Annotated in this window: 830 protein-coding genes, 14 tRNA genes, 1 pseudogene and 1 riboswitch (2 of these 846 running past the window's edge); of the genes and pseudogenes, 434 read left to right on the forward strand and 411 right to left on the reverse strand. The window is 64.9% G+C overall.

The window, feature by feature from the left end; genetic code table 11:
• Together msrP and ACT89O_RS05180 are read left to right on the forward strand one after the other, a co-directional pair.
• Positions 1-848: the 3' portion of a protein-methionine-sulfoxide reductase catalytic subunit MsrP gene (gene msrP / locus ACT89O_RS05175; protein ID WP_055399284.1), read on the forward strand. 157 nt of this gene lie to the left of the window's left edge; only the last 848 of its 1,005 coding nucleotides appear in the window; its start codon lies off the left edge, out of view; the stop codon is at positions 846-848.
• 66 nt (positions 849-914) lie between these two features.
• A complete protein-coding gene (locus ACT89O_RS05180; RefSeq protein WP_487262024.1) occupies positions 915-1,568 on the forward strand; it encodes a protein-methionine-sulfoxide reductase heme-binding subunit MsrQ in 654 nt (217 codons plus the stop codon).
• Positions 1,569-1,668: 100 nt separating this feature from the next.
• Here the strand turns inward: ACT89O_RS05180 and ACT89O_RS05185 are convergent, their stop codons facing one another.
• Both ACT89O_RS05185 and lptM read right to left on the reverse strand, forming a co-directional pair.
• Entirely contained in the window at positions 1,669-2,487 is an 819-nt protein-coding gene (locus ACT89O_RS05185; RefSeq protein ID WP_055399379.1) for an oxygen-binding di-iron domain-containing protein, read from the reverse strand.
• Between the two features lie 124 nt (positions 2,488-2,611).
• Positions 2,612-2,821, reverse strand: coding sequence for an LPS translocon maturation chaperone LptM (gene lptM / locus ACT89O_RS05190; RefSeq protein WP_121507458.1), 210 nt, complete (start codon positions 2,819-2,821; stop codon positions 2,612-2,614).
• Positions 2,822-2,833: 12 nt separating this feature from the next.
• On the opposite strand from lptM, the gene cyaY reads away from it, so the two are divergent.
• Entirely contained in the window at positions 2,834-3,163 is a 330-nt protein-coding gene (cyaY, locus tag ACT89O_RS05195; protein WP_055399280.1) for an iron donor protein CyaY, read from the forward strand.
• 58 nt (positions 3,164-3,221) lie between these two features.
• On the opposite strand, the gene ACT89O_RS05200 is transcribed toward cyaY, so the two are convergent.
• Positions 3,222-5,615, reverse strand: a complete 2,394-nt coding sequence (locus ACT89O_RS05200; RefSeq protein ID WP_487262025.1) for a penicillin-binding protein 1A — start codon at positions 5,613-5,615, stop codon at positions 3,222-3,224.
• A gap of 268 nt (positions 5,616-5,883) precedes the next feature.
• Between ACT89O_RS05200 and ACT89O_RS05205 the strand changes: the two genes are divergently transcribed.
• The 25 genes from ACT89O_RS05205 to hisD all read left to right on the forward strand — a co-directional run bounded on the left by ACT89O_RS05205 (position 5,884) and on the right by hisD (position 33,959).
• Positions 5,884-6,963, forward strand: a complete 1,080-nt coding sequence (locus tag ACT89O_RS05205; RefSeq protein ID WP_055399276.1) for a pilus assembly protein PilM — start codon at positions 5,884-5,886, stop codon at positions 6,961-6,963.
• Positions 6,960-7,568 carry a PilN domain-containing protein gene (locus ACT89O_RS05210; protein WP_176888442.1) on the forward strand — a complete coding sequence of 203 codons (609 nt, stop codon included), beginning with the start codon at positions 6,960-6,962 and terminating at the stop codon, positions 7,566-7,568. The genes ACT89O_RS05205 and ACT89O_RS05210 overlap by 4 nt, the downstream gene beginning before the upstream one ends.
• A 2-nt stretch (positions 7,569-7,570) precedes the next feature.
• On the forward strand, positions 7,571-8,251 hold the full coding sequence (locus tag ACT89O_RS05215) for a type IV pilus inner membrane component PilO (RefSeq protein ID WP_487262026.1): 681 nt from the start codon (positions 7,571-7,573) through the stop codon (positions 8,249-8,251).
• Positions 8,248-8,790: a pilus assembly protein PilP gene (locus ACT89O_RS05220; protein WP_487262027.1), complete on the forward strand. Its 543-nt coding sequence runs from the start codon at positions 8,248-8,250 to the stop codon at positions 8,788-8,790. The genes ACT89O_RS05215 and ACT89O_RS05220 overlap by 4 nt, the downstream gene beginning before the upstream one ends.
• Positions 8,787-10,928: a type IV pilus secretin PilQ gene (locus ACT89O_RS05225; protein ID WP_487262028.1), complete on the forward strand. Its 2,142-nt coding sequence runs from the start codon at positions 8,787-8,789 to the stop codon at positions 10,926-10,928. Before ACT89O_RS05220 ends, ACT89O_RS05225 begins: the two co-directional genes overlap by 4 nt.
• 22 nt (positions 10,929-10,950) lie before the next feature.
• On the forward strand, positions 10,951-12,474 hold the full coding sequence (locus ACT89O_RS05230; protein ID WP_487262029.1) for a putative Ig domain-containing protein: 1,524 nt from the start codon (positions 10,951-10,953) through the stop codon (positions 12,472-12,474).
• A gap of 418 nt (positions 12,475-12,892) precedes the next feature.
• A complete protein-coding gene (gene aroB, locus ACT89O_RS05235) occupies positions 12,893-13,990 on the forward strand; it encodes a 3-dehydroquinate synthase (RefSeq protein ID WP_487262030.1) in 1,098 nt (365 codons plus the stop codon).
• Between the two features lie 74 nt (positions 13,991-14,064).
• Positions 14,065-15,234, forward strand: coding sequence for a deoxyguanosinetriphosphate triphosphohydrolase (locus ACT89O_RS05240; RefSeq protein WP_228898903.1), 1,170 nt, complete (start codon positions 14,065-14,067; stop codon positions 15,232-15,234).
• A gap of 71 nt (positions 15,235-15,305) precedes the next feature.
• The gene (locus ACT89O_RS05245; protein WP_487262031.1) at positions 15,306-15,935 is read left to right on the forward strand and encodes a DUF1415 domain-containing protein; all 630 of its coding nucleotides are present in this window, start codon (positions 15,306-15,308) and stop codon (positions 15,933-15,935) included.
• A complete protein-coding gene (locus tag ACT89O_RS05250; RefSeq protein ID WP_487262032.1) occupies positions 15,935-16,891 on the forward strand; it encodes a class I SAM-dependent methyltransferase in 957 nt (318 codons plus the stop codon). The genes ACT89O_RS05245 and ACT89O_RS05250 overlap by 1 nt, the downstream gene beginning before the upstream one ends.
• Before the next feature lie 84 nt (positions 16,892-16,975).
• A complete protein-coding gene (locus ACT89O_RS05255; protein ID WP_487262033.1) occupies positions 16,976-17,674 on the forward strand; it encodes a transposase in 699 nt (232 codons plus the stop codon).
• Between the two features lie 179 nt (positions 17,675-17,853).
• Positions 17,854-22,587 (forward strand): glutamate synthase-related protein, encoded by a 4,734-nt coding sequence (locus ACT89O_RS05260; RefSeq protein ID WP_487262034.1) that lies wholly within the window; start codon positions 17,854-17,856, stop codon positions 22,585-22,587.
• A 48-nt stretch (positions 22,588-22,635) separates the two neighbouring features.
• The gene (locus ACT89O_RS05265) at positions 22,636-24,114 is read left to right on the forward strand and encodes a glutamate synthase subunit beta (RefSeq protein ID WP_176888461.1); all 1,479 of its coding nucleotides are present in this window, start codon (positions 22,636-22,638) and stop codon (positions 24,112-24,114) included.
• A 401-nt stretch (positions 24,115-24,515) separates the two neighbouring features.
• The gene (locus ACT89O_RS05270) at positions 24,516-25,334 is read left to right on the forward strand and encodes an ABC transporter ATP-binding protein (RefSeq protein WP_121422427.1); all 819 of its coding nucleotides are present in this window, start codon (positions 24,516-24,518) and stop codon (positions 25,332-25,334) included.
• Positions 25,331-26,113, forward strand: coding sequence for a lipid asymmetry maintenance ABC transporter permease subunit MlaE (gene mlaE / locus ACT89O_RS05275; protein WP_055399256.1), 783 nt, complete (start codon positions 25,331-25,333; stop codon positions 26,111-26,113). The genes ACT89O_RS05270 and mlaE overlap by 4 nt, the downstream gene beginning before the upstream one ends.
• 35 nt (positions 26,114-26,148) lie before the next feature.
• On the forward strand, positions 26,149-26,637 hold the full coding sequence (gene mlaD / locus ACT89O_RS05280) for an outer membrane lipid asymmetry maintenance protein MlaD (protein WP_121507448.1): 489 nt from the start codon (positions 26,149-26,151) through the stop codon (positions 26,635-26,637).
• Positions 26,634-27,428 (forward strand): MlaA family lipoprotein, encoded by a 795-nt coding sequence (locus ACT89O_RS05285; RefSeq protein WP_055399252.1) that lies wholly within the window; start codon positions 26,634-26,636, stop codon positions 27,426-27,428. The genes mlaD and ACT89O_RS05285 overlap by 4 nt, the downstream gene beginning before the upstream one ends.
• Before the next feature lie 175 nt (positions 27,429-27,603).
• Complete coding sequence (locus ACT89O_RS05290; protein WP_055399250.1) at positions 27,604-28,248, forward strand: MlaC/ttg2D family ABC transporter substrate-binding protein; 645 nt, start codon at positions 27,604-27,606, stop codon at positions 28,246-28,248.
• Positions 28,249-28,257: 9 nt separating this feature from the next.
• Positions 28,258-28,530 (forward strand): STAS domain-containing protein, encoded by a 273-nt coding sequence (locus tag ACT89O_RS05295; protein ID WP_055399248.1) that lies wholly within the window; start codon positions 28,258-28,260, stop codon positions 28,528-28,530.
• Between the two features lie 58 nt (positions 28,531-28,588).
• The gene (locus ACT89O_RS05300; protein ID WP_055399246.1) at positions 28,589-29,527 is read left to right on the forward strand and encodes an ABC transporter ATP-binding protein; all 939 of its coding nucleotides are present in this window, start codon (positions 28,589-28,591) and stop codon (positions 29,525-29,527) included.
• Entirely contained in the window at positions 29,524-30,279 is a 756-nt protein-coding gene (locus tag ACT89O_RS05305) for an ABC transporter permease (RefSeq protein WP_121507446.1), read from the forward strand. Before ACT89O_RS05300 ends, ACT89O_RS05305 begins: the two co-directional genes overlap by 4 nt.
• Positions 30,280-30,292: 13 nt before the next feature.
• A complete protein-coding gene (locus tag ACT89O_RS05310) occupies positions 30,293-30,535 on the forward strand; it encodes a BolA family protein (RefSeq protein ID WP_010462096.1) in 243 nt (80 codons plus the stop codon).
• A 97-nt stretch (positions 30,536-30,632) separates the two neighbouring features.
• Positions 30,633-31,907 carry a UDP-N-acetylglucosamine 1-carboxyvinyltransferase gene (murA, locus tag ACT89O_RS05315; protein ID WP_487262035.1) on the forward strand — a complete coding sequence of 425 codons (1,275 nt, stop codon included), beginning with the start codon at positions 30,633-30,635 and terminating at the stop codon, positions 31,905-31,907.
• 2 nt (positions 31,908-31,909) lie between these two features.
• On the forward strand, positions 31,910-32,557 hold the full coding sequence (hisG, locus tag ACT89O_RS05320) for an ATP phosphoribosyltransferase (protein WP_142150789.1): 648 nt from the start codon (positions 31,910-31,912) through the stop codon (positions 32,555-32,557).
• A 19-nt stretch (positions 32,558-32,576) separates the two neighbouring features.
• Complete coding sequence (gene hisD / locus ACT89O_RS05325) at positions 32,577-33,959, forward strand: histidinol dehydrogenase (RefSeq protein WP_487262036.1); 1,383 nt, start codon at positions 32,577-32,579, stop codon at positions 33,957-33,959.
• Here the strand turns inward: hisD and ACT89O_RS05330 are convergent.
• The gene (locus tag ACT89O_RS05330) at positions 33,946-34,356 is read right to left on the reverse strand and encodes a DUF2917 domain-containing protein (RefSeq protein WP_431151966.1); all 411 of its coding nucleotides are present in this window, start codon (positions 34,354-34,356) and stop codon (positions 33,946-33,948) included. The two genes, hisD and ACT89O_RS05330, sit on opposite strands and share 14 nt — an antisense overlap.
• Before the next feature lie 151 nt (positions 34,357-34,507).
• Here ACT89O_RS05330 and ACT89O_RS05335 point away from each other — a divergent pair, with 151 nt between their 5' ends.
• The 9 genes from ACT89O_RS05335 (at position 34,508) to ACT89O_RS05375 (ending at position 41,497) form a co-directional block, all read left to right on the forward strand.
• A complete protein-coding gene (locus ACT89O_RS05335; protein WP_487262037.1) occupies positions 34,508-35,962 on the forward strand; it encodes an aminotransferase-like domain-containing protein in 1,455 nt (484 codons plus the stop codon).
• A gap of 60 nt (positions 35,963-36,022) precedes the next feature.
• Positions 36,023-36,247, forward strand: a complete 225-nt coding sequence (locus tag ACT89O_RS05340; protein ID WP_015012682.1) for a hypothetical protein — start codon at positions 36,023-36,025, stop codon at positions 36,245-36,247.
• Positions 36,248-36,261: 14 nt separating this feature from the next.
• A complete protein-coding gene (locus tag ACT89O_RS05345; RefSeq protein ID WP_142148205.1) occupies positions 36,262-36,714 on the forward strand; it encodes a PIN domain-containing protein in 453 nt (150 codons plus the stop codon).
• Positions 36,711-37,832, forward strand: a complete 1,122-nt coding sequence (hisC, locus tag ACT89O_RS05350; protein ID WP_121422433.1) for a histidinol-phosphate transaminase — start codon at positions 36,711-36,713, stop codon at positions 37,830-37,832. The genes ACT89O_RS05345 and hisC overlap by 4 nt, the downstream gene beginning before the upstream one ends.
• Positions 37,829-38,467 (forward strand): imidazoleglycerol-phosphate dehydratase HisB, encoded by a 639-nt coding sequence (gene hisB, locus ACT89O_RS05355; RefSeq protein ID WP_015012685.1) that lies wholly within the window; start codon positions 37,829-37,831, stop codon positions 38,465-38,467. Before hisC ends, hisB begins: the two co-directional genes overlap by 4 nt.
• Positions 38,468-38,518: 51 nt before the next feature.
• Positions 38,519-39,196, forward strand: a complete 678-nt coding sequence (gene hisH / locus ACT89O_RS05360) for an imidazole glycerol phosphate synthase subunit HisH (RefSeq protein ID WP_055399227.1) — start codon at positions 38,519-38,521, stop codon at positions 39,194-39,196.
• 65 nt (positions 39,197-39,261) lie between these two features.
• Positions 39,262-40,002 carry a 1-(5-phosphoribosyl)-5-[(5-phosphoribosylamino)methylideneamino]imidazole-4-carboxamide isomerase gene (gene hisA / locus ACT89O_RS05365; RefSeq protein WP_121422435.1) on the forward strand — a complete coding sequence of 247 codons (741 nt, stop codon included), beginning with the start codon at positions 39,262-39,264 and terminating at the stop codon, positions 40,000-40,002.
• 122 nt (positions 40,003-40,124) lie between these two features.
• Positions 40,125-40,925, forward strand: a complete 801-nt coding sequence (gene hisF, locus ACT89O_RS05370; RefSeq protein WP_487262038.1) for an imidazole glycerol phosphate synthase subunit HisF — start codon at positions 40,125-40,127, stop codon at positions 40,923-40,925.
• Entirely contained in the window at positions 40,922-41,497 is a 576-nt protein-coding gene (locus ACT89O_RS05375) for a hypothetical protein (protein ID WP_306553170.1), read from the forward strand. The genes hisF and ACT89O_RS05375 overlap by 4 nt, the downstream gene beginning before the upstream one ends.
• A gap of 8 nt (positions 41,498-41,505) precedes the next feature.
• Here ACT89O_RS05375 and ACT89O_RS05380 read toward each other — a convergent pair whose 3' ends face one another.
• Positions 41,506-41,748 (reverse strand): hypothetical protein, encoded by a 243-nt coding sequence (locus tag ACT89O_RS05380; protein WP_228898915.1) that lies wholly within the window; start codon positions 41,746-41,748, stop codon positions 41,506-41,508.
• Between ACT89O_RS05380 and hisI the strand changes: the two genes are divergently transcribed.
• The 8 genes from hisI to tatC all read left to right on the forward strand — a co-directional run bounded on the left by hisI (position 41,738) and on the right by tatC (position 46,203).
• On the forward strand, positions 41,738-42,136 hold the full coding sequence (gene hisI, locus ACT89O_RS05385; RefSeq protein WP_176889144.1) for a phosphoribosyl-AMP cyclohydrolase: 399 nt from the start codon (positions 41,738-41,740) through the stop codon (positions 42,134-42,136). The genes ACT89O_RS05380 and hisI overlap by 11 nt on opposite strands.
• A 20-nt stretch (positions 42,137-42,156) precedes the next feature.
• Positions 42,157-42,531, forward strand: coding sequence for a phosphoribosyl-ATP diphosphatase (locus ACT89O_RS05390; RefSeq protein ID WP_055399375.1), 375 nt, complete (start codon positions 42,157-42,159; stop codon positions 42,529-42,531).
• Positions 42,528-42,914 carry a DUF4870 family protein gene (locus tag ACT89O_RS05395; protein WP_487262039.1) on the forward strand — a complete coding sequence of 129 codons (387 nt, stop codon included), beginning with the start codon at positions 42,528-42,530 and terminating at the stop codon, positions 42,912-42,914. Before ACT89O_RS05390 ends, ACT89O_RS05395 begins: the two co-directional genes overlap by 4 nt.
• On the forward strand, positions 42,907-43,971 hold the full coding sequence (locus ACT89O_RS05400; RefSeq protein ID WP_487262040.1) for a patatin-like phospholipase family protein: 1,065 nt from the start codon (positions 42,907-42,909) through the stop codon (positions 43,969-43,971). Before ACT89O_RS05395 ends, ACT89O_RS05400 begins: the two co-directional genes overlap by 8 nt.
• 164 nt (positions 43,972-44,135) lie before the next feature.
• Positions 44,136-44,492, forward strand: a complete 357-nt coding sequence (locus ACT89O_RS05405; RefSeq protein ID WP_487262041.1) for a histidine triad nucleotide-binding protein — start codon at positions 44,136-44,138, stop codon at positions 44,490-44,492.
• Between the two features lie 106 nt (positions 44,493-44,598).
• Positions 44,599-44,841: a Sec-independent protein translocase subunit TatA gene (gene tatA, locus ACT89O_RS05410; RefSeq protein WP_055399211.1), complete on the forward strand. Its 243-nt coding sequence runs from the start codon at positions 44,599-44,601 to the stop codon at positions 44,839-44,841.
• A gap of 43 nt (positions 44,842-44,884) precedes the next feature.
• Positions 44,885-45,346 (forward strand): Sec-independent protein translocase protein TatB, encoded by a 462-nt coding sequence (tatB, locus tag ACT89O_RS05415; RefSeq protein ID WP_055399209.1) that lies wholly within the window; start codon positions 44,885-44,887, stop codon positions 45,344-45,346.
• A 62-nt stretch (positions 45,347-45,408) separates the two neighbouring features.
• Positions 45,409-46,203: a twin-arginine translocase subunit TatC gene (gene tatC, locus ACT89O_RS05420; RefSeq protein WP_121422440.1), complete on the forward strand. Its 795-nt coding sequence runs from the start codon at positions 45,409-45,411 to the stop codon at positions 46,201-46,203.
• 223 nt (positions 46,204-46,426) lie between these two features.
• Here tatC and ACT89O_RS05425 read toward each other — a convergent pair whose 3' ends face one another.
• On the reverse strand, positions 46,427-47,578 hold the full coding sequence (locus ACT89O_RS05425; protein WP_055399373.1) for a S1C family serine protease: 1,152 nt from the start codon (positions 47,576-47,578) through the stop codon (positions 46,427-46,429).
• 122 nt (positions 47,579-47,700) lie between these two features.
• On the opposite strand from ACT89O_RS05425, the gene ACT89O_RS05430 reads away from it, so the two are divergent.
• Together ACT89O_RS05430 and pdxA are read left to right on the forward strand one after the other, a co-directional pair.
• Positions 47,701-48,462 carry a Nif3-like dinuclear metal center hexameric protein gene (locus tag ACT89O_RS05430; protein WP_487262042.1) on the forward strand — a complete coding sequence of 254 codons (762 nt, stop codon included), beginning with the start codon at positions 47,701-47,703 and terminating at the stop codon, positions 48,460-48,462.
• A 95-nt stretch (positions 48,463-48,557) separates the two neighbouring features.
• Positions 48,558-49,586, forward strand: a complete 1,029-nt coding sequence (gene pdxA, locus ACT89O_RS05435; RefSeq protein WP_487262043.1) for a 4-hydroxythreonine-4-phosphate dehydrogenase PdxA — start codon at positions 48,558-48,560, stop codon at positions 49,584-49,586.
• A 182-nt stretch (positions 49,587-49,768) separates the two neighbouring features.
• Here pdxA and mscL read toward each other — a convergent pair whose 3' ends face one another.
• The gene (mscL, locus tag ACT89O_RS05440; RefSeq protein WP_055399204.1) at positions 49,769-50,200 is read right to left on the reverse strand and encodes a large conductance mechanosensitive channel protein MscL; all 432 of its coding nucleotides are present in this window, start codon (positions 50,198-50,200) and stop codon (positions 49,769-49,771) included.
• Positions 50,201-50,345: 145 nt separating this feature from the next.
• Between mscL and petA the strand changes: the two genes are divergently transcribed.
• The 6 genes from petA to ACT89O_RS05470 all read left to right on the forward strand — a co-directional run bounded on the left by petA (position 50,346) and on the right by ACT89O_RS05470 (position 54,592).
• The gene (petA, locus tag ACT89O_RS05445; protein ID WP_055399203.1) at positions 50,346-50,942 is read left to right on the forward strand and encodes a ubiquinol-cytochrome c reductase iron-sulfur subunit; all 597 of its coding nucleotides are present in this window, start codon (positions 50,346-50,348) and stop codon (positions 50,940-50,942) included.
• A gap of 11 nt (positions 50,943-50,953) precedes the next feature.
• Positions 50,954-52,366 carry a cytochrome b gene (locus ACT89O_RS05450; protein WP_121422443.1) on the forward strand — a complete coding sequence of 471 codons (1,413 nt, stop codon included), beginning with the start codon at positions 50,954-50,956 and terminating at the stop codon, positions 52,364-52,366.
• A gap of 19 nt (positions 52,367-52,385) precedes the next feature.
• Complete coding sequence (locus ACT89O_RS05455) at positions 52,386-53,144, forward strand: cytochrome c1 (RefSeq protein WP_055399199.1); 759 nt, start codon at positions 52,386-52,388, stop codon at positions 53,142-53,144.
• 109 nt (positions 53,145-53,253) lie between these two features.
• Positions 53,254-53,865: a glutathione S-transferase N-terminal domain-containing protein gene (locus tag ACT89O_RS05460; RefSeq protein WP_007854512.1), complete on the forward strand. Its 612-nt coding sequence runs from the start codon at positions 53,254-53,256 to the stop codon at positions 53,863-53,865.
• A gap of 48 nt (positions 53,866-53,913) precedes the next feature.
• Positions 53,914-54,465: a ClpXP protease specificity-enhancing factor gene (locus ACT89O_RS05465; protein ID WP_487262044.1), complete on the forward strand. Its 552-nt coding sequence runs from the start codon at positions 53,914-53,916 to the stop codon at positions 54,463-54,465.
• Positions 54,466-54,516: 51 nt separating this feature from the next.
• Positions 54,517-54,592: transfer RNA gene (locus tag ACT89O_RS05470), tRNA-Thr, on the forward strand.
• 46 nt (positions 54,593-54,638) lie between these two features.
• Here ACT89O_RS05470 and ACT89O_RS05475 read toward each other — a convergent pair.
• Entirely contained in the window at positions 54,639-54,938 is a 300-nt protein-coding gene (locus tag ACT89O_RS05475; RefSeq protein WP_055399197.1) for a hypothetical protein, read from the reverse strand.
• Between the two features lie 31 nt (positions 54,939-54,969).
• On the opposite strand from ACT89O_RS05475, the gene ACT89O_RS05480 reads away from it, so the two are divergent.
• The 5 genes from ACT89O_RS05480 to ACT89O_RS05500 all read left to right on the forward strand — a co-directional run bounded on the left by ACT89O_RS05480 (position 54,970) and on the right by ACT89O_RS05500 (position 61,560).
• On the forward strand, positions 54,970-55,953 hold the full coding sequence (locus ACT89O_RS05480) for a M23 family metallopeptidase (protein WP_487262045.1): 984 nt from the start codon (positions 54,970-54,972) through the stop codon (positions 55,951-55,953).
• A 137-nt stretch (positions 55,954-56,090) separates the two neighbouring features.
• Positions 56,091-58,844: a preprotein translocase subunit SecA gene (gene secA / locus ACT89O_RS05485; protein ID WP_218298712.1), complete on the forward strand. Its 2,754-nt coding sequence runs from the start codon at positions 56,091-56,093 to the stop codon at positions 58,842-58,844.
• 95 nt (positions 58,845-58,939) lie between these two features.
• The gene (gene argJ, locus ACT89O_RS05490; RefSeq protein WP_487262046.1) at positions 58,940-60,169 is read left to right on the forward strand and encodes a bifunctional glutamate N-acetyltransferase/amino-acid acetyltransferase ArgJ; all 1,230 of its coding nucleotides are present in this window, start codon (positions 58,940-58,942) and stop codon (positions 60,167-60,169) included.
• Between the two features lie 55 nt (positions 60,170-60,224).
• On the forward strand, positions 60,225-61,097 hold the full coding sequence (locus ACT89O_RS05495; protein ID WP_426306582.1) for an ATP-binding protein: 873 nt from the start codon (positions 60,225-60,227) through the stop codon (positions 61,095-61,097).
• Positions 61,090-61,560 (forward strand): NUDIX domain-containing protein, encoded by a 471-nt coding sequence (locus tag ACT89O_RS05500; RefSeq protein WP_487262047.1) that lies wholly within the window; start codon positions 61,090-61,092, stop codon positions 61,558-61,560. The genes ACT89O_RS05495 and ACT89O_RS05500 overlap by 8 nt, the downstream gene beginning before the upstream one ends.
• Positions 61,561-61,655: 95 nt before the next feature.
• On the opposite strand, the gene ACT89O_RS05505 is transcribed toward ACT89O_RS05500, so the two are convergent.
• From ACT89O_RS05505 to ACT89O_RS05540, 8 genes are all read right to left on the reverse strand, one after another.
• Complete coding sequence (locus ACT89O_RS05505; protein WP_218298708.1) at positions 61,656-61,874, reverse strand: DNA gyrase inhibitor YacG; 219 nt, start codon at positions 61,872-61,874, stop codon at positions 61,656-61,658.
• A 51-nt stretch (positions 61,875-61,925) separates the two neighbouring features.
• Positions 61,926-62,681, reverse strand: a complete 756-nt coding sequence (zapD, locus tag ACT89O_RS05510) for a cell division protein ZapD (protein ID WP_055399185.1) — start codon at positions 62,679-62,681, stop codon at positions 61,926-61,928.
• A gap of 85 nt (positions 62,682-62,766) precedes the next feature.
• Positions 62,767-63,387, reverse strand: a complete 621-nt coding sequence (coaE, locus tag ACT89O_RS05515; RefSeq protein ID WP_487262048.1) for a dephospho-CoA kinase — start codon at positions 63,385-63,387, stop codon at positions 62,767-62,769.
• Positions 63,388-63,390: 3 nt separating this feature from the next.
• A complete protein-coding gene (locus tag ACT89O_RS05520) occupies positions 63,391-64,269 on the reverse strand; it encodes a prepilin peptidase (RefSeq protein ID WP_487262049.1) in 879 nt (292 codons plus the stop codon).
• On the reverse strand, positions 64,269-65,486 hold the full coding sequence (locus ACT89O_RS05525; protein ID WP_121507430.1) for a type II secretion system F family protein: 1,218 nt from the start codon (positions 65,484-65,486) through the stop codon (positions 64,269-64,271). Before ACT89O_RS05525 ends, ACT89O_RS05520 begins: the two co-directional genes overlap by 1 nt.
• 17 nt (positions 65,487-65,503) lie before the next feature.
• Positions 65,504-67,243 carry a type IV-A pilus assembly ATPase PilB gene (pilB, locus tag ACT89O_RS05530; RefSeq protein ID WP_218298705.1) on the reverse strand — a complete coding sequence of 580 codons (1,740 nt, stop codon included), beginning with the start codon at positions 67,241-67,243 and terminating at the stop codon, positions 65,504-65,506.
• Positions 67,244-67,376: 133 nt separating this feature from the next.
• A tRNA-Pro gene (locus ACT89O_RS05535) sits at positions 67,377-67,453 on the reverse strand.
• A gap of 40 nt (positions 67,454-67,493) precedes the next feature.
• The gene (locus tag ACT89O_RS05540; RefSeq protein ID WP_487262050.1) at positions 67,494-68,423 is read right to left on the reverse strand and encodes a polyprenyl synthetase family protein; all 930 of its coding nucleotides are present in this window, start codon (positions 68,421-68,423) and stop codon (positions 67,494-67,496) included.
• 227 nt (positions 68,424-68,650) lie between these two features.
• Between ACT89O_RS05540 and rplU the strand changes: the two genes are divergently transcribed.
• Both rplU and rpmA read left to right on the forward strand, forming a co-directional pair.
• The gene (rplU, locus tag ACT89O_RS05545) at positions 68,651-68,962 is read left to right on the forward strand and encodes a 50S ribosomal protein L21 (protein WP_005794184.1); all 312 of its coding nucleotides are present in this window, start codon (positions 68,651-68,653) and stop codon (positions 68,960-68,962) included.
• A gap of 15 nt (positions 68,963-68,977) precedes the next feature.
• On the forward strand, positions 68,978-69,235 hold the full coding sequence (gene rpmA / locus ACT89O_RS05550) for a 50S ribosomal protein L27 (protein ID WP_008905145.1): 258 nt from the start codon (positions 68,978-68,980) through the stop codon (positions 69,233-69,235).
• Positions 69,236-69,238: 3 nt separating this feature from the next.
• Here the strand turns inward: rpmA and ACT89O_RS05555 are convergent, their stop codons facing one another.
• Positions 69,239-69,538: a hypothetical protein gene (locus ACT89O_RS05555; protein WP_233559615.1), complete on the reverse strand. Its 300-nt coding sequence runs from the start codon at positions 69,536-69,538 to the stop codon at positions 69,239-69,241.
• On the opposite strand from ACT89O_RS05555, the gene cgtA reads away from it, so the two are divergent.
• Both cgtA and proB read left to right on the forward strand, forming a co-directional pair.
• On the forward strand, positions 69,467-70,477 hold the full coding sequence (gene cgtA, locus ACT89O_RS05560) for an Obg family GTPase CgtA (protein WP_487255756.1): 1,011 nt from the start codon (positions 69,467-69,469) through the stop codon (positions 70,475-70,477). The genes ACT89O_RS05555 and cgtA overlap by 72 nt on opposite strands.
• Before the next feature lie 92 nt (positions 70,478-70,569).
• A complete protein-coding gene (gene proB / locus ACT89O_RS05565; RefSeq protein WP_121507427.1) occupies positions 70,570-71,709 on the forward strand; it encodes a glutamate 5-kinase in 1,140 nt (379 codons plus the stop codon).
• A gap of 113 nt (positions 71,710-71,822) precedes the next feature.
• Here proB and ACT89O_RS05570 read toward each other — a convergent pair whose 3' ends face one another.
• A complete protein-coding gene (locus tag ACT89O_RS05570; protein WP_055399169.1) occupies positions 71,823-72,491 on the reverse strand; it encodes an RNA pyrophosphohydrolase in 669 nt (222 codons plus the stop codon).
• A 92-nt stretch (positions 72,492-72,583) separates the two neighbouring features.
• On the opposite strand from ACT89O_RS05570, the gene ACT89O_RS05575 reads away from it, so the two are divergent.
• On the forward strand, positions 72,584-74,326 hold the full coding sequence (locus ACT89O_RS05575; protein ID WP_487262051.1) for a proline--tRNA ligase: 1,743 nt from the start codon (positions 72,584-72,586) through the stop codon (positions 74,324-74,326).
• Positions 74,323-75,024, forward strand: a complete 702-nt coding sequence (locus ACT89O_RS05580) for a lytic transglycosylase domain-containing protein (RefSeq protein ID WP_306553531.1) — start codon at positions 74,323-74,325, stop codon at positions 75,022-75,024. The genes ACT89O_RS05575 and ACT89O_RS05580 overlap by 4 nt, the downstream gene beginning before the upstream one ends.
• 135 nt (positions 75,025-75,159) lie before the next feature.
• Here ACT89O_RS05580 and paeA read toward each other — a convergent pair whose 3' ends face one another.
• The 6 genes from paeA to hemA all read right to left on the reverse strand — a co-directional run bounded on the left by paeA (position 75,160) and on the right by hemA (position 81,709).
• Positions 75,160-76,518 (reverse strand): polyamine export protein PaeA, encoded by a 1,359-nt coding sequence (gene paeA / locus ACT89O_RS05585; RefSeq protein WP_487262052.1) that lies wholly within the window; start codon positions 76,516-76,518, stop codon positions 75,160-75,162.
• Between the two features lie 171 nt (positions 76,519-76,689).
• The gene (locus ACT89O_RS05590) at positions 76,690-77,697 is read right to left on the reverse strand and encodes an AAA family ATPase (RefSeq protein ID WP_055399161.1); all 1,008 of its coding nucleotides are present in this window, start codon (positions 77,695-77,697) and stop codon (positions 76,690-76,692) included.
• 155 nt (positions 77,698-77,852) lie between these two features.
• Positions 77,853-78,176, reverse strand: a complete 324-nt coding sequence (grxD, locus tag ACT89O_RS05595) for a Grx4 family monothiol glutaredoxin (RefSeq protein WP_055399159.1) — start codon at positions 78,174-78,176, stop codon at positions 77,853-77,855.
• A 61-nt stretch (positions 78,177-78,237) separates the two neighbouring features.
• On the reverse strand, positions 78,238-79,089 hold the full coding sequence (gene prmC, locus ACT89O_RS05600; protein ID WP_487262053.1) for a peptide chain release factor N(5)-glutamine methyltransferase: 852 nt from the start codon (positions 79,087-79,089) through the stop codon (positions 78,238-78,240).
• A 73-nt stretch (positions 79,090-79,162) separates the two neighbouring features.
• Positions 79,163-80,275 (reverse strand): peptide chain release factor 1, encoded by a 1,113-nt coding sequence (gene prfA, locus ACT89O_RS05605; protein ID WP_487262055.1) that lies wholly within the window; start codon positions 80,273-80,275, stop codon positions 79,163-79,165.
• 114 nt (positions 80,276-80,389) lie between these two features.
• Positions 80,390-81,709, reverse strand: coding sequence for a glutamyl-tRNA reductase (hemA, locus tag ACT89O_RS05610; RefSeq protein ID WP_487262056.1), 1,320 nt, complete (start codon positions 81,707-81,709; stop codon positions 80,390-80,392).
• A 72-nt stretch (positions 81,710-81,781) separates the two neighbouring features.
• On the opposite strand from hemA, the gene ACT89O_RS05615 reads away from it, so the two are divergent.
• Positions 81,782-82,060: a hypothetical protein gene (locus ACT89O_RS05615; protein ID WP_121422462.1), complete on the forward strand. Its 279-nt coding sequence runs from the start codon at positions 81,782-81,784 to the stop codon at positions 82,058-82,060.
• 176 nt (positions 82,061-82,236) lie between these two features.
• On the forward strand, positions 82,237-83,205 hold the full coding sequence (locus ACT89O_RS05620; protein WP_055399149.1) for a Bug family tripartite tricarboxylate transporter substrate binding protein: 969 nt from the start codon (positions 82,237-82,239) through the stop codon (positions 83,203-83,205).
• A 111-nt stretch (positions 83,206-83,316) separates the two neighbouring features.
• Here the strand turns inward: ACT89O_RS05620 and ugpQ are convergent, their stop codons facing one another.
• The 6 genes from ugpQ to ugpB all read right to left on the reverse strand — a co-directional run bounded on the left by ugpQ (position 83,317) and on the right by ugpB (position 88,861).
• On the reverse strand, positions 83,317-84,102 hold the full coding sequence (gene ugpQ / locus ACT89O_RS05625; protein ID WP_487262057.1) for a glycerophosphodiester phosphodiesterase: 786 nt from the start codon (positions 84,100-84,102) through the stop codon (positions 83,317-83,319).
• Positions 84,099-84,467 carry a bleomycin resistance protein gene (locus ACT89O_RS05630; RefSeq protein ID WP_487262058.1) on the reverse strand — a complete coding sequence of 123 codons (369 nt, stop codon included), beginning with the start codon at positions 84,465-84,467 and terminating at the stop codon, positions 84,099-84,101. Before ACT89O_RS05630 ends, ugpQ begins: the two co-directional genes overlap by 4 nt.
• Before the next feature lie 4 nt (positions 84,468-84,471).
• Positions 84,472-85,482, reverse strand: coding sequence for a sn-glycerol-3-phosphate import ATP-binding protein UgpC (locus ACT89O_RS05635; RefSeq protein ID WP_055399144.1), 1,011 nt, complete (start codon positions 85,480-85,482; stop codon positions 84,472-84,474).
• 61 nt (positions 85,483-85,543) lie between these two features.
• The gene (ugpE, locus tag ACT89O_RS05640) at positions 85,544-86,395 is read right to left on the reverse strand and encodes a sn-glycerol-3-phosphate ABC transporter permease UgpE (protein ID WP_121422465.1); all 852 of its coding nucleotides are present in this window, start codon (positions 86,393-86,395) and stop codon (positions 85,544-85,546) included.
• 147 nt (positions 86,396-86,542) lie between these two features.
• Positions 86,543-87,424: a sn-glycerol-3-phosphate ABC transporter permease UgpA gene (gene ugpA / locus ACT89O_RS05645; RefSeq protein ID WP_228898733.1), complete on the reverse strand. Its 882-nt coding sequence runs from the start codon at positions 87,422-87,424 to the stop codon at positions 86,543-86,545.
• Between the two features lie 120 nt (positions 87,425-87,544).
• The gene (gene ugpB / locus ACT89O_RS05650; RefSeq protein ID WP_055399138.1) at positions 87,545-88,861 is read right to left on the reverse strand and encodes a sn-glycerol-3-phosphate ABC transporter substrate-binding protein UgpB; all 1,317 of its coding nucleotides are present in this window, start codon (positions 88,859-88,861) and stop codon (positions 87,545-87,547) included.
• 297 nt (positions 88,862-89,158) lie between these two features.
• On the opposite strand from ugpB, the gene serA reads away from it, so the two are divergent.
• The 14 genes from serA to nudB all read left to right on the forward strand — a co-directional run bounded on the left by serA (position 89,159) and on the right by nudB (position 105,534).
• Positions 89,159-90,388 (forward strand): phosphoglycerate dehydrogenase, encoded by a 1,230-nt coding sequence (serA, locus tag ACT89O_RS05655; protein ID WP_487262059.1) that lies wholly within the window; start codon positions 89,159-89,161, stop codon positions 90,386-90,388.
• A 72-nt stretch (positions 90,389-90,460) separates the two neighbouring features.
• Entirely contained in the window at positions 90,461-94,387 is a 3,927-nt protein-coding gene (locus ACT89O_RS05660) for a DUF3683 domain-containing protein (protein WP_487262060.1), read from the forward strand.
• Positions 94,387-94,818 carry an HIT family protein gene (locus tag ACT89O_RS05665; protein ID WP_487262061.1) on the forward strand — a complete coding sequence of 144 codons (432 nt, stop codon included), beginning with the start codon at positions 94,387-94,389 and terminating at the stop codon, positions 94,816-94,818. Before ACT89O_RS05660 ends, ACT89O_RS05665 begins: the two co-directional genes overlap by 1 nt.
• An 80-nt stretch (positions 94,819-94,898) precedes the next feature.
• A complete protein-coding gene (locus tag ACT89O_RS05670) occupies positions 94,899-95,321 on the forward strand; it encodes a gamma-butyrobetaine hydroxylase family protein (protein WP_121507416.1) in 423 nt (140 codons plus the stop codon).
• Positions 95,322-95,535: 214 nt separating this feature from the next.
• Positions 95,536-96,267: a bifunctional demethylmenaquinone methyltransferase/2-methoxy-6-polyprenyl-1,4-benzoquinol methylase UbiE gene (gene ubiE, locus ACT89O_RS05675; protein ID WP_121507415.1), complete on the forward strand. Its 732-nt coding sequence runs from the start codon at positions 95,536-95,538 to the stop codon at positions 96,265-96,267.
• Between the two features lie 36 nt (positions 96,268-96,303).
• Complete coding sequence (locus ACT89O_RS05680; RefSeq protein WP_055399128.1) at positions 96,304-97,317, forward strand: Tim44 domain-containing protein; 1,014 nt, start codon at positions 96,304-96,306, stop codon at positions 97,315-97,317.
• Between the two features lie 54 nt (positions 97,318-97,371).
• On the forward strand, positions 97,372-97,983 hold the full coding sequence (locus ACT89O_RS05685; RefSeq protein ID WP_121422473.1) for a ubiquinone biosynthesis accessory factor UbiJ: 612 nt from the start codon (positions 97,372-97,374) through the stop codon (positions 97,981-97,983).
• Complete coding sequence (gene ubiB, locus ACT89O_RS05690) at positions 97,980-99,545, forward strand: ubiquinone biosynthesis regulatory protein kinase UbiB (protein ID WP_121422474.1); 1,566 nt, start codon at positions 97,980-97,982, stop codon at positions 99,543-99,545. The genes ACT89O_RS05685 and ubiB overlap by 4 nt, the downstream gene beginning before the upstream one ends.
• Before the next feature lie 171 nt (positions 99,546-99,716).
• Positions 99,717-101,168, forward strand: coding sequence for a high affinity choline transporter 1 (locus ACT89O_RS05695; RefSeq protein WP_121422475.1), 1,452 nt, complete (start codon positions 99,717-99,719; stop codon positions 101,166-101,168).
• Positions 101,169-101,257: 89 nt separating this feature from the next.
• Complete coding sequence (locus ACT89O_RS05700) at positions 101,258-101,602, forward strand: FmdB family zinc ribbon protein (RefSeq protein ID WP_218298691.1); 345 nt, start codon at positions 101,258-101,260, stop codon at positions 101,600-101,602.
• A 9-nt stretch (positions 101,603-101,611) separates the two neighbouring features.
• Positions 101,612-102,235, forward strand: a complete 624-nt coding sequence (locus tag ACT89O_RS05705; RefSeq protein WP_055399363.1) for a DUF502 domain-containing protein — start codon at positions 101,612-101,614, stop codon at positions 102,233-102,235.
• A gap of 40 nt (positions 102,236-102,275) precedes the next feature.
• Positions 102,276-104,078 carry an aspartate--tRNA ligase gene (aspS, locus tag ACT89O_RS05710; RefSeq protein WP_121507410.1) on the forward strand — a complete coding sequence of 601 codons (1,803 nt, stop codon included), beginning with the start codon at positions 102,276-102,278 and terminating at the stop codon, positions 104,076-104,078.
• A gap of 154 nt (positions 104,079-104,232) precedes the next feature.
• Entirely contained in the window at positions 104,233-105,048 is an 816-nt protein-coding gene (locus tag ACT89O_RS05715; RefSeq protein WP_369801375.1) for a CsgG/HfaB family protein, read from the forward strand.
• An 18-nt stretch (positions 105,049-105,066) separates the two neighbouring features.
• Positions 105,067-105,534: a dihydroneopterin triphosphate diphosphatase gene (gene nudB / locus ACT89O_RS05720; protein WP_055399114.1), complete on the forward strand. Its 468-nt coding sequence runs from the start codon at positions 105,067-105,069 to the stop codon at positions 105,532-105,534.
• A gap of 47 nt (positions 105,535-105,581) precedes the next feature.
• On the opposite strand, the gene ACT89O_RS05725 is transcribed toward nudB, so the two are convergent.
• Complete coding sequence (locus ACT89O_RS05725; RefSeq protein ID WP_055399361.1) at positions 105,582-106,487, reverse strand: LysR family transcriptional regulator; 906 nt, start codon at positions 106,485-106,487, stop codon at positions 105,582-105,584.
• Between the two features lie 168 nt (positions 106,488-106,655).
• On the opposite strand from ACT89O_RS05725, the gene ACT89O_RS05730 reads away from it, so the two are divergent.
• The 6 genes from ACT89O_RS05730 (at position 106,656) to ACT89O_RS05755 (ending at position 112,864) form a co-directional block, all read left to right on the forward strand.
• Positions 106,656-108,119, forward strand: coding sequence for an aldehyde dehydrogenase family protein (locus tag ACT89O_RS05730; protein ID WP_487262062.1), 1,464 nt, complete (start codon positions 106,656-106,658; stop codon positions 108,117-108,119).
• A 33-nt stretch (positions 108,120-108,152) separates the two neighbouring features.
• Positions 108,153-109,034: a DODA-type extradiol aromatic ring-opening family dioxygenase gene (locus ACT89O_RS05735; RefSeq protein WP_487262063.1), complete on the forward strand. Its 882-nt coding sequence runs from the start codon at positions 108,153-108,155 to the stop codon at positions 109,032-109,034.
• On the forward strand, positions 109,031-109,990 hold the full coding sequence (locus ACT89O_RS05740) for a fumarylacetoacetate hydrolase family protein (RefSeq protein WP_487262064.1): 960 nt from the start codon (positions 109,031-109,033) through the stop codon (positions 109,988-109,990). Before ACT89O_RS05735 ends, ACT89O_RS05740 begins: the two co-directional genes overlap by 4 nt.
• 59 nt (positions 109,991-110,049) lie before the next feature.
• On the forward strand, positions 110,050-111,045 hold the full coding sequence (locus ACT89O_RS05745) for a Bug family tripartite tricarboxylate transporter substrate binding protein (RefSeq protein ID WP_487262065.1): 996 nt from the start codon (positions 110,050-110,052) through the stop codon (positions 111,043-111,045).
• Between the two features lie 147 nt (positions 111,046-111,192).
• The gene (gene hpaH, locus ACT89O_RS05750; RefSeq protein ID WP_121507406.1) at positions 111,193-112,008 is read left to right on the forward strand and encodes a 2-oxo-hept-4-ene-1,7-dioate hydratase; all 816 of its coding nucleotides are present in this window, start codon (positions 111,193-111,195) and stop codon (positions 112,006-112,008) included.
• A gap of 10 nt (positions 112,009-112,018) precedes the next feature.
• Positions 112,019-112,864, forward strand: coding sequence for an aldolase/citrate lyase family protein (locus tag ACT89O_RS05755; RefSeq protein ID WP_487262066.1), 846 nt, complete (start codon positions 112,019-112,021; stop codon positions 112,862-112,864).
• A 32-nt stretch (positions 112,865-112,896) separates the two neighbouring features.
• Here the strand turns inward: ACT89O_RS05755 and ACT89O_RS05760 are convergent, their stop codons facing one another.
• A complete protein-coding gene (locus ACT89O_RS05760; RefSeq protein WP_121422485.1) occupies positions 112,897-114,657 on the reverse strand; it encodes a tetratricopeptide repeat protein in 1,761 nt (586 codons plus the stop codon).
• A 176-nt stretch (positions 114,658-114,833) separates the two neighbouring features.
• Here ACT89O_RS05760 and ACT89O_RS05765 point away from each other — a divergent pair, with 176 nt between their 5' ends.
• The 8 genes from ACT89O_RS05765 to ACT89O_RS05800 all read left to right on the forward strand — a co-directional run bounded on the left by ACT89O_RS05765 (position 114,834) and on the right by ACT89O_RS05800 (position 121,348).
• Positions 114,834-115,571, forward strand: coding sequence for an endonuclease/exonuclease/phosphatase family protein (locus ACT89O_RS05765; RefSeq protein ID WP_055399101.1), 738 nt, complete (start codon positions 114,834-114,836; stop codon positions 115,569-115,571).
• A gap of 133 nt (positions 115,572-115,704) precedes the next feature.
• Positions 115,705-116,943 (forward strand): cardiolipin synthase ClsB, encoded by a 1,239-nt coding sequence (gene clsB / locus ACT89O_RS05770; protein ID WP_228898715.1) that lies wholly within the window; start codon positions 115,705-115,707, stop codon positions 116,941-116,943.
• 197 nt (positions 116,944-117,140) lie between these two features.
• A complete protein-coding gene (gene folE, locus ACT89O_RS05775) occupies positions 117,141-117,869 on the forward strand; it encodes a GTP cyclohydrolase I (RefSeq protein WP_055399357.1) in 729 nt (242 codons plus the stop codon).
• A gap of 2 nt (positions 117,870-117,871) precedes the next feature.
• On the forward strand, positions 117,872-118,294 hold the full coding sequence (locus tag ACT89O_RS05780) for a BLUF domain-containing protein (RefSeq protein ID WP_055399097.1): 423 nt from the start codon (positions 117,872-117,874) through the stop codon (positions 118,292-118,294).
• Positions 118,295-118,538: 244 nt separating this feature from the next.
• Positions 118,539-119,420, forward strand: a complete 882-nt coding sequence (locus ACT89O_RS05785; RefSeq protein WP_431152005.1) for a DMT family transporter — start codon at positions 118,539-118,541, stop codon at positions 119,418-119,420.
• Positions 119,417-120,265: a DUF429 domain-containing protein gene (locus tag ACT89O_RS05790; RefSeq protein ID WP_487262067.1), complete on the forward strand. Its 849-nt coding sequence runs from the start codon at positions 119,417-119,419 to the stop codon at positions 120,263-120,265. Before ACT89O_RS05785 ends, ACT89O_RS05790 begins: the two co-directional genes overlap by 4 nt.
• A gap of 84 nt (positions 120,266-120,349) precedes the next feature.
• Entirely contained in the window at positions 120,350-120,568 is a 219-nt protein-coding gene (locus ACT89O_RS05795; protein ID WP_487262068.1) for a hypothetical protein, read from the forward strand.
• A gap of 108 nt (positions 120,569-120,676) precedes the next feature.
• Positions 120,677-121,348 carry a histidine phosphatase family protein gene (locus tag ACT89O_RS05800; RefSeq protein ID WP_487262069.1) on the forward strand — a complete coding sequence of 224 codons (672 nt, stop codon included), beginning with the start codon at positions 120,677-120,679 and terminating at the stop codon, positions 121,346-121,348.
• Positions 121,349-121,401: 53 nt separating this feature from the next.
• Here the strand turns inward: ACT89O_RS05800 and ACT89O_RS05805 are convergent, their stop codons facing one another.
• From ACT89O_RS05805 to ACT89O_RS05845, 9 genes are all read right to left on the reverse strand, one after another.
• Positions 121,402-121,788 carry a DUF6979 family protein gene (locus ACT89O_RS05805; protein ID WP_487262070.1) on the reverse strand — a complete coding sequence of 129 codons (387 nt, stop codon included), beginning with the start codon at positions 121,786-121,788 and terminating at the stop codon, positions 121,402-121,404.
• A gap of 142 nt (positions 121,789-121,930) precedes the next feature.
• The gene (locus ACT89O_RS05810; protein WP_487262071.1) at positions 121,931-123,298 is read right to left on the reverse strand and encodes a tetratricopeptide repeat protein; all 1,368 of its coding nucleotides are present in this window, start codon (positions 123,296-123,298) and stop codon (positions 121,931-121,933) included.
• A gap of 23 nt (positions 123,299-123,321) precedes the next feature.
• Positions 123,322-123,930, reverse strand: coding sequence for a hypothetical protein (locus ACT89O_RS05815; protein WP_176888543.1), 609 nt, complete (start codon positions 123,928-123,930; stop codon positions 123,322-123,324).
• Between the two features lie 104 nt (positions 123,931-124,034).
• Positions 124,035-125,438 (reverse strand): amidase, encoded by a 1,404-nt coding sequence (locus tag ACT89O_RS05820; protein ID WP_487262072.1) that lies wholly within the window; start codon positions 125,436-125,438, stop codon positions 124,035-124,037.
• Positions 125,439-125,702: 264 nt separating this feature from the next.
• Complete coding sequence (locus tag ACT89O_RS05825; RefSeq protein ID WP_487262073.1) at positions 125,703-127,193, reverse strand: ABC transporter substrate-binding protein; 1,491 nt, start codon at positions 127,191-127,193, stop codon at positions 125,703-125,705.
• A gap of 102 nt (positions 127,194-127,295) precedes the next feature.
• Complete coding sequence (locus ACT89O_RS05830; protein WP_055399079.1) at positions 127,296-128,171, reverse strand: ATP-binding cassette domain-containing protein; 876 nt, start codon at positions 128,169-128,171, stop codon at positions 127,296-127,298.
• On the reverse strand, positions 128,168-129,208 hold the full coding sequence (locus ACT89O_RS05835; protein ID WP_487262074.1) for an ABC transporter ATP-binding protein: 1,041 nt from the start codon (positions 129,206-129,208) through the stop codon (positions 128,168-128,170). The genes ACT89O_RS05830 and ACT89O_RS05835 overlap by 4 nt, the downstream gene beginning before the upstream one ends.
• Positions 129,209-129,241: 33 nt before the next feature.
• Complete coding sequence (locus tag ACT89O_RS05840) at positions 129,242-130,114, reverse strand: ABC transporter permease (protein ID WP_055399077.1); 873 nt, start codon at positions 130,112-130,114, stop codon at positions 129,242-129,244.
• Between the two features lie 7 nt (positions 130,115-130,121).
• Positions 130,122-131,084 (reverse strand): ABC transporter permease, encoded by a 963-nt coding sequence (locus ACT89O_RS05845; RefSeq protein ID WP_055399075.1) that lies wholly within the window; start codon positions 131,082-131,084, stop codon positions 130,122-130,124.
• A gap of 208 nt (positions 131,085-131,292) precedes the next feature.
• Here ACT89O_RS05845 and ACT89O_RS05850 point away from each other — a divergent pair, with 208 nt between their 5' ends.
• Positions 131,293-131,550 (forward strand): YfhL family 4Fe-4S dicluster ferredoxin, encoded by a 258-nt coding sequence (locus tag ACT89O_RS05850; RefSeq protein ID WP_055399073.1) that lies wholly within the window; start codon positions 131,293-131,295, stop codon positions 131,548-131,550.
• Positions 131,551-131,668: 118 nt separating this feature from the next.
• Here ACT89O_RS05850 and pth read toward each other — a convergent pair whose 3' ends face one another.
• The 7 genes from pth to ACT89O_RS05885 form a co-directional block, all read right to left on the reverse strand.
• Complete coding sequence (pth, locus tag ACT89O_RS05855; RefSeq protein WP_055399071.1) at positions 131,669-132,277, reverse strand: aminoacyl-tRNA hydrolase; 609 nt, start codon at positions 132,275-132,277, stop codon at positions 131,669-131,671.
• Between the two features lie 157 nt (positions 132,278-132,434).
• Positions 132,435-133,070, reverse strand: a complete 636-nt coding sequence (locus ACT89O_RS05860; RefSeq protein ID WP_055399069.1) for a 50S ribosomal protein L25/general stress protein Ctc — start codon at positions 133,068-133,070, stop codon at positions 132,435-132,437.
• 171 nt (positions 133,071-133,241) lie between these two features.
• Positions 133,242-134,216 carry a ribose-phosphate pyrophosphokinase gene (locus ACT89O_RS05865; protein ID WP_055399067.1) on the reverse strand — a complete coding sequence of 325 codons (975 nt, stop codon included), beginning with the start codon at positions 134,214-134,216 and terminating at the stop codon, positions 133,242-133,244.
• A gap of 46 nt (positions 134,217-134,262) precedes the next feature.
• A tRNA-Gln gene (locus ACT89O_RS05870) sits at positions 134,263-134,339 on the reverse strand.
• Between the two features lie 30 nt (positions 134,340-134,369).
• Positions 134,370-135,227 carry a 4-(cytidine 5'-diphospho)-2-C-methyl-D-erythritol kinase gene (gene ispE, locus ACT89O_RS05875; protein ID WP_487262075.1) on the reverse strand — a complete coding sequence of 286 codons (858 nt, stop codon included), beginning with the start codon at positions 135,225-135,227 and terminating at the stop codon, positions 134,370-134,372.
• A gap of 30 nt (positions 135,228-135,257) precedes the next feature.
• A complete protein-coding gene (locus ACT89O_RS05880; protein WP_487262076.1) occupies positions 135,258-135,749 on the reverse strand; it encodes a lipoprotein insertase outer membrane protein LolB in 492 nt (163 codons plus the stop codon).
• Between the two features lie 44 nt (positions 135,750-135,793).
• A complete protein-coding gene (locus ACT89O_RS05885; protein ID WP_487262077.1) occupies positions 135,794-137,572 on the reverse strand; it encodes a tetratricopeptide repeat protein in 1,779 nt (592 codons plus the stop codon).
• A 29-nt stretch (positions 137,573-137,601) separates the two neighbouring features.
• Here ACT89O_RS05885 and mutM point away from each other — a divergent pair, with 29 nt between their 5' ends.
• The 3 genes from mutM (at position 137,602) to mutY (ending at position 141,552) form a co-directional block, all read left to right on the forward strand.
• Positions 137,602-138,417 (forward strand): bifunctional DNA-formamidopyrimidine glycosylase/DNA-(apurinic or apyrimidinic site) lyase, encoded by an 816-nt coding sequence (gene mutM / locus ACT89O_RS05890; protein WP_121422496.1) that lies wholly within the window; start codon positions 137,602-137,604, stop codon positions 138,415-138,417.
• A 106-nt stretch (positions 138,418-138,523) separates the two neighbouring features.
• Positions 138,524-140,485, forward strand: a complete 1,962-nt coding sequence (locus ACT89O_RS05895) for a dynamin family protein (protein ID WP_055399056.1) — start codon at positions 138,524-138,526, stop codon at positions 140,483-140,485.
• The gene (mutY, locus tag ACT89O_RS05900) at positions 140,482-141,552 is read left to right on the forward strand and encodes an A/G-specific adenine glycosylase (RefSeq protein WP_436131660.1); all 1,071 of its coding nucleotides are present in this window, start codon (positions 140,482-140,484) and stop codon (positions 141,550-141,552) included. The genes ACT89O_RS05895 and mutY overlap by 4 nt, the downstream gene beginning before the upstream one ends.
• A gap of 27 nt (positions 141,553-141,579) precedes the next feature.
• Here the strand turns inward: mutY and rapZ are convergent, their stop codons facing one another.
• From rapZ to ACT89O_RS05915, 3 genes are read right to left on the reverse strand one after another with little or no spacing between them, the layout of a single operon-like run.
• Positions 141,580-142,443 carry an RNase adapter RapZ gene (gene rapZ / locus ACT89O_RS05905; protein ID WP_121422498.1) on the reverse strand — a complete coding sequence of 288 codons (864 nt, stop codon included), beginning with the start codon at positions 142,441-142,443 and terminating at the stop codon, positions 141,580-141,582.
• The gene (gene recN, locus ACT89O_RS05910) at positions 142,443-144,113 is read right to left on the reverse strand and encodes a DNA repair protein RecN (RefSeq protein WP_436131662.1); all 1,671 of its coding nucleotides are present in this window, start codon (positions 144,111-144,113) and stop codon (positions 142,443-142,445) included. Before recN ends, rapZ begins: the two co-directional genes overlap by 1 nt.
• A 2-nt stretch (positions 144,114-144,115) precedes the next feature.
• Positions 144,116-145,012 carry an NAD kinase gene (locus ACT89O_RS05915; protein WP_055399049.1) on the reverse strand — a complete coding sequence of 299 codons (897 nt, stop codon included), beginning with the start codon at positions 145,010-145,012 and terminating at the stop codon, positions 144,116-144,118.
• Positions 145,013-145,040: 28 nt separating this feature from the next.
• Between ACT89O_RS05915 and hrcA the strand changes: the two genes are divergently transcribed.
• The 4 genes from hrcA (at position 145,041) to greB (ending at position 147,101) form a co-directional block, all read left to right on the forward strand.
• Positions 145,041-146,045, forward strand: a complete 1,005-nt coding sequence (hrcA, locus tag ACT89O_RS05920) for a heat-inducible transcriptional repressor HrcA (protein WP_055399047.1) — start codon at positions 145,041-145,043, stop codon at positions 146,043-146,045.
• A gap of 51 nt (positions 146,046-146,096) precedes the next feature.
• Positions 146,097-146,173, forward strand: a tRNA-Ile gene (locus tag ACT89O_RS05925).
• A gap of 206 nt (positions 146,174-146,379) precedes the next feature.
• A tRNA-Arg gene (locus ACT89O_RS05930) sits at positions 146,380-146,456 on the forward strand.
• Between the two features lie 78 nt (positions 146,457-146,534).
• Positions 146,535-147,101, forward strand: a complete 567-nt coding sequence (gene greB / locus ACT89O_RS05935) for a transcription elongation factor GreB (RefSeq protein WP_487255639.1) — start codon at positions 146,535-146,537, stop codon at positions 147,099-147,101.
• A gap of 71 nt (positions 147,102-147,172) precedes the next feature.
• Here the strand turns inward: greB and ACT89O_RS05940 are convergent, their stop codons facing one another.
• The 4 genes from ACT89O_RS05940 to ACT89O_RS05955 all read right to left on the reverse strand — a co-directional run bounded on the left by ACT89O_RS05940 (position 147,173) and on the right by ACT89O_RS05955 (position 151,347).
• Positions 147,173-149,455 (reverse strand): RelA/SpoT family protein, encoded by a 2,283-nt coding sequence (locus ACT89O_RS05940; RefSeq protein WP_055399042.1) that lies wholly within the window; start codon positions 149,453-149,455, stop codon positions 147,173-147,175.
• A 96-nt stretch (positions 149,456-149,551) separates the two neighbouring features.
• Positions 149,552-149,755, reverse strand: a complete 204-nt coding sequence (rpoZ, locus tag ACT89O_RS05945; RefSeq protein WP_005794722.1) for a DNA-directed RNA polymerase subunit omega — start codon at positions 149,753-149,755, stop codon at positions 149,552-149,554.
• A 17-nt stretch (positions 149,756-149,772) separates the two neighbouring features.
• Positions 149,773-150,393, reverse strand: coding sequence for a guanylate kinase (gene gmk, locus ACT89O_RS05950; RefSeq protein WP_055399040.1), 621 nt, complete (start codon positions 150,391-150,393; stop codon positions 149,773-149,775).
• Between the two features lie 36 nt (positions 150,394-150,429).
• A complete protein-coding gene (locus ACT89O_RS05955; protein ID WP_121422508.1) occupies positions 150,430-151,347 on the reverse strand; it encodes a YicC/YloC family endoribonuclease in 918 nt (305 codons plus the stop codon).
• 75 nt (positions 151,348-151,422) lie between these two features.
• Here ACT89O_RS05955 and ACT89O_RS05960 point away from each other — a divergent pair, with 75 nt between their 5' ends.
• From ACT89O_RS05960 to hemW, 5 genes are all read left to right on the forward strand, one after another.
• Positions 151,423-152,439 carry a serine/threonine protein kinase gene (locus ACT89O_RS05960; RefSeq protein ID WP_008905072.1) on the forward strand — a complete coding sequence of 339 codons (1,017 nt, stop codon included), beginning with the start codon at positions 151,423-151,425 and terminating at the stop codon, positions 152,437-152,439.
• A gap of 28 nt (positions 152,440-152,467) precedes the next feature.
• On the forward strand, positions 152,468-153,370 hold the full coding sequence (locus tag ACT89O_RS05965; protein ID WP_431152021.1) for a PP2C family protein-serine/threonine phosphatase: 903 nt from the start codon (positions 152,468-152,470) through the stop codon (positions 153,368-153,370).
• A 203-nt stretch (positions 153,371-153,573) separates the two neighbouring features.
• Positions 153,574-154,308: a ribonuclease PH gene (rph, locus tag ACT89O_RS05970; RefSeq protein WP_487262078.1), complete on the forward strand. Its 735-nt coding sequence runs from the start codon at positions 153,574-153,576 to the stop codon at positions 154,306-154,308.
• A gap of 68 nt (positions 154,309-154,376) precedes the next feature.
• On the forward strand, positions 154,377-154,976 hold the full coding sequence (rdgB, locus tag ACT89O_RS05975) for an RdgB/HAM1 family non-canonical purine NTP pyrophosphatase (RefSeq protein WP_182118292.1): 600 nt from the start codon (positions 154,377-154,379) through the stop codon (positions 154,974-154,976).
• 16 nt (positions 154,977-154,992) lie between these two features.
• Entirely contained in the window at positions 154,993-156,252 is a 1,260-nt protein-coding gene (gene hemW / locus ACT89O_RS05980) for a radical SAM family heme chaperone HemW (protein WP_121422510.1), read from the forward strand.
• Between the two features lie 80 nt (positions 156,253-156,332).
• Here hemW and ACT89O_RS05985 read toward each other — a convergent pair whose 3' ends face one another.
• Complete coding sequence (locus ACT89O_RS05985; RefSeq protein WP_121422511.1) at positions 156,333-156,662, reverse strand: I78 family peptidase inhibitor; 330 nt, start codon at positions 156,660-156,662, stop codon at positions 156,333-156,335.
• Positions 156,663-156,979: 317 nt separating this feature from the next.
• Here ACT89O_RS05985 and ACT89O_RS05990 point away from each other — a divergent pair, with 317 nt between their 5' ends.
• Positions 156,980-158,731, forward strand: a complete 1,752-nt coding sequence (locus ACT89O_RS05990; protein WP_487262079.1) for a diguanylate cyclase domain-containing protein — start codon at positions 156,980-156,982, stop codon at positions 158,729-158,731.
• 604 nt (positions 158,732-159,335) lie between these two features.
• On the opposite strand, the gene ACT89O_RS05995 is transcribed toward ACT89O_RS05990, so the two are convergent.
• From ACT89O_RS05995 to ACT89O_RS06035, 9 genes are all read right to left on the reverse strand, one after another.
• Positions 159,336-159,423, reverse strand: a tRNA-Ser gene (locus ACT89O_RS05995).
• Positions 159,424-159,442: 19 nt separating this feature from the next.
• Positions 159,443-160,120 carry an urease accessory protein UreG gene (gene ureG, locus ACT89O_RS06000; protein ID WP_228898687.1) on the reverse strand — a complete coding sequence of 226 codons (678 nt, stop codon included), beginning with the start codon at positions 160,118-160,120 and terminating at the stop codon, positions 159,443-159,445.
• Between the two features lie 50 nt (positions 160,121-160,170).
• Positions 160,171-160,881 carry an urease accessory protein UreF gene (locus ACT89O_RS06005; RefSeq protein WP_487262080.1) on the reverse strand — a complete coding sequence of 237 codons (711 nt, stop codon included), beginning with the start codon at positions 160,879-160,881 and terminating at the stop codon, positions 160,171-160,173.
• A gap of 11 nt (positions 160,882-160,892) precedes the next feature.
• Positions 160,893-161,531: an urease accessory protein UreE gene (gene ureE / locus ACT89O_RS06010; RefSeq protein ID WP_487262081.1), complete on the reverse strand. Its 639-nt coding sequence runs from the start codon at positions 161,529-161,531 to the stop codon at positions 160,893-160,895.
• 70 nt (positions 161,532-161,601) lie between these two features.
• Entirely contained in the window at positions 161,602-162,090 is a 489-nt protein-coding gene (locus ACT89O_RS06015; RefSeq protein ID WP_055399020.1) for a GNAT family N-acetyltransferase, read from the reverse strand.
• Between the two features lie 12 nt (positions 162,091-162,102).
• A complete protein-coding gene (ureC, locus tag ACT89O_RS06020; protein WP_487262082.1) occupies positions 162,103-163,821 on the reverse strand; it encodes an urease subunit alpha in 1,719 nt (572 codons plus the stop codon).
• A gap of 90 nt (positions 163,822-163,911) precedes the next feature.
• Positions 163,912-164,217 carry an urease subunit beta gene (locus ACT89O_RS06025; protein ID WP_121507378.1) on the reverse strand — a complete coding sequence of 102 codons (306 nt, stop codon included), beginning with the start codon at positions 164,215-164,217 and terminating at the stop codon, positions 163,912-163,914.
• A gap of 25 nt (positions 164,218-164,242) precedes the next feature.
• A complete protein-coding gene (locus ACT89O_RS06030) occupies positions 164,243-164,857 on the reverse strand; it encodes a HupE/UreJ family protein (protein ID WP_121507377.1) in 615 nt (204 codons plus the stop codon).
• A gap of 41 nt (positions 164,858-164,898) precedes the next feature.
• Positions 164,899-165,201, reverse strand: coding sequence for an urease subunit gamma (locus ACT89O_RS06035; protein WP_055399013.1), 303 nt, complete (start codon positions 165,199-165,201; stop codon positions 164,899-164,901).
• Positions 165,202-165,425: 224 nt separating this feature from the next.
• Between ACT89O_RS06035 and ACT89O_RS06040 the strand changes: the two genes are divergently transcribed.
• Together ACT89O_RS06040 and ACT89O_RS06045 are read left to right on the forward strand one after the other, a co-directional pair.
• Positions 165,426-169,034: a hybrid sensor histidine kinase/response regulator gene (locus ACT89O_RS06040; protein WP_487262083.1), complete on the forward strand. Its 3,609-nt coding sequence runs from the start codon at positions 165,426-165,428 to the stop codon at positions 169,032-169,034.
• Positions 169,035-169,036: 2 nt separating this feature from the next.
• Positions 169,037-170,107: a response regulator gene (locus ACT89O_RS06045; protein ID WP_487262084.1), complete on the forward strand. Its 1,071-nt coding sequence runs from the start codon at positions 169,037-169,039 to the stop codon at positions 170,105-170,107.
• An 89-nt stretch (positions 170,108-170,196) separates the two neighbouring features.
• Here the strand turns inward: ACT89O_RS06045 and ACT89O_RS06050 are convergent, their stop codons facing one another.
• Positions 170,197-170,523: a plasmid stabilization protein gene (locus ACT89O_RS06050; RefSeq protein WP_487262085.1), complete on the reverse strand. Its 327-nt coding sequence runs from the start codon at positions 170,521-170,523 to the stop codon at positions 170,197-170,199.
• A gap of 465 nt (positions 170,524-170,988) precedes the next feature.
• A complete protein-coding gene (locus tag ACT89O_RS06055) occupies positions 170,989-171,675 on the reverse strand; it encodes a DUF3334 family protein (RefSeq protein WP_121422533.1) in 687 nt (228 codons plus the stop codon).
• A 268-nt stretch (positions 171,676-171,943) separates the two neighbouring features.
• Here ACT89O_RS06055 and ACT89O_RS06060 point away from each other — a divergent pair, with 268 nt between their 5' ends.
• On the forward strand, positions 171,944-173,128 hold the full coding sequence (locus tag ACT89O_RS06060) for an S-methyl thiohydantoin desulfurase domain-containing protein (RefSeq protein ID WP_487262086.1): 1,185 nt from the start codon (positions 171,944-171,946) through the stop codon (positions 173,126-173,128).
• Between the two features lie 22 nt (positions 173,129-173,150).
• Positions 173,151-174,209: a sensor domain-containing diguanylate cyclase gene (locus ACT89O_RS06065; protein ID WP_487262087.1), complete on the forward strand. Its 1,059-nt coding sequence runs from the start codon at positions 173,151-173,153 to the stop codon at positions 174,207-174,209.
• A 14-nt stretch (positions 174,210-174,223) separates the two neighbouring features.
• Here the strand turns inward: ACT89O_RS06065 and ACT89O_RS06070 are convergent, their stop codons facing one another.
• From ACT89O_RS06070 to ACT89O_RS06085, 4 genes are all read right to left on the reverse strand, one after another.
• A complete protein-coding gene (locus ACT89O_RS06070; protein WP_176888591.1) occupies positions 174,224-175,525 on the reverse strand; it encodes a UDP-N-acetylglucosamine 1-carboxyvinyltransferase in 1,302 nt (433 codons plus the stop codon).
• 168 nt (positions 175,526-175,693) lie between these two features.
• Positions 175,694-176,788, reverse strand: a complete 1,095-nt coding sequence (locus tag ACT89O_RS06075) for an IS5 family transposase (RefSeq protein ID WP_487260675.1) — start codon at positions 176,786-176,788, stop codon at positions 175,694-175,696.
• An 850-nt stretch (positions 176,789-177,638) separates the two neighbouring features.
• A complete protein-coding gene (locus tag ACT89O_RS06080) occupies positions 177,639-178,097 on the reverse strand; it encodes a (2Fe-2S)-binding protein (RefSeq protein WP_487262088.1) in 459 nt (152 codons plus the stop codon).
• A 19-nt stretch (positions 178,098-178,116) separates the two neighbouring features.
• Positions 178,117-180,387: a xanthine dehydrogenase family protein molybdopterin-binding subunit gene (locus ACT89O_RS06085; protein WP_487262089.1), complete on the reverse strand. Its 2,271-nt coding sequence runs from the start codon at positions 180,385-180,387 to the stop codon at positions 178,117-178,119.
• 337 nt (positions 180,388-180,724) lie between these two features.
• Between ACT89O_RS06085 and urtA the strand changes: the two genes are divergently transcribed.
• From urtA to urtE, 5 genes are all read left to right on the forward strand, one after another.
• Entirely contained in the window at positions 180,725-181,996 is a 1,272-nt protein-coding gene (gene urtA, locus ACT89O_RS06090; protein WP_176888594.1) for an urea ABC transporter substrate-binding protein, read from the forward strand.
• A gap of 158 nt (positions 181,997-182,154) precedes the next feature.
• On the forward strand, positions 182,155-183,735 hold the full coding sequence (gene urtB / locus ACT89O_RS06095; RefSeq protein ID WP_487262090.1) for an urea ABC transporter permease subunit UrtB: 1,581 nt from the start codon (positions 182,155-182,157) through the stop codon (positions 183,733-183,735).
• A 21-nt stretch (positions 183,736-183,756) separates the two neighbouring features.
• Positions 183,757-184,896 (forward strand): urea ABC transporter permease subunit UrtC, encoded by a 1,140-nt coding sequence (urtC, locus tag ACT89O_RS06100; RefSeq protein ID WP_487262091.1) that lies wholly within the window; start codon positions 183,757-183,759, stop codon positions 184,894-184,896.
• Positions 184,893-185,768, forward strand: a complete 876-nt coding sequence (gene urtD / locus ACT89O_RS06105) for an urea ABC transporter ATP-binding protein UrtD (RefSeq protein ID WP_487262092.1) — start codon at positions 184,893-184,895, stop codon at positions 185,766-185,768. The genes urtC and urtD overlap by 4 nt, the downstream gene beginning before the upstream one ends.
• Positions 185,769-186,718: 950 nt before the next feature.
• Positions 186,719-187,411 carry an urea ABC transporter ATP-binding subunit UrtE gene (urtE, locus tag ACT89O_RS06110; protein ID WP_121422543.1) on the forward strand — a complete coding sequence of 231 codons (693 nt, stop codon included), beginning with the start codon at positions 186,719-186,721 and terminating at the stop codon, positions 187,409-187,411.
• A gap of 17 nt (positions 187,412-187,428) precedes the next feature.
• Here urtE and ACT89O_RS06115 read toward each other — a convergent pair whose 3' ends face one another.
• Positions 187,429-188,283: a phosphatase PAP2 family protein gene (locus ACT89O_RS06115; RefSeq protein ID WP_233559412.1), complete on the reverse strand. Its 855-nt coding sequence runs from the start codon at positions 188,281-188,283 to the stop codon at positions 187,429-187,431.
• Positions 188,284-188,573: 290 nt separating this feature from the next.
• Between ACT89O_RS06115 and ACT89O_RS06120 the strand changes: the two genes are divergently transcribed.
• The 3 genes from ACT89O_RS06120 (at position 188,574) to ACT89O_RS06130 (ending at position 191,903) form a co-directional block, all read left to right on the forward strand.
• Positions 188,574-189,641, forward strand: coding sequence for a diacylglycerol/lipid kinase family protein (locus tag ACT89O_RS06120; RefSeq protein WP_487262093.1), 1,068 nt, complete (start codon positions 188,574-188,576; stop codon positions 189,639-189,641).
• A 19-nt stretch (positions 189,642-189,660) separates the two neighbouring features.
• On the forward strand, positions 189,661-190,455 hold the full coding sequence (locus tag ACT89O_RS06125) for a metallophosphoesterase family protein (protein WP_487262094.1): 795 nt from the start codon (positions 189,661-189,663) through the stop codon (positions 190,453-190,455).
• Between the two features lie 365 nt (positions 190,456-190,820).
• The gene (locus tag ACT89O_RS06130; RefSeq protein ID WP_487262095.1) at positions 190,821-191,903 is read left to right on the forward strand and encodes an adenylate/guanylate cyclase domain-containing protein; all 1,083 of its coding nucleotides are present in this window, start codon (positions 190,821-190,823) and stop codon (positions 191,901-191,903) included.
• 27 nt (positions 191,904-191,930) lie between these two features.
• On the opposite strand, the gene ACT89O_RS06135 is transcribed toward ACT89O_RS06130, so the two are convergent.
• Entirely contained in the window at positions 191,931-192,659 is a 729-nt protein-coding gene (locus tag ACT89O_RS06135; protein ID WP_487262096.1) for a haloacid dehalogenase type II, read from the reverse strand.
• A gap of 241 nt (positions 192,660-192,900) precedes the next feature.
• Between ACT89O_RS06135 and ACT89O_RS06140 the strand changes: the two genes are divergently transcribed.
• From ACT89O_RS06140 to ACT89O_RS06150, 3 genes are all read left to right on the forward strand, one after another.
• Entirely contained in the window at positions 192,901-194,115 is a 1,215-nt protein-coding gene (locus ACT89O_RS06140) for an MFS transporter (RefSeq protein ID WP_487262097.1), read from the forward strand.
• 160 nt (positions 194,116-194,275) lie between these two features.
• Positions 194,276-195,502 (forward strand): alanine transaminase, encoded by a 1,227-nt coding sequence (alaC, locus tag ACT89O_RS06145; protein ID WP_218293592.1) that lies wholly within the window; start codon positions 194,276-194,278, stop codon positions 195,500-195,502.
• A 170-nt stretch (positions 195,503-195,672) separates the two neighbouring features.
• Positions 195,673-196,371, forward strand: coding sequence for an IPTL-CTERM sorting domain-containing protein (locus tag ACT89O_RS06150; RefSeq protein WP_431152064.1), 699 nt, complete (start codon positions 195,673-195,675; stop codon positions 196,369-196,371).
• Positions 196,372-196,476: 105 nt separating this feature from the next.
• On the opposite strand, the gene ACT89O_RS06155 is transcribed toward ACT89O_RS06150, so the two are convergent.
• The 5 genes from ACT89O_RS06155 to ACT89O_RS06175 all read right to left on the reverse strand — a co-directional run bounded on the left by ACT89O_RS06155 (position 196,477) and on the right by ACT89O_RS06175 (position 202,306).
• On the reverse strand, positions 196,477-197,316 hold the full coding sequence (locus tag ACT89O_RS06155; RefSeq protein ID WP_487262098.1) for an urease accessory protein UreD: 840 nt from the start codon (positions 197,314-197,316) through the stop codon (positions 196,477-196,479).
• Between the two features lie 211 nt (positions 197,317-197,527).
• A complete protein-coding gene (gene panC, locus ACT89O_RS06160) occupies positions 197,528-198,373 on the reverse strand; it encodes a pantoate--beta-alanine ligase (protein WP_228898627.1) in 846 nt (281 codons plus the stop codon).
• A 44-nt stretch (positions 198,374-198,417) separates the two neighbouring features.
• The gene (gene panB / locus ACT89O_RS06165; RefSeq protein WP_487262099.1) at positions 198,418-199,299 is read right to left on the reverse strand and encodes a 3-methyl-2-oxobutanoate hydroxymethyltransferase; all 882 of its coding nucleotides are present in this window, start codon (positions 199,297-199,299) and stop codon (positions 198,418-198,420) included.
• Positions 199,300-199,483: 184 nt separating this feature from the next.
• A complete protein-coding gene (locus ACT89O_RS06170; protein WP_487262100.1) occupies positions 199,484-201,094 on the reverse strand; it encodes a hypothetical protein in 1,611 nt (536 codons plus the stop codon).
• A gap of 6 nt (positions 201,095-201,100) precedes the next feature.
• A complete protein-coding gene (locus ACT89O_RS06175; protein ID WP_487262101.1) occupies positions 201,101-202,306 on the reverse strand; it encodes an ATP-binding cassette domain-containing protein in 1,206 nt (401 codons plus the stop codon).
• A 135-nt stretch (positions 202,307-202,441) separates the two neighbouring features.
• On the opposite strand from ACT89O_RS06175, the gene nadC reads away from it, so the two are divergent.
• Both nadC and nadA read left to right on the forward strand, forming a co-directional pair.
• Positions 202,442-203,314, forward strand: coding sequence for a carboxylating nicotinate-nucleotide diphosphorylase (nadC, locus tag ACT89O_RS06180; protein ID WP_306553947.1), 873 nt, complete (start codon positions 202,442-202,444; stop codon positions 203,312-203,314).
• Entirely contained in the window at positions 203,311-204,441 is a 1,131-nt protein-coding gene (nadA, locus tag ACT89O_RS06185; RefSeq protein ID WP_487262102.1) for a quinolinate synthase NadA, read from the forward strand. The genes nadC and nadA overlap by 4 nt, the downstream gene beginning before the upstream one ends.
• Before the next feature lie 45 nt (positions 204,442-204,486).
• Here nadA and ACT89O_RS06190 read toward each other — a convergent pair whose 3' ends face one another.
• The 9 genes from ACT89O_RS06190 to ACT89O_RS06230 are packed head-to-tail and all read right to left on the reverse strand — an operon-like array spanning position 204,487 to position 216,742.
• A complete protein-coding gene (locus tag ACT89O_RS06190; RefSeq protein WP_487262103.1) occupies positions 204,487-205,242 on the reverse strand; it encodes an ABC transporter ATP-binding protein in 756 nt (251 codons plus the stop codon).
• Entirely contained in the window at positions 205,236-206,300 is a 1,065-nt protein-coding gene (locus tag ACT89O_RS06195) for a FecCD family ABC transporter permease (protein WP_487262104.1), read from the reverse strand. Before ACT89O_RS06195 ends, ACT89O_RS06190 begins: the two co-directional genes overlap by 7 nt.
• Positions 206,297-207,532 carry an ABC transporter substrate-binding protein gene (locus ACT89O_RS06200; RefSeq protein WP_487262105.1) on the reverse strand — a complete coding sequence of 412 codons (1,236 nt, stop codon included), beginning with the start codon at positions 207,530-207,532 and terminating at the stop codon, positions 206,297-206,299. Before ACT89O_RS06200 ends, ACT89O_RS06195 begins: the two co-directional genes overlap by 4 nt.
• A gap of 60 nt (positions 207,533-207,592) precedes the next feature.
• The gene (locus ACT89O_RS06205) at positions 207,593-208,858 is read right to left on the reverse strand and encodes an MFS transporter (protein ID WP_487262106.1); all 1,266 of its coding nucleotides are present in this window, start codon (positions 208,856-208,858) and stop codon (positions 207,593-207,595) included.
• Positions 208,858-210,777 carry an IucA/IucC family protein gene (locus tag ACT89O_RS06210; RefSeq protein ID WP_487262107.1) on the reverse strand — a complete coding sequence of 640 codons (1,920 nt, stop codon included), beginning with the start codon at positions 210,775-210,777 and terminating at the stop codon, positions 208,858-208,860. Before ACT89O_RS06210 ends, ACT89O_RS06205 begins: the two co-directional genes overlap by 1 nt.
• Before the next feature lie 25 nt (positions 210,778-210,802).
• Positions 210,803-211,942 (reverse strand): NAD/NADP octopine/nopaline dehydrogenase family protein, encoded by a 1,140-nt coding sequence (locus tag ACT89O_RS06215; RefSeq protein WP_487262820.1) that lies wholly within the window; start codon positions 211,940-211,942, stop codon positions 210,803-210,805.
• A gap of 11 nt (positions 211,943-211,953) precedes the next feature.
• Positions 211,954-212,997: a PLP-dependent cysteine synthase family protein gene (locus ACT89O_RS06220; RefSeq protein ID WP_436131619.1), complete on the reverse strand. Its 1,044-nt coding sequence runs from the start codon at positions 212,995-212,997 to the stop codon at positions 211,954-211,956.
• Between the two features lie 4 nt (positions 212,998-213,001).
• Complete coding sequence (locus ACT89O_RS06225; RefSeq protein WP_487262108.1) at positions 213,002-214,507, reverse strand: Y4yA family PLP-dependent enzyme; 1,506 nt, start codon at positions 214,505-214,507, stop codon at positions 213,002-213,004.
• A 9-nt stretch (positions 214,508-214,516) separates the two neighbouring features.
• A complete protein-coding gene (locus tag ACT89O_RS06230; protein ID WP_487262109.1) occupies positions 214,517-216,742 on the reverse strand; it encodes a TonB-dependent receptor in 2,226 nt (741 codons plus the stop codon).
• A 254-nt stretch (positions 216,743-216,996) separates the two neighbouring features.
• On the opposite strand from ACT89O_RS06230, the gene ACT89O_RS06235 reads away from it, so the two are divergent.
• Positions 216,997-218,817 carry a chorismate-binding protein gene (locus tag ACT89O_RS06235; protein ID WP_487262110.1) on the forward strand — a complete coding sequence of 607 codons (1,821 nt, stop codon included), beginning with the start codon at positions 216,997-216,999 and terminating at the stop codon, positions 218,815-218,817.
• A gap of 117 nt (positions 218,818-218,934) precedes the next feature.
• Here the strand turns inward: ACT89O_RS06235 and ACT89O_RS06240 are convergent, their stop codons facing one another.
• Positions 218,935-219,294, reverse strand: coding sequence for a 5-carboxymethyl-2-hydroxymuconate Delta-isomerase (locus tag ACT89O_RS06240; RefSeq protein ID WP_121507342.1), 360 nt, complete (start codon positions 219,292-219,294; stop codon positions 218,935-218,937).
• 397 nt (positions 219,295-219,691) lie between these two features.
• On the opposite strand from ACT89O_RS06240, the gene ACT89O_RS06245 reads away from it, so the two are divergent.
• Positions 219,692-220,450: a carbonic anhydrase gene (locus ACT89O_RS06245; protein WP_121421052.1), complete on the forward strand. Its 759-nt coding sequence runs from the start codon at positions 219,692-219,694 to the stop codon at positions 220,448-220,450.
• A gap of 65 nt (positions 220,451-220,515) precedes the next feature.
• On the opposite strand, the gene bioF is transcribed toward ACT89O_RS06245, so the two are convergent.
• From bioF to ACT89O_RS06290, 9 genes are all read right to left on the reverse strand, one after another.
• A complete protein-coding gene (bioF, locus tag ACT89O_RS06250; protein ID WP_487262111.1) occupies positions 220,516-221,784 on the reverse strand; it encodes an 8-amino-7-oxononanoate synthase in 1,269 nt (422 codons plus the stop codon).
• On the reverse strand, positions 221,781-222,452 hold the full coding sequence (gene bioD / locus ACT89O_RS06255) for a dethiobiotin synthase (protein WP_121507339.1): 672 nt from the start codon (positions 222,450-222,452) through the stop codon (positions 221,781-221,783). The genes bioF and bioD overlap by 4 nt, the downstream gene beginning before the upstream one ends.
• Positions 222,452-223,777, reverse strand: a complete 1,326-nt coding sequence (gene bioA / locus ACT89O_RS06260; protein WP_487262112.1) for an adenosylmethionine--8-amino-7-oxononanoate transaminase — start codon at positions 223,775-223,777, stop codon at positions 222,452-222,454. Before bioA ends, bioD begins: the two co-directional genes overlap by 1 nt.
• 2 nt (positions 223,778-223,779) lie before the next feature.
• Complete coding sequence (panD, locus tag ACT89O_RS06265) at positions 223,780-224,160, reverse strand: aspartate 1-decarboxylase (RefSeq protein WP_487262113.1); 381 nt, start codon at positions 224,158-224,160, stop codon at positions 223,780-223,782.
• A gap of 62 nt (positions 224,161-224,222) precedes the next feature.
• On the reverse strand, positions 224,223-224,597 hold the full coding sequence (locus ACT89O_RS06270; RefSeq protein ID WP_487262114.1) for a 6-carboxytetrahydropterin synthase: 375 nt from the start codon (positions 224,595-224,597) through the stop codon (positions 224,223-224,225).
• Between the two features lie 23 nt (positions 224,598-224,620).
• Positions 224,621-225,256: a 7-carboxy-7-deazaguanine synthase gene (gene queE, locus ACT89O_RS06275; RefSeq protein WP_436131611.1), complete on the reverse strand. Its 636-nt coding sequence runs from the start codon at positions 225,254-225,256 to the stop codon at positions 224,621-224,623.
• Complete coding sequence (gene nadB, locus ACT89O_RS06280) at positions 225,253-226,842, reverse strand: L-aspartate oxidase (RefSeq protein WP_436131610.1); 1,590 nt, start codon at positions 226,840-226,842, stop codon at positions 225,253-225,255. The genes queE and nadB overlap by 4 nt, the downstream gene beginning before the upstream one ends.
• 66 nt (positions 226,843-226,908) lie before the next feature.
• Positions 226,909-227,772 carry a segregation and condensation protein A gene (locus ACT89O_RS06285; protein WP_082437692.1) on the reverse strand — a complete coding sequence of 288 codons (864 nt, stop codon included), beginning with the start codon at positions 227,770-227,772 and terminating at the stop codon, positions 226,909-226,911.
• Positions 227,773-227,836: 64 nt separating this feature from the next.
• Positions 227,837-228,043 (reverse strand): DUF3460 family protein, encoded by a 207-nt coding sequence (locus ACT89O_RS06290; RefSeq protein WP_055402867.1) that lies wholly within the window; start codon positions 228,041-228,043, stop codon positions 227,837-227,839.
• Between the two features lie 77 nt (positions 228,044-228,120).
• Between ACT89O_RS06290 and ACT89O_RS06295 the strand changes: the two genes are divergently transcribed.
• Complete coding sequence (locus ACT89O_RS06295; RefSeq protein ID WP_487262115.1) at positions 228,121-228,633, forward strand: outer membrane protein assembly factor BamE; 513 nt, start codon at positions 228,121-228,123, stop codon at positions 228,631-228,633.
• 26 nt (positions 228,634-228,659) lie between these two features.
• On the opposite strand, the gene ACT89O_RS06300 is transcribed toward ACT89O_RS06295, so the two are convergent.
• Entirely contained in the window at positions 228,660-230,327 is a 1,668-nt protein-coding gene (locus tag ACT89O_RS06300; protein WP_487262116.1) for a SulP family inorganic anion transporter, read from the reverse strand.
• A 311-nt stretch (positions 230,328-230,638) separates the two neighbouring features.
• On the opposite strand from ACT89O_RS06300, the gene ACT89O_RS06305 reads away from it, so the two are divergent.
• Together ACT89O_RS06305 and ACT89O_RS06310 are read left to right on the forward strand one after the other, a co-directional pair.
• Positions 230,639-231,289: a YitT family protein gene (locus ACT89O_RS06305; RefSeq protein ID WP_055402863.1), complete on the forward strand. Its 651-nt coding sequence runs from the start codon at positions 230,639-230,641 to the stop codon at positions 231,287-231,289.
• Between the two features lie 398 nt (positions 231,290-231,687).
• Positions 231,688-233,868, forward strand: coding sequence for an FG-GAP repeat protein (locus ACT89O_RS06310; protein WP_487262117.1), 2,181 nt, complete (start codon positions 231,688-231,690; stop codon positions 233,866-233,868).
• A gap of 116 nt (positions 233,869-233,984) precedes the next feature.
• Here the strand turns inward: ACT89O_RS06310 and metG are convergent, their stop codons facing one another.
• On the reverse strand, positions 233,985-236,084 hold the full coding sequence (metG, locus tag ACT89O_RS06315) for a methionine--tRNA ligase (protein ID WP_487262118.1): 2,100 nt from the start codon (positions 236,082-236,084) through the stop codon (positions 233,985-233,987).
• Positions 236,085-236,258: 174 nt separating this feature from the next.
• Between metG and ACT89O_RS06320 the strand changes: the two genes are divergently transcribed.
• Positions 236,259-237,374, forward strand: a complete 1,116-nt coding sequence (locus tag ACT89O_RS06320; protein WP_228898578.1) for an SMP-30/gluconolactonase/LRE family protein — start codon at positions 236,259-236,261, stop codon at positions 237,372-237,374.
• A 19-nt stretch (positions 237,375-237,393) separates the two neighbouring features.
• Here ACT89O_RS06320 and ACT89O_RS06325 read toward each other — a convergent pair whose 3' ends face one another.
• On the reverse strand, positions 237,394-238,659 hold the full coding sequence (locus ACT89O_RS06325; protein WP_228898576.1) for a patatin-like phospholipase family protein: 1,266 nt from the start codon (positions 238,657-238,659) through the stop codon (positions 237,394-237,396).
• 167 nt (positions 238,660-238,826) lie between these two features.
• Between ACT89O_RS06325 and pyrF the strand changes: the two genes are divergently transcribed.
• Complete coding sequence (pyrF, locus tag ACT89O_RS06330; RefSeq protein WP_487262119.1) at positions 238,827-239,552, forward strand: orotidine-5'-phosphate decarboxylase; 726 nt, start codon at positions 238,827-238,829, stop codon at positions 239,550-239,552.
• Positions 239,553-239,640: 88 nt separating this feature from the next.
• On the opposite strand, the gene ACT89O_RS06335 is transcribed toward pyrF, so the two are convergent.
• The gene (locus ACT89O_RS06335) at positions 239,641-240,210 is read right to left on the reverse strand and encodes a restriction endonuclease (RefSeq protein WP_055402904.1); all 570 of its coding nucleotides are present in this window, start codon (positions 240,208-240,210) and stop codon (positions 239,641-239,643) included.
• 142 nt (positions 240,211-240,352) lie between these two features.
• Here ACT89O_RS06335 and apbC point away from each other — a divergent pair, with 142 nt between their 5' ends.
• Together apbC and ACT89O_RS06345 are read left to right on the forward strand one after the other, a co-directional pair.
• Positions 240,353-241,444 carry an iron-sulfur cluster carrier protein ApbC gene (apbC, locus tag ACT89O_RS06340; RefSeq protein ID WP_487262120.1) on the forward strand — a complete coding sequence of 364 codons (1,092 nt, stop codon included), beginning with the start codon at positions 240,353-240,355 and terminating at the stop codon, positions 241,442-241,444.
• A gap of 25 nt (positions 241,445-241,469) precedes the next feature.
• Complete coding sequence (locus ACT89O_RS06345; protein WP_487262121.1) at positions 241,470-242,432, forward strand: LysR family transcriptional regulator; 963 nt, start codon at positions 241,470-241,472, stop codon at positions 242,430-242,432.
• An 18-nt stretch (positions 242,433-242,450) separates the two neighbouring features.
• Here ACT89O_RS06345 and ACT89O_RS06350 read toward each other — a convergent pair whose 3' ends face one another.
• Entirely contained in the window at positions 242,451-242,867 is a 417-nt protein-coding gene (locus tag ACT89O_RS06350) for a DUF4345 domain-containing protein (protein ID WP_487262122.1), read from the reverse strand.
• A gap of 68 nt (positions 242,868-242,935) precedes the next feature.
• Between ACT89O_RS06350 and ACT89O_RS06355 the strand changes: the two genes are divergently transcribed.
• From ACT89O_RS06355 to ACT89O_RS06470, 24 genes are all read left to right on the forward strand, one after another.
• On the forward strand, positions 242,936-243,556 hold the full coding sequence (locus ACT89O_RS06355) for a TetR/AcrR family transcriptional regulator (protein ID WP_228898571.1): 621 nt from the start codon (positions 242,936-242,938) through the stop codon (positions 243,554-243,556).
• Between the two features lie 178 nt (positions 243,557-243,734).
• Complete coding sequence (locus tag ACT89O_RS06360; protein WP_487262123.1) at positions 243,735-245,642, forward strand: NADH-ubiquinone oxidoreductase-F iron-sulfur binding region domain-containing protein; 1,908 nt, start codon at positions 243,735-243,737, stop codon at positions 245,640-245,642.
• A complete protein-coding gene (gene fdhF / locus ACT89O_RS06365) occupies positions 245,639-248,539 on the forward strand; it encodes a formate dehydrogenase subunit alpha (protein WP_487262124.1) in 2,901 nt (966 codons plus the stop codon). The genes ACT89O_RS06360 and fdhF overlap by 4 nt, the downstream gene beginning before the upstream one ends.
• Positions 248,540-248,605: 66 nt before the next feature.
• Complete coding sequence (locus ACT89O_RS06370) at positions 248,606-249,157, forward strand: DUF3305 domain-containing protein (protein WP_487262125.1); 552 nt, start codon at positions 248,606-248,608, stop codon at positions 249,155-249,157.
• Positions 249,150-249,911 carry a DUF3306 domain-containing protein gene (locus tag ACT89O_RS06375; RefSeq protein WP_487255691.1) on the forward strand — a complete coding sequence of 254 codons (762 nt, stop codon included), beginning with the start codon at positions 249,150-249,152 and terminating at the stop codon, positions 249,909-249,911. The genes ACT89O_RS06370 and ACT89O_RS06375 overlap by 8 nt, the downstream gene beginning before the upstream one ends.
• Positions 249,871-251,952 carry a 4Fe-4S binding protein gene (locus tag ACT89O_RS06380; RefSeq protein ID WP_487262821.1) on the forward strand — a complete coding sequence of 694 codons (2,082 nt, stop codon included), beginning with the start codon at positions 249,871-249,873 and terminating at the stop codon, positions 251,950-251,952. The genes ACT89O_RS06375 and ACT89O_RS06380 overlap by 41 nt, the downstream gene beginning before the upstream one ends.
• A complete protein-coding gene (locus ACT89O_RS06385; protein ID WP_487262126.1) occupies positions 251,949-252,584 on the forward strand; it encodes a TorD/DmsD family molecular chaperone in 636 nt (211 codons plus the stop codon). The genes ACT89O_RS06380 and ACT89O_RS06385 overlap by 4 nt, the downstream gene beginning before the upstream one ends.
• Positions 252,585-252,731: 147 nt before the next feature.
• Positions 252,732-252,941 (forward strand): formate dehydrogenase, encoded by a 210-nt coding sequence (locus ACT89O_RS06390; RefSeq protein ID WP_055402831.1) that lies wholly within the window; start codon positions 252,732-252,734, stop codon positions 252,939-252,941.
• A 13-nt stretch (positions 252,942-252,954) separates the two neighbouring features.
• A complete protein-coding gene (locus ACT89O_RS06395; protein ID WP_121421028.1) occupies positions 252,955-255,915 on the forward strand; it encodes a formate dehydrogenase subunit alpha in 2,961 nt (986 codons plus the stop codon).
• A 23-nt stretch (positions 255,916-255,938) separates the two neighbouring features.
• The gene (gene fdh3B / locus ACT89O_RS06400; protein WP_108616030.1) at positions 255,939-256,556 is read left to right on the forward strand and encodes a formate dehydrogenase FDH3 subunit beta; all 618 of its coding nucleotides are present in this window, start codon (positions 255,939-255,941) and stop codon (positions 256,554-256,556) included.
• Positions 256,556-256,798 carry a hypothetical protein gene (locus ACT89O_RS06405; protein WP_055402825.1) on the forward strand — a complete coding sequence of 81 codons (243 nt, stop codon included), beginning with the start codon at positions 256,556-256,558 and terminating at the stop codon, positions 256,796-256,798. Before fdh3B ends, ACT89O_RS06405 begins: the two co-directional genes overlap by 1 nt.
• Before the next feature lie 8 nt (positions 256,799-256,806).
• Positions 256,807-258,024: a formate dehydrogenase subunit gamma gene (locus tag ACT89O_RS06410; protein WP_436131597.1), complete on the forward strand. Its 1,218-nt coding sequence runs from the start codon at positions 256,807-256,809 to the stop codon at positions 258,022-258,024.
• Positions 258,025-258,035: 11 nt separating this feature from the next.
• Entirely contained in the window at positions 258,036-258,422 is a 387-nt protein-coding gene (locus ACT89O_RS06415) for a hypothetical protein (protein WP_121422843.1), read from the forward strand.
• Positions 258,423-258,565: 143 nt separating this feature from the next.
• Positions 258,566-259,555, forward strand: coding sequence for a formate dehydrogenase accessory sulfurtransferase FdhD (locus ACT89O_RS06420; protein WP_487262127.1), 990 nt, complete (start codon positions 258,566-258,568; stop codon positions 259,553-259,555).
• 109 nt (positions 259,556-259,664) lie between these two features.
• Positions 259,665-261,296, forward strand: coding sequence for a C13 family peptidase (locus ACT89O_RS06425; RefSeq protein ID WP_487262128.1), 1,632 nt, complete (start codon positions 259,665-259,667; stop codon positions 261,294-261,296).
• 40 nt (positions 261,297-261,336) lie between these two features.
• Entirely contained in the window at positions 261,337-263,856 is a 2,520-nt protein-coding gene (locus ACT89O_RS06430; protein ID WP_487262129.1) for an ABC transporter permease, read from the forward strand.
• A gap of 94 nt (positions 263,857-263,950) precedes the next feature.
• Positions 263,951-264,385 (forward strand): group II truncated hemoglobin, encoded by a 435-nt coding sequence (locus ACT89O_RS06435; RefSeq protein WP_487262130.1) that lies wholly within the window; start codon positions 263,951-263,953, stop codon positions 264,383-264,385.
• Between the two features lie 190 nt (positions 264,386-264,575).
• Complete coding sequence (locus ACT89O_RS06440) at positions 264,576-265,145, forward strand: DUF2199 domain-containing protein (protein ID WP_487262131.1); 570 nt, start codon at positions 264,576-264,578, stop codon at positions 265,143-265,145.
• A 58-nt stretch (positions 265,146-265,203) separates the two neighbouring features.
• Complete coding sequence (locus ACT89O_RS06445) at positions 265,204-265,698, forward strand: RidA family protein (RefSeq protein ID WP_487262132.1); 495 nt, start codon at positions 265,204-265,206, stop codon at positions 265,696-265,698.
• A gap of 52 nt (positions 265,699-265,750) precedes the next feature.
• The gene (locus ACT89O_RS06450) at positions 265,751-266,161 is read left to right on the forward strand and encodes a GFA family protein (protein ID WP_218298602.1); all 411 of its coding nucleotides are present in this window, start codon (positions 265,751-265,753) and stop codon (positions 266,159-266,161) included.
• 5 nt (positions 266,162-266,166) lie between these two features.
• Positions 266,167-266,559, forward strand: coding sequence for a GNAT family N-acetyltransferase (locus ACT89O_RS06455; protein ID WP_228898553.1), 393 nt, complete (start codon positions 266,167-266,169; stop codon positions 266,557-266,559).
• Positions 266,560-266,573: 14 nt separating this feature from the next.
• Positions 266,574-266,792 (forward strand): DUF7661 family protein, encoded by a 219-nt coding sequence (locus tag ACT89O_RS06460; RefSeq protein WP_487262133.1) that lies wholly within the window; start codon positions 266,574-266,576, stop codon positions 266,790-266,792.
• 83 nt (positions 266,793-266,875) lie between these two features.
• Positions 266,876-268,939 carry a bifunctional 2',3'-cyclic-nucleotide 2'-phosphodiesterase/3'-nucleotidase gene (locus ACT89O_RS06465; protein WP_487262134.1) on the forward strand — a complete coding sequence of 688 codons (2,064 nt, stop codon included), beginning with the start codon at positions 266,876-266,878 and terminating at the stop codon, positions 268,937-268,939.
• A gap of 122 nt (positions 268,940-269,061) precedes the next feature.
• Positions 269,062-269,589: a midcut-by-XrtH protein gene (locus ACT89O_RS06470; RefSeq protein ID WP_487255703.1), complete on the forward strand. Its 528-nt coding sequence runs from the start codon at positions 269,062-269,064 to the stop codon at positions 269,587-269,589.
• A gap of 105 nt (positions 269,590-269,694) precedes the next feature.
• Here the strand turns inward: ACT89O_RS06470 and ACT89O_RS06475 are convergent, their stop codons facing one another.
• Positions 269,695-270,444, reverse strand: coding sequence for a Smr/MutS family protein (locus ACT89O_RS06475; protein ID WP_487262822.1), 750 nt, complete (start codon positions 270,442-270,444; stop codon positions 269,695-269,697).
• Between the two features lie 173 nt (positions 270,445-270,617).
• Positions 270,618-271,331 (reverse strand): RadC family protein, encoded by a 714-nt coding sequence (gene radC / locus ACT89O_RS06480; protein ID WP_055402240.1) that lies wholly within the window; start codon positions 271,329-271,331, stop codon positions 270,618-270,620.
• Positions 271,332-271,419: 88 nt separating this feature from the next.
• On the opposite strand from radC, the gene ACT89O_RS06485 reads away from it, so the two are divergent.
• Positions 271,420-271,884: an FKBP-type peptidyl-prolyl cis-trans isomerase gene (locus ACT89O_RS06485; RefSeq protein WP_487262135.1), complete on the forward strand. Its 465-nt coding sequence runs from the start codon at positions 271,420-271,422 to the stop codon at positions 271,882-271,884.
• Complete coding sequence (gene ispH, locus ACT89O_RS06490) at positions 271,884-272,879, forward strand: 4-hydroxy-3-methylbut-2-enyl diphosphate reductase (RefSeq protein WP_055402245.1); 996 nt, start codon at positions 271,884-271,886, stop codon at positions 272,877-272,879. The genes ACT89O_RS06485 and ispH overlap by 1 nt, the downstream gene beginning before the upstream one ends.
• Before the next feature lie 133 nt (positions 272,880-273,012).
• Here ispH and ACT89O_RS06495 read toward each other — a convergent pair whose 3' ends face one another.
• A complete protein-coding gene (locus ACT89O_RS06495; protein ID WP_487262136.1) occupies positions 273,013-273,741 on the reverse strand; it encodes a CBS domain-containing protein in 729 nt (242 codons plus the stop codon).
• A 168-nt stretch (positions 273,742-273,909) separates the two neighbouring features.
• Here ACT89O_RS06495 and ACT89O_RS06500 point away from each other — a divergent pair, with 168 nt between their 5' ends.
• The 4 genes from ACT89O_RS06500 (at position 273,910) to mnmH (ending at position 278,534) form a co-directional block, all read left to right on the forward strand.
• The gene (locus ACT89O_RS06500) at positions 273,910-274,851 is read left to right on the forward strand and encodes a threonine/serine dehydratase (RefSeq protein ID WP_055402251.1); all 942 of its coding nucleotides are present in this window, start codon (positions 273,910-273,912) and stop codon (positions 274,849-274,851) included.
• Positions 274,852-274,883: 32 nt separating this feature from the next.
• A complete protein-coding gene (gene serS / locus ACT89O_RS06505; protein ID WP_228898544.1) occupies positions 274,884-276,206 on the forward strand; it encodes a serine--tRNA ligase in 1,323 nt (440 codons plus the stop codon).
• A gap of 142 nt (positions 276,207-276,348) precedes the next feature.
• A complete protein-coding gene (gene selD / locus ACT89O_RS06510) occupies positions 276,349-277,419 on the forward strand; it encodes a selenide, water dikinase SelD (RefSeq protein ID WP_487262137.1) in 1,071 nt (356 codons plus the stop codon).
• A 2-nt stretch (positions 277,420-277,421) separates the two neighbouring features.
• The gene (mnmH, locus tag ACT89O_RS06515; RefSeq protein WP_228898540.1) at positions 277,422-278,534 is read left to right on the forward strand and encodes a tRNA 2-selenouridine(34) synthase MnmH; all 1,113 of its coding nucleotides are present in this window, start codon (positions 277,422-277,424) and stop codon (positions 278,532-278,534) included.
• A gap of 293 nt (positions 278,535-278,827) precedes the next feature.
• Here the strand turns inward: mnmH and ACT89O_RS06520 are convergent, their stop codons facing one another.
• Positions 278,828-279,754 (reverse strand): LysR family transcriptional regulator, encoded by a 927-nt coding sequence (locus ACT89O_RS06520; RefSeq protein ID WP_176888661.1) that lies wholly within the window; start codon positions 279,752-279,754, stop codon positions 278,828-278,830.
• 111 nt (positions 279,755-279,865) lie between these two features.
• On the opposite strand from ACT89O_RS06520, the gene ACT89O_RS06525 reads away from it, so the two are divergent.
• Entirely contained in the window at positions 279,866-281,071 is a 1,206-nt protein-coding gene (locus tag ACT89O_RS06525) for an alpha-hydroxy acid oxidase (RefSeq protein ID WP_487262138.1), read from the forward strand.
• Positions 281,072-281,175: 104 nt separating this feature from the next.
• Here the strand turns inward: ACT89O_RS06525 and ACT89O_RS06530 are convergent.
• Positions 281,176-281,265: transfer RNA gene (locus ACT89O_RS06530), tRNA-Ser, on the reverse strand.
• Positions 281,266-281,496: 231 nt separating this feature from the next.
• On the opposite strand from ACT89O_RS06530, the gene ACT89O_RS06535 reads away from it, so the two are divergent.
• The 7 genes from ACT89O_RS06535 (at position 281,497) to ACT89O_RS06565 (ending at position 291,120) form a co-directional block, all read left to right on the forward strand.
• Positions 281,497-282,117 (forward strand): hypothetical protein, encoded by a 621-nt coding sequence (locus tag ACT89O_RS06535; RefSeq protein WP_121421008.1) that lies wholly within the window; start codon positions 281,497-281,499, stop codon positions 282,115-282,117.
• Between the two features lie 110 nt (positions 282,118-282,227).
• Positions 282,228-282,845: a hypothetical protein gene (locus ACT89O_RS06540; protein ID WP_291507061.1), complete on the forward strand. Its 618-nt coding sequence runs from the start codon at positions 282,228-282,230 to the stop codon at positions 282,843-282,845.
• A 91-nt stretch (positions 282,846-282,936) separates the two neighbouring features.
• Positions 282,937-285,879 (forward strand): hypothetical protein, encoded by a 2,943-nt coding sequence (locus ACT89O_RS06545; RefSeq protein ID WP_487262823.1) that lies wholly within the window; start codon positions 282,937-282,939, stop codon positions 285,877-285,879.
• Positions 285,876-286,517 (forward strand): tail fiber protein, encoded by a 642-nt coding sequence (locus ACT89O_RS06550; protein ID WP_487262139.1) that lies wholly within the window; start codon positions 285,876-285,878, stop codon positions 286,515-286,517. The genes ACT89O_RS06545 and ACT89O_RS06550 overlap by 4 nt, the downstream gene beginning before the upstream one ends.
• A 42-nt stretch (positions 286,518-286,559) precedes the next feature.
• The gene (locus tag ACT89O_RS06555; RefSeq protein WP_487262140.1) at positions 286,560-287,969 is read left to right on the forward strand and encodes a hypothetical protein; all 1,410 of its coding nucleotides are present in this window, start codon (positions 286,560-286,562) and stop codon (positions 287,967-287,969) included.
• Positions 287,956-288,813 (forward strand): FkbM family methyltransferase, encoded by an 858-nt coding sequence (locus ACT89O_RS06560; RefSeq protein WP_487262141.1) that lies wholly within the window; start codon positions 287,956-287,958, stop codon positions 288,811-288,813. Before ACT89O_RS06555 ends, ACT89O_RS06560 begins: the two co-directional genes overlap by 14 nt.
• Complete coding sequence (locus ACT89O_RS06565; protein ID WP_487262142.1) at positions 288,814-291,120, forward strand: glycosyltransferase; 2,307 nt, start codon at positions 288,814-288,816, stop codon at positions 291,118-291,120.
• Between the two features lie 12 nt (positions 291,121-291,132).
• Here ACT89O_RS06565 and ACT89O_RS06570 read toward each other — a convergent pair whose 3' ends face one another.
• Complete coding sequence (locus ACT89O_RS06570) at positions 291,133-292,644, reverse strand: protein kinase domain-containing protein (protein ID WP_487262143.1); 1,512 nt, start codon at positions 292,642-292,644, stop codon at positions 291,133-291,135.
• A 17-nt stretch (positions 292,645-292,661) separates the two neighbouring features.
• Positions 292,662-293,657, reverse strand: a complete 996-nt coding sequence (locus ACT89O_RS06575) for an FHA domain-containing protein (RefSeq protein WP_176888670.1) — start codon at positions 293,655-293,657, stop codon at positions 292,662-292,664.
• Positions 293,658-294,177: 520 nt separating this feature from the next.
• Between ACT89O_RS06575 and ACT89O_RS06580 the strand changes: the two genes are divergently transcribed.
• The gene (locus ACT89O_RS06580) at positions 294,178-294,846 is read left to right on the forward strand and encodes a hypothetical protein (RefSeq protein ID WP_487262144.1); all 669 of its coding nucleotides are present in this window, start codon (positions 294,178-294,180) and stop codon (positions 294,844-294,846) included.
• 4 nt (positions 294,847-294,850) lie between these two features.
• The gene (locus ACT89O_RS06585) at positions 294,851-295,489 is read left to right on the forward strand and encodes a glycoside hydrolase family 25 protein (protein ID WP_487262145.1); all 639 of its coding nucleotides are present in this window, start codon (positions 294,851-294,853) and stop codon (positions 295,487-295,489) included.
• A 282-nt stretch (positions 295,490-295,771) separates the two neighbouring features.
• Here the strand turns inward: ACT89O_RS06585 and ACT89O_RS06590 are convergent, their stop codons facing one another.
• The 7 genes from ACT89O_RS06590 to ACT89O_RS06620 form a co-directional block, all read right to left on the reverse strand.
• A complete protein-coding gene (locus ACT89O_RS06590; protein ID WP_487262146.1) occupies positions 295,772-298,123 on the reverse strand; it encodes a CHASE2 domain-containing protein in 2,352 nt (783 codons plus the stop codon).
• A gap of 42 nt (positions 298,124-298,165) precedes the next feature.
• Positions 298,166-299,929: a FecR family protein gene (locus ACT89O_RS06595; protein ID WP_487262147.1), complete on the reverse strand. Its 1,764-nt coding sequence runs from the start codon at positions 299,927-299,929 to the stop codon at positions 298,166-298,168.
• A gap of 80 nt (positions 299,930-300,009) precedes the next feature.
• A complete protein-coding gene (locus ACT89O_RS06600; protein ID WP_121507291.1) occupies positions 300,010-300,708 on the reverse strand; it encodes a response regulator transcription factor in 699 nt (232 codons plus the stop codon).
• 97 nt (positions 300,709-300,805) lie between these two features.
• Complete coding sequence (locus tag ACT89O_RS06605) at positions 300,806-301,870, reverse strand: formylglycine-generating enzyme family protein (protein WP_487262148.1); 1,065 nt, start codon at positions 301,868-301,870, stop codon at positions 300,806-300,808.
• Between the two features lie 8 nt (positions 301,871-301,878).
• Complete coding sequence (locus tag ACT89O_RS06610; protein WP_055393485.1) at positions 301,879-302,142, reverse strand: hypothetical protein; 264 nt, start codon at positions 302,140-302,142, stop codon at positions 301,879-301,881.
• Between the two features lie 250 nt (positions 302,143-302,392).
• Complete coding sequence (locus ACT89O_RS06615) at positions 302,393-303,697, reverse strand: tryptophan--tRNA ligase (protein WP_176888676.1); 1,305 nt, start codon at positions 303,695-303,697, stop codon at positions 302,393-302,395.
• Between the two features lie 35 nt (positions 303,698-303,732).
• A complete protein-coding gene (locus ACT89O_RS06620; RefSeq protein ID WP_055393480.1) occupies positions 303,733-304,401 on the reverse strand; it encodes a site-2 protease family protein in 669 nt (222 codons plus the stop codon).
• Positions 304,402-304,680: 279 nt separating this feature from the next.
• Between ACT89O_RS06620 and ACT89O_RS06625 the strand changes: the two genes are divergently transcribed.
• Positions 304,681-305,838 carry a methyl-accepting chemotaxis protein gene (locus tag ACT89O_RS06625; protein ID WP_487262149.1) on the forward strand — a complete coding sequence of 386 codons (1,158 nt, stop codon included), beginning with the start codon at positions 304,681-304,683 and terminating at the stop codon, positions 305,836-305,838.
• Positions 305,839-305,986: 148 nt separating this feature from the next.
• Here ACT89O_RS06625 and ACT89O_RS06630 read toward each other — a convergent pair whose 3' ends face one another.
• Positions 305,987-306,622, reverse strand: a complete 636-nt coding sequence (locus ACT89O_RS06630) for an L-threonylcarbamoyladenylate synthase (RefSeq protein WP_121420991.1) — start codon at positions 306,620-306,622, stop codon at positions 305,987-305,989.
• Positions 306,623-306,640: 18 nt separating this feature from the next.
• Positions 306,641-307,510, reverse strand: coding sequence for a 3',5'-nucleoside bisphosphate phosphatase (locus ACT89O_RS06635; protein ID WP_176888678.1), 870 nt, complete (start codon positions 307,508-307,510; stop codon positions 306,641-306,643).
• Positions 307,511-307,786: 276 nt separating this feature from the next.
• On the opposite strand from ACT89O_RS06635, the gene ACT89O_RS06640 reads away from it, so the two are divergent.
• Together ACT89O_RS06640 and ACT89O_RS06645 are read left to right on the forward strand one after the other, a co-directional pair.
• Positions 307,787-309,616: a methyl-accepting chemotaxis protein gene (locus ACT89O_RS06640; protein WP_487262150.1), complete on the forward strand. Its 1,830-nt coding sequence runs from the start codon at positions 307,787-307,789 to the stop codon at positions 309,614-309,616.
• A 164-nt stretch (positions 309,617-309,780) separates the two neighbouring features.
• Positions 309,781-310,005 (forward strand): tautomerase family protein, encoded by a 225-nt coding sequence (locus ACT89O_RS06645; RefSeq protein WP_057226547.1) that lies wholly within the window; start codon positions 309,781-309,783, stop codon positions 310,003-310,005.
• A gap of 182 nt (positions 310,006-310,187) precedes the next feature.
• On the opposite strand, the gene recJ is transcribed toward ACT89O_RS06645, so the two are convergent.
• Both recJ and ACT89O_RS06655 read right to left on the reverse strand, forming a co-directional pair.
• On the reverse strand, positions 310,188-311,903 hold the full coding sequence (gene recJ / locus ACT89O_RS06650; RefSeq protein ID WP_487262151.1) for a single-stranded-DNA-specific exonuclease RecJ: 1,716 nt from the start codon (positions 311,901-311,903) through the stop codon (positions 310,188-310,190).
• On the reverse strand, positions 311,900-312,856 hold the full coding sequence (locus tag ACT89O_RS06655; RefSeq protein WP_487262152.1) for a phosphoglycerate mutase: 957 nt from the start codon (positions 312,854-312,856) through the stop codon (positions 311,900-311,902). The genes recJ and ACT89O_RS06655 overlap by 4 nt, the downstream gene beginning before the upstream one ends.
• Before the next feature lie 346 nt (positions 312,857-313,202).
• Here ACT89O_RS06655 and ACT89O_RS06660 point away from each other — a divergent pair, with 346 nt between their 5' ends.
• Both ACT89O_RS06660 and lolD read left to right on the forward strand, forming a co-directional pair.
• Positions 313,203-314,456: a lipoprotein-releasing ABC transporter permease subunit gene (locus ACT89O_RS06660; protein WP_057226554.1), complete on the forward strand. Its 1,254-nt coding sequence runs from the start codon at positions 313,203-313,205 to the stop codon at positions 314,454-314,456.
• Positions 314,449-315,138 (forward strand): lipoprotein-releasing ABC transporter ATP-binding protein LolD, encoded by a 690-nt coding sequence (gene lolD, locus ACT89O_RS06665; protein WP_487262153.1) that lies wholly within the window; start codon positions 314,449-314,451, stop codon positions 315,136-315,138. Before ACT89O_RS06660 ends, lolD begins: the two co-directional genes overlap by 8 nt.
• A 915-nt stretch (positions 315,139-316,053) precedes the next feature.
• On the opposite strand, the gene xdhB is transcribed toward lolD, so the two are convergent.
• Together xdhB and xdhA are read right to left on the reverse strand one after the other, a co-directional pair.
• On the reverse strand, positions 316,054-318,486 hold the full coding sequence (xdhB, locus tag ACT89O_RS06670) for a xanthine dehydrogenase molybdopterin binding subunit (protein WP_487262154.1): 2,433 nt from the start codon (positions 318,484-318,486) through the stop codon (positions 316,054-316,056).
• Entirely contained in the window at positions 318,483-319,991 is a 1,509-nt protein-coding gene (gene xdhA / locus ACT89O_RS06675; protein ID WP_487262155.1) for a xanthine dehydrogenase small subunit, read from the reverse strand. Before xdhA ends, xdhB begins: the two co-directional genes overlap by 4 nt.
• A gap of 104 nt (positions 319,992-320,095) precedes the next feature.
• Here xdhA and ACT89O_RS06680 point away from each other — a divergent pair, with 104 nt between their 5' ends.
• The 12 genes from ACT89O_RS06680 to ACT89O_RS06735 all read left to right on the forward strand — a co-directional run bounded on the left by ACT89O_RS06680 (position 320,096) and on the right by ACT89O_RS06735 (position 333,730).
• Positions 320,096-321,028 (forward strand): LysR family transcriptional regulator, encoded by a 933-nt coding sequence (locus tag ACT89O_RS06680; protein WP_082437633.1) that lies wholly within the window; start codon positions 320,096-320,098, stop codon positions 321,026-321,028.
• Positions 321,029-321,107: 79 nt separating this feature from the next.
• Entirely contained in the window at positions 321,108-322,694 is a 1,587-nt protein-coding gene (locus ACT89O_RS06685) for an ABC transporter ATP-binding protein (RefSeq protein WP_487262156.1), read from the forward strand.
• Complete coding sequence (locus ACT89O_RS06690; RefSeq protein WP_487262157.1) at positions 322,687-323,757, forward strand: ABC transporter permease; 1,071 nt, start codon at positions 322,687-322,689, stop codon at positions 323,755-323,757. Before ACT89O_RS06685 ends, ACT89O_RS06690 begins: the two co-directional genes overlap by 8 nt.
• Positions 323,757-324,677 (forward strand): ABC transporter permease, encoded by a 921-nt coding sequence (locus ACT89O_RS06695; RefSeq protein ID WP_121507275.1) that lies wholly within the window; start codon positions 323,757-323,759, stop codon positions 324,675-324,677. Before ACT89O_RS06690 ends, ACT89O_RS06695 begins: the two co-directional genes overlap by 1 nt.
• A 110-nt stretch (positions 324,678-324,787) precedes the next feature.
• Positions 324,788-325,954, forward strand: a complete 1,167-nt coding sequence (locus ACT89O_RS06700) for a BMP family ABC transporter substrate-binding protein (protein WP_055401936.1) — start codon at positions 324,788-324,790, stop codon at positions 325,952-325,954.
• 108 nt (positions 325,955-326,062) lie between these two features.
• On the forward strand, positions 326,063-327,043 hold the full coding sequence (locus ACT89O_RS06705; RefSeq protein ID WP_487262158.1) for an aromatic ring-hydroxylating dioxygenase subunit alpha: 981 nt from the start codon (positions 326,063-326,065) through the stop codon (positions 327,041-327,043).
• Complete coding sequence (locus ACT89O_RS06710) at positions 327,043-328,095, forward strand: adenosine deaminase (RefSeq protein ID WP_487262159.1); 1,053 nt, start codon at positions 327,043-327,045, stop codon at positions 328,093-328,095. The genes ACT89O_RS06705 and ACT89O_RS06710 overlap by 1 nt, the downstream gene beginning before the upstream one ends.
• Positions 328,096-328,320: 225 nt before the next feature.
• Positions 328,321-329,895 (forward strand): methyl-accepting chemotaxis protein, encoded by a 1,575-nt coding sequence (locus tag ACT89O_RS06715; protein ID WP_436130486.1) that lies wholly within the window; start codon positions 328,321-328,323, stop codon positions 329,893-329,895.
• Between the two features lie 158 nt (positions 329,896-330,053).
• A complete protein-coding gene (locus ACT89O_RS06720; RefSeq protein ID WP_487262160.1) occupies positions 330,054-331,154 on the forward strand; it encodes a BMP family ABC transporter substrate-binding protein in 1,101 nt (366 codons plus the stop codon).
• 112 nt (positions 331,155-331,266) lie between these two features.
• On the forward strand, positions 331,267-332,565 hold the full coding sequence (gene guaD, locus ACT89O_RS06725; protein ID WP_487262161.1) for a guanine deaminase: 1,299 nt from the start codon (positions 331,267-331,269) through the stop codon (positions 332,563-332,565).
• Between the two features lie 81 nt (positions 332,566-332,646).
• A complete protein-coding gene (dcd, locus tag ACT89O_RS06730) occupies positions 332,647-333,219 on the forward strand; it encodes a dCTP deaminase (protein ID WP_055401412.1) in 573 nt (190 codons plus the stop codon).
• Between the two features lie 142 nt (positions 333,220-333,361).
• Positions 333,362-333,730 (forward strand): hypothetical protein, encoded by a 369-nt coding sequence (locus tag ACT89O_RS06735; protein ID WP_431152155.1) that lies wholly within the window; start codon positions 333,362-333,364, stop codon positions 333,728-333,730.
• A gap of 71 nt (positions 333,731-333,801) precedes the next feature.
• Here the strand turns inward: ACT89O_RS06735 and ACT89O_RS06740 are convergent, their stop codons facing one another.
• The 3 genes from ACT89O_RS06740 to pcp form a co-directional block, all read right to left on the reverse strand.
• Complete coding sequence (locus ACT89O_RS06740; protein WP_487262162.1) at positions 333,802-335,499, reverse strand: diguanylate cyclase; 1,698 nt, start codon at positions 335,497-335,499, stop codon at positions 333,802-333,804.
• A complete protein-coding gene (locus ACT89O_RS06745) occupies positions 335,496-336,461 on the reverse strand; it encodes a delta(1)-pyrroline-2-carboxylate reductase family protein (RefSeq protein ID WP_487262163.1) in 966 nt (321 codons plus the stop codon). The genes ACT89O_RS06740 and ACT89O_RS06745 overlap by 4 nt, the downstream gene beginning before the upstream one ends.
• A gap of 66 nt (positions 336,462-336,527) precedes the next feature.
• A complete protein-coding gene (pcp, locus tag ACT89O_RS06750; protein WP_228898475.1) occupies positions 336,528-337,205 on the reverse strand; it encodes a pyroglutamyl-peptidase I in 678 nt (225 codons plus the stop codon).
• Positions 337,206-337,349: 144 nt separating this feature from the next.
• Here pcp and ypfJ point away from each other — a divergent pair, with 144 nt between their 5' ends.
• The 3 genes from ypfJ (at position 337,350) to ACT89O_RS06765 (ending at position 342,178) form a co-directional block, all read left to right on the forward strand.
• Positions 337,350-338,222, forward strand: a complete 873-nt coding sequence (gene ypfJ / locus ACT89O_RS06755; protein ID WP_121422587.1) for a KPN_02809 family neutral zinc metallopeptidase — start codon at positions 337,350-337,352, stop codon at positions 338,220-338,222.
• A 167-nt stretch (positions 338,223-338,389) separates the two neighbouring features.
• The gene (locus tag ACT89O_RS06760; RefSeq protein WP_487262164.1) at positions 338,390-340,525 is read left to right on the forward strand and encodes a SulP family inorganic anion transporter; all 2,136 of its coding nucleotides are present in this window, start codon (positions 338,390-338,392) and stop codon (positions 340,523-340,525) included.
• A 162-nt stretch (positions 340,526-340,687) separates the two neighbouring features.
• Positions 340,688-342,178, forward strand: coding sequence for a DEAD/DEAH box helicase (locus ACT89O_RS06765; RefSeq protein WP_487262165.1), 1,491 nt, complete (start codon positions 340,688-340,690; stop codon positions 342,176-342,178).
• A gap of 81 nt (positions 342,179-342,259) precedes the next feature.
• Here the strand turns inward: ACT89O_RS06765 and ACT89O_RS06770 are convergent, their stop codons facing one another.
• The 8 genes from ACT89O_RS06770 to ACT89O_RS06805 all read right to left on the reverse strand — a co-directional run bounded on the left by ACT89O_RS06770 (position 342,260) and on the right by ACT89O_RS06805 (position 351,662).
• Positions 342,260-342,901: a nitrous oxide reductase accessory protein NosL gene (locus ACT89O_RS06770; RefSeq protein WP_487262166.1), complete on the reverse strand. Its 642-nt coding sequence runs from the start codon at positions 342,899-342,901 to the stop codon at positions 342,260-342,262.
• A 19-nt stretch (positions 342,902-342,920) separates the two neighbouring features.
• Entirely contained in the window at positions 342,921-343,496 is a 576-nt protein-coding gene (locus ACT89O_RS06775) for a nitrous oxide reductase accessory protein NosL (RefSeq protein WP_487262167.1), read from the reverse strand.
• Positions 343,493-344,308: an ABC transporter permease gene (locus tag ACT89O_RS06780; protein ID WP_010461614.1), complete on the reverse strand. Its 816-nt coding sequence runs from the start codon at positions 344,306-344,308 to the stop codon at positions 343,493-343,495. The genes ACT89O_RS06775 and ACT89O_RS06780 overlap by 4 nt, the downstream gene beginning before the upstream one ends.
• 2 nt (positions 344,309-344,310) lie before the next feature.
• Positions 344,311-345,255 (reverse strand): ABC transporter ATP-binding protein, encoded by a 945-nt coding sequence (locus ACT89O_RS06785; protein ID WP_487262168.1) that lies wholly within the window; start codon positions 345,253-345,255, stop codon positions 344,311-344,313.
• Complete coding sequence (locus ACT89O_RS06790; RefSeq protein WP_487262169.1) at positions 345,230-346,516, reverse strand: nitrous oxide reductase family maturation protein NosD; 1,287 nt, start codon at positions 346,514-346,516, stop codon at positions 345,230-345,232. The genes ACT89O_RS06785 and ACT89O_RS06790 overlap by 26 nt, the downstream gene beginning before the upstream one ends.
• Entirely contained in the window at positions 346,516-349,137 is a 2,622-nt protein-coding gene (locus tag ACT89O_RS06795) for a 4Fe-4S binding protein (protein WP_487262170.1), read from the reverse strand. The genes ACT89O_RS06790 and ACT89O_RS06795 overlap by 1 nt, the downstream gene beginning before the upstream one ends.
• A 215-nt stretch (positions 349,138-349,352) precedes the next feature.
• Complete coding sequence (gene nosZ, locus ACT89O_RS06800; protein ID WP_487262171.1) at positions 349,353-351,278, reverse strand: TAT-dependent nitrous-oxide reductase; 1,926 nt, start codon at positions 351,276-351,278, stop codon at positions 349,353-349,355.
• A gap of 21 nt (positions 351,279-351,299) precedes the next feature.
• On the reverse strand, positions 351,300-351,662 hold the full coding sequence (locus ACT89O_RS06805) for a DUF2946 family protein (RefSeq protein ID WP_228898459.1): 363 nt from the start codon (positions 351,660-351,662) through the stop codon (positions 351,300-351,302).
• A 237-nt stretch (positions 351,663-351,899) separates the two neighbouring features.
• On the opposite strand from ACT89O_RS06805, the gene ACT89O_RS06810 reads away from it, so the two are divergent.
• Both ACT89O_RS06810 and ACT89O_RS06815 read left to right on the forward strand, forming a co-directional pair.
• Positions 351,900-352,310, forward strand: coding sequence for a c-type cytochrome (locus ACT89O_RS06810; protein ID WP_055393536.1), 411 nt, complete (start codon positions 351,900-351,902; stop codon positions 352,308-352,310).
• An 11-nt stretch (positions 352,311-352,321) separates the two neighbouring features.
• On the forward strand, positions 352,322-353,368 hold the full coding sequence (locus ACT89O_RS06815; RefSeq protein WP_487262172.1) for an FAD:protein FMN transferase: 1,047 nt from the start codon (positions 352,322-352,324) through the stop codon (positions 353,366-353,368).
• A gap of 8 nt (positions 353,369-353,376) precedes the next feature.
• Here the strand turns inward: ACT89O_RS06815 and ACT89O_RS06820 are convergent, their stop codons facing one another.
• Complete coding sequence (locus ACT89O_RS06820; protein ID WP_487262173.1) at positions 353,377-354,219, reverse strand: symmetrical bis(5'-nucleosyl)-tetraphosphatase; 843 nt, start codon at positions 354,217-354,219, stop codon at positions 353,377-353,379.
• 14 nt (positions 354,220-354,233) lie between these two features.
• Here ACT89O_RS06820 and ACT89O_RS06825 point away from each other — a divergent pair, with 14 nt between their 5' ends.
• Genes ACT89O_RS06825 through ACT89O_RS06835 form a run of 3 tightly spaced genes read left to right on the forward strand, consistent with a single transcriptional unit; the run spans position 354,234 to position 355,251 of the window.
• Positions 354,234-354,467 (forward strand): hypothetical protein, encoded by a 234-nt coding sequence (locus ACT89O_RS06825; RefSeq protein WP_487262174.1) that lies wholly within the window; start codon positions 354,234-354,236, stop codon positions 354,465-354,467.
• Positions 354,440-354,952: a transporter associated domain-containing protein gene (locus ACT89O_RS06830; RefSeq protein ID WP_487262175.1), complete on the forward strand. Its 513-nt coding sequence runs from the start codon at positions 354,440-354,442 to the stop codon at positions 354,950-354,952. The genes ACT89O_RS06825 and ACT89O_RS06830 overlap by 28 nt, the downstream gene beginning before the upstream one ends.
• Positions 354,949-355,251: an H-NS histone family protein gene (locus tag ACT89O_RS06835; protein WP_055393525.1), complete on the forward strand. Its 303-nt coding sequence runs from the start codon at positions 354,949-354,951 to the stop codon at positions 355,249-355,251. The genes ACT89O_RS06830 and ACT89O_RS06835 overlap by 4 nt, the downstream gene beginning before the upstream one ends.
• Before the next feature lie 275 nt (positions 355,252-355,526).
• Here the strand turns inward: ACT89O_RS06835 and ACT89O_RS06840 are convergent, their stop codons facing one another.
• Positions 355,527-356,408 (reverse strand): helix-turn-helix domain-containing protein, encoded by an 882-nt coding sequence (locus ACT89O_RS06840; protein ID WP_121423065.1) that lies wholly within the window; start codon positions 356,406-356,408, stop codon positions 355,527-355,529.
• Between the two features lie 114 nt (positions 356,409-356,522).
• Here ACT89O_RS06840 and ACT89O_RS06845 point away from each other — a divergent pair, with 114 nt between their 5' ends.
• The 8 genes from ACT89O_RS06845 (at position 356,523) to ACT89O_RS06880 (ending at position 372,591) form a co-directional block, all read left to right on the forward strand.
• Complete coding sequence (locus ACT89O_RS06845; protein WP_121422602.1) at positions 356,523-356,930, forward strand: hypothetical protein; 408 nt, start codon at positions 356,523-356,525, stop codon at positions 356,928-356,930.
• A 215-nt stretch (positions 356,931-357,145) separates the two neighbouring features.
• Positions 357,146-360,085 (forward strand): aconitate hydratase, encoded by a 2,940-nt coding sequence (locus ACT89O_RS06850; RefSeq protein WP_487262176.1) that lies wholly within the window; start codon positions 357,146-357,148, stop codon positions 360,083-360,085.
• A gap of 160 nt (positions 360,086-360,245) precedes the next feature.
• Positions 360,246-363,566: an EAL domain-containing protein gene (locus ACT89O_RS06855; protein ID WP_436130504.1), complete on the forward strand. Its 3,321-nt coding sequence runs from the start codon at positions 360,246-360,248 to the stop codon at positions 363,564-363,566.
• A complete protein-coding gene (locus ACT89O_RS06860; RefSeq protein WP_487257661.1) occupies positions 363,563-366,076 on the forward strand; it encodes a putative bifunctional diguanylate cyclase/phosphodiesterase in 2,514 nt (837 codons plus the stop codon). The genes ACT89O_RS06855 and ACT89O_RS06860 overlap by 4 nt, the downstream gene beginning before the upstream one ends.
• 96 nt (positions 366,077-366,172) lie before the next feature.
• On the forward strand, positions 366,173-367,384 hold the full coding sequence (locus tag ACT89O_RS06865) for an FAD-dependent monooxygenase (protein WP_055401739.1): 1,212 nt from the start codon (positions 366,173-366,175) through the stop codon (positions 367,382-367,384).
• A gap of 327 nt (positions 367,385-367,711) precedes the next feature.
• A complete protein-coding gene (locus tag ACT89O_RS06870; RefSeq protein ID WP_487262177.1) occupies positions 367,712-369,634 on the forward strand; it encodes a PrkA family serine protein kinase in 1,923 nt (640 codons plus the stop codon).
• 60 nt (positions 369,635-369,694) lie between these two features.
• Positions 369,695-370,963, forward strand: a complete 1,269-nt coding sequence (locus ACT89O_RS06875; protein WP_487262178.1) for a YeaH/YhbH family protein — start codon at positions 369,695-369,697, stop codon at positions 370,961-370,963.
• Positions 370,960-372,591, forward strand: a complete 1,632-nt coding sequence (locus ACT89O_RS06880; protein ID WP_487262179.1) for a SpoVR family protein — start codon at positions 370,960-370,962, stop codon at positions 372,589-372,591. The genes ACT89O_RS06875 and ACT89O_RS06880 overlap by 4 nt, the downstream gene beginning before the upstream one ends.
• Before the next feature lie 191 nt (positions 372,592-372,782).
• Here the strand turns inward: ACT89O_RS06880 and ACT89O_RS06885 are convergent, their stop codons facing one another.
• A complete protein-coding gene (locus ACT89O_RS06885; protein WP_055401731.1) occupies positions 372,783-373,148 on the reverse strand; it encodes a MerR family DNA-binding protein in 366 nt (121 codons plus the stop codon).
• A gap of 109 nt (positions 373,149-373,257) precedes the next feature.
• Between ACT89O_RS06885 and ACT89O_RS06890 the strand changes: the two genes are divergently transcribed.
• Positions 373,258-373,707, forward strand: a complete 450-nt coding sequence (locus tag ACT89O_RS06890; protein ID WP_487262180.1) for a hypothetical protein — start codon at positions 373,258-373,260, stop codon at positions 373,705-373,707.
• On the opposite strand, the gene ACT89O_RS06895 is transcribed toward ACT89O_RS06890, so the two are convergent.
• A complete protein-coding gene (locus ACT89O_RS06895; protein WP_487262824.1) occupies positions 373,679-374,857 on the reverse strand; it encodes an MFS transporter in 1,179 nt (392 codons plus the stop codon). The two genes, ACT89O_RS06890 and ACT89O_RS06895, sit on opposite strands and share 29 nt — an antisense overlap.
• A 761-nt stretch (positions 374,858-375,618) precedes the next feature.
• On the opposite strand from ACT89O_RS06895, the gene ACT89O_RS06900 reads away from it, so the two are divergent.
• Positions 375,619-375,981, forward strand: a complete 363-nt coding sequence (locus tag ACT89O_RS06900) for an MliC family protein (RefSeq protein ID WP_055394413.1) — start codon at positions 375,619-375,621, stop codon at positions 375,979-375,981.
• Between the two features lie 185 nt (positions 375,982-376,166).
• Here ACT89O_RS06900 and ACT89O_RS06905 read toward each other — a convergent pair whose 3' ends face one another.
• The 4 genes from ACT89O_RS06905 to dctP form a co-directional block, all read right to left on the reverse strand.
• Positions 376,167-377,450, reverse strand: coding sequence for a hydroxymethylglutaryl-CoA reductase, degradative (locus tag ACT89O_RS06905; protein ID WP_487262181.1), 1,284 nt, complete (start codon positions 377,448-377,450; stop codon positions 376,167-376,169).
• Positions 377,451-377,484: 34 nt separating this feature from the next.
• Positions 377,485-378,801 carry a TRAP transporter large permease gene (locus ACT89O_RS06910; protein WP_121419250.1) on the reverse strand — a complete coding sequence of 439 codons (1,317 nt, stop codon included), beginning with the start codon at positions 378,799-378,801 and terminating at the stop codon, positions 377,485-377,487.
• Complete coding sequence (locus tag ACT89O_RS06915; protein WP_121507247.1) at positions 378,798-379,328, reverse strand: TRAP transporter small permease subunit; 531 nt, start codon at positions 379,326-379,328, stop codon at positions 378,798-378,800. Before ACT89O_RS06915 ends, ACT89O_RS06910 begins: the two co-directional genes overlap by 4 nt.
• A gap of 84 nt (positions 379,329-379,412) precedes the next feature.
• Positions 379,413-380,459 (reverse strand): TRAP transporter substrate-binding protein DctP, encoded by a 1,047-nt coding sequence (dctP, locus tag ACT89O_RS06920; protein ID WP_176888715.1) that lies wholly within the window; start codon positions 380,457-380,459, stop codon positions 379,413-379,415.
• A 192-nt stretch (positions 380,460-380,651) separates the two neighbouring features.
• Here dctP and ACT89O_RS06925 point away from each other — a divergent pair, with 192 nt between their 5' ends.
• Positions 380,652-382,067, forward strand: a complete 1,416-nt coding sequence (locus ACT89O_RS06925; protein ID WP_436130511.1) for an aminotransferase-like domain-containing protein — start codon at positions 380,652-380,654, stop codon at positions 382,065-382,067.
• An 18-nt stretch (positions 382,068-382,085) separates the two neighbouring features.
• Here ACT89O_RS06925 and kynA read toward each other — a convergent pair whose 3' ends face one another.
• The 6 genes from kynA to ACT89O_RS06955 all read right to left on the reverse strand — a co-directional run bounded on the left by kynA (position 382,086) and on the right by ACT89O_RS06955 (position 387,631).
• On the reverse strand, positions 382,086-382,973 hold the full coding sequence (kynA, locus tag ACT89O_RS06930; protein ID WP_436130512.1) for a tryptophan 2,3-dioxygenase: 888 nt from the start codon (positions 382,971-382,973) through the stop codon (positions 382,086-382,088).
• 18 nt (positions 382,974-382,991) lie between these two features.
• Positions 382,992-384,302, reverse strand: coding sequence for a kynureninase (kynU, locus tag ACT89O_RS06935; protein ID WP_487262182.1), 1,311 nt, complete (start codon positions 384,300-384,302; stop codon positions 382,992-382,994).
• An 88-nt stretch (positions 384,303-384,390) separates the two neighbouring features.
• Entirely contained in the window at positions 384,391-385,044 is a 654-nt protein-coding gene (gene kynB, locus ACT89O_RS06940; protein ID WP_487262183.1) for an arylformamidase, read from the reverse strand.
• 123 nt (positions 385,045-385,167) lie between these two features.
• Positions 385,168-385,518, reverse strand: a complete 351-nt coding sequence (locus ACT89O_RS06945; protein WP_487262184.1) for a YkgJ family cysteine cluster protein — start codon at positions 385,516-385,518, stop codon at positions 385,168-385,170.
• 32 nt (positions 385,519-385,550) lie between these two features.
• Positions 385,551-386,978 (reverse strand): sensor histidine kinase, encoded by a 1,428-nt coding sequence (locus ACT89O_RS06950; RefSeq protein WP_487262185.1) that lies wholly within the window; start codon positions 386,976-386,978, stop codon positions 385,551-385,553.
• Positions 386,975-387,631: a response regulator transcription factor gene (locus ACT89O_RS06955; protein ID WP_487262186.1), complete on the reverse strand. Its 657-nt coding sequence runs from the start codon at positions 387,629-387,631 to the stop codon at positions 386,975-386,977. Before ACT89O_RS06955 ends, ACT89O_RS06950 begins: the two co-directional genes overlap by 4 nt.
• Positions 387,632-387,814: 183 nt before the next feature.
• On the opposite strand from ACT89O_RS06955, the gene ACT89O_RS06960 reads away from it, so the two are divergent.
• The 4 genes from ACT89O_RS06960 to ACT89O_RS06975 all read left to right on the forward strand — a co-directional run bounded on the left by ACT89O_RS06960 (position 387,815) and on the right by ACT89O_RS06975 (position 393,045).
• Positions 387,815-388,804, forward strand: a complete 990-nt coding sequence (locus ACT89O_RS06960) for an N-acetyltransferase family protein (RefSeq protein WP_487262187.1) — start codon at positions 387,815-387,817, stop codon at positions 388,802-388,804.
• A gap of 133 nt (positions 388,805-388,937) precedes the next feature.
• Positions 388,938-391,136, forward strand: coding sequence for a TonB-dependent receptor plug domain-containing protein (locus ACT89O_RS06965; protein ID WP_487262188.1), 2,199 nt, complete (start codon positions 388,938-388,940; stop codon positions 391,134-391,136).
• An 80-nt stretch (positions 391,137-391,216) separates the two neighbouring features.
• A complete protein-coding gene (locus ACT89O_RS06970; RefSeq protein WP_409889146.1) occupies positions 391,217-391,621 on the forward strand; it encodes a hypothetical protein in 405 nt (134 codons plus the stop codon).
• 53 nt (positions 391,622-391,674) lie between these two features.
• Positions 391,675-393,045: an alpha/beta hydrolase family protein gene (locus ACT89O_RS06975; RefSeq protein WP_487262189.1), complete on the forward strand. Its 1,371-nt coding sequence runs from the start codon at positions 391,675-391,677 to the stop codon at positions 393,043-393,045.
• Positions 393,046-393,115: 70 nt separating this feature from the next.
• Here the strand turns inward: ACT89O_RS06975 and ACT89O_RS06980 are convergent, their stop codons facing one another.
• From ACT89O_RS06980 to ACT89O_RS06990, 3 genes are read right to left on the reverse strand one after another with little or no spacing between them, the layout of a single operon-like run.
• Positions 393,116-393,796, reverse strand: a complete 681-nt coding sequence (locus ACT89O_RS06980) for an HD domain-containing protein (RefSeq protein ID WP_487262190.1) — start codon at positions 393,794-393,796, stop codon at positions 393,116-393,118.
• Between the two features lie 14 nt (positions 393,797-393,810).
• On the reverse strand, positions 393,811-394,731 hold the full coding sequence (argF, locus tag ACT89O_RS06985; protein WP_121507236.1) for an ornithine carbamoyltransferase: 921 nt from the start codon (positions 394,729-394,731) through the stop codon (positions 393,811-393,813).
• Between the two features lie 25 nt (positions 394,732-394,756).
• Positions 394,757-395,953 (reverse strand): aspartate aminotransferase family protein, encoded by a 1,197-nt coding sequence (locus tag ACT89O_RS06990; protein ID WP_436130522.1) that lies wholly within the window; start codon positions 395,951-395,953, stop codon positions 394,757-394,759.
• Between the two features lie 269 nt (positions 395,954-396,222).
• Here ACT89O_RS06990 and ACT89O_RS06995 point away from each other — a divergent pair, with 269 nt between their 5' ends.
• Complete coding sequence (locus ACT89O_RS06995) at positions 396,223-396,546, forward strand: DUF3579 domain-containing protein (protein ID WP_121507234.1); 324 nt, start codon at positions 396,223-396,225, stop codon at positions 396,544-396,546.
• A gap of 272 nt (positions 396,547-396,818) precedes the next feature.
• Here the strand turns inward: ACT89O_RS06995 and rpsT are convergent, their stop codons facing one another.
• Positions 396,819-397,121 carry a 30S ribosomal protein S20 gene (rpsT, locus tag ACT89O_RS07000; protein WP_008905691.1) on the reverse strand — a complete coding sequence of 101 codons (303 nt, stop codon included), beginning with the start codon at positions 397,119-397,121 and terminating at the stop codon, positions 396,819-396,821.
• A gap of 199 nt (positions 397,122-397,320) precedes the next feature.
• Between rpsT and murJ the strand changes: the two genes are divergently transcribed.
• Positions 397,321-398,886: a murein biosynthesis integral membrane protein MurJ gene (murJ, locus tag ACT89O_RS07005; RefSeq protein ID WP_487262191.1), complete on the forward strand. Its 1,566-nt coding sequence runs from the start codon at positions 397,321-397,323 to the stop codon at positions 398,884-398,886.
• An 82-nt stretch (positions 398,887-398,968) separates the two neighbouring features.
• The gene (locus ACT89O_RS07010) at positions 398,969-399,820 is read left to right on the forward strand and encodes a SirB1 family protein (protein WP_121422607.1); all 852 of its coding nucleotides are present in this window, start codon (positions 398,969-398,971) and stop codon (positions 399,818-399,820) included.
• A gap of 3 nt (positions 399,821-399,823) precedes the next feature.
• Here ACT89O_RS07010 and ACT89O_RS07015 read toward each other — a convergent pair whose 3' ends face one another.
• Both ACT89O_RS07015 and ACT89O_RS07020 read right to left on the reverse strand, forming a co-directional pair.
• Positions 399,824-400,672: a plasmid replication/partition related protein gene (locus ACT89O_RS07015; RefSeq protein WP_487262192.1), complete on the reverse strand. Its 849-nt coding sequence runs from the start codon at positions 400,670-400,672 to the stop codon at positions 399,824-399,826.
• A gap of 85 nt (positions 400,673-400,757) precedes the next feature.
• Complete coding sequence (locus ACT89O_RS07020; protein ID WP_487262193.1) at positions 400,758-401,825, reverse strand: transporter; 1,068 nt, start codon at positions 401,823-401,825, stop codon at positions 400,758-400,760.
• Positions 401,826-401,944: 119 nt separating this feature from the next.
• Between ACT89O_RS07020 and ppk2 the strand changes: the two genes are divergently transcribed.
• Complete coding sequence (ppk2, locus tag ACT89O_RS07025) at positions 401,945-402,859, forward strand: polyphosphate kinase 2 (RefSeq protein ID WP_218299068.1); 915 nt, start codon at positions 401,945-401,947, stop codon at positions 402,857-402,859.
• A 59-nt stretch (positions 402,860-402,918) separates the two neighbouring features.
• Here ppk2 and ACT89O_RS07030 read toward each other — a convergent pair whose 3' ends face one another.
• Together ACT89O_RS07030 and ACT89O_RS07035 are read right to left on the reverse strand one after the other, a co-directional pair.
• The gene (locus ACT89O_RS07030) at positions 402,919-403,677 is read right to left on the reverse strand and encodes a LytR/AlgR family response regulator transcription factor (protein WP_055394454.1); all 759 of its coding nucleotides are present in this window, start codon (positions 403,675-403,677) and stop codon (positions 402,919-402,921) included.
• Positions 403,658-404,950 carry a sensor histidine kinase gene (locus tag ACT89O_RS07035; RefSeq protein WP_487262194.1) on the reverse strand — a complete coding sequence of 431 codons (1,293 nt, stop codon included), beginning with the start codon at positions 404,948-404,950 and terminating at the stop codon, positions 403,658-403,660. The genes ACT89O_RS07030 and ACT89O_RS07035 overlap by 20 nt, the downstream gene beginning before the upstream one ends.
• Before the next feature lie 52 nt (positions 404,951-405,002).
• On the opposite strand from ACT89O_RS07035, the gene argH reads away from it, so the two are divergent.
• Together argH and ACT89O_RS07045 are read left to right on the forward strand one after the other, a co-directional pair.
• Positions 405,003-406,472, forward strand: coding sequence for an argininosuccinate lyase (gene argH / locus ACT89O_RS07040; protein WP_487262195.1), 1,470 nt, complete (start codon positions 405,003-405,005; stop codon positions 406,470-406,472).
• A gap of 41 nt (positions 406,473-406,513) precedes the next feature.
• A complete protein-coding gene (locus ACT89O_RS07045) occupies positions 406,514-407,503 on the forward strand; it encodes a Bug family tripartite tricarboxylate transporter substrate binding protein (RefSeq protein ID WP_121419270.1) in 990 nt (329 codons plus the stop codon).
• 328 nt (positions 407,504-407,831) lie between these two features.
• Here ACT89O_RS07045 and ACT89O_RS07050 read toward each other — a convergent pair whose 3' ends face one another.
• Genes ACT89O_RS07050 through ACT89O_RS07065 form a run of 4 tightly spaced genes read right to left on the reverse strand, consistent with a single transcriptional unit; the run spans position 407,832 to position 410,878 of the window.
• On the reverse strand, positions 407,832-408,833 hold the full coding sequence (locus ACT89O_RS07050; RefSeq protein WP_487262196.1) for a GlxA family transcriptional regulator: 1,002 nt from the start codon (positions 408,831-408,833) through the stop codon (positions 407,832-407,834).
• Between the two features lie 36 nt (positions 408,834-408,869).
• Entirely contained in the window at positions 408,870-409,505 is a 636-nt protein-coding gene (locus ACT89O_RS07055; RefSeq protein ID WP_487262197.1) for a DJ-1/PfpI family protein, read from the reverse strand.
• Complete coding sequence (locus ACT89O_RS07060; RefSeq protein ID WP_487262198.1) at positions 409,502-410,293, reverse strand: carbon-nitrogen hydrolase family protein; 792 nt, start codon at positions 410,291-410,293, stop codon at positions 409,502-409,504. The genes ACT89O_RS07055 and ACT89O_RS07060 overlap by 4 nt, the downstream gene beginning before the upstream one ends.
• Before the next feature lie 15 nt (positions 410,294-410,308).
• A complete protein-coding gene (locus tag ACT89O_RS07065; protein ID WP_487262199.1) occupies positions 410,309-410,878 on the reverse strand; it encodes a cysteine hydrolase family protein in 570 nt (189 codons plus the stop codon).
• 308 nt (positions 410,879-411,186) lie between these two features.
• Here ACT89O_RS07065 and ACT89O_RS07070 point away from each other — a divergent pair, with 308 nt between their 5' ends.
• Entirely contained in the window at positions 411,187-412,257 is a 1,071-nt protein-coding gene (locus tag ACT89O_RS07070; RefSeq protein WP_487262200.1) for an extracellular catalytic domain type 1 short-chain-length polyhydroxyalkanoate depolymerase, read from the forward strand.
• Between the two features lie 100 nt (positions 412,258-412,357).
• Here the strand turns inward: ACT89O_RS07070 and ACT89O_RS07075 are convergent, their stop codons facing one another.
• Both ACT89O_RS07075 and purM read right to left on the reverse strand, forming a co-directional pair.
• The gene (locus tag ACT89O_RS07075; RefSeq protein WP_121419276.1) at positions 412,358-413,458 is read right to left on the reverse strand and encodes an AI-2E family transporter; all 1,101 of its coding nucleotides are present in this window, start codon (positions 413,456-413,458) and stop codon (positions 412,358-412,360) included.
• A 52-nt stretch (positions 413,459-413,510) separates the two neighbouring features.
• Positions 413,511-414,563 (reverse strand): phosphoribosylformylglycinamidine cyclo-ligase, encoded by a 1,053-nt coding sequence (gene purM / locus ACT89O_RS07080; protein ID WP_436130531.1) that lies wholly within the window; start codon positions 414,561-414,563, stop codon positions 413,511-413,513.
• 184 nt (positions 414,564-414,747) lie between these two features.
• Between purM and hda the strand changes: the two genes are divergently transcribed.
• From hda to folK, 4 genes are all read left to right on the forward strand, one after another.
• Positions 414,748-415,446, forward strand: a complete 699-nt coding sequence (hda, locus tag ACT89O_RS07085; protein WP_055395116.1) for a DnaA regulatory inactivator Hda — start codon at positions 414,748-414,750, stop codon at positions 415,444-415,446.
• A gap of 38 nt (positions 415,447-415,484) precedes the next feature.
• The gene (locus ACT89O_RS07090; RefSeq protein ID WP_487262201.1) at positions 415,485-416,204 is read left to right on the forward strand and encodes a histidinol-phosphatase; all 720 of its coding nucleotides are present in this window, start codon (positions 415,485-415,487) and stop codon (positions 416,202-416,204) included.
• Between the two features lie 63 nt (positions 416,205-416,267).
• On the forward strand, positions 416,268-417,860 hold the full coding sequence (pcnB, locus tag ACT89O_RS07095; RefSeq protein WP_487262202.1) for a polynucleotide adenylyltransferase PcnB: 1,593 nt from the start codon (positions 416,268-416,270) through the stop codon (positions 417,858-417,860).
• The gene (gene folK, locus ACT89O_RS07100; RefSeq protein WP_055395085.1) at positions 417,857-418,384 is read left to right on the forward strand and encodes a 2-amino-4-hydroxy-6-hydroxymethyldihydropteridine diphosphokinase; all 528 of its coding nucleotides are present in this window, start codon (positions 417,857-417,859) and stop codon (positions 418,382-418,384) included. The genes pcnB and folK overlap by 4 nt, the downstream gene beginning before the upstream one ends.
• A 201-nt stretch (positions 418,385-418,585) precedes the next feature.
• Here folK and ACT89O_RS07105 read toward each other — a convergent pair whose 3' ends face one another.
• From ACT89O_RS07105 to ACT89O_RS07120, 4 genes are all read right to left on the reverse strand, one after another.
• Complete coding sequence (locus ACT89O_RS07105; protein ID WP_055395087.1) at positions 418,586-419,575, reverse strand: tripartite tricarboxylate transporter substrate binding protein; 990 nt, start codon at positions 419,573-419,575, stop codon at positions 418,586-418,588.
• An 80-nt stretch (positions 419,576-419,655) separates the two neighbouring features.
• Positions 419,656-420,348 carry a response regulator transcription factor gene (locus tag ACT89O_RS07110; RefSeq protein WP_121507221.1) on the reverse strand — a complete coding sequence of 231 codons (693 nt, stop codon included), beginning with the start codon at positions 420,346-420,348 and terminating at the stop codon, positions 419,656-419,658.
• The gene (locus ACT89O_RS07115; RefSeq protein ID WP_487262203.1) at positions 420,345-422,588 is read right to left on the reverse strand and encodes a PAS domain S-box protein; all 2,244 of its coding nucleotides are present in this window, start codon (positions 422,586-422,588) and stop codon (positions 420,345-420,347) included. The genes ACT89O_RS07110 and ACT89O_RS07115 overlap by 4 nt, the downstream gene beginning before the upstream one ends.
• Before the next feature lie 11 nt (positions 422,589-422,599).
• Entirely contained in the window at positions 422,600-423,664 is a 1,065-nt protein-coding gene (locus ACT89O_RS07120; RefSeq protein ID WP_487262204.1) for a CDP-6-deoxy-delta-3,4-glucoseen reductase, read from the reverse strand.
• 71 nt (positions 423,665-423,735) lie between these two features.
• On the opposite strand from ACT89O_RS07120, the gene ACT89O_RS07125 reads away from it, so the two are divergent.
• Positions 423,736-424,692 carry an SDR family oxidoreductase gene (locus ACT89O_RS07125; RefSeq protein ID WP_487262205.1) on the forward strand — a complete coding sequence of 319 codons (957 nt, stop codon included), beginning with the start codon at positions 423,736-423,738 and terminating at the stop codon, positions 424,690-424,692.
• Between the two features lie 25 nt (positions 424,693-424,717).
• Here the strand turns inward: ACT89O_RS07125 and ACT89O_RS07130 are convergent, their stop codons facing one another.
• The 7 genes from ACT89O_RS07130 to ACT89O_RS07160 all read right to left on the reverse strand — a co-directional run bounded on the left by ACT89O_RS07130 (position 424,718) and on the right by ACT89O_RS07160 (position 430,288).
• Positions 424,718-425,455 carry a DUF4124 domain-containing protein gene (locus tag ACT89O_RS07130; protein ID WP_121419285.1) on the reverse strand — a complete coding sequence of 246 codons (738 nt, stop codon included), beginning with the start codon at positions 425,453-425,455 and terminating at the stop codon, positions 424,718-424,720.
• Between the two features lie 55 nt (positions 425,456-425,510).
• The gene (locus ACT89O_RS07135; protein WP_487262206.1) at positions 425,511-426,029 is read right to left on the reverse strand and encodes a hypothetical protein; all 519 of its coding nucleotides are present in this window, start codon (positions 426,027-426,029) and stop codon (positions 425,511-425,513) included.
• A gap of 329 nt (positions 426,030-426,358) precedes the next feature.
• Entirely contained in the window at positions 426,359-427,321 is a 963-nt protein-coding gene (locus ACT89O_RS07140) for a chemotaxis protein (RefSeq protein WP_121419286.1), read from the reverse strand.
• 160 nt (positions 427,322-427,481) lie between these two features.
• Complete coding sequence (locus tag ACT89O_RS07145) at positions 427,482-427,787, reverse strand: antibiotic biosynthesis monooxygenase family protein (RefSeq protein WP_487262207.1); 306 nt, start codon at positions 427,785-427,787, stop codon at positions 427,482-427,484.
• A gap of 113 nt (positions 427,788-427,900) precedes the next feature.
• Positions 427,901-428,764 (reverse strand): LysR family transcriptional regulator, encoded by an 864-nt coding sequence (locus ACT89O_RS07150; protein ID WP_121507216.1) that lies wholly within the window; start codon positions 428,762-428,764, stop codon positions 427,901-427,903.
• A 25-nt stretch (positions 428,765-428,789) separates the two neighbouring features.
• On the reverse strand, positions 428,790-429,194 hold the full coding sequence (locus tag ACT89O_RS07155; RefSeq protein ID WP_055395103.1) for a hypothetical protein: 405 nt from the start codon (positions 429,192-429,194) through the stop codon (positions 428,790-428,792).
• A gap of 191 nt (positions 429,195-429,385) precedes the next feature.
• Positions 429,386-430,288 carry a LysR family transcriptional regulator gene (locus tag ACT89O_RS07160; protein WP_121419288.1) on the reverse strand — a complete coding sequence of 301 codons (903 nt, stop codon included), beginning with the start codon at positions 430,286-430,288 and terminating at the stop codon, positions 429,386-429,388.
• A gap of 313 nt (positions 430,289-430,601) precedes the next feature.
• Between ACT89O_RS07160 and ACT89O_RS07165 the strand changes: the two genes are divergently transcribed.
• Positions 430,602-431,243: an NAD(P)-dependent oxidoreductase gene (locus ACT89O_RS07165; RefSeq protein WP_487262208.1), complete on the forward strand. Its 642-nt coding sequence runs from the start codon at positions 430,602-430,604 to the stop codon at positions 431,241-431,243.
• Between the two features lie 54 nt (positions 431,244-431,297).
• Here ACT89O_RS07165 and ACT89O_RS07170 read toward each other — a convergent pair whose 3' ends face one another.
• The 6 genes from ACT89O_RS07170 to ACT89O_RS07195 all read right to left on the reverse strand — a co-directional run bounded on the left by ACT89O_RS07170 (position 431,298) and on the right by ACT89O_RS07195 (position 438,257).
• The gene (locus tag ACT89O_RS07170; protein WP_176888748.1) at positions 431,298-431,705 is read right to left on the reverse strand and encodes a CPBP family intramembrane glutamic endopeptidase; all 408 of its coding nucleotides are present in this window, start codon (positions 431,703-431,705) and stop codon (positions 431,298-431,300) included.
• A gap of 470 nt (positions 431,706-432,175) precedes the next feature.
• Positions 432,176-433,456, reverse strand: coding sequence for a TRAP transporter large permease subunit (locus ACT89O_RS07175; protein WP_487262209.1), 1,281 nt, complete (start codon positions 433,454-433,456; stop codon positions 432,176-432,178).
• A 19-nt stretch (positions 433,457-433,475) separates the two neighbouring features.
• Positions 433,476-434,051 carry a TRAP transporter small permease gene (locus tag ACT89O_RS07180; RefSeq protein WP_487262210.1) on the reverse strand — a complete coding sequence of 192 codons (576 nt, stop codon included), beginning with the start codon at positions 434,049-434,051 and terminating at the stop codon, positions 433,476-433,478.
• A 50-nt stretch (positions 434,052-434,101) separates the two neighbouring features.
• Positions 434,102-435,331: a fumarylacetoacetate hydrolase family protein gene (locus ACT89O_RS07185; RefSeq protein WP_487262211.1), complete on the reverse strand. Its 1,230-nt coding sequence runs from the start codon at positions 435,329-435,331 to the stop codon at positions 434,102-434,104.
• A 54-nt stretch (positions 435,332-435,385) separates the two neighbouring features.
• Positions 435,386-437,167: an IlvD/Edd family dehydratase gene (locus ACT89O_RS07190; protein WP_487262212.1), complete on the reverse strand. Its 1,782-nt coding sequence runs from the start codon at positions 437,165-437,167 to the stop codon at positions 435,386-435,388.
• A gap of 70 nt (positions 437,168-437,237) precedes the next feature.
• Positions 437,238-438,257, reverse strand: a complete 1,020-nt coding sequence (locus tag ACT89O_RS07195; protein WP_218298503.1) for a TRAP transporter substrate-binding protein — start codon at positions 438,255-438,257, stop codon at positions 437,238-437,240.
• A gap of 156 nt (positions 438,258-438,413) precedes the next feature.
• On the opposite strand from ACT89O_RS07195, the gene ACT89O_RS07200 reads away from it, so the two are divergent.
• The 4 genes from ACT89O_RS07200 to ACT89O_RS07215 all read left to right on the forward strand — a co-directional run bounded on the left by ACT89O_RS07200 (position 438,414) and on the right by ACT89O_RS07215 (position 442,039).
• Complete coding sequence (locus tag ACT89O_RS07200; protein ID WP_487262213.1) at positions 438,414-439,388, forward strand: LysR family transcriptional regulator; 975 nt, start codon at positions 438,414-438,416, stop codon at positions 439,386-439,388.
• A gap of 115 nt (positions 439,389-439,503) precedes the next feature.
• Positions 439,504-439,989: a hypothetical protein gene (locus tag ACT89O_RS07205; RefSeq protein WP_487262214.1), complete on the forward strand. Its 486-nt coding sequence runs from the start codon at positions 439,504-439,506 to the stop codon at positions 439,987-439,989.
• Between the two features lie 141 nt (positions 439,990-440,130).
• Positions 440,131-440,817, forward strand: coding sequence for an acyloxyacyl hydrolase (locus ACT89O_RS07210; protein ID WP_487262215.1), 687 nt, complete (start codon positions 440,131-440,133; stop codon positions 440,815-440,817).
• A 183-nt stretch (positions 440,818-441,000) separates the two neighbouring features.
• Positions 441,001-441,171, forward strand: a riboswitch (FMN riboswitch).
• Between the two features lie 316 nt (positions 441,172-441,487).
• Positions 441,488-442,039, forward strand: a complete 552-nt coding sequence (locus ACT89O_RS07215) for a 6,7-dimethyl-8-ribityllumazine synthase (protein ID WP_176888756.1) — start codon at positions 441,488-441,490, stop codon at positions 442,037-442,039.
• A 94-nt stretch (positions 442,040-442,133) separates the two neighbouring features.
• Here ACT89O_RS07215 and ACT89O_RS07220 read toward each other — a convergent pair whose 3' ends face one another.
• From ACT89O_RS07220 to ACT89O_RS07230, 3 genes are all read right to left on the reverse strand, one after another.
• Positions 442,134-443,735 carry a methyl-accepting chemotaxis protein gene (locus tag ACT89O_RS07220; protein ID WP_487262216.1) on the reverse strand — a complete coding sequence of 534 codons (1,602 nt, stop codon included), beginning with the start codon at positions 443,733-443,735 and terminating at the stop codon, positions 442,134-442,136.
• Between the two features lie 389 nt (positions 443,736-444,124).
• Positions 444,125-445,399, reverse strand: coding sequence for a CaiB/BaiF CoA transferase family protein (locus tag ACT89O_RS07225; protein ID WP_487262217.1), 1,275 nt, complete (start codon positions 445,397-445,399; stop codon positions 444,125-444,127).
• Between the two features lie 217 nt (positions 445,400-445,616).
• Positions 445,617-446,813 carry an acyl-CoA dehydrogenase gene (locus ACT89O_RS07230; RefSeq protein ID WP_461161761.1) on the reverse strand — a complete coding sequence of 399 codons (1,197 nt, stop codon included), beginning with the start codon at positions 446,811-446,813 and terminating at the stop codon, positions 445,617-445,619.
• A gap of 175 nt (positions 446,814-446,988) precedes the next feature.
• Here ACT89O_RS07230 and ACT89O_RS07235 point away from each other — a divergent pair, with 175 nt between their 5' ends.
• Together ACT89O_RS07235 and ACT89O_RS07240 are read left to right on the forward strand one after the other, a co-directional pair.
• On the forward strand, positions 446,989-447,954 hold the full coding sequence (locus tag ACT89O_RS07235; RefSeq protein WP_487262218.1) for a LysR family transcriptional regulator: 966 nt from the start codon (positions 446,989-446,991) through the stop codon (positions 447,952-447,954).
• 80 nt (positions 447,955-448,034) lie between these two features.
• A complete protein-coding gene (locus tag ACT89O_RS07240) occupies positions 448,035-448,250 on the forward strand; it encodes a hypothetical protein (protein WP_055401611.1) in 216 nt (71 codons plus the stop codon).
• Between the two features lie 25 nt (positions 448,251-448,275).
• Here the strand turns inward: ACT89O_RS07240 and ACT89O_RS07245 are convergent, their stop codons facing one another.
• Positions 448,276-448,539 carry a hypothetical protein gene (locus tag ACT89O_RS07245; RefSeq protein WP_487262219.1) on the reverse strand — a complete coding sequence of 88 codons (264 nt, stop codon included), beginning with the start codon at positions 448,537-448,539 and terminating at the stop codon, positions 448,276-448,278.
• A 48-nt stretch (positions 448,540-448,587) separates the two neighbouring features.
• Here ACT89O_RS07245 and ACT89O_RS07250 point away from each other — a divergent pair, with 48 nt between their 5' ends.
• The 3 genes from ACT89O_RS07250 (at position 448,588) to ACT89O_RS07260 (ending at position 450,387) form a co-directional block, all read left to right on the forward strand.
• A complete protein-coding gene (locus ACT89O_RS07250) occupies positions 448,588-449,466 on the forward strand; it encodes a DUF6279 family lipoprotein (protein WP_218298494.1) in 879 nt (292 codons plus the stop codon).
• Between the two features lie 166 nt (positions 449,467-449,632).
• Entirely contained in the window at positions 449,633-449,974 is a 342-nt protein-coding gene (locus tag ACT89O_RS07255; protein WP_121507201.1) for a DUF1090 family protein, read from the forward strand.
• Positions 449,975-450,165: 191 nt separating this feature from the next.
• On the forward strand, positions 450,166-450,387 hold the full coding sequence (locus ACT89O_RS07260) for a hypothetical protein (RefSeq protein ID WP_487262220.1): 222 nt from the start codon (positions 450,166-450,168) through the stop codon (positions 450,385-450,387).
• 236 nt (positions 450,388-450,623) lie between these two features.
• On the opposite strand, the gene ACT89O_RS07265 is transcribed toward ACT89O_RS07260, so the two are convergent.
• Positions 450,624-450,708, reverse strand: a tRNA-Leu gene (locus ACT89O_RS07265).
• Between the two features lie 40 nt (positions 450,709-450,748).
• Between ACT89O_RS07265 and cysM the strand changes: the two genes are divergently transcribed.
• From cysM to ACT89O_RS07280, 3 genes are all read left to right on the forward strand, one after another.
• Complete coding sequence (gene cysM, locus ACT89O_RS07270) at positions 450,749-451,651, forward strand: cysteine synthase CysM (protein WP_431152263.1); 903 nt, start codon at positions 450,749-450,751, stop codon at positions 451,649-451,651.
• A gap of 98 nt (positions 451,652-451,749) precedes the next feature.
• Complete coding sequence (locus ACT89O_RS07275; RefSeq protein ID WP_306553685.1) at positions 451,750-452,325, forward strand: NUDIX domain-containing protein; 576 nt, start codon at positions 451,750-451,752, stop codon at positions 452,323-452,325.
• A 5-nt stretch (positions 452,326-452,330) separates the two neighbouring features.
• Positions 452,331-452,558: a sulfurtransferase TusA family protein gene (locus ACT89O_RS07280; RefSeq protein ID WP_010459874.1), complete on the forward strand. Its 228-nt coding sequence runs from the start codon at positions 452,331-452,333 to the stop codon at positions 452,556-452,558.
• Positions 452,559-452,657: 99 nt separating this feature from the next.
• Here ACT89O_RS07280 and galU read toward each other — a convergent pair whose 3' ends face one another.
• Together galU and ACT89O_RS07290 are read right to left on the reverse strand one after the other, a co-directional pair.
• Entirely contained in the window at positions 452,658-453,545 is an 888-nt protein-coding gene (gene galU / locus ACT89O_RS07285; protein WP_055401640.1) for a UTP--glucose-1-phosphate uridylyltransferase GalU, read from the reverse strand.
• A 97-nt stretch (positions 453,546-453,642) separates the two neighbouring features.
• A complete protein-coding gene (locus ACT89O_RS07290; RefSeq protein ID WP_487262221.1) occupies positions 453,643-456,540 on the reverse strand; it encodes a valine--tRNA ligase in 2,898 nt (965 codons plus the stop codon).
• A 277-nt stretch (positions 456,541-456,817) separates the two neighbouring features.
• Between ACT89O_RS07290 and ACT89O_RS07295 the strand changes: the two genes are divergently transcribed.
• Positions 456,818-458,683, forward strand: a complete 1,866-nt coding sequence (locus ACT89O_RS07295; RefSeq protein ID WP_487262222.1) for a M48 family metalloprotease — start codon at positions 456,818-456,820, stop codon at positions 458,681-458,683.
• 153 nt (positions 458,684-458,836) lie between these two features.
• On the opposite strand, the gene ACT89O_RS07300 is transcribed toward ACT89O_RS07295, so the two are convergent.
• Positions 458,837-459,457: a VOC family protein gene (locus ACT89O_RS07300; protein ID WP_228899926.1), complete on the reverse strand. Its 621-nt coding sequence runs from the start codon at positions 459,455-459,457 to the stop codon at positions 458,837-458,839.
• A 216-nt stretch (positions 459,458-459,673) separates the two neighbouring features.
• Between ACT89O_RS07300 and ACT89O_RS07305 the strand changes: the two genes are divergently transcribed.
• A complete protein-coding gene (locus ACT89O_RS07305; protein ID WP_487262223.1) occupies positions 459,674-461,425 on the forward strand; it encodes an ABC-F family ATP-binding cassette domain-containing protein in 1,752 nt (583 codons plus the stop codon).
• Between the two features lie 126 nt (positions 461,426-461,551).
• On the opposite strand, the gene ACT89O_RS07310 is transcribed toward ACT89O_RS07305, so the two are convergent.
• The 7 genes from ACT89O_RS07310 to hemC all read right to left on the reverse strand — a co-directional run bounded on the left by ACT89O_RS07310 (position 461,552) and on the right by hemC (position 468,152).
• On the reverse strand, positions 461,552-462,130 hold the full coding sequence (locus ACT89O_RS07310; protein WP_228899928.1) for a YceI family protein: 579 nt from the start codon (positions 462,128-462,130) through the stop codon (positions 461,552-461,554).
• Between the two features lie 87 nt (positions 462,131-462,217).
• Positions 462,218-462,793, reverse strand: coding sequence for a YceI family protein (locus tag ACT89O_RS07315; protein WP_487262224.1), 576 nt, complete (start codon positions 462,791-462,793; stop codon positions 462,218-462,220).
• A 95-nt stretch (positions 462,794-462,888) separates the two neighbouring features.
• Positions 462,889-463,467 carry a cytochrome b gene (locus ACT89O_RS07320; RefSeq protein WP_436130568.1) on the reverse strand — a complete coding sequence of 193 codons (579 nt, stop codon included), beginning with the start codon at positions 463,465-463,467 and terminating at the stop codon, positions 462,889-462,891.
• A 338-nt stretch (positions 463,468-463,805) separates the two neighbouring features.
• The gene (locus ACT89O_RS07325; RefSeq protein WP_487262225.1) at positions 463,806-465,083 is read right to left on the reverse strand and encodes a heme biosynthesis HemY N-terminal domain-containing protein; all 1,278 of its coding nucleotides are present in this window, start codon (positions 465,081-465,083) and stop codon (positions 463,806-463,808) included.
• Between the two features lie 164 nt (positions 465,084-465,247).
• Entirely contained in the window at positions 465,248-466,393 is a 1,146-nt protein-coding gene (locus ACT89O_RS07330) for a uroporphyrinogen-III C-methyltransferase (protein ID WP_487262226.1), read from the reverse strand.
• Positions 466,390-467,202: a uroporphyrinogen-III synthase gene (locus ACT89O_RS07335; RefSeq protein ID WP_487262825.1), complete on the reverse strand. Its 813-nt coding sequence runs from the start codon at positions 467,200-467,202 to the stop codon at positions 466,390-466,392. The genes ACT89O_RS07330 and ACT89O_RS07335 overlap by 4 nt, the downstream gene beginning before the upstream one ends.
• An 11-nt stretch (positions 467,203-467,213) precedes the next feature.
• Positions 467,214-468,152, reverse strand: coding sequence for a hydroxymethylbilane synthase (gene hemC, locus ACT89O_RS07340; RefSeq protein WP_487262227.1), 939 nt, complete (start codon positions 468,150-468,152; stop codon positions 467,214-467,216).
• A gap of 132 nt (positions 468,153-468,284) precedes the next feature.
• Here hemC and ppc point away from each other — a divergent pair, with 132 nt between their 5' ends.
• The gene (gene ppc, locus ACT89O_RS07345) at positions 468,285-471,074 is read left to right on the forward strand and encodes a phosphoenolpyruvate carboxylase (RefSeq protein ID WP_487262228.1); all 2,790 of its coding nucleotides are present in this window, start codon (positions 468,285-468,287) and stop codon (positions 471,072-471,074) included.
• 219 nt (positions 471,075-471,293) lie between these two features.
• Here ppc and ACT89O_RS07350 read toward each other — a convergent pair whose 3' ends face one another.
• From ACT89O_RS07350 to ACT89O_RS07360, 3 genes are all read right to left on the reverse strand, one after another.
• Positions 471,294-471,587 (reverse strand): hypothetical protein, encoded by a 294-nt coding sequence (locus tag ACT89O_RS07350; RefSeq protein WP_055397528.1) that lies wholly within the window; start codon positions 471,585-471,587, stop codon positions 471,294-471,296.
• Positions 471,588-471,914: 327 nt separating this feature from the next.
• Positions 471,915-473,279: an AI-2E family transporter gene (locus tag ACT89O_RS07355; RefSeq protein ID WP_487262826.1), complete on the reverse strand. Its 1,365-nt coding sequence runs from the start codon at positions 473,277-473,279 to the stop codon at positions 471,915-471,917.
• A gap of 165 nt (positions 473,280-473,444) precedes the next feature.
• Positions 473,445-474,680 (reverse strand): spherulation-specific family 4 protein, encoded by a 1,236-nt coding sequence (locus ACT89O_RS07360; protein WP_158603269.1) that lies wholly within the window; start codon positions 474,678-474,680, stop codon positions 473,445-473,447.
• 142 nt (positions 474,681-474,822) lie between these two features.
• Between ACT89O_RS07360 and ACT89O_RS07365 the strand changes: the two genes are divergently transcribed.
• On the forward strand, positions 474,823-475,560 hold the full coding sequence (locus ACT89O_RS07365) for a hypothetical protein (RefSeq protein ID WP_082437553.1): 738 nt from the start codon (positions 474,823-474,825) through the stop codon (positions 475,558-475,560).
• A gap of 11 nt (positions 475,561-475,571) precedes the next feature.
• A complete protein-coding gene (locus ACT89O_RS07370; protein ID WP_487262229.1) occupies positions 475,572-476,153 on the forward strand; it encodes a FlgO family outer membrane protein in 582 nt (193 codons plus the stop codon).
• A 197-nt stretch (positions 476,154-476,350) separates the two neighbouring features.
• Here the strand turns inward: ACT89O_RS07370 and flhC are convergent, their stop codons facing one another.
• The 5 genes from flhC to ACT89O_RS07395 form a co-directional block, all read right to left on the reverse strand.
• The gene (flhC, locus tag ACT89O_RS07375) at positions 476,351-476,911 is read right to left on the reverse strand and encodes a flagellar transcriptional regulator FlhC (RefSeq protein WP_010459839.1); all 561 of its coding nucleotides are present in this window, start codon (positions 476,909-476,911) and stop codon (positions 476,351-476,353) included.
• Between the two features lie 48 nt (positions 476,912-476,959).
• The gene (gene flhD, locus ACT89O_RS07380) at positions 476,960-477,286 is read right to left on the reverse strand and encodes a flagellar transcriptional regulator FlhD (RefSeq protein ID WP_055400499.1); all 327 of its coding nucleotides are present in this window, start codon (positions 477,284-477,286) and stop codon (positions 476,960-476,962) included.
• Positions 477,287-477,602: 316 nt separating this feature from the next.
• Complete coding sequence (locus tag ACT89O_RS07385) at positions 477,603-478,505, reverse strand: sulfurtransferase (RefSeq protein ID WP_487262230.1); 903 nt, start codon at positions 478,503-478,505, stop codon at positions 477,603-477,605.
• A 102-nt stretch (positions 478,506-478,607) separates the two neighbouring features.
• Positions 478,608-479,519, reverse strand: coding sequence for a DMT family transporter (locus tag ACT89O_RS07390; RefSeq protein WP_121419317.1), 912 nt, complete (start codon positions 479,517-479,519; stop codon positions 478,608-478,610).
• A 323-nt stretch (positions 479,520-479,842) separates the two neighbouring features.
• On the reverse strand, positions 479,843-480,973 hold the full coding sequence (locus ACT89O_RS07395) for an aromatic ring-hydroxylating oxygenase subunit alpha (RefSeq protein WP_228899947.1): 1,131 nt from the start codon (positions 480,971-480,973) through the stop codon (positions 479,843-479,845).
• A 277-nt stretch (positions 480,974-481,250) separates the two neighbouring features.
• Between ACT89O_RS07395 and ACT89O_RS07400 the strand changes: the two genes are divergently transcribed.
• The 4 genes from ACT89O_RS07400 to ACT89O_RS07415 all read left to right on the forward strand — a co-directional run bounded on the left by ACT89O_RS07400 (position 481,251) and on the right by ACT89O_RS07415 (position 485,790).
• Positions 481,251-481,493 (forward strand): exodeoxyribonuclease VII small subunit, encoded by a 243-nt coding sequence (locus ACT89O_RS07400; RefSeq protein WP_055400508.1) that lies wholly within the window; start codon positions 481,251-481,253, stop codon positions 481,491-481,493.
• Positions 481,490-482,455, forward strand: a complete 966-nt coding sequence (locus ACT89O_RS07405; protein ID WP_431152282.1) for a polyprenyl synthetase family protein — start codon at positions 481,490-481,492, stop codon at positions 482,453-482,455. Before ACT89O_RS07400 ends, ACT89O_RS07405 begins: the two co-directional genes overlap by 4 nt.
• A gap of 115 nt (positions 482,456-482,570) precedes the next feature.
• Complete coding sequence (gene dxs, locus ACT89O_RS07410; RefSeq protein ID WP_121419320.1) at positions 482,571-484,475, forward strand: 1-deoxy-D-xylulose-5-phosphate synthase; 1,905 nt, start codon at positions 482,571-482,573, stop codon at positions 484,473-484,475.
• 232 nt (positions 484,476-484,707) lie between these two features.
• Complete coding sequence (locus tag ACT89O_RS07415; protein ID WP_121419321.1) at positions 484,708-485,790, forward strand: TRAP transporter substrate-binding protein; 1,083 nt, start codon at positions 484,708-484,710, stop codon at positions 485,788-485,790.
• A gap of 497 nt (positions 485,791-486,287) precedes the next feature.
• Here the strand turns inward: ACT89O_RS07415 and ACT89O_RS07420 are convergent, their stop codons facing one another.
• The 3 genes from ACT89O_RS07420 to ACT89O_RS07430 all read right to left on the reverse strand — a co-directional run bounded on the left by ACT89O_RS07420 (position 486,288) and on the right by ACT89O_RS07430 (position 490,018).
• On the reverse strand, positions 486,288-488,060 hold the full coding sequence (locus tag ACT89O_RS07420; RefSeq protein ID WP_487262231.1) for a TRAP transporter large permease: 1,773 nt from the start codon (positions 488,058-488,060) through the stop codon (positions 486,288-486,290).
• A gap of 28 nt (positions 488,061-488,088) precedes the next feature.
• On the reverse strand, positions 488,089-488,709 hold the full coding sequence (locus ACT89O_RS07425; RefSeq protein WP_121507186.1) for a TRAP transporter small permease subunit: 621 nt from the start codon (positions 488,707-488,709) through the stop codon (positions 488,089-488,091).
• A 181-nt stretch (positions 488,710-488,890) separates the two neighbouring features.
• The gene (locus ACT89O_RS07430) at positions 488,891-490,018 is read right to left on the reverse strand and encodes a substrate-binding domain-containing protein (RefSeq protein ID WP_431152285.1); all 1,128 of its coding nucleotides are present in this window, start codon (positions 490,016-490,018) and stop codon (positions 488,891-488,893) included.
• 64 nt (positions 490,019-490,082) lie between these two features.
• Here ACT89O_RS07430 and ACT89O_RS07435 point away from each other — a divergent pair, with 64 nt between their 5' ends.
• From ACT89O_RS07435 to ACT89O_RS07445, 3 genes are all read left to right on the forward strand, one after another.
• On the forward strand, positions 490,083-490,820 hold the full coding sequence (locus ACT89O_RS07435; RefSeq protein ID WP_121507184.1) for an ABC transporter permease: 738 nt from the start codon (positions 490,083-490,085) through the stop codon (positions 490,818-490,820).
• A complete protein-coding gene (locus tag ACT89O_RS07440) occupies positions 490,817-491,545 on the forward strand; it encodes an ABC transporter ATP-binding protein (RefSeq protein ID WP_487262232.1) in 729 nt (242 codons plus the stop codon). The genes ACT89O_RS07435 and ACT89O_RS07440 overlap by 4 nt, the downstream gene beginning before the upstream one ends.
• A 79-nt stretch (positions 491,546-491,624) precedes the next feature.
• A complete protein-coding gene (locus tag ACT89O_RS07445; RefSeq protein ID WP_487262233.1) occupies positions 491,625-492,461 on the forward strand; it encodes an ABC transporter substrate-binding protein in 837 nt (278 codons plus the stop codon).
• Between the two features lie 177 nt (positions 492,462-492,638).
• Here ACT89O_RS07445 and ACT89O_RS07450 read toward each other — a convergent pair whose 3' ends face one another.
• From ACT89O_RS07450 to ACT89O_RS07505, 12 genes are all read right to left on the reverse strand, one after another.
• A complete protein-coding gene (locus ACT89O_RS07450) occupies positions 492,639-494,336 on the reverse strand; it encodes an ABC1 kinase family protein (protein ID WP_487262234.1) in 1,698 nt (565 codons plus the stop codon).
• Positions 494,337-494,351: 15 nt separating this feature from the next.
• On the reverse strand, positions 494,352-494,837 hold the full coding sequence (locus ACT89O_RS07455) for a DUF2269 family protein (RefSeq protein WP_487262235.1): 486 nt from the start codon (positions 494,835-494,837) through the stop codon (positions 494,352-494,354).
• The gene (locus tag ACT89O_RS07460) at positions 494,834-495,232 is read right to left on the reverse strand and encodes a DoxX-like family protein (RefSeq protein WP_487262236.1); all 399 of its coding nucleotides are present in this window, start codon (positions 495,230-495,232) and stop codon (positions 494,834-494,836) included. Before ACT89O_RS07460 ends, ACT89O_RS07455 begins: the two co-directional genes overlap by 4 nt.
• Positions 495,229-495,753, reverse strand: coding sequence for a hypothetical protein (locus ACT89O_RS07465; RefSeq protein ID WP_487262237.1), 525 nt, complete (start codon positions 495,751-495,753; stop codon positions 495,229-495,231). Before ACT89O_RS07465 ends, ACT89O_RS07460 begins: the two co-directional genes overlap by 4 nt.
• A gap of 4 nt (positions 495,754-495,757) precedes the next feature.
• A complete protein-coding gene (locus ACT89O_RS07470) occupies positions 495,758-496,882 on the reverse strand; it encodes a saccharopine dehydrogenase NADP-binding domain-containing protein (protein ID WP_487262238.1) in 1,125 nt (374 codons plus the stop codon).
• Positions 496,883-496,886: 4 nt separating this feature from the next.
• Positions 496,887-498,569 carry an EAL domain-containing protein gene (locus ACT89O_RS07475; protein WP_487262239.1) on the reverse strand — a complete coding sequence of 561 codons (1,683 nt, stop codon included), beginning with the start codon at positions 498,567-498,569 and terminating at the stop codon, positions 496,887-496,889.
• A 120-nt stretch (positions 498,570-498,689) separates the two neighbouring features.
• The gene (gene modC, locus ACT89O_RS07480) at positions 498,690-499,787 is read right to left on the reverse strand and encodes a molybdenum ABC transporter ATP-binding protein (protein ID WP_487262240.1); all 1,098 of its coding nucleotides are present in this window, start codon (positions 499,785-499,787) and stop codon (positions 498,690-498,692) included.
• The gene (modB, locus tag ACT89O_RS07485) at positions 499,787-500,470 is read right to left on the reverse strand and encodes a molybdate ABC transporter permease subunit (protein ID WP_431152295.1); all 684 of its coding nucleotides are present in this window, start codon (positions 500,468-500,470) and stop codon (positions 499,787-499,789) included. The genes modC and modB overlap by 1 nt, the downstream gene beginning before the upstream one ends.
• A gap of 35 nt (positions 500,471-500,505) precedes the next feature.
• Positions 500,506-501,252 (reverse strand): molybdate ABC transporter substrate-binding protein, encoded by a 747-nt coding sequence (gene modA, locus ACT89O_RS07490; RefSeq protein WP_487262241.1) that lies wholly within the window; start codon positions 501,250-501,252, stop codon positions 500,506-500,508.
• Between the two features lie 103 nt (positions 501,253-501,355).
• Positions 501,356-501,586 (reverse strand): DUF2798 domain-containing protein, encoded by a 231-nt coding sequence (locus tag ACT89O_RS07495; RefSeq protein ID WP_431152297.1) that lies wholly within the window; start codon positions 501,584-501,586, stop codon positions 501,356-501,358.
• The gene (locus tag ACT89O_RS07500) at positions 501,583-502,182 is read right to left on the reverse strand and encodes a flavodoxin family protein (RefSeq protein ID WP_055399907.1); all 600 of its coding nucleotides are present in this window, start codon (positions 502,180-502,182) and stop codon (positions 501,583-501,585) included. The genes ACT89O_RS07495 and ACT89O_RS07500 overlap by 4 nt, the downstream gene beginning before the upstream one ends.
• 49 nt (positions 502,183-502,231) lie before the next feature.
• Positions 502,232-502,696, reverse strand: coding sequence for a DUF2938 domain-containing protein (locus ACT89O_RS07505; protein WP_121419337.1), 465 nt, complete (start codon positions 502,694-502,696; stop codon positions 502,232-502,234).
• Between the two features lie 115 nt (positions 502,697-502,811).
• Here ACT89O_RS07505 and ACT89O_RS07510 point away from each other — a divergent pair, with 115 nt between their 5' ends.
• Both ACT89O_RS07510 and ACT89O_RS07515 read left to right on the forward strand, forming a co-directional pair.
• On the forward strand, positions 502,812-503,255 hold the full coding sequence (locus tag ACT89O_RS07510) for a helix-turn-helix domain-containing protein (protein ID WP_487262242.1): 444 nt from the start codon (positions 502,812-502,814) through the stop codon (positions 503,253-503,255).
• Between the two features lie 26 nt (positions 503,256-503,281).
• Positions 503,282-504,103 (forward strand): TOBE domain-containing protein, encoded by an 822-nt coding sequence (locus ACT89O_RS07515; protein ID WP_487262243.1) that lies wholly within the window; start codon positions 503,282-503,284, stop codon positions 504,101-504,103.
• Between the two features lie 125 nt (positions 504,104-504,228).
• Here the strand turns inward: ACT89O_RS07515 and ACT89O_RS07520 are convergent, their stop codons facing one another.
• Entirely contained in the window at positions 504,229-505,377 is a 1,149-nt protein-coding gene (locus ACT89O_RS07520; RefSeq protein ID WP_487262244.1) for a helix-turn-helix domain-containing protein, read from the reverse strand.
• 178 nt (positions 505,378-505,555) lie between these two features.
• On the opposite strand from ACT89O_RS07520, the gene ACT89O_RS07525 reads away from it, so the two are divergent.
• From ACT89O_RS07525 to ACT89O_RS07555, 7 genes are all read left to right on the forward strand, one after another.
• Positions 505,556-506,026 carry a (2Fe-2S)-binding protein gene (locus ACT89O_RS07525; protein WP_487262245.1) on the forward strand — a complete coding sequence of 157 codons (471 nt, stop codon included), beginning with the start codon at positions 505,556-505,558 and terminating at the stop codon, positions 506,024-506,026.
• Positions 506,027-506,044: 18 nt separating this feature from the next.
• Complete coding sequence (locus ACT89O_RS07530; protein ID WP_121419341.1) at positions 506,045-508,432, forward strand: xanthine dehydrogenase family protein molybdopterin-binding subunit; 2,388 nt, start codon at positions 506,045-506,047, stop codon at positions 508,430-508,432.
• Positions 508,433-508,443: 11 nt separating this feature from the next.
• Positions 508,444-509,235 carry an FAD binding domain-containing protein gene (locus ACT89O_RS07535; protein WP_121419342.1) on the forward strand — a complete coding sequence of 264 codons (792 nt, stop codon included), beginning with the start codon at positions 508,444-508,446 and terminating at the stop codon, positions 509,233-509,235.
• A gap of 133 nt (positions 509,236-509,368) precedes the next feature.
• Positions 509,369-510,283: an AAA family ATPase gene (locus tag ACT89O_RS07540; protein ID WP_487262827.1), complete on the forward strand. Its 915-nt coding sequence runs from the start codon at positions 509,369-509,371 to the stop codon at positions 510,281-510,283.
• Positions 510,276-511,508 carry a vWA domain-containing protein gene (locus tag ACT89O_RS07545; RefSeq protein ID WP_228899989.1) on the forward strand — a complete coding sequence of 411 codons (1,233 nt, stop codon included), beginning with the start codon at positions 510,276-510,278 and terminating at the stop codon, positions 511,506-511,508. Before ACT89O_RS07540 ends, ACT89O_RS07545 begins: the two co-directional genes overlap by 8 nt.
• Before the next feature lie 49 nt (positions 511,509-511,557).
• On the forward strand, positions 511,558-512,184 hold the full coding sequence (locus ACT89O_RS07550) for an SRPBCC family protein (RefSeq protein WP_228899991.1): 627 nt from the start codon (positions 511,558-511,560) through the stop codon (positions 512,182-512,184).
• A 164-nt stretch (positions 512,185-512,348) separates the two neighbouring features.
• Positions 512,349-513,437 carry an XdhC family protein gene (locus ACT89O_RS07555; RefSeq protein WP_487262246.1) on the forward strand — a complete coding sequence of 363 codons (1,089 nt, stop codon included), beginning with the start codon at positions 512,349-512,351 and terminating at the stop codon, positions 513,435-513,437.
• Between the two features lie 2 nt (positions 513,438-513,439).
• Here the strand turns inward: ACT89O_RS07555 and ACT89O_RS07560 are convergent, their stop codons facing one another.
• The 8 genes from ACT89O_RS07560 to ACT89O_RS07595 form a co-directional block, all read right to left on the reverse strand.
• Positions 513,440-513,949, reverse strand: coding sequence for a low molecular weight protein-tyrosine-phosphatase (locus tag ACT89O_RS07560; protein ID WP_487262247.1), 510 nt, complete (start codon positions 513,947-513,949; stop codon positions 513,440-513,442).
• Positions 513,950-513,969: 20 nt separating this feature from the next.
• A complete protein-coding gene (locus ACT89O_RS07565; protein ID WP_487262248.1) occupies positions 513,970-514,659 on the reverse strand; it encodes a glutathione S-transferase family protein in 690 nt (229 codons plus the stop codon).
• A gap of 136 nt (positions 514,660-514,795) precedes the next feature.
• Positions 514,796-514,966, reverse strand: coding sequence for a hypothetical protein (locus ACT89O_RS07570; protein WP_162995995.1), 171 nt, complete (start codon positions 514,964-514,966; stop codon positions 514,796-514,798).
• 94 nt (positions 514,967-515,060) lie between these two features.
• Positions 515,061-515,960: a transglutaminase-like domain-containing protein gene (locus ACT89O_RS07575; RefSeq protein WP_228900084.1), complete on the reverse strand. Its 900-nt coding sequence runs from the start codon at positions 515,958-515,960 to the stop codon at positions 515,061-515,063.
• Positions 515,961-516,234: 274 nt separating this feature from the next.
• On the reverse strand, positions 516,235-516,837 hold the full coding sequence (locus ACT89O_RS07580; protein WP_487262249.1) for a histidine phosphatase family protein: 603 nt from the start codon (positions 516,835-516,837) through the stop codon (positions 516,235-516,237).
• Positions 516,815-517,783, reverse strand: a complete 969-nt coding sequence (locus ACT89O_RS07585; protein ID WP_487262250.1) for an MBL fold metallo-hydrolase — start codon at positions 517,781-517,783, stop codon at positions 516,815-516,817. Before ACT89O_RS07585 ends, ACT89O_RS07580 begins: the two co-directional genes overlap by 23 nt.
• Before the next feature lie 126 nt (positions 517,784-517,909).
• Complete coding sequence (locus ACT89O_RS07590; protein WP_487262251.1) at positions 517,910-518,287, reverse strand: hypothetical protein; 378 nt, start codon at positions 518,285-518,287, stop codon at positions 517,910-517,912.
• A 6-nt stretch (positions 518,288-518,293) separates the two neighbouring features.
• Entirely contained in the window at positions 518,294-519,046 is a 753-nt protein-coding gene (locus tag ACT89O_RS07595; protein WP_487262252.1) for an IclR family transcriptional regulator, read from the reverse strand.
• Between the two features lie 90 nt (positions 519,047-519,136).
• Here ACT89O_RS07595 and ACT89O_RS07600 point away from each other — a divergent pair, with 90 nt between their 5' ends.
• The 7 genes from ACT89O_RS07600 (at position 519,137) to ACT89O_RS07630 (ending at position 525,789) form a co-directional block, all read left to right on the forward strand.
• On the forward strand, positions 519,137-519,985 hold the full coding sequence (locus ACT89O_RS07600; RefSeq protein WP_487262253.1) for an SDR family oxidoreductase: 849 nt from the start codon (positions 519,137-519,139) through the stop codon (positions 519,983-519,985).
• The gene (locus tag ACT89O_RS07605) at positions 519,982-521,316 is read left to right on the forward strand and encodes a flavin-containing monooxygenase (RefSeq protein ID WP_487262254.1); all 1,335 of its coding nucleotides are present in this window, start codon (positions 519,982-519,984) and stop codon (positions 521,314-521,316) included. The genes ACT89O_RS07600 and ACT89O_RS07605 overlap by 4 nt, the downstream gene beginning before the upstream one ends.
• Positions 521,317-521,497: 181 nt before the next feature.
• The gene (locus ACT89O_RS07610) at positions 521,498-522,433 is read left to right on the forward strand and encodes a bile acid:sodium symporter family protein (RefSeq protein WP_487262255.1); all 936 of its coding nucleotides are present in this window, start codon (positions 521,498-521,500) and stop codon (positions 522,431-522,433) included.
• Positions 522,430-523,431: an NAD-dependent epimerase/dehydratase family protein gene (locus ACT89O_RS07615; RefSeq protein WP_487262256.1), complete on the forward strand. Its 1,002-nt coding sequence runs from the start codon at positions 522,430-522,432 to the stop codon at positions 523,429-523,431. Before ACT89O_RS07610 ends, ACT89O_RS07615 begins: the two co-directional genes overlap by 4 nt.
• Positions 523,428-524,363, forward strand: a complete 936-nt coding sequence (locus tag ACT89O_RS07620) for an EamA family transporter (protein ID WP_487262257.1) — start codon at positions 523,428-523,430, stop codon at positions 524,361-524,363. The genes ACT89O_RS07615 and ACT89O_RS07620 overlap by 4 nt, the downstream gene beginning before the upstream one ends.
• Before the next feature lie 60 nt (positions 524,364-524,423).
• The gene (locus ACT89O_RS07625; RefSeq protein WP_487262258.1) at positions 524,424-525,050 is read left to right on the forward strand and encodes an ABC transporter ATP-binding protein; all 627 of its coding nucleotides are present in this window, start codon (positions 524,424-524,426) and stop codon (positions 525,048-525,050) included.
• 97 nt (positions 525,051-525,147) lie between these two features.
• On the forward strand, positions 525,148-525,789 hold the full coding sequence (locus ACT89O_RS07630; RefSeq protein ID WP_487262259.1) for a LysE family translocator: 642 nt from the start codon (positions 525,148-525,150) through the stop codon (positions 525,787-525,789).
• 8 nt (positions 525,790-525,797) lie between these two features.
• Here the strand turns inward: ACT89O_RS07630 and ACT89O_RS07635 are convergent, their stop codons facing one another.
• Genes ACT89O_RS07635 through ACT89O_RS07670 form a run of 8 tightly spaced genes read right to left on the reverse strand, consistent with a single transcriptional unit; the run spans position 525,798 to position 531,637 of the window.
• The gene (locus ACT89O_RS07635) at positions 525,798-526,625 is read right to left on the reverse strand and encodes a LytR/AlgR family response regulator transcription factor (RefSeq protein WP_487262260.1); all 828 of its coding nucleotides are present in this window, start codon (positions 526,623-526,625) and stop codon (positions 525,798-525,800) included.
• A complete protein-coding gene (locus tag ACT89O_RS07640; protein WP_487262261.1) occupies positions 526,622-527,710 on the reverse strand; it encodes a sensor histidine kinase in 1,089 nt (362 codons plus the stop codon). The genes ACT89O_RS07635 and ACT89O_RS07640 overlap by 4 nt, the downstream gene beginning before the upstream one ends.
• Complete coding sequence (locus ACT89O_RS07645; protein ID WP_121419361.1) at positions 527,707-528,024, reverse strand: 2TM domain-containing protein; 318 nt, start codon at positions 528,022-528,024, stop codon at positions 527,707-527,709. Before ACT89O_RS07645 ends, ACT89O_RS07640 begins: the two co-directional genes overlap by 4 nt.
• 55 nt (positions 528,025-528,079) lie before the next feature.
• Positions 528,080-529,123, reverse strand: coding sequence for an alpha/beta hydrolase (locus ACT89O_RS07650; protein WP_487262262.1), 1,044 nt, complete (start codon positions 529,121-529,123; stop codon positions 528,080-528,082).
• Between the two features lie 27 nt (positions 529,124-529,150).
• Positions 529,151-530,215, reverse strand: coding sequence for an alpha/beta hydrolase family protein (locus ACT89O_RS07655; protein WP_487262828.1), 1,065 nt, complete (start codon positions 530,213-530,215; stop codon positions 529,151-529,153).
• Between the two features lie 43 nt (positions 530,216-530,258).
• Positions 530,259-530,549 carry a 2TM domain-containing protein gene (locus tag ACT89O_RS07660; RefSeq protein ID WP_228900022.1) on the reverse strand — a complete coding sequence of 97 codons (291 nt, stop codon included), beginning with the start codon at positions 530,547-530,549 and terminating at the stop codon, positions 530,259-530,261.
• Positions 530,550-530,607: 58 nt separating this feature from the next.
• The gene (locus ACT89O_RS07665) at positions 530,608-531,180 is read right to left on the reverse strand and encodes a DUF6622 family protein (RefSeq protein ID WP_487262263.1); all 573 of its coding nucleotides are present in this window, start codon (positions 531,178-531,180) and stop codon (positions 530,608-530,610) included.
• A gap of 46 nt (positions 531,181-531,226) precedes the next feature.
• Positions 531,227-531,637: a DUF2306 domain-containing protein gene (locus ACT89O_RS07670; protein WP_121419366.1), complete on the reverse strand. Its 411-nt coding sequence runs from the start codon at positions 531,635-531,637 to the stop codon at positions 531,227-531,229.
• Between the two features lie 308 nt (positions 531,638-531,945).
• Here ACT89O_RS07670 and ACT89O_RS07675 point away from each other — a divergent pair, with 308 nt between their 5' ends.
• The 7 genes from ACT89O_RS07675 (at position 531,946) to ACT89O_RS07705 (ending at position 544,673) form a co-directional block, all read left to right on the forward strand.
• Complete coding sequence (locus tag ACT89O_RS07675; protein WP_487262264.1) at positions 531,946-533,247, forward strand: efflux RND transporter periplasmic adaptor subunit; 1,302 nt, start codon at positions 531,946-531,948, stop codon at positions 533,245-533,247.
• 15 nt (positions 533,248-533,262) lie between these two features.
• Positions 533,263-536,466 carry an efflux RND transporter permease subunit gene (locus ACT89O_RS07680; protein WP_121507148.1) on the forward strand — a complete coding sequence of 1,068 codons (3,204 nt, stop codon included), beginning with the start codon at positions 533,263-533,265 and terminating at the stop codon, positions 536,464-536,466.
• Positions 536,463-539,645 (forward strand): efflux RND transporter permease subunit, encoded by a 3,183-nt coding sequence (locus ACT89O_RS07685; RefSeq protein ID WP_487262265.1) that lies wholly within the window; start codon positions 536,463-536,465, stop codon positions 539,643-539,645. The genes ACT89O_RS07680 and ACT89O_RS07685 overlap by 4 nt, the downstream gene beginning before the upstream one ends.
• A 9-nt stretch (positions 539,646-539,654) precedes the next feature.
• Positions 539,655-541,091, forward strand: coding sequence for an efflux transporter outer membrane subunit (locus ACT89O_RS07690; RefSeq protein ID WP_487262266.1), 1,437 nt, complete (start codon positions 539,655-539,657; stop codon positions 541,089-541,091).
• A 106-nt stretch (positions 541,092-541,197) separates the two neighbouring features.
• Complete coding sequence (locus tag ACT89O_RS07695) at positions 541,198-542,022, forward strand: undecaprenyl-diphosphate phosphatase (protein WP_121422620.1); 825 nt, start codon at positions 541,198-541,200, stop codon at positions 542,020-542,022.
• Positions 542,023-542,032: 10 nt separating this feature from the next.
• Positions 542,033-542,878, forward strand: coding sequence for a MipA/OmpV family protein (locus ACT89O_RS07700; protein WP_487262267.1), 846 nt, complete (start codon positions 542,033-542,035; stop codon positions 542,876-542,878).
• 463 nt (positions 542,879-543,341) lie between these two features.
• Complete coding sequence (locus ACT89O_RS07705) at positions 543,342-544,673, forward strand: diguanylate cyclase domain-containing protein (protein WP_121507145.1); 1,332 nt, start codon at positions 543,342-543,344, stop codon at positions 544,671-544,673.
• A gap of 212 nt (positions 544,674-544,885) precedes the next feature.
• Here the strand turns inward: ACT89O_RS07705 and ACT89O_RS07710 are convergent, their stop codons facing one another.
• The 7 genes from ACT89O_RS07710 to ACT89O_RS07740 form a co-directional block, all read right to left on the reverse strand.
• The gene (locus tag ACT89O_RS07710) at positions 544,886-546,370 is read right to left on the reverse strand and encodes an FAD-binding oxidoreductase (RefSeq protein WP_487262268.1); all 1,485 of its coding nucleotides are present in this window, start codon (positions 546,368-546,370) and stop codon (positions 544,886-544,888) included.
• A 118-nt stretch (positions 546,371-546,488) separates the two neighbouring features.
• Positions 546,489-548,156 carry a diguanylate cyclase domain-containing protein gene (locus ACT89O_RS07715; protein WP_487262269.1) on the reverse strand — a complete coding sequence of 556 codons (1,668 nt, stop codon included), beginning with the start codon at positions 548,154-548,156 and terminating at the stop codon, positions 546,489-546,491.
• Between the two features lie 161 nt (positions 548,157-548,317).
• A complete protein-coding gene (locus ACT89O_RS07720; protein ID WP_487262270.1) occupies positions 548,318-550,099 on the reverse strand; it encodes a diguanylate cyclase domain-containing protein in 1,782 nt (593 codons plus the stop codon).
• 17 nt (positions 550,100-550,116) lie between these two features.
• Positions 550,117-551,589 (reverse strand): oxygenase MpaB family protein, encoded by a 1,473-nt coding sequence (locus tag ACT89O_RS07725; RefSeq protein WP_228900054.1) that lies wholly within the window; start codon positions 551,587-551,589, stop codon positions 550,117-550,119.
• On the reverse strand, positions 551,586-552,407 hold the full coding sequence (locus ACT89O_RS07730; RefSeq protein ID WP_487262271.1) for a carotenoid biosynthesis protein: 822 nt from the start codon (positions 552,405-552,407) through the stop codon (positions 551,586-551,588). Before ACT89O_RS07730 ends, ACT89O_RS07725 begins: the two co-directional genes overlap by 4 nt.
• 184 nt (positions 552,408-552,591) lie before the next feature.
• A complete protein-coding gene (locus tag ACT89O_RS07735) occupies positions 552,592-553,413 on the reverse strand; it encodes an alpha/beta fold hydrolase (RefSeq protein WP_055397361.1) in 822 nt (273 codons plus the stop codon).
• A 42-nt stretch (positions 553,414-553,455) separates the two neighbouring features.
• A complete protein-coding gene (locus ACT89O_RS07740) occupies positions 553,456-554,283 on the reverse strand; it encodes a proteasome-type protease (RefSeq protein WP_010459683.1) in 828 nt (275 codons plus the stop codon).
• A gap of 319 nt (positions 554,284-554,602) precedes the next feature.
• On the opposite strand from ACT89O_RS07740, the gene ACT89O_RS07745 reads away from it, so the two are divergent.
• On the forward strand, positions 554,603-555,811 hold the full coding sequence (locus ACT89O_RS07745) for an alpha/beta hydrolase family protein (RefSeq protein WP_487262272.1): 1,209 nt from the start codon (positions 554,603-554,605) through the stop codon (positions 555,809-555,811).
• Between the two features lie 18 nt (positions 555,812-555,829).
• Here the strand turns inward: ACT89O_RS07745 and ACT89O_RS07750 are convergent, their stop codons facing one another.
• From ACT89O_RS07750 to mutS, 4 genes are read right to left on the reverse strand one after another with little or no spacing between them, the layout of a single operon-like run.
• Positions 555,830-556,093: a hypothetical protein gene (locus tag ACT89O_RS07750; protein WP_409860738.1), complete on the reverse strand. Its 264-nt coding sequence runs from the start codon at positions 556,091-556,093 to the stop codon at positions 555,830-555,832.
• A gap of 1 nt (position 556,094) precedes the next feature.
• The gene (locus ACT89O_RS07755) at positions 556,095-557,678 is read right to left on the reverse strand and encodes a DNA methyltransferase (RefSeq protein ID WP_487262273.1); all 1,584 of its coding nucleotides are present in this window, start codon (positions 557,676-557,678) and stop codon (positions 556,095-556,097) included.
• Positions 557,606-559,168 (reverse strand): DNA methyltransferase, encoded by a 1,563-nt coding sequence (locus ACT89O_RS07760; RefSeq protein ID WP_487262274.1) that lies wholly within the window; start codon positions 559,166-559,168, stop codon positions 557,606-557,608. The genes ACT89O_RS07755 and ACT89O_RS07760 overlap by 73 nt, the downstream gene beginning before the upstream one ends.
• A 58-nt stretch (positions 559,169-559,226) precedes the next feature.
• On the reverse strand, positions 559,227-561,848 hold the full coding sequence (gene mutS / locus ACT89O_RS07765) for a DNA mismatch repair protein MutS (protein ID WP_487262275.1): 2,622 nt from the start codon (positions 561,846-561,848) through the stop codon (positions 559,227-559,229).
• A 282-nt stretch (positions 561,849-562,130) separates the two neighbouring features.
• On the opposite strand from mutS, the gene ACT89O_RS07770 reads away from it, so the two are divergent.
• Genes ACT89O_RS07770 through ACT89O_RS07780 form a run of 3 tightly spaced genes read left to right on the forward strand, consistent with a single transcriptional unit; the run spans position 562,131 to position 570,776 of the window.
• On the forward strand, positions 562,131-564,677 hold the full coding sequence (locus tag ACT89O_RS07770; protein WP_487262276.1) for a putative bifunctional diguanylate cyclase/phosphodiesterase: 2,547 nt from the start codon (positions 562,131-562,133) through the stop codon (positions 564,675-564,677).
• Positions 564,678-564,719: 42 nt separating this feature from the next.
• Complete coding sequence (locus ACT89O_RS07775) at positions 564,720-569,621, forward strand: PAS domain S-box protein (protein WP_487262277.1); 4,902 nt, start codon at positions 564,720-564,722, stop codon at positions 569,619-569,621.
• 24 nt (positions 569,622-569,645) lie between these two features.
• Complete coding sequence (locus ACT89O_RS07780; protein ID WP_055400172.1) at positions 569,646-570,776, forward strand: response regulator; 1,131 nt, start codon at positions 569,646-569,648, stop codon at positions 570,774-570,776.
• Between the two features lie 199 nt (positions 570,777-570,975).
• Here the strand turns inward: ACT89O_RS07780 and ACT89O_RS07785 are convergent, their stop codons facing one another.
• Positions 570,976-571,932, reverse strand: coding sequence for an inositol monophosphatase family protein (locus ACT89O_RS07785; RefSeq protein ID WP_487262278.1), 957 nt, complete (start codon positions 571,930-571,932; stop codon positions 570,976-570,978).
• A 175-nt stretch (positions 571,933-572,107) separates the two neighbouring features.
• Here ACT89O_RS07785 and ACT89O_RS07790 point away from each other — a divergent pair, with 175 nt between their 5' ends.
• Together ACT89O_RS07790 and cysE are read left to right on the forward strand one after the other, a co-directional pair.
• A complete protein-coding gene (locus ACT89O_RS07790; protein WP_487256713.1) occupies positions 572,108-572,911 on the forward strand; it encodes an RNA methyltransferase in 804 nt (267 codons plus the stop codon).
• A gap of 35 nt (positions 572,912-572,946) precedes the next feature.
• A complete protein-coding gene (cysE, locus tag ACT89O_RS07795) occupies positions 572,947-573,726 on the forward strand; it encodes a serine O-acetyltransferase (RefSeq protein ID WP_055400178.1) in 780 nt (259 codons plus the stop codon).
• 106 nt (positions 573,727-573,832) lie between these two features.
• Here the strand turns inward: cysE and mog are convergent, their stop codons facing one another.
• Both mog and yjgA read right to left on the reverse strand, forming a co-directional pair.
• Complete coding sequence (gene mog, locus ACT89O_RS07800) at positions 573,833-574,441, reverse strand: molybdopterin adenylyltransferase (protein WP_228900210.1); 609 nt, start codon at positions 574,439-574,441, stop codon at positions 573,833-573,835.
• On the reverse strand, positions 574,434-575,105 hold the full coding sequence (gene yjgA / locus ACT89O_RS07805) for a ribosome biogenesis factor YjgA (RefSeq protein WP_055400276.1): 672 nt from the start codon (positions 575,103-575,105) through the stop codon (positions 574,434-574,436). The genes mog and yjgA overlap by 8 nt, the downstream gene beginning before the upstream one ends.
• Before the next feature lie 64 nt (positions 575,106-575,169).
• Here yjgA and pmbA point away from each other — a divergent pair, with 64 nt between their 5' ends.
• Entirely contained in the window at positions 575,170-576,612 is a 1,443-nt protein-coding gene (gene pmbA / locus ACT89O_RS07810) for a metalloprotease PmbA (protein ID WP_487262279.1), read from the forward strand.
• Positions 576,613-576,713: 101 nt separating this feature from the next.
• Here the strand turns inward: pmbA and ACT89O_RS07815 are convergent, their stop codons facing one another.
• Entirely contained in the window at positions 576,714-577,382 is a 669-nt protein-coding gene (locus tag ACT89O_RS07815) for a TetR/AcrR family transcriptional regulator (protein ID WP_487262280.1), read from the reverse strand.
• Between the two features lie 93 nt (positions 577,383-577,475).
• Here ACT89O_RS07815 and ACT89O_RS07820 point away from each other — a divergent pair, with 93 nt between their 5' ends.
• From ACT89O_RS07820 to ACT89O_RS07830, 3 genes are all read left to right on the forward strand, one after another.
• A complete protein-coding gene (locus tag ACT89O_RS07820; protein WP_487262281.1) occupies positions 577,476-578,498 on the forward strand; it encodes a saccharopine dehydrogenase NADP-binding domain-containing protein in 1,023 nt (340 codons plus the stop codon).
• 88 nt (positions 578,499-578,586) lie between these two features.
• Positions 578,587-579,141, forward strand: coding sequence for a helix-turn-helix domain-containing protein (locus ACT89O_RS07825; protein ID WP_487262282.1), 555 nt, complete (start codon positions 578,587-578,589; stop codon positions 579,139-579,141).
• Positions 579,141-579,566, forward strand: a complete 426-nt coding sequence (locus ACT89O_RS07830; protein WP_121419386.1) for a VOC family protein — start codon at positions 579,141-579,143, stop codon at positions 579,564-579,566. Before ACT89O_RS07825 ends, ACT89O_RS07830 begins: the two co-directional genes overlap by 1 nt.
• 534 nt (positions 579,567-580,100) lie before the next feature.
• Here ACT89O_RS07830 and ACT89O_RS07835 read toward each other — a convergent pair.
• Positions 580,101-580,997 (reverse strand): LysR family transcriptional regulator, encoded by an 897-nt coding sequence (locus ACT89O_RS07835; RefSeq protein ID WP_121419387.1) that lies wholly within the window; start codon positions 580,995-580,997, stop codon positions 580,101-580,103.
• Positions 580,998-581,068: 71 nt separating this feature from the next.
• Here ACT89O_RS07835 and ACT89O_RS07840 point away from each other — a divergent pair, with 71 nt between their 5' ends.
• Positions 581,069-581,287, forward strand: coding sequence for a hypothetical protein (locus ACT89O_RS07840; protein WP_147433212.1), 219 nt, complete (start codon positions 581,069-581,071; stop codon positions 581,285-581,287).
• Positions 581,288-581,429: 142 nt separating this feature from the next.
• Positions 581,430-581,813, forward strand: a complete 384-nt coding sequence (locus ACT89O_RS07845; RefSeq protein ID WP_487262283.1) for a VOC family protein — start codon at positions 581,430-581,432, stop codon at positions 581,811-581,813.
• Between the two features lie 92 nt (positions 581,814-581,905).
• Here ACT89O_RS07845 and ACT89O_RS07850 read toward each other — a convergent pair whose 3' ends face one another.
• Positions 581,906-583,006, reverse strand: coding sequence for a tartrate dehydrogenase (locus ACT89O_RS07850; protein ID WP_121419389.1), 1,101 nt, complete (start codon positions 583,004-583,006; stop codon positions 581,906-581,908).
• Positions 583,007-583,129: 123 nt separating this feature from the next.
• On the opposite strand from ACT89O_RS07850, the gene ACT89O_RS07855 reads away from it, so the two are divergent.
• Positions 583,130-584,068: a LysR substrate-binding domain-containing protein gene (locus ACT89O_RS07855; RefSeq protein WP_199731156.1), complete on the forward strand. Its 939-nt coding sequence runs from the start codon at positions 583,130-583,132 to the stop codon at positions 584,066-584,068.
• An 82-nt stretch (positions 584,069-584,150) separates the two neighbouring features.
• Here the strand turns inward: ACT89O_RS07855 and ACT89O_RS07860 are convergent, their stop codons facing one another.
• Together ACT89O_RS07860 and rpsU are read right to left on the reverse strand one after the other, a co-directional pair.
• Positions 584,151-584,597 carry a GatB/YqeY domain-containing protein gene (locus ACT89O_RS07860; protein WP_055400197.1) on the reverse strand — a complete coding sequence of 149 codons (447 nt, stop codon included), beginning with the start codon at positions 584,595-584,597 and terminating at the stop codon, positions 584,151-584,153.
• Between the two features lie 213 nt (positions 584,598-584,810).
• On the reverse strand, positions 584,811-585,023 hold the full coding sequence (rpsU, locus tag ACT89O_RS07865) for a 30S ribosomal protein S21 (protein WP_005799779.1): 213 nt from the start codon (positions 585,021-585,023) through the stop codon (positions 584,811-584,813).
• 414 nt (positions 585,024-585,437) lie between these two features.
• Between rpsU and ACT89O_RS07870 the strand changes: the two genes are divergently transcribed.
• The gene (locus tag ACT89O_RS07870; protein ID WP_487262284.1) at positions 585,438-588,674 is read left to right on the forward strand and encodes an EAL domain-containing protein; all 3,237 of its coding nucleotides are present in this window, start codon (positions 585,438-585,440) and stop codon (positions 588,672-588,674) included.
• A gap of 27 nt (positions 588,675-588,701) precedes the next feature.
• Here ACT89O_RS07870 and ACT89O_RS07875 read toward each other — a convergent pair whose 3' ends face one another.
• Positions 588,702-589,955 carry a BaiN/RdsA family NAD(P)/FAD-dependent oxidoreductase gene (locus ACT89O_RS07875; protein WP_487262285.1) on the reverse strand — a complete coding sequence of 418 codons (1,254 nt, stop codon included), beginning with the start codon at positions 589,953-589,955 and terminating at the stop codon, positions 588,702-588,704.
• 67 nt (positions 589,956-590,022) lie between these two features.
• Positions 590,023-591,198 (reverse strand): ABC transporter substrate-binding protein, encoded by a 1,176-nt coding sequence (locus ACT89O_RS07880; protein ID WP_487262286.1) that lies wholly within the window; start codon positions 591,196-591,198, stop codon positions 590,023-590,025.
• Between the two features lie 271 nt (positions 591,199-591,469).
• Between ACT89O_RS07880 and ACT89O_RS07885 the strand changes: the two genes are divergently transcribed.
• Positions 591,470-591,955 carry a DUF4124 domain-containing protein gene (locus tag ACT89O_RS07885; RefSeq protein ID WP_176888842.1) on the forward strand — a complete coding sequence of 162 codons (486 nt, stop codon included), beginning with the start codon at positions 591,470-591,472 and terminating at the stop codon, positions 591,953-591,955.
• Between the two features lie 38 nt (positions 591,956-591,993).
• Here ACT89O_RS07885 and ACT89O_RS07890 read toward each other — a convergent pair whose 3' ends face one another.
• Positions 591,994-593,127 (reverse strand): sterol desaturase family protein, encoded by a 1,134-nt coding sequence (locus ACT89O_RS07890; protein ID WP_121507118.1) that lies wholly within the window; start codon positions 593,125-593,127, stop codon positions 591,994-591,996.
• A 124-nt stretch (positions 593,128-593,251) separates the two neighbouring features.
• On the opposite strand from ACT89O_RS07890, the gene ACT89O_RS07895 reads away from it, so the two are divergent.
• Positions 593,252-593,740: an acyl-CoA thioesterase gene (locus ACT89O_RS07895; RefSeq protein ID WP_010459986.1), complete on the forward strand. Its 489-nt coding sequence runs from the start codon at positions 593,252-593,254 to the stop codon at positions 593,738-593,740.
• 69 nt (positions 593,741-593,809) lie between these two features.
• On the opposite strand, the gene ACT89O_RS07900 is transcribed toward ACT89O_RS07895, so the two are convergent.
• The 10 genes from ACT89O_RS07900 to nirB all read right to left on the reverse strand — a co-directional run bounded on the left by ACT89O_RS07900 (position 593,810) and on the right by nirB (position 607,176).
• Positions 593,810-595,249, reverse strand: a complete 1,440-nt coding sequence (locus tag ACT89O_RS07900; protein WP_487262287.1) for a cellulase family glycosylhydrolase — start codon at positions 595,247-595,249, stop codon at positions 593,810-593,812.
• Positions 595,250-595,405: 156 nt separating this feature from the next.
• Positions 595,406-596,161 carry a methyl-accepting chemotaxis domain-containing protein gene (locus tag ACT89O_RS07905; RefSeq protein ID WP_121422626.1) on the reverse strand — a complete coding sequence of 252 codons (756 nt, stop codon included), beginning with the start codon at positions 596,159-596,161 and terminating at the stop codon, positions 595,406-595,408.
• A gap of 195 nt (positions 596,162-596,356) precedes the next feature.
• Complete coding sequence (locus tag ACT89O_RS07910; protein ID WP_233559363.1) at positions 596,357-597,028, reverse strand: potassium channel family protein; 672 nt, start codon at positions 597,026-597,028, stop codon at positions 596,357-596,359.
• Positions 597,021-598,355, reverse strand: coding sequence for a TrkH family potassium uptake protein (locus ACT89O_RS07915; RefSeq protein ID WP_487262288.1), 1,335 nt, complete (start codon positions 598,353-598,355; stop codon positions 597,021-597,023). The genes ACT89O_RS07910 and ACT89O_RS07915 overlap by 8 nt, the downstream gene beginning before the upstream one ends.
• A 173-nt stretch (positions 598,356-598,528) precedes the next feature.
• Positions 598,529-599,380: a uroporphyrinogen-III C-methyltransferase gene (gene cobA / locus ACT89O_RS07920; RefSeq protein WP_487262289.1), complete on the reverse strand. Its 852-nt coding sequence runs from the start codon at positions 599,378-599,380 to the stop codon at positions 598,529-598,531.
• Complete coding sequence (gene ybiB, locus ACT89O_RS07925; protein WP_487262290.1) at positions 599,377-600,300, reverse strand: DNA-binding protein YbiB; 924 nt, start codon at positions 600,298-600,300, stop codon at positions 599,377-599,379. The genes cobA and ybiB overlap by 4 nt, the downstream gene beginning before the upstream one ends.
• A gap of 168 nt (positions 600,301-600,468) precedes the next feature.
• Positions 600,469-603,306, reverse strand: coding sequence for a nitrate reductase (locus tag ACT89O_RS07930; protein ID WP_487262291.1), 2,838 nt, complete (start codon positions 603,304-603,306; stop codon positions 600,469-600,471).
• Positions 603,307-603,406: 100 nt separating this feature from the next.
• A complete protein-coding gene (nirD, locus tag ACT89O_RS07935; RefSeq protein WP_218299179.1) occupies positions 603,407-603,805 on the reverse strand; it encodes a nitrite reductase small subunit NirD in 399 nt (132 codons plus the stop codon).
• 94 nt (positions 603,806-603,899) lie between these two features.
• A complete protein-coding gene (locus ACT89O_RS07940) occupies positions 603,900-604,703 on the reverse strand; it encodes a type IV pili methyl-accepting chemotaxis transducer N-terminal domain-containing protein (protein WP_121419395.1) in 804 nt (267 codons plus the stop codon).
• A 28-nt stretch (positions 604,704-604,731) separates the two neighbouring features.
• Positions 604,732-607,176: a nitrite reductase large subunit NirB gene (nirB, locus tag ACT89O_RS07945; protein ID WP_487262292.1), complete on the reverse strand. Its 2,445-nt coding sequence runs from the start codon at positions 607,174-607,176 to the stop codon at positions 604,732-604,734.
• A gap of 353 nt (positions 607,177-607,529) precedes the next feature.
• Here nirB and ACT89O_RS07950 point away from each other — a divergent pair, with 353 nt between their 5' ends.
• A complete protein-coding gene (locus ACT89O_RS07950; protein WP_487262293.1) occupies positions 607,530-609,293 on the forward strand; it encodes a bifunctional protein-serine/threonine kinase/phosphatase in 1,764 nt (587 codons plus the stop codon).
• A 161-nt stretch (positions 609,294-609,454) separates the two neighbouring features.
• Here the strand turns inward: ACT89O_RS07950 and ACT89O_RS07955 are convergent, their stop codons facing one another.
• Positions 609,455-610,669, reverse strand: a complete 1,215-nt coding sequence (locus ACT89O_RS07955) for an MFS transporter (protein WP_121419398.1) — start codon at positions 610,667-610,669, stop codon at positions 609,455-609,457.
• A gap of 507 nt (positions 610,670-611,176) precedes the next feature.
• Between ACT89O_RS07955 and ACT89O_RS07960 the strand changes: the two genes are divergently transcribed.
• Positions 611,177-612,838 carry a methyl-accepting chemotaxis protein gene (locus ACT89O_RS07960; protein ID WP_121507108.1) on the forward strand — a complete coding sequence of 554 codons (1,662 nt, stop codon included), beginning with the start codon at positions 611,177-611,179 and terminating at the stop codon, positions 612,836-612,838.
• A gap of 125 nt (positions 612,839-612,963) precedes the next feature.
• Here the strand turns inward: ACT89O_RS07960 and gntR are convergent, their stop codons facing one another.
• A complete protein-coding gene (gene gntR / locus ACT89O_RS07965; RefSeq protein ID WP_487262294.1) occupies positions 612,964-613,989 on the reverse strand; it encodes an HTH-type transcriptional regulator GntR in 1,026 nt (341 codons plus the stop codon).
• A gap of 205 nt (positions 613,990-614,194) precedes the next feature.
• Here gntR and ACT89O_RS07970 point away from each other — a divergent pair, with 205 nt between their 5' ends.
• From ACT89O_RS07970 to ACT89O_RS07985, 4 genes are read left to right on the forward strand one after another with little or no spacing between them, the layout of a single operon-like run.
• A complete protein-coding gene (locus ACT89O_RS07970; protein WP_228900224.1) occupies positions 614,195-614,680 on the forward strand; it encodes a gluconokinase in 486 nt (161 codons plus the stop codon).
• Positions 614,677-615,198, forward strand: coding sequence for a TRAP transporter small permease (locus tag ACT89O_RS07975; RefSeq protein WP_487256690.1), 522 nt, complete (start codon positions 614,677-614,679; stop codon positions 615,196-615,198). The genes ACT89O_RS07970 and ACT89O_RS07975 overlap by 4 nt, the downstream gene beginning before the upstream one ends.
• A 12-nt stretch (positions 615,199-615,210) precedes the next feature.
• The gene (locus ACT89O_RS07980) at positions 615,211-616,503 is read left to right on the forward strand and encodes a TRAP transporter large permease (protein ID WP_121422627.1); all 1,293 of its coding nucleotides are present in this window, start codon (positions 615,211-615,213) and stop codon (positions 616,501-616,503) included.
• A gap of 54 nt (positions 616,504-616,557) precedes the next feature.
• Positions 616,558-617,577, forward strand: coding sequence for a TRAP transporter substrate-binding protein (locus ACT89O_RS07985; RefSeq protein ID WP_487262295.1), 1,020 nt, complete (start codon positions 616,558-616,560; stop codon positions 617,575-617,577).
• 118 nt (positions 617,578-617,695) lie between these two features.
• Here ACT89O_RS07985 and ACT89O_RS07990 read toward each other — a convergent pair whose 3' ends face one another.
• Together ACT89O_RS07990 and ACT89O_RS07995 are read right to left on the reverse strand one after the other, a co-directional pair.
• Entirely contained in the window at positions 617,696-617,989 is a 294-nt protein-coding gene (locus ACT89O_RS07990) for a hypothetical protein (RefSeq protein WP_055400235.1), read from the reverse strand.
• An 83-nt stretch (positions 617,990-618,072) separates the two neighbouring features.
• Positions 618,073-618,363: a DUF4148 domain-containing protein gene (locus tag ACT89O_RS07995; protein ID WP_431152349.1), complete on the reverse strand. Its 291-nt coding sequence runs from the start codon at positions 618,361-618,363 to the stop codon at positions 618,073-618,075.
• Between the two features lie 535 nt (positions 618,364-618,898).
• On the opposite strand from ACT89O_RS07995, the gene ACT89O_RS08000 reads away from it, so the two are divergent.
• The gene (locus ACT89O_RS08000; protein WP_121419410.1) at positions 618,899-619,339 is read left to right on the forward strand and encodes a CBS domain-containing protein; all 441 of its coding nucleotides are present in this window, start codon (positions 618,899-618,901) and stop codon (positions 619,337-619,339) included.
• 231 nt (positions 619,340-619,570) lie between these two features.
• Here ACT89O_RS08000 and ACT89O_RS08005 read toward each other — a convergent pair whose 3' ends face one another.
• From ACT89O_RS08005 to ACT89O_RS08020, 4 genes are all read right to left on the reverse strand, one after another.
• Entirely contained in the window at positions 619,571-620,410 is an 840-nt protein-coding gene (locus ACT89O_RS08005) for an ABC transporter ATP-binding protein (RefSeq protein WP_487262296.1), read from the reverse strand.
• The gene (gene ntrB / locus ACT89O_RS08010) at positions 620,407-621,357 is read right to left on the reverse strand and encodes a nitrate ABC transporter permease (RefSeq protein WP_121507102.1); all 951 of its coding nucleotides are present in this window, start codon (positions 621,355-621,357) and stop codon (positions 620,407-620,409) included. Before ntrB ends, ACT89O_RS08005 begins: the two co-directional genes overlap by 4 nt.
• Positions 621,358-621,393: 36 nt before the next feature.
• On the reverse strand, positions 621,394-622,638 hold the full coding sequence (locus tag ACT89O_RS08015; RefSeq protein WP_121419413.1) for a CmpA/NrtA family ABC transporter substrate-binding protein: 1,245 nt from the start codon (positions 622,636-622,638) through the stop codon (positions 621,394-621,396).
• A 519-nt stretch (positions 622,639-623,157) separates the two neighbouring features.
• A complete protein-coding gene (locus ACT89O_RS08020; protein ID WP_121419414.1) occupies positions 623,158-623,784 on the reverse strand; it encodes an ANTAR domain-containing response regulator in 627 nt (208 codons plus the stop codon).
• Positions 623,785-623,989: 205 nt separating this feature from the next.
• On the opposite strand from ACT89O_RS08020, the gene ACT89O_RS08025 reads away from it, so the two are divergent.
• The gene (locus ACT89O_RS08025; RefSeq protein WP_121419415.1) at positions 623,990-625,156 is read left to right on the forward strand and encodes a branched-chain amino acid ABC transporter substrate-binding protein; all 1,167 of its coding nucleotides are present in this window, start codon (positions 623,990-623,992) and stop codon (positions 625,154-625,156) included.
• Positions 625,157-625,266: 110 nt separating this feature from the next.
• A complete protein-coding gene (tsaD, locus tag ACT89O_RS08030) occupies positions 625,267-626,307 on the forward strand; it encodes a tRNA (adenosine(37)-N6)-threonylcarbamoyltransferase complex transferase subunit TsaD (protein ID WP_056058330.1) in 1,041 nt (346 codons plus the stop codon).
• Between the two features lie 65 nt (positions 626,308-626,372).
• Here tsaD and ACT89O_RS08035 read toward each other — a convergent pair whose 3' ends face one another.
• The 6 genes from ACT89O_RS08035 to ACT89O_RS08060 are packed head-to-tail and all read right to left on the reverse strand — an operon-like array spanning position 626,373 to position 632,356.
• Entirely contained in the window at positions 626,373-627,824 is a 1,452-nt protein-coding gene (locus tag ACT89O_RS08035; protein ID WP_487262297.1) for an aldehyde dehydrogenase, read from the reverse strand.
• Between the two features lie 48 nt (positions 627,825-627,872).
• A complete protein-coding gene (locus ACT89O_RS08040; protein WP_487262298.1) occupies positions 627,873-628,583 on the reverse strand; it encodes an ABC transporter ATP-binding protein in 711 nt (236 codons plus the stop codon).
• Positions 628,580-629,341: an ABC transporter ATP-binding protein gene (locus ACT89O_RS08045; RefSeq protein WP_487262299.1), complete on the reverse strand. Its 762-nt coding sequence runs from the start codon at positions 629,339-629,341 to the stop codon at positions 628,580-628,582. Before ACT89O_RS08045 ends, ACT89O_RS08040 begins: the two co-directional genes overlap by 4 nt.
• A complete protein-coding gene (locus ACT89O_RS08050; RefSeq protein WP_487262300.1) occupies positions 629,334-630,266 on the reverse strand; it encodes a branched-chain amino acid ABC transporter permease in 933 nt (310 codons plus the stop codon). Before ACT89O_RS08050 ends, ACT89O_RS08045 begins: the two co-directional genes overlap by 8 nt.
• Positions 630,263-631,141: a branched-chain amino acid ABC transporter permease gene (locus ACT89O_RS08055; RefSeq protein WP_108498983.1), complete on the reverse strand. Its 879-nt coding sequence runs from the start codon at positions 631,139-631,141 to the stop codon at positions 630,263-630,265. Before ACT89O_RS08055 ends, ACT89O_RS08050 begins: the two co-directional genes overlap by 4 nt.
• 6 nt (positions 631,142-631,147) lie before the next feature.
• On the reverse strand, positions 631,148-632,356 hold the full coding sequence (locus ACT89O_RS08060; RefSeq protein WP_306554799.1) for an amino acid ABC transporter substrate-binding protein: 1,209 nt from the start codon (positions 632,354-632,356) through the stop codon (positions 631,148-631,150).
• 219 nt (positions 632,357-632,575) lie between these two features.
• Here ACT89O_RS08060 and ACT89O_RS08065 point away from each other — a divergent pair, with 219 nt between their 5' ends.
• The 5 genes from ACT89O_RS08065 to ACT89O_RS08085 all read left to right on the forward strand — a co-directional run bounded on the left by ACT89O_RS08065 (position 632,576) and on the right by ACT89O_RS08085 (position 638,797).
• The gene (locus ACT89O_RS08065) at positions 632,576-633,556 is read left to right on the forward strand and encodes an AraC-like ligand-binding domain-containing protein (RefSeq protein ID WP_228900112.1); all 981 of its coding nucleotides are present in this window, start codon (positions 632,576-632,578) and stop codon (positions 633,554-633,556) included.
• A gap of 352 nt (positions 633,557-633,908) precedes the next feature.
• On the forward strand, positions 633,909-635,363 hold the full coding sequence (locus ACT89O_RS08070; RefSeq protein ID WP_487262301.1) for an efflux transporter outer membrane subunit: 1,455 nt from the start codon (positions 633,909-633,911) through the stop codon (positions 635,361-635,363).
• Between the two features lie 67 nt (positions 635,364-635,430).
• Positions 635,431-636,819, forward strand: a complete 1,389-nt coding sequence (locus ACT89O_RS08075) for an efflux RND transporter periplasmic adaptor subunit (RefSeq protein ID WP_487262302.1) — start codon at positions 635,431-635,433, stop codon at positions 636,817-636,819.
• Complete coding sequence (locus ACT89O_RS08080) at positions 636,816-637,592, forward strand: ABC transporter ATP-binding protein (RefSeq protein ID WP_431152360.1); 777 nt, start codon at positions 636,816-636,818, stop codon at positions 637,590-637,592. The genes ACT89O_RS08075 and ACT89O_RS08080 overlap by 4 nt, the downstream gene beginning before the upstream one ends.
• Complete coding sequence (locus ACT89O_RS08085) at positions 637,592-638,797, forward strand: ABC transporter permease (RefSeq protein WP_146871519.1); 1,206 nt, start codon at positions 637,592-637,594, stop codon at positions 638,795-638,797. Before ACT89O_RS08080 ends, ACT89O_RS08085 begins: the two co-directional genes overlap by 1 nt.
• 83 nt (positions 638,798-638,880) lie before the next feature.
• Here the strand turns inward: ACT89O_RS08085 and ACT89O_RS08090 are convergent, their stop codons facing one another.
• Positions 638,881-639,273 carry an Hsp20/alpha crystallin family protein gene (locus ACT89O_RS08090; protein WP_121507090.1) on the reverse strand — a complete coding sequence of 131 codons (393 nt, stop codon included), beginning with the start codon at positions 639,271-639,273 and terminating at the stop codon, positions 638,881-638,883.
• A 92-nt stretch (positions 639,274-639,365) separates the two neighbouring features.
• Between ACT89O_RS08090 and ACT89O_RS08095 the strand changes: the two genes are divergently transcribed.
• Positions 639,366-640,712 (forward strand): branched-chain amino acid ABC transporter substrate-binding protein, encoded by a 1,347-nt coding sequence (locus ACT89O_RS08095; RefSeq protein WP_487262303.1) that lies wholly within the window; start codon positions 639,366-639,368, stop codon positions 640,710-640,712.
• A 71-nt stretch (positions 640,713-640,783) separates the two neighbouring features.
• On the opposite strand, the gene ACT89O_RS08100 is transcribed toward ACT89O_RS08095, so the two are convergent.
• From ACT89O_RS08100 to ACT89O_RS08125, 6 genes are all read right to left on the reverse strand, one after another.
• A complete protein-coding gene (locus ACT89O_RS08100) occupies positions 640,784-641,554 on the reverse strand; it encodes an ABC transporter permease (protein ID WP_369801391.1) in 771 nt (256 codons plus the stop codon).
• Complete coding sequence (locus ACT89O_RS08105; protein ID WP_228900101.1) at positions 641,551-642,531, reverse strand: ABC transporter ATP-binding protein; 981 nt, start codon at positions 642,529-642,531, stop codon at positions 641,551-641,553. Before ACT89O_RS08105 ends, ACT89O_RS08100 begins: the two co-directional genes overlap by 4 nt.
• Before the next feature lie 214 nt (positions 642,532-642,745).
• Entirely contained in the window at positions 642,746-643,822 is a 1,077-nt protein-coding gene (gene mltB, locus ACT89O_RS08110) for a lytic murein transglycosylase B (RefSeq protein WP_121419430.1), read from the reverse strand.
• 137 nt (positions 643,823-643,959) lie between these two features.
• On the reverse strand, positions 643,960-645,987 hold the full coding sequence (locus ACT89O_RS08115) for a transglutaminase TgpA family protein (RefSeq protein ID WP_487262304.1): 2,028 nt from the start codon (positions 645,985-645,987) through the stop codon (positions 643,960-643,962).
• Between the two features lie 112 nt (positions 645,988-646,099).
• Positions 646,100-647,155 carry a DUF58 domain-containing protein gene (locus tag ACT89O_RS08120; RefSeq protein ID WP_487262305.1) on the reverse strand — a complete coding sequence of 352 codons (1,056 nt, stop codon included), beginning with the start codon at positions 647,153-647,155 and terminating at the stop codon, positions 646,100-646,102.
• Between the two features lie 3 nt (positions 647,156-647,158).
• Positions 647,159-648,079: an AAA family ATPase gene (locus ACT89O_RS08125; RefSeq protein WP_010460095.1), complete on the reverse strand. Its 921-nt coding sequence runs from the start codon at positions 648,077-648,079 to the stop codon at positions 647,159-647,161.
• A 101-nt stretch (positions 648,080-648,180) separates the two neighbouring features.
• Between ACT89O_RS08125 and ACT89O_RS08130 the strand changes: the two genes are divergently transcribed.
• The 8 genes from ACT89O_RS08130 to ACT89O_RS08165 all read left to right on the forward strand — a co-directional run bounded on the left by ACT89O_RS08130 (position 648,181) and on the right by ACT89O_RS08165 (position 657,622).
• Positions 648,181-649,086 carry a histone deacetylase family protein gene (locus ACT89O_RS08130; protein WP_121507086.1) on the forward strand — a complete coding sequence of 302 codons (906 nt, stop codon included), beginning with the start codon at positions 648,181-648,183 and terminating at the stop codon, positions 649,084-649,086.
• A gap of 161 nt (positions 649,087-649,247) precedes the next feature.
• Positions 649,248-650,039 carry an enoyl-CoA hydratase gene (locus ACT89O_RS08135; protein WP_487262306.1) on the forward strand — a complete coding sequence of 264 codons (792 nt, stop codon included), beginning with the start codon at positions 649,248-649,250 and terminating at the stop codon, positions 650,037-650,039.
• Positions 650,040-650,044: 5 nt separating this feature from the next.
• Positions 650,045-651,379 (forward strand): mechanosensitive ion channel family protein, encoded by a 1,335-nt coding sequence (locus tag ACT89O_RS08140; RefSeq protein ID WP_431152367.1) that lies wholly within the window; start codon positions 650,045-650,047, stop codon positions 651,377-651,379.
• Between the two features lie 217 nt (positions 651,380-651,596).
• Entirely contained in the window at positions 651,597-652,346 is a 750-nt protein-coding gene (locus ACT89O_RS08145; RefSeq protein ID WP_121507084.1) for an electron transfer flavoprotein subunit beta/FixA family protein, read from the forward strand.
• Positions 652,347-653,279: an electron transfer flavoprotein subunit alpha/FixB family protein gene (locus tag ACT89O_RS08150; protein ID WP_121419437.1), complete on the forward strand. Its 933-nt coding sequence runs from the start codon at positions 652,347-652,349 to the stop codon at positions 653,277-653,279.
• A 76-nt stretch (positions 653,280-653,355) separates the two neighbouring features.
• Positions 653,356-655,146, forward strand: a complete 1,791-nt coding sequence (locus ACT89O_RS08155) for an acyl-CoA dehydrogenase (RefSeq protein ID WP_055394252.1) — start codon at positions 653,356-653,358, stop codon at positions 655,144-655,146.
• Between the two features lie 137 nt (positions 655,147-655,283).
• Positions 655,284-656,237, forward strand: a complete 954-nt coding sequence (locus tag ACT89O_RS08160; protein ID WP_487262307.1) for an NAD(P)H-dependent flavin oxidoreductase — start codon at positions 655,284-655,286, stop codon at positions 656,235-656,237.
• A gap of 251 nt (positions 656,238-656,488) precedes the next feature.
• Positions 656,489-657,622, forward strand: a complete 1,134-nt coding sequence (locus tag ACT89O_RS08165) for an ABC transporter substrate-binding protein (RefSeq protein ID WP_121507081.1) — start codon at positions 656,489-656,491, stop codon at positions 657,620-657,622.
• Between the two features lie 9 nt (positions 657,623-657,631).
• On the opposite strand, the gene ACT89O_RS08170 is transcribed toward ACT89O_RS08165, so the two are convergent.
• Genes ACT89O_RS08170 through ACT89O_RS08180 form a run of 3 tightly spaced genes read right to left on the reverse strand, consistent with a single transcriptional unit; the run spans position 657,632 to position 660,615 of the window.
• On the reverse strand, positions 657,632-658,642 hold the full coding sequence (locus ACT89O_RS08170) for a cytochrome d ubiquinol oxidase subunit II (protein ID WP_487262308.1): 1,011 nt from the start codon (positions 658,640-658,642) through the stop codon (positions 657,632-657,634).
• 10 nt (positions 658,643-658,652) lie between these two features.
• Positions 658,653-660,020 carry a cytochrome ubiquinol oxidase subunit I gene (locus tag ACT89O_RS08175; RefSeq protein WP_487262309.1) on the reverse strand — a complete coding sequence of 456 codons (1,368 nt, stop codon included), beginning with the start codon at positions 660,018-660,020 and terminating at the stop codon, positions 658,653-658,655.
• A 4-nt stretch (positions 660,021-660,024) separates the two neighbouring features.
• Complete coding sequence (locus tag ACT89O_RS08180) at positions 660,025-660,615, reverse strand: GbsR/MarR family transcriptional regulator (RefSeq protein WP_121419442.1); 591 nt, start codon at positions 660,613-660,615, stop codon at positions 660,025-660,027.
• A gap of 191 nt (positions 660,616-660,806) precedes the next feature.
• Between ACT89O_RS08180 and ACT89O_RS08185 the strand changes: the two genes are divergently transcribed.
• Positions 660,807-661,925, forward strand: coding sequence for an acyltransferase family protein (locus ACT89O_RS08185; protein ID WP_487262310.1), 1,119 nt, complete (start codon positions 660,807-660,809; stop codon positions 661,923-661,925).
• Between the two features lie 22 nt (positions 661,926-661,947).
• Here ACT89O_RS08185 and ACT89O_RS08190 read toward each other — a convergent pair whose 3' ends face one another.
• From ACT89O_RS08190 to mdlC, 4 genes are all read right to left on the reverse strand, one after another.
• A complete protein-coding gene (locus ACT89O_RS08190; protein ID WP_055394290.1) occupies positions 661,948-662,337 on the reverse strand; it encodes a hypothetical protein in 390 nt (129 codons plus the stop codon).
• Between the two features lie 272 nt (positions 662,338-662,609).
• Positions 662,610-663,023 (reverse strand): nucleoside diphosphate kinase regulator, encoded by a 414-nt coding sequence (gene rnk, locus ACT89O_RS08195; RefSeq protein ID WP_055394263.1) that lies wholly within the window; start codon positions 663,021-663,023, stop codon positions 662,610-662,612.
• A gap of 71 nt (positions 663,024-663,094) precedes the next feature.
• Positions 663,095-664,096, reverse strand: a complete 1,002-nt coding sequence (locus ACT89O_RS08200; RefSeq protein ID WP_487262311.1) for a Bug family tripartite tricarboxylate transporter substrate binding protein — start codon at positions 664,094-664,096, stop codon at positions 663,095-663,097.
• Positions 664,097-664,190: 94 nt separating this feature from the next.
• Complete coding sequence (mdlC, locus tag ACT89O_RS08205) at positions 664,191-665,783, reverse strand: benzoylformate decarboxylase (RefSeq protein ID WP_487262312.1); 1,593 nt, start codon at positions 665,781-665,783, stop codon at positions 664,191-664,193.
• Between the two features lie 66 nt (positions 665,784-665,849).
• On the opposite strand from mdlC, the gene ACT89O_RS08210 reads away from it, so the two are divergent.
• A complete protein-coding gene (locus ACT89O_RS08210; RefSeq protein WP_487262313.1) occupies positions 665,850-666,749 on the forward strand; it encodes a LysR family transcriptional regulator in 900 nt (299 codons plus the stop codon).
• Between the two features lie 80 nt (positions 666,750-666,829).
• Positions 666,830-667,996 (forward strand): PA0069 family radical SAM protein, encoded by a 1,167-nt coding sequence (locus ACT89O_RS08215; protein ID WP_487262314.1) that lies wholly within the window; start codon positions 666,830-666,832, stop codon positions 667,994-667,996.
• Between the two features lie 151 nt (positions 667,997-668,147).
• Here ACT89O_RS08215 and ACT89O_RS08220 read toward each other — a convergent pair whose 3' ends face one another.
• Complete coding sequence (locus ACT89O_RS08220) at positions 668,148-669,176, reverse strand: sodium-dependent bicarbonate transport family permease (RefSeq protein WP_487262315.1); 1,029 nt, start codon at positions 669,174-669,176, stop codon at positions 668,148-668,150.
• An 86-nt stretch (positions 669,177-669,262) separates the two neighbouring features.
• Between ACT89O_RS08220 and ACT89O_RS08225 the strand changes: the two genes are divergently transcribed.
• The gene (locus ACT89O_RS08225; RefSeq protein ID WP_121419447.1) at positions 669,263-670,162 is read left to right on the forward strand and encodes a LysR family transcriptional regulator; all 900 of its coding nucleotides are present in this window, start codon (positions 669,263-669,265) and stop codon (positions 670,160-670,162) included.
• Positions 670,163-670,211: 49 nt separating this feature from the next.
• On the opposite strand, the gene ACT89O_RS08230 is transcribed toward ACT89O_RS08225, so the two are convergent.
• Positions 670,212-671,177, reverse strand: coding sequence for a LysR family transcriptional regulator (locus ACT89O_RS08230; protein WP_487262316.1), 966 nt, complete (start codon positions 671,175-671,177; stop codon positions 670,212-670,214).
• 125 nt (positions 671,178-671,302) lie between these two features.
• Between ACT89O_RS08230 and ACT89O_RS08235 the strand changes: the two genes are divergently transcribed.
• Entirely contained in the window at positions 671,303-671,635 is a 333-nt protein-coding gene (locus tag ACT89O_RS08235; RefSeq protein ID WP_431152381.1) for a nuclear transport factor 2 family protein, read from the forward strand.
• Positions 671,632-672,414 (forward strand): SDR family oxidoreductase, encoded by a 783-nt coding sequence (locus ACT89O_RS08240; protein WP_487262317.1) that lies wholly within the window; start codon positions 671,632-671,634, stop codon positions 672,412-672,414. The genes ACT89O_RS08235 and ACT89O_RS08240 overlap by 4 nt, the downstream gene beginning before the upstream one ends.
• Positions 672,415-672,491: 77 nt before the next feature.
• Here the strand turns inward: ACT89O_RS08240 and ACT89O_RS08245 are convergent, their stop codons facing one another.
• The 3 genes from ACT89O_RS08245 to ACT89O_RS08255 form a co-directional block, all read right to left on the reverse strand.
• The gene (locus ACT89O_RS08245; RefSeq protein ID WP_487262318.1) at positions 672,492-673,004 is read right to left on the reverse strand and encodes a DUF7482 domain-containing protein; all 513 of its coding nucleotides are present in this window, start codon (positions 673,002-673,004) and stop codon (positions 672,492-672,494) included.
• Between the two features lie 208 nt (positions 673,005-673,212).
• A complete protein-coding gene (locus ACT89O_RS08250; protein WP_487262319.1) occupies positions 673,213-673,500 on the reverse strand; it encodes a GNAT family N-acetyltransferase in 288 nt (95 codons plus the stop codon).
• Positions 673,501-673,664: 164 nt separating this feature from the next.
• Entirely contained in the window at positions 673,665-674,534 is an 870-nt protein-coding gene (locus tag ACT89O_RS08255; protein WP_487262829.1) for a LysR family transcriptional regulator, read from the reverse strand.
• A 185-nt stretch (positions 674,535-674,719) separates the two neighbouring features.
• Between ACT89O_RS08255 and ACT89O_RS08260 the strand changes: the two genes are divergently transcribed.
• Positions 674,720-675,709, forward strand: a complete 990-nt coding sequence (locus ACT89O_RS08260) for an NAD(P)H-quinone oxidoreductase (RefSeq protein ID WP_487262830.1) — start codon at positions 674,720-674,722, stop codon at positions 675,707-675,709.
• Positions 675,710-675,769: 60 nt separating this feature from the next.
• Here ACT89O_RS08260 and ACT89O_RS08265 read toward each other — a convergent pair whose 3' ends face one another.
• From ACT89O_RS08265 to ACT89O_RS08315, 11 genes are all read right to left on the reverse strand, one after another.
• Positions 675,770-677,512 (reverse strand): phosphoethanolamine transferase, encoded by a 1,743-nt coding sequence (locus tag ACT89O_RS08265; protein ID WP_487262320.1) that lies wholly within the window; start codon positions 677,510-677,512, stop codon positions 675,770-675,772.
• A gap of 35 nt (positions 677,513-677,547) precedes the next feature.
• The gene (gene fghA / locus ACT89O_RS08270; protein ID WP_487262321.1) at positions 677,548-678,417 is read right to left on the reverse strand and encodes an S-formylglutathione hydrolase; all 870 of its coding nucleotides are present in this window, start codon (positions 678,415-678,417) and stop codon (positions 677,548-677,550) included.
• A 211-nt stretch (positions 678,418-678,628) separates the two neighbouring features.
• Positions 678,629-679,747: an S-(hydroxymethyl)glutathione dehydrogenase/class III alcohol dehydrogenase gene (locus ACT89O_RS08275; protein WP_121419456.1), complete on the reverse strand. Its 1,119-nt coding sequence runs from the start codon at positions 679,745-679,747 to the stop codon at positions 678,629-678,631.
• A gap of 35 nt (positions 679,748-679,782) precedes the next feature.
• Positions 679,783-680,049 (reverse strand): metal/formaldehyde-sensitive transcriptional repressor, encoded by a 267-nt coding sequence (locus ACT89O_RS08280; RefSeq protein WP_055402789.1) that lies wholly within the window; start codon positions 680,047-680,049, stop codon positions 679,783-679,785.
• A gap of 209 nt (positions 680,050-680,258) precedes the next feature.
• Positions 680,259-681,569 (reverse strand): citrate synthase, encoded by a 1,311-nt coding sequence (locus ACT89O_RS08285; RefSeq protein ID WP_121419457.1) that lies wholly within the window; start codon positions 681,567-681,569, stop codon positions 680,259-680,261.
• A 78-nt stretch (positions 681,570-681,647) separates the two neighbouring features.
• Positions 681,648-681,968: an FAD assembly factor SdhE gene (locus ACT89O_RS08290; RefSeq protein ID WP_055393121.1), complete on the reverse strand. Its 321-nt coding sequence runs from the start codon at positions 681,966-681,968 to the stop codon at positions 681,648-681,650.
• An 18-nt stretch (positions 681,969-681,986) separates the two neighbouring features.
• Positions 681,987-682,691: a succinate dehydrogenase iron-sulfur subunit gene (locus ACT89O_RS08295; RefSeq protein ID WP_055393124.1), complete on the reverse strand. Its 705-nt coding sequence runs from the start codon at positions 682,689-682,691 to the stop codon at positions 681,987-681,989.
• A 25-nt stretch (positions 682,692-682,716) separates the two neighbouring features.
• Positions 682,717-684,525 carry a succinate dehydrogenase flavoprotein subunit gene (sdhA, locus tag ACT89O_RS08300; protein WP_055393127.1) on the reverse strand — a complete coding sequence of 603 codons (1,809 nt, stop codon included), beginning with the start codon at positions 684,523-684,525 and terminating at the stop codon, positions 682,717-682,719.
• Positions 684,526-684,554: 29 nt separating this feature from the next.
• Positions 684,555-684,920: a succinate dehydrogenase, hydrophobic membrane anchor protein gene (gene sdhD / locus ACT89O_RS08305; RefSeq protein ID WP_055393129.1), complete on the reverse strand. Its 366-nt coding sequence runs from the start codon at positions 684,918-684,920 to the stop codon at positions 684,555-684,557.
• 67 nt (positions 684,921-684,987) lie between these two features.
• The gene (sdhC, locus tag ACT89O_RS08310) at positions 684,988-685,422 is read right to left on the reverse strand and encodes a succinate dehydrogenase, cytochrome b556 subunit (protein WP_121419458.1); all 435 of its coding nucleotides are present in this window, start codon (positions 685,420-685,422) and stop codon (positions 684,988-684,990) included.
• A gap of 133 nt (positions 685,423-685,555) precedes the next feature.
• A complete protein-coding gene (locus ACT89O_RS08315) occupies positions 685,556-686,344 on the reverse strand; it encodes a GntR family transcriptional regulator (protein ID WP_055393133.1) in 789 nt (262 codons plus the stop codon).
• Between the two features lie 215 nt (positions 686,345-686,559).
• On the opposite strand from ACT89O_RS08315, the gene ACT89O_RS08320 reads away from it, so the two are divergent.
• The 5 genes from ACT89O_RS08320 to ACT89O_RS08340 all read left to right on the forward strand — a co-directional run bounded on the left by ACT89O_RS08320 (position 686,560) and on the right by ACT89O_RS08340 (position 694,825).
• Complete coding sequence (locus ACT89O_RS08320; protein WP_055393136.1) at positions 686,560-687,546, forward strand: malate dehydrogenase; 987 nt, start codon at positions 686,560-686,562, stop codon at positions 687,544-687,546.
• Positions 687,547-687,560: 14 nt separating this feature from the next.
• Positions 687,561-688,628, forward strand: a complete 1,068-nt coding sequence (locus ACT89O_RS08325; protein ID WP_487262322.1) for an HpcH/HpaI aldolase/citrate lyase family protein — start codon at positions 687,561-687,563, stop codon at positions 688,626-688,628.
• A gap of 32 nt (positions 688,629-688,660) precedes the next feature.
• On the forward strand, positions 688,661-689,290 hold the full coding sequence (locus tag ACT89O_RS08330; protein WP_121419460.1) for a hypothetical protein: 630 nt from the start codon (positions 688,661-688,663) through the stop codon (positions 689,288-689,290).
• Positions 689,291-689,417: 127 nt separating this feature from the next.
• A complete protein-coding gene (acnB, locus tag ACT89O_RS08335) occupies positions 689,418-692,003 on the forward strand; it encodes a bifunctional aconitate hydratase 2/2-methylisocitrate dehydratase (RefSeq protein WP_055393150.1) in 2,586 nt (861 codons plus the stop codon).
• A gap of 203 nt (positions 692,004-692,206) precedes the next feature.
• Positions 692,207-694,825: an ankyrin repeat domain-containing protein gene (locus ACT89O_RS08340; RefSeq protein ID WP_487262323.1), complete on the forward strand. Its 2,619-nt coding sequence runs from the start codon at positions 692,207-692,209 to the stop codon at positions 694,823-694,825.
• Between the two features lie 163 nt (positions 694,826-694,988).
• Here ACT89O_RS08340 and ACT89O_RS08345 read toward each other — a convergent pair whose 3' ends face one another.
• The 7 genes from ACT89O_RS08345 to cyoA form a co-directional block, all read right to left on the reverse strand.
• Positions 694,989-695,552 carry a response regulator transcription factor gene (locus ACT89O_RS08345; RefSeq protein WP_436131098.1) on the reverse strand — a complete coding sequence of 188 codons (564 nt, stop codon included), beginning with the start codon at positions 695,550-695,552 and terminating at the stop codon, positions 694,989-694,991.
• Between the two features lie 4 nt (positions 695,553-695,556).
• Positions 695,557-696,885, reverse strand: coding sequence for an ATP-binding protein (locus ACT89O_RS08350; protein WP_487262324.1), 1,329 nt, complete (start codon positions 696,883-696,885; stop codon positions 695,557-695,559).
• Positions 696,866-697,705, reverse strand: a complete 840-nt coding sequence (locus tag ACT89O_RS08355) for an SURF1 family protein (RefSeq protein ID WP_487262325.1) — start codon at positions 697,703-697,705, stop codon at positions 696,866-696,868. Before ACT89O_RS08355 ends, ACT89O_RS08350 begins: the two co-directional genes overlap by 20 nt.
• Entirely contained in the window at positions 697,705-698,133 is a 429-nt protein-coding gene (gene cyoD, locus ACT89O_RS08360) for a cytochrome o ubiquinol oxidase subunit IV (RefSeq protein ID WP_487262326.1), read from the reverse strand. Before cyoD ends, ACT89O_RS08355 begins: the two co-directional genes overlap by 1 nt.
• A gap of 2 nt (positions 698,134-698,135) precedes the next feature.
• Positions 698,136-698,771 carry a cytochrome o ubiquinol oxidase subunit III gene (gene cyoC, locus ACT89O_RS08365; protein WP_055402914.1) on the reverse strand — a complete coding sequence of 212 codons (636 nt, stop codon included), beginning with the start codon at positions 698,769-698,771 and terminating at the stop codon, positions 698,136-698,138.
• Positions 698,764-700,767, reverse strand: a complete 2,004-nt coding sequence (gene cyoB, locus ACT89O_RS08370) for a cytochrome o ubiquinol oxidase subunit I (protein WP_055402916.1) — start codon at positions 700,765-700,767, stop codon at positions 698,764-698,766. Before cyoB ends, cyoC begins: the two co-directional genes overlap by 8 nt.
• A 65-nt stretch (positions 700,768-700,832) precedes the next feature.
• Positions 700,833-701,888: a ubiquinol oxidase subunit II gene (gene cyoA, locus ACT89O_RS08375; protein ID WP_121419466.1), complete on the reverse strand. Its 1,056-nt coding sequence runs from the start codon at positions 701,886-701,888 to the stop codon at positions 700,833-700,835.
• 248 nt (positions 701,889-702,136) lie between these two features.
• Here cyoA and ACT89O_RS08380 point away from each other — a divergent pair, with 248 nt between their 5' ends.
• On the forward strand, positions 702,137-703,477 hold the full coding sequence (locus tag ACT89O_RS08380; RefSeq protein WP_055402920.1) for an MFS transporter: 1,341 nt from the start codon (positions 702,137-702,139) through the stop codon (positions 703,475-703,477).
• 118 nt (positions 703,478-703,595) lie between these two features.
• Here ACT89O_RS08380 and tolA read toward each other — a convergent pair whose 3' ends face one another.
• From tolA to ACT89O_RS08440, 12 genes are all read right to left on the reverse strand, one after another.
• Entirely contained in the window at positions 703,596-704,564 is a 969-nt protein-coding gene (gene tolA / locus ACT89O_RS08385; protein ID WP_121419467.1) for a cell envelope integrity protein TolA, read from the reverse strand.
• Between the two features lie 30 nt (positions 704,565-704,594).
• On the reverse strand, positions 704,595-705,023 hold the full coding sequence (locus ACT89O_RS08390; RefSeq protein ID WP_055398910.1) for an ExbD/TolR family protein: 429 nt from the start codon (positions 705,021-705,023) through the stop codon (positions 704,595-704,597).
• Positions 705,024-705,037: 14 nt separating this feature from the next.
• Positions 705,038-705,751 carry a protein TolQ gene (gene tolQ, locus ACT89O_RS08395; RefSeq protein WP_055398908.1) on the reverse strand — a complete coding sequence of 238 codons (714 nt, stop codon included), beginning with the start codon at positions 705,749-705,751 and terminating at the stop codon, positions 705,038-705,040.
• Positions 705,748-706,167: a tol-pal system-associated acyl-CoA thioesterase gene (ybgC, locus tag ACT89O_RS08400; RefSeq protein ID WP_121419468.1), complete on the reverse strand. Its 420-nt coding sequence runs from the start codon at positions 706,165-706,167 to the stop codon at positions 705,748-705,750. The genes tolQ and ybgC overlap by 4 nt, the downstream gene beginning before the upstream one ends.
• 6 nt (positions 706,168-706,173) lie before the next feature.
• Positions 706,174-707,358, reverse strand: a complete 1,185-nt coding sequence (locus tag ACT89O_RS08405) for a pyridoxal phosphate-dependent aminotransferase (RefSeq protein ID WP_487262327.1) — start codon at positions 707,356-707,358, stop codon at positions 706,174-706,176.
• Between the two features lie 106 nt (positions 707,359-707,464).
• Positions 707,465-708,022: a transcription antitermination factor NusB gene (nusB, locus tag ACT89O_RS08410; protein ID WP_487262328.1), complete on the reverse strand. Its 558-nt coding sequence runs from the start codon at positions 708,020-708,022 to the stop codon at positions 707,465-707,467.
• Entirely contained in the window at positions 708,019-708,483 is a 465-nt protein-coding gene (gene ribH / locus ACT89O_RS08415) for a 6,7-dimethyl-8-ribityllumazine synthase (protein WP_121419471.1), read from the reverse strand. The genes nusB and ribH overlap by 4 nt, the downstream gene beginning before the upstream one ends.
• A gap of 272 nt (positions 708,484-708,755) precedes the next feature.
• The gene (gene ribBA, locus ACT89O_RS08420) at positions 708,756-709,877 is read right to left on the reverse strand and encodes a bifunctional 3,4-dihydroxy-2-butanone-4-phosphate synthase/GTP cyclohydrolase II (protein ID WP_055398900.1); all 1,122 of its coding nucleotides are present in this window, start codon (positions 709,875-709,877) and stop codon (positions 708,756-708,758) included.
• Between the two features lie 175 nt (positions 709,878-710,052).
• On the reverse strand, positions 710,053-711,738 hold the full coding sequence (locus tag ACT89O_RS08425) for a T6SS phospholipase effector Tle1-like catalytic domain-containing protein (RefSeq protein ID WP_487262329.1): 1,686 nt from the start codon (positions 711,736-711,738) through the stop codon (positions 710,053-710,055).
• A 216-nt stretch (positions 711,739-711,954) separates the two neighbouring features.
• Complete coding sequence (locus ACT89O_RS08430; RefSeq protein ID WP_487262330.1) at positions 711,955-712,251, reverse strand: 2Fe-2S iron-sulfur cluster-binding protein; 297 nt, start codon at positions 712,249-712,251, stop codon at positions 711,955-711,957.
• A 13-nt stretch (positions 712,252-712,264) separates the two neighbouring features.
• On the reverse strand, positions 712,265-712,903 hold the full coding sequence (locus ACT89O_RS08435; RefSeq protein ID WP_426307107.1) for a DUF938 domain-containing protein: 639 nt from the start codon (positions 712,901-712,903) through the stop codon (positions 712,265-712,267).
• A gap of 566 nt (positions 712,904-713,469) precedes the next feature.
• Entirely contained in the window at positions 713,470-713,751 is a 282-nt protein-coding gene (locus tag ACT89O_RS08440) for a DUF427 domain-containing protein (protein WP_055398894.1), read from the reverse strand.
• 359 nt (positions 713,752-714,110) lie between these two features.
• Here ACT89O_RS08440 and ACT89O_RS08445 point away from each other — a divergent pair, with 359 nt between their 5' ends.
• Together ACT89O_RS08445 and gshA are read left to right on the forward strand one after the other, a co-directional pair.
• On the forward strand, positions 714,111-715,019 hold the full coding sequence (locus ACT89O_RS08445; protein ID WP_487262331.1) for an SDR family oxidoreductase: 909 nt from the start codon (positions 714,111-714,113) through the stop codon (positions 715,017-715,019).
• A gap of 71 nt (positions 715,020-715,090) precedes the next feature.
• Positions 715,091-716,617: a glutamate--cysteine ligase gene (gene gshA / locus ACT89O_RS08450; RefSeq protein WP_431152398.1), complete on the forward strand. Its 1,527-nt coding sequence runs from the start codon at positions 715,091-715,093 to the stop codon at positions 716,615-716,617.
• Between the two features lie 86 nt (positions 716,618-716,703).
• On the opposite strand, the gene ACT89O_RS08455 is transcribed toward gshA, so the two are convergent.
• Both ACT89O_RS08455 and ACT89O_RS08460 read right to left on the reverse strand, forming a co-directional pair.
• Positions 716,704-716,919, reverse strand: coding sequence for an oxidoreductase-like domain-containing protein (locus ACT89O_RS08455; protein ID WP_487262831.1), 216 nt, complete (start codon positions 716,917-716,919; stop codon positions 716,704-716,706).
• Positions 716,920-716,930: 11 nt separating this feature from the next.
• Complete coding sequence (locus ACT89O_RS08460; protein WP_121507050.1) at positions 716,931-717,182, reverse strand: hypothetical protein; 252 nt, start codon at positions 717,180-717,182, stop codon at positions 716,931-716,933.
• Between the two features lie 94 nt (positions 717,183-717,276).
• On the opposite strand from ACT89O_RS08460, the gene ylqF reads away from it, so the two are divergent.
• Together ylqF and ACT89O_RS08470 are read left to right on the forward strand one after the other, a co-directional pair.
• The gene (gene ylqF, locus ACT89O_RS08465; protein ID WP_055398883.1) at positions 717,277-718,254 is read left to right on the forward strand and encodes a ribosome biogenesis GTPase YlqF; all 978 of its coding nucleotides are present in this window, start codon (positions 717,277-717,279) and stop codon (positions 718,252-718,254) included.
• Between the two features lie 157 nt (positions 718,255-718,411).
• On the forward strand, positions 718,412-720,715 hold the full coding sequence (locus ACT89O_RS08470; protein ID WP_055398881.1) for a putative bifunctional diguanylate cyclase/phosphodiesterase: 2,304 nt from the start codon (positions 718,412-718,414) through the stop codon (positions 720,713-720,715).
• Between the two features lie 122 nt (positions 720,716-720,837).
• On the opposite strand, the gene ACT89O_RS08475 is transcribed toward ACT89O_RS08470, so the two are convergent.
• The 3 genes from ACT89O_RS08475 to ACT89O_RS08485 form a co-directional block, all read right to left on the reverse strand.
• Positions 720,838-720,981 (reverse strand): hypothetical protein, encoded by a 144-nt coding sequence (locus ACT89O_RS08475; RefSeq protein ID WP_199727021.1) that lies wholly within the window; start codon positions 720,979-720,981, stop codon positions 720,838-720,840.
• A gap of 65 nt (positions 720,982-721,046) precedes the next feature.
• Positions 721,047-722,327: an MFS transporter gene (locus tag ACT89O_RS08480; RefSeq protein WP_121419484.1), complete on the reverse strand. Its 1,281-nt coding sequence runs from the start codon at positions 722,325-722,327 to the stop codon at positions 721,047-721,049.
• Positions 722,328-722,368: 41 nt separating this feature from the next.
• Complete coding sequence (locus tag ACT89O_RS08485) at positions 722,369-722,818, reverse strand: RidA family protein (protein WP_487262332.1); 450 nt, start codon at positions 722,816-722,818, stop codon at positions 722,369-722,371.
• A gap of 214 nt (positions 722,819-723,032) precedes the next feature.
• Between ACT89O_RS08485 and soxR the strand changes: the two genes are divergently transcribed.
• The 3 genes from soxR (at position 723,033) to ACT89O_RS08500 (ending at position 725,233) form a co-directional block, all read left to right on the forward strand.
• Positions 723,033-723,497 (forward strand): redox-sensitive transcriptional activator SoxR, encoded by a 465-nt coding sequence (soxR, locus tag ACT89O_RS08490; RefSeq protein ID WP_487262832.1) that lies wholly within the window; start codon positions 723,033-723,035, stop codon positions 723,495-723,497.
• Between the two features lie 377 nt (positions 723,498-723,874).
• The gene (locus ACT89O_RS08495; RefSeq protein WP_487262333.1) at positions 723,875-724,633 is read left to right on the forward strand and encodes a DUF1889 family protein; all 759 of its coding nucleotides are present in this window, start codon (positions 723,875-723,877) and stop codon (positions 724,631-724,633) included.
• Positions 724,634-724,717: 84 nt separating this feature from the next.
• Entirely contained in the window at positions 724,718-725,233 is a 516-nt protein-coding gene (locus ACT89O_RS08500) for a hypothetical protein (RefSeq protein WP_487262334.1), read from the forward strand.
• Between the two features lie 89 nt (positions 725,234-725,322).
• Here ACT89O_RS08500 and ACT89O_RS08505 read toward each other — a convergent pair whose 3' ends face one another.
• On the reverse strand, positions 725,323-728,454 hold the full coding sequence (locus ACT89O_RS08505; RefSeq protein ID WP_487262335.1) for a WD40 repeat domain-containing protein: 3,132 nt from the start codon (positions 728,452-728,454) through the stop codon (positions 725,323-725,325).
• Between the two features lie 104 nt (positions 728,455-728,558).
• On the opposite strand from ACT89O_RS08505, the gene ACT89O_RS08510 reads away from it, so the two are divergent.
• Positions 728,559-729,494: a M14 family metallopeptidase gene (locus ACT89O_RS08510; RefSeq protein ID WP_487262336.1), complete on the forward strand. Its 936-nt coding sequence runs from the start codon at positions 728,559-728,561 to the stop codon at positions 729,492-729,494.
• Positions 729,495-729,513: 19 nt separating this feature from the next.
• Here the strand turns inward: ACT89O_RS08510 and ACT89O_RS08515 are convergent, their stop codons facing one another.
• From ACT89O_RS08515 to ACT89O_RS08530, 4 genes are all read right to left on the reverse strand, one after another.
• Entirely contained in the window at positions 729,514-730,053 is a 540-nt protein-coding gene (locus tag ACT89O_RS08515) for a DUF924 family protein (protein WP_487262337.1), read from the reverse strand.
• 85 nt (positions 730,054-730,138) lie between these two features.
• Positions 730,139-730,354 (reverse strand): hypothetical protein, encoded by a 216-nt coding sequence (locus ACT89O_RS08520; RefSeq protein WP_055398867.1) that lies wholly within the window; start codon positions 730,352-730,354, stop codon positions 730,139-730,141.
• A 227-nt stretch (positions 730,355-730,581) separates the two neighbouring features.
• Positions 730,582-731,544, reverse strand: coding sequence for a DMT family transporter (locus ACT89O_RS08525; protein WP_487262338.1), 963 nt, complete (start codon positions 731,542-731,544; stop codon positions 730,582-730,584).
• Between the two features lie 217 nt (positions 731,545-731,761).
• On the reverse strand, positions 731,762-732,268 hold the full coding sequence (locus ACT89O_RS08530; RefSeq protein WP_373692578.1) for an MgtC/SapB family protein: 507 nt from the start codon (positions 732,266-732,268) through the stop codon (positions 731,762-731,764).
• A gap of 472 nt (positions 732,269-732,740) precedes the next feature.
• On the opposite strand from ACT89O_RS08530, the gene ACT89O_RS08535 reads away from it, so the two are divergent.
• Positions 732,741-733,331: an NAD(P)H-dependent oxidoreductase gene (locus ACT89O_RS08535; RefSeq protein WP_487262339.1), complete on the forward strand. Its 591-nt coding sequence runs from the start codon at positions 732,741-732,743 to the stop codon at positions 733,329-733,331.
• Positions 733,332-733,364: 33 nt separating this feature from the next.
• Here the strand turns inward: ACT89O_RS08535 and ACT89O_RS08540 are convergent, their stop codons facing one another.
• The gene (locus ACT89O_RS08540) at positions 733,365-734,315 is read right to left on the reverse strand and encodes an NAD(P)H-dependent flavin oxidoreductase (protein WP_487262340.1); all 951 of its coding nucleotides are present in this window, start codon (positions 734,313-734,315) and stop codon (positions 733,365-733,367) included.
• A 68-nt stretch (positions 734,316-734,383) separates the two neighbouring features.
• Entirely contained in the window at positions 734,384-735,178 is a 795-nt protein-coding gene (locus tag ACT89O_RS08545; protein WP_487262341.1) for a pseudouridine synthase, read from the reverse strand.
• Positions 735,179-735,391: 213 nt separating this feature from the next.
• Here ACT89O_RS08545 and ACT89O_RS08550 point away from each other — a divergent pair, with 213 nt between their 5' ends.
• Positions 735,392-735,985 (forward strand): DUF6151 family protein, encoded by a 594-nt coding sequence (locus tag ACT89O_RS08550; protein ID WP_487262342.1) that lies wholly within the window; start codon positions 735,392-735,394, stop codon positions 735,983-735,985.
• A 156-nt stretch (positions 735,986-736,141) separates the two neighbouring features.
• The gene (locus ACT89O_RS08555) at positions 736,142-736,477 is read left to right on the forward strand and encodes an ankyrin repeat domain-containing protein (RefSeq protein ID WP_487262343.1); all 336 of its coding nucleotides are present in this window, start codon (positions 736,142-736,144) and stop codon (positions 736,475-736,477) included.
• Positions 736,478-736,520: 43 nt separating this feature from the next.
• Here ACT89O_RS08555 and ACT89O_RS08560 read toward each other — a convergent pair whose 3' ends face one another.
• Entirely contained in the window at positions 736,521-737,330 is an 810-nt protein-coding gene (locus tag ACT89O_RS08560) for an alpha/beta fold hydrolase (protein WP_487262344.1), read from the reverse strand.
• An 86-nt stretch (positions 737,331-737,416) separates the two neighbouring features.
• Entirely contained in the window at positions 737,417-737,881 is a 465-nt protein-coding gene (locus ACT89O_RS08565) for a tellurite resistance TerB family protein (protein WP_487262345.1), read from the reverse strand.
• A 129-nt stretch (positions 737,882-738,010) separates the two neighbouring features.
• On the opposite strand from ACT89O_RS08565, the gene ACT89O_RS08570 reads away from it, so the two are divergent.
• On the forward strand, positions 738,011-738,928 hold the full coding sequence (locus ACT89O_RS08570) for a DHH family phosphoesterase (RefSeq protein ID WP_487262346.1): 918 nt from the start codon (positions 738,011-738,013) through the stop codon (positions 738,926-738,928).
• A gap of 87 nt (positions 738,929-739,015) precedes the next feature.
• Here ACT89O_RS08570 and ACT89O_RS08575 read toward each other — a convergent pair whose 3' ends face one another.
• From ACT89O_RS08575 to ACT89O_RS08585, 3 genes are all read right to left on the reverse strand, one after another.
• The gene (locus ACT89O_RS08575) at positions 739,016-740,233 is read right to left on the reverse strand and encodes a DUF1501 domain-containing protein (protein WP_487262347.1); all 1,218 of its coding nucleotides are present in this window, start codon (positions 740,231-740,233) and stop codon (positions 739,016-739,018) included.
• A 10-nt stretch (positions 740,234-740,243) separates the two neighbouring features.
• Complete coding sequence (locus ACT89O_RS08580; protein WP_487262348.1) at positions 740,244-741,857, reverse strand: DUF1800 domain-containing protein; 1,614 nt, start codon at positions 741,855-741,857, stop codon at positions 740,244-740,246.
• 140 nt (positions 741,858-741,997) lie between these two features.
• Entirely contained in the window at positions 741,998-743,269 is a 1,272-nt protein-coding gene (locus ACT89O_RS08585; RefSeq protein WP_487262349.1) for an MFS transporter, read from the reverse strand.
• 275 nt (positions 743,270-743,544) lie between these two features.
• Here ACT89O_RS08585 and ACT89O_RS08590 point away from each other — a divergent pair, with 275 nt between their 5' ends.
• Positions 743,545-745,248: a flagellinolysin gene (locus tag ACT89O_RS08590; protein WP_487262350.1), complete on the forward strand. Its 1,704-nt coding sequence runs from the start codon at positions 743,545-743,547 to the stop codon at positions 745,246-745,248.
• 18 nt (positions 745,249-745,266) lie between these two features.
• On the opposite strand, the gene ACT89O_RS08595 is transcribed toward ACT89O_RS08590, so the two are convergent.
• Positions 745,267-745,704 carry a thermonuclease family protein gene (locus ACT89O_RS08595; RefSeq protein WP_121419505.1) on the reverse strand — a complete coding sequence of 146 codons (438 nt, stop codon included), beginning with the start codon at positions 745,702-745,704 and terminating at the stop codon, positions 745,267-745,269.
• A gap of 372 nt (positions 745,705-746,076) precedes the next feature.
• Between ACT89O_RS08595 and ACT89O_RS08600 the strand changes: the two genes are divergently transcribed.
• Entirely contained in the window at positions 746,077-746,703 is a 627-nt protein-coding gene (locus ACT89O_RS08600; RefSeq protein ID WP_228894371.1) for a DUF2242 domain-containing protein, read from the forward strand.
• A gap of 79 nt (positions 746,704-746,782) precedes the next feature.
• Here the strand turns inward: ACT89O_RS08600 and ACT89O_RS08605 are convergent, their stop codons facing one another.
• On the reverse strand, positions 746,783-747,331 hold the full coding sequence (locus tag ACT89O_RS08605) for an RBBP9/YdeN family alpha/beta hydrolase (protein ID WP_487262351.1): 549 nt from the start codon (positions 747,329-747,331) through the stop codon (positions 746,783-746,785).
• Between the two features lie 326 nt (positions 747,332-747,657).
• On the opposite strand from ACT89O_RS08605, the gene ACT89O_RS08610 reads away from it, so the two are divergent.
• Positions 747,658-748,095 carry an Lrp/AsnC family transcriptional regulator gene (locus ACT89O_RS08610; protein ID WP_487262352.1) on the forward strand — a complete coding sequence of 146 codons (438 nt, stop codon included), beginning with the start codon at positions 747,658-747,660 and terminating at the stop codon, positions 748,093-748,095.
• Positions 748,096-748,175: 80 nt separating this feature from the next.
• Here the strand turns inward: ACT89O_RS08610 and ACT89O_RS08615 are convergent, their stop codons facing one another.
• Positions 748,176-748,736: a dihydrofolate reductase family protein gene (locus tag ACT89O_RS08615; protein ID WP_487262353.1), complete on the reverse strand. Its 561-nt coding sequence runs from the start codon at positions 748,734-748,736 to the stop codon at positions 748,176-748,178.
• Between the two features lie 77 nt (positions 748,737-748,813).
• Positions 748,814-749,704, reverse strand: coding sequence for a LysR family transcriptional regulator (locus tag ACT89O_RS08620; protein ID WP_487262354.1), 891 nt, complete (start codon positions 749,702-749,704; stop codon positions 748,814-748,816).
• Positions 749,705-749,886: 182 nt separating this feature from the next.
• Between ACT89O_RS08620 and ACT89O_RS08625 the strand changes: the two genes are divergently transcribed.
• Positions 749,887-750,597: a glutathione S-transferase family protein gene (locus tag ACT89O_RS08625; protein ID WP_487262355.1), complete on the forward strand. Its 711-nt coding sequence runs from the start codon at positions 749,887-749,889 to the stop codon at positions 750,595-750,597.
• A 19-nt stretch (positions 750,598-750,616) separates the two neighbouring features.
• On the opposite strand, the gene ACT89O_RS08630 is transcribed toward ACT89O_RS08625, so the two are convergent.
• The gene (locus tag ACT89O_RS08630; RefSeq protein WP_487262356.1) at positions 750,617-751,153 is read right to left on the reverse strand and encodes a pseudouridine synthase; all 537 of its coding nucleotides are present in this window, start codon (positions 751,151-751,153) and stop codon (positions 750,617-750,619) included.
• A gap of 276 nt (positions 751,154-751,429) precedes the next feature.
• On the opposite strand from ACT89O_RS08630, the gene gltS reads away from it, so the two are divergent.
• Positions 751,430-752,671: a sodium/glutamate symporter gene (gene gltS, locus ACT89O_RS08635; protein ID WP_487262357.1), complete on the forward strand. Its 1,242-nt coding sequence runs from the start codon at positions 751,430-751,432 to the stop codon at positions 752,669-752,671.
• Between the two features lie 137 nt (positions 752,672-752,808).
• On the opposite strand, the gene ACT89O_RS08640 is transcribed toward gltS, so the two are convergent.
• Positions 752,809-753,729, reverse strand: coding sequence for a peptidoglycan DD-metalloendopeptidase family protein (locus ACT89O_RS08640; RefSeq protein ID WP_487262358.1), 921 nt, complete (start codon positions 753,727-753,729; stop codon positions 752,809-752,811).
• Between the two features lie 177 nt (positions 753,730-753,906).
• On the opposite strand from ACT89O_RS08640, the gene ACT89O_RS08645 reads away from it, so the two are divergent.
• On the forward strand, positions 753,907-755,178 hold the full coding sequence (locus ACT89O_RS08645; RefSeq protein ID WP_487262833.1) for a phospholipase D-like domain-containing protein: 1,272 nt from the start codon (positions 753,907-753,909) through the stop codon (positions 755,176-755,178).
• A 437-nt stretch (positions 755,179-755,615) separates the two neighbouring features.
• Here ACT89O_RS08645 and ACT89O_RS08650 read toward each other — a convergent pair whose 3' ends face one another.
• Entirely contained in the window at positions 755,616-755,864 is a 249-nt protein-coding gene (locus ACT89O_RS08650) for a hypothetical protein (protein ID WP_121419513.1), read from the reverse strand.
• A 362-nt stretch (positions 755,865-756,226) separates the two neighbouring features.
• Between ACT89O_RS08650 and ACT89O_RS08655 the strand changes: the two genes are divergently transcribed.
• Positions 756,227-757,009 carry a transporter substrate-binding domain-containing protein gene (locus tag ACT89O_RS08655; RefSeq protein WP_487262359.1) on the forward strand — a complete coding sequence of 261 codons (783 nt, stop codon included), beginning with the start codon at positions 756,227-756,229 and terminating at the stop codon, positions 757,007-757,009.
• A 36-nt stretch (positions 757,010-757,045) separates the two neighbouring features.
• On the opposite strand, the gene ACT89O_RS08660 is transcribed toward ACT89O_RS08655, so the two are convergent.
• Both ACT89O_RS08660 and ACT89O_RS08665 read right to left on the reverse strand, forming a co-directional pair.
• The gene (locus tag ACT89O_RS08660; protein ID WP_487262360.1) at positions 757,046-757,507 is read right to left on the reverse strand and encodes an SRPBCC family protein; all 462 of its coding nucleotides are present in this window, start codon (positions 757,505-757,507) and stop codon (positions 757,046-757,048) included.
• Positions 757,508-757,667: 160 nt separating this feature from the next.
• Positions 757,668-757,985, reverse strand: a complete 318-nt coding sequence (locus ACT89O_RS08665; protein WP_431152428.1) for a DUF2322 family protein — start codon at positions 757,983-757,985, stop codon at positions 757,668-757,670.
• 210 nt (positions 757,986-758,195) lie between these two features.
• Between ACT89O_RS08665 and ACT89O_RS08670 the strand changes: the two genes are divergently transcribed.
• The 3 genes from ACT89O_RS08670 to ACT89O_RS08680 all read left to right on the forward strand — a co-directional run bounded on the left by ACT89O_RS08670 (position 758,196) and on the right by ACT89O_RS08680 (position 759,765).
• Entirely contained in the window at positions 758,196-758,519 is a 324-nt protein-coding gene (locus ACT89O_RS08670) for an ArsR/SmtB family transcription factor (RefSeq protein ID WP_431152429.1), read from the forward strand.
• Between the two features lie 96 nt (positions 758,520-758,615).
• Positions 758,616-759,080, forward strand: coding sequence for an SRPBCC family protein (locus tag ACT89O_RS08675; protein WP_487262361.1), 465 nt, complete (start codon positions 758,616-758,618; stop codon positions 759,078-759,080).
• Between the two features lie 58 nt (positions 759,081-759,138).
• Positions 759,139-759,765, forward strand: a complete 627-nt coding sequence (locus tag ACT89O_RS08680) for a flavodoxin family protein (RefSeq protein WP_228894404.1) — start codon at positions 759,139-759,141, stop codon at positions 759,763-759,765.
• A gap of 190 nt (positions 759,766-759,955) precedes the next feature.
• Here the strand turns inward: ACT89O_RS08680 and ACT89O_RS08685 are convergent, their stop codons facing one another.
• The 3 genes from ACT89O_RS08685 to ACT89O_RS08695 form a co-directional block, all read right to left on the reverse strand.
• A complete protein-coding gene (locus ACT89O_RS08685) occupies positions 759,956-760,285 on the reverse strand; it encodes a hypothetical protein (RefSeq protein ID WP_010460358.1) in 330 nt (109 codons plus the stop codon).
• A 62-nt stretch (positions 760,286-760,347) separates the two neighbouring features.
• Positions 760,348-761,340: an FHA domain-containing protein gene (locus tag ACT89O_RS08690; protein WP_487262362.1), complete on the reverse strand. Its 993-nt coding sequence runs from the start codon at positions 761,338-761,340 to the stop codon at positions 760,348-760,350.
• On the reverse strand, positions 761,337-762,761 hold the full coding sequence (locus ACT89O_RS08695; protein WP_487262363.1) for a S1 family peptidase: 1,425 nt from the start codon (positions 762,759-762,761) through the stop codon (positions 761,337-761,339). The genes ACT89O_RS08690 and ACT89O_RS08695 overlap by 4 nt, the downstream gene beginning before the upstream one ends.
• 79 nt (positions 762,762-762,840) lie before the next feature.
• Here ACT89O_RS08695 and ACT89O_RS08700 point away from each other — a divergent pair, with 79 nt between their 5' ends.
• Entirely contained in the window at positions 762,841-763,785 is a 945-nt protein-coding gene (locus ACT89O_RS08700; protein WP_487262364.1) for a M14 family metallopeptidase, read from the forward strand.
• A 151-nt stretch (positions 763,786-763,936) separates the two neighbouring features.
• Complete coding sequence (locus ACT89O_RS08705; protein WP_487262365.1) at positions 763,937-765,058, forward strand: hypothetical protein; 1,122 nt, start codon at positions 763,937-763,939, stop codon at positions 765,056-765,058.
• 92 nt (positions 765,059-765,150) lie between these two features.
• On the opposite strand, the gene ACT89O_RS08710 is transcribed toward ACT89O_RS08705, so the two are convergent.
• From ACT89O_RS08710 to ACT89O_RS08740, 7 genes are all read right to left on the reverse strand, one after another.
• On the reverse strand, positions 765,151-765,450 hold the full coding sequence (locus ACT89O_RS08710; protein ID WP_487262366.1) for a hypothetical protein: 300 nt from the start codon (positions 765,448-765,450) through the stop codon (positions 765,151-765,153).
• Between the two features lie 92 nt (positions 765,451-765,542).
• Positions 765,543-765,896 carry a HepT-like ribonuclease domain-containing protein gene (locus ACT89O_RS08715; RefSeq protein WP_487262367.1) on the reverse strand — a complete coding sequence of 118 codons (354 nt, stop codon included), beginning with the start codon at positions 765,894-765,896 and terminating at the stop codon, positions 765,543-765,545.
• Complete coding sequence (locus ACT89O_RS08720; protein WP_487262368.1) at positions 765,893-766,183, reverse strand: nucleotidyltransferase family protein; 291 nt, start codon at positions 766,181-766,183, stop codon at positions 765,893-765,895. The genes ACT89O_RS08715 and ACT89O_RS08720 overlap by 4 nt, the downstream gene beginning before the upstream one ends.
• 250 nt (positions 766,184-766,433) lie before the next feature.
• A complete protein-coding gene (locus ACT89O_RS08725; RefSeq protein WP_342721647.1) occupies positions 766,434-766,874 on the reverse strand; it encodes a hypothetical protein in 441 nt (146 codons plus the stop codon).
• Between the two features lie 83 nt (positions 766,875-766,957).
• Positions 766,958-768,025: a GmrSD restriction endonuclease domain-containing protein gene (locus tag ACT89O_RS08730; protein WP_342721648.1), complete on the reverse strand. Its 1,068-nt coding sequence runs from the start codon at positions 768,023-768,025 to the stop codon at positions 766,958-766,960.
• Between the two features lie 397 nt (positions 768,026-768,422).
• Positions 768,423-769,031: an ATPase gene (locus tag ACT89O_RS08735; RefSeq protein WP_121419525.1), complete on the reverse strand. Its 609-nt coding sequence runs from the start codon at positions 769,029-769,031 to the stop codon at positions 768,423-768,425.
• Between the two features lie 3 nt (positions 769,032-769,034).
• A complete protein-coding gene (locus tag ACT89O_RS08740) occupies positions 769,035-770,858 on the reverse strand; it encodes a glutamine--tRNA ligase/YqeY domain fusion protein (RefSeq protein WP_487262369.1) in 1,824 nt (607 codons plus the stop codon).
• A 172-nt stretch (positions 770,859-771,030) separates the two neighbouring features.
• Between ACT89O_RS08740 and ACT89O_RS08745 the strand changes: the two genes are divergently transcribed.
• The 6 genes from ACT89O_RS08745 to ACT89O_RS08770 all read left to right on the forward strand — a co-directional run bounded on the left by ACT89O_RS08745 (position 771,031) and on the right by ACT89O_RS08770 (position 775,296).
• Entirely contained in the window at positions 771,031-771,384 is a 354-nt protein-coding gene (locus ACT89O_RS08745; protein ID WP_055393575.1) for a hypothetical protein, read from the forward strand.
• 235 nt (positions 771,385-771,619) lie between these two features.
• A complete protein-coding gene (aroQ, locus tag ACT89O_RS08750) occupies positions 771,620-772,096 on the forward strand; it encodes a type II 3-dehydroquinate dehydratase (RefSeq protein WP_010460374.1) in 477 nt (158 codons plus the stop codon).
• Between the two features lie 38 nt (positions 772,097-772,134).
• A complete protein-coding gene (gene arfB, locus ACT89O_RS08755) occupies positions 772,135-772,551 on the forward strand; it encodes an alternative ribosome rescue aminoacyl-tRNA hydrolase ArfB (protein ID WP_055393573.1) in 417 nt (138 codons plus the stop codon).
• A 145-nt stretch (positions 772,552-772,696) separates the two neighbouring features.
• Positions 772,697-773,539 carry a DODA-type extradiol aromatic ring-opening family dioxygenase gene (locus tag ACT89O_RS08760; RefSeq protein ID WP_218299275.1) on the forward strand — a complete coding sequence of 281 codons (843 nt, stop codon included), beginning with the start codon at positions 772,697-772,699 and terminating at the stop codon, positions 773,537-773,539.
• 38 nt (positions 773,540-773,577) lie between these two features.
• Positions 773,578-774,249, forward strand: a complete 672-nt coding sequence (locus ACT89O_RS08765) for an alpha/beta hydrolase (RefSeq protein WP_055393569.1) — start codon at positions 773,578-773,580, stop codon at positions 774,247-774,249.
• Between the two features lie 150 nt (positions 774,250-774,399).
• Positions 774,400-775,296, forward strand: coding sequence for a DUF3014 domain-containing protein (locus ACT89O_RS08770; RefSeq protein WP_487262370.1), 897 nt, complete (start codon positions 774,400-774,402; stop codon positions 775,294-775,296).
• Between the two features lie 27 nt (positions 775,297-775,323).
• Here ACT89O_RS08770 and ACT89O_RS08775 read toward each other — a convergent pair whose 3' ends face one another.
• Positions 775,324-775,791, reverse strand: a complete 468-nt coding sequence (locus tag ACT89O_RS08775) for an Lrp/AsnC family transcriptional regulator (RefSeq protein WP_008903283.1) — start codon at positions 775,789-775,791, stop codon at positions 775,324-775,326.
• Between the two features lie 127 nt (positions 775,792-775,918).
• Here ACT89O_RS08775 and ACT89O_RS08780 point away from each other — a divergent pair, with 127 nt between their 5' ends.
• Positions 775,919-777,190: a methionine gamma-lyase gene (locus tag ACT89O_RS08780; RefSeq protein ID WP_176885405.1), complete on the forward strand. Its 1,272-nt coding sequence runs from the start codon at positions 775,919-775,921 to the stop codon at positions 777,188-777,190.
• Here the strand turns inward: ACT89O_RS08780 and ACT89O_RS08785 are convergent.
• Positions 777,138-777,611 (reverse strand): Lrp/AsnC family transcriptional regulator, encoded by a 474-nt coding sequence (locus tag ACT89O_RS08785; protein WP_055393562.1) that lies wholly within the window; start codon positions 777,609-777,611, stop codon positions 777,138-777,140. The genes ACT89O_RS08780 and ACT89O_RS08785 overlap by 53 nt on opposite strands.
• Before the next feature lie 103 nt (positions 777,612-777,714).
• On the opposite strand from ACT89O_RS08785, the gene mdeB reads away from it, so the two are divergent.
• On the forward strand, positions 777,715-780,378 hold the full coding sequence (mdeB, locus tag ACT89O_RS08790) for an alpha-ketoglutarate dehydrogenase (protein WP_487262371.1): 2,664 nt from the start codon (positions 777,715-777,717) through the stop codon (positions 780,376-780,378).
• Between the two features lie 136 nt (positions 780,379-780,514).
• The gene (locus ACT89O_RS08795; RefSeq protein ID WP_055393558.1) at positions 780,515-780,748 is read left to right on the forward strand and encodes a hypothetical protein; all 234 of its coding nucleotides are present in this window, start codon (positions 780,515-780,517) and stop codon (positions 780,746-780,748) included.
• Positions 780,749-780,977: 229 nt separating this feature from the next.
• Here ACT89O_RS08795 and ACT89O_RS08800 read toward each other — a convergent pair whose 3' ends face one another.
• From ACT89O_RS08800 to ACT89O_RS08830, 7 genes are all read right to left on the reverse strand, one after another.
• Positions 780,978-782,969 (reverse strand): NHL repeat-containing protein, encoded by a 1,992-nt coding sequence (locus tag ACT89O_RS08800; RefSeq protein WP_487262372.1) that lies wholly within the window; start codon positions 782,967-782,969, stop codon positions 780,978-780,980.
• An 839-nt stretch (positions 782,970-783,808) separates the two neighbouring features.
• Positions 783,809-784,633, reverse strand: coding sequence for a M90 family metallopeptidase (locus ACT89O_RS08805; RefSeq protein ID WP_487262373.1), 825 nt, complete (start codon positions 784,631-784,633; stop codon positions 783,809-783,811).
• 36 nt (positions 784,634-784,669) lie between these two features.
• Positions 784,670-785,461 (reverse strand): UDP-2,3-diacylglucosamine diphosphatase, encoded by a 792-nt coding sequence (locus tag ACT89O_RS08810; RefSeq protein ID WP_487262374.1) that lies wholly within the window; start codon positions 785,459-785,461, stop codon positions 784,670-784,672.
• A 27-nt stretch (positions 785,462-785,488) separates the two neighbouring features.
• Positions 785,489-785,995 (reverse strand): peptidylprolyl isomerase, encoded by a 507-nt coding sequence (locus tag ACT89O_RS08815; RefSeq protein WP_121507002.1) that lies wholly within the window; start codon positions 785,993-785,995, stop codon positions 785,489-785,491.
• Positions 785,996-786,025: 30 nt separating this feature from the next.
• Entirely contained in the window at positions 786,026-786,607 is a 582-nt protein-coding gene (locus ACT89O_RS08820) for a peptidylprolyl isomerase (RefSeq protein ID WP_306553545.1), read from the reverse strand.
• On the reverse strand, positions 786,604-787,890 hold the full coding sequence (locus tag ACT89O_RS08825; protein WP_055393541.1) for a L,D-transpeptidase family protein: 1,287 nt from the start codon (positions 787,888-787,890) through the stop codon (positions 786,604-786,606). The genes ACT89O_RS08820 and ACT89O_RS08825 overlap by 4 nt, the downstream gene beginning before the upstream one ends.
• An 85-nt stretch (positions 787,891-787,975) precedes the next feature.
• Entirely contained in the window at positions 787,976-789,073 is a 1,098-nt protein-coding gene (locus ACT89O_RS08830) for a YybH family protein (protein ID WP_487262375.1), read from the reverse strand.
• 215 nt (positions 789,074-789,288) lie between these two features.
• Between ACT89O_RS08830 and cysS the strand changes: the two genes are divergently transcribed.
• The 7 genes and pseudogenes from cysS (at position 789,289) to ACT89O_RS08865 (ending at position 796,264) form a co-directional block, all read left to right on the forward strand.
• Positions 789,289-790,671, forward strand: coding sequence for a cysteine--tRNA ligase (gene cysS, locus ACT89O_RS08835; RefSeq protein ID WP_487262376.1), 1,383 nt, complete (start codon positions 789,289-789,291; stop codon positions 790,669-790,671).
• 47 nt (positions 790,672-790,718) lie between these two features.
• Complete coding sequence (locus ACT89O_RS08840) at positions 790,719-791,393, forward strand: DNA-3-methyladenine glycosylase family protein (RefSeq protein WP_199727020.1); 675 nt, start codon at positions 790,719-790,721, stop codon at positions 791,391-791,393.
• A 112-nt stretch (positions 791,394-791,505) separates the two neighbouring features.
• Positions 791,506-792,483, forward strand: a complete 978-nt coding sequence (locus ACT89O_RS08845) for an acetyl-CoA carboxylase carboxyltransferase subunit alpha (protein WP_055400675.1) — start codon at positions 791,506-791,508, stop codon at positions 792,481-792,483.
• Positions 792,484-792,651: 168 nt separating this feature from the next.
• A complete protein-coding gene (locus tag ACT89O_RS08850; RefSeq protein WP_487262377.1) occupies positions 792,652-794,505 on the forward strand; it encodes a methyl-accepting chemotaxis protein in 1,854 nt (617 codons plus the stop codon).
• Between the two features lie 127 nt (positions 794,506-794,632).
• Complete coding sequence (gene tilS / locus ACT89O_RS08855; protein ID WP_218299289.1) at positions 794,633-795,598, forward strand: tRNA lysidine(34) synthetase TilS; 966 nt, start codon at positions 794,633-794,635, stop codon at positions 795,596-795,598.
• A gap of 38 nt (positions 795,599-795,636) precedes the next feature.
• Positions 795,637-796,161 (forward strand): annotated as a pseudogene (locus ACT89O_RS08860) (ACT domain-containing protein); the annotation flags it as partial.
• Positions 796,162-796,171: 10 nt separating this feature from the next.
• Positions 796,172-796,264 (forward strand) — tRNA-Ser (locus ACT89O_RS08865).
• A gap of 105 nt (positions 796,265-796,369) precedes the next feature.
• Here the strand turns inward: ACT89O_RS08865 and ACT89O_RS08870 are convergent.
• Genes ACT89O_RS08870 through ACT89O_RS08880 form a run of 3 tightly spaced genes read right to left on the reverse strand, consistent with a single transcriptional unit; the run spans position 796,370 to position 798,944 of the window.
• Entirely contained in the window at positions 796,370-796,801 is a 432-nt protein-coding gene (locus ACT89O_RS08870) for an RNA-binding S4 domain-containing protein (protein ID WP_055400419.1), read from the reverse strand.
• Positions 796,798-798,264: a sensor histidine kinase gene (locus ACT89O_RS08875; RefSeq protein WP_055400421.1), complete on the reverse strand. Its 1,467-nt coding sequence runs from the start codon at positions 798,262-798,264 to the stop codon at positions 796,798-796,800. The genes ACT89O_RS08870 and ACT89O_RS08875 overlap by 4 nt, the downstream gene beginning before the upstream one ends.
• Complete coding sequence (locus ACT89O_RS08880; RefSeq protein ID WP_055400466.1) at positions 798,261-798,944, reverse strand: response regulator transcription factor; 684 nt, start codon at positions 798,942-798,944, stop codon at positions 798,261-798,263. Before ACT89O_RS08880 ends, ACT89O_RS08875 begins: the two co-directional genes overlap by 4 nt.
• A gap of 125 nt (positions 798,945-799,069) precedes the next feature.
• Here ACT89O_RS08880 and ACT89O_RS08885 point away from each other — a divergent pair, with 125 nt between their 5' ends.
• From ACT89O_RS08885 to ACT89O_RS08955, 15 genes are all read left to right on the forward strand, one after another.
• Positions 799,070-800,029, forward strand: coding sequence for a Bug family tripartite tricarboxylate transporter substrate binding protein (locus tag ACT89O_RS08885; protein ID WP_055400423.1), 960 nt, complete (start codon positions 799,070-799,072; stop codon positions 800,027-800,029).
• Between the two features lie 92 nt (positions 800,030-800,121).
• On the forward strand, positions 800,122-800,640 hold the full coding sequence (locus ACT89O_RS08890) for a tripartite tricarboxylate transporter TctB family protein (protein WP_055400468.1): 519 nt from the start codon (positions 800,122-800,124) through the stop codon (positions 800,638-800,640).
• A 12-nt stretch (positions 800,641-800,652) separates the two neighbouring features.
• Complete coding sequence (locus ACT89O_RS08895) at positions 800,653-802,158, forward strand: tripartite tricarboxylate transporter permease (protein ID WP_121419548.1); 1,506 nt, start codon at positions 800,653-800,655, stop codon at positions 802,156-802,158.
• A 219-nt stretch (positions 802,159-802,377) separates the two neighbouring features.
• Positions 802,378-803,052 (forward strand): DUF2325 domain-containing protein, encoded by a 675-nt coding sequence (locus ACT89O_RS08900; protein WP_487262378.1) that lies wholly within the window; start codon positions 802,378-802,380, stop codon positions 803,050-803,052.
• Positions 803,053-803,181: 129 nt separating this feature from the next.
• Positions 803,182-804,690 (forward strand): sigma-54 interaction domain-containing protein, encoded by a 1,509-nt coding sequence (locus tag ACT89O_RS08905; RefSeq protein WP_055400429.1) that lies wholly within the window; start codon positions 803,182-803,184, stop codon positions 804,688-804,690.
• Between the two features lie 151 nt (positions 804,691-804,841).
• Complete coding sequence (locus ACT89O_RS08910) at positions 804,842-806,035, forward strand: substrate-binding domain-containing protein (protein WP_121419552.1); 1,194 nt, start codon at positions 804,842-804,844, stop codon at positions 806,033-806,035.
• 175 nt (positions 806,036-806,210) lie between these two features.
• Positions 806,211-807,686 (forward strand): extracellular catalytic domain type 2 short-chain-length polyhydroxyalkanoate depolymerase, encoded by a 1,476-nt coding sequence (locus tag ACT89O_RS08915; RefSeq protein WP_306555887.1) that lies wholly within the window; start codon positions 806,211-806,213, stop codon positions 807,684-807,686.
• 64 nt (positions 807,687-807,750) lie between these two features.
• Positions 807,751-808,524, forward strand: coding sequence for an ABC transporter ATP-binding protein (locus tag ACT89O_RS08920; protein WP_306555886.1), 774 nt, complete (start codon positions 807,751-807,753; stop codon positions 808,522-808,524).
• Complete coding sequence (locus tag ACT89O_RS08925; RefSeq protein ID WP_142144819.1) at positions 808,521-809,264, forward strand: ABC transporter ATP-binding protein; 744 nt, start codon at positions 808,521-808,523, stop codon at positions 809,262-809,264. The genes ACT89O_RS08920 and ACT89O_RS08925 overlap by 4 nt, the downstream gene beginning before the upstream one ends.
• Before the next feature lie 115 nt (positions 809,265-809,379).
• Positions 809,380-810,369 carry a branched-chain amino acid ABC transporter permease gene (locus ACT89O_RS08930; RefSeq protein ID WP_121419555.1) on the forward strand — a complete coding sequence of 330 codons (990 nt, stop codon included), beginning with the start codon at positions 809,380-809,382 and terminating at the stop codon, positions 810,367-810,369.
• A gap of 12 nt (positions 810,370-810,381) precedes the next feature.
• Positions 810,382-811,455 (forward strand): branched-chain amino acid ABC transporter permease, encoded by a 1,074-nt coding sequence (locus tag ACT89O_RS08935; protein ID WP_121419556.1) that lies wholly within the window; start codon positions 810,382-810,384, stop codon positions 811,453-811,455.
• A 92-nt stretch (positions 811,456-811,547) separates the two neighbouring features.
• Positions 811,548-813,716 (forward strand): D-(-)-3-hydroxybutyrate oligomer hydrolase, encoded by a 2,169-nt coding sequence (locus tag ACT89O_RS08940; RefSeq protein WP_487262379.1) that lies wholly within the window; start codon positions 811,548-811,550, stop codon positions 813,714-813,716.
• A gap of 112 nt (positions 813,717-813,828) precedes the next feature.
• Positions 813,829-814,986: an ABC transporter substrate-binding protein gene (locus ACT89O_RS08945; protein WP_487262380.1), complete on the forward strand. Its 1,158-nt coding sequence runs from the start codon at positions 813,829-813,831 to the stop codon at positions 814,984-814,986.
• Between the two features lie 43 nt (positions 814,987-815,029).
• Entirely contained in the window at positions 815,030-815,896 is an 867-nt protein-coding gene (locus ACT89O_RS08950; protein WP_121419559.1) for an alpha/beta fold hydrolase, read from the forward strand.
• A gap of 80 nt (positions 815,897-815,976) precedes the next feature.
• Positions 815,977-816,444 (forward strand): DM13 domain-containing protein, encoded by a 468-nt coding sequence (locus ACT89O_RS08955; RefSeq protein ID WP_228894484.1) that lies wholly within the window; start codon positions 815,977-815,979, stop codon positions 816,442-816,444.
• 24 nt (positions 816,445-816,468) lie between these two features.
• Here the strand turns inward: ACT89O_RS08955 and ACT89O_RS08960 are convergent, their stop codons facing one another.
• Entirely contained in the window at positions 816,469-816,711 is a 243-nt protein-coding gene (locus tag ACT89O_RS08960) for a glutaredoxin domain-containing protein (protein ID WP_055400446.1), read from the reverse strand.
• 111 nt (positions 816,712-816,822) lie between these two features.
• Between ACT89O_RS08960 and ACT89O_RS08965 the strand changes: the two genes are divergently transcribed.
• The 7 genes from ACT89O_RS08965 (at position 816,823) to ACT89O_RS08995 (ending at position 823,480) form a co-directional block, all read left to right on the forward strand.
• On the forward strand, positions 816,823-817,389 hold the full coding sequence (locus tag ACT89O_RS08965; RefSeq protein WP_487262381.1) for a lipocalin family protein: 567 nt from the start codon (positions 816,823-816,825) through the stop codon (positions 817,387-817,389).
• Positions 817,386-818,399, forward strand: a complete 1,014-nt coding sequence (locus ACT89O_RS08970; protein ID WP_487262382.1) for an NAD(P)/FAD-dependent oxidoreductase — start codon at positions 817,386-817,388, stop codon at positions 818,397-818,399. Before ACT89O_RS08965 ends, ACT89O_RS08970 begins: the two co-directional genes overlap by 4 nt.
• Before the next feature lie 18 nt (positions 818,400-818,417).
• Entirely contained in the window at positions 818,418-818,600 is a 183-nt protein-coding gene (locus ACT89O_RS08975; protein WP_121506984.1) for a DUF2256 domain-containing protein, read from the forward strand.
• Positions 818,597-819,913 carry a DASH family cryptochrome gene (locus tag ACT89O_RS08980; protein ID WP_487262383.1) on the forward strand — a complete coding sequence of 439 codons (1,317 nt, stop codon included), beginning with the start codon at positions 818,597-818,599 and terminating at the stop codon, positions 819,911-819,913. The genes ACT89O_RS08975 and ACT89O_RS08980 overlap by 4 nt, the downstream gene beginning before the upstream one ends.
• Positions 819,910-821,469, forward strand: a complete 1,560-nt coding sequence (locus ACT89O_RS08985) for a cryptochrome/photolyase family protein (protein ID WP_487262384.1) — start codon at positions 819,910-819,912, stop codon at positions 821,467-821,469. The genes ACT89O_RS08980 and ACT89O_RS08985 overlap by 4 nt, the downstream gene beginning before the upstream one ends.
• Positions 821,470-821,515: 46 nt before the next feature.
• Complete coding sequence (locus ACT89O_RS08990) at positions 821,516-822,253, forward strand: SDR family NAD(P)-dependent oxidoreductase (RefSeq protein ID WP_487262385.1); 738 nt, start codon at positions 821,516-821,518, stop codon at positions 822,251-822,253.
• A gap of 198 nt (positions 822,254-822,451) precedes the next feature.
• Positions 822,452-823,480 (forward strand): phosphotransferase enzyme family protein, encoded by a 1,029-nt coding sequence (locus tag ACT89O_RS08995; protein ID WP_487262386.1) that lies wholly within the window; start codon positions 822,452-822,454, stop codon positions 823,478-823,480.
• A gap of 28 nt (positions 823,481-823,508) precedes the next feature.
• On the opposite strand, the gene map is transcribed toward ACT89O_RS08995, so the two are convergent.
• The 4 genes from map to ACT89O_RS09015 form a co-directional block, all read right to left on the reverse strand.
• Positions 823,509-824,309, reverse strand: coding sequence for a type I methionyl aminopeptidase (gene map / locus ACT89O_RS09000; RefSeq protein WP_487262387.1), 801 nt, complete (start codon positions 824,307-824,309; stop codon positions 823,509-823,511).
• Entirely contained in the window at positions 824,309-824,584 is a 276-nt protein-coding gene (locus ACT89O_RS09005; RefSeq protein ID WP_409889191.1) for a ParD-like family protein, read from the reverse strand. The genes map and ACT89O_RS09005 overlap by 1 nt, the downstream gene beginning before the upstream one ends.
• A 374-nt stretch (positions 824,585-824,958) precedes the next feature.
• A complete protein-coding gene (locus ACT89O_RS09010; protein WP_487262388.1) occupies positions 824,959-825,510 on the reverse strand; it encodes a hypothetical protein in 552 nt (183 codons plus the stop codon).
• A gap of 166 nt (positions 825,511-825,676) precedes the next feature.
• Positions 825,677-827,614, reverse strand: a complete 1,938-nt coding sequence (locus ACT89O_RS09015; RefSeq protein WP_487262389.1) for a sigma 54-interacting transcriptional regulator — start codon at positions 827,612-827,614, stop codon at positions 825,677-825,679.
• A 280-nt stretch (positions 827,615-827,894) separates the two neighbouring features.
• Between ACT89O_RS09015 and ACT89O_RS09020 the strand changes: the two genes are divergently transcribed.
• The 9 genes from ACT89O_RS09020 (at position 827,895) to ACT89O_RS09060 (ending at position 837,167) form a co-directional block, all read left to right on the forward strand.
• On the forward strand, positions 827,895-829,370 hold the full coding sequence (locus ACT89O_RS09020; protein ID WP_487262390.1) for a benzaldehyde dehydrogenase: 1,476 nt from the start codon (positions 827,895-827,897) through the stop codon (positions 829,368-829,370).
• Positions 829,371-829,443: 73 nt separating this feature from the next.
• On the forward strand, positions 829,444-830,211 hold the full coding sequence (locus ACT89O_RS09025; protein WP_487262391.1) for a coniferyl-alcohol dehydrogenase: 768 nt from the start codon (positions 829,444-829,446) through the stop codon (positions 830,209-830,211).
• Between the two features lie 15 nt (positions 830,212-830,226).
• Complete coding sequence (locus ACT89O_RS09030; RefSeq protein ID WP_487262392.1) at positions 830,227-831,150, forward strand: alpha/beta hydrolase; 924 nt, start codon at positions 830,227-830,229, stop codon at positions 831,148-831,150.
• A gap of 155 nt (positions 831,151-831,305) precedes the next feature.
• The gene (locus tag ACT89O_RS09035) at positions 831,306-832,226 is read left to right on the forward strand and encodes a SphA family protein (RefSeq protein WP_487262393.1); all 921 of its coding nucleotides are present in this window, start codon (positions 831,306-831,308) and stop codon (positions 832,224-832,226) included.
• 31 nt (positions 832,227-832,257) lie between these two features.
• The gene (locus ACT89O_RS09040) at positions 832,258-833,601 is read left to right on the forward strand and encodes an ABC transporter substrate-binding protein (protein ID WP_487262394.1); all 1,344 of its coding nucleotides are present in this window, start codon (positions 832,258-832,260) and stop codon (positions 833,599-833,601) included.
• A 5-nt stretch (positions 833,602-833,606) separates the two neighbouring features.
• On the forward strand, positions 833,607-834,383 hold the full coding sequence (locus ACT89O_RS09045) for an ABC transporter ATP-binding protein (RefSeq protein ID WP_487262395.1): 777 nt from the start codon (positions 833,607-833,609) through the stop codon (positions 834,381-834,383).
• Complete coding sequence (locus tag ACT89O_RS09050) at positions 834,380-835,183, forward strand: ABC transporter ATP-binding protein (RefSeq protein ID WP_487262396.1); 804 nt, start codon at positions 834,380-834,382, stop codon at positions 835,181-835,183. The genes ACT89O_RS09045 and ACT89O_RS09050 overlap by 4 nt, the downstream gene beginning before the upstream one ends.
• Positions 835,180-836,079 carry a branched-chain amino acid ABC transporter permease gene (locus ACT89O_RS09055; RefSeq protein ID WP_487262397.1) on the forward strand — a complete coding sequence of 300 codons (900 nt, stop codon included), beginning with the start codon at positions 835,180-835,182 and terminating at the stop codon, positions 836,077-836,079. The genes ACT89O_RS09050 and ACT89O_RS09055 overlap by 4 nt, the downstream gene beginning before the upstream one ends.
• Positions 836,076-837,167, forward strand: coding sequence for a branched-chain amino acid ABC transporter permease (locus ACT89O_RS09060; protein ID WP_487262398.1), 1,092 nt, complete (start codon positions 836,076-836,078; stop codon positions 837,165-837,167). The genes ACT89O_RS09055 and ACT89O_RS09060 overlap by 4 nt, the downstream gene beginning before the upstream one ends.
• 28 nt (positions 837,168-837,195) lie before the next feature.
• Here the strand turns inward: ACT89O_RS09060 and ACT89O_RS09065 are convergent, their stop codons facing one another.
• Entirely contained in the window at positions 837,196-838,077 is an 882-nt protein-coding gene (locus ACT89O_RS09065) for a LysR family transcriptional regulator (protein ID WP_436130860.1), read from the reverse strand.
• Positions 838,078-838,203: 126 nt separating this feature from the next.
• On the opposite strand from ACT89O_RS09065, the gene ACT89O_RS09070 reads away from it, so the two are divergent.
• From ACT89O_RS09070 to ACT89O_RS09090, 5 genes are all read left to right on the forward strand, one after another.
• On the forward strand, positions 838,204-838,899 hold the full coding sequence (locus ACT89O_RS09070; RefSeq protein WP_487262399.1) for a class I SAM-dependent methyltransferase: 696 nt from the start codon (positions 838,204-838,206) through the stop codon (positions 838,897-838,899).
• Between the two features lie 117 nt (positions 838,900-839,016).
• The gene (locus ACT89O_RS09075; RefSeq protein ID WP_228894509.1) at positions 839,017-839,466 is read left to right on the forward strand and encodes a hypothetical protein; all 450 of its coding nucleotides are present in this window, start codon (positions 839,017-839,019) and stop codon (positions 839,464-839,466) included.
• Positions 839,467-839,510: 44 nt separating this feature from the next.
• Positions 839,511-839,927 carry a DUF2141 domain-containing protein gene (locus ACT89O_RS09080; RefSeq protein WP_121508758.1) on the forward strand — a complete coding sequence of 139 codons (417 nt, stop codon included), beginning with the start codon at positions 839,511-839,513 and terminating at the stop codon, positions 839,925-839,927.
• A gap of 25 nt (positions 839,928-839,952) precedes the next feature.
• Positions 839,953-841,473: a carotenoid oxygenase family protein gene (locus tag ACT89O_RS09085; protein WP_487262834.1), complete on the forward strand. Its 1,521-nt coding sequence runs from the start codon at positions 839,953-839,955 to the stop codon at positions 841,471-841,473.
• Positions 841,474-841,567: 94 nt separating this feature from the next.
• The gene (locus tag ACT89O_RS09090) at positions 841,568-842,452 is read left to right on the forward strand and encodes an alpha/beta fold hydrolase (RefSeq protein WP_487262400.1); all 885 of its coding nucleotides are present in this window, start codon (positions 841,568-841,570) and stop codon (positions 842,450-842,452) included.
• 131 nt (positions 842,453-842,583) lie between these two features.
• Here the strand turns inward: ACT89O_RS09090 and ACT89O_RS09095 are convergent, their stop codons facing one another.
• Positions 842,584-842,973, reverse strand: a complete 390-nt coding sequence (locus ACT89O_RS09095) for a nuclear transport factor 2 family protein (RefSeq protein ID WP_487262401.1) — start codon at positions 842,971-842,973, stop codon at positions 842,584-842,586.
• A 143-nt stretch (positions 842,974-843,116) separates the two neighbouring features.
• On the opposite strand from ACT89O_RS09095, the gene ACT89O_RS09100 reads away from it, so the two are divergent.
• Positions 843,117-844,097: a helix-turn-helix transcriptional regulator gene (locus tag ACT89O_RS09100; RefSeq protein ID WP_487262402.1), complete on the forward strand. Its 981-nt coding sequence runs from the start codon at positions 843,117-843,119 to the stop codon at positions 844,095-844,097.
• A gap of 78 nt (positions 844,098-844,175) precedes the next feature.
• On the opposite strand, the gene ACT89O_RS09105 is transcribed toward ACT89O_RS09100, so the two are convergent.
• Positions 844,176-844,598 carry a DUF1810 domain-containing protein gene (locus tag ACT89O_RS09105; protein WP_487262403.1) on the reverse strand — a complete coding sequence of 141 codons (423 nt, stop codon included), beginning with the start codon at positions 844,596-844,598 and terminating at the stop codon, positions 844,176-844,178.
• Between the two features lie 139 nt (positions 844,599-844,737).
• On the opposite strand from ACT89O_RS09105, the gene ACT89O_RS09110 reads away from it, so the two are divergent.
• Complete coding sequence (locus tag ACT89O_RS09110; RefSeq protein ID WP_487262404.1) at positions 844,738-845,619, forward strand: lysophospholipase; 882 nt, start codon at positions 844,738-844,740, stop codon at positions 845,617-845,619.
• 47 nt (positions 845,620-845,666) lie between these two features.
• Here the strand turns inward: ACT89O_RS09110 and ACT89O_RS09115 are convergent, their stop codons facing one another.
• The gene (locus ACT89O_RS09115; protein WP_487262405.1) at positions 845,667-847,361 is read right to left on the reverse strand and encodes a hypothetical protein; all 1,695 of its coding nucleotides are present in this window, start codon (positions 847,359-847,361) and stop codon (positions 845,667-845,669) included.
• A gap of 200 nt (positions 847,362-847,561) precedes the next feature.
• Here ACT89O_RS09115 and ACT89O_RS09120 point away from each other — a divergent pair, with 200 nt between their 5' ends.
• The 3 genes from ACT89O_RS09120 to ACT89O_RS09130 all read left to right on the forward strand — a co-directional run bounded on the left by ACT89O_RS09120 (position 847,562) and on the right by ACT89O_RS09130 (position 850,143).
• Positions 847,562-847,900: an alpha/beta fold hydrolase domain-containing protein gene (locus tag ACT89O_RS09120; RefSeq protein ID WP_487262835.1), complete on the forward strand. Its 339-nt coding sequence runs from the start codon at positions 847,562-847,564 to the stop codon at positions 847,898-847,900.
• A 203-nt stretch (positions 847,901-848,103) separates the two neighbouring features.
• Positions 848,104-848,334 carry a hypothetical protein gene (locus ACT89O_RS09125; protein ID WP_487262406.1) on the forward strand — a complete coding sequence of 77 codons (231 nt, stop codon included), beginning with the start codon at positions 848,104-848,106 and terminating at the stop codon, positions 848,332-848,334.
• Positions 848,335-848,532: 198 nt separating this feature from the next.
• On the forward strand, positions 848,533-850,143 hold the full coding sequence (locus tag ACT89O_RS09130) for an AAA family ATPase (RefSeq protein ID WP_487262407.1): 1,611 nt from the start codon (positions 848,533-848,535) through the stop codon (positions 850,141-850,143).
• Positions 850,144-850,303: 160 nt separating this feature from the next.
• Here ACT89O_RS09130 and ACT89O_RS09135 read toward each other — a convergent pair whose 3' ends face one another.
• The 4 genes from ACT89O_RS09135 to hemH all read right to left on the reverse strand — a co-directional run bounded on the left by ACT89O_RS09135 (position 850,304) and on the right by hemH (position 855,522).
• The gene (locus tag ACT89O_RS09135; protein WP_487262408.1) at positions 850,304-850,573 is read right to left on the reverse strand and encodes an immunity protein TriTu family protein; all 270 of its coding nucleotides are present in this window, start codon (positions 850,571-850,573) and stop codon (positions 850,304-850,306) included.
• Positions 850,574-850,660: 87 nt separating this feature from the next.
• Positions 850,661-851,020, reverse strand: coding sequence for a hypothetical protein (locus ACT89O_RS09140; protein WP_487262409.1), 360 nt, complete (start codon positions 851,018-851,020; stop codon positions 850,661-850,663).
• 768 nt (positions 851,021-851,788) lie between these two features.
• Positions 851,789-854,281: a Lon protease family protein gene (locus tag ACT89O_RS09145; protein WP_487262410.1), complete on the reverse strand. Its 2,493-nt coding sequence runs from the start codon at positions 854,279-854,281 to the stop codon at positions 851,789-851,791.
• A gap of 125 nt (positions 854,282-854,406) precedes the next feature.
• Positions 854,407-855,522 carry a ferrochelatase gene (gene hemH, locus ACT89O_RS09150; protein WP_487262411.1) on the reverse strand — a complete coding sequence of 372 codons (1,116 nt, stop codon included), beginning with the start codon at positions 855,520-855,522 and terminating at the stop codon, positions 854,407-854,409.
• Between the two features lie 59 nt (positions 855,523-855,581).
• Between hemH and ACT89O_RS09155 the strand changes: the two genes are divergently transcribed.
• From ACT89O_RS09155 to ACT89O_RS09165, 3 genes are all read left to right on the forward strand, one after another.
• Positions 855,582-856,325, forward strand: a complete 744-nt coding sequence (locus ACT89O_RS09155; RefSeq protein ID WP_487262412.1) for an HAD-IA family hydrolase — start codon at positions 855,582-855,584, stop codon at positions 856,323-856,325.
• A gap of 111 nt (positions 856,326-856,436) precedes the next feature.
• On the forward strand, positions 856,437-857,291 hold the full coding sequence (locus tag ACT89O_RS09160; protein ID WP_121419589.1) for a DUF2189 domain-containing protein: 855 nt from the start codon (positions 856,437-856,439) through the stop codon (positions 857,289-857,291).
• Positions 857,288-857,500, forward strand: coding sequence for a DUF2788 domain-containing protein (locus ACT89O_RS09165; RefSeq protein WP_015014900.1), 213 nt, complete (start codon positions 857,288-857,290; stop codon positions 857,498-857,500). The genes ACT89O_RS09160 and ACT89O_RS09165 overlap by 4 nt, the downstream gene beginning before the upstream one ends.
• Positions 857,501-857,550: 50 nt before the next feature.
• Here ACT89O_RS09165 and ACT89O_RS09170 read toward each other — a convergent pair whose 3' ends face one another.
• From ACT89O_RS09170 to hpnC, 10 genes are all read right to left on the reverse strand, one after another.
• The gene (locus ACT89O_RS09170; RefSeq protein ID WP_228894540.1) at positions 857,551-858,588 is read right to left on the reverse strand and encodes a tripartite tricarboxylate transporter substrate-binding protein; all 1,038 of its coding nucleotides are present in this window, start codon (positions 858,586-858,588) and stop codon (positions 857,551-857,553) included.
• Between the two features lie 47 nt (positions 858,589-858,635).
• Positions 858,636-860,033 (reverse strand): sensor histidine kinase N-terminal domain-containing protein, encoded by a 1,398-nt coding sequence (locus tag ACT89O_RS09175; RefSeq protein WP_487262413.1) that lies wholly within the window; start codon positions 860,031-860,033, stop codon positions 858,636-858,638.
• 132 nt (positions 860,034-860,165) lie between these two features.
• On the reverse strand, positions 860,166-860,849 hold the full coding sequence (locus tag ACT89O_RS09180; RefSeq protein WP_063463203.1) for a response regulator: 684 nt from the start codon (positions 860,847-860,849) through the stop codon (positions 860,166-860,168).
• A 157-nt stretch (positions 860,850-861,006) separates the two neighbouring features.
• Complete coding sequence (locus ACT89O_RS09185; protein ID WP_487262414.1) at positions 861,007-862,020, reverse strand: Bug family tripartite tricarboxylate transporter substrate binding protein; 1,014 nt, start codon at positions 862,018-862,020, stop codon at positions 861,007-861,009.
• A 120-nt stretch (positions 862,021-862,140) separates the two neighbouring features.
• Complete coding sequence (hpnE, locus tag ACT89O_RS09190) at positions 862,141-863,445, reverse strand: hydroxysqualene dehydroxylase HpnE (protein WP_487262415.1); 1,305 nt, start codon at positions 863,443-863,445, stop codon at positions 862,141-862,143.
• A gap of 16 nt (positions 863,446-863,461) precedes the next feature.
• The gene (gene hpnD / locus ACT89O_RS09195; protein ID WP_487262416.1) at positions 863,462-864,304 is read right to left on the reverse strand and encodes a presqualene diphosphate synthase HpnD; all 843 of its coding nucleotides are present in this window, start codon (positions 864,302-864,304) and stop codon (positions 863,462-863,464) included.
• A 120-nt stretch (positions 864,305-864,424) separates the two neighbouring features.
• Entirely contained in the window at positions 864,425-865,321 is an 897-nt protein-coding gene (locus ACT89O_RS09200; RefSeq protein ID WP_487262417.1) for an amino acid ABC transporter substrate-binding protein, read from the reverse strand.
• Positions 865,322-865,438: 117 nt separating this feature from the next.
• The gene (locus ACT89O_RS09205) at positions 865,439-866,848 is read right to left on the reverse strand and encodes an L-serine ammonia-lyase (RefSeq protein WP_487262418.1); all 1,410 of its coding nucleotides are present in this window, start codon (positions 866,846-866,848) and stop codon (positions 865,439-865,441) included.
• 13 nt (positions 866,849-866,861) lie between these two features.
• The gene (locus tag ACT89O_RS09210) at positions 866,862-867,614 is read right to left on the reverse strand and encodes a hypothetical protein (protein ID WP_487262419.1); all 753 of its coding nucleotides are present in this window, start codon (positions 867,612-867,614) and stop codon (positions 866,862-866,864) included.
• A 318-nt stretch (positions 867,615-867,932) separates the two neighbouring features.
• Positions 867,933-868,868 carry a squalene synthase HpnC gene (gene hpnC, locus ACT89O_RS09215; protein ID WP_487262420.1) on the reverse strand — a complete coding sequence of 312 codons (936 nt, stop codon included), beginning with the start codon at positions 868,866-868,868 and terminating at the stop codon, positions 867,933-867,935.
• A gap of 207 nt (positions 868,869-869,075) precedes the next feature.
• On the opposite strand from hpnC, the gene ACT89O_RS09220 reads away from it, so the two are divergent.
• The 13 genes from ACT89O_RS09220 to ACT89O_RS09280 all read left to right on the forward strand — a co-directional run bounded on the left by ACT89O_RS09220 (position 869,076) and on the right by ACT89O_RS09280 (position 882,153).
• Positions 869,076-870,284 (forward strand): efflux RND transporter periplasmic adaptor subunit, encoded by a 1,209-nt coding sequence (locus ACT89O_RS09220; RefSeq protein ID WP_055399499.1) that lies wholly within the window; start codon positions 869,076-869,078, stop codon positions 870,282-870,284.
• Positions 870,285-870,292: 8 nt separating this feature from the next.
• Complete coding sequence (locus tag ACT89O_RS09225) at positions 870,293-873,475, forward strand: efflux RND transporter permease subunit (RefSeq protein WP_487256505.1); 3,183 nt, start codon at positions 870,293-870,295, stop codon at positions 873,473-873,475.
• Between the two features lie 94 nt (positions 873,476-873,569).
• Positions 873,570-873,656 (forward strand) — tRNA-Leu (locus ACT89O_RS09230).
• A gap of 75 nt (positions 873,657-873,731) precedes the next feature.
• Positions 873,732-875,045, forward strand: a complete 1,314-nt coding sequence (gene tig / locus ACT89O_RS09235; protein WP_055399519.1) for a trigger factor — start codon at positions 873,732-873,734, stop codon at positions 875,043-875,045.
• 127 nt (positions 875,046-875,172) lie between these two features.
• A complete protein-coding gene (gene clpP / locus ACT89O_RS09240; protein ID WP_055399521.1) occupies positions 875,173-875,781 on the forward strand; it encodes an ATP-dependent Clp endopeptidase proteolytic subunit ClpP in 609 nt (202 codons plus the stop codon).
• A 102-nt stretch (positions 875,782-875,883) separates the two neighbouring features.
• Positions 875,884-877,149, forward strand: coding sequence for an ATP-dependent Clp protease ATP-binding subunit ClpX (clpX, locus tag ACT89O_RS09245; protein WP_010460566.1), 1,266 nt, complete (start codon positions 875,884-875,886; stop codon positions 877,147-877,149).
• Positions 877,150-877,337: 188 nt separating this feature from the next.
• Positions 877,338-879,770, forward strand: coding sequence for an endopeptidase La (gene lon / locus ACT89O_RS09250; RefSeq protein ID WP_055399523.1), 2,433 nt, complete (start codon positions 877,338-877,340; stop codon positions 879,768-879,770).
• 86 nt (positions 879,771-879,856) lie between these two features.
• Positions 879,857-879,932, forward strand: a tRNA-Gly gene (locus ACT89O_RS09255).
• 58 nt (positions 879,933-879,990) lie between these two features.
• Positions 879,991-880,064, forward strand: a tRNA-Cys gene (locus ACT89O_RS09260).
• Between the two features lie 182 nt (positions 880,065-880,246).
• Positions 880,247-880,322, forward strand: a tRNA-Gly gene (locus tag ACT89O_RS09265).
• A gap of 156 nt (positions 880,323-880,478) precedes the next feature.
• Positions 880,479-880,571, forward strand: a tRNA-Leu gene (locus ACT89O_RS09270).
• A 243-nt stretch (positions 880,572-880,814) separates the two neighbouring features.
• Complete coding sequence (locus ACT89O_RS09275) at positions 880,815-881,453, forward strand: DUF6806 family protein (RefSeq protein WP_426307409.1); 639 nt, start codon at positions 880,815-880,817, stop codon at positions 881,451-881,453.
• Between the two features lie 163 nt (positions 881,454-881,616).
• On the forward strand, positions 881,617-882,153 hold the full coding sequence (locus tag ACT89O_RS09280; RefSeq protein ID WP_487262421.1) for a M48 metallopeptidase family protein: 537 nt from the start codon (positions 881,617-881,619) through the stop codon (positions 882,151-882,153).
• 84 nt (positions 882,154-882,237) lie between these two features.
• Here the strand turns inward: ACT89O_RS09280 and murI are convergent, their stop codons facing one another.
• The 3 genes from murI to ACT89O_RS09295 form a co-directional block, all read right to left on the reverse strand.
• Complete coding sequence (gene murI, locus ACT89O_RS09285) at positions 882,238-883,107, reverse strand: glutamate racemase (protein WP_487262422.1); 870 nt, start codon at positions 883,105-883,107, stop codon at positions 882,238-882,240.
• A 168-nt stretch (positions 883,108-883,275) separates the two neighbouring features.
• Positions 883,276-884,862 carry a fumarate hydratase gene (locus ACT89O_RS09290; protein ID WP_121419600.1) on the reverse strand — a complete coding sequence of 529 codons (1,587 nt, stop codon included), beginning with the start codon at positions 884,860-884,862 and terminating at the stop codon, positions 883,276-883,278.
• 195 nt (positions 884,863-885,057) lie between these two features.
• On the reverse strand, positions 885,058-885,432 hold the full coding sequence (locus ACT89O_RS09295) for a hypothetical protein (RefSeq protein ID WP_487262423.1): 375 nt from the start codon (positions 885,430-885,432) through the stop codon (positions 885,058-885,060).
• A 337-nt stretch (positions 885,433-885,769) separates the two neighbouring features.
• On the opposite strand from ACT89O_RS09295, the gene fumC reads away from it, so the two are divergent.
• Positions 885,770-887,155 (forward strand): class II fumarate hydratase, encoded by a 1,386-nt coding sequence (fumC, locus tag ACT89O_RS09300; protein ID WP_487262424.1) that lies wholly within the window; start codon positions 885,770-885,772, stop codon positions 887,153-887,155.
• A 113-nt stretch (positions 887,156-887,268) separates the two neighbouring features.
• On the opposite strand, the gene ACT89O_RS09305 is transcribed toward fumC, so the two are convergent.
• The 7 genes from ACT89O_RS09305 to ACT89O_RS09335 form a co-directional block, all read right to left on the reverse strand.
• On the reverse strand, positions 887,269-888,042 hold the full coding sequence (locus ACT89O_RS09305) for a Crp/Fnr family transcriptional regulator (RefSeq protein WP_121508750.1): 774 nt from the start codon (positions 888,040-888,042) through the stop codon (positions 887,269-887,271).
• 148 nt (positions 888,043-888,190) lie between these two features.
• The gene (locus ACT89O_RS09310; RefSeq protein ID WP_487262425.1) at positions 888,191-889,363 is read right to left on the reverse strand and encodes a DNA topoisomerase IB; all 1,173 of its coding nucleotides are present in this window, start codon (positions 889,361-889,363) and stop codon (positions 888,191-888,193) included.
• Between the two features lie 212 nt (positions 889,364-889,575).
• Positions 889,576-890,274, reverse strand: coding sequence for a response regulator (locus ACT89O_RS09315; protein ID WP_487262426.1), 699 nt, complete (start codon positions 890,272-890,274; stop codon positions 889,576-889,578).
• Positions 890,271-891,854, reverse strand: a complete 1,584-nt coding sequence (locus ACT89O_RS09320; protein ID WP_487262427.1) for an ATP-binding protein — start codon at positions 891,852-891,854, stop codon at positions 890,271-890,273. Before ACT89O_RS09320 ends, ACT89O_RS09315 begins: the two co-directional genes overlap by 4 nt.
• Before the next feature lie 20 nt (positions 891,855-891,874).
• Complete coding sequence (locus tag ACT89O_RS09325; protein WP_487262428.1) at positions 891,875-892,138, reverse strand: hypothetical protein; 264 nt, start codon at positions 892,136-892,138, stop codon at positions 891,875-891,877.
• 201 nt (positions 892,139-892,339) lie between these two features.
• Positions 892,340-893,194 (reverse strand): dioxygenase family protein, encoded by an 855-nt coding sequence (locus ACT89O_RS09330; RefSeq protein ID WP_487262429.1) that lies wholly within the window; start codon positions 893,192-893,194, stop codon positions 892,340-892,342.
• Positions 893,195-893,395: 201 nt separating this feature from the next.
• Positions 893,396-893,968 (reverse strand): TIGR00645 family protein, encoded by a 573-nt coding sequence (locus ACT89O_RS09335; protein WP_218135473.1) that lies wholly within the window; start codon positions 893,966-893,968, stop codon positions 893,396-893,398.
• 223 nt (positions 893,969-894,191) lie between these two features.
• Between ACT89O_RS09335 and acs the strand changes: the two genes are divergently transcribed.
• A complete protein-coding gene (gene acs, locus ACT89O_RS09340) occupies positions 894,192-896,186 on the forward strand; it encodes an acetate--CoA ligase (protein ID WP_487262430.1) in 1,995 nt (664 codons plus the stop codon).
• A 433-nt stretch (positions 896,187-896,619) separates the two neighbouring features.
• Positions 896,620-897,102 carry a hypothetical protein gene (locus ACT89O_RS09345; RefSeq protein WP_055400488.1) on the forward strand — a complete coding sequence of 161 codons (483 nt, stop codon included), beginning with the start codon at positions 896,620-896,622 and terminating at the stop codon, positions 897,100-897,102.
• Positions 897,103-897,258: 156 nt separating this feature from the next.
• On the opposite strand, the gene ACT89O_RS09350 is transcribed toward ACT89O_RS09345, so the two are convergent.
• The gene (locus tag ACT89O_RS09350) at positions 897,259-897,564 is read right to left on the reverse strand and encodes a c-type cytochrome (RefSeq protein ID WP_055400490.1); all 306 of its coding nucleotides are present in this window, start codon (positions 897,562-897,564) and stop codon (positions 897,259-897,261) included.
• Positions 897,565-897,677: 113 nt separating this feature from the next.
• Between ACT89O_RS09350 and ACT89O_RS09355 the strand changes: the two genes are divergently transcribed.
• The 6 genes from ACT89O_RS09355 (at position 897,678) to ACT89O_RS09380 (ending at position 903,056) form a co-directional block, all read left to right on the forward strand.
• Positions 897,678-897,920 (forward strand): TIGR04438 family Trp-rich protein, encoded by a 243-nt coding sequence (locus tag ACT89O_RS09355; RefSeq protein ID WP_487262431.1) that lies wholly within the window; start codon positions 897,678-897,680, stop codon positions 897,918-897,920.
• A gap of 48 nt (positions 897,921-897,968) precedes the next feature.
• Positions 897,969-899,045, forward strand: a complete 1,077-nt coding sequence (gene gmd, locus ACT89O_RS09360; protein WP_487262432.1) for a GDP-mannose 4,6-dehydratase — start codon at positions 897,969-897,971, stop codon at positions 899,043-899,045.
• A gap of 49 nt (positions 899,046-899,094) precedes the next feature.
• A complete protein-coding gene (locus ACT89O_RS09365; RefSeq protein ID WP_487262433.1) occupies positions 899,095-900,216 on the forward strand; it encodes a glycosyltransferase family 4 protein in 1,122 nt (373 codons plus the stop codon).
• A 67-nt stretch (positions 900,217-900,283) separates the two neighbouring features.
• Positions 900,284-901,057 carry an ABC transporter permease gene (locus ACT89O_RS09370; protein ID WP_487262434.1) on the forward strand — a complete coding sequence of 258 codons (774 nt, stop codon included), beginning with the start codon at positions 900,284-900,286 and terminating at the stop codon, positions 901,055-901,057.
• A 26-nt stretch (positions 901,058-901,083) separates the two neighbouring features.
• Positions 901,084-901,848, forward strand: a complete 765-nt coding sequence (locus ACT89O_RS09375) for an ABC transporter ATP-binding protein (RefSeq protein WP_121506936.1) — start codon at positions 901,084-901,086, stop codon at positions 901,846-901,848.
• Positions 901,845-903,056, forward strand: a complete 1,212-nt coding sequence (locus ACT89O_RS09380) for a YncE family protein (protein ID WP_487262435.1) — start codon at positions 901,845-901,847, stop codon at positions 903,054-903,056. The genes ACT89O_RS09375 and ACT89O_RS09380 overlap by 4 nt, the downstream gene beginning before the upstream one ends.
• 104 nt (positions 903,057-903,160) lie before the next feature.
• Here ACT89O_RS09380 and ilvD read toward each other — a convergent pair whose 3' ends face one another.
• A complete protein-coding gene (gene ilvD, locus ACT89O_RS09385; RefSeq protein WP_121419613.1) occupies positions 903,161-904,867 on the reverse strand; it encodes a dihydroxy-acid dehydratase in 1,707 nt (568 codons plus the stop codon).
• A gap of 121 nt (positions 904,868-904,988) precedes the next feature.
• Between ilvD and ACT89O_RS09390 the strand changes: the two genes are divergently transcribed.
• A complete protein-coding gene (locus ACT89O_RS09390; RefSeq protein WP_487262436.1) occupies positions 904,989-905,915 on the forward strand; it encodes a LysR family transcriptional regulator in 927 nt (308 codons plus the stop codon).
• Between the two features lie 24 nt (positions 905,916-905,939).
• Positions 905,940-906,658, forward strand: the 5' portion of a protein-coding gene (lgt, locus tag ACT89O_RS09395) for a prolipoprotein diacylglyceryl transferase (RefSeq protein ID WP_218299405.1). The gene runs 109 nt beyond the window's last position; only the first 719 of its 828 coding nucleotides appear in the window; it begins with the start codon at positions 905,940-905,942; its stop codon lies off the right edge, out of view.

The following is a 906,658-nucleotide window of genomic DNA, read 5'->3' on the forward strand; positions in this document are numbered from 1 at the left end:
CGCAGCAGGCGCAGGTGGTGCGGCCCAACAAGCTGGCTGCGCTGGCGGGTGCCAAGTCCACCGTGGCGGGCGCGGTCACAATGGAAAAGCTCACTGACTACAAAGACGCAAGCACCTACAACAACTTCTACGAATTCGGCACCGACAAGGCCGACCCCGCGCGCAACGCCCACACACTCAAGACCACGCCCTGGACGGTGGAAGTGGAAGGGCTGGTCAAGAAGCCGGGTAAATACGGCATCGAAGACCTGATCAAGCTCAGCGCACAGGAGGAGCGCATCTACCGCCTGCGCTGTGTGGAGGGCTGGTCCATGGTCATCCCCTGGGTGGGCTATTCGCTGGCCGAACTGATCAAGCGTGTGGAGCCCCAGGGTAGCGCCAAGTATGTGGAATTTGTGACGCTGGCCGACAAGGCCACCATGCCTTTTGTCGGATCGCGCGTGCTCGACTGGCCCTATGTGGAAGGCCTGCGCATGGACGAGGCAATGAACCCTCTCACACTGCTGGCTTTTGGCATGTATGGCGAAGTGCTGCCCAACCAGAACGGGGCGCCTGTTCGCCTGGTGGTGCCGTGGAAGTACGGCTTCAAGAGCGCCAAAAGCATTGTCAAGATCCGCTTTGTCGAGAAAGAACCCGGCACGGCATGGAACAAGGCGGCCAAGCAGGAATACGGCTTTTACTCAAACGTGAACCCTGAGGTGGACCACCCTCGCTGGAGCCAGGCCACCGAGCGACGCATTGGCGAAGATGGCCTGTTTGCCAAAAAGCGCAAGACGCTCATGTTCAACGGCTATGAAGCCCAGGTGGGGCAGCTGTACGCGGGCATGGACCTCAAGAAGTTCTACTGATCTTCATTCGCCTTTTTTCTCCGCTTGACGTGTAGGTAAAGCGGCAGAAGAGGGGCGCGGATCACCATGCGCAAACTCTTCCTCCATTCTGCCGCCAAGCCCGTGATCTTTGCACTGTGCCTGCTTCCGTTGGCGTGGCTGGTCTACGCTGCGGCGGCCAATCAGCTGGGCGCCAATCCGGCCGAGGCCCTGATCCGCGCCACGGGTGACTGGACGCTGCGCGCGCTCTGTCTGGTGCTGGCCGTTACGCCGCTGCGCGTGGTGACTTCCACGCCCCAGCTTGCGCGCTTTCGGCGCATGCTGGGCCTGTTCGTGTTTTTCTACGGCCTGCTGCACCTGCTGAGCTACGCCTGGTTCGACATGGGTTTTGATGGGACCGACATCGTGCGCGACATCATCAAGCGGCCTTTCATCCTGGTCGGGTCTCTGGCGCTGCTGGTGCTCACGCTGCTTGCCGCCACATCGTTCAACCGCGCGATCAAGGCTTTGGGCGCAAAGCGCTGGCAGGCGCTGCACCGCAGCGTATACGCAGTGGCGGGCCTGGCCATCCTGCACTTCTTCTGGATGCGCGCTGGCAAGAATGATTTTGGCGAGGTGGCGGTGTATGCGGCGGTTTTGTCAGCTTTGCTGGGCTGGCGGCTGTGGCACCGGCTGCGCAAGCGTCGGCCAACCCAGGGTACGGCGGGGGCCAAGGCATCCCAAGCCGCCCGCACGTCGTAGCGCTGTGCTTGTGGAATTATTTGCTATATAAATAATAGCTGCTGGAGCTTGATGGTAAAGCGCCAGCAGCAAATTTAGCCTGAAATTCCAAGACCTGCGGCTACCGCGCCGGTGCCGCGCGCATCTGCCGGGTCACAGGATCGATGTAACCGGTGGGAATCTGGTACGCCCGATCGTCAAACAGGTCGATGCCACACATGAGGTTCTCGATCCAGCTGAAGAAATCGCTGATCGCCTGCTTGCCCATGATGGGCGCGCCGTGCTGTGGCACCAGCATGGCGATATCAAGTTGCCGTGCCATGCGGACCCAGAGCCGCAGGATCTTGTTGGACACCATATAGCGGCGGTGAAATCCCTCCATGCGCGGGATGTGAGCCTTGAGGTCGGTCACCGGCACACGAGCCTCGGCGCCCGACATCATCGACACCCCCAGGTCGCCGGTGAACAGGATGCGGCTGACCGGGTCGTAGAAGTGAAAGTTGCCCTCGGAGTGCATGAAGTGCGCAGGCAGCAGCACCAGTTCATGGCGGCCCAGGGGCAGATGCCCCCCACTGTCGGGCACACCGATGACGCGATTTTCCGTCTTGCCTACCTTGGTGAAGTGGGGCGCAAAACGTTCCCAGACGCGTGAGATCACCAGGTCGGCCTTGGTGCTGGTCATCCAGCGATCCAGCGAGGCAATGATGTCTGGGTCTGCATGCGAAGCGATCAGGTACGACAGCTTGTGCGGTGGGAAGTGCTTGGTCATCCCCATGAACAGCTCGTTGAAGGCCAGGTTGCCACCGGGGTCGATGATGGCGCCGGTGTCGTCGTCCACGATCAGAAACTGGTTGGCCTGAACGGCCTGACCGTCTTCTTCGATGAGGTCGGTGAACATCAGACAAGCATGGTTCTTGTCGCGGTAGAGTTCGAGGGCCATGGCCATCCTGCGGTGCAATAAAGCACGAACTGTACGATTGACCCTCTGAGACGTCCTTGATAGAAATCAAGTGCCCTGGTGGTATTGGTGATCAGAACCGTTGTCCCGGTCCTTCTGCCGCTTTTCAGCGCGGCGCTGACGCTGAAGCTGCGGGGGGCTGCGCAGGGCTGGCGGTACCGACGCCGGGGGTCAAGGTCTGGGGCAGGGTCGCACGCTGCGCAGCTGCCGGACTGCTGGGCAAATACAGGGGGCCCCGTTGACCGCAACCTGCAAGGGCTGCCGCACTGGCAGCAAGGACAAGCGTCCTGACTAGAATTTGGGAAGCTTTCAACATGCGTAAATTGTAATGACCGACCTCGAATTCATGGACCACGCCGAAAAACTGCTGCTTGCCGTCGAGCGCAGCTGCGATCGCATCAACGATGCGACCGATGCCGATGTGGACGCCCAGCGCTCCGGGGGCATGGTGACATTGACGTTCCCCAACCGTAGCCAGATCGTCATCAATCTGCAAAAACCTCTGCACGAGGTGTGGATGGCCGCGCGGTCCGGTGGTTACCACTACCGGTTTGACGGCCAAGCCTGGCAGGACACCAAAGGAGCAGGCGAGTTCTTTGACTGCCTGAGCCGCGACGCAGCCGCCCAAGCGGGTTTGCCACTGCAGTTTTCAGCTTGAGCCACCCTCCTGGGTGGCTCACGTCTCTCAGGTAGATGGAAGAGCGTCCGCAACGCCATCAGTTGCGGAACAGGTCCAGGATGCGGTTTCGCTCTTCGGTGGGCGGTGGCGCTTGTGGAGCCACAGCGGGTGATGCGGATCGGTCATCGAGACCCACACTTGGGATACCGCTGTTGCGCGCGTACTCGTCGTAGAACCATTCCCCGCCTACATTGACCACGCCGGCGGGCACTGTGGGCTCCATGACGGGGACACCCTTGAGTGCACGTTCCATGAAATTGATCCATACCGGCAGGCTGAGGCCGCCCCCTGTTTCGCGGCTTCCCAGGTTACGCGGCGTGTCGTAGCCAATCCAGGTCACTGCAGCGATCGTGGGTTGATATCCGGCAAACCATGCGTCCACAGAATCGTTGGTGGTCCCGGTTTTTCCGTAGAGGTCTGGCCGCTTCAGCGTAGCTTGCGCCCGCGCTGCGGTACCGGAGCGCGTGACCTCTTGCAGCAGGCTGTTCATCACGAAGGCGTTGCGGGCGTCAATGGCACGCGGTTGTTCGCCGGTGACCGGCGGAGTCGTTTCAGAGATGACACGGCCCTTGTGGTCGGTGACCTTGGTGATCAGCCAGGGGTTCACGCGGTATCCGCCGTTGGCAAAGACGGAATAGGCCGTAGCCATTTGCAGGGGTGTGACGGAGCCCGCGCCCAACGCCATGGTGAGGTAGGCCGGGTGCTTTTCAGCATCGAAGCCAAAGCGGGATACCCACTCCTGCGCGGTCTTCGGCCCGACGGCCTGCAAGATGCGGATCGAGATCATGTTCTTGGACTTGGCCAGTCCCGTGCGCATGCTCATGGGGCCGTCGTACTTGCCATCGTAGTTCTTGGGCTCCCATGGTTGGCCACCGGTCACCCCTGCATCAAAGAACAGAGGGGCGTCGTTGATGACCGTTGCGGGCGTGAACCCTTTCTCCAGTGCCGCTGAGTAGATGAAGGGTTTGAAGCTCGACCCGGGTTGGCGCCATGCCTGTGCGGCGTGGTTGAACTTGTTCTTGTCGAAATCAAATCCGCCGACCAGCGCCCGGATGGCTCCAGTGCGCGGGTCCAGTGCCACCAGGGCGCCTTCGACTTCGGGAAGCTGTGTAATTTCCCAGGCGTTCTTGGGTGTTTTCACCACCCGGATCACTGCTCCACGGCGGATCTTGATGTTGGGCGCGGCCTTGTCACTCAGGCCGGACTGTGCGGGCTTCAGTCCATCGCCGGTGATTTCCAGTGTGTCGCCGTTCGCGCGGGCCGCAACGATCTTGCGCGGCGAGGCCTCCAGAACCACGGCAGAAAGGACGTCGCCGTTGTCCGGGTGGTTGGCCAGCGCGTCGTCAATGGCGTCTTCCACCTCCTGGGCCGCCGTCGGCAACACCACGAACTTTTCCGGGCCGCGGTACTGCTGGCGTCGTTCGTAGTCCATGATGCCTCGGCGCAGCGCCGCATACGCAGCCTCTTGTTCCGCAGCGTTAAGTGTCGTGTAGACGTTGAGCCCGCGTGTGTAGGCCTCGTTGCCATACTGCGTGAAGATCAGCTGGCGCGCCATCTCGGCCACGTACTCTGCATGAATCCGGGTACTGTCCGGGCCGGTACGGATCTTGAGTTCTTCTTTCTTGGCATCTGTCGCCTGCTCGGCGGTGATGAAGCCGTTTTCCTCCATGCGCTCAATGATGTAAAGCTGCCTGGAGCGAGCCCGCTTGGGGTTGCTGATGGGGTTGTACGCAGAGGGCGCTTTGGGCAGACCTGCAAGCATGGCCGCCTCAGCCACGGACACCGATTTCAGGGGCTTGCCAAAATAGGCTTCTGACGCCGCAGCGAATCCATAGGCGCGATTGCCCAAATAAATCTGATTCATGTAAATCTCAAGAATCTGATCTTTGGTCAGTAAATGCTCGAGTTTGAATGTCAGTAAGATTTCGTAAATTTTGCGTGTAAATGTTTTCTCTGACGAGAGGTAAACATTCCGCGCCACCTGCATTGTGATAGTAGAGGCGCCCTGGCTTTTTACCCGGCCAAGATTAGCCAAGGCTGCGCGAATTACGCCTTTGTAGTCAACGCCGCCATGCTGGAAGAAGCGGGCATCTTCAATGGCCAATACCGCGTCCTTCATGACCTTCGGGATTTCACCAATGGGGGTGAGGTTGCGGCGCTCCTCGCCGAATTCGCCCAGCAAAGCGCCTTCGGCAGAGTAAACGCGCAAAGGCAACTTGGGGCGATAGTCAGCGAGATCAGAGATGTCCGGCAGGTTCGGATAGGCCACCGCCAGCGCCACTGCAATGGTCAGAGCCAATCCCACGGCGGCCGCAGTCGCCAGGCCCACCATCCAAAGAGTGGCGCGCACCAGCCAACGGAGCCAAGTGGGGCGGGAGGGAGCGGAAGGAGAGTCCTGCTTGTCAGAGGACTTCGATGAAGAGGGCGGCATATCGCTCCGGAGGGGTAAGACGGCCCATTATAAAAATGTCCGCTGCACCCCACTGAAAATCACAATGCCCGGCCCGTGCCCGTCTGCCCAAAGGTGCGTCATCGTTGCCAAACGGTGTTGCAAGGGCGGCTAAATTCGTCTGCTTTTGGCAACGCTCCGCAAGTGTTACGCGGGGAAAAATCTTTGCTGGAGAACTATCTTACTGATAGCATTCATGTGAAGTGTTAAGTTTTGTTGCCTCATTTTGGCAAGTTACAGGGGACCAATCTTGAGCTCAATGGGGTCTTTGTTCAGTCGCCAGTCTCCGCCGCTGCTGGGAATCGACATCAGTTCCTCCAGTGTCAAACTGGTGGAGCTTGGGCGCGATAAGGCAGGCGGCTTGGTTCTGGAGCGTTGCGCGATCGAACCGCTGGAGCGTGGCTGGATCACGGATGGCAACATCGAAAAATTCGACGAAGTTGCGGACGCACTGCGCCGCTTGGTCAAAAAAAGTGGAACGCGCACGAAGAACGTCGCCTTGGCACTGCCGCCATCGGCCGTCATCACCAAGAAGATTACGCTGCCAGGGGGCATGACAGAACAAGAGCTTGAGGTTCAAGTCGAGTCGGAGGCCAATCAGTACATTCCTTTCTCGCTCGACGAAGTGAGTTTGGACTTCTGCGTCATCGGCCCCAGCAAAAATGCGCCGGGGGACGTCGATGTTCTCATTGCCGCATCTCGGCGAGAGAAGGTCCAAGACCGCCAAGGTTTGGCAGAGGCTGCAGGCCTCAAGCCGGTAGTGGTGGACATTGAATCCCATGCCTCCCGATTGGCTGCGGGGCGTCTCATTGAGGCCTTGCCCAAGAAAGGCGTCGACGCAATGGTTGCGCTTTTTGAGGTGGGAGCACTTACCACCAGCATGCAGGTTATCCGCAACGAAGAAGTTCTTTATGACCGGGACCAAGCTTTTGGAGGAGCGCAGCTGACCCAATTGATCGTCCGTCAATACGGTTTCTCAGTGGAAGAGGCGGAAAGTAAAAAGCGAAATGGTGACCTCCCAGAAGACTACCAATCGGCTGTGCTGCGGCCGTTTGTAGACAGCATGGCCCAGGAGATAGGTCGAGCTTTGCAGTTTTTCTTCACCAGTACACCCCATAACCGTGTTGATCACATCATGCTTGCAGGTGGCTCCGCGCCACTGCCAGGCCTGACAGAGGCTGTTACCCAGCAGACCGGCTTTGCGTGCAGCGCAGTCAATCCTTTTGACGGTATGGAAATCGGAAGTTCCGTTCGTTTGAAAAAAATGGTGCGTGAGGCGCCGTCCTATCTGACCTCGTGCGGTCTGGCCATGCGGAGGTTCCTGCAGTGATTCTGATCAATTTACTTCCGCACCGGGAAGCTGCGCGCAAACGTCGGAAGGAAGCCTTTCAGGCGACGATGTTTGCATCATTTCTGATTGGTCTGGCAATCGCTGGGGCAGTGTATTGGTGGTTTCAAATGATGATCACCGCCCAGCAAGAGCGAAATGCTTTTCTTCAGAGTGAAATTAAGGTCCTTGAAGAACAAATCAAGGAAATTGCCACCATAGAAGACGAAATTGCGGCTTTGCGGGCTAGGCAGAAGGCTGTGGAAGATCTTCAGTCAGATCGAAATCTCCCTGTTCACTTGCTCAATGAGCTTGTGCGTCAGATACCGGAAGGCGCGTATGTGACAAGCATTAAGCAAACTGAACAAGTAATCGCTATGCAGGGGGTTGCCCAGTCCAACGAGCGTGTTTCTGAAATGCTTCGGAATTTGACCGATAACACCCCTTGGCTGTCAAAGCCGGAGTTGGTGGAAATTGTGGCGAGCAATATTGCTTTGTCGTCCAGAGACCAGCGTCGAGTGTCCACGTTCAATTTGCGTTTCCGGCTGATGCGTACCGGTGAAGTGCAAAAAGCCAAAGACTCGGCTAGCGCCGCGATTGGGAAATAAACATGGCAAAAAAATCAAAAAAAGATATTGATTTCTCTGCCTTGCAGGAGAGTATTTCTCGGCAATTTCGGAATTTGGATCCCAAAGATCCCTCATTGTGGCCCGTAGCTCCAAAGATCCTGTTGTGTCTTTTTATCTCCATTGCGGTGGCTGCTGTTCTTTGGTTTGCCAAGATCAATGAGTATGAAGTCGAACTTGAAACAGAGATCGCTAAAGAGCAAACCCTGCGTCAAGACTATCAAGCAAAATTGACTAAAGCTGTGAGTTTGGAGGCTTTAAAGCGTCAACGAGAACAGGTCCAGCAGTACGTTATTCAACTGGAAAAGCAACTGCCAAGCAAGGCCGAGATGGCAGCGTTGCTCTCTGATATCAATCAAGCGGGGCTTGGAAGAAGTTTGCAGTTTGATTTGTTTCGACCAGGCCAAGTGGTGGTTAAAGAGTATTATGCTGAATTGCCTATCCAAGTTCGTGTGACTGGAAAATATCACGATATGGGATCGTTTGCATCTGATATTGCGCATTTGTCTCGAATTGTTACCTTAAACAATATTTCCATTGCCCCATTGGGGAAGGAGAAGGGTGGGGCTGCGTTAACTATGGAGGCCACAGCCCGTACGTTTAGGTACCTCGATTCTGAGGAAATTCAGGCTCAAAAGCAGGTGGCGAAGGGCGGCAAAAAATGACGTCACATAGACTGATTTCATTAATAGTGGTTGCTCTTGGCTTGTCCGGTTGTGGTTCTTCGGGTGACGACGAATTGCGTCAGTGGATGTCGGAGTTGCGGGCAACAACCAAGCCCAAGGTAACCCCTTTGACTGAGCCCAAGCAATTTTTACCCCAAACTTATGCAATGGATTCAGGGGTTGAGCCGTTCAATTCTATAAAGTTAACACAGGCGTTGAGACGGGAGTCTACCCAGTCTGCCTCTAACGCTGCTTTGATTGCCCCAGAGATGGCCAGGCGAAAGGAGCCTCTGGAGTCTTATCCGCTGGATGTAATGGCGATGGTAGGCAGTCTTGATAAAAAGGGTGCGCCGACTGCACTATTGAAAGTTGATAAGCTACTTTATCAAGTGCGAGTTGGAAACTATATTGGTCAAAACTACGGGCGAATAACGAAAATTACTGAGAATTCGATTCAGTTGCGCGAAATTGTTCAAGATGCAACTGGTGATTGGATTGAACGTGCGGCCTCCCTCGATCTGCAAGAGGACAAGAAATGAAATATCTGAAAATTTATCCATCAAAGATTTGTCAAATTGCAGTGGGATTCACATTTGCTGTATTGACACCCATCAGTGTGTTCGCGCAGGTTGTAGTTCAATCTGTAATGGGGAGCGTGCAGAACGGTGTAGATGTAGTCCGTATTGATTTTTCTGAGCCACTGAAGTCTGTGCCCACAGGATTTTCCATCCAATCGCCTCCTCGCATTGCTTTGGACTTTCCTGATGCGTCCAATGCGACTGGAAAAAATGTTTTTGAAGTGAATCAGGGCAACGTTAAGTCTGTCAATGTGGTGCAGGCCGGTGACCGCTCCCGAATTGTCTTGAATCTTAAGCAATCTACTTCCTATCAGGCTGAAATTCAAGGGAAATCACTCCTGATTTCTTTGGGGACGGTGCAGTCTGCCAATTCAGCAACTCAAGCGGTGTCTGCTCCAGTGTTTGCTGATCCTGCTAATTCTGATATTCAGACACTGAAAGATGTTGACTTCAGACGAGGCGCGGATGGCTCTGGGCGTGTGGTGGTGATGCTTCCTTCAAGCCAAGTGGGTGTTGATATTCGTCAGCAGGGAAAAGGCTTGGTGGTGGATTTCCTAAAATCCTCATTGCCGGAAGGGCTGCGTCGGCGTTTGGATGTGGGTGATTTTGGCACGCCAGTGCAAGCTATTACAACCGTTCAGCAAGGTGAGCGGGTTCGCATGACCATCGATCCTATTGGTGATTGGGAGCATAGCGCGTATCAGAGTGATAGCCAGTTCGTAGTTGAAATCCGGCAAAAGAAGGTCGACCTGAATAAGCTAACACAAGGCCCTGGATATAGTGGTGAGAAGCTCTCGCTGAATTTTCAGAATATTGAGGTTCGATCTCTTCTGCAAGTTATTGCTGATTTTACCAATTTCAATATTGTGACCTCGGATACGGTCACTGGTTCGCTGACATTGCGTCTCAAAGATGTGCCTTGGGATCAAGCGCTTCAAATCATAATGGAGGCCAAAGGCTTGGGGATGCGAAAATCTGGAACGGTGTTGTGGATTGCGCCTAAAGATGAAATTGATGATAGGACGAAGAAGGATTACGAGGCTGCGTTAGCTATTCAAAAACTGGAGCCGCTTCGAACGCAAGCGTTCCAAATGAATTATGCAAAAGCGGTTGATATGGTCGCTCAACTGACGGCCCAAAGCGGTGGTACATCGGGGGGGACTTCAAATAGATTCCTGTCGGAGCGAGGTAGCGCTATTGCGGAACCCAGAACCAATCAGCTTTTTGTGACTGACACGGCAAGTAAACTGGAAGAAGTGCGTCAGCTCCTCTCGACCTTGGATGTTGCTGTTCGGCAAGTGATGATTGAAGCGAGAATTGTTGAGGCATCCGATACGTTCGGGCGCTCCTTGGGCGTTCGACTAGGTGGAACAGATTTGCGTGCTAATCGTGGCGGTACCGGTGGATACAATATCGGTGGCGGCAATAGCATGGCGTTTGGTACTAGTTATAGCAATGCGGTAGCTTCGTCTGGTGCTGGTGGAACTACTAATACTCTGGGTAATTTTGTTAATCTTCCTGCGCAGGCCCAAGGTGGGTTCGATCCGGCTAGCTTCGCTATATCGATTTTTAACTCAGCGGCCAACAGATTTTTGAATCTTGAAATATCTGCGATGGAGGCAGACGGTAAAGGTAAGATTGTGTCTAGCCCCCGTGTTGTGACAGCTGATCAAACCAAAGCATCTATCGAGCAAGGAACCGAGTTCCCATACCCTGTGACAGCTCCAAATGGTGGAACGGTTATAGCGTTCAAGAAGGCAGTTTTGAAGTTGGAGGTCCTGCCTCAAATAACTCCAGAGGGTAATATCATCTTGGATCTTGATGTAAATAAAGATAGCCCGGGTGAGATTCTTCAGAATGTGCGAGCTATTAATACTAAGCACATTAAAACACAAGTATTGGTTGAAAATGGTGGTACGGTCGTAATTGGCGGAATTTTTGAATTGTTCGAGGATGATGCTGAGGCAAAGGTTCCGTTTTTGGGTGATATTCCTGGTGTAGGCAATTTATTCAAAACAAAAACTAAGCAAGCCAATAAGCAAGAAATGTTGATTTTCATTACCCCGAAGGTTCTCACTGAGCGTGCTGCGGCTCGCTAATTTTATATTGAATGGATGAGCAATGTTGAAAAATGTTAAATTTTTAACCCTTGCGTTAGCGGCAATCTTGTCGGCATGTGGTGGTGGCGGTAGCGGTGGCTCGGGCGAGACGCAGGAAAATTACAGCATCACGCTTCGGGCTGAGAAGACGCAATTGCCGTTAAATATTGCAGGCGCTATGCCTGGCATTGGGGCATATCGGCCATATACCACATCTCTATATGTGGAGGCTCGCAAGGGCAGTGTGCTGATACCTGGCGGTGAGAATGTCTTTGGCTGTAATGTAGCGGGTGGGTTGGATTCGGGGTCGCTGTATTATTTGGATGGCGATCCAGATCATCAAACGGAAGTTGATGATGGGAATGGTGGGAAAATAATAATTCCAAATTCCTATCGAAATATTACTCTCGGTGCAAATTCGGGTGGAAGTTCTTTCCATTTTCATGCTGGTGACCAGGCTGGAACTGCGCGCATCACATGCTCTGTGACTGATCCGCGTGACAATCAACAAAAATCTGCCAGCGTGACAATTTCTGTGGGCGGTACTACCGGAAAACCGGCTAGTGTTCGGATGGCAGCGCAGGTGCCTGGATACTTGGGTACTAAAAACAATGCAAATGGCTTGCTGAGGCAGATGGGTATCCAAGTTTTTGTAATGGATGATGCCAACCAGCCTGTCGCAAGTGGCTCGGGTGCCAGCGTTCAGGTTCGTATTCTTGCGGGCACGGAAGCGGCTCAAGGTGCACGTCTTCTGGCGGGTTCGCAGAGCGGCAGCGTTCTGCAGTTACCTTCAGTGGGTGGGATTGCGACTTTCTCGCTGCTTAGTGGCATGGAGACCGGGCCCATTTTCATGGAGATGACAACCGATCGCTTCGACAACAACGTGAGCAACGGTATTACCGACCCGATCACCTCCATTGAGGCGGTGTCTGTGCTTGCTGCAGTGACTGATCTTCCTGCGGTGGAGGATGCCAACTTGGGCGAAGCTACGAAGGGCATCGCGTTCACCGCTTTCATGACAGTTAAGGGCGGGTTGCCGCCGTACACTTGGTCCGCAACCGGGCTGCCACCGGGCCTGTCAATCGACGCGAGTACCGGCATGATCAGTGGCAAGGCCAGTGAAGAAGCAGAGGAGCGTACCTATCGCGCAACAGTTACGGTGGTCGATAGAAACAAGATGGCTGCGTCAGCAACTGTCACCATCAAGGTGGTGGGGGGCCTGCCGGAAGACTTTGCCATCGGTGATTGCAACGTGAACACTGTATGTTCGCTTGGCGAGACGCCTGTTGGCATCAATTTCACCTACTCGTTCATCGCCTCCGTCGATAATGTGACATGGACCTTTACTGGGTTGCCCGCATGGCTGTCCGCCGGGACGACGGGATCGGCGGGGGTGCTCAACGGGGCTCCGACTGTCGCTGACTGCGGCCGGCGCGAGTTCGTGGTGACGGCCACCAAGGGGGCGGCTTCGGTGACTCGTAGGTTTAGCGTTACTGTGGTCGATGGTGCCCTGCCTACGCAGCTATGCGGCGCTGTGGTGCCGTGAGATGCCGAGCGTTCTAGGTGGAGCAAGCGTTGCCACCGTAATGGTTCTAGCTAACATATGATTCTCGAACCCCGGCTTGCCGGGGTTCGTTGTTTTTGGAGCACCGACAACAGCTGCAACGACTACCTCGCCTTGGGTATCAGGGTATGTAGCACCCCCTAGCTCGACAGATAAACCCGATTTCGCCCCAGCGTTCAAACCGATTTACATATAGATCAACGAGTTAAAGGATCTTTGGTGACGGTTTTTCGCGGAAATTTGGGTGGCGAAGGACACTTTGCAGCGGCCGTTTGGGATCTACTGTGGTTGCCGTTGTCTGCAGCTCTTGAGAGTGCAGCCCGACCAGGCAGAATCGGGTGAATCAATGTGGCGCAGGCTTGCGACCCTTTAATTTACGTGTAACAACATTTCATGCCCCATGCTTGATCAAGCAGTCACCATTGAACTGGCTGAGCGCAGCTATCACATCCTCATTGGCGGTGGTCTTTTGGCCAATGTCGCTTCCTACGCAGATTTGCCCCGGGCCAGCACAGCGCTGATCGTGAGTAACACAACGGTAGCCCCTTTATACGCAGAGGCTTTGCGGGCTGCGCTTGCTGGGCGCTATCCACAGATTCATGAGCTGCGACTGCCGGATGGTGAGGAATACAAAAACTGGCAAACATTGCAGCGGATCTTTGATTCGCTGCTGTCCACCGCATGCGACCGCAAGACAACCATCTTTGCGCTGGGCGGCGGGGTCGTTGGTGACATGACGGGTTTTGCCGCAGCCAGCTACATGCGGGGTGTGCCCTTTGTGCAGGTGCCCACCACGCTGCTGGCCCAAGTGGACTCTTCGGTGGGCGGCAAGACGGCCATCAACCACCCTTTGGGCAAGAACATGATTGGCGCGTTCTACCAGCCGCAGTTGGTGGTGTGCGACCTTGCGGTGCTCGATACGTTGCCAGCGCGTGAGTTCAGTGCCGGTCTTGCAGAGGTCATCAAATACGGACCAATCTCGGACATGGCCTTCTTTGATTGGCTGGAACGGAATATGGATGCCCTGATCGCGCACGACCGCGACGCCCTGGCGCACGCTGTACGGCGCAGTTGCGAGATCAAGGCCTGGGTTGTCGGCCAGGATGAAAAAGAGACGGGCCTTCGTGCCATCCTCAATTTTGGCCATACCTTTGGGCACGCCATTGAAGCTGGCATGGGTTATGGCGTGTGGCTGCATGGTGAGGGCGTTGGTGCCGGCATGGTGATGGCGGCAGAGCTTTCTCGCAGGCTTGGCTTGGTGGACGGCGAGTTTGTGGCCCGCCTGAATCTGCTGATCCAGCGCGCGGGGTTGCCCACCAAGGGGCCCATTCTGGACGCCGCAGACAATGCCGGCCGTTATTTGGAACTGATGCGCATCGATAAGAAATCCGAAGCCGGTGAGATCCGATTTGTCGTGATCGATGGCCCGGGCAAGGCGGCAGTGCGCGCTGCACCGGACAGCCTGGTGCGCGAAGTGATTGATGCCTGTTGTGCCTAGAAGGTGCTTGTCACCAATTGCTATAAATAGTATAGCTATTTGCGCTTTATAGATAAGCACTGGCGGCAATTTTGATTCCGATCTCTGACCTGGCCCCGTACGCCTGCCACCCTGCTGCGACCAGGGGGCGGCGCTACCCTGAAACACCGGCACCCACACGGACCGAATACCAGCGTGATCGGGACCGGATCGTGCACTCCACTGCATTTCGGCGATTGGTCTACAAGACGCAGGTCTTTCTCAACCATGAAGGGGACCTGTTTCGCACACGCCTGACGCACTCGCTGGAGGTCGCCCAATTGGGGCGGTCCATCGCTCGCTCCTTGCGCATCAACGAAGACCTGGTGGAAGCGATCTCGTTGGCCCACGATCTTGGGCACACGCCGTTTGGACATGCCGGCCAGGATGCGCTGCATGGGTGCATGGCGGAGCACGGGGGCTTTGAGCACAACCTGCAGAGTTTGCGGGTGGTGGACAAGCTGGAGGAGCGTTATCCACAGTACGATGGACTGAACTTGACCTTCGAGACGCGTGAAGGCGTGCTCAAGCACTGTTCCAGGCAACACGCACAGCAGTTGGAGCGGGAAGAGCCCGGTGGCGTCGGTGCAAGGTTTTTGCGCCGGGAGCAGCCCAGCCTGGAGGCGCAGCTGTGCAACCTAGCCGATGAAATCGCCTACAACGCGCACGACATCGATGACGGCGTGCGCTCTGGGCTGATCACGCTGGCGCAATTGCAGGACGTGCCCCTGTTCGACCAGTACCGCGCTGCGGCCCAGGCCGAGTACCCGGATCTTGTGCAGCCGCTCCTGCAGCGGCGCCTGTTGTTTGAAGCCATACGGCGCATGCTCAGCGCGCAGGTTTATGACGTGATTGATGCCACGCAGGCAGCGCTGGCCAGGCACGCGCCCACTGATGTGCAGGCCGTGCGCCAATCGCCGTCGCTCGTGATGTTTGGCGATGCCATGCGTGCGCGCTCGCTGGAACTCAAGCAGTTCCTCTTTAAAAACCTGTACCGCCATCCACGCGTCATGGAGACCACGGGACGTGCGCAGGAGGTCGTGCGCGACCTGTTTGCAGCGTACACGGCCTCCCCCCAAGAAATGAAGGCGGCGTTTGCCGAGCAGGCCTCTGTGGATTGCGGCCCGCTGCGGGCAAGGGCTGTGGCGGATTTCATTGCGGGCATGACAGACCGGTTTGCAGCGCGGGAGCATGAGCGCCTGACGGGACGGCGGCTTTTCGACTAGCGGCTGTGGGGGCGGGCAGGGCGCCCGGTAAAATCAACCCCGCACTTCTTCGCGCCCCGTGCGCCCGTTTCATGACTTCCTCCCCCCCCTTTACGGCCTCGGCGGTCTCTTCGGAGCCTGCCGATTTGTTCGTTCGCAACACCGTCCGTTGGCTGGAGCGAGCTGTGATCGGGCTCAACCTGTGCCCTTTTGCCAAGGGTGTTCATGTCAAAGGGCAGATTCACTACGTGGTCGCGCTGACCGAAGACTTGACGGACGTGCTGGCTCTTCTGCGCAGTGAGCTGTCCGCCCTGGTGGCGACCCCTGCCGAAACGCGGGACACCACCTTGCTGATACTCCCTCACTGCCTCCAGGATTTTCTTGATTTCAACGATTTTCTGGGAGATGCGGAGGCACTGCTGGAGGCCATGGGGCTCGACGGCACGCTGCAGATCGCGAGTTTTCACCCCCAGTTTCAGTTTGCGGGCACCGATGTGGATGACGTGACCAATTGCACCAACCGTTCGCCATACCCCACACTGCATCTGCTGCGGGAGGAGAGCATCGACCGCGCCGTGGAGGTGTTTCCGGAGGCGGAAACAATTTTTGAGCGAAATATTGAGGTGCTGCAGGCATTGGGCATGCAGGGCTGGTCTGCGCTGGATGTGGGCCCCAGCGCTGGCACGCCATCGCTGCCGGAAGCGAACCAGGACGTTCGATGATGAGAAAGACCAAAGACCTCTCTGCAGCCCGCGTGCAGCAGCCACATGCTTCCCGCCCGAAGGCGGCCGCCTCCAAGGCCGAGTCTGCGGAGCTTTCCGAACTGCGGCCGGGCCAGTCGATAGAACTGCTCAAGGAATTGCACATCCTCACGCGCGATGGACGCCTGAATCAGGACTCGCGGCGCAAGCTCAAGCAGGTCTACCACCTGTTCAACTTCATCGAGCCGCTGCTCACGGAGCTTGCCACCACCGACCAGGGGCCGACGCTCGCAGACCATGGGGCGGGCAAGTCGTATCTGGGTTTTATCCTGTACGACCTGTACTTCAAGGCCCTGGGGCATGGGCACATCTACGGGGTGGAAACGCGCGCCGAGCTGGTGGACAAATCCCGCCTGCTGGCGCAGAAGCTGGGCTTTGAACGCATGTCGTTCCTGAATGTGTCGGTGGCGGAATCCACCGGCGCAGATGAATTGCCAGCCCGGATCGATGTGGTCACCGCCCTGCATGCCTGTGACACCGCCACGGACGATGCCATTGCTTTCGGCCTGCAGAAACAGGCCCGGGCGATGGTGCTGGTGCCGTGCTGCCAGGCTGAGATGGCCGCCTGCCTGCGGCAGGACAAGGCCTTGCAGCTGTCGCGCACGCCCTTGGCCGAGCTGTGGCGCCACCCGCTGCACACGCGCGAACTGGGCAGCCAGGTCACCAATGTGTTGCGCTGTCTGTACCTAGAGGCGAGTGGCTACCAGGTCACCGTGACGGAGCTGGTAGGCTGGGAGCACAGCATGAAGAATGAGCTGATCATTGCCCGCTACACGGGGCAGAAAAAGCGCAGTGCCTCGGAGCGCCTGCGCGCCATTCTGGAAGAGTTTGGCCTCGACAAGGCGCTGGGGGCTCGCTTTGGTCTGAAGTCGGAGGCTCGCGATACCCAGGTTGCCGTGGAATTGGTGCAGGACTGACGTCGCGCCATACGTTGTTGCCGGGGTGAGAATAAATCGGGGACGGATTTATGATCATCCTCCCCCTAGCTCCCATCAACATCCATGGCCCGCCTGCCGCGCCTGACCCTGCCGGGTCATCTGCACCACGTCATCCAGCGCGGAAACAACCGCCAAAGCATCTTCGCGGACCGCGAAGACTTCGAGACCATGCTTTCGCTGCTGGCAGACAATGCGCAGAAATTTGGTGTTGCTGTGCATGCCTATGTGCTGATGGACAACCACTTTCATCTGCTGGCCACGCCCACTACTGCTGACGGCCTTCCGCAGATGATGCAGGCGGTAGGGCGGCGCTACGTGCAGTATTTCAACCGGCGCCACGCCCGTACGGGCACCCTGTGGGAGGGGCGCTATCGTTCCACGGTGCTACAGCCCGAGCGGTATCTCCTGCCTTGCATGATCTACCTCGATCTGAATCCGGTGCGGGCCGGGCAGGTGGTGCAGCCTGGCGACTACCCGTGGTCCAGCCATGCCCATTGGCTGGGACTGCGCCATGACCGTTTGCTCACACCGCACGCTTTGTACTGGGCGCTGGGCAACACGCCGTTTGCGCGCGAGGCGGCTTACGCCGCGCTGGTGCAGGCGGGCATTGGGTCGCAGGAGCAGGCTGTGCTGACGTCATCCGCACTCAGTGGTTGGGCGCTGGGCGACCCAGAATTTGTGCAAGAGTTGCAAAAGCACACACCGCGCCGGGTAACCAAGGGACAAGCCGGTAGGCCGGCGCTTCGTAAAACGTCTGAATAAATATGGCGTTAGCGCTTGATGTTATTGATTTAGTTGCTATGAAATTTGATATGTCCCTAATAAAAAATGAAATTCAATTTTCACTCGTGAATTAAGAATCTGACCCCAATTAATTTTCTTGCCAAAAGATGTTGCAATGCACTAATCTTCCACTCCCTGCGAAAATATAGGAGTGCGCCATGACCACGGCTGCCGAGATCCAGCATCTGCAACAACACGGTTTGTATTCATCGGGTAACGAACACGACGCCTGCGGCCTCGGGTTTGTGGCCCACATCAAGGGCATCAAGCGCCACGACATCGTGACGCAGGCGCTGAAGATTCTGGAAAACATCGACCACCGTGGCGCGGTGGGTGCCGACCCGCTGATGGGCGACGGCGCCGGCATCCTGATCCAGATCCCTGACGCTCTGTACCGCGAAGAGATGGCCAAGCAAGGCGTGACCTTGCCAGCGGCTGGTGAATACGGTGTGGGCATGATCTTTCTGCCCAAGGAGCATGCTTCCCGCTTGGCTTGCGAGCAGGAGATGGAGCGCGCCATCAAGGCCGAAGGCCAGGTCCTGCTGGGCTGGCGCGATGTGCCGGTCAATGTGGACATGCCCATGTCCCCCACTGTGCGCAAGAAGGAGCCCATCCTGCGCCAGGTGTTCATCGGCCGTGGCAATGACGTGATCGTGCAGGACGCGCTGGAGCGCAAGCTGTACGTGATCCGCAAGACGGCCAGCGCCAACATCCAGGCCCTCAAGCTCAAGCACAGCAAGGAATACTACGTTCCCTCCATGTCCAGCCGCACGGTGGTCTACAAGGGCCTGCTGCTGGCCGACCAGGTGGGCGTGTACTACAAGGACCTGTCCGACGAGCGCTGCGTCTCGGCCATCGGTCTGGTGCACCAGCGTTTCTCCACCAACACCTTCCCCGAGTGGCCGCTGGCCCACCCCTACCGCTATGTGGCGCACAACGGTGAAATCAACACCGTCAAGGGCAACTACAACTGGATGAAGGCCCGCGAAGGCGTGATGGCCTCGCCCGTGCTCGCGGCCGACCTGCAAAAGCTCTACCCCATCAGCTTCGCCGACCAGTCCGACACCGCCACGTTCGACAACTGCCTCGAACTGCTGACCATGGCTGGCTACCCCATCAGCCAAGCCGTGATGATGATGATCCCCGAGCCCTGGGAGCAGCACACCACCATGGACGAGCGCCGCCGCGCCTTCTATGAATACCACGCTGCCATGCTGGAGCCGTGGGACGGCCCCGCCTCCATCGTGTTCACCGACGGACGCCAGATCGGCGCTACGCTGGACCGCAACGGCCTGCGCCCCTCGCGCTACTGCATCACCGATGACGATCTGGTCATCATGGGCTCCGAGTCGGGCGTGCTGCCTGTGCCCGAGAACAAGATCGTGCGCAAGTGGCGCCTGCAGCCCGGCAAGATGTTCCTGATCGACCTGGAACAAGGCCGCATGATCGACGACGACGAACTAAAAGCCAACATCGTCAACACCAAGCCCTACAAGCAGTGGATCGAAAACCTGCGGATCAAGCTCGACAGCATTGACGCGGGCGCGCAAGTGGCCGCACCGCAGCCTGCCGATCTGCCGCTGCTCGACCGCCAGCAGGCCTTCGGTTACACGCAGGAAGACATCAAGTTCCTGATGGCGCCCATGGCCAAGAATGGTGAAGAGGGCATTGGCTCGATGGGCAATGACAGTCCGCTGGCTGTGCTGTCGGGCAAGAACAAGCCGCTGTACAACTACTTCAAGCAGCTGTTCGCCCAGGTGACGAACCCGCCGATCGATCCGATCCGCGAAGCCATCGTGATGTCGCTCAACAGCTTCATCGGACCCAAGCCGAACCTGCTGGACATCAACCAGGTCAACCCGCCGATGCGGCTCGAAGTGAGCCAGCCCGTGCTCGACTTTGCCGGCATGGCCAAGCTGCGCGACATCGAAAAGTACACGCAGGGCAAGTTCAAGAGCGTGACCATCGACATCACCTACCCACTGAACTGGGGCCGTGAGGGGGTGGAAGCCAAGCTCGCCTCGTTGTGCGCGCAGGCTGTGGATGCCATCAAGGGCGGCGCCAACATCCTGATCGTGAGCGACCGCGCCGTGAGCGCTACCCAGGTGGCAATCCCTGCGCTGCTGGCGCTGTCCGCCATCCACCAGCACCTGGTGGGAGCGGGCCTGCGCACCACGGCCGGCCTCGTGGTCGAAACGGGCACCGCGCGCGAAGTGCACCACTTTGCCGTGCTGGCGGGCTACGGCGCCGAGGCCGTGCATCCCTACCTGGCCATGGAAACCCTGGCCGAGATGCACAAGGACCTGGGCGGCGACCTGTCGGCCGACAAGGCCATCTACAACTACGTCAAGGCGATCGGCAAGGGTCTGTCCAAGATCATGTCCAAGATGGGCGTGAGCACCTACATGAGCTACTGCGGCGCCCAGCTGTTCGAGGCCATCGGCCTGAACACCGACACCGTGGGCAAGTACTTCACCGGCACCGCCAGCCGCGTGGAAGGCATCGGCGTGTTCGAGATCGCCGAAGAGGCCATCCGCATGCACAAGGCCGCGTTTGGTGACGACCCCGTGCTCGAGACCATGCTGGACGCCGGTGGCGAATACGCCTGGCGCGCCCGGGGCGAAGACCACATGTGGACGCCCGATGCGATTGCCAAGCTGCAGCACAGCACGCGCGCCAACAACTGGAACACGTACAAAGAATACGCCCAGCTGATCAACGACCAGAGCAAGCGCCACATGACGCTGCGCGGTCTGTTCGAGTTCAAGATCGACCCCGCCAAGGCGATCCCGGTCGACGAAGTCGAGCCCGCCAAGGAAATCGTCAAGCGCTTCGCCACGGGCGCCATGTCGCTGGGTTCCATCTCCACCGAGGCCCACGCCACGCTCGCCGTGGCCATGAACCGCATCGGCGGCAAGAGCAACACCGGCGAAGGTGGTGAGGACGCCGCACGCTACCGCAACGAACTCAAGGGCATCCCGATCAAGAAGGGCGATACGCTCAAGAGCGTGATTGGTGCCGAGAACGTTGAGGTCGACCTGCCCCTGCAGGACGGCGACTCGCTGCGCAGCCGCATCAAGCAGGTGGCCTCGGGCCGCTTTGGTGTCACGGCCGAATACCTGTCGTCGGCCGACCAGATCCAGATCAAGATGGCCCAGGGTGCCAAGCCCGGCGAGGGTGGTCAGCTGCCGGGTGGCAAGGTTTCCAACTACATCGGCAAGCTGCGCCACAGCGTGCCCGGCGTGGGCCTGATCTCGCCCCCGCCGCACCACGACATCTACTCCATTGAGGATCTGGCCCAGCTGATCCACGATCTGAAGAACGTGGCACCACACGCTGGCATCAGCGTCAAGCTGGTCTCTGAAGTGGGCGTGGGCACCATCGCCGCAGGCGTGGCCAAGTGCAAGAGCGATCACGTGGTGATCGCGGGGCATGACGGCGGGACGGGCGCTTCGCCCTGGTCGTCCATCAAGCACGCGGGTGGTCCGTGGGAAATCGGCCTGGCCGAAACCCAGCAGACCCTGGTGCTCAACCGCCTGCGCGGCCGCATCCGTGTGCAGGCCGACGGCCAGATGAAGACCGGCCGCGACGTCGCCATCGGCGCACTGCTGGGCGCTGACGAGTTCGGCTTTGCCACGGCACCGCTGGTGGTGGAAGGTTGCATCATGATGCGCAAGTGCCACCTGAACACCTGCCCCGTGGGCGTGGCCACCCAAGACCCCGAACTGCGCAAGAAGTTCTCGGGCAAGCCCGAGCACGTGGTGAACTATTTCTTCTTCATCGCCGAAGAAGTGCGCCAGATCATGGCCCAACTGGGCATTCGCAAGTTCGACGACCTGATCGGCCGCACCGATCTGCTCGACATGCGCCAGGGACTGGAACACTGGAAGGCACGTGGCCTGGACTTCAGCCGCCTGTTCGCCCAGCCCAACGTGCCCGCCGATGTGCCGCGCTTCCACGTGGACGTGCAGGACCACAACATCGAGCACACGCTGGACCGCAAGCTCATCGAGCGCAGCAAGCCCGCCATTGAAAAGGGCGAGCGCGTGCAGTTCATCGAGGTGGCGCGCAACGTGAACCGCTCGGTCGGCGCCATGCTGTCCGGCGCTGTCACCCGCGTGCACCCCGAAGGCCTGCCCGACGATAGCATCCGTATCCAGCTCGAAGGCACGGGCGGCCAGTCGTTCGGTGCGTTCCTCACGCGCGGCATCACGCTGTACCTGATCGGCGACGCCAACGACTACACGGGCAAGGGTCTGTCGGGAGGCCGCGTGGTCGTGCGCCCCAGCATCGATTTCCGCGGTGACGCCGTGCGCAATACCATCGTTGGCAACACCGTGATGTACGGCGCCACCACGGGCGAAGCCTTCTTCAGCGGCGTTGCCGGTGAGCGTTTCGCCGTGCGTCTATCGGGCGCCACCGCAGTGGTAGAGGGCACGGGCGACCACGGTTGCGAATACATGACCGGGGGCACCGTGGTGGTGCTTGGCAAGACCGGCCGCAACTTTGCGGCGGGCATGAGCGGCGGCGTGGCATACGTGTACGACGAAGACGGTCAGTTCGACACCCGCTGCAACATGTCCATGGTGACGCTGGAGCGCATCCTGCCCGCCACCGAGCAGGAAGCCACGGTGCCACGCTCGATCTGGCACAACGGACAGACCGACGAAGCCCAGCTCAAGAAGCTGCTGGAAGACCACAACCGCTGGACGGGCAGCAAGCGCGCACGCGAACTGCTCGACAACTGGGCCGCATCGCGCAGCAAGTTCGTCAAGGTCTTCCCGACCGAGTACAAGCGTGCGTTGGCTGAAATTTATGAACGAAAAGTGCTGGAGGAGTCCGCTACACCAGCGGTAGCTGCTACCAAAAAAGAAGTGGCACCCGCCAAGTAAGGCGACGTCACCCACTTTCGCACAGCATTCATAGACAAGGACATCGTCATGGGAAAAACTACCGGCTTCATGGAATACGAGCGCATCGAAGAGGGCTATAAGCCTGTGCCCGAGCGCTTGAAGCACTACAAGGAATTTGTCATCGGGCTGGATGAAAGCCAGGCCAAGGTGCAAGGCGCGCGCTGCATGGACTGCGGCACTCCGTTCTGCAACAACGGCTGCCCGGTGAACAACATCATTCCGGACTTCAACGATCTGGTGTACCACGCGGACTGGAAGAGCGCGATCGAGGTGCTGCACAGCACCAACAACTTCCCCGAGTTCACCGGCCGCATCTGCCCCGCACCCTGCGAGGCCGCCTGCGTGCTCAATGTGAACGACGACGCCGTGGGCATCAAGTCCATCGAGCACGCGATCATTGACCGTGCGTGGGAGGAGGGCTGGGTACAGCCACGCGTTGCCAAGCACAAAACGGGCAAGAAGGTGGCCGTGGTGGGCTCTGGCCCTGCGGGCATGGCGGCAGCACAGCAACTCGCGCGCGCTGGCCACAGCGTCACGCTGTTTGAAAAGAACGACCGCGTGGGCGGGCTGCTGCGCTACGGCATTCCGGACTTCAAGATGGAGAAGTCGCACATTGACCGCCGCGTCAAGCAGATGGAAGCCGAAGGCGTGGTGTTTCGCACCGGCGTGTTCGTGGGCGCCGCCAAGGACGGACTGGGCAAAGATTCCAAGGTCACCAACTGGGCCAAGGAAACCGTCACGCCCGAGCAGTTGAACAAAGAGTTCGATGCCGTGCTGCTGACCGGTGGCGCCGAGCAATCGCGCGATCTGCCCGTGCCGGGCCGTGACCTCGACGGCATCCACTTCGCCATGGAGTTCTTGCCGCAGCAGAACAAGGTCAACGCGGGCGACAAGCTCAAGGGCCAGCTGCGCGCCGATGGCAAACACGTCATTGTGATTGGTGGCGGCGACACCGGTAGCGACTGCGTGGGTACCAGCAACCGCCATGGCGCCGTGAGCGTCACCCAGTTTGAGTTGATGCCCCAGCCGCCCGAAGAGGAAAACCGCCCGCTGACCTGGCCCTACTGGCCGATCAAGCTGCGCACCAGCTCCAGCCACGAAGAGGGCTGCGAGCGCGAGTTCGCCATCTCCACCAAGGAGTTCATCGGCGAAAAGGGCAAGGTCACCGGCCTCAAGACCGTGCGTGTGGAGTTCAAGGACGGCAAGATGGTCGAGGTGGCTGGGTCTGAGAAGATCCTGAAGGCCGATCTGGTGCTGCTGGCCATGGGCTTCGTGAGCCCGGTGGCTGCCGTGCTGGAAGCTTTTGGCGTGGACAAGGATGCCCGGGGCAATGCCCGCGCCACGACCGACTTCGATGGCGGTTATGCCACCAACGTGCCCAAGGTGTTCGCAGCTGGCGACATTCGGCGTGGTCAGTCGCTGGTCGTCTGGGCCATCCGCGAAGGCCGTCAGGCCGCGCGTGCAGTCGATGAGTTCCTCATGGGCTACTCAGATCTGCCGCGCTGATCGGCTGCGGAACATGCAATCGAAACGGCGCTGCGGCGCCGTTTTTCATGGCGGGTTGGTCAGGGCGTAAGGCGATCGGTGGATATGCCCCTGGAAGTTGGGAGGGGAGGGGCTGCGGACGCATTATTGGGCGAGGCCACCGACTGGACCCGGCGCGCGCCCGCCAGTCCAGGTGGATGGCCCCGCCTTCCACGTCTGCGCATCTTTATTGGCACAATCGAGGGTTCTGTCAATCCGGGGTTGCATGGCGTCTGAGCCACCATCCATCTCATGATGCAGATGCTTCAAGATGCAAACATACATGTATGTATGTTTGCATCTTGAGCTACCATCGCGGCTTCCTGCGGCCCGAGGAATCACTGTGTGGTAACTGATGACCCGGAATCCTGAATCTTTTTTGCATGCCTGACCCCTCCCTCCTTGCCGAACTGCGCAATGTCACGTTCTCCTACGGAGACCGCGACATCCTGCGCGACGTTTCGCTGACCGTGCCGCGTGGCAAGGTCACGGCGCTGATGGGTGCCTCCGGTGGGGGCAAGACCACGGTGCTGCGCCTGATAGGGGGGCAGCAGCGGGCTTCGGGCGGTGAAGTCCTGTTTGATGGGCAGGACGTGGGTCGCCTTGATGCGTCTGGCTTGTACGCCGTCCGCCGCCGGATGGGGATGCTGTTCCAGTTCGGGGCGTTGTTCACTGACCTGAGTGTTTTCGAGAATGTGGCCTTTCCGCTCAGGGAGCACACCGACCTTTCCGAAGCGCTGATCCGCGACGTGGTCCTCATGAAACTGCATGCCGTGGGCCTGCGCGGCGCACGTGATCTCATGCCCAGCGAGATTTCGGGGGGAATGGCCCGGCGGGTGGCTCTGGCCCGTGCCATTGCGCTGGACCCGGAGCTGGTCATGTATGACGAGCCTTTTGCGGGGCTGGACCCCATTTCCCTGGGTACGGCGGCGCAGCTGATCCGCCAGCTCAATGATGCCATGGGCCTCACGAGCATCGTGGTCTCGCACGACCTGGAGGAAACCTTCCGGCTGGCAGACCACGTGATCATCCTCGGGGCTGGCGTGGTGGCTGCTCAGGGCACGCCAGATGAGGTGCGTGCCAGCACGGACCCCCTGGTCCACCAGTTTGTCAATGCCTTGCCCACAGGGCCGGTACCCTTTCATTACCCTGGCCCTGACGAGGTGCAGGACTTCGGACCTGTGGGAGGGCGTGCACGGTGAGCTGGTACAACCCCTCCGATGTCGGTTTTGCCGTGCGCCAAAAGCTGGCCGACATTGGCATGGGCGCGCGTCTTTTTGTACGGCTGGTGCGGATGGTGGGTGCCACCTTCATGCGGCCTTCGCTGGTGCGCGACCAGGTGCATTTTCTGGGCAACTACTCGCTGGCCATCATCGCAGTGTCCGGCCTGTTTGTAGGGCTGGTGCTGGGGCTGCAGGGGTATTACACGCTGCAGCGCTACGGTTCAGCAGAAGCGCTGGGTCTTCTGGTCACGCTGTCGCTGGTGCGGGAGCTGGGGCCCGTGGTCACCGCCTTGCTGTTTGCGGGGCGGGCGGGCACGTCGCTGACGGCCGAGATTGGTTTGATGCGTGCTGGCGAGCAGCTCAGCGCGATGGAAATGATGGCGGTGGACCCCGTCCAGCGCATTCTGGCGCCCCGCTTCTGGGCCGGCGTGATCACCATGCCCCTGCTGGCGGCGGTGTTCAGTGCGGTGGGGGTGATTGGTGGCTGGAGCGTGGGCGTGCTCATGATCGGCATCGACCCCGGCGCTTTCTGGAGCCAGACGCAGGGCGGCGTTGACGTGTGGAAAGACGTGGGCAACGGGGTGCTCAAAAGCGTGGTGTTCGGCGTTGCCGTCACCTTTGTGGCACTGCTGCAGGGCTTTACTGCCAAGCCCACGCCCGAGGGCGTGTCGCGTGCCACCACGCGCACCGTGGTGATGGCGTGCCTGGCCGTGCTGGGGCTCGACTTCGTCCTCACGGCCCTGATGTTCAGTATCTGAGGCTGGCGATGCTGGCAGTGAAGAGGAAATAAACAATGCAACGCTCCAAAAACGATCTCTGGGTTGGGCTGTTCGTGATGCTGGGGGCCGTGGCGCTGGTGTTTCTGGCGCTCCAGTCCGCCAATTTGCTGAGCCTGAATTTCCAGTCCGGCTACCGCATCACGGCGCGTTTTGACAACATCGGCGGGCTCAAGCCCCAGGCTGCGGTGCGCGGTGCGGGCGTGGTGGTCGGGCGTGTGGAGTCCATCACGTTCGACGACAAGACCTACCAGGCGCGGGTGACGCTGGCGATGGAAAACCGCTACGCTTTCCCGAAGGACAGCTCCCTCAAGATTCTTACAAGCGGCCTGTTGGGTGAGCAGTACATCGGTATTGAGGCCGGGGCGGACGAGAAGAACCTTGTTGCGGGCGACATGGTCACCGCGACCCAGTCTGCCGTGGTGCTCGAAAACCTCATTGGACAGTTTCTCTACAGCAAAGCCGAAGACGGCGGTAAGCCCGCAGGGGCAGGTGACAAGAAATGAAGAACTTTGAAACAACCACCCTGCCCACCGGCTCCAAGCAGCAGGGCTTGCCACGTGCGCTGGGCGGTTCGGCGCTGCTGTTGGCCGGTGCGCTGCTTTCGGGCTGTGCCACCGTGGCCAATCCTGACCCGCGTGATCCGCTGGAATCCTATAACCGGAGCATGACCAACTTCAACGAGCAAGTTGATGCCATGGTGCTCAAGCCGGTAGCGATTGCCTACCAGGACATCGCGCCCGCCCCCGTGCGCACGGGGGTGAGCAACTTTTTCGCCAACATCGGCGATGTCTGGTCGTTTGTGAACAACGTGCTGCAGCTGCGCGCGGAGGCCGCCGCCTCGACGTTCATGCGCGTCAATGTCAACACCTTCATGGGTCTCGGCGGGGTGCTGGATATCGCCAGCGAGCTGGGCATAGACCGCTACAAGCAGGACTTTGGCCTGACGCTGGGCCGATGGGGCGTGGGAACCGGCCCATACCTGGTGCTGCCGGTTCTCGGCCCGTCCACGGTGCGCGACACCTTTGCGCTGCCGGTGGACATGAAAGGCAACGTGGTGAGCTATGTGGACCCGGTCTCGGCCCGGAACACGCTGTATGCACTGCGGGTGGTGGACACGCGCGCCAATCTTTTGCGGGCAAGCTCCGTCCTCGACAGTGCCGCGCTGGACAAGTACAGCTTCACGCGGGACGTTTTCCTGCAGGTGCGCAGCCAGGCTGGCGAGCCCCAGAACAGCAAGGGCTCGGATGGCAAAGACGGCAACGACGGCGTGCTGCCGCAAGAGCCTCCCCGTTGAGGTGATTTCCAGGGGGCTGCCCGCCGATGGAGGCCATAGCGCGGGCGATCGTGTTGCACTTGCTTGCACACCGCAACGCCCGCGACGCATGCGTTGTTTCTGCGGCCACCACAATGCAACACGGGCATGCCGGATGGCGGCTCATGACTGAATGAGAAAGTAGAGGATAGAGGACATGATGAACCGACGTTCCCTGGGCCACCTGGCACTGTGTGCTGCCGCCGTGGCATCTCTGGGCTTGCCGCTGGCCGCTCTGGCGGCAGACGAAGCGCCGGACGCGATGATCAAGCGCCTGTCCACCGACGTGCTCAACACTGTGAAGTCCGACAAGGCGATTCAGGGCGGCGACTTGACCAAGGTGATCGCGCTGGTGGACAAGACCGTGATGCCCAACGTCAACTTTCGCCGCATGACCGCCGCTGCCGTGGGGCCAGGCTGGCGCCAGGCCACGCCCGAGCAGCAAAAACGCCTGCAGGACGAGTTCAAGATCTTGCTGGTGCGCACCTACGCGGGTGCGCTGGCGCAGGTCAACGACCAAAGCATCCAGGTCAAGCCCCTGCGCGCTGCGCCCGAAGACAAGGACGTGCTGGTGCGCACCGAAATCGTGGGCCGTGGCGACCCCATTCAGCTGGACTACCGCCTCGAAAAAACCCCTGGCGACGGCGCAGGCTGGAAGATCTACAACCTGAATGTGCTGGGTGTCTGGCTGGTGGAAACCTACCGGGGCCAGTTTGCCCAGGAGATCAACGCCAAGGGCATTGATGGCCTGATCGAGACCCTGGCTGCGCGCAACAAAGCCAATTCCACCGCCAAGGGCTGAGCCTCCTCCATGCTGGTTCTCCCCCCCGAGCTGACCCACCGCCAGGCCACGGCCTGCCTGCAGATGCTTCTGCAGGGGCTGCGCGTGCACCGTGAAAGTGGTGTGGTGGTGGATGCGAGCGCGATGACGGTGTTTGACAGCTCGGCCCTGGCCGTGCTGCTGGAATGCCGGCGTGAGGCGCTGTCCGTGGGCAAGACCTTTGCGGTGCAGGGGTTGCCCACGGCACTGCGCGGCATGGCGGGCTTGTACGGCGTTGGCACCTTGCTCACGCCCGTGTCCTGAGGGTGCATACCCTCCGCCATAACGCAGTTCGGGGCAAGGCCGTAAAATCAGGGGCTTCATGCCCGCAGTCTCCTTCCAAGCCATCTCCAAGACCTTTGCCACGCCCAAAGGCCCTTTTCAGGCACTGAACCAGGTCAACCTGGACATTGAGGAGGGCGAGTTCTTCGGACTCCTCGGCCCCAACGGTGCCGGTAAAACCACCCTGATCAGCATCCTCGCGGGCCTGGCGCGCGCCAGCAGCGGCCGTGTGCTGGTGCAGGGCAGCGACGTGCAGGCCGACTTCGCCGAGGCGCGCCGCAAGCTCGGTGTGGTGCCGCAGGAACTGGTGTTCGACCCCTTCTTCAATGTGCGCGAATCGCTGCGCATCCAGTCCGGCTATTTCGGCGTGAAGAACAACGACGCCTGGATCGACGAGCTGCTGGAGAACCTGGGCCTTACCGACAAGGCCAACGCCAACATGCGGCAACTGTCGGGCGGCATGAAGCGCCGCGTGCTCGTGGCGCAGGCGCTGGTGCACAAGCCGCCCATCATCGTGCTCGATGAACCAACGGCTGGCGTGGACGTGGAGCTGCGCCAGACCCTTTGGCACTTTGTCGCGCGCCTGAACAAGGAAGGCCACACGGTGTTGCTGACCACGCATTACCTGGAAGAAGCCGAAGCCCTGTGTGGCCGCATTGCCATGCTCAAGTCCGGCCAGATCGTAGCGCTGAACCGCACCAGCGAACTGCTGCAGGCGGCTTCAGGCAGCATCCTGCAGTTCAAGACCGATGCGGCTTTGCCACCCGCCCTGGCGATGGCGGCGCGTGTCACCGGTCGTATCGTGCAACTGCCCGCGCACGACGCCGCAGAGATCGAAAGCCACCTGGCAGCGCTACGCGTAGCGGGCGTGGAGGTGCATGACATGGAGATCCGCAGGCCGGACCTGGAGGATGTGTTCTTGCAGGTGATGTCCGGTACGTCTGCGTCCAACATCCCACTCGAAGGTGTCGCGCTATGACCGGCTGGCAGACCCTGTTCTACAAGGAAGTCCTGCGGTTCTGGAAGGTCAGCTTCCAGACCGTTGCCGCGCCGGTGCTCACGGCCGTGTTGTACCTGCTGATCTTCGGTCACGTGCTCGAAGACCACGTCAAGGTCTACGACCGCATCAGCTACACCGCCTTTCTGGTGCCCGGCCTCGTGATGATGAGCGTGCTGCAAAACGCCTTTGCCAACAGCTCGTCGAGCCTGATCCAGAGCAAGATCATGGGCAGCCTGGTGTTTGTGCTGCTCACGCCGCTGTCGCACTGGGCCTGGTTTGTGGCCTATGTGGGCTCGTCCATGGTGCGCGGGCTGGTGGTGGGGCTGGGTGTGTTCATCGTCACGCTGGCTTTTGCGCGGCCAGAGTTTGCGGCGCCGCTGTGGATACTGGTGTTTGCGGTGCTGGGCGCGGGCCTGCTGGCCACGTTGGGGCTCATTGCCGGGCTGTGGGCCGACAAGTTTGATCAGCTCGCCGCGTTCCAAAACTTCGTGGTCGTGCCCATGACGTTCCTCTCGGGCGTGTTCTATTCCATCCAGTCGCTGCCGCCGTTCTGGCAGACCGTGAGCCACCTCAACCCGTTTTTCTACATGATTGACGGGTTCCGCTATGGCTTCTTTGGCCAGAGCGATACCTCGCCCTGGCTCAGCCTCAGCATCGTGGGCATCGCCTGGCTGGCCGTGAGCTTTCTCGCCGTGCACCTGCTGCGCACCGGCTACAAAATTCGCAACTGATTCCGAGCCCAACATGACCGCTGACCAACTCAAAGACATCATCGCCGCCGGCCTGGCCTGCGAACACATCACGCTGGAGGGCGATGGGCGCCACTGGTACGCCACCATCGTCTCGGCCGAGTTCGAGGGCAAGCGCGCCATCCAACGCCACCAGCGCGTGTACGCCACGCTGGGCGCGAAAATGCATACGGATGAAGTTCACGCGCTGTCGATGAAGACCTTCACCCCCGCCGAGTGGGCGGCGCAAGCGCAGTGACACTGCCTGTCTGGTTACTCATTTATTGATAGCATTTGGTGCTTGATAGATAAGCGCTAAGGGCCATTTTCATTCATATTTTGGTTGTTAGATAGAGATGGACAAACTCCTGATTCGCGGCGGACGCACCTTGCAAGGCGAGGTGCTGGTCTCTGGCGCCAAGAACGCCGCCTTGCCGGAGTTGTGTGCCGCGCTGCTCACCGCCGACCCGGTGACCCTGCTCAACGTGCCCCAGCTGCAGGATGTGAGCACCATGCTCAAGCTCATCCGCAATATGGGCGTGACCGCAGAGCGCGCCGACGACGGCACGGTGCGCATCGACGCCAGTGCGCTCAACACGCCCGAGGCGCCGTACGAGTTGGTCAAGACCATGCGTGCCTCGGTGCTGGCGCTGGGCCCGCTGCTGGCCCGCTTTGGCGAGGCCACGGTGTCGCTGCCCGGCGGCTGCGCCATCGGTTCGCGCCCGGTGGACCAGCACATCAAGGGCCTGGCCGCCATGGGCGCCGAGATCGTGGTCGAACACGGCTACATGATCGCCAAGTTGCCTGCGGGTTGGACGCGTTTGAAGGGCGCGCGCATCACCACCGACATGGTCACGGTGACGGGCACCGAAAACTTCCTCATGGCCGCTGCGCTGGCCGAAGGCGAGACGGTGCTGGAAAACGCCGCGCAAGAACCTGAGATTTCGGACCTGGCCGAGATGCTGATCGCCATGGGCGCGAAGATCGAAGGCCATGGCACCAGCCGCATCCGCATCCAGGGCGTGGACCAACTGCACGGCTGCACCCACCGCGTGGTGGCCGACCGCATCGAGGCTGGCACCTTCCTTTGCGCTGTGGCAGCCACGGGCGGTGATGTGGTGCTGCGCCATGGCCGCGCCGACCACCTCGACGCCGTGATCGAAAAGCTGCGCGAGGCCGGCGCTACCGTGCAAGCGGTGGACGGCGGCATTCGTGTGCAAAGCGCTGGCGGCGCCACGCTCAAGGCCCAGGGCTTTCGCACCACCGAATATCCGGGTTTCCCCACGGACATGCAGGCGCAGTTCATGGCGCTCAACTGCATCGCGCAGGGCACGGCCACGGTGACCGAGACGATTTTTGAAAACCGCTTCATGCACGTCAATGAGCTGGTGCGGCTGGGTGCCAAGATCCAGACCGATGGCAAGGTGGCGGTCATCGAAGGCGTGCCCCGCCTGTCCGGCGCCACCGTGATGGCCACTGACCTGCGTGCATCGGCCAGCCTCGTCATTGCCGGCCTGGTGGCTGATGGCGAAACCGTGGTGGACCGCATCTACCACCTGGACCGTGGCTACGACTGCATGGAAGCCAAACTGCGCGGCATTGGCGCCGACATTGAAAGAGTGAAAGCATGACGATGATCACCCTGGCGCTTTCCAAGGGCCGCATCTTTGACGAAACCCTGCCCCTGCTGGCCGCCGCCGGCATCGAGGTGCTGGAAGACCCCGAAAAGTCGCGGAAGCTCATCCTGCCCACCAACCAGCCCAACGTGCGCGTGGTGCTGGTGCGTGCCACCGACGTGCCCACCTATGTGGAATACGGCGGTGCCGACATCGGCGTGACCGGCAAGGACACCCTGATCGAACACGGTGGCCAAGGGCTGTACCAGCCGCTGGACCTGCAGATTGCCAAGTGCCGCGTGAGCGTTGCCGTGCGCAACGACTTCGACTACGAGCGCGCTGTCAAGCAGGGCTCGCGCCTGAAGGTCGCCACCAAGTACACCTCGATCGCGCGCGACTTCTTTGCCACCAAGGGCGTGCATGTCGACATGGTCAAGCTCTACGGCAGCATGGAGCTGGCGCCGCTCATCGGCCTGTCCGACGCCATTGTCGACCTGGTGTCCACCGGCAACACGCTCAAGGCCAACCACCTGGTAGAGGTCGAGCGCATCATGGACATCAGCTCGTATCTCGTGGTCAACCAGGCCGCGCTCAAGCTCAAGCAGGCACCGCTGCGCCGCATCATTGATGCGTTTGCTTCGGCCATCCCTGCCCCCAAGAACTGAACCCACCGTAGAACGCACTATGACTTTAGTAGCTGCTCCCGCCCGTCTGTCCACCGCTGCGACCACTTTTGAGGCTGATTTTGCAGCCCGCCTGCATTGGTCTGCCGACACCGACGCGGCCATCGAGCAGCGCGTGGCCGACATCCTGGCCGACGTGCAAAAGCGCGGCGACGCGGCGGTGCTGGAGTACACCGCCCGCTTCGACGGCCTCTCGGCGCCCGACATGGCCGCGCTGGAGCTGACCCAGGCCGACTTCAAGGCCGCGTTCGACGCCATCCCCCAAGCCCAGCGCGACGCGCTGCAGGCCGCCGCCAAGCGCGTGCGCAGCTACCACGAGGCGCAGAAAAAAGCCTCGGGCGAGAGCTGGAGCTACCGCGACGAGGACGGCACCTTGCTGGGCCAGAAGGTCACACCGCTGGACCGCGTGGGCATCTACGTGCCCGGCGGCAAGGCCGCCTACCCGTCGAGCCTACTGATGAACGCCATCCCGGCGCACGTGGCGGGCGTGCAGGAAATCATCATGGTTGTGCCCACGCCCGTGCGCGGCAGCGTGGCCACGGGCGGAACGGGCGAGGGCACCTCGACGAAGGGCGAGCGCAACGAGCTGGTGCTGGCCGCCGCCTACGTGGCCGGTGTGACCCGCGCCTTCACCATCGGCGGCGCCCAGGCCGTGGCCGCGCTGGCCTACGGCACGGCCACCGTGCCCAAGGTGGACAAGATCACCGGCCCCGGCAACGCCTACGTGGCCAGCGCCAAGAAGCGCGTGTTCGGCACCGTGGGCATCGACATGATCGCGGGCCCGAGCGAAATCCTGGTGCTGGCCGATGGCACCACACCGCCCGACTGGGTGGCCATGGACCTCTTCAGCCAGGCGGAACATGACGAGCTGGCCCAGAGCATTCTGCTGTGCCCCGACGCCGCCTACCTCGACGCCGTGCAGCGCGAGATCGACCGCCTGCTGCCCACCATGCCGCGCGCCGAGATCATCGCCAAGAGCCTTACCGGCCGGGGCGCCCTGATCCTCACCAAGGACATGGAAGAAGCCTGCGCGATCAGCAACCGCATCGCACCGGAACACCTGGAAGTGAGCTCTACCTCCCCACACCGCTGGGAGCCTTTGCTGCGCCACGCGGGCGCGATCTTCCTGGGGGCCTACACCTCCGAAAGCCTGGGCGACTACTGCGCAGGCCCCAACCACGTGCTGCCCACCAGCGGCACGGCACGCTTCTCGTCCCCGCTGGGCGTGTACGACTTCCAGAAGCGCAGCAGCATCATCGAAGTGAGCGAAGCCGGTGCCCAGGTGCTGGGCACCATCGCTGCCGAGCTGGCCTACGGCGAGGGCCTGCAGGCCCACGCGCAGGCGGCCGAGATGCGGCTCAAGGCTGGAGTCAAGCCGCGCTGATCGCCCCCCGGGGCAGGGCACCCTGTGTGGGTGCCGACGCCTTGGGCTGAGATGCGGCGGGTGCAGGCGGACAGGCGGCTCCTGCCACTGCCCGGTGCTGCGCCCAGTTCAGCCGCGCGGGCCGGTGGCCTTCGGCACTGACCCGCAGCCGCACCGGTCCGGCGAACGACAGACGCTGTCCGGCCTCCAGAAAGTAATCTTCCAGCAGACCATCACAGGTCACCCAGACGCGGCCTTGTTCGACTTCGAGCAGGGCAATGTCGCCTGCGCGGAAGTCCAGCACCTGGACAGCCTGCAAGGGCGGCAGGGGCTGGCGCTTCCATTGCAGCGTGAGAGGAACCGCAGGCTGGCTGGGCAGTGCGGGCGACGGTGGGGTGGGGGTGTGCAGCGTGTTCATGCCTTCACTGTGCGGCCAGCTGCCGTGGTCCACCAGCCACAGGCGCGTGCGATCTGGCCCAGTACAGAACAGCGAACCGGCCCATCTGTACTGTACGCACTGGGCCGTCTCTGTACTGTCTGTCGGCCAAAGTGCCAGTACAGAATGCAGCATGGCCACCGATGACGCACCCCCGCTGTACCTTCAAATCGCCGAACAGCTCGCGCAGCTGATCCGCAACGGCACCCTGGCGCGCGGCGAAAAGCTGCCCTCGGTGCGTGAGCTGGCGCGCCAGCACGGCGTGGCGCAGACCACGGTGGTGCAGGCCTACCACTGGCTCGAAGATGCGCGCCTGATCACCGCGCGCCCGCGCTCCGGCTTTTTTGTGGCGGCGCGGCCGGTGAGCCTGCCCGAGCCCAGCACACCGCGCCCGATGCGCCGCCCGCGCGAGGTGTCGGTGGACTGGCTGGGCCAGCGCATCCTGGGGCGCAACCAGCCGGTGGACATCATTTCGTACAGCAGCGGCACGCCTGGCCCCGAGCTGTTCAACCCCGACCGCGTGCGCCGCGCCGTGGTGCGCGCCGCACAGCGTCACCGCAACCTGCTGTGCACTTACCCCGGTTCGTCGGGCCATGAGGACGCGCGCCGCGCCCTGGCGCGCTATGCCGTCAGCCTGGGCTGCAGCCTGGACCCCGAGAACATCGTGATCACCGGCGGCTGCATGGACAGCATTGCGCTGTGCCTGCGCGCGGTGACGCAGCCGGGCGACGTGGTGGCGCTGGAGTCACCCACGCATTTTTCGTTTCTGGAGGTGCTGCAGGGCCTGCACCTCAAGGCGCTGGAGATTCCCACCCACCCGCGCAACGGACTGTCTCTTGATGCGCTGCAGCTCGCGCTGGACACCCAGCCCGTCAAGGCCGTGATGGTGGTGCCCACGCTCAGCAACCCGCTGGGCAGCTGCATGCCCCAGGCCGAGCGCAGGCGCCTGGTGCAGATGGCGGCGCGGCACGACATGGCGGTCATCGAGGACGCGATCTACAACGATCTGGTCGAGGTGGGCGAGATGCGCCGCACCGTCAAGTCGTACGACACCACAGGCCATGTGATGTTGTGCGACTCGTTCTCCAAGACGCTGGCGCCGGGCCTGCGCCTGGGCTGGCTGGAGGCCGGCCGCTGGGCCGACAAGCTGCGCGCCATCAAGGACCTGCAGGCGGGTGGCCAGTCCGCCGTGCTGGAGCTGGCCCTGGCCGACCTCATCACTCAGACGGGTCACGCCGCCGCCATGCGCCAGCTGCGTGCGGCCGTGGCGGCGCGCATGGATGAGGTGCGCCACGTGATTGCCGCGCACTTCCCGCAGGGTACGCGCGTGAGTGACCCGCCCGGCGGCCTGCTGCTGTGGCTGGAGCTGCCTCGCGCGCTCGATTCCGTGCAACTGCACGAGGCCTGCCTGGCCCGGCAGATCCTGATCGCACCCGGCACGGTGTTCAGCGCCAGCGGGCGGTTCCGCAACTGCCTGCGCATTGGCGTGGGCGGCGACTGGTCGCCTGCCCATCTGGAGGCGCTGCGCACCGTGGGTGACATGGCGTGCCAGATGCTGCAGGGCGGGGCACAGCGCAAGGCGGCTTGATTGTGGTGTTTTAATCAACACGAAATTCGTGGTACACGAAGTTCGTGTAATATTTAGTCCATGAAAAACATCACCGTGACCATGGACGACACCGTTGCCGAATGGGTCCGCGTGGAAGCCGCCAAGCGCGGCAGCAGCGTCTCGCGCCTGCTCGGTGAATGGCTGGCCGAAAAGATGCGCCAAGAAGACGCCTACGCACAGGCCATGCGCGAGGCACTTGGGTTTGAATCCTGGGGCGCGTCCAGCGGGCCCTATGTGCCGCGCGAAACCCTGTTTCTGCGCTAAACCGGGCAAAACGCATGGCCACCGTCCCCATCTTTGTCGATACCGAAATCCTGCTCGCCAGCGTGGACGACCGCGATGCCGGGCGCCAGGCGCGGGCGCGTGAATGGATCAGCTTTTGCTGGCAGACGCGCAGCGGCCGCATCAGCTCGCAGGTGCTCAACGAGCTGTACAACCAGGCCATCCAGCGTTTTGATGGCCCCCACGTGCTGCAGCAGGTGCGCGCCCAGGTGCGCCGCCTGCGCGTGTGGCTGCCGCCGCACCTCGACTCCTACACGGTGGACGGCGCCTGGGACCTGCAGGACCGCTACCGCCTGGGCTACTGGGATGCGCTCATCCTCTCGTCCGCCCATCAGCAGGGCTGCCGCTACCTGCTCACCGAAGCGTTGCCACACGACCAGCCGATGGACGCCGTGCGGCCGATCAACCCTTTTCTTGTCACCCCCAACGAACTGGACACCACCGAATGACTACTCCTGCGTCGTCTCCTCTCCAAGCCCTGGCCCGTATCCGCCCCGACGTGCGCGCCATGCACGCTTACGGCGTGCAGCCCTCCACCGGCATGCTCAAGATGGACGCGATGGAGAACCCGTTCCGCCTGCCCGCGCACCTCCAGGCCGCGCTGGGCCAGCGCCTGGGCGCGGTGGCGCTCAACCGCTATCCCGGCGACCGCCTGCTGGACCTCAAGGCCGCCCTCGCCAAATATGCAGGCATGCCCGAGGGCTACGGCGTGGTGCTGGGCAACGGGTCGGACGAACTCATCACCCTGCTGGCCCTGGCCTGCGCCCAACCCGGCACGGGCCAGCGCGCCACCATGCTCGCGCCCATGCCGGGTTTTGTGATGTACCCGCTGTCCGCGCAGCTGCAGGGTCTGGACTTCGTTGGCGTGCCGCTCACGCCCGACTTTGAGCTGGATGAGCCCGCCATGCTGGCGGCCATCGCCCAGCACAACCCCGCCATCACCTACATCGCCTACCCCAACAACCCCACGGCCACACTGTGGGACGAGGGCGCGGTGCAGCGCATCATCGACGCCGCGGGCGCACAGGGCGGTATCGTGGTCATGGACGAGGCCTACCAGCCCTTTGCCAGCCGCACCTGGATCGACCGCATGCGCGCTGAGCCCGCGCGCAACGCGCACGTGCTGCTCATGCGCACGCTCAGCAAGTTTGGCCTCGCAGGCGTGCGGCTGGGCTACCTCATCGGGCCCTCGGCGTTCGTGAGCGAGATCGACAAGGTGCGCCCGCCCTACAACGTGAGCGTGCTCAACTGCGAAGCCGCCCTGTTTGCTCTGGAACACGCCGAAGTTTTCGCCGCCCAGGCGGCGGAAATCCGTGCCGAACGCACCACGCTCATCGCAGCCCTGCGCCAGATGCCGGGTGTCGAAAAGTGCTGGGACAGCGAGGCCAACATGGTGCTGATCCGTGTGGCGGATTCCGCCAAGGCCTACGAGGGTATGAAAAACCGCAAGGTGCTCGTCAAGAACGTTTCTACAATGCACCCATTGCTGGCCAACTGCCTGCGCCTGACGGTAGGCAATGCCGAAGACAACGCGCAGATGCTGGCCGCACTCCAAGCCTCCCTATGACTTCCTCCGCACTCGTACCTTCCGCCCCATCGGCCGACCCGATGGCAGACCGCATCGCCGAGGTCAGCCGCAACACCGCCGAAACGCGCATCAGTGTGCGCATCAACCTCGACGGCACCGGCCAGGCGAAGCTGCACACCGGCATCGGCTTCTTCGACCACATGCTCGACCAGATCGCCCGCCATGGGCTGATCGACCTCGACATCGACTGCGAGGGTGACCTGCACATCGACGGCCACCACACCGTGGAAGACGTGGGCATCACGCTGGGCCAGGCTTTTGCGCGCGCCGTGGGCGACAAGAAAGGCATCCGCCGCTACGGGCATGCCTATGTGCCGCTGGACGAAGCGCTGTCGCGTGTGGTGGTGGATTTCTCGGGTCGCCCTGGGCTGCACATGGATGTGAAGTTCACGGCCGGCAGCATCGGCCAGCTCGACACGCAACTGGTGTTCGAGTTCTTCCAGGGCTTTGTGAACCACGCGGGCGTCACGCTGCACATCGACAACCTCAAGGGCGTCAACGCACACCACCAGTGCGAGACCATCTTCAAGGCGTTCGGGCGCACGCTGCGTGCGGCGCTGGAGCGTGATCCGCGATCGGCCGGTGTCATCCCCTCCACCAAGGGTTCGTTGTGAAATTTTGGGTTAAATCAGGCGCTATCGCTTGATGGATAAGCGCTAGTAGCTATGAATATGGAAGCAAAAACAGTGGCGGTCGTGGACTACGGCATGGGCAACCTGCGCTCGGTGTCGCAGGCCGTGCAGGCCGCCGCCGAGGGCACGGGCTGGACCGTGGTCGTCACCCAGCGCCCCGAAGACGTGCGCGCCGCCCAGCGCATCGTGCTGCCAGGGCAGGGCGCCATGCCCGACTGCATGCGCGAGCTGCGCGAGTCCGGCCTGCAGGAATCGGTGCTCGAAGCCGCTGCCTCCAAGCCAATGTTCGGCGTGTGCGTGGGCATGCAGATGCTGCTGGACCATAGCGCCGAGGGGGATACGCCGGGCCTGGGCCTCATCCCTGGCGATGTGCTCAAGTTTGACCTGGCAGGCCGCACCCAGCCCGACGGCAGCCGCTTCAAGGTGCCCCAGATGGGCTGGAACCAGGTGCGGCAGATGCCCCACGCCCACCACGGCGGCGGCGTGCACCCGGTGTGGGCTGGCGTGCCGGACAGCAGCTACTTTTACTTTGTGCACAGTTTCTACGCCGTGCCGCAAAATCCTGCCCACTGCGCAGGCCAAACGGACTACGGCGGTTTGTTCGCCGCCGCCATTGCACGCGATAATATTTTTGCGACCCAGTTTCACCCGGAGAAAAGCGCGGAGCATGGCTTGGCCCTGTACCGCAATTTTCTGCACTGGAATCCCTGATCCCTTAACCGCCACCCGTTCGGGCCGAGCTGCGTCTCGCCCTTTTTCACCCGAACTCCACCACCATGCTGCTCATCCCCGCCATCGACCTCAAAGACGGCCACTGCGTACGCCTCAAACAAGGCGATATGGACCAATCCACCACCTTTGGTGAAGACCCCGCCGCCATGGCGCGCAAATGGGTGGATGCCGGTGCACGCCGCCTGCACCTGGTGGACTTGAACGGTGCGTTTGCGGGCGTGCCCAAGAACTACAGCGCCATCAAGTCCATTCTGAAAGAGGTGGGCGACGACATTCCCGTGCAGTTGGGCGGCGGTATCCGCGACCTGGACACCATCGAGAAATACATCGACGGCGGCCTGCGCTACGTGATCATCGGCACGGCTGCGGTCAAGAACCCTGGCTTCCTCAAAGACGCCTGCAGCGCCTTCGGCGGCCACATCATCGTGGGGCTCGACGCCAAGGACGGCAAAGTCGCTACCGACGGCTGGAGCAAGCTCACCGGCCACGAGGTCGTGGACCTGGCCAAGAAGTTCGAGGACTGGGGCGTCGAATCCATCATCTACACCGACATCGGCCGAGACGGCATGCTCTCGGGCATCAACATCGACGCTACGGTGAAGCTGGCCCAGGCTTTGAGCATCCCCGTGATCGCCTCGGGCGGGCTGTCGAACATGACCGATATCGAGCAGCTGTGCGCGGTGGAGAGCGAAGGCGTCGAAGGTGTGATCTGCGGCCGCGCCATCTACAGCGGCGACCTGGACTTTGCTGCGGCGCAAGCGCGTGCCGACGAACTGAACGGCTGAAACCGATCCCCCCTGAGCGGCTTCGCCGCTTCCCCCAGGGGACGACGCCAGTGGCCTGGCGAAGTCAGTTCCACGGCGTCTGCTGGCCTCGGTAGCGCCTAATCAACGAATCGCTCACTGACATGCTCGCAAAACGAATCATTCCCTGTCTCGACGTCACCGGAGGCCGTGTGGTCAAGGGCGTCAATTTCGTCGAGCTGCGCGACGCAGGCGACCCGGTCGAAATTGCCGCGCGCTACAACGCGCAGGGCGCTGACGAGCTCACCTTCCTCGATATCACCGCCACCAGCGATGGCCGTGACCTCATCCTGCACATCATCGAGGCCGTGGCCAGCCAGGTGTTCATTCCACTCACCGTGGGTGGCGGCGTGCGCACTGTGGAAGACGTGCGCAGGCTGCTCAATGCTGGCGCCGACAAGACCAGTTTCAACTCGGCCGCGATTGCCAACCCTGACGTCATCAACGCCGTGTCTGCCAAGTACGGTGCTCAGTGCATCGTGGTGGCCATCGACGCCAAGCGTCGCTCGGCCGAGGATGCGCAGCGCCTGGGCGCCAATGGTCAGCCCATCGGTGCGGGCTGGGATGTGTATAGCCACGGGGGGCGCAAAAACACCGGCCTGGACGCCATCGCCTGGGCCACCGAGATGGCGCAGCGCGGTGCGGGCGAAATCCTGCTGACCAGCATGGACCGCGACGGCACCAAGGCAGGCTTTGACCTGGAGCTGACCCGCGCGGTGAGCGATGCGGTGAGCGTGCCCGTGATCGCCTCGGGCGGGGTGGGCAACCTCGACCACCTGGCCGACGGCATCCAGACTGGCGGCGCCGACGCGGTGCTGGCCGCCAGCATCTTCCATTACGGCGAATACACCGTGGGCCAGGCCAAGGCCCGCATGGCCGAGCGCGGCATTCCGGTGCGTCTGTGACGACGCCATTCGCGGGCGCGCGTTGGGCGCTGGTGGTGGCCCTGGCGGCCATGGCACTGCCCGCTGCGGCGCAGCAGGTGCCGCCCCCGTCGTACGCGAGTTTTTCTGAGCGCCTGCCCTGTGTGCACCGCATTGGCCGCTGCTTTGACGCGACCATCGGCGGCAAGCCGGTGGAGGTGATTGCCGACAAGGCCGAGTTCGAAAAGCTCAAGGCCCTGCTCCAGACGCTGAACAGCAATGTGCGTGACGTGCACTGGATCGTGCGCGAACCCGTGTTGGGCACGCTCGCGCTGGACGTGGAAACCCGCGCCAACACGCTGGGTTTGCCGCTGGTGGGCGATGAGAAGGAAGAGCCCGATGTCACCGTCTATGCCCTCGACGGCCAAGATCTGGAGAGCGAATCGGAGCTGGTAGCGCAGCAAAGCGTGCGCGTGAATGGCCAGCCCGTGGTGACGCAGCAGGAAACCCTCACGCAGGATTTTCTGCCCCCGGGGCGCTATGCGTTTGCCATCAAGTACCTGGGTCGCAAGAACTGGGATCGCAAGTGGGTGTTTTTGACCGTGGCAAAGTAAATCTTCGATCAAAAGTGGTTCTGGCGCTGAGTGTGAAAGCGCTGATAGCTATTGTTTTTGTAGTCAGATTTACGCGCTGCGCAGTGCTGCAATTGGCTGCAAGCTGCCCGACGATGCATCTGTTTTTTCATTGAACTCTCATTTTGATAGCTGCTGGCGCTTGATGGATAAGCGCTAGAGGCAAAAATGACCTCAAAACCGCTCGCCCGGCAGGCGGGCTGGTCATTCAAATCACCGACAATCCCGCCCATGAACTGGCTCAACGAAGTGAAATGGGACGCGCAGGGCCTGGTGCCCGTGATTGCGCAGGAGCAGGGCACGGGCGACGTGCTGATGTTTGCCTGGATGAACCGCGAGGCCCTTGCCAAGACGGCAGAACTCGGCCGCGCCGTGTACTTCAGCCGCTCGCGCAAGAAGCTGTGGTTCAAGGGCGAAGAGTCCGGCCACGTGCAGACCGTGCACGAGATCCGCCTGGACTGCGACAACGATGTGGTGCTGCTCAAGGTCACCCAGCTTGGCCACGAGCCCGGCATCGCCTGCCACACAGGCCGCCACAGCTGTTTTTTCAGCGTGCTCAAGGACGGAGCCTGGCACGCGGTCGATCCGGTCTTGAAAGACCCTGAATCCATCTACAAGTAATGGCAATGGACGACAAGACCATGAGTTCCAACGATTCCCTCGCACGCCTTGCCGATGTGATTGAAAGCCGCAAGCCTGCCAACGGCGGCGATCCCGACAAGAGCTATGTCTCGCGCCTGCTGCACAAGGGGCCGGACGCGTTTTTGAAGAAGATCGGCGAGGAGGCCACCGAAGTCGTCATGGCGGCCAAGGATGTGGACCACGGCGCCGACAAGTCCAAGCTGGTTTACGAAGTGGCCGACCTCTGGTTCCACTCCATGGTGGCGCTGGCCCACTATGGCCTCACGCCTGCCGATGTATTGACCGAGCTGGAGCGCCGCGAGGGCACCAGCGGCATCGAGGAAAAAGCCTTGCGCAAGGTGGTTGCGCGCACTGCCGAAGAAGGGGCCCCATGAACGACATCATCGACGTGCAAAGCAATGAGCAAAAGGCCCAGGGCCTGAAGAACATCGGCTGGGTCAGCTATGTGCTGCACCTCATCGTGGCCGTGGGGGCCGTGCTGCCGGGTGCGCAAGCCAGCGCGCTGCTGCTCGTCATTGCGCTGGTGCTCGATCTCGTCAAACGCGGCGATGCCGAAGGCACCTGGCAGGCCAATCATTTTTCGTGGCGCATCCGCTCGACGATCTGGGCTGGTGTTCTGTATGTGGTGACCGCGCCCCTGTGGCTGCTGCTGATTGCGCCGGGCTGGATTGCCTGGGGGCTGATCTCGCTGTGGTTCCTGTACCGCATCGTGCGCGGCATGCTGGCCATGAGCAAGAACCAGGCAGTGGATGCCTGAACCGACGGCGTCCCTGTCGCACTTGTCATCCCTGCCACGGCTGAACCTGGCCCTGCAAGGTGGGGGCTCCCACGGTGCGCTCACCTGGGGTGTGCTGGATGCCTTGCTGGAGGACGGCCAGTGGCAGTTTGACGGTGTGAGCGGCACCAGCGCCGGCGCGATGAATGCCGTGGCCATGGCGCACGGCTTTGCCAAAGCCGCACAGGAGCACAAAGACCCCCACGAAGCGCACCTGGCTGGTTGCGTCCAGGCGCGTGAAACGCTTACCCGGCTGTGGGAGGGCGTGGGCACGCTGGGCAGCCTGATGTGGGGCTCGCCCCTGTCGGCCGCCAACCCCATGATGGGGCTGATGCGCCAGTGGCTCTCGCCCTACCAGACCAATCCGCTCGACATCAACCCGCTGCGCCGCCTGCTGGAGCGCGAGGTGGACTTTGACCTGCTGTGCTCCGTGCGCCGCGCCAGCGCTGCGGCGGGCGGGCCCAAGGTGTTTGTGTGCGCCACCAACGTGCGCACCGGGCGCGGCGAAATCTTCTCTGGCCCCCGGCTGAGCGCGGATGCCGTGATGGCGTCGGCCTGCTTGCCAGCGCTGTTCAAGGCCGTGGAAATCGACGGTGAGCATTACTGGGACGGCGGCTATTCGGGCAACCCTGCGTTGCACCCGCTGATCTATCAGACCGAGACCTCCGACATACTGCTCGTGCAGATCAACCCCATCGAACATCTGGATCTGCCCCACTCAGGCCAGGAAATCATGGAGCGCATGAACGAAGTCACCTTCAATGCCAGCCTGCTGGCCGAGTTGCGCGCCATCGAGTTCGTGCGCCGTCTGCTGGCCGAGGGCAAGCTGGATGCGCGCCGCTACAAAAGCGTGCGGATGCACCGCATCGACGGCGGCGCCGTGCTGGAGCCCTTTGGCGCCGACAGCAAGGCCCGTGCGGACATGGCCTTTGTGCGCAAACTGTTCGCCCTCGGCCGCACGGCCGGGCAGGAATGGCTGCACGCGCACCGCAAGGATGTGGGTGTGCGGCCGACCATCAATATCGCTGAAAATACGTGAAGCCCCCCTGTGCCGCCTACGGCGCCTTCCCCCTTGGGGGACGCCACCCGTGGCCTGGCAAAGCCAGTTCCACGGTGGCACTGGCTTCGCGCGCGCCGGTTGCGACCGCTTTGGATGGCGAGCAGCGCCTGGTGACCTGTTAATTTTGTACTGACATTTTCCTCATGCACGATCCGAACTGCCTCTTCTGCAAAATCATCGCAGGCCAGATTCCTTCGAAGAAGGTCTATGAAGACGAAGAAATTTTCGCCTTCCACGACATCCACCCCTGGGCGCCGGTGCACTTTCTGATGGTGCCCAAGCTGCATATCCCTTCGATGGCGCAGGTCACCGAGGAACACGCGGGTGTGCTGGGGCGCATGATGGCGCTGGCGCCGAGGCTGGCAATGGAGCAGGGCTGCAACCCGTACCCGGAGGGTGGCTTTCGCGTCGTGGTAAACACGGGGCTTGAAGGTGGTCAGGAAATCCACCACCTCCATATCCATGTGATGGGCGGTCCCCGTCCGTGGCTCAAAGGCTGAACCAGGCTGACGGGTCGTGCAGGGAGATTCCCGCAGTTCTGCTTGGGCTGTGAACTCCTGTCACGCCCCCCGTCTAAAATGATTGCAATTCGTTAGGAGATATTCCATGGGCTCTTTTTCCATCTGGCACTGGCTGATCGTGCTGCTGATCGTCGTCATGGTGTTCGGCACCAAGAAGCTCAAGAACATGGGCTCCGATCTCGGGGGCGCCGTCAAGGGCTTCAAGGACGGCATGAAAGACGGTTCGGCCGACGCGGCAGCCACCACCACCCCACCCGCAGGCCAGGTTGCCAACAACCCTGCGACCGACAAGACCACCATCGATGTCGAAGCCAAGCAAAAGAGCTGAGCGGGCTGTTCCCGCTGGCACCCGCACGCTTTGCGCTTGATCCATGATTGATATTGGCCTGTCCAAGATGGCGCTGATCGGCGCGGTGGCTCTTATAGTCATCGGACCCGAGAAGCTCCCCCGTGTGGCCCGCACGGTGGGCACCCTGCTGGGCAAGGCCCAGCGTTACGTGTCCGATGTGAAGGCCGAGGTCAACCGGTCCATGGAGCTCGACGAGCTCAAGAAAATGAAGGACACGGTGGAGAACGCCGCACGCGATGTGCACAACTCCATCCAGACCAGCGCCAGCGAGTTCGAAAAGGACTGGGCCGAGGCTACCGACACCGCCAGCTCGGCGTTGCAGGACCAGACCGCCGTCGTGCCGGCTTACAAACACCCCGGCAAGAACTGGCGCCTCAAGCGGGGTGCGGTGCCCCAGTGGTACAAGGCCCGAAGCGGTGTGCGCACCAAGGCACAGTCCGGCGCGGCCCGTGTGGCGCGTTTCCGTCCCCGTAAATTCCATTGATGCAGCAGCCACCAGCGCACCGCGCGCTGCATGGGCGGCCCTGACGCCCACGAAAACCCAACATGTCCGAAACCCCTTCCAAAGAAGACGAGCTGGCCGGTACCGAGCAGCCGTTTGTGCAGCACCTGATGGAGCTGCGCGACCGGATGGTCAAGGCCATCATTGCCATCGCGATTGCGGCGGCGATTTTGTTCTTCTTCCCTGGCCCTGGCGCGCTGTATGACTTTCTGGCGGCGCCGCTGGTGGCCCACCTTCCCAAGGGCGCCACGCTGATCGCCACGTCGGTGATCTCGCCGTTCATGGTGCCGCTCAAGATCTTGTTGATGTCGGCCTTTTTGCTGGCACTGCCGTTTGTGCTGTGGCAGGTGTGGGCCTTTGTGGCGCCGGGCCTGTATTCGCACGAAAAGAAGCTGGTGCTGCCGCTCGTGATCTCCAGCACGCTGCTGTTCTTCATCGGGGTGGCGTTTTGCTACTACCTGGTGTTTGGCCAGGTGTTTGCGTTTATCCAGAGCTTTGCGCCCAAGAGCATCACCGCCGCCCCAGACATCGAGGCCTACCTGAGCTTTGTGCTGTCGATGTTCCTGGCGTTTGGCTTGTCCTTCGAGGTGCCGATTGCCGTGGTGGTGCTGGCCCGCATGGGCATCGTGAGCGTGCAGAAGCTGCGGGAGTTTCGTGGCTATTTCATCGTGATCGCCTTTGTGATCGCTGCCATCGTCACGCCGCCCGATGTGGTGTCGCAGCTGTCGCTGGCGATCCCCATGTGTCTGCTGTACGAGGTGGGCATCTGGGCGGCGCAGATCTTCATCAAGCACACCAAAGCCCCGGAAGAGGGTAGCGAGCCCGCCTCCAACGCCTGAAGGTTGAGTTTCTCGTGAAAATGAGCTCTAGCGCTTGTTGGATAAGCGCTCCAAGCTATATTTTTAATAGCTGACGGGTCGCATCAGCGGCCATGTCGCAGTGTTCTGCGCGCAGCCCCTAAAAACTGGCGCGTGCCCAATACCAGTGCCACCGCGGAACCGGCTTTGCGAGGCCGCTGGAGGCGTCTCCCTTTGGGAAAACGCGCAGCGGCTCAGAGGGGGCTTACCGCCTCACATTGCGCTGAGGCTTGGGGCGCACGCCGGGGTTGATGCTCAGTTCCACCATCTTGTCGCCACGCTGCACGTTGAATGGTGCCGCAGTGCCGGGCTTGAGCCCCGCCACGGCGGTCAGCAACTCGGACACATTGCTCACCTTCCTGCCTTCAACCCGCACGATCACATCGCCGGGCCGCATGCCCGCCTGAGCGGCGGGGCCGTCCTGCAGCACGCCGGTGATGATTACGCCCTCGGTGGCTTTCACGCCGAAGGTTTCTGCCAGTTCGGGTGAGAGTTCGTTGGGCTCCACGCCAATCCAGCCGCGTGTGACCTGGCCGTCCTGCACGATGCCATCCAGCACCATGCGGGCCGTAGACACGGGGATTGCAAAGCCAATGCCCATGCTGCCGCCCGAGCGTGAGTAGATGGCCGTGTTGATGCCCATGAGGTTGCCATTCACGTCCACCAGCGCGCCGCCCGAGTTGCCAGGGTTGATGGCCGCATCGGTCTGGATGAAGTTCTCGAAGGTGTTGATCCCGAGCTGTGTGCGGCCCAGCGCGCTCACGATGCCGCTGGTCACCGTCTGGCCCACGCCAAACGGGTTGCCGATGGCCAGCACCTGGTCGCCCACGGCGAGTACGTCCGAGTTGCCCAGCACGATGACGGGAAGCTTGTCGAGTTCGATCTTGAGGATGGCCAGGTCGGTGTCGGGGTCGGTGCCGATCACGCGGGCGCGGGCGCGGCGGCTGTCGGTCAGCGTGACTTCGATCTCGTCGGCGCCTTCCACCACGTGGTTGTTGGTCAGGATGTAGCCGTCGGGGCTCACGATCACCCCGCTGCCCAGCCCGGCCTGCGCCTGGGCACCCTGGTCGCCAAAGAAGAACTGGAACCAGGGGTCGTTGCTGCGCGGATGGCGCACGGCTTTGCTGGTGTTGATGCTGACCACCGCCGGCGCCGCCTGGCGCGCCGCAGCGCTGAAGCTGCCCGCCGCAGGTTGCGCATTGGCCGGGGCAGGGGGTGCTTCGAGCAGCGCAATGCCCGCGCCGGAGCGTGTGGTGGCGCCCCGGCCCAGCCAGCTCGGCTGCAGGGTGGCGACGACGAAGTAGGCCGCAACGAACACCGTGACGGCCTGCGAGAACAACAGCCAGATGCGTTTCATGAAATTCTGTACAGGTGATGGGCTGGAGAAGGGGCGGCGGGCGGTGTGCATGCCACGGCTGCCTCCCGGAGAAAAGCATTGTCCCCCATGTGTGGGCGTGGGCCACGCGCGACAATAGCTGCATGAGCATTTCCCGCACCGAACTTTTGCAGGCGTTTGACAGCCTGCTGCAACCCGAGCGCTTCAAGGACTACGGCCCCAACGGCTTGCAGGTGGAGGGCAAGGCCGAGATCAGCCGCATCGTCAGCGGCGTGACGGCCAGCCGCGCCCTGATCGACGCGGCCATTGCTGCCCAAGCGGATGCCATCTTCGTGCACCATGGCCTGTTCTGGCGCGGGCAAGACGGCCGGGTGACGGGCTGGATGAAGCAGCGTTTGCAGTTGCTGCTCGCGCATGACATCAACCTGTTTGCCTACCACCTGCCGCTGGATGCCCACCCGGAGCTGGGCAACAACGCCCAGCTAGGCCGGGTGCTGGGGCTCGTGGCCGACGCGCGGTTTGGCGAGAACGATCTGGGCTTTGCCGGGCCTGCCGCGTTTGCCGATGGGCAGGCCCTGGCAGACCATGTCGCGCAGGCCCTGGGCCGTCCCGTCACCTGGGTGCCGCCGGAAGGCGCTGCTGCGCAGCGGCCAGTCTGCCGCGTGGCCTGGTGCACAGGAGGCGCGCAGGGCTACTTCGAGGCTGCGATTGCGGCTGGGGCCGACGTGTTCATCACCGGCGAGATTTCCGAGCCCCAGGCGCACTTGGCCCGCGAGATGGGGGTGGGTTTTATCGCCGCAGGGCACCACGCGACCGAGCGTTATGGGGCGCCTGCGGTGGCGGCGCAGGTTGCAGGGCGGTTGGGTCTGGGCCACCAATTCATCGAGATCGACAATCCTGCCTGATCGCTGGTAGCCTGGGTTTTTAGCTATGAAAATAATAGCTATTTGCGCTTATCAATAAAGCGCTAGGGTCACTTTTTATCTGAAATCAAACTTCCATGAAGCCTCTCGCCATTACCCAGGGTGATCCTGCCGGCATCGGCCCCGAAATCGTGGCCAAGGCCTTTCGCGATGCGCCAGCCGATTTGGTGGGTTGCTTCGTGGTGGGCGATGTCGCCACCTTGCGGCGTGCGGCCCAGGCCATCGTGCGGCCCGGCGTGCCCAGGGTACCCGTGGCACAGATTGCTGCGCCCGCCGATGTGCTGGACGTGCCGCCCCGCTGTGTTCCGGTGTTGCAGTTGCCAGGCATTCCTGGCCCGCAGCCCTGGGGGCAGATTGGCGCCGCCGCTGGCCGTGCCGCCGCAGACAGCGTGGTCTGGGCCGCCCGCGCGGCGCTGCGGGGCGAGGTGGCGGGGCTGGTCACGGGGCCCTTGCACAAGGAGGCCCTGGCGGCAGCGGGCGTGGCGTTTCCGGGCCACACCGAGCTGCTGCAGGCCGAGGCCGCCGCGCACCAGGGGGTATCGCTGGCGCAAATGCCCGTGCGCATGATGCTCGCCAGCGACGAGCTGCGTACGGTGCTGGTCAGTATCCACATGTCGCTGCGCGATGCCATTGCGGCGGTCACCACGGACAACGTCCTGCAGACGTTGCAAATCACGCACGCTGCCCTGGTGCGCAGCCTGGGGCGGGCGCCGCGCATCGCGGTGGCGGGGCTCAATCCCCACGCGGGCGAGGGCGGGCTGTTCGGTAACGAGGAAGCCGAGGTGATTGCGCCGGCCATCGCCGCTGCGCGCGCGCAGGGGCTGGATGTACGGGGGCCCTTCGCTCCTGACACGGTGTTCATGCGCGCGCGCAGTACGCCCCATCGCGCTGGAGAGTTCGACGTGGTCATTGCCATGTACCACGACCAGGGGCTTATCCCGGTGAAGTACCTCGGGGTGGACAAGGGGGTGAACGTGACCCTGGGCTTGCCCCTGGTGCGCACCAGCCCCGACCACGGCACCGCGTTTGACATAGCGGGGCAGGGTATTGCCGATGCTGCAAGCCTCATCGAGGCCGTGCGCATGGCGCGGACCCTTTGTGGATGAAACAGTCCCATGGCGCTGTGGCTAAGCGCAAAAACAAAAAACTATCGATTCGATAGCGGATTGTTGAGGGATGGGGCTTCAAACTGGCGCGCCCCGAGCCAGCAGCCACCGCGCAAGGGACACTCCGCCGCGCTGGCGGCGTCCCCCTTCAGGGGGAAGGCGCGTAGCGACTCAAAGGGGCGTTATTTTTTCAAGCTATCTCTGATCTCGCGCAACAGGACGATGTCTTCGGCGGGCGCGGCTGGGGCTTCGGGGGCTGGCGCAGGGGCTTCGCGCTTGAGGCGGTTGATCTGCTTGATCATCATGAAGATGATGAACGCCAGAATGATGAAGTTGACGGCCACGGTCAGGAAGTTTCCATAGGCAAACACCGGCACGCCCGCCTTCTTGAGGGCATCGAGCGTCATGGCCGTGCCCGGTGGCACGGACCCCAGCACCACGAAGAGGTTGGAAAAGTCGAGTTTGCCGAACACCAGCCCCACCACCGGCATGATCAGGTCGGACACGACCGAATCCACAATCTTGCCGAACGCCCCTCCAATGATCACGCCGACGGCAAGGTCGATCACATTGCCCTTGACCGCAAACTCCCTGAACTCCTGCATCATCCCCATGGTGCGCTCCTTGTTTGAATGGTGATGCCGGAGTATTGCCCGGCGCGGTGCCCTGTCAAGACAGTCACCCACTTTGAAATAACCATTTTCACTCCGCTACAATTCGCGGTTGACCCAACAATAGCGATGTTTACCGAGGATCCCCATGAGTGACACACCAGTCGACACCAGTAAAAGGACGTGGCTGATTGCGTCCGGATGTGCCGGTGCCGCTGGCGGAGTGGCAGTTGCAGTGCCTTTCGTCAGTAGTTTTCAGCCTTCGGAAAAAGCCAGAGCGGCCGGTGCCGCTGTAGAGGTGGACATCTCCGCCCTTCAGCCCGGCGAAAAGCTGACCGTTGAATGGCGTGGCAAGCCTGTGTGGATCCTGAAGCGCACTCCCCAGCAGCTGGAGTCTCTCGCTCAGACGGAATCGCAGCTGGCCGATCCCAAGTCGGATCGCAAGACGTACCCCACCCCCGAGTACGCCAAGAACCAGCACCGTTCGATCAAGCCGGAAGTGTTTGTGGGCGTGGGCATCTGCACCCACCTGGGTTGCTCGCCCGGAGACAAGTTCCAGACCGGCCCACAGCCCTCGCTGCCAGACGACTGGCACGGTGGCTTCCTGTGCGCCTGCCACGGCTCCACGTTCGACGTGGCTGGCCGGGTCTTCAAAAACAAGCCGGCGCCTGACAACCTGGAAGTGCCGCCGCACATGTACCTGTCCGACACGCTGCTGTTGATCGGCGAAGACAAGAAGGCCTGAGGTAAATCGACATGGCTGAATTCAAGGAAATCTCCCCCAACGCCTCGGCAGGTGCCAAGGTCACGAACTGGTTCGAGAACCGCTTCCCGACCGCTTTTGACGCCTACAAGGTGCACATGTCGGAGTACTACGCTCCGAAGAACTTCAACTTCTGGTACATCTTCGGCTCGCTGGCCCTTGTTGTGCTGGTGATTCAGATCGTGACCGGCATCTTCCTGGTCATGCACTACAAGCCCGACGCCAGCCTGGCGTTTGCTTCGGTCGAGTACATCATGCGCGATGTGCCCTGGGGCTGGCTGATCCGCTACATGCACTCCACAGGCGCCTCAGCGTTCTTTGTGGTGGTGTACCTCCACATGTTCCGTGGCCTCATCTACGGCAGCTACCGCAAGCCGCGCGAACTGGTCTGGATCTTCGGCTGCGCCATCTTCCTGTGCCTAATGGCCGAGGCCTTCATGGGCTATCTGCTGCCCTGGGGCCAGATGTCGTACTGGGGCGCCCAGGTGATCGTGAACCTGTTCGCTGCCATTCCCTTTATCGGTCCTGATCTGGCCTTGCTGATCCGTGGCGACTTCGTGGTGGGTGATGCCACGCTGAACCGCTTCTTCAGCTTCCATGTGATCGCTGTCCCGCTGGTGCTGCTCGGCTTGGTGGTGGCCCACTTGCTGGCGTTGCACGACGTGGGTTCCAACAATCCTGACGGCGTGGAAATCAAGGGCCCCAAGGCGCCCAAGGATGCCAATGGCAAGCCGCTCGATGGCGTGCCTTTCCACCCCTACTACACGGTGCACGACATCTTCGCGCTGAGCATGTTCCTGATGGCGTTCACGGCCGTGGTGTTCTTTGCGCCTGAGTTTGGTGGCTACTTCCTGGAGTACAACAACTTCATCCCGGCCGATCCGCTGGTGACGCCGTTGCACATCGCGCCGGTTTGGTACTTCACACCGTTCTACTCGATGCTGCGTGCCATTACGACCGAGATGATGTACGTTCTGGTGCTGTGTGTGCTGGCGGGTGCTGCCTTTGGTGTGTTCAAGGCCAAGTTGCCAAGTTTCATCAAGGCCGGCATCGCCGGTGCCGCCGTCGTGGCGGTGGTGCTGATGCTGTCGATCGACGCCAAGTTCTGGGGTGTGGTGGTGATGGGTGGTGCCGTGATCATCCTGTTCTTCCTGCCCTGGCTGGACCACAGCCCGGTGAAGTCGATCCGCTACCGTCCCGACTGGCACAAATACCTGTATGGCGTGTTCGTGATCATCTTCCTGATCCTGGGCTACCTGGGTGTGCAACCCCCTTCGCCCATTGGCGAACGTGTGTCGCAGGTGGGTACGCTGTTCTACTTTGGGTTCTTCCTGCTGATGCCCTGGTGGAGCCGTATTGGCGAGGCCAAGGCCGTGCCCGACCGCGTGACCTTTGTGGCGCACTGAGCCCCAGGAGATAACAACAATGAAGAAAATCATCCTCACGTTGGTGGCCGCCCTGGGTCTGGCTGCTGGCTCTGCACTGGCTGCAGGCGGTGGCATTCCGCTGGACAAGGCCCCCGTCAAGACGAACGATCTGGCCTCGCTGCAAAATGGCGCCAAGGTTTTCGTCAACTATTGCCTGAATTGCCACTCTGCAGCGTTCATGCGGTTCAATCGCCTGAAAGACATCGGTTTGACCGATCAGCAGGTCAAGGACAATCTGCTGTTCACTACGGACAAGGTCGGCGAAACCATGAAGGCGGCGATTGATCCCAAGCAGGCCAAGGCCTGGTTTGGTGCCAATCCCCCCGATCTGACCGTGATCGCCCGTTCGCGTGCTGGCGCGGGTGGTTCGGGTGCGGATTACCTGTACACCTACCTGCGTACTTACTACCGCGACGAAACCAAGCCGACCGGCTGGAACAACCTCGTGTTCCCCAACGTGGGCATGCCCCACGTGTTGTGGGAGCTGCAGGGTGATCGCCGCCCAGTGTTTGAAGAGCACGAAAGCCATGGTCACAAGACCCAGGTTTTCAAGGGTTGGGAGCAGGTCAGGCCTGGTCTGATGACCCCGCTGCAGTACGACCAGACCGTGGGTGACCTGGTGAACTACATGCAGTGGATGGCAGAACCCGCGCAAAACACCCGCAAGCGAGTGGGTGTCTGGGTGCTGATTTTCCTGGGTGTGTTCACGGTGATTGCCTGGAGGCTCAACGCAGCCTTCTGGAAAGATGTGAAGTAACGCGCGCAGCAGTCATATCCATTGAAAGCACCCTTCGGGGTGCCTTGGTTTTTTTGCAGAGTGGGCGCTTTTGGCGTCCCACTCTTTTGATTTTTAGGAGCCTCCCACCATGATGGTGCTTTACTCGGGTACGACCTGTCCCTTCTCCCACCGCTGCCGTTTTGTCTTGTTCGAAAAGGGCATGGACTTTGAAATCCGCGATGTGGACCTGTACAACAAGCCCGAAGACATCAGCGTGATGAACCCCTACGGCCAGGTTCCCATTCTGGTCGAGCGCGATCTGATCCTGTACGAGTCGAACATCATCAACGAGTACATCGACGAGCGCTTCCCCCATCCCCAGCTGATGCCCGGCGACCCCGTAGACCGCGCCCGTGTGCGCCTGTTCCTGCTCAACTTCGAGAAGGAGCTGTTCGTGCACGTGAACATCCTGGAGTCGCGCGCGACCAAGGGCAACGAAAAGGCGCTGGAAAAGGCGCGTGCGCACATACGTGACCGCCTGACGCAGCTGGCTCCTGTGTTCCTCAAGAACAAGTACATGCTGGGCGACAACTTCTCCATGCTCGACGTGGCCATTGCCCCGCTGCTGTGGCGCCTCGACTACTATGGCATCGACCTCAGCAAGAATGCAGCTCCGCTGCTCAAGTATGCAGAACGCATCTTCTCGCGCCCTGCGTACATCGAGGCGTTGACCCCATCCGAGAAGGTCATGCGCAAGTAACTTGCGGCCTGCCCCGCTCCCTATCCACAGCAGTTGCCTTTCACCTTCATGACCGCACAGGAATCCACGTCCACACGCCCGTACCTCATTCGTGCCTTGTACGAGTGGTGCACCGACAACGGGCTGACGCCGTATGTGGCGGTGCGTGTCGATGATTCGGTGCAGGTGCCGCGTGAATACGTGAAGGATGGTGAGATCGTCCTGAACATCAGTTTTGATGCGACGAGTGCCTTGCAACTGGGCAACGATTTCATCGAGTTCAAGGCCCGGTTTGGCGGCAAGCCGCGTGAGATCCTCGTGCCGGTGGGGCGGGTGATCGCCATTTATGCCCGTGAAAACGGGCAGGGTATGGCGTTTCCACCCCCGGTGGATGTGCTTGCTGGTGGTGCAGCTGCTGCCGGGGCCATCGCTCCCGTGCTGGCAGAAGCGGTGTCTTCTGAAGATGCTTCTGCTGCAATTGGAGCGCAAACTTCCGAGGACCGCGTGGTGCAGCTGGTATCTGCGGATGACGGCAGGAAAGATGGCGACGAAGGGGGTGACGCGCCGCGACCACCTCCGGCTGCGGGTGGCGCTCGGCCATCGCTCAAGCGGGTGAAATAACCGCCCCTTGTTTTTTTGAGGCTGCTTTTTCCACGATAAAATGCAGCCTTCGCCGGTTTAGCTCAGTTGGTAGAGCACCCGCCTTGTAAGCGGTAGGTCGTCAGTTCGATTCCGACAACCGGCACCAGTTTTCTCCTGTTCCTCCCCGCATTCCCTGATCCTGGCGTTGACCGTCAGGTTTGAACTTTCAGGCGAATCGCGTTAACCTCCCACCCCCGGCTGCGCAAATGCGCCTGCAAAGCAGGCAGCAGTTGGCGTATTTTTGCCGCGGCGGCATTGCTTTTGACCAGCAGGCACCAGGAGTCTCCATCAATGGGGCCGGCCTGGATCGCTGGGCGCAGCGCCGCAGGAATCAGCATTTCAATGGCCTTGAGCCGATCACTGGAGTCGCGTGTCAGCGCTGTGAGCTTGGCCAGCGTGGGAGAGTCCTCGCTGGCTTGCTGCAGGGTGACGGCATAGTGGCGGCGGTTCATGGTGTGCGTCTTCGGGCGTGGAGAATTCGTAGTGCATCTGATTATCACGGACGCCAGGCTGGCGCGCAGCCGGGCCATTCACTTGTCGGGCACCCGCCTGATCCTGGCAGGGCTCTTGCTGTCGCTGTGCCTCATGCTGGTGGCTGCGACGCTGTACCACTGGGTGTTTCTCAAGGGCGCGCGTGAAGGCTGGCCGATTGTGGGGTCATTGGTACGGCTGGTCGTCAAGGACGAGTTTGCCGAGCGGGACCGTTTCATGCGTGCCAATCTGGATGCCATGGCCCGCCGCGTTGGCGAGATGCAGGCCCGCATGGTGCAGCTGGAATCCTTGGGCGACCGCGTGCTGGGCCTTGCAGGCATGGCGCCAGCCGATGTCCAGAAGTCCGATGGTCGTGGAGGGGTGTTGGTCAGTGCACGCAATCTCTCCATGGAGGAACTGCAATCCACCCTTGACGAGCTGGAGCGCCTGACCAACCAGCGTGTGGATTTGATGACCGTGCTCGAATCGCGCCTTTTTGATCAGCACATCCGCAAGAAGATGATTCCTACCCATGCACCTGTCACCGGACGGGTGCCGGGCTCGGCGTTTGGCTGGCGCGTAGACCCAATCACCGGCCAGTCGGCCTTGCACACGGGCCTGGATTTTCAGGCAGATACCGGAACACCGATCCTGGCAGCTGCGGGGGGTGTAGTCGTGACGCAGGAATACCATCCGGCTTACGGCAACATGATCGAGGTGGACCACGGCAACCAGCTGGTCACGCGCTACGCCCACGCATCGCGCACCTTGGTCAAGCAGGGCGACATCGTGCGCCGTGGCCAGAAGATTGCCGAAGTGGGAACCACAGGGCGTTCCACCGGTCCCCATCTTCACTTTGAGGTGCTGGTGCAAGGGGTTTTCCAGGACCCACAGAAGTTTCTCAGCGCTGGCGGCACGGCTGCGGGTGCGCAGGTTGCGGCGATCCAGCCGCACGCATCGCCCGGCCAGCCGGCCACACTTGCAGCGGGCAGGTAAAATCGCGGGTCCGGTGTTCACGGCCCGGGATTGCAGTGCTTGCAATCCTTGGTGATGGACCCACCTGAACTCAATTCATCTTAGGGATTTCGGTCGCTTGACGCGCTGCTTGCAGCGGGGCAGGCGGTCCTGTTCGCATGGCCACCAACTTCCTCACCAAACTATTCGGCAGCCGCAATGACCGGCTCCTCAAGCAGTACCGCAAGACGGTGACCCGCATCAATGCGATGGAGCCCGACTACGAGAAGCTGTCGGACGAGCAGCTCAAGGCCAAGACGCAGGAGTTCAAGGAGCGTGTGGCCAAGGGCGAATCGCTGGATGACATCCTGCCCGAAGCCTTTGCCGTGGTGCGCGAGGGCTCCAAGCGCATCATGAAGATGCGGCACTTTGATGTGCAGCTGCTGGGTGGCATGGCATTGCATTTTGGCAAGATCTCCGAAATGCGGACGGGTGAGGGCAAGACCCTCACTGCCACCTTGCCCGTGTACCTCAATGCCCTGTCGGGCAAGGGTGTGCATGTGGTGACCGTGAACGACTACCTCGCCAACCGCGATGCGCAGTGGATGGGGCGCCTGTACAACTTCCTGGGCCTCACGGTGGGCATCAACCTGCCCAACATGCCGCGCGAGCAAAAGCAGGAAGCCTACCGAGCTGATATCACTTACGGTACCAACAACGAATACGGCTTTGACTACCTGCGCGACAACATGGTCTACGAAGCGCAGGACCGCGTGCAGCAAGGCCTGAACTTCGCCATCGTCGATGAGGTGGACTCGATCCTGATCGACGAAGCCCGCACACCGCTGATCATCAGCGGCCAGGCCGAAGACCATACGGCGATGTACATCGCCATGAACAAGGTGGTGCCCCTGCTGGTGCGCCAGGAAGGCGAAGCCGACCCGCGCACGGGTGAAGGCGTGACCAAGCCTGGCGACTTCACGCTGGACGAGAAGACGCACCAGGTGTTCCTGACAGAACAGGGCCACGAGAGCGCTGAGCGCATCCTGGCCAGCCAGGGCCTGATTGCCGAGGGGGCCTCGGTGTACGACCCGGCCAACATCACGCTGATGCACCACCTGTATGCCGCGCTGCGTGCCAACCACCTCTACCACCGCGACCAGCACTATGTGGTGCAAAACGGTGAGATCGTGATCGTGGACGAGTTCACCGGCCGCCTGATGTCGGGCCGCCGCTGGAGCGAAGGCCTGCACCAGGCCGTGGAAGCCAAGGAAGGCGTGAACATCCAGGCCGAAAACCAGACGCTGGCTTCGATCACCTTCCAGAACTATTTCCGCCTGTACAACAAGCTCGCCGGCATGACCGGCACGGCCGATACCGAGGCTTACGAGTTCCAGGAAATCTACGGCCTGGAAACCGTGGTCATCCCGCCGAACCGCCCCAGCCGCCGCGACGACCAGCTGGACCGCGTCTACAAGACCACGCGCGAGAAGTACGAAGCCGCCATCAAGGACATCCGTGAATGCCACGAGCGCGGCCAGCCCGTTCTGGTGGGCACCACGTCGATCGAGAACTCTGAAATCATCGACCAGCTCCTGAACAAGGAAGGCCTGCCGCACCAGGTGCTGAACGCCAAGCAGCATGCACGGGAGGCGGACATCGTGGCCCAGGCAGGCCGTGCGGGCATGATCACCATCGCGACCAACATGGCCGGTCGCGGGACCGACATCGTGCTGGGTGGCAACATTGAAAAGGATGTGGCGGCCATCGAGGCCGACGAGTCCTTGTCTGAAACGGAGCGCGCTGCCAAGGTGGCGGCGTTGCGCGAGCAGTGGAAGATCGATCACGAGAAGGTCAAGGAACTGGGTGGCTTGCGCATCATTGCGACCGAGCGCCATGAGTCCCGCCGCATCGACAACCAGCTGCGCGGCCGCTCGGGCCGTCAGGGCGACCCGGGCTCGTCGCGTTTCTACCTGAGCCTGGACGATTCCCTGATGCGCATCTTCGCGGGCGACCGCGTCAAGGCCATCATGGACCGCCTGAAGATGCCCGATGGCGAAGCCATCGAAGCCGGCATCGTGACGCGAAGCATCGAGTCGGCCCAGCGCAAGGTGGAAGCCCGCAACTTCGACATCCGCAAACAGCTGCTGGAATACGACGATGTGTCCAACGACCAGCGCAAGGTGATCTACCAGCAGCGCAACGACATCCTGGATGCTGCCGACCTGTCGGACGTGATCGCTGCCATGCGCGAAGACTGCATGACCGATCTGGTGCGCCAGTATGTGCCCGCCGAATCGGTGGAAGAGCAGTGGGACCTCGCCGCGCTGGAGAAGGTGCTGGCCGAAGAATGGCAGGTGTCGATTGCCTTGCAGCAGGTGGTGCAGGGCGCCAGCGCCATCACCGACGATGAAATCCTGGAGAAGGTGCTGGCCGCTGCCCATGCCTCGTTTGACGCCAAGGTGGCGCAGGTTGGGCGCGAGAACTTCACGCAGTTCGAGCGCATGGTGCTGCTGCAGAGCTTCGACTCCAATTGGCGCGACCACCTCTCCGCACTGGACTATCTGCGCCAGGGCATTCACCTGCGTGGCTATGCGCAGAAGCAACCCAAGCAGGAATACAAGCGCGAGGCCTTCGAACTGTTCCGCCAGCTGATCGACCAGGTCAAGAACGAAGTCACCAAGATCCTCATGACTGTGCAGGTGCAGTCGCAGGAGCAGCTGGACCAGGCCGCACAAGAGATGGAAAGCCGCGGCGAAAGCATTGCCAACGTGACCTATACCGCGCCGACCGAAACGGGCGAGGTCGAAACTACGGTGGATGCGCAGGCGCAGGACTTGGCGCTGCCGGAGGGCATGCGTGTGGGCCGCAACGATCCTTGCCCTTGTGGCAGCGGCAAGAAGTACAAGCAGTGCCACGGCAAGCTCGCCTGATTTCCTGATCCACACAACACGGGCTTCGGCCCGTGTTTTCATTGGCGTGCCACAGTTTTCCGGATAATCGGCCGCAGTTTTTCAGAAGGACCCCCATGCCCGTCAATCTAGTTGCCCCCGTTGCCGCTGATCTGCACCCGATTGCTGGAGTGCGCATTGGCGTTGCCGAAGCTGGTGTGCGCAAAGCCAACCGCAAGGATCTCACCGTGTTCCTGCTGGATGAGGGCGCCAGCGTGGCGGGCGTGTTCACGCAGAACCGTTTTTGCGCGGCGCCGGTGCAGATCAGCCGCGATCACCTTGCCAGCGGACAGCCCATCCGTGCCATGCTGATCAACACCGGCAATGCCAACGCTGGCACGGGCGCTGATGGCCTGGCGCGTGCGCGCGCCACGTGCGTTGCCCTCGCGCGCCAGCTCAGCGTAGCGCCCGAGCAGATCCTGCCGTTTTCCACCGGCGTGATCATGGAGCCGCTGCCCAACGACCGCATCGAGGCAGGCCTGCCCGCCGCCATTGCCGACGCGCAGCCGGGCCACTGGGCGCGCGCCGCAGAAGGCATCATGACCACGGACACCTTGCCCAAGGCCTTTTCTGCCCAAGTGCAGATTGGTGGTGCCACCGTGTCCATCACCGGCATCAGCAAGGGCGCGGGCATGATCCGGCCCAACATGGCCACCATGCTCGGCTTCATGGCCACGGACGCCTGCGTGGCCCCTGTCGTCATGCAGCAGCTGGCCCGCGAGCTGGCCGATGGCTCGTTCAACCGCGTCACCATCGATGGCGACACCTCCACCAACGATTCGTTTGTGGTGGTGGCGACCAACAAGGCCGCGCATGCGCCCATTACGTCTCTGGCAAGCGCCGAGGGCCAAGCCCTCAAGGCCGCCATGCTGGCGGTATCGCAAAAGCTCGCCCAGGCCATTGTGCGCGACGGCGAAGGCGCTACCAAGTTCATCACCGTGCAGGTAGAAGGTGGCAAGACCGGCGAAGAGTGCCGCAAGGTGGCCTACGCCATCGCCCATTCGCCTTTGGTCAAAACCGCGTTCTATGCCAGCGACCCAAACCTGGGCCGCATCCTCGCGGCCGTGGGCTACGCGGGCATTGACGACCTCGACCAGACCGGTATCGATCTCTACCTGGACGACGTACACGTAGCCATTCAGGGCGGACGCAACCCCGCCTACCGCGAGGAAGACGGCCAGCGCGTGATGAAGCAAAGCGAGATCACAGTGCGTGTGCTGCTGGGCCGGGGCGAGGCCTCCGACACGGTGTGGACCTGCGATTTCAGCCACGAATACGTCACGATCAATGCGGACTATCGTTCGTAAAAATGCTCCTATTTTGATAGCTTTTGGCGCTTGATAGATAAGCGCTAGGCCCGAAATGAATCAAAAATTTGAACATCTGATCGAGCGGGCCGAGCAACTGATCGCCCGCATCGAGTCTGTGCTGCCCCAGCCCCTGGGAGCGCCGGACTGGTCTTTGTCCATCGCCTGGCGTTACCGCAAGCGCAGCAGTGGCCACGGCACCCTGGAGCCCGTGCGCCATGTGGCCGCGATGCAGCTGGCGGATCTCAAAGAGATCGACGGACAAAAGGAAAAGATCCAGCGCAACACCGAGCAGTTTGTGTTGGGCAAGCCCGCCAACAACGTGCTGCTAACCGGTGCACGTGGAACCGGCAAGTCATCGCTCATCAAGGCCTGCCTGAATGCGTACGCCGGGCAGGGTCTGCGGCTGATCGAGGTGGACAAGGCGGACCTGGTCGACCTGCCGGATATCGTGGATGTGGTGGCTGACCGGCCCGAGAAATTCATCATCTTTTGCGATGACCTGAGCTTTGAAGACGGCGAGCCAGGCTACAAGGCGCTCAAGTCGATCCTGGATGGATCGGTGGCCGCCTCCACGCCCAATGTGCTGATCTACGCCACCAGCAACCGGCGCCACCTGTTGCCCGAATACATGGCTGAAAACCTCACGTACACCCACACCGCTGATGGCGAAGTGCACCCCGGTGAAGTGGTGGAGGAGAAGATTTCGCTGTCTGAGCGGTTTGGCCTGTGGGTGAGCTTCTACCCCTTCAGCCAGGAGGAGTACCTGACCATCGTCGCCCAGTGGCTGGCCTCCTTCGGGGTCTCTGGCGCCGCGATTGCAGCGGCCCGGCCCGAGGCGCTGGTCTGGGCGCTGGAGCGCGGCTCGCGCAGTGGCCGCGTGGCCTACCAGTTTGCGCGTGACTATGCGGGGCGCCACGATGGTTGATTCTGTTGCCAAATCCGCTGCTGCGCCTGCAACACCGGCCGCGACAACGGCGCGCAAGCACACCGAGGTGGCTGTCGGTATCCTCTTGCGGGCCGATGGCGCGATGTTGCTCTCCACACGCCCGCCGGGAAAGCCTTATGCCGGATATTGGGAGTTTCCGGGCGGCAAGGTCGAAGCGGGCGAAACTGTGGAGCAGGCGCTGCGCAGAGAGCTGGTGGAAGAGCTGGGCGTGACCATCGGCGCTGCCAGTGTCTGGAAAGTCACGGAACACGACTACCCACATGCCCTGGTGCGCTTGCACTGGTGCAAGGTCTGGGAATGGACGGGCGAGTTCGAAATGCGCGAGGGGCAGACCATGGAGTGGCAGCAGATGCCACTGACGGTGTCACCGGTGCTGCCCGGTGCCTACCCGGTGCTGCAGTGGCTCGCTGAAGAGCGTGGCCTGGAACATTCGCCGGAGTGACTTTCGTTTGCTGCTGAATTGATAGCTACTAACGCTTCACTGGTAAGCGCTAGAGCCCAATTTTGTTTGAAATCCTGGGCAATTCCCAGTCGAGGTCAGTGCTGCAGGCGAGGATCGCCATAAGGTTCGTCGGCGGGTGGAGCCTCTGCAGGCATGCGGAAGTCCTCGCTGGCCCAGGCGCCGAGGTCGATCTGCTTGCACCGCTCGCTGCAGAATGGGCGGTACACATTGGTGGGGCTGTAGACACTGTCACCGCCACAACTGGGGCAGGTGACGATGCGTGCTCGTGGTTGGGTGTGCGTAGAGTTGGCCATGCTCGTCGTCGTTCTCAATGTCCTTGCCTGCTGCCTATCCGGCGCCGCAGCTTACGCGCACAGGGTCAGCTCGAAGGCCGCATCTTCATTGCTTGCGTGCAGGCGCCCATCACTTTCCAGGCGCATGAGCCGCACCGAGACGATCAGGCGGTTGCCACTGATCTCGGGAATCAGGTTCAGGGCCGGGTCAATGCGCAGACGCAGCAACTGGAATGTGCGGCCCTGCGGCAGGTTCTGCTGAAATTGACCGCGCTCTGCTGCCACCTTCTGGGGAACGCCAGAGTCGCGCAGCAGCTTGAGCAACACATAGATGGATTCGGCCAGCGGGGCCAGGGTCGATGCCCACTCTTCGAGGGCCTGCTGGCGCACACCCGGTTCATGGTGCTGCCACGCGTAATACGCAGGCAAATCGAACCCGCAGGTGCCACCGGGAATGCCCACCCGGCTGCGGATGCTCATCAGCCAGTCGTTTTCGGTGAGCAAGTGTCCGGACTTGCCTGATTGGGTGTTGAGAGCTGTGAAACAACGGTCGAGCTGGGCAATGACTGCGTCAAGGGCCGCTTCGGAGATCGAGGGATTGCCACGGTAGCTATCGAGCTGGTGCTTGTGCTTCTCGATGTCCTTGAGCACATCCGACTTGAGGTCGGCCCGTGCCGCCACATCCATGATTTCGAAGATGGTTACCAGCGCAAAGTGGTGGTCGAGCGCGTGGGAGCGGGGAATCAGTTCTCCCAACCGGCGGAACAACTGCTCAAGCCGCAGATAGGTTCTGAGACGCTCGTTAAAGGGATATTCGTAAAGGATCACGCTGGCGGGTTCCTGGGGGCTCAGGGAGTATTCTGACGCCGGTGGCGCACGGCATGGGGTGAAAGCACAAACGGTTTCGTTCGCATCATAGCCCGAACAGCGTGGCCACTTGCTGGGTCTGCAGGCGCAGGTCCTCTAGCGAGCAATCCATGTCGTTGGCAATCACCGCATCTGCCACGGCGCGGCGCGCCGTGCGGCTTGCCTGCGAGGCGATGATGCCTTGCACCACCTCTCGCGCCAGGCCGCTGCGTTGCATGACCCGCTTGATCTGCGTTTCTGCAGAGCAATCCACCACCACGACAGCATCGAGCCTGCGGGCCCACCGGCCGGACTCCGCCAGCAACGGGATGTCAAACACGATCAGGGCATGGCCTTGGTCCGCAGCCTGCTGGGCCTTCGCGTTGCTATGCAGGGTAACCAGAGGGTGCACGATCCCTTCGAGCTGGGCGCGTGCCTCGGGGTGGCTGAAGACCAGAGCACGCATTCGCGCGCGGTCCAGTGCGCCGGAGGCATCCACGAAGTCTGCCCCGAAAGTGGCGCTGATTGCGTCCATGGCAGCTCCTTGCGGGCCTGTCACGTCGCGAGCCAGCTGGTCTGCATCGATCAGGCTGCCTCCCAGCGCGGCGAACATGCCGCCCACGGTGCTCTTTCCGCTGCCAATGCCCCCGGTCAAGCCAAGGCGCAAGGGGCGCCTGCGCGGATTCATCGTTTATAGGCCCAGAAGGTTCAAGACAGCGTTAAGGATAGCGTTGGGGCCAAACACCATGGCGGTAAAACCAGCGCCGACCAGGAAGGGGCCGAAAGGGATGTAGCCGCCTTCACGCAGGCTGCTGAAGACTTTCATCCCGATACCGATGACGGCACCGATGACTGAGGACATCAGGATGATGGGGATCAGCGCCTGCCAGCCAAACCAGGCACCCAATGCGGCAAACAGCTTGAAATCCCCATAGCCCATGCCTTCCTTGCCCGTGGCGAGCTTGAATCCCCAGTAAACCAGCCAGAGCGAAAGATACCCCGCTGCCGCGCCGAGCACGGAGGCATACAAGGGCACGTCAATCCACTGCAGCGCGGAAGCGAGCAGTCCAGCCCACAGCAACGGCAAAGTGATGTCGTCCGGGAGCAGGGTCGTGTCCCAGTCGATGAACGCCAAGGCGACCAAGGCTGCCGAGAACCCGCACCAGACGAGCCCCGTGGGCGTCATCCCCCAGCGCTGGATGCACAGGAAAAAAAGGGCCCCCGTCGCCATCTCAATCAAGGGGTAGCGTACCGAGATCCGCACCTCGCACGCGGAGCAACGCCCACGCAGAAAAAGGTAGCTCAAAACAGGGATGTTCTCATACCACTGGACCATGTGCCCACACGATGGGCAGCGGGAACGGGGAACCATGAGGTTGAACCGCTCCTGTTCAGGAGGTGCGGCACCGGCATCTCCTTGCGCGCTCTGCGCCTGCGCTGCCCGGATTTCCTCAGCCCACTGGCGTTCCATGATTTTGGGAAGGCGATAGATGACCACATTGAGAAAACTACCGATCAGAAGTCCCAATATCCCGCCCAAACTTGCATTCCACCAAACGGGCATCTCCATTACACAACTTGGCCGAGTTTGAAGATTGGGAGGTACATGGAGACGACAATGCCGCCAATCAGCGTACCCAGGAACACGATGATGATGGGCTCCATCAGGCTGGACAAGCCCGCCACCATTTCGTCCACTTCGGCCTCATAGAAATCCGCAGCCTTGCCCAGCATGTGGTCAATGGAACCTGATTCTTCCCCGATGGCGCACATCTGAAGGACCATGGAGGGAAAAATATTTGCGTTGCCCATGGCTGCGGTCAGGCTGGTACCGGTAGAGACTTCCTGCTGGATTTTTTCGGTTGCCATGGAATACACCGAATTGCCCGAAGCACCACCGACGGAGTCCAGAGCTTCAACCAGTGGCACCCCTGCCGCAAACATCGTGGACAGAGTACGCGTCCAGCGCGCAACGCAGGATTTATCGATCAAAGCCCCAAAAATTGGAATCTTCAATAGCACGCGGTCCATGAACATCTGCATCTTCTCATTTCTTTTCCAGGCCTGCATGAAAAAGAAAAAACCTCCACCAATTACACCGAAGATCAACCACCACCATTTTACAAAAATTTCACTAATACCCATCACGAAAAGTGTTGGGGCAGGCAAATCGGCTCCAAACGATGAAAAAACCTCCTTGAATGCAGGAATTACAAAAATCATGATGATCGTAACCACCACAAAGGCAACGATGATCACGGAAATGGGATACATCAAAGCCGATCTAATTTTTGATTTGATGGCCTCCGTTTTTTCCATGTAGGTGGCCAAACGGTCCAACAGGGCTTCCAAAATACCGGCTGCTTCGCCTGCTTCCACAAGGTTGCAGTAGAGGCTATCGAAATACATGGGATGCTTGCGGAATGCAGCATTCAGGGAAGTGCCTGTTTCGACATCTGAGCGGATGTCATTGAGTAGTTTGGTAACACTTGCGTTGGTATTCCCTCGTCCCACAATATCAAACGATTGCAGAAGTGGAACGCCTGCTTTCATCATTGTGGCAAGCTGGCGCGTGAACAAAGCGATGTCTTTGGGCTTTATCTTCTTGCCAGAGCGCATCCGGCGTTTTTTGATTTTTGTGGGAAAAACACCCTGGCGGCGGAGCGTGGCTTGCACCTGGTTCTCGCCAGACGCACGCACCTCGCCCCGCACTATCTTGCCGTGGCGATCTTTGCCTTCCCATTCAAAAACAAAATCCTTGATATCCCGTGATGCAGCGGTTGCCATGCTGGACCCTCTAGTCGTTATTCGTTGGTGACGGCAAGCACTTCTTCCAGTGAAGTGAAGCCCAGTCTTGCCTTGTGCAGGCCGGATTCGCGGAGCGAGCGCACGCCTTCTGCTCTCGCCTGTTCGGCGATTTCTAGTGCACTCCCGTCGCGCAGGATGATACGTTGGATGTCCTCAGAGATCGGCATGACTTGGTAGATGCCGACCCGTCCCTTATATCCGTTGTTACAAGCGGAGCAGCCTACGGGGCGGTACGTGACCCAGCTTCCATCAATTTCTTCTTCTTTGTACCCTGCTTCGAGCAGCGATTCATGCGGTATATCGGCCGGCGCTTTGCAGGTGGGGCACAACCTGCGCGCCAAGCGCTGCGCTGTGATGAGAATAACGCTGGAAGCAATATTGAACGGGGCGATCCCCATATTGCGCATGCGCGTCAAAGTGGTGGGGGCATCATTGGTGTGAAGCGTTGATAACACCAAATGCCCCGTTTGTGCTGCCTTGATGGAAATGTCCGCAGTTTCCAGATCACGGATTTCGCCGACCATGATAATGTCGGGATCTTGCCGCAGAAAGGATTTGAGGGCTACCGCAAAGGTTAGTCCAGCCTTTTCATTCACATTGACCTGGTTAACGCCTGGGAGATTGATTTCGGATGGGTCTTCCGCTGTGGCAATATTGACGCCTGGCTTGTTGAGAAGATTCAGGCAGGTATAAAGGGAAACGGTTTTGCCGGAGCCCGTGGGTCCCGTAACCAAGATCATTCCATAGGGCCGCCCAATGGCTTCGAGCAGGCGCTCTTTCTCCTGGGGCTCATAGCCCAATGCATCAATACCCAGCTTGGCGCTGCTGGGGTCCAGAATACGGATAACAATCTTTTCCCCAAACAAGGTCGGGAGGGTGCTGACCCGGAAATCAATGACTCTGTCCGGGCCCACCTTGAGTTTCATGCGTCCGTCTTGCGGTACCCGCTTTTCAGAAATATCCAAGCGAGAAATCACCTTGATGCGAGATGCAAGCTTATCCTTGATGGCTATTGGTGGGGACGCGATTTCTCGCAATTCACCATCAATCCGAAATCTCACGCGGTATTGATGCTCATAAGGTTCAAAATGCAAATCGGATGCACGCATGTTGAATGCGTCCAGCAGCATTTTGTGCAAGAACTTGACGATGGGTGCATCTTCTACATCAGTAGCCCCGGTGTCGTTGTTGTCTGGTGCCTCTTCGATGGGTGCGTCGTCAAATTCAAAATCACCACCACCACCCGTCAGCGTTTCCAAAGACTCACTGGCCGATTTGGTGGTGGTTTCTACCAGGCGGCTGAGCTTGTCGTACTCCGCAATAATCCAGTCCACCCCCATCTGGGTGGTGAATTTTATTTTTTCAGCTGCTTCCTGGTCCGTAGGGTCTGCAGTCGCAACAATCAGCCGATTATTCCGTTTGCTGAGCACAACAACCCGATATGCTTGGCATATCTTGCCGTCCAGCAGTTCTTTCGGAAGCCGTAACGGATCAATCGCATCCAGATCGAGTAAGGGTGCGCCAAACACAGCCGACACGGTATGGGCCAAGTCGGCAGCTGACACCGCGCCAGAACCGGTCAGTTCGGCAATAAAGCTGGTCCGGCTAGTTTGTGATTTTTTGTAAATGTCCTCTGCTGCCTTTTGGGTCAGCTTGCCAGCAGACATCAGGGCCCTGCCCAATCCGGGGAGGGCCACTGCGGAGGCTTCTTTGGGGGCAGTATCGACAGCGGCCATGTAACCGGAAATATGTTAGGTGTGGAAAAGAAACCATCCTATCATCACCGATCATCTGAAGGCTGTACAGAGATTCGAGATTGGCAACAGCACCACAAAAAGGGCGCTATTGCTGAAAATGCTCTTGTATTTATGGTCGGGGTGAGAGGATTCGAACCTCCGGCCTCTACGTCCCGAACGTAGCGCTCTACCAGGCTAAGCTACACCCCGTGTGCCACGATTGCGCTCAGAAGCTGATGCAATGGGCAGATCAGTTGCGTCTTGTAAGCAACTGTGCAGCCAATTCTAGCAAAGCTGCTGAATATGCGTTGGTTGGTAATTGCGCTGCAGCCGCCATGGCCCGGCGGGCCTCGCCAAAGGCGGCGGCCCGTGTGACTTCTAGTGCGCCGGTCTCGCGGACGATTTGCACGATGTCTGCCAGTTGGTCGGTCGAGCCTTGTTCAATGGCTTGGCGCACGACCTGCGCCTGAATTTCGGTGCCGCGCTCCATGGCGGCGATGAGGGGGAGGGTGGATTTGCCTTCGCGCAGATCGTCCCCCAGGTTTTTCCCCATCTCAGTCGCATCCCCGTCATAGTCGAGGACGTCGTCAATGATCTGGAAAGCGGTGCCCAACGCTTGCCCGTAGGTTGCGCATGCTTCCTCAATTTCAGGCGAGCTCTCGGCGAGTACTGCGCCGAGGCGTGCGCTGGCTTCAAACAGTTTGGCGGTTTTAGAGCGAATGACGCGCAGGTAGCCCGCTTCGTCGAGCGATGCGTCGTGCATGTTCATCAGCTGCAACACCTCACCCTCGGCGATTACGTTGGTGGCCTCCGAGAGTATTTCCATGATCCGCATGCTGCCTGCCTCGACCATCATCTGGAAGGAGCGGGTGTGCAGAAAATCGCCAACAAGCACGCTGGCGGGGTTGCCAAAGGTTTCGTTCGCCGTGGGGCGGCCTCTGCGCAGGGTGGATGCGTCCACGACATCGTCGTGCAGCAGTGTGGCGGTGTGGATCAGTTCCACAACGGCCGCGAGGCCGTGCCGATGTGCGCCCCGATACCCCAGGGCGCCGCAGACCATCAGCAGCAGTGCCGGTCGCAGGCGTTTTCCGCCAGCGGCAATGATGTACTGCGATATCTGGGCCACCAGAGGGACGCTGGACGTCAGGCGCTGACCAATGACCTTGTCGACCTCGTGCATGTCTTGTGCAACGAGCAAGAGAGGGGATGCTGCGGGGGCGGTGTGGTCAGTCAAGATGGTGGTCACAGAAAGAGACCGGATTATAGGAAGCCCCGGAGGCGCTTCGTTGCGACCATCGAGGCGGCGGTGCTGTCGCTGAAAGCGGGGGGTGGTGTGTTGTATTGCAATGCGCTATACTCTTGGGCTCTGCGGAAATTCGTCTGCAGAACTCATATCAAGAGGTCAACATGTACGCGGTCATAAAAACCGGCGGCAAGCAGTATCGCGTTGCTTCCGGCGAAAAAATTAAAGTAGAACAGATTGCTGCGGACGTAGGCCAGGAAATTGTGATCGACCAGGTTCTGGCTGTCGGCAACGGCGCTGAACTGAAGGTTGGTACGCCCCTGGTGTCCGGCGCAACCGTGAAAGCCACTGTCGTGGCCCACGGCAAGCACGACAAGGTGCACATCTTCAAGATGCGCCGTCGCAAGCACTATCAAAAACGCCAAGGCCATCGCCAGCAGTTCACTGAGCTGCAAATCGGTGCGATTGCTGCTTAATCGAAGGAGCTAGTCATGGCACAGAAAAAAGGCGGCGGCTCTACGCGAAACGGACGTGACTCCAAGCCAAAGATGCTGGGTGTCAAGGCGTTCGGTGGTGAACTGATCAGCGCTGGCTCGATCATCGTGCGCCAGCGTGGCACACGTTTCCACCCCGGCAACAATGTCGGCGTGGGCAAGGATCACACCTTGTTCGCCCTGGTGGATGGCCACGTGTCGTTCGGTACCAAGGGTGCGTTGTCCAAGTCCACGGTCAATGTGACTCCTGCCTGAGGTTCATTCCTCCGGTAGCCATCGAAGCCCCGCTTTGCCGGGGCTTTGTTGTTTGGTCTGTACGATGGCGCTCAAGTCGTCGGCAGACGGCGCCTGCAAGGCGTTCCGCAGTTCCGACAGAATCAGGCAGTCTGCTGCCGGCGCTGCGCCCTTTTGTAAACTGGATATCCCATGAAGTTCGTCGATGAAGCCTTTATTGACATTGCCGCCGGTGATGGTGGCAATGGCTGCGTGTCTTTTCGGCACGAAAAGTACAAGGAATTCGGCGGTCCCAACGGTGGGGATGGTGGTCGCGGTGGGCATGTGTTTGCCGTGGCTGATCCGAACCTGAACACCCTGGTGGACTTTCGCTATTCGCGCAGGCACGAGGCCAAGCGGGGCGAGCATGGCATGGGATCGGATATGTTTGGTGCGGCTGGTGCCGACATCACCCTCAAGATGCCGGTCGGCACCATCATCACAGACGCCGAAACGGGCGAGGTGCTCTACGAGCTGCTGAACCCGGGCGAGGTCATCACCATTGCAAAGGGTGGTGATGGCGGCTTTGGCAATATGCGCTTCAAGAGCGCTATCAACCGGGCCCCGCGCCAGAAGACACCGGGCTGGCCCGGCGAGAAGAAGAACCTGAAGCTGGAGTTGAAGGTGCTGGCCGACGTGGGCCTGCTGGGCATGCCCAATGCGGGTAAATCCACCTTCATCACGGCGGTGTCCAACGCCCGCCCCAAGATTGCAGACTACCCCTTTACGACGCTGCACCCCAACTTGGGTGTGGTTCGCGTGGGGCCGGAGCAGAGTTTTGTGGTGGCTGATATTCCCGGTCTCATCGAAGGCGCTTCGGAAGGTGCGGGCCTCGGGCACCAGTTTCTGCGCCATCTGCAGCGCACCCGCCTGCTGCTGCACATTGTGGATCTGGCGCCTTTCGACGATGCGGTGGACCCAGTGGCTCAGGCCAAAGCCATCGTCAACGAGCTCAAGAAGTATGACCAGCAGTTGTACAACAAGCCGCGCTGGCTGGTGCTGAACAAGCTGGACATGGTGCCCACCGAAGGGCGAGAAGCCCGTGTGAAGGATTTCGTCAAGCGCTTTAAGTGGAAGGGGCCGGTGTTTGAGATTTCTGCCCTGACGCGTGAAGGCTGCGAGCCGCTGATCCATGCCATCTTCCGCCATGTGCAGTCCGAACAGCGGGTGGAGAACGAGCCAGTGGAAATTGATCCACGTTTTGCAGGGGATGCGCCAGCCTGATTTGCAGTCACAGTCTGCGTTCTCATTTGCTATATTAATAATAGCTATTGGCGCTTTTTAGATAAGCGCTAGCGGCCAAAAAAACTTAAAAAATGGTTTCCAGCGTATTGCGTGACGCCCGCCGCATCGTGGTCAAGGTGGGCTCCAGTCTTGTGACCAACGAGGGTCGTGGCCTCGACGAAACCGCCATTGGCGAGTGGAGTCGTCAGCTGGCGGCTCTGGTGCGTGGCGATGGCGGGTTGCCGCGCGAGGTTGTGATGGTGTCCAGTGGCGCCATTGCCGAAGGCATGAAGCGCCTGGGCTGGACCACGCGGCCGAACGAAGTTCACGAGCTGCAGGCTGCCGCTGCCGTTGGGCAGATGGGGTTGGCGCAGATGTACGAAACCAAGCTGCGCGAGCAAGGCATGGGCAGCGCGCAGGTGTTGCTCACCCATGCGGACCTTGCCGACCGCGAGCGCTACCTGAATGCGCGCTCGACCCTGCTGACGCTCTTGCGCCTGGGCGTGGTGCCGGTGATCAATGAGAACGACACCGTCGTCAACGACGAAATCAAGTTCGGCGACAACGACACCCTGGGCGCCTTGGTGGCGAACCTGGTCGAGGCCGATGCGCTGATCATCCTCACCGACCAAAAGGGCCTGTACACGGCCGACCCGCGCCGCGATGCGTCCGCGCAGTTTGTGCACGAAGCCAAGGCTGGCGACCCAGCGCTGGAGGCCATGGCCGGTGGTGCGGGTTCCAGCATTGGCAAGGGCGGCATGATCACCAAGATCCTCGCGGCCAAGCGTGCTGCTGGTTCTGGCGCCTCCACGGTCATTGCCTGGGGGCGCGAATCCGATGTGCTGGTTCGCCTCGTTCAAGGGGAGGCGCTGGGTACGCTCCTTGTGGCCCAGACGCAAAAAAAGCAAGCCCGCAAACAGTGGATGGCCGACCACCTTCAATTGCGCGGCTCGGTGGTGGTGGACGCGGGGGCTGCGGCCAAGGTGCGTGATGAAGGCAAGAGTCTGCTGCCTATCGGTATGACGGCTGTGGAGGGTGACTTTTCGCGCGGCGACGTGATTGCCGTGCGCGACGCATCCGGCACCGAAATTGCCCGTGGCCTGGCCAACTATGCTGCGGCCGAAGCCAGAATGTTGTGCCGCAAGCCTTCGACCGAATTCGAAAAGCTTCTGGGTTACGTTGCCGAGCCAGAGATGGTGCATCGAGACAACATGGTGCTGGCCGCCAGCTGACGGCGAAAGCCAGCAGCCAACGTAGCTTCTCAAAGACACCATCAGTCCACCAACAAAAACGCCTGCGATTTGCAGGCGTTTTTCATGGGACTGGCGATCACCTCGCCAATGAATTAACGCGGCGTGGTGACCGCAGGCAGTCCGTCTAGCTCTCCGGGCACACTGTTCTGCGGATCTGGATCGAAACTGGCCCCCGGTGGAAGCTCCATGCCCGGATTGATCAGCATGGACCCCGTCCGAAACATGGTGCCCGCGTGTTCGCCCTCGCGCGTGCGCATGCCACTGCGCAGGTAGCGGTTGCGCTGCTCGTGGCGAGGCAGGAAGCGGGCCAGTTCCGTCAGCGCCATTTCATAGACGCCACGCTTGAATTCGACCACGACATCCAGCGGAACCCAGTAGTCATTCCAGCGCCAGGCGTCGAATTCCGGATGATTGGTGGCACGCAGGTTCAGGTCCCAGTCGTGTCCTACCAGTTGAAGCAGATACCAGATTTGTTTCTGGCCCTTGTAGTGTCCGCGTGCATCGCGGCGGATGTACCGGTCAGGCACCTCATAGCGCAACCAGTCCCGGGTGCGGGCCACCACGCGTACGTGGTTGGGCAATAAGCCCACTTCTTCATGCAGCTCACGGAACATGGCTTGCTCGGGAGTTTCTCCCCGGTCAATGCCACCCTGCGGAAACTGCCAGCTGTGGGTGCGTATACGCTTGCCCCAGAACACCTGGTTTTTCTGGTTGAGCAGGATGATGCCGACGTTCGGCCGAAAGCCGTCCCGGTCAAGCATAATCAAACCCCAAATTTTTAAACTGTGTCCATTATGCACGGCGCCTAGCGCGCAGCAAGTGGACGGCCCCGTTCTGCCTGCAATCGATTCCGATGAAAGCCTCCCAATTCTTTATTTCCACCCTCAAGGAAGCTCCGGCGGATGCCGAAGTGGTCAGCCACAAACTCATGACGCGGGCGGGGCTGATCAAGAAGCTGGGCGCTGGCATCTATAACTACATGCCCATGGGGCTGCGGGTGATCCGCAAGGTGGAAGCCATCGTGCGCGAGGAAATGAACCGTGCAGGCGCCGTGGAACTGACCATGCCCGTAGTCCAGCCTGCTGAGCTGTGGCATGAAACGGGCCGTTTCGACAAGATGGGCCCTGAACTGTTGCGCATTCAGGACCGTCACGGCCGCGACTTCGTGGTGCAGCCCACCAGCGAAGAAGTGATCACTGACATTGCGCGCCAGGAGCTCAAGAGCTACAAGCAGCTGCCGAAGAACTTCTATCAGATCCAGACCAAGTTCCGCGACGAGCGCCGTCCGCGCTTCGGCCTGATGCGCGGACGCGAGTTCATCATGAAGGATGCTTACAGCTTCGACCGTGACCAAGCCTCGGCCAAGGCCAGCTACCAGGTCATGGCGCAGGCTTACCGCCGCATTTTTGACCGCTTTGGCCTGACCTACCGCGCCGTGGCGGCCGACAGTGGTGCCATCGGTGGCGACCTCTCCGAAGAGTTCCAGGTGATCGCTGCCACGGGCGAAGACGCCATCGTCTACTGCCCACAGAGCGACTACGCCGCCAACATGGAAAAAGCCGAAGCGCTGGCCCCTGCCGGCCCACGCGGCGCAGCCACTCAGGAGTTGACCAAAACGGCCACGCCTGGCAAGAGCACTTGCGCCGATGTGGCAGAACTGCTCGGCGTGCCTCTGAACACTACAGTCAAGTCGCTCGTGCTGGCTACAGACGAAACCAACGAAGCCGGCGAAATTGTCAAGACCCAGGTCTGGCTGCTGCTGCTGCGCGGCGACCACGACATGAACGAGATCAAGGTGGGCAAGGTGCCGGGGCTGGCGGGTTTCCGTTTTGCCACGGTGGGCGAAATCGAAGACCATTTCGGCTGCAAGCCCGGTTACCTGGGCCCCATCGGCCTGAAGAAGCCTTTGAAGATCGTGGCCGACCGCGAAGTCGCCCTGATGGCTGACTGGATCTGCGGCGCCAATGAGGTGGACTTCCACATCACCGGCGTGAACTGGGGCCGCGACCTGCCGGAGCCCGACGCCGTGGCCGACCTGCGCAATGTGGTGGCGGGCGACCGCTCGCCCGACGGCAAGGGTGAGCTGGCGATTGAGCGCGGTATTGAAGTGGGTCATGTGTTCTACCTGGGCACCAAATACAGCAAGGACATGAACGCCACCTTCCTTGGTGACGACGGCAGGCCCGCATTTTTTGAAATGGGCTGCTACGGCATTGGCGTCACGCGCTTGCCCGCTGCGGCCATCGAGCAAAACCACGACGAGCGCGGCATCATCTGGCCCGACGCGATTGCCCCTTTCACCGTGGTGGTCTGCCCCGTGGGCATGGACCGCAGCGAAGCCGTCAAGGCCACGGCCGAGCAGCTCTATGCCGATCTGCTGGCTGCGGGTGTGGACGTGATCCTGGATGACCGGGGTGAGCGCCCCGGTGCCATGTTTGCCGACTGGGAACTGATCGGTGTGCCCCACCGCGTGACCATTGGCGACAAGAGCCTCAAAGACGGTGTGGTCGAGTACCAGCACCGCCGCGACCCTGCGGCCACCAAGGTGGCGGTGGCAGACATCCTGGCCCACGTGAAGGGCCGCATGGCGGTATGAACACGGCGCGGCTGGTTTCTGCGGCGGGCAGAGCTCCCGATGATGGGGGCTGTGTCTCCCGGCGCGTGTGCCTGACGGCGCTGTCGGCTCTGTCTGCACCTGCGGCTTGGCTGGCGGCGCCCTCGCTGGCCCATGCGGGCGGGCAGCTGGAAGAGCCCCTGATGGACTCTGTGCGCACCGCCCTCAGTTCGGCCATTGCCAACCAGGCACCGCCAGAGCCCCATTTTTTCACCACCGAAGCCCGCATTCACTACGTGCGCTGGCTCGCCGCCATGAGCGACCGCCTGCGCCGCCGCAAGCCCGAATGGGAGGTCCGTCGCGACTTCCTGCAGACCGCCTGGTACGAATCCAAGCGTGCCGGGCTGGATGTGTCCCTGGTGCTGGGCCTGATCCAGGTGGAGAGTGCGTTCCGCAAATACGCGGTGTCCAGCGTGGGCGCACGTGGTTACATGCAGGTCATGCCCTTCTGGACACGGGTGATTGGGGATGGTGACCCGGGCAAGTTGTTTCACATGCAGACCAATCTGCGCTTTGGTTGTGTGATCTTGCGGCACTACATCGACCGGGAGCGGGGCGACCTGTTCATGGCGCTGGGGCGTTATAACGGCAGCCGCGGGCGTTCACCGTATCCGGACGCCGTGTTTCGCGCACAGCGCAACTGGTTGTTCGCCGAGGGTTCACAGCTGCCCGCTGCCTAGTTTGCTATTGTTTATATAGCTGCTTGCGCTTATCCATCAAGCGCTAAATGCCAATTTGGCTGAATTTCTCAAATTCTGCATGCGGCAACAGGAGTCAGCTCCCGAAAAGCCGATGGAGCCCTTTCGCCCAAAGGCCTAGGTCGAAGTCGGCGCAGCGCTGTCTGCTGGGGAGGCCGGGATGGTGTTGCCGGAACCTGCTGACTGGGCGGTACCGAGGCGAGACACCATGACCTGGTCGATGCGGTAGCTGTCCACGTCCAGCACCTCGAACTTGTAGCCACCCCAGCTCACGCTGTCCGTCCGGCGCGGAACGCGCCGCAGCATCACCATCAGGAACCCGGCCAGGGTTTCGTAGTCGCCCGCGTGGGGCAGCTCGTCCAGCGACAGTGCGCGCAGCACGTCCTCGACCGGTGTGACGCCGTCGATGAGCCACGAGTTTTCATCGCGCCGCACAATCTGCTCTTCATCCGCCGGGCCCACCAGGTCGCCCATCACGGTGCTCATCACATCGTTCAAGGTGACCACGCCCACCACCAGGCTGTATTCATTGACGATGACAGCAAAGTCCTCGTGCACCTGTCGGAACTGCTCCAGCACCTCCGATAGGGTCAGCCGGTCCGGCACGATCAACACTTTGCGCACCAGGCTGTCATCGGCCAACGAAATGGGCTGGTTGTTCAGCACGCGCTGGAACAGGTCCTTGGCATCCACATAGCCCACCACATGGTCGATGTCCCCCTCGCACACGGGGTAGGTGGAGAAAGGCTCGGCCGCAATGCGCAGGCGGATCACGGAGTCCGGCTCGTCGCGCAAGAAGAAGGCCACACGGTCGCGGGGGGACATGGCGCTGGACACCATGCGCGTGTCCAGCTCGAACACATTCGTGATGACCTGCTGCTCGCGGGCGGCCAGAACACCGGCACGCGCACCCGCTTCCATCATCGCCAGGATGTCGTCCGAGGTGATGCGGTCGTCCCGCAGCGACGACATGCCCAGCACCCGGAACAGCGCATCCGCCCCCCGGCTGTAGAACCACACCACAGGGCGCAGCAGCGCCATGCACCAGGCCATGGGCTGCGCCAGCCGCACCACCAGCCGCTCGGGCTCGGCCATGCCCAGGCGCTTGGGGAACAGGTCGGCAAACAGGATGAAAAGGGAGGTGATGACCAGGAACGAGGCGAGAAAGCCCGCCTTCTGCGCGGCTGATTCCGACAGCCACAGGCCGAACAGCGTGGTGAAGTGGGGGCTCAGCGCACCTTCGCCCACGATACCGCCCAGGATGGCCACGGCGTTCTGCCCCACCTGCACCACGGTGAAGTAGTCGCCCGGCTGCTCCTGCATGCGCAGCACCTGGTCCGCCCTGGCATCCCCTTCGTCGGCCATCTGCCGCAGGCGCAGGCGGCGCGCTGCGGCGAGCGAGATCTCGGCCATGGAGAAAAAGGCGCTGGCTGCAATCAGCAGCCCGATGACAAAGAGGCTTTGGGAGAGGGTCATGAATGGCGACGGAGCGTGGCGCTGCGGCACACCGGATGACTGAGTGTATCTGGGCGTTCCGCAGGCACCTACCCCAGGTGTGCACACACCGGGGGGACTGGTGGGCCTTCGGGGTTGGGGCCCCGAAGGCCAGTCCTGCGGGCGAGCGCAGGACTGGCGGCGGGGGCCTTGTTATTGCACGAAACCGATGCGGCTGCGCCCTGACGCCGCCTTGGGCAGATCAGCAATCTCCACGGTGGACCGGCGGTCCAGCCGCGCATTGCCAAAGCCCGTCATCAGCGCACGCCGCATCTCACGGGGGGGCATCTGTGCCAGGTGGTCCAGCACGTCGTCCGTCGGCTCCGGATCCAGCAGGCGGCCCCAGTCGTGCCCTGCGCGGATGCCCTGGTACAGGTTGCGGGCAATGGTGCGCGCCTGCTCCAGCGTGGGCGCCTCCACCTCGAACACGTTCATGCGGTTCAGGATGGGGTCGGGGATGCCGCGCGTGTCGTTGGCGGTGGTGATCCAGATCACCTGGCTGGCGTCGATGGCCACCTCCGCAAACTCATCGGTAAAGCTCTGGGCGGTGTCGTACTCCAGCAAGCTGTACAGCGCGCCCAGCGGGTCGTACTGTGCATCGCTGCTGGCCTTGTCGATCTCGTCCACCACGATCACGGGGTTGGCGTATTCGCCCTCCACCAGCGCCTCGAACACCTTGCCCGGGCGTGCGCCTTTCCATTGTGCGGACGATCCCGACAGCAGCCAGCCTGCGGTCATGGAGCTCATGGGCAAGAGGTTCATGCCCGTGCCCAGCAGCTCGGCCAGGTGGCGCGCAAAGTGGGTCTTGCCGATGCCGGGCGGGCCCAGCAGCAGCATGGGCGTGACCTCCAGGCCATCGCTGCTGTCCTGCGCCAGTGCCACGTGGCGCTTGACGTCGTCCAGCACCTCGGTGAAGTTGGGCAACTGCTCATACAGGCTGGCCATGTCGGGGATGCCCGAGGGCTTGACCTGAAAGCGCTCCGGACCACGCTCCAGCATGCGTTCGTACACGGTGCGCAGGGTTTCGTATTCGCGCTGGTTGCCCGACTCCTGCAACCGTGCGAGCTTGCGCTCGACGTCACCGGGGTGGAACACATTGCGCATCTGGGCCACCGGCAAGCGCAGGGCGGGTGGCTGGGGAACAAGGCTATGGCTGGTCATTGCATGCTCCTGTGATGGTTACGTCACGCAACCATTCAAGCACACAACATGCCCGCTTCAGTACCGGAAAAGCCCCTGATTGGTGCCACTGTTGCGGGCAAACCAAAAGGCCGCCCGAAGGCGGCCTGGTTTGCACGGGGTAGTGGCCGCGTCGATCAGCCTTCGGTGCCCAGCACCTGCTTGAGCTCGCCCGACTCGTACATCTCCATCATGATGTCCGAGCCACCGATGAACTCGCCCTTCACATACAGCTGCGGGATCGTGGGCCAGTTGCTGTATTCCTTGATGCCCTGGCGGATTTCGTCGTCTTCGAGCACGTTGACGGTGACCACGCTCTTGGGGTCCACGCCGCAGGCCTTGAGGATCTGGATTGCGCGGCCCGAGAAGCCACACATGGGGAAGCTGGCGTTGCCCTTCATGAACAGCAGGATGTCGCTGGATTTGACGAGGGTGTCGATGCGTTGTTGGGTGTCGCTCATGGGAATACTCCTTGAAAGGGGCTGGCGGGCGTGGGGTTTTGAAAGCCCGCAATGGGGTGGATTATTTCACTGTCTGCGCCAGCGGCCACTGCCCGCCCGAGCAACGCGCAATGCCCGCGAGGTCATTGCGGCTTTGTACCAAGGCAAAACCCTGGGTGGCGAGCAGGGCCTGCACGGCTTCGGCCTGGTCGTAGCCATGCTCCAGCAGCAGCCAGCCGCCCGGCTGCAGGTGCGCGGGCGCCTGGGCGACGATGGTGCGGATGTCTTCGAGGCCGTCTGCGCCGCTGGCCAGGGCCTGCAGGGGTTCGTGCGTCAGCGCGGCCAGGTGGGGGTCGGCACTGGGGATGTAGGGGGGGTTGGAGATGATCGCGTCAAAAAAACCATCCACGCCTTGCAGCCAATCACTACGCTGAAACCGCGCCGGCAAACCCAGCCGCTGTGCATTGGCCTGGGCCACGGCCAATGCATCGGCACTCGCGTCCACCCCCAGTACCCTGGCGTCAGCGCGCTGGCTTTGCAGCGCCAACGCAATGGCGCCGCTGCCGGTGCCCAGGTCCACCACGCGCGGCGATGTCAGCGGGGCGATCACTTCCAGGGCCCAGTCCACCAGGGTTTCGGTGTCGGGGCGTGGGTCCAGCACGCGGGCGTCCACCTGCAGCGGCAGGCCGTAGAACTCCTTGCGTCCGGTGAGGTAGGCCACTGGCTCGCCCGCCAAGCGGCGCTGGCACAGGGCGATGAACTGGGCATGTGCTGCCTCTTCCATCGCATCCGTGTCGTGCGCCAGCAGCCAGGCGCGGCCTGCGTCGTGGCGCGCCAGGGTGTGCAGCAGCAGCAGTTGCGCGTCGATGCGCGCCAGTCCCAGGGTGTGGGCCTGGTTCAGGGCCTGGGCGAGGGTGGGGGATGTGTTGGTCACTATTGATTTAATAGCGGATAGCGCATGACAGATAAGCGCTAGAGGCCAATATTGTTCAAATTCTGAATATGGTTCAGCTTGCGGTACCCATCTCCAGCTCTTCGAGCTGTTCGGCCTCGCGGGCGTGGGCCAGGGCCTGCAGCACATCGCCCAGGTCGCCTTCCATCACCTGCAGCAGCTTGTACAGCGTGAGGTTGATGCGGTGGTCGGTGAGGCGCCCTTGCGGGAAGTTGTAGGTGCGGATGCGGTCGCTGCGGTCGCCGCTGCCGATCAGGCCCTTGCGCAGCGCGGCCTCCTTGGCGGCGCGCTCGCTGCGCTCCTTCTCCTGGATGCGCGCCTGCAGCACTTGCAGCGCCTTGGCCTTGTTGCTGTGCTGGCTGCGGCCGTCTTGGCATTCGGCCACGATGCCGGTGGGCAAGTGCACCACGCGCACGGCCGAATCGGTCTTGTTGATGTGCTGGCCGCCAGCGCCGCTGGCGCGGAAGGTGTCGATGCGCAGATCGGCCGGGTTGAGCTTGATGGCATCGTGTTCGTCGGGCTCGGGCATCACGGCCACGGTGCAGGCGCTGGTGTGGATGCGGCCTTGCGTTTCGGTGGCGGGCACGCGTTGCACGCGGTGGCCGCCGGATTCGAATTTGAGCGCGCCATACACACCGCTACCGGAGGGGCCCGTACCGGGCTGGCCTTCAATGCGCAGCACGATTTCCTTGTAGCCGCCCAGCTCGGCGGCGTTCTCGCTCACCACCTCCACCTTCCACCCCACGTTGGCGGCGTAGCGGGTGTACATGCGGGTCAAGTCGCCTGCGAACAGAGCGGATTCGTCGCCGCCCGTGCCCGCGCGGATTTCGACGAAGGCGCTGCGGGCGTCGTCGGGGTCCTTGGGCAGCAGCAGGCGCTGCAGTTCGTCTTCGAGCTGCAACAGCTCGGCGGAGGCAGCGGTGATTTCTTCCTGTGCCATCTCGGCCATGTCGGGGTCGGCCAGCATCTCGCGCGCACCCGCCAGGTCGGCCTCGCGCTGCTGGTAGCGGGCGTAGCGGCCTGCGACCTGCGTGACCTCGGCGTGCTCGACGGAGATGCGGCGGTACTGCGCCATGTCGCTCATGATGTCTTCGCGCGAGAGCAGGAAGTCGAGTTCGCCCAGGCGCTGTGCGTAGCGCTCCAGCTGGCTGCGGAGAAAGGGTTTCATGGAATTCTGGAAAAATGGTTTGCTACATATTTGGTAGCTGGTGGCGCTTATCTATCAAGCGCTAGAGGCCGATTTTGATGAAAACCGGGGCGGCTGCGGAGCGGGCGAGCGCCGCTACAGGCCGTTGTTGCTGGGCGTCTTGCTTTGCGAGCGCAGGAACAGGCGCGAGACGGTCTGGGCCGTCTGGGCGCGCATCTCGGCGTCGCCCGCGCGCAGCTCGGCCAAGGTGCCGTGCAGCATCTTCTGCGTGAGGCCGCGCGAGAGGGCTTCGAGCACGGCGTCCACATCCTCGCCCTTGGCCAGCAGCTTCTTGGCGCGCGCGATTTCCAGTGCACGCCACTCGTCGGTCTGGGCGTTGAGCTGCTGAATCAGCGGTACCACACCACCGGCTTGGCCGACAGGGCTGCGCAGCTCCATCCAGTGCATGAAGCTCTGCACGCCCGCGTCGATGATGGCCTCGGCCTGGGCCACGGCGGCCTGGCGGTTGGCCTGCGCGGTCTGCACCACACTGGCCAGGTCGTCCACGGTGTAGAGGTACACGTCGCCCAAGGCCTTGACCTCGGGCTCGATGTCGCGCGGCACGGCCAGATCGACCATGAACATGGGGCGGTGGCGGCGCTTCTTCAAAGCGCGTTCTACGGCGCCCAGGCCGATGATGGGCAGGCTGCTCGCGGTGCAGCTGATGACGGCGTCAAACTCGTGCAGGCGCTCGGGCAGGTCGGCCAGGCGCATCACCTCGCCGCCAAAGCGGGTGGCTAGCTTTTCGCCGCGCTCCAGGGTGCGGTTGGCAATGGCGATGGCCTTGGGGTTCTTGGCGGCGAAGTGCGTGGCACACAGCTCAATCATCTCGCCCGCCCCGACGAACAAAATCTTGGTCTCGGAGATGTCTTCAAATAGCTGGCCCGCCAGACGCACTGCGGCGGCGGCCATGCTGATGCTGTGCGCACCAATCTCTGTGCTGCTGCGCACTTCCTTGGCCACGGCAAAGCTGCGCTGGAACAGCTGGTTGAGCGTGGTGCCCAGGGCGCCAGCGGTTTCGGCGGCGCGCACGGCGTCTTTCATCTGGCCGAGGATCTGGGCCTCGCCCAGCACCATCGAATCGAGCCCGCTGGCCACGCGGAAGGCGTGGCGTGCGACGAGGCTGTCTTCCAAGGTGTACGAGTGCGAGCGCAGCAGCGCGGGGCTGACGCCGCCGCTCTGGGCCAGCCAGCCCAGCGTATGGTCCATGGCTGCTTGCTCGCCCGCGCAGTAAATTTCGGTGCGGTTGCAGGTGGAGATGATGGCTGTTTCCACCCCGGGGTGGCGGCTGGTGGAGCCCAGCGACTGGCGCAAACCGTGCAATGTGGGGGCAATCTGGTCGAGCGCGAACGCGAACCGGCCACGCAGATCGAGCGGCGCGGTGGTGTGGTTGATGCCGAGGGCCCAGACTGCCATAAGCTGCGATTATAAAATTGTTGGCCCGAACAGGCGGCCTTGCTTGTTCAAGCCTTGATTTGGGTCAATTCCATGGGTCCACTGGACATCGCCAACCACCTTCTCAACTTTGTTGCACCCGCCGCCGCCATGGCGCTGGTGTTGGTGCTTTCGGGCCGTCTGGTGGGCTCCCGCAGTGCCTCGGCGATGTCGGTGTGGCTGCGCTGGGTGATTCTGTTTGCCGTGGGTGTGGCGGTGCTCGCAGCTGGGCTGGTGCTGTGGGGGCGTGACGGCAAGATGCTGACCTATGCCGCCCTGGTTGTGGCCTGCGCTACCTGCCAGTGGGTGCTGGTGCGGGGCTGGAAGGCTTGAAGCTTTCAGCAAGCCGTCACGTGTTTTGAGGGTTTGCGAGGGGTGGTTTTGGGGACTCTGGCGCCCTTGTGTCTGATAGCCTTGGTGCCGCCCCCATGGCGTGCCATGTCATGGGTATTGGCGGTTTGACCCGCCGCTGACGAAGCCCCCTACACCGACTGCTGGAGACATTCCCCATGAAGCTGCTGCGTACCTGGATCACCCTGGCTGCGGGCTTGGCCCTTTCCGCTGCCGTGCACGCACAGGCTTTTCCGTCCAAACCCATACGTGTGGTCGTGGGCTTCCCGGCTGGCGGGCCTTTGGACCAGCATGCACGCCTGCTGTCCGATAAGCTGCAGGCCGTGCTCGGCCAGCCGGTGGTGCTGGACTACAAGGCCGGTGCCGGTGGCACCGTGGGCGCGCAGGACGTGATGAAAGCACCGCCCGACGGCCACACCATCATGCTGGCCAACACGGGTGTGATGGTAATCAACCCGGGGCTCTACAGCCGGTTGCCGTATTCGACCCTCAAGGACTTTGTGCCGATTGCGCGCACCGCCATGCAGCCACTGGCGCTGCTGGTGAACCCCAACGTGCCTGCCAAGAGCCTCAAGGAGTTCATGGACTACGCCCGGGCCAAGCCGGGCCAGGTCAACTTTGGCTCGGCGGGCAATGGTGGCATCAGCCACCTGGTGCCCGAGATGTTCAAGACCGCCACGGGTCTGTTCATGGTGCACATCCCCTACCGGGGCAGCGCCCCGGCGTTCACCGACCTCATGGGCGGGCAGGTGCAGTTCATGGCCGAGAGCATTCCCCAGGCCGCCGCGTACCACAAACAGGGCAAGGTGCGCGCCCTGGCGGTGACCAGCAAGGAGCGCAACCCCGCACTGCCCGATGTGCCCACGGTGATCGAGAGCGGCATCAAGGGATTCGAGGTGGTGGGTTTCTATGGCTTTCTGGCCCCGGCCGGCACGCCCAAGGAGGCTGTGAACAAGCTCAGCGAGGCCTTCGGCCAGGTGCTGCAGATGCCCGATGTGCGCAACCGCATGGTGAGCCAGGGGGCCGACCCGGCGTTTCTGGGCTCTGAGGACTTCGCGAAATTCCTGGCGTCCGAGATGCCACGCTGGGCCGAGGCGGTGAAAAAGTCGGGCGCGAAGCTGGACTGACCCCCTGAGGCGCTGCGCGCCTTCCCCCTGAAGGGGGACGCCACCCCTGGCCCGGCGAAGCCGGTTCCACGGTGGCACTGGCTTGGGGCGTGGATGGTTTGAAGGCGCGCCCTATGGCGTGGCGGGCGAAAAGAAGTCCACGCGGTCGGTGATGATGCCGTCCGTGCCCAGGGCGATGAGCCGCTGTGCGGCCCAGTCGTCGTTCACCGTGTAGCTCAGCGCGCGCAGGCCGTCGCCGTGGACGCGCGCAACCAGCGCCGCATCCCACAGCGCGTGGTTGCAGACGATGGCCACGCAGCCCAGCTCGCGGGCCGTGTTGTGCCAGCCGTCCCACAGCGTGTCCAGCAACAGGGCGCGGGGGATGTGGGGTGCTGTGGTGCGGGCGCTAGCCAGCGCTTCGGGTCGGAATGACGAGAACAGGGGCAACACCGCCTGGCCGTGCCACAGCCGCGCCGCATGCTCGCCCACTACCTGGCCAGTCTTTTCCTCCACGCCGGGGGTTGGCTTGATCTCGATGTTCAGCAAGAACCCGTTGGCAATGCAGTAGTGCGCAATGTTCTCCAGCGTGGGTAGCGGCTCGCCTGCGTAGCTGCGTGAATGCCAGGCGCCAGCATCCAGCTGTGACAGGGCCGCCCAGGGGTGATCGCCCCCGACCGCGCTCGCTGCCGAGCCCAGTGCCTGCGCGCCATTGGTCGTGCGGTCCAGCGTGGCGTCGTGCATCAGAAACGGTACGCCGTCGGCACTCAGCTTGGCATCGCACTCGAACATGCGATAGCCATGCTGTGCTCCCAGCCGGAAGGCGGTCAGGGTGTTTTCAGGGGCGAGCTTGCCAGCGCCACGGTGGGCGATCCAGCGGGGGTAGGGCCAGGGGGCGAGGATGGGAGATGGGGCGCTCATGCGGGTTCACCAAATTTCAGCAGGTTGCCGTGGGGGTCGATGACGAACATCTCCTTCATGCCCCAGGGCTGGACAGTGGGAGGAGTCAGTTGCAGGCCCCGTGCCGTGAAATCCGCGTGCAGCGCTTCTGTGTCGGCACGCACATAACACGAGGTGTTCTCTGCAATGTGGCGCTCGGTGCAGGGCCAGAAGTGCAGCTCGCAGCCATCGCGCTGCAGGATCAGGTAGTTGTCCATCTCCAGCAGCGGATCAAAGCCCAGGTGCCTGGTGTAGAACCGCAGGGTTTCTGCAAGGTCCAGCGACGCCAGCACCGGGACTGTGGCCTGAACCTTGCCCCCGGCACTGGCAGCTGGCTTGGGTGGCATCGGCTCAGGCCGCGATGCGCTTGCCGGTGGTGGCATCGAACGCGTGCAGGCGATCTGCGCGGGGCTGAACATGGATCACGGAATCGGGCGCAGGGGAGTGCGTGCCTTCTTCAACGCGCACGATGATCTGCTCGCCATTGATGCGGCCATAGATCAGGCGCTCGGCGCCCAGTAGCTCCACCGTCTCGACCGTGACCGCCCAGCCTTCGCTGCGCACATCCAGGTGCTCGGGGCGGATGCCCAGGATGGTGCCGGGGGCGGCGCTCGGCGCATTCTTGAGCAGGTTCATGGGCGGCGAGCCGATGAAGCTGGCCACGAAGGTGGAGGCGGGCGTGTGGTAGACCTCTTCGGGCGTGCCGAACTGTTCCATGTTGCCGGCGTTCATCACGATCATGCGTTCAGCCAATGTCATGGCCTCGACCTGGTCGTGTGTGACGAACAGGCTGGTGATGCCCAGCTCGCGGTGCAGCTTCTGGATCTCCAGGCGGGTCTGGGCGCGCAGCTTGGCGTCCAGGTTGGACAGCGGCTCGTCGAACAGAAACACCTGGGGCTGGCGCACGATGGCGCGGCCCATGGCCACGCGCTGGCGCTGGCCGCCCGAGAGTTCGCGAGGCTTGCGCTCCAGCAGGTGGCCCAGTTCGAGGATCTTGGCGGCCTTGTCCACGCGCGCCTTGATCTCGTCCTTGGGCACCTTGGCGATCTTCAGGCCATACGCCATGTTGTCGAAGTTCGTCATGTGCGGGTACAGCGCGTAGTTCTGGAACACCATCGCGATGTCGCGCTGGGCAGGTTCCAGGTTGTTCACCACACGGTCGCCGATGCGCAGCTCGCCGCCGGAGATTTCTTCCAGGCCGGCGACCATGCGCAGCAGGGTGGATTTGCCGCAGCCCGAGGGGCCGACGATCACGATGAATTCACCGTCCTTGACCTCGGCGTTCACGCCGTGGATGACCTGGTTGGCCTTGGGGCCGTGCCCGTAGCGCTTGATGATGTTGCGAAGAGAGATGGATGCCATTTTGCTATTAAATATGTAGCTGCTAGCGCAGATGTATGAAGCGGTAGGGCCCGTTTTATCTTTATTTTTCAGTGTCCACCAGGCCCTTGACGAACCAGCGCTGCATGACCACCACCACAAAGGCAGGTGGCAGCATGGCCAGCAGGGCCGTGGCCATCACGATGTTCCACTCGTTGCCTGCGTCGCCGCCGGCCAGCATGCGCTTGATGCCGATCACCACGGGGTACATGTCTTCGGACGTGGTCACCAACAGGGGCCACAGATACTGGTTCCAGCCATAGATGAACTGGATCACGAACAGCGCGGCAATCGAGGTGCGCGACAGCGGCACCAGGATGTCCTTGAAAAAGCGCATCGGACCGGCGCCATCCACACGCGCGGCTTCGACCAGTTCATCGGGCACCGTGAGGAAGAACTGCCGGAACAGGAACGTGGCCGTGGCCGAGGCGATCAGCGGCACCGTGAGGCCCGCATAGGTGTTGAGCATGCCCAGGTCCGACACCACCTGGTAGGTGGGCCCGATACGCACTTCCACGGGCAGCATCAGCGTGATGAAGATCAGCCAGAAGCAGATGCCCTTGAAAGGGAAGCGGAAGTACACGATGGCAAACGCCGACAACAGCGAGATGGCGATCTTGCCCAGCGTGATGACCATGGCGGTGACAAAACTCACCCACATCATGTGCGCCACGGGTGCGGTAGAGCCCGCGCCGGTTCCGCCGCCGAACAAGGCGTCGTGGTAGGTCTGCCAGAAGTTGCCGCCGGGCACCATGGGCATGGGCACCTGCACGATGTCCTGCGCCGTGTGGGTGGAGGCCACGAAGGCCAGGTACAGCGGGAAGCCGACGATGATCACGCCCAGCACCATGATGAGGTGCGAGAACGCGGTGAGGTAGGGACTACGTTCAACCATTGGAATCTTTCAGGATCGAAGCTTGGCCCACTGCGCCCGCAAAAGACACGACGCAGGCGAGGGCCGCCGAGCAAGGGCCGCCCCGCAGTGAGGGCGGCGTCCCCCTGGAGGGGGAAGGCGCGAAGCGACTCAGGGGGTGCTTCATATTCAGTACTGCACTTTCTTCTCGACGTAGCGGAATTGGATGACCGTCAGCACAACGACGATGGCCATCAGCACCACCGACTGTGCGGCCGATCCGCCCATGTCCATGGCCTTGAAGCCATCGTGGTACACCTTGTAGACCAGGATGGAGGTGTCGCGGCCCGGGCCGCCCTGCGTGGTGGCGTCCACGATGGCGAAGGTGTCGAAGAACGCATACACCACATTGATCACCAGCAGGAAGAACGTGGTGGGCGACAGCAGCGGGAACTGGATGCTCCAGAAGCGGCGCCATGGGCCTGCACCGTCAATCGCGGCCGCCTCGATGAGCGACTTGGGGATGGACTGCAAGCCCGCCAGGAAGAACAGGAAGTTGTAGGAGATCTGCTTCCACACCGCCGCAATCACGATCAGCGCCATCGCGTGGTCGGAGTTGAGCATGTGGTTCCAATCGAAACCCGACTGGCGCAGCATGTAGGCCACCACGCCCAGCGAGGGCGAGAACATGAACATCCACAGCACGCCCGCCACCGCAGGCGCCACGGCGTAGGGCAGCAGCAGCGCGGTCTTGTAGATCATGGCGCCCTTGATGATGCGGTCGGCAAAGATCGCGAGGAACAGCGACAGCGTGATGCCGCTCACCGCCACCAGGATCGAGAAGAAGGCCGTGGTCTTGAACGATGCCAGGTAACCCGGGTCCTGGAACAGGTCCCGGAAATTGTCGAAACCGACCCATTCCTTCGAAAACCCGAAGGAGTCCTGCATCTGGAACGACTGCACCAGGGCTTGGCCGGCTGGCCAGAAAAAGAAGACGCTGATGATGGCCAGTTGGGGTGCCAGAAGCACCCATGGCAGCCATGCAGAGCGGAATAAAACGCGTTTTTCCATGTCGAAACTCTTAAAAAGAAAACCCCGCCGCCCCGTGAACCAATAGGGTTGACGGGGCGGCGGGCTTTCGATGCCACCCGGCAGTGCTGCTGGGCGGTATCGGCAGATGTTCGGCAGTGTTTACTTGTTGGCGCGGGCGAAGCGGCCCAGTTGCTCGTTGCCACGGGTCACGGCGGTGTCCAGTGCTTCCTTGGGCGACTTCTTGCCCGACCAGATCTGCTCGGTTTCCTCGTCGATGATGGCGCGGATCTGCACGAAGTTGCCCAGGCGGATGCCGCGCGACTTGTCCGTGGCCTTCTTGATCATCTGCGTCACGGCCACGTCGGTGCCGGGGTTCTTGGTGTAGAAGCCCGAAGCCTCGGTCAGCTGGTAGGCGCCCATGGTCACAGGCAGGTAGCCGGTGCGCTGGTGGCTCGCAGCCTGCACCTTGGTGTCGTTCAGGAAGTTCAGGAAATCGGCCACGCCCTTGTATTCCTCGGCCTTCTTGCCAGACATCACCCACAGGCTGGCACCACCGATGGCGGTGTTCTGGGGAGCACCCTTTACATCAGGGTAGTAGGGCAGGGCCGAGATGCCGTAGGCAAACTTGGCTTCCTTGGCCACGCGGGCGTACAGGCCTGAGGAGCCCGTCATCATGGCGCACTCGCCCGATGGGAAGGATGCGTCCGGCACGTTGCCACGGCCCTTGTAGACGAAGCTGCCGTCCTTGGAGGCCTTGGCCAGGTTCTCGAAGTGGCGCACGTGCAATGGCGAGTTGACCTGCAGCTGGGCGTCGTTGCCGTCAAAGCCGTTGTTCTTGGATGCGAACAGCGTGTTGTGCCACAGCGAGAAGCTTTCCAGCTGCGTCCAGCTGATCCAGCTGGTGGTGAACGGGCAGCTGTGGCCGCTGGCCTTGAGCTTGGACGCGGCGGCAAACACTTCGGGCCAGGTCTTGGGCGGCTTGTCGGCGTCCAGGCCGGCCTTCTTGAAGGCATCCTTGTTGTAATAGAACACCGTGGTGGAGCTGTTGAGCGGGTAGCTCAGCATCTGGCCATTGGGCGCGGTGTAGTAGCCAGCCACAGCCGACACGTACTGGGTGGGGTCGAACTTGAAGCCGCCGTCGTTCAATACCTTGGCGACGGGAACGATGGCGCCCTTGCTGGCCATCATGGTGGCGGTGCCCACTTCAAACACCTGCAGGATGTGGGGGGCGTTGCCCGCACGGAAGGCGGCGATGGCGCCTGTCATGGATTCGTCATACGTGCCCTTGTAAGTGGGCACGACCTTGTACTTGGTCTGGCTGGCGTTGTACTGCTTGGCCAGGTCATTGACCCAGTCGCCCAGCGCTGCGCTCATCGAATGCCACCACTGAATCTCAACTTGCTGCGCCTGGGCTTGCGCAGGTGCGCAGACCGACAGGGCAATGGCAGCGCAGACCGCCAGATGCTTCGTTTGCATGAATATTTCCTCCGAGGATGACGAAAAGCACAAAGGCTGGATGCTATGCAGCCGATGTGACATTGATATGTCGTTGTCGCATGACCCCAGCGCTTGCAACAACCGGGAAACCCCTTGGGTAACCCGCAAGGGGAGCGATTGTGACTCTTTTGTGACAAGGTGTGGCGCATTTGCCGAGGCTTGCAAGGTTTTGTGCAATGCACCATGCTGGTGACTGTTCGCTGGTCCCTGTCGCACCGGTTCGTTCGCGCCGCAGCGCGCCGGTTTCTTTTCTCCATCTCCTTCTTTCTTATTGCCATGGCCACCAATTCGCTGGACAAGAACAAGATCAAATTTCTGCTGCTCGAAGGCATTCACTCCTCTGCGGTGGATGTGATCCGCGCGGCGGGCTATACGCAGATCGAGACGGTGTCTGGCGCACTGCCCGACGATGAGCTCAAGCGCAAGATCGCGGATGTGCACTTTGTGGGCATCCGCTCGCGCACGCAGCTCACCGAGGAAGTGTTTGCCCAGGCCCACAAGCTCGTGGCCGTGGGCTGCTTTTGCATTGGCACCAACCAGGTGGATCTGAACGCAGCGCGCGAGCGTGGCATTGCGGTGTTCAACGCGCCGTACTCCAACACCCGCTCGGTGGCCGAGCTGGTGCTGGCGGAAGCCATCCTGCTGCTGCGCGGTATCCCCGAGAAGAACGCGGTGGCGCACCGGGGCGGTTGGCTCAAGTCGGCCGACAACGCGTATGAAATCCGGGGCAAGACCCTGGGCATCGTGGGCTACGGCTCCATCGGCACCCAGCTGTCGGTGCTGGCCGAAGCAATGGGCATGCAGGTGGCGTTTTTTGACGTGGTCAACAAGCTGCCCTTGGGCAACGCCCGCCAGGTGCAGCACCTGCACGACTTGTTGGGCCAGAGCGACATCGTGAGCCTGCACGTTCCCGAGTTGCCGTCCACCGAGGGAATGATCGGCGCCGCCGAGATCGCGGCCATGAAGCCAGGCGGCATCCTCATCAACGCCGCGCGGGGCACGGTGGTGGATATTGAAGCGCTGGCCGCAGCGCTCAAGGCCAAGAAGCTGCTGGGTGCAGCCATCGACGTGTTTCCGGTCGAACCACGCACCAACAAGGACGAGTTCCAGTCCCCCCTGCGTGGCCTGGACAACGTGATCCTGACTCCCCACATCGGCGGCTCCACCATGGAGGCACAGGCCAACATCGGCCTCGAAGTGGCGGAAAAGTTGGTGAAATACAGCGACAACGGCACCAGCACCTCGTCGGTGAACTTTCCAGAGGTCGCGCTGCCCGCCCACCCCGGCAAGCACCGCCTGCTGCACATTCACCGCAACGTGCCGGGTGTGTTGTCCGAAATCAACCGCATCTTCTCGGACAACCAGATCAACATCTCGGCCCAGTACCTGCAGACCAACGAGAAGATCGGCTATGTGGTGATCGACATCGACGCCGCCTCGTCGGACCTGGCATTGGACAAGCTTGCGCAGGTCGGCGGAACCCTGCGCAGCCGCGTGCTGTTCTGAGCGCCAGAGTGGGGGCCGACGCGGGGAGGGCACCGTGGCATAAAATCACGCCCCCACCCCAGGTAGACCCCCATGAATGTTCCGATCGCGTTGGCGGCCTTGCAGACGCAGGCCGCCGAGCCTGCCCGTCTGCGAGAAATTCCCTATAACTACACCTCGTTCTCCGACCGGGAGATCGTGATCCGCCTGCTGGGGTCCTCATCCTGGGAGGTGCTGGACCAATTGCGCAAAGAGCGCCGCACCGGCCGCTCGGCCCGCATGCTGTATGAAGTGTTGGGCGACATCTGGGTCGTGCAGCGCAACCCTTACCTGCAGGACGACCTGCTGGACAACCCCAACCGCCGCAAGCTGCTGGTCGATGCCCTTCAGCACCGCCTGGGCGAGATCGAAAAGCGCCGCACCCCTGCCGATGACGCCGGACGCGACCGCCTGGTGGGTGAACTGGTCGTCGCTGCGCGCCGCGCAGTGGCCGAGTTCAATGCCACCTTCGAGCAGGCCGCGCAACTGCGCCGCCAGATCCAGAAGACTCTGGGCCGCCTGACGGCCAAGGACAACATCAAGTTCGACGGCCTCTCCCGCGTGAGCCATGTGACCGATGCGACCGACTGGCGCGTCGAGTACCCGTTTGTGGTGCTGACCCCCGACACTGAGGTCGAGATGGCGGGCCTGGTCAAGGGCTGTATCGAGCTGGGCCTGACCATCATTCCCCGTGGGGGCGGCACCGGCTACACCGGCGGCGCCATTCCGTTGACGTGGAAGAGCGTGGTCATCAACACCGAAAAGCTTGAAGCCATGACCGAGGTGGAGATGCGCTGCCTGCCGGGCCTGGACCGCGAGGTGGGCACGGTGTGGACCGAAGCTGGCGTGGTCACCCAGCGCGTGGCCGATGCGGCCGAGCGTGCAGGTTTTGTGTTTGCGGTGGACCCGACCAGTGCCGAGGCATCGTGCATTGGCGGCAATATCGCCATGAACGCGGGCGGCAAGAAGGCCGTGCTGTGGGGCACGGCGCTGGACAACCTGGCCAGTTGGCGCATGGTCACGCCCGACGCCCAGTGGCTGGAGGTGACGCGCCTGGACCACAACATGGGCAAGATCCACGACGTGGAGACGGCCACCTTCGAGCTGCAGTATTTCGAGGCCGATGGCAAGACGCCCGTGCGCACCGAGCGCCTGAGCATCCCGGGCAAGACTTTCCGCAAGGAAGGCCTGGGCAAGGACGTGACGGACAAGTTCCTGGCGGGCCTGCCCGGCATCCAAAAGGAAGGCTGCGACGGCCTGATCACCAGCGCGCGCTGGGTGGTGCACCGCATGCCCGAGCACACGCGCACCGTGTGCCTGGAGTTCTTTGGCAACGCCAAGGACGCCGTGCCCAGCATCGTCGAGATCAAGGACTTCATGTTCGCCGAGCAAAAGCGCAGTGGCGTGCTGCTGGCGGGCCTGGAACACCTGGATGACCGCTATCTGAAGGCCGTGGGCTACGCCACCAAAAGCAAGAAGGGCAACGGCGGCCTGCCCAAGATGGTGCTGATTGGCGACATCGCGGGCGACAACGCCGACGACGTGGCCCGCGTGACCAGCGAGGTCGTGCGCCTGGCCAACACCCGCAGCGGTGAAGGTTTTGTGGCCATCACGGCCGACGCGCGCAAGAAGTTCTGGGCGGACCGCAAGAAGACGGCGGCCATCAGCCGCCACACCAACGCCTTCAAGATCAACGAAGACGTGGTGATCCCGCTGCCGCGCATGGCCGAGTACACCGACGGCATCGAGCGCATCAACATCGAGCTGAGCCTGCGCAACAAGATCAAGCTGTGCGACGCGCTGACCGAGTTCTTCGAGCGCGGCAACCTGCCCCTGGGCAAGCATGACGCCGACGACGAAGTCCCATCGCCCGAGCTGCTGCAGGAGCGCGTGGCCCAGGCCATCGCCCTGGTGGAAGAGGTGCGCGCCCTGTGGCAGGGCTGGCTGCACGATGTGGAAACGCTGTTCCCCCAACTGCAGGACCACACCCTGCGCGCGAGCTGGAAGACCCAGCTGCGGGCGCCGCTGCAAGGCATCTTCACTGGCGCGGCATTCAAACCCATCCTGGACGAGGCTGTGGCCATCCACAAGCGCGTGCTCAAGGGCCGCGTGTGGGTGGCGCTGCACATGCACGCAGGCGACGGCAATGTGCACACCAACATCCCGGTCAACAGCGACGACTACGAGATGCTGCAGACCGCGCACGAGGCCGTGGCGCGCATCATGGTGCTGGCGCGCAGCCTGGACGGCGTGATTTCGGGCGAACACGGCATTGGCATCACCAAGCTGGAGTTCCTCACCGACGAAGAGCTGCGCCCCTTTGCCGAGTACAAGCGCAAGGTGGACCCGGAAGGTCGTTTCAACAAGGGTAAGTTGCTCCGAAATCAGGAGCTGCCAGCGATTGATGGACAAGCGCTGCAGGCCAAAAATGCTTCGAATGCTTCAAACGCTGCGTTGATGCACGCCGATTTGACGAATGCCTACACGCCCAGCTTCGGGCTGATGGGCCACGAGTCGCTGATCATGCAGCAGAGCGACATCGGCGCGATTGCCGACAGCGTGAAGGACTGCCTGCGCTGCGGCAAGTGCAAACCCGTGTGCTCCACGCACGTGCCACGCGCCAATTTGCTCTACAGTCCGCGCAACAAGATCCTGGCCACCTCGCTGCTGGTCGAGGCGTTTTTGTACGAAGAGCAGACCCGCCGGGGCGTGAGCATCAAGCACTGGCAGGAGTTCGAGGACGTGGCCGACCACTGCACGGTGTGCCACAAGTGCGAAAGCCCCTGCCCGGTGAAGATCGACTTCGGCGATGTCACCATGAACATGCGCAACCTGCTGCGCAAGATGGGCAAGAAGACGTTCCGGCCTGGGAACGCGCTGGCGATGACCATGCTCAACGCCACCAACCCGGACACCATCAAGTTCATGCGTTCGGCCATGGTGGATGTGGGCTTCAAGGCTCAGCGCCTGGCCGTGGACCTGTTGCGCAAGGTGGGCCGCAAGCAAACGGCCAAGCCGCCTGCGACGGTGGGCACGGCTCCGATCAAGGAGCAGGTGATCCACTTCATCAACAAGAAGCTGCCGGGCGGCCTGCCCAAGAAGACGGCGCGCGCGCTGCTCGACATCGAGGACAAGGACTACGTGCCGATCATCCGCAACCCACAGGCCACCACGGCCGAGACGGAGGCGGTGTTCTACTTCCCTGGCTGCGGGTCAGAGCGGCTGTTCTCGCAAGTGGGCCTGGCCACCCAGGCCATGCTGTGGCACGCGGGCGTGCAGACGGTGTTGCCGCCTGGGTACCTGTGCTGCGGTTACCCGCAGCGCGGTTCGGGCCAGTTCGACAAAGCCGAAAAGATGATCACGGACAACCGCGTGCTCTTTCACCGCGTGGCGAACACGCTCAACTACCTGGATATCAAGACCGTGGTGGTGAGTTGCGGCACCTGCTACGACCAGCTGCAGGGCTACGAGTTTGACAAGATCTTCCCGGGCAGCCGCATCATCGACATCCACGAGTACCTGCTGGAAAAGGGCATTCAGCTGCAAGGCAAGGGCGCCTATCTGTACCACGAGCCCTGCCACAACCCCATGAAGCTGCAGGACTCTATGAAGACCGTGAAGGCGCTGGTGGGCGAGCAGGTCTTGAAGAGCGAGCGTTGTTGCGGCGAGTCGGGCACGCTGGGTGTGACTCGACCTGACGTGTCCACGCAGGTGCGTTTCCGCAAGGAAGAGGAAATCAAGAAGGGCGAGGCCAAACTGCGCGAGAGCGGTGCCGTGGGCGCCCAGGACAACGTGAAGATTCTCACCAGCTGCCCCAGCTGCCTGCAGGGTCTGAACCGCTATGAAGGCGACCTGAACAATGGCCTGCTCGAAGCCGACTACATCGTGGTCGAGATGGCGCGCGAGATTCTGGGCGAGAACTGGATGCCTGAGTACGTACACCGTGCCAACAACGGCGGCATTGAGCGGGTGCTGGTCTGATGACCTGCCTCTTGTGCGCTGAAGACGGCGGCGCATTGGTCTGGCGTGGCGAGCGCCTGCGTGTCATCCGTGCGCATGAGGCGGGGTTTCCTGCCTTCTATCGCGTGGTGTGGAATGCACATGCGGCCGAGTTCTCGGACCTGGCTGCCGTTGATCGTGTGCACTGCATGGAGGCAGTGGTCCTGGTGGAGCTGGCCCTGCGCCAGCACCTGTCGCCCACCAAGGTCAACATCGCGGCGCTGGGCAACATGGTGCCGCACCTGCACTGGCATGTGATTGCGCGGTTTGACTGGGACAGTCACTTTCCATCGCCCGTGTGGGCGGCGGCACAGCGGCCCAGCCCGGCGGCGCAAGAGGCCGGCGTACGGACCCTGCTGCCCGCGCTGGAGGCGCAGTTGCAATCGCGGCTGGCGCAGTTGCCTACCCGGTAACCCTGTTTGCGGTGTGCCCCGGAGCGGGTGGGACAATCGCGGAGGTCGTTTCTGACAACAGTTTTCTCACAGGTGAATCCATGGCAGGTTTGAAAGCGGGTGCGCCCACGCCGCAGGCAATCACGGTGCACGAGGCATCGCGGGTGCTCGAAGTAGGGTTCTCCGATGGCACCACGTTCCGCATTCCGTTCGAGCTGATGCGTGTGTATTCGCCGTCGGCCGAAGTGCAAGGCCACGGCCCAGGCCAGGAAGTGCTGCAGACGGGCAAGCGGGAGGTCACGCTGGTCAACCTGGAACCCGTGGGCAACTATGCGGTCAAGCCCACGTTTTCTGACGGGCATGACAGCGGCATCTTCACCTGGGACTACCTCTACGAACTGGGCGACAAGCAAGACGCGCTGTGGACCCAGTACACCGAGCGGCTGGCCGCTGCGGGGGCGGACCGCGATGCGCCGATGGCGCCTCAGGGTGGTGCCGGTGGCCATGCCTGTGGCAGCCATTGAGGCTGCGGGCCGGGTGTATTTATGGCGGAGCGCAGAACACGGCGGAAGCCCTTGTCTGTCAAGGTGCTATTGAAATAGTAGCTGTTGGTGCAATATAGAAAAGCGCTGGCGGCTGATTTCTTTTCAATAGCGTTGTCCAAATTGCGACAGATGCCCCATTTCAGTGCGGGGTTGTCGCTGTACCTCTGGCGTTCACGCGCCTAGCATGAATCTTATGAGCACCACGCATTTCGGTTTTCAGTCGGTGGACGAGCAGGAAAAAGCACGCCGCGTGCGCGGCGTGTTCGACTCCGTGGCCTCCAAGTACGACGTGATGAACGACCTCATGTCGGCGGGCCTGCACCGTGCCTGGAAGGCCTACACCGTGATGGTGGCCAACCTCAGCGAAGGCAGCCAGGTGCTCGATATTGCAGGGGGCACGGGCGACCTGGCGCTGGCGTTCTCCAAGAAGGTGGGCGCCACCGGCCGTGTGGTGCACACCGACATCAACGAAGCCATGCTGCGCGTGGGGCGCGACCGCCTGATTGATGCGGGTGTGGTGTTGCCGACACTGGTCTGCGATGCCGAGAAGCTGCCGTTCCCCGACGCACATTTCGATGTGGTGAGCGTTGCTTTTGGCCTGCGCAACATGACGCACAAGGACCAGGCGATTGCCGAAATGTGCCGCGTGCTCAAGCCCGGCGGCAAGCTGCTGGTGCTGGAGTTTTCAAAGGTCGCTAAGCCACTCGAGAAGGTGTACGACTGGTATTCGTTCAAGGTGCTGCCCCAGTTGGGCAAGCTGGTGGCGGGCGACGACGCCAGCTACCGCTACCTGGCCGAGTCCATCCGCATGCACCCCGGGCAGGAAGAGCTCAAAAGCCTCATGCAAAAAAATGGCTTTGGGCATGTGGACTATCACAACATGACAGGGGGCATTGTGGCCTTGCATGTTGGAATCAAGTGCTGAGCGTTTCGCTCAGTCATTAACGGAGACGGAGAAGTCATGATGAAACTGTGGTCTGTGGTGTTGGTTGCGATGCTGGCGTTTGCGCACGCCGATGCCGACGCCCGGCGACTGGGCGGTGGTAAATCGACGGGGCAGCAATCGAGCAACGTTACGCAGCGTGAGTCGGCAGCGCCGGGTGCGCCCGCCCAGAATGCGACCAATGCGGCGGCTGCCAAGCCGCCTGCTGCGGGTGCAGCTCCGGCCGCTGCTGCGGCCAAGAAGCCTTGGGGCGCGATGCTGGGTGGCCTGGCCGCTGGCCTGGGCTTGGCCTGGCTGGCCAGCTCGTTGGGGCTGGGTGCAGGGTTTGCCAACATTCTGATGATTGCGTTGCTGGCAGTGGCCGCGTTTGCCATCTTCAAGATGGTGATGCGCGCACGCAGTGGCGGTGGCAACGGTGGCGCTGCTGCCGGTGGTGCGCCTTTCGCGTTCCAGGGCGCGGGTGCTGCCACGCCCGCCGCAGCGCAGGTGCCTCCGCAGTACAGCCCCAACAACGTGGGCAACGACGCCTCGGCGCGCCCCTGGGAGCGCAGCAGCATGGCGTTTGATGCCTCGCGCGCTGCTCAAGGCGGTGCGGGTTCGGGCGTGGTGATCGGCTCGGGCCTGTCCGGGTCGCAGAACTGGGGGATTCCTGAAGGCTTCGATACCGAGGGCTTCCTGTCTGCCGCCAAGCGCAACTTCGTCACCTTGCAAGCGGCCTGGGACCGTTCGGACATCGCCACCCTGCGCTCCATGATGACCGACAGCATGCTCGGCGAGATTCGCACCCAGCTCACGGAGCGCGAAGACCACCGTGGCATGCAGCCCAACCACACCGATGTGGTCATGATCGAAGCCCAGTTGCTGGGCATTGAAGACCTGGGCGACGGCTACATGGCCAGCGTTGAGTTCTCCGGCATGATCCGCGAAGAGCCCTCAGCCGGCCCGAGCCCCTTCCGCGAGGTCTGGAACATGACCAAGCCCAAGGCCGGCAGCAGCGGCTGGCTGGTGGCCGGCGTGCAGGCCCTGCAGTAATAAAGGAAATGCCCCGCTGTGGGGCTATCCCAGTTCAGGGAATAATCGGGGACTATGGCAACACCACAGTCCCCTTTTTCGTTTCTGGACGGCCTCTTTGAGCGTGTGGCCGCCGGCCCCCAACCCCCCCAGTGGCTCGTGCATGAGATGCAGCAGCGCATGGTGCTGTTCCTCAACCATGTACTGATGCAGGAAAAAGAGGCCATGGACCGCCTGGTGCGTCAGAAGGGCCGCATCGCCCGCGTGCAGTGGCGTGCGTATTCGATGGCCCTGGTCATCACGCCCGCTGGGCTGTTCAACCTGGCGCACGAAACTGCCGCGCCCGATCTGCAGCTTCACGTCACCGAGACGTCTCCCTTTGCGCTGGCCCAGACGGCCCTGCGGGGTGACAAGCCCGCCATCCGCATTGAGGGCGATGTGCAACTGGCCGCCGAAATCAACTGGCTGGTCGATCACGTGCGCTGGGATGTTGAGGAGGACTTGGCGCGTGTGATCGGTGACGCTCCCGCCCACACTGTGGCGCAGGTGGCGAGCCGCGCTGCGCAGGCGCTGCGCCAGTTTGTGGGCACGCGCGTTGCACCAACGTCGTCAGCCGTCGCGCCCATGCCATCCGGACCCTCCACGCCTTCCGCGCCAAACAGCGGTTCCGACCGGGCTGGCGCATGAAGCAGTTCCTGAGGGGCGGCGCCATCCTGTGGGTGGTGTTCCGGTACGGCCTGGACGCCATGGTGCTGGACAGTTTCCAGAAGCCCTGGCTGCGATCGGTATCGCGCGTCCTGTCGTTCGGGCGCAACCTGGATGCACCGCGCGGCCAGCGGCTGCGCTTGGCGCTGGAGCGCCTGGGGCCCATCTTCGTCAAGTTTGGTCAGGTGCTTTCGACACGCCGCGACCTGCTGCCGCCCGATGTGGCCGACGAGCTGGCCCGGCTGCAGGACCGCGTGCCGCCGTTCGACCCGGAGATCGCCATCGCCACGATCGAGCGGGCATTCCGGCGGCCGGTGGATGAGGTCTTCACGTTCTTCGATCGCGTGCCGGTGGCCAGTGCCTCCATTGCGCAGGTGCATTTCGCCACGCTGCGGGACCGCCATGGCATCGAGCGCGAGGTGGCGGTCAAGGTACTGCGCCCGGGCATGTTGCCCGTGATCGAGAAAGACCTGAGTCTCATGCGCATGATGGCCGGGTGGGTGGAGAGCCTGTCGGCCGACGGCAAGCGCCTCAAGCCCCGCGAGGTGGTGGCCGAGTTCGACAACTATCTGCACGACGAACTGGATCTGGTGCGGGAGGCCGCCAACGCCGCGCAGCTACGCCGCAACATGCAGGGGCTGGACCTGGTGCTGATCCCTGAGATTTTCTGGGACTTCTGCCACCCCGAGGTCATGGTGATGCAGCGCATGAACGGTGTGCCCATCAGCCAGATCGAGCGCCTGCGGGAAGCCGGGGTGGACATCCCCAAACTCGCGCGCGACGGCGTCACCATCTTCTTCACCCAGGTGTTCCGTGACGGCTTCTTTCATGCCGACATGCACCCCGGCAACATCCAGGTGAGCCTGGATCCGGCCACCTTTGGGCGCTATATCTCGCTGGATTTCGGCATCGTGGGCACGCTCACCGAGTCTGACAAGGAGTACCTGGCGCAGAACTTCGTGGCGTTCTTCCGGCGCGACTACAAGCGCGTGGCGGAGCTGCACATCGAAAGTGGCTGGGTGCCGCCTGAGACGCGGGTGAACGACCTCGAATCGGCCATCCGCGCCGTGTGCGAGCCGTACTTTGATCGCCCGCTCAAGGAGATCTCATTGGGCATGGTGCTGATGCGCCTGTTCCAGACCTCGCGCCGCTTCCACGTCGAGATTCAGCCCCAGCTGGTGCTGCTGCAAAAGACCCTGCTCAATATCGAAGGCCTGGGCCGCGAGCTGGACCCGGAGCTGGACCTGTGGAGCACGGCCAAGCCCTTCCTGGAAAAGTGGATGCTGGAGCAGATGGGGCCGCAGCGCCTGTGGCGGGAGCTGCGGGCCGAGGCGCCCCACTATGCCAAGCTGATTCCCGAGCTGCCGCGCCTGCTGCACGACGCCTTGCGGCAGCGCCCGGCTGACCAGCAGCAAGCCTTGCGCGAACTGCTGGAAGTCCAGCACCGTACCAACCGGCTGCTCCAGTCCATCATTTATGGCGGCGTCGGTTTTGTGCTGGGCCTTCTGGCGATGCAGTTGTTTGTGCGGATGCGGATTTTCTGAAACGGTGCGAACGGCACGAAAGTTGCCTTCATAATCCGCTGCAACTTTTGTTACGAATTTTGTAGCAAAGTGGTCACCCCTGGATCTGCAGGGGCCTCGGCGTGTCGGCCCACGGCACGCCGGGCGCACACCTGCTTTTTGTAACCTTCCTTGGAGTTTCGGAGCGGCGCCATGCTGATCACATTCATCGTTCTGTACCTGCTGGTCTCGATTGGTATCGGCCTGTATGCCGCCACGCGCGTGCACAACACGGCCGACTATGCGGTGGCGGGCCGCAGCCTGCCCCTGGCTGTGGTGATAGCCACGACCTTTGCGACCTGGTTTGGATCGGAAACCGTTCTCGGCGTGTCAGCCCGGTTTGTGGATGGTGGGCTGGGTGCGGTGGTGGAGGACCCATTTGGCGCCTCCATGTGCCTCGTTCTTGTGGGGCTGTTTTTTGCCTACAAGCTTTATAAGAAAAACCTCATCACCCTGGGTGACTACTACCGCCAGCGTTACGGGCGTGTGATCGAAGTGGCTTGTTCAGCCATCATCATGTTCAGCTACCTGGGCTGGGTGGCAGCGCAGATCACGGCTCTGGGGCTGGTGTTCAACCTGCTGACGCAGGGGTATGTGTCCGTCACCATGGGCATGGTCATCGGTACGGTCATCGTTCTGGTCTACACCCTGTATGGCGGCATGTGGTCGGTGGCCATGACCGACTTTGTCCAGATGATCGTGATCGCCGTGGGGCTGCTGGCCATCGCCTGGTACGCGGCGGACCTGGCCGGGGGTGCGGGCAAGGTTGTGGAATATGCCGCGCGTGAAGGCAAGTTCCAGTTCTTCCCCACAGGTGGGCTCAAGGAGTGGACCTTTTTCTTTGCCGCCGCGATCACGATGATGCTGGGCTCCATACCCCAGCAGGATGTTTTTCAGCGCGTGATGTCGTCCAACAGCGCCGAGACAGCGCGCACCGGCCCGGTCATCGGAGGGGTGCTGTACCTGCTGTTTGCCTTCATCCCCATGTTTGTCGTTACGGCCGCCGTGTTGGTCATGCCCGAAACCGCCCAGGCGCTGCTCAAGGACGATCCCCAGAAAGTGCTGCCCACGCTGGTGATGGAACGCATGCCGCTGATTCTTCAGATCGCCTTCTTTGGCGCGCTGCTGTCGGCCATCATGTCCACCGCATCGGCCACGTTGCTCGCACCGTCCACCACTTTTGTGGAGAACATCCTGCACAACCTGCGGCCTGGCATGACCGATGCCCAGACACTGAAGGCCATGCGCATATCGGTGCTCGTGTTTACCGCCTGCGTGCTCACTTACGCGATCACCATGCAGGGAACGTCGATCTATGAACTGGTGTCGGGCGCTTACCAGGTACCGCTGGTGGGGGCTTTTGTCCCCCTGGTGTTCGGCCTGTACTGGAAGCGCGCGACCACCCAGGGCGCCATCCTGGCGGTGGCCATGGGCCTGGGTGTGTGGCTGCTGTTTGTGGCCAGCCCCATGCTGTCCGAAGCGTTCCCGCAGCAACTGGCTGGGGTGCTGGCGGCATTGGTCGGCATGATCGGGGGCTCGCTGGCACCGCAGTGGATCGACGACCACAAAGGCCACGTCACCCACTACGAGGGCAGCGCCAGCTGATTGCATTACCCCATGCCCAGTGCGTGGGGCTTGAGGATGGGCATGCCGCCTATAATTGAGGGTTTTGCACTTTCCCTCAACACACTGACATGCCTATTTACGCCTACAAATGCGGCTCCTGCGGCCATGCCAAGGATGTGCTGCAAAAAATCTCTGATGCGCCCCTCACGGTGTGCCCCGCCTGCGGCGCGGAAGCATTTTCCAAGCAGGTCACAGCGGCCGGCTTCCAGCTCAAGGGCTCGGGCTGGTATGTGACCGATTTTCGCGGTGGCAGCGGTGGCAGTTCTGCCCCTGCGACGGACAGCAAGACGGAACCGAAAGCCGAGGCCGCGGCGCCGGCAAGTTCTGGTGATGCTCCTAAAAAAGAAGCATCTGGAGCAGCGGCATCAAGCGCTGGTGGCAGTTCTACCACTTCCACCTCCTCTGCGAGCTGAGTGACCCTCATGGCTGCCTTGCGCAAGTGGCTGTTGACCGGCCTTCTGGTGATCGTGCCAGGGGTTATCACGGCCTGGGTGCTCAACTGGATCGTGAGCACGCTGGACCAGACCCTGCAAATCCTGCCTGTTGCATGGCATCCCGACAAGCTGCTGGGCTTTCACGTCCCGGGCTTTGGCGTGGTTCTCACGCTGCTGATCCTGTTGGTGGTCGGTGCCGTCGCCAGCAATTTCGCGGGCCGCAAGCTCGTGCAGTGGGGCGATGCGGTGGTGCACCGCATCCCGGTGGTGCGTTCGATCTATTCCAGCGTCAAGCAGGTGTCCGACACGCTTTTTTCAGAAAGCGGCAATGCCTTTCGCAAGGCCGTGCTGGTGCAGTGGCCGCGCGAGGGCGTCTGGACCGTGGCCTTCGTCACTGGCGCGCCCAATGGCGAGGTGGCGGCATACCTGCGCGATGAATTCGTGAGCGTGTATGTGCCCACCACGCCTAACCCCACCGGCGGGTATTTTGTGATGCTGCGCAAGAGCGACTGCGTCGAGCTCGACATGAGCGTGGACGCCGCCCTCAAATACATTGTTTCGATGGGCGTGGTCGCTCCGGCTGACCCCACGCTTGTTTCCCACAGTAAGTAAATCCCTTTAACGCGCCCCTTGGGCGCCGGAAGTTTCTGCCATGGCCATGCGTTCCCACTATTGCGGTCTTGTGACCGAAGCCCTGATGGGCCAAACCGTTACCCTGTCTGGCTGGGTGAACCGTCGTCGTGACCATGGCGGCGTGATCTTCATCGACCTGCGCGACCGCGAAGGCTACGTGCAGGTGGTGTGCGACCCCGACCGTGCCGAGATGTTCAAGACCGCCGAAGACGTGCGCAACGAGTTCTGCGTGCAGGTGGTGGGCCTGGTGCGCCCCCGCCCTGACGGCACGACCAACGACAAGCTCAAGAGCGGCCAGATCGAAGTGCTGTGCCATGAGCTGAACGTGCTCAACCCCTCGGTCACGCCTCCGTTCCAGATGGACGACGAGAACCTGTCGGAAACCACGCGCCTCACGCACCGTGTGATGGACCTGCGCCGCCCGCACATGCAGCGCAACATGATGCTGCGCTACAAGACCTCCATCCAGGTGCGCAACTTCCTGGACAAGGAAGGCTTCATCGACATCGAAACGCCCATGCTGGGCAAAAGCACGCCCGAAGGCGCGCGCGACTACCTGGTGCCCAGCCGCGTGCACGACGGCCAGTTCTTCGCGCTGCCCCAGTCGCCCCAGCTCTACAAGCAGATGCTGATGGTGGCTGGCTACGACCGCTACTACCAGATCACCAAGTGCTTCCGCGACGAAGACCTGCGCGCCGACCGCCAGCCCGAATTCACGCAGATCGACTGCGAGACGTCGTTCCTGGGCGAAGAAGAAATCCGTGCGATCTTCCAGCGCATGATCACCGAGGTGTTCCAGCAGCAACTGGGCGTGGACCTGGGCGAATTCCCGATCATGACTTACCAGGAAGCGGCTTTCCGCTTTGGCTCGGACAAGCCCGACCTGCGCGTAAAGCTCGAATTCACCGAGCTGACCGAAGTGATGAAGGACGTGGACTTCAAGGTCTTCTCTGCTCCCGCCACCACCAAGGGCGGCCGTGTGGTTGCCCTGCGCGTGCCCGGCGGCGCACAGATCTCGCGCGGTGAGATCGATGCCTACACCGAGTTCGTGAAAATCTACGGAGCCAAGGGCTTGGCCTGGATCAAGGTCAACGAAGTGGCCCAGGGCCGCGAAGGGCTGCAGTCGCCCATCGTGAAGAACCTGCATGACGCGGCCATCGCTGAAATCCTCAAGCGCACGGGTGCGCAGGACGGTGACTTGCTGTTCTTCGGTGCCGACAAGGAAAAGATCGTCAACGATTCCATCGGCGCGCTGCGACTGAAGATCGGCCACAGCGAGTTCGGCAAGAAGAGCGGTCTCTTTGAAAACCGCTGGGCGCCGCTGTGGGTGGTGGACTTTCCCATGTTCGAGCACGACGAGGAAGAAGACCGTTGGACGGCCGTGCACCACCCCTTCACCAGCCCCAAGGACGGCCATGAAGAGTTCATGGCCACCGATCCCGGCAAGTGCATCGCCAAGGCCTACGACATGGTGCTCAACGGCTGGGAGCTGGGCGGTGGCTCTGTGCGTATCCACCGCGCCGATGTGCAAAAGAAGGTGTTCGATGCGCTCAAGATCACACCCGAAGACGCACAGGCCAAGTTCGGCTACCTGCTGGACGCCCTGCAGTACGGCGCGCCCCCACACGGTGGCCTGGCCTTCGGTCTGGACCGCCTTATCACGCTGATGACCGGTGCGGAATCGATCCGTGACGTGATCGCTTTCCCCAAGACCCAGCGCGCCCAGGACCTGCTCACGCAGGCGCCTTCGCCCGTGGACGAAAAGCAGTTGCGCGAGCTGCACATTCGCCTGCGCAACATCGACGCTGTCAAGGCAGCCTGATCCGGGGCTTTCCCCGAACCCGGCGCGGATCCACTCTCGTGGCATCGCACGACAAAGCGGCAAGGGCTTGGCAGCCTGCGCCGCTTTTTTCTTGGCCAGCCCGCGCCCTCGGCGATGTGGCTCTGGCACTGAAAGGACACTTTCCATGCGTTCAATGACGACCCGGGCTTTGTGGATGGGCGCCGTGCTACTGGCCCTGGCAGGTTGCGGTGAAAAGAAGACCGAACTGGGCCAGGGCGGTTCCGTGGTCACTGGCTCGGCAGGGCCGGCGGGGGCCAGCAACGCTGCGCGCGAACTGGTGCGCTGCGAGGCGCCCGTGGCCACGCTGGCGCTGGCAGAAAACCCCAGCGGCTACACCATGGGTTCGGGCTACAGCCTCCCGCCATCCCCCGTGCCCCTGGTCAAGCTGCTGGCCCAGCAAAGTGGCTGCTTTCGTGTGGTGGACCGGTCGGCCGGGCTGCGCGGAACCATCCAGGAGCAGGATCTCAAGGACTCCGGCGTGCTGCGCAAGAACAACTCCACCGTGGCAAAGGGCAAGGGCTACGAGGCGCAGTACACGCTCACACCCAGCCTCACGTTCAGTGAGCAGGACGCGGGACGGGGCCTGGCGGGCGTGATTGCCATGATTCCGGTGCTGCGCGACATCGCGGGCCTGGCCGGCATGGTGGAGCAGGTCAAATTCAAGGAGGCGCAAACGGCACTGCTGCTGTCCGACAACGAAACCACCGAGCAGGTTGCCGCCGCCACCGGGTCCGCACGCACCACTGACCTGGGCGTGGGCGGGCTCGTGTTCGGCAAGCTCGGGGGCGCAGCGGGTGCGGGCTGGAGCAATACCAACGAGGGCAAGGTCATTGCCGCTGCCTTCCTGGACGCGCACAACCAGTTGGTGGTGCAGGTCAGGGCGCTGCAGGCCAAGGAGCTGCCGCCGCCCGTTCCCACCACTTCAGCCCCGCGTTCCAAGGCCGGGTAGAGAGGGAAGGTGTCGCCCATGGTGCCGACCGCGCAGCACAGGCCCTACAAGCTTCCAGAGTCGGTGCTGGTGGTCATCCACACGCCCGCCCTGGAGGTGCTGCTGATCCGCCGCACGGGCGGTGATGGGCACTGGCAATCTGTCACCGGGAGCAAAGACCGCCTTGATGAGTCGTTTGAAGAAACCGCCCGCCGCGAAGTGGCCGAGGAAACCGGCATTGACGCGCGGGCGCCCGGCTGCCTGCTGACCGACTGGGCCTTGGAGAACGTCTACGACATCTGGCCGCAATGGCTGCACCGATACGCCCCGGGGGTCGTGCGCAATCGCGAGCGGGTGTTTGGCTTGTGTGTGCCAGCAGCTACGCCCGTGGTACTGAGTCCTCGTGAACACGATGCTTTCGAATGGTTGCCGTGGCAGCGCGCGGCCGAGCGCTGCTTCTCGGCCTCCAATGCTGAGGCCTGCTTACTGCTTCCTCGTTTTGTGTAGGCAGACGTTGGTGCGCGCCCCGCACTGCGCGCGGCGGCGCCGGCAGCTCACTTGCGCTGGGCGAGGATGCGGATCAGGTGGTCTGCGAAGCCCTCCGCTGCAGGCGAGGTGGCCCGCCGTGCGGGGCTGTAGAGGCACACGTAGCGCATGACTTCGGGCGACAGGATGCGGCGGCGCACCAGTCCGAGTGGCTTGGCCAGTGCACCCACATAGTCGGGCGCCAGCGTAGCGGCCACATCGGCGGCAGCCAGGCCCATGGCGGTGGAGATGTTGTCCACGATCTCTACGGGGGTCACACGCTGCTCGCTGGGCAGCCCGGTGTGCATCTGCGCCACGCTGCGTTCGTGATCCCGCCCGGCAGCCACCAGTGGGTAGGCGTGCAGCTGCGCCCAGGTCACGTTGCGTTTGTGGGCCAGGGGATGGGTGGGCGCACACCACAACACCCAGGGGCTCTCGAACAGCTGGGTACGCACGATGTCATCGCCACAGGCGCGATCCGGACCCAGGGCCAGATCGGCGTCGCCGCTGGCGACTGCATCGACGAGTTTTTCCACCGGCACGTCGCGAATGCGGATGTGCACCTTGGGCCTGGTTTGTGTATAGGCCTTGATGGCTTTGGGCAGGATCACGCTGGCGACGACCAGTGGTGCTGCGATTCGCACGATGCCCGCTGCGCGGTTGCGGACATCGCTGGCGGCCGACTGCGCTATGCGCAGGTGCTTGAGCACCGACTCTGCCGAGGCCAGAAACTCCCGCCCCGCGCTGGTGATGTCAACCCTGCGCGTGCTGCGCTCAAGCAGTTTGAAGCCGAGCGCGTCTTCCAACTCGCTCACGAGTTGGCTTACTGCAGACGGTGTAAGGGCCAAACGCTCTGCGGTGGCCGCGAAGCTGCGCAGTTCTGCCACGTTGACAAAGGCTTCGAGCTGGCGTGGCGTGAAATGGGGCAGAGACATGGCTGGTGCGATGGAATCGCTGGGATTCATGCCATTCATTAGAACATCTTCACAATCCGTCATAAAGCATTGATTGTGGTCAAGGAAGGCGCTGCAGATACTTCGCGACGGATCGGGCAAGGTTGCCCGGCTCTGTTGTCTGACTGGAGAACTCCCTTGAGCAATGACATGCTGAATGTCGCCGGCATCGCGGTGTCGCCCCACCACTACATCGACTGCCAGCGTGTTGCGTCCGAGATGCGGTTCGATCTGCACTCGCCCATCGACCAGGCGCTGCTGGGCTCCATCAGCGAAGGATCGCCTGCCCATGTGGACGCAGCTGTCACCGCGGCGGCGCGCGCCTTCCCTGCCTGGAGCGCGCTCACGGCGGCGGAGCGCAAACCCTACCTGGATCGTTTCGCCGCCGAGATTGGAAAACGCGCCGAGGCCTTCTGCACGCTCGAATCCAACGACGCTGGCGTGCTGCTCTCGCGCATGAAGCATGGCGTGGTGCCGCGCGCCGTGCTCAACATCAGCTGGTTCGCCGAGCATGCGCTCACGCTGCAAGACCGGCCCATCGAGACGGAGCAGGCCACCCACCTCGTGCGCCACGATCCGGCCGGTGTGGTGGCCATCATCACGCCCTGGAATGCGCCGCTGATGTTGGCCACCTGGAAGCTAGGACCGGCCCTGGCCGCGGGCAACTGCGTCATCGTCAAGCCGCCGGAATGGGCACCGCTGACCAGCAGTCTGCTGGCCGACTGTGCGCACGCCGCCGGCCTGCCGCCTGGGGTTTTCAACATCGTGCAGGGCGGGGGCGCCAGCACCGGGGCGCGCCTGGTCAGCGACCCGCGCCTGGCGCGTATCTCGTTCACCGGATCGGTCCCCACCGCCAAGTGGATTGCCCAGTCTGCCGGGGCCAACCTCGTGCCTTGCAGCCTGGAGCTTGGTGGCAAGTCGGCCTTCATCGTGCTGGAGGACGCCGACATCGACAATGCCGCTGCCACCGGCGCTCTGATGTACCGCAACGCTGGCCAGGTGTGCCTGGCGGGCACGCGCTTCCTGGTGCACCGCAAGGTGCACGACGCCTTCGTAGCGGCCTTGCGCGGCCATGTGGAAAAGCTCACCGTGGGCGACCCGCGCGAGGAGGCCACCGAGGTCGGGCCGATCATCCACCCGCGCCAGGTGGAGCGCGTGCACGGTTTTGTGCAGCGCGCCGTGGCCGATGGCGCCACGCTGCTCTGGGGTGGCGCGCACCATTCCTTCGGTGCGCAGTATTACCAGCCCACGCTGCTGGCTGGGGTGCGCCAGGACAGCGAGATCGTGCAGAACGAGGTCTTCGGACCTGTACTCACCCTGCAGGTCTTTGACAGCGACGAAGAAGCTATCGCCCTGGCCAACGGCACGGACTATGGCCTGGGTGGCGTCTGCTACGGCGAGGTGGAGCATGCGAGCGCCGTGGCGCAGCAGGTGCGCACCGGCTTCATCTGGGTCAACAGCTTTGGCATCCGCGACCTGGCTGCGCCGTTTGGCGGCATCAAGCGCAGCGGTGTGGGCCGCGAGGGTGGGGACTGGAGCTTCGAGTTCTTCTGCGATGTCAAGGATGTGGTGCTGCCCAAAAAGCCGTTCCGCGCAAGTTTCAGCCACCGCTGACCCCAACCCAATCACATGCAGGAGAACACCACCATGGGAAGCATTGTTGGCGCAGCCATCGTCTCGCACCATCCCGGCCTGATGCAATGCGAAGAGTTTCGCGTGCTGCAGGGCGCGGGGGCCGACTCGGACCTTATCCCCGGCTATGCCCGGCTGCGCGCCAAGCTCGCCGAAGCCCGGCCTGACGTGGTCGTCATCTTTGATTCACACTGGTTCACCACGGGCTACCACCTGGTGGATGGGGCCTCACGCTATCAGGGCAACTACATCTCGGATGAGATGCCCTGGTATCTGCACGGCGTGCCCTACAACTACCGGGGCCATCCAGGATTGGCGCTGGAGATCGAGGCCGTCTCGCGCGAACTGGGGGGCTACAACCGCGTCATCAACCATCCCGAACTGGGCCGACAGTACGCCACCATCAACCTGGTCAAGCACCTGCGGTTGGAGCACAGCGACACGCCGGTTGTCACCGTGAGTTCATGCCAGAACTGCGACTGGACGCATTTCGTGAAATCGGGAGAGGCCATTGGCGAGGCCGTGCGCCGCAGCAACCTGCGTGTGGCGCTGCTTGCCTCCGGGGCGCTCAGCCACAAGTTCAACCCCATCGACTGGAAGCCCAACCACCCGCGTATCTTCCATGAGAGCAATGTCTCGCGCCCAGAGAACATCGCGAGTGACAAGGGTGCGATCGAGCTGCTGCAGCAGGGCCGCCATGGCACTGTGCTCGACCGTTGGCAAGACGAATACCGAAAGCTCCCCTGGGAGGCCTTTGGCGCCCACTACCTGCAGATGGTGGGTGCCATGGGGGGCGCGGACTGCCGCGCGCGGGGTGAGAGGCTGTCCGCTTACGAGAACGCGCGCGGCACCGGCAATGTGCATATGTGGTTCGATATGCAAGAGGTAGCGGCATGAATTTCGAATTCCCGCTCAAAGAACTGCCCGCCGTGATGCGTGGACCGCGCATGGAGCGCCGCCGCGTTCTGGTGGGTGGCAGTGCCTGCTGGGGCAGCATCGTGGAAGAGGGCGCACAACAAGGGCAATTGCGCCTGGACGATGGCCGCGTGGTGGACTTGGCGACCGTGCAGCACCTGCCACCGGTGTCGCCCAGCAAGATCATCGCCGTGCACATCTCGTACAGATCGCGCAGCTTCGAGACGCGTAACCAGCCCAGGCCGACCGAGACGCCCACCTATTTCACCAAGCCGCCGACTTCGATCAACGGCCATGGCTGCGAGATCCACAAGCCCGCTGACAGCCTGTACCTCAACTACGAAGGCGAATACGCCATTGTCATTGGCAAGACCTGCCGCAACGTGTTGCCCGATGAAGCCTGGGACTACATCGAAGGCTTTTGCCCTGCCCTGGACATGGGCCTGCAGAACTACCGCGACACCGACCAGGGCAGCATGCTGCGTGTCAAAGGCGCGGACACGCTGCTGCCCATCGGCCCCGGCATTGTGCGCGGCGTGAACATTTTCGAACAGACGCTGCGCACCTATCGCAACGGTCTGGTGGTGCAGGAGGCGCACATCGGCGACGAGACCATCTGGGGCCCGCACTACGTGGTGGCCGATATCGCACGCCACATCACCCTGGTGCCGGGTGACGTGATCCTGATGGGGACGCCTTGCCATTCGCGCTCGGTAGACCCGGGTGACCTGGTGGAGTGCGAGATCACAGGCCTGGGGCGCCTGGCAGGCACGGTGGTTGCCATCCCGGCGCCGCGCGCGTCTGCCCTGGGCGTAGGGCACCAGCCCACCGACAGCCCCGAAGTGCGGCGCGTCGCCTTTGGATTTGACGAACGGGTGCCCGACCCCTTGAAAGCCAACTACCGGCAGGCGGCAAGAGGACGGACCCCATCGCCCTAGTGCTCCGCCTTTGCTTTTGCTTCCCCCGTGATCACGCCACAACAACCTGGAGACAAACCATGAAACCTTCCTTTTCCGCTTCGCGCCGCAGTGTTTTGCAATTTGCGCTGGCGGGCGCAGCTGGGTCTTTGCCGCTGATGGGCCGTGCGCAGTCCATCGACACCGTCAAGATACTGGCCGGTTTTGCCGCTGGCGGCACGGTAGACACCCTGGCCCGCCGTGTGGCCACCCAGCTGGCACCGGCCTACGCCAAGTCGGCTGTGGTGGAGAACAAGACCGGGGCAGGCGGGCAGATCGCCATTGCGACCCTCAAGGCGGCTCCGGCAGACGGTGCCACGCTGCTGGTCACCCCCATGTCCATGCTGGGCATCTACCCCCACACCTACAAAAAGCTGCCCTACGACCCGGCGGTCGATGTCACTCCCGTCTCGCTGGGCGTGGTGTTCGACATGGGGTTTGCCGTGGGGCCACAGGTGCCAGCGTCGGTGAAGACCGTGCCGGAGTTTCTGGAGTGGTGCAAGGCCAACTCGAACGGCGCAAATTTTGGCTCTCCTGCGCCAGGCTCGGTCCCTCACTTCGTGGGTGAACTCATCGCCCGCGCCGGCAAGGTGGACATGAGGCACGTGGGCTTTCGCGGATCGCAGCCTGCCATTCTGGATTTGATGGGCGGCCAGATCGCCGCTGTGTCGGCGCCTGTGGGCGAGTTCTTGCCCCACCTGGCGGGCGGCAAGGTGCGTCTGTTGGCCACTTCGGGTGCCACACGCAACAAGTTCGTGCCCGGTGTGAGCACGCTGGTGGAGCAGGGCTTCAAGGACATGGTCTACGGCGAGTGGTTTGGTTTCTTCCTGCCGGGCAAGGCACCTGCGGATCTGGTGCAGAAGGCCAACACCGCCATTCGTGCCGCGCTGGCCGACACGGAGGTGATCGCCGGGCTGGCTGCCATGGGGCTGGAGGCCCGTTCGTCCATGCCTGCCGAGCTGGCGGCGCTGCTCAAGGCCGATGGCGAGAAGTGGGGCCCCATCGTGAAGGCCATTGGCTTCACCGCTGAGTCTTGAATACACCCCTGAGTCGCTTCGCGCCTTCCCCCTCAAGGGGGACGCCGTCAGCGCGGCGGGGCGGCCCTTGCGCGGCGGCCGCGGGCCTTGGTCGCGCCGGTCTTCGCGCGGTTGCCACGGTGCACAACCCTGAAGAGAGAACAACAGATGTTTGACGACGCAGTGATCCAGCAACTGGCCCGTGAACTGCACCAGGCCGAGAAGACCCGCGTGCAGGTAGAGCATTTCTCCAGGCGCTACCCCGGTATGACGGTGCAGGACGGCTATGCCATCTCGCGGGCCTGGGTGGCGATGAAGATCGCCGAGGGGCGCACGGTGCGCGGCCACAAGATCGGGCTGACCTCGCGCGCCATGCAGGTCGCCAGCCAGATCACCGAACCTGACTTCGGCACATTGCTGGACGACATGTTTTTTGCCGAAGGTGGCGACATACCCCTGCAGCGCTTTATCCTGCCGCGCGTGGAGGTGGAGCTGGCCTTCGTGCTCAACAAGCCGCTGCGTGGAGAACCTGGGCGCCCTCCGCTAAACATCTTCGACGTGCTGGCCGCCACCGAGTACGTGGTGCCTGCCATCGAGATCATCGACGCGCGCATCGAACAGCACGACCGCCACACGGGTGTGATGCGCAAGGTGTTCGACACCATCTCCGACAACGCCGCCAACGCCGGCATCATCACCGGCGGACGCCCGGTGCGCCCCGATGCGGTGGACCTGCGCTGGTGTGGCGCACTGCTCTACAAGAACGGCGTGATCGAAGAGTCCGGGCTGGCGGCTGCCGTGCTCAACCACCCGGCTACTGGCGTGGCGTGGTTGGTCAACAAGCTCGCCCCGTATGGAGAAGGCCTGGCGGCGGGGGAGGTGGTGCTGGGTGGCTCCTTCACGCGCCCCGTGGCCGCCGCAGCGGGCGACACCTTCCATGCGGACTACGGGCCGCTGGGCAATATCGCTTTTCGCTTTGTTTGAGGGCTTGGGTATGCACACCCCTGCGAACACCTTCAAGGCAGCCCTGGCTGCGCGCACGCCGCAGATCGGCCTTTGGTTTGGCCTGGCCCATGGTTATGCGGCCGAGCTGGTGGCGGGTGCTGGTTTTGACTGGTTGCTGCTCGATGGCGAACATGCCCCCAACGATGTGCCGCTCATGCTTGCCCAATTGCAAGGTATTGCCAGCGCGCGTGCCCTGTTGGGCACCGGGCCCCACCCGGTGGCGCGCGTGCCCGTGGGCGACACGGCGTTGATCAAGCAGTACCTGGACATTGGTGCGCAGACGCTGCTGGTGCCCATGGTGGATACCCCCGAACAGGCCGCGCAACTGGTGCGCGCCATGCGCTACCCGCAAGACGACGGGCAAGGCGGCATCCGTGGCCTGGGTGCAGGCCTGGCGCGTGCTTCGCAGTGGATGCGCTACCCGGGCTACCTCACGGAGGCCAATGCTCAGGTCTGTCTGCTGGTGCAGGCCGAGAGCACGCTGGCCATTCAGAACCTGGATGCGATCGCCGCCACGCCGGGGGTGGATGGCGTCTTCTTTGGCCCGGCGGATCTGTCAGCCAGCATGGGTCACGTTGGCAATCCAGGCCATCCTGATGTGCAGGCCGTGATCGAAGACGGAATACGCCGCGTGCTGGCAGCGGGCAAGGCCCCGGGCATTCTGATGGCCGACGAGAAGCTGGCACGCCGCTATCTGGAGCTGGGCGCCCTCTTCGTCGCTGTGGGGGTGGACACCAGCGTTCTGGTGGCGGCTACGCGGGACCTGGCGGCACGCTACGGCAGGCCGGTGAGCCTGGCTCCCTCCCGCAATGCACGATCGGTGGCCGTGTACTGATCTTGGCAGGCGCAGGGCCAGCGACCGGGGGCCTACCCTGGTGGCCGCAGCCGAAGTTTGTCCGCTGGATTGTCTGGCGCAGCGCTGGCAGCGCTGGCAGGGGCCCTGGGATCGTCGCCCAGCGGCGGCCGGGCCGCTGAAGCTGGCTCGGCGGCGTTGCGCGAGCGGATGGCCACGCCCCCTGGGTGCCGCTCGCTGTCCTGCCCCAGGATAGCCCGTGCCGGGGTGGAGCCCACGCGGGCGCGCAGCGTGTCAATGGCCTCCTGCAATGGCTCGGGCGAGGCCATGCGTGCCCGGTGGCGCAGCAGCACCTGCTGGGACATGTCCACCAGCTTGGAGTTGAGCGTTCGCTCGGCCTCTGCCAGCAGATGATGGACGGCACCGGTCGGGTCTCCGTGCAGGCTTTGCGCGATGGCGGCCTCGGCGGTTTTGTTGATGTGGACCAGGCATTCGCGCACAAGGTCGCCATACGGCGTGTGCAGGTTGCAGGCGTTGGCCAGAAGCTCGGTCAGGCCGCGCGTGTTGGCATAGCGCATGCCCAGCGCACGCACCCAGCCTTCGCCGTCGGCCAGATCAATCGACGTGACGGCCAGCACCGCCAGCAGGCTGCCCAGGTTGCAAGCGGCCTCGAAATCAAAGCTGCTGGCCGTGATCTCGCGTGCCATGCTGCGCACCGACTCCACTGCTTGCGAGAACTGCCGCTGCTGGATGAGCTGCAGCGTGCGGGCCACCTCGGCAAAACGCTGCACGCGGGCGCTGCCCTGGTGGCGCTCCAGAATGCGGCCAAAGTCGGCCATGCAGCGTTCGATGCCCTTGCGGTCGTTCTCGGCAAAGTACGAGAACGTGAGCAGCACCAGCGACTGGAAGTCAAACAGCTTGGAGTCGATGCCCAGGATGGCAGCCCGCGCCAGCACCTTGGTGGCGGTTTCGCGGTCGCCCATGTAATACGACATCATCCCCAGCTTCTGCAGCCGCACCACCGAGTCGGGCGTCAGGCCGCTGGCCGTGCGGTAGGTTTCGATGGCCTGCGAGAAATTGCCCAGCTCCACCTGCGCCCGGCCCAGCACGTCGTAGGCATCGGCAAACGAGGCGTCTTCGCCAATCAGCTCCTGCAAGGTGGTCACGGCGCGCGCCGCCTGGCCCGACTCGATCTGCGCGCGGGCCACGCCCAGTTTGGCCCAAGGCAGGGCGCGCGCGGCGATCACGGCTTCAAACAGCGTGCGGGCCTCGTCGTGGCGACCCAGGCGCAGCAGCAACTCGGAGCCAATGCGCGCGGCATACAGCCAATAGGGTTGGCGAGACTCAAATCGCTCCACACACAGTTGGGCGGCACGCTCAAAATCTTCGGCCTCGATGGCGTCAAAAATGGGGCGCAGATGGATCTTGCGCAGCCGCGCCAGGCTGAGGCGCTCGAACAGTGCGCTGGGGGTGAAGGGCTTGAGCAGATACCCGTCCAGCGCCGACTCGGCGGCCTCGGCCACGGCGGCATACGACGCCTCGGCCGTGACCATGAAAAACACGGTGGAAAACGGCAGCAGCTGTGCGCGCCGCAGATCGTCCAGCAAGGTCTGGCCCGAGTAGCCGCTTTCGCCAAAGTATTGTTCGCACAGCACGTAGTCAAACACGGTGTGCTCCAGCCGGTTGCGTGCGTCCTGCACACGGCTGCATTGCACGATGCGGGTCACGCCGTACTCACGCAGCTGCCCCACCAGAATGCTGCGTGATGTGGCATTGCTGTCAACAATCAAGGCCAGCACCTGGGGTGGGGCGGATTGTTCTTTCTCGGTTGCCATCGGTGGTGTGTACCGGCCCTGCTGCTGGCGTGGATAGGGGAAGCCCCCAGTGTAAGGGCGACCCGCACGGCGCAAATGCCGGGCAAACCCGCTGCGTGCGCGGCTTGCGACACAATCCCCCATCGCAGGCCCCGCATGGGGACTGGCAAGCGCGCTCAACTACTCCGATGAGGCTCATGGAACACGACGACATTCTGCGGGTGGCCACCTACAACATCCACAAGGGCGTACAAGGCATCGGCCCGGCGCGCCGGCTGGAGATCCACAACCTGGGGCTGGCGGTGGAGCAGCTCGACGCCGACATCGTCTGCCTGCAGGAGGTGCGCAAACTTCACCGGCGGGAACAGGCGTATTTCCAGCGCTGGCCCGAGTTGCCCCAGGCCGAGTTCCTGGCCCCCGAGGGCTACGAGGCGGTGTACCGCACCAACGCCATCACCAAACACGGCGAGCACGGGAATGCCCTGCTATCGCGCTGGCCCGTGATCGGCCACCAGCACGAAGACATTTCCGACCACCGCTTCGAGCAGCGGGGGCTGCTGCATGTGGAGGTGGACGCCCATGGCCGCCGCGTGCATGTGATCGTGGTGCACCTGGGGCTCATCCCGGGCAGCCGCATCCGCCAGATCGAACGCTTGCAGCGTTTTATCGAACGCGAGGTGCCCGGTGGCGCCCCGTTGGTGGTGGCCGGAGACTTCAACGACTGGGGCCAGCAGATCAAGCGCATGCTCGCGGGCTATTTTCTGTACGAGTTTGATGCACCGCGCACCTTCACCTACCCGGCTCGGCTGCCGCTGGCGCAACTGGACCATGTCTATGTGCGGGGCCTGACGCCGCTGTCCCTGCACGTGCCCAAGGGCCGCATCTGGTGGCGCATGTCCGACCATTTGCCGCTGATTGCTGAGTTCAGGCTGTGATGCTCCCCCCCTGTGTCGCCTTCGGCGCCTTCCCCCTGAGGGGGACGACACCCACGCTGCGGGGCGGCCCTTGCTTGGTGTCCCGCGCCTTGGCCGCGCCAGTTTCGCCGCGAGTTGGTGGCGGCCTGCAGAGATGAGAAGAAAGTCTTCCGCCACGCTGCGTGGATTCGAGTTTGCCGACGACCACCAGGTGCGCCTGCTGCAGGGGGCCGAGGAGCTGTTCCCTGCCTTGATCGAGGCCATGGATGCGGCCTTGTCGGACATCCAGTTCGAGACCTACATTTTTGATTTCACCGGCGCAGGCGCTGCAGTGGCCGAGGCGCTGATGCGGGCTGCCGCGCGCGGCGTGCGCACCCAGCTGGTGGTAGACGGCGTGGGCACCGGCGCCTTGCCGCACGACTGGGCGCAGCGCCTGCAGGCGGCCGGCGTGCAATACCGCGTGTACTCGCCGCTCGGCCCGCTGGGGTTGCTGCTGCCGCACCGGTGGCGCAGGCTGCACCGCAAGCTGTGTGTGGTCGATGGGCGCATGCTGTTTTGCGGCGGCATCAACGTGCTGGATGATTTTCACGACCCCAACTACGGCACGCTGGATGCGCCGCGTTTCGACTTTGCGGTGCTGGCCACGGGCAGCCTGGTGGCGTCGGCCAGCGAGACCATGGACCAGCTGTGGTGGCGCATGCAGGCCGTGCGCGACGCGCGCCAGCGCCGCCTGCCTGAGGCCTTGCAGGCCCTGCGCGCGGCCAGCGCCGCCCAGCACGCGGCCCGGGTCGCCGAGGCAGGCCCGCCCATGCGGGCTGCGCTGGTGCTGCGGGACAACGTGCGCAACCGCAGCCGCATCGAGAAGGCCTACCGCAAGGCCATTGGCGCGGCGCGGCACGAAGTGATCATCGCCAACGCGTATTTCATGCCCGGCGGCAAGCTGCGCCGTGCGCTGGTGATGGCAGCGCGCCGGGGCGTGCGCGTGCGCCTGCTGCTGCAGGGGCGTTATGAATACTTCATGCAGTACCACGCGGCGCGGCCGGTGTATGGCGCGCTGCTGGAGGCGGGGGTGGAGATTCATGAATACGCGCCCAGCTTTTTGCACGCCAAGGTGGCTGTCATCGACGCGCTGGGCGACAAACCCTGGGCCACGGTGGGCTCGTCCAACCTCGACCCCCTGAGCCTGCTGCTGGCGCGCGAGGCCAACGTGGTGGTGGAAGACGCAGCCTTTGCCACCGACCTGCGCCAGCGCCTGGTGCATGCCATGCAGCATGCTGGCCGGCGCATGGACCCGGCCCGGTACGCAGGCCGCCCCCTGCGCCAGCGCGTGCTCGACCGCGTTGCCTTTGGCCTCATGCGGCTGGCGTTGTGGGTTACCGGAAACAGGTATTGAGCAGGCCCCCATGGGGCGCTGCGCGCCCCGCACGCGCCATTTGCCTGCGCCTGGGCCGTGGGCAGGTGGCATGAACGACGGAATCCTGCAAGGTATTGTGCTATTGTTTTGATAGCTTTTTGCGCTTGTCCATCAAGCGCTGGATGCCTAAAACCCTTGAAATCCATGCGCCAGCGTTCGCTGTTACGATTCTGGCCATGTCCAGCCAACCCGCCGCCGATATGACGCCCACCCCGCCGGATGATGAAGGCACGCCTGTCTCCGTGAAGATTCGCGAACGCCTTGCCGCCGCCCGCAAGCGCTTTCACGCCAATGACAACATTGCCGAATTCATCGAGCCCGGCGAGCTGGAAAAGCTGCTCGACGAGGTCGAAGTCAAGATGCAGGGCGTGCTCGACAGCCTGGTGATCAACACCCAGGGCGACCACAACACCAACAACACCGCGCGCCGCGTGGCCAAGATGTACCTCAACGAGGTGTTCAAGGGCCGCTACGTGGCGCAGCCGCCCATCACCGAGTTCCCCAACGCCGAGCACCTGAACGAGCTGATGATCGTGGGCCCGCTCACCGTGCGCAGCGCCTGCAGCCACCACTTCTGCCCCGTCATCGGCAAGATCTGGATCGGCGTGATGCCCAACGAGCACACCAACGTGATCGGCCTGAGCAAATACGCACGCCTGGTGGACTGGATCATGGGCCGCCCCCAGATCCAGGAAGAAGCCGTGGTGCAACTGGCCGACCTGATCATGGAAAAGACCCAGCCCGACGGCCTGGCCATCGTGATGGAGGCCAGCCACTTCTGCATGTCCTGGCGCGGTGTGCGGGACAACGACAGCCGGATGATCAACTCGGTCATGCGCGGCGTGTTCCTCAAGGACAGCGCTCTGCGTCGTGAATTTTTGTCCCTCATTCCTGGAAAGAACTGACCATGCTGGTACGCCTGCTTTACGCCAGTCGCGCGGTCGATACCTCGCCCGCCGCCATCGAAGCCATCCTGACGCAGTCGCGCCAGCACAACCCAGGCTCCGGCATCACCGGCGTGCTGTGCTACGGCGGCGGCGTGTTTCTGCAAGCCATCGAGGGCGGACGCTCTGCGGTGAGCGAGCTGTATGGCCACATCCAGAAGGACCCGCGCCACAAGAACGTGGAACTGCTGCACTACGAAGAAATTGCCGAGCGCCGCTTTGGTGGCTGGACCATGGGACAGGTCAACCTGTCCAAGATCAACCACTCGATCCTGCTGAAATACTCCGAAAAGCCCGAACTGGACCCGTATGCGGTGTCGGGCAAGGTGTCGTTTGCGTTGCTCGAAGAGTTGATGGCCACGGCCTCCATCATCGGAAGGGCTTAGAGATCACCCCCCTGAGGCGCTGTGCGCCTTCCCCCCGCTCTCGCACCGCTGCGCGGTGCGGGCAGGGGGACGCCACCGGTGCGGCGGGGCGGCCCTTGCACGGTGGCCGCCGGATTGGTCCACGCCAGTTGCGGGCGCTGTGGGCGGTACGCAGGTCTTGAATCGACAAACTCTTTAGCGCCACACCAAGCCGCAGCCCCCATGGAGCTGCGGCTTTTTCCATTCAAGCTGCTCCTTTTCACCCGTGACCTTCACCGCCTTCGCCCTCATCATCCTCGCCGGCCTCATCCACGCGTGCTGGAACATCGTGGCCAAGAAGGCCGGGGGGGACTCGCGGTTTGCGTTCTTCACCTCGGTGATCATGATGCTCGTCTGGGCGCCGTTGGGCTGGTACCTGGGGCGCGACGCCGTGCCGCAGTGGGGTGCGGTGGAGTGGGGTTTTGTCGCCGCCAGCGGGCTGCTGCATGTGGCGTATTTCGTCATCTTGCTGCGCGGTTACCGCGTAGCGGACCTCACGGTGGTGTACCCGCTGGCGCGCGGCTCGGGGCCGCTCTTGTCGTCGCTGGTGGCCATCACGCTGCTGGGCGAGCAGATCTCTGCGCTGGGCGCTTTGGGCATCGTGGGTGTGGTCGGGGGCGTGTTTCTGATTGCGGGCGGCCCGGGCCTGCTGCGCGCCGCCCACGACCCCGCTGCGCGGGCTCGGGTGCACAAGGGCATGTTGTATGGCTTGCTCACAGGCGCGTTCATTGCCAGCTACACGGTGGTCGATGGCTATGCCGTCAAGTTTTTGCTGATGTCGCCCATCCTGGTGGACTACATGGGCAACTTTGTGCGCGTGGGTCTGCTGGCGCCCGTGGTGCTGCGCGACCTGCCCACGGCCCGCACGCTCTGGCTGGCGCAGTGGCGTTTTGCGCTGCTGGTGGCGGTAGTGAGCCCAGTGGCCTATGTGCTGGTGCTGTATGCCATGCAGCAGGCGCCCCTGTCGCACGTGGCCCCGGCGCGCGAGGTGTCCATGCTGTTTGCGGCGCTGATTGGCGGGCACCTGCTGGGCGAGGGTGACCGCGTGGCGCGCATCTTTGGCGCGCTGTGCATTGCGGCAGGCGTCACGGCCCTGGCCTTGGGATGACGGCCGCCGCACCACAACCTCTGCTGCTGGGCTGCGACTTCTCCAGCAGCCCCACGCGGCGCAAACCCATCGTGCTTGCGCTGGGCCAGCGCCAGGGCGCGCGCGTGTCGCTCACCGCGCTGCAGCCGTTCGACACCCTGGCCGCGTTCGGCCAATGGCTGTCTCAGCCCGGTGACTGGGTGGGTGGCTTTGACCTGCCCTTTGGCCTGCCGCGCGAGCTGGTGCAGGCGCTGGGTTGGCCCACCGACTGGCATGCCTGCATGCTGCACTATCGCAGCCTCAGCCGCGAGCAGATCCGCGCGCAGTTTGCGGAGTTCTGCGATGCGCGCCCCGTGGGCGGCAAGTTTGCCCACCGCGCCACCGACGGGCCCGCAGGCTCCAGCCCCTCGATGAAATGGGTGAATCCGCCCGTGGCCTACATGCTGCACGCAGGTCTGCCGCTGCTGCTAGATGCCGGGGCGCACCTGCCCGGCCTGCACCCTGGCGCCCCTCACCGCGTGGCGCTGGAGGCCTACCCCGGCCTGCTGGCGCGCGAGGTGCTGCAGCGCCGCAGCTACAAAAGCGACGACCGCGCCAAGCAGACGCCGGATCGCCTCATTGCCCGCAAGGACCTGATCAACGCCTTGGAACTGGGCCAGACCCGCCTGGACCTGCGCCTCAAGCTCAGCCACGCCCAGCGCGATGCGTTGGTGCAGGACGCCAGCGGCGACAGCCTGGACGCTGTGCTGTGCCTGCTGCAGGCCGCCTGGGCCGAGCAGCGCCATGCCGAGGGCGATGCGCTCTATGGCCTGCCCCCAGGGCTGGACCCGCTCGAAGGCTGGATCGTGACGGCGGAAAAGCCGTGACCGGCCATTCCACCGCTTTTCCAGGCATCGGCCCGACGCAGGCTACGTAGCATGGACGGGACACGCCGGATGCTTTGTTTGCCCATGCCTTTCGCCCCCCGCCTTTTGTTCGCGCTGGTCCTGCTGGCCCCGCTGCTGGTGCCGGCCGCCCCCGCGCCGTGGTACTACTGGCGCAGCCTGGTCGATGGCCAGCGCGTGTGCGCGCAAACCTCGCCCGGCCCTGGCTGGGAGCGCGACAGCGCCGCCTACGAAGGCCCCGGCTGCCAGCCGCGCCGCAAAGTGCTCATCGTGCCCATGCGGTAGTGTTTGCCGTTGTTTTGTTATAAAAATAATAGCTATTAAGGCTTGCTGGACGGGCGGTGGCGGCCAAAAAACCTTGCAATCGTGTGTGTACATTCGATAATGGCACGCATGACTGAATTGATCCTGATCCGCCACGGCGAGACCGACTGGAACCGCGAACTGCGTTTTCAGGGCCACGTGGATGTGCCCCTCAACGCCACTGGCCACGAACAGGCCCGCCGCCTGGCTGAGCGCTTGGCTGCAGAGCGCCCCGTGGTGAACCACCTCATCTGCAGCGACCTCATCCGCACCCAGCAGACGGCCACGCCCAGCCTGCAGGTGCTCTTTCCGCAGGCCCGCATCGACACCCTCACCGACAGCGCCCTGCGTGAGCAAAACTTTGGCGTGGTGGACGGCAAGCGCGTGGATGACGTCAAGCTGGAGCACGCCGACGCATGGAACCAGTGGCTGCGTTTTGAAGCTGACTACGGCATGCCCGGCGGCGAGACCACCCGCCAGTTCCACACCCGCGTGATGGACGCTGTCTACCGCATCGCGCAGCAGCACAGCGGCCAGACGGTGATGGTGGTCACCCATGGCGGCGTGCTCGACATGATCTGGCGCACTGCGCGTGGCACCGGGCTGGACGGCCCGCGCCAGAGCGACATTCCCAACGCGGGGCTCAACCGCGTGCGGGTGAGTGGCGAGGCGGTGGAGGTGCTGGACTGGGCCGACGTGCGGCACCTGGCGGATTTGCCGGAGCAGCCGGTGTATGACCAGACGAAGTTGGTGGTGCGGTGAGGTCGAAGTTCAGCGACCGTCAATGGGTGCTCTGAAATGAGCTTGCGGGCTTTCTATGGCAAGAGGAGATCAGCCGTCCAAAGCGCGCCAACAACTGCCATCTGGTGATTCGGCGCCTTCGGCGTACCAGCGACCACCATATTCCATAGAAGACTGACGTCGCTTACCAAGGCAGGATTCTGTTTCAGAAGATCCATGGCTATTAGTGCGTATTCCTTGTTTTTCTTCGACCGCGTGTAGGTTCCGGCTGGTACGCCTTTCACCCGCCCACTTTCGCAGAGGCCTAGGAAGGCGCTGCGAGGACAACCTTTTTCCTGCGAGGACTTGCTGTGTGGGAAAGCTTCCACTACCGCGGTGTCCCACGCGCGAACCGGTGATTGCTCATCGCCCTGACGAACGAGCGCCACCGCTCTTACAGCGGCATCTCCATAGCAAGCCATATTTTTCCAAGCAAAATTTATCTACTAGCAAGTGGTGTGCGATGTGAACGAGACCAGCATTCGCATTTATGGGCGGTTGTCCGCAAAGCCTGCAGACGCCCTCTAGAACAGACATTGAGGCGCCAAAGCATGCCTTGATGAGTCATTGAAAGGCCCGTCCGCCGCAACCCTCCGGCAATCCCAACACCCCATTCACCACCCCCACCTGCCGCGCTAGCCTCTTCGATTCCGGCTGCCCATTCACCAACGGCTGCAACAAATTCTGCACCGCCGCCCACTGCCCATTGCGCTGCAGTGCATCCAGCCAGATCTGGTGAAACAAATCCCGCTGTGCATGGCTACCGCCAATCTCCACCAGCCGGGGCAGGGCCACGCCCAGCTTCTCCACCGCCGTGGCCCAGTCGCCCTGTGCATGTGCCAGAAGGCCGTGCGCTGCAGGCACACACACCTGTTGCCACACGGTGCGCTCGTGCGCCTCGGTGCGGGTGGCGGCGTGGGCTGCGATGTTGTTGTGCAGCGTGCGCGCGGCCTCCATGCGCCCGGCGCGGGCCAGGCCGTAGAGGTATTGCAGGTCCAGGAAGGGCAACACGTGGTCGGCCAGACGCAGTGCCAGGTGGTCGGCCACATCGGCCCAGCGGTTGCCCACGTCTACGCCCGCCAGTTCCAGCCGAGCGAGCAGTGACACGGCGCCGATCTGGTCCTGCGTGTATTCCTTGACCACCCCCCAGACTTGGCTGTCATACAGCGCCAGCACTTCGGCGTGCCGGTCCTGTTCCAGCAAAAACAGCGCCTGATGCCACCAGTTGTGCGTGACCATGAAGGAGTTCAGGCCCGTCCAGGTGTAGCTCATGCTGGCCATGAAGTCGCCTCCTTCGCGGATGCGTCCCTGCGTCAGCATCACGTGGGCCAGGGCGTGGTGCGCCCAGGGCTCCTTGCGGCAAAGGGCGATGGCGTGGCGGGCGGAGGCCTCGGCGCGGTCGAGCAAATGGCATTGCTCCCAGCCAAAGGCCAGCATGCCGTGCAGGTAAGGCACATCGGCGGCGGCAGGCACAGCCTGCAGGGCCAGGCGCAGCATGCCGGGCGAGTCCCCCCGATTGAACAAATGGTATTGACCGAGCTTGAGCGATGCCAGGTCGCGTGGAAACAGGCGCGCCTGCTCTTCATGCAGCGCAATTGCACGGGGCAGGTCGCCATCCACCCAGGCAGCCACGGCGGCGACAAAACGTTGCTCGCGGTCACTGGCTTGTGGGGCGTTGGCCAGCGCCTGGTTGATGAAGGGGCGCGCGTTGCGCGGTGCGTCGGCCGATTCGGCAAACATGTGCAGCGCCGCGCAACTGGCCTGCACGATGGGGCTGGTGTCTGCGGCTGCGTTCAGCACATTCACCGCGCGGGCTTCGCAGGCGATGAAGCCTTCGACAAAGTCATTCAAGGCCGCCGCGCTGGCGGTGTCCTGCAAGGTGACGGGGTTGCCCAGGCTATCGGTCGTGCGGGTGTGCGTGGAGGATGGCATGGGGCATTGTTAGGGGTGGTGGATCAGCCGCCCTTGATCAGCGTCAGATAGGCCTTGCGGGTGTCGGCCGATACAGAGGCCACGAGCTGCTCGTGCGGCGTTTGGTGGCGCGCCAGCATGCGGGCGGTGGCAATGGTCTTGGATTTGCAGAACCAGTGGCAGGTGTGCTGCATGAGGAACAGTTCGGCCGTCATCATGAAGGCACGGTCCTTGGGCGCAAGGTGGCTGGTGTTCTGCACCACGTGCGCAATGCCGCGCGCGTGGATGGCCAGGGCCTTGCGCATGTCGAAGGTGAAGCTGGGCAATATCTTCTCGGCAAAGGGGATCGCCATTGCCAGGCGGCTGACGCGTGTGGTGGCCTCGGGCTCCTTGGCAAATTCGGCGGCAAACCGGCTGAATTGCTCGGTGAGTTGCGCCTCGGTGGTGCTCAGCAGGCTCCAGATCTGCTGGCGGCGCTCGTCCGTGCTTTCGCCCAGTGCGCGCAGGTAGCCGTCGGTCAGGGCCTCCATGAGCTTTTCGATCTGGTAGTTGGCCAGGTGGCTGCCCAGCAGCGCAATGCGCTTGCGCTGCTCTTTGGCGTTGAGCATGTAGGTGCCGGTGGCGATCAGGATCGCCAGGATGAGGATGTCCATGCGGTGTGGTGCGTTCGTACAGGGGGTGGGAGAGTGGTGGCCCAGGGTGGCCCGGTGTCTGCCAACAAACCCCCCAAGGTTACCAACAACCTCCGGCCATGCTTTCAGCTCGCTGGCGGCTGGGGCCAAGCCCGCTGGGGTTCACGGATCAGCTCGAACGCGTGTGCCACCTGCAGCACGCCCAGGTCGTCAAAACGTGCACCCGCAATCTGCAGGCCAATGGGCAGGCCGCTTGTGGTGTAGCCGCAGTTGACCGACGCGGCGGGCTGCTCGGACATGTTGAAGGGCACGGTAAACCCGATGTGCTCCAGCGGGCGCAGCGGGTCGTTGGTGGGCGAGGGCAGTTCGGCCTGGAAGGCGGGCATGGGCGCCACGGGAGAGACCACATAGTCAAAGGCACTGCAGGCCTTCACGGTGTTGACCCGCGTCAGGTGGAACTGGTGGCTGGCGTTGAAGACTTCGGTGCCGCTCATGCCCGCTGCGCTGTCGGCCCAGGTGCGGATGTAGGGCAGCACCTTGTCGCGCCGCGCGGCGGGCAGGGCCTGCAGGTCGATGTGCGAGCGCATCCGCCAGAAATGGTCCATGCCGTCGAGCATGGCCTGGGTCATGAAAGGCGCCATGGGCACGATGGTGGCGCCCGCGGCCTCCATGAGTTTTGCTGCGCGTTCTACGGCGGCTTTCACCTCGGTCTCCACGGGCAGGCCACAGCCCGCATCCAGCAGCAGACCAATGCGCAGGCCGCGCAGGCGTTCGGCGCCCTTGTTGAACTGGCTCCACGCGATGTCCTGGTAGGGCAGGCTCATGCTGTCGCGCGCGTCGGGCTGGCTCAGCACCTGCATCATCAGCGCTGCGTCGGCCACGGTGCGGGTCATGGGGCCTGCGGCGCGGCCGGTGTAGGGTGGATCGATCGGAATGCGGCCCAGGCTGGGCTTCAGGCTGAAGATGCCGCACCAGCTGGCGGGCAGGCGCAGCGAGCCGCCGATGTCGGTGCCGATGTGCAGTGGGCCGTAGCCTGCGGCTGCGGCAGCGCCACCGCCGGCGCTGGAGCCACCGGGGCCCTTGCGGGTGTCCCACGGGTTGCGCGACAGGGGGTGAAAGGTGGACAGGCCCGAGGACAACATGCCGTAGTCAGGCATGGTGGTCTTGGCCACGATGACGGCGCCCGCCTCGCGCATGCGGGCGGCGGGCGGTGCATCGGCAGCGGCGGGCACCAGCTCGACGGCGGCGGTGCCCAGCGGCGTTGGATCGCCTTCGGTGGCGATGTTTTCCTTGATGGTGCTGGGCACGCCGTCCAGCGCGCCCTTGGGCTCACCACGCAGCCAGCGGGCTTCTGATTCGCGGGCTTGCGCCAGGGCCATCTCAGGGCGCAGCAGGTAGGTGGCGCGGATGTGGGGCTCCCACCGCTCAATGTGGGCCAGCACGGCCTGCGTGACCTCGACGGGGGACAGCGTGCGCTGGCGGTAGGCGGCAAGGAGGTCGTGGGCGGGCAGGTCGTGCAGGGCTGTCATGGCGGGGGTTGGGGAGTTTTATCAATAAAAATGGCTGCTAGCGCTTATTGGTAAAGCGCTGGCAGCTATTATTTTGGGAGCTGTCTGCTTCTGCGGGCTTCAGCTATTCACTGCGCTGTGCGCTGCCCGCGAAACTGGCGCGGCCCAGGCGCGGGCAGCCGAGCAAGGGCCGCCCCGCAGCGAGGGCTGCGTCCCCCTGCCCGCATTGCGCAGCAATGCGAGAGCGGGGGGAAGGCCCGAAGGGCCTCAGGGGGGTGCCCCATCTCAAGACCAGGACAGCGCGGAGATGTCGTTCACGAACACGGGCATGTCTTTCCACAGGCCCTTGAGGTTCTTGTTGGCCACCGTGATCCATTGGTTGGAGTACAGGAAGGCGTGCACTGCATCGTTGGCCAACAGGCGCTGCGCATCGCCCAGCAGCTTGGCGCGGTCGGCGGGGCGGGCTGCGTTCTTGATCTGGGTGAACAGGTCGTTGAACTTGGGCGAGTTGTAGGCCCAGTAGTAGTCGGGCTTGGCAAAGTTGCCCAGGTCGAAGGGCTCCACGTGGCTGATGATGGTCAGGTCGTAGTTCTTGCTGCCATAGGTGCCGCTGAGCCACTGCGCCCATTCCACGTTCTGGATCTTGGCGATGATGCCGACCTTGGCCAGCTGGGCGGCCACCACCTCGCCGCCCTGGCGGGCGTAAGGCGTGGGGGGCAGCGTCATGGTCAGCTCCAGCGGTGTCTTGATACCGGCTTCGGCAAGCAGCTTCTTGGCCTTCTCGGGGTCGTAGGGGTTCACGCCCGTGGTGTCCACATAGCCAAAGGCGCCAGGCACGTAGTGGCTGCCAATGGGCGCACCGTAGCCGTCGCCCGCGCCTTCGATCACGGCCTTGCGGTCAATGGCTGCGGCAATGGCGCGGCGCACGCGCACATCGTCCAGCGGCTTCTTGCCGTTGTTGATGGCCAGAATGGTCTTGGCGCGCGAGCCTGCCACGATCACCTGGTACTTCGGGTTGGTCTTGAACTGTGCCACGCTGCGCGGTGTGACGCGCGGGAAGGCGTCCACGTCACCGGCCAGCAGGGCGGCCACCTGGGCGGCGGGGTCGGAGATGAAGCGGAAGGTGGCGCGCTTGATCTTGATGGCCTTGGCGTCGCGGTAGCCGTCCCACGCGGTCAGCACCACGGACGATCCCTTGTTCCAGGCCTGCAGCTGGTAGGGGCCGGTGCCCACGGGCTTGTTCGCGTTGGTGTCGGCGCTCTTGGGCTCCACGATGATGGAGGTGGCCTGGCCGAGGATGAACAGCAGGTCGGGGTCGATCTCCTTGTTGAGCAGCACCACGGTGTAGTCGTCTACCACCTGGGTGGTGATGCCGGCAAAGGTGCGCTTGTCCTTGTTGGTGCTCTTCTCACCGCCTGCGCGGTCGTACGAGAACTTGACGGCCGCAGCGGTGAAGGGCTCGCCGTTCTGGAACTTCACGCCACGGCGCAGCTTGAAGGTGTAGGTCTTGAGGTCGGGCGAGACCTCCCAGCTTTCGGCCAGCAGGGGCGACACGCTGCCGTCGGGGTTGATCTTGGTGAGCGTCTCGAAGATGTTGTACTGAACGATCTCGGCGATGGCAGATGCCGCACCGGCTGTCGGGTCCAGGCCTGGGGGCTCCAGCGTCATCGCCAGCGTCACCGCATCTTTGCGGCTTTGCGCCATGGCGCCAAGCGAGGTGGACAAGGGCACAGCGGCGATGGCGCCAGTGGCAAGGACGGTACGGCGGTTCAGCATGTTCGGACTCTCCAGACAAAAAACCAGACGAAGACCCCGGCGCCTTTGCAATGGGTTACCGGGGAGCACATAAGCTTTTTACACCATCACATCGGTATTTGGTTACACGATTTTTGCTGCGGCCGCAGCAGCGGCACGGCGCGCCCTTGCACGGCCCGGCAGCACCTGCGGCACCGCACCCACCAGCGATTGCGTGTACGGGTGCTGCGCGTTGCGGAACAGCTCTCCGGGAGAGCCCCGCTCTACGATGCGGCCCTGGTACAGCACCACCACCTCGTCGCACAGGTGATTCACCACGGCGAGGTCGTGGCTGATGAGCATGTAGGTGATGCCGAACTGCTGCTGCAGGTCCTGCATCAGGTTGAGCACCTGGGCCTGTACCGACACGTCGAGTGCGCTCACGGGTTCGTCCGCCACGATGAGGCGGGGCCGGGTGATGAGGGCGCGTGCAATGGCGATGCGCTGGCGCTGGCCGCCAGAAAATTCGTGCGGGTACTTGCCCAGGTCGTTGGTGCGCAGGCCCACCTGGGCCAGCACCTGGGCGGCCTGCTCGCGCTGCTCGGCGCGCGTGGTCTGTCCTTGCGCCTGCAGTGGCTCGGTCACGATGCGCTCGACCGTCTGGCGCGGGTCCAGTGATCCATACGGGTCCTGGAACACCATCTGAAAGTCGCGCCGCGCCTGGCGCAGCTGCTCGGCGGGCAACTGGTGCAGGTTGCGGCCCAGCAGCTCGACCGTGCCGGAGGTGGGGGTATCGAGCGCCATTACCAGCCGTGCCAGGGTGGACTTGCCCGAGCCCGATTCGCCAACGATGCCCAGGCTGCGGCCCGAGGCAATGGAGAAGTTCACGCCGTTGAGGGCATGCACCTTGCCCGGTGGCTTGAACAGATGGTCGCGCGGCAGCGTGTACTCACGCACCAGGTCTTTGACCTGCAGCAGCGGCGTTTCTGCGGGATGGGTGCTGTGGAGCGCCTGGGTCATGCGGCCACCTCGACGATGTTTACCACCTGGGCACTCTGGGCTTCGGCAATGGCCTCGCGCCGCAGGCAGCGCACCTCGTGGTCGCCATCGGCATCGGTGGCCACGAGCGTGGCCTCGGGCTGGTTGTGGTGGCAGGCATCCACCGTGTAGCTGCAGCGGCCCGCAAAAGGGCATCCTGAAGGCAGGTCGACCAGCTCAGGCACCGTGCCCGGAATGGTGGACAGGCGCGGGCGCTGGCCGGGCGCGTGCACGGCGCCCAGGTGAGGCCGGGCGGCAAACAGGCCGCGTGTGTAGGGGTGGGCCATGGCCGAGAAGACCGAGGCGGTGGAGCCGCTTTCGACCACGCTGCCGCCGTACATCACCATCATGCGGTCCACGTTCTGCGAGATCACGCCCAGGTCGTGCGAGATCAGGATAAGCGCCATGTTGCGCTCGGCCACCAGGTCGCTGATGAGGTCCAGGATCTGCTGCTGGATGGTCACATCGAGCGCAGTGGTGGGCTCGTCGGCAATCAGCAGGTCGGGCCCGCAGGCCAGCGCCATCGCGATAGTGATGCGCTGGCGCTGCCCGCCGGAGAACTGGTGCGGATAGGCGTCAAAGCGCTGCGCGGCGTTGGGGATGCCCACGCGGTCCAGCAGGGCAATGGCTTCGGTGCGTGCGGCTGCCGCATTCATGCCCCGGTGCAGGCGCAGCGGCTCTGCCACCTGGCGGCCGATGGTGTGCACGGGGTTGAGCGCTGTCATGGGCTCCTGGAACACCATGCCAATGCGGTTGCCGCGCATCTGGCACATCTGCGCATCGGTGCGGCCCACCAGCTCTTGGCCGTCAAAGCGGATGCTGCCCGTGACCTGTGCACTCTCGGGCAGCAGGCCCATGAGCGACATGGCAGTGATGGACTTGCCACAGCCCGATTCACCGATCAGGCCCAGGGTTTCACCGCGCGCCAGCGAAAAGCTCACGCCGCGCACGGCATCGGCCGGGCCCCGGTGCGTCTGCAGGCGGATGCGGAGGTTGGAGACTTCGAGCAGGAAAGACATGGAGAACAGTTCGTGCAAGGTTCGGCGGAGGTTTCAGCGCTTGCGCGACAAGCGTGGGTCCAGCAGGTCGCGCAGACCGTCACCCAGCAGGTTCAGCCCCAGCACGGCCAGCGCAATCGCCACACCAGGCCAGACGGCCAGCAGCGGGGCCTGGAACATCAGCGTCTGTGCTTCGCTGAGCATGCGGCCCCAGGAGGGTTGGGGCGGCTGGGTGCCCAGGCCCAAATAGGAGAGGGCGGCTTCTGCCAGGATGGCAATGGCGAACTGGATGGTGGCCTGCACGATGAGCACCGACAGGATGTTGGGCAGCACATGCTCCAGCGTGATGCGCAAGCTGCCCTTGCCGCAGGCGCGCGACGCCAGGATGTACTCACGCGACCACACCGCGTTGGCCGATGCACGGGTGACGCGCGCAAACGTCGGGATGTTGAAGATGCCGATGGCAATGATGGAGTTGACGATGCCCGCGCCGAACACAGCGGTGAGCATGATGGCGGACAGGATGGCCGGGAAGGCAAACGTAAAGTCGGCCAGCCGCATGATGAGTTCTTCAACCCAGCCGCGCTTGGCCGCAGCCAGCAGGCCCAGCGCCGTGCCAACGGTCAGCCCGATGCCCACGGCGATCACGCCCACCAGAATGGAATTGCGCGCACCCACCAGCAACAGCGACGCCACATCACGCCCAAAGGCATCGGTGCCCAGCCAGTGTGTGCCCGTGGGCGGCTGCAGCTTGGAGGCCAGGTCCATCTCGTAGGGCGACCAGGGTGTCCAGACCAGCGACAGTGCAGCGGCCAGCAGGAGCAGCAGCGACAGGACAGCGCCGATCACGAAGCTGCGGTGGCGCAGCGCGCGGTGCAGCCAGCTGGGGGCAGAGGTGACAGAAGGCGAAGGAATGACAGCGTTCATGGGGGGATCAGATGTCGGAGGCCTTCACGCGCGGGTCGATCACGGCGTAAAGGATGTCCACCACGAAATTCACGATGACCACCATGGCGGCGAGCAGCATCACGCAGTTGCGCACCACGATCAGGTCGCGGTTGGAGATGGACTGGAAGATCAGCCGCCCCAGGCCCGGCAGGTAGAACACGTTCTCCACCACGATGGTGCCCGCCAGCAGGTTGGCAAACTGCAGCCCCATCACGGTGATCACCGGGATCATGGCGTTGCGCAGCACATGGCCCCAGAGCGCCGCGCGCTGCGACAGGCCCTTGGCGCGGGCAGTGCGCACAAAGTCTTCGCGCAGCACCTCCAGCACGGCCGAGCGCGTGATGCGCGCGAGGATGGCGGCCTGCACCACGGCCAGCGCAATGGCGGGCAGCAGCAGGGCCTTGAGGGCTTCGAGTGGACTACCGCCAGCGTCTTCGGTCCAGCCGGGGAAGCCACCGGCCGAGAACCACTGCAGTTTCACGGAGAACAGCAGGATCAGCAGGATGGCGAACCAGAAATTGGGGATGGCGATGCCGATCTGTGCCAGCCCCATCACGCCGACATCACCGATCTTGTTGTGGCGCGATGCTGCATACACACCTGCCACCAGGGCCAGCACGGTGGTGATGACCATGGCCATCAGTGCCAGGGGCACCGTGAGGGCCAGGCGTTCCAGCACCAGGTCGAGCACGGGTGAGCTGTAGGCATAGCTGTCGCCCATGTTGCCGACCACCAGCCCGCTCACCCATTGCCAGTAGCGCAGGCTGGCGGGCTGGTCCAACCCCAGCTTGCTGGCCAGCGCAGCCACGGCTTCGGGCGAGGCGTCGGGTCCCATGAGCATCTGGGCGGCGTTGCCCGGCAGGATCTCCAGGACCAGAAACACAACAATGGACGCGCCGATAAGCGTGGCCAGGAGGGTAATAAACCGCTTGAGAAAAAACAGGCCCATGGGTGAGGTGGGTGAGGAGAGGGGTAGGGCGCGAGGGCGTCAAAATTAATGTGTATACACAGCATAACGGTAAAAACATCCCCGTCTGCGGTGGTGGGTTGCAGTGTGGCATGCAAGGCACATGCCACCAGCGCGGGATAATACGGAGCATGAACCGCGCCGCGTACCCCGTCTCCATTGTTTTTGGCCCTGTGCCCAGGGAGGCCGTATGGCGCTGATGATCACCGACGAGTGCATCAACTGTGATGTGTGCGAGCCCGAATGCCCTAACCAGGCCATCTATCTGGGGCAGGAGATCTACGAGATCGACCCGAACAAGTGCACGGAATGTGTGGGGCACTTTGACGAGCCCCAATGTGTGCAGGTCTGCCCCGTCGCCTGCATCCCCGTGAACCCGCAGCACGTCGAGAACCGCGAAACCCTGTGGCAGAAGTTCCAGCGGTTGCAGGCGCCAGCTTCGAGTTAGTTTGTAGTGTTTTTTGGCTCTAGCGCTTATCTATTAAGCGCAAGAAGCTATAAAAATAATAGCTATTGACAGAAAGGGATGCGACGGACCGTCGTTCCCCTTATCCCTGCCGCGCCGCTCAGTCTTCTGCAGGGCGGGGGGGCTTGGGGCGCGGCGGTTTGGTGGTATGGATGAGCAAGGTGGCCTTGTCCATCTCGCCCGCCAGCATGGCCGGGTAGGCCTTCAGCGAATGGACGATGCTGTCTTCGATCAGCGTGCGCTGGTCGGGGGAGGGCTTTTTGAGCACCCAGTTGGCGACTTCGCTTTTCACACCCGGGTGGCCGATGCCCACGCGCAGGCGCCAATAGTCAGGGGAGCCGAGCTGGCCATGGATGTCGCGCAGGCCGTTGTGCCCTGCATGGCTGCCGCCGCGCTTGAGCTTGACCTGTCCTGGCGGAATGTCCAGTTCGTCATGCACCACCAGGATTTCTTCGGGCTGGATCTTGAAGAAGCGCGCCAGCGAAGCCACCGACTTCCCCGAGAGGTTCATGAAGGTCTGTGGCTGCAGCAGCCAGACGCTTTGCCCATGCACCGTCGTGCGCGCTACCAGCCCGTGGTAGCTGCGCTCGGGCACCAGCGTGGCCTTGAGTTCGCGCGCCAGCGCATCAATCCACCAGAAACCGGCGTTGTGGCGGGTGGCTTCGTAGTCTGGCCCGGGGTTTCCAAGGCCTACAAACAGCTTGATCATTGGCGGGATTATCGGTGGGTGTGGGGTGGTTAGAACCAGACGGTTTGCAGATGCGAATGGCTTTGCGCCAATGAAAACGGCCCACACAAGGTGGGCCGTTGGGGGTCAACGCCGCAGGGCGGGCTGACCGGGTGAAGTCATCGAGGTCGTTGACCGATTACTTCTTGCCCTTGCCCTTGCCCTTGGCATCGGCAGCAGGAGCGGCTTCGGCAGGGGTCTCAACGACCACCACTGGAGGCACCACGGACACCAGCACGGGGTTGTTGTTCTGACCGCCACGGATCTTGGCCGTCACGCCCTTGGGCAGCTTGATGTCCTTCAGGTGCAGGGATGCGCCCTTTTCCAGCTTGGACAGGTCCACAGCGATGAACTCAGGCAGGTCCGAAGGCATGCAGGTCACGTCCAGCTCATTCACGATCGGGTTGACCATGCACTTGTCGACCTTGACGGCGTTGGACTCGTCAGCACCGCTGTAGTGCAGTGGCACCTTCATGTGCAGCTTGGTCTTTTCGTCCACGCGCTGGAAGTCGATGTGCAGCACGAGTTGCTTGTAGGGGTGGTATTGCACGTCACGCAGCAGAACCTTGGAGGTCGTGCCGGCAACTTCCATGTCCAGCACGCTGGAGTGGAAAGCTTCCTTCTTGAGGGCGTGCCACAGTGCATTGTGGTCCACCTCGATGAGTTGGGGTTCGGCGGTGCCACCGTAGACGATGCCAGGCGTCTTGCCCGAATTGCGCAGACGGCGGCTCGCACCCGTACCTTGCTTGGCGCGCTCAAAAGCGACGAAGTTCATAACTAGCTCCTGAAAAGGACAGACCGCGACCAGTCTTGCCCTGTTTTAAAAAGGCCCGCGATAGCAGGCCACACTTCGTTCCCGAACCAACAGACAAGCCTCCCGAAGGAGGCTTGGTGTCCTGTTCAACCGTCTTTCCAAGCCGAAGGCCTCTTGCGAGCCCCGCGTTTGTCAGAACAGGTTGTCTTGGTCCGAGAACAGACTCATCACCGACTCACCCTTGGCAATGCGCTGGATCGTCTCTGCGATCAGCGGGGCCACGGAAAGTTGGCGAATCTTGGCGCATCCCCGGGCGTTGTCGCTCAGCGGGATGGTGTTGGTCACCACCACTTCATCGAGGGCCGAGCCCTTGGCGATGCGTTCGATGGCAGGACCCGAAAAAATAGGGTGCGTGCAGTAGGCGTACACCTTCTTGGCGCCACGCTCCTTGAGCACTTCAGCGGCCTTTACCAGCGTGCCGGCGGTGTCGATCATGTCGTCCATGATCACGCAGTTGCGGCCTTCGATTTCGCCGATCACGTGCATGACTTCGGACACGTTGGCTTTGGGGCGGCGCTTGTCGATGATGGCCAGGTCGCAGTTGAGCTGCTTGGCCAGTGCACGGGCGCGCACCACGCCACCCACGTCGGGCGAGACCACAATCAGGTCTTCATAGTTCTTCTGACGCAGGTCGCCCAGCAGCACGGGCGAAGCGTAGATGTTGTCCACCGGGATGTCGAAAAAGCCCTGGATCTGGTCGGCATGCAAGTCCATGGTCAGCACGCGTGCCACGCCCACGGCTTGCAGCATGTTGGCCACCACCTTGGCGGTGATAGGCACGCGCGTCGAACGCGGGCGGCGGTCCTGGCGGGCATAGCCGAAGTAGGGGATCACGGCGCTGATGCGCTCAGCCGATGCACGCTTGAGCGCATCGACCATGATCAGCAGTTCCATGAGGTTTTCGTTGGTGGGGGCGCAGGTGGACTGCACCACGAAAACATCGCGTGCACGCACGTTTTGCTTGATTTCAACGGTGACTTCACCGTCGGAGAATCGACCCACGTCAGCCGCACCGAGGGTGGTGCCGAGGTGTTGGGCAATTTCAGCTGCCATGCCTGGATTGGCATTGCCGGTGAAAACCATGAAGTCGGGGTGGTTGGCTTGCATGAGCGTCCCAGCAGTCTGAAATAAAAGCCCGTACGCGGAAAGCGTTTGGCAGGGGAAGAAGGATTCGAACCTTCGCATGCCGGAATCAAAATCCGGTGCCTTAACCAGCTTGGCGACTCCCCTACACAGGTCAACTACCGAAGGCAGCTAACCTTAATTCTTGCCTGATGCCCAACCTGCCAGAGGATGGACCATCAGATTTTCACATTCCTTAACTTGCCAGCCCTGTGGGGCTCCACTCAAGTCAACTGCATGTGACATATGCGCAAACACTGCACTTCCTGAGCCTGTCATCCTGCCTTGCAATCCTCGGGCATCGAGCCATTCAATGGCTTCGGTAACCTCGGGGCAAAGTGCCTGGGCAACTGGCTGCAAGTCGTTTCGACCGAAGTCAAAGTGTGCTGCAGCAAAGCCTAAGATTGTAGCACTATCTGAATCGCGTTTCAAACTTGGTGACGAAAAAATTGCTTTTGTCTCCAAGCCTGCAGCAGGCTTCACGATGGCAAAGCGCGCTTGCGGTAGTTGCTGTGCTTTCTCAAGCGGCGTGATTGTCTCACCAATTCCTGCGACCCAGGCGTTGTGGCCGCGTAAAAAAAATGGAATGTCTGCACCGAGCTTCAGGCCAATGGCTTCCAGTGCCGATTGCGACAGGTTCAGACCCCACAACCTGTTAAGGGCAAGCAGGGTGCTTGCTGCATCGGAAGAGCCACCACCCATGCCCGCCTGGGAGGGGATGTCTTTCAAGATGCCAATGTGTGCACCCTGGGTGCAGCCGGTGGCTTGCTGCAGTGCGAGCGCGGCCTTGATCGTCAGGTCTAGCTCTGGCAGTGCCGTGCCCAGGTCTTCGCGTGTGATAGCGCCACCGGCGCGGCGCTCGAAATGGAGGGTGTCGCACCAGTCGATCAACATGAAGACCGACTGTAGCAGGTGGTACCCGTCCGCGCGTTGGCCTGTGATGTGAAGGAACAGGTTGAGCTTTGCCGGAGCCGGCACGTCATACAGGGATTGCATGGCAACGAATTGGGCGCGTGAGGAGGGCGGCTAGCGGGTCAGTGCGATGCGCAAAGTGGCCTGGGGGGCGGGGTCGTCGCGGTGTGCCACCAGTCGCCCCTGTTCCAGGGCCGAAAGATCGGCCCTCCAACCTGGCACAGTGGTTTGTACACCCTTGAGCCAGGCGAACAGGGCGGCCACGGGGATGCGCGTGCCCGTCACATCCTGCAGCAGTGCGTCGAGCGAATCAGAGGTCCGCGATTCCTGCGCGCTGGTCAGCTGTGCATGGCCATCTTTCCATTCCAGCTGTGCGATGCGGCTGCCGAGCGGGCTGATCAGTGCAAGCCCCCCGGTCTGTGCATTGCCCCGCAGTTCAAATATTGCAGAGAACGACTGCGATGCCTGTCCTTCCACCTGCAGGGCGATACGCCCATTCCAGGCATCTTCTTCGCCTGCAGGTACCTGTGGCGGCTGCGCGCAGCCGACCAGCCACAGTGCGCAGGCCACCCACAACAGCAGCCCGGCGAGACGGGGGCCGACCATGAGGCGCGCAACGTGTTGAAAAGGAGTTCCTGAACCACCGTACATCAAAGGCTCACCCCAAGGCGCTTCAGCGTTTCTTTCAGCGTTTCATTGTCAGGGCTTGTCCGCGCGCCTTCTTTCCAGACCTTGAGAGCAGCTTCCTTGTCACCCAGGCTCCAAAGCACCTCACCGAGATGCGCTGCGATTTCTACATCCGGGCGAGCTTTGTAGGCGGTTTCCAGGTGCCGCTTGGCCTCTGCCTTGTTGCCCATGCGAAATTCCACCCAGCCCAGACTGTCGGTAATGAAGGGATCGGAGGGGGCGAACTCCATAGCTTTCAGAATCAGCTGTTTGGCTTCGTCCAGTCGCACGCCCCGGTCTGCCAAGGAATAACCGAGGGCGTTGTAAGCATGGTGGTATTGAGGCTTCTGGGAAATCACCTGCCTCAGCAGCTTCTCCATAGTCTCCGGGTGACCCGCTTTTTCGGCCAGCATGGCTTGGTCATACACCAGTTCGGCGTCATCAGGTGCGAGCGCCACAAGCTCGCTCTGGACTTGGTAGGCTTCCTGGTAAAGCCGCAGGTCACGCAGTAGCTGCACCTCGGCCAGCAGCTTCATGCGTTTGTCGTCAGCAGAGGTTCCTGGCAGGTTTCGCAGCAGTTCCCGCGCCTGGGCCACTTTGCCCTGCCGTGCCAGAAGAGACGCGCGGCGGCTTTGCGCACTGAAGGCTTCGTCCACGTTGTCGATGCGGTTGAGCCACGCTTCTGCAGCGGCAAAATCGCCCTTCTTCTCAGCGACCTGTGCGGACAGCAAATAGGCTTGCGTAAGCCCTTTCTGGCGCACTTCAGGATCGGTCGCGGCGGAGGTGAGCTCCATGAAGCGCTGCAACGCACTCTCTGCGGCGGAGAGCCTGTTGTCTTGCAACTGCAGGGTGGCCAGCACCAGCCAGGCCTCTACCAAGTCCGGTTTCTCTTTGGTGACGTATTCCAGTTGACGGGCAGCATCGGGGTAGCGCTGCAAACCCAAAAGAACCCGCGCATAGCCCATTCGCAACTCTGGCACGGGTTGTTTGGCAAGTGCTTGTGTTACCAGTGGTTCGGCCTCGGGGGTGTTCTCTTCCATCAGCTCCAGTGCCAGCCTGGCGGCCCCCTCGTTAGCGTCGTCAAGGGCCTGCGCTCGCCGAGCGGCATCCAGTGCCCCCGATTTATCGCCCGCCGCGAGGCGAAGGCGACCCAGGGATACCCAGGCCACAGGGCCGGTGGCAGGGTGGGAAAGCTCGTCCACGAGGGCGGCTTCCACCACCTTCGCCGCCAGCGCCTTGTCGCTGGCACGCCCATACATCTGGGGCAGTGCAGACAGGGTCGAAGCCTTTGCGCGGGGGGATGATTGGGCGAGTTCCTGGCGCAGCAGATCGGGTGTTTCGCCAATACGGTTCAGAGCAACAAGAATTTGCAGCACATAGCGATTCGCCTCGCGCGACTGTGGCAGGGCCTCTTTCCATGCCTTGGCAGCTGCCAGTGCATATTCACCCGATCGTGACTGCAAGGCGATATCTGCGGCCCTTTGGTAGAGTTGGCCATCTGCGCTGCGGCGTGCAGCCTCCAGCATGAAGGCATAACCAGCACCGGGGTCGCCTGTCCGGGCGCTGATTTCGCCCAGGAAAATCTCGTAGAACAATTCAGCATCCAGTGCCGGGTTGGATACCACTGGAGATTCATCTGTGGCGGGGCGGCTGTCACTGCCGGTCTGTTGTGCCCATGCTGAGTGGGCGGATACCGCGATCACGGTCGTCAATGCGGCAATCCGAAAGCTGTGAAATAGCACCATCGGGTCATAATAATCCATGCCTGTTAACCCATTGCCGGGGTCTTTGTATGCCTGAGTTGCCCGAAGTGGAAGTGACCCGCCGCAGTTTGGTTCAGGCCATCACTGGCGCCCGCATTGAGGCGGTCACGCTCGGCAAACCCTTGCGCTGGCCTCTGGGGTGCGCGCCACAGACTTTGGTGGGGCAGCAGGTGATGGGCCTGCGCCGGCGCGGAAAATATTTGCTGGCAGATACCAGTCGAGGAGTTCTGCTTGTGCATCTTGGGATGTCGGGCAGCCTGCGCTTCAGCCAGGGGTTACCGGCGGCCGGAGTCCACGATCACTTTGACATGCTGACCAGCCAGGGGACGCTGCGGCTGCACGATCCGCGCCGATTCGGTGCCGTGGTGTACGTTCATGGGGAACAAGACCCTGTTGCGACCAAGCTTCTGGGCGGGCTGGGAATGGAGCCGCTGTCTGACGGATTCTCTCTTGCTGTTTTCCAGGCTGGTCTGAAAAAGAGCCAGATGCCCATCAAACAGTTGCTCTTGGCTGGCCGGCTGGTGGTGGGGGTTGGCAATATCTATGCGTCAGAAGTGCTTTTTCTGGCTGGAATCCGTCCCACGACGAGTGCGTCGCGTATCGGGCCTGCGCGGGTGCTCAAATTGCACGCTGCCATTCGGTCTGTATTGGCGCGGGCCGTGGATATGGGGGGCAGCACGCTGCGCGATTTTTCCAATGCAGATGGAATGGCAGGCCACTTTCAGACCCAGACCAACGTTTATGGACGCGATGGAGCGCCATGCCATGTTTGTGGCACTTCGATAAAGGTGCTGCGCCAGGGGCAGCGGAGCAGCTATTTTTGCCCGATGTGCCAGCGGCCTTGAATCAGGTCAAGCGCCAATTCGCCGTGGCATGACGGCCTGCGAGCGGTCGATGCTATATTTTGTGTATGCCTGCCCTGCAGGCCATTCTTAGATCTCTGGGAGCAAAGTGGGACCTTCATTCAACGAACAGTTCGACCAGCATGGTGCCTGGCGGCGTGAGTTCGCCCAGCAACTCAAGCGGCTGGCCGAGTGGATGTCCTCGCACGAACTCATGGACGCAGCCGTCCAGGAGCGGCTGCAACGCCTGGAGGAGCAGGTTCGCAGCGACAAGGTCATGGTGGCGTTTGTTGCCGAATTTTCGCGCGGCAAATCTGAGTTGATCAACGCGATCTTCTTTGCAGACTATGGCCGCCGCATCATGCCTGCGAGTGCAGGGCGCACCACCATGTGCCCCACCGAACTTGGGTACGATGCCAGCGTGGCGCCCAGCCTTCGGCTGCTGCCCATTGAAACCCGACTGCAGATGCAGAGCCTAGCGGAGTGGCGGGTTAAAACGGACCGGTGGCAGGAGATCCCCCTGGATGTCGGAAACGCGGACCAGATTGCCAAGGCGCTCGAAAAGGTGGCCGAAGTACGAAAGGTCAGCCTGGACAACGCGCGGGCATTGGGCTTTTGGCACGATGATCTGACCGATGAAAACCCTGTGCCTGATGCCCAGGGCTTGGTGGAGGTGCCCATGTGGCGCCACGCCCTCATCAATATTCCCCATCCTTTGCTGAAACAGGGGCTGGTGATTCTGGACACACCAGGGCTGAATGCCGTGGGCGCTGAGCCTGAACTTACCGTCAACCTGATTCCGCAGGCGCATGCGGTGGTCTTCATTCTGAGCGCTGACACCGGAGTTACCCGCTCTGATTTGTCCATCTGGCGCGAGCACCTGGCCATTTCGGCGGACAGCATGGATGCCCGGCTGGTGGTGCTCAACAAGATAGACACCTTGTGGGACACGCTCAATTCTGCAGAGCAGGTGCAGGCGCAGATGGAGCGCCAGTGCAGTACGTCTGCAGAAATGCTGGGTGTTCCGTTGGACAGGGTTGTGCCCGTGTCTGCGCAGAAAGGGTTGGTCGCCAAGATCACTGCTGATGATCTGCTGCTGGAGACCAGCGGCCTGCCTGTTCTGGAAGAGGCGCTGGCCAAAGGAATCATGGGGCGGCGGCAGTCTATTTTGCGGGCGGCTGTGGCCAACGGCGTGGCCAGTTTGCGCACTGAGACTTCTCGGGTCATCAATATCCGACGCCGAGATCTTGACGACCAGATGGCCGAATTGCGAAGCTTGCGCGGCAAGAATGCGTCTGTGATCGAATCGATGCGGCACCGCATCGAACAGGAACAGCGGGAGTTTGACCTGAGCACTTCTAAAATCCAGGCGGTGCGTGCGGTCCATCTGAAGCTGCTTCGAGATGTATTTCAGCAGTTGGGAGCCAAGGCGCTCAAAGTCGAGCTTTCGGAATTGGCACAGACCCTGCAGCAAAAAGGGCTCAAGCTGGGTGTGAAGAAAATCTATCTTCAGACTTTCGACAAGTTGCGCGGTACGCTGGACAAAGCACAAGCGTCAGGCACTGAGATTCAGGCCATGTTGGGTGGCACCTTCAGGCAACTCAATGCCGAGTTCGGCTTTTCTCTGCAGGTCCCCTCGCCTCCGCAGCTGGAGCACTTTACGCACGATCTCAATCAGATCGAACAGAGCCATCTCCAGTACCTCGGCATGGGTAATGCGCTCAAGCTGGCCCAGCCCGAGTTTGCGGAACGTCTGGTCCGGGCTCTTGCCATGCGTTTGCGCACCGTGTACGAATCGGCCGCGAACGATCTTGAACTGTGGAGCAAATCTGCTACGGCCCAACTGGATGCGCAGCTGCGTGAGCGTCGCCGTAGTTTTGCGCGTCGCATCGAGGCTGTGGATCGCATCCAGCAGGCTGCCAGCGGTTTGGTGGAGCGCATTGCTGAAATTGAAGCGAGTGAGGATGAGTTGGTCCAACTGGAGCAAAGGCTGCAGGAGCTGACCTCTCAGCTTGTTGCTCTGCCCGGTCTTGACTCCGTGACATCGGGTAGCCATCTGGTATCTGCATGAGCGGCGGCGGGCGGGAGGATGTGGCTGGGCTCGTGGTCGCATGGCAGGCGTCTCATGGCCGCAATCACCTGCCTTGGCAACAGACGCGCGATCCGTACCGGGTCTGGCTGTCCGAGATCATGCTGCAGCAAACGCAGGTTACTACGGTACTTGACTACTACGCGCGCTTTCTGGAGCGTTTTCCCGACGTAGTGGCCCTGTCGCAGGCAGAGCAGGATGAAGTGATGGGTCTCTGGAGCGGGCTGGGCTACTACACCCGGGCCCGCAACCTGCATCGCTGCGCCCAGCAGGTTGTGGCAGAGCACGGAGGCGCCTTTCCTCGCACCGCCGAGATGCTGGCTACCTTGCCGGGGATTGGTCGCTCCACCGCTGGAGCGATTGCCGCATTCTGTTTCTCGGAACGCGTGCCTATTCTTGATGCCAACGTGCGCAGGGTTTTGACGCGCTTGCTCGGCTTTGAAAAGGACCTCGCGTCGTCGGGGAACGAGCGTCTGCTGTGGAAGGAGGCGGAGTCATTGCTGCCGCAGAAAAATCTGCTTACGGCCATGCCCCGATATACCCAGGGACTTATGGATCTGGGAGCGTCGATTTGTACGCCACGATTGCCACGCTGTGACCGGTGTCCTTTGGTGGGCCGCTGTGTAGCATTCAAAGACGGAGATCCACAACGCTACCCCGTCAAGACGCGCAAGCTGGCACGCCGGTCTGAGTCTTGGCAGCTTCTGGTACTTCGAAATTCTGCTGGCCAGGTGTGGTTGCAACGTCGCCCCTCTGCTGGGATATGGGCTGGCATGCATTGTGTGCCGGTCTTCGCCGACGGCGTCTCTTTGAACGGATATGTCAAATTCTTAGGTGATGCTTCTCGCATTGCCTGCAACGAACTCCAGCCATTTCTCCATGTGCTGACACACAGGGATTTGCATCTTCACCCCGTGTTGGTCACGGGGGAGATTCCGGATCAGCCCACTGAAGAAGGGGCGTGGTTTGGGGTCAATGAGTGGTCCTCTATCGGCCTGCCCGCCCCCATCCGCAAGCTGCTTGATTCGACCCAAGCCCAGTTGCGGTGAGAGTGCCCGGGCTTTGTTGCGTAGATATCAGCGTCCGTCCAGCTCTCGGTGTCTCTTCAGGGTTGCCCAGCGGCTGCTCAAAACATCGGCTAGTCGTTCCACCAAGTAGACCGAGCGGTGCTGGCCGCCAGTGCAGCCTACCGCGACCGTGACATAACTGCGGTGGTTCCGGTCAAGCATTTCTAGCCAGTGCGCGAGAAATTGCTCGATATGCGCCTGCATCAGCGACACATCGGGTTGCTGGCGCAGGAAATGGGCGACAGGTTCGTCCAGCCCCGTCAGATCCCGCAGCGCAGGTTCATAGTGTGGGTTCGGCAACATTCGCACATCAAAGACGTAGTCAGCGTCCATCGGTATGCCACGCTTGAATGCAAAAGACTGGAATACCAGGGTCATCTGTCCCCGGGTGGTGACAAGCAAACTCTTCACGTAGCTTTGGAGCTGTGAAGCCCGTATGGTGCTTGTGTCGATCACATGCGACTGTTCTCGCAGTTCCGCCAGCAGCTCGCGCTCCAGCTCGATAATCTGCACGAGCGCTTTTCGACCCTGTTGGAGATCGTCGTGCGACAGCGGGTGGCGCCTGCGTGTTTCTGAGAAACGCCTGACAAGCGTATCGATGGTGGCGTCGAGGAAAACCGATTGCACCGAAACGCCCTCGCTCCTGAGCCGACTCAGCTCCTGTGGAACCTGATGCAATGAGGTGGCACTTCTAACATCCATCGCGATAGCAACGCGGTTGCCGTGGTGACGGTGTTCCAGCGCCACAAAAGCTGGCAGCAGTTCTGGGGGCAGGTTGTCTACGCAGTAATACCCTGCGTCCTCCAGCGCATGCAGCGCCACGGACTTTCCTGATCCCGACATACCCGTGATCAAAACGATTTCAAGTGCCATCAGCCATGTCCTTCTCGTGCAACGGCCGCGAGATCCAGCATCTCGCTCGCGTGGGCGAGCGTAGTCTGGGTGGATCGTTCGCCGCCCAGCATGCGGGCAATTTCTGCCACACGGTTCTCGCCCTGTACCGTCGATACGGCGCTGGTGGTGCCATTCGGGCTCTTGCGTTTGGCCACCTTGAGGTGGTGGTGTGCGCAAGCCGCCACCTGCGGCAGGTGGGTGACCGCGAGCACCTGACGGTCGCTGCCAAGCTGCTGCATCAGCCGCCCCACTGTTTCAGCCACCGCCCCCCCTACGCCAGAGTCCACTTCATCAAAGATGAGCGTGGGGGCCATACCCAATTCACTGGTTGTTACAGCGATGGCCAGCGAAATGCGGGAGAGTTCGCCGCCCGATGCGACTTTGCCGATGGGTTTCGGTGTCATCCCGGGATGGCCCGCGACGAGGAATACCACGTCATCGATACCGTGGTGCGAGGGCTCGGAGGCCTTGGTCATGGAAACCTCGAATTTTCCTCCCTCCATGCCCAGGCCCTGCATGGCTTGGGTAATGGCGTGAGACAGTTTCGGGGCGGCTTTGGCGCGACCCAGAGACAGCGCGCGTGCCGACGCGTGGTAGGCCTTGGCACTGGCGGCCTCGGCGGCCTCCAGTCGTTCCAGATCTGTCGCTGCGTCCAGCCGGCGCATCTCCTCCTTCCAGCTCTGGTGTAGAGCCGGCAGCTCTGCTGGCGTGCGCTTGTAACGGCGTGCCAAGGTCATCCAGAGCGAAATGCGGGTGTCGAGTTCGGCCAGACGCTGTGGATCTATTTCCACGTGCCTCAGATACAGCTGCAGCGAGTGGAGCACGTCGCTGGCTTGTGCGAGGCTGGAAGAAAGGATGTCTGCGAGCGGTGCGAACTCGGGCTCAATATGCTCGTGGCTTTGGAGAAGATCGTGCGCGCGTGCAAGCCCAGTCAGTGCACCAGCATCTTCATCTTGGAGGGCTTGGATGGCGCCCTCTGCCCCTTCCAGCAGCGCCTGCGCATGTGAGAGGCGTTTATGTTGTGCGTCGAGTTCTTCCCATTCGCCATCAATGGGTGCGAGCTTGTCCACCTCGTTGATCTGCCATTGCAGACGCTCACTTTCCTGCTGCAAATTAGCCTGGGCCAGGCGTGCTTGCTCCAGGGCTTTTTGATCCTTTCGCCATTGTGCCCAGAGCGCTGCGGTTTCTGATGTGTGCACCCCTGCAAATGCGTCCAGCAGGCCGCGTACCGAGTCGGGTCTTGTAAGGCTTTGCCAAGCATGCTGCCCGTGGATGTCTAGCAGGCTGTCTCCCAAAGTCCGCAGCTGGGCAGCAGTGGCTGGGGTGCCATTGATCCAAGCCCTGCTTTTGCCCTGAGAGTCCACGGTCCGACGCAAAAGCAACAGCTCATCAATGTCAAAACCCGCGTCCTCGAGCCATGGCTGGAGATGGGGTGGGCAATCGAACTCAGCGCAAAGATCCGCTTTGTCAGCACCTTCGCGAACCACACCTGCATCGGAGCGTGCGCCCAAAACGAGTTGCAGTGCATCAATCAGGATGGATTTCCCAGCGCCTGTTTCTCCCGTCAGCACGGTGAAGCCGGAACTTAGGTCAAGTTCAAGCGCTTGAACGATCACAAAATCGCGCAGGGTAATCCGCCGGAGCGCCATGGTCAGGAGCCCCCTTCGTTCCAGCGCAATTTTTTGCGCAGGGTGGCAAAGTAGTTCCAGCCTTGAGGATGGAGAAACCGCACGCAGTGCTCTGACCTTTTCACCAGAATGCGGTCACCATGTAGCAGTGAGGCCAGTGACTGCATGTCAAAGTTGGCACTGACATCCCGGCCACTCACAACCTCCACCGCCACCTCGGTGGCATCCGATAGAACAATCGGTCGGTTGGAGAGCGTATGGGGGGCGATGGGCACCAGCACCCATCCAGGAATGGAGGGGTGAAGCATGGGGCCACCGGCTGACAGCGAATACGCCGTTGACCCTGTGGGTGAGGCGATGATGAGCCCGTCTGCGCGTTGGTTCGCCACAAATCGGCCGCCGACCTCGACCCGCAATTCCACCATGCCTGAAGTCGCGCCTCGGTTCACAACGACATCGTTCATCGCGAGGGCTTCGAAGACGACGCGCTCGTCGCGCACGACCGTTGCGTGCATCAGCGGTCGCAAGTCTTCCTCGTATTCGCCCTGGAGCATGGGGGGCAGAGTGGCCTGATAGGTATCGAAAGGAATGTCGGTGATGAAGCCAAGCCGTCCCTGGTTGATGCCGATCAGGGGCGTCCCAAACCGGGCGAGCCGCCGACCTATGCCCAGCATGGTGCCGTCGCCTCCGACCACCAGGCCCAGATCGCATCGACTGCCTATCTCGTCTACATTCAGGACTGGATAGTGTGTGAGCCCGGTGTTGCTTGCGGTCTCAGCTTCCAGCATCACTTCGCAACCCTGGCGTTCAAGAAAATGGGCGATGTCTTCCAGGGCCTGGCGGGAGCTTTCACCGATGGAGCCCGCCGAAGAAGCTTGGTACTTGCCTATCAGTGCGACATGGCGGAAATTGGACGTCATCGCGAAATTACATCATTAAAATCATTCCATGCTCGATGACCGTGCCAAGTTGTTGCTCAAAGCGCTGGTCGAGCGCTACATCGCCGATGGGCAGCCCGTCGGATCCCGCACGTTGTCGCGCGCGTCTGGGCTGGACTTATCTCCAGCCACTATCCGTAACGTCATGGCGGATCTGGAGGAGTTAGGGCTGATCGCGAGTCCCCACACCTCAGCCGGTCGCATTCCTACTGCACGAGGTTATCGGCTGTTTGTGGACACCATGCTGACAGTGCAGCGGGACCCTCTGACCCCCCCCCAGCTTGCGCCCGAACAGCCGCAAAAGGTGATCGCCAACGCTGCCCAGTTGCTATCCAATCTTTCGCAGTTCGTCGGTGTCGTTATGGCACCACGCAGAACATCGGTGTTCCGCCATATTGAGTTCTTGAGGCTGTCCGAACGGAGATTTTTGGTCATCATCGTTTCGCCCGAGGGCGACGTTCAAAATCGCGTGATCTTCACGGACGTGGACTACTCCCAGTCACAACTCATTGAGGCTTCCAACTTTCTGAACGCGCATTACGCGGGACTTGCGATGGAGCAAGTGCGTGAGCGCCTGAAATCTGAGGTGGATGTGCTGCGCGGCGAGATCGCTTCGCTCATGCAGGCTGCGGTGAATGTGGGGTCTGAGGCTTTGTCCCAAGCGCAGGACGAGGTCGTGATTTCTGGTGAGCGCAACCTGCTGGCGGTCAGTGATTTCTCCAGCGACATGGGTAACTTGCGACGTGCCTTCGATCTGTTCGAACAGAAAACCCAGATTCTGCGGTTGCTGGATATCTCCAGCCAGGCCGAGGGAGTGCGCATCTACATTGGCGGCGAAAGCCATGTCGTGCCTTTTGAAGAGCTGTCCATCGTCAGTGCTCCGTATGAGGTGGACGGCAAAGTGGTCGGGACGCTAGGCGTGATCGGCCCCACGCGCATGCCATACGACCGGATGATTCAGATCGTGGACATCACATCAAAGCTGGTGTCCAACGCACTCAGCCATCGCAAGTAAAGCCCCTACAATACGGCGCTTGCCCCGTTGTATAGCGCTGGAGCATGGCCTGGGGCGTTAGCTCAGTTGGTTAGAGCAGAGGACTCATAATCCTTTGGTCGTTGGTTCAAGTCCAACACGCCCTACCACCTATTCATTTGAATGGGCGATCATCACGATCACGGCCAGTTTTCTTGTCGCAATGTGCGCCTTTCTTCTTTTGGAGTCTCTGGAGTGCATTACAATTGCGGCTTGCGTTGAGTTGAGCTTTGCTGATCAGGCCCATGCGGCATGGTTACAGTAAAAAAGTTGATTTCAAGGATTGCCAAGAAATCATGCTATAATTTGAAGCTTAGCGGCTGTAGCTCAGCTGGATAGAGTACTTGGCTACGAACCAAGGGGTCGTGGGTTCGATTCCTGCCAGCCGCACCAATGTTTAAAGCCTGCAATCGCAAGATTGCAGGCTTTTTCATTTGTCAAAGCGTTTCTCGCTGACGGGGGAGATCTTCCATGAGCAAGGCCTTTACCAAAGAAACCGATGCTTCCGATGAGGATGAATTGGTGTTGCCTGCGTTGCCTGCGGGCGGCAAGAACTACATCACTCCGGCAGGATACGCACGCCTGCGTGACGAGTTGCTGGACCTGATTGACAACGAGCGGCCCAAAGTTGTCGAAGCCGTGCACTGGGCTGCCAGCAACGGAGATCGGTCTGAAAATGGCGACTATCTCTACGGCAAGAAACGTTTGCGAGAGATTGATCGGCGCATCCGCTTTCTCACCAAGCGGCTCGAGATTGCCGAAGTGGTGGATCCCAGCCTGCATGCGGGCAGCAATCAGGTGTTTTTCGGCTCCACAGTCACGTACATCGATGACGAAGGTATAAAGCGCACGATCACCATCATGGGCATCGATGAGGCAGACAGCCGGGAATCGCAGGTGAGCTGGATCTCGCCGGTGGCGCGTGCGCTCTTGAAGGCCCATGTGGGTGACGAGGTGCTGCTGCCTACGCCAGGAGGCGTGCGAAGCCTTGAAGTGGTGGCAGTGCAGTATCCGCAGCGCGCCGCGCATGCGGACTGAGCGGGGTCCGCAGCGCCGCTTTGCGCCAAGCCCAGCATGGGTTGATGGCGCCGCTCAGCGCTGTGAAGTGCTTACGTGGCCTGCGGGGTGATGCGTGCAGCGCGAATGACGGCCTGGGTGCGCCGCAAGTTGCGCAGTGCGGTTTCGAGGTGGGTCTGATCTCGCACCGCCACAATGAAGCGCAAGTCCGTGGTGTCGAGGGCCGCCTCGTCATCCATGTCCACATGGGTGATGTCAGCTTCTGAATTGGCCAGTTCAGCGGCCACGCGGGCGAGCACACCTTTGCCGTTGGTGACAGTCACCACGACCCCGGTTTCGAACATGCGCGTGGGCTCGTCCGACCAGTCCACCGCAATGAAGCGCTCGCTGTCCTTGTGCTGCAGCCGCTTGGCCACCGTGCAGTGGGCGTTGTGAACCACCAGGCCCTCGCCACGGCCCAGATAGCCCACGATGCTGTCGCCAGGTACTGGGCGGCAACAGGATGCGTACTGCACCGAGGCATTTTCGCTGCCATCCAGAGTTACCGCTCCTTGCGAAAGCGTCTCGTGGGATGTGTAGCGCTCCCGTGTCATGAGCAGCGCATCAGGACGATGGCCGTGTTCGGACATCAGCACCATGAGTCGCTTGGCCACGATGCTGGCGATGCGCTTGCCCAGGCCCAGGTCCGTCATCAGTTCGCTGCGGGTGCGGTTTCCTGTAAAGCGCAGCAGTTTGTCCCACATCGGTTGGGTCTCTGCGTCCTGGGGAGGGAGCTGCTCCAGGCCTTCCGCCCGGATGGCCTGGGTCAGCAGTTTCTCGCCCAGGCCTTCCGATTCGGTCTGTGCCAGCGTTTTCAGGTAGTGCCGGATCTTGGAGCGTGCGCGGCCCGTGCGCACAAAACCCAGCCACGCCGGGTTGGGCGTGGATACCGGGGCTGTGATGATCTCCACCACATCGCCATTCTTGAGTTCGGTGCGCAGGGGCACTTGCTCATTGTTGATTTTTGCCGCCGTGGTGCGGTCGCCAACGTTGCTGTGGATGGCGTAGGCAAAGTCCACCACGGTAGCTCCGCGAGGCAGGGCCATGATCTGGCTCTTGGGGGTGAAAACGTAGACAGCGTCCGGGAACAGGTCCACCTTGACATGGTCCCAGAACTCGGCGGCATCGCGGGTCTCGTTCTGGATGTCCAGCAGGGACTGCAGCCACTTGGTCCCTAGTCGCTCGGCCGATGTGCCATCGCCGTCCTGCGCCTTGTACAACCAGTGAGCGGCCACACCAGCCTCGGCGATGACATGCATCTCGTCCGTACGCATCTGGAATTCGATGTTCACGCCGGAAGGGCCCACCAAGGTGGTGTGCAGGGATTGGTAGCCATTGAGCTTGGCGATGGCGATGTGGTCCTTGAACTTGCCAGGAACCGGCTTGTACATCTGGTGGAGCACGCCCAGGGCGGTGTAGCAGTCTGTCACCGTGGGTACGATCACCCTGAATCCGTAAATATCGGTGACCTGGGCAAAACTCAGGTGCTTGAGGTCCATCTTCTGGTAGATGGCATACAGCGTTTTCTCGCGGCCGGCAAGGCGGACCTTCATACCGATCTTGGAGAAGGCGGTGTCCACCTCGGCCTGAACCTTTTGCACCAGATCGCGCCTGCGGTTGCGTGATTTGTTGACTGCCTTGGATAGCGTGGCGTAGCGCCATGGGTGCAGGTGCCGAAAGGCCAGATCCTGCAATTCCCGGTAAGTCTGGTTAAGGCCCAGGCGGTGGGCAATGGGTGCATAGATCTCCAGCGTCTCCGAGGAGATGCGGCCCCATTTGCTGCGCGGCATGTCCGACAGCGTGCGCATGTTGTGCGTGCGGTCCGCCAGCTTGATGAGGATGACGCGCACGTCGCGCGCCATGGCCAGCAGCATCTTGCGGAAAGACTCGGCCTGGTTCTCTTCGCGGGTGTTGAACTGCAGCTTGTCGAGCTTGGTCAGCCCATCTACCAGTTCAGCCACGGGGGCGCCAAAGCGGTCTATCAGGTCTGCTTTGGTGACGCCACAGTCTTCCATGGCATCGTGCAGCAGTGCGGCCATCAGCGCCTGGGCGTCCAATTTCCAGGTGGCGCACTGTGCAGCCACGGCAATGGGGTGCGTGATGTAGGGCTCACCGCTGTTGCGCAACTGACCCAGGTGGGCCTCGTCAGCGAAGCGATAGGCTTGGCGCACCTGTTCGATGCTGGTCGCGTCCAGGTAGTCGAGGCTGTCTGTCAGCGCAGCAAAGCTGGCCGCAGCCGCATTGGCTGCCGCTGCGGCTGCCGACAAAGTTCCCGCCGTTGGTACTTCGCCGGGGCGGGCTTGCGTTGCAGAAGGTGAGTTGAGCACCGCGTTCATGCCTTAAATGTAGCGCGGGAGCGCATCAGGAGACTTTGGGGCAAAAAAAAGCACCGCTGTCGCGGTGCTCTTTGCGGGCTGCGCCCAGGAAGAAGCTCAACCAGGAACCTTCTTGAGCATTTCCAGGCCAACCTTGCCTTCTGCGATTTCGCGCAGGGCGGTCACGGCAGGCTTGTTGCGGCTTTCGATGCGGGGGGCGTGGCCCTGGCTCAGCATGCGGGCACGGTACGTGGCGGCCAACACGAGCTGGAAGCGGTTGGGGATCTTTTCCAGACAGTCTTCTACGGTGATGCGTGCCATCGTTTTACTCCGGGGATTCAGGTGATATTGAGCGACTGGAAGGTGTCAGCACGGGCGCGGCGCTGGGCGGCGTACTTGAGTCGCTGGGCGTGAACTACGGCTTTCAGGTCGAAAAGCGCGCGCTCAAACAACTCATTGATTATAACGAAGTCAAATTTGCTCACCTGGGCCATCTCGGTAGCCGCGTTCTTGAGACGGACTTCGATGACATCGGGGGAGTCTTCGCCCCGTCGTTCCAGGCGCGAACGCAGTTCTTCCCAGCTGGGGGGCAGGATGAACACGAGGATGGCATTCGCGAAGGCTTCCTTGATCTGCAGCGCGCCCTGAAAGTCGATTTCCAGGATCACATCCGAGCCTTGTGCAATGCGCTCCTCGATCGCCTTCTTGGAGGTGCCATAGCGGTTGCCATGTACATGCGCCCATTCCACGAAGGCGTTGCCTTCCACCATGGCATCAAACTCGGATTGCGACGCAAAGTAGTAGTCGCGGCCATGTTTTTCTTGCCCGCGCGGAGCGCGGGTGGTGTGGGAGATCGACAGGTGGACGTGGGAGTCCAGTTCCAGCAAGGCCTTGACCAGGCTGGATTTGCCTGCGCCGCTGGGGGCTGCAACTACGATGAGATTTCCGGGATAGTCCATAGTTGATGTGCGCGAAGCGCTATCAAAAAATGAGTGTTATTCGATGTTCTGTACTTGCTCACGCATCTGCTCTATCAGCACTTTCATGTCCACGCTGATGCGGGTCAGGTCAAGAGCGGCAGATTTGGAGCCCAGCGTATTGGCCTCGCGGTGGAGTTCCTGGATCAGGAAGTCCAGGCGCTTGCCCACCTCGCCGCCCTTCTTGAGCAGGCGTTCGATCTCGTCCAGGTGGGAGTCCAGCCGGGTGATTTCCTCCGCCACATCAATGCGGATGGCAAACGCCGTGGCTTCGGTCAGCGCGCGGTCGCGGGCGGCCTCGGGCAGGGTGGCACCGTCGGTCAGCGCCATGGCTTCCTTCCAGCGCTCCATGAAGCGCAGTCGCTGTTGCTCGACCAGCAGCGGCACCATGGGGACGGCCTGTTCGGCCAGGGCGCGCAATTGCTTGACCCGGTCCAGCAGCATGGTGGCCAGGCGCTTGCCCTCCCGTTCGCGGGCGGCCATCAGGGCGGTCAGGGCTTCTTCGGCCAAAGCAGGAACGGCATCGCTCCAGTCTTCAGAGCCCGATGGGGCGTTGGCGCACAGGCGCAGGGCGTCGGCTACCGTGAGGGGCGCCGCGGTCGGCAGCCATGCCTTGACGGAATCTTGCAAAGAATTGAGCCGTTGCAGCAGCCGCGCGGGCGGGTCTTGCAGGGTGTTGCTGTCCTCGTTCTCCAGGGCCGCGCGGACTTCAACCTTGCCGCGCTTGAGGCGGGCGGTCAGCAGGCTGCGCAGCGCGGGCTCCATGGCACGCAGTTCATCGGGGAGGCGGAACGAAAGGTCTAGGAAGCGGCTGTTGACCGAGCGGATTTCCAGCCCCAGTCTGCGTGATTGGGGCGCGCGGGTGTCGTTTTCAGCGCCAGTGGCAGATGCGCCATGCTGTGCGCTGGCGTATCCGGTCATGCTGTAAACTGGCATTGGACTTTTTGATGGTTGCTTGCGATCCGGCGATTATCCGGGTTCCGCTCCACCCCCGAGTCATCTTCGCAAAATATGTCAAAAATCAAGCCGGCTCCTTTGCCGCCCGATACCGCAATTGGCGGCTACCGCGTGGTGCGCCGGTTGTCTTCTGGCGGCTTTGGTGTGGTCTATCTGGCCCTGGATGCCGAAGGGCAACAGGTCGCCATCAAGGAATACCTTCCTTCGTCGCTGGCCACGCGTGCACCGGGCGAGCTGCTGCCCAAGGTGCAGTCCGAAAAACTCTCGCTCTACCGCCTGGGGCTCAAGAGCTTCTTTGAAGAAGGCCGGGCGCTGGCCCAGATCTCGCACGCCTCTGTGGTGAGCGTGCTCAACTTCTTCCGCGAGAACGAAACCGTCTACATGGTGATGAACTACCTGGAGGGTGCGACCCTGCAGGACTTCATCATCACCGCGCGCGACCTGAAAACACAGAAGGTCTTCCGCGAATCCACCATCCGCTCGCTGTTCGACGAGGTGCTGCGCGGGCTGCGCATCGTGCACCAGCACAAGATGCTGCATCTTGATATCAAGCCGGCCAACATCTTCATCACCGACGACAACAAGGCCGTGATGATCGACTTTGGCGCTGCGCGTGAGGTGCTGTCCAAAGAGGGCAACTTTATCCGCCCGATGTACACGCCCGGCTTTGCCGCTCCCGAGATGTACCGGCGCGATTCGTCCATGGGCCCCTGGACCGATATTTACGCGATTGGTGCCTGCATCTACGCCTGCATGCAAGGCTTTCCGCCCAACGAGGCGCCCCAGCGCATCGAAAAGGACCGCCTCTCGCTGGCCTTGACCAAGCTGCGTGGCGTGTACTCCGACAACCTCATCGAGGTGGTGGAATGGTGCATGGCGCTCGATCCGCTGTCGCGCCCGCAGTCGGTGTTTGCGCTGCAAAAGGAACTGAGCCGCGAGGGCGAGCGCCGCTACACCAAACTGACGGTGGCCGAGAAGATGCGCCTGCAGCTCGACACCCTGGTGTCCGACACCAAGAAGAATGTGCAAAAGGTGGGTGAAGCCACCGGTATCGGAGCCAAACCCAAATGAACCCGAAGCCCTCTTTGCGTGAGTCGCTATGAAATTCTCGGTTTTCCAGATCAGCCGCCGTGGTGGCCGCGAGAAGAACGAAGACCGCATGGGCTATTGCTACACGCGCGAATCGGGCCTGTTTGTGTTGGCCGACGGCATGGGTGGCCACCCGGAAGGCGAAGTGGCTGCACAGATTGCACTGCAGACCATCTCGGCTTTGTTCCAGCGCCAAGCCAAGCCGCAGCTCAAGGATGTGCAGGAGTTTCTGTCGGGCGCGCTGCTGGCGGCGCACCACCAGATCCTGCGCTACGCCACCGACAAGGGCATGCTCGACACGCCGCGCACCACGCTGGTGGCAGCGGTTTTGCAGGGCGGCACGGCCACTTGGGTGCATTGTGGCGATTCGCGGCTGTACATGGTGCGCGACGGTGATTTGCTCACACGCACCCGCGACCATTCCTACATGGAGCTGCGCAACTCCCCACCGCCGGGCCTGGAGCGCATCAACCGCAACGTGCTGTTCACCTGCCTGGGCTCGCCCACCAAGCCCATCTATGACATCACCGGCCCGGTTTACCTGGAGCAGGGCGACCGCATTTTGCTGTGTTCGGATGGGCTGTGGGGCACCCTCAGCGACGAGGAGATTTCCACCCAACTCGGCCGCAACACCGTGTCGCATGCTGTGCCCGAGCTGGTGGAAGACGCACTGCGCAAGGCGGGGGACAGCAGCGACAACGTGACCGTTATAGCTCTGGAGTGGGAGACGCCCGACGCCTTCGAATCCACCCAGGGCGTCTCGACCGACAGCATCAGCGACGACGTGTTTGCGTCCACTATCCAGGCAGGGCCACTCGATGGCCTGGTGGATGACCTGGACGATGCCGCCATCGAGCGGTCCATCGCCGAAATCAACGAAGCCATTCGCCGCTCGGCCGCACGGAAAGCATGATACCCCCCTGAGTCGCTGCGCGCCTTCCACCTTCTCTCGAATCGCTGTGCGATTCGGGAAAAGGGACACTGCCAGTGCACGCAAGGGAGACGCAGCTACGCAGCCTGGGCGGCCCTTGCGCGGCGGTCGGTGGCCTTGGCCGCGCGTTTCGGGCGAGCCTTTGGTCATGCATGAGGCACGCCCGTTTTTCTACTGAAAATTTTATGACCACCTTCACCCGCACCGGCGACCGAGCCGCCCACCAGCTGCGCCCTGTGCGCATCACCCGCCACTACACCATGCATGCCGAGGGCTCGGTGCTGATCGAGTTCGGCAACACCAAAGTGCTCTGCACCGCTTCGGTGGAAGAGCGCGTGCCGCCCCACAAGCGCGGCAGCGGCGAGGGTTGGGTCACGGCCGAATACGGCATGTTGCCCCGCGCCACCCACACCCGCAGTGACCGCGAGGCCGCGCGGGGCAAACAAACCGGCCGCACGCAAGAGATCCAGCGCCTCATCGGCCGCAGCCTGCGGGCCGTGTTTGACCTCAAGCTGCTGGGCGAGCGCACCATCCAGCTCGATTGCGACGTGATCCAGGCCGATGGCGGTACCCGTACCGCGGCCATCACCGGCGCCTGGGTGGCCGCGCAGGATGCGGTCAACCAGCTGCTGGCCAGCGGCAAGATCACGCAGTCGCCGCTGCTCCAGCCGGTGGCGGCCATCTCGGTCGGCATCGTGCAGGGCACGCCGCTGCTGGATCTTGAATATGTGGAGGACGTGGACTGCGACACGGACATGAACGTGGTGATGACGGGCGCAGGCCACTTTGTGGAAGTGCAGGGCACGGCCGAAGGCGTGGCGTTTACCCGGGCGGAGATGGACCAGCTGCTCGCGCTGGCCGAAAAAGGCATCGCAGAGCTGGTGCAGTTGCAGCAGCGGGCGCTGCTGCAAACCCCCTAACCCGCTGATACTCACTAATTGATAGCTGCTTGCGCTTGCTGGATAAGCGCTAGATGCCAATTTGAATCATGAAAATCGTTCTTGCATCCAACAACCGTGGCAAGCTGGCCGAGCTGCAGTCCATGTTCGCGCCACTCGGGGTCGAGCTGGTTCGCCAGGCCGACTTGGGCGTGGGTGAGGCCGAAGAGCCATTTCGCACCTTTGTGGAGAATGCCTTGGCCAAAGCCCGCTTTGCCTCGGCCCACACCGGCCTGCCCGCCTTGGCGGATGACGCCGGTATGTGTGTGGATGCCTTTGGCGGCCTGCCGGGCGTCGATACCGCCTACTACTGCACCCAGTTTGGCTACGAGAAAAGCGACGACAACAATGTGCGCGCCCTGCTGGAGCAGCTGCAGGGCGTCGCCAACCGCCGCGCCGCCATGGTCAGCACCCTGGTTGCCGTGCGCAGCCCGCAAGACCCTGAGCCGCTGATTGCTGTGGGCCGGGTGGTGGGCGAGATCACCACCGAACCCCGGGGCAGCAACGGATTTGGTTTCGACCCCGTGATGTTTATCCCCGAATTCGGCAAGACCTTTGCCGAGCTGCCTGTGGAAGTGAAGAACGCCCACAGCCACCGGGGCCGCTCGGCCGCGCAGATGCTGGCGCTGATGCGCGAACGCTGGCTGTAGAAGGGACGACAAGAACGTGGCCCACATCCCGATCACGCCGCAGGCTGAGGCCGAACCCGCCGTGGTGCGCGACATCCAGCACTACATGCGCCCCGGCCTGCTGCAGCTGCCCAGCCTGCCACCGTTGTCGCTGTATGTGCACCTGCCGTGGTGCCTCAAGAAATGCCCGTACTGCGACTTCAACTCGCATGAGTACCGCGAAGGTGGCAGCGATGCGGCGGGCAATGCAGGGGTGCCCGAGCAGCGCTACATCGACGCGCTGATGGCCGACCTGGAGGCCGCGCTGCCGCTCATCTGGGGCCGCACGGTGCACAGCATCTTTATCGGTGGGGGCACGCCCAGCCTGTTTTCACCAGCCGCCATTGACCGGCTGATTGGCGACATCCGCGCCCGCCTGCTCCTTGCGCCCGACTGCGAGATCACCTTGGAGGCCAACCCCGGCACGTTCGAGAAAGACCGCTTCCGCGCCTTCCGGGCGGCGGGCGTCACGCGGCTGTCGGTGGGGGTGCAAAGCTTCAACGACCAGCACCTCAAGGCCCTGGGCCGCGTGCATGACCGCAGCCAGGCCTTGGCGGCGGTGGAGGAGGCCGCCGCGTCGTTTGACACCTACAACCTCGACATCATGTACGCGCTGCCAGGCCAGACGCCGCAAGAGCTGGAGCAGGACATGTTGACGGCATTGGCCTTCAAACCGCCGCACATCTCCATCTACCACCTCACCATCGAGCCCAACACCTACTTCGCCAAGTTTCCGCCGGCCATCCCCGAGGACGACCAGGCCTACGCCATGCTCGACCGCATCACCGAGATGACGGGCCAGGTGGGCATGGCGCGCTACGAAATATCGGCCTACGCGCAGCCCGGCCACCAGTGTTTCCACAACACCAACTACTGGCAGTTTGGCGATTACCTGGGCATTGGCGCGGGCGCACACAGCAAACTCAGTTTTGCGCACCGCGTGGTGCGCCAGGTGCGCTTTCGCGACCCAGGCCGCTACATGGACAACGCCCTGGCCGGCAGGGCTGTGGCGCAGGATGAAGACGTGCGCCGGGCCGAACTTCCGTTTGAATACATGCTCAACGCCCTGCGCCTGCGCGGTGGTTTTGCGCTGCAGGATTTCATGGATCGCACGGGTTTGCCGCTGACCACCATCGCCAAGGGGTTGAGGGCGGCGGAGAGCAAAGGTTTGATCGAGCGCGACCTGACCAATGTGCGCCCGACAGAGCGGGGCTTTGATTTTCTGAGCGACCTGCAGGAGCTGTTCCTGGCGGACTGACCGGCGCTACCGCCGATGCCGTGGCGCCGCAGTGCCTGTCTGCGTTTGGCGCTGCGTGCAGCGCAGCGTCCTCCGTGAGGTTAGCCGCAGCGCACCGCCACAATGCGGCCGTTGGCATCCACCTCCAGATTGAGCCGCTGGGCATTGAATTCCTTGGTGATGACCTGGCCGGGTCGCAAGACGCGGGCCATTTGTGCGCCCGACCGCACCCGGGCCAACTCCACCACCGATGCCGTGCTGTTCTGCCCCACCGCCGACTGGGCCGGCTGGGCGTTGCACAGGCCGCCTGGCGCGGGCTCTGCCGGCGCAGGGCTGCCAGAGGGGGCAGGGGGCTGGCCTTGGCTGGCGCAACCCGTCATCAGCGCCGCAACCACCAGGCTGCCAGAGATGCCAAAAGGGATTTTCGTCATGGGTGAGGCTCCAGAAAACAAGACCCTCACCATACCGGAAGCCCTGTGAGCGCGGGTGTCCACGCGTAACACGGGGGGAGGGCGGTTGTCCCTCCAGCTGGTTGGATGACTTGATGAGGGTCAAGAAAATGTTGACTGAATGCGACAGGCAGTGCGCCTCCCTTGCACGAAGGGTGCCCGGCGATGGTTTGCCGTAAGGCCCTGTCCGCACAATGGACTGTTGGTGGTCTGCGCCCCGCACTGGGTAGGCAGAACACCGGGGCCAGTGTGGAGCGCACGGGCTTCTGGCAACCGAGTTTGTGCATCCCCGAACCACCATGTCCGACGATCCCATCTTCAGCCTCATCCACTCTCTCGGCGACACCCTGGATGGTCTGGACGTCGCCTTGTGCGCGTTTGACGAAAACGATTGCACGCTCGCATGGAACCGTACGTTCTTCAAGTTCTTCCCGGAGCATGAGGGGCATGTCTACGTGGGTGAGCCCTACCACGCGAATCTGCGGCGCTTTTACACCGAGCGGCTGGATGCGCAGGAGTTGCCCAATATCGACCGCTACATTGCGGCAGGCGTGGAGCGGCACCGTGCACAGACGCGCCCCTACAGCTTTGAACACCGGGGCCTGCGGGTCCACGTATCGTCGTTGCCGATCGCCGGGGTGGGGCGCGTGCGGGTCTGGCGTGCAGAGGCGGTGCAAAGTCCACAAGAACAGGAAAAGCTGGAGAAGGTGGGCGATGTCAACATCCACGAGCCCGGATATCCGCGCAGCCCCATGGTGGAAAGCACAGAGCTTTTTGACCGCATTCCCGATGGCTTGATGATCTGTGGGGAGGACCAGCGCATTCAATGGGTAAACGAGCCGTTCATGCAGATGTACAGCCTTGTTGATCGCGCCGCTGCAACGGGCCTGAGCTTTGAGGACATTTACCGGGGGGCCTGGGCTGCGGATGGGCCGGGTGACATGGCGCCCTTTTATGAGGGGCTCACCATCCTGCACGAACACATGCGGTTTGCAGGCGCACCGTTTGAGGTGCCCTTGCCCCGCAACCGCTGGAGCCGCGTGATCGCCAAGCAGGGTTTGGACGGGACCGTGTTCTATGCACATGTGGATATCACCGAGTTCAAGCGCCAGCAACGTCGGCTTGCCCAGGCCGAGCGCAGTGCCCGCGACAGCGAGGCGCAACTGCGTGAGAAGTCCATCCTGCTGGAGGCCACGTTGGAAAACATGGACCAGGGCGTGGCCAAGATCAGCGCCACGGGCATTGTGGAGCTGTGCAATCGCCGCGCGCTAGAGCTGCTGGATTTGCCCGTCGAACTGATGGCCTCCAAGCCCTCGCTGGTGAATGTACTGGCCTACCTGCGCGCACGGGGCGAGTTTGACGGGGCCTCGCAAGAGATCCAAGACATGCTGCTGAACAGTGACGGCGGGGTCGATCAGCAGCAGGTCTATGACCGCCCCCGGCCCGACGGGCGCATCCTGGAGGTCCAGACCGTGCCCATCAAAGATGGAGGTGCGCTGCGCACCTTCACCGACGTGACGCAGCGCAAACAGGCCGAGCGTCGCATACGGCATGTTGCCGAACACGATGGACTCACGGGGTTGCTGAACCGCTCGGCCTTCCTGCAAACCCTTCAGGCGGCGGTGCCCGATGCGCGGCGCCAGGACCAGGGCTTTGCCGTGTTGTATGTGGACCTGGACGGCTTCAAGCCCATCAACGACCGCTTCGGACATGCCGTGGGCGACCAATTGCTGGCGTGGGTGGCCCGGCAGCTCGCCCAGGCGGCGCGCGAAAACGACGTGGTGGCGCGGCTGGGGGGCGACGAATTTGCTCTGCTGCAGCGTGGCGTCTCTGACCCCGACAGCGCTCTCCGGCTGGGCGAGCGCCTGGTGCAGGCCATTGCCCAGCCGACGGAAATTGAATCGCATTTCATCCAGATCGGAGCCTCTGTAGGCATCGTGATGTCGTCTGCCGACGCCACGAACGCCGAAGAGCTGCTGCGCAAGGCCGATTCCGCGATGTACCTGGCGAAAGCCTCTGGGCGCGGTTGTGTGCGGATTTATGGTGCGTGACCGCCCAGCGTGTACGCGCCGGGTCAGCGGGCTTGGAAGACGTCCTTCAGAAAGTCGAAGATGTCCTACACACCTCGGTCACGGGGCGGCCTACTATTTGTCCGTCGATACCCCGTCGACATCCCTCCCGCTTGCACAAGCAAGTGTTCAGCCCGCACCCAGCGGGCTTTTTTTTGCCCGTTTCCCGTCCTGCCAGTGCCTGCACCGCTAACCGCAAGACATGGGACTTGTAATGAATGAGCAGGTGAATACTGGGTTCTTTGACTCCATCCTCTGCACGTTGCGCTAGGGGGCTGCATCATTCACAGCCAGGTGGGGTGTCATCGTGGGGCCACCGCTTTTGATTACAAAACCAGAATGATTCTGTACAAGCCCGGGGCGCAATTCATCTACAAGGGCCGACGTGTCAGCGTGGACTACGTCATCATCCGAAGAACGGGCCTGTGGGTCCGATTGGCCGGCAGTGAGGAGGTGTGCCGACCAGAAGATCTGACACCCATTTCGCCCCATGCTTCTGGCTTGCCCGAAGGCCGCCACTGACGGCGGGTAGGGTGGTGGGGCACAAAGCACAACGGGCCGTGAAGGCCCGTTCTGCTGGATGTTTTGGCGGAGACTGTGAGATTCGAACTCACGGACGGTTGCCCGTCGGCAGTTTTCAAGACTGCTGGTTTAAACCACTCACCCAAGTCTCCGGGAGGGAAGGCGCGAATTCTAGCTGACTGCGGGTGCTGATTTTTTCAGCATGCCCCGGGTCTCGATGAACTTCACCACATCGGCCACGCCTGCCAGGGTTTTGAGATTGGTCATCACAAACGGTTTGAGGCCCTGGGCGTTGGTGCGCATGCGGGTGGTGTCGGCATGCATCACGTCCAGGTTGGCGCCCACGTGGGGGGCCAAGTCGGTCTTGTTGATGATGAACAGATCGCTCTTGGTGATGCCGGGGCCGCCCTTGCGGGGGATTTTTTCGCCAGCGGCCACGTCGATCACGTAGATGGTGAGGTCCGAGAGCTCGGGGCTGAAGGTGGCGGCCAAGTTGTCGCCGCCGCTTTCTACAAACACGATGTCGGCGTTGGGGAACTCGCCCAGCATGCGGTCGATGGCTTCGAGGTTGATGGAGCAGTCTTCGCGGATGGCGGTGTGGGGGCAGCCGCCGGTTTCCACACCCAGGATGCGTTCGGCAGGCAGGGCACCGCTCACAGTCAGCAGGCGCTGGTCTTCCTTGGTGTAGATGTCGTTGGTGATGGCGATGAGGTCGTATTCATCGCGCATGGTCTTGCACAGCATTTCCAGCAGCGTGGTCTTGCCGGAGCCCACGGGGCCGCCGATGCCGACGCGCAGGGGGGGCAGGTTTTTGGTGCGGTTCGGGATGTGGTGCAGTGTGTTGGTCATGGCGTAATTTACTATCAAATCAATAGCTACTAGCGCAGGATTCGCAAGCGCTAGGAGCGAAAAAGTCTTGAATATTGCACTTCGTGCTGGGCGCTCAGGATGGCCAGCATCGGCGAGAAGGCCTGGCGCTCGCTATCCATCAGGCCTATGGCGTGGTCGGCGGCGGCAGGTATGGCATCGGCCAGTTTTGCGAGGATGCGCTGGCCTGCGCTTTGGCCCAGCTGCATGGATTTGAGGGCGGCCTGCACCATGTTTTCGGCCCAGCCGAAGGCGTAGGCCAGCAGAACATCGCGCACGGGCGCCTGGGTGGTGGAGGCGGCCAGTGCAAATGCCACGGGGTACGTGGGGGGCAGTGCGGCCAGGTGGCGGATGGCGGGCAGGGTCTCTTCGTCACCCTGGTGCTGGTTGCGCAGCCAGTCGGTCATCGACCGGCCCATCTGCTCGGTCTGTAGCCGCAGTTCGCTGGTTTCGCGGGTGTGTAGCACCCAGTCGTTGAGTTCGCGCACGTGCGTCCAGTCGGCGCGGCGCCAGGCGCCTGCTGCTTTGGCGATGAGGGCCATGTCGCCGCGCGCCTGCGTGATGTGCAACTGGTCTAGCAGCCAGTCGCCCACGGCGGTTTCGCTGGCGAGGCCCGCGTTTTCAATGGCGCTTTCCAGCCCTTCGGAATACGAGAACCCGCCCACGGGCAGCGCGGGGGAGGCGAGCCACATCAGCTGCAGGAAGCTGGCGGCGGGCAGGGGCGCGGGGCGGTCCAGGCGCATGGAGCGGGGAGTCAGTGGTCGTGGTTGCAGTGGGGGCCGTGCACATGCCCCTGGGCCACCACGGGGATGGACACGGTGCGCCCGGGGCCTGGGGCTGCGGTGTTTGCTGCTGCGTGGCTGTGATCATGGCTGTGATCGTGCCCATGGTCATGTCCGTGATCATGCCCACCATGGTGGTGGTGCCCGCCACCGTGTCCCGCCGCATAGGCCCCGCCTTCGGGTTCAAAGGGCAAGTTCTGCTCGGTCACGATCAGGTGCATCGCGCGCAGCATGTCGGCCAGCACGTGGTCGGGTTCGATCTTGAGGTGGTCGGGCTGCAGCTCGATAGGCACGTGCCGGTTGCCCAAGTGGTAGGCGGCGCGGGTCAGGTCGAAGGGGGTGCCGTGCTGTGTGCAGTGCGTGATGACCAGCACGGGCTGCGGTGCGGCGATGACGCGGACCATGGAGCCGTCTTCGGCCACCAGCACGTCACCGCCGCGCACCAGCGTGCCGCGCGGCAGGAAGATGCCCAGCTCGCGCCCGGCAGAGTCGGTGGCGGCAAAGCGGCTTTTCTGGCGCACGTCCCAGTCCAGCTCGATGGTGGTGGCGCGCTTGACCAGTACGGGCGCAAGGCTCTTGCCTTGGGGGATCAGTTTGGAGGCTTGGATCATGGAGACTCTTTGTTGCAGCGGGCAAACGCGCATTGTGTGCCAGGGGCTCAACCCTGGGCAGCGCGTTTGTTTACAGCGTACGGGTCATGAAGAAGCTGTAAGGGTCGAGGCAGTAGTCGGCAAAAGGGCCGCATTCGACGAAGCCTTTCTGCAGGTAGAGCTGCCGCGCGGGTTCGAAGAAGGGTTGCGTACCGGTCTCCAGGCTCACGCGGGCAAAGCCGCGTGCGCGGGCCTCTTGCAGCAAATGGTTCAGCAGCTGGCGCGCAATGCCCTGGCCGCGATGGCGGGTGCTGGTGCGCATGGATTTGAGTTCAGCGTGGCCGGCATCGAGCCGCTTGAGCGCGCCCGTGCCCACCAGCATGTCGCCATCCGCTCCGGTCAGCCAGGCAGACCAGAACGCGATGTTCGGCTGGCGCAGCTGGTCCATGTCCAGCGCGTGCACGCTTTCAGGCGGTGAAACGGCGCGCATGTCCACCAGGTGCTCTTGCATGAAGGCTTCAATGCGCGGGTCGCTCAGGTCGTCCAGGCGGATCATCAGGTCTTGCAATACGGCGCTCATGGGACGTGGGCCTCAGAACAAAAAGTAGCGCTGCGCCATGGGCAGCACGGTGGCGGGCTCGCAAGTGAGCAGCTGCCCATCAGCGCGTACCGAATAAGTCTGCGCGTCGATTTCCATCTTTGGGGTGTAGCTGTTGTGCACCATGTGCTGTTTGCGCACGCCCCGGATGTTGCGCACGGCGCTCAGCGTTTTGCGCAGGCCGAAGCGCTCACCGATGCCCGCCGCCAAACCCGCCTGCGAGACAAAGGTGAGGGAGGTCTTGGCAATCGCTCCGCCAAACGCGCCAAACATCGGCCGGTAGTGCACGGGCTGGGGCGTGGGGATGGAGGCATTCGGGTCGCCCATCGCCGCCATGGCGATGAGGCCACCCTTCAAGATGAGCGCGGGCTTCACACCGAAGAATGCGGGCTTCCAGATGACGATGTCGGCCCATTTGCCCACTTCGAGCGAACCCACTTCATGGCTGATGCCGTGGGCGATGGCGGGGTTGATGGTGTACTTGGCCACGTAGCGCTTGATGCGCGTGTTGTCGTTGCGGGCGCTGTCGCCTTGCAGGCTGCCGCGCTGCACCTTCATCTTGTGCGCGGTTTGCCAGGTGCGCAGGATGACTTCGCCCACGCGGCCCATGGCCTGGCTGTCGCTGGACATCATGCTGATGGCGCCCAGGTCGTGCAGGATGTCTTCTGCGGCAATCGTCTCCTTGCGGATGCGGCTTTCGGCAAAGGCCAGGTCTTCGGCAATGCTGGCATCGAGGTGGTGGCACACCATGAGCATGTCCACATGCTCGTCGAGCGTGTTGTGCGTGTACGGCATGGTGGGGTTGGTGGAGCTGGGCAGGAAGTTGTCCTCGCCCACCACGCGCAGGATGTCCGGTGCGTGTCCTCCCCCCGCGCCTTCGGTGTGGAAGGCACAGATGCTGCGCCCGCCCACGGCGGCAATGGTGTTCTCCACAAAGCCCGATTCGTTGAGCGTGTCGCTGTGGATGGCCACCTGCGTGTCGGTTTCTTCGGCCACGTCCAGGCAGTTGCTGATGGCCGCGGGCGTAGTGCCCCAGTCTTCGTGCAGCTTGAGGCCAATGGCGCCTGCGTTGATCTGCTCATGCAGGGCATCGGGCAGGCTGGCGTTGCCTTTGCCGAGAAAGCCCAGGTTCATCGGGAAAGCGTCGGCGGCCTGCAGCATGCGCTCCATGTTGAAGGGGCCCGACGTGCAGGTGGTGGCCAGCGTGCCCGTGGCGGGGCCGGTGCCGCCGCCCAGCATGGTGGTCACGCCGCTGGCCAGGGCCTCTTCAATCTGCTGCGGGCAGATGAAGTGGATGTGGCTGTCGATGCCGCCTGCAGTGACGATGTTGCCCTCGCAGCTGATGACCTCGGTGCCGGGTCCGATGATGATGTCCACGCCCGGCTGGGTGTCGGGGTTGCCGGCTTTGCCGATGGATGCGATGCGGCCTGCGCGCAAGCCGATGTCGGCCTTGAAGATGCCGGTGTGGTCCACAACGAGGGCATTGGTCAGCACCGTGTCCACCGCCCCCTGGGCGTTGCTGCGCTGGCTTTGTGCCATGCCGTCGCGAATGGTCTTGCCGCCGCCAAACTTCACCTCTTCGCCGTAGCTGCCTGCGCGCAGCGTGTGATCGGCTTCGACTTCGAGAATGAGTTCGGTGTCGGCCAGGCGCACGCGGTCGCCCACGGTGGGGCCAAACATTTCGGCGTAGGCGCGTCGTCCAATGGTTGCCATGGGTGTGCTCCGCGAGAAACTGATTACTATGTTTTTAATAGCTTCCAGCGCTTATCCATAAAGCGCTAGAGGCTGTTTTGACCTGAATTTTTACAGTGCGCCCTGTACCAGGCCCTGAAAGCCGTACACGCGGCAATCGCCCGCGTAGTCCACCAGCTCTACGGTGCGCTCCTGGCCGGGCTCAAAGCGCACGGCCGTGCCGGATGCAATGTTCAGCCGCATGCCGCGTGCGGCGGCACGGTCAAAACCCAGGGCGTTGTTGGTCTCGGCAAAGTGGTAGTGCGAGCCCACCTGGATCGGGCGGTCGCCGGTGTTGCGTACCACCAGCGTGAGGGTGCGGCGGCCGGTGTTGAGCGGGTGTTCACCGGGTTCGGTGAAGAGTTCGCCTGGGATCATTGCGTGCTCCTGGTGGGTCAACGGGTCAGGCCATTTGCGCGAGCAGCGCACCACCGAACACTGCCACGCCCGCACCTGCGGCGCGCGCCAGCCACACATGGCGGTGGCGCAGTGCCCAGCCCGCCGCGAGGCCCGTGCCATGCAGCAGCACGGTGGCGGTCAGCATGCCCGCCAATGTTTGCCAGGCGCTGCCGCTGCCTGCCAACTCGTAGCCATGGGCCACGCCGTGGAAGACTGCGAACACGCCCACACCCAGCGCCGCCAGCAGTCCGGGCACGCGCAGGCGCGACACGACGAGCAGGCCTGTGACCAGCAGCGACGCAGCAATCATCGGCTCCACAGCAGGCAGCGCCACGCCCCGCAGGCCCAGCACGGCGCCCACCAGCAGCATGGCCGCAAAGCCCACGGGGCCCCATAGCAGTTCGCGCCCGGCGCTGCGTGCGGCCAGGGCGCTCCACAGGCCCACGGCCACCATGGCGGCCAGGTGGTCCAGGCCGAACAGGGGGTGGGCAAGGCCGCTGAAGAAACTGTTGTGGATGTGGGATTCAGCGCCTGTATGGGCGTTGGCGCACGTGCTGATTGCGCTGGCAGCTATGAAAAGGAGAGCGGCTGTGTGGCGGTGTGAGAGTGCGATGCGCATGGGGGCTCCACAGAGAGAACGAGGGACAGAGAGAAAGGGGGTCAGACGATCGGTTGATGGACGGTGACCAGCTTGGTGCCGTCAGGGAAGGTGGCCTCGACCTGGATGTCCGGAATCATCTCGGCGATGCCGTCCATCACGTCCGCGCGGGTGAGCACGGTGCGGCCCTCGCTCATCAATTGCGCCACGGTCTTGCCGTCGCGGGCGCCTTCCATCACGGCGGCGCTGATCAGGGCCATGGCCTCGGGGTAGTTGAGCTTCAGGCCCCGGGCCTTGCGGCGCTCGGCCAGCAGGGCGGCGGTAAAGATCAGCAGCTTGTCTTTCTCACGAGGGGTCAGTTCCATGTCGTTCTGCTCAATGTAAGGAGGGGTGGGCTCGTGTGGCGGGTTGTCCAGGCCGGACACACGGGGCAATCGTCATCGATGGCCGTGCGGTCCGAAGGGCAGCGGATTCATCATAGGCAGCAAGCCCCGTGCCCGCCATACGCCAGAGGGCGCAGGGGTGGTGCCCACCCGCGGCGGCCGTGGCATGGAAACTGCACTTGCAGGGCTTGTCGCAACCCCTGTCCATGCCTCCCTCCACCGCCTCTCTTGTCCCGCCCGACGTGGCCTCGGCGCCCGCATTGGGGCCGGATGCCGACGCGCAAGCGCCGCAGCAGGTCGTCAAGGTGCGCCGCGACTACAACAGCTGGGTCGCCACCGAGACCATGGAGGACTACGCACTGCGCTACACCCCCCAGCGCTTTCGCAAATGGTCTGAATGGCGGGTGGCCAACACCGCGTTTGGCGCGGCCTCCTTCCTGATCCTGGAGGCCGTGGGCGCCACGCTGCTGGTGCAGTACGGCTTCATCAACGCGTTCTGGGCCATCGTGGCCACGGGGCTCATCATCTTCCTGGCGGGGCTGCCCATCAGCGTGTATGCGGCGCGCTACGGGGTGGACATGGACCTGCTCACGCGCGGCGCGGGCTTTGGCTACATCGGCTCCACGCTCACCTCGCTGATCTACGCGAGCTTCACCTTCATCTTCTTCGCGCTAGAGGCGGCCGTGATGGCCTATGCGCTGGAGCTGGCACTCGACATCCCGCCCACCTGGGGCTACCTGATCTGCGCCATTGTGGTGATTCCGCTGGTCACCCACGGCGTGTCGGCCATCAGCCGCCTGCAGATGTGGACGCAGCCGCTGTGGCTGGTGATGCTGGTGGTGCCGTTTGTGTATGTGATTGTGCGCGATCCTGGTGCGTTTTCCGGCATCGTGCACTACGGTGGTGAATCAATGCGGGGCGCCACATTCCAGCTGCCCTTGTTTGGTGCGGCGCTCACGGTCGGTATTGCGCTCATTACCCAGATGGGGGAGCAGGCCGACTACCTGCGCTTCATGCCCGCATCCACCCCCGCCACACGTGGGCGCTGGTGGCTGGGCGTGCTGGTGGGCGGGCCGGGCTGGGTGGTGCTGGGCGTGCTCAAGATGCTGGGCGGCGCGCTGCTGGCTTATCTGGCGCTCACGCACATGGTGCCTGCCGAGCGTGCGGTGGACCCCAACCAGATGTACCTGGCCGCGTATGAATACGTGTTCCCCCACTACGGCTGGGCGGTGGCGGCCACGGCGTTGTTTGTGGTGGTCTCGCAGCTCAAGATCAATGTGACCAACGCCTACGCAGGCTCGCTGGCGTGGTCGAACTTCTTTTCGCGCCTTACCCACAGCCACCCGGGGCGCGTGGTGTGGGTGGTGTTCAACACCCTCATCGCCTTCATGCTGATGGAGATGAACGTGTTCCGCGCCATGGGCGAGGTGCTGGGGCTGTACTCCAACATCGCCATCGCCTGGATCATGTCGGTGGTGGCCGACCTCGTCATCAACAAGCCGCTGGGTCTGTCGCCCAAGGGCATCGAGTTCAAGCGCGCGCACCTGTACGACATCAATCCAGTGGGCGTGGGCTCGATGGCGCTCGCGTCCATCCTGTCCATCAGCGCGCACCTGGGCCTGTTCGGACCGCTGCCGCAGGCGTTCTCGGCGGTGATTGCGATGGCGGTGGCCTTTGTCACCGCACCGCTCATTGCCTGGGCCACTGGAGGGCGCTACTACATTGCGCGCCAGCCCGATCCCACTGCGGTGACCGATGTGGTGGCGGTGCCCATGCACGGTCCGGTCAGCGGCAAACAAGGTGCTGACCTGGGCAGCTACGTGCGCTACACCGTGCAGCGCTGCGTGATCTGCGAGCGCGAGTACGAAGCCCCGGACATGGCCCAGTGCCCTGCTTACCGGGGGGCTATCTGCTCGCTGTGCTGCACGCTCGATGCGCGCTGCGGCGACCTGTGCAAACCCCACGCGAGCATGGCGGTGCAGTGGTCGGCCGCGCTGCGCTGGGTGCTGCCGCGCGCCATGTGGCGCTACCTGGACACGGGCCTGGGTCACTTCCTGCTGCTGATGCTGGTGATCGCGCCGCTGCTGGCCTCGGTGATGGGGCTGCTGTACCACCAGGAGCTCAACACCATCGCCCAGGCGGCCACTGACACCGAGGTGATGGCGGCACCCGAAGTGGCGCTGCGCTCGGGCCTGCTCAAGGCCTATCTTGCACTGCTGGTCATTTCGGGCATCGTGGCCTGGTGGCTGGTGCTGGCGCACAAAAGCCGCCAGGTGGCTCAGGAGGAATCCAACCGCCAGACCGGCCTTCTGGTGCGCGAGATCGAGCTACACCGCCAGACCGACGAGGCCCTGCAGACCGCGCGCAGCGTGGCCGAGCAGGCGCGCCAGGTGGCCGAAGAAGCCAAGCGTGCTGCCGACCAGGCCAACCACGCCAAAAGCCGCTACATCAGCGCCATCAGCCACGAGATCCGCACGCCGCTCAACTCCATCCTGGGCTACGCGCAGCTGATGGGCGAGGACGCGGGCGTGCCCCCGCACCGCAAGCAGGCGGTGCATGTGATCCGCCGGGGGGGCGAGCACCTGCTCTCGCTCATCGAGGGCACGCTCGATATTGCGCGCATCGAATCCGGCAAGCTCACGCTGGACGTGACGCCCATGCGTTTTTCCGATGGCCTGCACGAGATGGCCAGCCTGTTTGAACTGCAGGCCGCGGCCAAGGGCCTGGCCTTCCAGTTTGATGTGCTGGGCGTGATTCCGGAAGTGGTGCGTGCCGACGAAAAGCGTCTGCGCCAGATCCTCATCAACCTGCTGGGCAACGCCGTCAAGTTCACCTCGCACGGCACCGTCACGCTGCGCGTGCGCTATGCACGCGAAATGGCGCGCATCGAGGTGCAGGACACGGGGCCAGGCCTCACAGCCGAGGAGATCGAGCGCATCTTCGAGCCCTTTGCGCGCGGCGGCTCGGGCGGTGGCAACACCGCGGCCGCGCCGGGCGCAGGCCTGGGCCTGACCATTGCCAAGATGCTCACCGCGCTCATGGGCGGCGAGCTGACGGTGAGCAGCACCCCAGGCGTGGGCTCTGTGTTCCACGTCAAGCTGTTTCTGCCCGAGGTGCATGGGGATGCGCTGGGCAAGGCGGCGGCGCCTGTGGCTGTGCAAGCCCAGCGCGCGCGCAGAGGGTATGCCGGCGAGCGCCGCCGCATCCTGGTCGTGGACAACGAAGAGCCCGACCGCGAGCTGCTGGTGCAACTGCTCGAACCCCTGGGCTTTGAGCTGCGCCAGGCGGCCAGCGGCCACGATGCGCTGGATCTCCTGGCCACCGGCTACCGGCCGCACGCAATCTTCATGGACCTGGCCATGCCGGGCATCGACGGGTGGGAGACCTTGCGGCGCGTGCGGCAGATGCGGTTGCCGAACGTGCATTGCGCCATTGTTTCCGCCAATGCGTTTGACAAGGCGCTGGACAACGACGTGGACATCCGCCCCGAAGACTTCATCGTCAAGCCCGTGCGCCATAGCGAGCTGCTCGACTGGCTGGAGCGCCGTTTGGGGTTGCTGTGGCAATACGGCGAAGCCAATACGACCCCCGCCTTGCCTGCGGCAGCGGATGCGCCCCTCACATACCCCGACACCACCGCCCTTGCCGCCTTGGCCCAGGCAGTGTCTTTGGGCTACTACCGTGGCATCCTCAACACGCTGGACGACATTGAACGCAGCCAGCCCGCGCACAGCGCTTTTGTGGGCACCATGCGGCAGCTGGCCAAGCAGTTCCAGTTCGATGCCATGGGCCAGATCCTGGAGCAGGCGCCATAGTGATGACCACCGCCAACCCATCTTCCTTGCACGCGTCTGCAGCGCCCGGTGCAGCGCTGGACCGCACCGACAGCGACGTGGTGCTGATCGTGGACGACGTTCCCGACAACCTGGCCGTGCTGCACGACGCGCTGGATGAATCGGGCTACACCGTGCTGGTCGCCACGCATGGCGAGGCGGCCTTGCAGCGTGCCGCGCAGGCCCTGCCCGACATTGTTCTGCTCGACGCCATGATGCCCGGCATGGACGGTTTTGAAGTCGCCCGGCGCCTGAAGGCATCGCCCGCCACGGCGCACATCCCCATCATCTTCATGACCGGCCTGACCGAGACCGAGCACCTCGTGGCCGCGCTGGAGGCGGGTGGCGTGGACTACGTCACCAAGCCCATCAAGCCCCGCGAGGTGATGGCGCGCATGGGCGTGCACCTGGGCGCAGCCCGCAAGGCCCGGCAGGACGCCCGCCAGGCCCGCGAGGCGCGCAACGCGCTCGATGCGTTTGGCTACGCCAGCATCACCGTGCGTGCGTCGGACGGCCGCATCGTCTGGCAAACCCCGCTGGCGCGCGAGCTGCTGCAAAGCTACTTTGGCGAAGTGAGCCCCGAAGGCACGCCCACCGCATTTGGCCAATGGGCGCCCGAGCCGGTGCAGGCCTGGCTGCGCCGCCATGTGCTGGCCGACAACGCCGCCGAGCTGCTGGCCGCATCGCTGGCGGAACCGCCACGTCTGGCGGTGGAACAGGGCGCGCGCCGCCTCACCTTCCGCCTGCACCAGCAGGCGGGGGACAGCGCCGGCGGCGGCGACTGGCTCATCGTGATGCGCGAGGTGTCGGACGCGAAGATCATCGAATCCATGAGCCTGTCCTTCAAGCTCACCGCGCGCGAGGCCGAGGTGCTGTACTGGGTGGTCAAGGGCAAGATCAACCGCGACATCGGCGACATCCTGGGCGCAAGCCCCGCCACGGTGAAGAAACACTTGGAGCGCGTGTTCGCCAAGCTGGGGGTGGAGACGCGCACCGCAGCGGCGGCCATGGCCATGAACCGCATCCGGCAGCTGCACCCGCAGTTTGAGGGATAGATTTTGGTGTTTTTGGCCGCTAGCGCTGGTTGCTAAAGCGCTGGTAGCTATGAATTTTGAAGAGCCAGTGTGACCGCCTAGGCCGCGCGTCAGCGGCCCACAGCCTTCTCCAGCTCTTGCTTGTTCATCTTTGAGCGCCCCTTGATCCCCTGCCGTTTGGCGTCTTCGTAGAGCTGATCCCGGGTGCGCCCCTGCGGGCCACGGTGCGAGTTCCTGCCTCCGCGCACGGGCGCAGGCGTGGCATGCAGGGTCTGAGGGGCGGCGGTTTTACTTTCGCCGTGCTGTGCGCGTTCCTTGTTGACCGTGCGGGCCGCGATTTCCTCGGCCGTGTCTTCGTCCTTGCCGCGTTCCAGCAGGCTGTCCTTGATGTGTTCGTACTGGCGCTCGCGTTTGGCGCTCCAGGTTCCGCGTGGCATGGTGGGCTCCTTCGAGTGGCAGGGTGATGAGCGTTTCAGCTTAGGCCCTGGCCCGGCGGCCCCGGTCAGTGTTGCGCGGGGGCGGGTGTAGGACGCATGCCCCGCATGTCTTCTGAAGGGAGTGGTAGCCCTAGTCCACTGAAACCGAGAAATCGGCTGAGCGTGAGGGTCTGGCAGGGCCGCACTCTAGGCGGCGGGCGCAGCCGGGTTGCACACCCGGCGAGCACGGCAACGACGAGGGCGGCCCTGCCAGACCCTCACCCTTCGGGCCGGGGTGGCAGCAGGCGCATCGCGGCGTTGCGGACTTTGCCAAGGCGGTCAGCCTTGGCCGCAGTCCGCGCCTTGCGCTGCACCCGCTGCCACCTCGGCGCACAGCCGATTTCTCGGTTTCAGTGGACTAGTTGGGTCAAAAATCGGCTTTAGCGCTTATTTGACAAGCGCTTATAGCTATTATTTTTGAATCAACTACATCCCCAGCGACTTCAGCAGCGCGTCTGTGTCGTCCTGCCCCGCAGGCGGTGGCGCGGGCACGGGAGGGGCTTCTTGCGACTGGGCCATCAGCGCGTCGGCATCCGGCACTTCCTGCGCCTCGAAGTCGTAGAGCTTGATGAACTCGGTGCGGTCGATGGCCAGTTCCAGGTAGAAGATGTTGTTGTTGCTGGTGTAGAAGGTCACACGCCGGGCTTCGGGCTTGTCCAGGTTGGCGTCCACGCTCAGCATCACCTGCTTGTTCAGCACCAGCATCTTGGGCTGGTTCTGGGTGATGTGGGTCTGCAGCTCGCGGCGCACCTTGCCGGTGAAGTCGCCCACCACCTGGTTCATCAGCTCGCCCATCACGTTGCTCACTTCGTCCGACGTGTAGGAGCTGACCAGATCGTCCTTGGACATGCCCATGTTCAGCAGGTAGTTGGCATACAGCTCCATCGCGGCCTGGGCCGAGAAGTTGATGATGACCAGCCCCGAGAAGCCGCCATCGAACAGCACAAAACAGCCGATGTCGGGCTTGAGGCACGTCTTGCTGATGCGTTGCACCATGCCGGAGTAGTGGATCTGGCTGTGGGTGGCCACGTTCAAGACCCGGGTGACGGAGTTGCACAGGCTGATCAGCAGATCTTCGGTGCCGTAGACGGGGGATTTATCGGGGAGGCTCATGGTGTGGGTAGGCATCTGCCAGGAAAAACAACAACAAAACTGCAACGCAGACAGAGCATAGGCGATGGCGCACCGCGAGGCCAGAGTGCTTTCCGCCCTGGTGCGCTCAGCTGCGGGTGTTGGCCGTGCGGTTCTTGGGCGTGGAACTTGCGTGCCCTTGATCCGGGTCATACCACGTTGGCGCCCTGGGCCCGCATGGGATGCAGCGGATTGACAACCAACCGGGCAGGCGTATCGTGCCTCCCATACCAAAAGAGAGGGGCGCCAGATGGGTGTTGTCTATAACTATGGGTTGGCCGATTTCCAATCGATTGCGGCGGGCGCAGCGGTTTTGGCCAGTGGGGGGGGCGGCAGCTACCACGACGCTTGTTCGATCCTTCAGGAGCTGGCTGGTCAGGGCTGGAGCGGCACGGTCACGGTGCAGGACTATGACGGCGCCACCAACGCCTGTGTGCTCGCCATCATGGGCTCGCCCGATGCGGCCGACAGCCTCACGCTGTCTGCGGTGCAGAACTCGGTCAGCAACACCGTGGCCGTGATGGAGGCCAGTACCGGTGCCCTGCTGGGCGCCTTGATCCCTGTGGAGATCGGGCCCATCAATTCGCTCGTGCCGCTCATTGGCGCGGCCATGTCGCAGGGCGCGGTCTGGGTGGTCAACGGCGATGGCGCCGGCCGTGCCGTGCCCGAACTGCCCCAGACCACCTTCACCGGCGGTGCGCAGCTTGCGCCGTGCCCCGCTGTGCTGGCCAGCGATGCCTCTACGCTGGTGGATCTGGAATCCGCTGTGCTGGGCGCTTCTACCGCTGCGCGCGTGGAGACCCTGGCGGGTGGCGTGGTGGCCGGGTTTGGCGGGTATTCGGGCATTGCCATGTGGCCCTCCAACGCGGGCAACGGTTTTGCGTTGTCGGGCAGCTACATTCCGGGCACGCTGGAGCAGGCGCGGGGGCTGGGGCAGTTTCTGCTGCAGGCCGCCACGCCGCCCGCCACCGCTGCAGTGGCCGGTGCGATCACCACGATCACCGGCCGCTCTGCCAGCGCGGTGGTGACCAACTTTTTCATCACCTCGGTCACGCAGTCCACGTCCAGCGCGTCGCTGGATTCGGGCATCATCCGCCTGGACAACACACAGGACCCGAGCCTGAGCACCGAGACGCACTATCTGTACAACCTGAACGAGAACCTCATCATGTACTCGTCTGCGAGCGTGGCGCCCGATGTCATCGCCCCCGACTCCATCTGCTACTACTCGGAAAGCACGGGCCGAGGCTTCTCCAACGCCAGTGACGACCTGGCCCTGTACTTTGACGCCGCCACGGGCAAAAGCACGGGCCAGATGGTGAGCGTGATCGCCGTACGGACGGCCCCCCAGCTTTACAACACCCCGGGTGTCGTGGCTTCGTTTGCCGGTTTGCTGCGCAACATGGGTTACGCCGGGGCCATGCCGTCGGCCTGAAGAATCAAGGGTTTTTGCCGCCATGGGTGATGAAGCAGACCTGAACAAGGAGCGGCTGGAGCTGGTGCTGGAGGCCGCCGGGCTGGACCTGTGGGAGAACGATCTGGTCAGCGGCCAGGTCACCCACAAGGCCACCAAGACCTTTGAGGAGCTGGGTTTTACCCAGGACGAAATCGTGACGGGCGTGCAGGACATCTTTGGCCTGTTCCACCCTGGCGACCTGGAAAGCGTCAAGCAGGCGGTGGCCGACCACGTGGCAGGCATCACACCGCAGTACCGTGCCGAGTTCCGGCTGCGCTCCAAGGCGGGCGAGTGGATCTGGTTTGCCAACTACGGCCGCATCATGGACCGAAGCAGCGCCACGCCCGGCAAGCGGTTGATTGGCGTCACCTTCAACATCCATGACCGCAAGCAGAAGGAAGACGAGATTGCGCAGATCAACCAGCAGCTGCTGGAGCAGAACAAGCTGCTGCAAGAGCTCAATACCGCGCTGGAGCTGCTGGCCGCCAATGACTCGCTGACGGGCCTGGCCAACCGGCGCACGCTGATGGAACTGGGCGCGAACGAATGCAAACGCACCGAGCGTTTTGACCACCCGCTGTCCCTGCTGGTGGTGGACATTGACCTGTTCAAGACGGTCAACGACGCCTGGGGGCACCTTGCGGGAGACCGCGTGATCTGCGCCGTGGCCCAGGCCTGCGCGGCGCGCAAGCGCAGTGGTGTGGACATCGTGGCGCGGTTCGGGGGCGAGGAGTTTGTGATCGTATTGCCCGAAACCGATGGCGTCAGCGCCTTGCGTGTGGCCGAATCACTGCGCCACGATGTGGCCGCGTTGAGCGTGCCCGTGAATGAGCAGGGTGCGAGCGCTTCGGTCACCGTGAGCATCGGTGTGGCCACGATGCACAAGGGCTCGGGCATCGGCTTTGAAGAGCTGGTCAACCGTGCCGACAAGGCCCTGTACCGCGCCAAGGGCACGGGGCGCAACGCCGTGTACTGCGCCGATGTGCAGCAGGGTGGGGCCCCTGCGGTCCATGTACTCATCGAGCCGGACGAAGACGCAGACGGCGTTGTCACCGCCTGAGCACCGTCCGCTCCTCACTCCTCGCTCGTCCACTCCACCTGCACGCCCAGGCTGCGCAGGTTCTCCACGAAGTGCGGGTGGGCGCGGCGGATGGGTGTGGCGTTGCGGATCTCCGAGCGCCCGGGGGTGCTCGCCGCCACCATGAAGAGCGCAATCGCCACGCGGATGATGTAGGGGCTCTCGACCACGGCCGGGGTCAGCGGGTTGCCGCCAAAGGTCACCAGACGGTGCGGGTCGGACTGGAACACATGCGCGCCAAACTTCGACAGCTCGCCCGCCCAGCCTAAAGCGCCGTCGTACACCTTGTTCCAGAACAGCGCATTGCCCTCAGCCCGCACACCGAGGGCGATGAAAATGGGCAGCAGGTCCACCGGAAAGTACGGCCAGGGCGCCGCCTCCACCTTGGTCAGCACATTGCTGGTGAACGGCGTCTGCACCTTGAGCGGGCCCGCGCAGTGCGCGCGCGACCAGCCGTCCTCGTGCGTGATCGTGACGCCAAACTTGGCGAACGTGCGGTCGATGAGCGGAAAGTTCTCGGGCGCGCTGTTCTTCACCACCACGTCACCCCCCGTGATCGCGCCCAAGGCGAGGAAGGTGGTGATCTCGTGAAAATCCTCGTCGAAACGGAACTCCCCGCCGCGCAGTTGCGTGCCGCCATGCACCGTGATGCGCGAGGTGCCCATGCCCTCAATGCGCACGCCGATCATGGTCATGAAGCGGCAGAACTCCTGCACGTGGGGCTCCGACGCGGCGTTCGTCAGCACCGACGTGCCCTCGGCCGTGGCGGCGCACAACACGAAGTTCTCGGTGGTGGTGACCGATGCGTAGTCCAGCCAGTGGTGGTTGGCCTGCAGCCTGCCGTCGCAGCGGATCAGCAGCGAGCCTTCGGCCCGTTCCACGCGCCCGCCAAAGCGGTGGAACACCTCCACATGCGGATCGATCTCGCGCACGCCCAGGGTGCAACCCTTGACGTTGTCCTCCAGCCGCGCCACGCCAAAGCGCGCCAGCAGCGGGGGCACCAGCATGATGGACGAGCGCATTTCCTCGGGCAGGCGGTGGAGGGCGGCATCGAACGTGGTGGCGTGGTGGTGCAACTCCAGCGTGCCGGTGGCGTGGTCCATGCGCACATCGCTGCCCAGCGTGCGGAAGATGTCGAGGATCTTGCGCACATCGGTGATGTCGGGCACGCCGAGCAGCCTGAGTGGCTCGTTGGTGAGCAGCGTGGCGCACAGCACGGGCAGTACCGCGTTCTTGTTGGCAGAAGGAATGATGCGGCCCCGCAGCGGGGTGCCGCCGTGGACGACGAGGTTGGACATGGGGAGGGAGGATAAGAGGCCTGGGCGGGCCAGGGGTTGCGCGAGGTCGATACTCTAACTGGGTTGTGTGTATGGGGGCGGTGTGCCTGGTTTGTGGGCGGAGGCCGGGGAGCGCGCCCGGCAGCGCGGTAACTTTCTTTCGCGTCGCCGAGAGGGTGTAGAAGAAATCTATCTCAACCGCCCCAGCAGCATCCGCGCCTGCGCCAGCCACACCCATGCCTGCGCATAGAACGGCTTGCGATCATGGTGCATCACAAGCCTTCGGTTACGCTCCAGCCATGCATGGGTGCGCTCCACCACCCAACGCTTCTTGGGCATGGCCACCGGCTGCTCTTCGCTCCACAACGATTGCTGAGCGTCATCCCAACGGTGACGGCCACTGTTTCGCACTATCTGCACCTGCACCCGGTGCACCTTTTCGATCTCCTGAGCACATTGCCCGGCATATGCACTGTCGGCCCACAACACCTTCAACGACCCGCCTGTGCGTGCGCACGCCTGTGCCACTGCTTGCCCAGCCGCTGCGCGGTCCGGTACAGCGGCGCTGGTGACCACCACCGCCAGCAGCAATCCCAGCGTATCCACGACCAGATGGCGCTTGCGCCCTTGAACCTTCTTGCCCGCATCAAAGCCCAGCGTTCCGCCCTGAGGGCTGCCACGGTTGGATTGGGAGTCGATCACGGCTTCACTGGGCTGCTCTGCGCGCTCCACACGTTGCCGCCACTGCTGGCGCAGACGCTCGTGCAGCGCTTCAAACTTGCCTTGACGGGCCCAGCGTACAAAGGCTTTTTGCACCGACTGCCAGGGAGGATAGATCTGGGTGGGCAGGTTGCGCCAGGACGAGCCGGTGCGCAGCACGTAGCAGCACGCTTCAACCACGCTGCGTCGAGAGTACGTTGCAGGCCGACCTCGCGCGCCGGGCTCTGGTTCGAACAAGTCCTGGGCCAGTGCCCATTCAGCGTCTGTGAGGGCAAGGGCCATGCCCGAGTCGCTGCTGGGGCGATGCAGGGCGGTGTAGCCGTAGCGGGTGCCAGGCTGCTGGGGGTTGGCGCGTGCCAGTTGCTGCTTGGGTCGTGTCCGCTGTAACCCAGCGGCCTTGAGCGCTGCACGCAGGGTCACTGTGCTGGGGGCGTTGCGGCCCATGCGTTCGCCCCAGACCAGGGCCAACTCCGGCAGTGTCGCCTGGGGGTTGTCGCGCACTACCTCGCGCAAGGCTGCGTACTCCCCAGTGGATATCACGGGCGGTCGGCCTGTCTTTGCCATTGCATTGCTCCTGCTTGGTCAGTGCGACAGGATTTTAATTTATTTCTTCTACACCCTCCGAAAGAAAGTCACCAAAGAAAGGGCGACCCCCAGTCTGCGACCCCTTCGCGTTGCGAAGGGGCAACCTGCGGCGGGGCGGTTGCGGGGTGCGCCGTGGAACTCGCTTTGCGCTGGCGCGCGCCGCTCGGACAACCACGGCGAGTCAGTTCACAAGGCATGGGCGCTTCGACGCCCATGCTCACCCCACATCCGCCCCGCCGCAGGCGCAGCCAGCAGGGGGTTGGGCACCCGAACATCCAACAGCCGAACAGCCACACGGGCTGTTGCTTCGCTCGGCCTCACCTCGCGGGCGCAAGCGCCACGCGCTGCGCAAACTGGGCCGAGCGAAGCAATGGCCCGAATGGATGTCCGCTCCCCGGGTTCCCTTCAGGATGCGCCGAGGAGCGCAGCGGCCAGCGGATCAGGGCTCGCGATTGTCTGAGCGCAACGCAGTGGAGCGAGTTCGAGCGAGACCCCGCTGGACGCGAGCACCGCAGGTTTCCCCACACGCCCGCAAGGGCGTGTGGGGACGCAGCGTGTAGGGTCGCCTTCTCTTTGGTGACTTTCTCTTGGCGAGGCAAGAGAAAGTTACTGCGCCGCCGGGCGCACACCCCGGCCTCCGCCCTCCAACCAGGCATGCGGCAAATCCAGTGCACAAGCCCAGGCTTCGTCAAGCTCAGCCCGAACGGGCAGATGAACCGATCAGACCCTGACAAACTCAGCCCGAATGGCCGACAGCCTGGGATGTGCTACAAAAATAATAGCTATAAGCGATTTATGGACAAGCGCCAGCGGCAGAAACAACCAAAAATCAACCCCGCCCCTCAGCCGCCCGATGAATCGCCGCCCGAATCCTCGGATACGTCCCGCACCGGCACGCATTGCCCCCCATTGCCGCATCAATTTCCGCATCGCTGGGCTTGGGGTTTTTCTTGAGCAGCGCGCAGGCCGACATGAGCTGCCCGCTCTGGCAGTAGCCACATTGCGCCACGTCCAGCACCGTCCACGCGCTGCGCAGGGCGGTGGCCTCGGGGCCTTGTAGCCCCTCAATGGTCGTGATGTCGGCATCGCCCACGGCCGACAGGGGCGTGATGCAGGTGCGCACGGGCTCGCCATTCAGATGCACGGTGCAGGCGCCGCACAGCGCCATGCCGCAGCCAAACTTGGTGCCGTTCATGTGAAGCTCGCCGCGCAGCACCCACAGCAACGGGGTGTCGGGTTCGGCGGTGACGGCGATGGCTTTGCCGTTGATGCGCAAGGTTGTGGACATGGTGGTTCCTTGAATCGATTCAGGCCAGCTTCAGGGGCAGGGCGCGCAGGCGCTGGCCGGTGAGTGCGAAGAGGGCGTTGGCCACCGCAGGCGCAATGGGCGGCACGCCGGGCTCGCCCACGCCCTCGGGCGGTTCGGCGCTGTCGATGATGTGGGTCTCCACCCGTGGGCAGTCGGCCATGCGCAGCAGCGGCACGTCGTGAAAATTACTCTGCTGCACCTGCCCGTCCTTCAGGGTGATCTCGCCATACAGCGCCGCCGTGAGGCCAAACACCACGCCGCTTTCCATCTGCTGCGCTATCAGGTTGGGGTTGATGGCCGCGCCGCAGTCGATCACACACAGCACGCGGTGCACGCGGATGGCCTTGTCCGCCCCCACCGACACCTCGGCCACCTGCGCCACGATGGAGCCGAACGACTGGTGCAGTGCCACACCGCGCGCACGCTTCTCGCCCGCTGCACCCGGAGCCAGCGGTTTTCCCCAGTCCGCGAGCTCGGCCGCCTTTTGCAGCACCTTCAGATGGCGCGGGTGCTTTTGCAGCAGTGCTGCGCGAAAGGCCACGGGGTCCTGCTTGGCCGCGTGAGCCGCTTCATCGACAAAACTTTCCTTGAAGAACGCCTGGTGCGAATGCCCGACCGAGCGCCAGAAGCCCACCGGCAGCGGCAGGTCGACGATCTCGTGCGCAATGCGCGCGTGGGGCCATTCGTAGGGCTGGTCAAACGCGCCTTCGGACGTGGTCTTGTCCGGCCCTGCGCCTGCGAGGCCAAAGGTGCGCACCAGCACCTGCGGCACGATGGCCTGGCCCACCGACACGTTGTGCCACGCCACCAGCTGGCCCTGGGCATCAAACCCGGCCTTGAAGCGCGCCATGCACGCGGGGCGGTAGAAGTCGTGCTGCGTGTCCTGCTCGCGGCTCCACAGCGTTTGCACCGGCGCACCACCGGCCACCTTGGCGATGGCGGCGGCCTGGGCCACGTAGTCGGCCTCCAGCCGGCGGCCAAAGCCGCCACCCAGCAGCAGCTGGTGCACGGTCACTTTTTCGTCGTCGATGCCTAGCGCCTTGGCCGCCGCGCGGCGCGCCAGGCCCGGCACCTGGGTGGATGTCCACACGGTGGCAGCGCCGTCTTTGAACTGCACCGTGCAGTTGATCGGCTCCAGCGCGGCGTGGGCCAGGTAGGGCGCGCGGTAGTCGGCGGTGATGGTGGTCGCAGCGCCTTGCATGGCCGCGTCCAAATCGCCCGCGCTGTGGTAGCCAAAGCCTTTGGCCTGGTCCAGCGCCTGGGCCAGTCGCGCCATCACGGTGTCGCTCGACAAGGCGGCGGCGGGGCCGTGGTCCCATTCCACGGTGACTGCGGCGGCGGCCTTTTTGGCGTGCCACGGCGTGTCGGCAATCACGGCCACACCGCCCGTGCCGCCGTGGTAGGGCGCCACTTCGAGCACGTGCTTCACGCCGGGCAGCTTCTGGGCGGCGGCTGCATCAAAGCGGGCCACCTTGCCGCCGCGCGTGGGGCACATTACGAGACTGGCGTGCAGCAGGCCGGGCGGGTTGGCGTCGATGCCGAAGACGGCCGTGCCATCGAGTTTGGACGGCGCCTCGATGCGCGTGAGCGGCTTGCCGATCAGCTTGAACTGCGCGGGCTCTTTCAGCGTGACCTTGCCCGGCATGGGCTGCTGCGCGGCCAGGGCGGCCAGTTCGCCAAAGGTGGCGCGCTGGCCTGCAGAGTGTTCTACCCAGCCTGCGTTGGCCGTGCACTCGGTCGCCTGCACGCCCCACTGCGAAGCGGCAGCGCGGATCAGCATCGCACGCGCATGGGCGCCAGCTTCGCGCATGGGCAGCCACAGGTCCTTGATGCTGCTCGATCCGCCCGTCATCATCACGCCCACCTCGCGCATCGTCTTGGCAGTCAGCCAGCCGGCCACGGCCTTCATCGAACCATCGTTGTCGGGGTGAAAGGGCAGGCCGTCCACCACCGTGGCGAGGTTGTTGTAGATATCGTCGATGGGCGTCATCTCCAGCCGCACCTGCGCCCAGTCGGCGTCCAGCTCTTCGGCCAGGATGGCGGCCAGGCCCGTGTGGGCGCCCTGGCCCATTTCGGACTTGGCCATCATCACCGTCACGGTGTTGTCGGCCCCCACTTTGACCCAGCCGTTCAAGGCGGCCTGCCCGCTGGTCTGCGGCAGCGGGTCGGACGGGTGCAGGCGCTGGCGCGGCGGCATCACGCCCCAGCCAATGACCAGCGCGCCCGCTGTTGCGGCGCCGCCGAGGAGCACTGTGCGTCGTTTCACCATGGGTTCATTCCTTGTTGGGGCCTTAGCCGCCCATCGTAAATCCGAGGGGCGTTTGTCCACCATCGGGATTGCCGCAGATTTTGAGTGTTTTTGGCCTTCAGCGCTTATATATCAAGCGCTATTAGCTACTGATTGCATAGCGTTTCGCCTACCCGACACAACGCGGCTGACCTAGCGTTGCGCGTTCGCGCCGGGACGCCGTGTACGCCACCCGGCGTATTTCCCAAGCAGGCCCCGCTCTCCAGAATCCATTCCATCGCTCGATCACCCAGGGCCCCGCAAGAGACTGGCGAGCGAAGCGGTTTGATTGATTGAAACCACCACCGGAGAAGCACACATGCAACGTCGTTATTCCCTCAAGGCCCTCGCGGCCGTCGCTACGCTCGCTGGCCTGTCTGCGCTGCCAGCCCACGCACAGGAGACCATCAAGGTCGGCATCCTGCACAGCCTGTCGGGCACCATGGCCATCTCCGAGACCGTGTTGAAAGACACCGTGCTCATGGCCATCGACGAGATCAACGCCAAGGGCGGTGTGCTGGGCAAGAAGCTCGAACCCGTGGTGGTGGACCCGGCCTCCAACTGGCCCCTGTTCGCCGAAAAGACCAAGCAGCTGCTCGGCCAGGACAAGGTCTCGGTCATCTTCGGCTGCTGGACCTCGGTGTCGCGCAAGTCGGTGCTGCCAGTGGTTGAAGAAATGAACGGCCTGCTGTTCTACCCCGTGCAGTACGAGGGTGAAGAGCTGTCCAAGAACGTGTTCTACACCGGCGCCGCGCCCAACCAGCAAGCCATCCCTGCGGTGGACTACCTGATGAGCAAGGACGGCGGCAGCGCCAAGCGCTGGGTGCTCTTGGGCACAGACTATGTGTACCCCCGCACCACCAACAAGATCCTGCGCGCCTACCTCAAGTCCAAGGGCGTGAAGGACAGCGACATCGACGAGAAGTACACCCCGTTCGGCCACTCGGACTACCAGACCATCGTGGCCGACATCAAGAAGTTCAGCCAGGGCGGCAAGACGGCGGTGGTCTCCACCATCAACGGCGACTCTAACGTGCCCTTCTACAAGGAACTGGGCAACGCAGGCCTGAAGGCCAAGGACGTGCCTGTGGTCGCCTTCTCGGTGGGCGAGGAAGAACTGCGCGGCGTGGACACCAAGCCGCTGGTGGGCCACTTGGCCGCATGGAACTACTTCCAGTCCATCAAGAGCCCGGCCAACACCGAGTTCATCAAGAAGTGGAGCGACTACGCCAAGGCCAAGGGCATTGCCGGCCACAAAGACAAGCCGCTCACCAACGACCCGATGGAAGCTACCTACATCGGTATCAACATGTGGGCCCAGGCCGTGACCAAGGCCAAGAGCACTGACACCGACAAGGTGATTGCCGCCATGGCCGGCCAGACCTTCAAGGCGCCCTCGGGCATCGTGAGCAAGATGGACGAGAAGAACCACCACCTGCACAAGAGCGTGTTCATCGGAGAGATCAAGGCCGACGGCCAGTTCAACGTGGTGTGGAAGACCCCCGGCCCGGTAAAGGCCAAGCCATGGTCTCCATATATCGAAGGCAACGACAAGAAGAAGGACGAGCCGGACGGCAAGTCGAAGCTGTGACACCCCCCTGAGGCGCTTCGCGCCTTCACCCCCTCTCTCACGCTTGCGCGTGGGAGGGGGGACGCCGCCAGCGCGGCGGGGCGGCCCTTGCGCGGCGGCCCTGGTCTTGGCCCTGCGCGCTGCACAGGCCTGTTTCTATTTGACCTACCGGCCCTCTCATGTTTGCCTCTTTCTTTCAACGCCTGATCGCCTGCCTGCTGCTGTGTGCAGCCGTGCAGGCGCACGCACTCACGGCCGAGGCGGCGCGGGCCATGGCCAGTGGCGATACCGACGAGCGCATCGCCGCGCTGCAGCAGGCCATTGCCACCCCCGACGACGCCACGCTGGCCTTTATCCGCGCCATGGGTGAAGACGCCGTCAAGATCGCAGGCGACAAGGCCATCGTCATGAAAGACGACAAGGGCTACGACCCGGTGAGTGGCGCCGAGGTGCCCGTGCCCGACGATGCCGAAGACATCGTCAACAACAACCGCATGCGGGGCGAGTTCGACGCAGCGCTGGCTTCGCTGCAACTGCTGTCGCCCGATGTGGCCCAGCGCCGCACCGCCATCGACGCGCTGCGCGAAGAGACCGACGAGGCGCGTCTGCCCCTCATCGAGAAGGCCCTGGCCGCCGAGAAGGACGTTGCCCTGCAAGCCCGGCTCGAAGCCATCCGCGCGCGCATCCTGCTGGCCGGCAGCGACGCGTCGCAGCGCCTGAAGGCCGCGCAGTATCTGGCCACCAGCGGCAACCCTGGCACGCGCACCGTGCTGCTGGAGCAGCTGCGCAATGAACAGGATCCTCAGGTCAAAGCCGCCATCCAGGCCGCGCTGACAGCGGTGGAAGGCCGCCTGCAGTGGGGCGAGAAGCTGGCCGCGCTTTTCACTGGCATCAGCCTGGGCTCCATCCTGCTGTTGGTGGCGCTGGGCCTTGCCATTACCTACGGGCTGATGGGTGTGATCAACATGGCCCACGGCGAGCTGATGATGATCGGCGCCTATGCCACCTATGTGATGCAGGGTGTGTTCCAGCGGTACTTTCCGGGTGCGTTCGACTGGTACCTGGTCGCGGCCGTGCCGGTGGCATTCATGGCGTCGGCCCTGATGGGCGCGGTGCTGGAGCGCAGCGTGATCCGCTTCTTGTATGGCCGCCCGCTGGAGACGCTGCTGGCCACCTGGGGCATCAGCCTGATGCTGCAGCAACTGGTACGCACCGTGTTCGGCGCGCAGAACGTGGGTGTGGAAAACCCCGCGTGGATGAGCGGCGGCGTGCAGCTCATGGAAAACCTGCAGCTGCCCTGGAACCGCGTGATCATCGTCGCCTTCGCGCTGGCGGTGCTGGCCGGTGTGGCCTTCCTCATCAGCAAAACGCGCCTTGGCCTGTTTGTGCGCGGCGTGACGCAGAACCGGCCCATTGCCTCGTGCATGGGCGTGAACACGGCTCGGGTGGATACCTATGCCTTTGCACTGGGCTCGGGCATCGCGGGTCTCGCGGGCTGCGCGCTGAGCCAGGTGGGCAACGTGGGGCCCGACCTGGGGCAGAGCTACATCGTGGACTCGTTCATGGTGGTGGTGCTGGGCGGCGTGGGTCAGCTGGCCGGCACCGTGTATGCCGCGCTGGGCCTGGGTGTGCTCAACAAGTTCCTCGAAGGCTGGACGGGCGCCGTGCTGGCCAAGATCGCCGTGCTGGTATTCATCATCATCTTCATCCAGAAGCGACCGCAGGGCATCTTTGCGGTCAAGGGGCGTACGGCCGATTGAGGCCGATAGAGACAGACTGATATGACTACGCCATCTCCTATCCAACTTCCTGCTCCGGCACCGCTGCTCACCCGCAGCGGCTGGTCAGCCTTTATCGTGGCGCTCATCGTGGTGTGCGCCGTGGCGCCCGTACTCAATCTGTGGGTGCCCGCAGGCAGCGCATTCCACCTCAGCGACTACGCCGTGGCGCTGCTCGGCAAGATCATGTGCTACGCCATCTGCGCACTCGCCATGGACTTGATCTGGGGCTACACCGGCATCCTGAGCCTGGGCCACGGCCTGTTCTTCGCTTTGGGTGGCTATGTGATGGGCATGTATCTCATGCGCCAGATCGGCCGCGACGGCAACTACAAGAGCGACCTGCCCGACTTCATGGTGTTCCTCGACTGGAAGGAGCTGCCCTGGCACTGGGCGCTGTCCGACAGCTTTGTGGCCACCTTAATCCTCATCGTGGCGGTGCCCGGCGTGATCGCGTTTGTGTTCGGCTACTTCGCCTTCCGCTCGCGCATCAAGGGTGTGTATTTCTCCATTATCACCCAGGCCATGACCTATGCGGCCATGCTGCTGTTCTTTCGCAACGAGACGGGCTTTGGCGGCAACAACGGCTTTACCGACTTCAAGCGCATTCTGGGCATGCCCCTGGCCACGCAGAACATGCGCATGGCGCTGTTCGTGCTCACGGGCGTGACGTTGCTGGTGTTCTTTTTGCTGGCCCGCTGGCTGGTGCGCAGCAAGTTTGGCCGCGTGCTGCAGGCGGTGCGCGATGCCGAAACGCGCGTCATGTTCTCGGGCTATTCGCCGCTGCCCTACAAGCTCACCATCTGGACCATCAGCGCCATGATGTGTGGCGTGGCGGGCGCGCTGTATGTGCCCCAGGTCGGCATCATCAACCCCGGCGAGATGAGTGCCGCCAACTCCATCGAGATCGCGGTGTGGGCTGCAGTGGGTGGCCGCGCCACGCTGATCGGGCCCATCGTGGGGGCGTTCATCGTCAATGGTGCCAAGAGCTGGCTCACCGTGACGGCGCCAGAATTCTGGCTGTACTTTCTGGGCGCGCTGTTCATCGCCGTCACGCTGTTCCTGCCCGATGGTGTGGTGGGCCTGGTGAAGAAGTTGAAGAAGAACAACAACCAAAAGAAGACCGAAGGAGCCGCGCCATGACGCCTGATCTGATGGACGAAGGCGCGCGGCGCATTCAGGCCAAGCTGGCACCTGCTGCCCTGGGCCAGACCGAATCCGGTGGCCGCACTGCAGGCTTCTCGCGCATCGCCACGCCCGGCGAGGTGGATATCACCCACGGCCGCATCCTGTATTTGGAAGACGTGAACGTGAGCTTTGACGGCTTCAAGGCCATCAACAACCTGAGCCTCGATATCGCACCCGGCGAGTTGCGCTGCATCATCGGCCCCAACGGTGCGGGCAAGACGACGATGATGGACATCATCACCGGCAAGACGCGGCCGGACAGCGGCACGGTGTATTTCGGCTCGACCATCGACCTGCTGCGCCACAACGAGCCGGAGATCGCCAGCCTGGGCATCGGCCGCAAGTTTCAGAAGCCCACGGTGTTTGAGCAGCTCAGCGTGTTTGAAAACCTGGAACTGGCCTTGAAGACGCACAAGGGTGTGACGTCGAGCATGTTCTTCCGTCTCGATTCAATGCAGTCGGACCGGCTGGCCGAGATCCTGCACACGATTCATCTGGCAGACAGCGTGGCGCGCATGGCGGGGAATCTGAGCCATGGGCAAAAGCAGTGGCTCGAGATTGGCATGCTGCTGATGCAGGACCCCAAGTTGTTGTTGCTGGATGAGCCGGTGGCGGGGATGACGGATGAGGAAACTGCGCGCACTGCGGAGCTGTTTTTGACACTCAAGGGCAAGCATTCGCTGATGGTGGTAGAGCACGACATGTCTTTCATTCGCACCATTTCTGAGATCGTGACGGTGTTGTGCGATGGGTCTGTGCTGGCGCAGGGGACCCTGGACCAGGTGCAGGCGGATGAGCGGGTGATTGAGGTTTATTTGGGGCGGTGATGGTGCTTTGCCGCTCTGGTTCCTTTGGTCTTGAGAACGTCCGCTATCCGTTCGGGCTGAGCTTGTCGAAGCCGGGGCTTGCGCGCTGGTTTGGGCGGTGTGCTTGTGTTGAGTGCGGAGGCCGGGTTGTCGCCCCGGCAGGCGACTCACTTTTCTTTGCTTCGCCAAAGAAAAGTAAGCAAAAGAAAGGCGACCCCCAGTCTGCGACCCCTTCGCGTTGCGAAGGGGCAAACCTGCGGCGGGGCGGTTGCGGGGTGCGCCGTGGAACTCGCTTTGCGCCTGCGGCGCGCCGCTCGGACAACCACGGCGAGTCAGTTCACGAAGCATGGGCGCTTCGACGCCCATGCTCACCCCGCAACCGCCCCGTCGCAGGCGCAGCCAGCAGGGGAGGGACAGCCGAACATCCAAACATCCACACGGGCCTTTGCTTCGCTCGGCCGCGTGTGCGCAGCGCGTGGCGTTTGCGCCCGCGAGATGGGGCCGAGCGCAGCGCAGCGAAGCAATGGCCCGTGTGGATGTCCGCTCCCCGGGTTCCCTTCTGTGCGTGCCGAGAAGCGCAGGGCAGGGGGTGCGTGCGTGTGCCGAAGGACACACGCACTTCGTGCACTGACTCACCGCAGTTGTCCGAGCGGAGCGCCACAGGCGCGCAGCGAGTTCTGCGGTGGCACCCTCTGCCCGAGCATCACAGGTTGCCCGTAGCGCAGCGAAGGGACGCGCACAGTAGGGTCGCCTTCTCTTTGGTGACTTTCTCTTGGCGAGGCAAGAGAAAGTTACTGCGCCGCCGGGCGCACACCCCGGCTCCCGCCCTCAACAAAGGCACGCGGCCAGATCAGCACGAGAGCCCCGGCTTCGACAAGCTCAGCCCAAACGGGTAGTGAAAGCTATCAAAAATATAGCTATTACCGCTTGCTGAATAAGCGCCATAGGCCAAAAACACTCAAGAAACCACCATGCTCACCGTCCAAAACATCAACCAGTACTACGGCGGCTCCCACATCCTGCGCGACGTGAGCCTCACCGCCCAGGCCGGCAAAGTCACCGTCCTGCTAGGCCGCAACGGTGTGGGCAAGACCACGCTACTCAAAAGCCTCATGGGCCTCGTCCCTATCAAAAGCGGGGGCATCACGTTCGACGGAAAACCCATCGACAAAACCACTCCCTACGACCGGGCGAGAGCAGGCATCGGCTTCGTCCCCCAAGGCCGCGAGATCTTCGGCCGCCTCACGGTCGAAGAAAACCTGCGCATGGGCCTGGCGTACAAAAGCGGTTCCACCCCCGTGCCCCCGCACCTGTATGAGCTGTTCCCCGTGCTCAAGCAGATGCTCAAGCGCCGGGGTGGTGACCTATCCGGCGGGCAACAGCAGCAGCTGGCCATCGCCCGTGCCCTGGCCCCCGGCCCGCGTTTGCTGATCCTCGACGAGCCCACCGAAGGAATCCAGCCCAGCATCATCAAAGACATCGGTCGCGTCATTCGCATGCTGGCCGACAAGGGTGAAATGGCCATCCTGCTGTGCGAGCAGTACTACGACTTCGCGCAGGAGCTGGCCGACGAATACCTGGTGATGGAGCGCGGCGAAGTGATTGCGCGCGGCCCGGGCAGCGAGATGGAAGCCAAGGGAATTCGCAATCTGGTCGCCATCTGAATGAAGGCGACAGACGTTCAGGCCTGCACCAGGCGGTTTTGTGAACCACGCCAGCGCGACACACTCTCCATGATCAGCACCGTGCACAGCACCCAGGTGCCCGCCAGCAGCCAGCCCGCCAGCACATCGCTGGCGTAGTGCACCTGCAGCACCACGCGGCTCCAGCCAGTGGTGAAGGTGAGCGCGCCCGCTGCCAGCACCGCTGGCAGGTGCCAGGGCCTTGGCAGCAGGCGGGTAGCCAGGTAGGCCAGCATGGCGAAGGCCGCCATCGACGCGCTGCTGTGCCCGCTTGGAAAGCTGAAACCGTGGGCCTGTGCAATGCCATGTTCGTGTTCCGGCCGCACGCGTTCGAACAGTTTTTTCAGGATCTTGGTCAGTGCACCATTGCCCGCCAGGGCCACCAGCCAACCGATGGCCAGTAGGCGGTGTTGGCACGCCCACAGCAGCACCGCCACCACCACGGTGCACCCGGCCAGCACCCACGAATCGCCCAGGTGCGTTAGCACCGCAAACCACTGCAGCACGGCCGTGTCGGCGTGCGTGCGCAGTCCTTGCGCAATGGCATCGTCCAGTGTTCCCCAACGGCCGCCCTCGCTCCAGCTTTCGGCCAGTTCGGCCATCGTGGCGCCCGCCAGCACCAGCGTGAATGCGCTGGCGCCCATGGCGGCCAGCACCACCCCATACGCCTGCGCGGGCAAAAACCGGCGCAGCGGCGGGCTGTGGTGTTGCACAGTGCGCAAGCCGACCAGGGCCAGCGCGCCCACCAGGGCCGAGGCCACCATGCCTGCCACCCACCATTCCATCGGGTAGCGCGCCAGCAGCGCCCCCAGCGCGGCAAGGTCCATCGGGGTCGTGAGTGTCGTTGTCGTCATCGGGTGCTGGTGGCTTTCTGCGTTTTGTTTTGGAAGTCAATAGGAGGGAGCCGGGCGTTGTAACCGAGTTCCCTACACCCCGCCACAGCGAAGGTGTATGCCCCCTTGCCATGCGGCGTTTGTCGGCAAACTCTGACAGGGCAAGGGCGCAGCTGCTGGCTGCGGCAGGGGCGCGGCGGGGCGATCATTCAGGTCACCGCATTACACAATTCAGGATGGCTGCAGGGGGCTCCCGGGCACAATCCGTGCCCGACGCTCCAGGCGTTGCCTCCTGACGCAGCCGTCGAACCATGACCCCTTCCGAGCATCCCCATCCTGTCCGTCCCCACGGGCCCATCCACCTGGTGGTGCCCAAGCGCCCCGGGGCCGACCTGGACCTGCTGCGCGCCAAGCTGGAAGGCGTGCCCGCCTTGCAGGAGCACGACGTGGTCTGGCATGTGCCCGACCAGCGCGGCGACATCGTGCAGCTGGCGCGCGATGCCGCGCAGGCTGCGCTGGCCGATGGCGGGCTGGTGGTGGCGGCAGGGGGTGACGGCACCATCAACGCCGTGGCCTCGGCGGCGCTGCTGGCGGGGGTGCCACTGGGGGTGGTGCCCATGGGCACGTTCAACTACTTCAGTCGCGAACACGGCCTGGCGCTGGACCCCGAAGCCGCCGTGCAAGACATGCTGCAGGCGCTGCGCAACGGCGACCTGCGCCCCGTGCAGGTCGGTTTTGTCAACCGGCGCATGTTTGTCGTCAACGCCAGTGTGGGCCTGTACCCCAAGATGTTGGCCGACCGCGAAATGGCCTCGCGCCGCTTTGGTCGAAAGCGCTGGGTGGCCGTGGCGGCTGCGGTTTGGAGCATGTTCCGCCCCTCGGCGGGCCGCCGCTGGCGCGTAGTGATGAAGACCGACCGTGGTGCCCAGGCGCAGCAAGAGGAGCACCTGGTCACCACGCTGTTTGTGGGCAACAACCCTTTGCAGCTCGACCGCATGGGCCTGCCGCAGGCGCAAACCGTGGCCGACGGCGGCAAGCTGGCCGTGGTCATGCTTAAGCCCCAAGGCCGCTGGGCCATAGCGCGCACCGTGTGGAACGCGGCCACGGGGCAGCTGCACAAAGACAATGCCGTGGTCAGCATGGCCTGTACCGAGCTGACCGTCACCCCCGCCAGTTGGCGCCCACCGCAAGTCAAGCTGGCGTTTGATGGCGAGCGCGAATGGATGGTGCCGCCCCTCCATTTCCGCCTGAGCGAGCGCCCGCTGTGGCTGGTGGCGCCCACCACCTTGATGCGTGATGATGAGCAGGAGGGCGAGACCCAGGGTGCACCAGTTGCAGCGCCAGAGCCCGCGTCGGTGCCCGGTCTCATGCCTGCATGACATTGGCCTGAAAGCACCGATGACCGTTTTGATGCACCTCTCGGATCTGCACTTTGGTGCACACGATCCTGCGGTGTGTGCGGCGGCCCAACGGCTGGCGCAGCGGCTGGGCGTGGCGATGGTGGTGGTGTCCGGCGACCTGACGCAGCGCGCCACCGCCGTGCAGTTTGAGCAGGCCGCGCGTTTTGTCAAAGGCCTGCATGCCCGCTCTACCCTGGTGCTGGCGGGCAACCACGACCTGCCGCTGTTTGCCTGGTGGATGCGCTGGGGCCGCGCCTACGAGCGCTATGCCCACCAGTTCGGCATCGACCAGGAGCCCGTGCGGCAGATGGGCGCCTTTTATGTGGTGGGCGTGAACACCACCCGCGCCTGGCGGCACGAGCGGGGCAGCCTGTCGTCGGCGCAGATCGATCATGTGGCCATGCTGCTGGCGCGCGCCCCGCCAGATGCCTGGCGCATCGTGGCCAGCCACCACCCCCTGGTGTCCCGCGACGCCGCCGACCGCGCGCACCGGCCCCACCGGGCGGACGAAGCGTTGCAACGCTGGCGCGCGGCGGGCGCCCATATGCTGCTGTCAGGCCACGTGCATGAACCCAGCGTGTTGCAGCCCCTGCCGGGCCTGTGGGCCTGCCGCGCGGGCACGGCGGTGTCGCACCGCCTGCGCCACGGCAGCCCCAACAGCCTGGTGGTGCTGACGGTAGAAGCCTCAGGCGCAGCCGTGGGGGGCTGGGCCCGCTATGCCGCGCGCTGGGACTACGACGAAGCGGCGGGGGAGTTTGTGCGTGTGCTGCGGCAGGCGGTGGGGGCGGAGTGAGCCACACGCTGTATAAGCAGTGTTGCCCATCAAGATACTCCTATTTTGGTAGCTACAAGCGATTTCTGGATAAGCGCTAGATGCCAAAAAAACACTAAATATTCAGAGCGCAGGTTCTGAGCAGGCGCATCGCTCCTCCCTCTTGTGCGAAAGGTGCAGGGGACGGGGCTGTACCGGCGTGGCGCTTGGCCCGCCCCTCTCCCAAATCCTCCACCGCGGGGGAAGGGAGCCCGGCCGCGCTCGCTGTTGCGGTTTTGCCCGGAGTGTTTTCACTGGTTGACCGTCGGGGTCTGCCCCGCCTATTCTGGCTGGCGGGGGTCGGTGATGCCCCCTATACCAACGAACTCCCCCACCTCCCCCGCGCCATGCACAAAGAATTCCACCACGATGCGGTGCGCCGCCTGCAGACGCTGATCGAGCGCGAGACCGGCACGCCGCTGCGCGAAGAAGCCCTCGCCGAGATGGCTGCCATCCTGCGCCAGGGCGACGGCCCGGAAGGTGCCGCCACCGATGACCGGTCTGTGGCCCCGCGCGAGGTCACCATCCTGCTGGCCGACCTGCGCGGGTTCACCGCTCTGTCGGGCTCGCAACCGGCGTCGGTGGTGATTGCGGCGCTCAACCGCTGCCTGTCGCGGTTGTCTGAAGTTGTGTTCAAGTACCAGGGCAGCATCGACAAGTTCATGGGCGACTCGATCATGGTGCTGTTCGGTGCGCCTGTGGCGCGCGAGGACGATGTGGATCGCGCGCTGTTGTGTGCCGTGGAGATGCAGATGGCAATGCGCGAGCTGAACCTCGCCCACCTGCGCGAGCGGCTGCCCGAGGTCTTCCTGGGCATTGGCGTGAACACGGGCACGGTGATGGCGGGGCGTTTTGGCTCGGACGTGTATTCCGAATACACCGTGATCGGCGAGGCCGTCAACCTGGCCTCGCGCATTGAGGCACTGAGCCTGCGCGGCCAGGTGCTCATCAGCGACACGACGTACCAGCGCTGCTGGGGTCTGGTCTCGGCGTCTGCCCCCATGCAGGTCTACGTCAAGGGCCGCACGCAGCCCGTGAGCCTGCGCGAGCTGATCGCCATCCCTTCTCAAAAGCTCAAGGTGCCGCGCCAGGAGTTTCGCCGCAGCCACCGTGTGGATGCGCGCCTGCCCTGCCTGTGCCAGCGCATGCAGGACAAGATCGTGGTACCCCACATCGTGCACGGCGCCATTCGCGACATCGGTTACCACGGCCTGCTGGTGGAGCTGATCGAGCCGCTGGAGCCGCACAGCGAGATCAAGCTGGAGTTTGAGCTGCCGCTGGTGGACTACCGCGTGGCTGATGTTTACGCGCGCGTCATCACCCTCAAGCAGGAAGGCGACGAGTGGGTGGCGGGCTTGGAGTTCACCTCGATCAGCGCCGAATGCCATGCCAAGGTGCAGATGTTTGTGCAGCTGCTGGTAGCGCACTGATCGACGCGGGTGTGCCCCGGGGCACATTCAACAGCCCAGCATCTGCGCTAGATCGTTCAGGTCTGTGGCGTGCAGATCGTTGCCAGGCTGTGGCGTACTGTCCTTGGGCTGTGCGGCGCCCAGTTCCAGGGGGCGCTCGACGTAGGCGGTGCGCAGGCCACATGCGCGGGCAGCGGCCAAGTCGTCGTGGTGCGTGGCTACCAGCGCCACCTGTTCGGGCTGCAGGTCAAACACGCGCGCTACGCCCAGGTAGGTCTCGGGGCTGGGTTTGTAGGCCTTGAACACCTCGGCGCTTAGCACGCAGTCCCACGGTAGCCTGGCGCGCTTGGCCATGTTGGTGAGCAGGCCGATGTTGCCGTTGGACAGCGTGGTGATGGTGAAGCGTGTCTTGAGCCGCGTGAGGCCTTCCACGCTGTCGGGCCAGGCATCGAGCCGGTGCCACACATGGTTGAGGTGGCGGCGCTCGGCCTCGGGCAGGTGCGCTAGGCCAAAGCGCGGCAGGATCTCGTCGAGGATGCTTCGGTGCAGGTCGTCGACCAGTGTCCAGCCCTGCTCACCCCGCATCACGCGGGCCATTGCCGGCTGGTAGCCGGCGCGCCACGCCAGCGCAAACGCGTCTCCATCTACCGCAGGGTACAGCGACTGCATCTCGCGCACGATGCTGCCGTGCCAGTCCACCACGGTGCCAAAGATGTCGAACGCCAGCACCTTCACGGTGCTGGCGATGTGGTCTGCTGTGCTTGGGGTGGTCGTCATTCGCAGTCCTTGAAAAAGGAGGAAGGGCGTGGTCAGGGCGTCAGCGTAGCAGCCATAGCTGAAATGGCTTTGAACCTGGGTTACATATTTCCCCGCTTCAGCAAGGCGGTGCTTTGCATGCTATGGTTACAAAAATCGGGTTTACCCCCGTAACTGCGTTTCTTTCTCTCCTTCTCCCTGTCTCGTCTACCTCCTGCGCCCTGCCGTCGCTTGCCGGTGCAGCGTCTCCTCTGTTGTTGCCATGACCGCGCCCCTTTCCTCCACGTCCATCGCCGCCACCCCCACCGACGACCGCACCCTGGTGCGTGCCGTGCTGGCCCTCGGGGTCGGCGGCTTTTCCATCGGCACGGGTGAGTTCGTCATCATGGGCCTGTTGCCTGAGGTGGCGCGCGATATTGGTGTGAGCATTCCGCAGGCCGGGCATGTCATCAGCGCCTATGCGCTGGGCGTAGTGGTGGGCGCGCCGGTGCTGGCAGTGCTATGTGCCCACTGGGGGCGGCGCGCGCTGCTGATGGCGCTGATGGCGGTGTATGCGCTGGGCAATTTCGCGTCGGCGCTGGCTCCGGGCTATGGGTCGCTGAGCGCCATGCGCCTGTTCACCGGTCTGCCACACGGCACCTACTTTGGTGTGGCCGCGCTGGTGGCCGCCGCACTGGCGCCACCGGGGCGCCGCGCACGCGCAGTGGGCTGGGTCATGCTGGGCCTTACCACCGCCACGCTGGTGGGTGTGCCCATTGCCGCCGCGCTGGGCGAGGCGTTTGGCTGGCGCGCTGCGTTTGTGTTTGTGGGGTTGATCGCGGTGGCCGCAGTCATCATGGTGCGCCTTTGGGTGCCCGCCATGCCCGCATCGCACGGCGCCAGCCCGCTGCGCGAGCTGGGCGCGCTGGCGCGCAAGCAGGTGTGGTTCACGCTGGGTATTGGCGCCATCGGTTTTGGTGGCATGTTTGCAGTGTTCAGCTACATCAAGCCCACCTTGATCGAGGTGGCCGGCATGCCGCCCGCGCTCATGCCCTTTGTGCTGTCGCTGTTTGGCCTGGGTATGGTGGTGGGCAACATCGTGGGTTCGCGCATGGCCGACAAGGCGCTGATGCCTGCTGTGGGCAAGGTGCTGGTGTGGTCCATCCTCGTACTGGCGCTGTTTGTGCCCGCCGCACACCACCCTGCCAGCGCCGCGCTGGCCACGTTCTTTTTGGGAACCCTGGTGGCCATCGGCCCCGCGCTGCAGATCCGCCTGATGGACGTGGCGGGCGACGCGCAGACCCTGGCCGCCGCGCTCAACCACTCGGCCTTCAACGCCGCCAATGCGCTGGGCGCGTGGCTGGGCGGCGTGGGCATTGCGGCAGGCTTGGGCTGGACGTCTACCGGGTGGGTGGGCGTGTTGCTGGGGCTTGGCGGCGTGGGCATGTTCGCGTGGGCGCTGGTTAGCGAGCGAAACACCAGGCGCGTCGCCGCCTGAAGACCACGGGCCACTGACCTGTGTTGTGTCGCGGCGGTGCGACACTGCTGCAATCCACGGAGAAATGACCGCGTTGTGGCTTAAAGTGGCAGCGGGCCGGCCTTTCTGCCAGCCACGTCGCTCGGACGGTTCCGGGCGCTTACGTGAAAGTCACCACAGCATGTCTGCTTCTCAAGGCAAGCGCCGCTTTGCGCGCATCGATCGCCTCCCTCCTTACGTCTTCAACATCACGGCCGAGTTGAAACTCGCTGCCCGCCGCCGTGGCGAAGACATCATCGACATGAGCATGGGCAACCCCGACGGGGCCACGCCACCGCACATCGTCGCCAAGCTCACCGAAGTGGCCCAGCGGCCCGACACCCACGGCTACAGCGCCAGCAAGGGCATCCCGCGCCTGCGCCGCGCCATCAGCCACTGGTACAAAGACCGCTACGCGGTGGACATCAATCCCGACACCGAGGCCATCGTCACCATCGGCTCCAAAGAAGGGTTGGCCCACCTCATGCTGGCCACGCTCGACAGGGGCGACACCGTGCTGGTGCCCGACCCGAGCTACCCCATCCACATCTACGGTGCGGTGATTGCCGGTGCGGACATCCGCAGCGTGCCCGTGGCGCCCGACGTGGACTTTTTTGCCGAGCTGGAAAAGGCCATCCGTGGCAGCTACCCCAAGCCCAAGATGATGATCTTCGGCTTTCCCAGCAACCCCACCGCGCAGTGCGTGGAACTGAGTTTCTTCGAGCGCGTGATCGCCCTGGCCAAGAAGCACGACATCCTGGTGGTGCACGACCTGGCCTATGCCGACATCGTGTACGACGGCTACCGCGCCCCCAGCATCATGGAAGTGCCCGGTGCTAAGGACGTGGCGGTGGAGTTTTTCACCCTGAGCAAAAGCTACAACATGGCTGGCTGGCGCGTGGGCTTCATGGTGGGCAACCCTGACCTGGTGGCCGCCCTGGCGCGCATCAAGAGCTACCACGACTACGGCACCTTCACTCCCCTGCAAGTGGCTGCGATTGCTGCGCTAGAGGGCGACCAGCAGTGCGTGAAAGACATCGCCGCCCAGTACCAGCGCCGCCGCGACGTGCTTTACAAGGGCCTCACTGAGTCTGGCTGGGCCGTGGACTGCCCCAAGGCCAGCATGTACATCTGGGCACGCATCCCCGAGCCCTACCGCGCGCTGGGTTCGCTGGAGTTCGCGCGGCAACTGCTCGACAAAGCCAAGGTGTGTGTGTCGCCTGGCATTGGGTTTGGCGACCAAGGGGACGAGTACGTGCGCTTTGCGCTGATCGAGAACGAGGCGCGGATTCGGCAGGCGGTGCGGGGAATTCGCGCAATGTTCAAGGCCGATGGTTTACTGAAGGTGCCTGCGGCCGCTGCGGCTTGAGGCCTGCCGAAAACACCTGCAGTGATGACTGCGGGCACCTGCGGGACGGCTTGCAGCTGAACTGGCGGGTGCGCACGGGCCCATCAGCGTATAGGTATTGCTGGCGAATGCCTATACGATCCCTCTCCTGTTGCTTAACAAAACGCGGAGGGGGGTCCATGAAGGAACGTATGAAGAATTGGCTCGTGGCGCTTGTGATGCTGTGCGCCGCAGCGGCGTCCCATGCGCAGTCCACGACCTACGTTGCCACCGCGACGGGCAACTACACCGCACTCATCAATTTCACGCTCTGTGTGGCGGGCCCCTGCCAGAACTTCAATACCGGCATAGGTGCATCCGGCTCGTTCACGACGTCCGCCCCGCTGGCGGCCAATCTGTCTGCCGCGAACGTGGCGCCTCTGGTCACGGCCTTCAGCTTCTCGGATGGAATCCACACCTATTCCAGCGGAGACCCTGCTGCCCGCATCTTCCTTTTCAACGTATCCACCAACGCCTCCGGCGCCATCACCATCACGGACATCCGGATCCAGCGCTGGCTGACCGGAACCTCTCCCCATGTACCGGGAGACCGGCATTCCTGGATCTTCTTTCAGGCAACAGGGGAGGTCGATCACAACGCGCAGTGCCTCACCGTCGGCGCCTCACCCGCGGGTGTGCTGGATTCGTGCGTTCTCGTCCTGGGTGCTGACACCAGCCGGTCGCTGGCATTTGGGTCCACCCGGGCTTGGGCCGTGGCGCCCTCTGCCGTCACCGCTGTTCCCACCCTGGCCGAATGGGGCCTGGTCCTGATGGGCGTGTTGATGGGGGTTGCCGCTTTGGCGCCCCTGAACCGTCGTTTCCGGGCGAGCGCTGGCACTGTGGCCTCTTGACGGGGCGCGGCCTAGAGTCGCCGGGCGCACCGTTGCAATGCTTTGGCAGTGCCGCGTGCGCCGCCTTGGTCAGGCCTCGCCGGTGGGCACGCAGGCCCGCCAGCCTTACATCGCCCAGATGCGGGGCGCTTCTCCGTTCAACCCCCACATCACCTCCCGCCAAGCCACCCGTACCGCCTTGAGCAGTTTCATCGCGGGCTCCACCTGCGGTGCCAACACGCGCACCACCACCATGCGGTCGTTGGGGCTGGTGGCGCCTGCGGTGGCTTTGACCTGGGGGTGTTGATCCATCACTGCGCGGGCCGCGTCCAGGGCAGCGTCGCGGCGCGTGCGGTCGAGCGGCGTGCCTGCGGCAAAGAACATGCTGGCCATGCAGCGGTGGCCCGCTAAACCCAAGGGGCTGCTCAGCAGCCGGTCGTCTGCGGCGTCGATCACGCCGCGCTCCAGCCACAGGCCGGGCACTTCCAGGTGCTGGGTGAAGCGGCCTTGTTCAAACGGCTGGCCCGCGTGGGGCAGGCCCAGCGCGGTCACGTCCCAGGCGATGCATTCGGCGCCGGGGGCCAGGTTCAGCGTGAGGTGGTTTTCGGCGTGGCAGGCGCTGTAGCACAGGGCCTCCAGCGGCAGCCATTCCAGGCGCGCGCCCTCGGCCAGGGTGAGGCGGCTGCGCTGCAGCGCCAGCGGGCCGGTGGAGCGGTAGAAGCGCGTGGCGCCGGGCGTGGTGACCAGGCCGTGGGCGCCGGGGCCCACGGTGGCCGTGATGTCCAGCGTGTCGCCGCCCACCAGGCCGCCGGGCGGGTGCACCAGCACGTTGTGGCAGATGGCGTCGCCCTCGGGGTACAGGCTTTGCAGGATGCGCAGCGGCCCGTTGTGCTCATAGCGGGCTATGGTGCGGGCGTTGTTGGTTTCTGCCGTGTAGTCGAGCTGCAAGCGGGCGTGCCAGGACATGGAGAAGTCTTTGCTATCAAATGAGTAGCTTATTGCGCAATGCAGATAAGCGCTAGGGGCCTTTTGGGCAGAATAATAGCTGACGGTAGGTGGGTGCTTGGTTTGTTTTCGGAGAGGGGCCGGCGGCGGGGCTGCACAGCATCGTCTGCTCCTCCCTTTGGCAGGCCCTCCCTCGCGACAACGGCGCGAGGGGGGGCTTTTGTGAGCTGTTCTAAAACTCCAGGTTGTCAATCAGCCTCGTGCTGCCCAGCCGCGCAGCCCCCAGTGCAACCAGCGAGCCCGCTGCATCGGCCGCTGTGGCGGGCAACAGGTCGGCGCGGCGGCGCACGGTGAGGTAGTCCGGTGCCCAGCCCCGCGCGCGCAGGGCGTCCAAGGCCCGGGGCTCCACCGCGCTGCGGTCGTTGGGCGCAGCGTTCAGCCATTGCTGTGCCAGTTGCTTCAATGCCTGCGACAGGGCTACGGCTTCTTGCCGCTCTTCCAGGCTGAGGTAGCCGTTGCGTGAACTCAGTGCCAGGCCATCGGCCGCGCGGCAGGTCTCGCCCGCTACCACCTCAATCGGCAGCGCAAACTGCTGCACCATGTGGCGGATCACCATGAGCTGCTGGTAGTCCTTTTTGCCGAACACGGCGGTGCCGCCCGTCTGGCCGAGCACGCAGGCAAAGAGCTTCATCACCACCGTGCTCACGCCTGTGAAGAAGCCGGGGCGGAAATGGCCTTCCAGCATGTCGGCCAGTGCTGCGTCGGGGTGCACCTTGAAGGTCTGGGGCTGTGGGTACAGGTCGGCCTCGCGCGGGGCAAACAGCACATCGCAGCCCGCAGCTTGCAGTTGTGCGCAATCGGCCTCCCAGGTGCGAGGGTAGCTGTCAAAGTCCTCGTGCGGCAAAAACTGCAGGCGATTCACAAAGATGCTGGCCACCGTCACGTCGCCCAGGGGCTTGGCCTGGCGCACCAGGGCGATGTGCCCGTCGTGCAGGTTGCCCATGGTGGGCACAAAGGCGGGGCGGCGATAGGAGGCCAGGGCCTGGCGCAGGTCTGCAATGGAACGGGCAATCAGCATGGGGTGGGAGAGGTCGAAAAGAAATGAGGAAATGCGGTGAAGGCTCACCAGGCGTGCAAGGCGTTGTCCGGGAACTGCCCCTGCTTCACGGCCTGCACATAAGCCTCCATGGCGCCGCGCACGCTGCCTGCGTCCTGCATGAAGTTGTGGACGAACTTCGGCATCTTTCCGAGGTTCATGCCCAGCATGTCGTGCAACACCAGCACCTGGCCGGCCGTGCCGTTGCCCGCGCCGATGCCGATGGTGTGGCAGTGCAGCAGCTCGGCCGTCAGCTCGGCGGCCAGCGCGGCGGGCACCATCTCCAGCACCAGCATGGTGGCGCCTGCGTCTTGCAGCTCATGCGCCTCCTTGCGCAGGGTGCGGGCTGCGTCGTCCGTCTTGCCCTGCACGCGGTAGCCACCCAGCGCGTGCACCGTTTGTGGCGTCAGGCCCAGGTGGGCGCACACCGGCACGCCGCGCCGCACTAAAAACTCCACCGTGGGCGCTGTCCAGCCCCCGCCTTCGAGCTTGACCATGTGCGCTCCCGCCTGCATCAGCACGCAGGCGCTGCGCAGCGCCTGCTCTCGGCTCTCGGCATAGGTGCCATAGGGCAGGTCGGCCACGAGCCAGGCCGTGCCCTGCACGCGGTGCAGGCCACGCGCTACGCTGGCCGTGTGGTAGGCCATGGTGTCCAGCGTCACGCCCACCGTGCTGGGCAGGCCCTGGCACACCATGCCCAGCGAATCCCCCACCAGAATGCATTCCACCCTCGCCGCATCGGCCACGGCCGCAAACGTGGCGTCGTAGGCGGTGAGCATGGTGATCTTCTCGCCTGCTGCGCGCATCTGCGCCAGGCGCGGCAGGCTGACCGGGCGGCGTTGGGGCAAGGGGGATGCGGGCGGCAGGGGGCCGTAGGGCGTGGCTGGGGGGGCTGCAGGGCTGGTCATGGGGCGCTCCGGTCGGGGGCTGTGAAATTGCGGCCGAGTCTATGCGAGATGGGCGCGGCGCTTGCCACACCCCATACTTGAGAAAGTGCTATTTATTTGATAGCTAATTGCGCTTTATTTGCGATGCTCAGAAGGCTATTTGGCTTGAGTTGGGGCTGCACGGCGTACGCCCCCAGGGCGGGTGTCAACGCTCGGGCAGTGCGCGCCAACGACGCCACAGGGGCGACAAGGCGGCCACCAGCAGGGCCGTGCTGACGGCCACGGCGGGCGCGCCCGTCAGTAGCTCCGGCCACGAACCGTCGGGCAGCTCCAGCGCGCGGGCGGCTTCGTCCCACACGCTGGCCGACCCCGCCAGGGACAGCGCCAGGCCCAGGCCCAGCAGCGTGGAGCCCCCCCAGGGGCGGCGCAGCAGCGCAATGCGCACCCAGGCCAGCGCCAGCAGCGTGGCCGGCACCAGCGGCAGCATGATGTTGTTGGCCAGGCCCGCCACGCCCAGAAGCATCAGTGCAGGGGCGGCCAGCGTGAGCGCGCCACACAGGGCAGCAATCTGCCGCAGCGACAGCAGCCGCGCGGCGACCAGCGCCAGCGCCGCGAAGAAGCCCGCGCTGGCGGCGGCCAGCACACTGCTGCGTTGGCGCTCCTGCGCCCTTTGCGACGGCGTGGCGCCTTCCAGGTGGTGGGCGACGAGGCCGGGCTGTGCCATGCCGTAGCGGGGATGTGCCCATTGCACCAGGCGGGGCGGCGGACTGAGGTGCTGTTGCAGCGCGCTGTGCAGGTTGTCGCGCCATTGGCTGGGCGAACGCGCGAGGTCGCTGGCAAAGCAGGCACGGGGGTCGCGAGAAACAGCGACATCGCAATCCCGCCCATCCCGGGGAGACTGGGCAGCCCGGGCAGCCCGTGCGCGGTCCTGCGGCTGCGCGGTGCCTGCATGCTGCGCCTTGTAGTTGCGCCACTCTTGGGCCAGGGACGATTTCAGGGCGGCTTGGTAGGCGCTGACAAGCTGCTGCGCCTGGTCCTGCGCCGACGCCCCCGGCCGCACGGGTGCGTATCCCCATCGGCCCAGCGCCGCGCCGTAGTGCGCCAGTTGCTGCGCAATGGCATCGGTGTCGGCCTGGGCCAGCCAATGCAGGGATTGCAGCGCGTTGGTTGCGCAGCCGGGGTCGTATTCCCTGTACCTCTGGTTCTCGTTGCACTTGTCGTTGTCATGGATCTCGGCGGCGGTTGTGGCCGGCTCAGCAGTCTGCATGGCCTGTGCGGCCTGTGTCCACTCGACCAGCCGCGCCGCGTTGTCCGGCGCCAGCAGCAGCTCCCAGCGGCGCACATGCCATGCCGCCTGCTGCTGGGCGGCGGTGTCCTGGCCCTGCCACAGGCGCTGGATGCGGTCGCGGTAGGCCGCGTCCAGCAGCAGCGTGGGGGCCAGCAGCAGGGCGAAAAACAGTGCGCCCCACAGGTATTCGCACCACAGGCCCAGGCGCGGCGCGGGTGCGATCTCGCGCCAGCGGTTGTGGATGCGCACGCGCCACAGCCACCACAGCGCCAGGCCAAAGGCGATGATCCAGGCGATGATGCCGCCCACCTGCCGCGTGGTGTCCTCGGGCCGGTTCCACGTGGCGACCACTGTGCCTTCGGGGCTGCCCATCCAGCGCGCGGGTTCGGCCGTCCAGCCAATCCACCCGCCGAACATCAGCAGGCACCACAGCAGCGCCAGCGGCAGATACCAGTGCAGGCGCAACTGCCACAGCAGCGGGCTGTGCATCAAAAACCATTGATCCCAGGCATTGGTCAGGCGGCGCATGGTGTGTCAATCTTTCACGAAAAGGCGGCGGGTCGAGTCGGTGATGTCGCGCAAATAGCCCAGCGGCAGCCCCGCATCCACGGCGGCGCGCAGGAAGTCGGCGGCGCTGGTGTCGCCCGGAAAGCTCACGATGTGTGTGTGCCCGTTGACCTGGTGCGTGTGCGGGGGCAACTGGCCCAGCCAGGCGCTCAGGGCGGGCTCCGGCCAGCTTGTCTCGAACTCGATCGCGCAACCCGCCATCTGCGCAAAGCGTTCCTGCACGCTGCGCGGCTGGCCGTGCTCCAGGAACAGCACGGCATCGGCCACTTTCTCCACCTCATACAGTTGCTGAGAGCTGAGCACCAGTGCCATCGGGCGCCAGGGCGAGCGCGCCAGCGATTGCAGATCGGACAGCAGGGTCTGCTGGGCGTTGATGTCCAGGTTGGCCAGCGGTTCATCAAGCAACAGCACGCACGGCTGGGTGAGCAGCGCGCGGGCGAGTTCAAAGCGCATCTTGTAGCCCGATGAGAGCTGCTTCCACTGGTGGCCGCGAAAGGGCCGCAGCGACAGCCGGGCAATCACCAGCTCCACCAGGCAGCGATTGGCCTCGCCCACCACACCGTAGCTGCGCGCGGCGAACTGCAGGTGGTCCATGAGCCGCCCGCCCCAGGGGTGTGGGCGCTGCGGGATGTAAGCCAGCTGTGATCGCAAGGCATAGGGGTCGCGGGCAGTGGCGCCCCAGTCGAGCTGGCCAGCGTCTGGAGCCAGGTCGGCCGCGAGCAGGCGCAGCAGGGTGGTCTTGCCATTACCGTTCTCGCCCACCAGGCCCAGGATGTGGCCTGGCGCCACCTGCACGTCCACCGGGCCCAGGGTGAAAGCCCCCTTGCGAAAGCGCTTGACCAGCCCCGAGCCCTGCACCCGCCGGGGCTGCCTGCCTGCTGCTGTAAGCGTTGCGCTGTGGGTGTGGTGGTGGGCGCCGCGTACGGCGGCGAGGGCGGTGTGCAGCAGCGCGGCGCGTTGTGCTGCCGGGGCCTGGGCTGGCAGGGCATCCCAGGCATCCAGGCTGGCAAGCACCTGCTGCTGCACGGACAGAGGTACGGGCAGGGCTGCGTCCAGCAGCGTGCTCCAGGCGCCGTGCCATTGGCCTGCGCCCAGTGCGTGCTCGGCCGCCAGCGCCCATGGCGGCGCGTGCGCAGGGGCGGGCTGCGCCGAAGCCGTGGCATTGTTTTCCATGTGGACTCCCTCTGTGGATAGGCCCGTCTGTGCGGGCTGCGGGTGCCGGCGTGCGGGCCGCACCCGGCACGTCGGTGGCGGGGCTTTATAGCATTTGCCCCGGTGGGGGAGCGATGCCGCTATGCTTGGCGCCCCATGAACAAACGCCGCGACAACCCGATGACTCCTGAAGCCCTGGCGACACTGGCGCACGAGGATGTGCACCGCGCCCTGCAAGAAGACGTGGGCAGCGGTGACCTGACCGCCGGCCTGATCGACCCCACCCGCCGCGCCCGTGCCCGCATCCTGGCGCGCGAATCCGCCGTGATCTGCGGCGCTCCCTGGGCCGAAGCCGCGCTGCGCGCACTCGACCCTACGGTGCAGATCACCTGGCATGTGGCCGAAGGCCAGCGCTGCGCGCCCGACCAGGTGGTGCTGGAGCTGGAAGGCAATGCCCGCGCACTACTGTCGGCCGAGCGCACTGCGCTCAACTTTCTGCAGCTGCTGTCGGCCGTGGCCACCAAGACCCGCACCTATGTGGATGTGGTGGCGGGCACCCGCGCCCACATCGTGGACACGCGCAAGACCATCCCCGGCCTGCGCCTCGCGCAAAAGTACGCCGTGCGCGTGGGCGGCGGCACCAATCACCGGATCGGTCTGCACGACGCAGTGCTCATCAAGGAAAACCACATCGCCGCCGCCGGTGGCGTGACGGCGGTGCTCAAAGCCGCCCAGACTGTGGCAGCTCAAGCAAAGTTCGTCGAGATTGAAGTGGAAACCCTGGAGCAACTGACCGAGGCGCTCGATGCCGGTGCCAAGATGGTGCTGCTCGACAACATGCCGCTACCCACGCTGCGCGAGGCGGTGCGCATCAACGCGGGCCGTGCAATTTTGGAAATATCGGGTGGCGTCACGCTCGAAGGCTTGCGCGAACTGGCCGAGACGGGGGTGGATCGCATCTCCATCGGCACGCTGACCAAAGACGTCAAGGCGACGGACTTTTCCATGCGCCTGCAGGAGCTGTCATGACCACCGCTGTAATGAACCGCATCGACGTGGAGTACGAGCAGCCGCTCGATACCGAGGAAGGCTCCGTCTGCTCCACCAAACACGCCTGGGCCCGCGTGCCGCCCGAGCCTTCGCAGGCCGAACGCCTCGCGCTCAAGGACAAAATCCGCCGCCTGCTCAAAGAGAAAAATGCGGTGATGGTGTCGCACTACTACGTGCACCCCGACCTGCAGGACCTGGCCGAGGAAACCGGCGGCCTGGTGAGCGACTCGCTGGAGATGGCGCGGTTTGGCCGCGACCATGCCGCGCAGACCCTGGTGGTGAGCGGCGTACGCTTCATGGGTGAGACGGCCAAGATTTTGAGCCCCGAAAAGACGGTGCTCATGCCCGACCTGGATGCGACCTGCTCGCTCGATCTGGGCTGTCCTGTGGAGGAATTCAGCGCGTTCTGCGACGCCCACCCCGACCGCACCGTGGTGGTCTACGCCAACACCAGCGCGGCCGTGAAGGCGCGGGCCGATTGGCTGGTCACATCCAGCTGCGCGCTCGACATCGTCGGCGCCTTGAAGGCAGCAGGGCAAAAGATCCTGTGGGCGCCCGATCGCCACCTGGGCGCCTACATCCAGCGCGAAACCGGGGCCGACATGGTGTTCTGGAACGGCGCCTGCATCGTGCACGACGAGTTCAAAGCCTTCGAGCTGGAGGCGCTCAAAAAAGAACACCCCCACGCCAAGGTGCTGGTCCACCCCGAAAGCCCTGCGGACGTGATCGCCTTGGCCGACGCCGTGGGCTCCACCAGTGCCATCCTGAAAGCCGCGCGCGAGATGGAAGCCACCGAATTCATCGTGGCCACCGACAACGGCATGATGCACAAGCTGCGCACTCTGAACCCCGGCAAGGTGTTCATTGAGGCGCCCACCGCCGGCAACAGCGCCACCTGCAAAAGCTGCGCGCACTGCCCCTGGATGGCGATGAACGGCCTGGCCGATGTGGCGCGGGTGCTGGAGACCGGCGCCAACGCGATCCATGTGGACCCGGCGCTGATCCCGCGCGCGCGCCAGCCGATTGACCGCATGCTGGCCTTCACGGCCGCGCTGAGGAACGGGCAGCCCACGGCGGGCCTGGTCCCTGGCATCGGGGCCGCCTGAGGCATCACGCAGGTATTGAGTCGTGGCGGACCGGGCGGGCGCTGGCTACGCCACGCCGTCCACAATGACGTGCCGCGTGCCCACCGAGCAGCTTTCAATGCGGGCCCGGATGCGATAGACATCGCGCAGCATGGCTGCAGTAATCACCTGCTCGCAAGGCCCGCTGTGCTGCGCCTGGCCGTTGGCGATCACCAGGGCGTGGTCGCAGTAGCGCAGCGCCTGGTTGATGTCGTGCAGCGCGATGAACACGATCAGCCCCCGCTCCTGTGCCAGCGAGCGCATGAAGTCCAGCACCTGGATCTGACGGTGCAGGTCGAGCGCGCTGGTGGGCTCGTCCATGAGCAGGATCTCGGGGTCGCGCGCCAGCGTCTGGGCGATGGACACCAGTTGCCGCTGGCCGCCACTGAGTTCCCCCAGGTTGCGAAAGGCCAGGTCTGCGATGCCCAGTGACACGGTGATGGCGTCCACCTGTGCCAGTTCGGCATCGCTCACTGCCCAGCCCTGGTGCTGCTGTTTGGCGGCCAGCAGTATGGATTCAACCACCGTGAGCCGCGCGGTGGCGCTGATGTCCTGCGGCATGTAGCAGATGCCCTCGGGCCCCTTGCGGGTGCCCTGCAGCACGATCTGGCCCGGCCCCTTGAGCATGCCGGCCACGCGCTTGAACAGGGTGGATTTGCCCGTCGCATTGGGCCCGATCACTGCCACCACCTGGCCCGCGTGGAAGACGGGGGTGTTGACGTTCGCAAGTACCGTGCGGCTGCCATAGTGCGCTCCCACCCCTTGCAACTGGAGCGTCACCATGAGCGCTCCCTGCGGCCCAGGATGAGCGAGATGAAGAAGGGCACACCTATGAGCGAGGTCACGACGCCGATGGGAAAGATGGCCCCAGGGATCAGCGTTTTGCTGACCACCGAGCTGATCGACAGAAGCAATGCGCCGGTCATGACCGACGCGGGCAGAAAGAACCGCTGGTCTTCGCCGATCAGCATACGTGCAATGTGCGGGCCCACCAGGCCTACAAAGCCGATGGTGCCCACAAACGCCACCGGGAAGGCCGCCAGAAGGCTGATCAGCACCAGCGTTTGCAGCCGCAGGCGCGCCACGTTGATGCCGAAGCTGGCGGCCTTGTCATCGCCCAGGCGCAGGGCCGTCAGTGCCCAGCTGTTGCGCGCAAAAAGGGGCAGCGTGACCACGAGAACCAGGCAGGTCACACCCAGCTTCGGCCAGGTGGTCTTGGTCAGGCTGCCCATGGTCCAGAACACCACGGCCGCCACGGCTTGCTCGGTGGCGAAATACTGCACCAGCGCCAGCAGTGCATTGAAAGTGAACACCAGCGCAATGCCCAGCAGCACGATGGTCTCGGTAGTCACGCCGCGTTTCATGCTCAGCAGGTGGATCAACCCGGCCGACAGCATCGCCATCACAAAGGCATTCAGCGGCACCACATACCCGGCCACCGTGGGGAACAGGGCAACGCCGAAGGCCAGCCCGAGCGCGGCGCCAAAGCTGGCCGCCGCCGAAATACCCAGCGTAAACGGACTGGCCAGCGGGTTGTTGAGCGTGGTCTGCATCTGTGCGCCCGCCACCGACAGCGCAGCACCCACAGCCAGCGCCATGAGCGCGGTGGGCAGGCGGATGTCCCAAACCACCACGCGCAGTTGCACTGGCACGCTGTCGGGCCACAGCACAGCCTGCACCACGTCCCTCACGCTGTAGCCCACCGGCCCGAGTGCCAGGTCCAGCAGCAGGCTCAAGGTCGTCAGCACGAAAAACCCCAGCAGCAGCCAGCGCTTGCGGCGCACCAGGGCACGGTAGCCAGCGCCCTGGCTTGCAGGGGGTGCCATCGCTGTGGTCGTCATGGGGCAGCCTTGGTGGTGGAGGGCGCTGCGGAGGCTGCGGGTGTTGCGCCGTCCAGGCTCACGAAGTAGCCGGGTTCATAGGGCACGGGCAGAAAGCGTTCGTGCATCTCACGGTAGGTGGCGTCCGGGTCGAGGTCTGTGAACAAGTCCGGGTGGAACCACTTGGCCAACTGCTGGATGGCCACAAACTCGTACGGGCTGTTGTAGAACTGGTGCCAGATGGCGTGGAACGCGCGGTCTTGCGCAGCCCGGGTGCCGGTGTAGGCGGGGCGGCGGGTATAGGTTTCGAGCTTGCGTCGGGCCTCTGCCAGGTCGGCACCAGGGCCCACGCCAATCCAGTGGCCCGAGGGTACGTAGGCCTCCCAGTTGGCGCTGGTGACCACGACCTGGTCGGGGTTGGAGGCGATTACCTGCTCAGGGTTGAGCTGGCCGAAGGTGCCGGGAATCACGCCCTTGGCAACGTTCGTGCCCCCCGCCACTTCCACGTATTTGCCGAAGTTCTCGTTGCCAAAGCTCAAGCAGCAGTCTTCGGTGTAGCCGCCGATGCGTTCGATGAACACCTTGGGGCGCGGGGGCTGCTCGGCGGCGATGGTGTCTGCCACGCGCCGGATCTGCGACGCGCGGTACGCGATGAACTCTTCAGCGCGCGCTTCCTTGCCAAGCAGCCGGCCCATCAGGCGCATGGTGGGCTCGGTGTTCTCCATGGGGCGATGGCGAAAGTCCACATACACCACCGGAATTCCCAGCGCCGCCAGTTTCTCGATGTAGCGCGCGTCATCGGTGGCCCGTTGAGCCTCGATGTTCAGCAGGATCACGTCGGGCTTCTGCGCAATGGCCTGCTCGATGTCGAAGGTGCCGTCTTCAAAGCCCCCAAAGGTGGGAATGTCGGCGATGCGCGGGAATTTCTTGGCGTACGCCGAATAGGTGTCAGGGTCGGCCTGGATCAGATCCTTGCGCCAGCCCACGATGCGCTGGATCGGGTTGTCCGTATCGAGTGCGGCCACCAGGTACAACTGCCGCCCTTCGCCCAGGATCACGCGCTGCACAGGTAACCGCACCTGCACGTTGCGCCCCAGCAGGTCGGTCACCGTGACGTGGTGGCTGCTGGAGGTCGGGGGGGATGCAGCGCCTTCGGGGGCTGCGGCCGGAGAAACCAGAAAAATGCCGGCGGCGGCGATGCCTGCCAGTACAAGGATAAGAAGCGCGATGCGCCAGCGGTGACCCATTGCCATGTCAAAGACTCTTTGTGAATGAAGGGGTGGGGAGGAAAAAGATGTGATGCGCCGTGGAGGTCATGGCCCGGCAAGGCCGGCTGCGCCTTGCCGGGTGCCGCGCATGCGCAGTACGGCGACGATGACCGCGAGGGCGCAGGCATAGGCCCCCGCTACGAGGAAGTAGGTGGTGTGCAGGCCCAGCAGTTGGGTCAGGCCCCCGCCCAGTGCGATGCCGGCCATGGACGAGAACTGGGCGGTGCTCTGCGCCACGCCCAGAATGCGCCCCTGGTGTTGCCCGCTCGTGGCATGCGAAATCTGGGCCATCAGCACCGGTGTGGTGGCACCCAGCAGCACACCCCAGGCAAAGTGCAGTGCGATAAAAAAAGCCACGCTGTGGGTGGCCCCCGCCAGCACCATCAGCAAGGCGCAGGCGGCAGCCACCCAGGCCATGCGGACCAGGGCGTCGGGGCGCTGCAGGCGCTCGAAGTAGCGCGCCCAGAGCGTGGCCGACACGATGAATCCCAGGGAGAGAAGCCCGTAACACAGGCCCACCACCCAGTTGTCCACGGCAAACACCGAGCGGACATACATCGCAAAAGGGGTTTGCGTGAGCATGCGGGCCACCAGCAGGATGCCCAGCACGGCCAGCAGCCCTGCCACGGGGGATGCAAACCAGGATGGTGGTTGCAGCGGCGCTGCGTTGCCCGACGTGGGTGGCAGTGATGGCACTGCCTTCACGCCCTGGGCGCTGCCTGCGGCAGGACGGGGCGGCAGCAGCACGGCCACGGCTGCAGCACACACTGCGCACAGCAGCGCTGCAATGAGGTTGATCCAGAAGAACGTGGCGTGGTCCAGGATGAGCCCGCCCGCCAGCGCCCCTGCCAGCGAGCCCACGTTGGTGGACACCTGCAGGTAGGCAAACAGGCGCCCCCGGACCGCAGGCACCACGGCGCTCACACCGTAGGCCTGCGCCGGTGCCAGATAGCCTGCGCACGCCCCTTGCAGAAAGCGCAGTGCAAGGATTGTCCAGACATCCTGCGTAAAGGCCAGGGCCAGCTGTGTGATGGCCAGCCCCAGAAGCGCCCGGACCATCATGGGCTTGTGCCCGAAGCGGTCCCCCACCTTGCCCCAGAACGTGCTGGTGAGCGCCACGCCCAGCATGGGGCCCACATACACGGCAATGGCCGCAAACGCCAGGACGCCGGGCGATGCGCCCAGGGACTGCAGGTGCACCGGCCAGAAAGGCCCGCTCATTTCCATGGCGCCCATGGAAATGAGCTGGATCACGAACAGCGCGTGAACCAGGCGGGGCAGGGCCCCGGAGGCGGCTGGCGTGGGGGCCATCACACCTTCCCGCAGGTCGGGGGCGCGCCCAGCGGATTGGGCAGCCGGTGCTGCAGGCGGTAGTCTGCGTATTGCTGCAGGTGCATGCGCAACACCGAGCGGGTGGGCCAGGCCGCATGCAGGAACTGCTCGCGCTCCGCGCGCCACAACTGCGGCTCGACACGCGCCTGCACCGCATCGAAGGCGCCCTCGGTTTCCTCGCGAAGAATCTCCCACAGCAAGGTGGTGGGCAATTGGTACTCGTGCGTGAGCGCCAGGGCCAGCTCATGCAGATGGCACACAAAACAGGCGTCGAGCACGAAGGTGCGCACGGGTTCGATGTCGTCCCGGAAAACAGTGGGCAGGATGCCCGGGTGCACATAGGGCTGCAGTGTGTAGCCGCGCGCTTCCAGGAGCGGGGCAAACGTGCGTCCGTCGCCAAAGTCCCGGATCAGCAAACCCCGGGGGCTGCCATCCTCGGAACACAGCACGGACGTGTTTTGCTGGTGGGCCTCCAGGCCGATGCCGTAAAGCAGGTAGATCGCCACCACAGGCCGTGTGACGGCGCGCGCGTACTGCCTGAAATACGCGCCCACCGTTTCAGGCGTGGCACGGCCCGCTGCGCGTTCGATCAGTTCCGTCACCAGCGGCCGTGCGTCCAGCGGCGAAGCCGTGAACAAGGTGGCCACCGTGATGGGCAGCAGACCGTCGCTGCGGTCCAGCGCTTGGCGGGCCCCGCGGTAGGCCACCGAGAGGTGCCGCCCCGGGCGGTCCTCCTGGCGGACCGCGTGGCGGTAGTGCAGCGCCACTTCTTCGGGAAAAATTTCAAGGCGGCGGTCAAAGCCGTTTTCCTCGGCCAGGATGCGTTCGATCACTGCGCTGATGCGCGGCCCCATGTGGATCGATTTGGCCTGCAGGCTGCGCTGTTCGCTGGTGAGCCACAGCGCCAGGGGCAGCTTGATGAACGGCGTGGCCCCGGGCAGCTGCGGCACCATCGTGCGAAAAGACATAGTGGGGCGGGTGTCGATGTCGATGCCGTCGGTGATGAGCACACCCTCGGCAATTTCGTCCGCGTAGGCTTCCTTCACGTAGTGCTCCAGGTGCCACGTGTGGATGGGCAGGGGCAGCCAGTCGTCAGCGTTCTGCTGCCGTGCCCGAAGGCTATCGCTCCAGCGCTGCCACACATCTGGGAACTGCTGGGAAAACCAGGTGCGGTAATCCCGCACATGGGGCATGCGTTCCACATAGGCCATGTCGGCCCGCAGTGCTGCGATGCGCACGGGCACGCACGCATTGAATTCCGGTGACAGCTGTGCGACTTCGGCGGGGCTCAGCTGGGGCTTGGTTTTCCAGGTGGGGTAGAAGGGGTGCCCTTCGAGCGAGCCCCACTGCTCCAGCAGCACCGCAGCATCCCGCGCGGTGCGGTGGTGGCGCACATAGTCCACCAGGCCCTTGGAGCCGGTGTCCAAAATGGCTTGCCGCAGTTCTTCGTTCCAGTGGCGGCGGTGGCCGCGTGCCAGTGCGTCATTGGCGACGCTGTTGGCCATGTCGTTCTTCAGCCCGGCGAGGCCCTGCGCTGTGGCGGTGAAATCAAAACAGGGCGCGAGCAGATCGATGAGCTGGTCGGGTGTGTCGATGGCTGTCTTCTTGCCGCTCGGCTCCACGAGGGTGATCGTGCCGTCGAGAAGGAAGGTGCGGGCGGGCGCAGCCCGCAGCGCGGAGAAATACACCAGGGCATGGTGCTCCCACAGCGGGAACCAGGCCGTATTGCCGTGCGGAGCAAAGACCAGTGATCCACTGTCGAGAATGCCTTCGGCAAACAGGCAGCGCACCAGGCGCCGCAGCGCGTTGTGCTGCGCGAAAGCCTGTGCGTCTTGTGGTGGTGAAGTGTAGGCAGAAGTTGGTTCCGGCCGGGCCAGGGTGTTGGTAGAGAGGTGCATGGGACAACAGGGCTGGGCACGCCCGTCAGGCGGGCCAGGTGGATGGGAAGTAGTCGAGCGCTGAGCCGCGCAGGCCCTGCATGTAGCCCACGTTCCAGTCGAAGATCTCCTGGATGTGGGGTAGTGGCACGTTGAGCCGCCGTCCCATTTCCACCAGCACGGCCAAGCCATAGGCGACATCCTCCTGGAATGCGCGGCTGTCCTTGTCGATCACGTAGCCGGGCTGGCCAGCGGCCTGCACCATCGGGGCTTCGATCGCGTCATAGGCCTGGTTGGAGCGCAGCACGGACAGCAGCGTGCGGGGGTCGCGTATCTGGTCTCCGTAGGCTTCGACGATCTCCTGGTGCAGGGGTTTGACCGACGACAGGTTGATGCCAAGGCGCTGTTCGGCGGCCTTGCGCAGGCGCTGGTTTTCTTCGTCGCTGCGCGCGAGGAAATACGCGCCCAGCTCGGTGCAGTCCGTCCACCAGCAGACGGGGGCGGGAAAGGGGCGTCCATGCCACTGGCTGTAGGGGCCTGCCAATCCATAGACCACCGAGCTGTGCATGATGGGGTTGCCCGGCGTCAGCGTGATTTCGAGGTAGTGGTCGAGCAACTCCACCGGTGCTGCGTACAGGCGCTGCAGCATCCGTTGCAGGGCAGTGCGTGCGCTGGCGCCCTCTCGGGCGTGGGTGCCCACGTGCAGCACCTGCTTGGCGCCCCCCATGCGCACCGAGACACCGGGGTGCAGGTCGTACGCGGTGTGGGGCACGTCCTTCATGCCCCAGATCACGGCGTTGGGCCGTTCTGCCAGGATGTTCTCGGCCAGCCAGTCAAAGCCGCAAAAGCCCGGAATGGCCCCCACATACACGGGTTTGTCGCGCGGCAGCGCCTGCACCATGCCGCGCAGCCAGGCGGCACGCACGTGGGCCGGCACGGTGAGGATCACCAGGTCTGCGTGGGCGACCAAGGTGGCATCGTGGCCCACTGTGTCCAGCCGCGCCCGCAGCGGGGGCGAGTCCGGCACCAAGGCGGTCAGGCCGTCGGGACTCTTCTGGTGGCGCGCGATGACGTCCTGCCGCGTGGTGAGTAGCGACACGCGAACGCCGGGCACCTGCTTGAACAGCACCGCGTTCAGGTGCCCCGTTCGCCCGCCGCCGCAGACAACCACGTCCAGGTCTTGCATGGCATCCACGTTCAGGCCACCTTCAGCCGGTCGTTGGTACGCGGCAGTTCTTCCACCACGTCCTTGGCCAGCCAGCCGTCGAGCTGCGCCCAGACCGTGGGGTCGATGATGTTGCGTTCCTTGAGCCATGCCTCGTTGAACACGGTGTGCAGGTACTTCTCGCCCCCGTCCGCCACCACCGCCACCACGTTGCCCGCGATCATGCCGCTGTGGATGAACTCCAGGGCCTTGTAGAGCACGCCGCCGGTGGAGCCGCCCACCAGCAGGCCCGTGTGCTGCGCGAAGTAGCGGGCGGTTTCAAAGGCCTGCGCATCGGTCACCTGCACGCCCAGGTCGATGCAGCTGTAGTCCAGCACCAGGCCCACGGTGTCTCCCTTGGGTGTGCCTGTGCCCGACTGGTAGTACGGCCGCCCAGGCTGCCCGAAGATGATGGAGCCCGCAGGCTCGACCGCGATGGTGCGGGTGCGGGGGTTGTGCAGCTTGAGTCCGCGTGCAATGCCCGTCATCGAGCCACCCGTGCCCACGCAGCCCACATACGCGTCCACCGGGCCTTGGACCTGGTCGATCACTTCGCGCACGAAGTCGAAGTAGCCGCCCGCATTGGCCACGTTGTCCGACTGGTTCATGAACACCGCACCGGGAATCTTGGAGGCCACCTCGGCCGCCAGGCGCTGGCGCTCCACCACGGCTACCTCGTCCTCGCGGTAGTCGCCCTCCACGTAGCGGATCTCCGCGCCCAGTGCGCGCATCACGGCGATCTTGTCGGGCGCGGCATGGTGGTCTACCACCGCGATAAAGCGCAGGCCGAACTCGATGGCGGCAATGGCCAGTCCAATGCCGGTGTTGCCTGACGAAGACTCCACCACCACGCCCCCGGGCTGCAGGCGGCCGGAGCGCATCGCCGCGACGATCATGTTGCGCGCCATGCGGTCCTTGATGCTCCCGCCCGGGTTGTTCTTCTCGATCTTGAGCAGCAGCCGCGTTTTCTTCGAAGGAATCGGGATGCCCAGGATGGGCGTGTTTCCGATCAGGTCCGTCACTTTGCTGAGAATCATGTCTTTACTCCGTTCGGTCGTCGTCTGGCGAAAAGGCCATGGCACCTGCCGCAGTGCGGGTGACTGCAATGCGGCGGGGCATGGGATGGCGGTGAAACTCGTTTTCCAGCAGGTCCATCTGGTAACCCGCGGTGTTGGCATACACCAGCAGGTCACCGGCCTGCGGCACACGCGCAAAGCCGATCCAGCGGTGGGTCAGAACATCGTCGTCCAGGCAGCTGTGCCCGGCGATGTAGGCATGACAAGCCTGTGGCGGCGTGGAGGGCGATCCGCTGCTATCCCCTGGCACCAGCAGGGGGTCCACCAGGAACTCGGAGCCGAACCAGGTCTCGCAGGCGCTGAAGCTGCTGCCTTCCACAAAAATCACATACCGCCCGTCGCCCAGGGGTTTCACCCGCGTGGCGCGAAAGACCGAAATGGCGGCCTGGTCCACCAGGCTGCGCCCGGGTTCGATGGCCAGCGTCAGGCCTGCCGCGTGCAGGGCCTGTGCCACGGTCATGCCCTCCGTGCACGCCGAGCACAGCAGTTGCTCCAGCCACATGCAGGCGTCCACAGGCCCGCCATAGGGGTAGAACGATGTGGGCACCTTGCCGTTGCGGTAGTGCGCGCCATCCTGCGCTGCGAGAAAAGCGCTGTAGGCGGCGGTGTCCACATACCGAATGGGCAGGCCGCCGCCGATGTCCAGCATCCGGGCGTTCAGCCCCATGCGGCGGGCTTCATGCACCCAGGGCAGCAGCTCGCGCACGGCTTGCACACGCGGCTCGACCGCATAGCCCGACAGATGAAAGTGAAAGCCTTCCAGAACCATGCGTGCCTCTGGGTTGGCCAATCGGGCAAGGCCCGCGCGCAGGTCGCCCGTGTCCATGCCAAAGCGACTGGTGTCCAAGGCCTGGGGCCGGTAGCGCAGCAGTACGCGCGCCCGCTGGCCCGCGCCAGCAGACTGCAGGCAGTGATCCAGGTCTTGCAGCTCCTGCAGCGAGTCGATGGAAATGAGGGATGCGTTGTCCAGCAGCAGCTTGTGGAACGCCCGGGTCTTGGCCGGGCCGGTGGCGCACAGCCGCGTGGGGTCTGCACCCGCACGCAGTGCGTCACCCGCCTCGTAGAGGCTGGATACGTCCACGCCAATGCCAGCCTGCACGGCCGCGCGGACCAGGGCGGGCGACTTGTTGACCTTGGCCCCGTAAAAAATCTCAAAGGGCATAGGGTGGGACTGCAGCACGGCCGCCAGCTTGCGCACGTTGTCTTCCAGCCGCTGGGGCCAGACGAGGTGCAGCGGCGAGCTGTATTGGGCAACCAGGCGCGGCAGCATCGCGGGTGATGCGAGCACCAGTGCTGCCACCGCTTCATCCAGCAGCGGTGGCAGGGCTGGGTACACCTTGGCTGCAGTGGCCGCTGGCGGGGGCAGCGGCGTTGGCGCCGCCGCGGGTACAGGGACTGCATGCCGGTGCGCCGCCGTAACCTTGTTCATGCCCGCCAGGTCCGCCAATTCACCATGGTGCTGGGCTCGCATGTGGGCGCCTCAGAAATCAATGGTGGCCGACACCACCAGGGAACGTGGCGCACCCTGCACCAGGCTGCCGTACTGCGATACGCTGGCCCAGTAAGCGCGGTCTGCCACGTTGCGCAGGTTGGCACGGAACGTCGTGGGCTTGCCGGCGATCTGTGTGCGGTAGCGGGCTCCCAGGTCTGCGGTGGTCCACGATGGAATGCCCAGCGTGTTCGCGCGGTCCACATACTGCTTTCCGGTGTGGGTGATACCCCCGCTCAGTGCCAGGCCCGGCACCCAGGGCAGATCCCACTCCAGCCCCAGGTTGGCCTGCACCGAGGGGACGCCGATGGCTTTCTTGCCCTGCGTGGCGGCGCTGTTGGTCTGGCTCAGCACACCTTGCAGCAGCGTCACGCCGCCGGTGACGGAGACGCCAGGCACCACACGGCCGGAGGCGTTCAGTTCCACACCCCGATTGCGCTGCTTGGCATCCACTGCAAACAGGCCGTTGGTCTGCTGGCCGCTGGGCTTGGTGATCTCGAACAGGCTCAGCGAGCTGATCATCCGGCCCCATTCGAACTTGGCGCCGATTTCCTTTTGTTTGGCCTTGTAGGGCGCAAACACCTCGCCTGCGTTGGAGGCCGTGGCCGGAGCGATGTCGCCTTTGCTCAGGCCTTCGATGTAGTTGGCGTAGAGCGATACGTTCTGCCAGGGCTTGACGACCAGGCCCGCCAGCGGCGTCACTGCGCTCTGGTCGTACGACGAGGCGACGGCGCCCGTGGTGGTGTTGAAGTTGTCGGATTCCACACGCTGGCGGCGCACGCCCAGCAGCACCTGCACCCGGTCGTCCAGCATCGACAGGGTGTCGGCCAGCGCGATGCTGGACAGCTCTGTGTCGGCCACCTGCGCGACCTGGGCCGGGGCGGCCACGTTCTGCGCCGGGCTGTTCACCGGCGCGTAGATGTTGGACAACACGGTGGTGCCGTTGACGGAACCACGACCCAGGCGGTCGTGGTAGGTGCTGGCCTGCAGCGTGACCGTGTGGCGGACGCCGCCGGTGGCGAACTTGGTGCGCAGCCCGGCGTCCGCCGTGCTCCGGTCCACCTCGAACTGAAAGCGTTGCGGCAACGTGCTGGTGTCGCCCTGCACATTGAGCAGGGTGGGGTTGCCAAAGAGCCGGTCTACCCGTGTGCGTCCGCCGCCTGCGTTGGCGAAGGCGGTGGTCTGGTCGTTCAGGTCGTATTCCAGGCGCAGCAGCAGGGAGCGGTCGGTGGTTTCAAACCATTCCCAGGGCTGGCTCACGTTGCGCCGGCCATCGGGTGCGGCCGGTACGGCCGTGGCCCCTGCGGCCAGAAATGGCCGGCGCTGTGGCGCATCGACACTTTCCTTTTGCGCGATGGCGTCCACGGTGGCGCGCAGCCGTTCTCCCTGGTAGTCGAGCGCGATCGCTCCCACGTCCGCCTTGCGCGACTGGTTGTCCAGCAGCGTGTCGCCCTGGTGGTGGCTGCCGTTGATGCGCACGCCCCACTGGCGTTCGGGGCCAAACCGGCGGCTCAGGTCGATCTGGCCACCGCCCTGTGCGGAGGGGCCGATGTCGGCGGAGATCCGTGTCAGCGGGGCGCTGGTGGCGCGCTTGGGCACGAGGTTGATGGTGCCGCCCACGCTGCTGGCCGGGGACATGCCAAACAGCAGCGCTGCAGGCCCTTTGACCAGCTCGATGCGCTCCGCGTAGTCGGCCAGCACGCGGTAGTTGGGGGCGATGCCATAGACGCCGTCAAAGGCGATTTCGCCCGAGTTCTGGTCGCCCACCGGGAAGCCTCGGATGAAGAACGAGTCCAGTTGGTCGCCGGAGTGGCCTGAGAGCCGGACCGATGAATCGTTCTTCACGATGTCGGCAATGGTGACGGCCTGTTGGTCCTGCACCATCTGCGAGGTGTAGCTGGTGGCGCTGAGCGGTGCGTTCAGGGTGTCGGTGTTGCCCAGCAGCCCCAGCCGGCCGCCGCGCGCTGTGTGCCCGTTGCCGATGGTGGCGGGCAGCCCTGCATCGCCGTCTGCCGTGACCTGGACCTCGGGCAGGGTACGGGGGCGGTCGGCGGCGTCCGGAGATGCGGTCTGAGCGCCTGCCGGGGCCATGATGCCGGCCGTGACCAGACTGGCGAGCGCCAGGCGTGTGGCGGCCGCGAGGGGGTGAAGGGGGGCCGCGCGAGCGGCGTCCAACGAAGAAGAAGGCAGAGAGCCTGGCACGGTCGGTGGCAGCACAGTGGTTCCTTGAGGGGGCAGGAGGCTGGCTGGCGACGGCTGGCTGCTTGGGGTGCATGTCAATGCACCGTATGGCAAAAATTATAAACAAGAATTATTCGCATTTGATGGATTTTTTGCTTGCACTTGCAACAGGACCGCGCTGCCCACCCTCCGCAGAGTCCAGCCCTGCGGCGTTTACGATAGGCGGCTGCCCCTGCTTGCCGCAGGGCGCTCGTTTCCTTCAAGGTGCTGCCGCCGCGCCCGCCATTTCCATGAATTCCTGCATCGACTTCAGTGCCGCGCTGGCCCCGTCAGCGCCCCGCCTTCGCCATGCCTTCCGCGCGCCCCGCGCCGTGCTGTCGGCCCGTGACCTGGCCGAGGTGCGCCCCGTTCTCGATGCCGTGTTTGCTGCCGCGCAGGCAGGCGCATGGTGCGTGGGCTACGTGCGCTACGAGGCGGCTCCGGCCTTCGATGCAGCCTTGCAGGTGCATGCCGCCCAGGGGCCGCTGGCCTGGTTTGCCGTCCATGACGAAGCGCTGCCGTGGCCCGGGGAAGCCGCTGCAGATTCGGCCGATGGGGCCCATGTGGAGTGGACCTCGGGCCCCTCGCGCGCGGAGTTCGATGCAGCCCTGAACCGCATTCACCAGGCCATCGGCGATGGCGAGCTGTACCAGGTCAACTACACCGCGCCGCTGTCGGGCCAGTTGCTGCAGGGCAGCGCGCAGGCCTTGTTCCAGGCCTTGCAGCGCTCACAGCCCGGCGGCTATGCCGCGTTCATCGACACCGGCAACGAACAGGTGCTTTCGGTGTCGCCCGAATTGTTCTTTGACTGGGAAAGCGGAGCCCATGGTGACCCGGCGGGTGGAGCCATCCTGGCGCGCCCCATGAAAGGCACCGCGCCACGTGGCGCCACGCCTGCGCAGGATGTTGCCAACGCTGAGCACCTGCGCTCGTCGCCCAAGGAGCGGGCTGAGAACGTGATGATCGTGGACCTGCTGCGCAACGACATATCCCGCATCGCGCTGCCGCACAGCGTGCGTGTGCCCGCGCTGTTTGCCACCGAAGCCCTGCCCACCGTGTGGCAGATGACGTCGGACGTGACGGCCCGCACGCGGCCCGGTACCACGCTGACCGACGTGTTTGCTGCGCTGTTTCCCTGCGGCTCCATCACCGGTGCGCCCAAGGTGCGCGCCATGCAGATGATCCATGCGGTGGAGCCCGCACCGCGCGGCGTGTACTGCGGCGCCGTGGGCGTGGTGCGGCCTCTGGGTGCCGCCGGGGCGGATGGGCAGCACCGCGTGGCGGCCACCTTCAACGTACCCATTCGCACCGTGGTGCTGCGCACCGACGGCGGCCACACCCAGGCCACCTGCGGCATTGGCAGTGGCATCACCTCGGGCGCGCAAGCGGACGCCGAATGGAACGAGTGGCGCCACAAGCGCGCCTTCGTGGAGCGTGCGAGCCAGCCTTTTGACCTGCTCGAAACCCTGGCGCTGGTGGACGGCCAGTGGCGGCATCTGCCCGAACACCTGGCGCGCCTGCAGGCAGCGGCGGTGCATTTTGGCTACCCCTTCGATGGGGAGAAGGTTGGGCAGTGCCTGAGGATGCTGGCCTCAGGGCACGGCACGGGCCCTTGGCGTGTGCGTTTGCTGCTCAATGCCACTGGCGAGCCCCGGGCCGAGGCCTTTGCACTGGCCCCCACGCCCGAGCCCGTGCGCCTGCAGCTGGCGCGCAGCCCGCTACCGGAGGCCCATGGCGAATTCGTGCGCCACAAGACCACGCGCCGCGCGCACTACGCGGCCTTTGCGCCCACGGCAGCCGGGATGTTCGACACGGTGTTGTGGAACGAGGCGGGTGAGATCACCGAAAGTACCTTCGGCAATATCGCCCTGCTGCTCGATGGCCGCTGGGTCACGCCGCCGCTGGCCTGTGGCCTGCTGCCTGGCGTGGGCCGCGCGGTGGCGCTGCGCGAGGGGCGTGTGGCAGAAGCCGTGGTGCGGCTGCAGGACCTGCCCCGCGTGCAGGGCTGGGCGTTCATCAACAGCCTGCGCGGCTGGTTGGCTGCGGAGTTGGTGGCAGAAGACCCAGGCTGATGCATCAGGGCACCCGCCGGGCTTTAGGGGTACAGAGTTTTGCTATCGAAATAATAGCTATCAATGACTATGGATAAGCGATAGGGCTAAATTTATTCAAAAATTGTCGCCGCTGGTTCAGAGCCGCTCTTTGGCGTACGAGCCCCGGTCCATATCGACGATCTCCACGCTCAGCTGCACCATCACGCCCTGGGGCTTGGGCGTGCGTTCGCGCAGCACGGCGGCGATGCGGTCGGACAGCTCCTTCTTGGCCTCGGGCGTGCGGCCCGCGAGCAGGCGCAGTTGGGCATGCACAAAAGCGCGGTTGGCGGGCGCGATGCCGATCTCGAAGCTGTCGGCCACGATGAAGCGGGTCTTCAGGTCCGCCTCGTCCTGCACCTGGGGGTGGGCGCACAGGGTGGCATTCAGGGCCGTCAGCGTTTCGGCCTCTGGGTAGTGGGGCAGGTTGGCCGAGTATTCAATGGTCAGGTGGGGCATGGAGTGGGTCCGGTTCGGTCGAGTGAATTCACTTCAAAGCCATGGTAGACAGGTTCTAAGAACCTGTTGAAGTTCTTTTCAGGGTCGCACAAGCGCCGCAACGCCGCAGGCCGCCCGGCAAGGTACTTGCCCGAAGGGTTGGAGTGAAATCGGGCGATTGGAAGCCTCTGCTGCTTGCATGGGCACGAGCCCATGCGGCGCCTCCGAAGCATCCACGTCCATCACGATGGCACTCCAATGCGATCCCCGAAAAGATTCTGAACAGGTTCTAAAGCCAGCAACCCTTGGGCCGTCAGTGGCACCCAGCAGTTTAAGCCGCCGTTAAGCAAGGCTGCTGACTATCACGCGGCTGCTTGCAGCAGCTTGTTTTTCATCAACTTGTTGTTCCTTAAGAGCCATGACACCCCCCTTCTTGATCCAAAAAACCACATTGTTTGCCCTCCTGCTGTGCGCCGCCACCTGGGCCAGCGCCGAGGGCGCCCACCCGCACTGGGAATACAAGGGCAAACACGGCGCCGCCCACTGGGGCGCGCTGGAGCCTGGTTTTGAGGCCTGTGCACGTGGTGCGGCGCAAAGCCCCATCGACATTCGCAATACCGTGAAAGAGGCGCTGCCTGCGCTGGATTTCCAGTACACGGCAGGTGCCCCCACGCTGGTCAACAACGGGCACACGGTGCAGGTGAACATGCCTGCGGGCAGCAAGCTGGTGGTGGACGGCAAGGCGATGGAGCTGCTGCAGTTCCACTTCCACACCCCCAGCGAAGAGGCCATTGGCGGCAAGCACGCGGCCATGGTGGCCCACTTTGTGCACAAGGCTGCGGACGGAGGACTGGGCGTGGTGGCGGTGCTGATCCAGCCGGGCAAGACGAATGCGGCCTGGGCCCCCATCTTTGCGCACCTGCCGCGTGTGGGTGAGCAGGTGACGGTGGACGGGCTCACGCTGGACGCCAGCACCCTGTTGCCCGCCAAGAAGGGTTACTACAGCTTTGCAGGGTCGTTGACCACGCCGCCCTGTTCCGAAGGCGTGCAGTGGATGGTGCTCAAGGAACCCGTGAAACTGGGTGCCCAGCAGATCAAGGCGTTCCGCCAGCTCTATAACGCCAACGCGCGCCCAGTGCAGCCGCTCAATGGCCGCATCGTGAAAGAAAGTACCTGACTGTGACCAGCCGGTCCGCTGGTTCCAGGGGGCGGCTGAGTCGCAGGTCGATGTTCAGGCCATAGTCAGGCTGTAGCGGCCGCAGGCGCCACGCTGGTGTCTTCGGTTTTTTGGTGAAGAGCCACCACGCAGTCGGCGGCATGTGCCGCCAGCGCTGCCAGCAACGCATCCACATCCGCCGCCGTGTGCGCGGCAGACAGCGCAATGCGCAACCGGGCCGTACCCACGGGCACCGTGGGCGGGCGGATGGCGGGCACCCACAGGCCCCGCTGGCGCAGGCTTTCCATCGCGGCCAGGGCCGCTTCGTTGCTGCCGATGACGAGCGCCTGCACCGCCGTGTGGGATGGCAGCAGGTGCCAGCCCAGTTCCGGGGGCAGCGCGGCCAGGCCTTCGCGCAGTTGCGCAATGCGCTTGCAAAGCCCCTCTCGCAGGTCGTCCGCAGTCGCGATCAGCTCCAGGCTTTTGCGCAATGCGCTTGCCAGCAGGGGTGGTGCGGCCGTGGCAAAGATGTAGGTGCGGGTCTTTTGCAGCAGCCATTCAATGAGTGCAGCATCTCCCGCCACAAAGGCGCCCGCCACGCCCGCTGCCTTGCCCAGCGTGGCCATGTAGAGCACGCGGCGCGAGGCGGTGGTACCCGTCAGGCCCGCTTGCGCGAGGCTGCCGCGCCCTTGGGGGCCGAGCACGCCAAAACCATGGGCGTCGTCCAGCAGCAGCAGCGCGTCGTAGCGCTCGCACAGCGCCAGCAGGGCGGGGATGTCGATCAGGTCGCCATCCATGCTGAACACTGCGTCGCTGACCACTAGCTTGCGCCGTGCAGGGCTGGCGGCCAGAGCAGTCTCCAGCGCGGCCAGGTCGGCGTGGGCGTAGCGGTCGATGGTGGCGCGCGACAGGCGCGCGCCATCGATCAGGCAGGCGTGGTTGAGCGCGTCGGAGAACAGCGCATCGCCAGCGCCCACCAGCGCGGGGATGATGCCGGCGTTGGTGGCGTAGCCCGCGTAGAAGTACAGCGCACGGGGCAGCTGCACAAAGGCGGCCAGGTCGCGCTCCAGTGCATCGTTCGCGGCGCTGTGGCCGCTGACCAGGGGTGATCCGCCCGAGCCCACGCCAAAGGTGTGCGTGGCGTCCCGAGCGGCCTCGGCCAGCGCGGGGTGGCCGGCCAGGCCCAGGTAGTCGTTGCTGCAAAAGGCCAGCATGGGCTGGCCGTCCACCAGCAGGTGGGCACCGCCCGCGGGTTGCACCACGCGGCGGCGGCGCAGCAGGTGGGCGCGCTCGATGTCGGCCAGGCGCCCCGGGATCTCGTCGAGCCAGGAGGTGGGGTGGGATTCCTGCGTCATAGCCATTCCCCGGGCAGTTCAAACACCAGGCTGCGCGCATCGGGAAGGTCCTGGTACGGCACCTCGGCCAGCAGCGGCACGCCCAGGCGCGCACGCAGGTAGGCGATGTTCTCGTCAGCCGCCTCCATCTCGGGGTCCACACGGTTGGCCACCCAACCCACCAGCACGAGGCCACGCGCCCGGATGGCCTCGGCAGTCAGCAACGCATGGCTGAGGCAGCCCAGCCGTAAACCCACCACCAGCACCACGGGCAGGGCCAGGGCCTGGGCCAGGTCGGCACCGGTCTGGGTGTCGGTCAGCGGCACATGAAAACCGCCCGCGCCCTCCACCACCACGGCATCCGCCTGGGCGGCCAGCGCCTGGTAGCTGCGCACGATGGCCGCGATATCAATCTGCACCCCGGCACGTTCGGCCGCAATGTGGGGCGACAACGGGTCGAGCAGCAGCACGGGGTTGTCCAGCTCGGGTGCGACGGCCAGGGTGGAGGCCGAGCGCAGCGCGATCGCGTCCTCGCTGGCCCAGTCCTCGCCCCAGGGCACCACACCGGCCGCCACGGGCTTCATGCCGACCACACGGCGGTGGTGCGGCGCCAGGGCGTGCAACAGGCCGGTGGACACCAGCGTCTTGCCGACGCCGGTGTCGGTGCCGGTGACAAAACATCCAATCATCAATTCTCCTCTTGCAGCGTGGCGTTCAGCGCAGCGAGCGCGCCGCTGGCCAGGCATTGCACGGCTTCGTCGTCGAGCACGTAGGGCGGCATGGCATACAGCGTCTTGCCGATGGGACGCAGCACCAGCCCCCGCGCCATGGCGTGCTGGTGGTAGCGGCGGGAAAAGTCGGGCAGCGTGGTGTCCACATCCCAGGCCCAGATCATTCCGAGGCGGCGCGCATGGCGCACACGTGGATGCTGTGCCAAGGGTGCGCACGCCGCATCGATGCGTTGCGCCAGTGCCTTGTTGGCATTCAGCGCATCCAGCTGTTCAAACAGCTCCAGCGTGGCCAGCGCTGCGCGGCAGGCCAGGGGGTTGCCGGTGTACGAGTGCGAATGCAGAAAGCCGCGCGCCACATCGTCGTCGTAGAACGCGGCGTACACCACATCCGTGGTCAGCACGGCCGAGAGCGGCAGCGTGCCGCCAGTCAGTCCCTTGGACAGGCATATGAAATCCGGTCGGATGCCCGCCTGTTGGTGCGCGAACATCGTGCCCGTGCGGCCAAAGCCGACGGCGATCTCGTCCACCACCAGGTGCACCTCGTAGCGGTCGCACAGTGCGCGCGCCAGGCGCAGGTATTCGGGGTCGTGCATCGCCATGCCTGCTGCACATTGCACCAGGGGCTCGACGATGAAGGCTGCGGTGGTGCTGTGGTGCTCTTGCAACCACGCCTCCAGCGCCGCAGCAGCGCACCGGGCCACATCCTGGGCGGTTTCGCCCGGGCCTGCGCCGCGTGCATCGGGGCTGGGCACGGTGTCGGCCAGGCGCACCAGGGGCGCATAGGCCTCGCGGAAGATCGCGATGTCGGTCACGGCCAGCGCGCCCACGGTTTCGCCGTGGTAGCCACCGGCCAGACCCACAAAGCGGCTCTTGGCGGGGCGGCCTGTGTTGCGCCAGTAGTGCGCGCTCATCTTCAAGGCGATCTCGGTCGCGGCTGCGCCGTCGCTGCCATAGAACGCGTGGCCCAGGCCGGTAAGCGCAGCAAGGCGCTCCGACAGTTCCACCACAGGCGCATGGGTGAAGCCCGCCAGCATCACATGGTCCAGTTGGCCCAGCTGGTCCACGAGCGACGCCTGGATGTGCGGGTGGCTGTGCCCAAACAGGTTGACCCACCAGGAGCTGATGCCGTCCAGATAACGCTGGCCGTCGGTGCCGTAGAGCCACGGGCCTTGGGCGCGTGCAACGGCCACGGGTGGCTGAGCCTCGTGCCGCTTCATCTGCGTGCACGGGTGCCAGACGGCGGCCAAGCTGCGGGCCACCAGTCCGTCGTGTTGTGGCTGCATGGTTAGAGGGCCTGGGTGGGCACCGCGTGGCGCAGTTCGGTCTGGCGGTTGTGGTCGTCCACAAACACCAGCTGGGGCTGGTGGGTGGGCACCTGGTCTTCATGCACCTGCGCAAAGGCCGCAATGATGATGAGGTCGCCTGCAGACGCGCGGCGTGCGGCTGAGCCGTTCACCGAGATCATGCCGCTGCCGCGCTGGCCCTTGATGGCATAGGTGACGAAGCGCTCGCCGTTGTTGATGTTCCAGATGTGGATCTGCTCGTTCTCGGCGATGTTGGCGGTGTCCAGCAGGTCTTCGTCGATGGCGCAGGAGCCTTCGTAGTGCAGCTCGCACTGGGTCACGGCCACGCGGTGGATCTTGGATTTGAGCAGGGTGCGGAACATGGGCTTCCTTCAGTGAAGACTGTGAGTGGGGGAGGGCCTGCCGGCGGCAGGGCCGTGGTCGGTCAGGGCTGCGGAAAGTCCAGCATGCAGCTGTCGCCCAGCGCTTCGCGCCACACGCGCACGCGACTCACGCTGGCGCGCAGGTCGGCGGGCAGCGCCTGGGCGATGAAAACGCACAGGTTCTCCAGCGTCGGCGTGCCCAGGCCAGGCACGTCGTCCAGCATGTGGTGGTCCAGCTGCTCGCGCACCACGGCCAAGCCCTGGCGCAGCAGGCCCAGGTCCAACACCATGCCGGTGGCCGGGTCGCGCGGGCCGCTCAAAAAGACCTCGGCGTGGTAGGTATGGCCGTGCACGCGGCGGCTGCCTTCGGCCTCGATCTCGCGGCGCAGGGTGTGGGCAGCGTCGAAGAAGAAGCGCTGGGAGATGGTGAACAACATACGGGAACCAAAAAGAAAACCGCTCACCGGATACCGGTGAGCTTGTGAGTTTGCAGGCTCAGGCGCCATGCGGGGTGGGCCAGGCAGGCGTCAATGCAAGCGGCAGTGTTCTGTCGCTGCAGAAGGCCATCCATGGGCTGCAGAAAGCGGTGGGTGAACTGCGTGTCCTGCTCCAGCGCCTGCAGGTCAAAGCCCGGCTGGGGCCACACGAGCTTCAGTTCCTGCCCGCTGCGCTGCACCCACGGGGCACCCGCCTTGGGGCTGATGCACAACCAGTCGATGCCCTCGGGCGCAATCACGGTGCCGTTGCTTTCAACCGCAATGCGAAATTGCTGCGCGTGCAGCGCGTCGATGAGTGCCGTATCGACCTGCAGAAGGGGTTCTCCACCCGTCAGCACCACCAGGCGATGGCCCGCGTCTGCAGGCCATTGGGCGGCGATCAATTCCGCCAGTGCCGTGGCCGTTTCGAACTTGCCGCCCAGCGTGCCGTCGGTGCCCACAAAGTCGGTGTCGCAGAACTGGCAGATGGCCTGCGCGCGGTCCTGCTCGCGGCCAGTCCAGAGGTTGCAGCCCGCAAAGCGACAGAACACCGCGGGTGTGCCCGCCTGGCCGCCTTCGCCTTGCAGGGTGTAGAAAATTTCTTTGACGCTGTAGGTCATCGGGCCACCGGTGGTACGAGAAGGGTGGGGGCCGCAGGCGCGGCCATCTCGGGGTAATCGCGGCTGAAATGCAGGCCCCGGCTTTCGCGGCGCAGCTGGGCGCTTTTCACGATCAGGTCGGCCACCTGCACCAGGTTGCGCAGCTCCAGCAGGTCGCGCGTGACGTGGAAATGGGCGTAGAACTCCTGAATCTCGCCCTGCAGCATGGCAATGCGGTGGGCGGCACGTTCCAGGCGCTTGTTGGTACGCACGATGCCCACGTAGTCCCACATGAAGCGGCGCAGCTCGTCCCAGTTGTGGGAGATGACGACGGATTCATCCGCATCGGTCACGCGGCTGTCGTCCCAGGCGGGAACGGTGGGCAGTTCTGTGGTCGGGGCTGCTGCGATGGCCTGCGCGGCGGCGCGGGCGAACACCATGCATTCGAGCAGCGAGTTGCTGGCCAGGCGGTTGGCGCCATGCAGGCCGGTGCAGGCCACCTCGCCCACGGCGTACAGACCGGGCAGGTCGGTGCGGCCCGCCAGGTCGGTCAGCACGCCGCCGCAGGTGAAGTGGGCCGTGGGCACCACGGGGATGGGCTCCTTGGTGATGTCGATGCCCAGCGACGCGCAGTGCGCGAGGATGTTGGGGAAGTGCTCTTGCAGAAACGCGGGGCTCTGGTGCGAGATGTCCAGGTGTACGCAGTCCAGGCCGTGTTTCTTCATCTCGAAGTCGATGGCGCGGGCCACCACGTCGCGCGGGGCCAGTTCGGCGCGCGGGTCGTGGTCGAGCATGAAGCGGGTGCCGCCGGCCGAGGGGGGCAGCTTGAGTTGCCCGCCCTCGCCGCGCACGGCCTCGCTGATGAGGAAGGACTTTTCGTGCGGGTGGTACAGGCCTGTGGGGTGGAACTGGATGAACTCCATGTTCGCCACGCGGCAGCCCGCGCGCCAGGCGGCGGCAATGCCGTCGCCCGTGGCGGTGTCGGGGTTGGTGGTGTACAGGTACACCTTGCCCGCGCCGCCCGTGGCCAGGATGGTTTGCGGCGCGCGGAAGGTGACGACCTCGTCGGTGTCGCTGTCGAGCGCATACAGCCCCAGGCAGCGGTTGCCAGGCAGGCCCAGCTTGCGCGTGGTGATCAGGTCCACCAGCGTGTGCTGCTCAAACAGCGTGATGCCGGGCGTGCTGCGCACCACGTCGATCAGTGTGCGCTGCACGGCCGCGCCGGTGGCGTCGGTCACGTGGGCAATGCGGCGCGCGCTGTGGCCGCCTTCGCGCGTCAGGTGCAGCTGGTCGCCTTCGAGCGTGAAGGGCACACCCAGCTTGCGCAGCCAGGCAATCGAGGCGGGGGCGTTCTCCACCACAAAGCGCGTGGTGGCCAGGTCGCACAGGCCTGCGCCGGCGACCAGCGTGTCTTCAATGTGGGCGGCAAAGCTGTCGTCGTCAGCCAGCACGGCGGCAATGCCGCCCTGGGCCCAGCCGCTCGATCCATCTTGCAGCGTGCGCTTGGTGATGACGGCCACGCGGTGGGTGGGCGCCAGGTGCAAGGCAGCCGAGAGGCCAGCGAGGCCGCTGCCTACGATGAGAACGTCGAAGTCGTGGGATGCCATGGCTTGCGGGTGAAGAAAGGGGTAACGCCACGGCCACCGGCCAGGGCGGTGAACAGGGGAGCCAGCCTAGACCGGCGTGTAAGCGAGGCGCACGTAAATGGGGGCAAAAGCCTCGGCCTGCGTGATCTCGATCAGCGTCTCTTTGGCCAGCTCCAGCAGCGCGATGAAGGTCACCACCAGCACGGTGCTGCCTTTTTCGGGTTCGAAGAGTTCTTCAAATTCCACAAAGCGGCGGCCCTGCAGCGTTTTGAGCACCATGCTCATGTATTCGCGCACCGAAAGTTCCTCGCGCGTGATCTTGTGGTGCTGCACAAGCTTGGCGCGTTTGAGGATGTCGCGCCAGGCGTCCTGCAGCTCCACCACGTGCACGTCTGGAAAGCGCGGCTGCAGGCTTTGTTCGATGTAGACCTGGGCCTTCAGGAAGTCGCGGCCGTACTGCGGCATGTGCGACAGGCGCATGGCCGCCATCTTCATTTGCTCGTATTCGAGCAGGCGGCGCACCAGCTCGGCGCGGGGGTCTTCGGGCTCCTCGCCGCCTTCCTGCTTCTTGGGCGGCAGCAGCATGCGCGACTTGATCTCGATGAGCATCGCCGCCATCAGCAGGTACTCGGCTGCCAGCTCCAGGTTGCGGCTGCGGATCTCGTCCACATACGCCAGGTACTGCTTGGTGACCCCCACCATGGGGATGTCGAGGATGTTGAAGTTCTGCTTGCGGATCAGGTACAGCAGCAAATCGAGCGGGCCTTCGAAGGCTTCCAGGAAGACTTCGAGCGCATCGGGCGGGATGTACAGGTCTTGCGGCAGCGCAAACAGCGGCTCGCCGTACAGGCGTGCCAGCGCCACCTGATCCACCACCACGGGCATGCCTGCCGCGTCCAGCGCGGACAGATCCGGCGAATCGGCCACGTCGGCTTCGTTCGCTGTGGTCATGGTTTGCTATAAAAAAATGAGCTTATAGCGCTTTTTGGATAAGCGCTAGAGGCCATTTTTATGCTTAATCTGCGTTGGTCTGGTAGACGTACGGCTTTTGCTCGACCTGGCCTTCGCGGTACTCGGTCCAGATGCTGCGGTCCACCTTCTTGTCCCACAGCAGGGCACGGCCTGCCAGCTGCTGGCTTTCCAGTTCGGGGCGGCTGGCCTTGAGCTGGTTGATGAACTGGGTGGCGTCGGATTGGTAATCGGGGCGGCGGAAAATAGACATGGACTGTGAATCTCTTTCTTGGAACGCATCAGGCACAGTGACGCACCAAAGGTCCAAGATTTTACCGGGACGAATTTATGCGCTTGATATATCGCGCCGCTGCCCTGGCAGCTGCCGCTTTTTCCCTGATCGCTCTTACCGCCTGCGACCCCCAGCGCATCAGCGAGCTGAAAGAGGGCGTATCGACCGAAGCCGATGTGCGTGACCGCTTTGGCGCCCCCGAGAACGTGTGGGACGAACCCGGCGGTGCCCGCACCTTCGAATACAACCGCCAGCCCGCAGGCCAGGTCAACTACATGATCACCATCGGCCCCGACGGCCGCATGACCGCGCTGCGCCAGGTGCTCACGCCCGAGACCTTTGCGCGCGTGGTGCCTGGCATGCGCATGGACGAGGTGCGCCGCCTGCTGGGCAAGCCCGCCAAGGCCACGCCCTACGAGCTGAAGAAAGAGACCTGGGTGGACTGGCGCTATATGGAGGCGCCCAACCAGGCCAAGGTGTTCACGGTGGTCCATGGGCCTGACCTCGTGGTGCTGCGCACGCAGACGGGGGCCGACCTGGACGCGCCGGAGTTCAAGGGCGGCAAGTAAACCGTTGCCCCGCGCCCTGCCGACAACTACACATCCACGCTGGCGCCTCCCTGGGCGGCCAGCCGGTCGGCAAAGCCCGATCGCTCGATCAGCGAGCGTGGCTGCTCGTGCAGGTTCACCACCGACATGCGCCCACCGCGCGCTGCCACGGCTTTGAGGATCTGCTCCAGCGCATCCAGCCCGGTCGTGTCCAGCGCCACCAGCTCGCAGGCGTCCAGCACCACATCCATGCCGGGCGGGCCGGTTTCCACCGCCTGCACGATGGGGTCGATCTTGGCGGCTGCACCAAAAAACAGCGCGCCGTGCAGGCGCCAGCGGGCCACAGTGCGCTGGCCCGGCGGTGTTGGAGTGGGCTCGGGCTCGCGCACCGCGCGAAACAACCCGCTCATGCGCCGCACAAACAGCGCGCAGGCCATGAACAGGCCCACCTCCACCGCCACCGTGAGGTCGAACACCACCGTGAGGAAAAACGTGCCCAGCATCAGCAGCCGATAGTGGTTGCTGAAATGCTTGAGCCGCACAAACTCGTGCCACTCGCCCATGTTCCAGGCCACAAACAGCAAGATGCCCGCCAGCACCGCCAGCGGAATGTGCAGCGCCAGCGGCGCAGCCACCAGCACGATCGCCAGCAGCGTGAGTGCATGCACCATGCCCGCTACCGGCGACGTGGCGCCCGCGCGGATGTTGGTCACCGTGCGCGCAATGGTGCCGGTGGCCGGCATGCCGCCAAAAAACGGCACGATCATGTTGGCCGCGCCCTGGGCCATCAGCTCCTGGTTGGGGTCGTGTTTTTTGTGGTGCGGGTCGGTGGCCAGCTGGTCGGCCACGCGGGCGCACAGCAGCGACTCGATGGCACCCAGCAACGCGATGGTGAGTGTGGGGGTGACCAGCAGCCGCACCGTCTCCCACGAAAAATCGGGCAGCGCAAACACCGGCAGCGCCTGCGGAATGCCTCCAAAGCGCGAGCCGATGGTCTCCACCGGAAACCTGAGCCCCCAGGCCAGCAGGCTCAGCACCACCAGCGCCACCACGGGTGCGGGCACGCGGGCAAACCTGCGCACCGTGTGCCCCTCCATGAGCCGGATCACCGGCGAGCCCTTGAGGAACAGCCGTGGCCAGAGGAACAGCAGCGCCACACACGCCAGCCCCAGCCCGAACGCATAGGGGTTGAAGGTGCCGATGTGCTGCGCCAGCGTGCTCACCTGCGAGAAGAAGTTGCCCGGCATGCGGTCAATCGACAAGCCCAGCCAGTCTTTCACCTGTGACAGCGCAATCAGCACCGCAATGCCGTTGGTAAAGCCGATCACGATGCTGACCGGCACAAACCGCACCAGCGTGCCCAGGCGAAACAACCCCAGCAGCACCAGAATCACGCCCGCGCAGGCGGTAGAGATCAGCAGATTGGCCACGCCATAGCGCTCCACAATGCCGTAGACGATCACGATGAACGCGCCCGCCGGCCCACCAATCTGCGTGTTGGCGCCCCCCAGGGCCGAGATGAGGAAGCCCGCAATGATGGCCGTCCACAGCCCCGCCTCGGGCTTGAGGCCACTGGCAATCGCAAACGCCATGGCCAGCGGCAGCGCCACAATGCCCACCGTGACCCCCGCACCCACGTCGGCCAGCCAGCGGCTCTTGGTGTAGCCGCGCAGGGCGTCGATCAGGCGGGGGCGAAAGGCGGGCGAAAACGGCATGGAGGCAACCAGTGTAGTGAGCGCTTCTTGAAGTGCAACCGATGGCGGTCCCAACCACCCGATGGCGTCACACCGGCGCTGCAATAGCGCCACAACAGGGCCACAAACAGAGTCTCCGCAACTTCGATAGCTTCAGCTCCATGTCGGTGTCGTACCGAATTTGCTCCTGATTTGATAGCTATTGACGCTTGCTGTATAAGCGATGTATGACAAAAATGCCTGAAATCTGCCAAGACTGGCAAGGGAAAGCAGCCCCTGCGCACTGGCGCGTTGCTTGCTAGTTGTGGTGCACTGCATCCCCACCTGCTCCCATGCCCGACACCGTTCACCCTCCTGCCATGCCGACGCCCGAAATGTCCCCCCCGCCATCGCTGCGCCACGGCCTGTTCGAAGACGCGCAGGCCCTGTTCGCGGGCACCTTGTTTGTGGCCATGGCGCTCATGCTTTTCAACCAGGCGGGCCTGCTGGTGGGCGGCACCGCGGGCGTGGCGTTTTTGCTGCACTACGTCACGGGCATTTCGTTCGGCAAGCTGTTTTTTGTGGTCAATCTGCCGTTCTACTGGTTTGCCTGGACGCGCATGGGCCACGAGTTCACCATCAAGACCTTTGTCTGCGTGGGCCTGCTGTCGCTGCTGACCGAGCTGTTTCCGCACGTGATGCATGTGGACTACCTGAACCCGCTGTTCGCCTCACTGCTGGGCGGGCTGCTGCTGGGCACGGGCTGTTTGTTTCTGGCGCGCCACCGCTCCAGCCTGGGCGGTGCCACGGTGGTGTCGCTGTACCTGCAAAGCCGCTATGGCATGCGGGCGGGCAAGGTGCAGATGATGATCGACGGCTCCGTGGTGCTGCTGGCGCTGTTCGTGGTGCCGGTCGAGCGTGTGGCGTATTCGGTGCTGGCCGTACTGGTGATGAGCGGGTTCTTGTGGATCAGCCACCGGCCAGGGCGCTACGTGGGGCATTAAGGGACGGGGCCGCCAGCGCGACGGCCGCCTGTCTCCGATCGTGACCGAGTCCTCAGGGGCCTGAGCTCCCGCCGAACGCCCCTGCGCGACTCCATTGCACCCGTCAACCCTGCTTCAGTGGGGGTGTGTTTGCGCGTCCACCCACCATAGAGTTCGTGCCACCCCGCCTGCGCCCGCACGGGGGGCGCCGGGCTCGCCCACGCCTCCTAAATGGGTGAAGTGCCCACCCCGTTCACATGCCCGGAGAACCCTTGATGTACCGAACTTTTTCCGCCAGCGCTGAAGCACTGTGGGCGAGGCTTGGTGGGGCGGCAAGGCTGCTTCTTCTGATTGCGAGCGGAGTCTTGATGGCCTGCGGCGGTGGCGAAGACCCTGCTGCGCCCCCTCCGCCCCCGCCCGTGGCGCAACATGCTGTGGGCGGCACTGTGACGGGGCTGGTGGGCACGCTCGTCCTGGCCAATGGCACGGAGGCGGAGCTGACCATCACGGCGAACGGCAGCTATGCCACCAACCTTTTGCAGGGCCAGGCCTACAACATTGTTGTGCGTACCCAGCCCGCCGGGCAGACCTGTGTTGTGGAAAACGGTTCGGGTGTGGTGGCAGGCCCGGTTACCAACATCTTGGTGACATGCACCACCAATACCTACACCGTCGGTGGATCGATCACGGGCCTGCTGGGCGTGGTGACGTTGCGGCTCAACGGCGCTGCGGATCTGTTGGTGGCCACCAATGGCGTTTTCGGGTTTGCCTCACCGCTGACCCATGGCAGCTCTTACGCCGTGACGGTGCATGTGCAGCCTGCGAATCAGGTTTGCACAGTAGAGGCTGGCACCGGGGTTGTCGTGGCGCCCGTGACCCAAGTGAGAGTGCGTTGCAGCACCGTCTCATCGCCTCCACCTCCTGCTCCCCCCCCTCCACCGGCTCCCCCCACGCCGGATGGCCTGGGGATTGCCTATGGGACAAAGGCACTGGTCTTTTCGTGGACCTCGACGCCCGGCGCAACCCGCTACACGGTTTACGAAGACCCGGACGGCGCGGGCCCGCTGGCACCCGCGCAAATCGGGTCGACCGCGGCCACCGGGCTGACCTACGCAGTTCCGGTGCTGCTGCACCTTCGGGTGAATGCGACGTACACTGTGCAAGCCTGCAACGCGGGCGGGTGCAGTGCCCCATCGACCTCGATGGCGGCAGACATGGTGCGTGCCATTGGCTACTTCAAGGGATCGACTACCACCTCCGAAGGCCGGTTTGGCAACCGCGTGGCCTTGTCCAGCAACGGCACCACCCTGGCAGTGGGGGCGTATGGAGAGGGTGGCAACACGGGGGCGGTATACGTATTCACGAAGAGCGGCGCCACGTGGTCGCAGCAGGCGCGCATTGCGGCCCCCAACGGCGAGGCCAACGATTATTTTGGCAATGCCGTGGCCTTGTCGGCCGACGGCAACACGCTGGCCATTGGCGCGGATGGCGAGAGCGGCGACCAGAAGGGCACGTTTGCGACGATGCCCGCCACCAACAACCTGGCCAGCAACTCAGGCGCCGTCTATGTATATGCCCGCACGGGCGCCGTCTGGTCGCAGCAGGCATTCATCAAGGCGAACAACGCGGATGCCGACGATCTTTTCGGTTCATTCGTAGCCCTCTCGAACGACGGCAACACCCTGGCGGTGGGGGCCTATAACGAGGATGGTGACCTGACTGGAACACACGGCAATGGAGCTTATGCTGCGTCCGGGGCTGCCTATGTCTTTGCCCGCACGGGCACCAGCTGGGCGCAGCAAAGTTACCTCAAGGCCTCCAACGCAGGGGCGGGAGATTTCTTCGGCATCTACCTCAGCCTGTCTGGCGCAGGCGACACCCTGGCGGTGGGCGCGTTCTTTGAGCGCAGCGCCTTGGCGAGTGATCCTGCGGACGACACCCTGGCCAATGCCGGTGCGGCCTACGTGTTCCAGCGCAATGCGGGGACATGGTCGCAGCAGGCCTATCTGAAGGCTCCGAATCCCAAGGCGCAGGACCGCTTCGGCGTCTCGGTCATCCTGTCAGGCGACGGCAACACGCTGGCGGTTGGCATGGATGGAGACAGCAGCAACTACACAGGCACCTTCGTGGTGCCGCCACCCAGCAACACCCTTGCACTCAACTCTGGCGCGGTGTTTGTGTTCATTCGCGCAGGTGGCGTCTGGCAGTCACAGGCGTACTTGAAAGCCTCCAACACCCGCACCCCCCACCGGTTTGGCAACAACTTGGCGATGTCCAGCGACGGCAACACGCTGGTGGTGCCGTCGTACCGCGACGACAGCAATGCGCGCGGATTCAGTGGCGACCAGGCCAACACCGCCGCTGCGGATGCGGGCGCTGTGCTGGTGTTCCGCCGCAGCGCGGGCACCTGGGCGCAACAAGCCTACCTGAAGGCACCCAATACGGGCGCTGGGGACCGGTTTGGTGGACGTGTGGCGATATCGGGTGACGGCACTACCCTGGCCGTGGGGGCATCCACCGAAGACAGTGGATCGACTGGCATTGGGGGCAATCAGTCGGACGAAAGCAGCACCAACGCGGGCGCGGTGTACCTTTACTGAGAGCTTGCTTCAGGGCGGCAGTCAACATGCCGCCCCTTCCTCTATCGGCGGATGGCGAGGGGCTCAGCACCCCTCGGCATCCTTGACGGTTGCTTTGTCTATGAGCGTTGCACGCCTTACCGCACCCGCATGCCGGGCGTGGCGCCGGGCCATGGGTTGAGCACGTAGATGCCGGGGTTGGCCTTTTCGTCGCCATGGCTGGCGGCCAGCACCATGCCTTCGCTCACGCCAAACTTCATCTTGCGCGGCGCCAGGTTGGCCACCATCACGGTGTGCTTGCCCACCAGATCTTCGGGCTTGTAAGCGCTGGCAATGCCGCTGAACACGTTGCGCGTACGGCCTTCGCCCACGTCCAGCGTCAGGCGCAGCAGCTTGGTGGAGCCCTCGACCGGCTCACAGTTCACGATCAGCGCAATGCGCAGGTCGATCTTGGTGAAGTCGTCGATGGTGATAGTGGGGGCGAGTTCTTCGCCACCAGGATGGGAGTTGGCTGCTACGGTTTCAGTAGCTGCTGGCGCTTGTTCTGCTTGCGCTGGGGCCTCAAACAGTGCTTCAAGCTGTTCTGGGGTCACGCGCTGCATCAGGTGCTGGTAGGGCTGGATGGCTTGCACGTCCCCCGCCACGTTCCACTGCTGCATGTTCACCCCCACAAAGCCTTGCACCGCCTGGGCCAGCCCCGGCAGTACGGGGGCCAGGTAGCGGGTGAGCGCGGCAAAGGCGTTGACGAGCACCGAGCACACCTGGTGCAGTGCCTCGTTGTTGCCCGCGTCCTTGGCCAGATCCCAGGGCTTGTTCTGGTCCACATAAGCGTTGACCTTGTCGGCCAGCAGCATGATCTCGCGCGTGGCCTTGCTGTATTCCCGCGTTTCGTACATCTGCGCGATGGCGTCACTGGCGCCGCGCACCTCGGCCAGCAGGGCTGTGCCCGTGGTGCCAAATTGGTCGGTCAGCTTGCCGTCAAAGCGCTTGGTCAAGAAGCCCGCCGCGCGGCTGGCAATGTTCACGTACTTGCCAATCAAATCGCTGTTCACCCGCAGCATGAAGTCTTCGGCATTGAAGTCGATGTCTTCGTTGCGTGCGCTCAGCTTGGCGGCCAGGTAATACCGCAGCCATTCGGCATTCATGTTCAGGCTCAGGTACTTGAGCGGGTCCAGGCCCGTGCCCCGGCTCTTGCTCATCTTCTCGCCGTTGTTCACGGTCAAGAAGCCGTGCACAAACACGTTGTTGGGTGTCTTGCGGCCGCTGAAGTGCAGCATGGCGGGCCAGAACAGCGTGTGGAAGGTGACGATGTCCTTGCCGATGAAGTGGTACTGCTCCATCGCCGGGTCGGCCATGTAGGCGTCGTAGCTTTCGCCGCGTTTTTCCAGCAGGTTCTTCAGTGACGCGAGGTAGCCCACGGGGGCATCCAGCCACACGTAGAAGTATTTGCCGGGCGCGTCGGGGATCTCGATGCCGAAGTAGGGCGCGTCGCGGCTGATGTCCCAATCGCCCAGGCCTTCGCTGGTGGTGCCGTCGGGGTTGGTGCGGACGGTGAACCATTCCTTGATCTTGTTGGCCACCTCGGGCTGCAGCTTGCCGTCCTGCGTCCAGTTCTCCAGAAACTCCACGCAGCGCGGGTCCGACAGCTTGAAGAAGAAGTGCTCTGAATTCTTCAGCTCGGGCTTGGCACCCGACAGGGCCGAGAAGGGGTTGATCAGGTCGGTGGGGGCGTACACCGTGCCGCACACCTCGCAGTTGTCGCCATACTGGTCCTTGGCGTGGCACTTGGGGCATTCGCCCTTGATGTACCGGTCGGGCAGGAACATGTTCTTCTCGGGGTCGAAGAACTGCTCGATGGTGCGTACTTCGATCAGGCTGCCATCGGCGCGGTCGCGCAGGTCGCGGTAGATCTGGCGGGCCAGTTCATGGTTTTCGGGCGCATCGGTGCTGTGCCAGTTGTCAAAGCTGATGTGAAAGCCATCGAGGTACTGCTTGCGACCGGCGGCGATGTCGGCCACGAACTGCTGGGGCGTCTTGCCGGCCTTTTCGGCGGCAATCATGATGGGCGCACCGTGGGTGTCGTCCGCACCCACAAAGTTGACCGCGTTGCCCTGCATCCTTTGGTACCGCACCCAGATGTCGGCCTGGATGTATTCCATGATGTGGCCGATGTGGAAGTTGCCGTTGGCATACGGCAGGGCGGTGGTAACGAAGAGTTTGCGGGCGGAGGTCGTCATGAAAAGCGGCTTTCTCAGGCGGAACCCGCGATTTTAGGCGGTCGTCAGTATCCCTGGCCATTGCGGGCGCTGCGGTGGCCTCCCCAGGTCGCGCAGGTGCCAATCAGGGCGTGCGTGCAGGCCGCCTATGGCGCCACAATGCCCCGCATTCCAACAATCAACAGGAGACGACACATGGCCAGCACATGGGCAAAACGGGTGGGGTGGGGCGTGGGTGGCGCGATATTGGCGGTGGCTGCCTATCTGGCGGCGTGGCCTGTGCCCATTCAGCCGGTGGCCTGGACCGCGCCTGCCGCCCCCGGCTACCAGGGCGTCCATGCCCCCAACCAGCGCCTGGCCCAGCTGAACATCATCGACCTCAAGGGCGAGGTGGGCCCCGAGCACATCGCCTTTGGCAAGGACGGCAAGCTCTACACCACCGTGCTCAGCGGCAGAATTTTGCGCATGAACCCCGACGGCTCGGGTCAGGAGGTGTTTGCCAACACCGGCGGGCGGGTGCTGGGGTTCGACTTCGATGCGGCGGGCCACCTGATTGCGGCCGATGCGGTCAAGGGGCTGCTGTCCATCGCGCCCGATGGCAAGGTCACCCTGCTGGCCGACAAGGTGGGCAACGACCCCATCCGCTATGCCGACGCCGTGGTGGTGGCCCAAAGCGGAAAGATGTACCTGAGCGACGCCTCCACCCGTTTTGCCCCCAAGGACTGGGGCGGTACGTTTGAGGCCAGCGTGCTCGATATCCTGGAGCAGGCCAGCACGGGCCGGGTGATCGAATACGACCCCGCCACCCGCACCGCACGCGTGGTGGCCCGGGGCATCAGCTTTGCCAACGGCGTGGCGCTGAGCCAGGACGAGAAAAGCCTGTTCGTCAACGAAACCGGCAAATACCGGGTGTGGAAGATTGCGGTGGATGCGAATGACCTCGACATCGCCCAGCCCAGTCCCCAGGCCCGCGTGCTGCTCGACAACCTGCCCGGCTACCCCGACAACCTGATGCGCGGGCAGGGCGGCAAGGTGTGGCTGGGCTTTGCCAAGCCGCGTGGGGCGGCCATCGACAACATGGCGGGCAAGCCCTGGCTGCGCAGCCTGACCCTGCGCCTGCCGCGTGCGCTGTGGCCCATTCCCCAGCCCTACGGCCATGTGATTGCGTTCACCGACGATGGCAAGGTGGTGGCCGACCTGCAGGACCCGAGTGGCGCCTACCCCGAGACCACTGCGATCACCGAGACGGCGGACCGGCTGTATGTGCAGAGCCTGCACGCGCACGGCCTGGGGTGGCTGCCCAAGCCGTAGGGTTCAGGCCTGGGGCGTTTCAGGCGGTTTCCCCATGGTGCCGGGTCTTCACCTCGGCGCCGGTGTCCGTCCAGCCAAAGAACCTGCACACCTCGGCCCGCATGGCCAGGGTGTCGGCCCGGCCCAGGGCCATCAGCTCCTGGGTGTAGCCGGATTCGAAGAGCAGGTAGCTGGCCAGCGCCGCGCCGCGCACATCGGCCATGTTGGACGTGACGCCCAGGGCGCCCAGCATGGTGCGCACGGGCGTGGGCAGGTCGCCCACATGGCGCGCGGCCACGGCATCCAGGCGCTGCGAGGGGGCAATCACCAGCAGCTCGATGGGGCGCAGTGCGCTGTGCAGGCGCTTTTCTTCGGGGATGAGGGACAGGGTCTGGTTGATGCGCTGCACGCGCTCCACATCCACGGCCAGCGCATCCAGAAAGATGTTGGACAGCGCATGACCCGCAATCTGCGCCAGCGTGGGGTAGGTGGCCGTGGGGTTGGCGGCGGCATCGCCCTTGGGCTCGTGCATGCGGCCAGCGCCGATCACCAGGATGCGCTCGGCCCCCAGGTGAATGGCCGGAGCAATGGGCGCCGACTGGCGCATGGAGCCGTCGCCGAAATATTCGATGTGGTCATCCACCTCGATGCCCTTGGCCGGAAAGATGAACGGAATGGCCGAGGACGCCAGCAGATGCTCGTGCGTGATGCGGTCGCTGGCCGCCTTGCGCTGCGAGCGCACCCAGGGCTTGACGGGTGCGGCGGCTTCAAAAAAGGTGACATGCTCGCCCGAGCTGTAGCTCGACGCTGTGACGGCAAGCGCCGTGAGGTGGCCCTTGCGGATCAGCCGGGGCAGGCGCACCAGCGGCACCATCTTGACCAGCAGTTTTTCGAGCGGGGTGTTGTCCAGCAGCGAGCGCGGTCGCATGCGCCGCCAGCGCGCCAGGGCCCAGCCCAGCGACACCAGCGTGAGCCAGCGCGCGCCGCTGCGCATCACGCTGAGCGAGTCGGCGCCATACACCTGGCTGGCGTGGAACTGCCGCCACACGCGCGCAATGCGGCGCACGGCGCGGTCAAAATTGTCGGCCCCGCAGGCCAGCGCCGCCGCGTTGATGGCCCCGGCCGAGGTGCCGGTGATGATGGGGAAGGGGTTGGGTCCGCTCCCCTCGCCACAGGCCTGGCGCAGGTCGGCAATGGCTTCGAGCACGCCCACCTGGTAAGCAGCGCGGGCACCGCCGCCGGTGAGCAGCAAGCCGGTGGCGGGTCGGGCTTCGGCGGGGATATCAGAAGTTACCAAGGGCGGCATGAATGTGTGTGGGGTGGTGTCCCAAGTGTCGGTGGGTGGCTGGGAGCCTTTCATGTGGGAAAACCCGCATGGTTGAGGCGACACTTCGCTTTTAGCTGGGGCGTTTAAGCTTGCCAGGGGAAGTCAATTGTTTGCGCCAGAGGTGGGTTCGTGCTGCTCCCCGGCCTGTGGCATGCTCAAACGCACTTTTTTGGGGAGATGGCTTGAATCCGAGCATCATCGTTTCGCTTGATTTCCCTGCTGCTGCGCCTGCGGTAGATCTGGTCGGGCAGCTGGGCTCTGCTGCGTCTGTCTACAAGGTGGGTTTGCAATTGCTCACGGCGGCTGGACCGTCCTTCGTCCGCGATCTGTTGGATGCTGGCAAGCAGGTCTTTTTGGACCTCAAACTGTTTGAAATCCCGAGCTCGGTGGCTGACGCAGTTGCGGCGGCGGGGCAACTGGGGGCTTCTATGGTGACGGTTCATGCGTCGGCAGGATCTTCTGTGCTGGAGGCTGCAGTGGCGTCGGCAGCACACTTCCCTGAGCTCAAAGTGCTGGCACTCACTGTGATCACCAGCATGGACGACGAGGCGCTGCGCGAAGTGGGCGTGGCATCGACAGTGCCAGAACAGGTGCTGCGTCTTGCGCGTCTTGCACACGCAGCAGGCTGCCACGGTGTGGTCGCGTCGCCGCTAGAAGCCAGGCTTCTGCGCAACGCGCTGCCGCAGGGCGCGCTGATCGTCACGCCTGGTATACAGCCGCTGGAGTTTGCAAAAGGCGACCACGCCCGTTTCACCACCGCCAGCGAGGCCATCAAGGCGGGTGCAACGCACGTCGTGGTGGGGCGGCCGATATCGCGCGCTTTGAACCCTGCCGCTTCTTTTGCTGCCCTGTGCGCAGAACTAGAAGGTTGAAACTTTGGCCCGGGATGGGGCGGATCGCCGTTTTTCTGCAGCGTTACAGCTGTGATTCTGTGGGCCGGAGGCCCCGGCACATCGCTGTCTACGGTTGGCGCAGCAGCAGCTGTGCCACCGCGTCACCCTGCAGCACCACAATGCCGTGCTCCCGGGCAAACGCCTGGGCGTTGTCGCTGACCTGCCCCAGGGCAGCCACATAGACGCCTGCGGGGGCCTCGCTGGCCAGCATGGCCGCGTGCAGCTCGCGCAGGGGCTCTACGCCGTGGGTGGCGGCTTTCCAGCGTTTGGCGCTGACCAGCGTGGTTTTGCCACCTTGGGTCAGTCGCATGTCAGCGCCTGCGTTGTTGCCGTTGATCCGCTCTACAGAGTAGCCCGCCCGTGCCCAGGCCGATGCCAGGGTGTCGGCAAAGCTGCGCCAGGGCATGCTGGCCACGGCCTCCAGCATCTCGGCAACCCGGGCGGGGTTGGGGGCGCGCAGCTGCTTCCACGCGGCGATGCATCCCACTACGAAGATGGGGAAACCGGCCAGCGCACCCACCACGAAATACTCCTTGGGCAGCAGCGCACCTGCCGCCAGAACGATGAGGCCGACCACCACAAAGCTGATCCACCAGGGCGAGCGCAGCAGCATGGCAAACAGGGATTTCTCGGCCATCTTGAATTTCACGGGGGTCCTTTTCGTTCGGTTTCTCAGGGTGCCGGCTGCTGTGGAGCCAGGGGCAAAGCGTGCGCATTGTCCTTCACGCGCCGGGGGAACAGCGCTTGGATAGACTACCGGCCCCACAGGAGTTAATTGAATGGCAGTCACCGAACAGGGCCTTTTGGCCGCACTTTCCAGCGTGCTGGACCCCCACACGGGCAAGGATTTCGTCAGCACCCGCGCCCTGCGCAATGTGCAGATCAGCGGCGGCGACGTGGCCTTCGATGTGGAGCTGGGTTACCCCGCCAAGAGCCTGGTGCCCGAACTGCGCCGCAGTCTGGTGGCCGCCGCCAAGGGCGTGGCGGGCGTGGACAACGTGTCGGTCAACATCACCACCAAGGTCATCGCCCATGCCGTGCAGCGCGGCGTGCAGCTCTTGCCCCAGGTCAAGAACATCATCGCCGTGGCCTCGGGCAAGGGCGGCGTGGGCAAAAGCACAACGGCCGCCAACCTGGCCCTGGCGCTGGCAGCCGAGGGCGCCAGCGTGGGCGTGCTCGACGCCGACATCTACGGCCCCAGCCAGCCCATGATGCTGGGTATCAACCGCCGCCCTGAAAGCGACGACGGCAAGACCATGGAGCCGCTGGAAAACTACGGCGTGCAGGTCATGTCCATCGGTTTCCTGGTGGACCAGGACGAAGCCATGATCTGGCGCGGCCCCATGGCCACCCAGGCGCTGGAGCAGCTGCTGCGCCAGACCAACTGGAAAGACCTCGACTACCTCATCATCGACATGCCCCCCGGCACCGGCGACATCCAGCTCACCCTGAGCCAGCGCGTGCCCATGACCGGCGCCGTGATCGTGACCACCCCGCAGGACATCGCCCTGCTGGACGCCAAGAAGGGCATCAAGATGTTCGAAAAGGTGGGCGTGCCCATCCTGGGCATCGTCGAGAACATGGCGGCCCACGTGTGCAGCAACTGCGGCCATGTGGAACACATCTTTGGCGCCGATGGCGGCAAGAAGATGGCAGCCGAGTACAACATGGACTACCTGGGCGCGCTGCCGCTCGATATGAGCATCCGCCTGCAGGCCGACAGCGGCAAGCCCACCGTGGTGGCCGACCCCGACGGGGACGTGGCCAAGATCTACAAGAAGGTGGCGCGCGACGTGGCGGTGAAGATCGCCCAGCAGGCCAAGGACTTCTCCAGCAAGTTCCCCACCATCTCGATCAGCAAGAACACCTGATCTTCCTGAGTCGCCCCACCGTGCCATGAACCTGCTCGCGTCCCTGCGCTACCTGGTGGCGCTGCACGAGCACCGGCACTTTGGCCGGGCGGCGCTGGCCTGCCATATCACGCAGCCGGCGCTCTCCAATGCGCTGCGTGCGCTGGAAAAGGAGTTTGGCGTGGTGGTGGTGCGCCGGGGCCGCAGCTTCGAGGGCTTCACTCCCGAGGGCGAACGCGTGCTGGCCACGGCCCAGCGCATGCTGCACGAGCACCAGGTGCTGCAGCAGGACCTGAGCAGCGACGCGGCCCACCCGCGCGGCACGCTGCGCCTGGGCGCGGTGCCCACGGCCATGCCCATCCTGGCGCGGTTTGCCGCGCAGCTGCAAGCGCGGCACCCGGGCATCGTGCCGGTGGCGCTGTCGATGAGCTCGCAGGCGCTGGAGGCGGGGCTCGAAAATATTGCACTGGACTTGGCCCTGGGCTACACCGAGCGCATGCCTGTACGCGGCGGCACGCTACGGGCTTGGCCGCAGTATGTGGAGCACTACTTTCTGCTGCGCCGTGCGCCCCGGCCGCCCAAAGGCGCAGCGCGCGGGCTGCAGATCGGCCCACCCATGGCCTGGGCCGATGCGGCGGCGCTGCCGCTGTGCCTGCTCACCCCCGAGATGCACAACCGTAGCTTGGTGGATGGTGCCTTCCGCGCTACAGGCGCCACGGTCATGCCCGCCATGGAAACCGATTCGGTACTGACCCTGGCGCTCAGCGTGGTGGCGGGCCATGTGTGCAGCGTCCTGCCCGGTGCGCTGGTGGACGCCGTGCGCGGCCATGATGGACTGGAGGCCCTGCCGTTGACGAGCCCGGTGCTCACCACCCCCATTGGATTCATGTCGCACCGGCAGGTGCAGCCCACCCGGGCGCTGGATGCGGCACTGGCGCTGTCGCAAGATCGTGAGTGGTTGCAGCACGCCGCAGCGCACAGCGGATTGCTGGCGGCGGAGCCGCTGTAGGCTCAGGTTTCTCAGGCCCTACCCACGCGAAATGGGCCGGGCCACCCCAGTGCTGGTAGCCACGCGCCGCTGCCACGCGATGAAGGCCGGCGCACCCACCAGCTCCAGCACCGTGAACCCGATAAATGGCGCGGGCGGCAGGCCCAGAAAGGCCATCGACAGCGCCCGGCCCACGCCGCCCAGAAACACCGCGCCCCACAACACCGCAAACAACCGGCCCTCGCGCTCGATGCGCGGCACCAGCGACCCCATTGCCAGGCCCAGCGCCAGCCACACGCCGCCAAAAAACCGCAGGTTGCCATCGAGCAGCGCATCGCTCGGGAGGCCGCTGGTGCGGTAGATCGGGTCGTAGATGCCCATCATCGTCAGCACGCCAGTGGCAACTGGGATCAGCGCCATCACGGCGGTAGTGGCTTGGAGCAGGCGTCGGGTCATGGGCTATCTTTACGGTGTCAGGATGGGGTATTGTTGGGGTGTATCTTGACTGTGTCAAGATTGCCGCCATGAACTCAGCTGAAATTCCGCGCGCCACTTACCACCATGGCGACTTGCGCACCGCACTGGTGTCTGCCGCCGAGGGGTTGCTGGCGTCCGGGGCCACGCTCAGCCTCCGCGCGGTGGCCAAAGCGGCGGGGGTGTCGCATGCGGCCCCATACCACCATTTCGCCAATCTGGATGCGTTGCTGGCTGCCGTGGCCACGCGCGGTTTTCACGACCTGGCGGCCGACATGGAGGCCGCACACCCCGGTGTGGACACCGCCGCCAGACTGGTGGGGCACTGCACCGCCTACGTGGCCTTTGCGCTCGCGCGTCCCGCCGCGTTCCGGCTGATGTTCAGCCCGCTGCTGCAACACAAGGCCGACCACCCGGCGTTGCAAGCGGCGGCGGACGGGGCTTTTGAGGTGCTGCGCAAAGCCGCCCATGCCCATGTGGCCGAAGGGGCGGACGAGCTGGCACTGGCGGGGTGGAGCCTGGCCCACGGGCTGGCAAGCCTGGCGATCGATGGCGCCCTGTCCACCGCGCCCGTGCCCATGCCTTCGGCGCAAGACCTGGCGGCGCTGCTGGCGAGCCGGTTGCTGGAGAACCTGCCAATGGGCAGAGCAGGCAGTGCAGGTGGCGGATGAGTTGGCCCCACGCTGTACAGCGCAATGCCAAGGTGCGCAGCTCATTTGTTTTTGTGATCGACCCATGTGCATCCGCAATTTGACGCACCGGGGTGCCTCGCCGACACTGCGACCGCCCAGCCGCCTTATGCAGGCGGCTTCATAAGCACCACAACAAGACATCCCACGATTTCGCTCCATGCACCTTGCCCCCGAAGCCCCCACCGCAACCGTCGTGGCCGCCGTGTCGGTCAACGACATGCGCGAGCGCATCCGCCGCAAAAGCCGCCTCAAGGGCCGCCAGCCCGAAGACGCGGCCATGGCCGAGGTGGCGCAACTGCTGGGCCCCCGCCCGGCCAGCGGTTTCCGGCGCGACCTGCTCATCGAATACCTGCACCGCCTGAACGACCACTTTGGTGTGCTGCACGACCGGCACCTGGTGGCTCTCGCCAAGCAGATGAACCTGCCGATGGCCGAGGTGTACGAGGTGGCGAGCTTCTACCACCACTTCGGCATCGTGCGCGGCGAGGATGCCCATGCCCCGCGCCTGGTGCTGCGGGTGTGCGACAGCCTGAGCTGCAGCCTGGCCGGTGCCCGCGAGCTGTTGGCCACGCTGCCCGAGCGGCTGCGCGCGGCCGGGCAGGGCGATGTGCAGGTGCAGGCCGTGCCCTGCGTGGGCCGCTGCGAACAAGCGCCGGTGGCGGTGGTGCACCAGTGCCCCGTGCCGCGCGCCACAGTGGATTCAGTGCTGGAGGTAGTGAAATCCAAGACAAATCGGGCTCTAGCGCTTCATCCACAAGCGCTAGTAGCTATCAATTTTGATATTTCTGAGCTGTCCGAGAAGAGCGTGCCAACGCAGCCGGACGGGATCAGCCCCGCGCACACCGACCTCGTCACCTACCGTGCCCACGGCGGCTACCAGACCGCCGCCGCGCTGGTCAACGGAGAGATGGACGCCGAGGCCGTGCTCGCTGCCATGGAGGACTCGGGTTTGCGCGGCCTGGGCGGCGCGGGCTTCCCGGCGGGGCGCAAGTGGCGCATCGTGCGGGACCAGCCCGCGCCACGCCTGATGGCCGTCAACATCGACGAAGGCGAGCCCGGCACCTTCAAGGACCGCACTTATCTGGAACGCGACCCGCACCGTTTTCTGGAAGGCGTGCTCATCGCCGCCCAGGTGGTGGGTACCGAGGCTATCTATATCTACCTGCGCGACGAATACCACGGCTGCCGCGCACTGCTGCAAACGGCGCTGGACGACCTGCGTGCCGAGCCGCCATGCCCGCTGCCGCACATCGAGCTGCGGCGCGGTGCGGGCGCCTACATCTGCGGCGAAGAGTCGGCCATGATCGAGAGCATCGAAGGCAAACGCGGCGAACCCCGCATGCGCCCGCCCTACATCGCGCAGGTCGGCCTGTTCGGCCGGCCCACGCTGGAGCACAACTTCGAGACGCTGTACTGGGTGCGCGACATCGTGGAACGTGGCCCGCAGTGGTTTGCCAGCTTTGGTCGCCACGGGCGCAAGGGGCTGCGTAGTTTCAGCGTGAGCGGGCGCGTGAAGCACCCCGGTGTCAAGCTCGCGCCCGCGGGCATCACGGTGCAGGAACTCATCGACGAATACTGCGGCGGCATGCTGGACGGCCACCAGCTCTACGCCTACCTGCCGGGCGGCGCGTCGGGCGGTATCCTGCCCGCCAGCCTGAGCCACATACCGCTCGACTTCGACACGCTGCAGCCCTACGGCTGTTTCATCGGTTCGGCCGCCGTCATCGTGCTCAGCCAGCACGACCGGGCGCGCGATGCGGCGCTGAACGTGATGCGGTTTTTTGAACACGAAAGCTGCGGCCAGTGCACGCCCTGCCGCGTGGGCACGGCCAAGGCGGCCGCGCTGATGCAGGCCCGGCAGTGGGACGCCGACCTGCTGGACGACTTGGCGCAGGTGATGGCCGATGCGTCCATCTGCGGCCTGGGCCAGGCGGCGCCCAACCCCATCCGTTGCATCCACAAATACTTTCCGCATGAGGTGGGCGAGGGGCCCTGGCCGGGCGATTTGCCCAAGCCGCGCAACAGCCCGCTCACCGAGCAATTGCCCGGAGGGTTGAAACCATGAGCGCCGTGTTGACATCTACTGCTGCGGCGCAGCCCGCCGTGGCCTTCGAGCTGGACGGCCAGCCCGTGACAGCCCATCCCGGCGAAACCATCCTGAAGGCCGCGCAGCGCCACGGCGTGGAAATTCCGCACCTGTGCTACAGCGACGGCCTGCGTCCCGACGGCAACTGCCGCGCCTGCGTGGTCGAAATCGCGGGCGAACGCACGCTGGCCCCCAGCTGCTGCCGCGCACCGACTGAAGGCATGAAGGTGCAGGCGGCCAGCCCGCGCGCCCGCAAGAGCCAACAGATGGTGGTGGAGATGCTGCTGTCCGACATGCCGGACGTGGGATACCGGTGGAACGACCAAAAGGCAAATACTCCTGAATTGATAGCTGGTGGCGCTTATCTATCAAGCGCTAGTGGACAATTTGACTCAAAAAATCCAGAAACGATAGGCCAGCACGGCGAGCTGAGCGCCTGGGCGGACCGCCTGGGCGTGGCCGTGCGCCCCGCGCTCCAGGCCCTGCGCCGCGAGCAGCCCGCGCCCGACCTGAGCCACCCGGCCATGGCCGTGAATCTGGATGCCTGCATCCAGTGCAACCGCTGCGTGCGCGCCTGCCGCGAAGAGCAGGTCAACGACGTGATCGGCTACGCGCTGCGCGGGGCCGACAGCAAGATCGTCTTCGACCTCGACGACCCCATGGCCGAGAGCACCTGCGTGGCCTGCGGCGAATGTGTGCAGGCCTGCCCCACGGGCGCGCTCAGCCCCAAGACCCACGTCGGCTCGCAAAAGGTGGACCGCAAGGTCGATTCGGTCTGCCCCTTCTGCGGCGTGGGCTGCCTCATCACCTACAACGTGCGCGATGAAAAGATCATCAGCGTCGAGGGCCGCGACGGCCCGGCCAACCACGGCCGCCTGTGCGTGAAAGGGCGCTTCGGTTTCGACTACGCCCACCACCCCGACCGCCTCACGGTGCCGCTGATCCGCAAGCCCGGCGTACCCAAGGAGGTGCGGCCCTACGGCGCTGACTGGCGCGACACCTTCCGCGAAGCGACCTGGGACGAGGCGCTGGACCTGGCTGCTGGCGCGCTCAAAGCCCTGCGCGACACCCACGGCCCCAAGGCGCTGGCGGGCTTTGGCTCCGCCAAGGGCAGCAATGAAGAAGCGTATTTGTTCCAGAAGCTGGTGCGCACCGGCTTCGGCAGCAACAACGTGGACCACTGCACCCGGCTGTGCCATGCGTCCAGCGTGGCCGCGCTGCTCGAAGGCGTGGGCTCGGGTGCGGTGAGCAACCCAGTGAACGATGTGGAGCATGCGGAGCTGATCTTCGTGATCGGATCCAACCCCACGGCCAACCACCCGGTGGCCGCTACCTGGATGAAGAACGCCGCCCAGCGGGGTGCAAAGATCGTGCTGGCAGACCCGCGCGTGACCGACATTGGCCGCCACGCCTGGCGCACGCTGCAGTTCAAGGCCGATACCGATGTGGCCATGCTCAACGCGCTCATCCACACGGTGATCGACGAGGGCTTGGTGGATGAGGCCTTCATCCGGGATCGCGCCAACAACTTCGAGGCGCTCAAGGCCAACGTGATGGGCTGCAGCCCTGAGGCCATGGCGCCCGTGTGCGGCATTCCGGCCGAGACGCTGCGCGAAGTGGCGCGCGCGTTTGCCACGGCCAAGTCCTCGATGATCCTCTGGGGCATGGGCGTGAGCCAGCACGTGCACGGCACCGACAACGCGCGCTGCCTGATTGCGCTGTGCGCCGTCACCGGCCAGATCGGCAAGCCCGGCTCGGGCCTGCACCCGCTGCGCGGCCAGAACAACGTGCAGGGCGCGAGCGACGCGGGCCTGATCCCCATGATGTTCCCGAACTACCAGCGCGTGGACAATGCCGGGGCGCATGCGTGGTTTGAACAGTTCTGGGGCACTCCGCTGGACGAGACCCCCGGCTACACCGTGGTCGAGATCATGCACAAGGCCCTGGCCGACGACAGCGACCCGCACAAGGTGCGCGGCATGTACATCATGGGCGAGAACCCCGCCATGAGCGACCCCGACCTGAACCACGCGCGCCACGCGCTGGCCAGCCTGTCGCACCTGGTGGTGCAAGACATTTTTCTGACCGAAACCGCCTGGCTGGCCGACGTGGTGCTGCCCGCCAGCGCCTGGCCCGAAAAGACCGGCACCGCCAGCAACACCGACCGCATGGTGCAGATGGGCCGCCGCGCGTTGAACCCGCCGGGCGATGCGCAGCCGGACCTGTGGATCATTCAGCAACTTGCTCGACGGATGGGGCTGGATTGGAACTACGAAGGCGAAGAGTCCGGCGTGGCCGCTGTCTACGACGAAATGCGCCAGGCCATGCACGCCAGCATTGAGGGCATCACCTGGAACCGGCTGGAGCGGGACTCCAGCGTGACCTACCCCTGCCTCACGCCCGACGACCCCGGCCAGCCCATCGTGTTCACCGAGAAATTCCCCACCCCCACGGGTCGCCTGCAACTGGTGCCCGCCAGCGTGATCCCGGCCGCCGAAAAGCCCGATGCCGACTACCCCCTGGTGCTCATCACGGGCCGCCAGCTGGAGCACTGGCACACGGGCAGCATGACGCGGCGCAGCACCGTGCTCGACGCCATCGAGCCTATGGCCACCGCATCGCTGCATGGCGACGAACTTGACCGGCTTGGCGTGGCGCCCGGTGCGCTGGTGGGCATCCGCTCGCGGCGCGGCATGGTGCAGGTGCGCGTGCGGCGCGACGACGGCACGCCGCGCGGCACGGTGTTCATGCCTTTTGCGTACGTGGAGGCGGCAGCCAACTTGCTCACCAACGCGGCGCTGGACCCGTTTGGAAAGATCCCGGAGTTCAAGTACTGCGCGGTGGCGGTGGAGGTGCTGGAGGGGGCTGCAAGCTGACCGTGCGCAGAGGGGCTTTACGGACAAAGCTGCTGGTGGCCTTGCGCCGGGGTAAAGTCTCCGCCCATGACTGAGCGCCCCTACACCGACGTTGCCGTGATCATGCGGTGCGAGCACATCGACAACCGCTGGCAGCCCTGGCGGTGGTCGCTGGCCGAGGTGGTGATCAACGAGCCCGCCTTTGGCACCGAGCCGCGCCAGATCCTCCGGGACGAGCGCGAGCAGCGCTGGTTGTTCCCGGGGTTCCGGGCAGAGCTGTTCCGCGACGACGCCGAGGGCTACCACCTCAATCTCACCTCGCCCGCCCCGTGCTGGTTTGTGATGTGGCGCCGCGATGACGACCCCGGCACTGGCGAGATCCCGCTGGCCCGCCCCGTGGCCGTGAGCCTGAGCTACCACGACGCAGGCCGCTGGCTGGACGCGCAGGAAACCGTGGAACAGGTGCCCGCAGTGCCCGAGGTGGTGGAAGCGCTGCACGCCTTTGTGGCCGAGCACTACCAGCCCGAACCCAAACGCCGCAAGCGGCCGGACAGTTTCCGCACGCTGCAAGACCGGTTTGGAAACCCAGCATCCGTGTCCACTGAAAAAACGCGTGGTGGAGGTGGCGGTCATGGCTGACGGGTTCCTGGGCCGCTGGTCGCGCCGCAAGCAGGAGGTGCGCGAAGGCAAGCCGGTGGAGGAACCACCACCACCCGCGCCGTCGTTGCCACCGGCCGCGTCTTCGTCGTCACCGCCTAACCCGTCCTCCGTGGCAGCCGGCGCCCCCCCCACCGCCGCAGAAGGCGCTGCGCCCGCTGCAGAAGCCCCTCCGCCACCCACGCTGGCCGATGCCCAGGCGCTTACGCCCGCGTCCGATTTCAAGGCCTTTGTGGCCCGCGATGTATCGCCCGAGGTGCGCAACCTGGCCATGAAGAAGCTCTTTGCCGACCCGCACTTCAATGTGATGGATGGCCTCGATATCTACATCGGCGACTACACCCAGCCCGACCCGCTGCCCGAAGGCATGCTGCGCAAAATGGCCAGCGCCCATGCGATGGGCTTTTTTGATCACGAAAAAAAGGCTGATGCAGCGCCTGATGTTCCAGTCAATGGCGCCGCCGTAGAAGCCAGTGCAGACGCAGAGGCAATAGCCCCTGCCCTTGCTCAGCCTCGGGATGATGCGGAGGGGCACGCCCCCGCAGACGTGGCACAGTCCGGGGTATGCAACGCTATTCCTAGCGCCCCCTCCAGCGAGCTTGAGATGGCCGCCCGCCCCCATAAGGATGCGGTGGCCCTGCCAGCCAGCCACATAGAACATGACCACGACGCTCATCTGCGACTGCAACCAGACGATGCCCCTCAACGCGAAGGCGTTGGGCGCGGCGCTGCATGAAGACCTGACACTCCACTCCACCCTGTGCCGCCGCGAGGCGGGGGCCTTTCAAAAGGCCATCCAGTCGGGTGACGATGTGGTGGTGGCTTGCACCCAGGAGCAGCGCTTGTTTGGCGATCTGGGCCAGCAGACCGAAGGCGCGGTGTCGCCCATCCGGTTTGTGAACATCCGCGAAACCGGTGGCTGGAGCCGCGATGCCGCCAAGGCCAGCCCCAAGATCGCCGCGCTGCTGGCCGCCGCCCGCCTGCCTGATCCACCGCCCGTGCCCACGGTCACTTACAAGAGCACGGGCCGCTTGCTCATCATCGGCCCCCTCGACCAGGCCGAACAGGCTGCCGCCCTGGTGTCGGATGTGCTGGATGCGACCCTGTTCACCCAAGGCCCCGGCAATGCGGGTGGTGCGCAGGCGCGGCGTTTTCCCGTGCTGGGTGGGCGCATTACGGGCCTTACCGGCTGGCTGGGTGCGTTTGAGCTGCAGTGGAAGGCCGACAACCCCATTGACCTGGACCTGTGTACACGCTGCAACGCCTGTGTGGCGGCCTGCCCCGAGAACGCCATCGGCCTCGATTACCAGATCGACATGGCGGCCTGCAGCTCGCACCGCGACTGTGTGAAGGTGTGCCAGGTGGCGGGTGCCATCGACTTCACCCGTGACGCCACGGCGCAGACCGAGCGTTTTGACCTGGTGCTCGACCTGCGTTCGCCCACCGCCACGCCCACCTTCTTGCAGCACGCGCTGCCGCAGGGTTACCTGCGCTGGGACGGGCGTAGTGATGGGGTCAATATGGCCACGCTGCTGAAGCTGCGCGAGCTGGTGGGCGAGTTCGAAAAGCCCAAGTTTTTTGTCTACAAACAAAAGCTTTGCGCCCACAGCCGCAACGAAACCGTGGGCTGCAATGCCTGCGTGGACATCTGCTCGGCCGAAGCCATTGCCAGCGACAAAAGCCGTCAGCAAATCAAGGTGAACCCCAACCTGTGTGTCGGCTGCGGCGCCTGCACCACCGTGTGCCCCACGGGCGCGCTGACCTATGCCTACCCCAGTGCGACCGAGCAGGGCACCAAGCTCAAAACCCTTTTGTCCACCTACGCCGCTGCAGGTGGCAAGGATGCTGTGCTGCTGCTGCACAGCCAGGAGCGCGGACAGGCGCTGGTGGAAGAGCTGGGTCGTGCCGCCCAGTTGAAACTGGCGCAGGGCGTGCCTGCCAACGTGATCCCGGTGGCGCTGTGGCACACCGCCAGCACCGGGGTGGACCTGTGGCTCAGCGCCATTGCCTACGGCGCCTCGCAGGTAGTGTTGCTGACGACACAGGAGGAAGCACCGCAGTACCTCGACGGCCTGCAGGCGCAGATGGATGTGGCGCAAGCCATCTTGCGGGGCCTGGGCTACACGGGCACCCATGTGCAGCTGCTGCGCGCCACCCATCCCACCGAGCTGGACGCCGCCTTGCAGGCCCTGGGCCAGACGCGCCAGAAGACCCCGGCCGTGGCCGCTCGCTTTGCCGTGGCGCAGGAAAAGCGCAGCACGCTGGAGATGGCGCTGGACCATCTCATCGAGCAGGCCCCGATGGCCGTGGCCGAGCGGCCCGCAGCCATCGCTTTGCCCGCAGTGGGTTCGCCCCTGGGCACGATTGAAGTCAACAAGGACCGCTGCACCCTGTGCCTGAGCTGCGTGAGCGCCTGCCCCGCCAGTGCGCTGCAGGACAACCCGCAGCTGCCACAGCTGCGCTTTATCGAAAAGAATTGCGTGCAGTGTGGCCTGTGTGCCACCACCTGCCCGGAAGACGCCATCACCCTGCAGCCGCGCCTGCTGCTGGCGCCGGAGCGTGCGCAACTGCGCGTGCTCAACGAGGCCAAACCTTGGGCCTGTGTGCGCTGCAGCAAGCCCTTTGGCACCGTCAAGGCCATCGAGGCCATGCTGGGCAAACTGTCAGGCCACGCGATGTTCCAGGGCGACGCGCTGGAGCGCCTGAAGATGTGCAGCGACTGCCGCGTGATTGACCTGTATTCCTCTCAAAGCGAAACGAAAGTGACGGACCTGTGAGCGCCCAACCTGCTTCTTTGACCCCCCCTGGCGGCAGCTCTGCGCTGGATGAAGAAACGGCACGCGCCGAACTCTATGGTCTGCTGTCGCAGCTGTACTACGCCGCGCCCAGCGCCGAGTTGTTGCCTGCCTTGCGGGTAGCCGTGACCGAGGCGCCCGCCGACGGCGCCTTTTTGCAAGAGCCTTGGCAGGTGCTGGTGGGCGCGGCCCGCGAACTGAGCGATGCTGCCATCGCGCAGGAGTTCGACCGTCTCTTTGGCGGTGTGGGCAAGCCCGAGGTGTTTTTGTATGGCTCGCATTACCTGAGCGGTTTTCTGAACGAAAAGCCACTGGCCCGTTTGCGCACCGACCTGGATCGGCTGGGGCTGGCACGCGACGATTCCATGTCCGAAACCGAAGACCACATCGCGTACCTGTGCGAGGTGATGCGCTACCTGATCGCGGGGGATGACGTAGCTGTCTGCAACCTGACGACACAGCGCGACTTTTTCGCAACGCATCTGCAGCCCTGGGTTTTGCAGTTGTGTGATGCCCTGGCTGCCCAACCTCAGGCGCGCTTCTATGCAGCGCTGGCCCAGTTCACACGGGCCTTCGTGTCGGTGGAGGCCCAAGGCTTCGACATGCTCGACTAACCTCTGGGAGGCTCGAAAAGCCTGCTCAGGTTGCTACAAAAGATGAGTGTCTTAGTGGGAGGTGTAAAGCTCGATTGCAGGCTTTTACACACTGACATAGACTGTATGAATTCCGTTTCATAGCTGCCAGCCATTCTGGAGACAAGCATGCAGAACCGCCAGCCCAATTCCTCACGCCGGAGCTTCTTCTCCGGCGCCGCCACCGTAGGGGCTGCAGCCGCAGCCGTCGTGGCACTCCCCCATGTAGTTCCCTCAGATGCCGTCGTGTCTGAACCCGCTCGGGTGGCGCCAGAAAAAGGCGGTGGCTATCACCTGTCTGCGCACGTGAAGCAGTACTACAAGACCACCCAACTCTGAAGCGGGGCGTGCCATGTTGCTAACCAAGAAGTCCTCCCACGCTGCGCAGGTCGCATCGTCTCCTTTTGTGCACAGCTTGCGCCGTGGCCTGTCGCAGGCGCTGCCCACGATGGACCGCCGCTCGTTCCTGCGCCGCTCCGGCCTGGGGGTGGGCGTGGGTATTGCGGCGTCGCAGCTCACGCTGGTCAAAAAATCCAATGCTGCCGAGGGTGCCAAGGTGGGCATCGGCGACAGCAAGATCGAAGTACGCCGCACCATCTGCACCCACTGCTCGGTGGGTTGTGCGGTGGATGCGGTCGTCGAAAACGGCGTGTGGGTGCGGCAAGAGCCTGTGTTCGATTCGCCCATCAACCTGGGCGCCCACTGCGCCAAGGGTGCGGCACTGCGTGAACACGGCCACGGGGAGTACCGCCTGCGCTACCCCATGAAGCTCGTCAACGGCAAATACGAGCGCATCAGCTGGGACACGGCCCTGAACGAAATCACGGCCAAGATGAAAGAGCTGCGTGCCGCCAGCGGCCCGGATAGCGTGTACTTCGTCGGCTCGTCCAAGCACAACAACGAGCAGGCCTATCTGCTGCGCAAGTTTGTGAGCTTCTGGGGCACCAACAACTGCGACCACCAGGCGCGCATCTGCCACTCGACCACCGTGGCGGGCGTGGCCAACACATGGGGCTATGGCGCCATGACCAACTCGTACAACGACATGCAAAACAGCAAGGTCGCTCTGTACATCGGCTCCAACGCGGCCGAGGCCCACCCGGTGAGCATGCTGCACATGCTGCACGCCAAGGAAACCGGCTGCAAGATGATCGTGGTGGACCCACGCTTCACCCGCACCGCAGCCAAGGCCGACGAGTACGTACGCATCCGCTCGGGCACCGACATCCCGTTCCTCTTCGGCCTGCTGTACCACATCTTCAAGAACGGCTGGGAAGACAAGAAGTACATCAACGACCGTGTCTATGGCATGGAGAAGGTGCGCGAGGATGTGCTGGCCAAGTGGACTCCCGACAAGGTGGAAGAGGCCTGCGGCGTCAAGGAAGACCAGATGTTCAAGGTCGCCAAGATGCTGCACGACAACAACCCTGGCACCATCGTGTGGTGCATGGGCCAGACCCAGCACACCATCGGCAACGCCATGGTGCGTGCCTCGTGCATTTTGCAACTGGCACTGGGCAATGTGGGCAAAACAGGCGGCGGCACCAACATCTTCCGCGGCCACGACAACGTGCAAGGTGCCACCGATGTCGGTCCCAACCCCGATTCGCTGCCCGGCTACTACGGCCTGGCCGAAGGCTCGTGGAAGCACTTCGCCGCAGTCTGGGGGGTGGACTTCGAGTGGATCAAAAAGCAGTACGCATCGCCCGCGATGATGACCAAGAGCGGCATCACCGTATCGCGCTGGATCGATGGTGTGCTGGAGAAGAATGAGCTGATCGACCAGGACTCCAACCTGCGCGGCGTGTTCTTCTGGGGCCACGCGCCCAATTCGCAGACCCGTGGCCTTGAAATGAAGCGGGCCATGGACAAGCTGGATCTGCTCGTGGTGGTGGACCCGTACCCCTCGGCCACCGCCGCCATGGCCGCCATGCCCGGCAAGGCCGAAGACCTGAACCCCAACCGTGCGGTGTACCTGTTGCCAGCCGCCACGCAGTTTGAAACCAGTGGATCGTGCACGGCCTCCAACCGCTCCATCCAGTGGCGCGAGAAGGTGATCGAGCCGCTGTGGGAGAGCCGTTCGGACCACATGATCATGCACCAGTTCGCTGAGAAGCTGGGCTTTGCCGCCGAGCTGTCCAAGAACTACAAGATGCAAAAGGTCAAGGGCATGGACGAGCCCGTGATCGAAGACATCCTGCGCGAAATCAACAAGTCGGTCTGGACCATTGGCTACACGGGCCAGAGCCCCGAGCGCCTGAAGGCCCACATGCGGAACATGCATCTGTTCGATGTGAAAACCCTGAAATCGAAGGGTGGCAAGGACAAGGAAACCGGCTACGACTTTGGGGGTGACTACTTTGGCTTGCCATGGCCCTGCTACGGCACGCCGGAGCTCAAGCACCCTGGCTCGCCCAACCTGTACGACACCTCCAAACACGTGATGGAAGGCGGTGGCAACTTCCGCGCCAACTTCGGCGTCGAGAAGGATGGCGTCAATCTGCTGGCCGAGGACGGCTCGCATTCGGTGGGCAGCGAGATCACCACGGGCTACCCCGAGTTCGACCATGTGCTGCTGAAAAAGCTGGGCTGGTGGGACGACCTGAGTGACGCCGAGAAGGCCAAGGCCGAAGGCAAGAACTGGAAGACCGACCCTACTGGCGCGATCATTCGCGTGGCCATGAAGCATGGCTGCCATCCGTTTGGCAACGCCAAGGCCCGCGCTGTGGTGTGGAACTTCCCCGATGCCATTCCGCAGCACCGCGAACCGCTGTATGGCACCCGGCCCGACCTCATGGCCAAGTACCCCACCCACGACGACAAGAAGGCCTTCTGGCGCCTGCCCACGCTGTACAAGAGCGTCCAGGAGAAAAACGTGGCGGACAAGGTGCACGAGAAGTTCCCGCTCATCCTCAGCTCTGGCCGTCTGGTCGAGTACGAAGGCGGTGGCGAGGAAACCCGCTCCAACCCCTGGCTGGCCGAGCTGCAGCAGGAGTCGTTTGTCGAGATCAACCCCAAGACTGCCGCAGACCGGGGCATCCGCAACGGCGAGCGTGTGTGGCTCAGCTCTCCCACTGGCGCACGGATCAACGTGCAGGCCCTGGTCACCGAGCGCGTGGCGCCCGATACGGTGTGGATGCCGTTCCACTTCTCGGGCCGCTGGCAGGGCGCGGACATGCTGGCTTATTACCCCAAGGGCGCGGCGCCTGTGGTGCGCGGTGAAGCCGTGAACACCGCAACGACGTATGGCTACGACAGCGTGACCATGATGCAAGAAACCAAGACCACGATCTGCAACGTGGAACGCGCCTGATCGCGCCACGCAAGGAGACACACATGGCACGAATGAAATTCATCTGTGACGCAGAGCGCTGCATCGAATGCAACGGCTGCGTGACCGCCTGCAAAAACGAACACGAGGTGCCCTGGGGCGTGAACCGCCGCCGCGTGGTCACGCTCAATGACGGTGTACCGGGTGAAAAATCCATCTCGGTCGCGTGCATGCACTGCAGCGATGCACCCTGCATGGCTGTTTGCCCCGTCAATTGCTTTTATCGCACCGAAGAAGGTGTGGTGCTGCACGACAAGGATGTGTGCATTGGTTGCGGCTATTGCAGCTACGCCTGCCCCTTTGGCGCGCCGCAGTTCCCTTCGTCCGGTACCTTCGGCGTGCGTGGCAAGATGGACAAGTGCACCTTCTGCGCCGGTGGCCCCGAGGCCCACGGCAGCCAGGCCGAGTTTGAAAAATACGGCCGCAACCGCCTGGCCGAGGGCAAGCTGCCCGCCTGTGCAGAAATGTGCTCCACCAAGGCCCTGCTGGCCGGTGATGGCGATGTGGTGGCAGATATTTTCCGCAACCGTGTGGTACAGCGTGGCAAGGGCGCCGAAGTGTGGGGCTGGGGCACGGCCTATGGGTCACAACAGGCAGGCCAGCCTGCAGGAGGCAAGTCATGATGATGAAGCGTCTTGTTCATTCGGCCCTGGCCGCCGCTGTGGCGCTGGTGGCGCTGACCGCCTGTGGCGAGAAGCCGCAGACCGGCGCGGGCATCCGTAGCGATGCAGCTCCCTATGCAGGTACGGGCAGCAATTTCATGCAGCCCGGCTGGAAGGCCGGAGACAAAGCCGGTTGGGAAGCGCAGTTGAAGGCGCGTCAGCTGTACGGCCAGAACGAATACACCCGCACCCAGTCCAAGTGAGGCCCGCCATGAAACACATCATGTGGTCCCTGGCTTTGGCGGCGGGATGTGCCTGGGGGCCAGCTGGTGCCCAGGCTCCGGCAGCGCCAGATGCCGCCGCGCCTGCGGTCACGGCACCGGCTGCTCCCGCAGCGACCGGCGGCATTCAAAGCCAAAACATTTTCGAGGTCAAGCCAGACGCCAGCGCAGACCCCAAATACGCCGAGCAGACCAATGGCGAACGCGCCAAGGTGCAGCCCGGCAACAACGCGCCCATGTGGCGCCAGGTGGGGCAGGGCGTGACGGGCTATAGCAGCCTGCCGAAAAGCCAGGCGCCCGAGGCGGGCAACCTGATCCAGCCGTTCGTGCAGTACCCAGGCTCGCGTTTCACCAACGCAGGCGAGGCATGGCGCCAGGTACGCAACCACTGGATCATTCCTTACGGTGCGGCCTTGTTTGCCATCGTGTTGCTGGCGTTGGGCATCTTCTACTTTGTCAAAGGTCCGCTGGGGCATGAGCACCCTGACGGCACCGGCGCCCGCCGCATCGAACGCTTCACACCTTTCGAGCGTGCTGCGCACTGGTCCAATGCCTTTGCGTTCATCGCGTTGGCCATCTCTGGCATCGTCATGGCGTTTGGCAAGTTCTTCCTGCTGCCCATCATGGGGGCCACGCTGTTTGGCTGGCTTACGTATGCGCTCAAGAACGTACACAACTTCATGGGACCGCTGTTTGCTGTCTCATTGCTGGTGATCATCCTTACCTTCGTCAAGGACAACATCGCCAACCGGGCCGACTTTGTGTGGCTGTCCAAGGGCGGCGGCATGCTGGGGGGTGATCACCAGGTTCCTTCCCACCGCTTCAACGCCGGCGAGAAGGGCCTGTTCTGGTGGGGTATCACCATCCCCGGCATCTTTGTGGTGGCCACCGGCTTGGTGCTCGACAAGCTCATTCCTGGCTTTGGTGACGTGCGCGGCGACATGCAGATCGCCCACATGATCCACGCCACCCTGGCGATCTGGATGATGGCGCTGATCTGCGGCCACATCTATATGGGCACGGTGGGCATGCGCGGCGCCTACAAGGCCATGAGGACGGGGTACGTGAGCGAGGGGTGGGCCAAGGAGCACCACGAGCTTTGGTACGACGACGTGCAAGCGGGCAAGATTCCCCGCCAGCGCAGCGCCAATCCATCCGCAGCCGATGCTGCAGCTACACCATCTGCGGGCCAGCCCGCGCAGGTATGAGGTTTCGCACCATGATGCAATTTTCTCGATCTTCCCTGCTGGCGTTGTGCGCGGCCAGCGTCTGTACCCTGGCATCGGCCAAGCTGCCTGCGCCTTCACCGGAGGCTGCCGCCAAAGCTGCAGAGGCGGCGGCCAAAGCCGCCTGGGCCGGCAAGGTGGACAACTACAAGTTGTGCCTGTCACAAGACCGTGTGGCGGCCCACTACCGCAAAACCACGCCAACAGCCAAGCCTGCAACGGCAGCAGGCGCTGCGTGCACCGACCCCGGCCCCTTCGCCTACACACCGCCCGCTGCCAAGCCCATTGAAGCGGCGGGTGCCCATTCGCCACCGGGCACGGCCAGCAGTCCACCCAGCACGCTGGCACCTGCCGCAGCTGCGTCAGCGCCCAAGTCCTGACGCCAGCCACTGTCCCGCCGTCAAAAAGAGCCGCGCCCACTTGGTGGAGCGCGGCTTTTTTGTGGTGGTCGCAGTACGTGCTTTTCCCCGATTCAGATGCCCCATGCCCCTCCTTGGGGAGAGGTACTGCGTATATTCGCCCTATGTCTCTTTCATCACCTTCCGCCTCCCCGGCTGCGCCCGTGCTGCCGCGCCTGACGCAGGCGCATGCGCCCCTTACCCACAGCGTGGAGGTCGTGAACGAACTGGGCGAGCGCGAGCAGGTGCAGATCCCCGCCGAGCGGCCGCTCACCATCTATGTCGACAAGCGTGAACTCGTCACCCTCATGACCCTGGGCGCGCAGCCGGAACTGCTGGTGCTGGGCTATCTGCGCAACCAGCGGCTGGTGGAGTCCGTGTTCGACATCGAATCCATCACCGTCGATTGGGAGGTGCACGCCGCCGCCGTGCGCACGCGCCACGGCATCGCCCGCATTGAAGAGCGCACCGCGAGCATGGTGGTCACCACCGGCTGCGGCCAAGGCAGTGTGTTTGGCGGGCTCATGGACGAGGTGGACCGCATCACCTTGCCTGAGGCACGCCTGACGCAAGGCGAGCTGTACGGCATCGTCAATGCCATCCGCCTCAAGGAAACCACCTACAAGTCCGCGGGCTCCGTGCACGGTTGCGCCTTGTTCCGGGGGGAGGCGCTGCTCACCTTCGTGGAAGACGTGGGGCGCCACAACGCCATCGACACCATTGCAGGGTGGATGTGGATGAATACAGATGGCAAGGGTCCGGAAAGTGGCGTTTCCTCCACGCTATCCGGCGGCACGCCTGCAGAAAATGCTGCTTCGGAGAGCCTGCACGCGCCCATGTCCGGTGCAGACAAGGTGTTCTACACCACGGGCCGACTCACCAGCGAAATGGTCATCAAATCTGCGCAGATGGGTGTCCCCATCGTGGTGTCCCGCAGCGGCATGACCCAGATGGGGCACGCCGTAGCGCAGCAACTGGGCCTGTGCGCCATCGGGCGCGCCACCAATCGCCGGTTTGTCTGCTACAGCGGTACAGATCGGCTGGTGCTGCAGCCGGAGCTGGCGCAGGTACCCGTCGTACCGGTGGCCAGAGGCGGAGCTGGAACGGCCTCCTGAGGAGGCGGGGCTGTGTGAAGGGGGCGTTACGCGATTTCGGGAAACATCGCAGTCCGAACTGCCGGCTGGTGATTGAAAGAAACCGCTCCCGCAATGGCATGATCGCCCCATGAAAGACCTGAACGCCAAGAGCGCCTGGGCCGATACCCTGCCCAGCCAGTGGGGGCCTGAGTCCGCCAAGATCGAAATTCCCTTGGGGGAGCAGCCGCCCGCGCCATCTGCCGGCGCCGCATCCACCATGGCCCCGGCTCCCGCCAAGTTGTCCCTGTGGGACTGGATGCGTGAAGGCCTGCGGGCCGCGTTGTTCCTGTCGCCGCGCACTGCTGCTGCAGCGCCTTCACCCTGGCAGGTGCTGGTGCTGTCGCTGCTGGGTGGCGCGTTGCTGGTGGGGGCTGCGCGGTTTCAGGTGGCGGGGCCTGTGCAGTTCAATCTGCGGGGCTGGCTGGCGCCGATGTGGAGCAGCCTGGTGCTGATGTGGCTGGCCTGGTGGGCCATGGCCCCGGCACAGCGTGCGGCGGCACAAGAGCCCTCGGAGGGTGTTTCGGGGCCTTCGGGCGGGCTGGCGGCCTGGTATGTGTTGTCCGCGTGGGCTCCGCTGGCGCCTTTGTTGCTGCTGTATGCCTTGATGGGGGCCGTGGCGCACAAGCCAGACCTGTGGGGCGGGGCGGTGGCTGGCAATATTTTCTGGGTGGCCTATGGCGTGCTCACGCTGTGGGTGCTGGCCACGCTGGTGGTGGTGAGTGCACGCTTCATCCGCTCGCGGCTGCGCACGGCCATCTTTTCGGTGGCGATGGCAGCCGTGATCGGGGTGGGCATGTGGCAGTTCCAGGACCAGCCCTGGGAGCTGGACGCCTTGGCCGCTGCATCTGCCCAGTCGGGCGAGGAGGGACAGGCACAACCGGAGCCCGCGCACCTTGTGCTCTCGCAAGCAGTCTTTGAAAACCAGCAGGTGCTCTGGGATCGGCTAGTGCAGGCCCTGCCTGCTGGCCGCGATGGCGTGGTGGATGTCTATGGGCTCGTGTTCGCCCCCTACGCCAGCGAAAACGTGTTCCGGCGTGAAAGCACCATGGTCAGCACGCTGCTGCAAGAGCGCTTTGACGCCCAGGGCCGTGTGGTTCACCTGCTCAACCACGCAGAAACCGCAGACACCCATGCCTGGGCCACGCCGCAGAACCTGCAGCGTGCCATCGCTGCGCTGGCCCAGCGCATGGACCGTGACAGCGATGTGCTGGTGATCTACATGACCTCGCACGGTGCGCGCAACCATGAGTTGGCGGCCTCGCACTGGCCGCTGGAGGTGCCCCCCGTCACGCCCGAAATGCTTCGCGCCATGCTGGACGAGGCGGGCATCCGCCACCGCGTGATTGCCGTGTCGGCCTGTTTCTCGGGCGGCTGGATCGAGCCCCTGGCCACCGACAGCAGCCTCATCATGACCGCCGCCGATGCCACGCACACGTCATATGGCTGCGGCACGCGCTCCGAGCTGACCTTCTTTGGCCGGGCGGTGTTCCACGAACAGCTGCGCCAGACGCATTCGTTCACCGAAGCCTTTGCCAAGGCCATCCCCGTGATTGCGCAGCGCGAGGTGGAGGCGGGCAAGCAAGACGGCTTCTCCAACCCGCAAATCCATGTGGGCGCGCAGATTGTGCCGGTGCTGCGTGCGCTGGAGCATCGCCTGCAAACGGCAGAGGCAGACGGCAGCGCAGAGGCCCAGGTGGCCGCAGCGGGCGCAAAGCCCTGAGCTTCGCCAGAGCGTTCCATTTGCGCTAAGGTTCAGCGCCATGAACCTGTCTTTTTTACGCTTGGGCTGGCGCACGCTGGCCCGTGACCTGCGCGCGGGCGAGTTGCGGCTGCTGATCGTGGCCGTTACGCTGGCGGTGGCAGCCCTCACGTCGGTCGGTTTTTTTGCCGACCGCCTGCAAGGTGGCCTGCAGCGCGATGCCTTGCAGCTGCTCGGCGGCGATGCCGTAGTGGCCAGCGACAACCCCACGCCCCCCGCCTTTGTCGAGCAGGCCAAGGCCCTGGGTCTGCAGACAGTGACCACGCTGGGCTTTCCGACCATGGGCCGCGCCAGTGACGCCCAGGGCGGCGCCAGCAAGCTGGTGGCGCTCAAAAGCGTGCCCCCGGGCTACCCGCTGCGTGGCAGCCTCAAGGTGGCAGACGCCCCCGGCGCGCTCGACCAGCCCACCCGCGACATCCCGGCGCGCGGCGAGGTGTGGGTGGATGCCCCGCTGCTCGAATCGTTGAACCTGGCGATGGGCGACATGCTGCTGCTGGGCGATGCGCAGCTGCGCATTGCACGCATCATCGTGATCGAGCCCGACCGCGGCGCCGGTTTCATGAGCTTCGCCCCACGGGTGATGGTGAACGAGGCCGACCTGCCGGCCACCGGCTTGGTGCAGCCCGCAAGCCGCCTGACCTACCGCTTCGCCGTCATCGGGTCGGCCCCTGCGGTCAAGGCGTTCAGCGAATGGGCTGTTGCCGAATCGAAAAAGCCCGACGTGCACGGCGTGCGCGTGGAGTCGCTCGAAAGCGGCCGCCCGGAAATGCGCCAGACGCTGGACCGCGCGCAGAAATTCCTGAGCCTGGTGGCCCTGCTGGCAGCGCTGCTGTCGGCCGTGGCCGTGGCCCTGGCCGCGCGCGGCTTTGCGGCCGAGCACCTGGATGCCTCGGCCATGCTGCGGGTGCTGGGCCAGAGCCAGCGCACCATTGCGGGCGCCTACACGGCCGAATTTGCGTTGGTGGGCCTGTTTGCCAGCTCATTGGGCGTGGCGCTGGGCTATCTGGTGCACTACGCCTTTGTGCTGCTGCTGGCGGGCCTGGTCGAGCCGGCCCTGCCGCCGCCCAGCCTGTGGCCCGTGGCGTTTGGGCTGGGCATGGGGCTCACGCTGCTGTTTGCCTTTGGTCTGCCGCCTGTGCTGCAGCTGGCCCAGGTGCCGCCGCTGCGGGTGATCCGGCGCGACGTGGGGGGGCTCAAGCCTGCCTCGCTGGCGGTGCTGGGCATTGGGGTGGCAGGCTTTGCCGCCTTGCTGCTCACGGTCAGCAGCGACATCACGCTGGGCCTGATTGCCGTGGGTGGCTTTGGCGGGGCGGTGGCCCTCTTTGCCGGGCTGTCGTGGGTGGCGGTGAAGCTGCTGCGCAAAAGTGTGAACGAGGCCACCGCGCCCCGCTGGCTGGTACTGGCCACACGGCAGATTTCTGCGCGCCCGGCCTATGCCGTGGTGCAGGTGAGCAGCCTGGCCGTGGGGCTGCTGGCGCTGGTGCTGCTGGTGCTGCTGCGCACCGACCTGGTGGACAGCTGGCGCAAGGCCACCCCGCCCGATGCGCCCAACCGTTTTGTGATCAACGTGATGCCCGACCAGGCCGACGCTTTCCAGCAGACGCTCAAGGACGGTGGCGTGGCCAAGTACGACTGGTACCCCATGATCCGGGGCCGCCTGCTGGCCGTGAACGGCAAACCCGTGGGCCCGGCGGACTACACCGACGACCGCGCCAAGCGCCTGGTGGACCGTGAGTTCAACCTGTCGAACGCCGTGGAGGCACCGCCCCACAACCAGGTGGTGGCCGGTGCTTGGACGCCGGGCGAAGAGGGCGCGATCAGCGTCGAAGAAGGCATTGCCGAAACCCTGGGCCTGAAGATGGGCGACCGCCTGCTGTTCGACATGGGCGGCGTGCAGAACGAGGCACGCATCACCAGCCTGCGCAAGGTGGACTGGGGCTCGATGCGGGCCAACTTCTTCGTGATGTACCCCGTGGCCACCGTCAAGGACGTGCCCGTGACCTACCTGGCGGCCTACCGTGCGCCCGAGACCAACGGCTTTGACAACGGTCTGGTGCGCCAGTTTCCCAACATCACCAACGTGGACATGGGCGCCACCATTGCCCAGGTGCAGCGCGTGCTGGAGCAGGTGATCCGCGCGGTCGAATTCCTGTTCGCCTTCACCCTGGCTGCTGGGCTGGTGGTGCTGTTCGCCGCCGTCACGGCCACGCGCGAAGAGCGTGCTCGCGAATACGCCATCATGCGCGCCGTGGGCGCCCGCGCCAGCCTGCTGCGGCAGGTGCAGCGCGCCGAGCTGATGGGCGTGGGCCTGCTCGCGGGCTTTCTGGCCAGCGCCGTGGCGGTGGGCGTGGGCTGGGCGTTGGCGCGCTTTGTGTTCGACTTCACCTGGACGGCTGCCCCCTGGGTGCCCCTGGCGGGCGCCGTGGCTGGGGCCGTGCTGGCGCTGGCTGCGGGCTGGTGGGGCCTGCGTGAGGTGTTGCTGCGCCCGGTGGTCGATACGCTGCGGCGCTCGGCAGAGTGAGCAGGTGCATGGCCTTGGCCTGTGTTGTAGTTGATTTGCTATATTTTCGATAGCTTGTTGCGCTTTATGGATAAGCGCTAGGGCCTGTTTTGCTATGAATTCTGATACCCCCCAAGCTGGTAGCGAAGGCACCGAAGCCGTGGCTGCCGTCATCCCCTTCGAATGGATCGGTGGCGAAAGCCGGGTGCGCGCTCTGGTCGAGCGCTTTTACGACCTGATGGACCTGGAGCCAGGCTACGCGGAGCTGCGGGCCGCCCACGGCAGCGACCTGGGTCAGGCGCGGCAAAAGCTGTTCATGTTCCTCTGCGGCTGGCTTGGCGGCCCCTCGTACTACACCGACCAGTTCGGCCACCCCCGGCTGCGCGCGCGCCACATGCCGTTTTCCATCGGTATCAAGGAGCGCGACCAGTGGGTGGCCTGCATGGACCAGGCCATGGGCGAGACCGGCGTGCCCGAAGACCTGCGCGCGCGCTTGAAGGAGAGCTTCATGGGCACGGCCGACTGGATGAGGAATCGGGGCGCCCCCTGAGCGGATGCGCTGGTTTACCCCTGAAGGGGGATGCACCCGGTGGACTGGCAGAGCCAGACCCTCGGGTGCACTGGCGGGGCCGCTGTCGCTGGCTTCGCGGGTGGACCCGTTCGCACGGCACGCCTGACGCGATGCGCCTGTTAAATTCGGGCTCCTCCCGTTACCCCGCCGGTTTCGCCGCCGCTGCGCCATGCCCCTGACCACCGTCCGCAAGACCACTGCACGCAAGACAGCAACGCCCTCCAAAGCGCGCAAGTCCGGCGAGCGCTCCGGTTTTCGCTGCGGCAGTTGCGGCGAGTGGCATGAAGAGCTGGCCACGGACATCGGCTGCGGCCTGCCCGACGCCGTGTTCGAGCTCAGCTACCTGGACCGCTACCGGCGCGCCCGCTACAACCAGGATTTCTGCACGCTCGACGGCAAGCGATGGTTCATCCGCTGCGTGCTGCCCGTGCCCTTCACCTATCGGGATGACTATTTCGGCTGGGGCGTCTGGGTAGAGGTGACGCAGCAGCAGCACGACCAATACCTCGTCTTCTTCGAGGAGAGTGGCGGCACACCGCCGGTCATTCAAGGCACGGTCGCCAACCAGCTCAAGGGCTACCGCGCCACGCAGGGCCTGTCCGTGCGCCTGGACATGGACCCGGACCGCCGCCCGCTGGCCTACCTGCTGCCCACATCGCGCCATGCGCTGGCGCGGGAGCAGCGCAAGGGCATGGACGCCGAGCGCCACCATGCGCTGATAAGGCCCTTCGAGGGGTGATGTGACGTTGCCGTCGTCGCCCTTCTTCATTGTCTGCACTCCACTTGTTTGTCTTCATATGTCACGCGACCAACGTTTTCAGGAACAGGCCCAGGCCCTGGGCTACAGCTTCGATGGCGAGATCAAGATCGGCGGCAACTACGTGCCGCTGGTCCGTGATGGGCACCACATCTACCTGAGCGGCCAGATCCCGCGTGTGGGCGACACGGTGGTGGTCACCGGGGACGCGGGTGCCGGGGCGTCGCTGGCCGATGCGCAGAAGGCTGCGAAGGTGTGCGCGATGCGCGCACTGGCGCTGTTGCAACGCGCGCTGGGCTCGCTTGATGCGGTGCAATCCATCCTGCGCATCACGGTCTACGTGCAGTCGGCGCCGACATTCACGCAGCAAAGCGAGGTGGCCGACGGTGCGTCGGAAATCCTGTTTACCGTGCTGGGTGAGGCGGGCGCGCACACCCGCACGTCGGTGGGCGTGCTGCAGCTGCCCAAGAACGCGACGGTGGAGGTGGACCTGATCGCTTCAGTGAGCCCCTCTGCCGCAGCTGCTGCACCTTGAGCCTACACGGTCACTGCATCGCATCGCGCCCATCCCCCAAGGAAGAACGGCCATGAACAACCCCGTTGTGCACCAAGGAAGCTGTCTGTGTGGCGGCGTCCGCTATGAGACCACCGCGCCCGTCAAGGCCTCATCGCATTGCCACTGCGCCATGTGCCGCAAGGCCCATGGCGCAGCGTTCGCCAGCTATGGCAACGTGCGGCGCGAGCACCACCGCTTCGTCCAGGGCCAGGCGCTGGTGCGCACCTACCAGTCTTCGGCCCAGGTCACACGCACGTTCTGCTCGGTGTGTGGCTCGCCCCTGCTGTGGCACAGCGAGGGCGCCCACGCCGACTGGGTGGCCGTGCCGCTGGGCACGCTGGACACGCCCTACGACACGCCGCCCCAAAAACACATCTACGTGGACTCCAAAGCCCCCTGGGTCGTGATCGGGGATGGCTATCCGCAAGAGCCGCAGGGGTAGGGGCCATGGCGGTCAGAGACCTTGTTGATCAGGACCTTCCGCAGGTGTATGCCTTGCTGGTTGCGCACGGCTGGTCGCACCGGCTAGGCACCCTGTCGAAGTTCGAGGCGCTGGTGGCTGCGTCGCAGTGCAACTTGGTGGCGCTGCACGGGGACGAGGTGGTGGGCTATGCGCGCGCCATTACTGACGGGCTGAGCAATGGTTATTTGTCCATGCTGGTCGTGGCCCCTGCGTTTCGGGGCCGGGGGCTGGGGCGCGCGTTGGTGCAACAAGCATTGGCCAAGGCGCCCGCAGCCACCTGGGTGTTGCGCGCTGGCCGTCCAGGTGCATCCGAATTTTTTGCGAGAATGGGTTTTGCTCCGTCGGCGATTGCAATGGAGCGCACACGCTCCACCTGACACGCTTGAATCCCATGAACCACCCGCGTTTCCATGTTTTTGGCCGCATCGTCGAGGTGCGGCGCGAAGGTGCGCTGTGGCAGGCCTACCGCGTGGGCGCTGATGGTAAACGCACACCCTCAGGCTTTGTGATCCCCGACTTTGTCGAAGAACATGAACTGGCGCAGTTCCTCGATGACCTGTTCCACGAAAGTGCTTCGCCGCACAACGGCGACGTGCACCGCATCGACTGACATCCTGACGACGGGGTGCCGCGTCACACCGCTGTCAAACCCCTGCCAGACACTCGGTCCCTTCTTTCACCCAGGGACTGTTCATGTCTGCGCGCACTCCAATCCATTCGCTTCTTTCTTCGCACATGTCGCGCCGCGTTGCCGCGCTAGGCATGGTGGCACTGGCGGCTTCGCTGGCTGCTTGCGGTGGCAGCGACGACAGCAGTAACAATGCGGGCGCCACGGCCACGCTGGCCGTGCTGGAGACCACCGACCTGCACTTCAACGTGCGCAGCTACGACTACTTCAAGCTGGCCGAGGACAAGAGCTATGGCTTTGAGCGCACGGCCACGCTGGTGCGCGCCGCGCGCAAGGAGTTTGCCAATACGCTGCTGGTGGACAACGGCGACACCATCCAGGGCACGGCGCTGGCCGACTACGAAGCCACTATCAACCCCATCCCCTGCACGCAGCAGCTGTCGATGTACAAGGCCATGGGCTCCCTGGGCTTTGACGCGGGCACCCTCGGCAACCACGAATTCAACTACGGCTTGCCCTTTCTGAACCAGGTGCTGGGCGGCGGCCTGGATGTGGACGGCGTGGATGGCTCCAAGAAGTGCGCTGGCGCGGGCTTCCCGGTGGTGCTGGCCAATGTGGTCAGCAACAAGACCAAGAAGCCGCTGGTGCAGCCCTACACGCTGCTGGAGCGCACCCTGGTGGCCAAGAGCGCGGATGGCAAGGACGTGAAGCTGCCCATCAAGATCGGCGTGATCGGCTTCACCACGCCGGGCATCATGAACTGGGACAAGCGCTACCTCGAAGGCAAGGTCACTACCGAAGGCGCGGTGGAGGCGGCCAGCAAGTACGTGCCCGAACTGCGCGCCAAGGGCGCTGACCTCGTGGTGGCTCTTCTGCACGGCGGGCTGGACGGCGCGGCGTATTCGCCCACCATGGAGAACCCCGGCCTGTACCTGTCGAAGGTGGCTGGCATCGATGCGATGGTGATGGGCCACCAGCACGGCGTGTTCCCCGACACGGCGGCCATCCCCGGCTTCAAGCTGCCGGGGGTGGACCACAAGGCTGGCACCATCAACGGCGTGCCAGCGGTGATGGCCAGCTCCTGGGGCAAGGCCTTGGGTGTGGTGCAGCTCGCGCTGCAGTGGGATGGCACCAAGTGGGTGGTCAACAAGTCCGCCAGCAAGAGCGAGTTGCGCAACATCCAGAGCAAGAACGCTGCGGGCACGACGGTCACCGTGGATGCCGACCCTGCCATCGCCCCGCTGATCGAGACGCAGCACCAGGCCGCGATCCAGTACGTGAAGACGCCCATCGGCCAGACCGACTTCCGCATGAGCACGCTGTTTGCCGATGTGGGTGACCCGGGCGCGATTCAGATCGTGAACCAGGCCCAGCAGGCCTATGTGGCGGCCTATGTCAAGGCCAACCTGCCGCAGTATGCGCAGCTGCCCGTGCTGTCGGTGAGTGCGCCGTTCAAGAGCGGCTTCCAGGGCGGCGCTGACTACACCGACGTGGCCGTGGGCCCGCTGGCCATCAACAACGCAGCTGACCTCTACCTGTACCCCAACACGGTGTATGCGGTGAAGGTCAATGGTGGCGACATCAAGAACTGGCTGGAGGCCGCCGCCAAGCGCTTCAACCAGATCGACCCTGCCAAGACCGGCGAGCAGCAGCTCATCAGCACGTTCCCTGGGTACAACTTTGACATGTTCACCACCGCCGACGTGCAGTACGAGATCGACGTGACGCAGCCCGTGGGCAGCCGCATCAAGAACTTGAGCTACCTGGGCAAGCCCATCGACGTGGCGCAGGAGTTTGTGATCGCCACCAACAACTACCGCGCCACCAGCGGCAAGAGCTTTATCGACAAGCTCGATGGATCGGGCACGATCTGGGCCTCACCCGATGCGAACCGGGATGTGGTGATCGACTACATCCGCAAGAACCCGGCGGTGACCCGCGTGGCCAACGGCGCGGCCAAGAGCTGGCGCTTTGCCAAGGCCACGGTGGCGAGCCCGGTGGTGTTCAGCTCGGGCGCCAATGCGCTGAGCGTGGCACAGGCGGGCGGGCTGGCCAATGTGTCGCTGCTGGCGGCCGATGATGGATCGGGCAAGGGCACGTCGAAGTACGCGATCGACCTCTCGAAGTAAGTCTGGACGGACACAAATACCGCTCTTGGAGACAAAGTGTTACGTGTTAGAGTGACCGCCATGGGTGGAGCAGGCTCCTCTATTGGGGGCTCATTGCCCGCCATTCTCTTTTTGGAGTCACTATGAACCGAACCGCTATCCGCCGCTGGGCCTGTGCTGGCCTGGGGCTGTTTTCCTCTTTGGCAGCGCTGGCGCAGCCGGCTTCCGGCGGAGTCATCAGCTTTGGACTGAGTTCCTCGATCCCCACGTTGTCTGACTTGGGGATGCTGGCTTTGGTGGGTGCCCTGGGATTGCTGGCTTGGAATGCCTTTCGGCGCCAGGGGCAGAGCGGCAGGTTCTACTCACTGCTGGCGGCAGCCGTGGGGGTGACCCTGGTGCTGGGCAGCGTCTTTGGTGCACGCAATGCGTACTCGAACGGCAGCATTGATGCGGCCAACTACATCGGGTCTTCGTACAACTTCCCTGCCAATATTGATGAGGTGGTCTACAACTCCGGGGATGAAGATGTGTTGATCCTGGGCATCCAGGCGACCCCCGGTTACACCATCGTTACGCCAAATACCTTGCCCCAGTGCCAGGTAGGTATGCGGATCCCTGCCCACAGCGCCATCCCCTTCTGCTACGTCAGAGTGCAGGGTGGTCCGGTTTGACCGGAAGCTTCACGGCCAAATTCTGGAAGCGTATCGTGCAGATGATGCTGTAGTGATTGCTCTGAAATAGATAGCGCCCAGTGCTTTTCTGTCAAGCGCTAGGCCCTATTTTCGCAGCATCTTCTGCGCCGAGCGTAGCAGGACCACCAACGCACCTGCTCCACCTTCATCCCCCCGGGCTTGCACAAAGGCCAGGACTTCGTTCTTCTGCACCAGCCAACTGTGCACCCGGCCTTTGAGGACCGGGCTCTTTCCCGGTGAGCCCAGGCCCTTGCCGTGCACCACGCGCACGCAGCGCAGGCCGGTCTTGTGGGCGTGGCGGATGAAGTCGCCCAGCGCCTCGCGCGCCTCGTCCACGCGCAGGCCGTGCAGGTCCAGCTGGCGCTGGATGCTCCAATGGCCCGCGCGCAGGCGGCTCGTCACTTCCACGCCGATGCCGGGGCGGCGGAAGCTCAACTGGTCGTCTGTGTCCAGCAGCGTGGTCACGTCAAAGTCGTCGCTGATGGATTCGCGCAGCACGCGCTCTTCGTCCAGCCAGTGCTGCACGGGCAGCGGCGGGGGCTGGTGCTTGCGCAGCCGCGCCACGTTGGGGTTGCGCAGCGGCGTGACGGGGCCCACGCTGCGGCTGAAGAGGTGGCGCTCGGCCTCGGCCCGGGCTGCTGCTTCGCGCCGGGCTTTGTCTTCGGCCTCGCGGCGCTCCTGGTCCTCGCGCAGGCGGCGGGCCACGGTGGCCAGGTCCTGCAGTTGGGTGATGCGTTCGCCTGCCCGGCGAGGGGCAGGGGGTGCGCGGCGTCGGGGCGGTGCCGGGTTGTCACCGATGCCGGGCGGCGTAGGGGCATGACGAATAGGCCGCATCGCCGCCTTGGCCGCTGCCTTCTTGTCGGCCAAACCTGCGCGCCGGGCGGACCGGGGCACGGCGGTTGGGGCAGGGGCAGGCTGGGCGGCGCCCATAGGGCCTTCGGAGCCGCGCGCAGCGCGTGCCAGTGCGGCGTGCAGTGCCGTAGGCGGGTGGGCCGGTGCAGGCGCAGTCACACCAGGCCCTTTTCCGCCATCGACAGCGCCTGGCCGGGCGCCACGATCACATGGTCGAGCACGCGCACATCCACCAGTGCCAGCGTGGTCTTCAGGGTCTGCGTCAGCGCCTCGTCGGCCCGGCTGGGCTGCACGCTGCCGCTGGGGTGGTTGTGGGCCAGCACCACGGCGGCGGCCTGGTGGTGCAGGGCGCGCAGCACCACCTCGCGCGGGTACACGCTGGTCTGCGTGAGCGTGCCGCGAAACAGCTCCTCCAGCGCCAGCAGGCGGTTTTGTGCATCGAGGAACAGCACCGCAAACACCTCGTGCCCCTTGGCCGCCAGGTGCAGTTGCAGGTAGTGTTTGACGGTATCGGGCGAGTCGAACACCTCGCGCTCGCGCAGTTGCTGGGCCAGGGCGCGGCGAGCCAGCTCCAGCACCGCCACCAGTTCGGCGCGTTTGGCGGGGCCCAGGCCCTTGATGCGCTCCAGGTCGGCCGCGCTGGTGTGCAACAGCCCGGCAATGCCCCCGAAGCCGCCGTTGATGGCACCGGTGTCCGGGTCGATACCGGGCGGGTCCAGCAGCTCCTGCGCCATCTGCAGCACGCCCTTGCCCACGATGCCGGTGCGCAGCAGGATGGCCAGCAGCTCGGCATCGGCCAGCGCGGCGGGGCCGCGCGCCAGCAGTTTTTCGCGGGGCTGTGCGTCGGCGGGCAGGTCTTTGATGGCCATGGAAGAGGAGGTGGGACGCGCCAGCAGCGGTGGCGGCGGTAGGGGTTTGCCCGGTTTTCTACAATCGCGGCAGTTTATCGGGACTCTCATGACCTCTATTTCCACCTCCCTTCCCACTGTTCAGCCGGGTTCCTTCCTCACGCTGCACTACCGCCTGGCCGGTCCGGCGGGGGATGTGATCAACACCTTCACTGACAAACCCGCCACCCTGTCGCTGGGCACCGGCGAGTTGTCGCCCGCCATGGAACAGCGCCTGCTAGGCCTGGCCGAAGGCACGCGCACCACCTTTGAGCTGGCTGCTGGCGAAGCCTTTGGCGAGCGCAATGCCGACATGCAGCAGTGGGTGGCGCGCAAGCTGATGAACGAGCTGGGCGACCCCGACGAAAATTACAACGTGGGCGACGTGGTGCAGTTCCCCACGCCCGACGGCCAGGGCAGCTACGCGGGGGCCGTGATGCAGGTGCGTGACGACGGCGCGGTGCTGTTCGACTTCAATCACCCTCTGGCGGGCCAGCCGGTGACCTTTGAAGTGCAACTGATCGGGATCCTGTGATGCAGGCGCCGCAAGAGATCCTGCTGGCCGAGCCGCGCGGGTTTTGCGCAGGGGTGGACCGCGCCATCGAGATCGTGGAGCGCGCCATCCAGAAGTTTGGCGCCCCCATCTACGTGCGCCACGAGATCGTGCACAACACCTACGTGGTGAACGACCTCAAGGCCAAGGGCGCGATCTTTATTGAAGAGCTGTCGGACGTGCCCCCGGGCGCCACGCTGGTCTTCAGCGCCCACGGCGTGAGCAAGGCCGTGCAGCAAGAGGCCGTGGCGCGTGGCTTCAGCATTTTTGACGCCACCTGCCCGCTGGTGACCAAGGTGCACGTCGAAGTGGCCAAGCTCGCCAAAGAGGGCTACGAGTTCATCATGATCGGCCACAAGGGCCACCCCGAGGTCGAGGGCACCATGGGCCAGCTCGACCATGGCATCCACCTGGTGGAAGACGTGGAAGACGTGGCCCGGGTGCAGCCGCGGCAGACCGAGAAGCTGGCCGTGGTCACGCAGACCACACTGAGCGTGGACGATGCGGCCGAAATCTCTGCCGCCGTGCGCGCGCGCTTTCCCAGCGTGCGCGAGCCCAAGCAGCAGGACATCTGCTACGCCACCCAGAACCGCCAGGATGCCGTCAAGGTGCTGAGTCCGCAGGTGGATGTGGTGATCGTGGTGGGGAGCCCCACCAGCTCCAACAGCAACCGCCTGCGCGAGCTGGCCGCCAAGCTGGGCACCACCGCCTACATGGTGGACAGCGCCGACGAGCTGAAGGGCGAATGGTTTGATGGCCTCGCCCGCGTGGGGCTGACCGCCGGAGCCTCGGCGCCGGAAATCCTGGTGCAGCAGGTCATCGACCGCATCAAGGCGCTGGGCGCTGTGTCGGTACGCACCATGGCGGGCATCGAGGAAACCATCAAGTTCCCGCTGCCCAAGGGGCTCAAAATCGACGCGACCACCGGCTTGAGCATCACCGAACGCACGCCAGAGACCGGGCCTGCGGGGCATTGATCTGGGGCAGCGGGCACCTCATGGGAAGGTGTTTGTTGGTTTTTGCTTCTTAATTGATAGCTGTTAGCGCTTGATGGATAAGCGCTAGGGCCTGATTTGAATCCTGTTTTGTCGCCGTGCAGGATGGGTTGCGCTACAGCGCCATCGCAGGCCCGCTCCACAAATCCAGCGGTGGGTCCGCCGCCACCGCGCGCAGGATGTCGGTGCGGGAGATAAAACCCGACAGCACGCCCGCCTCGTCGGTCACCGGCAGGCCGGGCAGGCCCGTGTCCAGCAGCACGGCGGCCACGCGGCGCAGCTCGGTGTCGGGCGACACGGTGGGCACGGGGCTCACCATCACCTCGGATACCGGGCGGCGCGCCAGGTCGATGGCCTGCTTGACGGCACCGGGCTCGGGCAGCAGGTCCAGCGGCGCCATGTCGGCTCGCAGCAGCAGGCCAATCACGCGGCCCAGCGCATCCACGACCGGCGCCTGCGCCACCTTGTGCTCGGCCAGGGTCTGCCAGGCATCGTTCACGCGCACACCGGGCGCCACACTCACGCCACCGGTGGTCATCACGTCGCTCACCTTGGTCAGCGGCTGGCGGGCGGTGGCCTGGGGGCCTTGTTCGGTTTGCGCATAGGCGCTCACGGCGTCGTGCATGCGCAGGTTGACGATGGCGGCAGGTGCGGCAGCGCTGGCATGGGCTGCAGTGGGGCGGGGCGAGGCCGTGAAGATGGGCCCCGGCTGACCATCTTGCGCGTCCATGGCCCGCGTGCGCAGGGCCTGCGGGCGCTGCACGCTGCGCACCGCAGAAATACGCGCCAGGTTTTCAGGGCCACCCCGGTACATCTGGCCCGACGGGCCGAACACAAAGAACATGCTTTTTCTCCTGCGCGCAGGCCGACCACCGCGTTGGGGTGGGAACTGCTCTGCCCATGTTATCGGCAGTTGTGCGGCGCGCGTGCAGTCAGCGTTGTGTCTGCATGTTGCGGGCAACCCCTACACTGCCCCTTCTTTTGACCCCACCAGCTTCACCGGAGCCCCTGCATGATCGACCGCGCCGCCATCGCCGCCGCCCGCCACCAACTGGCCACCCAGCCTGATTTTTTGCGCACCACGCCGCTGATGCGCGTTTCTGGCAAGTCCCTGGGCGTGGATTGCGCCGAGGTCTGGCTCAAGCTGGAGCACCTGCAGGTGGGCGGCAGCTTCAAGGCGCGCGGCATGTTGTACCGCCTCCTGGCCAACCCGGTGCCCGAGAGTGGCGTGATCATTGCCTCAGGCGGCAACGCCGGAATTGCCGTGGCTGCTGCCGCCAAGGCGCTGGGTGTGCGCTGCGAGGTGTTTGTGCCCGAGGTGTCGCCCGAGGCCAAGCGCGCCCGGCTGCGCGCGCTGGGCGCCGAGGTGGTCGTCACCGGCGCTGCCTATTCACAAGCCTTCGAGGCCTGCGTGGCCCGCCAGAAGGCCACCGGCGCGCTGCAGGCCCACGCCTACGACCAGCCCGAGGTGGTGGCCGGTGCAGGCACCTTGGCACTGGAGATGGAAGAGCAGGGTGGCCGTCTGCCCGACACGGTGCTGGTCAGTGTGGGCGGCGGTGGCCTCATCGGCGGCGTGGCCGCGTGGGTGGAGAGCCGCGCCCATGTTGTCGCGTTGGAGCCGGAACTTGCGCCCACCCTGCACGCGGCGCGCGCCGCAGGCCAGCCGGTGGATGTGGACGTGGGTGGCGTGGCCGCTGATTCCCTCGGCGCGCGCCGCATCGGCGCCATTGGCTGGGAGGTCAGCCAGCGCCATGTGCACGATGCCCTGCTGCTGCCCGACGACGCCATCCGCGCCGCCCAGCTGTGGCTGTGGAAAGAGCTGAAACTGGCCGTGGAGCCCGCTGCCGCGCTGGGCCTGGCGGCGCTGCAGATCGGTGCCTACAAGCCCCAGCCGCAGGAAACGGTGGCCCTCATTCTCTGCGGCGCCAACTTCGACCCGGCAATCCTTGCCTGAGCCCAGTCCGACCACCCCTTTAAAATCCAGCCATGCTTGACATTCTTCTCCTCCGCAAAGACCTCGACACCGCCATCGCGCGGCTGGAAACCCGCAAAAAGCCCCAGGCCTTCCTAGACGTCTCCGCTTTCCAGGCCCTGGAGTCCGAGCGCAAGACGCTGCAGACCCGCACCGAAGAGCTGCGGGCTCAGCACAACCAGCTGTCCAAGCAGGTCGGCATGCTCATAAGCCGGGGCGACAAGGATGGTGCCGAAGCCATCAAGGCCCAGGTGGCTGCAGGCAAGGTGGAACTGGAGCAATCCGCCGCCCGCCTGGAACAGATCCTGTCCGAACTTCAGGCCATGTTGGTGGCCGTGCCCAACCTGCCGCATGAATCGGTGCCTGTGGGCAGCGACGAAGCGGGCAACGTGGAAGTGCGTCGCTGGGGTACGCCCGGCACCTTTGCCTTCGAAGTGAAAGACCACGTTGACGTAGGTACCCCGCTGGGGCTCGATTTCGACATGGGCGTCAAGCTCTCGGGCTCGCGCTTCACCGTGATGAAGGGGCCCATTGCCCGCCTGCACCGTGCCCTCAGCCAGTTCATGCTGGACGTTCAGACCCAGGAGCATGGCTACACCGAGTGCTATGTGCCCTACGCGGTGAACGCCGATTCCCTCAAGGGCACCGGCCAGCTGCCCAAGTTTGAAGGCGATCTGTTTGCCGCCAAGAAGGGCGGCCAGGACGGCGAGCCTGTGCCGGACAACGCTGCGCTGTACCTGATCCCCACCAGCGAAGTACCGCTGACCAACTTTGTGCGCGACGTGGTAGTGGCCGAATCCGACCTGCCCATCAAGCTCACGGCCCACACGCCGTGCTTCCGTTCTGAGGCTGGCAGCTACGGCCGCGACACGCGCGGCATGATCCGCCAGCACCAGTTCGACAAGGTCGAGATGGTGCAGATCGTGCATCCCGACAAGAGCTACGAAGCGCTGGAAGAAATGACCCGCCACGCAGAGACCGTCCTGCAGAAGCTGGGCCTGCCCTACCGCGTGATGAGCTTGTGCACCGGCGACATGGGCTTTGGCGCCGCCAAGACCTACGACCTGGAAGTGTGGCTGCCCGCACAGAACACTTACCGCGAGATCAGCTCGGTGAGCAACTGCGAAGCTTTCCAGGCACGCCGCCTGCAGGCCCGTTTCAAGAACGCACAAGGCAAAAACGAACTGCTGCACACCCTGAACGGCTCTGGTCTGGCCGTGGGCCGCACGCTGGTGGCGGTGCTGGAAAACTATCAGCGTGCGGACGGAACCGTCGAGGTTCCGGCCGTTCTCCGTCCCTACATGGGCGGAGTGTCGGAGCTGACACCCGCGGCCTGACCGGCCTACGTGTTGCGCCCCGGATCGGCTTTGGCCGGGCGCACCCCGCAGGGCCTGCCCACGCAAATCAAATGCGCGGGCAGGCCCTGTTGTTTTTGCGGCCCCGCAATGGTTGTGGGCGCCGATTCGGGACAATGCGGCCATGACTTCTCCCGACACCCCTCCTGGCAACGCCTCCCCCAGCACCCCCATCCGTCTCACCCAATACAGCCACGGTGCAGGCTGTGGCTGCAAGATCAGCCCCAAGGTGCTCGACGTGATCCTGGCGGGCAGCGGCGCCCAGAACCTGGACCCGCGCCTGTGGGTGGGCAATGCGTCGCGGGACGACGCTGCCGTGTACGCGCTGGACGACGAACGCGGTGTGGTGTCCACCACCGACTTTTTCATGCCCATCGTGGACGACCCGTTCGACTTCGGGCGTATTGCTGCCACCAATGCCATCAGTGACATCTATGCCATGGGTGCAGACCCCCTGATGGCCATTGCCATCCTGGGTTGGCCGGTGAATGTGCTGCCGGCCGAGGTGGCACGCGAGGTGGTACGCGGCGGACGCGCGGTGTGCGACGCTGCAGGCATTCCGCTGGCCGGCGGGCATTCGATAGATGCGCCGGAGCCCATCTTCGGGCTGGCCGTGACGGGCGTGGTGGAAAAACGCCACCTCAAACGCAACGACACCGCCACGGCGGGCTGCCGCCTGTACCTGACCAAGCCGCTGGGGATCGGCATCCTCACCACCGCAGAGAAAAAGGCCAAGCTGCGGCCCGAGGACGTAGGCCGCGCGCGCGACTTGATGTGCACCCTCAACCAGCCCGGCAGCCGTTTTGGCAAGTTGCCGGGCGTCATGGCCATGACCGATGTCACGGGCTTTGGCTTGCTGGGCCACCTGGTCGAGATGGCCGAGGGCAGTGGCCTGACGGCGGTCCTTGACTATGCCGCCGTACCGCGCCTGAGCGGCGTGGAGTACTACCTGGCCGAAGGCTGCGTGCCCGGCGGCACCCAGCGCAACTTCGACAGCTATGGCGCCAGGATTGCGCCGCTGGACGACACGCAGAAGCAACTGTTGTGCGACCCACAGACCAGCGGCGGCTTGTTGGTTGCCGTGGCACCCGAAGGCGAAAGCGATTTTCTGCAAGTGGCAGCCGGGTGTGGCTTGCAGCTTGCGCCCATCGGCCACTTGACGGCGCGACAGGCCTTCGCTGTCGTTTTGGGTTGACCATGGAGAACCTGGCCGACTACCGGCACATCTTTCTGAACGATGTGCCCATGATGGATGTGCGTGCACCCGTGGAGTTTGCCCAGGGGGCTTTCCCTGCAGTGGTCAACCTACCCTTGATGGACGATGCCGAGCGCCAGCAGGTGGGAACCTGCTACAAGCAGCGGGGCCAGCAGGCGGCCATTGCGCTGGGGCACTCGCTGGTATCCCGCGACATCAAGCGGGCGCGCATCCAGGCCTGGGCCGAGTTTGCGCGGGCACATCCGCAGGGCGTGCTCTATTGTTTTCGCGGCGGCTTGCGCTCCCAGATCGTCCAGCAGTGGCTGCAGAGCGAAGCGGGCATCGACTACCCCCGCGTGATTGGTGGTTACAAGGCCATGCGCACCTTCCTGCTGCAGACCACGCAGGCTGCTGCCCAGGAATGCCGGTTTGTGGTGCTTGGCGGGCTCACGGGCACCGGCAAGACCGAGTTGATTGAACAGCTGGCCAGCGGACTTGACCTGGAGCGGCACGCGAACCACCGGGGATCCAGCTTTGGCCAGCGTGTGAGCGGCCAGCCCGCGCAGATTGATTTCGAGAACCAGCTGGCCATCGACATCCTCAAGAAGCGCGCGGCAGGGCAGCGGCTGTTCGTCGTCGAGGACGAGGGCCGGCATGTGGGGCGCTGCGCTGTGCCGCTGGAGCTGAGGCTGTGCCTGGAGCAGGCCCCGATGGTGTATGTCGAGGAGCCCTTTGAAGCCAGGGTCGAGCGCATCCTGCGGGACTACGTGGTCGCGCAGTGCGCCGAGTTTTGTGCTGCGCAGGGCGAGGTGCAGGGGTTTGACGCCTTCTCTGCCCGCCTGCTGGAAAGCCTGGACAAACTGCACAAGCGCCTGGGGGGAGATCGTCACCAGATGCTGCGGGCGACGATGCTCCGCGCCCTGGCCCAGCAGAAGGCGCAGGGCGATGCTGCGCAGCACCGCGACTGGATCACGGCGCTGCTGCGGTGTTACTACGACCCCATGTACGCCTACCAGCGCGAGAGCCGGGCTGACCGCATTGAGTTTCAAGGGGCATACGGTGAAGTCCTGGCGTATTTGCGGGAACGCGCCGGGCCCTCAAGCTGCCAGTCGTAGGGACCCTCTGCACGAATCACCGCGCCGTGTGCATCTGCGGCCTCGGGCGGTCTGTGGCGTTGCAAATACTCGCGCTAGCTACGGCTATTGCTGCGTTTTTGCGCCTTGCAGCCCATCCCGCTCCGCAGCGCCCACTTGCCGTTCAATTCGTGCAGAGGATCCCTAGGGATGTCCTGCATAACTCCCTGCGGTCTGTGATAGCGCGGTCTCGGGCAGTCCGCTGCGTTGCTTTTCTTGCCAATAGCCCGGCTATTGGCTGCCAAAAGACGCCTTGCGGCCCCACCCGATCCGCACTACCACCGACTCGCGAGGGTTATGCAGGACATCCCTAGCGCAGGCGACACCGAAAAGTCCACCTCTGCCTGCGCCAGGCGTTGCATGGCGGGGATCAGTGCCCGCGCATCACCTCGGCGCCACTGGAAGCTGTATTGCAGCGGCGCTAGTGGCGTGCGTGCGCCCGGGGCGCGTAAACCCAGCGGGCCCACCCACCCCGAGGGCAGAAACCCCACACCCACTCCTGCGCGCAGCATGCCCGCCACGGCCCCCAGGCTGTTGCACAGGATGTGCTCGCGGACGGTGACACCTTGCGCCAGCAACCAGTCGTCCAGCAGCCGCGTGGTGCCAGCGCCTGGCGGCAGCGTGACGAGGGGATACTGCTGCAGCAACGCTTTGATGCCCAGGCGGCTGGCGCCCGCCAGCCTGGGTGACAGGGCCCAGGCGAAGCGCGCGGCGCCCACGGGCTGAGATAGCAGTGTGCTGCGCGACGAGCGTCCTGCGATCACGGCGAAGTCCAGTTCGCCGTCGTCCAGGCGGCGCTCCAGCGCCCCGCCCACATCCACGCAAGGTTCCAGAGCCAGGCGTGGGTGCGTTCGCCGCACTGCCGCCACCAAGGTGGGCAGCCACGTGAGCGCAGAGAGGTCGCCCACGCCAAAACGGCAGCGGCCCGCAAGCTCCTCGCGGGAGCCCAGCGTATGGCCCAGCGCCGCCATGGCGTTGAGTACTTCCAGTGCGGCCGGCAGCAGACGCTCCCCCGCCTCGGTGAGCACGGCACGGTGCCCGCTGCGGTCGAACAGCGACTGGCCCAGCGTGGACTCCAGTTCGCTGATGCGTTTGGACAGCGACGAGACCGACAGGTGCACCCGCTCCGCTGCCGTGGCGAAATTGGCGCAGGTGGCCGCCCACCAGAAGGCTTCAAGTTGTTTGACCGAGGGATGGGGCATGTGCAGAGATATTGGCAAAAAGCGAACAAAGTCATTCTAAATATTCCGCTTTTATTCACTGATACGGAAATCTACAGTGGCGCTGATCCCTCAACGCAATGACCATCTGCCATGCCCGTCTCCACTGCTACGCCGTTTACCACCGCGCCGCGCTCGCCTGCTGTATTGCGCCGCATGCTGTCGCTGCACGACTTTGAGGACGCCGCGCGCAGGCGTCTGCCCCGGCCCATCTTCGGGTACATCGCCGGTGCGGCGGAGGACAACGCCTCGCTGCGCGACAACCGCGCGGCGTTTGGAGACTTTGCCTTCGTGACGCGGGTCCTGCGAGATGTATCGCAACGGTCGCAATCCGTCGAACTCTTTGGCGAACGCTACAGCAGCCCTTTCGGGATAGCGCCCATGGGCATCAATGCGCTGTCCACCTACCGGGGCGATCTTGTGCTGGCGAGTGCTGCACGGCGCATGGGCATTGCGTCTGTGATGAGCGGTACGTCGCTGATTCCGATGGAAGACGTGGCCCGCGACAGCCCGGGCACCTGGTTCCAGGCCTACCTACCTGGCGACCAGGCACGCATTGATGCGCTCATCGACCGCGTGGAGCGTGCGGGTTTTCGCACCCTCGTCGTCACGGTGGATATCCCCATCTCCGCCAACCGCGAGAACAACATCCGCACGGGTTTCTCCACACCCTTGCGCCCCAGCCTGCGTCTGGCATGGGATGGCCTCGTTCGGCCGCGTTGGGTGGCGGGAACCTTTTTGCGCACGCTGCTGCGCCACGGCATGCCGCACTTTGAAAATTCGTTCGCCACGCGCGGTGCGCCCATTGTTTCTTCCACGGTCCTGCGCGACTTCTCGGCGCGCGACCATTTGAGCTGGCGCCACATTGAGGCCATTCGCCGCCGCTGGAAGGGGCCCTTGGTCGTGAAGGGCCTGCTCAGCGTGGAGGACGCGTTGCAGGCGCAGCATGCCGGGGCCGATGGCGTGGTGCTGTCCAACCACGGGGGGCGCCAGCTCGACGGGGCCATATCGCCCATGCGCGTGCTGGAAGACGTGGTCGCGGCCGTGGGCCCGAGTTACCCGGTGCTGGTGGATGGGGGCTTTCGGCGCGGCTCCGACGTGCTCAAGGCCATCGCGCTGGGTGCGCGCCTAGTTCTGGTGGGCCGACCCTTCAACTATGCCGCCGCCGTTGCCGGTGAAGCGGGGGTGCTCCACGCAATCACCCTGCTGCGCGACGAGGTCGATCGCAACCTCGCCATGCTCGGCGCCACGGGTTGCAGCGAACTGGGGCCCCAGCACATCGCGCGCCAGAGAAGCTGAGGGATGGATTACAAGGGACGGCGGTGGTGTCGCCCTTGTCCGTTCACGATGCGCCAAAGAAAAAGCCCTGCGCTATCGATTAAATAGCATCAGGGCTTTGTCAGTGGCGGAGAGGGTGGGATTCGAACCCACGGTAGTGTTGCCACTACGCCTGATTTCGAGTCAGGTACATTCGACCACTCTGCCACCTCTCCTGTGTGTCGAAGCCTGCGAGTATAGCAAGTTTTTCAGGGACACCAGCGCCTCTCTCTATCTTCCACGCCAAATGCGGTCGCTTGCCGTGGGCCAGCGCGCGCCGTCTGGTGGAGCTCCCGCCTGTAATTGCCTGTAATCGCTTTGCTTTGCGGGCCTGCCTACAGTCGCATCACTGCTTCAAAAACGCAGTGCCAAGCAACCCAGCGACAGGACATCAGGTAGGAGTCCCCATGGATATCAAGCTGCGATTTGTGAACCAGTCCCGCGACGGCAATAAGTCGGAGGTGGTGATGTATCAGAAGAACCAGCTCACCGGCATGGCCTCGCTGGCAATGGCCTGGAAGGTGATCCGGTTCTGCGGGCGTGACTGCTATCACCCCTTTGCGTTTCCGGCAGGTTTCGAGGTGGGTGTTGCCGATGAGTACGGCAATTTTTCACCCCGCATGGCCGCAGAGAACGGCCAGATGCTCCGGCTGGAGTCCACCGCATCGGGGGGACGGCGCCTGCGGCGTGCAGGGCTGGCCAGCGCATCCTCTGAAATCGATGTGCTCAACGACCTGGGCCAGGGCGCGGTCAATATCTGCGTCTTCAGAGATGGTCGGATGGTGGGCATGAAAACTGCCGTCACACCGGGCCAAAAGGCAGTTTTTCAATACCAGCCGGTGCTGTGGATTGGCGTGGCGTCCCAGGTTGCGCAGGGCTCGGCCATCAGCTCTGCTGTCATGAGCAATGCCAATACCGAGCTGTCGTTATTGGGCATCGCCAGCGCAGACATCGTGATGTCGGGCGGGGGGCCTGGCGAGGGCTCCACACCCTACGAATTCAATCTCGAAAACATCGTGCAGATCTGACCATCCGGGCAGGTCTGCATCCACAGAGTTCGCTTTTCGGGCTTCAAGGCCGGGGGGCAAACGGGCAACGCATGGCGTGTTGCCACCACTTTCACCAACAGGAGAAACTCATGGGCGTTCAACTCAATTTCATCAACAACTCCAACGACACGAACAACTCGGAGGTCGTGATATTCCAGAAGAATGTCGCCACCAATTTTGACGAACTGGCGGTGGCCTGGCAGGTCATCAAGTACTGTGGCCAGGGCGACAACCATCCGTTCACCTTCCCCATGGGCATGCAGGTGGGGGCCAGTGACAGCTACGGCAACTACACGCCCCAGCTGGATGCCCAGAACGGCGAACTGTTCCAGATGTCCTTGACCACGTCTGGCGACCGGCTCGTGCGCGCAGGCAGCGGCACCAGTTCCAAGGAAGTGCAGGTGCTCAACGCGCTGCCCAAGGGGGCCATCAACGCCAGTTGCTACAAGGACGGGAAGCTCCTGGCCATCAAGACCTCGATCGCGCCCCAGCAAAAAGCGGTGTTTGAGTTCAAACCCACCATCTGGATTGGTGTGGCCTCCCAGGTCGTGCAGGGCCAGGTCATGAACTCGGCCATCATCTCCAACATCAACACCGAGCTGTCCCTCCTGGGCATTGCTAGCGCGGACATTGTGATGACGGGTGGCGGCCCTGGCGCCAACTCGACGCCGTTCGCGTTCAACCTCGAAAACATTGTGATGTGCTGAAGCGGTGCGTCGGTGCGGGGGGCTGTTCAGCGCCCCCGCGCCGATGCTCCGCAGCTCTCCCCGTCCACCCAGGAAGCATGCCGTGAACGAAATGGTCCAAAGAAGATGGAGCGCCATGGATGGCTGCCTGATCTTCGACATCACCATCAACCGTGCACCCCACGACGATGTCCCTTCCTGTGTCAGCGTTTCCTGCAGTTCGGGGGAGTCGGAGCGCCAGCGGGTCACCGTCACCAGACACTGGCCCGCACAGCCGTTTGAATTCAGATTCTCCTCGGGCTGCTATGTGTCGGGCTACCTGCAGCAGAAAACGCCGGTGCACATCGACGGCGTCCCCAATACGGCCATCTTTGCCGACATCCACTATGGAATGCGGGGGCAGGCGGATGACCACCACTTTGAAGGCCTTATGGCAGCGTGCCCCATGCGTGGGCCCCTTCCGCCCCCCCAGCCTCCCAGTCCATTGCCGCCTGTTCCCACGCCGGTGCCGCCAGCCCCGCCGGTCGATCCCGTCGAGCCGCTGCCTGTCCTCAACAGCCATCCGGAGGAGCTGTTTCCTTACGTGTACGTGCGCCGGTGGCCCAAGATCTCGGCCTCAGATCTTTTGTATGGCTTTGTCCAGTACGCCAGTGCCAGCCCTCCTTGCTGCAATTTCTTTGAGGACCTGGTAGCGGCACGCGCCCCAGGCCGCGAAGCCGTGCAGTCACTGGCGCTTCGGTTCATTGACGGGGATGCCCCTTACCAGGGACTCTTCATCGGAGACCTGGACCGCCTTCCCGGGCCCGTGGGCCAGTTTGCGTCCTTGCTGGAACAACTGCCCTCGCCCCATGACAAGCCGCTTGAGTGGCTGGCGACCGCCCGTGCAGAAGTCGTGCAGTTGCTGCAGCGGTACGCCCTGACCTGGAGCTATTTGGAATCTGGAAATTACCTGCAGACCTTGGACAGGGTCTGGCAGAGTTACTTCGCCCTGGTCATCACCCTGGGGTATGACGCTGCCTTGCTGGATGGGTTGACCCGCACCTTGCAGATGGCCCATCTGATCGCGGTGGCATTGCAGCCCAAAGCCCAGGACATAGCTGCAGTCGGCGCCGCATCAGAGACGCCAGAGCCCTTGCAGCCGGCCCCCATCAGTGCCGCCCAGATTGCATTGCTGCGCGAGGCCACTGTGGTGCTGCCGGCCCAGGTTTTTCCTTTGCCACCGGCCCGCACTGCAGAAAGATCTCCGCCCGTGGCCCCCGACGGTTGGATCGAGCCCTATGCCATTGGCGACTTGCAGATGGTGCGCCAGCGCCTTCTGCGTTACCAAAGCGGAGAGATCGCACGCATAGAAAACGTGATGCGCGGTGAGCGCCGGGAGGTCACGCATAAACGCACCCACCGGCAAAAGGATGAGCAAAAGCAGACGCTGGCCGAGATGCAGGTCCTGCAGAACGATGCGGCGGACGAACGCAGCAATCTGCAGGAAGAGTCTCGCAAGACCGTGGCTGAGGCGACCGAGACCCACCAGTACAACAAGTTCACCAGCAGCTACGGCCCTCCCACGCAGGCCACCCTGGATGGTTCCTGGACCAAGGCCGTGCAGCAAGGCGCCAACCCGGGGCTGGACGACACCACCCGCTTTGCACGCGACATCCTGAACAAGACGGTCAACCGCATCAGCCGCAGTGTCAGCCACACGCGCTCCAGCAGCACGATGAGCCAGACCGAAGATGCGGTGGTCAGCCTGATCGACAACACCGCGGGCACCCGGAACATGCGCTCCGTGTTCCGCTGGGTGAACAAGGTGTACGAGGCGTGCGTTGTGAACTACGGCCAGCGGTTGATGATGGAGTTCATGGTGTGCCAGCCGGCGGCGGGCTTCATCGCACAGGAGCAGGCGCTGGCGGGGCAGGACTTCGCCAAGCCAGTGCCACCGCTGCAACTGGGGGTTGCCACCTTTGAGGACATCAAGGTGGACGGCCCGCGCAACTACGCACAGCTCGGGGCCTACTATGGTGTGCTGGATCTGGATCCGCCCCCGCTGGCAGAGCGCTTCGCCTCGGCCACACTGCGCAACGGTGAAGAAAAGCAGATCGCCGTTCCCGCAGGGTACGGCGCTACCCAGGCCTTTGTCAGCTGGGTAGGAGCGTCCCCTGGCCAACAGGCGCCTGTCGTGCTGGTGGGGCGGCAAACCGTGACCCCTGGCGCTGCGGCCAGTCCCGTGGCGCTTCACGGAGAGGACGAAACCGTACCGGTGTCCGTGATGGACTATCCACCCGGCTTCTCGCCACCCGGCGACCAACCGTTGCAGGTCAACGTGGAGATCGGCTGCGCACCTTCCAGTCGATGCTTGGACCAGTGGCGCATCCGTACCTACGCCAGCATCGTGCGTGGCTATCAGGAACGGATGGCGGCATACCATGGCCGCGCCCAAGGCGGCGCGCCGTCGTCTCCCGCACCGGCCTGTTCGCCGCTGGCCCGTCGGCAGATCGAGCAGCGTGTGTTGAAGAATGCCTGTCTGCGCCTGTTGCTGGAACGCCTGCTGACCCTGACTGGCATGTCCGCAGGTGCCGCGTGGGGGTCTCCGCCATCGCAATTCATGGTCAATGAGCCCCGCTATCTGCAGTTCTTCGACGAAGTGCTGGAGTGGAACGAGATGGCCTACAGCTTCTATGCCAGCCCTGGCCTGAGCGCTTCGGGCGGGGTGCCGGAGCTGGGGAGCCTTGCGGCCGACGACGATGCCTTGTTCGCCAGTTTCTTGCAGGCTGGTCAGGCGCGCGTGCTGCTGCCCGTGCAGCCAGCGCATGTCCTGGCCTTTCTCTATTTTTACTCGGCGGGCATGCTCTGGAGCGCCCCGGATGGGCTTGCCCCCGTCAATGCGGACGACATCGCACTGGTCAACGACCTCAAGCATGCAGGGCCCCGGCAGCAGAGTCCTGCGCACCGTCTGGGGCCGTGCTGGCAGGTGGTGGTGCCTACCTCCATGCAGGTGCTGGATGCGCCGGGCGACGAAGGGGGGGCGGACCTGCCCGCCGTGGGGGGGGCTGCGCCATGATCGTGACACCGGGGGCGGCCAGCCCTTTCTTCAGTCGGCCGGGTTTTGGCGATCTGCCCGTGGGTTCGGTGACAGCATTTGCCGGCACATTGGGGCCGCCCGACAGCGCGAGCCCTGCCGCAGTGGTGAGCCCAGCCGCTTACACCACCAACCCGCTGGAGGCGTGGGGATGGATGGTTTGCGATGGCAGATCGCTGCCCTGCGTGGACTACCCCGAACTGTTTGCCGTGCTGGGCTACGTGTATGGCGGTGCCGACGACAGCTTCAACATCCCCGACTACCGTGGCTACTTTCTTCGCGGAATTGGCGCGGGCACCCGCAACGATCCGGACATCGACCAACGCAGCAAGCCGCCGGGCGGTCAGGGGGCGAGCGATGGTGTGGGCTCCATCCAGCCGTTTGCTGTGCAGACGCATGAGCACACCTACAGCAGCGCACCAGCCCCCTCGGCCACGTCCCCCAGTGGAACTGCAGCAGGCGCGCCCAGCGTCGCCAGCACGCTGACCACGGGTGGTCCGGTCGCGGGCGCGGGCCAGGCGCAGGCGGTGCAGGTGAGCCCGAACGAGACGCGCCCCCTCAATGTGTACGTCAACTACCTCATCAAGTTCACCTACGGACTGCCCCCGCTTTTGAGATGACCGCGCACGTGTCCCCAGAACCCTTTCCAAGGAGAAAATTGCATGGCATACACCAACGTCCAATTCATCGGCTACGTGCTCGACACGGCGCCCCAGGTGAACCCCGATGGATCCAAGACCTATCTGGGGCTGAGCGATCCCAAGCTCGACATTGAAGCGCGCTGCGATGTGATGTTGCGCGCCATGCAAACGGCCCGGGATGTGCTGCCGCAGGCGTCTCCACCGACACCCGAGGGGGAAACCCTGAAGGTCTTCATGGCTCCTGAGTTCTTTTTTCGAGGTGCCTCGGGGGCTTACCAGATGGACGATGTCCAACGCGCCATTACCTCCTTGCAGCGCATGGCGGCCGATGACCAGTGGGTGGACTGGGTGTTTGTGTTCGGCACCATTTTGGGCGCGTCGTCGGCCACCCAGCAGACGCCGCCGTACGACATCGACCCACTCGCGAGCACCGAGATCTACAACTTTGCGCTGGTGCAGCAAGGGGGCGTGGCGGCGCAGGGCGATGCGGGGGCGCGGATGGTGATGAAGGAGTTGATGTCGGGGGTTGATTTCATCGCCACTGCCGTGAATCCGGGCGGCCTGTTGTTGGGCGACGTGGAATACTGGCCTGCATCGACCGGCGGTGGGCTGGGACGTGAGCAGCAAGAGGTCAACTATGACGGTGCCGGCGTGTTCGAGTTGGCAGGCATCACCTGGGGGCTGGAGGTCTGCCTGGACCACAGCGGCACGGTGCGCCGACTACAGAGGTCGCCGCAATTGCCGGGCCAGAAGCTGATTCAGCTGCAGGTGGTGCCATCGTGTGGCATGGGCATCCAGGCGCCGAGCGTGATCACGCAGGCGGGCGGCTATGTCTTCAATTGCGATGGATCGGGCGCGGCAAGCCACTCCAACCTGGTGCAGCAGGTGCCACCGTTGGCCAATGTGCCCATGCTTTGCAGTGCGCCGGTCAGCGATGCCGATGTCGCGCTGCAAAGCACCTCGCCGGTGGAGGATGTTGCTCTCAGTGCCCTGTACGCCAGGGGACCGGGCGTGGTCAATATCTATCCGGCACAGGCCTTGCCTGCACAGCAGGTGGTGGTGGGCAACACCGTATGCCTCGACTGGCCCGCCAGCCCCGACTACCGTTTCATCTTCCAGCTGGTCTACAACAGCAGTGGCAATTTCGTGACGCTGGTGTGCGAAATACGCAGCAAGAAGGCCAACTTCTACGGGAACAACTATTTCCTGCCGCTTTCGCTGCAGACGCAGGATTCGTGGAAGCAGGATGTGCGCATCCAGATGACCTTGGCGGCGGGCAGCAGCCCCTACGCTGGTGCCGTGTGGTGCAAGATCAACGTGCCCGGATTCATCTTTGAAGGCAATGCCTTTGAGTTCAGCGCCACGTATGGCGGCCCCGCGCCGTTCACCATCTGGCAGTCTACGGATGGCGCGGGCGATGACAACCTGTGACCCTGGCGCCGAGAGCGCACTGCAAGCACTGAGCGTGTCGGTGGGCCCGCAGGCCTTCCTGGTGCGCGCCAATGCGGCCCGGTGCGCGTTCTGGCACCGGGTGCAGGCCGGCGCGTGGGAGCCGCAAACCTTCGAGGTCTTCCGGCGTTTTCTGCAACCAGACCGCTCCTACATTGACCTGGGTGCCTGGATCGGCCCTACGGTGCTCTATGGCGCGACGCTGTCGCGCAGCGTGCATGCCCTGGAGCCTGACCCGGTCGCCTTTGCAGAGCTGGACCGCAACGTGCAAGCCAACCCTGGGCTGTGCAAAAAAATCCATCTGTACTCCTTCGGCATTGGCGCCGAGTCTGGTCCGCTGCAACTCTATGCCGGTGGCCTTTACTACGCAGGGCACAGCGAGTTCGGGGACAGTATGTCGGGCATGTTGGCCGCGCCGGATGTGCCTGGCCAGCCTTGCCACGAGGCGCGTGGTGTGGACATGGAGCGCTTTCTGGACATGTATGCCGGGAAGGACTGCAACTTCATCAAGATGGACATAGAGGGTGGTGAATACGCTGTGATCCCCGGCCTCTGGCGCCGCCTGTGGCGTTGGGGCCCGCCCACCCTTTGTGTGTCTTTCCATGCTCCGGAGATCGCCCGGCGCGAGTCCTTGGTGCGGGCCTGCATCGAAGAGTTGCTGCTGTGTTACCCGCGCTTTTATGCGGCTGCCGACACCAAGGCCGTTGCGCTCGAAGAACTGGCGGACGCGGTGCATGACTGGGCCGACGAAGCCCCTGGCAGCCCCTGGCGCAAGCTGGAAGCGCTGCTCGGAGCCGGTTTGGTGGCGACCAGTGAGGAGTGGTGAATGACTGCTGCACCAGATCGCCAAATCCTGATTGGGGTGCATGTGACAGGGGCGGGCGAAGGCCTGGCCGCCACGCTGTCCAGTGTTTTCGAGAACACGCCGCTGCCCTTCGGGCTGCGGATATTGCCGGACAGTGCCGCCGCATCCCGGCCCCCGGGTTTGCTGCAGTTGCGGCTTGCCCCTGTGTCTATGGTGCAGCGGCCCAGCCCGGCGCAGCCGGGGGCTGCTGCCTGCTTCAACCAGCTGGTGAGCGAGCCTGCCGACATCTATGTGTTTCTGGAAAACGGCGTGCGGGTCTGCCCCGGCTGGCTGGAGCTGCTCTTGGCCGCGCTGGACAGCGACGCCAGCCATGGCTTGGCGGGCCCCTCCACCAACCGGGGGTGGAATGAACAGGCCGTGGCACCAAACTGTGGCAGCACCCAGGAAGCGCTGTGGGACCAGGCGGATGCCTTGCTGGCGCGCTATGGCAATGCCTGGGTACCCCTGTCACCTCTGCACAGCCTGGCGGACTTCTGCTATGTGGTGAAGAACGAGGTGGTGGCCGCCATTGGCGCAGCGGACACGGCGTACACGCAGGGTCCTTGCTGGGAGATGGACTACAACGTGCGCGCCGCCCGCGCCGGCTTCCTGGGTGTTTGGGTGCAGGGCGCCTTTGTGCACCGTGCGCCCCGCTGCGCGGTGCTGGCGCCTGTCCACGATGGACTGCTGGAGGCGAACAAACGGCTGTACCAGGACCGGTTCTGTGCCTGGCGCCGCGAGAGCCACCCGCAGGCGCCGCCCTACCACGGCCACTGCGTGGGAGACGATTGCCGCTACTTTGCCGTGCCCGAGCAGATGCGTATCTTCGTGCCACTGCCTGGCAATGTGGAACCCGCACCACTGGTGCCTGCGGCCACCTCATCACCTTTGCTGAGCTGTGTCATGCCCACGCGGGGGCGGGCGGCCTTTGTTGCGCAGTCGATCCGCTACTTCCAGCGGCAAGACTATCCCGCGCTGGAACTCATCATCGTTTACGAGGAGGAGTCCGACCTCCCTGCTGGCATTGATGACCCGCGCATCCGCTGCATCCGAATGCCGGCCCGCACCAGCATCGGCGCCAAGCGCAATGAAGCGGTCCGCGTGGCGTGGGGCGAACTGATCGCGCATTGGGACGATGACGACTGGTATGGCGCGCAGCGCCTGAGCCGCCAGGCCGCGCCCATTTTGCACAACCTGGCGGATGTCACCGGGCTCAACGACATGCTGTTTATGGCCCGGCCGCTGGCCGAGTTCTGGGCCAGCAGCCGGGCACTGTTTCGCCGGTTGTTTGTAGAAAACGTGAGCGGCGGCACTTTGGTTTTCAGGCGCAGCCTGTGGGAGCATCATGGGCGGTATCCCGATACCTCGCTGCGGGAGGATGCGGATTTCCTGCTGAAGACCCTGCGGGGCGGTGCGCGGCTGTGCCGCATCTCGGGGCGTTCGCTGTGCATCTATGTGCGCCACGATGGCAACACCTGGAAGTTCAAGGAAGGCCATTACCTGCAGCAGGCCGCCTGGACCCTGGTGCCTGCACCAGAATGCCTGTCGGACGATGATCGCGATTTCTACTTTCCTGCCGCCCCCGGTGGCACAGGCGACACCGGGGGCGCTGTTGGCACAGAGGGCTCGCCGACGCCCGCGATGCCGCTGGTGTCGTGCATCATGCCCACCGCAGACCGGCGTGAGTTTGTGCCCCAGGCCATTCGGAACTTTCTGGCGCAGGACTATGAGCCCCGCGAACTGATCGTGCTGGACGACGGGCGCGACAGCGTCGCCGATCTGATCCCATCGCACGGCAGCATCCGATACCTGCGCCTGGACCGCAAATCCACCCTTGGTGCCAAGCGCAACATGGCTTGTGAGTTGGCGCGCGGCGAGGTGATTGCACACTGGGACGACGACGACTGGATGGCGCCCACCTGGCTCAGTTCGCAGGTCAAGGCCTTGCGCAGCCAGGGGGCCGACATCTGCGGCCTGGACAAGGTGTTCTTCTATGCGCCAGACGCGCGCCGGGCCTGGCAGTATGTGTATGACGGGCGCACACCCTGGGTGTGTGGCGGCACGCTGTGTTACTTGCGCGAGTTCTGGCGCAGTGCGCCGTTTGCCAATATCGATGTGGGCGAGGACAACGCTTTTGTCTGGTCGGTGCGGGACAAGCGCATTGCCACCAACCCGGACCAGCACCTGTATGTTGCCCGCGTCCACGACCGCAACACCAGCCCCAAAGACACCTGGAACCGGCGCTGGCACAGTTACCCGGTGGAGCATGTCGAGAGGCTCATTCGCTGACTCTGTTCAGGCCTACTGGAGGGTGACGGGTGCCAGCCGGTACACCGGATCGGGTTCCGGCGGGTGGGTCTTGCTGGTACTGGCGTAGGCCTCCATTTTCACGCTGCCAGCCAACTCGTGGTGCGCGCGGTGGCTCAGCAGAACGGTTCCGGGGCCTGCCAGGCTGTTCAGGTGCAGCGTTACGTTGGCCGCGTGGTGGCTGTCCAACGGCTCACCGTGGGCTTGCAGGGTGGCCGTGTGCATGCTCCCTGATATTTCCAGGCGCACGCCATGCTGCACCTCCAGCATGCGGCTTCTTCGTTGCACCCGGATGCACAGGTCCTGTGCCAAGGCTGCTGCCTGCTGCAGGTTCTGTGCGCTGCTGGGGCCCTGCTCGAAGTGGAACAGCATGCAGTCTCCCAGCGTCCCCGCGCCATGGCCCTGGCCCGACTGCACGGCGTTGGCGCACCAGCGCAACTGCTGTTCGCGAATCTCCTGCAGGTCGGACAGGGCAAGTGACGCATCGCGGGCGGGGTACAGGCGCAGGGTCAGGCACAGGATGGCGCGCGAAGCAGCCCCGAGGTTCTGCGACCTGGCACGTTCCAGCGAATCCATGGTGGCGTGCTGCGCCTGGCCGGATGTGGACGGACCTGCAGGGCTCGGCCCTGCCGCGTGGCTGGGTGGGCGAAGTTGGCGCACCTGCGCTGCGCACTGGGCAAGGTCACCGTACAGTTGCGCGGCATCGGCGGTACGCCGGCGCACGTCTTTTTGCAAGGCCCGCTGGAGCAGCGCGGCCAGCGGACTGCCCTCTAGTTCCTCTGGCAAGGCGACGATATCTGTGCTCAGCTGGCGCTGCAGCACCTCGGTCAGGCTGGAGCCCTGGATGCTTGGTCGTGCGCTCAGGCACTCCACGAACATCAAGGCCCAGGCATAGATGTCGGTGGCGGGCCCGCACACCTCGCCGCGCAGCTGTTCGGGTGCGCAGTAGGCGGGCGTGCCCTCGGCTCCCGCGGTGAACTGGGGTTCTCCGTGGTGGCTGGCAAGCCCAAAGTCCACCACCTTGGCGTGCAAGGTGGTGCCGCTGGAGATCACCATCACGTTCTCTGGCTTCAGGTCGCGGTGCACGATATGGTGGGCATGCAGGAAAGCCAGGGCATCGAGCAGCTGCGCCATCAGCCCCACCGTGTCCGGCAATGAGAGCTGGCCCTGGCGCTGCAGGAATTCGCGCAGCGTTTCGCCAGTCACGTACTCCAGCACGGCAAACGGCACGCCCTCCTGGGCCAGGCCTTTATCGATGAGCCGGACCACATGGATGTGGTGCAACAAAGACAGCACCCGGGTTTCCTGGTGCAGCCGCTGCTGCACACGCCGCCGGTTGGCGGGATCGCGCGCGGTTGGGGTGCTCGGAATCTTGATGGCCACGAACTGGCCGGTGCTGCGCTGCCGGGCCTTGAAAACCTGGCCCGATGCGCCCTGGCCCAGCAAACCCAACGATTGATAGCCCGGCACACCCACGGGAAAACCGTGCGTGGGCACTCGTGTCATTGCGATGGGGGGCAGGCTCAGGCCGCAAGCGACTCTTCAGCGTGGATGGGGCTGATCAGGGCCAAGGGGTCGAAATCGGCTTCCCGCTGGGTACCCCGTGTGATGCTGAAACGCAGGCAACCAAAGCGCAAGGAGCCACGGCGCCTTTCGATCAGCTCGGGGACATGGGAGTCGCCGGGCATGGCCAGTGCAAGTTGCTTGCGCATGCGGAAGATCTGGATGTTGAGGTGCCCGGGCTCCACACCCAGCATCTTCGCCAGGCGCTCCAGCTCGACCCAGCCATGGGCCTGGCTGTCCCGGTGGCGCTGCGCATCGGCCCATCGCAAACGTGCCAGCGTCAGCAGAGCGTAGTGGTGGGTGCGCTCGCCCAGGTCGAACTGCCGGTCTCCCTCCTGCACCTGCAGGCGCACATGTTCCTCATCCAGGCTGACGTTGAAATGCAGGCTCGTGCGTGGACGAATACACGGCGCTGCGCCAACCATGGCCTCCATGGTCGATGTGACCTCCTGCGCCGCAAGGAAGCACCAGGCCTGGTTGGAAAATCGGACCTCGTCGCCGTCCTCCAGCACCCAGCTGCCCTGGGGCGTGGTGCATATCCACCGGCCTTGCTCGGCGCAGTGGATGGACACTTCGGCATGCTGGCCCTGGGGCAGCAGGTTGGACCGCTCCAGTGGCACGGGAGCGCTGTCGTGCCCCAGCGGCCAGAGCAGATTGGCGGGGGCTGCAAGATCTTCCACAACCCAGCCAGAGCCGTCGTCACGCCCGAAGCCAATGGTGCTTCCCACGCGGAGTGCAAAGGCTCCGCTATGGGACAGCAGCTCGCCATCGAGCAGGGTTCCGTTGCGGCTGTGGTCGTGCAGTTCCCAGGTGCTGCCTGTCCAGCGGATCGATGCATGCAGTTGCGAGGCATCCGGGTTTTCCAGCAAGGTGTCCGAGGAACGGCCTCGCCCAAACACGTGAAGTGTTCGCAAATGGATCTTGCGCTGTGTTGCGCGGTTTTTTAGGATTGCCATCAGTCAGTCCCTCATTTTTTCTTCGTCACACCTTGCGGCGCGGTTTCCTTTGGCCCCGCGCATGGCTGAATGTGATGCCTCGCAGCCCGTGGCATGCCGCTGTGCAGCGGACGCCGGTTTCCTGTCCGGGCGTTCGCCAAGAAATCCCGATGCAGCCCAATGAGTGTGTTGGCGCTGTCCTCCCCACGCAACTACCAAATCTGGTAGTTAACTTTCTGTTTGCAATTGCGCGGGATCTCAACGGCGTGACGCCCCGTTGCAAGGCATCGCGCAGCCCAGCCATTCAACTGACTTTTGACCCCGCTGTTTGCAGGGCCAGGTAGTTTTGGGATTGACTGCAGCGGCACGACGGTGCAAAGAATCTGCTCCCCAGGCCGGCTGCAGACTGGTGTGCAGAGCGGTGGGTCAGTACCTGTGATGGCGTGTAATGGGCTGTAATCGCCAAGCGAGAAAAGGGTCTCCACAATGTATCGAGCGAGATGCGCTTGCCATCCGCACCGATCCATTGACGGAGAAAACCATGCCTTACCTGTCTGACACTCAACGCAATTTGCTGGCTCCTGCGGGCCAGCCACATCCTCGCAACGGTGCCACGGTGCCAACCTCGCAGCAGGCGCCCTTTGTGAACGCCGCCTGCTGGGGTTGGGCGTTGAATGGTGAATACGTGAATGCCGACGACCCCTACGCAGCCACCACCATCTATACCTCGGACAACGGCGCCTTAGTGTTCAATGCCGAGCGTGTTCCCACCGGTCTGAATGCGGCGTTTTTTGCGGTCACCGATGTGATCTTTCCGCAGACGGTGCCTTACCACACCACACTGGCCGCCAATTTCGCCAACGCACTGGGTGGCAATGTGGCAGCGCAGGACGCCTGCCGTTTTGCCCTGATGAAGCTCACGGCAGAAGTCAATGGGCACACGGTGTTGCCTGACGACGGCTCTGCGGTCTACACCATGGTCATGAAGTCGCCGAGCTGGTACGGCTGGTGCCATTGGGGGATCGGCATCCAGGGGGCAGGCGGTGGGGACACTACCTACCAGCAAAAGGTCAACGGCAGCGTCCTGAACCCCAACACCCTGCAATACAACTGCGGCGTGATGTGGGATGAAGGCCAGCCGCTGACCACGACGATCCGCATCGACGGCCTGTTGCAGACACAGGTCACCATGCTCAACAACGTGGTGTGACGCCATGACTGCGCAAACCCGTGGTATCGACGTCAGCCACTACCAGGGCAATGTCGACTGGCCGAGTGTGGCTGGCAGCGACGTGGCCTTCTGCTTCATCAAGGCCACCGAAGGCATTGCTTATGTGGACCCGCTTTTCCGCGCCAACTGGACGGGCAGCGCGGCCGCAGGATTGCGCCGCGGCGCCTACCACTTCGGCCATGCTGGCAGCGATGCCGTCGCCCAGGCACAGTTTTTCTACAACACGGTCAGCGCCGATGGGACGGTGGGGCCTGCGGATCTGCCACCGGTGCTGGATCTGGAAACCCTGGATGGGCAAAACCCCTCCGAAGTCCTGCAGTGGGCCCTGGCATTCCTGTCCGAGGCCGATGCGCTGTTTGGGCGCCAGACCATGGTCTACACCGACACGGGCTTCTGGCAGGCGCTTCAGGCGCTGCCCGGTTGCCAGGCGCTGGCCTCCCGCCCGCTGTGGCTGGCTGCGTACTCGGCCTACCCGCACGTGCCGCCGCCCTGGTCGTCCTGGACGTTCTGGCAGTACAGCGATGGCTCCTCCAATGGCGGCAGCCCGGTGGCGGGTGTGGTGGGTGCCGTGGACCAGAACTGGTTTGCCGGCTCCGTGGCGCAGCTTGGCCAGCTGGGCTAGTCCACTGAAACCGAGAAATCGGCTGTTCGTGAGGGTCTGGCAGGGCCGCCCTCTAGGCGGCGGGCGCAGGCGGGTGCATACCCGGCGAGCACGGCAACGACGAGGGCGGCCCTGCCAGACCCTCACCCTTCGGGCCGGGGTGGCAGCAGGCGCAGCGCGGCGTTGCGGGCCTTGCCAAGGCGGCCAGCCTTGGCCACAGCCCGCGCCTTGCGCTGCACCCGCTGCCACCTCGGCGCACAGCCGATTTCTCGGTTTCAGTGGACTGGCGAGTTCTTTCCTGGGTCAAGTGCCCAGAGGCAATACCAGCCTGAACTCCGCTCCCCGTCCCACATCGCTGTCCACCTCCAGCGTTCCGCCGTGCCGGTGGATCACGGTGTGCACCAGGGCCAGCCCCAGGCCGACACCGCCGATGGCGGGGTGGCTGCGGTCGTGCAGCCGCTGGAAGGGTGCGAACAGCTGGCCCTGCAGTTCCGGGGCGATGCCGGGGCCTTCGTCGCGCACTGACACGATCCAGTGTGCCCCCCGTTGCACGATGGAGCACTGCACCGTGCCTTCTTCGGGGCTGAACTTGACGGCGTTGTTCAGCACGTTGGTCAGCGCGCGGGACAGCAGGGCGCGGTCTCCCACGGTGAGGGCGGTTTCCGGCGCGCTGGCGATGGTTACCTCCACGCCCCGGTCGCGGGCCAAGGCCCAGATGTCGTCCACGGTTTCGGCCAGCACGGCCACCAGGTCCAGGGGCGCCATGCGGTATTCCTGCGACTCGGCGCTGGCGAGCTTGACGAAGTTTTCGGCCATGCCCAGCGACGCGCGTGCATAGCGCTCGATGCGCAGCATCAGCTCGTCATCCGGCATGCGGCCAGGGTAGGCTCGCTGCATCTCCAGCAGCGTGAGGATGGATGCATTGGGTGCACGGATGTCGTGCGAGATGAAGTTCATCGCCTGGTCGCGCTGCAGCTGGGCGCGGCGCATGTCCGTCAGGTCCACCAGGGTCAGCAGCCAGCCGGCCTTGGCCAGGTCGGTGAAGGGCTTGCACAGCACCAGCAGGTTGCGGCCCTGGGCATCGCGGCCTTCGCTCTGTTCGGGCATGTGGTGGTTGTGCAGTTTGTCCTGCGTGACCAGGGGCTGGCCGGTGCCGGTGTGCACCAGATCGTGCAGCAGTTCGACCACGGACTGGCCCTGCAGCGGCACCTGGGGGTCTCCGCCCACGTGCCGGCGTGCCGCCATGTTGGTGAGCAGGATGCGCCCCTGCGGGTCGCAGACGATGGTGGGGGAGGGCAGCTGCTGCAGGCTTTCGCTTACGAAGTGGTGCAGGTCGCGCAACTGGCGCGATGCGCGTTCCACAGCATTGATGCGTTTTTCCAGAAAGTCACCGGAATCCCCGGGGCGTTGCTGCAGCCGCATCGACAGGCCGTCGCGTTGCAGGCGCTCCATCTCCAGTCGCAGGAAGTGTGCGGCTGCGCTCAGGCGCCGCCAGCTCCACAGCGGATAGGCCAGCACCAGCCCAGTCAGAGCCGCAGCGGGTGCGAACTGCAGGCCTATCCACGAAGGCAGGGCCACGCTGAGCAGCAGGGTGACCACGCCCAGCGCTGCGCTGGTGAGCAAGGCCACGAAGGGGCCCAGCAACAGCAGAGCCAGCAGCGCGCACACCACGGGCGCCAGGTTGAACAGGGTGTTGAGGGCGTTGGCGGCAGGCTCGATCCGCACGCCCGACAGGCGGCCGTCCAGCACCTGGGCCACCACCTCCACGCCGGGCATCAGCCGCGATTGCTCGCTCACGGGGGTGGCAAACATGTCGCCCAGGCCCGAGGCCGCAGCGCCCACGATCACGTACTTGCCGCGAAACGCATCTGCCGGCACCTGGCCGCGCAGCACATCGATGTAGGAGTACGTGGTGAAGTGACCAGGGCCGCCGGCATAGGCAATCAGCGTGCGGTCAGCGCGTTGCCAGGGGCCACTGCCTGGACGCTCTGTGGCTGCAGCGCCATCGGCCACCGGTGCGGCGCGCGCTGCATTGCACTGGGGCGATTTTTGTGATGCGGATGTGGAAGCGGCCACGCATTTCAGCGCCATGCTGAAGTGCTGCCAGGACGCGGCGGCGGGTCCTTCCTGCAGGTACAGGCTGCGCACCACGCCGTCGTTGTCGGGGGCCACATGCACATGGCCCAGGCCGGCTGCGGCGTCTGCAAATGCGGGCCAGGGCAGGTCGGCTATGTTGGCTGCCGGGCCGTGACCGCGCCGCAGCACCGGAAGCACCACCCGCCCACTGCGCCGCATGGCGTCGGCCAGCAGCACATCGTCCTCGGGGTAGTCCAGGTCTTCTTCGTTGAACAGCACGTCCATGCCGATGGCGCGGGGCTGCTGTGCCGATACGCGCGCGATCAACTCTGCGTGTAGCGCCCGGCGCCAGGGCCAGCGGCCAATGGCCGCGATGCTAGGGTCGTCGATGGCAACGATGACGATGTCGGGGTGCGCGGGGCGCGAAAGCAGGCGCAGGCCAGCGTCCTGCACCAGGTGGTTCATCCGGCTCAGGCTGTCGGCGGTGCTGAGCCAGGCCACCAGCCCCAGCAAGGCGGCGGCCAGAAGGCTCCATTCCAGGCGCCGTTGCTGGCCCCGGGTGCGTCCGGCGGTGATCATGGGCTCAGAACCCTCGGGCCCGGGGCAAACGGCGTGCGCGGCTCAAGGGCGTGCCACGGGCTGGCCGTTCGAGGTGGAGACCGGCAGACCCGAACCCGTGCTGATGCCCGAGCCGACCCGGATCTGGCGCGGCGGCGAGAAGTCGCTCTGCAGCCCCGTGGGATCCAGCACCTGGATGCGCACGAGGTAGTCGCCTGCAGGCAGGTTGCTGGCGGTCCATGCAGGGGTGTCGAGCTGGGTGTCGAGCACGACCTTGTCAAACGCCAGGTCGTTGGCTGGGGCCAGTTGCAGGCGGAACCGCTGGCCAGGCTGCGCGGGCCAGTGCACCCGCACCGTGGTGTCGCCATCCTGCGCTTGCAATGACTGGGGCGACAGCGTGGCGGGGCGGTCTGCCACCGAGAAGGGCTGGGGCGGGGCAAACGGACCTTGGTCGGCCTGACTGCTCGGACTGTTTGGCAGCTGCAGCAGGCTGGCCGCACGCCAGAAATAGTTGCCTACCGGCAGCGTGTTCAGCGGCAGGCGGCATTCGGTGAGGCGTTGCTCGTCCAGCACGGGCTGGGTGAACTGCGCATCGCGGGCCACCTGCAGGCGGTACCAGGCCACACCGGGCACCTGCGTGCACCGCAGCTCGCCCGTGCCGCTGGCCAGCACCGCGCCGGGCGCAGGTTGCTGGTACAGCGGGGCCACGGGGCGCGTCTTGACCACAAAAGGCTGCACGGCAGGCACACCGGGGATGCCCGCGTCGTCCAGGGCGCGCACCGACAGGTAGTAGCGCCCGTCTTCCACGGCTTTCCAGCGCAGCTGGCCGTCGGCAAAACTGCCGTGGCGCAGCACCTGGGTGAAGTCGGCGTCCTGCGCCACCTGGGCCTGGTAGCGCGCGGCGCCCGGCAGTGGTGGCACGTTGATGGCCAGAATGCTCGCATCGCTGAGCATGGCAGGGACGCCCGATGTGTCGGGCGCCACCAGCAGCGGGCGGGGTGCGCCCACGCTGCCATCGGCCGCCACTGCCAGCCCTTGCCCCGGAGCCAGCATCGAGGCCGCTGCCGCAGACGAATTGGATGGGCCAGTGGTTTCTTGCTGGCGGGACTGTACGGCCACCGAGCCGCTAAGCACCGATGCGGTGGTCTGGCCCGATTCGCCCATCGCAACGCCAAAGTGGGTGCCGCGCACACTGGTCACGGCCAGGGGCGTGCGCAGCTCAAAGCGGCGAAAAGCCTCGGCATTGGGTGGCACGCTGGATTCCACCGCACCGCTGCGCATCTCCAGCACCGACTGCAGGCTGCCCGCACGCCCCCGGCGGCGCAGCTGCCGCAGTAGCAGTTCGGACTGCGCCTGCACCCGCACCACCGTGCCGTCGGCCAGCTTGACGGAGACAAAAGCATCCGGCCCCACCTGCAGCGCGGTGCCCTCTTCAAGCTTGCCGCCCTGGGTGACGGGCGCCGGTGCGTCGCCCGCGCGGGCTTGGGCGGTGACCGTGCCGTGCACGAACTCCACCGTGGCCGACTCGGCGGGTTGCAGGCGCACCGGAATCCACACCACCGAACCCGGCACCAGGCGCCGGGGGTTGGCCACCTTGTTGCGGGCCTGCAGCAGCGGCCACTGCCGGGGCGCGGCCAGATAGGCCTTGGCCAAGCCTTCGAGCGTGTCCCCTTCCTGCACGGTGTGGGCAATTTCATCGCCCTGCGGCGTGGTGGCGGCAGGGGGAGCCGCCTGGGCGCTGGTGCCCGCCACGCTACCGAGGAAACCCAGGGTGAGTGCCGCGCTGGCGCGCAGGGCCCAGCGGGGGCGGCCGGTGTTCGTTGCCACGTGAAATCTCCTTCGTGCCGCTCGGTGCAGGCGGGCTGGCGATGGCATGCCGTGAGGATGCCGCCGTTGATAGTTGGGGGTCAGGCCCTTCGCTGGGCCTCAACAGCTTCAAAACGGTAACCCACACCGTAGACCGCCGAGACGATGAAGCCGTTGGCGGGCCGCAGGTCCAGCAGGGTGCGCAGGCGCGAGATGTGGGTGTCCAGCGAGCGCGACATGACATCCGCCACCTGGCCCCAGACGATGTCCTTGAGGTGGTCGCGCGACAACAGTCTGCCCATGTTCTGAAACAGAAACAGGGCGAGATCGTACTCGCGGTTCTTGAGCTCCACGGGCACGCCGTCAATTTCGATGGACCGGGTTTCGGACAGGAAGCGGTAGCGCCCGAACTCCACCACGCCCCCCACATTGGCTGGGTAGGCCCGCCGCAGCAGGGCCGAGACGCGGGCATTGAGCTCGCCAATGCGCACCGGCTTGACCATGAAGTCGTCGGCGCCACTGCCCAGGCCTTCGACGATGTCGCGCTCTTCCTGGCGGTGCGTGACGAACAGGATGGGCAACTGGGTGCCCACATTTTTGCGCACCCAGCGCACCACTTCAGGCCCCGTCGTGTCTGGCAGGTGCCAGTCCACGATCAACAGGTCAAAGGTCTCGCGGCGCATCTCGCGCAGGAAGTCGGCACCGTTGAGGTGGGTGTGGCAGACGTGGCCCATTGCCTCCGTGGCCTGTTTGATCAGATCCAGCTGGAGCGCATCGTCGTCCAACGCGGCTATGCGCATGGTTTTCTCCCCTGTCGAAAATGCAATTGCGGATTATTCGCGATAACCGCCGTCTGCGCTGCTGCGCACCGGCCTACCGCCCGGCAGTTGACATTTGTTAACGCTCTCTCGTTCGCCGCGACCGGGGAAGGGGCTGGGGAGAGATTTCGCGCACCAGCCGCATGCCGACCAGGGTGTACCGGGTTTGAGGGCTGTTCCAGTTGCGGTAGCCGCAGCGGGCATAAAACGACCAAGTGTGCCACGAGCCCCCCCGGCGCACGCGCACCGTGCCGTCTGCGGGGCCTTGTGGATCATTGCGCGGGGAGTGCGCATAGTAGGTGTCCCCGTGCCAGTCCGACACCCACTCCCAGGCATTGCCCAGCATGTCGTGCAGGCCAAAGGCATTGGGCGCATAGCTGCCCACCGGGGCGGTGAAAACATGGCCGTCGCTGCCCGCCAAGGCGTGCTGCTGCCAGCGGGGCCACAGCGGGGCGACCTCCTGGTCAAAGGTGTTGGCGGTGTGCAGCAGGCCCTGCGGGTCGTCGCCATGCGGATAGCGGGTGCGGGTGCCAGCGCGGCAGGCGTATTCCCATTCGGCCTCGGTGGGCAGGCGGTAGTGGTGGCCTTCGGTGCGGCTCAGCCATTGGGCCAAGGCCTGGGCGTCGTTCCAGGTGACGTTCACGACGGGATGGTCTTGCCCCTGCGCAAAACCCGGGTTGCGCCACGAATAGCGAGGGTCCCGGCCCTCAAAGGCATCGCCGCGCTGGGTGGTGGAGGGGTCGTACTGCGCGTTGTAGCCGTAGCCGCCCGTGCCATCGGCTTCCGATTCGGGCTGGTAGCCCGAGGCCTCCAGAAAGCGCTGGAACTGCCCCACGGTGACCTCGTGCCGACCCAGGTAGAACGCCCGCCGGATGTGCACCGTGTGCGCGGGGCCTTCATCGGTCAACTCGGTAAAGCGCCTGGCCTCCAGCGCCGGGTACGCGCGTGCCAGGGTATCGGGCGGCTCCACGCCTCCCATCGTGAAGCGGCCTGCCGGGACCTGCTGGAAGACCATGCCCAGGCTGTTGGTCCAGGTGGCGGGTGCGGTGGTTTGCGCAGGCCCCGCATGGGCGCAGGCGCAGACCAGCGCGGCTGTCAGGCCCACGCCATGCGCCCTGAGGGGGCGCCGCAGAAACCAGACCATGGCAGGGATCAGGGTTGGCGGTCGGGGGCTTCGCTCACGCATTCAAAAATCAGGCGCGAGCCATCGTTGCGCAGCAGCTTGGGGAACAGCGCCAGCCGCTGGCATTCGCGCGTGGCCGCTGCATAGGCGGGGGACGTGTCGGTGCCGTACACGGGCACGCTGAAGGTGCGGTCACGGCCCGATGCCATGGGCCCCGAGGGGTGGTGGGGGCTGGTAGCGTTGCAGCCCGCCAGCACGGCGAGCACGGAGAGGGTGGCAACTGGCAGTTTCATGGGAGTCTCCAAGAACAGAACGGACAGTTTACGCACAAGGCCCACGCCGACAGCGTAGGCGCATTGCGCACACACCACCATCTTCTGTCGCAGCCAGGCGGGTATTCTGCGGATTCACCCTGGAGATGAATATTTGAATAATTTTGGCCGCTAGCGCTTATTGGTAAAGCGCAAGCAGCTATCAAAAAGTGACCGCTTCCCCCCAGCGCATTCCGACCCCGGATCCCGCGTTGGACAGGGACAGAGCGGTTTACGCGGCGGCTGCAGCCTCTGCCAGCGCCTGCAGCGCGGCTGCCACATCGTCGGCGCTCACGCCCTCCACCGGTGCCAGGCGCGGTGCCAGTGTCTGCAGTGCGTCCGGGTCTTTTTGCAACTGGGCAATGGCCTGGCCTGCTTCCTTGGGCGCGTCAAAACCGGTGCTTTGCAGCAGCAGGCGGCCATCGGCATCCACCAGCTTGAAGTAGAACTTGCCGTCGGCTTCGCGGTATTGCTTGAACGAAGGCAGCGCTGTCTTCGCGGCCTTGGCGGGCTTGGGCGCCGCAGTGGCCTGGGCCAGACTGCGCAGGCCCACAGCGGCGCGCAGCTCGCGGATGAACGGCGTGGCCAGCGCACGGGCGCGTTCGGCACCGGCCAGCAGGGTCTGCTCGATGCGGGCGGGGTTGTGGATGAGTTCTTCGTACTGCGCACGCATGGGGGCGATCACCTGGTCCACACGTTCGAACAGGGTGTTCTTGGCATCACCCCAGGCGATGCCGTCGGCGTAGGCCTGGCGCAGGGCGGCGGTTTCGTCGGGCGTGGCAAACGCCTGGTAGATCTGGAACAGCGCCGATCCCTCGGTATCCTTGGGCTCGCCGGGTGCGCGCGAATCGGTCAGGATGCCGCCGATCAGCTTCTTGAGCTGCTCGCGCGAGCTGAACAGCGGGATGGTGTTGTCGTAGCTCTTGCTCATCTTGCGCCCGTCCAGGCCGGGAAGCGTGGCCACATGGTCGTCAATGGCGGCCTCGGGCAGCACAAAGTGTTCGCCATACAGGTGGTTGAAGCTCGCAGCCATGTCACGCGCCATTTCGATGTGCTGGATCTGGTCGCGGCCCACGGGCACCTTGTGCGCCTTGAACATCAGGATGTCGGCGCCCATCAGCACGGGGTACATGAACAGGCCGGCCGTCACGCCGTCGTCTGCATCGCGGTCGGCGGCAGTGTTCTTGTCCACGCTGGCCTTGTAGGCGTGGGCGCGGTTGAGCACGCCCTTGCCCGTCACGCAGGTCAGCAGCCAGGTCAGTTCGGGGATCTCGGGGATGTCGGACTGGCGGTAGAACGTGACCTTCTCGGGGTTCAGCCCTGCGGCCAGCCAGCTGGCGGCGATCTCCAGCGTGGAGCGCTGGATGCGCACCGGGTCTTCGCACTTGATGAGCGCGTGGTAGTCGGCCAGAAAGTAAAAGCTCTGCACGCCGGGCGTGAGGCTGGCGGCCACCGAGGGGCGGATGGAGCCCACGAAGTTGCCCAGGTGGGGTGTGCCCGTGGTGGTAATGCCGGTGAGAAAACGCGTGATGCTCATGGGAAGGATGTCAGCAAGAAACGGGGGGAGAAGAATTAACGCAACAGTGCTGTGAGCGGGGTGAGCAGAAACTGGATGACGCCGTAGCCCAGCGACATCAGCGGGCGTAGCCACAGCGTGCCCACCACCCCAGCGATCACCAGGCCCATCACAATGAAAAAGCCCCAGGGTTCGATGCGAGAGACCATGTGCGCCTGTTTCCAGGGCAGCAGGCCCACCAGGATGCGCCCGCCATCCAGCGGCGGCAGCGGAAACAGGTTGAACGCCCACATCACGAGGTTGACCAGCACGCCAGCGCGGGCCATCTCGATGAAAAAGCGCTCCTCCACGCCAGAGCCCACCAGTGCCACCAGCAGCACGGCCCAGCCAATGGCCTGGATGAAGTTGGACGCCGGGCCCGCCAGCGCCACCCAGACCATGTGTTTCTTGGGATTGCGCAGGTTGCCGAAATTGACCGGCACCGGCTTGGCATAGCCAAACAGGAAGGCTCCCGAGGTCGCAAAGTACAGCAGCAGCGGCATCAGGATGGTGCCCACCGGGTCGATGTGTTTGATCGGGTTGAGGGTGATCCGGCCCATCATGTACGCAGTGTTGTCGCCAAAGTGGCGCGCGGCGTAGCCGTGGGCTGCCTCGTGCACGGTGATGGCAAACAGCACCGGCAGGGCGTAGATCAGAACGGTTTGGATGAGATTGGAGATGTCCACCCGGTGATTGTCTCAGACGCCCGCCACCCCAGCCGTTGCCGGGGCGACCCGCGCGGAGTACACGGTATGCCGGTGGTGGGATGACTGGCGCACAACAGGACTCGGGCAAGTGGCTCACCCCCAGGCAAGGCGGTTGTTGCATCCCGATTCGCGCAAGTTCTATGTGGGATGTACGTATGCCGAGGGCGCCCGCAGCGCCGTGATCATTGCTAGCATCTGACAGTTGCCCCCGGGGCGACCCAAAAAACCAAAACAACAGCCCTGGAGAGGCACGACATCATGTGGAACAACCTGAAAATTGGAACGCGCCTGGCCCTGGCGTTTGGCGGTATGGCACTGCTGGTGCTGCTGTTGATGGTCATGGCGCTGGCTGGCATCGGCGGGGCCGAGCAGGCACTGCAGGGCGCGCCTGTGACGGCGCCCCAGGCCCAGGCAGCACAGGCGCACCTGCAAAGCGCCCGGGCATGGATCATCGGCTGCAGCTGTGTGGCGTTTGTGCTGGCGCTGCTGGCTGTGTTCAGCCTGCGCATGAGCATCGTGGCGCCGCTCAACCAGGCCATCCTGATTGCAGAAACCGTGGCTTCGGGCGACCTGAGCCAGGAATTCAGCTCCGATTTGCAGGGCGACTTTGGCCGGCTCCTGAACGCCCTGGGCACCATGGAGGACACGCTGACCGACCTGGTATCGCGCATCAAGCAGGACGCCGATGCCATCAGCGCCTCTGCCGCAGACATCGACCATGGCAACACCGACCTTTCCCGCCATGCGGAAGACCAGGTCTCTTCACTCACCGAAACTGCTGCCAGCATGGAGCAGCTGACCGCCACCGTGCGCCAGAACGCCGAGCGCGCCCATTCCGCCAGCGACCTCGCGGTGAAGGCCTCGGGCATTGCAGAGCAAGGGGGCGCGGTGGTGGGCGATGTGGTGTTGACCATGCAGGCCATCAGTGGCAGCTCGCGCAAGATCGTGGACATCATCCAGGTCATCGAAGGCATTGCCTTCCAGACCAACATCCTGGCGCTGAACGCCGCTGTCGAAGCCGCCCGCGCGGGCGAGCAGGGCCGTGGCTTCGCGGTGGTGGCCAGCGAGGTGCGCAACCTGGCCCAGCGCAGCGCCGTGGCCGCGCGCGAGATCAAGACGCTGATCAGCGCGTCGGTCGAGCAGGTGGAAAGCGGGGCGGGCCAGGTGGGCAAGGCGGGCAAGACCATGCAGGAGATCGTGGCGGCCGTCGGGCAGGTCAGCGCACTGCTTGGCGAAATCTCCCACGCCCTGCGCGAGCAGAGCGATGCCATCAGCCATGTGAACGGCGCCGTGTCGCACATGGACGGCACCACCCAGGAAACGGCTGCGCTGGTTCAGAACGCGGTTTCTACCGCCACCTCGCTCACGGCCCAGGCGCGCGATCTGGAGCAGGCTGTGGGTGCGTTCAAGTTATAGCCCCCTGAGCGGCTGCGCCGCTTCCCCCTCAGGGGGACGCCACCGGTGGCCTGGCAAAGCCACAGTTCCACGGTGGCGCTGGGATGGGGCCGCGCCAGTTGTGGAGGCCCCGGGCAAGCGCTATGGCAGTCGAGGTGAGGAGCTGCGGCTACAACCCCAGCGCCTGCAAGCTACCCCGGCCTTCGCGCACCACTTCGGGTTCGCCGCCGCTGCCCATGGGCGTCAGGTCCACCACGGTGGTGGGTTCCAGCGGGCAGGCGCCTGCGTCCACGATGGCGTCCACCAGCTTTTCGTAGCGTTCGCGGATTTCCTGCGGGTCGTTCAGGGGCTCGGTCTCGCCGGCCGGGATCAGCGTGGTGGCCAGCAGCGGGGCGCCGTGCAGCTCCAGCAGCAGCTGCAGGCCCTTGCGGTCGGGTACGCGCAGACCGATGGTCTTGCGCGAAGGGTGGCTCACGCGGCGCGGCACTTCCTTGGTCGCTTCGAGGATAAAGGTGTAGGGCCCGGGCGTGCCCAGCTTGAGCAGGCGGTACTGGCGGTTGTCCACGCGGGCATAGTTGGCCAGTTCCGACAGGTCACGGCACAACAGGGTGAGGTGGTGCTTATCGTCCACCTGGCGGATGCGGCGCATGCGATCGACGGCATCCTTGTCGTCCAGGTGGCAGACCAGCGCATAGCTGGAATCGGTGGGCACGGCCAGAATGCCGCCCTTTTGCAGCAGCATGGCGCCCTGCTTGAGCAGGCGCGGCTGGGGGTTGTCGGGGTGGACTTCGAAATACTGGGCCATGAAATGGTGCGTCTCGTCTCAAACGGCAGCGGGGTGCCGGATGCGTTCAGCCAGCAGTTCCCAGACCGGGGTGAGCTGGCCGGGTAGCAGCGGCAAGGTCCCCAGGTCGGTGTGGGACTCGTCCGGGCTGTGGAAGTCGCTGCCGCGCGAGGCGGCCAGCCCAAACTCCTTCGCCATCGCGGCGTAGGTGACATATTCGGCTGCGCTGTGGCTTCCGGTGACGACTTCCACCCCGCGCCCGCCGTGGGCCTTGAATTCGGAAAACAGCGCAAATTCTTCGTTGGCACTGAACTTGTAGCGCGCCGGGTGGGCAATGATGGCCATGCCGCCTGCCTCGGTGATCCAGCGCACGGCGTTGCCCAGCGACGCCCAACGGTGCGGTACATAACCGGGCTTGCCTTCGATGAGGTATTTGCGAAATACCTCGGAGGTGTCCTTGCAGACCCCGGTCTCCACCAGAAAGCGGGCGAAATGGGTGCGTGAAATCAATGCCGGGTTGCCTACGAACTGCAGCGCGCCCTCGTAAGCGCCCGGAATACCCGCCTGGGCCAGTTGTTCGGCCATGTCCTTGGCGCGTTCGCCGCGCCCACCGCGCGTAGCGGCCAGGCCCTCGGCCAGTCGGGTGTCGTGGGGGTCGAAACCCAGGCCGACGATGTGGACGGTGGTGTCGGCAAAGGTGACCGAGATTTCAACGCCCGTGAGGTAGGCCATGCCCTGCGCATGGGCAGCGGCGGCGGCGCGGTGCTGGCCGCCGATTTCGTCATGGTCGGTGAGTGCCCACAGCTCGACACCGTTGGCTTTCGCGCGGGCGGCCAGATCCTCCGGGGTCAGGGTTCCGTCGGATACCACGGAATGGCAATGCAGGTCGGCGTTCAGTATGGATGTCACCGTGCCATTTTAGGGCTTGTACCGATATCGCGCGCCACCGCGCAACCCCTGTGCCGTCGTGGACGGGTTCTCCGGAGTCCTGCCAGGTGCCGCTGACCCCCGGGTGGGCCGTCCTGTCACCTCCGGCACCTTGGGTGCGGGTTTCTCCCGGGAAAAAGAGGGCAGGGCAGTGCCTGGGCTGGCGTAGGCTTGTGGCCTGCTGTTGACGCAATCGGATGTTGCGTGCCGCGCGTTGGCCGCACACTTACATTTCCAGGTCCACGAGGAAAAAGAACCATGCAAATCGACAATATCCGCGTTTCGCGCAAGCTGTGGGGAGCATTCATCCTGCTGATGCTGGCCATGCTGTTGATCTCCGGCTTCCAACAGTACCGGGCCAACAGCTCCATGTCGGCTGCGATGGACCAGGTGGTCGAGATCGAAGAGCGCATCTCGGCGGCCATACGCTGGCGGGGTGCCACCGAAACCGCCGTCAACATGGTGATGGGCGGTGCCGTCACCACCGACGCGGTGCTGGCCCAGCAGTACGACGCCAAGGTCAAGGAAATCATTGGCGGCATCAACAAGATTCAAGAGGGGATCGTGGCCGGTGCCACGGCGCCCGATGAAAAAGCGGCGCTCGACAAGGTGCTGGCCGAACGCAAGCTGGTGCTGGCCGCCACTGCCAAGACCTGGGAGCTCAAGGGCGCGGGCGATGGTGTGGCCACCCAGCAGTTTGCGGACAACGAACTCACCCCCATGGTCGGGCGCTACCTCAAGGCACAGGACGAGTTTGTCGCCGTGCTGCAAAAGCGCCGCGACGAGATCCGGGCCGAGACCACGCAACGGCGCGTTGCCTACGCCATCCAGGGCCTGGTGGTGTCGGCCGTGCTGATTGTGGTGGTGCTGCTGCTGGCCTGGAAGCTGGTGCGTTCCATCACCGTTCCACTGGACGAGGCGGTAGAAACCATCGACGCCATCGCCGCTGGCGACCTCACGCGCGAGCTGCAATCCACCCGCAAGGACGAGTTCGGCCACATGCTGAGATCCCTGTCGGCCATGTCCACCCGCTTGCGCGGTGTGGTGAGCGAGGTGCGGGTGGGTGTGGATTCAGTCTCGTCGGCTTCGATCCAGATCGCCAACGGCAACCATGACCTGTCGGCCCGCACCGAGCAGACCGCCTCGAACCTGGAGGAAACGGCCGCCAGCATGGAAGAACTTACGGCCACGGTGAGCCAGTCGGCCGACACCGCGCGCCAGGCCAACCAGCTCGCGGGCACGGCGGCCCAGGCGGCGGCACGCGGCGGCGAAGTGGTGGGCCAGGTGGTCACCAGCATGCAGCAGATCACCGACAGCTCGCGCAAGATCAGCGACATCATCGGCGTGATCGATGGCATCGCCTTTCAGACCAACATCCTGGCGCTGAACGCCGCCGTGGAAGCCGCCCGAGCAGGCGAACAGGGCCGGGGCTTTGCCGTGGTGGCCAGCGAGGTGCGCAGCCTGGCCGGGCGCAGCGCCGAGGCCGCCAAGGAGATCAAGAACCTGATCAGTGCCTCGGTCGAAAACGTCGAGTCGGGCTCTGCCCAGGTCGCGCAGGCGGGCCAGACCATGGGCGAGATCGTGGCCAGCGTGCAGCGCGTGAGCGACCTCATCGGCGAAATCACGGCATCCTCCTCCGAGCAGCGCGACGGGATTGCCCAGGTCAACCAGGCCGTGACGCACCTCGACCAGATGACGCAGCAGAATGCGGCACTGGTGGAAGAGTCCACCGCCGCAGCAGCCTCGATGCGCGACCAGGCCCAGCGGCTGGCCGAAGTGGTGGCGGTGTTCAACGTGGGTGCGCTGGCAGTTCGCGCGCCGGCAGCGTCCCGCCTGGCGCCGACGGCGGCAGCACGGCCCGCGCCAGCGGCCAGGACAGCCCTGGGCAACAAACCTGCAACCGCCAAGGCGCCACAGCCCCTCAAGGCTCCCCAGGCCCCCAAGGCCCCTGTAGCGGCCCGGCTGGCGTCTTCGGCCCCCTCCCCAGCCCGCCGGCCCGCCGCTGCGCCGGCACCATCGGCCACGCCCGCCGCACCGGCACCCCGGGCTGTGGCCAAAGGCGGGGATGACGACTGGGAAAGCTTCTGAAGTTCGCCGAGCGTGGCGAAGGTTTGCTATAAAAATAATAGCTAATAGCGCTTTCCCATTCGGCGCTAGAGGCCAAAAAGCCTCAAAATTTTTTGCACCACGCCCCCAAGGCAGCCCCGGCTGCCTTTTGTTTTGTTTTTTGTGTATGACGAAAGGACCTGCCCATGCCCCTGGTCAACATCCGCCTTGCGCGCCGCGACCTGCCCACCACGGCAGCCCAGAAAGCCGCCTTGATTGCGGGCGTCACCCAGCTTATGCAGCAGGTGCTGGACAAGCGCCCTGAAACTGTCACTGTCATCATCGACGAGGTGGACCCGGAGAACTGGGGTCAGGGCGGCGAGCCGGTCACGGTGATCCGCCAGCGCAACAAGGGCCCTGCGCAGGCCTGAGTGGGGTGGGGCCTTGCCCTAGGAGTCTGTCGGACTTGGAAATCGTCGGCTGCAAATTGACCTCAGCGGTCCATTTTCCACCGTCTTTTTGCCCCATAGCTCGGCTATGGGACTGCAAATCCGGCAAAAACTGTCCTCGCTGGGGCCAATTTTCGCTTCGACGCTCCAAGTCCGACAGACTCCTAGATCTGAGCCCCCTCGACCAGAAACTGTACCTTGCGCTCGCCCTTCCACTCGTTCACATCGAGCCGGAAGGCCAGCAGCACGCGTGCGGGTAGCTGCTCGGTGTGGCCGAACCAGATGGCGTCCACCGGGTTGCCCTGGTGCATGAGCTTGATCGACAGGTGGTTCTTGGATTCGCCCACCAGGCGCTGGCTCACGATCTGCACTTCTTCGCTGAAGGTGGGGGGCGCAAAGCCCTGGCCCCAGACCTCGTGGTGCAGGGTGTCCACCATGTCGGCGCGGCAGTATTCCGGGGCCAATGGGCCGTCGGTCTCGATGCGGCGGGTGAGCGTGGCGGCGTCCAGCCACTCCTGCGCCACCTGGGCCAGAGCGCGCTCAAACACCTCGAACGCTTCTTCGGCCACCGTGCAGCCCGCCGCCATGGCGTGGCCGCCAAATTTCAGCAAGACGCCAGGGTGGCGCTTGGCCACCAGGTCCAGCGCATCGCGCAGGTGAAAGCCTGGGATGGAGCGGCCGGAGCCCTTGAGCTCGTGCTCCTTGCCCGGCGCGCTGCTGGCCGCAAAGACAAAGGTGGGGCGGTGCAGTTTGTCCTTGATGCGGCTGGCCACGATGCCCACCACGCCTTCGTGAAAGTCCGGGTCGAACACGCTGATGGCCGGGGGCGGTTCTTCGTCTTCCTGGAACAGGCTTTCGGCCATCAGCATTGCTTGGTCGCGCATGCCGCCTTCGATCTCGCGGCGCTCGCGGTTGATGCCGTCCAGCAGGCCCGCCAGCTCGGCGGCGCGGCCTGCGTCGTCGGTGAGCAGGCATTCGATGCCCAGCGTCATGTCGGCCAGGCGCCCTGCGGCGTTGATGCGCGGTCCTAAGGCGAAGCCAAAGTCGAAGGTGGTGGCCACGGGCGCCTTGCGGCCGGCAGCGGTGAACAGCGCGGCTACCCCGGCGGGCATCTGGCCTGCGCGGATGCGCTTCAGGCCCTGGGCGACCAGGCGGCGGTTGTTGGCGTCGAGCTTGACCACGTCGGCCACCGTGCCCAGCGCCACCAGGGTGAGCAGCGGGTCGAGCTTGGGTTGGGTGGCCGCGTCAAAAATGCCGCGCGCCCGCAGCTCGGCGCGCAGGGCCAGCAGCACGTAGAACATCACGCCCACACCGGCCATGGACTTGCTCTCGAACGTGCAGCCGGGCTGATTGGGGTTGACGATGGCATCGGCCGTGGGCAGCTCGGGGCCGGGCAGGTGGTGGTCGGTGACGACGACCGTGAGGCCCAGCGCCTTGGCCTCGGCCACGCCGTCCACGCTGGCGATGCCGTTGTCCACGGTGATCAGCACATCGGCCCCGCGCTCGGCCACGCGGCTGGCGATGGATGCGGTGAGGCCATAACCGTCCGTCACGCGGTCCGGCACGAGGTAATCCACCTGTTGAGCGCCCAGCAGCCGCAGGCCGCGCACGCCCACGGCGCAGGCGGTGGCGCCATCGCAGTCGTAGTCGGCCACGATGATGAGGCGCTTGTTCTGCGCCATGGCGTCGGCCAGCAGGCGCGCGGCGGTGTCAATGCCTTTGAGGCCCGCGGGGGGCAACAACCTGCCCAGGCCGTCGTCCAGCTCGTCCTTGGCACGCACACCGCGCGCGGCATACAGGCGCGCCAGCAGCGGGTGCACACCGGCCTGTTCCAGCGCCCAGGCGGCACGGGGGGGAATGTCTCTTGCTACTATTTTCATAGCTTTTCGCGCAGGTCTGTAAAGCGCTGGGTCCTGAAAAGGCTTTGAAAACGCTGGGCCAGGGTGCGGGGGGCGGTGTGGAAGGCCAGCGTGTTGCGCTCGCCGCACAGGGTCAGTTGCACCGGCACGCCGCCTTCGGACTTGCGCAGCAGATCGGCCACCGGGCCTGCGTCCAATGCGGTCCACGCGGCGGCCCAGGCGCGCCAGTCCTCGTTCAGTGCCGCATCGCGCAAGGTGGTGGGCACCGTCGGCGTGGGGAGGGCAGACGGGGCAGGGGTGGGAATTGGGCCGGTACCATGCACCCAGAACGAGTTGATCACCGGCAGCCCGCGCTCCGAGCGCTCGTCGTTGAAGGCGTGGGTGTAGAGCAGCATCTGCATCTCGCTGTGCAAACGGTGCAGGGTCCGGGCCGCCTTTGCGTCCGGCATCCAGGCGCGCACATCGCGCTGCAGCACGCGCTCCAGCGAGGCGGTAGCCAGGTCGGAAAACAGGGGGCTGGTGGCCAGCCAGCGTGTGGGCTGGTCGTAGTGCAGGGTGATGCCATCTTCGGCAAACCAGGGTGAGACGATGGCCAGCAGCGCGCGCGACGCGGCTTCATCCAGCGCGAGGTGCTCGGGGTTGCGCAGCGTGACGTGGTCGGTGCTGACCTGCCACTGGCAGGGCGTGACAAACGCCCAGACGTCACCGTTGGGTGACTGGCCTTGCTGGTGGCGGTGCCACGCGGCCCAGGGGATGCGCCCGTCCTGCGCTGGCAGTCCCAGCGCGCGCGCCAGGGCGCGTTCGTGGGGGGCAGAAAAGCTGGTTTCCTCGCCGCTGTCACTGTGGGTGGGATGGGGGCTGAGCCGGGCCAGAAGCCGGTCCAGGTGGGGCAGGGCCAGGCCCTGCAGGGCTTGCTGGCATCCGGTGGCTGCGCTGGCGGCGTAGGGAATGAGCAAATGGTTGGTGTCCGACATGGCTAGAGCGAGTGGAACACTTTTACGTGCCCACGAAAGCCGGGGAAAGGCCCGGCAACAAGGCGCAGGACGCGCAGCGGTTGGGATACCGCAAGCGGACTGCAACGCAGTGGCCGGGCCTTTCCCCGGCTTTCCCGAAGGGTTGGGCCTCCAGGCCAGCGCTCGCGGCGTTGCGGACCTTGCCAAGGCATCCAGCCTTGGCAGCGGTCCGCGCCTTGCGATCACTGGCCTGGAGGCCCAACGTGGGTATGTAAAAGTGTTTCACTCGCTCTATTGTCCGGGATGCCACAATCTGGCCGGCCTGTGGCGTGCATTCCGCACCCTGCAGTGCCTTCTTTCCTTATTCATGCAAATCCCTTACGAACTGGCCCTGGGCTGGCGCTACACGCGCGCGGGCCGCGCCACGCGGCGCAACGGCTTCATCTCGTTCATCTCGGGCGTGTCCATGCTGGGCATCGCACTCGGGGTGGCGGCGCTCATCATCGTGTTGTCGGTGATGAACGGCTTTCAGAAGGAAGTGCGCGACCGCATGCTCAGCGTGGTCTCGCACATCGAGATTTTTGCGCCCCAGGGCGCGGCGCTGCCCGACCCAGCGCGCACGCTGGCCGAGGCCAAGCAGAACCCCAACGTGGTGGGCGCGGCGCCGTTCGTGGCGGCGCAGGCGCTGCTGGCGCGCGGCGAGGACATGAAGGGCGCGCTGGTGCGCGGCATCGACCCGGCGCTGGAAGGCGCCGTGACGGACCTGGCCGCCACCAACGAAAAAACGCTCAACCTGCTGGTGCCCGGCGAGTTTCGCGTGGTGCTGGGCGGTGAGCTGGCCCGCGCTTTAGGCGTGCGCGCTGGCGATGTGGTCACCCTGATCGCGCCCGCAGGCCAGGTCACTCCCGCCGGGGTAGTGCCTCGGCTCAAGCAGATGACGGTGGCAGGCACCTTCGACTCGGGCCACTACGAATACGACTCGGCCCTGGTGCTGCTGCACCACGAGGACGCGCAGCGCATCTTCCGCCTCGAAGGCCCCACCGGCGTGCGCCTGAAGCTCAAGGACCTGCACCAGGCGCGCGAGGTGGCCCAGCAATTGGCGCAGTCCTTGAGCGGCCAACTGCTGATCCGCGACTGGACCCAACAAAACCGCACCTGGTTCGCTGCGGTGCAGTTGGAAAAACGCATGATGTTCATCATCCTCACGCTCATCGTGGCGGTGGCTGCGTTCAACCTGGTGTCCACGCTGGTGATGACGGTGACCGACAAGCGCGCCGACATCGCCATCCTGCGCACGCTGGGCGCCAGCCCCAAGAGCATCATGGGCATCTTTGTGGTGCAGGGCGCCATGGTGGGCGTGATCGGCACAGCCGTGGGCCTGTTGCTGGGCCTTGGCATTGCGCTCAACATCGACGTGATCGTGCCCGCCATCGAGAAAGCGCTGAACGCGAGCTTCCTGCCCAAGGACATCTACCTCATCAGCAAGATGCCCAGCGAGCCGCAAAGCAGCGACATCCTGCCCATTGGCATCATCTCGCTCGTGCTGGCCTTTGTCGCCACCCTGTACCCCAGCTGGCGCGCCAGCCGTGTGAACCCTGCCGAGGCGCTGCGTTATGAGTGATCAGAAAGTTGGAGTGGTGGTACTGGAGGCCAAGGGCCTCACCAAGCGATTCACCGAAGGCCGCCTCGACGTGACGGTGCTCAAAGGCGTGGACCTTCAGATCCATGCCGGGGAAACGCTGGCCATCGTCGGCGCGTCGGGCTCGGGCAAGAGCACGCTGCTGCACCTGCTGGGCGGGCTGGATGCGCCCACGGCAGGCACCGTGCGCCTCAAGGGTGAAGAGATGTCTTCGCTGTCAGCAGAGCGCCAGGGCCAGCTGCGCAACCAGCACCTGGGTTTTATCTACCAGTTCCACCACCTGCTGCCCGAGTTCAGCGCGCTGGACAACGTGGCCATGCCGCTGCGCATCCGTCGTCTGCCGCTGGCGCAGTGCCATGCCGAGGCTGAGCGGGTGCTCACCTCCGTCGGTTTGAAAGAGCGTCTGATGCACCGACCCGCCGAGCTATCGGGCGGCGAGCGCCAGCGTGTGGCGATTGCGCGTGCCTTGGTGACGCGGCCCGCGTGTGTGCTGGCGGATGAGCCCACGGGCAACCTGGATCGCAGCACCGCCGACGGCGTGTTTGACCTGATGCTGCAGCTGGCGCGCGACCAAGGCACGGCGTTTGTGATGGTGACTCACGATGAGTCGCTGGCAGCGCGGTGTGATCGCGTCTTGCGGCTGGTGTCTGGGGTTTTGGGGTGATTTTGGACCCTGGCGCTTGTCTGGAGAGCGCTGGGTGCTATTGTTTTTGTGGTTTTGTGGTGCCCTCCAGTCCGTTGGGGCTGAGCTTGTCGAAGCCTGGGCTTGTGCGCTGGTTGGGCGGCGTGCCTGTTTTGAGGGCGGAGGCCGGGATGTCGCCCCGGCGGGCGAGTAACTTTCTTTTGGGTCGCCAAAAGAAAGTCACCAAAGAAAAGGCGACCCCCAGTCTGCGGCCCCCACGCGGTGCGTGGGGGCAACCTGCGTCGGGGCGGTTGCGGGGTGCGCCGTGGAACTCGCTTTGCGCTGGCGCGCGCCGCTCGGACAACCACGGCGAGTCAGTTCACGAGGCATGGGCGCTGCGACGCCCATGCTCACCCCGCAACCGCCCCGCCGCAGGCGCAGCCAGCAGGGGTGGGGAGCCGAACAGCCACACGGGCCATTGCTGCGCTCGGCCCCGCCTGCGCAGCGCGAGGCGCTTGCGCCCGCGAGATGGGGCCGAGCGCTGCGCAGCGAAGCAATGGCCCGCGTGGAAGCCCGCTCCCCGGGTTCCCTTCAGGATGCGCCGAGGAGCGCAGGTTTTGGCGGATCAGGGCTCGCGTCTGTTTGAGTGACGCGAAGCGGCGCGAGTTTAGCGAGACCCCGCCAAAACAGAGCACCGCAGGTTGCCCGCAGCGAAGCGAAGGGACGCAGCGTGTAGGGTCGCCTTCTCTTTGGTGACTTTCTCTTGGCGACGCAAGAGAAAGTTACTGCGCCGCCGGGCGCACACCCCGGCTCCCGCCCTGAAACCAGACATGCGGCAAATCCAGCGCTCAAACCCTGGCTTCGACAGGCCCGGCCCGAACGGTCAGGGTGACGCCCCGGCTTCGACGAGCTCAGCCCGAACGGATCGTGCGGTGAAACGGTCGGGAGGCAGGCCCTTCACGCGCCCAATTTACCCAAGGCGCGCAACACATTCTCCGCAGTCGCCGGTGCCATCAACACCACGGGCTCTGTAGCGTCCCGCCCCTCACGTCCCGCAGCCACCGCATTGCGCAGCGCCTCGTACACACTGATCGCCAGCATGAACGGCGGCTCGCCCACCGCCTTGCTGCCTCCCACGTTGTCTTCCCGGTTGGCCTCGGGCCACAGTTCCACCTTGAAGTGTTGGGGGATGTCCCCTGTCGCCGGGATCTTGTAGGTGCTCGGCGCGTGCGTGGCCAGATACCCTTTGTCGTTCCACACCAACTGCTCCGTGGTCAGCCAGCCCATGCCCTGCACAAAACCACCTTCTATCTGCCCGATGTCGATGGCCGGGTTGATGCTGTGGCCCACGTCGTGCAGGATGTCCACGCGCGCCACGCGGCTTTCGCCGGTCAGCGTGTCGATGACCACCTCGGAGCAGGCAGCGCCGTAGCTGAAGTAGTAGAACGGCCGGCCCGTGAGCGTGGCCTTGTCGTAGTGGATCTTTGGCGTGCGGTAAAAGCCATCGCTCCACAGCTGGATGCGGTTGGCGTACGCCTCCTTCACCACATCGTCGAACGGGCGCACCTTCTTGGGCGAGATCACCTGGCCGCCCTCGAAGCGAATGGCACCCGCACCGCAGCCATCGAGCCCGCACACGAACGAGGCCAGGTTGTCCCGCACATTGCGGGCTGCGAACTGCGCCGCGCGGCCGTTCAGGTCGGTGCCGCTGCTGGCGGCCGTGGCGCTGGCGTTGGGCACCTTGCTGGTGTCGCTGGCCGTGACCAGCACGCGGTGCAGCGGCACACCCAGCTCGTCGGCCACGATCTGCGCCACCTTGGTGTGCAGGCCCTGGCCCATTTCGGTGCCGCCGTGGTTCACCTGCACGCTGCCGTCGGTGTACACATGCACCAGCGCGCCCGCCTGGTTGAACAGCGTGGCGGTAAAGCTGATGCCGAACTTGACGGGCGTGATGGCGATGCCGCGCTTGAGCACGGGGCTTGTGGCGTTCCACGCGGCGATGGCGGCCTGGCGCTGGCGGTAGTTGGCATCGCGCTCCAGCTTGGGCATCAGCGCGTGGAGGATGTTGTCCTCCACCTTCATCTGGTAGTGCGTGACGTTGCGGCCGTCGGCTGCATCCTTGCCGTACAGGTTGACCATGCGCACGTCCTGCGCATCGCGACCCAGCGCGCGGGCGATGTCGCCCAGGATGGCCTCGATCACGATCACGCCCTGCGGTCCGCCGAAGCCGCGAAACGCCGTGTGGCTCTGCGTATTCGTCTTGCAGCGGTAGGAGGCGATTTCCACATCGCTCAGGTAGTACGCGTTGTCGGCATGGAACACGGCCCGGTCGGCCACCGGGCCGGACAGGTCGGCGCTGAAACCGCAGTTGGCGGCCATCTGAAGCTTCAGGCCCGTGATGCGGCCGGTGTCGTCAAAGCCCACGTCGTACTCGTACGCAAACGGGTGGCGCTTGCCGGTGACCATGAAGTCTTCATCGCGGTCCAGCCGCAGCTTGACGGCGCGGCCGAACTTATTGGCAGCCACGGCGGCCCACACGGCCAGGTGACCGGCCTGGGTCTCCTTGCCGCCAAAGCCGCCGCCCATGCGGCGGCATTCCACCTTGACCGCGTGGTTGTCGATGCCCAGCGCGTGCGCCACCCAGTGCTGCACCTCGCCGGGGTGCTGGGTGCTGGAGTAGATCCACCACTGCTTTTGCTCCAGCGGCAGCGCGTAGGCGATCTGGCCTTCCAGATAGAAGTGCTCTTGCCCGCCCACCTCGAACGCGCCTTGCAGGCGGTGCGCCGATTGGGCAAGGCCCGTGGCGGCGTCACCCCGGCGCACGAACACGGGGGGCAGCACGTAGCTCTGGGCCTGGAGCGCGTCGTGCACGTTCAGCACGGCGGGCAGGGGGGTGATGTCGAGCTTTACGGCACGCACCGCGCGACGCGCCTGCATGACCGAGTCGGCCACCACCAGGCCGATGACCTGGCCGATGTGCTGCACGGTGTCGACTGCAAAAACGGGCTCGTCGTGCGCAAAGGCGGCCAGCAACTTGTCGCCTGGCACGTCGGACGACAGCACCACGCCGCGCACGCCGGGCAGGGCCAGGGCGGCGCTGGCATCCACGCTGTTCAACGTGCCGTGGGCCACGGTGGAGAGGATGGGCGCAGCGTACAACGTGCCCTTCACCTCCGGCAGGTCGTCGATGTAGTGGGCGGCACCGGCCACCTGGGCGCGCGCGCTTTCATGGATGTGCGACTGGCCCATGGCGCGGGGACTGGCGGGTGCGCTGGTCTGCTGCGGGGCTTGGGGCTCGGCGGCGTGGGCGTCGGCGGTGGCAGCCACCGGGTCGTCCACGGCGTCGCGGCTCACCGGGAGGTCCGTGGGGAGAGATTCGCGCTGGTTCATATCGCAGCCTCCAGTCGGAAGTTCTCCACGCTCACGGCCTCTTCGCCCTGGCTCTCCAGCCAGAAGCGCTGCAGCAGGCTGGCCAGCACCGTGCGGCGGTAGGTGCCGCTGGCGCGCATGTCAGAGATGGGGTTGAACTCGCCTTGCAGCGCTTGCGCAGCGCGGGCGATGGTGTCGGCATTCCAGGGCTGGCCGGTCAGCGCGGCTTCGGTCTGGCGCGCGCGGGCTGGTGTGGCAGCCACACCGCCCGCGCCGATGCTGGCGCGGCGCACCACGTCGGCTTCGATATCGAGGTTGATGACAAGGCAGACGGCAGAAATATCGTCGTCGAAGCGCTTGGAAATCTTATAGGCCCGAAGCACTTCCGTGACACCCGGCCTGGGCACCACGATGCGTGCCAGCAGTTCGTCGGGCGCCATCACGTTCTGCCGGTAGCCGGTGTACAGGTCTTCCAGCGCCATGGCGCGTTCGCCGCGCACGCTGGCCAGCACCACCTGGGCGCGCAGTGCGATCAAAAGCGGCATCGAGTCGCCAATGGGCGAGCCGTTGGCCACGTTGCCCCCCAGCGTGCCCGAGTTGCGCACGGGCAGGCCCGCAAAGCGCGTGGCAAAGCTGTGCAGCTGTGGCCACTGCGCGGTCAGTGCCGCAAAGGCGTCGGTCAGCGTGACGGCGGCGCCGATGGTGATGTGGTGTGCGTCCTGCTGGATCTGCCGCAGCTCTGCCGCGCGAGTCACATCCAGAATCTGCGCGTACTGTTTGTGCTGCTTGGTCACCCACAGGCCCACATCGGTGCAGCCTGCCACGACCTGCGCCGCAGGGTGCGCGGCGCGTGCGGCCAGCAGGTCGGGCAGCGTGGTGGGTGAAATATAAGAAGAATTGGCATCTGGCGCTTGATGGTCAAGCGCGAGCAGCTCTAATTTTTGTAGCAAAAGCGGCTCGTTCACCGCCATCGCTGGCAGGGCGGCCATCTGCTGTGCGGCGTCCAGGATGGGGCGGTAGCCGGTGCAGCGGCACAGGTTGCCCGAGAGTTCTTCCTGCGCCAGCTCGCGGGTGATGGGTTGGCCATGGCACACATGGTTTTGGTACATGCCAAAGAGGCTCATCACGAAGCCGGGGGTACAAAAGCCGCATTGCGAGCCGTGGCACTGCACCATGGCTTCTTGTGCTGGATGGAGCGTGATGGTTTGACCAGGAGCCGTTGCGGCATCGCCCACTGGCTGGATCAGTGGGTCTTCCGCCAGGTCCTCCACCGTCCACAGCGCCATGCCATCCACCGAATGCGCCAGGCGGATGCAGCTGTTCACCGCGCTGTAGTGCAGCTTGCCGTCCCGCGCCTCTCCCAGCACCACGGTGCAGGCGCCGCAGTCGCCTTCGCCGCAGCCTTCCTTGGTGCCGGTGCAGCCCAGGTCTTCGCGCAGCACCTCCAGCAAGGTGCGGTCGGGTGGTACATTGCCCAGCGCCACGGGCTGGCCTCGGCGCAGGAATTGCAAGGGTCTTGTTGTCATGACAAACGCCACTTCGATCTTGGATGGAAAGGTTCAGCAGAGGGTAGAACGCAGTACCGTTACCGGCATATGCGCAAGCTTATGGCACCCATGCCCACACCGCTATGAGAGACCACGCCCTTTTCGACAAGATAGACCTCCATCTCATAAGGGTCTTGCACACCGTGCTCACAGAACGCAGCGTATCGAGGGCCGCCGTCCGCCTGGGCATGCACCAGCCGGCGGTGTCGGCTGCGCTCAAGCGGCTGCGCGACCTGGCGGGCGACCCGCTGCTCGTGCGCTCGGGTGCCAGCATGATGCCCACCGATGCTGCGCTGCGCATGGTGGAGCCTGCAGGGGCCATCCTGCGTTCCGCAGAAGCCTTGTTTTCGGATGCGCGGGGATTTGATCCGCGCACTGCCACCCGCACCTTCCGCGTCGCCGCCAGCGACTACCTCGACCCGCTGTTCCTGCCCCAGCTCGTGGCCCGCATCAAGGTCGAAGCGCCCTTGTGCCCCATCGAAATCCTGCCCCTGTCGGCCGACACGCACTATCACGCGCACCTGGCGCAGGGCGAGGTGGACGTGGTGATCGGCAACTGGCCCCAGCCGCCGGACGACCTGCACATGGGCCGCCTGTTTGGTGACGAAGTGGTCTGCCTGGTCGGCAAAGACCACCCCGCCGTGCGGCGCGGCTGGGACGTGGAAAGCTGGCTGGCCGCCGAACACATCGCGCCCACGCCCACCCACCCCGGCGCGCGCGGCGTGATCGACGCCCACCTGGACAGCTTGGGCATGCAGCGCCACATCACGGCGCGCTGCGCACATTTCAGCCTCATCCCCAGCATCGTGGCATCGAGCTTGCTTGTGCTGACCACCGGCCGCCAGTACTGCGAGCGGTATGTGGAGCAACTTCCGCTGGCCATATTGCCGTGCCCGGTGCCGTTTCCTCGGCTCATGTACTACCAGCTGTGGCACGCCCGCACGCACCACTCGGCGGCGGCCGCCTGGCTGCGTGACTGTGTGAAAACCGTGGCTGCTTCGCTACGAAAAGAATAGCTGCTTGAGTATGCTGAACAAGCGCCATGAGGTATTTTCATTCTTATAACAAGTTGTAAAACTGAGAGACAATCCCCGCATGAGTTCTCCCCCCAATCCTTCAGCGCCTGGTGCGGCGCCGCCACGGCTGCAGCTGGTGGGCATCACCAAGCGCTACCCGGCCGTGGTGGCCAACAGCGGCGTGTCGCTCACGGTGCTGCCGGGTGAAATCCACGCCGTGCTGGGCGAAAACGGCGCGGGCAAGTCCACGCTGATGAAAATCATCTACGGCTCGGTCAAGCCCGATGAAGGCAGCGTGTTCTTCAACGGCCAGGCCGTGCAGGTGCGCAACCCGCAAGAAGCGCGGGCCCTGGGCATCGCCATGGTGTTCCAGCATTTCAGCCTGTTCGACACCCTCACGGTGGCCGAGAACGTGTGGTTGGGCCTGGACAAGAGCCTGACGCTGGCCGAAGTGACCGGCCGCATCACCGCCAAGGCCACCGAATACGGCCTTGACATCGACCCCCTGCGCCCCGTGCACACCCTGAGCGTGGGCGAGATGCAGCGGGTGGAGATCATCCGTGCGCTGCTCACCAACCCCAAGGTGCTGATCCTGGACGAGCCCACCTCGGTGCTCACGCCCCAGGCGGTCGAAAAGCTTTTTGTGGTGCTGCGCAAGCTGGCTTCGGAAGGCTGCAGCATCCTCTACATCAGCCACAAGCTGCACGAAATTCGCGCGCTGTGCACCGCCTGCACCGTGCTGCGCGGCGGCAAGGTGACGGGCGTGTGCAACCCGGCGGAGGAATCCAATGCCTCCCTGTCGCGCCTGATGATTGGCGCCGAGCCGCCCGCGCTGGAGCACCGCGCGGTGCAGACCGGCGCCACGGTGCTGCGCGTCAAGGGCCTGTCGCTGCCGCGTGCCGACCAGTTCGGCGTGGACTTGATCGACCTGCAGTTCGAGGTCAAGGCGGGCGAAGTGGTGGGCATTGCCGGCGTGTCCGGCAATGGGCAAAAAGAGCTGCTGTATGCGCTGTCGGGTGAAGACCAACGGGCCGAGCCTGCGAGCATCCAGGTCTCGGGCCAGAACGCAGGCCGCATGGGCCCCGGCCAGCGCCGTGCGCTGGGCCTGCACTTTGTGCCCGAAGAGCGTTTGGGCCGGGGCGCCGTGCCCACCATGGGGCTGGCGCACAACCTGCTGCTCACGCGCACCAATGCGGTCAGCGGCAGTGGCTGGATCAAGGTGGGCGCGCTGCAAAAGCATGCCGAGGACATCATCCGGCGATTCAATGTGAAGGCGGGTGGCCCCAACGCGGCGGCCAAGTCGCTGTCGGGCGGCAACCTGCAGAAGTTCATCGTGGGGCGCGAGATCGATGCCAACCCGAAGCTGCTCATCGTCTCGCAACCCACCTGGGGTGTGGACGTGGGGGCTGCGGCGCAGATTCGCGGCTCCATCCTGGCGCTGCGTGATGCGGGCTGCGCCGTGCTGGTGGTGAGTGAGGAGCTGGACGAATTGTTTGAGATCTGTGACCGGCTGCACGTGGTGGCCAAGGGGCATTTGTCGCCTTCCGTGCCGCGCGCCGAGGCCACGGTAGAGCGCATTGGCGAATGGATGAGCGGGCTGTGGCATGCCGATGTCCAAGCGCACCTCGCACAACAGGCCAAGGCAGCGGAGGTGCAGCATGCTTAAGCTGGAACCGCGCCCCCAGGCTTCTGGCTGGTGGACCTATGGCTCGCCGCTGCTGGCGCTGGCCGTCACGGTGTTGATTGGTGTGGCCTTGTTCGTGGCGCTGGGCAAAGACCCGGTGCGCGGGTTGCAGGTCTTCTTCTGGGAGCCGATCAAGACGCCTTATGCCGTGGGTGAACTCATGGTCAAGGCCACGCCGCTGTTATTGATTGCGCTGGGGCTGGCCGTGTGTTTCCGCTCCAACGTGTGGAACATCGGTGCCGAGGGCCAGTTCGTGATCGGTGCCGTGGTGGCGGGCGGCGTGGCGCTGCTGGCCGACAAGACCACCGGGCCGTGGATCGTGCCCGCCATCCTGCTCGCCGGGGTGCTGGGTGGCATGGCCTGGGCGGGGCTCACGGCCCTGCTGCGCGACAAGTTCAACGCCAATGAAATCCTGGTGAGCCTGATGCTGGTCTATGTGGCCACGCTGGTGCTGGGCTATCTGGTCTATGGTCCGTGGAAGGACCCGATGGGCTACAACTTTCCGCAGACCAAGACGTTCGAGAAAGTCACGCAGATCCCGCGCCTGATGCAGGGCTCGCGCGTGTCCATCGGGTTGCTGCTGGCGCTGGCGGGGGCCGCGGCGTTGTGGGTGTTTCTGTTCCGCACCCGGGCCGGTTTTGCCCAGCAGGTGGGCGGGCTGGCCCCTGCAGCGGCGCGTTATGCGGGCTTCTCGTCGCGCAAGGCACTGTGGACGGCGCTGCTGATCTCAGGCGGTGCGGCGGGCCTGGCGGGCGCGCTGGAGGTGGCCGGGCCCATTGGCCAGCTCACGCCGTATGTGCCCGCAGGCTACGGCTTTGCCGCCATCATCGTGGCCTTTGTGGGGCGGCTGCACCCGGTGGGCATGATTTTGTCGGCCATCCTCATGAGCATGTTCTACATCGGCGGCGAGCTGGCGCAGTCGCGCATGGGCCTGCCCAAGTCGCTCACGGGCGTGTTCCAGGGCCTGCTGCTGTTTACGCTGCTGGCCTGTGACACCTTGATCGCCTACCGCATCCGCTGGGTGGCCGCGAAGGGAGGCAAGTAATGGAATCCTATGCACTCCTGATCGGCGCCACGCTGAGCGCGGGCACCGTTCTGGCCATCGCGGCCCTGGGCCTCTTGATCAATGAAAAAGCTGGCATCGTCAACCTGGGCGCCGAGGGCATGATGCTCTGCGCCGCCATTGCAGGGTTTGCCACCGTGGTGCACACGGGCAACACCTGGCTGGGGTTTGCGGCGGGCATGGCCGCTGGCGCGCTGCTGGCGGCCATCTTTGGTGTGCTGGTGATCTGGCTCAACACCAACCAGTACGCCACGGGGCTGGCGCTCAGCCTGTTCGGCGTGGGTTTTTCGGCCTTTGCGGGCATCAGCTACGTCCAGGCCAAGCTGCCAGAGCTGCCCAAATACGTGATCCCGGTGCTGGGCGATGTGCCGCTGCTCGGCCCTGCGCTGTTCCGGCAGCACCCGCTGGTGTATCTCACCATGCTGCTGGTGGCGGGGCTGATCTGGTTCCTGTACCGCACGCGCGCCGGGCTGGTGCTGCGCTCGGTGGGCGAGTCGCCCGAGTCGGCCCATGCACTGGGCTACCCCGTCCGCCGTATTCGCTTGGCCGCCGTGGTGGCCGGTGGCTCGCTGTGCGGGCTGGCCGGGGCGTACATCTCTACCGTTTACACCCCGCTGTGGGTGGAGGGTATGGTGGCCGGGCGCGGCTGGATCGCGCTGGCGCTGACCACCTTTGCCACGTGGCGCCCGGCACGGGTGTTGCTTGGTGCTTACCTGTTTGGCGGCGTGACCATGCTGCAGTTCCATTTGCAGGCCACGGGCGTGCAAGTGGCCAGCCAGTTGCTGAGCATGCTGCCCTATGTGGCGACCATCGTGGTGCTGGCGCTGATCTCGCGCAATCCGGCGTGGATCCGCATCAACATGCCGGCATCGCTCGGCAAGCCGTTTTATCCGGGTTCGTGAACAAGCGCTGGTCCCAAGAATTGCTGGTTACCCGGTGGTAGATCGCCCCATAATTAGTGTTTTCGTCCCTCAACCTTTGCAAGTCTTACTTCTTCAATAAGGAAACCGACATGACTGATCTGCAGAAACGCTCCATGCTCAAGGTGGCAGCGCTCTCCGCCGTGGCCGCTGCCGCCCTCGTGGGCTGTGGCAAGAAGGAAGAACCGGCACCGGCCCCCGCGCCCGCACCGGCTCCCGTGGCAGAAGCACCGGCGCCCAAGCCCGAGCCTCTGAAGATCGCGTTTGCCTACGTCGGCCCGGTGGGCGATGGTGGCTGGTCGTTCGCCCACGACAACGGCCGCAAGGCCATCGAGAAGGAATTCGGCGACAAGGTCGTGACGAGCTTTGTGGAAAGCGTGCCCGAGTCCGCCGACGCCGAGCGCGTGCTGCGCGACCTGGCCGGCCAGGGCAACAAGCTGATCTTCGGCACCACCTTCGGCTACATGGAGTCCATGCTTAAGGTCGCGGAAGACAACAAGGGCGTGAAGTTCGAGCATGCCACCGGCTACAAGACGGCGGAAAACATGCGCACCTATGACAGCCGCACCTACGAAGGCGCGTACATGGCGGGCATCATTGCCGGTGCCATGACCAAGTCCAACACTCTGGGCGTGGTGGGCTCGGTGCCGATTCCTGAAGTGATCCGCAACATCAACAGCTTCACGCTGGGTGCGCAGTCGGTCAACCCCAAGATCAAGACCAAGGTGGTCTGGGTGAACGAATGGTTCAGCCCACCCAAGGAAACCGAAGCCGCCACCAGCCTGATCAACGGTGGCGCGGACGTGTTGTTCCAGAACACCGATTCGCCTGCTGTGCTCAAGACCGCACAAGAGAAGGGCAAGCGTGCCTTCGGTTGGGACAGCGACATGACCGCCTACGGTCCCAAGGCCCACCTGGCTTCGGCCGTCATCAACTGGGGCCCGTACTACATCAAGGCCACCAAGGACGCGCTGGAAGGCCAGTGGGCCACGGGCCAGAGCTGGTGGGGCGTGAAGGAAGGCGCCATCGACATCGTCTCCATTGCCGAAGACGTGCCTGCCGACACCAAGGCCAAGGTCGAAGCCGTGAAGAAGGGCCTGGCCGACGGGTCGTTCCAGATCTGGAAGGGCCCGATCGTGGGTCAGGACGGCAAGGAAGTGCTGGCCAAAGACACGGTGGCTGATGACAAGTTTCTGGGCGGTGTGAACTTCTACGTCAAGGGCGTGGAAGGCAAGATCCCCGGCGGCGAGAAGAAGTAAGCACTTCTGACCCGTCATCAGGCAGCCTCTTGGGGCTGCCAGTTCAAAAGGGCTACCTTCCTGGGTGGCCCTTTTTCATTGTTGAGTGCTTTTTTTGGAGCAGGGACGATGGTCGAATCGACGTTGTGGCACCCCGTGGCACTGGCGGGTGATGTGGCGAACACCCCACTGGCCGTGCAGTTGCTGGACCAGCCGCTGGTGCTGTGGCGTGATGGCCTGGGTGGGGTGCAGGCCTTGGCCGATCGGTGTCCGCACCGGGGTGCGCGCTTGTCGCTGGGCCGGGTGACGGTGCAGGGGCGGCTGGAGTGCCCGTACCACGGTTGGCAGTTCGAGGGCTCGGGCCAGTGCACGCATGTGCCCGCACTGCCTGCGTTTGTGCCGCCCACCACGCACTGCGCCCGGCACCATGAGGCCTGCGAGGCCCATGGCCTGGTGTGGGTGCGCATTGCGCCGGGCAGTGCAGCGCTGCCCCCATTCGCCGCCGAAGTGGACTTGCGCTTGCGCAAGCTCAACTGCGGCCCTTACGACGTGGCCACCAGTGCGCCGCGCATCATCGAGAATTTTCTCGATATGTCGCACTTTGGTTTTGTGCACGAAGGCTGGCTGGGCAGCCGCGACGTCCCTGCCATTGATGACTACCGCGTTGAGGCCACAACCACTGGCTTGCTGGCCACCGGCTGCAAGGCCTGGCAACCCCAGTCCAACCTGCACTCCACCGCCCCGGCCCAGGTGGAGTACACCTACGAAGTCACGGCACCCTACGCGGCCGTGCTGACCAAGGTGCCCGAGGCGGGCACCACGGCCGTGGATGGCTGGCGGGAGTCCATTGCGCTGTTCATCTGCCCGATCACCCCGGTGCGCAGCCGCGTGTGGTTTCGCCTGGCCGTGGCAGATTTCGATTCGCCCGATGAGAAGCTGCAGGCCTTTCAGCACACCATCTTCACGCAAGACCAGCCCGTGCTGGAGTCGCAGACGCCACAGTGTCTGCCGCTGGACCTGCGGGCGGAGTTGCATACCGCCGCCGACAAGGCATCATCTGCCTACCGCCGCTTTTTGCGCCAGAGCGGCATCACCTTTGGAGTCTGCTGATGTTTAAAGTGCCCCCCATTTCCGCCGAGCGCCTGCCCACGCTGCTGCGCGCCATGCCCAAGGCCGAGCTGCATATCCATATCGAGGGCTCCCTGGAGCCTGAGCTGATCTTTGCACTGGCGCAGCGCAACGAATTGACCTTGCCCTATGCCAGTGTGGAGGGACTGCGCAGCGCCTATGCGTTCACCAATCTGCAAAGTTTTCTGGACATCTACTACGCGGGTGCCAGCGTGCTGCTGCACGAGCAGGACTTTTATGACATGGCGCGCGCCTACCTGGGGCGAGCAGCGCGCGACAACGTGCTGCACGCCGAAATCTTCTTCGACCCGCAAACCCACACCGCACGCGGCGTTGCCATGGAGACGGTCATCAACGGCCTGTACCGGGCCTGTGAAGATGCACGCAGGGAGCTGGGCATCAGTGCCACGCTCATCCTGTGTTTCCTGCGGCACCTCAGTGAGGAGTCCGCCTTCGAGACCCTGGAGCAGGCGATGCCCCTGCTCGACAAGATCGTTGGCGTAGGGCTGGATTCCAGCGAACTGGGCCACCCGCCCGAAAAGTTTGCCCGCGTGTTCGCCCGCTGCCGCGAACTGGGCCTGCACCTGGTGGCCCATGCGGGCGAGGAGGGCCCCCCTGCCTACATCTGGAGTGCGCTCGATGTGCTCAAGGTCGAGCGCATCGACCACGGGGTGCAGGCGGTGCACGACGCGGCACTGATGCAGCGCCTGGCGCAGGACCGCATTGCGCTAACGGTGTGCCCCCTGTCCAACCAGAAGCTGTGCGTGTTTCCCAACCTGGCGGACCACAACCTGGGCAAGTTGCTCGACGCCGGGCTGGCCGCCACGGTCAACTCGGATGATCCCGCTTACTTTGGCGGCTACATGAACGAGAACTTCACCCAGGTGTTTGCCGCCACGGGCCTCACGGCGAAACACGCCTACCAATTGGCGTTCAACAGCTTTGAGGCGAGTTTTGCCAGCAATGCCGACAAGCGTGTGTGGGAGCACAAGCTCAAGGAAACCTTTGAGCGGTGCGTGGAGCACGACTACTGAGCTTTGTGCGGCGGGCATAGCGCGGATTGCCAGTGCGAATCGATGGGTTGGTGCGCTGTCACCCGCGCGGCAGGGCGGAGGCGTGGGTAAACCCTTAAAATAGTAAGTATTCGTTCGAATTGCGTCCGGCCCAGGCCCACGGGGTGATCCACCACCATGGCCCTTACCCAGCGCTCCCTTGCGGAGTGCACGGGTGCCGTGTTGCCCCCTTTTTTGGAGCCTTCCATGTTTCTCAGTCAAATCTCCATTGGCAAGCGCCTGACCCTGGTGCTCGGCCTCATCCTGGCGCTGTTTTTTGCCAGCAGCGTGGTGGCCGTGGTCAAGCTCAGCCAGTTGGGCAAAGAGATCGACGCCATGGTCAACGACAACATCAAGACCGAGCGCGCTGGCTCGGACTGGCTGCGCCACACCACATCGGGCGTGCAGCGCGCGGCAGCCATTGCCAAGAGCAGTGATGCCAGCCTGATCCCCTACTTTGCGCCCGCCACGGCCGCGTCGATCCGCGATACCAACGAGCTGCAGAAATTCATCGAATCCAAGATGGACACGCCGGAGAAGAAGCAGCATTTTGCCAAGGTGGGTGACCTGCGCAAAGACTACCTGGCGGCCCGCGAGGAAGTGAGCAAGTTCAAACAGGCGGGCGATGCCGAGAACGCCAACAAGGTTTTCACCGAGCGGTTTGAGCCCACCTCCCGCAGCTACCTGGCGGGTGTGCAGCAGATGGTGGATGGCCAACGTGCCGAGCTCGATGCTGCCGGCAAGCGCAGCGAAGAGCTGCGTGCCCAGACCACGCTGCTGCTGCAGATCTGCACCGGGGTGTCGCTGCTGCTGGGCGCCTTGCTGGCCTGGCTGCTGACCACCAGCATCACGCGCCCGCTGCGCAAGGCCGAGTCCATTGCAGAGACCATCGCCAACATGGACCTGACGGGTGCCCCCCAGGCCAGCTACGCCAATGACGAAACCGGCCACCTGCTGCGCGCCCTGGATGCCATGCGCAGCGCTCTGCACCGTTCGCTGCAGCAAGTGCGGGGTGTGGTGGACAGCATCTCCACCGCCAGCACCCAGATCGCCATCGGCAACCAGGACCTGAGCGCACGCACCGAGCAAACGGCCAGCAGCCTGCAGGAGACCGCCAGCTCGATGGAAGAGCTGACCAGCACCGTGCGCCAGAGCGCCGATTCGGCCGTGCAGGCCAACCAGCTGGCGGTGTCGGCCGCACAAGTGGCCCAGCGCGGCGGTGAAGTGGTGGCGCAGGTGGTGACCACCATGGACGAGATCAACACCAGCAGCAAGAAGATTGCCGACATCATCGGCACCATCGACGGCATTGCGTTCCAGACCAATATCCTGGCCCTCAACGCCGCCGTGGAAGCCGCCCGTGCGGGCGAGCAGGGCCGTGGCTTTGCCGTGGTGGCCAGCGAAGTGCGCTCACTGGCCCAGCGCTCGGCCCAGGCGGCCAAGGAGATCAAGACACTGATCGGCGTGTCGGTGGAGAAGGTCGAGTCGGGTGCTGCCCTGGTGCAGAACGCCGGCACCACCATGGGCGAGATCGTGAGCTCCGTGCGCCGCGTGACCGACATCATTGGCGAGATCAGCGCAGCCGCTTCGGAACAGAGCCAGGGCATTGGCCAGGTGAATGTGGCGGTGACCCAGCTGGACCAGATGACCCAGCAGAATGCCGCCCTGGTGGAAGAGTCCACCGCCGCCGCCGAGAGCCTGAAGGACCAGGCGTCGCGCCTGGCCGAGGTGGTGGGTGCCTTCCGCCTGGGCGCAGGCCCGCAGGCGCTGCGGCTGAACTGAGTTCCTATGGAGGGCTCTGCGCACTGCAGCAGGGCCTACCCTCCGGCTTCAATCCATACAGTTCCAACCTAGTTTCAGCGCAGTTTGATTCCCCTCGGCAGCACCGTCGTCCTGCGGTGCTGCCGTTCCATTCCATCAGGGCCATGTAGAGGAACACCATGTACAAAAACCTCGCAGCCACGCTCGTGGCCGCCTGTTTTTTCTCCCCCGTTTTTTCCCAGACCACGCCCGCCAAGGGCAGTACGGCCGAGCCTGTCAGAGCAGGTTTTGTCTATGTCTCGCCCATCACCGAGGCAGGCTGGACGCGCCAGCATGACGAAGGCCGCAAGGCCGTCGAGGCCGCGCTGGGCAACCAGGTGAAGACCACCTTTGTCGAGAACGTGGCCGAAGGCGCCGATGCCGAACGCGTGATCCGTGATCTGGCGGCCACGGGCCACCAGATCATCTTCACCCCCAGTTTTGGCTACATGGAGCCCACGCTCAAGGTGGCGCAGGACTTCCCGCATGTGAAGTTCGAGTCCATCACCGGCTATAAGACCACGCCCAATGTGGCCGCTGCCAACGCGCGCTACTACGAGGGGCGTTACCTCGCAGGTATTGCAGCCGGCCGCATGAGCAAGACCGGCGTGGCCGGTTTTGTGGCGGGCTTCCCCATCCCGGAGGTGCTGCAGGGCATCAATGCCTTCACATTGGGCATGCGCTCGGTCAACCCGCAGGCCACGGTGAAGGTGGTGTGGCTCAATGTATGGTTCGACCCGCCCAAGGAGCGCGACGCGGCCATGGCGCTGTTCAACCAGGACGTGGACGTGATTGCGTTTCACACGGGCTCCACCGCCGTGATGGCGGCCGCGCAAGAGCGCGGCAAGATGGCCGTGGCCTACCACTCGGACATGCGCAAGACCGGGCCTGACGCCCAGATCGTGGCCGTGACGCACCAGTGGGGCAGTTACTACACCGAGCGCGTGCGCGCCGTGCAGAACGGTACCTGGAAGAGTGCCAACCTCTGGGGCGGCGTGCGCGAGGGCATGATCCGCGTCGGCGACTTTGGAACCCGGGTGCCGGCGGCCGTGCAGCAGGAGGTGTTGGCCGCACAGAAGGCCATTGGGGCGGGCAAGCTCCAGCCCTTCCGTGCGGGCAAGGCGCCGGTGCGCGACAACGAGGGGCAAGAGCGGATCCCCGCAGGCCAGGCGCTGTCGGATGCACAGATCCTGCAGATGAACTGGCTGGTGGAAGGTGTCGTGGGCAAGGTGTCCCGCTGATCCTGCAAGGCATATCGCCCGTCGTTATCACCTGTCGGCGCTCCCCCAACCCCATAGCCACTATGGGGTGCTGCATATACAAACGGCGCCCCCTGCCGCTAAGCTTGCCGTCATGCCTGTTTACCGTTCCGCCCTTTTGCGATTTGCCGATGATGGCCGCGCCCTCTATGACGAAGATGGCCTGCTGGCCATTGGCCCGGATGCCCAGGGCCGCCAGCGGGTGCTGGCAGCCGGCGCCTGGCAGGCGCTGTCCCACCAGTACGCCCACGAGCCCGTCACGCACCTGCCGGGTCGCATCCTGGCCCCTGGGTTTGTGGACATGCACATCCACTTTCCGCAGACCGACGTGATTGGCTCGCCCGCGGATGGTCTGCTGCCCTGGCTGGAGAACTACACCTTTCCCCATGAATCGCGCTTTGTCGCATCCGACTACAGCGCGCAGGTGGCAGAGTTCTTTGTGGCCGAGCTGCTGCGCCATGGCGTGACTACGGCGCTGGCGTTTGCTACCTCGCACCCCGCCTCGGTGGATGCCTTGTTCACCGAGGGGCAACGCCAGCACATGCGCCTGATCACTGGCAAGGTGCTGCAGGACCGCCACTCGCCCGATGGCGTGCGCGACGATACCGAACAAAGCCTCATCGACACCGAGGCGCTGATCCAGCGCTGGCACGGCGTGGACCGCCTGGGCTATGCCATCACCCCGCGTTTTGCGCCCACCAGCACCCATGAACAACTGCGCGGCGCGGGCGAGCTGGCTGCGCGCTACCCCGATGTGTGGATTCAGTCCCACGTGGCCGAGAACCGCGACGAGATCCGCTGGGCGCGCGAGCTGTTCCCCGCCGCACGCAGCTACCTGGGCGTGTACGACGACTTTGGCCTGATGCGCGAACGCGCTGTGTACGCGCACTGCATCCACTTTGACGACGACGACCGCGCGCTGATGCGCGACACCGGTGCGGTGGCGGCGGTCAGCCCCACCAGCAACCTCTTTCTGGGCAGTGGCTTTTTTGACTACGCCAGCGCCGACCGCGTGGGCTTTGGCTACGGCCTGGCCAGCGATGTGGGCGGGGGTACTAGCTTCAGCCCGTTCCACACCATGCTGGCGGCGTATTACGTGGGGCGTGAGGGGCAGACCAAGCAGGGTCTGAGCCTGTCGCCGCAGCAGCTGTGGTGGCAACACACGGCCGGGGCGGCCAAGGCGCTGGGTCTGACGGGTGTGGTGGGCAATTTGCAGCCGGGCTGCGAGGCCGACTTTGTGGTGCTCAACCCTCGGGCTACGCCTCTGCTGGAGCGCAAGACCTGCCAGGCGCGCAGCCTGGATGAGCTTTTGTTTGCGCTGATCGTGCTCGGCGATGACCGGGTGGTGGAGCAAACCGTGATTTCTCAAGCAAAATACGGCCCCAGCGCATGATCATCAAGCGCTAATAGCTACATATTTAATAGCGCCCGGCTGTTTGCCGACGGCCAGGGCCACAGCGCAGGAAATTCAGCCATGAGCATCAAGAGCGACAAGTGGATCCGCCGCATGGCGGCCGAGCACGGAATGATCGAACCCTTCGAGCCGGGCCAGGTGCGCGAGGTGGAGGGCCGCAAGATCATCAGCTACGGCACCAGCAGCTACGGCTACGACATCCGCTGCGCACCCGAATTCAAGGTGTTCACCAACATCCACAGCACGGTGGTGGACCCGAAGAATTTCGACGAGAAGAGCTTTGTGGATTTCGAGGGCGACAGCTGCATCATCCCGCCCAACAGCTTTGCGCTGGCGCGCACGATGGAGTACTTCCGCATCCCGCGCAACGTGCTCACCATCTGCCTGGGCAAAAGCACCTATGCACGCTGCGGCATCATCGTCAACGTGACGCCGTTCGAGCCCGAGTGGGAAGGCTATGTGACGCTGGAGTTCAGCAACACCACGCCGCTGCCCGCACGCATCTACGCGGGCGAGGGCTGCGCGCAGGTGCTGTTCTTCGAGAGCGACAAGGACGATGTGTGTGAGGTCAGCTACCGTGACCGGGGCGGCAAGTACCAGGGGCAGGTCGGCGTGACACTGCCCAAGGCCTGACCTCCCCTTCGGCATGCGCTGGAACGTGTTCGCAAGGGCTGCGTCCTACAGCGCCAGTGCCCATTGGCTGAAATGCAAGCGCAGGTAAGGTTCTTAGCATGGTGTCATGCCGCCGGGCCCTCCGGTGGCCACGGAGTCGACCATGCTGACCTTTGCTGCGATGACCACACCCGCCAAGGCCCGGGGTGCTGCGCTTTCTCTACATGACCCTGCAGGTGCCACAGGCGACTTGGCCTCGGACCACGGCGCATTGCGCCCGGCAGCCGTGTCCCACGCCTACTATTGGCCCTGCGAGCTTCTCAACGCTTTCGTTCTGAAGATGGCCGCCACGGGCCACTGTGTGAATACCGCCATGATGCTGGGGCACCGGCCCTACGCGCTCGAACAGCTGGCCGTGGCGCGGGCCGTTCAGGACCACAGCCTGAATGCGCTGGCCTTGCGGCTGCAAGCCTATTTTGATGCGGCCGCGCCCCAGGGCTGCGCCGTGGTGGCCGAGATCAGCGAGGTTTAGAACAGGCTACTGGCGGGTCTCTTGCACGCCGCCGGCCTTGCTGTGCGCTGACCGCTGTTCATGGACTGTGGTCATGCCTCCACGCAGACCCTGTTGCGCCCCTGGCCCTTGGCTTCATAAAGCGCCGCATCGCCCCGGCGCAGGATATCGAGGCCGTTGTCCTGCAGGCCGCGCATGCTGGCCACACCCGCGCTCACGGTGATGCGGCCCACGACCGGGTCGTGTTGTTCGGCCATGGCTTCGACCAGGGCCTGGGCGATGGCTTGGGCCCCCAGAAGGTCGGTGTCGGGCAGCAGCACCACAAACTCTTCACCCCCCAGCCGTGCGATCACATCCGAGTTGCGCAGGCGCATTTCCAGCGTGCGGGCCAGCCGGCGCAGGACTTCGTCGCCGGTTTCGTGTCCATAGGTGTCGTTCACGCGCTTGAAATGGTCCACGTCGACTGTGATCAGGCTCAACGGCCGGCCGCTGCGCCGCGCCAGCGCCAGGGCAAACGCCATCTGCGTTTCAAAACCCCGGCGGTTGAGCAGGCCCGTCAGAGCATCGGTGCGGGCCTGCAGGTCCAGGGCGCGGTTGGCAGCCTCCAGCTCCAGCGTGCGCAGGCGCACTTTTTCCTCCATGGCTTCGTGGGCTGTCAGAAGCCGGTGCGTCATGCGGCCCAGTGCGCCTGAAAGCTTGCTCACTTCCCGGCTGCTGTGGGCCTGGGGAATGCGGGTGCCGGGCTTGTCGGCCTCCACGGCGCTTGCGGCATCGGCCAGCGCGTACAGGTCATCGCTCAGGCGGCGTGCCGCCAGCCACGCCAGCACCGAGGCCAAAAGCGCGGCGCCGAGCCCGATGGCCAGTGCCAGTTGCACGGTGCGGTGGGCCTCGGCGAAGGCCAGTTCCACGGGTTCGCGGGCGACAATGCGCCAGCCGAGGTCGCTGGTGCTGTTGCGTGCCTGCATCGGTGCGGTGGCCGTGAGGTAGCTGCGGCCGTCCAGCCACCTCGCCACGACGGCCCGGCCTGCGGCGCGGTCAGACGCCACCGGGTTGTTGGCCTCGACGGGCAGGCGCTGCCCGGCTACTTGCAGGGCCCGGGTCAGGCCCCCAGGGGCGTAGATAAGCTCGCCTTTGCGGTCGAAGACGAACAGTTCTACCGCCTTGTCGTCCGTACGTGCCGGGGTCAGGCTTTCCATGACCTCATGGGTCCATTCCCAGCTGCCGTGGATACCCACCACGCCGATGGTGGTCGGGCCCAGGCGAATGGGCGCCGCAAAATCCACAAACCGGTAGGGCTCGCCCGAAGGCGGCGGGGCCAGCAGCTGCTCCAGCAGCTTGGCCGGGTGGACATCTCCCACGTGCAGTGTTTGCAGGCCTTCCTTGAACCACGGGCGCTCTGCGACGCTCTGGCCCACCAGCAGTCCGCCCGTGGCGGCGCGCACCACGCCCTGGGCATCGGCCACACCGATCCAGGCGCTGTGGGGGTGGGTGGCCTGACTGCGTGCCAGCATGTGGTGGGCTTCGGCACTGTCGAGCCCTTTGGTCCAGACGGCCTCGGCGGCCGCCAGGACCTCGGCCTCGCGGCTGCGCTCCTGCAGGCCGTTGGCCAGCAGCTTGCCTGCATTTTCGGCAATGACCTGCAGGGCAGTCCCGGCATCGCGCTCGATGCGCAGCTTGAGCAGTTCGCCAAATCCCAGTGACAGCAGCACCGCCAGGCCCACCACTAACGTACCGAACACCAGCGCGATCTGCGAGCGCAGGCTGTGGTCCGAGAACCGGAGCAGGCTCATGGCGTGGCCTGCGTGGGTGGTGCGCCCTCTGTGTCCAGGCGCATCGCCAGGCGGGCCGCAGCCAGGTCCCAGCCGGCCCAGCCGCAGCTCTTGAACAGCACCGGCCCTGCGGACGGAGCGCGCAGGCGTTGCAGAGCTTCCCGCAGTGTGGGCAGCATGCCCACGTCGAGGCCCGCCTGCAGCAGATCGCCCGCCTCGTGGCGTGCGTCTTCACTGTCCACCACGATATGCCCGTGTGCGGCCACATGGCGGCAGAAGGCGGGGGCCAGTTCTGCCATGGCCGGGGTGAAGGCTCCCACCGCTGCCACAAAGGCGTCGGGGCGTGGTGGCGCGCTCAGCGCCACGCTGTGCGCCGGGGTGCACACGGCAATCAGCGGGCAATGGGGCACCGCAGCGTCTGCATCGGCCACCGTGCGTGCCTGGGCGCCCAGCGCCTGGGCCCGCAGGACCAGGGCCTCGGCGCTGGCGGCACTGCGCGAGGCCACCCACACATCACGCACCCCCAGGCCCTGCACAAAGGCTTCCAGGTGGGCCAGGCCCTGCACGCCCGCGCCGACGATGAGCAGCGGCCCCTGGGCCTGCGGCGCCAGATGCTGTGCCGCCAGCAGCGACACCGCCGCTGTGCGCCGTGCAGTGATGGTGGGGCCGTCCAGCACCAGGCGGCGTTCGCCCGTGGTCACGTCAAACACCACGACGTCGCCCTGGATCGCGGGGCGGCCGGTGCCCGTGTTGGCAGGGGTCAGCGTGATGAGCTTGGCCATCGCCACGCGGCTGTCGGTGGCAGGCATGACAAACAGGCTGCCGCCCTGGGGCAGTGGCAGCACCGTGCGGGCAGGCACCGAGACGGTGCTGTCCCGCAAGAGGGCCGCGATCTCGGTGGCCAGCGCGTCCCATGGCAGACACGCCGCTGTGGCTGCTGCGTCCAGCGTGCCGGGGGCCGGGGAGAGGGAGGTGAAGGACATGCGCCGACTTTACACAGCGAGGGCGGAGCCGGGGAGCGGGCAAGTCCCCAGTCCAAGGCCATGATTTCAGTGCGTGGCACCCGCCCCGAGCGCTATGTCGCTCTGGTGAAGCACAGCGGCCCACAGGGCTGCGTGGATGCCGCGCACCATGTCCCGCAGTGCCAGGGAGGGTGTGCCTTGCCCGGGCAGCCAGGGCACGTGCACAAAGCCGCCCCGGGCGCCCGCAGGGCCAACGCCTTGTGCCTGCAGCATGTGCATCAGTCCGTACAGCACATGGTTGCAGACAAAGGTGCCCGCTGTTTGTGAGACCTCGCAAGGCACGCCAGCCTGCTGTACGGAGCGCAGCATGGCCTTGAGTGGCAGGCTCGCAAAGTAGGCGGCAGGCCCGCCGGGCACCACCGGCGTGTCGATGGGCTGGGCGCCCACGTTGTCGGGAATGCGGGCGTCGTTGATATTGATGCCCACCCGCTCCAGCGACAGCGCGCTGCGCCCTCCTGCCTGGCCCAGGCAGATGGTCAGCGCGGGCCGGTGGGCCGTGGCCAGCGCCCGCAGCTGTTGCAGCGATTCGCCAAAGACGGTGGGCAGTTGCGCCGCCACCACGCGGTGGCCCGCGATGCGCTGCCCGTCCAGCGCCTGTGCCACCAGCCAGCTGGGGTTCAGGCTGTCGCCGCCAAAGGGGTCAAAGCCTGTGATCAGAATCACCTTGTCGCCGATGGGGGCGTAGTGCGAGGCGTCGTGGAGCATGGGGCGGTTCGGGTGGGGCGTGGAAGGGTGGAATCGTGCCAGCGGGCGCCGACAGGCAGGCCATCGTAATCGGCCCCTCCGGTTCCTGCACCGCGCGTAATATGCGCCATGTCCTCCGCACGGTGAGGGCGCTGGAGATACGGCATGAAATGGGAAGGCAATCGCGAGTCGGACAATGTGGAAGACCGGCGCGGTGGGGGCGGCGGCTCGCCGATTTTCGGAGGGCGCAGCATTGGCATCGGCACCATCGTCATCGCACTGGTGGGCGGGTGGGTGCTGGGCATCAATCCGCTGACGATCCTGGGGCTGCTCAGTGGCGGTGGGCCACCCGCGCAGGTGCAGTCGCAGGGGCCTGCCCAGCGCCCCCCGGCCGACGACACCATGGCCCGTTTTGTATCGACCGTTCTGGCCGATACCGAAGACGTGTGGCAGGCCGTGTTCCGCCAGGGTGGCGGCACCTACCAGGAGCCGCGCCTGGTGCTGTTTCGGGGCGCTACGGCCACGGCTTGCGGCACCGGGCAGGCGGCGATGGGCCCGTTCTACTGCCCGGCGGACCAGAAGGTCTACATCGACCTGGGCTTTTATGAAACCCTCAAGAACCGCCTGGGCGCGCCCGGCGATTTTGCCCAGGCGTATGTGATTGCCCACGAGGTAGGCCACCATGTGCAGAACCAGCTGGGCATCAGCGGCAAGGTGGACCAGATGCGTGGCCGCGTGAGCAAGGCGGAGTACAACGCGCTCTCGGTCCGGCTGGAGCTGCAGGCCGACTGTTTTGCCGGGGTGTGGGCACACCATGCGCAGAACGCGCGCCAGATTCTGGAGCAGGGCGATGTGGAAGAGGCCATGAACGCAGCGGCCAAGATCGGTGACGACGCCCTGCAGCGCTCGAGCGGCGGGGCGGTGGTGCCCGAAAGCTTCACCCACGGCACCAGTGCTCAGCGGCAGCGCTGGTTTCACAACGGGCTGCAGAATGGCAGCGTCAAAGCCTGCGATACCTTCGCGGCGCGGAGTCTTTGAAACACCCCCTGAGCCGCTTCGCGGCTTCCCCCCGCTCTCGCAACACTGCGCGTTGCGGGCAGGGGGACGCAGCCAGCGCGGCGGGGCGGCCCTTGCGCGGCTGCCCGGGCATGGGCCGCGCCGGTTTTGTGGGGTGTGGGTGACCTATGGCGCTATGGAGAACCGAGATGTCCCCGGCTGAGTCCCTGCAGCCTCTCCGGTCGCCGGGCATCGCCGCCGCGTGGTCGGCGGCGGCGGTCACGGTGCCGCATGCCGTCGGCCTGGGCCTGCTGGCTTTTGCACCCCTGGCGGCCGACCATTCCCTCGCAGCGCTGGCGCTGTGGTCGGCGGCCCTGCCGGGTTTGCTGCTCACGCTGGTGGTGCCACGTGCCGGGGTGGTCTACGCACCCACCACGGTGGTGGCGCTGCTGTTTGCGGCCGTGCTGGCCACCGCCCATGGTGCGGCCCCTGCGCTGGGCCTGAGTGCGCGCCAGGTGTTGGCCGTGAGCGGGGCCACGGTGGCGCTGGCGTTTGTTTTTCAGTGGCTGCTGGGGGTGCTGCGGCTGGCCTCGGTGGCGCGGTTTCTGCCCGTTTCGGTGACGCATGGTTTCGCGGCCGGGGTGGGGCTGTCGATGGTGGTGGGCCAGGTGCGCAACGGCTTTGGCGCGGGGGGCGACACCCTGTGGAACGCCCGCACCGGCTGGCACCTGCTGGCGGCGCTCGCCGTGGTGGGGCTGGCCTGGGCGTTGCGCTGGCGCTGGCCCCGCATGCCGGGGCTGCTGTCGGCTGTGGTCCTGGTGGCGCTGGCCGTGGCGGTGGCGGGGGTGTGGGGTGGTGGCCTGGGGGATGTGTTTGCACCCGCCGTGCAGCCCAGCCAGTTTGCCGGCCCGCTGTGGCCCGACTGGACGGGTGTCCCCTGGATGGCGCTGGCGCAACAGCACGGGTCGGACCTGGTGGTGCTGGCGCTGTTGATGGCGCTGGTCAACAGCCTGGAGATACTGGTGTTCAACCAGGAGCTGGAGCTGGACCACGGTCTGCGTGGCAACGCCAACCTGACCCTGCGCCGCGAGAGCCTGTTGGGCGTTTTGTGCGGGCTGGCCGGGATGATTCCTGCATCCACCAGCGCATCGCGCTCGCGCATTGTGCTGGCGCAGGCGGGCCCCTCCCGCGACGCACCGCGCTGGCATGCCGGCATCATGCTGGGCGTGGCAGTGACGGGCGCCTGGTGGCTGCACTGGGTGCCCATGGCCTGCCTGGCGGGGGGGCTGGTGCTGGCCGGGCTCATGCAGGTGCCGGGTCTCATGTGGTCGCTGCGCTACGCGCAACGCTCGCGGGTGACCTGGGCGCAGAGCTGGCTGGTGGCGCTGGTGTTTGCCGTGATGGGCGGCGTGGGGGCTCTGGTTGCGGGCCTGGTGGTGGCCACCTTTGTGTTGCTGCACGACTCCGCCGCCAAGGTGCTGCGCCATGTGCGGCTCGATGGCGAACTGCGCTCGCGCCGGCTGCGCCGGGCGGGCTCGGACACCTGGCTCTCGCCGCGGATGAACCAGGTGGCTGTGTTTGAACTGCAGGGCGTGATGTCGTTCGGCGTGGCGGCCCACTTGGCCGAGCAGGTGCGTTTGCTGCTGCAGCCGCGCCACCGCTGGGTGATTCTGGATGCGGGCCGCGTGCCCGCCTGGGACAGCACGGCATTGGCGCAGCTGCGCGCGCTGGTGCGCGACCTGGGCCAGCAGGGCATTGCCGCTGCCGTGGCCGCGCTCGATCCTGTGGCCGCTGAACATGCAGGCGACCAGGTACGCGCCTTTGCCGACCTGGACCGCGCCTTGGAATGGGCCGAGGCCGGTATCCTCTCGCAACGCCCCATTGAGCAACGCCCCGCGCGTCCCGAAAGGGATCTGCTGGGCGAGATTGGCGAGGGCGTGCCCCGGGTGGCGGCCAATGCCCTGATGGCCTTGCTGGAGCCTCTGGCCGTGCCGCCCCACGGGGTGGTGTTCAGCGCGGGAGACACCGACCACGACCTGCTGGTGGTGAAGTCGGGCCACATCACGCTGGTGACCCAGTGGCCGCCCGACAAGGGGCTGCGCTTGGCCACGGTCGGTCCGGGCATGGCGTTTGGCGAGATGGCGTTCCTCAACGGCGCTGCGCGCAGCGCTTGTGCGGGGTCTGAGCGGGGGCCTGCGCACCTGGTGCGCCTGTCGCGGGCGCACTTTGATGCCTGGGCCCGGCAATACCCCGAGGCAGCGCTCACCGTGATGAATAACCTCGCCCAGATCGGGGCGAGGCGTCTGGCGGTGACCACACGCCAATTGCGGGCGGTGTTGGAGTAATTTTGAATAAATAGTGCCACTAGCGCTCGATGGGTAAGCGCTGATAGCTATAAAAAATGTAGCTTATCGCTGTGACTTGCTCAATGAATAAATGCGCTCTGTACCACGCCCCCATGGTGAAAAATCGCTTTTTGGGCCACCGGTGCGACAATAGAGGGCTAAATGACAAGTTCCTTTTCCAATCTATCGCTGGCTGAACCGCTCGCGCGCGCCGTAGCCGAAATGGGCTACGAGTCCATGACGCCCATCCAGGAGCAGGCCATTCCGGTGGTGCTCACAGGGCAAGACGTGATGGGCGCAGCCCAGACCGGCACCGGCAAGACGGCGGCTTTCTCGCTGCCCCTGCTGCAACGCCTGCTCAAGCACGAAAGCAGCTCCACATCCCCGGCCCGCCACCCCGTGCGTGCCCTGGTGCTGTTGCCCACGCGCGAACTGGCCGACCAGGTGGCCCAGCAGATCGCCCTGTACGCCAAGTACACCAAGCTGCGCAGCACCGTGGTGTTTGGCGGCATGGACATGAAGCCCCAGACCATCGAGCTGAAAAAAGGCGTCGAAGTGCTGGTGGCCACGCCAGGCCGCCTGCTGGACCACATCGAAGCCAAGAACGCCGTGCTCAACCAGGTCGAGTACGTCGTGCTCGACGAGGCCGACCGCATGCTGGACATCGGTTTCCTGCCCGACCTGCAGCGCATCCTGAGCTACCTGCCCAAGCAGCGCACCACGCTCCTGTTCAGTGCCACGTTCTCGCCCGAGATCAAGCGTCTGGCCAGCAGCTACCTGCAAAACCCCATCACCATCGAGGTGGCCCGCCCGAACGAAACGGCCTCCACCGTGGAGCAGCGCTTCTACAGCGCCAACGATGACGACAAGCGCCGTGCCATCCACCAGGTGCTCAAGACCCGGGGTATCAAGCAGGCGTTCATCTTCGTCAACAGCAAGCTCGGTTGTGCCCGTCTGGCGCGCAGCCTGGAGCGCGAAGGCCTCAAAACCACCGCGCTGCATGGCGACAAGAGCCAGGACGAGCGCCTGAAGGCGCTCGAAGCCTTCAAGAGCGGCGAGGTCGATCTGCTGGTGTGTACCGATGTGGCCGCGCGCGGCCTGGACATCAAGGACGTGCCTGCGGTGTTCAACTTCGACGTGCCATTCAACGCCGAAGACTATGTGCACCGCATCGGCCGCACGGGCCGTGCGGGCGCCTCGGGCCTGGCGGTGACGCTGGTGTCGGGCAGCGATGCCCGCCTGGTGGCCGACATCGAGAAGCTGATCAAGAAGAAGATCGATCTCGAAGCCATCGAATACGAAGAAGACCAGCCCCGCGGCCGTATCAACGACGGCCGCCGTGCCTGGCGCGAAGCCGGTGAGACGGGCGACGGGCGCGATGCGCTGCCGGCCGCCCCCGCTGCGCCACGGCGCGAGCGTGACCAGCGCGTCGGGCGCGAGGGGCGCGAACAACACCGGGGCTTTCGCCCGGCCTTGGCATCGCGCGACCCCTTCTTCGAGAAGCCGTATGAGGCCAGCGCAGCTGCCGACGCAACCCCCGCCTGGGAAGCTGCCAAGTCGGCCCCGCGCAGCAGCGTGTCGGCCAACATCAAGCCCAAGCGCAAGGTGGCAGCGCTGTTCAAGGCTGCCCAGCCAGAGACTTCGGTGCAATGATGAAATACAGGCCTTTTTAGGCCTGTAGCGCTTGATGGATAAGCGCGAGAAGCTATATTTTTAATAGCAATTGAGGCCCCGTCAGTCTGAATGCAAACGGTGGTCGGCCCGGAGGTTTGGGGCCAGCCTGCGCAGCAAGGCCCCATCGATGGCGCCGAAGGGGATCGCCCGCCCCCCACGCTGCTGCACAAACTCCTGTGCAGCCTCCGCATCGGCAAACGCGGGCAGATTGCCCGCCCGCATCGGCCCCATGGCCGAAGACTCTGTCACATACACCGCCTCGTGCGCGTTCAGCCAACCACCCGTATCGGTATCGGTGACATACCGCGCCACGATGGCGTCGGCCGTGCGGCCCCGCGTGTAGTGGGCCACGTTGCCAAGGTACAGCATGAGGCTGAGCGGTGAGTCAAAAAAATACGCATCCCCGTCCGCAAAAATGACCTGCGCCGCCCAAGCCCGTGCGCGGGCTGGGTACATGCCACACACCGGGCAGCGTGCGTCGGCGGGCACCTCGCGGGCGGCGGTCAGGGGCTGGCCCAGCGCAGGGTCGTAGGGCGTGGGCGGCGCCACCACGCACACATCGTCGCCGATGCCCTCCAGGGCGGCGTTGCCGGATGGACGGGGCGGAGTGCGCTGGGGCCATTGCCATGCCACCAGGCCTGCCGAGCCCAGCAGCAGGGCTGCAAGGGCTGTGCGCCGGGTGGTTGCGTGTGGGCGGGGCATCAGCGCAGGTATGGGCGGCTCACATCCGCGTGTCGTGCAGTGCCCCGCCGCTCAGGTCCACCATGGCGGGCGTGATCTCGGCAAAGCGCAACACTTTGCCGCCATATTCAGCAGTAAACTTTTTCGCGTCGGCCTCTTGCGCAAAGCTGCCGATGGTGGGGCCCATGGAGCCGTGGCGCTTGCCGCCCACTACGTAGAGGGCGGTCTTGCCGTCGATCCAGTGGCCCTGTGGTGCGTTCCAGTCGGCCTGGCCCATGTCCTGCACATACACGGCCTGCACGGCACGCACCTGTTCGCCCGCCAGCAGGGTGCTGAACAGCTCCACCGTGTCGCAGAAGAACGAGGGCTTGTCCTGCCCCGCGAAGCGCACCTGAGCCTTGGGGCCGGGGTAGTCGGCCAGCAGCATGCCGTCGAGTTCGCAGCTGGTGGTGCGGTCGATCTCCTGGGGTTGGAGAGATTGCGCGCTGTTGTCCGCCTGGCTGCAGCCCGTGAGGCCAGTCAGGCCCGTGAGTGTGCCGAGCGAAGCGAGTGCGGCCCAGCCCAGCAATTGCCGGCGCGTGGTGCAGCCGCACCGGGGTTGGTAAGAATGGTTCATGGTTTGAATCTCCAGCTTGCAAGACCGAGCGGCACCACGATCCAGCCCGCCATCACCGCGCCCATCAGCCATGGCTTGGCCAGGGCAGGGGGCACGATGCTGGTCAGGCCGTACAGGGTGCGCACGTCGTCGAGCGAGAACACGTTGAGGATGCGGAAAACGTCGGCCGGGTTGAGCAGCAGCAGGTAGGCCATGGCTTCGCCGCCCACGCTGCCGCCCGTAGCCACCAGGGCGCCCAGCAGCAGCAGGTCAAACACCAGCACAAAAAAGAACCAGGCGGCAATCGCCAGACCGGAGGCGCGTGTGCGCTCGTGCGTGAGCACCGACAGCAGCACCGCCATGCTCAAAAAGGCCAGCCCCAGCAGCACTGAGCTGATCATGAAGCCGCCGTAGTGGAATAGCGCAGCCCCGCTGAACTGCCGCACCAGCAGCACGGCCACCAGGCCAAACCCCGCCAGGGTTGAGAGCGTGAGCGCCGCCGCCAGCCCCAGGTACTTGCCCAGCAACAGCTCCAGCCGCGTGATGGGCAGCGACAGCAACAGGTCGAGCGAGCCGCGCTCGCGTTCGCCGACGATGGCATCAAAGCCCAGCAACAGCGCGATCAGCGGGATGAGGTAGATCACCAGGCTGACCAGGCTGGCGATGGTGAACTCGATGGACCGAAAGCCCACGGTGCCCTGCTGCGCGCCGCCAAAGTAGGCGATGGCCAGCGAGAACACGGTGAACACGAGCGCCACGGCCAGCACCCAGCGGTTGCGCATGCGGTCGCGGAACTCTTTCCCCGCGATGGTGAAAATTTGTTGGAATTCCATGGCTAGCCCTTGCGCAGGTCGAAGTACACATCCTCAAGCGAGGGTTCCTGGATCTGCAGGTCCTGCAGCGCGGTGCCCAGCGGTGCCATCGCACCCAGCACGGCCATCTTGCTGCCGCGTGGGCAGTCCACGTGCAGGCCTTCCGGCGTTTCCGCTGCGGTGATGCCGGGCACTGCAGAGAGCAGCCCCAGCGCGGCAGGCCGGTCGTCCGAAGCCAGGGTGAGGTGGATGGTCAGCGGCATGTGCGCCTGCTCGCGCAGCGCCTGCACGCTGCCCAGGGCCTGCAGCTTGCCCGAGGCCAGGATGGCAAGGCGGTCCACGCGCTCCTGCAGTTCGGCCAGGATGTGCGAAGTGATGACGATGGTCACGCCCCCCGCCTGCAACTCGCGCAGCGTGGCGTAGAAGTCGCGGATGGCCTGCGGGTCTAGGCCGTTGGTGGGTTCGTCCAGCAGCAGCACCTGCGGATCGCCCAGCAGGGCCTGCGCGAAGCCCAGGCGCTGGCGCATGCCCTTGGAGTAGTCCCGCACGGCACGCTTGCCCGCGTGGGCCAGGCCCACTTGCTCCAGCAGTGCAGGGCACTGCGCGAGCGGGGCGCCCTTGAGGCGGGCGAAGAAGTGCAGCGTCTCCAGCCCGTTCAGGTTGTCGTAGAGCACCACGTTCTCGGGCAGGTAGCCCAGGTGGCGGCGAGCGGCGCGAAAGTCGCGGCCCTGCACGGTGGCGCCGCCCACCCGGATCTCGCCCGAGGTGGCGGGCGTGAGGCCCAGGATCATCTTGAACAGCGTGCTCTTGCCCGCGCCGTTGTGGCCGATGAGGCCGAAGATCTCGCCGCGCGCAATGCGCAGGTCAATGCCGTCCACGGCGTGCAATGCGCCGTAGTGCTTGTGCGCGCCCCGCACCTCGATGGCGGGGGGCTCGCTCAGGTCAATGGGGGGAGGGTTGCGTGTCACGCTGAAAATTCCGTTGGGGTTGGTTCGGTTGCATGCGGGGCTTGGGGTCCACCACGGTGGGCACGCGCAGCACCGGAAACTGCTGGCCCACCAGGCGCAGTGCCTGCACGGCGGGGCTGGCCAGCAGCAGCTTGATGGTGGGGTGGCGCCAGGTCAGGCGGTCCACCATGTCGTTGGCCTCGTAGGGCACGTCGCCCACGCCGTTGCCGTCGCGGTCCCAGCCCAGGTAGTTGCTCCAGTGGTTGCCGCCTTCGGTGCCCCAGCGCTCGTCGCGGGCGCCCACATAGCGCACCTGCTCGCGGTTGCCGATGAAGTCGTTGCCTTCGACCTTGTTGTTTTTGGAGCCGGCCGACAGGTGCACGCCCACCGTGTTGCGGGTCACCAGGTTGCCGCGCAGGGTGATGTACTCCACGTCGTAGATGAAGAAGCCTCGGGAGTTCTCGGCCACCACGTTGTTCTCGATCACCGAGTCCTGCAGGGTGCGCAGCATGATGCCGTGGTCGCTGTTGCCCCTCGCGCGGTTGTTGCGCACCACCTGGTCGCGTACCTCCATCAGCGCCAGGCCGCCACGGTTGAGGTAGGTATCGTTGTCTTCCCACAGGTTGTAGTAGGAGTTCATGTAGTGCGTGCCGTAGCGGCTGTGGTGCAGCCGGTTGCCGCGAAACACCGCGTGGTGCGACACGTCCACATACAGCGCGTCGCGCACAAAGCTGATGTGATTGCCCTCGATGCGTGCGCCCGTGGTGTTGTACAGCTGTACGCCGTTGCCGCGCTGCGATGAGTTCACATCGCGCAGGCCGGTGATGGTGTTGTGCAGCACCTGTACATCGTTGGCCTTCTCAATCCACAGGCCAAAGAGGTTGTAGGTGAGGTCGTTGTGGCGCACCACGGCGCGGTGCGCGCCGGGGTACACGTAGATGCCTGCGTTCTGGTCCTTCAAGCTGGTGCCCGAGTCGCGCACGATCAGGCCTTCGATCACCACGTCGGGCGCGGTGACGCGGATGGTGTCGCCCGTCTGGCCGCCGCTGAGCGTGGGGCGGTCGATGCCGCGCAGGGTGAGCTGCTTGTCGATGCGCAGGTTCACGCGGTAAAAGCCCCGCTGCACCTCCACCGTGTCGCCCGGTTTGGCGGCCGTGATGGCAGCTTGCAGGTCTTGCCCGGGGCGCACCTGCACGGTGGCAGCGTGGGCGGGCAGGGCCAGCAGGCACGCAGCCAGCGCCACGAGTGCGGTGAATGCGGTGGCAGCAAGAGGGGACTTCATCACGCCAGTCCCACCAAGGCCTTGATGGCCAGGAAGAGTGCTGCGCCGATCAGCAGGTTCTTGAAGCCCACGTAGCTCAGCATGTCCATCACGCCCGCCCGGCGGTACTGGTCGCGCCACCACGGGCCGTCCTTCACATAGCGCTTGCCCGACAGGCGGATCAGCACCTCGTACACGCTCCAGCCAAACCACCAGCCGATGATGGCGCCCGACGACAACGTGCCCAGGGCGGTCATCACCCAGGCCACGCTGGCAGCCAGGGCGAGCGAGAAGCCCGCGATCTGCAGCGCGCGCCGCGACGCCCAGCCTTCGCGGCTCCAGGGCCACAGATGGTCCACCAGCTCCTTCGCCATCCAGCGCAGGCCGCGCGAGCCTGCCTTGGTCTGCGGCAGCACTGGCGCCGTAGGCCAGCGTGGGTCCGGCCCCTTCGCGGCCTTGGCCGAGATCTGGTCCTGCACCGTGGCAGGGTGGATCGGGATGAAATAGCCGTTCTTGCCGATGGGCGTGATTTCCAGACCATCTTTCTCGCGGCGCTTGCGTTCCTTGGCCAGGGGCGGGCAGCCCTTGGTGTCGGTGTACAGAATCATGCAGTCGAGGCAGTGCAGGCATTCGCGGTGGTCGATGCGGCCGTCGGCGTCGATGGCCTGTGCACCGCAGCCCACGGCGCAGGCCTTGCAGCTGTTGCAGTCCTGCTTGCGCTTGAGGCCAAACCAGCGGAACGTGCTGGGCATGGCCAGCGAGGCACCCAGCGGGCAGATGTATTTGCAGTAGGGTCGCTCGATGAAGATCGAAACGCCCAGGATGGCCGCCACAAACAGGCTGTAGGGCCAGGCGCGATTCATTACACCGACCAGGAAGGTCGTCTTGAACGGCTCCACCTCGGCCAGCTTCTCAGCCAGGCCCATGGAGAACATCGACACCGCGAGCAGCCCGAAGAACACCGCGTACTTGACCCACTTGAGCCGGTCGTGCCACTTCTGCGGCAGCTGCGTCTGAAAGCGCTTGAAGCCCACCGCACGCGCGATCTTGTAGATGCCCTCCTGCAGCGAGCCAAACGGGCACATCCAGCCGCAAAACAACCCGCGCCCGAACAGGAACACGGTGACGATGATGAAGATCCAGAACAGGAAGATGAACGGGTCGGACAGGAACAGCGACCAAGTCCACTGGAACAGCAGCGCGTGGAACCAGGTCAGCACCTGCGTGATGGAAGGCTGTGCCATGGCGCCAAAGCCGATCCAGCCGATGCTGAGGGCCCAGAAGCTGTACTTGAAGGCGTTGACCGGCCACTTGTTCTTGTGGGTGGACAGGCGCGTGAGCTTCTCGCGCAGGGCGTACACCACGGTGACGGCAATCAGCAGCGCGGCGAACAGCGCAATCTCTACCGCACGCGACTTCCACACGCGCACCCAGGGGTCGTCGGGCTCGTTGATGGTGGGGCGCCCGCCTTGCAGCATGGCGGCGGGCAGCCAGTAGGGCGTGTCAAAGCTGGTGAAGCTGCGTGTGCCCGTGGCCCGGTCCACGCGGTTGCCCAGAAAGCTCAGCTTCCACGGGTAGGCGGCCGAGAAGGCGGGTGAGCGGATGATGAAGATGACCGATTCGTTGTAGCTGGGTGCGCCTGCGGCCTCGATGCCGTACAGGTTGAGCGCGTCCAGGTCGCGGAAGGTGAACGAATCCGCCCCCTGGCGCACCTGCACGCGGTCGTAGATGCCGCCGCGCACAAAGCCCGAGCCCTTGAACGATTCCTTGCCGCCGGTGCGGACGATGAAGAAGGCGTGCTCGCCCTCCTTGAGCTGCAGGCGCAGGTTGTTCCAGCCGTTCTCGCCCAGCAGGCTCTTGCCAATGTCGGGGTGGTTCAGGTCGCCAAACCACAGCTCGATGAACGGGTCGGGGCCCTTGTCCAGGCCCACCTGTTCGGGCTGCACGCGCAGGCGCTGCACGGTGCCTTGTTGCACCAGCTCGGCCCAGCTCAGGCGCCTGCCGGTTTCGGCATAGCGTGCGGGCTCGCGCACCGTGGGCGCGAGGATGCCCACCTGCCGCGCCACGGCGGAGCCCGAGGCCATCATGACCTGGTTCTGAGCGATGACGGTGACGGTGGCGCCCGAGATGGCGTCGAGACCCAGCACGTTTTCATCAGGGCGCGACTGGCCCACCTCGATCTTGTCGGCCACGGACTTGCCCAGGTACTGGGCGTTGAACTTCAGCAGCGCAGATTCAGGGATGCCCAGCAGCAGGATGGGCTCGGAATGCTTGAGCACCTTCACGCCCACGAAGCGGCCCTGTGTGTCCATGCCGATCAGCGTGACCACGGGCTTGCCCGAGTAGGCAGGGGTGTCGGTGATGTCGGTGGAGAGCATCACGTAGCCCAGCAGCTTCTTTTGCGCGCTGTCGTTGTCGTAAGCCTCTACGTAGGGCGGCTGGCCCTTGCGTTCAGAGAAATGGCTGGCGCCGGGAAACACGTCCTTGCACGGCACCAGCGCGCACATGTCGCGCGCGGTAGAGAGTTCCGCAGGCAGTTCGGCCTCGTAGGCGCCTGCCGCAGCATGCGCGCGCGGCGCCAGCCAAAGTGCTACCAACAAGACCAGAAGAAGCGTGGCGAACAGCCGACGGAGGGAAATCATGGGACTATCTTTTTGATAGCTGCTAGCGCTTATTCATCAAGCGCTAGCGGCCAATATGATGCGAAGTGGAGCGCAGTCGTCGCAACTGGCGCGCCCCAGGCCAGGGATGCAGAGCAAGGGCCGCCCCGCAGCGAGTGCATCGTCCCCCTTCCCGAATCGCGCAGCGATTCGAGAGAAGGGGGAAGGCGCGGCAGCGCCTCAGGGGGATCGCCCCCTCAAGCTTCCACAATCATCCGAGTGCGCATTTCCAGGTGGAGTGCGTGGCAGAAGTGCGTGCAGTAGCACCAGAACACACCGGGCTTGTCGGCCACGAAGCTCACCGACTTGGTCTCCAGCGGGTTCACGATGAAGTTCACGTTGTAGTTCGGGATCGCAAAGCCGTGCGTCAGGTCTTCGATCTTGTCCAGGTTGGTCAGGATCAGCGTGACCTCGTCACCCTTCTTGAGCTTGAACTCGCGCAGGCTGAAGGCCGGTGCTTGCGAAGTCATCTTCACAGTGACCTTCTTGCCGTTGCGGAACACGCCGGATTCCTTGGGGTCCTTGACCGCCAGCGGGAACTCGTCGAGCGTGTAGACCTGCTTGGGGCGCACCAGGTCGCGCTTGAAGATGATGAAGTCATGTGGCTCGCCACGCACGGGGTGGTCGGCCAGCAGCACCATCTTCTCGCCCGAGATGTCGATGAGCTGCTCGTTCTCGGGGTGCAGCGGGCCCACAGGCAGGAAGCGGTCCTTGGAGAACTTGCAACCCACGGCCAGGTACTTGCCGTCGGCGGCCTTGGTCTCGGACTGCGAGGCGTTCAAGTGGCCCGGCTGGTATTGCACATCGAGGCGGTCCACCACGTACTTAGCGGTCTTGTCGCCCGCGTGGAACTTGATGGCGGCCTCCACGTTCCACTTTACGACCTGGCTGTCCAGGAACAGGGTGGTGTAGGCATTGCCACGGCCGTCGAAGGCGGTGTGCAGCGGGCCCAGGCCAAGCTCCACCTCGGCCACGATGGCGGAGTCCAGCTTTTCAAGCTTGCCTTCGAAATAGTCCAGCACCTTGGCCAGCTCGATCACGGTGCCGGTGGGCGACAGCTTGCCGGCGCAGATGAAGTATTTGCCATCGGGGCTGGCGTTCACGCCGTGGGGGTTCTTGGGCACCGAAACGTAGGCAGTGAGTGCTGTCTTGGGGTCCTTGTTGGCTTCATGGGTGCCGTCCACCACGGGCACCTTGCTGGTGCCGATGGTCTTGAACTTGCCAGCCTTCACGGCAGCCTCGATGCGGCCCACGTTGAAGAACAGGCAGGCATCGCGTTCGGCGGACATCATGTCCTCGTACTTCGCGCCCATTTCCACGTTGTACTGGTTGGTGGCGGCCAGCTTGCCGTCGTATGACGTGGCGACCAGATCGCAGTTACCGTCGATCAGCACTTGCCAGCGCACTTCCATCGTTTCTGCATCGACGCAGCTGAACATCGAACGGTATTTGCCCGAGTCTTCCGTGCCCGCGTTGGGCAGGGGGATGGCGAACTCACCGCCGCAGAACACGCGCGTGGTGTAGTTGATGGCAGGGTCCACCGGGTCGGCCTTGTCCGGGAAGATGCCGTGAAAGCCCTGCACGTTGGGCAGCTCGGTAATCTTGTCGCACACGAAGTAGTCGAGGCGGATGCGCGCGATGCGGCTGTTGATCTTGTCGTTGATCCAGGCGTAGCGGCCGTCGTAGTTGCCGTCCTTGTACGAGGCATGTGTGTGGTGGGTGTCCGCCACCGTGTACTTCAGGCTGCCATCGGCCTTGGTGCCCATCACAGCTTTGGATTCATTCGTGATGCCCCAGCCCACCAGGGCGTCGGGTACGAAGCAGGGGATGCGGGTGATCTCGCGGCCCGAGGGCAGGCCCAGCACGCGCATGTCGCCCGTGTGGCCGCCGCTCCAGAGGCCGTAGTAGGTGTCCAGCTCGCCGGGCTTGAGGTGCACGTTGGCGCCAGCGGCGGCATGGCTGGCCGCAGGTGCTGCAGGGGCGGGGGCCGCAGGCGTTGCAGCGCTGGGCTTTTCGTTGCAGGCGGCAACGCCTGCAGTCAGCCCGACCAGGGCCGCCGTGTTGATGAAGCTGCGTCGGCCCAGGCCAGCAGCGGGAAGGGGACTGTCTTTTCTCTCGGTCATGGTTTTCCTCTTTGGGATCGCTCAGTTGAAAAGGGGTGGTGCGCGTGCAGGGGGGCTGAACGCCACTCCTGTGCGTGGAAAAAGTGGTGTGTGAAAACGGGGCTGGAAGGTGGGGGCTGCAGCAGTGGTTGCCGCTGCGAGATGGGTGGTGGGTGGCGTGTCGGCCGCGAGGCACACAGGGCAATCGAGACCGGTGGCGTCTGCCGCTACCAGGCCCTCAGCGGTCTTCACCACCAGCTTGGCGCTGCCTGTGCCGGAGCCGGAGCAGACCAGCTCCATGCTTCGCGGCACTACCAGCGGTGAAGCCACCGCAGCAGCCAGCGCCATGACAAACCACGCCAGCACCCAAAGGCGCAGTGTTCGCAGGTTGTGATGGCTTTGCATGGCACGAATAATAGATTCACGTAATATGAATCAATTTGATCTGGATCATGCTTTGGCGGCGCTCGCCTATGCCCAAAAGTGCCTCTTGCACCTACAGTCAATGCACCGGTCTGAAGCGGTGCCTGTGCAATGCCCGTAGGGGTTTTTCAGGCCGAGTGCTGGACGCATTTCGTCGCGTTTCTCGCGCAGCCACAGGCCCTCTCAGATTTTTCTAACCCCAAGAACAGGATGTATGCGATGCAAAAGAAAACCGTGATGGTCGCCGTAGCGATCTTGGCCACACTGCTGGCCGGTTGTGGCGACAAGAAGTCGGAACCTGCTCCGGTGGCTGCACCCGCTGCGGTGACGGCCCCAGCGCCCGCAGCGGCCCCCGCCGCACCGGCTGCCGCAGAGAACGAACTGGGCAAGAGCGTGTTTGGCAAGACCTGCGCCATGTGCCATGCCGCTGGCGTGGCCGGTGCCCCCAAGCCGGGCGACAAGGCCGACTGGGGTCCACGCATTGCCCAGGGCAAGGACACGATGTACAAGCACGCGATCGAGGGCTTTACCGGGGCGAAAGGCATGATGCCTGCCAAGGGGGGCTCCGCCAATCTGACCGACGCTGAGGTCAAGGCCGCCGTGGATTACATGGCCGACAAGTCGCTCTGAGCGGAGGCGCCATGCAGCATGCTTCTCTGCCCCCTCAGGGTCTGTCGCGCCGTCGCATGGTGATGGCATTGCCCTTGCTGGGTGGTGCGGTCTGGGGTGGTGGCGCGTCAGCGGGCGCACGGGTGGTGTCTGAACGCAGCTCGCGTCCCCTGATGGGAACGCAGGTGGATATGGCGGTGGAGGGCTTTGATGGCCCGCAGCTGCGCCGCGCCATGGACCGGGCCTATGCAGAGATGCAGAGGCTGGAGGCGCTCATGAGCCGCTACCAACCCCGCAGCGTGGTCAGTCGCATCAACCTGGCTGCGGGCGTGACGCCAGTGATGGTTCCGGCCGAGGTCATGGCGGTGCTGCAGAGTGCGCAGCGTGTGTCGGCAACAAGCCGTGGGGCCTTTGATGTGACCGTGGGGGCTTTCAAGTCCTGGAACTTTGGCCCTGGCGAAAAGGTGGTGCCCGGCGCCAGCGAGATCGCGCGGCAACTGCCCCTGGTGGATGCGCGCAGCCTGGTGCTGGACGTGGCCGCTGGCACGGCCTTCCTGGCCCGCCAGGGCATGGCGCTGGACCTGGGGGGCATCGCCAAGCTACCGATCCTGGAAGCCGGCATGAACATGCTGCGCTCCGAAGGGGTTGAGAACGCCATGGTCAACGGTGGTGGTGACGTGCTGACCCACGGGCTGTGGCAAGGCAGGCCTTGGCGTGTGGGGCTGCGCGACCCGCGTTCCCCCGAGCGCCTGCTGGGTGTTGTGGCCGTGGCGGGCGCCGGTGTGGTGGCCTCGTCGGGCGACTATGAACGCTTCTTCTTCCACCAAGGCCAGCGCCAGCACCATGTGCTCAATCCGCGAACAGGGCGCCCGGCATCGGGCGTGCATGGCGTGAGCCTGGTGGCGCGCGACGTGGCGGCCGTCAACGGACTGGGCGCCGCGCTGATGGTGCAGGGCTCGCAGGCGGGCAGGGCACTGGCGCAGCGCATGCCGGGGCTGGCCGTGCTGATCGCCGGACAGGACGGCGGGGTCTGGCAGTCGGAGGCCATGTCGGCCCTGCTGGAGCCCGTGCCGTCCTGAGGGTGCGTTCAGCCCGGGGCCTGGGCCTGCTCGCAATGCACCTGCAGCAGCTCACGCTCGGCCAGCGTCGCGCCAAAACGCACGGCGCTCAGGCAGCCGCCCCACACGCAGCCCGTGTCCAGTCCGAGCAGATCGCTGCGGTTGAGCCAGCCCAGCGTGGACCAGTGACCGAAGGCCATCAGCGTGCCCGCTGTGCGCCGCCCTGGCACGTCGAACCAGGGCATGAGGCCGGGCGGGGCGGCGCTGGCGCTTTCGGTGCTTTCAAAATCCATCACGCCGTCGGCCGAGCAAAAGCGCAGCCGGGTGAGCGCATTCACGATCACCCGCAGGCGATCCGTGCCGGTCAGATCGTCACTCCAGTGGTCGGGGATGTTGCCGTACATGGCGTGCAGAAAATCGGGCAGGTCTGGGCCGCGCAGTACTGCATGGACTTCGTCCGCGTACGCGAGAGTCTCTGCGGCCGTCCAGGTGGGCAGCACACCGGCATGCACCATCAGCAGCGTTTGCCCCGCATGCATGTGGGTGCGGGCCAGGGGCTGCTGGCGCACCCAGTCGAGCAGGGCAGCGCGGTCGGGGGCGTCCAGCACCGTGCCCAGCGTGTCGCGCCGCGAGGGCTTGCGTGCACCGTGTGCGGCGGCCAGCAGGTGCAGGTCGTGATTGCCCAGCAGGCATCGGATGGCGTCGCCATGGCGCATGCAGCGGCGCAGCACGGCGGCCGAGTCAGGCCCTCGGTTGACGAGGTCACCCAGCAGGTAGACCGTGTCGCGGCTAGGGGAAAAGCCGATGGTGTCCAGCAGGCGGTCCAGCGCGGCGTCGCAGCCCTGGATGTCGCCGATACAGTAAAGCGCCATGGTGATCTTTATGAGTGAAGCACGGATTTTCTGCTGATCGCGTCGCCGACCTTGCTCAGCTTGTGCCGGAGTTGGGCGTTGAGGCCGGGGACGCGCGGTGTCCGCATGGACGGGCGGCGAAATTTCTGCCCGAAACCCTCGGTGGGGTGGAGTTGCTGGAGCAGTTACGGGCCCGTTCTGGGCGCTTGGTGTTTGTGGGCGATGAATATGGCGTGGCGCAATGCATCATGACCCGCGCCATTTACTGAAAGCCATTCCCGTTGAATTGCAGCCGGGGGGCCGCGATGCCTGGGCCCCGCAGCGTGATGAAGGGGCCTGGCGGTTGGATGGCTGGATACCGGTGTCGGAACTCAAGGTGCGCCTGGATATTCGCAATTTACCGGGTGAGGGCCGTGGTTGCTATAACACGCGGGCGGCCCGTTTGAGGGAAGAAACGGGGCATTTGATGGAAGTGGGCGACCGCATTCGGTGCATGGGCTGGGTATTTGAGGTGCTGGCGCTGGAATGCAATCGTATCGACAACGTATTGCCCCAGCCAGAAGACGGAACCGCGGTCGCCTCCAGCAAGCATCAATACCCCGGTTGTTCAGCCAGACGCAAACCATGCATCAATGGGTGTTGGGGGTTAATGCCAAGAATTTTTAATGAAATTCTGAAAGTGGTTGCACAAAAAAGGCACATTATTCTTATAATTCGCGGGTCTTCACCCTTATCCAAAATCCAGACACCATGACCAGCTACAAAGAACTGTTGAAGCAGCGCGAAGCCCTTGAGCAACAAATCAGTGAAGCCCGGCGCCGGGAACTGTCGGACGCTGTGTCGCAGGTCCGCTCACTGGTGGCCGAATATGGGCTGACTGCCCAGGACGTGTTCCCCACCGGCAAGGCGTCTGGCAAGACAGGCCGCAGTTCTACGGCCGGCACCAAGGTGGCGCCCAAGTACCGCAACCCCGCCACCGGCGAAACCTGGACAGGCCGTGGCAAGGCTCCCAAGTGGATTCAAAACGAAAACCGCGAAAAGTTTGTGATTTAAGGGTCTTTGCCCTGCATTAAAAAAGCCCGCTGATGCGGGCTTTTTTAATGGGCTACTCTTGGCCAGGACAAAAGGTGCTCAGGCGGGTGGCGCCTCGACAACTGTACGCACTGTGCGACGAACAGGAAATGCATGTGCGGTAACTTCGCGCGCAGTGTCTGCGATTTATCGGCAGCGCAATGTGCTTTGTGGAGCCATTTGTTGAATCGGATGGTCATCGTTTAATTTTGCACTGCGCGCATTGATTGCACCCTGACAGTGCACGGGCATTACGTTCAGCCTTCTGCAACCCCGGGGTTTTCCTGCGCAATCTTGCGCAATACCTGTGCCGTGAAATCGTCCGCCGGAAAGAAGGATTCCACAGCCAGCTCCTGCAAGGTCACATCCACCGGCGTTCCGAATATCGTGGTGGTGCTGATGAGGGAGAGCATTCCATGCACGCTTTCAAAGCAGAACGGCATTACCACGCCCAGCATTTCACCTGCCAGTACCAGGGCATCGGATTCCGGCGGGGCGGGATATTGCAGCAGTTCTGCCTGCAGTGCGATCAGTGCCGGGTCGGCCGTGGCCTGTATCTGCTGGCGCAGGCGTTCAAACAGGTGCGCCCGCCACTGCGCCAGATTGGCGATGCGCGGCGCCAGCCCCTGGGGGTGCAGGCTCAGCCGGAACACGTTGACAGGTGGCACCAGCAGTTCGGGACTGACGTGGGCAGACAGCAGGGCCAGCGCGGCGCGGTTGGTGGCCACCACGTTCCAGCAGCGGTCGAGGGCAATGGCGGGGCAGGGTTCGTGGCCCTTGAGCACCAGTTCCACCGCCTGGCGCGCCGCGGCCAGCGCAGGGTCGTCCAGCGCGCGTTCGCGGTACATGGGGGCGTAGCCGGCGGCCACCAGCAGGGCATTGCGCTCACGCAGTGGAATGGCCAGGCGCTCGCACAGGCGCAGCACCATGTCGCGGCTGGGGTTGGTGCGGCCGGTTTCCATGAAGCTCACATGGCGCGTAGAGATGTCCGCCTCGTCGGCCAGCTCCAGCTGGCTCAGGTGCCGCTGCTGGCGCCAGGTGCGCAGGTGGTCGCCAAACGAGGTGGGCCCCGCCGGTGCCACGCGGTGCGGCAAAGGATGGCGCGGAGAGCGGTGAGAGGACGGTGCGGTGGAGGTCATGGCCGCCATCCTAGGCGCTAACCGCACACGGGCCATTACCTGGCAGGTCATCGACGCGGTGCGCCAGGGCGGGAACGATGGAGCCTTCTTTCTTCCTCAACCAAGGAGCTTTCCATGTTCAAGCTGATGTCCTCCCCCCGATTCCTGCGTGCCGTGGTCTGGTTCGATGCCTCCACGGGGGTTCTGCTCGGCGCCCTGCACCTGCTGCTGACAGCGCCCCTTGCTGAGTGGCTGGGCCTGCCGCCCGGGCTGCTGCAGGTGACGGGCGCCATGCTGCTGGGCTATGCCGCCCTGGCGATAGCGATTGCCCGGTCTGAGCCCATGCCGCGTGGCTGGCTGTGGGTGCTGATCGTGGGCAACTTGGCCTGGGCGTTGGCCAGCCTGTTGCTGCTGCTGGGCTCCACGCTCACGCCCACCTTGCTGGGCCAGGCCTATTTGCTGGTGCATGTGGTCTCGGTGGCCATGCTGGCCGAGCTGCAGTGGTTTGGCGTGCGCCGCCTGCCAACCTGGGCTGCGGCGTGATGGAGATTGGTTGTTTGCTCCTGAAAATATAGCTGCTTGCGCTTGTCCATCAGGCGCCAGGGGCATTTTTTTTGCCGATATCGGGCACGGGTGGCGTGGATCGGGCGACCCGACCACGCCGCACAGGGTTGGGGGCCTCGTTTGCATAGCCCCACGATTGCACCGCCATGCAAGACTGCCAGAATAGGCTTTGTTGCCTTTCACAGGAGTTTGCCATGGCCGTATCACGCAAGTTGTCGCCCAAGCCCGCCCGCCACGCGTTTGCCAACACCCTCAAGAGTTTCAAGACAGTGTCTGGCAAAGAAGGCCAGTTCTACTCGCTGCCCGCGCTGGCCAAGCAGTTCCCCCAGATCCAGCGCTTGCCCGTGTCGATCCGCATCGTGCTCGAATCGGTGCTGCGCAATTGCGATGGCCGCAAGGTGACCGCCGAGCATGTGCAACAGCTTGCGCACTGGGCGCCCAATGCCGCGCGTACGGACGAGATTCCATTTGTCGTCTCCCGCGTGGTGCTGCAGGACTTCACCGGCGTGCCGCTCTTGGCCGACTTGGCCGCCATGCGCAGCGTGGCCGTGAAACTGGGCAAGAACCCCAAGAAGATCGAGCCGCTGGTGCCCGTGGACCTGGTGGTGGACCACTCCATCATGGTCGACCACTACGGCAAGAAGAATTCGCTCGACCTGAACATGAAGCTCGAATTCCAGCGCAACCGCGAGCGCTACGAGTTCATGAAGTGGGGCATGCAGGCCTTCGACACGTTTGGCGTGGTGCCGCCGGGCTTTGGCATCGTGCACCAGGTCAACCTCGAATACCTAGCGCGTGGCGTGCACAAGCGCAAGGACAACGTCTACTACCCCGACACCCTCGTGGGCACCGACAGCCACACCACCATGATCAACGGCATTGGCGTGGTGGGCTGGGGCGTGGGTGGCATCGAGGCCGAGGCCGCCATGCTGGGCCAGCCGGTGTACTTCCTAACGCCCGACGTCGTGGGCTTTGAGATGACGGGCCAGCTGCGCGAGGGCGTGACCGCCACCGACCTGGTACTCACGGTGACCGAACTGCTGCGCCAGCACAAGGTGGTGGGCAAGTTCGTGGAGTTTTTTGGTGAAGGCACGCGCACCCTGGCGTTGCCCGACCGGGCCACCATCGGCAACATGGCGCCCGAATACGGCGCGACCATGGGGTTCTTCCCGGTGGACGAAAAGACCATCGACTACTTCAAGGGCACGGGCCGCACCAAGGCCGAGATCGAAGCGTTTGAGGCCTACTTCAAGGCCCAGGGCCTGTTCGGCGTGCCGCTGGCGGGCGAGGTGGACTATTCGCAGGTGGTGAAGCTCGACCTTGGCAGCGTCACCCCCAGCCTGGCTGGCCCCAAGCGCCCGCAAGACCGCATCGAGCTGGGCAAGGTCTGCAGCCAGTTTGCCGACCTGTTCAGCAAGCCCAATGCACAAAATGGTTTCAACCGCCCGGCCGAGCTGCTGCACACGCGCCACCATGTCCGGGCCAGTGATGCTCCTGTCGATGTGGGCGCTCCGGCAGAGGTGCCAGCGCCATCGGGTGCACCGCGATTCATCGTGGAGATGGAGCAGAACAAGCCCACGCTGGCGGCCGCGCATGCCGAAGTCCCCGCCCAGCAAGCCAGCCGCACGGGTGACGTGACCGTGGGCAATGGCGACGTGCTGATTGCCGCCATCACCAGCTGTACCAACACCAGCAACCCCAGCGTGCTGCTGGCCGCAGGCCTCTTGGCCAAGAAGGCAGTGGAGGCGGGGCTCAAGGTCAAGCCGCACATCAAGACCTCGCTCGCCCCTGGCTCGCGCATCGTCACCGAATACCTCACGCAGACCGGCTTGCTCCCTTACCTGGAAAAGCTGGGTTTTGCGCTGGCGGGTTACGGCTGCACCACCTGTATCGGGAATGCGGGCGACCTCACGCCCGAGCTGAACGAGGCCATCACCAGCAACGACCTGGTGTGTGCCGCGGTGCTGTCGGGCAACCGCAACTTCGAGGCGCGCATCCATCCCAACCTCAAGGCCAACTTCCTGGCCAGTCCGCCGCTGGTGGTGGCCTATGCCATCGCCGGCACGGTGCTCAAGGACCTGATGACCGAGCCGGTGGGCAAGGGCAAGGGTGGCAAGGACATCTACCTGGGCGACATCTGGCCCAGCAGCGAAGAGGTGCACGCCCTGCTCAAGTTCGCCATGAACGGCAAGGCCTTCCGCGAGAACTACGCCAAGGTGGCCACCGACCCTGGCAAGCTGTGGGAAAAGATCAAGGGCGTGAGCGGCACCGCCTACACCTGGCCCGCCAGCACCTACATTGCAGAGCCTCCGTTTTTTGCACAGTTTGCTCTTGAAAAAGGAGCTGCTAACGCAGATCCATCAAGCGCTGGAGGCCAAAATGATGCCAAACTTCCATCGGTGATCGGTGCCCGCATCATGGCGCTGTTTGGCGACTCCATCACCACTGACCACATCTCGCCCGCAGGCTCCATCAAGGAAAGCTCACCCGCTGGCCAGTGGCTGCGGCAGCATGGCGTTCAAAAGGCTGACTTCAACAGCTACGGCGCGCGCCGGGGCAACCACGACGTGATGGTGCGCGGCACCTTTGCCAACGTGCGCATCAAGAACCTGATGATCCCGCCCACTGCCGACGGCTCGCGCGAAGAGGGTGGGGTGACGGTGTTCCAGAACGAAGGCGCGCTGCAGGGCGAGAAGATGTTCATCTTCGATGCCGCCATGCAGTACATGGCGCAAAAGACGCCCACGGTGATCTTTGCGGGCGAGGAATACGGCACCGGCTCCAGCCGCGACTGGGCCGCCAAGGGCACGCAGCTGCTCGGCATCAAGGCCGTGGTGGCGCGCAGCTTTGAGCGCATTCACCGCTCCAACCTGGTGGGCATGGGGGTGCTGCCGCTGCAGTTCAAGGCGGGCGAATCGTGGGAGACGCTGGGCCTCACGGGCAATGAGCTGATCGATGTGGTGCCCGACCCGGCGCTCACGCCACAAAGCGACGCGCAACTGGTCATCCGCCGCGCGGACGGCTCGCGCCAGGAAGTCACCGTCACGCTGCGCATCGACACGCCCATCGAGGTGGACTACTACCAGGCCGGCGGCATCCTGCCGTTTGTGCTGCGCCAGTTGTTGCAGGGGTGACACTGCCCTGTCGGCGGTGCAGGGCACCGGCATCGTCGGCAACGGGGCTTCGGCCCCGTTTTGCATGGAGCCCGATGGTGGGGGGAAACACGCACCCCCGCGCCTTACTCGTCGATACACTTGTGACGCTATGTAGAACCCGGTAGAAACACTCCAGACCATGCCGCTGTCGTCCTCTCCCACCCGCACCCCGCCTGCGCGTTCACCGTGGGCGGATGCGCCCGCCCTGACGGTGGTGCTGGTGGTCGCAGCATTGACGCTGGTGATCGTGCCAGTGGCCCAGATGCTGGGGCCGGGGGCGGGTTCCCAGCACGGCCTGGAGCCATTTATGGAACTGGTGGCAGTGCTGTTGGGGTTGCTGGTGGTATCGGTATCCCTGCACACACTGGACCCGTCCGAGCAGGCCCGGGCCAATGTGCTGGTGGCAGGCTTTGGTGTCGCGGCGGTGTGCAATTTTCTGCACGGCGTGCTGGCACATTCCACGCCCGTGCACATGCCATCGGGCACGGCCCACATCTCACTGTGGCTGAGCAGCTGGGCGCGGGTGGTCGAAGTCGTCACCCTGCTGCTCACAGCCGCGCGGCTGGCAATGCCCGGCCCGGCCAAGGTCTGGCTGGCCGCCTCGGGCGTGGTGGCGCTGCTGCTGGTGGGCTCGGCCATGGGGCCCCTGCCGGGCTGGTTTGCCGCTGCGGCGGGCGGGTCATTGCGGCAATACCTGGCCTTTGTGCTCGTGGTGGCGCTGGGCGTAGCCGCGGTGTGGCTCCACCGCAATCCGGGCCGGCGCGAACGGGTGTTTGCCTGGGCGGCCGTGGCCTTTCTGGGGGGTGAGCTGGTGGTGGGCCTGATGGGTGGGCATTCGTCCATCGGGGGGCCGTTGGCGCACGGTCTGCGGGTTTTGGCGTATGCGTTGTTGTACCAGGCCGTTTTTGATGCGGGCATACGGGCGCCGTTTGCCCGTGTGCAGGAGGCCGAGCGGCGCCTGCGCGAGAGTGAAGGGCGTCTGTCGCTGCTTGGGCGCAACCTGCCCCACAGCGTGTTGTTCCAGGTGGTGCGCGAGCTGGATGGCAGCTCACACTTTGTGCACATGGGCGATGCGATCGAGCGGCTCAATGGGGTGACGGTGCAAGAGGTCATGGCCGATTTCCGGGTGTTGTATCGCCAGGTGTTGCCCGAAGACATCGACCGCCTGCGACAGGCCGAGCGGCAGTCTTTTCTGACCATGACCAGCATGGAGGCCGTTTTTCGCGTGCGCCGCACCGATGGCCAGATACGCTGGATGCACCTGAGTTCATCGCCCCGTCTGCTCGACGACGGGCGTGTGCTGTGGGATGGTGTACAGACCGACATCACGGCCCACCGTCTGGCCGAGGAGGCTGCGCATGCCCACGAAGCCCTGATGGCCAACATGCTGCGCCAGGTGCCCGGCGGTGTGGCGCGCTTGGACCGGGATCTGCGCGTCTTGTATGTCAATGCGCAGCAGGCCAGCTGGCTCTACCGCAAGCCCGAGGAGCTGCAAGACCGCCTGCTGCAGGAGGTGATCCCGGCCGATGTTTTCGCCCGCATGCAACCCCATTTCGCCAAGGCCTTTGCGGGCGAGACGGCCGTGTTCGAGAACCGTATGGACGGGCCTGACGGCCTGCAGGTTCGCCACACCACCATCGCGCCCGAGAGCGTTACCGAGCAAGGCGTGCCTGCCGTTGTGCTGTTTGCCTACGATCTGACCGGGCTCAAGCGCGTGGAGGCCGAGCTGGCCGACCAGAAGGCCCATCTGGCCCGCGTGGTCAACGCCATGCCCGACATGGTGTTCTTGAAGGATGCCAGCGGCGTGTACCTGTCCGTCAATCCGGTGTTCGAGCGATTTGCGGGCAGGTCGGAGCGGCAGATCGTGGGCTGCAACGATTTTGACCTGGTGGCCCCCGCCGAGGCTGAGCGCTTTCGCAAATACGACCAACGCGCCATGCAGGCCTGGCAGCCGCTGGTTTACGAAGAAACACTGACCTTTGCCGAAGATGGCTACCGAGGCCAGTTCGAGACCATCAAGACCCCCATCCGTGACCTGACCGGCCGGGTGACGGGGGTGCTGGGGGTGTGCCGCGACATCACAGACCGCAAGCGCGCAGAACAAGAAATCGAGCGCCTGGCCTTCTTTGACGCCCTCACAGGCCTGCCCAACCGCCGCCTGCTGCTGGACCGCCTGCAACGCTCCATCGCCGCCTGCCAGCGCACCAAGAACCTCGGCGCCCTGCTGTTCATCGACCTCGATAACTTCAAAGACCTCAACGACACCCTGGGCCACGACATGGGCGACCAGCTCCTGTCCCAGGTCGCCACCCGCCTGGTGGGCAGCGTGCGCGAAGCCGACACCGTGGCCCGCTTTGGCGGCGACGAATTCGTCGTCATGCTCGAAGCCCTGGCCCCCGACCTGCAAGACGCCGCCACCCAGGCAGAAACCGTGGCCGAGAAACTCCTGGCCAGCCTGAACCAGCCCTTCGAACTCGACGGCGCCCAGCACTACAGCACCCCCAGCATCGGCATCACCCTCTTTGGCGACGAACGCCTCACGGTGGACGAACTCCTCAAACGCGCCGACCTGGCCATGTACCAGGCCAAGGCCGCAGGGCGCAACACCCAGCGCTTCTTCGACCCCGACATGCAAGCGGCCGTCAACGCCCGCTCCAACCTGGAAGCCGACCTGCGCCAGGGCCTGGCCCGGGGCGAACTGCTGGTGCACTACCAGCCCGTCGTGGACCACCAGTCCCAGCTCATGGGCGCAGAAGCCCTGGTGCGCTGGCGCCACCCACAGCGCGGCATGATCAGCCCCGGCGACTTCATCCCCCTGGCCGAACAGACCGGCCTGATCCTCCCTTTAGGCCAATACGTGCTGCAAACCGCCTGCGAACAACTGCAGCGCTGGGGCCAGCACGAAGCCACCGCCCACCTGTCCATCTCGGTCAACGTCAGCGCCCGGCAGTTCAGGCAACCGGGCTTCGTGGCCGAAGTGCTGCAGACCCTCAAGAACCACCACGCAGACCCCCGCAAACTCAAGCTCGAACTCACCGAAAGCCTGCTGCTGGGAGACATCGAAGACACCATCGCACGCATGGTGCAGCTCAAGAGCGAAGGCGTGGGCTTTGCGCTGGATGACTTTGGCACCGGCTACTCCTCCCTGTCCTACCTCAAGAGATTGCCCCTGGACCAGGTCAAGATCGACCAGAGCTTTGTGCGGGACGTGCTGACGGACCCCAACGACGCGGCGATTGTGAGGACCATCCTGGCGCTGGCCAAGAGCCTGGACCTGGAGGTGGTGGCCGAGGGGGTGGAGACGACGGGGCAGCTGAGTTTCCTGAGGCTGCATGGGTGTGAGGGGTTTCAGGGGTATCTGTTTGGGCGCCCGGTACCCATGGATGTGTTTGCGCGCGAACACCAGCTGGGCTTGTTTGCCCAGCCCGCGCTGGCCCTGCCGGAAGGACGCAAGCCATGACCGAGCCGGGCATTCTCTGGGTGGACAGCGACACGCAGCATGCAGCGGCAGCGCGGCATCTGATCGCCATCCGCTACCCCGACTGGCGTGTCGTGAACAGCCCCACACCCGAGGCCGCCCGGGCGCCGCTGGCGTCGCAGGCCTGGGATGCCGTGGTGTTGTGCCTCAAGCCTTCGGTGCAGGACCTGCCCGGCGTGCTGGAGCTGTGCGCGGGCCGTCCGGTGCTGATGTGCATCGACGCCCACCAGGAGGCATTGGCCGCACGCGCGTTTCGCTGCGGGCTGGGTGACTACATGGTGCGCGAGGCAGATGGTGTGGCACACCTGCCGGAGCTTTTGCACCGTCTGGCCGTGCTGCTGCAGGGAGCCCAGGGGCAGGGCCAGCCCGTGCGCATGGTGGACGCCCGCATCTGGCAAGAAGCGCTGACTTTGCTGCAGGAGCAGCGCACGGCTCTGCAGGCCACCCTGGCCAGCATGAGCCAGGGCATCTTCAAGACGGCGCCGGATGGCAGCATCACCGTCTACAACCAGCGTGTACTGGAACTGCTCAACCTGCCCGAATCGCTGATGGCCACGCGGCCCACGCTGGCCGACTTGACCCGCATCCAGGCCGAGCGTGGTGACTTTGGCGAAGGCCACCGCCTGGTGGACCGGCGCGGGCATGACTACGTGGCAGGGGGGGCCGTGGCGCCTGCGCCCGCCGTCTACTGGCGCACCACATCCGATGGCCGTACGTTTGAAGTGCGCACCACCGGGCTGCCCGATGGGGGTCTCGTGCGCACTTTTGCGGATGTCAGCGACTACGTGCGCGTTGAGAACGAGTTGCGTGAGAGCGAGGCGCGCTTTCGATCGCTGAGTGACCTGTCGTCCGACTGGTACTGGGAGCACGACGCCGAAGGGCGCTTTGTGCAGCTGGCGGGCGACCTGAGCGTCAATGGCATCCCGCTGTCCAACGTGATGGGCCGCACGCGCTGGGAGATCGGCGCGCTCAACATGACCGAGACCGACTGGGCTGCGCACCGCGCGGTGCTGCAGGCCCACCAGCCGTTTCGCGACCTGGAGCTGCAGCGTCAGCGGCCCGATGGCACCATGCACTGGATCTCGGTCAGCGGTGTGCCTGTGTTTGACGCGCAGGGCGCCCTGTGGGGCTACCGGGGCGTGGGCCGCGACATTACCGAGCGCAAGCGGGTCGAGAGCCAGATCGAGCAGCTGGCGTTTTACGATGTGCTCACCGGCCTGCCCAACCGCCGCTTGCTGGTGGACCGGCTGCAGCGCGCCACGGCGGCCGTGGCACGCTCAGGCGCGCAAGGGGCTCTGCTGTTCATCGACCTGGACAACTTCAAGGACCTCAACGACACCCTGGGCCACGATACAGGCGATCAGCTGCTGGTGCAGGCGGCCCAGCGTCTGAAGGCTTGCGTGCGCGAGGCTGACACCGTGGCACGGTTTGGCGGCGATGAATTCGTGGTGCTGGTGGAAGGCCTGAGTGCCGATGGCCCGCACGCCAGTGCCGAGGCCGCGCTGGTGGCCAGCCATATCGCCACCACGCTGGGCAAGCCCTACGCGCTGGGCGATACCAGCCACCACAGCACCCCGAGCATCGGTATTGCGCTGTTTGGCCAGCAGACCGTGAGTGTGGACGAGCTGCTCAAGCACGCGGACCTGGCGATGTACCAGGCCAAAGCTGCAGGGCGCAACACCCAGCGCTTCTTCGACCCCGACATGCAGGCCGCAGTGAGCAACCGTGCGGCCCTGGAGGCCGACCTGCGCCGAGGTCTGCAAGACAAGGAACTGGTGCTGTACTACCAGCCCGTGGTGGACGGCAAGGGCCGCCTGCAGGGCGCGGAAGCCCTGGTGCGCTGGAAGCACCCCCGGCGTGGGCTGGTGTCGCCAGCTGAATTCATCCCGCTGGCCGAGCAGACAGGGCTCATCCTGCCGCTGGGGCAATGGGTGTTGCAGGCCGCTTGCGAGCAGCTGGTCGTGTGGTCACGCAGCTCGCTCACGCGACAGTTCTTCCTGTCGGTGAACGTGAGCGTGCGGCAGTTTCGCCAGCCCGATTTTGTGGAGCAGGTGCTGGGCTCGCTGCAGTCCAGCGGGGCCAACCCCGAGCGCCTGAAGCTGGAACTGACGGAAAGCCTGCTGCTGGCCGATGTGGAGGATGTGATCTCGCGCATGGAGTACCTGCGGCGCTATGGTGTGGGCTTCTCGCTGGACGACTTTGGCACCGGCTATTCCTCCCTGAGCTACTTGAAGCGCCTGCCGCTGGACCAGCTCAAGATCGACCAGAGTTTTGTGCGCGACCTGCAGACCGACCCCAACGATGCTGCCATCGTGCGAACCATTCTTGCTCTGGCGCACAGCCTGGATCTGGCCGTGGTGGCCGAAGGCGTGGAGACCACGGGCCAGCTGGAGTTCCTGCAGCGCCATGGCTGCCAGGCTTTCCAGGGCTACCTGTTTGGCCGCCCCATGCCACCAGAGGTTCTGGAGCGGGCGCTGCGGCCTGCGCTGTGACGAGCGACGTATGGCGTGGTGTGGTGTCTGGATGTGGTTGCAGGGGCCCTGCGCCATGACAAACATCCAGGCACGCCCGCACGGCACAATCGGTGCATGAAGAAGCAGGTATTGGTCGCCGGTGGCGGCATTGGCGGCTTGGCCGCCGCGTTGGGCGCATCGCGCGCGGGGTGGGACGTGCGGCTGTACGAACGCGCGGCAGCATTCAGCGAAGTGGGCGCCGGCGTGCAGATCGGGCCGAACGTAGTGCGCCGCCTACAGGCCTGGGGCCTGCAGCAGCCGTTGCAGGCAGTAGCCGCGTTCCCCAGCCGCTTGCAGGTGCGCAACGCCGTCAGTGGCAAGGAACTGGCCGTGCTGCCGTTGGGCCCCACGGCGGTGCAGCGCTATGGGGCGGCCTATGCCACCATCCACCGCGCCGACCTGCATGGCCTGCTGCTTTCCGCCGTGACCAAATACACCGACACGCAGTTGCATCTGGAGCACGCCATCGACGGATTCACCGATGCCGAGGGGGTCGTGACTGTTCGCACCAGCCGGGGCAAGGAGGTGGAAGGCGATGCGCTCATTGGTGCCGATGGCCTGTGGAGCCGCACGCGCACCCAGCTGCTCGGTGCCGTGCCGCCCCGCGTGACGGGGCACCTGGCCTACCGCGCGCTGGTGCCGCAGCATGCGCTGCCCGATGCATTGCGCACAGGCCAGGTCACCGCCTGGCTGGGTCCGCGCCTGCATGCTGTGCAGTACCCCGTGCGCCGGGGCGAGCTGCAGAACATCGTCGTCATTGTGCAAGGCCCCGCGCCGCACGATCTGGAAAACTGGGACCACGCTGCCAATGCTGCGGGCCTGGAGCACGCCCTGCAAGGCACCTGCACGGCGCTGCAGGATGTCGTGCGCAGCGTGGGTGCCGCCGGTGGCCCCGGCTGGCGCCTGTGGCCGCTGTGCGACCGCCCACCGGTGCGCGCTGCCGACGAGATGGCGCAAGGCCTGGTGGCCCTGCTGGGCGATGCGGCCCACCCCATGCGCCCCTACCTGGCCCAGGGCGCTGGCATGGCCATTGAAGACGCGGCCGAGCTGCAGCGTGCGCTGGCCATGCACGACCTGGACGTGCCGCTGCGCCTTACCCGCTACGCCCTTAACCGCTGGGAGCGAAACGCCCGGGTGCAGGCGCGCTCCATCCGCAACGGCCGCATCTTCCATGCCACCGGGCCTGTGCGCTGGGGCCGCGATCTGTCGCTGCGCCTGCTGGGCGAGCGGTTGCTGGATGTGCCCTGGTTGTACCGGGGCGATGGCTCCAGCGCCAGTTCGTTGTGAGTTCATTGCGGTGGGCGGGGTGGTGGTAACTGCCCGCCCCGAGCCGCCCGGTTCATGACCCTGCAAGGTGGGTGAACAGCGCCGCCAGGTTGTCAGGATATTCCCTATCCGGGGCAACCCCTGCATGCGCTGCGCGGGATGAACTTTGCGCAGTGTGCCACGCTCTATCCCTGTGTGTGCAAAGCCCCGAAAAGGCAACGGATGCGCCAGCGAATTTGCTGTTCAAGCGCACGCCGTGGTGCTACAAAGGGCCAAGCCGGTAGCGATTCCCACTGCAACACCGTGGCACCACCCGAGCCCGCCGGGGGTGCCGCCACAGGAGGTCGTATGGATGCCATCAGCAGTTTCGCCGCGCGTTATGCCCGTAGCCGCGAAGAGGAAATGTCGATTGACGAGTACCTCGCCGAGTGCAAGCGCGATCCCATGGCCTACGCCACGGCCGCCCAGCGCATGCTGGCCGCCATTGGCGAGCCCGAGATGGTGGACACGCGCAATGACCCGCGCATGTCACGGCTTTTTGCCAACAAGGTCATCAAGCGCTACCCGGCCTTTGCCGAGTTCTACGGCATGGAGGACGCCATCGAGCAGGCGGTGAGTTTCTTTCGCCATGCTGCGCAAGGGCTGGAAGAGCGCAAGCAGATTCTTTATCTGTTGGGCCCTGTGGGTGGCGGCAAGAGTTCGATCGCGGAGCGGCTCAAGCACCTGATGCAGAAGGTGCCTTTCTATGCGCTCAAGGGTTCGCCGGTGAACGAATCGCCGCTGGGCCTGTTTGATGCGCTAGAGGACGGCCCGGTTTTGGAGGAACAGTTCGGCATTCCGCGCCGCTACCTGCAGCGTGTGCTCTCGCCGTGGGCGGTCAAGCGGCTCGACGAGTTTGGCGGCGACATCCGCCAGTTCCGCGTGGTCAAGCGCTACCCCAGCATCTTGAAGCAGGTGGGCATTGCCAAGACCGAGCCGGGCGATGAAAACAACCAGGACATCTCCAGCCTGGTGGGCAAGGTGGACATCCGCAAGCTAGAAACCTTTGCGCAGGACGACACCGACGCCTACAGTTACAGCGGAGGCCTCTGCCTGGCCAACCAGGGCTTGCTCGAATTTGTCGAGATGTTCAAGGCGCCCATCAAGGTGCTGCACCCGCTGCTCACCGCCACGCAGGAGGGCAACTACAAGGGCACGGAGGGCTTTGGCGCCATTCCATTTGACGGCGTGGTGCTGGCGCACAGCAACGAGAGCGAGTGGAAGGCATTTCGCAACAACAAGAACAACGAGGCGTTTCTGGACCGCATCTACATCGTCAAGGTGCCGTACTGCCTGCGCGTGAGTGAAGAGACCCGCATCTACGAAAAACTCATCCGCGAGTCGTCGCTGGGCAACGCCGTGTGTGCGCCGGGCACGCTCAAGATGATGGCGCAGTTCGCCATCCTCACGCGGCTGAAGGAGCCCGAGAACTCCAGCATCTTCAGCAAGATGCAGGTGTACGACGGCGAGAGCCTGAAAGACACCGACCCGCGCGCCAAGAGCTACCAGGAGTACCGCGACTACGCAGGCGTGGACGAGGGCATGACGGGTATATCGACCCGCTTTGCGTTCAAGATTTTGTCGAAGGTGTTCAACTTTGACAGTGCCGAGGTGGCCGCCAACCCGGTGCACCTGATGTATGTGCTGGAGCAGCAGATCGAGCGCGAGCAGTTCCCTGCCGAGCTGGAGACCAAGTACACCAGCTACATCAAGGAGTTCCTGTCCCCCCGCTATGCCGAGTTCATTGGCAAGGAGATCCAGACCGCCTACCTGGAGAGCTACAGCGAGTACGGCCAGAACATTTTTGACCGCTACGTGACCTACGCAGACTACTGGATCCAGGACAACGAGTACCGCGACACCGACACCGGCGAGGTGTTTGACCGGGGCGCACTCAACGCCGAGCTGGAAAAGATCGAGAAGCCCGCAGGCATTGCCAACCCGAAGGACTTTCGCAACGAGATCGTCAATTTTGTGCTGCGCGCGCGCGCCAACAACCAGGGCCAGAACCCCAGCTGGACCAGCTACGAGAAGCTGCGCCTGGTGATCGAGAAGAAGATGTTCTCCAACACCGAAGAGCTGCTGCCCGTGATCAGCTTCAACGCCAAGGCCAGCGCCGAAGAGGCGCGCAAGCACGAGGACTTTGTCACCCGCATGGTGAACAAGGGCTACACGCCCAAGCAGGTGCGGCTGTTGTGTGAGTGGTACTTGCGTGTGCGCAAAAGCAGCTGATCAAGGGACTGGATTGCCAGCGCAGCCCTGCGGGCGCTGGTTCATGCATGGGGGCAACGGATGGCATTGCAAATCATCGATCGCAGGCTCGCTGGCAAGAACAAGTCGGTGGGCAACCGCGAGCGATTTGTTCGCCGTTACAAGGAACAGATCGCGGACGCGGTGCGCCGTGCTGTCTCGCAGCGCGGCATCCGCGACATGGAGCAGGCCGAGAGCATCACCATACCGCGCAAGGACATCAGCGAGCCCGTGTTCCACCATGGCCAGGGCGGCATCCGAGACACGGTGCACCCCGGTAACGCAGAGCATGTGCGCGGCGACCGCATCGAACGGCCCCAGGGTGGAGCGGGCGGGCGCGGCTCGCAGGCCAGCGACAGTGGGGAGGGCGAGGACGACTTCACCTTCACGCTGACCAAGGAAGAGTTCATGCAGCTCTTTTTTGAAGACCTGGCGCTGCCGCACCTGCTGCGCACCCACATCGGCGAGAACCCGCAGTGGAAGTCGCGCCGCGCAGGCTACAGCCAGGACGGCATCCCCAACAACCTGGCTGTGCTGCGCACCATGCGCGGGGCGCTGGGGCGGCGCATTGCGCTGGGCAAGTCGACCCACCGCGAGCTGCTGGCGCTGCAGGCCGAGCTGGACGCCCTGCAGGCGCAGGACGACGGCACGAGCGAAGCGGTGGCCGAGCTGCAGCGCCGCATCGATGCGCTGACGGCGCGCATCGGCAAGATTCCCTACCTCGACCCCATCGACCTGCGCTTTCGTGCGCGTACGCCGGTGCCAGTGCCCAGCAGCCAGGCGGTGATGTTCTGCGTGATGGACGTTTCGGGTTCCATGGACGAGACGCGCAAGGACCTGGCCAAGCGGTTCTTCATCCTGCTGTACCTGTTTCTCACGCGGCACTACGAGACCATCGACATCGTGTTCATCCGCCACCACACCCAGGCGGCCGAGGTGAGCGAGGAGCAGTTCTTTCACTCCACCGAGAGCGGCGGCACCGTGGTCAGCAGCGCGCTGGCGCTGCTGGACCAGATCATCCGTGCGCGCTATCCGCAGGGCGACTGGAACATCTACGTGGCCCAGGCCAGTGATGGCGACAACTTCACCAACGACAGTGGCATCTGCCGCAACCTGCTGGTGGACAAGATCCTGCCGCTGGTGCGCTACTTTGCCTATGTGCAGGTGGCAGAAGAGGAGCAGAACCTGTGGGACGAGTACAGCCAGTTGATGCCGCTGTTCTCCCACTTTGCAATGCGCAAGGTCGCCGCACCCGGCGACATCTACCCGGTGTTCCGCGACCTCTTCAAGAAAGAGGGGGTGGCCGCATGAACAACGTTGTGCAGTATCCGGTGCTGGAGCGCCGTGTCAGCGACAACCCCTGGAAGGCCGCCGCCGTGGGTGAGCGCCGCCACCGCGCCGTGCCCGGCCAGCCCCTGCCTGCGGGCGCGCGGCCTGCCGAGCCGTTGCCCGACCCGAGCGACTGGACGTTCGAGCTGATCGAGCGCTACCACGCCGCCATTGCCGCCACGGCAGAGCGCTTTGGCCTCGACACCTACCCCAACCAGCTGGAGATCATCACCGCCGAGCAGATGATGGATGCCTACTCCAGCGTCGGCATGCCGGTGAACTACCGGCACTGGAGCTACGGCAAGGAGTTTCTGGCCACCGAGCGGCGCTACCGGCGCGGGCACATGGGGCTGGCGTATGAGATCGTCATCAACTCCAACCCCTGCATCAGCTACCTGATGGAGGAGAACACCACCGCCATGCAGGCGCTGGTGATTGCGCATGCGGCCTACGGGCACAACAGCTTCTTCAAGGGCAACTACCTGTTTCGCATGTGGACCGACGCGTCCAGCATCATCGACTACCTGGTGTATGCCAAGGACTACGTGGCCCAGTGCGAAGAGCGCTACGGCATGGCCGAAGTGGAGCGGCTCATGGATTCGTGCCACGCGCTGGCCAACTTTGGAGTGGACCGCTACCGCCGCCCCTCCAAGAAGAACCTGGCGCGCGAACGGCTGGAGCGCGCGCAGCGCGAGGCCTATGCCCAGCAGCAGGTGAACGAGCTGTGGCGCACCCTGCCCATGCGTCCCGGCAAGGAGGATGCCACGCAGGAGCACAACCGCTTTCCGCAGGAGCCGCAAGAGAACATCCTGTACTTCATCGAAAAAAACGCGCCCCTGCTGGAACCCTGGCAGCGCGAGATCGTGCGCATCGTGCGCAAGATTGCGCAGTATTTCTACCCGCAGCGCCAGACCCAGGTGATGAACGAAGGCTGGGCCACGTTCTGGCACTACACGCTGCTCAATACGCTGTACGACGAGGGCTACCTGAGCGACGGGGTGATGATCGAATGGCTGGGCTCGCACACCAACGTCATCTACCAGCCGCCCGTGGGCCACCGCGCCTACAGCGGCATCAACCCCTATGCGCTGGGGTTTGCCATGTACCGCGACATCCAGCGCATCTGCCAGAACCCCACGGAGGAGGATCGGCACTGGTTCCCCGACATCGCAGGCACACCCTGGCTGCCCGCGCTGGACCACGCCATGCGCAACTTCAAGGACGAGAGTTTCATCGGCCAGTACCTCAGCCCGCATCTGATGCGCGAGATGCGTCTGTTTGCGCTGCACGACGATGCCAACGAGCGCGAGCTGGTGGTCAGCGAGATCCACGATGAGAACGGCTACCGCCGCCTGCGCCAGATGCTGTCGCAGCAGTACGACCTGGGCACGCGCGAGCCCAACATCCAGGTCTGGAACGTGAACCTGCGCGGCGACCGCAGCCTGACCCTGCGCCACACCCAGTTCCAGGGCCGCCCCCTGGCCGACGACACGCAGGAGGTGCTGCGGCATGTGGCGCGCCTGTGGGGTTTTGGGGTGCAGATCGAGAGTGTGGATGCCGATGGCAACCACCCCGTGCTGCTGCACTCGGTGTCCGCATCGGCCGCGTGAACAACAGGGGCTGAGCGGGGGCAGCGCGATGCGCGCCTGCAGACCTGCTGTACGCGCCATGGGCCAGCGCCCATTTTTTGTAGGATGATTGCTATTAAATATATAGCTGTAGACGCTTGTTGGATAAGCGCTAATGCCTGTTTTTGCTTGATATTTTGGAGGCTGCCGACGATGAGGGACCATTGCGCCATTCAGGCGGCGGCAGCGGCCCCACGCAGTGGGCAGTCTGTGGCCACCCGCTCGGCCAGAGTCTGGCGCAGGGCCTGCAGCGCGGCAATGCGTGCGTCGATCTCCTGCAGCTTCACTGCCAGCACCTGGGCCAGCGCTGGGCCGGGGTCGGCGGCATCCCAGATGGCGGGCAGCCGGTCGCCAATCTCTGCCAGCGTAAAGCCCAGCTGCTGCGCGGTGCGGATGTACTGCACCAGCATCGCCGTTTCGGCCGGGTAGTCGCGGTAGCCATTGGCCAGGCGTCGCGATCGGATGAGGCCTTGTTGTTCGTAAAAGCGCAGTGCCTCGCGGCTCAGGCCGGAAGCAGTGGCGAGTTCACCGATCAGCATGGGGGGTCCTTGTGGCGTGAAAACAAATGCCACCTCTGGAAGCGGCTTGACCCTGAAGCGTACTTCAGGGCTGAACCTCGGGGCTTCTTTCATCCCCAGGTTGATCCTCATGCCCTTATCTTCAATTTCCACTCCGCGCTACCTGCGTATCGTGCGCGCCAGCGGCTGGTACGACCTGCTGGTGACCTGGCCTTTTGCGCTGCCGTGGACCTTTGCGTGGCTGTATGCCCAGCTGGGCATGTTGGCCGCCGTGCTGGGCCTGCCCGGCACCCTGCACCCGTTGGACACCACCCACATGTTGCTGGCCAACCTGCTGGGGTCGGTGGTGGTGGTGTGGTCTATCGCGCGCATGGTTGCGCCCAGCTTGCTGCTGGGGCGCTTGGATGGCGTGGCGCGGTTTCTGTTTGCGGCCTGGCAGATCTATGCCGTGGCCCACGGCGCCAATGTGATCGTGCTGGGCTTCACGCTGTTTGAGCTGCTGTTTGGTGTGCTGCAGTGGTGGCGCGTGGCGGGCATGTCCCCAGCACGGGTCAGTGTGCTGGCACCGGCAGGCACCTGAACGCCAGGGCGCCCGCCGCCAGCATGGCCGCAATGGTCAGCATCACGGCCACGTAAGGGTCCGCACCCTGCGCCGCGGCGATGGAGGCTGCCACGCCGGTTACCCACTGCATCAGTGCCACGCCCAGAAACAGCGCCATGGTGAACACCGCCATGGCGCGCCCGGTGACGGCGGGTGCGTAGGCCGAACGCACGTCTGAATACTGCAGCACCATGTAGCCCGACAACAGGCCCACCGCGATGGAGCCCGCCACGTCCAGCCACTCGGCGTGGAGCAGGCCGATGGCACCGAAGAGGGTTGCCAGCAGCACCGTGAAGCCCGTGATCCAGCGGCGGCGTTGGCCAGGCCCCGGGTCGAGCCGCCCGAACAATGCCGGTGTGAACAGCGACACCAGCGACGACAACATGGCCACGTTGCCGCTGGCCACCAGCGAATAGCCATGCCGCTCAATGAGCAGCGGCCCCAGCCACAGCCCGCGCAGCGTGAGGAAGGAGGCATACGTCGTCAGCGCCAGCAGCATGATTCCGGCGGTGTGCGGCAGCAAGAACAGCGCGCCAAACCCGCGCACCGCCTGCAGCACCGATTCGCGCGGGGGCGCATTGTGCGTGGGCTGCACGGGCTCGTGCACTTTCCAGAAGATCAGCAGCCAGGCCAGTGCCGCAAAACCCGCCAGCACCGCAAAACCCATGCGCCAGGACGACAGCTGCACCAGCCACGCCAGCGGCGTGCCCGTGAACAACATGCCCAGCCCACCCACACCCATGGCCACGCCCGAGACCATCGCAAACCGGCTGGCCGGAAAGTAGCGCGCAATGAACACCGTGCACACCAAAAACGCGGGCGCGCAGCCGACGCCGATCAGCACCTGCCCCAGCAGCACCGCGCCATAGCCAGGCGCCAGCGCCGACAGCACCGAGCCCGCAATCGCCAGCGGAAACGCCACCAGCAGCGTGCGCCGCACGCCATAGAGGTCGATGCCGATGCCCATGAAGAGCTGCATGGTGCCGAAGGCGAATGCGAACGCGCCGGCAAACACGCCCAGCGCCTGCGCCGACAGGCCGAACTCTGCCCGCAGGCCCGTGGCCATGATGGCCGTGATGGTGCGAAACGCCTGGCTCAGCGCAAAACCCGTCACCAGTGCCAGCAGCATGGCCCAGGCGGCGCGGAGGGGGAGCAGTGGGGTAGTGGGTGTGGGGGGCGGGGGCACCTGCACGGTGGTGGGTCTCCAAAAAGGGGTGGCAACAGACTGCCCCGTTCCGAGCGTACATCGACAGGGCGGTGACCGCTGTCTCGCGTGAATCGCACGGGTTGCCGGGTCCGCCAATCTGCACCAGATGGGAGCGGCCGACGGGCGCGTGGGGCAGGCAGTACGGGCGTTGGGCGAGGGATAAGGGTCATGACGTGCGCAAACCAGGGCTCGGGCCAGCAGTTCACCGTTGGGCAAGGGCCGCCGTTGCATCCCGATTTGCGGAGGTACTAAGGGTATGTCCCGAGCCGTCGCCGCAGGCGCTCCAGTCGCCAAGGTGACGTGGCGTTTTGGGGCCAGGCTGCGCGCAATCGGGTGTCAGGTCCGTGCATTGCAACCATGCGTGCCTGCAATGCCGTGTTGGACGGGGCAGTCTTGCCCGTCATCGGGGCGCCACGGAGCGAAGTCAGACTTTAGAGAAGGCTCTCGATGTGGGGATCACCCCAATCGACGGGGCGTGGACCGTGCGGCACTCTCATGGGCATGCCCTGCGCTGGGTGTGGATGGCGGCTGAAACCGTTCCTCGGTTTCGGCTTCTCGCCTGCAGCGGAGTGGTGGCAAGGTTTGTGCTTGGAAGCCCCCAGTGACCCCGGTGGTCGGTGGCCACAAGCAGTTTGCAGGTTGGAGTGTGTGCCGCAATGCACATCGCTACTCAGGAGTGACTGATGAAGAAGATGGTTTCGCTGTGTTCAGGTGCGCTGGCAACGCTGTTGATGTCGGGATGTGCGAGCCAGCCACCCGTGATGCAGGCCTTTAGCGAGCCAACGGACCGCGGCAGCATGCAGTTCGCCTGCGGCAATGGCGAAAAGGTGGAGATGCAGTTCTACCCCGAGCAAGGCCGTAGCGTGTTGCGGCGCAGCGGCTGGACGGTGGAACTGCCCAAACAGGCCACGGAAACCGGCTACGCCTTCAGCAACGGCCCCACCACCGTGCTCGGCAAGGGCAATGAGCTGACCATCCAGATTGGCCATCTGGCACCGATCTGGTGCCGTAGCAACCGCCCCATGATGGTGGCGGGCGTGCAATAGGCGGGCTGCAGAGCAGGCCACCCCCGCGCCCGGTAGTTTCGGGTTGCGGCATTCTTCAAAAACAATAGCTGCCAGCGCCTATGAACAAGGCGCTGGTGGCTTTTTTTGTGGGTAATTTCTAGGTCGCTTTTCCAGGTGGTGGGGTGATGCGGGTCGGCACTCTCACGCTGCCGCTGTGAACGAATTCATGCACCACTGCGCAGCCGCTGCAACTCGGCCTCCGCAACGTCGATGCGCACCGTGCCCTGCGCCACCAGCACCTGCGCAACGCGGTCGATCTCGTCGCCCGCGGCGCCCGCCATCATCGCGATGTTCTGCGCGTGCAGGGCCATGTGCCCCTTCTGGATGCCGGTGGTGGCCAGGGCCTTCATGGCCGAGAAGTTTTGCGCCAGGCCCACGGCCGCAATGATCTGGGCCAGCTCGCGGGCCGACGTGACACCCAGAATCTTGAGCGCTGTCTTGGCCGTGGGGTGCAGCTTGGTGGCGCCGCCCACCAAGCCCACGGCCATGGGCAGCTCGATGGAGCCTGCCAGGTCGCCGTCGTTGGTCACCTCCCACGTTGTCAGGCTGGTGTAGTGGCCGCCGCGTGCGGCATAGGCGTGGGCACCGGCTTCTACGGCGCGCGTGTCGTTGCCGGTGGCCAGCACCACGGCGCTCACGCCGTTCATGATGCCCTTGTTGTGCGTAGCCGCGCGGTAGGGGTCGGCCGCCGCAAAGTGGTAGGCCGCCAGCATGCCGTCGCGCACTGATTCGCCGCCGATATCGGCCGAGCGCCACACGCAGCGCGCGCGCGCCAGACGGCGGTCAGCCAGGTTCGACAGGATGCGCAGGTTGGTCTGCCCGCCCGTCCATGCCGCAATCTGCGGCGCAATCTTTTCGGCCATGGTGTTGACGGCATTGGCGCCCATGGCGTCGCGCGTGTCCACGATGAGGTGGGTGATCACCATGGTGCCGCCGCGGGTGTCGATCACCCGCACCTCCAGGTCCCGGAAGCCGCCGCCCAGCTTGACGAGGATGGGGTCGCAGGCATCGCACAGCGCGCGGATTTCTTCCTTGTGCTCCAGGATGCGGATGCGCGCGTGCTGCGGGTCAGACACCTGCGTGAGCTGGATCTGCGCAATCATCTCGGTGCCCGACATGGAGGTAACGAAGCCGCCGTGGTCATAACACTGGCGCGCCGCGTTGCACACCGCGGCCACCACCGACGATTCTTCGGTGGCCATGGGGATCAGCCGGTCTCGGCCGTCGATCTTCATGTTGGTGGCAATGCCCACGGGGATGTTCATCGTGCCGATGACGTTCTCGATGAGGTGGTCGGCCAGTTCGGCAGGCAGGTTGCCGGTGTTCAGCAGGTGGGCCTTGTCGTCGTCGCCAAGGCCCGCAAACTGGGCCACGGCATCGATGCGTGCGGGAATGGCGAGCTTGTGAAAACCGCCGATGCGGCTGCTGGGGTGTGCGGTGGAAGTCATGGACGTGTTTGGGATAAATGGGTGAACAAGCGGCTCAGCGCGACGCCATCAGCCGGGGCAGGTAGGTGACCAGATCGGGGAAGGCCGCGCAGATGAGCAGGCCGACGAACTGCAGCCCGAAGAACGGCAAGATGCCCCAGTACACGGCGTTCATTCCAATGTGGCTGGGCAGCGTCCCCTTGATGTAGAACAGCGTGTAGCCGAACGGCGGGCTGATGTAGCCCATCTGGATGGTGATGGCGTACAGCACGCCAAACCACAGCTCGTCAAAGCCCAGCAGCCGCACGATGGGCAGGAACACCGGGACCGTGAGCAGGATGATTCCCAGCTCGTCCAGCACCGTGCCCAGGAACACCAGCAACAGCATCATGGCCGCCAGGATGAGCCAGCGGTTCACGTCCAGCCCCTGGATGAACTGCAGCAGCGTGTCCGCCCCGCCCAGGCCCGTGAAGATGGCCACATAGGCCTTGGCGCCCAGCGTGATCCACAGGATCATCGCCGTAGCTTTCAGCGCATCGGTCGCTGCGCCGCGCAGCATGCCGCGCTCCCACCGGCGCTTGATGAGGCTGGGCAGCAGCGCTCCTGCCACGCCCACGGCAGCGGATTCGGTGGGCGTCGCGATGCCGAAGAAGATGGAGCCGAGGATCATCACGATCAGCATGGCGGGTATCACCAGGGCCTTCAGTGCCACCAGCTTGTCGCGCAGCGGTGCCTTGCGGGTGCTGGGGTCCAGGGGCACCCACTCGGGCTTCACCCAGCCCACCACGATGATGTAGGCGATGTACAGCGCGGCCAGGATGAGGCCCGGCACGATGCCTGCAATCAGCATCTGGCCGATGGATATCTGGGCCGTGACGGCGTACACGATGGTCAGCACCGATGGCGGGATCAGGATACCCAGCGTGCCCGACGCGCAGATCGTGCCTAGCGCCAGCTCGGGCTTGTAGCCGCGCCGCAGCATCTCTGGCAGGGCGAGGATGCCCATGGCCGTCACGGCCGCACCCACCACGCCGGTCATGGCCGCCATCACCACGCAGATGATGACGGTGCCGATGGCGAGGCCGCCTTTGAGACGCCCAAACCACAGCTCCATCGCGCGGTACAGGTCTTCGATGACACCCGAGCGCTGCAGGATGCAGGCCATCAGGATGAACAGCGGGATCGCGAGCAGTGCCTCGGACTTCATCGTGTCGAAGATCTGCAGCACCAGCACGATGACCGCGTTGGGCTCCCACAGCGTCACAGTGAACAGCAGCGACAGGCCGCCCAGCACGAAGGCAATGGGCAGACCGGTGAGCATGAACAGCGTGAGGCTGCCGAACATCAGCACCAGAATCATGTTGGAGGTCATGGGTGGGCCTCCGCGGGGGACGCGTCAACGGTTGCTTCGCCAAACAGCGTGCGAAAGAACTCCACCACGGCCTGCAGCAGCATCAGCGCCAGGGCCAGCGGCACGGCGGCCTTCACCGGCCAGATAGGTGGGTTCCAGGCTGAAAAGCTGGTCTCGCGGTAGGTGAAGGCGCTGTAGGCTGCGGGTGCGCTGAAGTACAGCAGGATGGCGCAGAACAGCACGATGATGGGAAAGTTCACCAGGTCCAGCCGCCGCTGCCATGCGGGGCTCAGGCGCTGGCGCGCCACGTCGAGCGCCACATGGCCCTTGAGGTGCAGCAGGTACGGGCCGCCCAGCAGAAAGTAGGGGCCGAACAGCAGCACGGCCAGCTCCATGCCCCACACGGTGGGCGCATTGAACACATAGCGTGCAATGACTTCATAAAGCATGACGGGGACCACGATGGCCATCAACCACACCGTGGCCTGGAAGATCCAGCGGTTGAGTGTGGTGATGGCAGACGTGGAGACAGAGAGCCATGACGGCATGGGGTGACTCCTCAGAACAGTGGGGGCGAGCCCATGCGCACTGGCGCGCACAAAGGGCGCCAGTGCAAGGTCCGCCGCGTGCGATCAGGCCAGCAGGCCCAGTTCTTTCATGAAGGCCACCTGGCTGTCCAGGATCTTGGTGGCGAGGGCGTCGCCCTTGGTGGCGGTGCGCCACGCGGCCATGGCCTTGGGCCGTGCAGCGGCGATGTCGGCTGCGCTGAATCGGATGATCTCGCAGCCCTTGGCCTGGTACTTGGCCAGCACGGTGGCATCGCTCACCAGAATGTGCTGGCGCAGTGCCGCCGAAATCTCGCGCGCGGCCACGGCCAGCGCGGCCTTGAACTCGGCGGGCAGCTTGTCGTGTGCTGCACGGTTGGCCACGTAGCTGGTGGCGGTGGTGGGCTGGTGAAAGCCCGGCACCACTACAAACTTGGCCACCTCTGCTAGGCCGGCTTCAAAGTTGGCCGTCAGGTCGCCCCGATCGGCCATGTCGATCACGCCCTTGTCCAGCGCCGAATACACCTCGCCCGTGGGCAGCGGCGTCACCGACACGCCCATGGCGCCCATCACGGCCGAGGCCAGGCCCACAAAGCGCCCCTTCTTGCCCGTGAGGTCGGCGATCTTGCGGATTGGCACCTTGGAGTGCAGCGGCTCCTGGCCGTACACGGTGGGGGCGATGTAGTGCAGGCCTGCGGGCGCATACGCCTGGCGCACCAGGTCAAGCCCGCCACGCTCGTAGAACCAGGCTTCGTATTCGTCGCTCTCGGCAAAGCCGAACGGAATGGTGCTGGTGAACGCAAACGCAGGGATCTTGCCAGCCTCGTAGCCGTCGAAGGTTTTCATCAGCTCAAACGCGCCGCCGCGCACGGCATCAAACGCTTGCGCGGCGGGCACGATCTGGCCGGCCGCAAACAGGTTGATCTTGAAGCGGCCACCGGTCAACTCTGCCACGCGGGCCACAAAACGCTCTTCAAACTTTTGTGGCGTGGTGCCGCCATCCCACAGTGCCTGCATGCGCCAGGTGACGGTGGCCTGCGCGTGGCTGGCCAGGGGCGCCGCTGCGCCCACGGCAGCGGCTGCAGCCAGGGTGGATTTGAGGATGTTGCGTCGTTGGACGGCTTTGTCTGCCATGTCTTGTCTCCGGTTGGTTTGGAATGTGTGCACCCATCGCCGTGGGTTTGCTGCCTCGGCCCAATGCGCAGTGTGGGCTGCGGGCGAGTTCGAAAAGTATATGGACAATGCAGCCGGTGGTTGGATACAGTTTGGGCACAGATCACAAAACTGTACCCATCAATAAACGGGTACAGATCAGGAGACAGACCCATGCCCCACCCCGAAGAAGACGCATCGCCCGACAGCAAGGTCGAAGCGCTGGCGCGCCGCATTGCGCAGTCCATCGAACAAGGCACCGTGCTACCCGGCACCCGCCTGCGGTCCATCCGCGATGCAGCCGCCAAGGACGGTGTGGGACGCAACACGGTGGTGGAGGCCTACAACCGCCTGGCCGCGCGCGGCTATGTGGAAGCGCGGCCCGGCTCGGGCTATTACGTGCGCAAGCCCAGCAGCGTACATGCCCAGGCCCCTGCGCCGCATGTGACCGAAGCGGTGGACGTGGTGTCGCTGCTGCGTGAGCAACTGGAGCAGCACTACGAGGTGCGTGTGGGCGATGGCCGCCCGCCCGCGTCGTGGATGGAGGGGTCCGAGCTGGGCAGCTCGCTGCGCCGCGCGCGCTCGCAAGGGTTGACGGACATCGAGCATGGCTACGGCACTCCCTGGGGCTACCTGCCACTGCGCGAGACCATTGCGCGCATGCTGGGCGAGCGCACCATCCCCGTCAGCCCGCGCCAGGTGCTGCTGACCCAGGGCGCCAACCACGCGCTGGACCTCATCGTGCGGCACCTGCTGGACGCGGGCGATGAGGTGCTGGTGGATTCACCCGGCTACTACCCGCTGTTTGGCAAGCTCAAGCTCGCCAAGGTGGAGATGCTGGGCGTGCCTCGGCTGGCCGATGGCCCCGACCTGGATGCGCTGCAGGCGCTGCTGGAAAAGCACCGGCCCAAGGTGTTCTTCACGCAGTCGCTGGCGCACAACCCCACAGGCGGGTCGATCAGCCTGCCCAAGGCCCACCGCCTGTTGCAGATGGCTGCGGCCCACGGGTTTCTGGTGGTGGAGGATGACCCATTTGCCGACCTGCAGCCGCCCAACGCCCCGCGCCTGGCAGCGCTGGACCAGCTGGAGCGCGTGATCTACGTGAGCAGCTTTTCCAAAACGCTGTCGGCCGGTCTGCGCGTGGGCTACATCGCAGGGGCGGCGCACCGCATCAATGCGCTGTGTGACCTGAAGATGGTGACGGTGGTGTCCACGTCCGATTTTGTAGAGCGCGTGGTGCACCAGCTGATCTCTGCGGGCCAGTACCGGCGCCATCTGAGCCGTCTCAAGGCCCGGCTGGACAGTGCGTTGGGCCCTGCGCAAAAAGCATTGGCACGCCTGGGCCTCACCGTGCACCCCAGCCCCCCGGGCGGCTATTACCTGTGGGTGGAGTTGCCGCATGGCATCACCGAGCTGGGCCTGGCCCGCAGTGCGGCAGAGCGGGGCATTTTTCTGGCGCCGGGCGCCGTGTTCTTTCCGCAGCGGCAGGGCCAGCAGCAGCCTTTGCAGGCCATGCGGGTGAACGTGGCCTATGCCAACGACCCGCGGTTTTTGCGCTTTCTGCAGGGCGCGCTCAAGGCGGCGTCTTGAAGGCGCGCCGAACCCGGTTCACAAGTCCGTGCGCAGCTTCCAGATCTCGGGGAACAGCACCACGTCGAGCATCTTGCGCAAGTAACTCACCCCGCCCGTGCCACCCGTGCCGCGCTTGAAGCCGATCACGCGCTCCACCGTGGTCACGTGGCGGAATCGCCAGAGGCGGAAGGCGTCTTCCAGGTCGGTCAGCTCCTCGCCCAGCTGGTACAGGTCCCAGTGCTTCTCGGGGTTGCGGTACACGGTGAGCCAGGCCTGCTCCACCGCATCGTTTTCCACATAGGGCTGTGTCCAGTCGCGTTCGGTGTGGCTGGCGGGCACGGCCAGGCCGCGCCGGGCCAGCAGCCGCAGGGCCTCGTCGTACAGCGACGGTGCCTCGTACGCCGCCTGCACCAGGGCGAGCAGGTCGGCGCGGTGCTCGTGGGGCTTGAGCATGGCGCGGTTCTTGTTGCCCATCGAGAACTCGATGCAGCGGTACTGATAACTCTGGAAGCCGCTGGACTGGCCCAGGTACGGCCGCATGGCGCTGTACTCGGGCGGTGTCATGGTGGCCAGCACGTCCCAGGCGTGCACCAGCTGCTCCATGATCTTGCTGACCCGCGCCAGCATCTTGAACGCGGGCGGCAGCTCGTCGCGCGCAATGTGGCCGATGGCCGCCCGCAGCTCGTGCAGCATGAGCTTCATCCACAGCTCGCTGGTCTGGTGCTGCACGATGAACAGCATCTCGTCGTGTGCGGGCGACAGCGGCTTTTGCGCGGTGAGGATGGCGTCGAGCTGCAGGTAGTCGCCATAGCTCATGCTTTGGCTGAAGTCGAGCTGGGCGCGCTCTTCGTGCACGATGGATTCGGGCAGGGCGGCAGACGCCGGGTTGTTGCCGTCGGCAGGAGTTTGCGAGAAAGGGCACATGGTGGTTTGCCTTTCCGATCAGGTGACGGCGTGCGTCTGGTTGAACTCGGCCTTCTTCCACTCGCCACTCTCCAGCACCTGGCGCAAGTGCTCCACGGCATTCCACACATCCTCAAAGCCCAGGTACAGCGGCGTGAAGCCAAAGCGCAGGATGTCCTTGTGGCGGCCAGTGCCGCCGTCGCCCTTGCGGAAATCGCCGATCACACCGCGCGCAATCAGCGCCTGCACGATGGCGTAGGCGCCGCTACCCTGGCCGTTCACGCCCGCACCCTCGTCGCGCGTCAGGCACACCTGCGAGCCGCGCTGGGCATGCTCGCGCGGCGTGGCCAGGCCCAGGCCGTGGCCTGCGCAGCGCTCTTCCACCAGCTGGATGAACAGGTCAGTGAGCGCCAGCGACTTGGCGCGCAGCGCGGCCATGCCGCCCAGGCTTTGCGCAGCGGTGAACACATCCAGCCCGCATTGCAGGGCCGACAAGCTGATGATGGGCTGCGTGCCACACAGGTAGCGCGTGATGCCCGGGGCGGGCTGGTAGTCGGGCGTGAAGGCAAACGGTGCGGCATGGCCCCACCAGCCGGACAGCGGCTGCCAGAAGCGGCTGGCATGGCGCGGGTGCACCCAGGCAAAGGCCGGTGCGCCGGGGCCGCCGTTCAAATATTTGTAGCCGCAGCCAATCGAGAAATCCGCGCCTGCACCGTTCAGATCGACCGGCACCGCGCCCGCGCTGTGCGCCAGGTCCCACACGCACAAAATGCCCTGGGCGTGCGCGGCGGCGGTGATGGAGGCCATGTCGTGCATGGCGCCGGTGCGGTAGTTCACGTGCGTGAGCATCAGCACGGCCACGTCGCCGGTGAGTGCTGCGGTGATCTCTTCAGGCTCCACCAGCACCAGCTCCAGGCCGCGCTCCTTGCACAGGCCTTCGGCAATGTAGAGGTCGGTGGGGAAGTTGCTGCGCTCGCTCACGATGCGCTTGCGGGCAGGGCTGTCTTCGCGCGCGATGTTGAGTGCTGCGCTCAGCACCTTGTAGAGGTTGATGGACGTGCTGTCGGTGCACACCACTTCGTCCTGGCCCGCGCCAATCAGCGAGGCCAGCTGGTTGCCCAGGCGCTGGGGCAGGTCGAACCAGCTGGCGGTGTTCCACGATTTGATGAGGTCCGTGCCCCATTCGCGGGTGACCACATCGGCCACGCGCGCGGCGGCGGCCTTGGGGGCCACGCCCAGTGAATTGCCGTCCAGGTAGATCACGCCCGGGGGCAGGGCGAAGTGGCTGCGCAGCGGCGCCAGGGGGTCTTGCGCGTCGAGCGCGCGGCAGTCTTGCAAGGTGGTGGTCATGGTGTTCAGAGTGGTTTGCTTCTGTTTTGATAGCTACTAGCGCTTTATGGGCGCGCGGTAGAGGCCAAAAAAGCTTGAAATTTTTGGGCTACAGCGCCCGCAGCACGGCGCGCACGGGCGATGCGTCGGCCGTGGTCAGCTTGAGCGGCAGGGCAATGAGTTCGTAGTCGCCCTCGGGCACGGCGTCGAGCACCAGGTTCTCCAGCACCCGCAGACCCCGGCGGCGAATGACCTGATGGCTGTCCAGGGTCTTGCTGTCGGCCGGGTCGATGCTGGCGGTGTCGATGCCCACCAGCAGCACGCCCAGGTCGGCCAGGCGTTCGATGGTGCCGGGCGCATAGGCGGCCAGCTGGCCATCCCAGCGGTCCACAGGCATGTGTTCATAGGTACGCACCAGCACGCGCTGCGGCAGGGAGCCGTTCACCGCGTGGGCAATGTGCTCCCAGGTGATCAGCGGGCCGCAGCCGATGGCGTGGATCACGCGGCAGGGGCCCAGAAAGGCGTCGAGCGACACGTCACCGATGGTGGCGCCCTGCGCGTCATAGTGCAGCGGCGCATCGGCGTGCGCGCCGACATGGGGCGACATGGTGATCGCGCTCACGTTGACCGGGCAGCCCGGGCCGATGGTGGCGCACCACTGCTGGCTGTAGGCCGTGTCGCCGGGGAACACGGGGCTGCCCGCATGCACGGGCGGCGAGATGTCCCAGAGCCGGCGGGCGGTGGGTGAGGAGGGCGTTGACATGGGACAAAGTTTGCATGTCCCGAAAAACCCGTGGTGTCGGTTATTTCCAACACCTGGTCGATTTTTTGTTGAAGCCTAAACTATTTTGATGCGGCAGTAGCCCGGCTGCTGGAGGGTGTCACTTCACATGCCGGTGCCTTCCGCCAGCGGCGCCAGCCCGTGCCGCGCGCGCGCCTTGTGGCAGGCGTAGTCGCCCGCCGAGAACTCGCGGCAGGGCGCCGGGCGCAGTTCGTAGATGCTGCACGCCACCTGCTGGCCCACTTGGCCGGTCAGCGCGGCGCAGCGGATGGGCACCTGCTCCGTGCCCCGCATTCGGCAGGTGCTGCCGTTCACATCCAGGGCCAGACCGTCGGGCACCGTGCCACCCATTGCCTGCATCTCGTACACGGCAAAGTCCACACGAAAGCTGGCGCAGCAGGCGCCGCAGCTCAGGCACGGGTGGGTGGAATCGGCGGTGGTGGTGGCGTCGGACATGCAGGACGGGCGGTGGGCCTGCGGCGGAGCCATCAGGCGCTGTGGGGGAGCGGAATGCTAACGAAAAAGCCCACGCCTTTGCCATTCAAACCCACGCCGATCTGCACCTGCCCGCCCATGCGCAGCACTGCCTGCCGCACGATGGCCAGGCCCAGGCCCGAGCCGTTGGCGGCATGGCCCAGGCCCCGGTAGAAGCGCTCGAACACATGCGATTGCTCAGTGGCCGCGATGCCCGGTCCGTCGTCCTGCACCGACAGGTGCAGCGCCGTGCCCTCGCGCCACAGTGCCACCGCCACGTTGCCGCCGTCAGGCGTGTAGCGCACCGCGTTGTCGATGAGGTTGTGGGCGATGGATTCGAGCGCAGGCTGGTCTAGCCGGGCGGGCAAGGTGTCGGGCGCGTCCAGCGACAGCTCGATCTGCCGTGCCATCGCATCAGGCGCGGCCTGCGCCAGCGCGCCCCGCAGCCATTGCGCCACGTCCAGGTCACGCGGTGCGGGGCGCTGTGCGTCGTCCAGCGCGGCCAGGTCGAGCAGTTGCTGTGCCAGGTGCGAGGTGCGGGCGATGGCCTGCTCCAGGTGGGCCTGGGCTTGCATGCGTTCCTCTTCGATGGGCGAGCGGGCCATCACGTGGGCCTGGGCAGTGATAACGGCCAGCGGCGTGCGGATCTCGTGCGCAGCGTCCTGCACAAAGGCGCGCTCGCGCTCCACCTTCTGGCGCAACTGGGCGAAGAGGTGGTCCAGTGACTGCTCCAGCGGCTTGAGTTCGCGGTGGCGGGCGTTGAAGCCCACAGGCTGCAGGTCGTCCTTGCCGCGCTGGGCAATGAGGCGTGCTAGTCGCTGCAAGGGGCGCAGGCCGTTGCGCACCGAGAGCCAGACGGGAAGCAGTACGAACGGCATGGCCAGTAGCAGATAGGGAAGGATGAATCGGCCGTTGTAGGCCAGAAACGCGGAATCCGTACGTTTGGGCTCGAAAACCTGCAAGGCCCACCGGGCGTTGCGGCCCGTATAGATTCGATAAACGCTGCCGCCCGCGCTTGTTTCAATGATCACGCCGACTGCTGTGGGTTGCGCGGAAGGCAATGTCAGGTCCTTTAGCTCAGGCGAGGTATACACCGGCTGCCCCGCCGCATCGCTGAGTGCATGCAACGTCTTGCCAGGAAAAACACCGCCTTGCCTGCGCCGTATGTACGTCCATGCTTCGGTAGATGCGATAGCTGCGGCCGCTTGCCCGGGGTCTGCAATGTTATGTAGCGATACGAGCAGCGCATCGCCATACTTTTGAAGCCCTGGGTCATTGGCAATCGCATGCTTGTAGGTGACGAAGATGTAGGCCAGCAGAACCGCCCACACCAGCACAAAGGCCAGCAGCACCGACACCACACTACGGCGCACCAGCGTGGGCTCGGTCAGCTTGGCCCAGGTAGTTTGCAGATGGCGTGAAAGAGAGAAGGGACGTGTCATGGCTGCAGCAAGTAGCCCACGCCGCGCACCGTGCGGATCAGCTCCGCCCCGATCTTGCGCCGCAGGTTGGACACATGCACTTCGATGGCGCCAAAGTCCACGGGCTCGCCCAGCGGGTCCAGCCGCTGCGACAGCACGCTTTTGGACACCACCACCCCCGGCTCGCGCGCCAGCTCCAGCAGCAGCTGGAACTCGCGCGGTGACACATCCAGCACTGTGCCGTTGCGCTGCACTGCGTGGCGGCGGGGCTCGATCACCAGCTCGCCCAGCACCCAGCGCTCGCTGGCCTGGCGGGCGCTGCGGCGCAGCACGGCGCGGATGCGCGAGAGCAGTTCGGCCGTAGCAAAAGGCTTGACCACGAAATCATCGGCCCCGCCATCCAGCCCGGCCAGCCGGTCTTCCACGGCCGAGCGCGCGGTGATCACGATGATGGGCACCTGCTCGCCCTGCGCCCGCCAGCGCGCCAGCAGGTCGAAGCCGCTGCCGTCGGGCAAGGTCAGGTCCAGCAGCACACAGTCCACCGTGGTCGCATCGACCGTGGCGGGCGCGTCCACCGCGCGGCGCAGCCATTCGCTGGTCAGGCCCTCCACCTTCAGCGCCGACTGCAGGGCGCGGCCGAGGTCCAGGTCGTCTTCGATGAGCAGGATGTGCATGGGGTGGGATTGTGGCGGGTGCTGTGGCGCCTGCGCGCTGTTTGAAGCGGTGCCTTTGGCTGGCGTTAAGGCAGCACTTTGCACAATGGCTGCGGGCTTGGTGCAACGCGGCCGTTTGATTGAGAAGAAGAATGAATGGATGGAACTGGGGAGGATGCCCTTGTGGGTGATGACCAATCGATGATGAATTTATCCGCCCCTTCAGGGCTGGCACTGCGGCCGTTTCGCGGCGCGTCGGACTTCCCGGCCATGGCCGAGGTGGCCAATGCCAGCTTTGATGCCGACGGGGTGCTCGCGCGGCGCACGCCCGAAGACCTGGCGCGCGACTACGCCGCTTTCACCCAGTGCGATCCGTACCAGGACGCCGTGATGGCCGAGCTGGATGGCGAGCTGGTGGGCTATGGCCGGTGCTGGCGGTTCACGCAGGCCGACGGGTTGACGCTGCACGCGCACATAGGTTTTGTGCCCGGGCGTTGGCGCGGGCGCGGCATTGGCCGTGTGCTGCAAGACTGGATCGAGCAGCGGCACCACGCCGTGGCAGCGCAGCAGCCAGCCGGCCCGCACGTGCACCATGCCTTTGTGCAGCAAGGCGAGGAAGCGCGCACCAGACTTCTGCGGGCGAGCGGCTATGCGCCGATGCGGTATTTCTTCGAAATGCTCAACACAGAACTGCATGCTGCGCCCGTCTTTCCCATGCCGCAAGGGCTGGAGTTGCGGCCGGTGCTCCCCGAGCATTACCGCGCCATTTGGGACGCGCACCACACTGCGTTTGAAGACCATTGGGGAATGGCGCCGCCCTTGCCACGCGACTACGACACCTGGCTGGAGAGCAAGATTTTTCGGCTCGCGCGCTGGCAGGTGGCGTGGGAGGGCAATGAGGTCGCAGGCCAAGTCCGCACGTATATCAACGAGGATGAGAACCGCAATCTGTCCCGCCGCCGGGGCTACACCGAGTTCATCAGCGTGGGGCGCAAGTGGCGCAGACGCGGTCTTGCAAGGGCATTGATCGCCCGCAGCCTCCGCCTGTTGGCCGACGAAGGGATGGCCGAGTCGGCGCTGGCGGTGGACGGTGAGAACCTGACGGGCGCTAATCGTGTGTATGCGGACTGCTGCTTTCAGGTGGTCAAGCGCAACACGATTTACCGCAAGCCGCTGGAGGTGCCCAAGCTGTAGTCGCGGCGTGCGTTGGCTCCGGAATCACCTGTCGCGTGGATGCTGCAGTTCAGCGACGCCCAGGGGCACAGGCATAGGTCTTAGGCTGCGCTTAAGCCTTGCCCTCGGACAATCTGGCGCAGAGAGGGCATCTATGAAGCAAACAATAAACAACAGCCATCGCATTGCCATCTGGGCGACGTGCTTGGCCTCTGCGGCAGGGAGTTCGTCATGGGCGCAGGGTACGCCGGAGGGAACGGGCGGCGCTACGCCATCGCTTGATGGCGTCACGGTCACGGCACGCAGGTCGTTGGAGCAGCGTTTTTTTGCAGCCGGGTCGCTTGTGGTGGTGGACCGCAGCGACATCGAGCAAATGGGCGCGTTCTCGGTGGCCGATGTTCTGCGCCAGCTGCCAGGCGTGCAGGTGACGCCAAGTGCTGACGGCAGCGTGGAGATCCGCATGCGCGGCATGGAGCGCGGTGCCACGCAGTTGCTCATCGATGGCCAGCGCGTGGGCGGCAAACGCACGCAGCTGCCCATTGACCAGCTGCCGCCCGAGCTGATCGAACGCATCGAGGTGGTGCGCGCGCCCAGCGCAGAGTTCTCGGGCGCCACGGGCGGCACGCTCAACATCGTGTTGCGCCAGGCCACCGTGAAGCGTGAAACCACGCTGCGCCTGACCGACAACCACGTGTGGGGCCGCAATGCGGGGCAGGCGTTTTTCTCGCGCACCGGCCCCTTGGGGCCAACTTCCACGGGCGCCGACGAGCCTCGCGAAGCGGAGGCCAGCCAGCCCTGGTCGTACTTCGTCGCTGCGTCTGCAACAGGCCTGCTGCTGGGTTCAGACACGCACCGCAGCACGCAGCGTGACGGGGCTGACGTGGCGCAGTCCGACACCAGCGCCCGCTACAAGCGCACCGACTACGCGCTGGTGCCGCGCATCAGCGGGAAGCTGGGGGCGGCAGACCAGGTGACGATGCGGGCAACCCTCAGCAAGGCTGACTTTGGCGGCACAGCCGACAGCGTGGGCAGTGGCGATGGCACATATGCCCTGAACTCGCAGGAGTCGCACCAGTACGACCGTCGCTATCTGCAAGCAGCCGCCGACTGGACACACCGCTTTGCTGCCAGCAAGCTCGAAACCACGCTGACCGCCAGCCGGGCCAGCGACACCGTGGACCGCAGAGGAGATCTGTGGCGCAACATTGGCGCGGGCGGTGCAGTGGTCACCGACAGCTACAGCTTTGTGGACGACCGGCGCGAGGATGTCTGGAGCCTCAGCAGCAAGCTCACCGGCACGGCCGATGCACTGCTGTGGAGTGCCGGGGCGCAATTTGAAGACCGCAAACTCTTCGTCAGCACCACCGCGAGCGGCGCCCTGCCGGTGAACTCGGGCCTGGACGCTGGCATCCGCCGGTGGGTGGTCTGGGGGCAGAACGAATGGGAGCTGCCGGCCAGCACCACGCTCACGCTGGGCCTGCGCGGCGAGCGTGTGGAGCTGAACGGGGGAAGCTCTGCAGTGGCGGGCAGCAAGCAGTGGAGCATCCTCCAGCCATCGCTGCACACCCGCACGCCGCTGTCCGACGACCTGCAGTGGCGTGTGAACCTCGCCCGCGTCACCCAGCTGCCGCGTGTGTGGGACTTGGTGGACCGGGTCATCCCCAGCCAGGGCAGCAACAGCCTGGGCAACCCCGACACCATCGGCAACCCCAACCTGCGCCCGCAGGAGGCCTGGACGCTGGACACCGGCTTCGAGCGGCGCCTGGCCAGCGGCCACGCAGGCCTGAACCTGTTTGTGCGGCAGATGAGCGATGTGCTGGCGCCCACGCTGGCATTGAACGGATCGCGATGGGTAGAGCAACGTGCGAACGTGGGCGACGCGATGGTTTGGGGCCTGGAGGCCGATGCCCGCACTGGGTTGGCGTGGCTGGGCCTGGGGCGCGACTGGACGCTGTCGGCCAACGCCAGCCTGCTGCAATCGCGCATGACCAGCGGGCCCAATGAAGGGCGTCGCATTCCCGGGCAGGCCCGCTACGTGGCCACACTGACCGCTGCCAAGCCCATGCCACGTGGCGGCGGTTGGTACGGCGGCACCACGTTGACCATGACGGGGCGCGCCGACCAGGACATCAACGCCGCGCTGACCGGCCAGAACCGCGCGAGCGCCATGCTGGACTTTTACTTGGGTCAGCTGGTGCGCGGACTGGGGTATTGGCGGCTGGGGGTATACAACGTGGGCGACGCGCATTTCCGCCGAGATCGCGTGGATGCGTCGGGTGCGGTGCCCCTGGTCAGTCGTAGCAGCATGCAGTGGACGCCACGCGCATACCTCACGGTGGGGACGCAGTTTTGATGTTTGTGCAGGGCGGCGCGGAGGCGTCTGTATCTGTATTGGCACTCAGTCAAACCGCTTAGTCAGTGAGAAAGGTCAGTATGAAAGCAGGAATCGGAGTTGCAGGCGCGTTTGGCCACGTTGCAAAGCTGGTTGCGACAGCGTCACTGTGCGGCGCCTTGGCAGCGAATGCCGTTGCCGCACCGCCTGCCCCGGCGGCGGCGGGCGGCACCGGCGCCGCGACCGTGGAGCCGGTGTACACGCGGGCGCGGCTGGTATCCGTAGACAAGGAATCGGACGGCCGCATTCTCGTGCGTTTGAAGTTGCTACCGCGTTCCAAGATTCCGTTTTCCACGCTGACGTTTGTGGTGCGCGACAAGGCACTTCTGGCCGACATTCCGGAAGGTGCCTGGGTCAAGTTCCAAGCCCGGTCTGAGGATGGTGTGAATGTGTTGACCTCCATCCATGTCGTGGAAGAATGCCGACGGTTTCAGCCCTGCGATTGACGATAGGCCTGCAAACGGTGCTGGTTACTGCTCCATTTTTACAAGGGTTGTCCATGTTCAGTTTTCGTCTCAGGCTTGCATTTCAAAAGCCTTTGCAAAATGCCCGGGCCGCCGCTTTTTTTGGGCTTCAGATCATCTTGTGTGGACCGTCCGTGGCGCAGCAGCCTGACCCCGTTCCGGCAACCATCACCGCATGGCCGAGTTACATGCCCGATTTGGTCGCTGGCTTTTCGGAGAGCTCGGTCGCGGCAGTTTTACCGGCCGACGTCGTGATCACCCTTCCAGATGCATCGCTGCCCGTGGACAAGGCCCGCTGGAGCGGTGTCTGGCAGGGGTGGGCCTGCATTTTCCGAGCGTGCGATATCAGCGTTGCTATCGAATCCGTCACCGCGACCGGTGCCACCGTCGTATATGCCGGCGTCAGCGATCAACAACCCCAGTTGACCGGCCGTTCGCAGGGAAGCTTCGTTGGCAATGAATTGCACGCGCGGCTTCATACCGGTGCGCGGTTGGTGCTTCGTCTGCGAGAGGGGGCAGCCGGTGAAATGGAGATGTCTGTTTGGCGCGCAGGGGCGCAGCTGCTTTTTGCGGGCGTGCTGAGCACTAGGGGAGTACCGGTTTACACGCGTCGGGTGGAGCGTATTCCGACCCCTTGGAAAGATGCTGATGGCCGAACTCAGACCCTTGAGGCTGTGGCGTATCGCCCCATAGGTGTGGAAGGCCCGTTGCCCACGCTCGTCTTCAACCATGGCTCTACGGGCGTTGGCAATCGCCCCAGCTGGTTTACGCACACCTGGACCAGCCCTGAGGTGGCGCAGCATTTCACCTCCAAGGGTTGGCAGGTCGTGTTCCCGCAACGCCGGGGGCGTGGCAAGTCTGATGGCTTGTACGACGAAGGTTTTGGTGCCAACCGTGCGGCGGGTTACACCTGCGAGCCCGAACCATCACTGAAGGGGCTGGACCGAGCGCTGGCCGACATGGATGTGGTAATGGAGCATGTGCAGAAACGCCCTGATGTCGACAAGGCGCGTTTGCTGATCGGCGGGGTGTCGCGCGGCGGCCTGCTGTCGGTCGCGTATGCGGGTACCCGGCCAGACATGTTCCTGGGCGTCGTGAATTTTGTGGGCGGCTGGTTGGGCGAAGCTTGCCAAGAGGCTGCGCTTATCAATCGCACTGGATTTGTGCGAGGCGTCGCCATGCAACGGCCAACATTGTGGCTGTATGGAGAGCGTGATTCCTACTATTCGCTCGCACACAGTCGCGCAAGCTTCGAAGCGTTTCGCGCGGCGGGTGGGCGGGGGAAGATGGTTAGCTATACGCTGCAGCCTAGGCAGAACGGCCACGGTATCGATAGCTTGCCTGCTTTGTGGAAGTCAGAGTTGGACGGTTACCTTTCGCAGATTCTTGCGGGACCCAATCGGTAGGCGCGACCGCGATAACCAACTCTTCCAAGCTCACGGCAAGCGCTCCGACCCCGGAGCCACGGTTATCCGATTAGCCGTACAGCCGCCCTTCGCGCAGCGCCTCCAGCGCATGGCTCAGGTTCGTGCGCGCCTGGGCTTCGTGCCGTTGGTAAAGCAGTTCCGTGCCGTAAATGCGCGGCCGATCAAGAAACCCCTGCAGCACCGCACTGCGCCCCGCCACATAACGCGGCCAGCGCACAAAAAAGTATTCGCGCCGCACATTGCGTTCGAACTGGCGGTACACCGCGTCGCTCTGGCCGAGGATGGACAGGTCGATATCGACCACCCACTGCGCATCGCCGGTGAGCGGGCCAGGAGTGTGGCGGGTGTCGAGGATGTGCTGGTGCACGGTTTGCGCCAGCGTGGCGGGCAGGCCCTGGCTCAGGATGAAGCGGCTTGCCCAGTCGGCGCTGCGCTCTTCGTTGTGTTTGCTCCACGGCCAGTAAATGGCATCGTGATACCACAGGGCCAGCACAACAGCGTGGGGGTTGTCGAGTGCGGCGGGTTGCTGATCCTGCAGCACGTGCCAATGCCGCAGGCAGGCCCAGAGGTGGGTGGTGTCGTGGTAGGCGCGCGGCCAGCGCGCCCAACTGAGCACAAGCCGTCGCCCCTCTTTACGCCACGCCGGTGTATCCCGGCCGAGTGCTTGGCCCAGCGATGCCCAGTGTGCCAGCAGTTCAGCGCTGTGGGCGGGCTGGCGACGCCAAGGCATGGAGAGCCAAAAAATCAGGCTATGCGGCCGAGCAGAAGGTACTCCATGAGTGCCTTCTGCACGTGCATCCTGTTTTCTGCCTCATCCCACACCACCGACTGCGGCCCGTCGATCACATCCGCCTCGACTTCCTCGCCCCGGTGCGCAGGCAGGCAGTGCATGAACAGCGCATCAGGCTTGGCGGCGGCCATCATCTCGGCGTCTACGCACCAGTCGGCAAACGCCTTTTTGCGCTCTTCGTTTTCTGCCTCGTAGCCCATGCTGGTCCACACATCGGTAGTGACCAAGTCGGCGCCTTGGCAGGCTTCAAGCGGGTTGCTAAAAAATTGATAGCTGCTTGCGCTTGTCCCACCTGCGCCAGCGGCCAATTTCTCATCAATTTCGTAGCCACGGGGTGTGCTCACATGCACCTTGAAGCCCAGCAGCGCAGCCGCCTGCAGCCAAGTATTGGCCATGTTGTTGCCGTCGCCCACCCAGGCCACCGTCTTGCCCTGGATGGAGCCGCGGTGCTCGATGTAGGTGAAGATGTCCGCCAGGATCTGGCAGGGGTGGTATTCGTTCGTCAGACCATTGATGACCGGCACGCGGGAGTTGGCGGCAAAACGCTCGATCTTGGCCTGCTCGTAGGTCCGGATCATCACCAGGTCCACCATGCGGCTGATGACCTTGGCGCTGTCTTCAATCGGCTCGGCGCGGCCCAGCTGGCTGTCGCCGGTGGTCAGGTGCACCACGCTGCCGCCGAGCTGGTACATGCCGGCCTCGAAGCTCACGCGAGTGCGCGTGCTGGCCTTCTCGAAGATCATGGCCAGCGTGCGGTCTACCAGAGGGTGGTGCTTCTCGTAGGCCTTGAACTTCTTCTTGATGAGCGCGGCACGCTCGAACAGGTAGGTGTATTCGTCGGCGGTGAGGTCGTTGAACTGCAGGTAATGTTTCATGGGCTTGTGTCTCGGTGCCGGCCGATTACTCGGCCAGGATAGCTTTGACCAGCGGGGTCAGTTTGGCGACGATTTCGTCGGCCTCGGCGGTGGTCAGGATCAGCGGGGGAACCAAACGGATCACGCTGTCGGCCGTCACCGACAGGAGCAGGCCGGCTTCGGCAGCGCGGCCAATCAGTGCGCCGCAGGGCTTGTTCAGTTCGATGCCCAGCATCAGGCCCTGGCCGCGAATTTCCTTCACGCCGGGCAGGCTGCCCAGTTCGCGCTGCAGCGCTGCCCGCAGGTGGTCGCCCACCGTGGCCGCATTTTGCAGCAGGCCTTCTTCTTCCATGATGCGGATGGTCTCGACCCCTGCGCGCATGGCCAGGGGGTTGCCTCCAAAGGTGGTGCCGTGGTTGCCGGGCTGCAGTACGTTGGCGGCCTTGGGGCCAGCCACCACCGCGCCAATCGGCACGCCCGAGCCCAGGCCCTTGGCCAAGGGCATCACGTCGGGCACGATGCCTGCCCATTGGTGCGCAAACCACTTGCCAGTGCGGCCCACGCCACACTGCACCTCGTCAATCATCATGAGCCAGCCGCGCTCGTCGCACAGCTTTCGCAGCTGCTGCAGATATTCCACGCGCATCGAATTGATGCCACCTTCGCCCTGGATGGTTTCAAAGAACACGGCCACCACATTGGGGTTGCCTTCGGTAGCCTTTTTGATGGCCTCGATGTCGTTCATGGGCACGCGGATGAAACCTTCGACCAGCGGGCCAAAGCCGCTGTGGATCTTGGGGTTGCCCGTGGCCGACATGGTGGCAATCGACCGACCGTGGAAGGCCTTCTCGTACACCACGATCTCGGGCTTGGCGATGCCTTTGTCCACGCCGAACTTTCGCGCGATCTTGAGCGCGGCTTCGTTGGCTTCCAGGCCCGAGTTGCAGAAGAACACGTTCTGCATGCCCGACAGCTCCACCAGCTTGGCGGCCAGTTGCTCTTGCAGCGGCACGTGGTAGTAGTTGGAGGTGTGGATCAGCTTGGTGATCTGGTCCTGCAGCGCGGGCACCAGCTTGGCGTGGTTGTGCCCCAGCGTGTTCACGGCGATGCCACCCAGACCATCGAGGTATTCCTTGCCGTTCACGTCCCAGACTCGGCAGCCTTGCCCACGGGCCAGCGCGATAGGTACGCGGCCATAGGTGTTCATCACGTGGGGCGAAGCTGCCGGGGTGGTAGCGGTCATGCAGAAATCTCCAGACGGTGCGGTGATGGGTTGGCTTGTGGCCTGTATGAAACCCGAAAAAGCGAAGCACGATTCTAGGGGGAGCCCGGTGCATGGCTGTTGAAGATTGCGCATCACTGCAATGCGGGCACTACCTGAGCTTTGGCCCCTATGTGCAGCCCGATGCAGGGTTTAGGGAGCCAGCTCTTATATAAGAGTTAGAATGTCGCGCTGCGGTGCAGCATGCAGTGATCCTGTGTCTGGCGCGCTCACTACCACTCCAATCCCCGATGGTTTCCCCCTCCTCCAAAGAAGTTTTCATTCAGGGCATCACCCACGATGGGAAAACCTTTCGGCCCAGCGACTGGGCCGAGCGGCTGGCCGGGGTGATGAGTAGTTTCCGCCCCGGCGGAGCGCGCCCTGGCAGCCATCTGAGCTACTCGCCCTGGTGCATTCCCACCACGCTCAATGGCGTGAAATGTGTGGTGGTGCACCGCGACCTGCAGGGCCACGAGCCCATGGCCTGGGACTTTGTCATCAATTTCGCGCGCGACAACAATCTGCAGGTGGCTGAAGCCTGCCTGCTGCCCGACCCCCCGTCCTCCAAGCTCTGAGCCGGCTTGTGGCCTGACCGCTTGCGGGCCAGGGGTGTCTTTTTCGGCCTTTGCGCTGGCTCTCTCACGGATTTCAGCATGGGCTGCCGCAAAGCGGGGCCCTCACGCGTCCGGCTCTTTTGGCTCGGCCCTTCCTTCCCGTCCAGAAACGAAAAAACCGCCCGAAGGCGGTTTAATTCGTTTTTCTTTTGCTGGCAGCGCACCCGTTACAAACGGCGAACGGCACATGCCGTTCGGGCTGTTTGCCTGCCGGGGCAGGCGGAGGGGTTGGTTTAGGCGGCTGCCAGTGCCAGGGCTTTCACCTTGGCAGACAGACGGCTCTTGTCGCGAGCAGCCTTGTTCTTGTGGAAGATGCCCTTGTCAGCCACGGTGTCCACCACGGCTTGCATCTTGGCGAACAGTTCGGTCGCCTTGGTCTTGTCGCCAGCCAGAACAGCCTTTTCGACGTTCTTGACAGCGGTACGGTATTTGGAGCGCAGCGAGGTATTCGCAGCGTTGAGCTTGATGTCCTGACGGACGCGCTTGCGGCCCGACGCCAGGCGCGGGTTCTTTTTCTTGGGTTTAGCGGATGCCATGATTTAGTTCCTTGGGTCTGTGGATGATGCCAGCAAAGCCCGCGATTATAGCCCAAGGCTGTTTGTTCATCGCCATGGTGTTCAACACCGGCGTAGCGCCATCGCTAGCGTACCCCTGGAACCGGCTCTGCCAGGCCACAGGGTGCGTCCCCCTCTGGGGGAAGGCGCGAAGCGGCTCAGGGGGAATACACTCCCGCCCGTGTCACTGTTCAAAGCCGCCTCCACCGTTTCCCTTTTGACCCTTGCCTCCCGCATCACCGGGCTGGTGCGAGAGCTTCTCATGGCTTCCGTCTTTGGGGTTAGTGCCATGACGGACGCCTTCAATGTGGCATTTCGTATCCCCAATCTGTTCCGGCGGGTGCTGGGCGAGGGCGCCTTCAGCCAGGCTTTTGTCCCGGTGCTGTCCGCCACCCGTGCCCAGGAGGGCGAAGAGAGTGCCCGCGCGCTGATCGACCATGTGGGCACCTTGCTGGCATGGACGCTGGTGCTGCTGTGTATTGCTGGCGTGCTGGGCGCCCCCTGGATGGTGTGGGGCATGGCCAGCGGGCTCAAGCAGTCGCCCCAGGGCTTTGACGCCGCCGTCACCATGACGCGCTGGATGTTCCCGTACATCGGCTTCATGTCGCTGGTGGCGCTGGCGGGGGGCATTCTCAATACTTGGAAGAAGTTTGCAGTGCCGGCGGCGTCGCCGGTGCTGCTCAACATCGCACTGATCCTGTCCATCACGGTGGGCGCACCCTGGTTTTCCCGCCATGGCATCGAGCCCATTTACGCCCAGGCGGCGGGGGTGATGCTGGGTGGCTTGCTGCAACTGGCCATCCAGGTGCCTGCGCTGGTGCGCCTGGGGTTGCTGCCGCGCATTGGGGTGCGCTGGGCGGCCATTCGTGCCGCCTGGTCCGACCCCACCACGCGCAAAGTGGCACGGCTGATGCTGCCCGCGCTGCTGGGGGTGAGCGTGGCGCAGATATCCCTGCTGATCAATACGCAGATTGCCTCGCACCTGCCCACAGGCAGCGTGAGCTGGATCACCTACGCAGACCGCCTGATGGAGCTGCCGACCGCGCTGCTGGGCGTGGCGCTGGGTGTGGTACTGATGCCGCAACTGGCCAGCGCCCGCGCCAAGCAAGACGACGACCAGTACTCGGCCATGCTTGACTGGGGGCTGCGCTTGGTGGTGCTGTTGTCCGTGCCCTGCATGGTGGCCTTGCTGGTCTTTTCAGAGCCGCTGGTGGCGGTGCTGTACCACTATGGGGCCTTTGGCGACCAGGACGTGCGCCAAACCACCCTGGCCCTCACGGGTTACGGTGTGGGCCTGGTGGGCATTGTGGCCATCAAGGTGCTGGCGCCGGGCTTCTATGCCAAACACGACATGCGCACCCCCATGCTCATTGCGGTGGCGGTGCTGGTGCTGACCCAGTTGATGAACCTGGTGCTGGTGCGTTACCTGCAGCATGCGGCCCTGACGTTGACCATCGGCATTGGGGCGCTCATCAATGCCGGTTGGCTGTTGATCGGTCTGCTGCGGCGCGGCAGCTACCGGCCCCTGCCGGGGTGGGGCAAGTTCGCCCTGCAGGTGATCGCTGCGAGCGCCTTGCTGGCCGTGCTGCTGGTATGGGGTGCGCAGCATTTCGACTGGGTGGAAATGAGGGGGCAAACCCCGCAGCGGATAGGGTTGCTGGCGGCGCTCATGGCTGCTGCTGCCGTGCTGTACTTTGGCGCGCTGTGGGCAGCCGGGCTCAAACTGCGCCAGCTGTTGCGGCGCTGATTTCACCGAAGGCCACAAATGCCCTGTCAAGAAGGGCTTTCTGTCGCTTGACGCCGCCCGCCCCGGCACTTACAACACCACCATGTCACTGAGCTATTCCGTACCCACCTCGCTGGAGTACTTTGCATCGCTGGTGCAAAGCGATGATCACTTCCCGCTGCTGGAGGCAGCGGCCAGCCTGGCGCAGGACGAATACCCTGAGCTCGACATGCAGCAACTGCTGGGCGACATGGATCAGTTGCTTGCGCGCATCAAGCGCCGCCTGCCTGCCGACGCACCTGCGCTGCAGCGCCTGCGCACGCTCAACCAGTTTTTCTTTGTCGACCTGGGCTTTGGCGGCAACATCAATAACTACTACGACCCCGAAAACAGCTATCTCAACGCCGTGCTGCGAACGCGCCGGGGCATCCCCATCAGCCTGGCCGTGTTGTGGATGGAGCTGGCCCAGGGCCTGGGCCTGCACGCCCGGGGCATTGCATTCCCCGGGCACTTCATGGTCAAGGTGCTGCTGCCCAAAGGACAGGTGGTGCTGGACCCGATCTCGGGCCAGTCGCTCAGCCGCGAAGAGCTTGCCGAACGGCTGGAGCCTTACAAGCGCCGCAACGGCCTGGTGGACGACTACGACGTGCCGCTGGGCCTGTACCTGCAGGCGGCCACACCGCGCGACATCATTGCGCGCATGCTGCGCAATCTGAAAGAGGTGCACCGCACGCAGCACGACTGGCAGCGCTTGATCACCGTGCTCGACCGGCTCATCGTGCTGCTGCCTGACGCCTGGGGCGAGCGGCGCGATCGGGGGCTGGCCCATGCCGAGCGGGGCAACACCCTCGAAGCGATGGCCGATCTGGAAGCCTACCTGGCCCACGCCGAAGACGGGCTCGACATCGACCTGATCGCTGACCGGCTGAGCGCGCTGCGCAACGCCAACGGCTGACGCTCAGAACGGCGCGCTGCCTTCTGGCAGTGCCGCCTGCAATTGCGCCACCTGCCGACGCAGCTCGGTGTTCTCTGCCGTCAGTTCTGCCACGCGGGCCCGCAGGGCCTGCAGTTCATCGGCGCCCGCTTCGGTGCCCGGGCTGGCGTCCTTGGCCGCAGGGCTTTCGTCCGATGGCGCTTCTTCGCGTGGCTTGCGCTTGTTGAGTTCGCGCACGCGCTTGGCGGCCTGCTTGAGTTCGTCCTTGCCTGCCACCACCGCCGCCACTTGCTCTTCGGCCGGAAGGGTGGCCACAGCCGCTGCCGCATTGATGGAGATGGTGCCGGACTTCACGGCCGCCACCAGTTCCGGTGCGGCCTGCTTCTGGATTTTTTCGATCATCACCACCTGGCTGCTGCTCAGGCGCGCGGCCTTGGCAATGGCTTCGCGGCTGTCCAGGGGCGAGGGTGCGGGCAGGGCGGCCGCAGCTTCGGGGGTGTCAGGGGTGGTGGCCGCTTCGGTGTCTGCGGCCGTCGTTGCGCGGGCCTTGCGGTCGGCCATGATCTCGCGCTTGCGCAGCGCCAGTACACCGCGCTGGAAATCCGATACGCTGCGGCGCCCCAGGTGCTGGTCGATCATCCACAGGTGCACGTCTTCCATCGACTGAAAGCGCGGGTTCTGTACCGTCTGGAACGGCAGGCCATGTTTCTGGCAGATGCCATAGCGGTTGTGGCCGTCCACCAGCACATCGCCCCACAGCACCAGCGCGTCGCGGCAGCCTTCGGCCAGGATGCTGCGCTCCAGCGCCTCGTGTTCGTCGGGGGTCAGGGGTTCGATATAGGCTTTGAGTTCTTCGTTGACGACGATGTTCATGGCAGGGCAGGCAATCGGGAGCGGGGAAGGGGCGCGATTGTAGAGGCCCCGACAAGAGTCCTTGGCCAGGGCGCCGCCCTGGGCACTACGGGTCTCGCGTGCCCCGCAGCGCCAGCCAGCCCGCTACCGCAGTAAAGGCCGCCACCACGGCCACGATGATCCAGAAGCCATGCTCGTTGTCGGCCAGCGGCACGCCGCCCACGTTCATGCCGAACAGGCCAGCCAGGATGTTGATGGGCAGGGCCAGCACGGTCACCACCGTCAGCACAAAGAGGCTGCGGCTGTTGGCTTCCTGCACGCTGGCTGCGATCTCTTCCTGCAGCAGCTTGATGCGCTCTTGCAGTCCCTGCATGTCGCGCAGCACCACCGAGAACTCTTCCGTGGAGTCGCGCAGCTCCTGCGCATCGTCCGAGCCCATCCAGGCCGGGGGATGCTGCAGCAGGCGGAACAATGCAGCAGGTTCGGGCGCCAGCAGCCGCTGCAGCCGCACCAGCAGCCGCCGCAGCACACCCAGGCGTGCGCGTTTGTGGTCCAGGCGCCCGGCCAGCAGCGCGTCTTCCACGTCGTCGATGCGCTGCGTCACGCCGCGCACGATGTCCACCAGGCCCGAGGCCTGCGTGCGCATCAGCTCGGCCAGCAGGGCCACGCTGGAGCAGGGCGCATTGCCGCTGCGCACGGCGGTGCGCAGTGCGTCCACCGACCGCAACGGGCGTGTGCGCCCAGTCACCATCAGGTGCGGCGCCACGCTGGTCCACAGGGTGGCGATGTCCGAGGGCTCGAACGCAAAGTCAAAGTGCGCGTCGTTGAGCACCGCGATCAGCGTGTCGTCGTCGCGCTCGATGCGGGTGGACACAGAACGGTCCTTGAGCGCGTCAAAAAAGGCTTCGGGCAGATCGGCATGCCGCTCCATCCAGCGCACGGCCTGCGCGTGGCTGAGGTTGAAATGCAGCCACAGGAACTGCCCTTGCGGTGCGGCTCCTGATGGAATGCTTGCCAGCCACTGCGCCGCCAGCATGGTATCGACCTCGCGCGGCGCGGTGTTTGCGGCGAGCAGGTAGCCGCAGATGAGCCCGGCGGCATCACCCCCATAGTTCAGGCTGTTGCCTGCAGGCGCAGCGTTGGGGCGGTGAGGGGCGGGGGGAGCGGAGGGCACGGGCGTGCATCCTGGCTGCTGCACATGACATGGCCGTGACAGATCACCCCCGTGTCACGGTCCTGTCACCTTGCGGTACCACCATGGCGCCATCTTTTTTTGCACCGCCGGACGGCACCATGTTCCACAGCAACACCCTTGACACCCAGGAGCTGATGCAGCGCATCGCCAACGACCTCATCGACAGCTACGACGAAGAGCTGGAGCTGGAGATCGAGGACCGCAATGTGGACGACATCGGCGCGCCGCAGCCCACCGACCGCCTGGCGCGCCAGCAGTATTTCAAGGATCTGTTCCAGCTGCAGGGCGAACTCGTCAAGCTGCAGGACTGGGTGCAGCACAGCCGCCAGAAGGTGGTGATCCTGTTCGAGGGACGTGATGCAGCCGGCAAGGGCGGCGTGATCAAGCGCATCACCCAGCGTCTGAACCCGCGCGTGGCCCGTGTGGCGGCACTGCCTGCGCCCAACGACCGCGAGCGCACCCAGTGGTACTTCCAGCGCTATGTGGCGCACCTGCCTGCGGCCGGCGAGATGGTGCTGTTTGACCGCAGCTGGTACAACCGTGCGGGCGTCGAGCGGGTGATGGGCTTTTGCAGCGACGACGAATACGAAGAGTTCTTCCGCACCGTGCCTGAGTTTGAAAAGATGCTCGTGCGCTCGGGCATCACTCTCGTCAAATACTGGTTCTCCATCACCGACGAAGAGCAGCATCTGCGCTTTCTGGGCCGCATCCACGACCCACTCAAGCAGTGGAAGCTCAGCCCCATGGACCTGGAAAGCCGCGTGCGCTGGGAGGCCTACACGAAGGCCAAAGAGACGATGCTGGAGCGCACCCACATCCCCGAGGCGCCTTGGTGGGTCGTGCAGGCGGTGGACAAGAAAAAGGCCCGCCTCAATTGCATCGCCCACCTGCTGTCGCAACTGCCCTACCAGGACGTGCCCCACCCGACCGTGGTGCTGCCCGAGCGGGTGCGCAACCCCGAATACCTGCGTCAGCCGGTGCCCGCAAGCATGTACGTGCCCGAGGTGTATTGAAGAATTGCTATTAAATTGATAGCTTTCTGCGCTTTTCTATCAAGCGCTAGCGGCCAAAATCAGCGCGCCAACTCCTCTCGCACAGCCGCGACTTGCCGGCGGGAGACCGCCAGCAATTCGGTGGATCCCTGCAGCCGCACCGCCCAGCCTTCGCCTTCTTCGGGGTCGTAGTGTTTCTCCAGTGCGCGTACGGCGCGGCGGGCCACGAGCGCATTGCGGTGGATGCGCAGGAAGCGCGGGGCGAACTTGGTTTCTATCTCGCTGAGCGAGCCGTCCATGATGTAGCTGCGGGTGGTGGTGCGCACGGTCACGTACTTCTGCTCGGCCTTGAAGTACAGCACCTCGGCCAGGGGCAGGCGTTCGGTGCGGCCCCGGTCCTGGATCAGCAGGGTTTCGCCTTCGGGCAGGCTGGGCGCCTGGGCGGGTGCGGAAGGGCGTGCGCTGCGCTGCGCCTTGGCCAGTGCCTGCTGCAAGCGTTCGCGGCGCACGGGCTTGGTCAGGTAGTCGGTGGCGTCCAGCTCGAACGCGCTCACGGCGTGGTCGGCGTGGGCCGTCACAAACACCACCGCCGGGGGCTGGGGCAGGGTCTGCAGTGTGTGGGCCAGGGCCAGGCCGTCCTGGCCGGGCATGTGGATGTCGAGCAGCACCAGGTCAAAACCCCGTCCGCCCGTGGGCCCCAGCAGCGCCATGGTTTCGCTCGCGTTGGAGGCCTCGGCCACCGTCATGCGCTGAGCGGGCTGGGCCTGGGCGCAATCGGCCAGCAGGGTCCGCAGGCGGCTGCGCGCAAGGGCTTCATCGTCAACGATCAGGATGTTCATGGTCTCTCAAGGGGCTGTTGTTGTCGTTGGGGCTGTCCACGATGCGGCGCTGCAACGGCGCCGCGCGGCTGCCATGGCGGTTGCCGGGGTTGCCAGAACTGCGGCGCGCGGGCGGTGCTGTGCTGCGCCCATCCCGGGCGCGGGGCTGGGGGGCGGGCAGGGTAATGCGCACCTGGTAGAGGCCGTCCTGCACGCCAGCGGTGAACTCGCCCTGCACATCGTGCAGCAGCGCCAGCCGCGCACGTACATTGGCCAGCGCAATGCCGTGGCCCCGGGGCGCGGTGTCTTCGCCATTGCCATGGCCGTTCTTGCCTTCCTTGGGGGGAAGGGTGTTGGTGATGCGCACCACCACACGGCTGCCGCGCAGCTCGGTCAGCACGCGGAGCTTGCCACCCCGGTCGCTGGGCTCCACGCCGTGTTTGACGGCGTTCTCCACCAGGGGCTGCAGCAGCAGCGGAGGCAGGCGGGCGCCGTCGGTGCGGGGGTCCAGGTTCCACTGCACCTGCAGGCGTTTGCCAAAGCGCACCTCTTCGATGCCCAGGTAGCGGCGCGCGAGCGTGATTTCTTCGGCCAGCGTGGTCGATTCACCCTGCTCGATGAGGGCGACCCGAAACAGGTCGGACAGGTCTTCCAGCAGCGATTCGGCCTTGGCCGGTTCTTCGCGCACCAGCGCGATGGCGCTGTTGAGCGTGTTGAAAAGAAAATGGGGGCGGATGCGTGACTGCAGCTCCGTCAGGCGCGCCGTGGTGGCTGCGGGCGTGCGGCCCCGCGCGCGCAGCACCAGCGCGGCCACCAGCATGGCTGCCAGCAGCGCACCTGTGGCGGCGCTGGCCAGCCAGGGCGCCGAGGTGGGTTGTGCCACCAGCGCCAGCATGCCGCATGCATAGGCCCCGGCCAGGGCACCCAGCAGCACGCCCGCCAGGTATTGCTGCACGGTGGTCAGGCGCTGCAGCACGGTCTTGAGGCTGCAGGCCGTGACCAGCCACAGCAGCGTGGCGGGCAGCGCACCGCCCGTCAGCAGTGCCAGGGTGGCCAGCCATTCCACAGGGTTGCCCGCCCCATACATCGCGCCCACGCCCACCACCAGCTCCACGAACAGCACGGCCCGCAGCACCACGCCCACCTGGCAGGCGTCAAACACCAGGGCCCGCCCGCGCGGCGGCTGGCCGCCCGGCCCGGCGCCAGCGGCCGCCCGCACGCTGCGCGCAGACCTTTCTGGCGGGCCAGAATCGGGCAGCGGGGGCTGGGTCGATAAAATTTGCGTGTTTTGCATTGCGGCGCCCGGGTTGTCCGGGTGTCTGAACCTCCGGATTATTGCCCTCCTTATGTCCAAAGCCCAAGCCACCAGCGCTGACTCTGCGCCGTCCCATAACCAGCTCGACACCAAGGCCCAGGCCTGGTCGGCGTTGTTTTCCGAGCCCATGAGCGACCTGGTCAAGCGCTACACCTCCAGCGTGTTCTTCGACAAGCGCCTGTGGCAGGCCGATATTGCAGGCAGCCTGGCACATGCCGAGATGCTCGCCGCGCAGGGCATCATCTCTGCCTCCGACCACGCCTCCATCCAGCGTGGCATGGCACAGATCACTTCGGAAATCGAGTCCGGTGCGTTCGAGTGGAAGCTCGACCTCGAAGACGTGCACCTGAACATCGAAGCCCGCCTGACCCAGCTGGTGGGTGATGCCGGCAAGCGCCTGCACACCGGCCGCAGCCGCAATGACCAGGTGGCCACGGACGTGCGCTTGTGGCTGCGCGGCGAGATTGATTTGATCGGCGACCTGCTCAAAGAGCTGCAGGTGTCGCTGGTGGATGTGGCCGAGCAGAACGTCGAGGTGATCCTGCCCGGCTTCACCCACCTGCAAGTGGCTCAGCCGGTGAGCTTTGGCCACCACATGCTCGCCTATGTGGAAATGTTCAAGCGCGACGCAGAGCGCATGGCCGACGTGCGCCGCCGCACCAACGTGCTGCCCCTGGGCAGCGCGGCCCTGGCCGGCACCACCTACCCGCTGGACCGCGAGCGCGTCGCAAAAACTCTGGGCATGGAGGGCGTGTGCCAGAACAGCCTGGACGCCGTGAGCGACCGCGACTTCGCCATCGAATTCACCGCCGCCGCCAGCCTGTGCATGGTGCACGTGAGCCGCTTGAGCGAAGAACTCATCATCTGGATGAGCCAGAACTTCGGCTTCATCAAGATCGCCGACCGCTTCACCACCGGCTCTTCCATCATGCCGCAGAAGAAGAACCCCGACGTGCCGGAACTGGCGCGCGGCAAGACCGGCCGCGTGGTGGGCCACCTCATGGGCCTCATCACCCTGATGAAGGGCCAGCCCCTGGCCTACAACAAGGACAACCAAGAAGACAAGGAGCCGCTGTTCGACACGGTGGACACGCTCAAGGACACGCTGCGCATCTTTGCCGAGATGGTGGGCGGCCAGCTGAACCCCGCCACGGGCCAAAAAGAAGGCGGCATCACCGTGAACGCCCAGGCCATGGAGCAGGCCGCCCTCAAGGGCTACGCCACGGCCACCGACCTGGCCGACTATCTGGTGAAAAAGGGCCTGCCCTTCCGCGACGCGCACGAAACCGTGGCCCATGCAGTGAAGGCGGCCACCTCGCACGCGTGCGACCTGTCGGAGCTGCCTTTGACGGTGCTGCAGGGCTTTCACCCCGCCATCGAGAAGGATGTGTACGAGTGCCTGAGCCTGCGTGGCTCGCTCAATGCCCGCAATACGCTGGGAGGTACGGCCCCGGCCCAGGTGCGTGCACAGCTTGCGCGCCACCGGGTACGCCTGGCCTGATTTTTGCGGTGCCCATTGCACATCCTTTTGGAGCTTTTGCCATGACCCCATCCCGCCGCAGCCTGTTGTCCCGTCTTTTGCGCACCAGCGCCTTTCTGGGGGCTGCGCTGACCGTGGGGCTCGCGTCGGCGCAGTCGGCCAAGCCCATTCGCCTGCTGGTGGGGTTCCCGCCCGGCGGTGGTTCGGACGCCATTGCGCGCACCTTGTCCGAGAAGCTCAAGGACGAACTGGGCGTGCCAGTGGTGGTGGAAAACCGCCCTGGCGCCGGGGGCCAGATTGCGGCCCAGGCGCTCAAAGCCGCAGTGCCCGATGGGACCACGCTGTTCATCACGCACGACCACACCATCTCCATCCTGCCCCAGGTGGTCAAGAACGCTGGCTTCGACCCGGTGCGCGACTTCGTTCCCGTCGGTGGCTTTGCCACCTTTGTGAATGCATTCGCCGTCTCGGGCGGCACGCCCGCCAAGTCGTTCGGCGACTACGTCAACTGGGTGCGCACGGCGGGCCAGGGCAAGGGGGCCGTGGGTATCCCGGCGCCAGCTTCCACCCCCGAATTCCTGGTCAAGCTGATCGGGCAGAAATACCAGATCGACCTGGTGTCCGCCCCCTACCGGGGCAGCGCGCCCATGATGGCCGACATGCTGGGCAACCAGATCGGTGCAGGCGTCGCCTCGGTGCAGGATTTCATCGAGAACCACAAGGCGGGCAAGGTGCGCGTGGTGGGCGTGCTCGGCACCAAGCGCCAGGCCGCCATGCCCGATGTGCCCACGTTCGACGAAATGGGCCTCAAGGGCTTTGAAGACCTGCCGTACTACGGCATCTACGCCCCCACCGGCACACCGCAGAAGTTCATCACCGAGTTCTCCATCGCCCTGTCCAAGGTGGTGGCGATGCCGGATGTGCGCGAGCACCTGACGGCCATGGGCCTCACGGTGGGCTACATGACACCGCAGCAGCTGGCCACCCGCCAGGCGGCCTACACCGAGGCTTGGACGCGCATCATCAAGACCAGCGGGTTTGTGGCGCAGTAGGCCAGGGCGTGATTGGTGTGGTCATTCGAGCGGATGCCGCTGCATCCTCCAGTTCCTGAGAACGGTCGAATTGCGGAAATTCAAACTTCGGATTCACGTGCTGCAGATTTCTAAGGCTGGGCCGGGCCTTTGAATTGGTGCGCCGCAAAAACCGTGACCCGGTCAAAGCGCTCCTCGGGCAGGGTGTCCAGAGTCTGCTGCGGGCGCGGGGCCTGCAGACGTTCATTCTCATCGGCGCGATGGCTTTTTCATGGCAGTGTCTGTGCCGTCGCGGCGGGTGTCTTTTGGGGCCGTGGCCGAGGCTGCGAAGCGGGCCGGTGCCCGCAGTTCAGTGCGCGCGCGCCCGGCCCGTACCCTGCGACGGCGTGCCTCCGCGCCCGAACTGGTGCCAGGCCCGGCGCAGCTGGGTGTCGGAGCTGAACCCCGCCATCAGTGCCGCCTGCGTCACGTTCTGGCCAGACCGCAGCGCGGCCTCGGCCGTGGCCAGGCGGATGCGCCGCAGGTACTGCAGCGGGGCGATGCCTGCATGTTCCAGAAACAGCCGCGTGAGGTGGCGCGGCGAGGTATGTGCCACCTCGGCCATCTGCGGCACGCTCCAGTCGGCCTGCGGTTGCTGGCCCACGGCGTCCTGCACGCGGTGCAGTGCGGGGTGCATGTGGTTGCGGTGGTGCAGAAACGGCGAGAACTGCGGGTCGTCCGGCCCCCGGCGCAGCCCGATCACCATGGCCTGCGCCACCTGCACCGCCACTGTGGGGCCGCAGATGTCGGAGATGCGGTGGAGCAGCAGGTCGATGCCGGTGGTCACGCCTGCGCTGGTGTAGATGGGGCCATCGGCCACGAACACGCGGTTGGCGGCCACGTCGCAGCGTGGGTCTACCAGGGCCAGCTCGTCCAGGTGCAGGTGGTGCGTGGTGGCGCGCCGGCCGGTCAGCAGCCCTGCATGGGCGGCCAGCACCGCGCCCGCGCACACGGTGACCAGCTCCAGCTGCCCCGCCACCGGGCGCAGTCCCCGCAGCCAGTGCAGCAGCGCCTGGGCTTCGGCGCCGCTCACGTCGATGTGGTGGCCTGCCAGGCCCACCAGCACCACCCACGCGGGGCTGGGCAGTGTGTCAGGCAGCGGCGCCAGCCCGGTGACAGCGACCCCCACGGACGACATCGACTCGGGCGTGGGGCTCACGAAGTGCTGCACAAAGCGCTCTGGTTGGCCCAGGGCGACCAGGGTCTGGTTGGCAATCCGCAGCGCCTCTGCGGGGCCCGCCCAGTCCAGCACCAGGCTGCCAGGCAGCAGTGCGAAGTACACGTGGATGGGGGAATGTGTTGTGTCCTGCATGACAAGTTCTTGAAAACGGGGCCGCTCCCAAGGGGTTTATGGCTCCCTGTTCCACGGGGTGTCCATCTGGCGGGCGGTGCGCTCCGCAAGTGCTGCGCCCGCCAGCCGGGTGACCAGGTGCAGGCTCATGTCAATGCCGGCGCTGATGCCAGCCGACGTGACCAGCGCCCCCCGGTCTACCCAGCGCACATTTTCCCGCACATCCAGCGCGGGAAACTGCGCGCGCAGGTCGGCAATGTCCTCCCAGTGGGTGGTCGCGGGCCCTTCGGTGAGTACGCCAGCGGCCGCCAGGATGAACGCACCCGTGCACACCGAGGCAGTGATCTGCGCGCCATGCGCCGCCTGTGCCACCCAGGCACGGGTGTCTGCGCAGGCTGCGGCGGCGTCCACCACGCCGCCGGGCACGATGAGCACATCGGGCGCGGTGGCGCTGGTGAAGTCCGCGTCCGGCAGTACGCGCAGGCCAGCGCGGGCCTGTACGGGGGCCAGGCTGCGGGCCACGCACTGCACGGCAAAGGGCGTGGGTGCGCCAGGCTGCAGGCGCTGCGCCATGCGCATGGCGGTGGTGAACACTTCGTAGGGGCCGCCCAGGTCCAGGGCTTCCACCTCGTCAAAAACGAGGATGGCGACTTGCAGGGGCTTTGGGGGTTCGATGGCAGATGGCGTGGTCATGGTGTGGTGCGGGGAGGGTGGTGGGCAAACACATAACGCGGATAGGTGCCGTGCGCAGTCGTTGTGGCCTTCAGGTCGATATCGACGGTGCAAAAGGGTTGTTCTGCCGTGGTGCGGGCGAGCGGGGCGCCATCGGGGCTGATGACCCAGCCTGCGCCGCCATAGGTGCCTGCGGTGTGGTCCGCGCGGTTGGACGACAGGCTGTAAGCGCCAGTGCGCACGGCCGCAACGGTGCCCACGGCCAGCCATTTGTCGGTGGTGGCGGCCGCTGTGGCGCGCGGCGACAGGATGGCCTGCAGCCCGCCCAGCGCCGCATAGTGGGCATAGGTGTCCAGCGCCCAGAGTTCGGTGCAAATATTCAGGCCGAAGGCCAGCGGCCCGGCGTTGAAACGGGGAAATGCTGCATCACCGCGCTCAAACCACTGGGCCTCCCAGCCACCCGGTTCATCGGGCAGGTGAAACTTGCGCCGCAGGGGCGCGTAGCCGGTCTGCGCGGACCAGAGAAAGCCTTCGTTCAGGCGCTGCCCGCCCGCAGTGACCGGGCGCGCGCCCACCACCCAGTCGGCGCCCAGCTCGGGCAGGCGGGTCGCCCAGGTGTCGCTGAGTGCGACGGCGGCGCCCCAGCGTGCAGGATCGGCGGGGAGCGATTCCCACACCGGCTCGACAAAGGCGAACTCGGGCAGCAGCACCAGCTCGGATTGCGCGCTGTGGGTGTGGGCGCACAGCGCGGCCCAGGCGGCTTCGAGCTGGTCTGGTTGATAGGGCAATTCGCAGACAGTGGCGCGCATGGTGTTCTCCGGCGGTCAGGCTGCGGCCGCTTCCAGGGCGTCCAGGGCTTCCCGCACGGTGCGCAGGGTGGCAAAGCGGCCCTGCAGCACCGTGGCGGTGCGGGTCTTGATGTCGGCGGCTGCCAGCGTCTGGCCGTCGGGCTGCACCATGTCCCAGGTCAAGGTGGCGTCGGTCACGTAGTCCACCTCCCAGCCCAGATCCGAGGCGTGGCGCGTGGTGGTTTCGCAGCATTGTTCGGTGCGGATGCCGCTGATGATGAGGCGCTGGATGCCATGGCGCGTCAGCCACACGTCCAGTCCCGTGCCCACCAGCGCGCTGTGGCGCGACTTGGTGAAGGTGGCGGCCGCCTCGAAGGGCGCCAAGCCATCGAGTGCGCGCACCTCGCCTGACACCTGCGAAAACGCATTCTCTGGCACTTCGGGGCCTTCGCTGTGGAACACCCGCACCACCGGCACGCCGCGCGCCACGCAGCCTTCGATCAGGGCGTTCTGGGCCTGCAGATAGGCGGGCAGGTCGTGCGTGGTGAAGTAAGGGCGGTGGCGAAAGGACTCCTGGACGTCAATCACAATCAGACATGTCTTCATGGTGTGCTTCTTTCGATGGATGGTTTGAAGCCTTTATTTTTATTGCGCTAAGGCGTGGAGTCCGCGCCAGACGGGACAGGTTTCGATCAATTTACGCCATCGGTGGAGTTCTTGGCGAGGTTTCGCAGGGAATGGTGAGCAAGCGGTCCATGGGGTTGTCTGGAAAAAGCGAAAATCGCTGTATGGGTAATGTTTTGTAGCTATCAAATTGATAGTTTTGCGCGGTGAGCCGCATAAGCTGTTATGGTGATTAGGGTTTCCCCTAAATTTTTGACCTCTACAGCCCACCCACTACACAACTCCTTGCCATGGCCAGACGCTCCCGCTTGTTTTCCCTGTCAGCGCTGACGCGGGCCTACCAGCGCAACCTGAAGGCCTTTGCCCGGGCGGCGCGCCCTGTGCGCGCCAAGGCCCCGGCTGCGCCGCGCCGGGTGGTGCCTGCGCCAGCCGTGCCAGCCCGGCGCGCGGCCAGCAAGCCCGTGCCCGCTCGCGGAGAGTGGGTCGGTGGCGTTGCACCCGGGCCTGCGGGCGCGCGGCGCTACCACCTCTACATCCCGCCAGGGCTGGCGCTGAAAGCAGACGAGAAACTGCCCTTGCTGGTCATGCTGCATGGCTGCGGCCAGACGGGGGGCGATCTGGCTGCCGCCACGCGCATGAACCGGCTGGCCGCGCGCGAGCGTTTTCTGGTGCTGTACCCCGAGCAGGAGCGCATGGCCAACGCCCATGGTTGCTGGAACTGGTTTGAGCGCCGCAACGGCAAGGCCCAGGCCGAGGCAGCCACGCTGCTGGCTGCGATGGACAAGGTGGCGCGCCGCTACCCGGTGGACCTGGCCCGTGTGGCCGTGGCGGGCTTGTCGGCCGGTGCCAGCATGGCCGTGCTGATGGCCGCGCTCTATCCCCAGCGGTTCTGTGCCGTGGCCATGCATTCCGGGGTGGCACCTGGCACGGCTGAATCGGCCGCCACGGCGCTGGCTGCCATGCACGGGCGGCGCGCTGCGCACCTGCCAGAGCCCCTGGGTGTCTCCCTCAACCAGGGCGCAACCCCTTCCGCGCTGCCGCTGCCGCCCCTGCTGGTGCTGCATGGCGATGCCGATGGTGTGGTCTCGGTGCGTAACGCGGCGGCCACGGCCCTGCTGTGGGCGGACGCGCTGGGCGCGCGGGCCGGAGCCTTGCGCACCCTGCAGCGTGGCCAGCGCCATGCCATGCGGGTGACCGAATTCAAGACCCGGGGCCGCACCGTGGTGGCACTGCGCGAAGTGGCGGGGCTGGCCCACGCCTGGAGCGGCGGCGTGGCGCAATTGCCGTTCAGCGACCCGGCTGGGCCGGATGCCTCCGCCCTGGTGTGGGCCTTTGTGGCGCGGCAGTTTGCAAAAAAATGAATAAAAATAGGCTCTAGCGCTTATCTGTCAAGCGCGAGCAGCTATTAAATTTGTAGTGAATGTGGTGTTTGATGCTGCCGGTGGCAGCATCCATGGCCGGCTACACCAGCCGCGCTGCCACCAGTTCCTTCTTGAGGTAGGCATAAAACAGCGGGGCCGCCACCAGCCCGGCGGGGCCAAACACGGCCTCGGCCACGAACATCACGCTCAGCAGCTCCCACACGCCCATCTGCGTGCGGCGGCCCACCACCTTGGCGTTGATCACGTATTCGGCCTTGTGGATCAGGATCAGAAAGCCCAGGCAGGCGGCCGCCGCCAGCGGCGACACCGACAGCCCCACGATGGTGATCACCACGTTGCACACCAGGTTGCCCACGATGGGCACGAGCCCGGCAATGAACGTGAACGTGATCAGCACGGGCGTGTAGGGCAGCTCCAGATTCCACAGCGGCAGCACAAACAGCAGGAACAGCGCGGTGAGCAGGGTGTTGAACGCCGCAATCCAGAACTGCGCGGCCACGATCTGCCGGAACGCCTCGCCAAACAGTGTGATGCGCAGCTTGAGCTGCTGGGCCAGCGGGCCGCGCGCGAGGGCTGGTGGGCGCACGGCCGCCAGCGCGCCGATGAGCAGGCCCACATAGGCAAACAGCAGCCCGGCCAGCCAGGCGCGCCCGGCCATGGCCAGCGCGCCAGCCTTGGCGCCCAGGTAGTTGGCGATGATGCGCTGGATTTCAGCCGCGCCCTCGGGCAGGTGGGCCGCCATGTCGGCAGGCAGCTTCAGCCGCAGCTCCAGCACCGTGCGCGCCATGTAGTTGAGCAGCTCACGGTATTGCTGCGGGGCATCGACCAGATAACCCCGCGAGTGCGTCAGTCCGGCGGCCAGCAGCGCCAGCGGCAGCAGCATGACCAGACCTGCCGCCACCACCTGCGCCACCCGCAGGCTGCGGGCGGAAGGTGTGGACTGGCGCTGCACCCGTCCCAGGCCCTGCGCAAACCAGCGCGTGAGGGCCCGCGTGAGCAGAAAGCCCAGGCACACGCACAACAGGCCCGGCAGCAGGCCGCGCCACATCACCAGCAGCAGCACGGCCGCCACCAGCAGGTAGCTGGCCACCACAACACCCCGGGTCAGGGCGCGCGGTGGCAGCGTGGTGGGCTCGGGCGGTGCGGGGGCGACGGGGGCAGAAGGGGGGCGCTGCGCCATGCGCTGAAACTGGTCGTGTGCGGTGGGGTTGAATGAACGCGGGCGGGGGCGATCAGGCCACCACCACGGCGGCGCCTTCGGCGCGCGCAGCGATCGTGCCAATCGTGTACACCTGCTCGCCCGCAGCACGCAGTGTGGCGGCTGTGGCCTCAGCGTTGGCGGCATCCACCACCACCACCATGCCAATGCCGTTGTTGAAGGTGCGGTTCATCTCGATGTCGTCGATGCCGGCGGTCTTTTGCAGCCAGGCAAACAGCTCGGTCTGGGGCCAGCTGCCCTTGGTCAGATGGGCGGCCGTGCCTTCGGGCAGCACGCGGGGGATGTTCTCCAGCAGGCCGCCACCGGTGATGTGGGCCAGGGCCTTGATCGGATGGACCGCCAGCGCAGCCAGCACGTTCTTCACGTACAGGCGGGTGGGTTCCATGATGGCCTGCTTGAAGGGCTTGCCGTCCAGCGTGGCGGGCAGGGTGCCAGCGGCTTCGGCGCGGTCGATGCACTTGCGCACCAGGCTGAAACCGTTGGAATGCACACCATGGCTGGCCAGACCCAGCACCACGTCGCCGGGCTTGACGTCCTTGCCGGTCAGGATCTTGGACTTTTCGACCGCGCCCACGGCAAAGCCGGCCAGATCGTATTCACCGGCAGGGTACATGCCGGGCATTTCGGCCGTTTCGCCGCCGATCAGCGCGCAGCCGCTCAGTTCGCAACCCTTGGCGATGCCGCCCACCACGGCCGCAGCCGTGTCCACATCGAGCTTGCCGCAGGCGAAGTAGTCCAGGAAGAACAGGGGCTCGGCGCCTTGCACCAGCACGTCGTTCACGCTCATGGCCACCAGGTCGATGCCCACGGTGTCGTGCATGTTCCATTCAAACGCCAGCTTGAGCTTGGTGCCCACGCCGTCGGTGCCGGAGACCAGCACCGGCTCCTTGTAGCGCTTGGGCACTTCGAACAGCGCGCCAAAGCCGCCAATACCCGCCAGCACACCTTCGCGCATGGTCTTCTTGGCCAGGGGTTTGATGCGTTCGACCAGGGCATCGCCCGCGTCGATGTCAACGCCAGCGTCTTTGTAGGACAGGGGGGTGGGGGAGGTGGCAGAGGTGCTCATAGGGGTGCTCAAGGCAGGGACGGCACGGAACAGCGTGCGCAGCAGACTAAAATTTGCCCAGATTTTACGGGTTGCGCACCCAGTGCCACCCGCTCACCCCTTCACACCGCCCTGTTTTGTCCTTCAAGCCCATGCTGTTTCATGCCCCAACCCTCTGCCTGCGTGCCTGTGGGCGGCAGCCATGATGAAGCAACTGGCACTGGACATCGGCCTGGCCACAGGGCCCACGCTGGCCCGGTTTTATGCAGGCCCCAATGAAGCCGCCCTGCAACATCTGCGCCTGGCCGCCGGCGAGGGCAGCAGCGAGGCCACCCGCTCCCCCGTGCCCACCTACCTGTGGGGCGAGCCCGGCAGTGGCAAGACCCATTTGCTCCAGGCCGTGCGCCAGGCCCTGCGCGAGCAGGGCTCCAGCGTAGGCTGGCTCGACCCGGCCGTCGCCGAACCCCCTGATTTCGACGAAAACTGGGCAGCCGTGCTCATGGACGACGTGCACCTGTACAGCACCGCCCAGCAGGCCACGGCCTTCAATTGGTTTGTTAACGCCATCAGCCCCGCCAGCGGCAGCCAGCGCTGGGTGCTGGCTGCTGGCAACCTGCCCCCGGCAGACCTGCCCTTGCGCGACGACCTGCGCAGCCGCCTGGGCTGGGGCCACGTGTTCCAGCTGCAGCTGCTGGGCGAGGCCGAGCGCCGCGCCGTGCTGCGCCAGGAGGCCGACGCACGCGGCGTGTTCCTGGGCGATGAAGTTATGGACTACATGCTCAACCGCTTCTCGCGCGACCTGGGCAGCCTCATGCAGCTCTTGGACCAGCTGGATGCCTTTGCCTTGCGCACCCAGCGCGCCATCACGATTCCCTTGCTCAAGACAATGTTGGAATCGGAATAACGCCGTGCCCCCACGTCTTTTTTTACGTGTGAACCTGAATGACTTCTGAACCCCGCCGCTTGCGGCTTGCGCTGTTTGACCTGGACCACACGCTGCTGCCGCTCGACTCTGACTACGAGTGGGGTGAATTCACCATCCGCATCGGCTGGAACGACCCCGTGGAGTTCGCGCGCCGCAACGACGAGTTCTACGCCCACTACCAGGCTGGCACGCTCGATGTGCACGACTACGTGCTTTTTGCGACCGAGGCGGTGCGCCTGCGCGGGCCCGAGGCGGCGGCGGCCGCGCACCAGCAGTTCATGCGCGAGGTCATCACCCCGGCCATCAAACCCCGGGCGCTCCACCTCATCCGCCAGCACCAGGCTGCAGGCGACGAGGTGCTGATCGTCACTGCCACGAACGAATTTGTGACCACGCCCATCGCGCAGGCGCTGGGCGTGTCGCAACTGCTGGCCGTGCAACTGGTGCGCGACGCCAGCGGCTGGTACACCGGCGAGATCGACGGCATTCCCACCATGCGCGAAGGCAAGGTGCGCCGCATGGAACAATGGCTGGCCGAGCGGCAACTGGCCTGGGGAGACGTCGAAAGCACGTTCTACAGCGACTCGATGAACGACGTGCCCCTGCTGGAGAAGGTGAACCACCCGGTGGCCACCAACCCCGACCCGCGCCTGCGCGCCCTGGCCCAGGAGCGCGGCTGGCGCATACTGGACCTGTTTGCGGCCGATGCCGAAACGCCTGCACCACCAGCTGAATGATGAGCGCCTTGCAGCCCCCACCAGCCGCCGTTTCGTGCCCGACCCCCTGAAACCTTTCACTCCATGATCAAGAAGTTCCTAGACAAACTGATGGGCAAATCGACGCCCGGCACCTCGGGCGGCAAGCCCCACTTCGGCAAGCGCGAGGAGGTGCCCGCCTCGGTGCACGGCATCAACCCCGAGCTGGTGGACCGTCGTGCTGCCGAGGTGGTTGCCACGCTCAAGCAAGCAGGTTTTGAGGCCTACATCGTCGGCGGCGCCGTGCGCGACCTGCTGCTGGGCCTGCGCCCCAAGGACTTTGACGTGGCCACCAACGCCACGCCCGAGCAGGTCAAGGGGCTGTTCCGCCGCGCCTTCATCATCGGCAAGCGCTTTCGCATCGTGCACGTGGTGCACGGCCGGGGGCGTGAGCATGAAGTGATCGAGGTCTCCACCTTCCGCGCTTACCTGGACAACGCCGCTGCAGGCCAGGTGGCGGGCAACGAAAAGACCAGCAAGGCCCAGCTGTCGGGCATGCAGCACGCTGTGGATGCCAGCGGACGCGTGCTGCGCGACAACGTCTGGGGCCCGCAGGACGAAGACGCCACGCGCCGCGACTTCACCGTGAACGCCATGTACTACGACCCGGTGAGCCAGATCGTGGTCGACTACCACAAGGGCCTGCAGGACGCCAAGAAGAAGACACTGCGCATGATTGGCGACCCCGCCACGCGTTACCGCGAAGACCCGGTGCGCATCATCCGTGCCGTGCGCTTTGCAGCCAAGCTCAGCGGCCTGGGTTTCAGCATCGAGGCCAAGTCGGCCGCGCCGCTGGTGCAGTCGCAGGCGCTGCTGGCCGAGGTGCCGCAGAGCCGCATGTTCGACGAAATGCTCAAGCTGCTGCAAACCGGCCACGCCATTGCCACCATTGAACAGTTGCGCAAGCTGGGCATGGCCAAGGGCATCTACCCGCTGCTGGACGTGGCCGTGGAGCGCGCCGATACGCCGTTTGTCAAAGCCGCCCTGGTGGACACCGACCGCCGCGTCAACGAAGGCAAGCCCGTCGCCCCGAGCTTCCTCCTGGCCTGCGTGCTGTGGGAAGACGTGCGCAATGGCTGGCAGGCGCGCCTGAACCAGCGCCAGCACCCGCTTCCCGCGCTGCAGGAGGCCATCGACGAGGTGTTCGACAAGCGCATTGGTGATGTGTCCGGCCGGGGCAAACTGGCCGCCGACATGCGCGAGATCTGGGTCATGCAACCGCGTTTTGAAAAGCGCGTGGGCAACACACCGTTTGGCATGGTGATGCAGCCGCGCTTTCGCGCCGGTTTCGACTTCATGCGCTTGCGCGCCGATGTGGGCGAGGTGGAAGAAGCGCTGGCCGAGTGGTGGCAGGACTTCCAGACCGCCGACGACGAGCGCCGTGATGACCTGATGGACCAGGCCAAAGAAGAACAGAAAGCCCGCCAGAAAGCGCAGCCCGTGGTCAAGCGCGTGCCCCGCGCTGCACCCGCCGCCGATCCGCGCGGCTTGCCCCAAGGGTCAGACGCCGGACCGGTCGACAGCGACGCTGAGTTCCCCTCCGAAGGTGGTGCCCCCAAGAAGCGCCGCCGCCGCCGTCGCAAGCCCGGTGGTGCGGGAGGCGGCGAAGGCGCAGCCCCTGCGTCGGCGGGCGAGTGAATCTGCCGGACCTCGGCGAGGAGGGCGAACGGCCCGCCCTGGTCTACGTGGGCCTGGGCGCCAATCTGGGCGAGCGTGAGGCTGCCTTGCGCAATGCTTTGGCGGCCATTGGCCAGTTGCCAGGCACCCGGGTCACACGCGTGTCGCCGCTCTACGGCAGCGCGCCGGTCGATGCCGGTGGGCCCGACTACCTCAATGCCGTGGCCGAGCTGACCACGGCCCTGGCCCCGCAGCCCCTGCTGCAGGCCCTGCAATCCATCGAACAAGCCGCTGGCCGCCAGCGCCCCTACCGCAACGCCCCGCGCACGCTGGACCTGGACATCCTGTGGTTTGGCGGCCAGGCCATCGACACCCCCGAGCTCACCGTGCCCCACCCTCGGATGGCCGAGCGCGCGTTTGTGCTGCGCCCCCTGGCCGATCTTGCGCCCGAGCGCGTGGACGCCGCAGCATTGCAGGCCGTGGCATCGCAGGACATCCACCGGCTGGAAGGCCCGGGTTGGGCGGACGCTGTGGTGGGTGGATAAATTGCTCCTGAATCAGGAGCTGCTAGCGCTTTTTAGATAAGCGCTAGAGGCTAAAAAAGCTTAAAAATATTACCCTGCGCGACGGATGGACCCGCACCGGATGAAACTGGCGCAGCCCAACGCCAGTGCCACCGTGGAACCGGCTTTGCCGGGCCACGGGTGGCGTCCCTCTTGGGGGTTGGGATGCTGCGGCTCAGGGGGTCAATCCACCTTCGCGCCGGACGCCTTCACCACCTGCTGGTACTTCGCGCGTTCGCTGGCCATGAAACTGTCGAACTGCTGCGGTGTGGTGGGTACGGGTTCGGCCAGCAGCGCGCCAAAGCGGGTCTTGGTTTCTGGCGCATTGAGGGCGGCTACAAAGGCCTTGTTCAGCTTGTCGATGATGGGCTTGGGCGTGGCTGCAGGCGCCACGAGGCCCCACCAGGTGTCGATGGAAAAGCCCTTGAAAGTAGCAGACAGGGGCGGCACGCCCGGCAGCGAGGGCGAGGCGTCCAGCGAGGTCACGGCCAGGGCCTTGAGCTTGCCGGCACGGATGTTGGGTGCGGCGGCCGCCAGGTTGTCGATGTTGAAGTCCACCTCGCCCGCGAGCAGTGCCAGCTGCGCGGGGTTGGCGCCGCGGTAGGGGATGTGCAGCGCAAAGATGCCCGCGCGCTGCTTGAACATCTCACCTGCCAAGTGGCCCGCGCTGCCGTTGCCGCCGCTGCCGTAGTTGAGCTTGGCGGGGTTGGCCTTGGCGTAGGCGATCAGGTCGGCCAGGGTGTTGATCTTGAGCTGCTCGGCTTTGGCGGCGTTGATGACCAGCACGTTGGGAACGCGCACCATCTGCGTGATGCCCGCGAAGTCCTTGCCCGCGTCGTAGGGCATCTTGGCGTACAGCCAGGGGTTCACTGCGTGCGTGGCCGTGGCGGCGATGCCGATGGTCAGGCCATCGGGTGCGGCTTTGGCAATGGCGTCGGCACCGATGTTGCCGCCTGCACCGCCCTTGTTTTCAATGATCACGGTGCCCAGCGAGTCGCGCACGCGCTCGGCCAGTGCACGCGCCGTCACGTCGATGGGCCCGCCGGGTGCGTAGGGCACGACCAGACGGATGGGCTGGCCGGAGTCCTGCGCAAGCGCGACCGAGGCCGCGAAGGGGGATGAAAAAGCCGCTGCAACAGCGGCACTGGCGATGAGGTGGTTTCTGCGGTTCATGGTGCCATTGTGCAAAAAATAATAAGACTGCTTACGAAAACTGGTGGACGGCAGCTGTGGAGGGTGCCTGTGGAGGGCTGTCACAGCGTGCGCAACGTGTTTTCTGCCAGCCCCAGATCTTCCACCAGCATGCCCAGCTCGTGCGACGAGCGGATGTCCAGTTTCAGGAAGATGGCAGAGCGGTGCGTGTCCACCGTGCGCGGGTCGATAGGCCGCTCCGGGTCGCGCTGGGCCAGCGCGCGGGCCACCTCCTTGCTGCTGATGCCGGTGGCCAGCAGGCGCGCCACCTCTTGCTGGCGCGGGCTTAGCGTGTTCCAGCGCTCCCGCAGGGTGTTGCGCCGCTGTGCGCGCTGTGCGTCTTCCAGCGACAGGTTCGCGGCCCGGAGCACGGCGGCCAGCAGGGTTTGCTCGTCGCAGGGTTTTTCGAGCCAGTCCACGGCCCCTTGCTTGACGGCGGTGACGGCGGAGGTCAGTTCGCCATGGGCGGACAGGAACACGGTTTTGAGCACGGCATTGCGCTCGCGCAGGGCATCGAACACCTGCAGGCCGCTCATGCCGTCCATGCGCAGGTCAAGCAGCACGCAGCCCGGGTGGGCGAGGTCGGCGCGGGCCAGGAACTCAGGGCCGCTGGCAAACGTGCGGGGCGCATGGCCACCGGCCAGCAGCAGGGCTGCCAGGGAGTTGCGCACGCCCTCGTCGTCGTCCACGACGTAGACATTCGCGGAAACTGTGGTGTTGACGGCGACGGGAGTGGTCGGATGGCTGTCGGTCATGGTGGGGGCAAGAAAATGCGGGGCAACCGGATTTCAAACACGGCGCCGCCGCCGTCGCGGTTGCGCGCCAGCAGCTCGCCGCCCATGCTTTCGACAATGGAGCGGCAGATGTTCAGGCCCAGCCCCAGGCCGTCGGAACGGGTGGTGAAGAAGGGCTCGAACAGGCGTTCGGCGATCTCGGGTGGCAGGCCAGGTCCCCGGTCCAGCACTTCGAGGCAGGCAAACCGGGTATCGGCCGTGGTGCGCAGCAATAGTTCGTGCGCCTCGGGCAGCGTGGCATCTGCGCGCATCGCCTGCATGGCCTGCAAGGCGTTGAGACCCAGGTTCAGCACCACCTGTTCGAGCAGCACGCGGTCGGCATTCACGCGCAGCGGGCCGTGGGCCAGGTCCAGCCGCACCGCCACCCCGTGCCGCCGCGCCTCGGCGCGCAGGAGCAGGCCCAGGGACTGGTCCACGGCGGCATTGAGGTCGCAGGGCTCGCGAGCCTCGGGGTGCTGGCGCACCCAGCGGCGGATGCGGCCGACGATGTCGGCGGCGCGCAGGGCCTGGCTGGAGAGTGCGGTGAGGCTGTCGTTCAGCAGCTCGGTTTTGCCCTGCGCCGCCAGGGAGCGCGCTGCGGCCGCGTAGTTGACCAGGGCGGCCAGTGGCTGGTTCAGCTCGTGCGCCAGCGTGGAGGCCATCTCGCCCACGGTGATCACACGCTGCACGCGCTGCAGCTGGGCCTCGCGCTGCTGCTGCTGTTCTTCGGCGCGTTTTTGGGCGGTGATGTCCACCACCGAACTCATCCAGCCGATGTGCTGGCCGTTGCCGTCGATGAGGCGTGCGGTGTAGAACATGGTGTACACGTCGGAGCCATTGCGATGCCGCAGCCGGTTTTCGTTGCCCTGGGGCGCGGCTTTGCCGGCCAGGGCGGTGTCGCTGTCGTTCCAGTGCCGGTCCAGGTCGTCCGGGTGCCAGTAGGGGTAGGGCGGCAGGCAGCCGATCAGCTCGTCTGCGCTGTAGCCCACCATGTCGCACATGGCGGCGTTCACGTAGACGATGCGGCCTTCGAGGTCGCGCGCGCGCATGCCCACCAGCAGCGAGTCTTCCATCGACTGGCGAAATGCCTGCGCCTGCTGCAGTGCATGGGTGCGCTCCTGGACGCGCTGCTCCAGCTCGATGCGGGCCTGCCGGTTCTCTTGCAGGCGCCGTTCGCGCAACTGCCAGTACAGGGCGCCGAGCACCAGCAGGCCCGACGCCAGGCTCGCCAGTGCCCAGGCCTGTTGGCGCGCCAGGGCGATGGCCTTGCTGTCGGCCGTGAGGGTCAGCGTCCAGCCCAGATCGGGCAGGCGCTCTTCAAGGGCCAGATAGCGCTTGCCGGTGCCGGGCACGAGGATCTCGGTGCCTGGCTGGCCGTCGCGCTGGAGCGTTTTCCAGGGCACGGGCTGGGGTGTCCAGCGTGCGCCATACTGCTCGTCGAATTGCACCTGCTGCACGTCCTGTTCGGGCAGTGGGCGCGTGGTCTGGTACAGCCAGGGGAGGACAGAGCCGAGGAAGATAATGCCGCGCTCATCGGTCACGAAGACCGGGTCGCGCAGTTGCGCCCAGGTGTCCACGATGGGCTGCATCCACACCTTCACGGCCACGACGCCGATCACCCGGCCGTTTTCCACCACGGGTGCCGATGCAAAAAGCCCAGGCTCGCCGGTGGTCTTGCCCACGCCGTAGAACCGCCCCGGCTGCCCTTGCAGTGCATCGCGGAAATACGGGCGGTTGCCGTAGTTCTGGTTGACGAAACTGGTGGGGGTATCCCAGTTGCTGGAGGCTACCGTGAGCCCGTCGGTGTTCATCACATACAGCGTGTCTGAGCCCGCATTGGCATTGATGGTCTGCAGGTAGGCGTTGGCAGCGCTGCGCAGCGGTTGTGCGCCGGGGTTGTGCAGCAACTCGGCAATCAGCGGCTGCTGCGCCGCCGTGAAGGGCAGATAGCTGTAGCGGGTGGCCACGCCGCGCAGGGCCAAGGCCTGCACTTCACCCGAGCGGCGCAGGTTGTCCCACTGGTTGTCGAGTTCGCTCTGGGTCGCCCACTCTCCCGCGCCCAGCACCAGGAGCACCGCCAGCCCCACCACGGCCGCCATGGGGCCCGTGCCGCGCACTGCGGCGCGCCATCGCGAAATCCGCCCTGGTGGGAGCGCAGTGCCGGGAGGCGGCAGCGCCAGCGGCGCACGGGGTGCAGCGGGCTCAGCCGGGGTGGTTGGCATGTGCGCCCCGGTCAGCCGCCGTGCTTGTCCGCCTCGGAGGTGAAGGAGTCTGCATAGAACTCTTCTGCGGGCAGGCCGCGCTGTGCACTGTAGGCATCGCGGGCCGAGTCCACCACGATGGGCGCCCCGCAGGCATACACCTGGTGGCCCGAGAGGTCGGCAAAGTCGTCCATCACCGCCTGGTGCACAAAGCCGGTGCGGCCAGTCCAACCGTCTTCGGGCGTGGCATCGGACACCACGGGCACGTAGGTGAGGTGGGGCATTTCGGCCGCACGCGCCAGCACCCAGTCATGCAGGTACAGGTCGCCCGGCCGGCGGCCGCCCCAATACAGCGCGGTCGGGCGTGTGATGCCCTTGAACTGCATGTGCTCGATCAGCGCCTTGATGGGCGCAAAGCCCGTGCCCGAGGCCAGCAGCACGATGGGCTTGTCGGAGTCCTCGCGCAGGAAAAAACTGCCAAACGGGCCTTCCACCCGCAGGATTTCCTTTTCCTTCATCGCGCCGAACACATGGTCGGTGAACTTGCCGCCCGGCATGTGGCGGATGTGCAGCTCCACGCCCGGCGCTTCAGCCTGCGTGTGGGGCGCGTTGGCCATCGAGTAGGCCCGGCGGGCGCCATCCCGCAGGATGAATTCGATGTACTGGCCCGCGTGGTAGCGGAAGGTATCGGCGGCGGGCAGCTGCAGGCGCACCTGCATCACGTCGTGGGATTTTTTTTCCAGGGTAGATACGCGCACCGGCATCTTCTTGATCGGATACGCGCTTTCGTCAGTGACCTGGCGTGATTCGAGCACCACGTCGGTCAGCGGTTGCGCGCAGCAGGTTAGCACCAAGCCTGCAGCCTCTTCATCGGCCGTGAGTGCCTTGGACTGGTGTTCGCCGTGGTGCACGGCGCCGCTGATCTTCTTGCACTTGCACGAACCACAGGCGCCGTCCTTGCAGCCGTAGGGCAGGCCCACGCCGCTGCGGATGGCGGCGGACAGGATGGCCTCGCCCGCATTGGCACTGAAAGCGCGGCCGCTGGGCTGCACGGTGATCTGGAACGCTGCGGGAGTTGCAGCCTCTGCGCTGGTCATGTGTGGGTATCCTTGGAATCGTCTTCGATCAAACTATCGGCCCAGCAAAAGCCAAGCAAACGGACCCAATTTTGCCTTCAATACAAAGCCCCCTTGGCGCCCTCCCTGCGCGCTTTCGCCGTGAACGCCTCCTGATCGTGGGTTGCGGTGATGTAGGTCAACGCATCCTGCGCGATCTGCAATCAGGCCCCGGCGCAGCACGCATGCGGGTGATGGCGCTCACGTCCAGCCCCTCGCGGGTCGCGGGGCTGCGCGCCCTGGGAGCCAGGCCCATCCTGGGCAATTTGGACGATGCGCCTTCGCTGCGCAGGCTTGCCGGGCTGGCCACCCGGGTGTTGCACCTGGCGCCCCCTCCGGGCGAAGGGGCCGGAGGAAATGCCTGGTGGCTGGACCCCCGCACCGTGGCCTTGGCCCGCGCGCTGCGGCTGCGAAGCCTGCCGGTGTCCTTGGTGTATGCATCGACGAGTGGGGTGTACGGCGATTGCCAAGGGGCCCTGGTGCCTGAGACGCGGGCCGTGGCTCCCGGCACCCCGCGGGCGCAGCGCCGCGTGAACGCAGAAACTGCGGTACGCCACCTGGGCCGTGCCGGTGTGCAGGCCAGCGTGCTGCGCATTCCGGGTATCTACGCACCTGACCGTGAAGGCGGCACGCCCGAGGCCCGTCTGCGCCGAGGCACGCCGGTGCTGGTGGCCGAAGACGATGTGTTTACCAACCACATCCATGCCGATGACCTGGCGCGTGCCTGTGTGGCCGCCATGTGGAAAGGGCGGCCACAGCGCACTTACAACGTGAGCGACGCCACCCACCTGAAGATGGGCGATTACTTTGACCTGGCCGCCGACCTGTACGGCCTGCCGCGCCCCCCGCGTGTGCCCCGCACTGCAGCGCAGGAGCAGTTGTCGCTGATGCTGCTGAGCTTCATGAGCGAGTCACGCCGGCTCGACAACCAGCGCATGGTGCGGGAACTGGGGTTGCGGCTGCGCTACCCCAGCGTGGCCGAGGGGCTGAGCGGGCAGCCGCAGCGTTAGGGCCTGCTGCTGCGCGCCCGTGACATCAGCAGGGCGCCTGGCCGCCGTTTGAGCGGCAGACCCCACCGGGCCCGGGAAACCGCCCTGGACCTGTGCGGGGGTAGGTGTTGCCCAGGTTGTCGGTGCAGCGAAAGTCGCCACATTGGGTGAGGCGTGGTGGGGGTTGTGGGTTACCTGCCTGGGGAAACGGATCGGGGTAGAGAGGGCGGTGCCTGGAGGGTGGGACCACCACCACACGCGGCTGGTTGGCACGTGCCTTTTCGACCTCGGCATAGCCCTGGGGGCCCAGGCAGTCCAGGTCCACCTGCCTCTGGGCCGCTTCGAGCCGCAGTTCCTGCTCATAGGTCGAGCGCGACAGGCCTGCAGCCACCATGTCGAAATTGCGCCGCGAACGTGCACATTCCGGGGAGCGGGCGTAGTCCTGCGGTTGTGGGGCTGCGGCAGCGGCCTGCGCAGCGCGTGCCCGGTCGCGCTCGGCGTTGCGGCGGGCCTCGGTCTCTGCGGCGGTGGCCTCGGCCTGCAGCCGCTGCTGCTTGCGCTCCAGCGCCTCAGCGGCCTGTTCGCGTTCCAGTTGGAGTTCTTCCGGCGTTTTGCGCGCTTCCACTTCGCGCGCCGCCGCTCCGCCCGTACAGGCCCCGTCGGTATAGGTCACCTTGCCGGTGCGGGTGTCGGTGCATCGCACCACTTGTGCGTGGGCCACTGTGCCGAGCCAGGCTGCGCACACACAGAGGAAGAGGGCGAGATGGCGGTTGCGGAGGCTCATGGTCTGCGGCCAAGGTGGGCAAAAGCGTGGCGGTGGGAGCCCTGGTCAGCCCCTGTCAGGGCTTGTCGGGGCTGTTGGACTGTTGGCGGGAGCGCCAGTCGTGGGGGTCAAACGAGTAGCTGCCTGGCGCAACACGGCCTGGAGGGGGTTGGCGGTTGCGGCGATCGTCTGCGGCGCGGCGGTCGCGCTCAGCCTGCTCGCGCAGGGCCTGGTCACGGTCGCGCTGGCGGCGGTCGAGCTCGCGGGCCTGCTGTTCGCGGCGATCACGCTCGCGTTCCCGGGCCTGCCGGTCGCGCTCGGCACGTTCCCGTTCGCGTTCACGTTCTCGCCAGTCGTTACGGTTGCGGTCTCGTTCCCAGCGATCGTCCCGATCACGTCCGCCGTAGTAGATAACGGCTGGGGGCGCCGAATACGCGGGGTACACCGGCGGGGCGTTGTTGTAGATGTAACCCGGCTGCTCATAAACACGGTACGGAGTGGGTTCGTAGTACGGGTCACCCTGCACCGTGGCGCAGCCGGTCACCGCGGCGCCCAGGACCGTGGCAGAAATAAGGCAGGCAAGTGTGTTTGTCATGGTGGTCAGACCCTGGCAGGGAGTGGCCGTTCCACCCTGCTCGTAAAGCCCCCGAAAAGCACCCCGGCGGAGTGTTACAAATTTCGGAGGCTGGCGCGTTGAAGCCGCTTTCAATGTAGCGCGTGGCCCCCCGTTTTGGTTGACCTGCCTGCCGATGTGCCGGGTAGGACGGCGCCTATTGTCCCATCCGTCGGGACCGGGCGCTGCCGTGGAGAAACTTCAAAAACAATAGCTATAAACCATTGCCCGATTAGCGGAAGCGGCCAATTTTTTACCCAATATCTGACCGTGGAGGCGGGGCGCCTGCTCCGCGGCAGGCCGCCCTGCCTTTAAGGCTTGGGCAGCACCCGGCGGATGGTTTCGGCCAGGTCTTCCGCCACAAACTTGGCGACGTACCCATCGGCTCCGACGCTGCGCACGTGGTCTTCGTTGGCCGAGCCCGACAGCGAGGAGTGAATGACCACGGGCAGCCCATGAAAACGCGCGTCCTGCTTGATGTTGCGTGTCAGGGTAAACCCGTCCATTTCTGGCATTTCCAGGTCGGTCAGTACCATGGCGACGCGGTCCAAGACCGTTTTTCCCTCAGCTTCGGCGCTTTTCGCGATGGCGTTGAGACGGTCCCAGGCTTCCTTGCCGGACTTCACCATTTCATATGGGGCGTTGAGCACTTTGAGCTCTTGCTCGATGAGCGAGCGGGCCACGAACGAGTCGTCGGCCGCCAGGATGATGCAGCCGGGCTTGAGCTTGAGCTTGGCCCCAACCTTTTCTTCGGTGACCTCGTGGCCGTCCGAGGGCGAGATCATCTGAAGGATGGCCTCCACGTCCAGCACCTGGGCCAGGCGGGATTCATCCGTGTTGCCGTCCAGGCGGGCAATGCTGGTGACCAGCTTGCCAGCGGCGCCGCTCGTTTCGGCCGAGAGCACCTGTTTCCAGTCCAGTCGCACGATGTCTTCCACCGACTCGACCGCAAACGCCTGCGTGGTGCGCGCGTATTCGGTCACCAGCATGATGTTCAGGCCCGTCTGGGGCTTGCAGCCCACGATGGACGGCAGGTCCAGCACCGGAATCACCTGCCCGCGCAGGTTGACCACGCCCAGCGAATGGGCCGTGGTGCCCGCGATCGGCGTGATGCTGGGCATGGCCACGATCTCGCGGATCTTGAACACGTTGATGCCAAACAGCTCTGACTTGCCCAGGGCACTGTCGGTGCCCAGGCGAAACAGCAGCAGTTCGAACTTGTTGGTGCTGGTGAGGTTGGTCCGCTCGTCGATATCCTGCTGCACTGCTTTCATGATGGGTCCTTCGCGCAGAAAAGAAGAAGATACGCGCGTTTACAAATTCTAGGATCAGAACGGGGTGCGCAGTGCGCTAAATGTTCAGGCAATACCCGAATAGTGCACTGCCGCATCCTTGCGTGGCAGCGCTGTCACACGTTGGAGCCGGGTTGCGGGCTCAAGCCGGGGCTGGCAGGGCCACCGGCCCAAAGTGCAATACCGTGGGGAAAGGGTCGTAGACGTGGTGCAGGAGCTGTTTCCAGTCCTGGTACCGGGCCGACTGGCGAAAGCCGATCTCATGGTCCTCCAGGGTGACCCAGCGCACCTGCAGCACGTAGTCCTGCGGGCGCTCCAGACAATGGCCCAGTTCGTGTGACAGGTAACCGGGCATCGAGGCAATGATCTGTTGCGCCTGGGCAAAGGCGTGCTCGAAGGCCGCGTTCTGGCCGGGGCGGATGGTGAGGTGGGCGATTTCGAGAACCATGGTGGGCTGGGGCGTGCTGTGCGCTAGGGAAGTGCCTGTTTCTACCGCAAGACTGCCGGGGTACCGTATGCAGCCTGTTGTTCTGCGCCCACCCACACCGGGAGGCGGGAGGCTCAGGCAACGCTGCTCTGGGGAATCACAGAGGCCTTCAAACTGTCGGCCAGGCGGCCCAGCAGTGCGAGCATGGGGGCATCCGAGGCATCGCAGGCCAGACCCAGGTGGCGCGAGAACGCCAGGGGGCCATCGAGGGGGCGCGTGACCGAGCGGCGAGCATGCGCCGCGTGGGACTGTGGCACCACCGCCACGCCCAGGCCGCTGTCCACCATGTGCAGCAACAGCTCTTCGCGTGCGGCGCTGGCCTGTACCTCCAGGGCGATGCCGCGCTCGGCCAGCAGGCGGATGAACGACTGGTGCAGCGGGCAGTAGGGCCATTCAAGAAGCGGCACCCCTTGCAGGTCCGCCAGACCGAATTTCTTCTTGAAGCGCAGGGGATGCTGCTCGGGCAACAGCATCACATAGGGCTCGCGCCACAACGACACAAACGTGTCGCCGGGCGGTTTGCAGTGCTCCGCCACCAGGCGCAACCGGGCCTCCTGCGCCGTGGCCGTGAGTCGGACCAGCGTGTTGGGCAGGAGGTCGGCAATCTGCGCAAACAGCGGCGCGGCTGGGCCCACCATCAGGTCGTCCTGCAGGAACACGCCCAGCGTTTCGCGGGGCGCATCGCGAAAGTCGCGCACCATGGCGCTGGACTGCGCCAGCAGGCTGCAGGCGCGCGGGTACAGGCGGTGGGCGGCGGGGGTGGGCGCCAGACCCTGGCGGCTTCGCTCGAACAGCACGGTGTCCAGCGCGTCCTCCAGCCCCTTGATGGCCATGCTGATGGACGGCTGCGCCACAAAGCAGCGGCGCGCCGCCGTGGTTACGGATCGTTCTTCGTAGGCCGCGACGAAGTAGCCGAGGGCGCGCAGGTCAAACAGCATGGGGTTTCAGGGGCCGGGGCCACAGTCAGGTAGGGGTGATCGTGGTGACGGTTTCGCGAAAGTAGTCGAGCTGGCCGTTTTGCGAGTGGCTCAGGATCCAGGTCAGCGACTCCACTTCGCGCTGTTGTACTCCATAAAAGAAGCGTTGGCTTAGCTGGGTCATCACCCAGTCGTCGCCCAGCGGCTGGCTGTGGGTGTGAACGATTTGCGTGCCTTGCGGAAAGATCTCCGTGCCCAGGCGCTGCAGCACCGTCAGCAGATCGGCCTGGTTGCGCGCGACCTGCCAGCTGGTGTCTGCATCATCGCGGTAGTGGTCGATGCGGAAATCCAGGTCATCGGCAACGCTCCCGAGCAGCGTGGGGACATCGCCTTTTTCAAAGGCGGCCAGTACGCGGTCGATGGGGAAGTTTGTGGTGAGGTTGGTCGTCATGTGCGCTCTCCAGTCGGGGGGTTAAAAGGGCCAGAAGCAGGCCCTTGGGGGGCGACTGTAGGCAGCCGGCGCTGCCTACACAACGATGGAATTTGTGGGTCTGAACGATAAAAAAATGATGGATAAAAAGTGGCAGCGATGTCCCGGCGAAGGAAGGCGCCGAAGGCAGTCACCCACGGACTGTTCCCCTCTCATTCCGTGACGCCGGGCAGCTGGCTCAGATAGCGGTGCAGCGCGGCAATGGTCTGGCGCACCTTGGCGGGCTGGGCGTCGCGCTGGGGCGTCATGGCCCAGATGTCCAGGGTGCCAAACGACCAGTCGGGCAGCAGCCGCACCAGCCGCCCGGCCTGCAGCGCATCCTGCGAATCCATGCTGCCCACCAGCGCCAGGCCCAGCCCGGCCTCGCACATCTGCTGGATCGAAAGCTGGTTGTTGCTGGCAATGCGCGGCTCCACCCGCAGGGCCCGGGGATCGCCCGTGGGGCTGCGCAGGTCGATCAGCAGGCCGCCGTTCTCGCGCGCAAAGCCCAGCCAGCTGTGCGAGAGCAGTGCGTCCGGGTGCTGTGGCACGCCGTGGGCAGCCACCCAGCCGGGCGCCGCGCACAGGTACCACTGCATGCCTCCCAGGCGCCGTGCTGCCCAGGTGGAGTCCTGCAGGCGCCCGTAGCGCACGGCCAGATCGATGCGGGCATTGATGAGGTCAATGGGCGAATCGTCTACCAGCAGGCGCAGGCGCAGCGCCGGGTGGGCGGCCAGCAGCTCGCCCAGCGCTGGGGCAATGTGGCGTGCAAACCCGACGGTAGCCGACAGCCGCAGCTCGCCACTGGGGGCATCGCGCGAAGCGGCCAGCTCGGCCCGCGCCTGGTCGGCTGCGGCACACATGGCGGCGCAGCGCGCGTGGTAGCGCTGGCCTGCTTCAGTGAGTGCAAGCTTGCGCGTAGAGCGGTGAAGCAGGGTCACACCGCCATCGCTTTCCAGCTTGCGCACCTGCTGGCTCACGGCGGAAGTGCTCATGCCCAAGGCGCGGGCGGCGCCGCTCATCGAGCCGTGCTGCACCACGGCGGCAAACACCGCCATGCGTTTGAGGTCTTCCATATCAGGTCCTCTCGTCAATCCCCACTGGCCTGTTGTCCGTCCCCAGACCTTGGAACTGGCGCGACCAAGTCCAGTGCCCCCGCGCAAGGGCCGCCAAGCTGCTTGTGCGGCGCTTCGCTTGAGTGCGCTGGGGGTGTCCCCATCCCGCATGGCGCAGCCATGCGAGAGAGGGGGAAGGCGCAAAGCGGCTCAGGAGGTGATTCATCCATTGTGAAGTTGAACTTCAAAGAGAAGGCCAATTTAGCCATCTACCGCCAGCTTTGACAATCTCCTATTCTCACTACATCGCAACTTCGACCCCAAGGACATCGATATGAACATCGCCCTGATTGGCGCCTCCGGCTTTGTTGGCGCTGCCGTGCTGAATGAACTGCTGCAACGCGGCCACCGCGTGACGGTACTGGCCCGCAACCCCGCCAAGCTCGCCGCGCGCGAAGGCCTCGCGGTAGTGGCGGCCGACGCGCAAGACGCCGCCCAGGTCGCCAAGGCCGCTGCCGGCCATGATGCTGTGGTCAGCGCCTATAACCCCGGCTGGGAGAACCCCAACATCCACGACGAGTTCCTGAAAGGTACCCGCGCCATCATCGACGGCACCAAAGCGGCTGGTGTGCGCCGCTTTCTGATGGTGGGTGGCGCTGGCAGCCTGTTTGTGGCGCCCGGCGTGCAGCTGGTGGATACGCCCCAGTTCCCCGCCGAATGGAAGCAGGGCGCCCTGGCCGCGCGCGAGGCGCTGAACTGGATTCGCACCGAAAACACGCTGGACTGGACCTTCCTCTCGCCGCCCATCCTGCTGCAGCCTGGCGAACGCACGGGCCAATACCGCCTGGGCGACGAAGCGCCGCTGATGAATGGCGAGCAACCCGGCAGCATCAGCGTGGCCGACCTGTCTGTTGCCATCGTGGACGAGCTGGAGACGCCGCGCCACGTGCAAAAGCGCTTTACGGTGGCGAACTGAGTTTTTCTTGTCATCGGGACGATGCAGCGTTTCTCGGGCGCTGCCTTTTTTCTGTCAGACAAAAACAGCCATGTCGATCAGCGTGTGGCCCAGCACCACGGGCCACAGGGTTCTCCAGTACAGGAACCAACGGCACATCACACAATGCGCAAAGAAGGCTGCAATCACGCCGTGCCTGCCGTGCTCCCAGTGCGCCAGCGCGAAGATGGCCGATACCGCGAGTGTGAACAGTAGCTCTGAAGGGCGTTGGCGTGCACTCGAATACCAGAGCCATGGCAGCCCAATGAAAAAGATGCTTTCCACCAGCCCTGCGCTGACCGCTGCGTAGGTCTGCACCGCCGCGCCCGCCAAGCCCCGGGGGGAAAACTGCGCCAGCTGGAAGCTGCCGGGTGACGGTCCGAGCGTCCGCCACGACAGGTTCCGCGCCACCAGAAAAACCAGCCCCGCGGTGACAAACACCATCAGGCTCTGCCATGCAAGGGGCCAAAGGTTCTTTTCTGGCGGTACGAGTCCGTAGTGTTGGGGGCGCAGCGCTGCTTTGTGGGCAAGAAGGCCAAGCAAGACTGCAGGAAGCACTACCCACTGAATCCCGTCAACCGCCCAAAAGAGCAGTGCGCCTCCGCGCCCCAAGATAGGCAGGTAAAAGCCGTTGAGTTGCCAGACGGCCAACACCGGTAGCAGGGCCCAGCCCACGAGCACCTGCTGGCGGGTGTTGAGAGTAACCGGCCGTTTCTGTGTTGAGATCAAGCGCCCCTCCGGGATCAAGGTTTTTGGTGATCCCGTTCAGACGTCACGGTAAGCGCTGGCCGAAGCGGGGAAGGCCTATCTTCTCGATAAATAGACGCGCCATTTGTATCGTTCATCTCCCCGGTGTGAAATAGTCCGCGATTGGTCTCCCGCAGCGATTCAGCTGGACTGTCTGTGAAGAGCCTTCATCCCACAAACCACCGCATCGGCACCAGCACGATGGACGGGAACAGCACCATCAGGAACATCATCGCGAACTGCGCGCCCATGAAGGGGAGCACGCCCCGGGTGACTTCGTCCATGCGCATGCGTCCCACCCCCGCCACCACGTTCAGCACCGTGCCCACCGGCGGAGTGATCAAGCCGATGGCGTTGTTCATGATGAACAGCACGCCGAAGTAGACAGGGTCGATGCCTGCGGCTTTGACCACCGGCATCAGCATGGGCGCCAGGATCAGGATGGTGGGCGTCATGTCCATGGCTGTGCCCACGGCCATCACCAGCAGCATGATGGCCATCATCAGCAGGATGGGGTTGTCCATGAAGGGCTTCAGCAGCGAAACCAGCTGTCTGGGGATGTCGGCCACGGTGATGAGCCACGCGCTCACCATGGCGGCGGCCACCAGGAACATGATCACGGCCGTCGTTTTGGCAGCGCTCACGAACACGGCGGTCAGCTGGCGCCAGTGCAGCTCGCGGTACACCACCGTGGCCACGAAGAGCGCATAGACGGCGGCCACGGCGGCGGCTTCGGTAGGGGTGAACACGCCCATCTTCAGACCCACGATCACGATCACCGGCAGGAACAGCGCCCAGGTGGATTCCTTCAAGGCCTGCAGCTTCTCTGCGGTCGTTGCTCGGGGCGGCGGCAAAATGCTCTCGCGCTGCGATACCCAGTACCAGGCCGCAGCAATGGACAGTCCCATCAGCAGGCCCGGCACGATGCCCGCCAGAAACAGCTTGCTGATCGACACGTTGGCCGCGACGCCAAACACCACAAAACCAATGGAAGGCGGAATCACCGGCGCGATGATGCCCGCCGAGGCAATCAGCCCCCCGGCGCGCGCCTTGTCATGCCCGGCCTTTACCATCATGGGCAGCAGCAACGCGGCCAGCGCAGCGGTGTCTGCCACGGCAGAGCCCGACAGCGCCGCCAGTATGCAGGCCGCGAGGATGGCCACAAAGCCCAGCCCGCCGCGCTTATGACCCACCAGCGTGAGCGCCAGCTTGACGATGCGCTGCGACAGGCCGCCCGCATTCATGATCTCGCCTGCCAACATAAAAAACGGCACGGCCAGCAGCGGGAACGAGTCCGCGCCGTTGATGACGTTCTGCGCAAGGATCTGCGCGTCAAACAGGTCCAGGTGCCACATCAGCGCCACGCCAGACACCAGCAGCGCGTAGGCAATGGGCACACCAATGGCCATGGCCGCCAGCAGGGAGCCGAGAAAGATGAATACGGTCATGCGAGTGTCTCCGGGGGGCTCAATGGGATGGCGGCTTGCGTGACGGCAACGCCGCGCGGTCCAGCTGCATGTCGGGCAGGGTGGCCACATCCTCCGACCCGGAGGTCTGCACCAGCTGGTCGTCTGGTACCTGCCCCGACAGCAGCCTCCACAGGTTGAGCAACAACAACAGGCCCGACGCCACGGCAAACACCACCCCGGACGCATAGAAGATCGCCACCGATGCGCCGGTTACCGGCGCTTCCACATCCCAGTTGATGCGTGCCTGCGACAGGGCGCCACTGAACAGCAGCCAGGTGCAAAACAGCATGAGCCCGTGGCTGATGACCAGGCACACCCGTTGCGCGATGGGTGGAAGCTTGGTGAGAACCAGGTCGGTGCCCAGGTGGCCGTGTTCCTTCACCGCCACGATGGCGCCCAGGAACGTGATCCACACGAACAGCCAGCGCGACACCTCTTCGCTGACCGCAATGCCCGAGTTGAATGCGTAGCGCAGCACCACGTTGCCGAACACCATCACCACCATCACGGCCAGTGCCAGCGCGATGAGAACGTTGATCCACCGACAGCACCGGTCTATGAGGGCGTTGAGCATGGGTGTCTCCTGGTTCATTTTTTTGTGTGCGTGCCGTTGCGGCCTGTGGCTCAGAGCGCTGCGTCGCGCAACAGGCCGCGCTGCGTCAGGTTACTGATAAAGGCGCGCAAACCAAAGCGCCAGGGCGCCGCCGCCTCGCTATGCGCCACGCGGTTGTGCAGGCCACCCAGCCACGCGCTCTGGATGGACACCAGGTCGCCCAGGTGGTGGGTGAAGCCACCGCCCGGCTGGTCGCGGTCTTCAATGGGCGCGAACAGCGTGCCCAGAAACAGCATGAATCCATCCGGGTACTGGTGCGCGGCCAGGGTCTGCGCCACGAGGTCGCTGGGGTCGCGGCTGATGCTGGCCATGGTGTTGATGCCACGCAACTCATAGCCATCCACCCCTGCAACGCTCAGGTGCACGGTTTCGCTGCGCACCTTGTCCATCCCGAAGCTCGCGTCGAACAGGCGGATGAACGGGCCTAACGCGCACGAGGCGTTGTTGTCCTTGGCCTTGCCCAGCAGCAGGGCGCTGCGGCCCTCGATGTCCCGCAGGTTCACGTCGTTGCCCAGCGTGGCGCCCACGATCTGGCCTCGGCTGTTCACGGCCAGCACCACCTCGGGCTCGGGGTTGTTCCAGGCCGAATCGGAGCGGATCCCGATGTCGTCCCCGCAGCCGACTGACGCCAGCACCGGCGCCTTGGTGAACACCTCGGCATCGGGGCCAATACCCACCTCCAGATACTGCGACCACAGGCCTTTCTCTTGCAACAACGTTTTGAGTTCCATGGCCTCGGGCGAACCAGGGCGGATGTCGGCAAGGTTCTCGCCGATCAACTCGATGACCTGGCTTCGCAAGGCTTGCGCACGGCTGGCGTCGCCCCGGGCCTGTTCTTCGATCACGCGCTCGATCAGGCTGGCGGCAAACGTGACGCCCGCCGCCTTGACCACCTGCAGGTCGCACGGCGCCAGCAGCCAGGGGCGGCTCTTGTCGCGCGTTCCGGGCAGGCTGTTGGCCAGCAGGTCATCCACGCTGCACAGGTACTGGCCGGTGGCTGCACGCACCGCCTCGGCGGGCGCCAGGGTGTCGAGCAGCGTGCTCATGGTGGGGTAGTGCGCGCTGAGGTCGAACACGCCTTCGGGCCGCAGGGCCACCACAGCCGGGCCCGCAACGGCGCCTTGGGGTGCCCACACCCGGCCCACCAGCGAGCCCTGCAGGCCATCTTCGGGAAGCACTTGCAATGCGGTCTGGGGCGCACGGGCCCGTTCGGCAACTGCCGCCGCCGTCATGTTGTTCATGGAGAGTCCTTCGAAAAAATCCGGGTGTGGCGCCGGTGGCCCGCCCGCTCGTTGTCAGTGGTTGTGGCGTGGTGTCTTTTCGGAAATGCGCTGGAATGCCAGCGCGAAGTCCAGCGTCGCGCCATCGGCCAGCTGCCCTGTCTTCTCGCGGTACAGCGCTTCCCAGGGGGACTGGCTCGCGGGCACGGGTGGGGCGGGCAGGTCGCGCTGTCGGCGGGCGATTTCCTCGGGCGCGACCAGCGCATCGCAGCGTCCGGTGTTGAGGTCGATGCGGATGGTGTCGCCGCTTTGCAGCCAGGAGAGGCCCCCACCCACGGCGCTCTCGGGCGATGCGTTCAGGATGGAAGGGCTGTCTGCCGTGCCCGACTGCCGTCCGTCCCCCAGCGTGGGCAATGTGTTGATGCCGCGCCGGATCAGCGCATCGGGCGGCTGCATGTTGACCACCTCGGCCGAACCCGGCCAGCCGATGGGCCCGGCGCCGCGCATGACCAGGATGCAGCCCTCGTCGATGTCGAGCGCCGGGTCGTTGATGCGTGCGTGGTAGTCGTCCGCGCCTTCAAAAACCACGGCACGGGCTTCGAAGATGCCCTCGCGGCCCGGCTGGCTCAGGTAGCGCTCGCGAAACGCGGGCGATATCACCGAGGTTTTCATGATGCCGAAGTCAAACAGGTTGCCGCTGAGCACCAGGAACCCAGCTTTTTCCATCAGCGGCGCGTTGAAGGGGCGAATCACTTCACGGTCGCGCGCTTCGTGGCCCTGCAGGTTGTCGCCGATGGTTTTGCCCGTCACGCTGGCGCAGTCGTTGTGCAGGCGGCCCGCTTGCTGCAGCTCCCACATCAGCGCAGGCACACCGCCCGCGCGAAAGAACCGTTCGCCCAGGAACTGGCCTGCAGGCTGCATGTTCAGCAGCAGGGGCAGGTCGTAGGCGTGGTCCGTCCAGTCCTGGGCCTCCAGTACCACGCCTGCATGGCGCGCCATGGCCATCACGTGCACCTGCGCATTGCTGGAGCCCCCGGCCACACTGATGACCGACAGCGCGTTCAAGAAGCTCTCGCGCGTCAGGATGCGCGAGGGGCGCAGGTCTTCATAGGCCATATCAACAATGCACCGCCCGGTTTCGTACGCCATCTGACCGCGTTCTCGGTACGGTGCAGGAATGGCCGCGCAGCCGGGCAGCGACAGGCCCAGCGCTTCGGCCACCGCGTTCATGGTGGATGCCGTGCCCATGGTGTTGCAGTGGCCCGCCGACGGTGCGCTGCTGCAGGCGCGCTGCAGAAACTCTTCTTCATCAATCTCGCCCGCTGCCAGCTGGCGGCGGCTGCGCCAGATGACGGTGCCCGAACCCACCAGTTGTCCGTCGTGCCAGCCATCGAGCATCGGCCCGCCCGAGAGCACGATGGCCGGAATGTCCACCGTGGACGCGGCCATGACGCCAGCAGGCGTGGTCTTGTCGCAGCCCGTGGTCAGCACCACCGCGTCGATGGGGTAGCCGTACAGGATCTCCACCAGCCCCAGATAGGCCAGGTTGCGGTCCAGTGCGGCCGTGGGCCGGCGGCAGTTTTCAAAGATGGGGTGAACAGGGAACTCCATCGGAATGCCGCCCGCATCGCGGATGCCGTCGCGCACGCGGCGCGCCAGGTCCAGGTGGATGCGGTTGCAGGGCGACAAGTCGCTGCCCGTCTGCGCGATGCCGATGATGGGCCGGCCCGAGCGCAGTTCCTCGGGCGTGAGCCCGTAGTTCATGAAGCGTTCGAGGTACATCGCGGTCATGTCCGAGCGCTCGGGGGCGGCAAACCAGTCGCGGGAGCGGAAGGGGCGGCGGGGTGTTTTGGTCATGGGGTCGGGACGTCGCAAAAGGAGGGGCGTGGCGCAGCTGCAACCAGCTGCGCCCCGGGAGGCGAATCGCTTACTTCCCGCCCCGCGCCTTCGCCAGCTCGCCCATCATTTCGCTGGTGGTCTCTTCACCAAACTCCTTGCCGTACTTGGCCAGCACGGGCTGCAGCTTGGTGCGCAGCTTGGCCTGCTCGGCGGCGGGCAGCTCGGTGATCTGCATGCCGGCCTTCTTCAGCTCGCCCAGGGCGGTCTCGCTGAAGGCACGGATGGTCTTGCGTTCGAACAGCGTGGCCTCGCGCGCGGCCTCCTGCACGATCTTCTTCTCGTCGGCCGAAAGGCCGTCCCAGGTCTTCTTGGAGATGAGCAGCACCCACGCGCTGTACATGTGGCGCGACAGCACCAGGTGCTTTTGCACCTCATAGAACTTGCTGGCCAGGATGGTGGCAGGCGGGTTCTCCTGGCCGTCGACGGCCTTTTGTTCCATGGCCGTGTACAGCTCGGTGAACGGCATGGGCGTGGCGTTGGTGCCCAGCGCGTTGAAGGTGTCGAGGAACAAGGGGCTCTGGATCACGCGCAGCTTCAGGCCTGCCAGATCATCGGCCGTATTGATGGGGCGGCGCGAGTTGGTTACATGGCGAAAGCCGTTTTCCCAAAAGCCCAGGCCGATCAGGCCCTTGTCGGGCAGCATGGCCAGCAGCTTCTGGCCGAAGGGGCCGTCGAGCAAGGCGTCGGCTTCGGCCTCGGTGTTGAAGGTGAGCGGCAGGTTCAGCACGCCAAAGGGCTTGATCAGCGACATCAGCGTGGATGAATCCGGAATCGTCATCTCCAGCGTGCCGCCGCGCAGGGCCGAGGTCATGCTCACGTCGTTGCCCAGGGCGCCGCTGGCAAACAGCTTGGCGTTCATCTTGCCGCCGCTCTTGGCCTGCAGGCGCTCGGCAAAGTGGCGCACGGCCTGGGCCTGCGGGTGGTCGTCGCTCAGGCCGATGCCGACCTTGAAGGTGTGTTCCTTGACTTGGGCCGCGACGGGGGCGGCAAAGGCGGCCAGCAGCGTGGCAGCAAGCGCCAAGGATTTAGCGAGGGTCTTGAATTGCATGGTGTCTTGTCTCCGTTGGAATGGCTGACCCCGTTGGCGAGGCCGTCGGCGTATGCAGCTTTTTTTGGGCAAGCCGTCATGAACGCAAGGCGAAGGTTAGGTTTCGCGCCCTGCCGGGTCCACTGAATGTTTTGCGACAATCCATTCCAAACGCTTATGAGTCCAGACGAATTTCCGGGTAAACCCTTGTCTTTGGCGCAGGCCTGCGCGCGGCTGCGCTTTCGGCATTTGCAGTTTCTGGACATCCTGGGCCGTACGCGCAACCTGCGGCTGACGGCCGAGCAGATGCACGTCACGCAGCCTGCGGCCACCAAGATCCTCATGGACATCGAGGAGATCCTGGAGGCGCGGTTGTTCGACCGCCTCTCGCGCGGCATGCGGCCGAACGAGCTGGGGCTTTTTACGCTGCGCTATGCCAGCGCCGCGCTCGATGGGCAGCGCAAGTTTGTGGACGAGTTCAACGCCCTCAAGCAGGGCGGCCATGGCCATGTGACGGTGGGCGCCATCACCGGCTCGGCCGCGCATGTGCTGGTGGCCTCGGTGGTGGAGATCCAGCGCCTGCGGCCCCTGCTGGTCATCAAGATCCTGGAGCAGAGCAGCGACCAGCTCATTGCCTGGCTGGCCGAGCGCAAGATCGATCTGATGATCGGCCGCTTCACCACCGAGGAGCAGCGCGGCCAGTTCCACTACGAGCACCTGTCCGCCGAGCCGCTGCATGTGGTGGGCGGGCAGCACCACCCGCTGCGCGGCGCCACCGACCTGTCGCTGACCGAGCTGGCCCACTGGCCCTGGATTCTGTACCCCGCCTCCACGGCGGTGCGCAAGGTGTCGGACGACCTGTTTGGCGGAGCGGGCCTGGCGCTCACGGCGGGGGTGGTGGAGACGCCGTCCTTTTTGTTTGCGCTGGAGCTGATGAACACCACCCACATGATGTCGCTGCAGCCCGCTGCGCTGATCCAGAAATATGTGGACCGGGGGCTGCTCTCGCGCATCCCCGTCGAGCTGCCCGACCGCATGCCTAGCTACGGCCTCATCACCCGGCTGGGCGAGCCGCCCACCCCTTCGGCACAGGCCTTTATCGATGTGCTGCGCGAGGCGGCGGGCGTGGCGCCGGACGCTTTGGGGGAGTGACCAGACCTGCGCTATGCACGGCCTTTTTCGATAACCAATGGTTATTGAAAATCCAGGCTACCGGGCCCTGCCGTTATGCTCTGCGCCCTTTCCCGCCATCCAGACCTTTTTCTCCATGACCGACGCACCCGACACGCCCGACACCATCCAGGAACCCCGCTGCTGGAGCGATGGGCGCTGGACGGCGCAGGTCATCAAGAACGAAGACGACGATGGCTGGGCCGTGTCCATGACGCTGAAGGGGGAGTCCGAACCCGCACTGGTGGGCCCCTGGACCATGGGGCGCGACAAGAAGAACCCCAAACCGCTGGATGTGTCGGCCTTCCACACCCTGGTCAAGACCGCGAGCGAGGTGGTGCGCCGCCATGAGCAGCAGCTGCACGCGCAGTTGAACAAGAGCGTGCACATCACCACCGCCGACGGCCAGCGCCTGCGCGTGGCGCTGGCCATCGTGCCCGACGAGGAAGGCGCCACGGCCACGCTGAGCGCCGAGGATGCACTGGGCCAGGAAATCGCCCGCGTGCCTGCGCCGCCCACCTTCCGCCTGACGGCCGCCAGCGCCACCGTCTGGGCGGACGGGGGCTTTGCGCGGCCCCGTTGACCTCGGCGCCCAGCGCTTTTGCACGCCCCCGACAAGGTACCGAAGAGTTTCTTGCAGCCCTGCGCGCTGCCAGGTGCTGCGCGCAGGGCGACGTTTGGGTAGATTGGAGGGCATGGCCCAGTGGCCCGTCGGAGTCCTGCCGTGCGTTCCTCATTTCCACCCCTGCTGCCATTGCCTTCCCCGTCCGAGGGCTTGTTCCCGCCACCACCGCGAGCCGGCTGTGCTGGAGCCGCCCTGCTGGCCTGCTGCGCGCTGTTGCCCCTGCCGGCCCTGGCGCAGCAGGGGGCTGGCGCGCCGCAGCCCTCCGCCCGGGCCCAGGAGCTTGCGGCCTCCGCTACCCCCGAGCCGCGCCGCATCTTCATCGACGGCGCACGCGCGGCCAGCGACGTCGGGCTGGCCTCGGTGGGTGTGCAATGGCCCTGGGCCTGGCGCCGCGATTTTTTGGGCGGCGAACTGACGGGGCACTGGGATACCCACATCGCGCACTGGCGCGTGCCGCCCGGCACCGCCGTGCCGGGCGGGCGCCGCCACTGGACGCAGCTGGCGGTGGTGCCGACACTGCGTTGGCGATTCGACGGCGGGCGGTCCACCTGGTTCATGGAAGGCGGCATCGGCCTGTCGGCGCTGGACGGGCACTACGCCACCCGGCACAAGGCCTTCAGCACCCGTTTCAACTTTGCCGACCACCAGGGCGTGGGCTTCAACTTTGGCGCCCGCCGCCAGCACGAACTGATGCTGATCGTGCGCCACATTTCCAACGGCGGCATCCGCAAGCCCAACCCGGGCGAAGACTTTGTGCAGGTGCGCTACAGCCGGTCTTTTGAATGATCCGGCTTCCGTCAACTTGAACCGTTCGCTGAGCGCCGTTCAAGCGCCGCGCCTGGCTTGGGCAGGCTCAGCCAGAACGGGTGAACGGGATCGGCGCCGGAGGGCCAATCGCATTGGCGACGGCGCGAATGTCACCAAGCTCCTAGAATCCCCCTGCAGGCCCTGGATCCACTCCAGGGCCGGCAGCGTTCTCAGGGCGGGGTGGAATTCCCCACCGGCGGTATTTGAGGGCTGAAAAGCCAACAAGAGCCCGCGAGCGCCTGTGGTGCCGTTCTTTGGAACAGGCCCGCAGGGTCAGCAGATCTGGTGCGAAACCAGAGCCGACGGTCACAGTCCGGATGAAAGAGATCGCGAAACTAGGGATGTCCTGCATAACCCTCGCGAGTCGGTGGTAGTGCGGATCGGGATGGGCCGCAAGGCGACTTTTTGCAACCAATAGCGCGGCTAATGGTAAGAAAAGCAACGCAGCGGACCGCCCGAGACCGCGCTATCACGGACCGCAGGGAGTTATGCAGGACATCCCTAGAGCACCCGCCATGGGTGGCTGGGCCCTTGGCGTTTGCCTGCGTGTTTTTTGCCCGCTCGCAAGCGCCGTGAGGCCTGCGCCGCCCTGTGCAGGCGCCGTGTTCGCGCGCGCCCTGATTCTGGTCTGACCTGTTTTGAGGAACCCATGAATCAGTCTTCTGCTACTTCTCCCGTCTCTCCCCTCGCGCCTGTGGCCGCACACCGTGGCGCCCGCGTGGCCATCATCAGTGCCAGCTGGCACCAGGACATCGTGCACCAGGCGCGCGACGCGGCCCTGGCCGAGTTCGACCGCCACGGCCTGCCGCCCGCGCAGGTGGCGCTGTTCGATGTGCCCGGTGCGTTCGAGATCCCGCTGTTGGCCCGCAAGCTCGCGCGCAGCGGGCGCTACGACGCCATCGTGGCCTGCGCGCTGGTGGTCAACGGCGGCATCTACCGCCACGAGTTCGTCACCACAGCTGTCATCGACGGCCTGATGCGCGTGCAGCTAGACACCGAGGTGCCCGTGATGTCGGCTGTGCTCACCCCGCGCGACTTTCACGACCACGAGGACCATGTGCGCTTCTTTCGCGAGCATTTCGTGAAGAAGGGCACCGAGGTGGCCCAGGCCTGCCTGCAGACCATGGCCTACCTGCGCAAGCTCGCCTCGCCCACGTTGGCCTCCGTGCAGCAGGCTTCGCCGGTGCTGGCAGAAGTCTGAGTCGGTGGTTTTTTGATTGCTATCTTTTGGATAGCTTTTAGCGCTTGATGGTAAAGCGCTAGAGGCCGATTTGGCCTGAAATTTTTGCGCCGCCTCAGCCAGCGGCCAGACGGGGCTGGTGCTGCCCGGGCACTGGCAAGTGGGCGCGTGTGGGAGCGCTGGCTTCAGAGTCCGCCAGTCGGAACACCGCCACCGCCTGCACCAGCTGCTGCGCCTGCACCTTCAGGCTGTCGGCAGCTGCCGCGCTCTGTTCGACCAGCGCCGCGTTCTGCTGCGTGGCCTGGTCCATTTCGGTGATGGCGTCCCCCACCTGGGCCACGCCTGCACTTTGCTCACTGCTCGCGGCGCTGATCTCGCCCACGATGTCCGTCACACGGCGGATGGCGCTGACCACCTCGCTCATCGTGGCGCCCGCCTTGTCTACCAGCGTGGTGCCCAGCTCTACGCGCTCCACGCTGGCGTGGATCAGGGTCTTGATCTCCTTGGCGGCGTTTGCGCTGCGCTGGGCCAGGTTGCGCACCTCGCTGGCAACCACCGCAAAGCCCCGGCCCTGCTCGCCCGCGCGGGCTGCTTCCACGGCGGCGTTCAGCGCGAGGATGTTGGTCTGGAAGGCGATGCCGTCGATCACGCTGATGATGTCGGCAATCTTCTTGCTGCTGTCGTTGATGCCCTTCATGGTGGTCACCACCTCGGCCACCACATCGCCGCCCTGCACGGCCACGGTGCTGGCGCTCACGGCCAGCTGGTTGGCGGTGCGCGCGTTTTCGGCATTGGCCTGCACGGTGGAACTCAACTCCTCCATCGACGCCGAGGTTTCTTCCAGCGCGCTGGCCTGCTGCTCGGTGCGGGCGCTCAGGTCGTTGTTGCCCTGTGCGATTTCGGTGCTGGCGGCGGCCACGCTGTCGGCATTGTTGCGCACATTGCTCACCACGTGCGACAGGCTGATCTGCATGTCGTGCAGGGCATTCAGCAGCAGGGCGATTTCGTCCTTGCCCTGCACTTGCCGTGCCACGGTGAGGTCGCCGCTGGCCACGGCCTGCGACACGCGCACCGCGTTGTCCAGCGGGTTCACTACGGTGCGGCTGAAGGCAATGGCGCCCGCAATGCCCAGGGCGCACACCACCAGCATCACCACCAGGCTGATGGTGGTGGCGCGCTGCGCTGCTTTGGCGGCGCGCTCGGCCACTTCGCTGCTGGCCTTGGCGATCAGGCCACCGGCCTGGTCCAGCAGCTGCGAGGGCTCGCGGTCCATGCCCGCGACGGCCTTGTCACCCGCCTGCGGGTCGTGGTCGGCGGCCTTGAAGGCCTCAAACCCCTTGCGATAGGCCGCGCCCATGCGCTCGTGGGCCTGGGCAAATTGCTGCACGCGTTCACGGCCTTCGCCGGGGGGCAGAGCGACCACGAGCTTTTGCGCCTCGTCCTTGATGGCCTTTTCCTGCTTTTCAAACGCGGCCCAGTAGCGCGTGAGCTGGGCCGGGTCATTGCCGCGCAGCAGTACATTCTTCCATTCCTGCACCTGCACCTTGAAGTTGTTGAGCATGTCCGCCGCCATGCGCTCGTGCTCAAAACTCTGGGCCACGGTGGTCTGGTAGGTGTCGAGCGCCTGGTTCAGGCGGCTGATGCCAAACAGCGCCGCCGCAAACAGCAAAAGCAGCGACACGGTAAAGGCCAGGGGGAGCTTGAGGCTGAGCTTCATGGGGAACTCCTGTGGGGTCCACGATTCGCCGCTGGGGCGGGGCAAAGTGCATGCGGCGCAGCCGGACTTCCCCGTACGTTGCGGCGGTTGTCCCACTGCGCCTCTCGTCTCGGTCAACCGGCGCGTGCTGTGCGCCGTGCCGGAGAGAATCCCGCTGCCATTATGGAGAGATGTGTAAATTTTTGTACATGTCTTTTTTACCAAGGTGCGAACACATGTAGGCGCCGAGAGCACCAAAATTTGTTATCAAATTAATAGCTGTTGGCGCTTATTGGATAAGCGCTAGAGCCTGATTTGGTTCAGATGGTGCAGACAAAAAAGCCTTGCCGGTCAGGGCAAGGCTGTTCAATGGCGGGGGCGTTGCGCAGCTCGGTGCCGCGCGGGTCTGGCTACAAAACCCCGTTGGCCCGCAGCGCTGCAATGCGCGCCGCGTCCAGCCCCATCTCCCGCAGCACTTCGTCGGTATGCTGGCCCAGTGCCGGTGGCGCGTTGCGCAGCACGGGTGGCGTGGCCGACAGGCGCAGCGGGCTGGCCACGCCGGTGATCTGCAACACGTTGTCGGTGGCGGCCTCGCCGTCCTTCCAGCGCGGCAGCGTCACGGCCAGGCCACGGGCCTGCGCCTGCGCGTCGTCAAACGCCTGGGCAATGGTGTTGATGGGGCCGCAGGGCACGGCCTTGTCTTCCAGCAGTGTGATCCAGTCGGCCGTGGTGCGCGTGCGGGTCACGGCCTCCATGGCGGGGATCAGGTCGGTGCGGTTTTGCACGCGCAGCGTGTTGGTGGCATAGCGCGGATCGCTGGCCCACTGGGGCTGCTCGGCGGCGGCGCAAAAGCGCTGAAACTGGCCGTCGTTGCCAATGGCCAGCAGCATGTTGCCGTCGGCGGTGGGGAAGTCCTGGTAGGGCGCGAGGCTTGGGTGGCTGTTGCCCATGCGGCCGGGCGCCTTGCCGGTGGCAAGGAAGCCCGAGGCCTGGTTGGCCAGCACGGCCATGCCCACGTCCAGCAGCGCCATGTCGATGTGCTGGCCCTGGCCCGTGCCATTGGTGGCGTTGTCGCGCACGTGCAGCGCGGCCAGGATGGCGTTGCTGGCGTACAGGCCGGTGAACAGGTCGATCACGGCCACACCCACGCGCATGGGGCCGCCGCCGGGCTGGCTGTCGGCCTGGCCGGTGATGCTCATCAGGCCCGTCATGGCCTGCACCATCAGGTCGTAGCCCGCGCGCTCGGCATACGGCCCGTCTTGCCCGAAGCCGGTGACGGAGCAGTAGATGAGGCGCGGGTTGAGCGCGCGCAGGCTTTCATGGTCCAGGCCGTATTGCTTCAGGCCGCCAACCTTGAAGTTCTCCACCACGATGTCGGCCTCTTGCGCCATCTGTCGGATGAGCGCCTGCCCGTCGGGCGAGGCCATGTCGATGGTGACGGAACGCTTGTTGCGATTGCAGGCGGTGTAGTAGCTGGCCTGGTTGGTGTCGTTGCCCTCTGCGTCCTTCAAGAAGGGCGGGCCCCACTGGCGCGTGTCGTCGCCCACACCGGGGCGCTCCACCTTGACCACGTCCGCGCCCAGGTCGGCCAGGATCTGCGTGCACCACGGCCCGGCCAGCACGCGGGAGAGGTCGAGCACCTTGATGCCTGCGAGGGCGCCTGCGTTGGGGGTGGGTGTGGTCATGGGGGAGTGGTTTACTATTAAATTGATAGCTTCTTGCGCTTATCTATCAAGCGCTAGAAGCCAAAAATACTTGAAATGTGCGTATGAGAACCCCGTTTAACTCCCTCTCCCCTCGCGGGAGAGGGTTGGGGAGAGGGGGCGATCGGGCACAGTGCACGCCGCTACCCCCTCTCCCCCGGCCCCTCTCCCGCGAGGGGAGAGGGGAGTTGGTCAGGGCTCAGTTCGCGAACGCTGCGATACCCGTCTGGGCGCGGCCCAGGATGAGGGCGTGCACATCGTGCGTGCCTTCGTAGGTGTTCACCACCTCCAGGTTGACCAGGTGCCTTGCCACGCCGAACTCGTCGCTGATGCCGTTGCCGCCCATCATGTCGCGCGCCAGGCGGGCAATGTCCAGCGCCTTGCCGCAGCTGTTGCGCTTGATGATGGAGGTGCCTTCCACGCTGGCCGTGCCCGCGTCCTTCATGCGGCCGAACTGCAGGCAGGCCTGCAGGCCAATCGCGATCTCGGTCTGCATATCGGCCAGCTTCTTCTGGATGAGCTGGTTGGCCGCCAGGGGGCGGCCGAACTGCTTGCGGTCCAGCGTGTACTGGCGGGCGGTGTGCCAGCAGAACTCGGCCGCACCCAGGGCGCCCCAGGCGATGCCGTAGCGTGCGCTGTTCAGGCAGGTGAAGGGGCCCTTCAAGCCCTGCACTTCAGGGAAGGCGTTTTCTTCCGGAACGAACACGTCGTCCATCACGATCTCGCCGGTGATGGAGGCGCGCAGGCCCACCTTGCCGTGGATGGCGGGGGCTGTCAGGCCCTTCATGCCCTTTTCCAGCACAAAGCCGCGGATGGGGCCCACTGCGCCGCCTTCCGACACTTCCTTGGCCCAGACCACGAACACGTCGGCCACGGGGCTGTTGGTGATCCACATCTTGCTGCCCTTGAGCTTGTAGCCGCCGTCCACCTTGTAGGCGCGCGTGGCCATGCTGCCGGGGTCGGAGCCGTGGTCGGGCTCGGTCAGGCCAAAGCAGCCAATCCATTCGCCGCTCGCGAGCTTGGGCAGGTACTTCTGCTTTTGTGCTTCGGTGCCGAATTCATGAATGGGCACCATCACCAGCGACGACTGCACGCTGGCCATCGAGCGGTAGCCCGAATCCACGCGCTCCACTTCGCGGGCGATCAAGCCATAGGCCACGTAGCTCAGGCCGGGGCCGCCGTACTGCTCGGGGATGGTGGGGCCGAGCAGGCCCACTTCGCCCATCTCGCGGAAGATGCTCACGTCCATCTTTTCATGGCGGAAGGCGTCCAGCACGCGGGGCGCCAGCTTGTCCTGGCAATACGCTGCGGCGGCGTCGCGGATGGCGCGCTCGTCGTCGGTCAGTTGCTGGCTCAGGAGGAAAGGGTCATCCCATTGAAAAGCGGCGTGGGCCATGTGTGTCTCCGGTCGGAAAGAAGGTGAAAGAAACGGGTCTGAAGCGCATCGTAGGCCCTGGTGTGCCAGCCCGCAAGCGAGTTCTTTTCATCCAGATATGCGTTGTTGGAATGTATGGAATACTCGCGTCCATAGGTTGCAAGTGAGATAACCTCGTTAAAAGTTCCTCTTCATCATGCGCCGCAACATCCCATCGACCCAGGCCCTGGCCTGTTTTGAAGTCGCCGCCCGACACGAGAGCTACACCCGCGCCGCGCAGGAGCTGTCGCTCACCCAAAGCGCGGTGTCGCGCCAGATCCAGGCGCTGGAAGAATTTTTGGGCGTGGCGCTGTTTCGCCGCACGCGCCACGGCGTGGTGCTGACGCCTGCGGGCGCCCACTACGGCCGCCAGGTGGCGCGCTGGCTGCAGGGCTTGGAGCGCGATACGCTGGACGTGATGGCCCACCAGGGCGAGGGTGGCGCTCTGTCGCTGGCCGCAGTGCCCACCTTTGCCACGCGCTGGCTCATCCCACGCCTGCCGCTGCTGGCGCAGGAGCATCCGGACATCGTGGTGCACATCGACACGCAAACGCGGCCTTTTCTGTTTGCCGACACCACCTTCGATGCCGCCTTGTATGCAGGCACCCCCGAGCAGGTCGCCAACTGGCCCGGCGTGCAGGCCCTGCTGCTGATGCACGAAGACGTGGTGCCCGTGTGTTGCCCCCGCCTGCTCGAATCCGCCGCGCCCCGGGGCCGCGGCCGCGCCCACCAGCCGATCGCTGCCGAGGCGCTGGCCGACCTGCCGCTGCTGCAGCAAAGCACACGCCCCTATGGCTGGCGCCAGTGGTTTGATGCGATGGGTGTGGATGCCCCGCATGCGCTGGATGGCCCGCGCTACGAGCTGTTCTCCATGCTGGCAGTGGCCGCCACGCATGGCATGGGGGTGGCGCTGATGCCGCCTTTGTTGATCGAGGCGGAACTGGCCAGCGGCGAGCTGGTGGTGGCCTGCAACCGCCCGCTGCGTGGCGAGCGTGCCTACTACCTCATCAGCCCCGCGCAAGCCCAGCCGCCGGTGTTGGGGGCGTTTGCACGGTGGCTGCAGGGCATGGCAGTGGCGGCAGGCGGAGTGCCGCCGGTCGCCGGGGCAGACGGCAAGGGATGACGCGCTTGCATCCGCCCAGGGGCTGAACTAATCTGGTGGCGCTGGAGTCTGTCTGCACATACCGATCCGGGAGTGACCCCATGACCACCTACCATGCCCCGCATTTCGACCCCACCGTGGACGAGATCGAGACCCTCAAACAACTCGAAATGGGCCAAGTCATTACGTTGCCCCATGCGCTCAAGGACCACGTGTCTGGCCGCCTGCTCGAATGGGGCTTCATCACCAAAGGCTCCGGCGGCGAACTGGCCATTACGCCCAGCGGTCGGCAACTGATTCGCCGACAGGACAACTAGTGTGGTGTTGCACGCTATCCGGCACTTAAAACCGCGTCTTTTCGACCAGGGCTGCGCTGCAAATCCGCGCGATACCTACGGGTATCGCTGTGGTTTGCGCCTTGCCCTGGCCAAAAAATTCATCGGTTTTCAATGTGCCGTCAAGCATGCAACAACACACTAGCCCCAAGGCGCCGCAGAGCGCCCCCGATGGATAGGTCACCGCCGCTTGCTCCCCAGTGCCGGGGCTGTCGCCAATCCTCGCGCAGTTGGCGGGGTATTGCAGCCCGCAAATTTCGCCGTGCAGCATTGGCCCTATCCTGCCTCTCTTGCTTTCCTTTCTTCACGAGGAGCTTCTGTGCGCGCACCGTCCCTGATTCGCAAAGCGCTGTGTGCTGCCACCCTGGCGGCATGTGGTCTGCTGTTGCAAGGCTGCAGCACTGTCAAGCTGGCCTACAACCAGGTGCCGCACCTGGCCTACTGGCAGCTGAACAGCTACCTCGGCCTGTCAGAAACCCAGACCGAGCGCGTGCGCGACGAACTGGGCGACCTGCACCAGTGGCACCGTGACACCATGCTGCCCCGGCATGCCGAGCTGCTGCAAAAAGTACAGCAACAACTGCCATCCGCCATATCGCCCGGCCAGGCCTGCCGCACCTACGACGCAGTGCGCACCCAGATCGACAAGGTCATCGCCCAGGCCGAACCCAAACTGGCCTGGCTGGCCGCCCAGCTCACCGACACCCAGATCCGCAACCTGCAAAAGAAGCAGGCCGACAGCAACGCCGACTGGAAGAAGGAATGGGTAGATATCACGCCCGACAAGCTGCGAGAGCAGCGCTTCAAGCAGCTCTTGTCCCGCGCCGAAGGCTTCTACGGCGCCTTGGACGAACCGCAAAAATCCGCACTGCGCACCTTCATCGCCCAGTCGTCCTTTGACCCACAGCGCACCTATGCCGAACGCCTGCGCCGCCAGAAAGACCTGGTGCAGGTGCTGCAGAAAATCGCCGAAGACCGCACCAACACCGACCAGGCCCGGAGCCTGCTGCGCGGTTACCTCGCACGTTTTCAAACATCGCCCGACGCGGCCTACCAGCGTTATGCGCAGGCGCTGGTGGAAGAGGGCTGCGAAGGCTTCTCTAATGTGCACAACGCGATGACGGCTGCGCAGCGGTTGAAGGCAGTGCAGTCGGTAAAGGGGTATGAGCAGGACTTTCTGGTGCTGGCGGCGCAGTGAGTGTTGGAAGGTAGAAATACGAACAAGAGATGAACAAAAGGCCGCGTTGCCCCTGAAGCCGCTCAGGGCCGCCTGTGACGCCCGACCATGTCCCGCATGTGGCATCGAGGCCGCCTGCGCAAATTGCTGTCATGCTCAGCCCCCATTCCCTCAGGTACTTACTTGTATGCGTTTCAGCGGCTATTGCACTTTGGTCATCGCGATAACCGTGGCAGGTTTCGCTATCGCTCAGCCTGCGAATCCGGTGGACAACCACACGTCGTGCACTGCAGAAAAGGCGGACGTCGAAAAACGCATGGAAGTCGCGCGATCCAAGGGGCAGATGCTGCTACGTAGGCAACTGGCTGACCAACTGGCGGCGCTGCAATCGAGCTGTCAGCCGCTCGCGGTTGATCAGGGCCACACGGCGAATATTGAAAGGCTGGAGAAGGAAGTCCGAGCGCTCAGGGCAGAGCTTGAAGCTGCCGAGGAGCAGTTGCGCAAGCTGAAAAGCGAAGCAAATCGCTAGACGGTGAATGGACTGCAGGAGCCGCGCCAGGGGCCGCAGACTCGGCGTCACGCTGCGGGTTGAAAGATTTCCACGCCAGATGGCAGCCGTAAAAATGAACCCGGGGTGTGGGGCTGGTTGGGCTCTCTGTGCCGGTGACTGTGGCCTCGCAGACTACCTCAAAGTAACGCGCTGAAATAGCACTTTAGAAAATGAAAGCCCCTGTGAATCAACCTGTTGCCCATGCCGAGCTGATCGCCACTTTCAAAAGGGCGCAGGCTGACGCCGCCCACAAGCAGGGACTCATCAAGGCTGTCGGCGCCAAGGGCCCAAAAGCCATTCAGGCGGCTGTTGATACGGCAGCCAAAGCAGCGAAGCGCAGGGATTCGTATGCGGAAAAGCTCGCTGCGCTGGGGGTGGTTCTCGAGGATTGAGCGGGGTACGGCGATGGCATCTGCCATGCCAAGGCGATCGGAATCGCCGAGGTACCGGCTGTGGGCACCGGGAACGTATCAATCTGCCCCTCTTTTTTGAAAATGTACCCCCAGATATGCCCCCACCCGTTGCGGATGGGATGGATAGGTCTGGGCGGGTATGGGCAGCTAAGGTGCGGATTTCAAAGGCGCAAGAAAAAAGTCCGTAAGAGCCTGCGCTCTTACGGACTTGTTCGTGGTGCCCGGGGCCGGAATCGAACCGGCACGCCTTGCGGCGGGGGATTTTGAGTCCCCTGCGTCTACCAATTTCACCACCCGGGCTGGAATTCGTGAAGCCCCAAATTATGGCACAGTAGGGCGCATGAAATATCCGACGATTGAAGATGCAGTGGGTAACACCCCTCTGGTCGCTTTGCAGCGCATTGGGGCCAAGGACAACGCGGCGCGCGGCAATGTGGTGCTGGGCAAGCTGGAGGGCAACAACCCGGCCGGGTCAGTCAAGGACAGGCCCGCGCTGTCGATGATCCGCCGGGCCGAGGAGCGTGGCGACATCCGCCCCGGCGACACGCTGATCGAGGCCACGTCGGGCAACACCGGCATTGCGCTGGCGATGGCGGCGGCCATCAAGGGTTACCGCATGGTGCTGGTGATGCCCGAAGACTTGTCCATCGAACGCGCACAGACCATGAAGGCCTTTGGTGCCGAACTTGTGCTCACGCCCAAGAGCGGCGGCATGGAGCACGCACGCGACCTGGCCGAGGCCATGCAAAAGCGCGGCGAGGGCAAGGTGCTCGACCAGTTCGGCAACCCCGACAACCCACGCATCCACTACGAAACCACCGGCCCGGAGATCTGGGAGCAGACGGGCGGGCGCATCACGCACTTTGTGAGCGCCATGGGGACCACGGGCACCATCACCGGCGTGTCGCGTTTCCTCAAGGAGAAGAACCCCGGCATCCAGATCATCGGCGCGCAGCCAGAGGAAGGCTCGCGCATCCCGGGCATCCGCAAGTGGCCGCAAGAGTACCTGCCCAAGATCTATGACCCGAGCACGGTGGACGAGCTGGTCTATGTGAACCAGGACAGCGCCGAAGACATGTGCCGCCGTCTCGCGCGCGAAGAGGGCATCTTTGCAGGCATCTCGGCCGCAGGCGCGTGCTGGGTGGCGCAGCAGATTGCGGCGCGCGACAGCAATGCCACCATCGTGTTCATCGTGTGCGACCGGGGCGACCGATATCTGTCTACCGGTGTGTTTCCTGCGTGACAGGCGGCCATTGGCTGCCGGGTTCGAAGGTTTTAATGAAATTGGCTGCTGGCGCTTGATGAATAAGCGCTGGCAGCTATAAAAATAATAGCTCTACCATGCACTACGAAGTCCGCCACTGCACCCACTGCGGTACCGCGCTACAGCCCATCACCCTGGCCGAAGACGGAGGCGACAAGGAGCGGCTGCGCTGCCCCGCCTGCGGCTGGACCCACTGGAACAACCCCACGCCCGTGCTGGCAGCGATTGTCGAGATCGACGGCAAGGTGCTGCTGGCGCGCAACGCGGCCTGGCCGGGCAAGATGTTCGCGCTGATCACCGGCTTCATGGAGGCAGGCGAGTCGCCTCAGGAAGGCATTGCGCGCGAGGTGAAGGAGGAAACCAACCTCGACGTGCAGTCCACCACCCTGGTGGGCGCCTATGAGTTCCTGCGCATGAACCAGATCATCATTGCCTACCATGTGGTGGCCACGGGGCAGGTTCAGTTGTCGCCCGAGCTGGTGGATTACCGGCTGTACGATCTGGCAGACCTCAAATGCTGGCCGGCGGGCACGGGCTACGCGCTGGCCGACTGGCTGCGCACCAAGGGGCACGAGCCGGTGTTTTTTACCGCTGAAGAAAATGCAGAACGGCGGCGCGGCCTGGACGAACAACCGCCGCCGCCAAAGGATTGACGACCATGGACATTCACAAAGAAATCGACACCCGGGGCCTGAACTGCCCCTTGCCCATCCTCAAGGCCAAGAAGGCGCTGTCCGACATGGCCAGCGGCCAGTTGCTGAAGGTGGTGGCCACCGATGGCGGGTCGCTGCGGGATTTTCAGGCGTTTGCCAAGCAGACGGGCAACGAGCTGGTGGAGCAGCAGACGGTGGGCGAGGAATACATCCACATCCTGCGTCGTCGGTAGATTTAAGAAAAAATAGCTGCCAGCGCTCTATGGATAAGCGCTGGCAGCTATTAATTGGGAAGCGTTTGAGGCGCTTCCAGTGTGAGCCCGGACTGTGGCTTACAGCGCCAAGGTCTTCAGATATTCCCGGAACTGCGCGCCCACCTGCGGGTGTTGCAAAGCCAGCTCCACCGTCGCTTCCAGAAACCCTTCCTTGCTGCCGCAGTCGTAGCGCTTGCCTTCGTATTGAAAGGCGTACACGGCTTCGTGCTGCATCAGGCGGGCGATACCGTCGGTGAGCTGGATCTCGCCGCCCACGCCGCGTGGCTGGTTGCGGATCTCGTCGAACACGCCGGGCGTGAGGATGTAGCGGCCGGCCACGCCCATGCGCGAGGGGGCGACATCGGCCTTGGGCTTTTCGACGATGCGTTCAATGCGGATCAGCGGGCCGCCAGCGGGCTCGCCGGCCACGATGCCGTATTTGTGGACCTGGTCTTCCGGCACTTCCTGCACCGCGATGACCGAGCGGCCTTGCTGGCGGAAGGCGGTGGCCATCTGGGCCAGCACGGGCTGGCCGCCTGGGGGGCCCACCATCAGGTCGTCGGCCAGCAGCACGGCAAAGGGCTCCTTGCCCACCAGCGGCTCGGCGCACAGCACGGCGTGGCCCAGGCCCAGCGAGCGGGGCTGGCGCACGAACGCGCAGTCCATGTCGTCGGGCTGGATGGAGCGCACCAGCGCCAGCAGTTCCTTCTTGCCGGCGGCTTCGAGTTCGGCCTCCAGCTCATACGCCGTGTCGAAATGGTCTTCGATGGCGCGCTTGCTGCGGCCGGTCACGAAGATCATGTGGCGGATGCCAGCGGCATAAGCCTCTTCCACAGCGTACTGAATCAGCGGCTTGTCAACCACGGGCAGCATTTCCTTCGGAGACGCCTTGGTGGCAGGCAGAAAACGGGTGCCCAGGCCAGCGACGGGAAATACGGCTTTGCGAACGGTGGTGGCAACAGTCATGAGACTCCTTGAGTGAAGACAGGGATTCGGGGTGTTGTGGTCGTCGTGGATATGCAAGTGTCAGGCCAGAGCTGCCCGGCCCTTCACTTTTGTTCTCTCAGCCCAGGCGACCCAGCTGGTCGCGCAGGCGGGTCAGCGTGGCGCCGAAGTCAGCGATGCGCTTCTTTTCCTGGTCGATCACGGCCGGTGGGGCCTTGGCCACAAAGGCTTCATTCGAGAGCTTGTTGTTGGCCTTGGCGACTTCGCCTTCGATGCGGGCGATTTCCTTGGACAAGCGGGCCTTCTCGGCGGCCACGTCAATCTCCATGTACAGCGCCAGCCGAGCTTCGCCCACCACGGCCACAGGCGCCGCCTGCGCGGCAGCGGCCCAGGCGGCCTCGTCGTCAAACACCTTGACCTCGCTGAGCTTGGCCAGGGCCTGCAGCACCGGGCCCACGCCGCGCATGAAGTCGGTGTCGCCCACGGTGTACAGCGGCAGGCGGGTGGACGGGGACACGTTCATTTCGCCACGCAACGCGCGGCAAGCGTCCACCAGGCCCTTCACGCGGCCCATGTGGGCAATCGCGGCCTCGTCGATCTTCTCGGGCTGGGCCTGGGGGTAGCGCGCAATGCTGACCGACTCGCCCGGGATGCCTGCCACAGGCGCCACCACCTGCCACAGGGCTTCGGTGATGAACGGGATGATGGGGTGCGCCAAGCGCAGGATGGCTTCGAGCGTGCGGATCAGTGTGCGGCGCGTGGCGCGTTGCTGCGCTTCGGTGCCGTTCTGGATCTGCACCTTGGCGATCTCAAGGTACCAGTCGCAGTACTCGTTCCAGACAAAGTCGTAGATCGTGTTGGCCACGTTGTCCAGGCGGTATTCCTCAAAGCCCTTGGCGACTTCGGCCTCGGTCTTTTGCAGCAGCGAGCTGATCCAGCGGTCGGCCTGGCTGAACTGCATGTAGCCGTGGGCCGGGCCGCCGGGCTGGCACTCTTCCTTGGTGTGCTCTTTCAGGCCACAGTCCTGGCCTTCGCAGTTCATCAGCACAAAGCGGCTGGCGTTCCAGAGCTTGTTGCAGAAGTTGCGGTAGCCCTCGCAGCGCTTGCTGTCGAAGTTGATGCTGCGGCCCAGCGATGCCAGTGCGGCAAACGTGAAGCGCAGCGCATCGGCGCCATAGGCCGGAATGCCCTCGGGGAATTCCTTTTGCGTGTTCTTGCGCACGGTGGGCGCGGTCTCTGGCTTGCGCAGGCCGGTGGTGCGCTTGTCGAGCAGGGGCTCCAGCGCAATGCCGTCGATCAGGTCCACCGGGTCGAGCACGTTGCCTTCGGACTTGGACATCTTCTTGCCCTGCGCGTCGCGCACCAGGCCGTGGATGTACACATGCTTGAACGGCACGCGGCCCGTGAAGTGCGTGGTCATCATGATCATCCGGGCGACCCAGAAGAAGATGATGTCGTAGCCCGTCACCAGCACGGTGCTGGGCAGGTACAGGTTGAAGTCATCGGTGGCGCTGTCGCCCTGGTTGGGCCAGCCCATGGTGCTGAAGGGCACGAGGGCGGACGAGTACCAGGTGTCCAGCACATCCTCGTCGCGACGCAGCTTTTTGCCGGGCGCCTTGGCCTGGGCTTCGGCTTCGTCGCGGGCCACGATCACGTTGCCGTCTTCGTCGTACCACGCCGGGATCTGGTGGCCCCACCACAGCTGGCGGCTGATGCACCAGTCCTGGATGTTGTTCATCCACTGGTTGTAGGTGTTCACCCAGTTCTCGGGCACAAAGGTCACTTCGCCACTGGCCACGGCATCGATGGCCTTTTGCGCAATGCTCTTGCCGGTGGGGTCGCCTTCGCCCACCTTGCTCATGGCCACGAACCACTGGTCGGTCAGCATGGGCTCGATCACCTGGCCGGTGCGGGTGCAGATCGGCACCATGAGCTTGTGCTTCTTCACCTCGACCAGCGCGCCGATGGCTTCCAGGTCGGCCACCACGGCCTTGCGGGCCACGAAGCGGTCCATGCCCTGGTACTTGGCGGGGGCGTTCTCGTTGATGGTGGCTTGCAGCGTGAGTACCACGATCATGGGCAGCTTGTGGCGCTGGCCCACGGCATAGTCGTTCTGGTCGTGCGCAGGCGTTACCTTCACCACGCCCGTGCCGAATTCCTTGTCCACGTACTCGTCGGCAATCACCGGGATCTGGCGGTCGCACAGCGGCAGGTTGACCATCTTGCCGATCAAGTGCGTGTAGCGTGAATCCTCGGGGTGAACCATCAGCGCCACGTCGCCCAGCATGGTTTCAGGCCGGGTGGTGGCCACCGTCAGGCTGCCCGATCCATCGGCCAGTGGGTAGGCGATGTGCCACAGCGAGCCGTCTTTTTCTTCGCTCTCGACTTCCAGGTCGGACACGGCGGACTGCAGCTTCGGGTCCCAGTTCACCAGGCGCTTGCCGCGGTAGATCAGGCCCTGCTCGTACAGCTTCACGAAGGTGTCGGTCACCACCTTGGAGAGCTTGTCATCCATGGTGAAGTACTCGCGGCTCCAGTCCACGCTGTCGCCCATGCGGCGCATCTGCGTGGTGATGGTGTTGCCGGACTTCTCCTTCCACTCCCACACTTTGCTCACAAAGTTCTTGCGCGCCTCGGGCGGTGTGGGGCCCATGTCGTAGCGGCTGATGCCCTGCTCCTGCAGCTGGCGTTCCACGACGATCTGCGTGGCGATGCCCGCGTGGTCGGTGCCCGGCACCCAGACGGTGTTGAAGCCACGCATGCGGTGGTAGCGCGTGAGGCTGTCCATGATCGTCTGGTTGAACGCATGGCCCATGTGCAGCGTGCCCGTCACGTTGGGCGGGGGCAGCTGGATGGAAAAGGCGGGCTCGCCCGCCTGGGGCTGGCCCGTGCCACGGTGGCCTGCGGTGCCATACCCGCGCTTTTCCCATTCGGGGCCCCAGTGGGCTTCCAGCGCGGCGGGTTCAAAGGACTTGGACAGGCTGTCGAGGCCGGGTTGTGCTTGGGGCGTGCTCATGGGGTTTGGCAGAAGGAAGAGGCAGGCACAGGGCGTGCCTCAACGGTCAAGAGGGTGGACCGGGCATTTTACGGGAGCGCCAGCCGGTCTTCCCCTGCGCTCGCATCCCACCGGCATTCCGTCTGTCGGGCATTTCTCGCCAATTGTTACCTTGTCGCTCGACCTGCCCGCCGTGGCGTCTTGATAATCCCGCCCGGTGGAGCGAGAGGGCCCCTGGAGAGGGGGCGGGCTCCACGCATTGCCCGGGTCAAAAACATACAACCAATCGTTCCCATCCATGCATCTTCCATCCGCACTCCGCGCGGGCCTTGCCAAGGTCTTTGTCTACGCGCTGCTGGCGCTTTTTCTCATCCCGGCGTTGACCTATGGGTTCACCGTCTACGCGCAGCGCGACCAGGACGCGAACTTTGTGGCCGGCATCAGCCAGCGCATCGACGCTGAAAAGGGCATGCCGCCCGCCGAGAAGCAGGCGCGCAAGGATTACTACCGCAGCAATCCGCCGTCCACCATTTGCAGCAGCCAAGACCCCGAGGCGCAGGACTACCGCGAAGCCCTGTGCGAGCGCTATTCCGACGTGTGGCAGTTCCACATGGCGCGAGCAGTGTCGTTCTGGACCCTGGTGGCCAGTGGCGTGCTGCTGGTGGCCGTGCTGGGCCTGGGCGCGCTGGCCTTTGCCGACCGCACGCTGCAGTACACCAGCTTTGTCGCGGGGTGGCGCCTGACCACCTGGGCCAGTGCCGCCGCGCTGGTGGTGCAGGGGGCGATGGCGGTGTGGCTGTCGTTCTGGGTCACGGCGTTCTTCTTTCACAAGTATTCGCCCAAGCTCATCATCGTCGTGGGGCTGGCCGTGGCGGTGGGTGTGTTTGTGGCGGTGGCGGGCATCTTCAAGCGCGTGCAGTCTGACAACCAAGCCGTGGGCGAGCTGGTGTCCGAAGACGATGCGCCCCTGCTGTGGAAGCGCATCCGCCACATGGCCCAGCGCCTGAAGACCGAGCCTCCGCAGAACATCGTGGCGGGCATCGATGCCAACTTTTTCGTGACCGAGGCACCGCTCACGGTGGGCAACCACACGCTCACGGGCCGCACGCTGTTTGTCAGCCTGCCCCTGCTGCGCATCCTGGACCAGGCCGAGGCCGACGCCGTGTTTGGCCACGAGCTGGCCCACCTGCGCGGCGGCGACACCCAGAGCAGCGCCCGGCTGGGCCCGAAGCTGGTGCAGTTTGACCACTACCGCCACGCGATTCGCAGCGGGGGGCTCTCGGCCGTGGTGTCGCCAGTGCTGGACCTGTACCGCACCATCTTCGAAATCGCCCTGGCGCGCGACAGCCGCGAGCGCGAGTTCAAGGCTGACCGCATCGCTGCCAAGCTCATCTCGCCAGCGGCCATTGCGCAGTCGCTGGTCAAGATCGCGGCCTACGCGCAATACCGTTTCAAGATCGAGGACGAGCTGTTTGGCCGCAATGAGCGGCACGACACCACCACGCTGGGCATCGCCCGCTTTGTGGCCCAGGGGCTGGCGCCCTATGCGGCCTCCGACGATTTTCTGGATGCGATGAAGACGGCCAACGTGCCCCACCCCTTTGACTCGCACCCCGCCATGCCCGAGCGCCTGCGCAACGTGGGCATGGCGCTGAAAGAGCAGGACTACGGTGCCATCGCCGTGCGCGCGCCCGCTGCCACCTGGGTGCAAGAGATATTGACGGCGGACGCGATCGAGCAGCGCCTGTGGAGTGACTACGAACAGCAGTTTGCGCAAGACCATGAGCGCAGCCTGGCCTACCGCTACGAGCCCGCCACCGACGAAGAGCGCGCGCTGGTGCTGCGCTACTTTCCGCCCGTGGTGTTTGCGCTCAAGGGGGAGAACACGGTGGAGGTCAGCATCGACGGCATCCGCACCTCGGCCGACGAGACCACGGTGTTCTGGGACGCCATCAAGGCGCTGGAATTCAAGGAAAGCAGCTTCGGCAATGCACTGGTCGTGACGCACCCCGAAAAGAACGCCCTGGGCCTGGGCGCCAAGACCAGCAAGATCAAGCTGTCCGGCCTCACCAAGGAAAAGGACCAGTTCAACGCCGTGGTGGGGGCCTACTGGCAGCGCCACCAGATCATGCGGGCGCAGCAGCAACAGCCTCAGGAAGGCTGATTGCGACCGGCGGAGTGGTTGGTGGAGCTTTGCTACCAAATAAATAGCTGTTAGCGCTTGTTGGTAAAGCGCTGGAGGCTATTTTTACCTGTATTTTTATCGCTGACGCCACGTTGCACGTTGGGTGTGCAACGTGGCGGCGCCAAAGGCTTGTCAGCCTTTGACGAACTCTGGCCGGTCGTTCTGCTGCGGCTTGAGCGGTTCCACCGCCTTGCCTTCAGCGCGCTCCTTGCGCCACTGCTCCTTGCGCGCCGTCCACTCGTTCAGGCGGGCGTGGGCCACGGTGCTGTCCTTGGCCATCTGTTCTTCGTCGGCCAGCTGGGCCGACAGCTCCAGACGGATACCGTTCGGGTCAAAGAAATAGATGCTGTGAAAGATGTGGTGGTCCGTTACGCCCAGCACCTCGATGCCGTGGGCCTCCAGGCGCCTCTTGGTGTTCTCCAGCTCCTGCACCGTGTCCACGCGAAAAGCAATGTGGTTGACCCACAGCGGCGTGTTCGGCGAGGGCTCTGCCTTCACGTCGTCGCCCAGGTCGAAGAAGGCGATGAAAGAACCGTCCTTGAGGCGAAAGAAGAAGTGCGTGTAGGGGCAGTATTCGCCCGTGCTCGGCACGTAGTCGCTCTGGATGATGTGGTACAGCGGCAGGCCCAGGATGTCCTCATAGAACTGGCGCGTTTCTTCAGCGTCACGCGCCTTGTAGGCGTAGTGGTGCAGTTGCTGGATGGGCGCGGGCGGGGGCAGGGTGGCCAGATCAGGTTTCAGGATGGCGTTCATGCAGAGTCTCCTCAAATCGGTTTTGCGATTCTACTATTCGTAATTGATTTACGTTAAGTTAATTTTTTGAGGGCCGGGATTGCGGTACATTCCGCAGTCGTCCTTCTTTGCCCCTGAGGTATTCGTCCGATGCGCCTGTAAGCCCCTCAAGCCTTTCCTTCCTGCTTGCCCATTGCCGGGCCAGGCGGTTGTATGTCTTGTCTGGAGTGCTTTTGCATGGCGACACCTTCAATGCCGGGCGATTCCGCCCATCGCAGCCGCAGCGCTGCCGCAGCCTCGACGGCTGCCTTCCCTCCTCGGCCCTCTAATGCCGCGCCCCGCAGTGCGGCTTCGTCTGCGGGTCCCGTTGTCCTTCAGTTCCACGACGTCACATTCAGCTTGCCTGACGGGCAGGCACTGTGGGCACGCCCGCTGAATGTGGCCCTGGGCCAAGGCGTGACCGGCTTGGTGGGCGCCAACGGCGTTGGCAAAAGCGTTTTCTTGCAGCTTGCGCAGCGCATGCTGCAGCCTGCAAGCGGTGTGGTGGCGGGCTGCCCTTCCGTGCACGCGGTGGCGCAGGAGGTCGGTGCAGCCCCTTCGGCCACCGTCGCCGATATTGCGGGCCTGGGCCCGGTTCTGGGTGCACTCGACCGACTGGAAGCGGGCAGGGGCTCGCCCGATGATCTGCTTTTGGCCGACGGGCGGTGGGACCTGCCCTCGCAATGGCAGCAGGCGCTGCACGCGCTGGGGTTGGGCCACCTGCCGCCGGGACACGCGGCGCAGCACCTTAGCGGTGGCGAGCGCATGCGCGTGGCGCTGGCGGGGGCATTCCTGTCGGGCGCCGATCTGCTGGTGCTGGATGAGCCCACCAACCACCTGGACCGGCCGGGTCGGCGCTGGTTGATGGAGTCGCTGGCGCAGTGGCGCGGTGGCGTGCTGGTGGCCAGCCACGACCGCGAATTGCTGGGCATGGCGAACAACATGGTTGCGTTGTCTGCAGCGGGGCTGCAGCGCTACGGCGGAAACTGGTCCGTGTACGAGGCACAGCGCCAGGCCGAGGCTGCTGCTGCCCAGGCCGCGCTGGACCACGCGCGCACCGAGCGCGAGCGGGGCATGCGGGCGCTGCAGCGCGAGCACGATGCCCAGCAGAGCCGCGCCGCGCGGGGGCGCGAGGCCGGCCGCACTGCCAACCAGGCATCCGTCCTGCTGGACCGCAAGAAGAACAACGCCCAGGCCCACGCGGGTCGCGAGCACGAGCGGCAGCAGCAGGAGCGCCTGCGGCTGAACGATGCGGTGCGCGAGGCCGCTCAGCGTGTTCCTGCAGGGGGCGCTACGGCGCTGGTGCTGCCCCAAAGCGCCGTGCCTGCGGGCAAGCAGGTGCTGGCGTTCGAACAGGTCCATGTGCCGCATGCGCCGCCCGGCTTTCCTCCGCTCCATGGAGTCTGGAACGGGCCCATCCGCATCGCCATCACTGGGCCCAACGGCTGCGGCAAAAGCAGCCTGCTGCGCACCATTGCCAACCCTGCGTTGGCCACTGCGGGGCGGGTGTTGCGGGGTGTGCGGGCCGCCTGGCTGGACCAGCACAACGCCGACCTGCTTCCACCCCAGCACGGTGTGTTGGCGCGCCTGCAGGCGCTCGGCACGCCCCTGCCCGAAGCGGCGCTGCGCACGCACCTGGCCCAGATGGGGTTGGGCGCGGACAAAGTGCAGCGGCCTGCGGGCGTGCTCAGCGGTGGAGAGCGCATCAAGGCCGCCCTGGCCTGCGCCCTGTGGTTGGGCGAGCCCGCGCAAATGCTGCTGCTCGACGAGCCCACCAACCATCTCGATGTGGATGCCATCGAAGCGCTTCAGTCTGCCTTGCAAGCCTTCACGGGCGCGCTGGCCGTGGTGTCGCACGACGTCACCTTCCTGCGTGCGCTTGGGCCTGATGTGGTGTGGGCATGGCAGCCGCAAGGCTGGAATCTGGATGCCACGCTGGACGCTGCCTGACACTCTTGGCGAAGTGCGCGTGCATGAAAAAGCCACCCGCTGCGTGAACGCAGGGGTGGCCCGTGGGTTTGGCGCGCAGCAGCCGCCCTTCAGGGGCGAGCAGCCCGCGTGCCTGCCGATGGTGGATTACTGCTTCACAGCTTCAATCTGCACCACCAGGCGCACGTTCTTGGGGAAGCCCCATTCCACGCCGTAGTTCATGCCCCACTGGGTGCGGTCGATGGTGGTTTCAAAGTCGCCACCGCACACTTCGCGCTTGAGCATGGGGCTGTCGTAGCAGTTGAACTGCGTGGCCTTGAGGGTGACGGGCGCGGTCTTGCCCAGCAGCGTGAGCTGGCCGGTCACTTCGCTGACCTTGTCGCCGTTGAAGCTGAACTTGTCGGACACGAACTTGATCGTGGGGTGCTTGGCGGCGTCAAACAGGTCGGCGCTTTGCAGGTGCTTGTCAAAGGGAGGCGTGCCGGTATTCACCGAGGTGGTGTCGATGGTGATGTCCACCTTCCCGGTCTTGGCGGCGCGGTCAAATTCCACAGTGCCTTGCTTCTTGTCGAAGCGGCCACGGTTGGTGGTGGCGCCAAAGTGGCTGATCTCGAACGTCACGAAGGTGTGCGTGGGGTCGATGGCGTAGTTGGCGGCCTGGGCAGCGCCAGCGGTCATTGCGGTGGCAGCGGCCACGGCGAGCAGGGAGAAGAGGGACTTGCGCATGAAAAAGACTCCTTGAAAAGAGGAACTACGAAACGAACCAGGGGAAAAACGGAGGATGAAAGAGGCGTAGCTGGAGCCAGAAGCTGGTCAAAGCTTGCCGACGCCCGTCAGTGCGAGCTTGAACTTCACGGTGACGTCGTCTGCCACCATCGAGGTGTCGGCCCACTCGTTTTCGCCGATCTTGAAAGCCAGCCGCTTGATCGGCAGCGTGCCGGTGGCCGTGGTGGTGGGGCCGCTTTGCGTGAGCGCCACGGGCACCACCACGTTCTGCGCGGTGCCCTTGATGGTGAGCTTGCCCGCCACCTCAAACTTGCCGCCGCCCAGTGCCTTGATGGCAGTGGATTCGAACTGCGCCTGCGGGAACTTGGGCACGTTGAACCAGGTGGGCTTGGGCAGCTCTGCATCGGTTTCGCGCGAGCCCAGCGTAGCGCTGCCGGTGTCTACGGTGAAGGCGATCTTGCTCGTGGCCAGCTTGGCGGGGTCAAACGCCACCTGGGCGTTGAACTTCTTGAAATGGCCATCCAGCGGCACGCCCATCTGGCGCGCGGTGAACTGCACCTCGCTCTGGGCGGGGACCAGTTGCTGCTGGGCCAGTGCGGCCTGCGCGCTCAAGGCTACGGCGGCCACCAGGAGGGTGCGAGACAGTTGGGAAGACAGGTTCATGCAAAAAACTCCGTTCAAAAGACAGAAAGTGAAAACCAGATCCATGATCTGGAGGGCGGTGCGTTGCCCCGCCCTGCACGCGACTCAGGGGTGTTTCATCTGCCCGGCAGCATGCGGGCGATGAGCCCATCGCGGTCCACGATCTGGTGCTTGAGCGCGCCTGCGATGTGCAGCAGCACCAGGCCCGCCATCGCAAAGGCGGTGTACTGGTGCCAGGGTTTGATCGCCTCGGCCAGCTCCTTGCTCACGGGCACGAAGTCGGGCAACTGCCACAGGCCCAGAAACACGATGGGAAAGCCTGCTGCCGAGCTGTAGGCCCAGCCAATCAACGGCACGGCGAAAAACAGCGTGTACAGCAGCCCGTGCGTGGCGTGGTGCGCCAGCTTTTGCCAGCCCGGCATGGCGTTTTCGATGGCTGGCGGCAGCGCGGGAGGGCGGTGCGTGACGCGCCACAGCAGGCGCAGCACCGACAGCACGAGGATGGTGACCCCCGCCCACTTGTGCCAGTTGTAGAGCTTGAGCCGCTGCGGCGAGAACGGCAGCCCGGTCATGTAAATACCCACGCCAAACAGCCCGATCAGTGCCAGGCCCAGCACCCAGTGCAAAAGCATGGCGGTGCGCGTATAGCGGCGGGGCGGTGCGTCGGCAGCGGTGCGGGTGGCGGTGGCAGTCATCAGGAAAGAATGGGAGGGTCTGGCAAACAGGGGGCTGGGCGAACCTGCCAGCCCGTTCGGGGCTGACATCCGTCAAGCGATGGGGCAGTGTAGGAAGCCGTTGCCGCATTCGGCTTCAGGCAGATTGATGCTTCAATTCAAAAAAAATGAATTGATAAGGCCTGAGCGCTCAAAGTTCCCCAATGCTGTGCACGCTGCACCAGCGTGTATCCGACGGGGTGTGAGGGCGGCGGATTCACCAGGGATGCCCTGGTTCGGTGCGGCCCAGAGCGCTGCGGCCCGGGCTTTTTTACGCAAAGGGCTGCGCCTGGAAGGCGCAGCCTTGCAAAGAAGGCCGTTTACCGGCCGAGCGCGGCCTTCTTCCAGGCCTCGGCGGCGGCGCCGTCGTCGCCACGTTTTTCTGCCAGCTCGGCCAAGTGGCGCCAGGCGCTGGCCCGCAGGCTGCTGTCGCCCAGCTGCTGCGCCGCCTGTGTGAGCAACTGCTGGGCCTTGCCCCACAGCTGGCGCTTGAGGCAGGCCATGCCCGCCAGGTACTGCAGGCGGGCGTCGCGGGGATTTCCCTGGTAGGCCGATTCGATGCGCGCCAGCCAGGGGGCGTCGAGGTCGTCCAGCCCGGCTTCGAGTGCGCGCACCAGCTTCAGCGCATGGTGTTCGGCCAGCGCGTCGGGCAGGTCCACCATGCGGTCCCACACGGGCAGCAGCCAGGCGCGTACCTGCGTCGCGTCACCGCCCAGGGCTGCCAGCCGCTGTGCGGCGTGGATGGCCAGCTCGGGCATGCTGCGCTCGGACGATTCCAGCGACATCCAGGTCTGCTGCAGCTGCGCGGTGTCGTGTGCGCTGTTGATGAGTTCAATGGCCAGGCCCCGCACGATGCTCTGGGCCGCAGCGGGAGAGAAGGCGCGGTGCTTGCCCAGCAGGCGTGCGGTGTCCAGCGCCTCTTGCGTCTGGCGTGCCAGGCGCGTGGCCTTGAGCTTGATGCGCAGCGACAGCGTGCGCCGGGCGGCACCTTGCGGCAGTGCGGCCAGGCGGTCGAGCGCAGCGTTGGCATCGCGGTCGTCCAGCGACCAGCGGGCGGCACGCATCTGGGCGCCCTCGCGCATTTCCTGCTCATTCACGGTGCCGCGCAGCGGTGCCTCTTGCAGGGCGTCCTGCAGATGGCTTTCGCGCGTGGCGCTGTCTTGCAGCGCGTGCGAGGCCTCGGCCGCAATCATGTGGGCCAGGGCGCGCAACTGGCGGCCGTGGGGCACGGCCTCGCCAGCGGTGGCCAGCGCGTTTTCTTGCGACAGCGCCGCCACCGCGGCCTTGCGCGAGCGGATGAAGCGCCCGCCCAGCATGTGCGTCAGGGCGTCCAGCAAGGCCGCGTGCATGGCGCGCTCCTTTTGCTGCACGCGCCAGCGCCGGGCCTGGTGGGGCAGCTCCAGCAGCGCCGCCAGGGCGCGCAGCGCGGCGTACACGGTGACAAACCCGCCCACCAGCAACAGCACGACCAGGTTCAGCGACAGGTCGATGCGGTACGGCGGCCAGTACAGGGTGACGGTGCCCTGGTTGTTGCCCGCAAACAGCGCGGCGGCCACCGCCACGCCAAACAACGCCAAAAGCCAAAGAGCTGCTCGCATATCAGTTCAGTTGTCCGTTGCGCTGTGCGCAAATTGCTGAAACTGGCGCGACCAAGGCCAGTGCCCCCGCGCAAGGGCCGCCCCGCCGCGCTGGGGGCGTCCCCCTCCCGCATTGCGCAGCAATGCGAGAGAGGGGGAAGGCGCGAAGCGACTCAGGGGGTGTGTCATCTTCCGGCTGCAGCTGTTGCCAGCGCAGAGAGCGTTTCGTCCAGGCGCGGCTGTTCGGCCGCTTTCATGCTGGCCTGGGCGGTCTGCAGCGTGCTGGCAGCGTTCTGCGTGCGGCGCGATGCCGGGTCAAAGTACTTGTTGAGCGCAGCGTTGGCGGCGGCCAGGTCGGCGCGGGCCGATTCGAACTGGCGCGCCAGCACGCCCAGGCGGGCGTTGAGCAGCTTGAGCTTGAGGTTCTCGCGCAGGAAGAAGGTCTGCTCGGGCGCCAGCAAAATGGCCTCGGGCTGGTCGATGCGGCTCACGCGCACCAGGCCCCGGGCCTCGTCGCGCACCACTTCCCAGCTGCGCTGCAGGGCTGCCTGCCACCAGGCCAGGTCGCCCTGGTTGAGCGGTGGCGTGTTTGTGGGAGCGGGTGTGGCTGCCAGGCGGCGTGTGGCGGCCGCCTGGGCCACGGCGTTCAGCACGGGCAGCTCGTCCACCTGGCGTACCAGGTCGTCCAGACGGGCCAGCAGGCCGGCGGTGTCGGTCACGGTGGCGCGGGTCAGGCGGTCCAGGTCGCGGCCAATGGCGCGCTGCACGGGGGCCAGGCGGGGCTGGGCGGCGCGTTCGATGCGCTGGTTGGCGCTTTTGAGCGCGGCCACCAGGGGCTCCAGGCTGCCGGTGAGCTGGGCCTGTTGCTGGGCCAGGCGGATGGCGGATTCGATGTCCACCACCAGGTTTTCGTCGCGCGAGCGCGACAGGCTTTGCATCAATTCTTCAAGCTGGCTGCGCTGCAGCGCCACTTCGCTCACCCGCGCTTCGGCCACCGACAGGCGCGCCGCTGTCTCGCGCACCAGTTCTTCGGCCTGGCGGGCCATGGTGCGGGCCTCGATGGCCTGCGCGCCCGAGTCGGCGGACTGACGGGCGAGCTGCTCCTGGATGGCGCTGAGCTTTTGCCACAGCATGCCGCTGCTGACCAGCGCGGCAGCGGCCACCGCGCCCAGCAGCAGCGTGACGGCGCCACCCCGGCCCGGGGTAGGTGCTGGAGGTGCGGGCGCGGCTGCCGGGCCCACGGCCGGTGCGCCCACGGATGCCGCGGCAGGTGCCGCCATGGGCGCTGCGGTGGGTGCGGGGGGCAGATCGTTGGGGGGCACGGAACTCATGCGGCCGATTCTATCGAGGCCACCACATCCTCCAGCGCCGGACGGCATTCCCGCACGGTGCCAAAGCCCGCAGCGCGGGCCGCTTCGGCGATGCGCGGGTGTGTGGCCAGCGCGTGCGCGGCGCCCCAGTGCTGGCCGGGCAGGGCTTCGGCCAGGTGGGCTACGGCTTCAGAGCTGCTCAGCAGCCAGATGGAGCCATCGCACGCTGCCTGTTGCGCCAGCGCCACCTCGCGCGCTGAAAAATGCGGCGCGCCGCGTTGGTAGGCCACCACAAACTCCACCGTGCCGCCCGCCGCCTCGATCTGGCGCGCCAGCCAGTCGCGGCCGTTGCCGGGGCTTTCATGTACGCACTGGGGCGTGGAGGACCTCCCGCGCACGATCAGCACGCAGTCGCCGGGCCGGATCTGCCCCGAGACCTGCTGCCACAGCGCTTCCGAGTCGAACTGGGGGGCATCCGGTGCCGGGCCGTCGATGCAGCCAGGCGGCACACCGGCCTGCTCCAGCGCACGCGCCGTGCCGGGGCCTGGAGCCCATGCTCTTGTTTTGATAGCTGCTAGCGCTTGTCCATCAAGCGCTAGGGCCTTATTTGGCTCAAAAAAATGAAACACCGCATTGCCACTGACAAACATCAGGGCCCGGTACTGCGCAAGCCGCGCATGCGCCTGGGTGAGTGCTTGCTCTGCCGCTGCGTCACGGCAGGGGCCGATCGCGATGAGCGGCAGGGCCACGGCATCCACACCACGCGCGCCCAGCAGCTTGACCCAGTGCGCAGCCTCGCGGGCGGGCCGCGTGACGATCACCCGGGGCATGGCATGCGCGTTCAAACCAGGGGTTCTGCGCCCCGTGCGCCACCGGCACGCAGGCGCTGCGCAATCGCGTCGCCCAGCGCTTCGGCCTGCGCCAGCGTGGTGACGGCGGCGCTGGCCGCTGCGCGCACCAGGGGCGCCTGCGCATCCACATCGCCCCAGGCGGCGTGGAGCTGCAGCACGCCATCGGTGAACGTGCCGTGCGCTGCCAGCGGCATGGAGCAGCTGCCGCCCATGGCGCGGCTCACGGCGCGCTCTGCGGCCACGGTCAGCCAGGTGGTCTGGTGCGCCAGCGGCGCCAGTGCTGCGATCAGGTCTTGCCGGTCGCTGCGCACTTCAATGCCCAAGGCACCCTGGCCGGCTGCGGGCAGCATGGCCGTGGGCGCAAACGTGGCGCGGATGCGGGATTCGAGCCCCAGGCGCTTCAGGCCCGCAGCCGCCAGCACGATGGCGTCGTACTGGCCTTCGTCCAGCTTGCGCAGGCGGGTGTCCAGGTTGCCACGCAGGGGTTCGATCTTGAGGTCGGGCCGCAAGGCCTGCAGCAGCACCTGGCGGCGCAGGCTGGAGGTGCCCACCACCGCGCCCTGGGGCAGGGCATCAATGTTCGGGTAGTTGGGTGAGACAAACGCATCGCGTGGGTCTTCGCGCTCCATCACGCAGGCCAGGGCAAAACCCTCGGGCAGCTCCATGGGCACGTCCTTGAGCGAATGCACAGCAATGTGCGCGCGGCCTTCTTCCAGCGCCACCTCCAGCTCTTTCACAAACAGGCCCTTGCCGCCCACCTTGCTGAGCGAGCGGTCCAGGATCTGGTCGCCCTTGGTGGTCATGCCCAGCAGCTCCACCGTGTGGCCCTGTGCGCGCAAAAGAGCCTGTACATGCTCGGCCTGCCACAGCGCCAGGCGGCTCTCTCGGGTGGCAATGACGATGGAAAGGGGGGAATGGGCGAGGCTCAAGTTCGTAACCTGTTTGTAATCATTCAGGGGCGGGCGATGCTAGCATGCGCCCGCACTGGGGCCGGTGCGCCCCGGGGGACGCGGGGGCAGGCGGCGCCAGGTCACCTACCCACCTCCGGAGACCCACGCACCATGAAACGATCCGACAAGGACCAGCCCCTGATTGACGACATCCGCCTGCTTGGCCGCATTCTGGGCGATGTGATCCGGGACCAGGAGGGCGTGGCCGCCTATGAACTGGTCGAGCAGGTGCGCAAGCTTTCGGTGGCGTTCCGCCGCGACGCCGACCAGGAGGCCGACCGTGCGCTCAAGAAGCTGCTCAAGTCCCTGTCGGGCGACCAGACGGTGAGCGTGATCCGCGCCTTCACCTACTTCAGTCACCTGGCCAACCTGGCCGAAGACCGCCACCACATCCGCCGCCGCGCCGTGCACGAACGCGCGGGCGACACGCAAGAGGGCAGCATCGAAGTGGCCCTGTCGCGCCTGCGCTGGGCTGGCATTGCGCCCAAGACCATCTCGCAGACGCTGGCGGGCAGCTACGTGGCCCCCGTGCTCACCGCGCACCCCACCGAAGTGCAGCGCAAGAGCATTCTGGATGCCGAGCGCGACATCGCCCAACTGCTGGCCACGCGCGACGACATCCAGGTGCGCGCCCAGCTCTACAACAGCGCCAAGGATGCCCTGACCCCCCGCGAGCTGGCCGCCAACGAAGCCCTGCTGCGCGCCCGCGTGGCGCAGTTGTGGCAGACGCGCCTGCTGCGCTACAGCAAGCTCACCGTGGCCGACGAGATCGAGAACGCGCTCTCTTATTACGAAGCCACCTTCCTGCGCGAGATTCCCAAGATCTATGCGGACCTGGAGAACGAGCTGGGCCAGTACCCCGTACACAGCTTTCTGCGCATGGGCCAGTGGATCGGCGGCGACCGCGACGGCAACCCCAATGTCACTGCGCAAACGCTGCAATACGCCCTGGGCCGCCAGGCCGAGGTGGCCTTGCGCCACTACCTGACCGAGGTGCACTACCTGGGGGGCGAGCTGTCGCTGTCGGCCCGTCTGGTGCAGGTGTCGGCCGAGATGGAGGCCCTGGCCCAGCGCTCGCCCGACACCAACGAACACCGCGTGGACGAGCCCTACCGCCGCGCCCTCACCGGCATCTACGCGCGCCTAGCTGCATCGCTCAAGGACTTGACCGGTGGTGAGGCCGCCCGCCATGCCGTGGCCCCACAAAACGCCTACGCCAGCGCCGAAGAGTTCCTGGCCGACCTGCGCGTGATCGAAGCGTCATTGAAGTCGCACCACGGCGAAGCCCTGGCTGCCGAGCGCCTGCACCCGCTGATCCGCGCCGTGCAGGTGTTTGGCTTTCACCTGGCCACGGTGGATTTGCGCCAAAGCTCTGACAAACACGAAGAAGTGGTGGCCGAGCTGCTGGCCAAGGCGCGCATTGAGCCCAACTACGCCAGCCTGCAAGAGGCCGCCAAGCGTGCCCTGCTGATCAAGCTGCTGAACGACGCCCGCCCCCTGCGCGTGGTGGGTGCCGAATACTCTGCCCATGCCAAGGGCGAGCTGGCCATCTTCGAAACCGCCCGCGTCATGCGCGAGCGCTTCGGCCACGAAGCCATCCGCCACTACATCATCAGCCACACCGAAACGGTGAGCGACCTGCTCGAAGTGCTGCTGCTGCAAAAGGAAGTGGGCCTGATGAATGGAACCTTGGACACCGAGTCCAAGAACCACCTCATCGTGGTGCCGCTGTTCGAAACCATTGAAGACCTGCGCAACGCCGCGCCCATCATGCGGGAGTTCTATGCACTGCCCGGCGTGGCGGCCCTGGTGCAGCGCAGCGGTGGCGAGCAGGACATCATGCTGGGCTACAGCGACAGCAACAAAGACGGCGGCATCTTCACCAGCAACTGGGAGCTGTACCGCGCCGAGATTGCACTCGTTGAACTCTTCGACGAACTCGCCACCAGCCACGGCATTCAGCTGCGCATGTTCCACGGCCGGGGCGGCACCGTGGGCCGGGGCGGCGGCCCCAGCTACCAGGCCATCCTGGCGCAACCCCCCGGCACCGTGCGCGGCCAGATCCGCCTGACCGAGCAGGGCGAAGTCATCGCCTCCAAATACGCCAACCCCGAGATCGGCCGCCGCAACCTCGAAACCCTGGTGGCCGCCACGCTCGAAGCCACGCTGCTGCAGCCCACCAAGCCCGCCACCAAGGCGTTTCTGGACGCCGCCGCCCAGCTCTCGCTGGCCAGCATGGGCAGCTACCGCGCGCTGGTGTACGAGACGCCCGGCTTCACCGAGTATTTCTTCAACTCCACCCCCATCCGCGAGATCGCCGAGCTCAACATCGGCTCCCGCCCCGCCAGCCGCAAGGCCAGCCAGAAGATCGAAGACCTGCGCGCCATCCCCTGGGGCTTCAGCTGGGGCCAGTGCCGCCTCACGCTGCCCGGCTGGTACGGCTTTGGCTCGGCGGTGGACGCCTTTGTGAATACCGAGGGCAAAGACCCCAAGACCCAGCTGGCCCTGCTGCAAAAGATGTACCGCCAATGGCCGTTCTTCCGCACCCTGCTGTCCAACATGGACATGGTGCTCGCCAAAAGCGACCTGGCCCTGGCCTCACGCTACAGCGAACTCGTCACCGACGCCCGCCTGCGCAAAAAGGTGTTCACCAGCATCGAAGCCGAATGGCACCGCACCGCCGAGGCCCTTACCCGCATCACCGGCGACAAACAGCGCCTCACCCACAACACGGCCCTGGCCCGCTCCATCAAACACCGCTTCCCGTACATCGACCCGCTGCACCACTTGCAGGTTGAGCTGGTGCGCCGCTGGCGCGCAGGGCAGGGGGATGAGCGGGTGCAGACGGGGATTCACATTTCCATTAATGGGATTGCTGCGGGGTTGCGTAATACCGGCTGAGTGGCGGACAGCGCAGCGCGTTCGAACCTGCGCATCGCGGCCTGTTTTGATCGCAGGCACCCATAACAAAAAGGGCTCCCAAAGGGAGCCCTTTTTGCCTGCCCGCCCCTGCGGTTCAGTTAACACTCCCCATGGCAACAGCACCCGCAAATGCGAAGTGCCACCGCCATGGGAAGTCCCGCAACTGCTTCAACCAAACTCAAGCAGTTGGTCTGCCAATTACATGGCGCTGAATTCGCCGTGGGGGATCTGGCCGGTGCGCAGGGCTTCGGCAGCCTGGGCACGCACGGCAGCGCGGTCAGCGGTGGAGGTGTAGGTCACCACACGCGAACCAGCAGGTTCCTGGCTGCGGGTCTGGGCGACGGTGGCGGCTTCAGCGGCCACTTCAGCGCGGGTGCGGTTCGTTTCGAACTTCAGGGCGAATTGCGAGCTGTCGGCTTCGTCAGCCTGGGCGCCAAAAGAAGCGAAAGCGGCAACAGCAGCGACGGAGAGGAAACGGGCGGTCTTGTTCATGATGAAAATCCTTGAAGGTTAAAAAGCGTCTCAAAAAAGCCGGGTCAAGAACCATTCCTGAACCGGGTTCGGTGAGTCGCCTTGCGGGTTCGGCTCATCGATGGGATGAACTGTACGCCGATGGTGTTCACGGAAAAACTACCTGGTCGCGAACTAACTGTTCCAGTATTGGAAACAATCTTTGAGGCCGCCTTGACCTCCTGGGCCACGCCGGTGCGCCGTGATAGCGAGCGATATGGGTGGCGTGGGTGAGGTGGGGGCTGATATGGCATCGCCCACGCAGCGTGGCGGGGGGGGCATCTGCCGGTTTGCGGCAGATGCCGGGTATCAATCCCCCAGCAATTCGCCCACGGCCTTCAGGTCTTCGACCCGGTCGCACACGGCCTTCACGGCCATCATCACCGGGATGCCCAGCAGCAGGCCCCACAGGCCCCACAGCCAGCCCCAGGCGAGCACGCTGACGAACACGGCCACGGGGCTCATGCTGCTGGTGCGGCTGGTGAGCCAGGGGGTGAGCAGGTTGCCCACCAGGGTGTGGATGACCAGCGATGCACCGCCGATGGCCAGGGCCATGTCCAGGGTGCCGAACTGCAGGAAGGCCACCAGGGCCGATGCGCCGGTGACCAGGGCGGAGCCGATGTAGGGCGCGAGGTTGAGCACCCCGGCCGCCACACCCCACACGGCGGCGTTCTCCAGGCCCAGGGCCCAGTAGGCAAGGCCGGTGGCCACGCCCACCAGCACGCTGGTGAACACCTGCACCATCAGGTAGCGCTGGATCTGGTTGGTGATGTCTTCCAGCACGTGGATGGTGACCTTGCGCCGCTCCAGGCTGGTGCCCGCGATGCGCAGCAGCTTGTTGCGAAACAGGTTGCCCGAGGCCAGCGCAAAGTAGGTAAGGAACACCACCACCGTGAGCTGCCCCAGCGCGGACATGAGCCCCATGGTGCCGCTCCACAGGTAGTCGCGGATGTTGAAGGGCGGGCGCTCTACCACCACGCGCTGCACGCCGCGCCGGGGGGGGCTGGCGGTGGCGCTGTTTTCGTTGGCGGCCTGTTCGATCTGCGTGGCGGCCTTTTGCATGGTGTCGAGCGGGCTGCTGGCGCCGGTGCGCGCCTTGAGGCTGTCGCGCACCTTCTTGGCGGCCACGGGCAGCGAGTCCACCAGTTGCGCGGCGCCGTCGCTCAGCGACCAGGCGGCGCTGGCCAGGCCCAGAACGATGGCGATCAGCAGCACACCGGCCCCCAGCCAGCGGGGCACGTAGCAGCGCCGCAAGACCTCCACCACGGGCCGCAGCGCCGTGGTGAGCAGCAGGCTGAGCATGATGGGGATGAACACGGCGCTGGCCCAGTGCAGCAGGGCCACGCTGGCAAACAGCGCCAGCAGCGCGAGCGAGAGGTTGCGCACGTCCACGGGCATGTGGAGCATGAGCGGGCCGGGGAGGGATGCGGTGGCTGCGGGCGCGCCGCTTGGTGGTTGCGCAGGCGGTGGGGGGCTGTCAGGGGTTGACCGGGCTTGGGCGAGTGGGGCCGCTTGATCCGCATCGTCGGCTTGGGCCATTTGGGCCGCTGGTGCGGGGCCGTCCCCCGCAGGCGCGTGGGGGGGCATGGTCGGGGCTGCTTCAGCGGCGGGGCTGTCTGGCTGTGGCGGCTCGGCAGCGGGGGCGGGCGGGGATGCAGGGGTGGGCTCGGTCATCATGCGCGGATTGTGATGGGACTCGGGCCTGCTGGGTTGTAGGTCGGGCTGACATGCAGCGTGTCGGCGGGGGGATGTGGCGGTTCGGAAGCTCTGGCGGGTGGTATGCCCGGCACCCCGCCAGCGGTGCCTGTGTGGCAGGGTTCGGCGCCCTGCCCGTTGGCATCAGCACAGCGGCAGCGGGCGCTTCTTGTTGAGTGCATCCACCGTGCCCAGCAGCTGCTGCCAGTAGGTGGGCAGTGACGACCACGAGGCGCCGATGGCCAGGTTGGTGGCATAGACCATGCCGGTGTTCAGGCGGGGCCGGTGGGCGTGCTTCACGGCAGCCTGCATGTCGGTGCAGGTGCTGGCGGTGTGGACCAGCATGGCCTGGGCGGTGTTGTCCTTGGCGTAGACCCAGGTGCTGGCGGGCTGGGGGTCTGTGGCCTGGTAGGCGGCGGCATTGCCAGCGTAGGTGACCAGCGTGTCGGCCACACCCGCATAGGCCGCTACGGGGTAGGTGCCTGGGTTGCCGATCACCGTGGGTGCGTTGGGCGGCGTGGCGCCTTTGCTCATGCCCGAGGCCCGGGCCTTGGCGTAGTTGTAGACGTCCTGAAAGTACGCCAGCCGTGCGCTGTCGGTGGCCATGCCGTCCAGGAAGAAGCCGTCGAGCTGGTCGGGGTAGAGGCGGATGTAGTTGTCGATGGTGGCCTTCACGTCGGCCACCGAGCGCGACCCGCCGCTGCCCGAGGTGGCCACGTAGGCGACGACTTTGTTGGTGGTGCCCGCCACGGCCTTGAAGTCTTTGATGGCCGTGAGCAGGTCGTCGTCAACCTCGGAGTCCGCGGTCAGCACGCCGTCGCTGGCGCTGGCCACGGCGGTGATCTGCACGTCCGGGTAGCTGGCTGCGCCGCTGGTGAGGGTGGCCCAGGGCGATGAGGTGCCGCTGGCGCTGAAATACGCGGGCACCAGCACCTGCAGGTTTTTGTGGGTGGGGCGCACGTAGTACGTGAGGCTGTCGCCCGCCGTGTTGGCGCTGCTGGTGGCCGTGGCGCTGACCTGGAAGGTGGCGCTGGGCGGCAGGCTGCTCACGGTGAGCGTGGTGCTGGCCACGCTGGCCACGGTGGTGGGCGCCACGGGGGAGAAGGTGGCGGCTGCGGAGGGGTTGACGGTAAAGGTGACCACCGTTCCGTTGGGGGCTGCGCCGCCGTTGACGCTAACGTCGGCCGCCAGCGGCTCAGATGCGCCGGGTTCGAGCACGTTCTCGGTGGGCTGCACGAAATGCAGCGTGACGGGCGCGCTCGCGGGTGGCGGTGGGGCGGTCGTGTTGTTGTCCTTGTCCGTGGCGCCGCCGCAGCCCGCCAGAGCCGCAGTGAGGGCCATCAAGGACGCGAGGCGGTGGGTGCGGGTTGTGGTGAGCATGGTCTTCACGGAGGGTTGGTATGAATGGGTTGATTGTGAAGGCTTGCGCCAGCAGCTCCAAGGGCTGAAACGGCCGCTTTGGCCGGGAAAAACGGCCTTGTTGCGCCGATTGCCGCAGGCGGGCGCCAGTACCATGGCCCACATGCCATCCTTCCTTCACCGCATTACGGCCGCCGCAGCAGCCTTGCTGTGCGCAGCGCTGCTGGTCGGCTGCGGCACGCTGGACGTGCCGCGTGCCGACAACTACCCCGCCACCGGCCAGAAGAAAGCCCGCGCCGTGCACCACTGGGATGTGCTGGCGGGCGATGTGGCCGGGCGCGTGGCCGAAAAGATCGCATCCTGGCCCGAGGGCGAATACCCGCTGTACGTCACGGTGGCAGACAACTCCAGTTTCAACCAGAGCTTTCTCAAGTTGCTCAAGGTGCACCTGCTGAACCGGGGCGTGGCGGTGTCCACGGTGCCCACGGCGGTGGAGCTGGAGGTGCAGACGCAACTGGTGCAGCACGGGTCTGGCTCACCGCGCGGCTTGCCCGTGCCCATGGCCGGCACCATCATCGGCACTGGCGTGGGCGTGTGGCGCGACTGGGCGGTGCACTATTCCGACCGCACCCTGTTGCCGGGTGTGGCCACGGCCCTGGGCGTGGGGGCAGGGGTGGCGCTGGACATGGCCCAGCTCTACACCCAGGGCGCCGCCGCAGGCGGACCCACGCGCACCGAGGTGCTGATCACATCCACGCTCAAGTCGCGCGACCGGTACCTGGCCGGAACGGCCGATCTGTATTACATCGAGGGGGCCGACGCGGTGCTGTATCAGCCCGAGCGGCCGCCCGCGCCTGCACCGATGACGCCCGTCAAGACTTGGCGGGTGGTGGCGCCATGAAGGGGCTGTGGATGTCGCAACAAGCTCCCCGGGGTGCACGCGCCGCCAGCTGGTGGGCGGCTGCCGCCCTTGCGCTGGGGGGGCTGCAGGGCTGCGAGACCACCAACCCCATGCACAGCTACTACTACGGTGACCGGGCGGGCGGAATATCGCGCTCCAACCTCATCGAGCTGAATGAACGCGCCACCGATGCGCTGCTGCAGACCGCACCGCTGGATGCCAACCAGCCCGTGCTGGTGGCCACGCTGGTCAATGTGGACCGGCTCACTGAATCGTCGCGGCTGGGCCGCATCTTCTCGGAGCAGATCGCGGGCCGCATGGTGCACCGGGGTCTGAAGGTGACCGAGGTGAAACTGCGCGAGAACCTGCTGCTGCAGCGCGACCAGGGTGAGCTGCTGCTGTCGCGCGAAGTGCGCGAGGTGAGCCAGTCGCAGAACGCGCAGGCCGTGGTGGTGGGCACGTATGCGGTATCCACGTCGGTGGTGTACATCAGCCTCAAGCTGGTGAACCCGGTAGGCAACACCGTGGTGGCGGCGCACAGCTATGCCGTGCCAATGGATGAAAACGTGCGCGCGCTGCTGGCTGGAAGATAGATGACATCCCCCTGAGCGGCTTCGCCGCTTCCCCCTTCTCTCGCGCTACGCGCGGGAAGTGGGACGCCGCCAGCGCGGCGGGGCGGCCCTTGCGCGGCGGCCCTGGCGGGTGCAGCGCCCATTTTTTCGGTCGGGGTGGGAATCAGGCTAGCGCGCCCGTTTGGTAGGTGCAAAAAGCTAATGCTTTGATATCCATCTCAGTGCAACATGAGTGCGCCTGCCGTCTTGCTCTTGCCGGCGCGGGCGGGTGGGTTGCACAGGCCGCAGGTGAAGTGGCGGTTCTCATACAGCTCGGTCACGAACTGGCCGCTGCACTGGCTGCACTTGGTGCGCGTCAGCATGCCAGCGTCCACAAATTTCACCAGGCGCCAGGCGCGTGTGAAGGAGAGCAGGGGTTCGATCTCGGCCGTGGCGACCTGTTCGTTGTACAGGCGGTAGGCTTTGGTCAGCAGCTCCACCGAATCCAGGTCCACGCCCTTGGACAGGTATTCGTAGATGTTCAGGAACAGCGAGCTGTGGATGTTCTCTTGCCAGGTCAGGAACCAGTCGGTGGAGAAGGGCAGCTGGCCTTTCGAGGGTGACTTGCCCGCGATCTCTTTGTACAGCCGGATCAGCCGTTCATACGACAGCGTGGTTTCCGATTCCAGCACCTGCATGCGGGCGCCCATCTGGATCAGCATGGCCGCGCGTTCGATCTGCTTGGATTCGTTCAGCACGCTCTTGGCGGGGGCTTTGGCAGCGGGTGCGTTGGTGGACATGGCGGGCTTTCGGTGGAGACTGGGGGAAGAGGGCTGCGGGCAAGTGCTTCAGAGCACTTCCGACACGCGGCTGGCCATCAGGATGTTGGCGTGCAGCGTGTTGGTGGCTTCGTTGCCCACCTTCTTGGCTGAGTGGTTGGTGAGCAAGCTCCACACCAGGTTGTCGTCCACGCGGAAGCTGCAAAGAAGCGTGTTGCGGGAGGCCAGTTTCATCACTTGCGCTGGCGACAGCGATGCCAGAATGTCGGCAGACTCTTCGTTCATGCCCAAGCGGAACACGGCTTCGGCCTTGTCCTGACGGATCAGGGTTTGGGCCAACATCAGGTAGGTGAGGTTGGCTTCGCGGATTTCAGCGAGAATTTGTTCGTTGGTCATGGCAGCTTCCTTTTTCCAGTACCGGGTCTTGCGTTGCCTGCTGATTGCAGGTTTTGCGTGATCCGTTGAAATGGATTGTGAAACCGCCCCAATCAGAAATTAAGTCGGGGTTTGGCTGTGCCGCGTGTCTGGTTCTGCGGTGGGCCGTGTAGGAATTTGCCCTACACGCACATCAGGTGCAGGCTGGCATTTCAGGCGATGGCCGCTGCTGTGGCAGTGGGCCCAGGCTGCCCACTTCTGTTCATGGTTTTGATAGCACCCTCAAAACCATCTTTTTTGCACTTTTACAACCTGCGCTGCCGTGCTGGACGCTGGATCAGCCTTTTTCGACCGGGCGCGTGGGGTCTGAACACCACTCGCTCCAGCTGCCGGCAAACAATGCCGTCGGGCCGAGGCCGGCTATCTCCATGCCCAGCAGATTGGGCACGGCGCTCACGCCGCTGCCGCACTGGTGCACCACGGTGGCGGGGTCACGGCCGCCCAGCAGCGCTTCAAATTCAGCGCGCAGCACGTCGGCAGGCTTGAAGCGGCCATCCGCGCCGATGTTTTCGGCAAAGGGGCGGTTCAGCGCGCCCGGAATGTGGCCGGCCACGGGGTCCAGCGGCTCCACCTCTCCCCGGTAGCGGGCACCTGCACGGGCGTCGATCACGGTCTGGCCGGGCTGCTGCAGGCGCGCAAGCACCTCGCTGGCCGTGGCCAGCTGGCGCAAGGGGGCACCCAGCTGGAAGTTGGTCTGGAAGTGCGCGGGCTCTTCGCCGCTGTTCACCGCCCCACCGGCGGCCTGCCAGGCTTGCAGCCCACCGTCGAGCACGGCCACGGCTTCATGCCCCGCCCACTTGAGCATCCACCACAGGCGGCCACAGTAGTTGGCGCCCTGGCGGTCGTACACCACGGCCTGCATGCCATTGGCAAAACCCACGCTGGAGAGCCACATGGCAAAACGCTCGCGGCTGGGCAGGGGGTGGCGTCCACCGGATGCCGGCTGGTCGGCTTCCTGGGCGGTCAGCGTGCCGTGAGCGCCGGGGGCACCGTGTTTGGCGCTGAGGTCGTTGTCAAGGTTGGCGTACACCGCGCCGGGGATGTGCGCCTGTGCGTACTGCTGGGCACCGGCCGTGGGTTGCATCAGTTCGAAGCTGCAGTCAAACACCATCAGCGGCGCACCGCTGGCGATCAGGGATTGCAGGTCGGGGGCAGAGATGAGCGTGGTGTAGGTGGTCATCGGCAGAAAATGGGCAAAGTGACGGAGTGCGTCGAAAGGGGCTCCATTGTGGCCATCCCGGTGGGGCGTGTCCTCGTGTGGCCGTATCTGTTTTTGTATCCGTCAGTGTTCTTCGGCAGGTGCCCCGGGCGCAGCCCGCGCGCGCAGGATGGTGGCCACAATGCCGCTGCCCACGATGAGGGCCATGCCGAACCAGCCGATGGGCGGGATCTTGTCACCAAACAGCAGCACGCTGTAGACGGCGGCAAACACGATGCCCGAATACTGCAGGTTGGCGACCACCAGCGTGCCGCGCTGGGTCTTGGCGCTGGCGTAAGCCTTGGTCATGCACAGCTGGCCGCCCGCAGCCAGCACACCGATGGGCAGCAGCCACAGCGCCTGCCAGCCTGGCCAGTCCGACACGCCGGTAAACAGCATGGCCCCGCCCCCCGCCACCGCAGAGCCCACGGCGAAGTAAAAAACGGTGCGCGATTCGGGCTCGCCCAGGCGCGACAGCGCTACCACCTGCATGTAGGCAAATGCAGCCGTCAGGCCCGACATCAGCCCGATCAGTCCGGCAAAGGCCTGGTTCTGGTCCAGGCTGGGGCGCAGCATCAGCACCACGCCCACGAATCCGGTGAGTACGGTGAGAATCAGCGGCCCTTGCAGGGCGGGCCGTGGCGATGCCGCAGAAGGGCGCCAGGCCAGCAGCGTGCCGCCGACCAGGAAGGCGGCGATCCACACGCTGCTCATGTAGTTGAGCGTCATGGCCGTGGCCAGCGGCAGGTGGGCAATGGCGTAGAACCATGCGCCCAGCGACGCCACCCCCACCAGGCTACGCCAGGCGTGCATGCCGGGGTATTGCGTGGCCAGCGTCACTTTTTGAGAGCGTGCCAGCAGCCACAGGATGGCCATGCCGATCAGGCCCCGGTAACACACCAGTTCGGCCGAGTTGAAGAAGTCCGATGCGATCTTGACGCACACGCCCATGCTGGCAAACAAGAACGCGGCCAACACCATCCAGAGGGCTTGCATCGTGACGTGATCCTGTGAAAGGCCGCGCGCCGCACGTGGGGCATGGGATTGCACGGCTTGAAATAAAAATAGCTGCCAGCGCTTGCGGATCAAGCGGTGGCAGCTATTGTAATGAGAGCGGTCAGGGTAGTCGTCGCGAATGGATAGCGTTTACCTCGCTGTTCGAGACTTCACGGATCGACGGCACAGACTCAGGTTGGGGCCTCTCAAAACTGGCGGTGCCCAGGCCAGTGCCCCCGCGCGAGGGCCGCCAAGCCGCGGATGCGGCACTTCGCTTGCGTACGCCGGGGGGCGTCCCCCGTGGGGGGAAGACGCGAAGTGGCTCAGGGGGGGCTTCCCATGACCTGGCGGTACCACTCGTGGAAGTGCTGCATGCCATCTTCCATGGGGCTCTGGTAGGGGCCGACTTCGTTGTCGCCGCGCGCCAGCAGGGCCTTGCGGCCTGCGTCCATGCGCTCGCCGATTTCGTCGTCCTCGATGCAGGTCTCCATGTAGGCGGCCTTTTGCGCCTCGACGAATTCGCGCTCGAAGGCAGCGATCTCCTCGGGGTAGTAGAACTCCACCATGTTCAGCGTCTTGGTGGGGCTGATGGGGTGCAGCGTGGACACGGTGAGCACATGCGGGTACCACTCGATCATGATGTGCGGGTACAGCGTGAGCCAGATGGCGCCGTACTTCGGCGGCTTGCCTTCGCGATAGTCCAGCAGCGCCTTGTGCCAGCGCTCGTACACCGGGCTGCCGGCCTTGCCCAGGCGGTTGGCCACACCCACGGTTTGTACCGAGTAGTTCTTGCCGAACTCCCAGCGCAGGTCGTCACACGTCACAAAGCTGCCCAGGCCCGGGTGGAAGGGGCCAACGTGGTAGTCCTCCAGATAGACCTCGATGAAGGTCTTCCAGTTGTAGTTGCACTCGTGCAGCTCCACGTGGTCGAGCACGTACCCGTCAAAGTCCAGGTCGGCACGCGGGCCCATCTGGGCCAGGTCGGCGGCCACGTCGTAGCCGTTGTCTTCAAACAGCAGGCCGTTCCACTCGCGCAGCTTGTAGTTGTTGAGGTTCAGGCACGGGTCATGCGCAAAGTGGGGTGCGCCCAGCAGCTCGCCCTGGGGGCTGTACGTCCAGCGGTGCAATGGGCACACGATGTTGCCGCCCGCGCTGCCCTTTTGCTGGGTGTTCAGCGAGCCTTTGCCCTTGAGCATGACGGCCTGGCGGTGGCGGCACACGTTGGACACCAGCTCAATGCCGCCTTGGGCGTTGCGCACCAAGGCGCGGCCCTCGCCCTCCTGGGGCAGTGCGTAATAGTCGCCCGTGTTGGGCACCGCCAATTGGTGCCCCACATAGCGGGGCCCGCGCTGGAAGATGGTGTCCAGCTCGCGCTGGAACAGCGCATCGTCAAAGTAGCTTGAAACTGGTAGTTGGCTTGCGGCCTGCTGCAGTTGAAGACTTAAATCAGACATGGGTGACCTGACCTAAAGACTCCCCACAGGGAGAAAGTGCGGGAGGTGCGCCGGGGAATGCGCATCTGGAAAAAAGGAAACCGGCTAGGGTGGCTAGCCGGCTCGACTGGAATGGGATTATAGGCGGTGGGGTTATTCCCGCACCCCCGCTACGTGAATAGAAAACATCGCTTTCTGAAAATAGAGCGGCGTCACGCATCGGACCGCGTCTGACACGAAGGGCGTACCGGTGCGCCTAAAATCATCGGTTTTTCACCCGCGCTCTGCCGCCCCCTCCATGCCCAAGGCCCCCGCAACCCCCGCTCCTCCCGCCGAACCTGCCAGCTACGAGGCGGCCCTGGAAGAGCTGGAGCAACTCGTGGCCCGCATCGAGTCGGGCCAGTTGCCGCTGGACCAGATGCTGGCCGGCTACCAGCGCGGCGCCACGTTGCTGGCGTTTTGCCGCCAGCGGCTCGAAGCCGTGCAGGACCAGATCAAGGTGCTGGATGAAGGGCAACTGCAACCATGGAACCAGGAATGAGCGCGGTGCCAACGAATTTCGAGAGCCAGCCGCTGGACATGAACCTCTGGAGCCAGAACCACCTGGCCCGGGTGGAGCAGGCCCTGTCGCAATGGGTGGGCGATGGCGCACCCGCCGGGCTGGGCGACGCCATGCGCTATGCCGTGCTCGATGGCGGCAAGCGGCTGCGGCCCCTGCTGGTGCTGGCGGCCTATGAGGCGGTCTGCAGTGGCGCACCGGCCTCTGCGGTGGTTGACGATGCCGCGCTGCGCGCTGGCCTGGACGAGGCGGCCCTGCGGGCCGCGTGCGCGGTGGAACTCATTCATGCCTACTCGCTGGTGCACGACGACATGCCCTGCATGGACAACGACGTGCTGCGCCGTGGCAAGCCCACCGTGCATGTGCAGTTTGGCGAGGCCCAGGCGCTGCTGGCGGGCGATGCCTTGCAGGCCTTTGCATTTGAGTTGCTCACGCCCGACAACACCCTCATCCCCGCCGCCACGCAGGCCACGCTGTGCAGGCTGCTGGCGCGGGCCGCCGGATCGGCCGGCATGGCGGGCGGGCAGGCCATCGACCTGGCCAGCGTGGGTGTGGCGCTGACCGAAGACCAGTTGCGCCAGATGCACCGGCTCAAGACCGGCGCGCTGCTGCAGGGCAGTGTGCTCATGGGGGCGGCGTGCGGCCACGCCGTGGGCGCGGCCTACCAGGCGCTGTCCGACTATGGCGCCGCCATGGGTCTTGCGTTCCAGGTGGTGGATGACATCCTGGACGTGGTGGCCGATTCGGCCACGCTGGGCAAGACGGCCGGCAAGGATGCTGCGGCCGACAAGCCCACCTATGTGTCTTTGCTGGGGCTAGCGCGGGCGCAGGCCTATGCCCAGGAGCTGCTGGCCGAGGCCTATGCGGCCCTGGCCCGCAGTGGCCTGCCCGATAGCCGCGCGCTGGCGGCCCTGGCGGACATGGTGGTGCGCCGCTCGCACTGAGCCTGGCCCGATGATCCGTGCTGCACCCTGTTCATGCCCGTTGCAGTGAAATCAATGCCAAATTGGCCTCCAGCGCTTTCCTGTAAAGCGCTGGCAGCTATGAAAAGAATAGTAAATGTCCACGATGTCCTTTCCCCTGCTGCAGACCATCAATGACCCGGCCGACCTGCGCCAGCTATCGCGCGCAGATCTCAAGGCCCTGGCGACCGAGTTGCGCGGGTTCGTGATCGAAAGTGTTGCGCGCACGGGCGGACACCTCAGCTCCAACCTGGGCACGGTGGAACTGACGATCGCGCTGCACCATGTCTTCAACACCCCTGAAGACCGCCTGGTGTGGGACGTGGGCCACCAGACCTATCCGCACAAGATCCTGACCGGCCGCCGCGACCGCATGCACACGCTGCGCCAGTTGGGCGGTATCTCGGGCTTTCCGCAGCGGGCCGAGAGCATTTACGACACCTTTGGCACGGCGCATTCGAGCACCAGCATCTCGGCCGCGTTGGGCATGGCGCTGGCCGCCAAGCGCAAGGGCGAAAACCGCCACGCCGTGGCGATCATCGGCGATGGCGCCATGAGTGCGGGCATGGCGTTTGAGGCACTGAACAACGGCGGTGTGGCCGATGCCAACCTGCTCGTGGTGCTGAACGACAACGACATGAGCATCAGCCCGCCCGTGGGCGCGCTCAATCGCTACCTCGCTCAGCTCATGAGCGGGCAGTTCTACGCGGCTGCCAAGAACGTGGGCAAGACCGTGCTGCGCCCCGTGCCGCCCCTGCTGGAGCTGGCCAAGCGCTTTGAGCAGCAGGCCAAGGGCATGGTGGTGCCTGCCACGTTGTTCGAGAAGTTCGGCTTCAACTACATCGGCCCCATTGATGGGCATGACCTCGATTCGCTGATCCCCACGCTGGAGAACATCAAGGGCCTCAAAGGCCCGCAGTTCCTGCACGTGGTCACCAAAAAAGGCCAGGGCTACAAGCTGGCCGAGGCCGACCCCGTGGCCTACCATGGCCCCGGCAAGTTCGACCCCTCCGTGGGCCTCACCAAGCCCGCCACGCCGCCCAAGCAGACGTTCACGCAGGTGTTTGGTCAGTGGCTGTGCGACATGGCCGCACACGACTCTCGCCTGGTGGGCATCACGCCCGCCATGCGCGAGGGCTCGGGCATGGTGGAGTTTGAAAAACGTTTCCCGGACCGCTACTACGACGTGGGCATTGCCGAGCAGCATGCCGTAACCTTTGCCGCCGGCATGGCCTGCGAAGGCGTCAAGCCGGTGGTGGCGATTTACTCCACCTTCTTGCAGCGCGGTTATGACCAGCTGATCCACGACGTGGCCCTGCAAAACCTGCCCGTGGTGTTTGCGCTGGACCGCGCGGGCCTGGTAGGCGCCGACGGTGCCACGCATGCAGGCGCGTACGACATCCCGTTTGTGCGCTGTATTCCCAACATGAGCATGGCCTGCCCGGCTGACGAGCGCGAATGCCGCCAACTGCTCAGCAGCGCCTTCGAGCAGGACCACCCTGTGGCCGTGCGTTACCCGCGTGGCAGCGGTGCTGGTGTGGCACCACTGGCGGCGTTGGATGGCCTGCCTTTTGGCAAAGGCGAGATCCGTCGCGAGCGCCAGGGCACCGATGCCAAGGCGCCGCGCATCGCGATCCTGTCGTTTGGCACGTTGCTGTACCCCGCGCTGGAAGCGGCCGAGGCTCTGGACGCCACGGTGGTCAACATGCGCTGGGCCAAACCCATCGACGAGGCCTTGTTGCGCGAGGTGGCCGAGCGCCACGATGCGCTGGTCACGCTGGAAGAGGGGGCGATCATGGGCGGTGCGGGCAGCGCCGTGACCGAGGCGCTCCACAGCATGGGCATCGTGCGGCCCGTGCTGCAGCTGGGCCTGCCGGACGTGTTCATCGAACATGGCGACCCGGCCAAGCTGCTTGCGTTGCAAGGGCTCGATGCCGAGGGAATCCGCCTTGCGATCGAGCGGCGGTTTTTGCCCGCGCTGCAGTCGGTGCGGGCTGCCTGATCTGCCAGGGTGGTCTGCTGCAGTCCCGTTTTGCAGCGGGGTGTGTGCGGCTGTCCCCAAGATGCTTGCAGAAGCCTGAAGCCATGTGCAAGGGCAGGGATTTTCGCGGGAAAACCCGCAAAAGTCTGAGGGGGCATGTTTCTACAATGAACCCGGCTCAAACAAGTCCTTGACGGCGCCGTGCACAACGCGTGCGCCCAAGTTTCGCAATCACTATATCGGAGAGAACCTCATGGATCGTCGTTCAATCATCAAGCAGGCTGGCATCGCTGGCGTGCTGGCTGCAGGCGTTGCGCCTGCCGTCCACGCCCAGGCTGCCATTCGTTGGCGTCTGGCTTCCAGCTTCCCCAAGTCGCTGGACACCATCTATGGCGGCGCTGATGTGTTCTCCAAGGCCGTCAAGGCCATGTCGGGTGGCAAGTTTGAAATCTCCGTGCACGCTGGTGGCGAGTTGATGCCCCCCTTTGGCGTGATGGACGGCGTGCAGCAGGGCACCGTGGAGATGTGCCACACCGTGCCTTACTACTTCTACGGCAAGAACCCCGCCTTCGCGCTGGGTTCGGCAGTGCCCTTCGGCTTCAATGCCCGCCAGATGAATGCCTGGATGCTGCATGGCAATGGCCGCAAGCTGATGAACGAGTTCTACGCGAACTACAACGCCATCAGCTTCGCTGGCGGCAACACCGGCACCCAGATGGGTGGCTGGTTCCGCAAGGAGATCAAGTCGCCGGATGATTTCAAGGGCATGAAGATGCGCCTGGGCGGTGGTCTGGTCGGTGAAGTGATGCAAAAGCTGGGCGCTGTGCCCCAGAGCATCCCTGGCGGCGAAATCTACCAGGCCCTCGAAAAGGGCACGCTGGACGCTGCTGAATGGGTGGGTCCGTACGACGACCAGAAGCTGGGCTTCAACAAGGTGGCTCCGTTCTACTACTACCCCGGCTGGTGGGAAGGTGGCCCGGAAGTGGACTTCTTCGTCAACCAGAAGGCCTTCGACGGCCTGTCTGCCGAGAACAAGGCCATCATCGAAGCCGCAACCAACGTGGCCCACATCGACATGCTGGCCAAGTACGATGCGCTGAACCCCACGGCCCTCAAGCAACTGGTGGCTGCCAAGACCAAGGTGCTGCCGTTCTCGCAAGCCGTGATGGACGCTTCGTTCAAGGCCTCCATGGAAGTCTTCGCTGCCAACGACGCGAAAAGCCCCGAGTGGAAGAAGATCTACGCCGACATGCGCGCATTCCAGCGTGATCAGGTGCTCTGGTTCCGTTTTGCCGAAGCCCGCTACGACTCGTTCATGTCTTCGCAGAAGCTCTGATCCCGAGTGGCTCTGGAGTGGCGGCGCAAGCTGCCATTCCAAGGTCTGCAAAACCCGTCCACTTTTGGGCGGGTTTTTTTTCGTCCCTGTGTTCTGTGAGGCGGCACCTTGCTGCGGCCATGCGGCCCCCTCAACCGCAGGAACGTGGGCGAGGTCCCAAGCCCCCAAGCCCAGCCCGACCAGGCTGCTTGACTCTCGATGCCTTGGAGTGCGCGGCCGGTGCCTGTTTCCTGCTGAAGCCTCTCGATTCGTGAAGAGGCTTCCTTGGGGCTGTTCGCCGCCAAGAAAGGGGGTAGGGGATCAAGAGTCTCGTCTGCTTGCGCGATGTGCCAAAGTCGATGCCCCACCGCTACCTCCATGATCCATGGCGCACCGGACCCCCTCCGCGTCTGCTCCATAAAAAAACCTCCGCAGAGGTTTCCCATCTGCGGAGGTTTGAGGACCAGGGCGCGGGGCCCGGGTCAGACTGAATCACGGTCGTCTTGCAAGCGGTGTACTCACTTCTTGTCGGTGGACATGGAGTCTTGCAGTGCCTTCAGGGGGTCGTCTGCTGCAGGAGCAGGCGCGGGGTCCGCAGCGCCTGCCATGCCGGCAGTCGGATCGGCCGCTTCGGCGCTAGCGTCGGGCATGGCGGCTTCCATTTCCATGCGGACCTTGTCGAGGTCATAGACCTGCTTCTCGTCGAGCCCGCTGGAGACAATGCCCGGGAAGGCGATCACCAGAGCCACCATCAGCAGTTGGATGCACAGGAAGGGAATGGCACCCCAGTAGATCTGGGGGGTGGTGACCGGCGCAATCATCTTCTTGGTGACCTTGTCCATGTACTCCTTCGCCGGGGCCACGCTGCGCAGGTAGAACAGCGCAAAGCCAAACGGTGGGTGCATGAACGACGTCTGCATGTTGATGGCCAGCAGCACGCCAAACCAGATCAGGTCAATGCCCAGCTTGTCGGCCACGGGGGCCAGCAGGGGCACGACGATGAAGGACAGTTCAAAGAAGTCCAGGAAGAACGCCAGGAAGAACACCATGACGTTAACGACGATCAGGAAGCCCAGCTGGCCACCGGGCAGGCCGGTCAGCAGGTGCTCCACCCACAGCGGGCCGTCCACGCCCTGGAAGGTCAGGCCGAACATGGTGGCGCCCACCAGGATGAACACCACAAAACATGACAGCTTGGTGGTGGTGGTGACAGCCTGGCGCAGCAGCGACATCGTGAGGCGGCCACGGATGATGGCCATGATGCCCGCGCCCAATGCGCCCATGGCGCCGCCTTCTGTGGGGGTTGCAACGCCCAGGAAGATGGTGCCCAGCACCAGGAAGATCAGCAGCAGTGGCGGGATCAGCACAAACGTCACGCGCTCGGCTGCGCGGGACAGCAGGCCCATGCGGGTGATCTTGTTGATGCTGGCTGCCACGAAGGCCAGTGCCACACCAAAACACATGGACACCACGATGGTTTCGTCCAGCGCCACGCGGTCCACGGCTTCACCGGACCACCAGGTGTGCAGGGCGGGCATGTTCTTGGCCACATACATCGATGCGGCCACGCAGATGCCGGTCAGCACCAGCAGCGAGGTCACACCGCTCTTGCCATTGTCGTCCCGCAACGTGCGCGCTTCGGGCGGGATGGCAGGCACCCACTGGGGCTTGAAGATGGCCAGCAGGATCACGTAGCCTGCATAAAAACCCGTCAGCATCAGGCCGGGCAGGAACGCGCCCTTGTACATGTCGCCCACGCTGCGGCCCATCTGGTCGGCAATGATGATGAGCACCAGAGAGGGCGGAATGATCTGTGCCAGCGTGCCGGAGGCTGCGATCACCCCTGCCGCGAGTCGCCGGTCATAGCCGTAGCGCAGCATGATGGGCAGCGAGATCAGGCCCATCGAGATCACCGATGCGGCCACCACGCCTGTGGTGGCTGCCAGCAGCGCACCCACGAAGATCACGGCCAGTGCCAGGCCGCCGCGGATGGGGCCAAACAGCTGTCCGATGGTGTCGAGCAGGTCCTCCGCCATCCCGCTTCGCTCCAGTATGAGCCCCATGAGCGTGAAGAACGGAATGGCCAGCAAGGTATCGTTTTGCATGATGCCGAAGATGCGCAGCGGCACTGCTTGCAGCAGGGCTTCGGGCAGCACGTTCAATTCAATGCCGATGAAGGCGAAGAACAGTCCGCAGGCGCCCAGGCTGAAGGCGACCGGGAAGCCCACCAGCAAAAAGCAGATGAGCCCCGCGAACATGATGGGGGCAAGGTTGTGGGTAAGAAATTCCATGGTGTGTGTCTCCGCTTGGTGGGGCCGCTCAGTGGGCCTCGGCCTTGTTCTTGCCGTTGCCCTTGGCGGCTTCGGCCAGGTTGCGGATGGATTCGGCCAGTTCTTCTTCAGCCGTTTTTTCAATCTTCTTGACCGTGGGGTCTTCGATGAGGCCCTGGAGGAAACCCAGGCGCTTGATGAGTTCGGAGATGCCTTGCAGCCACAGCAGGGCAAAACCCAGCGGCATCATCAGGTACACGGGCCAGCGGATCAGCCCGCCAGCGTTGTTCGACATTTCGCCCGACGCGAGGGCGCGGGTGAAGAAGGGAATGCCATACCAGAGCACGGCCAGGCACATGGGCGTGAGGAAGACGATGTAGCCGAATACGTCGATCCAGATCTGGGTGCGCTTGGAAAAGCGGCTGGAGATCACGTCCACCTTGACGTGTTCGCCCTGGAGCAGCGTGTAGCCAGCGGCCAGCAGGAACGACGCGGCAAACAGGTACCACTGGATTTCCAGAAAACCGTTGGAGCTGATGTTGAACGCTTTGCGCACTATCGCGTTCACGCCGCTGATCACCGTGGAGGCCAGGATGAGCCAGACCACGTATTTGCCGACCTGGGTGTTAAGCCAGTCGATCCCCCTTGATAACTTCAGTAGAGCCTGCATGGTGTCTCCAATAAAAAGGCTTTGCGTGCGATATGCCGACCCACGCGCCGGTAAGCGCAACGATTCGACAAACTTTTACAACGGCGCGATTCTACGGAGCACTGTAGGCCCAGGCTGACGGCAGCGTGACGGTGTTATCCCGCAGCCGGTACTCATTCTGCAGCTATAAAAAAAGTAGCAATTAGGGTTTCTTCCTAGGCTCGGAAGTGCGCTTTTTGCGGGTGAACTGCCACCACGGCAGCACCGTGTTCATGGCCTGCACCTCACCGCACTGCCAGGGGCTGTAGCCCGGCAAGGTGGCCATCTGGGCCAGCCATTCGGGGGTTTGCAGCAAGTTGCGCAGGGCCAGCGTGGCGGGTTGGTCCAGGCTGGCTTTCAGGCAGGCCAGGTGGTAGCGCTCGTGCACCAGCGGCACAAAATCCAGCCCACGCGCCCGGGCTGCCACTTCAATGCCCATGCCCACATCGGCCGCGCCCGCAGCCACGGCCTGGGCAATGGCGGTGTGCGACGGTTCGTTGAGCGCATAGCCTCGAATGGCCTGGGCCTCCACGCCAGCCTGGGCCAGCAGGTCGTCGAGCAGCACGCGGGTGCCGGTGCCCAGTGGCCGGTTGAGAAATCGGGCGCTGGTGCGGGCCACGTCGGCCAGACTGCTCAGCCCGAGCGGGTTGCCCGGTGCCACGATGAGGCCCTGGGTGCGCTGGGCAAAGCCGATGATCTTGTGCAACCCGGGCTGCAGCAGGGGCTTGTAGGTGCGCGCAGTCAATGAATCGGCTGCGGGGTGCTCCACCGTGTGAAAACCCGCCAGCGTGCAACGCCCCTCGTTCAGCGCGCGGATGGCGTCCACGCTGCCCGTGAAGCGGATATCGAGGTGCAGTGCCCCCGCATCGGCCTGCGCGGCGGCGTGGGTGCGCAGCGCCACCAGCGCATCGTCATGGCTGGCGTACAGGGTGAGCACGTGGGCGTTGGGGTCAAAGGCCACGGCAAAGGCGCGCTCCAGGTCGGCATGCAGCGCGGCGATCTGCGGCGCGAGCCGCGCCTGGGCCTGGCGCTCGGCCCACAGCAACTTGGTGCCGAACTCGCTGAGCTGCGCCGACTGCCCCTTGCCCCAGATGATCAGCTCGCCGCCCAATTGCTCCTCCCAGCGCTTGAGGGCGCCCCAGACATGGCGGTAGGACAGGTCCAGCGCGCGCGCCGCGCCCGAGATGGAGCCCTGCTCGGCCACGGCCTGCAGCAGTTCGGGCAGTGGATTGCGGATCAGCGCATTGCCTGCATCGCGGCTGAGCGTGTAGTGAAGTTGGACCCTATGCACGGACGTTCATATCGCTGGATATTGGTGAGGTGCCTACGATAGCTGAACCCGATCACAAGGCCCCATGTCCACCCTCACCGAAAGCGCGAGCACAGCGCTGCAACTCACCCTCTCCTCCGACCCCGTCCTGTGGACCATCGTGGGCCGCTCCTTGTCCGTCAGCGCCACCGCCTGCCTGATCGCCTGTGGCGTGGGCCTGGTGCTGGGCGCCTGGCTCGGCGTCGCCCGCTTTGCCGGGCGCGGTGCCGTGCTGGCGGTACTCAACACCTTGCTGGCGGTACCGTCGGTGGTGGTGGGGCTCGTGGTGTACCTGGTGCTCTCGCGCAGCGGGCCGCTGGGTGCGCTGGGCTGGCTGTTCAGCTTCAAGGCCATGGTGCTGGCGCAGGCCATTTTGGTGCTGCCGGTGGTCACGGCGCTGACGCGGCAGGCGGTGGAAGACGCCGAGCGCGCGCATGGCGAACAACTGCGGTCGATGGGCGCGAGCCCGCTGCTGCGCAGCCTGCTGCTGGCCTGGGACGAGCGATATGCCCTGCTCACCGTGTTGCTGGCCTCGTTTGGCCGAGCGATCTCCGAGGTGGGCGCGGTGATGATCGTGGGCGGCAACATCGACGGCTTCACGCGTGTGATGACCACCGCCATTGCGCTGGAGACCAGCAAGGGTGACCTGCCCCTGGCGCTGGCGCTGGGCATCATCCTGCTGGCCGTGGTGCTGGCGCTCAATGTGTTGATCGCGCTGGTGCGCCGCTGGCGAGAACGGGTGGATGGCTCTGCGTCCAGCACGCCGGTGGGGGTGGCCGCGTGAACGCGCCGTTGGCCCCTTCGTGGGTGGATCTGCGCCAGGTGTCCGTGCGCTACGGCCGCGTGCAGGCGCTGGACCAGGTCTCGCTGTGCATCGCGCCCGGCGAGCGCGTGGCACTGGTGGGCGCCAATGGCAGTGGCAAAAGCACGCTGCTGCGCGTGCTGCACGGCTTGGCGGATGCGGCGGGCGGAGGCTTTCAGTGCGATGCCACCTTGCAGCAGGCCATGCTGTTCCAGCGCCCGCACATGCTGCGCACCAGCGCGCAGAACAACGTGGCGCTGGCGCTGTGGCTGCGCGGCACGCGCTGGCGCGATGCGCGGCTGCAGGCCCTCACGGCACTGCAGCGCGTGGGCCTGGCCGACATCGCCGCGCAGAACGCGCGCACCCTGTCGGGCGGGCAGCAGCAGCGTGTGGCGCTGGCCCGCGCCTGGGCGCTGCGGCCCGACGTGCTGCTGCTGGACGAACCCACCGCGAGCCTCGATCCCCATGCCAAGCGCGAGGTCGAAGCCCTGATGGCCGACTTTGCCGCCAGCCACAGCGCAGCCGGCCCGGCCCACCCCGTGACCATGGTCTTCAGCAGCCACAACCTGGGCCAGGTCAAACGTCTGGCCAGCCGCGTGATCTACCTGGAGCACGGCCGCCTGGTGGCCGACCTGCCCGTGCACGACTTTTTCAACGGCCCCTTGCCGGAGGCCGCCCGTCTGTTTGTCAAAGGAGAACTGGTATGACAAGAATTGACCCCCACGCTCCCCACTTCGGGGGGTCGCTGCCCCCCAGGGGGCTTTTTCATCGTGGGGCGGCCCGGCGATGAAAAACTCCAAGCCTTTTTATGGCCTAGCGCTTATCCCTAAAGCGCTAGCAGCTATAGTATTTGTAGCATCCGGCCCGGTACTTGCCCAGAACATCACCATGGCGTCCACCACCTCCACCGAGCAGTCGGGCCTGTTCGGCCACCTGATGCCCGAGTTCAAGAAGGCCAGCGGCCTGGACGTGAAGGTGGTGGCCCTGGGCACCGGCCAGGCCCTCGACATGGCGCGCCGGGGTGATGCCGACGTGCTGTTCGTGCACGACCAGGTGGCCGAAGAGAAGTTTGTGGCCGACGGCTGGGGCGTGAAGCGCTACCCCGTGATGTACAACGACTTCATTCTGATCGGCCCCAAGAACGACCCGGTGGGCACCCAGGGCAAGGACATCGTTCAGGCCCTGCAGAAGCTGTCTGCCGCCAATGGCAACTTCATCTCGCGCGGCGACAAGAGCGGCACGCACGCGGCCGAGCTGCGCTACTGGAAGCTCGCGGGCGCCGACGCCGCAAATACCTCAAAAGGCAGCGGCTACAAGGAGTGTGGCTGCGGCATGGGCCCTGCGCTCAACATTGCGGCATCGAGCGGCGCCTATGTGCTGGCCGACCGTGGCACCTGGCTCAACTTCAAGAACCGCGCCGACCTGGCCGTGTTGGTCGAAGGTGACACCAAGCTCTTCAACCAGTACGGCGTGATGGTCGTGAACCCCGCCAAGCATCCCCATGTGAAGGCGCAGGATGCGCAGAAGTTTGTGGACTGGGTGGTGTCGCCCGCAGGCCAGGCGGCCATTGCGGGCTACAAGATCGGCGGCGAACAGCTGTTCTTCCCGAACGCGGGCAGGTAAATCCCCCTGAGTCGCTTCGCGCCTTCCCCCAAAGGGGGACGCCAGCGGTGGTCCGGCAAGGCCGGTTCCGCGGCATCGGCTTTGGTCGCGCCAGTTTCCTGGCGGCGGGGAGAAGGGCTGCCGCCTCAGCGCCGTAGATCGGGCTGGCCCGAAGGGCGTAACCCGACAGCTGCATGCTCAGTCATCGTCGCGGTGGTGGCTGCTGCGCCAGATGGCCCGCACCAGCCACAGGCCACACACCACGGCACCAAAGAACCCCAGGAAGCCAAACGCTGGCAGGCCAAACAGCGTAGGCCCACCCTTCACGGTCATCACGATGGACGAGCCAATGATGAGCGCTGCAATTACCAGCGCCATCGCCAGCCGGTTGGCCGACCGGTCGATCTGGTCGCCCACACGTTTGAGGTGGGCCAGCTCGATGCCCACCTGCAGGTGCCCGCGCCGCGCATTGCGCAGCAGCCGCCCGAGGTCGTCCGGCAACTGCTCCACCGTGGCCAGTGCACGCCGCAGGGTGCTCCACGCGCGCCCGGCGAGCACCTTGGGCTCGTAGCGCTCGCGCACCACCTGCTTGAGCAGCGGCAGCGCTTCGCTGGCCATATGGAAGTCCGGGTCCAGGTTGCGGCCCATGCCTTCGAGCGAGATGAAGGCCTTGATGAGCAGCGCGAGGTCGGACGGCAGCCCCAGGTGGTGTTCGCGCAGGATGGCCGTCACGTCGGCCAGCATCTGCCCCAGGCTCAGCTGTGCCAGCGGCACGCCGTGGTACTGGTCCACAAAGGCCTCGATCTCGGTTTCGAGCTGGCCCAGGTTCAGGCCCTGCGCGTCGCCCGTCCAGTCCAGCAGCACGTCGGCCACGGCCTGGGGCTGGTGTTCGACCAGGCCCAGCAGCAGTTGCAGCAGCTCGTCGCGCCGGCGCTGCGACAGGCGGCCCACCATGCCGAAGTCGATGAAGGCAATGCGGTTGCCGGGCAGGTAGAACACGTTACCGGGGTGCGGATCGGCGTGGAAAACGCCGTCCTTCACGATCATCTGCAGCACTGCCTGCGCGCCCCGCTGCGCCAGCACGGTACGGTCAAAACCGGCCTCGGACGTCAGCGCCGCGAGAGCGCCACCGGGTGTGCCGTCGATGAAATCCTGCACGTTGATGCGCTCGCGCGTGTAGGTCCAGTGCACGCGCGGGATCACGATGTGGGGCAGTGCGGCCATGTTGGTGGCAATGCGTTCGGCCTGGCGGCATTCGCCGGCCAGGTCCAGCTCGCGGCGCAATGAGCGCGCGAACTCGCGCACCAGTTGCTGGGGCCGGTAGGGCTTGAGCGCGGGCAGCTCTGCCTCGGCCAGCGCAGCCAGGCGCTGCAGCAGGCGCAGGTCGGCCTGGATGGTGTCCGCAACGCCGGGGCGGCGGATCTTGACGATGACTTCGCTGCCGTCCTGCAGGCGCGCGCGGTGCACTTGCGCAATCGATGCGGCGGCCAGCGGCGTGGTGTCAAACCAGGCAAAGACGGCTTCGGGATCGGCGCCCAGGTCTTCGCGCAGTTGCGGGCGCAGGGCATCGATGGGCACGGCAGGCACCTGGCTGTGCAGCTTCTCGAATTCTGCGATCCACTCCGGGCCAAACAGGTCAGCCCGGCCCGCAAGGATCTGGCCAAACTTGACGAACGCGGGGCCCAGCTCTTCGAGTGCCAGCCGCACCTGCACGGGCGGCTCCACGCGGGCCAGGTCGGCGGCGTGGGTCCAGTTCAGCGCCTGGCCCGCGCGCTCCAGCCGGTCGGCCAGGCCCAGGCGGCGCACGGTGTCGCCAAACCCGTGGCGCACCATCACGCCCAGGATTTCCTTCAGGCGCCCCAGGTCACGGGCGGTGTCCAGCGTCTCAATCAGCATGGGGCGATGATAGGTTCAGAAGTTCAGGGCCGGTTTGTTCACCATCAGGTAGAACACCACGGCCATGGCCACAAAGGCCGGGTAGCCCAGTGCCTCCCACCAGCGGGCGTAGCGCCAGTACAGAGGTGGCAGCACCCCGTCGCCCTGGGGCGCCTGTGCCGCCTCAACCGCCATGTCGCGCATGCGCAGCTGCAGCCACACCACGGGCAGCCAGCAGGCACCAGCCACCAGGTACAGAGCAATGGACACTGCGAGCCACGGCGTGCTCCAGGGCAGCCCGGCCATGGCCGCCATGGCAAGCCCCGTGGCGGGCTGGATGAACACCGTGGGCGTGGTGAACCACCAGTCCGCCCGCACCACCAGGCGTGTGACCACCGCCTGCGCCTGCACATTGCCGCTGCGGTTGGTAAAGAACATGTAGAACGCCGAGCCCAGCCCGGTGCCCACCAGCAGCACGCTGGAGATGATGTGCAGCCATTTGAGGGTGAGGTACAGGCTCATGGCTTGGGTGGTGTCGTAGACGTGTCTTGCAGCAGCACCCACAGGATGGCAGCAATGGGCAGGTTTTTGGTCAGTGGCCCGAAGGGGTGCAGCCACCATGCAGGGTGTATGGCCGTGGCCAGCAGTGTCATGGCCAGCATCACCAGCAGGGCCGCTCCATACGCCTTACGGCCGGGGCGGAGCGCCAGCCACAGCCCCAGCACCGCATCGGTAGCCGCCCCGGCCAGGATGATGGCGGTGGGTAGCCACGATGTGTTGCCCTCGGTCCACGCGGCGGGTAGGCCCGCCAGCAGCTCGCGGCTTTGGCCGTGCAGCTCCCACACGCTGACCACGGCGGTGGCCAGCCAGACGAGCACGAGGCTGGCGCGCAGCAGTTGGGTGGACGCGCGGTTCATGGGCTGGCCTTGTGCGCGGCAGAGGGCGCGGGGCCCTGCGCCTGTTGCCAGTCTGCAATGTCGGCAGCGCGGATCGCCAGGAACTGCGCCAGGCGCTGGAAACGCTGGCGCGTCTTGCGGACAAAGATCCAGTCCACCAAAGGCTCCATGACAGCCCGAAAGGCTGCCGGGCCCACTTGAAAGGTATAGGTGTAGATCAGCAGGGACTGGTGGGGGCCTTGGCCCTGGTGGCGCATGGAGGCTGCCCACTGGGTGAAAGGGAACGAACGGCCAACCATGGCCGCAGCCGCGAGCACGGGGCGGTCATAGCTGATGAACTGTGTGCGCATGGACAGCGCCCGCAACGCGCCGGCACCCAGGTTCTCGGTGGTGGCGCCCACACTGGGACAGGGCGCACCACGTTCCACGCTGGTACGGCGCACCAGCGAATCCCACTGGCACCGCCACTCGTGGTAGTGGAAGGCATCAAAAACAATGTCGGCACGCGCTGGCATCGGGAAGGTCAATTTCCGGTGGGCCATGGCCTCATTCCTCCACCACATCGGTCACCATGCCCCACTTCGCAAACTCGGGTGCAAAGGCCGACAGCGGCAGCAGGCTGGTGCTGGTGTGTGCGCCGGTGGGCAAGGGTTGTCCAACAGCCAGTTGGCGCGCCAGCAGGATGGCGGCCATGCAGGGGATCTCGGGGCCATGGTCGTGGTCGGCTGCAATGTGCCAGGCGCGGCGGCGGGGCTGGCCTTGCGCACCGGTGCCCGCCACGCGCACCACCATGCCGCCCAGTGGCGTGCCCAGAAAGTCCAGCGCGCCGCCCGCGTGGTGTATCAGCCAAGCCAGCTTTTCGGGGTGGGGCAGCACGCCCCAATGGCGCAGCGCTGCAAGGGTGGCGAAGGCTCTCTGTGCCAGGCCCACCTCCAGCGCTGCGCGGAAGGTGACGCAGTCGCGGGCTTTGTAATGGGCCGGGAAAATTTCCAGATCCGGGATGTCGCAGACCGCCCCCAGGCGCGGTTGCAGCCGCTGGAACTGGACCGGCGTGGGCTGCGCCCAGCCCCGTTTCGGCTGCCAGCGGCCGTCTTGCCACACATCGATGGCCAGGCCGCAGTAGCTCAGCACGGCCGCCAGCGTGGCCTGTCCGCGTGGCGCGCGTTGCGCGGGGGCGATGCAGATATCGATGCTGTCAATGCACTGCCAGTCCGCGCACAGGTGGTCGATGACGGCTGAGGACAGCGCGGGCACGGTGCTGGCGCCAGCGATGGCGGTGCGTCCGGCGGCAGTAAACGCGGCCTGCAGGGCAGCTGGAAAGTCGCACACAAAACGGCGGCCATCGGCCAGGTCGATGTAGTGCGCGCCCGCCTCAGCAGCGGCCTGGGCCACGCTGTAACCCTGTGCCTGAAAAGGCCCCGCAGTGTGGATGACCAGATCCACGCCCCATTCGCGCAAGCTGGCAGCCAGACCCGGGGCCTGGTGGTCGAGGACCACGCCCTGAGCGCCGTGGCCCAATGTGTTCGCCAAGGCCTGGGCGCGGGATGCATCGCGGCCTGCCACCAGCAGGGCGATGTGGTGGCGCGTGGCCGCGTCGCCTGCCAGCGCGCGGCAGATGCGTGCGCCAAAGTTGCCGTACCCGCCCAGGACCAGTGTTTTGAGTGTTGCCATGGGTTCAGAGTCCGGGGGCTGGCGCGATGGCGGGCGGGAGTGCTGAAATCGGTGTGGAACCCGCCGGGCGCAGCAAGGCCTGCAGCGCTGCGCGCTGGGGCTGCATGTGGGTGTGGTGCCAGTCGGGTACGTGGGCTGCTGGAATGGGTTTGCTGAACACGTAGCCCTGGATGCAGTGCAGCCCAATGGCGGCCAGCGTCTGCAGCTCCTCCACGGTCTCCACGCCTTCCACCACCACAGACAGGCCGAACTCGCCGGCCAGCGCGCTGATATGCCGCAGCAGCATCTGCCGCCGGCTGTCCTGCGGCAGCTTTCGCACAAAGAGCCGGTCGCATTTGATGCCTGCAATCGGCAGGTCGGCCAGCATGCCCAGCGACGAGTAGCCGGCGCCAAAGTCGTCCATCCACACCACAACACCCATGGCGCTGAGTGTGTGGATGGCGGCCACCATCTCCGTGCCCAGCGCAATGATGGCGTGTTCGGTCATTTCGAGTTTGAGGGTGCGCGGCGGCAGGCCGCGCAGGGCCAGTTCTTCACGCAGCCACGGGGCAAAGCGGTCGTCCAGCAGCGTGATTGGGGCCACGTTCACGCTGATGGTCGTTTCGTTCAGTCCCTGGGCTTGCCAGGCCTTGGCACTGTCGAGTGCGTTGCGCAGGATCATCCGGTCCACTTCGGGCGTCTTGCCCTGCAGCTCGCACACCAGCAGGAAGGTTTCAGGATTGATGGCGCCCAGGGTCTTGTCGGTTATGCGCAGCAGGGCTTCGAACTGCACGCCACGCTGCTGAAAATCGACGATGGGCTGAAAGTGCAGCGCCAGGTTCTCCGGGTGCAGCAGCCGGTGCAAATGGTCCGCAATGAGCGACAGCTGCATGTCGCGCTGGGCGTTTTGCGCCGTGGCCGATGACCGCATCATCGACAGCCCGCGTCGCAAGAGCTGCTGGCGGCCAGCGTCCGAGCGCATGTTGCTCATCTGTTCCAACGCTACGGCAATGGCAAAGGCCAGCACGGTGACCAGCAGCGCAATGCCGTCGGACTCACCGCTCGGGTCGCCCAGGTGCAGTGCAAAGGTGTTGACCAGCATCCAGTGCAGCACCAGGATGGCGGCGCCGCACAGCACCTTGTCTTCCCAGGTTTGTGCGCGGTAGCGGGGCGTGAGCATGCTGAGCTTGGCCGACCGGTGCCGGATTGCGGTGCACGCCGCAAGGGCCACGGCCGTGGCCATGGACGCCATGATTGCCAGCACATTGACCTGCGAAAAACTCTGCACGTGGCCCCAGGTGATCGCAAAGTGCCCCGTCAGCATGCCAGCCGCCAGCCACACACCGGCCACCACAATGCGCGCCTTGCTGGCGCTGGTGCTGAGTGTCGGAATGGTGAGTCGCGCACTCACCGCCATGATCAGCAGGCCACTGAGGGCGGGCACCAGCTCCAGCACGTGGTGCGCCAGCTCGGCATACATGAACAGACCCACCACATCCAGGGCCCAGACAATGCAGCCAATGCACAGGGCAGCTTGCGAGGCGCTGATGCGGCGGCTCGATGGATCGACCGAAAACGCCGTGTGTTCGACCAGGCGCTGGCACACATGCACCACCAGCGACGCGAAGATCCAGAACAGCAGGCTTTGGAGCAGCGGCGGAAACCCCACTGCAAACGCCACGGTGGCGTCGTGCCAGATTGAAACCATTTCCACCCCTTGTTCCCACCCTTGTTTTTTGACGGTCATCATACGACCGATGGGAGGCCCCGGTGGCCACTGGGTTCGCCTGTGGGGCCTTCGGTGGGGAGGCCCGGATTGCGCTGCCCATCAGTTGACGATGGCAATGCCCTTCACCTGCGCAAATACGGGTTGGCCGGGCGCCAGCGCCAGCGCCCGGGCCGAGCGTTGCGTGACCCGCGCCAGCAGCCGTGTGGTGCCTGCATCCAGGGCCACCATCATTTGCCCGGGGCTGTCTTCGCCCAGCGCCACCACCGTGGCTGGAAGCACATTGAGGATGCTGGTGTCGCTGGGTGCGGTGAGTGCCAGGCTTACATCACGCGCCTGCACCCGCAGCCGGATGGGCTCGCCCGTGGCGTGTGCCCTGGGGCTGACCAGCATCAGGTGCCCACCGCTGAATGCCACGGTCGTGATGTGGTCCTGCGGGTCGTGCTGTTGCACCGTGCCTTCGATCACCGAGGCGGCGGTGTCGCCATGGGCCAGGGGCAGGTCCAACCGCACGATCAGTTCGCTGGTGCGGCCCTGTGCCAGTACACGGCCCTCACGCAACAGCACCATGTGCCCGGCCAGACTTGCCACCTCGTCGATGGCGTGGCTCACATACAGCATGGGGATGTCGAGGGTGTGTTGTAACCGTTCCAGATAGGGCAGGACCTCCGCCTTGCGCTGGGCGTCCAGCGCAGCCAGGGGCTCGTCCATCAGCAGCAGGCGGGGGCTGGTGGCCAGCGCGCGGGCGATGGCCACGCGCTGGCGTTCGCCGCCCGACAAGGCCTGGGGCTTGCGGTCCATCAGGGGGGCGATGCCCAGCAAGTCCACCGCCTGCTCCAGCGCCACCTTGCGGCGTGCGGGGGGCGTGCGCTTCAGGCCGTAGTCGATGTTTCCACGCACGCTCAGGTGGTCGAACAGACTGGCCTCCTGGAACACATAGCCCAGGCCCCGCTCGTGTGTGGCGCGCCAGATGGTCTGTGCTTCGTCCTGCCACACCTCGCCGTTGACCTCCACACGCCCAGGCTGCGCGCGCTCCAGACCGGCAATCGCGCGCAGGCAGGTGGTCTTGCCGCAGCCCGAGGGGCCGAAGAGGGCGGTCACACCCCGGCCGGGCAAATGCAGGTCCACATCCAGCGCAAACCCGGGGCGAGCCAGCTTCAGTTGCGCGGTGATCTGTGATAAGGAGGCTGGGGCTTCCATCACTGCACCATCGACAAGGTTTTGCGGCGGGTGAGGTTCAGCCCCAGCAGCACCACAAACGAAAACAGCACCATGCCGCCCGCCAGCCAGTGCGCCTGGGTGTATTCCAGCGCCTCGACGTGGTCGTAAATCTGCACAGACACCACGCGCGTGACACCCGGGATGTTGCCGCCCAGCATGAGCACCACACCAAACTCGCCCACGGTGTGCGCAAAGCTCAGGATCGCGGCGGTGATGAACCCGGGGCGCGCCAGCGGCAGCGCTACGGTGAAGAAACGGTCCAACGGCCCTGCGCCCAGCGTGGCCGCAGCCTCCAGCGGGCGCCGGCCGATGGCTTCAAAAGCGTGCTGCAGAGGCTGCACCGCAAAAGGCAGCGAATAGATGAGCGAGCCCACCACCAACCCCCAGAAGGTAAAGGGTAGGGTGCCGAACCCCAACCACTGCGTGAACTGCCCCAGGGGGCCGTTGGGGCCGAGCGTGACCAGCAGGTAAAAGCCGATCACCGTGGGCGGCAGCACCAGCGGCAGCGCCACCACGGCCGACACCGGGCCGCGCCAGCGCGACGGCGTGTGCGCCAGCCACCAGGCCAGGGGCGTGCACAGTACCAGCAGCAACACCATGGTGGTGCCCGCCAGCCGCAGCGTGAGGCCGATGGCAGCCAGATCAGCGCTGGAAAATGGCATGAAGATGGGCGATCCGTCGATGGGGCTATAGGCGGTCAGAAACTATAGCCGTACGATTGAATGATTGCGCGCGCCTTGCTGCCGCGCAGGTAGGTCAGCAGTGCGCTGGCCGCCGCGCTGTCCTTGCCTGGCATCAGCAGCACGGCATCTTGCCGGATGGGTTCGTGCAGGCTGGCCGGCACCTGCCAGGCCGAGCCACTGCGGATCTTGCCATCGGCCATCACCTGCGACAGCGCCACAAAGCCCAGCTGCGCATTGCCGGTGGAGACAAACTGGAAGGTCTGGGCGATGTTCTCGCCTTGCACCAGGCGCGGCTGCAGGGCCGTCGCCACGCCCAGCTTTTCCATCACCTGCAGGGCCGCCGCGCCATAGGGCGCCAGCTTGGGGTTGGCAATGGCCAGGTGCTTGAAATCACCCGACTTGAGCACATCGCCCTTGGCATCCACGGTGCCGGGTTGTGCGCTCCACAGCACCAGCGTGCCGATGGCATAGGTAAAGCGCGAGTGGGCTACGGCCTTGCCCTCGCGCTCCAGCCGGGCAGGCGTGGTGTCGTCGGCCGACAGCAGCACCTGAAACGGCGCCCCGTGGGTGATCTGTGCGTAAAACTTGCCGGTGGCACCGAACGAGAGCTCGGCCTTGTGGCCCGTGTCGGCCTCAAAAGCTGCGGCGATCTTCTGCATGGGCGCCGTGAAATTGGCGGCCACCGCGACCGAGACGGTGCCGGCATGTGCCACCCCTAGCATGGCCCATGCAACACCAGCACAGGCGAGGGTGCGGATCATGGATGCGGCGAGGTGGGGCATGGCGGTTGGCGCAAAAGCGCTATTCGTTTATGGAATAGCGAGAGTATAGGCAAGGTCGTGCGTTTTCCCTGCCTGCCTCTGTCTATCCTTCACGCGCGACGACCCGCGCCACCAGCTTGCGAGCCAGCGGCGCCGCCAGCATGACCGCCGGGAAGGCGAACAGCCACCCCGTGAGCCACGCGCCCGCCCAGAGGCCTAGAAACCCCTGGTCCACCTGCGCGGCTCGAAAGGTGGAGATGCCGGACACCAGCAGCGACATCACGCCCGACAGGATGAAGCTGAACAGCACGGGGCCGTAGCGGGCGGGGATCATGCAGCCACCGCCTCGGCGGGTTGGTGTGCCGCCACACCGCCCAGGCGCTGCAAGGTCTCGGCGAAATGCCGCCCAAACATGCGGGCGGTCTTGGTATCGCCTGGCACAAACGCATCCGCTGCCGCCCCATGGCCTGCCTGCGCCATCAGGCCCGACCAGGATCCGAGCCGGTTGGCTGCTTCGTCATACGGAACCCCGGTGTGCTGCTCGGGCAGGATGGGGTTGCCCACCCACACCATGCCGTGCTGCATGGCAAACACCCACATCGACAGCAGTGTGGACTGCTTGTCGCCCGCAGGCAGCGACGACACGGTGAAGCCCGCCGCGAGCTTGTTCTTGAGCTGCTGCGTTTTCCACAGACGGCCGGTGGCGTCCATGAAGGTCTTGAACGGCCCGGAGACTCCGCCCAGATAGGTGGGCGAGCCCAGGATGAAGCCGTCGTAGTGCAACAGGCTGTCGGGTGCATGGGCCAGGTCTTCGGCTTGGCGTAACTCGGCATGGATGCCGGAAACGCCCTGGGCGCCCTCCAGAACGTGGCGGGCGATGTGTGCGGTGTGCCCGTGGGCGCTGTGATAAATGATGGCGATGGTTTTCATGGCATGGGTTTCAAACAAGTGATTTCGAGGGGAAAAACGCGCAGAACCGTCATCGAGAAATCAGTGCGATGGCGAGCGCAGACAGGTACAGGCCGAAGCCAAAGACGGTGTGGTTGGCCAAGCTGCGCAGACAGTTCTTGAGCGGCGTGGGCGTGCGCGATGCCGCAAAGCCCGAGCCCATGGCGGGCTGCATCACCAGCAGCGGCGCCGCCACGGTGCAGACGCCCACGGCCAACGCGGGCAGCAGGGTGGGGCTGCGTACCCAGTCGGCGCCCTGGAGGCCGACCAGCACGGTGGCAAACGCCATGCCCACGGCGTAGTGCGTGAGCCAGCCCCAGGCCAATTCCCCCCGGATGGGCACCGCCTTGGCGATGGCGGCATGGGCAAACTGGCCCCGAAACAGATGGCCCACCCAGCGGCCGATGAAGGCGAAGTTGAGGGTGGGGACGCCCAGATGCTTGAGCAGCAAAAGCCATGCGTCCATGACGGCGGTGGCGCCGATGCCTATCAGCATCGCGAGGGGAAATTCTTGCAGTGGGAGTGTCATCAAAGCACCTCGAAAGTTGACGGAAGGAGGTTTTGAAGGGAATATAGAAGTTCAAGTCAACTTGAAGTCAAGGGGTTTTTTGATGGACATTGCCGAAGTCGCCAAACGCTCCGGGCTGCCGGCCTCCACGCTGCGGTATTACGAGGAAAAGGGGTTGATCCACTCTGTAGGCCAACCTGGTGAGCGCCGCCGTTTTGCGACGGGCGTGCTGGACCAGCTGGCGCTGATTGCATTGGGGCAATCGGCCGGGTTCTCTCTGGACGACATCCGTGCCATGTTTTTGCCCAGCGGCGAGCCCAGCATTGACCGGCAACTGCTGTCGGCCAAGGCTGATGAACTCGATACCATGGTCAAACGCCTCAAGGCCATGAGCAACGGCCTGCGGCATGCGGCAGCCTGCCCGGCGGAGAGCCATGCGCAATGCCCCTCCTTCCAGCGGCTGCTGAAGGCCGCAGCGACTGGCGCGCTGGAGCGCCAGCAGAAGCTGGCAAAGCCCGTCACGGGGCTGCGCCGCAAGGCGGCGTGAAGGGAGCGCTCAGGCATCATCCGCGCATGCCTGTTTCTCTTTCTCTCACGGATGCGCTGGGCCATGCCCTGGCCGACAAACGCATCGACATCCTGCGCCAGATTGGCACCTGCGGCTCCATCTCGCAGGCCGCGCGTGCCGTGGGCGTGAGCTACAAGGCCGCGTGGCAGGCGGTGGACACGCTGACCAATCTGGCGGGCACGCCGCTGGTTGCACGCGCGGTGGGTGGGGCAGGGGGCGGCGGTGCGCAGCTGACCGAGGCGGGGCACCAGCTGCTGGCGGCGGCAAATGCGATGGCGCAGGCGCGAGGCGCTGTGCTGTCGCGCTGGCAGGCTACGCCCCATGCGGGCCCTGCGCTGGCGCGGCTGGCGGTGCGCACCAGCATGCGCAACCAGTTGCCGTGTGTGGTGGAGCGGCTGGTGGTGCAGGGGCAGATCGTGGCGGTGCACCTGCGGTTGGGCAATGCGGGCGATGGCGACGGTGCCGCAATGGGCGTGCCTGCAGCACTGGCCGCGCGCATCACCCGCGAGAGTGCGGAGCTGCTGGGCCTGCAGCCGGGGCTGGCCGTGCAGGCGCTGTGCAAGGCCACGGCCGTGCGCGTGGATCGGGGTGGTCGTTTGGCATCAGCGTCTGGGTCTGCGGTGGCCGATGCACCCGGCATCCACCGCCTGCCTGCAAAAGCCACGCGCGTGGTGCGGGGCGAGTCGGGCGATGAGGTGTCTGCCGAGCTGTCGGGTGGCTTGCAGATGGTGGGTTTTGCGGCGCCCGGCAGTGGCCTGCGCGCGGGCAGCCCGGTCGTGCTGGTGGTGGAAGACAACGCCGTGGTCCTGGCCTTGGCCGAGGTCTGATACTGGGCCCATTGTGGGAATTGCGCTATATATTTTATAGCTATTGGCGCTTGCTGAAGAAGCGCTAGCGGCCAATTTGATGCAAATGTCTGCTGCGCCTTGTTGGCAGGTGCCGCAGTCGCCGATCACAGCCCCTTGGGATGGCCCAGTTTGCGGTACACCGTGGCGCGGCTGATGCCGAGCACCCGGGCAGCTTCTGCCACATTGCCACGGGCGTCTTGCACGGCTTGGCGAATCAGGGCGGTTTCAGCCTCGCGCAGCGGTGCGGCCGTGGGCGAGGCGCCCACCAGCGCCGGGGACAGGGTGGCAACAGGCTGGCTGGCGCCACGGGCGTTTTCTGGCCGTTGCGCTAGCGCCTGCAGGCGCAGGCCCGACCACAGGGGCAAATCGATCGGCTGCGCCGGGTGCCACCGCGCAGCATCGAACAACATGGCCCACGGCATGGCCAGCAGGTCGCTGGCGTGGGTGGGCGCACCCGGGGTGCGCAGTGGCTGGGGCACCAGTTGGCGTGCCATGCTGTTGCAGCCCACTACAAATCCATCGCCGTCCAGTGCCAGCAGGCCGTCGCCCTCGCTGCCCAGCGGGCCGCCGGGCCAGTTCACGCGCAGCAGCAGGGCATGGGGCAATTGCAGCAGCAAAGCGTCTTCCATGGCGCGGGCCGATCGGGCCACCAGGTGGCGCAGCTCGGGCCGCTCCGGCACGTCCACGCCGGTCAGGTCCAGCATGCCCACACATTGGCCGTGTGGGTCGAACAGCGGTGCCCCTGCACAGCTGTAGCTGGCGTTGTCATCAAAGAAGTGTTCGCCCCGGTGCAGCCACACCGGCTGCAGCTCGGCCAGCGCAGCGCCGATGGCTGTGGTGCCCACTGCCGCTTCCGACAGGTCGATGCCCACGCGGCCAATGGCGCTGGCGCGCGGGTCGCCCGGGTCGCAATGGCCTTGCACGTCTACCACGATGCCGCGTACGTCCGTCAGCATGGCGAAGTAGTGCATGCCCGCAATCGCGCGGGTGAGCTGTTGCAGCACGGGCCGTGCCGCGCGCAGCAGGTGGTGGTTTTGCTCCTGGCTACGGCGCAACGCCGTGGCGCTGACGGCGTCAAATGCCACACGGTGAGTGGGGTTGAGTCCCTGGGCCAGGCAGCGTTGCCACGACCGTGCAATCCATGGCTCCACCTCGGCCCGCAGGGGCGCTGCGCCATCCGCCAGCAAGCTTTGGCGCGCCTGTGCAATCAGTGCATGGCGGTGGGCGGGGGTGGTGGGCGCGGAGGACAGCATGGTGAACCGAATCCTTGAGCTGCGCATGATGCGCTGGTGTGCGCTGCAACATGTTTCATTTTGAGAATATCCGGCCGGGGCTGCCGGAAATCTAGGGTTGTCCCTAGGGATGGGTGGTGGGGCGCGGCAGAAGATGCGCGAGGTCAGTCCAGCCAAAACCTATTCAGGAGACAGCCAGATGCAAGTCCAGTTCACGGTCAACGGGCGCGCTGCCAGTGTTGACGTCCCCCCCAATACCCTGCTTGTCCATGCGCTGCGAGAGCACCTGCTGCTCACCGGCACCCATGTGGGTTGTGACACCAGCCAGTGCGGGGCGTGTACGGTGCATGTGAACGGCAGGGCCGTCAAATCCTGCGCCATGCTGGTGGTGCAGGCCCAGGGGGCCGAGGTGACCACCATCGAAGGCATGGCCACCCCCGACGGCACCATGCACCCCATGCAGGCCGCGTTCAAGGAGTGCCATGGCCTTCAGTGCGGCTTCTGCACCCCGGGCATGGTGATGAGCGCGGTGGACTTGTGCAAAAACCACCCCAACGCCAGCGAAGGCGAGATCCGCGAGCTGCTCGAAGGGAACATCTGCCGCTGCACGGGCTACCAGAACATCGTGCGCGCAGTGCAGGTTGGCCAAAAGGCCATGGCTTCAGCGTAAACACACAGGAGAAGAACCATGGGTGCATCCGACTTTTCCAAGCTGCCGCACATCGGCGAATCGCTCAAGCGCAAGGAAGACTACCGCTTCCTGACCGGCGCGGGCCAGTACACCGACGACGTGGTGCTGGCGGCGCAAAGCCATGCGGTGTTTGTGCGCTCGCCGCACGCACACGCCAAGATCAACAGCATCAATGTGGAAGCGGCCAAGGCCGCGCCGGGCGTGCTGGGCGTGTTCACCGGTGCCGACGTGGCGGCCGACAACATCAACGGCCTGCCTTGCGGCTGGCTCATCACCAGCACCGACGGTCAGCCCATGAAGGAGCCGCCGCACCCCATCCTGGCGCAGGGCAAGGTGCGCTATGTGGGCGACCACGTGGCCATCGTCGTGGCGCTGACGCAGCAGCAGGCGCGTGATGCGGCCGAGCTGGTGGAGGTGGATTACGACGTGTTGCCCGCCGTGGTCAGTGTGGCCGATGCGGCCGCAGGCACCGTGGCCGGCGCAGGGCTGCATGATGCAGCGCCGGACAACCACTGCTACAAATGGGCCATTGGCGACAAGGGCGCGGTGGACGCCGCATTTGCCAACGCCGCGCACGTGACGAAGCTGGATCTGGTCAACAACCGCCTCATCCCTAATGCGATGGAGCCCCGCGCCGCCATTGGCTCGTACAGCCGCGCCAACGACGAATACACGCTGTACGTCAGCAACCAGAACCCGCACGTCGAGCGCTTGCTCATGACGGCGTTCGTGATGGGGCTGCCCGAGCACAAGGTACGCGTGATTGCGCCCGACGTGGGCGGCGGCTTTGGCTCCAAGATCTTCTTGTATGCCGAGGACGTGTGCCTGACCTGGGCGGCCAAGAAGCTCAACCGCAACATCAAGTGGGTGGCCGATCGCAGTGAGTCTTTTGTGTCGGACGCGCATGGCCGCGACCATGTGAGCCATGCCGAAATGGCGATGGACAAAGACGGCAAATTCCTGGCCATGCGCGTGCATACCGACGCCAACATGGGCGCCTACCTCAGCACCTTTGCCAGCGCCGTGCCCACCATCCTGTATGCCACCTTGCTGGCAGGCCAGTACACAACGCCGCAGATCTATGTGGAGGTGGATGCCTGGTTCACCAACACCGCGCCGGTCGATGCCTACCGGGGCGCGGGCCGGCCCGAGGCCACCTACCTGCTGGAACGGCTGGTGTCGCGCTGTGGCTGGGAGATGGGCCTGGGCCAGGACGAAATCCGCAAACGTAACTTCATCACCAGCTGGCCCTACCAGACGCCCGTGGCACTGCAGTACGACGTGGGCGATTACCACGCCTGTATGACGCAAGCGCAGGAACTGGCCGACGTGGCGGGCTTTGCGGCGCGCAAGGCGGCCAGCGAGGCCAAGGGCTTGAAGCGTGGCATCGGCTACAGCAGCTACATCGAAGCGTGTGGGATTGCGCCGTCCAACATCGCGGGCGCCCTGGGCGCGCGCGCAGGTCTGTTTGAATGCGGCGAAGTGCGTGTGCATCCCACGGGCAGCGTGACGGTGTTCACCGGCTCGCACAGCCACGGCCAGGGGCACGAGACCACCTTTGCGCAGGTGGTGGCCGCGCGCCTGGGCATCCCGGTGGAGAACGTTGACATCGTGCACGGCGACACGGGCCGCGTGCCGTTTGGCATGGGTACCTATGGCTCGCGCTCCATCAGCGTGGGCGGCGCGGCCATCATGAAGGCGCTGGACAAGATCGAGGCCAAGGCCAAGAAAATCGCCGCGCACTTGATGGAGGCCAGCGACGCGGACATCGACTTCAGCGGCGGTGAGTTCACCGTGCGCGGCACGGACAAGAAGATCCCGTTCGGGCAGGTGGCACTTACGGCCTATGTGCCGCACAACTACCCGCTCGACAAGCTCGAACCGGGCCTCAACGAAACCGCGTTCTACGACCCGACCAACTTCACCTTCCCTGCAGGCACCTACATCTGCGAAGTGGAGGTGGACCCGGCCACAGGCAGCACCCGCGTAGACAAGTTCACGGCCGTGGACGACTTCGGCACCATCATCAACCCCATGATCGTGGAGGGCCAGGTGCACGGAGGCCTGGTGCAGGGCATCGGCCAGGCGCTGATGGAAAACTGCGTGTACGACCGCGAGACGGGTCAGCTCCTGACCGGCAGCTTCATGGACTACGCCATGCCGCGCGCTGATGACTTCCCCGAGTTCAAGCTGGGCCATGTGTGTACCCCCTGCACGCACAACCCGCTGGGTACCAAAGGCTGCGGCGAGGCGGGGGCGATTGGCTCGCCACCGGCGGTGATCAATGCGGTGCTGGATGCACTGCGCCCGCTGGGGGTTAAAGAGTTCGACATGCCCGCATCGCCACACCGTGTGTGGGAAGCGATTCAGAGTGCCAAAGCCTGAGGAGAACCAGCATGTACGCATTCACCTTTGAAAATCCCTCCTCCACCGCCGCCGCTGCACAGCTCATCGCCCAGGGCGGCAAGCTGCTGGCCGGTGGCCAAAGCCTGCTGCCGTCGATGCGGCTGCGCCTGGCCAACCCCGAGAAGATCGTTGACCTCAACAACATCCCCGAGCTGGCGGGCATCCGCCGCGAGGGCAACGCGCTGGTCATCGGCGCCATGACGCGCCACATGGACGTGGCCAACAGCGCCGATGTCAAGGCCGCCATCCCCGCGCTGGCCGACTTGGCGGCGCACATCGGCGACCGGCAGGTGCGCGCACGCGGCACGCTGGGTGGTTCGGTGGCCAACAACGACCCAGCGGCGTGCTACCCCAGCGCCGTGCTGGGCCTGGGCGCCACAGTCATCACCAACCAGCGCGAGATTGCGGCCGACGACTTTTTTGTGGGCATGTACACCACGGCGTTGGAAGAGGGCGAGATCATCACCGCCATCCGCTTCCCCATCCCCAAGCGCGCTGCGTACCTCAAGTTCAAGCAGGCGGCCTCGCGCTTCTCGCTGGTGGGCGTGTTTGTGGCACAGACCGATGCCGGCGTGCGCGTGGCCATCACCGGCGCGGCCAGCAGTGTGTTCCGCCACGCGGGGCTGGAAGCAGCGCTGAACCAGAGTTTTACGCCCGCATCGGCGGCGGCGGTGAAGATCGATGCAAGCGATCTCAACGCTGACATCCACGCCAGTGCGGCCTATCGCGCCAACCTCATCAGCGTGCAGACCCAAAGAGCAGTAGCGCAAATCCTGGGCTGATGGGGGATAGCACCCGCGCCCTGCATACTGCATCCAGGGGCGGGTGTTTGAATGAAATTGGCCTCTAGCGCTTTTCTATCAAGCGCTATTAGCTATAGAAACTATAGTAATGAACGTTTCCCCTCCCGTGCCCATGACCGCGCCTGCGCTGTCCTCCATCGACGCCCTGGTGTCTGCCTTGCAGGGCGTGGGCTATTTTGCCGACCGGCGGCTGGCCACGGCCGTGTTCCTGGCGCTCAAGCTGCAGCGCCCGCTGCTGCTGGAGGGCGAGCCCGGCGTGGGAAAGACGGCGCTGGCCCAGGCGCTTGCCAAGGTGCTGGAACGCAGCCTGATCCGCCTGCAGTGCTACGACGGGCTGGAGCAGCGCGAGGCGCTGTATGAATGGAACTACGCGGCCCAGCTCTTGCACATGCGCGCAGCGGAAGGCAAAGGCAGCGCCGACATGGCGCAGGTGGAACGCGAGGTCTACCAGGACCGCTACCTCATCCGACGCCCTTTGCTGCAAGCGCTGCAGGCGCCCGCACCTGGCGCCGTGCTGCTCATCGACGAAGTGGACCGCGCCGACGAGCCCTTCGAGGCCTTCCTGCTCGAATACCTGGGCGAGTACCAGGTCAGCATCCCCGAGATCGGCACCGTGCGCGCCACGGCCACGCCGGTCACCATCCTCACCAGCAACCGCACGCGGGATCTGCACGACGCCGTCAAACGCCGCTGCCTGTACCACTGGCTGGACTACCCCGAGCGCGAGCGCGAACTGGCCATCGTGCGTGCGCAGGTGCCGGATGCCAGCGCCGCCTTGGCCATCCAGGTGGCGGATTTTGTGGGCCGTTTGCGCAGCCAGCCATTTGCCAATGCCTTCCAGCGCGCGCCGGGCATCCCAGAGAGCGTGGAGTGGGCCAAGGCGCTGGTCGCGCTCGACACCATCGTGGTGGACCCCGAAGTGGTGTCCGACACCGCAGGCATCTTGTTCAAGCAGCGCGAGGACGTGGCTGCGCTCACGCGCGACATCGCGGCGCAGTTGCTGCAACCCGCTGAGGCCGATGCCTGAGGGCTCAACCGTGGCAGAGGTCAAAACGATCTCCCAGCTGGGCGATGCCCGCACGGGCAAGCTCGCCGACAACCTGAGCGGTTTTGGCCGCACCCTGCGCCGCGCCGGCGTGCGCGTGGACGCCGCCCGCATGGCGCTGGCCCAGCAAGCCGTGATGCTGGTAGGGCTGCAGCGCGAGGACTTTTGCGCCGCGCTGGAGGCCGTGCTGGTCAGCCGCGAGCAGGACCGTTTGGTCTTCCGCGAGTTGTTCGACGCGTACTTTCGCAACCCCAACGTGGCGCAAAAGCTGCTGGCGCAGATGCTGCCCAGCGCTGAGTCCAAGGCCGAGCCCGCCAAACGCCGCCCGCGCGTGAGCGAGGCGTTGGCCCCCGTGCGTGCGGCCAGCAACGCCCCCCCGCCGCGCGAGGACGAGAAAATCGATTTCGACGCCGCCATGACGGCCAGTGACCTGCAGCGCCTGCGGCAGGCCGACTTCAACCAGCTCTCGGCCAGCGAATACCTGCTGGTGGAGCGCCTGGCGCGCGAGGTGCCCTTGCCTCTGCCGCGCTACGCCGCCCGCCGCACCCGCCCCGGTGTGCGCGGAAGCCGCCCGCACTGGCCCGGCGCCATGCACCACGCGGCCCGCAACGGGGGCGAGGTGCTGCGCATCCCGCTGCTGCAGCGGCGTAAGCAACCGCTGCCGCTGCTGGTGCTGGTGGATGTGTCGGGCTCTATGGAGCGTTACGCGCGGCTGCTGCTGGCGTTTTTGCATGCCGCCACGGCACCGCGCCACACCGGCGATGCCGTGCGCCGCGACGTGTTTGCGTTTGGCACCGGGCTGACCGACCTCACGCCCGCCTTTCGCCTGGCCGACACCGACGCGATGCTGCAGGTGGCCAGCCATTCCATCAATGATTTTGCGGGGGGCACCCGCATGGGCGACAGCCTGGCCCAGCTGCGTTTGCAGCATGCCCGGAGGCTGGTGGGGCGGCGCACCCTGGTGCTGCTGATCAGCGACGGGCTGGACACAGGCACGCCCGAGGTGCTGGCGCAGGAACTGGGCTGGCTGCGCCGCCATTGCGGACGCCTGCTGTGGCTCAACCCGCTGCTGCGATTTGAGGGCTATGCGCCCACGGCACGCGGCGCCTCCGAACTGCACCGCCAGGCCCACGGCACGGTGGCCGTGCACAACCTGAGCCGCCTGCAGGATCTGGCGGCCAGCCTGGCGGCCGTGCTGCGGCAGTGACCGATTTCAGAGATAACCAGACAACACCAGACAACACAAGGAACCCACCATGGAAATGCAAGCCAGCCGCACCCTTGCCGTGAGCCAGCAGCAGGCCTGGGAGGCACTCAACGATCCTGAGGTGCTCAAGCTGTGCATCCCCGGCTGCGACAAGGTCGAGGCGATCGGTGAGAACCAATACGCGGTCGCCATGGCACTCAAGATCGGCCCCGTGTCGGCCAAGTTTGCGGGCAAGATCACGCTGTCGGACATCGTGCCACCAGAGAGCTACACCATCGCCTTCGACGGATCGGGTGGTGTGGCGGGTTTTGGCAAGGGCAATGCGCAGGTCAAACTGGTGCCTTTGCCCGCGGATGCCGTTGGGCAGGAAAGCTGCGAGCTGCACTACACCGTGCATGCCACGGTGGGCGGCAAGATCGCGCAGCTGGGACAGCGGCTCATCGACGGCGCGGCCAAGAGCATGGCGGAGGATTTTTTCAAGCGCTTTGACAACGAAATGCAAAGCCGCAATTCGCGCGCGCCGGCAGACGATGGTGCGGCATCCTCCGAAGCGCCCACCGAGCCTGGGGCACTGGCGGCGTCGGCGGGGGAGGATATTCCCCCCAGCGGCATTCCGGTTTGGGTGTGGGTGGTGGGCGCGGCGGCGCTGGTGCTGATAGCCTGGGCAATCAATTGACTCCCCCTGAGCCGCTTCGCGTCTTCCCCCGGGGGGGACGCCTCCGGTGGACCGGCAAAGCCGGATCCACGGTGGCGCTGGCCTGGGCGCCGCGCGGTTTCAGACGCAGCGGGCGTAGATGGGAATATCTGAATAAGCGGTAGAAATGAATTGGTGACGGAACGATGGAAAACCTGGATGTGATGGTGTTGCGCACGCTGCAGGGCTGGCGGGCCGCCGGGCGGCGGGCGTTGCTGGCGACGGTGGTGCGCACGTGGGGCTCTTCACCCCGGCCGGTGGGCTCCATCATGGCGCTGTGCGAAGACGGTTCGGTGGTGGGGTCTGTGTCGGGCGGGTGCATTGAGGACGATCTGATCGATCGCCATACACGGGCCTATGCACAGGGCGCGCCCACGGCGAATGCGGTCGGAGACAAGGATCACCGCATTCCCAGCGGCCCGCCGACGTTTGTGAAATACGGCCTCACTGCCGACGAGGCGCACCGCTTCGGCTTGCCCTGTGGCGGAACGCTGGAGCTGCTGCTGGAGTACGACCCGGCCCCGGACAGCCTGGCAACACTGATCACCGCGCTGGAGGCTGGGCGCCTGATGCAGCGCAGCGTGCGCTTGGTCGACGGCGCGGTCACGCTAACGCCTGCGGCAGCGCCCACCGAGCTGGTGGTGGATGCTGAGCGGCTTACCAACACCTTTGGCCCCGAGTACCGCATGCTGCTGATCGGCGCGGGCCAGCTGGCGGAATACCTGGCCACCATGGCGCTGTTCAACGGGTTTGCGGTAACGGTGTGCGACCCGCGCGAGGAATACCGGGGCAGCTGGAACGTGCCTGCCGCCACGGTGGTGAGTGACATGCCCGACGACGTGGTGCTGGCCTTCAAGCCCGACCGGCGCAGTTGCGTGGTGGCCCTCACGCACGACCCCAAGCTCGACGACCTGGCGCTGCTGGAGGCGCTGAATACCGACGCGTTTTATGTGGGCGGCATAGGCTCGCGCCGCAACAACGAGGCGCGCCGCGCCCGCATGATCGAACACTTCGACCAGACCGAGGAGAGCCTGGCCCGCCTGCGCGGACCGATCGGCATCTACATCGGCAGCAAGACACCACCCGAGATTGCGGTGAGCGTGATGGCCGAAATTTTGGCCGTCAAAAACGGTGTCACCCTGCCGCGCGACATGGAAGTGGCCCAGGCCAAGAATGACCGGGAGCTGGCGCACAACGACCCCGGTGCGCTGGTGTGTGGGGTGCGCGCCGCGTAGTGCTAAAGCGGCCTGGACCGCAGCTGCAACTCCTGCCGCACATGGTGCAGCAGGCCATCACAGGCGTCTTCCACCAGGTCCAGCACCTCCTCAAAACCAGCGGCCCCGCCGTAGTACGGATCGGGCACCACGGGGCTGTCGAACCGTTGGCAGAACTCTGTCATACGGCGCAACTTGCGGGCGTGTTCGGGTGGGCAAAGGTCTTGCGCAAGGGCCAAGTTGTCCCAGTCCATCGCCAGAACCAGATCGTGGCGTTCAAAGTCGTTGGCCAGCATCTGCCGAGCGCGCAGATCCGACAGGTCGTAGCCCCGTTGCGCTGCGTGGCGTTGGGTCCGCTCGTCCGGTGCCTTGCCGGGGTGGTAGTTGTGGGTGCCTGCCGAGTCCACACGCACCTGGCTGGCCAAACCACTGTGAACCACCTTGTGCCGGAACACGCCGTGGGCCGTGGGGCTGCGGCAGATGTTGCCCATGCACACAAAAAGCACCGAGTAGGTAGCGACGCGGTCAGGCATCTCTGTGATCCCGACGATGTTCAGGCGGACATCACCACCGGGCCACCCTTGGCAATGCCGCGCTGGTACGCGGGGCGGGCCTCCATGCGCTGCTTGTAGGCCAGAAGGTAGGGGCACGCACCGGCCTTGCTGGCGCGTGAGAGGGCAGCCTCCACCGCAAAGCTCATCTGAAAATCGGCCATGGTGAGGTGCTCGCCCGCAAACCAGCGGTGCGTGCCCAGGTGCTGCTCCATGAAGTCGAGCGCGGTGTTCACATTGGGGTCGATCAATTTCTCCTGCACCGTGCCGCACAGTGCCTTGGCGATGGGCTTGACGAAGAACGGCATGGGCTGGGTGGGGATGGTCATGAACACCAGCTTCATCACCAGCCAGTTCATGAGCGAGCCTTCGGCGTAGTGCATCCAGAAGCGGCACTGGCGGTACTCTGGCGTGCGCGGCGCCGGTTGCAGGTGGGCCAGGTCGCCGCCCGCCTGGGCTCCGTAGGTTTCCACCAGGTATTCGATGATCGCGCCCGACTCGGCGATGACCTCTTTGCCGTCGGTGATCACCGGTGATTTGCCCAGCGGGTGGATCTTCTTGAGTTCGGGCGGGGCCAGCTTGGTGGCCTTGTCGCGCTGGTAGATTTTCAGCTCGTAGGGAACACCCAGTTCTTCGAGCAGCCAGAGAACGCGCTGCGAGCGCGAGGTTTCGAGGTGGTGGACGGTGATCATGGGTGAATATTGGCACAGGTTGCCGGAGCAAGGCGCCACCGGCCGGGTGGTGTGAAAGCCCCAGAAAGCAAAAAGCCCTCTGGCGAGGGCTTTCTTGCAAGGAACCAACCGCAGTCGGCCCGTGGCGATCTGGCGATCAGCCGCCCTTCTTGGAGCGCTTGCCAGGGTTCTTCTTGCTGCGGGTTGCCACACCGCGTTCCAGGCTCACGCGCTGGCCACGGCCGGGAGTGGCCAGGGTGTAGCCGGGCACGGGCGTAGGGCGGGGGGTGCGCTTGCGGTCTGCTTCGGTGACGATCTTGTTGCCCATGGTAGGTCTCTGAGTTGGTGGAAAAAGGAGAGATTTTAGGCCACAGCCGGGTTGCCGGGCTTTCAAAGGTGTTTGGCAGGTGTTTTGTGGGTGCTCAGGCCGCCACAAAACCTGCGGCCACACCCGCCGCCACACCTGCGCCGTGGTCGGTGGACAGCGCTTGTGTGCAATGGCGGGGCAACTCAAAACCCCGCGCGGCATCCTGAATGGCCATCGTACGGATCACGGGGGGCTTGGCCCACACGCCACCGAAGATGGTGGCAAAGGCCACATCGGCCGCATCCCTCCCCACACCAAACCGCAGCAGGCCCATGGGGATCGCCGTGCCAGACGGGTCAAAGATGTACCAGCGGTCGCCCAGGTACACCTCGACATAGGCATGAAAGTCGGGGGGGCCCAGGGCCGGGTCAGCGCCGTAGTCGGTTCCGGTGGTGAAGCGGGCCGGGATGTTGATGGCGCGGCACAAGGCAATCATGAGGTGGGCGAAGTCACGGCACACGCCCACCTGCTCCACCAGCGTGTCCACCGCAGAGGTGTTGGAGTTGGAAGTGTTGGAGGTGAACGCCACGTGCCGCTGCACCCAGTCGCAGATCGCCTGCACGCGGCTGTGCCCTTGCCACAGCGCACCAAACTCGTTCGTCGCCAGGCGCAGCAGCCGGTCGGACTGGCAATACCGGCTGGGGTAGATGTAGCCCATTACCTCTTGCGGCAGGCGCCGCACCGGTACTTCTGCCAATTGGGAGGGGTCGATGCGGTAGTGGTTGATATCGACCGTGGCTGAATACGACAACTCCAGCGTGCCGGGCTCGCCATGCAGCCGCAGATAGCGGTTTCCAGTGGCTGGGTCGGTATGAATGTGGTGGGCAATGGGCTGGTTGATGACCAGGCGCTCTGCGCTTACCGACTGGTTGGGTGTCTGCGCCGCGTGGATGTTGAAGACAAAATCGGCACCATACTGGTCCACCTCGTAGCTCAGATCAATCTGCAGCTCCATGCGTACGCGGTCATGGCTTGGCTGGTCTGCAGGGACTGTGCCGACTTGCTGGGCGGGGTAGGGGGCAGGCCAGGTGGCAGCGTTGCGGGTATTTGACTGCGGGGGAGGGCTTTGGGTGTTTGCCATGGGCATGTCCTTCGTGCACCGCGTCCCGGGGCATCCGGCACAGCAGCGTGGCTTGAGGATAGTCCTTTCCCCCGCGCCCGATGTAGGCGAACGACCCGCCGCCATGCCCGCCCGCTACCCATTCGCGGGAAGCCGCCAGGTCACCCCGTCAGGCGGGTATGGAAAGACGCGCCAGGACCTCGACGTTGCCACTGCGATCTGCCCGGAGAATCAGCCCCTCGCCCGAGCTGGTGTTGGTACTTGCCAGGTCGGACAGCACAAACATGTGGGTGAACCACACTTCGAAACGACCGGGCTGAGACGACGCTGTGGCCAGCGCTGTACGCAGTTCACGCAGGTGGGCCGCACCGGTGGTCTCCGGGCTACCCCGGGGCGACCCGAGTGCCGCCCAGACCTGCGGCGTACCAAAGGCGAGGGCGGCACTGTCCACGCAGCGGCACCAGGGGCTTGATAAAACCTTGCCAGGTTGGAGTTGCCGTTGCTGAAACCACGCGCCCACGCTGCGTGCCTGTGCGCGGCCTTCTTCGCTCAGATTGCGCTGGGTGCTGCATTCACCCAGGCGGAATCCTGGGGGGTCGAATGTGCCGGGGGCCAGCGAGTGGCGGAAGGCGGCCACCACCCCGCCCTTGCGCAACAATGCTTCGGCATCCGCGTCTTGCGCCGCCCAGCCACGCAGGCTGGCCAAGGCTAGCCCGGCGCCCAGCACCGCACGGCGGGCAATGCGGGGCTCAGGCGGCAGGCTGGAAGGCATAGCCATTGCCAGAAACCGCCATGCGGCCAAACGCAGGGAACGGGAAGTGGAAGCCGCCCAGCATGGCATTGCTGGCGGTGATGCGCTGGAACACATCGCGCCGCACCTTGCGCGCAGCCTCGGCGTCCATGTCAAAGGTCACAGCCCAGTCGGGATTGCGTGCGAACAGTGCAGGCACATTGGTCAGGTCTGCCACGTAGAAGAACTTCTGGCCCGACGAGGTCAGCTCGAACAGCGTATGGCCCGGCGTGTGGCCATAGGCCGCCACAGACTTGATGCCCGGCGCCACTTCCGCATCGGCCGCAAACTGCACCAGCGTGTCTGCGGGCATGGTGGCAAAGGTGCGGCGCACGTTATCGAATGCACCCTTCATGCCTGCGGGCGCAGCTGCCATGCGGGCGTCGTCCATCCAGAACGCGTGTTCGGCGGCGGGCACCATCACCTTGGCCTTGGGGAAAACCAACTCACCGGCCTTGTTGCGGATGCCGTTGATGTGGTCGCCGTGGTAGTGGCTGATCAGCACGGTGTCGATGTCGGCTGCCTGCATGCCTGCCGCGCGCAAGCTGTCGATCAGCTTGCCGGTGGTGGCGCCACCAAACTCGCCCAAGCCGGTGTCGATGAGGATCTTGCGCGCGCCTGCCACCACCAGAAAGGGTGTGTAGGGCACGTCGATGTAGTCGGTGGGCAGTCCTTGCGATGCCAGCAGCGCACGTACCTCGGTCAGCGGCGCGTTCTTCACAAATTCCTCTCCGAGCGGGCGGCGCGTGATGCCATCGTTCAGCGCAATCACCTCCACATCGCCCACCTTCATGCGGCGAAAGCCGGGGCTGGGCAAGGTGGGGGTTCCGAAGTTGGGCGCGTTCTGGGCCCACACGGGGACAAACGAGCCCGCTGCGTAAACGGTGGTGGCCAGGCTTGCACCCAGGAAGTGGCGGCGTGACAGCATGAAACTCTCCGGTCTTGAGTTGAACTGAGGAGTCGCAACTGTAGCGATGCCGGAGAGATTGCCGCTTGCCGACGCGCTAACCTGTTCGCAACGTGGGGCTTTTGCTGGTAATTGGGGCTATGGAGGCTATTTGATCGCGAAGGCGTCGCGCAACGCACCGCAAAAGTCAGCATTTCCGCTGATTGTCAAGGTGATCGTGGTCCGGGGTGGGGCGGGGTTGCCTGGCGCCGCACGCAGTTGCCCGGCGTTGTCATCAAACGTCAGCACAAGCGGTGTGCTGATCTCCTGCACGCCTTGCAGGTCGTAGTGCCATATGCCCCCATCTTCCGACGGGCCGCAGGCATCGGGCCAATGCTGGTGCGCCCAGACCAGCACGGCGCTGATCTCGGCATGTAATGCGGGAATCTGCGCGGGCTGCACGCTCGCCATGGCGTCAAACGTACCTACGCCGTCCGCGTCTTCGCTGTAGTCAAAATCCAGGTAGTTCAGGTTCATATGTGTCATTCAAGGTCATGTCCAGGTGCGTCCCAGTGCCTGCGCGGCTTCGCTCAAGCGGGACACCTGCTGGAGTGCCTGGGCCAGTGGCATGCGGGCGGCAGGCGCTTGCAGGGCCACGGCGCTGCGGACCTGGCGCCGCGCCCCGGCCAGCACAGGCACAGCCACACAGACGAGACCGTCCACAAACTCTTCGGCATCTGTGGCGTAACCCTGCCGCAGGATCTGCTCCAGCTCGGCCTCTAGGGCGGTGCGGTCGGTCAAAGTGGTGGCCGTGTGGCGGGTCAGCGGCAGTCCGTCCAGGATCGCCGCCCGGCGCGCGGCCGACAGGTGGGCCAGAAACAGCTTGCCGCTGGCCGAGCAGTGGATGGGCACGCGCGTGCCGGGCCGCAGCTCCATGCGCAGCGGAAAGGCCGACTCCACGCGGTCCAGGTAGATCACCTCGGCGCCGCTGAGCGCCGTGAGGTTGCAGCTCTCGCCAATATCGGCCACCAGCTGGCGCAGCACCGCATGGCGCACGCCATGCTGGGTGCCCGCGCTGAGCGTGCTTTCGGCCAGGCGCAGCAGGCGGGGTGCGGGGGTGTAGCGGCGCCCATCGGGCTCGCGCGCCAGCAGGCCACCGCTTTCGAGCTGGCCCAGCATGCGATGCACGCTGGGTTTGGGCCAGCCTGTGGCCTCGATGGCGTCCGCCAGGCTGAACGGGCGGCCATGGGTGCACATGATTTCCAGCAGTTCAAACAGGCGCAGGCTGGGGGATGAGTTGGTCATAAATCCCGGAATTCGAGACGAATCCATAAAACATTTCGGGATTATTGAGCATTGTGGCTAAGCTGCAAACCAACATTTCACGGGGTGCTCATGGCGGCGACTTTTCAGAACGCGGTACTCACAGGCGCTTGTGGTGGCCTGGGCCAGGCCCTGGCGCGGGAGCTGATTGGCCAGGGCGCCGCCGTGGCGCTGGTGGGGCTTCACTTGCCCACGTTGCAGGCACTGGCTGCGCTGGCGCCTGGGCGCTGCGCGGTGTACACGCCCGATGTGTCCGACAGCATCGCGATGCAGGCCATGGCGGCCGACTGGATGGCGCGCTCGGGCGCGGTGCCCGACCTCGTCATTGCCAACGCGGGCGTGGCAGGCGGCTTTGACACTGCCGAAGCCGACGACCTCGCGGTGTTGCGCCGCATGCTGGAGATCAACCTGCTGGGCGCGGCCACCACCTTTCAGCCGTTTGTGAAAGCCATGCGCGCGCAGCGGCGAGGCGCCCTGGTGGGTGTGGCCAGCATTGCAGGCTGGCGCGGCATGCCGGGCAACGGCGCCTATTGCGCGAGCAAGGGCGGGCTCATCCGCTACCTGGAGAGCCTGCGTGCCGAGCTGCGCGGCGAATCCATTGTGGTCAGCACGGTGAGCCCTGGCTACCTTCGCACCGCGCTCACGGCGGGCAACCGTTTTGCCATGCCGGGCCTGATGGAGCCCGAAGCCGCTGCCCGGGCTCTGCTGGCGGGTGTCGCGCAAGGTCGTACCCACATCGTGCTGCCCGCGCGCATCGGCTGGCTGGCCCGCTTGCTGAACCTATTGCCCGACGCCCTGCACGACCGCCTGCTGCTGGGCCAGCCGCGCAAGCCGCGCGTGGGCGAGGCGGGGGCCACGGCCATTCCGGGCCTGCCGTTGCCTACGGAGACACCGATACACAACGAAAGCAAAAACGCATGACAACGGAGACAACACCCACTGTGGCAGATACCCGCACCCAGATCGCCCTGATAGGCGCAGGCCCCAGTGGCCTGGCGGCTGCGCGCAACCTGCAAAAGCTGGGCGTGCCCTTCCAGGGCTTTGAAGCACACACCGACGTGGGCGGCCTGTGGAACATCGAGAACCCGCGCAGCACGGTCTACGAATCGGCACACCTCATCTCCAGCAAACACACCACGGAGTTCACCGAATTCCCCATGCGACCCGAGGTGGCCGACTACCCCAGCCACCGCGAGATGCGGCAGTACTTCATGGACTTTGCCGAGCACTTTGGCCTGCGTCCCTGCTACTGGTTTGGCACCCGCGTCTTGAAGGTGGAACCCGTGGGCGAGGGCGCAGCGCCGCTGTGGCGCATCACCTGGAGCCAGCACGGCGGACCCGCGCAGACCGCAGAGTTCAAGGGCGTGGTGATTGCCAATGGCACGCTGGCCGAGCCCAACATGCCGCGCTTTGAAGGCCAGTTTGATGGCGAACTGCTGCACACCAGCGCCTACAAAAGCGCCGAGCTGTTCAAGGGCAAACGCGTGTTGGTGGTGGGCGCTGGCAACTCGGGCTGCGACATAGCCGTGGATGCGGTGCATTACGCGCGCAGCGTGGATCTGTCGGTGCGGCGCGGCTACTACTTTGTGCCCAAATATGTGTTCGGCCAGCCCGCCGACACGCTGGGGGGCAAGCTCAAGATGCCGCCCTGGCTGAAGCAGAAGATCGACAGCGTGGTGCTGCAGTGGTTCACCGGCGACCCGGCGCGCTTTGGCCTGCCCAAGCCCGACTACAAGATGTACGAATCGCACCCCGTGGTCAACTCTCTGGTGCTGCACCACCTGGGCCATGGTGACATCCATGTGAAGCCCGATATTGCACGCCTGCAGGGCCACACCGTGTTCTTCAAGGACGGTAGCGCGCAAGACTACGACCTGGTGCTCTGCGCCACCGGCTATAAGCTGCACTACCCCTTCATCGACCACAGCCTGCTCAACTGGAACGGCATGGCGCCGCAGCTGTACCTCAACATCCTGTCGCCGCGTTTCGACAACCTGGCCGTGATGGGGATGATCGAGGCCAGCGGCATCGGCTGGCAGGGCCGTTACGAGCAGGCTGAGCTGGTAGCGCGCTTTTTCAAGGCGCAGTCTGAAGGATCACCGCGCGCCGAGGCCCTGCGCCAGGCCAAGGCTGGGCCTCCACCCGATCTGTCTGGCGGCTTCAAGTACCTGAAGCTCGAACGCATGGCGTACTACGTGCACAAGGACACCTACCGCAACGCGGTGCGGGCAGCGGCCGCTGCCCTGGCATGAAAGCCCCCCTGAGGCGCTGCGCGCCTTCCCCCCGCTCTCGCAGCGCTGCGCACTGCGGGCAAGGGGACGACGCCCTCGCTGCGGGGCGGCCCTTGCTCGGCGTCCCGCGCTGTCGCTGCGACAGTCTCGTGCGTTGCGCGTTGCGCAATACGCGGTGAAGAACTGAACTCAAAGGTTATCTATGCTGCCCGTGGACGAAATACGCCTCAACTTCAACCCCGCATCGCTCGTGGTGCTCAACGTGGTGCTGGGTTTCCTCATGTTCGGCATTGCGCTGGATACGCGCGTGGCCGACTTCAAGCGCGTGCTGCGCATGCCCGGCGCCATGGCGGTGGGCATTGCCGCGCAGTTCATCGTGCTGCCTGCGGTGACCTTTGTGCTCACGCTGCTGCTCCAGCCCGGGCCTAGCATCGCGCTGGGCATGATCCTGGTGGCCTGCTGTCCGCCCGGCAATGTGAGCAACATCCTTACGCACCGCGCTGGGGGGAACGTGGCGCTGTCGGTGTCGATGACGGCCATCTCCAATGCGCTGGCCATTGTGCTCATGCCGCTCAACTTCGCGTTCTGGGGCGGTTTGCACCCCACGGCGGCGCCGTTGTTGCGCAGTATTGCGCTCGACCCGCTGGAGATGGCGGGGCACATCGTCGCCATCATCGGGCTGCCGTTTGCGCTGGGCATTCTGTGTGCGGAGAAGCTGCCGCGTTTCACGCAGCGGGTGAACAAGCCCGTGCGCATCCTCAGCTTTGTCTGCCTGATCGGTTTCATCGTCGGGGCCGTGGCGGGCAACTGGCGCTACTTCCTCGACTACGTGGGGCTGGTGCTGCTGGCCGTGGTGTTGCATGACGCGCTGGCCTTTGGCACTGGCTATGCCTGCGCACGGCTCAGCGGCTTGTCGGACTACGACCGGCGCGCGGTGAGCATTGAGGTGGGCATCCGCAACGCGGGCCTGGGCCTGGTGCTGATCTTCAGTTTTTTTGGAGGTCTGGGGGGCATGGCCGTGGTGGCGGGTGTCTGGGGCTTCTGGGACATCATTGCCGGCCTGGCGCTGGCGGGTTGGTGGGGCCGCAGACCTGCGGGGGTGCCGCTGGGGGCTTCGGCCAAGGAGCACGGTGCATGACGGCTTCTTCATTGGCAACGCGCCGCATCCTGGTGACCGGGGCCGACGGTTTTCTGGGCCGGGGTGTAGTGGCCGCCCTTGCGCGCGAGGGTGTGCACACGCTGGTGGCGGCCGATGTGCGCGAGGTGCCTGCCGAGCGCCGCCTGCCTGGCGTGATCTATCTGGTACAGGACGTGCGTGACCCCGCGCTGGCGCAGACGCTCGCCGACCATGCCATCGACAGCGTGGTGCACCTGGCCTCCATCGTCACGCCGGGCAAAGGATCCAACCGCGAATTCGAATACTCCGTGGATGTGCTTGGCAGCCAGAATGTGCTCAACGCCTGCGTGGCCACGGGTGTCAAGCACATCGTCGTCAGCTCCAGCGGCGCGGCCTATGGCTACCACGTCGACAACCCGGCCTGGCTGCGGGAGACCGATGCGCTGCGCGGCAATGAAGTTTTTGCCTATGCCCACCACAAGCGGCTGGTGGAAGAGATGCTGGCGCAGTACCGCGCGGACCACCCCGCGCTGGCGCAGACGGTGCTGCGCATCGGCACCATCCTGGGCGAGCGGGTGGACAACCAGATCACCGCGCTGTTCGACAAACGCCGCCTGCTGGCCATCCGTGGCAGCGAGAGCCCGTTTGTTTTCATCTGGGACGAGGACGTGACCGGCGCCATCCTGCATGCGTTGCGCACGCAGCGCGCTGGCTGTTTCAACTTGGCGGGCGATGGTGCGCTGCCGCTGCGCGAGATCGCCCGGCGCCTGGGTAAACCGGTGCTGGAGTTGCCTGCGGGCCTGCTGCGTGCCGCGCTGGCGGTGGGCTCCGCGCTGGGCCTGAGCCGCTACGGGCCAGAGCAGCTGGATTTTCTGCGTTACCGCCCCGTGCTGCTCAATGCCGCGCTCAAGGAGGTGCTGGGCTACGTGCCCGGCAAGACCAGCGCAGAGGCGTTCGAAGCCTTTGTGGCTGCCCGGGCGCGCCAAGGGCGGCCGGTGGCTGCGGCGGTGGCTGCATGACGGCGCGGGCGCTGAGCCGTGGCGACTTGCTGCGCGCGCTGGCCGTGGTGGTTATCTGGGGGCTGAACTTTGTGGTGATGAAGCTGGGCTTGCAGGGGCTCAGCCCCATGCTGCTGGGTGCCCTGCGTTTCACTGCGGCATCCCTGCCGTTTCTGCTGTTCGTGCCTCGCCCATCGATGCCCTGGCGCTTTGTGGTGGGCTACGGGCTGGCGCAGGGGCTGGGGCAGTTCGGCTTTCTGTTCCTGGGTCTGCAACTGGGCATGACGGCGGGCATGGCCTCGGTGGTCATGCAGACGCAGGCGTATTTTACGCTGCTGCTGGCTGCACCGCTGCTGGGTGAGCGCGCCAAACCCTGGCAGTGGTGGGGGCTGCTGCTGGCGTTTGGCGGGCTCATGACGATTGGTCTTGCCCATGGAGAAGGGCCAGGGCAGATGACGCTGGCCGGTTTTGTGCTCACCCTCGGCGCGGCCTTCATGTGGGCGGTGTCCAACCTGGTGGCACGCCGAGCTGCGCAGGCAGGGGCTTACGCGCCGTTTCCGTTCATCGTGTGGAGCAGCGTGGTGCCCATCGTTCCGTTCTTTGCGCTGGCGGTGTGGACCGAAGGCGCCAGCGGTGTCGTGGCGCAATTGCAGGCGGTGGACGGCAGGGCTTTGCTCGCAGTGCTTTACCTCGCATTGCTGGCCACCTTGCTGGCCTACACGCTGTGGACGCAGCTGCTGCAACGCCACGCGGCCGGGCGGGTGACGCCGTTTTCGCTGCTGGTGCCAGTGGTGGGGCTGTGGGCTGCGTATGCGTTTTTGGGCGAAACGCCCTTGCCGCTGCAGTGGGCGGGCGCAGCCGCTGTGTTGTGTGGCCTGGTGGTCAACCAGACCGGTGGCTGGCTGTGGGCACGGTGGCGGCGCAAAGCCGAGACCCACTCGACCGCTCTCTAGAATCCTGGACCGGCGCAGGCTTGTACGGAATGTCCTGCGCAACAAACCCAAGGAAGCAGGATGTCTGAGAACGTGGTGTTGCAGGTGGAGGGGCTGTGTTTTGCCTATCCCGAATGTGGGGTGCTCAACCAGTGGTCGGTGGCGCTGCCTGCAGGCCTGGCGCTGGTGCGTGGCGACGAAAGCAGTGGCAAGACCACGCTGCTGCGCCTGCTTGCGGGTGAACTCACGGCACAGGCCGGGCGCATCACGCTGCAGGGTGTGAGCCTGGGCGACGCGCCCAAGGCCTTTGCGCACATGGTGTTCTGGGTTGATCCCCGTGCTGGCGACCTGGACAAACTCACCGCCCGTGGCTGGCTGGACAGCCTGCCCGCGCACTACCCGCTGTGGGATGCGGCAGCGCTGGCCACGCACATTGAAGGCTTCACGCTGCACGAGCATCTGGACAAGCCGTTCTACGCGCTGTCCACCGGCAGCAAGCGCAATGTGCTCATGGCCGGGGCGCTGGCCTCGGGCGCGCCGCTGACCTTGATCGACGAGCCTGTGGGCGGGCTGGACAAGCCGTCGGCCACCTACCTGGGCCGCGCCCTGGCGCAGGTGGCGGGCCAGCCCGGGCGCGTGGTGGTCGTGGCGCACTACGAGGCTTTGCCAGGCGTGCCCTGGGGCACGGTGGTGGAACTGAACAGTTGAGTGGTGTCCGGGGCACCGAGCGCCTGCGCCTTCCGCCCCCGCTTGTTTTAGACTGGGCCGCTATCGGGTGTTTTCCCGTTCTCTGAAGGACTGTTCCATGGACGCGCTTCTTTTTGCCCCGGTGGCGGTTGCCATTGCGCTCACGCCCGGCCCCAACAATTTCTGTGGCCTCAACAACGGCATTCGCGCGGGGATTGGTGCGGCCATGGTGGCGACGCTGGGGCGGGTGGCTGCGTTCGCGATTTTCCTGACGGTGTCTGCGGTGGGCTTGGGGGCCATGCTGCTGGCGTCCGAGACGGCCTTCACGGCCGTGAAGTGGGTAGGGGCCTGCTACCTGTTCTGGCTGGGCTGGCGCGCGTGGCGCAGCCGCGAGTTCAGCGGGCTGGATGTGGTGGATGGCGCAGACGGAGGTGCGGTCAAAGCGGGCGGTGCACCGGTGCGCCTGCAGTCGCTCATCGCGCAGGAGTTCTTGCTGGGCATCACCAATCCCAAGGCCATCATCCTGTTTGCAGCGGTCTTTCCGCAGTTCATCGACCCCGGCCAGCCGGCCCTGCGCCAGTTTGTGGTGCTGGGGGCGGTGTACCTGGGGGCTGAGTTTGTCTCCACGGCGGTGTATGCGGCGGGGGGCCGGCAGATCCGCCGGTTTATCCGCACCTCACGGGGTGTGGTGCGTCTCAACAAGGCCACCGGCGGGTTCTTCATGGGGGCGGGTGGCCTGCTGCTGGCCACCAATCGGTAACTCGGGGACTACATCGCCTTGAAAAGGTGCGCGTAAAGGCGGCTCACGGGCAGCTTCTCGGTCCGGCCCGCCAGCTCCAGATGCAGCTTGCCCGCCTCGTCGCGCGTCACCGTGGTGATGGCGCTGGCGCGCACCAGGGTGCTGCGATGGATCTGCCAGAACACCTGCGTATCAAGCTGGCTCGTCAGCTCCTTGAGCGGCGTGCGGATCAGGTACTCGCGCGCCGCAGTCAGCACCCGCACGTATTTGTCGGCCGCTTCAAAGTACAGCACGTCGGCCACCGGCACCATGTGGATCTGGCTGCCGCTGCTGGCCTGGATGAGGGTGAGGGGGGCGGTGCTGCTTGGTGCCGCTGCAGCGGATGGCGAGGCAATGCCGGGCGCTGCCAGCAGGTGGCGCAGCTGCTCCATGGTTGCTTCTAAATTGATAGCTGGTTGCGCTTTATTCATAATCGCTAGCTGCAGTTTTTGCACTGTTTTTTGCAGCCGGGCCGCCTGCACGGGCTTGAGCAGGTAGTCCACAGCCTGGGCTTCAAACGCTTGCACGGCGTACTGGTCGTAGGCCGTCACGAATACGAGTGCGGGAAACGGTTTGTCGTCGGGCCAGGCGTCGGCCAGTTCCACGGCGGCATCCAGCCCGCTTTGGCCCGGCATGCGGATGTCAAAGAAGAGCACGTCGGGGAGCAGGGCCAGCGCCTGCCTGACGGCCGACAGGCCGTCGCCCACGGTCGCGGCGATCTGCAGCGCGGGCCAGGCGCGGGCCAGCTCCTGCTGCAGTGCGGCAGCCAGCAGGTGTTCATCCTCGGCAATCAGGGCGCGAGCGGCGGGTTGGTTCATGGGCTTGGAGCGGATTTCAAAGGAAAAACGACGCTAGAGCTTGTCCCACCTGCGCTAGCAGCTATCAAATCAAGAGTGCCTGATGCGCCGTGCAAGGTGGCCAGGCGTTCGCGCACCTGGGTCAGACCAAAGCTTTGACCGGGGCCCGGCGTGGGCAGGGTGCCGGGCAGGCCCACGCCGGTGTCGTTGACCTCGATCACCAGCAGCGGGCCATTGGCGCCCGGGCGCGTGCTGGCGCGCACGGTGATGTGGCCGCCTTCCACCTGGGGCTCCAGGCCGTGGCGGATGGCGTTTTCCACCAGGGGCTGCAGCAGCAGTGGCGGTACGGGCACATCCCGCAGTGCCTCGGGCAGGTCCAGCGTGTAGGCCATGCGTGGGCCCATGCGCACCGCCATCAGCTCCAGGTAGTCGCGCAGGCGCTCAAACTCGTTGGACAGCGGGTGCTGGGTGCTGCGCGACGCGGTGAGTGTGGCGCGCAGGTAGGCAATCATGCGGTCCAGCATCTCTTGCGCACGCGCGGGGTCTGTGCCGATCAGCACGCGCAGGTTGGCCAGCGTGTTGAACAGCATGTGCGGTTCGAGCTGGGTTTCCAGCAGCTTCAGGCGCGCCTCGCTCGCGTGCATGCGCGCCTCGGCCATCTTGTCTTCCAGATACGCCGATTTGTGGATGGCGTAGAAGTAGTAGCTGCCCACCAGCCCGGCAATGGCCGTGATGAGAATGGATGTGCGCTGGTCGGACCCGGTAGTGGACGTGCCCGGTGGGTAGAAGTGAAAGTAGTACACGCACAAGGCGTTGGCCAGCGCCGTGCCTGCCACGTACCCCACAACGATGCCCCCCGCCACCAGCGCCATGCCCTGCCACCCATGCGGCCAGCCCGTTTCGGCGGCAGACGGTATCAGTTCGCGCCCCAGGTCGATCACGGCCCAGGTGAAGGTGCCGATCAGTATCGAATACACCACCGGCGGCCCGTAGGGCTTGTCGGGCATGAAGGCATATTGGATAGTCGCAACGACCAGGGTGAAGGCGAGCACCTGAAGGAAGTGCCGCAGCTTGCTGATGCCGTTGAAGGGGCGTCGCAGCATCATGGCCGGTGCTGATCTTGCTGCTTTTGGGCTTGTTCGCGCTGCAGGGCTTCGCGCTCGCGCTGCACCATGCGTTCGCGCAGGCCGTCGCCGCTGCCCAGCAGGAACACCGACACCCCATGCAGCACCAGCCCCAGGCCCCAGCCCAGCAGTGGATAGATCGACCAGGGGCGCGTACCGAATGCGTAGCGCGACATGGCAAAGAGCAGCGCGTTGACCAGCACGAACGCTGCAGCGTGCACGTACCAACCCAGCTTGGCGCTGGCGCGCCGGCGGGCCAGCGTTTCGATTTCTTCGGGGCTAAGAGGGGAGGTCATGGCGGGGCGGTCGGGGGTGAAAAGCTTGGGGCGCTGCAGGGATTCTAGGGGCGGGCTACGCCGGGCAGGCGTGGCGCGCCACCGTGGCCACAGCCTGGGCGTCCAGCGTCAGCCCCATGTGGTTCACGCCGGGCACCAGGGTCACGGGCACAGGCTTGCCCGACTGGGCAAACAGGTCGGCAAAGCGGTCGGCGTAAAAAAGCTCATCGTCCTGCCCGGCCACGATGCAGACCGTGCCCCGGGCATTGCGGATGTTGGATTGGTAGTCGTCGTGGGGGCGGAAGTTGGTGGCCACCGTGTACGAATAGCGGGGCGTGAGCAGCTCGCGGGCCACGTCGTTGAGGGCAAAGCTCAGCACGGGCAGGTGGTTCCACCGGGTGATGCCGATCTGATTGAGCAGCGTGATGGCAACCATGCGGGGCAGGCCCACCGACACCCAGCCGCCGCTGTCAGGCCGCGATGTGGGGGCGTTGTGGTGCAAAAAAGGCGAAAGCAGCACATAGCGGTCGAACAGGTCCTGCCGCGCGCTGCCCGCAAAACGCAGCGCAAACCCGCCGCCTGCCGAAAACCCCATCAGCGTTTGCGGGCCAGCGTACGGCACGGCGCGCAGAAAATCCTCGATGTCGTCTTCCATCTGGCCGATGTACGCGGCCTGGCCCCTGAGGCCGGACGCGCCGTGCCCCCGCATGTCCAGGGATGCCACGGCATAGCCCTCAGCCGCCAGCGCCTGTGCCAGCACGTGGTTGGACTGCCCGCGTGCGGAAGACCCATGCACCAATACCACCCGGCGCTGTGGTGTGGCTGCTGTTGCCGGACTGGGGCTGTAGCCATGCCACGCCAGTGAAGTGCCGTCGCGCGCTGTGTAGCGCTGGGCTGGTGGAACACCGCTGTAGTCCACGCCCTTGAACGGATTGTTGATGCTGGACAGTGGCGGGATGTCGTGGGGGCCGCCCCAGGCGATGGCGGCAGCAAGTCCGGCAAGCCCCATGGTCAGCAAGGCGGCAGCGATGAACAAGGGGTACCGGCTGCGGGGCCGCAATCTGGAGGTTTGCGTCATGGTGGCGAGCAGGCCGAGGGTGGCGGCAGAGATGAGGAGCATGGGGGCGTGTGACGCAGGATGGCCGCGTTAGGGCACTGGTTGAAAGGGGTGCAAGGGTTGCAGGTGCTGGGCGAAGAACGCCACGATGCGTGCATCCACCTCGGGCAGCACCTTGCGGTCAAAGCCGGGTGGGTCGCCCAGCAGCGCGGTCTGCACGTCGTTGAACAGGTGCAGCGGTGGCATGGGCGACAGCATGGCGCCGTGGCTGGCGTCCGGCAGGTGGGCTACGTGGGTGCAGCGGTCCTGGCAGGCCGCGAGCACGGCGTCACTGTGAAAGCGCGGTATCTGGTTCACATCCATGCCCACAGTCACCAGCCCCAGCGCGATGCTTGGGGTGGCAAGGGTGGCCATGTCAAAGTCGGCTGCAAAGGGCACGCTGGCCACGGCGGCTTGTATGCGGGGGTCCTGGTGTGTGTAGGCGGTGTCATCGCCAAAGCGGTGCCGTATCACGGTCAGTGCAAACCACTTCTTCAGGCCATCCAGCAGGTTGCCGTGCAAACGGGTGATGAACCCGACACAGGATGAAAAATCATCGGCAATGTGGGCCTCGCAGTGCTGACGAAAGCGCGCGGGCGACCACGCGCCGCCCGCCAGCGTCAGCGCCGTGTGGCCACCGGCGGAACCACCGAAGACCCCCACCTTGTCCAGGGTGAGCAACGGGGCCAGGCGGTTGTCTTGGGCCACGGCGTCGATGGCGCGGGAGACCTCGGCGGGGCGGCGCTTCCAGCTCTCGGGGCCGGGGGTGGATGGGTCTTTGGAGTTGTCTCCCGCATGTTCGGGCAATGCCACGACAAAACCTGCGGCCACCATTGCACGCGCAAGGTCGGTGTGGACCCACGGATTGCCGCCCGAACCGTGTGTGATGACGATCAGGCGGCCGTTGCCCCGCACGGGGCTGCCCTGCCAGGCCAGCTGCAGCTGGAAGGGGCCGCGCTGCACGGGTTCGTCGGCACTGCTGCTGGGGTAGAACACCGTGATGGGGCCATCCCCCAGCAAGCCGGGCAATTCCATCAGCCCCGTGCCCGCCTGGGAGGCGGTGGCCGCACCCCATGTCGCCAGTGTCAGCAGGGTCAGGGTCAGTCGTCGGAGCATCTTCATGGGATTTCTTTCGTGCGGAAGGAGGGTGTAGACAGGGTCAAGGACGTTGCCCCTGCTGCGCCAGACGGTCGCGTTCGGCCTGCACCATGCGCTCATGCAGCCCGCCGCCAGCGATCAGGAACACCACCGCCCCATGCACCACCAGGCCGATGCCCCATCCCAGGGCGGGGTACACCGCCCAGTGCCGCCCGCTGGCGGCCGACAAGGTGATCAGCAGCAGGTTGACCAGCAGATAGACGCCGGCGTGCATGTACCAGCCGAGTTTGGCCCCGGCGCGCTTGCGGGCCAGGCGTTCGATGGGGTCTTGGGTGGGGTGGATGTAGTGCATGGTGATGTCTCCAGACAAGGTGAGTCAGTTCGATGGGAGGGCAGGGTTCTGGCGGGGCTCAGGCGCCCATGGGGGATGCGCCGTAGACCACGCTTTGCTGCGCCAGGCGCCACATCCGCAGGGCTCGGGCGGCGAACAGGCCGTTGAACACCCCATAAAGGGCCGAGATCTGCAGCGCGAAGGTGCCGTCCCGTGCCAGGGTGGGTTGCATGGCCAGCTCCACCCCTACGAAATACTTGGTCAGGAAGATGCCGACGATCAGCGCGAGCGGCATGGCGCTGCCCGGAATGTAAAAACTGCGCGAAGAGGCGCTGTAGAGCGTGCCGGTGGGCGCCGTGGGCTGGAACCACAGGGCCAGCGCCGTGGTCGCCTTGGCGGCTGCCAGCCAGAGACCCACTGCCTGTACGCCGGAGGAGGCAGAACCGCCGAATGCCGACAGCAGGCCTGCCACCGAAAAGGCGGCCATGCCCAGCGGCATGAGCTGGGTTCGCAGCAGGCTGGCGCTGCGGTCGCGCAGCTGGCTGGCGCCCAGCCCCACCAGGCCGGCCAGCATGCCCCATACCCAGTAGGGGGTGTGACTGATGACCTGGAGCATTGCTTGGGGTTGGTGAACAATCAAATTGAGCAGCATGGGGATCTCCTGAGTGGAAAGGACAGATGGAGAGGGAACGGCAGGGTCAGATCACGCCCAGTGCCGACCAGAGCGAATGGCCGAGAAAGCGATCAGGCAGCAGAGTGAAGCCACCGGCCACCACGCAGGCGCCGATGTAGACGCGCTGCATGGTTTTGCGATGCCCGTCGATGTTGCGCCGGGCCAGGAAGACAAAAGACAGCACCAGCATCCCCAGCGTGACCGGTATCAGCAGGTGGATCAGCCCGAAGCTGCCCCAGCGCGGGCCCGGACCCCCACTGATGAAAATGGCCGACACGGCTGTGGCCACCATCAGGGTTACCCAGGCATACCCGGCGGCGCGGTGCAGGCGCGGGCGTTGGGTGGCACCCTTGCGGGCCCACAGGGCGATGGGGCCGATGGCGGTCGCGGCGAGCGCTGCGGCAAGGTGGATGGCGATGACGGGGGTGAGTTGCATGGTGTGGCTCCGGGCTCGTTCTTCAATGGAGCGGACTGTGCCGACACCGCCCCGTCGCTGCCAGCGGCTTGCGACGAAATGCGCCAGGGCCGCCGCGAAATGCAGGAGCGCGGCGTGACTTGCGGGGCATTTTTGGTGGTCGGCCCGTTGGTGGATGTGCCTTCCCTACGAATTGCTTTGACCCCAAGGTTTACTTTTCTTCGCACAGCGTTCAAAGCAACGCGTGAACTGAGCCTCTACGATCCGGTACGGTTGACCGTGCTGACACCCGCCCTGCACGCACCCCGAGAACACGAATCAAGACCGCCATGAACCCCCAAGAAGTCAACGCGCCCCCGCCATCGGCCATTCCTCCCGCTCCCCCCGGCAAACCGCCACGCCGATCCCGATGGGTAGGAAGCCTGCTGGCGCTGGTGTTGGTGGGGCTGGTAGGAGGGGCGGCGTGGTATCTCATCCAGCGGGCCAATGGTGAATCCAGCGGCGGTCCGGGCTTTCCGGGGGGCGGGCGCCCCATGGTCACGGTGGGGGATGCCGTGGTGCGCAAGGCTGAACTGCCGGTGATCATCGATGCGCTGGGCACCGTGATCCCCGCCACCACGGTCACGCTGCGGCCCCAGGTGTCGGGCATGCTGACCCAGGTGCTGTTCACCGAGGGGCAGATGGTCAAAAAAGGGCAGTTGCTGGCGCAGATCGACCCCCGCCCCTTCGAGCAGGCGCTGATGCAGGCCCAGGGCACCCGCCAGCGCGACGAGGCGCAGCTGGAGAACGCGCGCCTCACGCTGGAGCGCTACCGCACATTGCTGTCGCAAGACTCCATCGCCCGCCAGGACGTGGACACGCAGGCCGCGCTGGTCAAACAGCTTGAAGGCACGGTGATGACCGACAAGGCCCAGGAGGGCACGGCGCGCCTGAACCTGGACTACACACGCATCACCGCGCCCGCGTCGGGGCGCATCGGTCTTCGCACCGTGGATGCGGGCAACTACGTGACCTCGGGCGACACGGCGGGCCTGGCCACCATCACGCAGGTGGCGCCCATCGACGTGCAGTTCTCGGTGCCGCAGGACCGCGTGGCCGACATCCAGGCAGCGCAGGGCGCAGCGGACGCCCTGGCCGTGACGGCGCTGGACCGCACGCGCAAGGCCGAACTCGACAAGGGGCGTTTCTCTACGCTGGACAACCAGGTGGACACCACCACCGGCACCGTCAAGGCCAAGGCTCGGTTCGAGAACGCGGCGGGTGCGCTGTTTCCCAACCAGTTTGTGAACGTGCAACTGCTGCTGCGCAACGTGCCCGCGCTGGTGGTGCCCGTGACCGCCGTGCGCACCGGCGCCAATGGCGACTACGTCTATGTCATCAACGAAGACCGCACGGTGTCGCTGCGCAAGGTCAAGCGCGGTCAGGCCACGGTGGGGCTGATGGCGATCACCGAAGGCCTGAAGGAAGGCGAACGTGTGGTGACCGAGGGCGGGGACCGCTTGCAGGATGGCATGGCCGTGCAGCTGCCGGGTGCGCAGGCCGCCCGTGCACCGCGTGCGGGGGGCAGCGGGCCGCGAGGGGAGCGTGGAGAAGGTGGCCAGCGCCGCCAGCGTCCTCCTCAGAATCCCTGAGCGCGACACGACAACATGAGTCCTTCACGTCCATTCATTGAAAGGCCCGTGGCCACTGCGCTGCTGATGATTGCCATCGTGCTGGCAGGGCTGGTGGGTTTCCGCTTTCTGCCGCTGTCGGCCTTGCCCGAGGTGGATTACCCCACCATCCAGGTGCAGACCTTGTACCCGGGTGCCAGCCCCGAGGTCATGAGCCGCACGGTGAGTGCGCCGCTGGAGCGCCAGTTTGGCCAGATGCCCGGGCTCACGCGCATGGCGTCCACCAGCGCCTCGGGGGTGTCCATCATCACGCTGCAGTTTGGCCTGGGGCTGGCGCTGGATGTGGCCGAGCAGGAGGTGCAGGCGGCCATCAACGCGGGCAATTCGCTGCTGCCCGCAGACCTGCCCGCACCCCCGGTGTACGCCAAGGTGAACCCTGCCGACGCGCCGGTGCTCACGCTGGCCATCAGCTCTGACACGCTGCCGCTCACCGAAGTGCAGAACCTGGTGAACACGCGCCTGGCGCAGAAGATCAGCCAGGTTTCCGGTGTGGGGCTGGTGTCGCTGGCGGGTGGGCAGCGGCCTGCCGTGCGCATCCAGGCCGACACCAAGGCGCTGGCGTCGTACGGCATTGGCCTCGATACCCTGCGCACGGCCATCACGTCGGCCAACGCCAACAGTGCCAAGGGCAGCTTTGACGGCCCGCAGCGCTCGTACACCATCAATGCCAACGACCAGTTGCTGACGGTGGACGACTACAAGAACCTCATCGTGTCGTGGCGCAACGGCGCGCCGGTGCGCATGCTGGAGGTGGCGCGTGTGGTGGAGAGTGCGGAGAACAACCGGCTGGGCGCGTGGGCGGGGGTCAACGACCTCCAGAGCGCGGCGCCGGGCCGCCCCAAGCAAGCGAGCGCCCCCCCGGGGGGCAGCGAACCACACGAAGTGGGGAGCGTGGGGGCTTCCATCACTCCAGCGATCATCCTCAACGTGCAGCGCCAGCCGGGCGCCAACGTGATCGCCACGGTGGACAACATCAAGAAGCTGTTGCCCGAGCTGCAGGCGGGCCTGCCCGCATCGCTCAAGGTGCAGGTGCTGTCGGACCGCACCACGGGCATCCGGGGCTCGGTCCACCATGTGGAACTGGAACTGGTGCTGGCCGTGCTCATGGTGGTGCTGGTGATCTTCTTCTTTCTGCACAGCCTGCGCGCCACGGTGATTGCCAGCCTGGCCGTGCCCATTTCGCTCATTGGCACCTGCGGCGTGATGTACCTGCTGGGCTACAGCCTCAACAACCTGAGCCTGATGGCGCTGACGATTGCCACCGGCTTTGTGGTGGACGATGCCATCGTGATGATCGAGAACATCGCGCGCTACCTGGAGGAGGGCGAGCCGCCGTTCCAGGCGGCGCTCAAGGGCGCGACGCAGATTGGCTTCACCATCATCTCGCTCACGGTGTCGCTGATCGCGGTGCTGATCCCGCTGCTCTTCATGAGCGATGTGGTCGGGCGGCTCTTTCGCGAGTTCGCGGTCACGCTGGCCATCACCATTCTCATCTCGGGCGTGGTGTCGCTCACCCTCGTGCCCATGATGGCTGCGCGCTGGCTGCGCGCCGAGCCCGCTGGGGGCCCGAAGGGCGTGGCGGGCCGTATCAACCGGGGTTTCGAGCGGGTGATTGGCGGCTATGACCGCTGGCTGCAGTGGGTGCTGCGCCACCAGGGCGCCACTCTGGTGGTGGCGGTGATGACGCTGGCCCTCACGGCGCTCTTGTATGTGGTCATCCCGAAGGGGCTTTTTCCCACGCAGGACACCGGGCAACTGCAGGCGCGCGTCGAGGCGTCGCAGGATGTCTCGTACGCCCGCATGAGTGAACTCCAGCAAGCCGCCGTACGCGCCATCTTGCAAGACCCCGACGTGTTGTCGCTCAGCTCGTTTGTGGGTGTGGATGCGGCCAACAACACCATGCTCAACGCCGGGCGCATGCTGATCAATCTCAAGCCTGACCGCGACGGGCAGGAAGCCATCATGCAGCGGCTGCGCGAGCGTGTGCGGTCGGTGGCGGGTGTCACGCTATACCTGCAGCCCACGCAGGATCTGACGATCGATGCGGAAACCGGCCCCACCGAGTACCGCGTGTCGATTGGCGGTGTGGATGCCGCGCAGGTCAACGACTGGACCCGCAAGCTCGCCGAGCGACTGCAGCGCGAGCCCAAGGTGCGCAACGCCACGACCGATGCGGGCGCGCAGGGCCTGTCGGCCTTTGTGGACATTGACCGCAACACGGCATCCCGCCTGTCGGTCACGGCCAGCAGCGTGGACGACACGCTCTACAGCGCGTTTGGCCAGCGCATCGTGTCCACCATTTTCACCGAGACCAACCAGTACCGCGTGATCCTGGAAGCCCAGCAGGAAGGCATGAACACGCCCGAGGCTCTGGGCACCTTGCAGCTGCGCACAGGCTCCGGCACGCCCACGCCGCTGGCGGCTGTGGCCACCATCCGCGAGCAACTGGCGCCGCTGCAGATCACGCGCGTGGCCCAGTACCCGGCGGCAACGCTGGGGTTTGACAAGGCCGAGGGCGTGTCCTTGGGCAGTGCGGTGGACGCCATCCGCGCTGCCGCGAAGGAAATCGGCATGCCGCAGGGCTTGTCGATGGAGTTCCTGGGGGCCGCGGGGGCGTATGAAAAATCGTTGTCGAGCCAGCTGTGGCTCATTCTGGCGGCCATGGTGTGCGTGTACATCGTGCTCGGCGTGCTGTACGAGAGCTATATCCACCCGGTCACGATCCTCTCCACCCTGCCTTCCGCCGGGGTGGGGGCGCTGCTGGCGCTCATGGTGTCGGGCAACGACCTGGGGGTGATCGGCATCATCGGCATCATCCTGCTGATCGGCATCGTCAAGAAGAACGCGATCATGATGATCGACTTCGCCATCGACGCCGAGCGCCACCAGGGCATGGGGCCGCAGCAGGCCATCCACCAGGCCGCGCTGCTGCGTTTTCGCCCCATCCTCATGACCACGCTGGCGGCGCTGTTTGCCGCGCTGCCGCTGATGCTGGGCTGGGGCGAGGGCGCGGAACTGCGCCGGCCCCTGGGGCTGGCGATTTTTGGCGGCCTGATCCTGAGCCAGATGCTCACCCTTTTCACCACGCCGGTGATCTATCTGGCGTTTGACCGGCTGGGCCGCCGCTGGACGGGCCGGGGCACGGCGGCGGCGCCGGTCCAGGCCGGGGAGGTGTCGTGAATCTCTCGCGCCCCTTCGTCGAGCGGCCGGTCGCCACCGTGCTGCTGACCATTGGCGTGGCCCTGGCGGGGATCGCCGCATTTTTTGTGCTGCCCGTATCGCCTTTGCCGCAGGTGGACTATCCGGCCATTTCGGTCTCGGCCAGCCTGGCGGGCGCCAGCCCCGAAACCATGGCCACCAGCGTGGCCACCCCTCTGGAGCGGCGGCTGGGGGTGATTGCCGGGGTCAACGAAATGACCTCGACCAGCTCCAACGGATCGGCGCGCGTGAGCCTGCAGTTCGACCTGAACCGCAATATCGACGCGGCTGCGCGCGAGGTGCAGGCCGCCATCAACGCGGCGCGGGCCGACCTGCCCGCCACGCTGCGCAGCAACCCCACGTACCGCAAGCGCAACTCGGCGGCATCACCCGTCATCATTCTGGCGCTGACCTCCAAGACGCGCACGCCGGGTGAGATCTACGATGCCGTCTCCAACGTGGTGAGCCAGCGCCTGTCGCAGGTGGACGGTGTGGGCGAGGTGGAGATTGGCGGCGGCTCGCTGCCCGCCGTGCGGGTGGAGCTGCTGCCCTTTGCGCTCAACCGCTACGGCATCAGCACCGAAGACGTGCGCGCTGCCATCCAGGCCTCCAACGCCAACCGTCCCAAGGGCGCCATCGAAGGCGACGGGCGCCGCCTGCAGATCTACACGCCATCGCCCGCGCGCAAGGCGGCAGAGTACGAATCGCTCATCGTCGCCTGGCGCAACAATGCCGCCGTGCGGCTGGGGGATGTGGCGCGCGTGGTGGACGGGGTGGAAAACCGCCGCACCGTGGGGCTGTTCAACGGCGATCCCGCCATCATCGTGCTGGTCACGCGCCAGCCGGGTGCCAACATCATCGAAACGGTGGATGCCGTGCGCGCGCTGTTGCCCGACCTGCAGGCCCAGCTGCCGCAGGACATCCAGGTGGCCGTGGCGTCGGACAGCACCAACTCCATCCGTTCGTCCCTGCATGAAATCGAGCTGACCCTGATGGTCTCCATTGCCCTCGTGGTGCTGGTGGTGGGCCTCTTCCTGCGCAAGGCGCGGGCCACGGTGATCCCGGCGGTGGCCACTGTGGTGTCGCTGCTGGGAACCTTCGGCGTGATGTACTTCCTGGGCTTCAGCCTGAACAACCTGAGCCTGATGGCGCTGACCGTGGCCACAGGTTTTGTGGTGGACGATGCCATCGTGGTGCTGGAAAACACCATGCGCCACATCGAGGCCGGCATGGACCGCATGCAGGCCGCGCTGCAGGGTGCGCGGGAGGTGGGCTTCACCGTGCTGTCCATCAGCCTGTCGCTGGTGGCGGTGTTCATTCCGCTGCTGTTCATGGAGGGCCAGGTGGGGCGGCTGTTCCGCGAATTCGCCATCACGTTGTCAGCGGCGGTGATGATTTCGCTGGTGATCTCGCTCACCACCACGCCCATGATGTGTGCGTGGCTGCTGCGGGCGCACGACCCGGCCAGCGACAAGCCCCCGTCGCGCCTGGCGCGGTGGGCAGAGCGTGGCTACCAGGGCGTGCTGCGCGGGTATGGACACAGCCTGGACTGGGCCCTGGCCAGCAAAGGCCTGGTGGTGCTCATCCTGCTGGCGGTGATCGGGCTCAACGTGTACTTGTTCGCGAAGATCCCCAAAGGGTACTTCCCCGAGCAGGACAACGGCCAGCTCAACGCGGGCCTCAGGGCCGACCAGAGCATTTCGTCCGAAGCCCTGGCGCGCAAGCTACGCCAGGCCGTGGAGATCATCCGCAAGGACCCAGCGGTGGACACCGTCGTCGGCTTCTCGGGTGGCAGCCGGGCCGGGGGTGGGTTCATGTTTGTGAACCTCAAGCCTTTGAAGCAGCGCACGGACAGCACACCGTCCGTCATTGCGCGGCTGCGGCCGCAGCTCAACCAGATCACCGGCCTCAGGGTGTTTCTGAACCCCGTGCAGGACCTGCGCATGGGCGGGCGCTCCAGCAACTCCACCTACCAGTACACGCTCAAGAGCGACAACATGGCGGACCTCAAGCAATGGGCGGGCAAGCTGGCCGACCGGCTCAAGGACGAAAGCCTGCTCAAGGACGTGGACACCGACCAGGCGGAAAACGGCGTGGAGACCTATGTGGAGGTGGACCGCGACAGCGCTTCGCGCCTGGGCGTGAGCGCCTCGGCCATCGACAATGCGCTGTACAACGCCTTCGGCCAGCGTTCGGTGGCCACGATCTATGGCGAACTCAACCAGTACGCCGTCATCATGGAGTGGGCGCCGGAGTACACCCGGGGCCCGCCGGCCCTGAAAGATATCTACGTGGCCAGCAACCCGACCGGTGCCACGGGTACGGCCGCCAACCCGGGCCAGCGCGGTGCGTCCACGGGCAATGTCATCAGCACTGCGGCATCGACCATGGTGCCGCTGAGCGCCGTGGCGCGCGTGGTGGAGCGGGCCTCACCCACGTCCATCAGCCACCAGGATGGCGAGCTGGCCACTACCATCTCGTTCAACATCGACCCCGGAACCTCGCTGGCGCAGGCGCGCCAGGTCATCGAGCAGGCCGAGGCCGACATTGCCATGCCCACCAACGTGCGCGGCAGCTTCCAGGGCACGGCGCTCAGCGCCCAGCAGTCGCAGGGGCAACAGCTGTTCCTGATCCTCACCGCCATCGTGGTGATCTACATCGTGCTGGGTGTTCTGTATGAAAGCCTGATCCACCCGATCACGGTGCTGACCACGCTGCCGTCGGCGGGGGTGGGCGCCGTGCTGGCGCTGCTGCTGTTCAACATGCAGTTCACCATCATTGCGCTCATCGGCGTGTTCCTGCTGATCGGCATCGTCAAGAAGAACGCGATCATGATCATCGACTTTGCGCTGGACGCCGAGCGCGCGCGCGGGCTCACGGCTCTGGAGGCCGTGCGCGAAGCCTGCCTGCTGCGGTTTCGCCCCATCCTGATGACCACGATGGCTGCTGCACTGGGTGCACTGCCGCTGGCCATCGGCTTCGGGCAGGGCTCGGAGCTGCGCCAGCCGCTGGGCGTGGCGATCATCGGCGGGCTCATTGCGAGCCAGTTGCTCACTTTGCTGACGACGCCGGTGGTCTATGTGCTGCTCGACAAGCTGCGCAAGCCCGCACCCAACGAACAACAACTGAGCCGCGCCGGAGCCCCCGGTGCCGCTGTCTGATTGCGCACCATGACCCGTCCCATCATCCCCCTCGCACCGGGTGTACGCGCCGCACGCTTGGCCAGCCTCGGGCTCGCGCTGACGCTGCTGTCTGCCTGCTCCGTCACTCCGCCGTACCAGCGCCCCGAGATGCCAGTGCCGGCCACGTTCAAGGAGGCGGGCGCCACCTGGGCGCCAGCCGCGCCTGCCGACGCGCTGGACCGTGGACCCTGGTGGGAGCTGTTCGGAGACGCCGAGCTGAACCGGCTGGCGGAGCAGGTGCAGCTATCCAACCAGAACATTGCCGCAGCAGTGGCTGCCTATGCCCAGGCGCAGGCCGTGGTGCGGCAGCAGCGCGCGGGGCTGCTGCCTTCCGTCAGCCTGTCGGGCGGTGCCACGCGTTCGGGTGGCGAGGGCGCCAGCCGGTCCGGCACCACGACCCAAGCCTCGTTGGGGGTGGACTGGGCCCCGGACCTCTGGGGGCGGCTCGAAAGCGGCGTCAACAATGCCCAGGCCAGTGCGCAAGCCAGCGAGGCCGACCTTGCGTCGGCCCGCCTGTCCGCCGTGGGCAGCCTGGCCTCCGCCTATTTCCAGCTGCGCGAGGCTGATGCGGAAATCGGGCTGCTGCAGGCCACGGTGGAGGGCTACGAGCGCAGCCTGCAGATCGCCAGGAATCGTTATTCCGCCGGAGTGGTGGCCCAGACCGACGTGCTGCAGGCGCAGACCCAGCTGGCAAACGCGCGGGCCGACCTGGCCACCGCGCGCCAGAACCGGGCGCGGTTCGAGCACGCGCTGGCGGTGCTGACGGGGCAGGCGCCCTCCGACTTTGTCGTGCCCAGTGCGCCGTGGGTGGTCCAAGTGCCCGAGGTGCCACCAGGCGTCCCCTCAACCCTGCTGCAGCGCCGCCCCGACATCGCGTCGGCAGAGCGGGCCGTGGCCGCTGCCAACGCGCAGATCGGCATCCAGCGCGCCGCGTACTTTCCCAGCCTGAGCCTGGGCGCCACCCTCGGCAGCGGTGGCAGCAGCGTGGCGGATCTGTTCAAGGCGTCGGGCACTGTGTGGTCGCTGGGGCTGTCCATTGCACAGACTGTGTTTGATGCAGGTGCCACCGCCGCCCGCGTGGAGGAGGCGCAGGCTGCACGCGATGCCCGTGTGGCCGTCTACCGCCAGACCGTGCTGACGGCCTTCCAGAGCGTGGAAGACCAGCTCACCGTGCTGCGCACCCTGCGAGAACAGGAGCCCCTGCGGCGCGAGGCCGTATCGGCCGCCGAACGCACGGCGCAGCAGCAGCTCAACCGCTATCGCGAAGGCCAGGTGGGCTACACCGAGGTGGTGACCGCGCAAGTATCAGCGCTGTCTGCCCAGCGCGCCCTGCTGCAGCTGCAGGTCAACCGCCAACTGGCCGTGGTGGCGCTGGTGCAGGCGCTGGGGGGCGGGTGGCAGGCGCCGTGGCAGCCCCCCGCCTGAAGGCTGCGCGGGGCTGCTCGGCATATACTCCTGTTTTGATAGCTGCTAGCGCTTGATAGATAAGCGGTAGAGCCTTGTTTGATTCAAATTTTCTCAAGGAGTGTGCGTGGACGTTGTATTGCTGGTCAAGGCTGCCATCATGGGCGTGGTCGAAGGCCTGACGGAGTTCCTGCCCATTTCTTCCACGGGGCACCTGATCCTGGCGGGCTCTCTGCTGGGATTTGATGATGCCAAGGCCAAGGTGTTTGACATTGCCATCCAGACCGGTGCCATCTTTGCGGTGATCCTGGTGTATTGGCAGAAGATCCGCGCCACGCTGGTGGCCTTGCCCACGCAGCGGCAGGCGCAGCGGTTTGTACTCAATGTGCTCATCGGGTTTTTGCCCGCTGTGGTGCTGGGCCTGTTGTTTGGCAAAGCCATCAAGGCCCATCTGTTTACCCCTGTGGTGGTGGCCAGCACCTTCATCATTGGGGGCTTCATCATTTTGTGGGCAGAGCGCCGATCTCCTGCGGCCACCCGCATCCAGTCGGTGGATGACATGACGCCGCTGGACGCCCTCAAGGTGGGCCTGGTGCAGTGTCTCGCCATGGTGCCGGGCACCAGCCGCAGCGGCTCCACCATCATCGGGGGCATGCTGCTGGGCCTGTCGCGCAAAGCAGCCACCGATTTTTCGTTCTTTCTGGCCATTCCCACGCTCATTGGCGCGGGGGTGTACAGCCTGTACAAGGAGCGCGCGCTGCTGTCGGTGGCCGATCTGCCCATGTTCATCACCGGGCTGGTCTTTTCGTTCCTGAGCGCCTGGCTGTGTGTGCGCTGGTTGTTGCGCTACATCAGTACCCATAGCTTTGTACCGTTTGCGTACTACCGCATCGTGTTTGGCATCGTTGTTCTGGTGACAGCATGGACTGGATGGGTGCAGTGGGCGGACTGATAATCCACCCATGAGCCGTTTTGCCCCCATTGCACCCCTGGTTTCTTGTGCTTCGTTGCTGGCCTGCCTGTGCTCCTGGCCGGCGGCGCACGCAGCGGATGCGCCTGCAGCCGAAGAGCCGCCCAAACCGTTGTTCAACTACGCGCTGGGCGCCATCGTGGGCTCCAGCCCGGACTACGCGGGCGGTGATGGGCGCAAGAACAGCTTGCGGCCCGCATGGGCCATCGAATATGGACGCTTCAGGCTCAGTACCTCGCGTGGCAGCGCCTTCATGGGACATGGGCTGGGTCCGCGCGAATCGGGTGCCAGCGCCACGCTGGCGCAGGGAGATCAATTCAACCTGAGCGCCTCGCTGCGCATCGACAAAGGCCGTGACGGCTCGGACGCACCGATCCTGGTGGGGCTGCCCTCGGTCCGGTCCACGCTGCGCGCGCGGGTGAGCGCTGGGTATGCGCTGACGCCACGGTGGTCTGTGGGCGCCGGGCTTTCGCAGGACATTCTGGGGCGCGACGGCGGCGCGCAGTTGTCCACCAGCGTGGGCTATACCTGGCCCGTGACCGAGCAGACCAAAGTCACTTTCGGCGCAGGCGCGAGCTTTGGGGATCGCACCTATCTGCGTGGTCATTTTGGCGTGCCTGCGGGTGGTTCCAGGGCCTTGCCTGCCTTTGATCCGGGCGCAGGCCTGTACAGCGTGGATGCCGGTGTGGAGGTCATGTCTGCCATCAATCGCCACTGGGTGATTCTGGGTGCGGCGCGTGTATCGCAGCTCAAGGGCGACGCCCGCCGCAGCCCGCTCACCGTCGAGCCCACAGGGTATTCCGTGTCCGTCGGCCTGGCATACCGCTGCTGCCGTTAGTCCACTGAAACCGAGAAATCGGCTGTGCGTGAGGGTCTGGCAGGGCCGCACTCTAGGCGGCGGGCGCAGGCGGGTTGCATACCCGGCGAGCACGGCAACGACGAGGGCGGCCCTGCCAGGCCCTCACCCTTCGGGCCGGGGTGGCAGCAGGCAGCATCGCTGCGTTGCGGGCCTTGCCAAGGCGGCCAGCCTTGGCAAGGCCCGCGCCTTGCGCTGCACCCGCTTCCACCTCGGCACACAGCCGATTTCTAGGTTTCAGTGGACTAGCGTGCAACACCGTGCGGGAGCTGGCCTTTTGCGAAGGCCCGTGGAGCCTGCGGGGGCTCCATTGGCCGAAAGTGATAAGCTGGTGCTGACACACTGTTACCTGTAGCAGGGCGATGCAAAGCGGCCACCGCGAAGGAGGTGCAGCGTTGGATCGCCCCCCTGTCGATGACCATCTCCCCGCCGGGGCTATCGCCGCATGATGCAAGACGAGCCTGAGTTGTCGCAGCCCCCCACAGCCGTCCATCAGGATTCCTGGTCCAAGGCTGAATTGCTGGATCTGATCACCCGCAGCGCGGGTGCCACCATGGCCGTGATCGACCGCAGTCTGGCCATGATCTATGTCAACGAGGAATACGCCCGCTGGTTCGGCGCCGTGCCCCAGCAGTTGGTGGGAAAAACCCTTGTCGAGGTGTATGGTGAGAGCGACTGCGCCCGATTCATGCCCTTCGTCGAGCGTGTGCTGCAGGGCGAGCGGGTGCAGTACCAGCGCCTTCTGCGCACACCGTATGGCATTGATGAATGGCGCACCATCTGCCTGACCCCCTGGCACAACCGGCAGGGGCTGGTGGACGGCTTCATCACCACGGCGCTCGACGTTCATGAACTGCAGGTCACCATGAATGCGCTGCGCGCAGCCAACCAGCGGCTTTCCTCGCACATGGAAAACAGCCCGCTTGCGGTGCTGGAGATGGACCATAACCTCAGGCTCCTGCACTGTTCGCAGCGCGCTGTGCAGCTCATGGGCTGGCTGCAGGTGGCGGGGCTGGAGGGGCGGTTGCTGACGGAACTGGTGGACCCCTCACTTCAGGACGACGGGCTTCAGAGTGCGCTACAGCGCCTGCAGACGGGGCAGGAGTCCCAGAACCGCGCGGAGACCTGCTTTGTGCGGGAGGACGGTAGCGAAGTGCATTGCGAGTGGTTCAACTCCGCACTGACCGACGCCCAGGGGCAGGTCACATCGATCATGGCGCTGGTCCAGGATGTCTCGGCCAAGATCCAGATCGCCCGCCAGCAGCACTATTTGGCCAACCACGATTCACTCACGGGCCTGCTCAATCGTGCGGCTTTTCAGAGCCGTCTGGAGCAGTCCCTGACGCAGGCGCGATGCAATGCCGGGTCTGTGGCCTTGCTGTTCATCGACCTCGATGGGTTCAAGGGGGTGAACGACGCCGAAGGCCATCGCGCAGGTGACGAAGTGCTGCGCATTGTGGCCCAACGCATTGCCAGCACGGTGCGTGCGGGCGACACCATGGCACGCCTGGGTGGCGACGAATTCCTGGTCATGCTCGACCGAGATGTCACCCGCGACGTGACCGACACCATCGGCCACCGCATCATCGAGGCATTGCACCAGCCCATGGTTGTGGAAGGGCGTGACCTTTTCATCGGCGCCAGCATTGGCGTGGCCGTGTATCCGCCACTGGAGGGGGATATCGACGCCCTGATGAATCGGGCCGACCAGGCGATGTACTCAGCCAAACGCGCGGGCAAAGGCCGGCTCCATTACGCTGAAACGGCCTCTTCCTGAGCGCAGGGGATGGCCTGCATAACTCCCTGCGGTCGGTGATAGCGCGGTCTCGGGCGGTCCGCTGCGTTGCTTTTTTTGCCAATAGCGGGGCTATTGGCTGCAAAAAGACGCCTTGCGGCCCTTCCCGATCCGCACTACCACTGACTCGCGAGGGTGAGGCAGGACATCCCTGAGGCTCTTGTCCCAGAGGGCTTCTCTCAGGACCTGCATTCCTATTTCTGTGGCAGCCGGACGCTCTGCTGAAAGTGGAAGAAATTCCCGGGGTCGTACTGCGCCTTGATCTGCTGAAGTTGCGGGTATGCAGGGCCCCAATAGGCCTGGGCAAAGTCCTGCAGGCTTGCGTCGGGATAGTTCTGGTACACGTGGCCGTTCAGGAAGGGTTTGACCAGGTTCATGAACCCATCGAGCCAGGCTTCCATCTGGGCCCGCTCGGTGTCATTGGTCCAGAACACGTCCACCACGAGGTCCGCATCCACATGGCGGTGGATGAAAGCGCTGTCGGCCACCGGATAGCGGTTGATGGCGCCGCCATAGGGTTCCAGATAAGCCAGCGACCAGGGGTTGGGCGAGGTCTTGAAGTAATCGATGATGCGTTGCCAGTCGGCTGTTGACAGCGGCGTGCTGATGTAGCCGCAGGCCTTGGTTTCCGCCACGCCGTCGGGCAGGTTGTCTGGCAAGGTGTAGGGGTGGTCTTCCAGCCAGATGTTCATGTCGGGGTAGGTGCCCGTCTTGTCCACCAGCAGCTGTGCGCTCGGTATCGCCATGAGGCGTGCAATGGCCTTCATGCCCTCATCGCGCGTGCCGCAGAACATGCCTTGCACCATGTAGACCGGCGTACTGTTCTGGTAGCCCAGGTTCATCATGTAGCCCAGGGCATCGGGTGCGCCGGTTTTCATGTAGTGGGCTTGCATCGTTGTCAGGACTTCGGCGGCATGCGCGGCGTCCCAGCTGATGGCCCAGGCCCACACCTGGTCCAGCCGGTGCATGCGGTAGGTGACCTGCAGCAACACACCAAAGTTGCCGCCCGTGCCACCGCGCATGGCCCAGTAGAGCCCCGGGTTCTCCTGCGCGCTGGCCGTGACGATGCTGCCGTTGGCAAGCGCCACCCGGAACGATTCCACCAGATCGCTCTGGATGCCGAAGGCCCGCGACGTATAGCCGTAGCCGCCACCCTGCACGAAGCCCCCCACGCACACGCTGCCGCACGCTCCCGTGGGCACATGCCAGCCGGTGTGGTTCATCGCGCCGTTGAAATGGTCGAAATCGGTGCCCGGCAGCACATGCACGCGCTCGCGGGGTGGGTCCAGCACCACGCCTTTCAGGTCGCTCAGGTCCACCACCATGCCGCTGTTGACGGAGTAGCCTGCCGTGCTGTGCCCGCCGCAGCGCACGGCCACCCACAGGTTGTAGGTGCGGGCCACGGCAAGGCATTCGAGCACATCGTGTTCGCAGGCGCAGTAGACGATGATCTCGGGATAAGCCTGAAACGCGGGGTTGGACTCTTGCCGTGCAGCGTTGTAGTCGGGGCTGGATGGCAGCACGATGCGGCCCACCAGCTTGGCCTCCAGCGCCGCCACGGCGTCCCAGGTCAGGGTTGCGCCCGGTGCGTTTGGTGCGGCCTGGCGTGTAGCCAACGACTCAAAATGCGCAATTCGGGCGTCTTTGGCAATGCGGGCGGGACTTTTGCGATGGGCCATGGTGAACAATCCTTGGGTGGTAACGCGAAGCCCCGTGTTTAACGGAAGCCAGGCCGTTTGACCAGTTCGGAATGGCCCTTGGGGCTCAGCCGCAGGGTGCGGTGTGCACTGGTAGCGCTCAGGCCGACGACAGCGCCAGGTCCCCGGTGTTGCGGCGAAGGCAGAATTTCCCCCCTTGCTTGCCGCTGTACATTGCCGCATCCGCCAGCTTCAGCAGGCCCAGTGCATCGTTGCTGTCGTCCGGTGCAATCGCGTAGCCGATGGTCAATCCCACTTCCACCTGTAGATCGCCCAGCGAGAAAGGGGTGCGAAAAGCTTCCAGCAGTTTGAGCCCCAGCTCCTGGGCTTGCTGGCTGCTGCCAAGGTGGCCCGCCATCACCACAAATTCATCGCCGCCCAGGCGCGCTACCACGTCACTTTGGCGCACATGGCCTTGCAGCCGACGGGTCACGGCGATCAGCAGTTCATCGCCCACATCGTGGCCGTGCCGGTCGTTGACGGGCTTGAAACCATCGAGGTCCATCACGTACACGGCCAGCAGGCTGTTGGGGCCACTGTGGGGCAGGGCGGAGGCCAGGGCAATGCTCAGGCCACGCCGATTGGGCAAGCCGGTCAAGGGGTCGGTATGGGCCAGCGAGTGCATCGCGTCGCGCTCGCGGTTGGCATCCAGCGCCTCCAGCCGCAATGCCTTGGTGCGCAGGCCCAGCACGCGCATGAAGAGCAGCATGTCCAGCGTTGCACCAAACTGGAAGGAATGCAAAGTCCAGAAATTCACCGGCACCCAGCCGTTGATGACGCCGATGACGATCGCGGTCGCAATGAAGTAGACCAACCAGGCCAGCAGCAGGCTGGTGCCGACCCCATCACCCCGGATCGCACGGCGTGCCGCACCGGGTATGCCCATCAGGGCGGGTACAAGGCCCAGGATGCTCACAATGGCTGCAATGGCGCGGGTGGAGATGGCATCCAGTCCGTATGCCAGTGCAAGGAGCACACACAGTGCCGCTCCACAGCGCATGAAGCGCAGAAAGCGTTTGTTGGAGTCGGGCTCCGACAGGGCCTGTCCGATGAAGAGGAACGAACCACAGGTGGCGAGCAAGGCAGAGAGCCCTCCCATGTGGACTTCATGCCAGAGGCTGTCGCTCCAGAGGAACTGCCGACCCACGCCGAACAGGTGCATCGAAAACAGCAGGCTGCCGGATGTGAGCAATGCGTAGTAGATGAACAGTGGCTCGCGCAGGCTCAGCCACTGGCCCACGCTGTACACAAGCAGGCACAGGGCCAGCCCGGTCAATACGCCCTGCAGCATTTGCTCGTTGACCGCCTTGCTGAGCATGGCTGCAGGCTTGTAGAACGAGATTGGCAGGATCATCGCTCCCCGGGTCTGGATGCGCACCAACAGTTCGTACTGCAACCCGGGCCTCAGATTCAGCGTGAGCGCGTGGGATCGGCTTTGCAATGGACGGTGCGCGTAAGGGTGCAGGCTGCCCAGGGTTGCTTGCTGGACCACATAGCCGCTGGTCGTGAGGTAGACGCCGATGTGGTTCAGGTCGGAGTGGTTGACATCCAGGATCCACTGGGCGTCAGACGTCGAGGCCACTTCGAACGGGATGCGCAGCCAGACTGCATCGGGCCTCACCCCCAACGTGGCGCCCACGCTAGGGGGCGGGGCGAACTTGTCGGACTGCGCCAGTACATCTTCCACTGAAAGCTGAAGGCTGGGATCGCTCAGTAGCGTGACGGCTGGCCATGCATCGATGGCTCCCCGCTCGTCGTTCAGCAGCAAGGGGGAGCTACCTGCCCACGCCCAGGGGCATACCATCAACGCCCAGAGCAAAGCCAGCCAAGGGAGGTGGTGGGGCCGGGGCCGGTTCGGCATGGGGTGACGGCGGGGCATGGTCGGGCTGGTTCAGTATAGGCAAGGCACCACGGTGCAGGAGGCCTGTTTCATGGTGCAAGCGCCAGTTCGCCACTGTTGCGCAGGATGGAGCTTTTGCCCCCTTGCTTGCCGGCATACATGGCTGCATCGGCAAGACGGATCAACCCATGGGAGTCGTCGCTGTCCAGGGGGGCCAGGGCATAGCCGATGGTCAGTCCCACCTTCAGGTTCAGGTCGCCCAGGGAGAACGGCGCATCGAAAGCGTGCAGCAGGGATCGGCCCAGCTCTTCGGCATGGTGCGGACTTTCGAGATGGCAGGCCATGACGATGAATTCATCCCCGCCCAGCCTTGCTACCAGGTCGGTCTGCTGGCGGACACTGGCTTGCAGCCGCTGGCCCACAGCCACCAGCAGGTCGTCGCCCACATCGTGGCCATGTGAGTCATTGATGGGCTTGAACCCGTCCAGATCGATCAGATACACCGCGACCAGGTGGCTTGGTGAGCTGGAAGACAGCGCAAGTTGCAGCGCATGCTGCAGCCCACGCCGGTTGCTCAGACCTGTCAGTGGGTCGCTGTGCGCCAGCGAATGCATGATGTCGCGCTCGCGCAGCGCCTCCTGTGCTTTCATCCGCATGGCTTTGGCACGCAGCCCCATGACGCGCAAGAACAGCAGCATGTCCAGCGTGGCGCCGAACTGGAATGAGTGCAGCGTCCAGAAGTTCGCGGGCACCCAGCCCTGCACCAGGCACACCATGAGTGCGGCAGCCACACCGTAGGCAATCCAGGCCGCCAGCAGGGTGGTGCCGATGGGGTCTTTTTGCCGCACCCGCGTGATGGCAGCAGGCACGCTGATGAGAGAAGGCAGGGGGCCTACCAGACTCATGAAGGCGATGGCGATGGCGATGCTCAGCCAGCCCAGCGTGACGGCAACGCAGACCGCTGCTGTGATCGCTGCACCTGCGCGCATGGCGCGTGCGTACCGGCTTTGCGGGTTGTCTGCCAGTGCGGCACTCAGGAACAGGAACGAGCCCGCCAGGGCAATCAACCCAGCGGCCAGTCCTGCATACCGGCTCATCCACAGATTGCCCGGCCATAAAAACTGGTCGCCAATGCCGAAGAACTGCAGCGAAAAACCCGCGCTGCCCAGCACCACCAGTGCATAAAAGCCGAACAAGTGCTCGCGCTGCGTGAACCACTGGATCAGGCTGTACGCCAGCAGGCACAACGCCAGCCCGTTGAGCAGACCCTGCAACATCTGCTCGCGCAGGGCCTGGTGCATCTGGTAGGGCATTTCGCCGACCGTGATGGGCAGGATCAGTGGTCCGGTGGCTTGCACCCGTATCAGCAGGTCGTAAGCCTGTCCGGCCTGCAGGTCGAATGCCATCGCTGGCGTGCGGCTGGATAGCTGCATCTGATCACGCTGGCTGGTGCGAATCTGCTGGAGCACCCGGCCGCCACGGACCAGGTAAATCTCGGCCTGCAGCGAGCTGTAGCCGATATCCACCATCCAGGGGGCGCGCGGTGTCTTGGGCGCGACGATGGGAATGTGCAGCCACATGGCTGCCTTGTGCACACCCAGCGAGCCACCGCGCCGGGCAGGCGCCTCGAACTCATTCAGGCGTTCCAGCATGTCCTGCACCGAAAGCTGGTATGTGGGATCGGCCTTGAGCGTGATGGCTTCCCAGGCATTCATCTGCGGCCGATCCTGCGTCAGCACCAGAGGCGCGTTCGCGTGCACGCCCGCAGGCAGAGCCATGATGACGAACAGCCAAAGCAGGCTGGACGCCACGCCGCAGCGCGCACGACCAAGCCGGGTGATCGTCAGGAGGGCGCAGACCAGCGGGGACATTGGCGTGGGAACAACGGCTATGTGGGTTGCTGCGCCTGGGCGGGGTGTGCGGCAGGGGCCTGGGCGGCCAGGCCCGCGCTCCAGCTGCCGCGCGTTGTCAGCCGGTCTTCGATCCGGTTGATCCAGCCCGGCGCGTGGGGGTCATCGCTCCAGCTGTGCACCACCTCGTCCACCTGGTTGAGCAACTCGGTGGGCAGTTGGAGGGGGCGGGTCTGGCTCATCAGCACGCGGCTCATGAAGTGGTAGCCCAGGATGCGCGTGAGTGTCCTCACGATCGAGAACCGGGGCAGCACCAGGCGCAGCACGGTGTCGATGGCACGGGCGATCAGCAACACCCCCCAGAACAGCAGCGCCGATGGCCACGGAACAGGCTGGGTCAGGCCCAGGTCGCTGGCCGTGTCGCGCCCGCACAGGTAGCGGGTCATGAGTTCGGGAAAGGGTTTCACAATGTTCCAGGGCAGCGAGTTCTCCATGGTCTGCATCAAGGCCCGGCCCAGGGCAGGGCGGGGGTCCGGTGTGACGGGTTCGGCGCGGCCCCGGGCCTGCATGCGCGCCATCAGGGCCTGGCCCTGGTCCATGGTGTCCACCATCAAGGCCCGGTCGATGCCCAGGATGTGGCCCACCACGTTCCAGGCGTGCAGGTAGGCCTCTTCGTCGGCCGTGCGCAACCTCAGCCCCAAGCGGCGCAAGCTGCGCAAAAACACATAGCCAAACGTTAGCAAGGTGTAGGCCAGCTCTTCCTGGTTGCAGGGCAGTCCATCGCCTTTCAGGTTCCAGCCGCGGGCGTACAGCGTCTGGAACATGGCCTGACGCCCGCCCCCGCTGGGCAGGGCTTGTGGTGCCACCTGCCCGCTGCCCCCGGCCAGCAGCTGTTTGACGGCACTTTGCGGGCTGCCGTGCAGGATCAGGTTGCGGATGGTGGCGTGGATCAGCCGCACCTTGAGCACCTGCGCCACGCCCGCGCCGCGCTGGCTGAGGCCACCGTGCAGCATCACGGGGAAGATCATCGCGGCCGTGGACCGGATGCGGTACTCGGCGTTCTGCTCCAGCTGGCCCGAGGTGTGCAGCACGCTGGAGAGGTCGGGGATCACATAACACTCGGGCAGGCTGGCGCAAAACAGCAGGATGCACGACAGCGCCCCATGCTCCATGAACAGCTTCTCGGCACGCTCGATCTTTTTCGCATCGGCCCAGGACGGCAGCGCTTGCGCGGTCTGCACGTAGTGGTTCAGTGCCCGGGCCATGGCTGCATCCACCCCGTCACCTTGGGCGGTCCAGCCCACCAGGCTCTTGTTGTCCGTCCATTGGCCGAACAGGCGGTTCACGGTGTCGATGCGCGCCCATTGCGGCGCATCCACCGCGACGTCCCCTGCGGGCCAGTCGCCCAGGATGTCGGCGATGGTCTGGTCGGCCAGGGGGTCGGCGTGGTGCTGCATACCCGCCAGTTCGGCGTCCGAGATGGTGTTGGAGTGTGACGTGTTCTGGTTCATACGCTGGCCTTTGCGGGGGCTGCCCAGCGCTGGTACCCGGCCAGCGCGCACAACAAGGGGATGCCCATCGCAAACGGCGCAATGGAGCGGATTTCCACCGGATTGCCCAGGATCATCTGAAACACCATATTGCTCCCATACAGTACCAGCGGAACCAGGGCATGGTGGCGCAAGAACGGGCTGGATGGCTGCAGGGCCTGTTTGCGAACCGACATGCGGAAACCGAAGATGATGACGAAGGACACGAACACCCAGCCAAAAAACCCCTGCACCGTCTCCCCAAACCATGCGCCATCGGTCTTGGTCATGATCCAGGCCTTGAGGGTGTACACCATGTAAGGGTCGGCGCCCAGATCAAACGCCGTGACGATCATCGCTGCCAGAAATGACAGCATGGCGGCATTGCCCAGGCCCCGCGCGCCGTCCACCGCGCTTTGCCAGACGATGAGGTTGCAGATCACATACCCCGCATAGGTCAGCGAAAACCACATCAGCGGGATGACCAGGGGCACGTCCCCCAGACGGGGACCCAGCACGTCGGTGTAGGTGTACTGGCCAAAGAACCAGCCGCGCGAGGAGCCCATCTGCTCGGCAAACCAGCCAAAACTCACGGCAATCAGCACAAACTGCAGCGCTGGCCGCGCGCCCAGCAAATGGGTGGCACTGGCCCAGCAGCAGGCAAACATCACGACCGAGGCAATCACCAGGGCAATGGTGGTGTCGTTGTGGGTGCGGACTGCGAGGATGACCAGATAGACGGCCAGCAGCACATAGCTGAGCACAGGCAATCGCGAGGCAAAGTGAGGCAGGGTGGGCATGGGGGTGTATCACACTGTAACAACTCCCCCAGTGTAGGGGATTGCTCCACTCCGGGCGAACCTTGTTTGCCCTGATCGAAGGCCGTCTTGGCGGGGCTTTTCGGCGCTATTCGGGGCATTGCAGGAGGTATTGGGTGCTATGCCGCCCCAAACCCCGCAGCCCCCCAACACTGCGGGTGGGTCGTCAGTGCTTGACCGGGTTCAGCGCCGCCAGATTGAGCAGCGCCGCCTCAATGGCCGCCGCCGTGGCCACGGGCTGCTCCATCGGAAACAGATGGCTGCCGTCCAGCATCATGGTGCGGCCTTTGGTGATGCGCAGTGTCATGGCCATGCCCACCTGCCGCATCTCGTCCGAATCGCGCCCGCCGATGAAGGCGGCCGGGCACTGCAGGGGGTGGGTGCTGAGCAGCCGTCCCAGGTTGTGCGGCAGCGTGTTGTAGATGGCGGTTTCCACTGCGCGGTCAAAGCCCAACACGCGCTTGCCGTCGTGGTCCACCAAGCCGTGGGTGATGTAGTCGCCCAGCACTTCGGGGTCCCAGTGCGCAAAGGCCTTTTTCTTGCGAAAGTGTTCCAGCGCCTCTTCGTTGCTGGCCCAGCTGAAGCGCCGTTGTCGGCTGACCTTGCCCGGCGAGATGGAGCCCACGACCTGCGTGCGTTTGGCCACATCGACCGCGTTGGCCTTCCAGCCGCCCAGCAGGGGCGAATCGATCAACAGCACACCGCGCACCAGGTGGGGGTGGCGGGCGGCGGCCATCACGCTCAAAAAGCCGCCCAGCGAATGGCCCACCAGAAATACAGGCTGGCCCAGGCGCTCCACCTGCGGCGTGGCGAAGTCTGCCAGCTGCTGCACCAGATGGGGCCAGTTGTTGGTCACCGGGTACTTGGGGTCGTGGCCGTAGCGTTCCACCGCGCTGACCTCAATCCCCCGGGCCTTGAGGTGCTGGAAGAGCACGCGGTACGTGCTGGCCGGGAAGCTGTTGGCGTGCGAGAAAACGATGGGGAGCATGGGGATACCGGCGGGGCAGGGCGAACCCCGCCGTCAGAGAAATCAGATGAGCTTGTCGGTGTGGTTGGTGATCTTCTTGAGCGGCTTGCTGCGGGCCGGGTTCACCATGATGGGCACGGTGGTGGCGCCACCCCCCCAGGCCGGGTCTTCGATGCTGTCGAACACCTGGCGCAGCTTCTGGCCCCAGCTGTCGTGCAGCATGCGGAAGTAGGGGTTGTTCTCGTCGATGCAGACCACCTTGGAGGTCGAGAAGCTGTCGGCCTCGTACACCACCAGGTCCAGCGGCAGGCCCACCGACAGGTTGGACTTGAGCGTGCTGTCCATGGACACCAGCGCGCACTTGGCGGCTTCGTCCAGCGGGGTTTCGGGGGTGAGCACCCGGTCGAGCACGGGCTTGCCGTATTTGGATTCGCCGACCTGGAAGTACGGTGTCTCGGACGTGGCCTCGATGAAGTTGCCGGCCGAATACACCTGGAACAGGCGCATGCCTTCACCCTTGATCTGGCCGCCGAACACCATGGACACATTGAAGTCCACGCCCGAGCGCTTGAGCGCTGCGCCGTCGCGTTCGTGCACATGGCGCACCGCAGCACCGAGCACGCGGGCCGCGTCGAACATGCTCTTGGCGTTCCAGATCGAGATCGTCTCGCCCGAGTCACCGTCCTTGAGCTGCTCGGTCTGCAGGATTTCGCGCACCGACTGTGAAATGGACAGGTTGCCTGCCGACAGCAGCACCATGAAGCGGTCGCCCGCCTTCTCGTAGACCATCATCTTGCGGAAAGAGCTGATCTGGTCCAGGCCGGCATTGGTGCGCGAATCGGACAGGAAAACCAGCCCGGCGTTGAGTTTGATGGCGACGCAATACGTCATGGAAGAAGTGGGGTCGTTGTAAGAGGGTAACCCGCGAGTTTAGTCCGGCGTGGGAAGGCACCCTTGGGCAGGGTGCGGGCCAGTCATCGCGTGTGCAGTAGCCGGTATCCTGTATTGATAGCAACCAACGCTTGGTGGATAAGCGCTGGAGGCCATTTTTACTCAAGAATTGGCAGGTCCCAACCTTTTGCGTTCACCCGAAGTTCCGGCGGCAGCCAAGGCAACTGCCGCCCCGGGGGTAAAGGGCTATTGCTTACGGGCCAGGCAGTGTGTGCCCGTCGCTCCTATCATCCGCCGCTTCACCTGGAGGGGCCTTGCCGTGTTGAACCCACTGATTTTGTCTGTAACCCGCCGCGCCTGCGCGCTGGCCTTGGTGGCATTGCTGGCGGCCTGTGGCGGGGGCAGCGCGCAAGACCCCGGCGATGGCGGCAACACTCCGGAGCCACCTCCCGCACCGGCGCGTTCCGGCCAGCTCGAATCCGCCGCCTTGCTTGGCACCGTGCCGGCCGCTGATATCGCTGCAGCGCTGGCCGCCAAGGAGTCGCTGGCCCAGGACGTGGTGCCGCGCTACAGCGTCACTTCTTACCGGATCGAGTACCTCACCACCGATGCCGACGGCAAAGAGGTGCGCGCCTCGGGGCTGGTCAGCGTTCCGCAAAAGCCAGCGGGCGCCAAAAGCCCGGTGCTCAGTTACCAGCATGGCACCCTCTTTCGCGATGCCGAGGCGCCCAGCAACAACGCGGTTGCGTCCGAGGTGGCGGTGGTGCTCGCATCGCTGGGCTATATCGTGCTGGCGCCCGACTACGTGGGCTTTGGCGCTTCCAAGGGCACGCCCCACCCCTACCTGCTGGCGGCGCCGTCCGCAGCCGCCACGGTGGATTTTCTGACCGCCACCCGCACCTGGCGCAGCCAGGCCAACGTGGCGGACAACGGGCAGCTCTTTCTGACCGGCTACTCCGAAGGCGGCTACGTCACCATGGCCACACACCGCGCGCTGCAAGCAAGCGCATCGCCCCACCTGCAGCAGCTGCGCATGGTGGTGCCGGGCGCGGGGCCTTACAACGTGCAGACCACCATGGATGGCCTGGTGGACCTCGTGCGGCAAGAACAGCCGGTGATCGGCGCGCTCATCAACCCGGGCTTCCTGCGCTACCTGGGCGGCAGCGTGCAGCGTGAGGTGCGCCGCCTGCTGCTGCGCGCGCTGATCCCGGGCGATGCCGATGTGGCCTACGACACGCGTTTCATCGACCACTTCCTGGCCGACGACGTGCAGGCACTGGCCAGCGCCAGCAACGTCTACGACTGGAAACCCAATGTGCCCGTGCGCCTGTACCACGGCCGCGATGACCGCACCGTGCCCTACGCCAGCTCGGTCAGCACCGTGCGCGCGATGCAAAGTCGCGGCGCGGGCGACCTGGTCAGCCTGACTGAATGCCGCGCACAACCGGTGGCCGGGCACCTGCCCTGTGTGCCGCCGTTCATCACCTTCATGCTGGGGCAGCTGGCGCCGGTGGCGCAGGATTTGTAAATCCAGTCACCGCTTTGATCAGACCTCCCAGAACGCCTCGATCAGTTCACCCTGCGCGTCCAGCAGCCACCACTCGATCACCACATCCCGCTGGCCCACACCCAGAATGCCCAGCACCCCGCGTGGTGCCGACAGGCGGGGGCAGCGCCACAGCTGGTCGCCGGGCTGGGCCATAGCCAGCACCTGGGTGCGGATGGAGTGCGGCACCTCGGGGCTGTGGACATCCACCAGCCGGTCCTCGCCGTCTCCAACTTCCTCGGGTGTCGCAGGGATGGGGTGCACGTCAGGCTCCTTCAGATGTGCTGCGTTGCAGGTTCAGCGCCAGGAGGCGGCGCAGGATTTCATCATCGGGCATGTTCGCCGTGTAGTCGGCCCAGCCGTAGGCCGCTGCCACGGCTGCGTCCAGTAGCGCGTGCGCAGCGGCCAGCCAGGCGGGCCGCAGGTTATAGAGGTTGGTCAGCGTGCGTTTGGCCAGCTCTTTTTCGAACCCCGGCTTGGGCACGATGCGGTCGGGGTAGGGCGATGCGCTCAGACCCAGCGGCACCACCTCGGGCACGGTGTGCGTCCACTCGGGCGGGTTCAGCCACGCCTGGCGCAGGGTGTTCAGGCGCTGGGCGGCTTGGGCGACGGCCATGGCCGCAGACCGAAGTGCTATTGGTGTGATAGCGGCTTGCGCTTGATGGACGGGCGCTGGAGGCTGATTTGGCTTGAATTTTTCGGCAGGCAGGGTGTCGGGCAGGTCGGCCGGGATGAGCGCGCCGCCCTCCAGTGCTTCGGTGCGCTGGTGTGCGGTGTCTGCCGGGGTGAGGCCTGCGGGGAAGGGGAAGGTTTCGAAACAGGTGGTGGGGGTGTAGCGGGGCCGGTCTTCCAGCGAGGTGCCCATGCGCAGCGACCAGAGTTCGTGGAGGCGGCTGTGGAGGATGCCGAAGGTGGTGTCGTCGGCGCGGGCGATGCTGACGACAGCACTATCGGGAAGAACCGCGGACGAAAACCACGCAAAAACTCTGTGCTTGGCTACACGCGGGGTGATGATTTGGCGGGTAATTGCTTCAAGCGAAGCCTTGAGTGCGGGGCGCGGGTCACCATGGCACCACCAATGCAAACGATGCCAGTCACGACGCAAATTGTCTCGTGTCGGTTTTACGTATTGCTTGACGTGCCCAAACGGTATTTCAAAAAGACTCGCATCGTTTTCGCTCATCTTGTCAAAGTCGATTACCCAAGTGTGTTCATCTCTTCGAACGACACTCAAGCCATTGGCCCACGGGCGCAGGATTTCGGCGTTGGAGCGGCCATGCGGGTTGGGTAGTTGCAGCCAGTCAGCGGCGGTGTCGTGGTCGATGTCAAAGGGGCCGTTCTTCTGAGTGCCAATGAAGGACGTATTTGCGTTGGGGCGCAACCGCTGGGCTCGTGTCAGGTCGCTGGTCTGGGTGTCAGCGTGGGGCGTTAGGTCGGCTGCTATGGTGTTAACTGCAACACCATCAAGGCACGTTGCCTGATGTGCGTGCCCAAAGGCCACCAGCGACACATGCACTGCCGCGCCATCGTTCACCCATGGCTCGTTGCTCCAAGCCTCGAAGATGCGCATTTGTGCGCAGATGGCATCAAGCACCCTGCGGTTGGCGCCACCGCGAATGGAGTTGGTGGTGACCAGCCCGGCACGCTCCAACTGACCCACCGCAATCTGCGCTCGGGCCTTGTCGAACCAGTAGCACACCAGATCGGCGCCGCCGGGCACGCGGCCTTCGTAGGTTTTACGCAGCAGGGTGGTGTACTCCTCACCCAACTCGCGAATCATTTTGCGGTCGCCCAAAAACGGCGGGTTGCCAATGACCACATCGGCGCGCGGCCATGCGGCCTCTGGCATTGTGTGCGATGCACCGGATTGGTGCGGGGGGGGGGGGTGAAGATATTGACCAACAGTGCATCGCGGCATTCGATGTGCTCCAGCGTGTCGAGCACAGGGTTGGTCTTGAACTCGTAGCCGTGCGCCAGGCGCCATTGCAGTTCGCCAATCCACACGGTCACGCGGGCCAGTTCGGCGGCGTATTCGTTCAGCTCGATGCCCAGCACGTTGTGCGGTCCGGTCACCAGGTCGGCCTCGCGGTCCAGGCCCAGTTCGGCGGCCTGCAGGTGGCTGTGGTGCTCCACATCTTTCAGGCACTTGAGCGCAAGGTACAGAAAGTTGCCGCTGCCACAGGCAGGGTCGAGGGCGCGGTAGTTTTTCAGCTCATCGAGCCAGGTGATGAACAGCGCGTGGGCTGCACGGTAGTGCCTGTCACCTTTTTTGGTAATTTTGGCCGCCAGCGCTTGTATCTGTTGCGCTACTAGCTCCCACTTTTGCAGCAAAGGGCGGCGGATGACAGGGTCGATCAGGCGCTCGATGGTGGCCGGGTCGGTGTAGTGCGCGCCCAGTTGGCTGCGCTTGGCGGGGTCCAGACCGCGCTCAAACAGGGTGCCGAAGATGGAGACGTCGATGGCGCTCCAGTTCAGGTCGGCGGCGCGGCGCAGCTCGGTCAGGTCGGGCGCGGAGAGGGGCGGCACGGCAATGGTCTGAAACAGCCCACCGTTGAACCACGGAATATCGTCCACGCCATACAGGCCACCGCTTTGCATGGTGCCAAAGAGCTGCGTGAGGCCCTGCGTCAGTCGCTCGGGCGTGGCTTGTTTGTTGTTCACCAGACGCTCGAACATGCGACCAGGCAGCAGGCCCACGTCTTCCGCAAAAAAGCAGAACAGGCACTGCGTGAGAAAGTGCGCCACTTGGTTGGCGCGCTGTTGCTGGCTGGCGATGCTTTCACCGGGCGTGGCGCCGCGCTGGCGCAAACCTTCTGCAAGGGCGGCAAAGCTTTGGGCTGCGGCTTCGGTGATGTCGCGGTTGGTTTGCTGGGGTTTGAAGCTCTCGGGCGCGGTCCATATGCGGCGCAGCAGGGCCAGGTTGGCTGGCTGGTCCATCTCGGCAATGCGCACCTCGTGCGTGGCACTGGGGTGGCCGGTGAACTGGGTGTGGATGCGAATCGTGAGCCGGTCAGACACCACCAGAATGGGCGGGTTGGAGAGCGCCAGGCTGTAGGTGAGCAGCTGCTTGAGCGCGGTGTCGAGGTTTTTGCCCGGAGCCTTGTTCTCCCACGCAAACACGCCGCGCATGAAGACGTCGGCATAACCCGTCTTGCCGCCAATGACGGTACTCTTTTCTTCAAACCGGTAGCCCTCTGAACTGCCGGGCTTGGGCACACGGAGCAGTTCGCACAGGTCCAGAAAGTGGCTTTGCGCGCCTTGCTCTTCGTTGAGGGCGTAGGCCGGGCCGGGCACGCCACCGGGCGCGCCCCATTTGGCGATGAAGTCTTGAGGGGTCATGGAATAAGGTTGTGAGTCCGCTGAGGCGCAGGTGGGACGGGAAGGCTGCAAAGTTGCCTCAAGCCCCCACCATCTTCTTGAGCTGGTACAGCGCATCCAGGGCCTCGCGCGGGCTCAGCGCATCGGGGTTGATGCCTGCCAGCGCCGCTTCCAGCGGGCTGGCGCCCGCACTCTCCGGCACCTCGGGCGCAGCGAACAGGTCCACCTGCAATTCATCCTCGCCCGCCCGCTCTTCCAGCGCCGCCAGCGCATGCCTTGCGTGGTGCAGCACGGGCGAGGGCATGCCGGCCAGCTTGGCCACCTGGATGCCGTAGCTGCGGCTGGCCGGGCCGGGCTGGATCTCGTGCAGGAAGACGATGTCCGTGCCTGACTCAGTGGCGCTCACATGCATATTGATCGCGTGGCGCGCTTTGGCGGGCAGGTCGGTCAGCTCGAAATAATGCGTGGCAAACAGCGTGAAGGCACGGGTCTTGTCGTGCAGGTGCGTGGCAATGCCGCTGGCCAGGGCCAGGCCGTCGAACGTGCTGGTGCCTCGGCCGATCTCGTCCATCAGCACCAGGCTGTGGGGCGTGGCGGCGTGCAATATCTGCGCGGCCTCGGTCATCTCCAGCATGAAGGTCGATTGCGCATTGGCCAGGTCGTCCGCCGCGCCGATGCGGGTGTGGATGGCGTCGATGGGCCCCAGGCGGCAACTGGCGGCGGGCACGTGGCTGCCCATGCTGGCCAGCAGCACGATCAGCGCGACCTGGCGCATGTAGGTTGATTTACCGCCCATGTTGGGGCCGGTGATGACCTGCATGCGCGTGTTGGCGTTCAGGCGCGTGTGGTTGGCGATGAAGCTGCCGCTGGATGTCTCAGCCAGACGGGCTTCGACCACGGGGTGGCGGCCGCCTTCGATCTCGATGCAGGGCTCGGGCACGAACTGCGGCGCGCACCAGTTCAGCGTGAGCGAGCGTTCGGCCAGTGTGCACAGCACATCCAGCGTGGCCAGCGCCTGGGCCAGGCGGGTGAGGGCGGGCACGTGGGGTTGGAGCTGGTCGAGGATCTGTTCGTACAGCCACTTCTCGCGGGCCAGGGCACGCTCGTTGGCCGACAGGGCCTTGTCCTCGAAGGTTTTCAGCTCGGGTGTGATGAAGCGCTCGGCGTTCTTCAGCGTCTGGCGGCGGCGGTAGTCGTCGGGTACACGGTCGAGGTGGCTGCCGGTCACTTCAATATAGAAGCCGTGCACCTTGTTAAATTGCACGCGCAGGTTGGGGATGCCGGTGCGCGCCTTCTCGCGGGTTTCCAGATCCAGCAGAAAGGCATCGCAGTTGGTCTGGATGGCGCGCAACTCGTCCAGCTCGGTGTCAAAGCCGTTGGCGATCACACCGCCGTCGCGCACCAGGGCGGCGGGCTCTTCGGCGATGGCGGCCTGCAGCAGGCCGGTGCAGCCCTCGGGCGGCTGCAGGTGGCCGAAGATTTGAATCAAATAGGGCTCCAGCGCTTGTCCATTCAGCGCGAGCAGCTCTGCTTTTTGTAGCGTTTTGCCCAGGCCCACCAATTCGCGCGGGCGCACCTGGCGCAAGGCGATGCGGGCGGTGATGCGCTCCACATCGCTCACCCCTTTGAGTTCGCCGCGCAGCAAGGCCCAGGGGCCGCTGCCGCCACCGGCGCCGCCCGCACCGCGCAGCGCGGTGGTGGCCGACAGGCGCTGGCGCGCCTCGGCGCGGTCGCGGCGCGGCTCCAACAGCCAGGTCTTGAGCAGGCGGCTGCCCATGCCGGTCATGCAGGTGTCGAGCAGCGAAAACAGCGTGGGCGCATCGTCGCCGCGCAGGGTTTTGACGAGTTCCAGGTTGCGGCGCGTGGTGGCGGGCAGGTCGATGAGGTCGTCGTTGCGCTGCACCTGCACGCTGTGCACGTGGGTGAGGGTGCGGCCCTGCGTGTGCTCGGCATAGGTCAGCAGCCCGGCGGCGGCGGCGTGCGATTCGCCCAGGTCTTGCGCGCCCCAGGCCTGCAGGCTGGCGGCGCCCAGGTTTTCGAGCAGCTTGCGTTCGCCCAAGGCGCTGTCGAATTGCCAGTCGGGGCGGGGGCTCATGGGGCAGGTGAAGGCGCCGCCCTGGCGCAGCACTTGCAGCTGTTGCTCAAAGCGCTCTGTCACGCCCGCGCTGTAGATCAGCTCGCTGGGCGCCACGCGCGCCAGCCAGGCGCCCAGTTCGTCCTGCGCACATTCGGCCAGGAAGACGCGGCCCTGCGTCACGCTCAGCCAGGCCAGTCCACAGCGCGCACGCGGCGCCTGGTGCACGGCCATCAGCAGCGATTCGGATTTGTCGGACAGCAGCTCCGTGTCGGTCAGCGTGCCGGGCGTGACCACGCGCACCACCTTGCGCTCCACGGGGCCCTTGGTGGCGCCCACCTCGCCCACCTGCTCGGCAATGGCCACCGACTCGCCCATCTTGATCAGGCGCGCCAGGTAGTTCTCCAGCGCATGAAAGGGCACCCCCGCCATCACCACCGGCTGACCGCCCGACTGGCCGCGCTGCGTGAGCGTGATGTCGAGCAGCCGCGCGGCCTTCTCGGCGTCTTGCCAGAAGACCTCGTAGAAGTCGCCCATGCGGTAGAACAGAAGCGTCTCGGGATACCCGGCCTTGAGGGCCAAGTATTGCTGCATCATGGGGGTGTGGTGTTCGAGCGTGTCGGACATGCTGGGGGCCGAGAAATGAGGCGTGGACTGTAGCAGTTCGCTCCACGGGCCTGCACTGCATGCGGCAGAGGGCGGAGCCCGTTGGCCCAGGCGGATACGGTCATCGCCGTGCTGCACGAAGGGCTCCGGGTTTTCCCTTGGGCAAATGCCACAGGTTTTTATTGTTCGTTACGTTTTGACATACTCTTGCCTGTATGCTGGCACATTGGCTGTGACCCTCGGCCCCGCCTTGCGCAGGCGGGATTCCTACCCACCGCAGGCTTCAAAGGTTTCAGAGCGACCGTGATCTCGTCCGAACTGTTGACCGATCTCCTTGCCCCCGTTGGCGAGGGCCACATAGAGCCGATGGCGCAGGCGCGTCTGCAGGCGCTGGTCGATGCCGTTCCGGTGGCCTTGATGGAGTTCCGGCTGCAGCACGGCCGTCTGCTGCTGCTGGCCGCCAACGCTGCCGCACGGCGCATGCCCGGCCTGGGGGCGGTGCGCAACCCCGGAGCGGATGCCTGCGAGGTGTTTGACCTGCTGGCGGGCACCCCCCTCATGGACCAACTGCAAGGCGTGGCCCGCGTGGGTGCGCCGCTCGAATGCCGCCAGGTGGTGCGCGAGCCGGGTCGGCTGCTGCTGGCCTGGGATCTGTCAGCGCGCCGTGTGACCAGCGATTGCATCGTGGTCACCGTGCGCGATGCCACCGAGGCCGAAACCCTGCGTGCCGCGCTGGCAGCGTCCGAACGTGCCCTGGAAGAAGTGCGCCGCGAACTGCGCGAACAGACCGAGGTCTTCAACACCATGGAGAGCCTGGCCCGCACGGGCCATTGGCGCCGCATCGAAGACCCGGGCGAAACGGTGCTGCTGTGGTCGCCCGGCCTGTGCGACATCGCTGGCTTCGAACAGCAGGAATGGGTGGACCCCGAGCGCGCCGTGAGCGGCATCCTGCCCGAGGACCGCCATGTGTTCGACAAGGCCCGCATGCCAGGTGCCGGCCTGGATGTGGAATACCGCTGGCGCCGGCCCGATGGCGAAGTGCGGTGGATGCGGTCGCGCGTGCAGCGCACGTTGCCGCGCGATGGGGTGCAGGTGGTGATGGGCGTGGTGCAGGACGTGACGGACGAACACCGCGCGGCCGAACAGCTGCGCGAGCAGCTGCTGTTCATCCAGCGCATTGCCAGCCGCATACCGGGCTTTATCTACGAGTACCGACTGCATGCGGATGGCGGCACCAGCGTGCAGTACATCAGCGATGCGGTGCGTGACTTCATGGGGGTGGAGCCGAGCCAGGTGACCGCCGACCACGGCGTGCTCATGCACCGTGTGTTGCCCGAAGACCTGCCGCAGGTGCAGCGCTCGGCGATCACGTCGGTGCGCAGGCTGGTGCCCTGGCAGTGTGAGTACCGTGTGCGCATGCCCGACGGCAGCGTGCGCTGGCACATGACCAATGCCATTCCGCACCGAGAGCCCGATGGCTCGGTGGTGTCCCATGGCTTCACCATGGACATCACAGACCGCAAGCGCGCAGAACAAGAAATCGAGCGCCTGGCCTTCTTCGACGCCCTCACAGGCCTGCCCAACCGCCGCCTGCTGCTGGACCGCCTGCAGCGCTCCATCGCCGCCTGCCAGCGCACCAAGAACCTCGGCGCCCTGCTGTTCATCGACCTCGATAACTTCAAAGACCTCAACGACACCCTGGGCCACGACATGGGCGACCAGCTCCTGTCCCAGGTCGCCACCCGCCTGGTGGGCAGCGTGCGCGAAGCCGACACCGTGGCCCGCTTTGGCGGCGACGAATTCGTCGTCATGCTCGAAGCCCTGGCCCCCGACCTGCAAGACGCCGCCACCCAGGCAGAAACCGTGGCCGAGAAACTCCTGGCCAGCCTGAACCAGCCCTTCGAACTCGACGGCGCTCAGCACTACAGCACCCCCAGCATCGGCATCACCCTCTTTGGCGACGAACGCCTCACGGTGGACGAACTCCTCAAACGCGCCGACCTGGCCATGTACCAGGCCAAGGCCGCAGGGCGCAACACCCAGCGCTTCTTCGACCCCGACATGCAAGCGGCCGTCAACGCCCGCTCCAACCTGGAAGCCGACCTGCGCCAGGGCCTGGCCCGGGGCGAACTGCTGGTGCACTACCAGCCCGTCGTGGACCACCAATCCCAGCTCTTGGGCGCAGAAGCCCTGGTGCGCTGGCGCCACCCCCAGCGCGGAATGATCAGCCCCGGCGACTTCATCCCCCTGGCCGAACAGACCGGCCTGATCCTCCCTTTAGGCCAATACGTGCTGCAAACCGCCTGCGAACAACTGCAGCGCTGGGGCCAGCACGAAGCCACCGCCCACCTGTCCATCTCGGTCAACGTCAGCGCCCGGCAGTTCAGGCAACCGGGCTTCGTGGCCGAAGTGCTGCAGACCCTCAAGAACCACCACGCAGACCCCCGCAAACTCAAGCTCGAACTCACCGAAAGCCTGCTGCTGGGAGACATCGAAGACACCATCGCACGCATGGTGCAGCTCAAGAGCGAAGGCGTGGGCTTTGCGCTGGATGACTTTGGCACCGGCTACTCCTCCCTGTCCTACCTCAAGAGATTGCCCCTGGACCAGGTCAAGATCGACCAGAGCTTTGTGCGGGACGTGCTGACGGACCCCAACGACGCGGCGATTGTGAGGACCATCCTGGCGCTGGCCAAGAGCCTGGACCTGGAGGTGGTGGCCGAGGGGGTGGAGACGACGGGGCAGCTGAGTTTCCTGAGGCTGCATGGGTGTGAGGGGTTTCAGGGGTATCTGTTTGGGCGGCCCGGGCCGGTGGGGGATATTGATGCCTTGCTGTATCCCGCTCGGTAAGAGCCGCTCGCTGGTTGGCCAGGGCTTGGACGGAGGTTCCGCGTGACGCGGGTGGGTGAGGGCGTGGGCGGATTTCTGGACAAGGTGCTGGACCGCAATGCCCCTGGCGTGCGCGGTCTGGTGCTGGTGGTGGCTGCGGCACTGGTGGGGGCCTGGCTGGTGGTGCTGGGGGCCATGCACTGGCAAGGTGCCCAACGTGCTGACGAGCGCGCCAAGCTGCTGCAGCAGACCGTGGACACGCTGCAGGCCCGGATCACGGGTGGCGGCATGCTGGGCGCGGTGTCGTTGCTGGGCCTGAGCGAGCCGCTGCTCAAGGCCATGGCCCTGGGGCAGCTGGCACCGGACGACCCTGAAGCCCTGGCGCGGCTGGGGGTGGCCCGGGGGCGGTTTCTGGTCAACGGCGTGTATGTCATGGCGGCCGATGGCACGGTGGTGGCGCACGAGACGCCGGGGGGCCGATCCACCGGCATCAACCTGGCGTTTCGTCCGTATTTTCAGCAAGCCATCAAGGGCGCCATCAGCGTGTATGCCGCCATTGGCAGCAACTCGCAGGAGCGTGGCCTCTATTACGCCGCGCCGCTGTATGAAAACGACACGCCTTCCAGCTCCATCATCGGTGTGGTGATGTTCAAGGTGGGGTTCGAGTTGTTTGACGAGGTGCTCAAGAGCACCCAGTTGCCCACGGTGCTGTTGTCTCCGCAAGGCGTGGTGTTCGCATCGACGCGGCCCGAGTGGCTGTTTGCGGTGGCGCCGCCGCTCACGCAGGCGCGCATTGATTCGATCCGCGCTTCGCGCCAGTTTGGCAACCACTTCGACAAGGGCCTGGCTTCTTCCCTGCCCTTCGCGCCAGATGCGGGCGAGGTTGTCATCGACGGGGTGAACTACGCAGTGGAGCGCCGCCAGGTCGATTGGAGCGACCCCGGCGGCCAATGGCAGCTGGCGATGCTGGATGACGTGAGCACCCTGATGACGGGGGCTGAGCGCCTGAAGGTGGGAGGGGCTGCCTTCGTGCTGCTGAGCCTGCTGGGGCTGCTGCTGCTGGAGCTGCTGCGCAGCCGGGCGCGAGTGAGCGCTGCGCTGGAGCGCTTCAGGGTATTGGGCGCTGCGCTGGGGAGCAGCCCAGTCTCGGTGGTCATCACCGATGGAGACGGGCGCATCGACTGGGTCAATCCGCAGTACGAGCGCAACTCCGGCTACACACTGCAAGAGGTGCGTGGCAAGAAGCCGTCAGTGGTGTCCAGTGGCCAGACCCCGGCGCAGACCTACCAGGAGATGTGGTCCACGCTGCTCTCGGGCCGCTCGTGGCAAGGGCAGTTTGTCAACCGCCGCAAGGACGGAAGCCTCTACCACGACGAGGCTACGCTCTCGCCCGTGTTTGACGAGCGTGGCAAGCGCATTGCCATCGTTGGCCTGCACGAAGACGCCTCGGGGCGTATCCAGGCACAGAAGGAGCTGGAGCGGCGTGAGCGTCTGCTCAACGAGCTGCTGGAGCAGCAGACTGCCATCTTTGACAACGCGCCCCCCATTGCGCTGGTGGGGGACGGGAAGTTCCGGCAGTTCAACCCGGCGTTTGTGGAGCTGATGGGCAGCACGGCGTCCGAGCTGCTGGGGCTGGACGTCGGGGTGTTGCTGGGTGGGGAAGACCGCGCAAGGCAGTTCTACGGCCAGGTCGGTCCCGTGCTGAACGCCGGGGGCGCCGTGCGGCAGGTGTCGACGCTGTTTCGCCTCGATGGCCACAGCTTTGAGGCACGCATGGCAGGACGCAGCGTGCAAATGGAGGGGTTCAAGAACGCATCCCTCTGGGTGATCGAGGACGTCAGCGAGCAGCGCCGGGCCGAGATCGCCATGCAGCAGGCCAAAGACCGGCTGGAGCTGGCGCAGGAGGCCGGAAAGATCGGTGTGTTCGACATTGATCTGCTCACCTCCCAGGTACTGTGGAGCGAGAAGCTGCTGGCGTTGCTCGGCCTGGCGCCGGGCACGGAGGTGCGCTCCCAGCGTGACTGGCAGGCGGTTCTGCACCCCGATGATCGCGCCCGCGCGGTGGCCGCCTTTTCGAGTGCCCTGGCGGGCGGCGAGACCCACCTTCGCGATTCCTGGCGCATCGTGCGGCCGGACGGTGAGGTGCGATGGTTCCTGTCGGCGGCCCGCATATTTCGCGATGGCAACGGGCGGGCGGTGCGGGTGGTGGGCGTCAACGTGGATATCCACGAACAAAAGCTGCTGGAACAGCAGGTGGCCGAGCAGCTGGATTTTCAGCAGGCACTGATTGACGCCATCCCCGTGCCGCTGTTCTACAAGGGCGCGGACGGCCGGTACATCGGCTTTAACCGTGCCTACGAGCAGGCCTTTGGGGTGCAGCGCGAGGCACTGATCGGAAAGACCGTGCGGGACCTGGCGTTCCTGCCCGAGACCGAGCGCGAACGCTTCGATGCGGACGCGCAGGAGGCCTTGCACGGGGTCCAGTCGGTGCACAAGGAGGTGGACCTGCCGTATGCCGACGGAAAGGTGCACCACACGCTGTTCTGGCTGCACGGCTTCTCGCGGCCCGACGGCTCGCCGGGCGGGGCCATCGGGACCTTTGTCGACATCACCGACCGTCAGCGTGCCGAGCAGGACCTGCGCCGCGCCAAGGAGCTGGCCGAGGAGTCCACCGCACTCAAGTCCAACTTCCTGGCCAACATGAGCCACGAGATCCGCACGCCGATGAACGCGATCATCGGCATGTCGCACCTGGCACTCAAGTCGGGCCTGACAGCACGCCAGCACGACTACGTGAGCAAGATCCAGCAGGCCGGCCAGCACCTGCTGGGCGTGATCAACGACATCCTGGATTTTTCCAAGATCGAGGCGGGCAAGCTCATGGTGGAGAAGCAGCCCTTTGTGCTCGACCGCATGCTGGAGAGTGTGTCCGACGTGGTGGGCTACAAGGCCGGTGCCAAGGGGCTGGAGCTGGTTTGCGATGTGGCGGCCGACGTGCCCCCCAACCTGGTGGGTGACTCGCTGCGCCTGGGCCAGATCCTCATCAACTTTGCCAACAACGCCATCAAGTTCACAGAAACGGGCGAGATCAGCATTGCCGTGCGGCTGCTGGAGGCAGAGGGCAACCGGGTGGTGCTGCGGTTTGAAGTGCGTGACACCGGTATCGGACTTACGCCGGAACAGATGGGACGGCTTTTCCAGAGCTTCCAGCAGGCGGACACCTCCACCACGCGCCGCTATGGCGGCACGGGCCTGGGCCTGGCTATCTGCAAGAGCCTGGCGGAGCTGATGGGCGGCGAGGTGGGGGTGCAGAGCACCTATGGCCAGGGCTCCACGTTCTGGGTCACTGTGCCGCTCGAACGCGGTGCACCCGCGCGCGTGCTGCTGCCACCCCCGGACCTCCGGGGCCGCCGTGTGCTGGTGGTGGACGACAACCAGACAGCGGCCACCGTGCTGTCCGACATGCTGCTGGCCATGGGTTTTGAGGTGGAGCAAGCCCACTCCGGCCTGGAGGCACTCGACCGGCTGCGCGAGTCCATGGCACGGCACCAACCGTTTGGCCTGCTACTGCTGGACTGGCACATGCCGGGCATGGACGGCGTGGAGCTGGCGGGCCACATCCGGGGCCTGGGCATGGCGCAGGTGCCCAAGATGCTCATGGTCACGGCCTACGGCCGTGAGGACGTGATGCGTGCCGCCCGCGTTCAGGGCATCGACACGGTGCTGATCAAACCCGTCAACGCATCGCTGCTGTTCGACACGCTGATGCAGCCGCTGGAACACTCCACCTACAGCCCGCGCCGCGCCGTCACCCCCGCGCCTGCTGCCGACGAGCTGCCGCTGGAGATCCGGGGAGCGTCGGTGCTGCTGGTGGAGGACAACGAGCTCAACCAGATGGTGGCGGTCGAACTCTTGCTCGAAGCCGGTTTTGCCGTGGATGTTGCCGAGAACGGCCAGATCGCCCTCGACCGCATCGAGCGCAAGGCTTATGACGTGGTGCTGATGGACATGCAGATGCCTGTCATGGACGGCGAAACGGCCACGCGGCAATTGCGCAGCAATCCGCGCCATGCCCACCTGCCCATCGTGGCCATGACGGCCAACGCGATGGAGTCCGATCGCCAGCGCTGTTTTGCGGCCGGCATGAACGACCATGTGGCCAAACCCATCGAGCCTGCGGCCTTGTGGGCCGCCCTGAGCCGCTGGATTCGACCCCGGCCGGGGCTGGGCAAACCGCCTGTGGAGGGGGTGCCCCGCGCAGCAGGCGTTGGTGCCAGTTCGGATTGGGGGGCTGATGGGATGGCGCCGGAGGGGGCTGACGCTGCGGTGGCGGCAGCTTTCCCCGCAGTTGCCGGGCTGTACACCCGCCTGGGTCTGCAGCGCGCCTTGGGCAAGCCGGGCTTGTACGCCGAGATGCTGCGGCGATTTGTGCAAGGCCAGTCGTCGGTGATTGCGCACCTGGAGCAGGCCGTCGCCAGCGCAGATTTGGTGCTGGCCGAGCGGCTGGCCCACACCCTGCGCTCGGTCGCGGCCAACATTGGCGCGCAGGAGGTGTCGGCCCATGCACAAGCGCTGGAGCAGGCCTTGCGCAGTGAGGCGCATGCCGAAATGTCCGCGGGACTGACGGCCACCCTGGGCGCTGCGTTGCAGCCCCTGCTGGCGGGATTGCAGGCGTGGATGCAGGGGCAGCAAACGGGGCGGCCGGAAGTCCTGGAAACCCCTACTGGGGCCGCGCTGCAGGGCATGGGCGCCACGGCGGTCCTGCAAAAGCTGCGCACGCTGCTGGAGCAGGACGACCCTGCAGCTCCGGAGTTTTTCCAACACAATGTCCAGGTGCTCCGATCCGCGCTGGGGAGCAGCTTCACGGTGGTCGAGATGCACACCCAGAATTTTGATTTTGAGCAAGCACTGTCGGCAATGGCCGCCGTGTCAGGCCCCGAACACCCTGCCGTTCACACCCCTTGAGCGGCACAACACCCAGGAACTTCCATGGACAACGCGCCCTTTGCCTCCCCACAGGCCGCTCTTGTTGACAAGCCGATCGCCACGGTGCTGGTGGTGGACGACACGCCGGACAATCTCACCCTCATGGGCAGCCTGCTGCGCGAGCATTTCCTGGTGAAGGTGGCCAACCATGGAGAGAAGGCCCTGAAGATCGCGCAGTCCGACACCCCTCCCGACCTGATCCTGCTCGACATCATGATGCCCGAGATGGATGGTTATGAAGTCTGCCGGCGCCTGAAGGCTGCGGCGGCCACGCGCGACATCCCGGTGATCTTTCTCACGGCGCGTTCCGACACCGACGACGAGCGCGCGGGCCTGGCCCTGGGGGCCGTGGACTACATCACCAAGCCCATCAGCCCGCCGATCCTGCTGGCGCGGGTCAACACCCATCTGGCGCTCAAGGCCACGGCGGATTTCCTGCGCGACAAAAGCTCGTACTTGGAGCGCGAAGTGGCCATGCGCACGCTGGAGGTGCAGGCCATCCAGGACGTGACCATCATGGCCATGACATCGCTGGCAGAGACGCGCGACAACGAAACCGGCAACCACATTCGCCGCACCCAGCTGTACGTGAAGACGCTGGCCGAGCGGCTGCGCCACCACCCGCGTTTCGAGCCCGTGCTCAACGACCGCATGATCGAGCTGCTCTACAAGTCCGCCCCGTTGCATGACATCGGCAAGATCGGCATCCCCGACAGCATCTTGCTGAAACCCGGCAAACTCACGGTGGAAGAGTTCGAGATCATGAAAACCCACACCACCCTGGGCCGCAACGCCATCGACGAAGCCGAGCGGCGCCTGGGCATGCGCGTGGCGTTCTTGAGCGTGTCCAAGGAGATCGCCTACAGCCACCAGGAGAAGTGGGATGGCTCAGGCTACCCGCAGGGCCTGGCGGGCGATGCCATCCCGGTGTCGGCGCGCCTCATGGCCGTGGCCGATGTGTACGACGCACTCATCAGCAAGCGCGTCTACAAGCCCGCGTTTTCACACGACCAGGCCTGCAACACCATCATTCGCGGCAAGGGCACGCACTTTGACCCCGACATGGTGGATGCGTTTGTGGACATTGCGGAAGACTTCCGCAGCATTGCCCAGAAATACCCCGACCCTGGATAAAGGACAACCCCCTGAGCGACTTCGTCGCTTCCCCCTTCCCGAATTGCTACGCAATTCGGGAAGGGGGACGCAGCCAGTGCGGCGGGGCGGCCCTTGCACGGCTGCACTGGTGTGCGTCTCGCCCGCTGCACGGTTCAGCTAGGAGATCTCACCATTGGTCATCGTGTGCTGGCCTAACTGCCGTGCGCGGTGGATGGGTTTAGAACGGCGCGTCTTCGCTTTTGGGGGCGTCGGCCTGTGGGGCGGCACCCGTGGTGTCGGACTCCACTTCGGCTGCAGCCTCGGCTTCAGAGCTGACGGGTGCGTCTGCCGCAGCCGCCTGGCGCACAGCCGCCTTGTCGCCAGCGCTCGCAAACTTGCTGTATTTGCCCAGGATGGGCACCAGCTGGCCGTAGATGCGGGGGCTGCCGGCCAGGCACTCGCGCTGCTCCAGAAAGTCCGCTTCGCCCGTGAAATTGCCCACCAGGCCACCGGCCTCGGTCACCAGCAGCGAGCCCGCAGCCACGTCCCAGATCGACAGGCCGGTTTCAAAGAAACCATCGGTGAAGCCCGCAGCCACATAGGCCAGGTCCAGCGCGGCGGCGCCGGGGCGGCGCAGGCCGGCGGTGCGCTGCATCACGTCGGCCATCATGTTCAGGTAGCTCTTGAAGTTGTCGCCCGGGCGGAAGGGGAAGCCGGTGGAGATCAGGCAGTCCTTGAGCTGGGTGCGCTTGCTTACGCGGATGCGGCGCTCGTTCAGGTAGGCGCCACGGCCCTTGGTGGCGGTGAACAGGTCGTTGCGCGAGGGGTCATAGATGACGGCCTGCTCGACCTTGCCGCGCACAGCCAGCGCGATGCTGATGCAGTACACGGGAAAGCCGTGGATGAAGTTGGTGGTGCCGTCCAGCGGGTCGATGATCCAGACAAATTCCGAATCCTTGGCGCCGTATTCGCTGCCCGACTCTTCGGCCAGGATGCCGTGGCCGGGGTAGGCCGTCAGCAGCGTCTCGATGATGATTTTTTCGGACGCGTGGTCCACTTCGGTCACAAAGTCGTTGATCTGCTTTTGCGAGATCCGCACCGATTCCACGTCAAGGGCCGCGCGGTTGATGATGGCGCCGGCGGCGCGTGCGGCCTTGATGGCCACGTTAAGCATGGGGTGCAGGTTGGACGACATAAATTGTGGTGGTGAGCAGGGCGCCGTGCGTCAACAATGAAGCGAGGCAGCCTGCGAATCAGGAGCGGTGCGATCCGACCCGGCGATGCGGGCGGCGACAATGAGGGCAGGATTTTACCCGCAGAGCCTCTTTTTCGCCTAACCGCTTGCCTTTTCCCTTGTCCTGCACCTGCCCATGAAGACCCGTTTTGTCCTGATCAACACCAGCCACGCCGGCAATGTGGGCGCTGCCGCCCGCGCCATGAAAACCATGGGTTTTGATGACCTGGTGCTGGTGGCCCCGCGCTGGGCCAACGTGCTGCGGCGCGAGGAAACCATCCAGCGTGCCAGTGGCGCGCTCGACGTGCTGGAGAACGCCCGCATCGTGGCAACGCTCGATGAGGCGCTGGACGGCATGAGCCACCTGTGCGCCACGGCGATGACCCCGCGCGACTTCGGGCCGCCCACGGCTGCGCCGCGTGCCCATTTCGAGTTGCTATTAAAACAAGAGCTGTTAGCGCTTGGTGGAAAAGCGCTAGAGGTCAAAAACACCTCAAATCCAGAAGATCCATCGGCTGCGGCAGCCGGCCAGGCCGGTGTCGCCTTCCTGTTTGGCTCCGAGCGTTTTGGCATGACCAACGAGGATGTTTACCGCTGCCATGTGGCACTGTCGATTCCCACCAACCCCGGCTTTGGCTCGCTCAACCTGGGCGCCGCCATCCAGGTGATTGCCTACGAATGGCGCATGGCGCTGGGCGGGTTCCCGGTGCTGGATGCCACACCACAGCGCGCCCTGGCCGACGCCGCGCAGGTAGCGGGCATGCTGGGCCACTGGGAGCAGGCGCTCACCACCATCGGCTTTCTGGACCCCGCCGCACCCAAGAAGCTCATGCCCCGCCTTAACCAGCTTTTCAATCGCGCGCAGCTGAGCCCTGAAGAAATCCACATCTTGAGAGGTGTCGCCAAAGCCATGATCGAGGCCGCTGAGGCGAAACGCTAGACTGTGCGGCCATAAACACATAACGAAAAGAACCGATGTTCGCCCGCCTGCGCTCCGATATCCAGTGCATCCTCGACCGCGATCCTGCCGCGCGCAGCACGTGGGAGGTGATCACCTGTTATCCGGGCCTGCACGCGATCTGGCTGCATCGCCCCGCGCACTGGTGCTGGCACCACGGCCTGAAATGGCTCGGTCGCTTTATTTCGCACTTTGCGCGCTGGTTCACGGGCATCGAGATTCACCCCGGCGCGAAGATTGGAGAGCGCGTGTTCTTCGACCATGCGATGGGCGTGGTGGTGGGCGAGACCGCCGAGATCGGCGACGGCTGCACCATCTACCAGGGCGTCACGCTGGGCGGTACCTCGCTGTACAAAGGTGCCAAGCGCCATCCCACGTTGGGCAAGGACGTGGTGGTGAGTGCGGGCGCCAAGGTGCTCGGCGGCTTTGAAGTGGGTGACGGCGCGAAGATCGGCAGCAATGCCGTGGTCATCAAGCCGGTGCCTGCGGGCGCCACGGCGGTGGGCATTCCGGCCCGGATCATCCCGTCCAAAGCTGGCGAAAGCGCGGACGTGACCGAGCCGCAGCAGGCGCGCAAGTTCACGGCCTATGGCATCACGCAGGAGGACGATCCGCTCTCGCAGGCCATGCGCGGGTTGATCGACAACGCCTCGTCGCAGGAGCACCAGATCGCGCTGCTGTGGCAGGCCATCGAGAAGCTGTCCACCAACCCGCAGAACAAGGACTGCGTGCCGTGTGATGCTGCGCTCAAGGAGCAGTTCGAGGCGGGCAAGCTGAACGAACTGGTGGGCAAGTAGCGGCGTGCCTGCGCTGCCCTGTCTTATTTTGTTGCTATGAAAAATATAGCTACTTGCGCTTATCGGGCAAGCGCTAGCGGCTATATTTGCTTCAAATTCTGAAGTATCAAGCTGGGCGAGTTGCCCGCACAGCGCTCTTGGGGCGGAACGCTTTGCAGACCTCGTCGCGCGTTTCCAGATACGGCCCGCCAATCAGATCCACGCAGTAGGGTACGGCCGCAAAGATGCCCGGCACGATTTGCTTGCCATCCGCATCCTTCAAGCCTTCCAGCGTCTCGGCAATCGCCTTGGGCTGGCCGGGCAGGTTGATGATGAGGCTCTGGTCGCGCACCACGGCCACCTGGCGCGAGAGGATGGCGGTGGGCACGAACTTCAGGCTGATCTGGCGCATCTGCTCGCCAAAGCCCGGCATCTCCTTGTGCGCCACGGCCAACGTGGCCTCCGGCGTCACGTCGCGCAAGGCAGGGCCCGTGCCGCCGGTGGTCAGCACCAGGCAACAGCCTGCGTTGACCAATTCGATCAGCGCCGCGCTGATGCCTTCCTGCTCGTCGGGGATCAGGCGCGATTCGAAGGTGATGGGGTTGTGCAGTGCGCGCGTGAGCCAGTCCTGCAGCGCGGGCAGGCCCTTGTCTTCATAGACACCGCTGCTGGCGCGGTCGCTGATGGAGACGATGCCGATCTTCACCGGGTCGTGCAGGGCGGAAGGCTCACTCATCGCCGTGGTCCTCATCGATATCGCTGGCGTCGTCTGCACCCGTGCCGCCCAGGTGCTCGCGCACCAGCTGGAACAGCTCGCGGTAGGCGCGGCCCTTGCGCGGGGCCAGGCCTTGCGAGACCTGGACATTGGCCTCCTTGCCCGCAGGCTGTGCGTCCTTGCGGGCTTGGCGGATTAGCGCGCGCAACTGCTGCGTGTCGGTGGTGGGGTGCTCGGCCATCCAGGGGGCCAGCGCGTCATCGTCGGCAATCAGGCGGTCGCGCCAGTGTTCGGCCAGGTGCAACTGCATCTTTTCGGTGGCCGAGCCCTTGTGCTGCTCTTCCAGCGCCTGGCGGGCGGCCTGCACCAGCTCGGGTTCGAGCTTGCGCATGATCTTGCCCACGTACTGCATCTGGCGGCGCTTGCCTTCAAAGTTGGTGATGCGCTTGGCCTCGGCCAGCGCGTCCACCAGCTTGTCGGGCAGTCCCACCGCCTCGAACAGGTCGGCGCGCAAGCTCAAAAGCTCTTTGCCCAGCTCCTGCAGTTCGTCGCTTTCGCGCTTGAGATCGGTGCGGCTGGCATCGGGCGTGCCTTTGAGTTCGGCCTTGAGCTGAATGTCCATTTCGCTGCCTTCGGCAACGAACTGGCCTCGCACAAAGTAGCCTTTTTTGGGTTTGCGTGACATGGGTGGGGGCAAAAAGAGAAGCGGCGCAGAGCGCGCCACAGCGGCAAGTATCATAGCTGCCGCTATGAATAAACCCTCCACCCGCGCCGCGCGCGCCCAAAGCGCGGCTGCCGCAGCGCCCGCGCCTGCCACCTCCCGCACCCCTGACAACGGCTTCAGCTACAGCCGCGCGTTCTTTGAAGACCTGGTGGACCGCGCCCTGGCCCATGCCAAAAAGCTCGGCGCCACCGACGCAGGCGCCGAGGCGTCTGAGGGCTGCGGCCTGTCGGTCAGCGTGCGCAAGGGCGAGCTGGAGAACGTGGAGCGCAACCGCGATAAATCCCTGGGCGTGACGGTGTACCTTGGCAAACGCCGTGGCAACGCCAGCACTTCCGATTTCTCGAACAAGGCCATCGAGCAGACCGTGCAGGCAGCCTACGATATCGCCCGTTTCACGGCCGAAGATCCCATGGCAGGCCTGCCAGAAGCCGATGACATCGCCCCGGCCGACACGCACCGTGACCTGGACCTGTTCCACCCCTGGGCCATCACCAGCGAAGAGGCCGCTGAAATCGCCAAGGCCTGCGAGGCCGCCGCGCTCAAGACGCACCGCCGCATCACCAACAGCGAAGGCGCGGGCGTGTCGGCCCAGCAAAGCCATTTCTTCAGCGCCCACACACGCGGCTTTCGTGGCGGTTATGCCAGCTCGCGCCACAGCTTCTCTGTGGCACCCATTGCCTCGCTGCCGGGCAAGAACGCCGAGATGCAGCGCGATGCCTGGTACAGCTCCATGCGCAACGCGGCCGACCTGGCCTCGCCCGAGGCCGTGGGCCGCTACGCCGCGCAGCGCGCCCTGAGCCGCCTGGGCAGCCGCAAGATCCCCACCACCCAATGCCCCGTGCTGTTTGAATCCACCCTGGCCGCCGGCCTGCTGGGCGGTTTTGTGCAGGCCGTGAGTGGCGGCGCGCTCTACCGCAAGAGCACTTTCCTGCTCGATTCGCTGGGCAAGATGGTCTTCCCCAAGCACATCGACATCCTCGAAGACCCCTTCATCCTGGGCGGCAAGGGCAGCTCGCCCTTTGACGAAGAGGGCGTGCGCGTGGCACCGCGCAAGGTGGTCAAGGGCGGGCGGGTGGAGGGCTACTTCCTGTCCAGCTACTCGGCGCGAAAGCTGGGCATGAAGACCACGGGCAACGCCGGTGGCTCGCACAACCTGGTGATGACCTCACGCCTCACGCAAGCCAGCGACAACCTCGACGCCATGCTGCAAAAGCTGGGCACCGGCCTCTTCGTGGTGGAGCTGATGGGCCAGGGCGTGAACTACGTGACCGGCGACTATTCGCGCGGCGCGAGCGGCTTCTGGGTGGAGAACGGCAAGATTGCCTACCCGGTGCACGAGATCACCATCGCGGGCAACCTCAAAGACATGCTCAAAGGCATTGAGGCCGTGGGCGCCGACGCCTACAACTACGGTGCCAAGACGGTGGGTTCCATCCTGGTGAACCGCATGAAGGTGGCCGGGAGCTGATGCCCGGTCCGTAGCGCAGCCGCCGCAAAGGGCCGCGCTGATGCAAAAAAGGCCCTCGTGATGAGCAAGGGCCTTTTTTGCTTTTTTTAGCAGCTGTTGCGCTACGTGTTGCCTGCCCGCGCACCCGCCAGCAAGGCCTGCACTGCTGCTTGCAGCACGGGTGTCGCTTCCTCGCCGCTGAGCAGGCCTGAACTCACAAAAGCCCCATTGATGAGCACAGCCAGCTGGGCCGCCAGGGCCTCGGGCCGGGGCACGCCCAGCCGCTGGGCAATGCCGTGCAGGCGGCTGCGCAGCGCCACCATGTGCTGCCGGGCCACCTGGCGGGCAGGGTGGTCCTGCTCGGCAAATTCGGCCGCCACGTTGATCTGTGGGCAGCCCCGGTAGTTGGACCGCCCCAGCCGCTCGCCGATCCACTGCATGTGGGCCTGCAACTCGCCTGCGGGGTCCTCGGCATGCTGCGCCGCCACCGCATCCCACAGGCCCCAGAAGTCCACGTCTTCACGTTCCAGAAACGCCACGATGAGGTCGTCCTTGGTGGGGAAGTAGCGGTACAGGCTGGTCTTGGCCACGGCGGCTTCGGCCACCACCAGGTCCACCCCCACGGCGCGCACACCGCGTTGGTAGAACAGGCTCGACGCCGTGTCGAGGATGCGCTCGCGCACGTCCTGCACGGGCTCGCTGGAGGCCGTCGCAGCGCGCCGTGACGAAGGCTTGGGGCGAGCGCTTGGCGCGGTTGCCGGGAGGGGATGGGAAAAAGAATGTGCAGCCATGCTTGACATGATACAGACCTGTCTGTAATCTTCAAACAACAGACAGGTCTGTATCGTTAATTTTCCCTCCACTTCTTTCCCGAAAGGTTCTCCATGACATCCTCTGTTCCTTCCATCGCGGTGTACGGTGCCAGCGGCCATACCGGCCAGTTTGTGGTGCAGGAGGCCTTGCGCCGTGGCCTGCGCGTGGTGGCCGTGGGGCGCAATGCCGCCCGGCTGGCTGCGCTGTTTCCATCAGGCGTGGAGTGCCGCGTGGCGGCGCTGGACGACCCGGCGGCGCTGGTGCAGGCGTTTGCCGGTTGTGGCGTGGTCATCCATTGCGCGGGGCCTTTCATGGACACGGCCGCCCCGGTGGCGCAGGCCGCGCTGCAGGCGGGCGCCCACTACATCGATGTGACCGCCGAGCAGCCCAGCGCCCAGGCCACCTTTGCCGATCTGCAGGCGCCCGCCGTGGCTGCCGGGCGCGTGGTGGTGCCCGCTGCCGGTTTCTACGGTGGCTTGGCCGACCTGCTGGCCAGCGCGCTCGCCGCTCCCGGCCCCATCGACGAGATCACCGTGGCCATGGGGCTGGACCGCTGGTGGCCCACCGAAGGCACGCGCCTGACGGGCGAGCGCAACAAGGCGCAGCGCCAGGTGGTACAGGGCGGGCGCCTGGTGCCGCTGGTCCCCGCTGCCGACGTGCCCGACTGGACCTTTGCTGCACCCCTGGCGACCTATGCCATGGTGGAGCTGCCGTTTAGCGAGACCATCACCCTGGCCCACCACCTGCAGGCCGACACCATCCGCTCGCTCATCAACCGCTCGGCCCTGGCCGACATCCGCGATGCCAGCACCCCGCCACCCACGGCGGTGGATGGCAGCGGCCGGTCGGCCCAGCGTTTTGAGCTGGTGGTGCGGCTGGTGCAAAACGGCGTGGCGCGAACGGCCGGTGTGCGCGGCCAGGACATCTATGCCGTGACGGCGCCCCTCGTGCTGGAGGCCGCGCAGCGTCTGATGGCCCCGGCGTACCAGCGCAGCGGTGCGCTGGCCTTGGGCGAGGCGGTGGACTCCATGGACGCGTTGCGGGCGCTGAACGGCCAGGCGCTCGAAGTCTTTGGCGATGTGCAGGTAGCCTGAAAAGCGACCCCGAGTGCGGGTGCCAGCCGCGATCCCTGCCCGGGAAAATCGGGCGGGTCACCAGAATCCAAGGCGATATGCTTCGCGCATGCCCTTTGAGCGCCCGCACCCATTGCCCTCCAGCGCGCCCTCTGCGCCATCGAAGCAGACATCGGGTGCGGCTATTGCGCCGCAAGACCCGGCCTTGCTGCGCCGCCTGCTGCGCGCCAAGGACCGCATGGACGCCGCATCGCACGAGGCCTGGCCCGTGCAGCGGCTGGCCGAGGTCAGCGGCGTGTCGGAGGCGCACTTCGCCCGCTCGTTCCGGCAGGCGTTCGGCCTTCCGCCCCACCGCTACCTGCTGACCCGCCGCATTGAGCAGGCCACCACGCTGCTGCGCGATACGAACCTGCCCATCATCGAGATTGCGTTTGCCACCGGCTGGGAAAGCCTGGGCACCTTCGGGCGCATCTTTCGCGACATCACGGGGATGAGCCCCAGTGCGGTACGGCTGGAGGCCCGGGCCAGTGCCACGCCACTGGACCGGGTGCCCGCCTGTGTCTTGAAGGCCGCGCAACGTCCCGACCTCACCACAGCAGTTTTGGAGAAGCGCCGCCGCCTGGCGGAAGGTACAAATCGGCCATCAGCAACCAAGGAGATCTGATGACGAAGAACCAAGGCATTGGTGTGGTGGGGGTGTATGTGGACGACCAGGACGAAGCGCTCGCGTTCTATGTGGGCAAGCTCGGGTTTCAGGTGCACACGGACGTGCGCAACGGCCCCTACCGCTGGCTGACGGTGCAGCACCCCGATCAGCCAGACTTTCAGCTGGGGCTGTTCACACCCGGCCCTCCCATCCACGATGCCGCCACGGCGCAGACGCTGCGCGCCATGGTGGCCAAGGGCGCCATGCCGCCGCTGGTGTTGCATGTGGCAGATTGCCGCGCTGCGTATGCCCGGCTGCGCGACCAGGGTGTGGAGTTCACGCAGGAGCCCGTGGACCGGTACGGCAATGTGGATGCGGGTTTTCGGGACCCTGCGGGCAATGGCTGGAAGATGATCCAACTCGCGGCCGGAGGTGCGCAATGAGCGCCAGCGTGGGCATTCGGCGGTTTCACCGCTGGGTGTCGATGGCGTTCACGCCAGGGCGTGCCACTCTTCAATTCCCCCACGCGCTGGCCGCGCAATGCGGATGGATGCGCGAAGGGGGGCGCAGCCCATAGTCATCTATGGGCAAGCCACGCGACAAAGCAGACGCCGCATTGCGCGGCCAGCCCGGAGGGAAAGCCAGCCAGGCCGCGCATTGCGTCTTTGCCCTTCGCTTGTGTAGCCAAGCTACACGGCACTCAGGGCGCCTAGCACTGCACGGCCTGGCTGGCTTTCGCGTGGGGGAATTGAAGGGTGACACGCCCTAGCCGTCATTGGCAATTTTGTGGTCCGTGCGCAGGGTGCAGGCAACCCGCCGGATTGGTTGACGTATGCACCCCTGCCGCCGCTGGCGCTGCTGCTGTTGACGGGGCTGTACCTGTTTTGTGCAGCCCTATTTGCGGCGGTCTGCGGTGCAGCGTGCCCCAGGCGCTCCAGTCTTACCACCCGTGTGATGGCGGGCGGCAAGCCCAGCTGTTACTCCCCACAGTCCGCAAATTCGGCCAGCAGTTGCAGCACGCCCTCCACCGCAGGTGAGGGCGGTGGCTGGTGGCGGTGCGCCACAGCCATGGGGCGCATGAGCGGCGGCTGCAGAGGGCGGATCTGCACATTGGGCGTGCCCTGCAGGTCCTCCACCTCCTCCATCGGCAGCAGCGCGGCGCACTGGCTGGCCACCGCCAGGCTCTTGAGCGCGCCGGGGTAGCTCAGCGCCAGGAAGGGGCGCGGGTGGTGGCCCGCCTGGCCAAACCAGTTGGCAATCAGTCCGTGCATCTGTGTGGCGGGCGCAAACGATGCCCAGCGGCGGGTGGCCAGCCAGTCAGGGGTTGCGAACGCGGGCGCATCCCAGGCCGCAGGCAGCAGCGCCACCATGGGGTCGTTGCGCCAAGGGGTCTGGCGCACCTCGGCCAAAGGCGGTTGGGGGCTGGCGATGATGCTGATGTCCAGCGTGCCGGCCTTGAGCCGCTGCATCGAGTCGGCTGAGCCCACGGCCTCCAGCCGTATCTCCACACCGGGGCAGCGCGCCGCCAGCGCTTCCAGCATGCGCGGCAGCAGACGCGTGCTCACGCCCGCCGACACGCCCACACGCACGATGCCCTCGCGCCCCGAGGCGCGGCGGCGCACGCGCTCCATCAGGTCGTCGCAGGCAAGCAGCAGCTGGCGCCCCTCCTGCACCAGCACCTCGCCTGCGGGCGTCAGCTCGGCCTGCCGCCGACCCCGCACCACCAGGTCGGCCTGCAGGCGTGATTCCAGTTCCTTGATGTGCAGGCTGACGGTGGGCGGCGCCAGGTGCAGCGCCTGCGCGGCCGCTGCAAAGTTGCCCAGGTCGGCGATGGCAATCAGCGTCTGCAGGTGGTCCAGGTTGAAGTTACGCATCAGTTTTTATGAATTGAGGCTTCATTGAATTCAACTTTACAGATGGTAAGCCAAGCCTGAGCATGCGGGCCATGTTGCATCCCAACCGTCTGGACCCCGAAAGCACGACCCGCCTATCCCACGCCTGCCAGCCGCCGGGGGCTGTGCCACAGTATCCGGCCCATGGGGGCCGCTGGCCCCGGCGGGTGCTGCGTCTGGGCGGGCGGTGGCTGCGGGCGCTGGGTGCCGCCCTGGTGCGGGCGGAAAAACACATCAGCGAGAACTTCCGGGTGCCGCCCCATGGGGGGTGACGGGGGCGGGCCTCCTCACTGCGTGCACTGGTGAGGCGGCGGGGATCGGCCTACACTGCACCACCGGTCAGGCGGCCCGGACCGGGGCCTGGTGCGCACCAGGGGGCAAGGCCCAGGGCCGGATTGAGCGAAAGGACCTGGTATGTTGTCCGATGCTTCCGTAACCACCATGCTGCCTGTGATGGACATGGACCGTGCCCGCGCCTTCTACGAGGGTTGCCTGGGGCTCAAGCCCGGCGGGTTCCGGCCCGATGGCAAGTTTGTCTATGCCGTGGGGGGCAGCACGCTGGCGCTGTTCCCCAAGCCGGAAGGCACCAAGGCCGACCACACGGCCATCAGTTTCCAGGTGGCCGACATAGCGGCCACCATCGACGCGCTGAAATGCGCGAAGGTGGTCTTCGAGGACTACGACTTCCCGGGCCTCAAGACCGTCAATCACGTGTGTGTGCTGGGCGCCGAGAAGGCCGCGTGGTTCAAGGACACCGAGGGCAACTACCTCTGTCTGCACGAGGACATTGCAACATAACCCGTTTTTTTTCAAGCAAAAATGGCCGCTACCGCTCGGTGGGTATGCCTTTTAAGCTATAAAAATAGGAGCATTTTGGCGAGGGCCGTGGCTCAGTGCCCAGCCACCCGCGCCGCAATCGCCTCGCCCACCTGCGTGGTGCTGGCCGTGCCCCCCAGGTCCGGCGTGCGCGGGCCGCTCTTGATGACTTCTTCGATGGCCGTGACGATGGCGTCATGTGCCGCCCGTCCTGCACCCACGCCTTGTGTCAGGAAGTCCAGCATCAGCGCGCCCGACCAGATCATGGCGATCGGGTTGGCAATGTTCTTGCCATAGATGTCGGGTGCCGAGCCATGCACGGGCTCGAACAGGCTGGGGAAGTTGCGCTCGGGGTTCAGGTTGGCCGAAGGCGCCAGGCCGATGGTGCCGGTGGTGGCCGGGCCCAGGTCGCTCAAGATGTCGCCAAACAGGTTGGTGGCCGCCACCACGTCAAAACGGCCGGGCTGCAGCACAAAGCGGGCGGTGAGGATGTCGATGTGCTGCTTGTCCAGCGTGACCTCGGGGTAGCCCTTGGCCACGTCGTCGGCACGCTGATCCCACCAGGGCATGCTGATGGCAATGCCGTTGCTTTTGGTGGCCAGGGTGACGTGCTTTTTGGGGCGGCTTTGGGCCAGGTCGAAGGCGAACTTCAAGAGGCGGTTGGCACCGTGGCGCGAGTAGACCGATTCCTGGATGACGATTTCACGGTCGGTGCCTTCGTACATGATGCCGCCGAGCGATGTGTATTCACCCTCGGTGTTCTCGCGCACCACGTAGTAGTCGATGTCGCCGGGCTTGCGGCCGGCCAGGGGGCAAGGCACGCCTTCAAACAGGCGCACGGGGCGCAGGTTGATGTACTGGTCGAACTCGCGGCGGAATTTGAGCAGCGATCCCCACAGCGACACATGGTCGGGCACGGTGGCGGGCCAGCCCACGGCACCGAAGAAGATGGCGTCCATGCCCGACAGTTGCGCCTTCCAGTCGTCGGGCATCATTTTTCCGTGGGCGGCGTAGTAGTCGCAGCTGGCCCAGTCGAATTCGTGCAACTGCAGTTCAAAGCCAAAGCGGGCGGCGGCGGCCTGGATGGCGCGCAGGCCCTCGGGCATGACTTCTTTGCCGATGCCGTCTCCGGGCAGGACGGCGATGCGGTAGGTCTTGGTGGTGGGTGCGTTCATGGTGCGGGCAGGGGGTAGGGTAGAGGGAAGCCGTAGGTGGGTGCGGTCGGTGTGTGCACTGCATTATTCCGAGCGCCATCAAAAACTACAATCCGTCAACTGTGGCTCCATCATTCACATATCGTGCATAAAAACCCAGCGGCCGACGACTTGCGCGTTTTCACGGCGGTGGTGCGCAAGTCCAGCTTTGGCGCGGCTGCTGCCGAGCTCGGCACGTCGCCCGCCTACGTGAGCAAGCGCATTCGCCTGCTGGAGCAGGACCTGCAGGTCAAGCTGCTGCATCGCACCACCCGCCGGGTGGCGGTGACGGAGGAAGGCGAGCGCGTTTTCCACTGGGCGCAGCGCATCCTGGACGACATGGAGCAACTCATGCAGGAGGTGGCCATCACGCGCAGCGAGCCGCGCGGGCTGCTGCGCGTGAGCAGCAGCTTCGGCTTTGGGCGGCAGATCGTGGCGCCTGCGCTGTCGCGTCTGGTGGAGCAGCACCCGGGGCTGCAGGTGCGGCTGGAGGTATTTGACCGGCTGGTGGATGTGGCGGGCGAGGGGTTTGACCTGGATGTGCGCGTGGGCGATGAGATCGCGCCACACCTCATCGCGCGCCGCCTTGCCGACAACCACCGCGTGCTCTGCGCATCGCCCACTTACCTGCAGCGCAAGGGCGCTCCGCGCACGGTGGCGGACCTGGCCGCGCATGACTGCCTGGTGATCAAGGAGCGCGACCACCCGTTTGGCGTGTGGCGCCTGCGCAGCGGCGCGCAGGAAGAGTCGGTCAAGGTGCGCGGCCCGCTGTCGGCCAACAACGGCGAGATGGCCGTGCAGTGGGCGGTGGACGGGCGTGGCGTGGTGCTGCGCTCGTTGTGGGATGTGGGCGCGCACCTGCAGATCGGGCGCCTTGTGCAGGTGCTGCCGCAATGGCAGCAGGAGGCCAATGTGTGGGCCGTGTTCCCGACGCGGCTGGAGCGGTCGGCCAAGGTGCGCGTGTGTGTGGAGTTTCTGCAGGAGCATTTCCGCTCCGGGTGGATGGCGCGGGATGCCGACGCGGGGGTAAGCACCCCGGTTTGAAGCAAAAATAGCTGCTACCGCCCGTCTGACAAGCGGTAGCAGCTATCAAAAAAATACTGACTGGGTGGTGGTGAGGGGGCGATCAGCCTGCCAGCGCAGCCTTCACCGCAGCCGACACCTGGCCCATGTCGGCCTTGCCCGCAAGGCGGGTCTTGACCACGCCCATCACCTTGCCCATGTCGCCAGGGCCTGATGCGCCGATTTCGGCCACGATGGCCTTCACGGCAGCCAGCGTTTCTTCGGCCGACATGCGCTCGGGCAGGTAGGCCTGCAGCACGGCCATCTCGGCCTTTTCCTTGTCCGCCAGGTCCTGGCGGCCAGCGCCTTCAAAAGCGGTGATGGAATCCTTGCGCTGCTTGATGAGCTTGTCCACGATGGCGACCACGGCGGCGTCGTCCAGCACGATGCGCTCGTCCACTTCCTTTTGCTTCATCGCAGCCTGCAGCAGGCGGATGGTGCCCAGGCGCTCACTGTCCTTGGCGCGCATGGCGGTTTTCATGTCTTCGGTGATCTGGTCCTTGAGGCTCATGGCGGCTTCCTTTTTTGGGTTTCAAACAGGGACAAGGGTTTGCCAAAAGGCTTTCTGGCTAGGCGTCAACGCCGCAGACAGTAGTCTCGCTACGGCAAGGCGTTGCAACGACGCCAGAAAGCCTTTTGGCAAACCCGAAAAACAAAAACCCGCGCTTGGCGTCCCTAGCGCGGGTTCTGGGACCCAAGCAAAAGGCTCGGGGCCGAAGATGGATCAGTACATCTTCTTGGGCAGTTGCATGCTGCGAACGCGCTTGTAGTGGCGCTTCACGGCGGCTGCCTTCTTGCGCTTGCGCTCTGCGGTGGGCTTTTCGTAGAACTCACGGGCGCGCAGGTCGGTCAGCAGGCCGAGCTTTTCAATGGTGCGCTTGAAGCGGCGCAGTGCAACGTCAAAGGGTTCGTTTTCTTTTACGCGGATCGTAGTCATTAGCTAATGGTTTTCCAAATGGTGCCTGCAGAGGGGCTTGGGGAGATCGGGCCTCAAGTCCGTACAAAGCGGTTTCCCCGTCTGTAACTAGTATTTGGCCGACGGGGCATTGCCAGCAAAGCCGGAGATTATAGCCTTTGTGGCGCGGATGGGAAGTACCCCTGTGCAGCTCCCTGCGTCCCGTCCCGCGCTGCGGGACGCCGCCACTGGTGGCCTGGTTGGGCATGGGCCATGTGGCACTGCAGTGGGCCGCGCCCGAACAAGGACTGAGGTCGTTCTCACCGGAGGCATTGCCTCCGTCCATCCTCAGGCCGCGCAATGGCGTGGAAATTGCTTCACGTTGTAACAATCACTTACCACCGTCGGTGGGTTGCCCAGGTCATCCGCCCGGGTGGGCCTGCCGCCACAGACACCATGGCATTCATGCACCGCGTTTCGGGCTGGCTGGGCCGCCTCAGTGTGGGGCGCAAGCTCATGCTCATCTACCTGCTGGACCTGTCGGCGGTGATCTATGTGTCCAGCATCCTGATCCACGAAAAGTACGTGGCCATCGATTTCACACGCAAGGAGATCGTGGGCACCACGTATGCGGCGGTGCTGCGCGACGGGCTCATGGGGCAGTTTCTGGATGCATCCCAGCAGCCGCCGCTGGCGGGCGATGTGATTGCACGGCTGACGGGTGTGCGCAAGGCGTATGACGAGCAGTTGCGCACACAGGAAGTGGGCGAACGCTTCAGCATGGTGCTCGGGCAACTGGCCGCCAGGCCGCCGTCTGCAACGGATGCGCAGGTGCTGACCGGGATGCGCAGCCAGCTGCTGCGTGAGGGCCGCGAGCTGCTGACCACGGTAGGCAACCAGTCCAACCTGATTCTGGACCCCGATCTCGACAGCTACTACGGCATGTCGCTGGTGGTGCTGCGGTTTCCAGAACTGCTGCAGGCGGTGCACGACACGGTGGTGTTCTTGAACGCGGCGCAGACCGGGCGCGGTCCGCAGTGGTCCTTTGAGCTGCTCACGCTGGTGGGGCGGCTGGATGCTGTGATGCAGGGCATTGAGGCGGACTACAACCAGGCATTCATCGCAGGCTCGCCCGAAATGCGGGCCGCCTTGCAGGGTCCGCGCGAGGCGCTCCACCAATCCCTGGAGGGCTTCCAGGCGTTGTTGCAGGGTGTGGCGGCGGGGGAGTCGCGCCTGACCATGGCGCAGGTGGGCACGCAGCAGATGCAGGTGCTGGGCGCGCTGCGCGATGCCTGGACCGTGGGCATCGTGGACCTGGAGCGGCTGCTCAACCGCCGTGTGGATGGGCTCTTCGCTCGCATGTGGCTGCATTTGGGCACCGCGCTGGTGCTGCTGGGCTGCATCCTCTCCCTCGTGACGCTGGTGGCGCGGCAGATCGCCAAGCCGCTGCAGCAACTGGCGCGGGTGGCCGACGAGGTGCGCAAAAGCGGCGACCACACACTGCGCGCGCACTGGGTAAGCCGTGACGAGATCGGGCGTCTCGTCACGGCTTTCAATGAAATGCTGTCCCAGCTTGACCGCGACCGCGTGCTACAGCAGGAGCTGGCCGCCAGCGCGCGCGCGGCCGAGGCCCAGCGCGAGCTGGTCGAGGCCTTCCCCATCCCCATGGTGGTCACCTCGGTGCCCGAGCACGAAGTGCTGCACTCCAACGCCCCGGCTGCCCATTGGCTGGGTGACCGCAAGACCGACCCGTGGGCCGTGGGTCTGGAGCCCGGCGTGCGGGCGCGCTTCTTCCAGCGCCTGGCGGATCAGGGCTCGGTCGATGAGTTCGAGGTGCGCTGGAAGGGCACCGCCGAGCCTTCCTGGGCCGTGCTGTCGGCGCGGCGCCTGCAGTTCCAGGGGCGCGATTCGGTGCTCACCGCGTTCACGCCCATCAATGTGCTCAAAGTGATGGAGCAGCGGCTGGAGCTGTGGGCCAAGGTGTTCGAGGCCTCGTCCGAGGGCATCATCATCATGAACGCCGATCAGCAGATCATCAGCGTGAACAAGGCGTTCTGCCGCAGCACGCACTACGACTTTTACGAGGTCATCGGCGAGGACCTGGGCTTTCTGCTGGAAGAGTCGGGTGCCGAGCCGCTGTCGGCGCAGATCCACCGCACCATGCTCGACAAGGAGTCGTGGCAGGGCGAGGTGCGGTTTCGCCGCCGCTCGGGCGAGACCTATCCGGCCTGGCTCATGGTGTCGGCCGTGCGCGAGACCAAGGGTGGTACGTTGGCCAACCACATCGGCATCGCCATCGACATCACCGACCGCAAGCGCAGCGAAGAGCGCATTCAGTTCCTGGCGCACCACGACGTGCTCACCGAGTTGCCCAACCGTTCGCTGTGCGTGCAGCGTCTGCAGATGGCGCTGGCGCAGGCGCCGATCACGGGCGAGAAGGTGGCCGTGCTGTTCATCGACCTGGACCGCTTCAAGGCCATCAACGACACGCTGGGTCACCACATCGGCGACGGCCTGCTGCGCTCGGTGGCCGGGCGCCTCACGCAGGCCGTGCGCAGCCGCGACACGGTCAGCCGTCTGGGCGGCGACGAGTTCGTGGTGGTGATGCGCGACGTGGCCGGGCGCGAGGATGTGCAGCAGCTGGTGGAGCGGCGCCTGATTCCGCTCATCCGCCAGAGCCACCCGGTGGAAGGGCACGAGTTGAACGTGTCGTGCAGTGTGGGCATCGCCGTCTACCCCGAGGACGGCAGCGACATCGACGAGCTCATGCGCCGTGCCGACGCCGCCATGTACGAGGCCAAGACCACGGGCCGCGACATGGCGCTGTTCTATTCGGCCGAGACCGACCAGCGCGCGCTGGCCCGCCAGACGATGGAGCAGCAACTGCGCCGCGCGCTGGAGCGCCAGGAACTGAGCCTGCACTACCAGCCGCGCCTGTCCGCCAAGGGCGGCGGCCTGCTGGGCGTGGAGGCCCTGCTGCGGTGGAACAACGCCACCCTGGGCCACATCCCGCCCAGCGAATTCATCCCCATTGCCGAGGAGACCGGCATGATCCGCGCGATCGGCGGCTGGGTGCTGCAGCAGGCATGCGAGCAATGGGTGCGATGGCAGGTGCCGCTGTCGGGCCCCTCCGCGCGCGGGCTGGTCCATCCGCTGGCGCATGTCTCCATCTCGGTCAACCTCTCGGCCGCGCAGCTGGCTGACCCGCTGCTGGTCAGCGACATCGAGGCACTGCTGGCGCGCACCGGCATGCCGGCCCACCGGCTGGAGCTGGAGATCACCGAGTCACAGCTCATGGACAACGCCCACGCGGCCGAGCAGCAACTGGCCGCGCTCAAATCGCTGGGCGTGCAGCTGTCCATCGACGACTTTGGCACCGGGTATTCCAGCCTGGCCTACCTCAAGCGCTTTGACATCGACCGGCTCAAGGTGGACAAGTCCTTCGTGCACGACATGCTGAGCAACCCCGCCGACATGGCGATCACGCGCGCCATCATCGCGCTGGGCCACACGCTGGGCCTCAAGATTGTGGCCGAGGGGGTGGAAGACCTGGCCACGGCGCAGGTGCTGAGCGCGCTGGACTGCGAGGAGCTGCAGGGCTACCACTTCAGCCGCCCGCTGCCTGCGGACCATTTGGAGGCCTGGGCCCGACAGCATCGCGGATTGTTAACGCGAGAGGTCGCGGCAGCGTAGGGAGAGCGGGGGAAGGCCCGCGGGGCCTCAGGGGGGTGTCGCTGCCAGCGCCTGCGCGCACGCCGCAGCGCTGGCCCAGGCCCACTGGAAGTTGTAGCCCCCCAGCCAGCCCGTCACGTCCACCACTTCGCCAATGAAGTACAGGCCGGGCTGCGTCTTGCACTCCATGGTCTGCTGCGACAGCGCCTTGGTGTCCACGCCGCCCAGCGTGACCTCGGCCTTCTTGTAGCCCTCGGTGCCCGTGGGCGTCAGCTCCCAGCGCGCCAGCTGCTCGGCCAGCCGCGCCAGGGCCTTGTCGCTGGCCTCGTTGATGGGGCGCTGCCAGTCGGCCTCGCGCTGCGCCCAGGCGTCGGCCAGGCGGCTGGGGACCAGGGTGGCCAGCTCGTTGGCGATCAGCTTGCGCGAGCGGGCCTTGCCCTGCGCCAGCGCGGCGGGCAGATCCACCGTGGGCGCGAGGTTGATGGCCAGCGGCGCGCCTTCCTGCCAGTAGCTGGAGATCTGCAGCACGGCCGGGCCCGAAAGGCCCCGGTGGGTGAACAGCAGGTCTTCGTCGAAGGCCATACGGGCTTTCTTGGCACCGGTGCTGATTTGCACCGGAAGCGCCAAGCCGGCCAGCTGTGCATACGGCGCCCAGCCCGTGCCATCAAAAGTCAGCGGTACCAGGCCTGGGCGGCGCTCGACAAGCGGGATGTTGAACTGCTGCGCCAGCCGGTAGCCAAAGTCGGTGGCGCCGATCTTGGGAATGGACAACCCGCCCGTGGCAATGACCAGCGAGCGCGCTTGCACCGGGCCACGGTCAGTATCAATTTGATAGCTGCTAGCGCTTGATGGATAAGCGCTAGATGCCAAGAACGCTATATTTTTGACCGCACAAGGTTGCCAGTGCGTCACCTGGCCCGCTGCGCACTCGGCCAGCAGCATGGCAATGATGTCCTCGGCCGAGCGGTCGGCAAACAGCTGTCCCTTGTGTTTTTCGTGGAAGGCAATGCCGTGCTTTTGCACCAGCGCAATGAAGTCGGCGGGGGTGTAGCGCGACAGCGCCGAGCGGCAGAACTGCGGGTTTTGCCCCACAAAGTGTTTGTGGGGCGCGGCGGGGTCCAGGTCGCGGTTGGTGAAGTTGCAGCGTCCGCCGCCCGAGATGCGTATCTTTTCGGCCACCTTTTCGGCATGGTCGATCAGCAGCACCTTCAGGCCCCGCTGGCCCGCCTGGCCCGCGCAGAACAGGCCGGCAGCACCGGCGCCGATGATGACGACGTCAAAAACAGGGGAAGTGTGGGACACAGTGATGAACAGGCAGCGGTGACAGGGCCGCCATTGTCGCCGCAGCGTTCATCGGGCCCTCACGCCATCACTGCCGGTACACCCCGCCAGAGCCCACCACCGCGATGTCCACGTAGTTCGAGCCGTGGTGGTTCTGTGGGCTGAACTGGTAGCTGTAGCCGCCCAGGTCAAGGTTGCCCAGGCCTTCCATGGCCTGGACCAGGCTGGCCCGGGTGACGCCCGGCCCTGCTGCGCGCAGGCCTTCAATCAGCACGCGCGCATCCATGTAGCCGGTGTAGCGGTCGTAGTCCACGGGCTTGTCGTGGCGCTTCATGGAGGCCTGGAAGTCCCGCGTGAGCGCAATGGTGGGCTTGGTGGGCGAGGGGCCGGTGCGTGCCACGGCCAGACCGCGCGCGTCGTCACCCAGCGCCTTGAGCACTGCGGAGCCTGCGCCCAGCGACAAGGTGTAGACCGGCACTCCCAGGTGCGCGCGGTTGGCCCGCACGTAGGCCACCACAGGCGGCCCCGCCGCCACCAGCAGCACGGCTTGTGGTTTCTGGGCGGCCAGGGCCTTGGCGGCGTCGTTGGCGTCTGCCCCGGTTGGCGCGATGGCATGCGAGCCAGCCAGCGTCGCGCCTTCGGCGGCAATGGTTTTTTCGACCAGCGGCAGCAGCAGCTTGCCAAAGTCGTTGTTCTCGTAGGCCACGGCAATGCGGGAGGTCTGCACTGCCACCAGGTTGCGCACGATCTTGACCAGCTCGTCGGCATAGCTGGCGCGTGTGGTGAAGAGGTAGGGATGCTGCTGCGCCCGGATGGCAGGGCTGCCCGTGTACACCGAGATCAGTGGCAGCTTGGCTTGCACCAAGTAGGGCAGCAGCGCCATTACCTGAGAGGTGCCCGACACGCCCAACAAGGCCAGCACGCCCTCTCTTTCGCTCAACTGCCTGGCGTTCTCCAGCGTGCGGCGCGGATCGAACCCGTCGTCGAGCGTCACCAGGCGAATCTTGCGTCCGCCAATGCCGCCTTTGGCATTGGCGTCTTCCACTGCAGCGTCCTGTCCTTCATGGATGGGTGCAAGAAAAGGGGCCATGCCACCCGATAGCGCGGTAGACCGGCCAATGAGGATGTCGCCCTTGCCCGGAGCGGGTTGCGCCCTGGCAGACAGGCTGGCCAAGGCCGCACCGCCTGCCAGCGCCAGCATGAGGCTGCGGCGGCGCGCTTGGGAAAGCCGCTGGCTAACGGGCAAGGCAACGTGGGTCTTCATCAAACAGCTCCTCCTGGTCGTGGCCACCGTGGCCTCAAGGTGCGGCGATGGTAGGAGTGCGGTAGCCGCGCACCCACCGGGTTTTTACCGGGGGTGCGTCAAGTTAGGGACAGGCGTCTATCCCTATCCCTTTTTGAAACTGGAGCGGCTGCCCCCAGCCCTGGGGCACGCCTTGTTGGTGTCGGTCAAGGCCTCGATGCCACTAAGGAGGCTCTGAACTGGTCGTGCGCGGCGCGGTAGCATGTGGCATCCACCCGCCGAGGACTATTCCATGAATCCGATACGCTGTGCCGCCTGCGCCCTGGTGCTGGGCTTTCTGGCCCCGGCCTGGGCCGTCAACAAATGCACGGATGCCGATGGCAAGGTGTCGTTCCAGGATGGCCCTTGCCTGGGCCAGGGCGAGAAGATCGAGGTGAAGCCAGCCATGCAGGGCGCCACCCCTGTTCCACCTGGCCCCTCCACCGCGAAGGAGGGCGCCTTCGGCCCCACCTGGCAGCGCAAACACTATCTGCAGAACCAGGGCGTGCCGCAGGCGCGCGCGGCCCTCGAACGCAACCAGCAGGAATGCGCGGCAACGGCACCGGATGCCGCAGTGGCCCATGCAGGCCCGCTGCGGCGCAGCACCCTGGCACAAGGCTCCCAGTTCGCGCAGGAACGCGCGGCTGCAGCGGGCAAGGACAAAGCCGCGTGTGAGGCCCGAACCGAGGAGCTGCGCAACCAGCTCAAAGCGCTCGAAGCCGAACTCGGCAAGCTGTAGCCCTCTTAGGTGGGGAGGGGGGGAGGCGAATCAGCCTCTCAGCCCTTCCATGTGAACGGAAACTTGAACTGCTTCACAAACCCGTTGGGCACGTAGTCGCCCAGCACGCCGTAGTGTTCGGGCCAGAGCTTGGTGCTTTTGACGGCAGTGCCAAACAGGTAGTCCAGAAACGCAAAGTGCGCCGCGTAGTTCTTGTCCAGCGCCTCCTGGTCCTGGCTGTGGTGCCAGTGGTGGAAGTTGGGCGTGACGAGCACGTAGCGCAGCGGGCCCAGGCGCACGCTCACGTTGGCGTGGTTGAACACGGCCTGGAAGCCGACGATGACGATGTAGGCGTCGATCACTTCCTTGCTGAAACCCAGAACGTAGATGGGCGCCAGCACCAGTGTGCGGGTGATGAGCAGCTCCAGGATGTGCTGGCGCGAGCCGGCCATCCAGTCCATGCTTTTCACGCTGTGGTGCACCGCATGCAGGCGCCACAGCAGCGGCACCTCGTGGTAGGCGCGGTGCGTCCAGTACTGCACCAGGTCGGCCACCAGCACGATGAGGAACAGCGCCACCCAGAAGTTCAGGCCCTGTACCCAGCCGCGAATACCGTCGTTGGCCGCCCAGCCAAAAAATTTGTGCACGATGAGGTTGGTGGCCAGGAGCACAAAGCCCACCACCATGTGGTTCACGATGAAGTGGTGGAAGTCGGTTTGCCACTCGGCGCGGAAGATGGGCTGGTCCTTGCGCAGTGCAAAGAGTTTCTCGATGAATATGAAGATCAGTGAGCTGCCCAGCAGGTCGAGGATGAACCAGTCCAGGCCGATGTACGGTGTGTTGTCAGGGAAGTTCGGGTCCACCTCCACCTTGTGGCCGCCCAGTAACGCCGCCAGCGCCACCATGGCAAAGGCAAACGTGGCCAGCCAGCGCGAACGGTTGAAGAGGATGTTGACGAGGGAGATGCCCCCCGCGATGGCCATGGCGGTCAGCATGATGGTGCGAATCACCGTCACGTCGTAGCTCTTGCGCAGCTGTGGTGTCGTCAGGTACTCGGGGAAGTGGAAGGCCAGCACGCCCAGAAAACACAGGATGGCCAGCGTGAGTGCAATCACGCCCGACACCAGCCCGCGCCCGGTGCGCAGCGCGCCATGGCTTTCGGTGAATTCATTGAGCTTGTCGATTTCGAGCATGGTTTCCCCTCTGGCCTCCCGGCCTGCTTGGCTTTTTTGATGGGCCGTGATCTGGCTTGTGTGGCGCGAGTGTAGCGGCCTGCAGCGTTGCGCCTGCGACACGGGGGAGCCCTAAAATCGCGGCATGAACATCCCTTCACACCAACTCAGCATGACGGTGCTGATGTCCCCCGACATGGCCAATTTTTCGGGCAATGTGCACGGCGGGGCCATTCTCAAGCTGCTGGACCAGGTGGCCTATTCGTGCGCAAGCCGCTATTCGGCCTGCTATGTGGTGACGTTGAGTGTGGACCAGGTGATGTTTCTGCAGCCCATCCATGTGGGAGAGCTGGTGACCTTCCTGGCTAGCGTGAACTACACCGGTTCCTCGTCGATGGAGGTTGGTATCAAGGTGGTGGCCGAAGACATCCGCTCGCAGGTGGTGCGGCATGTGAACAGCTGCTTCTTCACGATGGTGGCAGTGGACGAGGCGCGCAAACCGGTGCAGGTGCCGCCGCTGTCGCCTTCCACGCCCGACGAACGCCGCCGCTGGGATGCGGCACTGCTGCGCAAATCCTTGCGCAAGGAGCTGGCGGAGCGTTTCAGGCAGGTGCGCGAGACTGCTGGCGGGTAGGCCGGGAACCCGGAACAAAAAAGGGCCCCTGCATGGCAGGAGCCCTTGTTCCATCGGGGCGAAAGTTGCTCAGCGCGCGGCGCAGAAACCGAATTCGGCCGCTGCCCCGGGGGCGAGGGTCTTGTTCCAGTCCACGCCGGACGCGTTCAGGTTGCTGCCAGCCTGCGTCCATGTGGCATTCCAAAGATTGTTGATGGTGCCGCTCACGGGGATGGTGATCGCCCAGTTGCCAGCGGCGGTGCCCTGGTTGGTGACGCGGACCCGCTGGCAATAGCCTGCGTTCCAGACACTGTCCATCATCTCCTGCACCGAGAAGCCACCGGTAGGCGTCGGTGGGGTTGGCGTTGTCGGCGTTGTGGGGGTGGTTGGCGTCGTAGGTGTTGTTGGCGTCGAACCATCGCCCCAGAGGCGCTGCAGCAACTGGACCTTGTCGGTGCGCACGGTGGTCCAGTCATCGTCCAGAATGCCGCCGGTGTCGCCGCTGTTGGGGTTCCACGACCAGTAGAAGCCGCTGCGCATGCCCTTGCCGACCATGTAGTCCACCAGCGCGTTCTGCCACTGCACATCCCGCGCATCGCCCCGGCCAAATTTGCCGCCGAACTCGCCCAGCATGACGGCATAACCGGCCTGCACGAACTGGCCAAAATGCTGGTCCCAGATGGCCGGCATGTTGCTTGGGAAGTTCGATGCATTGAAGTAAGGCTGCACGTAGACATCCGGCCCGTAGGTGTGCGGCGCCAGCAGCAGGCGGTTGGCGGGGATGTTCAGGGGCGTGCAGGCCAGAGGTTCGAGGTTTCCACCCCAGAAGTGCGCGTTGCTGCCCGAGCAGCTGGGGTTCTCGCCGATGCCTTCCACGGCAATCAGCCAATGGGGAGCCAGCGGCAATATGGCAGCGGCTGCGCGCTCGGCGGCGCGATTCCAGTCGGTGGCGTTGTTGCCCGTGCCCCAGGTGGCGGCACCGTGGGGTTCGTTCTTGATATCGATGCCGATGACGCCGGGTACGCCTGCGTAGCGCTGGGCGACAAAGGTCAGATCACTGATCCATTGCTGTTCGCTGTAGCTCTGGGTGTACCAGAGTTCACTGATGGTCTGGCAATCGGGGGTGTGATGGTCCAGCAGCACATACATGCCACGGTTGCTCAGTTCCGTGACCACCTTGTCCATCACCTGGATGGCCGAGAGGCCCTGCAGGTCGGCATTGCGGCCGTAATCGATGCTGCTGGGCGGCGCCGAGCCGTGCAGGGTGGCGGGGCAGAACGGCAGGCGCACGGCGTTGAAGCCCTGGGCCTGCATTTGCGTGATCATTTCAGTCCAGTTGCGCGCCCACAGGCCATGCACCACATGGTTGTTGGTCTCAAAGCCAAACCAGTTGACGCCGCGCAGCTGGATGGCCTTGCCCGCACCGTCCAGCACCTTGCCTGCGTTGATTTCGTAGCTCCAGGCCATGCTGGTACTTGCCAGCAGGCAACCGGCCAACGCCAGGCTCTTGCACAGGGTGGTGATCTTCATGGCTTACGCATCTCCCGAAAGTGTTGTGTGTCTGGCGTGAAAGAGGACAGGCCCGCTACAGCCGGGCTACGGCCCGGTGGTGGGCTGAGTGTGGGCGCTCTGCCCATCGGCCACCGTTTCCAATGGCTGCAATTGTAAGTGCCTGTTGCGCCCTTTTCAGGCTGCGCCACGGCTGCGTCCAGCCAGCGATACTGCCTGTAGCGAAAGGCCGTCTATTTCGTTGGTGATACCCGACAGTACGTTGGCCACCACCGCAAATTCCCGTCCGTGCTGGCCTGCGCGGGCGGCCATGACCTGGGCATTGAAGCTGACCACCTTGGCTTCGCGGGCCACGGTCTGGATGGACGCCACGATGCCCGCCAGTTCTTTCATGAGGGTTTCGGACTTGGCCTTACCCACTTGATCGAATGCGGTGGTGGCGGTATTCAAGGCCTCCAGTGCGCTGTCGGTGGACTCCACCAGCCGCGCCAGCGCGTCTTCCACACGCGGGCTGTGGCGCTCTGCCAAGTCCAGCGTGGTGCCCACCTGCTGTGCAAACGCATCAATCGTGGCGCCAACGCCGTTGGGGCCGTGGTAGGCCTTGCGGATGATGTCGCCGTTGGCGGCATCCAAGTGACCGGCAGTGTCTACCAGCCTGGCTTGGCTGTCGGTGAACAGCGTCAATGAGCTGCGCGCCGCCTTCATGTGCAGATCGCTGCCGCGTGCGGCCAGCACCGTCTGCAACACCATGCGCTGCGACAGCATGCGCTGGCGTGCCGCCAGGTTGACCAGCGACATCTCGCCGTCACGGCCGGTTGAAGACCCGGCCTTGGGCGCCAAAGACAGCGTCGAAGAGGGGGGCGAAAAGGACGTCGAAGCTGGCGTTGAGGAAGTGGCCATGCCGTTGCGGGTGGAGATGGGGAAGGCTGCCATGGTGTTCCTTGTGCTGATTGCATTCAGATACATCCGGTCAAGCAATACCCGGGCCAGTGTCATGCGTCGCAGCCGCTTTCGATGCGATGGATGCAGACGCACTGACGAGGTTTGACCCGCACCCGCTACCGGCCGCGCACGGTGCTCTGGCACGTTGGCGGCAGGGAAGGGCGCGTGCGGCGCGGCGCTGGGCGCTCAGTACAACGCTGCGAAGCGCTCCACCATGCGCGTGGGGCCTGCCACGATGAGGTGGTCGCCCGGTTTGATTTCGGTTTCTGCCTTGGCGTAGATGAAGTCGAGGTGGCGGCGTTTGATGCCCACCACCGTAATGCCATGGCGTTTGCGCACGTCGGACTGGGACAATGGCTTGTTGTGTGTCTCCATCGGCGCCCGGGTTTTGGCAATGGCAAAGCCGTCGTCAAACTCGATGAAGTCGATCATCTTGCCGGTAACCAAGTGCGCCACGCGCTCGCCCATGTCCGCCTCGGGGTAGACGACATGGTGCGCACCCACCCGCTCGGCAATGCGGCCGTGCTGGGGGTCAATGGCCTTGGCCCAGATGTCCTTGAGCCCCAGCTGGCTCAGGTTCAGGATGGTGAGCACGCTCGCCTCCAGGTTGCCGCCGATGCTCACCACCGCATGCGCAAAGTCGGGCACGGCCAGCTGGCGCAGGGTTTCCAGGTCGGTGGCGTCGGCCTGCACCACATGGGGTAGCACGCTCGCCAGCGACTGCACCGTCTCGGCATCGCTCTCGATGGCCAGCACGTCGTGGCCCAGCTCCACCAGTGATTTGGCAACCCCGGTGCCAAAGCGGCCCAGGCCAATCACCACCACGCTGCCCGACAGGTTCTTTACGGCTTTATCCAACAATGGGTTTCTCCTCGGGGTAACGGTAGTTGCGGCGCATCTGGTTGGTGGCCAGGGCCACGGCCAGGGTGACCACGCCCACGCGCCCAATGAACATGAGCGCAATGATGATGGCCTGCGCCCCCGGCACCAGGTCGGCGGTGATGCCCGTAGACAGCCCCACGGTGCCGAACGCTGAAATCACTTCGAACAGCACTTTTTCCAGCGGTAGTGGCGTGAGCGGCAAGATGAGCAAAATGGCCAGCCCTACCACGGCCGCGCTGAGCACCAAGATGGTGATGGCCTGGCGTTGCACCGAATCGGCGATGCGACGGCCGCGAAACTCGATGTCGCGGTGCCCACGGATTTCGTTCCACACCACCAGTACCAACACAAAAAACGTGGTCACCTTGACGCCCCCGGCGGTGCCCGCGCTGCCCCCGCCGATGAACATGAGGATGTAGTGCAGCGCCAGTGATTCGGTGCTCAGCGCTCCGATATCGACTGCATTGAACCCTGCCGTGCGTGCCGATACCGAGGTGAACAGTGCCACCAGCCCCTTGTGCGCCCAGCCCATGGGCCCCAGCGTTCCCGGATTGTCGAACTCGGCCAGAAAGATCACCACCGTGCCCAGTGCGATCAACGCCAGCGAGCCCCACACCGTGAGGGCGGTGTGCATGGACCACAGTGGGCGTTTGCGTCCGCGTTCGGCCAGCAGCTCGTGCAGCACCGGAAACCCCAGGCCTCCGATGATGATCGCCAGCATCAGCGGAGCCAGCACCAGCACATCGGACGAGAACCGCACCACGCTGTCTGCCCAGGTCGAAAAGCCCGCATTGTTGAAGGCCGATATGGAGTGGAACATGCCTTGCCAGGCAGCCTCTCCCCAGGGCATGCCATAGCCCAGTGCGAACCGCAGGCCCAGTGCCAGCGCCATCAGCAGCTCGACGGCAACCGTCACTTGGAGCACGATCTTGGCAACACTCTTTACGTCTCCCAGCGCCAGCGAATGGGTCTCTGCCTGCAGCAGCAGCCGGGTGCGTATGCGCATTTGCCCGCTGATGAGCAGCCCCATCAGCGTCGCCGACGTCATCATGCCGAAGCCGCCCAGCTGAAACAGGCCCATGATGAGGGCCTGGCCCGTGCCGCTCCAATAGGTGCCGGTGTCCACCACCACCAGCCCTGTCACGCACACTGCGGAGGTGGCGGTGAACAATGCCGTGAGAAATGGCGCGCTCTGCCCCTGGGCGTGCGAGAGCGGCAGCATGAGCAAGACCGTGCCGGCAGCGATGACGGTCAGAAAAGACAGCACCAGAACCGCTGCGGGGTGCACGACACGTTGGTTCAAACGAATTCCTGGGCGGGTGGCAACAATGCGCGGCCCGTGAGGGTCGGGGCTTGGCGAAGACTCTCTTCAGAGTCTGCGCGCGGCGATGCTATCAGCTTTGGATAGATCGCTCGCCTGCTGCGGCGCTGTGGAGGCGGCCGATGCCGCGCACAGCCGCAGGCACCCCCACGTCGTCAGACAGCGCGCCGCGCCCGGGGTGCTTCGGATTTTTCTGACGTGGAATGCATCGCGTCCTGCGACGCCAGCGCCACACCCCGCACCACATCCCCCACAACGATCACCGAGGGGCTGGCGAGCCCGTCGCGCGTGATGGTGGTGTGCAGTGCGCCCAGTGTGGTCACTGCGTGGCGCTGCTGGGGCAAGCTGGCATGCTGGATGATGGCCACGGGTGTGCTGGCGGGCAGGCCGGTGAGCAGTTCCTGCTCGATGGCGGCGGCGCCGCTCACGCCCATGTAGATCACGAGCGTGAGCTTGGCGTCGCGGGCCGTGGCGGCCAGTTGGCGCCAGTCGGTGCCCGCATCGCCGGGCTTGGCGTGGCCGGTGACGAACACCACGCCGTGGGCATGCTCGCGGTGGGTGAGCGGCGCGCCCAGCGAGGTCAGGCCCGCCAGGCCCGCCGTGATGCCGTTGATGACGGTGACCGGCACGCCTGCCGCGCGCAGGTGCTCCACTTCTTCTCCACCCCGGCCAAAGATGAACGGGTCGCCGCCCTTAAGCCGCACTACGTTCTCGCCCTCGTTCACCGCCATCAGCATCAGCTTCTCGATGAAGGCCTGCGGCGTGCTCTTGCAGCCGCCGCGTTTGCCCACGTAGACGATGCGGGCCGTGGGCGACGCGTGCGCCACGATGGCGTCGCTCACCAGGTCATCCACCAGCAGCACGGTGGCGGCCTGGATGGCCTTGAGCGCCTTGATGGTGAGCAGTTCCGGATCGCCGGGGCCAGCGCCCACCAGCGTGCAGCTGCCTCCCGTTCCGAGGTGGGGCTTGGAAGGGGGCAGGGTGTTGGTGTGCGTGGGGCGGCTCATGGGGATGTCTCCGAATTGGTTTGTTCCGCAAGTCGCAAGATATGTTCCACCTGGCGCTCAATCGCAGGCGGAATCGGCAACTCGCCCGCCAGCACGCAGCGGGTGTAAGTGGCCGTTGTGGCCACGTCGATCTCGGTGGGTAAGCCGGGCACCTCGCTGGCGGTCCCGGGCTGCTGTGATTCCAGCACCGCGTGCATGCCGTGCACAAAACCGTCGTATCGCGGTGTGCGGCGCGGATCAGTAGCGACCTCGCCCTCCAGCCCGCGCGAGAGCAGCGCGCTCACGCCCAGTGTGCGAAAGGTGGTCTGCAGCATCTCGAAATATTCAGGGTGTGTGTACGCAGTGACCACCACCGACGGCCCCGCGCACGGGCTCATCAGCTTGACCACGCTGTGCCCCGGGTTGCGCAAGCCCACCACCTCGCGCACTGAGAGCAGGCGCGCCAGGCCTGCGTGCAGGTGTTGGGTGTGGATATGGCGCACGGTGCCGTTTGCTATTTTTTCAGGAGCTGTTAGCGCAGGTACATCAAGCGCCAGCAGCACATCGGATGCCAAAATGCGCCGCGCCTCGGTGCGCATGCCGTGCAGCAGCACGGGCAGCCCCTCGCGCGCCAGCAGCAGCGCCAGCAGCGGCGTCAGCACCGGCAGCTTGCGCGCGCCGTTGTAGCTGGGCAGCACGATGAGCGGGCGGTCGGTGGCGGGCAGCAGGGCCAGGCGCTGGTGCGTGGCATCCAGAAAGCCGCACATCTCTTCTGACGTCTCCCCCTTGATGCGCATGGCCAGGCAGAACGCGCCGATCTCCAGGTCACTCACCTGCCCGTCCAGCACCTGGCCGAACAGGTCGGTGGCCTGCTCGCGCGACAGTGGCTTGGCGCCGCGCGCGCCGCGGCCGATTTCCTTGATGTACTGGGCGATGGCCATGGTCTTTGGTGGCGGGACTTGTGAAACAGGGCTTCAGCGTCGTTGTTTCGGCTTGCCGTACAGGCGTACTGTCTGTGCCGAAAGCGCCTGGCTGCAGCCCTGTTGCACAAGTCCTGGTGGGGTTTGTTGGTTTGAAGGCTATTTTCTCGCAACCCAGAGAACTTTTGGTTATATGGTGGCCTGCGCCAGGGGCTTGGACGCCAGTGGCCCCGTAGCGCGCACCATGCGCTTGAGTTCGGGCAGACACGAGCCGCAGTTGGTGCCGCAGCGCAGCTTGCCCTGTAGTTGCGCCAGGCGGTCGTCGTCGGTTCCGTGGCAGTGCGCCAGCTCGGCGGTGATGGCCGCATCCGTCACGTTGAAGCAGGTGCACACCGATTTTCCGCGCGACTGCACGGCCACGGGTGCTTTGGCGCCGGGCACGAGCAGCAGGCGGCCATAGGTCTGCGCGGGCAATTCTTCCTGCAGCAGGGTCTTGAGCCAGCCCTCGGCGCTGGTGTCGCCTGCGAGCACTATGCCTTCGAGCGTGGTGGTGTCCCCATGGCGAGCCAGCCGCGCGGCGCGGCGCTGGCCGCGTTTCTTGTCGGCATAGCGCAGCGTGTCGGCGCCAGTCAGGCCCATCAGAGATTCGATGCGTTCCACAGTGGCGTCGGGCGGTGCCTCGTGCGCGGCGGCGCGCAGCAGCACACCCACGCGCTCACGGCCTGGTTCGCCCAGCGGTGTGTTGTTGCTGAAGGGAACGCAGCTCGCAAACGGAAACTGCGCCATCAGCGCGGACAGCGCCTCGCGCGTGGCCTGGGCGCTGTCGGCGGGCAGCCAGGCCATGGCCAGCAGCGTCCAGGGCAGCTCGGCCTTGAGCACCTTGACGGCCGCGTGCTTGAGCTCGGGTTGCTTGGAGGTGGGGCAATACGCCGAGGTGGTGAGCGCGTTCACGCCTGCCAAGCGCTCGCCGGTGGACGAGCAGCCGCTCAAAAATTCGCTGCCCCAGTGCATGGCCATGAACGCCTGCGACAGGCCCACGGTGGTGTCGGCCTGCGCGGGCACCACGATGGTGCCGCGCTTGCTCGTCACGTAGACCAGGTCGCCGTTCTTCAGGCCGCGCCGCTCCATGTCCTGTGGGTGCAGTTGCACGCTGGGCTCGGCCACATGGCCGAACAGGCGGCCCAGTGTGCCGGTGCGCGTCATGCCGTGCCACTGGTCGCGCAGGCGGCCGGTGGTCAGGCTGAAGGGGTAACGCGACTCGCGCTGCTCGGCCGTGGGTTGCCAGGCGTGTGCGGCAAAACGGGCGCGGCCATCGGGGGTGGGGAACACGCCGTCTTCGTACAGGCGGGCCTTGCCCGTGGTGGATCCCTCAGGCAATGGCCACTGTTGGGGGCCTGCAGATTCGAGCATGTCCCACGACAGACCGGTGATGTCCAGGTCGCGTCCGCGGGTGCTCTCGCGGTGCTCATTCCACACAGTTTCGGCGCCTTGGTCGGCGTCGTCAGTGGTGTAGGGGAACAGCGTGGGCTGGCCGGGGCGCAGGCGGGCCTCCAGCTGGTGCGCAAACTGCACCGCAATGGCCCAGTCGTGGCGGGCCTCGCCCGGTGCGGACACGGCAGTGCGCACGCGCGAGATGCGGCGTTCACTGTTGGTCACCGTGCCAGTCTTCTCGCCCCAGGTGGTGGCGGGCAGCAGTAGGTCGGCATAGGCACAGGTGGCGGCGGTGGCAAAGGCCTCTTGCACCACCACAAACTCGGCGCGCTGCAGTGCGCGGCGCACGGTGGCCTGGTCGGGCATGCTTTGCGCGGGGTTGGTGCAGGCAATCCACAGCGCCTTGATCTCGCCATCGGCGGCGGCCTGGAACATCTCCACGGCCGTCTTGCCCGGCTTGCTGGGCACATCAGCCACGCCCCACAGCGCGGCGACTTCGGCGCGGTGCTGCGGGTTGGCCAGATCACGGTGGGCGGTCAGCAAATTGGCCAGGCCGCCCACTTCGCGCCCGCCCATGGCGTTGGGCTGGCCGGTCAGGCTGAACGGGCCCGCGCCGGGCTTGCCGATCTGGGCGGTGGCCAGGTGTAGGTTGATGAGCGCCGCGTTCTTGGCCGTGCCGCTGCTGCTCTGGTTCAGGCCCTGGCAGTACAGGCTGAGCGTGGCTTTGGACTGCGCAAACCACTTGGCGGCGGTGGTCAGGTCGGCCACGCTGATGCCACAGGTCTGCGCCACACGCTCGGGTGTGTAGTCGCGCACCAGGGCCTTGAGTTCGTCAAAGCCCGTGGTGTGTGCAGCGATGTACGCGGCGTCCGTCCATCCCTCCCACAGCATCAGGTGCAGCATGCCGTTGAACAGCATCACGTCGCTGCCGGGCTGGATGGGCAGGAACAGGTCAGCCATGCCGGCCGTATCGGTGCGGCGCGGGTCGGCCACGATGACCTTCATGCCGGGGTTGCTGGCGCGCGCGTCTTCGATGCGGCGGAACAAGATGGGGTGTGCCCAGGCCGCGTTGCTGCCCACGATGAACAGGCACTGCGCGTGTTTCACATCGTCGTAGCAGGCGGGCGGCGCGTCGGCGCCCAGGGTCTGCTTGTAGCCCGCCACCGCGCTGCTCATGCACAGGCGCGAGTTGGTGTCGATGTTGTTCGTGCCGATCAGGCCCTTGGCCAGCTTGTTGAAGACGTAGTAGTCCTCGGTGAGCAATTGGCCGCTCACGTAAAAGCCCACGGCATCGGGGCCGTGGTTCTGGATGGTGTTTGCGAATTTTTCGGTGGCCAGGTTCAGCGCGGCGTCCCATGGCAGGGGCTGGGGAGCATCGCTGCGTTGCGCGCGGTGCAGGGGCTGTAGCAAGCGGGTCTGCAGCGTGATGGGGCTGCTGGCCGTGAGGTGCAGGGTCGAGCCCTTGGTGCACAGGCGGCCAAAGTTGGCGGGGTGGGTGGGGTCGCCGCGCACGCCGGTGATCTGCGCGCCTTCGGATTCGATGATCACGCCGCAGCCTACGCCACAGTAGGGGCAGGTGGATTTCGTTTCTTGCATGGCGTGGATTCCAGATGTTTTTGGGCTCTAGCGCTTAATGGAAAAGCGCTGATAGCTATGTATTTAATAGCTTTGGTGTTCGATGGGCGTTGCGGGGTGATCAGGCCGCCAGGCCGCGCCGCGCCGGCCCTGCTACGGGGCGCGTCAAATCGACCGCATGCTCGTCCAGCTCCAGGGCATCCAGATACACCGCGCCATCTTCCACCTTCACGGCGAATTTGGGCGTGCAGCCTTCGTCGGGAGCCGATGCCTGCCCATCGCACAACCCAATCGTCCAGTTGTGCAGCGGGCACGCCACCTGCGTGCCAAACACAATGCCCTGCGACAGCGGGCCGCCCTTGTGAGGGCAGCGGTCGAGCAGTGCGAACACGCCTCCGGCATCGTTGCGGAACACGGCCACATCCAGGCCCTGTGGGCGCGCCACACGGCGCGAGCCCAGCACGGGGATGTCGTCCACGCGGCAGATCAGCTTCCATTGCGGGCTGTTGGTTGTGGTCATCATGGTTCCTTCGGTGTCTTTGGGTGTTGTCGGGGAGCCTGCCAGGGTCATCGTGGGGCGGCTCGTTATTTTTTTGAGTAAGTCTTGGGTGGGCTCAGGCCGCCAGCGCCGCATACATGCCGGTCACGCGGTCCATGCTGGAGAGCAGGTTTTCGCTGGCCACGTACACCTCGGCCACTTGGCGGTTCACGTTGCCGCCGCCCTGCATGCGCTGCAGCGCAGCGTCAAAAAACACCCACTGGCCGTCGGCCAGCTGCAGTTCCTGGCGGATGCGGTTGGTGGCCTGGGGGGCATTGCGCAGCAGCTCAGTGGCTGCGATGAATTCACTGCGGGCCTTGGCGATTTCGGTGGTGGCGGTGGACGCGTCCACCGGCAGCATGGCGGCCAGGTAGAACTTGGCCATGCGCTGGCTCAGCATGCGCTGACGGCCTGCAATGTTCACCAGGTGGCCCACGGGCTTGCCCGAGGCTGCCTCGTACTGCGTGGTGCCCAGATGGGCCAGGGCCAGCACCTTGGCATCGGCCTGCAGCATGGCGCTGGCATTGTCGGTGGACGATGTGGCGGCAGCCAGCGTGGTCTTGTGGGCGGCCCACGCGGTTTCCAGCTTGGTGTACGTTTCGCGGATGGTGGGCGAGGGCGCATAGGCCTTGAGTTCCACCAGCTGGCGCTCGAACAGCGCGATGGACTGCTCCATCACCTGGCGTGCCGTGGGCGTGTCGGCCTTGTGGGCCAGGGCCAGCCAGGCCTTGCCCACACGCTGGCTCAGCATGCGCTGGCGCCCAGCCTTGTTGATGGCGTCGTTGAGGTCGGTGACCTGGGCGTGGGCGCTGCCCAGCGGGGCGAGGGCGCTGCACGCAGCGGCGCAGCTGGCGGCGGTCAAAAGGGTTCTGCGGTGCATGGTGGGTGTCTCTCCGGACTTGGGGCGATCAGGCGCTCAAGGGCGCGAACTGGCGTGTGTCCACGGCCGCCTTGTCAAAGTCGAACCAGGGATCGGGCTCGCCGTCCAGCGCAAACTGCAGCTGCTCCCACAGCGCCTTGCGGCCTTCGTGGTCTTCCAAAATGCGCTTCTTCACATAGTCCAGGCCCACACGGTTCACGTAGTGCACGGTGCGCTCCAGGTACCAGCCTTCCTGGCGGTACAGCTCGCAAAACGCGCCGGTGTACTCCAGCACTTCCTCGGCGGTTTTGAGCTTGGTGAAGAAGTGCGCCACCTCGGTCTTGATGCCGCCGTTGCCAGCCACATACATCTCCCAGCCGCTGTCCACGCCGATGATGCCCACGTCCTTGATGCCCGCCTCGGCGCAGTTGCGGGGGCAGCCGCTCACCGCAAACTTCACCTTGTGCGGTGCATACATGCGCCACATGGCGCGCTCCAGATCCTTGCCCATCTGGGTGCTGTCTTGTGTGCCCATGCGGCACCACTCGCTGCCCACGCAGGTCTTCACGGTGCGCAGGGCCTTGGCGTAGGCATGGCCGCTGGGCATGCCGATGTCCTTCCACACGTTGACCAGGTCTTCCTTCTTCACGCCGAGCAGATCAATACGCTGGCCGCCCGTGACCTTGACGGTGGGGATCTTGTATTTGTCCACCGCATCGGCAATGCGGCGCAACTCATCGGCCGTGGTCTCCCCGCCCCACATGCGGGGGATCACGCTGTAGGTGCCGTCTTTCTGGATGTTGGCGTGGCTGCGTTCGTTGATGAAGCGGCTTTGCGGGTCGTCCTTGGCTTCTTTCGGCCAGGTGCTGATGAGGTAGTAATTGACCGCCGGGCGGCAGGTGGCGCAGCCGTTGGGCGTCTTCCATTCCATGAACTTGAACACCTCGGCAATGCTGACCAGCTTGCTGCCGCGGATCGCGTCACGCACGGCCTGGTGGCCGTGGTCGGTGCAGCCGCAGATGGCCTTGGTCTTGGGCGTGGCGCTGTAGTCGCCACCGGCGGTGAACATGATGATCTGTTCCACCAGCCCCGTGCACGAGCCACAGCTGGCGCTGGCCTTCGTATGCTTGCGTACTTCATCCAGTGTGAACAGGCCTTTGTCCTTGATGGCCTTGCAGATGGCGCCCTTGGTCACGCCGTTGCAGCCGCATACCTCGTCGCTGTCCTGCATGGCGGCAGCCTTGCTCTGGCCCTGGTGGCCGGTGTCGCCCAGGTGCGATTCGCCAAACATCAGCTTGTCGCGGATGTCAGTCACGCTGCGGCCATCGCGCAGCAGCTTGAAGTACCAGCTGCCGTCCACAGTGTCGCCATACAGGCAGGCGCCCACGAGCTTGTCGTCTTTGATGACGAGCTTTTTGTACACGCCACCGAAGGGGTCGCTCATCACGATCTCCTCGGTGTCGTCTCCTCCTTGAAAGTCTCCGGCCGAGAACAGGTCGATGCCCGTCACCTTGAGCTTGGTGGACGTGAGCGAGCCCTGGTAGCGGCCGATGCCGAATTCGGCCAAATGGTTGGCCAGCACCTTGCCCTGCTCGAACAGCGGGGCCACCAGGCCATAGGCAATGCCCCGGTGCGCGGCGCATTCGCCCACGGCGTAGATGCGGGCGTCGGTGGTGGTCTGCAGCGTGTCGCTCACCACGATGCCGCGGTTCACGTGCAGGCGCATCTTTTCGGCCAGGGCGGTGTTGGGGCGGATGCCCACGGCCATCACCACCAGGTCGGCGGGCACCTCGGTGCCGTCCTTGAACTTCACGCTGGCCACGCGGCCTTCGGCGTTGCCCACCAGCTCCTGCGTCTGCGCCTTCATCAAGAACTGCATGCCGCGCTCCTGCAGCGACTTTTGCAGCATCTTCCCGGCCACGTCGTCCAGCTGCCGTTCCATCAGCCAGTCGCCCACATGCACCACGCTCACTTGCATGCCGCGCTTCATCAGGCCGTTGGCGGCCTCCAGGCCCAGCAGGCCGCCGCCGATGACCACGGCATGCTTGTACGTGGCGGCCGCGTCGATCATGGCCTGTGTGTCGGCAATGTCGCGGTAGGCCAACACGCCCTGCAAGTCTTTGCCGGGGATGGGCAGGATGAAGGGGTTGGAGCCTGTGGCGAGGATCAGTCGGTCGTATTCGGCGGTGACCACCGTGCCATCCTTGCTGGTGGCGCTGACCACGCGGCGCACGCGGTCCACGTCAGTCACCGTAAAACCGGTGTGCAGCGTGATGTGATTGTCGGCATACCAGGACCAATCGTTCAGAATGATCTCGTCGATGGTCTGCTCGCCGGCCAGCACGGGCGAGAGCAGGATGCGGTTGTAGTTGGGGTGGGGCTCGGCCCCAAACACCGTGATGTCGTAAAGATCCGGGGCAATCTTGAGCAGCTCTTCCAGCGTGCGCACACCGGCCATGCCGTTTCCTACCATCACCAGCTTGAGCTTTTTCATCGTGACTCCGTCGGTTCTATCGCCTGGGCGATTCGAAAAACAAAAAAGGCGTCCACACGATGCCGTTTCGAATTCCTGTCGAAACCGCATGTGCGGACGCCTTCGTCCGGGCAATCCACCCCTGCGCCATTGCACGGGTGGATTGCGTGACCCTGTGGGGTCGTTGCTGGAGTTAAGCAATGCTTGTGCCAGTCGATTTGCACTGAGGTGGGGCGGCTTCTGGGGGTGTTTTGAGACCCGGGTGTGGGGGGTGGTGCAGTGCTGCCCCGGCTCTGCGCAGGCGCCACGGGGGTATGCCCTTGTCTGGCGCGGGGCGCACCACCTTGGGCACGGAACCTGCAAGGAGCTGGTGCATGACTTTTGAACTGGATTTCGGCCACACCTCGCAGGCCGGGCGCAAGGAGGTGAACGAAGACTTCGCCGCGCTCGTGTTGGGCCAGGGGCGCGACCGTGAGCGCGGAGCCATCGCGGCCATCGCCGACGGCGTGAGTACCGGCGGCAATGGCCGCGAGGCCGCCCAGACTTCAGTGAACACACTGGTGAACGACTATTTCGCCACGCCCGACACCTGGGACACCACGGTGGCGCTGGACCGCATCCTGTCCGCCCACAACGGCTGGCTCGCCTCCATGAACCGGCGCCGCCAGCCTGCGGTGGGGCTGACCACGCTGACCGCGCTGGTGCTGTGTGGCCAGTCGTACACGCTGGCCCATGTGGGAGACACGCGCGCCTACCTGGTGCGCGAGGGCCGCCTGCAGCAGCTGACCACCGACCATGTCATGGCGCAGCACGATCTCAGGCACCAGCTCACCCGCGCCATGGGCCTGGACGACCACGTGGTGGTGGACTACAGCCAGGGCGAGCTGCGCAGCGGCGACCTGTTTGTGCTGCTGTCGGACGGCGTGCACGGCAGCATGCCCGAGCGCGAACTGCGCCAGCTGCTGCGCCAGGAGATACCGGCCCAGGCGCTCACCGACGAGCTGGTGCAGGTAGCCCTGCGCCGTGGCAGCAGCGACAACGTGACCGCGCTGGTGGTGCGGGTGCAGGGCGCGCTGGAGGCCACGCTGCAAGACGAATCGCGCCGCGCCCAGGACCTGCCCGTGCTGCCCCTGCTCAAGGTGGGCGACACCGTGGACGGCCTCACGGTGACAGCCATCGTGGCCGACAACGGCATCCACCGGCTGTACCAGGTGCGCGATGGAGCCACGCAGCGGCTGTATGCCCTCAAGACCCTGCTGCCCGCGCGCGCTCACGACGCCGAAGAACGCGCCACGCTGGCGCACGAGGCCTGGGTGGCGCGGCGCATGCAGTCGGGCCAGGCCGCCGCCCATCTGGCGCGGCTCAACGACTGGCCGGTGGGAGACGGCGGCTTTGGCGATGGCGTCGCAGCCAGCGCGTTTTACCTGCTGTACGACTGGCATTCCGGTGACACGCTGGGGCAGCGCCTGCGCCATCGCCAGCACCTGGCCGTGGGGCAGGCTGTGACGGTGACCGTGCAGGCCGCGCGCGTGCTGGGCTGGCTGCACCGCCAGGGCGTGGTGCACCGCGACATCAAGCCCGACAACCTGCACCTGGGCGACGACGGGGTGCTGCGTGTGCTGGACCTGGGCGTGGCCCTCTCAGGCCGCGAGCCCGAGGCCACCCGCCGCCTGCACGCCGGAACCCCCAGCTACATGAACCCGGAGCAGTGGCCGGGCTATGAAAAGGGCGGCGACCCCTCCGGTCAGTTGCCCGACGCGGGCAGCGACCTGTTTGCGCTGGGAGTCACGCTGTACCAGCTGCTCAGCCACGGGCGCCTGCCCTATGGCGAGGTGGTGCAGTACCAGCTGGGCCGCTACCACCGCGACCCGGTGCCCCCCAGCCGCCACAACCCGGGCGTGCCGATCTGGCTCGACCAGATTGCCCTGAAGGCCGTGGCCCGCAACCGCGCCCAGCGTTTTGAAACTGCCGAGGAACTGCTGCTGGCCCTGGAGCGCGGCGCCTCACGCCCCCTGTCGGCGACCGGGCCCCAGCCGCTGATGCAGCGCGATGCCACGGCCCTGTGGAAGATCGCTCTGGCCGTGAGCGTGCTGGTGAATGTGCTGTTGATTTATTGGCTGCTGTTTTTGCCGCGATGAGCTTTCGCGGCGATTTGCTATTAAAAACATAGCTTTTAGCGCTTATGAGATAAGCGCTGGGGCTTGTTTTGGTCAAAGACCGTGCATGCACGACGCCCATTGAGCGAGTGCCCTTTTGCTGGAAGTGTGGCGAGCGTTTGCGCGCTCACCGGCTACGCCGGTCATGCGCTGCGCGCACGTCCACCCTTCTCCGCCCACGTGCGCGTCCAGCGGATCTGCATCACCCGCAGTAGCACCAGCATGGCCAGCGCGCACACCGCAATGCCCACAAAGCCCCAGAGGTAGGTGCCGGTGTACTGGCGCGAGATGCCCATGCCATTGGGGATGAGGCCGCCGCCCAGCGCGCCGATCTCGCCGATCATCGAGCCTGCCACCGCCGTGGCCAATGGCCAGCGCAGCGGCACCAGCTGGAACAGGGCGCCGTTGCCCGCGCCCAGGGCCGCAAAACACACCAGGAACAGCAGCATGGTCACGGGCAGTGATTTTTCGGCCAAGCCACACAGCACCATGCTGGCGGCGGTGATGGCCAGCACGCCGGTCAGGGTGTTCACACCGCCCCAGTGGTCCGACAGCCAGCCACCAAACACGCGCAGGGCCGCGCCCAGGAATGCCGCCATCATTGTGAGTTGGCCGGCTGCCACCTTGCTCACGCCGAACTGGTCATAAAAGTAGCTGGGCAAGAAGGTAGTCAGGCCAATGAAGCCGCCAAAAGTCACGGCGTAGATCAGGCTGAAGGCCCAGCCGTCTTTTTCAAACAGGCAGGCGATGTGCTCACGGAAGCTGGCGTGGGGTGCCAGGTCGGGCGGCTCCTTGGCATACACCGCCATCACCAGCGCGGGTATCGCCACACTCACGGCAGCAAAGCCATACACGGCCTGCCAGCCAAATTTCTGCGCCAGCATGGGCGCGAGCAGGGCTGCCACCGCAGTGCCCACGTTGCCGGCGCCCACGATACCCATGGCCAGGCCTTTGTAGCGCGGCGGGAACGAGCCCGAGCCCAGTGACAGGGCCACCCCAAAGCTGGCACCCGCCACGCCCAGCAGGATGCCCATGGCGAGCAGGTCGTTGTACGAATGCACGAACAGGTAGCCATAGCCCATGGCCACAAAGATCCCCGCCATCTCGACCAGCGTGGCGTTCTTGCGACCGATGTACTGCGCCAGGATGCCCAGCGGAAACCGCATGAGGGCGCCCGCAAAGATGGGAATGGACAGCATCATGCCCATCTGCGTCGGCGTGAGCTGGAAGGCATCGCGGATGAACGGTGCCATGGCACCGTTGATCACCCAGACTGCGCACGAGAAACCGAAATACAGAAAGGACGACCACAGTGTTGGGGCGTGGCCGGACTTGAGAAATTCTCGAAATTGAAGCATGGCGATCTAGCGCAAAGAGGCTGCTGTGCTGCTGCAAGCACACCCACAACCGGGCAGAAAAACAAAAAGGCGCCAACACGGGCCGCGCGGGCTTGCTGGTTTGTTTGCAAGCCCCACACATCCCATGAAGACGCCAACGTCTTGTTCGCCCAATCCGCCGTTGCACCGGGCTGACACACGGCCAGCGTTGACCGTAGTGCTGAACATGCAAAGGATGTGCCAAGTTCTGGTGGCACTTGGTTTGAGTAAAAACGGCAGCTGGCGCTTGCGTATCGAGAGTTTTTTGCTATCAAATTTGAAGTTAAAATTGCCTGCCAGTCCAAGTTAGTGCAGCGTGCTCCGGTGTGATGCACTTTTTTGGCGCGATGCACCAATTTGGTGGCTGCAAACCAGCAGAGCCACTTAGGTGTTTCAAATCATAAAAATTCAACATAGGATGTATTCGGTTCATCCGTTGCCGTGTTGCCCGGTTCTGGGGTGACGAGGCATTCCCTGAGGAGGGTCCCCATGCGCGTCAATCTCCCGATCAGCACGCAGGAATATGCGTTCCCCAAAGGCCAGACCCTGGTGTCCACCACCGATCTCAAGGGCCGCATCCTGTACTGCAACCCGATGTTCATCGAGGTCAGCGGGTACGAGAAGGAAGAGCTGCTGGGCCAGCCCCACAACATCGTCAGACACCCCGACATGCCCGAGGAGGCCTACCGCGACATGTGGGAGACCATTGCCAGCGGCAACCCGTGGTCGGCCCCGGTCAAGAACCGGCGCAAGGACGGCACGTTCTACTGGGTGATGGCCAACGTCACCCCGCTCATGCAGGGCGACCAGCCCACGGGCTACATGTCCGTGCGCACCGAGGCCACCCGCGACCAGATACAGGCCGCCGACCAGCTCTACCGCCAGATGCAGGCCGAAAAACAGGCTGGAACCCTGGTGCACGTGCTGCGCGAGGGGCAGATCGTCAAGAACACGCTCTGGGGGCGCATGGCCCGCGCAGTGCAGCTCGGGCCGCTAGGCAAGATCATGCTGTGCACGCTGCTGCTGGTGTTCGCGTCGTGGGGGGCTGCGCTGCTGGGCGGGCACACCATGACCGTCGCAGCGGGCGCAGCCTGGCTGGGCGTGGTGCTGCTGGCCCTGGGCATGGCGGTGTACCTGCACCGGGCCACCGTGGCGCCGTTGTCGCAGATGCTGCGCTGGGCCAACCGCATGGCCGCAGGCGACCTTACCCAGAAGATTGCGGCGTCGCGCAGCGACACCGTGGGTCAACTGCAAAAGGCGCTGGCCCAACTCAATGTGAACCTGTTGTCCATCGTGCGCGATGCGCGCCAGGAGAGCGAACACATGCAGCTTTCCACCCGCGAGATCGCGCAGGGCAACCAGGACCTGTCGGAACGCACCGAAGCCCAGGCCAGCAATTTGGAGCAGACGGCGGCGTCGATGGAGGAAATCACCGGCACCGTCAAGCAGACGGCCGAATCGGCCCGCCAGGCCACCGTGCTGGCCACCCAGGCCACCCAGGTGGCTGAGCGCAGCAGCGAGGCCGTGGACGGCGTGGCCAGCACCATGAAGCAGATCCAGACTGCCTCCGGCCGCATCAGCGAGATCACCCAGCTCATCGACTCCATTGCGTTTCAGACCAATATCCTCGCGCTCAACGCCGCCGTGGAGGCCGCGCGTGCGGGTGAGCAGGGGCGCGGGTTTGCGGTGGTGGCCTCCGAGGTGCGCAGCCTGTCGCACCGCACGCTCTCGGCCGCCAAGGAAATCCGCCAGCTCATCGACGACTCGGCCACCAAGGTGAGCGAAGGCCACGCAAAGACCGACGCAGCGCAGAAGACCATGACCGAATCGCTGGAGCTGGTGCGCCGCGTGAACACGCTGATCGGTGAAATTCACAGCGCGTCCAACGAGCAGCTCAGCGGCATCTCTCAGGTCAACGCCGCCGTGGCGCAACTGGACACCATCACGCAGCAGAACGCCGCGCTGGTGGAGGAAAACGCCGCCTCGGCGATGCAGCTCAACGGGCAGGCGCAGACGATGACCGAGACGGTGCAGGTGTTCCGCATCGATGCGTCGGCGCCCAGCCAGGCGCGGGATGCGGTGGCGTTGCGCAAGGAGATGAAGGCTGGCAAGGGCGCATCGTCGTCCAGCCGCGCCTTGGCGGCGCTCTGAGCGCCAAGGGATTTCACGCAGTCCTGGAAACTGGCACGGTGCCATCACCAGTGCCACCGTGGAACGGCTTCGCAAGGCCACAGGTGGCGTCCCCCTGGGGGAAGACGCGAAGCGGCTCAGGGGGCTTATGTACTTGCCCGCACTGTCAGCTCAAACCCCAGATTCACTGAATTTTTCTCCGGCATCTCGCCCCGCATCAGCGTCAGCAGCATCTGCGCACTGGCCTCTCCGATGGCCGAGCGCGGGGTGCGTACGGTGGTTAGCGGCGGCAGCATCTGGTCGCTGCCTGCCAGATCGTTAAAGCCGGCGATGGCCACGCGGCCAGGCACGTCCAGACCCAGACGCTGGGCGGCCAGCAGACCACCCTGCGCGAGGTCGTCGTTGCAGAAGAACACGGCGTCCACGCCAGGGCGGGTGCGCAGCACCTCTTCCAGCAGCTCTGCACCCAGGCGGATGGATGAAGGCTGTGGGCTGAGCAGCTCCAGCCGCGGGTCGTACATCCCCGCCTCGCGCAGGCAACGGCGGTAGCCTTCGGCGCGCTGCATGGTGCGTGGGTCCAGCTGGGCGGCAACGAATGCGATGTTCTTGTGGCCGCGCGACAGTAGGTGGGTTGTCATCGCATGGCCTGCGTCCTGCTGTGAAAAGCCCACGCAGAACACGCCGGGTGCGGGCGTCATTTCCATCAAGTGCACGCAGGGCACGCCGCTGGTGGCAATCATGCGGCGGGCGGCCTCGGTGCGGTCAAAGCCCGTGACGAGCAGGCCCGCGGGGCGATGGGCCAGGTAGGTGCGCAGCAGCTGCTCTTCTTCCTGCGGGTCGTAGTGCGTCACGCCAATCAGGGCTTGGTAGCCGTGCGGGAAGAGGGTGCGGTGCACGGCCTCCAGCACGTCTACAAACAGTGCGTTGGACAGCAGCGGCACCAGCACCGGCACCTGCACACTGCGCTGCGAGGCCAGTGCGCGGGCGGCGGGGTCGGGCACGTAGCCCAGTTGTGCGGCGGCGTCTTTCACACGCTGCACCAGTTCTTGCGCCACGCCGCGCTCGCCGCGCAGGGCACGGGACGCGGTGATGGGGCTCACCTCGGCGGCCTTGGCCACGTCGTTCAGCGTGATGCGGCCGCTGGAGCGGCGTCTTGTCTCGGGTTTGTTCAAGGGTTAACCCTCATGGGGGTTGAGGTTGATCTGGTTAGGATAGCGCTGTCCAAGCGATGGAGCAAGGCGATACCCGCCATTTTGGATGAAGTTGAAGAACTTGCCACAGTTTGGGCGGCATCCGGGACCGGATGCCTTTTTTACGGCTTGCTTGGATAGCGCTACCAATATGAGTGTTTTGCCGTCAACGGTTTATCTGGTGGTCATGGGTGTGGCCGGATGTGGCAAGTCCAGCCTCGGCGCTGCGCTGGCGCAGGCCGAAGGGCTGCCCCTGATCGAAGGGGACGACCACCACAGCCCGGCCAGTCGCGAAAAGATGCGCCAGGGTATTGCCCTGACCGACGAAGACCGCGAGGGCTGGCTGGCCACGCTGGGGCAATTGCTGCAGGCGCACCCGCACGGCGCGGTGCTGACCTGCTCTTCGCTCAAGAAGGCCTACCGAGACCGGCTGCGCGGCGCCTGTCCGGGGTTGCGGTTCGTGTTCCTGGAGATCGACCGCGCCAACGCAGGCCAACGTGTGGCGGCGCGCGCGGGCACCCATTTCTTTTCCAGCGCGCTGGTGGACAGCCAGTTCGCCACGCTGGAGTCACCGGTGGGCGAGGCGGGCGTGTTGCGGCTCGATGCGCTGTTGGATCTGGCCACGCTGCAGCAACAGGCTTCGGCCTGGATCGCCGCCCAGGAGTCTGCATGAATTCCCCTGCACAACAAGCGCAACTGCAGCCGTCGCTCAGCCGGTTCGCCAGGATCTCCCAGCTGCTGATGGCCAGTTGCCTCGGCGTGATGGCCGTGGCGGTGTTCATCAACGTGGTGCTGCGCTACGGCTTTGGCAGCGGTGTGGCGGCGAGCGAAGAGCTGTCGCGCCTGCTGTTTGTCTGGATGGTTTTTATCGGTGCCGCAGCGGCCTACCCCGCCGGTGAGCACATGGCTTTTACCAGTCTGGCGGGCCTGTTGGCAAAGCGCCCGGTGGCCTTTGGCCTGTTGACGGCCGTGATCCGGCTGCTCGTGATCAGCGCCAGCGCCATGTTGGCCTGGGGCGCCTGGCAGCAGGTAGTGGTGGGCATGGGCAGCCGCTCCGTCGTCATGGCCTACCCGGCAGCGTTGCTACCACTGCCGGCCTTTTTGTGCGCGGTGGCCATCGGAGTGATGGCGGTCATCGAGTTGTTTCAACGCAAGCCGCTGGACCTCGGTCACGGCGCCGAGGTGGAGTAAGTGATGATGGCCATGGGACCCGAAGCGCAGGCTTTTATCGTTTTTTCGCTGGGCATGCTGGTGCTGATGGGCACCGGCATGAACATGGGCCTGGCCCTGGTGCTCACTGGCGCTGGCATGGCCTGGGTGCTGGATTTTTTCGATACGCAATTGCTCGCGCAGAACCTCGTGGCCGGGGTGGACAGCTTTCCGCTGCTGGCCGTGCCGTTCTTCATCCTGGCCGGTGAGCTGATGAACTCAGGCGGCATCAGCCGTCGCATCATCGACATGGCGCAGGCATGGGTGGGGCATATCCGGGGTGGGCTGGGTTATGTGGCCATCGGCGCTGCGGTGCTGATGGCCAGCATGAGCGGGTCGGCCCTGGCCGACACGGCCGCGCTGGCCACCATCCTGCTGCCCATGATGCGCCAGCAGGGCTACCCGATGAACACCTCGGCAGGGCTGATCGCCTCGGGCGGGATCATTGCGCCCATCATTCCGCCGTCCATGCCGTTCGTGATCTATGGCGTGACGACCAACACCTCGATCTCGGCGCTGTTTGTGTCGGGCATCGTGCCTGGCTTGATGATGGGCGCGGGCCTTATCTTTGCCTGGCGCTGGGTGCTGCGCGGCTTGGATCTGCCCAAGGGCGAACCCTTGCCCGCCAAGGACCGCTTGCGCGCCACGGCACGCGCCTTCTGGGCCATGCTGATGCCGCTCATCATCATCGGCGGCATGAAGACGGGGGTTTTCACCCCCACCGAGGCCGCCGTGGTGGCCGCGTTCTATGCGCTGGCGGTGGCACTTTTCATCCACCGCGAGATGAAGCTGGCGGACATCTATGGCGTGCTGGTGCGTGCGGCCAAGACGACTTCCATCGTGATGTTCTTGTGCGCAGGCGCCCAGGTGGCCAGCTACATGATCACGCTGGCCGACCTGCCCAATGTGCTGACCAGCTGGCTGGGCCCGCTGGTGGAGAACCCGCGCCTGTTGATGGCCGTGATGATGATCGTGCTGGTGCTCATCGGCACGGCGCTGGACCTCACGCCCACCATCCTGATCTTTGCGCCCGTGATGCTGCCCATCGCCGTCAAGGCGGGGATCGACCCGGTGTACTTCGGCCTGATGTTTGTGCTCAACGGCGCCATCGGCCTCATCACGCCGCCCGTGGGCACCGTGCTCAACGTGGTGGCCGGGGTGGGGCGCATCTCGATGCACAGCGTGATCAAAGGCGTGAACCCGTTCCTCTTCACCTATGTGCTGATCCTGGCACTGCTGGTCGTGTTTCCGCAGATCGTGACCGCTCCGGTTCTGTGGATGCGTTGACGATGCTGCGCCTCTTTTCCCGTGCCTTTCTTTCCTTCGCCAATGGAGACAACCATGAAAACTTTCCGCCGTACCCTGCTCGCCGCCCTGTCGGTGGCCGCCATCACCTGCTCGTTCCAGGTCGCTGCGCAAGACATCAAGCCGCGCATCATCCGTTTTGGCTATGGCCTCAACGAGGTGTCCAACCAGGGCCGCGCCACCAAGCTGTTTGCCGAAGAGGTCGAAAAAGCCTCGGGCGGCAAGATGAAGGTGCGCGCCATCGGTGCTGCGGCGCTGGGCTCTGATGTGCAGATGCAGCAGGCCCTGATCGGCGGCGCGCAGGAAATGATGGTCGGCTCCACCGCCACGCTGGTGGGTATCACCAAAGAAATGGCGATCTGGGACACGCCCTTCCTGTTCAACAACGCCAAGGAAGCCGACGTGGTGCTGGATGGCCCCGTGGGCCAGAAGGTGATGGACAAGCTGCAGGAAAAGGGCCTGGTGGGCCTGGTGTACTGGGAGAACGGCTTTCGCAACCTCACCAACAGCAAGCGCCCCGTCAACAAGCTGGAAGACATGGACGGCATCAAGCTGCGCGTGATGCAGAACAACGTGTTCCTCGACAGCTTCAAGACCCTGGGTGCCAACGCGGTGCCATTGCCGTTCTCCGAACTCTTCACCGCGCTCGAAACCAAGACGGTTGACGGCCAGGAGAACCCCTACAACACCATCCTGTCGAGCAAGTTCTATGAGGTGCAGAAGTACCTCACGGTGACCAACCACGTCTACAGCCCCTGGATCGTGCTGGTGAGCAAGAAGTACTGGGATGGCCTGTCGAAGGCTGAGCAGAAGGTGCTGCTCGACGCCGCCAAGAAGAGCCGCGACTTCGAGCGCCAGGACACGCGTGCCGAAGCCGACAAGGCCCTGGCCGACCTCAAGGGCAAAGGCATGCAAGTGAACGAGCTGCCTGCCGCCGAAGCCAACCGCATGCGCGAAAAGCTCAGCGCCGTGAACGCGAGCATCGCTACCAATGTGGGTGAAAGCCTGTGGAAGGATGTGCAGGGCGCTGTGGCGCAGGCGCGGGCTGGCAAGTAAACCAACGCTTGTTGACGGGGCTCAGCCCCGGCAATAGAAAAGGCCGAGGCCCCATGCGGGGCCTCGGCCTTTTTGCATTTGCAATTCAGGGTCTGCACCACGGCGCAGACCCTGCAAATTACAGCGAACCGATTTCGCCGGAAGAGATCTTGCCGGTGCGCAGCGCGTCCACAGCCTGAGCATTCACTGCATTGCGGTCAGCCGTGGAGGTGTAGACCAGAGCACGCGAACCGACGGGGATGGCGCCGCTGGTCTGGGGCACGGTGGAGGCTTCAGCCATCACTTCAGCGCGGGTGCGGCTGGTTTCGAACTTCGTGGCGAATTGCGATGCATCGGCTTCGTCAGCCTGGGCACCGAAGGAAGCGAAAGCGGCAACAGCAGCGATGGAGAGGAAACGTGCGGTCTTGTTCATGGTGAAACTCCTGTGAAATTCAAAAAATGGGGACGAGGTGTCTGGAATACGTGAAGCGCGAGCCGTGGATTCAAAAAGGTGAATCAACCGCCTTCAGCGGGGCCCACGCGGCCAGTGCGCATGGCTTGTGCGGCAGCTTCGGCACGCACTGCAGCGCGGTCTACCGTGGACTTGTAGGTCACCACGCGGGAGCCTGCTGGCTCCTGGCTGCGCATTTGGACTGCGGCGGCGGCTTCGGCAACCACTTCGGCACGGGTGCGGTTCGTGTCGAATTGCAGGGCAAATTGCGAACCATCAGCTTCGTCAGCCTGCGCACCGAACGAAGCGAAAGCAGCCACAGCGGCGATAGAGAGAAAACGTGCAGTCTTGTTCATGATGAAAGTCCTTGAAGTTAAAAAAAGCGTCTCAAAAAAGCCGGAGCGAAGATCAAAAACAACGTGCTTCGCACCGGGTTCGGTGAGTCGCCTTGCGGGTTCGGCTCATCGATGGGATGAACTGTACGCCGCAGGTGGATGAAGAAAAACCAGCTGGTCGCAAACTAACTGTTCCAGTTTTGGAAACAATCTGGACGCTTGTTTCCTGCCTGTGGCCGATGAGAAGAATCTCAGGCCCGCAGCCGGTCGCAAGCGATCGATCCGAGGCAAGAAGGGTGGGCGTTGATTCCTTTGGAAGTGCGTTGGACATGGGCTGTATCGTGCCCGCCCGGCGCTGCGGCGTCGTCTCGTCGCCGTTTCGGTTCTTTTCAGTTTGTTTCGGGTTCGGCCGAATGCAACAGGGTCGAAACATATGCATCGCTGTTGCCACACCGGGCCCAAAAGGGGGATAAATCGGGCTTGCGCGGCTTGCGCCCGTTGGGCTTATGGGCTGAAATCTCTCTGTACCTGTTCCAGGTGTTACGAGGGAGGTTCCATGACCGTAGTCGCCAAAATTCTTCAGTCCAAACCGGACGCCACTGTCCACACCATTGCGCCCACGGCGTCGGTGTTCGATGCGCTCAAGCTCATGGCCGACAAGGGCATCGGCGCCCTGGTGGTTACCGAGGGGGATGCCATCGTGGGCATCTTCACAGAGCGCGATTACGCGCGAAAGATCGCCCTGCTGGGCCGCACGTCAGCCGCCACGCTGGCGCGCGATGTGATGACCACCTCGGTACGCTTTGTGCGGCCCGAGCAGACCAGCGAGCAGTGCATGCAGATCATGAGTACCGGCCGTCTGCGCCACCTGCCCGTGGTGGACAACAACGGCAAACTCGTGGGCATGATCTCGATCGGGGACTTGGTCAAGGACATCATCTCCGAGCAGAAATTCATCATTGAACAGCTGGAGCAGTACATCACTGGTAGCCATTAGAGGACAACCCCCTGAGGCGCTGCGCGCCTTCCCCCTTCTCTCGAATTGCTTCGCAATTCGGGAAGGGGGACGCACCCAGCGCGGCGGGGCGGCCCTTGCGCGGGTGCACTGGTCTGGGAAAGCGAGCTTGCGGAGGCTTTGCCCTTGGCGCACACCAAAAAAAAGGGCTCTGACCGTATCTGGTTAGAGCCCTTCTTGCTTCGAGTACATGGGTCGCCGCCGCCCGTTGACTCAAGCGGCTTTTTCTACGTGCCCTTGACGCGTGTAGAGGAAGTCGATCACCGCCTTGCGGTAGTGCACGTACTGGGGGTCTTCGGCCAGCTCCACGCGTTTGCGGGGGCGGGGCAGGTCTACCGACAGCACCTCGCCAATGGTGGCTGCGGGGCCGTTGGTCATCATCACGATCTTGTCGGACAGCAGCACGGCTTCGTCCACGTCGTGGGTCACCATGACCACCGTGCTCTGGGTGCGCGCCACGATCTCCAGCAGCTCGTCCTGCAGTTTGGCGCGGGTGAGGGCGTCCAGCGCGCCAAAGGGCTCGTCCATCAGCAGCACCTGGGGCTCCATCGACAGCGCCCGGGCAATGCCCACGCGCTGCTTCATGCCGCCAGAGATTTCACCGGGGCGTTTTTGTCCAGCGGGCGTGAGGCCCACCAGGGCCAGTGCGGCGTCGGTGCGGGCCTTGAGCTGGGCTTTGGTTTCCTTGGCGCCAAACACGCGCTCCACGGCCAGGTAGACGTTGTCGAAGCAGGTGAGCCAGGGCAGCAGCGAGTGGTTCTGGAACACCACGGCGCGCTCGGGGCCGGGGCCCTTGATCTCCTTGTTGGCACACAGCAGTGCACCGTTGGTGGGCGTGGTCAGCCCGGCGATCAGATTCAAGAGCGTGGACTTGCCGCAGCCCGAGTGGCCGATCAGCGCCACGAACTCGCCCTTGGCAATCGTCAGGTTGATGTCGCGCAGCGCGGGGAACAGGCCCTTGGCCGTCTTGAAGGTCTGCTCGACGCCGTGGACTTCGATGAACTTGGTGCTCATGGAGGGGTGTGTGGATGCTGCCGTGGTGGTCGTGTTCATGCTTTCACCTCTTCAAACGTAAATGCGGTGGCCAGCTTGATGAGCGCAAACTCCAGCACCAGCCCGACGATGCCGATCACGAAGATCGCGATGATGATGTTCTTGACGTTGAGGTTGTTCCACTCGTCCCACACCCAGAAGCCGATGCCCACGCCGCCGGTCAGCATCTCGGCAGCTACGATCACCAGCCATGCGGTGCCCACGGCCAGGCGCACGCCGGTCAGCATGTAGGGCAGCACGGCGGGGAAGAGGATCTTGGTGGCGATCTTCCATTCGCTCAGGTTCAGCACGCGGGCCACGTTCATGTAGTCCTGCGGCACGCGCTGCACGCCCACGGCGGTGTTGATGATCATGGGCCAGATGGAGCAGATGAAGATGGTCCAGATGGCGGCGGGGTTGGCGCCCTTGAAGACCAGCAGGCCAATGGGCAGCCAGGCCAGCGGCGACACCGGCCGCAGCAGGCTGATGAGCGGGTTGAACATGCGCGACAGGAAGTTGAACCGCCCGATCACGAAGCCCGCCGGAATGCCCACCAGCGCCGCCATGCCAAAGCCCACGGCCACGCGCTCCAGCGACATCAGCACGTTCCAGCCCACGCCCTGGTCATTGGGGCCATTGCGGTAGAACGGGTTGCTGAAGATTTCCAGCGCCTGCTTCCACGTCTCCACCGGGCTGGGGATGCTGCCGCCCGTGGTGGTGGATACCACCGCCCACAGACCGATGAGCAGGCCCAGGCCACAGAGCGGCGGCAGCACCGCCATCCAGAAACTGCGCGACAGGGCCGCCCAGTCGCGACTGGCAGGGGCGGGGCTCGCCGTTGTTTCGGATTTGGACTGTTTTTGGCTTCTGCCGCTTGCTGGTGAAGCGCTGATAGCTACATTATTCATAGCGTTCTGTGCAGCCACGGGGGCTGCATCCAACGGGGAGTGAAAGACGGCACTGACCATGGTGTTCTCCTTGGCAGGGTGGGCGGGGCAGGGCGCTTACGCCTTGATCTTGAAGCTGTCGGCGTACTTGGCGGGGTCTTTGCCGTCCCACACCACGCCGTCCATGAGCTTGGCGGTGCGCATCGGGTCCTTGGGCACGTTGATCTTCATGGCGCTGGCAACCGACTTGTACAGGTCCACCTGGTTGATCTCTTTGGCCACGGCCAGGTAATCGGGGTGGCTCTTGATCAAACCCCAGCGCTTGTGCTGCGTCAGGAACCACATGCCGTCCGACAGGTAGGGGAAGTTCACCGCGCCGTCGTTGAAGAATTTCATGTGGTTGGGATCGTCCCAGGTCTTGCCCATGCCGTTCTGGTAGCGGCCCAGGATGCGCTGGTTGATGGCGTCCACGCTGGTGTTGATGTAGGACTTCTGGGCCACCGTTTCGGCCATCTTCATCTTGTTGGACAGGCTGGCGTCAATCCACTGGCTGGCTTCCAGCACGGCCATCATCACGGCGCGGGTGGTGTTGGGGTTCTTCTTGACGAAATCGGCCGAGGTGCCCAGCACCTTCTCGGGGTGGTCCTTCCAGATGTCCTGGGTGGTGTTGGCGGTCACTCCGATGCCATCCATGATGGCGCGGTGGTTCCAGGGTTCGCCCACGCAGAATCCATCCATGTTGCCCACGCGCATGTTGGCCACCATCTGGGGTGGCGGCACGGTGATCAGCTTGGCGCCCGACAGCGGGTTGATGCCGGCGGCGGCCAACCAGTAGTGCATCCACATCGCGTGGGTGCCGGTCGGGAAGGTGCCTGCGAAGGTGTACTCGCGCTTGTTGGCGGCCATGAACTTGGCCAGGGACGGGCCATCCACTGCGCCCTTGTCGGCCAGTGCCTTGGACAGCGTGATCGCCTGGCCGTTGTTGTTCAGGCTCATCAGCACGGCCATGTCCTTCTTGGGGCCGGCCGTGCCCATGTGCACGCCGTACACCAGGCCATACAGCACGTGGGCAAAGTCGAGTTCGCCATTCACCAGCTTGTCGCGCACACCGGCCCACGACGCTTCCTTGGTGGGGATGATGGTCACGCCATACTTCTTGTCAAAGCCCAGCACCGAGGCCATCACCACGCTGGCGCAGTCGGTCAGCGGGATGAAGCCAATCTTGACTTCCTTTTTCTCGGGGGCGTCCGAGCCCTGGGCGTGCACCAGGGCGCGCAGGGCGGGGCTCACGCCCACGGCGCCCACGGTAGCTGCCTGCAGCACGGTGCGGCGGTTGAGGCTGGTTTTCAACAGATCGGTCATGGGGCGGTTCCTCGGTGCGTTAGAAAACAAAAAAGGCGTCCTCTCCTGGCCGGGTTGCATGCGCAAACGGGCTCGGAGAGGGACGCCTTTGTCCATGGCAAAGCCCATTGGGGGGCCTTGTGTCAGCACCGGCCCGCCATTGGGTCAGTGCTGTCAGTGGTGGGACCGTCTTTGGTCTTGCCAGGGTTAATGCAAGCAGCGTGCCAGCCTTTTTCATACCGGCTTTGCTCCAATACAGCGCATGATCTGCTACCAAATTAGTAGCTGCTTGTGCTTATTTATCAAGCGGTAGCGGCCAGTTTGGCTTGAAAATTTGCGATGATGGTGCGCGCGCCGAGTGCTGCACTGCATTTGTGCGGCGCACCATTTGGGGAGAAGCCGGTGGACCCGGGCGCGACCCAGGCGAGGGATGCCAAGCAAGGGCCGCCCCGCTGCGAGGGCATCGTCCCCCTTCCCGAATTGCGCAGCGATTCGAGAGAAGGGGGAAGGCGCACAGCGCCTCAGGGGGAAGTCACCTATTCAACCCAGCAGATCCATCACATCGAGCATGCGCTGGGCCACGTCCACCAGCTTGAGGCCCTTGTCCATGGCGGTCTTGCGCAGTTTCTCGTACGCGGCTTGTTCGCTCAGGCCCTGGCGCTGCATGAGCAGGCCCTTGGCGCGGTCGATGGTCTTGCGGTCTTTCAGTTCGGTCTTGGCGTCGGCCAGTTCGGCACGCAGGGCCTGTTCGTGCTGGAAGCGCGCCATGGCCACGTCCAGGATGGGGCGGATGCGCTGGGGGGCCAGGCCCGCCACGATGTAGGCTGACACGCCCGCCGCCACCGCGTCCTTCACGTGCGAGGTGTCCTCGTCGTTGGTGAACATCACGATGGGGCGGCGCTCGTCGCGCGTGGCCATCACCACATGTTCGAGCGCGTCGCGCGCCTCGCTTTCGGCGTCCACGATGATGAGGTCGGGCTGCAGCTGGGCGATGCGCTCGCTCAGGAAGACATCGGCAGGCAGGGTGGCCACCAGGTTGAAGTTGTTCTCCAGCAACCCAATGCGCAGCGCACGCGACCGTTCCGCCTGAAGTACGGCGTGTTCGTCGGCGGGGTCGGCGACTGCCAGATCCGGGGCAACCACCACGATGCGCAGAGACTCGTTCATACCCAGGAGCATAAGCAATTTTTACGCCACAAAATGGTGCATCGAAGCGGTGCGTTCCGGGGCTGAAGGCTGGCAGCAGGTTGCGGCAGCTTCCAAGGCCTGAAACTTGCTAATAGTTTGTCGATGGGCAGGGCATACCCGATAGCAGCTACCCGGTCGCATCGCATATACATCTGGTCACATTGACCCATTCAAGAGGATTTGCATGAACAAGCACATTGACCGGCGGCGTATCTCTGCCGGCTTGGCCCTGACCACCGTGGCGGTATCCGCGCTGCTGGTGCTGACAGGCTGCAGCAAGGTGCCCGACACCATCAAGATCGGCGTGGCCCAGCCCCTCTCCGGCCCCTTGGGCGCGCTGGGGCAGGATTTGCTCAACGGCGTCAACCTGGCCGTGGCGGAACTGAACAAGGGTGGCTACACCGTGGACGGCAAGCGTGTGACGCTGGAGGTGGTGTCGGTGGACGACAAGGCCGACGCCGCCACCGGCAAGACCGTGGCGCAGCAGCTGGTGGACTCGGGCGTGGTGGCGGTGATCGGGCACCTGAATTCGGGGGTGAGCATTGAGACGGCTCCGATTTACGCCGCCAAGGACATCGCCCAGATCGCCATCTCCACCAACCCCAAGTTCACGCAACTCGGCTTCCCAACCACCTTCCGCATGGTGGCCAATGACACCTTGCAGGCGCGCGCTATCGGCTCGTTTGCCGCCACACAGCTGGGTGCCGCCCGCTACGCTGCGCTGGACGATGGCACGCCCTACGGCAAGGGCCTGGCCGACGGTGCTGCCGAGCAGCTCAAGGCTGAAAAGAAGGAAGTGGTGGTGCGCAAGTCGTTTGACGACAAGACGGTGGCTTTCGATGAACTGGCTGGCGAGCTGAAGGCCGCCAAGGTCGAGGTCATCGTGTCCACCCTCAACGACTTTCAGGCCCTGGCTCTGCTCGAAGCCCTGCGCAAGGTTGACCACACCAAGGTCAGCCTGCTGGGCGGGGACACCATCAAGACCACCGACATGACCAAGGCCATGGGCATGGTCGAAGGCGTCTACGCCACATCGCCCGTACTGGAAGCCAAGGAGTTCACCACCGGCAAGCCCTTCCTTGAAAAGTACATCGAGGCCTACAAGAAGCCCCCGGCCTATGGCGGCCACTACAGCTACGACAGCACCTATGTGCTGTCAGCCGCCATCCAGAAGGCCAAGTCGGCCGATCCGAAAGCGATCACCAAGGCCATGCACAGCATCAACGGCTATGCGCCCGTGATCGGCACCATGACCTGGGACGACAAGGGCGAACAGCGCTACGGCGCCGTGGGCGTGTATGAACTGCGCAGCGGAAGCTGGGAACTGCGCATGCGTTCGGACCGCTGGTAAGCAAGCCGCCGCGTCGGCAAGCGCCATCCATCCGCACAACCCCTGCTGGCGACTGCCAGCAGGGGTTTTTGCATCCGACCCTGAACGGGGCCGGGTTTTACACTCGGGGCATGAGTTTGCTGATCCTCGGTATTGAATCTTCGTGCGACGAAACGGGCGTGGCATTGGTCCGTTCCACGGGCAATGCCGTGCCCACGTTGCTGTCGCACGCGCTGCACAGCCAGATTGAGATGCACCAGGCCTACGGTGGCGTGGTGCCCGAGCTGGCCAGCCGTGACCACATCCGCCGCGTGTTGCCGTTGGCCACGCAGGTGCTGACCGAGTCCGGCCAGTCGCTGGCCGATGTGGACGTGGTGGCCTACACCCGCGGGCCGGGCCTGGCCGGTGCGCTGCTGGTGGGGGCGGGCGTGGCGTGCGCGTTGGGCGCTGCACTGGACAAGCCGGTGCTGGGCGTGCACCACCTGGAGGGGCACCTGCTGTCGCCCTTCCTCAGCGCCGACCCGCCTGAATTCCCTTTTGTGGCCCTGTTGGTATCAGGCGGTCACACCCAGCTGATGCGTGTGGACGGCGTGGGCCGCTACGAGATCCTGGGTGAGACCATTGACGATGCGGCTGGCGAGGCGTTCGACAAGTCCGCCAAGCTCATGGGCCTGGGCTACCCGGGTGGGCCAGCGCTCTCGCGCCTGGCTGAGCAGGGCGATGCCGCAGCCTTCAAGCTGCCGCGCCCGCTGTTGCACAGTGGCAACCTCGATTTCTCTTTTGCCGGGCTCAAGACGGCGGTGCTCACGCAGGCCAAGAAGCTGGGTGACGAACTGGAGGCACGCAAGGCCGACTTGGCCGCCAGCACGGAGGCTGCGATTGTCGAAGTGCTGGTGAAGAAGACGCTGGCCGCGCTCAAGCAGACCGGCCTGAAGCGCGTGGTGGTGGCCGGTGGTGTGGGGGCCAACCGGCACCTGCGCGCGCAGCTCAACACGTCCTGTGCCGCCGCCAAGGTGCGGGTGCACTACCCTGAGCTGCACCTGTGCACCGACAACGGCGCCATGATTGCCATGGCGGCGGCCATGCGGCTGCAGGCAGGGCAGCAGCAGGCCAACACCGACTACGCCTTTGACGTGAAGCCGCGCTGGCCGCTGGATGCGATCACGGTTTGACTATCTGAATAAAAAAGGCCGCTACCGCCTGTCCAGCAAGCGTTAGCAGCTATCTTTTTTGATTTTCAAAAGGGGTAGTGGCGGGGTGTCGTCTGCACCGTGATCCAGCGCAACTCGGTGAACTCGCGCACGCCCGCCATGCCGCCAAAGCGGCCGTAACCCGAACTTTTCACGCCACCAAACGGCATCTGCCCTTCGTCGTGCACCGTGGGGCCGTTGATGTGGCAGATGCCCGACTCGATGCGCGCCGCCACATTCCAGGCCTTGGCTACGTCGCGGCTGAACACGGCGGATGACAGGCCGAACTCGTTGTCGTTGGCGCAGGCAATGGCTTCCTCGACACCATTCACGCGCACCACGGGTTTGACGGGGCCGAAGGATTCTTCGCGGTAGATGTCCATCGCGGACGTCACGTGGTCGAGCACCGTGGCCTGCATCAGCGTGCTGTCGCTCTTGCCGCCGCAGACCAGCTTGGCGCCCTTGGCCAGCGCGTCGTCGATGAGGGCGTTGCAGCGGTGCACGGTGGCCATGTCCACCACCGATCCCAGCACCACTGGGCCCTTGCGTGGGTCGCCCAGGGGCAGGGATTGGGCACGCGCACCGAGCTTCGCCACGAACTCGTCGGCCACGGCGTTGTCCACGATGATGCGTTCGGTGGACATGCAGATCTGGCCCGAGTTGGCGAATGCGCCGAACACGGTGCCTGCGACAGCGGCGTCGATGTCCGCGTCATCCAGCACCAGCAGAGGGGCCTTGCCGCCCAGCTCCAGCACCACGGGCTTGAGGTACTTGGCGCAGGTCTGCGCAATGATGCGGCCCACCTTGGTGGAGCCGGTGAAGTTGACGCGGCGCACTGCCGGATGGGCCACGATGGCTTCGACCACAGCGCCTGCATCCGCCGGAGCGTTGGTCACAAAGTTCACCACGCCAGCAGGCAAACCGGCCTCCTGCAGCGCCTCGATGATGAGGCCGTGTGTGGCAGGGCACAGTTCCGACCCTTTCAGGATCACCGTGTTGCCGCAGGCCAGCGGGGTGGCGATGGCGCGCACGCCCAGGATGACAGGTGCGTTCCACGGTGCAATGCCCAGCACTACGCCCGCCGCCTGGCGCACACCCATGGCCAGGCTGCCGGGCACGTCGGACGGAATCACTTCGCCTGCAATCTGCGTGGTCAGGGCGGCGGCTTCTTGCAGCAGGCCGGCAGCCAGGTGCACGTTGAAACCGGCCCACATGCCCGAGGCGCCGGTCTCGGCCGCCATGGCCACCGCAAAGTCGGCCGTGCGGGCCTCCAGCGCATGTGCTGCCTTGAGCAGCAGCGCGCGGCGCGCGTTGGGGCCCAGGGCCGACCAGGCCGGGAAGGCCTTGGCGGCCGCGTCGGCAGCGGCCTTGGCGTCTGCCACGCTGGCAGCGGGTGCCGTGGTGGCGACCGATCCGTCCAGCGGGTTGCGACGCTCAAACGTGGCGCCGCCCGTGGCTTGCACGCGCTCGCCGTTGATCAACATGGCAATGGCAGTCATGGATGAAAGCTCCTAAAAAGAACGGATGAAAAAAGGTGGGGAAGGTATTCAGGCCACGCCCAGGTAGGCCTGGCGGACCACGTCGGACTGCAGCAGGGTTGATGCTTCGCCCGAGGCCACGATGCGCCCGCGTTCCAGCACATAGCCGCGCTGGGCCACCTGCAGCGCCTTGCGCACGTTCTGCTCCACCATGAGCACGGTGACGCCTTGTGCGGCGATGCGCTGCACGATGGCGAGCAGCTCATCGACCATGCGGGGTGCCAGGCCCAGCGAGGGCTCGTCCAGCATCAGCAGGCGCGGGCCGCTCATCATGGCGCGGGCCACGGCGACCATCTGCTGCTCGCCGCCGCTCATGGTGCCGGCTAGCTGTGAGGCGCGTTCTTTGAGGCGGGGAAAGTCTTCAAACGCCTGGTGCAACCGCTCGGCGCGCACCCGCGACGGCACCAGCCAGCCGCCCAGCTCCAGGTTTTCGGCCACCGTCATCTGCGGGAACAGCTGGCGACCTTCGGCGACCAGCGCCAGGCCGCGTTGCACGCAGGCCGTGGCGTTCATCGCAGGCACGGCCTGGCCGTCGAGCGTCACCACGCCCTGGCGCGGCAGCAGGCCCGCCAGGGCCTTGAGCAGCGTGGTCTTGCCCGCGCCGTTGGGGCCCACGATGACGGTGATGCCGGGCGCGGCTTCCAGTGCCAGGTCTTGCAGCACCTGAAAGCCGTGGTAGCCCGTGGTCAGGTTCTGCACGGAGAGGTGTGCGCCGCTCATGCCGTGGCTCCTTGTTCTTTGCCGCTGGTCATTTCGTCACCCAGATAGGCCTCGATCACCTGCGGGTCGCGCACCACCTCGGCGGGTGTGCCGTCGGCAATCTTGCGGCCCTGGTGCAGCACCAGCACGCGCTCCACGTACTTGAGCAGCGTGGTCACCGCGTGCTCGATCCACACCACCGTCAGACCCCAGTCGTCGCGCAGGCGGCGGATGCGCTGGGCCATGGCGTCCACCTCGGCCTCTGTCAGGCCCGCAGCCACCTCGTCGAGCAGCAGCAGGCGCGGGCGTGTGCCCAGGGCCATGCCAATCTCCAACAGGCGCTGCTGCGACGGCGTCACGTCGGCGGCGGGGCGGTCGGCCAGGTGCGCCAGGCCCAGCATGGCCAGGATCTCGCCCTCGCTGCGCAGGCCCTCGGGCCCCTGGCGGTGGCGGCCTGCGAACTGCATGCCAAAGCGCAAGTTGTCGCGCACCGTCATGTCGGGGAACACGCGCGGCGTCTGGAAGGTGCGGGCAATACCGTGGGCTGCATAGTGGTGCGGGCCCTTGCCGGTCAGGTTGTCGGCACCACAGTGCAGCGTGCCCGAGGTAGGCGGTTGCACGCCCGAGATGGCGTTGAAGAACGTGGTCTTGCCCGCACCGTTGGGGCCGATGATGCCGATCAGCTCGCCCGTGTGCAGCGTGGCGCTCACGCCATCCACGGCAGTCAGGCCGCCAAAGCGCACGGTCACGCTGTCAATGGTCAAAAGTGCTTCAGCCATGGTGCGCTCCCTCGGCAGGCTTGCGCCGTTGCCACAGTGTGGCCAGGCCATTGGGCAGGTACATCACGCACAGAATCAGCAGCAGGCCCAGCACCATCATGTAGCCGTAAGGCAGCTGCAGGCGCAGGGTTTCGGCCAGCAGGCTGAAAACGATGGCCGCCAGGATGGGGCCGCCAATGCTGGTCGCGCCGCCAATCAGTGCGATCAGCACGGTCTGGAAGCCGATGAAGGGGCTGAACACGGCTGCGGGCTCGATGTAGGTCCAGCGCACGGCCATGGCCGCGCCCACGGCGCCTGCAAAGGCGGCGGTGATGCCAAAGCCCGCGATCTTGGCTAGGCGCGTGTCCACGCCCAGCGTCTGGGCGCGCTGCTCGTCGGCGCCGATGCCTGCCAGTGCGAGGCCAAACCGGCTGCGCTGGATGGCAATGGCCGCGGCAATAGCCGCTGCGGCAATCAGCAGCACCGTGAGGTACACCGTCTCGTTGCTGGGCACCACCGTGAGCACGCGGCCCACGGTGCCAGAGACCTGCTTTTCGACAAAGGTGACGGCATGGCGGATCAACTCCGTCATGCCGAAGGTGAGCACTGCAAAGTAGGTGCCGCGCAGGTGCAGGACGGCAGCCCCCATCACCACGGCCACGATGGAGGCGATCAGTGCGCCGCTCAGTATCACCAGCGGCCAGGGCAGCACGCCCAGTAGCGTGGCGCTGGTGTACGCACCAATGCCGAAGAAAGCCGACGTGGCGAGTGAGAGGTAGCGGGTGGCACCGCAGAACAGCGACCAGCTGGTGGCCAGCGCGATGTACATCAGGCAGCTGAGCAGCACCGAGGTGGCGAACTCGGACACCAGCCAGGGCAAGGTGGCGACCACGGCCACCCCCGCTGCCAGTGCGAGCCAGGGCTTGTTGGAATGGAGGAGTTTCATTTCTTGCTAAACAAACCGTTGGGGCGCCAGATCAGCACGCCGATGAACACTGCATAGCTCAGTAACATCTTGAGAGACGGGCTGCTGAAGTGCATACCCAAAGCCTCGACCACGCCCAGCAGCAAGCCACCGGCCAGACTGCCTGCCAGGCTGCCAAAGCCGCCCAGCGTGATCACGATCAGCGCCGTCACGGTGTAGGGCTCACCCATCGACGGAGAAATCTCATACGTCATCGACAGCAACGCCCCCGCCACGCCCGAGAGGCCCAGGCCAATGCCAAACATCATCGGGTGCAGCCGCCGCGTGTTGATGCCCACCAGCTGCGCGCCCGTGGGCGACTGCATCAGCGCCCTCACCGCCTTGCCCAGCAGCGTGAGCTTGAGCAGCGCAATCAGCGCGGCCGACAGCGCCAGTGCCACGCCAAACAGCACCAGCTTGTTTTCAGTGAAGCGCATGCCTGCAATCTGCACCGGGTCGGCCAGGTATTCATAGCCACGCAGGTCACCGCCCCAGATCAGGAGCGCGGTGTTCTGCACCAGGAACATGAGGCCAAAGCCCACCATCAGGCTGCGCGCCTCGAACACATCCACATTGGGTGCGCGGGCGGCCAGGCGCTTGAAGCACAGCGCATGCACCACCACGCCCAGCGCAAACAGCGCGATGAAAGCCAGCGGCATCAGCAGCAGCGGCGAGATGCCCCACAGGGTGTGCGCGGACCAGGTGAGGAAGGCGCCCAGCATCAGGAACTCGCCATGCGAGATGTTCATGATGCGCATCAGCCCGTACTGCAGGTTCAGGCCCATGGCCACCAGCGCATAGATGCCACCGGTAATGAGGCCACTGGCGACCAGTTCGGCCCAGGAGGTCAGGGACATTCCGGGTTACTTCCAGGCTGGCTTGTTGGTGTTGAGCTGCGCCGTGGCGCGGTCTTTGGGCCACACGACTTCGAAGTCGCTGCCCTGCCACTGGCTCACGGTGCCGGGGATGGAGGCGTTCTCGCTGCCCTGGAATCGAATACCACCCAGGATGGTTTGGAACTCGTTCTTGGCGATGTGTTCGCGCAGTGCCTTGCGGTCCAGGCCCACCTTTTCCACGGCCTGCTGCAGGATCTGCAGGCCGGCCCACGCGTGGCCGCTGGCCCAGCGGTCGGGCTCCTTGTTGAACTTCTTCACGTGGGCGTCGAAGTACGCCTTGGCCTCGGGGCTGGTCTTCACGCTCCACGAGCCCATGCCAATCACGCCCTCGGTGTTGGCCTGCATCACGTTCTTGTAGAGCTGGAAGGCCGTGCCCACCGATGCGTAGAAGAACTTGGGGTTCAGTCCCACCTCGCGCGCCTGGCGGCTGGCCAGGATGGTGTCGGGAGGGTAGGTGATACCGATGAAGGCGTCAGGGTTCTGGTCCTTGATGCCGCGCAGCACGGGCGCCAGGTCCTTCACGCCCAGCGGGTAGCTTTTGCGCTCCAGCACCTGGATGCTGGTCTTCTTGAGGGCGTTGTTCAGCGCGGCGAAGTTCTCCAGGCCAAACAGGTCGTCCATGTAGACGATGGCAATGGTCTTGACATTGTTGGCCACCAGCATGTCCACCAGCGCACCCATCATCTTGTCGGGCTGCTGCAGCAGCGAGAAGAAGTAGGGCAGGTTCATGTCGATCAGCTTGCGCGACAGCGCCGTGGGCGCCAGCAGCGGGTAGCCAAAGCGGTTGGCCAGCGGCGCGATGGCGAAGTTGGCGCCCGAACCCCAGGGCGGCAGGATCAGGTCCACCTTGTCGCTGCCCATCAGCTTTTCGTAGGTGCGCACGCAGGTCTCGGTCTCGCTGCGGTCGTCGTAGCCGATGAGTTCGATGGGGCGCTTGGTGCCCTTCACACTCAGGCCGCCCGCCGCGTTCACCTGTTCGGCCCACAGCAGGTAGTTGGGCTCCTGGCTGACCTGGGCGCCGGCCGCCCATGGGCCGGTGCGGGCGATGGCGTAGCCGATGCGCACGGGTGCCGCGCTGCTGCCTTGGGCCCACAGTTGCGGGGCCACGGCCAGGGTGCCGACCGTGGCGGCGGCCCCTTTGATCCACTGGCGCTTGGAGGGTTGGTGTGCTGTCATTGTGTGTCTCCTCGGATGGGGCCTGCGTGGTGCACGCCGTGCCGGGAATCGTAGGCAGACGCGTTCATGTGCGCTGCGCTCAGCGTGCACAAAACGCTTGCCTCAGCGTGCAGGCGGCAGCGGGTTTACCCGGATTTCCCTCGGTGGCACGGGGTAACGGGGCGTCCGATAATTCAGCCGCATAACCATCAGGCTTGCGCAACCCGCACTGGAGACACCATGGCCCATCCCCTGACCGAGGTATCCACCGACGCCGTGCCTGCGCGCGACCGCCTGCACCTGTGGGGCGATGCGGTGTGGCGCCTGATTGGCGGGCTGGAGTCCGACGCGTTTGGTGACGATGCCTTTGCAGGCCACATCACCTCGGGCCAGGCGGGCTATGTGAACCTGTGCCAGCTGGACGTGAGCCGCCACCGCGTGGTGCGCACCCCCAGCCTCATCCGGGGCAGCGACCGGGCCTACATCAAGGTGGTGGCGCAGCTGGAGGGGCGCGCGTGCTTTGAGCAGAACGGCCGCCAGGTATGGTTGTCGCCGGGTGAGTGGAGCGTGTACGACACCACACGCGCCTACGCCGTGAGCAACCCCGAGGCCGTGCGCCAGATGGTGCTGATGATCCCCAAGGAACAACTGCCCGAGCGCAAGCTCAAGCTCGATGACCTGATGGTGCAGCGCTTCTCGGGTACATCGGGCGTGTCGCGGCTGGCCTGGGACACCATGCGCGCCGCGTTTGCCGAGCTGCCCACCATGTCCGACGCAGCCGCCGATGGCGTGGCCGATGTGATCACGCACCTGGTGCAGCTGTCGCTGCTGGAGCGCAACGGGCAGCAGAGCCTGCTGTCGCAGCGCGAGGCCCTGCGTGACCGCATCAGCCAGTACATCGACCGCCACCTGGGTGACCCCGACCTCACCATCGACCGCATGGCCCAGGCGCTCAACTGCAGCAAGCGGCACCTGTACAACGCGGTGGCTGATGACGAGGAAACCCTGGCCGCGATGATCCAGCGCCGCCGCCTGGAGGCCTGTCTGCGCGACCTGCGCCACCCGGCGCATGCGCAGCGCTCGGTCACCGACATTGCACTGTCATGGGGCTTCAGCAACAGCGCGCATTTCAGCCGCGCGTTCCGCTCGCATGTGGGGTGCAGCCCCAGCGAGTACAGGGTGCGAGCGGGGCTGTCTCTGGGCTTGGCGCACGCGCACTGAGGGCCAGGTGTTCCGAGCTGGAGATTCGTTTTATATAGACGCCGAGAATCGCCGCCATGCAGCGTTGCAAATCCTCGCGATAGATATGGCTATCGCTGCGGTTTGCGCCTTGCCTGACGACGATTTCGGCATCTTTATTTCATCAACGAACTTCCAACTCGGGACACTCGCGAGGCGGGCGTCGGCCGTCTGTCCGCTGGCGAACCGATAGCCAAGTTTTTTGATGGGGCCACGCCGGTGGTTGGTGACGCCTTTGCGTTGCATCAATTCTTTACCTGGGGTTGACCCTTTCGGTACGTTTTGACCTGAATGGCTCCTCACAATCGGGTTTTCCCTCGAGCGATGCCTTTCCATGAGTCCTTCCCATCGCGTCACTGTCGACGTCTTGCGCGCCCACCCCAGGTGCAGCGCACCGCGTGTACAGATAGCGCTCGCCGCGCTGCTGGTATTGGTGATCTCGGGCTGTGCAAGCCTGGAGCCCAAGGATAGCCAGTTGCCCGCCGTCGCCGTGCCAGCGGCGTGGGCTGCGGGCGCGGGTGGCAATACAACTCCCGATCAGGGTGCCACGTCTTTGGCCCAGTGGTGGCAGCGTTTTGACGACCCTTCGCTCACCACGCTGGTAGAACAAGCCCTGCGGGCCAACACCAACGTGCGCACCGCCCAGGCCGCGCTGCAGCAGGCGCGTGCGCAGGTGGATGTGCAATCGGCCGGCCTGTTGCCCAGCGTGGGTGCATCGGCTTCGGCACAGCGCAGCAGGGCCAGCAACAGCACGGGCAACACCTTCCAGGCCGGTTTTGATGCGAGCTGGGAGCCCGATGTGTTTGGCCGCCTGCGCAGCGGCGTGAGCGCCAGCGAGGCTGACGCCCGCGCGGCAGAGGCCAGCCTGGCCGATGTGCAGGTGTCGCTGGCGGCCGAGGTGGCCGTCAACTACATCGAGCTGCGCGGGCTGCAGCAGCGCCTGGCCATTGCGCGCAGCAACCTGGCCAGCCAGCAGGAGACCTTGCAGATCACCCAGTGGCGCCTGCAGGCCGGGCTCACCACCTCGCTCGTCACCGAGCAGGCCCGTGCAGCGGCCGAGCAGACCGCGGCGCAGATTCCCAGCCTGGAAGCCAGTCTGGCTCAGTCGCGCTACAGCCTGGCCGTGCTGACAGGCCAGGTGCCCGGCGCGCTCGACGCTCCCCTGGCAGCCAGTGCCCCCGTACCGCAGCCAACTGCAGAACTGGCGCTGGCGATCCCGGCCGAGACGCTGCGCCAGCGGCCCGATGTGCGTGTGGCCGAGCAGCGCATTGCCGCCGCCCTGGCGCGTGTGTCGCAGGCAGATGCCGCGCGCTACCCCAGCTTCTCTCTTGGTGGCTCGCTGGGCCTGCGCGCCCTCACGCTGGGGGCCTTGTCGGGCGGCAGTGCCGTGACCAGTGCCTTGCTGGGCAGCGTGTCCATCCCGCTGCTGGATGGCGGCGCCGCCCGCGCGCAGGTGCGTGTGCAGTCTGCCGCGCTGGAGCAGGCCCGTGTGGCCTACGAAGCCACCGTGCTCACGGCCCTGCAGGATGTGGAGAACGCGCTGGTGGCCTTGCGTGGCGACAGGGAAAAACTGGAACGACTGACGGCGGCCGCTGACGCCGCCCGCAACGCCGCGCTGCTGGCGCAGCAGCGCTACAGCAGTGGGCTGATCGACTTTCAGGCGGTGCTGGAGACCCAGCGCACGCTGCTGTCCACGCAAGAGAGCGTGGCCACCACCACCGCTGCCGTCGCGGCAGACCATGTGCGTCTCTACAAGGCGTTGGGCGGCGGCTGGGCTGTAGCCGAATGAACAGCTGACAGCCCTTCCACACGCCCACTCCATTGCCTGCCAGCCCCCATTTTCTGATTCACGTCCCATGCCAAATTCCGACACTTCAGCTTCTTCTGCACCCGCCAAATCCGCCCCTGCCGACCTGAGCGCCTTGCTGGGTGCCGACCGGCCCTGCCGCTGGTGGCAGCGCACTACCGTGTGGCTGGGGGTGGCCGCGCTCGTGGTGGTGGGCGGTGGCTTGTACGCATGGCAATCGCGCCAGAGCGCCAGCACTGCACCCACCTATGTCACCGAAGAGCTGCGCCGGGGCAATCTCACACTCACCGTGTCTGCCAACGGCACGCTGCAGCCCACGCGCTCGGTCACCATTGGCAGCGAGCTGTCGGGCACCGTGCGCAACGTGCTGGTGGACGTGAACGACAAGGTCAAGAAGGGACAGCTGCTGGTGGAGCTGGACACCGCCAAGCTCGAATCGCAGGTGCTGCGCTCGCGCGCCTCGCTGGCGTCGGCGCAGGCCCGCCTGGCCCAGGCCGTGGCCACCACCAAGGAGGCCATTGCCAACTTTGGCCGGCTCGAAGAAGTGGCCCGCCTGTCCGGCGGCAAGGTGCCCTCGGCCTCCGAGCTGGACGCAGGCCGCGCCACGCTGGACCGCGCCCGCGCCGATGAAACCAGCGCCCGCGCCACGGTGGAAGACGCACGCGCCGCGCTGTCCACCGACGAGACCAACCTGTCCAAGGCCTCCATCCGCTCGCCCATCGACGGTGTGGTGCTGACCCGCACGGTGGAGCCTGGCAACGCCGTGGCCGCTTCGCTGCAAGCGGTGACGCTGTTCACCGTGGCCGAGGACCTCACGCGGCTGCGGCTGGATGTGAGCGTGGACGAGGCCGACGTGGGATCGGTCAAGGTGGGTCAGGACGCGAGCTTCACGGTCAGTGCCTATCCCTCGCGCCGCTACCCGGCCCAGGTCACGCGCGTTTCGTTTGGTTCCACCAAGACGGACAACGTGGTCACCTACATCACTTGGCTGGAGGTGAACAACAGCGACATGAGCCTGCGCCCTGGCATGACGGCGGCGGCCACCATCACTTCCACTGAACGCAAGGACGTGCTGCTGGTGCCCAACACGGCGCTGCGCTTCACGCCTGCGCAGGCCGCAGGGGCCGATGCGAAGCCCGGAGCGGGTGGTGCCAAGCCCGGCGCGTCGGGCAGCGGCAGTGGTGGCGGCATCATGTCGCAGCTCATGCCGCGCATGCCACGGTCTGGCTCGGGCCCACGCAAGCCGGGTGCGGGGGGCGAGGCGGGCGATGGCGCGGGCAAGACGCGGCAGGTGTGGGTGCTGCAGGACGGTGCCGCCAAGCCCATCGATGTGCAGGTGGGCATCAGCGATGGCCGCCATACCGAGGTCACGGGCGAGGGCCTCACGCCCGGCATGGCCGTGATCACCGACCAGCGCGCGGCCGGGGCCAAGCCATGAGCGTGGCGGGCGACACCCCCATCATCCGCCTGCGTGGCGTGACCAAGGTCTATGGCGAAGGGGCGCTGGCCTTTCAGGCGCTCAAGGGCGTGGACCTGGACATTGCACAGGGCGACTTTGTGGCCATCATGGGCCCCAGCGGCTCGGGCAAGTCCACGGCCATGAACACGCTGGGCTGCCTGGACCGGCCCACCACGGGCGAATACCTGTTCAAGGGCGTGCATGTGGAGTCGCTCTCGCGCGACGAGCGGGCACGGCTGCGGCGGCGCTACTTTGGCTTTGTGTTCCAGGGCTTCAACCTGCTGGCGCGCACCTCGGCGCAAGAGAATGTGGAGCTGCCTCTGCTGTACCGGGGCGAGTCCGCCACCGCGCGCCACGCGGCGGCCGCGCGTGCGCTGGAGGCCGTGGGCCTCAAGGGCTGGGAGCACCACACGCCCGCCGAGCTGTCGGGCGGGCAGCAGCAGCGCGTGGCTATTGCGCGCGCCATCGTCACCGAGCCCGATGTGCTGCTGGCCGACGAGCCCACCGGCAACCTCGACACCCAGCGCAGTGTCGAGATCATGGAACTGCTGTGGCGCCTGAACGCCGACCACGGCATCACCGTGCTAATGGTCACGCACGAGCCCGACATGGCGCAGTATGCGCGGCGCATCGTGCGGTTTGTGGATGGCGTGGTGGACAGCGACGCGCCCAACCCGCACCCCAAGGGCCTGGACGCTGATGCTGTATCGAACGTATCGAATGTGGTCACTGCGGATTCAGGGGGCCACTGATGTTGCTCAACACCCTGCTGCTGGCGCTGCGCTCCATCCGGCGCAACCTGATGCGCTCTTTCCTCACCATCCTGGGCATCGTGATCGGCGTGAGCGCGGTGATCACCATGGTCACGCTGGGCAACGGCGCCACGCTGGCCATTCAGAACCAGATATCCGGCCTGGGCACCAACCTGCTGCAGGTGCGCCCCGGCCAGCGCATGGGGCCCGGCGGCGGCACCGGCGCCCCGGCCTTCAAGGACACCGATGCCGACGTGATCGCGCAGCAGATCGGCGGCATCCTGGCCGTGGCGCCCGAGGCGCGCGCCGCCGCCACCGCCGTGGTGGGCGGGCGCAACTGGACGACCAGCGTGATCGGCAGCACCAACGCCTGGCTGGAGACCGGCAATTGGACGGTGCGCACTGGCCGCGTCTTTACCGACGCCGAATTGCGCGCGGGCGCCGCCGTGTGCCTGATCGGCGAAACCGTGCGGCGCGAGCTGTTTGGCACGGCCGATGCCGTGGGCGGCCAGTTGCGCGTGAAGGCGTTTTCGTGCGAAGTGGTGGGTGTGCTCGCGTCCAAAGGGCAGGGCGCGTTTGGCAACGACCAGGACGACACCGTGCTGGTGCCGCTGCGCACGCTGCAGCGCCGCGTGACGGGCAACACGCGGGTGAACACGCTGCTGGTGTCGATGAAGGACGGCAGCGACCCCGAGCGGGTGAAGGCCAGCCTCACGCAGTTGCTGCGCGAGCTGCGCAAGCTGTCGGACTCGGACGAAGACAACTTCAATGTGCTCGACACCAAGCAGCTGGCCGACACGCTCTCGGGCACCACCAAGGTGCTGACCACGCTGCTGGGCGCCGTGGCCGCAGTGAGTCTGCTGGTGGGCGGCATCGGCATCATGAACATCATGCTGGTGAGCGTGACCGAGCGCACGCGCGAGATCGGCCTGCGCCTAGCCATCGGTGCGCTGGAGCGCGAGGTGCTGCTGCAGTTTCTGATCGAGGCCGTGGTGCTGGCCGCGCTGGGCGGGCTTATCGGCATCGTGCTGGCCACGGGCGCGTCGCTCGCGCTGTCGGGGCTGATGGGGGTGCCCTACCTGTTCAACCCCGGCGTGAACCTGCTGTCGTTCCTTTTCTCTGCGGGCATTGGCGTGGTGTTTGGCTACTTCCCGGCACGGCGCGCTGCCCGCATGGACCCCATCGATGCGCTGCGGCATGAGTAATGCATCGGGTCTGGAAAGAGAATTTGAATGAAAAACGCCCGTACCGCTGATGGTACGGGCGTTTTTAGCTATTAATTCAATAGTTAGTGGATCGTCAGCGTGGTGGCCTTGCTGGCAGGCTCCACCTTGGCCAGGGTCAGCGTCAGTACGCCGTTTTCCAGTTTGGCGCTACTGTTGGCGGCGTCGATGTCGGCGGCAAGCTCCCAGGCGCGCTGCACCTTGCGGGGGGCTCCTTCCACACTTTGCAGGCGCACCACGTTGCCTTCAATGCTGATCTGCAACTGCTCGCGGGCCAGGCCGGGCACATCCAGCTGCAAGGTGGTGGCTTTGTCGTCCTGCGTGACAGTGCAGCCTGCTGCAGAACGTGCGGCAGCGGGGTCGGCCAGCGTGCCCATCAGAAAACGCTGCAGTGCCAGGTCGGCGGAACGGGGTGCTTGGGCGTAGGCGGCGCGGCGGATCACGGGGGCGAAGATCATGGGGTACTCCTATACACTGCGCGGCTCTCGACGTGGTCGCCGCATGCCAAAGAGGTGTGTGCGGCCACGCCGCATTTCAAGGGAAAAATGGCATGAATAAATTGCACTCCGTGGGCTTGAAAACAGGCGCAGCGGCACTATGTCAATCCGTTTTGGCCGCAGCAGCCACGCTGTGCTGCGTGCTGCTGCCGGTGTCCGCCAGCCATGCCCAGGCTGCAGCGCCAGCCACTGCCGTGGCGCAGGCCAAGCCCGTGAAGGTGGCGCTCATCGAAAGCCTGTCGGGCGCATTTGCCAACACGGGCGAAGCGGTTTACCGCAACATCTACTGGGCCATGGAACGTGTGAACGCGCGGGGTGGCGTGCAGTTGCCAGCCGCTGCGGGTGGCCCCCGCCCGCTGGCGCTGGAGCGCTACGACAGCAAGGGCCAGAACGAAGAGGCGCTGTCGGCCCTGCGTGCGGCCATCGACGATGGCGCGCAGGTCATCCTGCAGGGCAATTCATCGGCTACGGCGGCGGTGCTGATCGAGGCGATCAACAAACACAACGAGCGTGAGCCGAACAAGCGCGTGATCTTTTTGAACTACTCGGCGGTGGACCCCATCCTCACCAACGAGAAGTGCAGCTTCTGGCACTTTCGTTTTGACGCCCATGCCGACATGCGCATGGCCGCGCTGATGGATGTGATGCGCGAAGACAAGTCCCTCAAAAGTGTGTACCTCATCGGCCAGGACTACAGCTTTGGCCAGGCCGTGCTGCGCGAGGCCAAGAAGCAGCTGGCCGCACAACGCCCAGATGTGGCGGTGGTGGGCGACGAGCTGCACCCGGTGGGCCGCGTGAAGGACTTTGCGCCCTACGCCGTCAAGATCAAGACCAGCGGCGCGCAGGCGGTGGTCACAGGCAACTGGGGCAATGACCTGACCCTGCTGGTGAAGGCCGCGCGGGAAGTGGGCTACGAGGGCAGCTTCTACACCTTCTATGGCAACGCGCTGGGTGCGCCCGCTGCCATGGGTGATGCAGGCATTGGCAAGGTGGTGGCGGTGGCCGACTGGCTGCCCAATGTGCCAGGCGCCCAGAGCGAGGCGTTCTACCAGTCTTTCCGCGAGCGTTTTCCCAAGCCGCAGGACGACTACGTGCACATGCGCATGCAGCTCATGGTGGAGGCGCTGGCCCAGTCCATCGAGCGTGCCGGCAGCACCGACGCCGTGGCCGTGGCGCGCCAGATGGAGAAGGCCGATGTGCGGCTCTCGGGCCAGGGCGGCAGCATGCGCGCGGCGGACCACCAGTTCCAACAGGCGCTGGTGGTGGGCGTGATGGACAAAAAAGGCGCACCGGGCGTGAAGTTTGATGTGGAAGGCTCGGGCTACGGCTTTCGCGTGGTGCGGCAGATTCCTGCTGCCAAGGCGCAGCAGCCGCACAGCTGCAGCATGCAGCGGTATTGAGTCCACGTCCTGAACCGTTCACGCTGAGCCCGCCGAAGGGGTCAGCGTGAATGTTTTTTGGGGCGGTGGGCTCAACGCCGGATGCGGCGCCCCGTCTTGAACACCCACCACACCACGACGAGGCACGCGGCCATGAACACCAGCGTCATGCCCGTGCTCACGCCAATGTGGACATCGGCCTGGCCATAGAACGCCCAGCGCAGTCCGCTGATGAGATAGACCACCGGGTTGAACAGCGAAACGGTCTGCCAGAACGGCGGCAGCATGTTGATGCTGTAGAACGCCCCGCCCAGAAAGGTCAGCGGCGTGATCACCAGCAGTGGGATGACCTGCAGCTTTTGGAAGCTGTCGGCCCACAGGCCGATGATGAAACCGAACAGGCAGAACGTGACTGCGGTGAGCACCAGGAAGCCCACCATCCACACCGGGTGCGCCACTTCGTAGGGCACAAACACCCGGGCCGTGGTGAGGATGAGCACCGACACCAGCAGCGATTTGCTGGCCGCTGCGCCCACGTAGCCCAGCAGCACCTCCACCCAGTTTACCGGCGCGCTGAGCAGCTCGTAGATGGTGCCGGACCACTTGGGCATGTAGATCCCGAAGGCCGAGTTGGAGATGCTCTCGGACAGCAGCGACAGCATGAGCAGGCCGGGGATGATGTAGGCGCCGTAACTTACGCCGCCGATGTCGCCCATGCGCGAGCCGATGGCAGAGCCGAACACGATGAAGTAGAGAGCGGTGGTGAGCACCGGCGCGATCAGGCTCTGCATCCAGGTGCGAAACGCACGGTTCATCTCAAAGCGGTAGATGGCGCTGACGCCATGCCAGTTCAGGCCGTTCATGCTTGGGGTGCTTTCTGCTGAGGGGTGTCCTGGTGCACCAGGCTCACAAAGATGTCTTCGAGCGAGCTTTCGCTGGAGTGCAGATCCTTGAAGTCAATGCCGTGCTCGGCCAGTGCGCGCAACAGTGCGGCAATGCCCGTGTCCTCCTGCTGCGTGTCGAAGGTGTAGGTCAGCGCGGTGCCGCCCTGGCTCAGCACGAGCGGCCAGCGTGCCAGCGCGTCGGGCACTTGGTCCATCGGCTGCTGCAGGGTGAGCGTGAGCTGCTTCTTGCCCAGCTTGCGCATCAGCACGTCCTTGTCTTCCACCACGATCAGCTCACCCTTGCGGATCACACCGATGCGGTCGGCCATGTCTTCGGCTTCTTCGATGTAGTGGGTGGTGAGGATGATGGTGGTTCCCGCGTCGCGCAACTCGCGTACCAGGCGCCACATGTCATGGCGCAGCTCCACGTCGACGCCAGCACTGGGTTCGTCCAGGAACAGGATCTTGGGCTCGTGCGACAGCGCCTTGGCGATCAGCACGCGGCGTTTCATGCCGCCCGACAGCGCGAGGATCTTGCTGTCCTTCTTGTCCCACAGCGACAGGTCCTTGAGGATCTTCTCGATGAACGCCGGGTTGGGCGCCTTGCCAAACAGGCCCCGGCTGAAGTTGACTGTGGCCCACACGGTTTCAAACGAATCGGTGTGCAGCTCTTGCGGCACGAGGCCAATGGCCGCGCGGGCGGCGCGGTAGTCGCGCACGGTGTCGTGGCCGTCTGCAGTGATGGAGCCAGCCGTGGCATTGCTCATGCCGCAGATCACGCTGATGAGCGTGGTCTTGCCCGCGCCGTTGGGCCCGAGCAGGGCAAATATTTCGCCGCGCCGGATGTCCAGGTCGATGTTCTTGAGCGCCTGAAAGCCGCCCGCGTAGGTTTTACTCACGCCGCGCACCCGGACGATGGCGTCCACAGCGGGCGTTGGAGAAGGTGATACAGGCATGAAGAAAAGGGGTGGGGTGGGGGTGGGCAAAGAGGTGTGCCGCTGCTGCAGGGCTGCCGGGCCAGCGGTCCAAGCCGGGCATTGTGGACTGACTTGCGCAAGCGCGCTTGCAGGCGCCGCCAAACCCCGCATCGGCCGCCCGGCCGTCCTCATGTCGGGCCTGCGGTGCGCCGCAGCGCCTCCCCCAAAAAACGCCCCGGTGCGCCTGCGCGGGTCAGCGCGCGCGCGCCGCCGCCACTTCGCGGCCCAGCTCGATCACCGCCATCGCGTAGTAGCTCGACCAGTTGTAGCGGGTGATGGCGTAGAAATTTTCGGTGCCCGCCACATAGCTCGGCGCCTCTGCGCCGTTTTGCAGCTCCACCAGCGCGAGCGGGCCGTTGTGTTGTACGCCAGCCGCGTCGAGCACAGCGCCCTTGGCTTGCATGCTGGCCACGCTGAAGGTGGGCAGGATGTCGGGCGCCAGCAGGTCATCCATCTGCAGTCGTGCCGTGTCGAACTGCACGCCAAAGTGCGTGGGCATGCCCGGCGTCCAGCCGTGGCCCCGGAAGTAGTTGGCTACCGAGCCGATGGCGTCGGCCGGGCTGTTGAACAGGTCCACGCGGCCATCGCCGTCATAGTCCACGGCGTAACGCACCCAGCTCGACGGCATGAACTGTCCCAGGCCCATGGCACCAGCGTAGCTGCCGCGCGGCTCGAACGGGTCGGTGTTGCTGCGGTTGGTGAGGCTCAGGAACTGCTCCAGCTCGCGGCGGAAAAATTCGGTGCGCTCCTTGGCACGAGGATGGGCTGACGGGAAATCAAACGCCAGCGTGGCCAGCGCGTCCATCACGCGGAACGTACCCATCTGCTGGCCGTAGATGGTCTCCACGCCGATGATGCCCACGATGATCTCGGCGGGCACGCCGTACTCGCGCTCGGCGCGCTCCAGCGTGGCCTGGTTCTCCTGCCAGAACCGCTGGCCGGCGCGGATGCGGATGGGGTCGATGAAGCGGCTGCGGTACACGCGCCAGTTCTTGGCCGTGCCCTTGGGTGGCGGCAGCATGAGCCGGGGCACCTGCGGCAAAAAATGCGCCTGCCCGATGGCCTGGCGCACCCATTCGCGGTCCAGGTCGCGGCGCGCAGCCAGGTCGTCGGCAAACTGCAGCGCCTCGGGGCGCGATGCGTAGAGCACGGCTGGCTTTTGCTTTGTGATGCTGGTTTTGGAGGATTTTTGCGGGCTAGCGCTTACTGGTAGTGCGCAAGCAGCTATCAAAAATATAGCTGTTGTGATCCATGGAGCTGTCTTCTTCATTTGGGTTGTTCGTTACTTTGTTTTGTCCCTGCGCCCCGAAACCGACGCGACCCAGGCCAGGGATGCCAAGCAAGGGCCGCCCCGCAGCAAGGGCATCGTCCCCTTGGGGGGAAGCGGCGAAGCCGCTCAGGGGGGATTCATCGGTTTGGCCAGGGCAGTGCGCGAAACTCGCGCCGCAGGGCTCCCAGTTCGGTGTCGGGGTGGGGGGAGTAGCGCAGGCGTTCCAGCCGCAGCAGCCAGTCTGCCACCCCAGCAGCCTGCGGGCCGAAGTGCGCGCGCACCCGTTCGGCCATGGCGCGAGGGGGCAGGGTTTCGGGCAGCGTCAGGCCGGCGCGCGCCAGGCGCTGGCGCGTGCGGGCCAGCAGCCGCAGCCAGGGGTCGTGCTGGGCACGTTCCCAAAGGCTCCAGCCCATGCCGCCCAGTGCAGCCGCGATGACCAGGCTGCCCAGCACGGTGGTGAGGTCCTGCCAGCTGGGGGATTCAAACCCCAGCGCCTTGAGCAGGTCCATCTGGCGGCTCTGGGTGTAGTTGAGCACCCACTGGTTCCAGCCGTTGTTGACGGCTTCCCACACGGCCCGCAGGTTCTGCACCATGCCCGGGCTGAGGGTGCCCAGGGCGTTGGCGAACGCACCCTGGGGCGCGCGCAAACGCTGGAACTGGCCCACGCGGTTCGGCGAGACGGCGCCTGTGGGATCTACACGCACCCAGCCACGCCCCTCCATCCAGACTTCGGACCAGGCATGGGCATCGGCGTTGCGCACCGTCCAGTAGCCATCCACGGGGTTGCGCTCGCCGCCCTGGTAGCCCGTGACGATGCGTGCTGGCACATCCATCGCGCGCATCAGCACCACGAAGGCCGAGGCGATGTGTTCGCAAAAACCTTCCTTGCGGTCAAACCAGAACTCGTCGGCGGTGTGCTGGCCATAGACGCCTGGATCGAGGGAGTAGTTGTAGCCCCCTGTGCGCAGGCGTTGCAGGACGGCATTGACCAGAACTTCCGTGCGGGCGTTGGCCAGTGCAGGGTCTGCCCGCATCTGTGCCGCCAGCTCCAGGGTGCGCGGATTGAAGCCGGGCGGCAGCTCGGTGTACACGCGCAGTTGCCGCACCGACTGCTGGGGGCCGTGGCGGAACTCGGGGTAGCTCACGGCCTGGTAGCGCATCACCTCGGTGATGGGACGTGCCGTCATCCACTGCAGATCCTGCGTCATGTAGGCCTGCATGTTGTTGGGCAGCTGGGGCGCCTCGGGGGTGGCCTCCAGCACCATCAGCCAGGGCTGGCGCTGGGGTTCGAGCGTCACCTCATAGCGCACCGCCGGGCCGCTGACCTGCAGATTGGCGGGCAGGGCTGCACGTGCGGCCCAGGCGCTGTCTTCGCGGAAGGGCTCGGCCTGCCATTCCCGGCCATCGAACGCGGTCATGACGGGCCCGCGAAAGTACAGCGTGGATTGCGCAGGCACATCGGTGGGAGCCCCCTCGAAGCGCAGGCGGATGGCCACGCGCTCATCCAGTGCGATCTCGGCCATGTCCCCGATCTTCATCGTGCCCGAGAGGCCGCTACGCCCCGAGAGGTTTTCGCCGGGCATGCCCCACAACGGTGACATGCGTGGGAACAGCATGAACAGCGCCACCATGATGGGCGCGCCCAGCAGTGCCATGGTGCCCGCCATGCGAAAGGTCTGCGCCAGCGGCGGGCGCCCTACCGGCATGTGGGCATTGACCAGTGCCATGAGCAGCCCCAGCAGCGCCACCAGCATGGCGGCGGCAGTCAGCAGAGATTGCGAGAAGAAGAAATTGCTGAGCATCGTGAAGAAGCCCAGGAAGAACACCACCATGGCATCGCGGCGTGCGCGCAGCTCCAGCATCTTGAGGGCGAGCAGCATGACGATCAAGGTGACACCCGCATCCCGCCCGAGGATGGTGCGGTGCGTGAACAGTGTGCCTGCCACCGCTACCAGGAGCAGGGCGGCCACTGTCCAGCGGCCGGGCAGGGGGCGGCCCGTCCAGGCCAGCCAGCCGCGCCACAGCAGCAGGCCGCCAGCCAGCAGGCTGGTCCACACCGGCAGGTTGGACACCTGCGGCGCGATGACCCAGACGATCACGAACAGCAGAAAAAGCGTGTCGCGGGCGTCGCGAGGCAGGGAAACAAGGGTCTGTCGCAGGTTCATGGCAAGGGGGCACGCCGGACAGGTGGTGATTGATTTGCTATCAAAAATGTAGCTTTCTGCGCCTTTCTAGCAAGCGCAAGGTGCCATTTTGATCTAAATTTTGAGGGACGAATCAGCACAATGCCAGTGCCTCCAGGCAATTTCTGCGATGGGCCGCTCCCGTGTCCGGTGCGATCTCCACACCCGGCAGGCGCAGGCCATAGTCCAGCCCCAGCCGGTCGGCCTGCAGCACCCAGGCGGTCAGGCGCGAGATGCGGGCTTCGTGGTCGGGCAGTGAGGCACGGGCCAGGTCCAGCCACAGCTCGTGCCGCTGGGCCTGCTGGGCGTCGCGGCTCACCAGGTCGTCTGTGCCAGTGGCCAGCGACTTGGCGGCCTTCTTCCAGACCACGAGCTTGAGCGGATCGCCCCGGCGGTAGGCACGCACACCGTCGAATTCGCCAATGCCCTGTGTGGGCGTGTTGCCCGCTCCGCCCGCGCGCGGTTCGCCAGACGGCAGGGGCGGTGTCGGGGTTTCGGGTGCGGGGTAGACCAGCACCTGGGCAGCGGGGCGCCAGTAGGTCCAGACGCGGAAGGTGCCCAGCGGAAAGCGCGTCTCGGCGGTCAATGTGGGAACGCGGTGCAGGCCCCGGCGCTCGGGCTTGAAAGCGACTTGCACGCTGGACTGCCCTTGCGCTGGCACGTCGGTCCAGGCCCAATGATGGGGTTCCTTTTGCGCCTCCTTGCCCGTGCCGTGCACCGACAGGGCGATGCCGTAGCGCGGGGTCTTGCGCTCGCTGGACAGCTGGATGTCAAACGCGGTGCTGCTGCCCATGAAGTGCGGCTCGGGTGCTTTCAGGTGCAGGGTCAGGCCGCGCAGGTTGGCGTGGCAGATGTGCATGCCGATCACCGCACTGCCCGCCAGTAAAAAGGTGAGCAGGTAGCCCAGGTTGAGCTGGTAGTTGATGGACGCGATGAGCAGCACGATCAGCGTCAACGCCAGCATCCAGCCCGAACCGGTGGGCAGGATGTAGACATTGCGCTGCGTGAGCGCCAGCGTGTCGCTCAGCGGCAGGCGCGCCTGCCACCAGCGCTGGAAGCGGCGGCGCAGCGGCGCCAATGGGTTGAGCGTGGCGGCCAGGCTGCGCCAGCGCGCAAGGGGTGGGAGGGGCGGTGGGGTGGCGGATTCCATGGGTCAGGGCAACGGAACCGCTTCGACCATCGCGCGCACCTGCTCCACCGCGCCGCGTCCGGCGTCGCCCACGGGCACCAGGCGGTGGGCAATGGTCTGGGGCAGCACCGCCTGCACATCATCGGGCGCCACATAGTCGCGCCCGCTGATGAGGGCCTGCGCCTTGGCCGCGCGCACCAGGGCAATGCCCGCGCGGGGCGAGAGCCCTTGCAGAAACCACCGGCCCGAGCGGGTGGCCGCAATCAGGTCCTGCACATAGTTGAGCAGCGGATCGGCCGTGTGGATGGCCTGCACCTGGCGCTGCAGCTCGGCCAGTTCCTCGTCGGACAGCAGGGGCAGCATGGTGTCCACCATGTCGCGCCGGTCCGCGCCCGCCAGCAGCACACGTTCCGCGGCGCGGTCGGGGTAGCCGATGGAGATGCGCATCAAAAAGCGGTCGAGCTGCGACTCGGGCAGCGCGAAGGTGCCTAGCTGGTCGTGCGGGTTCTGCGTGGCGATCACGAAGAACGGGTGGGGCAGGGCGCGGGTTTCGCCCTCCACCGACACCTGCTTTTCTTCCATGGCTTCGAGCAGCGCGCTTTGCGTCTTGGGGCTGGCGCGGTTGATTTCGTCGGCCAGCAGCACCTGGGCAAACACCGGGCCGGGGTGGAACACGAAGGCTTCCTTGCCGCGTTCGTACACCGACACGCCGGTCAGGTCGCTGGGCATCAGGTCGGCCGTGAACTGCACGCGCGAGAACTGCAGGCCGAAGGTGCGTGACAAGGCGTGGGCCAGGGTGGTCTTGCCCACCCCGGGCACGTCTTCGATCAGCAGGTGCCCCCCCGCCAGCAGGCAGGCCACGCAGTCCTGGACCTGGGCCTGTTTGCCCACGATCACCGTGTTAAGCTGATCCAGAAGTGATTTGATTTTGTGCTGTGCGTTCATGGCATGACGTTATCCGAAAAATTGAGAAAAATGCGACACGCGGGGACAAGACTGTGAGCAAGACGGGCTATTTCACCCATCGGGATTGTTGGAAGCACGAGATGGGCCCGGGCCACCCCGAATGCCCCGAACGGCTGGACGCCATTGAGGATCGCTTGCTGATCACCGGCGTGGCCGACGCGCTGGAGCGCTACGACGCCCCCGAGGCCTCGCTGGCCGACATCGAGCTGGCCCACGGCCGCATGCACATTGCGGCGTTGCGCGGCCTGTCGGACCGGCTCAACGAAGAGCTGATGGCGGGCGGCCCCAACTACGCGCAGATCGACACCGACACCTCTATCAACGCCCACACCTGGAAGGCGTCGCTGCGCGCTGCGGGGGCGGCACTGGCCGCCACCGATGCTGTGATGGCGGGCGAGGTGGAAAACGCGTTCTGCTCGGTGCGCCCCCCCGGCCACCATGCCTGCCGCGACAAGGCCATGGGTTTCTGCTTTTTCAACAACGTGGCCGTTGCGGCCAAATATGCGCTGCAGCGCTACAACCTGCAGCGCGTGGCGGTGGTGGACTTTGACGTGCACCACGGCAATGGCACCGAGGACATCCTGGCCAATGACCCCCGGGCGCTGATGGTCAGCATCTTCCAGCACCCGTTCTACCCCTACAGCGGCGACCATGATCCCGCCCCGAACATGGTCAACGTGCCCGTGCCCGCCTACACGCGGGGCATGGACATCCGCGAGATCATCGAAATGATGTGGATGCCCCGGCTGGAAGCCTTCAAGCCCGAGATGATTTTTGTGAGTGCGGGTTTTGACGGCCACCGCGAGGACGACATGGGCCAGCTGGGCCTGACCGAGCAGGATTACGCCTGGATCACCCAGCGCGTGAAGGACGTGGCCCGCCGCTATGCCAAGGGCCGCATCGTGTCGTGCCTGGAGGGCGGCTATGTGATGGGGCCGCTGGCGCGCAGTGTGGAGGCACATTTGCGGGTCCTCGCGGATTTGTGACTAACCCCCTGAGCGGCTTCGCCGCTTCCCCCTTCTCTTGCATCGCTGCGCGATGCGGAAGGGGGACGCCGCCAGCGCGGCGGGGCGGCCCTTGCGCGGCGGCCCCCCGCCTGGGCAGTGCCAGTTTCAGTCGGCGTGCAGATGGCTGAGAGGAGCAAACTATGACGACAAAGAACTTCGATGATGTGCTGACAACCACCCGCGACGCCCGCGGCGTGGTCACCTTGACCCTGAACGACCCGGCCCGCTTCAACGCGCTGGGTGCAGAGATGCTCTCTGCGCTGCAACAGGCGCTGGGCGATGCGGGCCGCGACGAATCTGTGCGCGTGGTCGTGCTGGCCGCAGCAGGCAAAGCCTTCTGTGCCGGGCACAACCTCAAGGACATGGCGGCGAACCCGGAGCTGGCGTACTACCAGAAGCTGTTTGCGCAATGCAGCCGCATGATGCTGACCATCCACAAGCTGCCAGTACCCGTGATCGCCAGGGTGCAGGGCATGGCGACGGCGGCGGGCTGCCAGCTGGTGGCGCAGTGCGACCTGGCGGTGGCGGCCGACAGCGCCAGCTTTGCCACCAGTGGCATCCACTACGGTCTGTTCTGCGCAACGCCGAGCGTGCCGCTCGTGCGCAATGTGCCCGCCAAGCGGGCTATGGAAATGTTGCTCACCGGCGATTTCATCGATGCGCCCACCGCGCTGGCGCAGGGTCTGGTGAACCGTGTGGTGCCCGCCGATGCGCTGGATGCCGAGGTCGAAAAGTTGGTGGAGTCCATCCTGCAAAAGCCCCGCGTGGCCGTAGCCATGGGCAAGGCGCTGGTGTACCAGCAGCGGGAGCTGGGCATCGATGCGGCCTACCAGCTGGCGGGCCAGACCATGGCCACCAACATGATGGACGACGCCGCGCAGGAAGGCGCGCGCGCCTTCGCCGAAAAGCGCCAGCCTACCTGGAAGCGCTGAGAGCCATGGCCACGACAGAAACCCCCATGCTGGAAGATGTGGGCCGCTGGGCCGAGGCGTTTCTTCGACCCACGGTGCTGGTGGAGTTTGCCGCCCTGGCCGCCTGCCTGGGCCTGGCCTGGTTGCTGGTGTCGCTGCTGCAGCGTGGGCTGCACCGGGGTGACCCGCGCTCCATCCTGTTCGGCACGCGGATTGTCGATGGCGCACTGTTTCCGCTGGCGTTGCTGTGCCTGGCTTATGTGGCGCGCACCGTGCTGCTGCAGTGGGTTCCGCTGGCCGTGTTCAAGGTCGCCGTGCCGGTGCTGGTGTCGCTGGTGGTCATCCGCATCGGGGTGAAGGTGCTGCAGGTGGCCTACCCGGATGCCGCCTGGGTGCGGCCGATTGAACGTTCCATCTCGTGGCTGGCCTGGCTGGGCATGGTGCTGTGGGTCACAGGGCTCTTGCCCTTGGTGCTCGAAGAGCTGGACCAGATCCACTGGAAGGTGGGAGGCGCCACGCTGTCGGTGCGCACCATGATTGAAGGGGCACTGACGGCTGCTGCCGTGCTGCTGATCGCGCTTTGGATATCTGCCGCCATCGAGTCGCGCCTGCTGCGCTCGGCCACCGGGGCCGAGCTGTCGCTGCGCAAGGCCGTGAGCAATGCCGTGCGGGCGCTGCTGATCTTCGTCGGGCTCATCATGGCCCTGTCGGCCGTGGGCATTGACCTGACCGCGTTGTCTGTGCTGGGCGGCGCTGTGGGGGTGGGGATTGGCTTTGGCCTGCAGAAGCTGGCGTCCAACTATGTGAGCGGTTTTGTGATCCTGGCCGAGCGCAGCATGCGCATTGGCGACAATGTGCGGGTGGACAACTTCGAGGGGCGCATCACCGATATCAATGCGCGCTACACGGTGGTGCGCTCGTCCACGGGCCGCGAGTCCATCGTGCCCAATGAGATGCTGATCATCCAGCGGGTGGAAAACCTGTCGCTGGCGGACCCCCGCGTCTGGTTGTCCACCGTGGTGAGCGTGGGCTATGACAGCGATGTGGACCTGGTGACGCGGCTGCTGGGCGAGGCCGCCTTTGCCAGCAGTCGTGTGCTGCGCGATCCGGCGCCCAGTGTGTCCTTGTCGGCGTTTGGTGCCGATGGGCTGGAGTTCACCGTGGGCTTCTGGATTGCCGACCCCGAGAACGGTTCGCTGGGCCTGCGCTCGGAGATCAACCGCGCCATCCTGAGTGCACTGCGCGCCCACAAGATCGAAATCCCTTATCCGCAGCGGGTCATGCATGTGCAGGTCGAGGGAGCACTGCCCCCAGCTGTGTCGAATGCGGCGGTGGGCCGCGCACTGGCGGGTTCTGAGTAGCCTTGCCCGCTTGTCCGGCAGCTGCAGGTTGCCCAAGGCGACAGCAAACTCTAGACAGGTACTGCGCCCACTCGCCTATAATCCACAAAAAGCACGATCGTTCTTTTTTCTAATCGTTTGATCTGTGTGCTGGGCCCGTAGCGCTTTCGTTGCAGTGCCGCATAGAATGTTCCAGTTTACGTAAACGTCAATTCAACCAACTCTAGGAGCCGCAGCAATGAAGGTCTTGGTCCCTGTCAAGCGCGTGGTGGACTACAACGTGAAGGTCCGCGTCAAATCGGACAACACGGGTGTGGACATCGCCAACGTGAAGATGAGCATGAACCCCTTTGACGAAATCGCCGTTGAAGAGGCCGTGCGCCTGAAAGAAAAAGGCCTGGTGACCGAAGTCATCGCAGTCTCCTGCGGCGTGGCCCAGTGCCAGGAAACCCTGCGCACTGCCATGGCCATCGGTGCAGACCGCGCCATCCTGGTGGAAACCGACGTCGAGCTGCAGCCCCTGGCCGTGGCCAAGATCCTCAAGGCCCTGGTGGACAAAGAGCAGCCCGGTCTCATCATCCTGGGCAAACAAGCCATCGACGACGACGCCAACCAGACCGGCCAGATGCTCGCGGCCCTGGCCGACCTGCCCCAGGCCACGTTCGCCAACAAGGTCGAACTGTCGGCCGACAAGGTCAGCGTGACGCGTGAAGTGGACGGCGGCCTGGAAACCCTGCAGCTGTCGCTGCCAGCGGTCATCACCACCGACCTGCGCCTGAACGAGCCCCGCTACGTCACCTTGCCCAACATCATGAAGGCCAAGAAAAAGCAGCTCGATACCGTCAAGCCCGAAGACCTCGGCGTGGACGTGGCTCCGCGCCTGAAGACCCTCAAGGTGACCGAGCCCGCCAAGCGCGGTGCTGGCATCAAGGTGGCCGACGTAGCGGCACTCGTTGAAAAACTCAAGAACGAAGCGAAGGTGATCTAAATGTCGGTACTCGTTATTGCTGAACACAACAACGCGTCCATCAAGGGCGCCACGCTGAACACCGTGACGGCCGCTGTGGCCTGCGGTGGCGACGTGCACGTGCTGGTGGCCGGCCACAACGCCGGTGCAGCCGCCGCCGCAGCCGCCCAGATCGCCGGTGTCGCCAAGGTCATCCACGCCGACGCCCCTGGTCTGGAACACGGCCTGGCCGAGAACGTGGCCGCGCAAGTGCTCGCCATCGCAGGCAACTACAGCCACATCCTGTTCCCCGCCACCGCCAGCGGCCGCAACGTGGCCCCCCGCGTGGCCGCCAAGCTGGACGTGGCGCAGGTCAGCGACATCACCAAGGTGATTTCTGGCGACACCTTCGAGCGCCCCATCTACGCCGGCAACGCCATTGCCACCGTGCAAAGCGCCGACAGCGTAAAGGTCATCACCGTGCGCGCCACGGGCTTTGACGCCGCAGCCGCCACGGGCGGTTCCGCAGCCGTTGAAACCGCCGCAGCCACCGCAGACGCTGGCAAGAGCAGCTTCATGGGCAGCGAAATCGCCAAGAGCGATCGCCCCGAACTCACGGCCGCCAAGATCATCGTCTCCGGTGGCCGAGCCCTCGGCAGCAAGGAAAAGTTCGACGAAGTGATGACCCCGCTGGCCGACAAGCTGGGCGCCGCCCTGGGTGCCAGCCGGGCCGCAGTGGACGCAGGCTACGCCCCCAACGACTGGCAAGTGGGCCAGACCGGCAAGATCGTGGCGCCGCAGCTGTATATCGCAGCGGGTATCTCGGGCGCCATCCAGCATTTGGCGGGCATGAAGGACTCCAAGGTGATCGTGGCGATCAACAAGGACCCTGAGGCGCCGATCTTCAGCGTGGCCGACTATGGGCTGGAAGCGGATCTGTTCACGGCCGTGCCAGAACTGGTCAAGGCCCTGTAAGAACGCCACTGTGCGCACAAAGGCATCGCTCGCGATGCCTTTTTTTTGACGAAATTTCGCTTTCCCGGAGACACCCATGAGCTACACCGCCCCCGTCAAGGACATGCTGTTCGCCATCGAGCACCTGGCCAACATTGAACAGATTGCGCAGATTCCCGGCTTTGAAGACGCCGGCCTGGACACGGCGGCTGCCGTGCTGGAAGAGTGCGCCAAGTTCAATGAAGGGGTGCTGTCGCCGCTCAACTGGGAAGGCGACAAGAATCCATCGAGCTTTCAATCCGGCGTGGTCACCACCACCCCCGGTTTCAAGGAAGCCTTCCGCCAATACGCCGAAGGCGGCTGGCAAGGCCTGCAGCACCCGGCCGACTTTGGCGGCCAGGGCCTGCCCAAGACCATTGGCGCGGCCTGCATCGAGATGACCAACAGCGCCAACATGAGCTTCGCGCTGTGCCCGCTGCTGACCGATGGTGCCATTGAGGCGCTGCTCACCGCAGGCAGTGACGAGCTCAAGGCCACGTACCTTGAAAAGCTGGTGACCGGCGAATGGACCGGCACCATGAACCTGACCGAACCCCAGGCTGGTTCGGACCTGGCCCTGGTGCGCACGCGCGCCGAACCCCAGCCCGACGGGACGTACAAGATTTTCGGCACCAAGATCTTCATCACCTACGGTGAGCACGACATGGCCGAGAACATCGTCCACCTGGTGCTGGCCCGTGTGCAGGGCGCACCCGAGGGCGTCAAGGGCATCAGCCTCTTCGTCGTGCCCAAGTTCATGGTCAACAAGGATGGAAGCCTGGGCGCGCGGAATGACGCGCATTGCGTGAGCATCGAGCACAAGCTGGGCATCAAGGCCAGCCCCACGGCCGTGCTGCAGTTTGGCGACCATGGCGGCGCCGTGGGCTACCTCGTGGGCCAGGAAAACCGCGGACTCGAATACATGTTCATCATGATGAACGCGGCTCGCTACGCCGTGGGCATGCAGGGCATTGCGATTTCCGAGCGCGCCTACCAGAAGGCTGTGCAGTACGCCAAAGACCGCGTGCAGAGCCGCCCCGTGGACGGCAGCATCAACGCCAGCGCCGCCATCATCCACCACCCCGATGTGAAGCGCATGCTCATGACGATGCGCGCCACCGTGGAAGGCTGCCGTGCCATGGCCACCGTGGCCGCAGCAGCGTTCGATGCTGCCCACCACCACCCCGATGCGGAAACGCGCAAGCAGAACCAGGCGTTCTATGAATTCATGGTGCCGCTGGTCAAGGGCTACAGCACCGAGACCAGCCTGGAAGTGACCAGCCTGGGCGTGCAGGTGCATGGCGGCATGGGCTTCATCGAAGAAACCGGCGCGGCCCAGTACTACCGCGACGCCAAGATCCTGACCATCTACGAAGGCACCACGGCCATCCAGGCCAACGACCTCGTGGGCCGCAAGACGGCGCGTGACGGCGGCCAGACCGCCAAGGGCATCGCAGCACAGATCGAGAAGACCGAGGCCGATCTGTTGGCCAGCGGCACCCCCGCCGCGCTGGCAGTGGCCAAGCGCCTCACGGCGGCGCGCAAGGCGCTGCTCGATGTGATTGACTTTGTGGCCGGTGGCACCAAGGCCCAGCCCAACGCCGTGTTTGCGGGCAGCGTGCCTTACCTGATGCTGGCGGGCAATGTGGTGGCGGGCTGGCAGCTGGCGCGCAGCCTGCTGGTGGCACAGGACCTGTTGCAAAAGGGACAGGACGAAGCGTTCATGCGCGCAAAAATCACTACGGCCCAGTTCTACGCTGATCACATCCTGGTGAAGGCCCCGGGCCTGCGCGACAGCATTGTGGAAGGCGCGGCCAGCGTTACCGAGTTGGCGCTGGAAGCCTTTTGAAGGTTGAGCGTGTTGTGAGGAGACGGACTGCCCGCAGAGCGGGCAGCTCATTGATATAAAAATGATAGCTGCTAGCGCTTGATGAATAAGCGCTAGAGCCCTATTTCATCCAAAAACCTGTTCAGGAAGTTGTTGCCATGTCCAAACTGCCCTCCGCGCTGCAAAACCTCTCGCTGCCTGTCATCGGCTCGCCGCTGTTCATCATCAGCAACCCCACGCTCGTCATTGAGCAGTGCAAGGCGGGTGTGGTGGGCTCCATGCCCGCGCTCAATGCCCGCCCCGCTGAGCTGCTCGACGAATGGCTGGCCGAGATCACGGAGACGCTGGCTGCCTACAACAAGGCCAACCCCGACAAGCCGGCCGCGCCTTTTGCCATCAACCAGATCGTGCACAAGAGCAACGACCGGCTGGAGCACGACATGCAGGTGTGCGCCAAGTACAAGGTGCCGATCATCATCACCAGCCTGGGCGCGCGCGAGGATGTGAACCAGGCCGTGCATGCCTGGGGTGGCATCGTGCTGCACGACATCATCAACAACAAGTTTGCCCACAAGGCGATTGAGAAGGGCGCCGATGGCCTGATCGCCGTGGCCGCCGGTGCGGGCGGCCATGCGGGTGTGAAGAGCCCGTTTGCGCTCATCCAGGAAATCCGCCAGTGGTTCGACGGCCCCGTAGCGCTGAGTGGTTCCATCGCCAGCGGCGACGCAGTGCTGGCCGCGCAGGCCATGGGTGCAGACTTTGGCTACATCGGCTCGGCCTTCATCGCCACGCACGAAGCGCGTGCCAGCGATGCCTACAAGCAGGCCATCGTGGACGGCAACTCCGACGACATCGTCTACAGCAACCTGTTCACCGGCGTGCACGGCAACTACCTGGCTCCGTCGATTCGCGCTGCGGGCATGGACCCCGACAACCTGCCCGAGTCCGACCCCAGCAAGATGAACTTTGGCGGCGATGCCAAGAAGGCCTGGAAAGACATCTGGGGCTGCGGCCAGGGCATTGGTGCCATCAACGCCGTGACCAGCACCGCCGAGCTGGTGGGCAAGCTGCGCCGCGAGTACGAGGCTGCGCGCGCGCGCCTCAAGCTCTGATGCTGCGCTGAGCTTTTTGGGCTCCACACCGCCGCCGCTGCCCAGGGCGTGGTGGCCTTGGGCAAGAGGGCTTCATTCGCCCGCAGTGCGCCTGGTGTGCACTGCGGGCGAAGCTGTTTCTGGCGCTCCCGAGGCAAGGGCAAACCCCCATAAGCCGGTTCTGGTGGCTGCGGATAATGATGATGATCAATAACCAAAGCGCGTGTGCTTGGGTTGCTCGGTCAGCACATTCTTTGCAAGGTGGGTGCGTGATGTTTCGTTCTTTTCTGGTGCTGCTGGTTGCCTTGTGCACAGGTGGCCTGGGCCATGCCCGCAACGAGGGCGTGACCGCCGATGAAATCCGCCTCGGCGCATCGGCGGTGCTGTCGGGGCCGCTCGGGCCCCAGACTGCGCAGTATGGCGAGGGCTCGCGGCTCATGTTCGACGCGGTGAATGCGCAGGGCGGCGTGCATGGCCGCATGATCCGATACACCACACTTGACGACGGCTTCGATCCCCAGAAAGCGGTGGAGAACACGCGCCAGCTGCTGGAGACCGACAAGGTCTTCATGATCTACAACAGCACCGGCACGGCGCAGACGGCCGCCATATTGCCCCTGATCAAGGAGCACCGCACCCTGCTGTTTGGCCCGGTCACGGGCGCTTCGGTGTTTCGGGAAACCCTCAACCCCTACGTCTTTCATGTGCGCGCAGGGTATGCGAGCGAGGCTGCAAAAATCGTCTCACAGCTGCGCCAGCAGGGCATCAGCCGCGTGGCCGTGTTCTACCAGGACGACGGGCTGGGCAAAACCTTGCTGGCCGAACTCAAGAAAGCCTCCGATGAGGAAAAGCTGGCCTTCGTGGCGGAGATCAAGGTAGATCCCAAACAGCCGGACTTCGCGGCTGCGGCGCAGGCCACCGAAAAGGCACAGCCCCAGGCCGTGATCGTTGCAACCGCAGGAACCACGTTCACCAGCTACATCAAGGCCGTGCAATCGACAGCGGCGCGGCCCGCGTACTACGGGTTCTCTGTAGCCAGCATGGACGTGATCCACCGCGAACTTAAAGAAAGGGCGCGCGGCATCATCCTCGCGCAGATCATGCCGTCGCTGCGCAGCACCACGGTGCCCGTGGTGGCCGAATACCTGGCCCTGCTGCGCGCCAAGTCCCCCAGCGCCCAGCCTTCGGCTTCACAGTTCGAGGGATTCGTGCATGCCCGGCTGCTGGTGGAGGGGTTGCGCCGCACGGGGCGCAACCTGACCACGGAGTCTTTCATCAAGACAATGGAGGATGCCGGTGAAATATCCTTTGGGCGCTTTAACGTCAAATACTCGCCCAAGAGCCACAACGGCTCGACTTATGTGGAGCTGGCCATTGTGGACGCTGAAGGGAGTCTACGGTATTGAGCGGAGGTTTCACAACCCGTACGTCAGCTCCCGCGCCTTGCCCCAGAACACCCGGTACATGAAGATGGTGTAGGCAATGATCGCTGGCAGCGTGATGGCCACGCCGATGCCGATCACCACCAGCGATTCCGTGGCGCTGGCGGCCTGCCACACGGTCAGGCGGTCGATCACGATGTAGGGATAGATGCTGTAGGCCAGCCCCAGGAAGGCCAGCACAAAGATCAGCACGGTGGCGCCGAACACGATCCAGCCGTAGCCGGACTGCACCACGCGCGGCGTGGCCAGCACATGGCGGATGGCAAAGAAGGCTGCCACACAGGCCAGCGGGATGGGCAGCAGCGCAAACAGCTCGGGCAGTACAAACCACTTGGCAAACACCGTCGGGCTGACCAGCGGCGTGGCCAGCGAAATCCCCATGAGCGCAAACCCCATGGGCCACAGCGCACCCTGGCCCCAGCGGGCGGCCTTGCGCTGAAGATCGCCATCGGTCTTCATGAGGAGCCAGCCCGCGCCCAGCATCGCGTAGGCCGCAGGCAGGGTGATGGCAATGCCTGCAGAAAACAGCAGGCCCCAGGTGTCGTTCTGAAAGCCGGTGATGTAGGCCCCCAGCATCCAGCCCTGGGCCAGGGTGGTCGCCAGTGAGCCTGCCGCAAACAGGCGGTTCCAGGTGGTCTTGTGCGAGTCGCGGGCCTTCACGCGAAAGTCGAACGCCACGCCGCGCAATATCAGCCCCACCAGCATCACGGCCACCGGCAGGTACAGGGCCGACAGCACCACGCCGTGCGCGGTCGGAAAACAGATGAGCAGCACCCCCACGCCCAACACCAGCCAGGTCTCGTTGGCGTCCCAGAAAGGGCCGATGCTGGACACCATCACGTCCTTCTCCGCATCGGTGGCAAAGGGCAGGAGGATGCCCACGCCCAGGTCGTAGCCGTCGAGGATCACATAGGCCAGCAGGGCCAGGCCCATTACGGCCATGAAGATCAGGGGCAGGGCGGTGGCCCAGTTCAGTGCGTCCATGGAGGCCTCCTTAAACGGCGCGAGGGGCTGGAGCTGGATGGGACGCCGCCGGTGTGGGCATGGCTGGGTGTTCGGCCATGTACTTGATCACGCCCACATAGGCCACCAGCAGCAGCCCATAGACGATGAGATAGGCCGCCAGCGTGCTGGCCACCATGGCGGGCGCGTGGGGGGCCACGGCGTCGGCGGTCTTGAAAAGGCCATAGACCAGGTAAGGCTGGCGACCGATTTCGGTCACGTACCACCCGGCCAGTGTGGCCACCCAGCCTGAGAACGCCATACCCACCAGCGTGTAGAGCAGTGGCCGGGGCAGGGTGGCCAGGTCTTGCTTGCGGCGGCAATACAGCACAAAAGCACCCACCCAGGCCACGGCCAGCATGAGCAGGCCCACACCCACCATCACGCGGAACCCCCAGAAAACGGGCGCCACGGGCGGATGGGCCCCTGGGAATTCGTTGAGCCCCTTCAGCTCGGCGTCGATGTCGTGCGCCAGGATCAGGCTGGCCGCCTTGGGGATCTGCAAGGCGTAGTCGGTGCGACCTTCCTTCTCGTTGGGCAGGCCAAACAGCGTAAGTGGCGCACCCTTCTCGGTGTGCCAGATGCCCTCGATGGCGGCGATCTTGGCGGGCTGGTGCTCCAGCGTGTTGAGACCATGCAGGTCGCCCATGAAGATCTGCAGCGGGATCACGACGGCCACGGCGGTGATGGCCGTGCGCAGGGCCTTGCGCGTGCCTTCGTTGGCCGTGCCCTTGATGAACTGCCAGGCACTCACCCCGGCGATCAAGAAGCCTGCCGTGAGGGCCGATGCCAGCAGCTTGTGGCCCAGTCGGTAGGGGAAGGACGGGTTGAACACAATCGCCAGCCAGTCCACCGCGTGGAACTTGCCATCGATGATCTCGTAGCCCACGGGCGTCTGCATCCACGAGTTCAAACTCAAGATCCAGAAAGCCGACAGCGTGGTGCCAAAAGCCACCATGAGCGTGGCGACAAGGTGCATGCGCTCGGACACGCGCCCCCGGCCAAACAGCATGATCCCCAGGAAGGTGGCCTCCAGAAAGAACGCCGTCAGCACCTCATAGCCCAGCAGCGGTCCGGCAATGTTGCCCACATGCTCCATGAAGCCCGGCCAGTTCGTGCCGAACTGAAAACTCATGGTGATGCCCGACACCACGCCCAGCGCAAAGGTCAGCGCAAACACCTTGGTCCAGAAGTAGTAGGCCTGCTCCCAGCCCAGCGCCGCCGGTGTGCCGCGCGTGGCCGTGTGCCGCAGGCGGAAGAACACCAGAAACCAGCACAGCGCAATCGTGATGGTGGGGAACAGGATGTGAAAGCTGATGTTGGCCGCGAACTGGATGCGCGAGAGCGTGAAGGCGTCCATGGGGTCAAACTCCTGAGGGATTGCTCTTTGGCGAGTGACTGCCCTTGCCGGTCAGCCGGTCCTTGAATTCGAGCACCCGGGTAACGGCGGTGCCCATGCCCATGAGCTGCATCGCTGTTTCAGGCGCCAGGCGCTGCACGTCGTCGAACCATGTCATGAGCCGGTCGATCAGTTCGTGCATCTCGCGCATGCGTTCCTGGGCGTGGCGCTCTTCATCGGAGGAGGGCTCTTCGAGTAGCGCCATGCGCAGCATCGACAAGGTGGGTTCGATCTCGCGGCGGCGGCGTTCCTCGGCCAGCACACGGAAGATCTCCCACACGTCCTTGGGTGCCTCGAAGTATTCGCGCCGGTCGCCCGGCTGGTGGCTCAGTTTCACCAGCCGCCAAGCCTGAAGCTCCTTGAGCCCCATGCTCACGTTGGAGCGCGAAAACTCCAGCGTTTCAGCAATCTCGTCGGCGTTGAGCGGGCGAGGAGACAGGAAGATGAGTGCATACATCTGGCCGACCGTGCGGTTGATGCCCCAGCGGCTGCCCATCTCGCCAAAGTGGGCCACGAACTGGCGGTTCAGAGGTGGTAAATGGTTGACGTAGGTCATATAGGCACGTATTGTGCGCTTGATTTTTTGAAATTTCAGTAATTTCTGAAAATTCAGGAAATTGCACCTTCAGAAGGCGGGGTATCGCGGCAGGCTCTAGGGCTGCGCAGACTGCTGGATGCGGGGGACAATAGAGGTTTTTGTCTGCCGGTGCGGCCCCGCCTCGGCACATGCCCTACCTCCCCGCTGCCATGTCTTCGTCTCCTTCCCGCATGCCCCTGATCGATATGGTCAAGGGCGTGGCGTGCATCACCATCGTCTGGCACCACCTGGCCTTTTATGGCCCGATGTCGGACATCGCCCAGCCTCTCGCCCCCGCCTTGATGGCCTGGCTGTATGACTATGGGCGCATGGCGGTGCAGATGTTTCTGGTGCTGGGCGGCTACCTTGCCGCAGCCAGCCTGGCGCCCCAGGGCGTGGCGCGGTTTGACCATGCTGGCAATGCAGTGGCCAAGCGTTTTGTGCGGTTGGTGGTTCCCTACGCGGTGGCGTTGTTGCTGACGGTGGTGGTGGCTGCCTTGGTGCGCCCCTGGATGGAGCACCCTTCTGTGCCGCAAGAACCCACCTTGGCGCAATTGCTGGCCAATGCCTTGCTGCTGCAGGACATCGTGGACGAAGATGCCCTGTCTGCCGGTGTCTGGTATGTGGCCATCGACTTCCAGCTTTTTGCATTGAGCGTGCTGCTCTGGGCGGGCGTCAGGGCCCTGCCGGGCGCGTGGGCCCAGCGGCACAGGGCTGTTTTGGCCCGGGTGCTCATCGTGGCAGGTGTGGCGGCGTCGCTGTGGGTTTTCAACCGCATGGCCGGGCTCGACATGTGGGCGATCTACTTCCTGGGTGCCTATGGCCTGGGCATGCTGGCGTACTGGGCTGTGCGCGCAGCCAGCCCGGTGGGGTGGCTGAGCGCCATGGTGCTGCTGGGCGGTGTGGCCCTGGCGCTGGACTTCCGGGGCCGCATCGTGGTGGCGCTCGTCACGGCGCTGTGCCTGGTGGTGGCGTTGCGGTCCGAACGTCTGCGTGCCTGGGGCGGTTTTGCGCCGCTGGTTCGCGTGGGGCAGATGTCTTACTCCATCTTCCTCGTGCACTTTGCCGTGTGCCTGCTGGTCAATGCCGTGGTCAGCCACTTGTGGCCTGCTTCGCCGGTGCCCAATGCACTGGGCATGCTGCTGGCGTTTGTCCTGTCCCTCGCCGCCGGGCGCCTGCTCTACCTGCGGGTGGAGCGGCATGTGCCCACCTGGTCCACCGCATTGCGCTGGCAGGCGGGGCTGGTGGGCACCGGTCTGCTGGTGGCTGTTACCAACAACGGGTTCTGAATGAGGGCTCGTGAAGAGCTCTTCAACGCTGTAGCTTGCGCTCGCGCCGCTTGCGCTGCCGGTCCAGAAACCAGGCCATGAAGGGCAGGATCAGCATCGAGCCCGGAATCACCCAGATGAACAGGTAGGGACTCACGGACGAGGCTGACCGCATCACATCCCGCAAATGGGCGCGCTCTGCGGCATCCCAGTTGCCCTGGCGGCGCTGCTGCACCAGCCACACCACCGAGCCCTTCATTGTTGCCATCTCGCGCTTGAGGCGGCTCTTTTCGCGGCTGTTTCCCGCCAGGAAGGAGCAGAACCATTCAGGAGCCCGCTCCATTCGCCGCTGGAATGCGACCGTCGAGTCCGGGTCGAACTGGTCAATCGATGGAGGGATGTCTGGCGTGTGCGGTGCGGGCGGTGTGGTCATGGCGGCTGCCATTGTCGCGGCTCATGGCGCTTTGCACCACCCCAATCCGTGGCACTCACTTGCACCCTCCAGGCAGGGCTCGCCGGGAATAGAAGGCGCGCAGTGCTCCAGCGGGCTCCAGCTACCCAATAGCCTCAAAAACCGGCGTGCTCAAAGGCCAGGGCAGCCAAGCAGGGGCCGCCCCGCAGCGAGGGCGGCGTCCCCCCGCCCGCAGTGCGCAGCGCTGTGAGAGCGAGGGGAAGGCGCGCAGCGCCTCAGGGGGTGTCCCGAATTCAACGATGCAGTTCGCCGGCACTTTCAGGCTGGTACAGGATGTCTTTCACGCGCACCGTCATCGACTTGCCGCCCGGTCCGGGCCAGGCCAGTTCATCGCCCACCGCCAGGCCCAGCAGGGCGCTGCCCACGGGCGCGAAGATCGAGATGCGGTCCGCAGTGCCATCCGCGTCGCGCGGGTAGACCAGGGTCAGGCAGAACTCCTTGCCCGTCTCCAGGATGGAGAACTGCACGGTGGAGTTCATGGTCACCACGTTGGGCGGGATGTCCTCGGGCGGCACCACATCGGCCCGGTCCAGCTCTGCTTGCAGGTCCGCCTTGCCCGGGAAGACACTGGCCGGGATGGCGGCCAGCAGGGCTTCGATGCGGTCAACGTCGAGCGACGACAGGATGATCTGGGGCTTGCGCGCCATGGCAGTACCTCTAGGGTGGTGACAAAGCGCGGGACTGTAGACCATCGCGAATCTCGCACTGCCGCGCGCGGTCAATCTCCCTGGATGTTGCGCGCGTTGATCAGGGCGCCAAACCGAGCGCTGTCGATGGAAGCCCGTGCGTTGAAGTCGGTGGGCGACATGGGGGCGGGCACCCCGCCCAGCGCCGTGATGCGGTCCTTGACGGCCTGCGTGCCCAGCACCTTGTTGATCTCGCGGTTCAGGCGCGTGACCACGTCGGGCGGTGTGCCCGCAGGTGCATAAAAACCAAACCAGGTGTCTGCGTCAAAGCCCTTCAGGCCCACTTCGTCCAGTGTGGGAACGTCCGGGAAGAGGGGTGAGCGCTTGGCGCTGCCCACGGCCAGCAGCCGGAGCTTGCCCGCTTTCACATGCGAGAGGCCGATACCCGGGTCGAACATGAAGTCCAGCTGCCCACCCAGCAGGTCCTGCATGGCCGGTGCCGCGCCCCGGTAGGGCACATGCACCGCAAATACATTGGCCTGGGTCTTGAGCATCTCGGCCGCCAGGTGGGGCGAGCTGCCGTTGCCCGGCGTGCCAAAGCTCAGCTTGCCGGGGTTGGCCTTCAGGTGCGCGAGGAACTCCTGGATGGTGTTGACCGGCAGTGTGGGGCGCACCTCCAGGAAGACCAGCACCCGTGCAGCAGCAGCCACGGGTGTCAGGTCCTTGACGGGGTCGAAAGGCATCTTGGGATACAGGTGCGGGTTGACCGACACCATGCCGCCCGAACTCATGAGCAGGGTATAGCCGTCGGCCGGGGATTTGGCCACGGCCTCCCCGCCGATGTTGCCGCCCGCACCGCCCCGGTTTTCCACCACCACCGGCTGTCCCAGCACGGCCTGCAGGGGCTGGGTGACGGCGCGCGCAATCTGGTCGGCGGCGCCCCCGGCGGGGAAGTTGACGATGACTTTAATCGGCTTGCTGGGCCAGGTGTCTGCCATGGCGGCGGTGCTGAGCAGCACGCTGGCAGCGGCGCATGCCAGCGTGCGCAGCAGGTGGCGGGTGGTTGGGGAGGGCGGGTTGTGAAGGGGGTGCATGGTTGTCTCCAGTCAAGGTGAGCGCCCGGGTGCGCCGGGTCTGGTGTGTTGTGGTGATGGGGTGAGCCGGGAAGAACGGTTTGTGCAGGGCCTGTCAGGCCACGTCCACCTCAACCAGGATGGCGCGCGGGCTGGCCAGTGCATCGCGCAGCGCCTGGTGCAGCAAGGCGGGGTCGCTCACACGCACAGCCTCGCAGCCCTGGCCACGGGCGAGCGCGAGGAAGTCGAGATCCGGCAGGTCGGTGCCTTCGAGCTTGTCGCCTTCGTGGAAGCCGAAGGTGGGGGCAAACTCCTGCAGCGCCGCGTAGCGGCGGTTCTTGAGGATGATGAAGGTGATAGGCAGCTTCAGCTGCGCCGCGCTCCACAGGGCCTGGATGGAATACATCGCCGAGCCGTCACCCAGCAGTCCGATCACCTTCTTGTCGGGTTTGGCCAGCGCCACGCCCACGGCGGCAGGCATGCCATAGCCCAGGCCGCCGCTGCACATGGTGTAGAAGGTTTCGCTTTGCACAATGGGCAGGTAGGCGTGCATGGCTGCGCGCGAGCTGGGCGCTTCTTCCACCACGATGGAGGCCGCGTCGCGCACCTCGGCCAGGGTCTGCATCACATAGGGCACGCTCATCAGCGGCCCCGTGGGCTCCACACGCGGGCGTGCGGGGCGCGGTTGTGGCAAGGCGCGTGGCGGTGGTGCGGGGCGCGCCAGCAGGTCGAGCACCCCGAGCCGGATGCCGCCCACGGCCGAGGTGCCTTCAGGCGTCCAGGCGGCGGTGCCGGGGTCTTCAATCAGCTGCACCAGTTGCGCGCCCGGCGGCACATGCGGGCCAAAGCCTTCCACGTGGTAGGTGAAGGCGGCGGCGCCCAGCGCAAACACCAGGTCGTGGCCGGCGAGCAGCGCGACGATTTTCTCGCGCATGGCGGGCAGCACCCCGGCGAACAGGCGGTGGTCCTGCGGAAAGCCGCAGCGGCCCGCCATGGGGGCAATCCACACGGCAGCGTTGTGCCGCTCGGCCAGCGTCACCACCTCGTCCCAGGCACGGTCGCGGTCCACGGCGGCACCCACCACGAAGACGGGGTGCCGCGCGGCATCCAGCGCATCGCCGATGGCCTGCAGCACGCGGGGCTCGGGACGCGTTTCGGTGCTCACGGTGCGCGCCTTCAGCGGCTCGCAAGGCTTGTCCCAATCGTCTGCGGGTATGGACACCAGCACCGGCCCACGCGGCTGCTGCATGGCGATGTAGTAGGCGCGGGCGATGGCCAGGGGTACGTCTTCGGCGCGCGCGGGCTCCACGCTCCACTTCACGTAGGGCTTGGGCAGCTCGGTGGCCTGGCCCGAGAACAGGAAGGGGTCGAACGGCAGGATGGAGCGCGCCTGCTGCCCGGCCGTGATGACCATGGGCGTGCGGTTCTTGTGTGCCGTGAAGATATTGCCCATGGCGTGCCCCACGCCGGCCGCCGAGTGCAGGTTCACAAAGGCGGCGTTGTGGGTGGCCTGCGCATAGCCGTCGGCCATGCCCACCACCACCGATTCCTGCAGGCCCAGGATGTAACGGAAGTCGCTGGGAAAGTCGAGGAACAGTGGCAGCTCGGTGGAGCCCGGGTTGCCAAAGATGGTATCGATGTGAAAGCCGCGCAGCAGGTCGAGCACGGCCTCGCGCACGGTGGGGAGATGGGGGTGTTCTGAAGGCATCCCCGCATCTTCGGATGGCTTAATCTATCCATCAATACAATGAAGTGACTAAGCGGTATTCACTCAATGCATATCAAAGACATCGACCTCAACCTGCTGCGCCTGTTCGATGCCGTCTACCGCACGCGCAACGTGAGCCGCGCCGCCGACCTGCTGGACCTGACACAGCCGGCAGCCAGCCAGGCGCTGACGCGGCTGCGCCTGCTCATCAAAGACCCGCTGTTTGTGCGCGCAGGCGGCGGCGTGCAGCCCACCCCCAAGGCCGACCGGCTGGCCGACGCCGTGCGCAGCGCGCTGGGTTTGCTGGAAGAGGCCCTCAACGAGTCGGCCCTGTTTGACCCTTTGCAGTCGCACAAGGTGTTCCGCATTCACATGAGCGATATTGGCGAAGGCCGTTTTCTGCCCGACCTGATGGTGGCACTGCAGCATCAGGCGCCCGGAGTGCGTCTGGAGACCCTGCCCGTGCCACGCCACGAGATCCCCCAGCGGCTGGACAGTGGTGCCATCGACTTCGCCTTTGGCTTTTTGCCCACGGTGAAGGATACGCAGCGTGTGCAGCTCCTCCAGGACCGCTACGTGGTGCTGCTGCGCGCAGGCCACCCCTTCGCCGCCACCAGGCGCAGCGGCCCCGTCCTGCTCAGCGCCCTGCGCCAGCTGGAGTTTGTGGCCGTGCGCACCCACTCGGACACCCTGCGCATTCTGGAGATGCAACAGTTGCAGGACCACATCCGCCTGACCACCGAACACTTCCTGGTGCTGCCCGCCATCGTGCGGGCCACGGACCTGGCCGTGGTCATGCCCCGCAACATCGCACGCACTTTTGCGGCCGACGGTGGCTACACCCTGATCGAGCCCGCACTGCCGCTGCGCGACTTCACGGTGTCGCTGCACTGGAGCCGCCGCTTTGAAAGCGACCCCGGCAACCAGTGGATGCGGGGGCTGATCGAGCAGCTGTTCAAGGAGTAAACCGGGCCAAGGCCACGCGCATGCTTGCGGGGGCGGAGGGGCAAGCACGCAGCGCCAAATATCTGTACATTTATACAGTTATGTCTCGCACCTTCACGGACAAGTCCGACATCCCCGCGCCGCCCGAAGAGGTCCGCATCCCGCTGCAGGCCATCCGTGGCCGGGGCGCGGCCACGGCCCTGGCGCACCGGTTTGCGCGGGATGTGCGCGAGGCGGCCGACGACGGCTGGGGCCAGCCGGCTGGTGATGAGGGCGGTGCAGGCGATGTCCCAGCCACCCCCGCCGCCACCCGCGTGCACCTCGAAACCGCGCGCAGCGCCATCTGCGCCAACGACTCGCCGGACATCTTCTTTGAACTCTCGGTGAACCCCTACCGGGGCTGCGAACACGGATGCATCTACTGCTACGCGCGGCCTACCCACAGCTACCTCAACTTCTCACCGGGGCTCGACTTTGAAACGCAGATCGTGGCCAAACACAACATTGCCGAACTGCTGCGTAGCGAGCTGTGCGCGCCGCGCTACGTGCCCCGTTTGATCAATATCGGCTCGGCCACCGACTGCTATCAACCTGTGGAGCGCGAACTGAAGCTCACCCGCAGCCTCATCGAAGTGATGCGCGACGCGCGCCACCCGTTTTCGCTCATCACCAAATCCAGCGGTGTGGAGCGTGACCTGGATTTGCTGGCTCCGCTCGCAGCGCAACGCCTAGCGGCGGTGTACGTCACCATCACCACGCTCGATGCCACGCTGGCCCGCCGCATGGAGCCCCGTGCCGCCGCGCCCCACCGGCGCCTGCGCACCATCCGCGCGCTGGCCGAGGCGGGCGTGCCCGTGGGCGTGAGCGTGGCGCCGCAGATCCCCTTCATCAACGAAGACATGGAGCAGGTGCTGGAGGCTGCGCGCGACGCGGGCGCGCGCAGCGCCTTCTACACCGTGCTGCGCCTGCCGTGGGAGCTGGATGCGCTGTTTCGCGAATGGCTGCAGGTGCACTACCCCCAGCGCGCCGCGCGCGTGATGGCCCGCGTGCAAGACCTGCACCACCTGAGCGACGCCGAGCGCCGCGCGGGCAAAACCTACAACAGCGACTTCGCCACCCGCATGAAAGGCACCGGCCTGTGGGCCGACCTGGTGCGCCAGCGTTTTGCCACCACCTGCCGCAGGCTGGGCCTGAACCGCGAACGCGTGGAGCTGGACCTGGGCCAGTTCCGCCCCGGGCTGCTGCAGGGGCAAAGCAGCCTGTTCTGACCGGCTGTGTGGCGCAGTGGATTGAAAATTTGAATAAAAATGGCCGTTTCCGCTCGTCCAGTATGACTTAATAGCTATATAAATAATAGCAATTGAGCCAAGCTCTACAAGCGCACACCAGGGGCCACGTGTGGGCTGTATGCATCGCCCCTCACACGGCCCACAGGCCTTGCACCACCTGCGTGTACAGCGGAATGCCCAGCACGATGTTGAGCGGAAACGTCAGCCCCAGCGACAGGCTCACATACAGCGACGGGTCGGCCTCGGGGATGGCATAGCGCACCACCGCAGGCACGGCGATGTACGAGGCACTGGCCGCCAGCACCATCAGCAGCACCGCATCGCCTGCAGGCACCGCCACCAGCCAGGCCAGGCCCAGCGCCAGCGTGGCGTGGGTGATGGGGCCCAGCACCGCATAGGCCAGCAGCCAGGGCGACTGCTGGCGCACCGCAGGCAGGTTCCGTGCGGTCGATAGGCCCATGTCCAGCAAGAACAGGCACAGCATGCCCTTGAACAGATCACCCGAAAACGGCTGCATGGCCGCCTTGCCCGCATCGCCCGTCAGCAGGCCAATCAGCATCGCGCCCAGCAGCAGCAACTGCGTGCCATCGGTGAACGACTCGTGCAGGATCTTGCCCACCGACAGGTGGGGGCCGCCCTTCCCACTGACGCTGCCCGGGCCATGACCGCCCAGCGTGGCGGCGCCCCCGCCTGTCATCGCCACCGCCTGCTGTTTTTGCCGCAGTGCATTCGCCAGCAGCACTGCGAGGATGATGGCGGGCGACTCCATCAGCGCCATCGCCGCCGCCATGTGGCCGCCGTAGGCGATGTGTTGCGACTCCAGGTACTGCGTGGCCGTCACAAACGTCACCGCGCTCACCGATCCATAGGTGGCTGCCACCGCCGCCGCATTGAAGCCCGACAGCATCCGCCGCAAGAGCGCATAGCCCACCAGCGGCACCACGATGGCCAGCAGCACCGCCAGCCCCAGGCTGGTGGCCACGTTGGACGTAAAGCCCGACGCCGCCAGCGCAAACCCGCCCTTGAGGCCCAGTGCCATCAGCAGGTAGATCGACAAGAACTTCGAGATCGCCGCAGGCATCTCCAGGTTGGACCGCACCAGGCCCGCAAACACACCCAGGGCAAAAAACAGGATCGCAGGGTCCAGCAAGCTTTGCATCATTCAACTCCTTGGGCGCCAATGCTATGCAGTGCAGGGTGCAAAGTAAAATCGATTCGAATGCGCTTATCTATAGATAAAAATCTATGAACATCACCTTTCGCCAGCTGCGCCTTTTTCTGGCACTGGCCGAAACCGGCAGCGTCAGCGCCGCCGCCCGGGTCATGCACGTCACCCAGCCCACCGCCTCCATGCAGCTGCGCGAGGTGTCTCAGGCCGTGGGCCTGCCGCTGTACGAAGTCATCTCGCGCCGCGTGCACCTCACCGAAGCGGGGCATGCCCTGGCCCGCACCGCGCGCGCCATTGCGGGCGAGTGGGATGCGTTTGAGCAGCGGGTGTCTGGCGCCAAGGGCCTCACCAGCGGACGCCTCAAGGTCGCCGTGGTCAGCACCGCCAAGTACTTTGTGCCGCGTCTGCTGGGCAGCTTCTGCAAGCTGCACCCGCAGATCGACATCTCGCTGGAGGTGCTCAACCGCGACCATGTCATCAACCGGCTGCGCAGCAACCTGGACGACCTCTACGTCATGTCCATGCCGCCAGCCGATTTGCCGCTGGAAGACCACATCCTCATGCCCAACCCGCTCGTCGTCATCGCCGCCGCAGGCCACCCACTCGCCGCGAAAAAGCGCGTCAAGTTCACGCAATTGCAGGCCGAGCGCTTCATCCTGCGCGAAAAAGGCTCCGGTACCCGTATGGCCACCGACGCGCACCTGCGCCAGCTGGGCTTTGTTCCCAGCGCCGTACTTGAGCTGGGCAGCAACGAGGCCATCAAGGAATCGGTGGAAGGCCAGCTGGGCGTCTCCATCGTTTCCCGCCACAGCCTCGGCCCCCACCACGAGGGCCTGGCCGTGCTCAACGTGCAAGGCTTCCCCATCCAGTCGCAATGGCACCTGGTCTGGCCCAAGGGCAAGCAGCTGTCACCGATTGCGGAGGTATTCCGGGGGCATCTGATGGGCGAGGTGAAGGGGTGGATGGAAGGACGGTGAGGGCGACGCTTCTGGCTTGAATGGCTGATATCGGCCACCCAAGACCCCATCACCGACGTGGAGTCCTCTGCACAGCCGCATTCACTGATGGGCGTTGCAAGCCAGGCATGGGTTCTGGCAGATCACGGTCCAGCAGGCAGTCGATGAAAGCCGTCAATGCCGGGGATGGATGGCGCCGGTTGGAGTAGTACAGGAACAGGCCAGGCTTTGCCACCGACCAGTCGGCAAGCACCTGCACCAGCTGCCCCTGGTCGATGTGGTTGTCCACCCGCTCACGGTCAAACGCATAGGCAATGCCCAGGCCCTGCACGGCCGCAGCCACGCCCATGTCCGAGTGGTTGGTCACCAGCGGTCCTTCTGCCGCAATCTCCACCCGTTTTCCTTTTTTCTCGAACTCCCAGCGGTAGGTCCGGCCATCCATCTGAAGCCGCCAGTTGATGCACGCGTGGCCGTGCAGGTCGGCGGGCGCCTTTGGCGTGCCGCGCTGCGCCAGGTAGTCGGGCGAGGCCACGGCAATCATCTTCACGTCCGGTGTCAGGCGCACGGCGATCATGTCTTTTTCCAGCCGCCCGCCCACGCGGATGCCCGCATCAAAGCGGCCCGCAACGATGTCGCTCAGCCCGTCGTCCACCACGATGTCCAGCACCACATCCGGGTGGGCCTGGTGAAACCGCCCAAGCCGTGGCGCGATGACCTGTGTGGCGGCCATGCCCAGCGTGTTGATGCGCAGCGTGCCCCCCATCTGGCCGGCCGACGCACTGGCTTCGGCCACTGCGTCGGCCATGTCCCGAAATAGCGGGGCCATGCGCGCATACAGCTGTGCCCCGGTGGCCGTGGGCGCCACGCTGCGCGTGGTGCGGTTCAGCAATCGCGCGCCCAAGCGGGCTTCCAGCTGGCGAATCGTCTGGCTCAGCGCCGACGGCGACAGCCCCAGTTGCTCCGCCGCGCGCGCAAAGCTCGCGCGCTCGACCACGGCGGCAAAGGCCTTCAGTTCTGCAAAATCCGATCCGCGCATTCTGTATTGTTTTCTACATAGCCTATTTAAATTCTAGGCCATTCACTAATTGGTGCTGCAGGCGCATCCTGACGACTCCACAACCCGATGACTAGCCCATCGACCAACCCAAGGAGATCGTCACCATGACCCCTTTGAGCCTCCCCGACCCCATTGCCGCCTACTTTGCGGCCGACCAACAAAAGAACGCTGAGGCCATTGCCCGGTGCTTCACGGCACAGGCCGTCGTCAAGGACGAGGGCCGCACCCATTCGGGCATCGACGCCATCAAGGCCTGGAAGGCCGCGGCATCGACAAAGTACACGTACACCACCGAACCCTTTGCGCTGCAGCAGAGCGACGGCCACCAGGTCGTCACCAGCCGCGTCGAGGGCAACTTCCCCGGTAGCCCGGTCGATCTGCGCTACCGCTTTCGCCTTGAGCGTGGCCTGATTGCGTCGCTGGAGATCACGGTATGAGCTTCGACCTTCAACTGCGCGGCCAGCGCGCACTCGTCACGGGCGGCACCAAAGGCGTGGGCGCTGCAGTGGTGCAGGCTTTGGTGGACGCAGGTGTGCAGGCGATGGCTACCGCGCGTTCAGCCCCTGCGCACCCGATTGGCGGCGTGCTGTACGTGCCTGCCGACGTCTCCACCGCAGAGGGCGCTGCAGAGGTTGCGCAGGCGGTGCTCACGCACTGGGGCTGCGTGGACATTCTGGTCAACGTGGTGGGCGGCTCCAGCGCGCCAGGCGGGGGCTTTGCAGCGCTGGACGATGCGCAGTGGTTCAACGAACTGAACCAGAACCTGATGCCCGCCGTGCGCCTGGACCGCGCTTTGTTGCCCGCCATGCTGGCCCAGGGCGCGGGCGTCATTGTCCACGTCAGCTCCATCCAGCGCGTGCTGCCGCTGCCCGAGTCCACCACCGCCTACGCCGCTGCCAAGGCGGCTTTGTCCACCTACAGCAAGGCCTTGTCGAAAGAGGTCACGCCACAAGGCGTTCGCGTGCTGAGCGTCTCGCCCGGCTGGGTCGAAACCGAAGCCGCCGTCGCCCTGGCCGAGCGCGTGGCCACCCAGGCGGGCACGGACTACGAAGGCGGCCAGCGGATCATCATGCAGTCGCTGGGCGGCATCCCGCTGGGCCGCCCCGCCAGGCCGCAAGAGGTGGCCGACCTGATCACTTTTTTGGTGTCACCGCGTGCGGGAGCGATATCGGGCTCGGAGCATGTGATTGATGGGGGCACGGTGCCGACGGTTTAGAGGCGCAGCAATGCGGCTTCTCACATCAGCCCTCGTGGAGCGCCAGGAACTGACACCCGGTTGAGCTGCGGTCCGTCTTACCGCACCCCTGCCAGGCCCCCGCCACCGACAGCCCGCGTTACGGGGCAGTTGATGACGATATCGGTGACTTCGAGCGAGAGCAGGCCTTTTTCTTCGGCAGCCAATAGCTCCTCCTCCGATGTCAGCTCGGGCCCCGGATCGTGTGTCGTTCTCGTCACCAGGACGAGGCGCCACAGTGGGCTGTAGCTTCGGTCCGTGTTCGCTGCGCCCACGGGACGTGGCGCAGATTGAAAGATGCTGATCTGTTCGCCCTGCGAGAATTTGTACACACGCTCCAGCACTGAGGGGCGCGCGGCGATGGCGTCGCGCAGGCGAGGGACATGGTTCACACCGGCGGCCTCCGCCATGGCGCCGTCCGAGATATCTGTCGTGATGTATTCCACCTGTCGCCCGTCAACCCAGGCTCGGTGCAGTGGAAGTACCGTTTCTGTCCGTCCGGCATCAAAACGGGGCCCCGCGCATCCGATGAGCAGAACCACGGATGCAATGGCGATGGTGAGACGAATCAAGTGCGACGCTCCTGGTGAGGCTGAACGTTGATCCTGAGCAGCATGTGGTGGCTATCCGACGTGAGTCGGCTCGTGCGACGGATTGGAGTGCTGGCGCATGGTGCTGCCATTTTGCCCAAGCGACCTCTGACACCAAGAAGCAAAAAAACCCCGGCGAGCGGATCCAATCAGTGGGTTGAGGCTGTCGCGTCCCCGTCATAGGGCCTGCCTAAACCAGCACATCGCGAATAGCCACGTCCTTGTCAAACTGTGCCTTGGCAAACGGGCACAGCGGGACCACTTTGGTACCCGTAGCCCGCGCCCACAGCACCAGCGCGTCGAGCAACTCGCGCCCGACACCTTGCCCGCTGAGTGATGGATCTACCTCGGTGTGGTCCACGATGACCATCGTGGCGTTGGTGCGGCTGTAGGTCATCTCGGCCAGGCGCTGGCCGCTGTTCTCGATGGTGAAGGCGCCTTTGGCGTCTTGCTCCTGGTGCTGGATGGTGTGCTGCATGGGGTGGTGAATGAAGCAGAGGGAATAGGTGCCGGAGTATGGCGCAGCAGGTATTGCCGCCGCTGACCGACTGATGAATGGGTTGCTTCTTCGGTCGGTCGGCCAGTTCAGGTTTGCTGATGCCTTGGTTGCGAAGGCAGCGCCAAGCAGCATGCCGTTTGCCGCTACGCCTGACCAAATGCCTCCGACAGAAACTCTGCCGTGGCGCGGACGCGTGCGGTGCGCTGCAGGTCGGGGTGCATGACTTGCCAGACCTCGTAATCGGTGGCGCGGCGGCGTTGGGGCCAGATGCGGACCAGGCCTTCGCGATCGCCCATCCACACCGGCATTTCACCCAGGCCAATGCCCGCTGCCACCGCCTTGCGCACCAGCAGGCTGGAGCGCACGGCCATGGCGATGCGGGCTTGGCGGGCGGGCACACCGGCCATGGTCAGAAACGGGCTGTGCTCCAGGTAGGGGCCATAGGCCACCAGGTGGTGGCCCCGCAGCTCGTCGTCGGGCACGGGTTCGCCAAAGTGCTCGATATAGCCCGCGCTGGCAAACAGGCCCACCGGCCATGACACCACGCGGCGCACGACCAGGTCGGGCGTCTCCGGGCGGACGTTGCGAAACGCTATGTCCACCTGCCTGCGGCTGAGGCTGAGCAACTGGGTGGAGACCTCCAGGTCCACACGGATGTGGGGCCAGCGCCGCTGCAGGCGCTCGACGGCGGGCAGCAGCAGGTCGATGGCGATGGAGTCGGTACTGGTGACGCGCACGATGCCGCCGGGGTTTTCGTCCTGGCCTTCGATTTTGGTGCGCAAGTCGAGGGCTGCGCTTTCCATGCGGCGGGCGGCTGCCAGGGCCGTTTCGCCTGCCGGCGTGAGCAGGTATCCATCTTTGGCACGCAGGAACAGCTTGGCGCCCAGCTCGGCCTCCAGTGCATTCAGCCGCCGCCCCACGGTGGCCTGGTCGATGCCCAGGCTGCGCGCGGCGGCGCGCAAGGAGGGGGCTCTTGTCAGCGCGAGAAAGACGCGGGTGTCGTCCCAGTTCATGGTGGTATTCATCGGGTGGGAGTGATGCAATTTTGCATCACTACAGAGCGAAATTGCTGCGTTTGAATTGTGCGTTGGCGCTGTAACCTTGCAGGCCTGAATGATATTTTTGAGGACTGCAACCCATGCCCACCGCTTTGAGTGAACAACATACCGCCACTGTGCAGACCGCCGTACCACCCACCATGCAGGCCATCGTGTTCGACGACTTCGGTGGGCCTGAGGTGCTGGTGGCCCGTGAGGTCCCGACCCCCGAGGCGCGTCCGCATGACCTGTTGGTGCGCAACGCCTCCATCGGCGTGAACCGCGCTGATCTGTTGCACCGCAAGGGGGCTTACGGTCGCGCCTACTTTGGCGATGCGGACACCATGGGGCTGGAGATCGCGGGCACGGTGGTCGCGGTGGGCCCGCTGGTGCGCGGCTTTGCCGTGGGCGACCGTGTGATGGGCATTGTGGGCGGCGGGGCCTACGCCGAGCTGTCGCGCATCGACCACCGCATGGCCATGCATGTGCCGGACGGCCTGGGCCTGGTGGCAGCGGGTGCGGTGGCAGAGGTGTTTGTGACTGCACACGAGGCGCTGTTCCACCTGGCCAACCTGCAGGCGGGCGAGTCGGTGCTGATCCACGCAGCCGCAGGCGGCGTGGGCTCGGCGGCGGTGCAACTGGCGAAAGCGGCGGGCGCACGGGTGTTTGGCACAGCAAGCGGTGACAAGCGCGAAGCAGTGCTGGGCTTTGGCGCGGATGTGTTCATTGATTACCGCAGCGAGGACTTTGCGGCCGTGGTGGCGCAGGCAACGGACGGCAAAGGTGTGGACGTGGTGATCGACTTCATTGGTGCGCCATACCTGGAGCGCAACGTGCGGTCGTTGGCCGTGGGCGGGCGCATGGTGGCCGTGGGCTTGCTGGGTGGCGCGCAAGGCGCCACGTTGCCGATGGACGCCGTTCTGTACCGCCATCTGCAGATCTTTGGCACGGTGATGAAGTCGCGCCCGCCCGAGGTCAAGCAGGCCATGGTGCAGCGCTTTGCCGAGCGGTGGCTGCCTGCGCTGGCGGCCGGTGCGATCTGGCCGGTGATTGACAGCACCTACCCGTTGGCAGATGCCGCGCAGGCCCACAGTCGCATGGAATCTGGCGTCAACGTCGGCAAGATTCTGCTGCTGCCAGGGGCGGCGTGAGGCGCGCAGAAGTTCATTGTTGCGGTTGGGGCATGGCGCCCGGGCAGGCCCGACTCCGCGTCAGCCCGCCGCTCTGGCCGCCCCCGCCGCCTGTCGGCAACCTGCAAACATGTCCAGCCCCGCGCTGTACGCCCCGGTCTTCACATCCATCAGCCCCAGCACCGAGTGAAAGTAGTTGTCGTGGGTGATGCGCCGCTCGGCCAGCTCGTGCTGCAGGCAGCCGGTGGCGACCTGGGTGCGCGCCTCCATGGCGGGCGAGAGCCAGGTGATCCACGGCACATGCTTTTGCACGTCGGGCGCAATGGAGTAGGGCAGGCCGTGCAGGTAGAGGTTGTTCTCGCCCAGTGATTCGCCATGGTCCGCTACATAAATCATAGCTGTTTGCGCTTTGCTATCCTGCGCTGTGAGCCATTTGAGCACTGAATCGAGGAAAAAGTCCGTCTCCACGACGCTGTTGTCATACGCGTTGACGACCTGCTGGCGCTCACACTCCTGCAGGGAAGTGGATGTGCATTCGGGGCCAAACTTCTTGTTGTCGGGCGCCGAGCGTTTGTAGTACGCGGGGCCGTGGCTGCCCATCTGGTGCAGCACGACCACGGTGCCGCGCTGGCGCTGTTCTGCGGGCAGGGCGGCGATGCGGGTGTCCAGGTCTTGCAGCATCACGCGGTCCAGGCACTCGCCGCCGGGGCACAGGGCGGGGTCGGGCGTCGGGCTTTTTGGCGCGTTGGTGAGGGTCTCGCCAATGCGGTCGCACACGCCTTTGCAGCCGGACTGGTTGTCCACCCACAGCACGGCCAGGCCTGCGTGGTGCAGCACGTCAATGAGGCTTTCAAAGTTGGCAGCGCGCGCTTCATAGCCCGTGCGGCCCAGGTGCGAGAACATGCAGGGCACCGATGCTGCGGTGCTGGTGCCGCACGACCACGCATTGCGGGCGCTGACGAGGTCTGTGCGGGCCGCGAGCAGCGGTGTGGTGTTGCGCTCATAGCCGTTGATGCCGAAGTTGCCGCTGCGGCCGGTTTCGCCCAGCACCAGCACCAGCAGCGGGGGTTTGGCCTGGCCCGCATAGCTGGCGCCCAGCTGTGCATCGCGCCCCAGGGGCAGCAGCTTGCTGGTGTCCATGCGCAGGGGCTTGGTGGCGATGTTGCCCAGCGCGTACACGCTGTTGAGCGGGTTGATCAGGTAGCGCAGCTTGGTGTGGTTGCGCATGGTCGATGCAAAGTCCTGGAACACCAGCAGCAGGCACACCACGATGAGGGCGATGGCGCCCGCCAGCAGCAGCCCGTTGTGTGCCACGTGGCGCAGGGTGCTCAGCCGCAACACGGGGCGGCGCAGCAGCCACCACAGCGGTGGCACGGCCAGCGCCAGCACGGTGGCCAGCATGCGCCAGTTGAGCAGGTCGCCCGCCTCTTTGACGTCGGTTTGCAGCACGTTGGTGAGCATGCTGGCGTCAATGGCCACGCCGTAGGCCAGCATGAAATACGCGCCAAACGCAGCCATCACCACCAGCACGGAGGCGGCGGGCTTGAGCGTCCAGCGCCAGGCCAGCAGGCTCAGCAGTGCGGCATTGCCCGCTGCCACGATGAGCGCAAACGCGATGGCAAAGCCCCAGCCGCGCAGGCTGCCCTGGCCCGGCAACTGCGCCACCTCGCGCCACAGCGGCACATTGCAGGCCGTGGCCAGCCAGGTGCTGATGAGCACCACCACCCAGGCGGGGTGCAGGTGGCGTGTTGCGGTGGAAACGGGCCGGGGCGCGGTGCCCGTGGCCAGGTGGGGAAGCAGCAGGCGCTGCAGTATCAAAGGCATGGGGCGCACTGTGGCGCCCGAGGCTTAAGGCCGCATTAACGTTCGGACTGCGGCAGCAGGTTTCTGGCGTGGTGCGCCAGGTGGTCGGCCATGAAGGTTTGAATGAAGTAGTAGCCGTGGTCGTAGCCCGCGTGGCGGCGCAGGCTGAGCGGCTGGCCGATGGCCTGGCACGCAGCTTCGAACAGGTGTGGGTGCAGTTGGTCGGCCAGAAACTTGTCGGACAGGCCTTGGTCGATGAGGATGCCCGCAGGGTAAGGCGCGACCGGCTGGTGCTGCATGAGCACCGTGGCGTCGTGCTCGATCCAGCCCGTGCGGTCTGCGCCCAGGTAGCCCGTGAAGGCTTTCTCACCCCATGGGCACTGGGTGGGCGCGCAGATGGGGGCAAAGGCCGACAGGCTCTGGAAACGGCCCGGATGGCGCAGCGCCAGCGTGAGCGCGCCATGCCCGCCCATCGAGTGGCCGGTGATGCCCAGGCGGGTGCCGTCGATGGGCAACTGGGCTGAGACCAGCGGCAGCAGCTCTTTCAGGAGGTAGCTCTCCATGCGCCAGTGGGTGCGCCACGGCGCCTGCGTGGCGTCCAGATAAAAGCCTGCGCCCACCCCAAAGTCCCAGCTGTCGGCCTCGCCCGGCACGTTGGCGCCACGCGGGCTGGTGTCGGGCGCAATGAGGGCCAGGCCCAGCTCGGCGGCCAGGCGCTGGGCGCCGGCCTTGACCATGAAGGTCTCTTCGGTGCAGGTCAGCCCCGCCAGGAAGAGCAGGGCGGGCACGGGCCCTTGCTGCGCTTGCGGGGGAAGGAACACCGAGAACTTCATGGGCAGCCCGATCTCGGAGGAGGCGTGCTGGTAGAAGCGCTGCTCGCCGCCAAAGCAGGCGTGGGTGCTGAGGAGTTCCAGGGAGGTGGTCATGGTGGATGCTCTGAAAATAATAGCTGCTAGCGCTTGATGGATAAGCGCTGGAGGTCTTTTTTGCTTGAATTAAAAATTGACCTTAGACCGAGCCCGTTTGCCCTGAGCCTGTCGAAGGGTTGGTGGTAAGGCGTGCCATGGCTTCGACAGGCTCAGCCCGAACGGGTAACGGGGCGTTCGGGCGTCTCAAACGCTGGCTGCTCTGCAGGGCTCAGGCCACTGCGTATTTAACGACGGAGCGTATCGACTTGCCTTCGTGCATCAAATCAAACGCTTCGTTGATGTCCTTGAGGCCCATGGTGTGCGTGACAAACGGCGCGAGCTGGATCTTGCCCGCCATCGCGTCTTCGACCATGCCGGGCAACTCGCTGCGGCCCTTGACGCCGCCAAATGCCGTGCCCATCCACTTGCGGCCGGTGACGAGCTGGAAGGGGCGGGTGCTGATCTCTTGTCCCGCGCCCGCCACGCCGATGATGACCGACTGGCCCCAGCCGCGGTGCGCGCATTCGAGGGCGGCGCGCATCACGTTGACGTTGCCAATGCACTCAAAGCTGTGGTCCACGCCCCAGGTCGTCATCTCCACAATGACTTGCTGGATAGGCTTGTCATGGTCCTTGGGGTTCACGCAGTCGGTGGCGCCAAAGGTGCGGGCCAGATCGAACTTGGAGGGGTTGGTGTCCACGGCGATGATGCGCCCAGCCTTGGCCAGCTTGGCGCCTTGAATGACCGCCAGGCCGATGCCGCCCAGGCCGAACACGGCGACCGTATCGCCCTCTTGCACCTTTGCGGTGTTCTTGACGGCGCCCAGGCCCGTGGTCACGCCGCAGCCCAGCAGGCAGACCTGCTCGGGGTTGGCGTTGGAGTTGACCTTGGCGAGCGACACCTCGGCCACCACGGTGTATTCGCTGAAGGTGCTGCAGCCCATGTAGTGGTAGATGGGCTGGCCGTTGTAGCTGAAGCGCGTGGTGCCGTCGGGCATCACACCCTTACCCTGTGTGGCGCGCACGCTCACGCACAGGTTGGTCTTGCCGCTCTTGCAGAACAGGCACTCCCCACATTCGGCGGTGTAGAGCGGGATCACGTGATCGCCCGGCTTCACGCTGGTCACGCCTTCGCCCACCTCCACCACGATGCCAGCGCCTTCATGGCCCAGCACCACGGGGAACAGTCCTTCGGGGTCGTCACCGCTCAGGGTGAAGGCGTCGGTGTGGCACACACCGGTGTCGGTGATCTTGATGAGCACTTCGCCCTTTTTGGGCGGGGCTACGTCGATCTCGACGATCTGCAGGGGTTCTCCGGCTTTGAAGGCGACGGCGGCACGGGATTTCATGGGGTGTTCCTTTCGGTCAATCGGATGGGGACGGTCTATTTGAGGTAGGAGCGAAGCAACGCCAGTGTTTCGTCAATGGCCTGCTGCGACGGTGCTGGTTTTTCCGCCAGCGTCTCGCGCACATGGCTGTCGAGCAGGTCGGCCATCAGTCCGTGCACGGCGCCCCGCATGGCCGCCAGCTGCTGCAGGATGGGGGCACAGTCGCTGCCCGCCTCCACCGCGCGTTCCAGCGCCTCGGCCTGGCCCTTGATGCGGCGCAGTCGGGTGATGGCGCGTTGCTTGTCTTCGGGGGTGTGGGGCATGGGTTGCGGGGGCTGCCTTTGTACTGGGTAGCAGTATAAAAGATAGCCCCATACTGGTCGTGCGCTAGGTCGTCAAAAAGCCTTTTAACTAGGGGGGAGTATGTGCATCCGGCACGGCTTGGCCTGTGTGGGGCGCCCATGAAAAAAGCCCGCAGGCACTGCCTGCGGGCTTCGGGAGGGGGTGGACGGCGCGCGGGGCGCCGTACCGGTCAACGCTTGGCCAGTGGTGGCACGTCGCGGCGCTCGGAGCCGGTGAACAGCTGGCGGGGGCGGCCGATCTTGTACTCGGGGTCGCCGATCATTTCGTTGAGCTGGGCGATCCAGCCCACGGTGCGGGCCAGGCTGAAGATGCCGGTGAACAGGTTCACAGGAATGCCGATGGCGCGCTGCACGATGCCGGAGTAGAAGTCCACGTTCGGGTAGAGCTTGCGCTGCACGAAGTAGTCGTCTTCCAGGGCGATCTTTTCCAGTTCCTTGGCCAGCTTGAACAGCGGGTCGTTTTCAAGGCCCAGCTCGGCCAGCACTTCATTGCAAGTCTCTTGCATGAGCTTGGCGCGGGGGTCGTAGTTCTTGTACACGCGGTGGCCAAAGCCCATGAGCTTGACGCCGGAGTTCTTGTCCTTGACCTGCTTGATGAAGTCGCCGATCTTTTCCACGCCGCCTTGGGCCTGGATGTCGTACAGCATGTTCAGTGCTGCTTCGTTGGCGCCGCCGTGGGCAGGGCCCCACAGGCAGGCCACGCCCGCCGCGATAGCCGCAAACGGGTTGGTGCCCGACGAGCCGCACAGGCGCACGGTGGAGGTCGAAGCGTTCTGCTCGTGGTCTGCGTGCAGGATGAAGATGCGGTCGAGCGCGCGTTCCAGCACGGGGTTGACCTTGTACTCTTCGCAGGGCGTACCGAACATCATGCGCAGGAAGTTGCCGGCGTACGAGAGGTTGTTCTGTGGGTACATGTAGGGCTGGCCCATGCCGTACTTGTAGGCCATGGCGACCAGCGTGGGCATCTTGGCGATCAGGCGGATGGCGGCGATCTCACGGTGCTGCGGATTGTTGATGTCCGTGCTGTCGTGGTAGAAGGCCGACAGGGCGCCCACCAGGCCGGTCAGTACGGCCATGGGGTGCGCGTCACGGCGGAAGCCACGCAGGAAGAACTGCATCTGCTCGTTGACCATGGTGTGGTTGGTCACGCGGCTCGTGAAGTCGGTCTTCTGCGCTGCGTTGGGCAGGTCACCGTACAGCAGCAGGTGGCAGGTTTCCAGGAAGTCGCAGTTTTCAGCCAGCTGCTCAATGGGGTAGCCGCGGTACAGCAGTTCGCCCTTGTCGCCGTCAATGTAAGTGATGGCCGACTGGGTGGCTGCCGTTGACAGGAAGCCTGGGTCATAGGTGAACATGCCCGTCTGCGCATACAGCTTGCGGATGTCGATGACATCCGGGCCAATGGTGCCCTGGTAGACCGGCAGGTCCACGCTGGGACCGCCGTTACTGAACGACAGGGTGGCTTTGTTGTCAGCTAGCTTCATTGTTACTTTCCTTAGGTTTGCCGATGATCATCCGGTCTGGTGGGGCTGGGATCTTTTCAGAGCGAGAAAACCCGCTCGTCAGGTGCCCAGCACGGGGGTGCCGCCGCTTTCCCGCAGCATGCCCAGCACTTCATGCACCTCGGGCGCATCCAGCGTCTCACTGGGTTCCTTGCGGCAAAGCAGCAGGTCCAGGAGGTCGTTGTCGGCGAGGTCCATCAGGGCCGCAAGGCCCTGGGCGTGGCGCTGGTTCAGCTCAGGCTCGAAACGGGTGAAGAACTGTTCGATGAACAGATCGTTTTCCAGCAGGCCGCGCCGGCAGCGCCAGTGCAGCTTGCTGAGTTCGCGTTCCGTCAGCAGCGGCGAGGCTGCTGAGGGGGCGGTGGTGGCGGTTGCACCCATGGCGGTCCTGGGCCCCGGTCAGATGGCGCGACGCACCATCAGTTCCTTGATCTTGCCGATGGCCTTCGTGGGGTTCAGGCCCTTGGGGCACACGTCCACGCAGTTCATGATGGTGTGGCAACGGAACAGGCGGTACGGGTCTTCGAGGTTATCGAGGCGCTGGCCGGTGGCGTCATCGCGGCTGTCGGCGATGAAGCGGTAGGCCTGCAGCAGTCCGGCAGGGCCCACGAACTTGTCGGGGTTCCACCAGAAGCTGGGGCAGCTCGTGGAGCAACTGGCACACAGGATGCACTCGTACAGGCCGTTGAGCTCTTCGCGCTCTTCGGGAGACTGCAGGCGCTCGCGGTCGGGTGGAATCTGCTCGTTGATCAGGTAGGGCTTGATCGAGTTGTACTGCTTGAAGAACTGCGTCATGTCCACGATCAGGTCGCGGATCACTGGCAGGCCGGGCAGGGGCTTGAGAACAATCGTGCCCTTCAGGGTATTCATGTTCGTCAGGCACGCCAGGCCGTTCTTGCCATTGATGTTCATCGCGTCGGAGCCACAGACGCCTTCACGGCACGAACGGCGGAACGACAGCGTGGGGTCCTGCTCCTTGAGCTTCATCAGGGCGTCCAGCAGCATGCGTTCATGGCCGTCGAGTTCGATCTCGATGGTCTGCATGTAAGGCTTGGCGTCCTTGTCCGGGTCGTAGCGGTAGATTTGGAATGTGCGCTTTTGCATGGTTCTTCTCTCGTGGGGCTACTGTTTAGAACGTACGGACCTTGGGGGGCACGCTGTCCACCGTCAGGGGCTTGAGGTTGACCGGCTTGTAGGCGAGGCGGTTGCCTTCGCTGTACCACAGGGTGTGCTTCATCCACTCCTGGTCATTGCGGCCCAGGGGGAACTCGGCGTGGTCGGCTGGGTGCTCGTAGTCGTACACGGTGTGGGCGCCACGGCATTCCTTGCGGGCGGCGGCCGACACCATGGTGGCCTGCGCCACTTCGATCAGGTTGTCCACTTCGAGCGCTTCGATGCGGGCGGTGTTGAACACCTTGGACTTGTCCTTCAGCGTCACGTTGGCCACGCGGCTGCGGATCTCGGCGATCTTCTTGACGCCTTCGTCCATGCTGGCCTGGGTGCGGAACACGCCGGCATGCTGCTGCATGGTGGAGCGGATGTCGCCTGCCAGGTTTTGCGCGTAGATGCCTTCGTTCGACTTGTCGAGCTGGTTCAAGCGCTCCAAGGTGCGGTCGGCCGCATCCTTGGGCAGGGGCTTGTGCTCCTTGTTCTTGTTGTTGAACTCGACGATGTGGCGGCCAGCGGCCTTGCCGAACACCAGCAGGTCCAGCAGCGAGTTGGTACCCAGGCGGTTGGCGCCGTGCACCGACACGCAGGCGCATTCGCCCACGGCGTACAGGCCGTTGACCACTTCGTTGTTGATGCCGTTGGCTTGTGCAACCACCTGGCCGTTGATGTTGGTAGGCACGCCACCCATCTGGTAGTGGATGGTGGGCACCACAGGAATAGGTTCCTTGGTGATGTCCACGTTGGCGAAGTTGACGCCGATTTCGTACACCGAAGGCAGGCGCTTATGGATGGTGTCTGCACCCAGGTGGTCGAGCTTGAGCAGGATGTAGTCCTTGTTGGGACCGCAGCCGCGACCTTCCTTGATTTCCTGGTCCATGCAGCGGGACACGAAGTCGCGCGGGGCCAGGTCCTTCATGGTGGGCGCATAACGCTCCATGAAGCGCTCGCCGTTGCTGTTGAGCAAAATAGCGCCTTCGCCACGGCAGCCTTCGGTCAGCAGCACGCCGGCGCCGGCCACGCCGGTGGGGTGGAACTGCCAGAACTCCATGTCCTGCAGCGCAATGCCGGCACGTGCCGCCATGCCCAGGCCGTCACCGGTGTTGATGAAGGCGTTGGTCGATGCCGCAAAGATGCGACCTGCACCGCCGGTGGCCAGCAGCACGGTCTTGGCTTCCAGGATGTACAGGTCGCCGGTTTCCATTTCCAGGGCGGTTACGCCCACCACGTCGCCGTCGGCGTCGCGGACCAGGTCCAGCGCCATCCATTCGACGAAGAAGTTGGTCTTGGCCTTCACGTTCTGCTGGTACAGCGTGTGCAGCATGGCGTGGCCGGTGCGGTCGGCAGCGGCGCAGGCGCGTTGCACGGGCTTTTCGCCATAGTTGGCGGTGTGGCCGCCAAAGGGGCGCTGGTAGATGGTGCCGTCGGGGTTGCGGTCGAACGGCATGCCGAAGTGTTCCAGCTCATACACCACCTTGGGTGCTTCGCGGCACATGAACTCGATGGCGTCCTGGTCGCCCAGCCAGTCGGAGCCCTTGATGGTGTCGTAGAAGTGGTAGTGCCAGTTGTCTTCGGACATGTTGCCCAGCGATGCGCTTACGCCGCCTTGTGCAGCCACGGTGTGCGAACGGGTGGGGAAAACCTTGGACAGCGAGGCCACGTTCAGGCCTGCGCGGGAGAGTTCAAGCGCGGCACGCATGCCGGAGCCGCCTGCGCCGACGATGACGACATCGAACTTGCGGCGGGTGATGTTAGCGTTGGTGTAGCTCATTATTTTTTGCCTTCAGTCGCGGGGATCAATCAGAGACGCCACAAAACCTGGATACCCCAGCCGGCACAGCCGACCAGCCAGACGATGCTGAACACCTGCAGTGCCAAGCGCAGGCCCACGGGCTTGATGTAGTCCATCAAGACTTCACGCAGGCCGATCCAGGCGTGCCAAGCCAGTGCAACGATCACGGAGAAGGTCAGCACCTTCATCCACTGGGCCGAGAAGATACCGGCCCATTTGTCGTAGCCGATGGGGCCTTTGGAGAAGATCACCTGGGCCAGCAGTGCCAGGGTGAACAGGGCCATCAGGACTGCCGTGACGCGCTGGCTGAGCCAGTCGCGCAGGCCATAGTGGGCGCCGACGACGACGCGCTTGGAACCGTAATTGACGGACATGGGAATTTCCTCTCGTTCTTCGGCGGGCACTGCCTGGCAGCAGCCGCCGCTTTTTGGGGTTGATCGATCAGTACAGGCCGAAAAGCTTGGCGCCCAGCACCAGGGTCAGCGTGATGCTGATGGCCAGGACGGCAAAGGCCGAGGACTTGCCGAATTCCTTGTTCACGGCGCTGTGGCTCACATCCATCCACAGGTGGCGCAGGCCAGCGGTGAAGTGGTGCAGGTAGGCCCAGATCAGTGCCAGGGCCACCAGTTTGATGAACCAGCCGGGCACGAAGCCAATGCCGATGTTGAAAGCCGCCGAGAACCGGGCGAACGAGATTTCAGACGACACCGAGGTGTCGAACATCCAGATGATGAAGGGCAGCAGCAGGAACATGATCAGCCCGCTGCCGCGGTGCAGGATCGAAACCCACGCGGCAGGAGTCATGCGGTAGGTGGTCAGGTCCTTGAAGGCATTGATGTTGCGGAATTCAGGCCGTTTTTTGGCGAGTTCTGTCATGTTGTGTGCTTTCGTGGATGTAACTGCTTTGTAATTTGAAGATGCAAAGAACGCAAAATTCTATTGCAACGCAACAAGAAGGGTTTGCTCCAGCCCGAATGTTCTACGTTTCCGCTCAGTTGCCAGGGTGGTGTCAGCTCAGTTCGTTACGGTAATGGTGCGTGTCGGTCAGGTACAGGCCGCGCCGTAACTCCATCGGAACGTCGTTGTAGGTGTAGGCGATGCGCTCCACGCTCAGCAGCGGCGTGGCCTGTGGGATCTGCAGCATCGCCGCCTGGTCGGCATCGGGCAGTACGGCACGTATTTTCTCCTCGGCACGTACCATGCGTACGCCGAAGTCGAGTTCAAACATGGCGTAAGTAGGGCCTTGGTAGTTGGCCAATTGTTCGGCCGTCAGCCCTTTGAAAGCCTGGCCGGGCAGCCAGATGTCTTCCAGGATGGTGGGTACGCCTGCGAATGACAGGACACGCCGCGCCTGGACCACCGGATCGGCGCTGCGCAGTGCCAGTGCGCGCGCCACGTCAGCGCTGGCACGCACACGCCGACAATCGATCACCTTGCGCTGTGCAGGGCCCTCCACGCGGACGTCACCCGTGTCGGGCATGAGCTTGAGAAAACGGTACTGCACATGCTGCTCGGCATGGGTGGCCACAAAGGTACCCTTGCCCTGGCGCCGCATCACGAGGTTTTCGGCCGCCAGCTCGTCAATGGCCTTGCGCACCGTGCCCTGACTCACGCGAAAGCGTGCAGCCAGCTCCATCTCGCTGGGGATGGATTCGCCCGGTTTCCACTCGCCCTGTTGCAGACTTTGCAGGATGAGCCCTTTGATCTGCTGGTACAGGGGGCTGAACGCGGGCGTGGCAGAGCCCGTGCCTGCCAAAGGCTGCGCAGGGTTGTCGGCGTTGAGCGGAAGCGAGGACATGGCGATCGGGAGAAGGGCGGGCCGCACGCGAAGTGATATGCGGGCTGTGTCAGGGTGTTAATCATATCTTATATAAGACATAAGACAAATTGACCGAGGTGTCCAATCAGCGGTACACTCCAAGGCTGTTTTGCGGGGCACGGGCTGCTGGTAACAGGCGCTGGTGCTTGCGTTGCACTCACACCTGTTTTCCTCACTTCCCTGGAGTTTTCACCATGAGCAAGAAGCCTGTTCGCGTCGCCGTCACCGGTGCCGCTGGTCAAATTGGTTACGCCCTGCTGTTCCGCATCGCCTCCGGCGAAATGCTGGGCAAGGACCAGCCCGTCATCCTGCAATTGCTCGAAGTGCCTGTCGAAGGCCCCCAGAAGGCGCTCAAGGGCGTGATGATGGAACTGGACGATTGCGCGTTCCCCCTGCTGGTGGGCATGGAAGCCCACAGCGACCCCATGACCGCTTTCAAGGACGCCGACTACGCCCTGTTGGTCGGTTCGCGCCCCCGCGGCCCGGGCATGGAACGCGCCGAACTGCTGGCTGTCAACGGCGCCATCTTCACGGCACAGGGCAAGGCCCTGAATGCCGTGGCTTCGCGCAACGTGAAGGTGCTGGTCGTAGGCAACCCTGCCAACACCAACGCCTACATCGCCATGAAGTCGGCCCCCGACCTGCCACGCAAGAACTTCACCGCCATGCTGCGCCTGGACCACAACCGCGCTGCCAGCCAGATCGCTGCCAAGACCGGCAAGGCCGTGGCGGACATCGAAAAGCTGACCGTCTGGGGCAACCATTCGCCCACGATGTACGCCGACTACCGCTTCGCGACCATCAACGGTGAAAGCGTCGCCAAGATGATCAACGACCAGGAATGGAACGCCAACACTTTCCTGCCCACCGTGGGCAAGCGCGGCGCTGCCATTATCGAAGCGCGTGGCCTGTCGTCGGCTGCTTCGGCTGCCAACGCCGCCATCGACCACATGCGTGACTGGGCCCTGGGCACCAACGGCAAGTGGGTCACCATGGGCATTCCTTCGGACGGCCAGTACGGCATCCCCAAGGACACCATGTTCGGTTTCCCCGTGACGTGCGAAAACGGCGAGTACAAGATCGTTGAAGGTCTGGAAATCGACGCGTTCTCGCAAGAGCGCATCAACATCACGCTGGCTGAGCTGCAAGGCGAGCAAGACGGCGTCAAGCACCTGCTGTAAACCAGGTGAGCGCCATGCAGCCGACGCCACAGGCATCGGGCCTTCGGGCCGCCCGGGTCCCCGCGCAGGGGCAGGGCGCTGCGCCATCCCATCCACGCGATGTGTTGCTGGGCGCCCAGGCGCAGACAGGCTTCCTGCCGGTCTGTGACCACTACAGCGGCGTCGAAGCGCGCATGCGCAAGAGCCTGCAGCTGCAGGCCGAGATGACGCAGGAGTTCGGTACCTGCGTCTTTGATGTCACCCTCGATTGCGAAGACGGCGCCCCCGTCGGCCTTGAAGCCGACCACGCCCGGCTGGTTGCCCGTCTGGCCCTGGGCGCTGCACCCGGTGCCCGCGTGGCCGCCCGGGTCCACGCGGTGGACCACCCGGCATTCGCCAACGATGTCGCCACGATAGCGGGCGAAGCAGGCCATCGGCTCAGCCACATCATGGTTCCCAAGGTGGAATCTGTGGACGATGTACTGGCCGCGGAGCGGGCGCTGGAGAAAGCCTCTGCCGCCCCAGTACCGATCCATGTCCTCATCGAATCCCCTACTGCGGTGCACCGTGCTTTTGAAATCGCAGCCCACCCGCGCGTGCAGAGCCTGAGTTTTGGCCTCATGGATTTTGTGTCGGCCCATGGTGGCGCCATCCCTGCGCATGGCATGACTTCGGTGGGGCAGTTTTCGCACCCACTGGTGGTGCGTGCCAAGCTGGAGATTGCCGCTGCCTGCCATGCCCACGGCAAGGTGCCATCGCACTGTGTGGTGACGGAGTTCGCCGATACGGTGGCCATGCAAGGCGCCGCCAGCCGTGCCGCGCGCGAGCTGGGCTATACCCGCATGTGGAGCATCCATCCCGCACAGATCCGATCCATCCTGCAGGCGTTTGCGCCTCAGCAGGATGACATCGAAGTTGCTTCAAAAATAATAGCTGCTGCCGTAGATTCTGATTGGGCTCCCATCAGTTTTGAAGGCACGTTGCACGACCGCGCCAGCTATCGCTTTTACTGGCAGGTGCTGGAGCGCGCTCACCGTACCGGGCGCACACTTCCTCTTGCCGTGCGCCATTGGTTTGGCGCGTCGGCCTCCGTTCCGTTGTGAACATTCCTGAATTTTTCCACGCAGGACCTCCCATGAAATCCTTTATCGCCTCTGCCCTGATGCTGCTGGCTCCAGCCCTCGCCCTGGCGCAAACCCCTGCCAAGACCGAAGCCAAACCCGAGACCAAGGCTGCCGCCAAACCTGCAGCAAAGCCCGCTGCCAAGCCCGATGCGAAGTCTGCCAAGGCTGCGGACAAGGCGCCTGCCGCCAAGAAATCTTCGGTAGCCAAAACCGAAGGCACCAGCAGCCGCAGCCAGCTCAAGAGCGCGGCGAACCAGGTGGCCACCGGCATCATTGCTGCCGAAGCCGCGCTGTCCCCCGAAGAACTGGCCATTGCCGAACGTGTGCACGTGGGCCGCATTCCCTGCGAACTCGGTGCCTTTGTCACCGTGACCGCCGAGCCCGCGAGCCCAGGCCACTTCCATGTGGAAGGCAAGGGCTTCAAGTACTTCATGGCCCCGGTCGCTACCACCACGGGCACGGTGCGCCTGGAAGACCAGAAGGGTGGCGCCGTCTGGCTGCAGATCGCCAACAAGTCCATGCTGATGAACCAGAAGCTGGGTCAACGCCTGGCCGACGAATGCATGAGCCCGCAGCAGGTGGTGGTGGCCGAGGCCATCAAGAAAAACCCGCCCGTGAGTGTGCTGGAACCCCTGAAGTAAGTCCTTCACCAGCGCAGCGCCACAGAGAAGAAAACCGCACGACCCCGCGCATGCAGGCGCCCCGGCTATCGAAAAACGCCGCCGCGCTGCACGCCGCCCCACTTTAGAACGCAACCGGAGAAAAATGATGTTGAAAGCCTACCGTGACCACGTGGCCGAGCGCGCCGCCCTCGGCATCCCGCCCCTGCCGCTGACCGCCAAGCAGACCGGCGAGCTGATCGAGCTGCTCAAGAACCCTCCTGCGGGCGAAGAAGCCACGCTGGTGGACCTGATCACGCACCGCGTGCCTGCCGGTGTGGACGACGCCGCCAAGGTCAAGGCCAGCTACCTGGCTGCCGTGGCGCACGGTACGGAGGTGTGCACGCTGATTGGCCGTGAGCGCGCCACGCAGCTTTTGGGCACCATGCTGGGCGGCTACAACCTCACCCCCCTGATCGACCTGCTGGACGACGCTGCGGTGGCCTCCGTCGCCGCCGAAGCGCTCAAGAAGACGCTGCTCATGTTCGATCAGTTCCATGACGTCAAGGAAAAGGCCGACAAGGGCAACACCTTCGCCAAGGCCGTGCTGCAGAGCTGGGCCGATGCCGAGTGGTTCACCAGCCGCCCCGAAGTGCCCCAGAGCATCAAGCTCACCGTGCTCAAGGTCACTGGCGAAACCAACACCGACGACCTGTCGCCCGCCCCTGACGCGTGGAGCCGCCCTGACATCCCGCTGCACGCGTTGGCCATGCTCAAGAACAAGCGCGACGGCATCACGCCCGAAGAAGACGGCAAGCGCGGCCCGGTGAAGTTCATCGAAGACCTGCGCGCGCGTGGCAACCTGGTGGCCTACGTGGGCGACGTGGTCGGCACGGGTTCGAGCCGCAAGTCCGCCACCAACAGCGTGCTGTGGTTCACGGGCGAAGACATCCCTTTCGTGCCCAACAAGCGCTTCGGCGGCGTGTGCCTGGGCAGCAAGATTGCGCCCATCTTCTACAACACCATGGAAGACGCTGGTGCACTGCCCATCGAACTGGATGTAAGCCAGATGCACATGGGCGACGAGATCGAACTGCTGCCCTACGCTGGCAAGGCGCTCAAGGACGGTAACGTGATTGCCGAATTCGAAGTCAAGAGCGAAGTCCTGTTCGACGAAGTGCGTGCCGGTGGCCGCATTCCGCTGATCATTGGCCGTGGCCTGACTGCCAAGGCCCGCGAAGCCCTGGGCCTGCCGCCTTCCACGCTGTTCCGCCTGCCGCAAGTGCCTGCCGCCACCGGCAAGGGTTTCACGCTGGCCCAGAAGATGGTCGGCCGCGCCTGCGGACTGCCCGAAGGCCTGGGTGTGGTGCCCGGCACCTACTGCGAACCCCGCATGACCTCGGTGGGCTCGCAGGACACCACCGGACCCATGACCCGCGACGAACTCAAGGACCTGGCCTGCCTGGGCTTCAGCTCCGATCTGGTGATGCAGTCCTTCTGCCACACGGCTGCGTACCCCAAGCCCGTGGACGTGAAGATGCACCACGAGCTGCCTGACTTCATCAGCACGCGCGGCGGCATCTCGCTCAAGCCTGGCGACGGCATCATCCACAGCTGGCTCAACCGCATGCTGCTGCCCGACACCGTGGGAACGGGCGGCGACTCGCATACGCGTTTCCCTATCGGCATCAGCTTCCCTGCAGGTTCGGGCCTGGTGGCGTTCGCCGCAGCCACGGGCGTGATGCCGCTGGACATGCCTGAGTCGGTGCTGGTGCGCTTCAAGGGCCAGATGCAGCCCGGCGTCACGCTGCGTGACCTGGTGCACGCGATTCCGCTGTACGCCATCAAGCAAGGCCTGCTCACAGTGGCCAAGCAGGGCAAGAAGAACATCTTCTCGGGCCGGATCCTGGAAATCGAAGGCCTGCCTGACATGAAGGTCGAGCAAGCGTTCGAACTGTCTGACGCCTCGGCCGAGCGCTCTGCCGCTGGCTGCACGGTGCGCCTGAACAAGGAACCCGTGATCGAGTACATCAACTCGAACATCGTGCTGCTCAAGAACATGATCGCCCAGGGCTATGCCGACGCACGCACCATCGGCCGCCGTATCAAGGCCATGGAAGCCTGGCTGGCCAACCCCCAGCTGCTGGCACCTGATGAAGATGCCGAGTACGCGGCCGTCATCGAGATCGACCTGGCCGAAATTACCGAGCCCATCGTTTGCTGCCCCAACGACCCCGACGACGCCAAGACGCTGTCGGACGTGGCGGGTGCTGCCATCGACGAAGTGTTCATCGGCTCGTGCATGACCAACATCGGCCACTTCCGTGCAGCCTCCAAGCTGCTCGAAGGCAAGAAGGACATCCCCGTCAAGCTGTGGATGGCCCCGCCCACGAAGATGGATGCGCACCAGCTCACCGAAGAAGGCCACTACGGCGTGTTCGGCGCGGCCGGTGCCCGCATGGAAATGCCCGGCTGCTCGCTGTGCATGGGCAACCAGGCGCAGGTGAAGGAAGGCGCTACCGTGATGTCCACCAGCACCCGCAACTTCCCCAACCGTCTGGGCAAGAACACCAACGTGTACCTGGGCTCGGCCGAGCTCTCGGCCATCTGCTCCAAGCTGGGTCGCATTCCTTCCAAGGAAGAGTACCTGGCAGATATCGGCGTCATCAACCAGAACGGCGACAAGATCTACAAGTACATGAACTTCGACCAGATCGCCGAGTTCAAGGAAGTGGCAGACGGCGTGACCGCCTGATCCTTCCCCTCGGGGATGGATAGACCAGCAAAAAGCGGCTCTTCGGAGCCGCTTTTTTTTGGCGCTGGATGTTTGTTGCAAACCACGCAATCGCCAAGCCATGCCACGGCGTGTCACGCAATGGACGCGTGTTTGTCATGTAAATGTCATGATTTCGTCGCTATGCTCCAGCCATAAAAACAAAACGAAATGGGGGGACATCCATGGCAAGAGAGAAAAACAATGCCGACAAGACCAGCAGCGTAGGGGCACGCCTCGCGGCGCTGCTGATCAGCGCGGTCTTCGCTCTGGGGTTTGGGTTGGGCGGCTACCACGCCGGGCTCAAGCCCCTCGCCCGTACGCTCGATACTGCCCTGCAGGTGCGTGGCTGGCAGCCTGTGCAGGCCGAAGTCCTGTCGGCTGAACTCAAGACGCACCACAGCAGCGATGGCGCCACCTACGAAGTGCAGGCCCGCTACCGCTATCAGATGGCGGGCAAGGCCTACGAAGGCACCCGCGTCGGCCTGGACGCGCGGGGCAACAGCGACAACATCGACGACTGGCCACGGCAGTGGGCGGGGCGTCTTCAGAGCGCGCAGGCACGGGGGCAGGGCATCACGGTCCTGGTCAATCCCAACAATCCGTCGCAGTCGCTTATCGATCCCACCATCCGCTGGTCGCTGCAGATTTTCCGCATTCCGTTTGCCCTGGTTTTTACCTTGGTGGGGCTGGTGGCGGCCTGGTTTTTTCTGCACACCCTGCTGGGTCTGGTCAGGGCCGGGGGGACATCGCCGGCAGCTGGCAGTGGCGGCCTGCAGCCGGGCTCGTCGCCCACCAGCTTGTTCGCGAAGGGCGCTTCCGGCACTTCGGTGGGTGCCATCTGGTTTTTCACCATCTTCTGGTGCGGTATTGCGTTCCCTATGGCGGCCTTGCTGTGGACACAATCCAGCGCCCCCTGGTTTGCCAAGGCCTTCATCTCCCTCTTCGTGATGATCGGCCTGGGGCTGGTGACCCTGTCGGTGCGCCATACCCACATGGCCTGGCGCTACGCGGGCGCAGAGCTGACCGCACTGCCCACAGTCCCGCGTGCGGGCCACCCGGTCGAGATGACACTGCTCCTGCCCGAGCGTGCCGCCGCCTACCAGCAGGGCCAGCAGCTGCAGCTGCGCCTGGCCCAGTACCGGGTGGATGAATCGAGCTCCGGTTCGCCGGAGCGTTGTGTGGAGTCTTTCTCTGAAACCGCGCGTGTGCAGCCCACGGACGATGGCGGGCTGCGGCTGACGGCACGTTTTGACCTGCCACCCGACGCGCCCCCGCACGGCGCGCAGCGCTCTGGTGAACGTGTGGACTGGCGGCTGGAGTTGCTGCGCACCCCGGGCGGGGACGTAGAACTGACCTACGACGTGCCCGTGCAGGCAGCCCCACAGGCGTTTGGTCACGAGCAGGCCGATCGCTTTGACCGGCGCGCTATCTGGAAGAAAGTGACCCCCATCGCGCCCGCTGATCCGGCCCACGGAGAAGGAGAAGCGGGCCTGGATGGTGAGGGCGCCTTGCTCCTGCCCGCTTCCGTTACGCTGCTGGAGACCCCGCATGCGTGGCAGTTTGAATTCAACCGTCGCGGCTGGCGCTGGGCTGCAGGCCTGGTGCTGGCGGGTCTTGTGGTGGAGGCCTTCCTGAACGGCCGCTTCGGCTCTGGCGGCATCGCATTGCCACACTTCTTTGTGGCCACCGGCGCCTGGTGGCTGCTGGTTGCCTTTGTCCTGCAGGCTGCCACCTGCCGCTGGACTCTGTCTGTGCGGGATGAGGGCATCACCGTGCGCCGCTACTCTGCGCTGTGGTCGCGGGCAGACGCCCTGCCCGGACAGGCCAGCCAGAGCCTGGTGCACAAGCTGCTGTATTCCACCGGCAGCGGCGCCAGCGAGACCCCTTATTTCGCTGTCTATGCGCGCGAGCGCGATGGCACCCTGGTTCGGTTGACCCCCGGCGTCAGTGGCGAAGGGGCTGCCACTGCGTTGGGCCAATCCATCGCGCGGGCCTGGTCGCACCGTCGGGGCCATTTCAGCCCTGGCGCACAGCGGCCTGCCCGCTCCGGGCATTCGCGCCCGGCCTGGGGATTGCTGCTGCTGGCAGTTGCTCTGGCCTGGTGGATCTGGGGGCCGTCCCTTGTCGGCCTGGTGCGCCCGGCTCTGCCCGGGCCATCGGCTGCGCCCGTCGCCGCCGCCGTACAGCCATCTGCGTCGTATTCTGCTGCGGACGACGCGCTGCTCGACGCGCAGGACGCCGGTGATGCCCGGGCCCTGGGCGCAGCCCTGGCAGCGGGCGCCAACCCCAATCTGCTCGCGCCCAGCGGCTCGTCCGTGCTCATGCTGGCGGCCCACCGGGGGCAGCTGGAGCACATCGAGCTGCTGTTGCAGGCTGGTGCACAGCCCGACCTTCGCCAGACACACAAAGACAGCGAGCGTGGCGACACCGCGTTGTTGCGCGCCTTCTACGGCGGCCACCTCGCTGCCGCCCAACGCCTGGTGCAGGCCGGGGCCAGCATGGCGGCCCGCAACCGGTGGGACTGGGGCCCGGCGCATATGGCAGCGCAAAGTGGTTGTGTGCCTTGTTTGCAGTGGCTGGCCGAACAGGGGCAGCCCCTGGACGAGCCCGCACCCGCAAGCCGGGGCGAGACGCCTGCGATGCTGGCTGCTGCCAAAGGGCGCATCCAGACGCTGGAGTGGTTGGAGGTGCGGGGTGTGGACCTTTGGCGCAAAGACCCGCATGGCAAGAATGCGCTGGATTGGGCGCAGTTTGGAAAGCAGCAAGAGGCGGAGCACTGGCTGGTGCAGCGCCAGCGCTGATGTGAGGCCAGGCCTCAGGCGCAAAGGGTGTCTATGGATGGGCTGAGGCGGTTGATGGCTGCCCTCATGGGATTTGCTATAAAAAATATAGCTAACAATGAAGCCCTCTAAGCGCTAGCAGCCAATTATTCTTGAAATATTGAGCCCTGGTTCCAGTGCCCGCCTAACGAACCTGTTTCTTTTCCAGCTTGCGGGTCAGGGTGCGGCGGTGCATGCCCAGGCGCCTTGCCGCTTCCGAGAGATTGAAGCCGGTTTCTGCCAGCACCTCGTTGATGCGCTCCCATTCCAGCGTCTTGATGGAGCTGGAGCGGTTGGTCAGCTCCACTTCGGTGTTGCCCGCCTTCAGGCCAAAAGCGGCCTCGATGTCGTCGGTATTGGACGGCTTGGCGAGGTAGTGGCAGGCGCCCAGTTTCACGGCCTCCACGGCGGTGGCGATGCTGGCAAAGCCGGTCAGCACCACGATCAGCATGTCTTCGCTGGCGGCATGCAGCTTTTGTACGCAGGCCAGGCCCGAGGCTTCGCCCTTGAGCTTGAGGTCCACCACCGCAAAGCCGGGCGTGTGGTGTGCGAGCAGGGTTTCGACCTCGGGCAGGCTGGCAGCCTGCAGCACGCGGTAGCCGCGCCGTTCGAAAGAACGGGCGAGCGTGCGGGCAAAGGCCTCGTCGTCTTCCACGATGAGCAGCAGTGGTTGCGCTTGTTCTCGTTCTTCGTCGTCGGTAGGGCTCATGGCTTCAGGCTTTGGCTTCAGGCAGTGCGATCGCCGCCAGTGGCAGTTCGATGGTTACTTCGGCACCCCCTTCGGGGCGGTTGCGTGCCGCCACGCTGCCACCCAACGTGCGTGCCACGTTGAGCACAAGGTACAGGCCCAGCCCACCGCCAGGGCGGTTTTTGGAGGACTGGTAGGGCGTGCCCAGCTTGGCCAGCATGTCGGGGGCAAAGCCCGGCCCTGCGTCGGTCACCGTGATGCGCAGTGCATCGGCGTTGCGGGTGACGGCCAGGCGCACCCAGCCGGGCGAGGCGTCGCGTGCATTGTCCAGCACATTGAAAACCATCTGCTGGAGCGTGGTGTCAGACACCATGGGCGTATCTGCGCCGAAGTCGTTGTCGTAGACGAACTGCGGCATCGACCGGGTGCTGCGCCATTCTTCGGCCAGGGCATCCACAAAGGTGCGCACGGTGGTCTGCATGGAGGCTTCGCCGCGTGTCTCTCCGGCCGAAAGCAGGATGCCGCTCACGATGCTCTTGCAGCGCTGCACCTGGGCCTGCATTTCGTCGATGTCTTCCTTCAGCGCTGGGTAGGCCGCCAGCTGCTTGTCGTGCTGCCAGTCCCCCAGGATCACGGCCAGCGTGGACAGCGGCGTGCCCAGCTCGTGGGCCGCGCCTGAGGCCAGCAGGCCCATGCGCACGATGTGCTCTTCTTCCACGCGGCGGCGGCGTGCTGCGGCCAGGCGCGCATCGCGTTCACGCAGGTTCAGGTTGATGCGGGTGATGAAGACCACCACCAGCGTGGCGTTGAGCACAAAGCACACCAGCAACCCGATCACGTAAAGGCTCGACAGGCCCTGGTGCAGGTCCTGCGGCAACTCCAGGGGCAGGTGGTGTGTGGCCAGCACGCCAAAACACAGCAGCGTGATGATCACGATGGACCAGATGTAGGCGCCGCGCAGCAGCACGGCCCCCAGCGTGATCTGCAGCAGGTACAGGAAGACGAATGGGTTGCTGGTGCCCCCGCTCAGGTACAGCTGCACTGTGAGCACGGCCACATCGATCAGCAGGGCCAGAAAAAGCTCCACATTGCGCACCATCACACCGGTGCGCAGCCGCAGCAGGCTCACCACGTTGAACACCGCCAGGCAGCCCACCACCAGCAGCATCTCGCGCACAGGCAGCGTGAGGTTCAGGCTGTAGTGCGCCATCTCGATGGTGAACACCTGGCCGACCACGGCAATCCAGCGTAGCTCGATCAGCTGCTGCAGGTTCTTGATGCCTGCGGCGGCATCGGCCGAGCGTGCGTTGCGCTGCGGCGCGGCGGTCGCAGTATCAGGACGAAGAGGTGTCATCAGGGGCGAAGGTGGTGGCAGGGCGCGCAAAGCCGCGCAGGCGGCGCTCGTAGCGTGCCACATACCAGCCAGCACCCGCAACCATGAGGGCCAGACCGTACCAGGTCAGTGCGTAGACCAGGTGGCTGTTATGGAAACGGATCACCGTCATGCCAGCGCGCGGCCAACGGGTGTCCGCTGCCGGGGGCACAGCGGCGCCTGGTACGGGAGGCAACCCCGCATCGATGAAGAAGGGGGCAGTCTCGGGCAACTGCAGCCAATGGCCGATGGCCGCAATGTCGCGCGAGTACCAGCGCTGCTCAGCCGGGGCATTGGTGCGCAGAAAACCACCGTCAGGCTCGCTCATGCGCAGCAGGCCCTGGACAGTCGCGGTGGTGGATGTAGGGGGGGTAGAGGCGGGCATAGGCGTTGCCAGCCATTGGGCGCGCTGCTCCTGCGGCACAAAACCCCGATTCACCAGCACCTGCGAGCCATCGGCCAGCTGCAAGGGCGTCATCACCCAGAAGCCCGAGCCCAGCTCGGTCAGGGCCTGGGTAAGCACGGTTTTCTCGGCCAGCCACCGGCCCTGCGCGGTGACAGGCAGGTATTCGTGGCTGGCTGCACTCACCTGGGGCCACTCTGGGCGGGAGGGCAGGGGTACAGGAGCAGCGTGCACGCGTTGATCGACGCGCTCGATCAGCGCGAGCTTCCAGGCGCGGCGCTGCACCTGCCAGGTACCCAGCGCGATAAAGCCCAAAAACAAGGCGATGCCCACCACTGCGAGCACCGCCTGGCGAAGCCGCCAGGCCTGGGGGGCCGGGGCTGTGGGATGGGACGGCATCAGGGCGTCGAGTGGCCCGGCGCCTCATGCGTTGCGGGCGTGGGGGTGGGGTGCTCGGGCATCATGTTCGCGTTCATGTGGAACATGACCCACAGCGTGCCCGCAATGGCAATGGCTACGAACACCACCGTGAAGATGGTGGACAACATGGTCCAGCCGCCTTCAACCTTGCCGTTCATGTGCAGGAAATACACCATGTGCACCAGGATCTGGATCACGGCGAAGCCGCCCAGTACCAGCACGGCGGTGTTGCGGTCGGCGATGACCTTGGCCATGACGAGCCAGAAGGGAATGGCCGTGAGGATGACCGAGAGCACGAAGCCGATCGTGTAGTCGCGCAGGCTGCTGTGCGGTTCCGCGTCGCCGTGGTGGTCGTGGCCGCCCTGGTCATGCGCGCCGTGTGCGTGTGTTGTGTGTTGTGCGCTCATAGTTACAGCACTCCCATCAGGTACACAAAGGTGAAGACGCCAATCCAGACCACGTCCAGAAAGTGCCAGAACATCGACAGGCACATCAGGCGGCGGGTGTTGGCAGGGATCAGGCCGTGTTTGCCGATCTGCACCATCAGCACCACCAGCCAGATCAGACCAAAGGTCACGTGCAGGCCGTGGGTGCCCACCAGCGTGAAGAAGGCCGACAGGAAGGCGCTGCGCTGGGGCGTGGCACCCTGGTGGATCAGGTGGGCAAACTCATAGAGTTCGAGGCCCAGGAAGCACAGGCCGAAGAAGCCGGTGACGGCCAGCCACAGCAGCGTGCCTTTCACATCCTTTTGCTGCTTGCGCAGCATGGCAAAACCGAAGGTGATGGACGACAGCAGCAGGAAGGCCGTGTTGATGGCCACCAGCGTCAGGTCAAACAGCTGCGCACCGGTGGGGCCGGCCGCATAGCTGCGGCCCAGCACGCCATAGGTGGCAAACAGGGCGGCAAAGATGAGGCAGTCGCTCATCAGGTAGAGCCAGAAGCCCAGTGCGGTGCCGTTTTCGGGATGGGGCTCGTGCGCAAGGTGGTAGTCGCGCGGGGCCAGGGCGCCTGCGGCGGCGCCAGCGTTAAGGCGGAGTTCAGACATGGCGTGCCAGTTGGAGTGTGCGGGCTTCTTCGGTGGCGGCGACTTGGGACGCCGGGATGTAGAAGTCACGCTTGTAGTTGAACGTGTGGATGATCGAAGCCAGCAGCAGCGCGGCAAACGACACGCCCGCGAGCAGCCACATGTGCCAGATCAGCGCGAAGCCAAAGACCAGCGACAAGGCCGAGATGACCGCGCCCGAGCCGGTGTTGGCAGGCATGTGGATGGGCGCAAAGCCGCCGAGCGGGCGCTTGTATCCATGCTTCTTCATGTCCCACCACGCATCGATTTCATGCACGACAGGGGTGAAGGCAAAGTTGTAGTCGGGCGGGGGCGACGAGGTGGCCCATTCGAGCGTGCGCGCATCCCACGGGTCGCCCGTGTGGTCGCGCAGCTGGTCGCGCTTGAGGTAGCTCACCACGATCTGGATCAGGAAGCAGGCGATGCCCGCAGCAATCATTGCGGCGCCGATGGCGGCGATCACGAACCAGATCTGCAGCGACGGGTCTTCAAAATGGTTGGCACGGCGCGTGACACCCATCAGGCCCAGCACATACAGCGGGCCGAACGCCACCCAGAAGCCCACCACCCACAGCCAGAAGGAGCGCACGCCCCAGGTGCGGTCGAGCTTGTAGCCAAAGGCCTTGGGATACCAGTAGTTGATGCCGGCGAACAGCCCGAACAGCACACCACCGATGATCACGTTGTGGAAGTGGGCGATCAGGAACAGGCTGTTGTGCAGCACGAAGTCGGCCGGGGGCACGGCCAGCAGCACGCCGGTCATGCCGCCAATGGCAAAGGTCACCATGAAGGCCACGGTCCACATCATGGGCAGCTCGAAGCGGATGCGGCCCTTGTACATGGTGAACAGCCAGTTGAAGATCTTCGCGCCCGTGGGGATCGAGATGATCATCGTGGTGATGCCAAAGAAGGTATTCACGCTCGCACCGGAGCCCATGGTGAAGAAGTGGTGCAGCCACACCAGGTACGACAGGATGGTGATCACCACCGTGGCGTAGACCATGGAGGTGTAGCCGAACAGCCGCTTCTTGCAGAACGTGGCCACCACTTCAGAGAAGATGCCAAAGCACGGCAGGATCAGGATGTAGACCTCGGGGTGTCCCCAGATCCAGATCAGGTTCACGTACAGCATGGCGTTGCCGCCCAGGTCGTTCGTGAAGAAGTTGGTGCCGACATAGCGGTCCAGCGACATCAGCACGAGCGCTGCCGTCAGCACCGGGAACGAGGCCACGATCAGCGCGTTGGTGCACAGGGCAGTCCAGGTGAAGACGGGCATGCGCATCAGGTTCATGCCGGGTGCGCGCATCTTGATGATGGTGACGATCAGGTTGATGCCCGAGAGCGTGGTGCCCACCCCCGCAATCTGCAGGGCCCAGATGTAGTAGTCGAGCCCCACGCCGGGGTCCTGTGCCCCCAGGTTGGACAGTGCCAGCCAGCCGGATGTGGAGAACTCGCCCAGAAACAGCGACACCATCACCAGGATCGCGCCTGCCGTGGTCATCCAGAAGCTGAAGTTGTTGAGGAACGGGAACGACACGTCGCGCGCGCCGATCTGCAGCGGCACGAGGTAGTTCATGAGGCCCGTGACCAGCGGCATCGCCACGAAGAAGATCATGATCACGCCGTGGGCGGTGAAGATCTGGTCATAGTGGTGCGGCGGCAGGTAGCCCATGTTGTCGCCAAAGGCCATGGCCTGCTGCAGGCGCATCATCACGGCGTCGGCAAAGCCGCGCAGCAGCATCACGAGGCCGAGGATCATGTACATGATGCCGATGCGCTTGTGGTCGATGCTGCAGATCCAGTCGCGCCACAGCGTGCCCCACAGGCGGAATTTGGTGATGGCGGCCATCACGGCCAGGCCACCCAGCACGGTGGCGACAAAGGTCCAGAGCACGATGGGCTCGTGCGCCATCGGTATGGAATCCCAGGTGATTCGGCCCAAGGCCCAATGGGATGCGGTATCAGGTGCGGAGGACATAAAGGTCTTTGGAAGATGCCAACACCCGCTTGGCACGGGCGCCGACATGGCAAATCAAGGGCGGGTCATTGGGCGGAGTTGGCGCGCGGTGCGTGGCGGGCTTCCAGGCTGGCCACCACCTGGGCGGCGTTCTGCGAGGTGCATACGTCCTGCGGCAGATTCAGGCCCACGGCGCGCACATAGGCGTCACCGCCGTTCTCGTCGATGGCCATCATGTGGTGCATGCACATCTTGCCGTCTTCGACACAGCGGTTCAGTACCTTGTCATACAGGCCTTCTTCCACGCTGGCAAAGCGCTGCACGGGGTCGCGCTCGCTGGGCTTGGCCAGGTCCATGTAGGCCTGGCGTGTAAGTGGCTTGCCTTCGGACTTGGTCTTGGCCACCCACTGCGCGAAGTCGCTCTCGCTCAGGCCATGGAACTTGAACGTCATGCCAGAGAAGCCAGCGCCGCTGTAGTGCGAGGACATGCCCTTGTACACGCCCGGTTGGTTGATCACGGCGTTCAGCTCGGTCTGCATGCCGGGCATCGCGTAGATCATGCCGGCGAGGTCGGGCACGTAAAACGCGTTCATCGTGGACGTGGCCGTGAGCTTGAACAGGATGGGGCGGTCCACCGGCGCAGCCAGTTCATTCACGGTGGCAATGCCCAGCTCAGGGTAGAAGAACAGCCACTTCCAGTCCATGGCCACCACCTGCACTTCCATGGGGGTGGATTGGGCGTCCAGCGGTTTGCTGGCCGAGATGCGGTCCAGCGGGCGGTAGGGGTCGAGCTTGTGGGTGCCGATCCAGGTCAGGGCGCCGAGGGCGATGACGATCAAGAGCGGCACGGTCCAGATCACCAGCTCCAGCGTGGTGGAGTGGTGCCAGTCGGGGTCGTAGTCGGCCTCGGTGTTGGCAGTGTTGTTCTGGCGGTACTTCCAGGCAAACCACAGGGTGAGGGCAATCACCGGAACGATGATGATCAGCATCAGCAGCGTGGCCTGGATGACCATGTGGCCTTGCTGGGCCGCGATGTCGCCGGCGGGGTTGAGGACGACCGCCTTGCTGCAGCCAGCCAGGCTGCCCAGGGCGGCCATGGCGGCGAGCCAGACAGGCACGCGAGGTAAAGGTAGTTTGGACATGTGACAGGCGCAACCAAGGCGTTTAAGGGTAAACGCGGATAACGAAGTGCCGTCGAATGTAATAGCCCTAGCTTTTTTGTACATTGGACATTTTGTCCAAGGTCAAAGTAATGCGCCCCACTTTGGTGCATTTCCGGTCCCTGCGGTGTTGTCCTGCACACGGCATAGTGAAACCGCACTTGTCCCAGATCAAACTTGCGTGTAGAACACAGAATGTCTTATCCAAACAACGACAAGGAGCCCTGTTCATGAGCAGCCCCGCCTCTGCCACTTACCCTGCGGCCGGCTTTGAAGAAAGCCCCGCCTCTCTCTCGCGGGCTGATACGCATGAAGACGTGACCCCCAGCGAAATTGCTGTGGGCGTGATCATCGGACGCTCGTCCGAGTATTTCGACTTCTTCGTTTTCGGGATCGCCTGCGTTCTCGTCTTCCCGTCCTTCCTCTTTCCATTCCTCTCGCGCCTGGATGGCACGCTGATGGCGTTTGCGCTGCTGGCGGTCGCTTTTGTCGTGCGCCCGGTGGGCACGGCCATTTCCATGGCCATCCAGCGGCGCTGGGGCCGGGGCACCAAGCTGACCATTGCACTATTCTTGCTGGGCGTGTGCACGGTGGGGATGGCGTTCTTGCCGGGCTACAAGGACGCGGGCCTGACTGCCGTGGTGGCGCTGCTGATCCTGCGCATTGGCCAGGGTCTGGCGCTCGGCGGTTCTTGGGACGGCCTGCCGTCGCTGCTGGCCATGTCGGCGCCCAAGGAACGGCGGGGCTGGTTTGCCATGATCGGGCAATTGGGCGCGCCTGTCGGGTTTGTGCTGGCGGCGGGTCTGTTTGCCTATCTGTACAGCAGCCTCAGCGTGCAGGAATTTCTGGCCTGGGGCTGGCGTTATCCCTTCTTCGTGGCCTTTGCCGTGAACGTGGTGGCCCTGTTTGCCCGCCTGCGCCTGGTGGTGGGGCAGTCATACGCCGAGCTGCTGCAAGAGCGTGAACTGCAGCCCGTGCCTGTGAGCCGTGTGATACGTGACGAAGGCAGCAATGTGGTACTGGGTGCTTTTGCCGCGCTGGCGAGCTTTGCGCTGTTCCACTTGGTCACGGTGTTCCCGCTGTCTTGGATCACGCTGTATTCGGACCAGCCGGTGACCCAGATTCTGGGCGTGCAGATCGTAGGCGCCTTCCTGGCAGCTGGGGCCATCATGGTGTCTGGCTGGCTGTCGGACCACCTGGGCCGCCGCAAGCTGCTGGGCGGCATGGCGGTGTTGATCGGTGTGTTCAGCTTCATGGCCCCCGTTCTGCTCAACTCGGGCGAGGTGGGCAGCACCATGTTCCTTCTACTGGGTTTTGTGCTGCTGGGCTTGTCGTATGGCCAGGCGTCGGGCACGGTCACGGCCAATTTTTCGCCCCAATACCGCTACACGGGCGCCGCTCTCTCGGCCGACCTTGCCTGGATCATTGGCGCCGCGTTTGCACCGCTGGTGGCCTTGTACCTGTCGGCCCAGTTCGGGCTGCTGGCGGTCACGGTGTATTTGCTGTCGGGCGTGGCCTGCACGCTGGGCGCGCTGAACCTGAATCGGCGCATGGAGCGCCGGGACCGGTAAGGGGCAGAGATTTGCTATTGTTTGTATAGCTGTTTGCGCTTTTCTACAAAGCGCTAGAGGCTAAAAATGCTCTAAAAAAAAGCGCCCGGTACTACCGGGCGCTTTTTTTTGTGAAGGCTCAGTCCTGTGGTCTGAAGCCAATGGTCAGTGAAGGCGGCACGCGGCCATCCACATCGCGCGGCAGGGTCTCGGTCTTGTCCAGGGCGCGGAGCACTGCGTCATCCCAGGCCTTGTTGCCGCTGGACTGCACCAGGCGTTTGCCCACGATGGTGCCATCGGGCGAAAGGCGGACTTCCACCTCGGCGCGCGGGTTGCCTGAGATCGCGTCGGGGTACACGATGTTGGGCTTGACCTTGGCTGCAACCTTGCCGCCATAGCTGCCCGACGGACCAGCGCTGCGCTGGGCTGTGCCTGTGGCGTTCTCGCCGCCCGTGGCCCCCGCCAGGCCCTGGAGGCGGCGCAGGTTGGCTTCCCGCTGTTCTGCCAGCTGTTTGGCCTCCGCGTCGGCCTTGCGCTTGGCGGCTTCGTCCGCCTTGCGCTTGTCTTCGGCCAGCTTCTTTTGCTTGTCCTGCTCGGCCTTCTTCTGCTCAGCCAGCTGCTTTTCGCGCTGTTCCTTTTCTTTTTCCTTTTCCTTTTGCAGGCGTTCCTTCTTTTCCTGCTCCAGGCGGTCGCGGCGTTCGTCTTCCTTGCGCTCACGTTCGCGCTTTTCACGTTCCAGCTGCTGCTCGCGCGCCTTCTTCTCCTGCTCCAGGCGCTTTTTTTCGCGTTCGATGGCGATGTCCGCCTCGCGCGTGTCGGGCGGCTCCACGGCGCGGGGGGGCGGTGGTGGTGGCGGAGCGGGCGGACGCACTTCCGGGGGAGCGGGTGGTGGCGGCGGGGGCTCCACGGCGCGTGGTGCGGCCTGCTGGGGCACCGCAGCCCACAGTTCGGCCTCCACCGCAGGCTGGTCGGCGCTGTTCTTCCAGTTCACGCCCCAGGTGAGCGCACCGATGAGCACGACATGCACAAGCACCGCCAGTGAAATGGCGCGCAAGCGTGCCGGGGGGCGGGGCGGGGAAAACTGGTCGCGGTCGTTGTGGGCGTGCATGGGCTTCAGAGCGGCGGGCGTGCGTTCGGTTCAACCACCCTGTTTGACGGAAAGACCCACGCGTTGCACGCCCGCCTTTTGCAAGGCATCCATGGCTTTCACCACGTTTTCGTACTGCACTCCCTTGTCGGCGCTGATGACCACGGCACTGGCGCTGTCAGCACCCTGGGCCTTCTGCCAGCGGCTGGCCGCGTCGCCGATCTCGCGCTGGTTCAGACTGCGTGTGGCTTCGGGCGTCTTGAACTGCAGCGTGCCGTCCTTGTTGACGATGACCTGGGCCACCACCTTGGGCATGTTCTTGCCTTTGCCCACGCTGGGCACATCAACAACGCCCGGCGTCAGCATGGGCGCCGTCACCATGAAGATGATGAGCAGCACCAGCATCACGTCGATGAACGGGACCATGTTGATCTCGTTGATGGTGCGGCGGCCTCGACCGCGGGATGCCATGGCGGGCATGTGGGCCTCCGTGCTCAGTGGCCCGAGGCCGTATGGCCTGCGGGTGCGGGCTGGGCGCCCAGATTGCGCTGCAGGATGTTGGAGAACTCTTCGATGAAGGTCTCCTGGTGCGTGGCCACGCGGTCGATGTCGCGGGCAAAGCGGTTGTAGGCGATCACAGCGGGGATGGCGGCAAACAGGCCGATCGCGGTGGCCACCAGGGCTTCGGCAATGCCAGGCGCCACGGTGGCCAGCGTGACCTGCTCCATGCCCGCAAAGCCGGTGAACGCGTGCATGATGCCCCACACGGTGCCAAACAGGCCTACGTACGGCGACACGGAGCCGACCGACGCCAGGAATGAAAGGCTCGATTCGACCACGTCCATCTCGCGCTGGAAGCTCGCGCGCATGGCGCGGCGTGCGCCGTCGAGCAGGGTGCCGGGGTCCACGATGCGGCGCTCACGCAGCTTCTGGTATTCACGCATGCCGCTGGCAAAAATACGTTCCATGGGACCGGCCTGCTTGGCGTTTTGTGCGGCACTGGCGTACAGGTCGTTCAGGCTGGTGCCCGACCAGAACTCGCGCTCGAAATCCTCATTGAGCGCTTTCACGCGCTTGAGCGAAAACAGCTTTCGGAAGATGGCTGCCCAACTGGCGACGGAGACGCCCAGCAACAGCAGCATCACGAGTTGCACCACCCAGCTGGCGTGCAGCACCAGGGTGATGATGGACATGTCTTGGGAGTTCATGGTGAGAGTTGTTCCAGCAGGGTGTTCGGAATTCTTGCGGGGCGCATGGTGGCAGCATCAACCCATCCGATGCGGATGGTGCCTTCGCTCAGCAACAACGGGGCTTGTTCGGTCATCTGCTCTGGTTTCAGGAGCGCGCGCTGCACTATTGTCAACGATGCGCGGCCCGAGGCCTGCAGGGCGGCGGTAACAATCAGTTCATCGTCCAGCCGTGCAGGCCGGTGGTAGCGAAGCTGGGCATCGGTTACGACAAACATGCCCCCGGTTTGTTCCCGCAATCGCTGCTGACCCACGCCCAGCGACCGCAGCCATTCGGTGCGAGCGCGCTCGAAGAATTTTAGGTAGTTGGCATAGAACACGATGCCGCCGGCATCGGTGTCCTCCCAATACACGCGGATGGGGAACTCGAATGCCATCGCGCGTTACCCCAGCACGCTGCGCAGCCGCGCCACAGACTCTTGGAGTTGCGCCATGGAGTTGGCGGTGGAAAAGCGCACAAAACGTTCTGGCTCGGCCGTGCCGAAGTCACGCCCTGGCGTCACGGCGATGTGCGCACGGCGCATCAGCTCAAAAGCAAAGTCCCAGCTGCCGCTGACACCCAGGCGCTCGGCGGCCTGCGTGCAGTCCGCCCAGGCGTAGAAGGCACCGTCGGGCATCACCGGCACCGAAAGGCCCATGGACTGCAGGGCGGGGATAAAGAAGTCGCGCCGGGCCTTGAACTCGGCGCGGCGGCGTTCGTATTCAGCAATGCTCTCTGCCTCGAAGCAGGCCAGCGCCGCGTGTTGCGACACGGTGCTGGCGCAGATGAACAGGTTCTGCGCCAGGCGCTCGACCACCGGCACCATGGCTTCCGGCACCACCATCCAGCCCAGGCGCCAGCCGGTCATATTGAAGTATTTGCTGAAGCTGTTGATGCTGATGATGTTGTCGTCGATGGCCAGTGCGGTGTGGCCAAACTCTTCCTCGTACGACAGGCCCAGGTAGATCTCGTCGATCATCGTGATGCCGTCATGCGCACGCACCACGTCGTGGATTCGGCGCAGCTCACCGGGCGCGATGGAAGTGCCGGTGGGGTTGGATGGCGATGCGAGCAGCACACCCCGCGTCTTGTCCGTCCAGGCCGCACGCACCTTGTCGGCGCTCAGCTGGTAGCGCTCGGCCGCCGTGGTGGGCAGCAGCACGGCCTTGCCTTCTGCAGCGCTCACGAAGTGGCGGTTGCAGGGGTAGCTCGGGTCGGGCATCAGGATCTCGTCGCCCGACTCGATCAGCGCTAGGCACGCCAGCTGCAGCGCGGCCGAAGCACCGGCCGTGACCACGATGCGGCGTGCAGGCACATTGACGCCAAAGCGGCTCTGGTACCAGCCGCTGATGCGCTCGCGCAGCGCATCCAGCCCCAGCGCATTGGTGTACTGCGTGGCGCCGCTGTGCACGGCGCGCGCGGCGGCCTCTTGCACCAGGGGCGGCGCGGTGAAGTCCGGCTCGCCAATGTTCAGGAAGATCATCGGCTCGCGCGTGCCCGCCACCTCGCGGGCCAGGGCCTGCGCGGCCTTGGCGACCTCCATCACATAGAACGGTTCGATGCGCTCAGCGCGCGTGGAAAACTTCATGGGAAGGTGTCCTGCCCGTGCGGGTCGGGTGTTACTCGGAAACTCAAGAAAGAAGGCCCCGTGCGTGGCAGTGGGCTGCACGCGCGGGAGCCTTTCGGCGGGGCGCTCAGGCTTCGCCGACGGGCGCGCCAGGCATTGCGCCCGGAGCCTTGTCGGCCGCCACTTCCAGCGCACGCAGCTTGGGGGCCAGGCCGTTGAGCACGGCATTCACGTACTTGTGGCCGTCGGTGCCGCCAAACTCTTTGGCAAGCTCAATGCACTCGTTCAGCACCACACGCCACGGCACGTCCAGGCAGTGCTGAAACTCGTACACGCCGATCCACATCACGGCATGCTCGATGGGCGAGATCTCGGCCATCTTGCGGTCCAGCAGCGGGGTGATCAGCGCGTCCAGGTCGGCGGCGGTGTTGATGCAGCCGTGCAGCAGTGCGTCGTAGTGCACCGAATCGGCCTTGTGAAAGCCCGCCAGGTCGCGGGTGAACGCGTCGATGGCGTGCGCATCGTTCCCGCCCACCAGGTGCTGGTACAGCGCCTGCAGCGCGAATTCGCGCGCACGGCTGCGGTTGGACTTGGAGGCTGCCTTGCGCGTGCCCGTGCTCTTGAGCCCGGTGCGGGCCTGCTTGGGCGGGCGTGCCGAGGACGGCGTGGGGGTGTTTTCGCTCATGACAGCTCGTCCAGCAGGTTGGCCATTTCCACCGCAACGCGGGCGGCATCGGTGCCTTTTTCGGTCTGGCGGGCGATGGCCTGCTCGACGTTTTCGGTGGTGATGATGGCGTTGGCAATCGGGATCTGGTAGTCCAGCGACAGGCGCGTGACGCCCGCGCCGGATTCGTTGGCCACCAGTTCGAAGTGGTAGGTCTCGCCACGGATGATGCAGCCCAGCGCAATCAGCGCGTCGAATTCATCGCTTTCGGCCATGGCCTGCAAGGCCACGGGCACCTCCAGCGCGCCGGGCACCAGCACGTGCTTGATGTTTTTCTCTTGCACACCCAGCGCGAGCAACTCGGCGCGGCAGGCGGCCGCCAGCGTGTTGGTGATGCTCTCGTTGAAGCGGGCCTGCACGATGCCGATGTGCAATTTCTTGCCGTCCAGCTTGTCCGCTGTTCCTTTGTCTGCGCCAAACATAGTTAGAGTGGGTTATGCACTTTTACGTGCTCGCGAAAGCCGGGGAAAGGCCCGGCAACTAGGCGCAGGACGCGCCGCGGTATGGATACCGCAAGCGTTCTGCAACAACGTGGCCGGGCCTTTCCCCGGCTTTCCCAAAGGGTTGGCCCCAGGGGCCGGCGCTCGCGGCGTTGCAGCGCTTGCCAAGGCCCCGGCCTTGGCTGCGCACTGCGCCTTGCGATCACCAGCCCCTAGGGCCAACGCGAGTACGTAAAAGTGCATAACCCACTCTATTATTCCTTGGGGATGAAGCCGGTGATTTCGAGGCCGTAGCCGGCCATGCTGGGCATGCGGCGGGGCTGACCCATCAGAGCCATCTTGTGCACGCCACATTCGCGCAGGATCTGCGCGCCCACGCCATAGGTGCGCAGGTCCATGCGGCCGCGTTCAGGCGCTTGGGCTGCGCGGGCGGTGCCTTCAAACTGCGCCAGCAGCTGGGCGGCGCTTTCACCGCAGTTCAGCAGCACGGCCACGCCCTTGCCTTGCTTGACGAGGTATTGCAGGCTGGTATCGAGGCCCCACGAGTGCATGGAGCGGTTGACCTCCAGCGCGTCGAACACCGACAGCGGCTCGTGCACGCGCACAGGCACCACGTCGTCGGCGCTCCACTGGCCCTTGACCAGCGCCAGGTGCACGGCCTGGCTGGGTTTGTCGCGGAAAGCGTGGGCGGTAAATTCGCCGTAGGCGGTCTGCAGCGTGCGCGTGCCGACCTTTTCGACCAGCGACTCGTTGCGGCTGCGGTATTCGATGAGGTCGGCAATGGTGCCGATCTTCAGGCCGTGCTCGGCCGCAAACAGCTGCAGGTCGGGCAGGCGGGCCATGGTGCCGTCGTCCTTCATGATCTCGCAGATCACCGATGCGGGGCTGCAGCCTGCCATGGCGGCCAGGTCGCAACCGGCTTCGGTATGGCCTGCGCGCATGAGCACGCCGCCGTCCACCGCCTGCAGCGGGAAGATGTGGCCGGGTTGGACCAGGTCGGTGGGCTTGGAGTTGCGGTCCACCGCCACCTGCACGGTGCGGGCACGGTCGGCCGCCGAGATGCCGGTGGTCACACCCTCGGCCGCCTCGATGGAGACGGTGAACGCCGTGCTGTACACCGTGCCATTGCGCGCGGCCATGGGTGGCAGCTTGAGGAACTCGCAGCGCTCACGGCTCAATGTCAGGCAGATCAGGCCCCGGCCGAAGCGGGCCATGAAGTTGATGGCCTCGGGCGTCACGTGGTCGGCGGCCAGGACGAGGTCGCCTTCGTTTTCGCGGTCTTCTTCATCCACCAGGATGACGATGCGCCCGGCGCGCATCTCGGCCACGATGTCCTCGACGGGGGAGATCGGCACGGGGGTGAGGGGGGAGGTCATGGAAGGGCGGGCTTTCGGTGGGCCGCGCGGGTGGCGCGCACCGCACGCTGTCCGGCCACGACCCGGGCGGGTCGATTCCAAAGAGCGGGCAGTGCGGGGCTGGCCGCACGGTGCGGGAGCGCTCTGCGCCCCGAAAGCCGAGATTTTAGTTCACTTGGGGCGCGGCCAAAGCGGATCACGCAGTCGAGCGGCCGCCGCCATGCCGGGCCAGCGCGCCGGCCACGATCAAGCCGACCAGCAGCATCAGGGACAGCATCTTGACGCCGCTGGCCACCGTCAGCACTGTGGGCCAGTGGGCGAGGTGCATGTGCAGCGTGGCAAAGTTTTCCACGAGGTCCGACACCACGAGCGTGCCCATCGCCCAGTGTGCATGGCGCGAAATGCCACCCAGGGCCCGGCCCTGCGGCACGGCCCGCGCGACCAACCGCCGTACGGCCCACGCCACCGGGTAGGCCAGCCACAGGGTGTAGCAGGCGAGCAGGGCCCAATCCAAGGCGATGACGCGGCGCACGCCCTCGGCGTTGCACATCACCTCCCAGCTGGCATGCCAGTGGGCCGACAGCTGAAAGCCCGTGGGCAGGATCTGCAGCCACAACGGCGCGGTATCCAGGTCGCAGGCGCGGTAGCCAGCGAGGGTGGTGATGGCGTACAGCACGGCCGTGGCGGCTGCCAGCGCTATGCCCATCCAGCGCCAGGGTTGCGTGCGCGGCACGGTGCTCGCGGGCACGGCGCCGTCCACCGGGCGGGCCGTGGGGTCGATGAAGTCGCTGGTCTCACGGTCACGGGCGTTCAGGCCGGTCCAGACCCAGTAGGGGCAGTCATACGCCTGGTCGTGCATGGCGGTGAGCGGGTCGCCGGGCTGCAGCCGGCTCTTGTCCACCCGCAAGCCCTGGGCAGCGGCTTCGTCCACCATCCAGGCCAGCGTGATGTTGGACAGCCCGTCGCGCGCGTACGAGCCGCCCACGTCGCTGTGCACGCCGCGGAACCAGCGCTGGTCGTAGCTGCGCCAGGGCTGCTCCTCGGCGGTGAAGTGCGGGTCTTCGTAGCGGCGGGGCGTGTACTTGCTGCGCGATTCATACAGCGACATGGCATGGCGCACGTGGGCAAAGCGCTTGCAGTCGAAGTCGGTGGAGTTGCTGATCTTGATGCTGCCCAGTCCGCCCAGGCCGATGGCCTCCACCGTGTCCCACACGCCCACGAAGTGCACCAGCGGCGTGCGGCCCAGCGAGAAGTTGTTGATCACGTCCTCCGCAAATTTCTCCCGGTCTTTGGTGCCAGCCTGGTTTTTGTGGCCGCGCGGCGCAAAGTAGGTGCGCACCAGCGTTTCGATGAGCGGCAGCCCCTCGGTGTGGATCAGGCCGTACATGTTGATCATCCCGGCCACCGACCGCGCCGTGAATGCGCCGCGCGAGAAGCCGAACAGGTAGATCCGGTCGCCCCGCTGGTACGTATTGACGAGGAACCGGTAGGCCTCTGCGATGTTGGGGAACACGCCGTTGCCCAGTGCCAGACCTGCCAGTTGCCGCAGCTGGTTCTTGGCCTCGGACACGATGCCGTCCGCCGGGAACTCGTTGGTGGTGCCCACGCCGGGGTCGTAGTAAACGAGCTGGGTGGGCTCCTTGCCCGATGGGTCGTGGCCCTTGCCGAGCATGCGCAGCAGTTTGACCACGTTGGTGTCCTGCTGGTTGCCCAGAATGTTGCCGGTGCCGTCGAACAGCAGCACCAGGTTGCGGCCGGGCTTTTCGGCCCATTGCGCGTCCGCCGCGATGCACTGGGTCAGGATGTCCTCGCGGGTGGGGGGACGGTAGGCGGCGCGCGGTGGATTCGTGGCTACTGCGGCCGGTGTGGCAAATGCGTTCATGAAGTCCCCCCTCGCTCTGCAACCAATCATGACTGACGCAAACAGTGCTCAGGCAAGCGACACGCCCACGGCAAAGCCGGTTGCTGCATCCCGATTGGCGTAAGTCCTCAATGTATGTGCCGCAGATTCTGGGTGACTACTGCCGGGCATGGCAAGCAGGAAAGCGCCATTCGGGGGGGGCGAGCCGGGGCAGGGGGCAGGCCCCTTCAGCCAACGTCAGATGCTTTGCGCTTGCAACCGCACGTCGCTTGCCGGGTAGGCCACGCAGGGCAGCACGCAGCCCTCGGCCTTTTCTTCGGCAGACAGGCCGGGCCATTCGATGGCATAACGCACTTCGCCTTCGATCAGCATGCCGAGGCAGGTGCGGCAGGTGCCGTTGCGGCAGGAGCTGGGCCAGTCGATGCCGCCTTGCTCCAGCGACAACAGCAGGGGCTGCTCGGGCCAGGCGTCGCATTGCTGGCCGTCGGGCTCGACCTTGGCGGTGAAAAACGGGGCTGCGGTGGGTGTGTTCATGGGGTGCGTTTCTTCAAGCGTTGCGGGAGGCGTGTGTCCAAACCAGCAGCAGGTTGTTGGCGGGCATCGCATGCCGTGCGGCCAGTTGCAGGTCGGCCTGGGCGGCGACGGCGGCCACGTCTTCGATGCGGCGGATGCCCCAGTCGCCGTCTTGTGCGCGCAGGCTGGCGTCGAAAGACAGGTTGCCAGGCGCGGTGGGCACGCCATCTTCCAGATACGGGCCGTAGGTGACGAGGTGGCCGCCCGGCGTCAGGTGGCGGGCGGCGCCTTGCATCAGCCCCGTGCAGCAGGCCCAGGGCGCGATGTGCAGCATGTTGGCGCAGTAGACCAGGTCGAACGACGCGGCGCCGAACGCCGGGCCTTCGCTGGGCCAGCGGTCATGCAGCACGTCCAGCCGCTGTGGCGCCCGCACGTTGCGGGCACCTGCCTGCTCGGCCCAGGCGGTGATCGATGCGAAGTGGGTGTTGTGCAGGTCTGTGGGCTGCCAGGTCCAGCCGGGCAGGGCGGTTGCAAAGTGCGCGGCGTGCTGGCCGGTGCCGCTGGCAATCTCCAGCGCGGCGCCGGTAGGTGGCAACAGGGCCAGCAGCTTCGCCAGGATGGGGCCCTGGTTGCGTTCGGCGGCGGGGCTGTGCTGGAGGGGGGCGGTGGTCACTAAATATTCTGGTATTTTTAGCCTCTAGTGCTTATCTGGTAAGCGCTATTAGCTATGAAATAAAGAGCGCTTCGAAGAATGCCGACGGGGACTGTACCCCAGATGCTTTGTCCAGGCTGCGCTGCCTGTTTTTTAAGCGGCATAAGAAGTTTCCTTGTAAATCAATGACTTAAAACTGTCATACAAGGCTTGTTCAGAGTTATCCACAAGATTGTCCAGTCCGGGAAGGGATAACCGGGGGTTTTGGGGGCCGTTTGAGGGCGTTGGCGGCGGGGGCGGATCGGGTTTTGTAATTGCCTGTTTTTTGAGCGTCACAAGGATATTCCTTGTAAATCAATCACTTAAAGCGTCCATACAAGGCTTATCCAAGGTTATCCACACCATTGTCCAGTGCAGAACGGGATAACCATCGCCATGGTGTTCTGCGTTGCCTAAAAATGAGGCAGTGCAGGGTGGTTCTTTACAAATCAAGCACTTGGCGTTGTCATACAGGGCTTGTCAAAACTTATCCACATGATTGTCCAGTGCTGACAGGGATAACCCGCAGGTGGTGGGCTGCGGGGTGTTCAGGGGGTGACCTTCACGCCCTTCCAGAACGCCACGCGGCCTTTGATTTCTTCGGCTTCGGGCTTGGGGTCCGCGTAGAACCAGGCGGCGTCGGTGTTCATTTCGCCGTTGACCAGCAGCGACAGGTAGCTGGCCTGGCCCTTCCAGGCGCAGGTGGTCTTGTGGTTGCTGAAGGTGAAGTAGTCGCGGTGGAGCGCGCTTTCGGGGAAGTAGTGGTTGCCCTCCACCACCACGGTGTCGTCGCTTTCGGCGACTACTACGCCGTTCCAGACTGCTTTCATGGGGAATCCTTGGTAAAAATGGCCGCTGGCGCTCGATTTATTAGCGCTGGTAGCTATGAAATTGTGAGTAATGGGGTGCCGCTGCAGCAGCAAGCCCCCGGAACGGGATTGCGAGGCCGATTATTCCCAATGCGCCGCAGCTGTGCACGGGCTTCTGCGAACGCAGGGTTTTAGACGGATATGCCTTCATTTATTCAGTCGCCTGCGCAACCGGCGGCCAGCGCCGCGTGGCTTACAGTGCAGCGCGCGGTGCCCGCACATTGGGGCTGGGCGCCAGAGGCGGTTTAGAGAGATGTGTTTCGCTTCTATTCCACTGATTGATGGACCAACCAAGACAACAGGACAGGAGAACCTTCACCATGGGTATTGATTTCAAAGGCCGTGTGGCCATCGTGACGGGCGCAGGCGGTGGCCTGGGCCGCCAGCATGCATTGGCTTTGGCAGCGCGCGGCGCCAAGGTGCTGGTCAACGATCTGGGCGGCGCGGTGGACGGCAGCGGCGGTACCGTGAGTGCTGCGCAGGCCGTGGTCGATGAGATCCGTGCTGCGGGCGGTGAGGCGCTGGCCAACGGCGCATCCGTCACTGACTTGGCCGCAGTCGAGGCCATGGTGCAGCAGGCCATTGATGCCTGGGGCAGGGTGGATGTGCTGGTCAACAACGCGGGCATCCTGCGCGACAAGTCATTTTCCAAGATGAGCATGGACGACTTCCGCCTGGTGGTGGATGTGCACCTGATGGGCGCCGCCAACTGCTGCAAGGCCGTGTGGCCGCACATGGTGGCCCAGCAATATGGCCGCATCGTGATGACCACGTCGTCCACCGGCCTGTACGGCAACTTCGGCCAGGCCAACTACGGTGCGGCCAAGCTGGCCCAGGTGGGGCTGATGCAGACCCTGGCCATCGAGGGCGCCAAGTACAACATCCACGTGAACGCCCTGGCCCCCACGGCCGCCACGCGCATGACCGAGGGCCTGATGCCCCAGGAAGTGCTGGACGCCCTGAAGCCCGAGGCCGTGGTGCCCGCCATGCTGGTGCTGGCGCACGAAAGCGCGCCCACGCGCACCATTCTGTGTGCGGGCGCGGGCACGTTCGAGGCCGCCCACATCACCCTGACGCAGGGCGTTCATCTGGGCATTGGCGCCGATGTGCCCGAGCAACTGGCGGCCCACCTGGCCCAGGTGACGGACCGTGCCGGCGAGCAAGTACCACAAAGTGGCGCAGCCCAAGGAACCAACGAAGTTGGAAAGGCCTTGGCCACAAGGGCTTGATTTCCCCAGAGGCGGGCCAGCGCTCAACGTGCTAAGTTCCGGGCCGACAGAAGTTGGATCGGTATAAACATATGAGCACACTGCACGAGAGACTGGCCGCCTACCCGGCGGACGCCCTGGGGGGGATTCGCCGCGGCATCGAAAAGGAAGGGCTGCGCGTGCTGCCCACCGGCGGCCTGGCCCTCACACCCCACCCGCTGGCGCTGGGCTCGGCCCTCACACATCCCCTGATCACCACGGACTACAGCGAGTCGCAGCTGGAGCTGATCACCGGCGCCCACAAGGGCGTGCAGCAGTGCCTGGATGAGCTGACCGAGGTGCATCAGTTTGTGCACCACACCCTCAAGGACAGCGGCGGCGAGCTACTGTGGGCCTCCAGCATGCCCTGCGGCCTGCCCACCGACGAGACGATTCCGATTGGCCGCTACGGCAGCTCCAATGTGGGCCGCGCCAAGAGCGTGTACCGCATGGGCCTGGGCCACCGCTATGGCCGCCGCATGCAGACCATCTCGGGCATTCACTACAACTGGTCGCTCCCGGGCGTGGACAGCGAGCAGTATTTCGCTCTCATCCGCAACTTCCGCCGCCACGCGTTTGTGCTGCTGTACCTGTTCGGCGCGTCGCCCGCCTTGTGCCCCTGTTTTGTGGAAGGGCGCGAGCACCGACTGGAGCGCATGGAGGGCGGCAGCGCGCTGTACCTGCCCCACGCCACGTCGCTGCGCATGGGCCGCCTGGGCTACCAGAGCGACGCGCAGGCCACGCTGGCCGTGAGCTACAACGGCCTGACGGGCTACGCCAACTCGCTCCACGAGGCGTTGACCAAGCCGTACCCCGCCTACGAAACCGTCGGCGTGCGCAACCCCGGTGGCGACTACAACCAGCTGGGCACCAGCCTGCTGCAGATCGAAAATGAGTTCTACGGCACCATCCGCCCCAAGCGCACCGTGCGCACCGGTGAGCGCCCGCTGCACGCGCTGCGCGAGCGGGGTGTGGAATACGTGGAAGTGCGCCTGATGGACCTGGACCCATTCGTGCCCGTGGGCATCACCGCGCCCACCATGCGCCTGCTGGATGTGTTCCTGCTGCACTGCCTGCTGTCCGACAGCCCGCCCGACACACCGGCCGAAATTGCCGAACTCAAGCAGAACCAGCACCTCACCGCAGAGCGTGGCCGCGAGCCCGGTTTGCACCTGTCGCGCAACGGCCAGAGCGTGCCGCTGACCGAATGGGGTGCCGAGGTACTGGCCGCCTGCGAGCCGCTGGCTGCCGCGCTGGATGCCACCCATGGCACCGACGACTACAGCACCGCGCTGCGCGATGCCCGCGCGCTGATGGCTGCGCCCGAGCGCACACCATCGGCCCGCGTTCTCGACAGCATCGTGCAGAGTCACCACAACAGCTTTGAATCCTTTGCCCGCCAGCAGTCCATCGCTGCGCGCGACGCGTTGCTGGGCCTGCCGTGGACGCCTGAACAGCAGGCGCGCTACCTGGCGATGGCAGATGAATCGATTGCCGCGCAGAAAGCCATCGAGGCGGCAGACACGCTGCCGTTTGAAGAATGGCGCGAGCAGTACATGGCGGTGAAGGAGCTCGGGTGATGGGGCGCGCAGGCGTCAGGAAACTCCTGATTTGATAGCTGCTTGCGCTTATTCATCAAGCGCTAGAGGCTGTTTAGACGCTAATTTCAGCCTTGCAGCTGCAGCAGCGCCTCTTGCCGCCAGTATTCGGCCGCGTCCAGAAACCCCTCCCATACGCAGCCATTGCACCCGCGCCCACAGCAGGTCGTTGGCTCGGGCGGCGGGGTGCGCAGCGCAATGCCCATGTCTGCAGCGCATTGCTGCAGCGACTGGAACATCTGCTGCGCGGTCGCGCCGTCTACAGCGCGGGCCGGGGTTGCCATGGTGAGTGAAGTCACGGCTTGTGGCGCCCGGACTTGGCGCGGCGCACGGCGTACTGCACCCCAAACGCAATGCCCAGCACCAGCGCAAACCAGCCCACCAGGGCCGCCTGGCTCATCAGATCGCGCACGCTGGCAGAGCGGGCGACGTACGGCGCCAGCAGGATGACCAGGCCAATCAGGGCCAAGGTCACGCTCTTGAACAGCAGATCCTTGTGGGCCTTGGTGGCGGTGGCTTTGCGCGGGGTGTCGAGAGGGGCTGGCATGAAGGTCAAACAACGCCGTGGCGTAGGGCAAGTGGGACCGCGATTATCCTTGCCACCCTTAGAACCTGTTGAACCAAGAAGAAAGTACCCCCGCATGGCCATCCAGTGGTTCCCCGGTCACATGCACCTGACCCGTAAAGCCATCACCGAACGCATCAAGGACATTGACGTGGTGATCGAGGTGCTGGACGCCCGCTTGCCCGGCTCCAGCGCCAACCCGCTGCTGGCCGAGATCACCGGCCACAAGCCCACGCTCAAGGTGCTCAACAAGCAGGACGTGGCCGACCCCGAGCGCACTGCGCAGTGGGTGGACTGGTACAACGCCCAGAGCGACACGCGCGCCTTGCCACTCGATGCGTCCGACCCGGCCCCCACGCGCAAGCTGATTGACGCGTGCCACCTGCTGTCGCCCAACCGGGGCGGCATGGCCAAGCCCATGCGGGTGCTGATCTGCGGCGTGCCCAACGTGGGCAAGTCCACGCTCATCAACACGCTCAGCAACAAGCGCCAGGCCAAGACGGGCGACGAGGCCGGCATCACCAAGCTGGAACAGCGCATCACCCTGGCCGACGACTTCTACCTGTGGGACACGCCCGGCATGCTGTGGCCGCGCATTGTGGTGCCCGAAAGCGGCTACAACCTGGCCGCCAGCGGCGCGGTGGGCCGCAATGCCTACGACGAGGAGCTGGTGGCCCTGGAGCTGCTGCGCCGCCTGCAGAAAAACTACGCCCCACTGTTGGAGGCTCGCTACAAACTGGGCCTGCCCGAGGGGGCCGTGGCAACGATGCACGACGAGGAACTGCTCGAAGCCATTGGCCGCAAACGCGGTGCCATGCTGGGCGGCGGCAAGGTCAACCTGCAAAAGACGGCCGAGATCGTGATGACGGATTTCCGCACCGCCATCCTGGGCCGCATCACGCTGGAGACGCCCACCGAGTTTGAAGCCTGGCGCGCTGCGGGCCTGGCCGAAGACGCCAAGCGCCAGGCCAAGAAGGATGCGCGCGCCAAGTCCAAAGGCAAGGGCTCGGGTGTGCGCGAGCCTGCACCGGGCAGCGACGACGGCACGGACTGACCGGGTTCCCGGCGCATCCCAGCGGGCGCGCAGGATGCCCGCCGTCGGCGTTGCGTGGCCGCCGCTGCTGGCGTTTTGCAGGCAGCCGATCCGTAAGAACTTGAACAGGTTCTAGGGCTGCGGTTACGATGGCCTTCCCCCTGCAACCCCCGTCGCCATGGCCGAAGCCCCCGCTGTTCCGCTGCCCGACCACGAAGACGCCACCACACGCCATCTGGTGCGTGTGGCAGGGTGGGCCGTGATGCTGCTCGGTGGCGTCATCGGCGTGCTGCTGATGTTTGACGACCCCGTGCAGCCTGCGCGTGTGGCGCTCAATCTGGTGGCGGGCTTGGTGGGGGGCTCAGCGCTGTGGCTGGCGCGCCAGCAGCGCTGGACGCAGGCGGCCCACCTGCTGGTGTGGGGCGTGTGGGTATCGGTGTCGTTGGTGGCGGCCCGCAATGGCGGTGTGAACGGCCCCAACCTGCTCAACTACCCGGTGATCATCGTACTGGCCGGCTGGCTGCTGGGGGCCAGGGCCACCCTGACGCTGGTGGGGCTCACGGCGCTGCTGTTCCTGGGGTTCATCTGGGCCGACATCCAGGGCATGTTCAAGCCGGTGCAGGTGGCCAACCGGGTGGCCGGTGCGGTGTACCTGGCAGGCATTCTGGTGCTGACGGCAGCGGCCACGCTGCTGTCGCGCCGCAACTACATGAGCCGGGTGCAGGAGGCGCAGCAGACCGCTACCAACCTGGCTGCCAGCGAGGCTGCACTGCGCAAGCTGCTGCGGGCGGTGGAGCAGAGCCCCGAGAGCATCGTTATTACCGATCTGAAAGAAGACATCGAGTACGTGAACGACGCCTTCGTGCGCCGCACGGGTTATGAGCGCGATGAAGTGGTGGGCAAGGCATCGGCCGACTATTCCAGCAATGGCCTGGCGCCCGCGCAGCGGGACGGCCTGCGCGCCACCCTGGCACGCGGCGAGAGCTGGGCGGGCGAGCAGGTCAACCGCCGCAAGGACGGCGCCGAGATTGCCGAGGCCGTGGTGGTGGCCCCCATCCGCCAGCCCGACGGCCACATCAGCCACTATGTAGAGCTCAAGCAGGACGTCACCGAGCGCAAGCGCGCAGCGCAGGAAATCCACCGCCTGGCGCATTTCGACAGCCTCACCAGCCTGCCCAACCGCTTCACGCTGATGGAGCGGCTGTCTGCGCTGCAGGGCCGCGCGGGCCGCCCGCCCACCACGCAACACGCGCTGCTGCTGCTGGACCTGGACCGCTTCACCACCTTCAACGATGCACGCGGCAGCGAGATGGGCGACCGCCTGCTGTGCGCCGTGGCGCTGCGCCTGTCCGAGATACTGCCCCCCCAGGGCCTGCTGGTGCGTGTGGCGGGCGACGAATTTGCCGTGGTGCTCCACGGCCTGGGCGCCGATGCCTCGCTGGCGGGCCGGCGTGCCCTGGCCTTTGCCGAAAAGCTGCAGACAGCGTTGCTGCGGCCGCTGCACCTGCAAGACAACGACACCGAAGAAGCCCAGCTGGGTGCGAGCGTGGGCATCACGCTCTATCCGCAAAGCGCCAACGATGTTGCGCACGACGCCCTGCGCCGTGCAGGCACGGCGCTGCACCGCGCCAAGCAGGCCGGTGGTGGGCGGGCGGCCTTCTTCGAGCAGGGCATGGGCGAGGCGGCCGAGCAGCGCTTTCGCGTGGAGCGCGAGCTGCGCCAGGCCATCGGCGCGGGCGAGCTGCGGCTGTACCTGCAGTCGCAGGTAGACGTGTTGGGCCAGATCACCGGGGCTGAGGTGCTGGTGCGCTGGCAGCATCCGCGCGACGGCCTGGTGGCGCCGGGGGTGTTCATCCCCGTGGCGGAAGAGTCGGACCTGATCGTGAGCCTGGGCGGCTGGGTACTCTCCCATGCCTGCGCGCTGCTGGCGCAGCCATTGTTTCAGGAGCGGCGACTGCGGCTGTCGGTCAACCTGAGTGCCCGGCAGTTCCGGCAGGCGGGTTTTGTGCCGCAGCTGCGCGCCATGCTGGCTGCCAGCGGTGCCGACCCGCGCCTGCTCACGCTGGAGGTGACCGAAGGCTTGGTGATCGACGATTTTGACGACGCCGTGGCCAAGATGGGCGAGCTGGCGGCGCTGGGGGTGGACATGTCGCTGGACGACTTTGGCACGGGCTATTCGTCGCTGGCCTATCTCAAGCGCCTGCCGATCCAGGAGATCAAGATCGACCGCTCCTTTGTGCGCGACGCACCCACCAATGCCGACGATGGCGTGCTGGTGGAAGGCATCCTGTCGGTGGCCCGCCACTTCGGCCTGCGCGTGGTGGCGGAAGGGGTCGAGACCCGCGACCAGGCGGATTTCCTGAGCCAACGCGCTCCCGACATCGTGTACCAGGGCTACCTCTTCGGGCGCCCCGAGCCCGACACCGACTGGCTGGCCCGTGCAGCGCTGGTGGGCACCGCCACCGTGGAGGATGAAGGCTGAATTTCAAGACAAAAATAGCTGCCAGCGCTTATTGGTAAAGCGCTGGCAGCTATTTTTATGATAGCAAACGGCTTGTTGGCGCATGCGCGCCTCAGCGCAACGGCCTGCGGGTGCTGGGTGACTTACTTGTTCTTCTCTTTGCCACGCGGGATGACGGCGGTCACCGGTGGCATGGGGCGGTCAGAGCCGCCGCTTTCCTTGGGCAGCGAAGTGTCCTTCTTGGGTTTCTTTGCCATCTTGTTGCTGCGTTGTTCGCCTTTGGCCATGGTGCCTCCTGTAAAGGTCTCGGAATGGGACCGTGCCGGGATGGTACGTCACAAACCGGCCCCTTTCAGCGTATGGCGGGCTGCGCCGCAGCGGGGTTCGCTGCCGCAGGATGCGCTCGCAGAGCCAGGCGCTGGTCATGCGCCAGCGCCAGGGCGTTGAGCACCGCGATGCCCCCACCCAGCGCACAGGTGGCGCCCCAACCGCCCCACAGCCAGGCCACAGACCCGAGCGCCGACCCGCTGGCCGCGCCGGTGAAGTAACTGGTCATGTACACCGCGTTGATGCGCGCACGGGCCGTGGGGTCCAGCCGGTAGATCACGTTCTGATTGCTGATGTGCACGCCCTGCAGCGCCAGGTCCACCACCAGCATGCCCACTACAAACCACACCAGGCTGGTGGCGCCCAGCCAGAGCGCGCCCCAGCCCAGCAGCAGCAACCCCACCGAAACGGCCGTGGCCACCTGGGCCTGACCACGGTCGGCCATGCGGCCCGCCACATTGGCCATGAGCGCACCGGCCACGCCCGCCAGCCCCACCAGGCCGATGCCCGCATCGCCCAGGCGGTGGGCAGGCCCCGCCAGCAACAGCGCCATGGTGGAGAACAACACGCTGACCGACGCAAACGACAGCCCACCCAGCAAGGCCCGGCTGCGCAGCCGAGGGTGGCGCAGGGCCAGCGTGCCCAGAGAGCGCAGCACCTGGCCATACCCCTGGGCCCGCCCAGCGTTTCGCGAGCGGGGCATTGCCCACCACAGCGCCAGCGCCACGGCCACCATGGCCACGCCCGCCACGCGGTACACCAGCGTCCAGCCACCCAGTTCAGACAGCAGTCCTGCCACACTGCGCGCCGCCAGAATGCCTACAAGCAGCCCGCTCATCACCAGCCCCACCGCGCGCCCACTGCGGCCCGGCGCAGCCAGCGTGGCCGCCAACGGCACCAGCACCTGCGCAGCCACCGAGAACAGCCCCGTCAGCACCGTGCCCAGCGCCAGCAGGGTGTAGCTGCCCGCAAACCCGCTGGTGAACAGCCCCAGAGCCGCCAGCAACATCAGCGTGGTGATGAGCCGCCGCCGCTCCAGCATGTCACCCAGCGGCACCAAAAACAACAAACCCGCCGCGTAGGCTACCTGCGCCAGCGTGACGATGAGCGCCGCCGAGGCGTCACGCACCTGCAACTGCGTGGCAATGGAGTGCAGAAGGGGCTGGTTGAAGTAATTGCTGCCCGCGCACAACCCGCAGGCCACGGCCATGAGCAGCAGCACCGGCGTGCTGAGGCCTGGCGCCTCTGCGCGGGGCGTGCTGGGCGGTGTGGTGGATGCGGAGCGGGAGTGCGGTGGAGTGCTCATCTTGGGGACAGTGGTTGCCTGGGGTGGTGTGCATGCACAGCTCATGCCTGCATCACTGCTGTGGCCTCGATTTCAATCAGCATGCCGTCGAGCGCCAGCCGGGGCACCGGGATCAGCGTGCAGGCTGGTGCCGCCCCATCGGGCCACAGGCTGCGCACCGCCTGGCTGAACAGCGCCAGCCGCTGCTCGGTGTGGTCCACCACCAGCACGGTGAGCTTGGCCACATCGTGCACGCTGGCCCCCGCGCCTGCCAATGCGATACGCAGGTTGGTGAACGCCTGGCGCAGCTGCTCGCCAAAGTTGGCAGACAGCTGGCCCGCCGCGTTCTCGCCACCTTGGCCCGCCACAAAGACAGTGCGTGCCGGGGCGGGCGCCACCACCACATGGGTGTAGCCATTGGCACGCGGGTCGTACAGGCCCGGCGGGTTGATGAAGCGCAGCGTGGAAGTTGCCGTGGCGGGGTGCTGGGTTGTTGCGGTATCAAGGCGCATGGTGCAGAAATCCTGAGAGGGGATGTGAAGGTGAAACCCAAGGTGGAATTGCCGGAAAGCCTGGGCGACCGCAGTCGCAGCGGCATCGGCGGCGGTTGCAAGGGCTTCATGGGTTAGTATCAAACCTCAAGTTAAATTGAGGTCAATCGCCGTGAAGAAAGCCCTTGCAGAAGCTGTTGTGAAACCAGGCAAGCCTCGCATTCCCGTTGCCCGCGTGGTAGCGGACGCGCAGACTGATACGTCCGAGCTGTGCGAAAAATCCGAGCTGTCGGTGGGCGAGGTCGCCAGCCGCAGCGGGCTGGCCGTGTCGGCCCTGCATTTTTATGAATCGCGCGGGCTGATCGCCAGCGTGCGCAATGCGGGCAACCAGCGGCGCTACCCGCGCTCCGTGCTGCGCCGCGTGGCGGTGATCAAGGTGGCGCAGCGCATGGGCGTGCCGCTGGCCGCCATCGCCGAGGCCCTGCAGGCGCTGCCCGCCGGGCGCACGCCCACGGTGGCCGACTGGCGCCGCCTGTCCGCCCGCTGGCGCGACGATCTGGACGAGCGCATCCGCACGCTGACGGCGCTGCGCGACCAGCTGGATGGATGCATTGGCTGCGGTTGTTTGTCGCTCAAGGTCTGCCCGCTGCGCAATGCGCAGGATGCGCTCGCAGAGGAGGGGCCTGGGCCGCATTTTTGAGGGAGGGGTGTGGGTTGCTGCGTACGTGTCTCACAGCCGGGGTCCTCCATGAAACGAGAAGAGTCGCCGCAGGCCACATTACCGCTACGTGGTAGGTCATCGTGCGGACTACTATGGCTCCGCAACTGCTCAGAAACTGGGAGTCCAATCCAGGGGTGTTGCGCATAATGCATGACAGCCGTGCAAAGCCGAATGTCGGGCATTCCCTAGCGCGCGCGACTGCCTTGCCCTGTGGGCCGCAGTTCACTCCAACGAGGTTTTCTGACTCCATGAATGCTTGTGCCCTTTGCTTGCTGCTTGTCTTGCGTCTGATAGACCCCAATCATTAGCGCTCGCAGAACAACCGTAGTTCCCGCACTGCATAGGAAAGTGGAAGCATGACCACCATTCGAGTATTGGTTCCAGACGATGATCAAAGTGAAGAGGGCATCAATCTTGCCTTTGGCTATGCGGACGAAATCTGCAAGTGGAGCCAAGGAAGGGTTCAAGAGGCGATCCTGTTTGTCCCGGGAAAAGACAGTGTTAAGTACACTACCCTCGCATCGGCTTTGGGAGAAAAAAGTGCGAAGAAGCTGCACGATGGTGGTGTTGTCGCTTTGCCATCTGGAGTGCCTATGCGCTTGGAGACCGTTCGAACACTGAGGTGGGTCGCCAAGCCCAGCGTGCTTATCTCTGTCTACTCGGATCAGAAGATGCTTGATCAGGTAGATTCGATAAAAAATCTACTCGGAATCGTAGCCGTTCCACACATTCCAGGAGCTCTAGAAGGGTGGAAAAGGACTTGGTCCCCTGCCGTTCATGGTGCTCCAAAGCAATCCTCACAGAGGCTGATTGGCGACCCTATTGTTGAACAAGCTCTCCTCGCACTTACCCGGGGCATCAACTTGTCGCACAGCCTGCTGAATCCTCGCGACAAGGAGCAGGCCGACAGAACGTTACGCATCCTTCGAGCAAATGATCACTTCGAGAAGCCGGAGAATATCCGGTCGTGGGCTATCCAGAACGGATGGCACCATAAGGCTGCAGACGAATTCGAGAAGTTGGCCCTCAGAGTATTCGCGCTGAAATCAAAGCCCCGGCTGCCAGACTCTGATGCCGCCAAAAGAACATATGACTACTGGAGCTCGAAGGTCTGAGATGGGTCGGCGAGCACTAGCCCATCATCGCCGAATCTGCGCGAAAAGCTGCGCAGTCCGCTCAATTCAAACATCAGGCCTCAAATGAAGACCGTTCACCCGTTCGCATTGGGCAAGCGCAGCCGCTACCCTGCCATCTTCTTGGTCACGGTAGCCGGGTTGGCGACAGGTATCCTTCTGATCGCTCCCCCTGCAAAGCAGGCGGAATTCTTTCTGCCAGCAGTAGCCGCAGCTGCTGGATTCGCCTACTTCCTCTACAGCCAGCACCTGCAAGAGACTCGGCTGTTCACAGAGCTCTTTCGTCAGTTCAATGCCAAGTACGACTCGTTGAACGAGCGGCTGAACGAGATTGCAGCCGGTGATGCAGTCTCAATGCTTGCCCTTGCTGACAAGCAGGTCCTGTTTGATTACTTCAACTTGTGTGCCGAAGAGTATCTCTACTACAAGACCGGTTTCATCGATGAAGAGGTTTGGGCCTCATGGCTGCGAGGGATGGGCGCATTCGCGAAAGTGGAGCACATTCGCTCCCTTTGGCAAGCAGAGCTTGAAGCAGGTTCCTACTATGGCTTTACGCTCGATCTGCTTCCTTCCGCTGGTTAGCGAATTCACTCTCAGGGTTCCCTAGACCCCTTGAGCTCAATCCCCGACGCTCGTGAGCCTGCCACTCGGCAAACCATTCACCACATCGCCTACCACCGCAACGGCCCCGTTTCATCGCTCCAGAAGATCCACCGCCGCACCTCCGCATACGGCGATGTGCCGATGGAATACGGGTCCATCCCCGTCTCAACGCGCTCCAGGTGCGCCAGGTAGCCGCCGTAGCTGGCGGCCCACAGCGTGCTGCCGTCGGGCGACATGTCCATGGCGCTGATGGTGCTGCCGATGTGGTGGCGCCACAGCGGGCGCCCTTCGTCGCTGATGGCGTGCAGGTAGCCGTTGGCATCGCCCAGCACCACCATGCCCGGCAGGGTGGCAGATGCATACACGCGCCACTGGGTGTTGATGGCCGGGGCTTCGTGTGTTTCTTCTTCTCCACTGTCTGCCGCGAGGTCTGGCAACGCTGCACTCACTGGCGCGGCCAGCGTGCAGCCCCCGTAGAAGTGGCAGGAGTTGGCAAACAGCTGCGTGCCGTCGTGTGAGAAGGTGGTGTGGTGCGGGTAGGACGACAGGGGCTCGTAGCGGCGCACCACCTGGCCTCGGACGTTCAGCAGGAGGTGCACGCTGTCCTGGTCGCCCACGGCGATGTAGCGCTCGTCCGGTGACAGGGCCATGTGCAGCATGTCAAGCGCCAGCATCGTGGCCTCGGCGCCGTTCACCGATTCGTCCTGCTGGTTCTTGGGCCAGGTGTAGGGGCCGTCTTCGTCAAAGGTTTGCGGGTGGATGCGCTGCACGGGGCTGCTGGCTCCCGCGGCACCCTCGGCGTGCAACAGATAGACGCCCGTGGGGTTGCGCAGCAGCACACGCTGGCCGTCGTTGAAGGGGATCAGCTCGTCGCAGCGCTGGCCCAGGGGACCGGGCGATACCACCACATGAGGCGGCAGTGCTTCGTTGCCCTGGGGCAGTGCAAAGCGGGCGATGACGGGGCCGTCAAAACCATCGTGCGTGGTGATGTGCTGGCCGTCGCTTTGCGCAAAGCAGCGCCGGTTGGGCGAGCGGCCGAGGCCGCGCAGTGCGGGCAAGGGGATGTGCCGCAGGCCCTGCAGGGCCACCCAGTGCGCCGTGTCGTCGTAGGGGGCGCCGATGCGCGCCAGCACGCGGCCGTCGTCCAGCGCGAACACCGGGCCGATGAAGCGGCCCGCATCGGCGGCGTGCCGCACGAAGGCGTCGGGGGCAAATGCAAAGCGCTGGCGAAAGCGGTCGGCCAGGTCTTCGTCGGCGTGGGTGTTGACCACGCGGGCCAGTTGCAGCACGGTGGCTGCGGCCGCCTTGCGCGGGTCGGAGGGCAGGTCGCTGTCTTCGTTTTCTTCTTCTTCTTCTTCTTCTTCGGTATCGCCATTGCCTTCCTGCACCTCGGCCGAATCCAGTGCGAGCTGGTGCGCGCGGATGGCGGCCACATAGCTTTGCCCATCGGCCTGCCATTGGTCGGACAGCGTCATCAGCTCGACGGGGAAGACCGCTGCATCGGGCAGGTCGGGTGCCAGCGGGGGCGTGGCCAGCAGGTGCACGGCGGCTTCGATGCGCCGCGCCTCGGCCTGACGGGCCTGCTCCTGTTCGTGCTGATCGCGCACGCGCAATTGGACCGCACCGTAAAAACGCAGCAGCCGCGTTATGTGGTCGGCGGCGCTGCGGGGCAGGGTGGTGCGGGCATCGCTCTGGCGCTGCGCATAGGTGAACTCCACCACGGCAGGCCCGTCCAGCGCGGCTTCCACGTTGATCTGGTAGGCGCTGTGGGCGTTGTCGTCTTCGTCGCCAGGGGCTTCGTCGCCGTTTTCCCAGCTGAGCTTGAGGGCGCGGCCCCAAGGCTCGCCTTCGTGCATGCAGGGCTGGCGCGCACCCACCCACACGTCGCCTTCCCACCAGCCGTTCTTGTCGCTGTCCCACCAGTCGTTGTAGCGCTCGGTGAACACGGGCAGGGTGGTGAATTCTTCGATGCGCTCTGCGGTCAGCTCGGTCACCAGGCGCTGGTAGAGCGGGTAGCGGGCGCGGTGTTGGCCCACTGCCTTGCGCAGGTAGTCCAACACGCCGCGCCAGGCCTTTGTGCAGGCCTGCCACGCTTCGGGATGGGTGCCGGCCGCCAGCGGCGACCACTCGCCGGGCTCGCCTTCGCTATAGGCGCGGTACAACAGCGTGAGCTGCGCGGTGGTCGGCACCTTGCGGCCCCGCACGGCGGCGGCCAGGCGCGCCAGCAATCCTTGGCGCTCGGGCTCTTGCGATACCGACAGGTAGAAGTCCCAGGTCTTCCAGACGGTGATGAACACGTTGTCATCGCGCTGGTCGCCATCGGCGTCCACATGCCGCTGGCACAGCGAGAAATCAGTCTGCTGAAACCACCCGGTGGCCGTGTGCTCCTTGGGGCCGATCACGGGCGTGTGCGCGGCGGCCAGGATGTTGCGCACGCTGATGACCTCATCGGCGAACAGGTCGGCCTCCAGGGGCATCAGCGCGTGGATCTCGGCGCTGCTGCGCGTGGCGTTGTCGCCCGCGCGCACGGCGGCCACCACGCGGGCGCGGTCCAGCACGTAGCTGACGCCGCTTTCGCCATCGTCGATGCCGTCATGGAACTCGGGCGCGAACACGATGCCGGCGATCTCGCTTGCGAACTCCGCCCGGTGCGGCACGCCGCGCACCTCGTCCATGAGGAACTCCACCTGCTCCGGCCCGGTGATGTCTACGGGGTATTCATCCGTGAACAGTGCCACCCGCACCGTGAGCCCGCCACGCACGGTGAGCCCGCCGTGGTTGTAGTCGCCCCACAGCAGGTCGGCCACTTGCAGCGCGCCCTGCACATAGAGCAGCTGGCCGCCCACCACGGCGTTGTGCATGCGCGCGTCGCCCAGTACGACCAGGTGCGTGGCGCCATCGGTGTCGTCGCAGGTGAGTGCGCCGTCAATCTGCAGATGCCCTTCTATCAGGATCAGAAAGGGCTGGCCCGTGGGTGCTTGGTTGGTGTTGTTGCCGTCCTGCAGCAGCGCCCGCAGCGGGCTGCCGCTGGCCAGGGGCGCATCCAGATGCAGCTCGGGCACCTGCGCATCGCCGGTGATGCAGAGCACGGTTTCCGTGGCCAGCGCATCCGGGTCCTCTGCAAGGCGCTGGGCGATCCAGCTGTCGGCGGGCAGCAAGGCGGCCACATCGGCCAGCGGGCAAAGTCGTGCAGTGGGCATGGTGCGGCAGGGCGGTGGAACAACGGGCGGGGCATCGTACACCGCGCGCTATGTGGTTTTTGCTTTGCGCAGAGAATGATGTGTTGTCTTATTAATTGCCCGCCATGACGCAAAACTCTCCCGTTTTCGAAGTCCTTCCCCGCGACTTGTCTGCCTACCGCCAGGGCAATGTGGGCATCGACTACGTGCACCGTTTTGAATCGGGCCAGCCAGGCCCCCACGTGCTCATCAATGCGCTCACGCATGGCAACGAGATCTGCGGCATGGTGGCGGCCACGCACCTGCTGGACACGGGCGTGCGCCCGCGGATTGGCACGCTGACCATCAGCTTTGCCAACGTGGCGGCGTATGCATCGTTTGACCCGACCCGTCCGTTTGAAAGCCGCCAGCTGGTGCACAACCTCAACCGCATCTGGTCCGCCGGTGAACTGGACGGCACGGCCGCAAGCCCCGAGCTGGACCGCGCCCGTGCGTTGCGCCCGGTGGTGGCTGCGGCCGATCACATCCTGGACATCCACTCCACCAGCCAGGATGTGCAGCCTTTCTGGGTGTACCCCGCCTATCCGCGCAATGCGCAGGTGGCGCTGGCCATTGGCAGTCCGCCGGTGCACCTGGTGATGCCCAGCGGGCTGGGCTCGGGCACGCCGCTCATCCAGCACGGCCGCCATGGGCTGGCTGAGAGCGATGGGGTGGCTTTGGTGGTGGAGTGTGGCCAGCATTTCCGCCAGTCGGCGGCGGACATGGCCACGGCCGTGGCGTTGGATTTTCTGGCGCATTTCGGGCTGGTCGAAGCCGCTGCCAACCGCCCAGCGCCAGGCCCGCAGCGCCGCTATGAACTGCTGGAGACCTGCATGGTGCGCACGCCGGACTTCCGCTTCACACGGCCTGTGCAAGGCTTTGAGGTGTTTGCCCAGGGCGAACTCATCGCCACCGATGGTCCGCACGAGATCCGCGCGCTGTGCGACGACTGCACGGTGATGATGCCCACGCGCGAGCCCATCGTGGGCCGCGAGGCGGTGTACCTGACCCGGCCGATCTGACCGGCAAGGACCGGCAAGCTCAGAAGGACGAGCCGGGCTGCGCGAGGAAGGCCAGCTCCTGCGCCGTGGACGAGCGCCCCAGCACGGCGTTACGGTGCGGGTAGCGCCCGAAGCGCGCAATGATGTCGCGGTGCGCCACCTCGAACTTCAGGTTGTTTTCCAGCCCCGGCTGGTCAAAGAGCACCATCGCCTGGGCGTGGATGGCGGCGGATTCGCTGTGCATGTAGGGCATGTAGGCAAAGGCGCGTTCGGTGGGGGCCAGTGCCTTGTCGTGCTGCCCGGCCACCAGCTCCTGCGCCAGGACCAGCGCCTGGGCGTCTTGCGCAAACGCAAGTGGCGAGCCGCGGTGGATGTTGCGCGAGAACTGGTCCAGCACCAGGATCTCTGCCAGGCGGCCTTGGGGCGTGCCGCGCCAGTTCCACAACTCGCACTGCCGCGCTGCCTGCCAGGTGGCACCGAAGCGGACACGGATCATCGCGTCGATGGCGTCCTCTTGTGCGAAGTGCTGGGCGGGGGTGAGTTCTTCGAACCAGAAATGAAGGATGTCTTCGGCTTGCATCGTGAATATCGCATGAAATAAGGCTCTGGCGCTTGATCATAAAGCGCTGGATGCTATCAATTTCATAGTATTCGATGCGAACCGCTCAGTTCTGGATGCGGATTTTTCCCTCGCGCACGTATTGGTTGAACTGGTCCTTCGGGATCGCGGCGGAGCCCACGGCATCGTTGTCTGCGGTCCAGCTCAAGGTGGTGCTGTCTTTGGAAGGCTCCAGCTCCACGGGGCCTTTCGGAATGGTCAACGGGGCTCCGTCACCCGGGGTGTAGGTAACGTGGCCTGCAATGGTGGCGTGCTGGGTCATGGTGAATTCCTTTTTGGTGGTGCCGATGTGATGGAGCTTCCATTGCACTGCGCGCACGCGTACCGGGGTGTAAGACCATGCCGTGCCACCGCGCGGGCCGTGGCCGCCACCCGTAGCCCTTGAAACTGGCGCGGCCCAGGCGGGGGACGCCAAGCAAGGGCCGCCCCGCAGCGAGGGCGTCGTCCCCCTGGGGGGAAGGCGCGCAGCGACTCAGGGGGCACTCCTGCTCACGGAGGCACCACCGCCTGCGTCCGCTCCTGCCGCACCAGATACAACCCGCTGCCGATGATGATCGCGCCGCCCAGCAATGTGGAAACCCCCGGCACGGCCTGCCACAGCACCCAGTCGAGCCCCATGCCCCAGGCCAGGGCCGTGTATTCAAACGGTGCCACCACCGACGCCTGCCCATGCCGGAACGCCTCGGTGATGGCCAGCTGCCCCAGAAACCCCGTGACCGCCAGGCCCGCCACCAGCGGCCAGTGTGCAGCGTCCACGCCCACCCAGCCCGGCCAGGCCAGCGTGCCCGCGCCCAGCGCCAGCAAGGCGGTGGTCCAGAAGACCAGGCTGGCGCTGGAGTCCGTGCGGCTGAGCACGCGCCCCGTGATGGCCGAAACGGCGTATCCACACGCTGCGCCCAGCACCGCCAGCGCGCCCAGCGTGAAAAAGGCGTCCTGGCTGGGCCGCAGGGCCACCACCACGCCCACCATGCCCAGCACGATCGCCACCCAGTGAGCGGCGCGCACCTTCTCGCCCAGCACCACGGTGGACAGCGCCGTGATCAGCAACGGGGCGATGAAAAACAGCGTGTAGGCCTCGGCCAGGCCCAACTCCTTGAGTGCGTAGGTGAACAGGCCCAGCATGGTCACGTTGAGCACGCCACGCAGCAGGTGCAGCGGCCAGCGCACCTTGAGCAAGCCCCGCACCTCGCCGCGCCACAGCACATACAGCGCCACCAGCGGCAACGCAGCCCAGCCGCGCAGCGCCGCCACCTGCATGGCGGGGTAGCTGGCCGACAGGGTCTTGAGCAGGGCGTCCATCAGCGAAAAACACCCCACCGCCGCGACCATGGCGACGATGCCGCACAGGTTGCCCGAGGCTGCCGCCTGCGCTGTGGTGGCCGTCGCAGTCGCAGTTGTGGTCGCGGCTGCAGATGCCGCAGGCTGAGCCTCGGTGTCGCTCGTCCGCGTCATGGTTGTACCGCCGCAGGAAGGCTGCAGGCTGTGGTGGGTGGCAGGGTGGCAAATGGCGCAGGAGCTGTGCCGCCAAGGCAGCGGTGCTGCGCTGGAAGACTGTGCATGGGGTAACGAGATGTGGCTGACTGCGGCGCGTGGGCCTGCGCCGCAGTCAGGGGGTCGGTGGGCCAAAAAGTGTAGCGCAGCCCGCGCCAGCGCGCTGCCTCGGCTCGGCTCAGTCCGCCTTGTGGTTGGCTGCGTTGCGGCTCACCTTGTCGTGCAGCATCGGAATGGCCCACAGCACCACTAGCGCCAGCACCGTGCTCAGCACCGCAGTGGCTTCGCGGCCCAGCCCGGCGGCCACGCCGATGGCGGCCGTGAGCCAGATGCCAGCGGCTGTGGTCAGGCCCTTGACCTGGCTTTCGGCATCGCCCTTGAGGATGGTGCCTGCGCCCAGAAACCCCACGCCCGCGATGATGCCCTGCAGCACGCGGCTGTTGTCTGCCGCTTCAATGCCGGCCTGCTGCGCGACCAGCACGAACAGGGCCGCGCCCATGGCCACCAGCATGTGCGTGCGCACGCCGGCGGCTTTGCCCGCGTGTTCGCGTTCCCAACCCAGCAGCCCGCCCAGCAGCGCTGCCATGGCCAGGCGCACCACGATGCGCGTGGCCTGTGTCGCATCGGGCACGTCCGAGAATTCCGAGGCCACCGTGCTGGCGATCTCCTGCCAGAGGTCAGCCATGGCCATGGTCCTTGCACCCGGTGACCGGCGTTGTGACGAGGGAGGGCGGTGTGCTCTGAGAGCGGTACGCGTGTGGTGGCATGGCGGGGAGTCCAGCGGAGGAGGGGGCGCAGCAACAGTGCTGCCCTGCGACTGTGCTGCTCCTACGCGGCAGCGTCTACCGGTGGCGGGCGAGCGCGGGGGTAGGACACTGCCGACGCACGCCAACGACCGCTTGGCGGGGTGTGGGCGCCAGGTTTTGATAGAAATTGGCACCTGGCGCTTGATGGTAAAGCGCTGGTAGCTATCAAAAGTGAAGCGTCTGGCGGTTGCCGCCCATGGCCACGTTCCTCCCGTGCCTTCCCAACCCGTCCCTGCGGGTGGCGCCATCTGCTCGGCGCTTGCACCTCGGGGTTGCGCGTGTCACGATTTGCCTTGGTGCCTGCAGCGGCCTCCATCACCGGCGGGCCTGGCGCCGCGAGGAGTTTTTGCCATGACGCCCCAACGCATTCTTCTGATACAGGGCCACCCGGACGCGAGTGCGCCCCACCTGTGCCACGCGCTGGCGCAGGCCTATGCGCAAGGGGCCATCGCGGCGGGCCACGAGGTGCGCGAGATCGAGGTGGCTGCCATCGACTTTGCGCTGCTGCGCAGCCAGCACGAGTGGGAGCTGGGCCTGCTGCCCGCATCGCTCAAGCCTGCTCAGGCGGACATCGGCTGGGCGCAGCACATCGTGCTGTTTTTTCCGCTGTGGCTGGGCGACATGCCAGCCCTGCTTAAGGGTTTTCTGGAGCAGGTGGCACGACCCGGGTTTGCCTTCAATACCGAAGGCAGCAACCCCTTTGGCCGCAAGGGGCTCACAGGGCGCAGTGCGCGGGTGGTAGTCACCATGGGCATGCCAGCGCTGGTCTACCGCTGGTACTTCCGCGCGCACAGCGTGAAGTTGCTGGAGCGCAATATCCTGGGCTTTGTGGGCATTGCGCCGGTGCATGAGACGCTGGTGGGCAGCGTGGAGCAACTGGGCGACGATGGGATTGCCAAGTGGAAGGCGCGCATGCGTGCGCTGGGCGCGAAGGCGGCGTAGAGCCCTGGCCCTACCTCTGCGCTGTGATGGCGATCAGCCAAATAACCGCGCTGCAGCCATGGCGCCCATGCGTTGGCTGATGGCAAAAAACTCTGCCACGGTGTCATCAATGATCTGCTGCGCGGTCTTGACGGAATCGATGAGCCCGGCGGTCTGCCCCGCGAGGGCCGGTGCGGCCTCCATCTCGCCGTCAAAGTACACGCGCTGGATGCCCGCAAAGCTGTCGGCGGGCATGAGGCCTGCCTCATGGATGGCCTGGGTGCGCTGCGACTTGAGCGCGCGGATGCAAGGGCTGGCCTTGGTGTTGAGCATCCAGGTGCCGGTCACGCCCGCATCGATGATGGCGTTCTTGTAGTTGGCGTGCACGGGGCTTTCGGCGCAGCTCACAAACCGTGTGCCCATCTGCACCGCCTCGGCCCCCAGTGCAAAGGCCGCCGCCATGCCGCGCCCGTCGCAGATGCCCCCGGCGGCCACCAGCGGCACATCCACCCGCGCGCGGATGGCTTGCAGCAGCACCAGGGTGGAGACTTCTTCGGGGTTCTTGAAACCGCCGCCTTCGCCGCCCTCGACCACCAGGCCGTCGATGCCTGCGTCCACGCATTTGAGCGCCGCGTCCACCGTGGGCACCGCGTGGTACACGGTGATGCCCGCATCCTTGAGCGGCGCGATGAACTTGGCCGGGCTGCCCGCCGAGGTGGTCACAAACTTCACGCCCGACGCGCACACAAAGCGCAGCATGGCGTCGTCTTTCAGAAAACGGATGGGCAGGTTCACGCCGAAGGGCAGGCCCAGTGCGCTCATCTTGGTGATCTCGGCCTGGCAGTTGGCCGTCTCGCCCGACGATGTCTCGATGATGCCCAGCCCGCCCGCGCGGGACACTGCCGATGCCAGCTGCGTGCGCGCGATCCAGCCCATGGGCGCCTGGATGATGGGGTAGCGCACGCCCGTGTGGGCGAGGACGCGGTTGGTGGCGGGTGCGGTCATGGGCGGAGTCTCCTGATTTTTGGAGTGCCCATTATTTCGACGGGTGCGCTGTCGTCGTGTCGCCCGGGTTACGGTGCAGCGGGCGTGCCTTGCGTCTCTTCCCACGGCAAGCGTGCAAACAGCCGCTGCCAATCGGAGACGGGGCTGGCGTTGGCAATCTCTGCCGTGTCGTGCCCGGGGCCCCAGCCCGCAGGCCCCGGCCATGGCAGCCCGCTGTCAAACGTCATCACAGCGCCCGACACGGGGTGTGGCACCGTCAGCTGCCACGCATGCAGCCACAGCCTCTGCTGCCCCAGCCGCTCGGCCCACCAGCGGTTGAGGGGGCCTTTGCCGTGTGTCGCGTCGCCGATGATGGGGTGGGCCAGGTGCTTGAGGTGGCGGCGTATCTGGTGGCGCCGCCCGGTGGTGGGGATCGCCTCGACCAGCGAGGCGCGGGTGGTGGCAAAACGCACATCGCTGGCCTCGTCGAGCGTGAGCTGCGCCAGGCGCCGAAAGCGGGTGTGGGCGTCCTGGACGGCCGCATCGGCCGGGGCATCGTCGGGCTTCAAGGCGTGGTCCACCTCGATGGCCTCGGGCGCCCAGCCGCGCACCAGGGCCAGGTAGCGCTTGTGCGTGGCGCCGTGCTCGAAGGCCTGTGAAAGTGCCCGCGCCGCGTCGCTGTGCAGCGCCATCACCAGCACGCCGCAGGTGCCCTTGTCGAGCCGGTGCACCGGGAACACATGCTGGCCCAGCTGGTCGCGCAGGGTCTGCATCACAAACCGCGTCTCGCCCGCGTCCAGCCCCGTGCGGTGCACCAGCCAGCCCGCAGGCTTGTAGACGGCCACCAGGTGCTCGTCGCGCCAAAGGATGTGCAGAGGGGGCATGGAAGAAGGTAGAGAAAAAAGGGGCGGGAGGCCGTGGACAGGGGCCCAACCGCACGACAGCACGGCCGATGCCGGGGCTGGCGCAGGGCTCATGCGGCGGCATCGTTTCTACTATACGGCGGTGGGTAGGGCGCCCGCGTGGCCTGGCCTGCACACTGCTGACAAATTCTGGCAGCAGGGGCGATAAGCTCCCGGTCCATCAGAGGGGGCTTCATGATCCACCGCTTTCAATGCCAGTGTGCCAAGGTCGTCGGCGAGGTGGCCGACACGCGCTCCGCCATCCACGCCGTCTGTTATTGCCGAGACTGCCAGGCCTATGCCCACCATCTGGGGCAGCCCGACGCGGTGCTGAACCCTCTGGCCGGCACCGAGGTGGTGGGCACGCATGCCCGCAACGTGTCTTTCACCCGCGGCGCCGAACAGCTGGCCTGCCTGTCGCTGTCCGAGGCGGGATTGCTGCGCTGGTATGCGCGCTGCTGCAATACCCCCTTGGCCAATACGGGGCGCGACTGGCGCATGCCCTATGTGGGGCTGGTCCACCTGTGCCTGCGCGCGGGCGGCGAGCCGCTTGCGCCCGCGTTTGGGCCGGTGCAGATGCACCTGGAGACCGCCAGCGCCAAGGGCACGCCGCCCCGCATGCGCTGGAGCCAGCTGAAGGCGCTGCTGGGCTTCATGCCCCGCATTGCGGCGGCGCGATTCACCGGTAGCTACCGCTGTACACCATTCTTCACGGCCACTGGCGCGCCTGTGGTGGCGGTGCGTGTGCTGTCCGCCGCCGAACGCGAAAAGGCCGTGGCAGCGGTGTAGCAGCTGGGCCGGGTGCCGTAGTTCTTTGCGCTACTACCCACGCGCCAGGGCGTGCCAGAATGCCGACGGTTTGCCATGGAGCCCCTGGTCTGGAGGCATGTGCATCGGCCCGCGCTGCGCTCCTCGCAAAACCGAAAAACAATACAAGGAGACCCCATGTCCGCTGGAGACTGGAAAGACATGTACGCCGCCGCAGTGGAGGGCGACCTGGCACTGGTGCGCCACCACATCAGCGCGGGCGTCAACCCCAACTACCAGCACCCCGAGATTCTGTGCACGCCCCTGGTGGCTAGCCTGATCCATGGGCACAGCGAGATCGCGCACTATCTGTTGGCCCACGGCGCCGACCCCGGGTTGCGCTCCGACTTTGACGACATGACCCCGCTGGAGGCCGCACGCAGGTACCGGCGCACCGAGTTCATCGCCTTGCTGCAGGCACGGGGTGCCAAGGAAGAGCGCAAACCGTTCTGGTGGCGCTGGTTGCCGGTGTAGGCGATGCGGCGGGGTGATGGACCACCCTGTTGCCCACAGGTTCTCAGAGGCCGGCCAGGCAGCGCGCGAGGGCCGCATTGAACTGCTGCGGGGCTTCCAGTGAAGGCAAATGCGCCACACCCGGTAGCACGGTGCCTTGCGCGGCAGGGATGCGCTGCGCGAGCAGCCTGCATCGGTCTTGCAAATGCGGCAGGTCGAGATCTCCCCACAGCACGGCCGTGGGGGTTTGGATGGACTCCAGCCGCCCCCATGCCGACGGCTCTTCGACGGCCACGCCCGGGTGAGGTGCTCGCAGTGCGGTCCCGTTCATCGACAGAAAAAGGGAGCGTGCCTCGCCTCCGACCCGGCCCGGCGGGCTCAGGGGGCCGTCCAGCCACAGCTGGGCCTGCAGTTCGTTTTTGGCATCCAGGTCGCCACGCGATGCGGTTGCATGGATGGTGTCCATGAGCGCTTTCACCGTGGCGACGGGCTCCGGCATCGGTGCGCCGCCGACACCGGGCGACACCAGCACCAAGCCACCCACGCGCGCAGGCTGAGCCATGGCTGCATCGATGGCAATACGACCACCCATGGAGCAGCCGACGAGAACTGCCTGCTCATATCCAAGAGCATCCATTACCGACCACAGGTCGGCCACGTGAGAATGCGGCGTGGGTGCGAGAGTGCGCGATTCGCCAAACCCTCGGCGGTCATAGCTGATGGCAGGGCGGAACGAGGCCAGCCAGCTGCTGGACGCCCGCCACATGCGTCGGTCTGCGACGTTGGCGTGCAGGAAAAGGACCGGCACACCCGCAGCACAGGGGTGAGCCTCCTGCTCTGCAGCCAGCAACGCACCGCTGACTTGCACCTGCATCGTTTTCCTTGTTGTCATGCGGGGGAAGATACCGACCGCCGACTCGGGGTGTCAAGGCGAAGTGTCAAGCGGCTTGCTGCACAGGGTCACAGCAGCGCGGCTTCCTTCGCCCGCATCTTGGCAGCTATGTACTCCCCATGCGTCACATGCAGCAGCCCTGCCACCTTGCTGATGGTGTGCATCTCGTTCTCGTCCAGGCGCGCATCGGCATACGCCACCTGCCACATGGCCTCCACGAGCTGGATCTTCTGGTCCTGCGTGAAGTGATCGTTGAGGCTGCTGGTAAATCGCTGGTAGTCGTAGGCAGTCTTCGATGTGGTTACGGCCAGCTCCAGCAGGCGCTCCAGCTCATCATCGCTCAGCGCAAATTTGCTGCGCAGGGCGGTCACCATGGTGGAGCGCTCGGCGTCGTCCATGGCGGCATCAAACCGCACCACCTCCACCAGCAGCACGGCGGCTGCCAGTTGCACGGCGTGGGCGCGCGCGGCGGGCGACTGGGTGGTAGAGGGCTGCGTGAAGCTATCAAACAGGTCTTTGAGGGTTCGGAACATCGGGTGCTTTTCGGTATGCGGGGCAAATGGGGTGGAGGCGCGGTGGATGGGTTGGTTCCCGCAGCGCGCGCGGGCGGGCTGCGCACTTTGCGCTCGCGTGGTGCACCGCCCCGGCGACAATCGGGGGCCATGACGAAGAAAACCATACTCCCCCTGCAACTGCTGGTTGCCCCCGACAAGAACGATCCCAAGCCGCTGATCCTGTACCACGGGCGCAATTGCCCCGACGGTTTTGGCGCGGCGCTGGCCGCATGGCTGTACTACGGCGACAGTGCTGAATACGTGGGGCTCGACCACGGCGATGTCAAGTCTGCGGACGACCTGCCGCCCCTGCAAGGCCGTGCGGTTTACATCCTCGACTTTTCCTTTGCCGCCGAGGTGATGGCTGCCATCGACGAGCGGGCCGCCAAGCTGGTGATGCTGGACCACCACAAGAGCGCCGCCGAAAAACTCACTGGCTTTGCCTGCCGCTGCGGTGTTGTGCACTTCGACATGAGCAAGTCGGGCGCGCGCCTGGCGTGGGAGTTCTTTCACCCGCACGAGCCTATCCCTGAGCTGCTCAAGTACGTGGAAGACCGCGACATCTGGAAGTGGGAGTTTGCCGAGAGCGCCGCGTTCTTGTCGGCCCTCGACATGGAAGAACAGGGCTTTGCGCGCTGGCGCGAGATCGCGGCCTTCACGCCCGAGCAGCTCCAACAGTTCATGGTGCGCGGTGAGGCCATGGACCAGAAGTACAAGAAGCTCTGCGCCGACATTGCCGAAGGCGCGCAGCCGCTGGTGTTCAACGGCATCACCGGGCTGATGGTGAATGCGCCCGGCATGTTCCACAGCCTGGTGGGCGACATCCTCTCGGCCAAGACCGGCACCTTTGCACTGATGTGGAGCGCTGGCGAAAAAGGTGTGAAGGTGGGGCTGCGTGCGCAGCGCAACTTTGACTGCATCGCGCTGGCCGAAAGCATGGGCGGCGGCGGGCATGCGCAGGCCTGCGGCTTCAAGATGAAGGTGGAGCGCCTGCCCGAGCTGCTCTCTGGCACCTTCAACGCCTGAAGCAGGGGGCGGTTCTGAATAAAAATCGGCCTTTGCGCGCGATGGATAAGCGCTGATAGCTATTAAATTTATAGCAATCGGCGCAAGCTACACCAGCCGCAAGTCCGCCCCCTTGGTCCCTGGAAACACCCGCGCCACGGCGGCTGCGTTCAGTCCGTACATGCGCGCAAACAGCCCGCCCAGCACGACGCGGTAGTCGTTGAGCACGGGGTAGTCGCGGTTCTGGAGCAAGGTGGTGGCCGTCAGTGCCTGCTGCTCGCCCACAATGCGCCCGCCGCCCACACCACCGCCCAGCACCCAGAACACGGTGCCGTGGCCGTGGTCGGTGCCCCGGTTGCCGTTTTCGCGGAAGGTGCGGCCAAACTCGCTGACCACCACGACCACGGTGCTCTTCCATGCCGGGCCCATCTCGTCGGCAAAGCCTGCCAGGCCCCGGCCCAGCTCTTCAAACCGGTTGGCCAGCGCGCCCGTGGCTGCACCTTGGCCCACATGGGTGTCCCAGCCGCCCACGTCCACAAAGCCGATCTGGTAGCGCGTCTGCATCAGCCGCGCCATACGCCGGGCCGTGCCTTCAAAACCCTTGGTGCTCAGCGCATTGCGGCTGGCGGCTTCCATCTCGCCCTGCATGGTGCGGGCGACTTCTTCGCGCGTGGCAAAACCTTCGACCACGGGTGTGGCCAGTGGCGTGCCCCGGTACATGGATTCGATGAGCTGCGCCTGCCGCGCATCCACGCCGCTGCGGCCCGCCGCCGCGCTCAGCAGCGTGTTGGGCACATCCACTGCGCCGCGCAGCACCAGGGGCAAGGTGCTGGTGAAGGCCATGGGCTGCCGCGTGGCCGTGGCTGGGGTGTTGCCGGTGCGCGGGTTCAGCTCGGCCACCAGCCGGTTCAAAAAACCCGAGCGGTAGTCGCGCCGCCCGCCCACGGGCTGGCCCAGCTCCATGCTGTCTTGCGTGTCGAAGTGGCTGCGCGAGAGGTCGTCGGTGCCCGCAAAGGGCACAAAGGCCAGCTGGCGCTGCTGGTACAGCGGCAGCATCGATTCGGCCAGCGCGGGGTGCAGGCCCCAGTCGGGCGTGAGCGGCAGCGCGCCGCCGTCCTGCCCGGGTCGGGCGATGGCGATGTTCGGGCGCGTCTCGTAGTAGTAGCTGCTGGCCGTGGGCACCAGCAGGCTGGCGCAGTCATAACCACCGCGCAAGAACACAAGCAGAAAACGCACGTCCTGCGCGCCGGGGGTGGCCATCGCGCTGGCGCTGTGCACGCCGAGGGCGCTGGCGCCCAGAGCTTGAAGAAGGTGTCTGCGTCGCATGGTGGTTTCCTCAGCCGTGCATGAATTCCGGTGATGCAAGGAACAACAGGTTCCACTCACGCGGTGATGTTGCCTGCGCCAGCGCATTGCGCGTGGCGGCCGACCAGGCGGGCTGCAGGGCGCGCACATAGGCACTCTGCGCCAGCGGTGGGGGCGTGCGCTGCGATGCCGACTGTTCGGCCATCCTCATCTCCTTCTCGCGCGGGGTGGGCATGGGGGCGGTGGCCACACCGGCCCCGATGGCGCGGGCGATCTCGAAGCGCGTGGACATTTGCCCTGAGCCTGCCCATGCCGCCGTATCCAGCGGGTAGCCGTCGGGCGTGGCGCGGCCATACAGGGGCTCGGCCAGGCGCTGCAGCCAGCCCAGTGCGGGCTCGGCGCCAGGCAGCACGGCGTCGCCATGGGCCAGGCGCAGGCTGGCCAGCACATAGTGCACCGGGTCGCGAAAGCGCTGGCCCAGCGATGCCCGAAATTCCGGAGCGCTGAACAGTGCCTCCAGCACGGCGGCGATATCGCCATCGGTGCGCTCGAACGTGCGGGCCAGCGTCTGCAGCAGTGCGGGCGGTGGCTTGTCGCCCACCAGGAAGAGCGCGATCTTGCGGGTGATGAAACGCGCCGTGGCCGGTGCGCGGGCCAGACGGTCCAGCGCTTCGTCCACCTCGCCCAGGCCTTCGGCGCGCAGGGGCTGGCCCAGCAGGGTCTTGGGCTCCCAGTCATGCCGCTGGGGGTTGAACTCGAACAGGCCGTCGCGCACGTAGTGGCGGCGCAGCGCGGGCTTCATGCGCGGGGGCTCGTCGCTGTCTGGCTGGCGCGCAATGCCCACACCGGTCAGCACGCGTGCCAGCTCCTGCACGTCCTGCTGGCTGTAGCCGCCGTCCACGCCCAGCGTGTGCAGCTCCATCAGCTCGCGCGCGTAGTTTTCGTTGATGCGGCCCGCTGCGTTGCGGGCGTTGTCCAGGTAGTGCAGCATGGCCGGGTGGCGCACCGTGGTACCCAGCAGGTCGCGAAAGCGGCCCAGGGCATGGGGGCGGATGGCGCGTTCCTCATAGTCGCCCACCAGCACACGCAGGTTGCCTTTGCCCGCAAACACGCTGAAGTGGTTCATCCAGAACCAGGTCATCTTCTCGCGCAGCTGGGTGGGCGAATACAGCGCGCGCAGCACAAAACGCTCGGCCGCCTCCTGCTGTAGCGCGCGCATGTCCTGCTGCCAGGCCTTGAGCGCGGCCTTGCGGCCATCCTCGGTGGGCTGGGCCTTGGCGGCCTGGTGCTGGGCCTCCATGCGCGCGGCCAGCTCGGGCAGGGGCGTGCGGGTGATGGCCATGGCGTCGATCTGCGCCTGGGCCGCGCGCGGCAGCGTGGCGGGCGGCGGGCGCAGCTGCGCGGCCAGATAGGCCGCAACCCCTTGCGGTGGCAGCGCCTGTGCGCCTTGGGGGGTGTTGCCCCAGGTCACGCGGTCCAGCAGGCGGGCAAGGGTGGGCTCGTCGGCGGTGTTCCAGGCAGCGGCGCCCGCCGGGGTGGTGGCGCGGGCCAGGCCCAGCGGGGCGGTGGCAGCCATGCCCAGCAGGCCTGCGAGCACGGTGCGGCGTTGAAGAGGACCTTGGGGCGGGGCGGAAGGAGCGTTCATGGGGTGCGCTTGGGGACAGGCAGTGGGCGCATGGTGCTCCGCCTCAATGCGCCGTGCAAGCCTGCCGCGCGGGTTTTACCTGCGCGACACAAACGCCCCGGAGCTTGTTTACACGGGCTGTCGCACCGTCGCTGAACCGCTCAGCTGCTGGCCTGCGCAGCTTCCTCGAAACGGTCCACCGTGCGCAGTGTCTTGAAGGCCAGCATCCAGCCGCCCACCACGCCCAGCGTGCACAGCCCGCCCACCACGGCGGCGGGCACCACGCCCAGCCACGCGGCGCTGGTGCCCGCGCGGAACTCGCCCAGCTCGTTGGACGAGCCGATGAACAGCATGTTGACCGCGTTCACCCGCCCGCGCATGGTGTCGGGGGTGGAGAACTGCACCAGCGCGCCGCGGATGTACACGCTTACCATGTCGGCCGCGCCAGCCACCATCAGCGCCGCAAACGACAGCCAGAACCAGTGCGAGAGCGCAAACACCAGGTTGGCCACGCCAAACACCGCCACGGCGATGAACATGGTGCGGCCCACATGGCGGTTGAAGGGCCGCATGCTCAGGTACAACCCCGCACCCACCTCGCCCACGGCCATGGCGCTGCGCAGCGCGCCCAGGCCCGCCGGGCCTACATGCAGCACCTCCTGCGCATAGATAGGCAGCAGGGCCACCACGCCGCCCAGCAGCACGGCGAACAGGTCCAGCGAAATGGTGCCCAGGATGATGGGCCGGGTGCGGATGAAGGTGATGCCTGCGCCAAAGCGCTCGAACATCGTTCCCTGCGCGGGGCCGGGCGCAGTGGCATGGGCCACCACCACACGCAGCAGCAGCGCCACGCCCAGCACAAAACACGCGCAGCACACGGCATAGGTCAACTCGCCCCCGCCCAGCGCATACAGCAGCCCGCCCAGCATCGGCCCTCCGATGCTGGCCACGCGCATCAGCATGCTGTTGGCGGCAATGGCCTGCGCGAGCTGCCCGCGCGGCACGATCTGCGGCAGCAGGCTTTGCATGGCTGGCCCCGAAAAAGCGCGTGCGCAGCCATACAGCATCAGCACCGCATAAATGCCCGCCACGCCGCTGGCCCCATGGCCCGCCAGCCACCACAGCAGGGCACTGCACACGCCGCCCACCGACCAGGCCAGCGCCAGGATGCGCCTGCGGTCAAAGCGGTCGATCAAATCGCCTGCTGGCAGCAGCAGGGCCAGCATGGGCAGAAACTGCGCCAGACCCACATAGGCCAGTGCCAGCGGCTCGCGGGTGAGGTCATACACCTGCCAGGCCACCACCACGGCCTGCACCTGGGTGGCGACCACGGCCACCACGCGGGCGATCAGAAAGGAAATGAAGCCGGAGTGGCCGTAGACGCTGGAGGTCTCCGCATCGGGTGCTGCAGGGGGGGAATGGGGGACTGTCATGAAAACGGAGCGGGTCGGCCGGGGCAGCGCATGCTGGGGGCCAGATGGGAAAGACCCCAGGATGCTAGCGGCTGTGCGGCCTGCACGCTCGGGCTTGGGGAAAGACCCGCAGAAATGGGTCTTCAGGTTTTGCCCTGGCCCGCCGATAAGGCAGAGAGGAAGAAGCGGGTTTGCGGCCTCGGCGCTGCTGCTGCGTGGGGCTGGGCGTGCCGCTTCGACCGGTTCGTACCGTTTGTCTATTCATCTGCTTTGACCAGGAGTCCCCGGGGCGTGCCATGGCGTTGACGATCAACACCAACATGATGTCGCTGAATGCGCAGCGCCGGCTTGGCGGTGCACAAAGTGACATGGCCACGACCGTGCAGCGCCTGTCCTCGGGCCTGCGCATCAACAGCGCCAAGGACGACGCGGCGGGCCTGGCGATCTCCGAGCGGTTCACTTCCCAGATCCGGGGGCTGAACCAGGCGGTACGCAATGCCAACGATGGCCTGTCGCTCATGCAGACGGCCGAGGGCGCGCTGCAGAGCGTCACGGCCAGCCTGCAGCGCATCCGCGAACTGGCTGTGCAGGCCGCCAACGACACCAACAGCGCGTCCGACCGCCAGGCCATCCAGGCCGAGGTGACGCGGCTGGCGCAAGAGATCGACCGCACCGGGCGCACCACGCAGTTCAACGGCATGGACGTGTTCGACCGCTCCGACGCCAGCGTGGTGGGCGACGAGAATCTGCTGTCCGTGTTTGACGGCCTGACCAGCGCGGGCAGCTGGCTGGAGAGCAGCGAAAACCTCATCCGCAGCTACTTTGGCCTGCAGGGCGATGGCGCGGCCATCGACATCCGCTACACCGGCTTTACCGACAACGCGGGCGGTGTGGCCGCCTATGTGCAGGTCACCGGGTTTGACGGGCAGGGGCGGGGCAACAACCTGGTGCTGCAGGTGGACATGGCCGACTTCGTGCCACCCAACCCGCCCAATGGCGGCGCTGCGCCGTTCTACAACGACCGTGTGATTGCCCACGAAATGGTGCACGCGGTGATGGCCCGCTCCACCAACTGGCAGAACATCACCGGCAGCCACCTGTGGTTTGCCGAAGGCGCGGCCGAGTTCATCCACGGCGCCGAAGAGCGCGTGCGCAACGACGTGGCCAACCTGGGCGTGGCGGCCGTGGTGGCGGCCATTGGCGGGCCCAGCAATACCAGCGAGTTCTACTCGTCCAGCTACTCGGCCGTGCGCTACATGCACGACCGCATCAAGACGGCGGGCGGCACCGGCATCAAGGATGTGCTCACCTACATGAGCAACAACCCCGGTTCCACGCTGGACGCGGCCATTGGCGCAGCCTCGGCCGGGGCCTTCACCAACGCGGGGGATGTGCTCACGCAGTATGGGCTCAACGGCGCGGCTTTCATCGGCGGTTTTGACCTGAACAATGCCGACACCGGCGCCATTGGCGGCGCCGACGTGGACGGCGGCATGGTGCGCGACGCCAAGGCGGCGCTGCCCAACCAGGGCAGCCGCTCGGGCAAGGACGCGCTGCAGGGCTTCACCGAGACCTACGAAAACATTGCCTCGACCAGCGGCGCCATCAGCACCAAGGTGTTCCAGGTGGGCGCCAATGCCAACCAGACCCTGGAAACCCGCGTGGGCGCGATTGGCCTGGGGGCCATGGGCCTGCGCAACACGCTGGACGTGACCACCTCGGCCGCACAGGCCATCGTGTCGGTAGACCGCGCGCTCGACTACGTGAACAGCCAGCGCGCCGTCATCGGCGCCCAGTCCTCGCGGCTGGAGTCGGCCATTGCCAACCTGCAGATCGGCAGCGAAAACCTGTCGGCCAGCCGCTCGCGCATTGTCGACACGGATTTCGCGGTAGAGACCGCCAGCCTGGCCCGCCAGCAGATCCTGCAGCAGGCGGGCAACGCCATGGTGGTGCAGGCCAACCAGATGCCCCAGGGCGTGCTGGCACTGCTGCGCACCTGAGGCAGTGTGACAAGAGGGTCAGCGCTGGCTGTGCCGGTGCCGGTAGGTCCACGGCGCCAGCGGCCGCTTCTGTGACCACAACCCTGTGCCGCTGCTGCGCGCCTGGCGCTGCAGCGCCACCAGCTGCGGGCGGGATTCGGCATAGGGCGTGTACACCCAGGCCAGGCCGGCACGCACCTGGGCGGTGGCCACATCGGCGCTGCCGCAGCGCACATGGGCCACCGTGCGGCCATAGCTGTCTTCGTCCACCGGCTGCAGCGCGGCGCGTTGCCTGAAGCACAGCTGCGCCAGGTGCTGCCGTGACTTCTGGCCAAAGGCCTGGCGTGACTCGGGCGCGTCGATGGCGGCGATACGCACCTTCACCTGCTGGTAGGCACCGGGCGCGCCGCAGCGCACGGTCAGGGTGTCGCCGTCGCTGATGGCGACGACCAGGCAGAGCAGGGAGGCAAGGGGCACGGCAGCAGAGGGAGAGAGAAATGGTGGAAGGCGAGCAAGAAGGCAGGTGACAGAATGTTGTGCCAAATTGCCACTTTGCGCTTTATGGATAAGCGCTAACAGCTATCAATAGTGTAGCATCTGGCGTGTTGTCTCTACGGGCTGCTGCAAATTGATACCTTGACGCGTGCAATGCCCGAAATGGTGCGCAGGGCATGTGTGCAGGGCTTTGGGCTGTGGTTACCACGCTTTCAGCCCCTCCACGGGCAAGGGCGTTGTGCCAGGCTGGGCATAGGGCTTTCTAGAATCGACGGGAACCGGGTGTGGTGCAGACTGTCAGAACGCCATGGCAGCCGTTCTGCGCCGCTATGGCAACCGGAAATGCCCCCCGCAATGACGACTTTCTTGATGATGTTGATGACCCCGAAGGAGTGCCCGCCCTTGCGTTTGTGCCTTTTCCCGACCCGCTTTACTGTTCGTTCTGGCGCCGCTGCAGGTAGCTTGGCTCTGGCCGCATTGCTGGCAGGCTGTGTGGGCACCACGCCCAAGACGTTTGGGGTGCAGGAGAGTTTTGGTTCGGTGGCCACCTACTCGCGCCTGTTTGACGCCACGCCCGCCCAGACCTGCGAGGCATCGCGCCGCGCGCTGCTGAGCCAGGGCTACATCATCTCCACCCACCAGCCGGAGCTGGTGGAGGGCAAAAAGAGCTTCCAGCCCGAAGCCGAGTCGCACCTGCAGATGGTGGTGCGCGTGGTGTGTGTGCCCGAGGCCAATGACGGCAAGGTGAGCCTGGGCTTTGTGACGGCGCTGCAGGACACCTATGCCCTGCGCAAGACCAACAACTCGGCCAGCGTGGGCGTGGGTGCCATCGGGTCCGTGTCGCTGCCGTTTTCTGCCAGCAGCGAATCGCTGGTCAAGGTGGGCAGCGAGACCATCTCGAAGGACGCTTTCTACGAGAGCTTCTTCGATCTGGTCAAGCGCTACCTCGTGATGGACCAGGCGCAAGCCATCGGTGGCTGACGCGGAGGTTCCAGGCACTGGGGCCTGAGCGCTCTGGGCCTGCGCTCTCAGAGGGGCGTGGCAATCCCCGCAGCGGTTCTCACTCTCCGCGCCAGCGCGCCACCAGCTCCCATCCCTGCGGCCAGTCACCCAGGCCACTGTCGGCATTGAGGTGGCCCCGCGCACCCAGCACCACGTGCTCGGCGTTCCAGGCGCTGGCGCACTGCGCCGAAAAGCCGGGGGTGGAATACGGGTCGCTGGTGCTGCTCATCAGCACCCGTCTCGGCAGGTCGGGCTGGGCGGGCAGCACGGCAGGCAGTGGGGCAAAGCCTTTGGCGTCGGCCGGAAAATTCGGCCCCCCGGGGTCTGGCACCGCCACCAGCAGCAGCGCTTGCACGGGCCGGTGGTGGCGCGCGGCCCAGTGCACCGCGACCAGGCAGCCCAGGCTGTGTGCCACCAGGATGGGGGGCTGGGGCGATGCAGCAATGGCGTCATCGAGCGTGCGCACCCAGGTGTCGCAATCGGGGTGGTCCCAGTCGGCCTGCTCCACCCGCGCCGCGCCCGCGTGCCGGGTTTGCCACAATGACTGCCAATGTGTCGGGCCCGAGTTGTAGATGCCCGGAATCAGCAAAACAGGTCGCGTCGTCATTCAATGTCCATGTTCTCAAAGCAGATCCATCACTGCCCGCCAACAATAGGAAACCGCCGCTGTTCCGGCCAGGGGGGCTCATCGGAAATCGCCCGCCCAAACCTTGAAGTCATCGTTAAGAGCCTGTTCAAAGTTTTTTTGGAGATCGCATTGGAGTGCAATCGGTATGAGTGATGCTTCGGATGCGCTGCATGGGCTCATGCCCATGCAAGCAGCCGAGGCGCCAAACACTTCCAAGTTCGTCGGCCCGATTTCACTCCAACCCTTCGGGCAAGGCACTTGTGCGACTCCAAAAAGACTTTGAACAGGCTCTAAGAAAGCACCCCGTGGAACTGGACAAAAAAGACCGGCAGATCCTCATGGCCCTGCAGCACGACGCGCGGCAAAGCCTGTCGGCGCTGGGCAAGCAGATCGGCCTGTCGCAGCCTGCGATGAGCGAGCGTGTGAAAAAGCTCGAAGACGCGGGCGTGATTGCAGGCTACGCGGCCCGCATCAACCTGGACGCCGTGGGCCTGGGCCTGCAGGCGGTGGTGCGGGTGCGCACCACGCATGAGCACATCCAGCGCTATGTATTGCTGTTCCAGTCCCTGCCCGAAGTGCTGGGTGTGGTGCGCGTGACCGGCGAAGACTGCTTCGTGGTGCGCTGCGCCTTCGGCCAGCCCGCCGACCTGGAGCGTGTGGTGGATGCGCTGGCCGCGTTTGGCAGCGTCTCCACATCACTGGTACTGTCGCACCCGGTGAACAAGGCGGTGCCACTGGGTTAAGAATTTTTGCGTCCAAAGAGCCGCTGACGCTTGATGGATAAGCGCAAATAGCTATAAAAACAATAGCTTCAAGAGAGTGGCTATGGGTTGCGTTGCGAGGCTGGCGGCACCTTGTACCGCAGCTCTGCAAAGAGGCCGCCCAGCGTTGTCACCGACTGCAGGCGCAGCGCCGGTTGTGTGATCCGGCGTGGCAACAGCGGCTTGCCCGCACCCAGTGTGACCTGTGCGATCTGCACGATCAACTCGTCCAGCAGGCCCGCATCATAAAACTGCCCCACCAGCTCGCCCCCGCCCACGATCCACACATTGCGCCCCGCTGCGGCCCGCACCATGGACTGGTGCACGGGCCGCACATCGCCATGCACAAAGCGCACATCGGCGCCCGGGATGGCGCGCAGAGTGCGCGTGCTGAACACCCATGTGGGCTGCACGTAGGGCCATGGCTGGCCTGCGTCGATGGCGTGTTTCAGCATCCATTCGTAGGTGTGCGAGCCCATGGCCAGCGCACCCACGTCGCGGATGAAAGCGGGGTAGCTGGAGCCCTCGATCTCGCCGAACTGCAAGAGCCAGCCAAGGTCATGGTCTGCCGTGGCAATGAAGCCGTCGAGGCTGGAAGCGCCGTAGAACTGTGTGATGGTCATGGGCGCTCACTGTGAAGACCGGCTGCTGACAACGTGCTGGCAGCAAGCTGGGAGGGAGACGGGAAGGCCCGAGTGCGTCAGGGCAACTGCACCGTCTCCGCGAGATGCCCGTACACCGCGGCAATGCGCCGCAGGTGCCGCGACTCGGGGTGCGTCAGCAGCCACAGCTCGGTTTCACAGTCGGCCAGCGACCCGGTGAGTGGGCGCAGGTCGCTGCGGCCCTGGGCCAGAAAGAGGGGCAGCACCCCCACGCCCATGCCCAGGGCCACCAGCTCCATCACGGTGAGCAGGCTGTTGACGCGGTAGGTGGGCTGCGACTTGGGGTATTGCTTTTTGCGCCAGCGCACCGAGGGGTGGTCGGGCAGCGCGTCGTCGGGCGCAATCCAGGCTGCGCGGCCCGCCTCCACGTCGGACAGGACCAGCGGGCTGGCGGTGCCTGCGTACAGCGCGGATCGGATCATGCCCAGTTGCCGACCCACCAGGTGTTGTGGCGGACGCTTGGTGGCGCGCACGGCGATGTCGGTGTCTCGGCGCGTCAGGCTCACCAGTTCATTGCCCGCATGCAGTTCGTATACCAGGGCCGGGTGCCGGGGCTGCAGCACCTGCAGGGCGGGGGCGATGAGGCCGTGCAGGAGGGTGTCGGTGGTGGAGATGCGCACCGTGCCCGACACCTGCTCGGGCTGTGCCTGCGTGGCCGTGCGGGCGGCCTCCAGGGCGGCTTCCACGCGCTCGGCCTGCTCGGCCAGGGCCTGGGCCAGCTCTGAGGCGCGGTAGCCCGCGCGCGAGCGCTCGAACAGCGACTGGCCCAGCCCGCGCTCGATGCGCTGGATGGCACGGAACACCGTGGACGCATCCACGCCAAGTCGTTCACCGGCTGCTGCCAAGGTGCCGGTGCGCACCATGGCCAGTAGCACTTCCAGCTCTGCGGCGCCCAATTGGTATTGCGTGGATGCAATTGATGTTTTCATATTTGCTTATTTTGCTTGCGTCATTGCAATCATAAATTCTGCTGGTCGCCATACGTCGGTAGATACACCGCGGGCGATGTCTACCCCCTTGCCATAGAAAGCCCGCCTATGAAACACACCTGCACCTGCATTGCCTGCCTGTTGAACACCCTCTGTGCCCCACACGCTCAAGGATGGGCCGCATGAGCTCGCGAACAGCCGCATCCGCACTCACCCTGGTCTCGCACGCGCTGTGCCCCTATGTGCAGCGCGTGGCCATCGTTCTGCACGAAAAAGGGCTGGCGTTTGAGCGCCGCACCATCGACCTGGCCCGCAAGCCCGACTGGTTTCTGGCCATCTCGCCGCTGGGCAAGACCCCGGTCTTGCAGGTGCAGGGCCAAAGCCTGTTCGAGTCGGCCGTGATCTGCGAATACCTGGAGGAGGTGGCCATGCCCGTGTTGCACCCGTCAGATCCGCTGCAACGCGCACGCCACCGGGCATGGATGGAGTTTGGCTCTGCCGTGCTGAACACTATCGGCGGCTTCTACGCCGCGCCGGATGAGGCCACGCTGCAGGCCCGCGCGCAGGACCTGCGCAGCCGTTTTGTGCAGATCGAAGAGGCCCTGGGCCAGCGCAGCGTGCCGGGGCCGTACTTTGCGGGGCCGCACTTTGGCATGGTGGACGCGGTGTTTGGCCCGGTGTTCCGGTACTTCGACGTCATCGACACCTTGCCGGGCATGGATGACCTGGCGCTCTGGCAAGGCTTGCCGCTGGTGCAGCTGTGGCGGGCTGCACTGGCTGCGCGCCCTTCGGTGCAGCAGGCCGTGGGGGCCGACTATGCCGAGGGCTTGCGGGCCTTTTTGCGCGCGCGTGGGTCAGCCCTGTCGCGGCGCATGCATGCGGTGGCCGCCTAGGCCCTTCACGCCTACCAGCTCAATCTGCCCAGGTGCCGGGCGCCAGCCCGTCCAGCGTGTACGGCCCGATGGCCGCGCGGATCAGCCGCAGCGTGGGGTGGCCCACGGCGGCCGTCATGCGGCGCACCTGGCGGTTGCGGCCTTCGCGGATGATCAGCTCGATCCAGGCAGTGGGGATGGCCTTGCGTTCGCGGATGGGCGGGTTGCGGTCCCAAACCTCGGGCGCGGGCTCCAGCAGCCGTGCGCGGGCGGGCAGGGTGGGGCCGTCGTTCAGCACCACGCCGCTGCGCAGCGCGGCCAGCGCGGCCTCATCGGGGATGCCCTCCACCTGCACCCAGTAGGTCTTCTCCATCTTGAAACGTGGGTCGGCAATGCGGGCCTGTTGCTTGCCGTCGTTGGTCAGCAGCAGCAGGCCCTCGCTGTCGGCATCCAGTCGCCCGGCCACGTATACGCCGGGCAGGTCGATGTAGTCCTTCAGGCCCTGCCATTTGCCCTCGGCCGTGAACTGGCTGAGCACGCCGTAGGGTTTGTTGAAACGGATCAGGCGGGCGGTCATCGACGACGCGGTGGGAGCGGTGAGGGTGGATCGGGGGGCGCAGGGCTGCCGAGCATAGCCGCAGCGAGGGAGGAAAGAACCAGTGTGGCGCTGAGTGAACAGGGTGGCGTCTGACACCTGCTTCATCCTCCGGCCTGGTCGGGGAGGCGGAGCTTGACAGGTAAAATAGGCTTCCAGCGCTACGCTAGCTTGCGCTGGCAGCTATTTAATCCATAGCTGATTCATCTGGGCAAGTGTTGCCTGACCCTCTCATCCAGGCCTCAAGGAGACACCGCCATGACCACCATTGAACTCGACATTGCCCAGACCATCGGCATCGCTGCCGTGCTGCTGGTGGTGGGCGATTTCATCAAAAACCGCGTGGGCTTGCTCTCGCGTTACTTCATTCCCGGGCCCATCGTCGGCGGACTGGTGTTTTCGCTGATTGCGCTGGTGGGCCACCAGACGGGCCTGTTCACCTTTCAGTTCTACGACAACATGCGCGCCTTTTTGCTGCTGGTGTTTTTCACCACCATCGGCTTTTCGGCCAGCTTCGAGCTGCTCAAGAAAGGCGGTGTCGGCGTAGCGCTGTTTCTGGCCGCCGCCGTGGGCCTGGTGGTGCTGCAGAACCTGCTGGGCGCCGGGCTGGCTGCTGCGCTGGGCGTGCATCCGCTCATCGGCGTGGCGGCGGGGTCCATATCGCTCACGGGTGGGCACGGCACCTCGGCCGCGTTTGGCCCGCTGCTGGAGCAGGCGGGCGCCGCAGGTGCGTTGCCCGCCGCCATTGCGGCGGCCACCTATGGCCTGGTGGCAGGTTGTGTGATTGGCGGCCCGCTGGGCACCCTGCTGATGCGGCGCAATGGCCTGCACACCTCGGGGTTGGCTGCGGGCACGCCAGCCGCTGCCACCGCCACGGCGGCTGGCGCTGTCGACGCCGCCAATGCCTCCACCGCCCGCCCTGCAGCCCCGGCCCCCATGGGCAACAGCGACACTGTGATGTACGCCAGCATCCTGATTGCCGTGTCCATCGGGGCAGGCACGTTGCTGGTCAACTGGCTCAAGGGCCTGGGCATTACGCTGCCTTCGTACCTGGGCCCGATGCTGGTGGCGGCGGTGGTGCGCAACATCATCGACTGGCGCGACAGTGCGTTGCCCCTGCGCCAGTTCGAGGTGGTGGGCAACGTGTCGCTGGCGTTCTTCCTGGCCATGGCGCTCATGTCCATGAAGCTGTGGGAGCTGGCCGAGGTGGCCGGGCCGCTGCTGGTCATCCTGCTTGCCCAGACCGTGCTGATGTTTGCGTATGGCTACTTTGTCACCTTCCGCGTGATGGGGCGCGACTATGATGCCGCCGTCATCGCCGCCGGCCACTGCGGCTTTGGCATGGGCGCCACGCCCAACGCCATGGCCAACATGCAGGCGTTCACCGCCGTCAATGGGCCATCGGTGAAGGCGTTTTTTGTGATCCCGCTCGTGGGTTCGCTCTTCATCGACTTTTTCAACGCCGTGATCATCACGGGCTTCATGAATTATTTGAAGTAGCCCGTTGAAGCGTGGTGCGGCTCAACGGGCTGCATGGGTTTCAGCGCGGCGCACCGGCCCGCAGCCGCGAAGCGGGCACGGCCCGAGCAAGGGCCGTCCCGCAGTGAGGGGCGTCATCCCGCGTAGCGACTCAGGGGCTACAAGAACAATGCGGGGTCCACCATGGTGCGGTTCAGCATCACGCCCCAGTGCAGGTGCGGGCCGGTCACGCGGCCGGTGGCGCCCACCTTGCAGAACGCGTCGCCTGCCTGCAGCACATCGCCCACGCGCACCTCCATGCTGCTCAGGTGGCAGTACATGGTGAGCAGGCCTTGGCCGTGGTCCAGCCACACCGTGCCGCCGTTGAAGAAGTAGTCGCCCACGTCAATCACCCGGCCCGGCAGCGGCGCCACGATGGGCGTACCGGTGGCGGCGGCAATGTCCATGCCGCTGTGCGGATTGCGCGGCTGGCCGTTGAACACGCGGCGCAGCCCGAACGAGCTGGACCGCCGCCCCGGCACGGGCACGCGCATGCGCAGCGATGCCAGCGCCACGCCTGCGGGCTGCTCGGTGAAGGTCGCCATCACCTTCGCCTGGTGGTCGCGCTCGCGCTCGTAGCGGGCCTGGTCCTCGGGAGAGAGGTCCACCGTGCGGGGCGATACCTTGAGGTGCTGCTCCTTGTATTGCTTGGGGGCTACGGCGTAGTGCACCAGGCGCGGGCTGCCGCCGCTTTCGGCCAGCACGGTGATAAACGCATCGCCGGGTGCTGCGGCCAGCGGTATGCCCACGATGGCTGTCCACTCAATGGCATCGCCCACCACCCGCAGCGGCACATCCGCATCGCCCTGGCGCACCTGCGCCACCGGCCGTGTGGCCGCTGGGCCCAGCGACAGCCGCGCCACACCACCGGGCACCTGCAGCGCCTGGGGCCACACCGTGGGCGCGGGTGGCAAGGGCTTGGCGTGCAGCAGCCCCACCAGGGCGGGCTGGGCGAGAAGGCCCGCCGTGCCGATCAAGGCGCTGCGGCGGTTAATGGGGTTGGCTGGGCGGATGAGGGAAGGGCGGGCAGGTTCAGACACGGCAGGGCAACGGTAAGAAAAAAGCGCGGGGGGATGGCAAGCGTGCTGCAGCCGCGCGTGCACGGCGAGCACCCCGCAATTGTGCCGCCCAGCGTTGGCGGCGTCCGCCTACATCGCCACCCCCAGGCCGCCACCTACCATCGCGCCATGCCACCTGCCGCCCCCCGCCGCTTCACCATGTTCACTGTCTTGCTCACGGCCCTGGCCACGGGGGCCCTTGTCTTGTTGGCGCTCAACTTCACGGCGGGCGAGAAAAAGGTGCAGCAACAGCTGCCGCGCCTGTACAACACCGCCCACCCGCAGTTCGAACGTGCCCTGGGCAGTCTGCTGGGCCCGGGCATTGTGGGCGGCAATGCGGTGACCGAGCTGCTCAACGGCGACCAGATCTTTCCGCCCATGCTGGCCGCGATCAAATCCGCGCAAAAAAGCGTCACCTTCGAAACCTACATCTACTGGTCGGGCGACATCGGCAAGCAGTTTGCCGACGCCCTGAGCGAGCGCGCCCGCGCGGGTGTGCCCGTGCATGTGCTGCTCGACTGGGTGGGCAGCGCCAAGATGGAAGAGAGCTACCTGGCCGAAATGAAAGCGGCCGGGGTGCAGATCGAAAAATTCCACAAACCCCACTGGTACAACCTGGCACGCCTGAACAACCGCACCCACCGCAAGCTTTTGGTGGTGGATGGACAGGTGGGCTTTACCGGTGGCGTGGGCATTGCGCCTGAGTGGACGGGCCACGCGCAAGACCCGGAGCACTGGCGCGACTCGCACTACCTGGTGCGTGGCCCCGTGGTGGCGCAGATGCAGGCCACGTTTTTGGACAACTGGCTCAAGGTCACCGGCAAGGTGCTGCATGGCGAGGCGTACTTTCCGGCCATCGCACAAGACCCTCCCGTGGGCACGCAAAAGGCGCAGATGTTCTCCAGCTCGCCATCGAGTGGCAGCGAGAGCATGCAGCTCATGTACCACTTGGCCATCACCGCGGCCGAGCGCAGCATCGACCTGTCGGTGGCGTACTTCGTGCCCGATGAACTGACCCACAAGTTGCTGATGGATGCCCTGGCGCGCGGCGTGCGCCTGCGTCTGGTGACCCCCGGCGAACACACCGACACCGAAACGGTGAAGGCTGCATCCCGCGCCACCTGGGGCCCGCTGCTGCAGGCGGGCGCCGAGATTTATGAATACACGCCCACCATGTACCACTGCAAGGTCATGATCGTGGACCAGCTGCTGGTGTCGGTGGGCTCCACCAATTTTGACAACCGCTCGTTCCGCCTCAACGATGAGGCCAACCTGAACGTGTACGACGCGGCGTTTGCGCAGCGCCAGACCCAGGTGTTTGAAGACGATATCCAGCGGTCACGCCGCGTGACCTACCAGGCCTGGTTGGACCGGCCGCTGCGCGAGAAAGCGCACGAGAAACTGACGGCCTTGTTACGGTCGCAGTTGTGATGGGGTTTGAATGAAATCAGGTGCTGGTGCTTTTGGGTAAAACGCCAGACGCTATCAATAGTGTAGTTTTCTGCGTCTGATGCGGGGGGCGAAGACGCAGCCCGGACTCTTCAACCCAAGCAGGCATTTGCCCCTAGTCCACTGAAACCGAGAAATCGGCTGTGCGCCGGGGTGGCAGCGGGTGCAGCGCAAGGCGCGGGCTGCGGCCAAGGCTGGCCGCCTTGGCAAAGCCCGCAACGCAGCGATGCGCCTGCTACCACCCTGGCCCGAAGGGTGAGGGCCTGGCAGGGCCGCCCTCGTCGTTGCCGTGCTCGCCGGGTGTGCAACCCGCCTGCGCCCGCCGCCTAGAGTGCGGCCCTGCCAGACCCTCACGCACAGCCGATTTCTCGGTTTCAGTGGACTAGTGTCCCAAGTTTCTAACTCGGGACCCTCGTCCATCAGTGCGTCACAAACTCATACGTTACTGCCTCGCTGTCCACCATGTCGAGGATGTCGTCCAGCACATCTTCATCTTCGGTGCTGGCCCACAGGTCTTCGGGGTCTGCCGCAAACAGGGGTTCGATGGCAATGTCCATGAACTTGCCGTCGGGCAGCTTGATGACAGGCGTGCCTTCGGAGGTATCGACCAGCTCCCAGTCGTCGGGCACGGTCATTTCGAGTTGGATGGTGACGTTGAGTTTTTTCATGGCGATTCCTTGTTGCTAACCGGGCAGGGTAACCCACTTTGAGAAGAATGGGTGTGTAGCGCTTACTGCACCAGCGCAATGTGCTATAAAAAATAGAGCATTGGAAGAGGCCTTGTACCTGCGCAGCCTGGCACCGGTACGGGGCGGGCTGCATGGCATGCCACTTGCGTTGCTTGGAGCCTGCTGGTGTCGAAGCCCGCAGATGCTCATGACCGCCCGCAAATGCTCGCGCAGAAACCACCAACGACCATCCCGTGCATAACGCTGCGGGATGCACGCAGGCCTGCTGTATTGTTGGTGGCGATTCCCGTGCCAGGCACCCCCTTCACCAAACTGTCCCTCACCCACCGGAGAACCTCGAAATGATCACCCAAAAAATCTTCGCCGTGGCCGCAGCCGCCGTGGCCGCCACCCTCGCCTTCAGCCAGGCCGCACAAGCCGGCCCCCGGCTCGACAAGATCATGGAGGCCAAGGTCATCCGCGTGGGCACGCCTGGCGACTACCGCCCGTTTGCCATCAAGACCGACGCGGGCTACAGCGGCCACGACATCGATGTGATCGAAACCATGGCCAAGGAGCTGGGCGTGAAGATCGAATACGTGCCCACCACCTGGCCCAACTTGGTGAAGGACCTGCAGGGCGACAAGTTTGATGTGGCGGTGGGCGGCATCACCCGCAACGTCAACCGCATGCGCATCTTTGACATGCTGCCCGGCTACGCTCCCTTTGGCAAAGTGGCCCTGGTGCGCGCGGCCGACAAGGCCAAATACACCAGCGTGGATGCCATGAACCAGCCCGCTGTGCGCGTCATCAAGAACCCCGGCGGCACCAACGAAACCTATGTGCTGGCCAACCTCAAGGCCGCTCAGGTCAGCACGCACGACAGGAACGCCGAGATCCCCGCGCTGATCGCCGAAGGCAAGGGCGACGTGATGATCACCGAAACCTACGAAGCCCTGCACTACGCCAAGGCCGACCCGCGCCTGCACGCCGCGTTTGTGGATGCGCCGCTCACGCCCAAGAACTACCTGGGCTTCATGTTGCCCACCGACGACGCTGACTATGTGCGTGTGATGGGCTTTGTGTGGGGCCTGGTGGACAGTCGGGGCACCATCAAGCAGGCGGCTGACAAGTGGTTGAAGTGATGCGGTTGAAGTGACCAGGGCCGAGGGCTGTGGGCGTTACTCGCCCGGAATCTCCGGCTCCACCAGCAGTGCCAGCAGCTGCAGCGACTCCTGCCAGCCTAGGTAGCACATCTCGGTGGGGATCACCGCCGGGATGCCCGCCTGCACGATGGACACCTCGGTCCCCGCGATCACCTTTTTCAGCTGGATCGTGGTGCGCATCTCGCCCGGCAGGTTGGGGTCGTCAAACCGGTCGGTGTGCACGATGCGCTCGCCCGGCACCAGCTCCACATACTCGCCGCCAAACGCATGCGTGCCGCCACTGCTGAAGTTGGTGAACTGCATGCGGTAACTGCCGCCCACGCGTGCGTCCATGCTCAGCACCCGGCCGGTAAACCCGTGGGGCGGCAGCCATTTGCACATGGCGTCTGGGTCCAGAAAGGCGCGGTAGATGCGCTCTGCCGGGGCGCGCAGCACGCGGTGCAGGGTGACGGTACCGGTGTTGGTGTTGGTCGTCATGCTCGGGTCTCCTTGGGGTGTAGATCTGTGGTGGATGAAAGCGTGAACCGCCAAACCATATCGGTTATTCAACGTGTTCACACCCCTACGACGAACGGACCTGCGCGTTTTCGACACGCCGCTGTTGCAACGGCAAACTTTTTGGCAAAGCCTCAGCCTTTCAGGCCACAACCGTCCGCACCCCAAAGCTCTCGCTGCCCTGCGCCCAGGCCAGCAGCCGGTCAATGTTGGGGTGCTTGCCGGGGAAGGTGCGCGCATCGGCTACATGTTCGGCATACCACTCCAGCCCCAGGGCGGCGGCCGCAGGCGTGATGCGGCCGCCGTACAAGGCAGCCAACGCGGCATACACCACCAGCGACCCGGTCTGTCCGGGCTTGTTCTCGATGGTGGCCAGCACTTGCCCATCCGGGCCCAGCAGGTGCAGGGCGGCGAGGTGGCTGGCGGAGGGGAGTTGCTTGAGACGGTCTGCGAAGTTCATGGGCAAGGACAAAGGGTGGATACCACGGGCGGATTCCCCGGCCCGCAGCGGGTGGATGGGTCGTGTGGGCCTGCATTGTCGTGCCGCCCCGGTGGGCCGCACAAACCATCCCGTGTTCTGCGCAGCGCGCCTGCATCTTTTTGTGGAGGGTTGACCAACTCATAGCCATTTGGTTATTATTGGTTATCCATAACCAATGAGTTATATTTTGTGAAATCCCCTGAAGACCTGACCTTCGCGGCGTTGGCAGACCCCACGCGCCGTTCCATCTTTCAGCAGCTATCCCGGGAAGGGCAGCAGACCGTGAATGTGCTGACGGGGCATTCCCACATTTCCCAACCGGCGGTGTCCAAGCACCTGGCCGTGCTCAAGCGTGCGGGGCTGGTGGAAGACCGCCGTGCCGGGCGCGAAACCTACTACCAGGTGCGGCGCGAAGGATTGGCGCCCCTGGTGGACTGGATGAGCGTCTATGCCGGCTTCTGGAACCAGCGCCTGGATGACCTGGAGAACCTGCTGGGACGCATGGACCAATGACTGCGCAACTCCACACCACCGAAAACACCATGCAGAACCGCCATCACCTTTCCTGCCCTGCACCTGCCGTTGCGTTTACCTTGCAGGCGGTGCGCCATGGCTGACGCAACCCGATCCCACGCCACCGCCCCCACGGCGCCAGGCACGCAGTCCCTGGTGTTCGAGCGGCAGATACCCCACCCGCGCGAGAAGGTCTGGCGGGCGCTCACGCAGTCCTGGCTGATGGAGGAATGGCTCATGGAGAACGACTTCGTGGCCGAAGTGGGGCATCGCTTCACGGTGCGCGCGCAGCCGCTGCCCGGCTGGTCGGGCGTGACGCATTGCGAGGTGACGCTGGTGGAGGAACCCAGCCAGCTTGCCTACCGCTGGGGCAACGGCACCGAGTCGGCCAACGGGCTCATCACCCACATCACCTGGACCTTGCAGGAGCGCGGCGGCGGCACGCTGCTGCGCATGGAGCAGGCGGGCTTCCGGCCCAACGACGGCATCAGCTTCGAGCGCATGGGTGGCCTGTGGCCGCGCATTCTGGAGCGCCTGGAGCAGGTGGTGCTTGGCCACTAAAGCCCACCCAACATCCCCGTCCCCTCACCCACAGTTTTCTCAACCCATGAACTCAAGCATGAACATGACTACGCCCACTCCCCAAACCACCAGCACCCCCGGTGTGCGCATTGCGATCGTCTTTCACAGCGGCTACGGCCACACGGCGCGGCAAGCGCAGGCCGTGAAAGAAGGCGTGGCGCAGGTGGAGGGCACGGAGCCCCTCCTCATGACGGTGGAGGAAGCGCCTTCACGATGGAATGACCTGGCGTCCGCCGACGCGATCATCTTCGGCGCGCCCACCTATGTCGCCAGCGCCTCCGCGCAGTTCAAGGCCTTCCAGGAGGCCACGTCCAACGTGGTGATGGCCAAGGGCCTGGGCTGGAAGGACAAGATCGCCGCAGGCTTCACCAACTCTGGTTCGCGCTCAGGGGACAAGCTTTCCACCCTGATGCAGATGGCCCTGTTTGCCGCGCAGCACGGCATGCACTGGGTGAACCTGGCGCTGCCCCCTGGCAACTGCTCGTCCACCGGTTCGGAAGAAGACCTAAACCGCCTGGGCTTCTGGCTGGGTGCCGCCGCGCAGTCGAACACCGACCAGGGCGCCGACCTGGTGCCGCCGGAGGCAGACCTGGCCACGGCGCGGCACCTGGGGGAACGCGTGGCCCACACCACGCTGCAATTTGTGCGGGGGCGTGTGCACTGAAGCTGGCGGTGTGTGGCCTCTTGTGCTGGCCGCGGAAGGGCACTGCCGGACGCCGGCCGCGAAGCCCATGGCCCATGAATTTGAATGAAATTGGCCGCCAGCGCTTGATAGGTAATCGCTAGCAGCTATCAAAAGTAGAGCGCAACCGATTCGAAGGAAGTTCGTCCACTGCAGGGAGCGACCATCGGGTTCATGCCTGCCACACCCCAAACCCCGCCGACCGCAGGTCGATGCCAATCTCGATCTCGCGGTCCACTGCATCCTCGTAGCTCATGGGGTTGAAGCCTTCGTACAGATCGGGCAGCAGGCGCAGGCCGTATTGCGTCACGAACCGGTTGGCCTGGATGCCCGCCTTGTGCTTGTCAAAGCGCACATCCGGGTCCAGCCCGGTCATGCCCACGTATACGCAGGGCTTGCCCTCGATGTAGCCCGGGTTGCACCGGCGAAAGCGCGGCTCCAGCAGCACGTCTTTGGAGAGTTCGACCACGTAGACGTGGTGGTGGAGCTTGCGGCGGCGCATGGGTGGATGGGATAGACGCGGGTAGTAGGGCTGCGGTGAAGCGCTCTGCGCGGTGCTACTTTTTACTCGTCATCGTCCGCCTGGCCGTCATCGCTCAGGCGGCGGTCCAGCTTGCTGCGCAGCGATTCGGTTTCTTGCAGAAACTGCTCTACTGGCACGGCCGTGGCCACGCGCAGGCTGGGCGGGAACAGGCTGCTCATGTAGAGCGTTTGCGACAAGCGCATGTTGTTGAGCCACTGCGCACCCAGCCACGACGGCACGCCCAGGGCCACCACTGCAGCCACCATCCACGCCAGGCCCACGCGGCGGCGCGGCAGCACGGTCGCCAGGTGGGCATACAGCGCACCAGCCAGCACCAGCACGATCAACACACTGGCGAACTGCGAAAAAACCTCCAGCGAGAAAACGAATGCAGTCAGGTGGGCCACCAGATGCACCACATCCACCCCCAGGGCCGCAGCGCAGGCAATGCGCACGTGGCGCCAGAACTGCAGGTGGCCCGCAAACACTTTGTTGGCCGCCGCCCACACACCCGACCAGGCGCCCAGCACCACCAGCAGCGTGAGCAACACGCCCGGCACGGCCTTCAGGTATTGCGAACTGTCGCGCGCATCCAGCCACGACTCCCCCAGCCCCGCCAGCAGCACCAGCGCCACCAGCGCCGCCGTGGTGCCCACCGTGCGCCACGGAAACTGCGGCAGCGGCTGCTCGTCAGCAATCGGTGCATCGGCCAGGCGCAGCGTGATGTGGGTGTGGCCCAGGTCGATGGGCGCGCCGTCGGGCCAGTCAAAGTGCTCGCCCGGGCCGTGCTGCTTGCGCTGCAGGCGTGCGCCATTGCGCGTCTCCAGCACCTCCACCTGCACGGTGCGTGGCTCGTTCACCGCGCGGTCGATGCGCAGGTGCCGGGGCGCCACAAAGGGGTCGTCCAGCACCAGGTCGCAGTCCAGCGCCCGGCCTACTGTGACGGGCCAGCGCGTGATAGGCGCGCGCGCCAGCAACGCGCCGTGGCGGTCAAAGGCTTCGATAAGCCCCAGGGTCGTCGGCATCGTGCTCATGGTGCGGCCTCCCAGCGGAAGGCCTTGAGGTAGTGGCTGGCCAGCTTCATGCCGTTGTCAAAAGCGATGCCCTGCACGTCCAGGCGGCCCAGCACGCCTTGCGTAGGCTGGTTGATGGACGCGGCCAGAACCGTCATGTTGTACAGACCGGGCAGCTTGCGGTAGGCCGACAGGCAGACCACCGCGCGCAGCGGCAGGCTACCGGGGTCCACAAAGCGCTCGCTGCACTCTGCGGCCGTCTGGTGGCGGTTGCCGCGCCGCTGCAGCTGTTCGTTGGCAAAGCTCTGGGAAAACATCCGGGCGAACCGTGCAGCGCCCAGGGTGGGGGCGTTGTAGGCCTCATAGCTCAGGCGCACTGCGCCGGTGTTGAATTCACCCGCCACCACATCGCTGTCGGCCCGGCATTGCGTGCGCTCCAGGTTCAGGCCCGGAAACGCCGGGTCGCGCCCCGATCCCCAGCACCGCGCCAGCGCATCGTCTGGCACGGGCACGCGGTAGTTGCCGTGGCGCTGCTCGCGAAACGGTGCTTTCAGGAACCGGTCTGTCAGAAGCTGCTGGTGCTCCATCAGTTGCCGCGTCATCTCGGCATGTGCGGCCTGGGTGATGGGCTGGGCGTTGGCCGCACGCTGCACCAGCGCCTGCGCAAACTCGGCCGGGATCAGAAAGCTTACCTGCTCGCCGTCGAGCCGCTTGGCCACGTTCACGCCCAGCACGCGGCCTGCGTCGTCCACCGCCGGGCCGCCGCTCATGCCGGGGTTGAGCGTGCCGCCAAAAAAGATGCGCGGGTAAAAGCTGCGCTTGACCAGCCCGTTGTAGGTGCCCTCGGTCACGGCAAAGCCGATATCGAGCGGGTTGCCCAGCGAGTAGATGCGCTCGCCCTGTGCCAGCGCCTCGTCGGCGGGCCGAAAGCCCAGCACCGGCGCAGCGGCCGTGCGTCCCTTGGCGCGCAGCACGGCCAGGTCGCGCTGCACGTCAAACGCCAGCAGCTCCACCTCGCCCTCCTGCCCCGCCATCGTCACGTACACGCCCCGGTAGCGCTCGGGCTCCAGCGCCAGCTGGCTGGCCACGTGGAAGTTCGTCACGATCAGCCCGTCGGCCGATACAAAAAAACCCGAGCCAATCGACGCCTGCGTGTTGGCATTGCGCAGCAGCGTGCGGATCTGCACCAGCTTGTCGCGCGACAGCTCATAAATGCGCCGGGCATCGCGCGACAGCAGGGCGGCATCCGCCCCGGTGGGTACAGAGGCTGCAGCGGCCCCCGGTGGCGGTGTGGTGCCGTCTGCCGGGTCACTGCCCGCAGGGCGAGTTGCCGGGGGGGCGGCGGGTGGAGGGGCATTCTGTGCTCGGGCGACCAGGGCGCAGAGCAGCAGAACCAAGGACGAGGTAGCCAGCCGCAGGGGCCGGATCAGGGGGAAGGGCATCGCGGTATTCTATGAATGCCCTGCACCTCCCCAGGTTCTGCCTGGGCAACCCATCCAATATCTACGCACCCACGCACCCATGCCAGAAACCCACACCTATCCCATTGGCACGCCCGGCCAGCCCTGGGGCGCCGCAGAGCGCGACCAGTGGCGCGCGCGCCAGGTGCGCCAGCGCAGCTACGCCGACGACGTGCTCACCGCCATCGAGGCACTGCGGGGCCGGTTTGATGTGGAGCTGTATGGCGATGTTGTCTATGCCGATGCTCAGCACCCGGCCGAGCGCTTTCCGCTGCGCGCCATCCGCAGCCGCAACTGGCAACCCGGCCTGCCCAGCGTGCTCGTCACCGGCGGGGTGCACGGCTACGAAACCAGCGGCGTGCACGGCGCGCTGCGTTTTGTAGATTCCCAGGCCGAACGCTTTGCGGGCCGCGCCAACCTGCTGGTGGTGCCCTGCGTCAGCCCCTGGGCGTATGAGCGGTTTCAGCGCTGGAACTTTGACGCCATCGACCCCAACCGCTCGTTCAAAGAAGGCTCCTCCGCGCAGGAATCCCTCGCCCTCATGCGGCTGGTGGCGCAGCACCAAGGCCAATATGGTCAGTTCACTGCCCACATCGATCTGCACGAAACCACCGACACCGACGAATCCGAATACCGCCCCGCCGTGGCCGCGCGCGACGGCAAGGTGTTCGAGCCCGGCAGCATCCCCGACGGCTTCTACCTGGTGGACGACACCGAGAACCCGCAGCCCGCCTTCCAGCAAGCCATCATCGAGGCCGTGGGCCGCGTCACGCACATCGCGCCTGCGGACGACAAGAACGAAATCATCGGCTCGCCCGTGGTGGCCCCCGGCGTGATCCGCTACGAATTCAAGGCCTGGGGCCTGTGCGCCAGCGTGACCGGGGCGCGCTACACCACGACCACCGAGGTCTACCCCGACAGCCCCCGCGCCACGCCCGAGCAGTGCATCGCGGCGCAGGTGGCGGCGGTGTGCGCGGCGGTGGAGTTTGTGTGTGGGGCGCAGTAAACCTGTACCACCGTTTTTTTGAGGGCCAAATTGGCCGCTACCGCCTGATAGATAAGCACTGATAGCTATAAAAATAGAAGCAATAGGGCGCTGAGGCGCTTAAGCACCAAAGCCCAAGCCCACCCACCACCCGCATTGAACAGAGACGCCCATGGACTGGCCCCAGATGCTGGACACCTTCGCCCGCATGCCCGCCGCCGAGCAGCAGGCCTGGTGGCGCATGGCCGCCGGGCTGCTGGCCGTGGTGGTAGCGCTGCTGTGGCTGGAGAGCCGCTACTTCAAGCCCAGCCGCCGCGTGGGCAGTTGGTTGGCGGTGCGCCTGGTGTCGTTGCTGGCCGCGCTTCTGGCGGTGGCGGCCGTGCTGCTGCCCGCGCGCGCCGTGGGCGGGCCCGCTGCGCTGGGCGTGTTTGTGCTGTCGCTCTACACCCTGGGGCCGGTGGTGTGGTTTGGCGGCCATGTGCTGGCCGGGCGCTGGGTGCGGCCCGCACTCTCGCGCGCCGAAAGCTTGGTGCTGGGCCTCACCGGCCTGGCCATCGCCGCCGTGCCCGTCTATGCCAGCCTGCTGGCGCAAAGCGCCCTGCAAACCGCCGCACGCGACGTGGCCCAGCGCCGCGAGCTGCCCGCCAGCAACCCGCCGCTGGCCCACACCGTGCAGCCTGTGCAGCGCTACCAGCTGCCCGGCGTGGGGCTCATCTACACCCAGTCACTTCTGGGCACCCCCGACAACCGCCTGCTGCGCGTGGAGCAGCGCCACGGCGGCGGCCAATGGCCCACGCACCCCCACCCCGTGGCCCACCCCAGCTACTGCACCCACGGCAACGACGTGCACCTGATGTGGTCCGCCCAGGAACCCCCACCCTACCTGCGCCTGCACTGGGCCCAGAGCAACGGTGCACGCACCAAGGCCGAATTCACGCCCCAGCTGGTGTTCGACCCGGCCACTCCCGTGCCCGACTTCCCCCTCACCCTGCGCCCCGACGGCGCCGACCCCGCCGCCCCCATTGCGCGCGAAAGGGCATACCTGGTGCTGGTGAAAGAGGGGCAGGCGGCGCAGCCGCAGCAAGCTCAGCCGCAGCAACCGCCGCAGACCTACACCCAGATGCTGGGCAACCCACCCGAAGCAGGCGAGGTGCGCACGACCGATTGCGTGATGGCGGGCTTCCAGCTCAGCCCCACCGTGGCCAAACAAGGCTGGCAGGTGCAGGCCATGGGGCTGGTGTTTCAGCTGTCCACCGGTGGGCAGCCGTTGCGGGCGTTGGTGGAGCGGAAATAGAGGCGAAATGGGCCATTTCCGCCTGATGAGATTGCCTTTGTTGCTATCAAATTGAAAGCAATAAGGGTTTGGCAAGTAAGTGCAAGTGCCTGCTAGGGATGGCCGCCCAAAGCGCCCAGCAACCGCGCACTCACCTCGGCCGCATCCAGCGTGGCGAACTGCATGTTGTGCTGCTCAGTCAGCGGGCCGTGGCCCGGCTCCATGCGGCCCGCAGCGTCGTAGCCCATGGCCTTGAACTTCCACACCCCGCCAACCAGCTTGAGGGAACCCACATGTGCGCCATCGGCGGTGTGGACGGACACTGCGGCGGCGTTGATGGGGAGCAACTGCAAGGGGCCCGCCAGCGGGCCGGGCGGTATGTGGGCGAAGGTGGGGGGGAGCGGAGGCGTCATGGATGGGCTTTGGTGCTGCGGCAGTTCTTTGGATGAAATTTGCCTCCAACGCTTGTTGGATAAGCGCTACCAGCTATCGAAATAGAAGCAACCTACAGCGAGAGTGCTGCTATTTGCGCTCTGAGCGCTGGCAGATCGTTTTGCACGGTTTGCCACACGATGCTTAGATCCACAGTGAAGTAGCCGTGGGCCAGTGCATTGCGCATTTCATAAGCAAAGCCCCACGGCACATGGGCGTGTTTCTGCGCAAAGTCGGGGTGGTTCTTGGCCACGTTGTTGCAGGCCTCCCCAATCACCTCCAGGTTGCGAATCACAGCGTCGCAGGTCTTGCGGTCTGCCAAAAACGCAGCCAGATCCATACCAGCCGTGTACTCCTGAATGTTGCCGATGGCCTCCAGGATGTGCTGCACGTAGTCCGCCACCCGCAGCGGATGCGCCCGGCTCATACGGTGATCGCCTCGCGCAGCACTTGGTCCCGAAAGCTGGCGGGCAGGCTGTTGGGGGTGAGTACATCCACCTCCATGCCCAGCAACTGTTTCAGTTCAAACCGAATCGCGCCAATGTCCAGCAGCGTGGTTTGCGCGGTGGGCTCCACCAGCAGGTCCAGGTCGCTGTCGGCTGTGTCGTCCCCATGCAGCGCCGAGCCAAACACCCGCACGTTGCTCACACGGTGGCGCAGCGCAATCTCGCGGATTTGCGAGCGGTGGAGGGACAGGGCTTCGGAGGGGCGCATGTTTTGGAGTTTAGCGGCGCAGCGGGTTTTTTAGCCAAATTGGCCGATAGCGCTTGTGAAGCCTACGCTGGAAGCTACTAAAAATATAGCTAGGCTCCTGTAGAAAAATGGTTTCGTGCCCGCTGCCGTTGTTCGCTGTCACGCAAGGAGCGCGCACTACGTCCTGCTCCACCAAGTCCGAAGTGAAATAGGCAAAAGACAAGACCTGACCCCATTGCTCGTACAGATAAAAAAAGCTGAAGGTATTTAATCAACAACCACTTGCAATTAATTGCGCTTCAATTGCTGCCAAACCTAGATTTGTCGTCATTGCATGATTTTTCATCACTGAGGGATTTGGGATTGTTGAATATCCCTTGGGATAAGGGCTGCTAACGTCGAAGTGTGTGTGCGCGTAGTGGTTTCGGAGTTTTGCAAGATAATCGAGAGTTGACTCTAAGGCGTATACTGGTGCGCCAGCATTGCTTTCAGCTTGTTCCAATATTCTGTAGCCAACGACCGAGATTATCATTTTTTCAAAGTGATTTTTGTATGAAAAACCAGACGTGGGTTTTACATATTTATCTGAAATCTGTGCTATTCGTTGTGGCGAGAGTGCACATCGTTGTGCTGTTTCAAGAACGATGGCGTCCATTGCTTGCTCTACCCAGCCGCAGACCTCAAGTATTGCAGCCTTGGAGCTGAGCAGCATAACTCGCAGATTTTGAGGTGACGATGCGTATATTCCCTCATGGTACGTCAGGCTGAGTTGCAATTCTGCATCGCTAAGCATAGCTAGTTGGCGAATATTTTTTTGGAGATTGCTATTCTTTTGATGACCGACTCTTTTGAGGTTGTGTCGTTGCTTGTTAGCGATACTTCGGTGCTGTTTATGAGACGTGTAAGCAAGCTTCCGAGCATCACGTCATTGGTTCTCTTTAATCGTTCTAGGTTGTGGGCAATACCGATTAAAGCTGCCTCAAATACAATGTAACCAAATTTCGTTTCTTTTGAGTTGTCCGTGGCTTTTACCAACTTTTCTACCGTCTCGTTAAAAAGTTTGGAGAGATCTTCTCTGGTAAATTTATCCGCATTGCGGTTTTCTCGCATGAAAGAGTTCAGGAAAGTTGGCATTGTCCCTGTGTAGTTTGCTTGATTTTGATAAAGTGCGAAAAAACGCAATATTAATTCCAGGGATCTAAACCTGCTGCCCTTTCCTGGGAGTAGATTTTTTATTAATTTCCATTTTGGAGATTTGTCTAAATCTTTTAATAAATCGTTGAAACTCCCGGAGTAAATGCAATTTCTGATCTCTTGGTGATTTAGTCTGGATCCTCCGGAGTTAAGTCTGTGAAATATAGTGAATAGATATTCTGCATGCTCTGTTTTGTTTAGATCGCAGCGAATTACTGTTATTGGAAGACTGAGATTTTGTATTTTTTTGTACAAAATTGCAGTTTCTGTGTCGCCGTCGCGAATGTCGAAATTGGTTCGGCCTGATATTTTTGAGTGAATATCTTTTCGTCGAGAAAGTCGCCACTCTTTTTGTTCGTCTAGAAAATTGACGATACTTGTCATTCGCTGCAGGCCGTCGACGACTTGCCATTTTTGAGTGTTGAAGTCTAGACTAAAACACATACTTGGAATGGGTAGCTGTTTTATTAAAGAGTCAATAAATACGGTCTGCTCTGGGAGCTTCCATACAACATCTCTTTGAAAATCCGGCTGAATATCAAGAGTCCCTTCTTTGTATAGCCGGTATAGGTCTGCGCATGATCGAAGTTCATTAAATGCGACAACATCTTTCGGCGGATGCATGTCAGGCAGGGTACCGCTAAATTCTTCGTCTTTGTCGATGCTCATAAATGATCCGGTTTAAATCGCGATATTAATTGATTTTGATCTGCCATTCAGCTTGGGCGCAAATTGGCATAGGCCTCTCTGTTTTGGATCCACGCCGTCCGCAAAAACTACCCGTATCGCTCGATCATGTATTTTTCAGATGCCTCCACTCTCACCAGCACCCTCAGTGCTATGTCAATGGATTCTTTGCAGCTCAGTGATGGGAGGGCGTCTTGGGTAGGTCGACGCTGTGGCGCTTATGCTGCCGGATTCTTGACAGCAGTTCCCGCCCAACTTTGCGTGGGCAACTTGAGCCCATTGGCGATAAGTTGCTTCTTTGCCTGCTTGGAGGCTTGCTTGAGAGCCTCTTCCACCCGGTCTTGCATGGATGCAGCGGGCTTGCTGGGTGCGGCGCGTACTACTGCCCGAGTCGTTGAAGATTCAGCCATTTGTCCGGGTCCTCTACATAGGTGCGGTGTGCAGTGCCGCGTGCGATGGATGTTAGCGCGCCGGTTGCGTTATTCAGAACGCGCCAGCGGTCTGCCAAGGGTAAATACAGGGCGAACAGGTTGTGCAGGCTGCGCTGAAAGCGGCGGGTAATGTCGGCGGGCGGGATGTTGTGCCCGCCCAGTTTCACGCGCAGGGCTACACGTTGGGTGGCCAGCTCTGCGCTGGGCAAGGCCACGTAATAGATATGTACTTGGTAGCCCTGTGCTTTGCAGCGGGCCAGAAACAGCGCAAAGGTGCGGCTGGACAGCGTGGATTCAAAGGCAAAGCTGACTTTGGCTGCTGCCAGCGTGCGCAAGCGCTGCAGCATGATGCGCCCGGCCTCGAACGCCACGGTTTCTGGGGCGTAGGCTGAGAGACCAGCCGCAATCTGGTCTGCATTGACGAACTCCAGAATGCCCAAGGCGTCCTTGAGCAGATAGGGCGCCGCTGTAGATTTGCCCGCGCCGTTCGGCCCGGCAATCACCACCACGGTGGGTTGCTTGGGCCTGGGTTGTGGCTTTGTGGCGCGGGCGGGCATGGCTTACTTGCCCCAGCTGTCCTTCAACCCCACCGCCAAGTTAAACACCGGCTTCCCTACCTTGTGGTCAATACGATCCGCCACAAAGTACCCGTGCCGCTCAAACTGAAACTTGTCGTCCGGCTTGGCATTGGCCAATGACGGCTCCACGATGGCGGTCACCACCTTCAGGCTGTTCGGGTTCAGGCTTTCAATAAAGTCCTTGCCGCCCGCGTCGGGGTGGGCGTCCAGGAACAGGCGGTCGTACATGCGCACTTCGGCATTCACGCCGTCGGCCACGCCCACCCAGGTGATGGCGGCTTTCACCTTCACGCTGTCGGCGCCGGGGGTGCCGCTCTTGGTGTCGGGCACCACGGTGGCCAGCACTTCGGTGATGACTCCGTCAGCATCCTTGGTGCAGCCGGTGCATTCGATGACGTAGCCGCCCTTCAGGCGCACCTTGTTGCCGGGGAAGAGTCGCTTGTAGCCTTTGGGGGGCACTTCTTCAAAGTCTTCGCGCTCGATCCAGACTTCTTTGCCGATGGTGAAGTGGCGCACGGGGCTTTCCACGCCTTCGGGTGGGTGGGGCAGGGCGGGCAGGCTGCAGGGCTCCAGGTGGCCTGCGCCCATCACGTCGTCCCAGTTGGTCAGCACCAGCTTGACGGGGTTGAGCACGGCCATGCCACGGTGGGCCTTCAGCTCCAGGTCTTCGCGCAGGCAGCCTTCCAGGGTGCTGTAGTCGATCCAGCTGTCGGACTTGGTCACGCCGATGCGTTCGGCAAAGGTCTGGATGGAGGCGGGCGTGTAGCCGCGGCGGCGCAGGCCCACGATGGTGGGCATGCGGGGGTCGTCCCAGCCACTGACCTTGTGGTCGTACACCAGCTGGGCGAGCTTGCGCTTGCTGGTGATGACGTAGGTGAGGTTCAGGCGCGCAAATTCGTACTGGCGGGGGGGCGGGCTGGCCAGGAGGCCACCTTCGGTCAAGCGCTCCAGCAGCCAGTCGTAGAAGGGGCGCTGGTCTTCAAACTCCAGCGTGCACAGGCTGTGGGTGATCTGCTCCAGCGCGTCCTCAATGGGGTGCGCGTAGGTGTACATGGGGTAGATGCACCAGGTGTCGCCCGTGTTGTGGTGGGTGGCGCGGCGGATGCGGTAGATGGCCGGGTCGCGCATGTTGATGTTGGGGCTGGCCATGTCGATCTTGGCGCGCAGCACCATGGAGCCATCTTCGTGCTGGCCGTCGCGCATTTCGCGGAACTTGGCCAGGTTTTCGGCCGGGGTGCGGCTGCGGAAGGGGCTGTCCACGCCGGGCTTGCTGAAGTCGCCCCGGTTGATGCGGATCTGCTCCACCGTCTGTTCGTCCACGTAGGCGTGGCCGGCTTCGATCAGGTACTCGGCGGCGCGGTACATGAAGTCGAAGTAGTCGCTGGCCTGGTAGGGAGCGGCGTCGGGTGCGCCGTTCCAGTCAAAGCCCAGCCATTTCACCGCGTCGATGATGCTGTTGACGTATTCGGTGTCTTCTTTTTCGGGGTTGGTGTCGTCAAAGCGCAGGTGGCAGATGCCGCCGTAGTCGCGCGCCAGGCCAAAGTTGATGCAGATGCTCTTGGCATGGCCCACGTGCAGGTAGCCGTTGGGCTCGGGCGGGAAGCGGGTGCGGATTTTGGCGGGGTCGGGCTCGCCCTGGGCGTGGTGGGCGGCGTCGCCGGGGGTGCCTGCCCAGCGGCGGGTTGTGTAGGTGCCTTTTTCCAGGTCATGCTCGATGATCTGGCGCAAAAAGTTGCTGGGCTTGACGGTTTCAGGGGCCGCAGAAGTGGGCGTGGCGGCGGTATTGGCGGGGGAGGGGGTGCTCATACAGCCATTTTAGGCGCCGGTTTCGTGATGGTTTACGCATAGAAACAGGCGCGTATACGTCCAGACACAACGTAAAGACGATTTTGTGCCATCCTTTTGCCTACTTGGTGCGTTATGTACCGGTGAGGTGAGTCCATTTGGCTGGCTGCCCTCGCTCAAACAGGAGATTTCCATGACGAAAACCCGTTCTATCTATGCCATGGCCGCTTCGGCTGGCGTGGCGCTGGCATTGCTGGCCGGCACGGGCGCAGCCCAGGCCCGCGACGTAAATTGGTCGGTTGGCATTGGCGTGCCTGGCGTGGTGGTGGGGGCCAGCAATGGCTACTACGCCCCCGCCCCGGTGTATGTGGCACCGCCCCCGCCCGTTTATTACGCGCCCCCTCGGCCCGTGTACTACGCGCCTCCCCCAGCGTATTACGCACCGCCCCCGGTCGTGTACTACGGTGATCGCGGCTACCGCCACCATCGGCACCACCGCCACCACGGATATGGCCATGGGTATGGCCACGGCCGCTGGGATCGTTGATCCCTCGTCTGATCCGCTGGCAGCCTGACCGGGTTGCCGCGTTGTGTAACCAACCTCTTGGGCGCCAGTCGCTCACAGGCAGCGTCTTTGCACAGGCTGCCTTTTACAGCGGCCCTTCGGGGCCGCTTTTCTTTTGACGCGGGAATTTTGGCGCGCGCACGGTGCGCGCGGGGCGCCGCATAATCGCGCACTCTGGCCTGCCAGCTTGGCAGGCGCAACGCCCCCGGAGTGCCGCATGTCTGTGAAGAAAAAAACCGTTTTTGTCCTGAATGGCCCCAACCTGAACCTGCTGGGTACGCGCGAGCCCGCTGTGTATGGCGCGGCCACGCTGGCCGATGTCGAAAAGCTGTGCGCCGATGCGTGCGAGCGCCATGGTTTTGCGCTGCGTTTTCACCAAAGCAACCACGAAGGCGCGCTGGTGGACTGGATTCACGAGGCAGGCCGCCTGCACGCAGCGGGCGAGCTGGCGGGCGTGGTCATCAACGCCGGGGCCTACACCCACACCAGCATTGCGTTGCACGATGCCACCAAGGGCACGGGCATCACGCTGATTGAGCTGCATATCAGCAATGTGCATGCGCGCGAGGCGTTCCGCCACCACTCGTACATGGCGGCAGCCGCCAAGGCGGTGATGTGCGGCTTTGGCGTGCTGGGCTATGGCCTGGCGATTGACGGCCTGGCGCAGTTGCTGGCCCAACAACCTGCGGCCTGACGTGGGGCGGGCAAGGGGACCCATAGATCTGTAGATATATGGCCCCGCCATTGCCCCTGCAGGTGTCTGAGGACGAGGTGGAGATCACCGCCATGCGCGCACAGGGCGCGGGTGGGCAGAACGTCAACAAGGTATCAAGCGCCGTCCACCTGCGTTTTGATGTGGCAGCCTCGTCGCTGCCCGAGGATGTGAAAGAGCGCCTGCTGGCCCTGCGCGACACGCGCATCACGCAAGAGGGTGTGGTGGTCATCAAGGCCCAGCAGTACCGCAGCCAGGAGCAAAACCGCACCGATGCGCTCGCGCGGCTGAACGCGCTGATCAACACTGTGGCCGTGCCGCCCCGGGTGCGCCGCGCCACCAAACCCACCTACGGGTCGAAACAGCGGCGGCTGGAGGGCAAGACCCAGCGCAGCGAGACCAAGGCACTGCGGGGCAGGGTACGCGACGGGTCTTGAACCGGGGCTCCCTGTGTGGTGGGTATCTCCACGGCCATCGTCGATGGCGCATTGGCATCATCTGTAGAACAATCTGTCCGGCCAGCAGGGCTTGGTACCAGGTGCTATCAGTCCTACATTCATTGCATTCACGGATGGAATTGCCATGACTGCCTTTGCCCAAGCCCCCCTCACTGCTCCCGCTGTGGTTCCCGCCTTGTTCGTATCGCACGGCGCGCCGCTGTTTGCCATCGATGCTGGCACCACCGGCCCCGCGCTCACGCAGTGGGGTGAAAACCTCAAGGCGCAGTACCCTGGCCTGCGGGGCGTGGTCATCATGTCGCCGCACTGGATGGCGCGTTCTGCCCAGGTCATGACCGGCCCGCAGCCCGCCACGTGGCACGACTTTGGCGGTTTCCCGCCCGCGCTGTACCAGCTGCAATACCCCGCCTCAGGCTCGCCTGCGCTGGCGCAAGAGGTGCTGGGCCTGCTGCAGGCCGCCGGTGTGGCCGCACAGGGCGATGCCGCGCGCCCCTTTGACCATGGCGCCTGGGTGCCGCTGATGCATTTGTTCCCGCAGGCCGACGTGCCCGTGGTGCAGGTGGCTCTGCCCGTGGGCGCAGGCCCGGCCGATGTGTATGCACTGGGTGCCGCGCTACGCAGCCTGCGCAGCCAGGGCGTGCTGGTGGTGGGGTCCGGCAGCATGACGCACAACCTGGCCGAATTCTTTGGCGGCGAGCGTGCGCCCGCGCCGTATGTGCTGGAGTTCAGCCGCTGGATCGAGGATGCGCTGGCCCGTGGCGACATGGCCGCGCTGCTCAACTACCGTACCCAGGCCCCCCATGCCAGCCGCGCCCACCCGACCGAAGACCATTTCTTGCCCATCTTCTTCGCGCTGGGCGCGGCGGGCGACGATCTGCACGCAAACTACTTGAGCCGCGAGGTGATGTACAGCATGCTGTCGATGGATGCTTTTGCCCTGGAGCCTGTCGCAGGACGGGCGGGTTAAGTAAGTTTTTTAGCTAAAAATGCCGCTGGCGCTTGTCTATGCTCAATCTACCGCTCACATTTTTGCAGCGCCCCGCTGCTTCCACCACCCCCCGCCCCTGGCTGCTGGTGCTGATGCACGGCGTGGGCAGCAACGAGCAGGACCTGTTCAGCCTGGCGCCGCAGATCCCGGATCGGTTCCACGTGCTCAGCCTGCGCGCACCGTTTCGCATGGGGCCGGGCGCGCACGCGTGGTTTGATTTTTCCATCGAACCGGGAGGCGAGCGCACCATCAACGAAGAGCAAGAGGCGCAAAGCCGAGCCCTGGTGGCCCAGGCGGTCGAATCTGCCGCCGAGCAACTGGGCATTCCGCCCGAGCGCGTGGTGGTGGGCGGCTTCAGCCAGGGCGGCATCATGGCGCTGTCGCTGCTGCTGACCCGGCCCGCGCTGATGCAGGCCGCGCTGGTGTGGCACAGCCGGCTGCTGCAGCAGGTGGTGCCTTTGAGTGCACCTGCCGATGCGCTGCGGGGCAAACGGCTGTGGCTGAGCCACGGTACGCACGACAACGTGATCCCGCTGGCCCACGCGCAGGCCATTGCGCACCACATGGCGCCGCTGCCGGTGACGGTGACGTACCACGAGTTCCCCAGCGCGCACGAGATCCGACCTTCTGAGCTGGCGGCCACGGTGGCGTGGCTGGAGTCATTGTCGACAACGCCAACGGCGTTTTAGTCGCGGGCTTCCGGGGCGCGGTCTACATCGCGTTGCCGGCGCCTCATCCAGCAGGTTTCCAATCCAGCAGATCCCCAGGGGGGATTGATAGGGAACGCCCTGCGCCGCAGCCGCTCGGACAAGGGTTGTTCCCGTCTTGAAGGAGATCCGATGCCTGAAAACGAAACCGCCGAGTTCCGCCCCGCGCCACCGCGCGCATCCTCCACACCGTGGATCATTGCCGCCGTGCTGGCCTGTGCGGTCGGCGCCGGAGCCGCCTGGTGGTTTTGGCTGCGCCCGGTGGAGGCCCCGGTGGCGCCGCCCCCCGTGGCCAGCGTACCCGAAGCGCCCGTGGCCCCACCGCCCATGCCCGAGGCATCGGGTCCCCAGAACCCTGTGGATGCGCTGGCCCCGGCAGACACCGCCTTGCCCGCATTGGCTGAATCCGACAAGCGAGTGGCGGAGCTGCTGGCCGAATTGCTCGGTAGCGACAAGGTCGCGTCGTTCTTGTTGACCGAAGGTTTTGTCCGCCGCGTGGTGGCCACGGTAGACAACCTGGGCCGCGCCCAGGCCCCGTCGCGCATGTGGCCGGTACAGCCCATGCCGCAGCGCTTTGCGGTGGACGGCGAGGGCGATGCGCCCACTACCATTGCCACCGCCAATGCGGCCCGCTACGGCGCCTTTTTGACCTTTGCCGAAGCCGTGCCGCTCGAATCTGCCGTGGCCTTGTATGCGCGGCTGTACCCGCTGTTCCAGCAGGCGTATGAAGAGCTGGGCTACCCCAAGCGCTACTTCAACGACCGCCTGGTGGCCGTGCTGGACCACTTGCTGCTGGCGCCCGAACCCAAAAGCCCGCTGCGCGTGAAGCTCACGCCCGTCAACACCGATGTGCCCAACCTGCGCCCGTGGGTGCGCTATGAGTTTGTGGACCCGGCGCTGGAATCGCTCTCCAGCGGGCAGAAGATTCTGGTGCGGATGGGGCCTGCGAACCAGGCGCGCGCGAAAGCGCTGGTCCGTGATCTGCGCAAGCGCGTGGCAACCAGCGAGTTGCAGCTCCCCCAGCGGTGAAGGATGTGAGGGGCTGCTGCGCGCTGGCTACAGCGGCAGTGCCATGGTGCGCTTGACCTCCTTGAGCGAGAAGCTCGTGGAAATCTCACGCACCCCGGGCAGGCTGCGCACATGGGTGCGCACATAGTCGGCGAACGATGCGAGGTCGGCCGCCACCACCTCCAGCTGGTAGTCGTAGCGTCCCGAAAGGTTGTGGCACGACAACACCTGGGGCATCGCCATGACCTCGCGCTCCAGGGCCGAAGTGGTGTCAGCCGTGTGGTCGTGCAGCGCCAGCTGCACAAAGCCCAGCACGCCCCAGCCCACACGCTGGCGGTGCAGATGGGCGTGGTAGCCCGCAATCACGCCCGCATCCTCCAGCGCGCGCACGCGCCTCCAGCACGGGGAGGTGGACAGCGAAACCGCTTCGGCCAGATCGCCCACGGTGGCGCGACCATCGCGTTGCAGGGCGTTGAGGATCGTGCGGTCCACGGGGTCGAGTGGATGAGGGTGCATGGCAGTGTGTCCTGCAGATTGGGTAATTTGAGGCAAATTTTGCCTTCTTTGATCGTATGTAGGGCAAATAAGGCGAAAACTTACCCGTTGATGGGTTGAAGAATCTCCCTATTCCAAGGAGACCACCATGACCCGCACATCCGCCACCGGCTTCAGCACCCGCGCCATCCACCATGGCTACAACCCGGCCGACCACCAGGGCGCACTGGTGCCGCCCATCCACACCTCGGCCACTTTTGCCTTCCCCGATGTGGCCTATGGCGCGCGCTGCTTTGCAGGCGAGGAGCCCGGCTACTTCTACACCCGCATCGCCAACCCCACGCTGGCGCTGCTGGAGGGGCGCCTGGCCAGCCTGGAGCAGGGCGCAGGCGCCGTGGTGTTCGGCTCGGGCATGGGGGCCATCACGGCCACGCTGTGGTCTATGCTGGAGCCGGGCGATGAAATCCTGGCCGACCTTACGCTGTATGGCTGCACCTTCTCGTTTTTGCACCACGGGCTGGGCCGCTTTGGCGTGAGCGTGCGCCATGTGGACATGACCGACCCGGCCCACGTGGCCGCCGCGCTGAGCCAGAAGACGCGCGTGGTCTACCTGGAAACCCCGGCCAACCCCAACATGCGGCTGGTGGACATTGCCGCCGTTTCGGCCCTGGCCCACGCCCAGGGCGCCAAGGTGGTGGTGGACAACACCTACTGCACGCCTTACCTGCAGCAGCCCCTGCTGTTGGGTGCCGATGTGAGCGTGCATTCCATGACGAAGTACCTCGGTGGCCATGGTGACCTGACCGCAGGCGCGGCCGTGTTTGCCGATGCAGAACTGGCCCAGCGCGTGCGCCTGTATGGTCTTAAAGACATGACGGGTGCTGTGATGTCGGCGCAGGACGCGCACCTTGTGATGCGCGGCCTCAAGACGCTGGCGCTGCGCATGGACCGCCACTGCCAGAGCGCTCAGAAAGTGGCCGAGTTCATCGCCGCCCACCCGGCTGCGGCGGCCGTGCACTACCCCGGCTTGCCCAGCTTTGCCCAGCACGCGCTGGCAAAGCAGCAGATGCGCCAGATGGGCGGGATGATCGCTTTTGAGCTGCGTGGTGGCCTGCAGGCGGGCGTGCGCTTCATGGACGCGTTGCAGCTCGTCACCCGCGCCGTGAGCCTGGGCGATGCCGAGACGCTGGCCCAGCATCCGGCCAGCATGACGCATTCCACCTACACGCCCGAGCAGCGTGCCGCCCACGGCATTGCCGAAGGGCTGGTGCGCCTGTCGGTCGGCCTGGAGGACCTGGATGACCTGCTGGCCGATATTGGCCAGGCACTGGACCTGGTGCAGGCGCTGGATTTCAAGGCCGAGCCCACTACGGGGAAGACTGCGGCAGCGGCAGCGCCGTCTTGTAACGCACCTGCTTGAGCGCGAAGCTGGAGCGGATCTTCTCCAGCCCTGGAATGGGGGAAAGCTGTTCGACGATGAAGCGCTCCAGCGCCGCAATGTCGGGCAGTGCCACGCGGATGAGGTAGTCCGAGTCGCCGCTCATCAGGTAGCACTCCATCACCTCATCGTGCTCGGCAATGCGCTGTTCAAAGTCGGCCAGCGCTTCCTTGCTCTGGCTTTTCAGGCTGATGCTGATGAACACGTTCAGTCCCAGCCCCAGTGCGGCGGCGTTGGCCAGCGCTACATAACGGGCGATGACACCCTCGGTCTCCAGTGCCTTCACGCGTGCCAGGCAGGGAGACGGCGAGAGATGCACACGCCGGGCCAGCTCCACGTTGGAGAGCGAGCCATCGGCCTGCAGTTCGGCCAGTATGCGCAGATCGGTGGTGTCGAGCTTCATATGCTGCAATATTGGTTTTTGGTGGAATATTGTGCTGCTATAGATGGCTAATTTTCGCGATTCGGCATCACATTTTTTGCAAATCCTTCTAGAGTGTGCTCCTATGAACGCCCCCTTGCCTTCCCATCTGCTCCACACCCAGGATGCCCTGGCCGACACTGACCCCCAGGAGACCGCCGAATGGCGCGACGCCTTTCTGGCCCTGGTCGCCACCGAAGGCCCCGAGCGGGCGCGGCACATGCTGCAGGAGCTGGTGCGGGTGGCGCGCGCACAGCGGATTGGCTGGCAGCCCGACCTGAACACGCCGTACGTGAACACCGTGGCGGTACACAACCAGCCCGTGTTTCCCGGCGACTTGGCCATCGAGGAGCGCGTGGCCTCCATCGTGCGCTGGAACGCGCTGGCCATGGTGGTGCGCGCGAACCAGGCGTATGGCGAACTGGGTGGCCACATCGCCAGTTATGCGAGCGCGGCCGACTTGTTCGAGAGCGGCTTTAACCATTTCTTCCGTGCACGTGAGGGTGTGGGTGAAGGCCAGCACCGGGGCGACCTGGTGTTCTTCCAGCCCCACAGCGCGCCGGGCGTGTATGCACGCGCATTCCTCGAAGGGCGTTTGTCCGAAAAAGATCTGATGCATTACCGCCAGGAGCTGACCGCTCCGGCTGCGGGCGCACAAGGCCTTTCGAGCTACCCACACCCGTGGCTGATGCCGGACTTCTGGCAGTTTCCCACCGGCTCGATGGGCATCGGCCCCATCAGCAGCATCTACCACGCGCGCTTCATGCGCTACCTCACGCACCGCAATCTGCTCGACTGCAGCCAACGCAAGGTGTGGGGCGTGTTTGGCGATGGCGAGATGGACGAGCCCGAATCCATGAGTGCCTTGACTCTGGCCGCGCGCGAGGGCCTGGACAACCTGGTCTGGGTGGTCAACTGCAACCTGCAGCGGCTGGACGGCCCGGTGCGCGGCAACGGCCGCATCATCGACGAGCTGGAGCGCCTGTTCGCCGGTGCGGGCTGGAACGTGGTCAAGCTGGTCTGGGGCAGCGACTGGGACGGCTTGTTCGCCCGCGATCTGACCGGCGCCCTGGTGCGAACGCTGGAAGGTACGGTGGACGGCCAGATGCAGACCTTTGCCGCCAAGGACGGACGCTTCAACCGCGACAACTTCTTCGGCCAGAACCCCGAGCTGGCGGCCCTGGCCCAGGGCATGACGGACGAGCAGATCGACCGCTTGAAGCGCGGTGGGCACGACCTGGTGAAGATCCACGCTGCCTACGCTGCTGCCAGCGCGCACAAAGGCCAGCCCACGGTGATCCTGGCGCACACCAAGAAGGGCTACGGCATGGGCACGGCCGGCCAGGGCAAGATGACCACGCACAGCCAGAAGAAGCTGGACGAGACGGACCTCATCGAGTTCCGCAACCGCTTCAACCTGCCGCTGTCCGACGAGCAGGCTACGAGCCTCGCCTTCTTCAAACCTGCCGAAGACAGCCCCGAGATGCGCTACCTGCGCAGCCATCGCCAGAACCTGGGCGGCTACCTGCCGCGCCGCGAGACGGCCTGCGAGGCGCTGCCCGTGCCGGCGATCGAAAGCTACGCCCAGTTCGCGCTACAAGCCGATGGCAAGGAGATGAGCACCACCATGGCCTTCGTGCGCATGCTGGGTACCTTGCTCAAGGACGCCACGCTGGGCCCGCGCATCGTGCCCATCGTGGCCGACGAGGCGCGCACCTTTGGCATGGCCAATCTGTTCAAGCAGGTCGGCATCTACAGCAGCGTGGGCCAACGCTACGCGCCCGAGGACATCGGCTCGGTGCTGAGCTACCGCGAGGCGCTGGACGGCCAGATTCTGGAAGAAGGCATCAGCGAAGCCGGCGCCATTGCGAGCTGGACGGCAGCCGCCACCAGCTACAGCGTGCACGGCCTGGCCATGCTGCCGTTTTACATTTACTACTCAATGTTCGGCTTCCAGCGCGTGGGCGATGCCATCTGGGCCGCGGCCGACCAGCGTGCGCGCGGCTTCTTGCTGGGCGCCACGTCGGGCCGCACCACGCTGGGCGGAGAGGGGCTGCAGCACCAGGATGGATCGAGCCACTTGGTGGCGGCCACCATCCCCAACTGCAAGGCCTACGACCCAGCCTACGCAGGCGAGATGGCCGTGATCATCGATGCTGGCATGCGCGAGATGGTGACCGAGCAGCGCGACGTTTTCTACTACGTGACACTGATGAACGAGAACTACGCCCAGCCCGACCTGCCCGCCGGTGCGGCAGAAGGTGTGTTGCGTGGTTGCTATGTTTTTAAGAGCTACTCGCGCTTGATAGATAGGCGCGAGAGCACGATTTCATCCAAATCCGTCACCCTGATGGGCTCTGGCGCCATCCTGACCGAGGTGGTCAAGGCCGCCGAACTGCTGGCCGCAGAAGGCGTGGAAGTGACAGTGCTCAGCGTGACCAGCTGGAGCGAGCTGGCGCGCGATGGTGTGGCGTGCGAGCAGCGTTGGCTGGCGGGCGAATCCGCGCCTGCATCCGCATGGCTGGCGCAGCAGCTGGCCCCAACACGCGGGCCTGTGATTGCAGCCACCGACTACGTGCGCGCCGTGCCCGAGACGGTGCGGGCACTTGTCCCCGAGGGCCGCAAGTATGTGACCCTGGGCACGGACGGATTTGGACGCAGCGACACGCGCGCTGCACTGCGCCAATTTTTTGGCGTAGACGCTTCCAGCGTGGCCCAAGCTGCACGACGCGCGATGGCCGCTGGCTGACGAACACGGGCGCCATGTGGGCGCCTGCTGTCGTTCCGCGACTTCGCAATTCCGCCGCCGGGGTGGGGTGGGTGAATGCCGTTGCCCAATTCGGCGCAGGCTTCCTACAATGGCCCAGCAACCGCGAGAGGGCGCCATGACACACGTCACCTGGGACCACAACCCGCCGACCACCTGGACAGCCATGATGGATGGGCAAGCACTTTGCTCCATCAAGCGCAAGGACATTGGCGGCTGGACGGCGGTCTGGATGGATGAGCGCCTGTGGCCAGCGCCACCCCATCTGCCCAAGGCCATGCCCCAGCCCACACGGTTTTTCAGCAGTCTGGAAGAAGCCAAACTGGCGGTCGAGCAGGCGCTGTCGGCGTGAACCGTTGTCGGGCCTGAATCCGTCAGGCATCCAGCAGCTGGCTGGATTCCAGCAGGTGTTGAAGTGCCTTGTTTTTTATAGCGGCCAACGCAATACCAACGGGCGCCAGGGCCGACACTGATTCGTGGAACTGCTTTTTTGCAGCGCCCACCCGCCATGCCGACTGCAAGGCGCCAAAGGCGCCTTGCACCTTGGCCCTTTCGGTGCGCCAGGGGCCGCAGCCACATGGTCAGGGCAGTTTGACGGCCGCCACGGCGTTGGACGTGGAGATGAAGAGTGTGGTGTCGCGCACGGCAAGGCCCCTGGGCTCGTCGATGAGGCCGGGCAGGTCTCCTGCCGCAAATCCCTGGCCCCAGGGTTTGCCCACCAGCGTGCTGACCTGGCCATCGACGCCAATCTTGCGCACCACATGGTGGCGCGGATCGGTCACATAGACGTTGCCCTTTGCGTCGGCTGCCAGGTGGGCCTGAGAGTCGGAGAGTGCCGCGCCTGTGTCCACGGCCAGTTGCGCCGACGATACGGGGCCATCCACCAGCCCGGGGGGCATGTCCGCGCGGCCTGCAACGGTGCTCACGCTGCCTGCGGGGGTGATCTTGCGGATGGTGGGGCCCACGCCCGTGATGTTGTGGTGGCGCCCATCGACCACATACAGGTTGCCCGCAGGGTCCAGCACCATATGGCCCAGCGCCGAGAACAGCGCCGAACCGGCAGGGCCGTCTGCATGCCCCCGTGCGTTGGGGTTGCCTGCAAACAGGCTGACGGCACCGGTCGGGCTGATCTTGAAGATCACGCCTTGCAGCGACGATGCGTACAAGGTGCCCGCATCGTCGGCGACCAGGCCCGTGATGCCAAGATCCAGAAATGCTGGGATGGCATTCAACTGAGCGGACAGGTCGGCAAAAACTGCGACGTTGCCTGCGGGCGTGGCCTTCAGGATGCGCTTGAGAGAGTACGAGTAGATGTTTCCGGCACCATCCACGGTGAGTGCTTCAGGGCCGCAGAAGGCGACTTCGTTGATTGGCCCCGTGATTTGCGAGCACGGGTTTTTAACCCTGCCCAGGGTGCCCACCATGCCATCCGGCTGAATAGTTCGAATGGCTGCATTGTTGCGGTCGCGCACATACAGGGTGCCTGATTTGCCCACGGCCAGCGCCCCCGGGCCGTCAAACCGGGCTGTGCTCCCGCTGCCATCGGCCCAGCCAGGACTGGGTGCCGTTCCCACTTTCAAGTCGGCAGCGCCATCGCGGGGGTAGCGGTGGACCAGTGCGTAGCTTTGGAAGCTGCTGGACGCGCTGTTTTCGGTGACGAGGAAGCGCCCTTGGGCATCCACCGCGAGGCGTTTGGCAGCGCAAAAGGCAGGCGGCAGGCCATCGGCGCCGAAGGCGCAGTCCGCTGCGCGCCGCACGGTGGTGACGGAACCATCGGCAGCGATCTCGCGCAGCGGCGTGCCCAGGTGCCTGTCCAGCACAAATATCCGGTTGGAGCGGTCTATGGCAATGGCTTGCAGTTCGCCAAACTTGGCCGCTGATGCCGAACCGTCCACATGGCCAGCGTTGCCCTGGGCCACGGTGCCTGAGAGCACCGTGGCCTGTCCACCGGGCGCAAATTTGCGCACCACATGGTCGTTGGGATCGGCGGCGTACAAGGCCCCGGCGGAGTCGGTCGCCAATTGCACCGGGTAGAAGCGCGCGGGGTTGTTGCGCCCTTGTCCTGGCGTCGGAATCTGGCTGACCTTGAACACCACGGTGCTGACCACGCCGGCTGGTGTGATTTTGCGGATGGGGTTGCCCGTGGGCTCGGCAGGCAGGGTCTGCGTCAAAGGTGCCCATTCAGAGACATAGACATTGCCATCCTTGTCCACGGCAATGCTGGTGGGGCTACACAGCGTAGCCGCCGTGCCGGTGCCGTCGGCATTGCCACACACGCCCACCTGGCCGGCCAGCGTGGTGACGTTGCCGGATGCATCGATCTTGCGCACCAGGTGGTTCCCGGCGTCGGCCACGTAGGCGTTGCCCGCCGCATCCACCGCCACGGCCAGCGGCGCGTTGAAACGGGATGCTGTGCCTGCGGCGTCCAGGTAGCGCGTCTCGATGCTGCTCGCGCCACTCCGTGTGGGGCCGCCGCCTGCGACTGTGGTGAGCTGCCCGGTGGGGGAGAGTTTGCGAATGGTGTTGTTGCCGGTGTCTGCCATCAGCACATCGCCCGCGGGGGTGAGCGCCATACCGCCCGTTTCGACGCTGATTTTTGCGAAAGCCCCGGTGCCATCCTGGTTGCCCGGGCCGTCGGTGCTACCTGCCAACAAGGACAGGGCTGTGGCGGGCGGCGGTGGCGGGGCTGGTGTATCGCTGGAACCCCCGCCGCAGGATGCAAGCACAGGGATTGCCAGCGAGGCCAGCAGCCTCCAGCGGGCTCGGTGTGGGGTGCGTGGTTTGCTTTGCATAAAAATCCTATGAAAATGTTGGGTCAGAGTCGCAGACTGGCCATCAGCCCGATGAAAACGCATGGGAGGGGAAGTTGGTCACCGCCATCTCATCCAGGCTGACTCCAAAGCGGGCCGTCGCGAGTGCGGCGCTAGCGCTGAGGTAGGGGTGTCAGAAGAGCTGTCCCCAGACGCGGCGACCACGGGGACTCCCAATGCAGCAAGCAGGCCAATGCGTCGCAGTCGATCCTTGGATGCGGTGTTGGGCATGAAGCTCCCTATCGCGAATTTCGGTTTTGACTTTCGCAAAGCAGTGCCCAGGCAAACAGCGCGCCTCAAGACAAGGCGGTTGTTGCATCCCTGTTTGCATAAGAGCGGCTAACAAAACTCTTCTGGCGTGGTTGCCGCGTCTTGTCGTACTGCTCGTACAGCCTGCGACGCAACGCTAGCCAGAACCGCTTCGCTGAGTTTGTTCGCCGCTCTAAGTCCTATCGGTGATGTTGGGGCAACGATACATGACGGGACGAGTTTATGGGCTGTGTATCACAGCGGCCAAGTAACTGTCGGTTACGGCAGGCGGGCATACGTTAAAACACCCGGCCCTCCCCAATTGGCATGAGGATTTTGAGATGGCTGTGGGGTTAGCGCACAGGCGGGCAGAAAAATGCATCCAGCACCGGCATCAACACCGGAAACTCCTGCGCAAACCTGTCGCGGTTCACAAAGTACGCCTCGCAGGCCACCGCAAAAAACTCGGACTGTGATGTGGCCCCGTAGGCGTCCAGCCAGGGGCGTTCTGCTCCAAAGCGCTCGGCCAGGATCACACGCTCGCGGAACTGCTCGTACGCTGGCTCCCAGGCGGCCCACCAGGCTTCGTAGGCGGCGCGTCCGGTGCGTGTCTCCATGAAGCCTGCGGGCAAGGGCGGGCAGCCGTTGGGTTCGCCACTCTTCATGTCGAGCTTGTGCACGAACTCGTGCACCACCACGTTGTGGCCGCGCGCCGTGTTCTCGGTGGCATTGGCCACGTGCTCCCAGCTGAGCATGATGGGGCCGCGCTCCATGGCCTCGCCCAGCAGCACCTGGGTGTGTTCATGCACCACGCCGGCCTCGTCCACCGTCTGGCGGCGCGCCACGGCTTCGCCAGGGTGCAGCACGATGCCCACAAAATCGTCGTACCAGTCGAGCGCCTTGGCCGGGTCGCCCCAATGCAGCAGGGGAAGGCAGGCCTGCGCCGCAATGTCGATGGCCATGGCGTCGGTCACCACCAGGCCGTGGGCGCCGTGGAACTCCTTGTGGTGCAGAAAGAGGGCGCTCAAGGCGCGCAGCTTGGACTGGTCGTGCAGCGAGAGCGCCGCCAGAAACGGGTAACGCTGCAGGGTCTGCAGCCACAGCGTGGCCGAGATGTCGGGCACGGGGGCCACCGTGGCGCGGACGCGGCTCCAGAGCCGATGGAAAAGAGGGGGCATGGCGATCAGGCAGCGGGTGGTGAAACCCCGCGCAGTTCAGGATCGCGAGTACTTGGGGGCCGGGGACAGCCGTTCCAACCCCGCGCGGGACAAACGCAGTGTTTCCACGCGGGGCGGTAATGCCGCGGCATCCCAGTCGCTGAGCACCACGCGCTGCAAGCCGGGCGCCAGCGCGTGGTTGTTGGGGCGGTGGGTGTGGCCGTGAATGAGCGTATGCGCCTGGGCCGCCTGGAGCCAGGTGATGGCGGCCGGGCCGTCTACATCGGCATAGATCGCGCCCGACTGTTTGCGCGCCTCACTCTCCTGGCGGATGCCACGCGCCTGCGCGCGACGTGTGGCCAGGGGCTGCGCCAGAAACTGCCGCTGCCACTCGGTGCTGCGCGCCTGCACGCGAAAGCGCTGGTACTCGACATCGTCCAGGCACAGCAGGTCGCCGTGGCTGAGCACGAAGCGCTGGCCGCCAAACACCAGTACCGTGGGGTCTGCCAGGCCAGTGATGCCACACTGCGCCAGGAACCCCGGGCCCGCCAGAAAGTCGCGGTTGCCGTGCATGAAGTACACGGGCAGGCGCTGCGCGGCGGCCCGCAGGGCGGCGCAGCCTTCGGCCTCGAAACTGCCAGGTTCGCCCATGGCGTCATCGCCCACCCATACCTCGAACAGGTCGCCCAGGATGAAGAGGGCATCGGCCGTGGTGGTGGCCAGGTAGTGCTCGAAAGCGGCCACTGTGGCGGGCTCGCTGGCCTGCAGGTGCAGGTCCGAAATGAAATCGACCGTGCGCCAGTGCGATGGAGCGACAAGCTCCTCGAACCGGGGCACGGTCGTGGTCACGGAGATCGCGGTCAGATCAGAGTGCGATCAAAGCGCAACAGCCTTTTCGATCACAACGTCTTCCTTCGGCACGTCGTCATGGAAACCCTTGCGGCCCGTCTTCACGGCCTTGATCTTGTCCACCACGTCGGTGCCCGACACGACCTTGCCGAACACGGCATAGCCCCAGCCCTGGGCCGAGGGTGCGGTGTGGTTCAGGAAGCCGTTGTCGGCCACGTTGATGAAGAACTGGGCGGTGGCCGAGTGCGGGTCGCTGGTGCGGGCCATGGCCACGGTGTAGTTGGCGTTCTTGAGGCCATTGTTGGCTTCGTTTTCGATGGGCGCGTCAGTGCCCTTCTGGGTCATGCCGGGCTCAAAGCCGCCGCCTTGCACCATGAAGCCAGGAATCACGCGGTGGAAGATGGTGTTGTTGTAATGGCCCTTGTTCACATAGGCCAGAAAGTTCTCGACCGACTTGGGGGCCTTGGCGGCATCGAGTTCGAGGGTGATGACACCGTAGCCGGTGATGTGCAGTTCGACCTGGGGGTTGCTCATGGCAATGCTTCCTTCAAAAAAATGGCGGGTTCACTTCACCAGGGTGGCGGAGTTGATGGTGACGGGAGTGGTGGGCACGTTCTGGTGCGGGCCCTTGTTGCCGGTGGCCACGGCCTTGATCTTGTCCACCACGGCCGTGCCTTCGACCACCTTGCCGAACACGGCATAGCCATGGCCGTCGGGGCTCGGGGCGTTGAGCATGGCGTTGTCCTTCACGTTGATGAAGAACTGCGATGTGGCCGAGTTGGGGTTGCCCGTGCGCGCCATTGCGATGGTGTAGGTGTCGTTCTTGAGGCCGTTGTTGGCTTCAAGGGGAATAGGGGCCTTGGTGGGCTTGGGAATCAGGTCAGCGGTGTAGCCACCGCCCTGGATCATGAAACCATCGATCACGCGGTGGAACACGGTGCCGTCATAGGTCTTGTCCTTGACGTAGCCCAGGAAGTTTTCCACCGTCTTGGGCGCCTTGGCCGGGTCGAGTTGCACCACGATGTCGCCCATCGAGGTAGACAGCTTGACCTTGGGGGCGTCTTGCGCCTGTACGGACGCTACTGAAAAAATAGCTGTCAGCGCAATACCTGCAAGCGCCAGGGTCGAATTTCTTCTGGAAATCATCCAATCACTCCTTCGAAAAATATCTGCCATTGTTGGCCCCGCCGCGCCCAGTACTGGCGTTTGACGGGACCCGTGCGGGCGCCTTCGGCGACTTCGCCGAACGTTACCACCATGGTGTCGGCGGAGTCTGTCCAGCGCAGGTAAGACTTGTCCTTGAGGTGGAGTTCCCGGCCTTTCAGGGCGCGGGTCTCCGCCTGGAGCACCTGGGTCCATTCGTTGAGCGGTTTTTTGCGGTAACTCTGGAAGTCTGGCGCGTAAAAGCCCAGCAACCGGTTCATGTCGCCCTGGGTTTTGGCGTTGCGCCAGGCATTGAGCACCGCGTCAAAAGACTTGCGGTCCGCCTGCACGGCGTGGGGCGCTACCCACTGCAGCTGGCGCGCAATGACCACGGGGGTGGAACGGGGCTCCACCGTGCGCAGAATGCGTTCCAGGTCGGGATTGGCCAGCACCAGGCAGCCATCGGTGGCCAGGGGCGCGCGGGCAAACTGGTCGGGTGGCGTGCCATGCAGCCAGATGCCGCTGCCGGTCTTGCCCCGGCTCTGGTCCAGGGGGTTGGGGTAGTTGATGGGCAGCGCGCCTGCGCCGTAGAAGTCTTTGAGCGTGGCGGGGTCCAGGCGGCTGGTGATGAAGTACACACCAAGCGGTGTGCGCTGGTCGCCCTCCAGGCTTTTCTCGATACCCAGCTTGCCGACCGAGGCGTAGTAGTCGGCCACCAACTGCAGGCCCTTGGGCGTGTTCTCGAAAAGGTACAGGCGCGAGCGCGAAGCGTCCACTGCAATGGCATGGCGCGAGCGGGGCGAGAGTTCCAGGAACTGGGCGGGAATGCTGTGCGCGGGCGGGCGGCTGCGCTGGGCGTCCACGCGCTGGCGCGATTCGTTGCGCAGCTCTTCCAGGGTGGTGGCTACCTGCAGGCTGCGTGCAGTGTCGGGCTCTGGCACATCGCCCATGCGGCGGATGGGCCGCGTGCGCGACATCAGCAGGTCGCCCACGGCCAGTTGCGCCAGCTGGAAGTTGGGATAGTCACGCGCCAGGGTTTCGGCCTGGGCCAGTGCCTCGCGGCTGCGGCCTTCTGCGATGAGCTTGTACACGGCCAGCAGGCGTGTTTCTGCCTGTCCGTCGCGCAGGTTGGGCGCCTTGGTGTCGGCCGGTTCTGTAGAAGGCTGGGTGGCGGCGCGGCGCACTTTTCCGCTCTGGGCGTGCGCCGGTGCTGCCTGCAGCAGTGCGGCGAGGAACAGGGTGCCTGCCGCAGCCCGGCGGCTTGGTGCGGACAACTCCACAAACATGCGCGGTTTCAGGTTCAGGCCTTCAGGGGCTCGGCAGCAGGCACAGCCCGCGCACGCTGCGCAGGCCCAGGGTCGGGGTTCACAGTCAACCGCCTGTGGATTCGCGGACGATGGTCCAGCGGCCGTTGTGGTTCACCAGGTCCAGCGTCTTGCGGCTCGTGACGTTGAGCGCATCAGCGGTATAGGCCTGCCGAAAACGGGCGGTGGCCTTGTCGCCATTGACCGCAACGGTAACGTCGGACAGCTGCACGTTGATCTTGGACTTGCCCACGATGCGCGCCTCGCGCTCCTTTTCCCACGCTGAGCGCGTCTGGCGGCCGGGTGGATCGAACGATTTGTCGTAGGCGCCCAGATAGGCCTGCATGTCTTTGGCCGACCAGGCGGCCGCCCATGCCTGAACGGCCGAGGTCACAGCCTGAACGGCTGCGGCGTCGCTTGCTGCTGCCGGGGTGGCTGCGGGTGCTGCGGTGGGGGCTTGGGCGATAGCAGGCGCAGGAGCAGGAGCTGCACTGGGCGCAGATGCGGGTACGGGTGTGGCTGCCGGGGTCGGTGCAGGGGCGGGGGCCACTGCTGCGGGTGGCGCTGGCCGCTGCGTGGCCACCACGGCAGGGGCCGTTGCCGGGGCTGCGGCGGCGGGGCGGCCTGGCTTGCCGGCGGCTTCTGGCGCGAACAGCTCGCGGATCAGTGCCAGCTTGGGCTTGACGGAATTGGCGTTGGTGGCGTCCAACTGCAGCGCCTTGTTGTAGGCCTGGCTGGCCAGCTTGGCGTAGATGTCGCCCAGATTTTCGTGGGCAGTGGCGTAGCTGGGGTTGGTGCGGATTGCCATCTCCAGCGCCGTGCGTGCCTTGTCCAGCTGGTTCTGGTTGGCGTAGAGCACTGCCAGATTGTTGTAGGGCTCGGGCAGCTCTGGGTATTCTTCCGTCAGCTTGGTGAAGGTGGTGATGGCATCAGCAGGCTTGCCCGAATCTGCCTGTGCCACGCCACGCAGGAAGCGCAGCTGCGGGTCGCGTGGGTTGGCGGCCAAGCGCTGATCGGCCTTGGCGAGCGCGTCGGCGGGCTTGCCTGCTTTGATCAGCTGGGTGATTTCTGTGTAGTCGTCGGCCTGGGCCGCGCCAGTGCCCAGCAGCGCGGTCAGTGCCAGCAGGCGCAGGAGGCGTGGAAGTGTGCGGCGGACTTGCTTCATGGGGGCTTCAAAGGTGTGGGGCAGCGTCTGTCCCGGGCGGGGGCTTATACTGCGGCGGATTGTAGCTGAGGGGGTTGTCATGACGGAACGCTGTTGCCGCGGGTGATTTCGCTGTAGGCCCCTCGCTGGGCCAACCCTTCGCCAGGGGCCTTTGCCCCCAGCTGCCGGGTGGATTTTCATTCACCCACCACCCCATCCCCCGTTACTGAAATCCCATGAGTTTGCGCATCTACAACACGCTGTCGCGTGCATTGGAAGACTTTTCCCCGCTCGAACCTGGCCATGTGCGCATGTATGTGTGCGGCATGACCATCTATGACCTGTGCCACATCGGCCACGCCCGCATGATGATGGCCTTTGACGTGGTGCAGCGCTGGCTCAAAAGCAGTGGCTACCGCGTCACCTACGTGCGCAACATCACCGATATCGATGACAAGATCATCAAGCGCGCGCTGGAGCGCGGCATCACCATCCGTCAGCTGACCGACGAGATGATTGCCGCCATGCACCAGGACATCGGCCTGCTGGGCATCGAGCCGCCCTCGGCCGAGCCCCGCGCCACCGAATACGTGCCCCAGATGCTGTCGCTGATCGGCCAGCTTGAGGGCAAAGGCCTGGCCTACCGTGCCAGCAATGGCGATGTGAATTACTCCGTGCGCAAGTTCGACGGCTACGGCAAGCTCTCGGGCAAGTCGCTCGATGAACTGCGTGCGGGTGAACGTGTGGCCGTGCTCGATGGCAAGGAAGACCCGCTCGACTTTGTGTTGTGGAAGTCTGCCAAGGCCGAGGAACCACCCGAGGCCAAGTGGGAAAGCGCTTTTGGCGCCGGCCGCCCCGGCTGGCACATCGAATGCTCGGCCATGAGCTGCGCTACGCTGGGCGAAACCTTTGACATCCACGGCGGCGGGGCGGATTTGCAATTCCCCCACCACGAAAACGAAATCGCCCAGAGCGAAGGCGCCACGGGCAAGCCGCTCGCGAAGTTCTGGGTGCACAACGGTTTTGTGCGCGTGGACAACGAGAAGATGTCCAAGAGTCTGGGCAATTTCTTCACCATCCGCGACGTGCTCCAGCAGTATGACGCCGAGACGGTGCGGTTCTTCATCGTGCGGGCCCACTACCGCAGCGCGCTGAACTACAGCGATGCCCATCTGGACGACGCGCGCCAAGCGCTCAAGCGCCTTTACACGGCGCTGAGCCTGGTGGCGCCCGCCGATGTGGCAGCCATCAACTGGGCCGACCCCTACGCCGCGCGTTTCAAGGCGGCCATGGACGAGGACTTTGGCACGCCCGAGGCCGTGGCCGTGCTGTTTGATCTGGCCGGTGAAGTCAACAAGACGCGATCGGCCGCGCTGGCGGGGCTGCTCAAGGCGCTGGGGGGATGCCTGGGCATTCTGCAAGCTGACCCCAAAGCCTTTCTGCAAGCGGGTGCCAGTGGCGTGGACGAGGCCGACATCCAGGCGCAGATCGCCGCCCGGGCTGCCGCCAAGGCTGCCAAGAACTTCGCCGAGGCCGACCGCATCCGCCAGGCGCTGCTTGCCCAGGGCATCGTGCTCAAGGATTCCGCCGCAGGCACGACCTGGGAAGCTGCGCAGTGAAGCTGGTTTTTATGTCAAAACTGCCTCTGGCGCAGGTGGGGTAAGCGGTGGCAGCTCTTAAAAAGATAGCGAGCGATGCCGCAACGCCGCCGCTGGTGCTGGCCACGCCCGACTATTGGGCCGAGGCCTGCAAGCACTTGGTGAAGAAGGACCGGGTGATGAAGCGCCTGATCCCGCAGTTGGGCGATGCCGCGCTGCGTACGCGGGGTGATGCGTTCGTCACGCTGGCGCGCAGCATCGTGGGCCAGCAGGTGTCCGTCGCGGCGGCGCAGGCCGTGTGGGAGCGCTTCGTCGCGCTGCTGCCGCGCGGCATGAAGCCCGCCAGCGTGCTCAAGCTCAAGATCGACGACATGCGGGCCGCAGGCTTGTCGGCGCGCAAGGTGGATTACCTGGTGGACCTGGCCATCCACTTTGAACAAGGCAAGCTGCACGTGAAGGACTGGGCGGCGATGGACGACGAAGCCATCATTGCCGAACTGGTAGCGATCCGAGGCATTGGCCGCTGGACGGCCGAGATGTTCCTGATCTTCTACCTGATGCGCCCCAACGTACTGCCCTTGGATGACCCAGGGTTGATCGCAGGGATCAGTCACAACTATTTCTCGGGCGATCCCGTCAGCCGCAGCGATGCGCGCGAGGTGGCCGAGGCCTGGAAGCCATGGTGCAGCGTGGCAACTTGGTATATTTGGCGATCGCTCGACCCCCTGCCGGTGGCTTATTGAAAACGCTGACCCAGCCTGACGCGCTTTACAAAACTCGTTAACCGTCGGTTACAGTGCGTGCCATTCGTATTCGTGGCAGCCGCAACCGGCGCGATCCCCTAGGAGAAAAACGTTGGCGAAAAAGACCTTTCTGGATTTCGAGCAGCCCATCGCCGAACTCGAATCCAAAATTGAAGAACTGCGCTACGTGCAGACCGAGAGTGCCGTCGATATCTCGGAAGAAATCGACCAGCTGAGCAAGAAGAGCCAGCAGCTCACGAAAGACATCTACAGCGAACTGTCGCCCTGGCAGATCACCAAGATTGCCCGGCACCCCGAGCGCCCCTACACGCTCGACTACGTGCGCGACATCTTCACCGACTTCGTGGAACTGCACGGCGATCGCCATTACGCGGACGACCTGTCCATCGTGGGCGGCCTCGCGCGCTTCAACGGCCATGCCTGCATGGTGCTGGGCCACCAGAAGGGGCGCGACACCAAGGAGCGCGCCATGCGCAACTTTGGCATGAGCAAGCCCGAGGGCTATCGCAAGGCCCTGCGCCTCATGAAAACGGCCGAGAAGTTCAAGCTGCCCGTGTTCACCTTTGTGGACACGCCCGGCGCCTACCCCGGCATCGACGCCGAAGAACGCGGCCAGTCTGAAGCCATCGGCCGCAACATTTTCGAGATGGCGCAGCTCGAAGTGCCCATCATTACCACCATCATTGGTGAAGGCGGCTCTGGCGGCGCACTGGCCATCAGCGTGGGTGACCAGGTCGTCATGCTGCAATACGCCATCTACTCCGTGATCAGCCCTGAGGGCTGCGCTTCCATCCTCTGGAAGACCAGCGACAAGGCACAGGAGGCTGCCGATGCTCTGGGCATCACCGCCCACCGCTTGAAGGCCCTGGGCCTGGTGGACAAGATCGTGAGCGAGCCCGTGGGCGGCGCCCACCGCGACCACAAGCAGATGGCGGCCTTCTTGAAGCGTGCCCTGGGCGATGCCTTCCGCCAGGTGGCCGACCTCAAGACCAAAGACCTGCTGGACCGCCGCTACGAGCGTCTGCAGAGCTATGGCCGCTTCAGCGACACCAAGGCCGATAGCCGCTGAGCGGTTGACTGCCCACCGCGCATTGCGCCCACGGCCCTCCGGGGCCGTTGTTGTTTTTGTGGTCAGAACCTAGCGCTCTGCGGGCTAACCTCCACTGGCGCGCAGACTGATACCGGATGTAACATGGCCCACGCCCGTCCGTGCGGGTGGATCAAGAAGGGGTGCCCCATGTCGCTTCTGAAGACGCTCAAAGGCCAGATTCTGGTGTTGTCCGCCCTGTGTATGGTGGCCGCCCTGCTGGTACTGACCCTGGTCAACTACTTTTCGGCGCGCGGGCAGGCGCAGGTGTCGCTGGCGGAAGAGGGGCTGGCCACGGCCAAAAGCCACGCCGAGACCATTGAGGAATGGGCGCGGGGCAAGTCGGCGATCATTGCGGCGTCCGTCACCGCCTTTGAAGAGCCCGAGCCCGCCAAGCCGCTGGCCATGCTGCGGGACGCTGGCAAGTTCAGTACCGCCTATTTTGGCTATGCCGACAAAAAATACGTGTTCTCTGAAACACGCAATTTGCCGGCAGATTACGACCCCACTGCGCGGCCCTGGTACAAGCAGGCGGCGCAGGCGGGCACGTCGGTCGTCACGCCGCCCTACATTTCAGCGTCGGACCAGAAGCTCGTGGTGACGTTTGCCACCCCGGTGGGCGCAGGCGCAGCCCTCAAGGGGGTGGCGGCGGGAGATGTGTATATGGAGTCGGTGGTGGCAAATGTGGCCTCCATCCGGCCCACGCCCCAGAGCTTTGGGTTCCTGGTGTCAGCCGACGGCAAGATCATTGCCCACCGCGATCAGGCGCTCACCCTCAAGCCCATTGCGGAGCTGTCCAAAGACCTTGCGGTGGACAAATTGGTCGCAGCCGCCAAGGACAGTACCAGCCTGTTGCAAGCCGACATTGGAGGGCGCAACCGCCTGCTGAGTGTGGTTCCCATCGCTGGCACCTCGTGGATGCTGGTGGTGGCCCTGGATGAGAGCGAAGCGATGGCGCCCATCCGCTCCATGCTGGCCACATCCTTGATTTCCAGCGTGTTGGTGTTGCTGGTAGCCGTCGGGCTGCTGGGCGTGATCCTGACCCGGCGCCTGCGCCAGTTGACCCTGGTGCGCGACGCCATGCACGAGATCGGCACAGGCGACGGTGATCTGTCGCGCCGCATTGACGCACAGGGCGAAGACGAACTGGCGCAGATTGCTGCCAGCTTCAACAGCTTTGCGGGCAAGCTCTCGGGTGTGCTGGCGCAGATTCGTGATGCCAGCAGCTCGGTGCGCGTGGCGGCCGAAGAGATCGCCACGGGCAACCAGGACCTGAGCGGGCGCACCGAACTCACGGCCTCCAGCCTGGAGGAAACCTCCGCATCGATGCAGCAGCTGACCGAAACCGTGCGCCACAACGCGGATTCAGCCCGCCAGGCCAACCAGCTGGTGGCACAGGCATCCAGCGTGGCGCAGCACGGTGGCCAGGTGGTGGGCAATGTGGTGACCACCATGGAGCAGATCAATGCCGCGTCGCGCAAGATCAACGACATCATCGGAGTCATTGACGGCATCGCCTTCCAGACCAACATCCTCGCATTGAATGCGGCGGTGGAGGCAGCGCGCGCTGGCGAGCAAGGGCGTGGCTTTGCCGTGGTCGCGAGTGAAGTGCGCAGCCTGGCAGGGCGCAGTGCGGAGGCTGCCAAGGAAATCAAGCAACTCATCAGCGCGTCGGTGGAACAGGTGGAAAACGGCTCGCGCCTGGTGCATGACGCGGGCACCACGATGAAAGACATCGTGACCTCGGTGCAGCGCGTCACGGACATCATGGCCGAGATCACGGCCTCGACCAATGAGCAAAGCACCAGCATCAACGAGGTCGGGCAGGCGGTATCGCACCTGGACCAGATGACCCAGCAGAACGCGGCGCTGGTGGAGCAAAGCGCCGCCGCAGCCCAGAGCCTCAAGGACCAGTCGGTGCGGCTGTCGGAGGTGGTGGGCACGTTCCGCCTGTCCGCCGATGCCTCACGCGCCGGGCCGCGTTTGTCCGCGCCAGCCGGTTGATGGGATGAAGGGGGCAGGCGAGGGGAAGGTGCCCGCGATAATCGGCGCCCATGCATTCCCGCTCTGTCCATCGCTTTTGTGTGCTTGATGCGCCACCACCGCTCCGTGGCGCGGGCCGGGTGCCGCAGTGACCCAGTCTTTCGACGCTGCCATGCAGGCCTTTGCCCCCGCACTGCCACTGGCTGTGGGGCTGAGTGGCGGGGCTGACTCCACGGCGCTGCTGCTGGCTTGTGCGCGCCGGTGGCCTGGGCAGGTGCAGGCCATCCATGTGCACCACGGCCTGCAGGCGGCGGCCGATGGGTTTGAACGGCATTGCACTGCCTTGTGCCAAGGCCTTGGCGTGCCGCTGTGGGTGGAACGGTTGGATGCCCGCCATGCACCGGGCCAGAGCCCCGAAGATGCCGCCCGACAGGCAAGATACAAGGCTTTTGAGGCTGTAGCGCTTGCCAGTCAATCGCAAATAGCTATCAAATCAATAGCAATTGCGCAACATGCGGATGACCAGGTTGAGACGCTGCTGCTGGCGTTGTCACGTGGTGCAGGCGTTGCCGGGCTGGCCGCCATGCCTGCCCGCTGGGAACGCGCTGGCGTGGTGTGGCACCGCCCGTTGCTGCCGGTGGCCGCCGGAGACATTCGCAGCTGGCTGCGAGCGCAGGAACAGGGCTGGGTGGAAGACCCCACCAACACCGACGAACGCTACACCCGCAACCGTATCCGCGCGCAGCTACTGCCTGCGCTGGAGGCCGCCTTTCCGGCGTTTCGCGACACGTTCGCCCGCTCGGCCTCCAACGCCGCGCAGGCCGCTGAGCTGCTCGAAGAACTGGCGCAGCAGGACCTGGCGCGCGTCGGTGCACCGCCGCAGATCGCTGCACTGCAGGGCTTGAGCCGCTCGCGCCAGGCCAACGTGCTGCGCCACTGGTTGCGCCAGTTCCACCACACCACACCCGCGGCGGCGCAACTGGGCGAGCTGTTGGACCAGATTGCGGCCTGCACCACGCGCGGCCACCGCATCCACATCAAGGTGGGGCGTGGCTTTGTGGTGCGGACCGGGCCAGCCCTTGACTGGTGCGACCCCCAAGTTGGGGAGCTCTAGTTGCCCGAACATCGCAAGGCACCCTGCGAGGAAGACAAAAAATGGAACAAGCCGTCGTACCAGGCATCGTGGTCAACCGCGACGAGGCCAAGATCTCCGTGCTGGGCGTGCCTGGCAAGCGCGGCCTTGCCCGCGAGATCCTGGGCGCGGTGGGTGATGCCAACATCGAAGTCGGCGTGATCATCCAGAACGTGAACAAGGACGGAAAAACCGACTTCAGCTTCACCGTGCACTGCACTGACTATGCTCGCACCATGGACCTGCTCCAGGAGAAGGTGGTACCCACACTGGGGGTGCAGGAACTGGTGGGGGACACCACCATCTGCGCGGTGAGCATCGCCGGTATCGGCATGCACAGCCCTGTGGGGATGGCCAGCAAGATGTTTAGTGCCCTGAGAGAAGAGGGCATCAACATCCAGATGATCTCCACGTCCGCAATCAAGACCTCGGTGGTGATCGACGAAAAGTACGCCGAGTTGGCCGTGCAAAGCCTGTGCAGAGCATTCGAGTGTGACCAGCAAGCCGTACCAGACTGCCAGAATCGGCTCAGAAATGGGGCATAATAGCGGGATTGGAAACGTGACCGAGTGGCCGAAGGTGCTCCCCTGCTAAGGGAGTATGGGGTGTAGAGCCTCATCGAGGGTTCGAATCCCTCCGTTTCCGCCAAGATAAAGCCCAAGTGATTCATTCACTTGGGCTTTTTTCTTGTGATGCATCCGTCTTGGCGCCTTGTCTGCCGCGCCCGGCGAATCCGCAAGGCCCACGCTGCGCTCATTCGTCGATGGACGCGCTCCAGCGGCTGCCCCAATCGCCCCCCTTGTTGCTCACCTTGTCGATCTCGCGCCGGTCCCGTTTGGTAGGGCGGCCTTCGTGCAGCGTGGCGGCGGGTTCTGGTGCCAAGCGGCGCAACTCCGCAGCCTTTTCGCGGGTGGCGATGCTATCGGGCGTTTCCTGGTACAGCTGTTGGGCGACAGGTGCTGGGCCGCGCGCTCCGCTCAGGCCCATCACCAGCACCGTACGGGCAACCGGCCCCTGGCGCAGCGCGACGGTATCGCCGCATCGCAGGTCCCGCGCGGGTTTGGCCAGTTGGCCATTGACGGTGACGCGGCCTTTGCCGATTTCTTCGGTGGCCAGGCTGCGGGTTTTGTAAAAGCGCGCGCACCAGAGCCATTTGTCCAGCCGCATTGTCTCCAGGGTGTTCATGCCGGGGATTGTGCCGCGTGTGCGGGGTTGCCCATGTCAGCCGATGGCGCGGCCAGTGGCAGGCGCACCACGGCGTCCAGCCCTGTCAGTCTGCTGCCCACCATGCGGTTGGTTAAGGCGATGCTGCCACCGAGGGCTTGCACGATCTCATGGCAGATCGCCAGGCCCAGGCCGCTGCCCGCGCGCACGTCGCCGGCCGAAAAGGGCTGAAAGAGGCGTGTCGCCAGTTCGTCGTCGATGCCGGGGCCGTGGTCGCTGATGGTCAGCGCCACATGGTGGCTGTCGGTGCGCAGATCCACCGTGAGTTCACTGCCCTGTGGGGCGTGGCGCACGGCGTTGTGCAACAGGTTGCGGCTCAGCTCGCGCAGCATCCACTCATGAGCCTGCACCCGGGCGGGCTCGGTGTGTATGCCGAAATCCAGGTCGCGCTGGGCGATCAGTGGCGAGATTTCTAGCGCCACGGTACGCAGCATTTCGTCCAGCCGTGTGGTCGGTGGGGTACTTTGCTGGCGCAGTTGCTCCACCTTGGCGAGAGCCAGCATCTGGTTCGCCAGCTGAGTCGCGCGGTCCACGGTGTCGCTGATCTCATGCAGGGCCTGCTGGGGCTCCACGTCGCCGCGCAGGGCGGACTGCACCTGGGTCTTGAGCACCGCCAAGGGCGTGCGCAACTGGTGCGAGGCATCGCGCACAAAGCGCTTCTGGTGCCGCAGCAGGTGGCGCAGGCGCTGCATGACCTCGTTGGTGGCATCGATCAGCGGCTGCAGCTCGCGTGGGGTGGAGGGGGCTGCGATGGGGCTCAGGTCGCCCTCCCTGCGCCCTTGTAGCTGCAGGCTCAGCTGCCGCACAGGGTGGATGGCCCGCTGCACCACCAGCACCACGGTCAACGCGATCACGGCGACGAGCAGGGCCTGGCGCAGCAGGGTGTTGCGCAGAATCTGCAAGGCCAGGGTTTCGCGCACCTCCAGGGTTTCGGCCACCTGGATCACGGCCATGGTGCGGCCTTCCGAACTGGCCACGGGCTGCAGCAGCACGGCCACGCGCACATCGCGCTCCCGAAAGCGGTCGTCGTAGAAATCCACCAATGCCGCATACGGCGGGCGGGCCGGTATCTGGCCGCGCCATACCGGCAGTTCGGCAAATCCAGAAACCAGGTCGCCTTGCAAGGTGGACACGCGGTAGAACATCTGGCTCTGGTTGTCCGCCTCAAAGGCTTCCAGCGCGGAGTAGGGCACCGTGGCGCGCAACTCTGCTGCTTCGTCGTAGCCCCGCACATCGAGTTGCTCGCTGATGCTTTTGGCCGATGCCAGCAGGGTGCGGTCATAGGCCGTATTGAGCGAGGCCAGGGTCTGCTGGTAGAGGCTGTAGGTGTTGAAACCGATGAACAGCACCACGGGCAGCAGAATACCCAGCAGCAGGCGCCTGCGCAACGAAGGGTGGCGGCCCGAGTCCGTTGCAGCGCTCATGTGTCGGCCCGCAGCAGGTAGCCCAGCCCGCGCAGGGTCATCAGCGTGAGGCCTGTGCCTGCCAGCTTCTTGCGCAGGCGGTACACCACGACCTCAATGGCCTCGTACTGCACATCCAGCTGGCCGGGGAACACCAGTTCGTACAGCCGCTCCTTCGTTACAGCATGGCCGGGCTGGGCGAGCAGGGCGTGCATCAGCGCCAGTTCGCGCGGTGTCAGCTCCATCACTTCGCCATTCAGGTAGAGCGCGCCGCTGTCCTTGTCGTAACGGATGGCGCCGATCTGCACGGTACTGGGCGCCAGCGGCGCCACGGTGGGATCTGCGCTGCGCCGCACCAGGGCGCGCAGGCGCGCCTCCAGCTCGTCCAGGTCAAAGGGTTTGGGCAGGTAGTCATCGGCACCCGCGTTCAGGCCCATCACGCGGTCGCCCACAGTGCCGCGTGCAGTGAGGATGAGCACGGGGGTGCGCAGCCCGCGCGAGCGCGCCTGCTGCAGCACCTGCAGGCCGTCGAGCCCGGGCAGGGTCAGGTCCAGGATCACCGCGTCGGGCTGCCGTGCGGCCCACTGGCTGAGCGCCGCGCGGCCGTCGCCCACGGCGGTGACTTCCATGCCACGGCGTGTCAGGGCGCGGTGCAGCGTGGCTTGCATGGTGGGGTCGTCTTCAACAAGAAGCAATTGCATGCGCGGCACCATAGCACCGTCTCATCGGGCCGGTCGCATGAGTGTTTTCCCTGAGTTCATGGACAGCCGTTTGACAGGCAGGGCGCGCATCATCGAGCGGTTCGCAAACCTTACAAGGAGACACCATGCGTCGCGATACCTTCCTCAAATCACTGGCTGCCATGGCCGCCGCAGGCGTGTTGCCTGTGTCGGCCCAGAGCGCTCCGGCCCTCAAGATGATGATTCCCGCCAACCCCGGCGGTGGCTGGGATTCCACCGGCCGTGCCCTGGGCAAGGCCATGCAGGATGCGGGCGCAGCGGCGTCGGTCTCCTATGACAACAAGGGTGGCGCCGCCGGTGCGATCGGTCTGGCCCAGTTCGTCAATGCCAGCAAGGGCGATCCCAACGCGATGATGGTGATGGGCGCCGTGATGCTGGGCGGCATCATCACCGGCAAGCCTCCGGTCGGCCTGGACAAGGTCACGCCCCTGGCGCGCCTGACCAGCGAATACAACGTGTTCGTGCTGCCCGCGAACTCGCCTTTCAAGACCATGAAGGATGTGGTGGACCAACTCAAGAAGGACCCCGGCAGCGTGAAGTGGGGCGGTGGTTCGCGCGGCTCTACCGAGCACATTGCGGCAGCCATGATTGCGCGCGAAGTGGGCGTGGACCCCGCCAAGATCAACTACGTGGCGTTCCGTGGGGGTGGTGAGGCCACCGCCGCTATCCTGGGCGGCAACGTCACCGTGGGCGGCAGCGGCTACAGCGAGTTTGCCGAGTACATCTCTGCGGGCAAGATGCGCGCCGTGGGCGTCACCTCGGGCTCGCGCCTGAAGGGCGTGAACGTGGCCACGCTCAAGGAGCAGGGCATCAACGTGGAAATCGGCAACTGGCGCGGCGTGTATGGCGCGCCCGGCATCACGGCCGAGCAGCGCAAGGCACTGATCGACGCCCTGTCCAAGACCTTCAAGCACAAGGCCTGGCAGGATGCCATGGAGAAGAACGGCTGGACCCCTGCATGGATGGCGGGTGACGAGTTTGCCAACTTTGTGGACGCCGAGTTCGCCAGCATGCGCGCCACGATGGCCAAGTCTGGAATGATCTGATCTGAGACAAGCAAGCAGGTCAAGGCGCTGGCTGCGCGCCCCTGACAGGGGTGTGCGGCCATGCCGCCGGCCGCTCGGTGCGAAAGAAAAACATGACACAACAACATTCATCGCGCTCCAAGCCTTTGCAGACCTTGATCGGTGCGGGGCTGGTGGTGCTGGCGCTGTGCCTGGCCTGGGGGGCCAGTTCGGTCAGCTCTGAGGCTGGCTATGGCGGTGTAGGCCCCAATTTCTTTCCCTGGGTGGTCAGCATTGCCATCCTGATTTGTGGTGTGCTTTGCGTGGTGCACGCGCTGACGGGCGGGTTTCGCGACCTGGAAGAAGGTTCCGGCGACACGCACGCCCACTGGAAGGGCTTCATCTGGGTGTCGGCTGGGCTGCTGCTCAATGCCTTGCTCATCACCACGCTGGGCTTCATCCTGAGTTGCGCACTGTGCTTTGTGCTGTCGGTGCGGGGCTTCAGGAGTTCGGAAGGCGAGTTGGACCTGCGCCTGCAGGCCTGGATCAAAGACTCCGCCATCGGAGTGGCCGTGTCTGCGCCTGTGTTCTGGATGTTTACGCAATTGCTGGCCATCAACCTGCCCGGCCTGACCAATACGGGGTGGCTGTAAAGCCTGCATGTTATGGATACCTTAAACCTTTTGATGCAGGGTTTTGCGACCGCTGCAACACCCATCAACCTGATGTGGGCCTTTGTGGGCTGCATCATCGGCACCGCCGTGGGCGTGTTGCCTGGCATTGGCCCGGCCGTGGCCGTGGCCATGTTGCTGCCCATCACCGTCAAAGTCGAGGCCACGGCCTCCATGATCTTCTTTGCGGGCATCTACTACGGCGCCATGTACGGCGGCTCCACCACGTCCATTTTGCTCAATACGCCCGGTGAGGCCGGGTCCATGGTCACGGCCATGGAGGGCAACAAGATGGCCAAAAGCGGCCGCGCTGGTGCGGCGCTGGCCACCGCTGCCATTGGCTCGTTTGTGGCGGGCACCATTGCCACCATCCTGGTCACGTTCTTTGCGCCCCTGGTCGCGGAATACGCTGTGCGCCTTGGTCCGCCCGAATACTTCATGCTGATGGTGCTGGCCTTCACCACCGTGAGCGCGGTGCTGGGCAAGAGCACGCTGCGCGGCATGGTCGCGCTGTTCGTTGGCCTGGCCATGGGCCTCATTGGTATCGACCAACTCACCGGGCAAGCTCGCTACACCGGCGGTGTGCCAGAGTTGATGGACGGCATCGAGGTCGTGCTGATCGCCGTGGGCCTGTTTGCCGTGGGTGAAGCCCTGTACAACGTGATGTACGAAGGCCGCACCGACGAAACGCAGAACCGCCTGACCAGCACGCACATGACCAAGGAAGAGTGGAAGCGCTCCTGGCCTGCGTGGATTCGCGCCACGTTCATCGGTTTTCCGTTTGGCACCGTGCCCGCTGGCGGTAGCGAGATCCCGACCTTCCTGAGCTATGCCGCTGAAAAGAAGCTGAGCAAGAACCCCGAAGAGTTCGGCACCACCGGCGCCATCGAAGGTGTGGCCGGCCCCGAAGCCGCCAACAACGCGGCCATCACAGCCACGCTGATCCCGCTGCTCACGCTGGGCATTCCCACATCGAATACCACGGCCATCCTGCTTGGCGCGTTCCAGAACTACGGCATCCAGCCCGGCCCCCAGTTGTTTGACACCAACGGTGCGCTGGTGTGGGCGCTGATCGCGTCGATGTACATCGGCAACGTGATGCTGCTCATCCTGAACCTGCCTTTGGTGGGCCTGTGGGTCAAGCTGCTGAACATTCCCAAGTCGTACCTGTACGCGGGCATTCTGGTGTTCTCCACGCTCGGTGTGTATGGCATGCGCCAAAGCGCGTTCGACCTGGTGCTGCTGTATGCGATTGGCCTGCTGGGCGTGGTGATGCGCCGCTTTGACTTCCCGGCTGCGCCGGTGGTGGTGGGCATGATCCTGGGTCCCTTGGCGGAAGCCCAGATGCGCAATGCCGTGGCCATTGGCGAAGGCAAGTGGAGCATCTTCGTGGAGCGTCCAGGCTCGCTGACCCTGATCGTCATCGTGCTGGCCGTGCTGATCGTGCCGCGCCTGCTGCGGCGCTGGGCGGCGCGCAAGCTGGCATTGGTGCAGGCCTGACCGGCGCTCGCCATTCACCCACAAAAAAACCGCGCTGCAATGGCGCGGTTTTTTGTTTCTTGGGGCACCCGTTGGCGCGGGTGTTTTTTCAGCATCCGCGCAAGCCAGACACCGGGGGCTGGACGCCCCCGGTGCCCTCCCCACCAAGGTGACTTGCGTGCTCACAAGCCGTGAATCGTACCATAAAATGCGAATAGTTCTTATTTGCAAAGGTGGCGCATGCATTCACTTCCGCAGGAGTTTCTGGCACTTTGCCGCCACTTGGGCGATGTGCAAAAGCGCTGCAGTGCCACGGTGGCAGCCCAGGCGGCGCAGATCGATGCCCTCCAGGCCCAGGTGCTGCGGCTGCGTGCCGAGGTGATCGTGCGGGACACGCGCCTGGCCATGGCGCAGGATGCGCTGGCGCAGTGGAAAGCGGCCCACCCCAGCCTGCCGCGCCGCAAGGCGATGGCCCGCCACATCAGCATGCTGGCCGAGCGCATTGCCAGTCTGTCGCGCGAATGCCTGCGCTGGCGGCTGGCGGCCGAGGCGCCCGCCCAGCCCGTGCAGCCCGAACGTAGTCTGGACGTGGCAGGCCATCCTTCTGCGGGCAAAGGTTGCGCCGAGCCCGATGCCGCGCTGGACGGCACCCTGGACGCCAATCTGGCCGCTGCCGACCTGGTGATCTGCCAGACGGGCTGCATCAGCCATGACGAGTACTGGCGCGTGCAGGACCACTGCCGCCGCACGGGCAAGCCCTGCATCCTGGTGGACCAACCCCTGGCCGTGCGCGAGGCCGAGGCGCTGGCCGCCGTTCAGCCCATGGTGGTTCTGCGCATGACGCGCGCGCAGCGCCTGGTGGGCAATGCACAGGCGACCGACGGGTATGTGGTTCTGGATAAAAATAGCCTCTAGCGCTTGATGATATTACGCTGATAGCTATAAAAAAAGTAGCATCTGGATTTGCAGGTAAATGCGCGGCAGCTGCGCGGTGACAGCGGCGTGACTGTTCTTCGGCCCACCCCGCCGCGCTACCATCCGCAGATGCCTTTGCTCACCGATGACGCCCCCGCACTGCCGCTGGATGCCCAGGGCATCTTGGAATTGGCGGCGCGCTCCATGTTTCAGCTGTTTTCCAGCGTCAGCCAGGGCATGTTCCTGGTGGACCGCAGTGGCCGCATCGTGTGGGTGAATGAGGGCTACCAGCGTTTTCTGCCCGACCTTGGGTTCTCTTCGGTGGACCAGTTTGTCGGCCGCACGGTGGAGGAGGTCATCCCCAACACCCAGATGCGCCGCGTGCTGGAGACCGGCCAGCCCGTGCTCATTGACCTGCTCACCAACAAAGCGGGCACGTTTGTGGTCAGCCGCATCCCGCTGCGCGACGATGCGGATCGCGTGATCGGCGCCATCGGCATCGTGTTGTTCGACCACCCCGAGACCACGCTGCAGCCGCTGATCAGCAAGTTTGCCCTGCTGCAGCGCGATCTGGACGATGCCCGGCGCGAGCTGGCCAGCCAGCGGCGGCGCAGCCTGACGGTGGCGGGTGACGGCGAGCGGCGGTCCAAATACACCTTTGCCAGCTTCATCGGGTCGAGCCCCGCTGCGGCTGAGGTCAAGCGCCAGGCACGCCGTGCAGCGCAGTCCACCAGCCCGGTGCTGCTGCTGGGCGAGACAGGCACCGGCAAAGAGCTGCTGGCCCACGCCATCCACGCTGCATCCAGCCGTGCAAGCGGCCCGTTTGTCAGCGTCAACATCGCTGCCGTGCCCGACACGCTGCTGGAGGCAGAGTTCTTTGGCGTGGCGCCCGGCGCCTACACCGGCGCGTCGGCCAAGGGGCGCGATGGCAAGTTCAAGCTGGCCGACGGCGGCACGCTGTTCCTCGACGAAATCGGCGATATGCCCCAAAGCCTGCAGGCCAAGCTGCTGCGCGCGCTGCAGGAAGGGGAGATCGAGCCGCTGGGCAGCAACAAGCTCGTGCCCTTCAACGTACGCATCCTGGCCGCCACCTCGCGCGACCTGGCTGGCCTGGTGCGTGAAGGCAAGTTCCGCGAAGACTTGTTCTACCGCCTGCACGTGCTGCCGGTGCGCGTGCCACCATTGCGTGCCCGGCGCAGCGACATTCCGGCACTGGTCGAGGCTCTGGGCGATGACCTGGCGCTGCGCAACGGCACGCCACCGCCCGAGCTGATGCCCGAGGCCATGGCCTTGCTCGCTGGCCAGCCCTGGCGCGGCAACATCCGCGAGCTGCGCAACGTGCTGGAGCAGGCCGTGATGCGCAGCGAGGGCCAGTCCATCGACGCGGCGCAGCTCGAACGCATCCTGCGCGAAGCGGGCGTGGAGCCCGCCGCGCCGGTGCAGGACACCACCGCCGTGGTGGTCGAGGCCGAGGACGAGTCGCGCTACCTGCGGCCCCTTGCCGAGCAGGTGGCCGAACTGGAGCAGCGGGCCATCCATGCCGCCATGAAGGCCCATGGCGGCAACAAGCTGGCCACGGCGCGGCAGCTCGGTATCTCACGCGCCACGCTCTATGGACGTCTGGAAAACCCTGAATAAATTTCAGGCAATTGTCTGAAATTTAGACATTTATTGTGTATTGAATTCAGGCATCGCCTCCAGTGTGTGAGGAAAAGTTTCTTTGAAATCAAGCACTTGGCTGCTGGCACAGACTGTGCAATAAAGAAGCATCACAACAGGAGACATCGCCATGCACCGTCGCACTCTGGTCGCCCTCGCTTCCGCAGCCGTTACCGCCGCCACACTTTCCGCCCCCGCATTCGCACAGACCGGCGAAATCCGCATTGCCCACGTGTACAGCAAGACCGGCCCTCTGGAGGCCTATGGCAAGCAGACCCAGACTGGCCTGATGATGGGGCTGAACTACGCCACCGGCGGCAGCATGACGGTCAATGGCAAGAAGCTGGTGGTGATCGAGAAAGACGACCAGGGCAAGCCCGACCTGGGCAAGAGCCTGCTGGCCACCGCGTACTCTGACGACAAGGCTGACATCGCCGTCGGCCCCACCGCATCGGGCGTGGCCCTGGCCATGCTGCCGGTGGCCGAGGAATACAAAAAGATCCTGCTGGTCGAGCCCGCCGTGGCCGACTCGATCACCGGCGACAAGTGGAACAAGTACATCTTCCGCACGGGCCGCAACAGCAGCCAGGATGCCATCTCCAACGCCGTGGCGGTGGACAAGGAAGGCGTGACCATTGCCACCCTCGCGCAAGACAACGCGTTTGGCCGCGATGGCGTGAAAGCCTTCAAGGACTCGGTCAAGAAGGCCAAGCTTGCCCACGAGGAATACCTGCCCGCTGCCACCACCGACTTCACCGCCGGTGCCCAGCGCCTGATCGACAAGCTCAAGGACCAGCCCGGCCGCAAGATCATCTGGGTGGTCTGGGCCGGTGCAGGCAACCCCTTCAAGATCGCCGACATGGACTTGAAGCGCTATGGCATCGAGATCTCCACGGGCGGCAACATCCTGCCCGCCATGGCCGCGTACAAGAACTTCCCCGGCATGGAAGGCGCCACGTACTACTACTTCGGCATCCCCAAGAACCCCGTGAACGAAGCCCTGGTGGCTGCGCATTACAAGGAGTTCAAGACCCCGCCAGACTTCTTCACCGCCGGTGGTTTCAGCTCGGCCATGGCGCTGGTCACGGCGCTCAAGGCCACGGGTGGCGACACCAACACCAACAAGCTCATCAAGACCATGGAGGGCATGAGCTTTGACACCCCCAAGGGCAAGATGACTTTCCGCAAGGAAGACCACCAGGCCATGCAGAGCATGTACCACTTCAAGATCAAGGTGGACCCGGCCTTTGCCTGGGGCGTGCCCGAACTGGTGCGCGAGATCAAGCCTGAAGAAATGAACGTGCCGATTCGCAACAAGCGATAAGCCGGTCTTTTCGATGCGTTAGCGAGGCCCGTCGGACAGGATCACCGTCCTGCTCCTTCGGGGTTCATCCCGCAGGGGCGGCCGCCCCTCTTTTTCCAGTGAATTGATGCATGAACCCCCGGATTACACGGGGGCTGGGTCAGACTTTCTCAAAATTATTTGGAGACAAGACAACATGGCTTTCAATTTCATCCGGGCGGCAGCAGCAGGGGCTGCGATTGCACTCTGTGGCGTGGCCAGTGTTCACGCTGCCGTCAACCTCCCCGCCCTCAAGATCGACAAGACGCAGACCACCGTTTCCGGCCTGTCCTCGGGCGGCTTCATGGCCGTGCAGCTGCATGTGGCGTACTCGGCCACGTTTGCCAAAGGCGTGGGGGTGGTGGCGGGCGGCCCGTTCTATTGCGCTGAGGGCTCAGTCGTCAATGCCACGGGGCGCTGCATGGCCAGCCCCACGGGTATTCCCACCAGCACGCTGGTGAATACCACCAACACCTGGGCCGGCCAGGGCGTGATCGACCCCGTGGCCAACCTGCAGAACTCCAAGGTCTACCTGTTCTCGGGCACGCTCGACAGCGTGGTCAAGACGGGGGTGATGGATGCACTGCGCACCTACTACAACAGCTTTGTGCCAGCGGCCAACGTGGTCTACAAGAAGGACATCGCATCCGAGCACGCGATGGTGACGGACGACTATGGCAACGGCTGCTCCACCAAGGGTGCTCCCTACATCAGCGACTGCAACTTCGACCTGGCAGGCGCCATGCTGCAGCACCTGTACGGCACGCTGAACGCACGCAACAACGCCACGCTGCCCAGCGGCAATTTCATCGAGTTCAACCAGAGCGAATTCATCTCCAACCACGGCATGGCCACCACGGGCTGGGCCTATGTGCCCCAGGCCTGCCAGGCGGGTGGCACGGCCACCTGCAAGCTGCATGTGGTGCTGCATGGCTGCAAGCAGAACGTGAACGACGTGCAGCAGCAGTACGTGCGCAACACGGGCTACAACCGCTGGGCCGACAGTAACAACATCGTGATGCTGTACCCGCAGACCAGCCTGGCCGCCACCAACAGCTGCTGGGACTGGTGGGGCTATGACAGCGCCAACTATTCCAAGAAGTCCGGCCCGCAGATGGCTGCCATCAAGGCCATGGTGGACCGCGTGGGAAGCGGCGGAACCACCAACCCGCCGGTGGACCTGCCAGCCCCCACGGGCGTGAGCACCTCGGGCGCCACGGCCAGCAGCATGGCGATTGGCTGGAACGCCGTGAGCGGAGCGGCCAGCTACAACGTGTACCGCAATGGCAACAAGACCAATGCGCTGCCCGTGACTGCCACGAACTTCACCGACACCGGCCTGGCCGCATCCACCACCTACAGCTGGACGGTGCGTGCCGCTGATGGCAACGGCGCCGAGGGCGCCGTGTCCGCCGCTGCATCCGGCACCACGCTGGCCGCATCGGGCGGCGGCACGGGCACCTGCACCACGGCCAGCAACTATGCGCACACCATGGCGGGCCGTGCCTACGTGTATGGCGGCTACACCTTCGCGCTGGGTTCCAACCAGAGCATGGGGCTGTGGAACATCTTTGTGAACAACACGCTGAAACAGACCAGCCCCAACTACTACGTCATCGGAACTTGCCCTTGACGTGAAAAAGGGGGCGGCCGCCCCCTCGACCAACGATGACTACCGTGAAAGTGAACCACCACCCATGAGCACCTTGGCCACCAAGGACTTGACCATCCGCTTTGGCGGCCACGTGGCGGTCAATGCCGTGACCTGCTCTTTCGAGCCCGGCACGCTGACCGCCATCGTGGGCCCCAATGGCGCGGGCAAGACCACGTACTTCAACCTCATCTCGGGGCAACTCAAGGCCACCAGCGGCAGCGTCACGCTGGGCGGGCAGGACCTGACCGGCCAGTCCGTCTCGGCACGCACGCATGCGGGCCTGGGCCGGGCGTTCCAGCTCACCAACCTGTTCCCCAACCTCAGCGTGCTGGAGAACGTGCGCCTGGCCGTGCAGGCCACGCAAGAGGGCAAGCACCGCCGGGGCCTGAACCTGTGGAGCATCTGGAGCGACCACCGTGCGCTGACCGAGCGTGCTGAATCCATCCTGCAGACGGTGGCCATGTACGAGCGTCGCGACACGCCCGTGGCCAGCCTGCCGCATGGCGACCAGCGCAAGCTCGAAGTGGCGCTGCTCATGGCGCTGGAGCCGCAGGTCTACATGTTCGACGAGCCCACGGCCGGCATGAGCCACGACGAGGCGCCCGTGATCCTGAACCTGATCCGCGCGTTGAAGAAGGACAAGACCAAGATCATCCTGCTGGTGGAGCACAAGATGGACGTGGTGCGCGAGCTGGCCGACCGCATCATCGTGCTGACCAACGGCACGCTGGTGGCCGACGGCCCACCGGCCGAGGTGATCGCATCGCCCGTGGTGCAGGAAGCCTACCTCGGTGTGACGAAGGAGGCCGCTGCATGACCACCACCATCAACAACACGGGCAACCTGCTCGAACTCCAGGGCGTGCACACGCACATCGGCGCGTACCACATCCTGCACGGTGTGGATCTGGCCGTGCCCAAGGGCCAGCTCACCATGCTGCTGGGCCGCAACGGCGCGGGCAAGACGACCACGCTGCGCACCATCATGGGCCTGTGGCATGCGTCCAAAGGCTCGGTCCACTTTGCAGGCAAAGACATCACGGCGCTGAACACCCCGCAGATCGCGGGCATGAACATCGCCTACGTGCCCGAGAACATGGGCATCTTCGCCGACCTCACGGTGAAGGAAAACATGCTGCTGGCCGCCCGCAGTGCGCGCAATGCCGCGCAGATGGACGAGGCGCGGCTGCAGTGGATCTTCAAGCTCTTCCCCGCCGTGGAGAAGTTCTGGAACCACCCGGCCGGCAAGCTCAGCGGCGGGCAAAAGCAGATGGTGGCCGTGAGCCGCGCCATCGTCGAGCCGCGCGACCTGCTCATCGTGGATGAGCCCAGCAAAGGCCTGGCGCCCGCCATCATCAACAACATGATCGAGGCGTTCGACCAGCTCAAAAAGAGCGGCGTGACCATCCTGCTGGTCGAGCAGAACATCAACTTTGCCAAGCGGCTCGGCGACACCGTGGCCGTGATGGACAACGGCCAGGTGGTGCATGCAGGCAGCATGGCTGCGCTGGCCGAAGACGAAGCACTGCAGCGCTCGCTGCTGGGGTTGGCACTATGAGTTTTGCACCGGATTTCAAGCCTTTTGGGCTGCTAGCGCTTGATGGTAAAGCGATAGCAGCTATTAAAAATGTAGCAGATGCGCAGATGTCGCCTGCCATGCAAGGAGGCCGCGTATGAGCGCCATCACCCGCGACTTCGACTGGAAGCCCCTGGCCCTGGTGCCCGCGCTCGCGCTGCTGGTGCTGCCCTTCATCGGCTCACCCAGCACCTGGCTCACGCTCACCGTGGCGGGCCTGGCGATGGGCATGATCATCTTCATCATCGCCTCGGGCCTCACGCTGGTGTTCGGCCTGATGGACGTGCTCAACTTCGGCCACGGCGTGTTCATCGCCTTGGGCGCCTTCGTGGCCACCAGCGTGCTGGGCGCCATGGGCGACTACACCCAAAGCGCTGACCTGTGGCGCAACCTGATGGCCGTGCTGCCCGCCATGCTCGTGGCCATGGCCGTGGCGGGGGCCGTGGGCCTGGCGTTCGAGCGCTTCATCGTGCGGCCCGTGTACGGCCAGCATTTGAAGCAGATCCTCATCACCATGGGCGGCATGATCATTGGTGAAGAACTCATCAAGGTCATCTGGGGCCCCGCGCAGATTCCGCTGCCGCTGCCTGAGGGCATGCGCGGCTCGCTGCTGATTGGTGACGCCGCCATCGAGAAATACCGCCTGATCGCCGTGGCGGTGGGCCTGGTGGTCTTCGGCGTACTGGCCTGGACGCTGTCGCGCACCAAGGTCGGCCTGCTCATCCGCGCTGGCGTGCAAGACCGCGAGATGGTGGAGAGCCTGGGCTACCGCATCCGCCGCCTGTTCGTGGGCGTGTTCGTGGTGGGCTCGGCCCTGGCGGGCCTGGGCGGCGTGATGTGGGGGCTTTACCAGCAGAACGTGATCCCGCAGATGGGCGCACAGGTCAATGTGCTGATCTTCATCGTGATCATCATCGGAGGCCTCGGCAGCACGGGTGGCGCGCTCATCGGCGCGCTGCTGGTGGGGCTGATGGCGAACTACACCGGCTTTCTGGTGCCCAAGGTGGCGCTGTTCTCCAACATCGCGTTGATGGTGGCCATCTTGCTGTGGCGACCCCAGGGCGTCTATCCGGTCGCTAACCGCTGAGGAAACAAGACCATGTTGAACCGTCTTCTTTCCAACGACTACCCGCGCAGCAAGGTGCTGGCGGTGATCCTGGTGGCTATCCTCATCGGGCTGGCGTTTGCCCCGTTCCTGTTCCCGGGCGTCAAGGCGCTGTCGGTGGCGGCCAAGGTGCTGATCTTTGTGGTGCTGGTCGCCAGTTTTGACCTGCTGCTGGGCTACACCGGCATCGTGAGCTTTGCGCACACCATGTTCTTTGGCATCGGGGCCTATGGCATCGCAGTGGCCACCACGCGCCTGGGCCCCACCTGGACGGCGCTGGGCGTGGGCATTGGTGGCGCGCTGCTGTTGTCGCTGCTGCTGTCGCTGGCGGTGGGGCTGTTCTCGCTGCGCGTGCGCGCCATCTTCTTTGCCATGATCACGCTGGCGGTGGCCGCTGCGTTCCAGACGCTGGCCTCGCAGCTGTCCGACATCACCGGCGGTGAAGACGGCCTCACCTTCAAGGTGCCCGAATTCCTGTCGCCCAGTTTCGAGCCCTTCGAAGAGCCCTTTCTGGGCGTGACCATCGACGGGCGCCTGATCTGCTACTACCTTCTGTTCGTCACCGCGGTGGCGCTGGTGCTGGCCCTGCTGCGCATCGTCAACTCGCCGTTTGGCCGCGTGCTGCAGGCCATCCGCGAGAACGAATTCCGTGCAGAGGCTATTGGCTACCGCGTGGTGGTGTACCGCACCACATCGAGCGTGCTGTCTGCCCTGTTCGCCACGCTGGCGGGTTGCATGCTGGCGCTCTGGCTGCGCTACAACGGGCCGGACACTTCGCTGAGCTTCGAAATCATGATGGACTGCCTGCTCATCGTGGTGATCGGTGGCATGGGCACCATCTATGGCTCTGCCATCGGGGCGGTGCTTTTCCTGGTGGCGCAAAGCTACCTGCAAGACTTGCTGCGGCTAGGCAGCGAGGCTGCCACGGGTCTGCCCTGGCTGTCGGCATTGCTCTCGCCTGACCGCTGGCTGCTGTGGCTGGGAGTGCTCTTCGTTCTTTCGGTCTATTACTTCCCTACCGGTGTGGTGGGGCGTCTGCGCGCGGCAGCTGCGCGCAAGGCGGGGTGAGTGGCCCCGGCCGCGCCGGGTGACCGGCGTGGCCTGGGTGTGTGGATGAGCTGTGCAACCAGAAGCAAAGAAAAACTCCAGGAGACAAGCACATGAAGATGAACATCAAGAACCCGCGTTTCCGTCCCCTTTCTCGTCCCCTTTCCCGTCCGTTCCTGCCCGCAGCGCTGGCCGCTGCGGTGCTGGCTGCCTGCGGTGGCAGCAGTGGCGACAGTGCCGCCCCCAACACCAAGCCCGGCTACCTCGGCACCATCAGCGAGACCACGTACGACGGCGCCAGCAATGACCTGCTCACGGCGGGCCTGGGAGCCACGGGCCTGGCCGCTGCCGCGCCCCCTGCGTTCGCTGATCCCCTCAAGCCCACGGCGGCCGAGCTGCGCCGCACGGCCATCCACACCAACTACCGCGCCATGCTCGACATGACGGCAGCCGGTGGTTACGGCACGCTCTACGGCCCCAATGTGGATGCGCAGGGCAAGGTCACCACGGGCGAAGGCAAGGTGGCGGGCACCGAATACATCGCGTTTGCCGACGACGGCACAGGCCGCAAGAACGTCACCCTCATGGTGCAGGTGCCCGCCAGCTTCGACCCCAAGAAGCCCTGCATGATCACCGCCACCACCTCGGGCTCGCGCGGCGTGTATGGCGGCATCTCCACGGGCGAGTGGGGCCTCAAGAAGGGCTGCGCCGTGGCCTACTCGGACAAGGGCACGGGCGGCGCGCCGCACGACCTCATGAACGACACCGTGCCGCTGATCGACGGCACGCGCACCACGGCCACCGCAGCGGGCAAGAACGCAGCCTTCAACGCGGGTCTCACGGCCACCGAGCTGGCCGCCTTCAACACCGCCACACCCAATCGCTTTGCGTTCAAGCACGCCCACTCGGGCCAGAACTCTGAGAAGGACTGGGGCACCACCACCTTGCAGGCCGTGGAGTTTGGCTACTACGTGCTCAACCAGCGCTACGGCGCCACCGACGCAGCGGGCCAGCGCCTCAAGACGCTGACCCCGGCCAACACCATCGTCATCGCATCGAGCATCTCCAACGGCGGTGGCGCGGCCATTGCGGCGGCCGAGTTGGACACGCAGGGCCTGATCAGCGGCGTGGCCGTGTCCGAGCCTGCCATCGAGATGCCGGCCAATCCCGGCGTCACGGTGCGCCGTGGCAGCGCCGATGTGGCTGTCACCGGCAAGACGCTGGTGGACTTCACCACCTACGCCAACCTCTACCAGGCCTGCGCGTCGCTCGCGCCCTCGGTCAGCACCAGCCCTTTTGCGGCGGCGTTTGCGGCCGGGTTTGCCAGCGCTGCGTTGCCCATCGCGCCCAACCGCTGCGCGTCGCTCAAGGCGGCAGGTTTGCTCACAGCCAGCACCACGGCCGCGCAGGCCGAAGAGGCTTTGCAAAAGCTGCGGGCCTATGGCTGGGAACCCGAGTCCAACGACCTGCATGCCTCCATGGCCGCGTTTGAAGTGTCCCCCGCCGTGGCCGTGACCTTTGCCAACGGCCTCTCGCGCGCCAGCGTGCAAGACAACCTCTGCGGCTTCAGCTACGCCGCCACCGCGGCCACTGGCGGGGTCACCCCGCTGGCCGCCGCTGCATTGCCAGGCATGTTTGCCACCGGCAACGGCGTGCCTCCCTCGGGCGGCATCAACCTGGTCAACAACCTTGGCAAGTTAGGGCCCGCGCGAGACTTTCTGTCGTTCTCGGACGCCGGTGTAGCCGACTGGAACCTGAGCGGCGCGCTGTGCCTGCGCAACCTCGTCACGGGCAATGACGCCGCCGCCAAGAAGCTGCAGGCCGGTGTTCAGGAAACCCGCCGCAACGGCAACCTGCGTGGCAAGCCCACCGTCATCGTGCACGGCCGCGCCGACGCACTGCTGCCGGTGAGCCACACCTCGCGCCCCTATGCCGCGCTGAACAAGAAGGTCGAAGGCGCCGCCAGCAAGCTCAGCTATGTGGAAGTGGCCAACGCCCAGCACTTCGACAGCTTCATAGGCCTGCCCACGGTGCTGCCGGGCTATGACAGCCGCTACGTGCCGCTGCATGTGTACCTGAACCACGCGCTCGACGCCGTGTACGACCACCTCGCCAGCGGCAAGGCGCTGCCCGCCAGCCAGGTGGTGCGCACCGTGCCGCGCGGCGGCACACCGGGCAGCGCCCCGGCCATCACCGCCGCCAACGTGCCGCCGCTGGCTACCACGCCTGCTGCCGCCAACGCCATCGCCATCACGGCGGGCGCCATTGCCATCCCCGACTGACCCAAGGAGCTTTGCCAGACGACACACCGTCACCGCCGCCCACCGGGCACGCGTGGGGGCCATCGGCCCTTGCGCCGCCCGTGGGCGCGGCTGCAAGCAACACAAACAGGGGATGAACCGAATGGACAAGGTCAAGACATGGAGCCGCCGTGCGGCGGCGGCACTGGCGGTGCTGTGGGGCGGGGCCACGGCGCCCTTGCTGCACGCCGCCGAGATTGTGGTGGGGCAGGTGGCACCGCTCACCGGAGTGCTGGCCAGCACTGGCGCACAGATGGTGCTGGGCGGCAAGATCTACTTTGACTGGGTGAACGCCCAGGGCGGCGTGCACGGCGCGACCATCCGCCAGGAGGTGGTCGACGACGCTTACAAGGTGGCCGACACCGTGAAGCTCACCCGCGAGATGCTGGCCAAGCCCGAGGTGGTGGCGCTGTATGGCTTTGCGGGCACGGCCAACATCACCCAACTGCTGGCAGACGGCGTGTTGCAAGAGGGCGGTGCGGCGTTGGTGGCGCCTTACACGGGGGGCGAATCGCTGCGCAACCCGTTCAACCCCTGGATCTTTCATGTGCGCGCAGGCTATGTCGATGAGACCGAGCACATGGTGCAGCAGCTCACCACCCTGGGCATGAACCGTGTGGCCGTGATGTACCAGGACGACGGTTTTGGCAAGGCGGGCCTGGCGGGGGTCGAGGCGGCCCTCGCCAAGCGCAACCTCAAGGTGGTGGTGGCTGCGGGCTACGAGCGCAATACCGACAAGGTCGATGAAGCCGTCAAAGCCATCAAGGCCGCCGATGTGCATGCGGTCATCATGATTGCGGTGAACAAGCCTGCGGCGGCCTTCATCCAGCGCTACCGCGAGCAGGGCGGCGGCGCGCAGCTGTACAACATCTCGGTGGTGGACCCGACGGAGCTGGTGAAGCTCGCGGGCCTGAAGAACGCCCACGGCCTGGGCATCAGCCAGGTGGTGCCGTACCCCTACCGGCCCCAGTTGCCAGTGGTGCGTGAATACCAGTCGCTGCTCAAGAAATACGCCCCCGAGGCCGAGGTCAACTACACCAGCTTCGAGCAGTTTTTGGGCGCCAAGGTGCTGGTCGAGGCTCTGCGCCGCGCCGGGCCCGCGCCCACGCGCGCCAAGGTCGTCAAGGCGCTGGAGTCGCTGCAAAGCTTTGACCTCGGCGGCATCACGCTGGGCTACTCCCCCACCAACCGCATCGGCTCACGGTATGTCGAGGTCACTGTCATTGGCAGCAATGGTCGCCTCATGAAGTGAGCCGCCGATCCTTTTTTATTCTTTGTTCCACAAGGTCGCCATCATGTCCCCCACCTCGCGCTACCTCACCTGCGCTGGCTATGAAATCCACACCACGGAGTGGGGTGCGCCCGACGCGCCGGTGGTGATTGCCTGGCACGGCCTGGCGCGCACCGGGCGCGACATGGACCCCCTGGCCGCCCACCTCGCGTCCCGCTATCGCGTGATCTGCCCCGACACCCTGGGTCGGGGCCTGAGCCAGTGGGCGCGTGCACCGCAGGACGAATACCGCCTCTCGTTCTACGCGCGCATTGCGGCCGATTTGTTCGACCAATTGGGTGTCGAGAAAGCGCACTGGGTGGGCACGTCGATGGGCGGGGCCATCGGCACCGTGTGCGCCTCGGGTTTGTTCGAGCCGCAGCTCAAGGGCCGCATCCAGAGCCTGCTGCTCAATGACAACGCCCCGCGCCTGGCCGACGCCGCGCTGGAGCGCATCAAGGCCTACGCAGGCCACCCGCCCGCGTTCGACACCGTGCGGGAGCTGGAGGCGTTCTTCCGGCAGGTCTACACGCCCTACGGCTGGCTCAGCGATGCGCAGTGGCGCCTGCTGACCGAGAGCAGCACCCGCCGCCTGCCCGACGGCCGCGTGACGCCGCATTACGACCCGGCCATGGTGCAGCAGTTCACCCACCACACCAACGACTACCTGATCTGGGACCACTACGACGCACTCGACATCCCCGTGTTGTGCCTGCGTGGCGAAGAGTCGGACCTGGTGCTGCGCGACACCACCGCCGAGATGCTGACCCGGGGCCCCGGCGCACGTGGCCTGGCGCAGGTGGTGGAGGTGCCCGGCTGCGGCCACGCGCCCGCGCTCAATGTGCCGGAGCACTACGCACTGGTGGATGGCTTTCTGGCCCGCGCATCCTGAGCGGACAGCGGGGAGCTGCGCAGCGTTGAACGGGAGGGCGCGGCGCAGTACATTGGGCTCAGTCCACTGAACCCGTTGCCATGAAACCTCTGCTGCTCATCGCCTCGCACCTGCTCACCCTGGTCATCGGGTTTGCGCTGGGTGTGTATGTGCTGCCGATCCTGATCGCGCCCGACGCCCCCACGCAGCAGGAGATCCAGTCAAGCCAGCCCGCTGCGCAATGGACTGCCACGTTCCGCCGTGACCTGAAAGACAGCGACGCCCTGCACTGGGGCGAAGGCGCCGTGTCCATCAGCCCGCAGGCCATCAGCCTAGTGGGCAAGCTGGCCCCGGGGCCGGACTACAAGCTCTACCTGTCGCCCGAGTTTGTCGAGACCGAGGCCGACTTCAAACGCCTCAAGCCCCAGATGCTGCGCGTGGGCGATGTGAAGACGTTCAACAACTTCATCGTCCCGCTGCCGCAGGGCGTGGACCCGGCCAAGTTCAACACGGTGATTGTGTGGTGCGAAACCTTCAGCGAGTTCATCACCGCTGCGAAGTACCAATAACCAGGGGACGGACGAAAGCGGGTGTCACTGGCCGATCTGCGCCAGCGCAGCCTGCAGCCCCGCCAGCCCGCCCACGCGCTGGTTGTTGATGAAGATCTGCGGCATCTGCCGCACCGAAGGCCCGCACTTGGCATAAAACGCCAGGCGCTCGGCCTCGTCGTCGATCTTGATTTCCTCAAAAGGCAGGGAGCGCGACTGCAGCAGCTTCTTGGCCGAATCGCATTGGGGGCAGGCGGATTTGGAGTAAACGGTGATTTGAAAAGTCATGGCCGGAGTTTACGGGTGGGCCATGGCAAGCGCCCGCGCCGGGCTTTCGCCACAACAGCGTTTGTGATGGCAGAATACCAACTGGTTTGTTTTGTGACCAATTGGTAATTTATGCCCTTCTTCCTATCCTGCTTCCGCCGCTGCGCCTGGTTGGGGCTTGCTGTGGCGTTGCTTGCCTTGAGTGGCTGCTCGTCCACCCGCCCGCCCGAGGGCATCACCCCCGTCACCCCGTTTGACCTAGCCCGTTATGAGGGCCGCTGGTACGAGGTGGCCCGGCTTGACCACTCGTTCGAGCGCGGCATGACGGATGTGAGCGCCACTTACCAGCGCCAGGCGGACGGCAGCGTGCGCGTGCTCAACCGGGGCTTTGACACCGGCAAGAACGACTGGCGCCAGGCGGAAGGCAAAGCGCTGTTCACGGGCGATGCCAACACTGCATCGCTCAAGGTGTCGTTCTTTGGTCCCTTTTACGGCGGCTACCACGTGGCCGCGCTGGATGCCAACTACCAGTGGGCTCTGGTGGTGGGGCCGGACCGCAGCTACTGCTGGATCCTGTCGCGCACCAAGCAGCTGCCCCCTGGCGTGCGCGAACAACTCATCGCCCGCGCACAGGCCCTGGGCATCGACACCCAGGCGCTGATCTGGGTGACCCATGAACGAACCGACCCACAACCATGAGCCTTGCTACGCCACAAACCATCGCCGTCATTGGCGCAGGCCTGGCAGGCTTGTCGTGCGCGCAGGCGCTGCTGCAGGCGGGCCACACGGTGCATGTGTTCGACAAGTCTCGTGGCCCGTCTGGCCGCATGAGCACCCGCCGCGCCGAAGACGATAACGGCCCCTGGCAGTGCGACCACGGCGCCCAATACTTCACCGCCCGCGACCCTGCCTTCCGCGCCGAGGTGGCCCGCTGGCAGCAGGCCGGTGTGGCTGCGTTGTGGAATGCCCGGCTGGCCAGCTTTGACGGCAACGCTTGGTCCACCCCGGCCACCCCGCTGGAGCGGTTTGTGGGCACACCGCGCATGACGACGCCCGCAGCCTGGCTGGTGCAGCACCTGGGCGAGCCTGCGCTGGCGCAGTGGCAAACCACCGTGCAGCGGCTGGACCATAGCGAGGGCGGGTGGGCCGTCACCTCGGCAGAACATGGCCTGCACAGCCATCACTACAGCGCCGTGCTGCTGGCCGTGCCTGCCCCGCAGACTGTGCCCTTGCTGGCGCCCTTGGCCCCTGCAGGCGCCGCCTTGGCCGCCAGCGCACGCATGCGTGGCAGCTGGGCGGTGATGCTGCGCTACGCAAGCCCTGTGGCCCTGCCCTGGGAGGGGGCGTTCATCAACACCGGCCCCTTGCGCTGGGTGGCGCGCGACAGCAGCAAACCCGGCCGCACGGGGCAAGAAACCTGGCTGCTGCACGCCAGCGCCGAGTGGAGCGAGGCCCATATCGAAGACAGTGCCGATGCCGTTACGGCCGCACTGCTCGCCGCCTTTGCAGCTCTCGGGGGCCCTGCGCCCGTTGCGGCCACCGCCCACCGATGGCGCTATGCCGACACCGAACCCGCGCTCACGCAGGGCAGCTGGTGGGATGCGCAAATGCGCCTGGGCCTGTGTGGCGACTGGTTGCACGGCGGCAAGGTCGAAGGCGCGTGGCTCAGCGGGCGTGCGCTGGCGCAGCAGGTGTTGAAGCTTGCGTAACCCAACCACAGGCTCGCCATGCGCATGCGCAAAAAATCAGACCTTCCGCAGAAGACCTGCCAACACTGCGGCCTGCCCTTCACTTGGCGCAAGAAGTGGGAGAAGGTGTGGGACGAGGTGAAATATTGCTCCGACCGCTGCCGCAGTGAACGCAAGCGCAGCAGCACTTCGCAAGGCGTGGCAGGGGAGGGCACCGCATGAGCACCGTGCTCTTCTGGTTTCGCAATGACCTGCGCCTGCACGACCAGCCCGCGCTGCGCGCAGCGCTCACCAGCGGGGCCACACACCTGCTGCCCGTGGTGTGCCTGCCCGCGCCCGATGAACGCACGCCCTGGGGTTTTGCCCGCGTCGGCCCACACCGCCGCGCCTTCACCGCCGCAGCGCTGCGCTGGCTTCATCAACAGACGAGTGCATTGGGCAACCCGCTGCTCATCTGCCAAGCCCCGCCTGCCACCGCCTTGCCGCAACTGGCCCAGGCTGTGGGGGCCACCACCGTGGTGTGCGAAGACATGGCCGCCCCCTACGAACAGGCCGAGGTCGCAGCCCTGCGCGCGGCAGGCCTGCAAGTACGTACCGTATGGCACAGCAGTCTGCTGCACCCGGCCGACATGCCCTGGCCTGCCTCTGACCTGCCCGGTGTGTTCACCAGCTTCCGCCAGAAGGTCGAGCGTGCAGGCATCACCCCCGCTGCACCACTGCCAGCACCCGCCCGGCTGCCGCCGCCGTCCCAAGTGCCTGCACCCGTGTTGCAGGCCGTGGGCGCAGAGCAGGGCGCTGCCAGCATCCAGCAACCCACACTGCCCCAGGGCACCGATGCCCGCTCGTCCTTTCCCTACGGAACGCCTGCATGTGATGGCAGCGAGGCTGCCGCGCTGGCCCATCTGGCGCAGTACCTGGCCCGCAAGCTGCCCCACAGCTACAAGGACACGCGCAACGGGCTCACGGGGCTCCATTACTCCAGCAAGTTCTCGCCCTGGCTGGCCACGGGGGCGCTCTCGCCGCGCCAGATCTATGCCGATCTAAAAACCTTTGAGCGCGACCACGGCGCCAACGATGGCACCTACTGGCTGTGGTTTGAACTGCTGTGGCGCGACTACTTTCGGCTGCTGCACCTGCAATACGGCGCAGCGCTGTACCGGGCGCGGGGGCTGTCAGAACTGCCACACGCCCCACTCAACCCGCGCGGCTTTGAACGCTGGTGCCGGGGCGAGACCGGCGAGCCGCTGGTCGATGCCGCCATGCGCGAGCTGGCTGCCACCGGGTATCTGAGCAACCGCCTGCGCCAGGTGGTGGCCAGCTACCTCATTTACGACCTGCACAGCGACTGGCGCGCAGGCGCCGCGTGGTTTGAATCACAACTGGTGGACTACGACGTGTACAGCAACCAGGCCAACTGGCTCTACATCGCCGGGCGCGGCACCGACCCGCGCGGTGGGCGTCGCTTCAACCCGATCAAGCAGGCGCAAGACCACGATGCCGACGGCAGCTACCGCCGCATGTGGGGCATGGCATGAGCACCCCGCAACCGCGCACCCACACGTTGCGCTTACTGCTGGGTGACCAGCTCAGCCCCGAGCATTCATGGTTTGCCACGCAGAACGAAGGCGTGGTCTATGTGCTGATGGAAGTGCGGCAAGAGACCGACTATGTGCTGCACCACGCGCAAAAAATCCTCGCCATCTTTGCCGCCATGCGCGATCTGGCCCGGCATCTGCGCGAGGCGGGGCACCGCGTGCGCTACGTGGCGATTGGCGACGCGAGCAACCGCCAGTCGATCCCCGACAACCTGGCCGCCCTCATGGCCCACTACGGTGCCCACACGCTGCAATACCAGCACCCCGATGAATGGCGGCTGGACGAGCAACTGCGCACCTGGGGTGCAGAGCAACCCTTTGCCGTGCAGGCCGTCAGCAGCGAGCACTTCTACACCACCCGCACCGAAATGGCCGAGGTGTTCCAAGGCCGCAAGCAGTGGCTGATGGAGCATTTCTACCGCCGCATGCGCCTGCGCCACGGCGTGCTGATCGACGAGGCTGGCGAGCCCGAAGGTGGCCAGTGGAACTACGACCACGACAACCGCAAGCCCTGGCCAGATACCAAGGACGCGCCCGCATTGCCGCCCGACGCCCGCCCCACGCACGACCACAGCGCCCTGTGGGCCACCATCCAGGCCGCAGGTGTGCAGAGCTTTGGCAACCCGCAGGCCCATGCACTGCGCTGGCCTCTGAACCGGGCCGAGGCGCTGGCGTGGCTCGACCAATTCATCACCACCACGCTGCCGCACTTTGGCGCGTACGAAGACGCCATGAGCACGAAGAGCGCGCGGCTCTTTCACTCCTTGCTGTCCTTCGCGCTCAACACCAAAATGCTGCGCCCGCACGAGGTAGTGCAACGCGCCCAAGCCGCCTACCACGCAGGCGCTGCACCTCTGCCTGCGGTGGAGGGCTTCATCCGCCAGATTCTTGGCTGGCGCGAATATGTGCGCGGCATCTACTGGGCCTATGTGCCCGGCTATGACGAGCGCAACGCCCTGGGCCACAGCACACCGCTGCCGGAGTGGTTCTGGACGGGCAAGACCCGCATGCACTGCATGCAGCACGCCGTGGGCCAGTCGCTGGAGTTTGCGTACGCCCACCACATCCAGCGCCTCATGGTCATCGGCAACTTTGCGCTGCTGGCGGGGCTCGACCCCGCTGCCGTGCACCGCTGGTACCTGGGCGTGTACATCGACGCCTTTGAATGGGTGGAAGTGCCCAACACCGTGGGCATGAGCCAGTTTGCCGACGGCGGCCTGCTGGCCACCAAGCCCTATGTGAGCAGCGCCGCCTACATCGACCGCATGAGCGACTACTGCGGCGGCTGCCACTACGACAAGAAGCTCAAGGTGGGTGACCGCGCCTGCCCGTACAACGCCCTGTACTGGGATTTTTTTGCGCGCAACGAAGGCACGCTGGGCAACAACTTCCGCCTCGGCATGGTGTACCGCCAGCTGCAAAAGATGCAGGGCCCGCAGCTTGATGCGTTGCGTGAGCATGCGGCCAGCTCGCGCACGCGGCTGGATTCGCTGTAGCCCGCTTGCCTAACCATCTCAAGTCCCCTCACCGCAGGACCGCACCATGTCTTCAGCCCAGCCTACGTCAACATCCTTCACCTCTTTGCAGTCATTGCCTGACGGCTACCGCGCCCTTGTCATCGGCGCCACCGGTGCCATCGGCAGCGCCTTCCTCGCCCACCTGCAGGCCGACCCGCGCTGCGCCCTGGCCGTGGGCCTGGGCCGCCACACCAGCCCGGCGGTGGACCTGGATGACGAAGCCACCATTGCCGCCGCCGCCCACCAGCTCAAGGCCCAGGGCCCGTGGCACTGCATCATCCACGCCGCTGGCATGCTGCACGGCCCCCACGGCATGCCTGAAAAGCGCCTCGGCCAGTTGAACTACGCGCAGATGGAGGCCACCTTCCGCACCAACACCTTCGGCCCCGCGCTGGTGCTGGCCCACTTTGCACCGCTGCTGCCCAAGCAGGGGCGCGGCCTGCTGGCCGTGCTCTCGGCCAAGGTGGGCAGCATTGGCGACAACCGCCTGGGCGGCTGGTACAGCTACCGCGCCAGCAAGGCCGCGCTCAACATGCTGGTAAAAACAGCGTCCATCGAAGTGGCCCGCACCCACCCGCAGGCCGTGCTGGTGGCGCTGCACCCGGGCACCGTCAACTCAGCGTTGTCGGCCCCGTTCAACGGCGCAGAAATTGGCCGCCCGGCTGCGGATGCTGCGGGCGACATGCTGTGCGTGCTGGACGGGTTACCGGTGGAGGAAACGGGGTGCTTTTACGCGTACAGCGGCGACAAGCTGCCGTGGTGATAGAGACATTGATTGCTATGGTTTTGATGCCGATGGTGCAATACCAGCGTGCGGTAGCAGCCCTTTTAGGCAACTTTTTTGTGACGTGGCTGTTTTCCGGCTTGCACCAGCCTGGGTGGTTCAGCAAAAAATTCTTGACGCAACCGCATCGAACCAGGTCGCACGGGTGTTTCATGCTGCATCCATGGAGAATGCCGCATGCTTTCACCCACCTCCCGTGACCTCAATCTGGTCGTCTCCCACACTACAGCCGCTGCCTCTTCCGTGAGTGATTGGGTGGCGCAGCACTACGGCCTGCAAGTGCAGCAGTGCTACCTGATCCGCCGCAACCTCAACGACAACTACGCCGTGTGGGGCACGGATGGCAGCCGCTACGTGGCGCGGCTTTGTGCCATCCGGCCGCGTGGCGCGTTCAATGTGGATTTTGAAGTCGCGCTGCTGGCCCACCTGCACGCAAACGGCGTGGGCGTGGCCACGCCGGTGCTGGCTGCGAAAGGAGCTGCCAGCGTTACCCTGCCGTTCCCTGAGGGCCCGCGTGCGCTGGTGCTGTTTCGCCACTGCGATGGTGCCGTGCCCGATACGCCCGAGGAACTGCATCTGACCGGCGCCACGCTGGCCCAGATTCACAGCGCCGCGCAAAGCTACGCAGGCCCCGCAAGCCGCTATGTGCTGGACGGTCACCATCTTGCAGGCCGCACGCTAGGCTACCTCAGCGCCCATCCCGAGATCGACCCCACCGTGCTGGATGCCTACCGGCAACTGATTGAGTGCCTTCTGAGCGAGTTGGCGAATGTTGAGGGCACCTTGACCCGCGTGATGTGCCACGGCGACACGCATGGCTTCAACAACCATGTGACCACCGATGCCGATGGTGTGCAGCGCGCCGCCTTCTTTGACTTTGACGACGCCGGACCGGGGTTCCTTGCTTATGACCTGTGTGTGTGGCTGTGGTCGAACCTGCCGCGCAAGGCCCCCATGGAGCCCGACGAAGCCTTGCTCAAGCGCTGGCAGCAGTACCTGGCCGGCTACCGCGCAGGCGGCGGCCATATCACCGATGCCGACCTCGCCGCCTTGCCGCTCTTCGTGCAGTTGCGGCACCTGTGGAACATGGGGGAGGGCGTGGCGCGCATCCACCACTGGGGCGCCAACATGATGTCTGCCGACTGGATCAAGAAGCAGCTCGATGTGATGGCCGCTTGGGCCCGTCTGGAGCTGCCACCCGGCTGATGCGGCAATCTCCTCGTGCAGGCCATCCCTAAATCGCAGGGTAGCTGCCCGTGCCCCCCGGCCATGCTGTCAGCACCTCAAAGCCGCTGTCTGTCACCGCCACCATGTGCTCCCACTGGGCCGAGAGCGACCGGTCCTTGGTCACCACCGTCCAGCCATCGGCCAGCTCCTTGGTTTCTCGCTGGCCTGCGTTCAGCATGGGCTCGATGGTGAAGACCATGCCCGCCTCCAGCCGCAGCCCCTGGCCGCGCCGCCCATAGTGCAGCACCTGGGGCTCATCGTGGTACACCGTGCCAATGCCGTGGCCGCAGTATTCGCGCACCACGCTGAAGTTCTCGCGCTGCGCCACCGTGGCAATGGCGTGGCCCACATCGCCCAGCGTGGCCCCCGGCTTCACCTCGCGGATGCCCGCGCACAGCGCCTCGTACGTGGTGCGCACCAGCCGCTGGGCCAGCACGCTGGGCGCGCCCACGCAGAACATGCGGCTGGTGTCGCCATACCAGCCGTCTTTTTCCACCGCCACATCAATGTTCACGATGTCACCCTTCTTCAGCATCTGCTGGGGCGAGGGGATGCCGTGGCACACGACATGGTTCACCGAGGTCAGCACCGTCTTGGGGTAGCCCAGGTAGCCCACATTGGCAGGCCGCGCGCCCTGCACGTTCACGATGTGGTCGTGGCACAGGCGGTCCAGCGCGTCGGTGGTCACGCCCGGCACCACATGCGGCTCGATCATCGCCAGCACCTCGGCCGCTAGTTGTGCGGCCCGCCGCGCCATCACCAGTTCTTCGGCCGAGCGGATCGGCACCCCACGGTCAGCGCGGGCCATCAGTGCGGCTGCTTTCTGGCGCGGGCGGCAGGGGCGTCTGCGGCAGGCTTGCTGTCCAGCTCACCCCGCGCCGCCAGCGCCACATCCAGCCCACCCGCCAGCTCGGCCCGCACCAGCATCTGGCAAATCTCGCGGTGGTCCAGGTCGGGGTACATCTCGGCCAGCATGCCCACGCGCATCCAGTGCTCGGCCTGAGAGTTGATGGAACGGCTCAGCGCCGTGCTGGCCAGACGCAGGTTTTCGTGCATCTGGTCGGAAATTTTGACTATGCCCATGGGTGCTGCCTTTAAGCGAAACGTATTTGAATTGTATATGTTTCGCATAATATGAGAGTGTGCGGCACCCAGGTACCGTCAGTTCAACTCTTGCAACCCTGGTCAACGGTGCAGGGATTGGTCGCCCGACTGCCGGTGCAGCTGGAACAAGCTGCAGATGCGGGAAGGGTTGCCAGTGAGAAGAGTGGGCAGCTTCTACGTTTACACCGATGACCGGCTGCTATCGTGAATGCGGCGTGGTTTGCTATGATTTTGATACCGCATACGCCGATCTATCAAGCGCTAGCAGGCGTTTTGGCCAGAACTCCAATGCTGGCCTCGTCAGACATGACTACCGCAGCTTGGAGAGACTGCTGCAAGTACGAGAAGGCGTCTTACTCCGTTCCTTCAGATTTCTTGGCACACCATTCAGAGTATGGGAGTTTGGACTTGCTGCTGCGGTACTCGGCCATGAGGTCGAGCTGTCGATCAAAGCCGACTTCTTTACGTTGCAACGACAAGAAGCGGTCCTCTTTCTGCTCTCTGGTTTGAAGATAGGCGACTGAGCGAAAGCCGTTCATCTTCCACTCCCCTTTTCTCAAGGGATAGGGGCCCGGAGTGCCTTTTCGTCTGGGCATGTGGCCAAGTTGAATGAAGGACATCTCGATCATGGTTCCAGCCAGTACCCCAACGACCTCGTCTATCGAATCTGCTAGCTCCAGATGCTCTTTGCCGTTTTGCAAACATCGAGATACCTCCAGCATCCATTCGTCGTCATAGATCTCCACGGAGTCTTTTACGGATAGTTCAACCGCTTTTAATGTCCTGTCTGCATATTTACGCCAAGTTCCGACGTGATTGGATTCTTTCAGTGCGTACCACACACCACTTCCAAAAAGATCTTCGAGCGCAGATTTCACGGAGAGATATTTGGTGTATTCGTTCATGACGAGGCTGCAATGGTTAGTTAGTTCTCTCAATACGCCATTCGACGGGTCGACCCATCTTTCAAGTCGAGCAGTTGTACCGCTAGTTGCTCTGAAGGCAGATGCGACCTCTTTGGATGGTCGAAAACAGGTTTTCGCAGTCGCACCTGTGCAGCCCGGCTTCACGTCATCGCCTCCCAATCCCAAACTTCCTCACCCGATAAGCCATCGTCGCCCGGCTTATCCCTAACAACCGCCCAGCCAGCGCCACATTTCCCCCCGCGCTCTGCAACGCCTGCCGCAGCATCTGCTCTTCCGCTTGGTGCAGCGGTGCCACCACGGGCGCTGCTGCTGGCGCTAGCCCCGCACCGCCCCGCGCACTTGCTGCTGCAGCGGCTTGCGGAACCTGCATCGCAGCAGCCCCCACACCCGCCACCCCCTGCGCATGCAACGTCCCCCCGCTGTTGCCCTGCAAGTGCAGCGACATCACCCCCCCGCCACTTTGTTCACCGCCTGCAAACAGGTGGTGCGGCTCAATGGGCTCTCCATCCGTCGCCAAGATCACCGCCCGTTCAATCAGGTTCTGCAGCTCGCGGATGTTGCCGGGGAAGGGGTAGTGAAACATCGCCTTCACGGCAGCCTGGCTAAAGCCGGGCACCTGCCGCTGGTGCTTGCGCTGGTAGTGGGCCAAGAAGTGGCTCATCAGCAGGGGGATGTCGTCGCGCCGGTCGCGCAGTGGGGGCAGGTGGATGGGGAAGACGTTCAGGCGGTAGAACAGGTCTTCGCGGAAGCTGCCTTCGCGCACGGCCTGGCGCAGGTCCACGTTGGTGGCGGCCACCAGGCGCACGTCCACACGCACGGTGCGGGTGCCGCCCACACGTTCTACCTCGCCTTCTTGCAGGGCGCGCAGCAGCTTGCCTTGGGCCACCAGGCTGAGCGTGCCGATTTCGTCAAGGAAGAGGGTGCCGCCGTGCGCGCGCTCAAACCGGCCGGGGCGCGATGTGCCTGCGCCGGTGTAGGCGCCGCGCTCCGCGCCGAAGAGTTCGCTCTCGACCAGTGTCTCGGGGATGGCCGCGCAGTTGATGGCCACAAAGGGCTGGCTGCTGCGCGGGCTGATGCGGTGGAGCATGCTGGCAAACATCTCCTTGCCCACGCCCGATTCGCCGGTGAAAAGCACCGTGGCGGCGGTGGGTGCCACGCGCTGCAGCATGTGGCAGGCAGCGTTGAAGGCAGATGAGGCGCCGACCATGGTGGCGCTTGCCGTGGGGTCGGCGGCGGTGCCTGCATTGCCGGATGCCGCCTTGCCCGGCGGTACGCCCAGGTAGGTGGTGCGTGCCTTGGTCCGCGCGCCTTCTGGCATGGAGGTGGGCAGCGAAGCGGGCGGGGTGCCCACAAAGTCCTGGGCGTTCAGATAGAACAGGTCTTGCTCGGGGTCGTCCCACAGTTCGGCCGATTTGCCCACCACGCGGCAGTGCGCGGCGCCGGAGGACCGGCACTCCACCTCGCGGAAGACGATCATGCGGCCAAACAAGGTGCTGACGTAGCCGGTGGCGTAGCCCACCTGCATCCAGCACGCGGGCGAGCCGCCCACGCCGTAGGCGGCGATGTGTTCGTCGTCTTCGCTGGAGTTGTGCCAGATGAACTCGCCGTCGTATTCGCCCAGCTCGGCGTTGTAGCGGGCGTGCACCACCTCCACCTGCACCACGCCCTCCAGCGCGTGCAGGCGGGTGCCGGCCATGGCGGCGGCGGTGGGCTCGGCATCGGGCCACTGCTGGCGCACCAGGCGGGCGTCGCGCGCGCCGCTTACGTAGCCCGCGCGGGTGAGCAGGCCGCGTGCCTTGTCCAGGCCAATGCTATCGATCAGCTCGCGCCGCAGCGAGCCCAGGGCCTCGGAGTGCAGCAGGATCATGCGCTGGTCTTGCAGCCAGATACGCCCGTCGCCGGGCGAGAAGAACAGGCATTCGCTGATGTCGGCCACCGTGGGGTGGGTGTGCTGGCTGATGCCATGGGTGTCAAACCCGCCCAGGGCGCGGGGGGCTTCAGCAGGCACGGTGCCCAGCAAGGCCTGGCCTTGGCCCACGGCGGTGCGGTGCAGGTCGGCCAGAGAGACGCGGCGCTTCGGCATGGGGGCCTCCGGTTGTGGATCAGAAAGTGATCAAAAAGTGATCATTTGATCAATCTTTGCAGTGCTATTTGTTTATGAATGGTAACTATTTGGTGGCAAAAAGTCGCCAGTGCCAGTCATGTTTTGGCCTAGGGAAAGTCCGTAGCGCTCCCTCTCAAAAAGCCCGTGTTTCATGCGTTTTGGTGCTTGGTGGCAGGCGGGGCTGGTACGCCCGTTGCAATTTCAGACCACGCCGCTGCAGCCATGCGGTGGGTTTTGATTTCAACCAAGGAGCAATGCAATGGGTGTTTCAGAAAAACCAGGCCTGCTGGACAACCGCCTGTGGGCGGGCAAGGCCTTTGATGGTGCATGGTCTACCGCGCTGAGCACGGCGCGTGATGCGGTGGAGCCTGCCACGGGCCAGGTGCTCAGCCGCGTGGGCATTGCCAATGCTGCCGACATGCAGGCCGCCATTGGCCGTGCGCAGCAAGCCCAGGCCGCGTGGGCGGCCACAGGGCCGCGCGAGCGTGCGGCAGTCTTCCACCGTGCGGCCAGCATTTTTGAGCAGCACTTTGACGAACTGGCCATGGCGGTCGCCCGCGAAACCGGCGGCATCGTGCCCAAGGGCCAGCACGAGGTGCGCGAGGCCATTACGCTGTGCCACCTCGCTGCAGCCCTGCCCATGCAGGCCCAAGGCCAGGTGCTGCCCAGCACGCCGGGGCGCCTGTCGATTGCGCGGCGCGTGCCGCACGGCGTGGTGGGCGTGATCTCGCCATTCAACTTCCCGCTCATCCTGGGCCTGCGTTCGGTGGCCCCGGCGCTGGCGCTGGGCAACGCGGTGGTGCTCAAGCCCGACACGCGCACGCCGGTGAGTGGCGGCTTCATCATGGCCCGCGTATTTGAAGAGGCCGGCCTGCCCAAGGGCTTGCTGCAGGTGGTGCCCGGCGATGCCGAGGCGGGCGAGGCGCTGGTGGTGGACGAGCGCGTGCCCATGATCGCCTTCACCGGCTCGCCCACGGTGGGCCGCCGCATTGGCGCGCTGGCGGGGCAGCACCTGAAAAAGGTGTCGCTGGAGCTGGGCGGGGCCAACAACCTCATCATTCTGGAAGACGCCGACCTGGATGCCGCAGCCAGTGCTGCCGCGTTTGGCGCGTGGTTCCACCAGGGGCAGATCTGCATGGCATCCAATCGCATCCTCGTGCACGAGTCGATTGCCGAAGGAATCCTGCAGCGCATGGTGGGCAAGGCCACGCACCTGCCGGTGGGCGACGGCGCCAGCGGTCAGGTGGCCCTGGGGCCGATGATCGATGCCAAGCAACTGCAGCGCTTTGACCAGGTCATAAAGGACAGCGTGGCGCAGGGCGCCAAGCTCGAAGCAGGGGGCACCTACGAGGGGCTTTGCTACAAGCCCACGGTGCTCTCGGGCGTCAAGCCCGGCATTCGTTCGTTTGACGAAGAGCCGTTTGGACCGGTGGCCAACCTTGTCACCTTCCGCTCCGACGACGAGGCCGTGCAACTGGCCAACACCAGCCAGGGCGGCCTGGCGGCTGCCGTCATCAGCCCCAGCGTGGGCCGCGCCATGGCCATCGGCCAGCGCCTGCGCGCGGGCATGGTCCACATCAACGACCAGACGGTGAACGATGAATGCACCAACCCCTTTGGCGGCCCCGGTGTGGGTGGCAACGGGGGCAGCGTGGGCGGGCCTGCCGATATTGATGAATACACGCAGTGGCAGTGGATCACGGTCAAGGACGCGCTGCCCGCATTCCCGTTCTGACATCGCAAGCCCTCGGTTCGGTTGGGCTGCTCCGAGGGCTTGTGCCCCCCAAAAAAATCAGGAGACAACTTTCATGACCCTACACAACAAAACCATCGTCGTCACCGGCTGCTGCTCCGGCATCGGCGCAGACTTTGCCAAGCTTGCCCGCCAGCAGGGCGCCCGCGTGATTGGTGTGGACCGCAATGTGCCCACGCTCACGCTCGACGGCTTTGTGCAGGTGGATTTGGGCGACCCTGCCGCCATCAACGATGCTGTGGCGCAATTGCCTGCCAAGGTGGATGCGCTGGCCAACATTGCGGGCGTGCCGGGCACATCGCCCGCCGAGCTGGTCGGCCGCGTCAACTACCTGGGCCTGCGGCACTTCACACACCGCGTGCTGGAACGCATGGGCGAGGGCGGCTCCATCGTCAATATCTCTTCCATCCTGGGGGCCGAGTGGCCCCAGCGCCTGGACCCACACCGCGCCCTGGGTGCCACCACCAGCTTTGAAGAAGGCGCGAAGTGGCTGGCTGCCCACCCCGTGCCGCAGGAGACTTGCTACCAGTACTTCAAAGAAGCGCTGATCGTATGGACGTACACCCAGTCGCAAAAGATCTTCATGGAGCGCGGTGTGCGCATGAACTGCGTGGCCCCCGGCCCGGTGTTCACGCCCATTCTGGGCGACTTCGTGCAGATGCTGGGCCAGGAGCGCGTGGAGAAAGACGCCCACCGCATGAAGCGCCCGGCTTTCAGTGACGAAGTGGCGCCGGTGATCGCCTTCCTGTGCAGCGACGCGGCACGCTGGGTGAGCGGCATCAACCTGCCGGTGGATGGCGGGCTCGCTTCCACCTACCTCTGAGCGAAGGGGCCACACATGTCCGCACAACAGCTTGAGGCCATCTTGCAGATGGCCGCGCAAAACCCGCCGCCACCACAAGCCACCCCCGCGCAGCTGCGTGCGTGGTTTGACGCCAGCAACTCGCGAATGCCCCTGGCCCAGGGGCTTCCCATCCAGACGCTGCGCATCCCCAACGGGGCGGGCGGCACCATGGCGGCGGAGCTGCTGAGCACGCCGCAGGCGGACCCGCGCAGGCTGGTCATCTACTACCACGCGGGTGGCTTTGTGTTCGGCTCGCTGACATCACACCGGGCGCTGTGCTCGTACCTCGCGCAGTTCAGCGGTGCACAGGTGCTGAACGTGGACTACCGGCTGGCACCAGAGCACCCGGCCCCCGCAGCACACGACGATGCGCTGGCGGCCTACCAGTGGGCGCTGGCCAACGGCTATGCCGCTTCGGCCATCGCGCTGATGGGTGACTCGGCGGGCGGTAACCTGGCCTTGTCTACGGCCGTGCGTGCACGCAACCAGGACCTGCCCCTGCCTGCGGCCATCGTGGCCTTGTCACCCGCGCTGGACCTGGCGTCCGAAGGTGTGTCCCACCACACGGTGGACGACCCGTTCATCACGCGCGAGCTCATGGGCTTTTTCAACGCCATGTACGTGCCCGGTGGCGATGTGCGTTCACCCACGGTCACCCCGTTCTACAGCGCCGATCTGCAAGGGTTGCCCCCTGTGCAACTGCAAGTGGGCGGCTGGGAACGCCTGCGCGACGACGCCGTGACCATGGCCGCCCGCTTGAAGGCGGCGGGCGTGCAAGCGGACTGCACCGTGTGGGACGGCATGGTGCATTGCTGGCAGCTGTTTGCGCCCGCGCTGGATGAAGCGCTGGCCTCGCTGGAGCAGGCGGGCCGGTTCATTGCCGCGCACCAGCGCACGGCGGTGGCGGCTGCTGCATAGCGCAGCGGCGTCCTCCAACCCCAACGACCCCAAGGGCCGACGCATCGGCCGCGCCCCACCGGCACAGGCCGGGGCGCGAGCCTGCGCGCCACCCAGCCATGGCCTGCGCGGAGCCACAGAAAACCGATCGACATAACAACGAGGAGACAAACGACATGAAAACACTGCAGAGACTGAAAGCATCGCCCCCCAAGACAAGCCGCCTCGCCGCGCTGGCCCTGGCCAGCACGCTGGGTGCAGCGGCCTTCGCCACCGAGGGCGGGGGCTCCACCTACCCGCTGGGCACTGAGAACTTCGTGGCAGGCGCTGCGCCGCCGCCCGGGCTGTATGTGCTGGAGTACGTCAACTACTACACCACCAGCCGCGTGAACGATGGCCAGGGAAACGCCGTGCCCATCCCCGGTTTCAAGGTGCGGGCCGCCGCCGCTGCCACGCGCCTGATCTGGATCACCCCCCAGCAGGCGCTGGGCGGCCATGTGGCGGCCCACGCCATCTTCCCGCTGGTGGATCTGTCGGTGCGAGCCGGGGGCGCGAGCGATTCGCGCACCGGACTGGGCGATGTGACGGTGGGGGGCTCGGTGGCCTGGCACCACTCCCCGCAGCTTCACAGCGTGCTGGGGCTCGATGCCGTGCTGCCCACCGGGGCGTATGACCGCACGCGCCAGGCCAACATTGGGCGCAACTACCTGTCGCTGCAGCCCCTGGGCGTGCTGACCTGGATGGGCCCCAGCGGCTTCAACGGCGACGTGAAGGCCACCCTCAACTTCAACCGCACCAACAGCGACACCAACTACCGCTCGGGCCGTGAACTCATCGTGGACTACGCCGCAGGCTGGGGCCTGGGCAATGGCTGGGTAGTGGGTGTGGGCGGCTATGTCTACCGGCAGTGGAGCGACGACAAGGTGGGCGGTGTGGCGCTGGCGGGATCGCGTGGCCGCAGCCAGTCCATCGGCCCCTCGGTGCGCTACGCCAATGGCAAGGGCTGGCTCATCACCGCCAAGGTGGAAAAGGAGTTCGGCGTGCGCAACCGCGCCCAGGGCTCGCAGTTCTGGCTCAAGACCACCATCCCTTTCTGAACCCCGCAACCGATCGCTGGAGAACTTCACCATGACAACCAACACCCCTGAATCCACGGTGCCCGCCGCAGACGCTGCGCAGGCCGCATCCCCCACCATCTCGCGCCGTGGGCTGATCGCTGCTGCAGGCGCTGGCGGCCTGGTGCTGGGTGCCGGCCCGCTGTGGGCCCAGGCCGCAGGCCCTGCGCACGTGCTCAAGGTCGGCTTCATCAGCCCACGCACCGGCCCGCTGGGCGCGCTGGGCGAAACCGACACCTTCATCCTGGCCCAGGTGCGCAAGACGCTGGCGGCGGGCCTGACCATTGGCGGCGTGAAGTACGCGGTGGAGATTCTGGACCGCGACACGCAGTCCGACCCGGCCCGCGCGAGCCAGCTGGCCAAGGCCTTGATCAACAGCGACAAGATCGACCTCATGCTGACCACCACCACACCCGAAACGGTGAACCCGGTGTCGGATGCGTGCGAGGCGGCGGGCGTGCCCTGCCTGTCTACGGTGATGCCGTGGGAGGCCTGGTACTTTGGCCGGGGCGCCAAGCCCGGCGCGCCATCGCCCTTCAAGTGGACGTACCACTTCTCGTTTGGCGGAGGCAGCTTCACCACGTCGTACACGTCGCAGTTCGCGGCGTTGCCCACCAACAAGAAGATTGGCGTGCTGTACCCCAACGATGCCGATGGCAACGCGATTCGCGCCACGTTGGCGCCTGAGCTGGCCAAGGCGGGCTTCACCGTGGTGGACGCCGGGCCGTATGAGAACGGCACCACCGACTATTCCGCGCAGATCGCCAAGTTCAAGGCCGAGCGCTGCGAGATATTCAACACCTTCCCCATTCCGCCAGACTTCGCCACCTTCTGGCGGCAGGCGGCCCAGCAGGGCTACACGCGCATGGTGAAGATTGCGCAGATCGCCAAGACGGGCCTCGTTCCATCGCAGGTGGAGGCCCTGGGCCCGCTGGCGCTGAAACTGGGCGCTGGGTGCTTCTGGCACAAGAGCTTCCCCTACGCATCGGCGCTCACTGGCCTGACGGGCGTGCAACTGGCCGACGCGTATGAGGCCACCACCGGCAAGCAGTGGACGCAGATGCTGGGCTCCACCATGTCGCTGTTCGATGCGGGCACCGAGGCGCTCAAAGCCAGCACCAACCCGCGCGACAAGGCGGCGCTGGCCAAGGCCATCAGCACGCTCAAGGCCACCACCATGCAAGGCCCGGTGGACTTTGCCAAAGGGCCTGTGCCAAATGTGTCGGTGACACCGGTGGTGGGCGCGCAGTGGGTCAAGCCCGCAGCGGGCAGCAAGTACAAGCTCGACCTCCTCATCACCGAGAACGCCACCGACCGCAACATCCCCGTGGCGGCGGCGCTCAAGTCCTACAGCTGATCTCCATGCGACATCCACAACCCCTTGGGAGCCCGTCAGCGGGCGGGCCACAGCAGCAGCCGTTGCTGCTGCAGGCGCAGGGCATCGACATGCGATTTGGTGCGCTCAAAGTGCTGGATCAGCTCGATTTTTCGGTGGGCAGTGACGAGGCCGTGGGCATCGTCGGGCCCAACGGTGCAGGCAAGACCACGCTGCTGAACGTGTTGGCCGGAGCGTTTGCGCCAAGCCAGGGCACCGTCTGGTTCCAGGGGGTGGATGTGAGCGCCCGCAGTGCGGCAGACCGCTGCCGTGCAGGTATTGCGCGCACCCACCAGGTGCCCCGGCCGTTTCTGGGCATGACGGTGTTTGAAAACGTGCTCACCGGCGCCACGCATGGCGCGGCCCTGCACGCCCGCGACGCGGGTGACCGGGCCATGGAGTGCCTGCGCCTGTGTGGTATGGAGGCGCTGGCCAACCGCCGTGCCGAAACGCTGGGCCTGCTGGGCCGCAAGCGGCTGGAGCTGGTGCGGGCGCTGGCCACCGGCCCCCAGGTGCTGCTGCTCGACGAGATCGGCGGCGGGCTGACCGATGCCGAGGCCAGTGAATTGGTGGACCTGGTGCGCACCCTTCGCAGCCAGCGCATCGCCATCGTCTGGATCGAACACATGGTGCATGTGTTGCTGCAGGTGGCCACACGCCTAGTGTGCATGGATGGCGGGCGGATCATTGCCAACGGTGATCCGCAGGCCGTGTTGAACGATGCGACCGTGGTCGAGGCCTATCTGGGCGGGGTGGCGGCATGAGCGTGTTGTTGAGTATTGACAACCTGAACGCCCACCACGGCCAGCTGCCCGCTGTGCGCAATGTGTCGCTGCAGGTGCGCCAGGGCGACATCCTGGCCCTGGTGGGGGCCAACGGCGCGGGCAAGACCACGCTGCTGCGCACGCTGGCCGGTGCCCACCGCGCCAGCAGCGGCACGGTGCGGTGGGAGGGCGTGGACATCACCCGCCTGCCCGCCCACCAGCGTGTGGCTGAGGGCCTGGCCCTGGTGCCCGAGGGGCGGCGCCTGTTTGCGGGCATGACGGTGCGGGAAAACCTGCTGGTGGCCCGCGCGGCGGGCCGGCGCGGACAGTGGAGTTTTGACACCGTGCTGGACGCTTTCCCGCAGCTTGCGCCGAAGCTGAACGCCCGCGCGGGCGAGCTGTCGGGCGGGCAACAACAGGCCGTGGCCATTGGCCGCGCGCTCATGACCAACCCGCGCGTGCTGCTGCTCGACGAGGTCTCGCTGGGCCTGTCGCCCCTGGCCGTGCAGGGCGTGTACGACGCGCTGCGTGGCGTGGTGGGGCAGGGCACTACGCTGGTATTGGTAGAGCAGGATTTGCAGCGCGTGCAGGCCGTGGCCAGCCGCATTGTCTGCATGCTCGAAGGCAGCGTGGTGGCCGACGCGCCCGCCAGCCAGCTCACCCGCACGCAGATCACCGCGTTTTACTTTGGCGCGCAGCGGCCCGAAGCTGCGCCCGTCAGCCACACCACGGGCAGTGCCGACGGCGAAGCTGCCAACAACGCGATCCACTTCCACCCCGCCCACAAGGAGGCCGCATGAACCTTCTCAATCAGATCGTCCAGGGCCTATTGCTCGGCGGCTACTACGCCTTGCTCGCCTGCGGCCTGTCGTTCATGTTCGGGGTGATGCGCATCATCAACCTGGCCCACGGCAGCCTGACGGTGGTGGCGGCCTACCTGCTGTGGGTGCTGGCCGAACCGATGGGCTGGCATCCGCTGCTGGCCCTGCTGGCGGTGGTGCCTGCCATGGCACTGCTGGGCTGGCTGCTGCACAAGCTGGTGCTGGAGCGCAGCGGGCGCCTGGGCGCACTGGTGCCCCTGCTGGCCACGTTTGGCCTGGCCAGCGTGATCGACAACGTGCTGTTCCAGCACTTTGGCGCCGACACGCGTTCGCTGGCCACCTCGATCGGCACGTTGGCCTACGACAGCTGGGAGCTGCCCGGCGGCCTATATGTCGGGCAGCTGCCCACCTTGGTGCTGGTGCTGGCGGTGCTGCTGCTGGGCGGGTTGCACGCCATGCTGGCGCACACGGCGCTGGGGCGGCAGATCCGCGCAGCGTCGGAAGACGCCGACACCGCGCGCCTGGTGGGCGTGCGCACCGGTACGGTGTTTGCGGCGGCCTCGGCCATCACCATGGTCACCGTCACGCTGGCCGGGGCGTCGCTGGCCCTTCGCGCCACGTTCGATCCGTTCTCGGGCCCGCAGCAACTGATCTTCGCGTTCGAGGCCGTGATCATCGGCGGCGCCGGATCGCTGTGGGGCACCTTGCTGGGCGGCGTGGTGCTGGGCGTGGCGCAGAACCTGGGGGCGCAGGTGCATCCCCAGGGGTTTCTGATCGCCGGGCACGCCACCTTTCTTGTCATCCTGTTGGCCCGGCTCTACGCGAGCGGTGCGCTGCGCAGGTTCTTCTCCTCCCGCCGCAGGGCTGTGCCATGACTGTTCCAACGATCTCTGTTCCCTCCGCAATCACGGGCCCATCCCCATGGGTCATCCAGCGCTGGACGCGCGCTTCCAGCGCCTTCGCCAGCGCCACCGTGCTGCTGTTGGCCGTGCTTTGCCTGGGCCCACTGTGGCTGCAAGCAGGCACGGTAGACCGGCTCACTACGTTGTTCATCTACGTGATCCTGGCCGTGATGTGGAACGCTTTGGCGGGCTACGCCGGACTGGTGTCGATTGGTCACCAGGCGTTCTTTGGCCTCGGGGCCTACGCCATGGTGCGGCTGGCCGATGCGGGCCTGGGGCCGTACCCGGCGCTGCTGGTGGGCGCTGTGCTGGTGGCGCTGGTGGCGGTGCCGTTGGCGGCCTTCATGCTGCGCCTGCAGGGCGGCGAATTCGCCATCGGCATGTGGGTGGTGGCGGCGCTCGCGCACCTGTGTGTGAACCTGGACAGCCTGGTGCAGGGCGAGACGGGTACCTCGATGATTGCGCTGCAGCAGTACGCGGCCGATGACCGGCGTGCCTATACCTACTGGGCGGCTCTCGCTGCGATGGCGGGGCTGTGCTGGGTGGTCTTCCTGCTTTTGCGCAGCAAGGTGGGCACGGCCGCGCAGGCGATTCGTGACAACGAGGTGGCAGCCATCTCGCTGGGCGTGCGCGTGGTCGCCATCAAACGGCTGGTGTTCGTGCTGTCGGCCTTTGGCTGCGCCCTGGCGGGCGGGCTGTGGCTGGCCACGTCCATCAGCTTTCAGCCCAAGACCTATTTCAGCGTGCAGTGGACGGCCTACATGATCTTCATGGTGTTGGTGGGGGGGATAGGCACCATGGAAGGCCCCATCCTCGGCGCGCTGCTTTTCTTTGCGGTGGAGACTGCGTGGGGCGGGCAGGGTGTGCTGTACCTCATCGGCCTGGGCGCCATTGCCATGCTGTTTGCGCTGTTCCTGCCCAAGGGCATATGGGGGGCGGTACAGCAGCGCTGGGATGTGCATTTGCTGTCGGCGGGGTACCGGGTGCGCTCGCGGGCGCCGCACAGGGGCGATGCAGGGCAGGCCGCAGCAGGGGCGGGCGCGAGTGAGGGACACCCATAGGCGCTACCAGCCTTGGCCGGTGTCGCGCTCAGTTCTCATCCAGCAACCCCGCCGCCAGCGCCTCAAACACCACCCGGATCCGCCGCGAGGTGCGCAGCTCGCGATGGGACACCAGCCAGATGGGAAAGCGCACTGGCGGCAGGTCGTCCAGCACCCGGACCATGCCCGGCGTCTTGCGCGCGATCTCGGTCATCATGGCGCCGATGCCCATGCCCTGGCACACCAGCGCCCAGTGGGCCACGGTGTGGTCGGAGTAGCAGCTGAAGTTGTCCTCGCTCAGGTTCAGCCCGTGCAGGCGCAGGTACGCCAGGTATTGGCCATTGCGGTCTGAGCCCACAAAGGGCAAGCGTGCGGCCTCCTGTGCGTTGCGTGGATGGCCGTGGGCCTGGACCCAGTCCTCTGAGGCGTAGAAGTAGGCCTGTGCCTCACGGATCAGGCGGGCGATCAGGTCGGGCTGCTCGGGCTTGACGTGGCGGATGGCAATGTCGGCCTCGCGGCGCAGCAGGTCGCTCAGCGCGTTGGACGAGATCACTTCAACGGCAATGCCAGGCTCCTGTGCGCGCAGGCGCTGCACGATGGGCGGCAGCAGGTAGGCGGCCACGGCGTCTGTGGCCGACACCGACACCACGCCCCCGACCGCTTGCGACCGTCCGCTGGCAGCCAGGCCCAGGGCCTCGGCGGCAGCGCCCATGGCGCGGGCGTGTTCCAACAGGTCCAGCCCCGTGGGCGTGAGCACCATGGCCTTGCCCACGCGCTCGAACAGCGTCACCCCCATCTGCTGCTCAATGGCGGCCACCTGCCGGCTCAGGGTGGGTTGGGTCAGGCCCAGCTTGCGCGCGGCGGCAGACAGTGAGCCGGTCTGGGCCGTTTGCAGAAAGGCTTTTAGCTGATTCCAGTCGAGGTTATCCATGCGTAAACGTATAAGTTCACTGCAATTTACCGCAGTTTCCTGCTCTTCAATGCATGGATAGCATCCGGGTGTTGTTCGTTGCATTCCTGCATTCCACCGCGTCAGCACTTCCCCCGAACCGTGTCCATGTCTTTGCCCGCCATTGCTCCCGCCTCCAGCGCTTCTCCCTCTGCGGTCCGTTCCGCTGCGGCGTCCCAAGCGCGGTTCTGGGACCGCATCGCGCCCAAGTACGCAGCCGACCCCATTGCCGACCTGGCGGGGTATGAGGCCACACTGCAGCGCGTGCAGGGCCTGCTGTCCACGCAGCATGACGTGCTGGAGATTGGCTGCGGCACGGGCAGCACGGCGCTGCGCCTGGCGCCTTTCACCCGCAGCTTGCTGGCCACCGATGTCTCGCCCCAGATGATTGCCATTGCCCACCAGCGGCTGGCCGCGCAGCCCTCGCCGCAGCTGAGTTTTGCCGTGGCCGACGCCGAGGCCGCGGCCTTTGGGCAGGCGGCGTACGACGCGGTGCTGGCCTTCAACGTGCTGCACCTGACGAGCGACCTCGACGGTGCGCTCAAGCAGGTGGTGCAGGTGCTGCGGCCGGGTGGGTTGCTGATCTCCAAGACGGCTTGCCTTGCCGAGATGAACCCGCTGATTCCCTACCTGGCCGTGCCGCTGATGCGCGCCATTGGCAAGGCCCCGCCCGTGCTGTGTTTTGGCGAACAGCGGCTGCAGTCGGCCATGGTGCAGCAGGGCCTGCAGATCGTCTGCGCCGAGCGGCATGGCACGCGGGGCAAGGACATCCGCGCCTTTGTCGTGGCCCGCAAACCGGGCTGATTTTTCCCCTTTCACGTCAACGCATGCGGCCCTTTTGGGGGACGCAGGGAGTTGTTTTGCCTGCTGGTTTTTGCCGAGCCGTTTTGTTCATTCCCCATTGATCCCAAGGAGCCTGTCATGTCTGTTTCTTCCCACTCATCGCACCGCACCCGCTTTGTTCGCTGGTCTGCGGGGGCGCTGACCCTGGCGCTCTTCGCCGGTTGCGCTTCCACCCTCGACCAGTCGGGCCTGGAGCAGCGTACGGCGCAAGCCATCGGGCGGACTGCCGACCAGTTCACCATCACCGATCGCCAGGAGGAAACCGGTGGCCGGGTCAACTACACCGTCAACACCCGCGACGGCGCCACCTACCGGTGCTACGTGTACGGCGCCACAGGCTTTCAGAAGGCCATGAGCTTTGGGCAAACACCCCATTCCGACGCCATCTGCACAGCCATGGTGGGCAGCAAGAGCGGTAGCAGCAGCCCTGCAGCCGCAGCGCCAGCAGCAGCCACGGCGCCTGCCGCCCGTGGCCGCAATGCCAGCCCCGAGTGCAACGCCTTGCTGAAAGCGGCCGGGCGGTGCTGATGTTTGCGCTCCCACCTTCCACGCAGCCCCGCAAGCAGAACGCCATGAAGGGGATCCACACCACCTTGTTGATGGCTGCGGCCTGGCTGCCCCTGGCGGCCAGCGCGGCGGACCTGCGGGTTGCCGTGACCGACGGCCCCGCTGCGCCAGCCACGCTCTACCTGGCCGTGTTTGACTCGGCCGATGCATTTGCCAGCAACCAGGCCGTGGTCTCGCAAAAGATCGAACTGCGCGACGGTGCCGCGCAACTGGTGTTCAGTGGCTTGCCCGCCGGGCGCTACGTGGTCAAGTCGTTTGCCGACGAAAACGGCAACGCCAAGCTGGACACCAACCTGCTGGGCCTGCCCACAGAGCGGTATGGCTTCTCCAATGACGCCCGGGGCCGCATGGGCCCGCCCGGTTTCGACGCGGCGGCCGTGCCGCTGGATGCCGACCACAGCATCACCATCCGCCTGCGCTGAACCCCCTGGAGGCGTACTCATGTCCATCCATCGTCGTGATCTGGTGCTGCGGCTCATGGCCGCTGGCGGCGGCCCCTTGCTTGCGTCCCTGGCATCCCAGGTGCCCCGCGCGGCGCACGCGCAAGCGTCGTCCCCCAGCTGGCACGCCCAGTTCGAAGCGTCCCAGGCGCCGTGGAAGCCGGCGTTTGCCACTGCGGCGGCAGACATTCCTCTGACAGCAGCCAGGGTGCGCGGGCGCTTCCCGGATGCCGTGGCGGGCACGTTGTACCGCGTGGGCCCGGCGGGCCACGACCTGGGTGGAGAGCGCTACAAGCACTGGTTTGACGGCGACGGGATGGCCCACCGTTTTGTGATCGACGGCACCATGGTGCACCACCAGGGCCGCTATGTGGCCACCGCCAAGCGGCTGGCTGAAGTCCAGGCGGGCCGCAGGCTGACCGAAGGCTTTGGCACCGTGTTCCCGGGCCGCGAGCCACCCAGCTCGCCCGACAGCATGAACGCCGCCAACATCAGCATGCTGCCTGTGGGGGGCGACATGCTGGCGCTGTGGGAGGGCGGCTCGGCCACGCGCCTGGACCCCCACACGCTGGAGACCCGGGGCCTCAAGACCTGGCGCGCAGACCTGGCGGGCGTGCCCTTCTCGGCCCACCCTCGGGTGGAGCCCGATGGAACGATCTGGAACTTTGGCGTGGACGCCCACCACGGCCTGTTGCTGCTGTACGAAATCACGCCTGCAGGGGCTCTGCGGCGTGCCGATGCGTTCCCGCTCAGCCACATGCCCATGGTGCACGACTTTGCGGTCACGGCCGGGCACCTCGTCTTCCTGCTGCCCCCGCTGGTGTACGACGCGCAGCGCCGCCTGGCCGGTGCGAGTGTGCTGGACGCGCACCAATGGCGCCCCGAGCTGGGCATGCGTGTGCTGGTGGTCAACAAGCAGGACTGGAAGCGGCAGCAGATGTTCCACTTGCCTGCGGGTTTCCTGTTCCACCTGGGCAACGCCTGGGAGGAGCACACCGCCAGCGGCACGGTGATTCACCTCGACTACGCGCGCGCAGCCGACGCATCCGGCGTCCTCACCGACACGCGCGAGGTAATGCGCGCCCGGCTGGCGGGCTCGGCAGGCCCGGTGCTGACGGTGGCCCGCCTGGATCTGCACACCGGCCAGGCCACGCAGGCCAGCCTGGGTGTGGAGGCGGAGTTTCCGCGCATCGACCCCCGGCGGGTCGGGCAGCGGCACCGCCAGGTCGTCCATGCCACCGGCACCCAGGGCGGCCTGCCGCTGTGGGGCGCCATTGCCTCCACCAACGTAGAGAGCGGCGTGTCGCAGCGCTACCGCTACGGCCCCCACACCATCGTGGAAGAGCATGTCTGGGTGCCCGACGCGCGCGGCCCCGGCTGGGTGCTGGGCACCGCGCTGGACTACGCCCGCAAGCAAACCCTGCTGTCGTGTTTTGCCGCCGACGCGCTGGCCGAAGGCCCCGTGGCGCAGGCCACGCTGCCGTATGCGCTGCCGCTGGGGCTGCACGGCGTGTTTGTGGCGGCCTGATGTGCAGCCTTGGCGCGCCCCCGGCAGGTTTGCAAAAGCCCTGGCTTGCACCGGCAGATGGGGCGGCTTCACTCAACAAAATGGTCAAGGCGAAATGAAAAGATGGCGGTGGGTGGGCTTGTGGTTGTCCGTGTGTCTGGCGGGCTGTGCCACCGTGCCGGGCGTGGTCACCGACACGGCGGGCGGCCGCACGGTGGAACATGCCCTGGCCGGGCAGGGCGCACCGGTGGTGGTGTTCGAGAACGGGCTGGGGGCAAGCCTCGATTGGTGGGCCAAGGTCTGGCCCGACACCGTGCAGGAGACCACCGCGCTGGCCTACAACCGCGCAGGCTACGGCCACAGCGAGGCATCGCCAGGCCCCCGCGACGGCGCCCATGTGGTGGAGGAACTGAGGGCGCTGCTCCAGGCACGCAAGCTGCCGCCGCCCTACGTGCTGGTGGGCCATTCGCTGGGCGGCTTGTACATGCAGCTGTTTGCGCGCCAATACCCCGGCGAGGTGGCCGCGCTGGTGCTGGTGGACTCCACCCACCCCGACCAGATGCGCGGCGCGGGCAACCCCGACCTGTGGCCCACGTGGCTCAAAGTGGCCTTCCGCCTGAGCACGTCTGACGTGGTCAAGCAGGAGCTGGCAGCGCTGGATGCCACCGGGCAACTCGTTGCCAGCCTGCCGGTGGACCCCTCTATGCCCGTGTTTGTGCTCAGCGCGTTGCGCACCCCGGGGGCTTCCCCTGCGCTGGCCGACGATGTGCACCGAAAACGCGCCGACATCGCGCACCTCTATCCAGGCTCCACCCAGGTGTGGGTGGACAGTGGGCACGGCATCCCCCTGGAGAAGCCCGAGGCGGTGGTGCAGGCGATTCGGGATGCGATGCAGGCTGCCCGTGCCTCTCAAGCGACCCGCGCTGCTGCGCCGGGGTGCGCTCCTGCGGCAGGCGGGTTGCCGGGTGCGTGCGCACAGGGCGTGCAATCTGGTGGGTAATTGTTTGCTATAAATTGGATAGCTAACAATGAATACAGACGGGCGGTAAGCACCTTTTTGACTCAAAAAACCCGCGTTGCCTGCCCCAAGCCGGTGGCTAGGGCGCACAGGCAAGGGCAGGCCGTGGGTTGTCACTGGCCCCAGAACGCGTCTTCCTGCGCCGGATTGCTGGAGAACAGGCGGACCTCGACGATCCTTCCATCCACGATGTGCAGCACATCCACACCCGCCTGCTGGAGCGTGAGGCCGTCGCGCTCGCCTGCAAACTCGATGCTCACTGCCACCCAGTCTCCGTTGGCCATGTAGTGGTCGGCCCGGGTGATCGCAAACGTACCTTTCGACACGGCCATCATCTGGCCGAGCATCTGGCCCACGGCGGCCATGCCACGGTGCGTGCCCGAGAACTGGTTGTGGCCCGGCTGGTGCCAGACCACATCGGGCGAGATGACGCGGCCGAGGGTGGCCTGGTCGCCGGTTTGTGCGGCTTGGATGTAGGTCTTGGCGATTTCAATGGCGTGCATGGGGATTCCTTGGTGAATTTAGGGCAACGCCCAGTGGGCGCTGTGAGGTCATTGTTGGACAATCAAAGCCCTTATAGGCGGTGTAAACCGGGCGATTTACTGTCACTTCAGGACAAACTCCTGCGCCCCGCCGTTGCTGACCCATGACCCCACGCCACCACAAATCCGCCGCAGCCCGCCACCCCGACATCCAGCACCTGAGCTACCAGCCCGAGGGGCTGTACCCGCTCGACCTGGAGATATTCCGGGTATCGGACCTGCGGCAACGGGTGGGCGGCGAGGCGCTGGCGTCCACCTACCGCTACGCCTTTCCGACCCTGATCTTTGTGACGCAGGGAACCTGCCTCCACCTGGTGGACTTCGAGCACGTGCGCTGCGGCCCGGGCTCGGTGCTGGTCCTGCGGCCTGGCAAAGCCCACAGTTTTGGAGACACCCAGGACTGGGATGGCTGGATGGTGCTGTTCCGCCCCGAATTTCTGTGGGCAGCCGCACCCGCCGCGCAGGCGCAGACCCCTCTCGACGGGCTGGACGGCCTGCCCACCGCGTGGGCGCTGGGCAGCGAAAGCGCACCGGTGATCGCCCACGCCATTGCGCAGATGCAGCAGGACACGCAGACCCACGCCGCATCGCTGCATGCCCATGCCCTGTTGCGCTATCAGCTCTATGCGTTGCTGACGCGGCTGCGCATGGCGCACGAGCAGCAGTCCGCGCAGCGCGTTCCTCCGGGGCGCGCGCTGCAGAGATTCAAGGCATTCGAGTTGCTGGTGGAGAAGCACTTTGCCACCTGGCACCAGCTGCCCCGGTATGCGCAGCAGCTGGGCTGCTCCGAGAAAAGCCTGGTGCGCGCATCGCTGGAAGCAGCCGGGGTTACGCCCAAGGCCTTCATTTCTGCCCGCGTCGTTCTGGAGGCCAAGCGCCTGCTGGCCCACACCACCTGGCCGGTGGCGCGCGTCGCCGAGGGGCTGGGCTATAGCGATCTGGCGAATTTCGCCAAGTTCTTCAAGCGGGAGGCGGGGTGCACCCCGACCGAATTTCGCTGCAGGCAGACGGCCCATCAGCAGGGGATGGTGGGGCGCCTGCAGGCAACGGCTTCGCACCCGATTCCCCCACGGCCCACAGCCTGAACGGCCCGGCCGCTGCGCCGGGGCATGCCCTGCTCGAGACACACGGCGCCCGCAGCTGCGCAGCCAGCGAGCAGCAAGCTACCCAAGCAGTTGGACTGTGCGCGGGTCTTTTTCCCCGCCGAAATACTTTTGCAGCACCGCCTCGAACACGCTGCCCGGCGCAGAAGCTTCGCCAAACAGCGTCATGCTGGAGCGCAGCTTGAGGTCGTCTGGCGAGCCCAACACATCCAGCGCAGAAGACGTCTCCAGGTCCAGCAGGATCTGGCAGCACTCACGCAAACGGCCTGCGAGCACCGGGTGCGCCAGGTAAGCCTGCGCCTCGGCCATCGATTGAATGGCATAGCGCAGGGCCATGTCGCTGTGCCCCAGCCCCTGTATCTGCGGAAACACAAACCACATCCAATGCGTGCGCTTTTTGCCCGCCCGCAGCTCAGCGATCACACGGGGCAAGACGGGCTCCTGGGCTTGGAGGAAACGGTCGAGAACTGGGGGGAGCGGCATGCTGGGGTGGGTGGTGGGCTGGTTGCAGTGGATGGTGACTGCGAACCCTTGGCAGGGCAAGAATTGAATGGTGATGGCAGTGCAGGGGAGGGGGCGCGTGCGCGTGACACGCAGTCAGACCCCATGCCAGAATGAACCGATGAGCACCACCACCACCTCCTTCCAATCCAACGCAGACGGCACCCAGGTCACCACCTACACCTGGGCCCAAACCCCGGGCCAACCTGTGGGCGTCGTTCAAATTTCCCACGGGCTCGCCGAGCATGGCGAGCGCTACGACCGCTTTGCGCGGGCCTTGAACGCCGCAGGCTTCATCGTCCACGCCGTGGACCATCGCGGCCACGGGCGCACTGCCGGTGGGCGGCTGGGAGACTTTGGCAGCGCTGGTTTCAGCGGACTCATTGCCGATGTGGCCCAGTTCGGCGCGCTGCTGCGTGCGCAGCACGCCGGCCTGCCGCTCTTCCTGTTCGGCCACTCCATGGGCTCGTTCGCAGCGCAGGCGGCCATCCTCGACCACTCTTCCACCTGGTCCGGCGTCATCCTGTCAGGCTCCACCGCCCTCGACCTGTTTGCCGCCGCCATGGCCAACGCCCCGGCCGACGCGCCCGCCGGGCTCGCGGCCTTCAACGCGGGGTTCGAGCACCGCACCGGCTACGAATGGCTGTCGCGCGACGCAGCAGAGGTCGATGCCTACGTGGCCGACCCGTGGTGCGGCTGGGACATGCCGGACGACGTGATCCCCTCACTCTTCGCACCCGCGCCCCGGCTGGCCGATCCCGCGCTGCTCGCGCGCATCCGCAGTGACTTGCCCATCCTGATTGCATCCGGCGATGCGGACCCGCTGGCCGCAGGCGGGGTCTTATTGGAGCAACTGGGGCAGCGGTATCGGGATGCCGGTGTGGCCGATGTGACGGTCAAGCTGTACCCGGCGGCGCGGCATGAAATCTTGAATGAGACCAATCGGGACGAGGTGACGGGGGATATCGTGGCGTGGCTGCGGGCGCGTTCCCGCATTGCGTAGTCACGGCTCCCGTAGCAGCAGTCTGTTGAAGCGGCTCCCACGCCAGTTCATGCGAACAGCTCTGCCACCCTCTCCAGGAATGCCTGCATGTTCAGCTCGGCATCCAGCGTTTCGCGGGCGATAACGTCGGCGTTCCCGTGGCGCACGCCGTACTCAATGCGCAGCTGCATTTGGCCGTCGTCGTCCAGTCCGTTTTCGTAGCCCATGCGGAACATGCGTGATATGTCGCCGCGGCGAGCCAGTGCCAGGAATCGATGCTCGTCGAGGCCCGTGATGGGTGGAAAGCAAAGGCACACCACTTTGATCGCGCCCTCACCAGCCCTGCCGGGCAGAGTAACCACATGGCATCTGAGGCCGTCCGGGTGGATGCGTTCTGCGACAGGCAAGGTGGAGGCCTTGTCTTGCCACACACACGTGAGTTCGGATGCACCATCCGGGCCGGCGAACCTGGCCCAAAAGCCGCCTGGGTCTTTGCGCAGGTCCTGGTGCAAGGCTTCGGTCACTTCATAGTGGTGACAGCGCCGCCCACGCGGGTCGGGGGTGTGGGACTGCAGCGATGCAGGAATAGGGCGCAGTGCGGCCCGCCAGGCAGCTATGTCGTTCCAGCGGACCAGTGGCTGCGTGTGGGCCAGCGTGGCGCGCACGGCCGCCAGGGCCTCGCGTTCCTGAGGCGCGCGCCAATGGCTGCTGTGCTGCCAGTGGTTCTCCAGCTCGCGGGCGATGTTGGCTGCCAGTGGGTTGCCATTGAGGTGGGCGATGACGAGGCGCTGCGCATGCGGGAAGACCTCTTCACGCAGGCTGCGCGAGCCGTCGGAGCCGTCAGGGCGGTCCGACCAGGTGTAGGCGTTGCGGTAGGGAGTACGCACTGTGTCGGCGCTGGCGTCGTTGAGCAGTTGGTCCAGCCCATGCAGTTCAGTGCACAGGCCCGCCAGGGGCAGCACGCGACCACATACCAGCGCGAGGACAGCAGGCAACTGCGACAGACGTTCGAGTGTCCACCGGTGCAGGGAGCCCGGCCCGGGCTCGAAGAACGCCATGTCCAGATCGAAGGCGGTGTCCTGGTGAGGCTTGGGGCCCAAGGCTTGTGCCAGCACAGCGGTGCAAGCGTCATGCCACACACGCAGGGTCAGGTTCAGCACTTCATAGCGCATCAGATTCACTGCCAGCACCTGGCGCACAGCACCAAGCCGTCGGGCGAGGACGATGGGGGCGTCGGGCTTGTCGGGTGGCGCAGCTTCCAGCTCAAAACCGCTGCCTGCCATAGCGCGCGCCAGGGCAGGGGCCAAAACTTCTCGCACCTCGCTCTCGCCGCGCAGCGCGTCTGGCGGGAGCGCCCCCCAGGGCAGCTTTTGGGCGGGCGCCACAGGCGCGGCGGCTTGCGCGAACTCGGTCGGCACTACCCGGCCGTCGGGCAGAAAACCTACGCCCAGCGTCGCGTCATACGCCACCAATCCCAGTGCACCGGCAATCTCCACAGCCGCCCGGTATGCAGGCATCTCGTCCACATTCGGCAGGTCAAACTGCCATGCCGCGCGACGGCAGGCGTTGGCCTGCTGCAAGGGCGTGGTGCGGCCCGCGTCCTTGAAGCGATCCTCGAACCGCAGCGCGAACTCGACAAAGCGCAAGTTCTTACCATCGGCACGCGCGTGCAGTAACTCGCGCATGGCCTCGAGCGCCGCAAAGCTCTCAGGCAGCGGCAGGGCATGGCGATCGGGGTCGAAGAGGTGAAGGCTAGAGGGCATGGCTGAGCGAAGACAAAGGGTTGGCTCACGCAGCTTAGCCGCTATCAGGGCCTGGCAGCTTCGCCGTACGAGAGGGACTTCACGCTCACGTCGCGTAGCAGCATGCTGGCCTCCCGCTCTTGCTGTTCGGGCACTCCATGGGCTAGTTCGCAGCGCAGGCGGCGATTCTGGACCAAGCATCCACCTGGTCCGGCGCCGTACTGTCAGGCTCCACCGCTCTCGACCTGTTCGCCGCCGGCATGGCCACCGCCCCCGCCGACGCGCCCGCCGGGCTCGCGGCATTCAACGCGGGCTTTGAGCACCGCACCGGCTACGAATGGCTGTCGCGCGACGCCGCAGAGGTAGACGCCTACGTGGCAGACCCCTGGTGCGGCTGGGACGTGCCGGAGGACGTGATCCCTTCACTCTTCGCCCCCGCGCCCCGGCTGGGCGACCCCGCGCTGCTCGCGCGTATCCGCAGCGACTTGCCCATCCTCATCGCATCCGGCGACGCGGACCCGGTGGCCGCAGGCGGGGTATTGATTCAGCAACTGGGGTAGCGGTATCGGGATGCCGGTGTGACCGATGTGATGGTCAAGCTGTACCCTGCGGCGCGCATGAGATCTTGAATGAGTCCAATCGGGTTGAGGTGACGGGGGATGTTGTGGCGTGGCTGCGAGCGCGTTGACTTTGCGTAGTCGATGCTCGACGCCGTGGCGGCGATCTGGTCATGCCTGCTTTCGGCCAGAAGCGGACATTCACTATGAAGGAATTTTCTTGCGGCGCTATTGGAGCGATTCAGAACAGTACCAAGCCCGGCCACATGGTTCGGATTGATGACGACAGTGCGAACTCCGGTGGTTTCCCGATACTTGAGTGGTGGGAAGGCTCAACCGGCCCTAACGTCAACGGCGCTTTCGACTCTTGGGTCGAGAACGAGTTGGCCGTATCGAAATTCTTGCAAGAGACCGGTTGGTGCATTGTGTGGCACTGACATTTCACCTATCGGCCATAACCTGCCCGTCACCAATGGCCGATATGAGGTGCGTCTACGCCGCGCGAAGGATATTGACTCGGCTATCCTCCGGAACGAAGCACTGCCAGAAATCTTGGCAGAAGAAGTCGGGCTCCAACCTTCGTTTTAACTACAAAGGTGTGTGCGCAAACCATTCGTCAACTTAGTCACTCAACAATGACTGATATCTCACTGCCGGTATCCAACGGGGTTGTCAACGTGCCAGGCAAGCGACCGCTTGTCATCATCGGGCCCAACGGGGTTGGAAAGACTCGACTGGGTGTCGAACTCACACGCAGGAACGGAGCTGAACGTGTGGCTGCTCTGCGCAATGTCGAGATTTCTGGCATCCCAATGCAGACAATGCAGCAGGCCAGCCAAGAGGTCAAGAACGCACTCAACGAGCTACTGAACTCACACTGGCGCCAGTCATACGAACTGCAAAACCTGCTTTCAGAAATACTAGCTGATGATCGAGAGCAAGCCGTCGCCTACCGGGCAGCCGACCTGATGCACCCGGGTAGCCAAAAGGATGTCAGTCTGTCGAATACCCGACTCATCCGCATCGTAAAAATCTGGAATCGACACTTTCCCGGTCGCGCAATCAATCTGGACTATGCACCAATGGTTGTCAGAACCATGAGCGACGGTCAGGAGGCACGCTATTCGATTGCTCAAATGAGCGAGGGGGAGCGTACAGCCCTCTATCTGGCTGCAAGGGTAGTGAGCTGCAACACGCCGATCATGCTGGTTGACGAGCCAGAGACATTCTTTCATCCGGTCCTTGCTAAGAACCTGTGGGACGATCTGGAGAGAGAAGCGCCAAATGTCCGCTTCGTCTACATCACTCACGACATTCCATTTGCATTGTCACGGCATGACGCGCGTTTCGCGATTGCTCGACCGGACAATCGGGCGGAACTCTTGCCTGAGACTAACGCGATTCCAAGCGACGTGATCACCGAGGTTCTTGGCGCAGCGTCGTTCTCGATCAGCGCGTCGCGCCTTGTGTTTTGCGAAGGCAGACCTGGAAGTCTCGATCTTCCCATCCTTCGTGCTTGGCACAAATGTCCAAACACCGCAGTTGTCCCCGCTGGAGGATGTAACGCCGTGCGCGAATGTGTAGCAGTTTTTCGTGCCGGCCAAATTACAGGCGGGTTGACAGCAGTTGGATATGTAGATCGTGATGCTTGGCCCGACTCCTACCTGAATTCTGATCCGAATGTGCATCCGCACACATTTAGCGAGATCGAAGGAATTTTCTGCAGCGAGCCTGTATTTGTGGCACTGGCCAAGAAGAACGGTGTTGCTGACCCGCAAGCCGCGTTTCATTCGTTCATGACGGAGGCAAGGGGCAGGTTTGCTGGCCCAATATTGAACAAGGAGATTCTGCAGCGCGCCAAGCTTCGCGTTGAGATCGAACAGCGGTCGTTGCTCAACCCGATTAGAACGAATCCGGATCTGTCACAGGTGAAGCAAGCGTTCGTATCGGCGGCGCCTGTCGGTGGATGGACCTCCTACATGCAGTCCGTCTTCGATCAGGAGGACGTGCGGTTGCAAGCGTCGAGAAATGGCCCTGCCGAGGACTTTATCCGTGACTTCCCCGCGAAGTCGTATTACAAGGCGGCTGCTCAACACATGGGCTATTTGCCGGAAAAGATGGTCGAGGTACTCATTAGCGCGCTGGAACTATCTGATGCTGAGGCCGCTAAAGAGGGATCTCTTTGCGAACTCCGAGATGCTTTGGTCGCTTACTTGACGCCTCGCATGTTGCCTCGCACTGTTTGAAGGCATTGCGAACCCTCAGTTCTATGTTCGCATTGCGGTGCTGGACTTGTCTGCCGGGGATTCTCATCCGGCGCGCACCTAAAGGCTCGACACGTTCAACGTCCGGTTTTGGCAGGTTGCGCGCCTCAACGATTGGCCGCTTCGGGCCCTGAGCCGACGTTCAATAAAGTCCCATTGCCTGCATGAACGGAAGAAGTTGCACTTGCATCTGATTGGCGGAGTTCAGTGTTCCGTTGTGCAAATAGATTGGGCGGCCGGATTCGGCATCTAAGACTTCAGCGTGATAGTCACCAGTCTCCCAGCATGTAACGCGACCACTAGCGCTGGGTGAGTCCACATCAATGCGGGCTGAAAGATTGTCTGAAGGTGCGGCTGTCGTGACATGTGCGTTCGGGATTGATTTCGCCCAAACAAGAAATTGCTGCAACACTTCACCGTCTCCAATGTCGACGTCTGGCCGGATTTAACCCGATGCCGTTGGAGCGCTGGGGACCATCCGGGAAGTGCTGCGCATTCCTCATGCGAGGCGCCCTGAGTCTAGGAGATGATCTACGAAGCTCTCGTGCAGTCCCTCTCCAATGCTCTTGCCGTCCCCGTCAACGACGTAAAGACGACCATGCTCAGCAAGGCGTGTACCTCCGTCGAGCGCGACAAAAATGGTATGAGCAAAGCCACGCAACCCCTCGCTTAGGACCGCGCGTACGGCTTGAGGAGCGACGCCAGCAGCGGTGAGAGCCTCCGAAATCACGCGATATGGTCCAACATCGTCTACCCATTCGAGCGGCGCCTCTGTGTTCGTCAGGGAATCCGTCATGTCGGACACCCAGCCGTCGAGGGCCATGGAAACATCATCAAATAGGTGCTCTTTGGTTGCCATGTGAGTCGAGTTTGAATTTGCGCAACGTCCGCTTCTGGCCGAATTCTGCCTCACGGCGAGGGACGCTAGCGGGCCCAAAGCGGTCGCAGGGCTTTCTCCCAAACGGTCCTACGGCCTTTCAAAATGGGCAAGTCTACGCAGCTGCGGCCACGGCATCACCTACGTATATAGCTGTAGATGGCAAGTCAGTCTGGGCAGATATCACATCGGCAACAGGCTCACTTGTGGCTGCATTGAAGAAGGAGTTCAGCAACTTGGCTGCTAAGGTTTTCGTACGAATTGCGAAGATCCGGGGAGGCCTGCGAAGCTGGCCAAGATGAGCGAATTCCTATCCTGTCCTCAGATATCGCCACAACGTGCAGCGTCATGTGCGTCGTTCCCGAGAATGAAACGATAAGTCCACCCATCCCATCATCAGTAATCGCGACCGCTTTCCCACTAGAGCGAAGCGTCTCTACGCCACACGTTCGCATCTTGTGCTCCGCCAAATGAATATGCGTTTCGCTCCCTTCAACCGTTTTGTCAGCGAGCATTTGCTCAAAGGCAATGGAGCCGCCGAAAACGAGAGTGAGAGTTAAGACTGCGACTACCAAGCGCAAACGTTTTGACATAACAGACGCTGATACATAGCTTTTGAATCAAGCGGGACCAATGCGATGTCCGCTATTGGCCGATAGTACGTGTTCGATGGCAATCGTCGGATGATGGCAACCACTGCTAAGCAGCTAGAACCCCGAGCATTCAATTTCGTCGGCCACCGAGCTATATCTACCGACCCCGCACCGCTCGCCCCCTCCGCGCAGCCCCCGCAATCTGACAAGCCCGCCGGTACGCCCGCAAGGTCAACTCCGCCCGCTGCATCACCGTGTCTTCCACGGCCGCAGCACGGTGGGCCAGCTCGTCGGCCTGGGCCTGCAGCAACTCCGCCGGACTCATCCCCGACGCCTCGCCCGTCAGCAGCGCAATCCCCTCGCTCACATGTCCCATGGTGTAGACATGGAACAGCCCGCGCTCCACCGCGTCCAGCACGCTACGGTCCAGCATCAGGTGGCGCTGGTTGCGTGCGGGGATCAGTACGCCCTGCGTGCCATCGAGCCCTGCGGTGCTGCAGGCGCGGAACCAGCCTTCGATCTTTTCGTTGATACCGCCCACGGGCAGCACCTCGCCGTGCTGGTTCAATGCGCCTGTCACGGCAATGCCCTGGCGCAGAGGCAGGCCTGACAGGCTGGACAGCAGCGCATACAGCTCGGCGCACGAGGCCGAGTCGCCCTCCACGCCGCTGTATTCCTGCTCGAACACGATGGACGCGTTGAGCGCCAGCGGCGCGACGTGGCTGAACAGCGCGGTGAGGTAGCTGTGCAGGATGAGCACGCCTTTGTCGTGGATGGGGCCGGACATATCGACCTCGCGCTCGATGTTGAGCAGGCCCTCTTGCCCGGCAAAGGTGCGCGCGGTGATGCGCACGGGGAAGCCGAAGCGGTAGTCGCCCAGGTCGATCTGCGTCATGGCGTTGATCTGGCCGGTGATGGAGCCTGCCAGCGAGATCAGGCGCTCGCCCTCGGTGATGGAGTCGTGCAGTTCTTCTTCAGGCTGGTTGTGGCGCTGGGTGCGGGCGGCCAGGGCGGCCAACACGTCGGCGGCCTGCACCAGCGTGCCGCCGCGCGCCTTGCACAGGGCGGCGCTTTCAATGGCCAGCGCTTCGGTGTGGGCAAAGCGGGCGCTCTGGCGGTGCTGGTCGTCGGCCTCGCGGTGGGTTTGTTCCAGCAGCAGGGCCACGGCGTCGGCGCCGAAGTGGGGCAGGCCGCGCTTTTTGCAGACTTGGGCCACCAGGATGGCGGTGGCGTGGTGGGTGGCGGGCGTGGCGGCAAAGTGGTCGGAAAAATCGACCTTCACGCGAAAGCGGCGCGCGGCGTCGGGGTCGGCGTCTTGCAGGGCGTAGTACTCGTCCACCGATCCGATCAGCACGATCTTCACATCCACATCCACGGGCTCGGGCTGCAGTGCCACGGCACCGCCGGGGGCATGGCCGGGGCCGCCGCCTCCTTCTTCGATCTGCAGGCGGCCGCAGCGCAAGAAGCGGCGCAGGCGTTGCCACAGGCCCTCTTCGGCAGCCAGGTCGTGCAGGTGCAGCAGGATGAAGCCGCCGTGCGCCTTGAGCAGGCTGCCCGCGTGGATGCTGGTGTGGTCGGCCTGCACGGTGTCGGCCTCGGAGCCATGCTCGATGCTGCCGAACAGTGTGCGCTGGGTGGGGTTGTCTTCCACCACCACGGGGGCGGCGGTGCGGCCGTGGTTGTCCACCACCAGGTTCACCTGGCAGCGGGCCAGCAGGTCGTCGAGCGCGTCCTTGCGGTCGTCTTCGGCATCGGCGCCCTGGTCGCCACCTCGTTCGGTGTCCAGGGGCTCGAACAGGTCGATGTCGTCCAGCACCGCGTGCTCCACCTGGTCGAGCCAGTGGGCGAGCTTGACGGTGTCCTTGATCTGTTTGCGCAGGCCTTGGCGGATGTCGTGCAGAGCGTGGTCCACCAGGGGCTTGATGGTCTGGCGGCGCAGCGCGGCCAGGGCTTCGTCGCGGGCGCGCTCCAGCGGGCGGACGGCTTCCAGAAAGCGGGCGATCTCGGTGCGCAGTGCGTGTTCGGCGGCGTCGATCTCTGCGCGGCGCTCGCGCGGCAGGGCGCGGGCTTCGGCTTCGGTCAGCGCCTGGCCTTTGGGGCCTGTGAGGGTGAACACCATTTGCCCGCCCTCGCGGTTCAGGCGAAATTGGCGCGCCTCGGCAAACGCGTCGAGCACGGCAAAGGCCTCGCCTTCTTGCGCCTGCCAGGCTTTCTCGATGCGCTCCGCCTCGGCCTTGAAGTCGGCGGCGGCCAGGCGCTTGGGGATGTCGGCCTGCAGGTTCTTGGCCATGTCGGCCAGGCCCTGGCGCAGTTGGCGGCCCTGGCCCGCTGGCAGGCGCAGGGCGCGGGGGCGGTCGGGCGTGTCGAAGTTGTGCAGGTAGCACAGGTCGGGCGGCACGGCGCGTTCTGCCGCAGCAGCCTGCATGGCCTGGCGCATCAGTGATGCGCGCCCGCTGCCCACTTCGCCCAGCACGAACAGGTGGTAGTCGGGCTGGTGCAGCCCCAGGCCAAACTGCGCGGCGGCCTGCGCGCGCTCCTGGCCGATCCAGGGCAGGGGCAGGTCTTGCAGCTCGGCCGTGCTGGCAAAGCCCAGCGTGGCGGGGTCAATGGTCAGCCGCAGCTGGTGGGGGGCGAGGGCAGAAGCGGGCATCAGTACAGGTGTTGGGGGAGGGCAGGTCACCACAGTGTGTCTGCCATCTCAAAATATGAGTCAAATTGGCTGCTAGCGCTTGATGGATAAGCGCAAGCAGCTATAAAAATAGTAGTAACCAGCAGTCAGTGCGCCACGGGGCACACGCCTTTGGGTGCCCCACCGGCCAGCGCATGGCTGCGCGCATCGGCCAGCGCCGCAGCGGTGGGCACCTCGGTGGGCCAGCCCGCCAGGTGCTGTTGCGCCACGCGGCTCAGCGCCGTGATCCAGTGGCTGTTGTCGTTCAGGCAGGGGATGTAGTGAAACTCCTGCCCGCCCGCGTGCAAAAAGGCCTCGCGCACTTCCATGTTGATTTCTTCCAGCGTTTCCAGGCAGTCGCTGGTGAAGCCCGGGCACACCACGTCCACGCGCCGCGTGCCGGCTTTGCCCAGCGCTTCGATGGTGGGCTGGGTGTAGGGTTCCAGCCATTTGGCCTTGCCAAAGCGCGACTGGAAGGTGATGCGGTAGCGGTCTTCGCGCAGGCCCAGGCGCTCGGCCAGCAGGCGGCCCGTCTTGCGCGATTCGCAGTGGTAGGGGTCGCCCAGGTGCAGCGTACGTTCGGGCACGCCGTGAAAGCTCATCACCAGCTGGTCGGGCTGGCCGTGGGTCTTCCAGTGCGATTCGATGGTGCGGGCCAGCGCGTCGATGTAGCCGGGGGCGTCGTGGTACCGGTTCACAAACCGCAGCTCGGGCACGTTGCGGGTGGCGGCAGCCCAGGCGTAGACGGCGTCGAACACGCTGGCGGTGGTGGTGGCCGAATACTGCGGGTACAGCGGCAGGATGAGGATGCGCGTGGCGCCTTCGGCCTTGAGCGCATCGAGCTGGCTGGCGATGGACGGGTTGCCATAGCGCATGGCATGGCGCACCAGCACCGCGTGCCCCGCTTCGCCCAGCCAGCCGCGCAGCAGCGTGGCCTGCTTGGCCGTCCAGTGGGCCAGGGGCGAGCCCTCGGGCGTCCAGATGCTGGCATATTTGGCGGCCGATTTGGCCGGGCGCGTGCGCAGGATGATGCCGTGCAGGATGGGTAGCCACACGAGTTTGGGGATCTCCACCACGCGGTGGTCACCCAGGAACTGCGCCAGATAGCGGCGCACGGCGGGGGCCGTGGGTTCGTCGGGCGTGCCGAGGTTGCACAGCAGCACTCCAGTGCGTTCGGCCTGGCCGTGGGTGTAAGGGGGTTCGGTGTGGAAGGGTGAGCGCATGCCCCGATTGTGGCAAACGGACCGGCCCTTCGGTGACCGTGGAGTATTCTCTGCAGACCATGCCCGATTCCCCCGCTGAACTGCCCGCCGCCCAGCCCACCGCGCTGCAGCTGGACACCTCCCGCATCCGCGCCATCTCCATCGACCTGGATGACACGCTCTGGCCCATCTGGCCCACCATCACGCGGGCTGAACGCGTGCTGCTGGACTGGCTCACGCGCCACGCGCCCGCCACGGCAACCTTGTTCTCCAGCACCGAATCGCTGCGCGCCATCCGCAACCAGATGGTGGCGCTGCGGCCCGACCTGCTGCACGACCTGAGCGCGCTGCGGCGCGAGTCCATCCGCCTGGCGCTGACCCAGGCGGGCGACGAGCCCGCGCTGGCCGAACCGGCGTTTGACCTGTTTTTTGCCGAGCGCATGCGCGTGGAGCTGTTTGACGACGCACACGACACGCTGGCCTTCTTGTCGGCGCGCTACCCGGTGGTGGCGGTATCCAACGGCAATGCCGACGTGCACCGCATCGGCATCGGCCACTACTTTCGCCACAGCATCAGCGCATCGGAGTTTGGCGTGGCCAAGCCCGATGCGCGCATTTTTCACGCTGCCGCCACGGCCGTCGATGTGCTGCCCCACGAGGTGCTGCACGTGGGCGACGATGCCACGCTGGATGCGCAGGGCGCGCTGAACGCGGGCATGCAGGCCGTGTGGATCAACAGCGCCAACCACCCCTGGCCGCACGACGACACACCGCCCCATGCCACGGTGGACAGCCTCACTGCGCTGTGCAGGCTGCTCGCCTGACCGGCTGCGCTGGCCCAGTTTCTTGCCTCAGGTCAAGGTTTGGGCGTGCGGTGGTTGAAGCCGTTGCCCGATAAGGTCACACTCCATCGTCGCTCGGCGACCCTTCCCACCATGCCCCGTACTCCCCCCCCGTTGCCCACCATCCGCACCATCGGCCTCATGCAACCCATGGCCTGGCTGGTGCTGGCCTGGCGCGACATGGCGCGGGCGGGCTGGATCAGCTTTGCGCATGGGCTGGCGCTCACGCTGTTCGGGGCCGCGATCTTTGCGGTGGGGCACCACCGCTTCTGGCTGCTGGCGGGGGCGCTGTCGGGCTTTCTGGTGGTGGCGCCGGTGCTGGCCACCAGCCTGTATGCGCTGAGCCGCGCGCTGGAGCGCCGCGAAAGCGCCAACCTGGGCGTGGTGCTCAAGACCTGGTTCAACTGGCAGAACAGCCACGTGAACAAATGGGGCAACGACTACTGGTGCATGGTGCAGTTTGGCGCCTTGCTGGCGCTGGCCGCCTCGGGTTGGGTGATGACCTCGGCGGCGCTCATCACGCTGCTGGCACCGGTGCCGATCGAGACCCCGCTCGACTTTCTGCGCCACGTGGTCATGGCCCGCGACGGCTGGTTGTTTGAAATCTGGCTGGCCCTGGGCAGCTTGATGGCCGCGCCGATTTTTGCGTCCAGCGTGGTGGCCATGCCGCTGCTGCTGGACCGCCGCGCCACGCTATTGCAGGCCGTGCTGACCAGCTGGCAGGCCGTGGTGGTCAACCCGCTGCCCATGGCGTTCTGGGCGGCGATCATCCTGGGCTTTACCTTGCTGGGCCTGGGCTCGCTGCTGCTGGGCCTGATCGCCGTGATGCCCATGCTGGGCCACGCCAGCTGGCACGCTTACCGCGACCTGGTGGATGCCTCCAGCCTGCCCGAGCGCGACCTGGCTGCACCCGCTGCACCCGCCCGAACGCCTGGAGGGGCATCGTGATTTTTGGCTTCACCGAGGCGCAGATCTCGGGCTTCTTCCTCACCTACGGCGTGGGGGCGTTCATCGCCTACATGCTGTTCATCATCGGGCAGCTGGCGTGGGAATCGAAGGCAGGGCGGTTTGGCACCTTTGTGCTGTTTCTGGGCCTGGGTGTGGGGTTTCTGGGGTTCCTGGCCAAGGTGGTGATTCAGTGGTGGCTGGAGAAGTGAGCGGGCCAGAGGTTCGCTGAAACCGTTCCGCTCGAACGGCAGCAGCCGCCTCAGCGCGGCCAGGACCGCAGGCCCAGCTCCTGCGCCAGCTGGCGGTAGTCGGCCAGACTGCGTTGCACGAACTCCTCCAGCGCCGCGCCGGTGCGCGCAAACGGGTACAGGCCGTACTGGCTGCACAGCGCGGCATAACCGGGGGCGGCCAGCGCATCGGCAAACGCGGCCACCCAGGCGCGCACGGCGGCATCGGGGGCGCTGGCGGCCATGTACAGGCCGCGCACCGTGGGCCAGACCAGGTCCACGCCCTGCTCGCGCGCCGTGGGCAGGTCGGCCAGGGCGCCGGGCAGGCGGGCCTGGGCCAGCACGGCCAGAAAGCGCAGGGGCGCGCCTTTTTCCAGGGCCTGCCGAGCTTCAGCGGCATCGCCGGTGAAGACGCCGATATGGCCGCCGCGCAGGGCCTTGAGTGCCTCGCCGCCGCCTTCAAACGAGACAAACCGCATGCGCTTGGGGTCCTGCCCGGCGGCACGGGTCAGCAGCGCGGCCTTCATCCAGTCTTGGCTGCCCAGGGTGCCACCGGCGCCAAACACCACGCGGGCCGGGTCCTTGCGCAGCGCGGTCACCACGTCTTGCAGGCGCTGGTGGGGCGAATCGCGGTGCACGGCCACCACGCCGTAGTCGGTGCCCAGGGTGGCGATCCAGCGCACGGCGCTCACCGGGTGCGGGCCAAAGCGGCCCTGTGCGATGTTGAGCAGCGAGCCGCTGGAGAACGCCACCAGCGTGCCCGGCCCGCCCAGCCGCCCGGTAGCGATCTGGTCAAACGCCATGGCACCGATGCCCCCGGGTAGATAGCGTGTGTGCAGCGGTGGGCGTGCGGGGCGCACGGCTTGCACGGCCTGCGTGGCCAGGCCGCAGGTCAGGTCGAACCCGCCGCCGGGGCGGGAGGGGGCGATGCATTCGGCGGGCTCCAGCGATGCGTCGGCCGCCCACGCAGCTGGCGTGTGCGCAGCGCCTGCGGTGCCCGCCAGTGCTGCCAGCCACTGCAGGGCGCGGCGGCGGGGCAGGGTGGGGAGAGGGTGTGGTGCGGACGGCATGCGGGGCGAATTCTGGCGGAATCTGGGGTGCTGCGGGATGGGGGTTTTCAGCCCCGGGGCCACCACAGGATGGCCAGCAGGCCGGGCCCACCCGCGCGTTCTTCGAGCCGCAGGCCGCCCCGATGCCGCTCGGCGATGGAGCGCGCGATTGCCAGCCCCAGGCCTGAGCCGCCTGCCGCCGCCTGCGAGCCACGCCGGTAGCGCTGGCCAAGTGCATCGCGTTCGCTGGCGGGCAGGCCGGGGCCGTTGTCTTCCACGCTAAGGCTCCAGCCGAGGTCATCGCCTGCGGCTGACACGGTGACCGTGCCGTGTTCAGGTGTGTAGGCAATCGCGTTGGCCGCCAGGTTGGCAAGCGCCTCGCGCAGCAAGCCGCTGTCGCCCACGGCCATGAACTCGGGCGTGGGGGTGTGGATGCCAAAGTCGATCTGCCGAGCGCGGGCGCGGGGCAGCAGCTCCAGCGCCACGGCGCGCAGCAGCGCGGCCAGGTCGAATGGGGCCAGCTCCACTGCGGCCGTGTCGCTGCGGCCCAGGGCCAGCAGCTGTTGGGTGCTGCGCGTGGCGCGCGCGACTTCGCCGCCGATGGCTTCCAGGGTGTGCTGCACCTGGGTGGCGTCGGCCTCGCGCCGGGCGTAGTCGATCTGCATCTGCAGCGTGGTGAGGTGGGTGCGCAGCTGGTGCGAGGCATCGTCCAGAAACTGCCGCTGCTGGGCCACCAGGTCTTGCGTGCGCGCCATCTGCTGGTTGGCGGCGGCCACCAGGGGGCGGATGTCGGCGGGCAGGTCGGTGTCGGCCATGGGGGTCATGTCGTCGGGGCTGCGCGCCTGCACCTCGCGCGCCAGGCGCGCCAGCGGCCGCAGCGCCACGGCCAGCGTGGCGGCTGTGCCCAGCACCATGAGCGCCAGCACCAGCGTGTCGCGCAGCGCTGCCCGGCGCACAAAGCGGCGCGTGAACTCCTGCCGCGAGCGGGTGCTTTCTGCCACCTGCACCAGCACGCTGCTGGCATCGGCTCCGGGCGCGGCGCCGTCTACCGCCCGGCGGTAGGCGGCCAGCCGCACGGATTCGCCGAAGTAGGTGGCGTCATAAAAAAGTGGCACGCCGGGCGTGAGTGGGCCGGGCGGCAGGGGCAGGTCGGCGTTGCCCAGCTCCACCAGCCCGTCGGACGACGCCACGCGGAAGTACACATTGCCGCTGGCCGTGAGTTCAAAAAATTCGAGCATGCTGTACGGCAGCTCGGCCGACAGGCCGCCCGACGCCGTGGAGATATTGGCGTCAATGGATTTGAGCGCCCCGAGCAGCGAGCGGTCGTAGGCCGCGTTGGCCGCCTCCAGCGCGTCGTGTCGCGTCATCCACAGCTCCACGCCCGTCACCACGGCCAGCAGCGGCAGCAGCAGCAGGGCCAGCAGCCGCCACAGGCTGGCGCGGCGCAGGCGTTGTATCAAAGACATGGCAGCGGACTCCGCCGCAAAGAACAGGGAGCGGTCCTGAACATGCGCGTGGCCCACGCCAGTGCCACCGTGGAACTGGCTTTGCCAGGCCACAGGTGGCGTCCCCCCTCAGGGGGGAAGACGCGCAGCGTCTCAGGGGGGAGCCACATCATTTGCTTCGAGCGCGTAGCCCAGGCCGCGCAGGGTGGTGATGCGCACACCGCTGCCATCGAGCCGCTTGCGCAGGCGGTGCACAAAAACTTCCACGGCTTCGGGGTGCACGTCCTCGTCGTCAGAGAACACGCGGTCCAGGATCTGCTGCTTGGAAAACGGCTCGCCGCTGCGCTGCACCAGCACGCGCAGCACGGCGTGCTCGCGCGGCGACAGGGCCAGGGGCTCGCCGTGCAGCGTGAACTGCTTGCGCGGGTTGTCGTACACCAGCGCGCCGCAGGCCAGGCGCGGGTGTTCGTTGCCGCGTGCGCGGCGCACCAGGGCGTGCAGGCGGGCCTCCAGCTCGGCCAGCTCGAAAGGCTTGGCCAGAAAGTCGTCAGCCCCCGCGTTGAGCGAGCGAACGCGTTCATCGAGCGAATCGCGGGCCGTCAGGATCAGCGCGGGCAGGCGCTGGTCGCGGTCGCGCAGGCGCTGCAGCACGGCCTGGCCATCCAGCCCGGGCAGGCCCAGGTCCAGCACCAGCGCATCGTAGTTGTCGTGCTGCTGCAGCGCACGGTCGGCCAGGCGCCCATCGTTCACCCATTCCACCTGAATGCCCGCATGCTCCAGCGCGCGGCTGAGCCAGGTGCCCAGGTTGTGGTCGTCTTCTGCCAGGAGGATGCGCATGGGGGGATGCTAATGCCGTTGTGCCGTGGCCCGGCCCGCCAGCAGGCTGTTGAAACTGGCGCGCCCCCAAAGCCAGTGCCACCGTGGAGCGGGCTTTGCCCTGCCACCGGTGGCGTCCCCCACGGGGGAAGACGCGAAGCGGCTCAGGGGGGCTTCTCTAGTCCGGCTTGATCTGTGCGCGCTTGATGACTTTCTGCCAGCGCGCCTGCTCCGCCGCAATGAACTGTGCAAACTGCGCGGGCGTGCCGCCGATGGCTTCGGCGGCGTCGCCGTTCAGGCGCTTGAGGGCTTCGGGTGCCTTGACGGCCTTCATGGTTTCGGCTGCCAGCTTGTCCAGGTGTTCCTTGGGCAGGCTCGCGGGGGCCAGCATGCCGTACCACTGCGTCATCTCGAAGCCGGGGAAGCCCTGTTCGGCCACGGTGGCCACGTCGGGCAGCTGCGGCAGGCGCTGCGTGGAGCCGGTGGCGATGCAGCGCACCTTGCCGGACTTGATGAACGGAAGCAGGGCCGCAGCGCCCACCGAAGCGGCGTCAAGGCGGCCCGAGAGCAGGTCGGTCATCATGGGGCCGGTGCCCCGGTAGGGCACGTGCAGCATGAAGATCTCGGCGGTCATCTTGAGGTATTCAAACGCGAGGTGGCCCGCGCTTCCGTTGCCTGCCGAGCCGTAGCTGAGCTTGCCCGGGTTCTTCTTGGCGTAGGCGATGAACTCCTTGAGGTTCTTGGCAGGCACGTCGGGGTGCACCACGTACAGGCTGGGCACCTTGGCCAGCAGGCTCACGGGCTTGAAGTCCTTGTTGGCGTCGTAGGGAAGTTTGTCAAAGATGTAGGGGTTGACGGCCAGCGTGCCGATGTGGCCCAGGATGAGGGTGTGCTGGTCTTCGGCGCGGGCGACTTCCTGCATGGCGATGTTGCCTGCGGCGCCGGGTTTGTTGTCCACAAACACGCTCTGGCCCAGGGTCTTGCTCAGCTCGGCCGCTGTGGAACGCGCCACGATTTCGGAGCTGCCGCCCGGTGCAAAGGGCACGACGAAGCGGATGGACTTGGCGGGCCATGCGGTCTGGGCCGACGCAGCGGCGGGCAGCAGGCCGCCCAGGGCCAGGGCGCTGCCTGCGCCCAGCAGGTGGCGGCGGGTGGGGTGGAAGGCGGGGGAAATGTCGTTGTCGAACAGCATGGGTGTCTCCGTAAAAGCCATTGCGGCGTTGCCGGGCGTATGGTGTGCGCAGCGTGCTTTCGGAATGCTGTCAGTCGGCCTGGGGTTTACCCGATACACCCCGCGCCGACGGAGCGAGGATTACGCCAGTGCCGCTACTGCCGTGCCGCTCAGCACGGCCCCTTCCAGTGTGGCGGGGTAGGGGCCGTCCACATAGTCCCCGCAGGCCGTCAGCCCCGGCAGCACCTGCATGCCGGGCCGTTGCAGGCCGGGGGTGCAGGCAAAGGTGGCTCGTTTCTCGACCACGGTCCGTACAGGCTGCAGGCCGGGCAGGCCCAGCTGCACGGCGGCCTGCTGCAGCACCTGCTGCTCGATCAAGGCGCGGTCCCCATCACTGGCACTCACCACAAAGGCCAGCAGCCCGTGCTGGCCGTCGAGCTGGCCCCGGTCGAACACAAACTGCGCCGGGTGGGCAGCGGTGTTGCGCAGCGCCAGCATGGGCTGGGGCAGGTGGGCGCCCGGGGCGTGGGCATAGACGGTGGTGATGGCCTCAAACCGCAGGGCGCTTGTGGTGGCGCTCCAGCGGGCTGCACTGGCCAGGCCCGCAGTGCCTGCCAGGCCTTCGACCAGGCGGCTAGCCTCCCAGGACGGGCAGGCCAGGGTGACGTGGTCGAACGCTCCGGGTTCTTCGGTGCCGTTGGCGGCCACGACCGGCTGCCAACGCCCGCCGGGCAACGGCTGCAGGCGCTGAATGCGCTGGCCGGTGAGGACCTGGCTGCCTTGCTGCTGCAGCCAGCGCGCAGCGGCTTCGGGAAAGAGGGCGCCTAAGTCCGCACGTGGCAGCAATAGGTTGGAGCCGCCGCGCCCGCTGAACAGGCTGTCCTGCAGCACGCGCAGAAACACCTGGCCGCTGGCCTGGTTGGCGGGGGTGTTGAGGGCCGACACACACAGCGGGTCGATGAACTCGGCCATGAGCCGGGGTGTGAGCGGCGCGCACAGCGTGGCCACCGATGTGGCGGGCGCGCAGCGAAAGCCGCGCAGCTGCCAGGCCGTGGCTGTGCGCAGCAGTGCCAGCTTGTCGCGCCAGCCCCAGCCCTTGGCGCGGGCAATGCCCAGCAGCGCATCGAGCGGCGGTGGCAGGTCAGGCAGTTGCAGGCCCTGGCCATCAGGGAATTGCAGCGTGAGCGGCAGGCGCAGCAGGGCGGTATCGATGTCCACGCCCACCAGTCGCATCAGGCGCAGGCTTTCGAAGTAGGCGCCGATCAGGATGTGCTGGCCGTTGTCGAGCGTGGCGGGCGTGCCATCGGGCAGCGCGCCCGGCACGGCGCGCGCCCGGCCGCCCACGGTGCGCGCGGCCTCGAACACGGTGACCTGGCGGCCTGCCTGCGCATGGGCGATGGCGGCGGCCATGCCGGCCCAGCCTGCGCCGATGACGGCGACCTTCATGGACGCGGGCCCACGGCTAAGACATCCGGCCCAGGGCTTGCACCTTCCACGCCAGCCAGAACTTGCGCAGCGGCGTGAGGCGGATGCGCTGGTGCAGCACCTGGAAGTTCTCGTGCTCGATCTCGCGCAGCAGGGTGCGGTAGATGTTGGCCATCATCAGGCCGGGCTTCTGGGCGCGGCGGTCGGCATCGGGCAGCAGGGCGAAGGCCTCGTCGTACAGCCGGTGCGCGCGCTCGGCCTGAAAGCGCATCAGCGCCGTGAAGCGGTCGGAGTAGGTGCGCTTCAAGATCTCATGTGCCTTCACATCAAACTGCTGCAGTTCGTTCACCGGCAGGTAGATGCGTCCCAGCATCGCGTCTTCGCCCACGTCGCGGATGATATTGGTGAGCTGGAAGGCCAGGCCCAGCTTGTGGGCGTATTCGGTGGTGCGCGGGTCGGTCTGGCCGAAGATGCGTGCGGCGACTTCGCCCACGATGCCCGCCACCAGGTGGCAGTAGCCCTTGAGGCCGGCAAAGTCGAGGTAGCGGGTCTGCTCCAGGTCCATCTGGCAGCCGTCGATCACGGCCTGCAGGTGGCGTTGTGCAATGCCATAGTCGGCGGCCAGCGGCATCAGTGCCAGCATCACGGGGTGGGTGGGCTGGCCCGCATAGGCCTTGGCCACCTCGGCCTGCCACCAGGCGAGCTTGGTGCGCGCCACGCCAGGGTCGGAGACTTCGTCCACCACATCGTCCACTTCGCGGCAGAAGGCATAAAACGCCGTGATCGCGGCGCGGCGCGGGGCCGGCAGGAACAGGAAGGCGTAGTAGAAGCTGCTGCCTGAGGCCACGGCTTTTTGCTGTACGTATTGCTGTGGGGTCATGGGGCGCGATTGTCCCATGGCGGACATGGCCCGCGAATGCAACCTGGCAGCTGGTGGAGGCCGCAGTTCCCCAGTTTTGCCTGCCTGTTCTGCGGCAGTTCTGCGGCAGGCCGAAGGGCATCAAAAGGCGATCTGTTCCACGCCCACGTCGCTGGGCCGCTTGAGCGCTTCGCGCATGAAGACGCTCATGGGGAGCGTGCCTTGGTCCGAGTGGAACCACTTTTTGTAGAGAGCCGCCATCTCCCCGGTCTGGATCAGGCGGCGGGTGACTTGGTCTACCAGCTCCTTGAAACGAGGGTCTTGCCTGCGCAGGCCAATGCTGTAGGGCTCTACCGAAAGGCGCTTTTCCAGAAACTGGTAGTCCCCCATGGCCTTGCCCAGCCGGGTCATGGGGCTCCACAGGCCTGCATCGTCTGCAAAAACCGCATCTGCCTCCCTGCGCGTGAGTGCATCCAGTCCCTGGGTGGTGCTGTCTACCGGCACGTAGATGAATTTGCGGTGGTAGGTGCGTTCGTTCGTGGCCAGCAGGCCGTCATTGGTGGTTTTCCGTTCGACGGCAATGCGTTTGCCGTTCAGATCGTCCACCGTCTTGATGCCCGAGTCCTTGCGCACGAGGAACGCAGTGGTGGCGATGAAGATGTGGTGGCTGAAGGCGACTTCCTTCTGGCGCTCCAGGGTGTTGGTGGTCGTGCCGCATTCCAGGTCCACTACGTTGTTTTTCAGGTCCGCAAGGCGGTTCTTGCCGTCTACCAGTACATAGGTCAGGCGCAGGTCGGGGCGCTTGAGTTCCTTCTTGAGCTCCTCGTAAATCTTGGTGCAGATATCAACGCTGTAGCCACGCACCTGCCCAGTGGCTGGGTCTTTGTAGGAGAAGGGGTGGGATGCCTCGCGGTGCCCCAGTCGCAATTCGCCGGTCTTGGCAATGTGGGTCAGGGTGTCTTGCGCCCAGGCGCCAGGGGACATCCAGGACAGGGGAAGGATCAGTAGCAGGGCTCGCAGCGCAGAGAAGAGGTGCATAGGAAACGGAAAAGGTGACGGGGCCATGCATGCCAGGCGTCGCAGGAAGCGCGCGAGGCTGCACGCCGCGCATTGTGCTGCGGCACCTGCTGTTGTGTCACATTGGCGACAGGTTTGTCAGCATTCCACAACATTCACCGCCAGCCCGCCACGCGATGTCTCCTTGTATTTGACCTTCATGTCCGCGCCGGTCTGCATCATGGTCTTGATGACCTTGTCGAGCGAGACCACATGCTGGCCGTCGCCACGCAGCGCCATGCGGGCGGCGTTGATGGCCTTGATGGCGCCCATGGCGTTGCGTTCGATGCAGGGGATCTGCACCAGGCCGCCCACGGGGTCGCAGGTCATGCCCAGGTTGTGCTCCATGCCGATCTCGGCGGCGTTCTCGATCTGCTCGGGGGTGCCCCCCATCACCGCAGCCAGCGCGCCTGCTGCCATGGAGCAGGCCACGCCCACTTCGCCCTGGCAGCCCACTTCGGCTCCCGAGAGCGATGCGTTTTCCTTGTAAATGATGCCGATGGCGCCTGCCGTGAGCAAAAAGGTGGCAATGCCGTCGTCGTTGGCCGGGATGGGGCCTTGCAGGAAGTTGACGTAGTAATGCAGTACGGCGGGGATCACGCCTGCAGCGCCGTTGGTGGGCGCCGTCACCACGCGGCCTCCGGCGGCGTTTTCTTCGTTGACGGCCATGGCATAGAGGTTCACCCAGTCGAGCATCGAGAGGGGATCGCGCAGTGCGGCCTCGGGCTGCGTGCTGAGCTTGTGGTGCAGCTCGGCCGCGCGGCGGCGCACGTGCATGGGGCCAGGCAACGTACCGGTGCTGGCGCAGCCGCGCTGCACGGCACCGGCCATGGTCTTCCAGATGGCCATGAGCTGGCGGCGCACCTCGGAGGCGCTGCGCCAGTGTTGCTCATTGGCCGCCATGAGCTGGGCGGGGGTGAGGCCGGTGGCCTGGCACTGGGCCAGCAGCTCGGCCCCGGTGCGGAAGGGGTGGGGCAGGCCTTGGGCATGGCCGGCCGCATCGGGCCCAGCGGTGGCGGCGCTGTTGAGTACACGCTCGCCCGCCGCGTCGATCACAAAACCGCCACCCACCGAGTAGTACTCACGCGCCGCAATCTCGTTGCCCTGCGCGTCGAACGCGTGAAACGCCATGCCGTTGGGGTGCAGCGGCAGGCTTTTGCGGCGAAACAGCAGGTGCTCTTTTTCGACAAACGGCACCATATGCTCGCCCAGCAGCTCCAGCGTTTGCCGGATGCGGATGTCGGCAATGGCAGGCTGGATCTGGTCCGGGTCGATGTGGTCGGGCTCGTGCCCGGCCAGGCCCAGCAGCACGGCCTTGTCGGTGCCGTGGCCCACGCCGGTGGCCGACAGCGAGCCGAAGAGTTCTACGGTGACGTGGTGCACGGCGGCCAGGCCCAGTGTGTCACGCACATGGCAGGCAAACTGCCGCGCCGCAATCATGGGGCCCACGGTGTGGGAGCTGGACGGGCCGACGCCAATCTTGAAGAGGTCGAAAACGCTGACGGACATGGTGAAAAGGTTCTCAGGAGCGGCGCAGTGGTTTGGCCGATGGGTGGGGGCGGACTGGCGGCCGGGTAGGCTGCGACAGGTGCGATTTCAGGGCATAGGTGGCCACGATCAGTGCCAGCCAGCCCAGCAGGACATCCCAGAACCCCATGACCAGCCACACGGGCGCCAGCAAGGGGCCTGCGAGGGGAAGGACGTACAGGGAGAGGCGGGGCGTCCAGAAGCCGGGGGCTCTCATGCAGGGGGATGAGAAGGGGTCGAAGGTGCCGGGCGAGCAGCCCAGGCTTTCAAGGATGGCGCGCGCGGTCTGGTTGCCCACGATGGGCAGGCTCAGCGCAAAAATGAACACGATGAAGCCCGCCAGCAACAGCCAGAACAGGCCGACCACACCCCAGCGCAGTACGTCTGCTGGGGTGGCGTTGCTGCGGCGCGGCAGCCAGCGCTGCAGCAGGTCCGCTGTTGCGGCCGGGTGGCGGTCAGCCCAGCGTGCGGCATACAGCGCCAGCCCCCACGCCAGCAGCAGCGCCCAGAAGTTGCGCACCAGCACGAAGGGGTAGTCCACGATGCTGCCTGCCGACAGAAAAGGCATCAGCCGCAGCCCGATGGCATTGGTCAGCCACGTGCAGGTGCCCAGCGTGGGGTTGGTGTGGGGTTGGCAGTGCAGCACATCCAGCACCCGCTCCGCCGCCACGCCCCCGACGATGGAAAACACTAGGCAAAAAAGGATGAGCCCCCACTGCAGGGTCTTGAATAGATGTCTGGCGGTCAACGGTGGGCCCTCCTGGCAAGCCACGGGTAGTGGCTTGCGGACATTGTTGTCTTTGTTGTTGTGTTCCGGAACGGGTAAGTCCCGGGCGGCTGGCCGCAGTGGGCGCAAGACTAGCGCGCTGTAAAGGCGGCGCCATGCGCGCTATCCCTGCCCCGCCCAGGGTCCGCCCGCCGCCGTCCCCCCGGCGTAGGCGGCTAGTTGCTCATAAAATGATAGCTTAAAAGGCAATATGGATGGGCGGTGGGAGCGATTTCTGCCTCAAATTCATGGACAGAGCAAGCACCGATGTCAGCGCGCCTTGTGGCCCATGAATCTTTCTTACATCACCAGCGCGCGGCCCAGCATCACGCACCAATCCCACGCATGCAGGCGTGGACGGGTGTGCAGGCTGCCGCCTTTGAGGGCGTCCACCTTGTCCAGAATGCGCAGGCCGCCTTGCACCACCAGGCGCAGCTCCCACCCGGCGCGGCCGGGCAGGCGGTGCACCAAGGGGGCGCCTATTTGCATGCTGGCGCGGGCCCAGCGGGCGCAATCGGTTATGAGGCGCACGTTCTCGGGGGTACTTCTGAGTGCCAGCAGTTCGGCCTGGCAGGCGCGATGGGCGGCGCAGTCGGCGCGGGGCAGGTAGTGGCGCCCTCGGGGGATGTCCACGGAGAGGTCCTGCCAGAAGTTGATGAGCTGCAGCGCGGTGCAGATGGCATCGCTTTCTTGCAGCGCCTGGGCGTCTGTTACGCCGTACAGGTGCAGCAGCAGCCGGCCCACGGGGTTGGCGGAGCGGCGGCAGTAGTCCAGCAGCTCGGCGCGGTCGGCATAGCCCTCGGCATCACGGGTTTTTTCAACATCCTGGGCAAAGGCGCTGAGCAGGTCTTCCAGCAGTGGTACAGGCAGCTGGTGGCTATGCAACACCGCTTGCAGCGGCAAGAACACGCTGGCCCAGCGGGGCGAGGGCGGCTGGCCTTGGGCGACGGCCATCAGGTCGGCATGGTAGGCGGCCAGGTCGGCCAGGCGGTCTGCGGCGGGGGCGTCCCCTTCGTCGGCAATGTCGTCAGCGGTGCGGGCAAAGCCGTAGATGGCGGCAATGGGCTGGCGCAGGTGCGGTGGGCACAGCAGGGACGCGACCGGGAAGTTCTCGTAGTGCGTGACAGGAGCGGCCAGGGTGGCAGACGCATGGTGTGGAGCAGTCTGGAGCGGCTGTGGCGCGGAAGTTGCAGAGGACGCCACTTCAGGCTGGGGAGGGAGGGATCGGTCGTTCACACCCTGGATTGTCGCTTGACAATGCCAAGGGCTTCTCATAGATTACTAACCGGTCAGTCAGTAATCAAAAAACCAATTCAATCAGGGACAAGGAGGCTGGCCGGTAACTGCTACTGCAGTTCCGTTTTCAGCGCAGGCATTCGTGCCTGCGTTTTGCGTGCAGCCCCTGCAACTCCTTGTAGCCCTTCTCTATTCACCGGATTTCCCATGCGCACATCCTCCGCTTCGCGGCCTTTTCAACGGCACTGCCGGACCTTGCTGATGGTGGCCGCCGCTGCTTTGCTGGCCGCCTGTTCCCGCCCCGCGCCGCCCGAAGAGCCGGTGCGCTCCGTCAAGTTGCTGACGGTGGGGGTGGGTGCGCTGCAGTCCAGCCTGGAGTATTCGGGTGAGGTGCGGGCGCGCGTGGAGTCGCGCTTGGGGTTCCGCGTGGCGGGCAAGATCGTGCAGCGCCAGGCCGAACTGGGCCAGCGTGTGCGGGCCGGACAGGTGCTGGCCCAGCTGGATCCCAAGGATTACCAACTGGCCACCGACGCCGCGCGCGCACAGTTGGCATCGGCCACCACGCAGCGTGATCTGGCCGCTGCCGACTACAAGCGCTACCAAGCCCTGAAGGACCAGAACTTCATCAGCGGCGCCGAGCTGGAGCGCCGCGACGCGACGCTGAAAGCCGCCCAGGCCACGCTGGACCAGGCCCGCGCGCAGCTGTCATCGCAAGGCAACCAGGCGGCCTACACCACGCTGGTGGCCGACGTGGCGGGCGTTGTCACTGGCATTGACGCCGAGCCTGGCCAGGTGGTGTCGGCCGGAACGCCTGTGGTGCGCATTGCGCAGGATGGCCCCCGCGATGTGGTGTTTGCGGTGCCGGAGGACAAGGTGGGGCAGATCACCCCAGGCTCAGAAGTGGCGGTGCGCGGCTGGTCCGGTGGCGCCAACCTGACGGGCCGCGTGCGGGAAGTGGCCGCCAGTGCCGACGCCGCCACGCGCACTTACCAAATCAAGGTGGCCATCGACGGTGCCGATGCGCCTGCGCTGGGCTCCACCGTGTACGTCACGCCCAAGGCGCTCAGCCATGCGGGCATTCCGGCCATCAAGCTGCCCACCAGTGCGCTGCGCCAGGAGGGGCAGTCCACGGCGGTGTGGGTGTATGACGCGGCCAGCAGCACGGTGAAGTCGCAGGTGGTGCAGATTGCCACGGCCGATGGCAACGAGGCCGTGGTGGCTGCGGGTCTAGCCCCCGGCATGCAGGTGGTGGCCACGGGTGTGCATGTGCTCTCGCCTGGGCAGAAAGTGCTGATTTATCAGCCAAAAACGGCCTCAGCGCCCGCCAGTAAAGCGCAGACAGCTACCAATCCAGTAGCAATGCCTGCCGCGCCTGCTGCCACAGCAGCGGCACCCGCAGCTTCCACAGCCAACTGAGGCCGGCCATGACGCAAGTACAACCCAAAGAGGGGTTCAACCTCTCCAAGTGGGCGCTCGACCATCCCGCCCTCACGCGCTACCTGATGGTGGTGCTGATGCTGCTGGGGTTTGCCGCCTATTTCCAGCTGGGGCAGGACGAGGACCCGCCGTTCACCTTCCGTGCCATGGTGGTGCGTACCTACTGGCCGGGCGCCACGGCGCAGCAGGTGGCCGAGCAGGTCACTGACAAGATCGAGCGCACGCTGCAAGAGGTGCCCTACGCCGACAAGATCCGCAGTTATTCGAAGCCCGGCGAGTCGCAGATCATCTTTCAGATCAAGGATTCGTCCAAGGCGAGCGAGGTGGCCAACGTCTGGTACAGCGTGCGCAAGAAGGTGGGCGACATGCGCTACACCTTGCCGCAGGGCATCCAGGGCCCGTTCTTCAACGACGACTTTGGCGATGTGTATGGCGTGATCTACGCGCTGGAGTCCGAGGGCTTCAGCTACGCCGAACTCAAGCAGTTTGCCGATGACGCACGCCAGCAGCTGCTGCGTGTGCCCGATGTCGCCAAGGTTGAGCTGTTTGGCGTGCAAGACGAAAAACTGTTCATCGAAATCTCGCAAAAACGCCTGTCGCAACTGGGCCTGGACATGAACCAGGTGCTGGCCCAGCTGGGCCAGCAAAACGCCGTGGAGAGCGCCGGAGCTATTCAGACCCCGCAAGACCAGGTGCAGGTGCGGGTGCAGGGTCAGTTCAACGCCATTGAAGACCTGCGCGCCATGCCGATCCGTGGCCCGTCGGGCGCACAACTGCGCCTGGGCGATATCGCCGAGGTCAAGCGCGGCTATGTGGACCCGGCCACCGTGAAGGTGCGTCACCAGGGGCAGGAAGTGATTGCGCTGGGCGTCTCCATGGCCAAGGGCGGCGACATCATTGCGCTGGGCAAGGCGCTGCATGCCGCCACCGACCGCATCGGCGGCACGCTGCCAGCGGGGGTGAAGCTCGTTAACGTGCAAGACCAGCCCAAGGCGGTGGCCACCTCGGTGAATGAATTCGTCAAGGTGCTGATCGAGGCCGTGGTCATCGTGCTGGCGGTAAGCTTCATCGCGCTGGGCCTGCACAAGCGCCCCGGCAAGAACCCGCTATGGAAGCGCTGGTACATCGATCCGCGCCCGGGGCTGGTGGTGGGCATCACCATTCCGCTGGTGCTTGCCGTGACCTTCCTGGCCATGTGGTACTGGGGCATCGGCCTGCACAAGATATCGCTGGGCTCGCTCATCATCGCACTGGGCCTGCTGGTGGATGACGCGATCATTGCGGTCGAAATGATGGTGCTCAAGCTTGAAGAGGGCTACGACAAGGTGCGTGCCGCTACCTTTGCCTATGAGATCACGGCCATGCCGATGCTGACGGGCACGCTGATCACGGCGGCGGGCTTTTTGCCCATCGGCCTGGCCAAGTCCACTACGGGCGAATACACCTTCGCCATTTTTGCGGTCACCGTGATCGCGCTGGTGCTCAGCTGGTTCGTGTCGGTGTACTTTGTGCCGTACCTGGGCACGCTACTGCTCAAGGTGCCCCCGCATGTGCTGGCTGCCCAGGCCAACAAGGGCATCACCGACGATCCGCACGAAGTGTTTGACAGCCCGTTCTACCGCACTTTCCGCCGCCTGGTGGACTGGTGTGTCTTGCACCGCTGGATCACCATCGGCGCCACGGTACTGACCTTTGCGCTGGGCATTGTGGGCATGGGCAAGGTGCAGCAGCAGTTCTTCCCCGATTCGAGCCGGCCTGAAATTCTGGTGGACATCTGGTTCCCCGAGGGCACCTCATTTGCAGGCAATGAAGAAGTGACCAAACGTGTGGAGCAGCGCTTGCTCTCTGAACCTGGTGTCAGTTCTGTCAGCACCTGGGTCGGTTCCGGCGTGCCGCGTTTCTATTTGCCGCTGGATCAGGTGTTTCCCCAGAGCAACGTGTCGCAGTTCATCGTTCTGCCCCAGGATCTGAAGGTGCGTGAGTCCCTGCGCGTGAAGTTGCCTGCGCTGCTGGCTGAGGAGTTCCCGGAGGTGCGTGGTCGCGTCAAGCTGCTGCCCAATGGACCGCCGGTGCCTTACCCCGTGCAGTTCCGCGTGGTGGGGCCTGATCCGCTGGTGCTGCGTGAGCGCGCCGATGAAGTGAAAGCCCAGCTGCGCAAGAACCCGGACATGCGCGGTGTGAATGACAACTGGAACGAGTCTGTGAAGGTGCTGCGTCTGGAAGTGGACCAGGCCAAGGCGCGCGCTCTGGGTGTCACCAGCCAGTCGATTGCCCAGGCGTCCAAGACTATCCTGTCGGGTACGCAGGTGGGCCAGTACCGCGAGGGTGACAAGCTCATCGACATTCTGCTGCGCCAGCCGCTGGACGAGCGCAACGCCATCACCGACATCGCCAACGCCTACCTGCCCACGGCCTCGGGCAAGTCGATCCCGCTCACGCAGATCGCAAAGCCGGTCTTCACCTGGGAGCCCGGTGTGATGTGGCGCGAGAACCGCGACTACGCCATCACCGTGCAGGGGGACGTGACTGAGGGGCTGCAGGGGGCCACCGTGACGGCGCAATTGCTGCCCGGTCTGCGCGCCATCGAGGCCAAGTGGCGCGAGGCCGGGCAGGGCGGCTATCGCATCGAGGTGGCGGGCGCCGTGGAGGAAAGCTCCAAGGGAACCAGCTCCATCGTTGCTGGCGTTCCCATCATGCTGTTCCTTGTGTTTACGCTGCTCATGCTGCAGTTGCAAAGCTTTAGTCGTGCGTTCCTTGTTTACATCACCGGGTTCCTTGGGATCGCTGGTGTTTCGGGCGCGCTGCTGCTGCTCAACCGCCCGTTCGGCTTCGTGGCGCTGCTCGGCGTGATCGCGCTGATGGGCATGATCCAGCGCAATTCTGTGATCCTGATCGACCAGATCGAGCAGGACCGCGCGCGGGGCGTGCCTGCGTGGGATGCGATTGTCGAATCTGCCGTGCGCCGCCTGCGTCCTATCGTGCTGACGGCTGCGGCTGCGGTGCTGGCCATGATCCCGCTGTCACGCAGCGTGTTCTGGGGGCCGATGGCTGTGGCCATCATGGGCGGACTGGTGGTGGCCACCGTGCTGACGCTGCTGGCGCTGCCCGCGATGTATGCCGCGTGGTTCCGTGTGAAAAGGCCTGCGCCGGAGGTCCTTGGAGGGGTTTGATTCCCACCCTGCCCGCATCAGGGTAAAATAGAAGGTTGACCGATTTCACACAGGCGGCAGCTGAGGTTGCCGCCTGTTTGTTTGTTGTAGAACCGCGCGGGTGGCGAAATTGGTAGACGCACCAGGTTTAGGTCCTGACGCCAGCAATGGTGTGGGGGTTCGAGTCCCCCCCCGCGCACCACCCATGTGAGACTTTGCGGAACACGGCGCTGCTGCGCTGCAGCCAGCACGATCCACATTCATAAGAGGAATAGCCATGGCCGTTACTGTTGAAACCCTTGAGAAGCTCGAGCGCAAGATTACGCTGAGCGTGCCCGTCACCCTGATCCAGTCCGAAGTCGACACGCGCCTCAAGCGCCTGGCCCGCACGGTCAAGATGGACGGTTTCCGTCCCGGCAAGGTGCCCATGAACGTGGTGGCCCAGCGTTACGGCTACTCGGTGCAGTACGAAGTGCTGAACGACAAGGTGGGTGAAGCCTTTGCCGTGGCAGCCAACGAAGCCAACCTGCGTGTTGCTGGCCAGCCCCGCATCACCGAAAAGGAAGGCGCTCCTGAAGGCCAGGTCACTTTCGATGCCATTTTCGAAGTGTTCCCAGAAGTCAAGATTGCCGATCTGTCTGATGCCGAAGTCGAAAAGCTGTCGGCTGAAGTGACGGACGCCGCCATCGACAAGACCATCGACATCCTGCGCAAGCAGCGCCGCAGCTTCGCCCAGCGCGCCATGGATGCTGCTGCGCAAGACGGCGACCGCGTGACGGTCGATTTCGAAGGCAAGATCGATGGCGAGCCGTTTGAAGGCGGCAAGGCCGAAGACTTCCAGTTCCTGGTGGGCGAAGGCCAGATGCTCAAGGAGTTCGAAGACGCCGTGCGTGGCATGAAGTCTGGCGAAAGCAAGACCTTCCCCCTGGCATTCCCTGCGGAGTACCACGGCAAGGATGTGGCTGGCAAGACCGCTGACTTCCTGGTGACCATCAAGAAGATCGAAGCTGCCCACCTGCCCGAAGTGAACGATGCCCTGGCCAAGTCGCTCGGTATTGCCGATGGCTCCGTGGAAGGCCTGCGCGCCGACATCAAGAAGAACCTGGAGCGTGAAGTCAAGTTCCGTCTGCTGGCCCGCAACAAGCAAGCCGTGATGGACGCCCTGGTGGCCAAGGCTGAGCTGGACCTGCCCAACTCCAGCGTGCAAGCTGAAATCGCCCGCCTGCTGGAAGGTGCCCGCGCTGAACTCAAGCAACGCGGCATCAAGGACGCCGACAAGGCCGAGATCCCTGAAGACGTGTTCCGCCCCCAGGCTGAGCGCCGCGTGCGCCTGGGCCTGGTGCTGGCCGAGCTGGTGCGTGCCAATGAGCTGCAGGCCAAGCCCGAACAGCTCAAGGCCCACATCGATGAGCTGGCTGCCAGCTACGAGAAGCCCGAAGACGTGGTGCGCTGGTACTTCGGCGACCGCCAGCGCCTGGCGGAAGTCGAAGCCGTTGTGATCGAAAACAACGTGACCGAGTTTGTGCTGTCCAAGGCCAAGGTGGTCGAGAAGGCCGTGTCGTTTGACGAACTGATGGCCCAGCAAGGCTGATAGGCTGTCGACTGGGCGGCTTGTTATCGAATTGCCCGGTTGTTGCCGTTACATACAGGGGCTTGTGCTTTCGTGCACAAGCCCCAATTCATTTCTGGGTACAGTACCTGCTTGTCTGGAGAAAAACATGAGCGCATTGGAAACACAAGGCCTGGGCATGGTTCCCATGGTCATCGAGCAGTCGGGCCGTGGCGAACGGTCCTACGACATCTACTCGCGCCTGCTCAAGGAGCGCGTGATTTTTCTGGTGGGTCCGGTCAACGACCAGACCGCCAACCTGGTGGTGGCTCAGCTGCTGTTCCTGGAGAGTGAAAACCCCGACAAAGACATTTCGTTCTACATCAACTCCCCAGGTGGCTCGGTAAGCGCCGGCATGGCGATCTTTGACACCATGAACTTCATCAAGCCTGATGTCTCGACCCTGTGCACCGGCATGGCCGCCAGCATGGGCGCCTTCCTGCTGGCCGCAGGAGCCAAGGGCAAGCGTTTTGCGCTACCCAACTCCAAGGTCATGATCCACCAGCCTCTGGGCGGCATGCAGGGCCAGGCAACCGAGATTGAGATCCACGCCCGCGAAATCCTCAAGACCCGCGAGCAGCTCAACAAGATCCTTGCCGAGCGCACAGGCCAGCCGCTGGAAAAGATCCAGCGCGACACCGAGCGTGACTATTTCCTGTCGGCTGATGAGTCCAAGGAATACGGTTTGGTCGATCAGGTGATCAGCAAGCGCTCCTGATAGCCAGAGGGTCAAACAGCGGCGTTTTCCTTTGGGGAAGACGCCGTTTTTTATTTGGTTATCATCCCGACAACTTTCCGTAACAAGCAAGGCATTGCCCCCATGGCCGAGAAAAAAGGCTCTTCCAGCGAAAAAACCCTTTACTGCTCTTTCTGCGGCAAAAGCCAGCATGAAGTGAAGAAGCTGATCGCCGGTCCGTCGGTCTTTATCTGCGACGAGTGCATTGACCTGTGCAACGAGATCATTCGCGATGAGCTCCCGGCTGGCGACCTGGCGCGCGAAGGCCGCAGTGACCTGCCCACCCCCGTAGAGATCAAGACCAACCTCGACAACTATGTGATTGGTCAGGACGTGGCCAAGCGCACGCTGGCGGTGGCGGTGTACAACCACTACAAGCGCCTGCGCCACAAGGACAAGGCCCACAAAGACGATGTGGAGCTGTCCAAGAGCAACATTTTGCTGATTGGGCCCACGGGTTCGGGCAAGACGCTGCTGGCGCAGACCCTGGCGCGCATGCTGGACGTTCCCTTTGTGATGGCCGACGCCACCACGCTGACGGAAGCCGGTTATGTGGGCGAAGATGTGGAGAACATCGTCCAGAAGCTGCTGCAAAGCTGCAACTATGAGGTGGAGCGCGCGCAGCGCGGCATCGTCTACATCGACGAGATCGACAAGATCTCGCGCAAGTCGGACAACCCCAGCATCACGCGTGACGTTTCGGGCGAGGGCGTCCAGCAGGCGCTGCTCAAGCTCATCGAAGGCACGATGGCCAGCGTGCCGCCGCAGGGCGGACGCAAGCACCCGAATCAGGACTTCCTGCAGATCGACACGACCAACATTCTGTTTATCTGTGGCGGTGCGTTTGCGGGACTGGAGAAGGTCATCGAGAACCGCACCGAAGCGTCGGGCATCGGGTTTGGCGCATCGGTCAAGAGCAAGAAGCAGCGTTCGCTGACAGAGGTGTTCACCGAGATCGAACCCGAAGATCTGATCAAGTTCGGCCTGATTCCTGAGCTCGTGGGGCGCATGCCCGTGGTGACGGCTCTGGCTGAACTCAGCGAGGATGCTCTGGTGCAGATCCTGACGGAGCCCAAGAACGCGCTGGTCAAGCAATACAGCAAGCTCCTGGCCATGGAAGGTGTGGACCTCGAAATCCGTCCTGCCGCGCTTAAGGCCATTGCTCGCAAGGCCTTGGCCCGCAAGACCGGAGCCCGCGGCCTGCGCTCAATCCTGGAGCAATCGCTGATTGGCACGATGTTCGACTTGCCCAATACAAGCAACGTTGAAAAAGTGGTGGTGGACGAGTCCACCATCGAAGAAAACAAGCCGCCGCTGCTCGTTTATCGCGAAGCGGCCAAGAAGGCCTGAGAAGGCGTGAAGGAGTCTGCGATGCCCGCATGGACACGCCGGAATCCTTCACACCGTCTGAGATGACCGGAGCGGGCGCCTTGGTGTCGCCCATTGAACCATCAACCCTTGTGCCAGCGCGGCTTGCGCGTAAGGGTTGAAAATCCCCACATGTGGACCCATTTCCACAGAGCACTTTGAGGATTTCCATGTCCGGACATACCCCCCTGCCAGCCACCCCTATCGATCTACCGCTGTTGCCTTTGCGTGACGTGGTGGTGTTTCCCCACATGGTCATCCCGCTTTTTGTGGGGCGTCCCAAGAGCATTAAGGCGCTTGAGTTGGCCATGGAGGCCGACCGTCGCATCATGCTTGTGGCACAGAAAGCTGCAGCCAAGGACGAGCCTTCGGTGTCGGACATGTTCGATGTCGGCTGCGTCTCCACCATCCTGCAGATGCTCAAGTTGCCTGACGGCACCGTGAAGGTGCTGGTCGAAGGCCAGCAGCGCGCTCTGGTGACGTCCATCGAGGACGCTGAGACCCATTTCACGGCCACCGTCACGCCGGTAGAAGCCACACCCGAGGCCAACAAGCCTAGCGAGATTGAAGCGCTGCGCCGTGCTGTGATGCAGCAGTTTGACCAGTACGTCAAACTCAACAAAAAAATTCCCCCGGAGATCCTCACATCGATCTCCAGCATCGACGATCCAGGCCGTCTGGCCGACACCATCGCCGCGCACCTGCCGCTCAAGCTCGAGAACAAGCAGGTGGTGCTGGACCTGTCGGATGTGAAGGCGCGCCTTGAAAACCTGTTCGAGCAGCTTGACCGCGAGGTGGACATCCTCAACGTGGACAAGAAGATCCGTGGGCGTGTGAAGCGCCAGATGGAGAAGAACCAGCGCGACTTCTACTTGAACGAGCAGGTCAAGGCCATCCAGAAGGAGTTGGGCGAAGGGGATGAAGGCGCGGACATCGAGGAGATCGAGAAAAAGATCAAGCTCGCCAAGATGCCTGCCGAGGCGCGCAAGAAGGCTGATGCAGAACTCAAGAAGCTCAAGCTGATGTCGCCCATGTCGGCCGAGGCCACCGTGGTGCGTAACTACATTGACGTGCTCACCGCACTCCCCTGGAGCAAGAAGACCAAGATCAAGCACGATCTGGTCAATGCCGAAGGCGTGCTCAACGAAGACCACTTTGGCCTGGACAAGGTAAAGGACCGCATCCTTGAATATCTTGCGGTGCAGCAGCGCGTGGACAAGGTGAAGGCTCCCATCCTGTGCCTGGTGGGGCCACCGGGCGTGGGCAAGACCTCGTTGGGGCAATCCATTGCCAAGGCCACGGGCCGCAAGTACGTGCGCATGGCCTTGGGTGGCATGCGCGACGAAGCTGAAATCCGTGGGCACCGCCGCACGTACATCGGCGCGCTGCCTGGCAAGGTGCTGCAGAGCCTGTCGAAGGTGGGCACGCGCAATCCGCTGTTCCTGCTGGACGAGATCGACAAGCTGGGCACGGACTTCCGAGGCGACCCGTCGAGCGCGCTGCTGGAGGTGCTGGACCCCGAGCAGAACCACACTTTTGGCGATCACTACGTCGAAGTGGACTTCGACCTGAGCGACGTGATGTTCGTCGCCACGTCGAACTCGATGAACATTCCGCCGGCCCTGCTCGACCGCATGGAAGTGATCCGCCTGTCGGGTTACACCGAGGACGAGAAGACCAGCATCGCCATGAAGTACTTGCTGCCCAAGCAGCTCAAGAACAATGGCGTGAAGGACGAAGAACTGCTGATCACCGAGCCCGCCGTGCGCGACATGGTGCGTTACTACACGCGGGAAGCCGGCGTACGTTCGCTGGAGCGCGAGTTGTCCAAGATCTGCCGCAAGGTGGTCAAGGGTCTGCAGCTCAAGAAGCTCGAACCCCAGGTCGTTGTCACCGCCGACAACCTGCCTGACTTCCTGGGCGTGCGCAAGTACACCTACGGTCGTGCCGAGGCGCAGAACCAAGTGGGTCAGGTGGTCGGTCTGGCCTGGACCGAGGTGGGTGGCGATCTGCTGACCATCGAAGCCGCCGCCATGCCCGGCAAGGGTGTGATCACGCGCACCGGTTCTTTGGGTGATGTGATGAAGGAGTCGGTGGAGGCTGCCCGCACGGTGGTGCGCAGCCGCTCGCGCATTCTGGGCATCAAGGACGAAGCGTTTGAGAAGCGCGACATCCACATCCATGTGCCAGACGGGGCAACCCCTAAGGATGGTCCGAGTGCGGGCGCTGCGATGACGACGGCGTTTGTTTCGGCCCTCACGGGTATTCCCGTGCGCGGCGATGTTGCCATGACCGGTGAGATCACGTTGCGCGGTGAAGTTACCGCCATTGGTGGACTCAAGGAAAAGCTGCTGGCGGCTCTGCGCGGCGGCATCAAGACGGTGCTGATCCCCGAAGAGAACGTCAAAGATCTGGCCGAGATTCCTGACAACGTGAAGAGTGGGCTGGAGATCGTGCCGGTGCGCTGGATCGACAAGGTGCTGGAAGTGGCCTTGGAAACCAAGCCTGTGCCCCTGACGGATGAGGAAGTGGCGGTCGTGGCAGCGCCCTCGACGGACAAGGCCGTTGCAGCGTCGTCCGCGACAGATGGCCTGAAACATTGACGCAAATTTTTTTGAGAACCCCAAAAAATGCGCTACAATTCATCCCATCGCAGCAAACGTTGTACAATGTGAGGCTTCGGTAAAATGCGGGAATAGCTCAGTTGGTAGAGCGCAACCTTGCCAAGGTTGAGGTCGAGAGTTCGAGACTCTTTTCCCGCTCCAATTTCCACAAAAAGGGAAGCAAATGCTTCCCTTTTTTGTCAGAGAAATGTGAATTTCTGGCGCGGTAGCAAAGCGGTTATGCCCCGGATTGCAAATCCGGTTAGTCCGGTTCGACTCCGGACCGCGCCTCCAGATACGGTCTGTGTCTTGATGTCTGAAGATCTTCTGTGATCGTCGTAATCAAGATGACTGTTGAAGGATGGATGGTGATTGGTTGATTTTTTGGTTTGCAATCGAATAGAGCCAAAAAATAGCGATATAATTTGAGGCTTGCTGATTAGCTCTGATGGAAACGTCGGGTGCAGTAGGCGAATGCGGGAATAGCTCAGTTGGTAGAGCGCAACCTTGCCAAGGTTGAGGTCGAGAGTTCGAGACTCTTTTCCCGCTCCATATTTGTAAGGGAAGCTTCGGCTTCCCTTTTTTCTTGGTGGTGCAAGGCGGGCGGCTCGGCAGGGCGTCGGCCCTGTGACCAGAGATACGACAGGGCATTGCGCGCATGCGCTGCCCGGGTTACGCTGCGACGCAGGAGTGCGTTGGGCAGCCGGCGCCCCGATGGTGAAATTGGTAGACACTGCGGACTTAAAATCCGCCGCTTTCCTGAAAAGGGGCGTGCCGGTTCGACCCCGGCTCGGGGCACCACGAAGAGCCTGTTCAATGTCCTTTTGGAGATCGCATTGGAGTGCAATCGGGAAGAGTGGATGCGCTGGCTGCGCAGTATGGGCTCATGCCCATGCAAGCAGCCGGGGCGTCCAGTCGCCCGATTTCACTCCAACCCTTTGGGCAAGTGCCTTGCCGGGCGGTATGCGCCGCGCCTAGCAGCCCATCCCGGTAAGGTACTTGTGCGACTCCAAAAAGACATTGAACAGGCTCTAGGATTCAATCATGTCAAGTTACAACGCTCCCTTCGAAATCCACGTCCACGGACAAGTCCAGCTTCGCGCTGATGCGAGCTTTGACCAACTCCAGGAGGCGCTCAAACCCCTGTGGAAGTACGCCGGAGCCCGCTCGCTGGCTGATGGCGCAGCCAGCGCCTACGAAGAAGAGCCCGGCATCAAATACGACGCGCAGGAACACTTGCTGCAGATGTGCTGGACGGTGCGGGGGGATGAAGACTTTCGCCAAGTTCTGGACGAAATGTGCATGAGCCTCAATGAGCTTGCCGAGCAAGGTGCTGCCATCGAAGTCACGTTCTACGACGCAGATTTCGACGAGGACGAGGAAGAGCAGGGTGCGGAGTCGCGCGACGATTTCGTCATGCTGTTTGTTGGCCCCACGCCCGCCGCCATCATGCAGGTGCAGCGTGATTTGCTGGTGCAGGACGTTGTCAACATGATGGAGCGCCACTTTGATGGTGCCGAACTGGGCGGCGTGGTGGCCGAGATCGACAAGCTGTTCAGCCAGCGCTTTGATGCACTGGTGAACTCGCTGGAGATCGGAAAACCGCCGCGTGGCCCTGGTGGGGGCGGCTCCGGCAGTGGTCATGGTGGCGGTGGTGGTCGCCGTCCGCGCCACCTGCACTGATTCTTTCATTCAACCTCACACTGGTGTCCCCGTGTGGGGTTGCCTTGCATGTGCTGGTGGCAACAGTTGATCGACAGGCTGTGGCAATGACTTGTGCCCGTGTGCGTTGTATTCAATGCGGTCCTGCGCAGTTCTGTGATCTCTTCGAACTGTCGTGCTTTCCATGACCTCTGATCTACCGTATCTGCGTTCCTATCCGGTGTCTTTGCAGGACCAGGCGCGTGATCTGCTTGCGCAGGGGCGGCTGGGGAGCATGTTGCAGCGCAAGTATCCCCAGGCCCATGCGGTGCGCAGCGACAAGGCGCTGTATGACTACGCGCAGGAACTCAAGGCGCGGTACCTGCGCAATGCGGGCACCGTCAACAAGGTCCTTTTTGACAACAAGATCCACGTGGTGCGCCATGCCTTGGGGTTGCACACGGCGGTCTCGCGCGTGCAGGGCAACCGGCTGGCGGCCAAGCATGAGATCCGAATTGCGTCGATGTTCAAACAGGCACCCGACGAGTTTCTGCGCATGATTGTGGTCCACGAGCTGGCCCATCTGCGTGAGAAGGACCACGGCAAGGCTTTTTACCAACTGTGTACCCACATGGAGCCGCAGTACCACCAATACGAGTTCGACCTGCGCCTGTACCTCACCCATGTGGAGCATGCGGGTGAACGGCTGTGGAGCGCTGCTGCTGAAACTAGTTCTGGGTAGAAGAAAAGTTGAACGCCACTTTGTTGATGGCACTTTGCAATTTGCGCTTGCTGGCAAAGCGCCAGGCCCTAAAACAGCGGTTGGTCAAGGCACAGACACCGTTTCACAGCAGTCTGCTGGCAAACCCAGCCAGCGCTCTGCAGCCGCCTGAAGCATGGCCAACGGCCCGCTGGTCAACAGGCGGATGCGTGGTGCATCCGTGGCCACGGCACCATCGGGCGCGGCCTGCAGCCCCGCCGTCTCCAGCAAGCGCCGCGTCTGGCGGGCGACGGGCTCACCGGTCTCGATGAACTGCACGCCCGGCCCGACCAGTGCGCGCAGCTCGTGCGCCACAAAGATGTAGTGCGTGCAGCCCAGTACCAGCGTGTCCATCTGCCCCGGGGCGGTGCCAAAACTACCCATGGCTTGGACATAACGCGCGCATAGCGCCCCGGTCTCCGTGGCATGGGCGGGGCTGCCTTGGTCGGCCACTGGCAGCGCCACACTGCGCTCGATGGCATGGGCCAGGCCGTCACAGGGTTGCACCACAAAATGCGCCTGATCAGCCAGCGAGGCCATGAGCTTGCCGAACTTCGCACTGGTCAGCGTGCCCCGGGTGCCGATCACGCCCACGTGGCCTGTCTTTGTCACCGCGAGGGCGGGCTTGATGGCGGGCTCCAGGCCCACGAGGGGTAATTCCGGGTGGCTGCTGCGCACTTCGTGGATGGCCGCTGCCGTGGCGGTATTGCAGGCTACCACCAGCGCCTTGATGTGGTGCTGCTCGCGCAGGTACTCGGTGATGGCGTGGGTGCGGGCGGCCACAAAGGCATCGCCGCGCTCGCCATAGGGGGCGTTGGCGCTGTCTGCCAGGTACACGAAACGTTCGTGGGGCATGGCGGCCAGCAGGGCGCGCAGCACGCTCAGCCCACCGACGCCACTGTCAAAAACACCGATGGGAGAAGAGGCCTGCGGCATCGAGGAACCAAGCTCTGGCAGTTGGAGGAAAGCGTGGATTGTAGGAAAGACGCAGCCTTCGTGCCGGAGTGGGCGAGCCCCAAGAAAAAACCGCCCGAAGGCGGTTGGGAGAGCGGTTACCCTGGTACCAGCGTCGAGTCTGCCGCCAGGGCGACGCCGAGTGGGGCCTCAGGCCGCGGCGACCCCGATGCCCTTGAATTCGCCCGAGGCAATGCGCTTTTGCCATTCGGCCGGGCCGGTGATGTGGGCGCTGGTGCCGCCGGCATCCACGGCCACGGTCACGGGCATGTCCACCACGTCAAATTCGTAGATGGCTTCCATGCCCAGGTCTTCAAAACCCACGACCTTGGCGGCCTTGATGGCCTTGGAGACCAGGTAGGCGGCGCCGCCCACGGCCATCAGGTAGGCGCTTTGGTGCTTCTTGATGGCCTCGATGGCGACCGGGCCGCGCTCGGCCTTGCCCACCATGGCGATCAGGCCGGTCTGGGCCAGCATCATTTCGGTGAAGCCGTCCATGCGTGTGGCGGTGGTGGGGCCTGCAGGGCCGACGGCTTCGCCCTTCACGGGGTCCACCGGGCCCACGTAATAGATGACGCGGTTGGTGAAGTCCACGGGCAGCTTCTCGCCCTTGGCCAGCATGTCCTGAATGCGCTTGTGCGCGGCATCGCGGCCCGTCAGCATCTTGCCGTTGAGCAGCAGCGTGTCGCCGGGCTTCCAGCTGGCGACTTCTTCCTTGGTCAGCGTGTCGAGGTTGACCTTCTTGCTCTTGTTGTAGTCGGGCGCCCAGTTCACGTTGGGCCACAGGTCCAGGCTCGGGGGCGTGAGGTAAACCGGGCCCGAGCCGTCCATCACGAAGTGCGCGTGGCGTGTGGCGGCGCAGTTGGGGATCATCGCAATCGGCTTGCTCGCCGCGTGCGTAGGGTACATCTTGATCTTGACGTCCAGCACCGTGGTCAGGCCGCCCAGGCCTTGTGCGCCAATGCCCAGGGCGTTGACCTTTTCAAACAGCTCCAGGCGCAGCTCTTCGACCTTGTCGAGCGCGGGGCCGCCGGTCTTGGCGGCTTCGGCCTTGGCCTGCAGTTCATACATGTCCAGGTCGTCCATCAGGCTTTCCTTGGCCATGAGCACGGCCTTTTCGGCCGTACCGCCAATGCCGATGCCCAGCATGCCAGGCGGGCACCAGCCAGCGCCCATGGTGGGTACGGTCTTGAGCACCCAGTCCACCACGTTGTCGCCGGGGTTGAGCATGTACATCTTGGACTTGTTCTCCGAGCCGCCGCCCTTGGCTGCCACGGTGATGTCCACGGTGTTGCCGGGCACGATCTCGGTGAAGATCACGGCAGGGGTGTTGTCCTTGGTGTTCTTGCGGGCGAACTGCGGGTCGGCCACGACCGAGGCGCGCAGCGTGTTGTCGGGGTGGTTGTAGCCCCGGCGCACGCCTTCGTTGATGGCGTCGTCCAGGCTGCGGGCCTTGCCATCGACGCCAGCATCGAAGCCATCCCAGCGCACGTCCATGCCCACTTTCAGGAAGACGTTGACGATGCCGGTGTCCTGGCAGATGGGGCGCTGGCCGGTGGCGCTCATCTTGCTGTTGGTCAGGATCTGGGCGATCGCATCCTTGGCCGCCGGGCTCTGCTCGCGCTCATAGGCACGGGCCAGGTGGGCGATGTAGTCGGTGGGGTGGTAGTAGCTGATGTACTGCAGCGCGGCAGCAATGGACTCGACGAGGTCGTCGTATTGGATTGTGGTGGTCATCGTGGTTCTGTCGTGAGGCGGGAACGAACGCATGCCGGGGCACGCAGCCCGCAATTATCCCACCCACCTGCTGACACGGCGCTGGCGCGGCCTTGGCGCAGACTACCTGTGGACAACGCGACTATCGCAGTCTGGCCCGCCTCTCAAAGCTCAGCAGCCCCAACGGCAGACTGGCTGGAGGCCACGCCATGCTTTTTACGCTTCGGCACCGTCGCCGGAGTCCGGATCCAGCTCCGGGTCGTCCGCCGGGTCGTCCGCCGGGTCATCGGCCGGATACTGGTCGGCTCCCGCCCGCACATCGCCGTTTTCAGCCGTGTCGTCGTCGGTGTCCATCGACTCCAGGTGGTCGGGCAGGATGTCGCGCGACTCCAGCTGCAGTTCGGGCTCCACGCTCGCGCGTTCGCCGGTTCCGTAGCGGTCGGTGTCGTTGTCGGGGTCGGTGCCATACAACCCGGTGCTGTCGCTGCCCGAGTCGGATGCATCGCTGGGACCCAGGCTGTCGTTGCCCTTGGCGCTGTGAAGGGGAGAAAGGTTGTCGGCATCGATGCCAAGCAGGCTGCTTTTGGCCATGGTGGTCTCCGTGGATTCGCGGCGAGGAAAGTTGCTGCACCGCCATGGTGTGCCCACTGGCGTCCGTGCGGTGTAAGAACAAGCCGACGATTGAGCGCGAGAAGGTGTGGGGTCTTGTCAAGACCTCACAGCGGGCCGGAGCGAAGCCCCCACCGGCAGTGATGACGGCACCGCTTTTCTGCGCTCTGCAGCGGGGCTTGCCACACACTGACGAGCGCATGCTTGCGCACCAGCAGTGCAGTGTATTAAATGAGAATGGTTATTTTTTGCATTATTCTGCCGGGCGCGGCCCCGTTGCCAGGTCGCACCTGTTGTTTCACTTGGAGAACCGCTGTCCATGACCACCCGCACCGAACGCGACACCTTTGGCCCCATCGAAGTCCCGGCCGACAAACTCTGGGGCGCGCAGACGCAGCGCTCGCTGCAGAACTTCGACATCTCTGGCGAGCAGCAGCCGCGCGAGATCATCAAGGCGCTGGCCCAGGTCAAGCGCGCCTCGGCCGTTGTCAACCAGGCGCTGGGCCTGCAGGACGCGCAGAAGACCGAGGCCATCGTGGCCGCTGCTGACGAGGTGATTGCTGGCAAACATTCCGGTGAGTTTCCGCTGGTGGTCTGGCAGACGGGCTCGGGCACGCAGACCAACATGAACGTCAATGAAGTGCTGGCCAACCGCGCGAGCGAACTCCTGGGTGGCGAGCGCGGCGAAGGCCGCCTGGTGCACCCCAACGACGACGTAAACCGCAGCCAGTCGAGCAACGACGTGTTCCCCACCGCCATGCACGTGGCCGCCGTGGAAGCCCTCACGCACCGCCTGCTGCCCGCCATTGCCAAGCTGCGCGCCACGCTGGCGAAGAAGGCGCAGGACTTCGACGGCATTGTCAAGATCGGCCGCACCCATCTGCAGGACGCCACCCCGCTCACGCTGGGCCAGGAGTTCTCGGGCTACGTGGCCCAGCTCGACCATGGCGAGCGCCATGTGCGCGCGGCGCTGCCCCACCTGTACGAGCTGGCGCTGGGCGGCACCGCCGTAGGTACGGGGCTGAACGCGCCCAAGGGCTATGCCGAGCAGGCCGCCGCCGAGCTGGCGCGCCTGACGGGTCTGCCCTTCGTCACCGCGCCTAACAAGTTCGAGGCCCTGGCCTCGGTGGATGGCCTGGTGTTTGCCCACGGCGCGCTCAAGACCCTCGCCGCCAGCATGATGAAGATCGCCAACGACGTGCGCTGGCTCGCCAGCGGCCCGCGCAGCGGCATTGGTGAACTCAGCATCCCCGAGAACGAACCCGGCTCCTCGATCATGCCCGGCAAGGTCAATCCCACCCAGAGCGAGGCGGTGACGATGCTGGCCGCCCAGGTGTTCGGCAACGACGTGGCCATCAACTTCGGCGGCGCCTCGGGCAACTTCGAGCTCAATGTCTTCCGCCCCATGGTGGCCCACAACTTTCTGCAGAGCGTGCGCCTGCTGGCCGACGGGATGGTGAGCTTCAATGATCACTGCGCCGTGGGTATCGAGCCCAACCGCGAGCGCATCACCGAACTGGTGGATCGCTCGCTGATGCTGGTGACCGCGCTCAACACCCACATCGGCTACGACAAGGCCGCTTTCATCGCCAAGAAGGCGCACAAGGAAGGCACCAGCCTGCGCGAAGCGGCCGTGGCCTCGGGCCATGTGACGGGCGAGCAGTTCGACCAGTGGGTGGTGCCGGGCAATATGGTGGGGCGCTGAGGGTCAGCGCGGTGTGGCGTGGGTCAAAAGTTCAAGAAAAAATGACCGCCAGCGCTTGTCCAATAAGCGCAAGGTGCTATTGTTTTTGATTGGCCGGTCGCAAGGCGGCAGGACTATTCCTGCTGCGCCAGCGCTTCGAGTTGGTCTTGCTGGTAGACGACGATGCTGCGCTGGTGGATGCCGATGATGCCCTCACGCTCCATCCACTTGAGTTCCACATTGATGCGCTGGCGTGAGCCGCCCAGCAGTTGTGCCAGCTCGTCCTGCACCAGTGCCAGCCCGATGGCCCCGCGCTGGCCGGGCACGGCCGCACGCTCGCCAAAACGGCGCAGCACGTGCAGCAGCTGCTTGGCCAGCCGCGCGCGCAGGGGCAGGGTGGCCATGTCTTCCATCATCCAGTACAGGTAGCGCATGCGGCGTGCCTGCAGCGTGAGCAGGGCCTCGCCGAACTCGGGGTGTTCGCGCAGCAACTGGCGGAACACGCCCTCGGCCACGCTCAGCACCGTGGTGGGGCCGTGGGCGTGCGCGTCGTAGGTGTTGGGCCCCCGGTGCAGCACCTCGGCCTCGCCCACCCAGATGCCGGGCTCCACATAGGCCAGCGTCACCTGCTTGCCCGACGGCGTGGTGCGCCGAAACCGGATGGCACCACTGGCACAGGCAAACCAGTCCTGCGCCAGATCACCCTGCTCCACGATCATCTGGCCGTGTGTGTAGCGCGTGATGCGGCCCAGCCGGAAGATGTCATGCCGCAGCGACGGCGTAAGCGCGGCGAACCAGCGGCCCCGGTTGATGGCTTCACGCTCCGTCTGGCTGAGGAACGGGCGTTGCAGGTGGTGGTCGGCCAGGGAATGGGCGGACTCTGGCAAGGCAATGGTGGCGGTGGGCATGGCGGCAGGCTGGAGTTGCGGGGCCGGCCTGTGCGCGGGGCCGGGCTGAAAGACGGTGACAAGGCGCAGCATGCCAGTTTAGCGAGACAGCGCTCACTGCGATGGCCCTGTACGGCACTTGTGCGACACCCCAGCAGCGGCACCATGCTTACGCTTTGGTGGTGGGGCGCGCCTTGTGCAGCTTTTGCGGCTTGCGCAGAAACGCCAGCAATCGGCGCTCCGCCGCGCTCAAGCCCCGTGGCGATGTGGTACCGCCAATGTGATTCCACACCGCCTGCAGGCCGGGCCCCGCGTCAGATGCCAATCGTGTGCCCAGCTCCAGCACAGCCGGGTGCACGTACGACTTCTTGCACACGGCGGGCGTGTTGCCCAGCTGGCGCGCCACCTCGGCCAGGATGGCCTTGGCGTTGTAGCGCACGTTTTTATCGGCGGCGGTGGCTACTGGTTGCGTACAGGCCAGGCGCGTCAGCTCCAGCGCCTGCGTGGTGCCGTGCCAGGTGCGAAAGTCCTTGGCAGTGAAATGATCACCTTCTGAGTTTGCCGCGCCGTCCGTGATCTCGCGCAGATAGTCGTTCACGTCGCCCGAGCCTACGGTGCGCAAGCTACCGTCTTCGTCCTCGTATTGAAAGAGTTCCTGCCCCGGCAGTTGTTGGCAGCGTCGCACCACGCGGGCCACGCGCGGGTCGTCCAGCTCGACCTCTTGCAACACGCCGCTCTTGCCGCGAAATCGCAGCTTGAGCTGACTGCCTTTGAGTTGCACATGCCGCGTGCGCAGCGTGGTCAGGCCATACGAGCGGTTGGTGGCGGCGTATTCCTCATTGCCCACGCGCAGGTAGGTGGTGTCCAGCAGGCGCACCAGCGTGGCCAGCACCAGCGTGCGAGTCAGAGGCTGGCCGTTGCGGTGCGCGGCAAGGTCGCGCGCCACGCGGCTGCGCAGGCGCGGGAGCACGCGGCCAAACGCCTGCATGTGTTCGAACTTGCCCTCGTCGCGCTGCACGCGCCACTGCGGGTGGTAACGGTATTGGCGCCGTCCGCGCGCGTCCAGCCCCGTGGCCTGCAGGTGCCCGTGGGGCAGGGGACAAATCCACACATCGGTATATGCCGGTGGGATAGCCAGGCGTTTGATGCGGGCGACCTCGTCCGGGTCTTGCAGCCACTGGCCATCGGGCAAACGGTAGCGGAAAGCCTTGGCACCGCTGCGCACGCGGGTAAGGCCGGGCATGGCGGGTGTGACGTACACCAGGCCTCCAGGGAGCTTCTGGGGGCGGCTGGTGGGCCGGGGTGGTGCTGGTGCGCGGGGCGATGGGGGCAGGGCGGGCATCGGGGCGAACAGGTAAAAGTGGCCAGGGTGTGGCCCCGATCACACCCGTGCCCGGGCGGAGGTGGTGTAGGTGCGCTGCGTGCGTTGGGGTGAGACAGGGGCGGAATAGGCGGCCCGCCACACCACTGTCTCGTGGTTAAAAATGGCCCCTGCGCATATTGGATAAGCGGCAACGCTATTAAAAATGTAGCAATCTGCCCATCGGGCCAGGCTCACTCGGCCGCCGTCGGGTCCAGCGCAAAACCCACGCCGTACACCGAACGAATCCAGTCGCTGCCATCCGCGCTGGCGGTCTTGAGTTTTTTGCGCAGATTCTTGATATGGCTGTCGATCGCGCGCTCGTTCACATCGAGGGTGTCTTCATAGGCCTGGTCCAGAAGCTGCGCGCGCGAGAAGATGCGCCCCTGCTGGCGTGCCAGCACTTGCAGCAAGCGGAACTCGCGCCGCGTCAGACCCAGCGGCGTGCCGTGCAACGTGGCCTGCCAGTGCGATTCGTCCAGCATCAGCGCTGCCACCGTAGTGGTGGCTGCCGGTAGCTCCTGCGCGGCGGCGGTGCGGCGCAGCACGGCCTTGACGCGGGCCACCACCTCGCGCGGCGAAAACGGCTTGCAGATGTAGTCGTCCGCGCCCAGCTCCAGGCCGATGAGGCGGTCTACCTCTTCGACGCGGGCGGTCAGCATGATGATGGGGTGCTGGGTGTGGCGGCGCGCCTGGCGCAGGATTTCAAGCCCATCCAGGCCGGGCAGCATGATGTCCAGCAGCGTGAGGTCCGGCGGCGCGGCCATCATGCTGGCGAGCGCCGCGCGGCCCTCGGCCTGGTGTTCCACGGTGTAGCCTGCGTGGCGCAGGTAGTCCACCACGATGGCGGCGATGTCGGGTTCGTCTTCGATGACGAGGATGCGGTGGCTCATGAGGGGTTGTCCAGCAATGGCAGTTGCAGCGTGATGCGCAGGCCGCCCAGGGGTGAGGTGTCGGCCGTCAGCGTGCCGCCGTGCGCGAGCACGATGGCGCGGCAGATCGCCAGGCCCAGGCCCGAGCCGCCATGGTCGCGGTTGCGCGAGGTTTCGGCGCGGTACAGGCGGTCAAAGATGCGTGGCAGCTCGTGCGCGGGCACGCCGGGCGCGCTATCGTCCAGCTGCACCTGCAGTTGGGCGGCTCCATCGGCCGGTGGCAACAGGCGTGCCGAGAGGCGCAGCAGGCCACCCGCGTCGGTGTAACGCAGGCTGTTTTCCAGCAAGTTCAAGAACACCTGGTGCAGTTGCTGCGCATCGCCCCGCACCAGGGGTGCAGGCTGCGCCGGAACCTGCGCGGTCAGGGCGTCCAGGCCGGTGGTGTCCACGTCGATGCCCGCCTGCGCCAAGCGCGGGCGCATGGATGCGAGCGCCTCGTTCAGCAGCGACAGCGGGTGCACGGGCACCTGGGCCGAGGGTGCACTGGTGCCCGCCGCGTCCAGGCTGGCGCGCAGGTCGCCCACCAGCTGGATCAGGCGCATCACCTGCCGGTGCAGGCGCAGCGCGGTCTTGTCGTCAAACGGGCGGATGCCGTCCTGCACGGCCTCGATTTCGGCGCGCATGGCGGCCAGGGGGGTGCGCAGCTCGTGGGCTACGTCGCCCAGCCACTGGCGGCGGCTGGCCTCGATGCTGCTCAGTTGTTCGGCCATGGTGTTGAAGGTGCGGGCCAGCTGGGCCAGTTCGTCGTTGCCGTGCACGGGCACGCGGGTGTGCAGGTGGCCCTGCGCAATGCCGCGTGCGCCGTTGGCCAGGGCCTCGACGGGGGCCAGCCAGCGCCGAGCCAGCCAGCCCGACAGCAGCAGTGCCAGTGCCAGCCCGGCCAGGCCGGTCCATGCCACAAAGCCCAGGTGTTGCGCCAGAAAGGCCTGGTCGGCTTCGCTGCGCACACCTTGCGGAGGTGCCAGCACCAGCTGGCCGATGGTCTTGCCGTCGGCTCCCGCAAGGGCCAGCCGCGCGCTACCCGGCTGGGGCGCCGTGCCAGCCACCAGGTGTTGCTGTGCGTCCACCAGACCCAGGCGGGGGAACAGGTCGTCGGGGTGACGTTGTGGGCCACCCGCGCCGCGCTCGCCCGGGGGCGGCCCGCCATCGGGGGGCGGTGGTGGGGGCTGCTGCATGCTGCGGTCCGCTGGCGGGTTGCCGTTCGCCAGTTCGGGGGGCGTTCCGGGCGAACCGCTCCGGTCGGTGGGCGGGGTGCCTTCTGCGCCTTGGGTGTTTGATCGGCGCAGGCCGCTGCCAGGGTGGCTGAGCTGGCCCCAGAGGCGGGGCTGGTTGCGCAGGGTGTCCCAGCCGCCCGTCTGCGTGTGGTGGGCCTGCAGGCGCTCGGCCAGCCAGTCCATGCGGGCCAGTTCAATCTCTGCCACGTACGGGCCCAGGCCCCGCTGCAAGCCCAGCCGCGAAAAGCCTGCAAAGATCAACAACAAGGCCACCAGCAGGGCTGCCAGGGCGATGAAGGCTTTGCGGTGAAGGGTCAGGTGGGGCATCGATGGGGCTGCAGGACGGTCTAGCGGGCGGGGGGCGGGCCGCCTGCACCGCCGGGGCCGCCAGGCCCGCCTGCGGGCATGGCCACCAGGGTGCCACCCATTGTGCGGCATGTGCCTGCGAGCGATTTGCCGTCGGGCATGGTCAGCGTCACGCTGGCGCCTTCGGTCTTGCCCTTGCAGGCGGCATAGGCTTCGGGCGGCGGAGCGGGCGGCTCTTGCCGGCCCTGCGATTGCGCCAGCACAGGGGCGGCCGATGTTGCTGCCAGTACGGTCGCGAGGGTCATGCGGGCCAGCAAGTGGAGACGAAGAGAGTGCAAAGTCATCGTTTTTCCGTAGGTGTAGTGAAGAAATGCGTTCAATGAGTGGATTCGCCGCCAGAAACCGGCGCGGCCCAGGCCAGTGCACCCGTAGAACCGGCTTTGGCGGGCCACCGGGTGCGTCCCCCTCCGGGGGATGGCGCCGAAGGCGACTGAAGGGGCTTTCAGTCAAGCCGCAATCGAGATCGTGATGCTGGCCGAGTACCCGCCGCCGCTGTTGGCCTGCATCGTGGTCATCTCCAGCGTGGTGCCATCGCTGAAGACGTTGTCGGTGGCAAAAGTGATGGAAGCCAGGTTGCGCACGCTGGCGCTGTAGCCGGAATTGGCGCTGTAGATGCTGCTGAGCAGCTCGGTGGGGAAGGCCAGCTGCGTGGTCTTGACCTTGTTGCGCGCATTGTTGGCCGACGCGAGCGTGGGGTAGATCTCCAGGTGCATGTGCGGCATGCGGCCCGCATAACAGCCGGGCACGATGGTGGTGAAGGTCACGGTGCCGCTGGCATCCGTCGCCTGCACGCCGCGCAGGTAGTTGTCGGCAATGTTGTTCGAGCTGTAGACCGAGTAGTTGCCGTCCTGCGTGCAGTGCCACAGGTAGATCGCGTAGCCTGATAGCGCTGCGCAGCTGGCGCTGGTGTTCGTCAGCGTGATGGTGATGGTCAGCGGCACCCCACTGACCTGCGTGGACGAGCCGATGGAGCTGCGGATGTCCGATCGCACGATGCCGCTGAGCGCCAGCACGTTGTAGGTGTTGTTGCTGGCCGTGGAGCCATCGGCGGGGTAGGGGCCTGCGGTTTCTTCGGGGACAACCGAGCAGGTGGTTGTGGTGCCTGTCCCCGTTCCGGTGCCTGTACCTGTGCCGGTGGTGTCGGTCGTGTCCGTGGTTTCGGTGTCTCCGCCCCCGCAGCCGAACAAGGTGGCCACGCCCAGGGAACCCAGGGCGTTCAGGGCAAAACGGCGGTTGGTGGGTGCCTGCGTGGCGGTGGCGAGGGGGGCGACGATGGCTTGGGCGGCGGTGCTGCGGTCCATGGATTTCTCCTGCAAGTGGGTATGGCCTGCACTGTGCCGCCCGATTGGGGAGAAATTTGGGAGCAGATATCGACCTAAGTTGCTACTTTTTTTGTAGCTGTAAATCAATGCCAGTTAAGCGTTAGCACTATTTTCAACTCGAAAATAAGCAAAGAGGCCGCAATGGGCGGCCTCTTTCGGGTGCGGAGGGGGGAGGGGCCGTCAGTGGCGCGCGGGCGGTGTGGAATGCGCCATCAGGCGGTCTGTCAGGGCAATGGCCAACGCGCTGAGGAGGAACACCACATGAATGATGGTCTGCCACATCAGCACCTTGATGTCGTAGTTGGCGGCGTTGATGAAGGTCTTGAGCAGGTGGATCGAGCTGATGCCGATGATGGCGGTGGCCAGCTTGACCTTGAGTACCGAGGCGTTCACATGGCTCAGCCACTCGGGCTGGTCGGGGTGGTCTTCCAGGTGCAGGCGCGAGACGAAGGTTTCATAGCCCCCCACGATCACCATGATCAGCAGGTTCGAGATCATCACCACGTCGATCAGCGCCAGCACCACCAGCATGATGATGGTTTCGTTGAGCGAGGTCACCTCGAAGTCGCTCTTGTAGCCAATGCTGGAGACCAGGCTCTTGAGCGCGGTGGTGTTGCCAAAAGCGGCCTCGATCAGATGCACCAGCTCCACCCAGAAGTGGAAAACGTACACCGCCTGGGCCAGGATCAGGCCCAGGTACAGGGGCAGCTGCAGCCACCGGCTGGCAAAAATCAGCGAGGGCAGGGGACGCATGGGCGCCGGGGGGACGGGTTTTTTGGGGAGGGACATGAAATGAAGGGTGGATCTTGGGTCGCGCGATTTTAGGGGGGCCGCGTGACACCCCTCATCCGCAAGCGCTCTTCCGCCTGGTTGCAGGTGGCCTATTCTGTAAGCTTCGTGCCAGTCAGTGGCTTGTAAGTGCCACGGCCGACAGTACCGCCCAATTCCAATTCCATCAGACCCAGGAGACAACACCATGAGTGCGCCCACATCCGCCATCGAGTCCGTATTGGTTGAGAACCGCGTGTTCCCGCCCTCCGATGCGATCGTCAAAGCCGCCCGCGTGTCAGGCATGGCGGGCTACGATGCGCTGTGTGCCGAAGCCGAGAAGGACTTCGAAGGCTTCTGGGCGCGCCTGGCGCGCGAGAACGTGCAGTGGTCCAAGCCGTTCACGCGCACGCTGGATGAATCCAACGCACCGTTTTACCAGTGGTTTGCCGACGGCGAACTCAATGCCTCGGCCAACTGCCTGGACCGCCACATCGGCACGCCCACCGAGAACAAGACCGCCATCCTATTTGAGGCCGACGATGGCACGGTCACCAAGATCACCTACAAAGAGTTGCTGGCCCGTGTGAGCCAGTTTGCCAACGCCCTGAAGGCCCATGGCGTGAGCAAGGGCGACCGGGTGCTGATCTATATGCCGATGACCATCGAAGGTGTGGTGGCGATGCAGGCCTGTGCCCGCATTGGCGCCACGCACAGCGTGGTGTTTGGCGGCTTCAGCGCCAAGGCGGTGCACGAGCGCATCATTGACGCGGGTGCCGTGGCCGTGATCACCGCCAATTACCAGATGCGGGGCGGCAAAGAGCTGCCGCTCAAAGCCATCATCGACGAAGCCCTGGCCATGGGCGGCTGCGACACACTCCGCAATGTGTTTGTCTACCAGCGCACGGCCACGGCCTGCAACATGGTAGCCGGGCGCGACAAGACCTTTGCCGAGGCACTGGCGGGGCAAAGCACCGAATGCGCACCCGTGGCCGTGGGCGCCGAGCACCCTTTGTTCATCCTCTATACCAGCGGCTCCACCGGCAAGCCCAAGGGCGTGCAGCACAGCACCGGCGGCTACCTGCTGTGGGCCAAGATGACGATGGACTGGACGTTCGACCTGCGCGCCGACGACGTGTTCTGGTGCACGGCCGACATTGGCTGGATCACGGGCCACACCTACGTCGCCTACGGCCCACTGGCTGCAGGCGCCACGCAGATCATCTTTGAAGGCATTCCCACCTTCCCGAACGCTGGCCGCTTCTGGCAGATGATCGAGCGCCACAAGTGCACCATCTTCTACACCGCCCCCACCGCCATCCGTTCGCTCATCAAGGCGGCCGAGGCTGACGAGGCGGTACACCCCGCGCGCTCCGACCTGTCGAGCCTGCGCATCCTGGGCAGCGTGGGCGAGCCCATCAACCCTGAAGCCTGGATGTGGTATCACAAGAACGTGGGCGGCGAACGCTGCCCCATCGTGGACACCTTCTGGCAGACCGAAACCGGCGGCCATGTCATCACCCCGCTGCCCGGCGCCACGCCGCTGGTGCCCGGCAGCTGCACGTTGCCTTTGCCCGGCATCACCGCAGCCATCGTGGACGAAATGGGCAACGACGTACCCAACGGCGCGGGTGGCATCCTGGTGATCAAGCGCCCCTGGCCCAGCATGATCCGCACCATCTGGAACGACCCCGAGCGCTTCAAGAAGAGCTACTTCCCCGAAGAACTCAAGGGCTACTACCTGGCGGGCGACGGCGCGGTGCGCAGTGCCGACCGGGGCTACTTCCGCATCACCGGCCGCATTGACGACGTGCTGAACGTGTCCGGTCACCGCATGGGCACGATGGAGATCGAATCCGCCCTGGTCGCCAAGACGGATCTGGTGGCCGAGGCCGCCGTGGTGGGCCGCCCTGACGACGTGACCGGCGAAGCCATTTGTGCGTTTGTGGTGCTCAAGCGCTCGCGCCCCACCGGCGAGGAAGCCAAGCAGATCGCCAACGAACTGCGCAACTGGGTGGCCAAGGAGATTGGCCCCATTGCCAAGCCGAAGGACATCCGCTTTGGCGACAACCTGCCCAAGACCCGCAGCGGCAAGATCATGCGCCGCCTGCTGCGCAGCATTGCCAAGGGCGAGGCCATCACCCAGGACACCAGCACGTTGGAAAACCCCGCAATCCTGGATCAGTTGGCTCAGACCAACTGATCCAGAAGGTGCCGTGTAACGGCGCCAGCGCGCAGCGCTTGCGGGGTTTGGGGGCACTCATATCGCGTAGCGATGTGATGTGGCCACACAATCCCGTCGCTGGTCCTCCGCGCTTGTGAGGCGCTCTCGGGCTCCTCTGCACGAATCGGCGCGCCGTGTGCATCTGCGGTCTCGGGCGGTCTGCGGCGTTGCAAAACCTCGCAATAGCTGCGGCTATTGCTGCGTTTTGCGCCTTGCAGTCCATCCCGATCCGCAGCGCACGCTTTCCGCTCGATTCGTGCAGAGAATCCCTAGGGCTCCGCGCCTCCCTAGTTCTCTTTGTAGGACACCGCCTGAAATCTCCCGCCTGCGGTCGGTGACGGCCCGTGCATGCGTTACAACGGCGCATGGCGCTTGCGGATCTTCGCCTGGGCGCTGCCTACAGGAGGTTTTCATGCATCTGCGTTCCATCGTTCTTTGGGTGACGGTTTTAGCCATTGCTGCACTCGCCGCCCTCAATTGGCCCGCTCTGGCCGCACCGTCCCTGGTATCGCTTGGCATTGTGGTCTTTGAGGCTCCGCTGGGGCTTATCATGCTGGGCCTTACGGGCTTGCTGGGCATCTTTTTTATCGTCTATGTCTTGTCGCTCCAGGGTTCGGTATTGATGGAGACGCGACGTCATACCAAGGAAATGCAGGTCCAGCGCGAACTGGCGGACAAGGCGGAAGCCTCGCGTTTTACGGAGTTGCGGGCTTTTCTGGATGCTCAGCACCAGCAGGCGCACGCCACTGTGCTGGCGCGGCTGGATGAACTGGAAGCGCACCTAGCAGCGCGTGCCACTGAGTCCGACAACTCCACCGCAGCGTATGTGGGGCAGCTTGAGCACCAGCTGCGAACGCGCGGGCTGGAGGCGGTGCCGGTCGTTTCTCGGGTGTGATCAGAGGGGCTCGCAGCTTTTCGTTGCTGTGTCCTGCAATTTGCCCGCGCCCTGAAAAGCAAAACAGGTTCTAGAAACTATAAAGGCCGCGTCACAGTGCGTGGCGCGGCCTTTCACCAAGGGGCTATGCCGCCCCCGGGGTGAGGTTGAGGCGATTTACTTCTGCGTCAGCACCCACGCAGCCAGCTTCTTGGCTTCTGCATCGTTGACCTGGGCGTTGGCAGGCATCGGAACTGGACCCCACACCCCCGCGCCGCCCTTGACGATCTTGGCTGCCAGCTTGTCCACAGCATCTTTCTGACCGGAGTATTTGGCAGCCACATCCTTGTACGAAGGGCCCACCAGCTTTTTGTCCACAGCGTGGCAAGCCATGCAGTTCTTCGAGGTTGCCAAGGCCAGATCGGCCATGGCGGGTGCCGCAACCGACAGCGTCATGGCAAGGGTGATCAGGGTACGCTTCATGGTGGGAATTCCTGTGGTTGAGTTACAGTTCTTTAATGGAATTGTAGTGGCTTGGGTTGACAGGGATTTGTCCGAGGTCAACCGGGCGGTTTCGGCCTTTTCTGGAGATCGCGATGTACCTGCTGGGTCTTTCACTGTTGCTTCTGGCATTGAAGTATTTCGAGGTTGGACCCGTGGCCGCCTGGTCCTGGTGGTGGGTGCTGGCGCCCTTTGGTGCCACGGTCTTATGGTGGGCCTGGGCTGATTCCACGGGATATACGAAACGTAAAGCCATGGAAAAGATGGAGCAGCGCAAGCAGGATCGGATCAACAAGAACAAGGAAGCCCTGGGCATGCGCCCGCGCAAGCCTCGTTGACTTCAAGACTCTGCAGCCGCCGGTCTTCGCTCCGATCCTGGGGCGGGTATGGCAAGGTTGTGTTACAGAAAAGAGCCCATCATCGCTGCACGTGGCAAGACGGCCATCATTACGGGTGTCACCGGGCAGGATGGCGCCTATCTGGCAGCGTTTCTGCTGAACAAGGGTTACCAGGTCATAGGCACCCATCGACGCACCAGCAGTGTGAATACCTGGCGCCTTCAGGAGCTGGGCGTGATGGGCCATCCCCATTTGCTGCTGGTTGATTTTGATCTGACCGACCCCGGCTCTGCCATTGCACTTCTGCAAAAATTCCGTCCGGACGAGTTGTACAACCTGGCGGCACAGAGCTTTGTGGGAGCGAGTTTTGACGCTCCGACCACTACGGCGCTGGTTAACGGCCAGGGGGCATTGAATCTGCTGGAAGCTGTCCGGCTGGTGGACCCCCATATACGCTACTACCAGGCCAGTTCCTCAGAGATGTTCGGTGGGGTGGGTCAAACGCCGCAGTGCGAGTCCACCCCCTTTTGTCCGCGCAGCCCTTATGCGGTGTCCAAGCTGTTTGCCCACTGGATGACCATCAACTACCGGGAAGCTTATGGCATGTATGCCGTCAGCGGCATTCTGTTCAACCATGAAAGCCCCCTTCGGGGCAGTGAATTTGTGACACGCAAGATATCGAATGCGGTGGCCCGCATGGCCCATGGCGAAAGGGGTGTGCTCGAATTGGGCAACCTGGATGCGCGTCGCGACTGGGGTTTTGCGGCCGAGTACGTCGAAGGCATGTGGCAGATGATGCAGGCAGACAGGCCTGGTACCTACGTGCTGGCAACCGGCCGCCAGCAGACCGTGCGCGACTTTGTGCGTATGGCGTTCTCGATTACTGGCATATCCCTGGAGTTTGCGGGTGCCGCTGCTTCGGAAGTGGCCGTGGATGTGGGGACGGGGCGCGTTGTGGCGAGCGTGGATCCCAGTTTCTTTCGCCCAGCAGAGGTGGATATCCTGGTGGGCGACGCCTCCCGGGCCCGGGCCGAACTGGGTTGGGAGGCGCGCACCTCCGTAGAGCAGGTCTGTCGAATGATGGTGGAAGCAGACTTGCGGCGCACTTATCCCGGGGCCCGATGATGGTGAACCACTACTGTGCGCCCTGCTGGCTGCTGTGTGAGGTGGCCCGATGAGGGTAGCTTTTGGCGTCAGCGTGCTGGCACGTACTGTCCAGCAGGGTGGTGTGGATGGCATTGGTACCTACACCCGGGAGCTGATGGCTGCCATGCCGCCGTCAGCGCAACTGCAGCCGTATCTGTTCGATGCTCCGGCGAGCCTCTGGCAGGGCGCGACACCTGCGATGTCCTTTGGACCTTTTGCGCGGCAGGCCCTGGCCGCCACGCTGCCGGGGGTGGACTTTGGCAGGGTGCGCCGCGCGCTCTGCGCGGGGATTGATGTCATCCATGCCACCGACCATCTGGTCCCGCGCTTGCGTGGAACGCCGGTGGTGGCGACGATTTTTGATGCGATCCCGCTTTCTCACCCCGAGTGGGTCCGATACCGGTTCAAGGGCCTGAAAAACGAATTGTGGCGGCGTACTGCGTTCTGGGCGCAGCAGGTCATCACGATTTCCAATTACTCCCGCCAGGAGATCGCTACGCACTTCCGCCTGCCCGAAGAGCGGATCACTGCCATTCCTCTGGGTGTAGGTCCGCAGTGGTTTGCTCCGGTCGATGAGTCCGTGGAAAAAGCCGTGCGGGATCGGCATGGATTGCCAGACCTCTATTTTGTGAGCGTCGGTACCCTGCAGCCGCGCAAGAACATCAGCCGCCTGCTTTTGGCCCACGCCAGCCTGCCCGAGCCTCTGCAGCGGGAGTTTCCGTTGGTGGTGGTCGGCAAACCGGGCTGGGGGTGCGAAGACGTTGTCGCCCAATTCACCGGGGGCGCGCTCAAACATGTCCGCTGGCTGCAGCACTTGCCGGATGCCGATCTTCAGGTGGTTATCAAGCGTGCAACGGCCTTGGTGTTCCCGTCGCTCCACGAGGGATTCGGACTGCCGGTTCTGGAAGCCTTTGCGGCGGGGGTGCCGGTGGTGGCGTCCAACACGACCTCCATCCCGGAGGTTGCGGGGGATGCGGCCTTGCTGATTGATCCTCTGCGCATCGACGAACTTGCGGATGCGATGCGCCGAGTTGCCGAGAACTCAGAACTGGCGGGCCAGCTGGTTGCGCGCGGGCGTGATCGCGTGCGCGCTTTCACCTGGCAAGCGTGCGCAGAAAAAACCCTGCGCGTCTACGAGTCGATGGCTTGATATTGCTGTGATGGCTCATTCAACCGCCAATCCCCCCGTGTCTGCGCGTCAGAGGCAAGTTCAATTGTTGGGGCTTGACATCTGGAGCGCCATGGTGGCGTGGCGCTTCTGGTGTTTTATGGGCTGGAACGATGTCGCCAAGCAGTATCGGCGGACCTTTCTGGGGCCTGTCTGGATTACGCTGCACACGGCCATTTTCATCGTTGCATTTGGCTTGATCGGCGCCCAACTGTTCAAGTACCCGGCCGAGTGGTACCTGCCGTATTTTTGTGCCGGGCATGTGCTGTTCGGGTACTTCAGTGCGCTGATCAATGAGGGCTGCTTGACCTATATCGGCTCGGACGCGTTTTTGAAGCAGACGCCTTACCCCAAGATGGCGTTTGTGTTCCGCACCGTGTTTCGATGCTCCATCCTGATGCTGCACAGCGCGGTCATTGTGTTGGCCGTGTTGTGGTGGGCGGGGCGGCTGGGGGCTGTGCAGTGGGGGGCGCTGCTTGGCGCCACCGCCCTGACTTTGCTGGCTGCCAGTTTTGTGGTTGCCATTCTGGGGGGGCTTGCGGCCCGCTTCCGCGACGTGACGGTGGCCCTGGGCAGCCTGATGCAGGTCAGTTTTTTTGTGACCCCCGTGCTCTGGGTGCCTGACCAGCTGACCGAACGTGCACAGTGGGTGGTACGCCTGAATCCATTGGCGCTTTTCCTGGACCTGACGCGCAGCCCCTTGATGGGAGAGATCCCCAGCCTGCAGACCTGGGGTGCCGCAGTGGGGGTGGTCTTGCTGTTGGGTTTGATTTTCTTTTGGCAGTACGTCGCGATTCGGCGGCGGATTGTTTACTGGCTGTAGGCGCCGCCACCCTTCGGTATCCCAAGATGGCCCATATCCAGTTGTCCAACGTATCCATCGACTTTCCCGTGTTCACTACGCGGTCACGGGGCCTGCTCAATACGGTGCTGGGGCTTCCTATGCGTGACAAGGCCCGTGTGGAGGCCAGCGGTTTGCGGCAGGTCAGCGTGCATGCGTTGCGTGATGTGAGCCTGTTGCTGCGTCCGGGGGATCGGGTCGGCCTGATTGGTTCGAACGGCGCTGGCAAAACCACGCTGCTTCGCGTGCTCTCGGGCGTCTATGAGCCCATGCAAGGCGAGCTGTCCTTCAGTGGCCGGATTGCAGCGCTCACAGACATCATGCTGGGCATGGATGTCGATGCCACTGGGTACGACAACATCATCATGCGAGGCATCGTGATGGGTCTGACGCGCAAGCAGGCGATGGGCCTCATACCCTCGGTAGAGGCATTCACACAGCTGGGCGAGCATCTTCAGTTGCCGGTCAGGACGTACTCACAGGGCATGCTGCTGCGCCTGGCGTTTGCCGTTTCCACGAGCGTGGTTCCCGATATTCTGCTCATGGACGAGATGATTGGTGCTGGTGATGCGAAGTTTTTCAGCCAGGCCAAGGAGCGCATCAACGGGCTGATCGAGCAGGTCTCCATTCTGGTGCTGGCATCCCATAACGAGGTCATTCTCAAGAGCTTTTGCAACAGAGCGTTGGTCCTTAAAGATGGATGCGTGGTGATGGATGGCAGTGTGGACGATGCCTTGGCGTTTCACAACATCCAGCAAGGAGTTTCGCCATGAGACTGGCATGCATCGGCCCCGCAGAGGTGTTGGACGCCATTGCATCCATGGGGCGAACCGAAGATGTGAGCTGGTCGCCCGACGGACGCCGTGTGGCGCTTGCTGCCATCACCCTCGACAGGGTGCTGGTCGTGGGGATGGACTGCCAGTTTGAAAACGGGCAGAAGGTGCTCTACCTGACGGATGCCGTGGAGGTTGCGTCCACCAGCCTCCAGCGCCCCCATGGCCTGTGCTGGATCAGCAACAGCATCATCGCGGTCGCCAGCCGGGAGGGCAATGTATCGCTGTTCGACATTCCACGGGCGGATGGTCTGACCGCGTTGCACACGTTGGAGCCCCTGTCCGTGATCGGCAAGCAGGAAACGGAACTCCTGAGCACCCCAGGAAGCCTGTGCGCACGGGATCTGGGCGCGGGCTTGCACGAGCTGTGGGTGTGCAACGGCTTTTCCCATTACGTGACCCATCACCTGCTGAACGCGGCTGCCGGTTTTTCCCATCTGGATGCGCAGCTTCTCATGCAGCACGGGCTGGAGGTTCCGGATGGTGTGGCGCTGGACCCCAATGCTGAATGGGTGGCGGTCAGCAACCACGACCGCCACATTGTCGCGCTCTACCGCAACGATGAGTTTCTTGCGCCTGGCAACGCGCCAGCGGCACAACTGCGTGGCGTCAGCTACCCCCATGGGCTGTGTTTCCTGGCGGGCGGGCGCATTCTGCTGGTGGCGGATGCTGGCGCCCCCCATGTGGCCGTGTTTCACCGAGATCCTTCCGGGTGGTGCAGTCTGGCCGAGCCGGATGCCGTGTTCCGCGTGCTGGAGGACGCTGTGTTTGAGCGGGGGCACCACAACCCGCGCGAGGGCGGCCCCAAGGGCATCGATGTGCACGAGCCCTGGGGCCTGATGGTGACCACCTGTGCAGAGCAGCCTCTGGCCTTTTTCGACATCCGCGACATCGCGGCGGGTGTGGAAGCCTCGGCGCCAGAAGATGCGGTGAACCCAGGCTCGCCCAGTGCCTCACCTGCAGACCGTACACGGGTGACCGTACTTCGGCTGGTGCGGGATGTAGCGGCCCGTGAGGCTGCCGTGACGGCGGCCGTGCGAAAGGAAGTGGGATTGATGCGCGCGAGCTGGTCCTGGCGTGTGACAGCACCATTGAGAGCTTTGGCGGGCGGCTGGATCCGGTGGCGGTCGAGGCGGCGCGGGTTTTAAGACGCAAGTCACGCGGGGGCACACAACGCGGATGCCATGGTCTTGGCAGCAAAAAAAAGCCCGCCGGGAGCGGCGGGCTTTTGCTTTTTTGAAAGCGCTGGACGTCAATACGCGTCGAGCACCGCACCCTTGCTGGCGCTCGATGCATTGAACGCGAACTTGGCCTGCACCCCGCGCGTATAGCGCGGTGCGGGTGCCGTCCAGGCAGCGCGGCGCTTGGCGATCTCTTCTTCGCTCACGTTCAGCTCCAGCAGCAGTTGGCGTGCGTCGATGGTGATGCTGTCGCCTTCGTTCACGAAGGCGATGGTGCCACCGGCTGCCGCTTCGGGCGCCACGTGGCCGACCACCATGCCCCAGGTGCCGCCCGAGAAGCGGCCGTCGGTGATCAGGCCCACGCTTTCACCCAGGCCAGCACCAATCAGCGCGCCAGTGGGGGCCAGCATTTCGGGCATGCCGGGGCCGCCCTTGGGGCCCAGATAGCGCAGCACCATCACGTCCCCCGCCTTGATCTTGCCGGCCAGGATGGCTTCCAGCGCCGATTGTTCGTCGTCAAACACGCGGGCCGGTCCGGTGATCACGGGGTTCTTCAGGCCCGTGATCTTGGCCACAGCGCCCTCGGGGCTGAGGTTGCCTTTGAGGATGGCCAGGTGGCCTTGGGCGTACATCGGGTTGCTGATGGGGCGGATCACGTCCTGGTCGGCGCGCGGCTCGTCTGGCACATCCTTGAGCACTTCGGCAATTGTCTTGCCTTCGATGGTGATGCAGTCGCCATGCAGCAGGCCTGCGTTCAGCAAGATCTTCATGACCTGCGGGATGCCGCCTGCGCGGTGCAGGTCCACGGCCAGGTATTTGCCGCTGGGCTTGAGGTCGCACAGCACGGGGGTCTTCACGCGCACGCGTTCGAAGTCGTCAATGGTCCATTCCACGCCCGCTGCGTGGGCAATGGCCAGGAAGTGCAGCACCGCGTTGGTGGAGCCACCCGTGGCCATGATGACGGCCACAGCGTTCTCGATGGACTTCTTGGTCACGATGTCGCGCGGCTTCAGGTCCATCTTGATGGCCTCGATCAGCACCTTGGCCGATTCCTTGGCCGAGTTCATCTTTTCGTCGTGCGGGTTGGCCATGGTGGACGAGTAGGGCAGGCTGATGCCCAGGGCCTCAAACGCGCTGGACATGGTGTTGGCGGTGTACATGCCGCCGCACGAGCCCGTGCCGGGGATAGCGCGCTTCTCGATCTCCTTCAGGTCAAAGTCGCTCATCTTGCCGGCGGCGTTCTCGCCCACGGCCTCGAACACGCTCACGATGTTCAGGTCCTTGCCCTGGTAGTGGCCGGGCAGGATGGTGCCGCCATAGACATAGATGGCGGGCACATTGGCGCGCAGCATGCCCATCAGGCCGCCCGGCATGTTCTTGTCGCAGCCGCCTACCACCAGCACGCCGTCCATCCACTGACCGCCCACGCAGGTCTCGATGCAGTCGCTGATGACTTCGCGGCTCACCAGGCTGTATTTCATGCCTTCGGTGCCCATGGCCATGCCGTCGCTGATGGTGGGGGTGCCGAATACCTGGGCGTTGCCACCGGCTTCCTCGATACCTGCGATGGCCGCGTCTGCCAGCTTCTGTAGGCCGCTGTTGCAGGGCGTGATGGTGCTGTGGCCGTTGGCCACGCCCACCATGGGTTTCACGAAGTCGCCTTCCTCGTAGCCCATGGCGTAGTACATGGAGCGGTTGGGTGCGCGCGACTTGCCCTGGGTGATGTTGGCGCTGCGGCGGTTGATGGGCTGGATCGGGATGACTTTGTTGTCTGCCATGGTGTGTTTTCCTTCGTGGAGCGAATCTTGTGAGTGGAGAAACTTTTCGCAGCCGCGAGTATGCGGCGATTGGTGGGCGCCATCCAATCCATTTGTACAGGGCGATTAATATGTACAGCATATGAAAGAGCCATTCATTGATATGCGTTTGTGGCGGCAGTTTGCCGCAGTGGCTGAGGAGCTGCACTTTGGCCGCGCGGCGCAGCGCCTGCACATGACACAACCGCCGCTCACGCAGGCCATCGCCGGGCTGGAGCGCACGCTGGGCCTTCAACTGTTCGACCGCACCAAACGCAGCGTGCAGCTCACTCCAGCCGGGGCTGCCCTGTTGCCGCAGGTGCTGGATTTGCTCGACCGCGCCCAGGCGCTCCCTGCACAGGCGCGCGCGGCGGCAGCGGGCGAGGTGGGGCGGCTGCGTCTGGCGTTTGTCTCGACCGTGGGTTTTGGGATGCTGCCGCAGTGGGTGCGAGTCTTCCGGGCCCAGTGGCCCGGGGTGCGGCTTGAATTGATCGAGGCGACGGGCGACGTGCAACTTCAGGCGCTGGAGCGGGGGGAGATTGATGCCGGGCTGCTTTTGCACACGCCCGGCCAGGCGCCACCTGCCCTGCGAAGCCTGTGTGTGGCGCAAGAGCCGCTGGTGCTTGCGCTGCCTGAGCATCACCCGCTGGCGCGCACGCCCACCGTCCGGTTCTCTGACCTGCTGCGGGAGCCTCTGGTGATTTTCCCCCGCCCGATCCTGCCATCGCTGTACGACGCGATCGTGGCGCTGTACCACGCAGCGGGGCAGGTGCCGCAGGTGGCCCAGGAGGCCATCCAGATGCAGACCATCGTCAACCTGGTGTCGGCCGACCTGGGGCTGGCCTGGGTGCCTGCCAGCGTGCAGCAGTTTCAGCGGCCGGGCGTTGTCTACCGGCAGCTGGGCGGCAAGTCTCCCCTGGCGCCCGTGTGCGAAACCAGCCTGGTCTGGGGCGCCACTGTGCCGCCCGCACTGGCCCGGTGGATCGACTTTGTGGCCCATGAGGTGCAGGCCAGCGCCCTGAAAGGGTAGTGCTGCGCGTGCACAATCGCCCCCATGCTGACTTATCCCCACATCGACCCTGTCGCCCTGCAGATCGGCCCGCTGGCCATCCACTGGTACGGCCTGACCTATCTTGCGGCTTTTGGCCTGTTCATGCTGCTGGGCATCCGGCGCCTGCGGCACGAACCGTTTGCCTCCATCACCGGCCCTGGCGCATGGTCGCGCAAGGACGTGGAAGACATCCTGTTCCTGGGGGTGGCGGGTGTGGTGGTGGGGGGGCGCCTGGGGTATTGCCTGTTCTACAAACCTGCGTATTACCTGAGTCACCCCCTGGAAATCTTTGCCGTGTGGCAAGGGGGTATGGCCTTTCACGGTGGCTTGTTGGGCGTGATCGTGGCCATGTTGTGGTTCGCACATTCGCGCAAGCGCCCCTGGCTGCAGGTGGCCGACTTTGTGGCGCCCTGCGTGCCCACGGGTTTGGCCGCAGGGCGGGTGGGAAATTTCATCAACGGCGAACTGTGGGGCCGTTTTGCCAGCCCGGACCTGCCGTGGGGCATGGTGTTTGCACACAGCGGTTCCCTGCAGCCACGCCATCCGTCGCAGGTTTACCAGTTCCTCTTGGAGGGCTTGCTGCTGTTCATCCTGCTGTGGCTGTATGCGCGCAAAGAACGTCGCCAGGGCCAGGTGGCCGCCGCATTCCTGGTGGGTTATGGCACCTTCCGCTTTATTGCCGAATACTTCCGCGAGCCCGATGCGTTCCTCGGCATCCTGTC

The organism is Acidovorax sp. NN32, assembly GCF_057597245.1.

Coding starts and splice junctions, on each gene's coding strand:
- ACT89O_RS08235 (WP_431152381.1), top strand. CDS start 671,303: ATGACCCCTTTGAGCCTCCCCGACCCCATTGCCGCCTACTTTGCGGCC.
- ACT89O_RS05505 (WP_218298708.1), bottom strand. CDS start 61,874: ATGGCCAACTCTACGCACACCCAACCACGAGCACGCATCGTCACCTGC.
- ACT89O_RS08075 (WP_487262302.1), top strand. CDS start 635,431: ATGCCAAATTCCGACACTTCAGCTTCTTCTGCACCCGCCAAATCCGCC.
- ACT89O_RS09310 (WP_487262425.1), bottom strand. CDS start 889,363: ATGCCCGCCCTGCCCCCATCGCCCCGCGCACCAGCACCACCCCGGCCC.
- ACT89O_RS09145 (WP_487262410.1), bottom strand. CDS start 854,281: ATGCCCGCTTCTGCCCTCGCCCCCCACCAGCTGCGGCTGACCATTGAC.
- ACT89O_RS08770 (WP_487262370.1), top strand. CDS start 774,400: ATGCCTGAAAACGAAACCGCCGAGTTCCGCCCCGCGCCACCGCGCGCA.
- ACT89O_RS08760 (WP_218299275.1), top strand. CDS start 772,697: ATGACTGCCTTTGCCCAAGCCCCCCTCACTGCTCCCGCTGTGGTTCCC.
- mutS (WP_487262275.1), bottom strand. CDS start 561,848: ATGTCCGACACGCTCGAACACCACACCCCCATGATGCAGCAATACTTG.
- ACT89O_RS06270 (WP_487262114.1), bottom strand. CDS start 224,597: ATGTTGTTCACCATCTCCCAGCGCTTCTTCTTCGACGCTGCCCACACC.
- ACT89O_RS08955 (WP_228894484.1), top strand. CDS start 815,977: ATGAAACCTCTGCTGCTCATCGCCTCGCACCTGCTCACCCTGGTCATC.
- ACT89O_RS06450 (WP_218298602.1), top strand. CDS start 265,751: ATGAACAACCCCGTTGTGCACCAAGGAAGCTGTCTGTGTGGCGGCGTC.
- sdhC (WP_121419458.1), bottom strand. CDS start 685,422: ATGACAGAACTCGCCAAAAAACGGCCTGAATTCCGCAACATCAATGCC.
- ACT89O_RS07235 (WP_487262218.1), top strand. CDS start 446,989: ATGCGCCGCAACATCCCATCGACCCAGGCCCTGGCCTGTTTTGAAGTC.
- ACT89O_RS07225 (WP_487262217.1), bottom strand. CDS start 445,399: ATGACCACACCCACCCCCAACGCAGGCGCCCTCGCAGGCATCAAGGTG.
- ACT89O_RS08185 (WP_487262310.1), top strand. CDS start 660,807: ATGTCTTCGTCTCCTTCCCGCATGCCCCTGATCGATATGGTCAAGGGC.
- ACT89O_RS09290 (WP_121419600.1), bottom strand. CDS start 884,862: ATGACCACCACAATCCAATACGACGACCTCGTCGAGTCCATTGCTGCC.
- clsB (WP_228898715.1), top strand. CDS start 115,705: ATGAGAAGAAAGTCTTCCGCCACGCTGCGTGGATTCGAGTTTGCCGAC.
- cysE (WP_055400178.1), top strand. CDS start 572,947: ATGTTCGCCCGCCTGCGCTCCGATATCCAGTGCATCCTCGACCGCGAT.
- ACT89O_RS09200 (WP_487262417.1), bottom strand. CDS start 865,321: ATGCACCTCTTCTCTGCGCTGCGAGCCCTGCTACTGATCCTTCCCCTG.
- ACT89O_RS08145 (WP_121507084.1), top strand. CDS start 651,597: ATGAAGGTCTTGGTCCCTGTCAAGCGCGTGGTGGACTACAACGTGAAG.
- ACT89O_RS05685 (WP_121422473.1), top strand. CDS start 97,372: ATGGCAACACCACAGTCCCCTTTTTCGTTTCTGGACGGCCTCTTTGAG.
- ACT89O_RS06885 (WP_055401731.1), bottom strand. CDS start 373,148: ATGCTGATCGGTGAACTCGCCACTGCTTCCGGCCTGAGCCGCGAGGCA.
- ACT89O_RS07530 (WP_121419341.1), top strand. CDS start 506,045: ATGGGTGCATCCGACTTTTCCAAGCTGCCGCACATCGGCGAATCGCTC.
- ACT89O_RS08390 (WP_055398910.1), bottom strand. CDS start 705,023: ATGCCCGCCATGGCATCCCGCGGTCGAGGCCGCCGCACCATCAACGAG.
- pdxA (WP_487262043.1), top strand. CDS start 48,558: ATGAAGCCTCTCGCCATTACCCAGGGTGATCCTGCCGGCATCGGCCCC.
- ACT89O_RS07155 (WP_055395103.1), bottom strand. CDS start 429,194: ATGACGACCAACCTCACCACAAACTTCCCCATCGACCGCGTACTGGCC.
- ACT89O_RS06980 (WP_487262190.1), bottom strand. CDS start 393,796: ATGCCTTGGCGTCGCCAGCCCGCCCACAGCGCTGAACTGCTGGCACAC.
- ACT89O_RS08675 (WP_487262361.1), top strand. CDS start 758,616: ATGGCTGACGCAACCCGATCCCACGCCACCGCCCCCACGGCGCCAGGC.
- ACT89O_RS05520 (WP_487262049.1), bottom strand. CDS start 64,269: ATGGAGATGCCCGTTTGGTGGAATGCAAGTTTGGGCGGGATATTGGGA.
- ACT89O_RS05735 (WP_487262063.1), top strand. CDS start 108,153: ATGGGAAGCATTGTTGGCGCAGCCATCGTCTCGCACCATCCCGGCCTG.
- ACT89O_RS08795 (WP_055393558.1), top strand. CDS start 780,515: ATGACACACGTCACCTGGGACCACAACCCGCCGACCACCTGGACAGCC.
- ACT89O_RS08945 (WP_487262380.1), top strand. CDS start 813,829: ATGAACCGAATGGACAAGGTCAAGACATGGAGCCGCCGTGCGGCGGCG.
- ACT89O_RS08645 (WP_487262833.1), top strand. CDS start 753,907: ATGTTCACTGTCTTGCTCACGGCCCTGGCCACGGGGGCCCTTGTCTTG.
- ACT89O_RS06200 (WP_487262105.1), bottom strand. CDS start 207,532: ATGGCAATGGGTCACCGCTGGCGCATCGCGCTTCTTATCCTTGTACTG.
- ACT89O_RS08515 (WP_487262337.1), bottom strand. CDS start 730,053: ATGCAAGCCGAAGACATCCTTCATTTCTGGTTCGAAGAACTCACCCCC.
- ACT89O_RS07445 (WP_487262233.1), top strand. CDS start 491,625: ATGAAAAACTCCAAGCCTTTTTATGGCCTAGCGCTTATCCCTAAAGCG.
- ureC (WP_487262082.1), bottom strand. CDS start 163,821: ATGGCAACCATTGGACGACGCGCCTACGCCGAAATGTTTGGCCCCACC.
- ACT89O_RS09355 (WP_487262431.1), top strand. CDS start 897,678: ATGTACCTGCTGGGTCTTTCACTGTTGCTTCTGGCATTGAAGTATTTC.
- ACT89O_RS07985 (WP_487262295.1), top strand. CDS start 616,558: ATGAAAACTTTCCGCCGTACCCTGCTCGCCGCCCTGTCGGTGGCCGCC.
- ACT89O_RS08710 (WP_487262366.1), bottom strand. CDS start 765,450: ATGACGCCTCCGCTCCCCCCCACCTTCGCCCACATACCGCCCGGCCCG.
- ACT89O_RS05400 (WP_487262040.1), top strand. CDS start 42,907: ATGCCTGAACCGACGGCGTCCCTGTCGCACTTGTCATCCCTGCCACGG.
- ACT89O_RS06190 (WP_487262103.1), bottom strand. CDS start 205,242: ATGGTGACGCTCCAGTTGCAAGGGGTGGGAGCGCACTATGGCAGCCGC.
- ACT89O_RS07635 (WP_487262260.1), bottom strand. CDS start 526,625: ATGAACCAACCCGCCGCTCGCGCCCTGATTGCCGAGGATGAACACCTG.
- ACT89O_RS07630 (WP_487262259.1), top strand. CDS start 525,148: ATGGACGCGCTTCTTTTTGCCCCGGTGGCGGTTGCCATTGCGCTCACG.
- ACT89O_RS05800 (WP_487262069.1), top strand. CDS start 120,677: ATGACTGAATTGATCCTGATCCGCCACGGCGAGACCGACTGGAACCGC.
- ACT89O_RS06030 (WP_121507377.1), bottom strand. CDS start 164,857: ATGCGCATCGCACTCTCACACCGCCACACAGCCGCTCTCCTTTTCATA.
- queE (WP_436131611.1), bottom strand. CDS start 225,256: ATGACCTACAGCGTCAAAGAAATTTTCTACACCCTGCAAGGCGAAGGC.
- ACT89O_RS06905 (WP_487262181.1), bottom strand. CDS start 377,450: ATGACTTCCACCGCACACCCCAGCAGCCGCATCGGCGGTTTTCACAAG.
- ACT89O_RS07815 (WP_487262280.1), bottom strand. CDS start 577,382: ATGGCTGCACATTCTTTTTCCCATCCCCTCCCGGCAACCGCGCCAAGC.
- ACT89O_RS08535 (WP_487262339.1), top strand. CDS start 732,741: ATGACGCCCCAACGCATTCTTCTGATACAGGGCCACCCGGACGCGAGT.
- aroB (WP_487262030.1), top strand. CDS start 12,893: ATGCTTGATCAAGCAGTCACCATTGAACTGGCTGAGCGCAGCTATCAC.
- ACT89O_RS06080 (WP_487262088.1), bottom strand. CDS start 178,097: ATGTCCACAACCTTGCGCATCAACGGCAAAGCCATCGCCGTCACCGCC.
- ppk2 (WP_218299068.1), top strand. CDS start 401,945: ATGTTCCACAGCAACACCCTTGACACCCAGGAGCTGATGCAGCGCATC.
- ACT89O_RS05805 (WP_487262070.1), bottom strand. CDS start 121,788: ATGGCTTGCTATGGAGATGCCGCTGTAAGAGCGGTGGCGCTCGTTCGT.
- aspS (WP_121507410.1), top strand. CDS start 102,276: ATGGCCATGCGTTCCCACTATTGCGGTCTTGTGACCGAAGCCCTGATG.
- nirD (WP_218299179.1), bottom strand. CDS start 603,805: ATGACCACAACCAACAGCCCGCAATGGAAGCTGATCTGCCGCGTGGAC.
- ACT89O_RS08500 (WP_487262334.1), top strand. CDS start 724,718: ATGAAGACCGTTCACCCGTTCGCATTGGGCAAGCGCAGCCGCTACCCT.
- ACT89O_RS09070 (WP_487262399.1), top strand. CDS start 838,204: ATGTCTTTGCCCGCCATTGCTCCCGCCTCCAGCGCTTCTCCCTCTGCG.
- grxD (WP_055399159.1), bottom strand. CDS start 78,176: ATGAGCGACACCCAACAACGCATCGACACCCTCGTCAAATCCAGCGAC.
- ACT89O_RS07595 (WP_487262252.1), bottom strand. CDS start 519,046: ATGACCAACTCATCCCCCAGCCTGCGCCTGTTTGAACTGCTGGAAATC.
- ACT89O_RS08550 (WP_487262342.1), top strand. CDS start 735,392: ATGATCCACCGCTTTCAATGCCAGTGTGCCAAGGTCGTCGGCGAGGTG.
- ACT89O_RS08970 (WP_487262382.1), top strand. CDS start 817,386: ATGAGCCTTGCTACGCCACAAACCATCGCCGTCATTGGCGCAGGCCTG.
- ACT89O_RS08700 (WP_487262364.1), top strand. CDS start 762,841: ATGCCAGAAACCCACACCTATCCCATTGGCACGCCCGGCCAGCCCTGG.
- ACT89O_RS08345 (WP_436131098.1), bottom strand. CDS start 695,552: ATGAGCCCTACCGACGACGAAGAACGAGAACAAGCGCAACCACTGCTG.
- ACT89O_RS05615 (WP_121422462.1), top strand. CDS start 81,782: ATGGGTCCACTGGACATCGCCAACCACCTTCTCAACTTTGTTGCACCC.
- ACT89O_RS07220 (WP_487262216.1), bottom strand. CDS start 443,735: ATGAAGCTCAGCCTCAAGCTCCCCCTGGCCTTTACCGTGTCGCTGCTT.
- ppc (WP_487262228.1), top strand. CDS start 468,285: ATGAAACGATCCGACAAGGACCAGCCCCTGATTGACGACATCCGCCTG.
- hda (WP_055395116.1), top strand. CDS start 414,748: ATGAAGCAACTGGCACTGGACATCGGCCTGGCCACAGGGCCCACGCTG.
- tsaD (WP_056058330.1), top strand. CDS start 625,267: ATGAGTTTGCTGATCCTCGGTATTGAATCTTCGTGCGACGAAACGGGC.
- ACT89O_RS05885 (WP_487262077.1), bottom strand. CDS start 137,572: ATGGATTATTATGACCCGATGGTGCTATTTCACAGCTTTCGGATTGCC.
- xdhA (WP_487262155.1), bottom strand. CDS start 319,991: ATGACAACAAGACCCTTGCAATTCCTGCGCCGAGGCCAGCCCGTGGCG.
- hisA (WP_121422435.1), top strand. CDS start 39,262: ATGCTGCTCATCCCCGCCATCGACCTCAAAGACGGCCACTGCGTACGC.
- ACT89O_RS09155 (WP_487262412.1), top strand. CDS start 855,582: ATGCCCGATTCCCCCGCTGAACTGCCCGCCGCCCAGCCCACCGCGCTG.
- ACT89O_RS09125 (WP_487262406.1), top strand. CDS start 848,104: ATGAAGGAATTTTCTTGCGGCGCTATTGGAGCGATTCAGAACAGTACC.
- urtA (WP_176888594.1), top strand. CDS start 180,725: ATGCAACGTCGTTATTCCCTCAAGGCCCTCGCGGCCGTCGCTACGCTC.
- sdhA (WP_055393127.1), bottom strand. CDS start 684,525: ATGAGCTACACCAACGCTAACATCACCCGCCGCAAGTTCGATGTCGTC.
- ACT89O_RS06245 (WP_121421052.1), top strand. CDS start 219,692: ATGACACCCCCCTTCTTGATCCAAAAAACCACATTGTTTGCCCTCCTG.
- ispH (WP_055402245.1), top strand. CDS start 271,884: ATGCAGGCGCCGCAAGAGATCCTGCTGGCCGAGCCGCGCGGGTTTTGC.
- ACT89O_RS08880 (WP_055400466.1), bottom strand. CDS start 798,944: ATGCAATTGCTTCTTGTTGAAGACGACCCCACCATGCAAGCCACGCTG.
- ACT89O_RS07570 (WP_162995995.1), bottom strand. CDS start 514,966: ATGGGCAACAAGATCGTCACCGAAGCAGACCGCAAGCGCACCCCCCGC.
- tig (WP_055399519.1), top strand. CDS start 873,732: ATGGCCGTTACTGTTGAAACCCTTGAGAAGCTCGAGCGCAAGATTACG.
- ACT89O_RS05630 (WP_487262058.1), bottom strand. CDS start 84,467: ATGCCACCCAAGCCAGCTGCCAGTGCCGGGGGCAAGGTTCAGGCCACA.
- mdlC (WP_487262312.1), bottom strand. CDS start 665,783: ATGCCTTCAGAACACCCCCATCTCCCCACCGTGCGCGAGGCCGTGCTC.
- ACT89O_RS08285 (WP_121419457.1), bottom strand. CDS start 681,569: ATGAAGCTAGCTGACAACAAAGCCACCCTGTCGTTCAGTAACGGCGGT.
- ACT89O_RS06850 (WP_487262176.1), top strand. CDS start 357,146: ATGGCCGTATCACGCAAGTTGTCGCCCAAGCCCGCCCGCCACGCGTTT.
- ACT89O_RS05185 (WP_055399379.1), bottom strand. CDS start 2,487: ATGGCCCTCGAACTCTACCGCGACAAGAACCATGCTTGTCTGATGTTC.
- ACT89O_RS07160 (WP_121419288.1), bottom strand. CDS start 430,288: ATGGAAGACCTCAAACGCATGGCGGTGTTTGCCGCCGTGGTGCAGCAC.
- ACT89O_RS08805 (WP_487262373.1), bottom strand. CDS start 784,633: ATGCCCCCTCTTTTCCATCGGCTCTGGAGCCGCGTCCGCGCCACGGTG.
- ACT89O_RS06865 (WP_055401739.1), top strand. CDS start 366,173: ATGAAGAAGCAGGTATTGGTCGCCGGTGGCGGCATTGGCGGCTTGGCC.
- ACT89O_RS05300 (WP_055399246.1), top strand. CDS start 28,589: ATGCCCGCAGTCTCCTTCCAAGCCATCTCCAAGACCTTTGCCACGCCC.
- ACT89O_RS05180 (WP_487262024.1), top strand. CDS start 915: ATGCGCAAACTCTTCCTCCATTCTGCCGCCAAGCCCGTGATCTTTGCA.
- ACT89O_RS09160 (WP_121419589.1), top strand. CDS start 856,437: ATGCCCCGTACTCCCCCCCCGTTGCCCACCATCCGCACCATCGGCCTC.
- ACT89O_RS06205 (WP_487262106.1), bottom strand. CDS start 208,858: ATGGCCCCCACGCCAGCCGCCTCCGGGGCCCTGCCCCGCCTGGTTCAC.
- ACT89O_RS08765 (WP_055393569.1), top strand. CDS start 773,578: ATGCTCAATCTACCGCTCACATTTTTGCAGCGCCCCGCTGCTTCCACC.
- bioD (WP_121507339.1), bottom strand. CDS start 222,452: ATGATTGGATGTTTTGTCACCGGCACCGACACCGGCGTCGGCAAGACG.
- ACT89O_RS08600 (WP_228894371.1), top strand. CDS start 746,077: ATGACGACTTTCTTGATGATGTTGATGACCCCGAAGGAGTGCCCGCCC.
- rplU (WP_005794184.1), top strand. CDS start 68,651: ATGTACGCGGTCATAAAAACCGGCGGCAAGCAGTATCGCGTTGCTTCC.
- ACT89O_RS05540 (WP_487262050.1), bottom strand. CDS start 68,423: ATGCACGAGGTCGACAAGGTCATTGGTCAGCGCCTGACGTCCAGCGTC.
- ACT89O_RS05795 (WP_487262068.1), top strand. CDS start 120,350: ATGCCTTTCGCCCCCCGCCTTTTGTTCGCGCTGGTCCTGCTGGCCCCG.
- ACT89O_RS06005 (WP_487262080.1), bottom strand. CDS start 160,881: ATGCGCCTGGACCGCCCCGCGCCCCTGCCCGCCGCCAGCTTCCTGCAG.
- ACT89O_RS08215 (WP_487262314.1), top strand. CDS start 666,830: ATGTCTCGCACCTTCACGGACAAGTCCGACATCCCCGCGCCGCCCGAA.
- ACT89O_RS09295 (WP_487262423.1), bottom strand. CDS start 885,432: ATGGCCAAAAGCAGCCTGCTTGGCATCGATGCCGACAACCTTTCTCCC.
- ACT89O_RS08915 (WP_306555887.1), top strand. CDS start 806,211: ATGGCTTTCAATTTCATCCGGGCGGCAGCAGCAGGGGCTGCGATTGCA.
- ACT89O_RS05290 (WP_055399250.1), top strand. CDS start 27,604: ATGATGAACCGACGTTCCCTGGGCCACCTGGCACTGTGTGCTGCCGCC.
- ACT89O_RS07240 (WP_055401611.1), top strand. CDS start 448,035: ATGACCACCTACCATGCCCCGCATTTCGACCCCACCGTGGACGAGATC.
- ACT89O_RS08280 (WP_055402789.1), bottom strand. CDS start 680,049: ATGCCCCACACCCCCGAAGACAAGCAACGCGCCATCACCCGACTGCGC.
- pilB (WP_218298705.1), bottom strand. CDS start 67,243: ATGGCCGCTGTCGATACTGCCCCCAAAGAAGCCTCCGCAGTGGCCCTC.
- ACT89O_RS06520 (WP_176888661.1), bottom strand. CDS start 279,754: ATGCCCCATCCCTCGGTCAAACAACTTGAAGCCTTCTGGTGGGCGGCC.
- ACT89O_RS09335 (WP_218135473.1), bottom strand. CDS start 893,968: ATGCGTCCCCTGCCCTCGCTGATTTTTGCCAGCCGGTGGCTGCAGCTG.
- ACT89O_RS06210 (WP_487262107.1), bottom strand. CDS start 210,777: ATGCACCTCTCTACCAACACCCTGGCCCGGCCGGAACCAACTTCTGCC.
- ACT89O_RS05395 (WP_487262039.1), top strand. CDS start 42,528: ATGAACGACATCATCGACGTGCAAAGCAATGAGCAAAAGGCCCAGGGC.
- ACT89O_RS05555 (WP_233559615.1), bottom strand. CDS start 69,538: ATGCCCACCGCGACCACCATCCCCACCGTTGGGACCGCCGAATTCCTT.
- ACT89O_RS06395 (WP_121421028.1), top strand. CDS start 252,955: ATGTTGCTAACCAAGAAGTCCTCCCACGCTGCGCAGGTCGCATCGTCT.
- ACT89O_RS07535 (WP_121419342.1), top strand. CDS start 508,444: ATGTACGCATTCACCTTTGAAAATCCCTCCTCCACCGCCGCCGCTGCA.
- ACT89O_RS07660 (WP_228900022.1), bottom strand. CDS start 530,549: ATGCACTACATCCACCCCACCCAAGACCCCATCGAACGCCTGGCCCGC.
- ACT89O_RS07950 (WP_487262293.1), top strand. CDS start 607,530: ATGACTTTTGAACTGGATTTCGGCCACACCTCGCAGGCCGGGCGCAAG.
- ACT89O_RS05635 (WP_055399144.1), bottom strand. CDS start 85,482: ATGGCATCCATCTCTCTTCGCAACATCATCAAGCGCTACGGGCACGGC.
- nadA (WP_487262102.1), top strand. CDS start 203,311: ATGACCACCGCTGTAATGAACCGCATCGACGTGGAGTACGAGCAGCCG.
- ACT89O_RS08985 (WP_487262384.1), top strand. CDS start 819,910: ATGAGCACCCCGCAACCGCGCACCCACACGTTGCGCTTACTGCTGGGT.
- ACT89O_RS07035 (WP_487262194.1), bottom strand. CDS start 404,950: ATGCAAAACACGCAAATTTTATCGACCCAGCCCCCGCTGCCCGATTCT.
- ACT89O_RS05330 (WP_431151966.1), bottom strand. CDS start 34,356: ATGAACACGCTGCACACCCCCACCCCACCGTCGCCCGCACTGCCCAGC.
- ACT89O_RS06745 (WP_487262163.1), bottom strand. CDS start 336,461: ATGTCCTTCACCTCCCTCTCCCCGGCCCCCGGCACGCTGGACGCAGCA.
- tolA (WP_121419467.1), bottom strand. CDS start 704,564: ATGCACGCCCACAACGACCGCGACCAGTTTTCCCCGCCCCGCCCCCCG.
- ACT89O_RS06605 (WP_487262148.1), bottom strand. CDS start 301,870: ATGGTCTGGTTTCTGCGGCGCCCCCTCAGGGCGCATGGCGTGGGCCTG.
- hpaH (WP_121507406.1), top strand. CDS start 111,193: ATGTTTGACGACGCAGTGATCCAGCAACTGGCCCGTGAACTGCACCAG.
- ACT89O_RS06820 (WP_487262173.1), bottom strand. CDS start 354,219: ATGGCGCTTTACTGTATCGGCGACATCCAGGGCTGCGACGCCGCGCTG.
- ACT89O_RS08715 (WP_487262367.1), bottom strand. CDS start 765,896: ATGAGCCGGGCGCATCCGCTGCGGGTGGCGGACTACGTGCAGCACATC.
- ACT89O_RS05255 (WP_487262033.1), top strand. CDS start 16,976: ATGGCCCGCCTGCCGCGCCTGACCCTGCCGGGTCATCTGCACCACGTC.
- ACT89O_RS06630 (WP_121420991.1), bottom strand. CDS start 306,622: ATGGCCCAGTATTTCGAAGTCCACCCCGACAACCCCCAGCCGCGCCTG.
- ACT89O_RS06470 (WP_487255703.1), top strand. CDS start 269,062: ATGAACCGAACCGCTATCCGCCGCTGGGCCTGTGCTGGCCTGGGGCTG.
- cyoC (WP_055402914.1), bottom strand. CDS start 698,771: ATGTCTGAACTCCGCCTTAACGCTGGCGCCGCCGCAGGCGCCCTGGCC.
- ACT89O_RS08095 (WP_487262303.1), top strand. CDS start 639,366: ATGAATAAATTGCACTCCGTGGGCTTGAAAACAGGCGCAGCGGCACTA.
- ACT89O_RS07735 (WP_055397361.1), bottom strand. CDS start 553,413: ATGCTCCCCATCGTTTTCTCGCACGCCAACAGCTTCCCGGCCAGCACG.
- lon (WP_055399523.1), top strand. CDS start 877,338: ATGTCCGGACATACCCCCCTGCCAGCCACCCCTATCGATCTACCGCTG.
- ACT89O_RS07785 (WP_487262278.1), bottom strand. CDS start 571,932: ATGTCGTCCAACCTGCACCCCATGCTTAACGTGGCCATCAAGGCCGCA.
- mutY (WP_436131660.1), top strand. CDS start 140,482: ATGAGCGGCGGCGGGCGGGAGGATGTGGCTGGGCTCGTGGTCGCATGG.
- ACT89O_RS07605 (WP_487262254.1), top strand. CDS start 519,982: ATGACAACGGAGACAACACCCACTGTGGCAGATACCCGCACCCAGATC.
- ACT89O_RS09045 (WP_487262395.1), top strand. CDS start 833,607: ATGCGACATCCACAACCCCTTGGGAGCCCGTCAGCGGGCGGGCCACAG.
- ACT89O_RS05460 (WP_007854512.1), top strand. CDS start 53,254: ATGATGGTGCTTTACTCGGGTACGACCTGTCCCTTCTCCCACCGCTGC.
- ACT89O_RS08630 (WP_487262356.1), bottom strand. CDS start 751,153: ATGACCGCCCGCCTGATCCGTTTCAACAAACCCTACGGCGTGCTCAGC.
- ACT89O_RS07305 (WP_487262223.1), top strand. CDS start 459,674: ATGGCGACACCTTCAATGCCGGGCGATTCCGCCCATCGCAGCCGCAGC.
- ACT89O_RS06320 (WP_228898578.1), top strand. CDS start 236,259: ATGGCCAGCACATGGGCAAAACGGGTGGGGTGGGGCGTGGGTGGCGCG.
- lptM (WP_121507458.1), bottom strand. CDS start 2,821: ATGTTGAAAGCTTCCCAAATTCTAGTCAGGACGCTTGTCCTTGCTGCC.
- ACT89O_RS06640 (WP_487262150.1), top strand. CDS start 307,787: ATGCAAATCGACAATATCCGCGTTTCGCGCAAGCTGTGGGGAGCATTC.
- ACT89O_RS07355 (WP_487262826.1), bottom strand. CDS start 473,279: ATGACCGAGCCCACCCCTGCATCCCCGCCCGCCCCCGCTGCCGAGCCG.
- ACT89O_RS09275 (WP_426307409.1), top strand. CDS start 880,815: ATGTCAAGTTACAACGCTCCCTTCGAAATCCACGTCCACGGACAAGTC.
- ACT89O_RS06815 (WP_487262172.1), top strand. CDS start 352,322: ATGCAGCATGCTTCTCTGCCCCCTCAGGGTCTGTCGCGCCGTCGCATG.
- ACT89O_RS08775 (WP_008903283.1), bottom strand. CDS start 775,791: ATGCACCCTCATCCACTCGACCCCGTGGACCGCACGATCCTCAACGCC.
- ACT89O_RS07395 (WP_228899947.1), bottom strand. CDS start 480,973: ATGTCTGATTTAAGTCTTCAACTGCAGCAGGCCGCAAGCCAACTACCA.
- ACT89O_RS05305 (WP_121507446.1), top strand. CDS start 29,524: ATGACCGGCTGGCAGACCCTGTTCTACAAGGAAGTCCTGCGGTTCTGG.
- mog (WP_228900210.1), bottom strand. CDS start 574,441: ATGAGTGAGCCTTCCGCCCTGCACGACCCGGTGAAGATCGGCATCGTC.
- ACT89O_RS06435 (WP_487262130.1), top strand. CDS start 263,951: ATGAATTCTGATACCCCCCAAGCTGGTAGCGAAGGCACCGAAGCCGTG.
- dctP (WP_176888715.1), bottom strand. CDS start 380,459: ATGGCAGACAAAGCCGTCCAACGACGCAACATCCTCAAATCCACCCTG.
- map (WP_487262387.1), bottom strand. CDS start 824,309: ATGGCCCGCGCTGACCGTGGGGTGCCGATCCGCTCGGCCGAAGAACTG.
- ACT89O_RS09115 (WP_487262405.1), bottom strand. CDS start 847,361: ATGCCCTCTAGCCTTCACCTCTTCGACCCCGATCGCCATGCCCTGCCG.
- ACT89O_RS07400 (WP_055400508.1), top strand. CDS start 481,251: ATGCCCAAGGCCCCCGCAACCCCCGCTCCTCCCGCCGAACCTGCCAGC.
- ACT89O_RS08405 (WP_487262327.1), bottom strand. CDS start 707,358: ATGAAGTTTTCCACGCGCGCTGAGCGCATCGAACCGTTCTATGTGATG.
- ACT89O_RS08885 (WP_055400423.1), top strand. CDS start 799,070: ATGCGTCGCGATACCTTCCTCAAATCACTGGCTGCCATGGCCGCCGCA.
- ACT89O_RS08045 (WP_487262299.1), bottom strand. CDS start 629,341: ATGGCTGAAGCACTTTTGACCATTGACAGCGTGACCGTGCGCTTTGGC.
- ACT89O_RS06425 (WP_487262128.1), top strand. CDS start 259,665: ATGAAAGACCTGAACGCCAAGAGCGCCTGGGCCGATACCCTGCCCAGC.
- murI (WP_487262422.1), bottom strand. CDS start 883,107: ATGCCGCAGGCCTCTTCTCCCATCGGTGTTTTTGACAGTGGCGTCGGT.
- ACT89O_RS05265 (WP_176888461.1), top strand. CDS start 22,636: ATGGGAAAAACTACCGGCTTCATGGAATACGAGCGCATCGAAGAGGGC.
- ACT89O_RS05960 (WP_008905072.1), top strand. CDS start 151,423: ATGTCAAAAATCAAGCCGGCTCCTTTGCCGCCCGATACCGCAATTGGC.
- ACT89O_RS08315 (WP_055393133.1), bottom strand. CDS start 686,344: ATGTCCTCGCTTCCGCTCAACGCCGACAACCCTGCGCAGCCTTTGGCA.
- ACT89O_RS07755 (WP_487262273.1), bottom strand. CDS start 557,678: ATGCCAGAGGCCGCATGGCCGCGCGCCGATGTGGTCATTGGCAACCCG.
- ACT89O_RS08905 (WP_055400429.1), top strand. CDS start 803,182: ATGCCTTTGCTCACCGATGACGCCCCCGCACTGCCGCTGGATGCCCAG.
- ACT89O_RS05390 (WP_055399375.1), top strand. CDS start 42,157: ATGAGTTCCAACGATTCCCTCGCACGCCTTGCCGATGTGATTGAAAGC.
- ACT89O_RS05495 (WP_426306582.1), top strand. CDS start 60,225: ATGAATCAAAAATTTGAACATCTGATCGAGCGGGCCGAGCAACTGATC.
- hpnD (WP_487262416.1), bottom strand. CDS start 864,304: ATGACCCCACAGCAATACGTACAGCAAAAAGCCGTGGCCTCAGGCAGC.
- ACT89O_RS06880 (WP_487262179.1), top strand. CDS start 370,960: ATGAACAACGTTGTGCAGTATCCGGTGCTGGAGCGCCGTGTCAGCGAC.
- cyoB (WP_055402916.1), bottom strand. CDS start 700,767: ATGTCCTCCGCACCTGATACCGCATCCCATTGGGCCTTGGGCCGAATC.
- ACT89O_RS07320 (WP_436130568.1), bottom strand. CDS start 463,467: ATGACTGCCACCGCCACCCGCACCGCTGCCGACGCACCGCCCCGCCGC.
- ACT89O_RS08555 (WP_487262343.1), top strand. CDS start 736,142: ATGTCCGCTGGAGACTGGAAAGACATGTACGCCGCCGCAGTGGAGGGC.
- ACT89O_RS05475 (WP_055399197.1), bottom strand. CDS start 54,938: ATGAACCGCCGCCACTATGCCGTCACCCTGCAGCAAGCCAGCGAGGAC.
- ACT89O_RS08530 (WP_373692578.1), bottom strand. CDS start 732,268: ATGGCTGACCTCTGGCAGGAGATCGCCAGCACGGTGGCCTCGGAATTC.
- ACT89O_RS07710 (WP_487262268.1), bottom strand. CDS start 546,370: ATGGCCCATCGCAAAAGTCCCGCCCGCATTGCCAAAGACGCCCGAATT.
- ACT89O_RS06860 (WP_487257661.1), top strand. CDS start 363,563: ATGACCGAGCCGGGCATTCTCTGGGTGGACAGCGACACGCAGCATGCA.
- ACT89O_RS05670 (WP_121507416.1), top strand. CDS start 94,899: ATGGCAGGTTTGAAAGCGGGTGCGCCCACGCCGCAGGCAATCACGGTG.
- ACT89O_RS07545 (WP_228899989.1), top strand. CDS start 510,276: ATGCCTGAGGGCTCAACCGTGGCAGAGGTCAAAACGATCTCCCAGCTG.
- ACT89O_RS06550 (WP_487262139.1), top strand. CDS start 285,876: ATGATCGTGACACCGGGGGCGGCCAGCCCTTTCTTCAGTCGGCCGGGT.
- ACT89O_RS07450 (WP_487262234.1), bottom strand. CDS start 494,336: ATGCTGATTGAGACGCTGGACACCGCCCGTGACCTGGGGCGCCTGAAG.
- ACT89O_RS06475 (WP_487262822.1), bottom strand. CDS start 270,444: ATGCGGCCTATTCGTCATGCCCCTACGCCGCCCGGCATCGGTGACAAC.
- ACT89O_RS08565 (WP_487262345.1), bottom strand. CDS start 737,881: ATGTTCCGAACCCTCAAAGACCTGTTTGATAGCTTCACGCAGCCCTCT.
- ACT89O_RS07115 (WP_487262203.1), bottom strand. CDS start 422,588: ATGCCAACCACCCCGGCTGAGCCCGCTGCACCCCGTGCGCCGCTGGCG.
- ACT89O_RS08430 (WP_487262330.1), bottom strand. CDS start 712,251: ATGAACACACCCACCGCAGCCCCGTTTTTCACCGCCAAGGTCGAGCCC.
- ACT89O_RS07675 (WP_487262264.1), top strand. CDS start 531,946: ATGAACCCCCAAGAAGTCAACGCGCCCCCGCCATCGGCCATTCCTCCC.
- ACT89O_RS08340 (WP_487262323.1), top strand. CDS start 692,207: ATGGCAAGAGAGAAAAACAATGCCGACAAGACCAGCAGCGTAGGGGCA.
- hisG (WP_142150789.1), top strand. CDS start 31,910: ATGATCACCCTGGCGCTTTCCAAGGGCCGCATCTTTGACGAAACCCTG.
- ylqF (WP_055398883.1), top strand. CDS start 717,277: ATGGCCATCCAGTGGTTCCCCGGTCACATGCACCTGACCCGTAAAGCC.
- rpoZ (WP_005794722.1), bottom strand. CDS start 149,755: ATGGCACGCATCACCGTAGAAGACTGTCTGGAAAAGATCCCCAACCGC.
- ACT89O_RS06495 (WP_487262136.1), bottom strand. CDS start 273,741: ATGTTCTTTGTGTTCGGCCCGTCGGGCCAGATGTACCGGGGTGGCCCT.
- ACT89O_RS05865 (WP_055399067.1), bottom strand. CDS start 134,216: ATGCAAGCCAACCACCCCGACTTCATGGTTTTCACCGGCAATGCCAAT.
- radC (WP_055402240.1), bottom strand. CDS start 271,331: ATGGCCATCAAAGACCTGCCCGCCGACGCACAGCCCCGCGAAAAACTG.
- ACT89O_RS06875 (WP_487262178.1), top strand. CDS start 369,695: ATGGCATTGCAAATCATCGATCGCAGGCTCGCTGGCAAGAACAAGTCG.
- ACT89O_RS09095 (WP_487262401.1), bottom strand. CDS start 842,973: ATGCACGCCATTGAAATCGCCAAGACCTACATCCAAGCCGCACAAACC.
- urtD (WP_487262092.1), top strand. CDS start 184,893: ATGACGCCTGATCTGATGGACGAAGGCGCGCGGCGCATTCAGGCCAAG.
- fdh3B (WP_108616030.1), top strand. CDS start 255,939: ATGGCACGAATGAAATTCATCTGTGACGCAGAGCGCTGCATCGAATGC.
- ACT89O_RS05295 (WP_055399248.1), top strand. CDS start 28,258: ATGCTGGTTCTCCCCCCCGAGCTGACCCACCGCCAGGCCACGGCCTGC.
- nusB (WP_487262328.1), bottom strand. CDS start 708,022: ATGAGCGAAAACACCCCCACGCCGTCCTCGGCACGCCCGCCCAAGCAG.
- ACT89O_RS08980 (WP_487262383.1), top strand. CDS start 818,597: ATGAGCACCGTGCTCTTCTGGTTTCGCAATGACCTGCGCCTGCACGAC.
- ACT89O_RS07275 (WP_306553685.1), top strand. CDS start 451,750: ATGCACTACGAAGTCCGCCACTGCACCCACTGCGGTACCGCGCTACAG.
- ACT89O_RS07565 (WP_487262248.1), bottom strand. CDS start 514,659: ATGATCACCGTCCACCACCTCGAAACCTCGCGCTCGCAGCGCGTTCTC.
- prfA (WP_487262055.1), bottom strand. CDS start 80,275: ATGAAACCCTTTCTCCGCAGCCAGCTGGAGCGCTACGCACAGCGCCTG.
- ACT89O_RS07625 (WP_487262258.1), top strand. CDS start 524,424: ATGTCTGAGAACGTGGTGTTGCAGGTGGAGGGGCTGTGTTTTGCCTAT.
- ACT89O_RS07360 (WP_158603269.1), bottom strand. CDS start 474,680: ATGCTCACCACAACCCGCACCCACCGCCTCGCGTCCTTGATGGCCCTC.
- ACT89O_RS06995 (WP_121507234.1), top strand. CDS start 396,223: ATGGTTTCCCCCTCCTCCAAAGAAGTTTTCATTCAGGGCATCACCCAC.
- nadB (WP_436131610.1), bottom strand. CDS start 226,842: ATGGCATCCCACGACTTCGACGTTCTCATCGTAGGCAGCGGCCTCGCT.
- ACT89O_RS07845 (WP_487262283.1), top strand. CDS start 581,430: ATGTTGTCCGATGCTTCCGTAACCACCATGCTGCCTGTGATGGACATG.
- ACT89O_RS08540 (WP_487262340.1), bottom strand. CDS start 734,315: ATGACCGCACCCGCCACCAACCGCGTCCTCGCCCACACGGGCGTGCGC.
- ACT89O_RS09075 (WP_228894509.1), top strand. CDS start 839,017: ATGTCTGTTTCTTCCCACTCATCGCACCGCACCCGCTTTGTTCGCTGG.
- ACT89O_RS09305 (WP_121508750.1), bottom strand. CDS start 888,042: ATGCCCACCGCCACCATTGCCTTGCCAGAGTCCGCCCATTCCCTGGCC.
- ACT89O_RS08210 (WP_487262313.1), top strand. CDS start 665,850: ATGCATATCAAAGACATCGACCTCAACCTGCTGCGCCTGTTCGATGCC.
- ACT89O_RS08925 (WP_142144819.1), top strand. CDS start 808,521: ATGACCACCACCATCAACAACACGGGCAACCTGCTCGAACTCCAGGGC.
- ACT89O_RS08455 (WP_487262831.1), bottom strand. CDS start 716,919: ATGGCAACCCCGGCCCGCGCTGTAGACGGCGCGACCGCGCAGCAGATG.
- ACT89O_RS07665 (WP_487262263.1), bottom strand. CDS start 531,180: ATGCTGCTCAATTTGATTGTTCACCAACCCCAAGCAATGCTCCAGGTC.
- ybgC (WP_121419468.1), bottom strand. CDS start 706,167: ATGGCATTCGAGTTCCCCATCCGCGTGTATTGGGAGGACACCGATGCC.
- ACT89O_RS08590 (WP_487262350.1), top strand. CDS start 743,545: ATGGCGTTGACGATCAACACCAACATGATGTCGCTGAATGCGCAGCGC.
- ACT89O_RS07540 (WP_487262827.1), top strand. CDS start 509,369: ATGACCGCGCCTGCGCTGTCCTCCATCGACGCCCTGGTGTCTGCCTTG.
- ACT89O_RS05620 (WP_055399149.1), top strand. CDS start 82,237: ATGAAGCTGCTGCGTACCTGGATCACCCTGGCTGCGGGCTTGGCCCTT.
- rdgB (WP_182118292.1), top strand. CDS start 154,377: ATGAAAATCGTTCTTGCATCCAACAACCGTGGCAAGCTGGCCGAGCTG.
- ACT89O_RS08875 (WP_055400421.1), bottom strand. CDS start 798,264: ATGAGCGCTGCAACGGACTCGGGCCGCCACCCTTCGTTGCGCAGGCGC.
- tolQ (WP_055398908.1), bottom strand. CDS start 705,751: ATGAACTCCCAAGACATGTCCATCATCACCCTGGTGCTGCACGCCAGC.
- nirB (WP_487262292.1), bottom strand. CDS start 607,176: ATGAAAAAGCTCAAGCTGGTGATGGTAGGAAACGGCATGGCCGGTGTG.
- ACT89O_RS09315 (WP_487262426.1), bottom strand. CDS start 890,274: ATGAGCCACCGCATCCTCGTCATCGAAGACGAACCCGACATCGCCGCC.
- ACT89O_RS06155 (WP_487262098.1), bottom strand. CDS start 197,316: ATGTCCTGGCACGCCCGCTTGCAGCTCGACTACACGGCAGAAACCAAC.
- ACT89O_RS09090 (WP_487262400.1), top strand. CDS start 841,568: ATGAAAAGATGGCGGTGGGTGGGCTTGTGGTTGTCCGTGTGTCTGGCG.
- ACT89O_RS06545 (WP_487262823.1), top strand. CDS start 282,937: ATGGTCCAAAGAAGATGGAGCGCCATGGATGGCTGCCTGATCTTCGAC.
- ACT89O_RS06720 (WP_487262160.1), top strand. CDS start 330,054: ATGTACAAAAACCTCGCAGCCACGCTCGTGGCCGCCTGTTTTTTCTCC.
- ACT89O_RS05780 (WP_055399097.1), top strand. CDS start 117,872: ATGCTGGTACGCCTGCTTTACGCCAGTCGCGCGGTCGATACCTCGCCC.
- guaD (WP_487262161.1), top strand. CDS start 331,267: ATGCCTGTTTACCGTTCCGCCCTTTTGCGATTTGCCGATGATGGCCGC.
- ureG (WP_228898687.1), bottom strand. CDS start 160,120: ATGACCAACACACTGCACCACATCCCGAACCGCACCAAAAACCTGCCC.
- ACT89O_RS08685 (WP_010460358.1), bottom strand. CDS start 760,285: ATGCGCCGCCGCAAGCTCCACCACCACGTCTACGTGGTCGAACTCTCC.
- ACT89O_RS07170 (WP_176888748.1), bottom strand. CDS start 431,705: ATGGTGTTTGTCACCGCGGGGCTGGTTTTTCTGGTGGCGCGGAACCTG.
- ACT89O_RS06055 (WP_121422533.1), bottom strand. CDS start 171,675: ATGAGCCTCCCCGATAAATCCCCCGTCTACGGCACCGAAGATCTGCTG.
- argH (WP_487262195.1), top strand. CDS start 405,003: ATGTCCAAAGCCCAAGCCACCAGCGCTGACTCTGCGCCGTCCCATAAC.
- ACT89O_RS08425 (WP_487262329.1), bottom strand. CDS start 711,738: ATGAACGCATTTGCCACACCGGCCGCAGTAGCCACGAATCCACCGCGC.
- ACT89O_RS06305 (WP_055402863.1), top strand. CDS start 230,639: ATGCCCGACACCGTTCACCCTCCTGCCATGCCGACGCCCGAAATGTCC.
- ACT89O_RS05245 (WP_487262031.1), top strand. CDS start 15,306: ATGACTTCCTCCCCCCCCTTTACGGCCTCGGCGGTCTCTTCGGAGCCT.
- ACT89O_RS08505 (WP_487262335.1), bottom strand. CDS start 728,454: ATGCCCACTGCACGACTTTGCCCGCTGGCCGATGTGGCCGCCTTGCTG.
- ACT89O_RS07420 (WP_487262231.1), bottom strand. CDS start 488,060: ATGGAATTTCTTACCCACAACCTTGCCCCCATCATGTTCGCGGGGCTC.
- ACT89O_RS05215 (WP_487262026.1), top strand. CDS start 7,571: ATGGCAAAAAAATCAAAAAAAGATATTGATTTCTCTGCCTTGCAGGAG.
- ACT89O_RS07525 (WP_487262245.1), top strand. CDS start 505,556: ATGCAAGTCCAGTTCACGGTCAACGGGCGCGCTGCCAGTGTTGACGTC.
- ACT89O_RS06360 (WP_487262123.1), top strand. CDS start 243,735: ATGCACCTTGCCCCCGAAGCCCCCACCGCAACCGTCGTGGCCGCCGTG.
- ACT89O_RS06410 (WP_436131597.1), top strand. CDS start 256,807: ATGAAACACATCATGTGGTCCCTGGCTTTGGCGGCGGGATGTGCCTGG.
- ACT89O_RS06575 (WP_176888670.1), bottom strand. CDS start 293,657: ATGGCAATCCTAAAAAACCGCGCAACACAGCGCAAGATCCATTTGCGA.
- ACT89O_RS07790 (WP_487256713.1), top strand. CDS start 572,108: ATGAAGACCCGTTTTGTCCTGATCAACACCAGCCACGCCGGCAATGTG.
- ACT89O_RS09020 (WP_487262390.1), top strand. CDS start 827,895: ATGGGTGTTTCAGAAAAACCAGGCCTGCTGGACAACCGCCTGTGGGCG.
- ACT89O_RS06690 (WP_487262157.1), top strand. CDS start 322,687: ATGCTTAAGCTGGAACCGCGCCCCCAGGCTTCTGGCTGGTGGACCTAT.
- ACT89O_RS06235 (WP_487262110.1), top strand. CDS start 216,997: ATGAATTCCTGCATCGACTTCAGTGCCGCGCTGGCCCCGTCAGCGCCC.
- tatB (WP_055399209.1), top strand. CDS start 44,885: ATGATTGATATTGGCCTGTCCAAGATGGCGCTGATCGGCGCGGTGGCT.
- flhD (WP_055400499.1), bottom strand. CDS start 477,286: ATGACCAACGAACAAATTCTCGCTGAAATCCGCGAAGCCAACCTCACC.
- ACT89O_RS05525 (WP_121507430.1), bottom strand. CDS start 65,486: ATGGCAACCGCTGCATCACGGGATATCAAGGATTTTGTTTTTGAATGG.
- ACT89O_RS08155 (WP_055394252.1), top strand. CDS start 653,356: ATGAGCTACACCGCCCCCGTCAAGGACATGCTGTTCGCCATCGAGCAC.
- ACT89O_RS07585 (WP_487262250.1), bottom strand. CDS start 517,783: ATGCTGTCACGCCGCCACTTCCTGGGTGCAAGCCTGGCCACCACCGTT.
- ACT89O_RS07190 (WP_487262212.1), bottom strand. CDS start 437,167: ATGACCAAAACACCCCGCCGCCCCTTCCGCTCCCGCGACTGGTTTGCC.
- ACT89O_RS08495 (WP_487262333.1), top strand. CDS start 723,875: ATGACCACCATTCGAGTATTGGTTCCAGACGATGATCAAAGTGAAGAG.
- ilvD (WP_121419613.1), bottom strand. CDS start 904,867: ATGGCAGACAACAAAGTCATCCCGATCCAGCCCATCAACCGCCGCAGC.
- ACT89O_RS06740 (WP_487262162.1), bottom strand. CDS start 335,499: ATGAGCCTGCTCCGGTTCTCGGACCACAGCCTGCGCTCGCAGATCGCG.
- ACT89O_RS06805 (WP_228898459.1), bottom strand. CDS start 351,662: ATGCAAAGCCATCACAACCTGCGAACACTGCGCCTTTGGGTGCTGGCG.
- dcd (WP_055401412.1), top strand. CDS start 332,647: ATGAGCATCAAGAGCGACAAGTGGATCCGCCGCATGGCGGCCGAGCAC.
- ACT89O_RS08220 (WP_487262315.1), bottom strand. CDS start 669,176: ATGCAAAGCTTGCTGGACCCTGCGATCCTGTTTTTTGCCCTGGGTGTG.
- ACT89O_RS07385 (WP_487262230.1), bottom strand. CDS start 478,505: ATGACCACCTACACCACGCTCATCTCTGCCCCCGACCTGCAATCCCTG.
- ACT89O_RS06700 (WP_055401936.1), top strand. CDS start 324,788: ATGACTGATCTGCAGAAACGCTCCATGCTCAAGGTGGCAGCGCTCTCC.
- ACT89O_RS07760 (WP_487262274.1), bottom strand. CDS start 559,168: ATGACCCCTCAAGACTTCATCGCCAAATGGGGCGCGCCCGGTGGCGTG.
- greB (WP_487255639.1), top strand. CDS start 146,535: ATGAGCAAGGCCTTTACCAAAGAAACCGATGCTTCCGATGAGGATGAA.
- ACT89O_RS07520 (WP_487262244.1), bottom strand. CDS start 505,377: ATGCTGTCCTCCGCGCCCACCACCCCCGCCCACCGCCATGCACTGATT.
- ACT89O_RS07110 (WP_121507221.1), bottom strand. CDS start 420,348: ATGACCGACAGCCATCCGACCACTCCCGTCGCCGTCAACACCACAGTT.
- ACT89O_RS05665 (WP_487262061.1), top strand. CDS start 94,387: ATGACCTGCCTCTTGTGCGCTGAAGACGGCGGCGCATTGGTCTGGCGT.
- ybiB (WP_487262290.1), bottom strand. CDS start 600,300: ATGGCCATCGCCCAGTACATCAAGGAAATCGGCCGCGGCGCGCGCGGC.
- ACT89O_RS07620 (WP_487262257.1), top strand. CDS start 523,428: ATGACGGCGCGGGCGCTGAGCCGTGGCGACTTGCTGCGCGCGCTGGCC.
- ACT89O_RS06950 (WP_487262185.1), bottom strand. CDS start 386,978: ATGACACGTCCCTTCTCTCTTTCACGCCATCTGCAAACTACCTGGGCC.
- ACT89O_RS08445 (WP_487262331.1), top strand. CDS start 714,111: ATGGGTATTGATTTCAAAGGCCGTGTGGCCATCGTGACGGGCGCAGGC.
- hemH (WP_487262411.1), bottom strand. CDS start 855,522: ATGCGCTCACCCTTCCACACCGAACCCCCTTACACCCACGGCCAGGCC.
- ACT89O_RS05285 (WP_055399252.1), top strand. CDS start 26,634: ATGAAGAACTTTGAAACAACCACCCTGCCCACCGGCTCCAAGCAGCAG.
- proB (WP_121507427.1), top strand. CDS start 70,570: ATGGTTTCCAGCGTATTGCGTGACGCCCGCCGCATCGTGGTCAAGGTG.
- ACT89O_RS07725 (WP_228900054.1), bottom strand. CDS start 551,589: ATGAACCAGAACACGTCACACTCCAACACCATCTCGGACGCCGAACTG.
- ACT89O_RS05810 (WP_487262071.1), bottom strand. CDS start 123,298: ATGCCATCCTCCACGCACACCCGCACGACCGATAGCCTGGGCAACCCC.
- ACT89O_RS09035 (WP_487262393.1), top strand. CDS start 831,306: ATGAAAACACTGCAGAGACTGAAAGCATCGCCCCCCAAGACAAGCCGC.
- ACT89O_RS08720 (WP_487262368.1), bottom strand. CDS start 766,183: ATGCGCCCCTCCGAAGCCCTGTCCCTCCACCGCTCGCAAATCCGCGAG.
- petA (WP_055399203.1), top strand. CDS start 50,346: ATGAGTGACACACCAGTCGACACCAGTAAAAGGACGTGGCTGATTGCG.
- ACT89O_RS08100 (WP_369801391.1), bottom strand. CDS start 641,554: ATGAACGGCCTGAACTGGCATGGCGTCAGCGCCATCTACCGCTTTGAG.
- ACT89O_RS07670 (WP_121419366.1), bottom strand. CDS start 531,637: ATGCAACTCACCCCCGTCATCGCCATCCACCTTGCCGCAGCGCTCGCC.
- ACT89O_RS06925 (WP_436130511.1), top strand. CDS start 380,652: ATGCCCCACCCCGAAGAAGACGCATCGCCCGACAGCAAGGTCGAAGCG.
- ACT89O_RS09325 (WP_487262428.1), bottom strand. CDS start 892,138: ATGACCCTCGCGACCGTACTGGCAGCAACATCGGCCGCCCCTGTGCTG.
- ACT89O_RS08380 (WP_055402920.1), top strand. CDS start 702,137: ATGAGCAGCCCCGCCTCTGCCACTTACCCTGCGGCCGGCTTTGAAGAA.
- ACT89O_RS08735 (WP_121419525.1), bottom strand. CDS start 769,031: ATGCCCGCCCGCGCCACAAAGCCACAACCCAGGCCCAAGCAACCCACC.
- ACT89O_RS08695 (WP_487262363.1), bottom strand. CDS start 762,761: ATGCCCTTCCCCCTGATCCGGCCCCTGCGGCTGGCTACCTCGTCCTTG.
- ACT89O_RS06240 (WP_121507342.1), bottom strand. CDS start 219,294: ATGCCCCACCTGACCATTGAATACTCGGCCAACCTGCCCCACTACCCA.
- ACT89O_RS06795 (WP_487262170.1), bottom strand. CDS start 349,137: ATGATTTCCCTCCGTCGGCTGTTCGCCACGCTTCTTCTGGTCTTGTTG.
- ACT89O_RS08560 (WP_487262344.1), bottom strand. CDS start 737,330: ATGCAGGTGCAAGTCAGCGGTGCGTTGCTGGCTGCAGAGCAGGAGGCT.
- ACT89O_RS07720 (WP_487262270.1), bottom strand. CDS start 550,099: ATGTCCCCGCTGGTCTGCGCCCTCCTGACGATCACCCGGCTTGGTCGT.
- ACT89O_RS06770 (WP_487262166.1), bottom strand. CDS start 342,901: ATGCCCCGCCCACACGCAACCACCCGGCGCACAGCCCTTGCAGCCCTG.
- ACT89O_RS05700 (WP_218298691.1), top strand. CDS start 101,258: ATGCCTATTTACGCCTACAAATGCGGCTCCTGCGGCCATGCCAAGGAT.
- ACT89O_RS05955 (WP_121422508.1), bottom strand. CDS start 151,347: ATGCCAGTTTACAGCATGACCGGATACGCCAGCGCACAGCATGGCGCA.
- modB (WP_431152295.1), bottom strand. CDS start 500,470: ATGCCATTTTCCAGCGCTGATCTGGCTGCCATCGGCCTCACGCTGCGG.
- ACT89O_RS05815 (WP_176888543.1), bottom strand. CDS start 123,930: ATGGACATCCTCATCCTGGCGATCCTGATCGCCACCGGCACCTACATG.
- ACT89O_RS06945 (WP_487262184.1), bottom strand. CDS start 385,518: ATGTCCGACGCCACCACCACCGCCGATTCCACCCACCCGTGCCTGAGC.
- ACT89O_RS08005 (WP_487262296.1), bottom strand. CDS start 620,410: ATGAACACGACCACCACGGCAGCATCCACACACCCCTCCATGAGCACC.
- ACT89O_RS06900 (WP_055394413.1), top strand. CDS start 375,619: ATGAAGAAGATGGTTTCGCTGTGTTCAGGTGCGCTGGCAACGCTGTTG.
- ACT89O_RS06300 (WP_487262116.1), bottom strand. CDS start 230,327: ATGCCGTTTTCGCCCGCCTTTCGCCCCCGCCTGATCGACGCCCTGCGC.
- ACT89O_RS05455 (WP_055399199.1), top strand. CDS start 52,386: ATGAAGAAAATCATCCTCACGTTGGTGGCCGCCCTGGGTCTGGCTGCT.
- ACT89O_RS06780 (WP_010461614.1), bottom strand. CDS start 344,308: ATGGAATTCCAACAAATTTTCACCATCGCGGGGAAAGAGTTCCGCGAC.
- ACT89O_RS06465 (WP_487262134.1), top strand. CDS start 266,876: ATGTCTGCGCGCACTCCAATCCATTCGCTTCTTTCTTCGCACATGTCG.
- ACT89O_RS06835 (WP_055393525.1), top strand. CDS start 354,949: ATGACCAGCTACAAAGAACTGTTGAAGCAGCGCGAAGCCCTTGAGCAA.
- ACT89O_RS06035 (WP_055399013.1), bottom strand. CDS start 165,201: ATGGAACTGACCCCTCGTGAGAAAGACAAGCTGCTGATCTTTACCGCC.
- ACT89O_RS08820 (WP_306553545.1), bottom strand. CDS start 786,607: ATGATTTCCAGAAGAAATTCGACCCTGGCGCTTGCAGGTATTGCGCTG.
- nadC (WP_306553947.1), top strand. CDS start 202,442: ATGAACAAACGCCGCGACAACCCGATGACTCCTGAAGCCCTGGCGACA.
- galU (WP_055401640.1), bottom strand. CDS start 453,545: ATGACTGTTGCCACCACCGTTCGCAAAGCCGTATTTCCCGTCGCTGGC.
- ACT89O_RS07070 (WP_487262200.1), top strand. CDS start 411,187: ATGGCCAGACGCTCCCGCTTGTTTTCCCTGTCAGCGCTGACGCGGGCC.
- ACT89O_RS09080 (WP_121508758.1), top strand. CDS start 839,511: ATGAAGGGGATCCACACCACCTTGTTGATGGCTGCGGCCTGGCTGCCC.
- ACT89O_RS07050 (WP_487262196.1), bottom strand. CDS start 408,833: ATGCAGGACACAACACATTCCCCCATCCACGTGTACTTCGCACTGCTG.
- cobA (WP_487262289.1), bottom strand. CDS start 599,380: ATGAGCCGCCCCACGCACACCAACACCCTGCCCCCTTCCAAGCCCCAC.
- ACT89O_RS08995 (WP_487262386.1), top strand. CDS start 822,452: ATGCTTTCACCCACCTCCCGTGACCTCAATCTGGTCGTCTCCCACACT.
- ACT89O_RS07455 (WP_487262235.1), bottom strand. CDS start 494,837: ATGAGCCTGTACCTCACCCTCAAATGGCTGCACATCATCTCCAGCGTG.
- ACT89O_RS09330 (WP_487262429.1), bottom strand. CDS start 893,194: ATGGACCGCAGCACCGCCGCCCAAGCCATCGTCGCCCCCCTCGCCACC.
- ACT89O_RS06075 (WP_487260675.1), bottom strand. CDS start 176,788: ATGGCAAAGACAGGCCGACCGCCCGTGATATCCACTGGGGAGTACGCA.
- cysS (WP_487262376.1), top strand. CDS start 789,289: ATGAGTTTGCGCATCTACAACACGCTGTCGCGTGCATTGGAAGACTTT.
- ACT89O_RS06120 (WP_487262093.1), top strand. CDS start 188,574: ATGACCCCTTCCGAGCATCCCCATCCTGTCCGTCCCCACGGGCCCATC.
- ACT89O_RS06600 (WP_121507291.1), bottom strand. CDS start 300,708: ATGCGCATAGCCGCGTTGGACGACGATGCGCTCCAGCTGGATCTGATC.
- murA (WP_487262035.1), top strand. CDS start 30,633: ATGGACAAACTCCTGATTCGCGGCGGACGCACCTTGCAAGGCGAGGTG.
- panB (WP_487262099.1), bottom strand. CDS start 199,299: ATGACCAGCCCTGCAGCCCCCCCAGCCACGCCCTACGGCCCCCTGCCG.
- ugpQ (WP_487262057.1), bottom strand. CDS start 84,102: ATGAGCGCCCCATCTCCCATCCTCGCCCCCTGGCCCTACCCCCGCTGG.
- ACT89O_RS07365 (WP_082437553.1), top strand. CDS start 474,823: ATGCCATCCTTCCTTCACCGCATTACGGCCGCCGCAGCAGCCTTGCTG.
- ACT89O_RS06960 (WP_487262187.1), top strand. CDS start 387,815: ATGAATTTATCCGCCCCTTCAGGGCTGGCACTGCGGCCGTTTCGCGGC.
- ACT89O_RS07350 (WP_055397528.1), bottom strand. CDS start 471,587: ATGAACAAGACCGCCCGTTTCCTCTCCGTCGCTGCTGTTGCCGCTTTC.
- ACT89O_RS08825 (WP_055393541.1), bottom strand. CDS start 787,890: ATGTTTGTGGAGTTGTCCGCACCAAGCCGCCGGGCTGCGGCAGGCACC.
- ACT89O_RS06645 (WP_057226547.1), top strand. CDS start 309,781: ATGCCCCTGGTCAACATCCGCCTTGCGCGCCGCGACCTGCCCACCACG.
- ACT89O_RS06325 (WP_228898576.1), bottom strand. CDS start 238,659: ATGCCGCCCTTGGTAACTTCTGATATCCCCGCCGAAGCCCGACCCGCC.
- ntrB (WP_121507102.1), bottom strand. CDS start 621,357: ATGGTCAGTGCCGTCTTTCACTCCCCGTTGGATGCAGCCCCCGTGGCT.
- ACT89O_RS08115 (WP_487262304.1), bottom strand. CDS start 645,987: ATGAACCTGCGACAGACCCTTGTTTCCCTGCCTCGCGACGCCCGCGAC.
- clpX (WP_010460566.1), top strand. CDS start 875,884: ATGGCCGAGAAAAAAGGCTCTTCCAGCGAAAAAACCCTTTACTGCTCT.
- ACT89O_RS07260 (WP_487262220.1), top strand. CDS start 450,166: ATGAAAGCCCCTGTGAATCAACCTGTTGCCCATGCCGAGCTGATCGCC.
- ACT89O_RS05405 (WP_487262041.1), top strand. CDS start 44,136: ATGCACGATCCGAACTGCCTCTTCTGCAAAATCATCGCAGGCCAGATT.
- ACT89O_RS05430 (WP_487262042.1), top strand. CDS start 47,701: ATGAGCATTTCCCGCACCGAACTTTTGCAGGCGTTTGACAGCCTGCTG.
- ACT89O_RS05730 (WP_487262062.1), top strand. CDS start 106,656: ATGCTGAATGTCGCCGGCATCGCGGTGTCGCCCCACCACTACATCGAC.
- ACT89O_RS06335 (WP_055402904.1), bottom strand. CDS start 240,210: ATGGCCGAGAAATCCCTGTTTGCCATGCTGCTGCGCTCGCCCTGGTGG.
- ACT89O_RS09005 (WP_409889191.1), bottom strand. CDS start 824,584: ATGGGCATAGTCAAAATTTCCGACCAGATGCACGAAAACCTGCGTCTG.
- ACT89O_RS05450 (WP_121422443.1), top strand. CDS start 50,954: ATGGCTGAATTCAAGGAAATCTCCCCCAACGCCTCGGCAGGTGCCAAG.
- ACT89O_RS08255 (WP_487262829.1), bottom strand. CDS start 674,534: ATGAACTGGGACGACACCCGCGTCTTTCTCGCGCTGACAAGAGCCCCC.
- ACT89O_RS08225 (WP_121419447.1), top strand. CDS start 669,263: ATGAACATCACCTTTCGCCAGCTGCGCCTTTTTCTGGCACTGGCCGAA.
- ACT89O_RS07975 (WP_487256690.1), top strand. CDS start 614,677: ATGAATTCCCCTGCACAACAAGCGCAACTGCAGCCGTCGCTCAGCCGG.
- ACT89O_RS06050 (WP_487262085.1), bottom strand. CDS start 170,523: ATGCCACGCGGAACCTGGAGCGCCAAACGCGAGCGCCAGTACGAACAC.
- ACT89O_RS06125 (WP_487262094.1), top strand. CDS start 189,661: ATGACCGTTTTGATGCACCTCTCGGATCTGCACTTTGGTGCACACGAT.
- rpmA (WP_008905145.1), top strand. CDS start 68,978: ATGGCACAGAAAAAAGGCGGCGGCTCTACGCGAAACGGACGTGACTCC.
- ACT89O_RS07130 (WP_121419285.1), bottom strand. CDS start 425,455: ATGAGCCTCCGCAACCGCCATCTCGCCCTCTTCCTCTGTGTGTGCGCA.
- ugpB (WP_055399138.1), bottom strand. CDS start 88,861: ATGCAAACGAAGCATCTGGCGGTCTGCGCTGCCATTGCCCTGTCGGTC.
- ACT89O_RS08920 (WP_306555886.1), top strand. CDS start 807,751: ATGAGCACCTTGGCCACCAAGGACTTGACCATCCGCTTTGGCGGCCAC.
- ACT89O_RS07180 (WP_487262210.1), bottom strand. CDS start 434,051: ATGCTCAACGCCCTCATAGACCGGTGCTGTCGGTGGATCAACGTTCTC.
- ACT89O_RS08650 (WP_121419513.1), bottom strand. CDS start 755,864: ATGAAAAAACTCAACGTCACCATCCAACTCGAAATGACCGTGCCCGAC.
- ACT89O_RS05860 (WP_055399069.1), bottom strand. CDS start 133,070: ATGAACTTCGTCGCTTTTGAGCGCGCCAAGCAAGGTACGGGTGCGAGC.
- ACT89O_RS07010 (WP_121422607.1), top strand. CDS start 398,969: ATGTCACTGAGCTATTCCGTACCCACCTCGCTGGAGTACTTTGCATCG.
- ACT89O_RS06790 (WP_487262169.1), bottom strand. CDS start 346,516: ATGAAGTCCCCTCTTGCTGCCACCGCATTCACCGCACTCGTGGCGCTG.
- pcp (WP_228898475.1), bottom strand. CDS start 337,205: ATGCTCCACGACGCCTCGCACTACGCCCCCATCGGCGACAAGGTGATT.
- ACT89O_RS09015 (WP_487262389.1), bottom strand. CDS start 827,614: ATGCCGAAGCGCCGCGTCTCTCTGGCCGACCTGCACCGCACCGCCGTG.
- ACT89O_RS07655 (WP_487262828.1), bottom strand. CDS start 530,215: ATGCTCCGACGACTGACCCTGACCCTGCTGACACTGGCGACATGGGGT.
- ACT89O_RS07140 (WP_121419286.1), bottom strand. CDS start 427,321: ATGAAAGCAGTGCAGCAGGATATCGACGAGCGGACCAACCTCACCAGC.
- ACT89O_RS09185 (WP_487262414.1), bottom strand. CDS start 862,020: ATGCTGTTCGACAACGACATTTCCCCCGCCTTCCACCCCACCCGCCGC.
- gshA (WP_431152398.1), top strand. CDS start 715,091: ATGAGCACACTGCACGAGAGACTGGCCGCCTACCCGGCGGACGCCCTG.
- hisB (WP_015012685.1), top strand. CDS start 37,829: ATGACTTCCTCCGCACTCGTACCTTCCGCCCCATCGGCCGACCCGATG.
- kynA (WP_436130512.1), bottom strand. CDS start 382,973: ATGTGCCCTTTCTCGCAAACTCCTGCCGACGGCAACAACCCGGCGTCT.
- ACT89O_RS08625 (WP_487262355.1), top strand. CDS start 749,887: ATGAGCTCGCGAACAGCCGCATCCGCACTCACCCTGGTCTCGCACGCG.
- acnB (WP_055393150.1), top strand. CDS start 689,418: ATGTTGAAAGCCTACCGTGACCACGTGGCCGAGCGCGCCGCCCTCGGC.
- ACT89O_RS08570 (WP_487262346.1), top strand. CDS start 738,011: ATGACGAAGAAAACCATACTCCCCCTGCAACTGCTGGTTGCCCCCGAC.
- ACT89O_RS07390 (WP_121419317.1), bottom strand. CDS start 479,519: ATGCAAGCCCTCTGGATGGTGTTGGCCGCGTTCTTGTTTGCCAGCATG.
- ACT89O_RS05270 (WP_121422427.1), top strand. CDS start 24,516: ATGCCTGACCCCTCCCTCCTTGCCGAACTGCGCAATGTCACGTTCTCC.
- ACT89O_RS07500 (WP_055399907.1), bottom strand. CDS start 502,182: ATGAAAACCATCGCCATCATTTATCACAGCGCCCACGGGCACACCGCA.
- ACT89O_RS06570 (WP_487262143.1), bottom strand. CDS start 292,644: ATGACACGAGTGCCCACGCACGGTTTTCCCGTGGGTGTGCCGGGCTAT.
- ACT89O_RS05230 (WP_487262029.1), top strand. CDS start 10,951: ATGTTGAAAAATGTTAAATTTTTAACCCTTGCGTTAGCGGCAATCTTG.
- ACT89O_RS08290 (WP_055393121.1), bottom strand. CDS start 681,968: ATGGGTGCAACCGCCACCACCGCCCCCTCAGCAGCCTCGCCGCTGCTG.
- ACT89O_RS07120 (WP_487262204.1), bottom strand. CDS start 423,664: ATGACCAGCGCAGAGGCTGCAACTCCCGCAGCGTTCCAGATCACCGTG.
- ACT89O_RS07290 (WP_487262221.1), bottom strand. CDS start 456,540: ATGAGCACGCCCCAAGCACAACCCGGCCTCGACAGCCTGTCCAAGTCC.
- ACT89O_RS07960 (WP_121507108.1), top strand. CDS start 611,177: ATGCGCGTCAATCTCCCGATCAGCACGCAGGAATATGCGTTCCCCAAA.
- ACT89O_RS06460 (WP_487262133.1), top strand. CDS start 266,574: ATGAACCACCCGCGTTTCCATGTTTTTGGCCGCATCGTCGAGGTGCGG.
- alaC (WP_218293592.1), top strand. CDS start 194,276: ATGTCTGCTTCTCAAGGCAAGCGCCGCTTTGCGCGCATCGATCGCCTC.
- ACT89O_RS09105 (WP_487262403.1), bottom strand. CDS start 844,598: ATGCCGCTCCCCCCAGTTCTCGACCGTTTCCTCCAAGCCCAGGAGCCC.
- ACT89O_RS08895 (WP_121419548.1), top strand. CDS start 800,653: ATGGATACCTTAAACCTTTTGATGCAGGGTTTTGCGACCGCTGCAACA.
- ACT89O_RS05940 (WP_055399042.1), bottom strand. CDS start 149,455: ATGAACGCGGTGCTCAACTCACCTTCTGCAACGCAAGCCCGCCCCGGC.
- urtE (WP_121422543.1), top strand. CDS start 186,719: ATGCTCACCGTCCAAAACATCAACCAGTACTACGGCGGCTCCCACATC.
- ACT89O_RS08250 (WP_487262319.1), bottom strand. CDS start 673,500: ATGCAGCACACCATCCAGCACCAGGAGCAAGACGCCAAAGGCGCCTTC.
- urtC (WP_487262091.1), top strand. CDS start 183,757: ATGACTACGCCATCTCCTATCCAACTTCCTGCTCCGGCACCGCTGCTC.
- ACT89O_RS08950 (WP_121419559.1), top strand. CDS start 815,030: ATGTCCCCCACCTCGCGCTACCTCACCTGCGCTGGCTATGAAATCCAC.
- ACT89O_RS07055 (WP_487262197.1), bottom strand. CDS start 409,505: ATGACCACGCCATCTGCCATCGAACCCCCAAAGCCCCTGCAAGTCGCC.
- ACT89O_RS05840 (WP_055399077.1), bottom strand. CDS start 130,114: ATGAACGCTGTCATTCCTTCGCCTTCTGTCACCTCTGCCCCCAGCTGG.
- ACT89O_RS07425 (WP_121507186.1), bottom strand. CDS start 488,709: ATGCAGGCTCTACTGAAGTTATCAAGGGGGATCGACTGGCTTAACACC.
- ACT89O_RS06660 (WP_057226554.1), top strand. CDS start 313,203: ATGCAAATCCCTTACGAACTGGCCCTGGGCTGGCGCTACACGCGCGCG.
- ACT89O_RS05705 (WP_055399363.1), top strand. CDS start 101,612: ATGGCTGCCTTGCGCAAGTGGCTGTTGACCGGCCTTCTGGTGATCGTG.
- ACT89O_RS08085 (WP_146871519.1), top strand. CDS start 637,592: ATGTTGCTCAACACCCTGCTGCTGGCGCTGCGCTCCATCCGGCGCAAC.
- ACT89O_RS08080 (WP_431152360.1), top strand. CDS start 636,816: ATGAGCGTGGCGGGCGACACCCCCATCATCCGCCTGCGTGGCGTGACC.
- ACT89O_RS06525 (WP_487262138.1), top strand. CDS start 279,866: ATGCCCGTCTCCACTGCTACGCCGTTTACCACCGCGCCGCGCTCGCCT.
- ACT89O_RS06855 (WP_436130504.1), top strand. CDS start 360,246: ATGCCGCTGTCGTCCTCTCCCACCCGCACCCCGCCTGCGCGTTCACCG.
- flhC (WP_010459839.1), bottom strand. CDS start 476,911: ATGTCCACCAACGCACCCGCTGCCAAAGCCCCCGCCAAGAGCGTGCTG.
- ACT89O_RS08800 (WP_487262372.1), bottom strand. CDS start 782,969: ATGGCGCTCACCCCCGCGGGCGATGTGCTGATGGCAGACACCGGCAAC.
- ACT89O_RS09365 (WP_487262433.1), top strand. CDS start 899,095: ATGAGGGTAGCTTTTGGCGTCAGCGTGCTGGCACGTACTGTCCAGCAG.
- ubiE (WP_121507415.1), top strand. CDS start 95,536: ATGAGCACCACGCATTTCGGTTTTCAGTCGGTGGACGAGCAGGAAAAA.
- ACT89O_RS07435 (WP_121507184.1), top strand. CDS start 490,083: ATGTCCACCCTCACCGAAAGCGCGAGCACAGCGCTGCAACTCACCCTC.
- ACT89O_RS07310 (WP_228899928.1), bottom strand. CDS start 462,130: ATGCGCAAGTCCCTCTTCTCCCTGCTCGCCGTGGCCGCTGCCACCGCA.
- ACT89O_RS09130 (WP_487262407.1), top strand. CDS start 848,533: ATGACTGATATCTCACTGCCGGTATCCAACGGGGTTGTCAACGTGCCA.
- ACT89O_RS07255 (WP_121507201.1), top strand. CDS start 449,633: ATGCGTTTCAGCGGCTATTGCACTTTGGTCATCGCGATAACCGTGGCA.
- ACT89O_RS08990 (WP_487262385.1), top strand. CDS start 821,516: ATGTCTTCAGCCCAGCCTACGTCAACATCCTTCACCTCTTTGCAGTCA.
- ACT89O_RS07740 (WP_010459683.1), bottom strand. CDS start 554,283: ATGACGTATTGCGTCGCCATCAAACTCAACGCCGGGCTGGTTTTCCTG.
- pcnB (WP_487262202.1), top strand. CDS start 416,268: ATGATCAAGAAGTTCCTAGACAAACTGATGGGCAAATCGACGCCCGGC.
- ACT89O_RS07015 (WP_487262192.1), bottom strand. CDS start 400,672: ATGAACATCGTCGTCAACGAAGAACTCAAAGCCTATATCGAACCCCTG.
- ACT89O_RS07830 (WP_121419386.1), top strand. CDS start 579,141: ATGACGAAGAACCAAGGCATTGGTGTGGTGGGGGTGTATGTGGACGAC.
- ACT89O_RS08910 (WP_121419552.1), top strand. CDS start 804,842: ATGCACCGTCGCACTCTGGTCGCCCTCGCTTCCGCAGCCGTTACCGCC.
- ACT89O_RS07175 (WP_487262209.1), bottom strand. CDS start 433,456: ATGACCGTATTCATCTTTCTCGGCTCCCTGCTGGCGGCCATGGCCATT.
- ACT89O_RS07230 (WP_461161761.1), bottom strand. CDS start 446,813: ATGGCCCACGCCGCTTTTCAATGGGATGACCCTTTCCTCCTGAGCCAG.
- ACT89O_RS08165 (WP_121507081.1), top strand. CDS start 656,489: ATGTTTCGTTCTTTTCTGGTGCTGCTGGTTGCCTTGTGCACAGGTGGC.
- ACT89O_RS09380 (WP_487262435.1), top strand. CDS start 901,845: ATGAGACTGGCATGCATCGGCCCCGCAGAGGTGTTGGACGCCATTGCA.
- ACT89O_RS07895 (WP_010459986.1), top strand. CDS start 593,252: ATGAACATCCCTTCACACCAACTCAGCATGACGGTGCTGATGTCCCCC.
- ACT89O_RS08975 (WP_121506984.1), top strand. CDS start 818,418: ATGCGCATGCGCAAAAAATCAGACCTTCCGCAGAAGACCTGCCAACAC.
- ACT89O_RS06405 (WP_055402825.1), top strand. CDS start 256,556: ATGATGAAGCGTCTTGTTCATTCGGCCCTGGCCGCCGCTGTGGCGCTG.
- ACT89O_RS06295 (WP_487262115.1), top strand. CDS start 228,121: ATGCGCTTGATATATCGCGCCGCTGCCCTGGCAGCTGCCGCTTTTTCC.
- ACT89O_RS09010 (WP_487262388.1), bottom strand. CDS start 825,510: ATGAACGAATACACCAAATATCTCTCCGTGAAATCTGCGCTCGAAGAT.
- ACT89O_RS07335 (WP_487262825.1), bottom strand. CDS start 467,202: ATGCCCCGGGTGATCGTCACGCGGCCCGCCCGCGAGGCTGCGCACTGG.
- mnmH (WP_228898540.1), top strand. CDS start 277,422: ATGGAGAACCTGGCCGACTACCGGCACATCTTTCTGAACGATGTGCCC.
- ACT89O_RS09170 (WP_228894540.1), bottom strand. CDS start 858,588: ATGCCGTCCGCACCACACCCTCTCCCCACCCTGCCCCGCCGCCGCGCC.
- ACT89O_RS06115 (WP_233559412.1), bottom strand. CDS start 188,283: ATGACGACAACGACACTCACGACCCCGATGGACCTTGCCGCGCTGGGG.
- ACT89O_RS09390 (WP_487262436.1), top strand. CDS start 904,989: ATGAAAGAGCCATTCATTGATATGCGTTTGTGGCGGCAGTTTGCCGCA.
- ACT89O_RS09180 (WP_063463203.1), bottom strand. CDS start 860,849: ATGCGCATCCTCCTGGCAGAAGACGACCACAACCTGGGCACCTGGCTC.
- ACT89O_RS06225 (WP_487262108.1), bottom strand. CDS start 214,507: ATGCGAGCCCAGCACCATGGTGAATTGGCGGACCTGGCGGGCATGAAC.
- ispE (WP_487262075.1), bottom strand. CDS start 135,227: ATGCAATCCCTGTATGACGTGCCGGCTCCGGCAAAGCTCAACCTGTTC.
- ACT89O_RS06370 (WP_487262125.1), top strand. CDS start 248,606: ATGACTGAGCGCCCCTACACCGACGTTGCCGTGATCATGCGGTGCGAG.
- purM (WP_436130531.1), bottom strand. CDS start 414,563: ATGAGCACCTCTGCCACCTCCCCCACCCCCCTGTCCTACAAAGACGCT.
- mscL (WP_055399204.1), bottom strand. CDS start 50,200: ATGGGGATGATGCAGGAGTTCAGGGAGTTTGCGGTCAAGGGCAATGTG.
- modC (WP_487262240.1), bottom strand. CDS start 499,787: ATGGAAGCCCCAGCCTCCTTATCACAGATCACCGCGCAACTGAAGCTG.
- ACT89O_RS08330 (WP_121419460.1), top strand. CDS start 688,661: ATGAAATCCTTTATCGCCTCTGCCCTGATGCTGCTGGCTCCAGCCCTC.
- ACT89O_RS08745 (WP_055393575.1), top strand. CDS start 771,031: ATGACGAAAACCCGTTCTATCTATGCCATGGCCGCTTCGGCTGGCGTG.
- ACT89O_RS08525 (WP_487262338.1), bottom strand. CDS start 731,544: ATGACGCGGACGAGCGACACCGAGGCTCAGCCTGCGGCATCTGCAGCC.
- ACT89O_RS07640 (WP_487262261.1), bottom strand. CDS start 527,710: ATGATGCTGCGACGCCCCTTCAACGGCATCAGCAAGCTGCGGCACTTC.
- gltS (WP_487262357.1), top strand. CDS start 751,430: ATGACCACCATTGAACTCGACATTGCCCAGACCATCGGCATCGCTGCC.
- ACT89O_RS07405 (WP_431152282.1), top strand. CDS start 481,490: ATGAGCGCGGTGCCAACGAATTTCGAGAGCCAGCCGCTGGACATGAAC.
- ACT89O_RS08730 (WP_342721648.1), bottom strand. CDS start 768,025: ATGAGCATCGACAAAGACGAAGAATTTAGCGGTACCCTGCCTGACATG.
- ACT89O_RS09040 (WP_487262394.1), top strand. CDS start 832,258: ATGACAACCAACACCCCTGAATCCACGGTGCCCGCCGCAGACGCTGCG.
- ACT89O_RS08035 (WP_487262297.1), bottom strand. CDS start 627,824: ATGACTGCCATTGCCATGTTGATCAACGGCGAGCGCGTGCAAGCCACG.
- ACT89O_RS06565 (WP_487262142.1), top strand. CDS start 288,814: ATGACTGCTGCACCAGATCGCCAAATCCTGATTGGGGTGCATGTGACA.
- ACT89O_RS07645 (WP_121419361.1), bottom strand. CDS start 528,024: ATGACCTCCCCTCTTAGCCCCGAAGAAATCGAAACGCTGGCCCGCCGG.
- ACT89O_RS06175 (WP_487262101.1), bottom strand. CDS start 202,306: ATGGAAAACAATGCCACGGCTTCGGCGCAGCCCGCCCCTGCGCACGCG.
- ACT89O_RS06345 (WP_487262121.1), top strand. CDS start 241,470: ATGAACCTGCTCGCGTCCCTGCGCTACCTGGTGGCGCTGCACGAGCAC.
- ACT89O_RS08050 (WP_487262300.1), bottom strand. CDS start 630,266: ATGAAACTCCTCCATTCCAACAAGCCCTGGCTCGCACTGGCAGCGGGG.
- ACT89O_RS09140 (WP_487262409.1), bottom strand. CDS start 851,020: ATGGCAACCAAAGAGCACCTATTTGATGATGTTTCCATGGCCCTCGAC.
- ACT89O_RS08200 (WP_487262311.1), bottom strand. CDS start 664,096: ATGCACCCCCTTCACAACCCGCCCTCCCCAACCACCCGCCACCTGCTG.
- fghA (WP_487262321.1), bottom strand. CDS start 678,417: ATGACCACCTCCCTGGAACTCCTCAGCACCCACGCCTGCTTTGGCGGC.
- ACT89O_RS06380 (WP_487262821.1), top strand. CDS start 249,871: ATGCCCCTCAACGCGAAGGCGTTGGGCGCGGCGCTGCATGAAGACCTG.
- ACT89O_RS08470 (WP_055398881.1), top strand. CDS start 718,412: ATGGCCGAAGCCCCCGCTGTTCCGCTGCCCGACCACGAAGACGCCACC.
- ACT89O_RS05820 (WP_487262072.1), bottom strand. CDS start 125,438: ATGACAGCCCTGCACGACCTGCCCGCCCACGACCTCCTTGCCGCCTAC.
- ACT89O_RS05830 (WP_055399079.1), bottom strand. CDS start 128,171: ATGACCCAGGCGCTCCACAGCACCCATCCCGCAGAAACGCCGCTGCTG.
- ACT89O_RS07860 (WP_055400197.1), bottom strand. CDS start 584,597: ATGAGCCTCAAGGACCAGATCACCGAAGACATGAAAACCGCCATGCGC.
- ACT89O_RS05310 (WP_010462096.1), top strand. CDS start 30,293: ATGACCGCTGACCAACTCAAAGACATCATCGCCGCCGGCCTGGCCTGC.
- ACT89O_RS08485 (WP_487262332.1), bottom strand. CDS start 722,818: ATGCGCCTTGATACCGCAACAACCCAGCACCCCGCCACGGCAACTTCC.
- ACT89O_RS09065 (WP_436130860.1), bottom strand. CDS start 838,077: ATGGATAACCTCGACTGGAATCAGCTAAAAGCCTTTCTGCAAACGGCC.
- ACT89O_RS08830 (WP_487262375.1), bottom strand. CDS start 789,073: ATGAAGCAAGTCCGCCGCACACTTCCACGCCTCCTGCGCCTGCTGGCA.
- ACT89O_RS06990 (WP_436130522.1), bottom strand. CDS start 395,953: ATGACCGCTACCACCCCGGCAGCTTCGCCCCACGTGATGAACACCTAT.
- ACT89O_RS08690 (WP_487262362.1), bottom strand. CDS start 761,340: ATGAGCACGATGCCGACGACCCTGGGGCTTATCGAAGCCTTTGACCGC.
- ACT89O_RS08870 (WP_055400419.1), bottom strand. CDS start 796,801: ATGAACACCCTGGAGACAATGCGGCTGGACAAATGGCTCTGGTGCGCG.
- ACT89O_RS05965 (WP_431152021.1), top strand. CDS start 152,468: ATGAAATTCTCGGTTTTCCAGATCAGCCGCCGTGGTGGCCGCGAGAAG.
- ACT89O_RS08070 (WP_487262301.1), top strand. CDS start 633,909: ATGAGTCCTTCCCATCGCGTCACTGTCGACGTCTTGCGCGCCCACCCC.
- ACT89O_RS07105 (WP_055395087.1), bottom strand. CDS start 419,575: ATGAACCGCAGAAACCACCTCATCGCCAGTGCCGCTGTTGCAGCGGCT.
- ACT89O_RS07505 (WP_121419337.1), bottom strand. CDS start 502,696: ATGCTGATAGGCATCGGCGCCACCGCCGTCATGGACGCATGGCTTTTG.
- rnk (WP_055394263.1), bottom strand. CDS start 663,023: ATGGCGCGCAAGCCCCAGATCATCCTGTCGTCGCTCGACGTTGACCGC.
- mlaD (WP_121507448.1), top strand. CDS start 26,149: ATGCAACGCTCCAAAAACGATCTCTGGGTTGGGCTGTTCGTGATGCTG.
- pmbA (WP_487262279.1), top strand. CDS start 575,170: ATGAATAAACCCTCCACCCGCGCCGCGCGCGCCCAAAGCGCGGCTGCC.
- ACT89O_RS07150 (WP_121507216.1), bottom strand. CDS start 428,764: ATGCTGTTTGACCTGCGCGCCCTCGGCTACTTCGTCGCGGCCTACGAA.
- ACT89O_RS06285 (WP_082437692.1), bottom strand. CDS start 227,772: ATGACCACAGCGAACGAAGCCGACGTGGCCGATTCGCCGGATCTGTCC.
- hemA (WP_487262056.1), bottom strand. CDS start 81,709: ATGGCAGTCTGGGCCCTCGGCATCAACCACACCACCGCGCCGCTCGAT.
- ACT89O_RS05790 (WP_487262067.1), top strand. CDS start 119,417: ATGACGGCCGCCGCACCACAACCTCTGCTGCTGGGCTGCGACTTCTCC.
- recN (WP_436131662.1), bottom strand. CDS start 144,113: ATGGCGCTCCGGCGGATTACCCTGCGCGATTTTGTGATCGTTCAAGCG.
- ACT89O_RS08960 (WP_055400446.1), bottom strand. CDS start 816,711: ATGACTTTTCAAATCACCGTTTACTCCAAATCCGCCTGCCCCCAATGC.
- ACT89O_RS08325 (WP_487262322.1), top strand. CDS start 687,561: ATGCAGCCGACGCCACAGGCATCGGGCCTTCGGGCCGCCCGGGTCCCC.
- ACT89O_RS06890 (WP_487262180.1), top strand. CDS start 373,258: ATGCCCTTATCTTCAATTTCCACTCCGCGCTACCTGCGTATCGTGCGC.
- ACT89O_RS08930 (WP_121419555.1), top strand. CDS start 809,380: ATGAGCGCCATCACCCGCGACTTCGACTGGAAGCCCCTGGCCCTGGTG.
- cyoA (WP_121419466.1), bottom strand. CDS start 701,888: ATGTCCAAACTACCTTTACCTCGCGTGCCTGTCTGGCTCGCCGCCATG.
- hisC (WP_121422433.1), top strand. CDS start 36,711: ATGACTACTCCTGCGTCGTCTCCTCTCCAAGCCCTGGCCCGTATCCGC.
- ACT89O_RS08120 (WP_487262305.1), bottom strand. CDS start 647,155: ATGGAATCCGCCACCCCACCGCCCCTCCCACCCCTTGCGCGCTGGCGC.
- rpsU (WP_005799779.1), bottom strand. CDS start 585,023: ATGACTACGATCCGCGTAAAAGAAAACGAACCCTTTGACGTTGCACTG.
- ACT89O_RS07690 (WP_487262266.1), top strand. CDS start 539,655: ATGACCCGTCCCATCATCCCCCTCGCACCGGGTGTACGCGCCGCACGC.
- ACT89O_RS07930 (WP_487262291.1), bottom strand. CDS start 603,306: ATGCAAGAAACGAAATCCACCTGCCCCTACTGTGGCGTAGGCTGCGGC.
- ACT89O_RS07495 (WP_431152297.1), bottom strand. CDS start 501,586: ATGATCCCCGCCCGCTACGGCCCCGTGCTGTTCAGCTTCATCCTGTCG.
- ACT89O_RS09050 (WP_487262396.1), top strand. CDS start 834,380: ATGAGCGTGTTGTTGAGTATTGACAACCTGAACGCCCACCACGGCCAG.
- ureE (WP_487262081.1), bottom strand. CDS start 161,531: ATGATCCAAGCCTCCAAACTGATCCCCCAAGGCAAGAGCCTTGCGCCC.
- ACT89O_RS06580 (WP_487262144.1), top strand. CDS start 294,178: ATGCCTTACCTGTCTGACACTCAACGCAATTTGCTGGCTCCTGCGGGC.
- ACT89O_RS05425 (WP_055399373.1), bottom strand. CDS start 47,578: ATGAAACGCATCTGGCTGTTGTTCTCGCAGGCCGTCACGGTGTTCGTT.
- ACT89O_RS06355 (WP_228898571.1), top strand. CDS start 242,936: ATGAACTCAGCTGAAATTCCGCGCGCCACTTACCACCATGGCGACTTG.
- ACT89O_RS05340 (WP_015012682.1), top strand. CDS start 36,023: ATGAAAAACATCACCGTGACCATGGACGACACCGTTGCCGAATGGGTC.
- ACT89O_RS06585 (WP_487262145.1), top strand. CDS start 294,851: ATGACTGCGCAAACCCGTGGTATCGACGTCAGCCACTACCAGGGCAAT.
- kynB (WP_487262183.1), bottom strand. CDS start 385,044: ATGTCAACGCCCTCCTCACCCACCGCCCGCCGGCTCTGGGACATCTCG.
- ACT89O_RS07590 (WP_487262251.1), bottom strand. CDS start 518,287: ATGACACATATGAACCTGAACTACCTGGATTTTGACTACAGCGAAGAC.
- ACT89O_RS06130 (WP_487262095.1), top strand. CDS start 190,821: ATGCACAAAGAATTCCACCACGATGCGGTGCGCCGCCTGCAGACGCTG.
- arfB (WP_055393573.1), top strand. CDS start 772,135: ATGGCCCCGCCATTGCCCCTGCAGGTGTCTGAGGACGAGGTGGAGATC.
- ACT89O_RS06615 (WP_176888676.1), bottom strand. CDS start 303,697: ATGAGCATCACGCGTTTTCTCACCGGCATTACCACCACGGGCACACCC.
- ACT89O_RS08965 (WP_487262381.1), top strand. CDS start 816,823: ATGCCCTTCTTCCTATCCTGCTTCCGCCGCTGCGCCTGGTTGGGGCTT.
- serS (WP_228898544.1), top strand. CDS start 274,884: ATGCTTGACATTCTTCTCCTCCGCAAAGACCTCGACACCGCCATCGCG.
- ACT89O_RS07705 (WP_121507145.1), top strand. CDS start 543,342: ATGATGCAAGACGAGCCTGAGTTGTCGCAGCCCCCCACAGCCGTCCAT.
- ACT89O_RS06170 (WP_487262100.1), bottom strand. CDS start 201,094: ATGCGCCGCCTGACCAATGCCTGGGATCAATGGTTTTTGATGCACAGC.
- ACT89O_RS07325 (WP_487262225.1), bottom strand. CDS start 465,083: ATGCGAGCAGCTCTTTGGCTTTTGGCGTTGTTTGGCGTGGCGGTGGCC.
- hisH (WP_055399227.1), top strand. CDS start 38,519: ATGAATATGGAAGCAAAAACAGTGGCGGTCGTGGACTACGGCATGGGC.
- serA (WP_487262059.1), top strand. CDS start 89,159: ATGGCCACCAATTCGCTGGACAAGAACAAGATCAAATTTCTGCTGCTC.
- ACT89O_RS09205 (WP_487262418.1), bottom strand. CDS start 866,848: ATGTCCGTCAGCGTTTTCGACCTCTTCAAGATTGGCGTCGGCCCGTCC.
- ACT89O_RS09345 (WP_055400488.1), top strand. CDS start 896,620: ATGCATCTGCGTTCCATCGTTCTTTGGGTGACGGTTTTAGCCATTGCT.
- ACT89O_RS08160 (WP_487262307.1), top strand. CDS start 655,284: ATGTCCAAACTGCCCTCCGCGCTGCAAAACCTCTCGCTGCCTGTCATC.
- ACT89O_RS09225 (WP_487256505.1), top strand. CDS start 870,293: ATGACGCAAGTACAACCCAAAGAGGGGTTCAACCTCTCCAAGTGGGCG.
- ACT89O_RS07205 (WP_487262214.1), top strand. CDS start 439,504: ATGACCGACGCACCCGACACGCCCGACACCATCCAGGAACCCCGCTGC.
- ACT89O_RS06705 (WP_487262158.1), top strand. CDS start 326,063: ATGGTCGAATCGACGTTGTGGCACCCCGTGGCACTGGCGGGTGATGTG.
- ACT89O_RS08545 (WP_487262341.1), bottom strand. CDS start 735,178: ATGCCCCCTCTGCACATCCTTTGGCGCGACGAGCACCTGGTGGCCGTC.
- ACT89O_RS06895 (WP_487262824.1), bottom strand. CDS start 374,857: ATGCTGCTGGCACTGGTGACGGGTTTTGCGCTGAGCCAGGCGTTTCGC.
- ACT89O_RS06735 (WP_431152155.1), top strand. CDS start 333,362: ATGCTGACCTTTGCTGCGATGACCACACCCGCCAAGGCCCGGGGTGCT.
- ACT89O_RS07090 (WP_487262201.1), top strand. CDS start 415,485: ATGACTTCTGAACCCCGCCGCTTGCGGCTTGCGCTGTTTGACCTGGAC.
- ACT89O_RS08240 (WP_487262317.1), top strand. CDS start 671,632: ATGAGCTTCGACCTTCAACTGCGCGGCCAGCGCGCACTCGTCACGGGC.
- pth (WP_055399071.1), bottom strand. CDS start 132,277: ATGATCAAGCTGTTTGTAGGCCTTGGAAACCCCGGGCCAGACTACGAA.
- ACT89O_RS08135 (WP_487262306.1), top strand. CDS start 649,248: ATGACGACAAAGAACTTCGATGATGTGCTGACAACCACCCGCGACGCC.
- ACT89O_RS06455 (WP_228898553.1), top strand. CDS start 266,167: ATGGCGGTCAGAGACCTTGTTGATCAGGACCTTCCGCAGGTGTATGCC.
- ACT89O_RS06590 (WP_487262146.1), bottom strand. CDS start 298,123: ATGATCACCGCCGGACGCACCCGGGGCCAGCAACGGCGCCTGGAATGG.
- ACT89O_RS07870 (WP_487262284.1), top strand. CDS start 585,438: ATGGCATTCATGCACCGCGTTTCGGGCTGGCTGGGCCGCCTCAGTGTG.
- ACT89O_RS08935 (WP_121419556.1), top strand. CDS start 810,382: ATGTTGAACCGTCTTCTTTCCAACGACTACCCGCGCAGCAAGGTGCTG.
- ribBA (WP_055398900.1), bottom strand. CDS start 709,877: ATGACCTCCCCCCTCACCCCCGTGCCGATCTCCCCCGTCGAGGACATC.
- ACT89O_RS06390 (WP_055402831.1), top strand. CDS start 252,732: ATGCAGAACCGCCAGCCCAATTCCTCACGCCGGAGCTTCTTCTCCGGC.
- ACT89O_RS08260 (WP_487262830.1), top strand. CDS start 674,720: ATGCAGGCCATCGTGTTCGACGACTTCGGTGGGCCTGAGGTGCTGGTG.
- cysM (WP_431152263.1), top strand. CDS start 450,749: ATGAAATATCCGACGATTGAAGATGCAGTGGGTAACACCCCTCTGGTC.
- fumC (WP_487262424.1), top strand. CDS start 885,770: ATGACCACCCGCACCGAACGCGACACCTTTGGCCCCATCGAAGTCCCG.
- ACT89O_RS08605 (WP_487262351.1), bottom strand. CDS start 747,331: ATGACGACGCGACCTGTTTTGCTGATTCCGGGCATCTACAACTCGGGC.
- ACT89O_RS08680 (WP_228894404.1), top strand. CDS start 759,139: ATGAACATGACTACGCCCACTCCCCAAACCACCAGCACCCCCGGTGTG.
- ACT89O_RS08275 (WP_121419456.1), bottom strand. CDS start 679,747: ATGAAATCCCGTGCCGCCGTCGCCTTCAAAGCCGGAGAACCCCTGCAG.
- ACT89O_RS07900 (WP_487262287.1), bottom strand. CDS start 595,249: ATGAAGATCACCACCCTGTGCAAGAGCCTGGCGTTGGCCGGTTGCCTG.
- ACT89O_RS08580 (WP_487262348.1), bottom strand. CDS start 741,857: ATGAACGCTCCTTCCGCCCCGCCCCAAGGTCCTCTTCAACGCCGCACC.
- ACT89O_RS08175 (WP_487262309.1), bottom strand. CDS start 660,020: ATGGACGCCTTCACGCTCTCGCGCATCCAGTTCGCGGCCAACATCAGC.
- ACT89O_RS08150 (WP_121419437.1), top strand. CDS start 652,347: ATGTCGGTACTCGTTATTGCTGAACACAACAACGCGTCCATCAAGGGC.
- ACT89O_RS07470 (WP_487262238.1), bottom strand. CDS start 496,882: ATGGCAACACTCAAAACACTGGTCCTGGGCGGGTACGGCAACTTTGGC.
- ACT89O_RS08475 (WP_199727021.1), bottom strand. CDS start 720,981: ATGGCCAAAGGCGAACAACGCAGCAACAAGATGGCAAAGAAACCCAAG.
- ubiB (WP_121422474.1), top strand. CDS start 97,980: ATGAAGCAGTTCCTGAGGGGCGGCGCCATCCTGTGGGTGGTGTTCCGG.
- ACT89O_RS07980 (WP_121422627.1), top strand. CDS start 615,211: ATGGGACCCGAAGCGCAGGCTTTTATCGTTTTTTCGCTGGGCATGCTG.
- tatC (WP_121422440.1), top strand. CDS start 45,409: ATGTCCGAAACCCCTTCCAAAGAAGACGAGCTGGCCGGTACCGAGCAG.
- ACT89O_RS05715 (WP_369801375.1), top strand. CDS start 104,233: ATGACGACCCGGGCTTTGTGGATGGGCGCCGTGCTACTGGCCCTGGCA.
- secA (WP_218298712.1), top strand. CDS start 56,091: ATGGCCACCAACTTCCTCACCAAACTATTCGGCAGCCGCAATGACCGG.
- ACT89O_RS06420 (WP_487262127.1), top strand. CDS start 258,566: ATGTCTCTTTCATCACCTTCCGCCTCCCCGGCTGCGCCCGTGCTGCCG.
- ACT89O_RS08265 (WP_487262320.1), bottom strand. CDS start 677,512: ATGCCTTTGATACTGCAGCGCCTGCTGCTTCCCCACCTGGCCACGGGC.
- ACT89O_RS08740 (WP_487262369.1), bottom strand. CDS start 770,858: ATGAGCACCCCCTCCCCCGCCAATACCGCCGCCACGCCCACTTCTGCG.
- ACT89O_RS09220 (WP_055399499.1), top strand. CDS start 869,076: ATGCGCACATCCTCCGCTTCGCGGCCTTTTCAACGGCACTGCCGGACC.
- mutM (WP_121422496.1), top strand. CDS start 137,602: ATGCCTGAGTTGCCCGAAGTGGAAGTGACCCGCCGCAGTTTGGTTCAG.
- ACT89O_RS06215 (WP_487262820.1), bottom strand. CDS start 211,942: ATGCAAGACCTGGACGTGGTTGTCTGCGGCGGCGGGCGAACGGGGCAC.
- ACT89O_RS07165 (WP_487262208.1), top strand. CDS start 430,602: ATGAACATCGCCCTGATTGGCGCCTCCGGCTTTGTTGGCGCTGCCGTG.
- ACT89O_RS07885 (WP_176888842.1), top strand. CDS start 591,470: ATGAATCCGATACGCTGTGCCGCCTGCGCCCTGGTGCTGGGCTTTCTG.
- ACT89O_RS09375 (WP_121506936.1), top strand. CDS start 901,084: ATGGCCCATATCCAGTTGTCCAACGTATCCATCGACTTTCCCGTGTTC.
- ACT89O_RS07880 (WP_487262286.1), bottom strand. CDS start 591,198: ATGAAGACCCACGTTGCCTTGCCCGTTAGCCAGCGGCTTTCCCAAGCG.
- ACT89O_RS08575 (WP_487262347.1), bottom strand. CDS start 740,233: ATGCGACGCAGACACCTTCTTCAAGCTCTGGGCGCCAGCGCCCTCGGC.
- ACT89O_RS09320 (WP_487262427.1), bottom strand. CDS start 891,854: ATGCCCCACCTGACCCTTCACCGCAAAGCCTTCATCGCCCTGGCAGCC.
- ACT89O_RS05850 (WP_055399073.1), top strand. CDS start 131,293: ATGGCGCTGATGATCACCGACGAGTGCATCAACTGTGATGTGTGCGAG.
- ACT89O_RS06140 (WP_487262097.1), top strand. CDS start 192,901: ATGACCGCGCCCCTTTCCTCCACGTCCATCGCCGCCACCCCCACCGAC.
- ACT89O_RS08230 (WP_487262316.1), bottom strand. CDS start 671,177: ATGCGCGGATCGGATTTTGCAGAACTGAAGGCCTTTGCCGCCGTGGTC.
- cyaY (WP_055399280.1), top strand. CDS start 2,834: ATGACCGACCTCGAATTCATGGACCACGCCGAAAAACTGCTGCTTGCC.
- ACT89O_RS05580 (WP_306553531.1), top strand. CDS start 74,323: ATGAACACGGCGCGGCTGGTTTCTGCGGCGGGCAGAGCTCCCGATGAT.
- ACT89O_RS06440 (WP_487262131.1), top strand. CDS start 264,576: ATGCCCCTGACCACCGTCCGCAAGACCACTGCACGCAAGACAGCAACG.
- ACT89O_RS08520 (WP_055398867.1), bottom strand. CDS start 730,354: ATGACCCAGCACGCCACCATTGCAGGCCACGTTACCTACACCCCGGGT.
- ACT89O_RS05880 (WP_487262076.1), bottom strand. CDS start 135,749: ATGGTCGGCCCCCGTCTCGCCGGGCTGCTGTTGTGGGTGGCCTGCGCA.
- ACT89O_RS08025 (WP_121419415.1), top strand. CDS start 623,990: ATGAACAAGCACATTGACCGGCGGCGTATCTCTGCCGGCTTGGCCCTG.
- hrcA (WP_055399047.1), top strand. CDS start 145,041: ATGCTCGATGACCGTGCCAAGTTGTTGCTCAAAGCGCTGGTCGAGCGC.
- ACT89O_RS06045 (WP_487262084.1), top strand. CDS start 169,037: ATGACCACCGCCAACCCATCTTCCTTGCACGCGTCTGCAGCGCCCGGT.
- ACT89O_RS08440 (WP_055398894.1), bottom strand. CDS start 713,751: ATGAAAGCAGTCTGGAACGGCGTAGTAGTCGCCGAAAGCGACGACACC.
- ACT89O_RS06430 (WP_487262129.1), top strand. CDS start 261,337: ATGAACCTGTCTTTTTTACGCTTGGGCTGGCGCACGCTGGCCCGTGAC.
- coaE (WP_487262048.1), bottom strand. CDS start 63,387: ATGAATCCGCGCAGGCGCCCCTTGCGCCTTGGCTTGACCGGGGGCATT.
- ACT89O_RS09350 (WP_055400490.1), bottom strand. CDS start 897,564: ATGAAGCGTACCCTGATCACCCTTGCCATGACGCTGTCGGTTGCGGCA.
- rapZ (WP_121422498.1), bottom strand. CDS start 142,443: ATGGCACTTGAAATCGTTTTGATCACGGGTATGTCGGGATCAGGAAAG.
- ACT89O_RS07200 (WP_487262213.1), top strand. CDS start 438,414: ATGAGTCCAGACGAATTTCCGGGTAAACCCTTGTCTTTGGCGCAGGCC.
- ACT89O_RS07580 (WP_487262249.1), bottom strand. CDS start 516,837: ATGCCTTCCAGCCTGCCGCCTGAGCCCCGCATTGCCCGCCGTGCGGTG.
- ACT89O_RS08665 (WP_431152428.1), bottom strand. CDS start 757,985: ATGAACTTCGCAGACCGTCTCAAGCAACTCCCCTCCGCCAGCCACCTC.
- ACT89O_RS07330 (WP_487262226.1), bottom strand. CDS start 466,393: ATGAGTTCCGTGCCCCCCAACGATCTGCCCCCCGCACCCACCGCAGCG.
- ACT89O_RS08055 (WP_108498983.1), bottom strand. CDS start 631,141: ATGTCCCTGACCTCCTGGGCCGAACTGGTCGCCAGTGGCCTCATTACC.
- ACT89O_RS08350 (WP_487262324.1), bottom strand. CDS start 696,885: ATGACACCTCTTCGTCCTGATACTGCGACCGCCGCGCCGCAGCGCAAC.
- ACT89O_RS06975 (WP_487262189.1), top strand. CDS start 391,675: ATGTTCAGTTTTCGTCTCAGGCTTGCATTTCAAAAGCCTTTGCAAAAT.
- ACT89O_RS07850 (WP_121419389.1), bottom strand. CDS start 583,006: ATGAACGCACCCACCACCAAGACCTACCGCATCGCCGTCCTGCCCGGA.
- bioF (WP_487262111.1), bottom strand. CDS start 221,784: ATGACGCAGGAATCCCACCCCACCTCCTGGCTCGACGAGATCCCGGGG.
- ACT89O_RS07840 (WP_147433212.1), top strand. CDS start 581,069: ATGTTGCATCCCAACCGTCTGGACCCCGAAAGCACGACCCGCCTATCC.
- ACT89O_RS05985 (WP_121422511.1), bottom strand. CDS start 156,662: ATGACGAAAATCCCTTTTGGCATCTCTGGCAGCCTGGTGGTTGCGGCG.
- ACT89O_RS07835 (WP_121419387.1), bottom strand. CDS start 580,997: ATGCGTAACTTCAACCTGGACCACCTGCAGACGCTGATTGCCATCGCC.
- ACT89O_RS05590 (WP_055399161.1), bottom strand. CDS start 77,697: ATGACCAGCCATAGCCTTGTTCCCCAGCCACCCGCCCTGCGCTTGCCG.
- ACT89O_RS08940 (WP_487262379.1), top strand. CDS start 811,548: ATGAAGATGAACATCAAGAACCCGCGTTTCCGTCCCCTTTCTCGTCCC.
- hisD (WP_487262036.1), top strand. CDS start 32,577: ATGACTTTAGTAGCTGCTCCCGCCCGTCTGTCCACCGCTGCGACCACT.
- hisF (WP_487262038.1), top strand. CDS start 40,125: ATGCTCGCAAAACGAATCATTCCCTGTCTCGACGTCACCGGAGGCCGT.
- ACT89O_RS08295 (WP_055393124.1), bottom strand. CDS start 682,691: ATGCAAAAGCGCACATTCCAAATCTACCGCTACGACCCGGACAAGGAC.
- ACT89O_RS06840 (WP_121423065.1), bottom strand. CDS start 356,408: ATGACCTCCACCGCACCGTCCTCTCACCGCTCTCCGCGCCATCCTTTG.
- ACT89O_RS07045 (WP_121419270.1), top strand. CDS start 406,514: ATGACCCCATCCCGCCGCAGCCTGTTGTCCCGTCTTTTGCGCACCAGC.
- ACT89O_RS05345 (WP_142148205.1), top strand. CDS start 36,262: ATGGCCACCGTCCCCATCTTTGTCGATACCGAAATCCTGCTCGCCAGC.
- ACT89O_RS09060 (WP_487262398.1), top strand. CDS start 836,076: ATGACTGTTCCAACGATCTCTGTTCCCTCCGCAATCACGGGCCCATCC.
- ACT89O_RS09030 (WP_487262392.1), top strand. CDS start 830,227: ATGTCCGCACAACAGCTTGAGGCCATCTTGCAGATGGCCGCGCAAAAC.
- ACT89O_RS05335 (WP_487262037.1), top strand. CDS start 34,508: ATGGCCACCGATGACGCACCCCCGCTGTACCTTCAAATCGCCGAACAG.
- ACT89O_RS06195 (WP_487262104.1), bottom strand. CDS start 206,300: ATGACGACCACAGCGATGGCACCCCCTGCAAGCCAGGGCGCTGGCTAC.
- ACT89O_RS06350 (WP_487262122.1), bottom strand. CDS start 242,867: ATGACCCGACGCCTGCTCCAAGCCACTACCGCCGTGATGGCGCTGATC.
- ypfJ (WP_121422587.1), top strand. CDS start 337,350: ATGAAATGGGAAGGCAATCGCGAGTCGGACAATGTGGAAGACCGGCGC.
- ACT89O_RS07700 (WP_487262267.1), top strand. CDS start 542,033: ATGAGCCGTTTTGCCCCCATTGCACCCCTGGTTTCTTGTGCTTCGTTG.
- ACT89O_RS06500 (WP_055402251.1), top strand. CDS start 273,910: ATGATCGACCGCGCCGCCATCGCCGCCGCCCGCCACCAACTGGCCACC.
- ACT89O_RS06810 (WP_055393536.1), top strand. CDS start 351,900: ATGCAAAAGAAAACCGTGATGGTCGCCGTAGCGATCTTGGCCACACTG.
- ACT89O_RS07415 (WP_121419321.1), top strand. CDS start 484,708: ATGGATCGTCGTTCAATCATCAAGCAGGCTGGCATCGCTGGCGTGCTG.
- ACT89O_RS05755 (WP_487262066.1), top strand. CDS start 112,019: ATGCACACCCCTGCGAACACCTTCAAGGCAGCCCTGGCTGCGCGCACG.
- ACT89O_RS07185 (WP_487262211.1), bottom strand. CDS start 435,331: ATGAACAACATGACGGCGGCGGCAGTTGCCGAACGGGCCCGTGCGCCC.
- ACT89O_RS05990 (WP_487262079.1), top strand. CDS start 156,980: ATGTCCGACGATCCCATCTTCAGCCTCATCCACTCTCTCGGCGACACC.
- ACT89O_RS08105 (WP_228900101.1), bottom strand. CDS start 642,531: ATGCCTGTATCACCTTCTCCAACGCCCGCTGTGGACGCCATCGTCCGG.
- ACT89O_RS07295 (WP_487262222.1), top strand. CDS start 456,818: ATGCATCTTCCATCCGCACTCCGCGCGGGCCTTGCCAAGGTCTTTGTC.
- ACT89O_RS06715 (WP_436130486.1), top strand. CDS start 328,321: ATGTTTCTCAGTCAAATCTCCATTGGCAAGCGCCTGACCCTGGTGCTC.
- ACT89O_RS08060 (WP_306554799.1), bottom strand. CDS start 632,356: ATGACAGCACACCAACCCTCCAAGCGCCAGTGGATCAAAGGGGCCGCC.
- ACT89O_RS08355 (WP_487262325.1), bottom strand. CDS start 697,705: ATGCCGTCCCATCCCACAGCCCCGGCCCCCCAGGCCTGGCGGCTTCGC.
- ACT89O_RS05260 (WP_487262034.1), top strand. CDS start 17,854: ATGACCACGGCTGCCGAGATCCAGCATCTGCAACAACACGGTTTGTAT.
- ACT89O_RS07135 (WP_487262206.1), bottom strand. CDS start 426,029: ATGACAAACACACTTGCCTGCCTTATTTCTGCCACGGTCCTGGGCGCC.
- ACT89O_RS07575 (WP_228900084.1), bottom strand. CDS start 515,960: ATGGAGCTGCAGATTGATCTGAGCTACGAGGTGGACCAGTATGGTGCC.
- ACT89O_RS06015 (WP_055399020.1), bottom strand. CDS start 162,090: ATGAGCGCCGTATTGCAAGACCTGATGATCCGCCTGGACGACCTGAGC.
- ACT89O_RS07780 (WP_055400172.1), top strand. CDS start 569,646: ATGGACAACGCGCCCTTTGCCTCCCCACAGGCCGCTCTTGTTGACAAG.
- ACT89O_RS06415 (WP_121422843.1), top strand. CDS start 258,036: ATGATGCAATTTTCTCGATCTTCCCTGCTGGCGTTGTGCGCGGCCAGC.
- ACT89O_RS06485 (WP_487262135.1), top strand. CDS start 271,420: ATGACCTCTATTTCCACCTCCCTTCCCACTGTTCAGCCGGGTTCCTTC.
- paeA (WP_487262052.1), bottom strand. CDS start 76,518: ATGACCCTCTCCCAAAGCCTCTTTGTCATCGGGCTGCTGATTGCAGCC.
- ACT89O_RS07955 (WP_121419398.1), bottom strand. CDS start 610,669: ATGCTTCAATTTCGAGAATTTCTCAAGTCCGGCCACGCCCCAACACTG.
- ACT89O_RS05915 (WP_055399049.1), bottom strand. CDS start 145,012: ATGACGTCCAATTTCCGCCATGTCGCACTGATAGGCAAGTACCAAGCT.
- ACT89O_RS06060 (WP_487262086.1), top strand. CDS start 171,944: ATGGGTGTTGTCTATAACTATGGGTTGGCCGATTTCCAATCGATTGCG.
- ACT89O_RS08725 (WP_342721647.1), bottom strand. CDS start 766,874: ATGCTGCTCAGCTCCAAGGCTGCAATACTTGAGGTCTGCGGCTGGGTA.
- ACT89O_RS06955 (WP_487262186.1), bottom strand. CDS start 387,631: ATGCACATCCTGCTCATCGAAGACGACCTGGACCTCGGCCGCGCCCTG.
- ACT89O_RS07475 (WP_487262239.1), bottom strand. CDS start 498,569: ATGGTTTCAATCTGGCACGACGCCACCGTGGCGTTTGCAGTGGGGTTT.
- xdhB (WP_487262154.1), bottom strand. CDS start 318,486: ATGAACCAGCGCGAATCTCTCCCCACGGACCTCCCGGTGAGCCGCGAC.
- ugpA (WP_228898733.1), bottom strand. CDS start 87,424: ATGGAAAAACGCGTTTTATTCCGCTCTGCATGGCTGCCATGGGTGCTT.
- ACT89O_RS05825 (WP_487262073.1), bottom strand. CDS start 127,193: ATGCTGAACCGCCGTACCGTCCTTGCCACTGGCGCCATCGCCGCTGTG.
- ACT89O_RS07600 (WP_487262253.1), top strand. CDS start 519,137: ATGGCGGCGACTTTTCAGAACGCGGTACTCACAGGCGCTTGTGGTGGC.
- ACT89O_RS08090 (WP_121507090.1), bottom strand. CDS start 639,273: ATGATCTTCGCCCCCGTGATCCGCCGCGCCGCCTACGCCCAAGCACCC.
- ACT89O_RS08785 (WP_055393562.1), bottom strand. CDS start 777,611: ATGAAGCTCGACACCACCGATCTGCGCATACTGGCCGAACTGCAGGCC.
- ACT89O_RS07465 (WP_487262237.1), bottom strand. CDS start 495,753: ATGGCCCACCGGAAATTGACCTTCCCGATGCCAGCGCGTGCCGACATT.
- ACT89O_RS07245 (WP_487262219.1), bottom strand. CDS start 448,539: ATGCTGCACGGCGAAATTTGCGGGCTGCAATACCCCGCCAACTGCGCG.
- ACT89O_RS06135 (WP_487262096.1), bottom strand. CDS start 192,659: ATGACGACCACCCCAAGCACAGCAGACCACATCGCCAGCACCGTGAAG.
- panC (WP_228898627.1), bottom strand. CDS start 198,373: ATGCTGATTGCCCGTTCCATTGCAGACCTGCGCCAGGCCCTGGCCTCC.
- argF (WP_121507236.1), bottom strand. CDS start 394,731: ATGAAACATTACCTGCAGTTCAACGACCTCACCGCCGACGAATACACC.
- ACT89O_RS08320 (WP_055393136.1), top strand. CDS start 686,560: ATGAGCAAGAAGCCTGTTCGCGTCGCCGTCACCGGTGCCGCTGGTCAA.
- ACT89O_RS09100 (WP_487262402.1), top strand. CDS start 843,117: ATGACCCCACGCCACCACAAATCCGCCGCAGCCCGCCACCCCGACATC.
- ACT89O_RS06870 (WP_487262177.1), top strand. CDS start 367,712: ATGGATGCCATCAGCAGTTTCGCCGCGCGTTATGCCCGTAGCCGCGAA.
- ugpE (WP_121422465.1), bottom strand. CDS start 86,395: ATGGTTGAACGTAGTCCCTACCTCACCGCGTTCTCGCACCTCATCATG.
- ACT89O_RS08480 (WP_121419484.1), bottom strand. CDS start 722,327: ATGAGCACTCCACCGCACTCCCGCTCCGCATCCACCACACCGCCCAGC.
- gmd (WP_487262432.1), top strand. CDS start 897,969: ATGGCAAGGTTGTGTTACAGAAAAGAGCCCATCATCGCTGCACGTGGC.
- ACT89O_RS06540 (WP_291507061.1), top strand. CDS start 282,228: ATGGGCGTTCAACTCAATTTCATCAACAACTCCAACGACACGAACAAC.
- ACT89O_RS06555 (WP_487262140.1), top strand. CDS start 286,560: ATGGCATACACCAACGTCCAATTCATCGGCTACGTGCTCGACACGGCG.
- ACT89O_RS07370 (WP_487262229.1), top strand. CDS start 475,572: ATGTCGCAACAAGCTCCCCGGGGTGCACGCGCCGCCAGCTGGTGGGCG.
- ACT89O_RS05200 (WP_487262025.1), bottom strand. CDS start 5,615: ATGCCGCCCTCTTCATCGAAGTCCTCTGACAAGCAGGACTCTCCTTCC.
- ACT89O_RS06915 (WP_121507247.1), bottom strand. CDS start 379,328: ATGCCGTCATGGCTCTCTGTCTCCACGTCTGCCATCACCACACTCAAC.
- ACT89O_RS07300 (WP_228899926.1), bottom strand. CDS start 459,457: ATGAACGCCATCCTGAAACCTGATCTGGCCACCCTGCCCCCGCCCGCG.
- ACT89O_RS06610 (WP_055393485.1), bottom strand. CDS start 302,142: ATGAAACTGCCAGTTGCCACCCTCTCCGTGCTCGCCGTGCTGGCGGGC.
- ACT89O_RS08615 (WP_487262353.1), bottom strand. CDS start 748,736: ATGACCATCACACAGTTCTACGGCGCTTCCAGCCTCGACGGCTTCATT.
- ACT89O_RS07615 (WP_487262256.1), top strand. CDS start 522,430: ATGACGGCTTCTTCATTGGCAACGCGCCGCATCCTGGTGACCGGGGCC.
- ACT89O_RS05745 (WP_487262065.1), top strand. CDS start 110,050: ATGAAACCTTCCTTTTCCGCTTCGCGCCGCAGTGTTTTGCAATTTGCG.
- ACT89O_RS06965 (WP_487262188.1), top strand. CDS start 388,938: ATGAAGCAAACAATAAACAACAGCCATCGCATTGCCATCTGGGCGACG.
- ACT89O_RS07215 (WP_176888756.1), top strand. CDS start 441,488: ATGAATCAGTCTTCTGCTACTTCTCCCGTCTCTCCCCTCGCGCCTGTG.
- ACT89O_RS06220 (WP_436131619.1), bottom strand. CDS start 212,997: ATGATTCTCAGCAAAGTGACGGACCTGATCGGAAACACGCCCATCCTG.
- ACT89O_RS08780 (WP_176885405.1), top strand. CDS start 775,919: ATGACCCGCACATCCGCCACCGGCTTCAGCACCCGCGCCATCCACCAT.
- panD (WP_487262113.1), bottom strand. CDS start 224,160: ATGTTCCGCACCCTGCTCAAATCCAAGATCCACCGCGTGGCCGTGACC.
- ACT89O_RS06150 (WP_431152064.1), top strand. CDS start 195,673: ATGAAGAATTGGCTCGTGGCGCTTGTGATGCTGTGCGCCGCAGCGGCG.
- tatA (WP_055399211.1), top strand. CDS start 44,599: ATGGGCTCTTTTTCCATCTGGCACTGGCTGATCGTGCTGCTGATCGTC.
- ACT89O_RS08190 (WP_055394290.1), bottom strand. CDS start 662,337: ATGACCACACCGCCCGCACCGCACACGCCAGACATCCCTCCATCGATT.
- ACT89O_RS07550 (WP_228899991.1), top strand. CDS start 511,558: ATGGAAATGCAAGCCAGCCGCACCCTTGCCGTGAGCCAGCAGCAGGCC.
- ACT89O_RS08020 (WP_121419414.1), bottom strand. CDS start 623,784: ATGAACGAGTCTCTGCGCATCGTGGTGGTTGCCCCGGATCTGGCAGTC.
- ACT89O_RS07610 (WP_487262255.1), top strand. CDS start 521,498: ATGCTGCCCGTGGACGAAATACGCCTCAACTTCAACCCCGCATCGCTC.
- ACT89O_RS07280 (WP_010459874.1), top strand. CDS start 452,331: ATGGACATTCACAAAGAAATCGACACCCGGGGCCTGAACTGCCCCTTG.
- ACT89O_RS08015 (WP_121419413.1), bottom strand. CDS start 622,638: ATGACCGATCTGTTGAAAACCAGCCTCAACCGCCGCACCGTGCTGCAG.
- ACT89O_RS07560 (WP_487262247.1), bottom strand. CDS start 513,949: ATGCCTGACCGCGTCGCTACCTACTCGGTGCTTTTTGTGTGCATGGGC.
- ACT89O_RS08850 (WP_487262377.1), top strand. CDS start 792,652: ATGTCGCTTCTGAAGACGCTCAAAGGCCAGATTCTGGTGTTGTCCGCC.
- ACT89O_RS05500 (WP_487262047.1), top strand. CDS start 61,090: ATGGTTGATTCTGTTGCCAAATCCGCTGCTGCGCCTGCAACACCGGCC.
- selD (WP_487262137.1), top strand. CDS start 276,349: ATGACTTCTCCCGACACCCCTCCTGGCAACGCCTCCCCCAGCACCCCC.
- ACT89O_RS07460 (WP_487262236.1), bottom strand. CDS start 495,232: ATGAACCGCGCGTCCACCCAACTGCTGCGCGCCAGCCTCGTGCTCGTC.
- ACT89O_RS07990 (WP_055400235.1), bottom strand. CDS start 617,989: ATGAACAAGACCGCACGTTTCCTCTCCATCGCTGCTGTTGCCGCTTTC.
- ACT89O_RS08065 (WP_228900112.1), top strand. CDS start 632,576: ATGGCCCATCCCCTGACCGAGGTATCCACCGACGCCGTGCCTGCGCGC.
- ribH (WP_121419471.1), bottom strand. CDS start 708,483: ATGTTTGGCGCAGACAAAGGAACAGCGGACAAGCTGGACGGCAAGAAA.
- ACT89O_RS06040 (WP_487262083.1), top strand. CDS start 165,426: ATGCCTCCCTCCACCGCCTCTCTTGTCCCGCCCGACGTGGCCTCGGCG.
- ACT89O_RS06070 (WP_176888591.1), bottom strand. CDS start 175,525: ATGTCCAACCTCGTCGTCCACGGCGGCACCCCGCTGCGGGGCCGCATC.
- ACT89O_RS06710 (WP_487262159.1), top strand. CDS start 327,043: ATGTTTAAAGTGCCCCCCATTTCCGCCGAGCGCCTGCCCACGCTGCTG.
- ACT89O_RS09175 (WP_487262413.1), bottom strand. CDS start 860,033: ATGTCTTTGATACAACGCCTGCGCCGCGCCAGCCTGTGGCGGCTGCTG.
- ACT89O_RS08140 (WP_431152367.1), top strand. CDS start 650,045: ATGGCCACGACAGAAACCCCCATGCTGGAAGATGTGGGCCGCTGGGCC.
- ACT89O_RS06970 (WP_409889146.1), top strand. CDS start 391,217: ATGAAAGCAGGAATCGGAGTTGCAGGCGCGTTTGGCCACGTTGCAAAG.
- ACT89O_RS08815 (WP_121507002.1), bottom strand. CDS start 785,995: ATGAGCAACCCCCAGGTCGAACTGCACATCACCGGCTACGGTGTCATC.
- rph (WP_487262078.1), top strand. CDS start 153,574: ATGACCACCTTCACCCGCACCGGCGACCGAGCCGCCCACCAGCTGCGC.
- lolD (WP_487262153.1), top strand. CDS start 314,449: ATGAGTGATCAGAAAGTTGGAGTGGTGGTACTGGAGGCCAAGGGCCTC.
- nosZ (WP_487262171.1), bottom strand. CDS start 351,278: ATGACCGAGAGAAAAGACAGTCCCCTTCCCGCTGCTGGCCTGGGCCGA.
- kynU (WP_487262182.1), bottom strand. CDS start 384,302: ATGACCACCACCTTGCAAGACTGCCGCGCGCTCGACGCGCAAGACCCC.
- argJ (WP_487262046.1), top strand. CDS start 58,940: ATGCCCGTCAATCTAGTTGCCCCCGTTGCCGCTGATCTGCACCCGATT.
- mdeB (WP_487262371.1), top strand. CDS start 777,715: ATGAACGCCCCCTTGCCTTCCCATCTGCTCCACACCCAGGATGCCCTG.
- ACT89O_RS07730 (WP_487262271.1), bottom strand. CDS start 552,407: ATGCCCACCCTGCCTCACTTTGCCTCGCGATTGCCTGTGCTCAGCTAT.
- ACT89O_RS07970 (WP_228900224.1), top strand. CDS start 614,195: ATGGGTGTGGCCGGATGTGGCAAGTCCAGCCTCGGCGCTGCGCTGGCG.
- ACT89O_RS07995 (WP_431152349.1), bottom strand. CDS start 618,363: ATGAACAAGACTGCACGTTTTCTCTCTATCGCCGCTGTGGCTGCTTTC.
- rpsT (WP_008905691.1), bottom strand. CDS start 397,121: ATGGCATCCGCTAAACCCAAGAAAAAGAACCCGCGCCTGGCGTCGGGC.
- aroQ (WP_010460374.1), top strand. CDS start 771,620: ATGTCTGTGAAGAAAAAAACCGTTTTTGTCCTGAATGGCCCCAACCTG.
- bioA (WP_487262112.1), bottom strand. CDS start 223,777: ATGCAGCCACAACACGACGGACTGGTGGCCCGCAGCTTGGCCGCCGTC.
- ACT89O_RS06685 (WP_487262156.1), top strand. CDS start 321,108: ATGAGTTCTCCCCCCAATCCTTCAGCGCCTGGTGCGGCGCCGCCACGG.
- ACT89O_RS08585 (WP_487262349.1), bottom strand. CDS start 743,269: ATGACAGTCCCCCATTCCCCCCCTGCAGCACCCGATGCGGAGACCTCC.
- ACT89O_RS08170 (WP_487262308.1), bottom strand. CDS start 658,642: ATGGACGCACTGAACTGGGCCACCGCCCTGCCCCTGATCTTCATGGCC.
- ACT89O_RS08510 (WP_487262336.1), top strand. CDS start 728,559: ATGACGCAAAACTCTCCCGTTTTCGAAGTCCTTCCCCGCGACTTGTCT.
- ACT89O_RS08180 (WP_121419442.1), bottom strand. CDS start 660,615: ATGACCTACGTCAACCATTTACCACCTCTGAACCGCCAGTTCGTGGCC.
- ACT89O_RS06680 (WP_082437633.1), top strand. CDS start 320,096: ATGAGAGACCACGCCCTTTTCGACAAGATAGACCTCCATCTCATAAGG.
- ACT89O_RS06695 (WP_121507275.1), top strand. CDS start 323,757: ATGGAATCCTATGCACTCCTGATCGGCGCCACGCTGAGCGCGGGCACC.
- ACT89O_RS08890 (WP_055400468.1), top strand. CDS start 800,122: ATGACACAACAACATTCATCGCGCTCCAAGCCTTTGCAGACCTTGATC.
- ACT89O_RS06065 (WP_487262087.1), top strand. CDS start 173,151: ATGGGTGATGAAGCAGACCTGAACAAGGAGCGGCTGGAGCTGGTGCTG.
- acs (WP_487262430.1), top strand. CDS start 894,192: ATGAGTGCGCCCACATCCGCCATCGAGTCCGTATTGGTTGAGAACCGC.
- recJ (WP_487262151.1), bottom strand. CDS start 311,903: ATGAAAATAGTAGCAAGAGACATTCCCCCCCGTGCCGCCTGGGCGCTG.
- folE (WP_055399357.1), top strand. CDS start 117,141: ATGTCCAGCCAACCCGCCGCCGATATGACGCCCACCCCGCCGGATGAT.
- ACT89O_RS06085 (WP_487262089.1), bottom strand. CDS start 180,387: ATGGTGAAACGACGCACAGTGCTCCTCGGCGGCGCCGCAACAGCGGGC.
- ACT89O_RS05220 (WP_487262027.1), top strand. CDS start 8,248: ATGACGTCACATAGACTGATTTCATTAATAGTGGTTGCTCTTGGCTTG.
- apbC (WP_487262120.1), top strand. CDS start 240,353: ATGGCAGTCACCGAACAGGGCCTTTTGGCCGCACTTTCCAGCGTGCTG.
- ACT89O_RS08660 (WP_487262360.1), bottom strand. CDS start 757,507: ATGACGACCAACACCAACACCGGTACCGTCACCCTGCACCGCGTGCTG.
- mltB (WP_121419430.1), bottom strand. CDS start 643,822: ATGAAGAAGACAGCTCCATGGATCACAACAGCTATATTTTTGATAGCT.
- ACT89O_RS05570 (WP_055399169.1), bottom strand. CDS start 72,491: ATGCTTGACCGGGACGGCTTTCGGCCGAACGTCGGCATCATCCTGCTC.
- ACT89O_RS08125 (WP_010460095.1), bottom strand. CDS start 648,079: ATGAACGCACAGCACAAAATCAAATCACTTCTGGATCAGCTTAACACG.
- ACT89O_RS06560 (WP_487262141.1), top strand. CDS start 287,956: ATGACAACCTGTGACCCTGGCGCCGAGAGCGCACTGCAAGCACTGAGC.
- ACT89O_RS07030 (WP_055394454.1), bottom strand. CDS start 403,677: ATGAACATCCTGATCGTTGACGATGAAGCCCTTGCGCGCAGCCGCCTG.
- ACT89O_RS07905 (WP_121422626.1), bottom strand. CDS start 596,161: ATGGCAGCCTTCCCCATCTCCACCCGCAACGGCATGGCCACTTCCTCA.
- ACT89O_RS08655 (WP_487262359.1), top strand. CDS start 756,227: ATGATCACCCAAAAAATCTTCGCCGTGGCCGCAGCCGCCGTGGCCGCC.
- ACT89O_RS05845 (WP_055399075.1), bottom strand. CDS start 131,084: ATGGGCCTGTTTTTTCTCAAGCGGTTTATTACCCTCCTGGCCACGCTT.
- ACT89O_RS05250 (WP_487262032.1), top strand. CDS start 15,935: ATGAGAAAGACCAAAGACCTCTCTGCAGCCCGCGTGCAGCAGCCACAT.
- ACT89O_RS09025 (WP_487262391.1), top strand. CDS start 829,444: ATGACCCTACACAACAAAACCATCGTCGTCACCGGCTGCTGCTCCGGC.
- sdhD (WP_055393129.1), bottom strand. CDS start 684,920: ATGTCCGTCAATTACGGTTCCAAGCGCGTCGTCGTCGGCGCCCACTAT.
- gmk (WP_055399040.1), bottom strand. CDS start 150,393: ATGGACTATCCCGGAAATCTCATCGTAGTTGCAGCCCCCAGCGGCGCA.
- ACT89O_RS07075 (WP_121419276.1), bottom strand. CDS start 413,458: ATGGCGCAGCGCCCCCCTTCTGCCCCCGTCGCCCCCGCACCGCCCGAG.
- ACT89O_RS07195 (WP_218298503.1), bottom strand. CDS start 438,257: ATGCAATTCAAGACCCTCGCTAAATCCTTGGCGCTTGCTGCCACGCTG.
- ACT89O_RS07820 (WP_487262281.1), top strand. CDS start 577,476: ATGACATCCTCTGTTCCTTCCATCGCGGTGTACGGTGCCAGCGGCCAT.
- ACT89O_RS07825 (WP_487262282.1), top strand. CDS start 578,587: ATGCCCTTTGAGCGCCCGCACCCATTGCCCTCCAGCGCGCCCTCTGCG.
- ACT89O_RS06025 (WP_121507378.1), bottom strand. CDS start 164,217: ATGATCCCAGGCGAACTCTTCACCGAACCCGGTGAACACCCGCTCAAC.
- ACT89O_RS08130 (WP_121507086.1), top strand. CDS start 648,181: ATGGGCCCGGGCCACCCCGAATGCCCCGAACGGCTGGACGCCATTGAG.
- ACT89O_RS07145 (WP_487262207.1), bottom strand. CDS start 427,787: ATGGTTCTCGAAATCGCCCACCTCACCATCCGCCCCGGCCAGAACGCG.
- ACT89O_RS06775 (WP_487262167.1), bottom strand. CDS start 343,496: ATGAACCATTCTTACCAACCCCGGTGCGGCTGCACCACGCGCCGGCAA.
- ACT89O_RS06375 (WP_487255691.1), top strand. CDS start 249,150: ATGGCTGACGGGTTCCTGGGCCGCTGGTCGCGCCGCAAGCAGGAGGTG.
- ACT89O_RS05225 (WP_487262028.1), top strand. CDS start 8,787: ATGAAATATCTGAAAATTTATCCATCAAAGATTTGTCAAATTGCAGTG.
- ACT89O_RS07940 (WP_121419395.1), bottom strand. CDS start 604,703: ATGCACCGCAGAACCCTTTTGACCGCCGCCAGCTGCGCCGCTGCGTGC.
- fdhF (WP_487262124.1), top strand. CDS start 245,639: ATGAGCGCCGTGTTGACATCTACTGCTGCGGCGCAGCCCGCCGTGGCC.
- ACT89O_RS08040 (WP_487262298.1), bottom strand. CDS start 628,583: ATGAGCGGCGCACACCTCTCCGTGCAGAACCTGACCACGGGCTACCAC.
- ACT89O_RS05765 (WP_055399101.1), top strand. CDS start 114,834: ATGGAACACGACGACATTCTGCGGGTGGCCACCTACAACATCCACAAG.
- ACT89O_RS05660 (WP_487262060.1), top strand. CDS start 90,461: ATGAATGTTCCGATCGCGTTGGCGGCCTTGCAGACGCAGGCCGCCGAG.
- ACT89O_RS05835 (WP_487262074.1), bottom strand. CDS start 129,208: ATGTCTTTCCTGCTCGAAGTCTCCAACCTCCGCATCCGCCTGCAGACG.
- hpnE (WP_487262415.1), bottom strand. CDS start 863,445: ATGAAGGTCGCCGTCATCGGCGCAGGCTGGGCCGGCATGGCCGCCGCC.
- ACT89O_RS07680 (WP_121507148.1), top strand. CDS start 533,263: ATGAGTCCTTCACGTCCATTCATTGAAAGGCCCGTGGCCACTGCGCTG.
- ACT89O_RS05695 (WP_121422475.1), top strand. CDS start 99,717: ATGCTGATCACATTCATCGTTCTGTACCTGCTGGTCTCGATTGGTATC.
- ACT89O_RS07890 (WP_121507118.1), bottom strand. CDS start 593,127: ATGCTCGAAATCGACAAGCTCAATGAATTCACCGAAAGCCATGGCGCG.
- ACT89O_RS05760 (WP_121422485.1), bottom strand. CDS start 114,657: ATGGCAACCGAGAAAGAACAATCCGCCCCACCCCAGGTGCTGGCCTTG.
- ACT89O_RS08460 (WP_121507050.1), bottom strand. CDS start 717,182: ATGCCAGCCCCTCTCGACACCCCGCGCAAAGCCACCGCCACCAAGGCC.
- clpP (WP_055399521.1), top strand. CDS start 875,173: ATGAGCGCATTGGAAACACAAGGCCTGGGCATGGTTCCCATGGTCATC.
- ACT89O_RS06655 (WP_487262152.1), bottom strand. CDS start 312,856: ATGTCGGACACCAACCATTTGCTCATTCCCTACGCCGCCAGCGCAGCC.
- ACT89O_RS06445 (WP_487262132.1), top strand. CDS start 265,204: ATGTCACGCGACCAACGTTTTCAGGAACAGGCCCAGGCCCTGGGCTAC.
- ACT89O_RS06830 (WP_487262175.1), top strand. CDS start 354,440: ATGCATCATGACCCGCGCCATTTACTGAAAGCCATTCCCGTTGAATTG.
- ACT89O_RS08705 (WP_487262365.1), top strand. CDS start 763,937: ATGGACTGGCCCCAGATGCTGGACACCTTCGCCCGCATGCCCGCCGCC.
- ACT89O_RS07555 (WP_487262246.1), top strand. CDS start 512,349: ATGGAAAACCTGGATGTGATGGTGTTGCGCACGCTGCAGGGCTGGCGG.
- ACT89O_RS06625 (WP_487262149.1), top strand. CDS start 304,681: ATGTGGAACAACCTGAAAATTGGAACGCGCCTGGCCCTGGCGTTTGGC.
- ACT89O_RS05380 (WP_228898915.1), bottom strand. CDS start 41,748: ATGGGCGGGATTGTCGGTGATTTGAATGACCAGCCCGCCTGCCGGGCG.
- ACT89O_RS09110 (WP_487262404.1), top strand. CDS start 844,738: ATGAGCACCACCACCACCTCCTTCCAATCCAACGCAGACGGCACCCAG.
- yjgA (WP_055400276.1), bottom strand. CDS start 575,105: ATGTCACGCAAACCCAAAAAAGGCTACTTTGTGCGAGGCCAGTTCGTT.
- ACT89O_RS07515 (WP_487262243.1), top strand. CDS start 503,282: ATGCCTGTTTCTCTTTCTCTCACGGATGCGCTGGGCCATGCCCTGGCC.
- ACT89O_RS08000 (WP_121419410.1), top strand. CDS start 618,899: ATGACCGTAGTCGCCAAAATTCTTCAGTCCAAACCGGACGCCACTGTC.
- ACT89O_RS09280 (WP_487262421.1), top strand. CDS start 881,617: ATGACCTCTGATCTACCGTATCTGCGTTCCTATCCGGTGTCTTTGCAG.
- ACT89O_RS07315 (WP_487262224.1), bottom strand. CDS start 462,793: ATGAACCTGTCTTCCCAACTGTCTCGCACCCTCCTGGTGGCCGCCGTA.
- ACT89O_RS06760 (WP_487262164.1), top strand. CDS start 338,390: ATGTCCCCGGCTGAGTCCCTGCAGCCTCTCCGGTCGCCGGGCATCGCC.
- modA (WP_487262241.1), bottom strand. CDS start 501,252: ATGATCCGCACCCTCGCCTGTGCTGGTGTTGCATGGGCCATGCTAGGG.
- ACT89O_RS09055 (WP_487262397.1), top strand. CDS start 835,180: ATGAACCTTCTCAATCAGATCGTCCAGGGCCTATTGCTCGGCGGCTAC.
- ACT89O_RS07510 (WP_487262242.1), top strand. CDS start 502,812: ATGGACATTGCCGAAGTCGCCAAACGCTCCGGGCTGCCGGCCTCCACG.
- ACT89O_RS05740 (WP_487262064.1), top strand. CDS start 109,031: ATGAATTTCGAATTCCCGCTCAAAGAACTGCCCGCCGTGATGCGTGGA.
- ACT89O_RS05465 (WP_487262044.1), top strand. CDS start 53,914: ATGACCGCACAGGAATCCACGTCCACACGCCCGTACCTCATTCGTGCC.
- ACT89O_RS06910 (WP_121419250.1), bottom strand. CDS start 378,801: ATGACCTCCAACATGATTCTGGTGCTGATGTTCGGCAGCCTCACGCTG.
- ACT89O_RS07065 (WP_487262199.1), bottom strand. CDS start 410,878: ATGAAGACATGTCTGATTGTGATTGACGTCCAGGAGTCCTTTCGCCAC.
- metG (WP_487262118.1), bottom strand. CDS start 236,084: ATGACGACCTCCGCCCGCAAACTCTTCGTTACCACCGCCCTGCCGTAT.
- ACT89O_RS06765 (WP_487262165.1), top strand. CDS start 340,688: ATGACAAGTTCCTTTTCCAATCTATCGCTGGCTGAACCGCTCGCGCGC.
- urtB (WP_487262090.1), top strand. CDS start 182,155: ATGTTTGCCTCTTTCTTTCAACGCCTGATCGCCTGCCTGCTGCTGTGT.
- ACT89O_RS06535 (WP_121421008.1), top strand. CDS start 281,497: ATGGATATCAAGCTGCGATTTGTGAACCAGTCCCGCGACGGCAATAAG.
- ACT89O_RS06290 (WP_055402867.1), bottom strand. CDS start 228,043: ATGTCTATTTTCCGCCGCCCCGATTACCAATCCGACGCCACCCAGTTC.
- ACT89O_RS06845 (WP_121422602.1), top strand. CDS start 356,523: ATGTTCAAGCTGATGTCCTCCCCCCGATTCCTGCGTGCCGTGGTCTGG.
- dxs (WP_121419320.1), top strand. CDS start 482,571: ATGTCCACGATGTCCTTTCCCCTGCTGCAGACCATCAATGACCCGGCC.
- ACT89O_RS05680 (WP_055399128.1), top strand. CDS start 96,304: ATGATGAAACTGTGGTCTGTGGTGTTGGTTGCGATGCTGGCGTTTGCG.
- ACT89O_RS08620 (WP_487262354.1), bottom strand. CDS start 749,704: ATGAAAACATCAATTGCATCCACGCAATACCAATTGGGCGCCGCAGAG.
- nudB (WP_055399114.1), top strand. CDS start 105,067: ATGGTGCCGACCGCGCAGCACAGGCCCTACAAGCTTCCAGAGTCGGTG.
- ACT89O_RS07650 (WP_487262262.1), bottom strand. CDS start 529,123: ATGCTCCTCATCTCTGCCGCCACCCTCGGCCTGCTCGCCACCATGACG.
- ACT89O_RS05575 (WP_487262051.1), top strand. CDS start 72,584: ATGAAAGCCTCCCAATTCTTTATTTCCACCCTCAAGGAAGCTCCGGCG.
- ACT89O_RS07060 (WP_487262198.1), bottom strand. CDS start 410,293: ATGCGCGCCACTGTCTGCGAATTGCCCTATCAACCAGACCAGCTCGAA.
- ACT89O_RS05725 (WP_055399361.1), bottom strand. CDS start 106,487: ATGTCTCTGCCCCATTTCACGCCACGCCAGCTCGAAGCCTTTGTCAAC.
- ACT89O_RS08900 (WP_487262378.1), top strand. CDS start 802,378: ATGCATTCACTTCCGCAGGAGTTTCTGGCACTTTGCCGCCACTTGGGC.
- cyoD (WP_487262326.1), bottom strand. CDS start 698,133: ATGAGCGCACAACACACAACACACGCACACGGCGCGCATGACCAGGGC.